General features: G+C 71.3%; 847 protein-coding genes, 9 tRNA genes, 2 pseudogenes and 3 riboswitches (1 of these 861 running past the window's edge). Of the genes and pseudogenes, 325 read left to right on the top strand and 533 right to left on the bottom strand.

The window, feature by feature from the left end:
• Positions 1-212 precede the first annotated feature (212 nt).
• Positions 213-380: a Flp family type IVb pilin gene (locus tag ABD262_RS06250; RefSeq protein ID WP_344132741.1), complete on the bottom strand. Its 168-nt coding sequence runs from the start codon at positions 378-380 to the stop codon at positions 213-215.
• A gap of 400 nt (positions 381-780) precedes the next feature.
• Here ABD262_RS06250 and ABD262_RS06245 point away from each other — a divergent pair, with 400 nt between their 5' ends.
• The gene (locus ABD262_RS06245) at positions 781-1,269 is read left to right on the top strand and encodes a hypothetical protein (RefSeq protein WP_344132738.1); all 489 of its coding nucleotides are present in this window, start codon (positions 781-783) and stop codon (positions 1,267-1,269) included.
• Positions 1,270-1,336: 67 nt separating this feature from the next.
• Here the strand turns inward: ABD262_RS06245 and ABD262_RS06240 are convergent.
• The 4 genes from ABD262_RS06240 to ABD262_RS06225 all read right to left on the bottom strand — a co-directional run bounded on the left by ABD262_RS06240 (position 1,337) and on the right by ABD262_RS06225 (position 3,829).
• Positions 1,337-1,410 (bottom strand) — tRNA-Val (locus tag ABD262_RS06240).
• Positions 1,411-1,509: 99 nt separating this feature from the next.
• Entirely contained in the window at positions 1,510-1,965 is a 456-nt protein-coding gene (locus tag ABD262_RS06235; RefSeq protein ID WP_344132735.1) for a TIGR02611 family protein, read from the bottom strand.
• Positions 1,962-2,807 (bottom strand): aminotransferase class IV, encoded by an 846-nt coding sequence (locus tag ABD262_RS06230; RefSeq protein WP_344132732.1) that lies wholly within the window; start codon positions 2,805-2,807, stop codon positions 1,962-1,964. The genes ABD262_RS06235 and ABD262_RS06230 overlap by 4 nt, the downstream gene beginning before the upstream one ends.
• Entirely contained in the window at positions 2,804-3,829 is a 1,026-nt protein-coding gene (locus ABD262_RS06225; RefSeq protein ID WP_344132729.1) for a chorismate-binding protein, read from the bottom strand. The genes ABD262_RS06230 and ABD262_RS06225 overlap by 4 nt, the downstream gene beginning before the upstream one ends.
• Positions 3,830-3,864: 35 nt before the next feature.
• On the opposite strand from ABD262_RS06225, the gene ABD262_RS06220 reads away from it, so the two are divergent.
• On the top strand, positions 3,865-5,076 hold the full coding sequence (locus ABD262_RS06220; protein WP_344132726.1) for a CapA family protein: 1,212 nt from the start codon (positions 3,865-3,867) through the stop codon (positions 5,074-5,076).
• 16 nt (positions 5,077-5,092) lie between these two features.
• Here the strand turns inward: ABD262_RS06220 and ABD262_RS06215 are convergent, their stop codons facing one another.
• A complete protein-coding gene (locus ABD262_RS06215; RefSeq protein WP_344132723.1) occupies positions 5,093-5,815 on the bottom strand; it encodes an SAM-dependent methyltransferase in 723 nt (240 codons plus the stop codon).
• A gap of 91 nt (positions 5,816-5,906) precedes the next feature.
• Here ABD262_RS06215 and ABD262_RS06210 point away from each other — a divergent pair, with 91 nt between their 5' ends.
• The 3 genes from ABD262_RS06210 (at position 5,907) to ABD262_RS06200 (ending at position 8,493) form a co-directional block, all read left to right on the top strand.
• Positions 5,907-7,013, top strand: a complete 1,107-nt coding sequence (locus tag ABD262_RS06210) for a CE1758 family FMN-dependent luciferase-like monooxygenase (protein ID WP_344132720.1) — start codon at positions 5,907-5,909, stop codon at positions 7,011-7,013.
• A complete protein-coding gene (locus ABD262_RS06205) occupies positions 7,010-7,627 on the top strand; it encodes an FMN reductase (protein WP_344132717.1) in 618 nt (205 codons plus the stop codon). The genes ABD262_RS06210 and ABD262_RS06205 overlap by 4 nt, the downstream gene beginning before the upstream one ends.
• Before the next feature lie 98 nt (positions 7,628-7,725).
• Positions 7,726-8,493: an SDR family NAD(P)-dependent oxidoreductase gene (locus ABD262_RS06200; RefSeq protein WP_344132714.1), complete on the top strand. Its 768-nt coding sequence runs from the start codon at positions 7,726-7,728 to the stop codon at positions 8,491-8,493.
• Positions 8,494-8,557: 64 nt separating this feature from the next.
• Here ABD262_RS06200 and ABD262_RS06195 read toward each other — a convergent pair whose 3' ends face one another.
• Entirely contained in the window at positions 8,558-9,148 is a 591-nt protein-coding gene (locus ABD262_RS06195; RefSeq protein WP_344132711.1) for a hypothetical protein, read from the bottom strand.
• Positions 9,149-9,275: 127 nt separating this feature from the next.
• The gene (locus tag ABD262_RS06190; RefSeq protein ID WP_344132708.1) at positions 9,276-9,737 is read right to left on the bottom strand and encodes a pyridoxamine 5'-phosphate oxidase family protein; all 462 of its coding nucleotides are present in this window, start codon (positions 9,735-9,737) and stop codon (positions 9,276-9,278) included.
• A 139-nt stretch (positions 9,738-9,876) separates the two neighbouring features.
• Between ABD262_RS06190 and ABD262_RS06185 the strand changes: the two genes are divergently transcribed.
• The 4 genes from ABD262_RS06185 to ABD262_RS06170 all read left to right on the top strand — a co-directional run bounded on the left by ABD262_RS06185 (position 9,877) and on the right by ABD262_RS06170 (position 12,756).
• Positions 9,877-10,758 (top strand): universal stress protein, encoded by an 882-nt coding sequence (locus ABD262_RS06185; protein ID WP_344132706.1) that lies wholly within the window; start codon positions 9,877-9,879, stop codon positions 10,756-10,758.
• On the top strand, positions 10,758-11,183 hold the full coding sequence (locus ABD262_RS06180; protein WP_344132703.1) for a pyridoxamine 5'-phosphate oxidase family protein: 426 nt from the start codon (positions 10,758-10,760) through the stop codon (positions 11,181-11,183). Before ABD262_RS06185 ends, ABD262_RS06180 begins: the two co-directional genes overlap by 1 nt.
• 103 nt (positions 11,184-11,286) lie before the next feature.
• Positions 11,287-11,715: an OsmC family protein gene (locus ABD262_RS06175; protein ID WP_344132700.1), complete on the top strand. Its 429-nt coding sequence runs from the start codon at positions 11,287-11,289 to the stop codon at positions 11,713-11,715.
• A gap of 57 nt (positions 11,716-11,772) precedes the next feature.
• Positions 11,773-12,756, top strand: a complete 984-nt coding sequence (locus ABD262_RS06170; protein WP_344132697.1) for a CorA family divalent cation transporter — start codon at positions 11,773-11,775, stop codon at positions 12,754-12,756.
• 50 nt (positions 12,757-12,806) lie between these two features.
• Here ABD262_RS06170 and ABD262_RS06165 read toward each other — a convergent pair whose 3' ends face one another.
• Both ABD262_RS06165 and ABD262_RS06160 read right to left on the bottom strand, forming a co-directional pair.
• Positions 12,807-13,841: a ribonucleotide-diphosphate reductase subunit beta gene (locus tag ABD262_RS06165; protein WP_344132695.1), complete on the bottom strand. Its 1,035-nt coding sequence runs from the start codon at positions 13,839-13,841 to the stop codon at positions 12,807-12,809.
• Complete coding sequence (locus ABD262_RS06160) at positions 13,838-16,255, bottom strand: ribonucleoside-diphosphate reductase subunit alpha (RefSeq protein WP_344132692.1); 2,418 nt, start codon at positions 16,253-16,255, stop codon at positions 13,838-13,840. Before ABD262_RS06160 ends, ABD262_RS06165 begins: the two co-directional genes overlap by 4 nt.
• A gap of 135 nt (positions 16,256-16,390) precedes the next feature.
• Positions 16,391-16,641, bottom strand: a riboswitch (cobalamin riboswitch).
• A 67-nt stretch (positions 16,642-16,708) separates the two neighbouring features.
• Between ABD262_RS06160 and ABD262_RS06155 the strand changes: the two genes are divergently transcribed.
• The 3 genes from ABD262_RS06155 (at position 16,709) to ABD262_RS06145 (ending at position 18,773) form a co-directional block, all read left to right on the top strand.
• Positions 16,709-17,926, top strand: a complete 1,218-nt coding sequence (locus ABD262_RS06155; RefSeq protein WP_344132689.1) for a DUF4185 domain-containing protein — start codon at positions 16,709-16,711, stop codon at positions 17,924-17,926.
• A 78-nt stretch (positions 17,927-18,004) separates the two neighbouring features.
• Positions 18,005-18,439 (top strand): nuclear transport factor 2 family protein, encoded by a 435-nt coding sequence (locus tag ABD262_RS06150; RefSeq protein WP_344132686.1) that lies wholly within the window; start codon positions 18,005-18,007, stop codon positions 18,437-18,439.
• Positions 18,432-18,773, top strand: a complete 342-nt coding sequence (locus tag ABD262_RS06145) for a cupin domain-containing protein (protein ID WP_344132684.1) — start codon at positions 18,432-18,434, stop codon at positions 18,771-18,773. Before ABD262_RS06150 ends, ABD262_RS06145 begins: the two co-directional genes overlap by 8 nt.
• Here the strand turns inward: ABD262_RS06145 and ABD262_RS06140 are convergent.
• The gene (locus ABD262_RS06140) at positions 18,770-19,888 is read right to left on the bottom strand and encodes a DNA glycosylase AlkZ-like family protein (protein ID WP_344132682.1); all 1,119 of its coding nucleotides are present in this window, start codon (positions 19,886-19,888) and stop codon (positions 18,770-18,772) included. The two genes, ABD262_RS06145 and ABD262_RS06140, sit on opposite strands and share 4 nt — an antisense overlap.
• Positions 19,889-20,055: 167 nt before the next feature.
• Between ABD262_RS06140 and ABD262_RS06135 the strand changes: the two genes are divergently transcribed.
• The gene (locus ABD262_RS06135; RefSeq protein WP_344132678.1) at positions 20,056-20,454 is read left to right on the top strand and encodes a TraR/DksA family transcriptional regulator; all 399 of its coding nucleotides are present in this window, start codon (positions 20,056-20,058) and stop codon (positions 20,452-20,454) included.
• A gap of 97 nt (positions 20,455-20,551) precedes the next feature.
• Positions 20,552-21,190 carry a dihydrofolate reductase family protein gene (locus ABD262_RS06130; RefSeq protein WP_344132676.1) on the top strand — a complete coding sequence of 213 codons (639 nt, stop codon included), beginning with the start codon at positions 20,552-20,554 and terminating at the stop codon, positions 21,188-21,190.
• Between the two features lie 45 nt (positions 21,191-21,235).
• Here the strand turns inward: ABD262_RS06130 and ABD262_RS06125 are convergent, their stop codons facing one another.
• The 8 genes from ABD262_RS06125 to ABD262_RS06090 form a co-directional block, all read right to left on the bottom strand.
• Positions 21,236-22,000, bottom strand: coding sequence for a MerR family transcriptional regulator (locus ABD262_RS06125; protein ID WP_344132674.1), 765 nt, complete (start codon positions 21,998-22,000; stop codon positions 21,236-21,238).
• A gap of 18 nt (positions 22,001-22,018) precedes the next feature.
• Positions 22,019-22,780 carry an ABC transporter permease gene (locus tag ABD262_RS06120; protein ID WP_344132671.1) on the bottom strand — a complete coding sequence of 254 codons (762 nt, stop codon included), beginning with the start codon at positions 22,778-22,780 and terminating at the stop codon, positions 22,019-22,021.
• A complete protein-coding gene (locus tag ABD262_RS06115; RefSeq protein ID WP_344132667.1) occupies positions 22,777-23,568 on the bottom strand; it encodes an ABC transporter ATP-binding protein in 792 nt (263 codons plus the stop codon). Before ABD262_RS06115 ends, ABD262_RS06120 begins: the two co-directional genes overlap by 4 nt.
• A gap of 115 nt (positions 23,569-23,683) precedes the next feature.
• The gene (locus tag ABD262_RS06110; protein WP_344132664.1) at positions 23,684-25,948 is read right to left on the bottom strand and encodes a xanthine dehydrogenase family protein molybdopterin-binding subunit; all 2,265 of its coding nucleotides are present in this window, start codon (positions 25,946-25,948) and stop codon (positions 23,684-23,686) included.
• Positions 25,945-26,940, bottom strand: a complete 996-nt coding sequence (locus tag ABD262_RS06105) for an FAD binding domain-containing protein (protein WP_344132661.1) — start codon at positions 26,938-26,940, stop codon at positions 25,945-25,947. The genes ABD262_RS06110 and ABD262_RS06105 overlap by 4 nt, the downstream gene beginning before the upstream one ends.
• Positions 26,937-27,476, bottom strand: a complete 540-nt coding sequence (locus tag ABD262_RS06100; protein ID WP_344132659.1) for a 2Fe-2S iron-sulfur cluster-binding protein — start codon at positions 27,474-27,476, stop codon at positions 26,937-26,939. Before ABD262_RS06100 ends, ABD262_RS06105 begins: the two co-directional genes overlap by 4 nt.
• Positions 27,477-27,544: 68 nt before the next feature.
• A complete protein-coding gene (locus tag ABD262_RS06095; RefSeq protein ID WP_344132657.1) occupies positions 27,545-27,904 on the bottom strand; it encodes a hypothetical protein in 360 nt (119 codons plus the stop codon).
• Positions 27,905-27,915: 11 nt separating this feature from the next.
• On the bottom strand, positions 27,916-28,200 hold the full coding sequence (locus ABD262_RS06090; protein WP_344132654.1) for a SigE family RNA polymerase sigma factor: 285 nt from the start codon (positions 28,198-28,200) through the stop codon (positions 27,916-27,918).
• A gap of 228 nt (positions 28,201-28,428) precedes the next feature.
• Between ABD262_RS06090 and ABD262_RS06085 the strand changes: the two genes are divergently transcribed.
• Together ABD262_RS06085 and ABD262_RS06080 are read left to right on the top strand one after the other, a co-directional pair.
• Positions 28,429-30,522 carry a sensor histidine kinase gene (locus tag ABD262_RS06085; protein ID WP_344132651.1) on the top strand — a complete coding sequence of 698 codons (2,094 nt, stop codon included), beginning with the start codon at positions 28,429-28,431 and terminating at the stop codon, positions 30,520-30,522.
• 55 nt (positions 30,523-30,577) lie between these two features.
• Positions 30,578-30,976: a DUF1801 domain-containing protein gene (locus tag ABD262_RS06080; protein ID WP_344132648.1), complete on the top strand. Its 399-nt coding sequence runs from the start codon at positions 30,578-30,580 to the stop codon at positions 30,974-30,976.
• 61 nt (positions 30,977-31,037) lie between these two features.
• Here the strand turns inward: ABD262_RS06080 and ABD262_RS06075 are convergent, their stop codons facing one another.
• Both ABD262_RS06075 and ABD262_RS06070 read right to left on the bottom strand, forming a co-directional pair.
• On the bottom strand, positions 31,038-31,427 hold the full coding sequence (locus tag ABD262_RS06075; protein ID WP_344132645.1) for a DUF2237 family protein: 390 nt from the start codon (positions 31,425-31,427) through the stop codon (positions 31,038-31,040).
• 46 nt (positions 31,428-31,473) lie between these two features.
• Positions 31,474-32,034: a 1-acyl-sn-glycerol-3-phosphate acyltransferase gene (locus ABD262_RS06070; protein WP_344132642.1), complete on the bottom strand. Its 561-nt coding sequence runs from the start codon at positions 32,032-32,034 to the stop codon at positions 31,474-31,476.
• Between the two features lie 142 nt (positions 32,035-32,176).
• On the opposite strand from ABD262_RS06070, the gene ABD262_RS06065 reads away from it, so the two are divergent.
• Positions 32,177-32,824: a hemerythrin domain-containing protein gene (locus ABD262_RS06065; protein WP_344132639.1), complete on the top strand. Its 648-nt coding sequence runs from the start codon at positions 32,177-32,179 to the stop codon at positions 32,822-32,824.
• Between the two features lie 128 nt (positions 32,825-32,952).
• Positions 32,953-35,235: an RNA polymerase recycling motor ATPase HelR gene (gene helR / locus ABD262_RS06060; RefSeq protein ID WP_344132636.1), complete on the top strand. Its 2,283-nt coding sequence runs from the start codon at positions 32,953-32,955 to the stop codon at positions 35,233-35,235.
• An 81-nt stretch (positions 35,236-35,316) separates the two neighbouring features.
• Here the strand turns inward: helR and ABD262_RS06055 are convergent, their stop codons facing one another.
• On the bottom strand, positions 35,317-35,895 hold the full coding sequence (locus tag ABD262_RS06055) for an NADPH-dependent F420 reductase (protein WP_344132633.1): 579 nt from the start codon (positions 35,893-35,895) through the stop codon (positions 35,317-35,319).
• Between the two features lie 107 nt (positions 35,896-36,002).
• Here ABD262_RS06055 and ABD262_RS06050 point away from each other — a divergent pair, with 107 nt between their 5' ends.
• The 4 genes from ABD262_RS06050 to ABD262_RS06035 all read left to right on the top strand — a co-directional run bounded on the left by ABD262_RS06050 (position 36,003) and on the right by ABD262_RS06035 (position 43,366).
• Positions 36,003-36,491 (top strand): MarR family winged helix-turn-helix transcriptional regulator, encoded by a 489-nt coding sequence (locus ABD262_RS06050; RefSeq protein WP_344132631.1) that lies wholly within the window; start codon positions 36,003-36,005, stop codon positions 36,489-36,491.
• A gap of 160 nt (positions 36,492-36,651) precedes the next feature.
• On the top strand, positions 36,652-39,327 hold the full coding sequence (gene ppdK / locus ABD262_RS06045) for a pyruvate, phosphate dikinase (protein WP_344132628.1): 2,676 nt from the start codon (positions 36,652-36,654) through the stop codon (positions 39,325-39,327).
• Positions 39,328-39,351: 24 nt separating this feature from the next.
• Positions 39,352-40,725 carry an MBL fold metallo-hydrolase RNA specificity domain-containing protein gene (locus tag ABD262_RS06040; protein WP_344132626.1) on the top strand — a complete coding sequence of 458 codons (1,374 nt, stop codon included), beginning with the start codon at positions 39,352-39,354 and terminating at the stop codon, positions 40,723-40,725.
• The gene (locus ABD262_RS06035) at positions 40,709-43,366 is read left to right on the top strand and encodes a cation-translocating P-type ATPase (RefSeq protein WP_344132623.1); all 2,658 of its coding nucleotides are present in this window, start codon (positions 40,709-40,711) and stop codon (positions 43,364-43,366) included. Before ABD262_RS06040 ends, ABD262_RS06035 begins: the two co-directional genes overlap by 17 nt.
• Here the strand turns inward: ABD262_RS06035 and ABD262_RS06030 are convergent.
• Positions 43,284-45,119, bottom strand: coding sequence for a GNAT family N-acetyltransferase (locus tag ABD262_RS06030; protein ID WP_344132620.1), 1,836 nt, complete (start codon positions 45,117-45,119; stop codon positions 43,284-43,286). The two genes, ABD262_RS06035 and ABD262_RS06030, sit on opposite strands and share 83 nt — an antisense overlap.
• Before the next feature lie 107 nt (positions 45,120-45,226).
• Positions 45,227-46,273: a zinc-binding alcohol dehydrogenase family protein gene (locus ABD262_RS06025; protein WP_425564801.1), complete on the bottom strand. Its 1,047-nt coding sequence runs from the start codon at positions 46,271-46,273 to the stop codon at positions 45,227-45,229.
• Positions 46,274-46,486: 213 nt separating this feature from the next.
• Here ABD262_RS06025 and ABD262_RS06020 point away from each other — a divergent pair, with 213 nt between their 5' ends.
• Both ABD262_RS06020 and ABD262_RS06015 read left to right on the top strand, forming a co-directional pair.
• A complete protein-coding gene (locus tag ABD262_RS06020; RefSeq protein WP_344132617.1) occupies positions 46,487-47,467 on the top strand; it encodes a universal stress protein in 981 nt (326 codons plus the stop codon).
• A gap of 16 nt (positions 47,468-47,483) precedes the next feature.
• Positions 47,484-48,380 (top strand): universal stress protein, encoded by an 897-nt coding sequence (locus ABD262_RS06015; protein WP_344132614.1) that lies wholly within the window; start codon positions 47,484-47,486, stop codon positions 48,378-48,380.
• A 17-nt stretch (positions 48,381-48,397) separates the two neighbouring features.
• Here ABD262_RS06015 and ABD262_RS06010 read toward each other — a convergent pair whose 3' ends face one another.
• Positions 48,398-49,963 carry a bifunctional aminoglycoside phosphotransferase/ATP-binding protein gene (locus ABD262_RS06010; RefSeq protein ID WP_344132611.1) on the bottom strand — a complete coding sequence of 522 codons (1,566 nt, stop codon included), beginning with the start codon at positions 49,961-49,963 and terminating at the stop codon, positions 48,398-48,400.
• Positions 49,964-50,074: 111 nt separating this feature from the next.
• Positions 50,075-50,926 (bottom strand): universal stress protein, encoded by an 852-nt coding sequence (locus ABD262_RS06005; protein ID WP_344132608.1) that lies wholly within the window; start codon positions 50,924-50,926, stop codon positions 50,075-50,077.
• 223 nt (positions 50,927-51,149) lie between these two features.
• On the opposite strand from ABD262_RS06005, the gene ABD262_RS06000 reads away from it, so the two are divergent.
• Complete coding sequence (locus tag ABD262_RS06000) at positions 51,150-51,773, top strand: CBS domain-containing protein (protein WP_344132605.1); 624 nt, start codon at positions 51,150-51,152, stop codon at positions 51,771-51,773.
• Positions 51,773-52,684 (top strand): hypothetical protein, encoded by a 912-nt coding sequence (locus ABD262_RS05995; protein WP_344132602.1) that lies wholly within the window; start codon positions 51,773-51,775, stop codon positions 52,682-52,684. Before ABD262_RS06000 ends, ABD262_RS05995 begins: the two co-directional genes overlap by 1 nt.
• 73 nt (positions 52,685-52,757) lie before the next feature.
• On the opposite strand, the gene ABD262_RS05990 is transcribed toward ABD262_RS05995, so the two are convergent.
• The 6 genes from ABD262_RS05990 to ABD262_RS05965 all read right to left on the bottom strand — a co-directional run bounded on the left by ABD262_RS05990 (position 52,758) and on the right by ABD262_RS05965 (position 58,510).
• A complete protein-coding gene (locus tag ABD262_RS05990) occupies positions 52,758-53,690 on the bottom strand; it encodes a universal stress protein (protein ID WP_344132599.1) in 933 nt (310 codons plus the stop codon).
• Between the two features lie 110 nt (positions 53,691-53,800).
• The gene (locus ABD262_RS05985; RefSeq protein ID WP_344132596.1) at positions 53,801-54,463 is read right to left on the bottom strand and encodes a response regulator; all 663 of its coding nucleotides are present in this window, start codon (positions 54,461-54,463) and stop codon (positions 53,801-53,803) included.
• A gap of 45 nt (positions 54,464-54,508) precedes the next feature.
• Positions 54,509-55,462 carry a universal stress protein gene (locus tag ABD262_RS05980; RefSeq protein WP_344132593.1) on the bottom strand — a complete coding sequence of 318 codons (954 nt, stop codon included), beginning with the start codon at positions 55,460-55,462 and terminating at the stop codon, positions 54,509-54,511.
• Between the two features lie 50 nt (positions 55,463-55,512).
• Positions 55,513-57,225: a sensor histidine kinase gene (locus ABD262_RS05975; protein ID WP_344132590.1), complete on the bottom strand. Its 1,713-nt coding sequence runs from the start codon at positions 57,223-57,225 to the stop codon at positions 55,513-55,515.
• Between the two features lie 47 nt (positions 57,226-57,272).
• The gene (locus ABD262_RS05970) at positions 57,273-58,208 is read right to left on the bottom strand and encodes a hypothetical protein (RefSeq protein ID WP_344132587.1); all 936 of its coding nucleotides are present in this window, start codon (positions 58,206-58,208) and stop codon (positions 57,273-57,275) included.
• Positions 58,205-58,510: a 2TM domain-containing protein gene (locus ABD262_RS05965; protein ID WP_344132584.1), complete on the bottom strand. Its 306-nt coding sequence runs from the start codon at positions 58,508-58,510 to the stop codon at positions 58,205-58,207. Before ABD262_RS05965 ends, ABD262_RS05970 begins: the two co-directional genes overlap by 4 nt.
• A 228-nt stretch (positions 58,511-58,738) precedes the next feature.
• On the opposite strand from ABD262_RS05965, the gene ABD262_RS05960 reads away from it, so the two are divergent.
• The 3 genes from ABD262_RS05960 (at position 58,739) to ABD262_RS05950 (ending at position 63,639) form a co-directional block, all read left to right on the top strand.
• The gene (locus ABD262_RS05960) at positions 58,739-61,330 is read left to right on the top strand and encodes a cation-translocating P-type ATPase (RefSeq protein ID WP_344134557.1); all 2,592 of its coding nucleotides are present in this window, start codon (positions 58,739-58,741) and stop codon (positions 61,328-61,330) included.
• Positions 61,331-61,501: 171 nt separating this feature from the next.
• A complete protein-coding gene (locus ABD262_RS05955) occupies positions 61,502-63,091 on the top strand; it encodes a DUF4389 domain-containing protein (protein WP_344132581.1) in 1,590 nt (529 codons plus the stop codon).
• On the top strand, positions 63,088-63,639 hold the full coding sequence (locus tag ABD262_RS05950; protein ID WP_344132578.1) for a GyrI-like domain-containing protein: 552 nt from the start codon (positions 63,088-63,090) through the stop codon (positions 63,637-63,639). Before ABD262_RS05955 ends, ABD262_RS05950 begins: the two co-directional genes overlap by 4 nt.
• Before the next feature lie 42 nt (positions 63,640-63,681).
• Here ABD262_RS05950 and sulP read toward each other — a convergent pair whose 3' ends face one another.
• A complete protein-coding gene (gene sulP / locus ABD262_RS05945; RefSeq protein WP_344132575.1) occupies positions 63,682-65,427 on the bottom strand; it encodes a sulfate permease in 1,746 nt (581 codons plus the stop codon).
• Positions 65,428-65,509: 82 nt separating this feature from the next.
• On the opposite strand from sulP, the gene ABD262_RS05940 reads away from it, so the two are divergent.
• The 5 genes from ABD262_RS05940 (at position 65,510) to ABD262_RS05920 (ending at position 70,197) form a co-directional block, all read left to right on the top strand.
• Positions 65,510-66,208, top strand: coding sequence for a spermidine synthase (locus ABD262_RS05940; protein ID WP_344132572.1), 699 nt, complete (start codon positions 65,510-65,512; stop codon positions 66,206-66,208).
• 87 nt (positions 66,209-66,295) lie between these two features.
• Positions 66,296-67,165 carry a CHAD domain-containing protein gene (locus tag ABD262_RS05935; RefSeq protein ID WP_344132569.1) on the top strand — a complete coding sequence of 290 codons (870 nt, stop codon included), beginning with the start codon at positions 66,296-66,298 and terminating at the stop codon, positions 67,163-67,165.
• Between the two features lie 196 nt (positions 67,166-67,361).
• Positions 67,362-68,273 (top strand): hypothetical protein, encoded by a 912-nt coding sequence (locus ABD262_RS05930; protein ID WP_344132566.1) that lies wholly within the window; start codon positions 67,362-67,364, stop codon positions 68,271-68,273.
• On the top strand, positions 68,270-69,529 hold the full coding sequence (locus ABD262_RS05925) for an NRAMP family divalent metal transporter (protein WP_344132563.1): 1,260 nt from the start codon (positions 68,270-68,272) through the stop codon (positions 69,527-69,529). Before ABD262_RS05930 ends, ABD262_RS05925 begins: the two co-directional genes overlap by 4 nt.
• Positions 69,530-69,642: 113 nt before the next feature.
• Entirely contained in the window at positions 69,643-70,197 is a 555-nt protein-coding gene (locus ABD262_RS05920; RefSeq protein ID WP_344132561.1) for a dsRBD fold-containing protein, read from the top strand.
• 53 nt (positions 70,198-70,250) lie between these two features.
• Here ABD262_RS05920 and ABD262_RS05915 read toward each other — a convergent pair whose 3' ends face one another.
• From ABD262_RS05915 to ABD262_RS05905, 3 genes are all read right to left on the bottom strand, one after another.
• On the bottom strand, positions 70,251-70,637 hold the full coding sequence (locus tag ABD262_RS05915; RefSeq protein ID WP_344132559.1) for a hypothetical protein: 387 nt from the start codon (positions 70,635-70,637) through the stop codon (positions 70,251-70,253).
• Positions 70,638-70,701: 64 nt separating this feature from the next.
• Positions 70,702-70,923: a PLDc N-terminal domain-containing protein gene (locus ABD262_RS05910; RefSeq protein ID WP_344132557.1), complete on the bottom strand. Its 222-nt coding sequence runs from the start codon at positions 70,921-70,923 to the stop codon at positions 70,702-70,704.
• A gap of 34 nt (positions 70,924-70,957) precedes the next feature.
• Positions 70,958-71,896, bottom strand: a complete 939-nt coding sequence (locus tag ABD262_RS05905) for a Gmad2 immunoglobulin-like domain-containing protein (protein ID WP_344132555.1) — start codon at positions 71,894-71,896, stop codon at positions 70,958-70,960.
• Positions 71,897-72,055: 159 nt separating this feature from the next.
• Between ABD262_RS05905 and ABD262_RS05900 the strand changes: the two genes are divergently transcribed.
• Positions 72,056-72,400 carry a hypothetical protein gene (locus ABD262_RS05900; protein ID WP_344132552.1) on the top strand — a complete coding sequence of 115 codons (345 nt, stop codon included), beginning with the start codon at positions 72,056-72,058 and terminating at the stop codon, positions 72,398-72,400.
• Positions 72,401-72,514: 114 nt separating this feature from the next.
• Positions 72,515-73,756 carry a DUF2235 domain-containing protein gene (locus ABD262_RS05895; RefSeq protein WP_344132550.1) on the top strand — a complete coding sequence of 414 codons (1,242 nt, stop codon included), beginning with the start codon at positions 72,515-72,517 and terminating at the stop codon, positions 73,754-73,756.
• A gap of 41 nt (positions 73,757-73,797) precedes the next feature.
• Here the strand turns inward: ABD262_RS05895 and ABD262_RS05890 are convergent, their stop codons facing one another.
• The 3 genes from ABD262_RS05890 to ABD262_RS05880 form a co-directional block, all read right to left on the bottom strand.
• Entirely contained in the window at positions 73,798-74,391 is a 594-nt protein-coding gene (locus ABD262_RS05890) for a GNAT family N-acetyltransferase (protein WP_344132547.1), read from the bottom strand.
• 7 nt (positions 74,392-74,398) lie between these two features.
• Positions 74,399-75,238, bottom strand: a complete 840-nt coding sequence (locus ABD262_RS05885; protein ID WP_344132544.1) for an alpha/beta fold hydrolase — start codon at positions 75,236-75,238, stop codon at positions 74,399-74,401.
• A gap of 101 nt (positions 75,239-75,339) precedes the next feature.
• Complete coding sequence (locus ABD262_RS05880) at positions 75,340-76,032, bottom strand: GAF and ANTAR domain-containing protein (protein ID WP_344132541.1); 693 nt, start codon at positions 76,030-76,032, stop codon at positions 75,340-75,342.
• Between the two features lie 231 nt (positions 76,033-76,263).
• Between ABD262_RS05880 and ABD262_RS05875 the strand changes: the two genes are divergently transcribed.
• Together ABD262_RS05875 and ABD262_RS05870 are read left to right on the top strand one after the other, a co-directional pair.
• Positions 76,264-76,548, top strand: coding sequence for a hypothetical protein (locus ABD262_RS05875; protein WP_344132538.1), 285 nt, complete (start codon positions 76,264-76,266; stop codon positions 76,546-76,548).
• Between the two features lie 42 nt (positions 76,549-76,590).
• Positions 76,591-77,019 (top strand): hypothetical protein, encoded by a 429-nt coding sequence (locus tag ABD262_RS05870; protein ID WP_344132535.1) that lies wholly within the window; start codon positions 76,591-76,593, stop codon positions 77,017-77,019.
• 47 nt (positions 77,020-77,066) lie between these two features.
• Here the strand turns inward: ABD262_RS05870 and ABD262_RS05865 are convergent, their stop codons facing one another.
• The 4 genes from ABD262_RS05865 to ABD262_RS05850 form a co-directional block, all read right to left on the bottom strand.
• Positions 77,067-77,786 (bottom strand): class I SAM-dependent methyltransferase, encoded by a 720-nt coding sequence (locus ABD262_RS05865; RefSeq protein WP_344132532.1) that lies wholly within the window; start codon positions 77,784-77,786, stop codon positions 77,067-77,069.
• Between the two features lie 93 nt (positions 77,787-77,879).
• Positions 77,880-78,578, bottom strand: coding sequence for a DUF4386 domain-containing protein (locus ABD262_RS05860; RefSeq protein ID WP_344132529.1), 699 nt, complete (start codon positions 78,576-78,578; stop codon positions 77,880-77,882).
• 22 nt (positions 78,579-78,600) lie between these two features.
• Entirely contained in the window at positions 78,601-78,765 is a 165-nt protein-coding gene (locus ABD262_RS05855; RefSeq protein WP_344132526.1) for a hypothetical protein, read from the bottom strand.
• The gene (locus ABD262_RS05850) at positions 78,762-79,268 is read right to left on the bottom strand and encodes a nitroreductase/quinone reductase family protein (RefSeq protein ID WP_344132523.1); all 507 of its coding nucleotides are present in this window, start codon (positions 79,266-79,268) and stop codon (positions 78,762-78,764) included. Before ABD262_RS05850 ends, ABD262_RS05855 begins: the two co-directional genes overlap by 4 nt.
• Before the next feature lie 122 nt (positions 79,269-79,390).
• Here ABD262_RS05850 and ABD262_RS05845 point away from each other — a divergent pair, with 122 nt between their 5' ends.
• Positions 79,391-79,861: a hypothetical protein gene (locus ABD262_RS05845; protein ID WP_344132520.1), complete on the top strand. Its 471-nt coding sequence runs from the start codon at positions 79,391-79,393 to the stop codon at positions 79,859-79,861.
• A gap of 86 nt (positions 79,862-79,947) precedes the next feature.
• Here ABD262_RS05845 and ABD262_RS05840 read toward each other — a convergent pair whose 3' ends face one another.
• On the bottom strand, positions 79,948-80,250 hold the full coding sequence (locus ABD262_RS05840) for a DUF3040 domain-containing protein (protein ID WP_344132518.1): 303 nt from the start codon (positions 80,248-80,250) through the stop codon (positions 79,948-79,950).
• Between the two features lie 230 nt (positions 80,251-80,480).
• Here ABD262_RS05840 and ABD262_RS05835 point away from each other — a divergent pair, with 230 nt between their 5' ends.
• The gene (locus ABD262_RS05835) at positions 80,481-81,473 is read left to right on the top strand and encodes a heparan-alpha-glucosaminide N-acetyltransferase domain-containing protein (protein ID WP_344132515.1); all 993 of its coding nucleotides are present in this window, start codon (positions 80,481-80,483) and stop codon (positions 81,471-81,473) included.
• Here the strand turns inward: ABD262_RS05835 and ABD262_RS05830 are convergent.
• Positions 81,470-81,982 carry a universal stress protein gene (locus tag ABD262_RS05830; RefSeq protein WP_344132512.1) on the bottom strand — a complete coding sequence of 171 codons (513 nt, stop codon included), beginning with the start codon at positions 81,980-81,982 and terminating at the stop codon, positions 81,470-81,472. The genes ABD262_RS05835 and ABD262_RS05830 overlap by 4 nt on opposite strands.
• Positions 81,983-82,228: 246 nt before the next feature.
• Here ABD262_RS05830 and ABD262_RS05825 point away from each other — a divergent pair, with 246 nt between their 5' ends.
• Entirely contained in the window at positions 82,229-82,729 is a 501-nt protein-coding gene (locus ABD262_RS05825; protein WP_344132509.1) for an ABC transporter permease subunit, read from the top strand.
• A gap of 69 nt (positions 82,730-82,798) precedes the next feature.
• Here ABD262_RS05825 and ABD262_RS05820 read toward each other — a convergent pair.
• From ABD262_RS05820 to ABD262_RS05805, 4 genes are all read right to left on the bottom strand, one after another.
• A tRNA-Val gene (locus tag ABD262_RS05820) sits at positions 82,799-82,873 on the bottom strand.
• 31 nt (positions 82,874-82,904) lie between these two features.
• A tRNA-Cys gene (locus tag ABD262_RS05815) sits at positions 82,905-82,975 on the bottom strand.
• A 22-nt stretch (positions 82,976-82,997) separates the two neighbouring features.
• Positions 82,998-83,070 (bottom strand) — tRNA-Gly (locus ABD262_RS05810).
• Positions 83,071-83,102: 32 nt separating this feature from the next.
• Positions 83,103-84,272, bottom strand: coding sequence for a YihY/virulence factor BrkB family protein (locus ABD262_RS05805; RefSeq protein ID WP_344132506.1), 1,170 nt, complete (start codon positions 84,270-84,272; stop codon positions 83,103-83,105).
• Positions 84,273-84,304: 32 nt separating this feature from the next.
• Between ABD262_RS05805 and ABD262_RS05800 the strand changes: the two genes are divergently transcribed.
• Positions 84,305-85,951, top strand: a complete 1,647-nt coding sequence (locus ABD262_RS05800; protein ID WP_344132503.1) for an acyl-CoA dehydrogenase family protein — start codon at positions 84,305-84,307, stop codon at positions 85,949-85,951.
• 15 nt (positions 85,952-85,966) lie between these two features.
• On the opposite strand, the gene ABD262_RS05795 is transcribed toward ABD262_RS05800, so the two are convergent.
• The 3 genes from ABD262_RS05795 to zapE form a co-directional block, all read right to left on the bottom strand.
• Positions 85,967-86,350, bottom strand: a complete 384-nt coding sequence (locus tag ABD262_RS05795) for a VOC family protein (protein WP_344132500.1) — start codon at positions 86,348-86,350, stop codon at positions 85,967-85,969.
• 98 nt (positions 86,351-86,448) lie between these two features.
• Positions 86,449-87,390 carry a polyphosphate kinase 2 family protein gene (locus ABD262_RS05790; protein WP_344132497.1) on the bottom strand — a complete coding sequence of 314 codons (942 nt, stop codon included), beginning with the start codon at positions 87,388-87,390 and terminating at the stop codon, positions 86,449-86,451.
• Between the two features lie 67 nt (positions 87,391-87,457).
• Positions 87,458-88,462, bottom strand: coding sequence for a cell division protein ZapE (zapE, locus tag ABD262_RS05785; RefSeq protein ID WP_425564800.1), 1,005 nt, complete (start codon positions 88,460-88,462; stop codon positions 87,458-87,460).
• Between the two features lie 50 nt (positions 88,463-88,512).
• Here zapE and ABD262_RS05780 point away from each other — a divergent pair, with 50 nt between their 5' ends.
• Positions 88,513-89,229 carry a dihydrofolate reductase family protein gene (locus ABD262_RS05780; protein ID WP_344132494.1) on the top strand — a complete coding sequence of 239 codons (717 nt, stop codon included), beginning with the start codon at positions 88,513-88,515 and terminating at the stop codon, positions 89,227-89,229.
• 25 nt (positions 89,230-89,254) lie between these two features.
• Here the strand turns inward: ABD262_RS05780 and ABD262_RS05775 are convergent, their stop codons facing one another.
• Both ABD262_RS05775 and ABD262_RS05770 read right to left on the bottom strand, forming a co-directional pair.
• Positions 89,255-90,424: an alpha/beta hydrolase family protein gene (locus tag ABD262_RS05775; RefSeq protein ID WP_344132491.1), complete on the bottom strand. Its 1,170-nt coding sequence runs from the start codon at positions 90,422-90,424 to the stop codon at positions 89,255-89,257.
• Positions 90,424-92,631, bottom strand: coding sequence for an ATP-dependent DNA ligase (locus ABD262_RS05770; RefSeq protein ID WP_344132488.1), 2,208 nt, complete (start codon positions 92,629-92,631; stop codon positions 90,424-90,426). Before ABD262_RS05770 ends, ABD262_RS05775 begins: the two co-directional genes overlap by 1 nt.
• Before the next feature lie 170 nt (positions 92,632-92,801).
• Between ABD262_RS05770 and msrB the strand changes: the two genes are divergently transcribed.
• On the top strand, positions 92,802-93,224 hold the full coding sequence (msrB, locus tag ABD262_RS05765; protein ID WP_344134551.1) for a peptide-methionine (R)-S-oxide reductase MsrB: 423 nt from the start codon (positions 92,802-92,804) through the stop codon (positions 93,222-93,224).
• 50 nt (positions 93,225-93,274) lie between these two features.
• On the opposite strand, the gene ABD262_RS05760 is transcribed toward msrB, so the two are convergent.
• The 3 genes from ABD262_RS05760 to hemG form a co-directional block, all read right to left on the bottom strand.
• Positions 93,275-94,258, bottom strand: a complete 984-nt coding sequence (locus ABD262_RS05760; RefSeq protein ID WP_344132485.1) for a type IV toxin-antitoxin system AbiEi family antitoxin domain-containing protein — start codon at positions 94,256-94,258, stop codon at positions 93,275-93,277.
• Positions 94,259-94,447: 189 nt separating this feature from the next.
• Positions 94,448-95,161 (bottom strand): hydrogen peroxide-dependent heme synthase, encoded by a 714-nt coding sequence (gene hemQ / locus ABD262_RS05755; protein WP_344132483.1) that lies wholly within the window; start codon positions 95,159-95,161, stop codon positions 94,448-94,450.
• A 22-nt stretch (positions 95,162-95,183) separates the two neighbouring features.
• Positions 95,184-96,713, bottom strand: coding sequence for a protoporphyrinogen oxidase (gene hemG / locus ABD262_RS05750; protein ID WP_344132480.1), 1,530 nt, complete (start codon positions 96,711-96,713; stop codon positions 95,184-95,186).
• Positions 96,714-96,846: 133 nt separating this feature from the next.
• Between hemG and ABD262_RS05745 the strand changes: the two genes are divergently transcribed.
• Positions 96,847-97,827 carry a DUF4349 domain-containing protein gene (locus ABD262_RS05745; protein WP_344132477.1) on the top strand — a complete coding sequence of 327 codons (981 nt, stop codon included), beginning with the start codon at positions 96,847-96,849 and terminating at the stop codon, positions 97,825-97,827.
• A gap of 42 nt (positions 97,828-97,869) precedes the next feature.
• Here the strand turns inward: ABD262_RS05745 and hemE are convergent, their stop codons facing one another.
• On the bottom strand, positions 97,870-98,904 hold the full coding sequence (gene hemE, locus ABD262_RS05740; protein WP_344132474.1) for a uroporphyrinogen decarboxylase: 1,035 nt from the start codon (positions 98,902-98,904) through the stop codon (positions 97,870-97,872).
• A gap of 18 nt (positions 98,905-98,922) precedes the next feature.
• Positions 98,923-99,747, bottom strand: coding sequence for an EamA family transporter (locus tag ABD262_RS05735; RefSeq protein ID WP_344132471.1), 825 nt, complete (start codon positions 99,745-99,747; stop codon positions 98,923-98,925).
• Positions 99,748-99,826: 79 nt separating this feature from the next.
• Here ABD262_RS05735 and ABD262_RS05730 point away from each other — a divergent pair, with 79 nt between their 5' ends.
• Entirely contained in the window at positions 99,827-100,414 is a 588-nt protein-coding gene (locus ABD262_RS05730; protein WP_425564830.1) for a DUF3000 domain-containing protein, read from the top strand.
• 45 nt (positions 100,415-100,459) lie between these two features.
• Entirely contained in the window at positions 100,460-101,704 is a 1,245-nt protein-coding gene (locus ABD262_RS05725; protein ID WP_425564799.1) for an HRDC domain-containing protein, read from the top strand.
• Positions 101,705-101,713: 9 nt separating this feature from the next.
• On the opposite strand, the gene ABD262_RS05720 is transcribed toward ABD262_RS05725, so the two are convergent.
• Positions 101,714-102,118 carry an SRPBCC family protein gene (locus tag ABD262_RS05720; protein ID WP_344134543.1) on the bottom strand — a complete coding sequence of 135 codons (405 nt, stop codon included), beginning with the start codon at positions 102,116-102,118 and terminating at the stop codon, positions 101,714-101,716.
• Positions 102,119-102,280: 162 nt separating this feature from the next.
• On the opposite strand from ABD262_RS05720, the gene ABD262_RS05715 reads away from it, so the two are divergent.
• The 5 genes from ABD262_RS05715 to ABD262_RS05695 all read left to right on the top strand — a co-directional run bounded on the left by ABD262_RS05715 (position 102,281) and on the right by ABD262_RS05695 (position 109,550).
• The gene (locus tag ABD262_RS05715) at positions 102,281-103,498 is read left to right on the top strand and encodes a thiolase family protein (protein ID WP_344132468.1); all 1,218 of its coding nucleotides are present in this window, start codon (positions 102,281-102,283) and stop codon (positions 103,496-103,498) included.
• Positions 103,495-105,615 (top strand): 3-hydroxyacyl-CoA dehydrogenase NAD-binding domain-containing protein, encoded by a 2,121-nt coding sequence (locus ABD262_RS05710; RefSeq protein ID WP_344132466.1) that lies wholly within the window; start codon positions 103,495-103,497, stop codon positions 105,613-105,615. The genes ABD262_RS05715 and ABD262_RS05710 overlap by 4 nt, the downstream gene beginning before the upstream one ends.
• A 181-nt stretch (positions 105,616-105,796) precedes the next feature.
• Entirely contained in the window at positions 105,797-106,726 is a 930-nt protein-coding gene (locus ABD262_RS05705) for a hypothetical protein (RefSeq protein ID WP_344132463.1), read from the top strand.
• A 162-nt stretch (positions 106,727-106,888) separates the two neighbouring features.
• Entirely contained in the window at positions 106,889-107,653 is a 765-nt protein-coding gene (locus tag ABD262_RS05700; protein ID WP_344132460.1) for a 3-hydroxybutyrate dehydrogenase, read from the top strand.
• A gap of 28 nt (positions 107,654-107,681) precedes the next feature.
• Complete coding sequence (locus ABD262_RS05695; protein ID WP_344132458.1) at positions 107,682-109,550, top strand: helix-turn-helix domain-containing protein; 1,869 nt, start codon at positions 107,682-107,684, stop codon at positions 109,548-109,550.
• Here ABD262_RS05695 and dxs read toward each other — a convergent pair.
• Positions 109,522-111,390, bottom strand: a complete 1,869-nt coding sequence (gene dxs, locus ABD262_RS05690) for a 1-deoxy-D-xylulose-5-phosphate synthase (protein ID WP_344132455.1) — start codon at positions 111,388-111,390, stop codon at positions 109,522-109,524. The genes ABD262_RS05695 and dxs overlap by 29 nt on opposite strands.
• Positions 111,391-111,453: 63 nt before the next feature.
• Positions 111,454-113,535 carry an amylo-alpha-1,6-glucosidase gene (locus ABD262_RS05685; protein WP_344132452.1) on the bottom strand — a complete coding sequence of 694 codons (2,082 nt, stop codon included), beginning with the start codon at positions 113,533-113,535 and terminating at the stop codon, positions 111,454-111,456.
• A 197-nt stretch (positions 113,536-113,732) separates the two neighbouring features.
• Between ABD262_RS05685 and ABD262_RS05680 the strand changes: the two genes are divergently transcribed.
• The 4 genes from ABD262_RS05680 (at position 113,733) to ABD262_RS05665 (ending at position 118,183) form a co-directional block, all read left to right on the top strand.
• Positions 113,733-114,770: a LacI family DNA-binding transcriptional regulator gene (locus tag ABD262_RS05680; RefSeq protein WP_344132449.1), complete on the top strand. Its 1,038-nt coding sequence runs from the start codon at positions 113,733-113,735 to the stop codon at positions 114,768-114,770.
• Between the two features lie 62 nt (positions 114,771-114,832).
• Entirely contained in the window at positions 114,833-116,077 is a 1,245-nt protein-coding gene (locus tag ABD262_RS05675; RefSeq protein ID WP_344132446.1) for a sugar ABC transporter substrate-binding protein, read from the top strand.
• Positions 116,078-116,177: 100 nt separating this feature from the next.
• Positions 116,178-117,332 carry a carbohydrate ABC transporter permease gene (locus tag ABD262_RS05670; RefSeq protein WP_344132443.1) on the top strand — a complete coding sequence of 385 codons (1,155 nt, stop codon included), beginning with the start codon at positions 116,178-116,180 and terminating at the stop codon, positions 117,330-117,332.
• Complete coding sequence (locus ABD262_RS05665; protein WP_344132440.1) at positions 117,329-118,183, top strand: carbohydrate ABC transporter permease; 855 nt, start codon at positions 117,329-117,331, stop codon at positions 118,181-118,183. The genes ABD262_RS05670 and ABD262_RS05665 overlap by 4 nt, the downstream gene beginning before the upstream one ends.
• Positions 118,184-118,249: 66 nt before the next feature.
• On the opposite strand, the gene ABD262_RS05660 is transcribed toward ABD262_RS05665, so the two are convergent.
• A complete protein-coding gene (locus ABD262_RS05660) occupies positions 118,250-118,582 on the bottom strand; it encodes a hypothetical protein (protein ID WP_344132437.1) in 333 nt (110 codons plus the stop codon).
• Between the two features lie 250 nt (positions 118,583-118,832).
• Between ABD262_RS05660 and ABD262_RS05655 the strand changes: the two genes are divergently transcribed.
• The 5 genes from ABD262_RS05655 to ABD262_RS05635 all read left to right on the top strand — a co-directional run bounded on the left by ABD262_RS05655 (position 118,833) and on the right by ABD262_RS05635 (position 125,252).
• Positions 118,833-119,420: a DinB family protein gene (locus ABD262_RS05655; RefSeq protein WP_344132434.1), complete on the top strand. Its 588-nt coding sequence runs from the start codon at positions 118,833-118,835 to the stop codon at positions 119,418-119,420.
• 88 nt (positions 119,421-119,508) lie between these two features.
• Complete coding sequence (locus ABD262_RS05650; protein ID WP_344132431.1) at positions 119,509-120,921, top strand: magnesium chelatase ATPase subunit I; 1,413 nt, start codon at positions 119,509-119,511, stop codon at positions 120,919-120,921.
• Positions 120,918-122,939 (top strand): vWA domain-containing protein, encoded by a 2,022-nt coding sequence (locus ABD262_RS05645; protein ID WP_344132428.1) that lies wholly within the window; start codon positions 120,918-120,920, stop codon positions 122,937-122,939. Before ABD262_RS05650 ends, ABD262_RS05645 begins: the two co-directional genes overlap by 4 nt.
• 150 nt (positions 122,940-123,089) lie before the next feature.
• Positions 123,090-124,697 carry an HNH endonuclease signature motif containing protein gene (locus ABD262_RS05640; protein WP_344132426.1) on the top strand — a complete coding sequence of 536 codons (1,608 nt, stop codon included), beginning with the start codon at positions 123,090-123,092 and terminating at the stop codon, positions 124,695-124,697.
• 3 nt (positions 124,698-124,700) lie between these two features.
• Entirely contained in the window at positions 124,701-125,252 is a 552-nt protein-coding gene (locus ABD262_RS05635; RefSeq protein ID WP_344132424.1) for a DinB family protein, read from the top strand.
• Between the two features lie 126 nt (positions 125,253-125,378).
• Here the strand turns inward: ABD262_RS05635 and acnA are convergent, their stop codons facing one another.
• The 3 genes from acnA to ABD262_RS05620 form a co-directional block, all read right to left on the bottom strand.
• Positions 125,379-128,186, bottom strand: coding sequence for an aconitate hydratase AcnA (acnA, locus tag ABD262_RS05630; RefSeq protein ID WP_344132421.1), 2,808 nt, complete (start codon positions 128,184-128,186; stop codon positions 125,379-125,381).
• A gap of 268 nt (positions 128,187-128,454) precedes the next feature.
• The gene (locus tag ABD262_RS05625) at positions 128,455-129,753 is read right to left on the bottom strand and encodes a class I SAM-dependent RNA methyltransferase (RefSeq protein WP_344132418.1); all 1,299 of its coding nucleotides are present in this window, start codon (positions 129,751-129,753) and stop codon (positions 128,455-128,457) included.
• On the bottom strand, positions 129,750-131,711 hold the full coding sequence (locus ABD262_RS05620) for an APC family permease (RefSeq protein ID WP_344132415.1): 1,962 nt from the start codon (positions 131,709-131,711) through the stop codon (positions 129,750-129,752). The genes ABD262_RS05625 and ABD262_RS05620 overlap by 4 nt, the downstream gene beginning before the upstream one ends.
• A 127-nt stretch (positions 131,712-131,838) precedes the next feature.
• On the opposite strand from ABD262_RS05620, the gene ABD262_RS05615 reads away from it, so the two are divergent.
• Both ABD262_RS05615 and ABD262_RS05610 read left to right on the top strand, forming a co-directional pair.
• Complete coding sequence (locus ABD262_RS05615; protein WP_344132412.1) at positions 131,839-132,507, top strand: potassium channel family protein; 669 nt, start codon at positions 131,839-131,841, stop codon at positions 132,505-132,507.
• Between the two features lie 89 nt (positions 132,508-132,596).
• Positions 132,597-133,280 (top strand): potassium channel family protein, encoded by a 684-nt coding sequence (locus ABD262_RS05610; RefSeq protein WP_056920806.1) that lies wholly within the window; start codon positions 132,597-132,599, stop codon positions 133,278-133,280.
• Between the two features lie 61 nt (positions 133,281-133,341).
• Here ABD262_RS05610 and ABD262_RS05605 read toward each other — a convergent pair whose 3' ends face one another.
• From ABD262_RS05605 to ABD262_RS05585, 5 genes are all read right to left on the bottom strand, one after another.
• The gene (locus ABD262_RS05605; protein ID WP_344132409.1) at positions 133,342-134,052 is read right to left on the bottom strand and encodes a DUF3159 domain-containing protein; all 711 of its coding nucleotides are present in this window, start codon (positions 134,050-134,052) and stop codon (positions 133,342-133,344) included.
• Entirely contained in the window at positions 134,042-134,461 is a 420-nt protein-coding gene (locus ABD262_RS05600) for an OB-fold nucleic acid binding domain-containing protein (RefSeq protein ID WP_425564798.1), read from the bottom strand. Before ABD262_RS05600 ends, ABD262_RS05605 begins: the two co-directional genes overlap by 11 nt.
• 6 nt (positions 134,462-134,467) lie before the next feature.
• Positions 134,468-135,361: a DUF3710 domain-containing protein gene (locus ABD262_RS05595; protein WP_344132406.1), complete on the bottom strand. Its 894-nt coding sequence runs from the start codon at positions 135,359-135,361 to the stop codon at positions 134,468-134,470.
• A 7-nt stretch (positions 135,362-135,368) separates the two neighbouring features.
• Positions 135,369-135,863, bottom strand: a complete 495-nt coding sequence (dut, locus tag ABD262_RS05590; RefSeq protein ID WP_344132403.1) for a dUTP diphosphatase — start codon at positions 135,861-135,863, stop codon at positions 135,369-135,371.
• Between the two features lie 84 nt (positions 135,864-135,947).
• The gene (locus ABD262_RS05585; RefSeq protein WP_056920802.1) at positions 135,948-136,247 is read right to left on the bottom strand and encodes a DUF4193 domain-containing protein; all 300 of its coding nucleotides are present in this window, start codon (positions 136,245-136,247) and stop codon (positions 135,948-135,950) included.
• A 424-nt stretch (positions 136,248-136,671) separates the two neighbouring features.
• On the opposite strand from ABD262_RS05585, the gene ABD262_RS05580 reads away from it, so the two are divergent.
• Positions 136,672-136,857 (top strand): hypothetical protein, encoded by a 186-nt coding sequence (locus ABD262_RS05580; protein WP_344132394.1) that lies wholly within the window; start codon positions 136,672-136,674, stop codon positions 136,855-136,857.
• An 89-nt stretch (positions 136,858-136,946) separates the two neighbouring features.
• Here the strand turns inward: ABD262_RS05580 and ABD262_RS05575 are convergent, their stop codons facing one another.
• From ABD262_RS05575 to ABD262_RS05565, 3 genes are read right to left on the bottom strand one after another with little or no spacing between them, the layout of a single operon-like run.
• Positions 136,947-137,903, bottom strand: coding sequence for an inositol monophosphatase family protein (locus tag ABD262_RS05575; protein WP_344132391.1), 957 nt, complete (start codon positions 137,901-137,903; stop codon positions 136,947-136,949).
• 2 nt (positions 137,904-137,905) lie between these two features.
• Positions 137,906-139,024, bottom strand: a complete 1,119-nt coding sequence (locus ABD262_RS05570; RefSeq protein WP_344132388.1) for a ferrochelatase — start codon at positions 139,022-139,024, stop codon at positions 137,906-137,908.
• Positions 139,025-139,037: 13 nt separating this feature from the next.
• Positions 139,038-139,673 (bottom strand): trimeric intracellular cation channel family protein, encoded by a 636-nt coding sequence (locus tag ABD262_RS05565; protein ID WP_344132385.1) that lies wholly within the window; start codon positions 139,671-139,673, stop codon positions 139,038-139,040.
• Between the two features lie 127 nt (positions 139,674-139,800).
• Between ABD262_RS05565 and sepH the strand changes: the two genes are divergently transcribed.
• The gene (sepH, locus tag ABD262_RS05560; RefSeq protein ID WP_344132382.1) at positions 139,801-141,063 is read left to right on the top strand and encodes a septation protein SepH; all 1,263 of its coding nucleotides are present in this window, start codon (positions 139,801-139,803) and stop codon (positions 141,061-141,063) included.
• A 70-nt stretch (positions 141,064-141,133) separates the two neighbouring features.
• On the opposite strand, the gene ABD262_RS05555 is transcribed toward sepH, so the two are convergent.
• The 6 genes from ABD262_RS05555 to ABD262_RS05530 all read right to left on the bottom strand — a co-directional run bounded on the left by ABD262_RS05555 (position 141,134) and on the right by ABD262_RS05530 (position 148,530).
• A complete protein-coding gene (locus tag ABD262_RS05555; protein ID WP_344132379.1) occupies positions 141,134-141,880 on the bottom strand; it encodes a thymidine kinase in 747 nt (248 codons plus the stop codon).
• Between the two features lie 11 nt (positions 141,881-141,891).
• Positions 141,892-143,040: an alkaline phosphatase family protein gene (locus ABD262_RS05550; RefSeq protein WP_344132376.1), complete on the bottom strand. Its 1,149-nt coding sequence runs from the start codon at positions 143,038-143,040 to the stop codon at positions 141,892-141,894.
• A gap of 112 nt (positions 143,041-143,152) precedes the next feature.
• Complete coding sequence (locus ABD262_RS05545) at positions 143,153-143,788, bottom strand: DUF5998 family protein (protein WP_344132373.1); 636 nt, start codon at positions 143,786-143,788, stop codon at positions 143,153-143,155.
• Between the two features lie 59 nt (positions 143,789-143,847).
• A complete protein-coding gene (locus ABD262_RS05540) occupies positions 143,848-146,514 on the bottom strand; it encodes a bifunctional acetate--CoA ligase family protein/GNAT family N-acetyltransferase (protein ID WP_344132370.1) in 2,667 nt (888 codons plus the stop codon).
• Positions 146,515-146,590: 76 nt separating this feature from the next.
• Positions 146,591-148,036 (bottom strand): beta propeller repeat protein, encoded by a 1,446-nt coding sequence (locus ABD262_RS05535; protein ID WP_344132367.1) that lies wholly within the window; start codon positions 148,034-148,036, stop codon positions 146,591-146,593.
• Complete coding sequence (locus ABD262_RS05530; protein WP_344132366.1) at positions 148,033-148,530, bottom strand: RNA polymerase sigma factor; 498 nt, start codon at positions 148,528-148,530, stop codon at positions 148,033-148,035. The genes ABD262_RS05535 and ABD262_RS05530 overlap by 4 nt, the downstream gene beginning before the upstream one ends.
• Positions 148,531-148,704: 174 nt before the next feature.
• Between ABD262_RS05530 and ABD262_RS05525 the strand changes: the two genes are divergently transcribed.
• From ABD262_RS05525 to ABD262_RS05485, 9 genes are all read left to right on the top strand, one after another.
• Positions 148,705-149,673 carry a polysaccharide deacetylase family protein gene (locus ABD262_RS05525; RefSeq protein WP_344132363.1) on the top strand — a complete coding sequence of 323 codons (969 nt, stop codon included), beginning with the start codon at positions 148,705-148,707 and terminating at the stop codon, positions 149,671-149,673.
• 32 nt (positions 149,674-149,705) lie between these two features.
• The gene (locus ABD262_RS05520) at positions 149,706-150,338 is read left to right on the top strand and encodes a nitroreductase family protein (RefSeq protein WP_344132360.1); all 633 of its coding nucleotides are present in this window, start codon (positions 149,706-149,708) and stop codon (positions 150,336-150,338) included.
• A 125-nt stretch (positions 150,339-150,463) separates the two neighbouring features.
• On the top strand, positions 150,464-152,911 hold the full coding sequence (locus tag ABD262_RS05515; RefSeq protein WP_344132357.1) for a DNA gyrase/topoisomerase IV subunit A: 2,448 nt from the start codon (positions 150,464-150,466) through the stop codon (positions 152,909-152,911).
• Positions 152,912-153,002: 91 nt separating this feature from the next.
• The gene (locus ABD262_RS05510) at positions 153,003-153,908 is read left to right on the top strand and encodes a ferredoxin family protein (RefSeq protein WP_344132354.1); all 906 of its coding nucleotides are present in this window, start codon (positions 153,003-153,005) and stop codon (positions 153,906-153,908) included.
• 190 nt (positions 153,909-154,098) lie between these two features.
• Complete coding sequence (locus tag ABD262_RS05505) at positions 154,099-155,367, top strand: ABC transporter substrate-binding protein (protein ID WP_425564829.1); 1,269 nt, start codon at positions 154,099-154,101, stop codon at positions 155,365-155,367.
• A 151-nt stretch (positions 155,368-155,518) separates the two neighbouring features.
• On the top strand, positions 155,519-156,574 hold the full coding sequence (locus ABD262_RS05500; RefSeq protein WP_344132348.1) for a carbohydrate ABC transporter permease: 1,056 nt from the start codon (positions 155,519-155,521) through the stop codon (positions 156,572-156,574).
• Position 156,575: 1 nt separating this feature from the next.
• Positions 156,576-157,478 carry a carbohydrate ABC transporter permease gene (locus ABD262_RS05495; RefSeq protein WP_344132345.1) on the top strand — a complete coding sequence of 301 codons (903 nt, stop codon included), beginning with the start codon at positions 156,576-156,578 and terminating at the stop codon, positions 157,476-157,478.
• 88 nt (positions 157,479-157,566) lie between these two features.
• Positions 157,567-157,728: a hypothetical protein gene (locus ABD262_RS05490; protein WP_344132342.1), complete on the top strand. Its 162-nt coding sequence runs from the start codon at positions 157,567-157,569 to the stop codon at positions 157,726-157,728.
• Between the two features lie 20 nt (positions 157,729-157,748).
• Complete coding sequence (locus ABD262_RS05485; RefSeq protein ID WP_344132340.1) at positions 157,749-158,798, top strand: LacI family DNA-binding transcriptional regulator; 1,050 nt, start codon at positions 157,749-157,751, stop codon at positions 158,796-158,798.
• Between the two features lie 40 nt (positions 158,799-158,838).
• On the opposite strand, the gene ABD262_RS05480 is transcribed toward ABD262_RS05485, so the two are convergent.
• Positions 158,839-160,275 carry an APC family permease gene (locus ABD262_RS05480; RefSeq protein ID WP_344132337.1) on the bottom strand — a complete coding sequence of 479 codons (1,437 nt, stop codon included), beginning with the start codon at positions 160,273-160,275 and terminating at the stop codon, positions 158,839-158,841.
• Between the two features lie 168 nt (positions 160,276-160,443).
• The gene (locus tag ABD262_RS05475) at positions 160,444-162,642 is read right to left on the bottom strand and encodes a DNA gyrase/topoisomerase IV subunit B (protein ID WP_425564797.1); all 2,199 of its coding nucleotides are present in this window, start codon (positions 162,640-162,642) and stop codon (positions 160,444-160,446) included.
• A gap of 339 nt (positions 162,643-162,981) precedes the next feature.
• Between ABD262_RS05475 and ABD262_RS05470 the strand changes: the two genes are divergently transcribed.
• Together ABD262_RS05470 and ABD262_RS05465 are read left to right on the top strand one after the other, a co-directional pair.
• The gene (locus ABD262_RS05470) at positions 162,982-163,203 is read left to right on the top strand and encodes a DUF7455 domain-containing protein (protein ID WP_344132331.1); all 222 of its coding nucleotides are present in this window, start codon (positions 162,982-162,984) and stop codon (positions 163,201-163,203) included.
• Positions 163,204-163,225: 22 nt separating this feature from the next.
• Positions 163,226-163,711 (top strand): DUF456 domain-containing protein, encoded by a 486-nt coding sequence (locus ABD262_RS05465; protein ID WP_344132328.1) that lies wholly within the window; start codon positions 163,226-163,228, stop codon positions 163,709-163,711.
• Between the two features lie 82 nt (positions 163,712-163,793).
• On the opposite strand, the gene ABD262_RS05460 is transcribed toward ABD262_RS05465, so the two are convergent.
• The 6 genes from ABD262_RS05460 to ABD262_RS05435 all read right to left on the bottom strand — a co-directional run bounded on the left by ABD262_RS05460 (position 163,794) and on the right by ABD262_RS05435 (position 171,393).
• A complete protein-coding gene (locus ABD262_RS05460) occupies positions 163,794-164,207 on the bottom strand; it encodes a DUF3040 domain-containing protein (protein WP_344132325.1) in 414 nt (137 codons plus the stop codon).
• Positions 164,208-164,339: 132 nt separating this feature from the next.
• The gene (gene dinB / locus ABD262_RS05455) at positions 164,340-165,635 is read right to left on the bottom strand and encodes a DNA polymerase IV (RefSeq protein ID WP_344132322.1); all 1,296 of its coding nucleotides are present in this window, start codon (positions 165,633-165,635) and stop codon (positions 164,340-164,342) included.
• A 33-nt stretch (positions 165,636-165,668) separates the two neighbouring features.
• On the bottom strand, positions 165,669-166,442 hold the full coding sequence (locus ABD262_RS05450) for a methyltransferase domain-containing protein (RefSeq protein WP_344132320.1): 774 nt from the start codon (positions 166,440-166,442) through the stop codon (positions 165,669-165,671).
• A 42-nt stretch (positions 166,443-166,484) separates the two neighbouring features.
• Positions 166,485-170,519 carry a DNA polymerase III subunit alpha gene (locus ABD262_RS05445; protein ID WP_344132317.1) on the bottom strand — a complete coding sequence of 1,345 codons (4,035 nt, stop codon included), beginning with the start codon at positions 170,517-170,519 and terminating at the stop codon, positions 166,485-166,487.
• Positions 170,516-171,049: an SAV_6107 family HEPN domain-containing protein gene (locus ABD262_RS05440; protein WP_344132314.1), complete on the bottom strand. Its 534-nt coding sequence runs from the start codon at positions 171,047-171,049 to the stop codon at positions 170,516-170,518. The genes ABD262_RS05445 and ABD262_RS05440 overlap by 4 nt, the downstream gene beginning before the upstream one ends.
• Positions 171,049-171,393: a DUF6504 family protein gene (locus ABD262_RS05435; RefSeq protein ID WP_344132311.1), complete on the bottom strand. Its 345-nt coding sequence runs from the start codon at positions 171,391-171,393 to the stop codon at positions 171,049-171,051. The genes ABD262_RS05440 and ABD262_RS05435 overlap by 1 nt, the downstream gene beginning before the upstream one ends.
• Before the next feature lie 364 nt (positions 171,394-171,757).
• On the opposite strand from ABD262_RS05435, the gene ABD262_RS05430 reads away from it, so the two are divergent.
• The gene (locus ABD262_RS05430) at positions 171,758-172,360 is read left to right on the top strand and encodes a YbaK/EbsC family protein (protein WP_344132308.1); all 603 of its coding nucleotides are present in this window, start codon (positions 171,758-171,760) and stop codon (positions 172,358-172,360) included.
• 10 nt (positions 172,361-172,370) lie between these two features.
• Here ABD262_RS05430 and ABD262_RS05425 read toward each other — a convergent pair whose 3' ends face one another.
• The gene (locus tag ABD262_RS05425; protein ID WP_344132305.1) at positions 172,371-172,781 is read right to left on the bottom strand and encodes a VOC family protein; all 411 of its coding nucleotides are present in this window, start codon (positions 172,779-172,781) and stop codon (positions 172,371-172,373) included.
• Between the two features lie 93 nt (positions 172,782-172,874).
• Between ABD262_RS05425 and ABD262_RS05420 the strand changes: the two genes are divergently transcribed.
• Entirely contained in the window at positions 172,875-173,681 is an 807-nt protein-coding gene (locus ABD262_RS05420; RefSeq protein ID WP_344132302.1) for an HAD-IIA family hydrolase, read from the top strand.
• Positions 173,682-173,716: 35 nt separating this feature from the next.
• Here ABD262_RS05420 and ABD262_RS05415 read toward each other — a convergent pair whose 3' ends face one another.
• Positions 173,717-174,034, bottom strand: coding sequence for an ArsR/SmtB family transcription factor (locus ABD262_RS05415; protein ID WP_344132299.1), 318 nt, complete (start codon positions 174,032-174,034; stop codon positions 173,717-173,719).
• Between the two features lie 101 nt (positions 174,035-174,135).
• Here ABD262_RS05415 and ABD262_RS05410 point away from each other — a divergent pair, with 101 nt between their 5' ends.
• Entirely contained in the window at positions 174,136-175,452 is a 1,317-nt protein-coding gene (locus ABD262_RS05410; RefSeq protein WP_344132296.1) for an MFS transporter, read from the top strand.
• Between the two features lie 245 nt (positions 175,453-175,697).
• On the opposite strand, the gene metF is transcribed toward ABD262_RS05410, so the two are convergent.
• Complete coding sequence (metF, locus tag ABD262_RS05405) at positions 175,698-176,633, bottom strand: methylenetetrahydrofolate reductase [NAD(P)H] (RefSeq protein WP_344132293.1); 936 nt, start codon at positions 176,631-176,633, stop codon at positions 175,698-175,700.
• Positions 176,634-176,726: 93 nt separating this feature from the next.
• Between metF and ABD262_RS05400 the strand changes: the two genes are divergently transcribed.
• Positions 176,727-177,812, top strand: coding sequence for a polyprenyl synthetase family protein (locus tag ABD262_RS05400; RefSeq protein ID WP_344132291.1), 1,086 nt, complete (start codon positions 176,727-176,729; stop codon positions 177,810-177,812).
• Between the two features lie 38 nt (positions 177,813-177,850).
• Here ABD262_RS05400 and ABD262_RS05395 read toward each other — a convergent pair whose 3' ends face one another.
• Complete coding sequence (locus ABD262_RS05395) at positions 177,851-178,312, bottom strand: Rv2175c family DNA-binding protein (RefSeq protein WP_344132289.1); 462 nt, start codon at positions 178,310-178,312, stop codon at positions 177,851-177,853.
• Between the two features lie 240 nt (positions 178,313-178,552).
• Here ABD262_RS05395 and ABD262_RS05390 point away from each other — a divergent pair, with 240 nt between their 5' ends.
• From ABD262_RS05390 to ABD262_RS05380, 3 genes are all read left to right on the top strand, one after another.
• Entirely contained in the window at positions 178,553-179,872 is a 1,320-nt protein-coding gene (locus ABD262_RS05390; RefSeq protein ID WP_344132286.1) for a LysM peptidoglycan-binding domain-containing protein, read from the top strand.
• 174 nt (positions 179,873-180,046) lie between these two features.
• On the top strand, positions 180,047-182,011 hold the full coding sequence (pknB, locus tag ABD262_RS05385; protein WP_344132283.1) for a Stk1 family PASTA domain-containing Ser/Thr kinase: 1,965 nt from the start codon (positions 180,047-180,049) through the stop codon (positions 182,009-182,011).
• Between the two features lies 1 nt (position 182,012).
• On the top strand, positions 182,013-182,936 hold the full coding sequence (locus ABD262_RS05380) for a DMT family transporter (protein WP_344132280.1): 924 nt from the start codon (positions 182,013-182,015) through the stop codon (positions 182,934-182,936).
• 5 nt (positions 182,937-182,941) lie between these two features.
• On the opposite strand, the gene ABD262_RS05375 is transcribed toward ABD262_RS05380, so the two are convergent.
• Together ABD262_RS05375 and ABD262_RS05370 are read right to left on the bottom strand one after the other, a co-directional pair.
• A complete protein-coding gene (locus tag ABD262_RS05375; RefSeq protein WP_344132277.1) occupies positions 182,942-184,009 on the bottom strand; it encodes a threonine aldolase family protein in 1,068 nt (355 codons plus the stop codon).
• Positions 184,010-184,013: 4 nt separating this feature from the next.
• On the bottom strand, positions 184,014-185,366 hold the full coding sequence (locus ABD262_RS05370; protein ID WP_344132274.1) for a class II 3-deoxy-7-phosphoheptulonate synthase: 1,353 nt from the start codon (positions 185,364-185,366) through the stop codon (positions 184,014-184,016).
• Positions 185,367-185,496: 130 nt separating this feature from the next.
• Between ABD262_RS05370 and ABD262_RS05365 the strand changes: the two genes are divergently transcribed.
• Both ABD262_RS05365 and ABD262_RS05360 read left to right on the top strand, forming a co-directional pair.
• The gene (locus ABD262_RS05365) at positions 185,497-186,522 is read left to right on the top strand and encodes an aldose epimerase family protein (protein ID WP_344132271.1); all 1,026 of its coding nucleotides are present in this window, start codon (positions 185,497-185,499) and stop codon (positions 186,520-186,522) included.
• A gap of 110 nt (positions 186,523-186,632) precedes the next feature.
• Positions 186,633-187,193 carry a dihydrofolate reductase family protein gene (locus ABD262_RS05360; RefSeq protein ID WP_344132268.1) on the top strand — a complete coding sequence of 187 codons (561 nt, stop codon included), beginning with the start codon at positions 186,633-186,635 and terminating at the stop codon, positions 187,191-187,193.
• A gap of 37 nt (positions 187,194-187,230) precedes the next feature.
• Here ABD262_RS05360 and ABD262_RS05355 read toward each other — a convergent pair whose 3' ends face one another.
• From ABD262_RS05355 to ABD262_RS19605, 3 genes and pseudogenes are all read right to left on the bottom strand, one after another.
• Positions 187,231-187,923: a response regulator gene (locus ABD262_RS05355; protein ID WP_344132265.1), complete on the bottom strand. Its 693-nt coding sequence runs from the start codon at positions 187,921-187,923 to the stop codon at positions 187,231-187,233.
• Positions 187,920-189,107 (bottom strand): MacS family sensor histidine kinase, encoded by a 1,188-nt coding sequence (gene macS / locus ABD262_RS05350; protein WP_344132262.1) that lies wholly within the window; start codon positions 189,105-189,107, stop codon positions 187,920-187,922. The genes ABD262_RS05355 and macS overlap by 4 nt, the downstream gene beginning before the upstream one ends.
• A gap of 574 nt (positions 189,108-189,681) precedes the next feature.
• Positions 189,682-190,062: pseudogene (locus tag ABD262_RS19605) on the bottom strand (lysophospholipid acyltransferase family protein); the annotation flags it as partial.
• Between the two features lie 195 nt (positions 190,063-190,257).
• Here ABD262_RS19605 and ABD262_RS05340 point away from each other — a divergent pair.
• Both ABD262_RS05340 and ABD262_RS05335 read left to right on the top strand, forming a co-directional pair.
• Positions 190,258-190,824, top strand: coding sequence for a hypothetical protein (locus ABD262_RS05340; RefSeq protein WP_344132258.1), 567 nt, complete (start codon positions 190,258-190,260; stop codon positions 190,822-190,824).
• Between the two features lie 92 nt (positions 190,825-190,916).
• Positions 190,917-191,861 (top strand): hypothetical protein, encoded by a 945-nt coding sequence (locus ABD262_RS05335; protein ID WP_344132254.1) that lies wholly within the window; start codon positions 190,917-190,919, stop codon positions 191,859-191,861.
• Between the two features lie 50 nt (positions 191,862-191,911).
• On the opposite strand, the gene ABD262_RS05330 is transcribed toward ABD262_RS05335, so the two are convergent.
• The 6 genes from ABD262_RS05330 to ABD262_RS05305 are packed head-to-tail and all read right to left on the bottom strand — an operon-like array spanning position 191,912 to position 196,258.
• Positions 191,912-192,685 carry an endonuclease/exonuclease/phosphatase family protein gene (locus tag ABD262_RS05330; RefSeq protein ID WP_344132251.1) on the bottom strand — a complete coding sequence of 258 codons (774 nt, stop codon included), beginning with the start codon at positions 192,683-192,685 and terminating at the stop codon, positions 191,912-191,914.
• Positions 192,682-193,674 carry an ROK family glucokinase gene (locus ABD262_RS05325; RefSeq protein WP_344132248.1) on the bottom strand — a complete coding sequence of 331 codons (993 nt, stop codon included), beginning with the start codon at positions 193,672-193,674 and terminating at the stop codon, positions 192,682-192,684. The genes ABD262_RS05330 and ABD262_RS05325 overlap by 4 nt, the downstream gene beginning before the upstream one ends.
• A complete protein-coding gene (locus tag ABD262_RS05320) occupies positions 193,671-194,177 on the bottom strand; it encodes a hypothetical protein (RefSeq protein ID WP_344132245.1) in 507 nt (168 codons plus the stop codon). The genes ABD262_RS05325 and ABD262_RS05320 overlap by 4 nt, the downstream gene beginning before the upstream one ends.
• Entirely contained in the window at positions 194,170-195,381 is a 1,212-nt protein-coding gene (locus ABD262_RS05315) for an ArsA family ATPase (protein ID WP_344132242.1), read from the bottom strand. Before ABD262_RS05315 ends, ABD262_RS05320 begins: the two co-directional genes overlap by 8 nt.
• Before the next feature lie 48 nt (positions 195,382-195,429).
• Positions 195,430-195,876 (bottom strand): SRPBCC family protein, encoded by a 447-nt coding sequence (locus tag ABD262_RS05310; RefSeq protein WP_344132239.1) that lies wholly within the window; start codon positions 195,874-195,876, stop codon positions 195,430-195,432.
• 10 nt (positions 195,877-195,886) lie between these two features.
• Positions 195,887-196,258 carry a hypothetical protein gene (locus ABD262_RS05305; RefSeq protein WP_344132236.1) on the bottom strand — a complete coding sequence of 124 codons (372 nt, stop codon included), beginning with the start codon at positions 196,256-196,258 and terminating at the stop codon, positions 195,887-195,889.
• A 128-nt stretch (positions 196,259-196,386) separates the two neighbouring features.
• Here ABD262_RS05305 and ABD262_RS05300 point away from each other — a divergent pair, with 128 nt between their 5' ends.
• A complete protein-coding gene (locus tag ABD262_RS05300; protein WP_344132233.1) occupies positions 196,387-198,186 on the top strand; it encodes an AMP-dependent synthetase/ligase in 1,800 nt (599 codons plus the stop codon).
• 73 nt (positions 198,187-198,259) lie between these two features.
• Positions 198,260-199,696 (top strand): glycosyltransferase family 87 protein, encoded by a 1,437-nt coding sequence (locus tag ABD262_RS05295; RefSeq protein ID WP_344132229.1) that lies wholly within the window; start codon positions 198,260-198,262, stop codon positions 199,694-199,696.
• Here the strand turns inward: ABD262_RS05295 and ABD262_RS05290 are convergent.
• From ABD262_RS05290 to ABD262_RS05280, 3 genes are read right to left on the bottom strand one after another with little or no spacing between them, the layout of a single operon-like run.
• Positions 199,633-200,109 (bottom strand): NUDIX hydrolase, encoded by a 477-nt coding sequence (locus tag ABD262_RS05290; protein WP_344132226.1) that lies wholly within the window; start codon positions 200,107-200,109, stop codon positions 199,633-199,635. The two genes, ABD262_RS05295 and ABD262_RS05290, sit on opposite strands and share 64 nt — an antisense overlap.
• Positions 200,106-201,455: a hypothetical protein gene (locus tag ABD262_RS05285; protein ID WP_344132223.1), complete on the bottom strand. Its 1,350-nt coding sequence runs from the start codon at positions 201,453-201,455 to the stop codon at positions 200,106-200,108. The genes ABD262_RS05290 and ABD262_RS05285 overlap by 4 nt, the downstream gene beginning before the upstream one ends.
• Before the next feature lie 20 nt (positions 201,456-201,475).
• Positions 201,476-201,697: a hypothetical protein gene (locus tag ABD262_RS05280; protein ID WP_344134537.1), complete on the bottom strand. Its 222-nt coding sequence runs from the start codon at positions 201,695-201,697 to the stop codon at positions 201,476-201,478.
• 272 nt (positions 201,698-201,969) lie between these two features.
• Between ABD262_RS05280 and ABD262_RS05275 the strand changes: the two genes are divergently transcribed.
• Positions 201,970-203,703 carry a DEDD exonuclease domain-containing protein gene (locus ABD262_RS05275; protein WP_344132220.1) on the top strand — a complete coding sequence of 578 codons (1,734 nt, stop codon included), beginning with the start codon at positions 201,970-201,972 and terminating at the stop codon, positions 203,701-203,703.
• 73 nt (positions 203,704-203,776) lie between these two features.
• Here ABD262_RS05275 and ABD262_RS05270 read toward each other — a convergent pair whose 3' ends face one another.
• Positions 203,777-204,313 carry a hypothetical protein gene (locus tag ABD262_RS05270; RefSeq protein WP_344132217.1) on the bottom strand — a complete coding sequence of 179 codons (537 nt, stop codon included), beginning with the start codon at positions 204,311-204,313 and terminating at the stop codon, positions 203,777-203,779.
• Positions 204,314-204,416: 103 nt separating this feature from the next.
• On the opposite strand from ABD262_RS05270, the gene ABD262_RS05265 reads away from it, so the two are divergent.
• From ABD262_RS05265 to ABD262_RS05255, 3 genes are all read left to right on the top strand, one after another.
• Entirely contained in the window at positions 204,417-204,701 is a 285-nt protein-coding gene (locus tag ABD262_RS05265) for an Lrp/AsnC family transcriptional regulator (protein ID WP_056920752.1), read from the top strand.
• A 141-nt stretch (positions 204,702-204,842) separates the two neighbouring features.
• Positions 204,843-207,398, top strand: coding sequence for an SCO7613 C-terminal domain-containing membrane protein (locus ABD262_RS05260; protein WP_344132213.1), 2,556 nt, complete (start codon positions 204,843-204,845; stop codon positions 207,396-207,398).
• A 119-nt stretch (positions 207,399-207,517) separates the two neighbouring features.
• Positions 207,518-208,903: a pyridoxal phosphate-dependent decarboxylase family protein gene (locus ABD262_RS05255; RefSeq protein ID WP_344132210.1), complete on the top strand. Its 1,386-nt coding sequence runs from the start codon at positions 207,518-207,520 to the stop codon at positions 208,901-208,903.
• A 58-nt stretch (positions 208,904-208,961) separates the two neighbouring features.
• Here the strand turns inward: ABD262_RS05255 and trpD are convergent, their stop codons facing one another.
• Positions 208,962-210,059, bottom strand: coding sequence for an anthranilate phosphoribosyltransferase (gene trpD, locus ABD262_RS05250; RefSeq protein ID WP_344132208.1), 1,098 nt, complete (start codon positions 210,057-210,059; stop codon positions 208,962-208,964).
• A gap of 4 nt (positions 210,060-210,063) precedes the next feature.
• A complete protein-coding gene (locus ABD262_RS05245; RefSeq protein ID WP_344132206.1) occupies positions 210,064-210,528 on the bottom strand; it encodes a response regulator in 465 nt (154 codons plus the stop codon).
• A gap of 114 nt (positions 210,529-210,642) precedes the next feature.
• Here ABD262_RS05245 and ctaE point away from each other — a divergent pair, with 114 nt between their 5' ends.
• From ctaE to ABD262_RS05220, 5 genes are all read left to right on the top strand, one after another.
• Complete coding sequence (gene ctaE / locus ABD262_RS05240; RefSeq protein WP_486352069.1) at positions 210,643-211,290, top strand: aa3-type cytochrome oxidase subunit III; 648 nt, start codon at positions 210,643-210,645, stop codon at positions 211,288-211,290.
• Positions 211,291-211,354: 64 nt separating this feature from the next.
• A complete protein-coding gene (gene qcrC, locus ABD262_RS05235; protein ID WP_344132203.1) occupies positions 211,355-212,140 on the top strand; it encodes a cytochrome bc1 complex diheme cytochrome c subunit in 786 nt (261 codons plus the stop codon).
• An 85-nt stretch (positions 212,141-212,225) separates the two neighbouring features.
• Entirely contained in the window at positions 212,226-213,317 is a 1,092-nt protein-coding gene (gene qcrA / locus ABD262_RS05230) for a cytochrome bc1 complex Rieske iron-sulfur subunit (RefSeq protein ID WP_344132201.1), read from the top strand.
• Positions 213,314-215,083, top strand: a complete 1,770-nt coding sequence (gene qcrB, locus ABD262_RS05225) for a cytochrome bc1 complex cytochrome b subunit (protein ID WP_344132198.1) — start codon at positions 213,314-213,316, stop codon at positions 215,081-215,083. Before qcrA ends, qcrB begins: the two co-directional genes overlap by 4 nt.
• 92 nt (positions 215,084-215,175) lie before the next feature.
• Positions 215,176-215,517: a metallopeptidase family protein gene (locus ABD262_RS05220; protein WP_344134531.1), complete on the top strand. Its 342-nt coding sequence runs from the start codon at positions 215,176-215,178 to the stop codon at positions 215,515-215,517.
• 39 nt (positions 215,518-215,556) lie between these two features.
• Here the strand turns inward: ABD262_RS05220 and ABD262_RS05215 are convergent, their stop codons facing one another.
• The 5 genes from ABD262_RS05215 to ctaC all read right to left on the bottom strand — a co-directional run bounded on the left by ABD262_RS05215 (position 215,557) and on the right by ctaC (position 221,459).
• Complete coding sequence (locus ABD262_RS05215) at positions 215,557-216,603, bottom strand: alkaline phosphatase family protein (RefSeq protein WP_344132195.1); 1,047 nt, start codon at positions 216,601-216,603, stop codon at positions 215,557-215,559.
• 83 nt (positions 216,604-216,686) lie between these two features.
• The gene (locus tag ABD262_RS05210) at positions 216,687-217,880 is read right to left on the bottom strand and encodes a L,D-transpeptidase (RefSeq protein WP_344132192.1); all 1,194 of its coding nucleotides are present in this window, start codon (positions 217,878-217,880) and stop codon (positions 216,687-216,689) included.
• A 451-nt stretch (positions 217,881-218,331) separates the two neighbouring features.
• Positions 218,332-218,733 carry a cytochrome c oxidase subunit 4 gene (locus ABD262_RS05205; RefSeq protein WP_344132189.1) on the bottom strand — a complete coding sequence of 134 codons (402 nt, stop codon included), beginning with the start codon at positions 218,731-218,733 and terminating at the stop codon, positions 218,332-218,334.
• Between the two features lie 3 nt (positions 218,734-218,736).
• Positions 218,737-220,530: an aa3-type cytochrome oxidase subunit I gene (ctaD, locus tag ABD262_RS05200; RefSeq protein WP_344132186.1), complete on the bottom strand. Its 1,794-nt coding sequence runs from the start codon at positions 220,528-220,530 to the stop codon at positions 218,737-218,739.
• On the bottom strand, positions 220,530-221,459 hold the full coding sequence (ctaC, locus tag ABD262_RS05195) for an aa3-type cytochrome oxidase subunit II (RefSeq protein ID WP_344132183.1): 930 nt from the start codon (positions 221,457-221,459) through the stop codon (positions 220,530-220,532). The genes ctaD and ctaC overlap by 1 nt, the downstream gene beginning before the upstream one ends.
• Positions 221,460-221,521: 62 nt before the next feature.
• Between ctaC and ABD262_RS05190 the strand changes: the two genes are divergently transcribed.
• Positions 221,522-222,739: a cysteine desulfurase family protein gene (locus tag ABD262_RS05190; protein ID WP_344132180.1), complete on the top strand. Its 1,218-nt coding sequence runs from the start codon at positions 221,522-221,524 to the stop codon at positions 222,737-222,739.
• Positions 222,736-223,017, top strand: coding sequence for a sulfurtransferase TusA family protein (locus ABD262_RS05185; protein WP_344132177.1), 282 nt, complete (start codon positions 222,736-222,738; stop codon positions 223,015-223,017). Before ABD262_RS05190 ends, ABD262_RS05185 begins: the two co-directional genes overlap by 4 nt.
• A gap of 28 nt (positions 223,018-223,045) precedes the next feature.
• Here ABD262_RS05185 and aat read toward each other — a convergent pair whose 3' ends face one another.
• Positions 223,046-223,729, bottom strand: coding sequence for a leucyl/phenylalanyl-tRNA--protein transferase (gene aat / locus ABD262_RS05180; RefSeq protein WP_425564796.1), 684 nt, complete (start codon positions 223,727-223,729; stop codon positions 223,046-223,048).
• 18 nt (positions 223,730-223,747) lie between these two features.
• Positions 223,748-224,734, bottom strand: a complete 987-nt coding sequence (locus ABD262_RS05175; protein WP_344132174.1) for a carbohydrate kinase family protein — start codon at positions 224,732-224,734, stop codon at positions 223,748-223,750.
• Between the two features lie 90 nt (positions 224,735-224,824).
• On the opposite strand from ABD262_RS05175, the gene ABD262_RS05170 reads away from it, so the two are divergent.
• Positions 224,825-225,550, top strand: a complete 726-nt coding sequence (locus tag ABD262_RS05170; RefSeq protein ID WP_344132171.1) for a flavodoxin family protein — start codon at positions 224,825-224,827, stop codon at positions 225,548-225,550.
• A gap of 84 nt (positions 225,551-225,634) precedes the next feature.
• On the opposite strand, the gene ABD262_RS05165 is transcribed toward ABD262_RS05170, so the two are convergent.
• Together ABD262_RS05165 and ABD262_RS05160 are read right to left on the bottom strand one after the other, a co-directional pair.
• The gene (locus ABD262_RS05165; protein ID WP_056920736.1) at positions 225,635-226,027 is read right to left on the bottom strand and encodes a HesB/IscA family protein; all 393 of its coding nucleotides are present in this window, start codon (positions 226,025-226,027) and stop codon (positions 225,635-225,637) included.
• A gap of 95 nt (positions 226,028-226,122) precedes the next feature.
• Complete coding sequence (locus ABD262_RS05160; protein ID WP_344132162.1) at positions 226,123-227,289, bottom strand: glycerate kinase family protein; 1,167 nt, start codon at positions 227,287-227,289, stop codon at positions 226,123-226,125.
• 128 nt (positions 227,290-227,417) lie between these two features.
• On the opposite strand from ABD262_RS05160, the gene ABD262_RS05155 reads away from it, so the two are divergent.
• Positions 227,418-227,639, top strand: a complete 222-nt coding sequence (locus ABD262_RS05155; RefSeq protein WP_344132159.1) for a hypothetical protein — start codon at positions 227,418-227,420, stop codon at positions 227,637-227,639.
• 10 nt (positions 227,640-227,649) lie between these two features.
• Here ABD262_RS05155 and ABD262_RS05150 read toward each other — a convergent pair whose 3' ends face one another.
• On the bottom strand, positions 227,650-228,429 hold the full coding sequence (locus ABD262_RS05150; protein ID WP_344132156.1) for a maleylpyruvate isomerase family mycothiol-dependent enzyme: 780 nt from the start codon (positions 228,427-228,429) through the stop codon (positions 227,650-227,652).
• Between the two features lie 62 nt (positions 228,430-228,491).
• Here ABD262_RS05150 and nadA point away from each other — a divergent pair, with 62 nt between their 5' ends.
• A complete protein-coding gene (gene nadA, locus ABD262_RS05145; protein ID WP_344132153.1) occupies positions 228,492-229,694 on the top strand; it encodes a quinolinate synthase NadA in 1,203 nt (400 codons plus the stop codon).
• A 273-nt stretch (positions 229,695-229,967) separates the two neighbouring features.
• Here nadA and ABD262_RS05140 read toward each other — a convergent pair whose 3' ends face one another.
• From ABD262_RS05140 to ABD262_RS05130, 3 genes are all read right to left on the bottom strand, one after another.
• Complete coding sequence (locus ABD262_RS05140; RefSeq protein WP_344132150.1) at positions 229,968-231,218, bottom strand: saccharopine dehydrogenase family protein; 1,251 nt, start codon at positions 231,216-231,218, stop codon at positions 229,968-229,970.
• A complete protein-coding gene (locus tag ABD262_RS05135) occupies positions 231,215-232,600 on the bottom strand; it encodes a GH1 family beta-glucosidase (protein ID WP_344132147.1) in 1,386 nt (461 codons plus the stop codon). The genes ABD262_RS05140 and ABD262_RS05135 overlap by 4 nt, the downstream gene beginning before the upstream one ends.
• A gap of 127 nt (positions 232,601-232,727) precedes the next feature.
• Positions 232,728-234,092: a dipeptidase gene (locus tag ABD262_RS05130; protein ID WP_344132144.1), complete on the bottom strand. Its 1,365-nt coding sequence runs from the start codon at positions 234,090-234,092 to the stop codon at positions 232,728-232,730.
• Between the two features lie 111 nt (positions 234,093-234,203).
• On the opposite strand from ABD262_RS05130, the gene ABD262_RS05125 reads away from it, so the two are divergent.
• Positions 234,204-234,779: a DUF3043 domain-containing protein gene (locus ABD262_RS05125; protein WP_344132141.1), complete on the top strand. Its 576-nt coding sequence runs from the start codon at positions 234,204-234,206 to the stop codon at positions 234,777-234,779.
• A gap of 19 nt (positions 234,780-234,798) precedes the next feature.
• Here the strand turns inward: ABD262_RS05125 and ABD262_RS05120 are convergent, their stop codons facing one another.
• Positions 234,799-235,014 carry a hypothetical protein gene (locus ABD262_RS05120; RefSeq protein WP_344132138.1) on the bottom strand — a complete coding sequence of 72 codons (216 nt, stop codon included), beginning with the start codon at positions 235,012-235,014 and terminating at the stop codon, positions 234,799-234,801.
• A 23-nt stretch (positions 235,015-235,037) separates the two neighbouring features.
• Between ABD262_RS05120 and ABD262_RS05115 the strand changes: the two genes are divergently transcribed.
• Positions 235,038-236,672 (top strand): ABC transporter ATP-binding protein, encoded by a 1,635-nt coding sequence (locus ABD262_RS05115; protein WP_344132136.1) that lies wholly within the window; start codon positions 235,038-235,040, stop codon positions 236,670-236,672.
• Positions 236,673-236,709: 37 nt separating this feature from the next.
• Here ABD262_RS05115 and ABD262_RS05110 read toward each other — a convergent pair whose 3' ends face one another.
• The 3 genes from ABD262_RS05110 to gcvT form a co-directional block, all read right to left on the bottom strand.
• The gene (locus ABD262_RS05110; protein ID WP_344132133.1) at positions 236,710-237,573 is read right to left on the bottom strand and encodes an LLM class flavin-dependent oxidoreductase; all 864 of its coding nucleotides are present in this window, start codon (positions 237,571-237,573) and stop codon (positions 236,710-236,712) included.
• Between the two features lie 37 nt (positions 237,574-237,610).
• Positions 237,611-238,111: an OsmC family protein gene (locus ABD262_RS05105; protein ID WP_344132130.1), complete on the bottom strand. Its 501-nt coding sequence runs from the start codon at positions 238,109-238,111 to the stop codon at positions 237,611-237,613.
• An 89-nt stretch (positions 238,112-238,200) separates the two neighbouring features.
• A complete protein-coding gene (gene gcvT, locus ABD262_RS05100) occupies positions 238,201-239,307 on the bottom strand; it encodes a glycine cleavage system aminomethyltransferase GcvT (protein WP_344132127.1) in 1,107 nt (368 codons plus the stop codon).
• A gap of 94 nt (positions 239,308-239,401) precedes the next feature.
• On the opposite strand from gcvT, the gene ABD262_RS05095 reads away from it, so the two are divergent.
• On the top strand, positions 239,402-240,904 hold the full coding sequence (locus ABD262_RS05095; RefSeq protein ID WP_344132124.1) for a leucyl aminopeptidase: 1,503 nt from the start codon (positions 239,402-239,404) through the stop codon (positions 240,902-240,904).
• Positions 240,905-241,062: 158 nt separating this feature from the next.
• Here ABD262_RS05095 and ABD262_RS05090 read toward each other — a convergent pair whose 3' ends face one another.
• Entirely contained in the window at positions 241,063-241,269 is a 207-nt protein-coding gene (locus tag ABD262_RS05090; RefSeq protein ID WP_344132121.1) for a DUF5302 domain-containing protein, read from the bottom strand.
• 122 nt (positions 241,270-241,391) lie between these two features.
• A complete protein-coding gene (locus tag ABD262_RS05085; RefSeq protein ID WP_344132118.1) occupies positions 241,392-241,727 on the bottom strand; it encodes a hypothetical protein in 336 nt (111 codons plus the stop codon).
• A gap of 226 nt (positions 241,728-241,953) precedes the next feature.
• Between ABD262_RS05085 and lpdA the strand changes: the two genes are divergently transcribed.
• From lpdA to ABD262_RS05070, 3 genes are all read left to right on the top strand, one after another.
• Positions 241,954-243,345 carry a dihydrolipoyl dehydrogenase gene (gene lpdA, locus ABD262_RS05080; protein WP_344132115.1) on the top strand — a complete coding sequence of 464 codons (1,392 nt, stop codon included), beginning with the start codon at positions 241,954-241,956 and terminating at the stop codon, positions 243,343-243,345.
• A gap of 111 nt (positions 243,346-243,456) precedes the next feature.
• On the top strand, positions 243,457-245,439 hold the full coding sequence (gene sucB, locus ABD262_RS05075; protein WP_344132112.1) for a 2-oxoglutarate dehydrogenase, E2 component, dihydrolipoamide succinyltransferase: 1,983 nt from the start codon (positions 243,457-243,459) through the stop codon (positions 245,437-245,439).
• A 25-nt stretch (positions 245,440-245,464) separates the two neighbouring features.
• Positions 245,465-246,391: a TIGR01777 family oxidoreductase gene (locus ABD262_RS05070; RefSeq protein ID WP_344132109.1), complete on the top strand. Its 927-nt coding sequence runs from the start codon at positions 245,465-245,467 to the stop codon at positions 246,389-246,391.
• Here the strand turns inward: ABD262_RS05070 and ABD262_RS05065 are convergent.
• Positions 246,388-247,890 (bottom strand): serine/threonine-protein kinase, encoded by a 1,503-nt coding sequence (locus ABD262_RS05065; protein WP_344132106.1) that lies wholly within the window; start codon positions 247,888-247,890, stop codon positions 246,388-246,390. The two genes, ABD262_RS05070 and ABD262_RS05065, sit on opposite strands and share 4 nt — an antisense overlap.
• A gap of 70 nt (positions 247,891-247,960) precedes the next feature.
• On the opposite strand from ABD262_RS05065, the gene ABD262_RS05060 reads away from it, so the two are divergent.
• Entirely contained in the window at positions 247,961-248,695 is a 735-nt protein-coding gene (locus ABD262_RS05060) for a Type 1 glutamine amidotransferase-like domain-containing protein (RefSeq protein ID WP_344132104.1), read from the top strand.
• Between the two features lie 27 nt (positions 248,696-248,722).
• Here the strand turns inward: ABD262_RS05060 and ABD262_RS05055 are convergent, their stop codons facing one another.
• On the bottom strand, positions 248,723-250,855 hold the full coding sequence (locus ABD262_RS05055) for an MMPL family transporter (RefSeq protein ID WP_344132102.1): 2,133 nt from the start codon (positions 250,853-250,855) through the stop codon (positions 248,723-248,725).
• 89 nt (positions 250,856-250,944) lie between these two features.
• Between ABD262_RS05055 and lipB the strand changes: the two genes are divergently transcribed.
• From lipB to ABD262_RS05035, 4 genes are all read left to right on the top strand, one after another.
• Positions 250,945-251,583 carry a lipoyl(octanoyl) transferase LipB gene (gene lipB, locus ABD262_RS05050; protein ID WP_344132100.1) on the top strand — a complete coding sequence of 213 codons (639 nt, stop codon included), beginning with the start codon at positions 250,945-250,947 and terminating at the stop codon, positions 251,581-251,583.
• Positions 251,576-252,256, top strand: coding sequence for a DUF6198 family protein (locus ABD262_RS05045; RefSeq protein ID WP_344132098.1), 681 nt, complete (start codon positions 251,576-251,578; stop codon positions 252,254-252,256). The genes lipB and ABD262_RS05045 overlap by 8 nt, the downstream gene beginning before the upstream one ends.
• Before the next feature lie 126 nt (positions 252,257-252,382).
• On the top strand, positions 252,383-253,420 hold the full coding sequence (gene lipA, locus ABD262_RS05040) for a lipoyl synthase (RefSeq protein WP_344132095.1): 1,038 nt from the start codon (positions 252,383-252,385) through the stop codon (positions 253,418-253,420).
• A 19-nt stretch (positions 253,421-253,439) separates the two neighbouring features.
• On the top strand, positions 253,440-254,174 hold the full coding sequence (locus ABD262_RS05035; protein ID WP_344132092.1) for a DUF4191 domain-containing protein: 735 nt from the start codon (positions 253,440-253,442) through the stop codon (positions 254,172-254,174).
• A gap of 21 nt (positions 254,175-254,195) precedes the next feature.
• Here ABD262_RS05035 and ABD262_RS05030 read toward each other — a convergent pair whose 3' ends face one another.
• The 6 genes from ABD262_RS05030 to ABD262_RS05005 form a co-directional block, all read right to left on the bottom strand.
• Positions 254,196-255,221, bottom strand: a complete 1,026-nt coding sequence (locus ABD262_RS05030; protein WP_344132089.1) for a LacI family DNA-binding transcriptional regulator — start codon at positions 255,219-255,221, stop codon at positions 254,196-254,198.
• 18 nt (positions 255,222-255,239) lie between these two features.
• Positions 255,240-256,613 carry a GH1 family beta-glucosidase gene (locus ABD262_RS05025; protein ID WP_344132086.1) on the bottom strand — a complete coding sequence of 458 codons (1,374 nt, stop codon included), beginning with the start codon at positions 256,611-256,613 and terminating at the stop codon, positions 255,240-255,242.
• Complete coding sequence (locus ABD262_RS05020; RefSeq protein ID WP_344132083.1) at positions 256,610-257,545, bottom strand: carbohydrate ABC transporter permease; 936 nt, start codon at positions 257,543-257,545, stop codon at positions 256,610-256,612. The genes ABD262_RS05025 and ABD262_RS05020 overlap by 4 nt, the downstream gene beginning before the upstream one ends.
• Before the next feature lie 7 nt (positions 257,546-257,552).
• Entirely contained in the window at positions 257,553-258,512 is a 960-nt protein-coding gene (locus tag ABD262_RS05015) for a carbohydrate ABC transporter permease (protein WP_344132080.1), read from the bottom strand.
• Positions 258,513-258,663: 151 nt separating this feature from the next.
• Entirely contained in the window at positions 258,664-259,920 is a 1,257-nt protein-coding gene (locus ABD262_RS05010; RefSeq protein ID WP_344132077.1) for an ABC transporter substrate-binding protein, read from the bottom strand.
• 143 nt (positions 259,921-260,063) lie between these two features.
• Entirely contained in the window at positions 260,064-260,942 is an 879-nt protein-coding gene (locus ABD262_RS05005; RefSeq protein WP_344132074.1) for an ATP-grasp domain-containing protein, read from the bottom strand.
• A gap of 129 nt (positions 260,943-261,071) precedes the next feature.
• Here ABD262_RS05005 and ABD262_RS05000 point away from each other — a divergent pair, with 129 nt between their 5' ends.
• Both ABD262_RS05000 and ABD262_RS04995 read left to right on the top strand, forming a co-directional pair.
• Positions 261,072-261,911 carry a DUF4097 family beta strand repeat-containing protein gene (locus ABD262_RS05000; RefSeq protein ID WP_344132071.1) on the top strand — a complete coding sequence of 280 codons (840 nt, stop codon included), beginning with the start codon at positions 261,072-261,074 and terminating at the stop codon, positions 261,909-261,911.
• Positions 261,908-262,513, top strand: coding sequence for a PadR family transcriptional regulator (locus ABD262_RS04995; protein WP_344132068.1), 606 nt, complete (start codon positions 261,908-261,910; stop codon positions 262,511-262,513). Before ABD262_RS05000 ends, ABD262_RS04995 begins: the two co-directional genes overlap by 4 nt.
• A gap of 29 nt (positions 262,514-262,542) precedes the next feature.
• Here the strand turns inward: ABD262_RS04995 and ABD262_RS04990 are convergent, their stop codons facing one another.
• The gene (locus tag ABD262_RS04990) at positions 262,543-263,019 is read right to left on the bottom strand and encodes an RDD family protein (RefSeq protein ID WP_344132065.1); all 477 of its coding nucleotides are present in this window, start codon (positions 263,017-263,019) and stop codon (positions 262,543-262,545) included.
• 132 nt (positions 263,020-263,151) lie between these two features.
• Here ABD262_RS04990 and glnA point away from each other — a divergent pair, with 132 nt between their 5' ends.
• Complete coding sequence (gene glnA / locus ABD262_RS04985) at positions 263,152-264,576, top strand: type I glutamate--ammonia ligase (protein ID WP_344132062.1); 1,425 nt, start codon at positions 263,152-263,154, stop codon at positions 264,574-264,576.
• A gap of 105 nt (positions 264,577-264,681) precedes the next feature.
• Here glnA and ABD262_RS04980 read toward each other — a convergent pair whose 3' ends face one another.
• Positions 264,682-266,139: an MFS transporter gene (locus tag ABD262_RS04980; RefSeq protein WP_344132059.1), complete on the bottom strand. Its 1,458-nt coding sequence runs from the start codon at positions 266,137-266,139 to the stop codon at positions 264,682-264,684.
• Between the two features lie 146 nt (positions 266,140-266,285).
• On the opposite strand from ABD262_RS04980, the gene ABD262_RS04975 reads away from it, so the two are divergent.
• Positions 266,286-266,663, top strand: a complete 378-nt coding sequence (locus tag ABD262_RS04975; protein ID WP_344132056.1) for a hypothetical protein — start codon at positions 266,286-266,288, stop codon at positions 266,661-266,663.
• Positions 266,664-266,754: 91 nt separating this feature from the next.
• Here the strand turns inward: ABD262_RS04975 and ABD262_RS04970 are convergent, their stop codons facing one another.
• The gene (locus ABD262_RS04970) at positions 266,755-268,137 is read right to left on the bottom strand and encodes an alpha/beta fold hydrolase (RefSeq protein WP_344132053.1); all 1,383 of its coding nucleotides are present in this window, start codon (positions 268,135-268,137) and stop codon (positions 266,755-266,757) included.
• A 206-nt stretch (positions 268,138-268,343) separates the two neighbouring features.
• On the opposite strand from ABD262_RS04970, the gene ABD262_RS04965 reads away from it, so the two are divergent.
• Complete coding sequence (locus ABD262_RS04965; protein WP_344132050.1) at positions 268,344-269,108, top strand: HD domain-containing protein; 765 nt, start codon at positions 268,344-268,346, stop codon at positions 269,106-269,108.
• Between the two features lie 46 nt (positions 269,109-269,154).
• Positions 269,155-270,120, top strand: a complete 966-nt coding sequence (locus ABD262_RS04960; protein ID WP_344132047.1) for an NAD(P)-dependent alcohol dehydrogenase — start codon at positions 269,155-269,157, stop codon at positions 270,118-270,120.
• A 40-nt stretch (positions 270,121-270,160) separates the two neighbouring features.
• Here ABD262_RS04960 and ABD262_RS04955 read toward each other — a convergent pair whose 3' ends face one another.
• Positions 270,161-270,448: an SHOCT domain-containing protein gene (locus tag ABD262_RS04955; RefSeq protein WP_344132044.1), complete on the bottom strand. Its 288-nt coding sequence runs from the start codon at positions 270,446-270,448 to the stop codon at positions 270,161-270,163.
• A 200-nt stretch (positions 270,449-270,648) separates the two neighbouring features.
• On the opposite strand from ABD262_RS04955, the gene ABD262_RS04950 reads away from it, so the two are divergent.
• Positions 270,649-273,393, top strand: a complete 2,745-nt coding sequence (locus ABD262_RS04950; protein WP_344132041.1) for a helix-turn-helix transcriptional regulator — start codon at positions 270,649-270,651, stop codon at positions 273,391-273,393.
• Between the two features lie 121 nt (positions 273,394-273,514).
• On the opposite strand, the gene ABD262_RS04945 is transcribed toward ABD262_RS04950, so the two are convergent.
• On the bottom strand, positions 273,515-273,841 hold the full coding sequence (locus ABD262_RS04945; RefSeq protein WP_344132038.1) for a hypothetical protein: 327 nt from the start codon (positions 273,839-273,841) through the stop codon (positions 273,515-273,517).
• A 469-nt stretch (positions 273,842-274,310) separates the two neighbouring features.
• Between ABD262_RS04945 and ABD262_RS04940 the strand changes: the two genes are divergently transcribed.
• Positions 274,311-274,706, top strand: a complete 396-nt coding sequence (locus tag ABD262_RS04940) for an ANTAR domain-containing protein (RefSeq protein WP_344132035.1) — start codon at positions 274,311-274,313, stop codon at positions 274,704-274,706.
• 17 nt (positions 274,707-274,723) lie between these two features.
• Here the strand turns inward: ABD262_RS04940 and ABD262_RS04935 are convergent, their stop codons facing one another.
• From ABD262_RS04935 to ABD262_RS04880, 12 genes are all read right to left on the bottom strand, one after another.
• On the bottom strand, positions 274,724-274,972 hold the full coding sequence (locus ABD262_RS04935; protein WP_344132032.1) for a hypothetical protein: 249 nt from the start codon (positions 274,970-274,972) through the stop codon (positions 274,724-274,726).
• Positions 274,969-275,691 carry a DUF2306 domain-containing protein gene (locus tag ABD262_RS04930; protein ID WP_344132029.1) on the bottom strand — a complete coding sequence of 241 codons (723 nt, stop codon included), beginning with the start codon at positions 275,689-275,691 and terminating at the stop codon, positions 274,969-274,971. The genes ABD262_RS04935 and ABD262_RS04930 overlap by 4 nt, the downstream gene beginning before the upstream one ends.
• Positions 275,688-276,377: a hypothetical protein gene (locus ABD262_RS04925; RefSeq protein WP_344132026.1), complete on the bottom strand. Its 690-nt coding sequence runs from the start codon at positions 276,375-276,377 to the stop codon at positions 275,688-275,690. The genes ABD262_RS04930 and ABD262_RS04925 overlap by 4 nt, the downstream gene beginning before the upstream one ends.
• 138 nt (positions 276,378-276,515) lie before the next feature.
• On the bottom strand, positions 276,516-279,269 hold the full coding sequence (locus tag ABD262_RS04920; RefSeq protein ID WP_344132023.1) for a winged helix-turn-helix domain-containing protein: 2,754 nt from the start codon (positions 279,267-279,269) through the stop codon (positions 276,516-276,518).
• A 65-nt stretch (positions 279,270-279,334) separates the two neighbouring features.
• Positions 279,335-280,147 (bottom strand): hypothetical protein, encoded by an 813-nt coding sequence (locus ABD262_RS04915; RefSeq protein WP_344132020.1) that lies wholly within the window; start codon positions 280,145-280,147, stop codon positions 279,335-279,337.
• A 106-nt stretch (positions 280,148-280,253) separates the two neighbouring features.
• Positions 280,254-280,445 (bottom strand): hypothetical protein, encoded by a 192-nt coding sequence (locus tag ABD262_RS04910; protein ID WP_344132017.1) that lies wholly within the window; start codon positions 280,443-280,445, stop codon positions 280,254-280,256.
• A 287-nt stretch (positions 280,446-280,732) separates the two neighbouring features.
• Positions 280,733-282,901: an ATP-binding SpoIIE family protein phosphatase gene (locus ABD262_RS04905; RefSeq protein ID WP_344132014.1), complete on the bottom strand. Its 2,169-nt coding sequence runs from the start codon at positions 282,899-282,901 to the stop codon at positions 280,733-280,735.
• Between the two features lie 109 nt (positions 282,902-283,010).
• Entirely contained in the window at positions 283,011-285,155 is a 2,145-nt protein-coding gene (locus ABD262_RS04900) for a S9 family peptidase (protein ID WP_344132011.1), read from the bottom strand.
• A gap of 21 nt (positions 285,156-285,176) precedes the next feature.
• Positions 285,177-288,773: a DNA polymerase III subunit alpha gene (gene dnaE / locus ABD262_RS04895; protein WP_344132008.1), complete on the bottom strand. Its 3,597-nt coding sequence runs from the start codon at positions 288,771-288,773 to the stop codon at positions 285,177-285,179.
• A gap of 124 nt (positions 288,774-288,897) precedes the next feature.
• Positions 288,898-289,821 carry an RluA family pseudouridine synthase gene (locus ABD262_RS04890; protein ID WP_344134525.1) on the bottom strand — a complete coding sequence of 308 codons (924 nt, stop codon included), beginning with the start codon at positions 289,819-289,821 and terminating at the stop codon, positions 288,898-288,900.
• A gap of 8 nt (positions 289,822-289,829) precedes the next feature.
• Positions 289,830-290,408: a signal peptidase II gene (locus ABD262_RS04885; RefSeq protein WP_344132005.1), complete on the bottom strand. Its 579-nt coding sequence runs from the start codon at positions 290,406-290,408 to the stop codon at positions 289,830-289,832.
• Positions 290,381-290,881 (bottom strand): TraR/DksA family transcriptional regulator, encoded by a 501-nt coding sequence (locus ABD262_RS04880; RefSeq protein WP_344132002.1) that lies wholly within the window; start codon positions 290,879-290,881, stop codon positions 290,381-290,383. The genes ABD262_RS04885 and ABD262_RS04880 overlap by 28 nt, the downstream gene beginning before the upstream one ends.
• Positions 290,882-290,894: 13 nt before the next feature.
• Between ABD262_RS04880 and ABD262_RS04875 the strand changes: the two genes are divergently transcribed.
• A complete protein-coding gene (locus ABD262_RS04875) occupies positions 290,895-291,275 on the top strand; it encodes a hypothetical protein (protein ID WP_344131999.1) in 381 nt (126 codons plus the stop codon).
• Positions 291,276-291,489: 214 nt separating this feature from the next.
• Here ABD262_RS04875 and ABD262_RS04870 read toward each other — a convergent pair whose 3' ends face one another.
• From ABD262_RS04870 to mraZ, 18 genes are all read right to left on the bottom strand, one after another.
• Positions 291,490-292,776 (bottom strand): DivIVA domain-containing protein, encoded by a 1,287-nt coding sequence (locus ABD262_RS04870; RefSeq protein WP_344131996.1) that lies wholly within the window; start codon positions 292,774-292,776, stop codon positions 291,490-291,492.
• 167 nt (positions 292,777-292,943) lie between these two features.
• On the bottom strand, positions 292,944-293,234 hold the full coding sequence (locus tag ABD262_RS04865) for a YggT family protein (protein WP_344131993.1): 291 nt from the start codon (positions 293,232-293,234) through the stop codon (positions 292,944-292,946).
• 42 nt (positions 293,235-293,276) lie between these two features.
• Positions 293,277-293,756, bottom strand: a complete 480-nt coding sequence (locus ABD262_RS04860) for a cell division protein SepF (protein WP_344131990.1) — start codon at positions 293,754-293,756, stop codon at positions 293,277-293,279.
• 93 nt (positions 293,757-293,849) lie between these two features.
• Positions 293,850-294,557 (bottom strand): YggS family pyridoxal phosphate-dependent enzyme, encoded by a 708-nt coding sequence (locus ABD262_RS04855; RefSeq protein ID WP_344131987.1) that lies wholly within the window; start codon positions 294,555-294,557, stop codon positions 293,850-293,852.
• Complete coding sequence (pgeF, locus tag ABD262_RS04850) at positions 294,554-295,279, bottom strand: peptidoglycan editing factor PgeF (RefSeq protein ID WP_344131984.1); 726 nt, start codon at positions 295,277-295,279, stop codon at positions 294,554-294,556. The genes ABD262_RS04855 and pgeF overlap by 4 nt, the downstream gene beginning before the upstream one ends.
• Before the next feature lie 121 nt (positions 295,280-295,400).
• Positions 295,401-296,654: a cell division protein FtsZ gene (gene ftsZ, locus ABD262_RS04845; RefSeq protein ID WP_344131981.1), complete on the bottom strand. Its 1,254-nt coding sequence runs from the start codon at positions 296,652-296,654 to the stop codon at positions 295,401-295,403.
• Positions 296,655-297,020: 366 nt separating this feature from the next.
• The gene (locus ABD262_RS04840) at positions 297,021-297,695 is read right to left on the bottom strand and encodes a cell division protein FtsQ/DivIB (protein ID WP_344131978.1); all 675 of its coding nucleotides are present in this window, start codon (positions 297,693-297,695) and stop codon (positions 297,021-297,023) included.
• Between the two features lie 125 nt (positions 297,696-297,820).
• Positions 297,821-299,257 carry a UDP-N-acetylmuramate--L-alanine ligase gene (gene murC / locus ABD262_RS04835; RefSeq protein ID WP_344131975.1) on the bottom strand — a complete coding sequence of 479 codons (1,437 nt, stop codon included), beginning with the start codon at positions 299,255-299,257 and terminating at the stop codon, positions 297,821-297,823.
• Entirely contained in the window at positions 299,254-300,369 is a 1,116-nt protein-coding gene (gene murG, locus ABD262_RS04830) for an undecaprenyldiphospho-muramoylpentapeptide beta-N-acetylglucosaminyltransferase (protein WP_344131972.1), read from the bottom strand. The genes murC and murG overlap by 4 nt, the downstream gene beginning before the upstream one ends.
• Positions 300,369-301,649: a putative lipid II flippase FtsW gene (ftsW, locus tag ABD262_RS04825; RefSeq protein WP_344131970.1), complete on the bottom strand. Its 1,281-nt coding sequence runs from the start codon at positions 301,647-301,649 to the stop codon at positions 300,369-300,371. The genes murG and ftsW overlap by 1 nt, the downstream gene beginning before the upstream one ends.
• A gap of 2 nt (positions 301,650-301,651) precedes the next feature.
• Complete coding sequence (gene murD / locus ABD262_RS04820; RefSeq protein ID WP_344131967.1) at positions 301,652-303,136, bottom strand: UDP-N-acetylmuramoyl-L-alanine--D-glutamate ligase; 1,485 nt, start codon at positions 303,134-303,136, stop codon at positions 301,652-301,654.
• Positions 303,133-304,215: a phospho-N-acetylmuramoyl-pentapeptide-transferase gene (gene mraY, locus ABD262_RS04815; protein ID WP_344131964.1), complete on the bottom strand. Its 1,083-nt coding sequence runs from the start codon at positions 304,213-304,215 to the stop codon at positions 303,133-303,135. Before mraY (ABD262_RS04815) ends, murD begins: the two co-directional genes overlap by 4 nt.
• On the bottom strand, positions 304,212-305,723 hold the full coding sequence (locus tag ABD262_RS04810; protein ID WP_344131961.1) for a UDP-N-acetylmuramoyl-tripeptide--D-alanyl-D-alanine ligase: 1,512 nt from the start codon (positions 305,721-305,723) through the stop codon (positions 304,212-304,214). The genes mraY (ABD262_RS04815) and ABD262_RS04810 overlap by 4 nt, the downstream gene beginning before the upstream one ends.
• Positions 305,720-307,264, bottom strand: coding sequence for a UDP-N-acetylmuramoyl-L-alanyl-D-glutamate--2,6-diaminopimelate ligase (locus tag ABD262_RS04805; RefSeq protein WP_344131958.1), 1,545 nt, complete (start codon positions 307,262-307,264; stop codon positions 305,720-305,722). Before ABD262_RS04805 ends, ABD262_RS04810 begins: the two co-directional genes overlap by 4 nt.
• Positions 307,265-307,326: 62 nt before the next feature.
• Complete coding sequence (locus tag ABD262_RS04800) at positions 307,327-309,111, bottom strand: peptidoglycan D,D-transpeptidase FtsI family protein (RefSeq protein ID WP_344131955.1); 1,785 nt, start codon at positions 309,109-309,111, stop codon at positions 307,327-307,329.
• A 348-nt stretch (positions 309,112-309,459) separates the two neighbouring features.
• Entirely contained in the window at positions 309,460-310,104 is a 645-nt protein-coding gene (gene ftsL / locus ABD262_RS04795; RefSeq protein WP_344131952.1) for a cell division protein FtsL, read from the bottom strand.
• Entirely contained in the window at positions 310,101-311,090 is a 990-nt protein-coding gene (gene rsmH, locus ABD262_RS04790) for a 16S rRNA (cytosine(1402)-N(4))-methyltransferase RsmH (protein ID WP_344131949.1), read from the bottom strand. Before rsmH ends, ftsL begins: the two co-directional genes overlap by 4 nt.
• Positions 311,091-311,341: 251 nt before the next feature.
• A complete protein-coding gene (mraZ, locus tag ABD262_RS04785) occupies positions 311,342-311,773 on the bottom strand; it encodes a division/cell wall cluster transcriptional repressor MraZ (protein ID WP_344131946.1) in 432 nt (143 codons plus the stop codon).
• 438 nt (positions 311,774-312,211) lie between these two features.
• Between mraZ and ABD262_RS04780 the strand changes: the two genes are divergently transcribed.
• The 4 genes from ABD262_RS04780 to ABD262_RS04765 all read left to right on the top strand — a co-directional run bounded on the left by ABD262_RS04780 (position 312,212) and on the right by ABD262_RS04765 (position 317,586).
• Positions 312,212-313,237, top strand: a complete 1,026-nt coding sequence (locus tag ABD262_RS04780) for an AAA family ATPase (protein WP_344131943.1) — start codon at positions 312,212-312,214, stop codon at positions 313,235-313,237.
• Between the two features lie 9 nt (positions 313,238-313,246).
• Positions 313,247-314,509 carry a DUF58 domain-containing protein gene (locus ABD262_RS04775; RefSeq protein WP_344131940.1) on the top strand — a complete coding sequence of 421 codons (1,263 nt, stop codon included), beginning with the start codon at positions 313,247-313,249 and terminating at the stop codon, positions 314,507-314,509.
• On the top strand, positions 314,506-316,893 hold the full coding sequence (locus ABD262_RS04770; RefSeq protein ID WP_344131938.1) for a transglutaminase TgpA family protein: 2,388 nt from the start codon (positions 314,506-314,508) through the stop codon (positions 316,891-316,893). Before ABD262_RS04775 ends, ABD262_RS04770 begins: the two co-directional genes overlap by 4 nt.
• A gap of 321 nt (positions 316,894-317,214) precedes the next feature.
• The gene (locus tag ABD262_RS04765; protein WP_344131935.1) at positions 317,215-317,586 is read left to right on the top strand and encodes a hypothetical protein; all 372 of its coding nucleotides are present in this window, start codon (positions 317,215-317,217) and stop codon (positions 317,584-317,586) included.
• A 135-nt stretch (positions 317,587-317,721) separates the two neighbouring features.
• Here the strand turns inward: ABD262_RS04765 and ABD262_RS04760 are convergent, their stop codons facing one another.
• From ABD262_RS04760 to ABD262_RS04735, 6 genes are all read right to left on the bottom strand, one after another.
• Complete coding sequence (locus tag ABD262_RS04760; RefSeq protein WP_425564795.1) at positions 317,722-319,371, bottom strand: RNA polymerase sigma factor; 1,650 nt, start codon at positions 319,369-319,371, stop codon at positions 317,722-317,724.
• Between the two features lie 261 nt (positions 319,372-319,632).
• Entirely contained in the window at positions 319,633-320,034 is a 402-nt protein-coding gene (locus ABD262_RS04755; protein WP_344131932.1) for a universal stress protein, read from the bottom strand.
• Between the two features lie 128 nt (positions 320,035-320,162).
• Positions 320,163-321,299, bottom strand: a complete 1,137-nt coding sequence (metX, locus tag ABD262_RS04750; protein WP_344131929.1) for a homoserine O-acetyltransferase MetX — start codon at positions 321,297-321,299, stop codon at positions 320,163-320,165.
• 17 nt (positions 321,300-321,316) lie between these two features.
• Positions 321,317-321,427: riboswitch (SAM riboswitch) on the bottom strand.
• A gap of 88 nt (positions 321,428-321,515) precedes the next feature.
• Positions 321,516-322,649 carry a DUF4192 domain-containing protein gene (locus ABD262_RS04745; protein ID WP_344131926.1) on the bottom strand — a complete coding sequence of 378 codons (1,134 nt, stop codon included), beginning with the start codon at positions 322,647-322,649 and terminating at the stop codon, positions 321,516-321,518.
• A gap of 167 nt (positions 322,650-322,816) precedes the next feature.
• On the bottom strand, positions 322,817-323,197 hold the full coding sequence (locus ABD262_RS04740) for a YkvA family protein (protein WP_344131923.1): 381 nt from the start codon (positions 323,195-323,197) through the stop codon (positions 322,817-322,819).
• 93 nt (positions 323,198-323,290) lie between these two features.
• A complete protein-coding gene (locus ABD262_RS04735; protein WP_344131920.1) occupies positions 323,291-324,007 on the bottom strand; it encodes an EcsC family protein in 717 nt (238 codons plus the stop codon).
• Between the two features lie 123 nt (positions 324,008-324,130).
• Between ABD262_RS04735 and ABD262_RS04730 the strand changes: the two genes are divergently transcribed.
• Together ABD262_RS04730 and ABD262_RS04725 are read left to right on the top strand one after the other, a co-directional pair.
• On the top strand, positions 324,131-325,063 hold the full coding sequence (locus ABD262_RS04730; protein WP_344131917.1) for a sulfurtransferase: 933 nt from the start codon (positions 324,131-324,133) through the stop codon (positions 325,061-325,063).
• A 7-nt stretch (positions 325,064-325,070) separates the two neighbouring features.
• A complete protein-coding gene (locus tag ABD262_RS04725) occupies positions 325,071-325,544 on the top strand; it encodes a SufE family protein (protein ID WP_344131914.1) in 474 nt (157 codons plus the stop codon).
• 132 nt (positions 325,545-325,676) lie between these two features.
• Here the strand turns inward: ABD262_RS04725 and ABD262_RS04720 are convergent, their stop codons facing one another.
• Entirely contained in the window at positions 325,677-327,260 is a 1,584-nt protein-coding gene (locus tag ABD262_RS04720; protein WP_344131911.1) for a S8 family peptidase, read from the bottom strand.
• A 158-nt stretch (positions 327,261-327,418) separates the two neighbouring features.
• Between ABD262_RS04720 and ABD262_RS04715 the strand changes: the two genes are divergently transcribed.
• Positions 327,419-329,143, top strand: coding sequence for a DNA polymerase (locus ABD262_RS04715; RefSeq protein WP_344131908.1), 1,725 nt, complete (start codon positions 327,419-327,421; stop codon positions 329,141-329,143).
• Between the two features lie 57 nt (positions 329,144-329,200).
• On the top strand, positions 329,201-330,001 hold the full coding sequence (locus ABD262_RS04710) for a DUF1206 domain-containing protein (RefSeq protein ID WP_344131905.1): 801 nt from the start codon (positions 329,201-329,203) through the stop codon (positions 329,999-330,001).
• Positions 330,002-330,101: 100 nt separating this feature from the next.
• On the opposite strand, the gene ABD262_RS04705 is transcribed toward ABD262_RS04710, so the two are convergent.
• Positions 330,102-331,037, bottom strand: a complete 936-nt coding sequence (locus ABD262_RS04705) for a PAC2 family protein (protein ID WP_344131902.1) — start codon at positions 331,035-331,037, stop codon at positions 330,102-330,104.
• A 380-nt stretch (positions 331,038-331,417) separates the two neighbouring features.
• Here ABD262_RS04705 and ABD262_RS04700 point away from each other — a divergent pair, with 380 nt between their 5' ends.
• A complete protein-coding gene (locus ABD262_RS04700; protein WP_344131899.1) occupies positions 331,418-332,062 on the top strand; it encodes a TetR-like C-terminal domain-containing protein in 645 nt (214 codons plus the stop codon).
• Positions 332,063-332,118: 56 nt separating this feature from the next.
• Positions 332,119-333,672 carry an MFS transporter gene (locus tag ABD262_RS04695; protein ID WP_344131896.1) on the top strand — a complete coding sequence of 518 codons (1,554 nt, stop codon included), beginning with the start codon at positions 332,119-332,121 and terminating at the stop codon, positions 333,670-333,672.
• Between the two features lie 108 nt (positions 333,673-333,780).
• Here the strand turns inward: ABD262_RS04695 and hrpA are convergent, their stop codons facing one another.
• A complete protein-coding gene (gene hrpA / locus ABD262_RS04690) occupies positions 333,781-337,815 on the bottom strand; it encodes an ATP-dependent RNA helicase HrpA (RefSeq protein ID WP_344131893.1) in 4,035 nt (1,344 codons plus the stop codon).
• A 129-nt stretch (positions 337,816-337,944) separates the two neighbouring features.
• On the opposite strand from hrpA, the gene ABD262_RS04685 reads away from it, so the two are divergent.
• Both ABD262_RS04685 and ABD262_RS04680 read left to right on the top strand, forming a co-directional pair.
• A complete protein-coding gene (locus ABD262_RS04685) occupies positions 337,945-338,604 on the top strand; it encodes a class I SAM-dependent methyltransferase (RefSeq protein WP_344131890.1) in 660 nt (219 codons plus the stop codon).
• A gap of 4 nt (positions 338,605-338,608) precedes the next feature.
• A complete protein-coding gene (locus ABD262_RS04680; RefSeq protein ID WP_344131887.1) occupies positions 338,609-339,916 on the top strand; it encodes a hypothetical protein in 1,308 nt (435 codons plus the stop codon).
• A gap of 70 nt (positions 339,917-339,986) precedes the next feature.
• Here ABD262_RS04680 and ABD262_RS04675 read toward each other — a convergent pair whose 3' ends face one another.
• The 3 genes from ABD262_RS04675 to ABD262_RS04665 form a co-directional block, all read right to left on the bottom strand.
• On the bottom strand, positions 339,987-341,306 hold the full coding sequence (locus ABD262_RS04675) for a bifunctional o-acetylhomoserine/o-acetylserine sulfhydrylase (RefSeq protein WP_344131884.1): 1,320 nt from the start codon (positions 341,304-341,306) through the stop codon (positions 339,987-339,989).
• Between the two features lie 155 nt (positions 341,307-341,461).
• A riboswitch (SAM riboswitch) is annotated at positions 341,462-341,577 on the bottom strand.
• A 47-nt stretch (positions 341,578-341,624) separates the two neighbouring features.
• On the bottom strand, positions 341,625-342,899 hold the full coding sequence (locus ABD262_RS04670) for a hypothetical protein (protein WP_344131881.1): 1,275 nt from the start codon (positions 342,897-342,899) through the stop codon (positions 341,625-341,627).
• Entirely contained in the window at positions 342,872-343,165 is a 294-nt protein-coding gene (locus ABD262_RS04665) for a hypothetical protein (RefSeq protein ID WP_344131878.1), read from the bottom strand. Before ABD262_RS04665 ends, ABD262_RS04670 begins: the two co-directional genes overlap by 28 nt.
• Before the next feature lie 110 nt (positions 343,166-343,275).
• Between ABD262_RS04665 and ABD262_RS04660 the strand changes: the two genes are divergently transcribed.
• A complete protein-coding gene (locus ABD262_RS04660) occupies positions 343,276-343,713 on the top strand; it encodes a nitroreductase family deazaflavin-dependent oxidoreductase (RefSeq protein WP_344131875.1) in 438 nt (145 codons plus the stop codon).
• Here the strand turns inward: ABD262_RS04660 and ABD262_RS04655 are convergent.
• The 5 genes from ABD262_RS04655 to ABD262_RS04635 all read right to left on the bottom strand — a co-directional run bounded on the left by ABD262_RS04655 (position 343,710) and on the right by ABD262_RS04635 (position 349,238).
• Positions 343,710-344,156 (bottom strand): hypothetical protein, encoded by a 447-nt coding sequence (locus ABD262_RS04655; RefSeq protein ID WP_344131872.1) that lies wholly within the window; start codon positions 344,154-344,156, stop codon positions 343,710-343,712. The genes ABD262_RS04660 and ABD262_RS04655 overlap by 4 nt on opposite strands.
• Complete coding sequence (locus ABD262_RS04650) at positions 344,149-344,514, bottom strand: hypothetical protein (protein ID WP_344131869.1); 366 nt, start codon at positions 344,512-344,514, stop codon at positions 344,149-344,151. Before ABD262_RS04650 ends, ABD262_RS04655 begins: the two co-directional genes overlap by 8 nt.
• A gap of 77 nt (positions 344,515-344,591) precedes the next feature.
• Positions 344,592-344,990 (bottom strand): hypothetical protein, encoded by a 399-nt coding sequence (locus ABD262_RS04645; RefSeq protein WP_344131866.1) that lies wholly within the window; start codon positions 344,988-344,990, stop codon positions 344,592-344,594.
• 229 nt (positions 344,991-345,219) lie between these two features.
• Positions 345,220-346,806, bottom strand: a complete 1,587-nt coding sequence (locus tag ABD262_RS04640) for a hypothetical protein (RefSeq protein WP_344131863.1) — start codon at positions 346,804-346,806, stop codon at positions 345,220-345,222.
• Between the two features lie 176 nt (positions 346,807-346,982).
• Entirely contained in the window at positions 346,983-349,238 is a 2,256-nt protein-coding gene (locus ABD262_RS04635; RefSeq protein ID WP_344131860.1) for an MMPL family transporter, read from the bottom strand.
• A 168-nt stretch (positions 349,239-349,406) separates the two neighbouring features.
• Between ABD262_RS04635 and ABD262_RS04630 the strand changes: the two genes are divergently transcribed.
• On the top strand, positions 349,407-350,282 hold the full coding sequence (locus ABD262_RS04630) for a TetR/AcrR family transcriptional regulator (protein WP_344131857.1): 876 nt from the start codon (positions 349,407-349,409) through the stop codon (positions 350,280-350,282).
• Between the two features lie 107 nt (positions 350,283-350,389).
• Here the strand turns inward: ABD262_RS04630 and ABD262_RS04625 are convergent, their stop codons facing one another.
• From ABD262_RS04625 to ABD262_RS04615, 3 genes are all read right to left on the bottom strand, one after another.
• Positions 350,390-350,593 carry a DUF4177 domain-containing protein gene (locus ABD262_RS04625; protein WP_344131854.1) on the bottom strand — a complete coding sequence of 68 codons (204 nt, stop codon included), beginning with the start codon at positions 350,591-350,593 and terminating at the stop codon, positions 350,390-350,392.
• Positions 350,594-350,664: 71 nt separating this feature from the next.
• Positions 350,665-351,093 (bottom strand): hypothetical protein, encoded by a 429-nt coding sequence (locus ABD262_RS04620; protein ID WP_344131851.1) that lies wholly within the window; start codon positions 351,091-351,093, stop codon positions 350,665-350,667.
• Positions 351,094-351,131: 38 nt separating this feature from the next.
• Complete coding sequence (locus tag ABD262_RS04615) at positions 351,132-352,052, bottom strand: GNAT family N-acetyltransferase (RefSeq protein WP_344131848.1); 921 nt, start codon at positions 352,050-352,052, stop codon at positions 351,132-351,134.
• Positions 352,053-352,183: 131 nt separating this feature from the next.
• On the opposite strand from ABD262_RS04615, the gene ABD262_RS04610 reads away from it, so the two are divergent.
• Together ABD262_RS04610 and ABD262_RS04605 are read left to right on the top strand one after the other, a co-directional pair.
• Complete coding sequence (locus ABD262_RS04610; protein WP_344131845.1) at positions 352,184-352,483, top strand: hypothetical protein; 300 nt, start codon at positions 352,184-352,186, stop codon at positions 352,481-352,483.
• 150 nt (positions 352,484-352,633) lie between these two features.
• Positions 352,634-352,858 (top strand): hypothetical protein, encoded by a 225-nt coding sequence (locus tag ABD262_RS04605; protein WP_344131843.1) that lies wholly within the window; start codon positions 352,634-352,636, stop codon positions 352,856-352,858.
• A gap of 60 nt (positions 352,859-352,918) precedes the next feature.
• Here the strand turns inward: ABD262_RS04605 and ABD262_RS04600 are convergent, their stop codons facing one another.
• Both ABD262_RS04600 and ABD262_RS04595 read right to left on the bottom strand, forming a co-directional pair.
• Positions 352,919-353,380 carry a hypothetical protein gene (locus tag ABD262_RS04600; RefSeq protein WP_344131840.1) on the bottom strand — a complete coding sequence of 154 codons (462 nt, stop codon included), beginning with the start codon at positions 353,378-353,380 and terminating at the stop codon, positions 352,919-352,921.
• A gap of 416 nt (positions 353,381-353,796) precedes the next feature.
• A complete protein-coding gene (locus ABD262_RS04595; RefSeq protein WP_344131837.1) occupies positions 353,797-354,411 on the bottom strand; it encodes a DUF6318 family protein in 615 nt (204 codons plus the stop codon).
• A gap of 120 nt (positions 354,412-354,531) precedes the next feature.
• Here ABD262_RS04595 and ABD262_RS04590 point away from each other — a divergent pair, with 120 nt between their 5' ends.
• Both ABD262_RS04590 and ABD262_RS04585 read left to right on the top strand, forming a co-directional pair.
• Positions 354,532-354,864 carry a TfoX/Sxy family protein gene (locus ABD262_RS04590; RefSeq protein WP_344131834.1) on the top strand — a complete coding sequence of 111 codons (333 nt, stop codon included), beginning with the start codon at positions 354,532-354,534 and terminating at the stop codon, positions 354,862-354,864.
• A gap of 155 nt (positions 354,865-355,019) precedes the next feature.
• On the top strand, positions 355,020-356,054 hold the full coding sequence (locus ABD262_RS04585; RefSeq protein WP_344131831.1) for a hypothetical protein: 1,035 nt from the start codon (positions 355,020-355,022) through the stop codon (positions 356,052-356,054).
• Between the two features lie 21 nt (positions 356,055-356,075).
• Here ABD262_RS04585 and ABD262_RS04580 read toward each other — a convergent pair whose 3' ends face one another.
• The 3 genes from ABD262_RS04580 to ABD262_RS04570 form a co-directional block, all read right to left on the bottom strand.
• A complete protein-coding gene (locus tag ABD262_RS04580; protein ID WP_344131829.1) occupies positions 356,076-356,354 on the bottom strand; it encodes a hypothetical protein in 279 nt (92 codons plus the stop codon).
• Positions 356,355-356,440: 86 nt separating this feature from the next.
• Complete coding sequence (locus ABD262_RS04575) at positions 356,441-356,866, bottom strand: SRPBCC family protein (protein ID WP_344131826.1); 426 nt, start codon at positions 356,864-356,866, stop codon at positions 356,441-356,443.
• Between the two features lie 174 nt (positions 356,867-357,040).
• A complete protein-coding gene (locus ABD262_RS04570) occupies positions 357,041-357,913 on the bottom strand; it encodes a LysR substrate-binding domain-containing protein (RefSeq protein WP_344134519.1) in 873 nt (290 codons plus the stop codon).
• 63 nt (positions 357,914-357,976) lie between these two features.
• Here ABD262_RS04570 and ABD262_RS04565 point away from each other — a divergent pair, with 63 nt between their 5' ends.
• Positions 357,977-359,440, top strand: coding sequence for an MFS transporter (locus ABD262_RS04565; RefSeq protein WP_344131823.1), 1,464 nt, complete (start codon positions 357,977-357,979; stop codon positions 359,438-359,440).
• A 257-nt stretch (positions 359,441-359,697) separates the two neighbouring features.
• On the opposite strand, the gene ABD262_RS04560 is transcribed toward ABD262_RS04565, so the two are convergent.
• On the bottom strand, positions 359,698-360,120 hold the full coding sequence (locus ABD262_RS04560; protein ID WP_344131820.1) for an Hsp20/alpha crystallin family protein: 423 nt from the start codon (positions 360,118-360,120) through the stop codon (positions 359,698-359,700).
• Between the two features lie 126 nt (positions 360,121-360,246).
• Between ABD262_RS04560 and ABD262_RS04555 the strand changes: the two genes are divergently transcribed.
• From ABD262_RS04555 to sigJ, 3 genes are all read left to right on the top strand, one after another.
• On the top strand, positions 360,247-360,594 hold the full coding sequence (locus tag ABD262_RS04555) for a MerR family transcriptional regulator (RefSeq protein WP_344131817.1): 348 nt from the start codon (positions 360,247-360,249) through the stop codon (positions 360,592-360,594).
• A gap of 77 nt (positions 360,595-360,671) precedes the next feature.
• Positions 360,672-361,625 (top strand): NAD-dependent epimerase/dehydratase family protein, encoded by a 954-nt coding sequence (locus ABD262_RS04550; protein ID WP_344131814.1) that lies wholly within the window; start codon positions 360,672-360,674, stop codon positions 361,623-361,625.
• Positions 361,622-362,563 carry an RNA polymerase sigma factor SigJ gene (gene sigJ / locus ABD262_RS04545; protein WP_344131811.1) on the top strand — a complete coding sequence of 314 codons (942 nt, stop codon included), beginning with the start codon at positions 361,622-361,624 and terminating at the stop codon, positions 362,561-362,563. Before ABD262_RS04550 ends, sigJ begins: the two co-directional genes overlap by 4 nt.
• Before the next feature lie 102 nt (positions 362,564-362,665).
• On the opposite strand, the gene ABD262_RS04540 is transcribed toward sigJ, so the two are convergent.
• The 5 genes and pseudogenes from ABD262_RS04540 to ABD262_RS04525 form a co-directional block, all read right to left on the bottom strand.
• Positions 362,666-363,163 carry an excalibur calcium-binding domain-containing protein gene (locus tag ABD262_RS04540; protein WP_344131808.1) on the bottom strand — a complete coding sequence of 166 codons (498 nt, stop codon included), beginning with the start codon at positions 363,161-363,163 and terminating at the stop codon, positions 362,666-362,668.
• A 212-nt stretch (positions 363,164-363,375) separates the two neighbouring features.
• Complete coding sequence (locus tag ABD262_RS04535) at positions 363,376-363,837, bottom strand: hypothetical protein (protein ID WP_344131805.1); 462 nt, start codon at positions 363,835-363,837, stop codon at positions 363,376-363,378.
• Between the two features lie 624 nt (positions 363,838-364,461).
• Positions 364,462-364,698: pseudogene (locus tag ABD262_RS19600) on the bottom strand (nuclease-related domain-containing protein); the annotation flags it as partial.
• 490 nt (positions 364,699-365,188) lie between these two features.
• Positions 365,189-366,568, bottom strand: a complete 1,380-nt coding sequence (locus ABD262_RS04530; protein ID WP_344131802.1) for an HNH endonuclease signature motif containing protein — start codon at positions 366,566-366,568, stop codon at positions 365,189-365,191.
• Between the two features lie 336 nt (positions 366,569-366,904).
• On the bottom strand, positions 366,905-367,543 hold the full coding sequence (locus ABD262_RS04525; RefSeq protein WP_344131799.1) for a hypothetical protein: 639 nt from the start codon (positions 367,541-367,543) through the stop codon (positions 366,905-366,907).
• Positions 367,544-367,720: 177 nt separating this feature from the next.
• Between ABD262_RS04525 and ABD262_RS04520 the strand changes: the two genes are divergently transcribed.
• Together ABD262_RS04520 and ABD262_RS04515 are read left to right on the top strand one after the other, a co-directional pair.
• Positions 367,721-368,869, top strand: coding sequence for a sensor histidine kinase (locus tag ABD262_RS04520; RefSeq protein WP_344131796.1), 1,149 nt, complete (start codon positions 367,721-367,723; stop codon positions 368,867-368,869).
• Complete coding sequence (locus ABD262_RS04515; RefSeq protein WP_344131793.1) at positions 368,866-369,648, top strand: response regulator; 783 nt, start codon at positions 368,866-368,868, stop codon at positions 369,646-369,648. Before ABD262_RS04520 ends, ABD262_RS04515 begins: the two co-directional genes overlap by 4 nt.
• 188 nt (positions 369,649-369,836) lie before the next feature.
• Here ABD262_RS04515 and ABD262_RS04510 read toward each other — a convergent pair whose 3' ends face one another.
• The 6 genes from ABD262_RS04510 to ABD262_RS04485 all read right to left on the bottom strand — a co-directional run bounded on the left by ABD262_RS04510 (position 369,837) and on the right by ABD262_RS04485 (position 376,075).
• A complete protein-coding gene (locus tag ABD262_RS04510; RefSeq protein ID WP_344131790.1) occupies positions 369,837-370,847 on the bottom strand; it encodes an aldo/keto reductase family protein in 1,011 nt (336 codons plus the stop codon).
• Positions 370,848-370,939: 92 nt separating this feature from the next.
• The gene (locus ABD262_RS04505) at positions 370,940-371,839 is read right to left on the bottom strand and encodes a hypothetical protein (protein ID WP_344131787.1); all 900 of its coding nucleotides are present in this window, start codon (positions 371,837-371,839) and stop codon (positions 370,940-370,942) included.
• Positions 371,840-371,984: 145 nt separating this feature from the next.
• The gene (locus ABD262_RS04500) at positions 371,985-372,197 is read right to left on the bottom strand and encodes a hypothetical protein (protein ID WP_344131785.1); all 213 of its coding nucleotides are present in this window, start codon (positions 372,195-372,197) and stop codon (positions 371,985-371,987) included.
• A gap of 142 nt (positions 372,198-372,339) precedes the next feature.
• Complete coding sequence (locus tag ABD262_RS04495) at positions 372,340-374,484, bottom strand: MMPL family transporter (protein ID WP_344131782.1); 2,145 nt, start codon at positions 374,482-374,484, stop codon at positions 372,340-372,342.
• A 155-nt stretch (positions 374,485-374,639) separates the two neighbouring features.
• Positions 374,640-375,476, bottom strand: coding sequence for a hypothetical protein (locus ABD262_RS04490; protein ID WP_344131779.1), 837 nt, complete (start codon positions 375,474-375,476; stop codon positions 374,640-374,642).
• The gene (locus ABD262_RS04485) at positions 375,473-376,075 is read right to left on the bottom strand and encodes a hypothetical protein (protein ID WP_344131776.1); all 603 of its coding nucleotides are present in this window, start codon (positions 376,073-376,075) and stop codon (positions 375,473-375,475) included. Before ABD262_RS04485 ends, ABD262_RS04490 begins: the two co-directional genes overlap by 4 nt.
• 91 nt (positions 376,076-376,166) lie before the next feature.
• Between ABD262_RS04485 and ABD262_RS04480 the strand changes: the two genes are divergently transcribed.
• The 4 genes from ABD262_RS04480 to ABD262_RS04465 all read left to right on the top strand — a co-directional run bounded on the left by ABD262_RS04480 (position 376,167) and on the right by ABD262_RS04465 (position 381,699).
• Positions 376,167-376,913 (top strand): DUF5995 family protein, encoded by a 747-nt coding sequence (locus ABD262_RS04480; RefSeq protein WP_344131773.1) that lies wholly within the window; start codon positions 376,167-376,169, stop codon positions 376,911-376,913.
• 369 nt (positions 376,914-377,282) lie between these two features.
• Positions 377,283-379,595 (top strand): FG-GAP-like repeat-containing protein, encoded by a 2,313-nt coding sequence (locus ABD262_RS04475; protein WP_344131770.1) that lies wholly within the window; start codon positions 377,283-377,285, stop codon positions 379,593-379,595.
• Between the two features lie 645 nt (positions 379,596-380,240).
• Positions 380,241-380,756 (top strand): matrixin family metalloprotease, encoded by a 516-nt coding sequence (locus ABD262_RS04470; RefSeq protein ID WP_344131767.1) that lies wholly within the window; start codon positions 380,241-380,243, stop codon positions 380,754-380,756.
• Between the two features lie 46 nt (positions 380,757-380,802).
• Positions 380,803-381,699, top strand: a complete 897-nt coding sequence (locus tag ABD262_RS04465; protein WP_344131764.1) for an HNH endonuclease — start codon at positions 380,803-380,805, stop codon at positions 381,697-381,699.
• Positions 381,700-381,786: 87 nt separating this feature from the next.
• Here the strand turns inward: ABD262_RS04465 and ABD262_RS04460 are convergent, their stop codons facing one another.
• From ABD262_RS04460 to ABD262_RS04440, 5 genes are all read right to left on the bottom strand, one after another.
• A complete protein-coding gene (locus ABD262_RS04460; RefSeq protein ID WP_344131761.1) occupies positions 381,787-382,776 on the bottom strand; it encodes a glycosyltransferase family 2 protein in 990 nt (329 codons plus the stop codon).
• Positions 382,773-384,278: a hypothetical protein gene (locus ABD262_RS04455; protein WP_344131759.1), complete on the bottom strand. Its 1,506-nt coding sequence runs from the start codon at positions 384,276-384,278 to the stop codon at positions 382,773-382,775. Before ABD262_RS04455 ends, ABD262_RS04460 begins: the two co-directional genes overlap by 4 nt.
• A 516-nt stretch (positions 384,279-384,794) precedes the next feature.
• Positions 384,795-387,749: a vitamin B12-dependent ribonucleotide reductase gene (locus ABD262_RS04450; protein WP_344131756.1), complete on the bottom strand. Its 2,955-nt coding sequence runs from the start codon at positions 387,747-387,749 to the stop codon at positions 384,795-384,797.
• A 175-nt stretch (positions 387,750-387,924) separates the two neighbouring features.
• Positions 387,925-388,437 carry a transcriptional regulator NrdR gene (gene nrdR, locus ABD262_RS04445; protein WP_344131753.1) on the bottom strand — a complete coding sequence of 171 codons (513 nt, stop codon included), beginning with the start codon at positions 388,435-388,437 and terminating at the stop codon, positions 387,925-387,927.
• A 383-nt stretch (positions 388,438-388,820) separates the two neighbouring features.
• Positions 388,821-389,546, bottom strand: a complete 726-nt coding sequence (locus tag ABD262_RS04440; protein ID WP_344131750.1) for a ZIP family metal transporter — start codon at positions 389,544-389,546, stop codon at positions 388,821-388,823.
• A 127-nt stretch (positions 389,547-389,673) separates the two neighbouring features.
• Here ABD262_RS04440 and ABD262_RS04435 point away from each other — a divergent pair, with 127 nt between their 5' ends.
• Both ABD262_RS04435 and ABD262_RS04430 read left to right on the top strand, forming a co-directional pair.
• A complete protein-coding gene (locus ABD262_RS04435) occupies positions 389,674-390,435 on the top strand; it encodes an SDR family NAD(P)-dependent oxidoreductase (RefSeq protein ID WP_344131747.1) in 762 nt (253 codons plus the stop codon).
• Positions 390,436-390,656: 221 nt separating this feature from the next.
• Positions 390,657-391,253: a GNAT family N-acetyltransferase gene (locus tag ABD262_RS04430; protein ID WP_344131744.1), complete on the top strand. Its 597-nt coding sequence runs from the start codon at positions 390,657-390,659 to the stop codon at positions 391,251-391,253.
• Between the two features lie 425 nt (positions 391,254-391,678).
• Here ABD262_RS04430 and ABD262_RS04420 read toward each other — a convergent pair whose 3' ends face one another.
• The 4 genes from ABD262_RS04420 to ABD262_RS04405 all read right to left on the bottom strand — a co-directional run bounded on the left by ABD262_RS04420 (position 391,679) and on the right by ABD262_RS04405 (position 395,828).
• On the bottom strand, positions 391,679-393,304 hold the full coding sequence (locus tag ABD262_RS04420) for a helix-turn-helix transcriptional regulator (protein ID WP_344131741.1): 1,626 nt from the start codon (positions 393,302-393,304) through the stop codon (positions 391,679-391,681).
• A 102-nt stretch (positions 393,305-393,406) separates the two neighbouring features.
• The gene (locus ABD262_RS04415; RefSeq protein ID WP_344131738.1) at positions 393,407-394,540 is read right to left on the bottom strand and encodes a flavin-containing monooxygenase; all 1,134 of its coding nucleotides are present in this window, start codon (positions 394,538-394,540) and stop codon (positions 393,407-393,409) included.
• A gap of 156 nt (positions 394,541-394,696) precedes the next feature.
• Positions 394,697-395,308, bottom strand: a complete 612-nt coding sequence (locus ABD262_RS04410; protein WP_344131735.1) for a dihydrofolate reductase family protein — start codon at positions 395,306-395,308, stop codon at positions 394,697-394,699.
• Between the two features lie 94 nt (positions 395,309-395,402).
• The gene (locus ABD262_RS04405) at positions 395,403-395,828 is read right to left on the bottom strand and encodes an SRPBCC family protein (RefSeq protein ID WP_344131732.1); all 426 of its coding nucleotides are present in this window, start codon (positions 395,826-395,828) and stop codon (positions 395,403-395,405) included.
• Positions 395,829-395,875: 47 nt separating this feature from the next.
• On the opposite strand from ABD262_RS04405, the gene ABD262_RS04400 reads away from it, so the two are divergent.
• Positions 395,876-397,027, top strand: a complete 1,152-nt coding sequence (locus ABD262_RS04400; protein WP_344131729.1) for a winged helix DNA-binding domain-containing protein — start codon at positions 395,876-395,878, stop codon at positions 397,025-397,027.
• A gap of 89 nt (positions 397,028-397,116) precedes the next feature.
• Here the strand turns inward: ABD262_RS04400 and ABD262_RS04395 are convergent, their stop codons facing one another.
• Positions 397,117-397,614: a hypothetical protein gene (locus ABD262_RS04395; protein WP_344131726.1), complete on the bottom strand. Its 498-nt coding sequence runs from the start codon at positions 397,612-397,614 to the stop codon at positions 397,117-397,119.
• 268 nt (positions 397,615-397,882) lie between these two features.
• On the opposite strand from ABD262_RS04395, the gene ABD262_RS04390 reads away from it, so the two are divergent.
• Positions 397,883-399,127, top strand: a complete 1,245-nt coding sequence (locus ABD262_RS04390) for a CHAP domain-containing protein (protein WP_344131723.1) — start codon at positions 397,883-397,885, stop codon at positions 399,125-399,127.
• Between the two features lie 93 nt (positions 399,128-399,220).
• Here ABD262_RS04390 and ABD262_RS04385 read toward each other — a convergent pair whose 3' ends face one another.
• Positions 399,221-399,619, bottom strand: a complete 399-nt coding sequence (locus tag ABD262_RS04385; protein WP_344131720.1) for a LysM peptidoglycan-binding domain-containing protein — start codon at positions 399,617-399,619, stop codon at positions 399,221-399,223.
• Between the two features lie 358 nt (positions 399,620-399,977).
• Between ABD262_RS04385 and lexA the strand changes: the two genes are divergently transcribed.
• Positions 399,978-400,703, top strand: a complete 726-nt coding sequence (lexA, locus tag ABD262_RS04380) for a transcriptional repressor LexA (RefSeq protein WP_057377792.1) — start codon at positions 399,978-399,980, stop codon at positions 400,701-400,703.
• A gap of 94 nt (positions 400,704-400,797) precedes the next feature.
• On the opposite strand, the gene ABD262_RS04375 is transcribed toward lexA, so the two are convergent.
• Positions 400,798-401,211, bottom strand: coding sequence for a DUF4259 domain-containing protein (locus ABD262_RS04375; RefSeq protein ID WP_344131715.1), 414 nt, complete (start codon positions 401,209-401,211; stop codon positions 400,798-400,800).
• A 245-nt stretch (positions 401,212-401,456) separates the two neighbouring features.
• On the opposite strand from ABD262_RS04375, the gene ABD262_RS04370 reads away from it, so the two are divergent.
• Positions 401,457-402,359 (top strand): SGNH/GDSL hydrolase family protein, encoded by a 903-nt coding sequence (locus ABD262_RS04370; protein ID WP_344131712.1) that lies wholly within the window; start codon positions 401,457-401,459, stop codon positions 402,357-402,359.
• Between the two features lie 7 nt (positions 402,360-402,366).
• Here the strand turns inward: ABD262_RS04370 and ABD262_RS04365 are convergent, their stop codons facing one another.
• On the bottom strand, positions 402,367-402,900 hold the full coding sequence (locus ABD262_RS04365; RefSeq protein ID WP_344131709.1) for a GNAT family N-acetyltransferase: 534 nt from the start codon (positions 402,898-402,900) through the stop codon (positions 402,367-402,369).
• Between the two features lie 18 nt (positions 402,901-402,918).
• Here ABD262_RS04365 and ABD262_RS04360 point away from each other — a divergent pair, with 18 nt between their 5' ends.
• The gene (locus ABD262_RS04360) at positions 402,919-403,581 is read left to right on the top strand and encodes a class I SAM-dependent methyltransferase (protein WP_344131706.1); all 663 of its coding nucleotides are present in this window, start codon (positions 402,919-402,921) and stop codon (positions 403,579-403,581) included.
• A gap of 49 nt (positions 403,582-403,630) precedes the next feature.
• Here ABD262_RS04360 and ABD262_RS04355 read toward each other — a convergent pair whose 3' ends face one another.
• Positions 403,631-404,488, bottom strand: coding sequence for an NAD-dependent protein deacetylase (locus tag ABD262_RS04355; protein WP_344131703.1), 858 nt, complete (start codon positions 404,486-404,488; stop codon positions 403,631-403,633).
• Positions 404,489-404,519: 31 nt separating this feature from the next.
• Positions 404,520-405,818 (bottom strand): patatin-like phospholipase family protein, encoded by a 1,299-nt coding sequence (locus ABD262_RS04350; protein ID WP_344131701.1) that lies wholly within the window; start codon positions 405,816-405,818, stop codon positions 404,520-404,522.
• A 137-nt stretch (positions 405,819-405,955) separates the two neighbouring features.
• On the opposite strand from ABD262_RS04350, the gene ABD262_RS04345 reads away from it, so the two are divergent.
• Positions 405,956-406,885 carry a LysR family transcriptional regulator gene (locus ABD262_RS04345; protein WP_344131698.1) on the top strand — a complete coding sequence of 310 codons (930 nt, stop codon included), beginning with the start codon at positions 405,956-405,958 and terminating at the stop codon, positions 406,883-406,885.
• Between the two features lie 48 nt (positions 406,886-406,933).
• Here the strand turns inward: ABD262_RS04345 and ABD262_RS04340 are convergent, their stop codons facing one another.
• From ABD262_RS04340 to ABD262_RS04315, 6 genes are all read right to left on the bottom strand, one after another.
• Positions 406,934-409,339 (bottom strand): ComEC/Rec2 family competence protein, encoded by a 2,406-nt coding sequence (locus ABD262_RS04340; RefSeq protein ID WP_344131696.1) that lies wholly within the window; start codon positions 409,337-409,339, stop codon positions 406,934-406,936.
• The gene (locus ABD262_RS04335) at positions 409,336-410,571 is read right to left on the bottom strand and encodes a ComEA family DNA-binding protein (RefSeq protein ID WP_344131693.1); all 1,236 of its coding nucleotides are present in this window, start codon (positions 410,569-410,571) and stop codon (positions 409,336-409,338) included. Before ABD262_RS04335 ends, ABD262_RS04340 begins: the two co-directional genes overlap by 4 nt.
• Positions 410,572-410,646: 75 nt before the next feature.
• Positions 410,647-411,282, bottom strand: a complete 636-nt coding sequence (gene plsY / locus ABD262_RS04330) for a glycerol-3-phosphate 1-O-acyltransferase PlsY (RefSeq protein ID WP_344131690.1) — start codon at positions 411,280-411,282, stop codon at positions 410,647-410,649.
• Positions 411,279-412,142: a DegV family protein gene (locus ABD262_RS04325; protein WP_344131687.1), complete on the bottom strand. Its 864-nt coding sequence runs from the start codon at positions 412,140-412,142 to the stop codon at positions 411,279-411,281. Before ABD262_RS04325 ends, plsY begins: the two co-directional genes overlap by 4 nt.
• 70 nt (positions 412,143-412,212) lie before the next feature.
• A complete protein-coding gene (gene leuS / locus ABD262_RS04320) occupies positions 412,213-415,110 on the bottom strand; it encodes a leucine--tRNA ligase (RefSeq protein ID WP_344131684.1) in 2,898 nt (965 codons plus the stop codon).
• 216 nt (positions 415,111-415,326) lie between these two features.
• The gene (locus tag ABD262_RS04315; protein ID WP_344131681.1) at positions 415,327-416,166 is read right to left on the bottom strand and encodes a sigma-70 family RNA polymerase sigma factor; all 840 of its coding nucleotides are present in this window, start codon (positions 416,164-416,166) and stop codon (positions 415,327-415,329) included.
• A gap of 249 nt (positions 416,167-416,415) precedes the next feature.
• Between ABD262_RS04315 and ABD262_RS04310 the strand changes: the two genes are divergently transcribed.
• The 8 genes from ABD262_RS04310 (at position 416,416) to ABD262_RS04275 (ending at position 423,295) form a co-directional block, all read left to right on the top strand.
• Complete coding sequence (locus ABD262_RS04310; protein ID WP_344131678.1) at positions 416,416-416,913, top strand: hemerythrin domain-containing protein; 498 nt, start codon at positions 416,416-416,418, stop codon at positions 416,911-416,913.
• A gap of 4 nt (positions 416,914-416,917) precedes the next feature.
• Positions 416,918-417,664 (top strand): guanitoxin biosynthesis heme-dependent pre-guanitoxin N-hydroxylase GntA, encoded by a 747-nt coding sequence (gntA, locus tag ABD262_RS04305; protein ID WP_344131675.1) that lies wholly within the window; start codon positions 416,918-416,920, stop codon positions 417,662-417,664.
• Positions 417,661-418,341 carry a DUF1989 domain-containing protein gene (locus ABD262_RS04300; RefSeq protein ID WP_344131672.1) on the top strand — a complete coding sequence of 227 codons (681 nt, stop codon included), beginning with the start codon at positions 417,661-417,663 and terminating at the stop codon, positions 418,339-418,341. Before gntA ends, ABD262_RS04300 begins: the two co-directional genes overlap by 4 nt.
• Before the next feature lie 80 nt (positions 418,342-418,421).
• On the top strand, positions 418,422-419,129 hold the full coding sequence (locus tag ABD262_RS04295) for a GAF and ANTAR domain-containing protein (RefSeq protein ID WP_344131669.1): 708 nt from the start codon (positions 418,422-418,424) through the stop codon (positions 419,127-419,129).
• Positions 419,130-419,293: 164 nt separating this feature from the next.
• Positions 419,294-420,379 (top strand): glycosyltransferase family protein, encoded by a 1,086-nt coding sequence (locus tag ABD262_RS04290; RefSeq protein ID WP_344131667.1) that lies wholly within the window; start codon positions 419,294-419,296, stop codon positions 420,377-420,379.
• On the top strand, positions 420,367-421,434 hold the full coding sequence (locus ABD262_RS04285; protein WP_344131665.1) for a glycosyltransferase family 4 protein: 1,068 nt from the start codon (positions 420,367-420,369) through the stop codon (positions 421,432-421,434). Before ABD262_RS04290 ends, ABD262_RS04285 begins: the two co-directional genes overlap by 13 nt.
• Complete coding sequence (locus tag ABD262_RS04280) at positions 421,431-422,453, top strand: glycosyltransferase (RefSeq protein ID WP_344131662.1); 1,023 nt, start codon at positions 421,431-421,433, stop codon at positions 422,451-422,453. The genes ABD262_RS04285 and ABD262_RS04280 overlap by 4 nt, the downstream gene beginning before the upstream one ends.
• A complete protein-coding gene (locus ABD262_RS04275) occupies positions 422,450-423,295 on the top strand; it encodes a glycosyltransferase family 2 protein (protein ID WP_344131659.1) in 846 nt (281 codons plus the stop codon). Before ABD262_RS04280 ends, ABD262_RS04275 begins: the two co-directional genes overlap by 4 nt.
• Positions 423,296-423,324: 29 nt before the next feature.
• Here the strand turns inward: ABD262_RS04275 and ABD262_RS04270 are convergent, their stop codons facing one another.
• A complete protein-coding gene (locus ABD262_RS04270) occupies positions 423,325-424,215 on the bottom strand; it encodes an NAD(P)H-hydrate dehydratase (protein WP_344131656.1) in 891 nt (296 codons plus the stop codon).
• On the bottom strand, positions 424,212-424,961 hold the full coding sequence (locus tag ABD262_RS04265) for a histidine phosphatase family protein (protein WP_344134516.1): 750 nt from the start codon (positions 424,959-424,961) through the stop codon (positions 424,212-424,214). The genes ABD262_RS04270 and ABD262_RS04265 overlap by 4 nt, the downstream gene beginning before the upstream one ends.
• A gap of 333 nt (positions 424,962-425,294) precedes the next feature.
• On the opposite strand from ABD262_RS04265, the gene ABD262_RS04260 reads away from it, so the two are divergent.
• The 8 genes from ABD262_RS04260 (at position 425,295) to ABD262_RS04225 (ending at position 431,274) form a co-directional block, all read left to right on the top strand.
• Positions 425,295-425,558, top strand: a complete 264-nt coding sequence (locus ABD262_RS04260) for a DUF2795 domain-containing protein (RefSeq protein ID WP_344131653.1) — start codon at positions 425,295-425,297, stop codon at positions 425,556-425,558.
• 64 nt (positions 425,559-425,622) lie between these two features.
• Positions 425,623-426,444 carry a DUF72 domain-containing protein gene (locus ABD262_RS04255; RefSeq protein WP_425564794.1) on the top strand — a complete coding sequence of 274 codons (822 nt, stop codon included), beginning with the start codon at positions 425,623-425,625 and terminating at the stop codon, positions 426,442-426,444.
• 103 nt (positions 426,445-426,547) lie between these two features.
• A complete protein-coding gene (locus tag ABD262_RS04250) occupies positions 426,548-427,465 on the top strand; it encodes a hypothetical protein (RefSeq protein WP_344131647.1) in 918 nt (305 codons plus the stop codon).
• Positions 427,462-427,881: a phage holin family protein gene (locus ABD262_RS04245; RefSeq protein ID WP_344131645.1), complete on the top strand. Its 420-nt coding sequence runs from the start codon at positions 427,462-427,464 to the stop codon at positions 427,879-427,881. Before ABD262_RS04250 ends, ABD262_RS04245 begins: the two co-directional genes overlap by 4 nt.
• Positions 427,878-428,456 (top strand): DUF3618 domain-containing protein, encoded by a 579-nt coding sequence (locus ABD262_RS04240; RefSeq protein WP_344131642.1) that lies wholly within the window; start codon positions 427,878-427,880, stop codon positions 428,454-428,456. Before ABD262_RS04245 ends, ABD262_RS04240 begins: the two co-directional genes overlap by 4 nt.
• Before the next feature lie 199 nt (positions 428,457-428,655).
• Complete coding sequence (locus ABD262_RS04235; RefSeq protein WP_344131639.1) at positions 428,656-429,840, top strand: zinc-dependent alcohol dehydrogenase; 1,185 nt, start codon at positions 428,656-428,658, stop codon at positions 429,838-429,840.
• Positions 429,837-430,796, top strand: coding sequence for an SDR family NAD(P)-dependent oxidoreductase (locus ABD262_RS04230; RefSeq protein ID WP_344131636.1), 960 nt, complete (start codon positions 429,837-429,839; stop codon positions 430,794-430,796). Before ABD262_RS04235 ends, ABD262_RS04230 begins: the two co-directional genes overlap by 4 nt.
• A gap of 1 nt (position 430,797) precedes the next feature.
• Positions 430,798-431,274, top strand: coding sequence for an SRPBCC family protein (locus tag ABD262_RS04225; RefSeq protein WP_344131633.1), 477 nt, complete (start codon positions 430,798-430,800; stop codon positions 431,272-431,274).
• A 30-nt stretch (positions 431,275-431,304) separates the two neighbouring features.
• On the opposite strand, the gene ABD262_RS04220 is transcribed toward ABD262_RS04225, so the two are convergent.
• From ABD262_RS04220 to ABD262_RS04210, 3 genes are all read right to left on the bottom strand, one after another.
• Positions 431,305-432,897, bottom strand: coding sequence for a phytoene desaturase family protein (locus ABD262_RS04220; protein WP_344131630.1), 1,593 nt, complete (start codon positions 432,895-432,897; stop codon positions 431,305-431,307).
• 87 nt (positions 432,898-432,984) lie between these two features.
• A complete protein-coding gene (locus ABD262_RS04215; protein WP_344131627.1) occupies positions 432,985-433,647 on the bottom strand; it encodes a lysoplasmalogenase in 663 nt (220 codons plus the stop codon).
• Positions 433,648-433,693: 46 nt separating this feature from the next.
• A complete protein-coding gene (locus tag ABD262_RS04210; protein ID WP_344131624.1) occupies positions 433,694-434,164 on the bottom strand; it encodes a DUF4396 domain-containing protein in 471 nt (156 codons plus the stop codon).
• Positions 434,165-434,285: 121 nt separating this feature from the next.
• Between ABD262_RS04210 and ABD262_RS04205 the strand changes: the two genes are divergently transcribed.
• Complete coding sequence (locus tag ABD262_RS04205) at positions 434,286-434,924, top strand: hypothetical protein (protein ID WP_344131621.1); 639 nt, start codon at positions 434,286-434,288, stop codon at positions 434,922-434,924.
• Here the strand turns inward: ABD262_RS04205 and ABD262_RS04200 are convergent.
• Both ABD262_RS04200 and ABD262_RS04195 read right to left on the bottom strand, forming a co-directional pair.
• Positions 434,912-435,799 carry an arylamine N-acetyltransferase family protein gene (locus ABD262_RS04200; RefSeq protein ID WP_344131618.1) on the bottom strand — a complete coding sequence of 296 codons (888 nt, stop codon included), beginning with the start codon at positions 435,797-435,799 and terminating at the stop codon, positions 434,912-434,914. The genes ABD262_RS04205 and ABD262_RS04200 overlap by 13 nt on opposite strands.
• Positions 435,796-436,506 (bottom strand): SGNH/GDSL hydrolase family protein, encoded by a 711-nt coding sequence (locus ABD262_RS04195; protein ID WP_344131615.1) that lies wholly within the window; start codon positions 436,504-436,506, stop codon positions 435,796-435,798. Before ABD262_RS04195 ends, ABD262_RS04200 begins: the two co-directional genes overlap by 4 nt.
• 57 nt (positions 436,507-436,563) lie before the next feature.
• Between ABD262_RS04195 and ABD262_RS04190 the strand changes: the two genes are divergently transcribed.
• From ABD262_RS04190 to ABD262_RS04180, 3 genes are all read left to right on the top strand, one after another.
• Positions 436,564-436,989 (top strand): YkvA family protein, encoded by a 426-nt coding sequence (locus ABD262_RS04190; RefSeq protein WP_344131612.1) that lies wholly within the window; start codon positions 436,564-436,566, stop codon positions 436,987-436,989.
• Positions 436,990-437,160: 171 nt separating this feature from the next.
• Positions 437,161-438,162 (top strand): anti-sigma factor RsbA family regulatory protein, encoded by a 1,002-nt coding sequence (locus ABD262_RS04185; protein WP_344131609.1) that lies wholly within the window; start codon positions 437,161-437,163, stop codon positions 438,160-438,162.
• A gap of 215 nt (positions 438,163-438,377) precedes the next feature.
• Entirely contained in the window at positions 438,378-438,590 is a 213-nt protein-coding gene (locus ABD262_RS04180) for a hypothetical protein (protein WP_344131605.1), read from the top strand.
• Positions 438,591-438,647: 57 nt separating this feature from the next.
• Here the strand turns inward: ABD262_RS04180 and ABD262_RS04175 are convergent, their stop codons facing one another.
• The gene (locus ABD262_RS04175; protein ID WP_344131602.1) at positions 438,648-439,535 is read right to left on the bottom strand and encodes a trypsin-like serine protease; all 888 of its coding nucleotides are present in this window, start codon (positions 439,533-439,535) and stop codon (positions 438,648-438,650) included.
• 193 nt (positions 439,536-439,728) lie between these two features.
• On the opposite strand from ABD262_RS04175, the gene ABD262_RS04170 reads away from it, so the two are divergent.
• Positions 439,729-442,455 carry a winged helix-turn-helix domain-containing protein gene (locus tag ABD262_RS04170; RefSeq protein ID WP_344131599.1) on the top strand — a complete coding sequence of 909 codons (2,727 nt, stop codon included), beginning with the start codon at positions 439,729-439,731 and terminating at the stop codon, positions 442,453-442,455.
• A 124-nt stretch (positions 442,456-442,579) separates the two neighbouring features.
• Here the strand turns inward: ABD262_RS04170 and ABD262_RS04165 are convergent, their stop codons facing one another.
• A complete protein-coding gene (locus ABD262_RS04165) occupies positions 442,580-443,848 on the bottom strand; it encodes an MFS transporter (protein WP_344131596.1) in 1,269 nt (422 codons plus the stop codon).
• 267 nt (positions 443,849-444,115) lie between these two features.
• On the opposite strand from ABD262_RS04165, the gene ABD262_RS04160 reads away from it, so the two are divergent.
• From ABD262_RS04160 to ABD262_RS04145, 4 genes are read left to right on the top strand one after another with little or no spacing between them, the layout of a single operon-like run.
• On the top strand, positions 444,116-444,379 hold the full coding sequence (locus ABD262_RS04160) for a hypothetical protein (protein WP_344131593.1): 264 nt from the start codon (positions 444,116-444,118) through the stop codon (positions 444,377-444,379).
• 53 nt (positions 444,380-444,432) lie between these two features.
• Positions 444,433-445,197, top strand: coding sequence for a DUF4386 domain-containing protein (locus ABD262_RS04155; protein ID WP_344131590.1), 765 nt, complete (start codon positions 444,433-444,435; stop codon positions 445,195-445,197).
• Positions 445,194-446,111 (top strand): ATP-binding cassette domain-containing protein, encoded by a 918-nt coding sequence (locus ABD262_RS04150; protein ID WP_344131587.1) that lies wholly within the window; start codon positions 445,194-445,196, stop codon positions 446,109-446,111. The genes ABD262_RS04155 and ABD262_RS04150 overlap by 4 nt, the downstream gene beginning before the upstream one ends.
• Positions 446,108-446,926: an ABC transporter permease gene (locus tag ABD262_RS04145; protein ID WP_344131584.1), complete on the top strand. Its 819-nt coding sequence runs from the start codon at positions 446,108-446,110 to the stop codon at positions 446,924-446,926. Before ABD262_RS04150 ends, ABD262_RS04145 begins: the two co-directional genes overlap by 4 nt.
• Before the next feature lie 196 nt (positions 446,927-447,122).
• Here ABD262_RS04145 and ABD262_RS04140 read toward each other — a convergent pair.
• From ABD262_RS04140 to ABD262_RS04120, 5 genes are all read right to left on the bottom strand, one after another.
• Positions 447,123-447,195: transfer RNA gene (locus ABD262_RS04140), tRNA-Ala, on the bottom strand.
• A gap of 99 nt (positions 447,196-447,294) precedes the next feature.
• Positions 447,295-447,906, bottom strand: a complete 612-nt coding sequence (locus ABD262_RS04135; RefSeq protein WP_344131581.1) for a histidine phosphatase family protein — start codon at positions 447,904-447,906, stop codon at positions 447,295-447,297.
• Positions 447,903-448,277 carry a ribosome silencing factor gene (rsfS, locus tag ABD262_RS04130; protein ID WP_082592622.1) on the bottom strand — a complete coding sequence of 125 codons (375 nt, stop codon included), beginning with the start codon at positions 448,275-448,277 and terminating at the stop codon, positions 447,903-447,905. Before rsfS ends, ABD262_RS04135 begins: the two co-directional genes overlap by 4 nt.
• 7 nt (positions 448,278-448,284) lie before the next feature.
• Positions 448,285-448,893 (bottom strand): nicotinate-nucleotide adenylyltransferase, encoded by a 609-nt coding sequence (gene nadD / locus ABD262_RS04125; RefSeq protein WP_344131576.1) that lies wholly within the window; start codon positions 448,891-448,893, stop codon positions 448,285-448,287.
• 2 nt (positions 448,894-448,895) lie between these two features.
• Positions 448,896-449,141: a hypothetical protein gene (locus tag ABD262_RS04120; protein WP_344131573.1), complete on the bottom strand. Its 246-nt coding sequence runs from the start codon at positions 449,139-449,141 to the stop codon at positions 448,896-448,898.
• Positions 449,142-450,094: 953 nt separating this feature from the next.
• Here ABD262_RS04120 and ABD262_RS04115 point away from each other — a divergent pair.
• Complete coding sequence (locus ABD262_RS04115; protein WP_344131570.1) at positions 450,095-451,075, top strand: glycosyltransferase family 2 protein; 981 nt, start codon at positions 450,095-450,097, stop codon at positions 451,073-451,075.
• On the opposite strand, the gene ABD262_RS04110 is transcribed toward ABD262_RS04115, so the two are convergent.
• Both ABD262_RS04110 and ABD262_RS04105 read right to left on the bottom strand, forming a co-directional pair.
• Positions 451,029-451,724, bottom strand: a complete 696-nt coding sequence (locus tag ABD262_RS04110; protein ID WP_344131567.1) for a class I SAM-dependent methyltransferase — start codon at positions 451,722-451,724, stop codon at positions 451,029-451,031. The genes ABD262_RS04115 and ABD262_RS04110 overlap by 47 nt on opposite strands.
• 85 nt (positions 451,725-451,809) lie before the next feature.
• The gene (locus ABD262_RS04105; RefSeq protein ID WP_344131563.1) at positions 451,810-453,090 is read right to left on the bottom strand and encodes a glutamate-5-semialdehyde dehydrogenase; all 1,281 of its coding nucleotides are present in this window, start codon (positions 453,088-453,090) and stop codon (positions 451,810-451,812) included.
• 133 nt (positions 453,091-453,223) lie between these two features.
• Between ABD262_RS04105 and pdxY the strand changes: the two genes are divergently transcribed.
• Both pdxY and ABD262_RS04095 read left to right on the top strand, forming a co-directional pair.
• Positions 453,224-454,075, top strand: a complete 852-nt coding sequence (gene pdxY / locus ABD262_RS04100; protein WP_344131560.1) for a pyridoxal kinase PdxY — start codon at positions 453,224-453,226, stop codon at positions 454,073-454,075.
• 52 nt (positions 454,076-454,127) lie between these two features.
• Positions 454,128-455,105, top strand: coding sequence for a hypothetical protein (locus ABD262_RS04095; protein WP_344131558.1), 978 nt, complete (start codon positions 454,128-454,130; stop codon positions 455,103-455,105).
• A gap of 49 nt (positions 455,106-455,154) precedes the next feature.
• On the opposite strand, the gene proB is transcribed toward ABD262_RS04095, so the two are convergent.
• The 6 genes from proB to ABD262_RS04065 all read right to left on the bottom strand — a co-directional run bounded on the left by proB (position 455,155) and on the right by ABD262_RS04065 (position 462,936).
• Entirely contained in the window at positions 455,155-456,279 is a 1,125-nt protein-coding gene (gene proB, locus ABD262_RS04090) for a glutamate 5-kinase (RefSeq protein ID WP_344131555.1), read from the bottom strand.
• 10 nt (positions 456,280-456,289) lie between these two features.
• A complete protein-coding gene (gene obgE / locus ABD262_RS04085) occupies positions 456,290-457,822 on the bottom strand; it encodes a GTPase ObgE (protein ID WP_344131552.1) in 1,533 nt (510 codons plus the stop codon).
• 168 nt (positions 457,823-457,990) lie between these two features.
• Positions 457,991-458,260 (bottom strand): 50S ribosomal protein L27, encoded by a 270-nt coding sequence (gene rpmA / locus ABD262_RS04080; protein WP_179420401.1) that lies wholly within the window; start codon positions 458,258-458,260, stop codon positions 457,991-457,993.
• Between the two features lie 37 nt (positions 458,261-458,297).
• Positions 458,298-458,606, bottom strand: coding sequence for a 50S ribosomal protein L21 (gene rplU / locus ABD262_RS04075; RefSeq protein ID WP_057377831.1), 309 nt, complete (start codon positions 458,604-458,606; stop codon positions 458,298-458,300).
• Positions 458,607-458,817: 211 nt separating this feature from the next.
• On the bottom strand, positions 458,818-462,012 hold the full coding sequence (locus ABD262_RS04070; RefSeq protein ID WP_344131542.1) for an Rne/Rng family ribonuclease: 3,195 nt from the start codon (positions 462,010-462,012) through the stop codon (positions 458,818-458,820).
• 171 nt (positions 462,013-462,183) lie between these two features.
• On the bottom strand, positions 462,184-462,936 hold the full coding sequence (locus tag ABD262_RS04065; protein WP_344131539.1) for a TIGR03936 family radical SAM-associated protein: 753 nt from the start codon (positions 462,934-462,936) through the stop codon (positions 462,184-462,186).
• 79 nt (positions 462,937-463,015) lie between these two features.
• Here ABD262_RS04065 and ABD262_RS04060 point away from each other — a divergent pair, with 79 nt between their 5' ends.
• The 4 genes from ABD262_RS04060 to ABD262_RS04045 all read left to right on the top strand — a co-directional run bounded on the left by ABD262_RS04060 (position 463,016) and on the right by ABD262_RS04045 (position 467,109).
• Positions 463,016-463,993, top strand: a complete 978-nt coding sequence (locus ABD262_RS04060; protein WP_344131536.1) for a phosphotransferase family protein — start codon at positions 463,016-463,018, stop codon at positions 463,991-463,993.
• A complete protein-coding gene (locus ABD262_RS04055) occupies positions 463,993-464,910 on the top strand; it encodes a TIGR03086 family metal-binding protein (protein ID WP_344131533.1) in 918 nt (305 codons plus the stop codon). Before ABD262_RS04060 ends, ABD262_RS04055 begins: the two co-directional genes overlap by 1 nt.
• Positions 464,911-464,976: 66 nt before the next feature.
• Positions 464,977-466,344 (top strand): transaminase, encoded by a 1,368-nt coding sequence (locus ABD262_RS04050; protein WP_344131530.1) that lies wholly within the window; start codon positions 464,977-464,979, stop codon positions 466,342-466,344.
• 156 nt (positions 466,345-466,500) lie between these two features.
• Positions 466,501-467,109: a hypothetical protein gene (locus ABD262_RS04045; protein ID WP_344131527.1), complete on the top strand. Its 609-nt coding sequence runs from the start codon at positions 466,501-466,503 to the stop codon at positions 467,107-467,109.
• Between the two features lie 3 nt (positions 467,110-467,112).
• On the opposite strand, the gene ABD262_RS04040 is transcribed toward ABD262_RS04045, so the two are convergent.
• Positions 467,113-467,583, bottom strand: a complete 471-nt coding sequence (locus ABD262_RS04040) for a GNAT family N-acetyltransferase (RefSeq protein ID WP_344131524.1) — start codon at positions 467,581-467,583, stop codon at positions 467,113-467,115.
• A gap of 308 nt (positions 467,584-467,891) precedes the next feature.
• Positions 467,892-469,844, bottom strand: a complete 1,953-nt coding sequence (locus tag ABD262_RS04035) for a S53 family peptidase (RefSeq protein WP_344131521.1) — start codon at positions 469,842-469,844, stop codon at positions 467,892-467,894.
• A 408-nt stretch (positions 469,845-470,252) separates the two neighbouring features.
• On the opposite strand from ABD262_RS04035, the gene ABD262_RS04030 reads away from it, so the two are divergent.
• Positions 470,253-472,178 carry a hemagglutinin gene (locus ABD262_RS04030; protein ID WP_344131518.1) on the top strand — a complete coding sequence of 642 codons (1,926 nt, stop codon included), beginning with the start codon at positions 470,253-470,255 and terminating at the stop codon, positions 472,176-472,178.
• A gap of 214 nt (positions 472,179-472,392) precedes the next feature.
• Complete coding sequence (locus ABD262_RS04025; RefSeq protein WP_344131515.1) at positions 472,393-473,349, top strand: cupredoxin domain-containing protein; 957 nt, start codon at positions 472,393-472,395, stop codon at positions 473,347-473,349.
• Positions 473,350-473,390: 41 nt separating this feature from the next.
• Here the strand turns inward: ABD262_RS04025 and ABD262_RS04020 are convergent, their stop codons facing one another.
• The gene (locus ABD262_RS04020; RefSeq protein WP_344131512.1) at positions 473,391-475,394 is read right to left on the bottom strand and encodes a TIGR03960 family B12-binding radical SAM protein; all 2,004 of its coding nucleotides are present in this window, start codon (positions 475,392-475,394) and stop codon (positions 473,391-473,393) included.
• A gap of 89 nt (positions 475,395-475,483) precedes the next feature.
• On the opposite strand from ABD262_RS04020, the gene ABD262_RS04015 reads away from it, so the two are divergent.
• Positions 475,484-476,356, top strand: a complete 873-nt coding sequence (locus ABD262_RS04015; protein ID WP_344131509.1) for an SGNH/GDSL hydrolase family protein — start codon at positions 475,484-475,486, stop codon at positions 476,354-476,356.
• A gap of 15 nt (positions 476,357-476,371) precedes the next feature.
• Here the strand turns inward: ABD262_RS04015 and ABD262_RS04010 are convergent, their stop codons facing one another.
• The gene (locus tag ABD262_RS04010) at positions 476,372-477,517 is read right to left on the bottom strand and encodes an alpha/beta hydrolase (RefSeq protein ID WP_344131506.1); all 1,146 of its coding nucleotides are present in this window, start codon (positions 477,515-477,517) and stop codon (positions 476,372-476,374) included.
• Positions 477,518-477,668: 151 nt separating this feature from the next.
• On the opposite strand from ABD262_RS04010, the gene ABD262_RS04005 reads away from it, so the two are divergent.
• Positions 477,669-477,842, top strand: a complete 174-nt coding sequence (locus tag ABD262_RS04005; protein WP_344131503.1) for a hypothetical protein — start codon at positions 477,669-477,671, stop codon at positions 477,840-477,842.
• Positions 477,843-477,867: 25 nt separating this feature from the next.
• Positions 477,868-478,476, top strand: a complete 609-nt coding sequence (locus ABD262_RS04000; protein ID WP_344131500.1) for a protein-L-isoaspartate O-methyltransferase family protein — start codon at positions 477,868-477,870, stop codon at positions 478,474-478,476.
• Between the two features lie 31 nt (positions 478,477-478,507).
• Here ABD262_RS04000 and ABD262_RS03995 read toward each other — a convergent pair whose 3' ends face one another.
• The 9 genes from ABD262_RS03995 to rimP all read right to left on the bottom strand — a co-directional run bounded on the left by ABD262_RS03995 (position 478,508) and on the right by rimP (position 489,360).
• On the bottom strand, positions 478,508-480,358 hold the full coding sequence (locus tag ABD262_RS03995) for an AMP-dependent synthetase/ligase (protein WP_344131497.1): 1,851 nt from the start codon (positions 480,356-480,358) through the stop codon (positions 478,508-478,510).
• A 120-nt stretch (positions 480,359-480,478) separates the two neighbouring features.
• On the bottom strand, positions 480,479-481,657 hold the full coding sequence (gene rodA / locus ABD262_RS03990) for a rod shape-determining protein RodA (protein WP_344131494.1): 1,179 nt from the start codon (positions 481,655-481,657) through the stop codon (positions 480,479-480,481).
• Positions 481,621-482,580, bottom strand: coding sequence for a bifunctional riboflavin kinase/FAD synthetase (locus ABD262_RS03985; RefSeq protein WP_344131491.1), 960 nt, complete (start codon positions 482,578-482,580; stop codon positions 481,621-481,623). Before ABD262_RS03985 ends, rodA begins: the two co-directional genes overlap by 37 nt.
• Before the next feature lie 10 nt (positions 482,581-482,590).
• Entirely contained in the window at positions 482,591-483,505 is a 915-nt protein-coding gene (gene truB, locus ABD262_RS03980; protein WP_344131488.1) for a tRNA pseudouridine(55) synthase TruB, read from the bottom strand.
• Positions 483,492-484,031 carry a 30S ribosome-binding factor RbfA gene (gene rbfA, locus ABD262_RS03975; RefSeq protein ID WP_344131485.1) on the bottom strand — a complete coding sequence of 180 codons (540 nt, stop codon included), beginning with the start codon at positions 484,029-484,031 and terminating at the stop codon, positions 483,492-483,494. The genes truB and rbfA overlap by 14 nt, the downstream gene beginning before the upstream one ends.
• A gap of 106 nt (positions 484,032-484,137) precedes the next feature.
• The gene (gene infB, locus ABD262_RS03970) at positions 484,138-487,062 is read right to left on the bottom strand and encodes a translation initiation factor IF-2 (RefSeq protein WP_344131482.1); all 2,925 of its coding nucleotides are present in this window, start codon (positions 487,060-487,062) and stop codon (positions 484,138-484,140) included.
• A gap of 204 nt (positions 487,063-487,266) precedes the next feature.
• Positions 487,267-487,524 (bottom strand): YlxR family protein, encoded by a 258-nt coding sequence (locus ABD262_RS03965; protein ID WP_344134513.1) that lies wholly within the window; start codon positions 487,522-487,524, stop codon positions 487,267-487,269.
• A 95-nt stretch (positions 487,525-487,619) separates the two neighbouring features.
• A complete protein-coding gene (nusA, locus tag ABD262_RS03960) occupies positions 487,620-488,732 on the bottom strand; it encodes a transcription termination factor NusA (RefSeq protein WP_344131479.1) in 1,113 nt (370 codons plus the stop codon).
• 1 nt (position 488,733) lies between these two features.
• Positions 488,734-489,360 carry a ribosome maturation factor RimP gene (gene rimP, locus ABD262_RS03955; RefSeq protein ID WP_344131476.1) on the bottom strand — a complete coding sequence of 209 codons (627 nt, stop codon included), beginning with the start codon at positions 489,358-489,360 and terminating at the stop codon, positions 488,734-488,736.
• A 101-nt stretch (positions 489,361-489,461) separates the two neighbouring features.
• On the opposite strand from rimP, the gene ABD262_RS03950 reads away from it, so the two are divergent.
• Together ABD262_RS03950 and ABD262_RS03945 are read left to right on the top strand one after the other, a co-directional pair.
• Positions 489,462-490,505 (top strand): DUF4439 domain-containing protein, encoded by a 1,044-nt coding sequence (locus tag ABD262_RS03950; protein ID WP_344131473.1) that lies wholly within the window; start codon positions 489,462-489,464, stop codon positions 490,503-490,505.
• On the top strand, positions 490,502-491,446 hold the full coding sequence (locus tag ABD262_RS03945; protein WP_344131470.1) for an aminoglycoside phosphotransferase family protein: 945 nt from the start codon (positions 490,502-490,504) through the stop codon (positions 491,444-491,446). The genes ABD262_RS03950 and ABD262_RS03945 overlap by 4 nt, the downstream gene beginning before the upstream one ends.
• A gap of 31 nt (positions 491,447-491,477) precedes the next feature.
• Here the strand turns inward: ABD262_RS03945 and ABD262_RS03940 are convergent, their stop codons facing one another.
• Positions 491,478-492,206 carry a response regulator gene (locus ABD262_RS03940; protein ID WP_344131468.1) on the bottom strand — a complete coding sequence of 243 codons (729 nt, stop codon included), beginning with the start codon at positions 492,204-492,206 and terminating at the stop codon, positions 491,478-491,480.
• A complete protein-coding gene (locus ABD262_RS03935; protein WP_344131465.1) occupies positions 492,199-493,815 on the bottom strand; it encodes a sensor histidine kinase in 1,617 nt (538 codons plus the stop codon). The genes ABD262_RS03940 and ABD262_RS03935 overlap by 8 nt, the downstream gene beginning before the upstream one ends.
• A gap of 155 nt (positions 493,816-493,970) precedes the next feature.
• On the opposite strand from ABD262_RS03935, the gene ABD262_RS03930 reads away from it, so the two are divergent.
• Positions 493,971-495,341 (top strand): cation:dicarboxylate symporter family transporter, encoded by a 1,371-nt coding sequence (locus tag ABD262_RS03930; protein WP_344131462.1) that lies wholly within the window; start codon positions 493,971-493,973, stop codon positions 495,339-495,341.
• A 134-nt stretch (positions 495,342-495,475) separates the two neighbouring features.
• Here ABD262_RS03930 and ABD262_RS03925 read toward each other — a convergent pair whose 3' ends face one another.
• Together ABD262_RS03925 and ABD262_RS03920 are read right to left on the bottom strand one after the other, a co-directional pair.
• Positions 495,476-497,668: a molybdopterin-dependent oxidoreductase gene (locus tag ABD262_RS03925; protein ID WP_344131459.1), complete on the bottom strand. Its 2,193-nt coding sequence runs from the start codon at positions 497,666-497,668 to the stop codon at positions 495,476-495,478.
• A complete protein-coding gene (locus ABD262_RS03920; protein WP_344131456.1) occupies positions 497,665-498,630 on the bottom strand; it encodes an alpha/beta fold hydrolase in 966 nt (321 codons plus the stop codon). Before ABD262_RS03920 ends, ABD262_RS03925 begins: the two co-directional genes overlap by 4 nt.
• 160 nt (positions 498,631-498,790) lie before the next feature.
• On the opposite strand from ABD262_RS03920, the gene ABD262_RS03915 reads away from it, so the two are divergent.
• Complete coding sequence (locus ABD262_RS03915; protein WP_344131453.1) at positions 498,791-499,360, top strand: GNAT family N-acetyltransferase; 570 nt, start codon at positions 498,791-498,793, stop codon at positions 499,358-499,360.
• A 25-nt stretch (positions 499,361-499,385) separates the two neighbouring features.
• Here ABD262_RS03915 and ABD262_RS03910 read toward each other — a convergent pair whose 3' ends face one another.
• From ABD262_RS03910 to ABD262_RS03900, 3 genes are all read right to left on the bottom strand, one after another.
• Complete coding sequence (locus tag ABD262_RS03910; RefSeq protein ID WP_344131450.1) at positions 499,386-499,991, bottom strand: D-Ala-D-Ala carboxypeptidase family metallohydrolase; 606 nt, start codon at positions 499,989-499,991, stop codon at positions 499,386-499,388.
• Positions 499,991-500,371 carry a hypothetical protein gene (locus ABD262_RS03905; protein WP_344131447.1) on the bottom strand — a complete coding sequence of 127 codons (381 nt, stop codon included), beginning with the start codon at positions 500,369-500,371 and terminating at the stop codon, positions 499,991-499,993. The genes ABD262_RS03910 and ABD262_RS03905 overlap by 1 nt, the downstream gene beginning before the upstream one ends.
• Positions 500,372-500,497: 126 nt before the next feature.
• A complete protein-coding gene (locus ABD262_RS03900; RefSeq protein ID WP_344131444.1) occupies positions 500,498-501,085 on the bottom strand; it encodes a helix-turn-helix domain-containing protein in 588 nt (195 codons plus the stop codon).
• A 79-nt stretch (positions 501,086-501,164) separates the two neighbouring features.
• Between ABD262_RS03900 and ABD262_RS03895 the strand changes: the two genes are divergently transcribed.
• Both ABD262_RS03895 and ABD262_RS03890 read left to right on the top strand, forming a co-directional pair.
• Positions 501,165-502,100 (top strand): NAD(P)/FAD-dependent oxidoreductase, encoded by a 936-nt coding sequence (locus ABD262_RS03895; RefSeq protein ID WP_344131441.1) that lies wholly within the window; start codon positions 501,165-501,167, stop codon positions 502,098-502,100.
• 65 nt (positions 502,101-502,165) lie between these two features.
• Positions 502,166-502,453: a putative antibiotic biosynthesis monooxygenase gene (locus ABD262_RS03890; protein ID WP_344131438.1), complete on the top strand. Its 288-nt coding sequence runs from the start codon at positions 502,166-502,168 to the stop codon at positions 502,451-502,453.
• A gap of 69 nt (positions 502,454-502,522) precedes the next feature.
• Here the strand turns inward: ABD262_RS03890 and ABD262_RS03885 are convergent, their stop codons facing one another.
• Both ABD262_RS03885 and ABD262_RS03880 read right to left on the bottom strand, forming a co-directional pair.
• Entirely contained in the window at positions 502,523-504,058 is a 1,536-nt protein-coding gene (locus tag ABD262_RS03885; RefSeq protein WP_344131435.1) for an MFS transporter, read from the bottom strand.
• Positions 504,059-504,198: 140 nt separating this feature from the next.
• Complete coding sequence (locus ABD262_RS03880; protein WP_344131432.1) at positions 504,199-505,062, bottom strand: carbohydrate kinase family protein; 864 nt, start codon at positions 505,060-505,062, stop codon at positions 504,199-504,201.
• Positions 505,063-505,220: 158 nt separating this feature from the next.
• Between ABD262_RS03880 and ABD262_RS03875 the strand changes: the two genes are divergently transcribed.
• Entirely contained in the window at positions 505,221-507,197 is a 1,977-nt protein-coding gene (locus tag ABD262_RS03875; protein WP_344131429.1) for a thioredoxin domain-containing protein, read from the top strand.
• Here the strand turns inward: ABD262_RS03875 and ABD262_RS03870 are convergent.
• Genes ABD262_RS03870 through ABD262_RS03855 form a run of 4 tightly spaced genes read right to left on the bottom strand, consistent with a single transcriptional unit; the run spans position 507,175 to position 510,587 of the window.
• Positions 507,175-507,798: a histone deacetylase gene (locus ABD262_RS03870; protein WP_344131426.1), complete on the bottom strand. Its 624-nt coding sequence runs from the start codon at positions 507,796-507,798 to the stop codon at positions 507,175-507,177. The genes ABD262_RS03875 and ABD262_RS03870 overlap by 23 nt on opposite strands.
• A gap of 37 nt (positions 507,799-507,835) precedes the next feature.
• Positions 507,836-508,609 carry an FAD:protein FMN transferase gene (locus ABD262_RS03865; RefSeq protein ID WP_344131423.1) on the bottom strand — a complete coding sequence of 258 codons (774 nt, stop codon included), beginning with the start codon at positions 508,607-508,609 and terminating at the stop codon, positions 507,836-507,838.
• Positions 508,606-509,139, bottom strand: a complete 534-nt coding sequence (locus ABD262_RS03860; protein WP_344131420.1) for an FMN-binding protein — start codon at positions 509,137-509,139, stop codon at positions 508,606-508,608. The genes ABD262_RS03865 and ABD262_RS03860 overlap by 4 nt, the downstream gene beginning before the upstream one ends.
• A gap of 8 nt (positions 509,140-509,147) precedes the next feature.
• Entirely contained in the window at positions 509,148-510,587 is a 1,440-nt protein-coding gene (locus tag ABD262_RS03855) for a ferredoxin reductase family protein (protein WP_344131417.1), read from the bottom strand.
• Positions 510,588-510,796: 209 nt separating this feature from the next.
• Here ABD262_RS03855 and ABD262_RS03850 point away from each other — a divergent pair, with 209 nt between their 5' ends.
• Both ABD262_RS03850 and ABD262_RS03845 read left to right on the top strand, forming a co-directional pair.
• Positions 510,797-511,003, top strand: a complete 207-nt coding sequence (locus ABD262_RS03850) for a hypothetical protein (RefSeq protein ID WP_344131414.1) — start codon at positions 510,797-510,799, stop codon at positions 511,001-511,003.
• Positions 511,004-511,096: 93 nt separating this feature from the next.
• The gene (locus tag ABD262_RS03845; RefSeq protein ID WP_344131411.1) at positions 511,097-513,814 is read left to right on the top strand and encodes an Ig-like domain repeat protein; all 2,718 of its coding nucleotides are present in this window, start codon (positions 511,097-511,099) and stop codon (positions 513,812-513,814) included.
• A 53-nt stretch (positions 513,815-513,867) separates the two neighbouring features.
• Here ABD262_RS03845 and ABD262_RS03840 read toward each other — a convergent pair whose 3' ends face one another.
• From ABD262_RS03840 to ABD262_RS03830, 3 genes are read right to left on the bottom strand one after another with little or no spacing between them, the layout of a single operon-like run.
• Positions 513,868-514,650: a TSUP family transporter gene (locus tag ABD262_RS03840; RefSeq protein WP_344131408.1), complete on the bottom strand. Its 783-nt coding sequence runs from the start codon at positions 514,648-514,650 to the stop codon at positions 513,868-513,870.
• The gene (locus ABD262_RS03835; RefSeq protein ID WP_344131406.1) at positions 514,651-515,421 is read right to left on the bottom strand and encodes an HAD family hydrolase; all 771 of its coding nucleotides are present in this window, start codon (positions 515,419-515,421) and stop codon (positions 514,651-514,653) included.
• The gene (locus ABD262_RS03830) at positions 515,421-517,205 is read right to left on the bottom strand and encodes a proline--tRNA ligase (protein WP_344131403.1); all 1,785 of its coding nucleotides are present in this window, start codon (positions 517,203-517,205) and stop codon (positions 515,421-515,423) included. Before ABD262_RS03830 ends, ABD262_RS03835 begins: the two co-directional genes overlap by 1 nt.
• A 152-nt stretch (positions 517,206-517,357) precedes the next feature.
• On the opposite strand from ABD262_RS03830, the gene ABD262_RS03825 reads away from it, so the two are divergent.
• Positions 517,358-517,969 carry a pyridoxamine 5'-phosphate oxidase family protein gene (locus ABD262_RS03825; protein WP_344131400.1) on the top strand — a complete coding sequence of 204 codons (612 nt, stop codon included), beginning with the start codon at positions 517,358-517,360 and terminating at the stop codon, positions 517,967-517,969.
• Between the two features lie 11 nt (positions 517,970-517,980).
• Here the strand turns inward: ABD262_RS03825 and ABD262_RS03820 are convergent, their stop codons facing one another.
• The 6 genes from ABD262_RS03820 to arfA are packed head-to-tail and all read right to left on the bottom strand — an operon-like array spanning position 517,981 to position 525,428.
• Positions 517,981-518,376, bottom strand: a complete 396-nt coding sequence (locus ABD262_RS03820; protein WP_344131397.1) for a DoxX family protein — start codon at positions 518,374-518,376, stop codon at positions 517,981-517,983.
• A 41-nt stretch (positions 518,377-518,417) separates the two neighbouring features.
• The gene (locus ABD262_RS03815) at positions 518,418-519,248 is read right to left on the bottom strand and encodes a carbohydrate ABC transporter permease (protein ID WP_344131394.1); all 831 of its coding nucleotides are present in this window, start codon (positions 519,246-519,248) and stop codon (positions 518,418-518,420) included.
• Positions 519,248-520,210: a carbohydrate ABC transporter permease gene (locus tag ABD262_RS03810; RefSeq protein ID WP_344131391.1), complete on the bottom strand. Its 963-nt coding sequence runs from the start codon at positions 520,208-520,210 to the stop codon at positions 519,248-519,250. Before ABD262_RS03810 ends, ABD262_RS03815 begins: the two co-directional genes overlap by 1 nt.
• A gap of 1 nt (position 520,211) precedes the next feature.
• Positions 520,212-521,594 (bottom strand): ABC transporter substrate-binding protein, encoded by a 1,383-nt coding sequence (locus ABD262_RS03805; protein ID WP_344131388.1) that lies wholly within the window; start codon positions 521,592-521,594, stop codon positions 520,212-520,214.
• Complete coding sequence (locus ABD262_RS03800; RefSeq protein WP_344131385.1) at positions 521,591-523,852, bottom strand: glycoside hydrolase family 43 protein; 2,262 nt, start codon at positions 523,850-523,852, stop codon at positions 521,591-521,593. Before ABD262_RS03800 ends, ABD262_RS03805 begins: the two co-directional genes overlap by 4 nt.
• A gap of 16 nt (positions 523,853-523,868) precedes the next feature.
• Positions 523,869-525,428 (bottom strand): arabinosylfuranosidase ArfA, encoded by a 1,560-nt coding sequence (gene arfA, locus ABD262_RS03795; RefSeq protein ID WP_344131382.1) that lies wholly within the window; start codon positions 525,426-525,428, stop codon positions 523,869-523,871.
• A 168-nt stretch (positions 525,429-525,596) separates the two neighbouring features.
• Here arfA and ABD262_RS03790 point away from each other — a divergent pair, with 168 nt between their 5' ends.
• Complete coding sequence (locus tag ABD262_RS03790) at positions 525,597-526,634, top strand: LacI family DNA-binding transcriptional regulator (protein ID WP_344131379.1); 1,038 nt, start codon at positions 525,597-525,599, stop codon at positions 526,632-526,634.
• A gap of 186 nt (positions 526,635-526,820) precedes the next feature.
• Here ABD262_RS03790 and ABD262_RS03785 read toward each other — a convergent pair whose 3' ends face one another.
• Both ABD262_RS03785 and ABD262_RS03780 read right to left on the bottom strand, forming a co-directional pair.
• The gene (locus tag ABD262_RS03785) at positions 526,821-527,048 is read right to left on the bottom strand and encodes a hypothetical protein (protein ID WP_344131376.1); all 228 of its coding nucleotides are present in this window, start codon (positions 527,046-527,048) and stop codon (positions 526,821-526,823) included.
• Between the two features lie 24 nt (positions 527,049-527,072).
• Positions 527,073-527,918, bottom strand: a complete 846-nt coding sequence (locus tag ABD262_RS03780) for a GNAT family N-acetyltransferase (protein ID WP_344131373.1) — start codon at positions 527,916-527,918, stop codon at positions 527,073-527,075.
• A gap of 259 nt (positions 527,919-528,177) precedes the next feature.
• Here ABD262_RS03780 and ABD262_RS03775 point away from each other — a divergent pair, with 259 nt between their 5' ends.
• Complete coding sequence (locus ABD262_RS03775; protein WP_344131370.1) at positions 528,178-529,542, top strand: HNH endonuclease signature motif containing protein; 1,365 nt, start codon at positions 528,178-528,180, stop codon at positions 529,540-529,542.
• Positions 529,543-529,624: 82 nt separating this feature from the next.
• Here ABD262_RS03775 and ispG read toward each other — a convergent pair whose 3' ends face one another.
• From ispG to ABD262_RS03700, 15 genes are all read right to left on the bottom strand, one after another.
• A complete protein-coding gene (gene ispG / locus ABD262_RS03770) occupies positions 529,625-530,785 on the bottom strand; it encodes a flavodoxin-dependent (E)-4-hydroxy-3-methylbut-2-enyl-diphosphate synthase (protein WP_344131367.1) in 1,161 nt (386 codons plus the stop codon).
• A gap of 52 nt (positions 530,786-530,837) precedes the next feature.
• Positions 530,838-532,193 (bottom strand): M50 family metallopeptidase, encoded by a 1,356-nt coding sequence (locus ABD262_RS03765; protein ID WP_344131364.1) that lies wholly within the window; start codon positions 532,191-532,193, stop codon positions 530,838-530,840.
• Positions 532,190-533,461 carry a 1-deoxy-D-xylulose-5-phosphate reductoisomerase gene (gene dxr, locus ABD262_RS03760; RefSeq protein ID WP_344131361.1) on the bottom strand — a complete coding sequence of 424 codons (1,272 nt, stop codon included), beginning with the start codon at positions 533,459-533,461 and terminating at the stop codon, positions 532,190-532,192. Before dxr ends, ABD262_RS03765 begins: the two co-directional genes overlap by 4 nt.
• Positions 533,458-534,111, bottom strand: coding sequence for a Pr6Pr family membrane protein (locus tag ABD262_RS03755; protein ID WP_344131358.1), 654 nt, complete (start codon positions 534,109-534,111; stop codon positions 533,458-533,460). The genes dxr and ABD262_RS03755 overlap by 4 nt, the downstream gene beginning before the upstream one ends.
• Before the next feature lie 21 nt (positions 534,112-534,132).
• The gene (locus ABD262_RS03750) at positions 534,133-534,489 is read right to left on the bottom strand and encodes a barstar family protein (RefSeq protein WP_344131355.1); all 357 of its coding nucleotides are present in this window, start codon (positions 534,487-534,489) and stop codon (positions 534,133-534,135) included.
• Positions 534,486-534,971, bottom strand: a complete 486-nt coding sequence (locus ABD262_RS03745; protein WP_344131352.1) for a guanyl-specific ribonuclease — start codon at positions 534,969-534,971, stop codon at positions 534,486-534,488. The genes ABD262_RS03750 and ABD262_RS03745 overlap by 4 nt, the downstream gene beginning before the upstream one ends.
• A gap of 213 nt (positions 534,972-535,184) precedes the next feature.
• Positions 535,185-536,276 carry a DnaB-like helicase C-terminal domain-containing protein gene (locus tag ABD262_RS03740; protein WP_344131349.1) on the bottom strand — a complete coding sequence of 364 codons (1,092 nt, stop codon included), beginning with the start codon at positions 536,274-536,276 and terminating at the stop codon, positions 535,185-535,187.
• Positions 536,277-536,358: 82 nt separating this feature from the next.
• Complete coding sequence (locus ABD262_RS03735; RefSeq protein WP_344131346.1) at positions 536,359-537,819, bottom strand: NAD-dependent succinate-semialdehyde dehydrogenase; 1,461 nt, start codon at positions 537,817-537,819, stop codon at positions 536,359-536,361.
• Positions 537,819-538,922 (bottom strand): agmatinase, encoded by a 1,104-nt coding sequence (speB, locus tag ABD262_RS03730; protein ID WP_344131343.1) that lies wholly within the window; start codon positions 538,920-538,922, stop codon positions 537,819-537,821. Before speB ends, ABD262_RS03735 begins: the two co-directional genes overlap by 1 nt.
• Before the next feature lie 34 nt (positions 538,923-538,956).
• The gene (locus ABD262_RS03725; protein ID WP_344131340.1) at positions 538,957-540,231 is read right to left on the bottom strand and encodes a saccharopine dehydrogenase family protein; all 1,275 of its coding nucleotides are present in this window, start codon (positions 540,229-540,231) and stop codon (positions 538,957-538,959) included.
• Positions 540,232-540,253: 22 nt separating this feature from the next.
• Positions 540,254-541,099 carry an ABC transporter permease gene (locus ABD262_RS03720; protein WP_425564828.1) on the bottom strand — a complete coding sequence of 282 codons (846 nt, stop codon included), beginning with the start codon at positions 541,097-541,099 and terminating at the stop codon, positions 540,254-540,256.
• A 29-nt stretch (positions 541,100-541,128) separates the two neighbouring features.
• Positions 541,129-542,046: an ABC transporter permease gene (locus ABD262_RS03715; protein ID WP_344131333.1), complete on the bottom strand. Its 918-nt coding sequence runs from the start codon at positions 542,044-542,046 to the stop codon at positions 541,129-541,131.
• On the bottom strand, positions 542,043-543,278 hold the full coding sequence (locus tag ABD262_RS03710) for an ABC transporter ATP-binding protein (RefSeq protein ID WP_344131330.1): 1,236 nt from the start codon (positions 543,276-543,278) through the stop codon (positions 542,043-542,045). The genes ABD262_RS03715 and ABD262_RS03710 overlap by 4 nt, the downstream gene beginning before the upstream one ends.
• Positions 543,278-544,528, bottom strand: a complete 1,251-nt coding sequence (locus ABD262_RS03705) for an ABC transporter substrate-binding protein (RefSeq protein WP_344131327.1) — start codon at positions 544,526-544,528, stop codon at positions 543,278-543,280. The genes ABD262_RS03710 and ABD262_RS03705 overlap by 1 nt, the downstream gene beginning before the upstream one ends.
• 87 nt (positions 544,529-544,615) lie before the next feature.
• Positions 544,616-546,073, bottom strand: coding sequence for a gamma-aminobutyraldehyde dehydrogenase (locus ABD262_RS03700; protein ID WP_344131324.1), 1,458 nt, complete (start codon positions 546,071-546,073; stop codon positions 544,616-544,618).
• 173 nt (positions 546,074-546,246) lie between these two features.
• Here ABD262_RS03700 and ABD262_RS03695 point away from each other — a divergent pair, with 173 nt between their 5' ends.
• The 4 genes from ABD262_RS03695 (at position 546,247) to ABD262_RS03680 (ending at position 550,009) form a co-directional block, all read left to right on the top strand.
• Positions 546,247-546,732 (top strand): Lrp/AsnC family transcriptional regulator, encoded by a 486-nt coding sequence (locus ABD262_RS03695; RefSeq protein WP_344131321.1) that lies wholly within the window; start codon positions 546,247-546,249, stop codon positions 546,730-546,732.
• Complete coding sequence (locus ABD262_RS03690; RefSeq protein ID WP_344131318.1) at positions 546,729-548,165, top strand: aspartate aminotransferase family protein; 1,437 nt, start codon at positions 546,729-546,731, stop codon at positions 548,163-548,165. The genes ABD262_RS03695 and ABD262_RS03690 overlap by 4 nt, the downstream gene beginning before the upstream one ends.
• Before the next feature lie 16 nt (positions 548,166-548,181).
• A complete protein-coding gene (locus ABD262_RS03685; protein WP_344131315.1) occupies positions 548,182-549,549 on the top strand; it encodes an NAD(P)/FAD-dependent oxidoreductase in 1,368 nt (455 codons plus the stop codon).
• A 70-nt stretch (positions 549,550-549,619) separates the two neighbouring features.
• Entirely contained in the window at positions 549,620-550,009 is a 390-nt protein-coding gene (locus ABD262_RS03680; RefSeq protein ID WP_344131312.1) for a TIGR03618 family F420-dependent PPOX class oxidoreductase, read from the top strand.
• Positions 550,010-550,075: 66 nt separating this feature from the next.
• Here the strand turns inward: ABD262_RS03680 and ABD262_RS03675 are convergent, their stop codons facing one another.
• The gene (locus ABD262_RS03675; protein ID WP_344131309.1) at positions 550,076-551,074 is read right to left on the bottom strand and encodes a phosphotransferase; all 999 of its coding nucleotides are present in this window, start codon (positions 551,072-551,074) and stop codon (positions 550,076-550,078) included.
• Positions 551,075-551,122: 48 nt separating this feature from the next.
• Between ABD262_RS03675 and ABD262_RS03670 the strand changes: the two genes are divergently transcribed.
• From ABD262_RS03670 to ABD262_RS03660, 3 genes are read left to right on the top strand one after another with little or no spacing between them, the layout of a single operon-like run.
• Positions 551,123-552,283, top strand: coding sequence for an LOG family protein (locus ABD262_RS03670; RefSeq protein WP_344131306.1), 1,161 nt, complete (start codon positions 551,123-551,125; stop codon positions 552,281-552,283).
• Positions 552,280-552,798, top strand: a complete 519-nt coding sequence (locus ABD262_RS03665) for a DUF1990 domain-containing protein (RefSeq protein ID WP_344131303.1) — start codon at positions 552,280-552,282, stop codon at positions 552,796-552,798. The genes ABD262_RS03670 and ABD262_RS03665 overlap by 4 nt, the downstream gene beginning before the upstream one ends.
• On the top strand, positions 552,799-553,188 hold the full coding sequence (locus ABD262_RS03660) for a VOC family protein (RefSeq protein ID WP_344131301.1): 390 nt from the start codon (positions 552,799-552,801) through the stop codon (positions 553,186-553,188).
• Positions 553,189-553,215: 27 nt separating this feature from the next.
• Here the strand turns inward: ABD262_RS03660 and purU are convergent, their stop codons facing one another.
• From purU to pyrH, 6 genes are all read right to left on the bottom strand, one after another.
• The gene (gene purU, locus ABD262_RS03655) at positions 553,216-554,100 is read right to left on the bottom strand and encodes a formyltetrahydrofolate deformylase (protein WP_344131298.1); all 885 of its coding nucleotides are present in this window, start codon (positions 554,098-554,100) and stop codon (positions 553,216-553,218) included.
• Positions 554,101-554,127: 27 nt separating this feature from the next.
• A complete protein-coding gene (locus tag ABD262_RS03650; RefSeq protein ID WP_344131295.1) occupies positions 554,128-555,321 on the bottom strand; it encodes a monooxygenase in 1,194 nt (397 codons plus the stop codon).
• A 19-nt stretch (positions 555,322-555,340) separates the two neighbouring features.
• Positions 555,341-556,609, bottom strand: a complete 1,269-nt coding sequence (gene rlmN / locus ABD262_RS03645) for a 23S rRNA (adenine(2503)-C(2))-methyltransferase RlmN (RefSeq protein WP_344131292.1) — start codon at positions 556,607-556,609, stop codon at positions 555,341-555,343.
• A gap of 60 nt (positions 556,610-556,669) precedes the next feature.
• A complete protein-coding gene (locus ABD262_RS03640; protein ID WP_344131289.1) occupies positions 556,670-557,608 on the bottom strand; it encodes a phosphatidate cytidylyltransferase in 939 nt (312 codons plus the stop codon).
• 23 nt (positions 557,609-557,631) lie between these two features.
• A complete protein-coding gene (gene frr / locus ABD262_RS03635) occupies positions 557,632-558,189 on the bottom strand; it encodes a ribosome recycling factor (protein WP_344131286.1) in 558 nt (185 codons plus the stop codon).
• Positions 558,190-558,275: 86 nt separating this feature from the next.
• The gene (gene pyrH / locus ABD262_RS03630; RefSeq protein WP_344131283.1) at positions 558,276-559,028 is read right to left on the bottom strand and encodes a UMP kinase; all 753 of its coding nucleotides are present in this window, start codon (positions 559,026-559,028) and stop codon (positions 558,276-558,278) included.
• Between the two features lie 143 nt (positions 559,029-559,171).
• Between pyrH and ABD262_RS03625 the strand changes: the two genes are divergently transcribed.
• Positions 559,172-561,133, top strand: a complete 1,962-nt coding sequence (locus ABD262_RS03625; protein ID WP_344131280.1) for a M13 family metallopeptidase — start codon at positions 559,172-559,174, stop codon at positions 561,131-561,133.
• Positions 561,134-561,169: 36 nt separating this feature from the next.
• The gene (locus ABD262_RS03620) at positions 561,170-561,694 is read left to right on the top strand and encodes a mismatch-specific DNA-glycosylase (protein ID WP_344131277.1); all 525 of its coding nucleotides are present in this window, start codon (positions 561,170-561,172) and stop codon (positions 561,692-561,694) included.
• An 80-nt stretch (positions 561,695-561,774) separates the two neighbouring features.
• Here ABD262_RS03620 and ABD262_RS03615 read toward each other — a convergent pair whose 3' ends face one another.
• Positions 561,775-561,963 (bottom strand): hypothetical protein, encoded by a 189-nt coding sequence (locus ABD262_RS03615; RefSeq protein ID WP_344131274.1) that lies wholly within the window; start codon positions 561,961-561,963, stop codon positions 561,775-561,777.
• Between the two features lie 64 nt (positions 561,964-562,027).
• Here ABD262_RS03615 and ABD262_RS03610 point away from each other — a divergent pair, with 64 nt between their 5' ends.
• Entirely contained in the window at positions 562,028-562,543 is a 516-nt protein-coding gene (locus ABD262_RS03610; protein ID WP_425564792.1) for an iron chaperone, read from the top strand.
• Positions 562,544-562,684: 141 nt separating this feature from the next.
• Here ABD262_RS03610 and tsf read toward each other — a convergent pair whose 3' ends face one another.
• Entirely contained in the window at positions 562,685-563,515 is an 831-nt protein-coding gene (gene tsf / locus ABD262_RS03605; RefSeq protein ID WP_344131271.1) for a translation elongation factor Ts, read from the bottom strand.
• Positions 563,516-563,614: 99 nt separating this feature from the next.
• On the bottom strand, positions 563,615-564,622 hold the full coding sequence (gene rpsB, locus ABD262_RS03600; RefSeq protein ID WP_344131268.1) for a 30S ribosomal protein S2: 1,008 nt from the start codon (positions 564,620-564,622) through the stop codon (positions 563,615-563,617).
• Positions 564,623-564,879: 257 nt separating this feature from the next.
• Here rpsB and ABD262_RS03595 point away from each other — a divergent pair, with 257 nt between their 5' ends.
• From ABD262_RS03595 to ABD262_RS03585, 3 genes are all read left to right on the top strand, one after another.
• Positions 564,880-566,127 (top strand): MFS transporter, encoded by a 1,248-nt coding sequence (locus ABD262_RS03595; protein ID WP_344131265.1) that lies wholly within the window; start codon positions 564,880-564,882, stop codon positions 566,125-566,127.
• Positions 566,128-566,167: 40 nt separating this feature from the next.
• Positions 566,168-567,325 (top strand): pyridoxal phosphate-dependent aminotransferase, encoded by a 1,158-nt coding sequence (locus tag ABD262_RS03590; RefSeq protein ID WP_344131262.1) that lies wholly within the window; start codon positions 566,168-566,170, stop codon positions 567,323-567,325.
• A gap of 128 nt (positions 567,326-567,453) precedes the next feature.
• Entirely contained in the window at positions 567,454-568,095 is a 642-nt protein-coding gene (locus tag ABD262_RS03585) for a M23 family metallopeptidase (protein ID WP_344131259.1), read from the top strand.
• On the opposite strand, the gene ABD262_RS03580 is transcribed toward ABD262_RS03585, so the two are convergent.
• The 14 genes from ABD262_RS03580 to ABD262_RS03515 form a co-directional block, all read right to left on the bottom strand.
• Entirely contained in the window at positions 568,077-568,907 is an 831-nt protein-coding gene (locus ABD262_RS03580) for a DUF3152 domain-containing protein (protein WP_344131256.1), read from the bottom strand. The two genes, ABD262_RS03585 and ABD262_RS03580, sit on opposite strands and share 19 nt — an antisense overlap.
• 170 nt (positions 568,908-569,077) lie before the next feature.
• Entirely contained in the window at positions 569,078-569,992 is a 915-nt protein-coding gene (locus ABD262_RS03575; RefSeq protein ID WP_344131253.1) for a tyrosine recombinase XerC, read from the bottom strand.
• Positions 569,993-570,055: 63 nt separating this feature from the next.
• The gene (locus tag ABD262_RS03570; RefSeq protein ID WP_344131250.1) at positions 570,056-570,562 is read right to left on the bottom strand and encodes a hypothetical protein; all 507 of its coding nucleotides are present in this window, start codon (positions 570,560-570,562) and stop codon (positions 570,056-570,058) included.
• Between the two features lie 11 nt (positions 570,563-570,573).
• Positions 570,574-571,254, bottom strand: a complete 681-nt coding sequence (locus ABD262_RS03565; protein ID WP_344131247.1) for a glycosyltransferase family 29 protein — start codon at positions 571,252-571,254, stop codon at positions 570,574-570,576.
• A 73-nt stretch (positions 571,255-571,327) separates the two neighbouring features.
• The gene (gene dprA, locus ABD262_RS03560) at positions 571,328-572,428 is read right to left on the bottom strand and encodes a DNA-processing protein DprA (protein ID WP_344131244.1); all 1,101 of its coding nucleotides are present in this window, start codon (positions 572,426-572,428) and stop codon (positions 571,328-571,330) included.
• Positions 572,425-573,960 carry a YifB family Mg chelatase-like AAA ATPase gene (locus ABD262_RS03555; protein WP_344131241.1) on the bottom strand — a complete coding sequence of 512 codons (1,536 nt, stop codon included), beginning with the start codon at positions 573,958-573,960 and terminating at the stop codon, positions 572,425-572,427. Before ABD262_RS03555 ends, dprA begins: the two co-directional genes overlap by 4 nt.
• Positions 573,957-574,328: a YraN family protein gene (locus tag ABD262_RS03550; protein ID WP_344131238.1), complete on the bottom strand. Its 372-nt coding sequence runs from the start codon at positions 574,326-574,328 to the stop codon at positions 573,957-573,959. Before ABD262_RS03550 ends, ABD262_RS03555 begins: the two co-directional genes overlap by 4 nt.
• Positions 574,329-574,460: 132 nt before the next feature.
• Positions 574,461-574,778, bottom strand: a complete 318-nt coding sequence (locus ABD262_RS03545; RefSeq protein ID WP_056922553.1) for a DUF2469 domain-containing protein — start codon at positions 574,776-574,778, stop codon at positions 574,461-574,463.
• Positions 574,775-575,506, bottom strand: a complete 732-nt coding sequence (locus ABD262_RS03540; RefSeq protein ID WP_344131234.1) for a ribonuclease HII — start codon at positions 575,504-575,506, stop codon at positions 574,775-574,777. The genes ABD262_RS03545 and ABD262_RS03540 overlap by 4 nt, the downstream gene beginning before the upstream one ends.
• Positions 575,507-575,509: 3 nt before the next feature.
• A complete protein-coding gene (gene lepB, locus ABD262_RS03535; protein ID WP_344131232.1) occupies positions 575,510-576,952 on the bottom strand; it encodes a signal peptidase I in 1,443 nt (480 codons plus the stop codon).
• The gene (gene lepB / locus ABD262_RS03530; RefSeq protein WP_344131229.1) at positions 576,949-577,689 is read right to left on the bottom strand and encodes a signal peptidase I; all 741 of its coding nucleotides are present in this window, start codon (positions 577,687-577,689) and stop codon (positions 576,949-576,951) included. Before lepB (ABD262_RS03530) ends, lepB (ABD262_RS03535) begins: the two co-directional genes overlap by 4 nt.
• Before the next feature lie 71 nt (positions 577,690-577,760).
• Entirely contained in the window at positions 577,761-578,120 is a 360-nt protein-coding gene (gene rplS, locus ABD262_RS03525; RefSeq protein WP_344131226.1) for a 50S ribosomal protein L19, read from the bottom strand.
• A gap of 252 nt (positions 578,121-578,372) precedes the next feature.
• On the bottom strand, positions 578,373-578,597 hold the full coding sequence (locus ABD262_RS03520; protein ID WP_344131224.1) for a hypothetical protein: 225 nt from the start codon (positions 578,595-578,597) through the stop codon (positions 578,373-578,375).
• 51 nt (positions 578,598-578,648) lie between these two features.
• Positions 578,649-579,719: a LacI family DNA-binding transcriptional regulator gene (locus tag ABD262_RS03515; RefSeq protein WP_344131221.1), complete on the bottom strand. Its 1,071-nt coding sequence runs from the start codon at positions 579,717-579,719 to the stop codon at positions 578,649-578,651.
• Positions 579,720-579,918: 199 nt separating this feature from the next.
• Between ABD262_RS03515 and ABD262_RS03510 the strand changes: the two genes are divergently transcribed.
• Together ABD262_RS03510 and ABD262_RS03505 are read left to right on the top strand one after the other, a co-directional pair.
• Positions 579,919-580,677 carry an ABC transporter permease gene (locus ABD262_RS03510; protein WP_344131218.1) on the top strand — a complete coding sequence of 253 codons (759 nt, stop codon included), beginning with the start codon at positions 579,919-579,921 and terminating at the stop codon, positions 580,675-580,677.
• Between the two features lie 45 nt (positions 580,678-580,722).
• Positions 580,723-581,547, top strand: coding sequence for a ceramidase domain-containing protein (locus ABD262_RS03505; RefSeq protein WP_344131215.1), 825 nt, complete (start codon positions 580,723-580,725; stop codon positions 581,545-581,547).
• Here the strand turns inward: ABD262_RS03505 and trmD are convergent.
• The 8 genes from trmD to ABD262_RS03465 all read right to left on the bottom strand — a co-directional run bounded on the left by trmD (position 581,531) and on the right by ABD262_RS03465 (position 588,386).
• The gene (trmD, locus tag ABD262_RS03500) at positions 581,531-582,730 is read right to left on the bottom strand and encodes a tRNA (guanosine(37)-N1)-methyltransferase TrmD (RefSeq protein ID WP_344131212.1); all 1,200 of its coding nucleotides are present in this window, start codon (positions 582,728-582,730) and stop codon (positions 581,531-581,533) included. The genes ABD262_RS03505 and trmD overlap by 17 nt on opposite strands.
• 13 nt (positions 582,731-582,743) lie before the next feature.
• Positions 582,744-583,292 (bottom strand): ribosome maturation factor RimM, encoded by a 549-nt coding sequence (rimM, locus tag ABD262_RS03495; RefSeq protein ID WP_344131209.1) that lies wholly within the window; start codon positions 583,290-583,292, stop codon positions 582,744-582,746.
• 12 nt (positions 583,293-583,304) lie between these two features.
• Positions 583,305-584,156 (bottom strand): alpha/beta fold hydrolase, encoded by an 852-nt coding sequence (locus ABD262_RS03490; protein WP_344131206.1) that lies wholly within the window; start codon positions 584,154-584,156, stop codon positions 583,305-583,307.
• Positions 584,157-584,336: 180 nt separating this feature from the next.
• Positions 584,337-584,579 carry an RNA-binding protein gene (locus ABD262_RS03485; protein ID WP_056922545.1) on the bottom strand — a complete coding sequence of 81 codons (243 nt, stop codon included), beginning with the start codon at positions 584,577-584,579 and terminating at the stop codon, positions 584,337-584,339.
• 2 nt (positions 584,580-584,581) lie between these two features.
• On the bottom strand, positions 584,582-585,175 hold the full coding sequence (gene rpsP / locus ABD262_RS03480; protein WP_344131200.1) for a 30S ribosomal protein S16: 594 nt from the start codon (positions 585,173-585,175) through the stop codon (positions 584,582-584,584).
• A gap of 181 nt (positions 585,176-585,356) precedes the next feature.
• A complete protein-coding gene (locus tag ABD262_RS03475) occupies positions 585,357-586,379 on the bottom strand; it encodes an aminoglycoside phosphotransferase family protein (protein WP_344131197.1) in 1,023 nt (340 codons plus the stop codon).
• Between the two features lie 10 nt (positions 586,380-586,389).
• The gene (locus tag ABD262_RS03470; protein ID WP_344131194.1) at positions 586,390-587,925 is read right to left on the bottom strand and encodes an SDR family NAD(P)-dependent oxidoreductase; all 1,536 of its coding nucleotides are present in this window, start codon (positions 587,923-587,925) and stop codon (positions 586,390-586,392) included.
• Entirely contained in the window at positions 587,922-588,386 is a 465-nt protein-coding gene (locus ABD262_RS03465) for an RrF2 family transcriptional regulator (protein WP_344131191.1), read from the bottom strand. Before ABD262_RS03465 ends, ABD262_RS03470 begins: the two co-directional genes overlap by 4 nt.
• Positions 588,387-588,545: 159 nt before the next feature.
• Here ABD262_RS03465 and ABD262_RS03460 point away from each other — a divergent pair, with 159 nt between their 5' ends.
• Positions 588,546-589,475, top strand: a complete 930-nt coding sequence (locus ABD262_RS03460) for a sulfite exporter TauE/SafE family protein (RefSeq protein WP_344131188.1) — start codon at positions 588,546-588,548, stop codon at positions 589,473-589,475.
• Positions 589,476-589,529: 54 nt separating this feature from the next.
• Here the strand turns inward: ABD262_RS03460 and ABD262_RS03455 are convergent, their stop codons facing one another.
• The 12 genes from ABD262_RS03455 to ABD262_RS03400 form a co-directional block, all read right to left on the bottom strand.
• Positions 589,530-590,615, bottom strand: a complete 1,086-nt coding sequence (locus ABD262_RS03455) for an amidohydrolase family protein (RefSeq protein ID WP_344131185.1) — start codon at positions 590,613-590,615, stop codon at positions 589,530-589,532.
• 9 nt (positions 590,616-590,624) lie between these two features.
• Positions 590,625-590,936: a hypothetical protein gene (locus tag ABD262_RS03450; protein WP_344131182.1), complete on the bottom strand. Its 312-nt coding sequence runs from the start codon at positions 590,934-590,936 to the stop codon at positions 590,625-590,627.
• A gap of 183 nt (positions 590,937-591,119) precedes the next feature.
• On the bottom strand, positions 591,120-591,944 hold the full coding sequence (locus tag ABD262_RS03445; protein ID WP_344131179.1) for an alpha/beta fold hydrolase: 825 nt from the start codon (positions 591,942-591,944) through the stop codon (positions 591,120-591,122).
• Positions 591,941-593,548 (bottom strand): signal recognition particle protein, encoded by a 1,608-nt coding sequence (gene ffh / locus ABD262_RS03440; protein ID WP_344131176.1) that lies wholly within the window; start codon positions 593,546-593,548, stop codon positions 591,941-591,943. The genes ABD262_RS03445 and ffh overlap by 4 nt, the downstream gene beginning before the upstream one ends.
• 77 nt (positions 593,549-593,625) lie before the next feature.
• A complete protein-coding gene (locus ABD262_RS03435; RefSeq protein WP_344131173.1) occupies positions 593,626-596,001 on the bottom strand; it encodes a [protein-PII] uridylyltransferase in 2,376 nt (791 codons plus the stop codon).
• Positions 596,002-596,321: 320 nt separating this feature from the next.
• Positions 596,322-596,660 (bottom strand): P-II family nitrogen regulator, encoded by a 339-nt coding sequence (locus ABD262_RS03430; protein ID WP_344131170.1) that lies wholly within the window; start codon positions 596,658-596,660, stop codon positions 596,322-596,324.
• A complete protein-coding gene (locus ABD262_RS03425) occupies positions 596,657-598,075 on the bottom strand; it encodes an ammonium transporter (protein WP_344131167.1) in 1,419 nt (472 codons plus the stop codon). Before ABD262_RS03425 ends, ABD262_RS03430 begins: the two co-directional genes overlap by 4 nt.
• 107 nt (positions 598,076-598,182) lie before the next feature.
• Entirely contained in the window at positions 598,183-599,133 is a 951-nt protein-coding gene (locus ABD262_RS03420) for a hypothetical protein (RefSeq protein WP_344131164.1), read from the bottom strand.
• A 143-nt stretch (positions 599,134-599,276) separates the two neighbouring features.
• Positions 599,277-599,933 carry a maleylpyruvate isomerase N-terminal domain-containing protein gene (locus ABD262_RS03415; RefSeq protein WP_344131162.1) on the bottom strand — a complete coding sequence of 219 codons (657 nt, stop codon included), beginning with the start codon at positions 599,931-599,933 and terminating at the stop codon, positions 599,277-599,279.
• Positions 599,934-599,942: 9 nt separating this feature from the next.
• Positions 599,943-600,899: a hypothetical protein gene (locus ABD262_RS03410; RefSeq protein ID WP_344131159.1), complete on the bottom strand. Its 957-nt coding sequence runs from the start codon at positions 600,897-600,899 to the stop codon at positions 599,943-599,945.
• Between the two features lie 14 nt (positions 600,900-600,913).
• Positions 600,914-601,375 carry a hypothetical protein gene (locus ABD262_RS03405; protein WP_344131156.1) on the bottom strand — a complete coding sequence of 154 codons (462 nt, stop codon included), beginning with the start codon at positions 601,373-601,375 and terminating at the stop codon, positions 600,914-600,916.
• A 57-nt stretch (positions 601,376-601,432) separates the two neighbouring features.
• The gene (locus ABD262_RS03400; protein ID WP_344131153.1) at positions 601,433-601,804 is read right to left on the bottom strand and encodes a VOC family protein; all 372 of its coding nucleotides are present in this window, start codon (positions 601,802-601,804) and stop codon (positions 601,433-601,435) included.
• 68 nt (positions 601,805-601,872) lie between these two features.
• Here ABD262_RS03400 and ABD262_RS03395 point away from each other — a divergent pair, with 68 nt between their 5' ends.
• On the top strand, positions 601,873-602,238 hold the full coding sequence (locus tag ABD262_RS03395; protein WP_344131149.1) for a hypothetical protein: 366 nt from the start codon (positions 601,873-601,875) through the stop codon (positions 602,236-602,238).
• A 1-nt stretch (position 602,239) separates the two neighbouring features.
• Here the strand turns inward: ABD262_RS03395 and ABD262_RS03390 are convergent, their stop codons facing one another.
• The 16 genes from ABD262_RS03390 to ABD262_RS03315 all read right to left on the bottom strand — a co-directional run bounded on the left by ABD262_RS03390 (position 602,240) and on the right by ABD262_RS03315 (position 619,506).
• Positions 602,240-603,079, bottom strand: coding sequence for a phosphotransferase (locus tag ABD262_RS03390; protein WP_344131146.1), 840 nt, complete (start codon positions 603,077-603,079; stop codon positions 602,240-602,242).
• Complete coding sequence (locus ABD262_RS03385; protein ID WP_344131143.1) at positions 603,076-604,152, bottom strand: hypothetical protein; 1,077 nt, start codon at positions 604,150-604,152, stop codon at positions 603,076-603,078. The genes ABD262_RS03390 and ABD262_RS03385 overlap by 4 nt, the downstream gene beginning before the upstream one ends.
• Positions 604,145-605,362, bottom strand: a complete 1,218-nt coding sequence (ftsY, locus tag ABD262_RS03380) for a signal recognition particle-docking protein FtsY (RefSeq protein ID WP_344131140.1) — start codon at positions 605,360-605,362, stop codon at positions 604,145-604,147. The genes ABD262_RS03385 and ftsY overlap by 8 nt, the downstream gene beginning before the upstream one ends.
• An 85-nt stretch (positions 605,363-605,447) precedes the next feature.
• Positions 605,448-608,135, bottom strand: a complete 2,688-nt coding sequence (locus ABD262_RS03375; protein ID WP_344131137.1) for a beta propeller repeat protein — start codon at positions 608,133-608,135, stop codon at positions 605,448-605,450.
• A gap of 309 nt (positions 608,136-608,444) precedes the next feature.
• Positions 608,445-608,705: a hypothetical protein gene (locus ABD262_RS03370; protein ID WP_344131134.1), complete on the bottom strand. Its 261-nt coding sequence runs from the start codon at positions 608,703-608,705 to the stop codon at positions 608,445-608,447.
• A gap of 60 nt (positions 608,706-608,765) precedes the next feature.
• Positions 608,766-612,338: a chromosome segregation protein SMC gene (gene smc, locus ABD262_RS03365; protein ID WP_344131131.1), complete on the bottom strand. Its 3,573-nt coding sequence runs from the start codon at positions 612,336-612,338 to the stop codon at positions 608,766-608,768.
• A 171-nt stretch (positions 612,339-612,509) separates the two neighbouring features.
• On the bottom strand, positions 612,510-612,836 hold the full coding sequence (locus tag ABD262_RS03360; protein ID WP_344131128.1) for a chorismate mutase: 327 nt from the start codon (positions 612,834-612,836) through the stop codon (positions 612,510-612,512).
• Complete coding sequence (locus ABD262_RS03355) at positions 612,833-613,024, bottom strand: hypothetical protein (RefSeq protein ID WP_344131125.1); 192 nt, start codon at positions 613,022-613,024, stop codon at positions 612,833-612,835. The genes ABD262_RS03360 and ABD262_RS03355 overlap by 4 nt, the downstream gene beginning before the upstream one ends.
• A gap of 180 nt (positions 613,025-613,204) precedes the next feature.
• Complete coding sequence (locus ABD262_RS03350) at positions 613,205-613,501, bottom strand: acylphosphatase (protein ID WP_344131122.1); 297 nt, start codon at positions 613,499-613,501, stop codon at positions 613,205-613,207.
• A 47-nt stretch (positions 613,502-613,548) separates the two neighbouring features.
• On the bottom strand, positions 613,549-614,418 hold the full coding sequence (mutM, locus tag ABD262_RS03345) for a bifunctional DNA-formamidopyrimidine glycosylase/DNA-(apurinic or apyrimidinic site) lyase (RefSeq protein ID WP_344131119.1): 870 nt from the start codon (positions 614,416-614,418) through the stop codon (positions 613,549-613,551).
• Positions 614,419-614,507: 89 nt separating this feature from the next.
• Positions 614,508-615,266, bottom strand: a complete 759-nt coding sequence (rnc, locus tag ABD262_RS03340; protein ID WP_344134507.1) for a ribonuclease III — start codon at positions 615,264-615,266, stop codon at positions 614,508-614,510.
• A 53-nt stretch (positions 615,267-615,319) separates the two neighbouring features.
• Positions 615,320-615,514 (bottom strand): 50S ribosomal protein L32, encoded by a 195-nt coding sequence (gene rpmF / locus ABD262_RS03335; protein WP_056922518.1) that lies wholly within the window; start codon positions 615,512-615,514, stop codon positions 615,320-615,322.
• A 1-nt stretch (position 615,515) separates the two neighbouring features.
• The gene (locus tag ABD262_RS03330; RefSeq protein WP_344131114.1) at positions 615,516-616,103 is read right to left on the bottom strand and encodes a YceD family protein; all 588 of its coding nucleotides are present in this window, start codon (positions 616,101-616,103) and stop codon (positions 615,516-615,518) included.
• 136 nt (positions 616,104-616,239) lie between these two features.
• Complete coding sequence (locus tag ABD262_RS03325) at positions 616,240-618,444, bottom strand: acyltransferase family protein (protein WP_344131111.1); 2,205 nt, start codon at positions 618,442-618,444, stop codon at positions 616,240-616,242.
• Positions 618,374-618,901, bottom strand: a complete 528-nt coding sequence (gene coaD / locus ABD262_RS03320; RefSeq protein ID WP_344131108.1) for a pantetheine-phosphate adenylyltransferase — start codon at positions 618,899-618,901, stop codon at positions 618,374-618,376. The genes ABD262_RS03325 and coaD overlap by 71 nt, the downstream gene beginning before the upstream one ends.
• A 47-nt stretch (positions 618,902-618,948) precedes the next feature.
• A complete protein-coding gene (locus tag ABD262_RS03315; protein ID WP_344131104.1) occupies positions 618,949-619,506 on the bottom strand; it encodes a hemerythrin domain-containing protein in 558 nt (185 codons plus the stop codon).
• 179 nt (positions 619,507-619,685) lie between these two features.
• On the opposite strand from ABD262_RS03315, the gene ABD262_RS03310 reads away from it, so the two are divergent.
• Positions 619,686-619,979 carry a hypothetical protein gene (locus ABD262_RS03310; RefSeq protein WP_344131101.1) on the top strand — a complete coding sequence of 98 codons (294 nt, stop codon included), beginning with the start codon at positions 619,686-619,688 and terminating at the stop codon, positions 619,977-619,979.
• 49 nt (positions 619,980-620,028) lie between these two features.
• On the opposite strand, the gene rsmD is transcribed toward ABD262_RS03310, so the two are convergent.
• The 4 genes from rsmD to ABD262_RS03290 form a co-directional block, all read right to left on the bottom strand.
• On the bottom strand, positions 620,029-620,604 hold the full coding sequence (gene rsmD, locus ABD262_RS03305) for a 16S rRNA (guanine(966)-N(2))-methyltransferase RsmD (RefSeq protein ID WP_344131098.1): 576 nt from the start codon (positions 620,602-620,604) through the stop codon (positions 620,029-620,031).
• A 28-nt stretch (positions 620,605-620,632) separates the two neighbouring features.
• Entirely contained in the window at positions 620,633-621,409 is a 777-nt protein-coding gene (locus ABD262_RS03300) for an alpha/beta fold hydrolase (RefSeq protein WP_344131095.1), read from the bottom strand.
• A gap of 63 nt (positions 621,410-621,472) precedes the next feature.
• A complete protein-coding gene (locus tag ABD262_RS03295) occupies positions 621,473-623,722 on the bottom strand; it encodes an ATP-dependent DNA helicase RecG (protein ID WP_344131092.1) in 2,250 nt (749 codons plus the stop codon).
• Between the two features lie 2 nt (positions 623,723-623,724).
• Complete coding sequence (locus ABD262_RS03290) at positions 623,725-625,410, bottom strand: DAK2 domain-containing protein (protein ID WP_344131089.1); 1,686 nt, start codon at positions 625,408-625,410, stop codon at positions 623,725-623,727.
• A gap of 170 nt (positions 625,411-625,580) precedes the next feature.
• On the opposite strand from ABD262_RS03290, the gene rpmB reads away from it, so the two are divergent.
• Positions 625,581-625,775: a 50S ribosomal protein L28 gene (rpmB, locus tag ABD262_RS03285; RefSeq protein ID WP_056922510.1), complete on the top strand. Its 195-nt coding sequence runs from the start codon at positions 625,581-625,583 to the stop codon at positions 625,773-625,775.
• Positions 625,776-625,915: 140 nt separating this feature from the next.
• On the opposite strand, the gene thiL is transcribed toward rpmB, so the two are convergent.
• On the bottom strand, positions 625,916-626,881 hold the full coding sequence (gene thiL, locus ABD262_RS03280; protein ID WP_344131084.1) for a thiamine-phosphate kinase: 966 nt from the start codon (positions 626,879-626,881) through the stop codon (positions 625,916-625,918).
• Between the two features lie 296 nt (positions 626,882-627,177).
• Between thiL and ABD262_RS03275 the strand changes: the two genes are divergently transcribed.
• Both ABD262_RS03275 and ABD262_RS03270 read left to right on the top strand, forming a co-directional pair.
• Positions 627,178-627,411, top strand: a complete 234-nt coding sequence (locus ABD262_RS03275; RefSeq protein ID WP_056884115.1) for an Lrp/AsnC family transcriptional regulator — start codon at positions 627,178-627,180, stop codon at positions 627,409-627,411.
• Positions 627,412-627,445: 34 nt separating this feature from the next.
• Complete coding sequence (locus tag ABD262_RS03270; RefSeq protein WP_344131078.1) at positions 627,446-627,913, top strand: DUF3515 family protein; 468 nt, start codon at positions 627,446-627,448, stop codon at positions 627,911-627,913.
• A 79-nt stretch (positions 627,914-627,992) separates the two neighbouring features.
• Here ABD262_RS03270 and ABD262_RS03265 read toward each other — a convergent pair whose 3' ends face one another.
• The 6 genes from ABD262_RS03265 to ABD262_RS03240 all read right to left on the bottom strand — a co-directional run bounded on the left by ABD262_RS03265 (position 627,993) and on the right by ABD262_RS03240 (position 633,450).
• Positions 627,993-628,670 carry a hypothetical protein gene (locus ABD262_RS03265; RefSeq protein WP_344131075.1) on the bottom strand — a complete coding sequence of 226 codons (678 nt, stop codon included), beginning with the start codon at positions 628,668-628,670 and terminating at the stop codon, positions 627,993-627,995.
• A 268-nt stretch (positions 628,671-628,938) separates the two neighbouring features.
• The gene (locus tag ABD262_RS03260) at positions 628,939-629,694 is read right to left on the bottom strand and encodes a hypothetical protein (RefSeq protein ID WP_344131072.1); all 756 of its coding nucleotides are present in this window, start codon (positions 629,692-629,694) and stop codon (positions 628,939-628,941) included.
• 119 nt (positions 629,695-629,813) lie between these two features.
• Entirely contained in the window at positions 629,814-630,638 is an 825-nt protein-coding gene (locus tag ABD262_RS03255; protein ID WP_344131069.1) for a DUF2182 domain-containing protein, read from the bottom strand.
• Positions 630,639-630,642: 4 nt separating this feature from the next.
• Positions 630,643-631,245: a DUF1326 domain-containing protein gene (locus ABD262_RS03250; RefSeq protein ID WP_344131066.1), complete on the bottom strand. Its 603-nt coding sequence runs from the start codon at positions 631,243-631,245 to the stop codon at positions 630,643-630,645.
• Between the two features lie 177 nt (positions 631,246-631,422).
• Positions 631,423-632,124 (bottom strand): 4a-hydroxytetrahydrobiopterin dehydratase, encoded by a 702-nt coding sequence (locus ABD262_RS03245; protein ID WP_344134504.1) that lies wholly within the window; start codon positions 632,122-632,124, stop codon positions 631,423-631,425.
• 195 nt (positions 632,125-632,319) lie between these two features.
• On the bottom strand, positions 632,320-633,450 hold the full coding sequence (locus tag ABD262_RS03240; RefSeq protein ID WP_344131063.1) for a D-alanine--D-alanine ligase family protein: 1,131 nt from the start codon (positions 633,448-633,450) through the stop codon (positions 632,320-632,322).
• 74 nt (positions 633,451-633,524) lie between these two features.
• Here ABD262_RS03240 and ABD262_RS03235 point away from each other — a divergent pair, with 74 nt between their 5' ends.
• From ABD262_RS03235 to ABD262_RS03225, 3 genes are all read left to right on the top strand, one after another.
• On the top strand, positions 633,525-634,613 hold the full coding sequence (locus ABD262_RS03235) for a trans-sulfuration enzyme family protein (protein ID WP_344131060.1): 1,089 nt from the start codon (positions 633,525-633,527) through the stop codon (positions 634,611-634,613).
• 115 nt (positions 634,614-634,728) lie between these two features.
• Positions 634,729-635,079: a VOC family protein gene (locus ABD262_RS03230; protein WP_344131057.1), complete on the top strand. Its 351-nt coding sequence runs from the start codon at positions 634,729-634,731 to the stop codon at positions 635,077-635,079.
• 108 nt (positions 635,080-635,187) lie between these two features.
• A complete protein-coding gene (locus ABD262_RS03225; protein ID WP_344131054.1) occupies positions 635,188-635,535 on the top strand; it encodes a VOC family protein in 348 nt (115 codons plus the stop codon).
• A gap of 626 nt (positions 635,536-636,161) precedes the next feature.
• Here the strand turns inward: ABD262_RS03225 and ABD262_RS03220 are convergent.
• From ABD262_RS03220 to ABD262_RS03205, 4 genes are all read right to left on the bottom strand, one after another.
• Positions 636,162-637,070 (bottom strand): sensor histidine kinase, encoded by a 909-nt coding sequence (locus ABD262_RS03220; protein ID WP_344131051.1) that lies wholly within the window; start codon positions 637,068-637,070, stop codon positions 636,162-636,164.
• Between the two features lie 108 nt (positions 637,071-637,178).
• Positions 637,179-637,433 carry a Smr/MutS family protein gene (locus tag ABD262_RS03215; protein WP_344131049.1) on the bottom strand — a complete coding sequence of 85 codons (255 nt, stop codon included), beginning with the start codon at positions 637,431-637,433 and terminating at the stop codon, positions 637,179-637,181.
• A 291-nt stretch (positions 637,434-637,724) separates the two neighbouring features.
• Positions 637,725-638,669: a cold-shock protein gene (locus ABD262_RS03210; protein WP_344131046.1), complete on the bottom strand. Its 945-nt coding sequence runs from the start codon at positions 638,667-638,669 to the stop codon at positions 637,725-637,727.
• Between the two features lie 230 nt (positions 638,670-638,899).
• Entirely contained in the window at positions 638,900-639,364 is a 465-nt protein-coding gene (locus ABD262_RS03205; RefSeq protein ID WP_344131043.1) for a potassium channel family protein, read from the bottom strand.
• 232 nt (positions 639,365-639,596) lie between these two features.
• Between ABD262_RS03205 and ABD262_RS03200 the strand changes: the two genes are divergently transcribed.
• Complete coding sequence (locus tag ABD262_RS03200; RefSeq protein WP_344131040.1) at positions 639,597-640,406, top strand: DUF4240 domain-containing protein; 810 nt, start codon at positions 639,597-639,599, stop codon at positions 640,404-640,406.
• Positions 640,407-640,503: 97 nt separating this feature from the next.
• On the opposite strand, the gene ABD262_RS03195 is transcribed toward ABD262_RS03200, so the two are convergent.
• Complete coding sequence (locus tag ABD262_RS03195) at positions 640,504-640,812, bottom strand: hypothetical protein (protein WP_344131037.1); 309 nt, start codon at positions 640,810-640,812, stop codon at positions 640,504-640,506.
• 217 nt (positions 640,813-641,029) lie between these two features.
• Here ABD262_RS03195 and ABD262_RS03190 point away from each other — a divergent pair, with 217 nt between their 5' ends.
• The 3 genes from ABD262_RS03190 (at position 641,030) to ABD262_RS03180 (ending at position 644,588) form a co-directional block, all read left to right on the top strand.
• Positions 641,030-643,669 (top strand): ATP-binding protein, encoded by a 2,640-nt coding sequence (locus ABD262_RS03190; protein WP_344131034.1) that lies wholly within the window; start codon positions 641,030-641,032, stop codon positions 643,667-643,669.
• Positions 643,670-643,771: 102 nt separating this feature from the next.
• A complete protein-coding gene (locus ABD262_RS03185) occupies positions 643,772-644,023 on the top strand; it encodes a DUF4242 domain-containing protein (protein ID WP_344131031.1) in 252 nt (83 codons plus the stop codon).
• Position 644,024: 1 nt separating this feature from the next.
• Positions 644,025-644,588: a hypothetical protein gene (locus ABD262_RS03180; protein ID WP_344131028.1), complete on the top strand. Its 564-nt coding sequence runs from the start codon at positions 644,025-644,027 to the stop codon at positions 644,586-644,588.
• Positions 644,589-644,696: 108 nt separating this feature from the next.
• Here the strand turns inward: ABD262_RS03180 and ABD262_RS03175 are convergent, their stop codons facing one another.
• Together ABD262_RS03175 and ABD262_RS03170 are read right to left on the bottom strand one after the other, a co-directional pair.
• Entirely contained in the window at positions 644,697-645,695 is a 999-nt protein-coding gene (locus ABD262_RS03175; protein ID WP_344131025.1) for an NAD(P)H-dependent glycerol-3-phosphate dehydrogenase, read from the bottom strand.
• Positions 645,692-646,453 carry a lysophospholipid acyltransferase family protein gene (locus tag ABD262_RS03170; RefSeq protein ID WP_344131022.1) on the bottom strand — a complete coding sequence of 254 codons (762 nt, stop codon included), beginning with the start codon at positions 646,451-646,453 and terminating at the stop codon, positions 645,692-645,694. The genes ABD262_RS03175 and ABD262_RS03170 overlap by 4 nt, the downstream gene beginning before the upstream one ends.
• Before the next feature lie 96 nt (positions 646,454-646,549).
• On the opposite strand from ABD262_RS03170, the gene cofC reads away from it, so the two are divergent.
• Positions 646,550-647,407, top strand: a complete 858-nt coding sequence (gene cofC / locus ABD262_RS03165; RefSeq protein WP_344131019.1) for a 2-phospho-L-lactate guanylyltransferase — start codon at positions 646,550-646,552, stop codon at positions 647,405-647,407.
• Positions 647,408-647,434: 27 nt separating this feature from the next.
• Here the strand turns inward: cofC and murA (ABD262_RS03160) are convergent, their stop codons facing one another.
• From murA (ABD262_RS03160) to leuC, 4 genes are all read right to left on the bottom strand, one after another.
• On the bottom strand, positions 647,435-648,751 hold the full coding sequence (murA, locus tag ABD262_RS03160; protein ID WP_344131016.1) for a UDP-N-acetylglucosamine 1-carboxyvinyltransferase: 1,317 nt from the start codon (positions 648,749-648,751) through the stop codon (positions 647,435-647,437).
• 88 nt (positions 648,752-648,839) lie between these two features.
• Positions 648,840-649,592, bottom strand: coding sequence for an HU family DNA-binding protein (locus ABD262_RS03155; RefSeq protein WP_344131013.1), 753 nt, complete (start codon positions 649,590-649,592; stop codon positions 648,840-648,842).
• Between the two features lie 393 nt (positions 649,593-649,985).
• On the bottom strand, positions 649,986-650,579 hold the full coding sequence (leuD, locus tag ABD262_RS03150; RefSeq protein WP_344131010.1) for a 3-isopropylmalate dehydratase small subunit: 594 nt from the start codon (positions 650,577-650,579) through the stop codon (positions 649,986-649,988).
• On the bottom strand, positions 650,579-651,997 hold the full coding sequence (gene leuC, locus ABD262_RS03145) for a 3-isopropylmalate dehydratase large subunit (RefSeq protein ID WP_344131006.1): 1,419 nt from the start codon (positions 651,995-651,997) through the stop codon (positions 650,579-650,581). Before leuC ends, leuD begins: the two co-directional genes overlap by 1 nt.
• 152 nt (positions 651,998-652,149) lie before the next feature.
• Here leuC and ABD262_RS03140 point away from each other — a divergent pair, with 152 nt between their 5' ends.
• Positions 652,150-652,893, top strand: coding sequence for an IclR family transcriptional regulator (locus ABD262_RS03140; protein ID WP_056922488.1), 744 nt, complete (start codon positions 652,150-652,152; stop codon positions 652,891-652,893).
• A gap of 207 nt (positions 652,894-653,100) precedes the next feature.
• On the opposite strand, the gene ABD262_RS03135 is transcribed toward ABD262_RS03140, so the two are convergent.
• The 5 genes from ABD262_RS03135 to ABD262_RS03115 form a co-directional block, all read right to left on the bottom strand.
• Positions 653,101-653,176 (bottom strand) — tRNA-Glu (locus ABD262_RS03135).
• A gap of 107 nt (positions 653,177-653,283) precedes the next feature.
• Positions 653,284-653,355 (bottom strand) — tRNA-Gln (locus tag ABD262_RS03130).
• A gap of 116 nt (positions 653,356-653,471) precedes the next feature.
• Positions 653,472-655,001 (bottom strand): glutamate--tRNA ligase, encoded by a 1,530-nt coding sequence (gene gltX, locus ABD262_RS03125; RefSeq protein WP_344130997.1) that lies wholly within the window; start codon positions 654,999-655,001, stop codon positions 653,472-653,474.
• Positions 655,002-655,073: 72 nt separating this feature from the next.
• Positions 655,074-655,850 carry a fumarylacetoacetate hydrolase family protein gene (locus tag ABD262_RS03120; protein ID WP_344130994.1) on the bottom strand — a complete coding sequence of 259 codons (777 nt, stop codon included), beginning with the start codon at positions 655,848-655,850 and terminating at the stop codon, positions 655,074-655,076.
• A 41-nt stretch (positions 655,851-655,891) separates the two neighbouring features.
• A complete protein-coding gene (locus ABD262_RS03115; RefSeq protein ID WP_344130991.1) occupies positions 655,892-656,845 on the bottom strand; it encodes a GlxA family transcriptional regulator in 954 nt (317 codons plus the stop codon).
• An 82-nt stretch (positions 656,846-656,927) separates the two neighbouring features.
• Here ABD262_RS03115 and ABD262_RS03110 point away from each other — a divergent pair, with 82 nt between their 5' ends.
• The gene (locus ABD262_RS03110; RefSeq protein ID WP_344130988.1) at positions 656,928-657,104 is read left to right on the top strand and encodes a hypothetical protein; all 177 of its coding nucleotides are present in this window, start codon (positions 656,928-656,930) and stop codon (positions 657,102-657,104) included.
• 192 nt (positions 657,105-657,296) lie between these two features.
• On the top strand, positions 657,297-658,226 hold the full coding sequence (locus ABD262_RS03105) for a 3-methyladenine DNA glycosylase (protein WP_344130985.1): 930 nt from the start codon (positions 657,297-657,299) through the stop codon (positions 658,224-658,226).
• On the opposite strand, the gene ABD262_RS03100 is transcribed toward ABD262_RS03105, so the two are convergent.
• On the bottom strand, positions 658,166-658,918 hold the full coding sequence (locus ABD262_RS03100) for a PadR family transcriptional regulator (protein WP_344130982.1): 753 nt from the start codon (positions 658,916-658,918) through the stop codon (positions 658,166-658,168). The two genes, ABD262_RS03105 and ABD262_RS03100, sit on opposite strands and share 61 nt — an antisense overlap.
• A gap of 287 nt (positions 658,919-659,205) precedes the next feature.
• Between ABD262_RS03100 and argG the strand changes: the two genes are divergently transcribed.
• Both argG and ABD262_RS03090 read left to right on the top strand, forming a co-directional pair.
• Complete coding sequence (gene argG / locus ABD262_RS03095; protein ID WP_344130979.1) at positions 659,206-660,633, top strand: argininosuccinate synthase; 1,428 nt, start codon at positions 659,206-659,208, stop codon at positions 660,631-660,633.
• A 53-nt stretch (positions 660,634-660,686) separates the two neighbouring features.
• Positions 660,687-661,361 (top strand): RNA polymerase sigma factor, encoded by a 675-nt coding sequence (locus ABD262_RS03090; RefSeq protein ID WP_344130977.1) that lies wholly within the window; start codon positions 660,687-660,689, stop codon positions 661,359-661,361.
• Positions 661,362-661,429: 68 nt separating this feature from the next.
• Here the strand turns inward: ABD262_RS03090 and ABD262_RS03085 are convergent, their stop codons facing one another.
• From ABD262_RS03085 to ABD262_RS03030, 12 genes are all read right to left on the bottom strand, one after another.
• Positions 661,430-663,676 (bottom strand): putative bifunctional diguanylate cyclase/phosphodiesterase, encoded by a 2,247-nt coding sequence (locus ABD262_RS03085; protein WP_344130974.1) that lies wholly within the window; start codon positions 663,674-663,676, stop codon positions 661,430-661,432.
• 304 nt (positions 663,677-663,980) lie between these two features.
• A complete protein-coding gene (gene cimA, locus ABD262_RS03080; RefSeq protein ID WP_344130971.1) occupies positions 663,981-665,561 on the bottom strand; it encodes a citramalate synthase in 1,581 nt (526 codons plus the stop codon).
• A gap of 286 nt (positions 665,562-665,847) precedes the next feature.
• Positions 665,848-666,576 carry a gamma-glutamyl-gamma-aminobutyrate hydrolase family protein gene (locus ABD262_RS03075; protein ID WP_344130968.1) on the bottom strand — a complete coding sequence of 243 codons (729 nt, stop codon included), beginning with the start codon at positions 666,574-666,576 and terminating at the stop codon, positions 665,848-665,850.
• A gap of 7 nt (positions 666,577-666,583) precedes the next feature.
• On the bottom strand, positions 666,584-667,351 hold the full coding sequence (locus ABD262_RS03070; RefSeq protein WP_344130965.1) for a 3-oxoacyl-ACP reductase: 768 nt from the start codon (positions 667,349-667,351) through the stop codon (positions 666,584-666,586).
• Between the two features lie 11 nt (positions 667,352-667,362).
• Positions 667,363-668,760, bottom strand: coding sequence for an aldehyde dehydrogenase family protein (locus ABD262_RS03065; RefSeq protein ID WP_344130962.1), 1,398 nt, complete (start codon positions 668,758-668,760; stop codon positions 667,363-667,365).
• A complete protein-coding gene (locus ABD262_RS03060; RefSeq protein WP_344130959.1) occupies positions 668,757-670,124 on the bottom strand; it encodes a glutamine synthetase family protein in 1,368 nt (455 codons plus the stop codon). The genes ABD262_RS03065 and ABD262_RS03060 overlap by 4 nt, the downstream gene beginning before the upstream one ends.
• A gap of 25 nt (positions 670,125-670,149) precedes the next feature.
• On the bottom strand, positions 670,150-670,881 hold the full coding sequence (locus ABD262_RS03055; RefSeq protein WP_344130956.1) for a FadR/GntR family transcriptional regulator: 732 nt from the start codon (positions 670,879-670,881) through the stop codon (positions 670,150-670,152).
• Between the two features lie 78 nt (positions 670,882-670,959).
• Positions 670,960-673,434, bottom strand: coding sequence for a GcvT family protein (locus ABD262_RS03050; RefSeq protein WP_344130953.1), 2,475 nt, complete (start codon positions 673,432-673,434; stop codon positions 670,960-670,962).
• A complete protein-coding gene (locus ABD262_RS03045; RefSeq protein ID WP_344130950.1) occupies positions 673,431-674,336 on the bottom strand; it encodes a phosphotransferase in 906 nt (301 codons plus the stop codon). Before ABD262_RS03045 ends, ABD262_RS03050 begins: the two co-directional genes overlap by 4 nt.
• Positions 674,333-675,925, bottom strand: a complete 1,593-nt coding sequence (locus ABD262_RS03040) for an amino acid permease (protein ID WP_344130947.1) — start codon at positions 675,923-675,925, stop codon at positions 674,333-674,335. Before ABD262_RS03040 ends, ABD262_RS03045 begins: the two co-directional genes overlap by 4 nt.
• 197 nt (positions 675,926-676,122) lie before the next feature.
• A complete protein-coding gene (locus ABD262_RS03035; protein WP_344130944.1) occupies positions 676,123-677,232 on the bottom strand; it encodes a branched-chain amino acid aminotransferase in 1,110 nt (369 codons plus the stop codon).
• Positions 677,233-677,338: 106 nt separating this feature from the next.
• Positions 677,339-678,406, bottom strand: a complete 1,068-nt coding sequence (locus ABD262_RS03030; protein ID WP_344130941.1) for a 3-isopropylmalate dehydrogenase — start codon at positions 678,404-678,406, stop codon at positions 677,339-677,341.
• A 544-nt stretch (positions 678,407-678,950) separates the two neighbouring features.
• Between ABD262_RS03030 and ABD262_RS03025 the strand changes: the two genes are divergently transcribed.
• A complete protein-coding gene (locus ABD262_RS03025; RefSeq protein ID WP_344130938.1) occupies positions 678,951-679,490 on the top strand; it encodes a GNAT family N-acetyltransferase in 540 nt (179 codons plus the stop codon).
• Between the two features lie 137 nt (positions 679,491-679,627).
• Here ABD262_RS03025 and serA read toward each other — a convergent pair whose 3' ends face one another.
• From serA to ABD262_RS02985, 8 genes are all read right to left on the bottom strand, one after another.
• On the bottom strand, positions 679,628-681,214 hold the full coding sequence (serA, locus tag ABD262_RS03020; RefSeq protein WP_344130935.1) for a phosphoglycerate dehydrogenase: 1,587 nt from the start codon (positions 681,212-681,214) through the stop codon (positions 679,628-679,630).
• A 210-nt stretch (positions 681,215-681,424) separates the two neighbouring features.
• The gene (gene ilvC / locus ABD262_RS03015) at positions 681,425-682,453 is read right to left on the bottom strand and encodes a ketol-acid reductoisomerase (protein WP_344130932.1); all 1,029 of its coding nucleotides are present in this window, start codon (positions 682,451-682,453) and stop codon (positions 681,425-681,427) included.
• A 49-nt stretch (positions 682,454-682,502) separates the two neighbouring features.
• Positions 682,503-683,015 (bottom strand): acetolactate synthase small subunit, encoded by a 513-nt coding sequence (ilvN, locus tag ABD262_RS03010; RefSeq protein WP_056922718.1) that lies wholly within the window; start codon positions 683,013-683,015, stop codon positions 682,503-682,505.
• Between the two features lie 5 nt (positions 683,016-683,020).
• Positions 683,021-684,907 carry an acetolactate synthase large subunit gene (locus ABD262_RS03005; protein WP_344130925.1) on the bottom strand — a complete coding sequence of 629 codons (1,887 nt, stop codon included), beginning with the start codon at positions 684,905-684,907 and terminating at the stop codon, positions 683,021-683,023.
• Positions 684,908-685,275: 368 nt separating this feature from the next.
• The gene (gene ilvD, locus ABD262_RS03000; RefSeq protein WP_344130923.1) at positions 685,276-687,003 is read right to left on the bottom strand and encodes a dihydroxy-acid dehydratase; all 1,728 of its coding nucleotides are present in this window, start codon (positions 687,001-687,003) and stop codon (positions 685,276-685,278) included.
• A 91-nt stretch (positions 687,004-687,094) separates the two neighbouring features.
• Positions 687,095-687,619 carry a SixA phosphatase family protein gene (locus ABD262_RS02995; protein ID WP_344130920.1) on the bottom strand — a complete coding sequence of 175 codons (525 nt, stop codon included), beginning with the start codon at positions 687,617-687,619 and terminating at the stop codon, positions 687,095-687,097.
• Between the two features lie 57 nt (positions 687,620-687,676).
• Positions 687,677-689,740 carry a YhgE/Pip family protein gene (locus ABD262_RS02990; protein WP_344130917.1) on the bottom strand — a complete coding sequence of 688 codons (2,064 nt, stop codon included), beginning with the start codon at positions 689,738-689,740 and terminating at the stop codon, positions 687,677-687,679.
• Positions 689,737-690,357, bottom strand: a complete 621-nt coding sequence (locus ABD262_RS02985) for a hypothetical protein (protein WP_344130914.1) — start codon at positions 690,355-690,357, stop codon at positions 689,737-689,739. The genes ABD262_RS02990 and ABD262_RS02985 overlap by 4 nt, the downstream gene beginning before the upstream one ends.
• Before the next feature lie 87 nt (positions 690,358-690,444).
• On the opposite strand from ABD262_RS02985, the gene ABD262_RS02980 reads away from it, so the two are divergent.
• Positions 690,445-691,146 carry a TetR/AcrR family transcriptional regulator gene (locus tag ABD262_RS02980; protein WP_344130911.1) on the top strand — a complete coding sequence of 234 codons (702 nt, stop codon included), beginning with the start codon at positions 690,445-690,447 and terminating at the stop codon, positions 691,144-691,146.
• An 80-nt stretch (positions 691,147-691,226) separates the two neighbouring features.
• The gene (locus ABD262_RS02975; RefSeq protein ID WP_344130908.1) at positions 691,227-692,336 is read left to right on the top strand and encodes a PLP-dependent cysteine synthase family protein; all 1,110 of its coding nucleotides are present in this window, start codon (positions 691,227-691,229) and stop codon (positions 692,334-692,336) included.
• Between the two features lie 7 nt (positions 692,337-692,343).
• Here the strand turns inward: ABD262_RS02975 and ABD262_RS02970 are convergent, their stop codons facing one another.
• Positions 692,344-692,628 carry a MoaD/ThiS family protein gene (locus ABD262_RS02970; RefSeq protein WP_344130905.1) on the bottom strand — a complete coding sequence of 95 codons (285 nt, stop codon included), beginning with the start codon at positions 692,626-692,628 and terminating at the stop codon, positions 692,344-692,346.
• On the bottom strand, positions 692,625-693,734 hold the full coding sequence (locus ABD262_RS02965; protein WP_344130902.1) for a WD40/YVTN/BNR-like repeat-containing protein: 1,110 nt from the start codon (positions 693,732-693,734) through the stop codon (positions 692,625-692,627). The genes ABD262_RS02970 and ABD262_RS02965 overlap by 4 nt, the downstream gene beginning before the upstream one ends.
• Before the next feature lie 52 nt (positions 693,735-693,786).
• Here ABD262_RS02965 and ABD262_RS02960 point away from each other — a divergent pair, with 52 nt between their 5' ends.
• A complete protein-coding gene (locus ABD262_RS02960) occupies positions 693,787-694,581 on the top strand; it encodes a glycoside hydrolase family 16 protein (protein WP_344130899.1) in 795 nt (264 codons plus the stop codon).
• Here the strand turns inward: ABD262_RS02960 and ABD262_RS02955 are convergent.
• The gene (locus ABD262_RS02955) at positions 694,578-695,507 is read right to left on the bottom strand and encodes a 2-hydroxyacid dehydrogenase (protein WP_344130896.1); all 930 of its coding nucleotides are present in this window, start codon (positions 695,505-695,507) and stop codon (positions 694,578-694,580) included. The genes ABD262_RS02960 and ABD262_RS02955 overlap by 4 nt on opposite strands.
• 62 nt (positions 695,508-695,569) lie before the next feature.
• Here ABD262_RS02955 and ABD262_RS02950 point away from each other — a divergent pair, with 62 nt between their 5' ends.
• The gene (locus ABD262_RS02950; RefSeq protein WP_344130893.1) at positions 695,570-696,772 is read left to right on the top strand and encodes a PQQ-dependent sugar dehydrogenase; all 1,203 of its coding nucleotides are present in this window, start codon (positions 695,570-695,572) and stop codon (positions 696,770-696,772) included.
• Between the two features lie 79 nt (positions 696,773-696,851).
• Positions 696,852-697,424 carry a DUF937 domain-containing protein gene (locus ABD262_RS02945; RefSeq protein WP_344130890.1) on the top strand — a complete coding sequence of 191 codons (573 nt, stop codon included), beginning with the start codon at positions 696,852-696,854 and terminating at the stop codon, positions 697,422-697,424.
• Positions 697,425-697,436: 12 nt separating this feature from the next.
• On the opposite strand, the gene gatB is transcribed toward ABD262_RS02945, so the two are convergent.
• From gatB to gatC, 3 genes are all read right to left on the bottom strand, one after another.
• Positions 697,437-698,972 (bottom strand): Asp-tRNA(Asn)/Glu-tRNA(Gln) amidotransferase subunit GatB, encoded by a 1,536-nt coding sequence (gene gatB, locus ABD262_RS02940; protein ID WP_344130887.1) that lies wholly within the window; start codon positions 698,970-698,972, stop codon positions 697,437-697,439.
• A gap of 2 nt (positions 698,973-698,974) precedes the next feature.
• Positions 698,975-700,492 carry an Asp-tRNA(Asn)/Glu-tRNA(Gln) amidotransferase subunit GatA gene (gene gatA / locus ABD262_RS02935; RefSeq protein WP_344130885.1) on the bottom strand — a complete coding sequence of 506 codons (1,518 nt, stop codon included), beginning with the start codon at positions 700,490-700,492 and terminating at the stop codon, positions 698,975-698,977.
• A 65-nt stretch (positions 700,493-700,557) separates the two neighbouring features.
• Positions 700,558-700,854: an Asp-tRNA(Asn)/Glu-tRNA(Gln) amidotransferase subunit GatC gene (gene gatC / locus ABD262_RS02930; RefSeq protein ID WP_344130882.1), complete on the bottom strand. Its 297-nt coding sequence runs from the start codon at positions 700,852-700,854 to the stop codon at positions 700,558-700,560.
• Between the two features lie 169 nt (positions 700,855-701,023).
• Between gatC and mce the strand changes: the two genes are divergently transcribed.
• From mce to ABD262_RS02915, 3 genes are all read left to right on the top strand, one after another.
• Complete coding sequence (gene mce, locus ABD262_RS02925; RefSeq protein ID WP_344130879.1) at positions 701,024-701,464, top strand: methylmalonyl-CoA epimerase; 441 nt, start codon at positions 701,024-701,026, stop codon at positions 701,462-701,464.
• 125 nt (positions 701,465-701,589) lie between these two features.
• The gene (gene ccrA / locus ABD262_RS02920) at positions 701,590-702,930 is read left to right on the top strand and encodes a crotonyl-CoA carboxylase/reductase (protein WP_344130876.1); all 1,341 of its coding nucleotides are present in this window, start codon (positions 701,590-701,592) and stop codon (positions 702,928-702,930) included.
• Between the two features lie 48 nt (positions 702,931-702,978).
• Positions 702,979-704,355 (top strand): AI-2E family transporter, encoded by a 1,377-nt coding sequence (locus ABD262_RS02915; protein WP_344130873.1) that lies wholly within the window; start codon positions 702,979-702,981, stop codon positions 704,353-704,355.
• A 109-nt stretch (positions 704,356-704,464) separates the two neighbouring features.
• On the opposite strand, the gene ABD262_RS02910 is transcribed toward ABD262_RS02915, so the two are convergent.
• From ABD262_RS02910 to ABD262_RS02900, 3 genes are all read right to left on the bottom strand, one after another.
• Positions 704,465-704,764 (bottom strand): hypothetical protein, encoded by a 300-nt coding sequence (locus ABD262_RS02910; RefSeq protein WP_344130870.1) that lies wholly within the window; start codon positions 704,762-704,764, stop codon positions 704,465-704,467.
• 54 nt (positions 704,765-704,818) lie between these two features.
• Entirely contained in the window at positions 704,819-706,597 is a 1,779-nt protein-coding gene (locus tag ABD262_RS02905; protein WP_344130867.1) for a 3-hydroxyacyl-CoA dehydrogenase family protein, read from the bottom strand.
• A gap of 116 nt (positions 706,598-706,713) precedes the next feature.
• Entirely contained in the window at positions 706,714-707,118 is a 405-nt protein-coding gene (locus ABD262_RS02900; protein WP_344130864.1) for a hypothetical protein, read from the bottom strand.
• An 80-nt stretch (positions 707,119-707,198) separates the two neighbouring features.
• Between ABD262_RS02900 and nucS the strand changes: the two genes are divergently transcribed.
• Entirely contained in the window at positions 707,199-707,894 is a 696-nt protein-coding gene (nucS, locus tag ABD262_RS02895) for an endonuclease NucS (RefSeq protein ID WP_344130861.1), read from the top strand.
• Between the two features lie 14 nt (positions 707,895-707,908).
• Here the strand turns inward: nucS and ABD262_RS02890 are convergent, their stop codons facing one another.
• Positions 707,909-708,532, bottom strand: coding sequence for a histidine phosphatase family protein (locus tag ABD262_RS02890; RefSeq protein ID WP_344130858.1), 624 nt, complete (start codon positions 708,530-708,532; stop codon positions 707,909-707,911).
• A gap of 69 nt (positions 708,533-708,601) precedes the next feature.
• Between ABD262_RS02890 and ABD262_RS02885 the strand changes: the two genes are divergently transcribed.
• Complete coding sequence (locus ABD262_RS02885) at positions 708,602-709,804, top strand: N-acetylglucosamine-6-phosphate deacetylase (RefSeq protein ID WP_344130855.1); 1,203 nt, start codon at positions 708,602-708,604, stop codon at positions 709,802-709,804.
• Positions 709,805-709,955: 151 nt separating this feature from the next.
• On the opposite strand, the gene ABD262_RS02880 is transcribed toward ABD262_RS02885, so the two are convergent.
• The 4 genes from ABD262_RS02880 to murA (ABD262_RS02865) form a co-directional block, all read right to left on the bottom strand.
• Entirely contained in the window at positions 709,956-713,675 is a 3,720-nt protein-coding gene (locus ABD262_RS02880; protein WP_344134501.1) for a S8 family serine peptidase, read from the bottom strand.
• A 278-nt stretch (positions 713,676-713,953) separates the two neighbouring features.
• Positions 713,954-715,954 (bottom strand): protein meaA, encoded by a 2,001-nt coding sequence (locus ABD262_RS02875; protein WP_344134498.1) that lies wholly within the window; start codon positions 715,952-715,954, stop codon positions 713,954-713,956.
• A gap of 165 nt (positions 715,955-716,119) precedes the next feature.
• Positions 716,120-716,485 carry an STAS domain-containing protein gene (locus ABD262_RS02870; RefSeq protein WP_344130852.1) on the bottom strand — a complete coding sequence of 122 codons (366 nt, stop codon included), beginning with the start codon at positions 716,483-716,485 and terminating at the stop codon, positions 716,120-716,122.
• A 150-nt stretch (positions 716,486-716,635) separates the two neighbouring features.
• A complete protein-coding gene (gene murA / locus ABD262_RS02865) occupies positions 716,636-717,919 on the bottom strand; it encodes a UDP-N-acetylglucosamine 1-carboxyvinyltransferase (protein ID WP_344130849.1) in 1,284 nt (427 codons plus the stop codon).
• A 183-nt stretch (positions 717,920-718,102) separates the two neighbouring features.
• Here murA (ABD262_RS02865) and ABD262_RS02860 point away from each other — a divergent pair, with 183 nt between their 5' ends.
• Positions 718,103-718,753 carry a cob(I)yrinic acid a,c-diamide adenosyltransferase gene (locus ABD262_RS02860; protein WP_344130846.1) on the top strand — a complete coding sequence of 217 codons (651 nt, stop codon included), beginning with the start codon at positions 718,103-718,105 and terminating at the stop codon, positions 718,751-718,753.
• On the opposite strand, the gene ABD262_RS02855 is transcribed toward ABD262_RS02860, so the two are convergent.
• The 11 genes from ABD262_RS02855 to ABD262_RS02805 form a co-directional block, all read right to left on the bottom strand.
• The gene (locus tag ABD262_RS02855; RefSeq protein WP_344130843.1) at positions 718,750-719,178 is read right to left on the bottom strand and encodes a DUF2550 family protein; all 429 of its coding nucleotides are present in this window, start codon (positions 719,176-719,178) and stop codon (positions 718,750-718,752) included. The genes ABD262_RS02860 and ABD262_RS02855 overlap by 4 nt on opposite strands.
• Before the next feature lie 28 nt (positions 719,179-719,206).
• Positions 719,207-719,476, bottom strand: a complete 270-nt coding sequence (locus tag ABD262_RS02850; RefSeq protein ID WP_344130840.1) for a F0F1 ATP synthase subunit epsilon — start codon at positions 719,474-719,476, stop codon at positions 719,207-719,209.
• Between the two features lie 126 nt (positions 719,477-719,602).
• Positions 719,603-721,060, bottom strand: coding sequence for a F0F1 ATP synthase subunit beta (gene atpD / locus ABD262_RS02845; RefSeq protein WP_344130837.1), 1,458 nt, complete (start codon positions 721,058-721,060; stop codon positions 719,603-719,605).
• A gap of 18 nt (positions 721,061-721,078) precedes the next feature.
• Complete coding sequence (locus tag ABD262_RS02840; RefSeq protein WP_344130834.1) at positions 721,079-721,978, bottom strand: F0F1 ATP synthase subunit gamma; 900 nt, start codon at positions 721,976-721,978, stop codon at positions 721,079-721,081.
• Positions 721,979-722,095: 117 nt separating this feature from the next.
• Positions 722,096-723,733, bottom strand: coding sequence for a F0F1 ATP synthase subunit alpha (gene atpA / locus ABD262_RS02835; protein WP_344130831.1), 1,638 nt, complete (start codon positions 723,731-723,733; stop codon positions 722,096-722,098).
• Between the two features lie 150 nt (positions 723,734-723,883).
• Positions 723,884-724,696 (bottom strand): F0F1 ATP synthase subunit delta, encoded by an 813-nt coding sequence (locus ABD262_RS02830; RefSeq protein ID WP_344130828.1) that lies wholly within the window; start codon positions 724,694-724,696, stop codon positions 723,884-723,886.
• On the bottom strand, positions 724,696-725,271 hold the full coding sequence (locus ABD262_RS02825; RefSeq protein WP_425564827.1) for a F0F1 ATP synthase subunit B: 576 nt from the start codon (positions 725,269-725,271) through the stop codon (positions 724,696-724,698). Before ABD262_RS02825 ends, ABD262_RS02830 begins: the two co-directional genes overlap by 1 nt.
• A gap of 69 nt (positions 725,272-725,340) precedes the next feature.
• Positions 725,341-725,547, bottom strand: coding sequence for an ATP synthase F0 subunit C (atpE, locus tag ABD262_RS02820; RefSeq protein WP_056883533.1), 207 nt, complete (start codon positions 725,545-725,547; stop codon positions 725,341-725,343).
• 123 nt (positions 725,548-725,670) lie between these two features.
• Positions 725,671-726,483, bottom strand: coding sequence for a F0F1 ATP synthase subunit A (atpB, locus tag ABD262_RS02815; RefSeq protein WP_344130821.1), 813 nt, complete (start codon positions 726,481-726,483; stop codon positions 725,671-725,673).
• Between the two features lie 103 nt (positions 726,484-726,586).
• Positions 726,587-726,844, bottom strand: coding sequence for an AtpZ/AtpI family protein (locus ABD262_RS02810; protein WP_344130818.1), 258 nt, complete (start codon positions 726,842-726,844; stop codon positions 726,587-726,589).
• A 15-nt stretch (positions 726,845-726,859) separates the two neighbouring features.
• Positions 726,860-727,312 (bottom strand): Cg1360 family ATP-synthase-associated protein, encoded by a 453-nt coding sequence (locus tag ABD262_RS02805; RefSeq protein WP_344130815.1) that lies wholly within the window; start codon positions 727,310-727,312, stop codon positions 726,860-726,862.
• A gap of 219 nt (positions 727,313-727,531) precedes the next feature.
• Between ABD262_RS02805 and ABD262_RS02800 the strand changes: the two genes are divergently transcribed.
• Positions 727,532-728,155, top strand: a complete 624-nt coding sequence (locus tag ABD262_RS02800) for a GNAT family N-acetyltransferase (protein WP_344130812.1) — start codon at positions 727,532-727,534, stop codon at positions 728,153-728,155.
• A 120-nt stretch (positions 728,156-728,275) separates the two neighbouring features.
• Here ABD262_RS02800 and ABD262_RS02795 read toward each other — a convergent pair whose 3' ends face one another.
• From ABD262_RS02795 to ABD262_RS02775, 5 genes are all read right to left on the bottom strand, one after another.
• Positions 728,276-729,391 (bottom strand): MraY family glycosyltransferase, encoded by a 1,116-nt coding sequence (locus ABD262_RS02795; protein WP_344130808.1) that lies wholly within the window; start codon positions 729,389-729,391, stop codon positions 728,276-728,278.
• Positions 729,392-729,419: 28 nt separating this feature from the next.
• On the bottom strand, positions 729,420-730,700 hold the full coding sequence (locus ABD262_RS02790) for a serine hydroxymethyltransferase (protein WP_344130806.1): 1,281 nt from the start codon (positions 730,698-730,700) through the stop codon (positions 729,420-729,422).
• Complete coding sequence (locus ABD262_RS02785) at positions 730,690-731,559, bottom strand: L-threonylcarbamoyladenylate synthase (protein ID WP_344130803.1); 870 nt, start codon at positions 731,557-731,559, stop codon at positions 730,690-730,692. The genes ABD262_RS02790 and ABD262_RS02785 overlap by 11 nt, the downstream gene beginning before the upstream one ends.
• Before the next feature lie 224 nt (positions 731,560-731,783).
• Complete coding sequence (locus tag ABD262_RS02780) at positions 731,784-732,638, bottom strand: SDR family oxidoreductase (protein WP_344130800.1); 855 nt, start codon at positions 732,636-732,638, stop codon at positions 731,784-731,786.
• A gap of 10 nt (positions 732,639-732,648) precedes the next feature.
• Positions 732,649-733,326 carry an NADPH-dependent F420 reductase gene (locus tag ABD262_RS02775; protein WP_344130797.1) on the bottom strand — a complete coding sequence of 226 codons (678 nt, stop codon included), beginning with the start codon at positions 733,324-733,326 and terminating at the stop codon, positions 732,649-732,651.
• Positions 733,327-733,473: 147 nt separating this feature from the next.
• Here ABD262_RS02775 and ABD262_RS02770 point away from each other — a divergent pair, with 147 nt between their 5' ends.
• The 4 genes from ABD262_RS02770 to ABD262_RS02755 are packed head-to-tail and all read left to right on the top strand — an operon-like array spanning position 733,474 to position 736,384.
• Complete coding sequence (locus tag ABD262_RS02770) at positions 733,474-734,151, top strand: NAD(P)H-dependent oxidoreductase (protein ID WP_344130794.1); 678 nt, start codon at positions 733,474-733,476, stop codon at positions 734,149-734,151.
• Between the two features lie 14 nt (positions 734,152-734,165).
• Positions 734,166-734,750 (top strand): TetR/AcrR family transcriptional regulator, encoded by a 585-nt coding sequence (locus ABD262_RS02765; RefSeq protein WP_344130790.1) that lies wholly within the window; start codon positions 734,166-734,168, stop codon positions 734,748-734,750.
• Between the two features lie 51 nt (positions 734,751-734,801).
• Positions 734,802-735,800 (top strand): aldo/keto reductase, encoded by a 999-nt coding sequence (locus ABD262_RS02760; RefSeq protein WP_344130787.1) that lies wholly within the window; start codon positions 734,802-734,804, stop codon positions 735,798-735,800.
• A gap of 2 nt (positions 735,801-735,802) precedes the next feature.
• A complete protein-coding gene (locus tag ABD262_RS02755) occupies positions 735,803-736,384 on the top strand; it encodes a TetR/AcrR family transcriptional regulator (RefSeq protein WP_344130784.1) in 582 nt (193 codons plus the stop codon).
• Positions 736,385-736,468: 84 nt separating this feature from the next.
• Here ABD262_RS02755 and prmC read toward each other — a convergent pair whose 3' ends face one another.
• The 14 genes from prmC to ABD262_RS02685 form a co-directional block, all read right to left on the bottom strand.
• Complete coding sequence (gene prmC / locus ABD262_RS02750; protein ID WP_344130781.1) at positions 736,469-737,305, bottom strand: peptide chain release factor N(5)-glutamine methyltransferase; 837 nt, start codon at positions 737,303-737,305, stop codon at positions 736,469-736,471.
• A gap of 17 nt (positions 737,306-737,322) precedes the next feature.
• Positions 737,323-738,408 carry a peptide chain release factor 1 gene (prfA, locus tag ABD262_RS02745; protein WP_344130778.1) on the bottom strand — a complete coding sequence of 362 codons (1,086 nt, stop codon included), beginning with the start codon at positions 738,406-738,408 and terminating at the stop codon, positions 737,323-737,325.
• A 143-nt stretch (positions 738,409-738,551) separates the two neighbouring features.
• Positions 738,552-738,776, bottom strand: coding sequence for a 50S ribosomal protein L31 (gene rpmE / locus ABD262_RS02740; RefSeq protein ID WP_056922415.1), 225 nt, complete (start codon positions 738,774-738,776; stop codon positions 738,552-738,554).
• Positions 738,777-738,886: 110 nt separating this feature from the next.
• Positions 738,887-740,956 (bottom strand): sensor histidine kinase, encoded by a 2,070-nt coding sequence (locus ABD262_RS02735; protein WP_344130768.1) that lies wholly within the window; start codon positions 740,954-740,956, stop codon positions 738,887-738,889.
• On the bottom strand, positions 740,953-742,401 hold the full coding sequence (locus ABD262_RS02730) for a glycosyltransferase family 2 protein (protein WP_344130765.1): 1,449 nt from the start codon (positions 742,399-742,401) through the stop codon (positions 740,953-740,955). Before ABD262_RS02730 ends, ABD262_RS02735 begins: the two co-directional genes overlap by 4 nt.
• Complete coding sequence (locus tag ABD262_RS02725) at positions 742,398-743,450, bottom strand: HEAT repeat domain-containing protein (RefSeq protein ID WP_344130762.1); 1,053 nt, start codon at positions 743,448-743,450, stop codon at positions 742,398-742,400. The genes ABD262_RS02730 and ABD262_RS02725 overlap by 4 nt, the downstream gene beginning before the upstream one ends.
• Entirely contained in the window at positions 743,447-743,830 is a 384-nt protein-coding gene (locus ABD262_RS02720) for a response regulator transcription factor (RefSeq protein WP_344130759.1), read from the bottom strand. Before ABD262_RS02720 ends, ABD262_RS02725 begins: the two co-directional genes overlap by 4 nt.
• 270 nt (positions 743,831-744,100) lie before the next feature.
• On the bottom strand, positions 744,101-746,317 hold the full coding sequence (gene rho, locus ABD262_RS02715; protein WP_344130756.1) for a transcription termination factor Rho: 2,217 nt from the start codon (positions 746,315-746,317) through the stop codon (positions 744,101-744,103).
• A 248-nt stretch (positions 746,318-746,565) separates the two neighbouring features.
• On the bottom strand, positions 746,566-747,513 hold the full coding sequence (locus ABD262_RS02710; RefSeq protein ID WP_344130753.1) for a homoserine kinase: 948 nt from the start codon (positions 747,511-747,513) through the stop codon (positions 746,566-746,568).
• Entirely contained in the window at positions 747,513-748,598 is a 1,086-nt protein-coding gene (gene thrC / locus ABD262_RS02705; protein WP_344130750.1) for a threonine synthase, read from the bottom strand. Before thrC ends, ABD262_RS02710 begins: the two co-directional genes overlap by 1 nt.
• Positions 748,598-749,965: a homoserine dehydrogenase gene (locus tag ABD262_RS02700; protein WP_344130747.1), complete on the bottom strand. Its 1,368-nt coding sequence runs from the start codon at positions 749,963-749,965 to the stop codon at positions 748,598-748,600. The genes thrC and ABD262_RS02700 overlap by 1 nt, the downstream gene beginning before the upstream one ends.
• Before the next feature lie 194 nt (positions 749,966-750,159).
• Positions 750,160-751,596, bottom strand: a complete 1,437-nt coding sequence (gene lysA, locus ABD262_RS02695) for a diaminopimelate decarboxylase (RefSeq protein ID WP_344130744.1) — start codon at positions 751,594-751,596, stop codon at positions 750,160-750,162.
• Positions 751,597-751,599: 3 nt separating this feature from the next.
• The gene (gene argS, locus ABD262_RS02690; protein ID WP_344130741.1) at positions 751,600-753,246 is read right to left on the bottom strand and encodes an arginine--tRNA ligase; all 1,647 of its coding nucleotides are present in this window, start codon (positions 753,244-753,246) and stop codon (positions 751,600-751,602) included.
• 10 nt (positions 753,247-753,256) lie between these two features.
• Entirely contained in the window at positions 753,257-753,661 is a 405-nt protein-coding gene (locus ABD262_RS02685) for a response regulator (RefSeq protein WP_344130738.1), read from the bottom strand.
• Positions 753,662-753,721: 60 nt separating this feature from the next.
• On the opposite strand from ABD262_RS02685, the gene ABD262_RS02680 reads away from it, so the two are divergent.
• Positions 753,722-753,793: transfer RNA gene (locus tag ABD262_RS02680), tRNA-Arg, on the top strand.
• A gap of 91 nt (positions 753,794-753,884) precedes the next feature.
• Here the strand turns inward: ABD262_RS02680 and ABD262_RS02675 are convergent.
• Positions 753,885-754,919: a hemolysin family protein gene (locus tag ABD262_RS02675; RefSeq protein WP_344130736.1), complete on the bottom strand. Its 1,035-nt coding sequence runs from the start codon at positions 754,917-754,919 to the stop codon at positions 753,885-753,887.
• The gene (locus ABD262_RS02670; protein WP_344130733.1) at positions 754,916-756,355 is read right to left on the bottom strand and encodes a hemolysin family protein; all 1,440 of its coding nucleotides are present in this window, start codon (positions 756,353-756,355) and stop codon (positions 754,916-754,918) included. The genes ABD262_RS02675 and ABD262_RS02670 overlap by 4 nt, the downstream gene beginning before the upstream one ends.
• Before the next feature lie 90 nt (positions 756,356-756,445).
• Between ABD262_RS02670 and ABD262_RS02665 the strand changes: the two genes are divergently transcribed.
• From ABD262_RS02665 to ABD262_RS02640, 6 genes are all read left to right on the top strand, one after another.
• Positions 756,446-757,444 (top strand): ABC transporter ATP-binding protein, encoded by a 999-nt coding sequence (locus ABD262_RS02665; RefSeq protein ID WP_344130730.1) that lies wholly within the window; start codon positions 756,446-756,448, stop codon positions 757,442-757,444.
• Positions 757,441-758,244: an ABC transporter permease gene (locus tag ABD262_RS02660; protein WP_344130727.1), complete on the top strand. Its 804-nt coding sequence runs from the start codon at positions 757,441-757,443 to the stop codon at positions 758,242-758,244. The genes ABD262_RS02665 and ABD262_RS02660 overlap by 4 nt, the downstream gene beginning before the upstream one ends.
• Positions 758,245-758,489: 245 nt before the next feature.
• Positions 758,490-762,398, top strand: coding sequence for a multifunctional oxoglutarate decarboxylase/oxoglutarate dehydrogenase thiamine pyrophosphate-binding subunit/dihydrolipoyllysine-residue succinyltransferase subunit (locus tag ABD262_RS02655; protein WP_344130724.1), 3,909 nt, complete (start codon positions 758,490-758,492; stop codon positions 762,396-762,398).
• A gap of 166 nt (positions 762,399-762,564) precedes the next feature.
• Positions 762,565-762,741 carry a DUF6104 family protein gene (locus ABD262_RS02650; protein WP_157582120.1) on the top strand — a complete coding sequence of 59 codons (177 nt, stop codon included), beginning with the start codon at positions 762,565-762,567 and terminating at the stop codon, positions 762,739-762,741.
• 3 nt (positions 762,742-762,744) lie between these two features.
• Positions 762,745-763,395, top strand: a complete 651-nt coding sequence (locus ABD262_RS02645) for a GDSL-type esterase/lipase family protein (RefSeq protein WP_344130719.1) — start codon at positions 762,745-762,747, stop codon at positions 763,393-763,395.
• Between the two features lie 130 nt (positions 763,396-763,525).
• Positions 763,526-764,056 (top strand): hypothetical protein, encoded by a 531-nt coding sequence (locus ABD262_RS02640; RefSeq protein WP_344130716.1) that lies wholly within the window; start codon positions 763,526-763,528, stop codon positions 764,054-764,056.
• 12 nt (positions 764,057-764,068) lie between these two features.
• Here the strand turns inward: ABD262_RS02640 and ABD262_RS02635 are convergent, their stop codons facing one another.
• The 4 genes from ABD262_RS02635 to rfbB form a co-directional block, all read right to left on the bottom strand.
• Positions 764,069-765,040, bottom strand: a complete 972-nt coding sequence (locus ABD262_RS02635) for a zinc-binding dehydrogenase (RefSeq protein ID WP_344130714.1) — start codon at positions 765,038-765,040, stop codon at positions 764,069-764,071.
• Between the two features lie 34 nt (positions 765,041-765,074).
• On the bottom strand, positions 765,075-765,704 hold the full coding sequence (locus ABD262_RS02630) for a pseudaminic acid biosynthesis-associated methylase (RefSeq protein ID WP_344130711.1): 630 nt from the start codon (positions 765,702-765,704) through the stop codon (positions 765,075-765,077).
• A 136-nt stretch (positions 765,705-765,840) separates the two neighbouring features.
• Positions 765,841-766,722, bottom strand: a complete 882-nt coding sequence (rfbD, locus tag ABD262_RS02625) for a dTDP-4-dehydrorhamnose reductase (protein WP_344130708.1) — start codon at positions 766,720-766,722, stop codon at positions 765,841-765,843.
• Complete coding sequence (gene rfbB / locus ABD262_RS02620; protein ID WP_344130705.1) at positions 766,722-767,717, bottom strand: dTDP-glucose 4,6-dehydratase; 996 nt, start codon at positions 767,715-767,717, stop codon at positions 766,722-766,724. The genes rfbD and rfbB overlap by 1 nt, the downstream gene beginning before the upstream one ends.
• 65 nt (positions 767,718-767,782) lie before the next feature.
• Between rfbB and rfbA the strand changes: the two genes are divergently transcribed.
• The 11 genes from rfbA (at position 767,783) to ABD262_RS02565 (ending at position 780,411) form a co-directional block, all read left to right on the top strand.
• Positions 767,783-768,658: a glucose-1-phosphate thymidylyltransferase RfbA gene (gene rfbA / locus ABD262_RS02615; RefSeq protein WP_344130702.1), complete on the top strand. Its 876-nt coding sequence runs from the start codon at positions 767,783-767,785 to the stop codon at positions 768,656-768,658.
• Positions 768,658-769,254 carry a dTDP-4-dehydrorhamnose 3,5-epimerase family protein gene (locus ABD262_RS02610; protein WP_344130699.1) on the top strand — a complete coding sequence of 199 codons (597 nt, stop codon included), beginning with the start codon at positions 768,658-768,660 and terminating at the stop codon, positions 769,252-769,254. The genes rfbA and ABD262_RS02610 overlap by 1 nt, the downstream gene beginning before the upstream one ends.
• A 143-nt stretch (positions 769,255-769,397) precedes the next feature.
• The gene (locus tag ABD262_RS02605) at positions 769,398-771,227 is read left to right on the top strand and encodes a polysaccharide biosynthesis protein (RefSeq protein WP_344130696.1); all 1,830 of its coding nucleotides are present in this window, start codon (positions 769,398-769,400) and stop codon (positions 771,225-771,227) included.
• 120 nt (positions 771,228-771,347) lie between these two features.
• Positions 771,348-772,184, top strand: coding sequence for an MraY family glycosyltransferase (locus ABD262_RS02600; protein WP_344130693.1), 837 nt, complete (start codon positions 771,348-771,350; stop codon positions 772,182-772,184).
• Positions 772,181-773,104: an NAD-dependent epimerase/dehydratase family protein gene (locus ABD262_RS02595; RefSeq protein WP_344130691.1), complete on the top strand. Its 924-nt coding sequence runs from the start codon at positions 772,181-772,183 to the stop codon at positions 773,102-773,104. Before ABD262_RS02600 ends, ABD262_RS02595 begins: the two co-directional genes overlap by 4 nt.
• Positions 773,101-774,096, top strand: coding sequence for a glycosyltransferase (locus ABD262_RS02590; RefSeq protein WP_344130688.1), 996 nt, complete (start codon positions 773,101-773,103; stop codon positions 774,094-774,096). The genes ABD262_RS02595 and ABD262_RS02590 overlap by 4 nt, the downstream gene beginning before the upstream one ends.
• Complete coding sequence (locus tag ABD262_RS02585) at positions 774,093-775,577, top strand: lipopolysaccharide biosynthesis protein (RefSeq protein ID WP_344130685.1); 1,485 nt, start codon at positions 774,093-774,095, stop codon at positions 775,575-775,577. Before ABD262_RS02590 ends, ABD262_RS02585 begins: the two co-directional genes overlap by 4 nt.
• A complete protein-coding gene (locus ABD262_RS02580; protein WP_344130682.1) occupies positions 775,570-776,532 on the top strand; it encodes a glycosyltransferase in 963 nt (320 codons plus the stop codon). The genes ABD262_RS02585 and ABD262_RS02580 overlap by 8 nt, the downstream gene beginning before the upstream one ends.
• Complete coding sequence (locus ABD262_RS02575; protein ID WP_344130679.1) at positions 776,529-777,947, top strand: hypothetical protein; 1,419 nt, start codon at positions 776,529-776,531, stop codon at positions 777,945-777,947. Before ABD262_RS02580 ends, ABD262_RS02575 begins: the two co-directional genes overlap by 4 nt.
• Positions 777,944-779,191: a glycosyltransferase WbsX family protein gene (locus ABD262_RS02570; RefSeq protein WP_344130676.1), complete on the top strand. Its 1,248-nt coding sequence runs from the start codon at positions 777,944-777,946 to the stop codon at positions 779,189-779,191. Before ABD262_RS02575 ends, ABD262_RS02570 begins: the two co-directional genes overlap by 4 nt.
• A complete protein-coding gene (locus ABD262_RS02565; RefSeq protein WP_344130673.1) occupies positions 779,188-780,411 on the top strand; it encodes a hypothetical protein in 1,224 nt (407 codons plus the stop codon). The genes ABD262_RS02570 and ABD262_RS02565 overlap by 4 nt, the downstream gene beginning before the upstream one ends.
• Positions 780,412-780,429: 18 nt before the next feature.
• Here ABD262_RS02565 and ABD262_RS02560 read toward each other — a convergent pair whose 3' ends face one another.
• A complete protein-coding gene (locus ABD262_RS02560; RefSeq protein WP_344130669.1) occupies positions 780,430-781,587 on the bottom strand; it encodes an NAD(P)-dependent malic enzyme in 1,158 nt (385 codons plus the stop codon).
• A gap of 290 nt (positions 781,588-781,877) precedes the next feature.
• On the opposite strand from ABD262_RS02560, the gene ABD262_RS02555 reads away from it, so the two are divergent.
• The 7 genes from ABD262_RS02555 to mctP all read left to right on the top strand — a co-directional run bounded on the left by ABD262_RS02555 (position 781,878) and on the right by mctP (position 787,845).
• Positions 781,878-782,795 carry an ABC transporter substrate-binding protein gene (locus tag ABD262_RS02555; protein ID WP_344130667.1) on the top strand — a complete coding sequence of 306 codons (918 nt, stop codon included), beginning with the start codon at positions 781,878-781,880 and terminating at the stop codon, positions 782,793-782,795.
• Entirely contained in the window at positions 782,795-783,745 is a 951-nt protein-coding gene (locus ABD262_RS02550) for an amino acid ABC transporter permease (RefSeq protein ID WP_344130664.1), read from the top strand. The genes ABD262_RS02555 and ABD262_RS02550 overlap by 1 nt, the downstream gene beginning before the upstream one ends.
• Entirely contained in the window at positions 783,745-784,683 is a 939-nt protein-coding gene (locus ABD262_RS02545; protein ID WP_344130661.1) for an amino acid ABC transporter ATP-binding protein, read from the top strand. The genes ABD262_RS02550 and ABD262_RS02545 overlap by 1 nt, the downstream gene beginning before the upstream one ends.
• Positions 784,683-785,054, top strand: coding sequence for a S24/S26 family peptidase (locus ABD262_RS02540; RefSeq protein WP_344130658.1), 372 nt, complete (start codon positions 784,683-784,685; stop codon positions 785,052-785,054). Before ABD262_RS02545 ends, ABD262_RS02540 begins: the two co-directional genes overlap by 1 nt.
• 210 nt (positions 785,055-785,264) lie before the next feature.
• Positions 785,265-785,663 carry a superoxide dismutase, Ni gene (gene sodN, locus ABD262_RS02535; RefSeq protein ID WP_344130655.1) on the top strand — a complete coding sequence of 133 codons (399 nt, stop codon included), beginning with the start codon at positions 785,265-785,267 and terminating at the stop codon, positions 785,661-785,663.
• Between the two features lie 203 nt (positions 785,664-785,866).
• The gene (locus ABD262_RS02530) at positions 785,867-786,172 is read left to right on the top strand and encodes a DUF3311 domain-containing protein (RefSeq protein WP_344130652.1); all 306 of its coding nucleotides are present in this window, start codon (positions 785,867-785,869) and stop codon (positions 786,170-786,172) included.
• On the top strand, positions 786,169-787,845 hold the full coding sequence (gene mctP / locus ABD262_RS02525) for a monocarboxylate uptake permease MctP (RefSeq protein WP_344130650.1): 1,677 nt from the start codon (positions 786,169-786,171) through the stop codon (positions 787,843-787,845). Before ABD262_RS02530 ends, mctP begins: the two co-directional genes overlap by 4 nt.
• 150 nt (positions 787,846-787,995) lie before the next feature.
• Here the strand turns inward: mctP and ABD262_RS02520 are convergent, their stop codons facing one another.
• The 3 genes from ABD262_RS02520 to ABD262_RS02510 are packed head-to-tail and all read right to left on the bottom strand — an operon-like array spanning position 787,996 to position 790,944.
• Complete coding sequence (locus ABD262_RS02520; protein WP_344130647.1) at positions 787,996-789,297, bottom strand: HD-GYP domain-containing protein; 1,302 nt, start codon at positions 789,295-789,297, stop codon at positions 787,996-787,998.
• Complete coding sequence (locus tag ABD262_RS02515) at positions 789,297-790,751, bottom strand: HD-GYP domain-containing protein (RefSeq protein WP_344130644.1); 1,455 nt, start codon at positions 790,749-790,751, stop codon at positions 789,297-789,299. Before ABD262_RS02515 ends, ABD262_RS02520 begins: the two co-directional genes overlap by 1 nt.
• A 40-nt stretch (positions 790,752-790,791) precedes the next feature.
• Entirely contained in the window at positions 790,792-790,944 is a 153-nt protein-coding gene (locus ABD262_RS02510) for a hypothetical protein (protein WP_344130642.1), read from the bottom strand.
• A 324-nt stretch (positions 790,945-791,268) separates the two neighbouring features.
• Here ABD262_RS02510 and ABD262_RS19595 point away from each other — a divergent pair, with 324 nt between their 5' ends.
• Positions 791,269-791,343, top strand: coding sequence for a 50S ribosomal protein bL37 (locus tag ABD262_RS19595; RefSeq protein WP_369791897.1), 75 nt, complete (start codon positions 791,269-791,271; stop codon positions 791,341-791,343).
• Between the two features lie 173 nt (positions 791,344-791,516).
• On the opposite strand, the gene rsrA is transcribed toward ABD262_RS19595, so the two are convergent.
• The gene (gene rsrA / locus ABD262_RS02505; protein WP_344130639.1) at positions 791,517-791,798 is read right to left on the bottom strand and encodes a mycothiol system anti-sigma-R factor; all 282 of its coding nucleotides are present in this window, start codon (positions 791,796-791,798) and stop codon (positions 791,517-791,519) included.
• Positions 791,795-792,556, bottom strand: coding sequence for a sigma-70 family RNA polymerase sigma factor (locus tag ABD262_RS02500; protein WP_425564826.1), 762 nt, complete (start codon positions 792,554-792,556; stop codon positions 791,795-791,797). The genes rsrA and ABD262_RS02500 overlap by 4 nt, the downstream gene beginning before the upstream one ends.
• Before the next feature lie 114 nt (positions 792,557-792,670).
• On the opposite strand from ABD262_RS02500, the gene ABD262_RS02495 reads away from it, so the two are divergent.
• Positions 792,671-793,213 carry a ferritin gene (locus ABD262_RS02495; protein ID WP_344130633.1) on the top strand — a complete coding sequence of 181 codons (543 nt, stop codon included), beginning with the start codon at positions 792,671-792,673 and terminating at the stop codon, positions 793,211-793,213.
• A gap of 78 nt (positions 793,214-793,291) precedes the next feature.
• Here ABD262_RS02495 and ABD262_RS02490 read toward each other — a convergent pair whose 3' ends face one another.
• Both ABD262_RS02490 and ABD262_RS02485 read right to left on the bottom strand, forming a co-directional pair.
• Complete coding sequence (locus ABD262_RS02490) at positions 793,292-793,927, bottom strand: alpha/beta hydrolase family protein (protein WP_344130630.1); 636 nt, start codon at positions 793,925-793,927, stop codon at positions 793,292-793,294.
• Positions 793,924-794,865: an SOS response-associated peptidase gene (locus ABD262_RS02485; RefSeq protein ID WP_344130628.1), complete on the bottom strand. Its 942-nt coding sequence runs from the start codon at positions 794,863-794,865 to the stop codon at positions 793,924-793,926. The genes ABD262_RS02490 and ABD262_RS02485 overlap by 4 nt, the downstream gene beginning before the upstream one ends.
• Positions 794,866-794,969: 104 nt before the next feature.
• Between ABD262_RS02485 and ABD262_RS02480 the strand changes: the two genes are divergently transcribed.
• Genes ABD262_RS02480 through rsgA form a run of 3 tightly spaced genes read left to right on the top strand, consistent with a single transcriptional unit; the run spans position 794,970 to position 797,873 of the window.
• Positions 794,970-795,509, top strand: coding sequence for a DoxX family protein (locus ABD262_RS02480; protein ID WP_344130625.1), 540 nt, complete (start codon positions 794,970-794,972; stop codon positions 795,507-795,509).
• Positions 795,496-796,824, top strand: coding sequence for a 3-phosphoshikimate 1-carboxyvinyltransferase (gene aroA / locus ABD262_RS02475; RefSeq protein ID WP_344130622.1), 1,329 nt, complete (start codon positions 795,496-795,498; stop codon positions 796,822-796,824). The genes ABD262_RS02480 and aroA overlap by 14 nt, the downstream gene beginning before the upstream one ends.
• Complete coding sequence (rsgA, locus tag ABD262_RS02470) at positions 796,821-797,873, top strand: ribosome small subunit-dependent GTPase A (RefSeq protein WP_344130619.1); 1,053 nt, start codon at positions 796,821-796,823, stop codon at positions 797,871-797,873. Before aroA ends, rsgA begins: the two co-directional genes overlap by 4 nt.
• Here the strand turns inward: rsgA and ABD262_RS02465 are convergent.
• Both ABD262_RS02465 and ABD262_RS02460 read right to left on the bottom strand, forming a co-directional pair.
• Positions 797,795-798,391, bottom strand: a complete 597-nt coding sequence (locus ABD262_RS02465; protein WP_344130616.1) for a hypothetical protein — start codon at positions 798,389-798,391, stop codon at positions 797,795-797,797. The two genes, rsgA and ABD262_RS02465, sit on opposite strands and share 79 nt — an antisense overlap.
• Complete coding sequence (locus ABD262_RS02460) at positions 798,391-798,927, bottom strand: hypothetical protein (protein WP_344130613.1); 537 nt, start codon at positions 798,925-798,927, stop codon at positions 798,391-798,393. The genes ABD262_RS02465 and ABD262_RS02460 overlap by 1 nt, the downstream gene beginning before the upstream one ends.
• Positions 798,928-799,059: 132 nt before the next feature.
• On the opposite strand from ABD262_RS02460, the gene ABD262_RS02455 reads away from it, so the two are divergent.
• Positions 799,060-799,602: an RNA polymerase sigma factor gene (locus ABD262_RS02455; RefSeq protein WP_344134495.1), complete on the top strand. Its 543-nt coding sequence runs from the start codon at positions 799,060-799,062 to the stop codon at positions 799,600-799,602.
• On the top strand, positions 799,599-800,210 hold the full coding sequence (locus tag ABD262_RS02450; protein ID WP_344130610.1) for a hypothetical protein: 612 nt from the start codon (positions 799,599-799,601) through the stop codon (positions 800,208-800,210). Before ABD262_RS02455 ends, ABD262_RS02450 begins: the two co-directional genes overlap by 4 nt.
• Before the next feature lie 63 nt (positions 800,211-800,273).
• Here the strand turns inward: ABD262_RS02450 and ABD262_RS02445 are convergent, their stop codons facing one another.
• From ABD262_RS02445 to ABD262_RS02425, 5 genes are all read right to left on the bottom strand, one after another.
• On the bottom strand, positions 800,274-801,326 hold the full coding sequence (locus tag ABD262_RS02445) for an ABC transporter ATP-binding protein (protein WP_344130607.1): 1,053 nt from the start codon (positions 801,324-801,326) through the stop codon (positions 800,274-800,276).
• Positions 801,319-802,347, bottom strand: a complete 1,029-nt coding sequence (locus ABD262_RS02440) for an ABC transporter ATP-binding protein (RefSeq protein WP_425564825.1) — start codon at positions 802,345-802,347, stop codon at positions 801,319-801,321. The genes ABD262_RS02445 and ABD262_RS02440 overlap by 8 nt, the downstream gene beginning before the upstream one ends.
• A gap of 38 nt (positions 802,348-802,385) precedes the next feature.
• Complete coding sequence (locus ABD262_RS02435; protein WP_344130601.1) at positions 802,386-803,315, bottom strand: ABC transporter permease; 930 nt, start codon at positions 803,313-803,315, stop codon at positions 802,386-802,388.
• A complete protein-coding gene (locus ABD262_RS02430; protein ID WP_344130599.1) occupies positions 803,308-804,234 on the bottom strand; it encodes an ABC transporter permease in 927 nt (308 codons plus the stop codon). The genes ABD262_RS02435 and ABD262_RS02430 overlap by 8 nt, the downstream gene beginning before the upstream one ends.
• 251 nt (positions 804,235-804,485) lie before the next feature.
• Positions 804,486-806,147, bottom strand: coding sequence for a peptide ABC transporter substrate-binding protein (locus ABD262_RS02425; protein WP_344130597.1), 1,662 nt, complete (start codon positions 806,145-806,147; stop codon positions 804,486-804,488).
• A 338-nt stretch (positions 806,148-806,485) separates the two neighbouring features.
• On the opposite strand from ABD262_RS02425, the gene hisN reads away from it, so the two are divergent.
• Positions 806,486-807,277 carry a histidinol-phosphatase gene (gene hisN / locus ABD262_RS02420; RefSeq protein ID WP_344130595.1) on the top strand — a complete coding sequence of 264 codons (792 nt, stop codon included), beginning with the start codon at positions 806,486-806,488 and terminating at the stop codon, positions 807,275-807,277.
• Between the two features lie 5 nt (positions 807,278-807,282).
• Here the strand turns inward: hisN and ABD262_RS02415 are convergent, their stop codons facing one another.
• The 14 genes from ABD262_RS02415 to ABD262_RS02350 form a co-directional block, all read right to left on the bottom strand.
• Positions 807,283-808,674: a M16 family metallopeptidase gene (locus tag ABD262_RS02415; protein ID WP_344130593.1), complete on the bottom strand. Its 1,392-nt coding sequence runs from the start codon at positions 808,672-808,674 to the stop codon at positions 807,283-807,285.
• Complete coding sequence (locus ABD262_RS02410; protein ID WP_344130590.1) at positions 808,671-809,957, bottom strand: M16 family metallopeptidase; 1,287 nt, start codon at positions 809,955-809,957, stop codon at positions 808,671-808,673. Before ABD262_RS02410 ends, ABD262_RS02415 begins: the two co-directional genes overlap by 4 nt.
• Positions 809,958-810,024: 67 nt before the next feature.
• Positions 810,025-811,449 (bottom strand): NAD(P)/FAD-dependent oxidoreductase, encoded by a 1,425-nt coding sequence (locus tag ABD262_RS02405; protein ID WP_344130587.1) that lies wholly within the window; start codon positions 811,447-811,449, stop codon positions 810,025-810,027.
• Between the two features lie 180 nt (positions 811,450-811,629).
• The gene (locus ABD262_RS02400) at positions 811,630-812,763 is read right to left on the bottom strand and encodes a lytic murein transglycosylase (protein WP_344130585.1); all 1,134 of its coding nucleotides are present in this window, start codon (positions 812,761-812,763) and stop codon (positions 811,630-811,632) included.
• Positions 812,764-812,940: 177 nt separating this feature from the next.
• Positions 812,941-813,453: a methylated-DNA--[protein]-cysteine S-methyltransferase gene (locus ABD262_RS02395; protein ID WP_344130582.1), complete on the bottom strand. Its 513-nt coding sequence runs from the start codon at positions 813,451-813,453 to the stop codon at positions 812,941-812,943.
• A 93-nt stretch (positions 813,454-813,546) separates the two neighbouring features.
• Positions 813,547-813,969 (bottom strand): HIT family protein, encoded by a 423-nt coding sequence (locus tag ABD262_RS02390; RefSeq protein WP_344130579.1) that lies wholly within the window; start codon positions 813,967-813,969, stop codon positions 813,547-813,549.
• Between the two features lie 111 nt (positions 813,970-814,080).
• A complete protein-coding gene (locus ABD262_RS02385; RefSeq protein ID WP_344130576.1) occupies positions 814,081-814,767 on the bottom strand; it encodes a hypothetical protein in 687 nt (228 codons plus the stop codon).
• Positions 814,760-815,329, bottom strand: coding sequence for an RNA polymerase sigma factor (locus ABD262_RS02380; RefSeq protein ID WP_344130573.1), 570 nt, complete (start codon positions 815,327-815,329; stop codon positions 814,760-814,762). Before ABD262_RS02380 ends, ABD262_RS02385 begins: the two co-directional genes overlap by 8 nt.
• Positions 815,330-815,465: 136 nt before the next feature.
• Entirely contained in the window at positions 815,466-816,251 is a 786-nt protein-coding gene (locus tag ABD262_RS02375; RefSeq protein WP_344130570.1) for a DUF1295 domain-containing protein, read from the bottom strand.
• The gene (locus ABD262_RS02370) at positions 816,251-817,567 is read right to left on the bottom strand and encodes a class I SAM-dependent methyltransferase (protein ID WP_344130567.1); all 1,317 of its coding nucleotides are present in this window, start codon (positions 817,565-817,567) and stop codon (positions 816,251-816,253) included. Before ABD262_RS02370 ends, ABD262_RS02375 begins: the two co-directional genes overlap by 1 nt.
• Positions 817,564-818,901, bottom strand: coding sequence for a class I SAM-dependent methyltransferase (locus ABD262_RS02365; protein ID WP_344130564.1), 1,338 nt, complete (start codon positions 818,899-818,901; stop codon positions 817,564-817,566). Before ABD262_RS02365 ends, ABD262_RS02370 begins: the two co-directional genes overlap by 4 nt.
• Positions 818,898-819,629 carry a DUF1365 domain-containing protein gene (locus ABD262_RS02360; protein ID WP_344130561.1) on the bottom strand — a complete coding sequence of 244 codons (732 nt, stop codon included), beginning with the start codon at positions 819,627-819,629 and terminating at the stop codon, positions 818,898-818,900. Before ABD262_RS02360 ends, ABD262_RS02365 begins: the two co-directional genes overlap by 4 nt.
• Positions 819,626-821,035, bottom strand: a complete 1,410-nt coding sequence (locus ABD262_RS02355) for an NAD(P)/FAD-dependent oxidoreductase (RefSeq protein WP_344130558.1) — start codon at positions 821,033-821,035, stop codon at positions 819,626-819,628. Before ABD262_RS02355 ends, ABD262_RS02360 begins: the two co-directional genes overlap by 4 nt.
• Positions 821,036-821,100: 65 nt before the next feature.
• Positions 821,101-822,318 (bottom strand): heparan-alpha-glucosaminide N-acetyltransferase domain-containing protein, encoded by a 1,218-nt coding sequence (locus ABD262_RS02350; protein WP_344130555.1) that lies wholly within the window; start codon positions 822,316-822,318, stop codon positions 821,101-821,103.
• A gap of 90 nt (positions 822,319-822,408) precedes the next feature.
• Here ABD262_RS02350 and ABD262_RS02345 point away from each other — a divergent pair, with 90 nt between their 5' ends.
• Positions 822,409-823,371 carry a MerR family transcriptional regulator gene (locus ABD262_RS02345; protein ID WP_344130552.1) on the top strand — a complete coding sequence of 321 codons (963 nt, stop codon included), beginning with the start codon at positions 822,409-822,411 and terminating at the stop codon, positions 823,369-823,371.
• 148 nt (positions 823,372-823,519) lie between these two features.
• On the opposite strand, the gene ABD262_RS02340 is transcribed toward ABD262_RS02345, so the two are convergent.
• Positions 823,520-825,784, bottom strand: a complete 2,265-nt coding sequence (locus ABD262_RS02340; RefSeq protein ID WP_344130549.1) for a DEAD/DEAH box helicase — start codon at positions 825,782-825,784, stop codon at positions 823,520-823,522.
• Positions 825,785-826,331: 547 nt separating this feature from the next.
• Between ABD262_RS02340 and ABD262_RS02335 the strand changes: the two genes are divergently transcribed.
• From ABD262_RS02335 to ABD262_RS02315, 5 genes are all read left to right on the top strand, one after another.
• The gene (locus ABD262_RS02335) at positions 826,332-827,228 is read left to right on the top strand and encodes a cation diffusion facilitator family transporter (protein WP_344130546.1); all 897 of its coding nucleotides are present in this window, start codon (positions 826,332-826,334) and stop codon (positions 827,226-827,228) included.
• A 233-nt stretch (positions 827,229-827,461) separates the two neighbouring features.
• On the top strand, positions 827,462-828,616 hold the full coding sequence (locus tag ABD262_RS02330; protein ID WP_344130543.1) for a hypothetical protein: 1,155 nt from the start codon (positions 827,462-827,464) through the stop codon (positions 828,614-828,616).
• A gap of 266 nt (positions 828,617-828,882) precedes the next feature.
• Positions 828,883-829,995, top strand: a complete 1,113-nt coding sequence (mraY, locus tag ABD262_RS02325; protein ID WP_344130540.1) for a phospho-N-acetylmuramoyl-pentapeptide-transferase — start codon at positions 828,883-828,885, stop codon at positions 829,993-829,995.
• Between the two features lie 275 nt (positions 829,996-830,270).
• The gene (locus ABD262_RS02320) at positions 830,271-830,624 is read left to right on the top strand and encodes a cupin domain-containing protein (RefSeq protein WP_344130537.1); all 354 of its coding nucleotides are present in this window, start codon (positions 830,271-830,273) and stop codon (positions 830,622-830,624) included.
• Positions 830,625-830,707: 83 nt separating this feature from the next.
• A complete protein-coding gene (locus ABD262_RS02315) occupies positions 830,708-831,730 on the top strand; it encodes a serine hydrolase domain-containing protein (protein ID WP_344130534.1) in 1,023 nt (340 codons plus the stop codon).
• Here ABD262_RS02315 and ABD262_RS02310 read toward each other — a convergent pair.
• The 7 genes from ABD262_RS02310 to ABD262_RS02280 all read right to left on the bottom strand — a co-directional run bounded on the left by ABD262_RS02310 (position 831,715) and on the right by ABD262_RS02280 (position 840,582).
• Positions 831,715-834,102 carry a beta-glucosidase family protein gene (locus ABD262_RS02310; RefSeq protein ID WP_344130531.1) on the bottom strand — a complete coding sequence of 796 codons (2,388 nt, stop codon included), beginning with the start codon at positions 834,100-834,102 and terminating at the stop codon, positions 831,715-831,717. The two genes, ABD262_RS02315 and ABD262_RS02310, sit on opposite strands and share 16 nt — an antisense overlap.
• 102 nt (positions 834,103-834,204) lie before the next feature.
• Entirely contained in the window at positions 834,205-835,242 is a 1,038-nt protein-coding gene (locus tag ABD262_RS02305; RefSeq protein WP_344130528.1) for a BadF/BadG/BcrA/BcrD ATPase family protein, read from the bottom strand.
• Positions 835,239-836,540, bottom strand: coding sequence for a family 4 glycosyl hydrolase (locus ABD262_RS02300; protein WP_344130525.1), 1,302 nt, complete (start codon positions 836,538-836,540; stop codon positions 835,239-835,241). The genes ABD262_RS02305 and ABD262_RS02300 overlap by 4 nt, the downstream gene beginning before the upstream one ends.
• Positions 836,541-836,613: 73 nt before the next feature.
• On the bottom strand, positions 836,614-837,447 hold the full coding sequence (locus ABD262_RS02295) for a 6-phosphogluconolactonase (protein WP_344130522.1): 834 nt from the start codon (positions 837,445-837,447) through the stop codon (positions 836,614-836,616).
• Between the two features lie 2 nt (positions 837,448-837,449).
• Positions 837,450-838,262: a carbohydrate ABC transporter permease gene (locus ABD262_RS02290; RefSeq protein WP_344130519.1), complete on the bottom strand. Its 813-nt coding sequence runs from the start codon at positions 838,260-838,262 to the stop codon at positions 837,450-837,452.
• A 1-nt stretch (position 838,263) separates the two neighbouring features.
• Positions 838,264-839,229 carry a carbohydrate ABC transporter permease gene (locus tag ABD262_RS02285; RefSeq protein WP_344130516.1) on the bottom strand — a complete coding sequence of 322 codons (966 nt, stop codon included), beginning with the start codon at positions 839,227-839,229 and terminating at the stop codon, positions 838,264-838,266.
• A gap of 3 nt (positions 839,230-839,232) precedes the next feature.
• Positions 839,233-840,582, bottom strand: a complete 1,350-nt coding sequence (locus tag ABD262_RS02280) for an ABC transporter substrate-binding protein (RefSeq protein WP_344130513.1) — start codon at positions 840,580-840,582, stop codon at positions 839,233-839,235.
• A gap of 171 nt (positions 840,583-840,753) precedes the next feature.
• Between ABD262_RS02280 and ABD262_RS02275 the strand changes: the two genes are divergently transcribed.
• Positions 840,754-841,473 carry a GntR family transcriptional regulator gene (locus ABD262_RS02275; RefSeq protein ID WP_344130510.1) on the top strand — a complete coding sequence of 240 codons (720 nt, stop codon included), beginning with the start codon at positions 840,754-840,756 and terminating at the stop codon, positions 841,471-841,473.
• 444 nt (positions 841,474-841,917) lie between these two features.
• Here ABD262_RS02275 and ABD262_RS02270 read toward each other — a convergent pair whose 3' ends face one another.
• The 5 genes from ABD262_RS02270 to kduI all read right to left on the bottom strand — a co-directional run bounded on the left by ABD262_RS02270 (position 841,918) and on the right by kduI (position 847,643).
• Positions 841,918-843,630: a glycerol-3-phosphate dehydrogenase/oxidase gene (locus ABD262_RS02270; protein ID WP_344130507.1), complete on the bottom strand. Its 1,713-nt coding sequence runs from the start codon at positions 843,628-843,630 to the stop codon at positions 841,918-841,920.
• Between the two features lie 98 nt (positions 843,631-843,728).
• A complete protein-coding gene (glpK, locus tag ABD262_RS02265) occupies positions 843,729-845,252 on the bottom strand; it encodes a glycerol kinase GlpK (protein ID WP_344130504.1) in 1,524 nt (507 codons plus the stop codon).
• Positions 845,249-846,070 carry an IclR family transcriptional regulator gene (locus ABD262_RS02260; RefSeq protein ID WP_344130501.1) on the bottom strand — a complete coding sequence of 274 codons (822 nt, stop codon included), beginning with the start codon at positions 846,068-846,070 and terminating at the stop codon, positions 845,249-845,251. The genes glpK (ABD262_RS02265) and ABD262_RS02260 overlap by 4 nt, the downstream gene beginning before the upstream one ends.
• Complete coding sequence (locus tag ABD262_RS02255; protein WP_344130498.1) at positions 846,067-846,828, bottom strand: SDR family oxidoreductase; 762 nt, start codon at positions 846,826-846,828, stop codon at positions 846,067-846,069. The genes ABD262_RS02260 and ABD262_RS02255 overlap by 4 nt, the downstream gene beginning before the upstream one ends.
• Positions 846,825-847,643, bottom strand: coding sequence for a 5-dehydro-4-deoxy-D-glucuronate isomerase (gene kduI / locus ABD262_RS02250; RefSeq protein ID WP_344130495.1), 819 nt, complete (start codon positions 847,641-847,643; stop codon positions 846,825-846,827). Before kduI ends, ABD262_RS02255 begins: the two co-directional genes overlap by 4 nt.
• Positions 847,644-847,812: 169 nt before the next feature.
• Here kduI and ABD262_RS02245 point away from each other — a divergent pair, with 169 nt between their 5' ends.
• The 7 genes from ABD262_RS02245 to ABD262_RS02215 are packed head-to-tail and all read left to right on the top strand — an operon-like array spanning position 847,813 to position 856,312.
• Positions 847,813-849,114, top strand: coding sequence for an ABC transporter substrate-binding protein (locus ABD262_RS02245; protein WP_344130492.1), 1,302 nt, complete (start codon positions 847,813-847,815; stop codon positions 849,112-849,114).
• Entirely contained in the window at positions 849,111-850,022 is a 912-nt protein-coding gene (locus ABD262_RS02240; protein WP_344130489.1) for a carbohydrate ABC transporter permease, read from the top strand. Before ABD262_RS02245 ends, ABD262_RS02240 begins: the two co-directional genes overlap by 4 nt.
• Positions 850,019-850,921 (top strand): carbohydrate ABC transporter permease, encoded by a 903-nt coding sequence (locus ABD262_RS02235; RefSeq protein ID WP_344130486.1) that lies wholly within the window; start codon positions 850,019-850,021, stop codon positions 850,919-850,921. Before ABD262_RS02240 ends, ABD262_RS02235 begins: the two co-directional genes overlap by 4 nt.
• Positions 850,918-853,665 (top strand): hypothetical protein, encoded by a 2,748-nt coding sequence (locus ABD262_RS02230; protein ID WP_344130483.1) that lies wholly within the window; start codon positions 850,918-850,920, stop codon positions 853,663-853,665. Before ABD262_RS02235 ends, ABD262_RS02230 begins: the two co-directional genes overlap by 4 nt.
• A complete protein-coding gene (locus tag ABD262_RS02225; RefSeq protein ID WP_344130480.1) occupies positions 853,655-854,782 on the top strand; it encodes a glycoside hydrolase family 88 protein in 1,128 nt (375 codons plus the stop codon). Before ABD262_RS02230 ends, ABD262_RS02225 begins: the two co-directional genes overlap by 11 nt.
• Positions 854,779-855,705, top strand: a complete 927-nt coding sequence (locus ABD262_RS02220; RefSeq protein WP_344130477.1) for a sugar kinase — start codon at positions 854,779-854,781, stop codon at positions 855,703-855,705. The genes ABD262_RS02225 and ABD262_RS02220 overlap by 4 nt, the downstream gene beginning before the upstream one ends.
• A complete protein-coding gene (locus ABD262_RS02215) occupies positions 855,695-856,312 on the top strand; it encodes a bifunctional 4-hydroxy-2-oxoglutarate aldolase/2-dehydro-3-deoxy-phosphogluconate aldolase (RefSeq protein WP_344130474.1) in 618 nt (205 codons plus the stop codon). The genes ABD262_RS02220 and ABD262_RS02215 overlap by 11 nt, the downstream gene beginning before the upstream one ends.
• A gap of 296 nt (positions 856,313-856,608) precedes the next feature.
• Here the strand turns inward: ABD262_RS02215 and ABD262_RS02210 are convergent.
• Positions 856,609-856,685: transfer RNA gene (locus ABD262_RS02210), tRNA-Met, on the bottom strand.
• Positions 856,686-856,772: 87 nt separating this feature from the next.
• Complete coding sequence (locus ABD262_RS02205; protein ID WP_344130471.1) at positions 856,773-859,871, bottom strand: UPF0182 family membrane protein; 3,099 nt, start codon at positions 859,869-859,871, stop codon at positions 856,773-856,775.
• A gap of 137 nt (positions 859,872-860,008) precedes the next feature.
• Here ABD262_RS02205 and ABD262_RS02200 point away from each other — a divergent pair, with 137 nt between their 5' ends.
• Positions 860,009-860,563 carry a PPA1309 family protein gene (locus ABD262_RS02200; RefSeq protein ID WP_344130468.1) on the top strand — a complete coding sequence of 185 codons (555 nt, stop codon included), beginning with the start codon at positions 860,009-860,011 and terminating at the stop codon, positions 860,561-860,563.
• A 53-nt stretch (positions 860,564-860,616) separates the two neighbouring features.
• Here the strand turns inward: ABD262_RS02200 and ABD262_RS02195 are convergent, their stop codons facing one another.
• Genes ABD262_RS02195 through ABD262_RS02185 form a run of 3 tightly spaced genes read right to left on the bottom strand, consistent with a single transcriptional unit; the run spans position 860,617 to position 863,374 of the window.
• Positions 860,617-861,768 (bottom strand): YlbL family protein, encoded by a 1,152-nt coding sequence (locus tag ABD262_RS02195; protein WP_344130465.1) that lies wholly within the window; start codon positions 861,766-861,768, stop codon positions 860,617-860,619.
• Entirely contained in the window at positions 861,765-862,217 is a 453-nt protein-coding gene (locus ABD262_RS02190; RefSeq protein WP_344130462.1) for a molybdenum cofactor biosynthesis protein MoaE, read from the bottom strand. Before ABD262_RS02190 ends, ABD262_RS02195 begins: the two co-directional genes overlap by 4 nt.
• The gene (locus ABD262_RS02185; RefSeq protein ID WP_344130459.1) at positions 862,214-863,374 is read right to left on the bottom strand and encodes an NAD-dependent epimerase/dehydratase family protein; all 1,161 of its coding nucleotides are present in this window, start codon (positions 863,372-863,374) and stop codon (positions 862,214-862,216) included. The genes ABD262_RS02190 and ABD262_RS02185 overlap by 4 nt, the downstream gene beginning before the upstream one ends.
• Before the next feature lie 61 nt (positions 863,375-863,435).
• Between ABD262_RS02185 and ABD262_RS02180 the strand changes: the two genes are divergently transcribed.
• Together ABD262_RS02180 and ABD262_RS02175 are read left to right on the top strand one after the other, a co-directional pair.
• Positions 863,436-864,944 carry a zinc-dependent metalloprotease gene (locus ABD262_RS02180; protein ID WP_344130456.1) on the top strand — a complete coding sequence of 503 codons (1,509 nt, stop codon included), beginning with the start codon at positions 863,436-863,438 and terminating at the stop codon, positions 864,942-864,944.
• Complete coding sequence (locus tag ABD262_RS02175) at positions 864,941-865,525, top strand: NUDIX hydrolase (RefSeq protein ID WP_344130453.1); 585 nt, start codon at positions 864,941-864,943, stop codon at positions 865,523-865,525. Before ABD262_RS02180 ends, ABD262_RS02175 begins: the two co-directional genes overlap by 4 nt.
• A gap of 25 nt (positions 865,526-865,550) precedes the next feature.
• On the opposite strand, the gene ABD262_RS02170 is transcribed toward ABD262_RS02175, so the two are convergent.
• The 5 genes from ABD262_RS02170 to ABD262_RS02150 all read right to left on the bottom strand — a co-directional run bounded on the left by ABD262_RS02170 (position 865,551) and on the right by ABD262_RS02150 (position 870,221).
• Positions 865,551-866,120 carry a M48 metallopeptidase family protein gene (locus ABD262_RS02170; protein ID WP_344130450.1) on the bottom strand — a complete coding sequence of 190 codons (570 nt, stop codon included), beginning with the start codon at positions 866,118-866,120 and terminating at the stop codon, positions 865,551-865,553.
• A gap of 127 nt (positions 866,121-866,247) precedes the next feature.
• On the bottom strand, positions 866,248-867,315 hold the full coding sequence (locus tag ABD262_RS02165; RefSeq protein WP_344130447.1) for a phosphotransferase family protein: 1,068 nt from the start codon (positions 867,313-867,315) through the stop codon (positions 866,248-866,250).
• Complete coding sequence (locus ABD262_RS02160) at positions 867,312-868,073, bottom strand: SDR family NAD(P)-dependent oxidoreductase (RefSeq protein WP_344130444.1); 762 nt, start codon at positions 868,071-868,073, stop codon at positions 867,312-867,314. Before ABD262_RS02160 ends, ABD262_RS02165 begins: the two co-directional genes overlap by 4 nt.
• Positions 868,070-869,320, bottom strand: coding sequence for an acyl-CoA dehydrogenase family protein (locus ABD262_RS02155; RefSeq protein WP_344130441.1), 1,251 nt, complete (start codon positions 869,318-869,320; stop codon positions 868,070-868,072). Before ABD262_RS02155 ends, ABD262_RS02160 begins: the two co-directional genes overlap by 4 nt.
• Before the next feature lie 76 nt (positions 869,321-869,396).
• Positions 869,397-870,221 carry an enoyl-CoA hydratase/isomerase family protein gene (locus tag ABD262_RS02150; RefSeq protein WP_344130438.1) on the bottom strand — a complete coding sequence of 275 codons (825 nt, stop codon included), beginning with the start codon at positions 870,219-870,221 and terminating at the stop codon, positions 869,397-869,399.
• Between the two features lie 131 nt (positions 870,222-870,352).
• Between ABD262_RS02150 and ABD262_RS02145 the strand changes: the two genes are divergently transcribed.
• From ABD262_RS02145 to ABD262_RS02135, 3 genes are all read left to right on the top strand, one after another.
• A complete protein-coding gene (locus ABD262_RS02145; RefSeq protein ID WP_091788997.1) occupies positions 870,353-870,511 on the top strand; it encodes a DUF5679 domain-containing protein in 159 nt (52 codons plus the stop codon).
• 131 nt (positions 870,512-870,642) lie between these two features.
• Positions 870,643-871,641 carry a hypothetical protein gene (locus ABD262_RS02140; RefSeq protein WP_344130430.1) on the top strand — a complete coding sequence of 333 codons (999 nt, stop codon included), beginning with the start codon at positions 870,643-870,645 and terminating at the stop codon, positions 871,639-871,641.
• Positions 871,638-872,975, top strand: coding sequence for an ABC1 kinase family protein (locus ABD262_RS02135; protein ID WP_344130427.1), 1,338 nt, complete (start codon positions 871,638-871,640; stop codon positions 872,973-872,975). The genes ABD262_RS02140 and ABD262_RS02135 overlap by 4 nt, the downstream gene beginning before the upstream one ends.
• Positions 872,976-872,999: 24 nt before the next feature.
• On the opposite strand, the gene ABD262_RS02130 is transcribed toward ABD262_RS02135, so the two are convergent.
• The 8 genes from ABD262_RS02130 to ABD262_RS02095 form a co-directional block, all read right to left on the bottom strand.
• On the bottom strand, positions 873,000-873,329 hold the full coding sequence (locus ABD262_RS02130; RefSeq protein ID WP_344130424.1) for a hypothetical protein: 330 nt from the start codon (positions 873,327-873,329) through the stop codon (positions 873,000-873,002).
• Positions 873,330-873,331: 2 nt separating this feature from the next.
• Complete coding sequence (locus tag ABD262_RS02125; protein WP_344130421.1) at positions 873,332-873,925, bottom strand: HhH-GPD-type base excision DNA repair protein; 594 nt, start codon at positions 873,923-873,925, stop codon at positions 873,332-873,334.
• A gap of 170 nt (positions 873,926-874,095) precedes the next feature.
• Complete coding sequence (locus tag ABD262_RS02120) at positions 874,096-875,577, bottom strand: alkaline phosphatase family protein (protein WP_344130418.1); 1,482 nt, start codon at positions 875,575-875,577, stop codon at positions 874,096-874,098.
• Positions 875,578-875,683: 106 nt separating this feature from the next.
• Positions 875,684-875,815 (bottom strand): hypothetical protein, encoded by a 132-nt coding sequence (locus ABD262_RS02115; RefSeq protein ID WP_344130415.1) that lies wholly within the window; start codon positions 875,813-875,815, stop codon positions 875,684-875,686.
• Positions 875,816-875,982: 167 nt separating this feature from the next.
• Positions 875,983-876,270: a WhiB family transcriptional regulator gene (locus ABD262_RS02110; RefSeq protein ID WP_344130412.1), complete on the bottom strand. Its 288-nt coding sequence runs from the start codon at positions 876,268-876,270 to the stop codon at positions 875,983-875,985.
• 266 nt (positions 876,271-876,536) lie between these two features.
• Positions 876,537-876,773, bottom strand: a complete 237-nt coding sequence (locus ABD262_RS02105) for a hypothetical protein (protein ID WP_344130409.1) — start codon at positions 876,771-876,773, stop codon at positions 876,537-876,539.
• Between the two features lie 147 nt (positions 876,774-876,920).
• On the bottom strand, positions 876,921-879,125 hold the full coding sequence (locus tag ABD262_RS02100) for an ATP-dependent DNA helicase UvrD2 (protein ID WP_344130406.1): 2,205 nt from the start codon (positions 879,123-879,125) through the stop codon (positions 876,921-876,923).
• Positions 879,126-879,182: 57 nt separating this feature from the next.
• Positions 879,183-879,632, bottom strand: coding sequence for a PPOX class F420-dependent oxidoreductase (locus ABD262_RS02095; protein WP_344130403.1), 450 nt, complete (start codon positions 879,630-879,632; stop codon positions 879,183-879,185).
• A gap of 97 nt (positions 879,633-879,729) precedes the next feature.
• Here ABD262_RS02095 and ABD262_RS02090 point away from each other — a divergent pair, with 97 nt between their 5' ends.
• Positions 879,730-879,999: a glutaredoxin domain-containing protein gene (locus tag ABD262_RS02090; protein WP_344130400.1), complete on the top strand. Its 270-nt coding sequence runs from the start codon at positions 879,730-879,732 to the stop codon at positions 879,997-879,999.
• A gap of 154 nt (positions 880,000-880,153) precedes the next feature.
• On the opposite strand, the gene nudC is transcribed toward ABD262_RS02090, so the two are convergent.
• Positions 880,154-881,131, bottom strand: coding sequence for an NAD(+) diphosphatase (gene nudC / locus ABD262_RS02085; protein ID WP_344130397.1), 978 nt, complete (start codon positions 881,129-881,131; stop codon positions 880,154-880,156).
• Positions 881,132-881,172: 41 nt separating this feature from the next.
• Between nudC and ABD262_RS02080 the strand changes: the two genes are divergently transcribed.
• Positions 881,173-882,546 carry a phosphotransferase gene (locus ABD262_RS02080; protein ID WP_344130394.1) on the top strand — a complete coding sequence of 458 codons (1,374 nt, stop codon included), beginning with the start codon at positions 881,173-881,175 and terminating at the stop codon, positions 882,544-882,546.
• 51 nt (positions 882,547-882,597) lie between these two features.
• Here ABD262_RS02080 and ABD262_RS02075 read toward each other — a convergent pair whose 3' ends face one another.
• From ABD262_RS02075 to moeB, 4 genes are all read right to left on the bottom strand, one after another.
• Complete coding sequence (locus ABD262_RS02075; protein WP_344130391.1) at positions 882,598-886,029, bottom strand: ATP-dependent helicase; 3,432 nt, start codon at positions 886,027-886,029, stop codon at positions 882,598-882,600.
• A complete protein-coding gene (locus tag ABD262_RS02070) occupies positions 886,029-889,232 on the bottom strand; it encodes an ATP-dependent helicase (RefSeq protein WP_344130388.1) in 3,204 nt (1,067 codons plus the stop codon). Before ABD262_RS02070 ends, ABD262_RS02075 begins: the two co-directional genes overlap by 1 nt.
• 75 nt (positions 889,233-889,307) lie before the next feature.
• Positions 889,308-889,646, bottom strand: coding sequence for an MGMT family protein (locus ABD262_RS02065; protein WP_344130385.1), 339 nt, complete (start codon positions 889,644-889,646; stop codon positions 889,308-889,310).
• A 58-nt stretch (positions 889,647-889,704) separates the two neighbouring features.
• Positions 889,705-890,913, bottom strand: a complete 1,209-nt coding sequence (gene moeB, locus ABD262_RS02060) for a molybdopterin-synthase adenylyltransferase MoeB (protein WP_344130382.1) — start codon at positions 890,911-890,913, stop codon at positions 889,705-889,707.
• Between the two features lie 90 nt (positions 890,914-891,003).
• Between moeB and ABD262_RS02055 the strand changes: the two genes are divergently transcribed.
• The 3 genes from ABD262_RS02055 (at position 891,004) to ABD262_RS02045 (ending at position 892,469) form a co-directional block, all read left to right on the top strand.
• A complete protein-coding gene (locus ABD262_RS02055; RefSeq protein ID WP_425564824.1) occupies positions 891,004-891,645 on the top strand; it encodes a TetR/AcrR family transcriptional regulator in 642 nt (213 codons plus the stop codon).
• A 154-nt stretch (positions 891,646-891,799) separates the two neighbouring features.
• Entirely contained in the window at positions 891,800-892,021 is a 222-nt protein-coding gene (locus ABD262_RS02050; protein ID WP_344130376.1) for a DUF3107 domain-containing protein, read from the top strand.
• Positions 892,022-892,202: 181 nt separating this feature from the next.
• Positions 892,203-892,469: a GlsB/YeaQ/YmgE family stress response membrane protein gene (locus ABD262_RS02045; RefSeq protein WP_344130373.1), complete on the top strand. Its 267-nt coding sequence runs from the start codon at positions 892,203-892,205 to the stop codon at positions 892,467-892,469.
• 58 nt (positions 892,470-892,527) lie between these two features.
• On the opposite strand, the gene ABD262_RS02040 is transcribed toward ABD262_RS02045, so the two are convergent.
• Positions 892,528-893,220 carry a ferritin-like fold-containing protein gene (locus ABD262_RS02040; protein ID WP_344130370.1) on the bottom strand — a complete coding sequence of 231 codons (693 nt, stop codon included), beginning with the start codon at positions 893,218-893,220 and terminating at the stop codon, positions 892,528-892,530.
• Positions 893,221-893,431: 211 nt separating this feature from the next.
• Between ABD262_RS02040 and ABD262_RS02035 the strand changes: the two genes are divergently transcribed.
• Positions 893,432-894,988 carry a DEAD/DEAH box helicase gene (locus ABD262_RS02035; RefSeq protein ID WP_344130367.1) on the top strand — a complete coding sequence of 519 codons (1,557 nt, stop codon included), beginning with the start codon at positions 893,432-893,434 and terminating at the stop codon, positions 894,986-894,988.
• Positions 894,989-895,084: 96 nt separating this feature from the next.
• Here ABD262_RS02035 and ABD262_RS02030 read toward each other — a convergent pair whose 3' ends face one another.
• On the bottom strand, positions 895,085-896,131 hold the full coding sequence (locus ABD262_RS02030) for an NAD(P)-dependent alcohol dehydrogenase (protein WP_344130364.1): 1,047 nt from the start codon (positions 896,129-896,131) through the stop codon (positions 895,085-895,087).
• A gap of 114 nt (positions 896,132-896,245) precedes the next feature.
• A complete protein-coding gene (locus ABD262_RS02025) occupies positions 896,246-897,025 on the bottom strand; it encodes a ParA family protein (protein ID WP_344130361.1) in 780 nt (259 codons plus the stop codon).
• A 227-nt stretch (positions 897,026-897,252) separates the two neighbouring features.
• Here ABD262_RS02025 and ABD262_RS02020 point away from each other — a divergent pair, with 227 nt between their 5' ends.
• Positions 897,253-898,176, top strand: coding sequence for a hypothetical protein (locus ABD262_RS02020; RefSeq protein ID WP_344130357.1), 924 nt, complete (start codon positions 897,253-897,255; stop codon positions 898,174-898,176).
• Positions 898,177-898,186: 10 nt separating this feature from the next.
• Here ABD262_RS02020 and ABD262_RS02015 read toward each other — a convergent pair whose 3' ends face one another.
• The 4 genes from ABD262_RS02015 to ABD262_RS02000 form a co-directional block, all read right to left on the bottom strand.
• Positions 898,187-899,095 (bottom strand): RecB family exonuclease, encoded by a 909-nt coding sequence (locus tag ABD262_RS02015; RefSeq protein ID WP_344130354.1) that lies wholly within the window; start codon positions 899,093-899,095, stop codon positions 898,187-898,189.
• Positions 899,096-899,105: 10 nt separating this feature from the next.
• Positions 899,106-899,723: a MarC family protein gene (locus ABD262_RS02010; protein ID WP_344130351.1), complete on the bottom strand. Its 618-nt coding sequence runs from the start codon at positions 899,721-899,723 to the stop codon at positions 899,106-899,108.
• Positions 899,720-900,580: a PHP domain-containing protein gene (locus ABD262_RS02005; protein ID WP_344130348.1), complete on the bottom strand. Its 861-nt coding sequence runs from the start codon at positions 900,578-900,580 to the stop codon at positions 899,720-899,722. Before ABD262_RS02005 ends, ABD262_RS02010 begins: the two co-directional genes overlap by 4 nt.
• A 75-nt stretch (positions 900,581-900,655) precedes the next feature.
• Entirely contained in the window at positions 900,656-901,030 is a 375-nt protein-coding gene (locus ABD262_RS02000) for a YciI family protein (RefSeq protein WP_344130345.1), read from the bottom strand.
• A gap of 202 nt (positions 901,031-901,232) precedes the next feature.
• On the opposite strand from ABD262_RS02000, the gene ABD262_RS01995 reads away from it, so the two are divergent.
• From ABD262_RS01995 to ABD262_RS01970, 6 genes are all read left to right on the top strand, one after another.
• Positions 901,233-901,760, top strand: coding sequence for a MaoC family dehydratase (locus tag ABD262_RS01995; protein ID WP_344130342.1), 528 nt, complete (start codon positions 901,233-901,235; stop codon positions 901,758-901,760).
• 86 nt (positions 901,761-901,846) lie between these two features.
• The gene (gene glpK / locus ABD262_RS01990; protein ID WP_344130339.1) at positions 901,847-903,370 is read left to right on the top strand and encodes a glycerol kinase GlpK; all 1,524 of its coding nucleotides are present in this window, start codon (positions 901,847-901,849) and stop codon (positions 903,368-903,370) included.
• 3 nt (positions 903,371-903,373) lie between these two features.
• Positions 903,374-905,092: a glycerol-3-phosphate dehydrogenase/oxidase gene (locus ABD262_RS01985; protein ID WP_344130336.1), complete on the top strand. Its 1,719-nt coding sequence runs from the start codon at positions 903,374-903,376 to the stop codon at positions 905,090-905,092.
• A 131-nt stretch (positions 905,093-905,223) separates the two neighbouring features.
• The gene (locus ABD262_RS01980; RefSeq protein ID WP_344130333.1) at positions 905,224-906,651 is read left to right on the top strand and encodes a cryptochrome/photolyase family protein; all 1,428 of its coding nucleotides are present in this window, start codon (positions 905,224-905,226) and stop codon (positions 906,649-906,651) included.
• Positions 906,648-907,421: a CPBP family intramembrane glutamic endopeptidase gene (locus tag ABD262_RS01975; protein ID WP_344130330.1), complete on the top strand. Its 774-nt coding sequence runs from the start codon at positions 906,648-906,650 to the stop codon at positions 907,419-907,421. The genes ABD262_RS01980 and ABD262_RS01975 overlap by 4 nt, the downstream gene beginning before the upstream one ends.
• A 3-nt stretch (positions 907,422-907,424) precedes the next feature.
• On the top strand, positions 907,425-907,493 hold the 5' end (the start) of the coding sequence (locus ABD262_RS01970; protein ID WP_344130327.1) for a tryptophan-rich sensory protein. 1,365 nt of this gene lie beyond the right edge of the window; only the first 69 of its 1,434 coding nucleotides appear in the window; it begins with the start codon at positions 907,425-907,427; the stop codon falls past the right edge of the window.

Below are 907,493 nucleotides of genomic sequence, written 5' to 3'. Positions count from 1 at the left end.
TCGGGACCCCTGCTCCGGCCCGACGCCACAGATCCGGCACGTGCCGGCATACCGCAGCCGCATGACCTTCTCGTCCACAGCCCGTCCACGCACGCACCGTACGTCGCGCAGGCGGCGCAGGAGCACCGATTGCGCCAGCTCGCCCCCGCAGCAGTGGGAACGGCCGGAGCGGACGCAGGCTCCGGGTCGGGGACCCGGAGAGCAGGGACGTCCTAGACGCTGCTGGCGGTGTTGTTGAAGATGGTCGAGAGGTTCGTGCCCAGCAGGGCGACGGCGACGATGATCACGAGCGCGATCAGGGCGACCATCAGGCCGTACTCGACGGCGGTGGCGCCGCGCTCGGTCATGAGGGTCCGGAGCTTGATGATGTGCTTGGACATGAGGCACTTCCATCCTGAAGTGGTGGTGACTGGTGGATGGAGACTGACAGACCCCGCGTCGGGAACCCTCGTCCCTTGGATGGAGATCGTCAGGTCGCTTGCGCGTGCTCGCGGTCATTTCCCTGTGTTGGGAGCAAGAGACCCGCGATGGCGGCCCCGACGCTGGTCCGGCCACCGCCGGTGGCCCTGAAGGGCCCCGGTGGCTGGCCGGAGAGTCAGGATAGCCAGCGATCCACCCGGCGTCGTCCCTCGTTTGAGCGGCGACAGACGGTCGAGCCCGAGCGCAAATGGCGTAGGTCCGTTGGGCGATGTGGGCCCTCCAGCCAGGCCCTACGTTGACGAGCCTTGGACCACGCGGCTGCACCGGGCAGCCAGGGGTCCTCGACCAAGGAGCGCGGACATGGTCATTCGAGCCGGACGCGGTCGCACCCTTCTGGTGGGGCTCGCGAGCGCCACTGCCCTGCTGGTCCCGATCAGCATGGCCTCCGCCGGCGGCAGCCCCGCCGGCGACAACGGAACCATCAAGATCGACGGCGTGCCCTTCGACGAGGCGCCGGACAACCAACCGCACGTCGGCTGCGTGTTCCAGGTCGACTTCTACGGTTTCGACAAGGGGAACCTCAACGCCACGGTGACCTTCGAGGCCCAGCCTCCCACCGGTCGCGACGTCCTGCTCGAGAAGGACAAGATCTTCATCGGCGAGGACGACGCAGGCGGCGGCACCGACGTCGACGCCCAGGAGACCTACAACCTGTCTCCGTACCTGTTGCCCTACATGGCCCACCCGCAGCAGGGCTACCACGTCAAGCTCACGGTGAAGGCACCCGGCTCGATCGGGTCCGACACCAAGTACAAGACGTTCTGGATCCAGACCTGCCAGATCTCCTGAGCGCAGACCCACGGAGCGAAACAGCCCCTCACCTGCATGGTTCGCAGGTGAGGGGCTGTCGTGCCGGTGGACGTGAAGGGACTCGAACCCCTGGCCTCTCGCGTGTGAAGCGAACGCTCTAACCAACTGAGCTACACGTCCAGCGCCCTGGTCACGCAGGTGACGGCGGGCCTGCCGAAGAATAGCCGGATCGGGCGCGCGAGGTGAAATCGGCCTGCCCCGGCCGACGGCTGACCGGGCTCAGAGCCCGGGCAGGTCCTTGATCCGGTCCTCGACGACGTCCGGGAAGAACCCGGGGACGCCCGACAGCAGGAACAGCCCGTAGAAGATCGCCAGCACCAGCGCGAGCGTGACCAGGCCGACGAGGCCCTTGAACCACAGCGGTTTGGGGGCGACCCACTCGTTCCAGTCGTTGAGCCGTGCCTTGCCCCAGGTCAGCAGCCGTTGCGCCCGCTCGAACTCGGACGCGAGGATCGCGATGCCCACGAAGACGATGACCCAGCCCGGACCGGGCGCGGGCACCAGGATGAGCCCGCCGACGGTGACGGCCGCGCCGACGATGCCCACGACCCACTTGTAGATGCGGTGGGTGTGGGGGTTGGACCGGATCCGCCGACGCCAGGCCCAGTCGTCGTCGGCGTCGTCCTCCTCGACGGTCCGCTCCCCCGGCGCGACCTGCCCGGGGCGGTCGCTCACGGGTCCGTCCGCTCGACGCAGAGCCGGGCGAACACGGCCGCGGCGCGCGCGGTGACCGGGCCCGGCTCAAGGCGGCGGTCGTCGACGCCGTGGATGGCCAGGACGTCCTTGGTGCTGCTGGTGATGAAGACCTCGTCGGCCTCGCGCAGGATCTCCAGGGGCAGCGCCTCCTCGCGCACCTCGAGCCCGTCCTCGCGGCACCACTCGATCGTCACCTCGCGGGTGATCCCGGCCAGGCAGCCCGAGTCCAGCGGCGGGGTGAGGATGACCCCGTCCACCACCACGAAGATGTTCGACCCGGTGCACTCGCACAGCTCGTCGCGCGTGTTGGCGAACACCGCCTCGATGGCCCCGCGCTCCTTGGCGTACGCGAGGGCCACGACGTTCTCGGCATACGAGGTGGTCTTGAGGCCCGCCACGGCGGACCGCTCGTTGCGCGTCCAGGGGACGACGGCGACCGAGGCGCTTCGGGGCGGGCGCGGCTGGGCGCCCGCGGTGACGATGTAGGTGAGGGGGCTGTCGTCGCGGTCGGACCCGAGGGGTCCCGCCCCGCCGGTCACCGAGTAGCGCAGCCGACCGAACTCGATCGGGTCGCCCGCCTCGAGGACGGCCTTGGTGCCCTCGGCGATGTAGGCGTGGTCGGCGACCGGGAGGCCCAGCCCCGCGAGTGTCCGGTCGAGACGTCGGGCGTGGCGGGTCGCGGCGAAGACCTGGCCGTGGTCGATCTTGGCCGTCTCGAAGGCGCCGTCGCCCACTGTCACCCCGTGGTCGAGTGCCGTGATCGATGGTTCGTCGACCGCTGTCAGCCGACCGTTGACCCAGACCCGTGGCTCGTTGCTCATGCCTCCACCTTCCCAGACGCCAGTCCCACGAGACGTCGGGATTTCACCTGAGTCTCCACCCATTCCTGCTCGGGGTCGGACCCCCACGTGATCCCCGCACCGGTGCCGAACCGCAGCCACCGCTGCCCGTCGTCGTCCCGCTGCGCCCAGAACGAGCGGATGCCGACGGCGAGTTCCGCGGTCCCGCGGTCTGCGTCGACCCAGCCGATCGCCCCGCAGTACGGGCCGCGCGTCGTCGGCTCGAGGTCGCCGATGGCCTGCAGCGCAGTGTGCTTGGGCGCCCCGGAGACCGAACCAGGGGGGAACGTCGCCGCCAGCACCTCGCGCCAGCCGAGCCCGGGGCGCAGCTCTCCGGACACGGCGGACACGAGGTGGACCATCCCGGGGTGCTCCTCGGGGCGGCACAGGTGGTCGACCTGCACGGTCCCTTCGCGGCAGACGTGCGACAGGTCGTTGCGCACGAGGTCGACGATCATGACGTTCTCCGCGTAGTCCTTGGGCAGCATCGCGTCGAGGGTGGTGGCCGTCCCCTTGATCGGGCGCGACTCGAGCCGGTCGCCGTCCCGCAGCAGGAACGCCTCAGGGCTGGCGCACACCACGTCGAGCCCGGCCGAAGGCACGACGACCCGTCCCGCATGCGGTGCCGGGTTGCCGCGCTCGAGCAGGCGGGCCAGCCCGTCGAGCTCAGCGTCCTCGGGCAGCGCGTGCGAGAGGACGCGGCAGAGGTTCACCTGGTAGACGGTTCCCGCGGCGATCCGTTCCCGGATCTCCCCCACCCCCGCGAGGTATGCCGCGTGGTCCAGGCTCGTGTGCCACTCGCCGTCCAGCGGCACCCACGGCGTGGGTGGCGGGACTGGCGCAGCACGGTCCACCTCCGCGAAGCGGACGGCGGTGACCGGGCCCTCGAACTCGGCGACGACCGCCCAGAAGCCGTTGTCCAGGGTGTCGAGGTCGTGGCGGACCTCGACGGGTCGGGTGGCCAGGACCGGGCCGAACCGCGCATGCCCTGCTGCCGCCTCCACGATGGCGATCCTAGGCCGACCTAGACTTCCCGATCATGCGCCCTCTCGCCCCTGCCGCGGCTGCCGCCCGCTCGGCGCCGCGCCTGGCCCCGAGGCCGGCCACGGCGCTGCTCCCGGCACTGGTGCTGGCCGTCGCGGTGGCCCTTTCGGGCTGCCAGGCCGCGGCCCCCTCGACGGCCGCCGAGAACAGCGCACCGACCGGCCGGACGACCGCGGCCCCCTCGACGGCGACCCACCCCGCGCCGACCGCTCCGACCGCCGCCACCACCTCGACGCCTGCTGCTGACCCCGGCACCCTGACGATGGCCTTCGCCGGCGACGTGCACTTCGAGGACTACCTGGCACCGCTGGCCCGCCATCCCCACGGGCTCGACGAGCTGCAGTCGTCGCTCGGGGCCGCCGACCTGTCGATGGTCAACCTCGAGACCGCCATCACCGAGCGCGGCACGAAGATCGGCAAGGAGTTCCACTTCCGCGCGCCGGCCTCGGCGCTCGAGACGATCAAGGGCGCCGGCATCGACGCGGTCAGCATGGCCAACAACCACGGCGTCGACTTCGGGCCCGTCGGGCTCCAGGACACCCTCGCGGCCAAGAAGGCCAGCCCGGTGCCGATCGTCGGCATCGGCAAGGACGAGGACGAGGCCTTCGCGCCCGCGATCCTGACGGCCAAGGGCCTGAAGGTCGCGGTGTTCGGCGCCTCAGAGGTCTTCGAGATGACACTGGCCCGCTACTCGGCGGGTCCCGGCAAGGGCGGCATCGCCAGCGCCTCGCCGGTGACGCGGCTCCGCGAGGCGGTCAGCCGGGCCTCGGCGCGGTACGACGTGGTCGTCGTCTTCCTGCACTGGGGACTGGACTACCAGAAGTGTCCCGACCAGCTCTCGGTGCAGACGGCGGAGGCGCTCGAGCAGGCAGGCGCGGACATCATCGTGGGTGGCCACTCGCACCGGGTCAACGGAGCCGGGTGGCTCGGGCGCTCCTACGTCGACTACGGGTTCGGCAACTTCGTCTGGTGGCGCAGTCACGAGCCCGACTCGCGGTCGGGAGTGCTCACCCTGTCCATCGACGTGAAGGCCGCACGCGGCACCAAGCGCACGCGGACCAGCGTGGTGCGCGACGCGGTCTGGACGCCGATGCTGATCGGCGCCGACGGCATACCCAGGCCACCGGCGGCCGCCGACAGCGCACGGCTGCTGACGCTCTGGAAGCAGGCCGGTCAGTGCGCCGGTCTCGGCACCGCTCCCGAGTGACCCACCACCGCCGGGCTCAGCGGCCCAGGACGAGGTAGCAGAACTGGAGCACGCCCCGGTAGGTGCGGACGTAGGCGTCGAGCTGGGCGTCGAGCCGCTCGCGCACCTCGGTGGCCCGGTCGTCCGCGCCGTGGCGGATCAGCCACTCCTGCCTGGCCGCGCGCCACGTCGACTCGAAGTCGTCCCACTCCCGCTGGTCGGCGGTCGACAGGTGGAGCACCCGCCACCCGGCGGCGTGCACGTGGTCGAGCAGGCCGGTGAGCGGCAGGACCTCCGCGAACATCTCGGCCGCAGCCGCCGTGGGAGGGTCGGTCCAGCAGGCGTCGCCAAACAGGAGCCGTCCACCGGGTGGGGTGAGCTCGGCCAGTCGGGCGAGCGCGGGCCCGGTGCCCCCGAGCACGTGGCTCGACCCGATGCACAGCAGCCGGTCGGCAGGCTCGTCCCACGAGGCCGCTTCCGCCTCGACGAACGTGACGCGGTCCTCGAGGCCGCGGGCCGCAGCCAGCCTGCGGCCACGCTCCAGCCCGTCGGCGTCCACGTCGACCCCGACCCCGGACGCGCCGTTGGGCTCGACGGCCCGCAGCAGCAGCTCGCCCCAGCCACAGCCGAGGTCGGTCACGCGGTCGGTCGCGCCGACCGCGAGGCGGTCCAGCAGCAGCGCGGCGTGGTCCTGCGAGAGCGGGGTGTTCCAGCGCATGCGGTCGTAACGGGTGCGGTCCGGGTCCTCGGGGGCTGCCATGCGGCACACTCTGCCGCACCGGGAATGCCCGAGGTGGACCCACTGTTAAGGTAGTTGAAATTGAAACTACCTAGCCAGGAGCGCGAGCGAGATGCAGTTCGGAATCTTCACGGTCGGCGACGTCACCACCGACCCCACCACCGGGACCACGGTCAGCGAGAACGAGCGCATCAAGCACACCGTGGAGCTCGCCCGCCTCGCCGAGCAGGTCGGGCTCGATGTGTTCGCCACCGGTGAGCACCACAACCCGCCGTTCGCCGCCCCAGCCAACCCGACCGTGCTGCTCGCCCACCTCGCCGCCGTCACCGAGCGCCTCGTGCTGTCCACCTCCACGACCCTGATCACCACCAACGACCCGGTGCGACTGGCCGAGGACTACGCCTACCTCCAGCACCTCGCCGACGGCCGCATCGACCTGATGATGGGCCGCGGCAACACCGGCCCGGTGTACCCGTGGTTCGGCAAGGACATCCGCGACGGCATCCCGCTCGCGGTCGAGAACTACGCCCTGCTGCGCCGGCTCTGGACCGAGGAGAACGTCACCTGGGAGGGCAAGTACCGCACCCCGCTGCAGTCCTTCACGTCGACGCCGCGCCCTCTCGACGGCATCGCGCCGTTCGTCTGGCACGGCTCGATCCGCAGCCCCGAGATCGCCGAGCAGGCTGCCTACTACGGTGACGGCTTCTTCCACAACAACATCTTCTGGCCGATGAGCCACACCAAGCAGATGGTGGCGCTCTACCGTCGCCGCTTCGCCCACTACGGCCACGGCAGCGCCGACCAGGCCATCGTCGGCCTCGGCGGACAGGTGTTCATGCGGCCCAACAGCCAGGACGCCGTGCGCGAGTTCCGCCCCTACTTCGACAACGCGCCCGTGTACGGCCACGGCCCGTCCCTCGAGGACTTCAGCCGCGAGACGCCGCTGACCGTCGGCTCACCCCAGCAGGTCGTCGAGCGCTACGCCGGCATGGCCGACGCCGTGGGCGACTACCAGCGCCAGCTGTTCCTCGTCGACCACGCCGGCCTCCCCCACCGGACCGCCATGGAGCAGGTCGAGCTCCTCGGCACCCAGGTCGTGCCGGAGCTGCGCAAGATCGCCGCGGCGCGCAAGCCGGCCCACGTGCCGGACGCCCCCACCCACGCCAGCCGGCTCGCCGCCGGCACCGCGAAGCACGAGGACCTGGAGGTCACCCGATGAGCACCCGTCGAGTCGTGGTGGTGCAGGCCGGTCTCGGACAGCCCAGCAGCAGCCGGCTGCTCGCCGACCGCCTGGCCGACGCCACCCGTGACGCGCTCCTGGAGCGCGGCGACGAGGCCGACGTGCTGACCGTCGACCTGAGGGAGCACGCGCACGCGATGGCCGACGCCCTCCTCACCGGTTTCGCCACCGGCGAGCTGAGGGCCGCGCTCGACGCGGTGCGTGACGCCGACGCGGTCATCGCCGTCACCCCGGTGTTCCAGGCGTCCTACAGCGGGCTGTTCAAGACCTTCGTCGACGTCCTCGACGACGGCGCCCTCCGCGGCACGCCGGTCCTCCTGGCGGCCACCGCCGGGACCGCCCGCCACTCGCTGGTCCTCGAGCACGCCATGCGGCCGATGTTCGCCTACCTCAAGGCGGTCACGGTCCCGACCGCGGTCTTCGCGGCGTCGGAGGACTGGGGCACCGGGGGCACCGTCGATGCCGGCCTCTCGGCGCGCATCGAGGTCGCGGCTGCAGAGCTCGCCGACCTCCTCACCGGCCGCCCTCCCCGGACCGACCGCGTTGACGAGTTCGCCGACCCCGTGCCGTTCGAGCAGCTGCTCGGCCACTGACCCGGGGTGTTCGACCGCCCACCGGCCCCCGCCCGCCACCCGGGTATGCCGCGTCGGCACCGGCGCGGTCCGGTTGCGGGGCGCCCTAGATTGGTCGGATGAACGCACTGGACCGCTTCTCCCTGGCTGGACGTGTCGCCGTCGTGACCGGTGGGACCCGAGGGCTGGGGGCCGGCTTCGCCCGCGCGCTCGGTGATGCGGGGGCGGCGGTCGTCCTCGTGGGACGGGATGCCGAGGCGGCGGAGGTCGTGGTGGGATCGTTGCGCGACCACGACATCCGGGCGGACTTCGTGGCTGCGGACGTCACGGTGGCCGCGGACGTGCAACGAGTGCTCGACACCACCCTGGACCTGCACGGTCGGGCCGACGTGCTGGTGAACAACGCCGGCGCCTGCGTGCACGCGCCGGCACTGGAGGTCACCCCCGAGGACTGGCGTGCGGTGATGGCGGTCAACCTCGACGCCGTGTGGACCTGCTCGCAGACCTTCGGGCGGCACTTCGTCGACCAGGGAGCCGGGTCGATCGTCAACATCGGGTCGATGTCCGGCTTCATCGTGAACCGCCCCCAGTGGCAACCGGCCTACAACGCGTCGAAGGCGGCCGTGCACCACCTGACCCGCAGCCTCGCGGCCGAGTGGGCTCCGCACGGCGTGCGCGTCAATGCGCTCGCCCCCGGCTACATCAAGACGGACATGTCCCCCGTGGACGACCCGGAGTTCCGCCAGCACTGGATCGACGACGCCCCCATGCAGCGCTACGGCACGGTCGACGAGCTGGCACCCGCCGTCATCTTCCTCGCCAGCGACGCGTCCTCCTTCGTCACCGGGTCGGTGATCGTCGCCGACGGCGGTTACACCGCGTTCTGAAGGCGGACACGGCAGAGCCCCCGCCGCAGGGAGGCGAGGGCTCTGGTCCGGATGGCGGTGTCGCCTAGGCGATTGCCGGCTTCACCGCGGCGCGTGGGGCCGGGGCCCCGACCTCCTCGTCGGCCGGCACCCGGCGCAGGTGCCGGAGACCGAGGAGACTGAGGGCCAGCATGGCCGCGGCGCCGATGAAGCTGGCCCATGCGGCATACATCGCGATCTTGCCCATCGTCCCGAACGCGTAGGCGTTGAGGAGCAGGCCACGCAGGGTCTCACCCTTGAAGGCGAGGTCGACGAGGCCCTGTGCCTTCGGGTCGTCGGGGTTGGCACGGGCTGCCGCACTCAGCTCCGAGTAGGTCTTCCCACCGGTGGCCTCGTCGAGGTGGACCTTGATGTAGTGGTCGGCCCACGCCTTCGCCTGTGCACCGGTGGTGAGCTGCTGGCCGGCGTACTGCTCGAGGTAGGGCTTGACCAGCGGGTCGTTCAGCTGCTCGCTGCCCTTGGCGGGGAACACGATGCGCTGGGCCGCGAGCTGCGAGTGGACCTCGTTGTCCACGAAGTTGCTGGCCCAGGTGAGCAGCCCTCCGGCGACGAGGAGGACGGCGGCGACGATCAGGCCACCGGTCGTGAGAAGGGCGTCGAGAGTGCGTCGTCGCATGTGGATGGTTCCTCCTTGGGTGTTGGACACCCGTCTGGGTTTCGTTCTGACACCGCGACTTTGGCGTGTGGACGCCGGGCTGCTCAGGGCCAAAGGTCCTGTCATCGGCCGCGTCGAAGAACCGGGGTCAGGACCCGGCTCCGGTGCCGTGCGCCGACGACCGGTAGCCACCCTTGACGACGAAGCGCCGCCCGGACACCGAGTCGGGGTGGATGCGCATGATGCGCGGCTTGGGTGCGTCGTGCCACGGGTGCACGGGCAGGCGCATGGCCGCGAGTGCGTCGTCGAGCTGGAAGACCTCGTGGGCGACCCCACGGACCACGACGCTCCACGCCTCGGCCCGCTCGACGTCGTAGCCGTCCACCTCGAACGCGACGAAGGTGCCGTCCGCGGACCTGAACAGCGTGCCGGAGCCCGTCCGGAAGACCACCGTGCCGTGGTCCACTGCATAGTTGACGGGAAAGATGTCGGGACGCCGGTCGTGCACGACCGCGAGCCGTCCGACGACCCCCTCCCTGAGACCTTCCCAGCACTGCGCGACCGTGAGCTCCTGCATGGGAGCGCCCTGCGAGTCCTTCTGCGTGTCCATGGCACGACCATCCCTCCGCGGTGGCCCTGTGTTCAGGGTCCAAGGTCCCTGTCCGGTGGGGCGTCGGGGCCCGACGCTGAAGACGGGCCGCAGGCCCCAGCAACGGGACCCACGCGGGCCGGTCAGCGAGGAGGAAGTCATGTCGTCCACCACCACCGGTGCCGTCGTCGTCGGGGTCGACGGGCAGCTCCCGGCCGCTCTGGCACTCGACTGGGCGATCGCCGAGGCGCAACGGACCAAGGCACCGCTGCACCTCGTCAACGCGCGCATGCTGCCGCTTCGTGGCCCGACGGTCGAGACGGGCTTCGCGGTCCACACGGCCGAGTCCGACGAGATCCTCGCGGCCGCGACCGATCGGGCCCACACGCTCGCGCCCGGTCTCCACATCACCAGGGCGGCCGGCTACGGCAACGCCGCGGCCCTGCTCGTCGAGGAGTCGCGCGACGCCTCCTGCCTCGTCGTGGGCGCTCGGGGCAGGAGCCCACTGGGCAGTCTGCTGCTCGGGTCGACGTCGCTCGACGTCGCCGCCCACTCCCGGTGCCCGGTCGTGGTGGTGCGCGATCGCCCCCACCAGCTCCCTGACGGTCCCGGCGTGGTCGTCGGCTCGGACGGGTCGGAGGTCTCCGAGGCGGCCATCGCCGCGGGCTTCGAGGAGGCCGACCGGCTCGGCGTCCCCCTGACCGTCGTCCACGCCTGGTTCCTCGACTCCCAGGGCACGGGGCTCGCGGCGCTCGAGACCGAGGACACTCGCCAGGTCGTCGCCGAGGAAGAGGACGCCGTCGCCTCCGAGGCGGTGGTGGGCTGGTCCGAGAAGTACCCCGACGTGAAGGTGCGGCAGCGGGTCCTGCGCACCCACCCGGTCGAGGCCCTGGTGGACCTCTCGCGCCAAGCCGAGCTGGTCGTCGTCGGGAGCCGCGGGCGGGGCGGCTTCAGCGGCCTGCTCCTCGGGTCGGTCAGCCAGGGAGTGCTCCACCACGCCCACTGCCCGGTGATGGTGGTCCGTTCGGACGGAGGTGCGTGATGGGCGACACTACGCGTCCCACCGACCACACCGGCCTGGTCGTCCTCGACCTCGACGACTGCCTCGCGAAGCTGCTCGAGGTGCCGGTGGGCCGGCTCGCCTTCCAGCTCGACGGCGAGCTGTCGATCCTGCCCGTCGTCCACACGCTCGACGGCGTCGACGTCTGCTTCCGGACCACGGGTGACTCCAAGATCCAGGCGGCCATCGACCGCGACCCGGTCGCCTTCGAGGTCGACCACTTCGACGCGTCCACCCGGTCAGGCTGGAGCGTCCTCGTCCAGGGCACCGCAACGGTCGTCGACGACGAGATGGACATCCGCAAGCTCGACCAGGCGGCCCGCGCACCATGGGTCCCTCCTCACGAGGGCCCGAGCACCTGGGTGCGCATCCGCACCCAGAGCATCACCGGACGTGCCCTGGGCTGACTCCGGGGCGCCGGTCGGCCGAGCTCCCTTCGGGTCGCCCGTTGCGGTTGGGGACGGAACGCCTAGATTGGGGCTGACCGTTCCGCCGCTCGAAGGAGAACCCATGGCCACCACCCGCACTGCCGCCGCCCACTGGGAAGGGTCCCTGATGGAGGGGTCCGGCCAGGTCGAGCTCCAGTCCTCCGGGACGGGAACCTTCGACGTGTCGTGGCCCGCGCGTGCGGAGGCGGCCAACGGGCAGACCAGCCCCGAGGAGCTGATCGCGGCCGCACACTCCACCTGCTTCTCGATGGCGCTGTCCCACGCCCTGGCCCAGGCCGGCACCCCGCCGACATCGATCGACACGACGGCCAACGTCACCTTCCAGCCCGGCACCGGCATCACCGGCATCGCCCTGTCGGTGGTGGGCAGCGTCCCCGGCATCACGGCCGAGCAGTTCGAGGAGGCGGCCCAGGGCGCGAAGACCGGCTGCCCCGTCAGCCAGGCGCTGTCCGCCGTCCCGATCACCCTGGAGACGAGCTTCACCGGCTGAGGCCGGCGGCTCGGTCGAGTCAGGGGCACGACTCGTGGTCACGGACACCCGGCCGTGATGGACGTCTGGTGGGTGTCCGACGCCGGGCTGGAGGAGCACGACGTGACGCAGGTCGACGACCTGCTGCACCGTGACGACGGCTTCACCTGGCTCGACGTACCCGAGTTCGACGACTCCGCCGAGACGCTCCTGCGCGAACACTTCCACGCCCACCCGATGGTCGTGAAAGCCTGTCGTGAAAGGAACTTCGTGCCGTCGGTGCACGGCTACGAACACCACACGTTCGTCATCGTGCACACCCCGCTCCCGGGCGAGGGCGGACACGTCCACATGCTCGAGCTCGACCAGCTGGTGGGTCGCCGCTACCTCGTGACCGTGCACGGACCCCGCAACCCTGCGGTGTCACTCGCCGATGCTACCGAGGAGACCCGCTCGGTCCTGGAGCGCATCCGGGCAGGTCGCTTCCGACCCTCCAGCCCGAGCGAGCTCTCCTACGCGATCGGCTCGGCCGTGGCGCGACGGCAGAGCGCAGCGGTCAAGGACGTGGCAAGCCGCCTGCCGGCCCTCGAGATGCGGGTCATGAGCTCTGACTTCCACCAGCCCGAGGAGCTGCTCGAGGAGCTCTTCCTCCTGCGGCACGAGCTGCTCATCTCACGCACCCAGGCCGGCCAGGCGCACGAGGTCTACGGCCGGCTCGCCTCGTTGGAACGGTTCGCCAGCAAGGAGTCGCAGCGGCACGCACGGGACCTGTCGGAGCAGTTCGACCGGGTGCGCAGCCTCGCTGACGGCGAGAGCCAGTTCCTCTTCGGCGTCATCGAGCTCTACCAGACCAGGGTGACCACGAAGATGACCGTGGCGATGGAGCGGCTCGCCGTCATCGCCGCGATCACGCTGCCGGTCACCGCGATCGCGTCGATCTACGGCATGAACGTCATCGTCAACGCCAGCACCCACTGGGTGCAGCTCATCATCGTGCTCGCCGTCATGGCGTCGATCAGCCTCTGGCTGCTGCGCTGGGCGCGACGCCAGGGCTGGTGGTGAGCCAGCCCTGACACCGCGGCCAGAACGCCTCGTCCTCGGAGCTCTACGCGCTAGAACTCCTCGTTGAAGGCCACCGCGCCGGACACGCCGACCTGGTAGGCCGACACCCGGCGCTCGAAGAAGTTCGAGAGCTCCTGCACGTCCTGCAGCTCCATGAACGCCAGCGGGTTCTTCGAGCCGTACTCCGGCTCGAGCCCCAGCTGCTCGAGCCGCCGGTCCGCCACCGACTCGAGGTAGGTGCGCATGTCGGTCGTCGAGAGCCCCGCCACTCCCCCGCCCAACAGGTCCTGCGCGAACTGCGCCTCGGCGTCCACGGCGTCCCGCATCATGGCCCGCACCTGGTCGCCGAGCTCGGCGTCGAAGAGGTCAGGCTCCTCGCGGCGCACGGTCTCCACGACGTCGAAGGCGAAGGCCATGTGCATCGACTCGTCGCGGAACACCCAGTTCGTGCCGCTCGCCAGGCCGTTGAGCAGGCCGCGCGACCGGAGGAAGTAGACGTAGGCGAACGCGCCGTAGAAGAACAACCCCTCGATGCACGCCGCGAAGCAGATCACGTTGAGCAGGAAGGCCCGTCGGTGCTCCCTGGTCTCCAGCTCGTCGAGGTCGAACACCGAGTCGATCCACCGGAAGCAGAAGTCGGCCTTGTCCTTGATCGACGGGATGTTGTCGACCGCGGCGAAGGCCTCGTGCCGCTCCTTCTCGTCGGGGACGTAGGTGTCGAGGAGGGTCAGGTAGAACTGCACGTGCACGGCCTCCTCGAACAGCTGCCGGCTCAGGTAGAGCCGACCCTCCGGCGAGTTGATGTGCTGGTAGAGGTTGAGCACCAGGTTGTTGGCCACGATGGTGTCGCCGGTGGCGAAGAACGCCACGAGCCGGCTCACCAGGTGCCGCTCGGCGGCGGTCAACCGCTGCAGGTCCTTGAGGTCGGAGTGCAGGTCGACCTCCTCGACGGTCCAGGTGTTCTTGATGGCGTCGCGGTAGCGCTCGTAGAAGTGCGGGTAGCGCATCGGCCGCAGGGTCAGGTTCATCCCGGGGTCGAGCAGCATCCGGGGCTCGGTGTGGGTCGTGGCGCTGGTGGTGGTCATTCGCAGGCCTCGCAGCTCTCGGGGTTCTCGAGGGAGCACGCGATGGCCGCCTCGTCGGTGACGGTGGGGACAGTGGGGATGGGCGCAGCCACCGAGACGGTGGCCTGCTGGATGCGGGTGGCCGGACGCGACCGCAGGTAGTACGTCGTCTTGAGCCCGGCCTTCCACGCGTAGAGGTACATCGAGCTGAGCTTCCCGATCGTCGGCGAGGCGAGGAAGAGGTTGAGCGACTGGCTCTGGTCGATGTAGGGCTGCCGGGCGGCGGCGAGGTCGATGAGTGACTTCTGCGGGAGCTCCCAGGCCGTGCGGAAGAGCAGCCGGACGTCCTCCGGGATCTGCGCGATGCCCTGCACCGAGCCGTCGCTGCGCTTGATCGCCTCGCGCACCTCCGGGGTCCACAGCCCGCGCCCCTTGAGCTCGCGGACCAGCGCCGTGTTGACCTGGAGGAACTCCCCCGACAGCGTCTCGCGCTTGAAGAGGTTGGACACCTGCGGCTCGATGCACTCGTAGGCACCCGCGATCGACGCGATGGTGGCCGTCGGCGCGATGGCGACGAGCAGCGCGTTGCGGAGCCCGTTGTCCCTGATGGCCTTCCGCACCCGCTCCCAGCGCTCGGTCTGGGTCGGCGTGACGTCCCAGAGGTCGGGCTGCAGGTCACCCCGCGCTGCGCGCGTCTGGTCGTATGCCGGGTGGGCGCCGTGGTCGGCGGCGAGCTGGCTCGAGCGCTCCAGCGCCGAGAGGTAGACCTCCTCGGCGATGCGGGTGGACAGCTCCTCGGCCTCGGCCGAGTCGAAGGGCAGGCGCAGGGCGAACAGCACGTCCTGCAGTCCCATGACCCCCAGGCCCACAGGGCGCCAGCGCGGGTTGGACGCCGCGGACTCCTTGCTCGGGTAGTGGTTGATGTCGATGACGCGGTCGAGGTACGTGACCGCCGTCCGGACGGTCGCTCGAAGCTTCTCCCAGTCGACCGCGTCGCGCCCCGGCGTGAGGTGCTGGGCCAGGTTGACCGAGCCGAGGTTGCAGACCGCGGTCTCGTCGTTGCTGGAGACCTCGATGATCTCGGTGCACAGGTTCGACAGGTGCACCACGGGAGCACCGGCCCGCTGGTCGTCGCTGGTCTGGTTGCAGGTGCGGTTGCTGGCGTCCTTGAACGTCATCCAGCCGTTGCCGGTCTGCGCCAGGGTGCGCATCATCTTGCCGTAGAGCTCACGCGCGCTGACCTGGCGCACGAAGCGCCCGTCCCGCTCCGCGGCGGCATACGCCTCCTCGAAGGCAGGCCCCCAGAGGTCGGGCAGCTCGGGCACCTCGTTCGGGTCGATCAGGCTCCACTGCTCGTCGGCCTCGACGCGCCGCATGAACTCGTCGGGCACCCAGTTGGCGAGGTTGAGGTTGTGCGTGCGACGGGCGTCCTCGCCGGTGTTGTCGCGCAGCTCGAGGAACTCCTCGATGTCGGGGTGCCACGGCTCGAGGTAGACACAGGCGGCTCCCTTGCGGCGACCACCCTGGTTGACCGCCGAGACCGACGAGTCGAGGGTGCGCAGCCACGGGACGATGCCGTTGGAATGGCCGTTCGTGCCGCGGATCAGCGCCCCGCGAGAGCGGACCCGAGACCACGAGATGCCAATGCCACCAGCGAACTTCGAGAGCTTCGCGACCTGTGCGTAGCGGTCGTAGATCGACTCCAGCTCGTCCTGCGGCGAGTCGACGAGGTAGCACGACGACATCTGGGTGTGGCGGGTGCCGGAGTTGAACAGCGTCGGTGAGCTCGGCAGGTAGGCCAGGGACGCCATCAGCCGGTAGAACCCGATCGCCTCCTGGGGCGTGTGCGACAGGCCGCAGGCGACGCGCAGCAGGAAGTACTGCGGGGTCTCCAGCACCATCCGGGTGTCGGGGTGGCGGAGCAGGTAGCGGTCGTAGACGGTGCGCAGGCCGAAGTACTCGAACCGTCGGTCGTTGCCCAGGTCCACGGCGTGGTCGAGCTTGCGGGCGTTGGCCTCCACGAAGGCCGCGGTCTCGTCACCGATCAGCCCCTCGAGGTGGCCGAGCCGCACGGCCTGGCTGAACGACGCGATCTGCTGCCCGCGCACCTCCTTGTCGACGTAGTTCGACAGCAGTCGGGCGGCCAGCCGCGAGTACTCGGGCTCGGTCGCCGTCATCTCCGCGGCGGTCTGGATCGACAACCGGTCGAGCTCGGCGGTCGTCGCCCCGTCGTAGAGCCCGCTGATGGTGCGGGTGGCGATGGCCATCGGGTCGACCTCGGTGAGGTCGTCGCACCAGCGCTCCACCGCCCGGACGATCTTCATGACGTCGACGGGTTCGCTGTCGCCGTTGCGCTTGCGCACCGCCATGCTGGTGCGGCGCGCTGCCTGTTCGGGGGTCCGGGGTTGCTCCACCTCGGTGGTCGTGTCGGTCACAGCTCTCTCCTCGCGAGCGATTCGGTGCCGCGGGTCGAGGAGGTGACGACGACTCAGCCACCACCTCCGGGGACCCGGGTGCGGTCGGCTGCGCCTGTCGTGTGACCCGCCCTCGAGGCCACGACTTCCCGCACACGGCGTGTGCGGTCGCTGGCAGGTCTTCGGACTCGCGGACCTTCGCCTCGGCGACCGGTGAGCCCTGACGGGCCCGGTCGTCGACGCGGTTCCTACTGGCCGTCGCTTCCCACCCGCGTGGTGCGGGCAGTGCTTTGGTGACGGCGGTCGTTTCCGCTTACCGCTGCGGGGCAGTCCCGGATTCGCACCGGGTTCCCTCTTGCCCCGGAGACCGATTGCGCGGCCTCCGGACCAGCGAGAGACACCATATGCGGGTGCTGGGGCGAATCCGCGGCACCACATGTTGGGTGCGCGTGTCGCGTCCCTAGGATTGCCACCATGCGTCGCGCGAGCCCGTCCCGACCCCGGGGCGCAGCGCTCGACAGGGGGCACGGCGCGGTGCTCGGCCCGGTGGTGGCGCGGGTGCTCGGACTGGCCCTCGCGGCGGTCCTGGTGGGCTGCTCCACCGGCCCCGGTAGCGAGCGGGCCCCGAGCCAGGGCGACACGGCATACCCGCGGTTGACGCCGGCGTGCGCGCGGGCGACCGCCACGGGGAAGCCGCCGGTGGTGACCGTCGGCCAGCTCAACCGGATCGTGGCCGGCCTCGACCTCCCCCTGTGGCAGGCCGGTGACATCGGGGCCAGCGCGCGCCTGCCCGACGACCGGATCGTGTGGGTGTTCGGCGACACGGTGCGCGGCGACGGCATCACCCCGCGCATCGTGGCCAACTCCATGCTGGTCACGAGCGGCCTGTGCACCTCGCAGGTCGAGGTGACCGGTCGGGGGCCGGTGATCCCCGACCGGGCCGACGGCGTCGTGCACTGGCCGATGTCCGTGGTGTCGCTGTCCCGGCCCCAGGGTGACGTCCTCGTCGTCGTCTCCGCCCGGATCCGACGCGGCACCTCGGGCGGTCTCGACTTCACCTACCTCGGCAGCAGCGCCACCCTGTTCGACGTCGCGCCCGGGGCCGCCCCCACCCTGCGGCAGCAGCTCGACATCACCCCCGACAGCACCGCAGCAGACCAGGTCAACTGGGGTTCGGCCATGACGGTCAGGGGTGGCTGGCTCTACGTCTACGGCACCCGGCTGCCCAGCAAGGAGTCCTTCGGACGGGCCCTGTATGCCGCCCGCGCACCCATTGCCGACGCGCGCGACCGCGCGACGTGGCAGTTCTGGGACGGGGCCGCCTGGGTGGGCGAGCCGACGCGAGCCGCAGTCATCCTGCCGGCCCGCGGCGGCGTCTCGCAGACGCTGTCGGTGGACGCGCTCGACGGCCGGTTCGTCATCGTCTCCAAACGGGACGGCGACCTCGGCAACACCGTCTACGCCTGGTCGTCCGACTCCCCCGTCGGTCCCTGGACCGCCCGTCGTGGGACGAGGGCGGACTTCCAGGACCCGTCCGGTCAGCTGAAGTACGCGCCGCTGGCCCACCCCGGCATCACCCTGGCCGACGGCCGGCTGCTGATCTCGATCTCCCGCAACACCACCGACTTCAGCAGGTTGCTCACCGACCCCTCGCTGGGCCGGCCGGTCTTCGCCGAGATCGACCGACCCTGACCGCGGGAGCGCTGGCCGCGGGCACGGGCCCACGTGCGGCGCTGGTTCCGAGGTCTCTGGAGGGCTAGGTTGCGAACCATGAGGAGCATGGTGGAGCGCCTCGTCGACGCCCAGAACGCCCACGACGCCGGCCGCTTCGCCGCGCACTTCGCCGAGGGCTACGCCAGCGTCCAGCCGGTCCACCCGGGTCGCGCCTTCCGGGGGCGGGCCCAGGTGCTCGCCAACTGGACGTCCGTCTTCCAGGGCGTGCCCGACTTCCGGGCCGAGCTGCTGGCCTCGTGCACCGACGGCGAGACCGAGTGGGCCGAGGTCGACTGGCAGGGGCACCACGTCGACGGCTCCGGTTTCGCGATGCGCGGGGTCATCGTGCTGGTCGTCCGGGACGACCTGATCGCCGAGGGGCGCCTCTACGTCGAGCCGGTGGACGTCGACGGCGACGACATCGACGCCGCCGTCGAGGAGCTCTACCGGCCGCCGCGCGAGCAACCACCAGGAGAGGCACCCGATGAGTGAGCCAGCGGCCCCGCAGACCAAGGGCGTCGAGGTGCAGCTGCTCGGCACCGTCGACCTCGGTCCGGAGCTGCCCGGCATGGAGGGGCGCCAGCTGCGCATGCGGATGGTGACCATCGAGCCCGGCGGCGTCTTCGGCCCCGTGCACGACCACCGGGGCAGGCCCGGCACGGTCTACGTCCTCCAGGGCGCCATCACCGACCACCGGGACGGCGTCGCCACCGACTACGGACCGGGGCTGGGCTGGCCCGAGGACCACACCACCCTGCACTGGCTCGAGAACCGCGGCTCCGTGCCGGCCGTCGAGATCTCCGTCGACATCGTGGCGTCCGACTAGGCGTCGACCCGGAGTCGCGGGTCGCGGCCCAGCAGGGTGGCGATCCGCGCTGCCTCCGCCTCGAGGGCCCGCTGCGGTCGATTGCCACTGTCCAGCCAGCTCACCGCGAGCTCGTCACCTCGCCGCGCCCAGGTCCCCCGGACCACGCCGCCCTGGATGACCGGGTTGGCCTTGCGGGTCATCAGGTCCCGCAGCGCGGGTGGGGTGACGTGGGCGTCCTTGGTCCCGGCGCCGATGACCCACTGGTCGTGGCCGGGCAGGAAGCGCACGGAGTCGCTCGGCTCGGCCGACTGCAGTGCGTCGACGTCCTCGCGCAGGGCGTGTGCCGCGGTGCCCTCGACGTCGACGGGCACGAGCCGGTCATCCAGCCCGTCGAGCCAGCCGTCGAGCCGCTTGCGGCCCGCGCTCAGGCCGTTGCCCAGCCAGTAGTGGAGGTGCTCGGTCGTCGCTGGACCGTAGCTGCGCAGGTAGGCGGTGATGGCGGCCGGTCCCGCGACGTCGAGGTCCGGGATCCCGGCCCACCGTGGGTTGGTGTCGAGGCGCTGGAACGTCGCCCGCCCGTCGCGCGGCGGCCCGAAGCCCATGTCGCCCTGCCAGGTGAGTGGCTTGATGAGCGTGCCCGCACCATCGTCGAAGACCGGCTTGAGGTGCCGGTATGCCGGACGGCTGGTCACCGCGTCGCCCAGCTGGGCGAGGGTCAGCGGACCAGCGTCGAGCGCCTCGCGCACCGCCGCCCGGAAGTCCGGCCAGTCCTCGGGCTCCAGTCGGTAGTGGTCCACCCAGCTGGGCAGCTCCCACTGTCGCCCCGCAGCCCGGAGGGCCAGGTACACGCCGCCGTCCGCGGCCGAGAGGTAGTGCACGGCACCACGGAACGCGAACGCCTTGACGACCGTGCCGGAGGCCAACGCCGCTGCCAGCTCACCCGGGCGCGACGACGTCCGGCGGGTCCGCACCGCGAGCTCGGCGAGCGACTCGTCCATCGACGGCACGGCACCGAGCCGGCGCACCACCTCGGCCACCGACGCCGACCCCACGGGTTCGAGCAGGTGGCGCTCCAGCCGCCAGGCCAGCGCCTGTCGCCACGAGACACCGAACTCAGCCCTGGGCGCGCTCATGTGCGCAGCCTCGCACGCGTTGCGGACAGAAGGCTGCCGGTTCGGCCGCCGCGCGCCTCCGGGGCAGGTGGGCCACGATGAGTTGGGCAGGCGTCGTCGGTCTGTTGCCGTGCCCGTCCCAAGACCCCACCACCTCGACCGGGAGAAGGCCATGACTGCCGAGCCTCATGCGTGACCACGAGAGCCCCGAGCGCGCTGCCGGAGAGGGAGAGCTCGACCTGGCTGCCGTCGCCGACCGCCTGCGCGCCGAGGGCGACGAGGTGCGGGCTCGGCTGACGAGCATGACGGCCGACCTCGAGGCGCTGATGGCCGCCTCACAGGACTCCAACGCCGACGACGAGCACGACCCCGAGGGGCAGACCATCGCCTACGAGCGCTCCCAGCTGTCGTCGCTCGTCGACGCGGCCCACGCGCAGCTCTCCAGGGTCGAGGCCGCCCTGGCCCGCGTGCGCAGTGGTGGGTACGGCCGCTGCGACGTGTGCGGGCAGCCGATCCCACTTGCGCGCCTCGAGGCGCGGCCGACGGCCCGCACCTGCGTGGCTCATGCCGTGGCCGGGGGAGGATGAGCCGGCCACGGGCGCAGGGCGCATGATGAAGCGCGGCCGGGGCCACCGGCGCCGAGCCGCGACGGGATCGGCCAGCCAGCAACAGAGGAGAACTGCCATGTCACTCACGCGGGTCCACAACCTGTCGATCTCGCTCGACGGCTTCGCCACCGGCGAGCCGCAGTCGCTCGAGGCGCCCTTCGGCCACGCGGGCGAGCGGCTGCACCGGTGGATGTTCGCAACCCGCTACTGGGACGAGGACGGCGGGTCGCTCGGCGTCGACAATGCCTTCGCCGAGCGGCACACACCCGGAGTAGGCGCGGAGATCATGGGCGCCAACAAGTTCGGACCGCCCGGCTGGCAGGACGACCCGGAGTGGAAGGGCTGGTGGGGGCCCAACCCGCCGTTCCACACGCCCACCTTCGTGCTGACCCACCACGCGAAGCCCCCGATGGAGATGGAAGGCGGCACGACGTTCCACTTCCTCGACGCGAGCCCGGCCGAGGCGCTGGCGACGGCTCGCGAGGCAGCCGGCGGCCGGGACGTGCGGATCGGCGGTGGGGCCACCGTGGTCCGCGACTTCCTGCTCGCCGGCCTGGTCGACCACCTGCACCTCGTGCAGGTGCCCATCCTGCTCGGCCGCGGGGTGCGCCTCTGGGACGGACTGGAGGGCCTCGAGGAGTCGTTCGACGTCGAGGCGGTCTCCACCCCCAGCGGCGTCACCCACCTGACGTTCACCCGCAAGGGCACCACCTGAGCGGTGGGGTGTGCCGCGTGGTGCACCACGCCGTACACCTCGCCGTCAGCCAGCCCGTGCCACCCGCTGGATGTTGGTCCACCCGGTCCAGCCGAGCTGCTCGAGCCGGTCGAGGATGCGACGGGCCCCGGGGACGGACGAGAGGAAGACGCCGTCCAGGAGGTCCGCGAGGTCCCCGGGCAGCTTCTCCTCGTCCCACGCCTCGTCGGGCACCTGCTCGAACTGCGCGGCCAGCCGTTCGGCCGCTTGGTCGAGCCGTGGGTCGTCGGCCGACCACTTGGTGATCTCGGCCAGGTCGCGGTAGAGGTCACGCACGTTCGGGTCGTCGAGCTGGCGCTCCTTGGTCTCCATGTAGAACGCCATCCGCTCGGGGATCTGCGCGGCCACGAGGATCCACGCGTCCCGCTCGGCTTCGACCATCTCCTCGGGGACGCCCACGCCGCGTAGCCGGGTGAGGTAGGCCACCGCCTCGGGCGGCAGCGCCAGGCTGTCCCCCGCGGCCAGCCTGGCGATCCGCTCCCGGTGCTGCTGGCGCTCGCGGATCTCGGCACGCAGGCGGCGGTCGACCTCGGCGACCGCCGCCGCGAACTCCGCCTCGTCGGCGACGAGCAGCTCGCGCACCCTCGAGAGCGGTACCCCCGCGTCGGCGAGGGTGCGGATCCTGACGAGCTCGACCACGGACGCCGCGTCGTAGCGCCGGTAGCCGGAGTGGTCGCGCTCGGGCTCGGGCAGCAGGCCCTTGGCGTGGTAGTGCCGGACCGCGCGCACCGTCACCCCGGCATACGACGCGAGCTGGCTGATCGTGAGCATGGCACCCATCCTCGCGGGTCAGGCCACCTTGGCGCGGTAGGTGCGCATCGCCAGCGCGTAGGCCACGACGAGCAGCCCGACGCACCAGGCCAGGGCCAGCCAGCCGTCGTCGCCCGGGGGCTGACTGGCGAAGAGCGCGCGGATGGTGTTGACGATCGAGGTCACCGGCTGGTGCTCCGCGAACCAGCGCACCGGACCGGGCATGCCGGCCGTGGGCACGAAGGCCGAGCTGATGAACGGCAGGAAGATCAACGGGTAGGAGAACCCGCTCACGCCATCCACCGACTTCGCGGTGAGACCGGGGATCACGGCCAGCCAGGTCAGGGCCAGCGTGAACAACACCATGATGCCCAGCACCGCGAGCCAGGCGAGCACCCCTGCACCGGAACGGAATCCCATCACCAGGGCGACCAGGACGACGAGCACGAGCGCCGTCAGGTTCGCGACGACCGAGGTCAGCACGTGGCTCCACAGCAGGGCCGAACGAGCGATCGGCATCGACTGGAAGCGCTCGAAGATGCCCTCCGAGACGTCGGTGAACAGCCGGAACGCGGTGTAGGCGATGCCTGACGCCACGGTGATGAGCAGGATGCCCGGGAGCAGGTAGTCGACGTAGTCGGCGCCGCCGACGTCGATGGCGCTGCCGAAGACGTAGACGAACAGCAGCAGCATGGCGATCGGCGTGACCGCGGTGGTGATGATCGTGTCGGGGCTGCGCAGGATGTGCCGCAGGGAGCGCTTCAGCAGCACCGTGGTGTCGTGGAACAGGTCGATGGTCATCGGGCGTCCTTCGTGGTCGGTGCGTGGGCGTCGTCGTGGCCGACGATCGCGAGGAAGATCTCCTCCAGGGAGGGCTGCTTCTCGACGTACTCGACCTCGGTCGGCGGGAACAGCTGCTTGAGCTCGGCCAGGGTGCCGTCGGCGATGATCCGACCCTGGTGCAGGATCGCGATCCGGTCGGCCAGCTGTTCGGCCTCGTCCAGGTACTGCGTGGTGAGGAGCACCGTGGTGCCCTGACCCGCCAGCTCACGGATGGTGGCCCAGACCTCGAGCCGCGACTGCGGGTCGAGCCCGGTCGTCGGCTCGTCGAGGAAGAGCACCGGGGGGTTGCCGATCAGGCTCATCGCGATGTCGAGTCGACGCCGCATTCCTCCTGAGTAGGTCCCGGCCCGGCGTCCACCCGCCTCCGTGAGGTCGAACCGGGCGAGCAGGTCGTCCGCGACGGCGCCGACGTCACGGAGGCGGCGCAGCTGGGCGACGAGCACGAGGTTCTCCCGGCCGGTCAGGACCTCGTCGACCGCGGCGAACTGCCCCGTCAGGCTGATGGACTCCCGCACCTCCCGCGCGGAGGTCACGACGTCGTGGCCGTGGACCGAGGCGGTGCCGCCGTCGGCCTTGAGCAGGGTGGACAGGATCCGCACGACGGTGGTCTTGCCGGCCCCGTTCGAGCCGAGCAAGGCGAGGACGGAGCCCGAAGGCACCGCGAGGTCGACGCCCTTGAGCACCTCGTGGTCGGCGTAGGACTTGGTGAGCCCGACGATCTCGATGCTGGGTGATGGTGTGGTCATGACGCAAGCGTGCAACCCTGACGCTGCGTCAAGGTCAAGCCCGGTTTCCGGCCACGGGTCAGGCACGAGCAGACCGCACCGAGCAGCCCGCCACAAGCAGGTCCCCGCGAGCTGCTCAGCCCACGATGCGGTCGAGCGTGAGCGGCAGGTCGGTGACCCGTCGACCGGTGGCGTGACGCACGGCATTGGCCACCGCCGCACCGACCCCGACGATGCCCACCTCACCGGCCCCGAGGATCCCCAACGGCATCTGCGGATCGGGGTCGTCGAGGGTGTGGACCTCGAGGTGCGGCACGTCGGCGTGCACCGGGACGTGGTACTCGGCCAGGCTCGGGTTCATGATCCGCGCGGTGCGCGGGTCGATCAGCGTCTCCTCCCCCATCGCCAGGCCGAGACCCATCACGATGCCACCGCGCAGCTGGCTGTGCGTCGTCTTGGGGTTCACCACCCGACCCACGTCGAAGACGCTGGTCCAGCGGGTGACCCGGAGCTCGCCGGTGTCGGCGTCCACCCTGACCTCGCAGTAGTGCGCACCGGTCGCGGCCTTCATCCACCGCCTGCTGTCCAGCACCATCTTCGACAGGAACCGCACCTGGCCCCAGGCCGCGCGCGGGCCGGAGTCGGCCCCGACCTCCACCGTGAGCGACCCCTCACCCGCGCGGGTCAGGACCTCGCCCGGGCCGGAACCATCCGGCATACCCAGCCTTTCGGCCAGGGCGTCGAGGCGCTTGCGCATCGCCCTGCAGGCCCGCTCGATCGAGGCGGCCAGGCTCGCGGTCTGCCCCGAGCCGCCCGCGCCGGGGCCCAACGGCAGGTCGGAGTCGCCGTACCTGGCGGTGACCCGCTCGAGGGGCACTCCGAGGCAGTCGGCCACCATCTGCCCGACCACGGTCGCCGTGCCCATGCCCATCTCGTGGAACGCGCAGGCCAGGGTGGCGCCACCGGTCGCGTCGACGGTGAGCTGGACGTTCGCGACGAACTCCCAGGACGGGTGGATGGCAGCGGCCACTCCCCACCCGACGAGGCCCTTGCCGTCACGCGTGCCGGGAGCCGGCCGGTCGGCCCAGCCGAAGAGGTCGCGGCCGCGTTCGAGGGTCTGCGCGAGCCGGCGGTGCGAGTAGCGGGTGCCGTGCACCGGGCTGCGCTCCCCCGGCTGGTTGCGCAGCCGCAGCTCCACCGGGTCGAGGCCCAGCTCGACGGCCAGCTCGTCGACCGCGCACTCCACGGCGAAGCTGCCCTGTGCCTCCCCCGGTGCGCGCATCGCGGTGTTGGGCATCAGGTCCAGCTCGACGATCCGCTGCTCGGCCAGGATCGTGTCAGCGTCGTAGAGGTCGAGACTGCACGCCACCACCTGCTCGGCCTGCCCACCGACCCGGCCCTTGCGCGACGTGACCTCGTGGATCAGCGCTTCCAGGTGGCCCGAGGACGAGGCGCCGATCGCCACCCGTTGCCGGGTCGGCGTGCGACCGCCGACCGTGCGGTAGACGCCCTCGCGGGTGAGCGCCAGCCGCACCGGACGCCGGGCGACCCTGGCCGCCATGCAGGCGATGAGGGTCGCCGCCCACACCTTCGACTTTCCGCCGAAGGCGCCGCCGACGTACTTCGCGACCACGTGCACGTCCCCGGCGGGGATCCCGAACCGCTTCGCCAGGAACTTCTGGGTCCAGTCGATGTTCTGGCAGCCCTCGTAGACGGTCAGGCGGTCGCCGTCCCACTCGGCGGTCGTCGCGTGGGGCTCCAGGGCGTTGTGGTTGTGCTGCGGGGTGCTGAACGCGAGGTCCACCCGCACCGGCGACCGCTGGTATGCCGCCCGCGCGTCACCGCGCTTGCCTCCCGTCGGCGGCATGACCGGCATCGACCGGACCGGCGTGGAGCTGCCGAGCTCGGCGTCGAAGTCACCGGTCGGCGTCACCTCGAGGTACTCCACCCGCACCAGCGACGCGGCGTACTGGGCCGCCTCGAGGGTCTCGGCCACCACCGCCGCCACGGGCTGCCCGTCGACGTGGATCTCATCGGTGTTGAGGAACGGGATCGTGCTGCCCGCAGCCATCGTCGAGAGGTCCATGGGGTTCAGGCGGGTGGGGGGTGGCGTGAGCCTCGGTGCGTTGTGGTGGGTCAGGACGAGCAGCACGCCCGGGTGTGCCTCGGCGACCGCCGTGTCGAGCGAGGTGATGCGGCCGCGGGCGATCGGTGCGTGCACGAGGACGGCATGGGTGAGTCCCGGGAGCGGGTACTCAGCCGAGAACCTGGCCGTACCAGTGACTTTCGCGAGGCCGTCGACGCGGTCGACAGCGCGGCCGATGGCCGGACCGGGCGCCCCGGGCGGCGCGTCGGTCGGTGGTGCGGCCGTCGTGGTGGTGCGTGCCGGGGCGATGGTCACGCCGCACCACCTTCGTCGCGGAGCCGGCGCAGGGTCGCGGTGATGGTGCGGACCGCCAGCCCGATCTTGAACTCGGTGTCGGCTCCTCCCACGGCCTGCGCCAGCTCGGCCCGGGCAGCCCGCTCGAGCTCCTCGTCGGTCGCGGGTCGGCCGGTCAGCTCCCGCTCCAGGGTCGTGGCGCGCCAAGGACGATGGGCGACTCCCCCGAGGGCGACCCGCACCTGGGCCACCGAGTCGCCCCGCACGTCGAGCGCCGCAGCGACCGAGACGAGGGCGAAGGCGTAGGAAGCGCGGTCGCGCACCTTCCGGTAGCGGGACCGGACGGCGAGCGGCTCCGCGGGCAGCGTGACCGCGGTGACGAGCTCGCCCGCGGCCAGCGTCGTCTCGACGTCGGGGGTCTCGCCCGGCAGCCGGTGGAGGTCGCCGATCGGGATGGTCCGGGTGCCCGCGCGGCTCGCCACCTCGACCTGTGCGTCGAGCAGGACCAGGGCCACCGCGAGGTCCGAGGGATGGACCGCCACGCAGTGCTCGCTCGCCCCGAGGATCGCCCCCATCCGGTTGTGGCCCGCGCCCGCGTCACAGCCCGAGCCCCGCTCACGCTTGTTGCAGGCAGCAGCCTGGTCGTAGAAGTAGAGGCAGCGGGTCCGCTGGAGCAGGTTGCCTCCCACGGTCGCCATGTTGCGGATCTGGCCCGAGGCGCCCATCACGACGGCCTGGGCGACGACCGGGTAGCGCTCGCGCACCGACGGGTGGGCCGCGAGGTCGGTGTTGCGGACTCCAGCGCCGATGCGCAGTCCGCCGTCCGCCGTCTCGGTGATCTCCGCCAGCGGCAACCGGGTCACGTCGACCAGGACGTCGGGCGTCTCGATGCCCTCGCGCATCAGGTCGACCAGGTTGGTGCCCCCACCGAGGAACTTCGCGCCGGGCAGGTCGACGATGGCCGCCAGCGCCTCGTCGACGCTGGTCGGCACGGCATACGAGACCGGCCTCATCGGTGACCACCCGCAGTGTCGGCGTAGGCGGCGATGGCGTCGACGATGCCGTTGTAGGCACCACATCGGCACAGGTTGCCGCTCATCCGTTCGCGCACCTCGAGCTCACTCGAGAGAGGTTGTGCCGCAACGTCTTCCGCGACCGCGCTCGGCACCCCTTCGTCGAGCTCGCGCAACATGCCCAGGGCCGAGCAGATCTGGCCGGAGGTGCAGTAGCCGCACTGGAAGCCGTCGGCGCCGATGAACGCGCGCTGGAGGTCGTGGGGCTGCTCGGGGGTGCCGACGCCCTCGATCGTGGTCACCTCACGCCCGTCGAGCTGAGCCACGAGCGTGAGGCACGCGAGCACCCGACGGCCGTCGACCAGGACGGTGCAGACCCCGCACGCGCCCTGGTTGCAGCCCTTCTTGGTGCCGGTGAGGTCGAGGCGTTCGCGCAGCAGGTCGAGGAGGCTCACTCCGGCCTCCACGCCCACCGCCGTCGAGGCGCCGTTGAGGGTGAATTGGACTTCGGGGGTGGTGCTGGACCGCACGGTCACGGCGTCTCCCTTCCTCCATCCGGAGACTAGTCCAGCGCCCGAAGGTGTCGCGAGATCTGGGACGTGGCTCAGCGCCGCCACCAGGCGGGGTCGAACCGCAGCGGGAGCGGTCCGTCGACGATGCCGAGACGACGAGCGACCCAGAGGGCGCCGCGCCAGAGGAGCCACACCCCCAGCAGCGCCAGCGGGATCGGGGCGCCGGCGACCGGCCCGGTGCGGCCGCTGACGGTCAGCAGCGGGGTGTCTCCGCGGAAGGTGATCCCGTCGACGGAGGAGCGCGAGTGCAGGAGCTGGACGCGCGCCTCGACGCGTTGCCCCGACCCCGACAGTGCCCCGAGGTCCCACGTCGCGACGGCCGAGTCGTAGACCTCCCTGGCGTCCGACGCCGCGACGGCGAGGGTCCGCCCGTCCGGCGACACGGCGGTCACGGGGGTCAGGCTCAGCTCGTCGGGGAAGGCACGCCCTCCGGGGTGGACACGACGATGCTGTTCGACGGGTCGTAGGCCCGGGCGTAGTGGGCCGAGTCCGGGGCCCACGTCGCCCAGAGCTGGACGTCGTCGGTCGCGCCGGGGTTGGGCCACCTCGGCGCTGCTCCCGCCCGAGCCAGGGTCTCCTGGACGAGGTCCTCGGCCGCGTGCGCGTCACCGGTCAGCAGGGTCGCGGTGCGCAGCAACGGCAGCCAGCGGGCTCGGGCGAACGCCTCGAAGTCCTCACGCGGCTCCACGCCGGCCCCCCTTCCTGTCACCCACACGCCACCCCACACCCAGGAGGACGGACAGGGTGGGAGATCCGGGTGGAACCTTTGGGCTTTTCTGGCAGGACGTGCCCCGGATGTCCCCCATTTCGACCTCCCTGCTGCGCAACAATGACCCATGCCCACCTGCCCGGAGGACCGAGCTGCCCTGCCGCCGGCGGCGCGGCGGTCACTCGGGCGCAGGCTGGGCGGAGCACGGTGAACCGCGCTCTCGCCGTCGCCCGCCGCTGGGACGTCGCCGCAGCCATGGTGTTGCTCGGCGTCTTCGTCCTCGGCGCCACGGCGGTCACCTTCGCCCCGCCCGGTTCGTCGGTGGCGGTCTGGTGGCCCGCGGCGGGGCTGGCCGTCGCGTTCCTCCTCGCCACCGGACCGAACCGCCGACGCGCCGCCATCGTGCTGGCGGGAATGGTGGTCACCAGCGGCCTGGCGAACTTCTACGGCGGCCGGCCCCCGCTCGCTGCGACCTGTTTCGGGTTCGCCAACACCGCAGAGGCAGCGGTCGTCTGGTGGATCATGACGCGGGGCAGCCACCGCCCGCGGCTGGCGTCCCTGGAGGACCTCGGCCGGCTCCTGCTCGCGACGCTCGCGGGAGCCCTCGTCTTCGGGGTGCTGGCCGGCCTGATCGTGACCTTCACCCTCGACCGCACCTTCTTCCCGACCGCCTACGCGGTGACCGCCTCGCACGCGGCCGCGGTGCTGACCCTCGCGCCACTCGGGGTCGCCGTCTCCACCAAGGCCACGATCCCGTGGCGGCTCGAGGACCTCCTCCAGGGCATCGTGCTGCTCGCGGTCACCCTGTGGGTCTTCGCCTCGACCAGCGGGCTCCCGCTGGCCTTCCTCCCCCTGCCCGTCCTCGTCTGGGGCGCGACCCGGCTCGACCTGCGTGCCCTCGCAACCCAGCTGGCCCTGCTGGGAGTCGTCGTCGTGCTGCTCACGAGCTCGGGGTACGGGCCGTTCGCCATCGCCGGGAGGTCCGGTGGGGTGGCCCCCGAGACGGTGGGTGCCCTCACCCAGGCGTTCCTCGTGACCGCGGCCGTGACGGGTCTGGCGCTCGCCGTGGCCTCGACCCAGCGTCGAGACGCGCTGGCCGACCTCCACACCGAGGCCACCTTCACCCAGACGGTGCTCAACTCGGCTGCGGCCACCGCCATCATCGGCACCGACCGGACCGGCACCATCACGCTCTTCAACCGGGGGGCCACCAACCTGCTGGGGTACCAGCCCGACGACGTCGTCGGCTCGCTCAACTGGGTGCAGCTGCACGAGCCGAAGGAGGTCGCCGAACGCGCCCGGGAGCTCGGTCTGTCCCCGGGCCCAGGTGTCCTGGTGCACGGGCTCGACGAGGCCGGGCTCAGCGACACCCGCGACTGGACCTGGGTGACTCGAGAGGGCGCCCGCCTCGTCGTCGACCTCACCATCAGCCCGATCGTGGAGCAGGACGGACAGGTCACCGGCTACATCGGGGTCGCCGAGGACGTCACCGAGCGGCGGGTCGCAGCAGAGGCGGTCCAGACGGCCCTCCAGCGTGAGCGGCACGCCGTCGAGGAGCTGACCGCCCTCGACCAGACGAAGACCGACTTCCTCTCCTCGGTGAGCCATGAGTTCCGGACCCCGTTGGCGAGTGTCCTCGGCTACACCGAGATGCTCGAGGACGGCGCGGTCGGCGAGCTGACCCCCAGACAGCTCGACCTCGTGTCGCGGATCGACCGCAACGGCCGACGGCTGCTCGGCCTCATCGAGGACCTGCTGCTCAACTCGCGGATCGAGTCGGGGCAGCTCAACCTGGCTCGCCGGCCCTGTGACCTGGCCTCCGTCGTCGACCATGCCTGGGAAGCCACCGGCCCCCTCACCCAGCGGCGCGCGCTCCGACTGCGCCACGAGATCGTCACTCGTCCGGTCACGGTGGACGGCGACGACACCGCCATCGAGCGCGTCGTCCTGAACCTCCTGTCCAACGCGGTGAAGTTCACCCCCGACGGCGGCATCGTGACGCTGACCCTCGACACCCTGCGGGACGCCGACGGGGTCGACCACGCGAGGCTCGTGGTGAGTGACAGCGGCTACGGGATCTCCGAGGAGGACCAGCGACAGGTCTTCCGCCGGTTCTTCCGGTCCGCCGACGCGACGGAGCGAGCCGTGCAGGGCACCGGGCTCGGCCTGTCGATCGTGCAGGCGATCGTCGAAGGTCACGAGGGCACGATCGACGTCTACTCCGAGCTGGGCCAGGGCTCCACCTTCACCGTCCTGTTCCCGCTCGCCACCGCGGTCGCCCCTACCGGACCAGTGCGCTGACCACCCGCTGCCGGGTATGCCGATGAGTCGGCGCCCACGCGCCGGTCTACCTCACATGGAGCAGACCTACCAGCGGGACCCCGGCGTCGACGCCTACCTCGACCAGCTGCCGGACTGGCAGCGCGAGCTGTGCCAGCGCCTGCGCGACCTGGTCCACTCCGCGGACCCCGAGGTGCACGAGGTCGTCAAGCGCCGGGTGCGGCCCTACTTCGTGCTGGACGGCAACATCTGCGCGTTGCTGGCCACGAAGGACCACGTGAACCTCTTCGTCTATGACGGGGCGATCGTGCCCGACCCGCACGGTCTGGTGACCGGGGGCCACGACAACACCACGGCGCGGACCATCGCGTTCTGGGAGGGCGACCCGGTCGACGAGCCGGCCCTGCTGGAGTTCCTGCGCCAGATCGTCGCCAACAACCGCGCCGGTGGCTGGCGCCGCATCAAGGACGGCTGACCACGCGGTCAGGTGGGCCGGCGGGGACGGTCGGGCCGGCTCGAGACACCTCGCGGCGGGCTCAGGTCAGTGTGCTGAGGTCCGGCGGCACGTCGACGGCGTGCTGCTGGAGGGCCTCGAGGGGGACCACCTGCAGGACCGCTTCGTTGGTGGCGGCGAGCACGACGTGGGCGGCGGCTCCGTCGCGATGGGCGCGAGCCCAGTTCAGCGCCGTGACGCACCAGCGGTCCCCCGGCACGAGGCCGGGGAAGCCGTACTCCGGCACGGGGGTCGAGAGGTCGTTGCCGATGCCGCGCTGGTGCTCGAGGAACTCGCTCGTGACCACGGCGCAGATCGTGTGGCTGCCGAGGTCCTCCGGTCCGGTGGCACAGCAGCCGTCGCGGTAGAAGCCGGTCATCGGGCTGGTGCCGCACTCCTCCAGCTCGCCACCCAGGACGTTGCGCTCCGCCACGATGTCTCCTCCGGCCACGTCGAGGGTTGCCTCACGGCAGTCTGCCCTAGCGCAGCTCTTCGCGCAGACGGGGCTCCGTGCGGAGCTCTGGATGGATGCCGCGCTTGTCCCGGTAGAACTCGCGGACCTGGTCCATGTCGGCGACCACGTCAGCGGTCGCCGTGATCGTCGGACCGAATCCGGCTGTGCGAGTAGGCCCGTCGATGAACGCCAGGGCGATCGGAAGCTTGGCGGAGCGGGCGATGCGCCAGAACCCGGACTTCCAGTACTCGCCCTTCTTGCGGGTGCCCTCCGCGGCGAGGATCAGCAGGAAGGGCTCACCACTGCGTGCCTCGCGCACCAGCTCCCGCACCACGGCTCCAGGGTGGTCCCGGTCGAGCGGGATCCCTCCGAGCCTCGGCAGCAGCCACGCGAGCGGACCCTTGAACAGCTCCTTCTTGATCAGCACCCGCGGCGTCACGCCACCTCGCCACATGACGAGCAGCATCATCACGAAGTCCCAGTTGGACGTGTGCGGTGCGCCGACGAGGACGCCGGTCCGGGGCACTTCCCCGACCGCCGTCCAGCGGCTGGCCCGCAGCACGAGGCTGGCGAGTCGACTCCTCATCAGTGCCTCTCTCGGTGGGGCCGTCCCCTCCTGGGGGCGGCGCGCAGGGCCAGCACCGCAGGGAATGCGGGTCGGTGACCGAAGGCTACCCGTCCGCCAGATGACGGATTCCCGATCGGGCCGCCGGTCCTACAGTCCTGGCATGGGAGAGATGAGCATGAACAAGGCCATCCACGGCGCCTTCCGTCGCGACCTCGACCGGTTCATCGCCGCGCTGGGGGCCTTCGAGCCCGGTGACCGCACCCGGGCCGCCCAGCTCGCCACCGCGTGGGCGAACTTCGACGACCAGCTCACCCACCACCACGAGGGGGAGCACCAGATCGCCTGGCCGGCTCTGCACGCCGTGGGGGTCAGCACCGAGCTGCTCGAGGCCATGGACGCCGAGCACGACACCATGGCTGCCGCGCTCGTCCAGACGCGTGCCGCGATGGCCGCCCTGCTGCGCGACCCGGGCGCCCCGCAGGCGGCTGCGGCACGGGTCTGCTTCGAGACGCTGCGGACCGTGACCGTGGCGCACCTCGACCACGAGGAGGCAGAGCTCGAGCCGGTCTACCAGGCCAAGAAGGACACCCCCGAGATCAAGGCCATGGGCCGGGCCTTCGGCAAGACCGGCCTGGCCCGCGGCGGTCGGTTCTTCTCCTGGGTGCTCGACGGCGCGTCCCCCGAGGAGCGTGCTGGTGTCACCGCGAGCGTGCCGGCGCCGGTGCTCTCGATCATCGGCGGGATCTTCGGGCGGGGCTACCGCAGGGAGATCGCACCCCTCTGGGCGCAGACCCCGCCCCGGCGCTAGGCGCAGCAAGGAAGGTCCACCCCTCTTCCCTCTCCAACGTATAGCGCACTGGGGGTCTTGCGGCAAGGCCCCGCTGCTGCCCCAGAATCGTCCCTCGCGACCGGGACGAACAGAGGGGAAGCCGCCGCATGCACGAGGTCGACAGCGAGACAGGGAACCAGGAGCTCGGGGAGCTGGAAGGCTTCGGAGCACGGGCGTTCGACCTGCCGGACCACCTGTCGGCGAAGGCCGACCCTCGTCTCATCGCCCGCGACGAAGCCCACTTCCAGGCCATCCGCGAGAGCCTCGAGGAGACCCTCACCGAGCTGACCGGCCGTCTCGAGGCCGAGCGCACGGCACCCGCCCGCGCCGGCCAGGAGGTGTTGGAGCGCGACCTCGAGGTGCACCGGCTGACCGCTCGGCTGCGCGCCCTGAGCCGGTTCGGCCTCGACCTGTGCCTGGGGCACATGGTGCCCGCGGACCTCGGGGCCCCAGACAGGGAAGCCATGGACACGGGAGACGCAGGCAGTGATGCCGCGGACACGGGAGCCATGGACACGGGAGCCACTGACAGTGGCGACCCGGTTTACGTGGGGCGGCTCGGGCTCACCGACCGCACCGGCCGCCAGCTGCTGGTCGACTGGCGCTCCCCCGCGGCCGAGCCCTTCTTCGCCGCCACCCACGCCAACCCGATGGGCCTGACCTTCCGTCGTCGTTACCGGTGGTCGCACGGCCGCGTGAACGACTACTGGGACGAGGTGTTCACCGCCGACGGGTTCAGCGGGCACGCGGCGGCCCTGGACGACCAGTCCGCCTTCATCGCCAGCCTGGGTGGCAACCGGTCGGCGCGGATGCGCGACGTGCTCGGGACCATCCAGGCCGACCAGGACGCGATCATCCGGGCGAGCTCCCACGGCGCACTCGTCGTGGACGGAGGGCCCGGCACAGGGAAGACGGTCGTGGCGCTGCACCGCGCGGCCTACCTCCTGTACTCCGACCCGAGGCTGGGCCACCGCCGCGGCGGGGTGCTCTTCGTCGGCCCGCACCAGCCCTACCTCGCCTACGTCTCCGACGTGCTGCCCAGCCTGGGCGAGGAGGGAGTGCAGACCTGCACCGTGCGCGACCTCGTCCCCGAGGGAGCCACTGCGCCGGTCGAGGCGGACCCCGAGGTGGCCCGGCTGAAGTCCACGGCCGACCTGGTGCGCGCGATCGACCGGGCCGTGCGGTTCTACGAGGAGCCGCCGACCGGGGCGATGACGGTGACGACGCCCTGGGACGACGTGCGGCTCACCCCGGACGACTGGGCGACCGCGTTCGATGCCGCGGAGCCGGGGACCCCCCACAACGAGGCGCGCGACCAGGTCTGGGAGGAGCTGGTGGCGATCGTCGTCGACCAGCACGACGACGACGTGCCCGCCCAGCTGTTGCGCAGGGCGCTGCAGGAGGACCACGAGCTCCAGGACGCCCTCAACCGGGCCTGGCCCTTCGTCGAGGCGACCGACCTCGTCGGCGACCTGTGGACCGTGCCCGCCTACCTGCGGCTGTGCGCCCCCTGGCTGGGCGCGGACGAGGTGAAGTCGTTGCAGCGCCAGGACGCCCAAGCCTGGACCGTGTCGGACCTGCCCCTGCTCGATGCCGCGAGGCAACGACTGGGCGACCCCGAAGCCTCCCGCCGACGGCGCCGGCACGCGGCGGCCGTCGCGGCCGAGCGTGAGCAGATGGAGCAGGTGGTCGAGCACCTCATCGCGACGGACGACTCCGAGATGAAGGTCATGTCGATGCTCAAGGGACAGGACCTCAAGGACCGCTGGGTCGACGAGGACGCACTGCGGTCCGCCGAGCAGGACCGGCTCGCCGGTCCGTTCGCCCACATCGTCGTCGACGAGGCGCAGGAGCTCACCGATGCCGAGTGGCAGATGCTGCTGGGCCGGTGCCCGTCGCGCAGCTTCACGATCGCGGGCGACCGGGCGCAGGCCAGGCACGGCTTCACCGAGTCGTGGCAGGAGCGGCTCCAGCGGGTGGGCCTGGACCGCAGCACCATCGCCACGCTGAGCGTCAACTACCGCACCCCCGAGGAGGTCATGGCCGAGGCCGAGCCGGTGATCCGTGCCGCGCTCCCCGACGCCAACGTCCCGACCTCCATCCGCAGCAACGGGATTCCCGTCCGGCACGGTTCGAGGGCCGACCTCGCGTCGGTGCTCGACACGTGGCTCGAGACCCATTCGGAAGGGGTGGCCTGCGTCATCGGCGACCCGGCGTTCGAGGCTCGCGGACGCGTGCGTTCGCTCACGCCCGAGCTCGCCAAGGGGCTCGAGTTCGACCTCGTGGTGCTGGTCGACCCCGAGGCGTTCGGCGACGGCATCGAGGGCGCGGTCGATCGCTACGTGGCGATGACCCGAGCCACCCGGCAGCTCGTGCTCCTCAGCAGCTGAGGTCCGCCCGATGCAGGTATGCCGCGCCGCCCCTCTGCGGGGCGGCGCGGCATACCTGGTCGATCGGCTCGGTCGCCCCCGTCAGGCGGCGACGACGCCGAACCCGCCGGTCCAGGCGACCTTCTCGCCCGCGGCGAGGGTGATCTGCAGGAAGCCGAGCGCCTCGAGCTCGCGAGCCCGTGCGAGGGAACCCGCATCGATCGCCTCGAGGCCACCGGAGCTGATGACACCGGCCAGGTCGCGCTTGGCGTCGGCGTCGTCGCCGGCGATCAGGACCGTGGTGCCGAGCGGGCCCACACTGCCTGACGCGAGGGTGCCGGCGAAGTTGGTGTTGAACGCCTTGAGGACGCGCGACTGCGGGAGCGCTGCAGCGATCTCAGCCGTGGCCGAACCGTCGGACGCGACCGTGAGCGCGTCGAACGTCTCGAAGTTGAGGGGGTTGGTGATGTCGACGACGACCTTGCCGGCCAGGCTCTCGCCGCGCTCGGCCAGGACGCTGCTCACGGCCGGGTACGGGACTGCGAGGACGACGATCTCGCCGGTGACCTGGGTCGCCGAGTCGCCCTGGCCGAGCAGCTGGACGGTGTGCCCGCCGCGGCCGGCGACAGCCGCGATGGCCTGTCCCATGTTGCCGGTGCCGATGATGGAGAGGTGTGCCATGTGGTGCTCCTGGGTCTGGGCGACTTGGCGTCGCGGGTTTAGTTGTTCCTTCAACTAAGACCATACACGATTTAGTTGTTGGTTCAAGTGTTGGCTAGACTCGCCCCATGGAACCGAGATGGCTGGATGCGCAGGAGCGTGCGGCGTGGCTGCGCCTGATCGCCGTCGTGGAGCTCCTCCCCAGCGCGCTCGACGCGCAGCTGCGCCGGGACTCCCAGCTCACCCACTTCGACTACTACGTGCTCGCGATGCTCTCCGAGTCGCCCGAGCGCACCCTGCGGATGACGGCCCTCGCAGCGCGGACCAACGCCACGCTCCCCCGGCTCTCCCACGTCGTGCGCAGGCTCGAGGACCGCGGGCTCGTCGAGCGGTTCCCGTGCCCCCAGGACGGACGGGCCACCAACGCCCGCCTCACCCCGGCCGGCCGGGACGCCGTCGTCGCGGCGGCACCCGGGCACGTCGAGGCCGTCCGTCGGCACGTGCTGGACCCCCTGAGCAAGCAACAGGTCACCCAGCTCCGCGAGATCTGCGACGCCCTCCTGCCGACCCTCGACCCCGACCGCACCCTCGCCCCGCTCTACGAGTCGACGACCTGAGCAGAGACGACGAGTCGACGACCTGAGCAGGCGCGTCGTGAAGGTGCCCGCGGAGGCTGCGGCGGGGTGCGTCCGACCGGGGACGGCAGCATCGCACCGCGTACCGACAGCAGGCCATAGGTCCCTTACCCGGCACCCAGCAGGTGTCGAGCATGGACGGGTGACCACCCCACTACTGCTCCCGTTCGCGCTGGGTGATGCCTCGATGGTCGACCTCCTGGGCGGCAAGGGCGCCAACCTGGCCGAGATGACCCGACTCGGGCTGCCGGTGCCCCCGGGCTTCACGATCACCACCGAGGCCTGCCGTCGCTTCCTCGACACCGAGGAGCTCCCCCCGGAGCTCCCTGACCTGGTGTCGGCGGCCGTCATCCAGCTGGAGACCCAGTCGGGACGCACCTTCGGCAGCACCACGAACCCCCTGCTGGTGTCCGTGCGATCGGGGGGACGCTTCTCGATGCCGGGCATGATGGAGACGGTGCTGAACGTGGGGCTCACCGACGCGACGCTGCCGGGCCTGGCCGCCCGTGGCGGCTGGCGGTTCGCGTGGGACTGCTACCGGCGGCTGGTGCAGATGTACGGCCACACCGTCCTCGGGGTCGAGGCGGGACGGTTCGACGAGCTGATCTCGGACGCGCGGACCCGCCTGGGCGCCGTCGACGACGCACACCTGCCCGCGACGGCGCTGGAGGATCTCGTCAGGCAGTTCCGACGGGTGCTCGCGGAGGACACCGGCCAGGACCTCCCGCAAGAGCCCCGGGTGCAGCTCGACGCCGCGATCGGAGCGGTCTTCCGGTCGTGGAACGGTGACCGGGCCAAGACGTACCGCGCGCACGAAGGCATCCCTGACCACCTCGGGACCGCGGTCAACGTGGTCGAGATGGTCTTCGGCAACACCGGACACCGGTCGGGCAGCGGCGTCTGCTTCACCCGCAACCCGTCGACCGGCTCCGCCGCCGCCTACGGCGACTACCTTCCGGACGCGCAGGGCGAGGACGTGGTGAACGGGAGCCGCGAGACCATGCCGCTCGACGAGCTGGGCACCCGGGAGCCCGAGCTGCACCGCCAGCTGCTGGCCCACCTGACCACCCTCGAGCGGCACTACCGGGACCTGTGCGACGTCGAGTTCACCGTCGAGGACGGTCGGCTCTGGCTCCTGCAGACCCGGGTGGGCAAGCGCAGCCCCGCGGCGGCGTTCCGGATCGCCGCCGACCTGGCCGACGAGGGCCTGATCACGGTGGACGAGGCACTCTGGCGGGTGGACGGCCACCAGCTCGAGTCCCTGCTGCACCCCCGGTTCGCCGACCTCGACGGTCAACGGCCGCTGGCCACCGGACTGCCGGCCAGCCCCGGCGCCGCCGTGGGCGTGGTGGCCTTCGACGCCGCAGCGGCGGTGGCGGCCCGCGCGCGCGGTCAGGCACCGGTCCTGGTCCGGATGGAGACCTCTCCCGACGACCTCGCGGGCATGATCGCCTCCGAGGCCGTCGTGACGGCCCGGGGTGGGCTGACCTCCCACGCCGCGGTCGTGGCCCGGGGGCTGGGCCGGACCTGCGTGACCTCGGTGGGTGGGCTCGTCATCGAGTCCGCCGCCTTCCGCGCGACCACCGCGGACGGTCAGGTGATCGTGGCCGGTGAGGTCGTCTCCGTCGACGGGACGACCGGGCGCGTCTACCGCGGCGCCCTCGACGTGCGCCCCAGCCCGGTGGCCCGGGCCCTGGAGGACGGCGCCGACCCGGAGGCCAGTCCCCTGGTCCTGGCCGTGACCGGCCTCCTGCGCCATGCCGACGCCCGGAGGACGCTCCGGGTCCGTGCCAATGCCGAGACCGAGGGCGACGCCCGCCTCGCGCGACGGCTCGGAGCCGAGGGAATCGGCCTGTGCCGCACGGAGCACATGCTCCTCGGCGCGCGCCGCGAGCTGGTCGAACGCGTGGTCCTCGACGACCGCCGTGACGACGCGCTCGCCGAGATCGAGGCGGTCGCACTCGACGAGTTCACGCGCATCCTCCGCGCCATGGACGGGCTGCCCGTGGTGGTGCGGCTGCTCGACCCGCCCCTGCACGAGTTCCTGCCCGACCTGGTCGGGCTCGCCATCGATGCCGCGCATCGAGAGGACCGGCACGAGCACGACGAGACCCAGGACGCCAAGCTGGCCGCCGTCAGGCGCTGGCACGAGACCAACCCGATGCTCGGACTGCGCGGCGTGCGGCTCCTCACCGTCGTGCCAGAGCTCGTCGTGGCGCACGTGCGGGCGCTCGCGCGAGCCCAGGCCGCGCTGCGCGCCGAGGGCCTCGACCCCCGACCCGAGGTCATGGTGCCGCTGGTGGCGACCGAGTCAGAGCTGGAGCTGGCCGCGAGGCACATCGAGGCGGGCTGGCGGGAGGGCGACCCGACCACGACGATCCCGGTGGGGACCATGATCGAGCTCCCCCGTGCCGCACTCATCGCCGACTCCCTCGCCCGCACGGCGGAGTTCTTCTCCTTCGGCACCAACGACCTGACGCAGACCACGTGGGGTGTCTCCCGCGACGACGCCGAGGGCAGCTTCCTCGCGGCATACCGTCGCGAGGGGATCTTGACCACGGACCCGTTCACGACGCTCGACGAACGCGGCGTCGGCCAGCTGGTGCGGACCGCCGTCCAGCTCGGCCGGAGCAGCCGGCCCACGCTGGGGCTCGGCGCCTGCGGTGAGCACGCCGGCGATCCCGCCTCCATCCACTTCTTCGCCGGTCTCGGCCTCGACTACGTCTCCTGCTCGCCACCACGGGTGCCCGTCGCGCGCCTCGAGGCCGGCCGGGCCGCCCTCCACCACGACGACAAGGCCGGTGCCGACACTCGGTGAGTGTCGCCCGCGCAGGAGGCCACCATGACCGCGACCCTGACCTTCCTCGGTGCTGCCGGGACCGTCACCGGGAGCAAGTTCCTCGTCACGGACGGCGAGGCGCGCGTGATGGTCGACTGCGGTCTCTACCAGGGTGAGCGCCGCTGGCGGCGACAGAACTGGGAGGAGCCCCCGGTGGACACCCGCTCCCTCGACGACGTGGTCCTGACGCATGCGCACCTCGACCACTGCGGGTACTTCCCGGCCCTGGTGCGCCGCGGGTACGAGGGGCCCGCCTGGGCCACGGAGGGCACCGCCCAGCTGGCCTCGATCGTCCTGCGGGACAGCGCCCACCTCCAGGAGGAGGACGCGCTGCACGCCGCCACCGGTGGCTGGTCCCGACACGACCCGCCCCTCCCCCTCTACGACGTGGCGGACGCGGAGCGGGCGATCGAGCGGTTCCGGACCCAGCCGTTCGACCAGCGGTTCCCGCTCTCCAGCCAGGGCTTCGTGACGTTCGGGAGAGCGGGCCACATCCTCGGCTCGGCCACCGTGCTGCTCGAGCTGGGCGGCGGCAGCGTGTTGTTCTCCGGCGACCTCGGACGCCCCACCCATCCCCTCCTGCGTCCACGGTCCGCACCGCCCGCGGCCCGGACCGTGGTGATCGAGTCCACCTACGGCAACCGCACGCACCCCGCACCCGACCGGGCCCACAGCGTGCTCGCCGATGCGGTGCGCCGGACCATCGGACGCGGCGGGTCGGTCGTCATCCCGGCCTTCGCCGTCGACCGGACCGAGCTCGTCCTCCTGGCCCTGGCCCGGCTGCGGGCAGCCGGCGCGATCCCCGACGTCCCCGTGTACGTCGACAGCCCGATGGCGCTGCGCGCCCTCGACGTCTACGAGCAGGCAGGGGTGGCCGCGGAGCTCACCGGCACCGGCCTGGGCGAGCTCTCGGCGCTCCATCACCTGCACGCCGCCCGGACACCGGACGAGTCGCAAGCCCTCAACAACCCGGGAACGCCCTGCATCATCGTGTCGGCCTCGGGCATGGCGACCGGGGGACGGGTCGTCCACCACCTGCGCCACCTGCTCCCCCACGCCCGCAACACCGTGGTCCTCACGGGGTACCAGGCGGCCGGGACCAGGGGCCGGGACCTGCTCGAGGGAGCCCACGAGGTCAAGATCATGGGGCGTTACGTGCGGGTGCGCGCCGAGGTCGTCGCGGACGACGGCTTCTCCGTCCACGCCGACTCCGAGGAGCTGCTGCAGTGGCTCGGCCTCCTCCCCACACCGCCGGAGACCGTGTACGTCGTCCACGGTGAGCCCGAGGCCCGGGAGGTCCTCGCCGCGAGCATCCGGGAGGCCATCGACTGCACCGTCGTCGCACCCAGGCTCGGCGAGCGTGTCGTCGTCGACTAGGCAACAGTCGACAGCTCCGTCCGCAGGGCTCACCTCGGCCGAGGCGGCCACCCGACTGAGGCTCGACGGCCCCAACGCCCTCCCGGCCCCGCGCGGCCCCCGCCCGTGGCTGGAGCTGCTCCTCCAGCTCACCCACCTCTTCGCGGCGATGCTCTGGGTCGCCGCCGGGCTGGCCGTGCTCGCGGGGATGCCCCAGCTCGCCGCCGCGATCGTCGTGGTCGTCATCGTCAACGGGGTCTTCGCCTTCCTTCAGGAGTACCGCGCGGACCGTGCGGCCAGCCGGCTGCGCGAGCTGGTCCCTGCCGCGGCGCAGGTCCGGCGGGACGGAATCACCCAGTCCGTCGACGTGTCAGAGGTCGTCGTCGGCGACGTCGTCCTCCTGTCGGCTGGGGAACGCGTCTGCGCCGACCTCGAGCTGGCGGAGGCGCACTCCCTCGCCGTCGACGAGTCGCTGCTCTCGGGAGAAAGCCTCCCCATCCGCCCTCGGGGCGGATCCCGCCTCTGGTGCGGCACCTTCGTGGTGGAAGGTGAGGCGGAAGGTGTCGTGACGGACACCGGTGCCCGGACCCGGCTGGCCGGCATCGCGTCGCTCACGCAGACCGCCCGGCCCGGCCGCAGCCCGCTCAAGGCCGAGCTCGACCGGGTCGTGCGCGCCGTCGCCGTCATCGCCGCCGGAGTCGGTGTGTCCCTTTCCGCCGTCGCGATCCTCCTCGGTCTGTCCGTGGCCGACGCCTTCCTCTTCGGGCTCGGCGTCACCGTCGCGCTCGTGCCTGAGGGCCTGCTCCCGACCGTCACGCTGTCCCTGGCTCGCGGTGCCCAGCGGATGGCCGACCGCCGCGTCCTGGTGCGGCGGCTGGAGGCGGTCGAGACGCTGGGCGCCACCACCTTCATCTGCACGGACAAGACGGGCACCCTGACGCTCAACCAGATGTCGGCCGTCAGCACCTGGACCCCTACCGGTGGCAGGACCGACTTCGACGCGGCCGGGTACGACCCGACGGTCCCCCCGGGCACCTCCCCCGGCGAGGACGCGCGGACGCTCGCGTGGGCCGCGGCATCCTGCGTGCGCGGACGGATCATCCGTCGCGGGGACGGGTGGACGCCGCAGGGAGACCGCATGGAGGTCGCCATCGACGTCCTGGCCCGCCGGCTGCAGGCCCCGCCGGCGGAGGGGCACGCCGTGCTGCGCCGGCTCCCCTACACGGCCGACCGGCGCCGCTCCTCCATCGTGCTGACCCGGCCGGACGGACGTGGTGCGGACGTCCTCGTCCTCGGGCCGCCGGAGGTCCTGTCCGCCAGGACCGGCATCCCCTACCCCGGACTCCACGATGCGGTCGAGGAGCTCACCTCCAGCGGGCTCCGCGTCATCGCCGCCGCGCGCCGGGCTGCGCCACCGGGATGGCAGGAAGCATCGGCGGACCAGCTCGAGCAGGACCTCGAGCTGCTCGGGCTGGTCGCGCTGGAGGACCCGCCACGCTCGGACGTGGCCGAGGCGCTCGAACGGTGCCACCAGGCGGGGATCGGCGTCGCGATGGTGACCGGCGACCACCCTGCGACCGCGCTCGCCGTGGCGCGTCAGGTGGGACTGGCGGGGCCGTCCACCATCGCCGTGACGTCCGGCGAGCTCCCGTCGACGGATGCCGAGCTGGCCAGGCTGATGACCCGGCCCGAGGGCGTGGTGATCGCCCGCGTCAGCCCCGAGGACAAGCTCCGGATCGCCCGTTCGCTGCGAGGAGTGGGCCACATCGTGGCGATGACGGGCGACGGGGTCAACGACGGGCCGGCCCTGCGCGCGGCCGACGTCGGGGTCGCCATGGGCGCCTCGGGCAGCGACGTCGCCCGCGAGGCGGCGGACATCGTGCTCCTGGACGACCACTTCTCCAGCATCGTGGCGGGGATCGAGCTCGGTCGCGCCACCTTCACCAACATCCGGCGGTTCCTGACCTACCACCTGACCGACAACGTGGCGGAGCTCGCTCCGTTCGCCCTGTGGGCCCTGACCGCCGGACACGTCCCGCTGGCGATCGGGGTGCTCCAGGTCCTCGCCCTCGACATCGGCACCGACATGCTCCCCGCCCTGGCCCTCGGGGTCGAGCCACCCGGTCCCCGCGTCATGGTCGGTCCGGTGCGGTCGCGTCGGCTGGTCACCTCCACCGTGCTGGGCCGCGCGTTCGGTCTGCTCGGCCCCACCGAGGCCGTCCTGTCGCTGGGGACCTTCGCCATGGTCCTGTCTGCCGGCGGCTGGCACTGGGGCGCCACCCCTCCGCCGGAACTGCTGGCGCAGGCGTCGGGCTCGGCCTTCGTGGCCATCGCGCTGGGACAGCTCGCGAACGCGCTCGCGTGCCGGAGCTCGACGCGACCAGTGTGGACGACCCGGTTCAGAGGCAACCGCCTGCTCGGCTGGGCCCTGCTCGTGGACCTCGGCCTGTGTCTCGGCTTCGTCGCCGTGCCCGCCCTCGCCGACCTCCTGGGTGGCTCGGTCCCTTCGGCCCTCGGGCTGGCAGGGGCCGGCGCGACGGCCCTGGGTGTGGTCGCAGCGGACGCCGTGGCGAAACGGGTCAGGCGCTCTGGTGGTGGTGGTGGTGGTGGGGACGTGGATGCGTCGTCCTGGCCAGCACGTCGAGCGCTTCGCCGACGGTAGCGAAGGCCGGCACCTCGTGGTGCTGGCGCGACCGGCCGGGGTCGACCGCGACGATGAGGGGGACCGGCCGTCCCCTCGAGCTCTCCGAGGGAAGCCCGTGCAGGACCTTCTCGAGACCGTCGCGCCGCAACGCGCGGTTCGGCACGAGGTCGACCACGACCGAGTCGACGCCCGGGTCGTCGGCCAGGGTCTCCAGGACGTCGTGCACCTGCTCCGCAGTGGCCGCCTCCGGGAGGGCCAGGACCGCTCCCCGGGTGGCGGTGCCGGGCGCCAGGAAGTGGATCCGCATCTCACTGTGCTGGGTCAGGTCCGGCGCCATCAGGGCGCCACGCGCGAACTGCCGTGGCGTGGCGGCGCCGGCCCGGAAGGGCTCGTTGGTCACGACGACGGCACGACGTCCGGGCAGCTCCGACCGCTGGACCAGCACCGACACCAGGTCGACGACATCGGTCGCGGACGCCGCGCGCACCGGACCGGGCCCGGCCTCGTCCCCGGTGGCAACGCCCCCGGCCAGCAGGACCACGGGCTTGTGCGTCTCGTGCACCCGGCCGAGGTGCCGCACCAGCTCCGCCGGCGCGTCGCCGCTGAGGAGGACGACGACCACCTCCGTTCGAGGGTCGCGGGCCAGCCAGGCGAGCACGTCGGCGACGGACAGGTCCGCCGAGGCACCCACATCCGCGACCGCCGACATCCCGAGCCCGTGCGACGTGAGCCGGCGGACGAGGTCCGGAAGGCGCTGCCCATCATCCGTGACGACGCCCACCACTCCCCCCATCACGTGGCTCCGTGGCCCGCCGAGGTGCAGGCCGACCAGGGGATCGGTGTTGACCAGGCACGTGGATCCCGGGCCGAGCACCCTGGCGCCCTCGTCGCGGAGCCGCTCCACCAGGTCGGCGGCCAGAGACAGGGGGCCGTGCCGGAGCACCCGGGACCCACCTACCTCCCGCCCCATCAGCGCGATGGTGGGGACACCGGCGGCCGCGCACGCCAGCGCTGCGGCCCCGACGTCGTCCGCGCGGTCCGGGAGCACCGCGAGGTCGACCCCCGGTGTCACGTCGTACCCACCGTCGACCCGCGTGATGGGCGAGCTGCCGACCACTCCCCCGGCCCGCACCAGGACGGAGTCCCGTCCAGGACGGCGCCCCCTCGACGCGTCCAGGACAGCCACCGCGGCGGGCTCCAGCAGCCGTCGAACGGCCGCGGCCCGGGCCGTCTCCTCCCTGGCCAGGTGGGCAGACGTCAACGCCCCCGCAGGCGAGATGGTGACGGTCACGGCGATCGTGCCGCCCTCCTCGACCACCATCCGGCACGGGAGCCCCAGGTGGGCCAGGACGTCGAGCATCTGCGTGTTGCCCCCGAGCACCGTCCCGGACAGGGTCGGCAGCCCACGCCGCCGCGACCGGGCGACCAGTGCCTCCACCAGGACCGTCCCGATGCCACGCCCCTGGTCGGCGTCCTCGACGGCCACGGCGAACTCGGTGCTCGCATCGGTCCCCGGGTGGGTGGACCCGACACCCATGACGCGCGGACCCATCAGGACGACGATGGCGTCGAGGGTCCGCGCCGGGTCGGCCAGCGTCGCCACGTAGCGCGGTCCGGCCTGCTTCGAGGTGCAGAGGAACCGTTGCCGTGCCGACCGGAACGACAGGTCCTCGAAGAGCTTCGCGACGGCCGCGAGGTCGCCGTCCGTGACGTCACGGACCGCCAGGACCCGTCCCTCGCGGTCCAGCACCCGTTCGACTCCCGTCACCATGCTGACCACGATGCCGAGGTCCCGTGTCGGGTGGCAGGGACCTATGTCCTCGCACGGATGGGGGCCAGGCATCGCCTGACTCGAGAGCGTCGGCAGACCCGGGAGCGTCAGCCGACCCGGAGGACGGCGACGCCGGTGACCTTCCCCAGCGCCAGGTCCTCGAGCGCCTGGTCGGCCGACTCGAACGGGTACTCGCTCACCTGGGCGGTCAGGCCGAGCGACCCGGCCAGCCGGAAGAGCTCGACGCCGTCGTGCCGGGTGTTGGCCGTCACGGAGGTCAGGTGCTTCTCGAAGAACAGGTGCCGTTGGTAGTCGAGGGACGGGATGTCGCTGACGTGGATGCCGGCCAGCACGAGCGTCCCTCCCCGGTCGAGGGCTGTGAGCCCGACCGGCACGAGCTCACCGGCCGGCGCGAAGAGGATGGCGGCGTCGAGGGGCACCGGCGGCGCTGCGTCGGCCGCCCCGGCTGAGGCGGCACCGAGGTCGAGGGCCAGGCGGCGGGCCTCGGCGCCCCGCGTCAGGACGTGGACCTCGGCGCCCTCCCGCAGCGCGATCTGCGCGGTCAGGTGGGCGCTGGCGCCGAACCCGTAGATCCCGAGGCGTCCGCCCGCACGGATCCCGGTGCGGCGCAACGCCCGCAGCCCGATGATCCCCGCGCAGAGCAGGGGCGCGGCCTCGAGGGGATCGAGCCCCTCGGGGAGCCGATAGGCGTATGCCGCGGGGACGGTGGCGTACGCGGCATACCCTCCGTCGGCGTCCCAGCCCGTGAAGGCGGGCCGCACGCACAGGTTCTCCGCGGCGTTGCGGCACCACCGGCACGTGCCGCAGGTGGCTCGGAGCCACGCGATCCCGATGCGGTCGCCCACCCGGACACCCTCGACCTGCGCCCCCACGGCGGCCACCACCCCCACGACCTCGTGCCCGGGGACGACCCGGTCACGGTGCGGCGGCAGGTCGCCGTCGGCGACGTGCAGGTCGGTCCGGCAGACACCACAGGCCTCGACGCGGACGAGGACCTCGCCGTGCCCGGGCGCCGGCACCGGGCGTTCGGTCAGCCGGACGCGTCCGCGCGTCCCGGCCGCGCCGGTGACCTCCCAGGCCGGCATCATGTCGGGGACGGCGCTCCCTGCCGCGCCCCGCGCATCGCCGCTCACGGCTGACCCCTTCCCCTCTCGGTGGCTCGCTCGGAACCACCCCTTGGGTGGCACCCTGCCCACGGCCAGGCGCACGCCCACAGGGGCAAAGGTCCTGTCCTGCACCAGGGCCCGGGACCTACGGCCCTGTCGACGGGGACGCGCCCCTCGAACACTGGGAGGACCAGGGCTCCACCCCCGGGCACCGGTGCCCGCCCAGGAGGAAGGGACGACATGACCACCGACTTCGAGAGCCACCCACCCGTCGTGGTCGGGGTGGACGGATCGCCCCACGCAGCACTGGCCCTCGACTGGGCCGCGGACGAGGCGAGCCGCAGGGGTGCCCCGTTGCTCGTGCTCGAGGCCTTCTCCCCGGACTTCCCGGCGGTCAGGTCGGCCGGGCCCGGTGAGCCACCCACGCCGCAGCCGTCGAGCGCTCTCCGGACGGCGGCAGAGGCTGGGTGCGCGGCCGCGGCAGCACGGGCCCGGGAGGCCCACGCGGACCTCGACGTCACCGCCATGGCTGTGGCGGGCGACCCCGGGACCGTCCTCGTCGAGGCCTCCACGACGGCCCCGCTGGTCGTCCTGGGTGCCCGCGGACTCGGCACCATCCGTGGCCTGTTGATGGGTTCGGTGTCGGCCTACGTCACCCCTCGCTCGCACTGCCCCGTGGTGGTGCTGCGGGAGAAGGCCAGCCATTCGCTGGACGGGCTGCGCGTGGTCGTCGGGTTGGCTGGCGACGTCAGCTCCGCGGCGGCCCTGCGCTTCGGGTTCGAGTTCGCGGCGGCCCACGACCTCGGGCTGACGGTGGTGCACACCTGGGACCTCGACTTCGACGACACGGCCGCTGCCGTGGCGGTGTCGGTCGACTGGCAACAGGCCGATGAGCAGGAACGCACGGTCGTCGCCGAGGTGCTCGCGGGGTATGCCGGCGAGTTCCCCACGGTTGACGTCCGCCGGGACGTGGTCCGTGGCCATCCCGTCGCCGAGCTCGTCCGGCAGAGCGAGAACGCCGCCCTGCTGGTGCTCGGGACCCGGGGCCGCCGAGGCGTGAAGAGCCTCGTCCTCGGCTCCGTCACCCACGGCGTGCTGCACGGCGCGCACTGCCCCGTGGCGGTCGTGCCCACGTCCGAAGACCCGACGGCCCACCGCGAGCTCCACCCGCCGAAGCGCCAGTTCCACCTGCCTGTGCCCCCCGTGCGCGAGCACCTCTGACATCCCGAGGAGCGTCATGATCCACAACGAGAACCAGCCTCGCGGTGCCGTGGTCGTGGGTGTCGAGGGCACCGACGCCGACGAGCGCCCGCTCCGGGCGGCCATCGCCCAGGCGCGCCGGCACCACCGCCCACTCCACGTCCTCCATGCCACGGCGATCGGGATCGTGCCGTGGACCCCTGAGCGCCTCGGTCGGCAACGCGCCCTCACTTCCGGCTGTCTCGACCTCGTGCGGTCCTGGGCACCGGACCTCGAGGCCACGAGCGCCACGGTCGTCGACGACCAGTCCGCGGCCCTGGTCGAGGCCAGCCGCACGGCGTCGACGATGGTCCTCGGCGCGAGTCGCCTCGGGAGGTTCGGCAGCGTCGTCCTCGGCGCGACGACCGGCAAGGTGGCCACCCACGCCCAGTGCCCCGTGATGGTCGTCCCCCACGGGTGGACCGAGCCCGGGAACGAGGGCGACGGCCCCCTGGACGTGGTGGTCGCGGTCGACGACGAGGAGCACTCCCTCCCGGCCCTCGAGTGGGCCTTCGCCGAGGCGTCCGCGCGACGCGCACCACTCCTGGCCGTGCACGCCTGGTGGTGGGAGGAGCCGGGCCCGCTCGCGTCCGGGGTCGTCGACGACGAGGACGAGTGGGAGGACGCCGCCCAGGCGCAGCGCGTGATGATGAGCGAGATGCTCGCCGGGCTCCGGGAGAAGTTCCCCGACGTGGAGGCGAGCACCGAGTTCATCCGCGGCGAGACCATCGACGCCCTCGAGGAGGCGTCGGGCGATGCGCAGCTCCTGGTCCTGGGAACGCGGGGACGGGGCGGGTTCGCCGGCCTGCTCCTCGGGTCGGTCAGCGCGCGCGCCCTGCACCGCTCCCGGTGCCCGGTCGTGGTCGTCCCCTCCACCTCGCGCGACGTGACCTGACCCTCGGTCGCCGCTGGTCAGCCGGACACGGATGCCGCTTGCACGGCCCGCACCGCGGCGTCCACGCTCTCGTCGACCGAGCCGGACGTGTCGATCGGCGTGGCCCCCGCCCAGGCCACCCGCTCGGCAGCCAGCCTCGTGCCGACCGCCAGGTCCGCGTCGCTGTACCGGCTGGGGTGGAGCTCGCGACTGCGTAGCCGAGAGGTCAGCTCTTCCGGCCGGGCGACACACTCCAGCTCGACGACGGGGGTGTGCAGCTCGCGGGCAACGGCCCGGAAGAGCTCGCGCTGGCCGGGCGTCGCGAAGGACGCGTCCACCACCACCGTCTCGCCGTGGCCGACCATGAACCTCGCCTTGGTCGCCAGCGCCCGGTAGACCGCGGTCGTGTGTGCGGCCGAGTAGAGACCCTCCCCGAACGCCTCCGGGTGGTGCTCTCGCGGGTCGAGGCCGGCCAGCTCCTTGCGGAGGCGGTCAGCGGTGAGCCCGGCCGCCTGGAGCCGCTCCACCACCCGGTCGGCCACGGTGGTCTTGCCGGCGGCGGGCGCTCCGCCGACCAGCACCAGGCGGGGCAGGCCGGCCCGCAGGTGGCGCAGGCCCAGACCCACGAGGAGCCCAGCCTCGGTTGCCGCGTCCGCCGCGGCAGCTCCGGCCGCGGCCCGCTCGCGGATGGCCGCGATCTTGGCCCGCATCACGGCGCGGTACGCGACGTAGTGGTGGGACAACGACGCCGGCTCGACCGCCCCGGAGAACTCGTGGTAGTCACGCACGAGCTGCTCCGCCACCTGGGGCGCTCCGAGCCGCTCAAGGTCCATCACCAGGCTGGCCACGTCGTCGACCACGTCCATCCACCTCAGGTGGTCGTCGAAGTCGAGGCAGTCCAGCACCCGTGGCCCGTCAGGGAGCAGGAAGACGTCATCGGCGAGGAGGTCGCCGTGGCCGTCGCGGACCCGTCCGTCGCGGACCCGCTCCTCCAGCAGGCCGACCCGTCCGGCGATGTACGCGCGGGCCAGGGTCTCGACCTCGTCGACCTGCTCGGCCGTGACGCGACTCGGCGCCAGCTCCCTCAGCCCCGCGATGTTGGACTGCCACCGACGCCCAAGTGCTTCCGGGCCGCCCTCGGCCCCGATCTCGCCGTTGGTCCGCGCCGTCGCGTGGAACGTCGCCACCTGCTTGGCCAGACGGCGCATCCCGGATGAGACGTCGACGCCGCGCCTGACCAGGGTGGCGAGGCGGCACTCGTCGGGCATCCGTCGCATCACCAGGACGCTGTCCCGCTGGTGACCGAGCTCGTCGAGCACGTCGAGCACCTCGAGGTAGGCATCGGGAGTCATCCGGCGGTTCAGCAGGAGCTCGCGGTGACAGGCGGCCCGGCGCCGCTCCGGGGTGCTGAAGTCGAGGAAGCCCAGGTCCACCGGCTTCTTCACCTTGTAGGCGAGGTCGCCGCACAGCAGCACGACCGCCGAGTGCGTCTCGCGCACCTCCGCCGCGGCCCCACCGGACGAGGACGCCGCCCCCGGCCCGTCCACGGCGTGGCCACCAGCCACGGCCGCGGGCCGGGGGTGTGGGGTCGTCGGCCGGGTCACCTGGCCAGTCTCGGTGGTCGCGCCGCGACCCGGTAGGGACCTAGGGCTCTCGAGTGGCGAGGGGTCTCGAGTGGGATGGGTCTCGAGTGGGAAGGCCTCGTGCCGGACCGGTCAGTGCGTCGTCTGGGGGACGACCACGACGGGGCAGACGGCATCCTGGAGCACCCGCCGGATGGTGGGAGAGCCGACCAGGTCGGGCTGCGGTCGCGGCTGACGGGATCCCAGGACGATCAGGACGGCATCGCCGGCCGTGGCCAGGATCGCCCCGTGGGACGACCGGCGGATCGAGACGCGGCTGACCTCGACGTCGGGGTACTTCTCCGACCACCCCGCCAGGCACTCGGCCATCGCCGCCTCCTCGTTGCCGATGAGGGTCTGCCACCGGTCCGCGGGCGTCACCGCGCCGCTGAGCCCGAGGCGGTCGGAGGAGTGCCAGGCGTGCACGGCGGTGAGGGGGACGCCGCGCAGGTCGGCCTGCGCGAAGGCGTAGCCGATCGCGTCGTGCGACCCGGCCGCCTCGTCCACACCGACGACGATCCGTCGCGCCCGCTCGCCCCCCATCAGGGGCTCCCTGATGACCGCGACCGGGCACAGTGCCGCCGAGGCCACGCTCAGGGCGGTGGAGCCGAGGAAGCGCGGTCGGAACCCGGTCTCCCCGTGCGCACCGACGCACACGATCGCCGCGGACCGGGAGACCGCGACCAGGGCTGCGGTCCCGGTGCCCTCGACGAACTCGGCGGTCACCCGGATGGCCGGAGCCAGCACCCCCGCCCGCCGCCTGGCGGTGTCGACGATGGCCGCGCCCTGGTGGTTGCCATGACGCGCCAGTGCGTGGACGACGTGCAGGTGACGTCCCTCCAGCATCGCTGTCTCGACGGCCCAGTCGAGGGCGACCAACGACTCCTCCGAGCCGTCGACCCCGACGACGACCGCCCCGTGCGCCGTGCCTGGCTCCTGCGTCATCTCCATGCCTCTCGTGCGCGTGCTGACTCGGTCGTCCGCGTGCTGACTGGGTCGTCCGCGTGCTGACGTGCCCCATCGGATGTGCCCCAAGCCTTCCTCCGCCCGAGGGCTCGGCACAGGGCCCTAGGTCCCGGCCGGCCCCAGGACCCGGCGGGACCTAGGGCCCTGTGCCTGCGCCGAGGGGAGCCGCAGGGTGGTCCCAACGACGAGGAAGGGGACGACGATGCTGGTCGGCGAGGTCATGACGGCACCCGCACTGAGCATCCGAGCCGACGCGTCGATCGATGACGCCATCCGCCTGCTGGGGACGGCCGGCGTCACGGCGCTCCCGGTCGTGGACGAGGACGAGCGAGTGGTCGGGATCCTGTCCGAGGCGGACATCCTGCGGGAGCCGCTCCCTCGCGACCCACGGGCGCACCTTCGCCCCTCCGAGGCGACCGAGCCCCAGGACGGCCTGGTTGGCGACGTCATGACGGTGGACCCCCTGTGCGTCACGGCGCACGCGGACTGCGCCGACGTGGCGCTGACCCTGGCGGACACCGGCTGGAAGAGCCTGCCCGTGGTCGAGGGCGGTGGACAGCTGGTCGGCATGGTGAGCCGCAGCGACATCCTGCGGTCGCTCGCGGTCCCCGACGAGGTGGTCGCCGGGGCGGTCAGGTCGGCGTTCGACGCCGCCGGGCACCCGGAATGGCGAGCCACCGTCCACTCCGGTCACGTGACGATCGATCCCGTTCCCGCACACCTGACGGAGGCGGCGCTGGGCACGGCCGCCACGGTCCCCGGTGTCAGGAGCGCCCGGATGGCTGCGACGGACACCACCGTCGAAGGTCGGGCGGGGCCTGCGTGATGAGGGCGGCACGGGTGCTCGCCTGGATGCCGACGGAGCCGTCGGTCCGGGTGATGGCCCGCGCGACAGCCGAGGCCGCGGCCCGGGGCGCCGGCCTGCGCGTGCTGTCACTCGCGGCGCCGCCACCCCAGTGGCCCTCGTGGCAGCGGGCGGCGAGCAGCCAGGGCATCGAGGCCTCCTGGCGCGTCGTCGCGAGCGCGGCACCAGGGTCGACGGCGCCCGAGGCACTGCACGAGCTGGGCAAGGCCGCCCTGGTGGTCACCGAGGCCTCGGGACTGCGGGACATGGTCGACCCCCCGGTGTCCTCGGCAGCCGTCGTCGCGCGCGCGGACGTCTACGTCGTCGCCCAGGCCCGGGTCAGCTCGAGGCCGCGCATGCACGAACCCGCGGTCGTGGTCGGGGTGTCGGACGACCCCGGCGACGTGCACCTGGTGGGTGCTGCCGCCGTGGAGGCCCAGCTGCGCCGCCGCCACCTGGTGGTCCTGCACGCCCGCCTCCGCGCGGTGCGGGGCGTCGACCACCGCATGGAGCACCGCTGGCTGGACGCGCTGGCGTCGTTCACGCAGGCGTCTCCCGGGTTCCTCCCCGCCCAGGTCGTCGTCACGCACCGCCCGGTGGTGAACGCACTGCGCGACCACGTCGACTCCGAGGACGTGCTCGTCCTCGGAGTGCGCCCGGGGTGCCCGCCACAGGAGGACCCCGTGGTGGGTGCGCTGCTCTCCGCCCCTCCCTGCGACCTGCTGCTCACGCGCAGATCCGCCCGTCCGACCGGCGGCCTCCGTCCGGTGGCCGACGAGGGGTCGCACGCCCGAGGCGCAGCGTGGCACCAGCTCCCGGCCGAGGCCCTGGTCCCTCCGGACCACGACGGCGGGCGGCAGGTGACGGGAGAACCAGCGGTCGCCACCGACTGACGGGTTGGTCGGGTCCGCGCCTGTTGGGTCCGCGCCTGTCGAGTGGGTCCGCGCCTGTCGAGCAGCGTGGGGCCTAGCGAGCTGCGTGGGCGTCGGCCGAGGGGGCGTCCTGGGCGTCCGCCGACGCTGCCGCGCCGAGGATGCCGTCCACAGGGGGTGGGACCGGAAGCGGCACGAGGGCCAGGTCACAGGTGGCGCGCTCCATCACCCGCTGCGTCAGCGACCCCGGGACCGGGCCCTGCACGCGGCCGACACCGCGGTTCCCGAGCACGAGCAGCGCCCCGGGCGCGCAGGCTTCCAGCAGCGCATCGACCACGAGTGCCGCGGTGACCTTGACGGTGATCCTGGTCAGTGGGGCCTCCAGGGACTCGAGAGCCGCCGAGGCGTCCTGCGCCGCGCGGGCGACCGCTGCCACCACGTGGGCCTGCCTCGGCAGGACGGCCGAGACCACCACGAGCTCGGCCCCGCGCGTGGCCGCGAGGTATGCCGCGTGGCTGAGCGCGTGGAGCGACGACGGCTGGGAGTCCAGGCCGACGACGACCGCCGCCAGCCCGGCCGGGTGGAGGGGTCCGTCGGGCGCGGAAAGCAGCAGGGGGCCCCGCACGGAGTGGGCCAGCCACAGGCTCGTCGTCCCGAGGGAGAACGCGCGCTGGCCGCCGCGACCGTGGCCGCCCAGGACGAGCAGCTCCGTTCCGCCCAGGAGGGCGTCCAGCTCCGGTGCGCCTGCCGTCGACACCATCGCGCGAGCCCGCACCGTGGGGTCGGTCTCCAGCGCCCACGACACGCCACGTTCGGCCGTGGCCCGGGCTGAGGCGAGGGCCTCCTCCTCGCTGCGCAGCACCTCGCCGAGGCGGTCCGAGCGCGGCTCGTGCGGGGCGGGGACGACGAGGACCGTGAGGTCGGCGTCGCGTCTGACTGCCTCCCACGTCGCGGTGACGACGGCTCGGTGGCTGTGCCACGACCCGTCGCACCCGACGACGACCGTGCTGGATCTCTGCGTTGCCATCAGCTCACCGTCCTCCGGACCCGGTCACGCGGTCGTGACCGTGCGACCAGAGTGCCGCGTGAGGGCCAGGTCCACCGGGGCCATTGGTCCCGGTGCCGGTTGGGGCGCGGCTACGGCTGGCCGTGGTTGCCGGGTCGACCCGACGGCGGCACCTGGCTCGCGACGTAGACCGCAGCCTGGGTCCGGCTCTCCATGCCCATCTTGGCCAGGACGGAGGTGACGTAGTTCTTCACGGTCTTCTCGGCCAACGACATGGTCGTGCCGATCTGCCGGTTGGTCAGCCCCTCGGCGATGTGTTGCAGGATGCGGCGCTCCTGCGGGGACAGGGTGGCCAGGCGGGGGTCCTGGACGTCGTGCCCCCACTGCTCCCGGAGCCGGGCGACCACTGCACTGTCGAGCAGCGACTCCCCCGCTGCGACCCGGCGGATCGAGGCCACCAGGTCGTTGCCCCGGATGTCCTTCAGCAGGTAGCCGACTGCCCCGGCGAGCACCGCCGAGCGCAACGCGTCGTCGTCGTCGTAGGACGTCAGGATGATCCCTGCGACGGAGGGGTCGATCGACCTGACGTCGCGGCAGACGTCGATCCCCGAGCCGTCGGGCAGCCGCGCGTCGAGCACCATGACGTGGGGGCGCAGGGCGGGGATCCGGCGGGTCGCCTCGCCGGCGCTGGCGGACTCACCCACCACCTCGATGTCGTCCTCGACCTCGAGCAGCTCGCGCAGCCCTCGACGGACCACCTCGTGGTCATCCAGCAGGTAGACGCGGATCGTCATCAGCCGTCCTCCTCTTCGTCCTGGGGGACACGATAGGACCACGTCTCACAGCGCGCCCTCACGCACGACCGCCACGGGCAGCTCGGCGTGTCGGATCACCGCCCGGGTGACCGAGCCCAGGGCCAGCCCCGCGAAGCCACCATGACCCCGCGGACCGACCACCAGCAGGCCGGCGTCCTCGGACTCGGCGAGGAGCGCCTCGGCTGGCGGACCTTCGGGAGTCCGCGTCTCCGTCACGATGTCCGGGTGCTGCTGCTTGACCTGCGCGACTGCGTCCTCGGCGCACGAGGCCGCGGCCTCGTAGGCAGCGGCGAGCCGATCGGCGGTCCGCCCCGGGTCCGACCACAGCTCGTTCATCCACGGCTCCCGGTCGGGCTTCGTCCACGCCGACACGACCACGAGCTCCGCCCCCGCCGCCTTTGCGGCGTCTGCGGCGAAGGAGACCGCACGCAGGGACGACCTGGACGAGTCCACCCCGACGACGACGGGTCGCTCCGGACCGCGCTGTCGGAGGGTCTCCCCCTGCACGACCACGACCGGACACCTGGCGTGGGCGCTCAGCGCGAAGGAGACCGAGCCCAGGCCGCTACCCGGGATCGCCGAGGTCGGCCGGTGCCCCACGACCACGAGGCTCGCCGACCCGGACAGCGCCACCAGCTCGGCGGCTGGGCTGCCCACCACCCCGGTGCTGTGGACCTGCACGCCCTCGTGGCTCCGCCGGACGCGCTCGGCCCCGCGACGCGCGACCCTGGCTGCGGTCTGGCGCAGGTCGGTCTGGCTCGGCAGGAAGGCACCCGAGGTCCACGGCAGCACGGCCGGCGGGTTCGCGGCATACACGACGACGAGCGGGAGGTCGCACAGCTTCGCGTGGTCCGCTGCCCAGCCGAGCGCCAGCTCGCCCTCGGGCGACTCGTCGAAGCCGACGACGATCCCGAGGTGCCCTTGGGCGACGTCCAGGCTGTGCGCCCGCGTCCCAGCCTCTGCCTGGCGGTCGGTCATGAATCACACCCTCACCCGCACAGGTGCGCCGGAGCAGGGCACAAGGTCCCTCAACCGTCGCGGGAGTCCTCGTCGAGCGGGACCCGCCAGGTGAGCTGCGTCCCGTGACCGGGCTCGGAGTGGATCTCGAGCGAGCCACCCTGTTTCTGGGCCCTCCGCAGGAGGTTGTCCAGGCCGGAGCGGTGGATGTCGGTGGGCAGCCCGGTCCCGTCGTCGGCCACGCTGACCATCACGTCACCGTCGACCTGGATGGCGACCTGGACCGAGGAGGCAGCGGCGTGCTTGGCGACGTTGCTCAGGGCCTCGCGCAGCACGGCGAGGAGGTCTGCAGCCAGGGGCTCCGGCACCTTGTCGGTGCGACCGGTGAGGCGCAGGTCAGGAGGGAACCCGAGGGTGACCGCGGCATCCCGGCAGATCGACGAGATCTCCGTGGTCAGTGCCCTGGCTCCCGGCGCGCGGTGCAGGGCGAAGATGGTGTGGCGGATGTCGCGGATGGCCGCATCGAGCTCGTCGACGGCGCCATCGAGCTTGGCCCGGACCGCCTCGTCACTGGTGCGGGCTGCGGACTGGAGCGACATCCCGGTGGCGAAGAGCCGCTGGATCACGTGGTCGTGCATGTCACGGGCGATGCGGTCGCGGTCCTCGTAGAGCTCCGACCGCGCACGCTCGTGCTGGGCGCTGGCGGCTTCCAGCGACACGGCCAGCCCCTGCGCGAACTCGGCGAGGACCGTGAGCCGGTCCTGGGGCTGGTCGAGCGACCAGTCCAGGAGCACGATCCCCACCGCGGCCTCCCCGAGGGTCAGCGGCACCAAGGCCCTCGTCCCACCCTCCGGTCGGTCGACGAAGTGGGCCTCCTGCAACATGGCAGCCCGCACCTCGGGGTCGAGCAGGGTGCTCCCCCTGGTCGGGCGCGACCGGGGCGCCTCGGCCTCGGGCTCGCCGGGGGCCGCCGACCCGGCGACGCGCAGGTCGGACTCGTGCCGCAGGGCGATCAGGCACGAGTCCGCCTCGGTCAGGTCACACACCTGGCGCGCGACCGTGGTGAGCACCTCGTCCTCGGGCTCGCCGGCCAGCAGCGACTGGCTGGCGTCCCTGACCACCTCGGCCCAGTGCCGCTGGGACCTGGTCCGGTCGTAGAGACGGGCGTTCTCGATGGCCACACCGGCCGCTGCCGCCAGGGCCACGAGGATGGCCTCGTCGTCCTCGCTGAACTCCTTGGCCGACCGCTTGTCGGTGAGGTAGAGGTTGCCGAACACCTGGTCGCGGATGCTCACGGGAGTCCCCAGGAAGCTGGTCATCGGCGGGTGGTTCGGCGGGAAGCCGTAGGAGTCGGGGTGCTCACCGATGTCGCTGACGCGCTGGGGGTGCGGGCTGCGGATCAGCATGCCCAGCAGTCCGTGGCCCCGGGGCAGCGGGCCGATCGCGGCGCGCTCCTCCTCGCTCATGCCCTGGGTCACGAACTCGACGAGCTCCTCCCCACTGGGACCGAGCACCCCGAGGGCGCCGTAGCTCGCGTCGACCAGGTCGCAGGCGGCCACCACGATGCGGTGCAGGACCTCGGCCAGGTCGAGGTTCGAGCTCACGGCGACCACCGCGTCGAGCAGCGAGCTGAGCCGCAGCTGTGACTCGCGCGCAGTCCCCGCCCTGGCCCTGAGCTCCTCCACGAGGTCGTCCAGGTCAAGGGTCGACAGGGGCCAGCGGGCACCTGCGGGTGGCGTGCCGGTGCCGCCCTCGTCCTGTCCACCCCAGCGCTTGTCCGCCATGCGCCCAGCGTAGGCGGAAAGGGCGGGCCCGGTCGGGACATCCGTGCCTACCCACCCTGGGCGGCTTCCTCGGTCGCGCGGGTCCCTCGAGTCGGTCCAGCGCGGTGCTCAGCACGGTCCCGGCCGGCCGGCCGGACCAGCGCCACCAGCGGCACCACGCCGACCAGCGCGATGAGGAGGAACGGCAGCACCAGTCCCTTGGACACCACGGTCGAGGCCGGGTCGGCCGTGGCACCCCACCACTGGTCCACCGCGACACTGATCGCTTCGATGACCCACATGGCGAGCAGGGCGCCGACGACCACGACACCGGTGGCCCGGCGTCGGGCCAGCCAGACGGCGGCCACCGCAGCGAGCGGGAGCCAGACCGCCAGGTCCTGCACGTAGATGACATTGGTCGCCACCCCGGTCCCGGCCAGCATCGGGGTCGGGTACGGGTCGTCCAGCGCAGGCACGACGCGGGCGAGCCAGGCCGCGCCGTTGAGGACCACGACCACCCCCAGGTATGCCGCGACGAGCCGCACCCTGGGACCGGTCGCCAGTGACTGCCCCACGAGCCAGAGCTCGCGCAAGGTCAGCAGGTAGCCGGTGGACCACAGGGCGCAGCCCAGCATCGCGACGTACCCGAGGAACGCACTGTTGAACGGCGTCAGGAAGAGCAGCAGGACGGCGTTGTACACGACGTACAGCAGGGCTCCTCCCCAGGTGAGGAGCGCCACCCCGGAGCCCTGCCCGGCCCGCCACACCGAGATGACCAGGACCGGGACCGCCACGAGGACCAGCACGAGTGCGGTGCCGCGCGCGGAGCCCTGCATCGCGGCGGGACCGTGGAGCAACCCCGGGTCGGCCACGGTCCAGGCCCCGACCACGACGGCGACGGCGGCCGTGACGAGCGCCAGGACCCTGGCGGTCCTGACGTGTTGCGTGACGACCCGCCGCTCGCGGAGCTCCGGGTTCGGCTCGAAGGTCGGCTGAAACCTCATGGACGCCGGCGGAGCCGCTCCATCTCGGCCTCGATCTGGCGCGGTCCGGGGGCCGGCGACAGCACGTCCCAGGCGTGGAAGGCAAGGCCGATCCCCCAACCGAACAGGGGGAAGACCGGCCAGAAGAAGCCTCTGCTCGTGGTCCACCAGATGGCGATGAGCAGCAGGTTGACCATGACGTAGGCGAGGGCGTGACCCATCAGGCCGCGCTTCGCCTCCAGCCGGCGCACCGCTCGCTGGCGCAGGTCCTGTTCGTCTCCCGCACCCTCCGCGGCACGTGTCGACAGTGGATCTTCAGTCATCGATCGCACCTCCTTCCATCGTCACCGTCCCCTCCGGTGCCACCCGGGACACGGGTCGAAGGTCCCGGCTTCCCGTCCTGGGCCGGCCGGATCCTGAGAGCGCGGGACCTTGGGCCCACGAGCCGGGCGCCCGCGCGGACGCAGGCTGGAGGTCCACAGCGCCGTTGGGAGTGCCACGATGAGACCTCACCCTCAGGTCCCGGACCCGGTCCTGCGTCTGCGGTCGTGATGGAGGTCGACCTGATGGTGACCGGCCTGACCCGTGCCGAGGCAGCCGACCGACTGACCCGCGTCGGCTCCAACGCCCTGCCCGTGACCCCGGAGCCCGGGCTGGTGCGCCGCATCCTGCGCAGCCTGGGCGACCCCCTGGTCCTCGTGCTGCTGGGCGCCCTGGCACTGACCCTCCTGACCCGCGACGTCGCGGATGCCGCGGTGATCGCCCTGGTCGTCGTCGTCAACTCGGCCATCGGCGTCAGGCAGGAGGTGCAGGCGAGCCGAGCGGTCCGGTCGCTCGCGGCCATGGTCACCACCCAGGCCTGGGTCATCCGGTCGGACAAGGTGACCCAGGTGCCGGCGGTCGACGTCGTGCCCGGTGACCTGGTCCGGCTCCGCCAAGGTGACCTGGTGCCCGCTGATGCCGTGCTCGTGGACGGTGCCGGCCTGCAGGTCGACGAGTCGGTGGTCACCGGGGAGGCGCTACCGGTCGACAAGGACACCGGCCCCGACCCAGGCCCCCACCTTGCCCCAGACCCCGCCCCTGGCCCAGACCTCGGCCCGGACCTCGGCGCGGACCCGGCTCCACGCGCTGTCGGCGACGCCCCTTCGGGACCAGGAGCAGGCCCGTACGCGCCAGCCACCCTCCTGCGCTCGGGGACGGTCGTCGTGCACGGCCGTGGGGTGGCCCGGGTGGTGGCCACGGGGAGCACCAGCTCGGTGGGCCGCATCGCCTCTCTCATGGTGGGTGCGCCCCCCGCGACACCCTTGCAGCGCAGGATGTCGCGGCTGTCGTCCCAGCTCGCCGTCGCGGCCATCGCCCTCAGCGGCGTCGTCCTGGGCCTCGGCGTGCTCCGGGGCGAGCCGATCGAGGAGATGGTGCTGACCGCGATCGCGCTGGTGGTCGCGGCGGTGCCGGAGTCCCTGCCACTGGTCGTGACGGTGAGCCTGGCCCTGGCCGCGCGCCGGATGGCCGCCCGGAATGCCGTGGTGCGCGACCTCGCTGCGGTGGAGACGCTGGGGTCGGTCACCGTGTTGGCGACGGACAAGACCGGGACGCTGACGCTGGGCAGCATGACGGTGCGCGACACGTGGTGCCCGCCCGGCGTGGACGGCGAACTGCTCTTCCGGGGGTTGGCCCTGTGCAGCGACGCCGCGATCGACGAGGGCACCGGCCGCGCCCATGCCGACCCGACCGAGGACGCCCTGCTGCGGGCGGTGACCGCGTCGGGCGCCGACGTGGCGGCCCTCCGGCGGGCCTACCCCCGCTTGGCGGAAGTGCCCTTCGACAGCGTCCGCAAACGGATGAGCACCACCCACTCGGGTGCCGGGGACCGCAGGGACACCCAGGATCCCGGAGCGACCGTGGTGACGTGGCACAAGGGCGCTCCCGAGTCCATGCTCACCGAGGGCTGGCTCGTGGACTCGGCGGCGGCCCTGGCCGAGGCGCGCAGCCAGGCGGACGCCTGGGCCCGACGCGGCATGCGGGTCATCGCGGTCGCCGAGGACCGTCGGACGGGACCGACCCCGGCGGCCGGCCCCCGGCTGGTGGGGCTCGTGGGTCTCGAGGACCCGGTGCGTGAGACCTCGCGGGCCACGGTCGCCGCGTGCCACGCGGCCGGCATCAGGGTCCTCCTGGTCACCGGCGACCACCCGGCGACCGCCGTCGCCGTCGCCGAAGCGGTCGGGATCGGGGACGGGGAGCCGGCGACCAGCCTGTCGGAGGCCGGCACCGCCGTCGACCAGCACCTCGCGGACCACGTCTCCGTCCTCGCCCGCGCGACACCAGCGGACAAGCACACCCTCGTGCGCGCCCTCCAGGCGTCCGGCGAGGTCGTCGCGATGACCGGCGACGGCGTCAACGACGCCCCGGCCCTGCGACAGGCTGACATCGGTGTCGCCATGGGCGTGCGGGGCACCGAGGTCGCCCGCCAGGCTGCCGACCTGGTCCTGGCCGACGACGAGCTGGGCACGGTCGTCCGCGCCATCGCCGAGGGCCGACGCGTCTACGCGAACATCCGGCGGTTCCTCACCTACGGGTTGTCAGGAGGCGGCTCGGAGGTCCTCATCATGCTGGCGGGTCCCCTCGTCGGCACGTCACTGCCACTCCAGCCCGCCCAGATCCTCTGGTTGAACCTGCTCACCCACAGCTTCGCCGGCGCCGGCCTCGCCGCGCAGCCGGCCGACCCTGCTGCCCTCGGCCAGCGCCCGCGCAACCCCCAGGAAGGCCCCATGTCGGGTGGCCTGGGGTGGCGGACCGGGGTGATCGCCGCCTTCCTCGCTGGGTCCGGGCTGGTGGCGGTGGCCCTGAGCCCGCACGCCGCCATCCAGACTGCTGTGCTGCTGACGCTCGGCGCCGGGCAGCTCGGCGTGGCATGGGGACTGCGGACACCCCGACGCGGACAGGATGTGTGGGGCCTGCGGTCCGACCCCCTGCTCCCCCTGCTGCTCCTCGCCGCGGCGATGCTCGCCTCCGCCGTCGTCGTCGGGCCGGTCCGCGAGCTCCTCGGCACCGTGGCAGTGGGCCCGATGACGTGGCTGGGCGCCCTGGTGGCCGGCGCCGCGGCATACACGCTGACCTCCCTCCTGCGGGCCCGCTCGGTCTGACGCACGCACCGGGTGCGCACCGGCCGACGCACCCAGCCCAGGTCACGGGCAGCCTCGAGACCACCCGGAGGGTCGCCTGCGCGCGGCGCGACCGATCCCCAAGGGCGAAAGTCCCTGTCGGCCCTCCCCGGACCGCGGGACGGTGAATGGGTCCGGAGAAGGAGGACTGGCATGTCCACAGCCCTGAAGTCACCACCTGCGCCCCCACGAGGACGCCCCTATCCCGTGCACGTGCACGCAGAGCCGCAGCCCGACGCGTCACGATGGTTGTGGCTCGTGAAGTGGCTGCTGCTCATCCCGCACGCCATCGTGCTCGTGTGCCTCTGGGTCGCCTTCGTGGTGATGAGCATCGTGGCGTTCGTCGCCATCCTCGTCACCGGCCGCTACCCCCGCTCCGTGTTCGACTTCAACGTGGGTGTGCTGCGGTGGAGCTGGCGCGTCTCGTTCTACGGGTACAGCGCCCTCGCCACGGACCGGTACCCGCCGTTCACGCTCGCGGACGACCCCGACTACCCGGCCCACCTGGAGGTGGACTACCCGGCCCACCTGTCGCGAGGGCTCGTCCTGGTGAAGTGGTGGTTGCTGGCGCTGCCGCACTACCTCGTCGTGGGCATCCTCGTGGGCGGTGGCACCTGGTGGGTCGCCGACGACCCGCCCGCCCGCTTCGCCTGGGGCGGTGGCCTGGTCGGCCTGCTGGTGCTGGTCAGTGCGATCGTCCTGGCCGCCACCGGCAGCTACCCACGGCCCCTCTACGACCTGGTCCTGGGACTGAACCGGTGGGTCCTGCGGGTGTGGGCCTACGCCGGGCTGATGACCGACGTCTACCCGCCCTTCCGGCTCGACCAGGGACCGGACGAGGTGGGGCCCGACCCGGCGCCGACCGACGTCGGTGGCCCTCCTGTGACCGGCTCCGGAGCCACCGCCCCGGTCGCCCCGAGCGGCGCGTACGTCGTCCCGGCCGCGGGGAACGCTGTCTCGAACGCCGTGGGCCAGGTCCCGAACGCCGCAAACGCGGTCCCGTCCGGCGGGACCGTCAGCTGGACCGCCGGACCTCGTCCGACCCCGCAACCCGGGTGGACCGCGGGACGGGTCGTCGCGCTCGTGGTGGGGTCGATCATCGGCGTCGCCGGGCTGGGCGTCCTGACGGGAGGTTTCGCGATGGAGGTCGTCGACCACACCGCGCGGGACAGCGCGGGGTACATCACGGTCGCGGAGACCCACGTGGACACGCCCGGGTATGCCGTGGTGGCGCCTCCCGTGCGCATCGAGAGCGCGTCCGCGGCACTCCCCCGGCGGGTCGTCGGCGACCTCCGGATCCGGGTGGTGTCCGATGCCAGCGCCCCCGTGTTCGTCGGGGTCGCCCCGTCGTTCGCCGTCGACCGCTACCTGACCGGTGTCGCTCGCACGACCCCGGGCGTGGGCCGGAACGACGACCGCGACTTCAGCGGCTCGGCACCGGCTTCGCCGCCGGGTGACGTGGCCATCTGGGACGCGTCGAAGGTGGGCAGTGGACCGCTGGAGCTGGTCTGGTCTCCCCGTCCCGGCGACTGGGACCTGGTGCTGATGAATGCCGACGGGAGCGCCACGGTGGGTGCTGACGTGGCGGTCGGGGCGCAGTTGTCCTGGCTCGGCGGACTCGGCGCGGCCGCGCTGCTCGGGGGACTCGTCCTCACCGCCGGCGGGGTCACGCTGGTGGCGTCCGCGACGCGGCGGGCCAGCTTCTCCCGGCCCGCGGCCCCAGTGGCGGGGGCAGACCGATGACCGGCCACGACCACGACGACAACCACGACCACGACCACGACCACGACCGCGACCACGACCACGACCAGGGCGACGACCACGGTGATTACGCGGTCGAGCGCGCCACGCTGACGAAGCAACCCACCTTGGTGCTCCGCGGCACGATCCCCGCGACCCAGGTCCCCGCCTTCATGGGGAGTGCCTTCGCGCGGGTCTCGCAGGTCGCCCGCGCGGACGGGATCCCCATCAGCGGGCCACCCTTCGCGCGGGTCCACCCGGAGGGCGACCGCGAGCTCACGCTGGAAGTGGGGTTCCCCGTGAGCGGTGTGGTGCTCGGCCAGGGTGAGGTCAAGGCCTCGCACCTGCCGAGCGGCCAGGTGCTGCGGACCACCCACCTCGGCGACTACGCGGGGACCGCACGGGCGCACGAAGCGCTCACGGCCTTCGCCACGCAGCACGGTCTGCACGCCTCGGGCGACGCCTGGGAGGTCTACCTCTCCGAACCCGACGTCGCCGTCCCGAGGACGCTCGTGGTGCTGCCGGTCGAGGCGGCCCAGGCCATCTCCTGAGCCCCCGAGCCCACCCTGCTTAGGGGCCTCGAACCCCTTCGGCTAAGGGGCCTCGAACCCCTCGGGGGGCCGGCCGAGGCTCGCGACCGACCACTCGACATACCCCTGCACGGCCGTCGGCAGCGTCATGAAGACCCGGCCTTCGCCGACCTTCGCCAGGAAGCCGGTCCGTTCGAGGTCGTCCCGCAGCTCCTGCTTCACCCGCGCCATGGCGAAGACGACCCCGCGCCGGTCGACCTCCCGCCTCAGCGACTCCAGCGCGTCGGCGGCCGTGAGGTCGACACTCACGTTCGCCTCGGCGTTGAGCAGGAACCACCGGGCGGGCTCCGGGGCCGAGTCGATGGCGGCCAGCGCCCGCCGGGTGAAGTCCTGGGCATTGGCGAAGAACAGCGGTGAGTCGTAGCGGTAGACCACCAGCCCCGGGACGGGGGCGGCCAGCGGGTAGTCGTCGACGTCGTGCATCCCGGCCACCCCGGGCACGTAGCCCAGGACTCCGTCGTGGGGCCGCGTCACCCGGTGGAGGAGGTCCAGGACGGAGAGCACGACCGCGACCAGGACGCCCTGCAACGCGCCGAGCGCGAGCACGCCGACGGTCGTCCCCAGCGCCAGCGCGAACTCGATGCGGCGGAAGGCCAGGATCCGGCGGAACTCGGACACGTCGACCAGCCGCACGGCGGCATACACCACCACGACGCCCAGCGCCGCCCGCGGGAACGCCGCGAGGACCGGACCGAGGAAGGCGACCGCGAGGACCACCGTGGCGAGGGCCACGAGGGAGTGCAGCTGGGTGCGGCTGCCCATGGCGTGTCCGATCGCGGTGCGGCTGCCGCTGCTGCTGACCGGGAAGCCCTGCGCCGCTCCGGCCGCCAGGTTGACCGCGCCCAGCGCCAGGAGCTCCTGGTTGGCGTCGACCGGCGTCCCGCTCCGGGACTCGAACGCGCGGGCGGTGAGGACGTTGTCGGAGAAGGCCACCAGCGCCACGCCACAGGCTGCCGGCAGCAGCGCGAGGAGCTCGCCACCGTCGAGCAGCGGGAGCCGGGGCCGGGGCAGGCTCCGGGGCACGTCGCCCACCACGGCCACGCCGGCGGAGTCGAGGTGCAGGAGGGCGACCGCCGCCGCCGCCAGGAGCATGGCGATGAGCGGGACCGGCGCGCGCGGCACGTAGTGGCCCACCACGAAGAGCACCAGCAGCAGCGCGACGGACAGGATCGCCGTCGAGGCGTCGGTGTCTGCCAGGTGGCTCGCGGTGAAGCCGACCTGCGCCAGGGGGCTCTCCCCGCGCACCGACATGCCGAGGAGCTTGCCCAGCTGGCTCGCCACCATGAGCAGCGCGATCCCGGCCATGTACCCGACGAGGACCGGCCGCGAGAGCAGGTCGGCGAGGAACCCCAGGCGCACGACCCGGGCGACGAGGCAGATGACGCCGACCATGCCCGCCAGGGAGGCGGCGAGCGCCGCATACCGCGTCGGATCTCCTTGCGCCAGACCGGCCAGCGCGGTGGCGGTCATGAGCGCGGTCGTCGACTCGGGACCCACCGAGAGCTGGGGCGAGGACCCCAGCACCGCATAGACGAGGAGCGACGCGACCGCGGCCCACAGCCCCGCGGAGGCGGGGAGGTGGGCCACCTCCGCATAGGCCATGACCTGCGGGACGAGGTATGCCGCGACGGCGACCCCGGCCACCACGTCACCGCCCAGCCAGGTGCGCCGGTAGGCCGACAGCGACCGGAGACCGGGCGTGGGCAGGCGCTGCAACCACGGGCTGGCGGAGGGGCGGCGCGCACTCACGCCTCATCGTGGCGGGGGCCGTCCCACACCGTGCAGGGCCGATGGTCCCGGCGGCGCCGATGAACGGGACTAGTCTCGGGAGGTGAGGATCGAGGAGCTGGACTGGGGTGACACCCCCTGGGGCACGATCAGCCTTCGTCGGCGGTGGGACCGCATCACCGAGCGCGATGTCCACGAGGTCAAGCTGGGCGACGACTTCCTGATGTCCAGCCAGTTCACCACGGGAGAGCGCGAGCTCGCGCGGATCGGTCTCGCGGCGGTGGGCGGTGGGTCGCTGACGGTCCTGGTCGGTGGCCTCGGGCTCGGCTACACCGCACTGGCGGCCCTCGAGGACGACCGGGTGGCGGAGCTCACCGTGGTCGAGGCCCTGGAGCTGGTGATCTCGTGGCACCAGCGCGACCTGTTCCCCGACACCGAGGGGCTGGCAGCCGACCCGCGTGTGCGCCTGGTGCGCGACGACTTCTTCGACCTGGTGCGCACGGGCCGCGCCGACCGCACCTACGACGCGGTGCTGCTCGACATCGACCACGCACCCGACTGGCTGCTTCGCGACGACCACGGCGACCTCTACACGGTCGAGGGCCTGGCCCGTGTCGCGGCCATGGTCACCGACGCAGGCGCGTTCGCGCTCTGGTCGGACGAACCGCCCGAGCCCGAGGTCGTGCGGCGGCTGGGTGAGGTCTTCGACCACGCCGACGCCCACGTGGTCCCCTTCCCCAACCCCCTCACCGGTGGCGAGTCCACCAACACCGTCTACCTGGCGGTCCGGCCGCGTCGCTAGGACCGGCGGCGGGGAGGCCCCCGATGCGACACCGACGGCATGAGAGCCTCTCATCGAGGCCGGCCCTGCGAGAGGAGGCGTCTGTCGATGACTAGGTCCGCGACCACCCAAGGCACCGCCGCGTCGCTCGTCGGGCCCTACTTCACCGCGCAGGTGACCGCCCTGCTCGCCGCTGACCAAGCCGTTGGGGAGGGCGACGAGTCGGTCGTCCACGGTGGCAGGGTGGCGACGCGGCGCATCCGCACGGTCCTGCGCGTCTTCGGCCCTCTCTTCAACGCGGTTGCTGCCGAACACCTGGACCACGAACTCCGTTGGTGGTCTGGAGTTCTGGGCCCGGTGCGTGATCTGCAGGTCCTGCAGGACCGACTCGATGCCCTCGTGGTGGACCTCGACGCGGACCTGGTCGTCGGCCCGGTCCGCACGCGGATCGACGTGGAGCTCGGGCAGTACCGACTGGAGCACTGGGCGGCAGCGATCGACGCACTGACGAGTGATCGGCATCGTGCGCTGGTCGACGACCTCGCGCGATGGTGCACCGAGCCGCCCTGGACCGCCGAGGCCACCCGGACCGCCTCGACTCTCGTTCCCATGGTCCGGAAGGCCGACGACTCCGTCTCCACGCGACTCGCCCATGCGCACCGCTCCGGTCGGGTCGAGGACATGCACCGCGCGCGCAAGGCGGCCAAGCGAGCCCGCTACGCCGCGGAAGTGGTGGCGGCCGTCCAGCCCAAGGGAGCGCGCGCGTCCGCCCAGGGGTTTCGACGGCTCCAGGAGCTGCTCGGCGAGCACCAGGACAGCATCGTGAGCGCCCAGCTCCTGCGGCTTCTGGCCGACAAGGCAGACCGAGCCCCTGGCGAGAGCAGTTTCACCTTCGGACTGCTCCACGAGCGCGAGCAGGAGCGCGCTCGCGCGATCGAGGTCGAGGCCCATCGGCTCGCCCACCGGCTGTTCGGGTGAACGGTCGGGCCGAGTTCCTGCACCGGCACCTGCAACGCCTCGGCCGAGGTGCCGGTGCAGGAGTGCACCGAAGACCGGGCCGAGGCGGACATCGAGGTCGTCCGTGACTGCGTGGGACGCCCGTGACTGCGTCGGAGCTGTGGGATGGGACGTAGGGCTCTGGTCCTGACCAGCGCCGACCGGCTTGTCTTGCGGTGTGAGTGACCTCCCGCCGCAGGGCAAGCCGGTCGTGCTGCTGCTCTCGCAGCTCCTGGGGCGCCCGGTGTTCGCCCCGGACGGCCACCCCGTAGGACGGCTTCGCGACCTGGCCGTCACCGTGCGTGACGACCACCCCAGCGTGAGTGGCGTGGTCGTCGGCACCGGCCGGGCGTCGACGCGACGCGTGGCCTGGTCGGCGGTGAGCGGGGTCTCCGGAGACGGTCCGGTTCGGCTGCGCGAGGAGACCGCGCCGACTGCGCCTCCCTCAGCAGTGCGGGACCTCCCCCTGGAGGTCGACGAGCTCCTGCTGGCCCGAGACGTCCTGGACACGCAGGTCGTCGACCTGCAGGACTACCGGCTCTCCCGGGTCTCCGACCTCTACCTCGCGTACCAACCGGACGGCGCGCTGGAGGTCGCGGCCGCCGAGGTCGGGCTGGCCGCCGTGCTGCGCCGGATGGGCCTGCGCCGGCTGGCTGCGCCGTTGGCACCGGTGGTCGTGGACTGGACCGACCTCCACCTCACCTCGCGCCGAGGACACCAGCTCCAGCTCGGCTCCGGCTCGTCGGCCTTCCACCGGCTGGACAGCCGGGGGCTGGCCGAGCTGCTGACCCGGTTGACCACCGAGCATGCGACGGAGCTGATCCGGGCACTCCCGCCGGGCCACGCCGCCGCCGCGATCCATGGCACCCACCCCGCCACCGGGCGCCGCCTGTTGCTTGCGCTGCCGCCCGACGACGCCAGCCGGCTGGTGGCCGCCGCCCACCCGACCCACGCCGCCCGGCTGGCCGCGTTGCAGGCACCGCCGGCGGCGCCCCCGGTCCGGCGCCTGTTGCGCACGGCAGGCTGGCGGCGGTACCGGCCGGCCCAGGGGCCGTCCGGTCGACCCGACCGGACAGCTGACCGGAGATGACCATCGAGACCCGTCCCGTCCGGTCCCGCCCTCGTGGTCGTCGTCGTGTCGCCCTCGCAGCACTGGCTGCGGTGGTCGGCCCCGGTGTGCTGGCGGGTCTGTCGGACGACGACCCCGCCGGCATCACCACCTACTCGGTCCTGGGCGCCTCCTACGGCTACCAGCTGTCCTGGGTCCTGCTCCTGTCGACGGCGGCGCTGGTGCTCTTCCACAGCCTCGGAGCACGGCTCGGGGTGGCGACGGGGCAGGGGCTGATCGGCCTGGCTCGTCAGCGCTACGGGCCACGCGTGGGAGGCGTGGCCCTCCTGTTGCTCGTCCTGGCGAACCTGGGCACGACCTGCGCGGAGTTCGCCGGGGTCGCGGCGGGCTTCGAGCTGTTCGGCGTCTCGCGCTACGTCTCGGTCCCGGCCACCGCCGTCGTCGTGTCCGGGCTGATGCTCAAGGGCAGCTTCCACCGCGTCGAGCACCTGCTGATGGCCCTCGCGGCAGTGCTGGTCGCCTACGTCGCCGCCGGCTTCGCCGTGCGACCGGACTGGGGTCGCGCCGCAGAGGGCCTGGTCCTGCCGACCATGCCGTTCACCCACGATGCCGTCCTGGTCGTGGTCGCCACCGTGGGCACGACCCTGGCGCCGTGGGGCCTGAGCTTCATCCAGTCGTATGCCGTGGACAAGAAGCTCACCGTCGCCGACCTCCGGTACGAGCGGATCGACGTGGTCACGGGGTCAGTGCTCACCGGCATCGTGGGGCTGTTCGTCGTGGTCACGTGCGCGGCCACCCTGCACGCACGGCACCAGACGATCACCGACGCGTCCGACGCCGCGAGCGCGCTGCAACCCCTGGCTGGTCGCTTCGCCAGCGCCCTGTTCGCCGTCGGCATCATCGGGGCCGCCCTGCTGGCCGCTGCCGTGCTGCCGCTGTCCACGGCATACTCCGTCTGTGACTTCACCGGTCACGAGGGCGCACTGGACGACGGGTTCGCCCGGGCCCCGCTCTTCTACTCGACCTTCGCGTTCTGTGCGGCCGTCTCGGCCGGTGCGGTGCTCTTGCCGGGGGTTTCGCTCGTCCCGGTGCTGGTGCTCACCCAGGTGCTCAACGCCGTGCTGCTGCTACCGCTGCTGGTGGTGATGTACCGGCTCGCGCGAGATGCCGACGTCATGGGGGCTGACACGATCGGCCGCTCGGCCGTTCTCTACGTGCTGACGATCGGCTTCGTCGGTGTGTGCGTCGCCGCCCTGATGGTGCTCAGCCTGCCCTGACCGGCGGGCCGCCGCCCCGCGGGACAAAGGCTCGGGACCTTCGACCCGCGCGCGCGAGGGCCGCCCGACGCAGGCTGGAGCTGTAGGTCCACACCATCATCAGGAGGGACACCATGAAGGCTCGACCTGGAGACCGGATCATCCTCGCGGCCGCGACGGTCGACGGCGCGGTGCGCGACGGCGAGGTCCTCGAGACCCGCGGGGACGATGGCGCACCTCCGTACCTCGTGCGCTGGAGCGACGGTCACGAAGGGCTGCTGTACCCGGGGCCCGGATCGGTCCTGCGGGTCACGCCCCACGGCCCCAGCGGGACCGCGCCGGCTCCCAAGGCGCCGACCTCGCCGACCTCGCCGCTGGCGCCTTCCGCGCCGAAGCCTCCGACCACGGGTGCACATCCGCGGGTGCGCGACTGGCAGGTCAGGATCTCCGTCTTCGGGTCGGATGACGACTCCGAGGCATCAGTGGTGCTCCTGGCCGACTCCCCCACCCACCTCACTGCCCACGGCCACAGCCACCGCAGCGACCACGACCGCGACGTGCCCGAGATCGGTGACGAGGTGGCAGTGGCTCGTGCCCTGCGCCGACTCGCGGACCAGCTGCTCGAGACGGCCACCGAGGACATCGAGGCGGTCACCGGCGAGCACGACGTCAGCCTGCGATCCCGCTGACGGCGCCGTCCCCCGGGGCCGCCGAGGGGCTGGGTGCGCGGGTGCTGGTCGGCTCAGCCGAGGTGGACCAGGCGGTCGAGCAACGCCGGCCCGGCGACCCCCACCATGATGACCGCGTGCAGCAGGACGGCCACCTTGGCCAACGCGTCGTGCCGGTCACGGCGACCGGCGTCGAGACCCAGGCCGAGGCCGACCAGCAGGGGCAGCAGCCAGACGGTGGTCACTGCGACCCAGGGCACCCACTCCTCGAGGTACAGCACCTCGCCCCCGGAGGTGGGCAGCCCGACGAAGGTGGCGACCCAGCCACTGACGGCGATGAACAGCAGCGTCCACACGACGAACACTGCCAGCATCCACAGCGAGACTCGGGCCTCCCGCCGGCCCGACAGACGCGCGGTCGAACCGGCCGCCGGCGCTTCGCCACCCGCCTGGGGACTCATCGCCGGTTCTTCATCGACACCACCTGCTGGCTCCACCGTCATCGGCTGTCATCGTCATCGGCAGTCATCGGCGCCGACGGCGCCCGAAGAGGAAGTAGGCGCACGGACCCACCGTGTTCACGAACGTGGCGCAGACCCACGCCCAGCGCGGTCCGTTCAGCTCCTCGGGGGTCCTGCGACGCAGGTCGCGCAGTGCCGCTGCCTGCAGGAGCACCTGGACGATCGCGCCGAAGACGACCCCGCGGCGCTGTGCCTGGCTCATCTCGGACCACGACCGCTTCGTCATCGTTCGCCTCGCCATCGCTGTCTCCCTTGCCGTTTCATCGGACGGTGAACTGCTTGTCGTCGGTGGCCGGGCCGTTTGCCCCGGCTCCCCCTGACGGGTCGTCGGTCGAGACGACGACGATGTAGGTGCCGGGCTGCAGCCGGGCGCTGTAAGAGAACGGGCCGAAGCCCCCGGTTCCCGTCCCGCCCATGGCCGAGCCATGGGCGACGGTCTTGCCCGCGCTGGTGCGGACGACCCAGCCGAACGTCGCCTCGAAGGACGTGCCGAACCCGGCGAAGCCGACCTTGCCCGCCTTGCGGACGTCGCCCTGCTGCGGCGACGTGACCCACACCTGGGCCTGGACGTCGAGCAGTGGAGCGCGTCGGGTCGCAGTGCCGATGCGAAGGACACCCCACACGTCAGCGGGCTTGCCGTCCTTGGTGATCGTGACCGTGGTCGCCGGCGTGCCGGCCTGCGACGCAGCGGCTGTGGCCGTGTAGACCAGCTGCTGGATGGCCGTCGCCGCCAGCTCACTTCCGACATTGGTGTTCGAGAACGCGTCGGAGGAAAGATCGACGACGAGGCCAGTTCCCTTCCGCGACACCGTGATCCGGCTGGCTGGACGCCACGGCGACAGGTAGTCCGGGTCGAGTGGGGCGACCGAGGTCATGGCGCCCACCGCCGAAGCCACGGCACCTCCGCGATCTGGGACGGTGCGGAACTCGCGGTACAGCTTGAACGAGCGCTGGGACTCCGCGACGTAGTAGACGGGGATGCTCCTGAGGGTCCCCGATGCCGTTCCGGTCGTGGCCGAAGCACTCGACGTCGTCGACGGGGTGCCCGATGAGGCCGAGGGACTGGCCGACGTCGTCGAGGAGCTCGCCGACGGGGTGGCCGAGCCGGATGGTCCGGTGGTGTTGTCGTTGGAGCAGGCGATGGTCGTCCCGAGCACGGCCAGCACACCGATCACCGCCCGGACGGATCGTGCTCGCATGTCCCCCCCTTGACTGATGGTGCTCCTCAGTGAACGGCGGGTCGGCTCTCGGGACTAGGGCCTTTAGCCCCTGCAGTCGTGCCGGCTCGGTGGGACGCTGGACCCGAGTCCGCTGCGGCCTGCCGCGGCGTTCGGCACCCCGGCCACGGAAGGCGAGGCATGGCACCCCAGAGAGGGCCCAGGACCCGGTCGCGACGACGCGAGCTCGCCGCAGTCGTGAGCCTCGGGGTGCTGGCCGTCCTGTTGTCGGCCTGCGCGGCGACGCGCAACACCGCAGCAGGTCACGGGCCGGACGACGCCGGCTTCTGGCTCGGGCTGTGGCACGGCCTGATCGCACCCATCGCCTTCCTCGTATCCCTGTTCAACCGTTCGGTCGGCGTCTACGAGGTGCACAACAGCGGGGCTTGGTACAACTTCGGTTTCCTGCTCGGGCTGTCGATCTTCTTCTCCAGCAGCGGCGCCGGGGCCCGGGGCCGATCGAGATCAGCCAGGCGTTCGCGCTGATGCGGTGCGGGTGGCTCGGTGCCGGGACGCCCAGCACCCCACCTGCAGCCACTGGGGCTGATGGGCCGAAATGACCAGTGCGGCCAAGCGGCCCCTTCTGTCAGCATGAAGGGCATGAAGCGCTTGGTCGTGTGCTGCGACGGCACGTGGAACAAGCCGGACAACCGGTTGGTCACCAACGTCGAGAAGATCGCTCGCACCGTGCAGAGCGACCCCGCCGCCACCGGTGGCGTCTCCCAGCTCGTCTACTACGTCAGCGGAGTCGGAGCCGGCAGCTATGCCGCTGACCGAGTCCTCGGCGGCGCATTCGGGTTCGGCCTGTTCCACAACGTGATCGCCAGCTATCGGTTCCTCGCGCAGAACTACGAGCCGGACGACGAGATCTTCATCTTCGGGTTCAGCCGCGGCGCCTACACGGCACGCTCGGTGGCCGGCATGGTCGCCCGGGTCGGGCTGCTGACCAAGGTCTCCCTCGTCGAGGAACGGCTGCCCGCTGCGGTGGCCATGTACCAGCGCAAGAACCTGTCCGAGGGCGCCTTCGGGTCGAGCGTCGAGGAGTTCAGGCACGACCACTGCCACAGCGCGAAGGTGACCTTCCTCGGCGTCTTCGACACGGTCGGGGCGCTCGGGGTGCCCGGGCTCAACGGGCTCACCCCGCGGTTCCACGACGTGCAGCTGAGCCGCAACGTGCAGCGGGCGCGGCACGCCGTGGCGATCGACGAGACGCGCCTGAAGTTCGCCCCCACGCTGTGGCTGGCCTCGGCTGAGCCCGAGACCAGCGCACCTCTTGAGCCCGAGACCAGCGCACCTCCAGAGCCCGCACCAGGCGAACTCGCGGTCACCGCCGATGACCGGGTCAAGCAGGTGTGGTTCGAAGGCGCGCACTCCGACGTCGGGGGTGGCCTCCGGGAGACGGGGTTGTCAGACACCTCGCTGCTGTGGATGGCGCGCGAAGCCCACGCCGCGGGACTGGTCTTCGACGCCTCCCTGTTGGACCACTACGTCAACAGCGGCTCGGATCCGATCCGACACAACCCGCTCAATGCGATGTACCGGACCGACAACCTCATCCTCAAGGCGAAGATGACACTGGGCTCCAAGGACCCCGCGAGCCCTTTCAGCGGGGGCCTGCGCCGCCTGACCAACGACAAGGCGTTGTCCCTGCGGTTCGCCAGCAGCGCCGTGAACCACTACCAGGGCGGCGACTACGCCCCCGCCAACCTGAGGGCCGTCGCGGACGCGCCGGATGGTTTCCAGGGCGTGGGTATCGAGCCCGTGCAGGCGCTCCCCGAGGCCGGCGTCGACCTGGCTCCCCTCGCCAGGCCAATTCCATTGGGGGCGAACGGCCAACCCTGACGCCCCGGTTCGTGCTGCCCTCCAACGTCGGCTGGGGTAGGTCAGGGGTGCGGGTCGAGTCGTCGACGCACGACGCGCCGACGCAGCGTGGGCGAAGCCACGACCTCGTAGCCCGCCTCGAGGAAGACCTGCACCGGGCCGACCGACGCCTCGTCCCAGATCACCGTCTTGCCCGGTGGCGGCTCGATGGGGTAGCCCTCCAGCACGTGGGCGCCGACCTGTGCGCCGTACTCGACGGTGGCGGCGGCGAGCTCATAGGTCAGCCCGGCCTGGCGCCAGCCCTTGCGCACGACGAAGCAGGTGACGGACCAGACGCCCTCGAGCTCGGGATCCATTCGCATCCACGGCTGCCTTCGGCTCCACAGCCTGGGGTAGTTCTCGCGTGGCTCGACGGCAACCCAACCAGCAGCCTCGCCGTCGACGTACCCGATCAGCCCCGACGTGGGCCCGGCCGTGCCGCAGGCGGTCTGCTCGAGGAGAGCAGTGTCCCGCTGCTCCTGGGTGGTGTCGCGCCAGATCCAGCCGGGCACCTTCAGCGCCTGGCATCGGCACTTGCTCGCGCCCCCCGAGCCGAACACCGCCTCCACGTCCTGGCCGGCCGCCTGGTTGGCCGGCAGCCAGGTGAAGTCGGACATGTGCTCATCATTGCGCAAGGAAGTCGCGCAGCGTCTCGGCGAACCGCTCAGGCTCGTCCAGGTGGGGGAAGTGCCCCGCGCCCGGGAAGAGCTCGACGCGGCAGCCGGGGAAGGCCTGGTGAGCCGTGGTCGCGTGCCAGGCCGGAATCATCCGGTCCCGCGTCCCCCACACGACCAGGACGGGGATCGTGGCGACCATCGGCAGATGAGCCTGTGCACTGACCGTCTGACCGCCCGGGTCGATGACCGCGCGCGTGGTCGCCAGGAAGGCGCGCCGGCTGTCCGTGTCGGCCAACGAGGTGAACCCTCGCCAGGCCTCGGTGACATCCGGGCTGGGCCGCCAGCCCATCCCTGCCAGGGTCCGCCCCACGGCTTCGGCTCGGCTTCGAACCCAGCCGGAGGCGATCAGGGGCAGCACCCACTCGGCACCGGGCAGCGTGGCCGCCCTGAGCAGCGGGCTGACCGAGCGTCCGAGACCGCCACTGGCGATCAGGACCAGACGACTGACCCTCTCCGGGAACAGGTAGCAGAACTGCAACGCGATGCCGCCGCCCAGCGAATGCCCCACGAGTGTGACTCGATCCATGCCGAGTCGGTCGAGCAGGTCCCGCAGGGTGGCAGCGTGCGCGCTCAGCGAGTAGTCGCCCATCGGTTTTGCCGATGCGCCGTGCCCGAACAGGTCGGGGGCGAGGATGCGGTGGTCGGTGTCCAGCGCATCCACCAAGCGGGTCCAGCTCCGGCTCGAGCTGGTCAGCCCGTGGATGAACAGCACCGCCGGGCCCACGCCGCTGTCGAGGTAGGCGAGCTCGTGCTCGCCGAGCATCACTCGGGTGGCCTGTGTCCTCACGGTGCCTCCTCAAGCGTACCGGGTGGTAACCTACGCTACCGTAACCTGCCGTCAGGGGTGGCCGAGCACGGGGACGATCTCCGCGCCCGAGCTCGCGCGCCCTATGCCTTGGGCACCGTCCGGGTCTGCACGATCTGCTCGGCCAACTGGCGGAGCTTGACGTTCTTGTTCTGGGAGAGCCGGCCCAAGAGTCCGAACGCACGGTCAGGTCCGAGGTCGAACCGTTCCATCAGGATGCCGGTGGCCTGGCCGATCACCGTTCGCCCCCCGATGGCCTTCTCCAGGTTCTCCACCTCCTGGGCGGCGGCCAGGGCGACACCCACGTGGGCGGCCAGGGCCATGCCGTCGTGGACGTCGTCGGCGGTGAAGGCCGACCTGGTCCTGCTGTAGAGGTTCAAGGCGCCCAGCGTGCTGTCCGTGGAGAACAAGCGGTAGCTGACGATGCTGAACAGGCCGACCCGACCCGCGACCTTCGGACCCCATTCGGGCCACCGCTCATCCACCGACAGGTCGGCACTCTGCACGACCTCCTGCTCCCGCAGGGCATCGAGGCAGGGGCCCTCCTGCAGCTCGTGCTGAAGGAGGTCGACCTGACGCAGCGAGTCGTCGCTCGAGGCATGCGTGTCCACGCGCGCGCCCCGATAGACGACGCACACCCCCGCGGCGTCACATCCGGGCAGGATCTTGGTCGCAAGCATCACCGCACGCTCCATTGCCTCCCGGGTGCTGCCCTCTTCCTGCATCTCCCGCGCCGCAGCAGCGAGCTCGGTGTTGAACTGCTCGTGATCGGCCACCAGCGCAGCATGACTGACGCCGCTGCGGCAGACAACCGTCGAGACCAGCGAGCCGCTGAGTCCGTGGTCTTCCCAGTGCGGACGAAGGTCCCTGCCTCACTCGTTGCCCCAGCGGCCACGCTGGAAGTGCGAGAAGGAAGGTGTGCCATGACGACCGCCAAACACGTACCACCTGTGAAAGCGCCCAGCAGTGGCGGGCAGGTCACGAACCTCAGGCGAGCTTGGATCGCCGTGGCACTGATCCCGGTGGCATTCGTCCTGGCCTTCGCGGTCGGGGAAGGGCTCTACACACTGCTCGGTTACCAGCCGGAGGATGCGACTGAACCGCTGTGGGTCGCCCTCGTCGCTGGCGTCCCCGCCATCGTCCTGTTCCTGGTCCCCTGCGCCGCAGCGGTCTGGTACGGCAACAAGGCGAGAGTCGAGGGCCATCGTGCTGGGCTGGTACCGCTGGCAGCTGGGGCAGCTCTCGGGCTGTGGATGGTGGTCATGAACACCGTGTCACTGTTCGCCGGGTAGCGCGGACAAGGATCGTGCTGGGCCGGGGCGGAGGTGGTCACGATGACGTTGCGTGAGGTGCCCACCTCGGCAGCACCTCGGCACCTGGTCACGTGGGCCTGGACCTGCGTGGCCCTCGTTCCCGTCGGGCTGGCCTTGTCCGTCGTGACGCTGTTCGGGCTGGCGACCCTGCTCGGGGTGGACCTGCTTCCGGATCGGGGCTCGCCTCGGGTCAGCGTGCCGGAAGGTCTCCTCCTCGGGTGCACGAGCACCTTGGTTGCCCTCGCGGCTCCCACCCTGGCGGTGGTCCTGTCGGTCCGTGCCGCGCGCGCGGGGCAGAGGTCGGCGCGGGCGGCCCGACTCGTCTCCGTCACCCTGCTCGCGCTGGCCGTGCTCGCGTTCGCGATGGGTGTGGGCACCTTCGGTCTGTTCGGCCTCGTCGTGGTCGGGGTGGTCCTGTCGCTCGCTCTGCCCCGGCACGCCCCGGGCTAGCAGCGCTAGCCGAGACCCCGCCCGCGTCGCAGTCGGCGCCGTTCCGTTCAGGGCGCTTGGAGGTCGAAGAACAGGAAGCAGATGAACGAGCGACCATCCGTCGTGGGCAGGAGCTCTGCCGGGGTGTTGGCTGCGGGCGGCGGCTCGGTGACCGCCCCGATGCCGAACCCTGCGGCGATGAAGGTTTTGATGACGTCCTGCAGGGGGCGGTGCCAGTAGGTCATCCACACCGTCCCCTCGCCGAAGTCGTAGTCCTCGGAGTACTGGGTGAGGGCGAAGTAGTCGGCCTCCGGGTACACGATCGCGTAGACCGTCGGGTGGATGATCGAGACGATGAGCCGCCCACCGGGGCGGAGCACCCGTCGCAGCTCGGCCAGTACCGGAGCCCAGTCCTTGACGTAGTGCAGTGACAGCGATGCGGCGACGAGGTCGAACGCCTTGTCGGGGTAGGGCAGGGGTGCACCCAGGTCCGCGACTCTCAGGTCCGCTTCCTCGCCCAGCCTCTGGCGGGCCAGGTCGACCATGGCGGGACTCAGGTCGAAGCCGGAGACGAGTGCGCCCTCGGCGCGCAAGGCGTCCATCAACGGACCCGACCCGCATCCAGCGTCGAGAACCTCCAGGCCCGCGACGTCACCGGCGAGGCGGATCATCTCCGGACGCGCGTAGTAGGCATTGAAGAGGTTGTTGTCGTTGCTGGCCGAGTACGCGGCCGCAAAGCTGTCGTAGTCGGCTACGGGGGCGGCGGGCTCGCTCAACGAATCGGGCATGACTGCGTTTCTACCCGACTCGCATGGCCGCTCCAAAGGTGACGCGCTGCGGACCGGTCCACGCCCTGACGTCGTGCAGCCGGCGGTCACCTGTCACGCGGAGGAGGGCGCCCGGGGGTCCGCGCCTCTGAAGAGGAGCCACACCGCGAGGCCGAGCTCGGCGACGAAGCCCACCGCCCACAGCGGGTAGCTGAGGGCGGGGTGCGACGGCGCTAGCAAGGCCTGCAGGAACCACCCGAGCACGGCGACGCCGTCGATCAGGAGGAGCCAGCCGAGGAACCGAGGCAGGAACCCGCAGCGCAGCACGAGCCAGCCGAGGGGGAACAACCACGCGGAGAAGAAGAGCTGGGCCGTCACGAACCCCACGTGGTACGTCGATACCGACAGCACCGCCATACCGTCGAGCTGCGGACCGGTCAGGCCACTCAGGCGCGCGGCGCTATCCCCTTGGGCCAGCACCGCAAGAAGTGGCAGGTAGCTCGCACACTGCACGGCCGCCCCCACGGCGTTGAGGACCAGGAGGAGCAGCGCCAGGGCTTCGTCGACCCGCCGCAGCAGCGTGGCGAGCGCCCAAGCGGTGAGGACGAAGAGCAGTGCGGAGGCCAGCGCCGCGACGAGGCCCACCCGGAACATCCCCTCGTCGCCGCTGATGGTCGCGCGAAGGGTCCGTTCGTCGCTGAGCCCGATGTGCCCGACCAGGCTGGCAAGCACGGTGGCCAGGATGTAGGCGAGGTAGAGGCCGCCGGCCCATCGGGCGACCACGTCTCGGGTCCACCGACCCGTGGTGGGCATCACGACCGCGCCTCCCGACTCGTCACGTGGCGGCGCCCGCCCCGGCTGGGTGTGTCCCAGCGCGGACGACCAGCCCGACGCTCACCCCGAGCGCGAAGAGGCGGATCACGTTGAAGATCGTGGCCACGAGCGCGGATCGACAGCTGCCCGCGTCCGCTCGTGCGCCGAGCTCGCCCAATGGCGTCATGGGACACGGTCGGGCTCGTCGCGTGGCTCCAGCACGACGACGGCGGTCCCGGTTGGGCGTCGAGCGGCGTAGTCGTCCAGGTTCCTGTCGAGCTCGGCCCAACGAGACCAGAGCCGTTCGCGTTCTTCGGCCTCCGCGCGGCGCGCGTGCACCCGTCGCGTCCCGTCGCGGGTCTGGACCAAGGCGTCCGGGTGGGCCTGCAGGTTCAGCCACCACGCGGGTTCGCCAGGACTCCATCCGTTCATCGCCATCGTGACCAGGTTGGGACCGTCCTCGACGTAGCCGAGGACGACTCTTCGGGGCATCCCGCTGCGTCGGCCCGTGGTGGTGAGCTGCAGCGCACCCCACCTGCCCGGCTTGGGTCGCCACAGGCCGAACCGGCGCCTCGTCGCCCGTAGCAGCGCGCGATGTCCATGCCAGAAGGCCACGACGAACCAGCGCGGCGGAAGCCGTGTTCGCCGCCCGCGCGCGACCGCCGATCGCGTCGCACGTTCCCCGGTCATGTCCTCAGGTTGACCGTCGGCAAACGCGGGTGCCAAGGACCAAGGTCCGGGGTCGCGAGCCAGGACGCGCACTGCGCTGTTTGTATCTGCTGTCGTGCGCATCTCGGTGACACGGTGTCTTCGTGGACAGGTCCTTGGGCGCGGACGCCCCTCGAGCCCGGAATGGGTCGCTGGCCCTTCCGCGTGAGCCGTTGGGACGAGCGCTGCTCCTCGCCATGGTCACGTTGCTCGCGTGCGACGTGGTCGGGGGCTTGATCGCCGTTGTCTCGGGCGTCGACACGTGGGACCACGCGTGGGGCTTCGACACCACGTCAACGGTGCCGCTCCCGGTCGGCGTCGTCCAGCTCGTCCTGGCCTGGCTGGCCGCCCGGGACGTCCGTCCTCCCATCGGTCTCATCTCCGCGGTCCTGCTCAGCCCCTTCTGCCTGGCCAGCCTGTTGTTCGGCTCGCTGGACGGTGACCTCAAGGGCAACATCGCGTCGGCTGGGTGGTTCTCATGGGGAGTGGTCTGGGCCTTCGCGCTGCTTGCCGTCACTGCCGTGGTCGGTGTGCTCGCCGCAGCCCAGGCGAAGCGGCTGCGCCGGCATCGCTGACGCGCGACGGGGCCCGGTCGCTCGCACCGTGCGGCGTGTGGGGTGGTGGTCTTCCTGGTCCGGTTGGAGCGGGCTGACGCGCGCCCCTACCGATGGCCTGACCGGGTACGAGGAAGCAGGTCGATCCGCCGGCCCGGCGCGGCGACTGCGAAAGCCACCGCAGCAACCATCAGGCCGAAGCCGGTCGCCCCGACCCACAGTGACGTGGTGACACCGACCAGGACCAGTCCGAGTCCGACGAGGACGCCGACAGCACCGATGGCGATTCGCCGTCGGGCCGTGATCTTCACGCCCGCGCCCTGCATCTGGGAGACGAAATCGGGGTCCTGCTCGGACAGCGCCTCCTCCATCTGCCGGAGCAGCCGCTGCTCGCGCTCTGTGAGCGGCATAGTGACCTCCTGGCTGTCATTGGATCTCGCCAACGCTACGAGCTTCGTTGCATTGCAACGTATTCCGCGGATGGCATCATCAGCCGAGCCCAGTATCCGACTGGCTGACACGGTCAGCCTAGCTACCGGTCACTGGCCCGCTCAGGGTCCTTGGTCCCCCGTCACGACGGGATGGTGACACCGTCCAAAGGGCGGTGCTCCACCCAGGCCGGCGCGCGTAGCGTGAAGTCATGCGTCCACAACGCAGTGACGCCGTCACCGGCGCTCGGGTGGCGGCTGTCGCACCATCCCGCGACCTGGCGATCGACCGGTTCCGGGGTGGCCTCATCATCCTCATGGTTGCCGGCAACTACCTGGCCGGTGTGGACTTCGTCCCGGCATTCCTCAAGCACACGCCCGACGTGGGGCTCACCGTTGCGGACGTGGTGGCGCCAGGCTTCGTCTTCGCCATCGGCCTGACCTACCGGCGCTCCTTCGTGCACCGGGCTCGTCAGGACGTCGCAGGGGCCTACCGGCACTTCCTCCGGCGCAACCTCTCACTGATCGGGATCGGCGCGATCATCTCCGCCGGGTCGACCTCGGTGGCGCACCAGCCGTCGGACTGGGGTGTCCTCCAGGCGCTGGGGGCAGCCGGCCTCCTGTGCCTGGCAGTGGTACGACTGAGCATGACCGCCCGGTTCGTGACGGGTCTGCTCGTTCTCTGCGGCTACCAGTACCTGCTCGAGATGCGGGCGTCGGAGCCGGTACCGGTCTCTTCCCACGGCGGCTTCGTCGGCTCGCTCTCGTGGGGGGCCTTGCTCATCCTGTCGACGGCCATGGGCGACCTGTACCGCAGCGGGCTCGGTCGATACGTCGGGGGCTGTCTGGGGTTGGCGGTCGTGGCCACGGTGAGCGCGTTCCTGGAGCCGGTCAGCAAGATCCGGGTGTCGCCCAGCTTCGTGTTGGTCTGTCTCACCCTGGCTGCCGTCGCGTGGCTCCTCGTCGATCTGGGTTCCCGGTCCGCGCTGAAGCCCGCCGGATACCTCTGCTGGTGGGGCGAGAACCCACTGGTGCTCTACCTCGTCCACCTCGGACTGCTCGGCGCCCTCACGGTGCCGTCCGAACGGTGGTGGTATGCCGGCGCTTCAGTGCCGCTGGCTGCGGCCCAGCTCCTCGCGCTCCTCGCCCTGTCGTCGACGACCGCGTGGTGGCTGCACCGCCGGGGTGCGCGGATCGGGCTCTAGCCGACGACTCCCCCGGCGTGCCGCGCCCCGCCGCCCGGGGGCGGCCGGTCGCCGTGCACCACGAGCACCGGGCACTTGGCGTGCTCGGCACATGCTGCGCTCACGGAGCCGAGCAACAGGCTGGCGAACCCACCGTGCCCCCTGCTGCCTACCACCAGGACCTGGGCGTCCTTGCTGAGATCCATCAACACCCTCGCGGGGTTGCCTTCCTCGACCCGGGCCTCCACGCCCGCCGGAAGATCCTTGCCGTAGTAGTCCTCCAGGACGTGCCGCAGCTCGGTCTGGACTATCGCCTGCGGATCCCAGTCCGACGGCAACGGGCTCCAACCCTCACCCAGCAGCGCGGAAGCGGTGTTTGCCTGCCAGACAGCGACGACCAGGGTCCGGCCCCCGCAGGCCGTCGCGAGGTAGTCGGCCCACCGCAGCGCAGCGACGCTCTGCTCGGAGCCGTCGACACCGGCGACGACCACAGGCGGCGTAGGAGCTGTACCAGGCTGTGTCGGGCTCATCGTGGACGTCCTTTCGTGGGTGCCGGCGATTCCCAACGTCCCTGCCCTCGGTGGTCGCTCGATAGGGCCCAAGGTCCCCGGCCGCCGACACGGTCCTCCGCCGGCGAGTCGCCACGGGCGATGGACCGCCTGCGAGTGGGGGACGGGGCGGGGACATAAGTTCCTGTGCGACAAGGCATCTGAAAGTCACGCTGTGGTCAGGTGCTATCCCACCGGTAACCAGACTCGACGTGGCGACTCTCTGCAGTGGCGCACCTTTCCAGGACGCCGGACCGGCCGTGCGCTGGTCCCCAGACAGAAAAAAGCAGCCCCAGCTCGTCATCCTCCAGCTCCTCGAGCTCGAGCTCCGCGACCGCACCCATCGGCGGCAACGGCGAGGCAGCCCGCAGGGCCGGCATCCGACTGGCCGGCGTGCGCACGGCCGCCTTCGTCCTCGCCTCGTTCACCGCAGGGATAGCCGGAGTGGTCTACGCCTCCCGCCTCCGGTCGATCTCCACCGCCATCGACGGCGGGACCCTGGTCCTGTATGCCGTGGCGGCGGCTGTCATCGGTGGCACCAGCCTGTTCGGCGCCCGTGGGAAAGCCCTGCACGGAGTCCTTGGCGGGATCGTCATCGCGGCCATCGACAACGGCATGGGCCTGCTGGGGTTCAGCGCCGCCAGCAAGTACATGGTCACGGCAGCGGTCCTGGTGATCGCCGTGACGATCGACGCCGTGGCCCGGCGCAACAGACCGACCGGCACCTGAGAGACCGACGCCCAGAGCACGAGAACGGCCCCTGATCCGCGTTTCCGCAGGTCAGGGGCCGTTTCGTACTGGTGGGCGATACTGGGTTTGAACCAGTGACCTCTTCCGTGTCAAGGAAGCGCGCTACCACTGCGCCAATCGCCCCGGGTGGTGCTTTTCGGGTTCGTACGTGTCGAGGTGGAGACGGGATTTGAACCCGTGTACGCGGCTTTGCAGGCCGCTGCCTCGCCTCTCGGCCACTCCACCGTGAAGGCGGTCAAACCCTCCGAGCGGATGACCGGGCTCGAACCGGCGACCTCAACCTTGGCAAGGTTGCGCTCTACCAACTGAGCTACATCCGCATACACGCGCTATTGGTGTTGAACGGGGTGTTTCACCCGCTGCGCGTGCGTGCAGACATTATCCGATCATCGGCGTCGTCTCCAAATTGGGTGTCGTCCGTGTCGGTTCCAGGCGTGCGCGGCATGGGTGTCAGCGGCTTCCGCGCCTCGTCGCGCAGCGCCTGCACCGACGTCGACAGCTCCTCGTCAGCCTGCGCAGCAGCCACGGCAGCCGTGCCCGCCAAGGCGTCGTGCCCGCTGACCGGTCCGATCGTGTCCTTGCGCCGCTGCACCCAGCCCTTGGCCCACTCCACGCCCTTGGCCCGCAGCGAGAGCCGGTCCTCGACCGGCCACATGGCGCGGATGGCGGCGTTGAGGGCGGCCCCGATGAGGACCGCGATGGCGAGGGCGTAGAGGAAGATCAGCAGGACGATCGGCGTCGAGAGCGGGCCGTAGATCGACGTGCCACCGCTCACGGACGCGGTGAGCGTGCCACGCAGGACGAACGACGCGAGCACCCAGATGACCAGCGTGAGCACCGCCCCGGGCACGTCACGCAGCCACGGCGACCGTCTGGGGGTGGAGATGTGGAACAGCGTCGCGATGCTCGCCACGGCCAGCATGCTCACGACCGGCCAGTACAGGTAGGTGAGGAAGTGCACCTCCTGGGGCAGCAGGTCGCCGAGCCACGACGGGCCGATGACCACCAGCGGGATCACGATGATGCCGACGAGCAGCGAGAGGAAGTACAGCGTCAGGGACAGCGCCCGGGTGCGGACGATGCCCCGCTCGCCGGACTGCCCGTACATGATCGAGATCGTGTCGACGAAGACGTTGAGGGCGCGCGACCCCGACCAGATCGACAGCAGGAAGCCGAGGGAGATGAGGTCGCCACGGCCGTTCTGCAGCACGTCGTTCGCGGTCGGCAGGATGATCTGGTCGACGACGTTCGCGACCAGGAACTGCGACGAGAAGTCCTGGATCCCCTTGATCAGGTCGTTGACGATGTCGTTGCCGAGCCACCCGCCGACGTAACCCACGCCACCGAACAGCCCGAGCACCAGGGGCGGCAGCGACAGCAGCATGAAGAAGCCGGCTTCCGACGCCAGACCGGTCACCCGGTAGCGCAGGCAGACCCGGATCGTCTCCACCGTGAGCCGCGCGGCGGGCATGGCGCCGGGCACGCGGAGGAGTGCGCGCCGTACCCGGGCCTTGGGAGTCACCCCGTCACGGTATCCCGGCATAGTGTGCCCTCGTGCCCACCCACGCCGTGACCAACCAGGTACCCCCGCTCCCCGAGGTCAACACCGTCACGTCCCAACCAGCCCTCGACGAGGGCCTGCGACGCTGGGCCGACCAGGCGGCATACGACGAGGTCTGCGCCCTCGGTGCCCGCGCGGGGAGCGTCGAGGCTCGCGAGTGGGCGGTGCAGGCCAACGAGCACGAGCCGGTCCTGCGCAGCCACTCCCCCACGGGTGATCGCCTCGACGAGGTGGACTTCCACCCCGCGTGGCACGAGCTGATGACCGTCGCGGTGGGTGCCGGGCTCACCGCCGAGCCGTGGACGCAGCCGTCCGGCAGCGGCGCCCACGTGCGCCGCGCCGCAGGCTTCATCGCCTGGTCCGAGAACGAGCAGGGGCACCTCTGCCCGATCTCCATGACGTATGCCGCCGCGCCGGCGCTGTCGGCGAACCCCGCCCTCCAGCAGCGCTGGCTGCCCCAGCTGGCCTCTCGCAGCTACGACTTCGGCCTGCGCCCGCTCGACCGGAAGCGTGGCGCCCTCGTGGGCATGGGGATGACCGAGAAGCAGGGCGGCTCGGACGTGCGCGCCAACACCACCCGCGCGGTCGCCTCCGCAGGAGGTCCGCTCGAGGGCGGCGCCACCTACCGGCTGACCGGCCACAAGTGGTTCTGCTCCGCGCCGATGAGCGACGGGTTCCTCGTGCTCGCCCAGACCGAGGCCGGCGTGGGCTGCTTCCTGGTGCCCCGCGCCCTCGACGACGGCACCCGCAACCCCTTTGCGCTGCAACGCCTCAAGGACAAGCTCGGCAACCGGTCCAACGCCTCGTCGGAGGTCGAGCTCGACGGCACCTGGGGTGTGCGGGTCGGCGACGAGGGTCGCGGCATCCGCACGATCCTCGACATGGTCGCGGCCACCCGTCTCGACTGCATCCTCGGCTCGGCGTCCACGATGCGCGCGGCCCTGGTGCGCGCGGTCCACCACGCCCGGCACCGGTCGGCGTTCGGTGCGCTGCTCGTCGACCAACCGCTGATGCAGAACGTCCTCGCCGACCTCGCGCTCGAGGTCGAGGCCGCGACGACCCTGGCCCTGCGCCTCGCCCACGCCGTCGACGAGGGTGACACCGCCCTCTCCAGGCTGGGGGTGGCGGTGGGCAAGTACTGGGTCTGCAAGCGCACCGCACCGATGGTCGCCGAGGCGCTGGAGTGCCTGGGCGGCAACGGTTACGTCGAGGAGAACGGCCTGGCCCGCCTCTACCGGGAGGCCCCCCTCAACTCGATCTGGGAGGGCTCGGGCAACGTCAACGCGCTCGACGTGCTGCGCGCGATCACGCGCGAGCCCGGGTCGGTGGAGGCGTTCCGCAAAGAGCTCGCCCTGGCCCACGGGCACAGCGACACCCTCGACTCCGCCATCGCGCACGTCGACGACGTGGTCCGGTATGCCGCGGAACCGGGCGCCGCGGCGGGCGCCCGACACGTCGTGGAGCAGCTCGCGGTGACCCTGCAGGCCTCGTTGCTCGCCCGCCACGCCCCGACGGAGGTGGCGGACGCGTTCGTCGCGAGCCGCCTCGGTGGGCAGCACGGCGCGACCTTCGGCACCCTCGACGCGGGCCTGTCGACCGCCCACGCCCGAGGGATCCTGGACCGGGCCTTCAGCACCTAGGCCTAGCGAGCCGGGTCAGGCCTGGTCGTCCTCGATCACGGACAGGACGTTGCCGGCCGGGTCCTTGAACCAGGCGATGAGCGGGCCCCCCTTGCGGAAGATGCCCTTGGCATCGGTCTCCATCTGGGTGCCCTCGTACTTCTCGAAGACGACGCCGCGTGCGGTCAGCTCGTCGACGGTCGCCTCGATGTCGGCCACCGGGAAGTTGAGGATGGTGAAGCCGGCCGGCTCGTGGTTCGGCTTGGGGTAGGCGATGGCGTGGTGCCCGCCGCCCAGCTGGATCTGCAGGATGCCGTGGTCCTCCGTCACCTCCAGCCCGAGCTGGTCGGTGTAGAACGCGCGTGCGGCCTCGGTGTCGGGGACCGAGAACCCGCTGAAAGCCTTCGACTCGCTGAGCATCGCTGCTCCCTTCGGCTGATGGGTCGTGCTTCGACAGAGGTACTGACCGGTGGCGGCCGCGGAAGTCATCGCGGACCCCACCGGTCAGTCAGGACGACTCACGACTTGGCGAGGCGCTGCTTCTCGCTCTCGACGTCGTAGTCGGCCCGGGGCCACTGGGGGTCCATGCGTTCCAGGTGCTCGAGGACGAGGTTCTGGACGGCCAGCCGGGCGTACCACTTGCGGTCGGCCGGGACGACGAACCACGGAGCAGCATCGGTGGACGTCTTCTCGAGCACCGCCTGGTAGGCGGCCTGGTACTCGGGCCAGTGCAGGCGCTCCTCCACGTCGCCCGGGTTGTACTTCCAGTGCTTGTCCTCGCGCTCGAGGCGCTCGGTGAGCCGGGACTTCTGCTCGTCGGAGGAGATGTTCAGCATCACCTTGACGATCGTCGTGCCGTCGGCGACGGCCTTGGCCTCGAAGTCGTTGATCTGCGCGTAGCGCCGCGACCACGTCGCGCGTGGCACCAGCTGGTGGACCCGCACGATGAGGACGTCCTCGTACTGCGACCGGTCGAAGACCCCCACCTGCCCCGGCTCGGGCAGGGCGTTGCGGATCCGCCACAGGAACGGGTGGGCACGCTCCTCCTTCGACGGCGCCTTGAAGGCGGTGTACTTCACGCCCTGCGGGTCCATCTGACCCACGACGTGGCGCATGATCCCGCCCTTGCCCGAGGTGTCCATGCCCTGCACCACGAGCAGCAGGGAGCGCTGCACCTGGCCCTTGGACTCGGCATACAGCCGCTCCTGGAACTGGCTGATCTCGCCGGCCCGGGCGGCGAGGGCCTCCTCGCCGGCTGCCTTGTCTCCGTCGAAGCCCGGAGTCGAGCGCGGGTCGAGATCGGCGAGGATGAAGCCCTCACCGACCTTGAGCGCGTCGGCGAAGCTCGACGGCGTGGGGACGCCCTTGTCGGAGGCCTGGGTGGCGTCCAGCCCGGCGACCTTGGACTTCTTGCCGCCCTTGGCCTTCTTGGACTTCTTGTCGTTCTTGCCCTTGCTCATCCCCGCATCCTGTCAGTGCAGGTCAGGCAGCGCGAGGGATGTCATCGAGGAAGCTCCGTCAGGGAGGTCAGTCCTGGTCGTGCCGCGCGAGGGCGGTCAGCCGCGAGATGGCTCGGTAGTACTTCTTCCGGTAGCCGCCGGCCAGCATCTCCGCGGAGAACAGCTTGTCGAGCGGGAGCCCGCTGGCGTAGAGCGGGATGTCGGCGTCGTAGAGCCGGTCGGCCAGCACCACGAGGCGCAGGGCGACGGACTGGTCGGTGACGGGACGCACGTGGGTCCACCCCACCGCGGTGACCCCGTCGAGCAGGGCCCGGTAGCGGCTCGGGTGGACCTGGGCGAGGTGCCGGGTCACGTCGACGAAGTGGTCGAGCACCCCACCCTCGCGGTCCACCCCAGCACGCACCTCGTCCTCGGAGGACGGTGCCGGGCTGTCCACGGTGTCGCGGTGGCGGTAGTCGGGCCCGTCGACCGTGAGCACCTCGAACCGGGCCGAGAGCGCCTGGATCTCGCGCAGGAAGTCCTCCGCGGCAAACCTCCCCTGGCCCAGGGCGTCAGGCAGCGTGTTGGAGGTGGCGGCCAGCGAGACACCCGCTCCGGCCAGCCGGGACAGCAGCGTGGCCATCAGCACGGTGTCGCCGGGGTCGTCGAGCTCGAACTCGTCGATGCACACGAGCTGGTGCCCGCTCAAAGCCTCGACGGTGGGCTGGAACCCGAGGGCGCCCACGAGGTTGGTGTACTCCACGAACGTGCCGAAGGCCTTGGCGCCCTCGGCCTCGTGCCACAGGGACGCCAGCAGGTGGGTCTTGCCCACCCCGAAGCCCCCGTCGAGGTAGATCCCGCGGCCGTCGTCGTTCGATGCCCTGCGACGCCCGAACCAGCGGCCACCCGCGCGCTGTCCCATGCCGGCGGCATACCCCTCCAGCCTCTTCACCGCGACCGCCTGCGACGGCTCCGCCGGATCGGGTTGGTAGGTCGTGAAGCGCTCGGCGTCGAAGCGCGGCGGGGGCACGAGCTCGCGCACCAGCCGCCCCCGGTCGAGCTGTGGGAATCGGTCGACGAGAGAGCCAGGCACGCACGCAGCCTAACGACGCGGGTGAGGGGATGAATGCAACACTGTGGGACATGCGCCTGCTGCTCGACTCGTCCAGCACCCTTGCACCCGGCCAGAGCGTCGACGCCGCCACGCTCGCGGACCTGTACGTCGCCCCCGCCCGCCGATGGCTCCGCGCCAACTTCGTGGCCAGCCTCGACGGCGCGGCCAACGGCGCCGACCACCGCAGCGGGAGCATCAACACCCCGGCGGACCACGTGGTCTTCGACCTGCTCCGTCGACTGACCGACGTCGTGGTCGTCGGCGCGGGCACGGTGCGGGCCGAGGGCTACCCGTCCCTGCGGGCAGAGGACCCGAGGGCTCCGGTGCTCATGGTGGTCAGCCACCGGGGCGCGGTGCCGCCGAGCGTCGTCGACGGCCCGTTCGGATCGGTCTACCTGATCACCCGCGAAGGCGCCGACCCCGCCACGCTCGACGCCTCGAGGGCGCTCATCGGCGAAGAGTTCGTCCTGACCGTCGGCGACCAGGCCGTGGACTTCGTGAAGATGCGCAACATGCTGGAGGACAAGGGTTTCCGCCAGATCCTCTGTGAAGGCGGACCGAGCCTGGTCAACAGCATGCTGGCGGCTGGGGTCGTCGACGAGCTCGACCTCACCTGGTCGCCGATCATCGTCGGCGGCGAGCACCCCACGATCGCCCGCGGTCCCGACCTGAACCTGCCTGCGTCACCGACCCTGCTCCTCGAGGAGGACGGCACCATCCTCGGCCGGTGGTACGTCAACCGCTGATCGGTCCGCCTGGCCGGGCTCGCTGTCAGGAGCCGATGAACGCGGCCACCGACGCCTCCCAGCGCTCGGGGTCGACGTTCCACTCCTTCGTGTGCCGGGCGCGCTCCCAGCGCTCCATCGTGACGAGGTCGGGTCGGGCTGCCGCCAGGGCGAGCGAAGGCCCGACGGGTACGAACTCGTCGTCGACCGAGTGGATCAGCAGGATGCGGTGCTGCAGCTCCTCGGCCCGGGTCACCCAGTTGGTCTCGGCCACGTCGACCGGGTGGTGCACCCCCACGAGGCGCCGGGCCGAGCGCCGCCCCATCAGTGCGCGGCTCAGCCCACTGATGGGAGCGGGGATGCCGTTGACTTGCGCGTGGTGGGCGATCACGTCTCCCCAGTCGATCACCGGGGCGTCGAGGACCACGTGGGTCACGCGCTCCGCCAGCCAGGACCGGCTGAGCGTCTGCAACACGATCGCGCCGCCCATCGACCAGCCGACCAGCACCAGCGCTCGCGCTCCCCGCCGCACCGCGAGGAGCCCGGCGTCCTCGATGTCACGCCACTCCGACAGACCGAGGTTGTAGCGGCCGTCGGGACCGCTGCGGGCGCCGAGGTCGTTGCGGTAGCTGGGGACGATGACGTTGAGGCCGGCGTCGTGCAGTGGCCGCACGGCCCGCAGCCCCTCCTGCCGCGTGGCGCCGCGGCCATGGACGAGGATCGCCCAGCGGTCCGACTCGGCGGCCGCGGGGACGACCCAGGCCGGCATGGTGCCGAGCTCGGTCTCGACGTCGACGTACTCGGTGCGCAGCCCGAGCGCTCGGTCGGGGGTGCTGGCGAAGTAGTACTGGTTCCAGCGCGCGAACCCCGGCGTGAGGTGGCCGAAGTCGACCCCCAACAGCTCGCGGCGCACCCGGCCGGAGGCCTCGTTGACCTCGAGCACCTCCCCCACCCGGGCATGCCCCCGGTCGCGGTCGAGCCAGAGACCGTAGCGCCCCGGCGAGAGGGTGTCGGGAGTGGCCCCGAGCGTCACCGAGTCGCCGTCGACCACGAGGATCTGCGTGTCGTCCGGGCGCTGCCGGTCGGGCGTCAGCACCCGGCGGGCGTAGTAGGACGCCGCCGCGACGGCGCTGAGGGCGCCCGCGGCGACGAGCGATCCCGCCGTGACCGCTCCGGCGATCGCTGCCTTCCGGGCCGGAGTCGTCGTGGCTGCCACTACTGCTCCCCCTTCGGGTTCGACTTCTGGGTGGTGGTCCCCTGCCCGCCCTGGGTGGAGGTCTCCCCCAGGACGTCGGCGAGGTCGAAGCTCACCGGCTCCTCCAGCTGCTCGTAGGTGCACGACTCCGGGGTCCGGTCGTCACGCCACCGCACGAACTGGGCGGTGTGGCGGAACCGGTTGCCCTCCATGTGGTCGTACTTCACCTCGACCACCCGTTCGGGGCGCAGTGGCGTGAAGGAGAGGTCCTTGCCGGCATTCCACCGCGAGGTCGCGCCGCTGGTCGGGGTCCGGCTGCCCATCTCCTGCGCCGCCCACGCCCACGGGTGGTGGTCGAAGTCGGTGACGAGCGGCTGCAGCTCCTCGAACAGCTCCTTGCGCCGGGCCATCGGGAAAGCCCCGATGACGCCGACGCTCTGCAGCGAGCCGTCCTCGGCATGTAGACCGAGCAGTAGCGAGCCGATCGCGTCGTCACCGCTCTTGTGGGTGCGATAGCCGGCCACGACGCAGTCGGCGGTGCGCTCGTGCTTGATCTTCAGCATGAGCCGCTTGTCCGGGACGTAGGTGATGTCGAGGGGCTTGGCGATGACGCCGTCGAGCCCGGCGCCCTCGAACTGTTCGAACCACTCCTGCGCCACGGCCGGGTCGTGCGTGGCGCGAGTCAGGTGGATGGGCGGCCGGACCTTCGCGAAGGCCTCCTCCAGGCGTGCCCGGCGCTCAGCGAACGGCCGCTCGGTCAGGTCGTCGTCGCCGATGGCCAGCAGGTCGAACGCGACGAAGCTCGCCGGTGTCTCGGCCGCCAGCTTCTTGACCCGGCTCGCGGCCGGGTGGATCCGCTGCTGGAGTGCGTCGAAGTCGAGCCGGTCACCGGTCCCGCCGATGAGGACGATCTCGCCGTCCACCACGCACTTCTCCGGGAAGTTGGCCAGCACCGCCTCCACCACCTCGGGGAAGTAGCGGGTCATCGGCTTCTCGTTGCGGCTGCCGATCTCGACCTGGTCGCCGGACCGGAAGATGATCGACCTGAAGCCGTCCCACTTGGGCTCGAAGAGGTAGTCGCCGGTCGGGATGCCCTTGACAGGCTTGGCGAGCATCGGCGCCACGGGCGGCACGACCGGACCCCACACCGAGCGCAGGTCGGCGTCACGCTCGGCCTTCGGCGGCATGTAGTCCTCGTCGGACTTGTCCTTGCGCCGCTTGCTGGGCTGCACGCGGGGCGGCTCCCCCGGCATCTTCGGGTAGTCCGGGGGAAAGTTCAGCTCGCCGAGCCCCCGCTCGGTGATGTCCTTGTCCCACAACGCGATCGCCGTGGTCACGTCACCGACGGCCTGGTCCATCCCGGCCCAGGCATCCCCGTCGGCGGCGACGATGCCCGGCACGGTGCGCACCGTGAAGTCGCCGGGGCTGACCTTCGCCAGCGCGTCCCAGCTGACCGGCATACTCACCGGGGCCCCGGGCAACGGGCGCGGGCTGTAGGCGGACGCGATGGTGCGGTCACGACACGCCTGGTTGAAGTCGACGAAGACGCGCTCGCCGCGCTCCTCCTTCCACCACGAGGTCGTGACAAGGTCGGGGAGCCGCCGCTCGAGCTCGCGCGCGATCCCGATGACCCCGTGCCGCACGTCGAGGAACTCGTGGGTCGGGGCGACCCGGACGAAGACGTGGACCCCGCGGTTGCCGGAGGTCTTCGCCCACCCGGTGAGTCCGAGCTCGGTCAGCAGCTCGCGCAGGACCAGGGCGGCCTCGACCGAGTCCTTGAAGTCGCGTCCGGGCTGCGGGTCGAGGTCGATGCGCAGCTCGTCGGGGTTGTCGACGTTGCTGGTGCGCACCGGCCAGGGGTGGAAGGTCACGGTGTTCATCTGCATCGCCCACACGACTGCGGCCGGCTCGTCGACCACGACCTGGAGGTGCTTGCGGCCCGACGGGTAGGTGCACATCACCGGGGTGATGAAGTCGGGCATGCCCTTGGGTGGGTTCTTGGTCCAGAACTCCTCGCCGGTGATGCCCTCGGGGAACCGCTGGAGGGTCACCGGACGGTTGCGCAGGGCCCCCATGAAGCCGTCGGAGACCTCGACCGCGTACTGCGCGAGGTCGAGCTTGGTGATCCCGTCGTCGGGCCAGATCAGCCGGTCGGGGCTCGAGACACGGACCAGCCGCGACCCCTCGGGCCCCCCGGGGACTTCCAGCTCGGTTGCTTTGGCCGCCATGGGCGCGAGCCTAGCCGGGGCCTCCGTCACCGCAGGCCCGTCATCCGGCCGTAAGGATGGGCGGGACCAGAATGGACACTGATTGCGTTGAGATGGTCGTGAGGCCCATCTGGAGCAAGCACCGCCGACCAAGCACCGTCACCGTCCCGCGAAGGAGTCGCAGCGTGAGCATGGAACAGACCGACCGTACGTATGCCGTGTCCAAGACCGACGAGGAGTGGCGCGCCGAGCTCAGCCCGGCCGAGTACCAGGTGCTCCGGCAGGCCGGCACCGAGCGTCCCTACGTCGGCGAGTACACCGACACCAAGACCGAGGGCGTCTACGCCTGCCGCGCCTGTGGGGCCGAGCTGTTCACCTCGGACACCAAGTTCGACAGCCACTGCGGCTGGCCGTCGTTCTACTCGCCGCTGGCCGGCGACTCGGTGGAGTACATCGAGGACGTCACGATGGGCATGAAGCGGGTCGAGGTCCGGTGCGCCAGCTGCGGCAGCCACCTCGGGCACGTCTTCGAGGGCGAGGGCTACGGCACTCCGACCGACCAGCGCTACTGCATCAACTCGATCTCGATGACGCTGCAGCCCAAGGCCGGCTGACCCACCCCACCCCGCCCCACCTTTATCGGGTCTAGGGACAAAGGGCGGCTTCACCCCGGAACGGTTTCAGGGTGGAGCCGCCCTTTGTGGGGTGAAGCCAGCTCCCGAACCCCCGCTTCGGGTATGCCGCGGTGACAGACCACGCCCAGGTCACGCAGGCGGGCGACGAGTACCCCCAGCCGGGTCAGGTCTGACCAGATGACCCGCACCACCCGGTAGCCCAACCGGCGCAGCTCGTCCTCGCGGCGCTTCTCGGCGACGAGCGCCGCCGCCCCGCCGTCGCGGTACTTGACCAATCCGTCGAACTCGATGACGACGTTCGTGCCCTTGACGAGGAAGTCGACCCTGGCCACGAATCTCCCCTGCTCGTCACGGATCACCACCTGCGGCTCGACCTGCACGCCGAGCAACGTCAGGCCCACCCGCAACCGCGACTCACCAACCGACTCGGACCGCGCATCCAGCAACGCCATCATCGTCCGCACTCGGCTGGAACGCGGCCATCCCCTGACGACGCCCGCGGCCGCCTCCAGATCAGTCAACGCCGCTGCTCCGCTGTGCAGGGCTGCGTCGGCCGTCACGATGCCCGGCGTGGCGCCATGCTCGAGGCAGTGCTGCACGATCCCCGCCGCCGCGGGCACGACCCCGGCCGGCGCGGAGTCACCGTCGAACGGTGGGCGGATGACGAGGTCGCGAGTGATGACCTCGCGGTGGACCGGCCGCTCGAGGTGCACGCGGTGCAGGCTCGCACCCCAGACGGGGAGCCCCAGCGCGACCATGGCCGAGTGCGCCGCCAGCGCTCCGTCCGGATAGAGCAACTGCGCGCCACGACCGAGCATCCGGTGCCACTCGACGGTCCTGCTCGGGCCCTGGGGCGGCTCCCCCACGGCATACACACCCCTGGTCAACCGGGCGATGGCGCCTTGACGCACCAGAGCGGTGATCGACTCCCGCGTGTGTCCCAGTGTCCTGAGCTGTGCCGTGGTGATGACGCCGCCCTGGGCGCCGGCGAGATCGAGCAGGCTGCTGTCCATGGAGGCACCTTCCCTCCCCGAGGTGGTACCGCCAGAGAGCCGTGCCTCTGCCTTGTGGACGGGCCACCCTCAGAGGCTGAAGCTGTGGAGCAGTGGTGCCTCACCCGGAAAGGTTCGGCTTCACCCGGGAAGGTTTCCGGGGTGAAGCCGCCCTTTGTCCCAAGACCCGATAAAGGTGGGACATGGGGGTCAGCGCAGGGAGGCGAGCAGCTCGCCGACCTCCACCCTTCGGCCGGTGTGGAACGGCACCTCTTCACGGACGTGCATCCGCGCCTTCGACGCCCGCAGCTCTCGCATCAGGTCGACGATCCGGTGCAGCTCGTCGGCCTCGAAGGCCAGGACCCACTCGTAGTCGTTCAGCGCGAACGACGCGATGGTGTTGGCGCGCACGTCAGGGAAGTCACGCGCTTGCTGACCGTGCTCGCGGAGCATGTCGCGGCGCTCGGCGTCGGGGAGCAGGTACCACTCGTAGGACCGCACGAACGGGTAGACGCAGATGAAGTCCTTGGGCGCCTCGTCGGCGAGGAACGCCGGGATGTGGCTCTTGTTGAACTCCGCCGGCCGGTGCAGTGCCGCGGCCGACCAGGTCGGCTCGAGCAGGTGGCCGAAGTCGGTGCGCAGCAGGGCGCGGTAGGCCCGCTGCACGTCCTCGATCCGCTCGGCGTGCCACCACACCATGAAGTCGGCGTCGGCGCGCAGGCCACCGATGTCGTAGACGCCCCTCGTCACGACGCCCTCGGCCTCCAGGGACGTGAAGAGGTCCTCGACCTCCTTGGCCATCACCTCGCGGTTGTCCCCCAAGGGGGCGTTGACCGCGAACACCGACCACATGGCGTAGCGGATCGACTCGTTGATCTCGCGGATCCGGGCGACGTTCGGGTTCGAAGGGTGCTGCTCGCTCATGCCCCCATCCTCCCGCGCCCGGCTACCGGGCCCGCAGGTGGGTTGCCACGGCCTGCGCCGCGGCCCGACCACTGGCGATGCAGGCCGGGACACCGACGCCGCCGTATGCCGCGCCGGCGAGCTCCAGCCCGGACGCCCCCGCGACCTCGGCCCGGATCCTGGCGACCCGGTCGACGTGACCGACCGTGTACTGCGGCAGGGCTCCGCCCCACCGCTGCACGTGCGTGTCGACGATGCGGGGCAGCTGGTGCCCCAAGGCCTCGCTGATCTCCGCCACCGCGATCGCGACCAGCTCGTCGTCGGGTCGCTGGAGGTCGGTCGTCTCGCCGTAGCGACCCACCGAGGCACGCAGGAACGACAGGTCACCGGCAGCCTGGGCGGTCCACGCCCACTTCGTCGAGGAGAACGTGCTGGCCTTGATCGTGCGCCCCTCGACCGCAGGCACGAGGAACCCCGAGCCCGGCAGGGGGAAGGCGTGCGGTCCCTCGGCGCCCACCGCCAGGGTGATGATCGCCATCGAGGCGTAGTCGATCTCCCGGAGCGTCGCGGCCGCCGCGGGCAGGTGGGGGGCGAGCAGCTTGCTCGTCGGCGCGGCCGGGGTCGCGAGGACCACGGCGTCGGCGCGCAACCGTTCGGGGCGGGGTTGAGGTCCGACGACGACGGACCAACCGCCACCGGACGCGCTGGGCGCACCGCCCTCCGCATAGCCGCCGCCCTCCCCTGAGGCCACGAAAGCCCCGGAGGCCCCGGTCCCGCCCGGCTCGCGGCGCAGCTCGCGCACGATGGTCTCGCTGCGGATCGTGACCCCCCGCCCACGCAGCAGCTCGGTGAGGACCTCGGCCAGCCGCCCCACCCCACCGACGAGCCCGGCGAACACCGGCGTGGGCTCGAGCTGCCCGGCTGCCCAGGTGCCGCCGGCCCCCGTCCCGGCCGCGGCCGTCGCAGCAGCACCGGCCGCCGCAGCGGCGGTCAGGGACTCCCCGCGGCGGGCCGCCTCGAACACCTGGGGCAGGCAGGCGCGCAGGGACAGCTGCCTGGCCTGGCCGGCATACACGCCACCGAGCAGTGGCTCGACGAGGCGGTCGACGACCGCGTCGCCCAACCGCGCCGCCACGTAGTCACCCACCGACACGTCGTCGAACGCGCCCGCGCCCCACGGCTGCTCGGCCTCGGCCCTGACGACCTCCTCTGGCGAGAGGATGCCGAGCGCCGAGGAGGGGGGCGACGGGATGCCCATGAGCGTCCCCCGGGGCATCGGGTGCAGGTCGCCGCGCGACCAGATCGATGCCGAGGTCGTCGCGGGGTGCACGACGTCGCGGTCGAGCCCGAGCTCGGTGACCAGCTCGAGCGCCTCCGGCCGGCGGGCGAGCACCGACTCGGCACCGACGTCGAGCGCCACGCCCGCCACGGGTTCACGGCGGAGCTTGCCACCCGGCCGGTCGGCGGCGTCGACGAGCGTGATGGTCGCGTCGGGAAGCGCATGCGACAGCTCCCAAGCGCAGGCAAGCCCGGCGATGCCTCCCCCGACGATGAGGATTCGTGATCCGACCATGCCCACACCCTTTCAAGATCGTGACTCTTTCGACACCACCGGGTGGGAACGTCGAGCGCACGGGACCAGTCGCACCGGTATCCGCACCACCGCACGACCTCTCCACGACCCGCTCCACCACCAGGGAGTCGCCATGTTCCGTGTTCGACCGCAACGCACCGCCGCCGCCATCGGCGCAGTCCTCCTCACCACCCTCGCCCTCGCCGCCTGCGCCGGCGGCAGCTCGGGCGACTCGGCCGCGTCGAGCCCCCAGGCCGGGTTCTCCGACCAGTCGGGCGGACGCGCGGCCGACTCCTCGGGCGGTGACACCCCCTCGTCCGAGGGCAGCGGCGCCAAGGGCGCGAGCGGGTCGACCGCCGACCCGGTGACGGCTGCCAACCTCGCCGCGGGCCAGGAGTCCCTGGCACGACGCGCGTCGATCGCGTTGAAGGTCAAGAACATCGGCCAAGCCGTCGCGCGCGTGCGGGCCATCACCGCCACCGCCCAGGGCATCGTGCTGTCGGAGAACATCGGCACCGCGACGCGTGATGCACCACTGGCGGAGTCGGCCAAGGTCACCGCCACGACGTACGCCGAGATCACCATCTCGGTGCCCTCCACCGAGCTGGACCGGGTCATCTCCGAGCTCGGGTCGGTCGGCACCGTCATCCGCTCGACCAGCTCCAGCGAGAACGTGGGTGGGCAGATCGTCGACACCACCTCGCGTCTGCAGACGATGCGCGTCAGTGTCGAGCGGGTGCGGGCCTTCCTCGAGGACGCCAAGGACCTCAACCAGATCGTCGCCCTGGAGGCCGAGCTGACCCGTCGCCAGTCGGACCTCGAGGCGCTCGAGGCGCAGCTCGCCTCCCTCAAGGGCAGCGTCGCCCGCTCCCCCGTCCAGATCAGCCTGACCACCGAGCCCGGCGCGATCGTCGAGGCGCCGGACCAGGCCGGGTTCCTGGTCGGTCTCAAGGGCGGCTGGGACGCGTTCACCGGATCGCTGAGCGTCATGCTCACCGTCGTCGGCGCCCTGCTCCCCTTCCTCGTCCTGTTCGCCCTGCTGGGCCTTCCGGTGTGGTGGTACCTGCGCCGGCGCCGTCCGGTGAACCCGCCGCCGGCAGTCCTCCCCGAGTAGGCCCAGCGGGGGTCTCGCGAGGTCGGTCAGCGCCTGAGTGCGTCAGCGCTGGCCGACCTCGTGCACGAGCTCGACGACGCGGGTGAGGACATCGGGGTCGGTGTCCGGCAGCACCCCGTGCCCCAGGTTGAAGATGTGGCCGGGTGCGGCGCGACCCTCTTCGACGATGGAGCGGACCTTGGCCTCCAACGCCTCCCAGGGCGCGAACAGCAGCGCGGGGTCGAGGTTGCCCTGCACGGCATACCTGCCGTCGAGCCGGGCCAGCGCGTCGGTGAGCGACACGCGGTAGTCGACGCCCACCACGTCGGCGCCGACGGCGCCCATCGACGCCAGCAGCTCACCGGTGCCGACCCCGAAGTGGATCATCGGTATGCCGCGCCCGGCGACGGCCGCGAGCGCGGCGGTCGAGTGCGGGGCCACGAAGCGCTCGTAGTCGGCGCGGGGAAGCGCTCCGACCCACGAGTCGAACAGCTGCACCGCCGAGGCGCCGGCGGCGGCCTGCACGTCGAGGAAGGCGCCGGAGATCTGGGCCAGCCGGGCGCACAGGTCGTGCCACAGCTGGGGGTCGCCGTACATCAGCGCCTTGGTGTGCTCGTGGTTCTTGCTCGGGCCGCCCTCGACGAGGTAGCTGGCCAGCGTGAAGGGTGCCCCCGCAAACCCGATGAGGGGCGTTGCCCCCAGCTCGGCCGTCAGCAGCCCGACGGCCTCGGTGACGTAGGGGACGTGGTCGGGGGTCAGCTCGGGCAGCCGGTCGAGGTCGGCACGCGTGCGGATCGGCTTGGCCACGACCGGGCCCACGCCGGGCACGATGTCGAGGTCGACCCCGACGGCGGCCAGCGGCACCACGATGTCGGAGAAGAAGATCGCGGCGTCGACCCCGTGGCGGCGCACCGGCTGGAGCGTGATCTCGGTGACGAGGTCGGGACGGCGGCACGAGTCGAGCATGCCGATGCCCTCGCGTACCGCGCGGTACTCCGGCAGGGACCGCCCGGCCTGGCGCATGAACCACACCGGCGTGTGGCTGACGGGTTCGCGGCGGGCAGCACGGACCAGGGCAGAGTCGTGGGGGGAGGTCACCGGGTGATTCTAGGTTGCTCAGAGGGCGATGATCGCCGCGCCCGCGAGCGAGAGCACGGCCCCCGCCTGCTGGATCCTGCGCAGCTTCTCCCTGAGCAGCATGCGCGCCAGCAGGATGGTGACCACGGGGTAGAGCGAACCCAGGACGCTGGCGACGCTCACCTGCCCCCTGGACGACGCGATGCCGAAGAGCAGGTTCGCCCCCATGTCGCCGCACCCGATCAGCAGCAGGGTCGGCACCTCCCGCACGACCACGCCACCGCGGCTGCGCAGCACCAGGGCCAGGGTCACGAAGACGAGGAACGACACCCCACGCATCCCCCACAGCGTCATCAGGGTGGAGGACCGCGCGCCACGGTCGATGCAGAACAGCGCCAGACCGAACCCGACCGCGGCGATGCCGGCCAGCACGACCGGCCGGGGAGACACCCCACCACTCAGCTCGGGCCCTGACGCGAGGGTCACCCCGACCACCGCGACCACGATGCCCACCCAGGTCCACGACGACGGCTCGTCGCCGGTGGCGACCCCGAGGAGCACCGGCACGGCCACGCCGAGGGCCGCGATCGGCGCGACCACCCCGATGGTGCCGGTCGCGAGCGCGGTGTAGAAGGAGAGCAGCCCGGCCACGCCCGACACCGCGGCGCCGACCGACCAGAGCGGCCAGCCACTCCAGGTGACGTGGTCCCAGCGGACCGCCACGGCGACACACAGCACGAGGAAGGCGAGCGACTGGGTCCAGCCCACCACCGCGACAGCCGGCCTGCGGCGGGAGAACAGCCCCGCGAAGAAGTCCGAGGTGCCCCAGCACGCACTGGACGCGAGCGCGAGCAGGGAGAGCATGCGCGCACGGTACCGGTCGGCGCGACACGACGCGGGCGGCAACCTCCCTGTGATCTCCGACCCCGCGGCATACCCTCTGATGGTGGGCAGCCGAACGGTCCCTGGCGACCAATCCCCCGAGTTCACGCAGGCGCTGAGCGACCTGCGCGGGGCGCGGTTGCGCCCCGAGATCCGTCTCACCGAGGTGCCCGCTCCCCAGCGCATCGCGCCGTATGCCGTGGCGCTCACCGCCGAGGTGGTCGGCGCTGCCGCCGACGAGGACGAGCTCGCCTCCGGGCGCTTCGTGCTGCTGCACGACCCCTCGGTGCCGGACCCGTGGGACGGGGCGTGGCGTGCGGTGACCTTCGCCCGCGCCGAGCTCGAGCCCGAGCTGGCCAACGACCCGATGCTGGGTGCGGTCGGGTGGTCGTGGCTGACCGACGCGCTGGAGTCGCACCACCTCGGCTACACGGCAGAGGCGGGCACGGTCACCCGCGTCGTCTCCGAGAGCTTCGCCGGGCTGTCCGACCGACCGGCCAGCGTCGAGATGGAGGTCCGCGCCTCGTGGACCCCGGTGGCCGGCAACGTCGGCGCCCACCTGGTCGCCTGGTCCGACCTGCTGTGCACCATCGCGGGCCTCCCACCGCTGCCCGAGGGCGTCATCGCGCTGCCCGGACCGCGGCGCTGAGCGTCGGGCGAGTGCCGGGACGCGCTGGCCCGATAGGTTGACCCGGTGACCGACACCGACGCCGACCAGGCGGTGGAGCCCGAGCAGGAGCCAGCCCCGCCGCTGTCCCCTCTCGACATGCCCGCCGACGGGGTGCCGCCGGTGGTCGAGTCCGAGCGTGCCCTGATGGACGCGGCCCGGGCGATCGCCGCCGGTGAGGGCCCGGTGGCCCTCGACGCCGAACGCGCCAGCGGTTACCGCTACGGCCAGCGCGCCTACCTCGTGCAGCTGCGCCGTGAGGGGTCCGGCACCTGGCTGATCGACCCCATCGCGTGTCCCGACCTGTCGCCGGTCAACGACGCCATCGGCAGCGCCGAGTGGATCCTGCACGCCGCCACCCAGGACCTCGCGTGTCTCGCCGAGGTCGGCCTGCGACCGCAGCAGCTGTTCGACACCGAGCTCGCGGGACGCCTCCTGGGCCTTCCGCGGGTGGGTCTCGCCGCCGTCGTCGAGCACTACCTGGGCCTGTCGCTGGCCAAGGAGCACTCGGCCGTCGACTGGTCCACCCGTCCCCTTCCCGAGCCCTGGCTGCGTTACGCCGCCCTCGACGTGGAGGTCCTCGTCGACGTCCGCAACCTGATGGGCGTCGACCTCGCCCGCCAGGGCAAGGACAGCTGGGCGCGCGAGGAGTTCGAGGCCCTGCTCGACTTCACCGGACCGGCGCAGCGCGTCGACCCGTGGCGCCGCACCAGCGGCATGCACCGGGTCCGCCACCGCAGGATCGCCGCCGTCGTGCGCGAGCTGTGGGAGACCCGCGACCAGATCGCCCAGGACCGTGACGTGTCCCCCGGTCGGGTGCTGCCCGACGCCGTGCTGGTCGAGGTCGCGATGGAGTCGCCCACCGCGACCGGCGCCCTGCCCAGCGGACACCGTTCGGTCCGCCGCTACCAGCGCCAGTGGCTCGAGGCCATCACGCGGGCCAACGCGATCCCCGAGGGCGACCTGCCGCCCATGACGCTGCGTTCCGACGGGCCGCCGCCGCAACGGTCGTGGGCCGAGCGCAACCCGGTCGCCGCAGCCCGTCTGACGGCCACGCGGGAGGCGCTGACCGCCTTCGCGGCCGAGCACTCCATCCCGGTCGAGAACGTGCTGTCACCCGAGCCCCTGCGGCGCGTGATCTGGTCACCGCCCGAGGAGCACACGGCCGAGGCCTTCGCCGCCGCCCTGTCCGGGCTCGGAGCCAGGCAGTGGCAGACCGCCGTGGTCGCCCCGATGATCGAGGCGGCCTTCGAGGCCAACCCCGACGCCTGACCACTCGCGTCAGCCGCGGCCGCCTTCCGCGAGAGCGGCCAGGCGACGCGTCCCCAGCTCGAGCACGGGCAGGTATGCCGGGGCCCACCAGGGCGCGCCCAGCTCGACGACACAGCCGCGGCCCTCGACACGGGCAGTGGCGCCGACGCGGTGCGTGGTGGCCGGCACCCCTGCCACCGACCAGCTCCACTGCCTGAGCTCCGGCGTCTCGACGAGCTCGGTCACCTCGAAGGGCACCCACAGGCCGGCCGGGGTGCGGACGGCGCCCCGCGCCCCGCGCGTCAGGACCCGGCCACCGTCGTCGAGCCTCGCCGCCGTGACGGTCGGTCCCCATCGGGGCCAGGCGTCGAGGTCGACCAGCAGGCCCCACACCGACTCCGCCGGGGCGCCGACCGGCCTCCGGCTCCACCACATCACGTCGGCCCCATCCCGCCAGTCAACCCCACAGTCGTCCGCACCGCCGGGTGACGGCTCTCACGCGGCGGGTCCGGTGACCCGCTTGTTACCGCGGAGTAGCATCGAGCGCGTAACCACCGGCATACCGGTGGAACCCCAACACAGCCAGGGAGGCCACCCGTGCCCCGCACCCTTCAAGAGGTCGTGTTCGTCGATGGTGTCCGCACACCGTTCGGCAAGGCCGGCGACAAGGGCATGTACGCCCAGACCCGCGCCGACGACCTCGTCATCCGCTGCATCCGCGAGCTGATGCGCCGTCACCCCGAGCTCCCCCCGGAGCGCGTCGAGGAGGTGGCCATCGCCGCCACCACGCAGATCGGCGACCAGGGGCTCACCCTCGGCCGCATGGCCGCGCTCCTCTCGGGTCTGCCCAAGACCACGCCCGGCTACTCGGTCGACCGGATGTGCGCCGGCGCGATGACCGCGGTGACGACCACCGCGAGCTCGATCGCGTTCGGCTCCATCGACATCGCCATCGCCGGCGGCGTCGAGCACATGGGCCGCCACCCCATGGGCGAGGGCGTCGACCCCAACCCGCGGATCGTGGCCGAGAAGCTCGTCGACCCGTCCGCGCTGGTCATGGGCTCGACGGCGGAGAACCTGCACGACCGCTACCCCTCGATCACCAAGGACCGCAGCGACGCCTACGCCGTGGGGTCGCAGGAGAAGCTGGCCAAGGCCTACGCCAACGAGCAGATCCAGCCCGACCTCGTGCCTGTGGCGACCCGCCACCAGGAGCTCGGCTACGGCCTGGCCACCCAGGACGAGCCGCCGCGCCCGGGCACCACGCTGGCGGACCTCGCGACGCTCAAGACGCCGTTCCGCCCCCACGGCAACGTCAGCGCCGGCAACTCGGCCGGGCTCAACGACGGTGCCACCGCGTGCATCCTCGCCTCGGAGACGGCCGCCCGCGAGATCGGCCTGCCGGTCCGGATGCGCCTGGTCGACTTCGCCTTCGTCGGCGTCGAGCCAGAGGTGATGGGCATCGGACCGGTCCCCGCCACCGAGAAGGCCCTCGCCAAGGCCGGCCTGACGATCGAGGACATCGGCCTGTTCGAGCTCAACGAGGCGTTCGCGGTGCAGGTGCTCGCCTTCCTCGAGCACTTCGACATCGCCGACGACGACCCGCGCGTCAACCAGTACGGCGGGGCGATCGCCATCGGCCACCCGCTCGCCTCGTCGGGCGTGCGGCTGATGACCCAGCTGGCCCGCCAGTTCGAGGAGCACCCGGAGGTGCGGTTCGGCCTGACCGCGATGTGCATCGGCATCGGGATGGGTGCCGCCGTGATCTGGGAGAACCCCCACCACGCCGACTACGGCCAGGAGGTCGCGGCATGAGCGAGCAGGCAGAGAAGCAGACGACGTCGTTCGAGGAGGTCGTGACCCACACGCCGGTGCGTGACGTCGTGCTGCCGGGCAAGGCCGGCACGCTGGCCCTCATCACGCTCGACAACGGCTTCGACCACACCAAGCCGAACACCTTCGGCCCGCAGACGATCGCGAGCCTCAAGGCCACCATCGACGCCCTGCGCACCCGTGCCGAGGCAGGCGAGATCCAGGCCGTCGGCATCACCGGCAAGCCGTTCATCTTCGCCGTCGGCGCCGACCTCAAGGCGGTCTCGCAGGCTGCCGACCGTGAGCAGGCCCTGGAGGTCGCCCGTGCCGGGCACGCGGCCTTCGCGGCCATCATGGACCTGCCCGTGCCGACCTTCGCCTTCGTCAACGGCGCGGCGATGGGTGGCGGCGTGGAGATCGCGCTGTCCGCCGACTACCGCACCATCTCCGCCGGGGTGCCTGCGCTCGCCCTCCCCGAGACCTTCCTCGGTCTCGTCCCCGGCTGGGGCGGCTGCTACCTGCTGCCCAACCTGGTCGGACCGGCGAACGCGCTCAAGGTCATCATCGAGAACCCGATGAACATGAACCGCATGCTCAAGGGGCCGCAGGCCTTCGAGCTGGGCCTGGCCGACAAGCTGCTGGAGCCGGCTGACTTCCTCGAGGAGTCGCTGCTCTGGGCGGCCTCGGTGCTGACCGGGCAGGCGAAGGTCGAGCGCCCCGAGGTCTCGAGGGACGAGGCCGAGTGGACCGCCGCCATCAAGGCCGCCAAGGGTCTGGTCGACCTCAAGACCGGCGGCAAGGCCCCCGCCCCCTACCGCGCGCTGCAGCTCGTCGGGCAGGCGCGCACCGCCACCCGGGACGAGGCCTTCGCGGCCGAGGACGACGCCCTCGCGGACCTCGTCATGGGTGACGAGCTGCGGGCCGGTCTCTACTCGTTCGACCTCGTCCAGCGTCGGGCCAAGCGACCCGCCGGTGCGCCCGACAAGGCGCTGGCCCGCAAGGTCACCAAGGTCGGCATCGTGGGTGCGGGGCTGATGGCGAGCCAGCTGGCGCTGCTCTTCGCCCAGCGGCTCGAGGTGCCGGTGGTCATGACCGACCTCGACGAGGAGCGGGTCGCCAAGGGCGTGGGCTACGTCCACGGCGAGGTCGACAAGCTGCTCGGCAAGAAGCGGCTCAGTCCCGACAAGGCCAACCGGCTCAAGGGGCTGGTCACCGGTGCGACGTCCAAGGACGGCTTCGCCGACGCCGACTTCGTCATCGAGGCGGTCTTCGAGGAGATGTCGGTCAAGAAGCAGGTGTGGTCGGAGGTCGAGGCGATCGTCAGCCCCGAGTGCGTCCTCGCGACCAACACCTCGTCGCTGTCGATCACCGAGATGGCCGCCGAGCTCGCGCACCCCGAGCGGGTGGTGGGGTTCCACTTCTTCAACCCGGTCGCCGTCATGCCGCTCCTGGAGATCATCAAGGGCGAGCAGACCGACGACGCCACCCTCGCCACGGCCTTCGCCACGGGCAAGGGCCTGAAGAAGACGACCATCCTCGTCAAGGACAGCCCGTCGTTCATCGTCAACCGCCTGCTGGGCCGGTTCATGGGCGAGGTCGCCAAGGTGGTCGACGAGGGCACGCCGATCGAGGTCGCCGACCGCGCCTTCGCCGGGCTCGCCCCGATGCCGCCGTTCATCCTCCTCGGCCTGGTCGGGCCGGCCATCGCGTTGCACAACAACGAGACCCTGGCCCGGGCTTTCCCCGACCGCTTCTACGTCTCGGAGAACCTGCGCAAGGTCGTGGCGGCCAAGAAGTCGGCCATCTACACCTGGCCCGAGGGCAAGCCGGTCGTGGACCCCGAGGTCGAGGCGCTCTTCGACAAGCCGGCCGACCCGGTGGTGCTGTCCACCGAGGAGGTGCGGGAGCGGGTGCTGGGCGTCCTTGCCGACGAGGCGCGCCGGATGCTCGACGAGGGCGTGGTCGCTGCCCCGATGGACCTCGACCTGGCCATGATCACCGGTGCCGGGTTCCAGTTCTGGAACGGCGGGCTCACGCCCCTGCTCGACCGTGAGGGCGTCTCCGAGAAGGTGACCGGCCGGCGCTTCCTGCCGCCGGGCGTCGCGAGCGTCCCCGCCTGAGCGCACCCGTCGTCGAACCCTTGAGGCGGCGCCCGACCTCGGTCGGGCGCCGCCTCGTCGGGCGGGTGCCCCCGATCGGCCGGCCCTGGCACGCGGGTGGATGACCGGGGCGGCTGGCTGCAAGGAGCCCGTTGTGGCGATTTCGCCAGTCTCCTGGTCCAGCGGCTGCCATAGTCACTCCGTGCACAGCAGGCGGAGCCGGGAAGTGGCGACGGCCCTGGTGGCGGGGGCAGTCGTCTTCTCCGTGGCCGGGTGCCTGCGCGCCGGTGCCCCTGCGCCGGGAGCCACGGACGCATCAGCCTCGTCGTCGAGTCCGCTGACAGCCACGGCCAGCCCCCCGACCGCGGGCCCGGCCGCGACCGGCGCGTGGACCCCGTTCACCGCCTCGCCCGCCGACTGGGAGTCGTGGGCGCCGGTGATGGCCGGTGTCCGGCCCGCGACCGACGCGGACGTGTCGGCATTGCAGGCCCGCGCCGAGACGGTGCTGCGGCGCACCTTCACCGTGACCGCCGTCGGTGGCCTCGGTGAGTTCGAGATGAACTGGTCGCCGACCCACGCCAGGGTGCTGTTCAGCGTCAGGAGCCAGGTGTACCTCGAAACGCATTCGACGCCCGGCTCGACCGCCCCGCCGGAGCGCGAGGCGGTCCTGCGGGGTCCCCTCACGGTGTGCCTCCACCAGGAGGCCCGGTGCACGAGGATCACGGGTGACGAGGACCCCGGGGACCGGCCGCACCTCTTCGACACCATGACGGACAGCCTCGTCTACCTGGCCTCGGCCAGCGCGACGGCCCAGGCCGCGGCACCCCAGCTCCTGGACGAGGTGCGTGGGCCGGGCGCCACGGCCGCCCTGACGACCGTCGAGTCCCCGATCGGGCGGCTCGACTGCGTCCTCCTGGTCGAGGACGCCGCTGCCCTCGACCGGCTGGAGGGCAAGCCGCTCGAGCCCGGCTCGTCCGAGAGCGACCACACCGTGCTGTGCCTCGACGCCCGCGGGTTCGTCGTGGTCTCCCCCGGAGCGTCCTTCCTCCCCCTGACGGCATACACGTCCATGCGCCCCGACGTGCCGGCGGGCTTCGACCGACTCCCCTTCGCCGTGCACGCCTACTCCTGACCCGCACCCCGCAGCACGTGCCGGACCGGAGCGGCGCGCCGTCGAGCCGCGCGTGGCCGTCGCGACTGGTCCGCGGATCCCTCCGCGCGCCACACTGGTTCGCGGCCAACTGTGGGTTGCCGACACATGATCGCGCCCTCACGCCGCACCTAGTCTCACCGCATGCCGACGACGCCGACGCTGCTCGACCTCTCCGGACGGACCGCGTTGGTGACCGGGGCCGCCAGCGGCATCGGCGCCGCGTGCGTCGAGCGACTGGTCGCCGCCAAGGCCAGCGTGTATGCCGTGGACCGCGACGCCGACGGCCTCTCCCGGTTCGACGGGGTCGGCGCGGTCGAGACCCTCGCGGTGGACCTGGCCGACCTCGACGCGGTCGACGCCCTGCCGGGGACCGTCGACATCCTGGTCAACAACGCCGGCATCCAGCACGTCAGCCCGATCCACGAGTTCCCGGTGGAGACCTGGGACCTCATCATCCGGCTGATGCTGTCCTCGCCGTTCCGGCTGACCCGCCGGGTCCTGCCCCACATGTACCAGCAGGGCTGGGGCAGGGTCGTCAACGTCTCGAGCGTCCACGGGCTGCGAGCCAGCGCCTTCAAGGCCGCCTACGTGTCCGCCAAGCACGGGCTGGAGGGCCTGTCGAAGGTGACCGCGCTCGAGGGCGGGGCCCACGGCGTCACGAGCAACTGCGTCAACCCCGCCTACGTCCGCACGCCGCTCGTCGAGGCCCAGATCAGCGACCAGGCCCGCACCCACGGCATCTCGGAGCACGAGGTCGTCGAACGGGTGATGCTCGAGCCGGTCGCCCTCAAGCGGCTGGTCGAGCCGGACGAGGTCGCCGAGCTGGTGTCCTTCCTGTGCAGCCCGGCCGCCGACTCGGTCTCCGGGTCGTCGTTCTCGATGGACGGCGGCTGGACCGCCCACTGAGCGGGTCCGCCGCCTAGGATCCGACTCGATGGACGCCCACGACGACTCCCCCGCGATGACGCTGTTGCGCCTGCTCGCACAGGGGGCTCCGGCGGCCGAGCTCGAGGCGGTGGCTCCCCACCCCTCCGGACCCGGCGATCCCGCAGCCGCCGAGGCCGAGGAGGCCCGCGAGCTGGCCCTGCGGGTGCGGGCCGCCTTCGACTCGCGGCGGCGCAGGGAGGCCGAGCTGACCGGCCTCGTGGAGACGGCTCGCGACCTGGCCGCCATGCGTGACCCCAGCGGCATCCTCGAGGCGATCGTGCGACGCGCCAGGGCCCTGCTCGGGACGGACGTCTCCTACCTCACGCTGTACGACCCCGACGCCGGCGACACCTACATGCGGGCGACCGACGGTTCGGTGAGCGCCGAGTTCCAGGTGGTGCGGCTGTCCCTCGGCGACGGCCTGGGCGGACTCGTCGCGTCGACCCGCAAGCCCTACTGGAGCGCCGACTACCTCCGCGACCACCGCTTCCAGCACACCGGGACGATCGACAGCGCCGTCGGCGACGAGGGGCTGGTCTCGATCTGTGGCACGCCGCTCGTCGTCGAGGACGAGTTCGTGGGCGTGCTGTTCGCGGCGAACCGCTCACCTCGCCCCTTCTCTCCCGACCAGGTGGCGCTGCTCGGGTCACTGGCGGCCCTGGCCGCGGTGTCGATCGTGCAGACCCGCAGCGCCGAGGAGGTGCGGCGCCACACGGCCGGGGTCGAGCGCGCCGCTGCGGCCCATGACCGGTTCGCCGAGCTGGTGCTCGCCGGTGGGGGCGTCGACGACATCACCAAGGCCCTGGGTGACCTGCTCGGCGGCTGGGTCGTCCTGCTGAGCTCGGAGGGTGAGCTGCTCAGCACCCACGGGTCGGCTCCGCTCCCCGACGACGGCAGCGCGGGCGCGCTGGCCAGGTCGCGTGCGGTGCGCGAGACGGACAGCACGGGGCGGCTCGCGCACGACTCCGGCACGGACCAGTGGGCCATCGGCGTCAAGGCACCGCAGACCCCGCTGGGCACCCTCGTCCTCGGCGGCGTGGGGGTGCTCGACGACGCCGACCGACGCACCGTCGAGCGCGCCTCGGTCGTGAGCGCCCTCGTGCTGTTGTTCGAGCGGACCGCGGCCGAAGCCGAGCAACGCGTCCGCACCGACCTCGTGGCCGACCTGGTCAGCGGTCGCGGCGACCCCACCTCGCTCGCCACCCGGGCGAGGGCGCAGGGCATCGACCCGGCTGGCGCGCACGCGGTGCTGGTGGCCCACGCCGACCCCGAGACCCCGCGCCGGACCCTCCTGCTCGCCGCCCACGCCGCGGCCGGCCCGGGCTCGGTCGTGGGCGAGCACGACGGCCACGTGGTGGCGCTGCTGCCTTCGCGCGATCCGCACGAAGCCGCCGCCGAGCTGGCCCGCCGCCTGAGCCGGCTCGCGACGGTGACCGTCGGCGCAGCAGGTCCGACGACCCTGGGTGAGGACGTGCCGGCCGTCTGGCGGGAGGCCGTCCGCACCGTCTCCGCGCTCGTGTCACTGGGGCTGGCGGGCACGGGAGCCAGTGCCAGCCACCTCGGCTTCGCGGGCCTGGTCGTCGGCTCGGCGCCTGACGTCAGCGGCTACGTGCGCCAGCACCTCGGCCCGTTGCTCGACTACGACGCCCGTCGCGGCTCCGAGCTGGTCAAGACGCTCCAGGCCTACTTCGACGCCGGCGGCAGCCCGCGGCACGCCGCCACCGACCTGCACGTCCACGTCAACACCGTGAGCCAGCGACTGGAGCGGATCTCCGCCCTCCTCGGTCCGCACTGGCAGCGCCCCGACGAGTCCCTCGAGCTCCAGCTCGCGCTGCGCCTGATGCGGCTCAGCGCAGGCGGGTCACCACCGAGGTAGCCACCGCGTCCGCGGTGAGGCCGATCTCCTCGAGCACCTGTCCCCGCGACGCGTGGTCGAGGAACCGCTTCGGTATGCCGTAGAGGTGGACCGGCACGTCGACCTCGGCCTCGCGCAGGGCGAGGCTCACGGCCGCGCCGACGCCCCCGCTGACGAGGTTGTCCTCGACCACGGCCACCGCACCGGCACGGCGGGCCAGGTCGACGAGGTCGTCGCTGACCGGTAGCACCCACCGCGGGTCGACGGCCGTGACCAAATGTCCTTGGGCCTCGAGCTTGCCCGCGATGTCCACGGCCATGGCGGCGAACGCGCCGACCCCGACGAGCAGCAGGTCGCAGGTCTCCCGGGAGGTCTCGTGGAGCACGTCGACACCCCCTTCCTGACGGACGGCGGCGACCGCCGGACCCACGTCTCCCTTGGGGAAGCGGATCACGGTCGGTCCGTCGTTGACGTCGATGGCCTCGCGCAGCTGTCGCTTGACCTGGTCACCGTCGCGAGGCGCGGCCAACCGCAGGCCGGGGACGATCGACGCGATCGTCATGTCCCACATGCCGTTGTGCGAGGGCCCGTCACTGCCGGTCACGCCGGCACGGTCGAGGACGAAGGTGACGCCCGCCTTGTGGAGCGCGCAGTCCATGAGCAGCTGGTCGAACGCCCGGTTGAGGAAGGTGGCGTAGACCGCCACGACCGGATGCAGGCCGGCATACGCCAGGCCGCTGGCCATGGTCACGGCGTGCTGCTCGGCGATGCCGACGTCGAAGACGCGGTCGGGGTACGCGGCGGCGAAGCCGTCGAGGCCGACCGGGATGAGCATGGCCGCGGTCAGCGCCACGACGTCCTCACGCTCGCGGCCGATCGCGACCATCTCGTCGTTGAACTCGTCGGTCCAGATCCGACCGCTGACCTCGAACGGCAGCCCGGTCTCGGGGTTGAACTTGCCGATCGCGTGCCACTGGTCGCCCACGTCCCGGCGGGCGGGGTCGTAGCCGCGGCCCTTCTCGGTGATCACGTGGACCAGCACCGGGCCGCCGAACGCCTTGGCCCGGCGCAGCGCCGCCTCGACCGCCTGCTCGTCGTGGCCGTCGACCGGACCGAGGTACTTCAGCCCGAGGTCCTCGAACATCCCCTGCGGGGCGACGATGTCCTTGATCCCCTTCTTCATCCCGTGCAGCGTCTCGTACATCGCGCCGCCGACCACGGGGGTGCGGCTCAGGGTGTTCTTGCCCCAGTCGAGGAACCGTTCGTAGCCGCGGGTGGTGCGCAGGGTCGCGAGGTGGTCGGCCAGACCGCCGATGGTCGGGGCGTAGGACCGCTCGTTGTCGTTGACCACGATGGTCAGGGGCAGGTCCTTGTCAGCCGCGATGTTGTTGATCGCCTCCCACGCCATGCCACCGGTGAGCGCGCCGTCGCCGATGACCGCCACGGTGTGTCGACCCTCCTCGCCGCGCAGACGTCGCGCCTTGGCGATGCCGTCGGCCCACGAGAGGGCGGTCGACGCGTGCGAGTTCTCGACGACGTCGTGCTCGGACTCGGCCCGGCTCGGGTAGCCCGACAGGCCGCCCTTCTTCTTGAGCTGGCTGAAGTCGTGGCGCCCGGTCAGCAGCTTGTGCACGTAGGACTGGTGACCGGTGTCGAAGACGATGGCGTCACGGGGGCTGTCGAAGACCCGGTGCAGGGCGATGGTCAGCTCGACGACCCCGAGGTTGGGGCCGAGGTGGCCGCCGGTCTTGGAGACGGACTCGACGAGGAAGTCCCGGATCTCCTGCGCGAGCCCGGGCAGCTGGGCAGGCGTCAGCGCCTTGAGGTCGGCCGGGCCGGTGATGGTCTCGAGCACTCCCACGCGCGGTCCTTCCGGTTGTCGTCGCCACAGGCGGTCTTGTCTCTGCAGGGGAACCGCCCGAGTCTATGCGCCCCCGCTGATCCGGACCTCCTGCGGCACCCCGGTGGCCTCGACCTCACCGTCTCGACCGACCGTGACCGAGAACGGCACCCCACCCAGCCGCAGGCCCTCGACGTGGAGCGCGCCGAAGGGCAGGGGCCGGAGGGGGTCGACGTGCAGGACGCCGCCAGGCAGGTCGGCCCGCAGACCGAGGGCGACCGTGAGGATCGCGCCGGCCGAGGCCGCCGACCACGCCTGGGGGCGGCACGACGCCGGGTAGGGAGAGGGTCGACCCAGCATCGGCAGACCCGAGTAGAGCTCGGGCCAGCGGTAGTCGAACGCCTCCGCGGACGCGACGAGCGTGTGCGCCACCCGGGCGGCCGGCTCCGTCAGCCCTTCACGGGCGAGCCCCAGCGCCACGATCGCGGTGTCATGGGTCCAGACCGACCCCGTGTGGTAGCCGATCGGGTTGAACCCACCGTTGCCCGTGCCGAGGGTGCGCACGCCGAAGGTGTCGAGCAGCTCGTCACCCGTCACCGTCGCCCCGACCGTGGCGGCCTCGGTGGCGTCGAGCGTGCCGGTGCCGAGCACGTGCCCCATGTTGGAGCCCAGCCCGTCGACCGGCTTGCCGGCGCCGTCGAGCGCCATCGCGAGGTAGCGGCCGTCGTCGCCCTCGACCCAGAACGCCTGGCGCACCCGCTCACGCAGGGCAACCGCCTCTGCCCGTGCCGCATCCGCCCCGTCCTCGCCGAGCGCCTCGAGCAGGCCGGCTGCCCCGAGCAGCGCCTCCACGGCATACGCCTGGGCTTCGACGAGGGCGATCGGCGCCGCGGCGACACTGCCGTCGCGCATGCGCATCGAGTCGCCGGAGTCCTTCCAACCCTGGTTGGCGAGGCCGTGGCCGGTCGTGTCGAGGTACTTGAGGAAGCCGTCGTCGTCGGGCTGGCCGTCCGTGGTGATCCACGCCAGCGCGGCCCGCAGGTTGGGGAGCAGCGCTCGCACCTCGGCCTCCGGCAGACCCCAGCGCCAGGTCTCGACGAGCAACGTCACCCACAGGGCGGTCGCGTCGACGGTGCCGAAGTAGAGCGGCGGGAGGACCAGGTCTCCCTTGCGTGGCGACCCCGTGTATGCCGTGCGGCGCACCTCGTGGGCGATCTTGCCCGGCTGCTCCGCCGAGTCGGCGTCGTGTCGCGTGCCCTGCCGACGGGCGAGTGCGCGCAGGGTGCCGGCGGCGAGCTGGGTGCCGAAGGGCAGCATCATGCGCGCCGCCCAGATCGAGTCACGACCGAAGAGCGTGAGGTACCAGGGTGATCCGGCTGCGGCGAAGACGTCCGACGGGTCGAGCGGGTCGCGGAGCAGGAGGTGCCGCAGGTCGTCGACGGAGTGGGCGACGAGCGGGGCGAGCCGTGGCTCGTCGGACGTGATGCGGATGTCGCCCCACGTGACGGCGTCGCCGCCGGGGTCGGCGTCGAACTCCGAGGCGGCGGTCCGGGCGGCCGTGACGGTGATCCGCACGGTCTGGCTCTCACCGGGCTCGACGACGACGTCGTGGCTGATGACGGCGCGGTCTGCGGTGACCTCGAGACCGGACGGAGCCGGCTCGACGTCGACGCGCGTGCGGTGCCGACCGGTCGTGAACGTCAGCACGCCGTCGGAGAGCTCGGGCGTCACGGCTGGTGCGTCGAAGGCGCCGTACTTGACTCGCGCGATCGAGAGTCCGTCCGACCCCAGCTCGAACCGCAGCCCGGCGCGCACGGTGCGGGCGGCGCGCGACGTCACCGTGACGTCTTCGTGCAGGGTGCCTCCCACCAGGGTGCGCACCCTGCGGATCTCGACGGTCGGGTCGGGTCCCTCGTCGCCGAGCCCGCGGGCCGCGCCGAAGAACTCGGCCGTCGCACCCCCGGCCTCGGAGGCGACCGGGCTGGGGGTCTCGCCGGAGACGGTCAGCTCGAGCCTGGACAGCAGGCGCACGTCGTCGACGAAGAGCCCGTGCCCGGCTCTGGGGCTCACGTCACCCGTGGTCGCCGACAACGCCGTGGCGTTGCCGTCGACGATGATCCGCAGGTCGTGGAGCCACGGTTGACGCGGGCTCTGCTCGGTGGTCACGCGGGCCTCGCTTTCGGGGCAGCTTCGTGGGTCACCCTTCCTGGTCCCACGGGCTCGCCCGAGGTCCCCGAGGGGGTGTGTTGGCCATGATCTCTTGACGGACCGCCCGTCGTGGGCCATATTCAGCCTAGTTGGAACGTTCAAATAGAGCATCTTCACCATGCCCCGTCGGTCGATCACAGCGCAAGGGAGCGGTTGTGGCAAGTGGACCCGAGCAGTTCCGCGGACGAGCGACGATCGTCGACGTCGCCGCCGCGGCCGGGGTGTCCCGCCAGACCGTGAGCAACGCCCTCAACTACCCCGACCGGGTGGCGCCCAGCACGCTCGCCCGCGTCCACCGCGAGATCGAACGGCTCGGGTTCATGCCCAACGCGGCCGCGCAGCAGCTCCGGCGCCGCAAGGCCTCGGCCTACGGGTTCGAGGTCAACCCGTCCGGCGCCGGCAAGATGGGTCACATCCTCGACGGCTTCCTCGTGGAGCTGACCGTGGCGGCCCCCGACCACAGCTGCCACCTGGTCACCTTCGCCCCCGACCTGACCAGCCTGCTCGCCGGCTACGACCAGATCCTGTCCACCGGCCTGGTCGACGGGTTCGTGCTGGGCGACACCCGGCACGACGACCCGCGCCCCGCGTGGCTGCTCCAGAACGACGTGCCGTTCGTGACGTTCGGCCGGATCTGGGACGAGCCGCAGATGGGTCGGTGGGTCGACGTCGACGGACGCGTCGGCATGGAGCTCGCGGTCGGGCACCTGCTCGAGCAGGGCTACACCTCGATCGCCTACCTCGGCTGGCCGGACGGCTCCCCCGTCGGCGACGACCGGCGCCGCGGCTGGCTGGCCGGCCTCGCCGCGGCCGGCCTGGCCGACGACCCGATCGCCGAAGAGGCGGTGCAGGACCTGCCCACCGCGACCGCGGCGGCCGACCGCTTGCTGGCGCGGCTCGGTCCGGGCAGCGCGATCCTCTGCGCCTCCGACCTGCTGGCCCTCGGCGCCCTGCGGGCGGTCCGCAACCGCGGTCTCGAGCCGGGCCACGACATCGGCGTGGTGGGCTTCGACGACAGCGACGTCGCGGAGGCGCTGCAGCTGACCAGCCTCCGCCAGCCCCTCCAGCAGGCGGCAGCCGAGGCCTGGCGGATCGTCCACGAGAAGGGCACCGACCTGTCCCTCACCGCCCTGCTGGCGCCGACGCTCACCGTGCGCGAGAGCACCTCCCGCACCGGCCCGGAGAACACCTGACCCCGACCCAACCAGTTCGTCCGACACCCGGCGGACGGCACCACCACCCGAGGAGCACATCCATGAGGCGCATCCCAACCCTTGCCGTTGCCGTGACGGCCACCACCATGCTGGCGCTGACCGCCTGCGGCGGAGGTGGCGGCTTCGGTAGCAGCTCGGCCACCCAGAACACCAAGAAGGGTCCGGTGAAGCTGACCGTGATGATCGGCAGCTCCGGTGCACCCGAGACCGCCGCGGTCAAGGAGGCGGCGGCGGCCTGGGCATCCAAGTCCGGCAACACCGTCGAGGTCATCGCCGCCTCAGACCTCGGCCAGCAGCTCGGCCAGGCTTTTGCCAGCTCCAGCCCCCCTGACGTCTTCTACACCGATGCCTCCAAGATCGGCACCTACGCCAAGGCCGGAAACCTCTTCCCGTACGGCGACCAGGTCAAGGACGCGGGCTTCGTCGACTCCCTCGTCCAGGCCTTCACGTACGACGGCAAGTTCTACTGCGCTCCCAAGGACTCCTCGACCCTGGCTCTGGAGATCAACACCGACATGTGGAAGGCCGCCGGGCTCACGGAGGCCGACTACCCGAAGGACTGGGCGGGCCTGGAGTCGGTGGCCACGAAGCTCACCAAGGGCAACGTCACCGGCCTGGTCATCGGCAACGACATCAACCGGTCCGGTGCCTTCATGAAGCAGGCAGGGGGGTGGGTCGTGACCGACGGCAAGATGAGCGCCGACGCTCCCGGCAACCTCCAGGGCCTCCAAGAGGTCCAGAAGCTGATGAGGGCAGGCGTCCTCAAGTTCAACACGCAGACCAAGCCCTCTTCCGGCTGGGGCGGTGAGGCCTTCGGCAAGGGGCTGGCCGCCATGACGATGGAGGGCAACTGGATCGCTGGTGGCATGAAGGACTTCCCGAACATCAAGTACACGACGGTCGAGCTCCCGGCCGGCCCTGCCGGCAAGGGGACCCTGATGTTCACCAACTGCTGGGGCATCGCTGCCAAGTCCCCCAACCAGACCACCGCCGTCGACCTGGTCAAGAGCCTGATCACGCCCGAGCAGCAGATGAAGTTCGCGGACGCGTTCGGTGTCATGCCCTCGACGACGCAGGGTCTGCAGCAGTTCGGCGAGAAGTACCCGGACAGCAAGGCGTTCGTGGCAGGCGCGGCCTACGGCCAGGGCCCCGTCAACCTGGCGGGTCTCGACGACGTGGTCTCGAAGTTCAACAGCCAGCTGGGGACCATGACCGGCACCTCCGGTGACCCGAAGGCCTGGCTGAGCGACCTCCAGAAGAACGGCAACGCAGCGCTCGGAGGCTGACCCACCACGGCCAGGGGGTGGCGTGCGACCCGCACGGCGCACGCCACCCCACTGTCCGCCCCTTCCCCGCACCTCCAAGCACCACGGACAAGGAGGACCCATGTCCCCGATCGTCGAACCCAGCCCTGTGGCCAGCGAACAGGGCCTCCTCGTCCCTGAGGTGGCGGCGGCCACGACGAAGCGGCCTCGCCTTGGTGGCGGTGGCGGTGGCCTCCGCGGGCGGGAGGGGATCGCGGGTTGGTTGTTCGTCAGCCCGATGATCGTCATCCTCGGGCTGTTCCTCGTGATCCCCATCGTCATGGCGCTGTGGGTCAGCCTGACCAACTGGAACGGGTCGGTGGACCCGTTCCACCCGGGGCCCGGCGCCGAGTTCGTCGGCTCCAAGAACTACACCGACCTGTTCGCCAAGGACGGCCTCACCCGGTCCAACTTCATGCAGTCGATCGGCAATACCTTCTGGTACGTCCTGTTCGTGGTTCCGCTGCAGACGGTGCTGGCCCTCGGCCTGGCCCTGCTCGTGAACAACCGGCTGCTCAAGGCGAAGAGCTTCTTCCGAACTGCGTTCTACTTCCCCTCGGTCACGAGCTCGATCGCGATCTCCACGGTCTTCCTCTTCCTCTTCTCGAGCACGGGGGCGGTCAACGCGCTACTCAAGGCACTCGGTCTGGGCCAGCCGAACTGGTTCATCGACGACCGAGGCCTGGTCCGCCTGCTCTTCAACGCGGTCGGGGTGGACAACCCCGGTTGGGCGCAGCACCAAGTCCTGGGCCGGTCCCTGTGGGACTGGGTGGCCGGGCCGTCGGTCGCCATGACGGTGATCATCATCCTGGTCGTGTGGACTACGTCCGGCACGTTCATGCTGATGTTCATCGCCGCGCTGCAGGACCTGCCCGTCGAGGTCGACGAGGCAGCGGCGCTCGACGGCGCCACCGGCTGGAAGAAGCTGAGGAACGTCACCATCCCCATGATCAGGCCGGCACTGTTCCTGGTGCTCACCCTGGGTCTGATCGGCACCTGGCAGGTGTTCGACCAGATCTACGTCATGGGCGCGGGCGCACCCAACGGCACCACCCTGACCCCGGCCTTCCTCAGCTACCAGCAGAGCTTCAAGAACTTCAGGTACGGCTCGGGGGCCGCGATGGCGTTCGTGGTCTTCGTGATCATCGTCGTCCTGACCCGGGCCCAGCGCTGGGCGCTGACCGACAAGGATGAACGCCGACCACTGTTCGGTCGTCGGAAGCAGGTCGGACGATGAACAGCCGCACCAGCCCCGCCAAGCAGGCGATCCTGTATGCCGCCCTCGTGCTGTTCGCGGTGTTCTTCATCTACCCCTTCTTCATCCAGATCGCGACCTCGTTCAAGACCGACCCCGACGCCGCCGCCCACCCCCTGTCTCTCATTCCCAACCCGTTCGACCTGCACGCCTGGAAGGACATCTTCGGCCAGGGCGCGGCCCACGTCCCCGCGCCCACCTGGATCAAGAACTCGGTCCTCATCGCCGTCGTGGTGACGGGCGCGCGGGTCTTCCTCGACAGCCTGGCCGGCTATGCGTTGTCTCGGCTGCAGTTCCGCGGTCGCGGCTTCGTCTTCGCCGCTTTGCTGGCCGTGATGGCGGTGCCCGGTGTGGCCCTGCTCATCCCCAAGTTCCTGATGGTGAACTACCTGGGCATCTACGACACGTACACCGCCATGATCCTGCCCCTCATCGTGGATGCCGCGGGCGTCTTCATCATGAAGCAGTTCTTCGACTCGGTGCCCGTCTCGATCGAGGAGGCCGCGCGGATGGATGGTGCGAGCATCTTCCGGACGTTCTGGTCGGTGGTACTCCCGATGGCGCGACCCGCCCTGCTCACACTGACGATCCTGTCCTTCCAGGGGTCGTGGAACGAGTTCTCGCACTTCCTCGTGGTGACCAAGGGAACCCCCGACCACATGACCCTGGTCACCGGCCTGGCCAGCCTCACGAGCGGCCAGCTCGGAGCCGGAACGCAGTACCCGCTGAAGCTGGCGGCCGCCCTCCTCACCACCATCCCGGTGGCCATCCTGTTCTTCTCCCTGCAGCGCTACTTCGTGCGTGGTGCCAACGAGGGTGCCGAGAAGGGCTGACGCCTGGGTATGCCGCCGTGCCCCGGTCGGGCACGGCGGCACACCTCTGCCCGGCCGCCGGACGCCTCAGAGCCGCGGCACGTAGCGCTTGCCCTGGAGTGCCTCGTAGACCAACCCCGCGCTGCGTCGCGCGGCCAGCAGCCGCACCCCCTCGGTCTCGAGGTCGGCCAGCACCTGGGCCAGTCCCTCGCTGGTGAGGTGGTCGCCGAGCTCCACACGCACCTCGCGGTAGGCCTGCCGCATCGCGACCAGCTGCGCGTCGATGTGGCGGGTCGTCATCCAGGCCAGCGCCACCGGCTGTCGTCGCCACCCGGCATACAGCCGGTACTCGGACGGGCAGAAGTCGAGCAGCCACGACACCGCGGGCACCTGCCAGCCGTGCGACTCCGGGGGTGGCACCAGCGGTGGCCACCCCGGCGGCACCGCGGGGCTCGCGGGTCTGGTGGGCGAGGGACCCGCCGTCCGGCCCCCCGCCTCACCGGGTCGGCGCGCCGAGGCGGACATCGACAGCCGTGCCAGAGGACTGACCGAGCTCCTCCAACGATTCGAACATGTGTTCGATCATACGCCACGCCCGACCCACGGTGTACCGCGAAAGGCGTCCGGGCTGCGGTCAGGAACTGACCTGAGGGCTCCCTATCGTGGAGACATGACGACAGCCGACCAGACCCCGACCCCCCACCCCCTCCCGGCCACCGCGCGGCCTGTCGCCAGCGATGAGCGCGCCGACCTCCTGGAGGCACTGCGGCGCCACCGCGACTTCCTGCGGTTCACCGTCAGGGACGTCACCGACGAGCAGGCACGCCAGCGCACCACCGTCTCGGAGCTCACCCTGGGCGGCCTCGTCAAGCACGTCGCCACCACCGAGAAGCAGTGGGCCGACTTCATGGTCAGCGGCCCTGCTCCCGGTCCCGACATCGACTGGGACGACGTCGACTGGCAGAACCCGCCCGAGCACGTGCAGGCCTTCATGGACTCACACCGGATGACGGCTGAGGAAACGCTGGATGGTTTACTCGCACAGTATGATTCGGTCGCCGAGGCCACCGACGCACTCGTCGAGAGCCTCCCCGACCTTGACGCCTCACACCCACTCCCCGAGGCTCCGTGGTTCGAGGCGGGCAAGACCTGGTCGGCACGCAGGACCCTGCTCCACATCCTCGCCGAGACCTCGCAGCACGCCGGCCACGCCGACATCATCCGCGAGGCGCTCGACGGACAGAAGACGATGGGCTGACCGGGCGGGCAGGTCGGCGGACGACCGGCGAGTCCGAAGGGCGGTCCCCGGCATACGGATTGTCCGTGGGCGGGGTTAGCGTGAGGAGGTGACGCACCCCTCTGCCTCAGCTCCCGCTCCCCCGCCCAGTGCCTCGACCGTCGGCCAGCTCCGCGCCTCCGGCCACGAGCACCGCACCCTCCGCGAGGAGGTGCGCGGCAACCTGGTCGCCGCGCTCGCCGAGGGCCGCGACCCGTGGCCCGGCCTGCACGGCTTCGCCACCACCGTCATCCCCCAGCTCGAGCGGGCCCTCCTCGCGGGCCACGACATCGTGCTGCTCGGAGAGCGGGGCCAGGGCAAGACCCGGTTGCTGCGCAGCCTCGTCGGCCTGCTCGACGAGTGGACGCCGGTGATCGCCGGGTCCGAGCTCGGGGAGCACCCTTACGAGCCCGTCGTCCACGCCTCGCGTCGCCGAGCGGCCGAGCTGGGCGACGACCTCCCGATCGAGTGGCGACACCGTGAGGAGAGGTATGCCGAGAAGCTCGCCACCCCTGACACCTCCGTCGCCGACCTCATCGGCGACGTCGACCCGATGAAGGTGGCGGAGGGCCGCTCGCTCGGCGACCCCGAGACCATCCACTTCGGACTGATCCCCCGCAGCCACCGTGGCATCGTCGCGATCAACGAGCTGCCCGACCTCGCCGAACGCATCCAGGTCGCGATGCTCAACGTGATGGAGGAGAGGGACATCCAGATCCGCGGGTACGTCCTGCGACTGCCCCTGGACGTGTTGGTCGTGGCCAGCGCGAACCCGGAGGACTACACGAACCGCGGTCGCATCATCACTCCGCTGCAGGACCGGTTCGGCGCCGAGATCCGCACCCACTACCCACGCGAGCTCGAGGACGAGATGGCCGTCATCCGCCAGGAGGCCGAGCTCGTGGCCGAGCTGCCCGACCACCTCGTCGAGGTGCTCGCGAGGTTCACCCGGGCGCTGCGCGAGTCGAGCTCGGTCGACCAGCGCTCAGGCGTCTCGGCGCGGTTCTCCATCGCCGGCGCCGAGACGGTGGCCGCCGCAGCGCTGCACCGGGCCACCCGACAGGGTGAGCCGGAGGCGGTCGCGCGCGTCGTCGACCTCGACAGCGCCGTGGAGGTGCTGGCCGGCAAGATCGAGTTCGAGACCGGCGAGGAGGGCAGGGAGCAGGAGATCCTCACCCACCTGCTCCGCACGGCCGTCGCCGACACCGCCCGACGCCACCTCGGCGGCATCGACCTGGCCCTGCTCGTCGCCGCCTTGGAGGGCGGTGCGACCGTCACCACGGGCGAGCAGGTGGCGGCCACCGACGTCCTGGCCGGGTTGCCGGTGCTCGGCGAGTCCGATCTCTACGACACCATCGCAGACCGACTCGACGCCCACACCGCCGGTCAGCGTGCCGGGGCGGTCGAGCTGGCGCTCGAGGCCCTCTACCTCGCGCGCCGCGTCGACAAGGACTCCCCCGACGGGGAGACGGTCTACGGATGAGTCCCCACCGGTCGCGGTACGCGCGGTACTCGGGGGGGCCGGATCCGCTGGCTCCCCCGGTCGACCTGGCCGACGCCCTCGACGCGATCGGGCAGGACGTCATGGCCGGCTACTCGGCCGACCACGCCATGCGCGAGTTCCTGCGCCGTGGCAGCCGCGACCAGACCGGGCTGGACGAGCTGGCCCGGCGGGTGGCCGAGAAGCGCCAGGAGCTGCTGCAGCGCCACTCCCTGGACGGGACCCTGCGCGAGGTCCGCGAGCTGCTCGACCGGGCCGTGCTCGAGGAGCGCAAACAGCTCGCGCGCGACCTCGACGACGACGCCCGCCTGGCCGAGATGCGGATCGAGAGCCTGCCGCCGTCGACCGCGGGTGCGGTCAGCGAGCTGTCCGACTACCCATGGCGCAGCCCGTCGGCCCGGGCCGACTACGAGCGCATCAAGGACCTGCTCGGCCGTGAGGCCCTGGACCAGCGCTTCGCTGGCATGAAGCAGGCCCTCGAGAACGCCACCGACGAGGACCGTGAGGACGTCCGGCGGATGCTCAACGACCTCAACGAGCTCTTGGCCGCCCACCGACGGGGCGAGGACACCACGGAGCAGTTCCGTGACTTCATGGACCAGCACGGCGACTTCTTCCCCGACGACCCGCAGGACGTCGACGAGCTCATCGACAGCCTGGCCCAGCGAGCGGCCGCAGCCCAGCGGATGCTGAACTCGATGACCGCGGAGCAACGCGCCGAGCTGATGGAGCTGTCGGCGCAGGCGTTCGGGTCTCCTGCGCTGATGGACGAGCTGGGGCAGCTCGACGCCAACCTCCAGGCCCTGCGTCCCGGCGAGGACTGGGGTGGCTCCGAGCAGTTCGAGGGGTCGCAGGGACTCGGGCTCGGCGACGGCACCGGCGCCTTGCAGCAGCTCGCCTCGCTCGACGAGCTCGCCGAACAGCTCTCGCAGTCCTACCCCGGTGCGCGGATGGACGACATCGACATCGACGCGCTGGCCAGGCTGGTCGGCGACGACGCTGCCGTGGACGCTCGGACGCTGAGCCAGCTGGAGCGCGCGCTGCGTGACTCGGGCTACCTCAACCGCACCTCTGACGGACAGCTGAGGCTGTCACCCAAGGCGATGCGCCAGCTCGGCAAGGCGCTGCTGCGCGACGTCGCCACACGACTGTCCGGTCGTCAGGGGCAGCGCGACGTGCGGCACGCCGGGGCGGCCGGCGAAGCCAGCGGCGCCACCCGGGAGTGGCAGTTCGGCGACACCGAGCCATGGGACGTCACCCGCACGGTCACCAACGCCGTGCTGCGGACGGCTGGTGCCGGCGGCCAGCCCGCGCACGGCATACGGCTCGACATCCGCGACGTGGAGGTCACCGAGACCGAGGCCCGCACCCAGGCGGCGGTGGCCCTGCTCGTCGACACGTCGTTCTCGATGGCGATGGACGGCCGCTGGGTGCCGATGAAGCGCACGGCCCTGGCCCTGCACCACCTCATCTCCAGCCGGTTCCGCGGCGACGCCCTCCAGCTGATCGGGTTCGGACGGCACGCGGAGGTGATGGACATCGAGCAGCTCACCGGTCTCGACGCGCAGTGGGCCAAGGGCACCAACCTGCACCACGCCCTGCTCCTCGCGGCTCGGCACTTCCGCAAGCACCCGAGCGCCCAGCCGGTGCTGCTGGTCGTGACCGACGGCGAGCCCACCGCCCACCTCGAACCCGACGGCGAGGTCTACTTCGACTACCCACCGCACCCGCTCACGATCGCCTACAGCGTGCGCGAGCTCGACAACGTGGCACGGCTCGGTGCGCAGGTGACCTTCTTCCGGCTGGGCGAGGACGCTGGCCTGGCCCGGTTCATCGACCAGATGGCGCGTCGCGTCGACGGCCGCGTCGTGGCGCCGGAGCTCGACGACCTGGGGGCGGCGGTGGTCGGCAGCTACCTCGGGTCGCGGGGGCCGGGCTCCTACCGCGAGCAGTTCGGCGGCTTCTACGGAGGCGGCCGGGGCTTCTGGGTCGACGACTGAGCCGGTATGCCGCGTGGCCTGCCGAACCGGCGCCGTAACGGTTGCGGTTGTCCACAGGTGCGGCGAGCGCGCGAAACTCGTTGTGCACCAGTCTGGTTCGTGACAGCCGGCTCTGGTCGCGCTGTCGGTGGTGGGTCCTAGGGTTTCCTCATGGCAATCGCTTCGGACCCGACCTGGCAGGAGCAGCACCCTGCCCGCCCGGTCCTGGGCGCGGTCGCCTCCGCCCTCGACGGCATAGCGACGTCGACCCCACACCGGCTGTGGGGGCTGGGTGACGCAGAGGTCGCCGAGGCGTTCACCCTGCTCGGGCGGTTGCGAGCCAGCGTCGACGCCCACCTGGTCGCAGTCCTGGCCGAGGCCAGGCAACGCGGCCTGGGCACCGGCGACGGGTGGGGACCGGTCGACTGGGCCCGCGCCCTCGCGCCGCACCTGCCCACCCGCTCCCTGACCGACCTCGACACGCTCGCCACCAGCGTTGTCGCCGCAGCCGACGGCGACCGGCGACTCGACGACGTGCTCGAGGCGGTCACCGTGGCGGCAGCGGTCGGGGCAGCCACCGACCTCGACCACCCCGACCTCGGCCACCCCGATCATGACCCTGCGGGCGACAACGCGGACGACACCGTCGAAGGCAGGGCTCAGGGTGCGGCTGCGGGAGACGTCGGGGAGGGTGTCCTGCCGGTGGGGAAAGCAGCGCAGATCATCCGGTTCCACCGCTCCGTGCGCGGGCTCGCCGACCCCGACCACCTCGCCGAGCTCACCACCATCACCCTGCGAGCCGCCCGCGGGCACCATCCCCTGTCCGAGAAGGGCTTGGCGACTGCCCTGCGCCACGCCGCCAACCAGCTGCACCCAGACCGGCTCGTCGAACACGACGCCGACCTGCGTCGTGCCCACCGCTCGCTCAGCAAAGGTCGCGGGCCGTTGGGCCTGTCCCGCTACACCCTGCTCCTCGACGACGAAGGCGCCGCCATCATCGACACAGCCGTCGATGCGCTCGCCAAACCTGCCAAGGACGCCGAGACCGGGGCGCTCGACCCGCGGACCCCGGCCGCCCGCCGCGCCGACGCCCTGCTCGACCTCGTCACCCGCGCCGTGTCCGCGCCCGACGGCGCACCCCGCCAGGCCAAGACCACCCTCATCGTCAGCACCGACCTGGCCACCTTGACCCGCCAGGCCCGCGGTGCCGGCCACACCGTTGCCGGCGACCTGCTGACCACCGACACGATCCGGCGACTGGCTTGCGACGCCGACCTCATCCCGATGGTCCTGGGCTCCCCCGGTCAGGTCCTCGACCACGGCCAGACGGTGCGCCTGTTCACCCCTGCCCAGACCCGCCACCTGTGGTCGCGCGACCAAGGCTGCACCTTCCCCGGCTGCTCCAGACCGCCGACCTGGACCGACGCCCACCACCTCATCCACTGGGCCGACGGCGGCCCGACCAACCTGACCAACGCAGCCCTGCTCTGCCGGGCCCACCACACTGTCGTCCACCGTCATCGCTACTCCGCCGCGGTCATCCACGGACCCGACGGCCCGCAGGTCCACTGGGATCTCACGCCGGGCGCGTACGACCACCACCTCGAAGCCCTCCGACAAGCCGGCACCATCCCCCGCTGGCCCGATCCAGGGCCCGACGAAGCCCCGACGCCAACGGTCGGGACCAGGGACACCGAGCCGCACACGACCTCTGGTCAGCGAAGACGTGCTGGACGACGATGGCCACATGGCGCCAGCTGCCCTGATGGTCCGAGCTGACGGATGAGCCCGCAGGACGAGGTCACCCATCCGGTCGACCGGGCTGCCATCGTCGACGGTCTGAACGGATGCCGCGACGACCTGCGTGCCCTCCTGGCCGGCGCGACGCCAGCTCAGCTGCGCCGGTCCAGCAACGGGACCAGGTGGACCAACGAGCAGCTGCTCTTCCACATGGTGTTCGGGTTCCTCGTCGTCCGACGGCTGTTGCCCCTCGTCCGAGTCGTGTCCACCCTGCCGGGCTGGGTCGGCCGAAGCTTCGCCCGGCTCCTCGACGCCGGGCGGATCCCGTTCCACTGGGTGAACTACGCCGGGTCGTGCGGTGGGGCCCTGGTGTTCAACCACGCCCGAATGGGCCGCCTCTGTGACCACAGCATCGACCGTCTGGTCACCAGCCTCGAGCAGACCCCCGAGGAGAGGCTCGCTCGCCGGATGCCGTTCCCGACCAGCTGGGATCCCTACTTCGAGCCGACCATGACGCTGGCCGCCGTCTACGCTTACCCGGCCCTGCACTACGCGCACCACCGCAGGCAGCTCACCCTCAGCGACCCGACCTGACACTGCCCCCGCGCCCGGCAAGGCACCCAACCCGCCTCGCCCACCTACGATCGGCGCACGACTGAGGGGTATGCCGCGTGGTGACCACGCGGCATACCCCTCAGTGGTGGAGCAGGGAGCCTGGGCTCAGCTGTTGACGAGCGACCGCAGGACGTACTGCAGGATGCCGCCGTTGCGGTAGTAGTCGGCCTCACCGGGGGTGTCGATGCGCACGACCGCGTCGAACTCGACCGGCTCGGCACCGTCACGGACCGCGGAGACCTTGACCGTCTTGGGCGTGCGTCCCTCGTTGAGCTCGGTGATGCCCGTGATGGAGATCGTCTCGGTGCCGTCGAGACCGAGCGAGTCGGCCGACTCACCCGCGGGGTACTGCAACGGGATGACGCCCATGCCGATCAGGTTGGAGCGGTGGATGCGCTCGTACGACTCGGCGATCACGGCGCGCACCCCCAGCAGGCGCGTGCCCTTGGCCGCCCAGTCGCGCGACGATCCCGAGCCGTACTCCTTGCCGGAGAGGATGACCAGCGGGACACCGGCCTCCTGGTAGGCGGCCGACGCGTCGTAGATCGTCGTCTGCTCGCCACCGGCGATGCCGTCACGCTCCAGGAACAGCCGCGTGAACCCACCCTCGACACCGTCGAGCAGGAGGTTCTTGAGGCGGATGTTCGCGAACGTGCCGCGGATCATCACCTCGTGGTTGCCCCGACGAGAGCCGTAGGAGTTGAAGTCCTTGCGGTCGACTCCGTGCTCGGCGAGGTACTTGCCCGCCGGGCTGTCGGCCTTGATCGAGCCGGCCGGGCTGATGTGGTCGGTGGTGACCGAGTCACCCAGCTTGGCCAGCACCCGCGCGTCGGCGATGTCCGCGACGGGGGTCGTCTCCATCGTCATGCCGTCGAAGTACGGGGGCTTGCGCACGTAGGTCGAGTCCTCGGCCCAGTCGAAGGTCTTTCCCTCGGGCGTCGGGAGCGACTGCCAGCGCTCGTCGCCGGCGAACACGTCGGCGTAGTCGTTGGTGAACATCTCCTTGTTGATGCTCTCGGCGATGGTCCGCTCGACGTCGGCCGGTGCCGGCCACAGGTCCTTGAGGAAGACGTCCTTGCCATCGGTGTCCTGGCCCAGCGGCTCGGAGTCGAAGTCGAAGTCCATCGTGCCGGCGAGGGCGTAGGCGATGACCAGCGGCGGCGACGCGAGGTAGTTCATCTTCACGTCGGGGTTGATGCGCCCCTCGAAGTTCCGGTTGCCCGACAGCACCGAGACGACGGCGAGGTCGTTCTCGTTGATGGCCGCGGAGATCTCGTCCGAGAGCGGGCCGGAGTTGCCGATGCACGTCGTGCAGCCGTAGCCGACCAGGTGGAAGCCGAGCTTCTCGAGGTAGGGCCACATGCCGGCCTTCTCGTAGTAGTCGGAGACGACCTTGGAACCCGGCGCCATCGACGTCTTGACCCACGGAGCGACGGTGAGGCCGCGGTCGACGGCGTTCTTGGCCAGCATGGCGGCGGCCATCATGACCGACGGGTTGGAGGTGTTGGTGCAGCTCGTGATCGAGGCGATCGACACGATGCCGTGGTCGATCTCGAACGACGCACCCTCGGCGGTCGTGACGGTGACCTTCTTCGACGGGCGCTCCGAGCCGTTGCCCTCGGAGGCCGGCTTGTCCCCGCCGTTGGTGCCGTCGGTGCTGCCCTGGGGCGAGGGGTCGCTGGCCGGGAAGCTCGTGGCCGCGCCGGCGTCGCCCTCGTGGTGCGCGACGTAGGTCGGCAGCACCTTGCGGAAGGACTCCTTCGCATCGGTGAGCGCGATCCGGTCCTGCGGACGCTTGGGGCCGGCGATCGACGGGACGACGGTCGACAGATCGAGCTCGAGGCGCTCGGAGTACCGGGCCTCGGGCTGGTCGGGGCCGGCGTGCAGCCACATCCCCTGCTCCTTGGCGTACGCCTCGACCAGCGCGACCGACTCGTCGCTGCGACCGGTGAGGCGCAGGTACTCCAGGGTCACGTCGTCGATCGGGAAGATCGCACAGGTCGAGCCGAACTCGGGGCTCATGTTGCCGATCGTGGCGCGATTGGCCAGCGGCACCGCCGAGACGCCCTCGCCGTAGAACTCGACGAACTTGCCGACCACGCCGTGGGCGCGCAGCTGCTCGGTGATGGTGAGCACGACGTCGGTCGCGGTGGCGCCGGCCGGGATCGAGCCCGACAGCTTGAAGCCGACGACGCGGGGAATGAGCATCGAGACGGGCTGGCCGAGCATGGCCGCCTCGGCCTCGATGCCACCGACGCCCCAGCCCAGCACGCCGAGGCCGTTGACCATCGTGGTGTGCGAGTCGGTGCCGACGCAGGTGTCGGGGTAGGCCACGCCGTCGCGCACCATGACCGTGCGGGCGAGGTGCTCGATGTTGACCTGGTGGACGATGCCGGTGCCCGGGGGCACCACCTTGAAGTCCTCGAAGGCGGTCTGGCCCCAGCGCAGGAACTGGTAGCGCTCGCCGTTGCGCTGGTACTCGATCTCGACGTTCTTCTCGAAGGCGTCGGCGCGGCCGAAGACGTCGATGATCACGGAGTGGTCGATGACCATCTCGGCCGGGCTGAGCGGGTTGATCTTGGCCGGGTCGCCACCGAGGTCGGCGACGGCCTCGCGCATGGTGGCCAGGTCGACGATGCACGGCACGCCGGTGAAGTCCTGCATGAGGACGCGGGCCGGCGTGAACTGGATCTCGGTGTCGGGCTCGGCGTTCTCGTCCCAGGCGCCCAGGGCGCGGATGTGGTCGGCGGTGATGTTGGCGCCGTCCTCGGTGCGCAGGAGGTTCTCCAGCAGCACCTTGAGGCTGTACGGGAGGGTCTGGCTGCCCTCGACCGCGTCGAGCCGGTAGACCTCGTAGGAGTTGTCACCGACCTTCAGCTCGCCGTGGGCGTTGAAGCTGTTCGTGCTGGCCACTGCCTGCTCCTTCGATGCTCGGAATCGATGCTCTGGGGTGCACCGTCGGGTCGCTCGATGCGGTGCTCGTGCTCGTGCGATTTATCTTGACGTCAAGATATCACGTCGGTCAGGCCTCCTGCCTGATCCTGCTCCAAGGCCGCGCGCTGCGAAAGTGGAGAGTCCCCCGCGGACGGCGTGACGTGGCGACGCCAGTCCCGACACCAGTCCCGACACCAGTCCCGACATCAGTCCCGGTATCAGTCCCAGCATCAGTCCCGACCACCTGTCACGGCGCGGTCCGCGTGAACAGGGCGATGCACTCCACGTGGTGGGTCATGGGGAACGCGTCGAAGGCCCGCAGCTCCGCCAGCTCGTAGCCGGCCGCAGCCAGGAACGCCGAGTCCCGGGCCAGCGCCGAGGGGTCGCACGCGACGTAGGCGATGGCTCGCGGTTCGAGCGCGGCGACCTGTGCCGTCACGTCGCGCCCCGCTCCGGTCCGGGGCGGGTCGAGCACCACCAGGTCGGCGCGCAGTGGGACCAGTGGGTGGCGCCGCAGCTTGCGCTGCCGTTGGGCGCGTTGGCGGGTGGGACCGGACCGGCTGGCCCGCGGCACCCCGAACGCGTCGTCGACGCGGGCGCGGACCACCGCCACCGACGGGTATGCCGCGAGGTTGCCGGCGGCCGAGGCCACCGCTCCCGCGTCCGACTCCACCGCGACGACCTTGCCCGACTCGCCGACGCGCTCGGCCAGGGCCGCGGCGAAGAGGCCCACACCGGCATACAGGTCGAGGGCGGTCTCGCCCGCACGGGGCTCGAGCATCCCCGTGACCGTGTCGACGAAGGTCGCCGCCGCGCCGGGGTGGACCTGCCAGAAGCCACGCGCGGACACCTCGAACGTCCCCGAGAAGGTCTGTGCCACGACGTGTTCGGTCACGACCGGAGCGTCCTGCTCCCCGGACGGCACCGAGACCACGACCGCCTCCCCCTCCGAGGGAGCCGCCACGTCGACGGCCGAGTCGCCCGACCAGTCGTGGGTGAGCACCCCCGTCGCGAGGATGCGGGGGTCGGCGATGAGGCACGTCTCGACGGGCACGATGTCGTGCGACCGGCTCCCCCGCAGTCCGGCCCGACCGCTGTCGTCGACCGCGAACTCGACGCGGGTGCGCCACCCCAGGCCCTCGTGGTCGCCGGGCAGCGCCTCGACCGCGACCTGGATGTCCTGCTTGGCCAACCGGGCGAACTGCTCACGGACCACCGACGACTTGAGCTCTCGCTGGTGGGCGAGCGTGGCGTGCTGGAAGTCGCACCCCCCGCAGAGGCCGGGGCCGGCATACGGGCACGGCGGGGTGACGCGGTGCGGACTCGCCCGGAGCACCTCGACACAGTCGGCCCGCACGAAGCGTTGGCCCTCACGCGCCTCGGTGACCTGCGCGTTCACGCGTTCGCCCGGGAGGGTGTGCCGGACGAAGACGACGCGGCCTTCGTGGCGGGCGACGCAGAACCCACCGTGCGCCACCGCGCCGACGTCGAGGGTGACGACGTCACCGACGGCGAGGGACGCTGGCGCTGCCGGGGTGGTGGTCACTGCCCGAGGCGGACCGAGCCCGCGGTGGGGCCGTCGAACCGCTCTTCCTGGCCCTCCGACGAGGCGAGCTGCCAGGGCACGCTGGCCACCATGACGCCGGGGGTGAACAGCAGGCGGCCCTTGAGGCGCAGGGCGCTCTGGTTGTGCAGGACCTGCTCGTACCACTTGCCCAGCACGTACTCGGGGATGTAGACCACCACGACGTCCCGGGGGTGGCCGGAGCGCAGTGACTTGACGTACTCGACCACGGGGCGGGTGATCTCGCGGTAGGGCGAGTCCAGGGCTTTGAGCGGCACCGGGATGTCGCGCCGGTCCCAGTCCTCTTGAAGCGCCTTGGTCTCGTCGGGCTCGACGTTGACCGTGATCGCCTCCAGCTTCGAGGGACGGGTCGCGCGGGCGTAGGCGAGGGCGCGCAGGGTCGGCTTGTGGATCTTGGAGACGAGGACGATCGCATGGACCCGGCTCGGCAGCATCTGGGCGTCCAGGTCGTCGTCGCTGATCCGCAGCTCGGCCCGGACGCGCTCGTAGTGGCGCTGGATACCCGTCATGAGGAAGAAGAGGACGACCATCGCCGCGATCGCGTAGCCCGCACCGTGGATGAACTTGGTTGCCAGGACGACGACGAGGACGATGAAGCAAATCGCCGCGCCGAGGGCGTTGATCACCCTGCTGCGCATCATGCGACGGCGGACACTCGGATCGCGCTCCACCCGCAAGTGGCGGTTCCAGTGCCGGACCATCCCGGTCTGGCTCAGCGAAAAGGAGACGAAGACGCCCACGATGTAGAGCTGGATCAGCTTGGTCACCTCGGCGTTGTACAGCACGATCAGGAATGCCGCGGCACCAGCCAACGTGAGGATTCCGTTGGAGAACGCCAGCCGGTCGCCACGGGTGTGCAGCTGGCGGGGCAGGTAGCCGTCACGCGCCAAGATCGAGCCCAGGACAGGAAAGCCGCTGAAGGCGGTGTTGGCGGCGAGGATGAGGATGAGACCCGTGACGATCGAGACGAGCAGGACACCTGGCGGGAAGTTGTCGAACACCGCATGCGAGACCTGACCCATGATGGTCTCCTGGACGTAGTCCGCGGGGACTGGTTGGCCGTTCTGCTGCACGAGCTGTTGAGCTGGGTCCTCGGCGTACTTCACTCCTGTCCACCTGGCAAGGGTCACCATCGACACCATCATGGTGATCGCCACGATGCCCATCATGAGAAGCGTCGTCGCGGCGTTCTTGCTCTTCGGCTTGCGGAAGGCAGGGACGCCGTTCGAGATGGCCTCGACGCCGGTGAGGGCGGCGCACCCGGACGAGAACGCGCGGAGCATCAGGAACGCCATCGCGAAGGCCCCAAGGGACTCGTAGCCGGGCTCGGGGACGAGCTGCAAGTTCGCGCTCGCGGCGCGCGGAAGGGTCCCGTTGAGGTTGCGGAAGAGGCCAACGGCTGCCATGCCGAGCACGCAGGTCATGAAGAGGTAGGTCGGCACGGCGAATGCCTTCCCCGACTCGCGCACTCCGCGCAGGTTTATTCCGGCCAGGAAGGCGACCAGGCCCACCGCCACCAGAACCTCATGGCCTCGCAGGAACGGCAGCGCCGCAGCGGCATTCTGCACGCCCGACGAGACCGAGACAGCCACCGTGAGCACGTAGTCGACCAACAAGGCGCTGCCGACGGTGAGTCCCGCCTTCGCACCCAGGTTCGTGCTGGCCACCTCGTAGTCTCCACCGCCGGAGGGGTAGGCGTGCACGTTCTGCCGGTACGAGGCAACGACGACCACCATCACGAGCACCACCACCAGGGCGATCTTCCACGACTGGGTCAGGGCGAGGGTGCCCCCGGCAAGGCCGAGCGTCAGGAAGATCTCGTCCGGGGCGTAGGCGACCGACGAGAGTGGGTCGCTGGCAAAGACCGGGAGGGCCAGTCGCTTGGGCAGCAGGGTCTCGGCCAGACGGTCGCTGCGCATGGCGCGTCCGACGAGCACACGTTTGATGACACGTCCGGGAGATGGCACGGCCAACACTCTAGGCCGCGGTATCCGCCGCTGCGCGGCGCCCTGCGGCGCTGGGACGGTCCGGTGTAGCGTCGGCGTCGTGCATTTCGTCATCATGGGCTGCGGCCGGGTGGGATCGTCCCTCGCGCACAGCCTCGAGAACCAGGGCCACGACGTCTCGATCATCGACCAGGAGGAGTCGGCCTTCCGCCGCCTCGGGTCCTCGTTCGAGGGTCGCCGGGTGACCGGGGTGGGGTTCGACCGCGACACCCTGCACGAGGCCGGCATCGCCGACGCCTACGCCTTCGCGGCGGTCTCCAGTGGCGACAACTCCAACATCCTCGCCGCCCGGGTGGCGCGCGAGACCTTCGGCGTCGAGCACGTCGTCGCCCGCATCTACGACCCCGGTCGCGCCGAGGTCTACCAGCGGCTCGGCATCCCCACCGTCGCCACGGTCAAGTGGACGGCCGACCAGATGATGCGGCGGCTGCTCCCCCAGGGCCACGTACCAGAGCTCGTCGACCCCTCAGGCGCCGTTGTCATCGCGGAGGTGACCGTCAACCCTGCGTGGGTCGGCCGGCGCATCACCGAGCTCGAGGAGGCCACCGGCGCCCGCGCGGCATACCTGACCCGGCTCGGTGTGGCCACGCTCCCCGCCGCGGACAGCGTCTTCCAGGAGGGCGACCTGCTCCACCTGGCCGCCCTCGCGGCCGAGCTGCCCTCCGTGGAGCGCACGCTCGACGGACCACCCACCGCGACCGAACACTGAGCACCTGACGAACACTGAGCACCTGACGAACACTGAGCACCTCACCGAACACTGAGCACCTCCCGACCCTGAGCACGAAGGAACCACACATGCGCGTCGTCATCGCCGGTGCAGGCAGCGTGGGCCGCTCGATCGCCCGCGAGCTGCTGCACAACGGACACCAGGTGCTCCTCATGGACCGCGAGCGCAAGGACGTCCAGGCCAGCAAGATCCCCGACGCGAACTGGCTCCTCGCCGACGCCTGTGAGATCACCGCACTGCACGAGGCCGGGCTGGCCGAGTGCGACGTGGTCGTCGCCGCGACCGGCGACGACAAGGTCAACCTCGTCGTGTCACTGCTGGCGAAGACCGAGTTCGGCGTGCCGCGCACCGTGGCCCGGGTCAACAACCCCAAGAACGAGTGGATGTTCGACGAGGCGTGGGGCGTGGACGTCGCGGTGTCGACTCCCCGCCTGATGACCGCCCTCGTCGAGGAGGCCGTGAGCATCGGCGACCTCGTGCGGATCTTCCAGTTCCAGCAGGGCAAGGCGACCATGGTGGAGCTCACCCTCCCGCCCGACAGCCCCTATGCCGGCAAGCGGGTCGGCGACGTCGACTTCCCCGGCGAGACCGTGCTGGTCGGGATCATCCGTGAGGACCATCCCATCGCGCCCAGCCGCGACGACTCGCTCGAGCCGCACGACGAGCTGCTCTTCATCTCGACGCCGGAGTTCGAGGACGAGCTCGAGGCGATGCTCAGCCCCGGTCAGCGGGTGCCGCGCGGCGAGGAGTGACCGAGCCCTCTGGCTCGATCCCCGGTCGGGCGCTGGGCTCGACCCCTTCCCCAGCCGTCCCCTAGGCCTCGGCCGTGGTCGAGCTGGTTGCTGCCTCGTCGGTCTCCGGCTCGTCGGCGGGGGCCAGCTCGGGAGGCGTGTGGCCCTTGACGAGCATGAGGCCCATCACGGCGACCCCGGCCAGCCAGAGCGGCCACCCGAGCACGACCTTCGCGACGCCCAAGAGGGCGACCTGGCTCGCGAGGTACAGCGGCACCATGACCACGAGCCGGACGACGAAGAGCCCGACGAGCACCAGGGTCAGCCGCTGGCAGACGCGCACGAGCCCGCGGTCGCGGTGCCACCCGACCGGGTCGTCGGCCATCCGCGGGTCACCCGCGCCGACCATGAACCCCACCAGCGGCCACCGCAGGGCCACCGAGACCAGGGCCACCACCAGCATCACCGCGTTCCAGATGATGCCGGGCAGGAAGGCGTCCTCGGCCTTCCCGCTGCGCAGCGCGAAGAACGCGGCGATGGCCGTCGGGAACACCGCGGACAACACGTACTGGAGGTTCTGCCGCTGCACCACGCGGACGACCGCCATGACCAGCGTCACCGCCACGGAGGCGACGATCGCCATGGTCAGGTCCTTGCGCCAGACCCACAGGACGACGAACACCAGGGTCGGCACTGCCGTCTCGGCCGAACCGCGCCAGCCGCCGAGGGCGGTCGCCAGCCGGCGCCGGATCAGCGCCTCGACCGTGACGCCGGGCGCGGGGTCAGTGGGCACGCAGCGGGACGATCTCGTACGACGGGTTGAAGATCGTCGGTATGCCGCGCGTGTAGGTCACGCGACCGTGTGCGCGCAGGTAGGTGCCGGGCTCGATCCCACCGATGGTGCGACGGCCCAGCCAGACGAGGTTGATCGTCCGGCTGCCGTCGTAGAGGTCGATGACCAGCGCCGGGACGTTGACCCGCGGCCGCAGGGTGACGGCGCGGACGGTGCCGGAGACGGTGGCCTCCTGGCGGTCCTCCAGGTCGCACATCGGGGTACAGCCCAGCCGGGCGGCGTCCTCCTGGAGCTCGTCGGCCTCCATCTGGGTGACCGTCTTCGTCAGGCGCTCGGAGAGCTTGGCCAGCGGAGACTTGTGGACCTGCGTCGAGCGCGGGTCGACGGGGGTGAGGTGTTTCAGCGCCACGGTGTCCTACCTGACCTCGGTGATCTCGGGACCACGCTGGAACGGCTTGAGGTCGTCGACGTGGCTGGACGAGCCAGCGGAACCGGCAGTGCCGGCCCCGTGGTCGTGGTCGTGGTCGTGACCGTGACCGTCGTGGTCGTGACCGTCGTGGTCGTAACCGTCGTGGTCGTGGTCGTGCGGGGTCTGCATCTCCTCGGGGAGCTTGAGCAGCAGCATCTCGCGCGGGGCCATGGCGCCGTCGCCACGCACCACCACGGTGCCCCGGACGACCTCGAGCAGTGGCTCGGCCGCGGCGTCCTCGATCGCGGCCCGGCCGGAGAAGACCGCGCGCAGGAACCAGCGCGGACCGTCCACGCCGGCAAAGCGGGCCGGGGCGAAGACGGTGCGGCCATCCGGGCCGGCCGAGGGCATCCGGGTGCGCAGCTCGGTGCCGAGCGCGCCCCGCGCCTCGTCGGCGGTGCCGCCCTGGGCGAGGATCGACTCGGCGATCTCGCTGCGGATGTCGTCCCAGATCCCCATCGTCTTGGGGGCGGCGAAGGCCTGGATCTGCACGGCCGAGTCACCGATGACCGCGGTGGCGCCGACCACCTGGTTGGCGGCCTCGTCGATCTCGAGGCGCAGCTCCATCCCGGGCACGCCCTTGATGCGCAGCGCGCCCAGGTCGAGCCGGCCGTCGTCGTCGTCGACCTCGGACGAGTCGAACGGCCCCGCGGGGCCGGCGTCGGCGCCATCCGCACGACCGTCGGCGTGGTCGTGGGCATCGTCGGCGACCCCGCCGGCCTCGTTCACGTCGTCGAGGTCGGGGCCGTCGGCGTCGGTCCCGTCAGCCAGGTCGAGGTCGTCGACGCTGTCGACGGCGTCGGCCGCATCGGAGTTCTTGCCGCGTCGGAAAATGCCCACTGGGAAGTCAGTCCTTCGTTGTCGGGGTGTGGTCGCCGAAGCCACCACTGGCACCATGTCCAGTGTCACCCCGTGAGGTGGTTTCGAGCGAATCAACCTCGCGGAACTCGACCCGGGCGACCTGTTGCACCACCAGCTGGGCGATGCGGTCGCCACGACGCACGGTGAACGCGTCACGGGGATCGAGGTTGACGAGGTTGACGAGGATCTCACCGCGGTAACCGGCGTCCACGGTGCCGGGGGCGTTGACGATGGTGATGCCGTGCCTGGCGGCGAGACCGGACCGAGGGTGCACCAGCCCGACCCAGCCGTCGGGGATCGCGAGCGCCACCCCCGTGGGGACCAGGGACCGCTCACCCGGCGCCAGCGTCACGTCGGCGGCGGCGCAGAGGTCAGCCCCGGCATCGCCCGGGTGGGCGTAGCACGGGAGCGGGAGCCCGGGGTCGAGCCGTCGGACCGCGATGGGCAGCGTCGAGGGCGGAACGAGGGAAGGGCCAGTCACGTGGACTGACCCTATCCCTGCATCCACGGGTGGCGCGTCCGGCCTCGTGGTGTCCACGCGGCCGTGCTCCGTGTCGTTGCTCACCTACGCGGCGCACTCCCGGCACACCATCTGGCCGCCGGACTCGGAAGCCAGCTGGCTGCGGTGGTGCACGAGGAAGCACCGTGAGCAGGTGAACTCGTCGTACTGGCGCGGGATGACCCGCACCGAGAGCTCCTCGCCGGACAGGTCCGCACCGGGCAGCTCGAAGCCTTCGGCCTGTTCGGTCTCGTCGACGTCGACGCTCGAGGCGCTCTTGTCGACTCGGCGGGACTTCAACTCCTCGATCGAGTCCTCGGACAGCTCGTCATCGGTCTTGCGCGGCGCGTCGTAGTCAGTCGCCATGGTCGCTGTCGCTCTCCCTGTTCTGTCGTCATTCTGTGTCGTTCCCGAACCTCGGGAAGACGATTCGCCCGTGTAACGCTGGCGCCCGCGGTTTTGTGCCCGCCGCAGGGCGGGATTGTGCCCTATCCACGGCGTCGCGTCACCATCGCGTCCAGATCCGGTCCGCCGACGCCGCCACAGCACCGCCGAGGCGCCCCTGTAGCAGCCCGAAAGCACTCCCAAAGCACCTCCAAACGACCCCGCCGCCACCCTCGTTCCGTGCGCCAGCGGCATACCAAGCGCTGGTCTGGGTTCACCCAAGATTCACCCGCAGGGGGCAACCCCGAGTCCCCCTTGCGGCGTCTGAGCCCGTAGAGTCGCACCTCCGGCCCGGCCGACCCGACTCGTGAAACGACCATCTGACACACGAAGAGAGGGGTGCACCATGACCGAGTTCCACACCGAGATCACCCAGCGCGCAGCCCGCGCCGTCCAGTCCCTGCGCACGGCCCAGGAATCCGGCGACGACTACCTCGCCTCCGTCCGCGAGGCGGAGCTCGAGAACCTGGCCCGTCTCGCCTCCGAGCACGGCCTGCGCATCCCCGGGCTCAGCAACTACAGCGCCGCCTGAGCACCTCCACGACGAAGCCGGCGTCGGGGCCACCGCCCCGACGTCGGCTTCGCTCATGTGGCGACGTCCCGGTCCGCCCGCGGACCAGCTCAGAGGGTCGGGTCGGCGCCCGCCCGCCCCGTCGCCCGGAGCACCACCTCGTGCAGCGCGGTATGCAGCGGGGGCGCCCCCGCGACCACCATCCGGTCGCTGGGCGGTTCCCCGGCCAGGCCGGAGAAGACACCGCCCGCTTCCACCAGCACCAGCCAGGCGGCAGCCATGTCCCAGGGGTTGAGGCCACGCTCGTAGTAGGCGTCGAGGCTGCCCGCCGCGACCGCGCAGATGTCGAGTGCAGCGCTGCCGATCCGTCGGATGTCGCGGACCTCGGGCAGCACGTCCAGCAGGACCGTCGCCTGCCACTGCCGACGTGCCGTGTCGTAGCCGAAGCCGGTGCCGACCAGGGCGTGGCCCAGGGACGGCGGCTCGGTCAGCTCGAGGCGGCGGGCCGGTGCCCGTCCCCCCTCGAGCCGGGCACCTCCGCCGGCCCGCGCGCGGAAGAGCTCGTCCGTCACCGGGTTGAACACCGCACCGGCCACCGGCCGCCAGGCGCCGGGGGTGGTGGGGTCGCCGACGACCGCTGCGACGGACACCGAGTACGAGGGGATGCCGTAGAGGTAGTTGACGGTCCCGTCGATGGGGTCGACGACCCAGGTGATCGCGGAGCGGCGCCTCGTGCCCCCCTCCTCCTCGCCGAGGAAGCCATCCTGGGGTCGGGCCTCGTGCAGGCGGCCGCGCAGCAGGTCCTGCGCACGCTGGTCCATCACGGTGACCACGTCCGTGGCCGTGCTCTTGGTCTTGGAGACCCCCAGGTTCGGCGGCCGCTCGTCGACGATGAGCCGACCGGCTTCCCTGGCGACCTCGACGGCCAGCGTCTCGAGTGCCTGCAGCGTGGCGTCATCGGGGGCGGTGAGGTCGGGGGTGGTGAGGTCGGGGGTGGTGAGGTCGGGGGCGGTGAGGTCGGGGCTGGTGAGGTCGGGGGTGGCGGCGTCGGAAGGGGCGGGGTCCATGGTCAGTCCCGCCCGCACAGGGCCGGCTTGGCAGCCCGCAGGTTGGGGCAGCACCCCGGGGCGCACACCGACGGCATGGCAGCCCGGCCGGGCCAGACGGGGACGACCGGCTCCTCGCCGCGAGCCTGGGCGGCACGCTCCACCACGAGGTCGACGAGGCCGGAGACGAACTCGGGGTCGATGCCCACGGTGGGCACCCGCACCAGCTGGAGCCCGAGACGGGCTGCCGTGGCCGCTGCCTCGGTGTCGAGGTCGTAGACCACCTCCATGTGGTCCGACACGAAGCCGATCGGGGCGAGGACGACGGTCGTGGCACCCTCGGCGGCAAGCTCCTCGAGCCGGTCGTTCACGTCGGGCTCGAGCCAGGGCTGGGACGGCGGGCCCGAACGCGAGCAGAACACCAGCTCACCGCTGAGGTCGGTGTCGAGGGTCGCGTTGACCTCGTCGGTGATGGCCGCCCCGAGCGCGATGTGCTGGGAGCTGTAGGCGTTGCCGTCCTCGTCGCCGGGCCCGGACGTGTCATCCATCGCCGTGGGGATCGAGTGCGTGACGAACAGCAGGCGGACCTGCTCCGCGTCCACCCCGTCGCGCAGCACCCCGCGCACGGCCTCGGTCACCAGCCGGGTGTTGGTGCGGGCGAACCCCGGGTGGTTGTTGTACGGCCGGACCTTGTCGAGCTCGATCTCGATGCCCGACCCGGCCAGCGACTCCTGCGCGGCCGCGAGGTCCTCGCGGTACTGCCGGCACGAGGAGTAGCAGGAGTAGGCGCTGGTGACGACCGTGACCAACCGCCGCATCCCCTGCCGGTCGGCCTCGGCGAGCGCCTCCGCGGTGAACGGAGTGAAGTTGCGGTTGCCCCAGATCACCGGCGTCGAGATCTCGCGCCGGTCCAGCTCCGCCCGCAGGGCGGCCAACAGGGCGCGGTTCTGGTCGTTGATGGGGCTGCGGCCGCCGAAGCCGTAGTAGTGCTCCCCCACCTCCTCCAGCCGCTCGTCCGGGATGTTCTTGCCGGCCGTGACCGTGCGCAGGAAGGGCAGCACGTCCTCCGGCTTCTCCGGGCCACCGAAGGACAGCAGCAGGATGCCGTCGTAGGGCTCGAGGGGTCGCTCGTCGGTGGTCATGCGGTGGGTCCGTTCATGTGAGGTCTCCCGTGCGCAGTGGTTTGGGGGCGTGGACGTCGAGGACGACTGCCACCATCCGCATGGCGAAGACGAGCGCGACACACCCCCAGATGGTGAAGGAGTTGACGACGTCGTAGTGGTGGGCGGTGACGATGAGGACCGACCCGAGCAGCGCCGGCAGTGCGTACATCTCGCGTCGCAGCACCTCGGGCACCTGACCGGCCAGGACGTCGCGGATCATGCCGCCGCCGACTGCGGTGATGCCGCCGACGAAGACGGAGGTGAGCGGGTCCATCCCGGCCCCGAGGGCCTTGAGCGACCCACCGATCGCGAAGACGGCCAGGCCGGCGGCGTCGAGCACGCGGACGAAGCGCGAGATGCGCTCGACCCCCGGGTGGTAGAGGAACGTCACCAGCCCGGCGACCAGTGAACAGGTCAGCAGACGCCAGTCGGAGATGCCCACGGGTGGCAGTGCGCCGATGAGGACGTCCCGGATCACCCCTCCTCCGAGCGCAGCCGCCCCCGAGAGGACCAGCACCCCGAACAGGTCGAGCCGCTTCTTCACGGCCACCAGCCCGCCGGACAGCGCGAAGGCGAACACCCCGACGAGGTCGAGTGCCAGCTGGAGGTGTGCGTCGAAGGTGAGCATCGCGAGGTCAAAACTACCGGTGCGGCGTGGTCGCTTTCGCCTCGCCCTCGGGGATGGCAGAGTCAGCAGCACGGTGCCCGATCCACGAGCGAGGGCGATACGGGAGACCATGCCGATACTGGAGACGATGGCAATGCGGGATTTGCGGCTGATCGGTGTGCAGGAGGACGGTCAGCACCTGCTGCTGTCCGATTCCGACGGAGAGCGGTTCCGCGTGCAGCTCGACGAACCCCTCCGGGCCGCAGCCCGGCGTGACCGGCCCCGCCTCGGACAGCTGCAGATCGAGATCGACGGTGGGATGCGGCCACGTGAGGTGCAGGCCCTGATCCGTGGTGGGCTCTCGGCCGACGAGGTCGCCGAACGGTCCGGCTGGCCGGTGGAGAAGGTCCGTCGCTACGAGGGGCCGATCCTCGCCGAGCGCGAGTACGTCGCGGGCCTGGCCCGGGCCGTGCGGCTGCGTGGTCGCTCGGCAGGGGGCGCCAGCGCTCCCACGCTGTCCGCCCGCGTGAGCCAGCGACTCTCCGGCCGGGGGGTCGACCCCGCCTCGGCCGACTGGGACTCCGCCCGCAGCACCGAGGGCGACTGGACGGTCATCCTCACCTTCCCGGCCGGCGGTCGTGAGCGCCAGGCCCGGTGGTCCTTCGACGTGCAGGCCCGCACCGTCGCAGCCGCCGACGACGAGGCCCGCTGGCTCAGCGAGGAGGACGTGGCGGGCACGAGCTCGCCCCTGCCTGCACCCCACCTCGTGTCCGCCCCTGTGCGGGCGACCACCGTCTACGACGTCGAGGCAGAAGGTGGTGTGGGGTCGGCGCGCCGCGCGGCTCCCCGCTCGACCTCGACGACGACCCCGACGTCGGCCAGGGGTGGCACGCTCGACGAGCCGCTCGACCTGATGTCGGCCATGCGCGAGCGGGCGTCGCACCGCGGGCGCCCCCGCCGCCGCAAGAGCCCTCCCACCCAGACCCCCGGCGACGACGCGCCGCGCAGTGACGCGCTCCCCCTCGAGGACCTGGCCTACGACCCCGAGTCGATGCCGCCTCCTCCGGCAGCCCGCGGCCCACACCCCCTCGACGAGACGGCCGACGACAGCTCGGTCGGGCACGACGTGCTGCCCGCGGCGCCCGAGGCGCCGGCCGGCCCCGAAGCACCCGAGGAGTCTGAAGCACGCGAGGAGTCCGAAGCACGTGCGGTGTCCGAGCCGGCACCAGCGCCGAGCGAGGCAGCGGACCACGAGGGTCGCGACCAGGAGCCCGAGGACGCAGCAACGCCCGAGCCGGCCGCGGAGGAAGAGCCCGCCCGCCGTCCACCAGCGGTCTCGGGCAAGAAGTCGACCCGCCGCAGCGTGCCCAGTTGGGACGACGTGATGTTCGGGGCCAAGCCCCGCGACTGACCCTGCGAGCAGCTCCCCGCGACTGACCCTGCGACCAGCCCCGGGACTAGCCCTGCGACCAGCCCCGGGACTAGCCCTGCGGCACCGGGCAGACGTCGAGGTCGAACGGCAGCACGTCAGGCGACGTGGCAGCAGCCCGGGCGGCGGCCGAGTTCATCCGGCGCATGAAGTGCCGACGGCACAGCACCTCGTACTCCACCAGCGGCTCGGTGTGCGGCTCGGCGTGCGGCTCCGTGTGCGCCTCGGTGTGCGCCTCGGTGTGCGCCTCGGTGTGCGGCTTGGCGTCGGGCTTGGTGTCGCCCACGACCACCTGCTCACCCTCGACCACCATCACCCCGTCGACCACTCGCGCATTGTGGGTGGCGCGCCGCCCACACCAGCACAGCGCCTCGACCTGGAGCACCTGCACCCGGTCGGCGAGCTCGATCATCCGCCGCGACCCCGGGAAGAGCTGGGTGCGGAAGTCGGCGGTGATCCCGAACGCGAAGACGTCGATCCCCATCTCGTCGACCAGCTTCGCGAGCTGCTCGACCTGCTCCGGCGTGTAGAACTGCACCTCGTCACAGATGAGGTAGTCGACGCGCAGCCCGCTCGTCGCGTGCTCGACCACGGCCTCCCAGAAGTCGAGGTCGTCGCTGACCTCGTGGGCGGCGGTCGACAGCCCGAGCCGGGACGACAGCACGTCGCTCCCGGCCCGGTCCAGCTTGGTGTAGATCAGACCGGACCGCCCGCGCGCCTGGTGGTTGTGGTCCATCTGGAGGGCAAGGGTCGACTTGCCGCAGTCCATGGTCCCGGAGAAGAAGACGAGCTCAGCCACGAGAGGACACCCTAGGCGTTGTCCCGCGCCGGAACGTGGAACCACGGCACGGCGGACTCCTCGGGTGTCAGCGATCCATGCAGACCCAGCAGGGCCAGGAGCTGGGGACGGGCCCTGCGGGAGTCGACGATGGCGAAGTTGTCGCGCATCGCCACGACGAGGTCACCGATGCGCGGCCGGTTCACCTCGCTGACCGGACCGAACCAGCCCTCCCGGGTGGCTTCGTCGCGTGTGCGGATCCAGGCTCGCTCCCCCACCCGGTCGGTCCAGGTCTGGGCGACGTCCGCAGCAGCCCCCTGCTCGCAGTAGAGCTGCAGGGCGCGGGGCTCACCACCCACGTGGCGGATGCCGCCGGCCAGCTCGGCGTCGTGCGCCAGGTCGATCCGCAGCGCGTGCGGGGCGTCGACCATGCCGTGGTCGGCGGTGACGTGCACGGCCGTGTCGCTGGGCACCGAACGCACCAGGCGGCCGAGCTCGGCGTCGATGGCCTCGAGCTCGTCACCCCACTCCCACGACTGGCAGCCGTGCACGTGGCCCACCTTGTCGAGCTCACCCCAGTAGAGGTAGACCAGCGACCGGGCGCTGCCCCGCACCGCCGCAAGGGTGGCGTCGACGCGGTCGGCGAGGGTGTCGGCGGCCCGGAACCGCCCACCCCGCAACGCCGCTCGCGTCAGTCCCGACCCGTCGAAGAAGCCCGGGCCCACCCGGGTGACGGACACCCCGGCACCCTCGGCGACCTCGAAGACGGTCTCCTGCGGCTGCCAGGCGACCGGGTCGGGGCCGTCCTCCCAGGACAGCTCGTTCACGAGCCGGTCCTCCCCCGGCACCAGCACCTCGTAGCCCAGGAGCCCGTGGGAGCCCGGGGGAAGACCAGTCCCGAACGTGCCCATCGAGGTCGCGGTCGTCGCAGGGAAGCCTGCGGTGATCCGGTGTGCGGCGGGCAGGAGCGAGCGCAGGAACGGTGCGTGCCCACCCCGGCGGCGGATCAGCTCGTAGCCCAACCCGTCGACGAGGACCACGACCGCGCGCCGGGCCTGCGGCAACGGCAGGTGGCCCGGACCGGCATACCGTGGCACACCGAGGCTGGCGGCGACGGCCGGCAGCACCCCGGCGAGGCCGGACTGGTCGTAGCGGGGCGGGAGCAGACCGTCGTGGGGCATCGGTTAGGGGATGGCCCGCGTCAGGGTGACGGGGCTGGTGCGACCGGCCGCGACGCTCGGGTCGGTGGGGTCGCTCGGGTCGAGCCGGGACTGACCGCTGTCGCGCCGCACCTCAGCTGCCGATGCTCGCCGAAAGCTCCCGCGCGAACCCCAGGGCGTGCTGCAGGGCGGCCTCACCCTCGGCGTCGGCACTGATCCGCAGGGAGATGTCGTCGGAGGCGACACTGCCCTCGTACCCGTGGTCGGCGTCGCAGTCGGGGTCGGCGCAGGTGGCCGGCATCAGGTCGATCCGGCTGACCGCCCCCCACCCGAGCGTGAGCGTGATCTCGCGACCGAGCGAGCCCGGCTGGTACTCCTGAGGGCGCGCGACGACGTGGGTGATCATGACGCCCCGCACCGCCGACAGGGGCACGCTCTCGGTGGTGGCCGTGGCGACGTCCTCGTGGCCGGCCCGTTCGTCGGTGTGGTCGTCGGCGTGGGCGATGACCAGCCGCGTGCCGGTCAGGGCCAGCACGGTGATGTGCCGGCGGACGACGTCGTGGTCGAACGTCGTCTCCTGGTGCACCAGGTGCGAGACCACTTCCTCGGAGCCGAGCGCGGCCTGGACCACGTCCGCCACGAGGGCGGGGTAGTAGCCGGCCTGCTCGATCGCCCGCGTCAGGTCGACCGGCAGCGGGATGAGGGGCGCAGCGGCACTCTGCGAGGAGGCACTGTGCGATGCGGCACCGTGCGGTGAGGTGGAGCCCATGCCTGCCATCTTGCCCTAGGCGGGCGGGCGGCGCTCTGGCCAGGTCGGCCCGGGCTCGCTCAGGTCAGCGAGCGGCGACCCTGGTCCTTGCGTCGAGGGGTGGGCGACAGCGTGACCTCGGCGCCGAGCACGTCGACTCCCCCGACGTGCGCGTTGACCGGGTTGAGCACGAGGCTGCCCACCTCCGGCAGGTTGTCCGCCAGGACGGACACCCGGGCGATCAGGTCGGCCAGCGCAGCGCGGTGGACCGGTGCGGCTCCACGGTGTCCGTGCAACATGGGCGAGGCCTTCACCGACGAGATGAGGTCGGAGACGTCCACGTCCGTCAGCGGCGGGATCCGGTGCCCGATGTCGCCGAGGAGCTCCGTCGGAGGTCCCGCGATGCTGAACGACACGACCGGGCCGAACAACGGGTCCTCGTCGGATCGCACCACGCACGACACACCCGGGGTGGCCATCCGCTGGATGACGAAGGTGTTGGCCGACATCGGCGCCAGCCGCTCGTTGAGCCCTTCGAACGCCTCGCGCAGCTGTGCCTCCGAACGAAGGTCGACCCGGATCCCGCTCAGCCCCGGGGAGTGCCGCATGAGGGGCGCCACCGACTTGATGACGACGGGGTAGCCGATGGCCTCGGCTGCGGTCACCGCCTCGTCGACCGTGCGAGCCGGCACACTCCCCCACACCTCGATCCCGTAGGCGGCAAGCAGCTCGGTGACCTCCTGCAGGGTGAGCCGCCGCCCTTCGGGCGACTCCTCGAGCACCCGCTCGACCAAGGCCTCGGCGGGCTCGCGGTCGATCCTGACGGGACGCACCGGTATGCCGCGGTCGCGGGCTCGCCACTCGGCATACCTCGTCGCGGCGGCCAGCGCGCGGACGGCGTCCTCCGGCATGGCATAGGCCGGGACGACCGTGGTGCGCCCCTCGTCGGTCGTGCCGGACAGCCGCTCGAGGACCCCGCGCATGCCGAGGAACGTTGCCAGACATGGCTTTTCGTGCTTCATGGCAGCGTCGCGCACGGCGGTGGCCACGTCCTCGTCGAGGGTGACCAGGGGTGGGATGAAGCAGGTCAGGACGCTGTCGACCTCGGGGTCCGCGAAGGCGTCGGCGAGCGCCTGGGCGAACTTCTCGCCGCTCGCGTCGCTCGGGAGGGAGACCGGCCCGTGGGCGACCAGCAGGCCCCAGCTGACGCAGGCCTCGGCGCTCAACGCCCCGAGCGCGTCGGAGTTGCCGACGATGGCCACCCGGTTGCCCTGCGGCAGGGGCTGGTGGACCACCAGCTGGGCGACGTCGAACATCTGGTGGACGTTCTCCACGCGGATCACCCCGGCCTGGCGCAGCATGGCGTCGAAGGCCTCGGGCCGGATGCGGGTCTGCCGGGCCCGGTGACCCGGCGGGACGCCGTAGGACGACACCCCCGACTTCACGACGATGACGGGCTTGGTGGACGCGAGGCGCCTCGCGATCCGGGAGAACTTGCGGGGGTTGCCCATCGACTCGAGGTAGAGCCCGACCGCGTCGGTGCTGTCGTCGTCGATCCAGTACTGCATGAAGTCGTTGCCGGACACGTCGACGCGGTTGCCTGCGGAGGCGAAGACGGAGATGCCGAGGCCCCGGCGTGCGGCGGACGCGAGGACCGCGATGCCCAGGGCCCCGCTCTGGGCGAAGAGCCCCAGCCGTCCCGGGGGCGGCAGCTCGGGGGCCAGGGAGGCGTTGAGCCGCACGGCCGGGTCGTTGTTGATCACCCCGAACGAGTTCGGGCCCAGCACCCTCATGCCGGACTCGCGCGCTGCGGTCAGCAGACGGGACTGCAGCTCCTCGCCGTCGGGTCCCGACTCGGCGAAGCCGGCGCTGACCACGAGCAGTGTCCTGACCCCGGCCTCGGCACAGTCGGCCACGACGTCGAGGACCTCCTCGGCCGGGACCGCGACGACCGCGAGGTCGACGTCGTCGGGGATCTCGGAGACCCGCGCGTGGGCCGGCAGCCCGAGCACCTCCATGGCCTCGCGGTTGACCGCGTGGACGGCGCCGTTGAAGTCGGCCGCGAGGATGTTGGACAGGATGTGGTGGCCGATCGACTCCGGCCGACGGCTGGCCCCGACCACCGCGATCGAGTCGGGGAAGAGCACCGAGTGCATGCTGACCGACTCGGCCCGGTGCTCGCGCGACAGCCGCACCGCCTCGGAACGTTCGGTCGGCTTGATCTGGAAGGTGAGCGAGACGACGCCGTCCTCGAAGCGACGGCTCACCTCGTAGCCGGCGTCCGAGAAGACCGAGATCATCTTGCGGTTCTGCGGCAGCACCTCGGCGGTGAACTCCTCGATCCCGGACTCCCAGGCGATGACGGCCAGGTGCTCGAGCAGCACGGAGCCGATCCCCCGGCCCTGGTAGCTGTCGGAGATGTTGAAGGCCACCTCCGCGCTCTTCGGGGTGATCCGGTCGTAGCGCCCGATGCCGATGATCTCGCCCCGGACGGTCGCCACCAGCGCGACCCGGTCGTGGTAGTCGACGTTGGTGAACCGCGTGACGTCGCGGTCGCTGAGCTGGCGCAGCGGGGCGAAGAAGCGCATGTAGATCGACTCGGCGGACTGGCCCGCGTGGAACCGGTGGACGGCGTCCACGTCGCTCGGCGTGATCGGGCGCAGGTGGGCCACCGACCCGTCACGCAGGACGACGTCGGCCTCCCACAGCACCGGATAGCCGGCGGGAAGCGCCGAGGCCTCACTCATGGCCGAAAGCATGTCACGTCCGGAACGCCCGGAACCGACTGACCCGCCCTGCGGGACGGCCGTCGACCACGCCGGGCTACCTGCGGAGCTGGACCTGCTCGAACGTGGCGCCCGAGTCGTGGCTCACCCAGTAGGAGCGGCCACCTGCCACGGCGTAGACGAGCGTCCCGCCCGCGGCGCCCGCCCAGTCGGTGGCACCTCCAGCGGCGAGCCCGGCAGCCCGCCAGGAGGCGCCGCCGTCGGCACTGGTGAGCACCCCTGTCTGCGCCTCTGGCGTGCCGGTACTGGCGGCCAGCCCGTGCGTGACCGCGACGAGGTGGGTGGTGTCGGTCGCGGTGAGCCAGACCCCGGTCGGAGTCGGCGCGCCCAGGCCGGGCGCCGGCCGGGTCACCCACGTGGTCCCCCGGTCCGTGGACGTGGCAAGGGAGTAGGCAGCTGTCGGCTGGCCCGCCGAGGGACAGACCGCGAGCAGGGCGCCACGGGTGTTGGCCGTGGTCGACACCCACATCCCGCTGGCACCGTCACACCCCCTGGGCCGGGCCAGCACAGCCGGCTTGCCGCTGAGCCGCACCGCAGGCCATGGGGCGACCGGCTCCGTGGAGGTCACGTTGTAGTAGGCGTCGGAACCGTCCATCGCGATCCACGCGTTCTCGCCACCCACGGGCATCCCGTCGAGCCGCACCGGCTGGGTCGTCGCGTCGGTGACCACGCCGGACCGCGGCTGCAGGTCCGAACAGCCGCGGACGCCGCCCACCACGTTGTGCAGGCAAGAGCGCGCCGTCGCCATCCAGACCTGCTTGCCGTCGGTCTCGAGGGAGAGCACGATCCGTCGGTCGACGTCGACCGCGTGCCAGGTCCTGCCACCGTCGACGGTCCGCATCGTGGCGCTGCCGAAGACGTAGCCGACCTGCGCGTTGGCGAAACGGATCCCCACCACCTGGTGGGCCCGGTCGGGGGTGCTGCGCGCGCCGGGACTGGTGAGCGTGGGGAACGACGCCCGGGTGGTCCAGGTGGCACCGTCGTCGTCGGACCCGATGACGGCGGTGCACATCCCCTGGGGGCAGGTCGCCCGCCCGAGGGCGTAGAGGTGCTTGCCCCCCGCGTTGGTCATGGACACGAGGTCGAAGCTGGCGGGGACAGGCAGCGGGCCCTTGGTCGAGGGGGTGGTGAGGCCGCTCGAGGCAGTGCTGCTCGCGGACGGGCCGCCCACCGTCGGGGTCCCGGTGGCCACCCTGGCCGACGAGGCCGACGCCGTGCTGGTGGCCGGGCCGGCCGCCTGCTCCGTGGCCGGCCCTCGGCCGTTCCCCCACAGCACGCCTGCGACCACGGCGACCGCCGCGGCCCCGGCCAGGTAGGGCAGCCAGCGGTGGCGGACCGGACGGCGCGCCTCGACGACGATCGACTCCCAGCGCTCGGCGCCGGCCGGCAGCTCGCGGATGTCGGCTCGCTCGCGAGCGAAGAACTCGGCGACGGGGTCGCGCTGCTCCCCCTCGCCGGGCCGGTCGGACAGATGGCGGTTCATCGGATCTCTCCCAGCATCGTCGCCATCCGCTGGCGCGCGTCGAACAGGTCCCGCTTGATGGTGCCCTCGGACTTCTCGAGCTGGCGGGCCACGGTGGCCACCGACAGGTCGGCGAAGTAGTGCAGCATCACCACCACCCGCAACCGGTCGGGGAGCGCCTCGACGGCGTCCCGCACGGTGAGGGTGGTGGCGTGGTCGGCATCGGTCGTGAAGTCGTCTCGGCCGGCCTCGTGGCGCTGGTAGGCGGCCGCCTCACGGCCGCGCTTGCGCCAGTGGTCCCGGACCAGGTTGGCCGTCACGGTGTAGAGCCACGGCCTCGGCTCGTCCACCCGGCCGAACTCACGGAACAGCTTGAGGAAGGCCTCGGTCGCCAGGTCGTGGGCGAGGTCCGTGTCCCCGACCAGCTTGGCCGTCCACCCCGCGAGGCGGGCGTAGTGCACGTCGTAGACCTCGCGGACGGCAGCCTCGACCTGTGATCGGTCGTGCGTGTCCACCCAGGCCCCTCCTGCACAGGCCACCGGTGGCGCAGGCTTGCGCACGGGCAGGGCCACGGTCGTCATGTCCTCGTAGACGCCGTTGCCGGTGGCACGGTTGGGACCCAGTGTGACACCACGAGGGAGGACCTTTGGCTCTCACCTCGCCCGTGCGTGCAGCGACACCGTGGGGGTATGAGGTCGAACCACCGAGTCGGGAGGCCCGCGGCGAGCGGTCTGCTCACCTCGGTGGTGCTGCTCTCCTCCATCCTGCTGGCGGCCTGCTCCTCGCCGCCGGCCGCCACCCCCACCCGCAGCCCGTCGGGCAGCACGTCCTCCACGACCACCCCGACCACCCCGTCCTCCACGACCACCACGACCACCGCCTCCTCCTCGACGTCGTCCCGGAGCCCGTCGTCGTCCCCGAGCCCGACGCGCTCCTCGACCCCGCCCCCACACACCACCCCACCTCCTCGTCCGACGAGTCCCCCGACTCGCCCGCCCACCCCCACGCCGTCCGCGTCGACCTTGCCGCGGTCCCTGGCCGGCCCGGTGGTGACCAGGATCCCCACGAGCCACCGCGTCGTCGCCCTGACCTTCGACGGTGGGGCGGGCGCCCAGGGCGCGTCGAAGATCCTCGCCGTGCTGGGCAGCAAAGGGGTGCCGGCCTCCTTCTTCGTGACCGGGCAGTTCGCCTCGACCAACCCGGGTCTGACCGCCGCGATGGCCCGGCGGGGCCCGGTCGGGAACCACAGCTGGAGCCACCCGCACTTCCCCGTGCTCTCGGCCGCCGAGACGACCTCCCAGCTGACCCGCACGCGGTCGGCCATCCTGGCCGCGACCGCGCGCGACCCGAAGCCCTTCTTCCGCTTCCCCTACGGCGACTATGACGCGCGCAGCCTCGGTCGGGTGCACGCTGCGGGCTACGGCGCGGTGGGCTGGACCACCGACTCGCTCGGCTGGAAGGGCACGAGCGGCGGTCAGAGCGTCGACTCCGTGGTCGACCGGGTCCTGCGCAACCGGGCACCCGGGCAGATCGTCCTCATGCACGTGGGTGCCAACCCCGACGACCACACCACCCTCGACGCCGACGCCCTGGCCAGGATCATCGCGGGGTACCGTGCCGCTGGGTACGGCTTCGTCACCCTCGAGGCCCTGCGCTGACCTGCGGGGCGACCGGCCGGGAGGAGACCCGCGTGGAGTTCCGTGACGTGCTGCGCCGCCGTCGGATGGTGCGCCGCTTCGACCCCGACCGTCCGGTGCCCCGCGCGGCCGTCGACGCCGTCCTGTATGCCGCGCAGCGGGCCCCCAGCGCCGGGTTCAGCCAGGGCTGGGACTTCGTCGTCCTCCTCCAGGCGGCCGACCGGCGGCGGTTCTGGGACGCCACCCGCGACCCGGACCTGCCGGACGGGGCACCGGCGGACCGCTGGTTGGCCGGGGTGTCCGCAGCGCCGGTGCTGGTGCTCTGCCTGTCCGACCCCGACACCTACCTCGACCGGTACGCCGAGCCCGACAAGGGCTGGGACGACCGTGACCCCGCTCGGTGGCCGGTCCCCTACTGGGACGTCGACACCGGCATGGCCGCGATGCTGATGCTGCTCGCCGCCGTCGACCAGGACCTCGGAGCACTGTTCTTCGGCATCCCTGCGGCGCGGCACGAGGAGGTCAGGCGGGCCCACGGCATACCGGCGAACCGCAGGCTCGTGGGCGTCGTGGCCCTCGGCCACGAGCTGCGGCGCACCGAGGGGTCCAGCCGGACCCGGCCCCGCAAGGCGACGGCCGAGGTGGTGCACTGGGGGCACTTCGGCGGAAGCAGCGGAGCCGGGTAGAGGCTCGGTGGCTGAGCCGAACGAGGTCCTGCGGCGAGTCGGAAGTGAGCCCCGTCTGGCCGTGGGACAAGATTGGGGGGATCCCCGCGCCGTGCGGGGACGACCGCGAGGAGTTGCACGCACGCATGGCCCGCAAGACCCCACCCGCACCGGCCGACGAGACCTACGTCGAGCGGATCGTCGACATCGACGTCGAGGAGGAGATGCAGGGGGCGTTCCTCGAGTACGCCTACTCCGTCATCTACTCGCGCGCCCTGCCCGACGCACGCGACGGTCTCAAGCCCGTGCAGCGCCGCATCCTGTACTCGATGTCCGAGATGGGTCTGCGACCCGACCGCGGCCACGTGAAGTCCTCCCGCGTCGTCGGCGACGTGATGGGCAAGTACCACCCGCACGGTGACACGGCGATCTACGACGCCCTGGTCCGCATGGCCCAGCCGTTCACGATGCGCCTGCCGCTGGTGGACGGCCACGGCAACTTCGGCTCGCTCGACGACGGCCCGGCGGCGTCCCGCTACACAGAGGCCCGCCTGGCGCCGGCGGCGATGCTGATGGTCACGGGTCTCGACGAGGAGACCGTCGACTTCATCCCCAACTACGACGACCAGCTCCTCCAGCCGGCCGTCCTCCCCGCTGCCTTCCCGAACCTCCTCGTCAACGGGGCCAGCGGGATCGCCGTCGGCATGGCCACGAACATGGCACCGCACAACCTCGTCGAGGTGATCGGGGCCGCGCGTCACCTCATCGCCAACCCCACCTGCTCGCTCGACGACCTGATGCGGTTCGTGCCGGGCCCCGACCTGCCCCAGGGCGGCCGGATCATCGGGCTCGACGGGATCCGTGACGCCTACCTGGGTGGTCGCGGCAGCTTCCGCACGCGGGCCACCACCCGGATCGAGAAGACCTCGCCCCGGCGGATGGGCATCGTCGTCACCGAGCTCCCCTACCTCGTGGGTCCTGAGAAGGTGATCGAGAAGATCAAGGACGCGGTCCAGTCCAAGAAGCTCCAGGGCATCTCCGACGTCAAGGACCTGACCGACCGCAAGCACGGGTTGCGGCTGGTCATCGAGGTGAAGAACGGCTTCAACCCCGACGCCGTCCTCGAGCAGCTCTACAAGCTGACCCCGATGGAGGACTCCTTCTCCATCAACAACGTCGCCCTCGTCGACGGCCAGCCGAAGACGTTGGGGCTCAAGGACCTCCTTCGGGTCTACGTCGACTTCCGCACCGACGTGGTGCGTCGCCGCACCGAGTACCGGCTGACCAAGTACAAGGACCGGCTGCACCTCGTCGAGGGGCTGCTCATCGCGATCCTCGACATCGACGAGGTCATCCAGGTGATCCGCACCTCGGACGACGCGGCCGCGGCGCGCAGCCGGCTGATCGACGTCTTCGACCTCTCCGAGGCGCAGGCCAACTACATCCTCGAGCTCCAGCTGCGCCGCCTGACCAAGTTCAGCCGGCTCGAGCTCGACAAGGAGAAGACCGAGCTCGAGCGGCTCATCGAAGAGCTCGAAGCGATCCTCGGTGACGAGAAGCTGCTGATGAAGACGGTCTCCACCGAGCTCGCCGACGTCGCCAAGGCGCACGGGACACCCCGGCGGACGGTCCTGCTGGAGTCGGCCGGCGTGCCGGCGACGACCACCACACCGCTCGAGGTCGCCGACGACCCGTGCTGGGTGCTGCTCTCCTCGACCGGGCTGATGGCCCGCACCGGGTCCGCCGACCCGCTGCCGCCGGACTCGGCTCGCAGCAAGCACGACGCCCTCGTCGGAGCAGTCCGCACCACCGCCCGCGGGGAGGTCGGGCTCGTCACGTCGAGGGGCCGGCTGGTGCGGTTGTCGGCGCTGGAGCTGCCGACGCTGCCTCCGACCAACGGGTCGCCCAGCCTGTCCGGCGGCGCGCCCCTGGCGGCCTACGTCGACCTGCCGTCCGGGGAGGAGCCGCTGACCCTCGTGTCGGTCTCCGCCGAGTCGGCCGGCATCGCCCTGGGCACCGCCCAGGGTGTCGTCAAGCGGGTCGCGCCCGACTACCCGGCCCGCGCCGACTTCGAGATCGTCTCCCTGAGGGACGGCGACGAGGTCGTGGGAGCGGTCGAGCTGGCCACCAGCACGGAGGACCTCGTCTTCATCACCTCCGACGCCCAGCTGTTGCGCTTCGGTGCGGCGGCCGTGCGACCCCAGGGACGGGCCGCCGGCGGCATGGCCGGGATCAAGCTGGGGGCCGGCCAGCGGGTCGCGTTCTTCGGCGCGGTGCCCCAGGGCGCCGAGGGCGTGGTGGTCACCTCCTCGGGGTCCTCGGGGGCCCTTCCGGGGACCGAGCCGGGATCGCTGAAGGTCACGCCCTACTCGGAGTACCCACCCAAGGGACGGGCCACCGGCGGGGTCCGCTGCCACCGGTTCCTCAAGGGTGAGGACACCCTGGTCCTGGCCTGGGCCGGCGCGCTGCCCGCTCGGGCCGCGGCGGCCAACGGCGTGGCCCTCGACCTGCCCGAGGCGACCGGCCGACGAGACGGGTCGGGTGTCCCGGCGGCCACCGCCATCGCCCGCATCGCCGGGCCGCCACTCTCGTGACGACGCGGTCGTGACGTCGACTCCCCGGGGCCCCGCGACTCATGCCACCCCGGCGCCGGATGCCTGCTCGGTGGGCTTCGACCGAGCCGACGTGAGCGCCTACGGCACGGCCGCACTGGCGACGTTCTTCGTCGCGCTCGAACAGGCCGGACCCTGGGGTCGCGATGCGGCCACCGAGTCGCATCTGCCTGCCGCAGTAGGACGTTCGCTCTCCCAGGCGTGTGCGGAGCGAGGTGGTCGACTCTCGCTCATCCGTCGGCCCGGCCGACACGCCGACGACGCCCACGCAGCCGGCCACACGGCATACCTGGCGTGGGCGGGTGACGCGCCCTGGCTGTTGCAGCTGTCGGTCGCGGACCCGGGCACCCTCCTCGACATCGACCTCGACGCGCTCGCCCGCGGCGACCGCGAGGCCGTGCTCGCGACCGCGCCGGGCGCCGCGCCCGCCGAGCCGATCCTCCTGGTGTGCACCAACGGCCGCCGCGACGTCTGCTGCGCCGTCCGCGGGCGTCCCGTGGCACTGGAGTCGTCCGCGGCCCACCCGGGGAGGGTGTGGGAGGCGTCGCACACGGGCGGACACCGCTTCGCCCCGACCGGCGTGCTGCTGCCCTACGGCGCCACGCTGGCTCGACTCGATGCGGCCACCAGCGCCGAGGTGCTGGCGGTGGCCGGCACGGGACACGTGCCGCGCTCGGTGCTCGGCCCGCTGCACGACCGCGGGCGCAGCCCGCTGTCCGGGCCCCACCAGGCCGCCGAGTCGTTCGTCCGGGACCAGGCGGGGATCACCGACCTGACCGCGCTCAGCGTCGCGGACGCAGGCGGGACCGGCGTCGAAGACGGTGACGAGGACGGTGACGGCGGCTCCTTCACGGTGCGGCACAGTGACGGTCGCGTCTGGCACGTCGCCCTCGAGAGCCGCGCACGCACGGAGCTGCCCGAGTCGTGCGGCAAGACCCCGGTCCGGGTCGTGGACCGCGTCGGACGTCTCCTCGACTGACGGATCCGGACAACTCCGACGCGTCACGCCTCGATGGCCGCCGAGTTACGGAATCGTTACCGGAACCACGCCATGTTCGGATTGCGGCGGCGGAGCGTAAACGTTTACATGAACTCGGTTCACCTCAGCGCTGAGGGCAGTCCGCCCCAGCGCCACGCGAGAAGATGGAGGCGGGCGTATGGCCCTTCGAATGCACCAGCGGCGCACCCTTACGGTGATGGCCGGAGCTGTGGCCGTGGCGCTCGTTGCCGCGGCCTGCGGCGGAGATAGTGGCAACTCGGGCGGCACGTCCGACACCGGCAAGGCGGCCCGCGGGCCGATCACCTACGTCCAGGGCAAGGACAACAGCGGCTTGCTCGGCCCGATGGCTGACAAGTGGAACGCGGCTCACCCGAACGAGAAGGTGACGGTCAAGGAGCAGTCCGACCAGGCCGACCAGCAGCACGACGACCTCGTGCAGCACTTCCAGGCCAAGGACCCGAGCTACGACGTCGTGTCGGTCGACGTGGTCTGGACGGCCGAGTTCGCCGCCAAGGGCTGGTTGACGCCACTCAAGGACACCTACGCGCTGCCGACGACCGGGTTCCTCGAGCCGACCGTCAAGGCCGCGACCTACAACAAGACGCTGTTCGCGGCACCAACGTCGTCTGATGGCGCGATGCTCTACTACCGCAGCGACCTGGTGAAGACCCCGCCGAAGACGATCGACGAGATGTGGGGCATGTGCTCCATCGCCAAGCAGAACGGCATGGACTGCTTCGCCGGCCAGTTCGCCAAGTACGAGGGCGGCACCTGCAACGCCACCGAGTGGATGAACGCCTATGGCGCCAAGGTCGTCGACGACGCGGGCAAGCCCACCGTCGACTCCCCGGAGGCGGCCAGGGGTCTGAAGGAGCTCGCCGACCACTACAAGAACGGTGACATCCCCAAGCAGGCGATCACCTACCAGGAGGAGCAGAGCCGTGCGGCGTTCGAGGACGGCAAGCTGCTGTTCCTGCGCAACTGGCCGTACGTCTACAACCTGGCCAGCACCGACGCAGCGTCGAAGGTCAAGGGCAAGTTCAAGGTTGCCCCGCTCCCCGGCGTCAGCGGCCCGGGTACGTCAACCCTGGGTGGTCACATGGCCGCCATCAGCGCGTTCTCGAAGAACAAGGCCACCGCGCTGGACTTCCTGAAGTTCCTCACGAGTGAGGAGCAGCAGAAGACCAACATGGAGAAGGGTTCGCTGGCACCCGTCATCGAGTCCATCTACACCGACGAGGCGCTGGTCAAGAAGTACCCGTACCTCCCGGTGCTCAAGGAGTCCATCGCCAACGCCGTCTCGCGTCCGGTGACTCCGTTCTACCCGCAGGTGACCCAGGCCATCCAGGACAACTTCTACGCGGCCATCCAGGGCCAGAAGACGCCTGAGGCCGCGGTGAAGGACATGCAGGCCGCCATGATGGCAGCCGGCGGCTGACCAACCCACGCAACATCCCAAGGTGTGGGGGTGGCCCCACGGGGCCACCCCCACACCTGCAGGAACCCTACATTTCGCACGTTTGGTCGAAGCTCGACTCGACCGTCATCTCGACCCACCCTGAGACGCATCTCCCGGGCTAGGAGCAGGCATGAGCGCAGCCACAACCGCACCATCGCGGCCAACTGAGACGAAGCCAAAGAAGACCAAGGGCCTCAACGCGGGCCAGGGCCGCCAGGGCCTGCTGCTCGTGGCGCCCACGATGCTGTTCTTGGCCGTCATCATCATCTATCCACTCCTCAGGGCGATCCAGCTGTCCTTCCAGAAGGACGCGGGACTGGACCCGGCCACCGGTCTGTTCGTCGAGGGTGGCAACGCAGGGATCTCCAACTACACCCACTGGCTGCTCCAGAAGTGCGGCGAGGTCGACTGCCCGCCCGGCACCCTGGGCGCCCAGTTCTACGACGCGCTGTGGGTGACCCTGTTCTTCACCGTGGTCAGTGTGGTCGTCGAGCTCATCCTCGGCATGTGGTTCGCGATGATCATGAACCGCGACTTCAAGGGCCGCGGGCTGGTCCGCGCCGCGATCCTCGTGCCGTGGGCGATCCCCACCGCCGTCACCGCCAAGCTGTGGTTGTTCATCTTCGCGTTCGACGGCATCGCGAACCGGCTGCTCGGGTTCGTGGGAATCAACGCACAGCTGTGGACCAGCGACCCGTGGGCGGCCAAGTTCGCGATCATCATCGCGGACGTCTGGAAGACCACGCCGTTCATGGCGCTCCTGATCCTGGCTGGCCTGCAGCTGGTCCCCGGCGACGTGTACGAGGCGGCCCAGATCGACGGCGCCTCGAAGTGGCAGACGTTCATCAAGATCACGCTGCCCCTGGTCAAGGTGCCGCTCATGGTGGCGGTGCTGTTCCGCACGCTCGACGTGCTGCGCATCTACGACCTGCCGGCGATCCTGACCAACGGTGGTGGTGGCACCACTTCCCTGTCGATGCTGGTCATCAAGCAGATCCGCGGCGGCTTCCACAGTGCCTCGGCCCTGTCCACCATCGTCTTCCTCCTCATCGCCTTCACCGCCTTCCTGTTCATCAAGTTCGGTGGCGCGGATGTGGTGCAGCGACCACCGAAGGCCAAGAAGAAGGAACCGGACGCCGCGGTCGGCAATCCGGTCGCCGCCAACGCAACCACCCCGGGAGCTTGAGATGACCGCCACGACCGCCGCACCTCCCACCTCGGGACGGACCGAGGCCCAGGAGATCCACTTCAAGAGCGATCGGAACGCCAAGATCCGGATGTACCTGGGCCTCGCGGCCCTGGTCATCTGGGGTCTCGCGCCCTTCTACTGGATGGTCGTCACGGCCTTTCGTGACGTCGGGTACACCTTCGACACGACTCCGTGGCCGACCCACGTCACGTTGGACAACTTCACGACTGCCTTCTCGACCGATCGAGGCAACCACTTCGGCGCTGCCCTCGTGCACTCGATCATCATCGGGGTCCTGACGACGACCGTCGCCATGCTCGTCGGGGTCTTTGCCTCCTACGCGCTGGCTCGGCTCGACTTCCCGGGCAAGTACGCGGTGCTCGGCGTGATCCTCGGGGCCTCGATGTTCCCCGGCGTCGCCCTGGTGTCGCCGTTGTTCCAGATGTTCTCCAACTTCGGCTGGCTGACCGGCGCCAACTACCAGGCGCTGATCATCCCCAACATCTCGTTCGCCCTGCCGCTGACGATCTACACGTTGACGGCGTTCCTGTCCGAGATGCCCTGGGAGCTCGAGGAGTCGGCCCGGATCGACGGTTGCACCCCGAGCCAGGCGTTCCGCAAGATCATGCTCCCGCTCGCGGCACCCGGGCTCTTCACCACCGCGATCCTGGCCTTCATCTCCAGCTGGAACGAGTTCCTCCTGGCCGCCCAGTTCTCGACGAAACAGACGCAGACAGTCACGGTCGCGATCGCGTACTTCACTGGCGCCCAACCCCACCAGGAGCCGTACACCGCGGTCATGGCGGCAGGAACCATCGTCACCGTGCCCCTCATCATCATGGTGCTCGTCTTCCAACGCGCGATCGTCTCCGGTCTCACGGCGGGAGGTGTGAAGGGCTAGGCGCGAGCCGAAACCCCCAGCACCCATGGGAATCTTCAACCCAGGGGGCGGCACGGGCGGACCACGGGCGAGAGCCCAACGGCTCGACATGCTGCTCGGAATCATCGGGTTCTTCGCGTTCATGGCCGTGGTCCAGACGGTCGTCCTGGAAGTCCGCGGGGAGTCGGCGGCAGCGTCCGCCGTGCTCCTCGCGGTCCTCCTGGCAGTCCTCTGGTTCGTCTGGCGGCTGCGGCGCAACACCGGCGTCTAGACCTCGAACGGGGGTGCGAGATGACCACCATCGGCGATGTGGCCAAGGCCGCCGGCGTGTCCGTGGCCACCGTGTCCCGCGCCTTGCGCGGGGTGGACCGGGTGAGCCCCCGCACACGCGACCGTGTGCTCGCCGCAGCCACCGAGCTGCACTACGTCGCCTCCCCCGCCGCGACCAGCCTCGTCTCCGGTCGCACGCGGGGCGTCGGCGTGGTCACCCCCTACTTCAACCGGTGGTTCTTCGCCACGGTCGTCAGCGGCATCGAGAAGGTCCTGCGCGAGGAGGGTTTCCACGTCCTGCTCTGCGACCTCGAGGGACACACCTTCGACACCCGGCTGCCGATCACCCAGACCATGCTCTGGAAGCGCGCCGATGGCGTGATCATCCTCAACGTGCCGCCCACCCCCGCCGAGCGCTCCCTCCTCGACCGCCTCGGTATGCCGGTGGTGACAGTGGGCAACCGACAGCCCGGCTGGCCCTCGGTCCGGATCGACGACCGGGAGGCGATGGCCGTGGCCACGCGCTACGCGATCGAGCTGGGCCACCGCGACATCGGCTACGCCGGCACGGTGCCGGCCTCGATCACCCACCTCCAGACGCCGTTCGACCGGCGGGACGCGTTCGCCAAGGTGATGTCCGACCACGGGCTGGTCTGCCCGCCGGAGTGGACCCTCGAGTGCGACTGGACCGCCGCCGGAGCGGCTGACCACGCCGACCGCCTCTTCGTGCTCCCCCACCTCCCCACCTGCGTGATCGCGGCGTCCGACGAGATGGCCTTCGGGGTGCTCAGTGCCGCTCGACGGCACGGGCTGCGGGTCCCCGAGGACCTGTCGGTGATCGGGATCGACGACCACGTCCACGCCGAGATCTTCGACCTGACGACGGTGCGCCAGGACGTCGAGGCCCAGGGACGCCGCGCGGGCCAGATCATGCTCGATGCGCTCCGGGGCCGGACCGGTGACACCGTCGTGGACGAGGTCCTCGACGTCGAGCTGGTCGTGCGCGGGTCGACGGCGCCCCCACGCGCGGCGAAGCAGCGACGCACCCCGGCGTCGGCCGTCAGCGTCTGACGGCCGACCGCCAGCGGTCGGCGGTCGGCGGTCGGCCGGGCTAGTTGACGCCGCCCTCGCGCTCGCCCAGCTCGGCCGGGTCGCGCAGGTAGGTCTTCTTGGCCCGCAGCGCACGGTTCGCGAACCAGGTGATCGCCCACAGCACGACTCCCAGCGCCAGCAGCCAGCCGGCCACGACGTACTGCTCCGTGTCGCGGCCCGTGAACGGCGTGACGAGGAAGGCGCAGCAGACGCCCGCGATGATGGGGATCACGGTGGGCGTCAGGAAGTGGTCGCTGTCGACGGGGTCCTTGCGCAGCACGAGCACACAGATGTTGACGATGGTGAAGACCCCGAGCAGCAGCAGGGCGGTGGTGCCACCGAGCACGGCGGTCGCCTTGTCGCTGGCGTTGGACACGAAGTAGATCAGGCCGAAGGCCAGCGCCGTGGTGAACAGGATCGCCACCCACGGGGTGCGCCGCTTCGGGTGCACCTTGCCCAGGAACGGCGGTAGCACCTCCTGCTTGGCCATGCCGTAGAGGAGCCGACTGGCCATCAGCATGTTGATCAGCGCCGAGTTGGCCACCGCGAACATCGAGATGAACGGCAGCAGCTTCTCGATCGGGATCCCGGGCGCGGCCGTCTCGACGACCTTGACCAGGGGGGTCTCGCTCTCGCCGAGGAGTCCGACGGGCACGATCGCGACCGCGAACAGGGAGACCAGGATGTAGATGACCCCGGTGATGCCCAGCCCGGTGAGCATCATCCGCGGGAAGATCCGGACCGGGTCCTTGGTCTCCTCGGCCATGTTGACCGAGTCCTCGAAGCCCACCATCGCGAAGAAGGCCAGCGAGGTCGCCGCCGTGACCGCGAAGAAGGCGCTCTTGTCGCTGGGGCTGTCGAACACCATGGTGCGGCTGAAGTCGGTCTTGCCGGCGAACAGCGCGTAGAAGCCGACCATGATGACGAGCAACAGGCCGGAGAGCTCGACCAGGGTGAGCACGACGTTGGCCTTGACGCTCTCACCGACGCCGCGCAGGTTGACCAGCGCCACGAGGGTCATGAACGCCAGTGCCCCGACGAGGATCAGGGTGGTGTCCTTGCTGTCGCCACCGAAGCCTTTGAGCATGTTGGACGCGAAGGCGCGCGAGGCGGTGGAGGCCGACGTGATGCCCGAGCACATCACCGTGAAGCAGACGATGAAGGTGACGAAGTGGAGGCCGAACGCCTTGTGCGTGTAGAGCGCAGCACCCGCCGCCTGTGGGTACTTGGTCACCAGCTCCAGGTAGGAGAAGGCGGTCATGATCGCCACGACGAACGCGACGACGAAGGGCGCCCACGCGGCACCCCCGACCTCCTTGGCCACCGTCCCTGTCAATGCGTAGACGCCGGTGCCGAGGATGTCCCCCACGATGAAGAGCAACAGGAGCTTGGTCCCCATCACCCGCTTGAGCTCGGTGTGCTCCTCGGACCGCTCGACTTCTGCCGTCGCACTCATGGCGTACCCACTCTCGGTCGCGGGGGCCGCCCTTCACGGCCCCTGCAGACCCCCACAGTGGCGTAGAACCCCCGCACGGGCAACGACAAACGCCGCGTATGCCGCGGCTCGGGCACCGCGCGTCGGTGCCGCCGAGGCCGTGGTCGGCGGCGTCGGTCGCAGCAGCGGTCAGGCGTCGATCCGCTCGCGGTCCAGGCCGGCGGCCGAGTCCACGATGAAGTCCTTGCGGGGTGCGACGTCATTGCCCATCAGCAGCTCGAAGACCCGTTCGGCGGCCTCGGCGTCACGCAGGGTCACCTTGCGCAGGGTGCGGTGACGGGGGTCCATCGTCGTCTCGGCCAGCTGGTCGGCGTCCATCTCCCCGAGGCCCTTGTAGCGCTGCAGGGGCTGCTTGATGTTCTTGCCCCGCTTCCCGAGGGAGGCCATCGTCGTGCGCATCTCCTTCTCGGAGTAGGTGTAGATGAGCTCGTTCTTCTTCGAGCCCGGGTTGATGACCTCGATGCGGTGCAAGGGGGGCACGGCGGCATACACCCTGCCGGCCTCGACGAGGGGACGCATGTAGCGGAAGAAGAGGGTGAGCAGCAGCGTGCGGATGTGGGCACCGTCGACGTCGGCGTCGGTCATGATGATGACCTTGCCGTAGCGGGCCACGTCGAGGTCGAAGGACCGTCCGGAGCCGGCGCCGATCACCTGGATGATCGCGGCGCACTCGGCGTTCTTGAGCATGTCCGAGACCGAGGCCTTCTGGACGTTGAGGATCTTGCCGCGGATCGGCAGGAGCGCCTGGTAGTCGCTCGAGCGCGCCAGCTTCGCGGTGCCGAGGGCGCTGTCCCCCTCGACGATGAACAGCTCGGACCGCTCGACGTCGGTGGACCGGCAGTCGGCCAGCTTGGCCGGGAGGCTGCTCGTCTCCAGCGCGTTCTTGCGTCGCTGGGTCTCCTTGTGCAGCCGCGCGCTGATCCGCGACTTCATCTCCGAGACGACCTTCTCCAGCAGCAGGGCGGCCTGGGCCTTCTCGCCGCGCTTGGTGGAGGTGAGCCGCGCGGTGAGCTCCTGCTCCACGACCTTGGCGACGATCGCCCGCACGGCGTTGGTGCCGAGGACCTCCTTGGTCTGACCCTCGAACTGCGGCTCGGCCAACCGCACCGTGACCACCGCGGTCAGGCCAGCCAGGACGTCGTCCTTCTCGGGCTTGTCACTGCCGACCTTGAGCCGCCGGCTGTTGACCTCGAGCTGCTTGCGGAACACCTTGAGCAGCGCCTGCTCGAAGCCGGCCAGGTGGGTGCCGCCCTTGGGGGTCGAGATGATGTTGACGAAGGAGCTGACCTTGGCGTCGTAGCCGGTGCCCCATCGCACCGCCACGTCGACGGCGCACTCGCGCTCGACCGCGGTCGGCGACATGTGGCCGTTGGCATCGAGGACGGGCACGGTCTCGGTGAAGGTGCCGGTGCCCTGGAGGCGCCAGACGTCGGTCACCGCGGCGTCAGGAGCCAGGAACTCGGCGAACTCGGAGATGCCACCGTCGTGGACGAGGGTCTCGACGTGGGTCCCCGACTCCCCTGCCGTGCCCGGCTTGCGTCGCTCGTCACGGATCACCAGGGTCAGCCCGGGGATGAGGAACGACGTCTGGCGGGCGCGCGCGACCAGCCCGTCGTAGTCGAACTCGGCGTCCTTGAGGAAGATCTGCTCGTCCGCCCAGTAGCGGATCCGGCTGCCGGTGACGCCCCGCTTGGTCTTGCCGACGACGGCGAGCTCGCTCGAGCGCTCGTACGGGGTGAACTCGTGGTCAGGGGCCTTGTCGTTGGTGGCCACGTCGGGGAAGTAGCCGGGCTCACCCCTGCGGAAGCTCATCGCGTAGGTGTTGCCCCCGCGGTCGACCTCGACGTCGAGCCGGGCCGAGACGGCGTTGACCACGGACGCCCCGACGCCGTGCAGGCCTCCAGAGGCGGTGTAGGAGCCGCCACCGAACTTGCCGCCGGCGTGGAGCTTGGTGAAGACCACCTCGACACCGGTCAGCCCGGTGCGCGGCTCGATGTCCACCGGGATGCCGCGGCCGTTGTCCCGCACCTCGACCGACCCGTCGCGGTAGAGGACGACCTCGATGTGGTCGCACACCCCGGCCAGGGCCTCGTCCACCGCGTTGTCGATGATCTCCCAGAGGCAGTGCATGAGGCCCCGACCGTCGGTCGAGCCGATGTACATGCCGGGGCGCTTGCGGACCGCCTCGAGGCCCTCGAGGACCTGCAGGTGGTGCGCGCTGTAGTCCGACGTCGACTTGGTGGTCGCGGCCTTCTTGGCGGTGGTGGCGGTGGCCAACGGTGCTGTGCTCCTGTGGTGGGTTCTGGCGACTCCTGCGTGCTCACGCATGCTCATTCGAACTCGGACGAGCTCACACACAGGGCTGGGCCCCACGTTATCTCGCGCCTCCCCCGTCACCGTGCAGGCACGCGGCACCGCGGAGCCACCCACTGCAGCCCCCGATTTCCCATCCACCGGACGCCCGACCTACGAATCCCCCAATGCGACATGAGATGGCCCACATGACGACCCAATACCGACTGGGAAGAACGTGGCGTGCTTGACTGTTGACCACGGCACCGGACGGGCCACACGGGAAATCAATCCCCGGGTGGATCAACCGAAGTTCGGGGTAGGACGTCTCATCAGAGACAACGCGCCCCCGGGCGCAACGAAAGGAAGGCTGACGTGACCACTGCACTGGCACCCTCTATGACCGCGGCCGACCGCTGCGACCGCTGCGGCGCCCAGGCCTACGTGCGCGCTCGCCTTCACGCTGGTGGCGTGCTGCTGTTCTGCGCCCACCACGGACGCGAGCACCTGCCGAAGCTGCGCGAGCACGCCGACATCGTCGACGAGACCGAGCGTCTCAACGAGACCCCCCCGGTCGCTCCGCTCGAGGAGCGGTAGGAACGCGACTCCGGACCTCCTGATGGAGGCCACGCTCTGGGTCCCCGCCGTCCTGATCCTGATCGGGATGGTGGGGATCGTCATTCCGGTGATCCCCGGGCTGCTGCTCTGCCTCGCTGGCGTCCTGGTGTGGGCGTTCGACACGCAGAGCACGGTCGGCTGGTCGGTCTTCGGCGTGTGCGCCGTGCTCTACCTGGCCGGGTTGGCGCTGCAGTATGCCGTGCCCGGTCGCCGCATGCGCGAAGCCGGCGTCCGCCGCTCGACCCTGGTGCTGGCGGTGCTGCTGGCCGTCGTCGGCTTCTTCGTGATCCCCGTCGTGGGGGCCGCCATCGGGTTCGTCGGCGGGATCTTCCTCGTCGAGCTCGGTCACTCGCACGACCGGGCGGCCGCCTGGATCGCGACCAAGGCCGCGCTGAAGGCGGTCTTCCTGTCGATGGGCATCGAGCTGCTCGCCGCCCTGGCCATCGCCGTGACCTGGGTCGTGGGCGTGCTGCTCAGCCGCACCTGACCGGCGTGGTCAGAAGCCGGCGTGGTCAGAAGCCGGCGCGGTCAGACGCCGGCGTGGTCAGAAGCCGGGCGGGTGGAGCTCGTCAGTAGCCGTCGTCGCGGCGCTTGTCCCAGCGCTCCTCGATGCGGTTCATGAACGACCCGCCGGACTTGGACGACTTGGTCTTGCCGGGCGACCTGCCGGGGGTGGAGCGCCGGACGCTGCCGTCCGGCTGGACCGTGCCGAGGGCGGTCTTGCGTCGCGGCGGCGTGAGCGCGAAGGCGACGGCGCCGACCATGACGGCAAAGCCGATGGCGCCGATCCACATGGTGGTGTTCACCCCGACCAGGACGAGTGCCAGACCGGCCACGACACCCACCACGCCGACGGCCATCCGTCGTCGCGCCGAGGCCCGCGCACCGGCACCCTGCATCTGCGAGGCGAACTTGGGGTCCTCGGCATACAGCGCCTGCTCCATCTGCTCAAGCAGCTGCTGTTCGTGCTCGGAGAGCGGCACGGTGACCTCCTGGACATTCGGCGTGCACCCGACTAACGCGTCAAGCCACCGAATCGTTGCCTGCCGAGGCATCGTTGCCGGTCAGTGGCCTTCCGCTGACCTCTTCAGGATATGTCGCCGCGCGGTGTTGCACTACCCGTTCTCAGGGTGAGGTCTGGCCTTCTCGGACTCGACGGCAGCCTGTCGCCCGCGCCGCCTGTCGCGTTCGCGGTCGCTGATCAGGCTGGCCGGGCGGACGCTGCCCGCCCCGAACCGGGCACTGGCCCGGTCGACGGCACGGTCGGCGTCACGCCAGCCGTGGTCGGGCTCGTCGAGGGTGCCCTGGATCGGGGCGCCCTCGCTCTCCACGAGGCCCTCCATCCGCACCCCCACCAGGCGGATCCTGGCCCGCTGCAGGCCCAACGCGTCATAGAGCCCCTTGGCCGTGTCGAAGATCTCGCGACTGACGTCGGTGGGGTCACGCAGCGTGCGGCTACGGGTGATGGTGGTGAAGTCGGAGAACCGCACCCTGATCGTGACGGTCCGCCCGAGCATCCCGGCCGACCGCACGCGCGCCGCGGTCCGGTCGCTGAGCTTGAGCAGCTGACGGTGGATGTAGGCGGGGTCGTCGACGTCGAACTCGAACGTCTCGTCCGAGCCGATGCTGCGCTCACGGCGCTGGACCTCGACGTGGCGGGGGTCCCGACCCCACGACAGGTCGTGCAGGTGCGGGCCGGCGCTCTCGCCCAACGCCCGGCGCAGGGTGTCGACCGGCGTGTGGGCGATGTCGGCGACGGTGTGCAGGCCGAGTCGAAGGAGCGCCTCCTCGGTCTTGTCACCCACCCCCCACAGCGCGCCCACGGGCAGCTGCTGCACGAAGGTCACCACCTCGTCACGAGGCACGATGACCATCCCGTCGGGCTTGGCCAGGCCGGAGGCGAGCTTGGCCACGAACTTCGTCGGGGCGACCCCGACCGAGCAGGTGATGCCCTGCTCGTCGTGGATGGTGTCGCGGATCAGCTGACCGATCCTGGCCGGGTTGCCGAGCCGCCGGATCGCCCCGGACACGTCGAGGAAGGCTTCGTCGAGGGACAGCGGCTCGACGACCGGGGTGATGGTCTCGAAGGTCGCCATCACCGCTGCGGAGATCGCGCTGTAGAGGGCGTGGTCGGGCGCCACGACGGTCGCGGTGGGACACAGCCGTCGGGCACGAGCCATGGGCATGGCGGAGGCGACGCCGAACTTGCGCGCCTCGTAGGTGGCGGAGAGGACCACCCCGCGGTTGCCCCCGCCACCGATGATGACCGGGGTCCCGACCAGCTCAGGACGGCTCAGCAGCGAGGCCGAGGCGTAGAAGGCATCCATGTCGACGTGCAGCACCGTGCACCCGGTGTCGTCCGGGGGGTGTTCGTCGCCGCGCTGGGGAAGCGCGTACTGGCGTCGGCTCATCTCGGTGGCCTCGTGGTCCGCACCCTGGCGCCGTCAGCGTCGGGCGAGGACGTGTACCGCGGCGCCGAGCTGTCCGAGGAAGGCGAAGTCCGGGTGGCCGGTCACGGCCTCCTCGAGCTCGAGCAGGGCGATCCGGTCGGCGTCCGAGTCGATGAAGGCCGACGGGACCAGGTCGCTGAACACGCGCACGCCGTGCACGTCCTCCACGACCAGCCCGGTCTGCTCGACCAGGGCACGCAGCGCCGCCTCGTCGAACCGTCGTGGCAACGGGTCGGCCCCGCCCCATCGGCCGTCCGGCGAGGTCAACGCCGTGTGCGCCTGCGCGAACTGGCCGGCCAGCGCCCGCGCGAGGACCGCCGCGAGCCGCCCGGCCGCCACCAGGCTGAGGTAGCCACCGGGGGCAAGCACCCCGGCCAGCGCGGCGAGGGTGGCCGCCGGGTCGTCGACGACCTCGAGGGTGCCGTGGCAGCAGACCAGGTCGACCTGCTGGTCGCCGACGAGGGTGGCGAGCGAGTCCGCATCGCCCTGCAGGGCGACGACCCGGTCTGCGACGCCCCGCTCGGCACTGCGCCGCGACAACGAGGCCAGGGCGTCCGGGCTGGGGTCGACGACCGTCACCTGGTGGCCCAGCTCGGCCAGCGGGACCGCGAGCCCGCCGGTGCCGCCACCGAGGTCGAGGACCCGCAGGGGGCGACCGAGCTCGCCCTGCCGGCGCTCGATGAGGCTGCGGACCGAGGCCCACACCGCCGAGGTCCGCAGGGCCGTCTCGACGCCGCCGCGCCGGTGCCGCCACTGCTCTTCGGCCACGACGGCCACCTCCTGTGCTGGTCTGCGGGTGCTCCGGCCAGCCTAATGGCCTGAGCTGCCGGGGCTTGAGTGCCAGAGCTTGCGTGGCGGGCTGAACTGCTCCGCCTCCCTGCCGTCGGGCACGACCACCCCCTGACCCAGCCGGTGCGAACCCCGCACGTCCTCGCCGGGAGGGCGGATGTCGGCGTAGGGGGACTGCCGGAACCCGGAGGCGTGGACCAGCACCCGCCGCCCTGCGCCCACCTGGTCCTGGTGGGCCGCCTCCAACGCCTCCGCCTGCTCGGTGGCGGCGCGCTCCGTCGCCTCCATCGCGGCATACACCGCCTCGAGGCCGCCACTCAGCCACGCCTCCCACAGCGGGGTCAGCTCCCAGGCCCCGGTCGCTCGCAGCGAGACACCTCGAGGGCCGGTGCGTCGCACCACTCCCCTCACGAGCAGCATCCACGAGTGGAACACCGTGGCGGCATAGGGCCCTTGGACGTCCTCGAAGAAGGTCGCGTCGACCGGACCCGTGGAGTCGTCGAGGGTCAGGAAGACCACCCTTCGGCCGGTGCGGATCGGCGGCGTCTGGGTGGCCACCTTGACCCCGCACGCCCACACGGTCGACCGGCTGCGGGCCCGCAACAGGTCACGACTGCGGGTCACCCCCAGGGCGTCGAGCATCGGCGCGTAGAAGGCGACGACGTGGGCGCTGGCGTCGAGGCCGAGGATGTCGAGCTCGGCCCGGATGCGTTCGGGACCGGACAGCTCGGGCAGGCCGGTGCCGCTGGTGAGCTCGGGCCGGTCGCCGAGGTCGAGCGCGAGCTGGGTCGGCTGCTGGTCGGCCGCGCGGACCGGCAGGGCGCCCTGGGACTGCGCGGCCGCCCTGGCCCGCACCTCACCGGTCTCGAGGGCCTGGTCCGACGGGACAGCGTTGGCTGCCCTCCCCCGGCGCGGCGCCGCCCGTCTCGCCGAACGGTCGAGGGCCCGTCCGTAGCGGTCGAGCTCGGCGACGTGGAGCAGCAGGTCGCGACGGGTGGTGCGGCCCCGGCGCCCGAGCCCCCCGGCACCGATCCCGGCGGACTCGACCCGCATGCCGTAGAGGCTGTCGAAGCCGCCGGCCAGGACGAGGCGCTCGGCGACCGGCCGCGAGACGTGGGCGCGGTGCCAGAAGTCGGCCAACCCGGCGTAGGGCTGGCCCGCCACGATGCGGGCCACCTCTGCGTCGTTGATGCCCCGCACGTCGGCGAGGGACAGCCGGATGCCGTAGTTGCTGGCATCGGGCAGGTCGGGATGCGGCGGGACGAACCCGGACGGGTCGACCTCACCGGACGGGTCGACCTCACCGGACGGGTCGACCTCACCGGAAGGGACGAGCTCACCGGACGGGTCGACCTCGCCGGGAGGGCTGTCGTCCAGCCGCTCGATGCGATAGCTGCCGGTGGAGACGTTGACGTCGAGCCCGAGCACGGCGATGCCGAGGCTCCGGGCGTCGTCGAGGATGAGCCGCTTGGGGTACATCCCGGGGTCGTGGGTGAGCACTCCAGCGAGGAACGCGGCGGCATGGTGGGTCTTCAGCCACGCCGAGTGGTAGGTGGGCAGCGCGAAGGCCGCGGCGTGGGCCTTGCAGAAACCGAACGACGCGAACGCCTTGAGCACCTCCCAGATCCGGTCGACGTCGGCCGGGGCGTAGCCTCGCGCCCTCGCCGCGGGCCGCCACCAGGCTTCGATCTCGCGCTGGCCCTTGGGGGTGCCGAGGGCACGGCGGACCTCGTCGGCCTGGGCCAGTGACACGCCGGTGGTCTCGGCGACGATCATCAGCACCTGCTCGTGGAAGACGACGACCCCCTCGGTCTCGCGCAGCGCCTCGATGAGCGTGGGGTGCAGGTAGCTGACCTCCTTCCACCCGTGCCGGGCCTCGAGGAAGGGCGTGATCATGTCGGACTTCACCGGACCGGGCCGGAACAGCGAGATGTCGATGACGAGGTCCTCGAACCGCTCCGGCCCGAACTTGCCGATCAGCTCGCGCTGCCCCGGGCTCTCGATCTGGAAACAGCCGAGGGTGTGGCTGGTGCGGATCAGTCGGAAGGTCGCCTCGTCGTCGAGCGGCACCTGGGCCTGGTCGTCGAGGTCGACCTGCACCCCGTCGACCCGGGCGACCTCGGCCACCGCGTGCGCCATCGCCGACTGCATGCGGATGCCGAGGACGTCGAGCTTGAGCAGCCCGAGCGTCTCGACGTCGTCCTTGTCGAACTGGCTCATCGGGAACCCCAGCCAGCTCGCCTCGACCGGCGTGCGGTCGAGCAGGCTGCCGTCGGACAGGATCACCCCGCACGGGTGCAGCGCGATGTGGCGGGGCAGTCCGTCGAGCCGCTCGACGAGGTCGAACAGGGCTCGCAGTCGTGGGCTGTCCAGCCCCCGGGCCCGCAGCTCGGGCAGCTCGGCGATGGCATTGCGCGCGTCGCGGGCCCTGATGTGCGGGAACGCCTTGGCGATCTCGTCGATCTCCACCGGCGGCAGCCCGAGGGCCGATCCGACGTCGCGGATGGCGTGGCGGACCTTGTAGGTGTCCATCATCGAGACGCAGGTGACCCGTTCACCGCCGAACCGGTCGAGGATCCGCTCGTAGACCTCGGTGCGCCGGGCCGACTCCACGTCGATGTCGATGTCGGGCAGCTCGGCGCGCAGTGGTGAGCAGAACCGCTCCATCAGCAGGCGGTAGCGGATCGGGTCGACCCCGCTGATGCCGAGCAGGTAGTTGACCAGCGACCCGGCCCCCGACCCGCGGGCGGCGACCCGCACCCCCATCTCGCGGATCAGGTCGACGACCTGGGCGACGGTGAGGAAGTAGGTCGGGTAACCGAGCTCGGCGATCACCTTGAGCTCGTCGCTGAGCCGGCTCTCGATCGCCATCAGCTCGTGGTCGCTGGCGCCGGGGTAGCGCCAGGCCACCGCGCCGCGACACCGTTGCTCCAGCATGACCTGGGCGCTCATGCCCGGCTCCACCCCCAACCGCTCGGGCTCGGGCAGGTGGATCGAGCCGATGCCGAGGTCGTGGCGTGCGCTCTGGGCGCACCCGAGACCGAGGGCCAGGGTGCGGTCGACCAAGGCGTCGGCGCGCGCCCGGTCGCCACCGGCGACCTCGCGGGCGATGGCGTGCATCGTGTCGGTGCTCGCGAGGTGGGCGGCGTCGGTGACCCGGTCGAGGTGCCGGGTGTCGAGGGCGACCAGCCGCCGTGCGGCGTCGAGCACGTCGACGACCGCCGACTCCCCCGGCTCGACGTGGCGCACTGCCGCGGTGAGCACTGCCGGGACGCCCTGCTCGTCGGCGAGCCCGAGCAGTCGCCGGGCATGGCTGCGCGAGGCGGGGGTGCCCTCGGGCCCCCCGTGGCAGACCACCTCGACGACGAGGGCATCGGGGGGCAGCCGCCGCCGCCAGCTGCTCAGCAGCTCGCGCGCCAGGTCGGTGCGTCGCGCCAGCAGCGCGCGACCCACGTCGGAGTCGGGACCGAGCAGCACCACGAGCGGGCTGGGCTCTCCTCCGCGGAGCTCTCCTCCCCGGGAAGCTCCTCGTGGGTCTCCTCCTGGCTGTCCACCCCCGCACGCACCGGCCAGCACCGCGACAGAGCTCACCGGCACCCCGCGCTCCCCTCGCAGGTGGGTCTGCGTGACCAGCCGGCACAACGCCGCCCAGCCCACCCCGGCAGGCACCCCGGCTGCGCGCCCCCGCGCGAGGACGGTGACCCGTGGGTGGCGGGCATCGCGCTCGGCACCACCGCGGACCGGCGTCCGGGTCGGGGTGGGAGTGGAGGAGGTGAGAGAGGAGGAGGTGGGAGTGGGAGGCGGGTGCGCCCCCGACGCGGCGGGATGCGCAGCGTCCGGGCCCACTGCGAGGTCGACGCCCAGGACGGGGGCGATCCCGGCGGCGGTGGCTGCCTGGACGAACCGGACCGCGCCGTAGAGACCGTCGCGGTCGGTCAGGGCGAGGACCGGCTGGCGGTGCTGGGCGGCGCGCTCGACGAGGGCCTCGGGGGGCGCCGTGCCGTAGCGCATCGAGAACCCCGACGCGACGTGCAGGTGGGCGAACTCGGCGCTCATGGCGCCGCCCTCGCGCCCGTGGTGGCGAGGTCAGGTGTCGTCGTGGCCAGGGCAGGTGTCGTCGTGGCCAGGGCAGGTGTCGTCGTGGCCAGGGCAGGTGTCGTCGTGGCCAGGGCAGTGGGCACCAGCAGGTGGTCCTGGGACGACACGGTCACCGGTAGACCGAGGGTGTGACAGACGAGGTCGAGGAAGAGCTCGGACTGACGCAGCACGTCATCGGCCTCCCGTGCGCTGTGGCCGTGGTGGCGACGGGCGCCGACCACCTCGAAGAACCCCGCCCACTCGGACAGCTCGGGTGCGACCGTGGGCAGCAGCTCCCACAGGCTGCGCGGACCCGACTGGCCCGTGGGTGGACGACTGGAGGTGCGGGTGGCGACCACGGCGGCGGCAGCCCGCAGCGCCCCGAGCTGGGCCTGGTCGTAGCGCCGGGCGACCTCCTGGCTCTGGCAGGCCTCGAGCAGTGAGTGCCGGGCCCGGTCCAGCAGGTCGAGCGTGGCAGCGGCTCCCGTGGTCGTGCTCGTCGCCCCCATCAGTCGGCGACCCTCAGCAGCCGCCACTGGCTGCCGTGGTCGGCACCCAGGTCGTAGACCCCCACCCCGCAGAGGCGGCCGGCGCTCGCCTCGACCCGCCAGACCTGCCGCTCGCGGGCATCGGTGAGCACGTCGCTGCCACCGTCACGCTCCCGGGCGTCGCGCCACCACGGGCGGCGTTCCTGCCAGCGGTCGAGCACGGCCCGCACGACATAGAGCCGGCCGCGCCAGACAAAGGCCTCGGGCCCGACGGCGCCCACGTCCTCAGCGCCTCCCAGACCGAGGGTCAGGTCGTCACGAGCTCCCTCACGGACCTCGATGGTCTCTTCGTAGCGGCGAACCACGGGATGCTCCTTCACTGGTCGGTGTTGGTCAGGCGGTGGGTGATCAGGCGGGGTGGAAAAGGGCATGGCGCAGCACCGTCGAGGACAGGCGCGACGTCGCATTCAGGTGTTGCGCTCTGGCCCTGTGAAGGGCGGGGTCGAGGCGCCTGATCACAGGGCCAGAGCCGCAGTGCTCCGCGGGCGACTGCATGTCACGATGTGGAGCCGTGAAACGCAGTGTCGTGACCGGTGATGCCGGTCTCGCCGTGAACCACATTCGAACAGGTGTTCGATGAGAAGAACCGTACACCCCGCCACGGACAGCCCGTCAACCCCCGCCGGACGACTGGTGACAGCGCCGCGCGAGCGGCCCTAGTCTTCGGCCATGACCGTGCCCGAGGTGCCGACCCAGGGGGTGACCACCCCCTCCGACGTCACACCCTCCGAAGCCGCGCCGTCCGCCGCCGCGCCGTCCGCCACCCCACTGACCGCCGCCGACCTGACCGGGCACCCCGCCGTGCGGCGAGTGCTCGACACCCTCGCCCTGCACCAGGTCGTCCCCCAGGTCGTCAGCCTTCCCGACGCCGTCCGCACCGCGGCCGCCGCGGCCGCCGCCCTGGGCATCACCCCGGCCGAGATCGCCAACTCCCTCATCTTCCGCGCCCACGCCCCCGACCAGAGCATCAGCCCGGTGCTCATCCTCACCTCGGGCGCGCACAAGGTCGACCTCGTCAAGGTCGCCGAGCTGGTCGACGACATCGACCACCTCGACCGCGCCGACGCCGACTTCGTCCTGGCGACCACCGGGTTCACGATCGGCGGCGTGGCGCCCGTTGGCCACGTCGTCCCGATCCGCACCTTCGTCGACGTCTCCCTCAGCCGGTACCGCCACGTGTGGGCCGCCGCCGGGCACAGCCACACCGTCTTCCGGACCACCTACGAGGAGCTGCTCCGCGTCACCGGCGGACACGCGATCGAGGTCGCCTGAGCGAGCCGCGTCACGGCATACCGGGGGTTGCGACCTGGTCACGCGCCACCTGGTGGACGCACAGGACGTTGCCGTCGGGGTCCTTGAACCATGCGGCCTTCTCGCCACCCATCTCGGCGATGTGGTCGACGGTCTTGAGGTCGGGCAGGTCGTAGTCCTCGAACACGACGCCCCGGGCCTCGAGGTCCGCGACCTCCGCGGCGACGTCGTCGACCTCCCAGGTCAGGGCGGTGCTGGGGTTCTGCGTCCCGGCCTCACGCGGGAGCAGCATCAGCATCGCGCCACCGCTGAGCTGGTACATCAGGCTGCCTTCGTCGTTCGTGCCGAGGTACGGCAGGTCCAGCCGGTCGTAGAAACCCTTGGCGCGATCGATGTCCGCGACAGGAAGCAGCGCCGCAACTGCGCTCGTGGCCAATGACATGACGAGCACCTCCTTCAGGCGTTTCCAGCGTGCCCCCGGTCCGGTTGCTGGTGCTCCACCAAAGCGCGCAGCACAAGTCGGCACAATGGGCGCATGACCACCCCGAAGCCCGTCGAGTGCTGGCTCACCGACATGGACGGCGTCCTCGTCCACGAGGAGAGCGTCATCCCCGGGGCGCCCGAGTTCATCGCCGCACTGCAGGAGTCGGGCACGCGGTTCCTCGTCCTGACGAACAACTCGATCTTCACCCCGCGCGACCTGCGGGCCCGCCTGCTCGCCAGCGGCATCGACGTGCCCGAGGAGTCGATCTGGACCTCGGCCCTCGCGACCGCGCAGTTCCTGGCCGACCAACGGCCCGGGGGCACCGCGTTCGTGGTCGGTGAGGCCGGCCTCACGACGGCGCTGCACGAGGTCGGCTACACGATGACCGAGCGCAACCCGGACTACGTGGTCCTGGGCGAGACCCGCACCTACTCGTTCGAGGCGATCACCAAGGCGATCCGGCTCATCGAGGCCGGTGCCCGCTTCATCGCCACCAACCCCGACGTCAGTGGACCCAGCCCCCACGGCATGCTGCCCGCCACCGGCTCGGTCGCGGCCCTGATCAGCGCAGCCACCGGCCACCAGCCCTACTTCGTCGGCAAGCCGAACCCGCTGATGATGCGCAGCGCGCTCAACCGGATCGACGCGCACTCCGAGTCGACGGTGATGATCGGCGACCGGATGGACACCGACGTCATCAGCGGGCTCGAGGCGGGGCTGCGCACGGTCCTCGTGCTGACCGGCTCCACGCGCCCGGAGCAGGTGGGCCGCTTCCCCTACCAGCCCACGCGCGTCGTCGACTCCATCGCCGACGTCGTGCCCCTCGTCGCCGAGCTGCGACCCTCAGCGCCGGGCTGAGTCCCCGGCCGACGCGCGTATGCCGCGGGGCCGGGTCAGCGGGCGCTGCCGAGAATGCTGTCGAGCAGACCCGGGAAGGTCGCATCCAGCTCTTCGCGACGCAGTGACACCAGCCGCTCGCGCCCCCGCGGCTCGTTGCGGATCACCCCTGCCTCGCGCAGGACCTTCATCAGGTGCGACTTCGTCGACTTGGGCAGGGCCGGGTTCGTGGCACCGCACTGGGCCATCTCGAGCGGGCCGTCCGCGAGGTCGCGGACGATCTGCAGCCGGGCGGGGTCGCTCAGCGCGAACAGCACGTCGGTGAGTGTCACGTCGGCGATGTCGGGGTGCGCAAGCACCTGGTTGGCGGGCATGGTTCGATAATACTCGAACCAATTTGCGGGAATCGGGAATGCCCCGACCGGAACGACAGTTCGACAAATATCGAACCGTTGTTCCGTCCGAGAGGCTCGTCATGAGTGCGACCAGCAGCATCCCGACCGGCACCACCAGCACGACCGCCACGACCACGACCGCCACGACCACGACCACGACCGCCACCAGCCCGACCGCCAGCACGGCTGCCACCACCGCCAGCAGGGACGGGCAGCAGCGCTTGCGGCTTCCCCGCCGCCCCGCGTTCGCCCTCGCCCTGGCCACCGTCGTGGCGATGATGGTCGGGGCGAGCGCTCCGTCGCCGTTCTACCCCGTCCTGCAGGCCGAGATCGGCTTCTCGCCGGGCACGATGACCACGATCTTCGGGGTGTACGCCCTCACTCTCCTCGCGACCCTCCTGGTCACCGGGTCGTTGTCGGACCACGTCGGCCGCCGTCCGGTGCTCGCGACCGGCTTCGCCGTCCTCGCCGTGAGCATGGTCGGGTTCTGGCACGCCGACGGTGTGGCGATGCTGATGGCCTCACGCGCCGTCCAGGGCGTGGCTGCCGGCCTGCTGATGTCGACCATGTCCGCCGCGGTCGTCGACCTCGAGCCCCGCCACCGTCCCGGCCTCGCCGCCACCCTCAACAGCGTCACCCCGCTGTTCGGCCTGGCCGCGGGCGCCCTCGTCGCGGGCCTGGCCCTCGACGCGACCTCGCACGCCCTGCCGATCGTGTTCGCCACCCTCACCGGCCTCTACCTGGCCATCGCCGTGGCGGTGCTGGCCCTGCCCGAGACGTCACCGCGCCATCAGGGGTGGCGCCGCTCGCTGCGGCCGCAGGTCGGCATCCCCGTCGCCGCACGCCCCGCGTTCCGACGCAGCGCTCCCGCGCTGTTCGCGGGCTGGGCGACCGGCGGCCTCTACCTCTCGCTCGGGGCGCCGATCGTCGGACAGCTGCTGGGCGGTGGCAGCCACCTCGAGCAGGGGGCCGTCGTCGCCATCCTCACGGGGGTCGGCGCGCTCAGCTCCGCCCTCGGCCGGCGTCGCTCGCCCCGCGAGATCACGCTCTACGGCACGACCATGCTCGCCCTCGGCACGATCCTGACCCTGGTGGCGCTGCACGCGGAGTCGCTGGTGGGCTTCCTGCTGGCCGCCGTGGTCGCGGGCTCGGGCTTCGGGACGTCGTTCCTCGGGATCATGCGCTCGATCACCCCGACGGTCGGCCCGGACCAGCGCGGCGAGCTGTTCTCCAGCGTCTTCGTGGTGAGCTACCTGGCCTTCGGGCTGCCCGCGGTGGCCGCCGGGTTCGCCGCCCCCCACCTCGGCCTGGAGCGGACCGCGACGATCTACGGGCTGGCCGTGGTCGTGCTGTCGGGGGCTGCGGCCCTCTCCCGGGCCCTCACGACCCGCGACTGAGGGCGAGACGGGGGGCCGCTCGCGGCCGGCCGCAGACGTGGGCGGGACACGAACCGGGCGCAGGCTCCCCTCCTGGCTGCGTCACGGTTCGTGTCCCGCTGCCGCACTCCCCCGACTGCGACGGGGTCCACCCTCCCGCGTCCAGCTCGACACCGGCATCCGTGTACGTACTCAGATGTCACGGCCTCAGGTGTCCCACCGTGGTGTCCCAGCCTCAGACGTAGCCAGAGGCGCTCGGGGGGAGCTCAGCTCCGGCTGGCGGCCTTCGCGCCGAGGTCGAGGTTGCGGTAGACCTCGAGCGTCGCGGTCGACCGGTTCATCGTGATGAAGTGCAGCCCGGGAGCCCCTTCCGAGAGCATCCGGTCGGCGAGCTCGGTGGCGATCTGCACCCCGACCTCGCGCGTGGCGGCCGGGTCGTCGGAGACCGCCTGCAGCCGCCGCACGACAGCCTCCGGCAGCGGGGTGCCCATCAGCTCGGACATCCGCGCCACCTGCTTGAAGTTGGTGACGGGCATCAGCCCCGGGGTGATCGGCAGGTCGCGGCGCGCGGCCACGGCGTCGCGAAGCCGCAGGTAGCTGTCGGCGTCGAAGACCATCTGGGTGATCGCGAAGCTCGCGCCGGCGTCGGCCTTGCGGACCATCACGTCGACGTCGTGCTCGAAGCTCGGGGAGGCGGGGTGGACGTCGGGGAAGGCCGCGACGCCGATCGTGAAGTCACCCAGGCTGCGCACGAGCTCGACCAGGTCGGTCGCGTGGTTGAGGCCCTCGGGGTGTGCGGTCCACTCCCCACCGGGGTCGCCCGGGGGGTCGCCCCGCAGGGCGAGGATGTTGCGGACGCCGCTCGCGGCATACAGTCCGACCACCTGCCGCAGCGCGGCGACCGACGCGCCCACGCAGGTGAGGTGTGCCAGTGGGGTCAGCGTGGTCTCGCGGGCGATCCGCTCGGTGACCCGCACGGTGCGGTCCTGGTTCGAGCCGCCCGCGCCGTAGGTCACGGACACGAAGTCGGGCCGCACGGACTCCAGCCGCCGGATCGCGTCCCAGAGCGCCGACTCCCCTGCGTCGTCCTTGGGCGGGAAGAACTCGAAGCTGATCGACGGGTGGTCTGCGGCCAGCATGCCGGGGATCGACTGCGGCTCCCTCCCCGGCCGCCCGTCCCGCGACGTCTGCACCAAAGCCATGGCGGTGAGACTAGTCGAGGCGCCACGCCGTAGGCTCGGGGCAGCACAGGATGAGACATCCTCGGACCGACAGCCGCCTGGGAGGAACGCGTGGTGACCAGCCCGCTCGACGCCGCCTCCCTGCGTGGGCGGGTGCAGGCCACGGTCGACGACGTCCTCGCCCACCAGGCCACGGTCCTGGCCGAGGTGGGCCCCGACGCGCAGGAGCTGCTGGGCGCCGTCGCACGCCTGCTCACCGGTGGCAAGCGGCTGCGAGCCGCCTTCCTCTACTGGGGCTACCGCGCCGCCGGCCAGCCCGACTCCGACGCCCTCGTCCGCGTGGCGACCGCGATGGAGTTCTTCCAGGCGGCCGCCCTGATCCACGACGACGTGATGGACGACAGCGACACCCGACGGGGCATGCCGGCGGCGCACCGATCGCTCGCGGCGCGCCACGAGCGCGAGTCGTGGTCCGGCGACGCCGACCGGTTCGGGGTGGCCGGCGCGATCCTGGCGGGCAACCTGTGCCTCAACTGGACCGAGGAGATCTACGCGACGTCGGGCCTGGAGCCGACCCACCTCCAGCGCGGACGGGCGGTCTTCGACCGCATGCGCACCCAGCTGATGGGTGGCCAGTTCCTCGACGTCGTCGAGTCGGCCCGGTCCTGGGACGACGTGCCCACGAGCGAGCGGGTCGAGCGCGCCGAGCACGTGATCCGGTTCAAGAGCGCCAAGTACACGGTCGAGCACCCCCTCCTCATCGGCGCGACGGCTGGTGGCGCCTCCGACGACGACCTGGCGGCCCTCTCGCGCTACGGGCTCGACCTCGGCCAGGCCTTCCAGCTGCGCGACGACCTGCTGGGCGTCTTCGGCGACCCGGCGGCCACCGGCAAGCCGGCCGGCGACGACCTGCGCGAGGGCAAGCGGACCGTGCTGGTCGCGCACGCCCTGGCCGGGGCTGACGACGCCGGGCGTGAGCTCATCGAGCGCCGGCTCGGCGACCCGCTGCTGGACGACGAGGTCGTCCAGCAGCTGCGCGACGCCATCACCTCGGCCGGGGCCGTCGACGCCGTGGAGGCGGACATCGCCCGCCTCGCAGGGTCAGCACGGATGGCCCTGAAGTCGACCCGCGACCTCTCGCCCGAGGCGACCGGCGTGCTCGACCAGCTGATCGACAGCGCGACCAGCCGAGCCAACTGACGCCAACCAGCCCCACCTGAGGCGCCAGGGGCAGCGCGCTAGAAGGCCTGCTCCATCGCGCGTCGCCGCACCTCGGTCTTGAACCCGGCGGCGAGGTTGTCGACCGGGGTGCCCGGGACGCGCAGCGTCGGGTCGGGCGTGAACAGCCAGCGCAGGATCTCCTCGTCGTCGAGGCCGCCGTCGGCCAGCACCGTGAAGGTGCCCCGCAGGTGCCGGAACACGTCCTCGTGCAGGAATTGCTCGGGCACGGCGACGACCCTGCGCTCACCGATGCGGGCACTCAGCAGCTCGCGTTCCTCGATGAGGCGCCGGACGGCCGACAGGGCGATCCCCATCCGCTCGGCGACGTCGGGCACGGTCAGCCAGGCCCCGACGAGGGACTCGAGCGAGGGCTCGGAGTCCTGCGGCTGCACGTCCTTCGACTGGTCGTCGGTGGACTGCTCGTCGTGGGTCTGCAGGTCGGAGGACTGCTCGGCCGAGGCCGCGGGCTGTTCGGTCACGGGACAAGAGTGCCAGCAGGAGCAGGCAAAGCAAATCGCCTCGAAAACCAAATTACATTGATGTAAGTCGATATGGAGGTGCCCGAATGGTGTACCTTTCACATTCGTCACAGTCGCCACACTGTCCACTCCAGCACCGACTGCTGCTCCAGCCCCACGGCCCGCACGCCATGGGAAGGACCGACCGCAGCTCGCCAGCAGCTCGTCCCCAGATCGCCCCCGAAAGGCGGCAGCCCTCCGATGTCTCCCGTGATCGCTCCCGCAGCGCTCCCTTCGGCCCCCCTCCACGCGCCTGTCGCGGTCGTCCAGAAGGCCAGGCCCGCCCCGCACGGCTGGACCCACTACACGGTGCGCAGCGGCGACACCCTGGCCGCCATCGCGGCCCGCACCGGCACCACCACGGGCGTGCTCGCGTCGCGCAACCACCTCAAGGGTGGCGGCAACCACCTCTCCATCGGCCAGCGACTCTCGGTGCCCAAGACCGCCGCCCAGGCGCGCGCCGAGGCTGCCCGGGCCAGGGCCGCCGCGGCCGCCCGCGCGGCCGCGATCAAGCGCGCCACCTACGTCGTCCGCTCCGGCGACACCCTCAGCCACATCGCCGCCCGCAAGGGCGTCTCCCTCGCCGCACTGCTCAAGGCCAACCGCCTGTCCACCCGGTCGGTCCTCCAGGTCGGCCAGAAGGTCAGGATCCCCGGCGCCGGTGCGGCCAGCGTGCGCCGGCCCGCCGCCAGGGCGGTGTCCACCACGACCTACCGGGTGCGCATCGGCGACACCCTCAGCGCCATCGCCGCCCGGACCAGGACGCCCCTCGCGTCGGTCTACTCGCTCAACCGCCTGACCGCCCGCAGCGTCATCCACCCGGGCCAGCTCATCAAGGTCCGCGGGACGACGCCGGCCGCGACCCGGCGAGCCGGCTCCGCGGCATACACGGTCCGCTCGGGCGACACCCTGGGCGGCATCGCGGTCAAGCACGGCACCACCCTTGCCGCCCTGCTCAAGACGAACCACCTGTCGGCGACCTCCGTCATCCACCCCGGCCAGCGACTGCGGGTGCCGGCCAAGCCCGCCAAGAGCGCGGCGAGCTCGAACACCTTCGCCGGGCGCACGTACCCCACCTCGACGGTCAAGGCGGCCAACCGCAACCGGGCCGCGCTGGCCCGGACGTCGGTGCCGAGCCGCAGCCAGACCAAGGCCATGATCACCGCGACGGCTCGCCGTCACGGGGTGGACCCGAAGCTGGCCCTGGCCGTCGGGTGGCAGGAGTCGGGCTGGAACCAGCGGCAGGTCTCGGTCGCCAACGCCATCGGCGTCATGCAGGTGATCCCGTCCTCGGGGCAGTGGGCCTCCGACATGGCCGGGCGCCCGCTCAACCTGCTGCGCACCCAGGACAACATCACCGCCGGCGTGGTCATCCTGCGCTCGCTGACCCGCTCGGCGAAGAACCTCGACCAGGCCATCGCCGGGTACTACCAGGGCCTCTACTCGGTGCAGCAGCACGGCATGTACGCGGACACGAAGGTCTACGTGGCCAGCATCAAGGCGCACCGCGCGCGCATGTGAGCCTGCAGGTGAGGCGGCAGGTCAGGCGGCGGGTCAGTCAGCAGGAGCTCCCGCCGGTGCGCCGGGGTGCGGGCCCGCAGGTCTGCCCTCGTCCTGCTGAGCCGATGTGAGCCCGGACACCGCCCACGGACCCGCCTGCGCGAGATGACCAGCAAGACCTCCTACACTTTGCGGGTGTCTTCAGGTGTCGCCGAGTCCTTGCTCGGCCGTGTGTTCGACGGGCGTTACCGCGTCCTGTCGCACATTGCCGACGGTGGAATGGCGTCGGTCTACCTGGCCCTCGACACCCGGCTCGACCGTGACGTGGCGCTCAAGGTGCTCCGCCACGACCTCGCCCAGGACGAGGCGTTCGTCAGCCGCTTCAAGCGCGAGGCGCGCTCCGCGGCCCGGCTCTCGCACCCCAACGTCGTCTCCGTCTTCGACCAGGGCGAGGACGACGGCAGCATGTTCCTGGCCATGGAGTACGTGCCGGGCCAGACGCTGCGCGAGGTGATGAAGGCCGAGGGGCCGCTCACCCCGCGGGCCGCCCTCGACATCATGGGTCCGGTGCTCCAGGCGCTCGGCGCCGCGCACCGCGGCGGCATCATCCACCGCGACGTCAAGCCCGAGAACATCATCCTGCGCGAGGGTGACGGCACGGTGAAGGTCGCTGACTTCGGCCTCGCCCGGGCGGTCTCCAACCAGACCTCCTACTCCCAGACCGGCGTGCTGCTCGGCACGGTCGCCTACCTCTCCCCCGAACAGGTCGAGCGAGGGATCGCCGACGCCCGCAGCGACGTCTACGCCGCCGGCCTGATCCTGTTCGAGATGCTGACCGGCACGAAGGCCTTCACCGGCGACACCCCGATCCACATCGCCTACCAGCACGTGCACGGCTCGATCCCGGCGCCGTCCTCGCGGGTGAGCTCGGTGCCCAGCGAGCTCGACGCCCTCGTGGCGCTGGCCACCTCCCGCGACCCCGACCAGCGGCCGCACGACGCGGAGGACTTCCTCGCCGAGGTCCGCAAGTCGCGCGCGATGCTGACCGCCGCGGAGCTGGACCGACGCCCCGAGGGTCCCGCCGCGCTCGGTGGCGGCGCGAGCACCGTGGCCGTCGAACGCACCAGCACCCTGCCGGTCCAGCACGACCAGGAGGGACGCGCCGCCCGGGGCACCCGTCCGCGGCCCCCCGTGGCCCTCCCGATCGACCGCACCCCGACCACTCCCCCCGTGCTGCCCGGCCGCGAGGTCGACGCCTATGCCGACGAGGACGATCGGCACGGGCCGTGGCGCTGGATCTGGGCGGCCCTCGGGGTCGCCCTGATCGCCGGAGTCGCCGCGTGGTGGTTCCTCGCCGGGCCGGGCTCGCCCACCGTGGTGCCGCCGACCACCAAGCTCACCTTCGCCCAGGCCCAGACCGCGCTCGAGCGCGCCCACCTCGGCGCCGAGGAGGTGCTGAGCTTCGACGAGTCGGTGCCCAAGGGCATCGTCATGTCGACCGACCCCGGCGCCGGCCAGGAGGTCCGCCGCGGCACCGACGTCAAGGTCACCGTGTCCAAGGGCCCGGAGCGGTATGCCGTGCCGAACGTGGTCAAGAAGTCGGCCGCCGAGGCGCGTGACCAGATCACCGCGGCCAAGCTCACCGTCGGCACCACCAAGGAGGCCTTCGACGACACCATCGCCGCCGGCCTCGTGGTGCGCGTCGACCCGAAGGTCGGCACCCAGCTCAAGCGGGGCAGCAAGGTCGACCTCGTGGTCTCCAAGGGCCGGCAGCCGATCGCGGTCACCGACTTCACCAACAAGCCGGCCAGCGAGGCGGTCGACGCGCTCTCCAAGGCCGGGTTCGAGGTCGACGCCACCGAGCAGGCCAACAGCGACACCGTGGCCAAGGGCAACGTGATCTCCCAGTCGCCGGCCGGTGGCACCCTCTTCAAGGGCGACCCGGTCAAGCTCGTGGTCTCGAAGGGCCCCGTGCTGGTGAAGGTGCCCGACGTCCAGGGCAAGCAGGAGGCCGAGGCGAAGGCGATCCTCGAGGGCGCCGGGTTCAAGGTGACGGTGGAGCGCTTCATGGGTGGCATCTTCGGCACCGTCCGGAGCCAGGAGCCCGGGGCGAACACCGAACAGCCCAAGGGCAGCACCATCAAGCTCGTCATCGTCTGAGGTGTCCAGGCGCCTTCCTGACAGCCGCCTCGCGACGCTGCTGCTCGTCTCGGTCACCGCGGTCTGGGGCTCGACCTTCTTCCTCATCCGTGACCTGGTCGCCCACGTGCCGCCGGCCGACTTCCTCACCGTGCGGTTCGCGATCGCCGCGGTCGTCATGGCCGTCCTCTTCCGGCGCCAGACCCTCGCGCTGAGCCGTCGCGAGGTCCTGATCGGGGTAGGGCTCGGCGTGCTCTACGGCCTCGCCCAGCTGCTCCAGACGATCGGCCTCGAGCACACCCCGGCGTCGGTGTCGGGCTTCGTCACCGGCACCTACGTCGTGCTGACCCCCGTCTTCGGCGCCCTGCTGCTGCGCGACCGCGTCAACCGCACGACCTGGCTGGCCGTGCTGCTCGCGACCGCCGGGCTCGCCGTGCTGTCGCTCCGGGGCCTCACCGTCGGCTACGGCGAGGCCGTGACGCTCGCCTCGGCGGCCCTGTACGCCCTGCACATCGTCGGTCTGGGCCGCTACTCGACCGCGCAGTCGGCGACCGGGCTGGCCACCATCCAGGCGTTCGTCATCGCGGCGGTCACCCTGGTGGCGGCACTCCCCGGCGGGATCACCCTCCCCGCGACGGGCGGACAGTGGAGCTCGTTGCTCTACATGGCCCTGATCGCCGGTGCCGTGGCCCTGTGGGCGCAGACGTGGGCGCAGTCGCACCTGCCGGCGACCCGCGCGGCGATCGTCATGACCATGGAGCCGGTCTTCGCGACGTTCTTCGCCGTCCTGCTCGGGGGTGAGTCGCTGACCGCCCGGATGGTGGTGGGCGGCGCGATGGTGCTGACCGCGATGTACGTGGTCGAGCTGCTGGGCCGGCGCTCAGGCCCGCCGGGTGCGACCGCGGCCGAGGACCGGCCCGCCGAGCTGCTCCACCACGACGTCTGAGGGCGTCAGCTGGAGGGACCGTCAACGAGCAGCGGGACCAGCTCGCTGATGGCACGGTCGGTGCCGGCGTCGTCGACGTCGAGGTGCCAGACCAGCCGCACCGCCGTCGCGCTCACCGGGTAGAGGCGTATGCCGCGTCGGCCCGCCTCCTCGACGAACGCCGCCGAGGTCCACCCGGCCCCCGCCACGTCGAGCACGACGATGTTGGTCTGCACCCGCTGCGGGTCGATCGACCCCGGGACTGCCGCTGCCGCCGCGTCGGCGAACCGGCGGGCCCGCGCGTGGTCGTCGGCCAGCCGTTCGACGTGGTGGTCGAGGGCGTGCAGGCCCGCTGCCGCGAGGATGCCGACCTGGCGCATGCCGCCACCGAACCGCTTGCGCCAGATCCGCGCCCGGGCCATCAGGTCGCGCGACCCGACGAGCACGGAGCCGACGGGCGCGCCGAGGCCCTTGGACAGGCAGACGCTGACGGTGTCGAACTGGCGGCCGTAAGTGTCGAGCGGGACACCGGTGGCGACGTGGGCGTTCCAGAGCCGGGCGCCGTCGAGGTGCATCGCGACCCCCCGGTGGCGGGTGCCCGCCCGCAGCGCCTCGATCTGGTCGAGCGGCTGCACCGTCCCACCGCCGAAGTTGTGGGTGTTCTCGACGACGACCAACCTGGTGTTGACCTGGTAGGTCCCGCCGTCAGGGATCATCAGCGCCAGCGGCTGCGCGGCGTCGAGCAGTCCGTGCTGGGCCACCCACGACCGCGACGAGATGCCGGAAAGCACTGCGGCAGCGCCCATCTCGGCCCGCAGGACGTGCGCCAGCGAGTCGGCCACGAGCTCCTCGCCGTGGCCGACGTGCAGCCGCAGGCAGAGCTGGTTGGCCATCGACCCGGTCGGCGCGAAGAGGGCGTCCTCGTGGCCGAGCAGCTCGGCCACCCGCTCCTCCAGCCGGCGGACCGTGGGGTCCTCGCCGAAGACGTCGTCGCCGACCGGGGCGTCGGCCATGGCGCGACGCATCGCGTCGGTGGGCTGGGTGAGGGTGTCGGAGAGCAGGTCGACGTGCACGGGAGGTGCGCTGGGCGGCATCCGGTCAGTCCTTGGCCAGCATCTCGGCGACGAGGAACGCGAGCTCGAGGCTCTGCTGGTGGTTCAACCGCGGGTCGCAGACCGTCTCGTAGCGCTTGTTGAGGTCTGCGTCGAGGATCTTCTCGGCGCCCCCGAGGCACTCGGTGACGTCGTTGCCGGTGAGCTCGACGTGGATGCCCCCGGGCACCGTGCCGAGCGCCTGGTGCACCTCGAAGAACCCGCGCACCTCCTCCACGACGTGGTCGAAGTCGCGCGTCTTGTAGCCGCTGGCCGACTCGAACGTGTTGCCGTGCATCGGGTCGCAGATCCAGGTGACCTGGGCGCCGCTGCCGGTGATCTTGTCCACCAGGGTGGGCAGCGCGTCGCGCACCGTCTTGGCACCCATGCGGGTGATGAAGGTGAGGCGGCCGGGCTCACGGTCGGGGTCGACCTTGTCGATGAGGCGCAGCACGTCGTCGACCTCGGCCTTGGCCGACAGCTTGACGCCGATCGGGTTGAGCACCTTCGACACGAAGTCGATGTGCGCCCCGTCGATGTCGCGGGTGCGCTCCCCGACCCAGATGAAGTGGCCGCTGGTGTCGTAGAGCTCACCGGTGCGGCTGTCGACCCGGGTCAGCGGCCGCTCGTAGTCGAGGAGCAGGGCCTCGTGCGAGGAGAAGAACTCCGTCGTGCGCATGGCATCGAAGTCGGCGCCACAGGCCTGCATGAACTTCATCGCCTTGTCGATGTCCTTGGCCAGCCGCTCGTAACGGCTGTTGGCCGCGTTGGCGACGAAGCCGCGGTTCCAGTCGTGCACGTGGCGCAGGTCGGCGAAACCACCCTGGGTGAACGCGCGGACGAGGTTCAGGGTGGCCGTGCTCGCGTGGTAGGCCTTGACGAGCCGCTGGGGGTCGGGGGTGCGCGACTCGAGCGTGAACTCGAAGTCGTTGACCATGTCACCGCGGTATGCCGGGAGGCTCACCCCCTCGCGCGTCTCGGCTCCGCTGCTGCGCGGCTTGGCGTACTGGCCGGCCATCCGGCCGACCTTGACCACCGGGACGGATGCGCCGTAGGTGAGGACGGCCGCCATCTGGAGGATGGTCTTGACCCGGTCGCGGATGTTGTCGGCCGTCGCCGAGGCGAAGGTCTCGGCGCAGTCGCCGCCCTGGAGCACGAAGGCCTCGCCACGCGCGGCGGCGGCCATCCGCGACTTGAGGACGTCGCACTCCCCCGCGAACACCAGCGGCGGATAGGACGCGAGCTCGGCGACGGCGCTGGAGAGGCGAGCGGCGTCGGGCCACTCCGGCTGCTGGGCGGCCGGGAGGGCTGCGCCGGCCGCGAGGCTGGCGAGGGCGTCATGGTGCTGCGTGGTGCTCACCGGTCAAGGATAGGTGCGCGTCCCAGCGGGTGGGCAGGCGGCTCGGATCGCGGTCACGGCGCTCGCGCTGAGGCGGTTTCCACGCGGCTGCCTCCCGGGCGACGCACCCGAGTGCGGTAGACATTCGGCCATGACCACCACGTCGTCGTTCGGTGAGCTGCCCGACGGCAGCCCCGTCACGGCATACCGGCTGACCAGTGGGGACGGCCTCGTGCTCACCGTCCTGGACCTGGGGGCGACGGTGCAGTCGCTGACGTGGGGCGAGGGGCAGCCGAGCATCGTCATCGGCTACGACGACGTCGCCGGCTACCTGTCGACCGACAACGACTACCAGGGAGCGGTGGTCGGCCGGTACGCCAACCGGGTAGCCGGCGCCCGGTTCACCCTCGACGGCGTGGAGCACCGGCTCGACGCCAACGACGCCACGAGCTGCCTGCACGGCGGGCACCGTGGCTACGACCGCCGCGTCTGGGCGCTCGCGGGTCGGGACGACCGGTCCCTGACCCTCGAGCTCGAGAGCCCCGACGGCGACCAGGGGTTCCCGGGGAACCTCCGGGCCCGGGCCCGCTACGAGCTGACCGAGAGGTCCGTCACGCTCACCCTGACCGCCACGTGCGACCGCAGGACCGTGGTCAACCTGACCAACCACAGCTACTTCAACCTCGCGCCCGGCGGGTCGTCCGTCGACTCCCACACCCTGGAGGTGCAGGCTGACCAGTACCTCCCCGTCGACGGGCGTTCCATCCCCGTGGGCCACCTCGAGGACGTCACCGGCACGCCCTTCGACCTGCGGACGGCCGCCCGGATCGGCGACCGCGTCCGCGCCCCCCACCCCCAGGTCCGCGCGGCGCGCGGCATCGACCACTCGTTCCAGCTGAGGGGCTCAGGCCTGCGACCGGTCGCGGTGCTCGCGGAGCCCGCCAGTGGGCGACGGCTCACCGTCCTCACCGACCAGCCCGCGCTGCAGGTCTACACGGGCAACTTCCTGACCGGCCGCACGGTGGCGGGAGATCGGCTGCTGAGGCAGGGCGACGGGATCGCGCTGGAGACCCAGCGGCACCCCGACGCGCCCAACCAGCCTGCGCTCGGTCCGGCCACGCTGGAGCCCGGCGACGAGTACCGGAACACCACCGTCTGGCAGCTCGACCGGACGTAGGTCGACCCCGGGTCCCCGGAGCCCACCCTCGCGCCGACGGGTCGCACGCACCCTGCCGGGCGGAGGGTTGCGCACTACCGTGGAGCTCCCACCCGCCTGAGGAGGTAGCCATGCTGATGTACTCGATCGGCGTCACGGTCGACGGCTTCATCAAGGACCGGGCGGGCAGGTTCGACTGGGGAGCTCCCGACGACGAGCAGTTCCGGTTCCACCTCTCGGAGGTCGGCTCACTGGGTGCCTACCTCTGTGGCCGACGGCTCTACGAGGACATGCTCGTCTGGGAGACGGACCCGTCCCTGCGTGACACCGAGGACCGGGCGGCGTTCGCGGACACCTGGTGTGCGCTGCCCAAGGTCGTCTTCAGCCGCACCCTCCAGTCGGTGCAGGGCAACGCCCGCATCGCGAGCGGCACGGTGGCCGAGGAGGTGGCCCGGGCCGCCGCAGAGACCGACCGCGACCTCTCCATCGGTGGGGCCGACCTGGCCGGCCAGGCGTTCCAGCGCGGTCTCGTCGACGAGCTGCGGGTGTTCCGCTACCCCGTCGTCGTCGGTGGCGGCACACCGCACCTGCCGCCGGTCGAGGACCGCGTCCGGTTCGAGCTCATCGAGACCCGCACCTTCCGCGGAGGGGTCGCCTACGAGCGCTACCGCCGGGACGGCACCGAAGGCTGAGGGGGCGGCTCGCCCCTCCCCGACGGCTGCCGGTGCCTCAGGCCTCGGGAGTGTCGAGCCCCTTCGCGATCGCGAAGCGCACCAGCTCGATCCGGTTGTGCAGCTGCAGCTTGCCCAGCGTGTTCTGCACGTGGTTCTGCACCGTCCGGTGCGAGATGAAGAGGTCGGCCGCGATCTCCTTGTAGGACATGCCGGTCGCGACCAGCTTGAGCACCTCGGTCTCCCGCTCGGTCAGCTCGGGGATCGGCCGTAACGGGTCGGTCTGCGGCTGGGTCGACAGCTTCCGGAACTCCCCCAGCACCAGCCCGGCCAGGCCCGGGGTGAACACGGCCTCGCCGCGTGCGGTCGCCCGGACGGCCTCGACGATCTGCTCGCGCGAGGCGGACTTCACCAGGTAGCCGGTCGCCCCGGCCTTGACCGCCTCGAGGACGTCCTGCTGCTCCCCCGACGCCGACAGCACCAGCACCCTCGTCTGCAGCGAGCCCAGCGCGGCGCACACCTCGTGTCCGCGCATCCCCGGCAGGTTGAGGTCGAGGACGAGGACGTCGGGCCGGGTTGCCTTGGTGCGGTTGACCGCAGACGGTCCGTCGTCGGCCGTGGCGACCACCGACATACCCGCCTCGGCCAGGTCGCGGGCCACCGCGTCGCGCCACAACGGGTGGTCGTCGGCGACGACCACGCTCGGCTCCCGAGGCGTCCCGTCGTCGTTCGACTGCTCCGTCTCGCTCATCGCGTTCCTCCGTCGTGTCGTCCGCCGTCCTTCGGCGCCCGCATCCGCACGGTCACCCCTGCTCCTTCACGTCCGGCGTACTCCGCCGTCCCGCCCAGGTCGCTGAGCCGGCCCCGAATGCTCGAGGACGCGCCCATCCTCCCGGCTGCAGCCGCCTCGTCGAGGCGACCCGCCGGCATACCCACCCCGTTGTCGCGCACGGTCAGGCCGACCTCGTCGCCGTCGTCCTCCACCAGCACCCAGGCCTGCGCCTCGTCGCCCGCGTGCACGCGGACGTTGTCGAGGGCGGCGCCCACGGCCGCGACCAGCTCGCCCGCCACCCGCGGGGGCACGAGCACCGGGTCGGCGGGAGCCACGAGGTGCACCTGTCCGCCGGCGAAGCGCCCGAGCAGCTGGCGCAGGTCGACGTCCCCTGACACGCTCGCCTCGGTGTCGGCCGGGGAGGTGCCACTCACGAGCGCGCGGAGCAGCCGTTCCTGGTCGGCGGCCATGGCGCCCAGCTGGGCGGGCTCACCGCCGAGCTGGGTGCCGCGCCGGTTGATGAAGGCCAGGGTCTGCAGGACCCCGTCGTGCACGGTGCGGGCGAGCCGCTCCCGCTCCCGCACACGCGCCTCGAGGGCGAGCGCCTCGCGCAGCTTGGCGTGGCCCTCTCGCGCGAGGTCGCAGGCATAGCCGATGAGCGTCCCGATCAGCAGGAGCAGGACGATGTTGTTCACCGTGTTGGGCGTGGCCTTGCCGACCTCGACGACGTCGACGATCCCGATGAACACGGCCGCCGGGAAGCCACCCTTGCGACCGAGCAGCACCGCCGCGGAGACCACGCCGGCGGCCGGCCAGAACGTCGGGAGGGTGCGGCTCCCTGCCTCGATCGCGGCCGCCGTGTCGACCAGCCTGGTCGCGAGGATGGCGCCAGCCGCCAGCACCAGCTCCACGACCACGAGCCAGAGCCGCCGACGGCGGTAGAACACGAGGAAGACCGTCCAGACCCCCAGGACCGCGAGCACCACCCAGGCGAGGGTGGGCCGGACCAGGTCGTGCGGGCGGTCCCAGAGCGAGTACGCGGCATAGGCCAGCGCAAGGGGTCGGAAGACGTCGATGCCCTTCCAGAACGCCGACACCACCTCGGGCTGCGAACCCGGGACGGCGACGTCGCGGCGCGCGGGCAGGCTCAGGTGCCGCGCCACTGCGAAGGAGCCCTCAGCTCGCCGCGCGGGCGCCCGGGGGCACCTCGTCGGAGGCCTCGTCGGAGGCCTCGTCGCCGGCGTCCTCGGCGGGCAGCGGGTCGACCCCGGCCCCGGCCCGCACGTCGTCGCGGGCGGTCAGCTCGTCGATGTCGCCGACCGCGTCGTCGAAGCTGGGGCGCACCCTGCGCGAGGACTCGTCGTCCTGGGCGTCGAGCGCCTCCTCCAGCTCCTTGGCGGCGGTGCCCGGGAGAGCGGCCTCCTGGAGCTCGCGGGCCTTCGTCCGCGCGGCGGCGACGATGCGGTCCTTCATCGACGTGGCGTACATGTCGACGTACTCCTGGTCGGACAGCAACATCAGCTCGTACATGATCTCGTCGGTGATCGAGCGCAGGACGAACCGGTCGTCCTCCATGCCCTCGTAGCGCGAGAAGTCGAGCGGCTTGCCGATCTTGACGCCGATCCGGATCAGCTTGGGGATCTTGGTGCCGGTCGGCTGGGCCTTGTCGGTGCCGATCATCGCGACGGGCAGCACCTTGACCTTGCCCTCGAGGGCCATCCGCGCGACCCCGGTGCGGCCACGGTAGAGGCGTCCGTCGGGGCTGCGAGTGCCCTCGGGGTAGATGCCGAGCAGCTCACCGCGACGCAGCACCTTGAGCCCGGAGCGGAGGGCGGCCTCGCCGGCGCGACCACCGGAGCGGTCGACGGGCAGCTGGCCCACCCCACGGAAGAACGCCGCCGTCGCGCGGCCCTTGAGCCCCCGGCCGGTGAAGTAGTCCGACTTCGCCAGGAAGGTCATCCGGCGAGGGACGACGAGCGGCAGGAAGATCGAGTCGGAGAAGGACAGGTGGTTGCTCGCGAAGATGGCGGGGCCATCGTCGGGAATGTTCTCCTCGCCCTCGACCCACGGGCGAAAGAGCAACTTGAGGATCGGGCCAAGAACGACCGTCTTGAGCACCCAGTAGAACACCAGCACACCTCCGAAGTGACGCCGTGAACTCTACGGTACCGACGCTGTCCCCGCGGCACGCTGCGAGAATGCGCGCTCGCCACGTATCTTTGACATGTCGGTGCAGTTCATCGAGCGACTGACCTCACCCGTGCCGGTCCTGCACCGACGGGCCAGTCGTCCGATCCAGACCAAGGGGCATCCATGAGCGACCGCGACGTCGACGCCGAGTTCGCGGACATCATCGCGCGCTGGGACGAGGTCGCGTCGCTCCCCGACCCCGCGGGCGGCCCCGCCGCCAGCGACCCGGAGGCCGAGCCGGGACCCGGCAGGACGACCACGGCCGATGACGCCCCCCAGGGGCTCGCACCCGGCGTGAACCCTCCCCTGCGGTCGAACACCAACCCGCCGCCGACCCGTCCCTTCGTGGTGTGGCGCGGCGCCGAGGTCCCCGAGCCCGAGCCGGGCGAGGAGGTCCCCGACCCGGTGGAGCTCCGTGACCTCGCCGACCTCGACGACGAGGACGAGCACTTCGAGCCGGGGCCGACGGCTCCCCTGCCGCCCCAGGAGGACCTGCAGTTCTGGGGCATCATCGTCGGCCTGGTCGCCGGCCCCCTGCTGCTGCTGTGGCTGGTCCTGTTCCGACCCGACGTCAGCGACTGGTGGACCCTCGGTGCGCTCGGCCTGACGATCCTGGGCTTCGTCCTGCTGGTGATGCGTCAGCCGCTCTCCCGCGACGAGGACGACCCCGACAACGGTGCCCGCGTCTGACCCCCTGGAGCGGTGAGGTCGGCTGAGCCGTTCGGCCGGACTTGTCCCCATTCGGCCTTGTGCGCCCACCGCCGGGCGCTACCTTCCCGCGCATGCAGAACATCAGGCCGGTCAAGACGCAGGTGTCCTGGATGCGAGCCCGCGACCTCGTGCCACCCGAGTCGGTCACCCGTGGCGGTCCCGTCACCGGGGTCACGGGACCTGTGGTCGACGTCCTGTTCCTCATGGTGGTGTCCCTGGTCGGCGCAGCGGGCGCAGTGTTGGCGCTGGCCCACCTGTCGATTCCCGGCTTCTTCATCATGGGCCTGTTCGCAGTCGTCCCGGGCTACCTCGGGTGGGTGCGCTTCCAGCAGGTCTCGGAGCCGGCCGTGTCGGTGGGTGCCGGCGGTGTCTGGCTGGCCGGGACGGACCGTCGGGCAGGTCAGGCCATCGCGTGGAGCGACGTCGAGGAGCTCGTCTTCTTCACTGCCGTGGAGCGTCGGCTGGTCGACACGCGAGTCAACCGGCACCGCGCTCTCGGGGTGCGGCTCCGGGCTCCGCATCCCCTCCCTGCCGAGGAGCGGGCCGAGCTGGTCCGGATCGCCGGGATGCTGCCCACGCGCGGTGACCTGGTGCTGGCGTCGGTGACGCAATGGGAGGCCATGCCCTACCGGCAGATCGGCGTCGCGGGGCGCCTCGAACGGTCAGCCCTGGCCAAGGCCGCCGCGGAGTTCGCCCCATCGGTGCGCGTCGTCGACGGACCGCGGCTGTCGTTCCTGACCCCGTGGGTGATCGGCGAGGCGGCCAGCCCTCCGCCGGCAGTCCTGCAACCGTTCGTGAGCTCCGGCGGGCTGTTCCCAGGCCTGTTGTCGTTGCTGAACGCCACACCGCGGGCGGCCCCCCAGGCATCGGCCGCCCAGCAGCCACCGACGGGCCCGACCGCTCCTGCGTGGCCGCCGGCCCCGACCCAAGGTCCTGGACCGTTGACCTACGGCCGGGCCGACGCGGAAGCAGGCCAGGACTCCTCGGAGGCGATCCGTCGGGACCCCAGCCTCTGACCCTCGGGTGGTTGGACCGGGCCTCCCCCGGTGAGCCAGCAGGCGCCGGGTCAGCCTGCCGGCGCCACGTCGCCCGGTGCGGACTCGGCCTGCTCGACCGTGGACTCCAGCACGGCGGGACCGGTCTCGGTCTCGGCGGTGGGCACCGCCTGGGGGTCGAGCTCGACGTCGACCCACGTCGGGCGGTGGTCGCTGGCTGCAGCGAGGTCGGCGACCTCGAGCTCGACCTCCTGGTGCGGGAGCACCGCCAGGTCGGGCGAGGCGAAGATGACGTCGAGCACCTTGCGCGGGGCGGTGGCCGGGTAGGTCGGCGCCGTCGGCGAGACGAGGCGTAGTGGCGCGGCGAACAACCGCCACGCCCGGCCCGTCTCGCCCTCGTTGAGGTCACCGGCCAGCAGCACCGGGCCACCGTCGGCGATCGTCCTGAGGATCTGCCCGGCGTGCCGCTCGCGCTCGTCGGCATCGAGGCTGAGGTGCACCGACGACACCACCAGCGGCTGGTGACCGGCGGGGCCGACCCGGATCACGGCATACCCTCGCCTGCGCTGCAGCGCCGCCACCCGCAGCCGGTGGTGGCGGGACTCACTGACCTGCACCCGCAGGGAGGTGAAGATCGTCGTGCCGCCACTGCCGCGGTGCCGTCCGGACCAGTACAGGCCGCACTCGGCCGCGAAGTCGGACACGCGCCACGTGGAGAACAGCCGGCGCGGCACCTCCTGGAGACACAGCACGTCGGGGTCGATCGACCGGATGACGCGCGCCGCCGCGTGCCGGTCGAGGGTGAAGTCCTTGAGGTTGTAGGACGCCACCCGCATCGTGCTCATGCGCCCTCGGCCGCGGCCCGTTCCAGGGCGTCGCGACGGGCCAGGTCGGCCGCGCCGATCAGCCCTGCCTCGTTGCCCAGCGCCGCCGCGACGATCCGTGCCTCGGGCCGGTAGCCACGCCCGGTGAGGTGGCGCCGGAAGGTCGTCCTGGCCGGCTCCAGCAGCAGGTCTCCGGCGGCGCTCACCCCTCCGCCGATGACGAACACCCCGGGGTCGAGGGCCGCGGCCAGGTTGGCGATCCCGATCCCCAGCCACTGACCGATCTCGCCCAACAGCTCGGTGGCGGTCGCGTCACCGTCGCGGGCCGCCTCGGTGATCATCGGACCGGTCAACGAGGAGGGGTCACCACCCACGAGGTCGAGCAGGTCGGTCGCCATCGGGCTGCCCGCCGTCATCATCGCCCGAGCCTCGCGGACCAGGGCGTTGCCCGACGCGTACTGCTCCCAGCACCCCTTGTTGCCGCACTCGCACCGCTGGCCGCCGGGCACGACCTGCATGTGGCCGAACTCCCCGGCGATCCCGTGCCGACCACGCATGATCTGGCCGTCCAGGATCATCGCTCCCCCGATGCCCGTGCCGAGGTTGACCATCACGACGTGCGACTCGCCCTGCGCCGCACCGAACCTCCACTCGGCCCAGGCTGCGGCGTTGGCGTCGTTGTCGACGGAGATCGGCACCGGCACCCGGCGCTGCAGGTTGGCCTCCAGCGGCTCGTCCCGCCACGACAGGTGGGGGGCGAAGACCACGGTCGCACGGTCGGCCGCCACGAACCCGGCCGCCCCGATGCCCACGGCCACGACGTCGTCACCCGCGCCGTCGATGAGCTCGGCGACCACGTCGACGATGGTGTCCTCGACGACGCCGGGGCTCGTCGAGCGGTGCGGAGTGTCGCGGCGAGCGCGAGCCACGACCACGCCGTCGGGGTCGACGACTCCCCCGGCGACCTTGGTGCCCCCGATGTCGATGCCGACCGACAACCCGCCGCTCACGAGCCCACACTCCCCGGGGCGTCCTCGTCGTCGACGGCGATGTCCTGGACCCGCGAGGAAGGCGGCTCGGACCGGCGGGATGCCGTCGCGCCGGCGTCCGCGCGGCGCTGGCCCGCGATGTCCCTCAACGTCGCGGCCAGTGCACCCGCGAGGTCGGCGAGCCGGTCGACGGTCTCAGGGCGGACCGAGCGCAGCAGCCCGATCCCCTGGCAGACCGGGCACAGCTGGCAGGTCACCGCCTGCCCGACGCCGTTCTCCGCACCGCAGGACGAGCAGCGCGGCGTGGTGGAGTCGGCGCCCCCGGAGGCAGCGTCGGACGTGGCGCCGGACCCAGACGCGGTGCCGGACGTGGAGTCGGCTGTGGCGCCGGGTGCAGTCGCGCCGGGGGCCGGCCGGGCGGCATACCCGGCCTGCGCACTGGCGGCCCAGCCACCCAGTGCGTCGAGGAGGCGAGCAGCCTCCTCCGCCACCGTGCCCACAGCAGGGCGTTCGTCGTCAGCCACGCGGCCAGACCTCCTCGTCGGGGACGAAGCGCACCCGCAGCAGTCCGTCGCGCACGGAAGCACCCTCGACCACGCATCGTTGCAGAGCCGACGGCAGGGTGAGCACCCGGCGGTGCTCCCCGACGGTCACGACGAGCTCGTCGTCGCGGCGTTGCAGGCCCAGGTCGGCGGCGTGCGCCAGCGGGAGCGGGAGGACCAGGAGGAAGCCCTCGTCGGTGCGTTCGACCGTCAGCCCCCGGTGGGTGACGGGCGCCAGGACGTCGCTGCCACCGTCCTGCGCCTCGGCGAGGTCGGCGAGCGCGTCGGCCCCGATCGGCTCGGACGGCAGGTACGGGGTCACGACCACCGGCAGCCCGGCAAACGACTCCCGGACCTCGACCAGACCACCCTGCTGGGCGGTGTTCCAGGACGCGCGCCAGGCGTCGGGCCGCTGGCCGGCCTCCGCTGTGGCGTCCGGGAAGACCCGGTTGACGACCACGGCGTCGACGACGAAGCCGTAGAGGGACAGGGACGTCCAGGTGCGGCGGGACTCGGCGATCACGACGCGCTCGGGCGTCAGGACGAGCCGCACCGAGGCCTGGTCGCCGGTCAGGATGCGGTGGACCTCGCGCATCTGCCGGTGCCACCCCGTCACCGCCTCGACGACCGCGGGGTCGGGTAGCGGCACCCCGGCGGCTGCCGCCGCAGCGGGCCGCAGGGTGCGGATCAGCCCGCGCTGCGCGGGGAGCAGTCGCTCGAGGTGCCAGGCGAGCGCCTCGGGCAGCGCCAGCAGCCTCAGCGTCTCGGCGGTCGGGGCGCAGTCGACGACGACGAGGTCCCACGGACCCGACTCGACCTGCGACCGCAGCTCCAGGAGGGCCGCGACCTCCTCCGCACCGGGCAGGCGGGTCAGCTCCTCGGCGACGACCGGGTCGACCCCGATCGTGTCGAGCACGGCGAGCAGGTAGTCCTGGACCACCCGCCACGACTCGCCCAGCCGGTGGGGTGGGCTGATCTGCAGGGCGGAGAGTCCGGGCTCGACGTCGACGGGCGACCCACTGCTCGACCCGCCCAGGGCGACGCCGAGCGCGTCACCGAGCGAGTGCGCGGCATCGGTGGACATGACCAGGGTCTTGACCCCGGCGCGAGCGGCGCTGACGGCCGTGGCGGCCGCCGTCGTGGTCTTGCCGACCCCGCCCTTGCCGGTGAAGAGGATGACGCGCATGGTGCTCGACGTCCCCTGGCTATCGAGGGGCCGCGGCGACGAGCTGCCTCAACCCTCCACCCGCTTCTTCAACGACTTGAGCGCGGTGTCGATGATGACCTTCTCGGCCTTGCGCTTGAGCATCCCGAGCATCGGGATCTTGACGTCGACGGCGAGGCGGTAGGTGACGGTCGTGGCCTCCTTGCCCTTGGCAGCCAAGGTGTAGGAGCCGTTCATCGCCTTGAGCACGGTGGCCTCGACCAGGCTCCAGGAGACCACCCCCGTGCCGTTGCGGGCGACGTCCCACTCGTAGTCGAGGGTGTAGGTGTCCTTGATCGCGCCGGCGTCGAGGGTGAACTGCACCTGGTCGGCCCAGCCGTCGCCCTCCTCGGTGAGGATGCTGACCGCCTTGACCTCGGTGGCCCACTCCGGGTAGCTCTCGAAGTCGGCGATGACGTCGAGGACTTCACCCGGCTTTGCGTCGATGTCGATGCTTGATTCGGTGCGGTCGGCCATGCGCCGAAGGCTACAACGCCGAGGCGCCGGACGACGGACCAGCACCTTCGAGGCGGTCCTTGAGTGCGTGCACGGCCCGCTTCCACCGCAGGGTGTGCCGGGTGGCCACGTCGCGGGGCGCGCGCGGTCCGCGATGGCCCCGGACGTAGTGGTGGACGACCACCCCGTCGCGGAAGGGTTCGAGCCAGACCTCCATCTCGCCGACGACCTGGCCGGTCACGGCCCAGCGCACACCCTTGAGCCCACGGTCGCGCGTCACCGTGGGGGCCAGGTGCGGCCAGACCTGCGCGACCCAGCCCCGGTCGTCCAGGCTCGCGCGCACGACCCCGGGCGACGCCCGGATGAAGGTCTCGTCGACGATGTCGATCCTGCGGTCGCGCACCGGACCAGTGTTCCGCACGTCCGGTCACGGTGTGACGGAGCCTTCAACACCGCGCTCTCCCGCGGCGCGCCTACTCACGGGTAGGCTGGGCCCACCGAGGCAGACCAGCCGTCGTCAAAGGAGACTCCGTGCAGGAACACGTCGCACCCCCACTCGTGCCGCCCACGACCGAGGGGAGCCTGGCCGACCTGCCGGCTCGCAACGCTGCGTCGGACCCCACCCGGGTGGCCTTCTCCCGCAAGGAGGGGAGCCGCTGGGTCGACGTGACCGCGGCCGAGTTCGACGAGGACGTGCGCGCCGTGGCAAAGGGTCTCATCGCCGAGGGGATCGCCCCCGGTGACCGGGTGGCCATCATGTGCAAGACGCGCTACGAGTGGACGCTCACCGACTTCGCGATCTGGACCGCCGGTGCCGTGACGGTCCCGATCTACGAGACCTCCTCCGCCGAGCAGGTCGCGTGGATCCTCACCGACTCGGGGGCCAAGGGCATCATGCTCGAGACCCCCGCCCACGCCGCGACCCTCGCCGAGGTCCGCGACCAGCTCCCGGAGCTCGAGCACGCCTGGCAGGTCGATGCCGGGGCGATCGCCGACCTCAAGGACGCCGGGGCCGGCGTGAGCGATGCCGACCTCGAGGCCGCCAAGAGTGGGCTCGACCGCTCGAGCATCGCCACGATCATCTACACGTCGGGCACCACCGGCCGCCCCAAGGGCGTCCAGCTGACCCACGACAACTTCCTGGCGCTGTCCGAGAACGCCATCACCAAGCTCAAGTCGGTGGTCAAGGCCGACGGCGCCTCGACCCTGCTCTTCCTCCCCCTGGCCCACGTCTTCGCGCGGTTCATCCAGGTCCTCTGTGTCACGGGCGAGGCCAAGATGGGCCACAGCGCCGACATCAAGAACCTGCTCGCGGACTTCGCCGAGTTCAAGCCGACCTTCATCCTCTCGGTGCCCCGCGTCTTCGAGAAGATCTACAACTCGGCCGAGGCCAAGGCGACCGCGGAGGGCAAGGGCAAGATCTTCGCGACGGCCGCCGACACGGCCATCGCCTGGTCGACCGCGCAGGACACCGGCGGCGCCGGCCTGGGCCTCAAGGTCCGGCACGGCATCTTCGACAAGCTGGTCTACGCCAAGCTGCGGGCCGCCATGGGTGGCCAGGTGATGTACGCCGTGTCCGGTGGCGCGCCGCTGGGCACCCGACTGGGCCACTTCTTCCGGGGCATCGGCGTGACCGTGCTCGAGGGTTACGGCCTGACCGAGACCACCGCACCAGCCACCGTGAACGTGCCCGACCGCGTGAAGATCGGCACCGTCGGGGCTCCCCTGCCCGGGGTGGGTATCCGGATCGCCGACGACGGCGAGATCCTGATCCGGGGCAACAACGTCTTCGCCGCCTACAACAACAACGCCGAGGCGACCTCCGGCGCGGTGCTCGACGGGTGGTTCCACACGGGCGACCTCGGCGAGCTCGACGAGGACGGCTACCTCAAGATCACCGGTCGCAAGAAGGAGCTCCTCGTCACCGCCGGTGGCAAGAACGTCGCCCCGGCTGCCCTGGAAGACCGGCTCCGGGCGCATCCCCTGATCTCCCAGTGCATCGTCGTCGGCGACCAGAAGCCGTTCATCGGCGCCCTGCTCACCCTCGACGAGGAGATGTACCCGGGCTGGGCCAAGAACAACGGGCTCTCGGGTGTCAGCTTCGACCAGGCCCGCACCAACGAGACCGTCCTCGCCGAGCTCCAGAAGGCCGTCGACGACGCCAACCGGTCGGTGTCCAAGGCCGAGTCGATCCGCAAGTTCGCGGTGCTGCCGGGTGACTTCACCGAGGAGAACGGCTACCTCACGCCGAGCCTGAAGCTCAAGCGGAACATCGTCATGAAGGACTTCCACGACGAGGTCGAGGCGCTCTACTCCGGCGCCAAGGAGTAACCCACCACTCGACAGGTCACGGTCAGCACTGACCCGTGGGGTCCTGGTCAGCACTGACCCGTAGGGTCTTGCCATGCGCGCTGCCCCCGGACCAACCGCCCGGTCGGTGGCGGGGTCGTTCGCCCTCCCGCTCGCGTGGCTGGTCTTCTTCACCGCGTTGCAGTGGAGCGTGGTGCGCTACCGCATCCCCATCGTGGCCGCCCTCACTGCGGCCACGCTGGCGCTGGCGCTCTGGCAGTGGGCCGGCTGGCGGGTCAGCCTACATCGACCGGCGGTGGTCCTGATGCTGGCCGGCTCGGCCCTGGCGACCCTTGCGGTGCCGCTGTTCAGCTACCTGGCCCCGACCGGCCTGGCGGTCGCGACCACGGTGTTCGTCGTGGTGCCGCTGGTCTGCGCGGTCCTGTTGTGTGCCAACAGCCTTCGCGCCCACTGGGGCGCCGGCGTCGTGGCCCTGACCGGGTATGCCGCGTGCGCGGCCGTGGCGATCACCTCCTCACCACGTCCCCGCATCGACGTCTGGGTGACGCTGCAGCAGGCCGCCGACGGGCTCGGCCGAGGGGAGAACTTCTATGCGATGAACTGGACCGGTTCCCCGGGCATCCAGGACGCGTTCACCTACCTGCCCTGGACCGCCGTCCTCCTCGCGCCCGGTCGCTGGCTGTTCGGTGACGTGCGGTGGGCACTCGCGTTCTGGACGCTGGTCGCGGTCGCCGGGGTCTGGATGCTGGCCAGCGGTGCGGCCACGCGGCATACCCGGGAAGCGTGGGTCTGGACCGCTGCAGCGGTCACCGGTCTGCTCGTCCTCGCCCCCGGCACGCTCACCCAGCTCGACCAGGCCTGGACCGAGCCCCTGCTGCTCGCGGGACTGGTGTGGTGGGCCGTGCTGGTCCAGCGGGACCGGGCCTGGTGGGCCGTCATCCCCCTGGCCCTGGCCTGCGCGAGCAAGCAGCACCTGGCCCTGCTGCTCCCCGTGCTGCTGTTGTGGCGCCCGTTCGGGTGGCGTCGGGCCGTGGCGACGGGGGCGCTGACCGGAGTGCTCATCGCTCCGTGGGTCCTCGCCAGCCCGCCCGACTTCGTCCACGACACGATCAGCCTGCTGGTCGGGTTCCACCCCATCAAGTTCGCCAACACGTTGTACCTGTTGGCGCTGAACACCTTCGGGGTGACCCTGCCCTTCGCCGTGACCGGGGTCGCGGTGCTCGGCACGCTCGCCGCCGTCTGCTGGACCGTCTGGCGCCGCCAGCCCGCCTTGGCCGACGTGCTCCGCTGGCTCGCGCTGGTGCTCCTGGTGGCGAACCTGGTCAACAAGCAGGCCTTCTACAACCAGTTCTGGCTCGTCGGGTCGCTCGTGGTCGTCTCGCTCGCCCTGGCCCCCTGGAGCCCCCGGAGCCCCCGGAGCCCCCGGAGCACCCGGAGCACCCGGAGCCACGGGAGCACCGAGAGCCGTCAGGACCGTGTCGCGGCTGCTGCCAGGACGGCGTCCACGAGCTCTTCGAGCACCACGGGGTAGACCGCCTCGCCGCGAGCCCGGTGCACTGCCGGGTCGATCCACGCCAGCTGGATGGTCGAGCGCAGCTCCAGCTCGGCGAAGCCCGCGGGATCGGCGTCGAACCGCTCGGTGACCCAGCCGTAGAACACCTGCTGCTGGACGATCGTGCGCCCCTCGAAGGAGAACGCGCCCTCGTCGTGGTGCACCGGCCCGACGAGGTCCTCGACGGCGATGGTGCGACCCGTCTCCTCCCAGACCTCACGGACCGCGGCCGCACGGTCGGACTCCCCCGGCTCGACGCCGCCACCGACGGTGTACCAGTAGGGGGCGTCCGGGTGGTGCGGGTCGAAACCCTCGATCATCAGGACGTGGCCGTCGCCGTCGACGACGACCACGCGGGCGGCTCGACGGCGCACCGGCTCCGGATCCGTCATCGGGCCAGGGCCCGCAGGTACGCGAGCCACTCCCGGGTGAACGCGGACTCGCTGGTGCCCAGCACCGACCGGAACGCCGCGGCGGCCGCCGCGTCGGGCTCCGGCGCTGTCGACGACGACGTGGAGGGAGCAGTGGCGACCGCGAGGTAGTAGCGCACCAGGGCCGTGCGGCCGTAGCGGTCGACGATGCGGTTCACGGCCAGCCAGGCCGCGTTGTAGCTCGGGGCGATGGTCGTGCGCGACGGGTCGAAGTCACCCGCGGTCGGCAGCGCCTTGGGACCGGTGCCGGCCCGCACCTTCGTCAGCAGGGCCGCCGCGACCTGTCTACGGGTCGCGCCCACGTCGCGGTAGCCGACGTAGTCGGCCATCCCCTCGGACAGCCACAGCGGGACCGGTCGGTCGGTCGTGGCCCGGATCGCGACGTGGGTCGCCTCGTGGGTCACGACGACCTGCTGACCCCGGCTCTCGAGGGTGGCGAAGGCCCCGGGGTTGACCACGACCCTGTCGGCCCCCGCGCGACCGCTGGCGTCCAACGGGCCGTCGGTGACGGCGGCGACCTGCGACACGGAGTCCCTGTCCTGGCCGACCTGATCGGCCATCTGGGACGCGGTGCGTGGCACGACGAGGACCAGGCGGCTGTTCCACGCGGCGGTCCAGACCGCGTCGACGCGCTTGACGGCGAGATTGCCGAGGGCGAGGTAGGGGCGCAGCCGGCTCGCCGGACCGCTGCCCATGACCAGCGTCGTCGGGCTGCGCACGACCGTGAACGCGGGAAGGTCCCAGGCCTGCACCTGGGTGCCTCCGTCGGTGTCGTCGACGAGCCGCCAGCCGGTCTCGCGACGCACGACGGTGAAGTACGACTCGAACTCACGGGAGGCCGTGTCGTAGCCGGCCAGGCTGTAGCGTCCGGTGACGCGGGAGACCCAGGCCTGCGGCCCGAGCTGGGCGACCCGGTCGGCCCCGAGCTCCGGAGCCGGCTCGGGGGTGCCGTAGGCGAAGGTGCCCAGGGGCAGCTTGGCGAGTGCGTCGTACTGGGCCAGCTGACGCAGCCCGAACCCCGATCCCGGGTCGTCCAGCGTCGCCGCGAAGGCCGCCCGGTCGTGGCCACGCACGGCCGCGGCGCGGGCGGACAGCAGCGCGGAGAGGGCGTCCTCCCGGGCGGTCGAGGGGTCGGGGGCGTCCTGCTGGGTGGCCCGCGAGGACGCTGAGGTCGCCGACGAGGGCCGGGTGGGCTCCTTCGCCCCGTCTGCGGAGCAGCCGGCCAGCAGCCCGACGACGAGGGCCGCCGCCGCGGCCACGGCAGGGGTCCGCAGGCCGCCACGTCGTCGAGGGGTCAGCCGGGTCATCCGGCCATCGTAGGGACGGCTCAGCCGACGGCGCGGATGTGCGCGGCCCAGGGCTCGCGGCGCGCGCTGGCCGAGGAGGCCTCGTGCGCGCTGACCAACCCGGCCTCGGCGAACCGCGTCACGGCGGCACGCTCGACGGCGTCGAGGGGCAGCTCGGCGCCCTGGGGCACGAGCATGGCCGTCACCATGCAGTCGGCGCAGTGCAGGTCGCGCACGGGGCAGCTCTGGCAGTCGATGATCATCGCGATCACCTCGCTCTCTGTCGGAGTACGTCTTGCGGGAGTGCTGTCGGGGTGCTGGTGCTGCCGGGGTTCGGGCCGGCTCCTGGAGACCGCGTCGTCGGACGTGACCTCCACTGACCACGACGCTAGGTGACGGCACTGACAACGCCGGCGACACGGCATACCGAGGGCGGTCCTCAGCGCGCACCAGCCACGGCTCCTGGCGACGGAACCCCCTGCGGCACAGGCGCGCCTGCCACGGGCTGTCACACCCGCGGCCTACCGTCTGGACCATGCAGACGGCCGGCGATCAGATGGTGCAGGGCACCTTCGACGACCTGGGCACGGCGCTGGCCGATGTCACGTTCGTCGTCGTCGACCTCGAGACCACGGGTGGCAGCCCGGCCGACTCGGCCATCACGGAGATCGGCGCCGTCAAGGTGCGTGGCGGCGAGGTCCTGGGCGAGTTCCAGACCCTCGTGAACCCCCACCTGCCGATCCCGCCGTTCATCCAGTCGCTGACCGGCATCACCACGGCGATGGTGGCCGACGCTCCGCGGATCGAGGCCGCCCTCCCCGCGTTCCTCGAGTTCGCGCGGGGAGCGGTGCTGGTCGCCCACAACGCCGGCTTCGACATCGGCTTCCTCAAGATGGCCGCCCGCCAGCAGGGCATCGAGTGGCCGCGCCACGCGGTGCTCGACACCGTCCACCTGGCCCGTCAGCTGGTCAGCCGCGACGAGGCCCGCAACCACAAGCTCTCCACCCTCGCCGCCCTGTTCGGCGCCGCCACGACGCCCGACCACCGCGCCCTGCACGACGCGCAGGCCACCGTCGACGTGCTCCACGCCCTCATCGGGCGGGTCGGCAGCCTGGGCGTCCACACGCTCGAGGAGCTCTCCAGCTACACCTCGCGGGTCAGCCCGGCGCAGCGGCGCAAGCGCTGGCTCGCCGACGGCCTGCCCGACCAGCCGGGGGTCTACCTCTTCAAGGACGGTGACGGCCGGGTCCTCTACGTCGGCACCTCGATCAACATCCGCACCCGGGTCCGCAGCTACTTCACGGCGTCCGAGCAGCGCACCAGGATGGCCGAGATGGTGCGGCTGGCCGAGTCCGTCACCCCCATCGTGTGCGCCACCACCCTGGAGGCCGAGGTGCGCGAGCTGCGCCTCATCGCCGAGCACAAGCCGCGCTACAACCGCCGCTCCAAGACCCCCGAGCGGGCCACCTGGGTCAAGCTGACGGTCGAGGCCTTCCCCCGGTTGTCGATCGTCCGCGAGGTCCGCGGTGACGGCGCGCGCTACATCGGTCCGTTCGGCAGCCGCGGCTCGGCCGAGGCGGCGGTGGCCGCGGTCCACGAGGTCATCCCCCTGCGCCAGTGCGTGCAGCGGCTCTCCCCCTCCCGTCCGGTGGGGTCGTGCGTGCTCGCCGACATGGGCCGGTGCGGGGCACCGTGCACCGGGGCCCAGAGCGTCCAGGAGTATGCCGCGGTCGTGCAGGACGCCGTGCACGCCCTCGCGGGCGACTCCCGTGCCGTGGTGACCGCCCTGCGCACCCGCATGGGGTCGCTGGCCGACCAGGAGCGCTTCGAGGACGCCGGCACCCTGCGTGACCGGATGCTCGCGCTGGTGCGTGGCATGGCCAGAGCCCAACGGATCGCGCCGCTCGCGGCCAGCCGCGAGATCGTCGCGGCCCGTGCCGCCACGGCCGGTGGCTGGGAGGTCATCGTGGTCCGGCACGGTCGCCTCGCCGCCAGCACCGTGTCACCGCGCGGCGCCGACCCGATGCCCTACGTCGATGCCGTCCGCACCAGTGCCGAGGTGGTCCTTCCCGCGCCATGGCCCTCGCCGGCGGCGATCCCCGAGGAGACCGAGAAGATCCTTCGCTGGCTCGAGACGCCCGGCGTGCGGATCGTCGACCTCGACGGCGAGTGGACCTGCCCGGTCGGTGGAGCCGGGGGGGCGCGGGCCGAGCTCGAGCCGCAGGTGGTGGCCCGCCACGCGGTGGCGGGTTTCGTCGCCGCGTCCTAGCCCACCGGAGGCCACCCCGCACCGCCCGCCGGCCGCCACCCCGCACCGAGGGCGGCGCGGGGCGTGGTGCCGGTCAGCGCTCGGCAGGCTGAGCCGGCGGCGTCAGCGCCACGGCCAGGTGGACCGCCATGAGCAACACCACGACCCCGGCCGCGAACCGCTCGCCCCCGAGACCGGCGAGACGGTAGTGGTCGGGACCCACGCACACGACGTGACCCCTGGACACCAAGGGATAGGGGCAGCCCGGCCTCGGATCAGCGGGGGTGCCGCCGGGCGCCAGCCGCAGTCCCGACCACGACGCGAGCAGACCCGCCAGGGCTGTCAGTGCCAGCACCATCCCGGTCGGTGAGGAGAGGGCCCCGGCAAGGAGGGGAGCGAGGGCGCCCCGGCGGACGCCGCGAGCTCGGCGCAGTCGGCTGCCCACCGCCACCTGGGCCGCCAGGAGCAGGAGCAGCGGCGGGACGACGAGCAGCGGGCTGGCGGGCAATGAACGAGGCCGGGTGAAGGTCCAGACCACGACACCCACCGACCCCAGCAGTCCCAGCGCGAGCGCACCAGGGAGCCAGCGCGGACGTCGCCGCTGGTCCGTCCCTGCCCCGACCTGCCCCATCCGCTCATGATGGAGCAGGAGAGCCGGCCACCCGCGCCGTTCGGGCAAGATCCTCCGCCAGATCCCACGGTGCAACCGCCGGGGGCGCCGATAGAGTGGCGTCGTGATCTCCGCCATCGTGCTCATCAACGCCAAGGTCGACCGCATCCCCGAAGTGGCCCAGGCCATCGCCGAGCTCGAGGGCGTCTCCGAGGTCTACTCGGTCGCCGGCGACGCCGACCTCATCGCGATGATCCGGGTCCGGGAGCACGAGCAGCTCAACGACGTCATCGCGGACCGTCTCAACAAGGTGGAGGGCGTCACGGGCACCAACACCCACATCGCCTTCCGCACCTACTCCACCCACGACCTCGAGGCGGCATTCAGCCTCGGCCTCGACGGCGACTGACCGCCGGAGCCACCGGGCTCCCGGAGCCGTCGCCCTCGGCCACTCGGCCGATCTGAGTAGCAACACGCATCCGCGACACCCCTCCTGACCAGCAGACTCGTCCCACCGAGCGCTGGAGCGCCCGCACCCTCCGGAGGACCGATGTCGCCCATCCCCTGCCCTGCCTGCAGCCGCTTCCTGCCCGAGTCGCCCACCTCGTGCCCGGGATGCCACCTCCCCCTCACCGGACCGAACGCCCAGCGGCTCTGGCAGGTCGACCAGACCCTGGCGACGCTGCAGCGCGAGCGGACCGGGCTGATCGCGGCCCTGCGCGCCGGCGAGGTCAGCACCGCCCCCGTCGCCGCCCACACCTTCGCCACGACTCCTGGGTCCGCAGCAGACGCGGCACCCCGCGCCGCCGAGGCGATGACCGGGCAGGGGCTGCAGGAGACCGCACCTCCCGCGGAGCCGCAGCGCGCCGCCACCGTGGCTCGCCGCACCTGGACCACCCAGCAGACGCTGCTGGCGATCGGGGTGCTGCTGGTCCTGGTGGCCGGGTCGATCGCGCTCGCGATCGCGTGGTTCCTCATCGGCATCGTGGGTCAGCTCCTGGTGATGGCCGGGTTCACCGCCGCGGCCACGGCGGCCTCGCTGGTCCTGTCCCGGCGCCGCCTGCCCAGCAGTGCCGAGGCCCTGGCCCTGGTCGCCGGTGGCCTCCTGCTCCTCGACGTGGCTGCAGCGCGCCGGTTCGGCCTGGCCGGCCTCGACTCGGTCGACGGACGCACCTACACCGCGGTCACCGGCCTGCTGGCCGCCGTCCTCCTCGCGGTCCTGCACCGCACCGACCGCAGGATCGCGGGCTTCGCGCTGCTCTCGCTGACCGCCGCCTCGCTCGGCTGGGCAGGCATCGTGGCCTTCGCCTCCAACGCCTCAGCCACCGCAGCCCTCGCGCTGGCCGGCGCAGTGCTGTTCGGTGTCCTGCACCTGGTCGTCCCTGCATCGTTCGGTCTGACCCGGCGCGCCGCCACCGGTCCCGCCGGGGGGTGGACTGCCTTCTCGGCCGTCGCCGCGGCCGTCGGGGCGCTCTCTGCCGGGCTCGACGCCCTGTCGCGCCCCACCGGTCCCCGCGTCGACGGGCCCGTGGTCGACCAGCTTCAGGCCGACGGCCTGGCCAGTGTTGCGCTCCTGGCGACCCTTGCCGTCGCGGGTGCTCTGCTCGTGCGACGCGTGGTCGCGGTCCGGGCCGCCCGGCTCGGCAGCCGGTCCGCCGTCCGCGTCGACTGGACCGGGCGGCCGCTGGCCGGCGACTGGCGCGCGCTCGGGGTGGTCGCCGTCGTGGCGACGGTGTCAGGTCCGACTGCGATCCTGGGGCTGGCACTGCAGCTGGGCGCCTTCTGGTCAGCCGGGCTCAGCCTCGTCGCAGCGGTGGTCGCCACCTGGCTCGCGGTCGCCCGCGCACGCACCACCTCGCTCGGCGTCGCCTGGGTCGAGGCCCAGGCCGGTGCGGTGCTCGGCGTGCTCGTGTTCGTCTGTGCCGTCGAGGGGTCCCGACCGGCGACGACCATCGCCCTGACCGCCACCGCGCTCGTGGCCGCGACGGCGGCGGTGCACCGACAGGCCTGGCGGGCGGCCGCCAGTGCCGTCGGGGCAGTCGCCACGGTGGGCGCAGCAGCGCTCAGCGGCTCGATGTTCACCGACGCCGCCTCGGTGCTCGCAGCCGCGGGCACGGGAGCGGCCGTCGTCGCCATCGCCTTGCTGCGTCGGGCCGAACCGGAGGAGGCGCCCCTGGCCGTCGTCGGCCACCTCACCCTCTTCGGCGCCCTGGCCGCGGCCCTGGCGGCGTCCCTGGCAGACGCAGTGGTGATCACCGTCCTCGTGCTCGTCGCGCTCACCGGGGCTGCCACCGCCGTCCTGCGTGCGCACCTGCGAGCCCTCGCCACCGGCACCACCGCGGTGGCGTCGGCCTGGGCGCTCTGGCTGGCCGGCGGTCTGGTCGGCCCCCGCTCGCAGTGGGTGGTGCTCGCCGCAGCCGCGTTCGGCCTGGCGGCGCTGGCGCAGTGGCGTCGGCAGCGCACCGAGGAGCTGGTCCTCGGCAGCGTGGCGGTCCTCGTCGCGGCCACTGCCGTGATGGTCGCCATGGAGCGGTCCTGGCCGCACGCCGCCTCGGTGGCCGCCGCGGCATACGGGCTCGTCGCAGTCGGGTATGCCGCCCTGCCGCACCGCCGCGGCGTCGTCACCCTCGGCGTCGTCGCGCTGACCGCCGCCGTGTGGCTGGAGCTCTGGGACGCCGACGTGGCCACCCTGGAGGCCTGGACCCTGCCGCTGGCCGGGTTGCTCCTCGCCGCGGGGCTGTGGTCGCACCGCGAGCTCGGCGACCGCTCGTGGCTCACGGCCGGACCCGGTCTGGCCGTCGCCCTCGTGCCGTCCGCCCTCTTCACCATGGTCGACGACGGCCTGGCCCGCCCGCTGGTCACCGTCGTCGCCGCCGTGGTCGTCCTGGTGCTCGGCGCGCTGCGCCGCTGGCAGGCCCTGGTGGTGCTGGGCGCAGGCACCGCCGCGGCGGTCGCGCTGACCCAGCTGCTGCCGTATGCCGTGCTGCTGCCCCGCTACCTCACCCTCGGGACGCTGGGCATCGCGCTCCTCGTCATCGGGGCCCGCTACGAGCAGCGTCGGGCCGACGCCCGGCAGGCCGTGAGCTGGTTGGCCTCCATGTCCTGACCCTCCTCCCCGACCACTGGCAACGGGGGTGGCACCCGCAGGTCGGAACCGCGCCGCCGAGCGCCTCGGATGGCCAGAAGTGGAGGCACGCCCATTGCCAGGCGGCGTACCTTCGCGTCATGGACGACCTCACCACCTTGTTTGCCAGGGCTGCCCGTGTGGCGGCCGACCACCGGGCGGCCGTGGCCGAGGCGCCTGTCGCGGCCCGTTCGTCCGCGCCGGAGCTGCGCCGGTCCGTCGACGTGACCCTGCACGACCGGCCGACCCCGGCCGGTCAGGTCCTCGACGAGCTGGTCGACACGTTCGGGCCGGGGCTGGTCGGCACCCCCGGCCCGCGCTTCTTCGGCTTCGTCATCGGCGGGGCGTTGCCGGCCGCGAGTGCTGCCGACATGGTCGCGGTCGGCTGGGACCAGTGCGCGTTCAACGCGACGCTCTCCCCCGCGGCGGCGGTCGCCGAGGACCTCGCGGGCGGCTGGCTGAAGGACCTGCTCGGGTTGCCGGGCGAGGCCACGGTCGGGTTCGTCACCGGAGCCCAGGGCGCCAACACCGTCAGCCTCGCGACCGCCCGTCACCACGTGCTCGCCGCGGCTGGCTGGGACGTCGAGCGCGATGGGCTGATCGGCGCCCCACGGGTGCGGGTCGTGGCGAGCGTCGAACGCCACGCGACCATCGACCGAGCGCTGCGGCTGATCGGCTTCGGGACGGCGGTCGTCGAGGAGGTGGCGACGGACGCCAACGGTGCCATCGACGTCGCCGACCTCGAGGCGGTGCTGGCCCGCTCGGAGCCGGGGCCGACGATCGTGTGCCTCCAGTCCGGCAACGTCAACACCGGCGCGTGCGACGACCTGCGGGCGGCCTGCGCGGTGGCTCGGCGGCACGGTGCCTGGGTGCACGTCGATGGCGCGTTCGGGCTCTGGGCGGGAGCGAGCCCGGCCCGGGCGCACCTGGTGGACGGCGTCGACCTCGCGGACTCGTGGTCGTGCGACGGGCACAAGTGGCTCAACGTGCCGTACGACTGCGGCTTCGCGATCTGCGCCCACGGCCAGGTGCACGCAGGGTCGCTGTCCTACACCGCGGCATACCTGACCGGACAGGGTGGGGCGACGCCGGCCATGGGCGATCTGGTGCCCGAATCCTCAAGGAGGGCAAGGGGATTCGTTGTGTGGGCGGCTCTGCGCGAGCTCGGACGCGATGGCGTGGCCGACCTCGTCGAACGCTGCTGCACGCTGGCCCGACGCTTCGCCGACGGTCTCGAGGCCGGTGGCGCAGAGGTCGTCAACGACGTGGTCCTCAACCAGGTGCTGGTCGGCTTCGGCAGCGACGAGCGCACCGACCGCATCGTCGACGGCGTCCAGCGCGAGGGCACCTGCTGGCTCGGCGCCACCACGTGGCACGGACGCCGGCTCATGCGTGTCTCCGTGTCGAACTGGTCGACGACCGAGGAGGACGTGGACCGCTCCGTCGCCGCGATCCTGCGGGTGGCCGCCCAGGACGCGGGCAGCTGACTGGCGACTGCTGGCTGCAACGGCCGACCGGCCGGCACCGGGTGGTGGTGCCGAGGTGTCAGGCCGGGGCGGGGCGCTGCGTCGCGACGGCCCACTGCTCGAGCTTCGCGGCGGCCGCACCCGAGTCGAGCGCTTCCTCGGCCAGGTCCATGCCGGCGCGCACGCCCGCAGCGAACGCCTCGTCGGTGGCGTCGTGAGCCGCCGGCTCCGCACCGCCTGGGACGTCGCGACCGGCCACCGCGAGCGCCAGGCCGGCGTTGAGCACCACCGCGTCACGCACCGCGCCGCGTTCGCCGCCGAAGAGGTCACGGGCGACCTGGGCGTTGTGCGCGGCGTCCGCGCCACGCAGCGCCTCGACGGGCTGCCGCTCGAGACCCACGTGCAGCGGGTCGAAGACGCGCTGGGTGACCGCGCCGTCCCGCACCCACCACACGGTCGAGGTCGTGCTCAGGGTCAGCTCGTCGAGCCCGTCGTCGCCACGGAAGACGGCCGCGTCCTTGCCACGACCGGCGAAGACCCCGGCGATGAGTGGCGCCATCCGCGGGTCGGCGACCCCCACGGCGGCGTAGGTGGGACGGGCCGGGTTGGTCAGCGGGCCGAGGACGTTGAAGGCGGTGCCGACGCCGAGGCCGCTGCGGGCCGCCGCGGCGTGCCGCATGGCCGGGTGGAAGGCCTGGGCGAAGCAGAACGTGATGCCCGCGTCGGCGGCCACCTGGGCCACCTGGGCCGGCGTGAGCGTGAGGTTGACGCCGAGCGCCTCCAGGACGTCGGCCGAGCCGGAGGCGGACGACGCCGCGCGGTTGCCGTGCTTGACGACCTTGACCCCGCTGGCGGCGATGACGACCGAGGCCATCGTCGAGATGTTGACCGTGTTGGAGCGGTCTGCGCCGGTGCCGACGATGTCGAGGCTCGGCCCCGGCACCTCGATCTGGTTGGCGTGGGCGAGCATGACGTCGGCCAGCCCGCGCAGCTCCTCGACCGTCTCGCCCTTGGACCGCAGCGCGACGAGGAAGCCGGCGACCTGGACCGGTGAGGCCTCGCCACCCATGATCTCGTTCATCGCCCAGGCGGCCTGGTCGGTGCTCAGGTGCTCACCGGCGATGAGCAGGGTGAGCAGGTCCGGCCAGCTGTGACCGGCCGGCTCGCGCGCGGTCACGGTCTCAGGACGCGCTGGGACGCCCGCCGCGACCCAGCTCGGCCACGGCCGAGGCCAGGGCGATCGGGTCGAGCGGGTGGGGGACGGCCAGGTCGGCGAGCGACCAGGTGGCCAGCCAGCCGTCCTGCGGGCGACCGGTCAGGACCAGGATCGGCGGGCAGGCGAAGATCTCGCTCTTGAGCTGGCGGCACAGGCCGAGCCCACCGGTCGGGGCGGCCTCGCCGTCGAGGATGAGGACGTCGAACGAGGCGTTCTCGACGGCCTCGATCACCGCCGCTGCCGTGGCGCACTCACGCCACGAGGAGACCTCGACGTCGCGCGCCGGACGACGACCCACGGTGACGCGGACGGCGTCCCGGGTGGTCTTGTCGTCGCTGTAGAGAAGCACCGAGATCCTGCGGGGCTCAGACCCTGCCTGGGACCCCGACGAGGTCGGGATGTCGGCGGCGGTCGCGTGCGAAGCGGTCATGGCGCAGATGCTACCGGTGCGGGGTTTCGGCGCGGTCACGCGCCCATCGGGGGGTCGACGGTGTGCCGAACTGGGAATGTGGCTAATCTGGCGCACGTGGCGACCGCATCTCCAGTGACCTCTGAACCCGCTCGCTCGGCCGGGAGCATCCCCGGCCACGGGCCGGTGTCCCGACCCAACATGGTGTCGGTTGGCACCATCGTCTGGCTCTCCAGCGAGCTGATGTTCTTCGCGGGCCTGTTCGCGATGTACTTCACGATCCGCTCGGTCGAGCCGCGCCTGTGGGACACCTCGACGGAGGTGCTCAACGTCCCGTTCGCCACCATCAACACGATCATCCTCGTGATCTCGTCGGTGTGGTGCCAGCTCGGCGTCCACGCGGCAGAGCACGGCAAGCCGCACCGCGGCGACGCCAGCGTCCTCGCGGTGAAGAGCTGGGGCATGCGTGAGTGGTACGTGCTGACCTACATCTTCGGCGCGATCTTCGTGTCGGGCCAGGTCCTCGAGTACTCCGAGCTCGTCCACGAGAACATCACGCTGTCGTCCACCGCCTACGGCTCGGTCTTCTACCTCACGACCGGTTTCCACGCCATGCACGTGACCGGCGGCCTCCTCGCCTTCCTGCTCATCATCGGCCGCACCTTCACCACCAGGCACTACAGCCACGCGCAGGCCGCGGGTGCTGTCGTGACCTCCTACTACTGGCACTTCGTCGACGTGGTGTGGATCGCGCTCTTCGCGACGATCTACCTGCTGAAGTGACCCGCACGATGCTCCACCAGCACCCTCAGCCAGCCCTGCCCACCTCCGTCGACAGGACCGCACCGTGAACGCCTTGGCCGCCCGCCGCCGACACCCGGCCGCGATCGCCCTGCTCCTGCTCCTGGGCCTGATCCTCACCGGGGTCGCCTACTCGGCCTTCGCTCCCAAGCAGGCCGACGCCGCCACCGCCGCTGCCAGCTCGGTCGAGGAGGGCAAGAAGCTCTTCCTGGCCAACTGCGCCACCTGCCACGGCCTGCAGGCCCAGGGCACCAAGGCCGGCCCCGCCCTCCCGGGCGTCGGCGCCGCCGCCGTGGACTTCCAGATGGGCACCGGGCGTATGCCGATGGCTGCCCCGAACGTGCAGGCGCCGCGCGCCGACAAGGTCCGCTTCACGCCGGAGCAGATCGCGGCCGTCGCCGCCTACGTCGCCTCGCTGGCCCCCGGCCCGGCCGTGCCCGACGCGGAGTACACCAGCGGTGAGGGAGGCGACGTCGCCCTCGGCGCCGAGCTGTTCCGCGTCAACTGCGCCATGTGCCACAACTTCGCCGGTTCGGGTGGCGCGCTCACCCGGGGCAAGTACGCCCCGTCCCTGCGCAACGTCGAGGGCAAGCACATCTACGAGGCCATGGTGTCCGGGCCCCAGTCGATGCCCGTCTTCAGCGACGACAACATCTCCCCCGACGCCAAGAACGACATCGTCGCCTACCTCCACGAGGTCGACAAGCAGGAGAACGTCGGCGGCATGGCCCTGGGCAACCTCGGCCCGGTCTCCGAAGGACTGTTCGTCTGGATCTTCGGCCTCGGCATCATGGTCGGCTTCGCCGTCTGGCTCGGCCGCAAGGCCGCGTGATGACTGCGTCACCATCGCTGGCCACAACGGCCCCGTGCGGCGACACTGGATCTGACCACCGCGACTCGACAGGATCGACGACACGATGAGCGAACACGACACGCCGCACGGCGAGGTCGTCGGCACCGGCGACGGCTACGGCTCCACCGCGGTACGCCTCGACCAGGGCCACGTCGAGGGCACCGGCGGGCTGCCGGCGCGCTTCGAGAACCCCGGCCTGCCGCCGCACGTGGCCCGCATGTCCGACCTCGACGAGAAGGGCGCCAAGCGCGCCGAGAAGCAGGTCGCGGCCCTCTTCGGGCTCTCCAGCCTGGGCACCGTCCTGTTCGTCCTGGCCTACTTCGTGATCGACCCCGAGAAGTCCGGCTTCATCCCCGGCATCGGCAACGCCAGCATCTACAACGTGGCCCTCGGGGTCACCATGGGGCTGGCCCTGCTCGGCTGCGGCGTCGGGGCCGTCCACTGGGCCAAGACCCTCATGCCCGACACCGAGTCGGTCGAGGAGCGGCACCCCCAGCGGGCCAGTGACGCCGACCGCCAGCGGGTCGTCACCAACCTCATGGAGGGTGGCGAGAAGGCCCAGCTCGGCCGTCGCCCCCTCATCAAGTTCTCGCTCGCCGGCGCGCTCGCGCTGCCGCCGATCGCGATCCTGCTGCCCCTCGTCGGCGGCCTGGGCCCGCTCCCCAAGGACCAGCTGTCGCGCACCATGTGGAAGAAGGGCGACCGGCTCGTCCGCGACCCCGAGCGCACGCCGATCCGCGCCGACCAGGTCACCATCGGCTCGGTCTTCCACGTGCTGCCCGAGTCGATCAAGGACTCCGAGCACGTCCTCGAGGACAAGGCCAAGGCCGCGGTCCTCCTGATGCGCCTGAACCCCGAGGACATCAAGCCCCAGAAGGAGCGCGACTGGGGCCACGAGGGCATCGTCGCCTACTCCAAGATCTGCACCCACGTGGGTTGCCCCGTCGGTCTGTACGAACAGCAGACCCACCACCTGCTCTGCCCCTGCCACCAGTCGACGTTCGACGTGACGCAGGACTGCAAGGTCATCTTCGGCCCGGCCAAGCGCCCCTTGCCGCAGCTGAAGATCACCGTCGATTCCGAGGGTTACCTGGTGGCCGACGCCCCGTTCCGTGAGGCTGTCGGTCCGAGTTTCTGGGAGCGTGGTTCCGCATGAGCAGCAACGGACACACCGGGTCAGCCGACCCGATCGATCGTCTGCGCAAGGACGACGTCACGCCCGAGGCGCCCACCCCCGGCGGCCTGAAGGCCGTCGGCGGGGTCGCCGGGTGGCTCGACGACCGCACCGGTGCCGCCAAGCCGGTGGGCTACCTCATGAAGAAGGTCTTCCCCGAGCACTGGTCCTTCATGCTTGGCGAAGTCGCCATGTACTCCATGATCATCTGCCTGCTCTCGGGCACGTTCCTCACCTTCTGGTTCGTCCCGAGCGCCGGCCAGGTCGTCTACGACGGCTCCTACCTGCCGCTGCGTGGCATCACGATGTCCGAGGCGTTCCGCTCCACCGTCGACATCTCGTTCGACATCCGCGGCGGCCTCCTGATCCGCCAGATCCACCACTGGGCCGCGCTGATGTTCATCGTGGCGCTGTCGGTCCACATGCTCCGCGTCTTCTTCACCGGCGCCTTCCGCAAGCCGCGCGAGATCAACTGGGTGATCGGCTGCATCCTGTCGATGCTGGCGCTGATCGAGGGCTTCGCGGGCTACTCGCTCCCGGACGACCTGCTGTCCGGCACCGGCCTGCGCGCCGCTGAGGGCTTCATGCGCTCGGTGCCCGTGCTCGGGTCCTACCTGTCGTTCGCGCTCTTCGACGGACCGTTCCCCGGCGAGGCGATCATCCCCCGCCTGTTCTCGGTCCACGTCCTGCTGCTCCCGGCGATCCTGGTCGGCCTGTTCACCGCCCACATCGGGCTGGTCTTCGTGCACAAGCACACCCAGTTCCCCGGGCCGGGTCGCACCAACGACAACGTCGTCGGCTTCCCGGTGATGCCGGTCTACGCCGCGAAGGCCGGTGGCTTCTTCTTCATCGTCTTCGGGGTCATCGCCCTCATCTCGGGCCTGGTCACGATCAACCCGATCTGGGCCTACGGACCCTACGACCCGTCTCCCGTGACAGCCGGCTCCCAGCCCGACTGGTACATGGGCTTCGCCGACGGAGCGCTACGCCTCCTGCCCGGCTGGCTGGAGTTCACGGCGTTCGGGTTCACCTTCTCGTTCAACGTCATGATCGGCGCCATCCTGCTCATCCCCGTGATGTACGGGCTGATGGCCGTCTACCCGTTCCTGGAGAAGTGGGTGACCGGCGACAACCGCGAGCACCACCTGCTCGACCGGCCGCGCAACAACCCCACTCGCACGGGTCTGGGGATGGCTGGGCTGACGGCCTACGGCGTGCTCATGTTCGCCGCGGGCAACGACCTGATGGCGATCAAGCTGCACCTGTCCATCAACGACATCACCCACATCCTGCGGGCGGCGTTCTTCATCGCTCCCCCGATCGTGTTCTGGGTGACCAAGCGGATCTGCCTGTCGCTGCAGCGCAAGGACCGTGACCTGGTGCTGCACGGCCGGGAGACCGGTCGCATCATCCGGACCGCGGACGGGAAGTTCTTCGAGCAGCACGAGCCGCTCGACGAGTTCACCCGCTGGAACCTCGTGCAGCACGACCCCCACGAGGTGCTCACCCTCGAGCGGGCGACCGACGAGCACGGGGTGGCCTCCCCCACCGCACGCAAGGACAAGGCCCGCTCGGCGCTGTCCCGGTTCTACTTCACCGACTCGATCAACCCGGTCACCCCGGCCGAGCTCGCGGCGGCCCACCACGACGGTCACGGGCACGAGTCCCTCGGAGCGATCGAGGCGGGCAGCGACGAGAGCCGCCCCGCCCTCGAGAGCGCCCACAGGGAGCCCCCCAAGCGTCCCTGAGGCACGAGCTGGTCCCGAGACGCCCCGGAGGTCCCTCCGGGGCGTCTCGGGCTCCCAGGGCCGCGCGTGGCAGGCTGGGCCCCGTGGTGGAGATGGACGCGGCGGAGTTCGAGCAGGCGGTGGGCGATGCGTTGGACGCCGTCCCGCCTGAGCTGATGAGGCTGCTCGACAACGTGGTCTTCTTCGTCGAGGCCGAGCCCCCGTCCAGCGACCCGGACCTGCTCGGGGTCTACGACGGCACGCCCCTCACCGAGCGCGGTGACGCGTGGGCGGGGGCGCTCCCCGACCGGATCACCATCTTCCGCGGTCCGCTGACCCGGATGTGCGAGGACCGTGAGGACCTGCTCGACGAGATCGCCGTGACCGTGGTCCACGAGATCGCCCACCACTTCGGCATCGACGACGAGCGCCTGCACGCGCTCGGCTGGGGCTGAGCCGAGCCAGGCGGGGCGGGGCTGCCCAGGGAGTCGGCGTCAGGGCAGCGGCAGGTCGAACGCCACGGCCATCGACCTGGCGGTCTGCGCGCGTCCGAGCGGCGTGGTGCGCGTGACCTCGGCGTAGAGCCGGGTCAGCGAGTAGTGGTCGAGTCTGGCCGTCACCACCCGGTGTTGCTGGCTGGGGTGGGCCACCACGGTGAGCACCCGGTTGCCGGCCGTCTTGTCGTCCTCGTCGGCGGTGAGCACGACGGCGAGCCGTCCTGACCTCCAGTCGGGGCCGGCCTCGATCCTCGTCATCCACCCCTGGAACCACCGGTCCGCCGTCGCCAGGCTGCAGTTGTGGGCGTCGTGGCACAGGTCGGGGACGACCATCGCGGCGTTCGGGAGGGTGCCCGCGTCGACCGCGGGCCCCAGCGCCGACACCGGCAGGTCGTGCTTGCGGCACAGCGCCCGCTCCTGCGAGAAGTAGGCCCAGGGGTTGTGCTTGACCGCATACCGCCCGCTGGACACCAGGCCGCAGTTGACGGGCATCGCGTCGGCGTAGACCGCCGCCGTCCGGCCGGCTGCGATCGCCCGGCCGAACACCGTGGGGCCACCCACGGGGACCTCGGCCGGGGGCTTGTCCGTCGTGACGCCGTGGGTGCTGCCCGACGCGATCGCGAGGTAGTTCGGCAGGGACGGGTGGGTCACCCCGAAGTAGCTGGTCGCGTAGCCGTAGGTCCTCGCGAGCCGGTAGGTGTAGGGCATCTGCGCACGCATCTGCGCCAGCGAGTGGTTCTCCACGACGAACACGATCAGCTTGCTGACCGGCAGACGCCCTCCGCCCGACCCCATCGCCGACGACGCGCTGGAGCTCGTGGCGGTGGTGACCGTGGCGGCCCCGGTCGTCGTGCTCGTCGCCGGACCTGCCGTGGTGGTCGACGTGGTGGTCGACGTGGCGGTGGTCGTACCCGCGCCGCTGGCCGCTGCAGGCGCCGACGAGCCCGAGCACCCGATGAGGGCCAGCACGGCCAGCGCCGAACCGGTCAGGAGCAGGCTGGCGCGGTGCGTCCTCGAGCGACCACGCACCAGGCGACCAGCCATGGGGCGACGGTCCAGCGGGCGACGGACCAGCGGGCTACGACTCGGCGACACCGCGCTCCCTTCGAGGGCTCGGCCGGCTCGGCTCAGACGAGGGCGCTCTGGGCCTTCCACTTCGCGAAGGAATACTGCCAGACACCGATGCCCTCGGTCGGCAGGAACGGACGGTTGGAGCCGATGAAGTTGACGACGTCGCCCACCTTGGAGTTCTCGAACATCCACTTGGCGTTGGCCGGTGACATGTTCACGCAGCCGTGGCTGACGTTGGCGTTGCCCTGGGCGCCCACCGACCACGGGGCGGAGTGGAGGTACTCACCGGTCCAGGTGACCCGGAGGTTCCAGTCCGTCTCCTCCTTGTAGTAGCCGGGCTTGCCCTTGGGGATGCCGATGGTCGTCGAGTCCATCGTGACGTGGCCCTCCTTGCGGATGATCACCTTGGTCCCCGACCGGGTCTCGGTCGTCGCGCCCGGGCGCCCGGTGCTGACCGGGATCACCTTGATGACCTGACCACCACGACGGACCGTCATCTGGTGACCCTTGATGTCGACCGTGGAGATCATCGACGAGCCCACGGTGAAGCTCGCGCTGTCGTCGTTGCCCACCCACTTGTCCTCGCCGGTCTGGACGCCGGTCAGCGAGGCCGTGACGGTGACCGTGGTGCCTGGCTTCCAGTAGTTCGCGGGGCGCCACATGAGCTGCCGGTTGTCGAGCCAGCCCCAGGCACCTGCCTGCTTGGGCGAGGTGGTGACCGTGACCCGCTTCTCGACCTCGGCGCGCATCTTCGCGCTGGTGACCGCCGAGTCGAACTGGATGCTGGCCGGCATACCGACGCCCACGGTCGCGCCGGAGTTGAGGATGCCGTAGGTCGCGATGACCTTGGGCTTGAGGGTGGTGAAGGTCGAGGTGGTCGTGGAGGGCGTGCCGTCCTCACCGGTGGCTTTGGCGCTGACCGTGTATGCCGCGCTGGGAGCAAGCAGTCCGCTGGACTTCCAGGTGCCGTCGTCGCCCAGCTTGCCGGCGACCTTGCGGCCCTTGGCGTCGGTGACGGTGACGTCGCCGAGGGTCCCGGTCGTGGCCGAGACCACCACCGGCTCGGTCGGCAGCACGTCCGTCGCGCCCTTGGCCGGCGTGATGGTCAGCTCGGCCGGCGTCGGGGTCGCCGAGGACGAGGACGAGGAGGACGAGGAGCGGGAGCCGGCGACGTTGTCGGTCGACGGGCTGTCGACGCTGCCCGAGCAGCCGGCCACCAGGGCCAGGCCCGCGACCACAGCCGCAGCCACGGCCAGTCGTGCCCCTTGAGTCCTACCCACCACGTGTACTCCTGTGCTCTGCGCCACCTGGCGCCCTGTGCGTGAACTGTACGTGTCGCGTCCTCGGCCACAGCCGCAGGACCCGCCCGACGATGGCCGTCATCCCGGCAGACGCCGGACAGGCCTGAATGGTTGGCTATGCAACTGTGTCTGGCCGGGCGGTCACGAACTCGCGCCAGGCCCCCTGAGCCCGAGCCCCTGAAGAGCCCGACGGCCCGCCCCTGCGCGGACCGGGGCCCAGTCTACCTGTTCGACGGTGATGCCCCCGACACCACGATGCTGCAACCCAGGACACGCAACCGGGCACCAATGCAGGCAAAGCCGACCTACCTGCGGGTAAGTCTGGCGAATGACCGGACGCAGGACGGCCGGGCGCGACCCGCGGAGGTCACACCCGGCCGAAGGAGCCGTCCCGCCGTGCTCAGACGGCGTGCGGGCCCTTGAAGTACTCGAACGTCCAACCCACGAGGGCGACCACGCCGAACGTGGCGCCGATGATGAACAGCCACCAGCCGACCGCCAGGCCGAGGAAGCAGAGCGCCGCCGCACCGGCCAGCGGCAGGGGCCACCAGGAGTGCGGGCTGAAGAAGCCGTACTCGCCCTCCTGCTCGGCGATCTCCCCACCCGGGTTGTCCTCCGGGCGCTCGGGCAACCGGCGCGCCGTGGCCCACAGGTAGAACGCGATCATCGCGCCCAGCCCTGCGGACAGGAACAGACCGGCCGGGCCGACCGGCTCCTTCCAGTCCGTGAAGATGCCGTAGGCGAGCCCGACGGGGGCGAAGAAGGCCGCCAGGACGATGAAGAGCTTGTACTCGATCTTCACGGGTCAGTCACGCTCCTCGTGGTACCGCGGGTGCTTGTCGTGGTCGAACTCGCCCGTCACGTGCTCTTGGCCCGCACGGGTCTCGGCCATGATCCGGGTCAGCGTGTCGGGGTCGGCGTGCACGCCCGAGAGCGGTGCCGCCTCGGGGTGGTGCAGGTCGAACGCCGGGCGCTCGGAGCGGATCCGCGGGATGGTGTCGAAGTTGTGCCGCGGCGGCGGGCACGAGGTGGCCCACTCGAGCGATGCGCCGTAACCCCACGGGTCGTCGGTCTCGACCAGGGGCGCGGTGCGCCAGGTCTTCCAGACGTTGTAGAGGAACGGGAGCGTCGAGGCCGCCAGCAGGAACGCACCGAACGTGGAGACCTGGTTCATCCACGTGAAGCCGTCCTCGGGCAGGTAGTCGGCGTAGCGACGGGGCATGCCGTCGACGCCCAGCACGTGCTGGATGAGGAAGGTGGTGTGGAAGCCGATGAAGAGCATCCAGAAGTGGATCTTGCCCAGGGTCTCGTCGAGCATCCGGCCGGTGAACTTGGGCCACCAGAAGTAGAAGCCCGCGAACATCGCGAAGACCACGGTGCCGAACACCACGTAGTGGAAGTGCGCCACGACGAAGTAGCTGTCGGACAGGTGGAAGTCGAGCGCCGGGCTGGACAGGATGATGCCGGTCAGGCCACCGAACAGGAAGGTGACCAGGAAGCCGATGGCCCAGAGCATCGGCGTCTCGAAGGAGAGCTTGCCGCCCCACATCGTGCCGATCCAGTTGAAGAACTTCACGCCCGTGGGCACGGCGATGAGCATCGTCATCACCGCGAAGAACGGCAGGAGCACCTGGCCCGTCGCGTACATGTGGTGGGCCCACACGGTGACCGAGAGGGCGGCGATGCCGATGGTGGCGAAGACGAGGGTCTTGTAGCCGAAGATCGGCTTGCGCGAGAACACCGGGAGGATCTCGGAGATGATCCCGAAGAACGGCAGCGCGATGATGTAAACCTCGGGGTGGCCGAAGAACCAGAACAGGTGTTGCCAGAGCATCGGCCCACCGTTGTCGGCCTCGAAGATCTGTGCCCCGAACTTGCGGTCGGCGCCGAGGGCGAGCAGGGCGGAGGCCAGCACCGGGAACGCCATCAGCACGAGCAGGCTGGTGATGAGGATCGTCCAGGTGAAGATCGGCATCCGGAACATGGTCATGCCGGGGGCACGCATGCAGATGATCGTGGTGATGAAGTTGACGGCGCCGAGGATGGTGCCGAAGCCACCGAGGGCGAGGCCGAAGACCCACAGGTCGCCGCCGAGGCCGGGGCTGTTGGAGGCGTCGGAGAGGGGCGAGTAGGCGAACCACCCGAACGACGCCGCACCCGACGGCGTGAGGAAGCCGGCCGAGGCGATCAGGCCACCGAACAGGTAGAGCCAGTAGGCGAACATGTTGAGCCGCGGGAACGCGACGTCGGGGGCACCGATCTGGATCGGCATGAGCGCGTTCGCGAACCCCGCGAACAGCGGGGTCGCGAAGAGCAGCAACATGATCGTGCCGTGCATGGTGAACAGCTGGTTGAACTGCTCGGGGTTGTCCACCACCTGCAGGCCGGGCTTGAAGAGCTCGGCACGGATCAGCAGGGCGAGCACGCCGCCGAACATGAAGAAGATGAACGACGTGATGAAGTAGAGGTTGCCGATGACCTTGTGGTCGGTGGTCGAGGCCCACTTCACGACGGTCTGGCCCTTGGTGAGCCGACGGGTCGAGGTCGCCTCGGTGGACCGGTAGTAGGTCCCGGTGGTCGACTCGGTTGCCGCTGCCATCAGTTGCTCCCTGCACTCGGGATGAGGTTCTGATCCTCGTCCATGACCTTGGACGGGTTCAGGCTGTTGTCGAGCTGGCCGTTGTTGCCCTGGGCCTTGAGCTCGGCGATGTGCTGGTCGTAGGTCGCCTGGTCGACGACCTTGACGTTGAACAGCATCTGCGAGTGGTAGGCGCCGCAGAGCTCTGCGCACTTGCCCTTGAAGTCGCCGGTCTCGGTCGGGAAGACCTGGAACTTGTTGACCCGGCCGGGGATCATGTCGAGCTTCTGGAGGAAGGCCGGGACCCAGAACGAGTGGATGACGTCACGCGCGGTCAGCACGAACTCGGTGCGCTTGTTGACCGGCAGGTAGAGGGTCGGGAGGTTCTTCTCGGCGCCCGGCTCCCCCGTGAGCTCGGCCTGCGTGCCGCTCTCGTAGGTCTGCTCGTTGACGTAGTTGAAGTCCCAGCTCCACTTCTTGCCCACCACGTTGACGACGACGTCGGGGTGCTTGGAGGTGTCGAGCAGGGCGGCCTCGTCACGCGCGGTGTAGTAGAAGAGCACCGCGATCATGAAGACCGGGACGATCGTGTAGAGGATCTCCATCGGCACGTTGTAGCGCAGCTGCACCGGCAGGGTGGTGTCGTCCTTCTTGCGACGGTAGGCCACCACGCACCAGCCGATCAGGCCCCAGACGATGACGCCGACGACGAGCGCGGCGATCCAGGCACCGTTCCAGAGCGAGGTGACACGTTCGCCTCCCTCGGTCACGGCGCGCGGCAGGAAGCCGTCCTGGACGCGCCCGGCGCAGCCGGAGAGGGCGAGGGCGACGAGCGACAGCCCGAGAGCCGTGGTCGTTCTCCTCTGAGCAGTCCGCCGCCGCTGTGGGCGCGGCGCAGAGACGTCGTGCTGACGCAACGGTGCACCTTCTTCGAGACAGTGATGGGCCATCGCGCCAAACCCTACTCCAGCCGGTGCCTCCCGTCCGGCCAGGGTGCGGCTAACGTCGGGGTGTGGCGAACCCCTCTCCGGACGACACCCCGGACGGCCCCTCGGACCGGCTCCCCCAGCGTGCCGTCCTCGACGCGGCACCCGGGCCCATGCACCCTCGGGCCAGGGAGACGATGCTCGCCGCGGTCGACGCGGGGTGGGCCGACCCGCGTCGGCTGCACCGCGAGGGACGGACCGCGAGACACCTGCTCGACCAGGCCCGTGGGGTGCTCGCGGAAGGCCTCGGGGTCAGCCCCGCGGAGGTCGCCTTCGCGCCCGACGGACCGACCGCGGTCCGGTGGATGACCGACGGTCTCCGGTATGCCGGGCGGCGTCGTGGAGGGCGCGTGGTCGCCTCCGCGGTCGAGCACTCGGCGGTCCTCGTCCCCGGTCGCCACGCCGCCGACGCCGCTGGCGACCCGGCGGTCTTCGACGCGGTGGCCGTCGACTCCGTCGGGCGAGTGGACCTCACCGCCTGGGGTGCGGCCGTGGGCGCACCGGGCACGGTGGCCGCCCTCCTCCAGCACGCCAACGGTGAGGTGGGGACGATCCAGCCGCTCGAGGCCGCCGGCGAGGCCTGCCGTGCCGCAGGCGTGCCCCTCGGGGTCGACGCCCAGGCGTCGCTCGGGCGCACGGGCATCCCCGGCACCTTCGACGTCCTGGCGGCCGAGGCCGCGTCCTGGGGCGGGCCGGGCGGCCTCGGGGTCGTCGTGGTCCCCGAGCGCACGCGGTGGCTGCTCCCGGGCCCCGCGGACCCGGACGTCGCCCTGAGCGGACCCACCCGGCACACGCCGTGGGTCCCGCTGGCCCTGGCGGCAGCCGAGGCCTGGCAGCAGACCGTGGCCGAGGCCGGGCGGGAGCAGGCGGAGGCGTTCGCCCTCGTCGACCTCGTCCGGAGGGCGGCCGCGCAGGTCCCCGACGTCGAGGTCGCGGGAGACCCGCTGGACCGCCTGCCCCACGTGGTGACCTTCTCGGCCCTCTACGCCGACGGGGAGGCGCTGGTGCGCGAGTTCGACCGCCGGGGTTTCGCGGTGGGGTCGGGTTCGGCGTGCACGGCGAGCACCCTCGAGCCCAGCCACGTCCTGGCCGCGATGGGTGCCCTGACCCACGGCAACGTGCGGGTGACCCTGCCCCTGTCCGCCGTGGCACCGGACCGCGCCGGGCAGGTCGAGGCCTTCTGCGCCGTCATCGCCGACGTGGTCGAGTCGGTGCGGACCGAGCTCGGGGCACGCCGCCTGTGACCGACACACCGGGACCCGCCGAGGAGCAGGAGCCGGCCTCCGCCGGGGCCGCGCCGGTCGTCGTGGACGCCCGCGGCCTGCGTTGCCCGCTCCCGGTGATCAGGCTCGCGCAGGTCGCCCAGGACTCCCCCGCCGGCACGGTGCTCGAGGTGTGGGCGACCGACCCGGCGGCAGGGGCCGACATCCCGGCGTGGTGCCGGATGCGGGCCCAGGACTACCTCGGTGAGGTCGCCACGGACGGTGGGCACGCGGCATACCGGGTGCGCACGGTGGGATGAGCCCTGCCCGTGTCGGGCGCCGGGGTGGCTAGGCCGAGAACGTCGGGGGGTCGAGCTTGACGGCCTCGCCCAGGCGCTCGAGGTAGTCGCGTCGGGAGACCGTGACCACGCCGAGGCTGCGCAGGTGGTCGGTCGCCCACTGCACGTCGATGAGGCGACGGGGGTCACCATCGGCGAAGACGTAGCCGGCAGTGGCCACGACGGCCGCCTTGGACGCATCGGTGACCCGGTGGAACATCGACTCCCCCGCGAAGAGCCCGCCCACGTTGATGCCGTAGAGGCCGCCGACGAGCTGCCCGTCCTGCCAGGTCTCGATGCTGTGCGCCCAGCCCAGCGCGTGCAGCTCGGTGTAGGCGTCCATGATCTCGTCGGTGATCCAGCGCCCGTCACGACTCGGGTCGGCGCAGGCCTCGACCACCTCGCGGAAGGCGGTGTCGACCCGCATCTCGAAGTGCCGCAACGACTTCTGGAGGGAACGGCTGGCATGCACTCCCCCAGGCAGCAGGACGCCGCGGGGGTCCGGCGACCACCAGCCGAGCGGTCGGGCACCGTGCTCTCCCAACCCCATGGGGAAGACGCCGCTGCGGTAGGCCTCGATCAGCGTGCCCGCCCGCAGGTCTCCCCCGACGGCGACCATGTCCTCGCCGTCCTCCACCTCGCTGAGGTCGAAGACCCAGCTGGTGGGCAGGGGTTCGACCGGCTCGGCGGTCACCACCGTGGCACCTCCCGCCTAGGGTGCGATGCAGGCGATGTGGGGCTCGATGGCGTCGGCCGACTCCTGGCCGTAGGCGTCAGCCAGCCGTTGGAGGAAGCTCGCCTTGCCCAGCGTGTACTCCTGCGTGCCCACGGTCTCGATCACGTAGGTCGCGAGCATCGAGCCGAGCTCGGCGGAGTGCTGGAGACCGAGGTCGGCCGCCAGACCGGTGAGGAAACCGGCCCGGAACGCGTCACCGACACCCGTGGGGTCAGCACGGCGCACCTCGCGGGCGACCGAGACCTCGATGGTCTCCTCGCCCTTGCGCTCGATGGAGACACCGTCCTTGCCCCGCGTGATCACCCGGGTGTGCACGCGGTCGGCGATCTCCTCGACGCCCCAGCCGGTCTTCTGCTCGGTCAGCGCGGCCTCGTACTCGTTGGTGAGCAGGAAGTCGGCGCCGTCGATGAGCTGGCGGATGGTCTCGCCGTCGGCGAAGGCGAGCTGCTGGCTCGGGTCGGCAGCGAAGGGTATGCCGCGCGAGCGGCACTCGCGCGTGTGGCGCAGCATCGCCTCGGGGTCGTTCGCACCGATCAGGACGAGGTCGAGCCCGCCCACGCGGTGCGCGATGGGATCGAGCTCGATGGCCCGCGCCTCGCTCATCGCGCCGGCGTAGAAGGTGGCGATCTGGGCCATGTCCTCGTCGGTCGTGCAGACGAAGCGGGCCGTGTGCTTCGACTCGGACACGTGCACCGAGTGGCAGTCGACGCCGTGGCGCTCGAGCCAGCTGCGGTAGTCGGCGAAGTCCTCACCCACCGCCCCCACGAGGATCGGGCGCTGGCCGAGGTTGGCCATCCCGAAGGCGATGTTCGCGGCCACCCCGCCCCGGCGCACCTCGAGGTCGTCCGCGAGGAACGACAGCGAGACCTTGTCGAGCTGCTCGACGACGAGGCTGTCGCGGAACCTGCCCTTGAAGGTCATCAGGTGGTCAGTGGCGATGGAACCCGTGATGGCTATCTGCACGCGCGAAAACCTACCTGTTGTGGCGGTGCGGTGCGCGCAGCAGCCTGACGAACCGTTGCCGCCAGCGGCGACAAGGAGCACAGTCGGACCATGACCCAACCCGACCTCGGCGCCTTCGACTTCACCGGCCTGCGCGCCACCTTCGTCAACTGCACCCTCAAGCGCTCCCCCGAGCCCAGCAACACCCAGGCCCTGGTCGACATCAGCGCCGGCATCATGCGCAAGCACGGGGTCGAGGTCGACCTGGTCCGGGCCGTCGACCACGACATCGCGACCGGCGTCTACGTCGACATGACCGAGCACGGCTGGGACCGTGACGAGTGGCCGACGTTGTTCGCGGGGATCCTCGACTCCGACATCCTCGTCGTCGCCGGGCCGATCTGGCTGGGCGACAACTCGAGCGTCACCAAGCGGGTGATCGAGCGTCTGTACGCCGGCTCGTCGATGACCAACGCCGCAGGGCAGTACGTCTACTACGGCAAGGTCGGCGGCGCCATCATCACCGGCAACGAGGACGGCATCAAGCACTGCTCGTCCAACATCCTCTACAGCCTCCAGCACATCGGCTACTCGATCCCCCCAGCCGCCGACGCCGGGTGGATCGGCGAGGCGGGGCCGGGTCCCTCGTACCTGGACCCCGGCAGCGGCGGCCCCGAGAACGAGTTCACCCAGCGGAACACCACGTTCATGACGTGGAACCTCATGCACCTCGCGGCGCTGCTGAAGGCTGCGGGTGGCTTCCCGGTCGGCGGCAACCAGCGCACCGAGTGGGACGCGGGCGCCCGGTTCGACTACCCGAACCCCGAGTACCGCTAGCGCGGCGCCTCCGGCGACCGAACGGCGATGCGCCCGTCACCAGTGGTGACGGGCGCATCATGTTCGCTCGGCTGCCGTGCTCGATCAGCTGAAGGAGTCGCCGCAGGCGCAGGAGCTGCCGGCGTTGGGGTTGTCGATGGTGAAGCCCTGCTTCTCGATCGTGTCGGCGAAGTCGATGCTGGCGTTCTCGAGGTAGGGGGCGCTCATCCGGTCGACGACGACCTCGACACCGTCGAAGTCGCGGACGAGGTCACCGTCGAGGGTGCGCTCGTCGAAGTACAGCTGGTAGATGAGGCCGGAGCAGCCACCGGGCTGCACGCCCACGCGCAGGCGCAGGTCGTCACGACCCTCCTGCTCGAGCAGGGACTTCACCTTGGCGGCAGCCACATCAGTGAGGAGCACGCCGTGCGTGGCCTCGGCGGGCGCCTCGGTGGCGTCGACGGTGGTCGCCGCAGCGGTCTGGTCCTGAACACTCATGGTGATGCGTCCTTCATGTCGGTGGAGGTCGGCCACTGGTGCCAACCCACGGTTCGCGCGAAATGTTCCCCGCGCATCTCCACTGTACGACGAGCTCAGGCGCGGGGGGACCAGGTGGCCGCCACCCGGGCGGTTCGCGCCGCGAGGGTGCCGACCGGATCGGCCATGGCGGCCTCGACCTCGGCGGGCGTGTCGGCCACCGCGTAGCTCCCGGACAGCCCCAGGGTCATGGCCTCCCGTCGCCCGACCAGGGCCTGGCCCGCGATCACGACGCTCGGCGTGGCCGTCTCGAGCGCCAGTGCGGCGACCCCCGCCACGACCTTGCCCTGCAGGCTCTGCCAGTCGAAGGAGCCCTCCCCCGTGACCACGAGGTCGGCCGCCCGCAGCAGCTCGCGCAACCCGACTGCCTCGAGGACCTCGCCCACCCCGCTGACCCGCGTGCCGCCGAGCAGCAGCAGCGCGTACCCCAGACCGCCCGCGGCGCCGGCGCCCGGCGACTTGTCGAGCCGTCGGGCCGACCCCGTCAGGAGGTCGGTCTGCTCCGGCACCGTGCGGCGCACGACCTCGACGAACCGTCCCAGGGCGCCCTCCAGTGCCTGGGCGACCTCCGGCGAGGCGCCCTTCTGAGGGCTGAACACCGCACTCGCCCCCTGGAGACCGAGCAGGGGTGACTCGACGTCGGTGGCGAGCACGAGCTCGACGTCGCGGAAGCGTTCGCGGGTCTCGACCAGCCCCGGCAGGGCCGTGTCGGAGACCTCCGCGAGCGCCAGGCCGCCCCGGGCCAGGTCGTGGGCCGACCCGGCACCCAGGGCCGCCAGCAGGCCGGCGCCCGCGTCGTTGGTGGCGCTGCCACCCAGCCCCACGACGATGCGATCGACCCCTTCGGCGAGGGCGGCCTCGAGCAGCTGGCCCACGCCCCAGGTGCTCGTGACGGCCGGGTTGCGCTCGTCGGCCGCGAGCAGGTGGAGACCGGCCGCCTGCGCGGACTCGAGGTATGCCGTGCGGCGTCCACCGTCGTCGACCACCAGCAGCGCCGCGGGCACCTCACGACCGAGGGGGTCGGTGACCGTCACCGCCAGGGTCTGGGCCTCGGGGATGGCCCCTGCAAGGACGTCGAGGAAACCGGGGCCTCCGTCCGACAACGGTCGCAGGGTCAGCAGGTCGTGCGGTGCGCTCGAGGCCCACCCCTGGGCCATCGCCTGGGCAGCCTGCTGGGCAGTGAGGGTGCCGGTGAAACAGTCCGGCGCGATGACGACATGCACGGTCCCATCCTTGCAGTCCGCGTGCGGGTGGCGGTGAAGGGCCAAATTCGCCCCGGTTGAGCACGGATTGGTGGCAAATGCGTGGCGCGGTGGAGGCGGGTGGCGGCAAAGAGGTCCACACTGGACACATGCGCCCCCGTCAGCCCGCCAAGAAGCCCCACCTGCCCAACAGCCCATTCCGCGCCGCCGAGGTCCCGGTCATCCCGGACTTCGCCGTCAACGACCGGGTCACCCACGACCGGCACGGACTCGGTTCGATCGTGCGCGTCACCGGCGACCGGATCCACGTGCGCTTCGGTGAGAACACCGTCAGCGTCGCGATGTCCAGCAGCAAGATCCACCCGCTCTAGGTCGACCCACCTACGGCACGAGGGCAGCACCGAGCAGGGCTCGGGCGGCCGCCTGGTCGCCGTCCACCGAGAGCTCTGCGGGGTCGGCTCGGTGCCACAGAGCGAGGTAGAGCTGGGTCGCGGGTCCACTGACCCGGGCGACCGCTCCCTCCGCGACCCCGGAGGCCAGCACGACCGCTCCCTCGACCAACCGCACGGTCCATGACGCGTCGACGTCGGTGCAGCACAACGCGATCGGCGCTGGCGCCGGGATCACGTCCAGGGGCTGGAGCCCCGCGTGACGGACCAGGCTCCGGGGAGCCATCACCTCGAAGACCTCCGCCACGCCATCGGCGGCGTCCTCCGCAGTGAGGCCGGGGAGATCGCCCACCAACCCCGACACCGGGAGGCGGCCAGCAGCCTGCAGCGCGTCGACGTGGTGGACCGTGGTCTCGTGGAGCTGACGACGCCGCCAGAACCGCGCGGTCCGGTGCGCAGGGTCGGCCGAGAAGCTCCACGAGGGGTGGTCCGGGGACAGCTCGGCCAGCGTCGACACGATCGTGGCGGCGCACGCGGCATACCAGTCGGCCAGTGGCTGGCTTCGGTCCCGCCGCGGGTACGGGTCCGGCGGTGCGCCCTGCCGCGCGCTGTGGGCAGCCCAGAGGTGCACCCGGCCCAGGTGGTCGACGAGGTCGGTCACCGTCCAGCCCGGGCAGGCGGGCACCGTCGCTGCCGGGTCGGTGGTGCGGACGGTGGCGAGCATCGCTGCGGTCGCCGTCCCCAAGGCGGCCAGCGCGTGGTCGTCGTGCATGGGCGCGACCCTAGCCCGGTGGGCCGCGCCAGGCCCGGCACCGCACGGCATACGATCGCTGCGTGAGCACCCCTGTGACGCAGTCGGACTCCCGTCCCTCGCCCCTCCCCCTGCTGGTCCTCGGTCGCGGCACCGACCTGCACACCGAGCGTGGCGTGGAGTGTCCGGGCGACCTGCCGGCACCCTCCGACCCGGGTCTCGTCGAGCGGGCCCGCGCGGCCAAGGCCGCACTGGGTGACCGGGTCTTCGTGCTCGGCCACCACTACCAGCGCGACGAGGTGATCGAGTTCGCCGACGTCACGGGCGACTCCTTCAAGCTGGCCAAGGACGCGGCCGCGCGGCCCGACGCGCCCTACATCGTCTTCTGCGGGGTCCACTTCATGGCCGAGTCGGCCGACATCCTCACCAGCGACGAGCAGACCGTGATCCTGCCCGACCTGGCTGCGGGCTGCTCGATGGCTGACATGGCCGCGATCCGGCAGGTCGAGGACGCCTGGGACGACCTGGTCGAGGCCGGCGTCGCCGACCGCACGGTCCCCGTCACCTACATGAACTCCTCCGCGGCGATCAAGGCGTTCACCGGCCGGCACGGCGGCACGATCTGCACGTCGTCCAACGCGCGCACCGCCCTTGCCTGGGCCCTGGACCAGGCGGGCGAGGGCGGCAAGGTGCTCTTCCTGCCCGACCAGCACCTCGGTCGCAACACCTACGTCCGCGACCTCGGTGGCGAGCTCGACGGGTGCGTCGTCTTCGACCCGCACAAGCCGATGGGCGGCCTGACCCGCCAGGAGCTCGAGGACGCCACGATGATCCTGTGGCGTGGCCACTGCTCGGTGCACGGGCGGTTCAGCCTGGCCGCGGTCGAGCAGGCCCGGCGCGAGATCCCCGGCGTCAAGGTGATCGTCCACCCCGAGTGCCAGCACGAGGTCGTCGAGGCGGCCGACGAGGTGGGCTCGACCGAGAAGATCATCACCACCATCGCGGCGGCGCCGGCCGGCACCAAGTGGGTCGTCGGCACCGAGCTCAACCTGGTGCGGCGCCTGGCGGCACAGTTCCCCGAACAGCAGATCTCGTTCCTGGAGAAGAACGTCTGCTACTGCTCCACGATGAACCGCATCGACCTGCCCCACCTCGTGTGGACGCTCGAGTCACTGGTGCAGGGTCGCGTCGTCAACCCGATCCGGGTCGACCCCGAGGTGGCCCACCACGCGCGCGTCGCGCTCGACCAGATGCTGGCCCTGCCGGGAGAGACCCACCGGGACTAGTCCTCCTGAGGGAGGCCAAACGCAGGCGACCCCTCACATACTGGGTGATCTGCAGGGATCCACGCTCCACGTGGGAGGATCGCCCCTGGTCACGATGACACGCAGGCTCGCACCCACGCTGTCGGCGACGTCGTCGCACCGTATGGTGTGGCGATCCGCGGTCGCGATGCCTGCATCCGACGTGCTCGGCCTGTCCGAGCAGCGGAGAGGTGGGGCTGGTCTCGCTGTGTGCGGGCCGCCGCACTTCCCGTGGGCGGGCTGACCCGACCGAGTTCAGGGGCGGTCGGTCAGCTCGTCCACGGTCATCGTGAAGTCCCGCGCACGGAGCCGGTCGACGAGCGCGTCACCCATCGCCGTCGACGGGGTCAGCACCCCAGCGGCCTCGGGCAGGGCTGCGCCGTCCAGGGCGAGGCACAGCGCGGACTCACCCAGCATCACGGCCGTCGCGGTATACCCCGGGTCGCCCTGGGCCGCCACGGTGGCGAGGTAACGGCGACCGGTCTCGGTGGTGGTGCGGATCTTCATCGCGAACCACCCCGACAGCCGGGCCTGCTCGCTGGGTCCCTCGCCGGGCGAGGGCGCGAGGCGGTCGACGATCGGCCGGGTGCGGGGGTTGGCCATGCCTGCGTAGGCCAGCCCCAGCAGGGCGGAGAAGACGGTGGCGCGGCGACGGCCCCGCAAGCCCTTGCCGTACGCGCTCACTTCGCGGTAGCGGAACCGTCGTCCGTAGGCGTGGCGCCGAAGTGCGTTGCTACGACGCACGATCCGGGTGTTGAAACCGGCCATGATGAACGGGCCCACCCAGTCGCCGGTCTCCGCGTCGACGAACACCGAGCTCGCGTCGCGCTCCTTGCCCAGGTCGGGCTCGGCGGCCCGGTCGGGGCTGAGGGCGTAGGCGTCGAAGACGACCTTGCGCAGCGCCTTGTCCTGCGCCACCGCTTCGAGCTGGGCTCGCGAGGAGTCGATCGTGCCGCCGCTCAGGCCGCCCTTCGACTTGGCGTGCAGGGTCGTGTCGAGCAGCCCGCCGGCCGCGTCCGCGACGGCGCGCTCGTGCAGCAGGTGCACCCCGAGGTCGGACGGGATCGAGTCGTACCCGCAGGCGGTCACGATGCGGGCGCCGGTCTCCCGGGCACGGGCGTCGACGGCGTCGATCGCCCGCCGGACGAACAGCACCTCCCCCGTGAGGTCGGCATAGTGCGTGCCGGCCTCGGCACAGGCCTGGACGAGGGGCAGGCCGTAGCGCAGGTAGGGGCCGACGGTCGAGGCGACCACCGTCGTCGACTCGGCCAGGGCACGCAGGGCGACCGGGTCGGCCGCGTCGGCGACCACCAGGGGCCAGTCGCGTGCCGCGGCCGGCAGCCCCGACCGCACCTCCTCGAGCCGTCGCTCGGAGCGACCGGCGAGGGCGACACGGGTGCCCGCCGGCGCGTGCTCGGCGAGGTAGGCGGCGACGAGCCGGCCGACGAAGCCGGTGGCCCCGAAGACCACGACGTCGTGGGTGCGGGCGGTGGCGCTGGGGGTCATGACGGTGTTCCGTTCGCTCGGGTGTGCGCGATGAGGTCGCGATACCAGTGGTAGGAGTCCTTGGGCGTGCGGACCTGCGTGCGGTAGTCGACGTGGACCAACCCGAACCGCTCGGCGTAGCCCGCCGCCCACTCGAAGTTGTCGGTGGCCGACCAGGCGAAGTAGCCACGCACGTCGGCGCCGTCGCGGACCTCGTCGGCCAGCGCCCGCAGGTGGGCGTCGTGGTAGGCGATCCGTCGCGGGTCGGGCACGCGGCCGTCGACCGGGTCGGCGTCGTGGAAGGAGCAGCCGCTCTCGGTCACGTACAGCGGCGGGAGCTGCTCCGCATACCGGTCACGGAAGGTCCGGACGATCTGGGCCAGACCCTCCGGGACGATCGGCCAGTCGAAGTCGGTGCGTTCGTAGCCCTCGATGCGACGGTTCTCGAACGGTAGCCCGGGCGGCAGCTGCGCCCCGTCGAGCTGGGAGCTGTCGGGCGCCAGCCCGGGCGCACCGATGCGCGCCGGGTTGTAGTAGTTGATGCCGAACCAGTCCAGCGGCTCGGCGATGGTGGCGAGGTCGCCGTCGCGGTAGCTCGGGAAGCCCTGTTCGGTGCCCTCGACGGGGTAACGGCCGAGCAGTACCGGGTCGGCGAACATCCAGTTCCAGAGGTTGTCGTAGAGCTCGGCCGCCTCGACGTCCCGGGGGGCCGGCGAGGCCGGCCACACCGGTGCGTGGTTGCTCGCGATGCCGATCTCGCGACAGCCCGCCGCGCGCAGCGCCTGGGTCGCGAGCCCGTGCCCGAGGAGCAGGTGGTGCACCACGGGGAGCGCGTCGAACCCCAGCGAGCGCCCGGGCGCGTGGTTGCCGATCGCGTAGCCCAGCATGGTGACGACGTTGGGCTCGTTCAGCGGCATCCAGCGGGCCACTCGGTCACCGAGCCGCTCGCCGACGATCGTCGCGTAGGCCGCGAAGTGCTCGGTGATCTCGCGACCGGTCCAGCCGCCGCGGTCCTCCAGGGCCTGCGGGGTGTCCCAGTGGAAGAGCGTCGCCGTGGGCTCGATGCCCGCGTCGAGCAGCTCGTCGACCAGCCGGTCGTAGAAGTCCAGACCGGCCGCATTCACCTCGCCCGTCCCCGTGGGCAGGATGCGCGGCCAGGAGACGGAGAACCGGTAGCTGTCGACGCCGAGCACCTTGAGCAGCTCCACGTCCTCGCGGTAGCGGTGGTAGTGGTCGCAGGCGATGGCCCCGCTGGCCCCACCGACGATGACTCCCGGCTTGTCGCAGAAGGTGTCCCAGACCGAGCGGCCGCGGCCGCCCTCGTTGACGGCGCCCTCGACCTGGTAGGCCGCGGACGCGACGCCGAAGGTGAAGTCCCGCGGCAGGGTGGGGAAATCGGTCACCGGACTCTCCTCGGGACGGGCGGTTGGGGCTGGCTGTCGGATCCGGGTCGGCTCCGGGACATCGGCCGGGCGAGGTCGACGGCGAGGTCAACGGCGAGATCGACGAGGCTTGGTCAGCGGGGCATGGTCAGCGGGGCATGGCCCCCAGGCGGGCCAGGAGGACGGCCTCGGCAACACAGACCTTCTCGAACTCGCCGAGGTGGAGCGACTCGTTCGCACCGTGGGCCCGTGTGTCGGGGTCCTCGACCCCGGTCACGAGGATGGCGGCGTCGGGGAACTTCGTCGCGAACGACGCGACGAACGGGATCGACCCGCCCACGCCGATGTCGACGGGCACGACCCCCCACGCGTCGGTGAAGGCGGCCCGCGCCTGGTCGTAGACCGGGCCGTCCGCGTGGGCGTCGAAACCCGAGCCCTGGTCGTCGAGGTGCACCTCCACCCTGGCACCCCACGGGGTGTTCGCCTCGATGTGGCGCTGCACCGCGGCATACGCATCCAGGGGGTCCTCCTCCGGGGCGAGCCGGATCGAGACCTTGGCGCTCGCGCTCGGCACCAGGGTGTTCGACGACTTCGCCACCGAGGGCGCGTCGATGCCGATGACGGTGGCGGTCGGCTTGGCCCAGATGCGGTCGAGGAGGCTGCCCGTGCCGATGACCTCGACGCCGTCGAGCAGCCCGGACTCCTCACGAAGGCGGGCCTCGTCGAAGTCGAGGTCGCTGGCCTTGCCCGACTTCAGACCGGCGATCGCGACGTCGCCGGCGTCGTCGTGGAGGCTGGCGAGGATCCGGACGAGCGGGGTGAGGGCATCGGGGACGGCACCGCCGAACATGCCCGAGTGCACTCCGTGGTCGAGGGTCCGCACCGTCACGACGACGCGGATCAGGCCGCGCAGGGTGGTCGTCAGGGCGGGCTCGCCGATCGCCCAGTTGGTCGAGTCGGCGAGGACGATCGCGTCGGCCCGCAGCTTCTCGCCGTGCTTCTCCAGCAGGGTCGGCAGGGAGTCGGAGCCGATCTCCTCCTCGCCCTCGACGAAGACCGTGACACCGACCGGGAGGGCGCCGGTGTGGGCGCGCAGGGCGGCGAGGTGGGCCATGATCCCGGCCTTGTCGTCGGCGGCGCCCCGACCGTAGAGCCGGCCGTCACGCTCGGTGGGCTCGAAAGGCGCACTGTCCCAGTCCTTGTCGTCACCGGGAGGCTGCACGTCGTGGTGGGCGTAGAGCAGGACCGTGGGCGCACCCTCGGGTCCGTCGATGTGCCCGATGACGGCCGGGCGGCCCCCCTCGCGGACGATCTCGACCTCGAGCCCCTCGGCGCGCAGGAGCGCGGCGGTCGCCTCGGCGCTGGCCTCGACGTGGGCCTGGTCGAAGGCGTCGAGGCTCACGCTCGGGATGCGCGTGAGGTCCTCGAGGTCCTTGCGCAGGCCCGGCATGAGGCCGGCAACGGTGTCCCTGAGGGCGGAGATCTGGTCAGCAGTCAGCACGTCGTCGGTCACGGTCGGGAGCCTAACGGGTGGGACCGTCGCCCTCCGGGCGTGGGACCGCGAGCGCTGTCCCCGGCTGCAGTGGATGCGGGGGAAGCCGGTCCGACGGCATACAGTGAGCCTGTGTTTGGACGCAACAAGACCCTGAACGAGCAGCAGGCCGAGACGCTCGCGCCCCGAGAGGGCGCCAAGAACCGGCCCACGCCCAAGCGCAAGGACCAGGAAGCCGCGAACCGGCGCCCCCTGGTCGTGGCCGATCGCAAGGCAGCTCGCGGCGTCGACCGTGACAAGCGGCGGGAGGCACAGCTGAAGCAGCGTGCCGCCATGGTCACCGGCGACGACGCCCACCTCCCCGCGCGTGACAAGGGTCCGGTCCGCCGCTACATCCGCGACTACGTGGACGCCCGCTGGAACTTCGGCGAGTTCATGCTGCCCGTGATGCTCGTCGTCCTGGCGCTGTCGTTCGTCCGCATCCCGGCCGTGTTCGCGGCGGTCTCGATCGGCGTCTACGGCCTCCTGCTGGCTGCCGCGGTCGACGGCTTCTTCATGTGGCGACGGCTCAAGGCCAAGCTCATCGCCAAGTTCGGCGCGGACAAGGTCGGTCGTGGGCTCGCGATGTACGCGGCGATGCGCGGGTTCCAGCTCCGCCGGTCGCGGATGCCGCGCCCGCTGGTCAAGCGCGGCGAGTTCCCCGCCTGACGACCTCCCGGCCGTCCGCCTACTCGGCCGCCCGCAGGCTCATCGGTCCGTAGACCAGGCGCCCCTCGTGGAACAGGTTGACGGCGTCCACCCCGAGGTCGGTCAGCTCGTGCCACGACTCACCGAACCAGTTCTCGGCGTCGGACTGCGACGGGAACGCCGTCGTCACCAGCCCGTCGCCACTCAGCTGCGCTCCGTCGGCGTCGAGGTAGGTCCACGTCCAGGCATCGCTCATCCCCCCACTCTAGGGTTCGCACCGTGATCGAGTTCGAGGGCGTGAGCCTGGAGTATGCCGGGCAGCCGGCCCTGCGCGACGTCACCTTCGGCGTGCCCGAGGGTGAGCTGCTCCTCGTCGTCGGCCCGACCGGGTCGGGCAAGACCTCGCTCCTCAGATGCCTCGACGCCGGGCTGACCCGGGACGGCGACCGGTCCTCCCCACACCTGACGGGGCGGGTGCTGGTCGACGGCGCTGACCTGCACACTGCCGACCCCGTCGGCACTCGGCCACTGGTCGGCCTCGTGCGGCAGGACCCGGCGAACGCCCTGGGCGCCGGCACCGTCGAGTCCGTCATCGCCGGCGGGATGCCTGCCCGCGCCGACGACCCCCATGCCGGCCAGCGCCAGGTGGAGGAGACCCTCGACCTGCTGGGGATCGCCGACCTGCGGTCGCGACCGGTCACCGAGCTCTCGGGCGGCCAGCAGCAGCGGGTGGCCATCGGGGTGGCCGTCGTCGGAGGACCGCGGGTCCTGGTGCTCGACGAGCCCACCTCGGCGCTGGACCCCGTCGCGGCAGAGGAGGTGCTGGCGATCCTGCACCGCCTGGTGCACGACGTGGGCACCACCGTGGTCGTGGCGGAGCACCGGCTCGAACGCGTCGTGCACCACGCGGACGCGGTGCTGCTCGTGGAGGCCGGACAGGCCCGTGGGCCGCTCGACCCCCGTGCCGCCATGGCGGTCTCCGCGCTGCACCCGCCGGTGGTCGAGCTGGGGCTCCGGCTGGGCTGGGACCGCCCCGCGCTGTCGGTCCGCGAAGCCCGACGGTCGGCTCGCGCCCTCCGCACGTCGCTGGCGCCGGCGTTGACGGGAGCGACGCTCGATCCGCGGGGGGCCGCGGCGGGGGGATCCGGCTCCCCCACGGCGCCTGCCGTGGCCGACGCGCGCCGGCTGAGCCTGGTGCGTGACACGGTCATCGCCCTGCGCAGCGTGGACCTGCGCGTGGGTGCGGGCGAGGTCGTGGCCCTGATGGGCCGCAACGGCTCCGGCAAGTCGACCCTCCTCGGCGCCCTCGACTCGACCCTCGCGCCGACCTCGGGGCGCCTGTCCGTCACCGGGACCACAGCGTTGGCCGCCCAGGACCCGGGCCTGCTGCTGTCGGACGGGCCGGTCTCGGCCCAGCTGCGCGCCCACGACACCACCTCCGGCCTGGTCGCCGGGACCACCGCAGCGCTGCTCGCCCGACTGGCCCCCGACCTCGACGCCCTCAACGCCCTCGACGTCCGGCTCGACGGCACGGCAGCCGAGCTGTCCGAGGGGCAGCGCATGTGCGTCGCGCTGAGCCTGGTCCTGGCCCGCAAGCCCGCTCTGCTCCTGCTCGACGAGCCCACCCGTGGACTCGACTACGCCGCCAAGGACCGGCTCACCGCGATCCTGGCCGAGCGGGCTGCGCAGGGCTGCGCGGTGGTGGTCGCCACCCACGACGTCGAGCTGGCAGCCGAGGTCGCCACCCGGGTCGTGGTCCTCGCCGAAGGGGAGGTCGTCGCGGACGGGCCGTCGGCGCAGGTCCTGTCCGACTCCCCCGCGTTCGCCCCCCAGGTCGCCAAGGTGATGCACCCGCTGCCCCTGCTCCGCGTGCCCGACGTCCTGGCCGCGGTCGAGGCACACGCCCCTGGCTGACCCACCACACGATCGGCCCGGCCCGGCGCCCCCACCGCTACCCGGGCGGGCCCGCCTCGACCCGGCGCCGGATCTCGGCCAGCCCCTCGGCGCCCGGCTCCACGCTCCACCAGCTCTCGACCCACCAGGTGGCCCCGAGGTCCTCCCACTGCGCCGGGGTGCCCGCCGACTTCACGAACTCGCCGGTGCTGTCGCCCTCGATGACGACGTCGTAGCCCTCCCACGGCAGGCCGGCCCCTTCGCGCAGGCCACGGAGGACGTCCAGCGCCTCGGCGACCGAGTCGAGGGTCAGGTGTGGGCTGCCGGGCTTGGCATCGGGCACCGCGACCGTCGGCAGCACGCCCTGCCACCGGGCGGCGCGCTCCAGCGAGCGCTGCCGCTGCTGCCCCGGCAGGTAGGCGCCGACCACCCACACCGGTGGGTGTGGGCGCTGGGGCGGGGGCGCGGGTGTCGGTGGCGCGTCGTCACGCTCGGGCCCCACCGGGTAGTAGGTGCCGTCGAACGTGAACGGCTCGCCCGAGAGCAGCCCGCGGTAGACCGTGAGGGACTCGTCGAGCTTGCGGGCTCGCGCGGCGCGGCCCTCGTCGGGCTCGAACCGCGTCCAGCCCGAGTGCAGCGCACCGAGCCCGACCGACATGACCACCCGTCCGCCGCTGAGCCGGTCGACCGAGCCCACCATGGAGGCGAGGTCCCACGGACGGTGTCGGGACGCCGGGGTCAGCAACGTGCCGAGCCGGATGCGGGAGGTCTGCACCGCCGCGGCAGCCAGCGTGACCCAGGCGTGCTCGCCGTAGAGGCTCTCCCAGGTGAAGATGGCGTCCCAGCCGTGCTGCTCCCCCAGGACTGCCACCTCCGCGAACTCGCGCGGATCAGCGAACGGGACCACGAAGCCGTACCTCATGGCTCGAAGGTAAGGGCAGGCACCGACAGCCCGCAGGTCAGCCGGGTGCGACCTCGACGCTCGGCTCCAGCACGACCTCGGTGGTGAGCGAGTTCGCGATGTAGCACTGTTCGTGGGCCTCGTGCAGCATCCGTTCGACGGCGGCGAGGTCGACCGCCGAGCTGGGGCTACCCGCGTGCGACGCCACCCGGACGCGCGGCCTCAGCACGATGCGCGAGATCCGTTGCGGCGCCAGGTCGTCCGGCATCTCCCCCGTCGCGTCGTCCTCGTAGGACACGACGTCGACGCCGCCACGGGCAGCCACGGCGAGGAACGACAGCAGCTGGCACGACGAGGCCGCCAGCACGAGCAGCTGCTCGGGGTTGGGCAGGTCGGCGTCGCCGCGGAAGTGCGGGTCCGCGCTCAGGTCGAAACCCTCGGTCGCCGGGGGCGTCCACGCGGTGTGCGCCCGCGGGTAGGCGCGGTAACCCGCGCCCGTCGAACCGCTCCACTCCACCCGCGCGAGGTAGGCGTGGCCGCGGAAGTCGGCACCCGGCATACCCGCTCCTCCTCTGCTCGCCCCGGTCCTGGCGTTGCGCTGTCCTTCGCTCGCGGGGTCGAGAGCGCGTCTCGGACCCCGCCGGACGCTCAGGCCTCGCGGACGTCGACCTCGACGAAGGGCGGCTTGACGACCGTCGCGGGGACGTCGCGGCCACGCACGTCGATGACGACCTCGTCGCCGGCGGCGACCGACGGCGCCAGCAGGGCCAGCGCGATGCCGTTCTTGAGGGTCGGGCTGAACGTGCCTGAGGTGACCTCGCCGACGACCTCGTCGCCGATCTTCACGGCGCAGTGGGCGCGCGGGATGCCGCGACCAGTGGCCAGCAGGCCCCAGGCGACCCGTGCGGGGCCGGCGGCCTTCTCGGCGACCAGCGCGTCCTTGCCCCAGAACGACTCCTTCTTCCAGCCCACGGCCCAGCCGACCCGCGCCTGCACCGGCGTGATGTCGACGGAGAGCTCGTTGCCGTGCAGCGCATAGCCCATCTCGGTGCGCAGGGTGTCGCGCGCGCCGAGACCGCAGGGCAGCCCGCCGAACGGCGCTGCGGCCTCGAGCAGGGCGTCCCACAGCTGGGCCGACACCTCCCAGGCCGGCACCAGCTCGTAGCCGCGCTCACCGGTGTAGCCGGTGCGGCAGACGATGACCGGGTGGCCGTTCCAGTCGGTCTCGACGAAGGACATGTACTCGTGGCCCGTCGGCAGGCCCAGCGCCTCGAGGACCTCGTCGCTCTTGGTGCCCTGGACGGCGATGACGCCGTAGCCCTCGTGCAGGTTCTCCACCGTCAGGCCCTCGGGTGCGGCGGCCGCGAGCAGCTCGACGACCCGGGCCGTGTTGGCGGCGTTGGGGATGAGGAAGACGTCCTCGTCGCTGCGCAGGTAGGCGATCAGGTCGTCGACCACGCCACCGGACTCGTTACAGCACAGGGTGTACTGCGCCTTGCCCTCGTGGATGCGTCCCAGGTCGTTGGCCAGGCACGAGTTCACGAAGTCACGGGCCCCCGGCCCGGAGACCCGGGCCTTGCCGAGGTGCGAGACGTCGAAGATGCCGACAGAGGTGCGCACCGCGGTGTGCTCACGCACGACGCCGCCGCCGGGGTACTCGATCGGCATCTCCCACCCGCCGAAGTCGGCCATCTTGGCGCCGAGGGCCACGTGCCGGTCGTGCAGGGGCGAGGTCTTGAGGGCTGCGTCGCTCATGCGCCGAACGCTACCGCCCCGGGCCGCCACCTCCACCAGCACGGCTATCCTGCGCTGTGCAGGTGCCACCGCCCCGACCCCGAAGGATGACTACGTGACCACCGTCAACGTGTCCGACCGCCCCGCCCACGACCTCAAGACGGACGCCCTCGTCCTCGCGACGGTCGAGACCGACGGCAAGGCCGGACTGGCCGCGGGCCACGGCCTGCCCCGTGCCGCCGCGACCCACGTCGCCGCCCAGCTCGCCGCGCTGCAGGCGACCGGCTCCGCCGAGGAGGTCCTGACCATCGCCGCGGTGCCCGGCGTGGCCGCGGCACGGGTGGTCCTCACGGGCCTCGGCAAGGGCACGGCGCGCACCACCTCCTTCGACCACGAGGTGCTGCGCCGCGCTGCCGGTGCCGCCACCCGGTCGCTCAAGAACGCCGCCCGCGTCGCGGTCGCGCTCCCCACCACCGGCGTCGAGTCCGTGGCCGCCGTGGCGGAGGGCGCCGCCCTGGGCGCCTACCGGTATGCCGGTGTGCGCGGTCCCAGCGCCAAGGCCGTCAAGCTCGTCACCACCATCACGGTGGTCACCGCCGACGCGCGGCTGAAGCCGGTCAAGGCCGCCGCCACCCGCGCCGCCGTGCTGGCCGACGCGAAGGCCTACGCCCGAGACCTGGTCAACACTCCCCCGAACCAGCTCTTCCCGCAGTCGTTCGCCGACTCGGTCAAGGCGCGCAACGCCGCCGCGGGCACCAAGGTCACCATCAAGGTGCTCGACGAGAAGGCCCTCGAGAAGGGCGGCTTCGGCGGCATCGTCGGCGTCGGCCAGGGGTCGGTGAACCCGCCCCGCATGGTCACGCTCACGTGGAACCCGCCGAAGGCCAACGGTTCGGTCGCGCTGGTCGGCAAGGGCATCACCTTCGACTCGGGTGGCCTCAACATCAAGCCGGCCACCGGCATGCTCACGATGAAGTCCGACATGGCCGGCGCCGCCGCCGTGGCCGCCACCGTCTTCGCCGCGGCCGAGCTCGGACTGCCCGTCAAGGTGACCGGGTACCTCTGCCTCGCCGAGAACATGCCGAGCGGCACGGCCCAGCGCCCGAGCGACGTCGTGACGATGCGCAACGGCACGACCGTCGAGATCCTCGACACCGATGCCGAAGGACGCATGGTGCTCGGTGACGGCATCTGCCTCGCGGGTGAGGCCAAGCCCGACGCGATCGTCGACATCGCCACCCTCACGGGCGCGCAGATGGTCGCCCTGGGCGCCCGCGTCGCGGGCATCATGGCCAACGAGGACGCCTTCCGCGACCGCGTGCGGGCGGCGGCCGACGTCGCCGGCGAGGCCGCGTGGCCGATGCCGCTGCCGACCGACCTGCGCGGCCAGCTCGAGTCGGGCGTCGCCGACCTGGCCCACAAGGGCGAGCGCTGGGGCGGGATGCTGACCGCCGGCCTGTTCCTCAAGGAGTTCGTCACGGAGGGCACCCCGTGGGCCCACGTCGACATCGCCGGTCCGTCGTTCAACGACGGCTCGGCCTGGGGCTACACCCCGAAGGGTGCGACCGGCTACGGCGTGGGGACCCTGCTGGCCCTCGTCGAGGACTACGCGGGCTGACGCCTCCCGCCCGGCCCGCACAATGACCGAGGGGCCCGTCCGATCCGGACGGGCCCCTCGGTCATGTCTGTCGTGCACTCTTCAGTCAGGCACTCGTCAGTCAGGCACTCGTCTGCGTGCCTGCACCTGACGCACGCACCTGTCATGCAGCAGGAGGGTCAGCCACCACTCTTGCGACGGAACATCTGCTGCGTGGCGGTCGTGGCTGCTGCCTGCGCGTGGTCGACCTTGCCGTGCTCGGAGTCGTCCGAGACGTCGCGACCCGCGTGCGACTGCTTCTTCTCGAGGGCCTCGCGGAACTTGCGCTTGACGTCCTCGCTGGGGCCCTGTCCCCCTGGCTTCTTGCCGTCACCGGACTTGGCCATGGTGCCTCCTGCTCCTTGCTGTGGAACGAGCCGTTCGGCCCGCAGGTCTGTGGGTCCACCCTCGCACCCCGTGCCGCCGCGCACCACCGCTTTGACCCGTTGGCTCGGCACGCGGCATACCGTCACTGCTTCTTGCGCTGGCGCGAGTTCCACTCGCGCATCCGGTTGGGGTAGCCGGTCTGGAGCACGTCGTAGACGGGCACCTCGAGGCTGCGCGCGAGCGCGAACGCGGAGTCGCGCGTGCCTGCCGCGCGACGGGTCCACTCCCCGTCGTGGGCGATCAGGATGACCGTGGTGGCGGTGACGTTGGTGGGCGGCTCGACGTAGGCCTCGACCCCGCGGCGGCTCCTCGCGAACTCCGTGAGGTGCCTGCGGACCGCCTGCTGGTCGACGGCCATGTTCGGCCCGTCGGAGGGACCCTTGATGGAGCGCTTGCCGCCCCGCTTCCACCACGCCATGGTCCAACGATACGGGGACGCCGGGAACGATCCCGGCACCATCGGGGCCACCGGGGTGGCGGCAACCACTGCGCCGGCTGGTCGCTGCGGACCAACGGTCGACCTGCTTGCGCCCCGCTGTGCAAACAGTGACAAGATGCTCTGTGTCGATCCCGGACCGGCCACGACCTGACCGCGACCCCTGGGTGACGCGCATGTCCGATGCACACGACGCAAGGGAGCGAGCATGTCGGCTGACGCCGAGACCACCGAAGAGACCACCTACGACGTGGTGATCCTCGGAGGAGGAAGTGGCGGCTACGCATGTGCGTTCCGGGCGGCCGAGCTCGGGCTCACCGTGGCGCTCGTGGAGAAGGGCAAGCTCGGCGGCACCTGCCTGCACGTCGGGTGCATCCCGACCAAGGCGCTCCTGCACGCTGCCGAGGTGGCCGACACCGCGCGCGAGGGATCGCAGTTCGGCATCAAGTCGACGTTCGAGTCGGTCGACATGTCAGGCGTCAACGCCTACAAGGACGGTGTGGTCGCCCGTCTCTACAAGGGACTCCAGGGCCTGGCCAAGGCCCACAAGGTCGAGCTGGTCGAGGGCACGGGTCGCCTGGTCGACCGTTCCACCGTCGAGGTCGGCGGCCGGATGCTCCGCGGGCGCAACGTCGTCCTGGCGACCGGCTCCTACCCCAAGTCGCTCCCCGGCCTCGAGATCGGCGGTCGGGTGATGACGTCCGAGCAGGCCCTGGCCCTCGACTTCGTCCCGCCGCGGGTCGTGGTCCTCGGCGGTGGCGTCATCGGCGTCGAGTTCGCCTCGGTGTTCCGCTCGTTCGGCTCGGAGGTGACCATCGTCGAGGCCCTGCCGCGACTGGTCGCAGCCGAGGACGAAGCCATCTCCAAGACCCTCGAGCGTTCCTTCCGCAAGCGCAAGATCGCGTTCCGGACCGGGGTGAAGTTCGCCGGCGCGACCCAGTCGGGCGACACCGTGACGGTGTCCCTCGAGGACGGCAGCACCATCGAGGCCGACCTCCTGCTCGTGGCCGTCGGCCGCGGTCCGGTCACCGACGGGCTCGGCTACGCCGAGGTCGGCGTCGACCTCGACCGTGGCTTCGTCACCACCGACGAGCGGCTGCGCACCGGCGTCGAGGGCGTGTATGCCGTGGGCGACATCGTGCCCGGCCTCCAGCTCGCGCACCGTGGGTTCGCGCAGGGCATCTTCGTGGCCGAGGAGATCGCGGGCCTCGCCCCGGCCGTGATCGACGAGACCGGCATCCCGCGTGTCACCTACTGCGACCCCGAGATCGCCTCGGTGGGTCTGACCGAGACGCAGGCTGCTGAGAAGTACGGCGAGATCGAGACCTACGAGTACAACCTCGGTGGCAACGGCAAGTCCCAGATCCTGCAGACCCAGGGCTTCGTCAAGCTGGTCCGCGAGAAGGACGGCCCGGTCGTCGGGGTCCACATGATCGGCGCCCGGATGGGCGAGCAGATCGGGGAGGCCCAGCTCATCTACAACTGGGAGGCGCTGCCCTCCGACGTGGCGAGCCTGATCCACGCCCACCCGACCCAGAACGAGTCCCTCGGCGAGGCCCACCTGGCCCTGGCCGGCAAGCCGCTCCACGCGCACAACTGACCGACCCACCGCACAGCCGCACCATCCGCACTGACGCACCACCGCACCAGCCGCACCATCCGCACTGCCGCAGCACCGCCAGCGAACACGAGTACAAGGAGAGACAGGCACATGTCTGAACGCGTGACCATGCCAGCCCTGGGTGAGTCCGTCACCGAAGGCACCGTGACGCGCTGGCTGAAGAACGTCGGCGACACCGTGGCGGTTGACGAACCGCTCCTCGAGGTCTCGACCGACAAGGTCGACACCGAGATCCCCTCCCCCGTGGCCGGTGTGCTGCAGGAGATCCTCGCGCAGGAGGACGACACCGTCCCGGTGGGCGCCGACCTCGCGGTCATCGGCGACGGCGCCGAGGGCTCCGGAGGGGGCGAGCAGCCCGCGCAGCAGGACGGCGGCGCGGACCAGCCGCAGCCGCAGCAGGACGGCGGCGACGCCCAGCAGGACCAGCCCCAGGAGGCTCCGCCCGCGGAGGCGCCCTCGACCGACCAGGAACCGCAGCCCGCGACGTCCGAGCCCGAGCAGGCCCAGGCCTCCGGCGACCAGGGACAGTCCGCACCGGCCGGCTCCGACTCGAGCTCCGACTCGAGCTCCGACTCGGGCTCCGACTCCGGCTCCGACTCCGGCGCCCCCGGTGGCGAGACGGTGAAGATGCCGGCCCTGGGCGAGTCCGTCACCGAGGGCACCGTCACCCGCTGGCTCAAGGCCGAGGGCGACCACGTCGAGGTGGACGAGCCGCTCCTCGAGGTCTCGACCGACAAGGTCGACACCGAGATCCCGTCGCCGGTCGCAGGCACGCTGACCAAGATCCTCGTCCAGGAGGACGACACCGTCCCCGTCGGTGGCGACCTGGCCGTCATCGGTGGCTCCGGGGGCGGCTCGGCCCCCGCTCAGGAGGCCCCCGCTCAGGAGGCCCCCGCTCAGGAGGCCCCCGCTCAGGAGGCCCCCGCTCAGGAGGCCCCCGTTCAGGAAGCTCCCGCCGAGCAGCCCTCGGCCGAGCAGGCTCCCGCCGAGCAGCCCTCGGCCGAGCAGGCTCCCGCGCAGGAGGCTCCGGCACGCCAGGCGGCCGCTCCCGCACCACAGGCGGCCCCTGCTTCTGCGGCTCCCGCTGCAGCCGCCTCCTCGTCCTCGGACGAGACCGACGCCTCGGCCTACGTCACGCCGCTCGTGCGCAAGCTCGCAGCCGACAACAAGGTCGACCTCGGGTCGCTCAAGGGCACCGGGGTGGGTGGACGGATCCGCAAGCAGGACGTCCTCGACGCCGCCAAGGCAGCACAGGAGGCCGCCGCCGCCCCGGCACCGGCTGCCGCACCCGCCGCCACCCCGGCCGCCCCCGCTGCTCCGGCCGCCTCGGCCGGCAGCACCGCTGCCGTCTCGCCCAAGCGTGGGACCACCGAGAAGATGTCGCGGCTGCGCCAGACCATCGCCAAGCGGATGGTCGAGTCGCTGCACGTGTCGGCCCAGCTCACGACGGTGGTCGAGGTCGACGTCACCAAGATCGCCCGCCTGCGGGCCAAGGCCAAGTCCGAGTTCGAGCAGCGTGAGGGCACCAAGCTCAGCTTCCTCCCGTTCTTCGCGCTGGCGGCCGTCGAGGCCCTCAAGGCCCACCCCTCGGTCAACTCGAGCGTCGAGGGCACCGAGGTGACCTACCACGGCACCGAGAACCTCGGAGTGGCGGTCGACACCGAGCGCGGTCTCCTCGTCCCGGTGATCAAGGACGCCGGCGACCTCAACATCGCCGGGCTCGCCCGCAAGATCGCCGACCTCGCCGAGCGCACCCGCACCAACAAGATCGGGCCCGACGAGCTCGTCGGTGGCACCTTCACGCTGACCAACACCGGCAGCCGCGGCGCGTTGTTCGACACCCCGATCATCAACCAGCCCAACGTCGCCATCCTCGGCACCGGCGCAGTCGTCAAGCGCCCCGTCGTGGTCCCCGACGGTGAGGGGGGCGAGACGATCGCGGTCCGCTCGATGGTCTACCTGGCCCTGTCGTACGACCACCGGGTCGTCGACGGAGCCGATGCGGCCCGCTTCCTCACCACCATGAAGAGCCGGCTCGAGGACGGCAACTTCGACTCCGACCTCGGTCTCTGAGGACCCGGTCGACCAGGAGCAGCCCGTGCCACAGCGCGTCGCCATCACCGGTGCCTCCGGACTGATCGGCGGCGCGCTGTCGGCGTTCCTGCTCGATCGCGGCGACGAGGTCGTCCGACTGGTCCGCCGCGCGCCCACCGCCCCGGACGAGGTGCAGTGGGACCCGGCCGCCCGCCGGCTCGACCCGGCCGACCTCGCCGGCGTGACCGCGATGGTGCACCTGGCCGGGGCGGGGGTCGGCGACAAGCGCTGGACGCCGTCCTACCAGCACGAGATCCTCGCCTCCCGCGTGGACGGCACCACGACCGTCGCCACCGCCCTGGCGACGCTCGCCACCGAGGGCCAGTCGGTGCGGCTGGTCAGCGGCGCCGCCGTGGGCGTCTACGGCGACCGCGGCGACGAGGTGCTCACCGAGGAGTCGGCTCCGGGGACCGGGTTCCTGAGCGAGGTGGTGCGGGCCTGGGAGGCTGCCGCCGACCCGGCTCGCGAGGCCGGACTGTCCGTGGCCCACCCGCGCACCGGCCTCGTGTTCGCCCCCGACGGCGGCGCCATGGCGCGCATGCTCCCGCTGGCCAGGCTGGGGATCAACGGCCCGCTCGGCAGCGGGCGCCAGTGGTGGCCCTGGATCTCGTTGCGTGACACCGTCGCCGGACTCGTCCACCTCGTCGACCACCCCGAGCTCGTGGGACCGGTCAACCTCGTCGGGCCACACCCCGACCACCAGGTCGACATCGCCCGCGAGCTGGGCCGGCAGATCCACCGCCCGGCACTCCTGCCCGCCCCCGCGTTCGGGATCAAGCTCGTGCTGGGCGGGTTCTCCGACGAGGTGCTCACCAGCAAGCGGGCCCTCCCGAGCCGGCTGCTCGAGTCGGGCTTCGTGCACCAGGACCAGAGCGTCGAGTCGGCCCTGCGGTGGGTGCTCTCGGAGGCGTCGAAGCACGAGCACGACTAGCCCTCGGGCTCGGACACCCGGTCGACCCGCCAACGGCCGCCGGACCAGACCAGCACGAACCGCATCGCCAGCCCCGGGACCGCCGCCCGGGTGCGCACCTCCCCCGTGGCCGACACGACCCGGTATGCCGCCGTGCCCACGACCGCATCGACCGTCACCTCGCCCTCGCGGTGCAGGACCGTCGTGGCGTCCGTCACCTCGAAGCGCACGCCCTGCCAGGACGTGCCGGAGGCCGTGAGGTCGGCGAGGAGGGCGGCGTCCTGCGCCAGCGCCCCGGACCCCGGCGCGTCCAGCTCGCCGACGACGGCGCGTGAGCGCTTGTTCATCGCCTCGGCCCGCAGGGCGGCCAGCGCCACCATCAGGCCGAGCGGGTCACGACCCGGCGCGGTGGGATCGGCCACGGGATCCGTGGGAACCGGGGTCACCGCCTGGGTGGCACCCGACCCGGGACCCTGACGACCGACCCATCCGGGCGGGTCCAGGACGTCCGCGGCCACGAGGCCGCCGACCCCCAGCGCGACCACGAGGGCAGCGAGCGTCGCGACGGCAGCCACTCGCTCACGCAGGAACCGCCGGGCAGCGTCTCGTCGCCCACGCACCACGGGCTCGGCGAGCGGCACCGGCGGGCGCCTCAGCCGCTGGGTCAGCAGGGAGGTCTCGTCGCTCCCGACGACGAGTCGCAACGGCTCGCACGGGGCCGAGTCGTAGTAGGCGAGGGCCAGCTCGGCGGCGGTCGGCCGCAGGGCCGGGTCGCCGAGCAAGGCCCGGGTGGTCACCTCGGACCACGCCGCGGGCAGGCCGGGCGCCACCTCGGCCAGGGGAGCGCGCACCGCCCCGGGCTCGGGGGCACGGCCGGTGACGCACCACCACGCCAGTGCGCCGACGGCATACACGTCGGCGGCGGTGGTGAGGAAACCGTCGGTGAGCACCTCGGGGGCGACGAAACCGGCTGTGCCCCAGAGGTATCCGCGATCGCGTCCGGCGTGCTCCCCGGTCAGTCGCGCCACCCCGAGGTCGGTGAGGAAGGGCCGCCCGGAGAGCGCGAGGACCACGTTGGCAGGGGTCACGTCGCCGTGCACCACCCCGAGGGCATGGAGGCCGGCCAGGGCGCGTGCCACCGGGACCAGCACCGTGACCGACTCCCCCACGCTCAGGTGGCCGCGTGCCCGCACGGCAGCCTCGAGGGTGCCGCCGTCGAGGCGGTCGAGCACGAGCGCGACCGCCGGGGGCTCGGAGTCCAGCCCGACGGCCTCGTGGAACCCCACCAGCCCCTCGACGCCGACGCGTCCGAGGACCGCGAGCTCGCGGGCCACGGAGTGCGCCTGTGCCGGCTGCGCCACCGGCACCACCTTGACGGCGACGCCCAGCCCGTCGGACAGCCGGGTGGCCGCCCACACGCTGCCGCTGCCACCGCGGCCGACCCGCTCCCCCAGCGTGTAGCCGGGCACCCGGGGAGCGGTCGACGCGGTGGCGTCCGGGGCGACGGGGTCCAGGCTCACCGCGCCAGTCTGCCCAGCCCCGCGGGACCACCCCGCGCCTTGTCCACAGGGCCCTCCTAGAGTCGGGGTCATGCCTGCAGACCAGCCCACGATCCTGGCCACCTCCGGCGGCTACCGCTTCGGCACCCGGGTGCGCCTCGAGTTCGACGCCCTCGTCCACCACGCCGTCGAGCTGTCCGGCGTGAGCGGCCGGGCGCCTCGGGTCACCCACCTCGGCACCGCCTCGGGAGACCAGCGCTACTTCGGCGACTGGATGCACGACGCGGCCCGGCTGGCCGGGTTCGACCTGACCAACCTGCACTTGTTCCCCATGCCCAGCCTCGACGACGTCGAGGGCCACCTGCTCGACCAGGACGTGGTGTGGGTGAACGGCGGGTCGGTGGCCAACCTGCTTGCCGTCTGGCGGGTGCACGACCTCGACGCCGTGTTCCGTCGGGTGTGGGAGGCCGGCGTCGTGCTCGCCGGCGTCTCGGCCGGGTCGATCTGCTGGTATGCCGGGGGCACCACCGACTCGTTCGGCCCCGAGCTACGGGCCGTGACCAACGGGCTGGGCTTCCTGCCGTACGGAAGCGGCGTGCACTACGACTCCGAGGCCCGTCGTCGGCCACTGGTCCACCAGCTCGTCGCCGACGGCACGCTGCCCACGACCCACTGCACCGACGACGGGGTCGGTCTCGTCTACCGCGGCACCGAGCTCGTGGAGGCGGTCAGCGAGCAGGATGGCAAGGGTGCGTTCGTCGTCTCGCGCGAGGGCGACCGGGCGGTCGAGGAGCGGATCGAGCCGCGGCGGCTGCCGACCCCCTAGTCGGCGACTCCCGCAGGGGAGGTCGGCTCAGTCCAGCCCACGGGACAGGGCACTCGGCGCCCAGATCCGCCGCCCGATGTCGTGGCTGAGCGCCGGCACGAGCAGCGACCGCACCACCAAGGTGTCGAGCAGCACGCCGAAGGCCACGATGAAGGCGATCTGCACGAGGAAGAGAATCGGCAGCACCGCGAGCGCGGAGAAGGTCGAGGCCAACACCACGCCCGCGCTGGTGATGACGCCGCCGGTGACCGCGAGGCCGACGAGCACCCCCCGACGCGTGCCTTGCTCGGCCGCCTCCTCGCGCACCCGGGTCATCAGGAAGATCGAGTAGTCGATCCCCAACGCGACGAGGAAGACGAAGCCGTAGAGGGGCGTCGACGGGTCGGAGCCCGGGAAGTCGAAGACGTGGTTGAAGACGATCGCCGCGACACCCATCGTCGCGGCGAAGGAGACCACGTTGGCGGCGACCAGGATCAGCGGGGCCACCAGTGACCGCAGCAGGAGCGCGAGCACCACGAAGATGACGACGAGGATCGCCGGGATGATCGTGCGCAGGTCGCGGTTGCTCGCATCGAGGACATCGAGGCTCATCGCGGTCTGCCCGCCCACGAGCACGTCGTCACCGACCGTGTCGAGGTCGGCGCGCAGGCGCTTGACCACGTCGGTGGCCGCTGGGCTGTCGGCCGCCTGGGTCAGGGTGGCCTGCACGAGAACCTGGCCGTCGACGACCTTGGCCGGGGCACCCGGCGCCGCACCGGCATACGGGTCGTTGACGCCGTCCTCGCGGCCGAGGGCGGCGACGACCGCGTCGGCCTTGGCCTCGGGTGTGAGCACCTGGATCGGGCTGCCCGACCCGGCCGGGAAGTGCTTGGCCAGCACCTCCTGCCCCGTGACCGACTCCACCTTGTCGAGGAACAGGTCGGACTGGCTGATGCCCTCGGCCTTGAGGGTGGGGACGAACGCGGCGAGCGCGAGCAGGCCGGCCAGGGTGACCATCCACGTTCGGCGAGGGTGGCTGCCGACCAGCGCCGCGACCCGGCCCCAGAGCCCGCGGGTGCCGATGGAGTCCTGCGCGTGGACGTGGTCCAGCCGCGGGATGGCGGGCCAGAACGCCGCCCGGCCGATGAGCAGCAGGACGGCGGGCAGGAAGGTCAGCGCCGACACCAGCGCGCCGGCGATGCCGAGCGCCCCGACGGGGCCGAGCCCGGAGGTGCTGCCGAGGTCGGACAGGAGGAGGCACAGCAGCCCGAGGATGACCGTGGCCGCGCTGGCGACGATCGGCTCCACGGCACCGCGCCAGGCATTCTTCATCGCCACCCAGGTGCTCTCCTCGTCATGCAGCTCCTCCTTGTAGCGCGAGACCAGGAGCAGGGCGTAGTCGGTCGCCGCACCGACCACGAGGATCGACAGGATGCCCTGGCTCTGCCCGGACAGGCCGATCACGTCGTTCTTCGCCAGCGGGAACACGGCGAGGGCGGCAGCGGCCAGCCCGAACACGGCGGTCAGCAACACGGCGAAGGGCAGGATCGGGCTGCGGTAGACGACCAGCAGGATGAGGAAGACGACCCCGAGGGCTACGCCGAGCAGGATGCCGTCGATCCCGGCGAACGCGGTCACGAAGTCGGCCGTGACCCCACCCGGACCGGTGACGTAGGTCGTGAGCCCGCTCGGGGCGAGGTCGGCCTTCGCGGCCGCACGGAGCGTGTCGGCCGCAGCGGACAGCGGGGAGGTGTCGCCGATCGTCTCGGCCGAGCTCACCGCGTTCATCGGCACGATGAGCAGCAGGGCCGCGCCGTCCCGGCTGGGGATGGCCACCTCGGGTGTCTCGGTGAGGTACTTCGACAACGCCGGCTTGCCCGGCAGGTCAAGGGTCCGGCCGGGCAGGGCGGCGACGAACTTCTGCGCCGCGGCCTGCTGTTCGGTGCTGACCTTGCCCTCGCCCTCCATGACGAGGATGAACGGCAGCGACTCGGTGTCGCTGAACTTCGCGACCTCGTTCATCACCTCGGTCGACTCGGCTCTGGCCGGCAGGAACGACGCGTTGTCGTTCTTCTGCACCTCCGAGAGCCGACCGACCAGGGGTCCCCCGACCCCGGACACCGCGAGCCACACGAGGAGGGCGGCCAGCGCCACCAATCGGACTGCCCAACGTGACCGCATCCCAGAACTCCCCAGCTCGACGGCGTGGTTAGACAGACTATGCACAGGCTCTGCGCTGTCGCCCGCTGGGTCGGGCGTACTGTGGCCACATGCGGTTCGAACACATGGGATTCGCTCCCGACCTGGTCGACTACGAAGCGGCGTGGGCGCACCAGCGCGAGGTCCATGCCGCCGTGGTCGACGGCGCCGAGGACACCGTCCTGCTGCTCGAGCACGCGGCGGTCTACACCGCGGGCAAGCGCACCGAGCGCCACCAGCGCCCCTTCGACGGCACGCCCGTCATCGACGTGGACCGGGGCGGGCTCATCACGTGGCACGGTCCCGGACAGCTCGTCGGCTACCCGATCGTGCGCCTGCACGGGGTCCCGATCGACGTGGTCGCCCACGTGCGCCGCCTCGAGGAGGTGATGATCCGCACCTGTCGCGAGTTCGACGTCGAGGTGACCCGGGTCGACGGGCGCAGCGGGGTGTGGGTGCTCGCTGACGACCGTGGTCCGGACCGCAAGCTCGGGGCCATCGGGGTGCGGGTCAGCCGCCAGGTCACCATGCACGGCTTCGCACTCAACTGCGACGCCGACCTGTCCTGGGCCGACAACATCATCGCGTGCGGGATCGACGACGCCGGGGTCAGCTCGATCACCCGGGAGGCCGGCCGCGTGGTCACCGTCCAGGACGTGCTCCCGTATGCCGAGAAGCACCTGGGCGACGTCCTCGCCTCCGGTGCCTGACCAGCCCGCGGACGCCGAGGCCCTCGAGCGCCGGCTCGCCTCCGCCACCCCCTCCTCCGGCGACCACGCGGACCAGGGCCCGCGCGCGCCGCTCTCGCGTCGCCTCGTCCAGCTCGTGCTGTCGTGCGTCGTCCTCGGAGTCGGGGTCGCCGTCCTCCTCGACGCCGCCCTCGGCTCCGACGGCTACTCGACGCTGATCTCGGGCCTCACCAAGACCTCCGGGCTGCCGTTCGTGGTCGTCAACGGCGGCGTCGGCATCCTGCTCATCGCGCTGGCCTGGGGTAGGGGCACGCGCCCCGGGATCGGCACCGTCGTGCAGACCCTCGTCGTCGGCGGGAGCGTCAGTGCGGTCGCCCCGCTGCTGCCGACTCCCGACGCCCTCGGACCCCGGTTCCTGGAGCTCGCCGTCGCCTTCGTCCTCCTCGCGCTGGGCGTGGCCGGCTACCTCGCGTCGCACACCGGGGCGGGCCCCGCCGAAGGTGCTGCGATCTCGTTCGACCCGCCGCTGCCGTTCAAGTGGAGCTACACCGTCCTGCAGGCGGTGAGCGCGCTGGCCGGCTGGGCCCTCGGAGCCGCCGTCGGTCCGGGCACCCTGCTCGTGTCGCTCTTCGTGGGCCCCACCGTCGACCTGCTCACCCGGGTGCTCTTCCACAGCCGCAGGGTCAGCGCCTGAGGGCGCGGAATACCGTCGCGCCGGCAGGCGTAGTCTTGATGGACGCCCGGTGACCTCCGGGCGCACCCGCGCCCCGCGGCATACCGGCGGCTGGTGGCGCACCGAGCGGAAGGCAAGGGAGTCTTCGTGACCATCGCACCCGAGGGCCGTCGACTGCTGCGCGTCGAGGCGCGCAACGCCGAGACGCCGATCGAGCGCAAGCCGGAGTGGATCCGGACGACCGCGAAGATGGGCCCGGAGTACACCAAGCTCCACTCGATGGTGAAGACCGAAGGTCTGCACACGGTCTGTCAGGAAGCCGGCTGCCCGAACATCTTCGAGTGCTGGGAGGACCGCGAGGCGACCTTCCTCATCGGCGGTGACGTCTGCACCCGCCGCTGCGACTTCTGCGACATCGCCACCGGGCGCCCCGAGGCGCTGGACCGCGACGAGCCCCGCCGGGTCGCCGAGTCGGTCGCCCAGATGGGACTGCGCTACTCCACCGTGACCGGGGTCGCGCGCGACGACCAGCCCGACGGCGCCGCCTGGCTCTACGCCGAGACGATCCGCCAGATCCACGCCAAGAACCCCAACACCGGCGTCGAGATCCTGCCGCCCGACTTCGGGGCCAAGCCCGAGCTCGTGGGCCAGGTCTTCGACGCCCGACCCGAGGTGTTCGCCCACAACCTCGAGACCGTGCCCCGCATCTTCAAGCAGATCCGGCCGGCCTTCACCTACGACAAGTCGCTGAAGGTCCTGTCGATGGCGCGGGAGGCCGAGCTCGTCACCAAGTCCAACCTGATCCTGGGCATGGGCGAGGAGGACCACGAGGTCGAGCAGGCGATCCGCGACCTGCACGACGCCGGCTGCGACATCCTCACCATCACCCAGTACCTGCGGCCCTCCAAGCTCCACCACCCGATCGACCGGTGGGTCAAGCCCGAGGAGTTCGTGCACTGGAGCGACGTCGCCCAGGAGATGGGCTTCAAGGGCGTCATGGCCGGTCCCCTGGTCAGGTCCTCCTACCGCGCCGGCCGACTGTGGGCGACGGCCATGCGCAAGTGGGGTCGCGACATCCCCGAGCACCTCCAGCACCTCGCCGAGGCCGCCGGAGACCCGGCCCGCCAGGAGGCGTCGTCGCTCCTCGCCGGCCGCCAGCCGGGCGTGTTGGGCGCCCCTGCCTGACACCCGTATCCTGACCCTCATGGCCCGCAAGGAAACGCAGCAGTCGGACACGCCCAAGAAGCCGGGCCGGTTCGCCCAGGTCCGCCAGGTCTTCACGGCCTCGCGCAAGGCTGACCCCACGATCCCGTGGTGGATGCTGCTCGCGTTCCTCGCGGTGGTCGCCGTCGGCGTGGGTATCGGCGCCCTGCTGGGCCACTGGAAGTACGCCCTGTTCCTCTCGGTGCCGGTGGGTCTGCTCGCCGCCACCCTCGTGCTGTCCCGGATGGCGGAGCGGGCGGCGTACCGCTCGCTCGAGGGCCAGCCCGGCGCGGCCGGCGCGGCGCTCGGTGCCCTGCGCCGAGGCTGGTTCTACGACCAGCAGCCGGTCGCCGTCGACGGCGCCCGCGGCACCCGACCCGAAGACGTCGCCGGGGCCGCCTTCGTCTACCGGGCGCTCGGACGTCCGGGAGTCGTGCTCATCGGCGAAGGTCCTGACGCCCGCCGCACCAAGCTGCTCACGCAGGAGCGCAAGAAGGTGGAGCGCGTCGCCCCCGGCGTGCCGGTGCACTCGGTCGTCGTCGGCGATGGCGCCGACCAGGTGCCGATCCGCAAGCTCGGCAGCAAGATCACCCGCATGAAGCCGGTCCTCACCAAGGAAGAGGTGTCGGCGGTCAACAAGCGGCTCAAGTCGCTCGGTGGCCTGCGTCCGCCGATCCCGGCCGGCATGGACCCGAACAAGGCCCGGGTCGACCGCAAGGCGATGCGCGGGCGTTAGCCCCTCGCCGGCGCTGAGCCGCTAGCCGGAGGCGCGTTCGACGAGGGTGGTGTCGAGGACCCGCTGTTCGGGGGCCGACACTCCCCCGGCACTGATCTGCGCGAGCAGCATCGTCGCCATCTCGCGACCCAGCTGCTCCATGGGCTGGTGCACGGTGGTCAGGGGCGGGTCCGCGACCGCGGCGAGCGGACCGTCGTCGAACCCCACCAGCGCGACGTCCCCGGGGACCTTGCGGCCGGCCTCCCGCAGGACCCGCAGGGCGCCCAGCGCCATCAGGTCGCTGGCCGCGAACACGGCGTCGATGTCCGGACGCCGCTCCAGCAGCGCCGTCATCGCCGAGGCCCCGCTGGTCTCACTGAAGTCCCCGAACTCGACCAGCGTCTCGTCGAGCTCGCGGCCGGCGGCGGCCAGCGCCTGGCGGTAGCCCTCGAGCCGGTCGCGACCGGCGATCATGTCCTGTGGTCCGGCGATGAGGGCCACCACCCCGCGACCGCTGGACACGAGGTGCGTCACCGCGTCCCGCGCGCCGCCGGTGTTGTCGACGTCGACATAGCTCATCTCCCCCATCTGCCCGGGGCGGCCACAGAACACGATGGGTAGGCCGCGGCCCTGGATCCGACTCGGGAGCGTGTCGGCGTCGTGGGCCGAGAGCATGAGCACCCCGTCGACGTGCTGGGGCGTGAGGTAGGTATCGAGCCGGTCGACCTGCTCGCGGGTCTGCACGAGGGCGAGCACGAGCTGTCGTGAGGCCTCCCCCACCACCGTCGTGATGCCGCGGACGACGCCGGCGAAGAACGGCTCCCCGAAGATCCGCTCCTCGGGCTCGCTGATCACCAGGGCGATGGCCCCGGTCCGGCGGGTCACCAGCGCGCGGGCGGCCATGTTGGGCACGTACCCGAGCTCGTCGACCGCCCGCATCACCCTGACGCGGGTGCGCTCGGACACCTGCGGCGACCCGTTGACCACGCGCGAGACGGTGCCGCGTCCCACGCCGGCGCGGGCCGCCACCTCCTCGAGGGTCGGCTGACCGCCGGTGCCGCTGCTCACGAGCTGTGCCTCATGGGGTCAGTATTGCGTGCGCTCACCGGCGAGGAACGCGGCATACCAGCGTCCGCTGTCCTTGACCGTGCGCTCCTGGGTCTCGAAGTCCACGTGCACGATGCCGAACCGCTTGGCATATCCCTCGGCCCACTCGAAGTTGTCCATCAGCGACCACGCGAAGTAGCCCTTGAGGGGCACGCCGGCCCGCACGGCTCGCAGGGCGGCCTCGAGGTGGGAGGCGAGGAAGTCGATCCGACGCGGGTCGTGCACGGTCCCGTCCGGGCCCACCTCGTCGTCGAAGGCCGCGCCGTTCTCGGTCATCACCAGGGGGAGGTCGCCGTAGTCGCGGGTCACCCTGGTGAGGATGTCGAACAGGCCGTCGGCGTCGACCTCCCAGCCCATCGCTGTCGTGGGCAGCCCGCGGTCGGCGAAGTCGACGACCCCCGACCCGGGAAACGCCCCCGGGGCCACGACGTGGCGGGTGTAGTAGTTCACCCCGAGGAAGTCGAGCGGGGCGCTGACCGCCTCGAGGTCGCCGTCGGCGACGAACGACAGGTCGCTGACGTGGGCGACGTCCTCGACGACGTCCTTGGGGTAGGCGCCGCGCAGGACCGGGTCGAGGAACCACCGGTTCGACAGCCCGTCGATGCGGCGCACCGCGTCGTCCACCCCGTGCCCGTCGTGGGCCCCCGCCACCGGGTAGAGGTTGAGGGTGATCCCGACCTGGGCGTCGGGCACCCGCGCACGCACCGCCTGCACGGCCAGCCCGTGCCCGAGCATGAGGTGGTGGGACGCGACGAGGGCGTCGGCGCCGTCGGCACGACCGGGCGCGTGCCGGCCGCTCCCGTAGCCGAGGAAGGCCGAGCACCACGGCTCGTTGAGGGTGATGAAGTGCTTGACCCGGTCACCGAGGGCGTCGGCGACGTGCGCGGCATACTCCGCGAAGCGGTATGCCGTGTCGCGGGCCGGCCAGCCGCCCGCGTCCTCGAGCGGTTGGGGCAGGTCCCAGTGGTAGAGGGTCGCCCACGGCGTGATGCCCCGCTCGAGCAGGCTGTCGACGAGGCGGCTGTAGAAGTCGACCCCCGCCGGGTTCACCGGGCCGGCGCCGGTCGGCTGCACCCGGGGCCAGGCGACCGAGAAGCGGTAGGCGTCGACGCCCAGGCCCGCCATCAGGTCGGCGTCCTGCGGGTAGCGGTGGTAGTGCTCGACGGCCACGTCACCGTTGTCGCCATCGACCACCCGCCCCGGCGTGGCCGCGAAGGTGTCCCAGATCGACGGTCCCCTGCCGTCCTCGGAGGTGGCGCCCTCGATCTGGTAGCTCGACGTCGCCACCCCCCAGGCGAAGTCGTCGGGGAAGTCGCTGCGCGACAAGGACTGGTGGTGGATCGGCATGGTCATCCCTTGACTCCGCCCTGCATGATGCCGCCGATGATCTGGCGGCCGAACACGATGAACACGATGACGAGCGGCAGGGTCCCGAGGAGGGTCCCGGCCATGACCAGCGCCTGGTCGGTGTAGTAGCCACCCGAGAGCCTCGACAGCGCGACCTGCACCGTCGGGTGCTCGGCGTCGAGCGTCAGGTAGGGCCACAGGAAGTCGTTCCAGCGCTCCATGAACGTGAGCAGCCCCAGCACCGCCGCGGCGGGCCGCAGGATGGGGAAGACGACCGAGAAGAAGATCCGGAACGTCGACGCCCCGTCGACCCTGGCGGCCTCGATGAGCTCGTTGGGGATGGCCTGCGCGGTGTACTGACGCATCATGAAGACCCCGAACCCGCTCACCAGGAACGGCAGGAGCGCGGACGGCAGGGTGCCGGCGAGGCCGAGCTTGCCCATCAGCATGTAGAGCGGCACGAGCCCCAGCTGGACCGGGACCATCATGGTGCCGATCACGATGAGCAGCAACGCGTTTCGTCCCCGGAACTGGAGCTTCGCGAACGCGAAGCCAGCCAGTGCCGACAGGACCACGACGGAGATGGTGGCGACGCCGGCGACCAGCACCGAGTTCACCATCGCCTGCCCGAACATCACGTCCTGGTTGGCGAACACGCGCGAGATGTTCGGCCCCAGCTGGTCGCCCGGGGTGAGCGGCGGCGGCACCGAGGTGATGTCGCTGTTCGGCCGGGAGGCCATCACGACCATGTAGTAGAGCGGTCCCGCGGACAGCAGGACTGAGATCGTCAGGCAGAGGTAGACGAGCTTGCTCGCGGGAGTGGCGCCGGAGCTCTGGGCGGCCAGCCGAGCGAGCGAGCGACGACGGTGGGGGCTGGGCGCCTCGACGACGGGGACGGCGGCCGGGGGCACGGCAGCGGGCAGCTGGATCTGGGTCATCGTCGCATCACTCCGCAGACCGGATGCGCCGCAGCAGCAGCACGTTGATGGCCGAGAAGACGGCGATGAACAGGAAGAGCACCCAGGCGATCGTCGCGGCGTAGCCGAAGCGCTGGCCGGTGAAGGCCTGCTGGATGAGGTACATCGCCGCGGTCTGGAACTGGCCCGTGGTGCCGCCCCCGATGGAGTTGGCCCCGGGGTTGAACAGCAGCGGCTCGGTGAACAGCTGGGTGCCGCCGATGGTGGCGACGACCGAGACGAAGATGAGGGTCGGGCGGAGCAACGGCACCGTGATCGACCAGAACGTCCGCCAGCCGTTGGCGCCGTCGATGCGGGCCGCCTCGTAGATCTCGGTCGGCACCGACTGGAGCGCGGCCAGCAGGATCAGCGCGTTGTAGCCCGTCCAGCGCCAGTCGACCATGGTCGAGATGGCCAGCCACGAGGACCAGCGGTGGTCCTGCCACGCGATCGGGTCGACGCCCACCTGGCCGAGGACCCAGTTGAACAGCCCGAAGTCCCGGCTGAACATCATCGTGAAGATGATCCCGACCGCGGCGACCGACGTGACGTTCGGGAGCAGGATCCCCATCCGCCACCAGGTCGCCCCGCGCAGCCGGGAGTTGAGCATCTGGGCCAGCACCATCGCGAGGACGAGCTGCGGGACGGTGGCGACGACGAACATCCCGAAGGTGTTCAGCATCGCGTTCCAGAAGTCCTTGTCCTGCATCAGCTCGCCGTAGTTGCCGAGACCGACCCAGCCCTGGTCACCCGCGAGCAGGCTCCAGTCGTGGGTGGAGACCCAGGCCGTGTAGGCCAGCGGGAAGAGGCCGAAGATCCCGAACAGGACGAAGAACGGCGCGACCATCGCGTAGGGCGACAGGCGGGTGTCGGCCCGGCGGAGCCGGTGCCGCCAGCCGGTCGTCGGCGGCGCTGCGCCGGCGGCCTTCACGGGCGTGGTGGTCGTCACGGTTCTCCCTCGGTGGGTGGGACGTGCTGCTGTCCTGCTGGTGTCCGGCTCGATGGTGGCCGTGGTATCCGCCGCCTCGATGGTGGCGGTCGGGTGCCGGCCCGCGAGAGTGCCGGCACCCGACCGCAGCTGGTGTGCCGCGTGGTCGCGGCTACTTCGCCGCCTTCTGCGCGGCTGCGATGGCCTCGCTCCAGCCGGCTGCGGCGCTGCGCTGCCCGCCCTCGACGGCGCGCAGGGCGTTCTCCACGGCGTCACGGACCGGCTGGTTCTTGGCGCCGAGGTAGACCGGCTTCAGGTTGGCGGCGCCGGCGACGAACAGCTCACCGACGGGCGCGTTGTTGAAGTAGTCGTTCTTGGCGTCCTTGAGGGCTGCCTCGGTGTAGAGCTTCGGGTTCGACGGCAGGTTGCCGGCCGCCTTGAAGGCCGCGAGCTGGCTCTCACCGGTGGTCAGGAACTTCGCGAGCTCGACCGCCTCCTTCTGGTGCTTGCTCTGCGTGGGCACGCCGAGCCAGGAGCCACCCCAGTTGCCGCCACCGCCGGGGACGGTGGTGATGTCCCACTTCCCCGAGTTCGCGGCACCGGCCTGGTCCTTGATGTAGCCGGTCATCCACGCGGGGCAGGCGAGGGTGGCGAACGAGCCGTTCTTGAACCCGGCGTTCCACTCCGGCGAGAAGGCCTTGAGCTTGGCCGAGAGGCCGGTGTCGACCATCTTCAGGGACTCGTCCCAGGCCGACTTCACCGCGGGGTTGCTGTCGATGACGAGCTTGTCGCTGCGGTCGAAGTAGGTGTGGTCACCGGACTGCATGAGGATCGAGTTGTAGGTGTTCGTGGCACTGTCGACGAAGTGCGACTTCGCGTCCTTGATGCCGGCCTGGTACTTCTGGCCCGTGGCGATGTAGGCGTCCCACGTGGGCCAGAGCTTCCCGACCTCGACGCGGTCGGTCGGCAGGCCGGCCTTCTCGAACAGGTCCTTGCGGTAGCACATGGCCAGTCCGCCGACGTCGGTGCCGAGGCCGATGGTGGTCTTGCCGTCCGCCGTCGTGGCGTTGGCGTACTTCCACGGGAGCCAGTTGTCCTTGAGCTCGTTGCTGCCGTACTTCTGCAGGTTCACGAACTTGTCGGCGCTCTGGAGGAAGTTGACGACCTGACCCTCCTCGATGGCCACGACGTCCCCGGCACCGGAGCCGGCCGCGATCCGCTGGATGAGCTGGGTGTTGTACTTGCCGAGGTCGCCCTCGGCGGTCTCCACGACCGTGATGTTCGGGTGGTCCTTCATGTACTGCTGGTAGAGGTCCGTGTAGCCGAACTTGCCGAACGTGCTCACTCGCAGCGTGACCTTCTCGCCGGGTGAGGTGGAGCCGCCGTTGTCGCCACCGCAGGCGGCGGTGAGGGCGGCCGTAGCGATCATTGCGGCTGCGGGAACCAGCCAGCGAGAGCGTGAGTGCACCGTTGCACCTTTCGTCGGGCTCCCTCGTGGGAGCGCTCCCGAACAGCGTGGGACCGGGCCTGCCGTCGGGTCAAGAGTTCCGTGGGAGCGTTCTCATTTCGTGATCATCCCGTGATCTTCGCGGTCTCGGCGGGCTGCAGCGTCGCCGCCACCGCGGCCGCGAACCGGGCGGCCGAGCCCGGCGCCATCCGCAGGAAGAGGTCGGGCTCGATGAGCTCGAGCTCCATCAGGGTCGGCTCCCCGTCGACCTCGATGAGGTCGACGCGGGCGTAGACCAGGGCGTCCGGAGCGCACTCCATCGCCCGACCGGCCACGTCGAGCTCGGCCGGCGTCGGCTGGTGGACCTGCTCCGAGCCGCCGTGCAGGGCCTGGACCCGGTAGTCGCCGGGCTTGGGGACCTTGCGCACCGCGTGCGAGAGCTCGCCACCGAAGAAGAACAGCGACACCTCCCCCACCTCGACGCCGGGGGCATACGGCTGGACGATCACGTCGCCCGCGGCGACGAGCGCCTCCAGGTGCGCCCACGCCTCGGGCGAGCGGGCCGGCGCCTTGAGGGCGCCCCTGGCGCCGCCGTCGACCGCCGGCTTGATGACCACCTCGTCCCAGCCGGTCGCCACGAGGCGCTCGACGGGGTCCGCTGCCCCCCTCGCCAGGGCGAGGGCGGGCAGCACCGGGAGGCCGACCGCGCCCAGCTCGAGCAGGTAGCCCTTGTGCGAGTTCCAGCGAATCACCCTGGGGCTGTTGATGATCCGCGACACCGAATCCACCTGGTCAGCCCACCGGAGGTACTCGTCGAGGCGGTCGAAGTAGTCCCAGGTGGAGCGGATCACGACGAGGTCGAAGGACGCCCAGTCGACGGCCGGGTCGTGCCACACGACGACCTCGGCCTCGTGACCGAGGGCGCGCAGCTCGGCGGCGATGGCCGGGGGCTCCGGGTCGACGTACGACGGGTCCGACCAGGTGCAGAGGGCGATGCGGCTCACGGTGACCAGTGTGGCAGCGGCCGTCCGAGCGGGGCTTGCGCGACGCGGCATACGCGATATAACGTGACTGTCAACAACGCGATATAGCGTGACTCCCGGTCGCGCTGGGACATGACGAGAGGACACCCCATGAGCGAGGAATGGTCGATCGACACCCCACGGGTGCTCGACATCGGCGGTGACGGCGAGAAGGTCGGCCGGCTCAGCGTCGCCGTGGTCGGCGGCCGCGTCGACGTGGTCACGCACACTGACTCCCCCACCGCCCGCGTCGAGATCGCCCAGGTCGAGGGCATGCCGGTCAAGGTCACCTGGGACGGGTCGAAGCTGAAGATCACCCACGGTGTCGACTCGACCAGCATCCTCGACAAGGTGCGGCAGGCCTTCGAGGGCCTCGAGCGCAACCGCGTGGCGCTGAGCATCTCGATCCCCGAGGACGCCGAGACCTCCGTGAGCACGGTGAGCGCCAGCGGCTTGCTGGCCGGCATGCGGGCCGGCGCGCGGGCGAACACCGTGTCGGGGTCGATCACCATCGATGACGTGGTCGGCGACGTCGACATCAACACGGTCAGCGGTGAGGTCGAGTGCGGCAACGTGCGCGGACGGCTCAAGGTGCACTCCGTCTCGGGTGCGGTCACCGCCCAGCAGAGCGACGTGCCCGAGGTCAGCATCAGCACGGTGAGCGGCGACGTGGCGCTCGACCTGCTCAACGGCACGGCCAACATCAAGTCGACGTCCGTCTCCGGCGACGTGACGGTCCGCGCCCCCCACGGCGGTTACGACGTGAGCGCCAACACCGCCTCAGGACAGGTCGTCATCGACGGCCACACCATCCACAAGCACTCGCGCCCCCCGGGCAACCGCCTGACCGACGGTGACGGCAGCCTGCGGGTGAAGGCCAACGCCGTCTCGGGGAACGTCGTGGTGCTCAAGACCGCCGCGACCGCGCAGCCGGGTGGGACGTCCGCATGAGCCCCGTCTTCGCGCACGGCCAGCTCCGGCTCTACCTGCTGGCGCTGCTCAACGAGGGGCCGCGCCACGGCTACGAGGTGATCCAGGACCTCGAACACCGGTTCAACGGGCTCTACTCCCCCAGCGCCGGCACGGTGTACCCGAGGCTGGCCAAGCTGGAGGAGGAAGGGCTGGTCGAGCGCGCCGAGGAGGGGCGCAAGGCGATCTACCGGATCACCGAGGCCGGGCGGCAGGAGGTGCGCGAGCGCCAGGACGAGCTGTCGAGCCTGGAGTCGGACCTCGACCTCTCGGTGCGCGAGCTGGCGGAGCAGGTGCGTTCCCGCGTCCGCGGGCAGACCAAGGACCTACGGGCCGAGCTGAAGGCGGCCGCCCAGGAGGCCCGCCGCACGGCCACCCCGGTCGGCGGCCAGGAGTCGTGGAACGGCTGGAAGGGCAGCGACCCGAGCGCGATCCGCGACCTCGAGCAGGCAGTGGCCGAGCTGCGCTCGGAAGCCCGCAGCGCGTGGAAGCGGCACGGGCTTACCAGTGAGCAGAGCCGCGAGATCATCGACATCCTCACCGAGGCGAGCGGCCGGATCCGCGACGTCTTCAACCGCCGCTGAGCTGACCCTCCCCTCCCCGACAGGTGGGGTCAGGTGCGCACGATGAGGGTGCCGGCCGCCTTGTCGTGCAGGCTGCGGCCGTCCTTGTCCCAGAACATCGCGGGGAGGAACAGGCACAGCAGGACGGTGCGCACCAGCACCTGGGACGGCCGGGCCCGCTGGCCGTCCAGGGACAGCACCCGCAGGCCGACCACCCGGTGGCCGAGCGTGTAGCCCGCCGTCCCCACGAGCAGCAGCTGCTCGAGGGCGAACAGGCCCAGCAGGATGAGGGTGTCGTTGCCGGACGCGACGCCGGCGAACGGGAGCGGCACGTCGAAGAGCGCGGCCGCGATGAGCTGGCAGGCGGTCCAGTCGATGAGGACGCCGACCAGGCGACGCCCGAACCGGGCGATCGAGCCGCGGCCGGTGCGCGGCATACCCAGTCGCTCTCCGGGGTATGCCGAGGAGGCGCCTGAGCGCGAACCCGGGCCTTCGAGCCAGGACCCGAGGTCCTTGCGGTCCACCACGGCGCCAGCCTCTCACGTCGTAACACCCGCGAAACATTCGGGTCATGGGCGAGAAATCCCCACCCGTTAGGGTCGACGGCGACACCAGTTGAGTCATGGGCGGTTTCGCCCGCCCCACCACAGGAGGTTGGTTTGTTCAGCAATGCTGACGAGGTCCTGAAGTTCATCAAGGACGAGGACGTGATCTTCGTCGACGTGCGGTTCTGTGACCTGCCCGGCGTGATGCAGCACTTCAACGTGCCGGCCAAGAGCCTCGACGCGGAGTTCTTCAAGGAAGGCCAGATGTTCGACGGCTCGTCGATCCGCGGCTTCCAGGCCATCCACGAGTCCGACATGAAGCTGGTCCCGGACCCCACGAGCGCGTACCTCGACCCGTTCCGCAAGGAAAAGACGCTCATCCTCAACTTCTCCATCGTCGACCCGTTCACCGGCGAGGAGTACTCCCGCGACCCGCGCAACATCGCGGCCAAGGCCGAGGCCTACCTCAAGTCGACCGGCATCGCCGACACCGCCTACTTCGGTGCGGAGGCGGAGTTCTACGTCTTCGACGACGTGCGCTTCGAGACCAAGCAGAACGCCAGCTACTACTTCATCGACTCCGTCGAGGCCGCCTGGAACACCGGGCGCGAGGAGGAGGGTGGCAACAAGGGCTACAAGACCCGCTACAAGGGTGGCTACTTCCCCGTGCCCCCGGTGGACCACTTCGCCGACATGCGCGACGAGATGACCCTTGCCCTCGAGGACGCCGGCCTCACCGTCGAGCGCGCCCACCACGAGGTCGGCACCGCCGGTCAGCAGGAGATCAACTACCGCTTCAACACGCTGAAGCAGGCTGCCGACGATGTGCTGAAGTTCAAGTACATCATCAAGAACGTGGCGTGGAAGGGCGACAAGACCGTCACCTTCATGCCGAAGCCGATCTTCGGTGACAACGGCTCGGGCATGCACTCGCACCAGTCGCTCTGGAAGGACGGCGAGCCGCTGTTCTACGACGAGCGCGGCTACGGCGGCCTGTCCGACATCGCCCGCTGGTACATCGGTGGACTGCTCAAGCACGCCCCGGCGCTGCTGGCGTTCACCAACCCGACGGTGAACTCCTACCACCGCCTGGTCCCGGGCTACGAGGCCCCGGTCAACCTAGTCTACTCGGCGCGCAACCGCTCGGCCTGCATCCGCATCCCGATCACCGGTGACAACCCGAAGGCCAAGCGCGTCGAGTTCCGCGTGCCGGACCCGTCGGCCAACCCCTACCTCGCGTTCTCGGCGATGCTGATGGCCGGCCTGGACGGCATCAAGAACCGCATCGAGCCCCCGGAGCCCGTGGACAAGGACCTCTACGAGCTGCCCCCGGAGGAGCACGACGCCATCGCGCAGGTCCCCGGTTCGCTCCCCGAGGTGCTCGACGCCCTCGAGGCCGACCACGAGTTCCTGCTCGAGGGTGACGTGTTCACCAAGGACCTGATCGAGACCTGGATCGAGTGGAAGCGCAAGAACGAGGTCGACCCGATCCGCTTCCGCCCGCACCCGCACGAGTTCGAGATGTACTTCGATATCTGACGGAGCTTGCGGAGTCAGATGTCGAACGAAGGGACAGCGACATCTGAGCGAGCGAGGATCGAGCGAGTCTGGTTCAACAGCAACGCCCTGCGAACGCGGATCCCGTCACGGGGTCCGCGTTCGCGGCGTTCGGGCAGAGGCGGATCCGAGGGCGGCGGTCGCCAGGGCCACCACTGCCGCTGCGGTGAACGCGGCGGTGAAGCCAGCGGGGTTGAGTGTGGTGGCGCCTTCGGCTCCCACGCAGATCCCGACCGCCGTGAAGGTGGCCGTGCCGAGGGCGGCGCCGACCTGGGTCGCGGCGCCGGCGAGCCCGGACGCGAGCCCGGTGTGGGAGTCGGGCGCGGCTGCGGCGATGACCATCGTGGTGGGGGTGAAGCTGAGGGCGACGCCGATCGCGGCGAGCAGCAGCCCCGGGAGGACGGCCACGGCATACCCGGCCTCCATCGGTGCGTTCGCGAGCCAGAGGTGCCCGGCGGCGAGCACGACGAGGCCGAGGACGAGCGTGCGCTGGGGACCGAGGGCGCGCAGGATGCGCGGCAGGAGCGCCAGAGAGACGACGAACCCGGTGAGCGACGTGGGGACCATGCTCAGGCCGGCCTGGCGGGGTGCCATGCCCAGGGCCTGCTGGAGGTAGAGCGCGACGAGGACGAAGGTCGAGGCGCGGGCGGCGCCCCCGAGGACGGCGAGCGTGACACCAGCGCTGAGGGCTCGGGACCGGAAGAGCTCGAGGGGCACGAGTGGGTCCGGGTTCCGGCGTTCGACGGCGATGAAGAAGGCAACCAGGCCTGCGGAGGCGCCGAGGCTTGCCAGCACGGTCGGCGAGGCCAGCCCGCGCTCGGCGATGCCGAGGGCGCCATGGACGAGGGCGAGGACCGCACCGGTGATGGTGGCCGCGCCGAGCCAGTCGAAGCGGCGGCGTGGACCCCGGGCACCCTCCGGGAGGACGAAGCGGGCGAGGGCCACGGCGGCGACGGAGAAGGGGACGGTCACGACGAAGACGGACGACCACCCCAGCGAGCCGACGAGCAGCCCGCCGACCATGACGCCGGTGGCGCCTCCGAGGGCCGAGGCGGCGCCCCAGATGCTCATCGCCCTGGCTCGCGTCGAGCCGGGGTAGGTCAGCAGGAGCAGCGACATCGCCGCCGGACTGAGAGCGGCGGCCCCGACGCCCTGGATGATGCGCCCGCCCAGGAGGAGCCCCTGGTTCGTCGCAGCGGCGGCGAGGAGGGTCCCCAGGGTGAACAGGGCCGAACCGCCGGCGAACATGCGACGGCGTCCGAACAGGTCTGCGACCCGGCCCGACAGCAACAGCAGCCCCCCGAAGGCCAGGACGTACGCGTTGACGACCCAGGTGACGGCGGTGGGGCTGAGCCCGAGGTCGGCCTGGATGGAGGGCAGCGCCACGTTGACGATGGAGGTGTCGAGCATGACCACGTACTGCGCGGACACCAGCAGTCCGAGGGCGACCCAGCGACGTCGGGCAGCGTGCCGACTCGTGGCGTCGGACGCGCCGGAACGGGCAGCGTATGCCGTGCTGGCGGGGGTTTCGAGGGTGGCGGACACGGGGTGCTCCTGGGGTGTGGGACGGGCTGTCTTCCACGACCACGGTGCCGCGACGGGCGAGGTGTTCGCGCCGGTGAAATGGCCGGGTTCGGGACAGGCCACCAAGCGGGACACCGACCTCGGGCGCGGCCCGTACGCTCCCGGGTGTGACCACTCCCGCCGCTGTCGCCGCCTGCGTCCTCCTCGGAGCCCTGGCAGTGTTCCAGGCACTGCTGGCCTGCGGCGTGCCGTGGGGCCGGCTCGCCTGGGGCGGTCAGCACGACGTCCTTCCCGCGCGGCTGCGCGTGGGGAGCCTCGTCGTCATCGTCGTCTACGTCGTCCTCGGCTGGGTGATCCTCGCTCGGGCCGCCCAGGACGGCGGTGGTCACGGCATCCCGGCCGTTGCCACCTGGGCGATCGCCGGCTTCTTCCTCCTCGGGGCTGCGGGCAACCTGGCGTCCAAGAGCCGCTCCGAGCGCGTCGTGATGACTCCCGTCGCGGCGTTGCTGTCCGCTCTCACCGTCGCGGTCGCCCTCCAGGGCTGACCCTGGACCGAGCGCGTCCCGGGCCCGGCGGACCAGAGTCGGTCCGGCCGCCGGGCCGGGTGGTGCTGGAGCGCTGTGGGCTCTGGTGGCCTCAGCGGTTGGGCAGCGAGGTGTGGGTGCGCGCGGCGGTGACCACGTCGTCGATTGCCGCGACCGTCGAGGTGGCACCGGTGGGTTCGGTCAGGAGCCCGACGTGGGACAGGTCCTCGACGGTGTGCCGCGAGTTGGTCGACAGGTCGGCCATCTGGTCCTGCGCCGTGCCCCAACCCGGCTTGGCGTCGACGTTGTCCTTCGCGGTCAGCACGACCAGCGGGGTGCTCCCCAGGGTGGTCAGCGCCTGCGCCTGACGGAAGGCGATCGGCAGGGCGGCCTGTTCGGCCCGTGTGTTGGCCCAACCTCGCGGGCTGTTCGCGAAGGCAGACACCTGCTCACCGGCGTTGCCGGGCAGGGAGACCTTCGTCAGGGCCGACTGGAGGTGACCGACCCCGAACCGGAACAGGGTCGGGGCGATGGCCAGGACGCAGCGCATGACCTGGTACTCACCGGTGAAGGGCCTCACGAGCTCGACCTGGCGCGGGCTGGCACTGTCGAGCAGGACGACACCAGCCACGTCGTCGGGGTACAGCTGGGTGTAGGTCAGGGCGTGGACGCCGCCGCTGGAGTGGCCGGCCAGGACGAACGGGCCGGTCTCCCCCGCCGCGGCCAGCAGACTGTGCAGGTCTGTGGCGGCAGTGGTGGCGTCAGCCGGGTTCGACGAGTCGTCGCTCCAGCCCTGACCGGCCCGGTCGTAGGCACACACGCGGCTGGTGGCCGCAACGGCGGGCTGGACGCGCGCCCACAGGGGTGACGACTCACCGAGACCGTTGAGCAGCACGACGGTGGGGCCACCGGCGGGGCTGGTGCCCGTGCAGTCCAGGTGCAGTCGGTACCCGCCGACGTCGACGAGCCTGCCCGGCATCGGGCCGGCCGCGGTCTGTGGGGACCTGGTGGTGGCCTGGTAGAGGCCGCCGAGCCCGGCCAGCAGCATCGCCAACGTGACCGGGTAGACCAGCAGCCGCGCCCGTCCCGGGACGTCGTGCCGCACCCGTCGCTCGACCCAGACGGCGAGGACCACCAGCGCCGGCGCCCACACCCACGCCAGGGCGGTCATGGCCGGTTCGCCCGGGTCGACGGCGGCCACGACGGCTCCAGCGCTCGCCATGACGGTGGCGGGTGCATACGCCCATCGCTGCGGACGGGTCGTCAGGCGGGTGGTGAGGAACGCGAGCAAGGCCCATCCGGCGGCGAACGCGACCAGGGCTGCGCCGATGACGCGGGCCTCGGATGCACTCGGTACGACGCCGAAGACGAGCGCGGCGGCACCGACCACGCCGGTGGCCATGGACGCGAACGTGATGCGGCCCACCGGGCCGACCCGCGTGGTCGACGCGCTGCTCTCGACCTTGGAGGGGGTGGTGCGTGCGGTGGTGGTCATGACGGTCATTCCCTCTTCCTGGCCGTCCGGGAGTGGTCGGCCACGGGACCACGGTCACGGTGAACGGATCTGCTCGCCCCGGTCACATGGCCGGGATCTGCGCCCGGCCCGCGCCGGCGGTGAAACCCGGTCACTTGACCGGGGCGAACCGGCGGACCGTGCGTCAACCTCGAGGCACACCAACGCTTGTGAAGAGGAAGTGCCACATGAACGCCGACACCCGAGTGGGATCGCACGACTGGACGATGCGCACCGGCGGCCATCTCGCCCCCGCGGAGACGCGCCGGCTCATCGTCGACCTCGCCCGCGCCCATGCCACCAACGCCGTCGGTCGCCTCGGCCTGCTGGTGCACCTCAACCCCGGCCGGAACGCCTACGTCCCTCCTGCCCGGCTCGTCCCCCCGAGCTCGGCCCTGACCCGCGCAGCCACCGGCGCCGCCACCAAGGTCCTGCCCGCGCCCCTGCTCAACCACAGCCACCGCACCTACGTCTTCGGGCGCACGATCGGCGAGCTGGAGGGTGTCGACGTCGACGACGAGCTCCTCTACGCAGCCGCGCTACTGCACGACGTCGGCCTGGTCACGACCACCGGACGCGACGACTTCACGCTCAGCTCGGCTCGCGCCGCCCTCGACGTCGCCGAAGCGGTCGGCCTGTCCACCGCCGCCGCCGACACCCTGCAGACCGCCATCACCATGCACCACAACCCAAGGGTGGCCCGCGACGCCGGACCGGTCGCGTACCTTCTCGCCGCCGGAGCCGGTGTCGACGTCGCGGGCGTGCGCAGCTGGCAGCTGCCCGCAGCCACCCTCACCGCCGCCGTTCGCGACCACCCCCGCGACGGTTTCAAGACGTACTTCACCCACGCGTGGGCCGAGGAAGCAGCCCGTGTCCCCCGAGGCCGCGCCCGCCTCCTCCGTCGCTACGGCGCCTTCACTGCCGCCATCGCCCTCGCTCCCTTCGATGACTGAACCCCGTCCCTCCACCAGCCCGACCCACTCGCAAAGGACCCATGACATGAAGGCCATCGTGCAAGACCACTACGGCGACGCCTCCTCGCTGCGGTACGACGACATCGACCGCCCCGAGGTGGGCGAGGACACCGTGCTCGTCCGTGTCGTCGCCGCCGGCGTGGACCGCGGCGCACTGCACTTCATGACCGGACAGCCGTACCTGATGCGGCTCGGCACCGGGCTACGCACCCCCAGGGTGCGCGTCCCCGGCGTCAGCTTCGCCGGACGCATCGAGGCCCTCGGGTCGAACGTGACCGGCTTCGCCGTCGGCGACGAGGTCTACGGCGCCACCCGCGGCACCTATGCCGAGTATGCCGTTGCCTCCCCCACCAAGATGGCCCACAAGCCCGCGGGGCTCACCTTCGAGGAGGCCGCGGTGCTGCCCTACGCGGCATACGCGGCACTGCAGGCAGTCCGTGACCACGGTCGGGTGCAGCCCGGCGACCACGTCCTCGTGCTGGGCGCCACCGGAGCCGTCGGCAGCATCGTGGTCCAGGCGGCCAAGGCGGCCGGAGCCGAGGTGACCGGGGTCACCGGACCCCGCCACCAGCAGGACGCTCTCTCCCTCGGCGCCGACCACGCGATCGACTACACCCGCGAGGACTTCGCCGACGGGAGCCACTCCTTCGACGTCATCGTGGACGTGTTCGGGCGCACGCCGGTGCGACGAGTGCGCCGGGCGCTGTCACCGCGAGGCCGGCTGGTCATCGTCGGCGGCGAAGGCGACCGGTGGATCGGGGGCACCCAACGACAGCTCGCCGCGATGCTGCTCAGCCCGTTCGTCAGCCAGTCGCTGCGCACGTTCGTCGCCAAGGAGGACACCGAGACCCTCCAGCACCTGAACGACCTCATCGCCGAGGGGACGGTGCAGCCACCCCGTACCCGTAGCCACCCGCTCGTCGACGCGGCGAATGCCGTTGCGGCACTTGAGAAATCGTCCTCACCTGGCCGGCTCGTGCTCACGGTCTGAACTTCGCCGGGTGGCCTGGGCACCGCCACCCGGACCGCGCTCAGCTGCCGGGAGGACGGGTCAGCAGGTCACGACTGCGGCGGTACGTCTCCTCGTCGACCTCACCGCGCGCGAACCGCACGTCAAGCGCCTCCAAGGCGGCCGCCGAGGGCGGCGCGGCCCACCCGGCACTCGTCGGGGGCCCCGGTTGGGTCGGCGTTGCCCCGTGGGTCGGCTGCGGGCGCGCTGCGAGGACGACCGCCACCGTCACCGCAACGACGATGAGGACCACGACCAAGACCATCGCACCCATGAACCACCAGCCCCAGCCGGCGTTGTCGTACATCATCACGAGCCACCTTCCTGCTCCATGCCCCACAGGGCTTGTCACCACCTTCGCCGCCCCCTGCATGGTGCGGCAGGGACGAAGGGCCCGCGTCTCCGAGCCCGGCGGAGTCCCACCCGGGCTGAGCCGGCACCTGCGCGCCGGGGCCGGGGATACGTCAGGATGCCGAGTGGCGCCGGCGGGGGCAGGGGTACGGTCGGCTCGTGCTACACGGCCGCGAGCCCGAACGTGCGCGCCTTGCCGCGCTCGTGGAGCAGGCTCGCGCCGGGACCGGTGCCGTGCTCGTCGTGCTCGGTGAGCCCGGCGTCGGCAAGACCGCCCTCCTGCGCGACCTGGTCACCGGCGAACAGCATCGTGCCGGTGGACAGCTCCGGGTGCTGCGCACGGCGGGTGTGGAGTCCGAGTCGCCGCTGCCGTATGCCGCGTTGTACCGCCTGTTGCGCCCCGTCACCGAGCTCGACCGCCTCCCCCCGCCCCAGGCGCGGGCTCTGCGGATCGCGTTCGGCCTCGAGGAGGGACCCTCCCTCGAACCGTTCCTGGTGGGGGTCGCCACCCTGTCCGTGCTGACCGATGCCGCCGACCCCGACCGGCCCCTGTTGTGCGTCATCGACGACGCACACTGGCTCGACTCGGCCTCTGCTGACGCCTTGTTGTTCGCGGCCCGTCAGCTGGCCGCGGACCCGGTAGCCATGGTGTTCGCCGCCCGGACCGGTGACGCGGCCGGGCAGGCCTTCGCGCCGCCGGGGCTGCCCGTGCTGGAGGTCGGGGGACTCGACGACACTGCGGCGCGTCAGCTCCTCGACGAACGCGGTGGTGACCCCCTACCGGGTGAGGTGGCACAGCGCCTCGTCCGCGACACCGGCGGCAACCCCCTGGCCCTGCTCGAGCTACCCACGGGGTTGAGCCCGGAGCAGCTGCACGGTGACGCGCCGCTGCCCCACCAGCTGGCCCTGACGGCCGGGGTCGAACGCGCCTTCCTGGACCGGTGCCGCCGCCTGCCCGAACAGGTGCAGACGCTCCTGCTCGTCGCAGCCGCCGACTCCACCGGACGGGTTGCCACCGTCCGGCAGGCAGCCGTCGCCCTCGGTGTCGACGGCACCGCGTGGCAGGACGCCGAACGGTCGGACCTGCTGACCGTCACCGGCGACAGCGTCACGGTGCGGCACCCGCTGGTGCGTTCGGCCGTCTACCAGGCGGCCACCAGCTTCGAACAACGGCAGGCGCACCGCGCGCTCGCGGACGCGCTGGCGCCATACGACTCCGACCGGGCCACCTGGCACCGCGCGGCAGCCGCCGACGGACCCGACGACCGGGTCGCCGATGCCCTCAACGACGTGGCGGCCAGGGCCGAGCAGCGCGGCGGCCACCTCGCCGCCGCCGAAGCCTTCGAGCGCTCCGCCGCACTGACGGTGCGGGACGCGGACCGTGCCACGCGACTCTTCGGCGCCGGGCGCACCGCGTGGGCGGCCGGGCAGGCCGTCCGGGCCCGTACCCTGGCAGCCGCTGCGCGTGAGCTCGCGTCAGATCCGTTGCAGCGAGCCGACATCGACCGCCTTCGCGCCCGCATCGAGATCAACGTCGGCTCCGCGGTCGACGCCCACCGCATCTTCACGAACGCCGCCCGCACCGTCGCCGACCACGACACCGGTCGTGCCCTGGAGATGGCGTGCGCAGCCGCGCTGAACCGCACCTACGGCGCCGACAGCGGGGCAACCCTGGGCGCGGAGGTCCTGGACCGCCTGCTGACCGCCACGGGTGCCGACACCCCGCGCACCACCTGTCTGCGCCTGTTGCTGAACACCCTGACCGCGTCGGGTGACCAGGACTGGGCCCGCGCGGCACACGCCCTTGCGCAAGCCCTGGAGGCCGGGCTAGGCGTCGAGGACCTGGACGTGATGGGCAACCTCGGCAACGCCGCGCTGCACCTCGGGCACGACGAGGGCGCCCGGTCCTCCTACTCCGCCATGGTCTCCACAGCGCGTGAGGCGGGGGCCGGCATGGTCGTCATCTACGCGCTGGAACGCCTCATGTTCGCCCAGCTCCCCACCGGCCCCTGGACCCTCGTGCGCAGCTCCGCCGACGAAGCCCTGACGTTGGCCCGCAACGTCGGCCAGCCCACCCTCACCGCCGCCCCACTGGCCGCGCTGACCTTGCTGGCAGCCCTCTCCGGGGGCGACGTCGACCACCGCCTCGCCGTGCTCGAGGACCTGGCGGCCAGGTATCCCATGGGGATCATGACCGGTCCGGTCCACGACGTCACCCGGTGGTCCAAGGGCGCCCAGGCCGCCGCGCAGGGTGACGCGCCCGGGGCACTGCACCACCTCTCCGGGATGCGGGTCCCGGCCCTGCACCGGCTCGCCGCCGTCGACCGGCTCGAAGCGGCTGTCCGCGCCGGCGACCCAACCCAGGCCGTGGCGTGGGTCGAGGAGCTCAGACCGTTCGCCAGCGGGACCGGTCATCCCTGGGCCCTCGGCGCCGTCGAGCTGGGTCGTGCGCTCACGACGCCGGACGCCACCGAGGCCACCGCGGCATTCGAGCGAGCGGTCGGCCACTACCAGCGCGCGGCACGCCCCTACGACCTGGCGCGCGCTCAGCTCGCCTTCGGCGAGTTCCTCCGCCGCACCAACCGCCGGGTGGACGCCCGCACCCACCTGAGGGCGGCCTTGGAGACCTTCGCCGACCTCGGGGCAACGCCACTGCTCGACCGCGCCACCCAGGAGCTGCGCGCGTCGGGCGAGACAGCCCGCAAGCGCGACCCGTCCACCCTGTTGGACCTGACGCCGATGGAGCTCAAGGTCGCCCGGCTGGTCAGCACAGGGCTGTCCAACAAGGACGTCGCTGCCCAGTGCTGGGTGTCTCCCCGGACCGTCGCCTTCCACCTGCGCAACGTGTTCGCCAAGGTCGGGGTCAGCTCGCGCACCGAGCTCGCCCAGCTCGACCTCGGATGACGAGCTCGCGGCACGGGATCCTCGGGTCATCAGCTCGCGAACGCGGGCCCTGCCCCCCCTGGGCCCGCGTTCGCCTCTCCCCCGCACCGCCTGACTCGCTCGACCCCCCGGACGAGCGGAGTCAGCGGTGGGTCGTCGCCGGGTAGTCCGGGCCGCTGGGAAGCGCCGCCACGGGTCGGCTCTCGTACTCCATGGCGCCCACTGGGCCAGGGTCCACCTGACCAGCGCTCTCGATGACCTCATCGAGGTCGTGCAGGAGCTTCTCGCCGAGCGGGGTGTCGCGGACCGGAGCCAGCGCCGAGACCTCACTGCGGATGCGACACAGTCTGGACCGGACCTCAGCGGGGCCCAGCTCGGCCGGCTTTCCGTCCGGGCGGACCTGCTGCCCCGGGTGCGCCGGCGTCTCCATCTGAGGGTCCGGGGCGGAGAGCATCGTCGGCACCGTCACGACCGCATCCCGTCTGCGAGGCGCGGAGCCGTGTCGGAGGCCTCGGAGCAGGCTCCGGGGCCGGTGGGGAAAGGACAAGCATTCTGGGCAGGGAACACATCGGTCTCCACGTCGAGGGAAAGCGGGAGCTCGGCGCCGGGGTCTGGGGCCGTTCCAGGTCGACCGCCGTTCTGCCGGTGACCTGCGTCAAAGGTACCCACCGACCCGCTCGCGTCCGCAGGACCAAGGTCCCACTGCCGCGCCCGGCCCCAGAGGGACGATCCCGGACCCCATCAGGGGTCGGCCACCGGTCGAGGCGAGGGCGCCGCCGACCCGGGGCGTCGGACGACGTCACACGTTTGTCAAACGTTGACCTTCCTTCTACCGTGTCTCCCGGTCAAGAAGTGGCCTTCCCGCCTGGGAGATGCTGGGTTGAAGGGGACGTGACGGTGAGCCGAGCGTCCGCGCGGCGATGGGTGAGGTCCAGGGCATGAACGAGCACGAGTCACGGGGACAGCGCGACGCGTCCGGGGACACCCTGGACCGCGAGGACGCGGACCTCGACCTGCCCGACACCCAGGCCGAGGAGGCCGCGAGCCGGGAGGCCGCCCACGAGGATCGGCACGCCGTGGACGGCCGGCTGATCGCCAGGCTGCGGGCCGAGGGGCTGTGGCACGAGGAGCATGCCGCGCACCTCGGTCAGGCGTTGCGGTCGTCGCGGAAGATCGGTGCGGCCATCGGCATCGTCATGGCGGACCTCAAGGTGGGTGAGGTCGCGGCGTTCGAGATCCTGAGCCGGGTCAGCCAGCACACCAACCGCAAGCTGAACGACGTCGCCCACGAGGTGGTGGACGCGGGGAGTGCCGCGAGCCTGCCCCTCCCCTGACCCGCTTCTCACTGCTGTCAGGTCGCACCGTCGGTCGGTGCTTGCGCGGCCTCCACCCCGACCAACGTCAGGCCGAGGTCGCGGACCCGGTCCAGCAACCCGTGCAGCTCGGCCTGGTCGGCGACCTGCCCGGTCAGGACGGAGGTGCCGTCCGGCTCGTGGGTCACCGTGAAGCCGTTGAACGACGCAGCCCAGTGCGCCCCGAGGTGCCCGTCGACCCGGAGCCGGTAGCCGGTGCGCGGTGGTCGGCGCTCGGGTGAGGTCATGGCGACCCCACCCGAACGACCCCACCGTCCGCGTGCGCGAGCAGACCGCGGCGACTCCTGCCAGCCTGACGCGGCCTCCTGCTACGGCGGATGACCAGCTCCGCGACCAGGAGGTTGATCGCCCACCCGGCCCCGAGACCGAGATCGGTCGACGGGGACCGGTGGCCGAGGACGGCGTGGGCGAGACCGAGGGTGAAGGTCTGGGTGCCTGCCCCGAGCGCGATCGCGTAGGCCCGCGTCATCCAGGCCTGGTGGGTGGCGATGTCGGCGCGCCGGATCGCCGCGAAGCCGAGCGTGATGCTGGCAGCCATGCCCGTCCCGGCAGCCAGTCGCAGGAGGTAGGCGAGGACACCGGTGTCGTCCTGGCGGGGGTAGAACAGCGTCATCCACAGACCCGAGAAGGCCACGGCGAGCCCGAGCCCGACCAGCGCGCGCCCGGCCGCCCGGTGCCAGCGCGGCCGGCGACGACGCAGCCGGGCAGAGAACTGGAAGGCGCCGAGGACGGCATACGGGATGACGCTGACGATGTGCACCACGACCGGCGCAGGTGACCCGGAGATGCGAGCGTTGTGCGGCAGGACCTGGGGACCACCGAACACCTCCACGAGGCGCAGGGTGCCCGCGACGGCCGGTATGCCGCTCAGCGCCACCAGCGCGTAGGGCACCCACCCGGTCGGCGTGGTCGACCGGGTGGTTGCCGCCTGCGGACGCAGGCTCACTTGGCGCCGGCCAGGTCGTGCCGTGCGATGGTGCTGGTCGCTGCGGGGCGAGTCGCCGAGCTACGGCCTTCGCGCCACAACGAGTAGCCGAGCCCGACCATGGCGACGCCGATGGGGAGGGCGAAGAGCCTGAAGTTCACCTGCGGCACGATGGGGATCGCGATCGTCGCGACGGTGCCCGCGGACAGGACGACGGCAGCCCACCTGGCCAGGACGTTGGCGCGGAAGAGGGCCACTCCGAAGAGGAAGCCACCGAGCAGGTAGGTCACGCCGTTGGCCGTGCTGAGCGGCCCCATCAGCCCGATGTCACCGACCGGCTTGCCGTTCGTGGCCGCTGCGACCACGTCGGCGACGTAGCCCGGCGAGGTGTCGGCGATGGAGGGCAGGACGACCAGGCCCACGATCTCGAGGCCGAGCATGAGGAGGTAACCGACGCTGAAGAGGACGTAGCCGAGCAGGCCGAGCACTCGCGTCTGCTTCACCTGGCGCAGGTACATCCCGGTGATGCCGGCCAGCGACAGCACGGCCATCAGCACCTTCGCGCCCTGGCGCAGCTTCCACTCGGTCGTGGAGACGAAGGCGACGTCGATCGGAGGGTGCTTGATCTGGACGGCGATGAACAACAGGCCGGCAACCACGGCGCAGAGGCCGGCGGCTCGGACGAGCTTGGTGGTGGTGATGGTCATGACTGCTCCTGGGTCGAGGCCCTCGGCGGGCTGCCGTGGGGATGACCCGAAGGTAGGAGCCGGCAGGGTGACCGGGCGTCACCCGACGATGTGACCAGAGGGGTGATTCGACCTCGACCAGGGACCCGACCGGAGCCGCTAGAGGAGTCCCTGTTCCCGGGCCCGGCGGACGGCTGCTCGCCGGGTGTTGACGTCGAGCTTGGTGAAGATGTGCTTGGTGTGGGTGCGCAGCGTGTTGTGCGACACGAACAGCTCGCGGGCGATCTGCGGTCCGGTCAGCTCGGTGTCGAGCAGCCGCAGCACCTGGAGCTCCCGCTCGCTCAGCAGCTCGGCCGCCGGGCGCACCTGCCCTCCACCGATGCCCCCTCCACCGACGCGCCCTCTCACGTGCGCTCCCCCGCGCCCGAGGATGAGCCGAGCCTGCGCCGCGGCGGTCCCCCACCATGCGGCTTCCAGAGGTCTGACCGCACCGAGCTGTTCGACGACACCGAGCAGCTCGGTCATCGGAGGGCCTTCGTCGAGGAAGAGCCGCGCGTAGCCCTCTGGTTCGGGGGCGTCGGCCAGCACCTGGGCAAGGTGGCCCACCGCAGCGTCGCGGTCGCCTGCCGCGTCGGCGACCACCGCAGTGAGCAGACCGATCTCGAGGAGGCTGCCGTTTCGCGCGTGGCCCCGGGCCTCGTCGGACAGCCTCTGCAAGAGGCCGAGCGCGGCGTCCAGCGAGCCGGGGTCGGGGTGGGCGCGGTGCCGAGCGACCAGCAGCCGCGACAAGGTCAGGTGGTCGTGCTCGCGCAGGTAGTCGGGCCCGTCCTCGGTCGACACCCCTCGGGCCTCCGCCCAGCGCTCGGCCTGCGAGAGATCCCCAGCCGCGATCAGCACCCGCGCCCTGATCGACGCGATGGGACGGACGTCGGGGAAGAAACCAGGGCGGTAGGCCTCCTCCGCCTCGGTCAGGAGCCCGACGGCCTCCAGCAGGTCGCCGCGTGCGGCTGCCACCCGGCCCCTCGCCACGAACCACCGGTGCAGGCTCTCGGTCATCGGCGCCCGTTCGGCCAGGGCGGTCGCCGCGTCCAGGTGCCGCGTAGCCGCGTCGACATCGCCCGCGTCGCACTCCAGCTCGCCGAGTCCCACGTGCAGGATGGCCGCGGCCCGGGCGACCGGTGCCCCGTGGGCCTCGGCCACGGCCAGGGCTTGCTCGTACCGGCGGCGGGCCGCACCCGGGCGGCCCGCGGCGACCAGCAGGTCGGCGAGCACCACGGTGCTGGTGAGCTCGTCGACCAGGTTGCCGGCCGCGTGCAGGCTGGCCACGGCGTCGGTGAACGTGTCGAAGGCCGCCAGCACGTCACCCTTCGCCCAGGCCGCGAGCCCCAGGAAGCCCGCTGCGCCGCCGCGCGCGAGGTGGTCCTGGGGGCCGGCCAGCTCGAGGGCGCGGGTGGCGTGGGCGACGGTGCCGGCCACGTCTCCGTGTGCCTGGGCGATGGCGGCGCGGTGCACCGAGATCGTCGCGGGCAGGGTGCGCAGGTCATCGGTGTCCGCCCACGGAGTGGACGGGTCGGGGCCGGCGGCGAGGGCCCGCTCGGCGTCGTCGAACCGCTCCTCGACCGCCCCGAGGTCGCCGGAGACCATCAGCAGGTAGCCGTAGAACACGCTGAGCACCGGGCTGCGCCGGACCGTCGCATCGGGCAGCTCCCTGAGCCAGCCGAGCAGCAGGGCCTCGCGGCGGTGTCGCCGGATCGCCGGCACCGCCAGCTCCATGAGGTATGCCGCGCGGTCGAAGTCGCGGGCGTCCAAGGCGTGCCGCACTGCCTCGTCGACCAGGCCCTGCTCCTCGTACCAGTGGCTGGCCCGCCGGTGGAGCAGCGGCACCAGCTCGGCCCGGTCGGCCAGCAGGTGCGCCTTCAGGACGTCGGCGAAGAGGTGGTGGTAGCGCCACCAGCGCCGGTCGTCGTCGAGCGGGACCAGGAACAGGTTGGCTCGCTCCAGGTCCTCGAGGACCCGCTCGCCATCGGTGCGACCCGTGAGCACATCGCACAGTGGTCCGGTGAGGCGGTCCACCACCGCGGTCTGCAGCAGGAACTCGCGGACGTGCTCGGGCTGGTGGGCCAGGACCTCCTCGACGAGGTAGTCGACGACGTAGCGATCCGTGCCGGCGAAGCGAGCGACGAAGCCACTCGGGTCGGTGCGCCCCCGGATCGACACCGCCGCGAGCTGGAGCGCGGCGATCCATCCCTCGGTGCGGTGCTCGAGCGAGGCCACGTCGGAGGCGGCGAGTCCCAGACCCGCAACGGCGTTGAGGTATGCCGTCGTCTCGTCGAGCCTGAATCGAAGGTCGGAGGCGCGTACCTCGACCAGCTCACCCCGGACCCGCCAGCGCGGCAGGGGCAGGTCGGGGTCGGCGCGCGTGCTGACCAGGACGTGGACGTTCGCCGGCAGGTGCTCGAGGAAGAACGTCACTCCCCTGCGGACGTCCGGGTCGACGACCACGTGGTAGTCGTCCAGCACGAGCCACACCTCGTCCGGCGCCGCGCCGAGACCGTTCAGCAACGGGGTCAGCATCCCTTCCGGCGACACCGACCCCGACTCGATGCGCTCCAGCGCGTCGGGGTCGAGACCCGGCACCGTGCGCTGCAGGGCGGCCGCCACATAGCTCCAGAACGACGCGGGCTCGTTGTCCGACGGGTCCAGCGAGACCCAGGCGACCGCTCGCCCGGTGGTGGCCGTGCGCTGTGCCCAGTCGGCCAACAGGGTCGTCTTGCCGAACCCGGCAGGGGCGGACACCAGGGTCAGTCGCGCCTGCTCCCCCGCACGCAGGACGTCCAGCAGCCTGGGCCGAGCCACCAGACCGTGCCGTGGCCGAGGGACGTAGAGCTTGGTCCCGATCAGCGGACGTGCCACGTGCCTCCCCGTTCCGAGGTGCACCACCGACCGATGCGTGGCGTTGCCCGGCCCACGCTAGTGCCTCAGAAGCCGCCCATGTCGCCGCCACCGAAGTCGCCGCCACCGCCGAAGTCGCCGCCACCGAAGCCACCGGAGTCGAAGCCACCGGAGTCGAAGCCACCGGAGTCGAAGCCACCCGCGTCGTAGCCGGCGTCCGCCGCGCCGACGTCGCCGGTCGAGTCAGCAGCTGCCGCACCGCCTGCGTCGGCACCCTCAGCGCCGGACCCGTCCGCCCCCGACCCGTCCGAACCCGACCCGTCCGACCCGGACCCGTCGGCGCCGTCGGACGCAGTCGCCGAGTCCCCTGCCTGGGCCGCCTCGGGCGAGGAGTCGTAGCCGTCGAACAACGAGTCGGCGATGGCGGAGCCGATGACGACTCCGGCGATGGTGCCCATCATCGAGCCCATGATCGTGCCGCCCATCCCCATCCCGCCGCCGACCATGCCGCCGCCGAACCGGCCGCGGCTGAAGGTCTGCTCGAGGTAGCCGGGCTGCCGCAGCTCGGCACGGGTCGCCGCCCTGGCCATCGACTGCGGGTCTGCGGTGGGCGCGGCCTCGCCGGCCGGCAGCCCCGCCGACAGCTCTGCCAGCACCTGCTGGCGCTGCTCGGGGGTCAGGCGGGCGAACGCCTCGGCGTGCACCTGCTCCAGCGACTCCGGTGGCGCGGTGCGCAGGAGGTAGCGGTAGCGCGCGATGGCGCGGTCGTCCTCGGACGCCGGCGCCGAGGCTGCGGGTCCAGACGCCGAGGGTGCGGGGCTGGGCGATGGCGCTGGACCGGCATACCCGCCCTGGGTCTGGAGCGGCTCGCGGCCGAGCAGTCGGTCGAGGAAGCCCATGGCACTCTCCGTCGGACGGTGGGCAGCGGGTTGCCCACGGGTGCCACCACCCTGCAGCGCGGCCGGCTCGAAAGCAATCAGGCTCGACGCGACCCGGCCGGGTCGGTCAGGAGGTCAGCGGGCTGACGGAGCCTTCGAAGGCGGTGCGACCGCGGCTCGTGGTGAGCGGGGTGTCGGCGCTGCGGGTCTGGGCGGCCGAGACCAGTCCGATCGAGGCACCCACCCCGTCGCGCTGGTCGAGTGCGGAGGCGTCACCCTCCATAAGGGGGACGAAGCGATCGAGCAGCTGCTGCCACATACAGATCCGGCCCTTCTGTGCCCAAGCCGATCGTGGGGGCCGATCGGCGACTGTGCCGTCTTCTGACGCGCAGCATGGACGATGCCGGACCCGAGGCGGTGGTGGCGCGCCGCAGCAGTGCGTCTCATTCGTTGGTCAGCGAGGACTGGCCGAACGGCTGACCGGACAGCCCGGGGCGAAACCGGGCGAGTCGGGCACGGCCACCGATTCGCGCAGATCAGCAGAGGTCAGCGCCGGTCAGCGCCGGGTCGGCGCCGACGGGCAGCAGTCTGCGCGGGCCGCGGCGGTCAGGTCGTCCAACCGCCGGTCGCCGCGCCGGCTTCCACCCGGTCCACCGCGACCTCGAACCACACCGTGGTGCCCGCTGAGGTGCGGTGCGCCCCGAAGGCGTCGGCGATGGCCTTCACGAGGGACAGCCCCCGCCCCCGCACCGCCATGGTGTCGGCCCCGGTGAGCAGCGGCTCCCCACGGTTGCCACTGTCGGCGACGGTGACGGCCACGATCCCGGTGTCGAGGTCCATGGTGAGGTGCGACTCGGTGCCGGCATGGAGGACGGCGTTGGTGATGAGCTCGGAGATCCCGGTCACGATGGTGTGCTGGTCGCCGTCTCCGACCTTCCAGTCGGTCAGCTGCTCCCGCGCCCAGTCACGGGCCGCGCGCACGGACTCGGGCATCGGGGGCACCACGATCGCAGACCTGCGGTGCCCTTCCGGGGAGCGGCCGACCGCGATCACCGCGCAGTCGTCCTCCTGGCCGGAGGCCTGCAGCATGGCGTCGATGATGTGGTGCGCCACGCTGCGGGGGCTGCCGGGTGGCAGGTCGGCCAGGACTGCGAGGAGACGGTCCTCGCCCTCGTCGAAGGCCTCCCCGCGCCGTTCGAGCAGGCCGTCGGTGAACCCGACGAGCATGTCGCCGATCCCCAGCGTGAGGTGGTGGGCCGGTCGCACGCCCTCGATCCCGAGCGGCGGACCGACCGGCATCTCGAGCAGCCTGCCGCGCGGGCGACCGTCGTGCCGCGAGGCCCTCCCGAACAGCAGCGCGGGCAGCGGGTGGCCGGCGCTGGCCAGCACCACCTCGCCGGTGGCAGGGTCGACCGCGCCGTAGAGCATGGTCACGAAGAGCTCGCCGCCGAACGCCATGCCCGGCCGGGCCCGAGGGCTGCCCAGCGGCATCGACGCCGGCCACAACGCGTCGAGGTCCCAGACCACCCGGTCGAGCGCGGCCATCACGGACGCCGGGTCGCTGTTGGTCAGGGCCGCCCCGCGGACGGCAGCGCGGACCTGACCCATCACGGTCGCCGCCATGACCCCGCGGCCGACGACGTCGCCGATGACGATGGCCAACCGCCCGTCGGGCAGGAAGAACGAGTCGTAGAAGTCGCCACCGGCCACGGTCCCCTCCGAGACCGGCTCGTAGCGCGCGGCGATGCTGATCGCGTCGGACTGCGGCAGGTTCGGCGGCAACAGGGTCCGCTGGAGCAGCTCGGCGGTGGTGCGCTCGGCGTCGTAGACGACGGCTCGGCCGAGGGCGTCACCCACCAGCTCCCGGAACGGCGCCAGCACCGCCACCACGTCGTGCGGCACCGGTGACGCCTCACGCTGGACGACCAGGGCGGCCTGGCTCCCGCCGGTGCGGAACGGGACGGCCACGATCTCGCCGTTGTCCGAGAGGTACGGCTCGCCCCGGCCGATGGCCTGGGCGATGAGGGCGGCCATGTCCTCGCCGAGCTCGGACCAGATCAGCGGCAAGCGTTCCTCGTCGGGGGACAGCTGCTCGATGCGGTGGCGGCGGGCCATCCGCCATGACGACGGCGAGGGCGACGGCAGGCAGATCGAGACCGAGAGGCCGTCGAAGGCCACCATGGCCTGGCGCAGCACCACCTTGCACACGTCGTCGACCGTGACTGCGACGGCCAGCATGGCGGCCAGCTTGGCGACGGCCCGCGCCCGGCCGATGGCGTTCGTGGTCTCGACGACGACGTGCAGCACCGCCAGGACCTCACCGTCGGACCCCATCACCGGAGAACCGCTCCGCAGGTAGTAGCCGACGTCGCCGGTGTCCATGGCGCCGGCCCCCGCGCGGTGGCCGACGTCACCACCACGACCCCGGTCGAGGCGCAGCTCGACCCCTTCGTCGAGGAACGGCTCGGCCTCGCTGAAGGCCCGCTCGAGCAGGGGCCCGACCTTGGGGTCGTCCCAGACCTCGGCCACGACCTTGCGGGCCGACTGGCCGAAGGCCGACGGGTGCTTGCTGCCGAGCAGCTCCCGGAAGGCGTCGTTGTAGAGCATCGTCAAGTCGGCCCCGCACAGAAGGGCCACCGGCAGCGGGCACTCGAGTGCGATCTCCCACGCGGCCTCGAGCTGGGTCGGCCACTGGGAGCGCGGACCGAGCGGCGTCGCCGACCAGTCGCTGTGCGCAGCGAGGCGTCGTGCCTCTCGCGTCCGGCCCTCACCCACGCAGTCCGCCTCTGTCCGCCGCTCCCTGGCCGCTCCTCGATCCGAAAGCGGTTCGCCCTATCCGAAAGGGTATGGCCCCGACCTAACGTAGAACACGGTCAAACCGCACTCAATCGTGAGAGATCTTCTCGCGGGCCTGCGCCTGGTCGACCAGGAAGGCCCACTCCCAAGCCACCTGGCGCCACGAGTCGTACCGCCCACTCTTGCCGCCGTGGCCCGCGACCATCTCGGTGCGCAGGAGGATGGGTCGCTCCGTCGGGTCGCTCGTGGTGTGCTCGCGCAGCCGGGCGACCCACTTGGCGGGCTCGGTGAAGAACACCCGCGTGTCGTTCAGTGACGTCGTGGCGAGCACCGCCGGGTATGCCGCGTCGCGCACGTTCTCGTACGGCGAGTACGCCTTCATGTAGGCGTAGACCTCCGCGTCGGCCAGCGGGTTGCCCCACTCCTCCCACTCCACGACGGTCAGCGGCAGCGCCGGGTCGAGGATGGTGGTGAGGGCGTCGACGAACGGCACTGCCGCGTGGACCGCGCGGAACCGCTCCGGCGCGAGGTTGATGGCCGCGCCGATGAGCAGACCACCGGCCGAACCTCCTTCTGCCACAAGCCGATCCGATGCCACCCAGCCACTGTCGACCAGGTGTGCGGCGCAGGTGACGAAGTCGGTGAAGGTGTTCACCTTGGCGTTGAGCTTGCCCTGGTCGTACCAGGACCGACCCAGCTCACCGCCACCGCGGACGTGGGCGATGGCGTAGACGAAGCCGCGTTCGAGCAGGGACAGCCGAGCCACCGAGAAGTAGGGGTCTGACGAGATCTCGTAGGAGCCGTAGGCGCCGAGCAGGCCCGGGTGGCTGCCGTCCGGCTCGGAGCCGGCCGGGAAGACCAGCGACATCGGGATCCGGGTGCCGTCCTCAGCGGTCGCCCACTCACGACGCTGCTGGTACTGCGAGGGGTCGTAGCCGCCCAGCACCGGCTGGCGCTTGAGCAGCTCGAACTCGCGGGTCGTCACGTCGTAGTCGAAGACCGTCTTGGGCGTCACCATCGACTCGAACACGACCTGGACCCGGGTCGTGGCGCTCTCGGGGTTGTCGCCGAGGCCGACCGAGTAGACCGGCTCGTCGAACTCGAGGTCGTGGTGGTCGCCGAAACCCGAGGGCTGGGAGGCGTCGCGGTCCAGGACCCGGAGCGCGGTGAGACCGTCACGGCGCAGGGACAGCACGGCGACCTCGTCGAACGCGTCGATCCCCTGGAAGCGCTCACCCGGCTGCGACCGCATCAGCGTCTGCCACTGGTCGGCGGAGGTGGCGTCGATCGGAGCCCAGGCCAGGTCGGAGTCGAGGGAGTCGGCGTTGTGCACGATGAGGAGCCGGTCGCCAGCCGGCTCGACGTCGTACTCGACTCCTTCGCGTCGCGGTGCCACGACCCGGAACTCGCCGGTGGGGTCGGCGGCATCGAGGATCCGGACCTCCGACGTCGTCTTGGACCCGAGCCCGATCATCACCCACCGGTCGTCGCGGGACGATCCGACGCCCATCCAGAACCGCTCGTCGTCCTCCTGGTGGACGAGCACGTCGCCCTCCACGGACGTGCCGACCTGGTGGCGCCAGACCTGATGTGGCCGCCAGGTCTCGTCGACCCGCGTGTAGAAGACGTACTTTCCGTCGAGCGAGAACACGCAGCCGTAACCGACCCGGTCGACTGCCGTGTCGATGATCTCACCGGTGCGAAGGTCCTTGACCCGCAAGGAGAACCGTTCGTCGCCCTCGGTGTCCACGGCATACGCGAGGAGGTGGTGGTCGGGACTGACCGTGAGGGCGCCGAGCGCGAAGAACTCGTGGCCCTTGGCCTCCTCGTTGGCGTCGAGCAGGACCTGCTCGCCCTCCACCACGACGTCGGCCGCCGGCATCGGCCGCGGCTCGCCCTCGACGCGGGGGGTGCGGCACTCGACCGAGTACTGGGCTCCCTCGAAGCTGCGCGAGTAGTACCACCAGGCCCCGCTCGCCACCGGCACCGACAGGTCGGTCTCCTGGGTGCGCGAGCGGATCTCCTCGAAGATCGCCTCGCGCAGCGGCCCGAGATCGGCCGTCACGGCCTCGGCGTAGGCGTTCTCGGCCTCGAGGTGGGCCCGCACCGCCGGGTCGTCCTTGTCGCGCAGCCACTCGAAGGGGTCGACGACCACGTCGCCGTGGTGCTCGCGCACGGTCTCGCGGCGCTCGGCGACGGGTGGGGTCGGCAGGGTTGCCTCAGGCGTGGTCACGCTCGCACCTTACGTGGTGGGTCAGCCCGCAAGGCAGCGCGGCCCGAGGATCACCTTGAGGTCGCCGAACAGCGCCTCGGTCGCGTTGACCCGGTAGGAGTCCTCGAGCTTCATCAGGACCGACCGGCCCGGCTGGCTCAGCCGCACGTGCACCTCGGTGGAGCCGGGGTGGGAGGAGAGCACCGACTTGAGCTCCTCGACCTTGGTCTGGGTGGCCCGGTTGGTGTCGATGGTGACGACGACCGGCCCGCGTGGCCCCTCGGAGATGTCGGGCAGGGTCAGGTCGGACGCGAAGATCGTGGGGGTGTCGTCGCGCCGGTTGACCCGCCCCTTCACCACGACGACCGCGTCGTGGGTCAGCGCGTGCTGGACGGTGAGGTAGGCGCTGGGGAAGAACAGGCACTCGATCGCACCCTCGAGGTCCTCGACGGTGACGATCGCCCAGAGGTCGCCCTTCTTGGTGCGCTTGACCTGGAGGCCGGTGATCAGCCCCGCGATCGTGACGTTGGCCCCCTCGGGCTTGCCGTCCTCGCCCATCAGGCTCGCGATCGAGGTGTCGGCATGGGAGCTGAGCACGTGCTCGATGCCGAACAGGGGGTGGTCGGAGACGTAGAGGCCGAGCATCTCGCGCTCGAACTGCAGCAGCGTCTTCTTGTCCCACTCGACGCCGGGGATGGCCGGCAGCACCGAGAAGTCGACCGACTCGCCGGCCGCGTCGTCGCCGAACGAGCCGAAGAGCGAGTCCTGGCCGATCGCCTCCTGCCGCTTGATGTCGACGAAGTTGTCCACGAAGTCCTCGTGGACGCGGTAGAGGCCCTGACGTGACTCCTGCAGCCCGTCGAAGGCGCCGGCCTTGATCAGCGACTCGATGGTGCGCTTGTTGCAGACCACGGCCGGGCACTTGGACAGGAAGTCCTTGAACGAGGTGAACCGGCCCTTCTCCTCGCGCGCGGCCACGATCGCCTCGACGACGTTGTGGCCGACGTTGCGGATCGCCTGCATGCCGAACCGGATGTCGGTGCCGACCGCCGCGAACCGGGCCACCGAGTCGTTGACGTCAGGGGGCAGGACCTTGATGCCCATCCGACGGCACTCGCCGAGGTAGAGCGCCGACTTGTCCTTGTCGTCGCCGACGCTGGTCAGCAGGGCGGCCATGTACTCGGCCGGGTAGTTGGCCTTGAGGTAGCCGGTCCAGTAGGAGACCAGGCCGTAGGCGGCGGTGTGGGCCTTGTTGAACGCGTAGTCGGAGAACGGGACCAGGACGCCCCACAGCGCCGCGATCGAGGCTTCGTTGAAGCCCTTGGCCTTCATCCCCTCGGAGAAGGGGACGTACTCGGCGTCGAGGACCTCCTTCTTCTTCTTGCCCATCGCCCGGCGCAGCAGGTCGGCGTTGCCGAGGGTGTAGCCCGCCAGCTTCTGGGCGATCTCCATGACCTGCTCCTGGTAGATCACCAGGCCGTAGGTGGTGCCGAGGATCGGCAGGAGCGCGTCGACCATCTCCTGCTGGAGCTTGCCGGCCAGCTGGGGGTCGAGCGGGGTGAGCTCCTGCTTGCCGTTCTTGCGCAGCGCGAAGTTGGTGTGGGCGTTGACGCCCATCGGGCCGGGTCGGTAGAGCGCGAGGGCCGCGGAGATGTCCTCGAAGTTGTCGGGCTGCATCAGCTTGAGCAGGGTGCGCATGCCGCCGCCGTCGAGCTGGAAGACGCCGAGGGTGTCACCGCGCGACAGCAGCTCGAAGGTCGCCTTGTCGGTCATGTCCTTCGACAGCGCGTCGAGGTCGATGTCCTCGCCGCGGTTGGCCTTCACGTTGTCGATGGCGTCGTCGAGGATGGTGAGGTTGCGCAGCCCGAGGAAGTCCATCTTGACCAGGCCGAGCGACTCGCAGCTCGGGTAGTCGAACTGGGTGATGACCTGGCCGTCCTGCAGCCGCCGCATGATCGGGATGACGTCGATGAGGGGCTCGCTCGACATGATGACGCCGGCGGCGTGCACCCCCCACTGCCGCTTCAGCCCCTCGAGCCCGAGCGCGGTGTCGACGATCTCCTTGAAGTGCGGCTCGGTCTCGACGAGGGCGCGGAAGTCGCCGCCCTCGTTGTAGCGCTTGTGCTCCTTGTTGTAGATCTCGGCCAGCGGCACGCCCTTGCCCATGACGTCCGGGGGCATCGCCTTGGTGAGCTGCTCCCCCACCACGAACGGGTGGCCCATCACGCGGGCGGCGTCCTTGACGGCCTGCTTGGCCTTGATGGTGCCGTAGGTGACGATCTGCGCGACCCGGTCGGCGCCGTACTTCTCGGTGACGTACTTGATGACCTCGCCGCGTCGGCGCTCGTCGAAGTCGACGTCGAAGTCGGGCATCGACATGCGCTCGGGGTTGAGGAACCGCTCGAAGATGAGCCCGTGCGGGATCGGGTCGAGGTCGGTGATCTTCATGGCGTAGGCGCACATCGACCCGGCACCGGACCCACGACCGGGGCCGACCCGGATGCCGTTCTCCTTGGCCCAGTTGATGAAGTCGGCGACGACGAGGAAGTAGCCCGGGTACCCCTTGGAGACGATGACGTCGGTCTCGAACTTCGCCTGCTTGGTCGCGTACTCGGGCACGCCACCCGGGAAGCGCTCGACGAGGCCCTTCTGGACCTCCTTGACGAACCACGACTCCTCGCTCTCCCCCGGCGGGCAGGGGAACCGCGGCATGTAGCGGCCCTCCCCCTCCGTGAACGAGATGTCGCACATCTCCGCGATGAGCAGGGTGTTGTCGCACGCCTCGGGCAGCTCGCGCCAGGTGTGGCGCATCTCGGCCGGGCTCTTGAGGTAGAAGTCGTCGGCGTCGAACTTGAACCGGTTGGGGTCCATCAGGGTCGATCCGGACTGCACGCACAGCAGCGCCGAGTGGGCCTTGGCGTCCTCCCTCGTCGTGTAGTGGAGGTCGTTGGTCGCCACGAGCGGCAGCCCCAGCTCGCGGGCCAGGCGCAGCAGGTCCTTCTGGACGCGTCGCTCGATGTCGAGGCCGTGGTCCATCAGCTCGGCGAAGTAGTAGTCCTTGCCGAAGATGTCGCGGAAGTCGGAGGCCGCCTGCAGCGCCTCGCGGTACTGGCCCAGCCGCAGCCGGGTCTGCACCTCCCCGGAGGGGCAGCCGGTGGTCGCGATGAGCCCCTGGCCGTACTGGCCGAGCAGCTCGCGGTCGATCCGCGGCCACTTGGCGTAGACCTGGTCGAGGCTGGCCTGCGAGTCGAGCCGGAAGAGGTTGTGCAGGCCGTTGTTGTTGCGGGCCAGCAGGGTCATGTGGGTGTAGGCGCCGGACCCGGAGACGTCGTCGCCGGACTGGTGGTCCTCACCCCACTTGACCCTCGTCTTGTCGGTGCGGTGGGTGCCGGGCGTGACGTAGGCCTCGACCCCGATGATCGGCTTGACCCCCGTGCCCTGGGCCTTCTTCCAGAACTCGTAGGCGCCGAAGACGTAGCCGTGGTCGGTCGTCGCCAGGGCGGGCATCCCCATCTCGGCCGCCTTGGTGAACAGGTCACCGATCCGCGCCGCGCCGTCGAGCATGGAGTACTCGGTGTGCACGTGGAGGTGGACGAACGAGTCGCTGCTGGAGGTGCCGGAGGCGATCTGGGGGGACATCAGAAGTGATCTTAGGTCGGTGGTCTGACGAGACCTAAGGGACGCGCCTGCCTGTGACGGATGAGGCGCGTGGTATGCCGCGCAGCCGGCCACGCGGCATACCTCACCCGTCCTCGCGGACGGCTCAGAGCCGGTCGAGCGCCTGCGCGAGGTCCGGCGGGTAGGGACTCTCGAAGGTGACGTACTTCCCCGTGCCCGGGTGCTCGAACCCCAGCCCCACGGCGTGCAGCCACTGGCGCTCCAGGCCCAGCCGGGCGGCCAGCTTCGGGTCGGCGCCGTAGGTGAGGTCGCCGGCGCAGGGGTGGTGCAGCGCCGAGAAGTGCACCCGGATCTGGTGGGTGCGGCCGGTCTCGAGGTGGATGTCGAGCAGGGAGACCGCCCGGAAGGCCTCGATCACCTCGTAGTGGGTGACGCTCGGCTTGCCCTTCTCCATCACCGCGAACTTGTAGTCGTGGTTGGGGTGGCGACCGATGGGGGCGTCGATCGTGCCCACCACGGGGTCGGGCAGGCCCTGGACCAGCGCGTGGTACTTCTTGTCGACGGAGCGGCTGCGGAAGGCCTGCTTGAGGACGCTGTAGGCGTACTCGGACTTGGCGACCACCATCAGGCCACTGGTGCCGACATCGAGCCGGGAGACGATCCCCTGCCGCTCGCTGGCCCCACTCGTCGCGATCCGGTAGCCGGCGGCGGCCAGCCCGCCCACGACGGTCGGGCCGGTCCAGCCGACGCTCGGGTGGGCCGCGACCCCCACCGGCTTGTCGACGACGACGAGGTCGTCGTCGTCGTGGATGATGCTCATCCCCGGCACTGGCTCGGCGATCACCTTGAGGGTCGGGCTCTGCTCGCTGGCCGGCAGCGCGACCTCGAGGAGGTCACCGGCACTGACCCGGTCGGACTTGCCGGCCTGCTTGTGGTTGACCTGCACGTCTCCGGCGGAGGCCAGGTCGGCGGCCTTCGTCCGGGAGACCCCGAACAGGCGGGCCAGCGCCGCGTCGACCCGCTCCCCCTCGAGGCCGTCGGGGACGAACAGGGTCCTGGCGTCGGTCAGGGAATCGCTCATTCTGCGGCCTCGTGTCGTCCGTGGTGGGGGCGCCGGCCGTCGACACCGATGCCGCGCAGGGCCAGCAGCCCGATCAGCAGGGCGGCGCCGACGATGGCGATGTCGGCGACGTTGCCGATGAACAAGCCGAAGTAGTCGATGAAGTCCACGACGTGGCCCCGACCGGGGCCCGGCTCTCGGGTCATCCGGTCGGTGAGGTTGCCCAGCGAGCCGCCGAGGAGGAGGCCGAGCGCCCACGCCCAGCCACGGCTGCCGATCCGGCGCGCGGTGCGGATGATGACCACGAGCACGCCGAAGGCGATCAGGGTCAGCACCCAGGTGGCGTTGTCACCGATCGAGAAGGCGGCGCCGGCGTTGCGGATCAGGTTGAGCCGGATGAGCTCGCCGACCACGTTGACGGGCGACCCGACGTCGAGGGCGGACAGCGCCCAGGCCTTCGTGGCCTGGTCGAGGACGTAGGCCACGACGGCCGAGCCCACGAGCAGGGTGAACAGCCCGCGGCGGTCGGTGGGGGGCTGGGGGGTGGAGGGGGATTCGTCGGCCGCGATCAGCGGCGCTCCTGCTTCGTCTTGCATGTCACGCATAGGGTCGCACGAGGAGCGGCCTGAAGGCGAAGTTTGCCGATGGGGTTGCCGCAGGACTCGCAGATCCCGTAGGTGCCGTTGTCGAGGCGCTCGATGGCGTGGAGGTTCTGCTCGAGCATCTCGCGGGCGTTGTTGGCCAGCGAGATCTCCTGCTCCCGCTCGAAGGTCTTGGCGCCCGCGTCCGCCTGGTCGTCACCGGCGCCGTCACCGGCGTCGCGCATCAACCCGACGAGGTCGGCCTCCGCCACGGTGATCTCCTGGCGCAGGTGCGCGACGTCCGCCTCGATCTCGGTGCGGATCTCGCGCAGCTCCTTGGCGGTCCAGGGCGACTCGTCGTCGCGGACCCGCAGCGACCGCGGGGCGGCCTTGGTGGCTGCGCTGGTCCGCTTCGCGGGGGCGGACTTGCTGGCGGGGGCGGCCTTGGCGGCCGGCGCTGCCTTCTTCGCCGGTGCGGTCTTCTTCACGGATGCCGCCTTCGTGGCGGGCGCTGCCTTCTTCGCCGGCGCTGCCTTCTTCGCCGGCGCTGCCTTCTTCGCCGGTGCGGTCTTCTTCGCCGGTGCGGTCTTCTTCGCCGGTGCGGTCTTCTTCACGGATGCCGCCTTCGTGGCGGGCGCTGCCTTCTTCGCCGGTGCAGCCTTCTTCACAGGCGTTGCCTTCGTGGCCGGCGCGGCCTTCGTGGCGGGTGCGGCCTTCTTGGCCGGCGCGGCCTTCGTGGCGGGTGCAGCCTTCTTGGCCGGCGCTGTCTTCTTGGCGGGTGCAGCCTTCTTGGCCGGCGCTGTCTTCTTGGCGGGGGCGGTCCGGGTGATACTGGAAGCCTTGCTCGCAGATGCAGACTTCGATGCGGCTCTCGCCTTTTGAACCATGGTGTGCCCGGCCCCTCGGTCGCATGGCGCTCCTAGACGAGCGCTCACAGGTGCGGTGAGGATAAGCGCTGGACGCCCGGTACTCAACGGCAAAACGCCTTTGGTACCGAATCCGTTGCAGCAGCGGCTGCCGGGGACGACGCAGGGCGCCCACCGCGATGCGGTGAGCGCCCTGGGTCAAACCCTGCTGCCAGACTCCGACCGGCCGACTACTGCTGGTCGGAGTGCTGCTCCTCGTCACCCTGCGACTCGTCGTCGCCGGCCTCCGCGGGCTCCACCCCGGTCTGCTCGAGGTCGGCGAGCTGCTCCTCGATGTAGTTCTTGAGCCGGGCGCGGTAGTCGCGCTCGAAGGTGCGCAGCTCGTCGATCTTCTTCTCGAGCAGGTTGCGCTCGCGGGAGAGCTCCTCGAGGATCTGCGCCTTCTTCTGCTGCGCCTCGTGGACCATCCCCGTCGACCGCTCGCGAGCCTCGGTGATCAGCTGCTCGTGCTTGGTCGTCGCCTCGCTGATCAGCTCGTCGTGGCGGTGCTGGGCGGTGGCGAGCAGCTCGTCGTGACGGTTCTGGCCGACCGACAGGAGCTCGTCGTGCTTGTTCTGTCCCTCGCCGACCAGCTCGTCGTGGCGAGCCTGCGCCTCGGCGATGAGGCGGTCACGGGTGGACTCACCCTGGCCGACGTGCTCGTCGTGCAGTCGCTGGGCCATCTCGAGCAGGGCTGCCGCACTGGCACCCCCACCTGCTGCGGCCGCACCGACGGCCACCGGGCTGGCCTGCTCGGCCGGAACCGACTCCTGTTGGGCCGCGTGCTGCTGGGCGGCCTGGGCCGCCTGCTCCTGGGCCGCCTTGGCGGCCGCGACCTGCTCGGCGGTGACGCGCTGGGCCTCTTCGGCCCGCTGGCGGGCCTCGTCGGCCTGGCGCTTGGCCTCCTCGGCCTGGCGCTGGACCTCCTCTGCCTGCTGCTGGGCCTCGGCGAGGCGCTGCTCCGCTGCCGCGGCACGCTCCTCCGCCTCCTTGGCGCGGGCCTCCACGGACTTGGCGCGCTCCTGCGCGTCCTTCTCCGTGTCGGAGATCCGGCCCTGGGCGGCCTGCTCTGCCTCGTCGGCGCGCGCCTGCGCGATCTTCTCGGCTTCCTCGGCCTTCGCATTGGCCGCGGCGATGCGCGCCTGCGCCGCCTTCTCGGCCTCCTCGGCCTTGGCGGCGATCGCGGCGAGACGGTCCTGCGCCTCGCGGTTCGCCTTTGCCTCGGCCTCCTCCGCCGCCTTCGCGCCTGCTGCCTTGGCGGCCGCGGCGTTGGGATCGGCCTTGGCGACGGCCGGCATGCCCTTGGTCTGGCGGCACTCGTTGAGCTGGTCGCGGAGGTCGTCGCCCTCCTTGACGATGCGGCGCATCTCGGCGACCACCTCGTCGAGGAAGTCGTCGACCTCGCGCTCGTCGTAGCCACGCCGGAACTGCGTCGGCGTGAAGTTCTTGTTGAGGACGTCCTCAGGCGTGAGCGTCATGTAGTCACCTCGGTTGGCTGGCATGAGCAGAGCAGGGTCAAGCAACAGTGCAGTTGGAACAGCAGTTGGAGCGGCAGTGCAAGGGGTACAGCGGTGCACCGGAACAACAGTGCGGGTCAAGCATCCCAGAGTCTGGGCCAGGGCCAGCCTAGAGGATCAGCCGACGGCTAGAGGATGCTCATCAGGAGCGAGGTGGCGACCATCAGCACGAGGAAGGCCAGGTCGAGCCGCAGGGTGCCGAGGGTCAGGGGCGGGATGGCCCGGCGCAGCGCCTTGAGGGGCGGGTCCGTGATCGTGTAGACGAGCTCGGCCACGACCAGGAGGGGGCCACGCGGGCGCCAGTCACGGGCGAACGCCTGCACCCAGTCGAGGACCAGACGCCCCAGCAGGATGACGAAGAAGAGGAACACGGCGAAGCGAACGACGCTCGCGATGATGTTGTCGCCCAGCAGCTGCATGGGCTCACCCTGCCATGGCGGGCTGGGCGCGCGCTGTGCGGGTCAGCTCTGGTTGAACAGGCCGCGCGCGGCGGTCGGGGCCGCCGGACCTTCCTCGGCGGAGACCTCGACGTGGGCCGGCGAGAGGAGGAAGACCTTCGAGGTCACCCGCTCGATCTGCCCGTGCAGGCCGAACACGAGACCCGCGGCGAAGTCGACGAGGCGCTTGGCGTCCGAGTCGTCCATGTCGGAGAGGTTCATGATGACGGGAGTGCCGTCGCGGAAGCTCTCGCCGATGTTCTTGGCCTCGTTGTAGGTGCGCGGGTGGATCGTGGTGATGCGGTTCAGGGCACCCACCTCGACATCGCGGACGACCCGGGCCACGGGCGTGCGCTGCGGCAGCGGCGTCACGGCAGCCGACCGCTCGACCGGCGCCTCCGTGCGGGCCGGCTCGTCGTAGTCGTACTCGTCGTACCCGTCGTAGCGCTCGTCTTCCTCGGCGAGCCCGAGGTACACCATCGTCTTGCGCAGCGCCCCAGCCATGTGCGAGCTCCCTTAGGTTTGCGTGCCTACCGTTGTCAGCGTTTCCCCGTGCGGCGGACACCGTCCGCGAGGTCACCTTCTTCGGGACTGAAGTTACCGGTGTGACTCGCGAGAACCGAGGATTGCGCTTCCGACACGCAGGTGTGTCGCGCCCTGCGCGACGGCGGCCTCGAGGTCACCGCTCATGCCCGCCGAGACCCAGGAGGCCCCGGGATGCGACTCCCGTATGCCGCGGGCCACCTCTGCGAGGCGCGCGAAGGCCGCTCCGGCGTCGCCCCCGAGCGGCGCCACCGCCATGACCCCCCGCAGGTCGAGGTGCTCGCTCGCGGCGACCTGGTCGGCCAGGGCCGCGGCTCCCCCGGGCTCGACCCCCCCGCGTGCGGGCGGCTCGTCGAGGGAGACCTGGACCAGGACGGCGGGCCGGACTCCCCGCGCCGCAGCGGCGCGGTCGAGGGCGGCGACGAGCTTGGGGCGGTCGACCGACTGGATGACGTCGGCATACGACACCACGGAGCTCGCCTTGTTCGTCTGGAGCTGCCCGATGAAGTGCACCTCGAGGTCGGCACGCCTGGCCAGCTCGGCCACCTTGGCCGACGCCTCCTGGTCGCGGTTCTCGCCGATCGCGGTGACGCCGAGCTCGGCGAGGAGGTCCGCGTCACTGGCCGGGAAGAACTTGGTCACCGCGACCAACGACACCTCGGCGGGGTCGCGCCCCGCCAGGGCGCAGGCGGCAGCGATGCGCGCGTGCACGGTCGCGAGGTTGCGCTCGAGCTCGGCCCGCCGACCGGCGGCCCCACTCACGGCGCGCCAGCCACGACGACGCCGGCATACCGCCCGGTCCGACCGTCGCGACGATAGGAGAACAACCTCTCGTCCTCGCGGGCACATCCCGGAACCCATTGCACCGCAACGTGGTTCGCCACCAGCTGCGCGACGACCCCGGCAGCCACGTCGATCGCCGGCGTGCCCGACCACGAGCGGGCCGACGCCTCGGGCACCACGGCCGCAGCCGCCGCCCGCAGCTCCTCGGGCACCTCGTAGCAGCGCGCGCAGATCGACGGCCCGACCACTGCCCTCAGGTCGCGGGCGCCGAGCTCGCGCAGCCGCTCGACCGCGACGTCGACGATCCTCGCGGACATCCCCGGGCGGCCCGCGTGCACCGCACCGACGACTCCGGCCTCGACATCGGCGAGCAGCACGGGCGTGCAGTCGGCGACCAGCACGGCCAGGGCGAGCCCTGGCGTCGCGGTGACGACTCCGTCAGCCGGTGGCGGGTCACCCTGGGCCCACGGTCCGTCGGCCACCACGACCTCCGCCCCGTGGCACTGCTGCATGAAGAGGAGGTGGTCGCGGCGCACACCCGTGGCGGTCGCCACCACCTGCCGGTTGGCCTCGACCGCCGCCTCGTCGTCGCCCACGTGGCCACCGAGGTTGAGCGAGGCGAAGTCGCCTGCGCTGCGGCCGCCTTCACGGTCGGTGAAGGCCCACGAGACACGACCAGTCTGCTGGCGCCAGTAGAACACCGGCCCAACCTACGACAGGGGCGCCGGACCAGCTCGGTCCGGCGCCCCTGTCGGCGTGGATCATGCTCGACGTGGTCGCAGTCGGCCGCGACCGCACGCCGACGTTCACGTCAGGCGGTGCCTACTTCAGGAAGTCGGGCACGTCGAGGTCGTCGCCCTCGTCGAAGGTGACGGTCCTCGGCGGTCGACCGGCGGGCTCGCGCGGTGCGACCGGCTCGACCCCGGTCGGCTGCGACGTCGTCACCGGGCCGTCCTCGACCACGGGCGTGGGCTCTGCAGGCCGGGGAGCGGCCTGGGGGGCCTGGGCAGCAGGAGCCGGCGCGGCAGGTGCCGGCGCGGCAGGTGCGGAGTGCCCGGCGGTCTCCTGGACCGCGCGCTGGGACCCCTGGATCTGGCCGATGGCGCGGTCGTTCTCGCGCTTCAGCGGGGCACCCCCGTCGAAGCCCGCAGCGATCACCGTCACGCGGACCTCGTCGCCGAGGGCGTCGTCGATGACCGCGCCGAAGATGATGTTGGCCTCGGGGTGGGCGGCCTCCTGCACCAGTCGGGCCGCCTCGTTGATCTCGAACAGGCCGAGGTCACTCCCGCCCTGGATGGAGAGCAGGACGCCGTGGGCACCGTCGATGCTCGCCTCGAGCAGCGGGCTGGAGATGGCGAGCTCGGCCGCCTGGACCGCCCGGTCGTCACCGCGGGACGAGCCGATCCCCATCAGGGCCGAACCGGCCCCCTGCATGACGGACTTCACGTCGGCGAAGTCGAGGTTGATCAGGCCGGGCGTGGTGATCAGGTCGGTGATGCCCTGGACACCCGAGAGCAGGACCTGGTCGGCCGAGCGGAAGGCGTCGAGCATGCTCACCGTGCGGTCGCTGATCGAGAGGAGTCGGTCGTTGGGGATGACGATGAGGGTGTCGACCTCCTCGCGCAGGTTCGCGATGCCGGTCTCGGCCTGGTTGGCCCGACGACGACCCTCGAAGGTGAAGGGCCGGGTCACGACACCGATCGTCAGGGCGCCCAGGCCCTTGGCGATCTTGGCGACGACGGGCGCACCACCGGTGCCCGTGCCACCACCCTCACCCGCGGTGACGAAGACCATGTCGGCGCCCTTGAGCACCTCCTCGATCTCCTCCGCGTGGTCCTCGGCGGCCTTCTTGCCGACCTCCGGGTCGGCGCCGGCACCGAGGCCGCGGGTGAGCTCGCGACCCACGTCGAGCTTGACGTCCGCGTCACTCATGAGCAGCGCCTGCGCGTCGGTGTTGATGGCGATGAATTCGACGCCCTTGAGGCCGACCTCGATCATGCGGTTGATGGCGTTGACGCCACCACCGCCGATGCCGACGACCTTGATGACGGCCAGGTAGTTCTGCGGTGCTGCCACGGCGGTGGGCCTCTCCTGAATGCGGTGCTGGTGGTGGTCGTCCCTGCGGACGAAGTCCGTGGTGGGGCTGTGGTTCAGACGATGGGGTGCTGCGTGGTGGGGCTGTCTGGGCGGGTCGGGTTGCCTCGACGTCTAGTTGAGGGTTACCGTGCGATCCGGATCCGACCCACCTCGACGCCGCCGACGCTATGCGCCGCATGGGGTGCAGGCAACAAGGTCGGCCGCGTGTCGCAGCACGGATTCACCCGATTTCACGGTTTCTCCCGACGCGGTCCGGACGAGTCGTCACACCCGTCACACCAGCCCCATTCGCACCATTCTGGCACGCGGGTCGACCCCTGGATGACGCGGTCCTCGACGGCTCGGTCAGCGGGTCACCGGCGTGCTCGGGGCGCTGACGTCGATCAGCTTCGGGTTGCCCTTGAGCAGGGCGGTCATGATGGCGAGCTTTCGCTCGGGCTCGTTCACCCCGCCCCACACGATGGAGGTGCGCCCGATCCTCAGCGTGACCAGGTTCGCGCTGCTGACCGTCACGTTGCTGACCCGCTTCTGCGTCGTCGCGGGCAGCACCTTCACCACGCTCACGGCGGCCGCGAGGGCGTCCGGCGACAGGGCCGCCTGGGTCGCGGCGTTGACGGTCGGGACACCGGCAGGCGCCTTGCTCACGTGGGCGTACGCGACCCCGGTCGCATCCACAACCTGTAGTTGACCTTGAGGGTTCTTGACCACCAGGAAGGGCTGGCGGGGGCTGGCGTGGATGACCAGCGTGCTGGGCCAGGACCGCTCGATGGACACGTCGGCCACGGTGGCCCGCTCCGCCACGCGCGCCGCGACGGCGGCACTGTCGACCCGGGCGAGGGGCAGGCCCAGGGGCACCTTCGCCAGCGTCCGGATGGCCGCGACCTCCGAGTCGGGGACCCCCACGACCTCGACGGTGCGCACCGACAGCACCGGGCTGAAGCCGACCACCCACCCGAGCAGGCCGACCACGACGAGGGCCGCGGCGGCATACCCGAGGAGTCGGAGGGGACGCTGGCGCACCTCGTGGGCGCGACGCTGGAACCTGGCCCTCGACGACGCGAGGCCGGTCCGGGTCGCGGTTCGGGTCGCGGTTCGGGTCGTCGGCCGGGTGGTGGTGCGGGAACCCGAGGACCCCGGGTGCTGGCTCACGACGGACCGAGGGCGCGCAGGATCTCGGGCCCGATCATCGTCACGTCTCCGGCACCCACCGTGAGGACCAGGTCATTGGCGCGGGCCAGGCCGGCCACGTGGCCGGCCACGGCCGACCAGGAGGAGACGACCGAGACGTCGGCGTCGGGACGCAGCTCACGCAGCGCGTCGGCGACGAGCTGGGAGGAGACACCGGGCATGGGGTCCTCGCGCGCGGCGTAGACCTCCATGAGGACGACCACGTCGGCGGGCGCGAGGGCGGCGGCGAACTCCCGGGCGAAGTCACGGGTGCGTGAGTAGAGGTGCGGCTGGAACACCACCACGAGCCGTCCGTCACCCACGAGCTCGGCGCCGGTGCTGACGACCGCGGCGACCTTGCCGGGGTTGTGCGCGTAGTCGTCGACCACCGAGACCCCGGCCGCCGACCCCTTGGGTTCGAACCTGCGGCGGGTGCCGGTGAACCCGAACAGCCCGTCGAGGACCCGGGTCGGGTCCTGGCCGAGGCCATCGACAGCCACGGTGTAGGCAGCGGCGGCATTGAGGAGGTTGTGTCGTCCGGGGATGTTGATGCGCAGGTTGCGGTCCACGCCGTCCGGCCCGGTGACGGTCACCCGTCCCATCAGGCCGCGGAACACCTCTCCCCTGAGCACCACGTCGGCCTCGGTCGACCACCCGTAGGTGAGCACGCGGGTGCCCGACTCGCGGGCGACCCGGGCGAGCTCGCGGGAGCCCTCGTCGTCCTCACACGCCACGAGCAGGCCACCGGGCAGGATCGTCGCGGCGAAGGCCGAGTAGGCCTCCTTGACCCGCTCGAAGCTGCCGTAGAAGTCGAGGTGGTCGGGTTGCACGTTCGTGACGACCGCGACCTCGGGCCGGTAGACCAGGAACGAGCCGTCGCTCTCGTCGGCCTCGGCCACGAAGACCTCGCCGCTCCCCCAGTGGGCGTTCGTGCCGTGCTTGGCGAGCTCGCCGCCCGCTGCGAACGACGGGTCGGCGCCGCAGTGCTGGAGCGCCACCGTGAGCATCGAGGTGGTCGTCGTCTTGCCGTTGGCCCCCGCGACGGCGACCCTGCGCGAGTCGACCATGGTGCTGGCCAGTGCCTGCGAACGGTGCAGCACCCGGAGCCCGGCCGCGCGCGCGGCCACGAGCTCGACGTTGGACTCACGGATCGCCGAGGAGATCACCACCGTGTCCTTGCCCTCCACGTATGCCGCGTCGTGGCCCACGTGCACCTCGGCCCCCTCGGCGGCGAGTGCGGCGAGCACGGGCGACTGCTTCGCGTCGGAGCCGCTCACCGAGCAGCCTCGGGCGAGCATGACGCGGGCCACGCCCGACATCCCGGCGCCGCCGATGGCGATGAAGTGGATCGACCCGAGCTCCTCCAACGGAGGGATCGGCGCGGTGAAGTCGAACCGGTCGTTGGAGCCGTTCATCGTCTCCCCGCAAGGGATTTCGCGTAGGCGGCCAGGACCATGTCGGCGAGGAGCTCGTCGGCGCCCCGCTCCCCCGTCGCGGCCGAGGCGGCCGCCATCGCATCCAGGCGGTCACGGTCGGACACCAGCGGCACGAGGGTGGTGTCGATCCACGCCGGCGTCAGCGCGGAGTCCTCCACCAGCAGGCCACCACCGGCGGCCACGACGTCGGCGGCGTTGAACCGCTGCTCGCCGTTGCCGATCGGCAGGGGCACGTAGACCGCGGGAAGCCCGACGGCGGTCAGCTCACACACCGTGTTGGCGCCGGCCCGGGCCACCACGAGGTCGGCTGCGGCATACGCGAGGTCCATGCGGTCGGCGTAGGGCGCGACGACGTAAGGCGCGCCGGGCCCGCCGGTGGTGACCTCGAACTCCTTGCCGGCACCGGTCAGGTGCAGGACCTGCACCCCCGATGCCCGCAGCTCGTCCACGCGGGCTTCGAAGGCGGTGTTGAGGCGTTGCGCCCCGAGCGACCCGCCGGTGACCAGCACGGTCGGCCAGTGGGGCTCGAGCCCGAAGTGCGCGAGCCCCTCGGGGCGCGAGGCGACCCGGTCGAGCTGGGTGATCTCTCGGCGCAGGGGCATGCCGATGGCGGTGGCGTGGGTTAGCTTCGTGCTCGCGAAGGTGGTCGCGACGAAGTCCGTCATGCGGGCCCCGAGGCGGTTGGCCACCCCCGGACGGGCGTTCTGCTCGTGCACCACCACCGGGACGTGGCGGCGCCGCGCCGCGAGGTAGGCGGGGGTGGAGACGTAGCCGCCGAAGCCGACGACGACCTCGGCCCCGGTCTGCTCGATGGCCTGCTCGGCGGCGGCGACGGCGGCCCGCAGGTTGCCGGGCAGGCGCAGCAGGTCTGCGGAGGGCCTGCGGGGCAGGGGCACCTTGGGCACGGTCAGCAGCGGGTAACCACGCTCGGGGACGAGGCGCGCCTCGAGGCCGGACTCGGTGCCCAGGGCGGTGACGACGATGTCAGGGTCGCGGCGGCGCAGGCAGTCGGCCAGCGCGAGCAGCGGCGAGACGTGACCAGCCGTCCCACCACCGGCCAGCAGGACCGACGACGGTGTGTCAGCAGACATCAGCGACGTCCCCGGCGCCCCGGCAGGACAGCGAGCGAGCGGCGGACCACCGACGGCTTGGCCGACAGCGCCTCACGGCAGCCGGGCTCCTGGCGCGCGAACGACAGCAACATGCCGAGGGCGAACATCGTGGTCATGAGCGAGGACCCGCCGTAGGACACCAGCGGGAGCGGGACGCCGATGACGGGGAGCAACCCGATCACCGCGCCGATGTTGATGGTGGCCTGGCAGACGATCCAGGCCATCACGCCCGCCGTGGCGACCCGGACGAAGGTGTCGTCGGACCGCAGCACGATCCGGTAGCAGACCAGGGCCAGGGCGCAGAACAGCCCGAGCAGCACGAGGGTGCCCGGCAGACCCAGCTCCTCACCGAGGATCGCGAAGATGAAGTCGTTGTGCGCCTCGGGCAGCCACTGCCACTTCTCGCGGCTGGCTCCGAGCCCGACACCCCACCAGCCACCGTCGGCCAGGGCATAGCGACCGTGCAGGGTCTGGCGGTAGCCGCCGTAGGGGTTGGTGTCCTTGCCGAGCCACACGTCGAACCGCTGCAGCCGGTTGGCGCTCGTGATCACCATCGTCACCGCCAGGGCGCCGAACAGGGCCCCGCCGTAGACGAACATGCGGCGCGGGACGCCCGCCGCGAAGAGCAGGGCCGCGACGATGCCGCCCATCACCATGACGGTGCCGAGGTCGTGACCGAGCAGCACCAGGCCGATCGTGACGGCTGACACCGGGAACAGGAACGGGACGACGACGTGCCCCATCCGGCCGAGCAGCTTGCGCTTGGCGGTCAGCACGGTGGCCCCCACCAGCACGAGCCCCACCTTGGCGAACTCGGACGGCTGCAGGGAGATCGGGCCCACCGCGAGCCAGTTGCGGTTGCCGTTCACCGACACCCCGAGCGGGGTGAAGACGAGGAGCTGGAGGAAGAGGGCGCCCACCAGGATCGGCACCGAGAGCGCCTTCCACACCCGCAGTGGCACGCGCGAGGCGACGACGATGGCGATCGCGCCCATGGCCGCGAACTGGAGCTGCTTGCGGAAGTAGACGTAGGGGGTGGCGTTGTCGGTCTGCACCAGGGACTTCACCGACGAGGCGGACAGCACCATGATCAGCCCGATGACCACGAGCACCACGGTCACGCTGAGCAGCACGTAGTAGCTCGTGACCGGCGAGTCGAGCCGCTGGAGCCACCCGCCGACCCGGCCCTGCTCGTCCTGCGTCACCGAGGCGCGCGACGCGCTCCGCGCCCGTGGGGGCGCGGCGGTGGTACTGCTCACGGCTACTCCCCCGCGGACCCGGCGCGGCGGGCGACCGCCGCGGCGAAGGCGTCGCCCCGGGCACCGTAGTTGGGGAACATGTCCATCGAGGCCGCGGCCGGCGCCAGCAGCACGACGTCACCCGGCTGGGCGAGCTCCGCGGCTCGCGCGACGACGGTCTCCATGACCCCAGTGTCCGTGCTCGACACCTCGACGACCGGGACATCCGGCGCGTGTCGGGCCAGCGCCTCCGCGAGCCGGGCGCGATCGGCGCCGATCAGCACCACGCCACGCAGCTGCCCGACGGCGTCGCGCACGAGGTCGTCGACGTCGGCGCCCTTCAGCAGGCCGCCGGCGATCCAGACGACGTGCTCGAACGCGTGCAGCGACGCGGCCGCCGCGTGGGGGTTGGTGGCCTTGGAGTCGTCGACGTAGCGGACCCCGTCGACCTCACCGCAGTCGGCAATGCGGTGGGGGTCGGGGGTGAAGGCCCGCAAGCCGTCGCGGACCGCCAACGGCGCGACGCCGTAGGACCTGGCCAGGGCTGCGGCCGCCAGGGCGTTCGCCAGGTTGTGGGGCGCGAGCGTCGCTGCGGCGCCCCGGACGTCGTCGAGGGTGGCCAGCTCGGCCGCGGAGGTCTTGCGCTGCTCGACGAAGGCGCGGTCGGCGAGGATGTCGTCGACGACCCCCACCATGGACAGGGCCGGCGTGCCCAACGTGAAGCCGATGGCCCGACACCCTTCCTGCACCTCGGCGTCCCTGACGAGCTGTTCGGTCACCGGGTCCTGCACGTTGTAGACGCAGGCCACCTTGGTGCGCGCGTAGACCTTGCCCTTGGCCCGCTGGTACTCCTCGAGCGAGCCGTGCCAGTCGAGGTGGTCGGGCGCGACGTTGAGGCAGGCGGACGAGTAGGGGGCGATCGAGTCCGACCAGTGCAGCTGGAAGCTCGACAGCTCCACCGCGATGACGTCGTAGGGCTGCGGGTGCAGGACGGCCTCGAGGATGGGCGTGCCGACGTTGCCGGCCGCCGTGGCGCGCAGGCCCGCCGCCCGCAGCATCGACGCGAGCATCTCGACCGTCGTCGTCTTGCCGTTGGTGCCGGTGATGGTCAGCCAGGGAGCGGGCCCCACCTCGGCGCGCATCCGCCAGGCCAGCTCGACCTCACCCCAGACCGGGATCTCGGCCTGGGCGGCGGCGAGGAGCAGCGGCTGGTCGGGGCGCCAGCCCGGCGAGGTGACGACGAGGTCGGGCACCCGGCCGGCCGGCATACCCGTCACGTGCTCGGGGCCGACCCGCACGTCCACGCCGAGGATGTCGAGGATCCGGGCGCGCTCGCCCAGGGCGGTGTTGACCTCGGGGTCTCCACCGTCGACCGCGACCACGCGGGCCCCTCGCTCGTGCAACGCGTCGGCAGCGGCGAAGCCGCTCACGCCGAGCCCGGCGACGACCACGTGGATGCCGCTCCAGTCGGCACTGCCGCTGGTGAGGCCGTCGAGTCGTCCGATCACGCCGCGCCCACCACCCACTCGGCATAGAACAGGCCGAGTCCGAGCGCGACGAAGAGTCCCGCGATGATCCAGAACCTGATGACGATGGTGACCTCGTTCCACCCGAGCAGCTCGAAGTGGTGCTGCAGCGGCGCCATCCGGAAGACCCGCTTGCCGGTCATCTTGAACGAGCCGACCTGGATGATCACCGAGAGGGTGATCGTCACGAACAGCCCGCCCAGGATGACGACGAGCAGCTCGGTGCGCGTGGTGATCGCCAGGCCGGCCAGCCCACCGCCGAGGGCCAGGGACCCGGTGTCGCCCATGAAGATCTTGGCCGGTGAGGCGTTCCACCACAGGAAGCCGAAGCAGGCACCCATGGCAGCCGCAGCCACCACCGCGAGGTCTCTGGAGTCGCGCACCTCGTAGCACTTGAGACCCGGCGTGGTCTGGCAGTTCTGGTTGCCCTGCCAGATGCCGATCAGCACGTAGGCGGCGAACACCATCACGGAGGCACCGGTCGCCAGCCCGTCGAGGCCGTCGGTGAGGTTCACGCCGTTGGACGTGCCCGCGATCATGATGTTGGCCCAGATGATGAACAGGAGCAGCCCGAGCAGCGTGCCGGCGAAGGCCAGGTCGATGGGGGTGTCACGCACGAACGAGATGTGCGTCGACCCCGGGGTGCGGTTCTTGGTGTTGGGGAACTGCAGGACCAACACGGCGAACACGACCGCCACGAGGGTCTGCCCGGCGAGCTTCTCGCGGGAGCGCAGCCCCAGGCTGCGCTGCTTGGAGATCTTGATGTAGTCATCGAGGAACCCCACCAGGCCGAGCCCGGACATGAGGAACAGCACGAGCACGCCGCTCCACGTCAGTGGCGTGCCGGTGATCGCGTGCGCGAGCCCGTATGCCGCGAGGCTGGAGCCGATGATGATCGCGCCACCCATGGTGGGCGTGCCGCGCTTGGTGTGGTGGGAGGTCGGTCCGTCGTCGCGGATGAACTGGCCGTAGCCGCGGCGGACGAGGAACTTGATGAACATCGGGGTGCCGAACAGCGCGCCGACGAGGCTGATGACGGCAGCGAGCAGCACCGCCTTCACGTCGTGCCCTCCTCGCTGTTGTCCGCGCCGTTGTCCGGGGCGTTGTCGGTGCTGTCGTCCGCGCTGCTGGTGTCCGGGCCCTCTGCTGCGCCGCTCCCGGCCAGCCTGTCTCCGAGCCACCGTAGTCCGGCATCGCGGCTGGACTTGAACAACACGACGTCACCGGGCCGAAGTTCTTCGGCGAGCAGGGCGTAGGCGGCGTCCGCATCGGGCACCCAGACCGCCTCGTCGCCCCACGAGCCCTCGTGCTGGGCACCCGACGCCATCGGCCGGGCGGTGTCGCCCACGACGACGAGCCGGGAGATGTTGAGCCGCACGGCGAGCCGGCCGATCGCGTCGTGCTCGGCCGTGGAGTCGTCTCCGAGCTCCAGCATCGACCCGAGCACGGCCCAGGTCCGGCGCGAGGGGGCGGTGTCTGCGCCGCCGCGTCCACCACCCATCGCCACGAGCGCCTTGAGTGCCGCGCGCATGGAGTCGGGGTTGGCGTTGTAGGCGTCGTTGACGACGGTGACACCGTCAGGGCGCTCGGTGACCTCCATCCGCCAGCGGGAGGCAGGGGTGGCGGTGGCCAGCGCGGCGACGATGTCGGGCAGCGCCAGGCCACACTCGAGCGCGGTCGCCACGACGGCCAGCGCGTTGCCGACATGGTGCTCACCGTGCAGCGGCAGGGTCACGTCTGCGCTGCCACTGGGGGTGGTCACGCGGAACGTCGGCCGACCGGACTCGTCGAGCGTGGTCTGCGTGGCGCGTACGTCGGCATCGGCCGCCGACCCGACCAGCAGCACCCGGGCGACGGTCTTGGCGGCCATCGCCCGGACGGCGGCGTCGTCGGCGTTGAGCACCGCCAGGCCGGTCGCGGGCAGGGCCTCGACGAGCTCGGCCTTGGCCACCGCGATCGCCTCGCGCGACCCGAACTCCCCCACGTGGGCAGAGCCGACGTTGAGCTCGATCCCTATGCGGGGCGGGGCGATTCGCGTGAGGTAGGCGATGTGGCCGACGCCCCGGGCGCCCATCTCGACCACGAGGAACCGGGTCTGCGGCTCGACCCTGAAGACGGTCAGCGGCACGCCCACCTCGGAGTTGAGCGACCCGACCGGGGCGACGGTGGGCGCGGCACTGGACAGCACGCTGGCGAGCAGGTCCTTGGTGGAGGTCTTGCCCGACGAGCCGGTGATGCCGATGACGGTCAGGTCGGGGTGACGGTCCACGACGGCGCGCGCCAGCGACGCGAGCCCCTCCTGGATGTCGTCGACGACGACGCACGGCAGGTCGTCCACGGGACGGGTGGTCATCGCCGCCACGGCCCCGAGCGCAGCAGCGGACGCGACGAACTGGTGACCGTCCAGCTGCTCCCCGACGCGGGCGACGTAGAGCCCACCGGGCCCGGCCTCCCGGGAGTCGGTGACGACGGGTCCGTCGACGACGAGCGACGCGGCGGCGTGGTCGTCGAGGCCGTGCAGGCGACCACCGGTGACCTCGGCGATCTGCGCCAGCGACATGGGGATCATCGTCGTGCTCCCCCGTCCGCGTCGGGCTGGTCCCCGGCCAGGAGCGACTCGAGGGCGCGCCGGGCCTCGTCGCGGTCGTCGAAGGGGTGGACCGTCCCGGCGATCTCCTGACCCGTCTCGTGGCCCTTGCCGACGACGGCGACGACACTGCCCGGCCCTGCCTCGTGGGCTGCGCGGACGGCCTGCGCGATGGCGCTCGCGCGCCCCTCGACGTCCCGCAGCCGGGCGGGGGTGCCGGCGGCGCGGGCACCGTCGAGGACTGCGGCCCTGATCGCCTCGGGTGGCTCACCCCTCGGGTTGTCGTCGGTGACGACGACGACGTCGGCGCCCTCGGCGGCGGCGCGCCCCATCGCGGCGCGCTTGCCGCGGTCGCGGTCCCCTCCGGCGCCCAGCACGACGACCAGGCAGCCACTGGTCGCGGGTCGCAGCGCCTTGAGTGCCGCGGCGACCGCATCGGGGGTGTGGGCGTAGTCGACCACGACGAGGGGCAGCTCGGCGTCCGAGCCGGACGCCGGTCCGGCGGGCACGGCCGTCCGGTCCACCACGACGCGCTCCATCCGTCCGGGGACGTGGGGGTCGACGAGGAGGGCCCGCTCGGCGTCCGCGGCGGGAATCCCGGCGGACAGCAGGGCCAGCGCGGCCATCGCGGTGTTGACCCGGTTGAAGTCACCGGGCAGGGCCGAGCGCAGGTGCATCGTCGTCGACCCGTCGGACAACGTGAATGTGGCCGGGTCCTCCTCGCCGGCCACGAGCCGCCAGTCGGCGTCGACGTCGGCGAGCGAGGTCAGCGTGGTCACCGGCACGGTGGCGATGGTGGTCAGCTCCTGCCCCCACTCGTCGTCCACGCAGACGATGCCGGTGCGCGACCGGTGCGGGGTGAACAGGTCGGCCTTGGCCAGGAAGTAGTCACGCATCGTCGGGTGGAAGTCGAGGTGGTCCTGCGACAGGTTCGTGAACAGCGCGACGTCGTAGACGACCCCGTCCACCCGGTGCTGGCTCAGGGCGTGGCTCGACACCTCCATCACGCAGGAGTCGATGCCCCGCTCGGTCATCACCGCGAGCAGGGCGTGCAGGACGGTGGCCTCCGGGGTCGTGCGGACGCTCTTGATCCGCTCGTCGCCGATGCGGGTCTCGACCGTGCCGATGAGACCGGTGGTGTGGCCCAGGGCGATGAGCGCCGAGTTGACCAGGTAGGCCGTGGTGGTCTTGCCGTTCGTCCCGGTCACGCCGTACAGGCGCAGCGGGAGGTCGACCGTCCCGTAGACCAGCGAGGCCACCTGGCCCACCTGGCTGCGGGGATCCTCGACCACGACGCGGGGCAGGTCCACGCCCTCGGCGTCGAGCTGGGCGGCACCGGCCGCGTCGGTGAGCACGGCGACGGCACCGGCGTCGCGGGCCCCCGCGGCATACCTCGCTCCGTGGGTGTTGGCCCCGGGGAGCGCCGCGTAGAGGTCACCCGCGACGACGTCCTGCGACGAGAGGGTCACCCCCGTGACCGCACGGTCGGGACCCGCCAGCTCACCGCGGACGAGGGAGGCCACGGCGTGGAGCATGGCGTGCGGGGACGACGGCCGGGGTGATGACACGGACAGCGAGCCTACCCTCAGCGGGAGGCGCCGGATGCGCCCGACCTGCGGTCGCGGATCACGCTGGGGTCACCCGCGGCGGGAGTCTTGTCGGCGTGGATCTTCGCCACCGGCGAGCTGGTGCCCGTCGGCGGGATCTGGAGCTCCTGGAGGGCGTAGGTCATCACGTCGTGGAAGACCGGGCCGGCCACCACACCGCCGAAGTAGCCCTTGATCGGGCGCTGCAGGGTCACCGCGACCACGATCTCGGGGGCGTCGGCCGGTGCGAACCCGATGAAGCTCGCGGTCTTGCCCGAGTAGCCACCGACCCGCGCGTCGTAGCGGTCGGCGGTGCCGGTCTTGCCGGCCACGCGGTAGCCGGGGATCTTGGCCTCGGGCGCGGTGCCCTCCTTGCCGACGACGCCCTCGAGCATGTCGCGCACCTGCTTGGCCGTCTGGGGCGAGACCACCTTCACGGGGGCCGGCTTCTCGGCGGGGATGAAGCCGCCCTTGCCGTCTCCGGTGGCGGCCACGATCCGCGGGGGGATGCGGACTCCGTCGTTGGCGATCGTCTGGAACACCCCGGCGGCCTGGAGCGCGTTGACGGACAGGCCCTGCCCGAACAGCACCGTGTAGCGCTGGGAGCCGTTCCAGTCCTTGACGTTGGTCAGCAGGCCCGGCCCCTCACCGGGGAAGCCCATCCCGGAGGTCTGGCCGAGCCCGAACTTCTTGAAGTAGTCGTACATCGTCGACGCCTTGACCTTCTCGCCGGCCAGGATGGTGCCGATGTTGCTGGACTGCGCCAGGACCCCGGCGAAGGTGAGGTACTCGGTGGGGTGGTCATGGCTGTCCTTGAACTCCGTGGCCGCGCGGTGGATCCGGTTGGGCACCTCGACGACGGTGGACGGCGTCACGACGCCCTGCTCGATCGCCGCGGCCGCGGTCATGACCTTGCCGGTCGACCCGGGCTCGTAGACGTCGTTGAAGGCCTTGTTGGTCCAGTTCGCGCTGGACTGGGCCGGCTGGTTGGGGTCGAAGGTCGGGTAGGACGCGACGGCGAGCAGCTCGCCGGTCCGGACGTTCTCGACGACGACGGTGCCGGACAGCGCCTGGGTCTCGATCACCTTCTGCGCCACGGCGTTCTGGGCGAACCACTGCAGGTCGGAGTCGATGGTCAGCTGCACCTCGCGACCGGGCACCGGGTTGATGGTCTCCGAGCGGGCGTTGGGGATCGGCCGGCCGTCCTGCGACTGCTCGAAGATGGTCTTGCCCGACTTGCCCTTGAGGGTCTTGTCCATGAGCACCTCGAGCCCACCACCGGCCGAGCCGTCCGACTGCACGAAGCCGACGAGGGCCGAGGCCGCGGTGGAGGTCGGGTAGACGCGGTCGGACGTCGCCTCGGAGTAGATGCCGTTGACGCCGAGCTCGGAGATCTTGCGCCAGTTGAGGGGCGTGACGTTCTTCTGGAGGATCCGGTACCTCGCCTCGCCGGTCAGCTCCTTGGTGAGGGTGTCCACCGGGATGCCGAGCAGCGGTGAGAGGTCGACCGCGGCCCCGGCGGCGCCCACCTTCGTGCGGACCCCGTCGACCGTCTTGACGTACTCCTTGACCGCCGTCTGGTCGACGGTCACGGTGCGTCGCTCGATGCTCGAGGCGAGGATCGTGCCGTTGCGGTCGGTGATCGCCCCGCGCAGCGCGGGCAGCGGGATCGTCGCGGTGCGCGACGACTGCGCGTCCTTGGAGACCGCCGAGGCGTCGAAACCCTGCAGGCGCAGCAGCTGGGCTCCGAAGATGCTGAAGATGAACAGGACGGCGACCGTCATGGTGCGCATCCGGCGCCGCGGGCTGGACCCGTCGAGGCTGACCTTCCGCCGTCCGGGGGGCCGCGGTGGCGCCGGCGGGCGCTGGCCCACTCGCGCCGGCTTCGGTGTCGTCGGCATGGTGGGCTTGGTTGGCTTGGTGGGCTTCGGGGATGGCTTGGCGGCCCGGCCCGGGCCCGGCTGCTTGCCCGCGGCAGCGGTGCGGGGGTCACCGACCTTCGGGTGCGGGGTGCCGGGGCGGGCCACGCGAGGACCCGAGGGCGCAGTGCGGCGCGGGGCTCCGGGGCGGCTGCCTCGGGTCTGCGTCACTGGGTACCTCGCGTCCTGTCCAGGGGTCGGGTCGGGTGGGGGCTAGCGGGGAGCCGGCGTGATGCCCGGCTTCTTCGCCTTGGTGGTCGTGGTGCTCGTCGTCGTCTTGGTCTTCGCGTTGACACTCGTCACCGTGGTCTGGACCGAGCCGTCCGGCTTGGTCACCACCATGGTCGTCGTCGTCACATCCCCCTTCTTCGTGACGCGGGTCGACGGCTCGGTGCTCTTGGTCGTCGCGACCTTCGCCGAGGTCGCCGCAGGAGCCGTCACCACGGTAAAGCCGTTGTCCTTCTTCGCCGCCTTCGCCACGCCGAGCACCTTGCCGTCCGAGAGCCGCAGGAAGGCGGCCGAGTCGGCCGGCACCATGCCGAGCCGGGTGGCGCGCGCGGCCAGGTTCGCGGGGCTGCGCTGGGCGTCGATGGCCTGGGTCAGGGCGTCCTGGGTGTCGGCGAGCTCGCCGGAGGTGGCTTGGAGGTTGTGCAGGGTGAACGAGCCCTCGGCCATCGCCGTGTTGAGCATGAGCAGGCCGACCAGGCCCGCGCACAGCAGGGTCATGCACAGCGCGGCGAAGACGCCGTTGCCCGGGTGCCCTACGGCCGCCGGGACCACCCGGAGCGGTTGCGCAGGAGTGACCCTCCGGGCAGGGGCCCGAGATGCGACCCTCGCCGTCGCAGTCTGCTGGCTCATCGGTGTGTTCCCTTCGTGGTGACAGTCGGTCGGGTGCGCTCGGCGGCGCGCAGGCGCACCGAGGCGGATCGGGGGTTGCTGGCCTGCTCCTCGGCACTCGCCTCTTCGGCGCCGCGGGTCAGCAGCCGCAGGTATGCCGCGTGCTCGGGCAGCTCGACCGGAAGGCCGTGCGGGCTGCTGCCCTTGGCGCCGGCGGTGAGGACGCGCTTGGTGATGCGGTCCTCGAGCGAGTGGTAGGACAGGACCGCGATGCGCCCGCCGACGGCCAGGGCGTCGATCGCGCGCGGCAGGGCCGCTGCCCAGCCCGACAGCTCGGCGTTGACCTCGATGCGCAGGGCCTGGAAGGTCCGCTTGCCGGGGTGTCCGCCGCTCTTCTGCGACGCGGCCGGGACCACCTTCTTGAGGAGGTCGACCAGCCGGCCCGAGGTGGTGAACGGCTCGACCTCGCGCTCGCGCACGATCGCCGCGACGATCTTCCGGGCGAACCGCTCCTCACCGAAGTCGCGCAGCACGGTCTCGAGCTCGGCCGCGTCGTAGGTGTTGAGCACCTCGGCGGCGGTGAGCCCGGTCGACTGGTCCATCCGCATGTCCAGGGGTGCGTCCTGGCTGTAGGAGAAGCCACGGTCGGCCTCGTCGAGCTGGAGCGAGGACACGCCCAGGTCGTAGAGGGCGGCGTCGACGTGGTCGACCCCCGCCTCGGCGAGGGCGCCCGGCACGTCGTCGTAGACCGCGTGCACGAAGGTGACGCGACCGGCATACGGCTCGAGCCGCTCGGCCGCGAGCGCCAGCGCCTCCTGGTCGCGGTCGACGCCCACGACCTGCGCGGCGGGGCAGCGCTCGAGGATTGCCTCGGCGTGGCCGCCCATGCCGAGGGTCCCGTCGAGGTAGACGGCGCCCGGCGCCTGGAGGGCCGGGGCCAGCAGCTCGACGATGCGGTCGCGAAGGACGGGAACGTGCCGGTCGGCGGCCATTCCTCGTGCGTTCATCGACATCTCCTGCGGACGGTGCTGGTGCTGCGCGGCTTCGGTGCGGGTGCTGAGGGGTGCTGCGGGGGTGCGGTGCTGGTCTGGTGCTGGTCTGGTGGCGGGGTGGTCCTGCGGTCAGGTCTCCATCCGCTCCAAGGGATGCGCCCGGGACGGGGGAAGTCGTCCCGGGAAGCGAAGCGGCTGGAGACCTGGCTCCAGGGGCACGGCGGTGAGAAGGGTCGGGGGCTCGGTCAGGGCGAGGCACGCCCAGGTCAGAGGAGTCCGGGGATGACCTCCTCGGACTGGTCGGAGAAGCCCTGCTCGGTGGACTCGAGGTAGGCGTTCCAGGCGGTGGTGTCCCAGACCTCGACGCGGGAGCCGGCGCCGATGACCGTGCACTCACGGGTGAGCCCCGCGTAGGCGCGCAGGTTGGCCGGGATGGTGACCCGGCCCTGCTTGTCGGGCACCTCGTCGGAGGCGCCCGAGAGGAAGACGCGGGTGAAGTCGCGGACGGCCTTGCTGGTGGTCGGCGCCGCCTGCATCTGCTGGGTGACCTTGAGGAACTCGTCCATCGGGAAGACGTAGAGGCAGCGCTCCTGGCCCCGGGTCACGACCAGCCCGTCGGACATCCGGTCGCGGAACTTGGCGGGCAGGAAGAGCCGGCCCTTGTCGTCGAGTCGGGGGCTGTGTGTGCCGAGAAACATCGCGCCCACCTCCCCTGCCGACCCGGTCGAGGACCCCACGGTCCTCTCGATTCCCCCACTTTACTCCACCGACACCCGCCAACGCAGCCACTTCGGCCCATTTGGCCCTCTTGTTTCGATGTTTCTGCAGGTCAGACGGGTGGTGGAAAGTGGTGGACGATCACTGTCCCGGAGTCTCGGCGCGGCTGGCTGTGGCGCTGCCGGGGCGCCGCCACCGCGACACACCTCGCCCGGGAGCACCGCACGGGCTCCCATCCGGCGCCCGAGCGGCGCCGAACCACCCCTGCGGCCGGCTTCCCAGGTCACGAGACGGCATACCCCCTGTTTTGGTGGTGCGTTGTGGGGGAAGATCGATCGACCACCCGGAGGGGACGCAACGTGGCGGCCATGGGGACGACGGAAGGACAGCCGGTGCAAGGCAGGCACGAGGACGACGCCATGAAGCAGGCAGAGCCCACCACCGTGGGCACCAGCAAGCCGGAGAGCCTGCTCTCCCTCCCCGCGGGGTCGCCCGCCTCCCTGGGACAGGTGACCGAGGTCGCCGGACGGCTGGCCCGGGCCATCAACACCGTGATCGAGGGCAAGCCCGACGTCGTGCACACGGCCATCACCGTGCTGCTGGCCGAGGGCCACCTCCTGCTCGAGGACGTGCCCGGGGTCGGCAAGACGATGCTGGCCAAGACGCTGGCCCGGTCGATCGACTGCTCGGTGCGACGGGTGCAGTTCACTCCCGACCTGCTGCCCAGCGACATCACCGGCGTGAGCGTGTTCAACCAGGACGTCCGCGACTTCGAGTTCCGGCCGGGTGCGATCTTCGCCAACGTCGTGGTGGGTGACGAGATCAACCGTGCCTCACCGAAGACCCAGTCGGCACTGCTCGAGTCGATGGAGGAGGGCCAGGTCACGGTCGACGGCCAGACCTACGACCTCCCCAAGCCGTTCATCGTGATGGCGACCCAGAACCCCATCGAGATGGAGGGCACCTACCCCCTCCCCGAGGCCCAGCGAGACCGCTTCATGGCCCGCATCTCCCTCGGGTACCCGTCCTCGCGGGCCGAGGTCGCGATGCTCGACAGCCACGGGCAGGTCTCCCCGCTGGAGACCCTGCAGCCGGTGACCGACGCCGCGACGGTGTCGGCCATGGTGCGGGCGGTGCGCTCGGTGTTCACCAGCGACGCGATCAAGCAGTACGTCGTGGACCTGTCGGCCGCCACCCGCTCGAGCTCGGCCCTGCGGCTCGGCGCCTCGCCCCGCGCGACGCTGCACATGCTGCGAGCCTCCCGCGCGCACGCTGCCCTCGAAGGACGCGACCACGTCCTGCCGGACGACGTGCAGTCGATCGTGCTGCCGGTGCTGGCCCACCGCATCATCCCCACCGGTGAGACGCAGCTCGCGCGACGCAGCACCGGAGAGGTCCTGCAGGACCTCATGCGACGGGTGCCCGTCCCGGCCTCCGGCCGCTGAGGCGTCGCCGTGCGTCGACTCCGAGACCTGCTCACGACCCGAGGTCGTGCGTTCGTCGCGGCGGGAATCACGTTGGTGCTGTGCGGGATCGGGCTTGGCTTCACCGACCTCACCCGCATCGGCGTGCTGCTCGTCGCCCTCCCCCTCCTCAGTGGCCTGCTCATGCGTCGGCACGACCTGCGGTTCGCGCTCGAGCGCACCGCGGTGCCCGGCCGCATCCAGGTCGACGAGCAGTCCCTCGTCACGCTGGCCATCGAGAACGCGGGTGGTGGCGCCAGTCCCCTGCTGATGGCCGAGGAACAGCTGGACTACGCCCTCGGTGACCGGCCCCGGTTCGTCGTCCCGCGGCTGCGCCGTGGTGACCGGCAGGAGGTGCACTACTCGGTGCGCTCGCACGTGCGCGGCAGGCACCGGCTGGGACCGCTCGGCGTGCGGTTGCGCGACCCCTTCGGCCTGAGCACGCGGGTGGCCGCCATCTCCGGATCGAGCGACGTCCTCGTGCTGCCCAAGATCGTCCCGCTCGGTGGTGGGCAGCCCCCCGGCAGCGGTGTCGGCGCCGAGGGCGCCATCCCCCACATGGTCGCCCTCCACGGCGAGGACGACGTGTCCATCCGCTCCTACCGCGACGGCGACGACCTGCGTCGCATCCACTGGCCCGCCACGGCCAAGACCGGCGAGCTGATGGTGCGCCAGGAGGACCGCCCGGCGCGCCGTCGTGCCGCGATCGTCCTCGACTCGCGGGCCCGTGGGCACCACGGCTCGGGCAGTTCCGGGTCGTTCGAGTGGAGCGTGACCGCGTGCGCCTCCGTCGCCGCGCACCTGCTCGACCAGGGGTATGCCGTGCACCTGATCAGCGACGAGACCGCTGAGGACAGCCGGGCCGCCAGCGCGATGGAGGTCGACCCGCTGCTCGATGTGCTGGCGATGGCCGAGACCGGCACCGACGACCAGTTCGCCGAAGTGCTCCAGTCCGCCCACCCGGTCACGGCTTCCGGCGGCCTGGTGCTCGCCGTCGTCACCGACCTCGACGAGGAGCTCGCTCGTCGGGTGGCCTCCCTGCGCCAGCCCGGCGGCACCGCGTTGGCGATCGTCCTGGACCCCGACGGCTTCACCGCCACCCGGCGACACCGACCGGGGAGCAGCGACGAGCTCACCTGCGTCCCCGTGCTCCGCGGGGCGGGGTGGACGGTCGCCGTGGTCGGGGCGAGTGACGACCTGCCCTCGGTCTGGGGCGTGCTGTCCGGGTCGACGCGACGAGTGGGTGCGGCATGACCCGCGGCCGCCTCGCCGACTCGCTGATCGCCGGCGCGTGCTCTGCCGTCGTCGCCTGGCCGCTCACCACCCTCTTCACGCCCAGCACCTGGATCCGACCCACCTTGGCGATGGTCTTCGCCGTCGTCGTGGTCGGGGTCGTGGGCCGGATGCTCACCAGCTCGTGGGTGGCCATCGCCGGTGCGCAGCTCGTCGGGATCGTCCTCGCCGCCGGGTGGATCTACGGGCGCGGCCACCTCTGGTACGGCCTGCCCTACAGCGACACCGTCCTGGCCTTCAACAACCTGCTGGTCGAGGCCCGCGAGACGATCCAGAACTACGCCGCCCCCGCACCGACCGGTCGCGGGATCACCCTGGCCATCGGGCTGGCGATCGGGGTGGTCGCGGTCGTCGTGGACCACCTCGCGGTGATGCGTCGCTCCCCCGCGCTGGCCGGGCTGCCCCTGCTGACCGCGTTCCTCATCTCGGCCTCCAACTCGGGGAACTCGCTGCACCCCATGTTCTTCGTGGCCGCAGGAGGCCTGTGGCTGCTCATGCTGGGGCGCCAGGGCATCGCCTCGCTCCGGCGGTGGAGCACCACCGTGCCGATGAGCACCACCGGGCGACGCACCACCGACGACAACGACGGGGCGTACGGCTACGCCGCGGTGGGACGGAGCCTGGCTGTCGCGGGGTTGGTGGCCGCCGTGGTCGTGCCGGTGGTCATCCCCCACTTCCCCACCCGCTACCTCATCGACGGCCTGGGCCGGTCGAACGAGGCCACCGGGTTCACCGACGGGCAGGTCGGGCTCAAGTCCACCCTCGACCTGACCAAGAGCCTCAAGACGCTGTCGAAGGCGCCCGTCCTCAGCTACACCACCAATGCCGCCATCCTGACGCCGCTGCGGGTCGGCGTGCTCGACAACTACGAGGGCGACAACTGGCGACCCGAGCGCGACGAGGTCGACTACGGCCGGCTGACCTCGGTGCCCCTGCCGGGCGAGCTCGGCGACGACGTGCCCCGCGAGACCTACCGGATCTCGGTCGAGGACTCCCGTATCGAGGCGCCGCAGATCGCAGCGCCCACTCCCCTCGTGACCGCCGACCTCGGACGGGTCAGCTGGGGCCTGGACCGCAACACCTCGGTCGCGGTCGTCACCCGCTCGGTCAGCTCCTACAGCTTCACCTACCTGGCTCTCAACCCGACCCAGCAGTCCCTCGCCCAGTCGCGGCAGGCACCCACCGGCGGCTTCCTGCGCCAGGACCTGCGGGTCGACCCCGAGTCACAGGAGATCGTCAGCAAGACGGTCAGCGAGGTCGTGCCCCAGGATGCGACCCGGATCGAGGCGGCTCGCGCGATCCAGAAGTACCTGCGCACCGACGGCGGGTTCCGCTACTCCCTCGACCTCCCCGAGACGGTGAAGAACGACCTCGGACAGGACGAGCGCCCCGACGCGATCACCCTCTTCCTGCGCAGCAAGGTCGGCTACTGCGTGCAGTTCGCCACGGCCATGGTGATGATGGCGCGCGAGGCCGGGATCCCCGCCCGCATGGCGATCGGCTTCCTGCCCGGCACGGCCGACCGCGGGACCTACACGGTGCGGGGCTCCGATGCGCACGCCTGGCCCGAGCTGTACTTCGAGGGGATCGGCTGGCTGCGGTTCGAGCCCACGCCGTCCGGCACGCAGAGCACGGTCGCCCCGCCCTACTCGCTGGCGCCCACGACCCCAGGCAACGACCCCACCTCGACCAGCACCGCGACGGGTGGGGCGACCTCGACCCCGACCCGCCCGGACGGGCGCAACGACCCCGGTGCCACCGACCCGACCAAGACCACCGGGAGCGACTCGGGGTTCGCCGGCTGGTTCGGCCCTCGGACCCGTAGCCTTGTCCTCTGGATCTTGCTCGGGATCGTCGTCGGCCTCTTCGGGTCGCTGGCCGTCCCCCTGGCGGCTCGGAGCCGGTTCCGACGCAGGCTGCGGCACGCCCCGGACGAGTCGACGCGGGTCGAGATCGAGTGGCAGGCGATGACCGAGCGGCTCGGCGACCTCGGCGTCATCCCGCCACGGGGCAGCACGCCGCGGCAGGCCGGCCGGTTCTACCAGCGGGAGGCCTACCTCGAGGGCGACCAGACCGAGGCGCTGCGCCGCGTCGTCTCCGGCGTGGAACGCTCGCGCTACGCCCCTCCCGGCTCGACCGTCACCGACATCCGCGTCGACACGCAGGCCGTCGTCAAGGCCGTCTCCGGGGTACGGCGTCGCAAGGACCGGCTGCGGGCCACGTGGTGGCCGACCGAAGGCCTGCTCGAGTGGCGCGACCGCCGGGCCGCCGTGGCGCGGCTGGTGCGCCGCCCGCTCGACCGGTTCCAGGACTGGCGCGACGCCCGCCGCGACTACCGCGCGTAGCCCTCGGGCGGCATACCCGGTCGCGAGGCGGCCGTGAGGAAGGACGACGGGACGTTGGGCCCTGCCGTCGACTCGCGGTGCGGCGGATCGTGGCGAGCTCCAGAGCCCTCACCTGAGCGGAGATCGACCATGTTCCAGCCCACCGGACCTGACGGTATGCGCCGCACCATCGGCCACCCCACGCTCCCCCGAGGACCTGGTCGAGGACCTGGTCGAGGACCTGGTCGAGGACCTGGTCGAGGACCTGGTCGAGGACCTGGTCGAGGACTCGGTCGACGGTGGCTGGTCCTCCCTGCGCTGGCCGCCCAGCTGGCTCTGCTGATGACGTCCCTGCTCGGCTCCAGCGCCGTTGCGGCACCCGCTTCGGTCCAGCCGGAGGTCAGCATCCGTCCGGTGGCGACCGTGACCGGCGACGGCGCGACCTTGACCGTGTCGATGGTGGTCCGGTGCGCGCCCACCGAGCACATGATGGAGGGTTTCGCCAACGTCGAGCAGGGCGTCATCGCCCTCCTGTCCGGCTTCCGGGTCGAGTGCGACGGACGGCGACACCTCACGCAGGCCACGTTCTCGTCCTCGGACGTCAGTGGTGGACCGTTCCTCGTCGGCCGCGCCGACGTCCACGCCATCATCTTCGACGAGGCCATCGGGACGTCCGTGGCCGAGACCTCGCGCACCGTGCTGGTCAGGCGGTAGGCCGAACGACAGCCGACCGCCTCGAGCGCGTTCCCCACTGGCTCCTCACTGACGGACGACGAAGGCCCCGACCTGGGTCGGGGCCTTCGTCGCGTGCAGTGACCCGAGGCCAGCCTGACCGGCTGGCTCGCGCCGTCAGTCCAGGTAGTCGCGCAGGACCTGGCTACGGCTGGGGTGACGCAGCTTGCTCATCGTCTTGGACTCGATCTGGCGGATCCGCTCGCGGGTCACGCCGTAGACCTTGCCGATCTCGTCGAGGGTCTTCGGCTGGCCGTCGGTGAGGCCGAACCGCATCGAGACCACGCCGGCCTCACGCTCGGAGAGCGTGTCGAGCACCGAGTGGAGCTGCTCCTGCAACAGCGTGAAGCTGACTGCGTCGGCAGGCACGACGGCCTCGGAGTCCTCGATGAGGTCGCCGAACTCGCTGTCGCCGTCCTCGCCCAAGGGCGTGTGCAGGGAGATGGGCTCGCGACCGTACTTCTGGACCTCGACGACCTTCTCGGGGGTCATGTCGAGCTCCTTGGCGAGCTCCTCCGGGGTGGGCTCGCGCCCGAGGTCCTGGAGCATCTGGCGCTGCACGCGGGCCAGCTTGTTGATGACCTCGACCATGTGCACCGGGATGCGGATGGTGCGGGCCTGGTCGGCCATCGCGCGGGTGATCGCCTGGCGGATCCACCACGTCGCGTAGGTCGAGAACTTGTAGCCCTTGGTGTAGTCGAACTTCTCCACCGCACGGATCAGTCCGAGGTTGCCCTCCTGGATCAGGTCGAGGAAGAGCATGCCGCGACCGGTGTAGCGCTTGGCCAGCGAGACCACGAGCCGCAGGTTGGCCTCGAGCAGGTGGTTCTTGGCCTTCTTGCCGTCCTGGGCGATCCACCAGAGCTCGCGCTTGAGCTTCATCTCGATCTTGTCGCCCGAGTTGAGTCGCTCCTCGGCGAACAGGCCGGCCTCGATGCGCTTGGCGAGCTCGACCTCCTGCTCGGCGTTGAGGAGGGCCACCTTGCCGATCTGCTTGAGGTAGTCCTTGACCGGGTCGGCGGTGGCGCCCGCGGTGACGACCTGCTGGACCGGCGCGTCGTCCTCGTCGTCGTCGCGCAGGACGAAGCCCGCACCCTCGGACTCCTCGTCCTTCTTGTCGTCGTCGGCCTCGTCCTCGACCACGACCTCCTCGAGCTCGGACTCGACCACGTCGGTGGGCTCGGCCTCCACGACCTCGTCCGCGTCAGCCTCGGCGGGCTCGTCGGCGCCCTTGGCTGCCGCCTTGGTCGCGGTCTTGGTCGCCGTCTTGGCAGCAGTCTTCTTGGCTGCCGGTGCGGACTCGCCCGCGGCGGCGGCAGCGGCCTTCTTCGTCGTGGTCGCCTTGGCGGGGGCAGCCTTCGCGGCCTTGGCGGCCGACTTGGCGGCAGTCGCCTTGGCGGGGGCCTTCTCCTCGGCTGTGGCGTCGACCGCGACCTTGCTCGCGGTCTTGGTCGCGGCAGCGGTCTTCGTAGCGGCCTTCCTGGCCGGCGCCGTGGCCGTCTTCTTGCGGGTGCTGGTCGCAGCCACCGCACGCGAGGCGGTGGCGGAGTCGAGGGTCACGTGGATCCCCTGCTCGTCCAGCGAACGCAGCACAGCCTTCATCCTCTTCGGCGCGATCTCGGCCCCCTCGAGGGCGTCACGCAGCTGCGCACTGTCGACGGAGCCGTTGGTACGGCCCTGCTTGAGCAGCTTCTGCAGCGCGGGGTGGGAGAACTCCTGGGGGAGAGACGGTGCGGGGCTCGCAGCCTTCTTGGACACAGGCGACACGGACTACCTTTCGTCGCGGACTCGCGGCACGGCGCACGTCATCACAGCCATGCTTTGAGGGGATGTCTGTGACAACAACAGCGGGAGTGGAAGTATTGCGGAGACCGCTCGGGCTGACCCGTCGAGACCTCGTTGATGACATTGTAAAACGAGAAGTCCCCAGATCCCGCATCGGTGGCACAGGAGCACGCCGATCGTTCGCGGCGACAGCGGTGGCCGGCGGGCCAGGCACGTCGATCGGGGGCTTGGTCCGACCCTCGGTCAGGCCTCGGCCTTGACGGCCAGCACCGGGCAGGAGGCGTCGAGCAGGATGCGCTGGGCGTTCGAGCCCAGGATCAGCTTGCCGACCGGGGTGCGCCGACGGAGCCCGATGACGATGAAGTCGGCGTGCTCCTCCTCGGCCACCGCGATGAGGTCCTCGGCGGGCTCGTTGCCGCGCACCAGCTGGCGCACCTCGTGCTCGATGCCCTCGTGGTCGAGCTCGCCCTGGATGCGCCGGAGCTCGCTCTCGAAGCGGCTGGCCTCCTCGCCGTCGAAGTCTCGCCCGCCACGCTGGGAGTTGATGACGATGAGCTTCGACTTGCGAAGCAGGGACTCGTCAGCAGCACGACGCAGGGCCGCGCGCCCTTCCTTCGTCGGGACATATCCAACAACGATGGCCACGGGGACCTCCTACGGTCTGTTCATCGGCCCAGGGACGGCCGGGGCGGTGTCGACCGGAGCCTCGTTGCTCCGGCCATGGTGCCCACGCGGCCGCAGCCGCTGGGCCGACCGTACCGGAAATCCCCCGGTCAGGTTGACGTGGCGAGCACCTTCGCCACGATCGCGCCGACTTGCTCGATCTCGATGAGGAAGCCGTCGTGGCCGTAGTCGGAGCGCACCGTGTGGAGCGCCGCGCCCGGGACGGCGCCGGCGATCTCCTGCGACAGCCTCGGGGGGTACAGGCGGTCGGAGTCGACGGCCACCACCACGAGGTCTGCGGTCACCCGCTCGAGCGCGGCAGCCACTCCCCCGCGCCCGCGACCGACGTCGTGCGAGTTCATCGCCTCGGTGAGGACGACGTAGGAGTTCGCGTCGAACCGCCCGGCCAGCTTGCCGGCGTGGTGGTCGAGGTAGGACTCCACGGCATACCGGCCACGTCCGCCCAAGGGGTCCTCGGACTGCTGCGGCTGGCGCCCGAAGCGCTCGTGCAGCTCGAGCTCGCTGCGGTAGGTGACGTGGGCGATGCGGCGGGCGATCCCGAGCCCCGTGTCGGGTCCGGTGAGGCGCTCGTAGTAGTCACCGCCGTGGAAGTGGGCGTCGGCCCGGATCGCCAGTAGCTGTGCCTGGCACCAGCCGATCTGCTCCGCCGTCGCGTATGCCGTGCTGGCCAGCACGATCGCGGTCCCGACCCGCTCGGGGTGCGTGACGGCCCACTCCAGGGCGCGCATGCCACCCATCGACCCGCCGAGGACGGTGTGCCAGCGGTCGACCCCCAGGGCGTCGGCCAGCAGGGCCTCGGTCTGCACCTGGTCGCGCACCGTGATGAAGGGGAACCGGCTGCCCCAGGGCGTGCCGTCCGGGGCCGGGCTCGACGGCCCGGTGCTGCCCTGGCAGCCACCCAGGACGTTGGCGGCCACGACGAAGTAGCGGTCGGAGTCGAGCGGCTTGCCGGGCCCGACGAGTCCGTCCCACCAGCCGGGTGTCGGGTGACCAGGACCGGTCGGCCCGTCGACGTGGCTGTCACCGGTGAGCGCGTGCTCCACGAGGACGGCGTTGTCGCGGGCGGCGTTCAGCTCACCCCAGGTCTCGTAGGCCACCCGGACTGCGGGCAGCACGCCGCCGCGCTCCAGCTCGATGGCGCCGAGGTCGACGAACTGGCGTCGCCCGACCGGGTCGCCGTCCCGCCAGGCCCCGGAAGTCGCCCGTGGTGGGGAGGTCGTGGTCATCGAAACTGCTCCTGTGGCGCTCGCGCTTGCCGCCCAGGTGAGGGTCGGCCGGGTCTTCACCCGGGGCACCCCACCGCGAGGAGGGTTGCCGCCCAGCAAGCCGGGGCTTGGCGCTGGGACTCATAACCTGCCGCTCATCATACGAGCCGCTCTGCCCGCTGTCCCTCGCGTCCGCTGCGTGGACGAACGCGCGGTCGTGCACCACCTCCGGGCGGTTCACCCCGCCCGGGCGTCGTCAGGGCGGGCGTCGTCAGGGCGGGCGTCGTCAGGGCGGGCGTCGTCAGGGCGGGCAGCAAGGCTGTCCTCCTGCTGGGCGCCTCCGCCGGGGCGAACCCCCAGGTCGAGCATCTGCTCCAGCAGGCGGGCCAGCCGGTAGCCGGGCGAGGCGCCCAGCGCACGCTCCAGGCAGGTCCTCGCGAGCGCGCCATCGCCGAGCCACCACGCGAGGTTGGCCAGCACCGTGAGTGGGGCCGCGGCGTGCTCGTCGGGGACAGCCCTGACCAGGTGCTGCAGCCGGACCAGGTGTCGCCTCCGGGCCGGCGTGTCCTCGTCACTGCGGGGCAGGCAGGTGTGGATCGCGTCGACCACGTCCGGCGACAGGCAGTCCTCGGGCAGGGACCCCGGACACAGCCAGGCCACCAAGGCGTCCCGGAGCTCGAGGTCGCGAAGGCTGTCGACGAGCAGCGCGACCTGGTCGGGACGCAGCGCCTCCACCGCGCCCTCGTCGTCGTCTCCAGCGCCCCTGAGCCCCAACGCGACCGCCCAGGCGGACAGGGCCTCGAACCGATGCGGCACCTTCCCGGGGGCCGCACTGCGGCCCGCGCGCTCAGCCAGCGCCGTCCCTACGGACTCCGACCGCTCGGGGTCTGCGGCGACGAGGGCCGCGAGCGCACCCCGACCGGGCAGCGGCGAGACACCGAGCCCGACGAACTCCGCCACCGCGGGCGTGTCTGCCGGCGCGGGGATCGGCGACCCCGCGGTCGGGCAGCACCCGGCGACGCAGTCGACGGCGAACCACCGGCCGTCACGCACCACGATCCGGTCGAGCACCTCCACCCCGGCCCGGAGCAGGTGGCCGCGGATGGCGTCGAGTCCCGGCCGCGCCGCTCCCCTGCGCCCCTCGTAGGCGACGAGCAGGACCGCGTCGGGCTCCTCGCGCAACAGGGGTGGGACGAGCACCCGCGTCGCCTCGTCGGCCTCCGCTGCGGTCGGCAGGTCGACCCGCTCGACGAGGACCACCGCGCGGTCGCGCAGCGAGACCACGACCAGCGAGTCGTCGGGGTGGTAGCCGAGCTGGTAGGGCAATACGGCGACGACGTCGCCGGGGCTGCGCAGCCTGATGGAGTTCATGGCCGCCACGCTTCCCGGCAGGACGAGCCCACGACACCCGGCGAACCGGGACCTGTGGACTCGGTCGGCCGGCGACCCACCCCTGGTGACAGCGAAGGGCGGTACGGCGCCGTATCCGCGCCGTACCGCCCTTCCACGCTCTCGGGAGCCGAGGAGCTCCGACCCGTCTACCGCAGGACGTCGCCCTGGACGGTCTCGCGGGCAGCCCCGCCGGTGCGCGGGTGCAGCCGCTCCCAGGCGAGGAACGACTCGGTCTCGTTGACCACGGTCGCGGCGATCCACGACACGACCACCGCGTCGTCGGCCAGGCCGAACACCGACAGGGCCAGCTCGGGGATGAGGTCGATCGGGGAGACGACGTAGGCGACCGCCCCGATCACCATGAGCAGCCGCCCGCGGCTGGTCCCGGCATACTCCCCGCGGAAGGTGGCCGCGAACAGCCTGGGCAGGCTCGTCAGGCGCTCCCCGATGCCCGGCGACCCGGGACGGGCGGCGGTGCGCACGGCGGTGGCGATGGTGCGCAGGGCACCGAATCGGTTCATGGGCATGGACAGTCTCCTTGCTCCCGGACGCCAGATGGCCCGGACACGGTGCAAACGACCCAGCGCCCGTCCTGATTCCCCCGCAGCACCGCGACCACGTCAGATCCCGGTCGCCTTGCGCGGGAACTCGTGCCGGGCGTGGTCGGCGATCTTCTTGAGCAGGAACCCGTCGAGCCCGGCCCCGATGACACCACCGATGACCGGCACGCCCTTGCCGAACCTCGTCAGCGTCTTCTTGCCCGCGGTCGACAGGAGCCGGAAGCCGACCGCCTTGTTGACGACCATCATCGCCGGCCCCGGCAGCCGCTGGGCCGCGAGGTTGGCGAGGCGTCCGGTCGAGGTCACCCCGGCCTTCTTGAGCAGGTCGTCGGCGTCGGCCCCGACCAGCGTCAAGAGCACGGCCGAGCGGATCTCCGGCTGCTTGATGTCGTAGCCGCGCAACGACGCGATGGACGCGACCATGCGGGTCGCCACGATGTAGAACTCGACGACGTTGGCCGGCAGCGCCACAGGCAGCGTGATGAAGCCACCCAGGCCCGTGACGAACCCACCCGCTGCGGCGAGCTTGAGGTGGCCCCGCACGACGGCGTCGACCGCCTCCTCCGCCTCCGGCTTCTCGGCGCGCTTGACGTCGGCGACCTTCTGGGCGGAGTCGAACGGGCCCTTGCCGTCGATCCCCACGTCGAGGAGGCTCTCGATGAGTCCGGTGACGGCGCCGGCGAACATCCCGGAGTCCTCCCGCCCGGCCTTGGCCTGCTCGAGCGCCGAGGTCGGCGCGACCTCCGCCTCGTCCTTGCCCAACCCGAGGAACCCCACGCAACTCTCCCTGCCGTCGTCCAGCGACCTGTCGTAGCTCGGACAAGCCTCGTGACCTGCCCGGACAGCTGTGCTCGCCATCCTGCCACGAGGCCCGGTGACCAGCAGGTTTAGCCTTGGGACATGCCTGAGTCAGCTGCCTCGTCCACCGACCGGTCCACCCTCTCCTCCCCCGACCCGTCCGGCTTCTCCGCCTACGCCCACCCCGAACGGCTCGTGAGCACCGAGTGGCTGGCGGAGCAGGTGGCCGCAGGGCGGGTCGGCGGCCCCGACGGGATCGTCGTCCTCGAGTCCGACGAGGACGTGCTGCTCTACGACACCGGCCACATCCCGGGGGCGCTCAAGCTCGACTGGCACCAGGACCTCAACGACCCGGTCATACGCGACTACGTCGACGCCGAGCAGTTCGCCTCCGTCATGTCGGCTCGTGGGGTGGGGCGCGACACGACCGTGGTCATCTACGGCGACAAGAACAACTGGTGGGCCGCCTACGCCCTGTGGGTGATGAGCCTGTTCGGCCACGAGGACGTGCGGCTGCTCGACGGCGGTCGCGCCAAGTGGGTGGCCGAGGGTCGCGAGCTGACCAAGGACGTGCCGCAGGTGGCGCCGCTGGCCGGCGACGCGGCATACCCGGTCGTCGAGCGTGACGACGCACCGATCCGCGCGTTCAAGGACGACGTGCTGGCCCACCTCGGCGGGCCGCTGGTCGACGTCCGCTCCCCCGGCGAGTACTCCGGCGAGCTCCTGCACATGCCGGACTACCCACAGGAGGGCGCCATGCGGGGCGGCCACATCCCCGGCGCGAAGTCGGTGCCGTGGGCCCGCGCCGCCAACGAGGACGGCACGTTCAAGTCCCGTGCCGACCTCGAGGCCATCTACCTCACCGAGCAGGGCCTGTCGCCGGCCGAGCCGACGATCGCGTACTGCCGCATCGGTGAGCGCTCGGCGCACACCTGGTTCGTGCTGACCCACCTGCTGGGCTTCGACACGGTGCGCAACTACGACGGGTCGTGGACCGAGTGGGGCAACGCGGTCCGCGTACCCGTGGAGAAGTGAGACGCCGATGAGCCAGGACACGACCCGCGCGGAGCTGCCGCCCGCGCTCCAGGAGATCGCCGACGACTTCGCCGATCTCCTTGCACCCCAACGGTTGGAGCTGCTGCTGGAGTTCAGTGAGGGTCTGCCCGAGCTGCCGGCGCGGTATGCCGGTCGGCTGGGTGAGATGGAACAGGTGCACGAGTGCCAGTCGCCGATCTTCCTCGCCGTGGAGGTCGGGGACGAGCCGGCCGACGCGCCGGGAGACCGCCCCGTCCACCTGTTCTTCTCCGCCCCGCAGGAGGCGCCGACCACGCGGGGGTTCGCGGGCATCCTGCACGAGGGCCTCGACGGGCTCACCGTCCACGAGGTGCTCGCAGTGCCCGAGGACGCGCCCTACCGCTTCTCACTGGGCGAGGCGGTCTCCCCGCTGCGGCTGCGCGGCATGGTCGGGATGCTCAGCCGGATCAAGCGCCAGGTTGCGCTGAAGACCCAGTCCTAGCACCACGCGCAACCCTTCCGGTGTCCCAGCGTCGTCGTCCCGTCCCACCTTGTCGGGTGACCCGACAGAGGGCGGCTCCACCCCGGAACGGTTCCGGGGTGAAGCCGCCGTTCGTCCGGTGAGGCGTCGTGCCTAGCTGACGGCGTCGAGGGCGTCGACGATGCCCTCGCCGTAGTAGCTGTTGTCCGTCGCCGGCCCGGTGCAGGGGATGCTGGTGCCGCCCTCGGGAGCAGAGCAGGCCCGGTCGTCGGCCTGCGCCCGCAGCTTGGCGATCATCTGCGCCGGGGTCCAGTCGGGATGGACCGACTTCATCAGGGCGAGCACCCCCGCGACGTGCGGCGACGCCATCGAGGTGCCGCTCTTGGTGCCGTAGCCGTTGCTGGCCACGACCGTCGACAGGATGGTGCGACCGGGTGCCGCGACGTCGATGACGCCCAGGCCGCGGTTGCTGAACGACGCGAGCTGCTGGCTGCGGTTGGTCGCGGAGACCGTGACCACCCCGGGGAGCTCGGTCGGGATGTCCAGGCAGTCGTTGTTGATCTTCCGGGTGATCGGCTTGGTGTCGTTCGGGCTGGCGCTGTCGGTCGTCTTGTTGGCCAGGTCCTTCGCGGAGTTGCCGGCTGCGGCGGCGTGCACCACACCCTGCTTGGTCGACCACGCCACGGCGCGCTCGACGGCGGTGCGGACCGCGGCCTGGTCGGGCTGGTCACCGCACCAGTACTCCATCGGGTCGATGTAGTAGCTGTTGTTGGTCACGTCCATCTTGCGCTCGCCGGCCCAGATGAAGCCGCAGATCGCGTACTCCGGGTAGATGAACCCGTCGTCGTTGACGACCTTCACCGCGGCCATCCGCACGTTCGGGGCGACCCCGACGATGCCGGTGCCGTTGCGGGCGGCGCCGATCGTGCCGGCCACGTGGGTGCCGTGGTCGGACGTGGTCGGGTACCACGCGCCCGGGCTCTGGTCGGGACGACCCGCGCCCACACAGCTCACCGAGTCGGCGACGTCGATGTTGTCGGCCAGGTCGGGGTGGTCGGGGTCGATGCCGCTGTCGAGCACGCCGACGACGACCGAGCGGTCACCATCGGTGATCTTGTGGGCCTGGTCGGCCTTGATCTGGACCATGTCCCACTGCTCGGCCTCGCGGGGGTCGGCGGCCGGGGCTGCGGCACCCGTCAGCGCGTCGGAGAGGTCACCGTTGGCCGGCTTGGAGTGTCCCTTCTGGTAGCCCGAGGCGCCCTTGCCCCACGAGGGGGACAGGTCGGCCGGGGTGCCTTCGCTCACGGCCGCGGTCCGCGAGGCGCCCACCGAGCTCACGGCGTTGCCGCCGAGGCGGAGAACGTCGGGACGGAAGGCTGCGCGGTCGGAGTGGGCGACGACGACGCCGATCTGGGGCCACGACTGGACGACGACCCCACCGGCCGCCACGACCGCGCGCTCGACGAGGCGGGTCTGGCCGGGGTTGGCCACCTTGGCGTTGACGACGTAGCTCATGAGGTAGCCGTCGGGCGTCACGACGGGCACCGGCGTCGAGGCGTCCTGCGCCGTGCCGGTCGTCGTGCTGCTCGTCGTGCTGGTGGTCGCGGACGAGCCGCTCGCGTCCGAGTCGTCGGCGGGTGACGCCGTGGCACTGCCTGCGGCGAGCAGCGACGCGGCGAACAGGCCGCCGGCCGCCACGAGGGCGACGCCACGTCCGTGCGGGGAACGGTGGTGCATGGGTTTCCTCCTGGGTGGGAATGGAGTTCCTGGGGCTTCCGATGGGAAATGTCCAGTTCTCAGCACTGTGCCCCATTCTGGGTAAGGAGTGGGTATGGAGCGTGGCCGCGGCACGGGTCTGCTGCAGCGTCGGTGGAGGGTGCGAGGATGAGCGCGCCATGCCTGCCCTCGTCGCGTTCGTCACCTCAGCGGACGGTCGCGCCGCCCTCGTCGGCGAGGAGGTCGACGAGCAGGCGGCGATCGAGGCCGTCGGGCCGCTGGACCAGCTCGTCGCCCGCGCCGCAGAGCTCGAGGGCGACGGCACGACCCGCTGGGTCTGGTGGTCGGCAGCCGCCGACGCCGTGCCCCTGGCGGCCGCCGGCCTCCCGCTGGCGCGGTGCTATGACGTCGCCGAGGCGCACCGCCTCCTCGTCGGCGGCTGGGAGGCGCATCCGCAGGCGGCCTGGGCCGTGGTCCAGGGGCTGGCGCCCGCGGGCCTGCCCGAGGCGACCCGCGGAGACCTCTTCGACTTCAGCGCCGCCCACCCCACCGAGCACGCGCCGGACGCCCCGGGGTCGAGCCGGGTGGTCCGGGCCGACGGCTACCTCGACCCCGACGCGGGCACCGCGAGCTGGCGCCCCGACGACGACACGCTGGTGGCCTGGGGGCGGGCCGCCCTCGACTGCGCCCGCGCGCAGGAGGCGGCCCTGGTCGAGGTCGGACCGCGAGCCGTGGCGGCAGCCCACTCGGAGTCGGCCGCGGCATACCTGTGCCTCGAGCTCGCCCGCGACGGCCTGCCGGTCGACCGCGCCACCGCCGAGCGGATGATCGGCGAGGCCGCCGGAGCCCGACCCCGGGACGAGGCCGACGCCCGCCGCATCCGGGCCGCACGCGACCGCGCGGTCCTCGCTCACACGCCCGGCCGCGAGACCACCGACCTGCGAAACCCGTTGCAGGTCAAGGAGCTCCTCGCCTCGGTCGGTGTCGTCGTCCCCAACACCCGCAAGTGGGTCCTCGAGCCGTTCCGCGACACCCACCCCGTGGTCGACGCCCTCCTGGAGTGGCGCAAGGCCGAGCGCATCGCCACCACCTACGGCTACCCGTGGCTCGACGCCCACGTCGGCGCCGATGACCGGCTCCGCGGCGGCTGGACCGCGTGCGACGGCGCCGCGGGGCGGATGACCGCCCAGAACGGCCTGCACAACCTGCCCACGTCCCTACGACCGGCGGTGGCAGCCCACCCCGGTCACGTCTTCGTGCGAGCCGACCTGGGCCAGATCGAGCCGCGGGTGCTGGCCGCGGTCTCCGGCGACGAGGCGTTCGCCGCCGCCACCCTCGCCGACGACCTCTACGCACCGGTCGCCGCCGCGCTCAAGGTGGACCGTCCGGTGGCCAAGGTCGCCGTCCTGGCGGCCATGTACGGCCAGCGCAGCGGGGCGGCCGGCGAGGCCCTCAAGGACCTCGAACGCACCTACCCCGTCGCCATGGGCTACCTCGACGCCGCGTATGCCGCCGGGCTGCGGCGCGAGCCGCTGCGCACCTTCGGGGGCCGCCTGATCCGGCTCGACTCCGTCCTCGCCGACGTGCCCGTCGAGGCGGTCGGTGCCTACGACGCGGCCCGGGGAAGGTTCGCCCGCAACGCCGTCATCCAGGGCTCGGCGGCCGAGCTGTTCAAGGCCTGGGCCGCGACGGTGCGGGCGACCACGCGTGACCTCGGCGCCCAGATCGTGCTCTGCCTCCACGACGAGCTGCTGGTGCACGTGCCCCAGGAGAACGCCGAGGAGACCCGCCGCAGGCTCGAGCTGGCGCTCACCGACAGCGCGCGGCGGTGGACGGGCTCGACCCGGGTGCGGTTCGTGGCCGACGCCTCGGTGGTCCACCGCTGGTCCGAGGCGAAAGAGTAACCGCGATCCTTCGCCGACAAACCCCTGACCTGCGGTGACGCATGGTTAGGTGGGGGCATGGATCACCAGGACGTCAAGCAGGCCGCCTCCCAGGCGGCCGACCACCCGGCCCTCGAGGCCGTCGCCCGCGTGGGATACGCCGTCAGCGGGCTGTTGCACCTGCTCATCGGGTGGATCACGCTGCAGGTCGCCTTCGGCGGCAGCGGCAAGAACGCCGACCAGAGCGGTGCCCTCGCGTCCCTCGCCGGCAACGGCGCCGGCAAGGCCGCCCTGTGGGTCGGCGTGATCGGCTTCCTCGGCCTGGCGCTCTGGCAGGTCGCCGATGCCATCGTCGGACACCCGGGTGACGACAAGGACGCCTGGGGCGGCCGGGCCAAGGCCGTCGGCAAGGCGATCGTCTACCTCGCCCTCGCGTGGTCGGCCTTCAACTTCGCCCGGGGCAAGTCCAGCAACAGCCGGAGCCAGAGCGTCGACTTCACCGCCAAGCTCCTCGACAAGCCCGGCGGTCGCGCCGTCGTCGTGGTCGTCGGCCTGGTCGTCATCGGGATCGGGCTCTACCACGTCTACAAGGGCGCCAAGAAGAAGTTTCTCCAGGACCTCCAGGACCACCCCGGCACCTGGGCCACCCGCGCCGGCCAGGTCGGCTACATCGCCAAGGGCATCGCCCTGGTCATCGTCGGGTTCCTCTTCGCCGCCGCGGGCGTGCACAAGCAGGCCAAGGAGGCCAGCGGGCTCGACGGCGCACTGAAGTCACTGCGGGACGAGCCCTTCGGCACCACGCTCCTGGTCGTGATGGCGGTCGGCTTCGCCGCCTTCGGCCTCTACAGCTTCGCCCGCGCCAAGCACGCGAAGGTCTGACCACGGCGAAGGCCGCACGAAGGCCCTGATCCGCACTGGTGCGGACCAGGGCCTTCGGTGTGTCTGAGCGCCGGCTGCTGCGGGCCCGGACGCCGGCGACTCAGCTGGGGTTGCCCTCGCCGGCCGCGTCGTCGTCCGCCACGTCGCGCAGGAACTGCTCGAACTCGGCCCCGATCTCGTCGGCTGACGGCAGCTCGCTGACGTCGGTGGCCAGCAGGCTCGGCTTCTGACGGCCCTCGCTGAAGGTGTCGTACTGGCGCTCCAGCGCCGCGATCACCTGGGAGACCTCGTCGGACCCCTCGATCTCGCGGGCGATCTCGGCACGGTTGAGACCCGCCTGCGCGATCAGGTCGTCGATCGGGAGGTTCAGGCCGGTGGCTGCGGTGATGGCGTTCAGGGCGGTGACGGCGCCGTCGGCGAACTCCGCCTGGGCGAGGTAGTGGGGCACGTGCACGGCGAACCCGAGGGCGTCATGACCCGACTCCCCCAGCCGCAGCTCGAGCAGCGAGGAGAGGCTGGCGGGCACCTCGACTCGACCGAACGGGTTGTCCTGCAACGGGATCAGTCGCGGGTCCGTGGCGTGGGAGGTGAGCCCGATCGGCCGGGTGTGCGGGACTGCCATGGGGATGCCGTGGGCACTGACGACGAGGTTGACCCCCAGCAGCACGACCAGCTGACGGACCGCCTCGGTCATCCGCTCCCACTGGAAGTCGGGCTCCGGGCCGGTCAGCAGCAGGAAGGGGGTGCCGTCGCGGTCGACCAGCCGGTGCAGCGCGAGGCACGGGTCGTCGTAGCTGAGCCAGCGGTTGGAGTCGAACACCATGGCGGGGCGGCGGCTGCGGTAGTCGACCATCTGGTCGGTGTCGAAGGACGCGACGACGGTGGACTCGCTGGTGGCCAGCAGGTGGTCGGTGAGGAGTCGCTGCGTGTGGCCGGCGTCCATGAACCCGCCCAGCGCGACGAGCAGGACCGACGCCCGCAGCTCCTGCGGGTCGGTGTCGGTCTCGAAGTGGTAGAGCTCGGACGGGTTCAACACGGCTACTCCAGCGGTCGGTCCCAGCGAGGCTGGGTCACGGTTCGGTCCCCACCCGGGGATCCATCTGTTCGACGATCTGTGGGTGAGCGGGCCACTGGGTGCGACCCGGTCCACAGTGCCAACGCTTCAGCATGGCAGGGGATTCCGTCCTGCACCTCCACCACCATCGGGAGTTTCGCGAACCATGCCAATGTGACGCCGGTCACACTTGCGGCCTTGGCGGAATGGGCGTGGCGGACGTACGGTTCGATGAAACGAAACAGTTTCGTTCCATCCCGGACCAGACCGGACCATCACCGGACCACCACCGGACCGCACCATCGAAGCCGGGCCCGACACCCCCGGGCCATCGTCGGACCACCAAGCAGAGGAAGCAGCCCGTGACCCCCACCAGCACCACCACCGCACCGGAGACGCAGGAGGCGCCCGAGCCGGCGCGCACCCGTCCCCGCGTCGAGGGTGACCGCGAGCGGGAGATCCTCGAGGCAGCCCTCGTCACGCTGGCGGACGTCGGTTACGACCGGCTCAACTTCGACGCGGTGGCCAGTGCCGCCAAGGCGTCGAAGGCCACCCTCTACCGCCGCTGGCCCGGCAAGGTCGACCTTGTCGTCGACGCGCTGCAGCTGATGATCGGGGTGGAGGCGGACCGCTATCCCGATACCGGGTCGCTCCGCGGAGACCTCATCTCCCAGGCCTGCGCCAAGGGTGGCATCGGGGAGGACCTGCCGCTGCAGGTCTTCGCCGCGCTGCTCGGCTCGCTGCACCGCGAGCCCGAGCTGCGCGAAGCCATCATGACCCGCCTGATGGCCCCCAAGCTGGCGGTCACCCTCAAGACCTTCCGTGCCGCTCAGCAGCGCGGGGAGATCGGCAAGGACGCCGATCTGGAGCTGCTGGCACGACTGCTGCCGGCGATCACGATCCACGAGGCGATGCTGACGGGCACCCACCCGTCACAGGACCGTCTCATCGCCCTGGTGGACAGCGTCGTCCTCCCCGCCTGCGCCGCGACGTTGCGGCGCGACTGACCCACCTCGCACCACCTCACCACGTCACGCACCACCCACACACCCTAGGAACACCCATGTCAACGACTGCTGTCGTCGAGCCTGTCTCGACCCCGGAACCGGACGCCGCTCCCAGCGGCAAGGGCCGGCACCTGGGCATCGCCCTCACCGTCATCACGGCGGCCCAGCTCATGGTCGTGCTCGACGGCACGATCGTGAACATCGCGATGCCGCACATCATGGCCGACCTCGGATTCACCCAGGAGAACCTCTCGTGGGTCGTCACGGCATACACCCTCGCCTTCGGTGGGCTGCTGCTCCTCGGCGGTCGGCTTGGTGACCTGTTCGGGCGCCGCAAGGTCTTCATGACCGGTGTGCTCGTCTTCGCCGGCGCCTCCCTCCTCGGCGGGCTCGCCCAGACCGAGGGCCTGCTGCTCGGCGCCCGCGCCCTGCAGGGCATCGGTGCCGCACTGGCCTCCCCCACCGCCCTCGCCCTAATCACCACGACCTTCCCGGCCGGACCCGCGCGCAACCGCGCCATGGGCGTGTATGCCGCGATGTCCGGTGCCGGTGCGGCGGTAGGCCTCATCCTCGGTGGCGCGCTCACCGAGATCGACTGGCGCTGGACGATGTTCATCAACGTGCCGATCGGCCTGGTCGTCGCCTTCCTGGCGCCGCGCTTCCTCTCCGAGTCCGCGGCCGGCAAGGGCCGGATCGACGTCCCCGGGGCGATCCTCGGCACCGGTGGCCTCGTGTCGCTCGTCTACGGCCTCACCAACGCCGCCAGTGACTCCTGGACCTCGGCGACCACCCTCACCACGCTGGTCGCCGGTGTCGCGATGCTCGTCGCCTTCGTGGTCGTGGAGCTGCGCTCCTCCCACGCCCTCATGCCAATCCGCATCCTGGCCGACCGCACTCGTGGCACGTCCTTCGCGGTGATGCTCATCGTCGGCGCTGCGATGTTCGCGATGTTCTACTTCCTCGGCCTCTACATCCAGCAGGTGCTGGGCTACTCGCCGCTGAAGTCCGGCTTCGCGTTCCTGCCGTTCTCCTTCGGCATCGTCGTCGCCGCCCAGGTCGCCTCGACGCTGATGACCCGGGTCGACCCGCGCTGGATCTCCGGCGTCGGCACGCTGCTGGCCGCGACCGGCATGTTCGGGTTCGCCCAGCTCGACGTCGACAGCGCCTACACCACGGGTCTGCTCCCGTGGATCGTCGTCCTCGCGGTCGGCATGGGCCTGACCTTCGTGCCGATGACCCTCACGGCCACCGCCGGGGTCGCGGCGGAGGACTCCGGCGTCGCCTCCGCGGTGCTCAACACCATGCAGCAGGTCGGTGGCGCACTCGGTCTGGCCACCCTGAGCACGGTGTTCGCGAACGGCGCCAAGGACCGTGGTGCCGAGCTCGGTGCAGCCCTGCAGGCCAAGGCGGCGGCCGGCGCGCTCTCCCCCGAGCAGCTCCAGGCGGCGCAGCACCAGATCGCGCTCCAGGCCCAGACCTTCGGGTCCGGTCACGCCTACCTCGTGGCCGGCGCGATGATCCTCGTCGGGTCGCTGGTGACATTCGGCTTCCTCAACGTCAAGCACGAGTCGCTGTCGTCCGAGGGCCACGAGAACGTCCACCTCGCCTGACCAGAGCACCCCGGGGAAGGCCCCGACCACCGCGGTGGTCGGGGCCTTCGTCGTTCCCAGAACTCCCGTGGCCGGCTTCGCGGGCCGACCGCGCTGAGCGGTAAGGGGTCAGCCGAGAGCCGCGATGGCCGCCCGGATCCGCTTCTCCGACACCGGGTATGCCGTGCCCAGCGCGTTGGCGAACAGGCTCACCCTCAGCTCCTCGACCATCCACCCGACGGCACGGACCGGCGCCGAGCGCCGCTCGACGACGGGCAACGAGTCGAGCAGGTCGGCATACGCGATCTCCACGCGGTCGACCACCTCCTGGTTGGCCGCGTCGCGGGCCAGCGCGGCCGGGGACGAGGGTGCCTTCTCGAGGCGCTGGAGCATGCCCTTCAGGTAGCGGCGCAGGTGCGGGAGCTGTGCCAGCCCCGTGTCGGCCACGAACCCCGCGTAGACGAGGCTGTCGAGCTGGGCGCGCACGTCCGCGACCAGCGCTGCGGTGGCCGGCGCGGTCAGGACGTCGAGGCGCACCCGCACCTGGTTGGCGGCCGACAGGACCGGCTCGACCTCGGCGACGACCGTCAGTACCCGCGTGGCGACATGCGTCCGCACGGCCGCGAGCACCTCCTCGAAGGCGGCCTCGTCGCGGACCCCGCCACCCCCACCCGCCGTCGCACCGGGCGCCCGTTCGAGGACGATCGCATCGACCGCGCAGGCCAGGGCGTCCTCGAGCAGCGCCGGCACCGACCCGTGGGGGTTGTTGCCGAGGGCGAGCTTCTGCGCGTTGCCCAGCGACGACAGCACCCGCTTCCACGGTGCGGTGGTGTTGAGCAGGAGCAGCCTGCGCACGCCCAGCACGGTCGCGGCGTCCGCTTCCCGCTCGCCGGTCATCACCACCAGGTCGACCGAGTCTCCGCGGTCAATGAGGGCCGGGTAACCCTGGACCGTCTGCCCCCCGGACGTCGACTCGAAGGTGCGCGGCAGGTCGCCGAAGTCCCACCGCCGCAGGCCCTTTCGCTCGACCGCGGCCCCGGCGCGGGACATCCGGCGCTGCACCTGGCCCGCGAGCTCGTCCTGCAGCGCGGTCAGCTGCTTGCCGCTGGCCAGCACCCGGCCGGTGCCGTCCTCGACCGCGAAGGTGATGCGCAGGTGGTCGGGGACGCGCTCGTCGGAGAACTGCTCGGGGGGCACGGCGACACCGGTGCGGGCGTGCAGGACCCGGGCCAGCTCGTCCGCCAGCCTGCGCCCGCCGCCGGGCTGCGCCTGGGCCAGGGCCGCGACAGCGTGGTCGGGGGCCGGCACGAAGTGCACCCGAGTCGCCTTCGGCAGCGATCGCAGCAGCGCGGTGGCCAGCTCCTCCCGCAGGCCCGGCACCTGCCAGTCGAACCCCTCGTCGGTGACCTGGTTGAGGACCTGCACGGGGATGTGGACCGTCACGCCGTCGGCCGCCGCGCCCGGCTCGAACTGGTAGGTCACGGGCAGCTCGATGCCACCCTGGGTCCAGGTCTTCGGGTAGTCCCGCGCCGAGACCCCTTCAGCACTGTCACGGGTCAGGAGCTCCTCGGTGAACGTCAGCAGCTGCGGCGTCTGCCTGCGCGCGTCCTTCCACCAGCGGTCGAAGTGGCGTTGGGAGACCACCTCCGAAGGCACGCGCGCGTCGTAGAACGCGACGAGGTCCTCCTCGTCGACGACGATGTCGCGTCGCCGAGCACGCTCCTCCAGCTCCGAAAGACGTTGCAGCAGAGCCTGGTTGGCCTTGAAGAAGTCGTGGTGGGTGTCCCAGTCGCCCTCGACCAGCGCGTGCCGGATGAAGAGGTCGCGTGACTCCTCGGGGTTGATCCGCGCGTACTGCACGGTGCGGGCGGCCACCAGCGGCACGCCGTAGAGGGTGACCCGCTCGGTGGCCACCACCGCGCCCTGCTTCCGCGACCATCGCGGCTCGGAGTAGGTGCGCTTCACCAAGTGGGGTGCCAGCCGCTCTGCCCAGACCGGGTCGATCCGCGCGTTGCTGCGGGCCCAGAGCCGGGTGGTCTCGACGAGCTCGGCCGACATCACCCAGGTCGGCTGTCGGCGGAACAGCGTCGAGCCCGGCGAGATCCCGAACCGCGCTCCCCGGGCACCCAGGTAGTCACGCTTCGCCTCGTCGCGCAGCCCGATGTGGCTCAGCAGTCCGGCCAGGAGTGCCTGGTGCACGAGGTCGGCGTTGGGCGGCTCGCCCGGGGCGGAGGTCGCCGACCGCGGGTCGATGTCGAGGTCCTGACAGGCCTTGCGGAGCTGGCTGTGCAGGTCCTGCCACTCACGGACCCGCAGGTAGTGGAGGAACTCGGTGCGACACATCCTGCGGAAAGCGCTGTGCGACAACGCCTTCTGTTGCTCCATCAGGTAGGCCCAGAGGTTGAGCAGCGACACGAAGTCGGAGTGCTCGTCGCGGAACCGCGCGTGCGACTGGTCGGCCTGGGTCTGCTTGTCGGCCGGTCGCTCGCGAGGGTCCTGCATCGACAGGGCGGCCACGATGATGAGTACTTCCTTGGCACAGCCGAGCTTGCCCGCCTCGATCAGCATCCGCCCGAGGCGCGGGTCCACGGGCAGCCGCGCCAGCGCCCGTCCATGCGCTGTGAGCTTCCTCCCCCGGCCCCGGTGCCTGCCGGTCGCAGGCTCGTCGGGGTCGGCGACGTCGAAGGCGCCGAGCTCCTCGAGCAGTCGCACGCCGTCGGCGACCTGGCGGGCGTCGGGCGCGTCCACGAACGGGAACCGGCCGACGTCACCCAGTCCCAGGGACGTCATCTGGAGGATGACCGACGCGAGGCTCGTGCGCTGGATCTCGGGCTCGGTGAACTCGGGGCGCGCGAGGTAGTCGTCCTCGGAGTAGAGCCGGATGCAGATGCCGTTGGCGAGCCGACCACACCGTCCGGCCCGCTGGTTCGCGCTGGCCTGCGAGATCGCCTCGATCGGCAGGCGCTGGACCTTGGTGCGCTGCGAGTAGCGCGAGATGCGCGCGGTGCCGGCGTCCACGACATACCGGATGCCGGGCACCGTCAACGACGTCTCGGCGACGTTGGTGGCCAGCACGATCCGCCGCCCCGTCGCCCGCCCGAAGACCTTGTGCTGCTCCGCGGCGGAGAGCCGCGCGTAGAGCGGGAGGACCTCGGTCTGCGGGAGCTGCATCGACTGCAGCGCGTCGGCGGTGTCGCGGATCTCGCGCTCCCCCGAGAGGAACACCAGGATGTCGTGCCCGGTGCCGTCGGCGGCGCGCTCGGTCCACAGCTCCTCGACCGCCTCACACACGGCGGTGACCTGGTCGCGCTCCTCCCCAGCGCTGAGCGCCGGGGTACCCCGGGCCTCCGGTCGCTCGGGGTCGACGAGCGGCCGGTAGCGGACCTCGACCGGGTAGGTGCGCCCCGACACCTCGATGATCGGCGCCGGCTCTCCCGTCCCTCCATCACTGAAGTGCTTGTCGCTTCCGCTCGCACGCTCGCGGAAGTGCTTGTCGCTTCCGCTCGCACGCTCGCGGAAGTGCTCGGCGAAGCGCTGCGGGTCGATCGTCGCCGAGGTGATGACGACCTTGAGGTCGGGGCGCTGCGGGAGGAGCTGCTTGAGGTAGCCGAGGATGAAGTCGATGTTGAGCGACCGCTCGTGCGCCTCGTCGATGATGATCGTGTCGTACTTGCGCAGCAGCCGGTCGCGCTGGAGCTCGTTGAGCAGGATCCCGTCGGTCATCACCTTGACCAGCGTGTTGTCGCTGCTCTGGTCGGTGAAGCGCACCTGGTAGCCGATCGCCCCACCGAGCTCGACCTCGAGCTCCTCGGCGATCCGCTCGGCCACCGACCGCGCGGCGATGCGGCGGGGCTGGGTGTGCCCGATCAACCCGGCCCGCCCACGCCCGACCTCGAGGCAGATCTTCGGGAGCTGGGTCGTCTTCCCCGAGCCCGTCTCCCCCGCGACGATGACCACCTGGTGGTCGCGGATCGCGGCCGCGATGTCGTCCTTGCGCGTGACGACCGGCAGGTCCGGTGGGTACTTCAGCTCGGGGACCGGGATCTCCTGCCGGCGAGCGACCGCCTGCCGGCTCCCACCCTGTCGGTCCGGCCGCCTGCGCCGAGCCCGGTTCCCGTCCCGGTTCCGGGCAGCACGGGGCTGCGAAGAGTCGGCGGAGGACATGGCCGCAGCATACGTTCGGCGTGCCCGCCGCCGCGGACGAGGCAGGATCGGCGCCTTCTCCTCTAGGGTGACCTGACGATGAACACCCGGTGAACATCGCTCTCCGCACCCTAGACGAGGTTTCCTCCTGTGACTTCCACTGACCTGTCGCCCGAGGCCGCGACCAGCGACCGCAGCGGCTACTGGAACGACTACTACGCTTCCAGCGCCGCCACCCAGCGTCCGCTCCCCTCCCAGTTCGCGGCCTTCGTGGCCGGTGAGCTCAAGGGCCCCACCCGCGTGATCGAGCTCGGCTGCGGCAACGGCCGGGACTCCATCTTCTTCGCCTCCTACGGCCACGACGTCACGGGGGTCGACGGCTCCGAGTCGGCGGTCGCCGCCGCCACCGCCACTGCGGAGGCCCACGGCGTGCAGGCCCGCTTCCTGGTCTCGTCGATCGACGACCCTGCGCTGCCCGAGCGGCTCGGCGACGCCTCCGGGCCCTTGACGATCTACGCGCGGTTCTTCGTGCACGCCATCACCGACCGTGAGGAGCAGGACTTCCTCACCCTGGCCGCCGGACTCACCTCCCCCGGCGACCTGCTCGCGGTCGAGTACCGCACGGTCCGGGACCAGACCGGGGCGAAGGTGACCGGTGCGCACTACCGCCGGTTCGTGGCACCGGCCACCTTCCAGGCCCGCGCGCTGAGCAACGGGTTCGAGGTCACCTATGCCACCGAGGGCTTCGGCTTCGCCAAGTACCGCCAGGACGACGCGTACTGCGCGCGCGAGCTCTTCACCCGGGTCTGACCCGATGGCCGCCGCTGCCCAGCCGCTCGCCGACCTGGAGGACATCATCCGGGCGGGCCGCGCCCTGTTCCCGGACCTCGACGTCATCGGACCCGACGGGTTGCTCGACCTGCAGCTCAGCCACGACGGCGTGCGTCGGTTGCGGGTCGAAGGGGCCCCTGGCGCGTTCCTGCACCTGCAGTCGCTGGGCGTGGACACGACGAAGGGCTCGGTCGGGCGACGGGACGCCAAGGTCACCACGAGCAGCTGGCACAAGAACTTCGGCGACGCCTTCAACTCCGTGCGACTGCTCGACGTCGAGCACCCGTCCGGCACGGCGCTGCACACCGAGGCCGACAGCCCGGGTTGGGTCGAGCTCGCCTTCAAGAAGCCGGTGGACCTGCGCCGGGTCCGCCTGCGCAACGTCTCGGGCGCCACGGCCCGACGACTGCGGGGGGTCCGCGTGCTCGCGGAGGGTCCTGGCGGGTGGGTCGTCGCCTACGACCACCTCACCCGGGTGGACCAGCTGCGACAAGCCCTCGCCGCGCCCGCCCAGAACGGCGCGTCGCCCGAGCTCAGCGCCCTGCTGCCCATCCTGGGCGACACGTTCGGTGGCTTCTACGAAGAGGCTCGCGCGGCGCTCGACGCCCTGACCGACGTGCCCGAGCAGCACCGCTCGAGCTTCCGCACCGTGGTCACCCACGCGCTCCTCGCCGACCGGGCGATGGAGTGGACGGTGCACGGCCCGCAGCGCTGCTTCCGGTTCTGGACCGAGCAGGAGAAGGTCCGCTACATCGGGTCGGCCGTCGAGATCACCGACGCGTTGGCCTCCCTCACCCCGCACGTCTGCTTCGGGTTCGGCGCAGCACTGTCCGTCGTGCGCGACGGGGCCCTGATCCCGCACGACGACGACCTCGACATCATCATCGCGTTCGACCCCCACGAGGCGAGCACGCTGGCCGAGGGCCTTGCCCTGGTCGAGCAGCACCTGCGCCCGCTCGGGTTCACCGTGACGGGCAACTTCTCGGCCCACCGCCACGTGCGCAAGCCGGGGGCGAAGCACGTCGACGTCTTCGTCGGGCTCTTCGAGGGCGACGTGGTGTCCTGGTATCCGGGCGCCCGCGGTGCGCTCACCCGCGACATGATGTTCCCCGCCTCGAGCGCGCCCCTGATGGGGATCGACTGCCCGTTGCCCCGCAACCCCCTGGTCTACCTCGAGCGGCTCTACGGCTCCGGGTGGCGACACCCCGACCCGCACTTCCGGCACACCTGGGACCGGTCGGCCTACGCCGACCTCGCCGGTGGCCGCACGCCGGCCACGACCGGGAGCTGACCTCCGACCCGACCTGGCCCGCCACCGCATCGGTGGCGGGCCAGGTCGACACCGTCCGGCGCGACCCGCCTCAGGCGCCCTTGGCGGCGATGAAGCCCTGCTCGAGGTCGGCGATGATGTCGTCGATGTGCTCGATCCCCACGGCGAGCCGGACCAGCCCCGGGGTGACGCCGGCCTTGAGCCGGTCGCCGTCCGGGCCCTGCGAGTGGGTCGTCGACGCCGGGTGGATCGCGAGCGACCGCACGTCGCCGATGTTGGCCACGTGGCTGTGCAGGACGAGCGACTCGACGAACCGGCGACCCGCCTCGACCCCGCCCGCGATCTCGAAGGCGAGCACCGCACCGGCACCTCGCGGCGTGTACTTCGTCGCCTTGGCGTAGGACTCGTGGTCGGGCAGGGACGCCCAGACGACCTGCTCCACCTGCTCGTGTCCCTGGAGGAACGCCGCCACCTTGTGGGTGTTCTCGAGATGGCGCTCGAGGCGCAGGCTCAGCGTCTCGATGCCCTGGGCGATGAGGAAGGCATTGAACGGCGAGATGGCCGGACCGAGGTCGCGCAGCAGCTGCACCCGCGCCTTGAGGATGAAGGCGAGGTTGGCACCCAGCGGGCTGCCGACGCCGAGGTCACGGGCGAAGACCAGCCCGTGGTAGCTCTCCTCCGGGGTGTTGTAGTTGGGGAACTTCTCCGGGTCGGCACCGAAGTCGAAGGTGCCACCGTCGACGATCACGCCGGCGATCGAGGTGCCGTGACCGCCGAGGTACTTGGTGGCCGAGTGCAGGACGATGTCGGCGCCCCACTCCAGCGGCCGGATGAGGAACGGCGTGGCGATCGTGTTGTCCACGACGAGCGGGACACCGGCCTCGTGGGCCGCGGCCGCGACCGCCTCGATGTCGAGGACCTCCGACTTGGGGTTGGAGATGGTCTCGCCGAAGAACAGCTTGGTGTTGGGCTGGACCGCCGCCTTCCACGAGGCGATGTCGTTGGGGTCCTCGACGAAGGTCACAGCGATCCCGAACTTGGGCAGCGTGTGCTTGAGCAGGTTGAACGTCCCGCCGTAGAGGCTGGGGCTCGCGACGACGTGGTCGCCGGCCTCCGCGATGTTGAGGATCGCGAGGGTCTCGGCCGCCTGCCCGGAGGCGACGAGGAGCGCGCCGACGCCACCCTCGAGGGAGGCGACCCGCTGCTCGACAGCATCCTGCGTCGGGTTCATGATGCGGGTGTAGATGTTGCCGAACTCCTTGAGCGCGAACAGGTTCGCCGCGTGCTCGGTGTCCTTGAAGACGTACGACGTGGTCTGGTAGATCGGCAGGGCACGGGCGCCCGTGGCGGCGTCCGGCTCCTGTCCGACGTGGACCTGGCGGGTCTCGAACGACCAGTTGGTGGAGCTCATCTCGATTTCCTTCACTCTCGTGGGCCGCGGTGCGGCGTCGGGGGCCCGTATGCCGGTGGGTCCCGATCGGGAGTGGCTGATCGAGGTGCTGGTGCCACCTCCACGGAGGGTGCACCGGCGACACCGCCGGAGACGGTGCGGGACACGTGGTGGGTCTCCCGCGCTTGCGGTCGGCAACCGGTGCCGTCCGCCAGGTCTTCACCCGGGGCACCCCACCGCGGAGGAGGGTTGCCGGCCAGCGAGCCGGGGCTTGTCGCTGACACTCATGACCTGCTCCGAGCGTACGCCGCAGCGGTGAGCGCCCGGCATACCCATCTCTCATCGCGGACGGGCTGGACCAGACGCGGCCTGCGCTCCGGAGCGCTCGTCGCGCCGCCGCTCGGCCTCGCCCGCTTCGTGGTCGAGGTGGTGGTCGCGCAGCGCGCCGGCCCCGCCGAGCCCGGACGAGGCCGCTTGCGCGCCGAACCCGCTGAGCAGCATGGTGCGCGAGCGCGCGGGGTCACGGGTCGCGAGCGCGAGGTCATCGAGCCACCTGACCTGCGCCGCGTGCCGGGCCCGCCCCGCCACCTGCTCGGCCACCCAGTGGGCGGTCGCCGCGGGTGAGCTCACCGAGGAGAGCGGACGGGGCGCCCGGAAGGGCCGCGGCGGAGCCTTCGCCCCGACGCGGCCCACCTGGCGGAGCTCCGCGGCGAGCCCCTGACCCAGCCGCTGCTGGACGTCGTGGCGCAGCAGTCGGCGCTCGGTGCGGGTCGCCGCCGAGCGGGCTGCGGGGTTGGTCGCGAGCGCGCCGCGCTTGAGCACCCCGGCCGCCCGGCCGGTGCCCAGCGCGGCCGCGGACAGGCCGATCGACGTCCAGTCACCGTCGCCGTAGGCCACCTTCACGACCGCGTCGGCGGCCACCCGCGTCGCGCCGGCGGCCCCGGCAGCCACCCCGAACGCCTTGGTGGGAGGGCTTGGGAACAGCGCGACCGTCCCGGCCACGCCCTCGACCCCTGCGGCCGCGCGGCTGAGTCCGGTCAGCGCGTCGTAGGCGCGCGAGTCGGCCAGACCGTCGTCGAGCAGCCGGTGCAGGACGGCGGCGCACCGTCGGTCGGCCTCCTGGAAGTCACGCCATGCCCGGCTGTGCCGACGCTCGGCGTCCTGGGCCCGCTCCAGCTCGGCGACCTCCCGGCAGTGCAGCCCCACAGCGCTGGCGCGCCGTGCGGGGTCGGCGGACTGCTCGGCCTCGACCCGGGCGGTGCCGAGGGCCACCGCCCGCGGGTGGGCGACGGAGTGCTCGGCCACCGCGGCACCGACCACCTGCTGGGCGTGCTCGAGGGCGGCGGCGAGCGGGCGCAGGGTCGCGGCGGACACGCCGTGTCGGCGGCCGGCCGAGACGAGCAGCGCGGCTGCGGCGTGCGAGCGCGCCGCGAAGGCTGCTTCGGCCGGGCTCGCCCAGGCGATGTCGGGCCCGGACAGCCCGCGCAGGGCGCTGGCGAGGCTGAGGAGCCGCTCACCCCGGCCCTGCAGCCGATCAGCCAGCGCACGCACTGTGGCCGGGTCGCCGGGCAGGGGGCGCAGGACCGTCACCGTGCAGCGCTCGGGTCGAGCCACCCGCCGACCTCGAGGTCCACCTCCGCGTAGAGCCGTCCGGCGGTGGACACCCGACGCGCCAGGTCGTCGAGCTCGCGACCCAGCACCTGCCGCTGGTGCTCGAACTCGCCGAGCACTGCGGCCAGCGCCCCAGCGCTGTCGCCGGGACCGAGCGCCCACCCTCGCTCGGCGGCGTCCGCCGCCTGCCACTGCAGGTCTGCGGAGACCTCCGTCAGGGCGCCGGCGAGGGCGCTGAGGATCTCGGGATCCACCTCGATGCTGGTCATCCACCGAGGGTAGGCAGGGGCCAAGGATGGCCTCCCGAGTTGTCCACAGCCATCGGCCGATGCGGCGGCCCGGTCGTGCGGGCGCCGGGGAGGCATGTTGTGATGGGCCCATGACCATCACCGGCGAGTACGCAGCCAGCCCCACCCAGTGGGTCCGCAGCCAGGTCGAGAAGATCGAGGAGGCCGGCACCACCCGCGCCGTCGACATCCAGGGCCGTCCCGTGGTGCTGCTGACGATGCTCGGCGTCTCCGGGAAGGTCCGCAAGGTGCCGCTGATGAGGGTCGAGCACGACGGTGTGTATGCCGCGGTGGCCAGCAAGGGTGGCGCGCCCGAGCACCCGAAGTGGTACCGCAACGTCCGCAAGAACCCGGTGCTCGACCTGCAGGACGACGACCGCACCTGGACCGTGCGCGCCCGTGAGCTCGAGGGCGCCGAGCGGGACGAGTGGTGGCCGCGTTGCGTCGAGGCGTTCCCGCCCTACACCGACTACCAGGTCAAGACCGACCGGCTCATCCCGGTGTTCGTGCTGGAGCCCGTCGAGGCCTAGGCTCCCGGGCTGCGCACCCGGTTGCCCGACCCGGCGGTGTGGCGCAGCCAGAGCAGTCCCAGCACCGGCAGCACGAGCGGCACGAAGCCGTAGCCCGAGCCGAAGTGCGACCACACGGTCTTGTCCGGGAAGGCGTCCTTGGCGCGGTAGGACGCCGCGCCGACGACGAGCACCCCGAGCAGCTCGACGCTGATGGCGACCAGCGCCACCCGACGGGACGTGCGGTCGCCCCGGACCAGCGCGACGGTCGCCACGATGTAGATGACCGCGGCGAGCGCCGACAGCAGGTAGGCCAGCGGTGCGTGGGAGAAGTTCTCGCTGATCTGGAGCACCGACCGGCCGGTGGCCGCGAGCGCCAGCAGGCCGTAGAGGGCGACCAGCACGACCCCGGGTCCGGAGCGGGTGGGACGCGGGGCCTGCGGCCCGGGTTGCGGCTCAGCCACCGAGGTTCCAGATCTGCTGCAGCCGGGCGGTCATCACCGCGACGGCGAACGCCCCGACGGCAACGACACCCATGGCCCAGCGGCTCTTCTCCTTGAGTGCGAGGAAGACCGCCGCCGGCGGGACGAACGGCAGCGTGATCGCGTATGCCGCGAAGGTCGCCTGCTCGGCGCTGTCGCCGGGGACGCTCCCGAGGTGCACCAGGGCGACGACGAGCTGGACCAGGAGCCCGAGCTCGACCACGCCGGCCACGAGCAGCAGGCGGTCGTCGACGAGGCGCCGCCGCGCGGCATACCCCGCGGCGAAAGCCAAGAGCACGACGGACGTCACGAGCAGCGCGACGGTCAACGGGTAGAGCACGGCGGGAAGCCTACGCGAGAGTGACGGGCACCCCACGCAGGCACCCGCCCGCTGACACCGTCAGGCGTGCTGGTCGATCAGGCCGAGGTGGTCGCGCTGGTCGTCGGCGCGAGCAGCAGGTAGGCCTGCGCCGTCAGCAGGACGACCACCGCCACCCACTTGCCCGGGGGCAGCTCGACGCCGTAGCGGACCCGGTCGAGGACGACGAGCCCCACCTGCAGCATGACGATCCAGCCCATCGTGACCAGGGCGAGCTCGGCGTACTGCAACGACGAGGCATAGACCCAGAACAGCACCACGAACGCGGCCAGCCCCAGCAGCATCGGCACCGGCGACCGGTGTTCGGCCCATTCCTTGGCGGCGAAGGCCCCGAGGAGGTCAAGGGCAGCGAGGGCCACCATCGCGACGGTGGCCACCACCGCCCCGGGCCAACCCTCGGGCGCTCTCAGCATCGGCACCAGGTCGAAACTGCTCATGGCAGAACTCCACGTATCCCCCTGCACCCCCGGACGACCCGTGCAGCCGTCGTGGTCCCAGTGTGGGCGGTGGGGACGGGCCCGCGCATCAGTGTTTCTGACTAAGTGATCGTGTCTGACCAGGTGATCTCACCGCGGGGACCAGCGACTCCGGCCGACTCGAGTCAGCAGTGCGCCAGCAGGGGGTCAGCAGTGCGCCAGCAGGACGCCAGCTCCAGGTGCCGGGACCCTAGCCGCCGCTCGGGCTGCCCTGGCTGTTCCCGTTCCCCGTGCCGGAGCCCGAGGTGTGGCCCTTGGACGTCGGGGACGCGTGGCCGGGCGCGGTGGCCTGCGATGTCGGCTGGCCCTTCGGCGACGCGGTGGGCTTCGCGGGGGTGGCCGGGTTCCCCTGCGGCGTGTGGGTGCTGGACGAGGCCTTCGTGCTGGTCGTGCCAGCAGGCTTGCCGGTGCCCCTGTCCGTCGGCTTGCCGGTGCCCTTGTCGGTGGGCTTGCCGGTGCCCCGTCCGGGTCCGGGCGTGGCCGGCTTGGTGCCGACCGACGCGGTCGGTGCGCCGTGGGACGGCTGGGAGGCGAGGGCCGTCGCGCAGTAGGCCGAGACCTTGTCCGGGCCACCGGCGGCCGACGACAGGCTCTGGAAGGCGACCGAGCGGTCGCGCGCGGTCCCCTTGGCCTTGTCCGTCGACCACGCGCGACAGAGCCCGGCGGCGGCGCGGTTCGTGGCCGCGGGGCCGATCCCGGCGGTGGGTGACGTCACCGGCTGGCGGCGCGTGGAGGAGGACCCTGCGTCACGGGCACCGGGGGCGGGCGCGCCGACTGCGTCGTGCATGACTTGCTGCACCGGGGCCGGGAGGACGCCGACGTAGGCCGCGGCGCTGAACCCGCCGATGGAGGCCAGGGACAGCGACAGCGCGGTCACGGTCAGCGCGGCGGTGCGGGACCGGCCCGCGACCTTGGCCCCCCGGGCCCCTGCGCGGTTGCGCGTGTCGACGGTGCTGGGCGCCCACCGGTCCGTGGAGACCGACCCCTTGGGGCTGCGGGATGCCCCCCGCGACGTGCTCCGGGAGTCGACCAGCACCAGGCTCGGGTAGGTCTGGCGTGCGGCTGCCTGACGTGAGCTGCTGCGACGACTGCCGGTCCCGATCGCGACGACCTTGACCTTGTCGGCGCGGACCCTGGCCAGCACGGCGCGGAACGCACCGACCGCGACGTTCTCGTCCGCTAGCTCGGCGCGCATCGGCGCAGCGGCCAGTGACCAGGAGACCAGCTCGGCCCCGACGCCCAGGCGCTCGAGCGCCCTGGCCTCGGCGCGCTCGACGCTGTCCTCGTCGATCCCGACCACGGTCGCCACTGCGCCCGTCGGCAGCTCGGCGCCGAGACGTAGCACCACGACTTCTCCTTGTCCTAGGGGAAGGCCGCGCAGGGCCGCGAGGGTCTCGGAGATCCCTCGGTGGGTGGGGTCCTCGGCGTCCTCGGGTTCGAGGACCTCCTCGAGGTCGATCTCGCCGTCACCCTCGACCTGGAAGCCTTCGTAGCCCGTCGCCGCGCCCCAGGTGCGGCGCAGGGTGCTCTCCTCGGCGCGCTGGCGGGCACAGGCCAGCACCCAGACCCGCCAGTCGGTCTCGTCGCCGGTGAAACCGGGGAGCCCTCGGACGACGGTGACCCAGCCTTCACAGGCCTCGTCGTACGGGTCGTCGTGCCCGACCACCCGCAGGTAGCGGACCATCGCCGGGTTGGCATCACGCCACAGCCGGACGAAGGCATCTTCCTCGCCGGCTTGGGCGGCGCGCATGGTTCGCGCGAAGTCGGTACCCAGCACGCTTCCAGTATCGAGGCGAACGGCACCGAACCCCCTCATACTTTCGGCCCGAGTCGGGTCTCCGTCAATCGGTGGATATCGTGCTCAACCCGACCTCACCGGAACAGCCGCGCGACCGTCCGGGTGGTCGGTCGCGCGGCTGGTTCCGGAGGGTCGGGCTGCAGGCCCGCGGCTCGTCAGGGAGCCGGTGCCAGCTCCGGGGCCAGCTCCGGGGCCAGCTCCGGGGCCGGCCGGGCGCCCACGGGTGCGGCCGCAGGGTGCTCGCGGTGTCCGTGCCGGTCCCACCAGCGGGCGAGCGGAGCGGGTGCGTACCAGTTGGCCCGGCCCAGCAGCCGCATCGTGGCGGGCACGAGCAGCGCACGCACCACGGTGGCGTCGAGCAGGACGGCGACGAGCATGCCGACCCCGATCATCTTGACGAAGATGATCCCGCTCGTCGCGAACCCGCCGATCACGACGGCCAGCAGCAGGGCGGCGCTGGTGATGATGCGGCCCGACCGCTGCACTCCCGCGGCGACGGCCCGGGTGTTGTCACCGGTGCGGTCCCACTCCTCCCGGACCCGGCTGAGCAGGAATACCTCGTAGTCCATCGACAGCCCGAACAGGATCGCCAGCATGAGGATCGGCTGGGTCACGTCGAGGTAGCCGGGCGAGGTGAAGCCGAGCAGCCCGGACAGGTGGCCCTCCTGGAAGATCCACGTGACGACTCCGAACGACGCCGTGATCGACACCGCGTTCATCACGATCGCCTTGAGGGGCAGCACGACCGACCCGAAGGCGACGAAGAGCAGGACGAGCATGACCACCGCCACGGCCAGGGCCATCCAGGGCAGGCGGTCGCCGATCGAGCCGATCAGGTCGACGGCGTCGGCCGTGGGTCCGCCCACGAGTGCGGTGCTGCCCGGCGGGGTCTCGACGGCCCGGAGACCGCGCACGACGTCCTGGCTGGCCGAGGTCTGGGAGTTGCCCCGCCAGGTCGCCTGCACCAGCGTGAGCCGGGTGCCGTCGACGGCCTTGCTGACCACGGCCTGTGCCTGGGTGACGCCGTCGACCCCCTGCAAGCGGGCCACGTAGGCAGCCGTGGCCGTCTCGTCCGCCCCACGCAGCATGATCGACGCGGTGGAGGTCTCCCCACCGAACAGCTCGGCCTGGAGGTCGGCCGCCTGGCGGCTGGGCGAGCTGACCGGCAGGACCCGCTCGTCCACGCTTCCCCACGTCGCCCCGAGGAACGGGCTGCCGAGCGCGAGGAGCCCGAGGACGATGACGACGAGGTAGGCCACCGGCCGGCGCATGACGCTGTGCGCCACCCGGGCCCACGCACCGTGCACGACCTCGTGGTCGGACCCGTGCAGCGCGTCCGGGGTGCTGGCATCGGCGACCCGGGCCCGCGAGCCGCGGCGCCACGGCATACGACCGAGCTCGATGCGCGGACCGAGCACGCCGAGCAGCGCCGGGAGCACGGTCAGCGCCGCGACCATCGCCACGAGCACCGCGGCCATGCCGCCGTAGCCCATCGAACGCAGGAAGTTCTGCGGGAACAGCAGCAGCGAGGCCAGCGAGGCGGCCACGATCAGCCCCGAGAAGAGGACGGTCCGCCCGGCGGTGGTCATGGTGCGGACCACTGCGGCGCGCACGCTCTCCCGGGAGGTGTCCGGCGCGACCGCGAGCTCCTCCCGGAACCTGCTGACGACGAAGAGCGCGTAGTCGATCGCCAACCCCATGCCGAGCAGGGTGATGACGTTGATCGAGAAGATCGACACGTCGGTGACCCCGGTGATCAGCCGCACCACGGCGAAGGCGCCCATCACGGCGATCCCCCCGACCAGGGTCGGCATGAGGGCCGAGACGAGGCTGCCGAAGATGAGCAGGCTGAGCAGGAACACGATCGGCAGCGAGATCGACTCGGCGCGGGCGATGTCTGCGGACACCTGCTCGTTGACGTCGCCGAAGACCGCCCAGCGCCCGCCGACGCTGGTGCTGAGGCCGGGCGCGGACAGGTCGTCCTTGACGGCGTCCCAGTTGTCGCTCTTCGCGTCCTGGGTGGTGCCGGCGAGCGTCAGGACCACGCGGGTGGCGTGGCCGTCGGTGCTGACCAGCCCGGGCGACTGGGTGGCGTACCAGGTGACCGCCCCCGCGACGTCGGACGCGGGCAGGGCGGCCAGGGTGTCGGTCACGGCCTTCTGGAAGGCGGCGTCCTGCACCTTCAGGGTCGGGCTGGAGTAGACCACCACCAGGTCGGTCTCACGGCCGGGGAAGGTCGCCTGCTCGAGAGCCAGCTCCTTCGCCGAGTCGGTGGCGGGGTCGTCGAACCCGCCGTTGGAGAGGCTGCCGAACACCCCGATCCCGTATGCCGCGGCGACCAGCACCACGGCCAGGCCACCCAGGAGGACGGCCCAGGACCATCGCGCCACGAACTGACCCCACGTCTTCATGCCAACCACGCCTTCATTCGAACCACGTCCTTGCTACTGCACATCACGGTTGTTTACGGCAGTAACAGTGATGGGTGTAAACTAACTTGTCAAGGGTTCAGCCAAGGGTTCGTGGTTAACTCTGCGTGACACCCATCCGAGCCCCCTTCGACGAGGAGCAGAGAGCCCATGACGGCGGTTCCGACACGGCGTGAGCGCCAGCGCCAGGCGACGTTCGACGAGATCGTCGACGTGTCGCGTCGGTTGCTGCGCGCCGGCGAGGACGTCTCGATCCGCGCCGTGGCGCAGGAGATGGGGCTGACTCCCCCGGCGCTCTACCGCTACGTCGACAGCCACGCCGAGCTGCTCGCCCTCGTCGCGCGCTCGATCTTCGAGGACGTGGTCGCGGCCATGACGGTGGCTCGTGACGACCAGGCGCCCGACGACCCGGCAGCGCAGGTCGTGGCGGCGTCGGCGGCGTTCCGCGCGTGGGCCCTGCGCAACCGGACCGAGTTCCAGATGGTCTTCGCGTCGGGCGAGCCGATGCACTCCGACGAGGCGGCCAAGTCGACCAAGCTCACGACCGCTCCGACCGGGACGACCACGACGACTACCACGACCACGGCCAAGGCGACAACCGGCGGGGCCAGCTCGCTGGCCGACTGCCTGCCCGACGACTCGGGAGTCCACCTGTTCGCGGCGTTCTTCAGCGAGATCTTCGGACGGCTGTGGGTCAAGTACCAGTTCTCGGTCCCCACTGACGACGAGCTCGACCCGGCCCTGCTGGAGATCCTGCGCAGCGAGCTCAAGCCGGACGAGGTCACCCAGGGCCTGGGATCGCCGACCCCGGGCATGGTGTGGATGTTCGAGCGGGCCTGGGCCAGGCTCTACGGCACGGTGACGCTCGAGGTGTTCGGGCACGTGCACCCGGGGATGATCGCGACCGGCGCGCTGTTCACGGCGACCATGCTCGACATCGGCGCCGACCTCAACATCAGCGACGAGTGGCCCCGCCTGCAGGCCGTCGCGCGGGCCGAGGCGGAGCGGGTCCCCGCCTCGGCCTGACTTCCCGACAGAATCCCTGCCGACAGATCCTTGCCGACGAATCCTGCCCGACCCTCTCTTCCCGAGGCGCCGGCTCCCCGGTGAGAGGGAACGGCCGAGAAGTTCGGTCAGGCGGGGCGCTGGCGCTCGAACGTCACGAGCACGCCCTCGGTGCCACCCGGCCCGATCCGGCCCTTCACCTCGACGGCCGTCACGGACTTCACCTGCCAGCCCTTCTCGGCCCACTCGTTGAGGACCTTCTCCAGCTTGTCCGCCGACATCTTGCCGCCGATCAGGCCTTCGCGGACCTGGACCACCTTGTACTCGTACATGGCCGCAGCCTAGAGCCCCGCGCCGTTCCCGGGTCGGGTTCGGGGTCGAGGTTGGGGTCGGCGAGCTTCGCTCAGCTGGCCCTGGTCAGCGGGGTCGGGAGGGCCTCCACACCGTCGGGCGACGCGAGGTAGAAGCCGAGCAGCCGCACCCCGTGGCGTCCGCACGACTCGATGGTCTCCTGGTGCCAGGCCCGGTCGTTGTCGGTGGGCATCAACCCGCGCCGCCGACCCCGCCCGACCAGCACCGCACCACCGTCCTCCCCGACCATCGGCAGCAAGAGGTCGAGGAGGCTGCGCAGCTCGGTCGCCGGCGCGTCCGGTGGCAGGTCGGAGAGCACGATCGGCTGCACGCCGCGGTCGGCCCGGTCGCACAGCATGAGGGCCAGGGCGCCACCACGACGCTGGTCGAGGTCGAGGATCAGGTCGATGACATCGCCTTGGATGACGTTGTCCGTCAACGGAATCGAGCGGGCGTCCGGCGGCAGGTCGTGGTAGCTCATGGTCCGATGCTGCCGCACCCGGCGCCCACGTCCGGAAGTTATCCCCAGCCACCCCGGAGCACTCGCCGCATGCGGTAGACGCCGTGCGTCTTCACGTACCCCAGCTGCTGGTTGACGTGGCGGATGCCGGCGTTGTGCTCTTCGTTCTCGGTCCCCAGCCAGGCGATCCCCAGCTGGGCGGCGCGGGCGTGCAGCTGCTCCTTCACGAGGCGGCCCAGCCCACTGCCCCGGTAGGCCGGGTCGACCCCGGTGTAGGCGACCCCGCCCTCGCCGGTCGACCTGAGCACGATCGCGAAGGCGAGTGCGGCGGGACGACCGTCGACCCGGGCGAGGCAGGCGACCGGGGTCTCCCCCGGGTCTGTCCAGTGCTGCATCTCCTCGCGGGTCAGCACGTGGCTGGTCTCGGCCTCGGGGTTGGTCTGGCTGGCGGTCAGCATCGCGTCGAAGGCGACCGCGTCCGCACCGTCGAACTCGAGCCCGTCACAGTCCTCGAGCGTCACGCCGAGTGGGGGTTGCGGAGGGGTCGCGCCCGCCAGGTCGACGCGTGAGCTGATCGAGCGCTGCATCACCTCATAACCCCAGTGCTGCGCCACGGCCAGCGACTCCGGGTCGTCGTCGTGCACCTTCGTCCAGGCCTCGGTGGTGCTGTCGGGGAGGGCCGCCAGGCACCGGGCGAGGAGGTCGGAGCCGAGGCCCCGGCCGGATGCCGCGCGGTCCACGAAGACCTGCACCGTGCGCTGGTGCTCCGGGGCTCCCGACCGATGGGTCGCCGTGCCGTAGCCCACGAACGTGCCGGCCTCGAAGAGCATCGGAGCCGCGTGGACCTCCACGTTGCCCTCGAAGACGGTGGAGACCCACCACCGCTCGTAGTGCGGGGTCCGTCGTGCGGTCAGGTCGATGAGCGCAGGCACGTCCTCCTTGGTCGCCTCGCGCACGTGCACGTCGCCCCTCCCCGCCACCTTCCCATCGTCGTCCCGACGCAGTGAGCCGGCAAGCGTCGGGTTGGGAGGCTGCGCCTCGAAGGTCCTGCTCGCGGCGCCTGGCTCATTCGCTGCTGCCGCCGTCGGTCGTTCGCGCTAGCGTGCCGACGGTGACGCTCGACGAGATCGACGAGTTCGCGACCTCCCTGGCCGGGTGCAAACGCAAGGGCCACCCGGGGAGGGTCGCGTGGTACGTCGACGACCGGCTCGTGGTCCGGCAGGACGAGCCGGGGACGGTGCTGGTGCGGGTGGGGTTCGAGGACCGCGAACGGCTCCTCGACGAGCACCCGGACACGTTCGGGTTACCGCCGCGGTGGGAGAAGCACATGAAGGTCCAGGCCGACCTCGACGGCGATGCCGACGCGATCCGGACCGCCATCCGGCTGGCATGGGCCATGCAAAAGCGCTGATCAGCCGTTGTTTCGCTCTTCTGGAGGCTGGTCCAGCCGACGAAGATGCCCCCGGGCTCACCCTGTTCGGTCAGCTTCGCCTCGGTCGAACGGAGGGGGTACCCGCGGTTGCGAGGCTGATCGCCGGAAACCGCTCATAGCGTGCTCTCCGTGGACAGCCCCCTCGTCACCCCCGACCGCACCCACGGTGCGCAGCTCCCGATGTGTGCCTGCGGAACCTCCCTGACTCAGGGCGTGCACCGCACCTGCACCGGTGACGCAGCGATCCAGCACAGCGCCCGCGTGGAGGACAACGCGAACCAGCTCCTCGCCCGGCTGCGCGCCATCGTGCTGATGGGCACCCTCGACGGCGAGCTCCGGCCGCTGTCCGTCTGAACCCGACCGCCGGAACCCGGCGGGTCTGGGACTGACCTCGCGATCCTGCGCCTCGCCAACCTAGTCGGCCACCAGGCGGGCACGGGCCGTCTTGACGGTGAGGGTCTCGGCCGTCCCCCGGATGGTGACCTCGCCCGGGATGTCGATCCACTGCCCACCGTTGACCCGGAACTCGGCGGAGTAGGTGACATCGGCCCGCACGCTGAACTCGCCGGCACGCGAGTAGGTCTTGGTGACGTCGCCGGCCGGGAACGGACCGCCGAGGGACGTGGTGGCACCGCTTGTGGAGCCGTCGCCGTAGTCGTAGGTGATGGACTTGACCTGCGGCCGGATCTCGACGCGGAACCCGGCCATCCGCGCCGGGTCGACCTGGTCGACCTCTCCCGGTTGGTAGCCGCGCTCGGGCCAGCCCGTCTGGAAGTAGGTGGGCAGCGTGACCAGGGTGACGTTGCCGCGCGGTTCCACGGCGAGGGTGGGCTTGGCGAAGTCCGTGTCGTGGAAGGCGGCGAGCACCATGGCCATGGTCACCCTCGGCCGGGACGGGCCGGGTGCGTCCTCCGGGAAGCAGGTGATGCCGTACTGGACCCACGGCCCAGTCGGCTTCCCGGCGGCGTCGACAGTGCGTCGAAACAGGCGAACACTCGGTCCCAGCCCTTGTGCGGCAGTGTTCCCAGCACACGCCAAGGCTGCGTCCCTGCACTGGTCGTCAGGGTTGGCCGAATCCGGGTTGTTGTTGCCGCAGTCCGCGACCGATGCGTATTCGAAGCGGACTGAGGCGTCGACTGGCCGCGCCGCTGAGTGCGTTTTGATTGCGTGTAGGCCCTGACGATCCAGCCAATTCAGTCTGGCGCCATCGCTCGTCGTCGAACCCCCAATGTCTCCCGCCGCTTGAGCCGGATCAGCTAGCGAAAGCGGTAACACCGCAAGGGAGACAGCAGCTAGCCAGCGATTCCGTACATTCGCCATGAAGTCCCCTCCCAGATCACTCCGGCGGTGCGGGCCAAAGACTCTCTCGGATCGGTCGAGACCACCTTGCCCGTGGAGTCGACGACCTCGACCTTGTGTTGGATCATCAGCAGGCGCACGTACTGCTGCCCCTTGGGTGCCCTTCCAAAGGCGGCGACTCGTGTGACCGTGACTGGGTCACTGACGTAGTGCTGACCATCGCGGACTAGCGCGGCCGCGGTCTGTTGAATGGACTTGCAGGAGAGACACCCCGAGTCACTCAACGCGGGCAGCAGCGTTGCATTCGGCTCAACCCATGCCCTGTTCGCTTGGTCCATGTAGTACTTCACGAAGGCTTCGGCTCCGGCTTTGGTGTGGGCTCGGGCGGCTTCGGGGATCTGCACCGCGGTGGTGGCGGTCGCGGTGGCGGGGCTCGATGCGGACTTCGCCGGGGTCGGTGGCGAGGTGGTCGTCGCGGCGGCCGTCGACGTCGTCTCCGTGGGCCTCGTGGGCGGGTCGGCTGCCCCGCCGGTACAGGCCGTCAGCGCACCCAACCCGCACCCGACCACCAGGCTGAGCGCGGCGGCATACCCGTGCTTGGAACTCACTCGTGGACTCCCCCTCCGACCACTCAGTCGACTCGAACGCACGTCAGTGTAGGCAAACTGGCGCATCCTCAGCCCCGCTGTCCACAGCCCTGGAGGCCCGAGCGCGGTCACAATGACGGCATGGCGTATGACGAGCGGGTGGCACAACGGATCCGCGACCTGGTGGTCGGGGACCTCGACGTGACCGAGAAGGCGATGTTCGGCGGGCTGGCCTTCCTGGTCAACGGCAACATGTCTGTCGCCGCGAGCAGCAAGGGCGGGTTGATGGTGCGGCTCGACGAGGACGAGGCGGAGCAGCTGCTCGAGCGCGAGTCGGTGCGCCCGTTCGAGATGCGCGGGAAGCCGATGAAGGGATGGCTGCGCGTCGACGAGGCGGGCTTCGAGGACGACGACGAGCTGCGCGAGTGGGTCGAGCGCAGCGTGGAGTACGCCCGCACCCTGCCCCACAAGTAGGACGGCCCGGCCGACGGGCCACGACGGCGGGCTGTCGGCCGTTCGGACGAAGGTGCACGGAAGCGGCATACCGACCGCGGCTGTCGGTCCAGAATCCTCGGGTCCTCGAGTCCGGGGACGAGAGCGGCCTAGGGCCGGGACGAGGAGCTGGCGGGGTGGGTGACAGCGACGGGATCGTGGTGGTCTCGGTGCCGGACGGCTCGGTGTGCCGGTGTGGCGAGCAGATGGGCGTCGGCGAGCGCGCCGGGTTCGATCCTGCGCGGGACGAGGTCATCTGCCTGCACTGCCTCGCGGACCGGCGGGCCGGCCGACCGCAGGTGCTCCAGCGCCGTCCGCTGCGACCCGCTCCGGCCCCCGCCCCCTACCCCGCCGACTTTCCCGCCCACAACCCACCCAACCACCCCGACGCCTGGGCGCCTCCCGCGCTCGCCCCTCGACGCTCCGGCACGCCGCGCACGCTCACCACCCTGCTCATCGCCGCCCTCGTGGTCGCACTGGTGGGTGCCGCGGTCGTGTTCCGTGCCGTCGGTCTGGTCCCTGGCAACGCGACCCGGGCGCTCGACGACCCGACTGCCTACGTCTTCATGAACACGAACTCCCGCGGGGCGCCGGTGACGTGGGACCCGTGCCTGACGATCGAGCTGGTCGTGAACAGCGCTGCCGCCCCCGAAGGTTCCGACACCCTGCTGGCCGAGGCCGTCGAACGGGTCAACTCCGCGAGCGGGCTGCACCTGCACATCGCCGGCCCGACCACGCAGGTCCCGAGACCCGCCAAGAGCGCCCGCGACCTGGCCAACGGCCTGCCGGGCAGTGCTCGGGCACCTGTGCTCGTCGCCTGGACCACGCCCGAAGTCGTGCCCGGCCTGGAGGGTTCCGTCGTGGGACTGGGTGGGCCGGTGCACCGGTTCGCGAACAGCCTCGACCAGGAGCGCTACGTCGGCGGTTCGGTCGACCTCGACGGGCCGCAGCTCGCCCAGATCCTGCGACGTCCCAACGGGCACGCGCAGGCCCGCGCCGTGGTCATGCACGAGCTGGCCCACCTCGTCGGCCTGACCCACGTGGACAACCCGACGCAGGTCATGGTCGCCTCGAACGGCACGGCCACGGAGTTCGGGAAGGGCGACCTCGCGGGCCTGGCCAAGCTCGGCTCGGGTGGCTGCCCCTACGACCTCACGCCGGACTCGCCCTGAGAGTCACCAGGGTGCTCCCGGTCAGTGCGGCTGGTGGCGACGCTGGTGGGTCCCGCCCGAGTTGGCGAGCAGCCGCCGGCCGAACCGGACGACGGTCCAGCACCACCACCGGTCGATGTCCCTGGCCGCCAGGTCGGCGCGCCACTCCCAGTAGCCGCAGAGCTGCACGAGCTCGGCGTCGTTGAGCGACAGGCAGATGTCCACGAACGACCCGTGCCGCCCGATCGTCGGATCGACGAACGGCGGTCCCTCGTAGATCACCCAGGTGTCCCCGGAGTCGATCCTGTCCACGTCACCCATGGCCTGATGGTGCTCCTGCCGGACGAGATGCGCCTCCGTCGATCGATGGAGAACGCCCTCGCGCGGATGATCGGGTCAGACTGAGGTCACGCGCCCGGCAGCCCTCCGACGAACCGGCCGAGGGCCTCGTCCCAGTGCGCCTTGTCGCCCCGCGGGTCGCCGGCGATGCCACGGCCCTCGTGGTAGACCTCCACGCGCGTCGTGTCGCCGTCGGGATGGAGCTGGACGTCGAGCATGCTCAGCGGTCCGTCGTCGTGGGGGTGCCAGGTGACCCGCACCTGCTCGACCGGATGGATGCTGCGCACCACACCGTAGGAACCGTCGGACGCGCGCCACGGCTCGCCCTTGTTGCCGATCCGGGCCCCGTCGCCGAGGAGCGCCTCGGTGCCGGCGGGACTGACCAGGTGCTGCCATACCTGGGCGGGCGTCGCGGTGACCGCGTGGCTGGCGTGGACGCCCGCCTCCAGGTCGTCGACGTCGTCGTCGGGAAGCGTGTCGACCTCACTGCTCATGTGCAGACCTCCGTCCGAGCTGGTCGCGCCCCGGGTGGGCGTGACCCACACCCAGACAGTCGACCGCGTGGGGGCGTCGCTCGGCAACCCCCACGGGCCCTCGACTTGAGCGCGCCGCACGGTCGACCTGGGTATGCCGCGTGGCCACCACGCGGCATACCTCGCGCCGGCGGCTCAGCCGGTGACGGTGGTGAGCGGCGCGCCGCTGGCGAGGATGGCGGAGGTCAGGGCCTTGGCCGGCTCGGCGGGGGCGCTGCGGTTGGTGAGCAGGACGAGGTCGAGGTGCGGCAGCTTCGGCAGGCCGACGGTGGACGGCAGCTCCATCAGGTCGGCGGGCATGAGGGTGCGCGCCATCACGGTGACCCCGAGCCCCGCGCGCACTGCTGCGAGGACGCCGTTGACGCCCCTGACGGTGCACGTGATCCGGCTGCGCCGGCCGACCTTCTCCAGGGCCTGCACGCTGACCGCACGGCTGAGACTCGGCGCTTGGTAGACGACGAGCGGGACAGGCTGTTCGGGCTCGATCCGGGTCGAGCTGATGCCACACCAGACCAGCTGGTCACGCCGCACGAGCTGCCCGCGAGTGGTCCGTGGCGCGTCCGCGCCTCGCTTGACGAAGGCGACGTCGAGGTGGCCGGACTCGATCCGGCGGACCAGGCCGTCGTTCTGGAGCACCGCGAGCTCGAGGTCGATCCGGGGGTAGAGCTGGCGGAAGTCGCGCAGGATCCGCGGCAGGGGCGTGAGCGCGAGGTCGTCGGTGACCCCGAACCGCAGCCGGCCCTGAAGGTGTGAGCCGGTGAAGTAACCGACGGCCCGCTCCTGCGCGGCGAGGATGTCGCGCGCGAACGCCGCCATCGCCTCACCGTCGGACGTCAGGGCGACGCTGCGGGTGTCACGGACGAGCAGCGGCCGCCCCACGGCGTCCTCGAGCCGACGCACGTGCTGGCTGACCGTCGGCTGGCGCAGCCCGAGCGTCTCACCGGCCCGGGTGAAGCTCAGTGACTGGGCGACGGCGACGAACGTCCGCAGCAGCTCGGGGTCGTACACGGCTCGGGTCCCTCCAGAGTTGGTCATTGTGATGCTGCATGACACTTATAGGACTGATTCTGGATGAGAATACTGCGGTTCGCCGTCGACCGGGCGAGACTGGACCCTGTCCACCTTTCACGATTGCACTCTCCGACTCCACCCGACCACGACGCCACCTTCCCAGGACGACCCTTGAGCTCCACCGACGCCGCCTCAGTCCGTATCTCTACTCCCCTACTCCCCCAACACTTTTCACGCACCTTCCCTTCCCTGGCCAACCGGAACTTCCGGTTGCTGCTCTCGGGCCTGTTGGTCTCGGGCACCGGCGGCTGGGTCCAGCGAATCGCCCAGGACTGGCTCGTCCTGACCATGACCGACAGCCCCACGGCCGTCGGGGTGGTGACGGCATTCCAGTTTGCGCCCACCCTCGTGTTCGGGCTGCACGCCGGCCTGTTGGCCGACCGCCTGCCCAAGCGACAGCTGCTCCTCGCGACCCAGGTCTCGATGATGTTGACGGCGACGGCCCTCGCCGTGCTGACGCTGAGCGGCCGGGTCGAGGTCTGGCACGTGTTCCTGCTCGCCGCGGTCCTCGGGACGGTCGCGGCGCTCGACAACCCGGTGCGTCAGTCCTTCGTGTCCGAGGTGGTCGACGGCCCCCAGCTCGCGAACGCCATCAGTCTCGTCTCCTGCACCTTCCAGATCGGGGCGATGGCCGGGCCGGTCCTCGGCGGGCTGCTGATGAGCACGGTCGGTGCTGGCTGGGCGTTCGTCGTCAATGCCGTGTCCTTCGTGGGCCCCGTCGTCGCGATGCTCTGCATGCGCGGCACGCCCACTCGGGCGGAGGTCCGCGCCGCTCGCCTGGCGGCCGCCTCGCGTCGCGGCGACGGTGCTCGCGCGCCCGGGGTCCGGGCCGGGCTCTCGTATGCCGTGCACACGCCGAGCGTCCTGTGGCCCGTCGTCATGGTCGGCGCCTTCGGCTTCTTCACGATCAGCCTGCCCGTGACGCTCGCCGCGTACGCCAAGGACGTCTTCCACTCCGGCGCGTCGGGGCTGGGCCTGCTCAACGGCGTCGTGGCCCTCGGCGCCCTGGCCGGTGCCCTGACCACGGCCCGGCGTCGGCACCAGCCGCGGCTGCGCACGGTCGGGGTGGCCGGGTCCACCCTGGCCGCCGCCCTGCTCGTCGCGGCTGCCGCACCGGGACAGGAGTTCTTCACGGTGCTCCTGGTCGCGGTCGGCGCCGCCAACCTGGGCTTCCTCACCTCGGCCCAGTCGCTGGTCCAGCTTGCTGCCGTCGACCACCTGCGTGGTCGCGTGGTCGGGCTCTACCTGCTCGTCTTCATCGGCAGCGGGGCGGTGGGCGGGCCGGTGGTCGGGTGGTTGGCGGAGACCTACGGCGCCCGCACTGCGCTGCTCGCGTCGGGGGCGGTCCCGGCGGTGGTCACCCTCCTGGTGTGCCGCCACCTGGCCAAGGCGGCATCGCTGAGGCTCGGCCTCACCTCGGTGGCGATCCACCTCCCCCGCCCGTCCTTGCTGCCCCGCCCGTAGCCGTCACAGCTCGCCCAACACCTGACGGGCCCACCCTGACGGCCCAACGCCGACGCCCGACGCCCGACGCCCGACGCCCGACGCAGGCACGCCACCCCGCGCCACGCCACGGTCGGCGCGGGGGTTGGTCGTGCGTCGGGCGACGGGCAGTCCCCGTCGACCCGGCGGGCTCACGACTGAGCCCACCTGCCGACAGCGCCTCCGGGAGCGGTCTCCCGGAGCGGCGGGGTCGACGGGGACAGCTGGGCGGCGCGGTGTCAGGCCGAGATCGCGTGCTGGCGTCGGTCGCCCGAGCTGATCTCGATCTTGCGGGGCTTGGCCTGCTCGGCCACCGGGATCGTCAGCCTGAGCACGCCGTCGACGTACGACGCCTCCACTCGGTCGACGTCGAGGGTGTCTCCCAGGAACAGCTGCCGGCTGAAGACGCCGCGCTGCCGCTCTGTGGCGATGGTGTCGACGTCGTCGTCGAGGCGCGCGCGCTCGGCCTTGACGGTGAGGACATTGCGCTCGACATCGAGGTCGATCGAGCCGGGGTCCACGCCCGGCAGGTCGAACTCGACGACGAAGGTGTCGCCCTGTCGCCAGGCGTCCATGGGCATCACCGTGGGACGAGCCATCGTCCCGAGGACCTGCTGGGCCAGCTGGTCCAGCTCGCGGAACTGGTCAGTCCGCATGAGCATCACAACCACCTCCAAGGATGAGGGCCTATTTCCTTCCCTGGTCTGGATCCGTAGAATCTCAGCCATGGGCTATAGATTTTGTAAGTCTCGTGTCGTCGCTTTGTCAAGTCCGTGGATGGCACCACGATGAGTGAGCCCGCCCGCCCCAGCGACCGTCCGCTCTACCCCATCTCCGTGGCTGCCGAGCTCGCCGGCCTGCCCGCGCCCACCCTCCGGCTGTACGAGGACAAGGGGCTGGTGACCCCGGCGCGGACGGAAGGCGGGACCCGCCGCTACAGCGACGCAGACCTGGCCCGCATCACGCGGATCAGCGAGCTGGTCGAGTCGGGGGTCACCCTCGCCGCCGTGGCCATGGTGCTCGACCTGCAGGACGACAACGCCGACCTGAGCAGCCAGAACCTCGGCCTGCGCCGTCGCAACAGTGCCCTGCGGGAGGACAACACCCGGCTGCGACGCCAGAACGACACTCCCTAGCTGTCACAGCCGCGTCACCTGCCTTGTCTGGGTTGGTACAGGTGAAACATCGAGACGACGGAAGACGAGGCAGAACCATGAAGGTGTTCGTCGCAGGAGCGACCGGAGCAATCGGCCAGCAGCTCGTGCCCCAGCTGGTGCGAGCCGGCCACGAGGTGACCGGCATGACGCGGAGTGCATCGAAGCAGCAGCTCATCCGCGAGCTGGGCGCCGAGCCGGTCGTGGCCGACGCGCTCGATGCCGACCAGGTGGCCGAGGCCGTCGGTCGCGCGCAGCCGGAGGTGATCGTCCACCAGCTGACCTCGATCGGGCCGCTGGACCTGCGCCACTTCGACCGGGCGTTCGCAATGACGAACCGGCTGCGACAGGAAGGCACGGACCACCTGCTCTCAGCCGGTCAGGCCGTCGGCGTGCAGCGCTTCGTCGCGCAGAGCTTCTTCGCGGCATACGAACGCGTCGGCGGGCCCGTGAAGAGCGAGGAGGACTCGTTCGGCGTGGGGGCCGCCAGGGAGATGCGCCAGACGGTCGCAGCCATCAAGCACGTCGAGGACGCGGTCCTCGCGGCCACCTGGACCGAGGGGATCGTGCTGCGGTACGGCGGTTTCTATGGTCCCGGCACCTCGCTCGGCCCGGACGGCGAGCAGACCGCCGCCGTGCGACAGCGCAAGTTCCCGGTCGTCGGCGACGGCGGCGGGGTCTGGTCGTTCATCCACATCGCCGACGCTGCCGAGGCGACCGTCGCGGCGATCGACCACGGACGTCGTGGGGTGTACAACGTGGTCGACGACGAGCCTGCGGAGGTGGCCGAGTGGCTGCCCGTCCTGGCGCGTACGTTGGGGGCGAAGGAGCCGATGCGCGTGCCGCGGTTCGTGGGGCGGTTGCTGACCGGGGAGGTCGGAGTGGCGATGATGACCGGGCTGCGGGGCGCTTCGAACGCCAAGGCCAGGCGTGAGCTCGGCTGGGAGCCGGCCCACCCGAGCTGGCGGCAGGGGTTCGCCGAGCTGACGGCTGCCGAACGGGTGCGGACGTGACCGACGGCCGCCTGACTGACCGTGAGGAGCTGCTCGACGCGCTGCGTCCGACGTCGTTCGCGATCGCGTACCGGATGCTCGGCAGCGTCTCGGAGGCTGAGGACGTCGTGCAGGAGGCGCTCCTGCGCGTGCACCAGTCGCTCGACGCCGGCGACGAGATCGCGTCGCCGCGGGCGTTCGTCGCGACCGTCACGACACGCCTGGCGATCAACGAGCTGAAGTCGGCGCGCGCTCGCCGCGAGCGCTACGTCGGCGAGTGGCTGCCCGAGCCGATCATCACCGACGGTTCGGACTCTCCCGACGACCCGGCGCGGCACGCCGAGACCGCCGACTCACTGTCGCTGGCGATGCTGGTGCTGCTCGAGAGCCTCTCCCCCGAACAACGCGCCGTGCTGCTCCTGCACGACGTCTTCGGCTACGGCTACCCGGAGATCACCGACATCGTGGGCAAGGCGGAGGACAACGTGCGCCAGCTCGCCAGCCGCGCGCGGCAGCAGGTCAAGTCTCGCCGCCCGCGGTTCACCACCACGCGCGAGCAGCAGCGTGAGCTGGCGTCCCGGTTCTTCGCTGCCGCCCGCGACGGCGACCTCGCCGCGCTCGAGTCACTTCTCGCCCATGACGTGGAGCTGACCGGCGACGGAGGCGGCAAGGTGCCCGCGCTCGCCCGTTCGCTGCGCGGACGCAGTCGGGTCGCGCACACCCTCACCAACTGGCTGCGGGCACTGGCGCGATTCCCGCAGGTGTCGATGCGACCCGTCGAGGTCAACGGTGGTCCCGGCGCGATCTACGTCGACGACCAGGACCGCGTGCTCGGCGTGTGGTCGCTCGACATCACCGACGGCGAGATCACCGGCATCCGTTCCATCGTCAACCCCGACAAGCTCTCCCACCTCGGCGAGGTCGGTGACGTGGTGGCGATCATCCAGTCCGCGCGCTGAGCCACCACCACAGGCTCGGTATGCCGCGGGGTCATCGCCCGGCATACCGAGCCAGTCACGGGCGCGAGTCCGTCGCCCCCGACGCAGCGACAGCGAAGACGATCAGGACTCGCAGCCCACACCGTCGCCGTCACGGTCGAGCTTGCGCGAGTAGCCGGGGTCGCCGGTCCGGACGGGCGCGGCACCTGCAGCACGAGCCGCGTCGCAGTTCTCGAAGTACACGTACACAGGCTCGGCAGCAGCCGCCGCAGCCTCCTCGGCCGCAGCCTCCTCGGCGGCAGCCGCTGCCGCTGCCGCCGCCTTCGCCTTCGCGGTTGCGGCAGCCTTGGCCTTCGCCACGGCCACGGCCTTGGCCTTGGCCTTGGCGGCAGCTGCAGCCTTCGCCTTCGCGTCTGCGGCAGCCTTGGCCTTCGCTGCCGCTGCCTTCGCAGCGGCAGCAGCTGCGGCTCTGGCAGCATCCGGAGACGTCGAGGCGGAAGCCGACGACTGCACGTCCACCAGGGCGACCGGGCGGTTGTCGCCGGCCGTGGGGTTGCCACACGCACCCAGCATCGAGATACCGAGTGCACACACGAACGCCGTCGCGAGCCGTCGAGTCATGGTCCCTGTCCCTGTGATTCGTCGGTTGGTCCGCGCGACGCTACCTGCGCCGTGATCAAGCTGAACCAAGTCCGACATCTGGTGACCGAACGGACTACGCGAGCCTGCCAACCCTGCGTGCGGCGGCCCACTTGCATGACGAAGGTCCGGGGCGCTTCCCACACGAACCGTCCGATGGATCCGCGGGTTGCCCGGCTCCGGCCGGGCTGGTGTCATTGGTTGGCGGCGGCGGCGATGGCCACGGCCATCGCGCGGGCTTCTTCGTCGGACACTCCGAGCTTGGTCGTCGCGACCACCACGACCGTGTCTGCCCTCGCCCGGACCGGCTTGGCCCCCCGCACGATCCACTGACCTGACGCCACGGCGGCCTTGGTGGCCGGCCGATAGGTGGTGTCGAACGCGCCGCCGTAGACGACCCGCTTCTGCTTGACCGAAGTGGTGAGCTCGAGGTCGTAGGCAGCGTGGTCCTCTGTCAGGACGATGCTCACGAGCTCGGTAGTCGCGTCATCCAAACGCGTGCCCCAGGCGCAGCCTTGCCTCGTGGCGATCGGCTTGACGGGGCGATGGATGACCGCACCGATCTCCGCTGCGGTGGCGTCCGAGCAGTCGGGTGGACCCAGCGGCGCGGCCGGCGCGGCCCCCACGGCCCGCTTCGTGGCCGTGCCCTTCCTCACCGCGCCCGAAGGCACCGCTGTGGGTGAGCCAGTCCCCAGCGGCGCGGCCGAGGGCGATGCGTTTGCACCTCCGGATGGAACCTCGAGCAGCCTGGTCAAGACGCCTGGCAGGCGTGGCAACAGAGCGAGTACCAAGGCCACGCCGATGCAGAACACCAGCAGCCGCCCCACCAGCGAGGCGAATCCTGGTCCGCGGCGTGGCGCCCGTGGTCGAAGAGCGGGTCGAGGAGTGGAGGATCGTGGAGCTCGGGAGCGGGGTGCTTGGACGCCGGGAAGTCGAGATCGAAAAGTCCTATGACTGCCCCTGGCACCAGCCATGGCATACAGAAGAGCGACGTCGGTTGTCGTCGAGGGGAACTCCGTGATCACCTTGGTCGCGAGCGGCGCGAGACGTTCCGAGGGAATCGTCACGTCACGTGACCGCAACCATCTCGACAGGGCCGTCACAGGGACCACCCAGACGCCGCGGACCAGCTGTGGCTCACCGAAGTCCTGCGCCCGACTGCCCGCGAGGCACAGCACCGGGACCACTGCAGCGTCGCACTCGGCAGCCATGTACGCGGCCATCCCGTGGACCTTCTTCAGCTCCAACGCGAGGCTGACCGTCTCTCGGACTCCATCACGGGTGCGATGTTGGAACAGTCCGCCCTCATGTTCGGTCACGACGCCCGTACGGTTCTTCGCATCGACCAGGTAGACCCCAGCCGGACCGATGGCGATGTGGTCGAGGTTCGCCTCCGACCGCCCCGGTCGCAGAAGCCGGTCATGGACCACGACCCACGTCTCCGGTAGGTCTTCGAGCGCTGCCGCGACCCGGCGCTCCCCCTCGGCGCCCGCTGCCCAGGCGCCAGCCTCGTCCATCAGGCGCTTGGCATGCTCGTCAGCGCTTTCCCCCGCGTTCCCCACCCGCAGATGATGCAACGCCGCACTGGCACACATGGCCGGTTTGGTGCAGATTTACCCTTTCGGACCATCGAGACCCAGACCCACCCTGCCGCCCACTCGTCGGGGCCGTCCCCTCACCGTCGAAATGGTCATGCCCCGTTCCTGGCCCCGTTCCTGGCCCCGTTCCTGGCCCCGTTCCTGGCCCCGTTCCTGGCCACGTTCCTGGCCCCGTTCCTGGCCCCGTTCCTGGCCCCGTTCCTGGCCCCGTTCCTGGCCCCGTTCCTGGCCCCGTTCCTGGCCCCGTTCCTGGCCCCGTTCCTGGCCCCGTTCCTGGCCCCGTTCCTGGCCCCGGCCCTAGGCCTGTCCCTCGCCTGTCCTTGGCCCGTCCCTGCCCCGCGGCACTGGCCCCGGCGCGGGTCCGGACATGCTTCGCGCCCCACTCGCCGGGGTGGGGTGTGGAGCGGGGTCATGGTGGCGGCGGCCCGTCATCGTGGTCACCCAGCCCGGGCAGGCCGGGAGGCTGGCCGCTACGCCACTGCGCGAGCTGGACGTCGTAGGACCCTGGGGCGAGGTCCCACTTCACGAACGGACCGTTGAGTCCTTCGACGACCTCGCCCGCGTAGCGGTTGGCGTGCACCACCGTGTGATGCCGCTGGCACAGGAGCGCACCGTGGCTGGTGTCAGTGGGACCGCCATCGGCCCAGTGGAGGAGGTGGTGCGCGTCGCACCAGGTCGCGGGTTTGATGCAGCCCGGGAACGTGCAGTGTCGATCTCGCAGCCACAGGTGGCGGATCTGCGCCCGGTTGAACAACCGCTCGGCCCGGCCCTGCTCGAGGATCTCGCCGTGGGTGCCGAGCACCGCCGGGACGACCTGGGCGTCGCACGCAAGCCGCCGCACGGTCTCGATGGACAGCGGCTCACCTCCGAGCGTGAGGCCGGCCCCGCGACACATCTGCTGGAGCTCGTCGAGCTTGATCGTGACCACGAGGCTGGTCTTGGCCTGACGCGGCACGCCGTCCGGGGCGCTCACCGCGCGCCGCACCAGCTCGACCAACGCGTCCGCACGCCTGGCCCCCGGCGTGCGCGGGTCGAAGTCGCCGGTCTCGGGATCCTTCTGCGGCCTGGCCAACGCGTCGACGGCGCTGTCCACGATCGCGGCGCCCTCGTCGTCGAGCAGCAGGGTGTAGCGCCACATCCCCAACGGCCCCTTGGCTTTGTCCAACGACCGATGAGCCCGGCGGACCTCCGCCTCGTGCTCCACGAGTCGGTCAGGTCGCAGCAGGTCGCCCGTCCGTCGGAGCGCGACCGCCAGCGTCTTCTCGGGCATGCCGTCATGGCCTCGGGCACCCCGGAGGAGCTCGGCGGTCGCATCCTCGAGATGCTGCGGCTCGGCCAGGGCCCGCACCCCGCGGTGGAACCGCGTGAGCATCGCCGCCTTGGTCACCGGCAGTGCGTCGGTCGCCTCTGGGTCCGCCCCGGCCGCGACCGCCTCCCGCACCTCGTCCAGACGCCGCTCCCCGGCGGCTGCGGCAATGGTGTCCAGGTCGGCCAGCAGGCGGGTGCTCAGGCCGGGCGCGAGCATCCGAGACCAGTCCTGTGGGCCCCACCCCGCCCCCACCCCGAGCCCTCGCGCCCGGCCCTCACTCACGACGGCCACCAGGTGGGCCTCGACGCTCGCGTGCAGCTGACCCAGGGTGGTCAGCGCGTCCTCGACCTCGGCATCGGACAACGCCCACAGTCGCTCGGGCCGCGCACCGGCCAAGGTCTCGCGCGCGCACTGGACGGCACCGAGCACCGGCCGGTCGGGACCGAGTCCCCCGGGTGCCGCGTCGAGTGCGAGTGCCATGGAGACAACAGTAGATGCGACCACCGACAGTCGAAGGCGACACAACAACTCCGAATCCCCTTGCATCGCAACCACATTCGCGCGCTGCGCGACAGCATGTGACCCCAGTGAACCAGTGGTGCGACACGGCACCGATACGGCGCCAGATCGGCATCCCTGTCCACAGGAAGACCCGGTCAGCTGACCGTGCCCGCGACGGCCTCGACCCTTGACCTCGACGGCCGCGACCCTTCCCTCGACACGACCACAGCAGATCGACGAAACCCAGCCGAGCACCTACAGACGCGAGGTATGCCGCGCGGTGACCGCGCGGCATACCCTCCCCCTCCAGGCGGGTCAGGCGGGGGTGGTGCTCAGGACGACGTCCGCGCCCTCGGTGCGACGGGACCCGCGCGCCAGCCGGCCGCCGAAGACGAGCGCCCACACCAGGTAGACCGGGATCGTGAAGTAGAACGGCAACAGGATCCCGCAGAGGCCCGCGACGACCGAGAAGACGGCCAACCACCGCGACAGCCCGGCGCGAGCCGCCAGCACGATCGCCACGACCCCGACGAAGAACGCCGGCCCGCACAGCGCCAGCAGGTTGCCGATCTCGCTGATCGTGTAGATCACGGGGTGCGGCACGCCTTGCCGGACGGCGTCACCTCCCTCGGCCAGGGCCACGACCAGACCCCCTCCGACGAAGGCCCCCACCACGCTGATCGCTGCGCCGGCCACGGACAGCCCCCACGCCGTCTCCCCCACGACGCCGCCCAGCCGGCGCAGGCCGTGTCCGAACGCGAGCAGGCCCAGCGCGGCGAGCGCGCCGAGATACCAGAAGCCGAGTGACGTCGCGTAGTGGCTCGGGTCGACGTAGCCGGCGACGATGTCCGGCTCGTAGTCGCCTCCCGGGCCGCCCGCCCCTGCGAAGCCGACAGTGGTGCCGACCGCGTAGACCAAGAGCCCGATGCCGGCGCTGCGTGGAATGGTGTCCATGGTTCCTCCCCGAGTGGTGGTGTCGACGCCGTGGTGGTGACGACCTCAACGACGGTAGGAACGCGCCGACCTCCACGTCGTCCTGCCCGGGCACGAGATCACGGGGTCCGCCAGCAGGACTCCCGCATCCTCCGCAAGGAGGACGTGCGAGCGTCCGCGCGGGCGTACCTTCGGTTCGTGACGCGCAGGAACGTGGCGTTCGACATCACCGTCGCGATGGTGGTCGGCGTCCTCGGACAGCTCGAGGCGTGGTGGGGGTTCACCTCGACCCACCGCCAGGGACCGTTGTGGGCCCAGGCCCTCCTGTATGCCGTGACCGCAGTCCTCCTCGCGGGTCGCCGCGTGAACCCCCTCGCGTGCCAGGCCGCCATCCTCGTCGCCAGCACCGTCGAGTTCGCGATGGTCGGGGCGCCGGAGGGAAACGGCGTGATGCTGCCGATGTTGATCGCCACGTACACCGTGGGGCGGTGGCTGCCGTCCCGACGCACGTGGTGGGGACTCGTGGTGGCGGCAGCCTTCTGGGCTTCCTGGTCGAGCCTTGACCCGGCCGGCGAGCATGCCACCCTGCGGGAGCGACTGCTCACGCTCGTCTGGCTGTCACCCACCGTGATCGCCTTGCTGGTCGGCGCAGTGGTCCGGCTCACGGCCCTGAACACCGAGCAGCGGAGGGCGAACCGCCGTGCGCTGGCCTCCCAGGCTGTCGCGGAGGAGCGCAACCGCATCGCCCGCGAGCTGCACGACGTCATCGGACACAGCGTCAGTGTCATGACGGTCCAGGCCTCGGCGGTGCGGCGGCGGCTCACCCCCGAGCAGGCGGCCGAGCGACAGGCCCTGGAAACCGTTGAGGCAGTCGGCCGCGAAGCCTTGGCCGAGATGCGTCGGATGGTGGGGGTGCTCCGCCAGGCGGGTGACGAGACCCAGCTGGAGCCGCCGCCCGGCCTCGACCAGCTGGACCGCCTCGCCGACAAGTTCCGCACCGCCGGCCTGCCGGTCGACCTCCAGGTGAACGGCCCGGTGCAGGCCCTCGCTCCGGGGCTGGACCTCACCGCCTACCGCCTGGTGCAGGAAGGCCTGACGAACACCCTCCGCCACGCCCGGAGCCCGCGCAGCGCAGCGGTGGTCATCGACTACGGCGCCGAGCGGATCCAGCTCGCGGTGCGCGATGACGGGCAGCCCACCACGGGCGCCACGCACTCCCCCGAGGCAGGCAGCGGGCTGCTCGGGATGCGCGAACGCGTTGCGGTGTACGGCGGTTCGCTGGTCGCACGGGTGCGCCCGGAGGGTGGCTTCGAACTGGTCGCCACCCTGCCGCTGGAGTCGGCATGAGCTCGACAACGCCCGAGGCGTCGGGGGCGTCGGGGGCGTCGGGGGCGCCGAGGGCGTCCCGGGCGTCGGGGTCATCCGAGGCGTCGGGGCCGTCGACCGACACCATCGGGGTCCTCATCGTCGATGACCAGGCGCTGGTGCGGGCCGGGTTCCGGATGATCCTCGAGATCGAGCCCGACCTGCGCGTGGTCGGCGAAGCCGCCGATGGCGCGCAGGCGGTCGCGCAGGTGGCCGCGCTCCGACCCGACGTGGTGCTCATGGACGTGCGGATGCCGGGACTCGACGGCATCGCGGCGACCAAGCGCCTCTTGGCCGAGGGGTCGACGGGGACGCGCGTGGTCATGCTCACGACGTTCGACATGGACGCCTACGTCTACGAGGCGCTGCGGGTGGGCGCCAGCGGCTTCCTGCTCAAGGACGTGCAGCCGGAGCTGCTCGTGGCCGGGATCAGGGCGGTGCACGCGGGCGACTCCCTGCTGGCGCCCACGGTGACCCGGCGGATGATCGAGTCCTACCTGGCGCGGCCTCGCGGGGTGGACGGCGAGGCTCGGGACCGATTGGCCTCCCTGACCCGCCGCGAGCTCGAGACGCTGACGCTGCTCGCCCGCGGGCTCACCAACGCCGAGCTGGCCGAGCAGCTGTTCGTCTCCGAGACGACGGTGAAGACCCACGTCGGCCGGGTGCTGATGAAGCTCGGCCTGCGCGACCGGGTGCAGGCCGTCATCTACGCCTACGAGACGGGGCTCGTGACCAGCGCCGGCCCACCGGCACCGCAGTAGACCGCCTCATCGCCTACCGCCCCGGCCCACCGGCCAGGGCCTACCGCCACGGCCCACCGGCCTCGGCCCACCGGCCTCGGCCCACCGGCCAGGGCCCACCGCCACGGCCCACCGGCCTCGGCCCACCAACGAGGGGTATGCCGCGTGGGAACCACGCGGCATACCCCTGGGTTGTCGGGCGAGGAGCGTTAGGCGACGCGCTTCTGCGGCGCCGTCTCCTTGGTCTTGCCCGGGTCACGCTCGACGATGTCACCGAGGACGTCGTCGATCTTCGCCATCAGCTCCGGCTCGAGCTTCACGCCGGCAGCCTTGACGTTCTCGTGCACCTGCTCGGGACGCGAGGCGCCGACGAGCGCAGCGGCGACGTTGTCGTTCTGGAGCACCCAGGCGACGGCGAGCTGCGCCATGGTCAGGCCGACCTCGTCGGCGATCGGCTTGAGGCCCTGCACACGGGTGAGTACGTCGTCGTTCATGAAGCGGCTGATCATGTCGGCGCCGCCCTTCTCGTCTGCGGCGCGCGAACCCTCCGGCGGCTTCTGGCCGGGCTGGTACTTGCCGGTCAGCACACCCTGAGCGATGGGGCTCCAGACGATCTGGCTCACCCCGAGCTCGCGAGACGTCGGGACGACCTCGTCCTCGATGACGCGCCACAGCATGGAGTACTGCGGCTGGCTGGAGATGAGCTGGATGTTGAGCTCCTTGGCGAGCTTCACGCCCTCGCGGATCTGGTCAGCAGTCCACTCGCTGACGCCGATGTAGAGCGCCTTGCCCTGACGAACGACGTCGGCGAACGCCGTCATGGTCTCCTCAAGCGGCGTCTCCGTGTCGTAGCGGTGCGCCTGGTAGAGGTCGACGTAGTCGGTCTGGAGGCGCTGCAGCGAGCCGTTGATCGACTCCATGATGTGCTTGCGCGACAGGCCGGTGTCGTTCTTTCCGCCGGGGCCGGTCGGCCAGTAGACCTTGGTGAAGATCTCCAGGCTCTCGCGCCGCTCGCCCTTGAGTGCCTCGCCGAGCACGGTCTCAGCCTTGGTGTTGGCGTAGACGTCGGCGGTGTCGAACGTGCTGATGCCCGCGTCGAGCGCGGCGGCCACGCACTGCGCGGCGACGTCGTTCTCCACCTGCGATCCGTGCGTGAGCCAGTTGCCGTAGGTGATCTCGGAGATCTTGAGTCCGCTGTTGCCCAGGTATCGATAGTCCATGCTTCAACCGTATGTCGAGCGCCTGACACCCGCCGCATGGGGGGCCTGTGGGCGAGATGACGGTGGCCATACCTGGGCACCATCGGGAGGAGTCAGAGTCGAGGCTTCCACTTCTCGACACCTTCGATCTTCTCAGCGAGCCAGGAGATCTCGAATGCGTCATCGGCGTCGCTGGGCTTGGCCTCGTTGCCGTCGAAGCCCCCCACGTACATGGCGACCCAGTCGGTCTTCTCCTTCGGTGCGATGACCGATGTGAAGTAGTCCATGCCCTTCTCGTCCATGAATGACTTGATCGTCGCGTTGGACTCGGCCGCGATGATCTCCTTGTCGGTCACGACGTTGACAATCACCTTGTCACTGCCTTCGCGGTGCGCGACGTCCGTGATGATCGCCTTGACCTGCTTGCGGAAGCCGCTCTTCGAGTAGTCGAAGTCCTTGGTGTAGACCCAGTACTGGTTGAGGTGGGCGTTGGAGACGTCCTCGTCGATGGTGACGACCTGATAGCGAGGTCCCGTGTAGACGTACGGCTTCGAGGTCTTCGACGGGCTGGGGGCAGAGGTCGCCGAGGCCGATTGGCTGGTCACCGCCGCTGTGGGCGTTTGGGTCCCAGTCGGGCGCTCAGTCGCCGTCCGAGTTGCCGTCTGAGCTGCAGAGGCCTCCGCGAGCTCGTCATTGCCACCGAGGACGCTTGCGATCACACCGGCGAGCACGAGCGCGACAACCAGGCCGGCGGCACCCACACCCACGCGGAGCTGCGTCTTCGTGTCGAGCTCCCGGAAGGCCGCCCAGGCCTTGCTGCCGAACATCGTCGGTCGCTCACGACGGAAGTTAAGGGTGGTCTGCACCACGCCGCGGCTCTGGTCGACCAGCTCCCACCCGCGGTTCTGGTGCTCCGCGATCTTGGTGGCCTCGCGCCCACGAATCGCCTTCACGGACATGAACACGTACTTCTTCTCGTCGGGCATGGACTTCCCGACCCCCCATCGACTCATCAAGCACCGAAAACTCCCCGTGAGGCTAGCCGCGAGCGGCCCACAACGGGCATGTTTCGCCGCAGACCGTGACGAAATGGACTACCGCCCGCCCATGAAGCCCTGCTGGGCGGGCCGTCGCGCTCGCCCGCGAGCGATCCTCACCTCAGTCGGGGCTCTGGACCGACTCGCGCTGGGTCTCCTCCGGGTGCTCGGTGCGCGCGTCGGACTCCTCGAGAATCGCCTCGGCCTGGGCCTGCGGGTCGTCGCTCCCCGCGGCGAGCTCCTCCGGCAACAGCTCCGACCGTCCCTCGACGCGTTCCTCGTCGGCGACGTCGTCCGCGGGCGACTGGGCAGGGTCGGAGCTGGGCTCGGTCATGTCCTCGACACTACCCACGCGGGACCTGGGCCACCCGACCGCTCAGAGGACGACCCCGACCACGCACGGGCACTGGGTATGCCGCGTGGCCGGCCACGCGGCATACCCCGCCTTCCTGCTCCGGTCAGTGACCGGGGCCCGGCTAGCGGGCGGGCTCGAGCTCCACGCCTTGCGCCTCTTCGGAGACGGGCGTCGCGCTGTCGAGCTGGGGGTCGCGCTTGGCGAGGGCGCTCGGCCACCACATGCGGCCCCGCACGTCGAGGTTGAGCGCGGTCACGAGCACCGACCGGACGATGAGCGTGTCGAGGAGGACGCCGAGCGCCACCGCGATCCCGATCTCGGCGAAGGTGACGACGGGCAGCGTCCCCAGCACCGCGAAGGTGCCGGCGAGGACCAGGCCGGCCGAGGTGATCACGCCACCCGTCGCTGCCAGGCCCACGAGCGCACCGCGACGCGTGCCGATCTCCTTGGCCTCCTCGTGGACTCGCGTCATGAGGAAGATGTTGTAGTCGATGCCCAACGCCACGAGGAACACGAAGACGAAGAGTGGCAACGAGGAGTCTGCCCCGGCGAAGCCCAGCACGTGCCGGAAGATCAGCGCCGACAACCCCATCGCCGCCCCGTAGGAGAGCACGACCGTCGCCACGAGGATCAGCGGCGCGGTGAGCGCGCGCAGCAACAGGATCAGGATCAGCAGGACCACACCGAGGATCAGCGGGATGATCCGCACGTTGTCGTCGGCCGAGGCGCGCAGGGTGTCGGCTCGCGTGGCGGTGTCACCCCCCGCGATGGCATCGGCACCGGCGACCGTGGCGATGTCGTCACGGATCCGGTCGACGGTGGCCGTCGCCGCGTCGGAGTCGGGTGCGTCGGCCAGGGTGGTCATGATGAGCGACCGACCGCCCTTGGTCACCGGGTCGGCGACCGCAGACACGCCCTTGACCAGCTCGAGCTTGGTCTTCACGGCCGCCGCCTTGTCGGCGTTGGCCAGCACCATCACGGGCGAGCCGGTGCCGGCCGGGAAGTGCCGCGCCACGACCTGCTCCCCCACGATCGAGTCGGGGGTGCCGTAGTAGACGTCCTTGTTCTCCAGGCCCGTGGCGTTGAGCTGCAGGACGCCCAGCGACGCGACGGCCAGCAGCACCGACGTGACCACCCAGGTGCGGCGCGGAGCCTTGGCGATCCGGCGCCCGATGCCAGCCCAGAACCCGTCGCGGGTGTGGCCGACCGAGCCGTAGGAGGGCCGCACCGGCCAGAAGATCCAGCGGCCGCAGACCACCAGCAGGGCGGGTAGCAGGGTCAGCATCACCAGCAGTCCGACGGCGACGCCGATGGCGGCGACCGGGCCGAGCCCCTTGGTGGAGTTCATCGTCGCGAAGAGCAGGCACAGCATGCCGGCGATCACCGTGGCGCCGGAGGCGAGGATGGCCGGTCCGGCGCGGTGGAGGGCAAAGGCCATCGCCTCGTGCCGGTCCTCGTGCCGCCTCAGCTCCTCGCGGTATCTCGCGACGAGCAGCAGGGCGTAGTCGGTCCCTGCGCCGAAGACGATCACTGTGAGGATGCCCGAGCTCTGGGCGTTGACCGTGAGGGTGTCGCCCTTGGCCAGGAAGTAGATGACGGCCTGCGCGACGAAGAGGGCGGTGCCGGCCGAGATCACCGGGATCAGCCACAGCACCGGGCTGCGATAGGTCAGCAGCAGGATCACGATGACGACGGCCATCGCGGAGTAGAGGAGCTTGCCGTCGATGCCCGAGAACGCCTCGGACGAGTCGGCGGCGTAGCCCACCGGGCCGGTGACGTGCATGGAGAGCCCGCTCGGGCGCTGGTCGGCCACCGCGCGAAGGTCCTTGACCGTGTCACCGAGGGTGTCCCAGCCGCCCTCTCCCGCGTCGACAGGCACGATGACCTGCAACGCCTTGCCGTCCTGCGACGGGATCGGGCCGACGGTCTCGCTCTTGACCGGCGCGAGGGCGTTGAACTTCGCGACCTGCGCGGCGACCGCCCGCTGGTCCTGCTGCGTGACGCCTGCGGGGCGCTCGTAGACGATGACCGCCGGGAACTCGTTCTTGCTCTGGAACGCCTCGATCTGCTTGACCACCTGGGTCGACTGGGCGTCCGCGGGGAGCCAGGCGACCGCCTCGTTGTTGAGGACGCCCTGCAGCTTGCCGGCCGGGCCGAACGCCGCGGCGAGGATCGCCAGCCAGAACACCACCACGAACCACTTGGTGACCTTGCTCGACGGGAACCAGGCGAAGCGCCCTACGTCGGCCATGCGTGTCTGTGTCATCGTCCGTCCCTCACGTCGAGTTCGTCGCACCTCCTGCTCGGCGCCGTCGACGTCCACGGTAGGACGGGTTTGCCTTGACGGACAACGGTTTTCGCGTGAGTTCGGCGGGTGTTCAGGGGCCGGTCAGGGGTGACCCTGAGGAGGGTTCGGGCAAATCAGGAGGTATGCCGCGGAGTCACCGCGGTGGGTAGGCCGCCGGGCCGCGACAGCGCGGAAGCGGCCGAGCCGGCGAACGTCAGGACGAACCCGACACCCATTACCCAGGTCAGCGGACGGTCGGTGAAGAGCTCGTGTCGGGCCCGCACGACGGCCACGAGGATGAGCGCGAACATCACGAGCTGCACCCGTCGCATCCCCCGCACCGTCTCCCACCGCGAGTCCCTCAACACGGCGAGGCCGGCGCAGCCGAGGCAGAACGTCGCACCCACGACCCGGCTGGTCAGCGGCGTCAGCGGCCAGGGCCAGACCGTGATGGCGCGTGCCGGCGCCAGGAACAGGAACAGCCCGGTGGCCAGGGCGACCGCGCCCGTGCCCGCCACGACTCCCCGCGCCACCCGCCCGAGGCGAGGTGCGTCCTGAGCCGGCGGTGCGGCATACCGCTGGTTGGCGAGCCAGGCGGCGACGACGAGGAAGGGCGCGGTGAAGTAGAGGCCGGCCCAGAGCCAGAAGGCGACCTTGCCGTGGGAGAACTTGTCCCAGTGGATGACGGTCGCGATGCCCAGCAGGGTGGCGAACACCGCGACGGACACGAAGCCGGCCCGCACCTCGGCCCACCGCCGCTCCACCAGCAGGACGCGGAGGAAGAAGTAGCAGCCGCCGAGGTAGGCGGAGGCCAGCAGCATCGACGTCATGTGCGACTTGATCTGCCACGACCAGAGGCGAGCGGTCTCCCCCGGGAAGCCGTAGAGGATCACGAAGGCCACCAGCAGGAACGGCGCGATGAAGGCGGACAGCGCGCGGGTGGTGGTCAGGACCCGGTCGTCGCGGCTCATGACGGCACCCGGCTGACCGAGTCGAGCAACGCGGCGTAGGAGGCGACGAGGGCGCGTCGCTCGGCGGCCAGCCGCGGGTCGGCGAGGTCGCAGCCGGCCTCCACCCACGCGTCCGACAGGTCCATCGCCTCGGCGCGCCAGCGGGCTGCCTCGTGCATCGACGCGGGCGGTGCGGAGTAGACGTAGGAGTAGAGGTCGACGAGGGCGCGCACGAGCTCTCCCTTGGTCGCTGCGTCGTCGCGCTGGTGCGCCCGGTGGACGCGCCACCACTCGACCTCGAGCTCCGACGCGCGGACCGGGTCGAAGTCGAGGTCCGAGTGCGCGAGGACGAGCTCGTAGAAGCGGCGCATCGAGGCACGCGCGGCGTCAGGGTCGTTGGTGGGCACCGGAGCCCACGCCTGGTTGGCCTTCAGCACGTGCCACGCACCGATCAAGGTGCGGCGTGGCCCGAGCCCGAAGCCCTGGGCGATCATCCCGACGAACGAGCGCAGCGCCGGCCACCACTCGCGCCGGTAGTAGCTCGCCCAAGCCTGCGTCTCGTGGTGCCCGAGCACGACCGGGTCGAAGTCGCGCGGGCTGTGTCGGCTCAGGCTGGTCACGGCGCACCTGACTCTCCGCAATCGGGCCGCTGACAACGTCGGCCGTCAGTCGGATACTAGTCGCGCAGGCCCAGCCGGTCAGGGGGTGCAGATGCCCACGCGCGACATCGCCACGGTCGTTGCCGCCATGGATGCCCGACTCGTCCGGATGCCTCCCGAACGCACCGCTCAGCGGGTCTTCCTCGACACCTACCGACGCACGACACTTGCCGTGGGCAAGGCGATCGACGACGCGCAGTTCGAGGACCCCGAGTGGGTCGAGCGGTGGGACGTGGCGTTCGCCGACCTCTACCTCGCCGCGCTCGAGCTCGACCTCGTCGGCAGCCACGAGGTGCCGCGACCGTGGCGGCTCGCCTTCGACGCACCCGAGTCACTGCCGGCGCTGCGGCACGTGCTGCTCGGCATCAACGCGCACATCAACTACGACCTGCCGCAGGCGCTCCTGGCGGTGATCAGCGACGCCGACTTCGACGACCCGCTCGTGATGGCACGCCGGCAGCGCGACCACGAACGCATCGACGGCGTGCTGTCGGCCCGCGTCGCCGCCGAGGACGACGAGCTCGGCACCCTGTCGGCGCGCTCGATGCTCGACCGGGTGCTCCAACCGCTGAACCGGTTGAGCAGCAAGCGATTCCTGCGCGAAGCCCGACAGAAGGTGTGGCACAACACCATCGAGCTCCAGCAGGCCCGAGTCGCCGGACCGGAGGCGTATGCCGCGCGGCTGGCCGAGCTCGAAGTGCTGAGCGCCGCGCGGATCGCCGATCTGCTCGCGCCCGGTCAGGTGCTGCTGCGCCTGGCCGTCGCCGGCTTCGGCGTGACCCTCCCGCCTGCAGCCTGAGGAGCGAGCCTGTCTTCCCTTCCGCCCACTTGTTGCCACCAGCACGTCACGGACCGGCCGATTGAGCCCTCCACTGACGCACCAGTGGCAACAAGTGCACGTGGCGCACGACTTGTTGCCACCTGCACGTCGTCAACTCCCGCTCCTGGCACCTCGTGACGCACCAGTGGCAACAAGTGGGGAGCATCCGTTTGCGGCGCACTGCGGCTCCTTGCCCTGACTTGCGGCGACACGCCCGCGACACGCCGAAGCGGGGTCGTCCGAACGGACCTGTTTCCGGGATCGATGGGGTACCGGATCGTTGCGGATGTCACTCTTCACTGTCGTCACACCAGCCCCCTGCCTCCCACGATCCCCCCGGACGTAACCGTGCGCCTTCTCCCCGCCTCCCTCGCTGTCCTGGCCATCACCCCCGTCTTCGTGGCCCTCCCCACCGTGTCGTTCGCCGCCACGGACACACCCCATCCCGTCGCCCCCCGCGTCCAGTCGACCGCGATCCACGGCGTGGACGCCGTCGCGAAGGGCCAGCTCTGGAACCACCGCGTCATCCACCCCGGCCGGGCCATCAGCACCCTCACCCCCGTGCAGGAGCGCGCCCGCTTCACGGTGGCGGGAGTCTCGTGGTCCCGCACGACCGGCCTCGCCAACCACGACGTCATCGTGCAGCTCCGCGTGCGTGAGGACTCCGGCTGGAGCGCCTGGGAGACGCCCGGCGTGACCGACGAGGGGCCGCAGAACGGCACCGGCGAGTCAGGCACCGCCCGGCTCGGCACGAACCCGCTCGTCACCGACGGCGCCACCGCGATCCAGGTGCGGGTCGACACCCCGAACGGTCAGCCGTTGCCCGACCTGCAGGTCACGACGATCAACCCCGGCACGTCGTCCGCCGACGACGACCTGACCCCGAAGGCGCCGGCCGCCTCGGCCTCGGCCGCCGCGGCGATGCCGACGATCATCACCCGCAAGCAGTGGGGCGCCGACGAGTCGCTGCGTGGGTCGACTACGTACAACACGACCGTCAAGGCCATCACGATCCACCACACCGCGACCTCGAACGACTACACCGAGGCGACGGCCGCCGCGCAGATCCGCGGCATCTACGCCTACGACACCAAGGGCCTCGGCTGGTCCGACATCGCCTACAACTTCCTGGTCGACAAGTTCGGGCGCATCTACGAGGGCCGCGCCGGCTCCATCACCGCCGCGGTCCGCGGCGCCCACGCGATGGGCTTCAACACCAACACGATGGGCGTATCCGCGCTCGGCAACTACCAGACCGTCCGTCCCCCGGCTGCCTTGGTCGACTCGCTCGCCAAGGTCGCCGGCTGGAAGCTGTCGCAGTACGGCGTCGACCCGTCCGCCACGACCAAGCTCACCTCTGCGGGTGGCACGGGCACCAAGTACGCAGCCGGCGTCGTCGCCACCCTGCCGACCCTCAACGCCCACCAGAACACGTCCTACACGCTGTGCCCGGGCCAGTACCTCTACCCGCTGATGGCGACCATCCGCAGCAAGGCCACTGCCTACGCGAAGACTTCGGTGCCACCGCCCCCGACCCCGGTCACCACCGCGAAGCTGTTCGCCACCTACGGCACGCTCACCCTGGCCACCGGTTCCAGCGGATGGGCGGTCCGTGACCTCCAGCTCGAGCTCAACCGCCGTGGGTATGCCGCGGGCACTGCAGACGGCGTGTTCGGCACCGGCACGGCGGGCGCCGTGCAGCGCTTCCAGAAGGCTGCGGTCCTCTCCGTCACCGGCAAGGTCGTGGCCAACGACTGGCGCGCGCTATCCGGGCTGAGCTACACGAAGACCGGTGCTCCCACACCGCCGCCGCCCACACCGACGCCGACGCCGACGCCGATCCCCACCGTGCCCACGCCCACGCCAGTGGTGCCGCCGCTGCCCATCGTGGGTTTCAACGCCGACGGGCGCGGTGACGTCATCGGTCGCACGGCGAACGGCGACCTCTACTTCTACCCCGCCAAGGTCGGCGGCATCAGCACGCCCGTGCGGATCGGCCGGGGCTGGAACATCTACAGCCAGGTCGTCTCCCCCGGCGACCTCTCCGGTGACCGGATCGCCGACATCGTCGCGGTCACGCCGGAGGGCTGGGCCTACCTTTACAAGGGCAACGGCAAGGGTGGTGTCACGGGCACCCGCACGCTGCTGTCCCAGACGTGGAGGGACTACACCGACCTGATCACGCCCGGCGACTGGACCGGCGACCACCGGGCAGACCTGTTGGCACGCAAGGCCAACGGCGAGCTCTGGATGATCGTCGGCAACGGCAAGAGCGGCTTCACCGGCACCTGGAGGCGCATCGGCGCCAACTGGCAGACGCTGGCCCAGGTGATCACACCGGGCGACGTCACCGGCGACGGCCAGGCCGACCTTCTGGGACGCACCCCCACCGGCAAGCTCTACCTCTACCGCGGCACCGGCATCGGCACGGCCACCGCGACCGGCTACCTGCCCGGCGTGTTCGTGTCGACCGGCTGGCAGGCCTACAACACGGTGTTGTCGACCGCCGACCTCACCGGAGACGGCAAGGCCGACCTCATCGGCCGCACGCCGGCCAACGTCGACTACGTGTACGCCGGCACCGGCAAGGGCACCTTCGCGGCCCCCAAGAAGTTCACCGCCCCCTGGGGCGCAACGACAAGGATCACCGGAGTCCGCTGAGACTTCACGTGCAGCACGTCAACGGGGGCAGGAACACTGGAGATTCACGAGGGCATCACACTCGTTACGCTGCCCGACCACGGGCAGTGCGCGTGCGGCGAACGCCTGGCCGCCGGCGAAAGAGCAGGTCTCGGCCGAGGATCAGAGGTGCTCTGCCTGTGGTGCCTCGCCGATCTGAAAGCAGGTCGCGGCAGGCCCCGACGGCGACAGTCGCAGGCTCCGCCTATGCCCATCGACGCGCAACCTCACGTCGCACCGACGCCACTACATGCGTCCCGTCGCTCGGGCCGAGCCCGCCGCGCGCATCGCAGAGGTCCTTCTGGCGCCGTCTCTGTGGCGATCGCCCTAGTCGTTGTGGTGGCGGGACTCTGGGCGCGCGGACACTTCCTCGAGACGCCTGGACAGGCGTCGGTAGCGGGGATCCCCGTAGACAGCCTGGGTCCCAGCCAAGGCGGCCTGGTTCCGGTAGCCGGGTCAAGTGCTCGCGATCAGTGGCCGCCCGTCCCGGCGGATGCACGGGACCAGCCTCTGGGTCATCCTCTGGCGCGACAGAGCACTTCATCCGCATACCAGTTTGAGGACACGATGAGCGGAGGCGGCGCGACGCCGGTCCGCTGCGACCCATGCCGACCGATCCACGTTGTGGTGAACGCACAGGCCGCTCCTGCCAACGGCGCGGCCCTCGCGCAGTCCGCGATGGATGAAGTGCAGCGAGCCACCGGACTTCGGTTTGTCCTCGATGGTCCCACCGACGAGGTGCCCGTCGAACATCGATCGCCCTTGGACCACTCGCGATACGGCAAGCGGTGGTCTCCCGTCCTGGTCGCCTGGACTGACCCGACGCAAGTTCCGGGACTCGCAGGTCCCATCGTCGGCATCGGCGGACCCGGGGGCGCTCCCTACAGCTCCGAGACTGAGAAGCACTGGGTCAGCGGCATCGTTTACCTGGACGCCCCCGGCATCGCCGAGGTTCTCGCACGCCCGAACGGGATGGTGGCTGCCCGCGCGATTGTCATCCACGAACTTGGGCATCTGGTGGGTCTCGACCACGTCAACGACCCGTCACAGCTCATGTATCCCCACCAGATTGACCAATCGACCTTCGGGCCCGGCGACCTTGAGGGACTAAGACTTCTCGGCGACGGCCCCTGCTTCTCGTAACTGCCGTATCCCTCCCCCGCGTGCTCTTGGCCCCTAAGCTCGGCCCATGGCAGGGGACCCGGTAGCGGAGGAACGATTGCGTCGTGAGGTCATAGCCGCCGCAGTCCAGCGGCGCGCCGATGACCTGGGCGGGTACCTTCCGTGGACCGAGCTGACCGCCTTTCCACTCCCCGACGGCACCCGTGTGCGCCTGGTCGACCCTGGCCGTGGTGGCATCTGGAACCCCAAGGACCTCGTTGCGACGCTGAGCATTCTGACGTCGCCGGACGGCCCGTACGCCGATCGTGAGGCCGCCGGCTTCCTCACGTACAGCTACCAATCCGGTCCCGACGGAGGCAAGAACCTGAAGCTCCGCGCAGCCATGGAGCACGGCCTCCCCGTGCTGCGCTTCGACAAGATCGCGAAGGCGACGTACCAGCTGGTCTATCCGGTCTTCGTCGTGGGCGACAACCCCATCGCACGCGAGTTCACCTTGACTCTGGACGAGGTGCTTCGGGCACTGCCCACCTCGCAACCGCTCTCCCCCATCGAGAAGGCGTATGCCCAGCGACTGGTAAACCAAAGGGTTCACCAACCCGCCTTCCGAGCGCGCGTAATGCTGGCGTACGAAGGCACGTGCGCGGTCTGCACGCTGAAGCACCCAGAGCTGCTGGACGCCGCCCACATCATCGAAGACGGGGCCGAGGGCGGCGATCCGGTGGTGACGAATGGTCTGAGCCTCTGCAAGATCCATCACGCCGCATACGACCGGTTACTGCTCGGCATCACCTCCGACTACGAGGTGCGGATCAACCAGCGCCTCCTCGACGAGATCGACGGCCCGATGCTCCGCCACGGCCTGCAGGAGATGCATGGTCGAGCGCTGACGCTCCCGAGACACCGGGCCGATCACCCAGATTCTGCCCGGCTCGAGAGCCGCTACGCCGCCTTCCTCGCTGGATAAGGCTGCGCCCGCGCTGCCTCCGGCGAACCACTGCCTCGAGCGACTCGATGAGAACCTCGGCCTCGTTGACCTCACAATGCGGCTGGACTAGCTTGCCCCGTCACGCGCTGCGGACGGCCGCGATGGGGCGGGGTACTGCAGGTAGGTCAGCCGTGAGCTGACCTGCCGTTGGTACGCGGTGGCATCCAGTACGTAACCGACCATCAGTACGAGCGCGGCAATGGTCGCGATGGCAGCTGCAAGGATGGCGGTGGGGAAGCGCGGGACAAGTCCTGTGTGGAGGTACTCAATCACGATGGGGGTGCCCAGTGCTATGGCCACGAGCGCCAGCAGCGTGGACAGCAGTGCATGGAACAGGGCGGGCCGCTCGCGGCGTGCGAGCGTGATGATCAGGTGCAGGATCCTCCATCCGTCGCGGTACGTGCGCAGCTTGCTTTCGCTGCCTACGGGGCGGTCCTTGAAGTCGGTTTCCACCTCAACTGAGGGAAGTCGTAGCCGGAGCGCGTGGACCGTCATCTCCGTCTCGATCTCGAACTCGGCCGACAGGGCTGGGAACGACTTCACGAAGCGCCGGGAGAAGATCCGATAGCCGCTGAGCATGTCGCTCACGCGCGACTGGCGGCCAAAGAGCACTGCAACGGCTTCGGTGAGGACGTGGTTCCCGGTCGCGTGGCCGGGTCGGTAGGCGGTGGTCGTCACCTTTAGCCGCGTGGCGAGCACCTGATCGTAGGGACCGTCGAACAGGATCTCGACCAGTTCGGCGGCCCTGCTCGCGTCATAGGTGTCGTCGCCGTCGATCAGGACATACACGTCGGCGTCGAGGTCGGCGAATGCGCGTCGGATGACGTTCCCCTTGCCGACGCGCGTCTCCGTGCGGACCGTAGCTCCCGCCGCACGGGCAACCTCGGCGGTCGCGTCAGTCGAGGCGTTGTCGTAGACGTAGATCGTCGCAGAGGGGAGCGCAGCAGCGAGGTCCCGAACGACCTTCCCGATCGCGGCCTCCTCGTTGTGACACGGCACAATCGCCGCGATGGTCGGCTGTGTCGGGGTCGGGGTCGGGGTCGGGGTCGGGGTCAAGGAGTACCTCCCGTACTCGCCTCGGCGTAGTCGGCCGGGCAGAGGGCCCACGTGCCCACGTTGCTGTCTATCACACGACACGGCTCGTGCAGGGTGAGTCCGTAGTAACGCTGCAGACGTCGAGTTGCGTTCGGGTTGGCTTGCCACGTTGGGGACACGATGACGTACACGGCCGGGGCCTTGGCCAGCTGGGCGCGCACCCGGGCGTCGATCGGCTTGCCGTCGAACCACACATGCAGCACGTGTCGGGTCACACCGGCGGGCACGTGGGTCAGTAGCCAGGCCGACGGCCCGAAATGGTGGTCGGCCAGCACGACGTCGCCCGGCTGCAGGGACTGCAGCGGGTTAGCGTCCCCCACGTTCAACCGGGTCGGCCCGAAGGGAACGTGACGAAAGTGGCCATGGTTGAACGGCGCCATGGCCAAAGCAAGAACCGCCCCGACCGAGGCAACCACGCGCGCCCGGTGCACGATGGCCAGCAGAGCAAGAAGTATGGCGGGCCCAGTCAGAAGCTCTGTGGTCACGGCATACCTGGCGATGGCGAACTGGTTGAGCCACAGCAAACCGCCGACGACGAAGAACGTCCAGAACAGCAGATGCGCCAACGACACGGCTGGACCGCGGCGATGCACGAGCGCCCGGACCACGACGACCAGGACGGCGGCGCTGATGATCACGGCGAGCACCGACCAACGGACGTCCCGGACTGGGACGTCGAGGACCCGGCGTGTGCCCTGAGCCATGTACACGGGGAATTGAAGTGCATCGGCCAAACCACGGACCTTGTAGCGGGCATCGTGCAGGTCGGTGCTCCCCCACAGCGGCGACTTGAACACGGTGTTGTAGTAGGGAAAGACCGGGTTGCCAGTGGCCTTCCAGACGCTCCAGTACCACCACCCCGCAGCGACCGTCAGGCCGGCAATGCCCCCCGCCGCATACTGGATGACGGGCCACGCGGAGCGCCTCGCGATCGTGATGACCAAGACACCCAGGGCAAGCGCCACGGCATACACGACCATGGTCAGTTTGGCGCCCACAGCCACGCCTGCCAGGCCACCCGCCCCCATCAGCAGTGCCGCAGAGCGCCGCCCCGGCGCCTCCGGCTTCGACGCGGACAGCGCCAGCAGCAGGGCCCCCAGCATGGGGATGCTCACGACGACATCAGCCAGGCTCATGCCGAGCTCCATGCTGAACATCGCCCCGGTAGCGGCTAGCAGCATGGCGGCCAGCGACATCAGCGTCCTGCCGCTCACGGTGACTGCCGTACCAAGGCTCAAGGTGATCCGACGCACGAGCGCGAGGTTCACCCCCGCGACGGCCGCGATCGCGGCCGTGCTCGCACGAGGGCTCAGGGCAGCGTCCAGCAGGAACCAAGGAAACTCGGCCAGTGGGTTGAGATAGCGGTTCGAGAACGGCTCAGGATCTGCTTGGCCAACACCGCCATGGAAGAACAGCCAGGAGTAGTAGTAGTGATACGAAAGGAGGTCGAACGAGGCGTCCATCCCCGCTGATTGCCGGCTGGCCCACAGGCCGCATGCGAGGATGGCCAGGAGATCCGCTGCCCAGCCAATCCACGTCGACCCTCGCACCCTGCCAGCTCGTTCCATGAGCATGCCGCCGGAGCCTACAGCGCAGGGCCTGCCAGCGACTCGACGCGCTCTCCCATGCCGAGACCACCCGAGGGCACGCGCTGCCGAAGGACCTGACCTTCAACACCTCGACGGCCAGATCGACCGGAGAGCAGGGACGGGCTGAAGAAGAAGGCCAGCCTTGCGATCGCTTCTGGCTGCTGACTGCACGGTTGGGGCCCGACGTTCGACGACCGTCAGGTACCTCGCCTACTGCTTCTTCTTTTCGGTTGTCGAATGTCCTTCGCCCCGGACCCCCATCAAGGGTGCCCGGGGCGAAGGTCTTGTCGCTGTTATCGCTCCGAGGAGAGATAACGATAAGGACTGTCACTCACGCAACGGCGTGACACTTTGCGCAACTCGTGCGTGACATTTCCGCGCAACTCGTCATCAGCTGCAGCCGCTGGTGCTTCCGCAGCCTTCGCAGACGTAGCAGGAGCCGGCGGGGCGCATCTTGGTGCCGCAGGTCATGCACATCGGGGCGTCGGCGGAGATGCCCTGGAACTTCTCCAGGAGCTCGGCGCTCGAGTGGACCTCGACCGAGACCTCGCGGGCGCTGGCTGCACCAGCACCGGACTTCACCGAGTCGGCGTCGAGCGCCTTGCCCTCGACCGCGGGGGTCGAGGTCGCGGCGGCAGCCGGCTTGGTGACCGGAGCGGACTGGCTGAAGTTCTCCAGCTCGTCCTCGAGCTCCTCGGCCGACTCGGAGTCGGTGTCGGTGGCCTGGTACGAACCGGTCTCCAGCTGGCGAGCGCGCTCGGCAGCGGTGTGGATGCCCATGAACGACCGGGTGTCGAAGTCCATGTGGTCGAGAGCCAGCCGACGGAACACGTAGTCCATGATCGACTGCGCCATCCGCACGTCGGGGTCGTCCGTCAGACCAGCAGGCTCGAACCGCAGGTTGGTGAACTTCTCGACGAAGGTCTCCAGCGGCACGCCGTACTGCAGGCCGATCGAGACGGCGATCGAGAAGGCGTCCATCACGCCGGCCAGGGTCGAACCCTGCTTGCCGAACTTGAGGAAGATCTCGCCCAGGTCGCCCGACTCGTAGGTGCCGGCCGTGAGGTAACCCTCGGCGCCACCGACCGCGAACGACGTGGTCTGCGAGGTCCGGCGCTTCGGCAGGCGCTTGCGCACCGGGCGGTACTCGATGATCTTCTCGACCTTGGCCTCAGCGGCCGCGGTCGCCTTGTCAGCGGCAGCGTCCTTGGCGGTCGAGCCACCATCGGACAGCGGCTGGCCGACCTTGCAGTTGTCGCGGTAGACCGCGATCGCCTTGAGGCCCATCTTCCAGCCCTGCATGTGGACGTCCTCGATCTCCTCGACCGTGGCGTTCTCAGGCAGGTTGACCGTCTTGGAGATCGCGCCGGACAGGAACGGCTGGACCGCCGCCATCATCCGCACGTGACCCATGGCCGAGATCGACCGGGCGCCCATGGCGGTGTCGAAGATCTCGTAGTGCTCGGTCTTGAGGCCGGGCGCGTCAATGACGTGACCCTTGTCGGCGATGTACTCGACGATCGCCTCGATGGTCTCGCCCGTGTAGCCCAGCTTCTTGAGCGCCCGCGGGATGGTGAGGTTGACGATCTGCATCGACCCGCCACCGACGAGCTTCTTGAACTTCACCAGCGAGAAGTCGGGCTCGATGCCGGTGGTGTCGCAGTCCATCATGAAGCCGATGGTGCCGGTCGGCGCGAGGACCGAAGCCTGCGCGTTGCGGTAGCCGTTCTTCTCGCCGACCTTGACCACGTCGTCCCAGGCCTTGGTGGCCGCACGGTGGATCGCGGTGTCCATCGTGTCGAGGGTGCGGATCGCGTCGTTGGCGCTCTGGTGCTTGCGCATCACGCGCTTGTGGGCGTCCGCGTTGCGGGCGTAGCCGGCATACGGGCCGACGACGCCGGCGATCTCCGCGGAGCGCTTGTAGGCGGCACCGGTGAGCAGCGAGGTGATCGCGGCAGCGAGCGAGCGGCCACCCTCGGAGTCGTAGCCGTGACCGGTCGCCATGAGCAGCGCGCCGAGGTTGGCGTAGCCGATGCCCAGCTGGCGGTAGTCGCGGGTGGTGGCGCCGATCGCCTCGGTCGGGAAGTCGGCGAAGCAGATCGAGATGTCCATCGCGGTGATGACCAGCTCGGCGACCTTCTGGAAGGTCTTCGCGTCGAACGTGTCGTCGTCCTTGAGGAACTTCAGCAGGTTGAGCGAGGCCAGGTTGCACGACGAGTTGTCGAGCGACATGTACTCCGAGCACGGGTTGGACGCAGTGATCCGGCCGGTCTCGGGGTTGGTGTGCCAGTCGTTGATGACGTCGTCGTACTGGATGCCCGGGTCGGCGCACTCCCACGCGGCCTGCGCCATCTTGTGGAACAGCTCGCGGGCGTCGATGGTCTCGATGACCTCGCCGGTGTCGCGGGCACGCAGCCCGAACTCGGTGCCGTCCTCGACCGCCTTCATGAACTCGTCGCTCACGCGGACCGAGTTGTTGGCGTTCTGGTACTGGACGCTGACGATGTCCTTGCCGCCGAGGTCCATGTCGAAGCCGGCGTCACGCAGCGCGCGGATCTTGTCCTCCTCGCGCGCCTTGGTCTCGACGAACTCCACGATGTCGGGGTGGTCGACGTCGAGGACGACCATCTTGGCCGCGCGACGGGTCGCGCCACCGGACTTGATCGTCCCGGCGGACGCGTCGGCGCCACGCATGAAGGAGACCGGGCCGGAGGCGGTGCCACCCGAGGACAGCAGCTCCTTGGAGGAGCGGATGCGGGAGAGGTTGAGGCCGGCGCCGGAGCCGCCCTTGAAGATGAAGCCCTCTTCCTTGTACCAGTTGAGGATCGAGTCCATCGAGTCGTCGACGGCCAGGATGAAGCAGGCGCTGACCTGCTGGGGGCTCTGCGTGCCGACGTTGAACCACACGGGCGAGTTGAAGCTGAACACCTGGTGCAGCAGGGCGTAGGTCAGCTCGTGCTCGAAGATCTCGGCGTCCTCGGCGTTCGCGAAGTAGCCGTGGTCCTTGCCCGCCTTGACGTAGGTCAGCACGACGCGGTCGATGAGCTGCTTGAGCCCGGTCTCACGCTTGTCGGTGCCGAGCGCGCCACGGAAGTACTTCGTGGTGACGATCGTGGACGCGTTGACGCTCCAGAAGTCGGGGAACTCGACCCCGCGCTGCTCGAAGATCGTCTCGCCGGTCTTCCAGTTCTGCTGGACGACGTCGCGCTTCTCCCACGTCACCTCGTCGTACGGGTGCACACCAGGGGTGGTGTAGATCCGCTCTACACGGACCCCGCTAACAGAAGCACCCTTGCCGTTGCTTCCTCTGCGGGCACCTGCACGTGCCCCTGCGGTTTCAGTCATTTCTGGTGGCCTCCCTAGCCCCTGGTGTTTCTACAGTTGATTGTCTCGTGCGGCACTGACAGTGCCGCGGCCCTGCTCGTGGTTCTGGTGGTGCTAGTGGTGCGGTGCTGCGATGGTCCTGGCCATCGCGGGCTTGCGGACGCCGGCGATGCGGACGGTGGGTGTGTCGCGGGGCCTAGCCCGGCGGCATACCGGCCTGGGTCTGTGGTGACGCTCGGCGCTCCGGCTCGGTGCCGGTGGCCTCGCGCTCGGCGCGGAGCAATGTGATCGCACCCTCGAAGTCCTCGAGGCTGTCGAACGCCTGGTAGACGCTCGCGAAGCGCAGGTACGCGACCTCGTCGAGCTCACGCAGGGGCCCGAGGATGGCGAGCCCGACCTCGTGGGCGTCGACCTCGGCCTGTCCCTGCTGGCGGATGCACTCCTCGACCCGCTGGGCGAGGAGGGCGAGGTCGTCCTCGGTGACCGGGCGGCCCTGGCAGGCCTTGCGGACACCGACGAGGACCTTGCTGCGGCTGAACGGCTCGCTCGCGCCGGAGCGCTTCGTGACCGTGAGGCTCGCCGTCTCGATGGTGGTGAAGCGGCGCCCGCACTCGGGGCACTGGCGACGCCGGCGGATCGAGCTGCCGTCGTCGGTGGTGCGCGAGTCCATCACGCGGGAGTCGGTGTGCCGGCAGAACGGACAGTGCATGACGGCTCTCCTCCCTGGTTGTGCTCATCCCCCGGGGGCTGAGGCTGTGGACCGTCGTGTGGACTGGCTGGGGACAACGTGTGGGTAACCCGCCTCGCCCTGTGCACTACATGTGGACGAACTACAGCGGTGTAACCACTAGATGTAGGGATAGTCTGCCTCGCTGTGACCTGAGGCGCAAGCGGTTCCCGGAAACTGTTGCCGCAGTCTGCATCGCCGCAGGTCAGAGGCTTGTGAGGCCGTGGCGCGACACGCCGCGAGGGCGTGCAAAGTGGTGCTGGTGTGACTCCTGGGACTTCAGAGGCGCCCAGATGTGGGGTTTGCCCGATCCCCGGGCCCCCACATGTGGTGTGGGCCCGGTCCGGGACCTCGGGCAGGTGCTCCTACGCCATCGAGAGCAGGAAGGCGGCGCTGAAACCGACCACGGTGAGCAGCCCGACGAGGCGTCCCGCGTGCTCGACCGCCTCCGGCACCATGGTGTCGGCGAGCATGGTGAGGATGGCCCCGGCCGCGAACGCCTGGATCGTCGCGACGACCGTCGGGTCCGCCCCGTCGAGCAGCACCCGGCCGAGCGCGGCGGCGACGGTCGCAGCGGCGGTGACCCCCAGCCACATGCCCATGATGAAGCGGGCACTGTGCCCGGCCGACTTCATCCCGGCCGACGACGACAGGCCCTCGGGGATGTTGGACAGGAAGACCGCCGCCACGACCGCGATGCCCACGCCTCCCCCGCCGATCGTGCTGACCCCGATCGCCGCGGACTCCGGTATGCCGTCGAGCAGGGCGCCGAGCGCGAGCGCGGACCCAGCCGCGCCGGCCTGCGGGCCGGAGGGGCTCTTGCGCCGGTGGCCGCCGCGGCTGTCGATGAACCAGTCGCCGAGGAAGAACACCACCGACCCGGCGAGCAGCCCGATGACCGTGGAGACTCCTCCGGCCTTGTCGTAGGCCTCACCGGCCAGCTCGAAGGTCAGGGCGCTGACGAGCACCCCGGAGCCGATCGCCATCACCCAGCCGATCACCCGTTTCGACGTCGGCAGCCAGATGCCGGCCGCAGCCCCGACGAGGAGCGCGACGCCACCGACGAATCCCCAGAACCCTGCCTCGAGCACGCTCGTCTCCTTGTCGACCCGCTGCCCGGGCCGATCCGGCACAGGGCCCTTGGACCCTACTCGCGCGGTCCGTGGGTGCGGACGCTGGAGGAACCACAGACGGGACTCCCCCACGGAAGGAAGCACCATGAACAACTACGGACTCGGCGGCAAGGTCGCTGTCGTCACCGGCGGCGCGTCCGGCATCGGACGGGCCTGCGCCCACGTCCTGGCCCGCTCCGGCTCCGACATCTCCCTCTGGGACCTCGACCAGGCCGCACTCGACGTCGTGGCCAAGGAGCTCGACGCGTTCGAGTGCCGGGTGCACACCGCAGTCGTCGACGTCAGCGACTCGGCCGCGGTCGACGCGGCGATGGACGAGGCGGTGACGGCGCTCGGGCACGTCAACGTCGCCGTGTGCAACGCCGGCATCGGCGGAGAGGCCAGCTCCAGCGGCGACTACACCGATGAGGGCTGGCACCAGGTCATCGGCGTCAACCTCGACGGCGTGTTCTACACCCAACGGGCGGCGATCCGGGCGATGAAGGCAGGCGGCCGCGGCGGCTCGATCATCAACATGGCCTCGATCCTCGGAGCGGTCGGCTTCGCCACCGCCAGCGCCTACACGGCCGCCAAGCACGGCGTCGTGGGCCTGACCCAGGCCGCCGCGTGGGAGCACGCCCCCGACGGCATCCGCGTCAACGCCGTGGGCCCGGGCTTCATCCGCACCCCTCTGGTCGAGCAGCACCTCGACCAGGCGACCCTCGACTTCCTCGGGACCCAGCACGCCTTGCAGCGGATCGGCGAGCCCGAGGAGGTCGCCGAGCTGGTCGCCTGGCTGGCCAGCGACGCGGCGTCGTTCGCGACCGGCACCTACTATCCGATCGACGGCGGCTACCTCGCCCGCTGACGGTCCCGAGTGAGCGTCAACCGACCCATCACGAGCGCCGGAGAGTGGGTTGGCGCTCACTCGACCACGAGCCGGGCGCCGGCCGACCCACAGGGGGCACTGGGGTCGGTCGGCGTCCACCACCCGGTCGGCGCGCTGTGCCCAGCCCTCGTGTACGTCCGGTGCGCTGTTGCTGTGTGGGTCCGGTGCGCTGTGTCACCGCGCCGTGCTTGGGTGGGCGCATGGCCGAGAAGTGGGAGACGCACCCGGTGACGCCCGACCGGTTCGAGGACTTCGCCGACGTCATCAACAAGAACCGCCGCCCCACCCACTGCTGGTGCCTGTCGCACCGCCTCCAGGCCAGGGAGATCACCGAGCTCGGCGGCACCGGCCCGCACGCCCGCGAGCAGGCGATGCGAGCCCTCTGCGAGCGCGAGCACCCACCCGGTGTCGTCACCTACCTCGACGACGAGCCGGTCGGCTGGTGCAACATCGGACCGCGCTCGGAGATCTCCCGGCTCGCGCAGTCCAAGCTCATGCGGCCCGTCGACGACCTGCCGGTGTGGAGCATCGTCTGCGTGGTGGTGCGGTCGGGCTTCCGCAGGCGCGGGGTCACCGCCCACCTCATCGAGGGCGCGGTGGCGTATGCCGCGGCCCACGGCGCGCCCGCCGTCGAGGCCCACCCGGTCGACCCCGGTGACCAGCGGATGGACCTCACCATGGCGTTCGTGGGCACCCGCTCGATGTTCGAGAGGGCCGGGTTCTCGGTCGTCGGCACGACCGACGCGGTGGCCAGCAAGCTGCCCCGCCTGGTGATGCGGCGCGACCTCGCCTCCTGAGTGCTGGGGCTGGCTGCCGGGTGTCGCTGCCGGACCCGCCCGCGGGCTCCCGACCCAGCACAGGTACCAGCAGAGCATCAGGCCGGTGCTCACCAAGTAGAAGGAGTGCAGTGCCCACAAGGGTCCGGGCGGCAGGCTGAAGACGTAGACCGAGTGGACCACGTTGCCGACGTTGGCGAGCGCGAGGTTGCCGAGGCTGTACGACGACAGGTCGCGGCTGCGAGCCGCCTTGACCAGCATGGGCAGCACGCTGCCGGCGAAGATGGTCGTCGAGACCATCCCCGCAACCAGCGGCACCGTGCTGTGCATGGCTCTGACCGTAGGGGCGCGGTGCACCCGGCCTCATCGGTGCGTCGGCCCATCCTGTTCGCCACACCGTGGGTCGTTCGACCCAGCAACTCGTGGCCCGTGGGCCCGCGGTCTCCTCAGGCCAGGTCGTGATCGAACGCATAGGCCGCGGCAGCGGTCCGGGTGGTGACGTCGAGCTTGGTGTAGATGTTGCTCAGGTGCCGGGCCACCGTCTTGTGGCTGAGGACCAGCTCTGCGGCGATCTGGGCATTGCTGCGACCCGAGGCGAGCAGCCGTAGCACCTGCGCCTCGCGCTCGGTGAGCCCACCGGGCAGCTGTGCCGGGGCCAGCAACCGCCGCACCGACTCCGCGTCGGGCACCGCGCCCAGACCGGTGAGGGTCGACAGCGCACCTCGCAGCTCACGGGTCGCGGACTCGGCGTCACCCAGGTCGGCCAGGCAGCGGCCGAGCTGTCCCTGTGACCGCGCCGCGCGGTAGGGACAGCCCAGCTGCGTCCACGCGCCGCGAGCCGCCCGAAGGTGGGGCAGCGCGCCGGCGGCGTCGCCCATGGCAAGGCGGATCAGGCCTTGTGCGTCCTGGGACTCCGCAGTGACGGCGGCGCACCCGAAGTCCCGCGCGATCGCGGTCAGCTCGGTGGCGCACTCGACGGCGCGCTCGACCTCGCCCACTGCCAGCAGGACCTGCACCGCGGCCGGCAACAACCGCGCCCTGGGCACCGGTCCCTCCGTCTCGGCGAGCAGCCGCACCACCGCCGCGTGGGCCACCTCCTGCCGACCCTGGGCCAGCCACAGGAGCGCCAACCCGGGCTGCGGCTCGAAGCCGTAGGTTCCCGCCTCGGTGTAGGCGGCGTCAGCGGCGGCATACTGACCCTGCAGCCGCAGCACGTCACCTCGCTCGGCGAGCGCCAGCCCGCTGGCCTGCATCGCATCGGCGCTCACGTAGCGCTGGAGCGCAAGCCCCAGCTCCTCCAGGGCCTCCGCCCATGCCCCGCGCAGGGCCATGATCTGGCCGCGGTGCACGGCGCACTGCCCGGTCCAGGGCACGAGCCCCGGTTGGTGGTCGCACCACAGGGCGAGCGCGTCGGTCCACTCCGTTGCCCGCCGGAAGTCCGACACCTCCTGGCAGCCCTCGATCATCAGGCAGTAGATGTCACCCGCCCACACCGGCGACACCTCGCCGGAGGCCACCGCGGTCATCGCCTCGTCGAACAGCGCCAGCCCCTGCGGCACCGATCCCGACATGAGCGTGAGCCTTCCCTGCGCCGACAGCCCCAGCGCGGTGAGGTCGGCGTCGCCGAACCGGCGACCGACGGCCGTGGTCTCCTGCGCACAGGCGAGCGCCTGCGGCCACTCGTGCTTCTCGATGTGCCGATGCATCTGCAGGTAGGACAGGTAGCCGCGCTCCACCACGTCACCGGCCGCGGCGAGGAGGCCCTGGGCCCGCGCTGCCCACCCGCCACCCACCGACAGCTCGCCCGCCCTCGTGTGGACCATGGCCAGCCAAAGGGCCGCCCGTGCCGCCGCCGCGGGATCGCCCGCGTCCACGTGTGCCTTGAAGGCCCGCTGCAGGGCCGCCTGGCAGTCCTCACGCCGCCCGAGCAGGTATGCGGTGTAAGCCACCCGTGTCTGGTCGGCAGCGTCGAGCGCCCCGGGTTCGACGTCGGACCAGGCCTGGAAGGCGGCGACCCAGTCACCGCGTTCGTAGGTCTGACGCGCCCGGGCCAGCTCCTCCACGACGCCCATCGCGGTACCTCCATCTTGGAGGATACGCGCGACGGGAAGCCCGCGGACCGGCCTGGACCAGCGGCGCCGGTCGGAAGCAGGAACGCCGAGCCGACGTCGCGCTCAGGCCGCGAGACGGCCTGAGCGGCTGGGGTCCCCGACACCGGTGGCGGTAGCCCGCGTGGCGCGGCGGTCGATCTCCTTGGCGACGTGGGCCGCGTCAGCACCCACCCCTCCGATGAGCATCGACCGGAACGAGCTCTGCATCGACAGCCCGCAGAAGTACAGACCAGGAGCGTCCTCCACCACGCCTCGCAGCTCGCGTGGCCAACCGTCCTCGCCGATGACGCCCGGGACATCGATCCAGCCGAAGTCCTGGACGAAGCCGGTCGCCCACACCACCGTCGACGCGTCGACGACCCGGCCGCTCGCGAGCAGCGGCCGTCCCCCTTCGACTCCGGTCACGCGCTCCTCGATGCGCTCCACGCCGCGCGCTTCGAGGTCGGCCACCTTGACCCGCAGGGCCGGCCCGCCGTGGAACCGGATCTCCTGCATCTCCCTGCGGCCCACCGGGGTTCGGCGGTTGATGACGTGTCCCCAGAGGAACCACAGCACAGGCATGACCATCCTGAACCGACGCGACCCGTGTGGCACGGGGATCTCACCGTGCCCCGCACCAGCGAGGACGGTCGAGTGGTCGGGCGCCACCTCGTAGGCAACGTCGAACCCGGAGTGGGAGGCGCCGACGACGAGCACCGGCCCGTCCGGCAGCTGCGACGGGCGTCGGTACTCGCTCGAGTGCAGCTGGAGGATGCCCGGGTCGAGGTCCGCCGCGAAGTCGGGCACGTGCGGTCGGCGCCCGAAGGTGCCGGTGGCGACGACGACGTGGTCGGCCAGGTAGTCGCCGCCGTCGGTCTCGACGAGGAAACCACCCGTCGTCGCCGCGGACAACCGGCTGACGCGCGTGCTGAGCCGCACCGGGAGGGCGAGCTCGCGCGCATAGGTCTCGAGGTAGTCGGCCACTTCGTCCTTGCCGGGGAAGTGCCACGGGTCAGCCGGGAATGCCATCCCGGGCAGCGAGTCGTGCTTGGCGGGACTGTAGAGCCGCAGCGAGTCCCACTGGTTGCGCCAGCCGTCGCCCACGCGGGTGCCGGCGTCGACGACCAGGCAGTCGCGGCCAGACTGCCGCAGCTGGAATGCCGTGGCGAGGCCCGCCTGACCGGCACCGATGACGATGGTTTCGAGGTGAGTGCTCATGCCTCGACGGTAGGAAGCGGGGCAGGCCGACCGCGTCGGTCGAACCGCCCAACCACACAGCGGCGGGATGGGCAGATCGACCCACCGGTGGTCCGAGCGCCCCTCGACCCGGCTCCCACTCCCGACCGGGTTCGCACTCCTGGAAGGGATGGGTGGTCAGGGCTTGGCGACCTCGTAGTCGATGAAGGTCGCCAGCGGTGACTGCCGCACGCCCTTCGGGGTGAGCTCGATGTCGTGGTCGAAGCCCTCGAAGAGCAGCTTGCCGCGACCCAGGATCACCGGGGCCACGACGATGCTCAGCTCGTCGACCAGCCCGGCAGCGAGCGCCTGGCGGATGACGTCCGCTCCCCCGCTGAGGCTGACGTCCTTGTCCCCGGCGGCGGCCCTGGCCCGTTCGACGGCCTCCGCCAGGCCGTCGACGAACACGAACTCGTCGCCGTCGGGCTGCTCCTCGGGCCGGTGCGTGACGATGAAGGTCGGCACGTGCCAAGGGTTCCGGTCGCCCCAGTGCCCGGCCGCCTCGTACATGTTCCGGCCGACGACGCAGGCCCCGAGCCGGGCGAAGGCGGCGTCCATCCACTCCTTCGCCACCCCGTCGAGACCGGCGCCCGGCTCGCCCTTGGCGTCCGACTCGTAGGTCCACGGCCCACCGAAGACCCAGTAGTGCAGCCGCTCGCCGCCCTCTCCGAGTCCCTTGCCCGGGCCGTCGTCAGGTCCGGTGACGTAGCCGTCCACCGACGTCGTGATGCTCGCGCACACCTTGGTCATGTCTGCCTCCTGTGGTCGTGGAAAGGGGCTGTCAGCCGTGCTCTGCGCTGTCGGTCGCGCTCCCAGCCATACCGACCGACGGAGCCGGGCGAACTCATCGGCCCCCCTCGCACCGAGCTTTCAAACCGGCCGCCTCCGTCGCGAGGTAGCGGTCGGTGAGCCCGCGGAAGACCCGCCCCATCACCGACCCGAGCCAGCCGCCCTGCTCGACGGACAGCCGCACCCGCGAGCCACCACCGGGCAGGCCCTCGATGGTGTGTCGGGCCGTCGTCAGCACACCCGGCCCGGTGGCCACCCAGGTGAAGCCCTCGCCCGGCTCGAGCTCGGTCACGACGTACTCGGTCTCCGGCAGCTTCGGCTGGTTGATCTTGGCCCGCGACCCCGGACGCAGCGGGCCCTCGTCGAGCCGGCGCACCCAGGTGACGGTGTCGGTCCACTCCGACCAGCGCTCGACGTCGGCCATCACCTCCCAGACGCGCTCGGGCGGTGCGGCGATCTCGACGGTGGTGCTCTGCTCCATCACCCCATAGTCGCGCACCTGTCGGCGGTCTTCGAGAGGATGCTGCCATGGACCCAGCTCGCGTCCTCGCCCAGCGCCTCGCGACGCAGCGGCTGTCTTCGGCGCCCGCGCCCAAGGCCGTCGACGTCGTGCGGCTGCTCACCTGCGTGCAGAGCCAGGAGCGCGACCACGCCTTCTTCTCGCTCGCCATGCGCTCACGCAAGGACACGTATGCCGCGGTGCAGCGCGAGCTCGACTCCGGCGCCTTCCTGCGCACCCACATCCTCCGCCCGACCTGGCACTTCGTCGCCGCCGAGGACCTGCGGTGGATCCTCGAGCTCACCTCGCCCAGGGTGCTGTCCGGCATGGCCGGCCGGCACCGACAGCTCGGGCTCGACGAGCCACGCCGGCTCGACCAAGGGCTCGAGCTGTTGGCAGAGCTGTTGCAGGACAGGACTTTTCGCACCCGACCCGAGCTCAATGACGAGTTCACCTGCCGGAGGTCCACCATCCAGCCGGGCCAAGAGCTCGGCCACCTGCTCGCCGTCGCCGAGCTGAGGGGACTGGTCTGCTCGGGCCCGATGAAGGGCGTGCACCACTCCTACGCCCTGGTCGACGAGGTCGTCCCGCCCACTCCCTCCCGCACCCGCGAGGAGGCCCTGGTCGAGCTCGTCCGGCGCTACGTGGCCGGCCACGGACCGACCAGCGTCAAGGACTTCACCCGCTGGTCCAGCCTCACCGTCGCCGACACCAAGCAAGCCCTGGCCGAGATCGGCGGCGAGCTCGAGCAGGTCGAGGTCGAGGACATCCCGCACTGGTTCGACCCCACCCAGGTGCGCCGGCGCAGCCCGGCCGCCCCGGCGGCATACCTGTTCCCGACCTATGACGAGGTGGTGCTCAGCTATCCGCAGGTGAACTTCCCGTCGCTGCCCGACCACCCGTATGCCGACCACACCGACCCGTTCTGGGCCTGGGTCGTGCTGGAGTCGGTGAACGTTGGCCTGTGGAAGCGGACCGTACGCCCGGACGTGGTCGAGGTGGAGGTGCGGCTGGCTCCCGGCGTCACGCAGGACGGACGCACCCAGGTACGCAGGGCTGCCCAGCGGCTCGCGCACTTCCTGGGGCGCGACCTCTCCTACCTCGAGTACGAGGGCACCCCACACCTGTGGGGCGGTGACCTGGGCCACCCCGCCCGCCGACCGCGGCGAGCGGACCGCTGAATAGATCGCTCAGGCGCTCGCTGGCGGCGCCAGCCACGTCACGCTCGACCAGCACGACGGCCGACCAGCACCCGGGCCGGTCGAACGGGTCAGGAGACGGTCCCGCGGAACAGGTCGGTGATGCAGCCGTCCGAGCCCGGGTCGAGGGTGCAGGTGCGACTGTCGCCCATCAACGTGCCACCTCCCGAGCTGACCCCGGCGAGCGTGGAGTCGATCACCCACCAGGTCCCGAAGGTCTTGAAGCCACCACCGGCAGGCAGCACGGCCGGGTTCTGGAGGGCGGGCAGCGTGATGAAGGCCTGGTAGCCGACGGTCACGCTGGCCGTCCCGCAGGACAGCACCTTGACGCCGCTGAAGACGAGCTGGTTGTGGGTGCGCAGGTCACCGGCGCCCTCGACGTCGCTCACCTGGGTGCACGCCGACAGCGGTCCGCTGGCAGCCACGATGTCGCTGGGACCGTCGACGAACTGGGTGTCGACGGTGAACATGGTCTTGGTGCCGACAGCAGCGTCGGCCGGCAGGCAGCCGAGCGCGACCGCGACGCCGGCGGCGGACAGGGCGGCCGCGACTCTCGAAGTAGTCCTCATCCCCCTGACGGTCCTCGCCCACGAGGCGTGCGCGCATCGGGGACAACGCGTAGGACCGATGGCGTAGGTCGAACGCCGATCCTCGACCGTTCGGCCGATGCAGCGTCGTCGCCCTGAGCACGAGCCGCCGAATTACACCGGCGATGTTCTCCGGGCAAATGGGACAAGACGATCCGCGGTAGGGCACCCTGTCGGAGGCCCCCGACCGGGCCCCTCCCGTCGAGCACCATCTGGCACCCCGCCCGGTCCCCCCAACCCCCGGGAAGTCATGCGACGTCACCTCCGCCGCGCTGCCGCACGTCTCGCCGCGCTCGCCCTCACTGCCAGTGCCGCCATGGCGGTCACGGCCACCGTCGCCGCACCGGCCCACGCCGACACGATGGTCCGGGAGTGCAAGGCGACGAACATCTCCTGCATCGCCTTCTCCGGGTACGCCGGGAAGTCGGTCTGGGGCTACCCGGTCAGCGCCTCGGGCAACAACTGCGTGAACTACGTGGCCTACCGACTGTCGCGCAACGGAGTCGCCCAGCAGAGTGCGATGGGCAACGGCGGAAGCTGGGCAGCCAACGCCACGAAACGCGGCTTCAAGGTCGACAAGACGGCCACCGTGGGCTCGGTGGCGCAGTGGGGTTACGGCAGCGCCTACGCCCCCGGCTACGGACACGTCGGCTACGTCGAGGAGGTGACCTCCGCCTACATCGTCATCTCCGACTCGTCCTACGGCGGCGGCTACTCCTCGCGCTGGCGAGTGCCCCGGGGCGACCGCAACTGGCCCACCAACTTCATCCACTTCAAGGACCAGGCCTACAAGCCCCCACCCTCGGGCAGCTTCATCAAGGTGCGGGAGACCTCGCAGGTCTTCCGCCTCGTCGGCAAGGCCCCGGTCTTCGCGTCCACCTGGACGGCCTTCGGCGGCACCCAGCCGACCTACCTGATCTCGAGCACCTCGCTGGCCACGCTCCCGATGCGACCGGCTGAGGGCACCTTCATCAAGGGCGCCCAGCGCAAGGAGGCATACCGCATCGCGGGCGGCGCTCCGGTCATCGTGACGTCGTGGACGGTCTTCGGCGGCACCAAGCCGACCGTGGTGGTCGACCAGACGGCGATCGACCGGGCCGGCACCGGCGGGGTGTGGAACCACCTCAACGCCGTGCCCGCGGACGGGACCTTCATCAAGACCGGTCAGCGGCAGGAGCCGTACCGGATCAGCGGTGGGGCGCCGATCCCCATCAGCTCCTGGGCCAACGTCGGTGGGTACAAGACCCCCGTCTACGTCGACCAGCTCGCGGTGGACAAGGCTGGATCGGGCGTGAAGTTCAACCACCTGCGCTTCCACCCCAAGGACGGCACCGTCATCACCGCGCTGCCGGGTATCGCGAGCTACAAGGTCACCGCGGGGATGCCGGTCCGCACCACCACGACGTCGTCAGCCGTGGGGGTCGATCAAGTCGCCATCGAGAAGGCGGGCGACACCTCCGCGATCCGGTGGACCCACCTGGCCAAGGCCAGCTGACTCGGTCGGCGCCGTCAGAGGCTGTCCAGCCTGACGTTGCCCGTCTCCCTCAGCCGGGCAACGCTGCCCGGTCCATCAGCGCTCGTGACCAGGTCAGCCGACGCGCGGGATGAGCAGCGTCTGACCCGCGTGGATGTCACTGCCGGTCAGGTCGTTCGCGATCTGGAGCTGGGCCACGGCCTCGGCCATCGGCAGCTGCGGCAGCTGCTGGGTGGCGATCTCGGAGAGGGTCTGGCCCGCGCCGACGGTGGTGGAGTGGTCGATCACCGTGGCGGACGCACCGCCGCTGAACAGGGCGACGGCCAGGGCCACAGCGGCCACGACGACCGTCAGGGTGAGGGCCAACCGCCCGGCCCGGGTGATGCGCACCGGCGTGGCCGGCACCTCGGGCACCGCAGCCCCGGTGGGCACCGAGACCAGCTGCGGGCGAGCCGGGCGAACGGGGACCCGCACCGGTGCGGGGGCGACGTCCCAAGCGACTGCTGCACTCATCTGGTCCTCCATCGTGGCATCTGCATGCCAGCTGGTTGTCGAGTTCATCGAACGGGTGTGCGAAGAACTGCCTAGGTGATTTCTAGCACGCATGTTCGAACGGATCAAGACACGCGTCGAACACATGTTTGGCACAGACGTTCGAAAGTCATACGCTGTGTTCATGCCCCAAGCACATCAGAGGCCACTGACAACGCTCCTTTCACGCCCGGCCCAGCCGCCCCACGCGTGACATCGAGCAGCACCTGACAGCCCCCTGAACCAGCCGCGGCACAGGCGCCCGACCGGCACCAGCACCACCTGAACACCCCGTACCTGCCCCACCTGAAACCCGTACCTGCTCCAGTGAGGAAGCGGCATGAGCGACGACAACGTCAAGGAACTGCCCGACCGTGATCGCGGCGACGGGCTGACCGTCCGGCAGCGCCGCGTGCTCGAGGTGATCCGCAACTCGGTCGACCGCCGTGGCTACCCGCCGAGCCTGCGCGAGATCGGCGAGGCCGTCGGGCTCACCTCCCCCAGCTCGGTCGCCCACCAATTGTCGACGCTCGAGCGCAAGGGCTTCCTGCGTCGCGACCCCAACCGACCGCGCGCCATCGAGGTCGTCTCACCCGACTCCCCCGCCGACATGCGCGGCTACCGCGGCGGCGCCAGCGTCGAGGACGAGACCGCGACCTACGACGAGACCGGCGTCAACGACCAGCGCCCCGAGGCGTCCTACGTGCCGGTGCTGGGTCGCATCGCGGCCGGGGTGCCGATCCTGGCCGAGGAGACCGTCGAGGACGTCTTCCCGCTCCCCCGCCAGATCGTCGGCGAGGGTCAGCTCTTCCTCCTCCAGGTCGTCGGTGACTCGATGATCGAGGCCGCGATCTGCGACGGCGACTGGGTGGTCGTCCGGCAGCAGCCCAGCGCCGACAACGGCGACATCGTGGCCGCGATGCTCGACAACGAGGCCACCGTCAAGACCTTCAAGCGCAAGGACGGCAAGGTGTGGTTGATGCCGCACAACGCCGCCTTCGACCCCATCGACGGAGACCATGCCACCATCCTCGGCAAGGTCACGGCGGTGCTGCGCCGCATCTGACCTCGACCCTCAGGTGCCGGCTGCCCCGTGTGCCGCGGTACGCCTCGTGCGTGCCGCGGCATACGTGTGGGTGGCCGCGGTCGTCAGGTGCTCGTCACTCCCCCAGGGCGTCGAGCAGGTGCGTGACCTTGGTGGCGAAGCGTTCGCCACCATCACCCTCGGCCCACAGCTCCCAGAGCTCGTTGTCGTCGGACTTCAGGGCGCGGTGCAGGGCCTGCGTCGCGAGCTCCTCGAGCCGCTCGTCGACCTCGATCGGGTCCTCGTCGAGCCAGCGCGGCACGTTCCGCTCCCCGATCACGGCCTCGAAGTCGTCGCTGGCGGCCACCACAGCTGCCGCCGCGACGGCCTCGGACATGGTGGGCGCCTCGATGTAGCCGGACGCTCGGACCACCCGGACGAGGGCGGTCTCCACCTTGCGTCGACGCGCGTCCTGTTCCGACTCCTCGAGCTCGTCGAGGAAGTCGAGTGCGTCGTCGTTCTCGAACGGCCCAACTCCGATGGCGCCCATCTCCGAACCTCCACAGCCTGCGACAGGGGTGCATTTCCGAGAGTGCCAAGCAAGGGCCCGATGCGCCAGCCCCAATGTGTCGGGCTCGTCCGTTGGTACCACGCGGTCCCGACGGAACGACCGAGCGCGGCCCCCAGGGGCTACGCCGATATCCCGTTGCCACCGGCCTGCTGCACCCCCATGCTGGCAACAGCAGCTGTCGGCGTGACCGCGCACCCGAGGCAGCCTTGCGAGGGGGGCTCACCGTGGCACGACACCCAGCAGTGGCGGCCAGCACGCTGGCCTTGGCCGTGGTTCTCGCTGGCGGGTGCGCCGGCAAGGAGCCCGACGGATCGGTGGGCGCCGCCCAGGGCCGCGACACGACCACCAGCCGCACCACGACCACCAGTCCGGCGGAGGCAGACCACCCTCGGGGCGTGATCGCCTTCGGTCACTCCGCGCTGACCGGGCTGAGCGCCGATCCAGACCGTCCGCAGGAGAACTCACCGAAGAGCTCGTGGGCCACAGGGACGGACCCTAAGGTGGACAGCGTCTACCTCCGGCTCGTCAAGGTGCGGCCCGAGACCCAGGGGTCGGTCGCGAACACCGCCGAGAACGGTGCGAAGGCGGCCACCTTGCCGGCACAGGCCGAGGCCGCTCTCGACCAGGTCCCGTTCCCAGCCCTGGCGATCGTCCAGACCATCGACAACGACATCCGCTGCGACGGCAGCGACGCCGCCCACCTGCCCGAGTTCCGGGCGTCGGTGCGCGCCGCCGTCGAGACGGTGCACTCCGCCTCACCCAAGACGACCATCCTCGTGGTGAGCAACTTCGGCAGCCCCGCGGGATACGCCAAGGCGCTGGCCAAGGACCCGGTCGCCGTGGCCGGCTTCGCCGACACGGACCCGTGCTCCCCGTTCACCGGCAAGGGGACGATCAACGCCAAGGGTGTCGCCACGCTCACGGCGATCATCGACAGGTACGAGGCGGAGCAGGTCCGCGCGTGCGCCGGGATCCCTGTGTGCCACACCGACGACGGCACGCTCAGCGGCTACACCGAGCGCCTGGAGCTGCTCGCCTCCGACCGGCAGCACCTGTTGGCTGCCGGCCATGCCGAGCTCGCCGCCCTCATCTGGCCGACGGTCGAGAAGGTGCTCGAGCTGCCCTAGCCGAGGGCTAGTGCGTCGGGCTCATCCGTTGGTACCACACGGTGTCGACGTACCGACCGAACTTGTGCCCCACCTCGCGCAGGACCCCCACCCGCTCGAAACCCGACGCCACGTGCAGCGCCACGCTCGCGTCGTTGGGGAGGGCGACCACGGCCACCTGGGTGTGCACGCCGGGTGCGGCGTCGAGCCGCGCCAGCAACGCGGCATACAGGGTGCGGCCCAGGCCGCGACCCCGCGCGGGCTCCGCGAGGTAGACCGAGACCTCCTTGGTGCCCGCGTAGGCCGGGCGCGGGCGGAAGGGCCCGGAGAAGGCGTAGCCGAGGAGCTCGTCGGTGGCAGTGCAGGCCACCAAGACGACGTTCCCCTCGTCGACGGCCGCGAGCTTCTCCCCCAGGTATGCCGCGCCGCGCGGCTCGGTGTCGAAGGTCGCCACCGAGGTGCGCACCTGCTCGTCGTAGACAGCCGCCATCGCGGGCAGGTCGGCCGGGGTCGCGTCGCGGACCACGACCGACGGGTCTTCCGCAGGGACGTTGCTGGTCATATCGGCGATGCTAGGGGGATGAGCGACGGGCACCAGCACTCCGACAGGCACGGCTCGACCGGCGGACCGGACCTGCCCGACCCCGACCGCGGCACCCCGACCACCCGTCAGGCGATGTGGGACGAGCGCTATGCCGCCCACGAGCACGTCTGGAGCGCCACCCCGAACGCCGAGGTGGAGCGGATCGTGGGCGGGTGGCCGCCGGGTCGCGCGCTCGACCTAGGCGCCGGCGAAGGTCGTCACGCCGTGTGGCTGGCATCGCGGGGCTGGCGCGTGACGGCAGTCGACTTCTCGTCGGTCGGGCTCGCGAAGGGCGAGAAGGAGGCGACGCGGCTGGGACACCGGATCGACTGGGTCGTCGCGGACGCCCGGTCATGGCACCCCGCACCCCAGGTCCTGTACGACCTGGTGCTGGTCTCCTACCTGCACCTGCCGTCGGACGTCGTGTCACGGACCCGGAGCTGGCTGGCTCCCGGGGGCGCGCTGGTCGTCGTGGGACACGGCCTGCGCAACCTCACCGAGGGGGTCGGCGGGCCGTCCGACCCGGCTCTCCTGCACACCCCCGAGCAGCTGCGCGAGGCCGCGGGCGACCTGGCCATCGAGCGCTGCGAGGAGTACGTGCGCCCCACCGAGCACGGCGACGCGATCGACGTCGTGCTCGTCGCCCGGCGACCGGGCTGACCCGCGAGCACCGGCTCGGCCCGGGGTCGGGCCACGGCAGGTCAGCTGGTCAGGCGGCCAGGCGGTCGAGCAGCGCAGCGAGCGTCGGGCCGAGGGACGCGTCGACCTGCACGGCGGCCACAGCGTCTCCCCGCGTGGGTCCGCGGGTGATGATCGCGACCGGGATGTCGAGCGCGGCCGCTCGGCGCACGAAGCGGTAGCCGCTCATCACCTTGAGGCTCGACCCCAGCACGACGAGCGCACTGGCCTCCTCGGTGAGCCGGAAACACTTCTCCACCAACGGTTTCGGCACCGACTCCCCGAAGAACACGACGTCGGGCTTGAGGGTGTCGTGACCGCACACGAGGCAGAGCGGGGTGCGGAACGCGTCGACGTCGAGCTCGTTGAGGACGATGTCGCCGTCGGGCCTGATCTCGTCGCTCGTCACCGTGTAGGTCGGGTTGGCTTCGCGCATCCGCTCGTCGAGGTCCCACCGGGAAGACCGGTCGCCGCAGGTCAGGCACACCACCCTGGCGAGCGACCCGTGCAGCTCCTCGACGTCGGTGGCCCCGGCCTGCTGGTGGAGCCCGTCGACGTTCTGGGTGATGACGGGGCCGACCAGCCCACACTGCTGGAGGCGGGCGACGGCGTCGTGGCCGGAGTTGGGCCTGGCCAGGTTGAACCGCTGCCAGCCGACGTAGCTACGGGCCCAGTAGCGCTGCCTCGCCTGCGACGACCCCAGGAACTCGGCGTACTGCATGGGAGTCACCCGGCGGGTGCCGTCCGGGCCCCGGTAGTCGGGGATCCCGGAGTCGGTGGAGATGCCGGCACCGGTGAGGACGAGCACGTTGCCCCGCGCGAGCAGCGCCGCGACGGCGTCGAGCTCGGCGCTCGCGTCGGTCGTGGTCACAGGGGCGGTGCTGGTCACGGGGCTAGGGTACGTCGGCGGGTCGAGCCCGTCAGGACCGACCGAGCAGGCGGCGCTTCGAGGAGTCGACGAGGGCGGCGGAGGCGACGGCAGGGTCGGCCACGTCGTCGTGGGGTGGCACCGCCGGGGCGTCGCGGGTGACGAGCTCGGGACAGTGCGCCCTGACCTGCGCGTCGGCGATGAGGTAGCCGTGGCGCTCGAGGACGTGCTGCTCCTCGCGGCTGAAGGCGTCGAGGTCGGTGCGCACCGCGTTGATGAGCTCGGTGGTCGCGCGGGGGTAACAGCCGTCGACGACGGTGTCGAGCGCCCACGACGTGCCGCGCAGGGCACCGCGCGTGAAGCCGGCCTGGAGCCAGCGACTGCGGACCGACTGCCCGCCGTTGGTGGCGATCCCCAGGATGCGCAGGGTGCGGCCGACGACCGTGCGCTCGGTGCGGGCCCGGAACACCCCACCTCCGTCGCTGACCAGCACGGTCGCATGACGCTTCCAGACCGGCTCGAGGCCGAGGTTGTCGTAGACCCCGCCGTCGGTGAGCCGGATCCGGCGCATGATCGCGGCGCGCTCCTCCTCGGACTCGAGGCCCTTCTTCCCGCCGGTGAGGTGAATGGCCACCCCGTCGAGCACCATCGGGGCGAAGAACGGGGGAAAGGCGCAGGAGGCCGCCACGACCTCGGCCAGGCGCAGGTCTGCCGGCGGCGCGGCATACCCGAGGCGGTAGTCGCCGACCCGGCCGTGGGGACGGTGGGCGGTCGGGTCCTCGAAGACCCAGTCGACGCCGTAGCCGATCTCGGTCGCGCAGGTGACGACTGCCGGCCCGGACCTGGAGCTGTCGCGCAGTGGTCTCGACCACCCGGTCACGACGTCGGCGAGCTCGTCGGCGAGCGCCCTGATGGCGGCATCGCGGGTCAGCCACTTCCACGGCTTGGCCCTGGCCAGCAGGGCGGGAGTGCGGATGTTGCGGGAGGTCAGGCGGGCCAGCGGCTCCGCCACGAAGTCCTCGAACCCCTCGACGACCCCGCCGTCACCCGGGAACGTGAGCCTCGGGTCGGCCAGGAGGTTGGCGACGATCGAGCCTCCCGAGACACCGGTCACGGTGGTGAGCTGGCTCAGGACGCCGAGCTCGTTGAGCCGTCGCAGCGCCCCGAGGTGGAACAACGCTGCACGGTAGCCACCACCGGAGAGACAGAGGGCGGTCCCGGTGCGGCCTGCTGCCGAGGCCCGTCGCGCGGCGAGGTGGTCGTCAGCGACTGCGTCGGCGGCAACGAGGTCGTCGGGGCCGAGCGGGTCGCCCTCGGTGGCGTGGGTGGTGGCGGTCTGCTCGGGCTTCATCGTGCTCCCGATGAAAGCAGAGCCGGGTGACACCTGCCCGTCGGCGGTGGTGAGCCCACACCTCGGGCCGACCGGCCCATCCATCACGATGCCCTCAACAACTAACCATCTGGATAACAAGCCGTTATGCTTGGTTCATGATCGACGCCGCAGGTCTCCGGGTCATGAAGGCCATCGCCGACGAGGGCAGCTTCACCGGTGCCGCCCTCTCGTTGGGCTACTCCCAGCCGGCCATCTCGCAGATGGTGCGGAGGCTCGAGCAGCGCACCGGCACCGTGCTCGTCGAGCGCGTGGGGCGCAACGTCCGGCTCACCGAGGCCGGGCAGGTGCTGGCGCGACACGCCGTCGCCGTGCTCGCAGCCCTGGACGCAGCCGAGGAGGAGGTCGCGGCGATCGCAGGGCTGCGCGCCGGCCGAGTGCGGCTGATGGCCTTCCCGTCGAGCTCGGCCACGCTCGTCCCCCGCGCACTGGCGCTGGTGAAGCAGCGCTTCCCCGACGTGCAGGTCACCTTCACCGAGGCGGAGCCTCCCGAGTCGCTCGCCGCGCTCAAGGCCGGCGAGTGCGACCTCGCCGTCGCGTTCGCCTACGAGGGCACCGACGTCGGTCGCGGCGAGGAGGACATGGACCTCTTCGTCACGCACAAGCTGCTCGACGACGAGGTACGGCTCGCCCTTCCCCGCGCCCACCCGCTCGCGACCGCCGACATGGTCGAGCTCTCGGCGCTGGCCCAGGAGAACTGGATCGCCGGCTGTCCGCGCTGTCGCGGCCACCTCCTGCAGATGTGCGCGAACGCCGGTTTCTCCCCGCACGTCGGCTTCGAGACCGAGGACTATGTCGCGGTGCTCGGCCTGGTCGCCGAAGGCCTCGGCGTCGCGCTCATCCCCGACCTCATCCTCCGGACGGCCCACCACCACGACGTCGTCACGCTGCCGATCAACCCGGCGTCGCGACGGTCGGTCAGCGTCGTGACGACCGCCGACCTCCAACGGGTGCCGGCGGTACAGGCCACCATCGACGCGCTCGTCGAGGCGGCCAAGGCCAAGCCGCGGGTCCTCGCCAGCACCTGACGGGACGGGCCGACCGCGCCCTGTCCTCGACGCCGTGTCTTCGGCGCCCTAGCGTCGGCGCCAGGTGACGCCCACGTCGCCATCGACGGCCACCACGGCAACGTCGCCGCGCTGGTCGGTGCGCAGGACGGCATACCCGTTGTGGCGCAACACCTCCAGCGCCTTGGGCGAGGGGTGGCCGTAGTCGTTGTCCTTGCCCACGCTGATCACCGCGACCGGCGCTCGCACCTCCGCCAGCAGGCCCTCGTCGAGGTTGCCCGACCCGTGGTGCGCCACCTTGACCACGTCGAACCCGGCCGCCCGGGCGGTCATCGCCGGGTCACGCCGCAGCTGGAGCAGCAGGGCGTGGGCCGCCTCGCGCTCGACGTCGCCCAGCAGCAACAGGTCGACCGGTCCGGAACGCACCGCCAGCACCACGCTGGCGTTGTTGGGCACCGACCCCGCGGCGATGCGGCGCGCCGGCCACCAGGCGTCAGCCGTCACCCCGGGCCAGCTCAGGTGGTCGCCGGCGACGACGTCGTGGACGGGTATGCCGCGGGCCCGGGCCAAGGTCTGCACCTGCGACCACTGGTAGTCCGGTTCGCGCACCGGGGTGGCCAGGATCTCGCGCACGTGGCGGCCGGCGAGGGCTCCTGACAGCCCGTCGACGTGGTCGGCGTGGAAGTGGCTGAGCACGACCGAGTCGAGCACGTGCACCCCGAGGCGTCGCAGGCACGCGTTCACGGACGTCGGGTCAGGACCGGCGTCGACCAGCACGGCGTGCCCGGGCGTCGTCGCGAGCACCAGCGCGTCGCCCTGGCCCACGTCGCAGGCCACGAACCGCCATCCCGGTGGCGGCCACGTCGCGACCGAGGTCGGAGCAGTGGTGGCGAGCAGGAGGACGACGACCGCGGCGGCGAGCGCCGGGTGGACCCGGGCGCGGTGTGCCCACCACCGGCCGCTGAGCAGCACCAGGAGCGTGACCACGGTGAGCAGGAGCGCGCCGACCGCGCCGTCCGGCCACGGCAGCGTGCCGCCCGGGATGGTCGCGCAGGTGCGAGCCACCTTGGCGATGCCGAGGGTGGGCAGCGCCCCAGCCCAGCAGAGCAGCCGCGCACCGAACGGCCAGAGCGGCGCCAGACCGGCCGCGGACACCCCGGCGACGGTGGCCGGTGCCACGAGGGGCGCGGCGAGCAGGTTGGCCAGGACGCCCACGAGCGACACCGAGCCCTGGAGGAGCACGACCACTGGCGCACACATCGCCTGTGCCGCAACAGGGATCGCGATCGCCGGACCCCAGGACCTGATCCGCCGAGGCAACCGTGACCCGATGGCCTCCCCCCACGTGCGGGTGAAGAGCAGCAGGCCGAGCGTGGCCAGTGTCGAGAGCGCGAAGCCGTAGGACCGGCTCAGCCACGGGTCGACCACGAGGAGCACGACGACCGCCGCGGAGAGGACGGGTGGGCCCGCGGCCCGCCTCGAGCGGCTCAGGCCGATCAGCCCGATGGTGCCCATGGCCGCGGCTCGCACGACGCTCGGCTCGGGTCGGGCGAGGACGACGAAGCCGGCGAGGACCGTGACCGCGACGACCGGCCGCCAGCGACGACGGACACCGAGGAGGGCAGCGCCGCCCAGGGCGAAGGCCAGGATGACCGCGACGTTGCTGCCGGACACTGCCGAGAGGTGGGTCATGCCGGTCGCGAGCATCGCCTCGGTCAGGTCGGGCGGGGTGCGGCTGGTGTCGCCGATCACCAGCGCGGGGAGCAGGCCTCGCGCATCGGGAGGCAGGGGTGCGGCCGCCGCGCGCAGACCCGCCCGCAGGTGCTCCGCGGCCCGGGCGACGACACCGGGCGGCGACAGGGATCGGGGCTCACCACGAGGTCGCAGGACTGCGACGACGTCGTCACCGGGCGCGGACTCGAGCAGGATGCCCTTGACCCTGACCCGCTCGTGCCACTGCACCCGCTGCCAGGCGGCGTCGCCCATGACGAGCACCGGCGTCGACACCCGGGACCGTCTCCCCCGACCGCTGACCTGCTCCACGCGCAGGACCAGGCGCACGGCCGCGCCATCGAGCCGCTGACCGCCGACCACCACCGGGTCCTTGGTCACCACGCCGGTGAGCTCGACCGTGGCGCGCTCCCTGGCGAGGGCCCGGACCGGACCGGCCTCCCGCACCGCGCTGTGCCCCGACGTCGCAGCCAGCACCAGGGCGACGGCTGCCAGCACGAGGGCCGCCAGTGCCTCCACGCCGATGATCCCCCGCCGCCGGGCCCGCCGTGCTCGTGGCGCACCCCAGAGCACGAGCGCCCCCACCACCAGGCAGCAGCCGGCTGCGACGGCGAGCAGCGGCGGGGCGACCCCGAGGGTGGCGGCCCCGACCGCCCACGACACGAGCGCGGGGACCAGGAGTCTCAGGTCGAGGTCGCGCGCGCCATGCGGCGGGGCTGCGGCAGCAGCCCGCCGCGCGGTCACAGCGTCACCTTGGGCTGGAGCGCGGCGAAGATCTTCTCCCCGATGCCGCTGACCTCGCCCAGCTCGTCGACAGAGGCGAACCGCCCGTGCTCGGTGCGCCAGTCGATGATCCGTTGCGCCAGGACCGGTCCGACGCCGGGGAGCTCCTCGAGCTCGGCGGCCGACGCCGCGTTGAGGTTGACCCGGCCGCCGGACCCCACGGCTCCGACGCCCCCTCCGGCGCCGGAGCCGCCCGCGCCCGAGCCACCCACCCCCGTGGAGCCCAGCCCGGCCGACCCTGCTCCCGCAGCCGCGCCTCCCCCTTCGCCCGCGGCGAGGACCTCGCCCGGCTCGGGCACGCGGATCTGCTCCCCGTCGACCAGCGGACGGGCGAGGTTGATGGCGGCCAGGTCGGCACCCTTGCCCGCGACCGCCCTGGCCACGGCGTCGGCGACCCGCGAACCCGCAGGCATGGTGAGGACCCCGGGGTGCCTGACCTGTCCCACGACGTGCACGGTCACGGTCGCGCCCTCGGGAGGCCCACCTCCTCCCGAGGCCGTGCTCGACGACGCGAACACGCTGCCGGTCGGGCCGTGGTCGCCGAGCGCCGAGCCCGAGGCCGAGGGCGCCACGACCTGGGGCGTGCTGGCCGCCCTGGCCCACGCGACCCGCACGCCGAAGGCCACGGCAGCAACCAGCACGACCACGAGCAGTCCCGCCGCGGCGGCACGGGGTCCGCTGAGCCGGGCACCGCGCAGCGACGTCGGAACGGTCAGGAACCGCGGGCCCGGCGGAGTCGGCCGACGGTGTCGGCCCGGCTGTGCCCGGCGGTCCGGGCCCGCGCGACCGTAGGCGGCCACAGAGCGGTCCGGACGGTGCGAAGCATCAGGGCGTTGCGAAGCATCAGGGCGTTGCGAAGCATCAGGGCGTTGCGAAGCATCAGGGCGTTGCGGGTGGTCAGGGCGGCGCGAGGCCGTGTCCGGCTGCTGCTCCGCGGCAGCCGGTGCGATCTCGCCGTAGCGCCAGGCTCCTGCGGAGCGTCGGGTCAGCAGCCTCCGGCGGGCCGGGTGCGGCGACCGGCTCCCGCCCGCCGTCGCCGGGGTCTGGACCCAGCTGCGCTCGGGCAGCCAGGGCACCACCTCGCCGTTCGGCCGGCCGGGCTCACCGAGGGCCACGGCGCGCCGGCCGTCGGTGGACTCCAACAGGGCCCGGACGCGGTCGGAGGGTGCGGAAGGTCGGCGACGGGACGGCATACGGGCACGTTAGGAACGTGACCACGGGCGCGACAGGACGCGGTCAGCGGTCTGTGGACGACCGCGTGTAAGGCCTCACCCTGTGGACGAGGCGTCCCGTCGCGCCGAGATCCAGAGCTCGATGTTGCGCCGGTGGCGGTAGATGACCACGAGCGCGAGGACCACGCACCAGGCCCCGGTCTCGCGCGTGCCGAGCTCCACCCACCGGAACCACGTCAGCACCCCGAGGAGGAGCAGCAGCAGGCAGGCCGACACCGACGCCCCGGCCACCCAGCGCATCCGCCAGACCAGCAGTCCGAACACCACCACCATCCCGAGCCCGAACCACGGCTGCACGGCCAGGATCGCCCCGAGCGAGGTGGCGACGCCCTTGCCGCCCTGCCCACGCAGGAACGGTGACCAGATGTGGCCGAGCACCACTGCCAACCCGACGAACAGGGCCGTGGTGGTGCCGAGGAGCTGCTGGGCCGCCAGCACCGGGACGAGGCCCTTCAGGACGTCGACCACGCCGACGACGACGCCCCACCGGGCGCCGAGCACGCGCCCCGCGTTGGTGGCGCCGGGGTTGCCCGACCCGGAGTGCCGCAGGTCCTTGCCGAGGATCTTCGCCAGGATCGTCGCCGGGTTGACGGCGCCGATGACGAAGGCAACCAGCGACGCGAGCACTGCCTCGACCAGCTCCACCGCCGACACGTCCGCCACCGCGGTCATGGCGTGGGCCGGGGTGACACCGCGACGGCGATGGTGCCCGGCCCCACATGGGCCCCGACCACCGCGCCGAGCTCGACGACCCGCACGTCGGCGTCGTCGGGGATGCCTTCGAGGCGAGCGGTCAAGCGCGCGGCCAGGTCGTCGGCGCGGGACTGGGAGTCGAGGTGGTGGACCGCGATGTCGACCGCGGAGCCGGCCTTCTCCACCGCCGAGACCGCGAGCTCCTCGAGCCGGCCCAGCGCGCGCGACGAGGTGCGCACCTTCTCCAACGGCCGGATGTGCCCGTCGACGAGCCCGAGGATGGGCTTGATGGCGAGGGCGGACCCGAGGAACGCCGACGCGGAACCGATCCGACCACCGCGACGCAGGTGCTCGAGGGTGTCGACGTAGAACACCACGGTGGATGCCTCGGCGCGCGAACGCGCTTGTGCGGCAACATCTTCCAGTGACCCCCCCTGCTCGGCCAGCTGGGCGGCCGACAGGACGGCATACCCCATGGCCATGCCCAGCGAACGGGAGTCGACGACCGTGACCGGCACGGGCGACTGCTGTGCGGCGAGGTGGGCGGACTCGACGGTCGAGGACATGTCGGCGGAGATGTGCACCGACACGATGCCGGTGGCCCCCTCGGCTGCGGCCTTCTCGTAGGCGTCGAGGAAGGCCTGCGGCGCCGGTCGCGACGTCGACACCGGCTTGAAGGCACGCAGCGCGGCCGCGACCTCCGCCGTGGTGATGTCCACGCCCTCGCTGAACTCCTTGCCACTGACGATGACGTGCAGCGGCACGACCTGGATCGAGTGCGCGCCGACGACCGAGTCCGGCAGGTATGCCGTGGAGTCAGTGACGATCGCGACGCTCACCTGCGCAGGCTATCGGTGCAGCGCCGCGCGGCGGGCGCACGCCCTCCCCGACGTCGTCGGGTCGGCTCCGTCAGAGCGGGACGATGTTGACGAGCTTGGGCGCGCGCACGATCACGGTGCGGATGCCTGCCTCCGTCGCTGCGACGACCTTGGGCAGCGCCAACACCTGCTCGCGCAACGCGTCCTCGGTGATGTCGGTCGGCACCTCCAGCCGGTCGCGCACCTTGCCCTTGATCTGCACGACGCAGGTGACGGTGTCCTCCACCAGCAACGCCGGATCGGCCACCGGGAAGCTCTCGAAGGTGATCGACTCCTCGTGACCCAGCCGCTGCCACAGCTCCTCGGCGATGTGCGGGGCCAGGGGCGCGACCATGACGACCAGCTTCTCGGCCGCCTCACGGGGCACGGCGTCGAGCTTGGTCAGGGCGTTGTTCAGCTCGATCAGGCGCGCGATGGCCGTGTTGAAGCCCAGCGTCGGGAAGTCGCGGGAGACGGCATCGATGGTGTGGTGCAGGGCCCGGGTCGTCGCCTCGTCCATCGGCGCGTCGACCACCCGCACCGTACCGGTCTCCTCGTCGATCACGTTGCGCCACAACCGCTGCAGGAACCGCTGGGCACCCACGACGGCCCGGGTCTCCCACGGCTTGCTCAGCTCCAGCGGACCCATCGACATCTCGTACACCCGCAGGGTGTCGGCGCCGAACTGCTCGAACATCTCGTCCGGGCTGACGACGTTCTTGAGCGACTTGCCGATCTTGCCGTACTCGCGGGTGACCGGCTGGCCGTTCCACGTGTACGTCGTCTCGCCGCTCGCCGGGTCCGTCGCCTCGACGACCTCGGACGACTCGACCGGCTGTCCGCGGTCGTCACGGTATGCGGCGGCCTGGATGTAACCCTGCGAGAAGTACTTGCGGAAGGGCTCGTCACTGGTCAGGTGGCCCAGGTCGTGCAGCACCTTGTGCCAGAAGCGGGCGTAGAGCAGGTGCAGGACGGCGTGCTCCACGCCACCGATGTAGAGGTCGACGCCACCGGGGTCGGTGACACCCGGGGGCGCCGTGGCGACAGGGGTGTCCTGTGGGCCCATCCAGTAGGCCTCGTTCTCGGGGTCGACGAACGCCGCGTCGTTCGCGGGGTCCAGGTAGCGCAGGTAGTACCAGCACGACCCCGCCCAGTTGGGCATCGTGTTGGTCTCGCGACGGTACTTGCGGACACCGCGACCGTCGCCGAGGTCGAGCTCGACGTTGACCCACTCCTCGACGCGGCCCAGCGGCGGCTCGGGCTCGCTGCTGGCGTCCTCGGGCTCGAAGGTCTTGGGAGAGTAGTCAGGCACGTCGGGCAGCTCGACCGGGAGCATCGACTCCGGGACCGCGTGGCTGACGCCGTCCTCGTCGAAGACGATCGGGAACGGCTCACCCCAGTAGCGCTGCCGGCTGAACAGCCAGTCGCGCAGCTTGTAGCTCACCGTCGGCTGTCCGAGACCCCGGCCCGCCAGCCAGTCGATGATGGTCGCCTTGGCCTCGGCGACCCCCAGGCCGTCGAGCGAGACCTCGTCGTTGGCCGAGTTGATCGCCGGACCCTCACCGGTGAAGGGCTCGTCGTCGGGGTGGCCCTCGGAGGGCTGCACGGTGCGCACGATCGGGAGGCCGAACTGCTCGGCGAACTCCCAGTCGCGGTGGTCCTGGCCGGGCACCGCCATGATGGCGCCAGTGCCGTAGCCCATCAGCACGTAGTCGGCGATGAAGACCGGGATCTGTTGCCCGTTGACAGGATTCGTCGCGAAGGCGCCGGTGAAGACCCCGGTCTTGTCCTTGCCCTCGGTCTGCCGCTCCACCTCGCTCTTGCGCGACGCAGCCAGCCGGTATGCCGCGACGGCGGCTTCCGGGGTCGCCTCACCACCGGTCCAGGCCGGGTTGGTGCCGGGGGCCCACTCGCCCTGCGGGACGACCACGTCCAGCAGCGGGTGCTCCGGGGCCAGCACCATGAAGGTCGCGCCGAACAGCGTGTCGGGTCGCGTCGTGAATACCTCGATCGAGGCATCCCGGCCCACGACGGGGAACGAGACTCGTGCGCCCTGGCTGCGGCCGATCCAGTTGCGCTGCATGGCCTTGACCTTGTCCGGCCAGTCGACGCGGTCGAGGTCGTCGGCCAACCGGTCGGCATACGAGGTGATGCGCATCATCCACTGGCGCAGGTTGGTCTTGAAGACCGGGAAGTTGCCGCGCTCCGAGCGTCCGTCGTTCGTGACCTCCTCGTTGGACAGCACGGTGCCCAGGCCGGGCGCCCAGTTGACCGGCGCCTGCGAGGTGTAGGCCAGCCGGAAGTCGTCGAGGACCTCGGACCGCTCGGCCGACGACAGGTCGGCCCAGCTCCGACCGTCCGGGGTGGGACGGTCGCCGGACTCGAACTGCGCGACCAGCTCGGCGATGGGACGGGCCCGACCCGTGCCGCCGTCGGGCCGCACGGCCTCCGGGTCGTACCAGGCGTCGTAGATCTGCGTGAAGATCCACTGCGTCCACTTGTAGTAGCCCGGGTCGATCGTGGCGATCGTGCGCCGGTCGTCGTGGCCCAGCCCCAGCCTGCGCAGCTGGCGCTTCATGACGACCATGTTGTCCTCGGTCGTCTTGCGCGGGTGCTGCCCGGTCTGCACGGCATACTGCTCGGCCGGCAGGCCGAAGGCGTCGTAGCCCAGGCAGTGCAGCACGTTCTTGCCGGTCATCCGGTGGTAGCGCGCGAACACGTCGGTCGCGATGTAGCCCAGCGGATGGCCGACGTGCAGCCCGGCGCCGCTCGGGTAGGGGAACATGTCGAGGACGAGCAGCTTCTCGCGGCCGGCAACCTTCTCCGGCTCGGCCCACGGACCGGCGGGGTTGGGCGCGTGGAAGGTGCCCTCCTCCTGCCAGCGGTCCTGCCAGGCCAGCTCGATCTGCTGGGCCAGCTCGGCGGTGTAGCGGTGCGGCGTCTCGCTCATCTCATCCTCACGTCTGTAGGTCGTGCCTTCCCCAGTCGTGTCGGGTGCCCTCCTGGGCCCTGACACAGAACAACCCCTCACGCAGGAGGGGTTGGCCGCGGTGACGTGGACCTGTGGTCCGGAACGTCAACGCGGCTCGGGAAGAAGCAGCGACCGTGCCATGGGGCACAGGCTACCGCAGCCGTCCTGTGACGGGTCATGACGCCCGCCGGGGCGTCAGGCGGCCCAGGCCGGGTCGGTCAGCCCCTCGCGCAGCCTGGCCAGGATCGCGCTCAGGAGCCTGGAGACCTGCATCTGGCTGACCCCGAGGACCCGGCCGATCTCGGTCTGGGTGCGCTCCTCGACGAAGCGCAGTCGGATGATGAGCCGCTCCCGTTCGGTCAGGACCGCGAGCGCCGTCCGCAACGAGCTCAGGCTCAGCATCCGGTCGATGTCGGCGCTCTCCTCGGCGACCGCCTCGACCAGCGCGCCACCGTGCTCGGCCGGCAGGTCGAGGGACACCGCGGAGTAGGCCGAACCACACAGCTTGGCCAGGGTGACCTCGTCCCGGTCGAGCCCGAGCCCGTCCGCGACCTCGTCACGCGTCGGGGCGCGGTGGAGCTGCTGGGTGAGCTGCTCCTCCTCTGCGCCGAGGAGGGCGCGCACCTCCTGGAGCCGGCGCGGAGGGCGCACGGACCAGCCACAGTCACGGAAGTGGCGCTTCACCTCTCCCGAGATCGTCGGCATGGCGTAGGCGGCGAAGCAGCCGCCGACACCCGCCCGGTAGCCGGCGACCGCCTTGACCAGGCCGAGCCGACCCACCTGGACGAGGTCGTCGTGCTCGATCCCCCGGCCGACGTAGCGGCGGGCCACCTGCTCGGGCAGGTCGAGCGTGAGCAGCACTGCCTCGTCACGAAGCGACTCGGCCACGTCGGGGTCGTCGACGCCGAGGGCTTGCACGAGGAGCGCCTCGGCCCGGTCGTGCGGGCTCATGAGCCCGACCGCCGGCGTCGGGGACGCGGGCTGGATCGCGGCGAGAGTCGTGCTGGGGGCGGTCGCCCCGGTGGTCTGCGACATGGTGGTCCCGTCTCTGGAGAGAACGGTGGCACCGCTGTTGGACCACGTGGTTTGTCCCTCAACACAACCACGGACGACCGACCAGCGCCACACGGGGGCGCTGTGGGGACACCCCTCGACCCCGGTTTTGCGAGGGCGGATCGGCCCGCGTCCCGGAGGAGGTTTGCCGCCTCGGCCGGCGGGGTACGGCACAGGCCCGGGACGCGAACCACCCTGCCCCCGGCCCCCATTCACTGCCAGGAGTGCCTCATGTCCACCGACGCCATCGTCATCCTCAAGGACGACCACAAGGATGTCCGCGCGCTCTTCCGCGAGTTCGAGAAGTCCACCACCACCAAGGCCCGCAAGGGGACCATCGTCAAGAAGGTCATCGAGCTGCTGACCGTGCACACCTACATCGAGAACGAGGTGATGTACCCCGAGGTGCGTCGCCTGCTGCCCGACCTAGAGGACGACGTGCTGGAGTCCTACGAGGAGCACCACGTCGCCGATGTCCTCGTGATGGAGCTCGCCAACCTGAAGCCGGGCGACGAACGGTTCGAGGCCAAGACGACCGTCCTCATCGAGAACGTCCGGCACCACATGGACGAGGAGGAGCAGGACTGGTTCCCGAAGGTGCGCCAGGGCCTCGGGCGCAACCAGCTCCAGGACCTCGGCGCGCAGCTGCTGGAGGCGAAGCGCAAGGCGCCGCGCTCCCCCGCCCAGCCCAGCGCCCTCAAGAAGGCCGTCGACGCGGTGGTGTCCTGAGACCGTGGCCCACCCTGCACCCGAGGGTCCGGACCTCCCAGAGCTCCCGGACCTGCTCGACCAGCTCGCCCGCACCCACGACGCCGAGACCTCGCCCGCCGAGATCGCCGAAGCCGTGGAGTCGATGGTGCTCCACCCCGACTACCCCTGTCTGGGTGCCCGCTCGGTGTTCAACCGGGACCGGGCCACCGTCGTCGTCCTCGAGCGGATGGCGACCGAGGAGGGCACCCGGACCCTCTTGCGGGCCTTGACCGACTTCGGGCGCGACACCGACCGCAGCGCGGGCTTCGCCTCCCTCGTCGCCGTGTTCAGGGCGGCCGAGATCTCGGACGAGCACCAGTTCGAGACGCTCCTGTGGCAGCAGCTGGAGCTCCTGCACGAAGCCGACAGCCGGCCGTGGGACCCCCGGGTGTCGGATGACCCGGACAACCCCCACTTCGCCTTCAGCGTGGGCGGGACGGCGTTCTTCGTCGTCGGCCTCCACCCGGAGTCGTCGCGGATCGCCCGGCGCACCCCGCTGCCCACCCTCGTCTTCAACCTGCACGAACAGTTCGAGGAGCTGCGCGCGTCGGACCGGTTCGAGCGGATGCGTGACACGATCAGGCGCCGTGACATCGAGCTCCAGGGGTCGCTGAACCCGATGGTCGCCGACCACGGACGCAGCTCCGAGGCACGGCAGTACTCCGGACGGTCCGTGGCCGAGGACTGGGAGGCGCCGGCCACCTTCGACGACGAGGAGACTTCCGCATGAGCGCCACGACGACCCTGGCCCCCCAGACCGGCACCGGCTTCCTGCTGCGAGCCGGCGAAATGCTGACGGTGGTCGACCCGCAGGGCGGTCAGGTCAGCGACCTCTTCTGCTTCGCGGCCGACGACCACGACGAGAAGCTATCCAGCGGCAGGACGATCGACTACGCCAACACGATCTTCCTGACCACGGGGCACACGTTGTACAGCAACCGGAGCCGCCCGATGCTGACGGTGGTCGAGGACACCTGTGGTCGGCACGACTTCCTCCTGACCCCGTGCAGCCAGGAAACCTTCGACCTGCTCTACCCCGAGTTCGACGGCGCCTACCACCCGAGCTGCCTGGAGAACCTGTCGACCGGGCTGGCTCCCTTCGGCGTGCGCCCGGACGAGATCGGGACCACCCTCAACATCTTCATGAACGTGTGGCCGGAGCCGGGTGGGGAGCTGCACATCGACCCCCCGACCTCCGTCGCGGGCGACCGCTTCGTGGTGCGTGCCGAGATGGACCTCCACGTCGGGCTGACCGCCTGCTCGGCCGAGAAGTCCAACGGTGGCGTGTGCAAGCCCATCGAGTACGTCGTGACCCGGGCTCCCGACCCGAGGGAGACACCCGCCCCGACGGCGACGCCCACACCGACGGCCGCGGTAGCAGCAGCGCCTGCGCAGGCGGACGCGTGACCGCCACAGCGCCGACGCCGGAAGTGCGCCTGGTGCAAGACGCGTTCCCCGGTGCTGGGCCTTCGGGTGATACTGAGCGCATGGAGACACGCATTCCCCAGGAGGCCACGGAAGCCTTCGCCGCCCTTGCCAAGCTCGTGTACACCGGGTCGGGTTCCGACGAGATCCTGGCAGCGATCTGCCAGACGGCGGTGGACGTCATCCCCGGCGCCGACCACGCGTGCATCTCCACCCTCGACGACCACGAGCAGCTGCGGACCCGTGCCGCCTCCGACGACGTCGCCAGCCAGATGGACCGCCTCGAGTCCGAGGCCCACGAAGGACCGTGCGTGGACGCCATCGTGGAGGACTCCGTCCAGCACGACGCCGACATCAGCGACGGGACCAAGTGGCCGCGGCTGGCCCAGCTGACCATCGAGCGCACCCCGGTCCGCGGGATGATCGGTTACCAGCTGATGGACGGACTCGGCAACCGGTCCGCCTTCAACGTCTTCTCCGACACCGCCGGCGCCCTGACCAAGGAGTCGGTCGACGTCGGTGCCGTGCTGGCAGCCTTCACCTCCGTGTCGCTGGCCGCCTCCGAGCGGCAGACGACCGCGGAGAACCTCCGTAAGGGACTCGAGAGCAACCGCGAGATCGGCAAGGCGATCGGTCTGCTGATGGCCGCCCACCAGGTGAGCGACGAGGAGGCCTTCGAGATCCTGCGGAGCGCCTCGAGCCGCACCAACACCAAGCTGGCGGCGCTGGCCGAGAAGATCAACGAGAGCCACCGCGCCACCCTCCCCTGACCCCCAAGGCCCCTGCCTTCCCCGTCGGGGAACGGCATGGGGTCGCCACTGTCGGTGCCACGGGTTACCGTGGGCCAAGAAGTCCAGAGCCGGTCAAACCACGCGCCAGCTGCCCTTAGTCGGGTCGCCACGGCGTGCTCGACGCCCCTCTCCGAAGGTCAGCCTTGAGCATCGTCGTCGCCTCCGTCCCGTCTGGTCACGTCTACGTCCGGCACCTGTCGCCGCCCGCCCCGGCCACCACACCCGTGGTGCGGCTGCCCGATCCGCCGGCCGACAGCTCTCCCGACTCCCCGTGGTGGCCCCCACGCATGCTCACCAGCGCCTGGGTCGACCAGCACGCGACCGACTTCGACGTGATGCACGTCCACTTCGGCTTCGACGCGCTGTCGCCGGACGACCTGCGCGACGTCGTCGCGGCCCTGCACCGGCACGACAAGCCGCTCGTGCTCACCGTGCACGACCTGCGCAACCCGCACCACGAGGAGGCCGAGCTCCACGACGAGCAGCTCGGCGTGCTCGTGGCCGCGGCTGACGCGCTGATCACGCTGACCCCCGGGGCCGCGGCGACGATCCGCACCCGGTGGCGTCGCGAGGCGACGGTCCTGCCCCACCCGCAGGTCGTCCCCGACGAGTGGGTGCAGCGGCCCCGTGGACCGCGCGAGGAGTTCGTCATCGGGCTGCACGCGAAGAGCCTGCGCGCCAACATGGACCCGCTCCCCCTCGTCGACGCGCTGATCCAGGCCCTCCCGCGGATGCCGGGTGCCCGCCTCCGCGTGGACGCCCACACCGATGTCATGACTGCGGGGTTCCCGCGCCACGAGCCGGCGTTCGCGGCTCGGCTCACCTCGCTCGGGGAGCGTGGCGCCGTGGAGCTCCGGGTGCACGACTACTTCAGCGACGACGAGCTGTGGGGCTACCTGCAGGGCCTCGACGTCTCCGTGCTCCCCTACCAGTTCGGCACCCACTCGGGCTGGCTGGAGGCGGGCCACGACCTGGGCACCTGGGTCGCCGCCCCCGACTGCGGCTTCTACGCCGAGCAGCGTCCCTGCCTGACGTATGCCGCGAACGGACCGGAGCGCACGTCCTCGCTCGTCACGGCCGTGCGCACCGCCTACGCCAACTGGCAGGCGGGTGGGACCGCACCGCGCGCGTCCCTGACCACCCGGCACACCGAACGTCGCCGCCTCTCCCTGGCGCACGAACAGGTCTACGCCGCCGCACTCGAGCGGAGGCTCGCATGCACGTCGTGATCCTCGCCGCCGCGCGGCACCCCTTGCGCCAGCCCTTCGCCGGGGGGCTCGAGTCGCTGACCTGGGCCCTGGTGCGGGGGCTTCGCCAGCGAGGTGTCGACGTGACGGTGTTCGCCGGACCGGGGAGCGACCCGTCCCTCGACGCCCGCGAGCTCACGGTGAGCCCGCTGGAGCTCAGCGCGGTCGCCCGAGCCGACGTGTCCATGCCACCCGAGCCGTGGCTGCGTGAGCACCACGCCTACCTCCAGGTCATGCTCGAGCTGCGAGACCGCACCGACGTCGACGTGATCCACAACAACAGCCTCCACTTCCTGCCCCTCGCGCTGGCCCAGTCGTGCGCGGCGCCCATGCTCACGACCCTGCACACGCCGCCCACCCCGTGGCTGGAGCCCACCATCGGCCTGATGGACCAGGACCGCAGCCGGTTCGTCGCCGTCAGCCACCACACCGCCCGACAGTGGTCGCACGTGACGTCCGCTGCCGTCGTGCACAACGGTGTCGACACCAGCGTGTGGACTCCGGGACCCGGCGGCGACGACCTCGTGTGGGTCGGCCGGGTGGTGCCGGAGAAGGCGCCGCACGAGGCGATCCGCATCGCGCTCGCGAGCGGCCGGCGGATCCGACTCGCCGGACCGGTGGGCGATGCCGACTACTTCCGCTCCGCCGTCGAGCCACTGCTCGGACCGACGGTCGGCTACCTGGGGCACCTTGACGTGCCTGCCCTGCGCGACCTCGTCGGCTCCAGCGCGGCCCTCGTCGTGACGCCGGAGTGGGACGAGCCGTACGGGCTGGTCGCCGCCGAGTCCCTCGCGTGCGGGACGCCGGTCGTGGGCTACCGCCGAGGTGGGCTGCCCGAGTTCGTCGCGCCGCACTGCGGGGTGCTCGTCGAGCCGGGTGACGCCCACGCAGCGGCGGCCGAGGTCGACGGGGTCTGCGCCCTGGACCGGCGTCGCTGCCGAGAGCACGCCGAGACCGACTGCTCGCTCGACGCCATGGTCGACGCCTACCTCACCCACTACGAGCGGCTCACCTCGACGATGGGCCGGGCCGCGTGATCGGCTACTACGCCCACCACCAGGGCTCGGGCCACCTCACCCGGTTGCAGAGCATCGCGGGTGCGTTGGACGAGCCGGTCTGGGGCCTCAGCTCCGCGCCGGCTCCTGAGGGGTGGGGGTCGGGCTGGACCCAGCTCGCCCGGGACGACGACCCGGACCCCGAGCACCTGGTCCGCTCCGGCGACCCGACCGCGCACGGAGCCCTCCACTGGGTGCCCCGGGGACACTCCGGCCTGGCCCGACGGGCCGCCGAGATCACCGCCTGGGTCGTCGAGCAGCAGCCACGCCTGGTGGTGGTCGACGTCTCGGTCGAGGTCGCGCTGCTCGTGCGGCTCGCCGGCGTGCCGACCGTCGTCGTGGCCATGCCCGGGGACCGGCGCGACCGCGCCCACCGCCTCGCCTACGACACCGCCGACGCGCTGCTCGCGCCGTGGCCCAGGGGGACGCACGACACCGCCTGGCCGCGCGAGTGGACTGCGAAGGCCTGGTTCGTCGGAGGCATCTCGAGGTTCGACCACCTGACGCCGGGGCAGCCCGCCCCCTCCCCCCGGTCGCAGGGAGGGTCGGTGCTGGTGCTCTGGGGCGCCGGTGGCCGGAACACCTCCGCCGCCGAGCTCGAGGCAGCCAAGGCGGCGACGCCGTCCTGGACCTGGGTCGAACGCTCACCCGGCGTCCCGTCCGACATCCCCCTCTGGGACGAGCTCCAGCGCGCCGACGTCGTCGTCACCCACGCCGGTCAGAACGCCGTGGCCGAGGTCGCGGCCGCCCGGCGCCCTGCCGTCGTCGTCGCCCAGCCACGCCCCTTCGACGAGCAGGTGGCCACGGCCCGGCAGCTCGAGGCCCACGAGGTCGCAGTGGGCTGCGAGAGCTGGCCCGCTGCCGACGCCTGGCCGGGCTTGCTCAGGCACGCGGTCGAGCGCGGCGGAGCGGGCTGGGCACGGTGGTCCACCGGTCAGGGCGCCTCCGTCGCCGCTGCCCACCTGGGCACCGCGGGCCTTCCCGTCGGGGCGTCCGCATGAGCAGCCCGCGCACGGCCGTCGTCACCATCGCGCACGGCCGCCACGAGCACCTGCGCGGCCAGGGCTGGGGTCTGCTGCAGCAGACCCGACGGCCCGACGACTACGTCGTGGTCGCCATGGGCGACGCCGCCATCGCGACGGTGGCGCGCGAGCTCCACCCTGACGCCCGCCTGGTGGAGCTGCCCGCCGACCTCGCCGACCTCCCCCTGGCCGAGGCCCGCAACGCAGGTGCCGAGGCGGCCGTCGCTGCCGGCGCGGAGGCGCTGGTCTTCCTCGACGTGGACTGCATCCCGGCGCCGACGATGGTGGAGCGGTATGCCGCCGTGCTGGCTTCGCGCGCCGGCTCGACCCCCGTGGTGGCGTGTGGCGAGGTGCGCTACCTGCCCCCGGTCGCCCACCCTGCCGAGTACCGCGCTCCGGGTCTGGCAGGACGGGCCGAGCCACACCCCGCACGGCCCGCACCGCAGCCCGACACCGTCCTGGCCGACGCCGACGTCAGGTTGTTCTGGTCGCTGTCCTTCGCCCTAAGGACCCATGACTGGGAGGCCCTGGGCGGGTTCGACGAGGCCTACTCCGGCTACGGGGCCGAGGACACCGACTTCGGACAGCGGCTCGCCGCCGCCGACGGTGAGCTGCTCTGGGTCGGCGGTGCCGCGGCATACCACCAGCACCACACCAGTGCGGTGCCCCCGGTCCAGCACCTGCACTCGATCGTTCGCAACGCCAACGTGTTCCACGACCGGTGGGGCTGGTTCCCGATGGAGGGCTGGCTCGCCGAGTTCGAGGCGCGGCACCTCGCCGAGCTGGACCCGACCACAGGTCGTTGGCGGGTCAGGGCCTGACGCCCTTCCCCATCGGCCCGACCAGCCCGTCACTGCGCCCGCGACGACAGCTGCGCCATCACGCGCGGGATCCAGGGCAGCACGTCCCGGGCCAGGAACCCCAAGGGCGCCTCGTGCTCGCTGACCGTCCGGCCTGCCGTGAGGTGCAGCACCACGGCCCAGGCCGCCGCACCCTCCGGCGGCACGCCACGGGCGAGGAGCCCTGCCACGATGCCGGCCTTCACGTCGCCCGACCCTGCGGCCCCGAGACCGGGCACCCCCGGGTGGCGCCACACGACGTCCGACCTCGGGACGGCGATGTAAGTGGTCTCGCCACCCGCGACGACGGTGGCCCCGGACCGGTTCGCGAGCTCGACACAAGACTGCGCTGGATCGTCGGCGACCTCCGCCTCGTCCCGGCCGAGCGTCTCGGCCAGCTCGGAGTCGTTCGGAGTCAGGACCACGCGCCCGTCGAGGTGGGCCACGCCGTCGGGGCGCTCGGTGAGGTAGGCCATGGCCAACGCGTCCAGGACCACAGGGCAGTCCAGTCGCGGCACCAGCTCGTCGAGGAGTTCACTGGCCGACTCGGGTGACATCAGCCCCGGCCCCAGCAGGAGCGCGTCGCAGCCGTCGGCGAGCTCGAGGACCTGCTCGGCCGCCTTCGCGACGATCTCCCCGTCAGTGGTCTCGTGCAGGTCGGTCACCAGCGCCTCGGGCAGGGCGACGCTCACGGCGACGGCTACGCTCTCCACCGTTGCCACCTGAGGCTTTCCCGCCCCGGCCCGCATCGCCGCCTCCGCAGCCAGGAGGACCGCTCCCGGAGTGCGCCGGCTGCCGCCGACCACCACCACTCGCCCCCGCCCCTCCTTGCCGCCAGCAGGGCCCGGGAGCGGCCAGGCACCGAGCTGTTCGGCGTCCAGGTCGCGGATGGTGAGACTCATGACGCGCGCCCCCGTCCTGCGTGCTCCGGCTCGTGCGTTGCCGCCGCGCCCCGCGACTCCACCACTGCGGACGACGCGTACTCGACGAGCTCGGGGACGCCCGCGGGTCCGCGTCGGTACGTGGTGGTGGAGGCGTTGGGGACGTCGACCGTGCGGTCGAGCTCGAGGACTGCGGCCTCGTCCATCCCCTCCAACACGTAGCGGAAGCACGTGATCACCGCCTGGTGGGTGAAGATCCACAGCCGGTCGGTGGCCGGCCGGGTGCCCACGTCGCGCAGGAACGACCGCACTCGGAGGGCGACGTCGCACCAGCTCTCACCGCCGGGCGGACGGTAGTAGAACTTCCCGAGGTGATCGCGCCGCCGCGCCTCGTCCCCGAACTCCGCGCGGATCCCGGCGCCGGTGAGTCCGTCGAACAGCCCGAGGTCGCGTTCACGCAAGCGTTCGTCACGCCGCACCGGCGCAGCGAACCCCGCTGTGGTGAGCGCGAGCTCCGCCGTGTCCGCGCTGCGGCGGTACGGCGAGCTGACCACCGCAGTCGGTCTGGCGGTCGCGTCCAGGTCGCGCAGGTGCCGGCCCAGGGCCTGCGCCTGTTCGCGTCCGGTGTCCGAGAGTGCGACGTCGGCATCGCGGTCGAGCAGGTCGAGACGGGCGGCCCCGGCTTCCCGCGCAGCACGGTCCGCCAGGTTGCCCATGCTCTCGCCATGACGAACCAGCACGAGGCTGGCCGGTCCGAGTCGCTGCATGTCGAGCACGTGGCTCTCCCTCCTCGCAAGCGCCGTCCCTCGGGCGCCCGCGCTGTCCAGTGGCTGTGCCTGCCTGCTACCCCGTCGCCCCCGGGGCAAACGAGCTCCAGGTTGCGGCACCGACCTCGACGGCCCCACGGATGTCCGTTTCCCTGACCGCCGCGGGGGTAGGGGCACCGTGAGGCGCGCCACCCGGCTCCAACAGCGCGGGTCGGGTGGTGCGTCGCCTCGCGCGCCCCGCCGGTTGCGGACGTTTGGATCGCCCTGGTTGGGGGAACGATGATGTGAGCACCACTGGATCCGCCGGGTGCGACGCGACCTGAGGAGACGGTCATGACCACCCCCACCGCTTCCACGGACCACCAGGACTCCCGCTGGCCGGACGAGCTGGCCACCTACCTGGGCCCCGGATGCTTCCCCGCCTCTCACGACCACCTGGCCGCCACGCTGATCCAGCGACGCGCTCCGAGCCACCTCCTCTGGCACCTGTCGCTGGCCCCCCGGACCCGCGAGTTCCAGTCGCTGGAGGAGCTCGTCGAGCAGCTCGGGCAGCTCCCCCAGAACGCGCCGGCGCGGAGCCTCGAGCCCCCGACCTGAGCTGATGGCTCGACGGGAGAGTGGAACAGCTCCGCCGGGTCGGCAGCCGCGCGGGGATCTCCGCGTGGGCACGTCCGGCTGGCGGTATCCCTCGTGGCGGGGCGACTTCTACCCGGCCGGGCTGCGGCAGCGGGACGAGCTCGCCTACCTGGCCCGCGAGCTCAACGGCGTCGAGCTCAACGGCTCCTTCTACTCACTGCAGCGACCCAGCAGCTACACCTCCTGGGCCGAGCAGGTGCCGGACGACTTCGTCTTCGCCGTCAAGGGTGGGCGGTTCATCACCCACATGCGCCGGCTTGCCGAGGCGCAGCCGGCCCTGGCGAACTTCTTCGCTTCCGGTGTGCTCGCCCTCGGGGCCAAGCTGGGCCCGGTGCTGTGGCAGCTGCCGGCCAGCCTGCCCTTCGACGAGCAGCTGCTCGGCGACTTCTTCGCGCTGCTCCCTCGCACCACAGAGGCCGCCGGCGAGCTGGCCACCCTGCACGATGCCAAGCTGACCGAGGAGCGCAGCCTCACGACCCCCCTCGTCAGCGCACCAATCCGCCACGCCCTGGAGCCTCGGCACGACAGCTTCAACTCTCTTGAGGCGCGAGATCTGTTGCAGCGCAATGACATTGCCATGGTGATCTCGGACAGCGCCGGCACCTGGCCGACCTTCGACGTCGTCACCGCGGACCTGGTCTACGTGCGCCTGCACGGTGACACCGAGCTCTACCGCAGCGGCTACTCCCCCGCCGCCCTTGACCACTGGGCAGCCCGGGCGCGTGGCTGGGCCGACGAAGGGCTGGACGTGCACGTCTACTTCGACAACGACGCCCGCGGGCACGCCCCCCACGACGCCCGGGCCTTGCTCGGCCTCCTGCGCCAGGGTCAGGAGCACCCCCGATAAATCGGGCGTTTCGACGTTTATGCAGGTCAGGAGGGGGCAACTCTGCATCACCGGCGGTCGTCAGACCGCCCGTCCAGCACTCGTTGACAGAACAGGAATGGACATGAGCGACATCTACGGAACGACCAGCACCCCTCAGGACCCCACTCGCGAGCTCGGCACGGTGGATGCTCCGCCGGTCGCCGGCACCGACAGCCACGGCACCGACAGCCACGGCACCGACAGCCCGGTCGGCGACGACTCCACCAGCACCTCGAGCAGCGGTACCTCGAGCACGGCATACCCGAGCTCCAGCGACACCGGCTCCAGCGACACGAGCTCCAGCGACACCAAGCAGGTCGCCAAGGACGAGGCGATGGCCACCGGCCAGCAGGCCAAGGACGGCGCCAAGCACGTCGCCGAGGTCGGCAAGGACGAGGTCAGGAACGTGGCCCACGAGACCACCCAGCAGGCCAAGGAGCTGTGGCAGCAGACCCGCTCGCAGCTGCTCGACCAGAGCGCCCAGCAGCAGACGCGGGTGGCCGAGGGCCTGCGGTCCCTGAGCCAGGAGCTCTCCGGCATGGCTCGCAACAGCGAGCAGCAGGGCGTCGCGAGCGACCTCGCCCAGCAGGCCTCCCAGCGCATGGGTGACGTCGCAGGCTGGCTCGACCAGCGCGACCCCGGCTCCCTGGTCTCGGAGGTCAAGCAGTTCGCCCGCCAGCGTCCCGGCACCTTCCTCGCCGCAGCAGCCGTCATCGGGCTGGTCGGTGGCCGTCTGAGCCGCGGGCTCGTGGCCGACCACCAGGACCAGGCGGACGCGACTGACCAGCACGTCGCGAGCGCAGCGGCCTACAGCGGCACCCACACCGGCACCCACACCGGCACCTCCAACGGCACCCACACCGGCACCAGCACCGGCACCCACACCGGCACCAGCACCGGCACCGCCACCTCCAACGGTGCGCCGTCCGGTGCCTACACCGGTGCCCACAGCGACGCCGCCCCGGCCACCGTCGCCGACCCGGAAGCGTTCCCGGCATGACCCAGGAACCACGGCTCGACGAGTCACCGCCGCGGTCGCTGGGCAATGTGGGCGAGATCTTCGCCGACATCAGCCGCGACCTGTCGACGCTGATCCGCCAGGAGACCGAGCTCGCGAAGGCCGAGCTACGTGACTCGGCCACGAAGGCCGGCAAGGGCGCAGGCATGTTCGGCGGCGCGGCGATGGCCGGCCACTTCGTGCTGCTCTTCCTCTCGGTCACCCTCTGGTGGGGGCTCGGCAACCAGATCGGTCGCGCCTGGTCGGCACTCGTGGTTGCGGTCGTGTGGGCCGTCATCGCAGCCGTCCTGGCGAGCGTCGGCCGACGAGAGATGAAGCAGGTCAAGGGAATTCCACAGACGACAGAGACCGCCCGGGAGATCCCGGACGCGCTCAGAGGGAACGAGGACCAGCGATGACGAACAACCCGGATGAGATCCGCCGCGAGATCGAGGACACGCGAGGCCGACTGAGCAGCGACGTCAACGCGCTCACCGAGACCGTCAGCCCGTCCAACGTGGCCAAGCGACAGGCCGACAAGGTGGCCGGCGTCGCGACGTCGGTCAAGGACCACGTCATGGGCACCGCCGACGACCTGCGCAGCAGCGGGTCCGACGCGGCTTCCTCCGTGGGTCATGCCCCCAGCGCGGCCGCCACCAAGGCGCGCAGCAAGACGCGTGGCAACCCGCTCGCCGCCGGCCTGATCGCCCTCGGTGCGGGCTGGCTCGTCGGCTCGATGCTTCCCGCCAGCGAGAAGGAGAAGCAGGCCGCGAGCACGCTGAAGGACAAGGCGCAGCCCCTGGTCGACGAGGCCAAGAGCGTGGCGCAGGACACGGCCCAGGAGCTCAAGGAGCCCGCCAAGCAGGCGGCCCAGAGCATCAAGGAGACCGCGACCGACGCCAAGGACACCGTCGTGCAGGAGGGCCAGAACACCGCCGAGGACGTGAAGGCCCAGGCACAGGACTCCGCCGACACGGTGCGCTCCACGCAGTAGCTCCGCTCGGAGGAGCAAGGACCGGTGCGGTGAGCGGTGGGTGCAGGTCCCCCGCTCACCGCACCTTCCGCTGCCCGGCGTCATCCGGTCAGCGGACTGCGTGAGGGGACGTTTGGGATGCCGCTCGAGGGGCAGGGCCATAGAGAGAGCGACGTCCCCCGGCGCATCGCCGAGGCACCACGACGAAGGGATCGCCACCATGAAGGCACTGACCTGGCAGGGCAAGCGCGACGTGCGGGTCGAGGAGGTGCCCGACCCCCGGATCGAGCTCCCCACCGACGCCATCATCAAGGTCACCTCGACTGCCATCTGCGGGTCGGACCTCCACCTGTACGAGGTCCTCGGGCCGTACCTGACCCCGGGAGACGTCCTGGGCCACGAGCCGATGGGCATCGTCGAGGAGGTCGGCTCCGAGGTCACCCACATCAAGCCCGGCGACCGCGTCGTCATCCCGTTCAACATCTCCTGCGGCCACTGCTGGATGTGCACGCGCGGCTTCTTCGCCCAGTGCGAGACCACCCAGGTCCGCGAGCAGGGCAAGGGCGCGAGCCTGTTCGGCTACACCAGCCTGTATGGCGCCGTGCCCGGCGGCCAGGCCGAGTACCTCCGGGTGCCCCAGGCCCACTTCGGTCCGATCCCGGTGCCGACCGACCACTCGGACCAGCGGTTCCTCTACCTGTCCGACATCCTGCCCACCGCCTGGCAGGCCGTGCAGTACGCGGACGTCCCGCCGGGTGGGACCCTCGCCGTCCTCGGGCTGGGGCCGGTGGGCCAGCTCGCGGCCCGGATCGGCCGGCAGCTCGGCGTCGAGCGCGTCATCGGGGTCGACCTGGTGCCCGAACGCCTCGCCCTGGCCGCGGCACACGGCATCGAGACGCTCGACCTGCGTGCGGTCGACGACGTGGTCGCGACCCTCATCGACCTGACCGGCGGGCGTGGCCCGGACAGCGTGGTCGAGGCCGTGGGCATGGAGGCGCACGGCTCCCCCGCTGCCAAGACCGCCCAGGCCGCGGTCGGCTTGCTGCCGGACGCCCTGGCCAGGCCGTTGATCGACAGGATGGCGATCGACCGCCTCGACGCCCTGCACACCGCCCTCAAGGCGGTACGCCGCGCCGGCACCGTGTCCGTCAGCGGTGTCTACGGCGGCGAGGTCGACCCGATGCCGATGATGGAGATGTTCGACCGGGGCATCACCATGCGGATGGGCCAGTGCCACGTGAAGCGCTGGATCGACGACATCCTGCCGCTGGTGCTCGACCCCTCCGACCCGCTCGGCACCGAAGACCTGGCCACCCACCTGCTGCCCCTCGCCGAGGCCCCGCACGGCTACGAGATCTTCCAGGCCAAGGACGACGCGTGCGTGAAGGTGATCCTCCAGCCGTGACGTCCTTCACCGGGAAGACCGTGCTCGTCACCGGCGCCTCCAGCGGGATCGGCCGGGCGACGGCCCTGCGCCTGGCAGGCATGGGGGCCGACCTCGTCCTCGTGTCGCGCTCCCGGGAGGTCCTCGACGAGGTGCGGCGGGAGTGCGAGGGCCTCGGCGCCGTTGCGCTGGTCGCCGTGGCCGACGTCGGCGATGCCGAGTCGGTGGAGGCCGCCTTCCGCGCGGCGGCCACCCGCTTCGGTCGGCTGCACGGCGTGGTCCACTCGGCCGCTGCGCTGTCCTACGGCCGGTTCCAGGACGTCCCCCGGGAGGTCTTCGACGCCTCGATCGCGACGACGCTGACCGGCACCGCGAACGTCGCGCGCAGCGCCCTGGCGGCGTTCCGGGAGTCCGGCGGGGGCAGCCTGGTCGTCCTCGGGTCGCTGCTGGGGAAGATCAGCACGCCGTACATGAGCTCGTACGTCACCGCCAAGTGGGGCGTCCACGGACTGGTGCGCACACTCCAGATCGAGGCCCGCTCCACTCCCGGCACCCACGTGAGCCTGGTCTGGCCGGGTGGGGTCGACACACCCGTCTACCTCCAGGCCGGCACCTACCTGCGCCGCCACGGACGGCCCCCGCCGCCGGTCGACTCCCCGGAGAAGGTCGCCCGGGTGGTCGTGCGGGCGCTGGGTCGCCCGCGTCGCGAGAGCCCGGTCGGCGTGGCCAACCACCTCACCGTCACCGGCTTCCGCGTCGTCCCCGGCGTCTTCGACCGCATCGTCACCCCCCTGATGAAGGCCGGAGGCCTGTCGCGCGGCGAGGTGGACAACTCACCGGGCAACGTCCTGGGACCACAGCACGACGGCGAGGCGCTGCACGGACGCTGGGGTCGACACTGGATGCGACCTGCCGCCCTCGTGGGCGTCGCTGCCGCCGCGGTAGCGGCCAACCACTCACTACGGAAGAGGACCTGACATGGACCAGCTCGGCAAAGGCGTCGTCACCGTCACCCGTGAGCTCGACGCGCCCGCCCAGGCGGTGTGGGACGTGCTGTCCGACGGCTGGTTCTACGCCACCTGGGTCGTGGGTGCCTCTCGGGTGCGCGGCGTCGACGAGGGTTGGCCCGCCGAGGGCACCCGGATCCACCACTCGTTCGGGGTCTGGCCGGCCGTGACCAGCGACACCACCCACGTGTTGCGCAGCATCGAGCCGACCGAGCTGACCCTCAAGGCCAAGGGCTGGCCGGCCGGCGAGGCCGAGGTCGTCATCACGATCACCCCCCGGGGCGCCGACTCCTGCACCGTCGCCATGGCGGAGGACGCCGTCACCGGTCCCGGCACCCTCATGCCGCAGCCCTTGCGGCAGCTGGCCATCGGGCCGCGCAACGTCGAGGCGCTGCGTCGGCTCGCCTACCTGGTCGAGGGCCGCCACCGCCAGGGCCGCACCCCCTGAGCCACCACCTCCGGGTAGCGCCCTCGCGAGTCAGGCCTTGAGGAGTCGGTCCCAGGCGGTGCGGGCGAGCGCCCTGCGGACCCCGCCGGTGAGGCGGCCGTTCGCGCCGAGGGCCGCGCGGGCGGCGTTCCAGCCGCAGGCGCCGTGGACGCCACCCCCGGGATGCGCCGAGGCGCCGGCCAGGTAGAGCCCCGGCACCGGGGTCTCGGGGCGCCCCAGACCCGGCGTGGGTCGGAACACCAGCTGCTGGTGGAGGCCGGCCGTGCCGGCGTTGATCGCTCCGCCGACCAGGTTGGGGTCCTCCGACTCGAGGTCGCCCGGCGCCTGGACGTGCCGAGCGACCTGGCTGTCGCGGAAGCCCGGGGCGACGCGTTCCACTGCCGCCTCGATCCGCTCGACGTGCTCAGCGAGCCGCTCGCCCGACCAGTCGGCACCCTGCGGCACGTGGGTGTAGGCCCAGGCGGACTCGGTGCCGGCCGGCGAGCGCGTCGGGTCGGAGGTGGTCATCTGCCCGAACAGCAGGAACGGCCGCTCCGGCGTGCGCCCCACCGACAGGTCGGCCGCGAAGTCCACGAAGCCGTCCTGGTCGACGCCGAGGTGCACCGTGCCTGCCCCGCGCGCGGCGTCGGCGGTCCACGGCACGGGCCGGTCGAGCGCCCAGTTCACCTTGATCGTGCTGTGGTCCCACTGGAACCGGTCGAGGTCGCGCTCGAAGCGGGCCGGCAGTGGGTGGTCGGCCAGCAGGTCGCGATACAGCGTCGTGGCGGGCACGTCCGCCAGGACGCCCCGGGTGGCTCGCAGCAGGGTGCCGTCGGCCAGCCGCACGCCGGTGGCCCGGCTCCCGCCGGTCGTCACGGCCGTGACCGGGCTCCCCGTCAGCACCCGCACGCCCAGGCTCTCGGCCCGACGCCGCAGTGCCAGCGCCAGCTCACCCGCGCCCCCCTCCGGCACCGGGAAGCCGACGTCCTGCCCGAGCATGCACAACAGCCAGCCGAACATCCCGCTGCCCGCCGCATCGGGCGGGACGTCGCTGTGCATGGCGTTGCCGGTGAGCAGCAGCCCGGCGCCGGGGCCCGCGAACCGCTCCTGCGCCAGTCGACGCACCGGCGTCACGGCGAGCCGCGCGAAGTCGAGGGTGTCGGCCGCACCCAGCCGCCGCACCATCCGGGTCGCGGACGCCACCGGCGGGAACGGCGTGAACAACGCGTCGAGCAGCGGGTCGCGGATGCGGTCCCAGCCGCGTACCAGCTCCAGCCAGGCGTCGCCGTCACCCGGCGACCCGGCGTCCAGCCCGGCCGCGGTGTCCTCCGCCCGCGAACAGAGCAGCGCCGCGCTGCCGTCGTCGAGCGCGTGGGCGAGCACCTGCGGAGCGCGACGCCAGACCAGGCCGTGCTCCTCGAGGTGGAGGTCGCGGATGATCGGGCTCGCCGCGGCGAGCGGGTAGAACGCACTGAACAGGTCGGAGACGTAGCCGGGCGCGGTCACCTCGGCGCTGCGGACGGCGCCGCCGACCTCGTCGTTGCCCTCGACCAGCACGACGTCCCACCCTGCGTCGGCCAGCGCGTTGGCCGCGACCAGCCCGTTGGGGCCGGCACCGATGACGACGGCGTCCACTGTGCTCACGGGATTCAGTCCTTCGCTGCAGGTCAGGGCGTGTCCGACCACTCTGTCACTGACCGTCGGCGGGCGCCGTCCGACCCCCTCGCCCGGTCAGGTCAGGTTGCCGATGGCGCTCAGGACGCCGACCACGAGGAGCACCTGGGCGAGGTGGTAGGTCACCATCACCGCGAGCGCCCCGAACCGCCGCCCCCGCACGAACCGGTCCATCGCGAGGATCGCGTCGCTCACCATGAAGACGGACGCGCCCGCGGCCACGAGCAGGTCCCCCGTCGCCCAGGCCGCGACCACCATCACCCCGATGACCCCCATGTATGCCGTGACGGCACCTCCCAGCGCGGGGCCGCCTTCGCGCCAGGCGGCGGGGACGACGCGCCTCCCCACGACACCGGCGAGGCCGGCGACGAGGGCCAGACCGACGAGCCCGAGGTCCGCGCGCGGCATACCGAGGTGGGCGAAGACGACCACGAACGCGACGTGCGCCAGCAGGAAGCTGGCCAGGCCGACCACGAACCTGGCCTGGGCGTCCGACAGGAGGGCGACGTCACCGACCAGGCTGAGGCCCAGCGCTGCGAGCAGCCACCAGCCGGCCGCGGAGTCGGCCGCTCCCCCCAGCCACGCGGTGCCGACCAGCAGGACCAGGACGAGCGGCTTGGAGACCCACTCGCGGCGCCGGCCCCGGACCGCGACGGACCACCAGTTCAACGGGGCGACCAGCGCGACGAGGGCCAGGCTGATGAGGGCGGCGTCGGACACCCGCCCAGCGTGGCAGACGCTCAGTGGTGTCGGCGGTCAGTCGGGGTCAGTGGTGGTAGGCGTGCATCACGGCGTGCCCTCGACCACGGGCGATCAGCCAGCGGTTGACCGGCACCGTCACGACGAAGGCGATGACCAGCGACGCGGCCAGGGTGGCCCAGAACAGGCCGCTGGCGAGACCGGCCTCCATCGCGCCGGGGATGGTCACCACGAAGGCGTTGTCGACGACCTCCATCACCGAGATCGACACGGTGTCGGACGCGAACGCGACGCCGAGGGCGGCGGCCAGGGGCAGCCCGGCCCGCAGGACGGGGCGCATCGTCAGGGAGTAGCCGAAGACGAAGGCGAGCGCCACCGACAGCACCACGGTGGCCAGGTTGCCCCAGCCCAGCGCCGTGCCGACGACCATGCCGAGCACCTCGCCGATGGCACATCCGGTCAGGCAGTGGAGGGTGGCGCTGATGGCTTGGCGCCACAGGGAGTCCGTCATCTCATGGCTGTGCTGATGTTCGCTCATGTCCGAACCAACTATACCCCTAAGGGGTATATTCCCACGATGGCCGGACCGCGGGACCACCGCGTCGGGTCGAACCTCGGCACAGGCGACCCTGTCGGCCCGGCCCCCTAGGCTCGCGGCCATGAGCGCACCTGTCTCCACCCCCGAGGACCTGCGCAGGGTGGTCGACGCGATCATGGTCGGCTTCGCGCAGGTGCCCGACGACGGCTGGGCCCGTCCGGCCCACGGACTCGCGTGGGACTGCCGCGACACCGCGGCCCACCTCGTCGACGACTTCGCCTCCTACGCGATGAACCTGTCGAGCCGTGAGGTCCACCTCGACGGCTACATCCCGTTCGTCGACCCGCCGCAGTGGCAGCCCACCACCCCGCCGAACCTGCTGTGGCCCGACCCCGCCAGGGGCACCGCAGCCATCGTCCGCTGCGTCGACGCGACTGGGGGCCTGCTCGTCGCCGTGACCGCCACCGCTCCCCCGGGCCACCTCGGCTACCACCCGGCGGGCAGCTCCGACGCCGCAGGCTTCGCGGCGATGGGCATCGTCGAGGGCGCGGCCCATGCCTGGGACGTGCTGACCGCCCACGGCCTCGACTTCAGCATCGACGACGACATCTGCGTGCGGGTGCTCAACCGGCTCTTCCCCGGCTCCACCCGCACCGGCGACGGCTGGCACGACTTCCTCACCGCCACGCACCGCACCGAGGCCAACCGCGCCCCGCACTGGAGGTGGGACTCCACCGTCCGCGACACCTACGGCGACTGAGTGCCCGGCCTCGAGTGCAGCCGGCCCACGACGGCCAGGAGTCGCTCGGTCTCGTCGCCGGTCAGCCCGACCCGGAGCTCGCCGAGGAGTGACTCGAGCTCACCGTCAGCCAGCTCGCGGTGCTCGGTGGGCTCGCCGGGTCGCCGCACCGTCACCGTCTCGTGGGTGACCGCCACGTGCCGGTCGGGCAGGTGACGGGTCAGCATCAGGCCGTGGCGGAAGTGCGAGGTCGGGTAGGTGCTCGTGAAGTGGTGGCCGGCCCGCACGTCGACCTGCTGCACGGGCAGCTCGTCGGTGGTGTGCATCAGCTCCCACGCGTCGTCCCGCCGGCGCTGCAGCTCCCACGTGGCACCGCTCGGGCCCCGGTCGACGCGGACCATGCGGTAGGCCCACCCGCCGTGGTCCTCCCGCGCGCCGTCCTCCAGCCGGATCGGGTGCATCAGGCTCAGCCCGAACCCGGGGTCGGACAACCACCGGGTGCCGTCGAGTCGCACCGCCACCACGCAGTGCGTCCGCGCCGATGCCGTCACGTCACCGACCCGGGCGAGCAGGCGCACCACGTCGTAGCCCAGGGCCTCGAGCACGGCCGCGAAGAGGGTGGCGTGCTCGAAGCAGTAGCCGCCACGGCCGCGACCCACGAACTTGGCCTGGACGTCGGCCAGCTCGACACCCGGGTGCTGCTCGAGCAGGACGTCGATGTTGTCGAACGTGAAGGTGCGCACGTGCGCCTCGTGCAGCCGCTGGAGGCCGGCCAGGTCGGGCTGGTCCACCTGCGCGCCCACCCTGTCGAGGTAGGCCCCGACGTCGACCCCGGGGGCCACCGAGCCTCCCGCGGTCACCGAGCCTCCCGCGGTCACCGAGCCTCCCGCGGTCACGGGGTGGCCTCGAGACCGAGGGCTACGTCGAACACGTGCGCCATCGCGGCATACCCGGCGTCGTTGGGGTGGAACCTGTCGGCGGCGAGCTTGCCCCGCCAGCTGCGCGGGCCGTGGGCCCGCATGTCGGCGATGACCAGGCGCCCGTCGCGTGCGCGCCTGCGCAGGACGGCCTCGACCCGGCGCGCCTCGCGGTGCGGGTTGGGCAGGTTCGCCACGACGACGCCGTCGGGCAGGCCGTCGAGCAGCTCGGTGAAGCGCTCGGTGAGCCCCGCGCGCAGCCTGGGCGAGACGACGTCGTTCGACCCGATCACCACCGTGACCAGGTCGGGCACATGACCCAGGGCGACCAGGTCGCCCAGCGCGGGCAGCTGGTGGTCGAGGGCATCCTGCACCCGCGCCCCGGTCACCGAGAGGTTGACCATCCGGTGCGCTCGCCCCGAGGCCGCCAGGTGCGTGCCGAGCTGGCCCACCCAGCCGCACTCCGGCGCCGACGCCCCGATCCCCTGCGTCATCGAGTCGCCGAGCGCCACCCACAGCGGCCCGTCGGCCGTCAGGGCGGCGTCGTTGGCGCGGCGCCATGCGGCGGCATACGGCCCGGTCTGCCCACGCACCGCGCCGACGCCGGGCAGCACCGTCGACAGCGCCGTCATGAACGCCCCCGGTGACCTGGCGCTGGTGTTGTCGTAGTCGAACCCCACGCTCATCGCAGCATCGTCGCACGACGGCCGGTGACGACTGCAGTCGATGGGAGGATGGCGCCCATGGACTGGTCCTGGTGGTCGATCGCGGCGAGCCTCGCCGGCGGGCTGCTCCTCCTGTGGGGCGCCCTGCTGGTCGCTCTGTGGGTGGGCCGGCCCGACGAGCTCGGGCTGCGCGACGCGTTGCGCCTCCTGCCCGACGTGGTCCGCCTGCTGCGCCGGCTGGCCACCGACGCCGCCCTGCCCCGGGGCGTCCGGCTGCGGCTGTGGCTCCTGCTGGGCTACCTGGCGATGCCGTTCGACCTGGTGCCCGACGTCATCCCGGTGATCGGGTACGCCGACGACGTCGTCATCGTGGCGTTCGCGCTGCGTTCGGTGGTCCGCCACTCGGGGATGGGCGCCCTCGAACGGCACTGGCCCGGCACCCCGGACGGCCTGGCGGCGGTCTGCCGCGTCGCGGGTCTGGCCCGGCCCCAGCCGCAGGGCTGACCGGCCACTCCTCGCCCGCGACGGCCGATTTCCGCCGTGACCTGCACCTTTTCGTCATCAGACGGGTTCAACCACGCATTCGAGGCGTAGCCTCGGGTGAGGACGTCTGGCACGCCGGTTGACCGCAGTATCGCGGTGGACCTTCTCCGAAGGGGGGCTGCTACGTCACATGTGAGAGCCGATGACGGCACCGCCCCGACCGGGACGCGTGAGGCTGCCACAGGCTCCGGGGCGGGTCGCTACCGCACCCACGACGGCTACCGCCACGAGGCGTTCTTCTGGGAGGGCGACGACCAGTTCCTCACGGGGACCGTTCCCTTCATCAGGGAGGGCCTGGCAGCCGGGCAACCGGTGATGGTGGCGGTCACACCGACCCGCATCGACCTGTTGCGCGAGGCGTTGGACGGCGAGGCCGGCGAGGTCAGGTTCGTCGACATGGAGCGGCTCGGGGCGAACCCGGCGCGGATCATCCCGGCGTGGCGGCAGTTCACCGACCAGCACCCGGGACGACCCGTCCGCGGCATCGGCGAGCCCATCTGGCACGGCCGCCGGCTGGCCGAGCTCGCCGAGTGCCAGATGCACGAGGCGCTGCTGAACCTGGCCGTCGGCACGGAGACCCCGTTGTGGCTGATGTGTCCCTACGACACCGCGACGCTGCCGGAGGAGGTGGTCGCGGAGGCCCACCGGTCCCACCCGGTCGTGGTCGACGTCGAGACCCACCGGGGCAGCACCACCTACGGCGGGGTGCACCACCTGCGGAAGATGTTCAAGGCCGAGCTGCCGCGCACCCAGGTGCAGGTGGTGGTCTCGCACCGGTCGTTCGGGGCCGACGACTACGCGCAGGTCCGCGCCGACGTCCGGGCGCACGCGTCATCCGCGGGGCTGGACACCGAACGCACCGACGACCTCGTCCTGGGGGTCCACGAGGTGGCGGTGAACAGCGTGCGGCACGGCCGTGGAGCCAGCGAGCTGCGCATCTGGGAGGAGCACCACGCGCTGGTCTGCGAGGTGCGTGGAGTCGGTCGCATCGTCAACCCCATGGAGGGTCGCCTGCCCCCCGGGTCGTCGGACGAGCTCGACCACGGACTGTGGATGGCCCACCAGCTCTGCGACCTCGTGCAGGTCCGCTCCAGCAAGACCGGCACCACGGTGCGGATCCACAGCTGGCTCTAGCGGTCCGCACCCACGACAGACCACCCGGATGGGCTATGGCGTGCCACCACCGGCCGCCGCAGGATCGTTGGTGTGGACGGACGACCGTTCGCGCAAGCCGTGTAGAGACCCGGTACAGCCCACCGGAGGCGTCGGCACGGAACATCGGACGTGGAGCGGGGACGCGTCGCCGGGGGCCTGCGGTCCCCACTGCCCAAGCTGAAGAGCACCGCGAGATGGTTCCTACCGAGCGGACCGAGACGATGGTCCCCCCCGATCCCGAAGAGCCGCTCCTCGACGAGGTCCTCGCTGACGAGATCGCCCTGCTCGGCGACGTGATGGCTGCCGTGGCGGCCGCGGATCGGGCGCTGACCGACGCGGAGGTCGATGCTGCCCTGGGGCTCGCGTCGCCCGAGCCCCGGGAAACTGGCTCACCCCAGCAGGACTGAGCGACGGTATGCCGTGACGCTGCCAGCTCATGCAGGTGGGCCTTCCAGCCCGCCTGCTCAGGGCAGGGCGACGTAGGGGGCGAGGAAGGCGCGCGCCCCGGGGGTGTCGACCCGGTAGGCCACGTTCGTGGCATAGCAGGGGGCGTCACCGGTGATGGTGGTGGCGGCCAGCACCAGCCGACCACCGAGCTGGACGAAGTTCGGGCCGCCGGAGTCGCCGTAGCAGGCTCCGCCCAGGCCACGGGACTGGTTCATCGCCAGGCGGACCCAGGTCTTGTTGAGCGCGTTGAAGTCCTCCACGGCCTTCATCCGCACGCCACCGCCGGGGTGGGTGTGGCCGCCCGGCCCGCGGGCCGCCTCCTCGGTGCCGTACCCGACGGCCCACCAGTCGGCGGCGTCGAGGGCCCGGCCACCCAGCTGGTCGAGCTGGCCCGCAGTGGGCAGGTTCGCGGGCGTGAAGTCCCAGACGTCCTGGGGCGTCACGGCTCGGTCGGCGAAGTCGATGACGCCGATGTCGTGGGAGTCGGCGGAGTTGCCGGGGTAGGCCGGGTCCTGGTGGGTGTCGCCCTCGACGACCCAGCCGTTGGCCAGGAACAGTGCGGCCTGGACAGCAGCCGGCTGTGTGGCGTGTGCGTCGATCAGGCTCTGGAAGTCCTGCTCGAGCGAGACGAAGAACCGCGTGCCAGCGGGCCAGTCGTCGGTGCAGTGCGCCGCCGTCAGGTAGGTGTCGTCGTCGACCATGATGCCGGTGCAGACCCAGTCGAACCGGTCGGGCACGCCGTCGCCGGTGTTGTCCCACAGCGCGACGAAGGCACCCACCTCGGTGCGCTCCGGCGCCGGGGAGGCGTTGTAGCTGTTGATCGCGCCGGCCGGCAGGGCCAGGGCGACCGAGGTGGCCGCTGCTGCGACCAGTGCGGTGACGACGGTGGTGATCGGACGGCGCATGGCTCATTCCCCTCTGAGGCGGTCCCGGACCAGGTGGCGACCCGGTCAAGGTACGCCCTGACCTGCGACGACGGAACCCCCATTGGCGTCTCGCGAGGGCGTCCCGGGTGGTGTCCCGCACGGCCCTGTGCGGCGCAGGGGAATGCTGCCCTACGCTGCAAGCACCGCGCCGAAGGTCACGATGGGAGCTGGCATGCCGGGCCCCCTGCTCAGCACCAAGTTCTACGTTCCCCACGCCCGCGCCGCCACCGTCGACCGCGCCAGGGTCACCGCCCTGCTCGACGCAGGTGCCCAGACGAAGCTCACCCTGGTGTCAGCGCAGGCGGGATTCGGCAAGACCACGGCCATCGCCACCTGGGTGCACGGGGGACCCGGAGCCGACCGCGTCGCCTGGGTGTCCCTGGAGTCCAGCGACGCCCAGCCCGAGGTGTTCTGGACCTACGTCGTCACGGCCCTGGCGCCGCTGGTGCCTGACCTCGCTGACAGTGTGCTGCCCTTGCTGAACGGGTCCGGACCGCCGATGTCAGCCGTGCTGACCGAGGTCGTCAACAGGCTCGCCGACAGCCCCGAACCGGTCGTCCTCATCCTCGACGACTACCACCTGGTCGACGGCGCCCCCATCGCCGAAGGCATGACGTTCCTGCTCACCAACCTGCCGCACCACGTCCACGTCATGCTCAGCACGCGGGCCGACCCCGACCTGCCCCTGAGCCGGCTCCGAGCCCGCGGGGAGGTCGTCGAGGTGCGCGCCGCTGACCTGCGGTTCACCGCACCCGAGACCGCCAGCTACCTGTACCAGGCAGGTCTGGACCTCGATGCCCCCCACCTTCGGGTCCTCGAGGACCGGACCGAGGGATGGGCCGCCGCGCTCCAGCTTGCCGCGCTCTCGATGCGCGGCCTGGACGACGTCGGCCGGTTCGTCGCCGACTTCGCTGGCGACGACCGGTTCATCGTCGACTACCTCGTGGAAGAGGTGCTGAGCCGCCAACCGCCGGCCATCCGCGACTTCCTGCTCCGGACGTCCGTCCTCGACCAGCTCAGCGGACCGCTGTGCGACGCGGTCACCGGACAGTCCGGCGGCACCGACACGCTGGTGGACCTGGAACGGCAGAACCTGTTCGTCATCCCACTCGACGCCCGACGACGCTGGTACCGCTACCACCACCTGTTCGCGGACGTGCTGCGCGCTCACCTGGCCGCAGACACCGCAGGCCCGACGGCGGCCGAGCTGCACGACCGCGCAAGCAACTGGTTCGAGGACGACGGTCAGCTCACCCCCGCCGTCCGCCACGCCGTGGCAGCCGGAGACCACGAGAAGGCGGCCGCCCTCATGGAGCAGGCCATTCCCGACCTCTTGCGCCAGCGGCAGGAAGCAACCGTGGTCGGCTGGGTCGACGTCGTGCCCGACGACGTCGTGCGGGCTCGTCCCGTCCTGGCGATGGGGCTCATCTCAGCGCTCATGTCACGCAACGAGTTCCCCAGTGTCCCCGCACGCCTGGACGCTCTCGAGTCCGTCCTGGCTTCTGCGGGCGGCGCCGTGGCCGACGTCGTGGCACACGACCCGTCGGAGCTGCCGCGCCTGGCTGGCCGTGCGGAGCTCTACCGGGCCGCCCTGGCGCTCCTCGCTGGCGACCTCCCAGGAACCCACCAGCACGTCGAACAGGCGAGAGCGTTGGCAGACGCCGACGACCACCCGACCCTGGCAGGCACCTGGGGCGTGGCCGGTCTGGCGCACTGGACGGTGGGCGACCTCGACGCCGCACACGAGTGCTACACCAGCTGCGTCCAGGAGCTGGGACTGGTCGGCTACGTCCCTGACGTCCTGGGCTGCTCATCCACCCTGGCGGACCTGAGAGTCACGCAAGGTCGCCTGCATGAGGCACAGACAACGCTGGAACGGGCGTTGGACCTGACCGTCGACCAGGCCGAAGTGCAGCGCGGCACGGCCGACCTCCACACGGGGCTGGCCGAGGTCCTGCTCGAGCGCGGCGACCTCGACGGGGCAGAGAGTGAGCTGCGCAGCGCGCAGGACGTCGGTGAACGGGCCGGCCTGCCCCGGCACCCCTACCGGCTGCGCGTGGCGATGGCGCTGTTGCGGCAGGAGCGTGGCGACCTCGCCGAGGCGACTGCCCTGCTCGAGGAGGCGCGAAGGGTCTACGTGGCTGACTTCGCGCCCGACGTGAGGCCGGTGCACGCCACCGCTGCGCGTGTCCTCCTGGCCGCGGGCCAGCTCGAGGCAGCCCGCGTCTGGGCCGGCGAGCACCAGCTCTCGCCCACGGACGAGCTGAGCTACCTGCGTGAGTACGAACACGTCACCCTGGCCATGCTCCTGGTGGCTCAGGCCCGCGCACGCCACCCGCGTGAGGGCAGTGCGGACGCCTCCGAGCTGCTGCGTCGCCTGCACGAATCGGCACGCGGCGGCGGTCGTCTCGGCACGCTCGTCGAGGTCATTGTCCTGCAGGCCCTCGCGGCGGACGCCGCCGGCCGCGCCGCTGCCGCTGCCGCACATATCGAGCAAGCGGTCACGATCGCCGAGCCCGAGGGCCACGTCCGACCCTTTGCCCAGCACGGCGACGCGCTCCTGCCACTCCTGGCCACGCTGCCTGTCGGGCAACGCGACACCGCCTTCGTGCGTGACCTGCAGGAGGCCTGCGCCGGCGACGAACCGCACGGGGCCCAGGGGCCGGTGCCCAGCCTGCGTCAGGACCTGGTCGACCCGCTCAGCCCTCGCGAGCTGGACGTGCTGCGGCTGCTGGCGACTGACCTCACCGGACCCGAGCTCGCGCGACACCTCGTGGTGTCGCTGAACACGCTGCGGACCCACACGCGGAACGTGTACTCGAAGCTCGGCGTGAGCGGACGACGAGCAGCGGTCAGCCGGGCCCGCGAGCTCGGGCTCCTCGGCAACAGCCCGCGCTGACCAGGCCGAAGGGCAGTGCGCGACCGACCCAGGCCTCGCCAAGGGCTCGCTCGGCGCTCGCTCAGGACTCGATCGGCGCTCGCTCAGGACTTGCGCAGGACTCGCTCTGGCCACGCGACAGACTTCACCGCACGGCCCTGACGGGGAGCACGGCGAATGCCCCCGCGGCCGCGCACGCCGCAGCCACGCCGTACAGGAACCCGTAGCTGCCGCCACCGAGGCTCAGGATGCCGGGCGCCACCGCCGGAGCCAACGCGAACGGCAGCGCGCCCGCGTAGTTGAACACGCCGAGGTCCTTTGCCGACTCGTCCGGGTTCGGGAGCACGTCAGCGACCAGCGCGAGGTCGACCGCGAAGTAGAGCCCGAAGCCCAACCCGCTGAGCGATACCGACACCAGGAACGCGGTGAAGGTGGTGGCGACACTCAGCAGGACCATCGCGAGCGCGTACACCAGCGCGGCCGCCAGCACGAACACCTTGCGCCGGCCGGCTCGGTCCGAGAGCCGGCCGCCCACCAAGGACGCGACCACGACCGCAGATGACTGCGCCACCGTCCCCAGGAACACGAGGTCCGGGATCTCCGCCTCGCGGCGGTGCAGCCGCTGGAGCAGGAAGTACACCTGGTAGGTGGTGAGGAACGCGTACGCCATCACCAGCAGGAAACGGCTGAGGAAGGCCCACGCGAAGTCCGGGTGCCGAGAAGGGCTGACCACGAACGTGCTGATGACCTCGCGCAGCGTCCACCGAGGGGTGCCGTCGCCAGACAGGTGCCGGTCCCTCAACGTCGCGGCGAAGGCCACGATCAGGACCCCACCGATGGCGCACGGCAGCAGGAACATCGCCAGCTGGTGCCCGCTGAACACCTTGACGACGAACGTCGCACCCACCGACGCGATCGGTAGGCACACCCCCAGCACGCCGGAGACCCGACCGCGCTGCTCCGAGGGGACCTGGTCAGGGAACACCGCCACGTGCACGGCGAGCACCGCGTTGAAGAACAGCTGGGCGATGCACCAGCCGAGGACGACCACGGGCACGCTCGGTGCCGTTGCCACGACCAGGACCCCGACCGTCCCGCCGAGCAGACCTCCCACCATCCACGGGCGGCGCATCCCCCACCGCGAGGACGTGCGGTCGCTCAGCCGACCGAACAACGGGTTGCCGAACAAGGAGACGACCGACCCCGTACCGACCACCACCGCAAGACGCCCCGGCGCGGCGTCCTGCCCGACCAGGTCGTTGACCTTCAACGCCAACGTGACCGCCAACGGTGCGATGAACAGCAGGCACGTCCCCAGGTAGGACAGCGTGTACAGGGCGACGAAGACCCACCCGACCCGATGAGGACCTGGCTCCGTCGCCGCAGCGACGGACACCGGTTCGTTGTCGGCCATGTTCGGTCTCCCCGAGCGGACGCGAGTGGGAATGGCCCGAGCCCGCCCACACCCCCACCGTAGGCAGTCGGCGCCCCGGCGACCAGAGGTCGACCGGTGCGGGGAAACAGACGCCCGGACAGGTTCGCCGAGGTGACCCAGGAAATCTCACCTCCCAGCTCACCAGATCTGGTGATGGCTGCTCACCACATCGGCTCCTACGTTGCGCTTACCGCCCAGCCCGACCCGGCCCACCAGGCCAACCGCGGGACCGCCTCGAGGAGAGCCATGAACGACCACGCGTCCGACGCCGGCACCACCCCTTGGTACGAGATCCGCCTCCAAGGACGGCTGGGACCCCAGTGGGCGGCCCGCTTCGACGGCATGACCCTCCACGCCCTCGACGACGGCACCACCGCCCTGGTCGGGCCGGTCACCGACCAGGCAGCCCTCCACGGGCTGCTCCGTCGGCTCGGCGACCTCGGCATCCCACTGCTGTCCGTCACCCAGACAGACCCCGACAACAGCAGCGACCCCAGGCCATCGACCTGAACCGCCCCTCACCCAATCCCGGCTCACCCGAGCCCGCCCACCAGGAGACACCCATGGCCACCACCCAGCACACCCGCACCGTCGACCGTCAGCCGGCTGCGGACCCCACGCGCCGCGCCGCTACCATCGTCGGCGGGCTCTTCATCGTCACCTACGTGACCTCGATCTCCGCCAAGATCGGCTTCTACCCGCCGCTGTTCGACGGAAACTACATCACCGGGCCCGGGCAGGACTCCCGCGTCCTGTGGGGCGCATTCGCTGAGGCGATCCTCATCATCGCCAACATCGGCAGCGCCACCGCCCTGTACACGGTGGTCAAGCACCGGTATCCCAACCTTGGCCTGAGCTTCATCGCTGCCCGGATCATGGAGAGCGTCTTCATCGGTGTCGGCATCCTCGCCGTCTTCACGGTCGTCACGCTGCGTCAGGACTTCGCGGCCGCCGGCGAGCAGGCCACCGCCGGCCTGGTCGCAGTCGGGGACGCCTTCTTGGCCATGCAGCACTGGACCTTCAACCTCGGCCCCCAGTTCGTCGTCGGTGTCGGCAACGGCTGCATCCTCGGCTGGATGATGTTCCGCAGCCGCCTGGTGCCCCGCCGGCTCGCCGTCCTCGGCCTCATCGGCGGACCGCTCATCGTCGCCTCTGGCTCGGCGGCCGTCCTCGGCCTCATCGAGCCCGGCGGGGCCGCCCAGACCCTCAGTGCTGCGCCGGAGTTCTTCTGGGAGCTCGGCCTGGGCATCTACCTCGTCGTGAAGGGTTTCAGAACCCCCTCGGCGGACGTCCAGGGCACCAAGGCGCAGCAAGCGGTGACCCGATGATCACCGTGCAACGACTCACCAAACGCTACGGCGCCGCCACCGCCGTCGACGACGTCACCTTCACCGCCCGACCCGGACGCGTCACCGGCTTCCTCGGCCCGAACGGCGCCGGGAAATCCACGACGATGCGGATGATGGTCGGGCTGACCCAGCCGACCGCCGGCGCCGCCGCCGTCGCCGGACGCCGGTTCACCGACCTGCCCAACCCCGGACGAGAGGTCGGAGTCCTCCTCGACGCATCCGCCCAGCACGCCGGCCGCACCGGCCGGGAGATCCTCACCATCGCCCAGCAGACGATGGGCCTTCCGCGCTCCCGGGTCGAGGAGCTGCTCGGCGTCGTCAGCCTCACCGACACCGAGGCCGCCCGGCGGGTGCGGGACTACTCCCTCGGCATGCGACAACGGCTCGGCATCGCCACGGCACTCATCGGCGACCCCCACACCCTCATCCTCGACGAACCGGCCAACGGGCTGGACCCCGCCGGCATCCGCTGGATGCGAGACCTGCTGCGCGGATACGCCGACCGCGGCGGCACCGTCCTGCTGTCCTCTCACCTGCTCCACGAGATCGAGGTCATCGCCGACGACCTCGTGGTCATCGGCCACGGCCACATCGTCGCCCGAGGCACGAAGGCCGAGCTGCTCGCCGGCGCCGGAACACTCGTCAGGACACGCGACCGCGACGGTCTGGTCGCCGCCCTGACCGCAACCGGCACCGCATACGCCGACCACGATGCCCCGAACACCCCCGGCGTCGTCACCCTGCGCGTCGACGCCGACACCGAACACGTCGGCGCCCAAGCCGCCCGCGCAGGCATCGCCCTGCTCGAGCTGCGGCCCGCCGAGGGCGCGGGCCTGGAGGACATGTTCCTCGAGCTCACCGCCACCACCCAACGAGAAGGAGCAGCGGCATGAGCACCACCATCACCCTCGGCGGGACGTCCACGATCACGCCGACCGGTTCAGGCACCACGTCCCCGGCTCGCATCCCCCTGCGGCGCATCGTCGCCGTCGAGCTGCGCAAGTCGGTCGACACCCGCTCCGGTTTCTGGCTCCTCGCCGGCACCGGCATCGCCGCAGTGCTCGCGACCTTCCTCGTCATCGCGTTCGCCCCTGACGACCAGCTCACCTACAGCACGTTCACCCTGGCCACCGGGTACCCGATGAGCGTCCTGCTCCCACTCATCGCGGTCCTGTCCGTGACCGCCGAATGGAGCCAGCGCAGCGGGCTGACCACGTTCACCCTCGTGCCGCACCGCGGCCGGGTCATCCTCGCCAAGGGCATCGCCATGCTGCTGGTGGGGCTGGCTGCGATGCTCCTCGCGTTTCCCCTCGGAGCCGTCGGCAACCTCGTCGGCACGACCGTCCACGGCCTGCCCCGGGTCTGGGACCAATCCGCCTCCGACCTGGCCTACTTCGCCCTCGCGAACACCCTGCTGATGGCCGTCGGGTTCATGCTCGGCGTCCTCGTGCGCACCTCCGCCGGGGCCATCGTCAGCTACTTCGTCTACGCCTTCGTCGCGCCGACCCTGCTGACCTTCCTGGCGATGAGCCAGGACTGGTTCCGGACGGCCCAGCCCTGGGTCGACCCGAACTACAGCCAGGACGCGTTGTTCCACGGCGGCTTCGACGCGCAGCAATGGACGCAGCTCTGCGTCACCTCGGCCGTGTGGCTCGTCGCTCCCCTTGCCCTCGGGGTCGCCACCCTGCTCCGGTCCGAGGTGAAGTAGCCCTTCAGCGACGGCAACAGCGAGATGGCCCCTGACCAGCGTCTCCGCTGGTCAGGGGCCATCTCCACTTCGGTGGAGCTGAGGGAGCCGTCGCCGGGGCGCTTCGCGCTGGGGCTCCTCCCGACTCCCCCCATACACATCCGGAAACACGAAGAAGGACCAGGCGGAAAGCGTGCCTGGTCCTTCTTCGTGTTTGTGGAGCTGAGGGGATTCGAACCCCTGACCCCTTCCATGCCATGGAAGTGCGCTACCAACTGCGCCACAGCCCCGGATCTCCCGAGGGGGATGTCCCCCGGAGGGGACTGCGGAAGTTTACCCAGTGACCCACCTGTTTCACCAAATCGGCGGGTGGGCCGACGACCGCCGGCTCAGGCGTGGGCGTTCCACGTGCTCAGCTGCCACCCGACGCGGCTCTCCGCGAGCTCCGCCCAGTGGCAGTTGCCCATGGTCGCCAGCGCACGCGTGGCCAGGTGCTGGTCGAGCCCCAGCAGGTCGGCAACGGCCGCCCGGCTCGAGACGCCGTGCGCGACGACGACGACGCACTCGTCGTCACCGAGGTCGTCCAGCACCTCGCGCAGCGACTCCCCCGCCCGTCGACCGACCTCAGCCAGCGTCTCGCCGTCGACGCCACGGCGGACGTCGGTGCGGTCCATCTCGACCAGCAGGTCGGCATAGCGGGCCCGCACCTCACTGGTGTGCAGCCCCTGCCACTGCCCCACGTGGATCTCGCGCCAGCGCGGGTCGAGGGTCACCGGCACCCCCGCCGCCTCGGCGACGTGCTGGGCGGTGACCGCCGCACGTGCCAGGTCGGAAGCGATCACCTTGCTGGGCCGGTATGCCGCGATCGCCCGGCCCGCTGCGCGGGCCTGGTCCACCCCGAGCTCGGACAGCGGGGTGTCGAGCTGCCCCTGCCAGACGCCACCGGCGTTGTGGTCGGTCTCGCCGTGCCGGACGAGCAGGACGCGTCGGGCAGCGGTCATGCGTCCCGACGCTTGGGCACGCCGAGGTCGATCTCGGGACAGTCCTTCCAGAGCCGCTCGAGCTCGTAGAACTCGCGCTCCTCGTCGTGCTGCACGTGGACCACGATGTCGCCGAAGTCGAGCAGCACCCAGCGGCCGTCACGCTCGCCCTCGCGGCGGATCGGCTTGGCGCCCTTCTCGCGCAGCTGGTCCTCGACCTCGTCGACGATGGCGCCGACCTGCCGGTCGGTGCTCGCCGAGACGATGACGAAGACATCGGTCAGGGCCAGCTGTTCGCTCACGTCGATGCCGGCCACCGTGGTGGCGAGCTTGTCGTCTGCTGCTTTGGCGGCCGTCATGGCCAGGTCAAGGGATCGTTCGGTGGCGGGCACTGCTCTCCTACGTTCGTGCTCGTGCGCCGGCGGGTGAGCCCGCGGCATACAGGCGGTATTTGTTGACGTACTGGACGACGCCGTCCGGCACGAGGTACCAGACGGGTTCGGCGCGCTCGACGCGCGCCCGGCAGTCGGTGGAGCTGATCGCCATCGCGGGCACCTCCTGCAAGGTGACCCGGTCGGCCGGGAGGCCGGACTCCGACAGGACGTAGCCCGGTCGGGTCACGCCGATGAAGTGGGCGAGGTCGAACAGCTCGTCGGCGTCCTTCCACGACAGGATCTGGGCCAGCGCGTCGGCGCCGGTGATGAAGAACAGCTCGGCATCGGGCCGTTCGGTGCGCAGGTCGCGCAGGGTGTCGATCGTGTAGGTGAGCCCGGGGCGGTCGATGTCGACCCGGCTCACCGTGAAGCGGGGGTTGGAGGCCGTGGCGATGACGGTCATCAGGTAGCGGTGCTCGGCCGGGCTGACCTCGCGCGCGTCCTTCTGCCACGGCTGGCCGGTGGGCACGAAGACGACCTCATCGAGCCCGAAGCGGGTCTGGACTTCGGAGGCGGCCACGAGGTGACCGTGGTGGATCGGGTCGAACGTCCCGCCCATCACTCCGAGGCGCATGGTCAGTGGTGGCTGCCCTGATGGTCGGCCTGTGCGGCCCGGCCGGCCTGTCCCTCGCCGTGGTACTCGCCGCCGTGGGGACCGCCGCCGGCCGCGATCTTCGTCGCGACACCCCGGAAGAACCAGAGTGCGGCCAGGAGGACCAGGAAGCCCGTGAAGGCGATGGCCCCGAACGCGTAGGGGGACATCGGCAGCTCGCGGGTGTGTTCCTCGGCGGCAGCGACCAGGGCGAAGGCAGACGACGACATGCACCACAGCGTACCTGCCGCCGACCCCCTCCCCGCGCCCATCACCGTCCGGCCGCGCAAGCCCCCGCTGTCCACGGATGTTGTGCACAGGGGTGTGCACAACCTGTGGGTTGCGCACGGTCGGGTGTGGACAACGGTGTGGGAAACCCGTGGACGAAAATTGGTACGGGAAACCTATTGCGGCACAACGGATGTGGCCACTAGAAATCTCTCACGCGCTCCGGTCGGAGGGTCGGAACGAGGAGACTCGGGACGGCCACGAGGCAGGAGCACAGGTCAACCGGATAACGGACGACCGCCTCGACCGGGTTCGCTCGGACGAGGTCCTCGAAGCCTTCGGGCAGACAGGTTCGCGGGCGACGCCGCGGAGGAACGCCGGGCCCGTTGACCAGATCGCATCGCCGTGGGGTGCACCGGTTCGCCGGAGCAGCCAGGCGCCACCGTCGCAGTGGCCACGACACCCGGTTCGCCGGGGGGCGTGGGCGATCGACCGGGGCAGCATCATGGGGCGGTTCGCCGGCTCAGGAAGCTGCACCAAACCGTGGGAGCCGCCGTCACCTCGGTGAGGACGACGCCCGCGCGTGGGCCGTCGGGTCGCCTCGGTGACCGGACAGCCCGCACCCCGTGGCTGACAACTGACCCACTTCGGTGGAGAAACCGACACCACACGTGGGAGCCGCGAGCCACTTCGGTGGCGAACGACTTCCGCTGCGGGACCAGGCACCACCCCGGTGGCGCCGAACCCCGCACCCGGCGATCCACCCAGCAGCTGGTTCTGCCAGCGGCCGGGAGGATCTCCACCCGAAGGCCCCTCGAACTCATACTTCGAGGGGCCTTCACCTTTTCCCTCGATGGCACGCCCCTCGATGGCACGCCCCTCGATGGCACGCCCCTCGATGGGCACGCCCCGGGATGCCACGCACCGGGACGACGGATCCCCGTAACCTTGGGACATGGTCCCCGAGCTCAGCATCGTCATCCCGGTGTTCAACGAGGAAGACGTGCTGCCCCTGCTCGCCGCGCGGCTGCGACCGGTGGCGGACGGGCTCGGCGCCACCTACGAGGTGATCACCGTCGACGACGGCAGCGACGACCTGTCGCCCGCGGTCCTCCAGCGCCTGCTGCGGGACTGGCCGCAGCTGCGGATCGTCCGGTTGCGTGCGAACGCCGGTCATCAGGCCGCCATCTCCGCCGGGCTCGCGAGCGCCCGCGGCGACTACGTCGTCACCCTCGACGCCGACCTCCAGGACCCGCCCGAGGTGATCCCCGAGATGCTCGCCCAGGCGCGCGCCCAGCGCGCCGACGTCGTCTACGGCGTGCGGTCCGACCGCTCCACCGACTCGGTCTTCAAACGGCTGAGCGCCAAGGCGTTCTACCGGCTCATCCGCGTCCTGTCCGGCACGCACGCCCAGGTCGACGCCGGCGACTACCGGCTCATGTCGCGCGCGACGGTCGACGCGATCAACTCGCTGCCCGAGCACCACCGGGTGCTGCGCTTCGTGGTCCCGGCCCTGGGGTTCCCGTCGACCTCGGTCACCTACCGGCGCGACGAACGGGCCGCCGGCAGCTCGAAGTACCCGCTGTCCAAGATGATCCGCCTGTCACTCGACAGCGTGACCGGCTTCTCGACCGCTCCCCTGCGTGCCGCCACCTGGTTGGGCCTGCTCGGCGGCCTCGCGGCACTGCTGCTGCTCGCCTACGCCCTCGTCGCCAGCGCGCTGGGGCACACCCTGCCGGGCTGGACGTCCACGGTCGTGGCGGTCGCCGGGGTCGGGGCGGTCCAGCTGCTCTGCGTCGGGATCCTCGGTGAGTACGTCGGCCGGATGTACGCCCAGCTGCAGGCCCGACCGACCTACTTCGTCGCCTACGACTCGCTGACCGGGCCGGTCACCTCCGCGGACGAGCCCGCACCATCAGCGTCACCCCGGGCATAGCCTTCACGGGCAGGTAGCGCTCGACCGTCACGATGGCTCGCAGCCCGAGGTTCACGACGGGATGCACCGTCTCGAGGTCGGACCCGCTCGCCTTGCGCCGCCGCAGGGCGACGACGGGTCGGAGCAGCACGTTCCACGACGTCATCGACGCGATCTCGAAGCCGTTGCGCTCGAGGACCGCACGCAGCGTGTCGCGGGTGTAGCGGCGCACGTGGTCGACCGCGACGTCGTGGTCCGACCACAGCTTGGGGTCGGCCGGCACCGCGATCAGGAACAGCCCGCCGGGACGCAGGGCCCGGCGCACCTCGGACACGGCGGTGTCGTGGTCGACGATGTGCTCGAGCACGTCGAACGCCACGACGAGGTCGAGGCTGTCGTCGGCGACGGGCAACGCGGTGGCGTCACCGCGCACCACCGACAGCCCACGCTCGGCGGCCACCTGCGCCCCGTCGGCGCCGTACTCGAGCGCGCTGACCGACCAGCCGGCCCGCCGCAGCACCCGGGTGTTGCCGCCGCCCGCCGCGCCGATGTCGAGCGCGGTGCCGGGGCGCAGCCCGTCGATCATCCGGCCGAGCAGGTGGCGCCGCTCCCGGTACCACCAGTGGGCATCCTCGAGCGCGGCCAGCTTGCGGACCTCAGTGCCTTCCAAACTACTCAGTGCCTTCCACGGGCGCTCATCCTGCCAGTTCGCGCCGGCTCGCGTGACCCACCCCCGGGTGTGCCGCGCGGCCGGCTCAGGCGCGGACCTGTCCGTCGCCCTCGACGATCCACTTCGTGGTGGTCAGCTCGGGCAGGGCCATCGGGCCCCGGGCGTGCAGCTTCTGGGTGGAGATGCCGATCTCGGCGCCGAACCCGAACTCCCCGCCGTCGGTGAACCGGGTGGAGGCGTTGACCATCACGGCCGCCGAGTCGACCTCGTTGGTGAAGCGCCGGGCTGCGGCCCGGTCCTCGGTCACGATCGCTTCGGTGTGCCCCGAGCTGTAGGTCCGGATGTGCTCCAAGGCTGCGTCGAGGTCGGGCACGACCCGCACGCTCATCTCCAGCGCGAGGTACTCCGTGCCGTAGTCCTGCTCCGTCGCGGGCTGGTGCGGCACACCTGCCGCCTCGGCCGCGGCGCCGGAGGCGTCGTCGGTGTGGAGGGTCACCCCGGCCCCGGACAGCTCGGCGAGCACCTTGGGGAGGAAGTCCGCCGCCACGGCCTCGTGGACGAGCAGCGACTCGGCGGCGTTGCAGACGCTGGGCCGGTGGGTCTTGGCGTTGACCGTGATGGCCAGCGCCTTGTCGAGGTCGGCGGCCGCGTCGACGTACACGTGGACGATGCCGATGCCGGTCTCGATGACCGGCACGGTCGACTCGGTCACGACCGTCTGGATCAGGCCGGCGCCGCCCCGGGGGATGATGAGGTCGACCAGGCCACGGGCCGTGAGCAGGGCGCGGACGGCGTCGCGGCCACCCTCGAGCAGCGTGACGGAGTCGGCGGGCAGCCCCTGCGCAACCAGCCCGCTGCGCATCACCTCGACCAGGGCCCGGTTGGTCGACTCGGCGGCCGAGCCCCCACGCAGGATGACGGCGTTGCCCGACTTCAGGCCCAGGCCGGCGGCGTCGACGGTGACGTTGGGACGGGCCTCGTAGACCATGCCCACCACGCCCATCGGCACCCTGACCTGACGGATCTGGAGGCCGTTGGCCAGCGTCGAGCCACGCACCACCTCCCCCACCGGGTCGGGCAGCGCAGCGACGGCGCGCAGCGCCTTCGCGACGTCGGCGACCCGCTGCGGGTCGAGCGCCAGCCGGTCGAGCAGGCCCTGCGGCATACCGGACCCGCGGCCCCGCTCGAGGTCCTCGGCGTTGGCGGCGACGATGCGGTCGGTGGCGGCGTCGAGGGCGTCGGCGAGCGCGAGCAGCGCGGCGTCCTTGTCAGCTCGGGACAGTAGCGCCAGGCGGCGCGACGCCACCCGTGCGGCACGCGCGGCGGTCGCCACCTGCTCGACGGCGGCGGGGTCGATCTCAGCCATGCCCCAAGGGTATGCCGCGTCGTGACCTGCCGCGGTGGGCCTCCCACCCCGCGGACGACCACCCGGGCCCCCACCCCCGCGGACGACCACCCGGGCCCGGGCGCCTGTGCAACGCCACTGGTTGAATGCATGCGTGAGCATCCTGTCGATCCAGTCCTCGGTCGCGTACGGCCACGTCGGCAACAGCGCCGCCGTCTTCCCGCTCCAGCGCCTCGGGGTCGAGGTGTGGCCGGTGCACACCGTGCACTTCTCGAACCACACCGGCTACGGCGAGTGGCGCGGCCCGCTGCTGGCCGCCGACGACGTGCGCGCCGTGATCCGGGGCGTCGAGGAGCGCGGGGTGTTCGCCGGGGTGGATGCGGTGCTGTCGGGGTACCAGGGCGGCGAGGGCATCGGCGACGTGATCCTCGACGCCGTCGCCCAGGTCAAGGCCGCCAACCCGGCCGCCATCTACGCCTGCGACCCGGTGATGGGCAACGCCAGGAGCGGGTGCTTCGTGCACCCGGCCATCCCGGTGCTGCTGCGCGAGCGGGTCGTGCCGGCGGCCGACCTCATCACGCCCAACCAGTTCGAGCTCGGGTTCCTCACCGGCACCGAGCCGCGGACCGTCGAGGAGACCCTGGCGTCCGTGGAGCTGGCCCGGGCGATGGGTCCTTCGATGGTGCTCGTGACGAGCGTCGAGCGCCCCGACGCGGCGGCGGACACGATCGAGATGATGGCCGTGACCGACGACGGCGCGTGGATCGTGCAGACGCCGCGGCTGCCGATGAAGGCCAACGGCTCCGGTGACGTCACGGCTGCGTTGTTCACCGCCCACCTGCTGTCGACCGGCGATCCCGCCGTGGCGCTGGCCCGCACCGCGAGCAGCGTGTTCGACCTGCTGAGCAACACCCTGGAGTCGGGCGAGCGCGAGCTCCAGCTCGTCCAGTCGCAGTCGACCATCGCCGAGCCGCGGATGCAGTTCGAGGTCAGCCGGCTGCCGTGAGCCGGCGACAGCCGGCACGCAACCTTCCGGACGTCGAGGACGTCCCACCGGTATGAGTCGGCCCTCCCCCGCCGCCACGCGGCCCCCCGGCCTCGTCCGGGTCGCGACAGTGGTCGTGCTCTCCGCGCTCGTCTCGGCCGTGCTCGTGGCCTGCGGCTCGGCCGGCGGCGGCGCGACCCGCGGGGGCTCACCCGCTCCGACCACGGGCGACGACCAGGACCGGGCGCAGCGCGCAGCCCGGTTGCTGGACCGGTATGCCGCCGCGCTGAAGACCAGCGGCTCCCCCTCCGTCGACCTCGGCGACCAGCTCGAGCAGCAGGAGGGCGACTGGGAGCCTGCTGTCGGCGAGAACAACAAGCTGGCCTGGCTCACCGGTCACCTCGTGGCGGTCGCCCCGCTGCCCCCGGCGCCCGGGCCGGGCCGGGTGGTCGACGGGTCGCTGGGCGGCGTCTCCACGACCGTCATCTCGGCCGACGCCGCCCTCGCCGCCATGACGGGGCGACGCAGCAGCTGCGACGGGTGCACCGACCTGCGGGTCACCGGCGCGAGCCTGACCACGATGGACGTGCGCACCTCGGCGGGGACGGTCACGGTGCCGGCCTGGCGCTTCACCCTCGAGGGCACGGCCGTGACCCTGCTCCGGGTCGCGGTCCCCGCTTCGGGTCTGGTGCACGCCCCGGTGGACTGGACCCCCGCCCCCGTCGACGGCCTGCGGCCGGAGTCGTTCGACCTCACCCCGGGCGGCCGGACGCTCACGCTGACCTTCACCGGCGCACCGGACGAGCCGGGGCCGTGCGGAGCCGACTACCGGGGCCAGGCGTTCGAGTCCGACCGGGCAGTCGTCGTCGCCGTCGTGCAGGTCCCCCGCGAGCCCAGTGGTCAGGGCATCGCGTGCTCGGCCATCGGCGCAGTCCGCACCGTCGAGGTGACCCTCCACCGCGAGCTCGGCGACCGAGCCGTCCTGAGCCTCGTCGACGGGCAGCAGGTCGTGCGGGGCTCGGCGCGCACGATCGGGCCACCCGCCCGCTGACGCACGCCCGCGGCATACCTTCGCCGGGAGCGAGCCGCCGAGCCGCTGCTCAGAGGATGACGAGGTCGTCGCGGTGGACGACCTCGCGCTCGTACTCCGGGCCCAGCTCCTTGGCGAGCTCGCGGGTCGAGCGACCCAGCATCCCCGGCAGCTCGGCCGAGGTGTAGTTGACCAGCCCACGGCCGATCACGCGGCCCTCGGGCGCGCAGAGGTCGACGGGGTCGCCGTCCGAGAACGTGCCCTCGACGTCGGTGATCCCGGCGGGCAGCAGGGACGTCCTGCGCTCGGTGACCGCGCGCACGGCTCCGGGGTCGAGCAGCAGCCGCCCCATGGGGGTGGTCGCGTGCGCCAGCCAGAGCTTGCGGGAGGTGCGCCGCGAACCGGTGGGGACGAAGACCGTGCCGACGTCCTCCCCCGCGAGCGCCTGCTCGACCCGGTCGGCGCTGGTCAGCACCGTGGTGATGCCGGCGGCGTTCGCGATCGACGCGGCCTCGACCTTGGTGACCATGCCCCCGCTGCCGACGCTCGAGCCGGTGCCACCGATGACGAGGTCGTCGAGGCCGGCGCCACCGACCACGGTGGGGACGCGCCTGCTGCCCGGCTTGCTCGGCGGCCCGTCGTACAGCGCGTCGACGTCGGTGAGCAGCACCAGGCCGTCGGCGTGCACGAGGTGGGCCACCAGCGACGCCAGCCGGTCGTTGTCGCCGAACCGGATCTCCTGCGTGGCCACCGTGTCGTTCTCGTTGACGATCGGCACGATGCCGAGCTCGAGCAGGCGGTCGAGGGTGCGGCGGGCGTTCGTGTAGTGCGACCGCCGGGTCACGTCGTCGGCCGTGAGCAGCACCTGACCCACCGTGAGGCCGTGGGCGCCGAAAGCGCGCTGGTAGGCCGCGACGAGGGCTCCCTGCCCCACGCTGGCAGCCGCCTGCTGGGTCGCGAGGTCCCACGGCCGCTTGGTCAGCCCCAGCGGTGCGATGCCCGCCGCAATGGCACCCGAGGACACCAGCACGACCTGGTGGCCGGCGTTGCAGCGCTTCGCGAGCACGTCGACGAGGTCGATGAGCCGCTGCTCGTCGAGCGCCCCTCCGCCGACGTCGGTCAGGCTGGAGGAGCCGATCTTGACCACCAGGCGCCGGGCGCGCGCCACGTCGCCCCGGCGGTCGACCGCACTCATGCCGCAGCGCTCATTCCTCGGTGTCCTCGTCCTTCGCGGTGGCCCAGTGGCCGGCTCGTCGTTCGGCGGCCAGCTCGTCGCGCGCGACGGTCCGCGCGACGCGGCGCTCGGCGTAGTCGGCGCGCTTGTCGTCACGGGTGGGCCGGGTGGCCTCGTCGAGGCGCAGGTCGGTGCCGCGGGCGCCGAGCAGCTCGGCCCCGGCGACGAGGGTGGGCTCCCAGTCGAAGACCACGGCGTTGTCCTTCGGCCCGATCAGGACTGTCGCGCCCGCCACGGCGCCGGCCTTGAAGAGCGCCTCCTCGATGCCGGCCCGGCCGAGCCGGTCGGCGAGGTAGCCGACCGCCTCGTCGTTGGAGAAGTCGGTCTGGCGGACCCAACGGGTGGGCCGGTCGCCCTCGATGCGGAACACCTCGCCGTCGGCGGTGTTCTCGCGGATGATCTTGAAGCCGGAGTCGTCGACGGCCTTGGGCCGGATGACGATGCGCTGCGGCGTGGCTGCGGCGACGGCTTCGATCTCGGCGCGGGCCTCGGCGACGTGCCGGGCCATCGCGAAGGTCAGCTCACGCAGCCCGGTGTGGGCCACGGCGGACACGACGAACACCTCGATGCCGCGCGCCTCGAGGTCGGGCTTGACCATCTCAGCCAGCTCGAGCGCGTCGGGGACGTCGGCCTTGTTGAGCACGACGATGCGGGTGCGCTCGGCCAGCGGCCGGCCACCCAGCGTCTCGTCGGGCACGTACTGGGCGAGCTCGCGCTCGATGACCTCGAGGTCGGTCATGGGGTCACGACCCGGCTCGAGCGTCGCGCAGTCGATGACGTGCACGAGGACCGAGCACCGCTCGACGTGGCGCAGGAACTCCAGGCCCAGGCCCTTGCCCTCGCTGGCGCCCGGGATGAGGCCGGGCACGTCGGCGATGGTGAACCGGCTCTCGCCGGCCTGCACGACCCCGAGGTTCGGGACGAGAGTGGTGAACGGGTAGTCGGCGATCTTCGGACGGGCGGCGGACAGCACCGACACGAGCGAGGACTTGCCCGCGGACGGGAAGCCGATCAGCGCGACGTCGGCCAGCGACTTGAGCTCGAGGACGATGTCGAGCGCGTCGCCGGGCTCGCCGAGCAGCGCGAAACCGGGCGCCTTGCGACGGGCCGACGAGAGCGCCTTGTTGCCAAGGCCCCCGCGGCCACCCTTGGCGACGATGAACTCACCGTCCAGCCCGACCAGGTCCTTCAGCACCTCGCCGGAGCCGTCCTTGACGACGGTGCCCTCGGGCACGGTCAGCACCAGGTCGCCGCCGTCTGCGCCGTTGCGCTCGTCACCGGCGCCGGGCTTGCCGTTGGTCGCCTTGCGATGGGGGTGGTGGTGGTAGTCCAGGAGCGTGGTGACGTTCGGGTCGACCCGGAGGATGACGTTGCCACCCCGGCCGCCGTTGCCGCCGTCGGGGCCGCCGAGCGGCTTGAACTTCTCGCGCTTGACCGAGGCCACTCCGTGTCCGCCGTCGCCGGCAGCGACGTGCAGCACGACGCGGTCGACGAACGTGGTCATGGGGGCTCCTCTGGTCTGTCTGGGGGAAATTCTAGGTAACGACGTGCACTGTGCCTGACAACAGAAGAGGGCGGGCCCGTGTCGGGCCCGCCCCCTCCGGTGCGGTGCGTCACGTGGCGTGGCCACGCGGCATACCGAAAGTGTCGATGTCCTGCTTCGCCCGGAAGCTCAGCTGGCGTCCGAGGTCTCCAGCGGGACGATGTTGACGACCTTGCGCCGACGCTTCGTGCCGAACTGGACGTTGCCCGCGACCAGCGCGAACAGCGTGTCGTCGCCGCCACGGCCGACGCCGTCGCCGGGGTGGAAGTGCGTGCCGCGCTGGCGGACGAGGATCTCGCCCGCGTTGACGAGCTGGCCGCCGAAGCGCTTCACGCCGAGGAACTGTGCGTTGGAGTCGCGACCGTTGCGGGTCGAGGACGCACCCTTCTTGTGTGCCATGTCAGTACCTGCCTTCTCTGGGTCTCTGGTCCGAAACTCAGGCGTCGATCGAGGTGATCTTGACCTGGGTCAGGTGCTGACGGTGGCCCTGACGCTTGCGGTAGCCGGTCTTGTTCTTGTACTTCATGATCGTGATCTTGGGGCCCTTGGCGGCCTTGACGACCTCAGCCTTGACGGTGACCTTGGCGAGCTTGTCGGCATCGCTGGTCACGGTCGAGCCGTCGACGACGAGGAGGGGGGTCAGGTCGATGCTGTCGCCAGCCTTGCCGCTGACCTTGTCGATGATGAGGACATCGCCGACGGAAACCTTCTCCTGGCGACCACCAGCGCGAACAATCGCGTACACGTGGAACTCTCTTTCCTACTTCGGGCGGCACGCGCTCTCTGTCTGGACCGGCCGGCAGCTACCCGCGAGCTCACCCCGCGAGGGATGCTCTGTGCGGACGCCGGACGGTGGGCGCACCAAGGCGCAAGATTACCGGGTGGAGGGCTCGCCGACCAAACCGGCAGTCGTGCGGCACACCAGCGGTCGACCCGCCGGTATGCCGCACGGCTCGCTAACGGTCCGAGCCCGCCTCAGCGACGGCTGAGGCGTCGTCGTCACCGGGGACCGCACGCGGCGGTCCGGCGGGGGCCACGACGCGGCCACGCTTGCGCCGCTTGGGGGCGGCCGCGACCGGCTCGGCGGTGGGCGGCTCGGGCTCGGGGGTGGGCTCGGGGGTGGGCTCGGGCTCAGGGGTGGGCTCGGGCTGGGTGGTGGGCTCAGGCGCCTGCTCGACCACGTCCTCGTGCACCTCGACGACCGGCGCCTCCTGGGTGCCGTCACCGAAGTCGTGGTCTCCGTGGTCGTGGTCACCGTGGTCGTGGTCACCGAAGTCGTGGTCACCGTGCTCGTCGAGGTCGTCGTGGTGGTGGTCGGCCGACTTCAGCGCCGCGGCATGCGCCGCTGCGGCGATCTGGGCCGGCGTCGGCCCGGAGTGCACCTGCTGCGGGGCCGGCTCGGGCGTGCTGGCGGCTGCACCGGAGCGGCCACGACGGCCACGCCCGTTGCGCGCGGCCTGGCCACCCGCACCGGAGCCGCTGTTGTTGCCACCACTGTCGCGACCGCTGTCACGCCCACCGTCGCCGCCGGACGGCTTCTCGACCGGGTCGGCGTGCACGATGATCCCGCGGCCACCGCAGTGCTCGCAGTTCTCGGAGAAGACCTCGATGAGGCCGGACCCGACCCGCTTGCGGGTCATCTGGACCAGGCCGAGCGAGGTCACCTCGGCGACCTGGTGCTTGGTGCGGTCGCGGCCCAGGCACTCCAGGAGGCGTCGGACCACGAGGTCACGGTTGCTCTCGAGGACCATGTCGATGAAGTCGATGACGATGATCCCGCCGATGTCGCGCAGCCGGAGCTGGCGGACGATCTCCTCGGCGGCCTCGATGTTGTTCTTGGTGACGGTCTCCTCGAGGTTGCCGCCCGACCCGACGAACTTGCCGGTGTTGACGTCGACGACCGTCATGGCCTCGGTGCGGTCGATGACCAGGGAGCCGCCGGAGGGCAGCCAGACCTTGCGGTCCATGGCCTTGGCGATCTGCTCGTCCACGCGGTAGTGGGTGAACAGGTCCTCCTCGGAGGTCCACTTCTTCAGGCGCTCGGCGAGGTCGGGGGCGACGTCGCCGAGGTACTCGCTGACCTCTCCCCACGCCTGGTCGCCGGCCACCACGAGCGAGGTGAAGTCCTCGTTGAACACGTCGCGGATGACCCGCACGGTCAGGTCGGGCTCACCGTGGACCAGGCACGGCGCGCCGCCCTTGCCCTTGCTCTTGGAGTCGGCCTTGGCCTTGATCTTGTCCCAGGTCTTCGTGAGCCGCTCGACGTCGGCGCGCAGCTCCTCCTCGCTGGCCCCCTCGGCGGCGGTGCGCACGATGACGCCGGCGCTGTCGGGGACAACCTCCTTGAGGATGCCCTTGAGGCGGCTGCGCTCGGTGTCGGGGAGCTTGCGGGAGATGCCGGTCATCGAGCCCTCGGGCACGTAGACCAGGTAGCGGCCCGGGAGCGAGATCTGGCTGGTCAGGCGGGCGCCCTTGTGGCCGATCGGGTCCTTGGTGACCTGCACGAGGACGGTGTCGCCCGACTTGAGGGCGTTCTCGATCCGCTTGGGCTGGTTGTTCTCCAGGCCCGCGGCGTCCCAGTTGACCTCACCGGCGTAGAGGACGGCGTTGCGCCCCTTGCCGATGTCGACGAAGGCAGCCTCCATCGACGGGAGCACGTTCTGGACCCGACCGAGGTAGACGTTGCCGGCCATCGACGCGTTGGTCTCGCGGGACACGTAGTGCTCCACCAGGACGTTGTCCTCGAGGACGCCGATCTGGGTGCGGCCCTCGCGCTCGCGGACGACCATCACCCGCTCGACGCTCTCGCGCCGGGCCAGGAACTCGGCCTCGGTGATGATCGTGCGGCGACGACCGGCCTCGCGGCCCTCGCGGCGGCGCTGCTTCTTGGCCTCCAGGCGGGTCGAGCCCTTGACGCTCTGCGGCTCGTCGCGGCGTGACTCGCGCACCCGAGTCACGGTGCCGGGCGGGTCGTCCCCCTCGGCGGAGGATCCGCTGCGGCGGCGGCGACGACGGCGACGGGTCGACGAGCCGTCCCCGTCGACGCCCTGCTCGTCGGACGCCTCGGCGTCCTGGCTGTCGGAGCCGGAGTCCTCGTCCTCGTCGGACGTCGCGGCGGAGTCGGAGTCACCCTGGCCGCGACCGCGACCGCGACCCTTGCCACCGCGGCGACGACGACGGCGACCGCCCTCGCTGCCACCGTCGGCCTCGTCGTCGCGGTGCTGGCTGGTCTCGTCCTGGTCGTTCTGGTCGTCCTGGTCGTCCCGGCCGCCCGGCTCGATCGCTGCGGCGTCACCCGCGGCATCGGGGTGCGCGGCGTCGGACTGGGCTCCCCGTCCTCCGCGACCCCGCCGGCGCCGAGGGGCCGGCGCCTTGTCGTCGGGGGTCTGGGCGGGCGTGTCAGTGGCGGCGGCCGACCCGACGGCCTCGTCGGCATCGGCGGAGTCCGTGGTCTCGGTGGTGGGCACGGCAGCGACCTGCGGCGGTCCGGCGGCCTTGGTCGCGGCGCGGCGGCGGGTCGGGCGGGCGGCGGCCGGGTCGGGCGCCTGGAACAGCACACCGAAGCTGGGCACGGTGGCTGCGGTCGGCTGGCCGTCGGCGTCCAGCTCGACCTCGTCCTCCTCGCTGACAGCGGCCTCGACCGCGGTGTCGGCGTCGGTGTCAGCGTCGGTGAACGCGTCGGTGTCGGCGTCGGCCGGGGCCGCGAGCAGCGTCAGGGCCGCTTCCTCGGCGGTCGGCTCGGCCCCGAGCTGCCCACTGACCGGCTCCTGCGCCGGGGCGGCCTTGGCCGCCTTCTTGGTAGTCGCCTTCTTCGCGGTGGTCTTCTTCGCAGTCGCCTTCTTGGCGGTGGTCTTCTTCGCCGCGGCCTTCTTGGCCGTCTTCGCTGCCGGCACGGCGTCCTCGGCCGGTGCGGTGCCCTCGGCGGAGGTGGGCTGCGCGGTCTCGCTTCCCGCCGGTGCGGTCTCGACCGGCTCGCCACCGTCGGCCGGGAGCACCGGGGCGGAGGCCTTCTTCGTGGCACGGCGGGCCCGCTTGCGAGCCGGGGCCGGCACACTCTCGGTGCCGGCCGTGCCAGCAGCGCCGTCGGCGCGCTCCGAGGGAACGTCCTGCGAGGAGGAGTCGGGGTTGAACAGGTCTTCCGTGGAGGCCATCCGTGGCGTCCTTCCGTCACCCACGGGCGAAGGCCACACCGAGAGTCCGGATCGGACTCTCCCCTCGGCCACGTGGTGCGCGGTGTTGCTCGTGTCGGCGGCGGGTGCCGTCGGCACGGAAGTCGGTTGGGCTACGCCTGTCGAGGCTCGCGCAGGTCGCGCGGCACCAAGTCAGGCGCCGTCGTCGTCCTCGTCGGCAGCCAGTGGATCAGCCACCCCAGCGGTTGCGGGTCGCAGCGGGCCTTGCGCCAGTCGGGTCACCAGGGGTGGTGCCGGTGGCGCCAGCTCCGTGGCTGCTCGCAGCGCGGTCAGGACGTCGTCGGGGCGTACGGCCGGTGTGGTGTGCCGTACAACCACCCGAAGTATCGCACAGTCGGGGCGCTGGGACGGCTCGGTGGTCATCGACACGACGGCGGACCTCACGTCGAACGTTTTCGGACCGGTCTTGAAGGTCCTGGTCACCTCGACCCGCTCGAGCGCGAGGAGCTGGTCGGCGGCGGCCTGCAGCTGCTCGGCGGTGACGCCCGGGAAGTCCATCACCCAGTCGCTGCCCTGGAGGCGGTCGGCCAGGGCGCCCGGAGCGGCCTCGACGACCTCGAGCACGTCGAGGCCCTCCGGGAGCGCCTCGTCGAGGGCGCGTCGCACTGACTCTGGGTCCACCCGCTCGGTCACCGAGATCTCGAAGTACTCCGCCTCGCTGGCGGTGCCGGTCGGCGCGGCGTTCGCGTAGCTGATCTTGGGGTGCGGGTGGAACCCCGCCGAGAAGGCCATCGGCACGCCGGCTCGGCGCAGCGCGCGCTCGAGCGCCCGCTGGAAGTCCCTCGTCGAGGAGAACCGCAGCCGACCGCGCTTGGCGTACCGGATCCGCAGCTTCTGCACCGCCAGGGCGGGTGGGGGTCCTTCGGGTACACGTTGCCTGGCCATGGTGGAAGCCTAGGCACTCCTGCGCGGGTGGCTCCAACGGGCCATGGCGGGCCGGTGCGGGACGTGCCACGGTGAACTCGTGGCAGCGGGCGACGTCCTGCGCGACGTCGTGGAACGCACGGTGGTCTCGGACCACGTGGGCAAGTCCGGAGCGGGACTGGAGCGAGTCCGGCTCCGGGACGGGCGCGTGCTCGTGGTCAAGCGGGTCGACCCGGCGCACGACGTGACCCTGGCCATGACCGGTGGTGGCCCCTCGAGGGAGTACGTCCTCTGGCGCGACGGCGCGTTCGACCGGCTGCCACCCGGTGTCGGTCACGCCGTGCTGGACGGCTGGGTCGAGGGAGACGGCACCGTCCTGGTGCTGCGCGACCTCGGCGACCGGGTCCTGGGCTGGGACGACCGGCTCACGACCGACCGTGCGGCGCGGACGATGACCGCGGTCGCCGCCCTGCACCGCGCCTTCCTCGGCCAGGCGCCGCCCGGTCTGGCGCCCCTCGAGCTCGTCGTCACCCTCTTCACCCCGCGGCGCATCCGGGAGGCGCACGTCGACGAGCTCGAGCTGATGCGGCTGGCGCTGCGGGGGTGGGACCTGTTCGCCGACGCCGCCCCCGCCGAGGTCGCAGAGCCCGTGCTGGGTCTGCTCGACGACCCGGCGCCGCTGGTCACCGCCCTGCACCGCGCGCCCTCGACACTGGTCCACGGCGACCTCGCCACGGTCAACATGGCCTTCGAGGGCGACGACCTCGTCCTGCTCGACTGGGCGATGGCGACCGAGGGACCGGGCGCCCTCGACGTCGCCCGATTCGTGGCGGGGTGTTCCTCGGTCGTCGACGCGACGAGGGATGACCTCATCGGGTGGTACCGCGCGGCGGCCGGACCAGCCTGCGACGACCGGACGATGCACCTCGGCCTGCTGTCGGCCATGGTCTGGCTGGGGTGGAACAAGGCGCTCGACGCGGTCGAGCACCCGGATCCGGCGATCCGGGACCGGGAGAGGACGGACCTCGACTGGTGGGTGGACGCCACCCGAACGGCACTGCAGAGCGGAGCGATCTGATGGACCTAAACACGCTGTACCACCGGACGGTCGAGCGCTGGGCCGACGTCGTCGTCGCCGTCCGCGCCGACCAGTGGGGATCTCCGACGCCGTGCAGTGAGTGGAGCGTGCGCGACCTGGTGAACCACGTGACGTCGGAGGACCTGTGGACCGTCGCCCTGATGGAGGGCCGCACGATCGAGGAGGTCGGCTCCAGCCTGGACGGCGACCTGCTCGGTGACGAGCCGGTCGCCCGGTCGATCGACGCGGCCAAGGCCGCCGCGACGTCGGTCGCCGAGCGGCTGCCCCGGGGCGGGACCGTCCCGCTGTCGTTCGGCGACACCGACGTGTCCGAGTACGTGTGGCAGCTCGCCGCCGACCACCTCATCCACTCCTGGGACCTGTCGGCGGCGACCGGCACCGACCGGCGCCTCGACCCCACGCTGGTGGCGGGGGTGGCCGGCTGGTTCGCCGACCGCGAGTCGCTCTACCGCGACGCAGGGGCGGTGGCGCCGCGCGCCATCTCCCACGGCGGCGCGCAGGGAGACCTGCTCGCGACGTTCGGACGAGACTCCGAGTGGGGCCCCAACCACGCCTGCGCCGCGCGCTTCCTGCGCGCGTTCGGCGCCGGCGACATGGACGCCGCCAGACTCGAGATGACACCCGACTGCGTGTTCGAGGCCACCGGTCCCGCGCCGGACGGGGTGCGCCACGAGGGAGCCGACGCCGCGCACGCCGTGTGGACCCAGATGTTCGCCGAGACCACGGACCCCCTGTTCTCGACCGAGGAGCAGTTCGTCGCCGGCGACCGGGCGGTGGTCCGGTGGTCCTACAGCTGGACCGATCCCGAGGGGGCACCGGGACACATCCGCGGGGTGGACGTCCTCCGGTTCCGGGACGGGCTGGTCTGCGAGAAGCTCTCCTACGTCAAGGGCTGACCCACCCACACCTTCGGAATCCGCAGTCGCGTGCGGCCGGACGCCTGCCGGTCCTAGCGTGTCCCCATGGCAGACCTCGACCGCACCCGGCTGGCCACCCTCCTCGACGGCGAGCAGGCGGCATACACCGACGGCCACCCCCGCAGCCGCGCCCTCTTCGAGGAGGCGGGCAACCTCTTCGGACGGGTGCCCATGACGTGGATGAACATGTGGTCGGGCGGGTTCCCCCTCTACCTCGACCGCGCTTCGGGCAACCGCGTGACCGACGTCGACGGCCACACCTACGTCGACTTCGCGCTCGGCGACACCGGCGCCATGGCGGGGCACTCCCCCGCCGCGACCGTGGCCGCGGTGCAGCGGCGGGCCGGCGAGCTCGGCGGGATCACCACGATGCTCCCCACCGCCGACGCCCAGTGGGTGGGTGCCGAGCTGGAGCGACGGTTCGGTATGCCGCTGTGGAGCTTCACGCTGTCGGCCACCGACGCCAACCGCTGGGCGATCCGGCTGGCGAGGCTCGCCACCGGGCGGCCGAAGGTGCTCGTCTTCGCCTACTGCTACCACGGATCCGTCGACGAGGCCTTCGCCCTGCCCGGTCCGGACGGCAAGGCGCAGAGCCGGCCGGGGAACGTCGCTCCCCCGGTCGACCTCGACCTCACCACCCGCGTCGCCACGTGGAACGACCTCGCGTCGGTCGAGGCGGCCCTGGCCCACGGCGACGTGGCTGCGGTGCTGACCGAGCCGGCCCTGACCAACATCGGGATCGTCCTGCCCGACCCGGGGTTCCTCGAGGGGGTCCGGGAGCTGGCCACGAAGTACGGCTCGCTGCTCATGGTCGACGAGACCCACACGTTCTCGGCGGGCTGGGGCGGCGCGACGACCGAGTGGGGCCTGGAGCCGGACGTGCTGGTCATCGGCAAGTCGATCGGCGGCGGGATCCCCTGCGGCGCCTACGGGTTGTCGCGAGAGGTCGCGCAGGCGGTCACGCGGCACACCGAGGCGGGCGAGGCCGACATCGTCGACGTCGGGGGGGTCGGCGGGACCCTGGCCGGCAACGCCCTCTCGACCGCTGCCATGCGGGCCACGCTCGGCGAGGTGCTGACACCCGAGGCGTTCGCCCACATGACCGAGCTCGCCACCGCCTTCACCGCCGGGGTCCAGCAGACGCTCGACGAGCTCGACGTGCCGTGGTCGATCAGCCGGCTCGGCGCCCGGGCGGAGTACCGCTTCGCCCGTCCGGCACCACGATCCGGGGAGGAGTCCGCCGCAGCAGCGGACGACGCCCTCGACGCCTACCTGCACCTCGCCATGGCCAACCGGGGCATCCTCATGACGCCCTTCCACAACATGGCGCTGATGTGCCCGGAGACCTCGCGGGACGACGTGGACCTGCACACGCGGACCTTCCGCGAGGTCGTCGGCGCCCTCTTCGGCTGACTCGTCGACCGACGTCTCGCCCGACCCGACCGCGACCGCGACCGCTCGGCGCAGGGCCCGGTTTGTCCGGTGACGGTCTGCGGCGGCCGGCGTAACTTCGGGAGGTGGACCACTTCGCTGGGAAGCGGCCCCTGCGAGAGATGCGGAGGGTATGCGGTGTTCATCCAGATCATCCAGGGAAAGTGCCGGGACGCCGAGCGAATGCACCGGTTGACCGACGAGTGGCGTGAGCAGCTGGGACCGACAGCCGAGGGCTGGCTGGGTGGGACCTACGGCCTCACCGACGACAACGAGTTCGTGGGCGTGGTGCGCTTCGAGAGCCGGGAGGCGGCGGCCCGCAACTCCACCAGGCCCGAGCAGGGTGAGTGGTTCACCAAGATGAAGGAGTGCTTCGACGGCGACGTCATCTTCCACGACTGCGACAACGCGCAGATGTTCCTGGGCGGCGGATCCGACGACGCGGGCTTCGTGCAGGTCATGCAGGGCCGGCTGAGCGACCCCGAGCGCTTCCGGCGCTTCATGGACCAGCCGATGGACATGCTCCAGGAGCAGCGTCCCGAGATCATCGGCGGCACCATCGCGATCGACGAGGACGGCTTCTTCACCGAGACCATCTCGTTCCGCAGCGAGGAGGAGGCCCGCGTCGGCGAGAAGAAGGAGATGCCGGAGGACCGGCGCCGCGAGTTCGAGTCCGAGATGGCCCAGGTCAGCGACATGCGTTACCTCGACCTGCACCAACCGTGGTTCGCGAGCCGGATGGGCTAGCGGTCAGAGGTCGAGCCGCATCAGGTCGTCGGCGGGACGGAAGCCGAGCCGGCGGTAGAGCGGGAGTGACATCTCGCTCGGGTTGAGCACGACCCGCAGCATCCCGCTGGCGCGGCACCACCGCACCACCTCGTCCATCAACGCCGCGCCCACCCCGCGGCGGCGATGCTCGACGTCCACCCACACGTTGCCGACGTAGGTCCACCGCGCCTCCGGGGTCCCGGGACGGGGCATCCGCTCGAAGACGGTGGCGTTCGCCATCGCCACCGCCGGCCCGCCCTCCGCCGGGCTCGACAACCAGGCCACCCGACGACCTGACTCCCGGGCCCACCAGTCCCGGAACCGCGCGTCGAAGTCCGGGGTCGCGTCGAGGCCCTGGGACCGCGACCAGTCCAGCCGCAGCCGCACCAGGTCGCCCAGGTCGGCCTCGTCATCGCTCACCTGCCGACAAACGTATGCCGCCCGCTCAGCCATGGCGCGAAGCCTAGGCGAGCGGGCGGCATACCCAGCCCTCTCCGCACGAGCGGCTGGGGGTGGCACCAGCAGCCGGGTGAAGGGAACCCGATCACTGGTGCGCGGCGGTCTGGAGGAGGCGACCGCGGCCACTCACATTGGACAACGCGGCGGGCTCGAGCTCCGATGACAAATGTCACCGGTTTCATGTGAGTTCCCTGGGAGTCGCCGCGCTCCGTCCCATCCACGCGGGCCCAACCACGTCGACCCCGGGTGGCGATGGAGCACCGGCGGGCGGGTGTAGGGACCCGCCCGCCGGAGCACGGCGGTCAGGAGGAGGCGACCGCGTCCAACCACGCCTGTCCGTTGGGGACCCCGACGCCGGTGACGTCGTCGTACCCGGGGCGGACGTGGATGGTCAGGGCGGCATCGCTGTCGAAGGTCCGCTCGCTGTAGACGTAGCCGGCAGCGGCGTCCACGCCGTTCACGTAGTCGGACCGGACGTCACCGGGGTAGGTGGCGAGGTCGGCCTTGGTGATGTCGATGCTGGAGGTGCGAGCGCCGTAGAGCACCGGGTTGGCCAGCCCGAAGGCGTGTCCGGCCTTCTGCTCGGCGAGGGCGAACATGCCCGCGTAGAGCGGTGAGGAGAGCGAAGTGCCGCCGATCCGGTACTCGGAGTAGTGCTGCGAGCCGTCCGGGAAGGTCTGCGTCTCACCGATGAGCATGCCCGTGTTCGGGTCACCGAGTGCCGCGACGTCGGGCACCGCCCGCATCGCGCTGCCACCGTAGGTCTGCGAGATGGCGCTGGGCACGACACCCGCCTGGTAGGACGGCTGGGCGAACAGCCGTGAGGTGCCACCACCACTGCCGTACAGGAAGGCGGGGGTGTTCCAGGTCGTCGTGGCCTTGTTGAGCGTGCCCTTGTCCGTCTCCCATCCGAGCTCGAAGACCCGGCCGTTCGACTGGGACACACCAGCACTCGTGCCACCGACCGCCGTGACGTAGGGGCTCGAGGCCGGCCAGTCGGGGGTGGGGCTCGCCCCTGCGACGGCGCCGGTCTCGTCCGCGTTGTCTCCGGAGGAGTAGAACAACGTCATGCCCTCGGCAGCCGCCTGGATCTGGGTGTCCAGCGACGGCTTGATCGTGCCGGCCGGGAGAGCCTCGCCGCCGTAGCCGTAGGAGTTGGTGACGATGTCGGCCAGGTGCTGGTCGACCACCCGGTTCATGATCGCGTCGAGGTCGCGGTAGTTGTTCGGCGCCCCGATGTAGGTGATGTCCGCGCCGGGGGCCATCGTGTGGACCGCCTCGACGTCGAGGGTCTCCTCACCCGCCCAGCCCTGCGGGTCCTGCTTCGGGTTCTCCGGGCGGTTGTAGGTGCCCGGCGCCACGACCTGGGTGAAGTGGCCGTTCAGCGAGGGCAGCCCGTGCGCGGCGGAGTAGGTGTTCACGTCCTGCAGGATCGTGGGCGAGGCGTACGCGTCGATGACCCCGACCCGCACCCCACGTCCGTCGTTGCCCGAGCCGATCGCCCCGGTCATGCCGTAGAGACCCTGGAGCTGCGCCCCGGCATACCCCTTGGGCGCGAACGCACTCGGCGAGGACGGCAGCGGGGTGCCGTCCGGAGTGGGGGTGTTCTGCACCGTCTTCTGGCCCCAGTAGTCACTGGTCGGCTGGGCGTTGCGGAACAGCGCCGGTCCGGGGGTCACCTTGGCCTGGCGAGCCAGGGTCTGCGACTCGTCGAGCCCGACCACACCCTCCACCGCGGTGAGGGACGCCGGCACCTTGAGCGCAGTGGTGTTGCCGCGCACCGTCTTGCCCTCGGTGCGGAACTCCGCGAACGAGGTGTCGAACGCCGTGGCCGCCTGGGCAAGGGTGCCGGTGGCCTCGACGTACTTGCGGTTGGCAGGGACCGAACCGACGCTGAAGCCCTGGCTCTTCAGCCACGACGAGACCCCGGCGACGTCGGCCTGGGCCGGCGAGAACCTGGCGCGGAACTGCGCAGGAGTCAGGAACTTCCGGTAGCTGGCGCTCCCGGGGGTCGACACGGCGTTGGCGTAGGCCGCGGCCGCGTCACCGCCCCGGTAGCTGAGGTAGACGCGGAAGGTGACCTGCTGGCCGGCGTCGGCGGAGGCGGCGCGGTTCTTCGCGACGGCCCACGACGGGACGCTGCCGGGCAGGGCGTGCCGCCCGGACGGGGCGGCCAGCGCGGAGCCGGCCGATGCTGCGGTGACCAGGGCTGCTGCGCCGAGGGCGGCGCAGGCGGTTCTCGACAGACGGGACATGGAACCTCCGGGAAGGGGTGACGACGCAGCCGGGTCTCGACCGAGCCGGGTGGAGCCGTTTCATTCGACACCCGGTTCCGTCCCGACCCGATGACAAATGTCACCGGATCGAGGGGACATCCCAGAGAGCAGGCCCGCACGATCTTGCGGCGGACCGTGGCACTGTCGCGCAATCTTGTTCTGAAAGAGGCACTTTGGGCTCTTCCTCCTGCGCCTTATGGCGGGTACGACCACCGCTCGTCAGTCCTAGCGTGGAACACGGCACACGACGACCGTGCCCGACGACCCCACCGTCCTCGGACCCCGATCCACCGGGCTCCCCCGACGACGGAGCCGCGGTCCACCACGCCGGCGCGCTGCTGTGCCCGGTTCCGTCCGGGGCCGGGACAAGCGGGAATGGAGGAAGTCATGACACGACGCATGACCGCCGCGGGGGGCGGGATCTCGATGACTCGAAGGTCGCGGCTCAAGGCCGCGTTGGCGATCGCCGGGCTGGTCGTCGCCGGTGTGGTGGTCCTGCCGCAGGTGGCGTATGCCGCCGACGGCCCCTACACGATCGACGGCACCATCCCCGACGGCAACACCACCGAGCTCCCCGACCCGTTCGGGAACGTCAAGGAGCTCGGGCCGAAGAACGCGAACACCACGAAGATCGGGGTCATCCACAACGCTGCGGTCCCGATGCTCGACACGACCAACCCCAACGGGCAGGTCGACCTGCGCCGCGCCTGGCTCGACACCGAGCGCGACACCGCCGCCCCCAACCACGACTGGCTCTACTTCGCGTGGGAGCGCGACGCCAACAGCGGCAGCGGCTTCATCGCCTACGAGTTCATGCAGAACGCGGCTCCGGCGGCATGCGCCTACGACACCGCCACCGACGCCCAGCTCATCGCGAGCTGCAACCCGTGGGCCAACCGCAAGGCCGGCGACTTCATGATCCTGTGGGACCAGCAGGGTGGCAGCAAGGACCTGTACCTGCGCACCTGGTCGGGCACCGCGCCGAACCTGACGTTGGGCGCACCGGGCCTGCTCGACTCCACGGTCTCCCAAGCCGCCTACAGCGCGGACGGGTTCCGTGGTGAGGCCGCGGTGGACCTGACGGCGACCATCTTCGGCGGGAGCACCGCGTGCAAGACCTTCGCCAACACCATCCCCAGCACAGTGACGGGCAACTCCGACACGGCTGACTACAAGGACACCATCCTCAAGAACGCCCCGCCGATCACCAACTGCACGTCGACCACCGTGACCACCCCGAAGCAGGGTGACGGCACGACCATCCCAGCTGGTGGGCTGTCCATCGGGACCGGTGTGGTGTCGGTCAAGGACTCGGCCGTGGTGGACCTCGTGGGCGGCACCGCCACCCCGACCGGTTCGGTCTCGTTCTCGCTCTGCAAGGTGGACTCGCCCGGGCTGTGCACCACGGGCGGAACCGCGGTGGGGTCGACCACGCTGAGCGGCACGGCCTACCCCGTGACCGTCCAGTCCCCGACTGCCTACGTGACGTCGGCAGGGCGGTACTGCTGGCGGGCAGCGTGGGGCGGTGACTCCGCCAACGGCATCCCCGGCTCGAGCGACTCCAGCGCGAGTGAGTGCTTCACCGTCAACCCGGTGACACCCACCCTGGCCACCACGGCCAGCGCGAGCGTCGTCCTCGGCGGTACGGTCAGCGACTCCGCCACCCTGAGCGGCCTGGCCACCCAGCCCGCCAACCCGGTCATCAACCTGACCGGCACCGGCGGAGCTGCAGCGGGCGGCACCATCACGTTCACCCTCTACGGGCCGGGCAACTGCACCACGGTCGCCTACACGTCCGCGGCCGTGACGGTGTCGGGCAACAACACCTACAACACGCCCAACCCGCAGTTCACCCCGCTCGCGGCAGGGACCTACCACTGGGTCGCCTCCTACAGCGGGAACCTGCCGAACAACAACGCCACGACGCACAACACGGCCTGCGACGACACCAACGAGGACGTCATCATCACCACGGTGCCGTCGTCGCTGACCAGTGCGCAGACCTGGGTGCCGAGTGACTCGGTGACCGTGTCCGCCACCGCTGGCGGGGCGATGGCCGGGACGGTGTCGTTCGAGTTCTTCACCAACGGCACCTGCACCGGATCGAGTGCCTTCTCGACGACGAAGACCGTCTCCGGCACCTCGCCGCAGACCGTCCTGTCCGGCAACGCGCCGGCGCAGACGGCCTCCGGGTCGTTCTCGTGGCGGGTCAGCTACGACAGCACCAACCCCGGGCAGCGGGACATCCCCGCGAGCTGCCACGAGACGTCGAGCCTGACCGTCGCCAACGGCGGGACGATCTCGAGCCCGTGACGCGCGGACCCAGTCCGACCACCTAGGCGGTGCCGCCGAGCCTGAGGGCCCGGCGGCACCGTCGCACTGCCAGCGAAGAAATCACCCAATGGCATGACGCGAGGTCGGGGCAGGACGAGCACCCTTGACCTGGAACGCACGCGCTGAAGGGCTCCACGCGCAATCCGACACGGCCGCGCCCGCGACCGTGGGTCGCGATCCCGAAGGAGCACCCATGCCTGGGAAGTCAGTCCTGCGACGTCTCGTCCTGCTCGTCGTCGCCACCACCGCCCTCGCCCTCCCCCTCGCCGTCGGCACGAACGCCTCGGCTGCACCCACCGGCCCAATGACGTGGCACGTGCGCGTCGGCGCCGAGACCCCCGACATGGCAGTCACCGCGATGGCCTTCCTGCCCAAGGAGATCTGGGTCGACGCCGGTGACACCGTCCACTGGACCTCGAACAGCGCGGAGCCGCACACCGTGACCTTCCTCGCGCCCGGGACGACGCTGCCCGAGTTCAACCCGTTCGACCCGACCCAGACCACCGCGCAGGGGTCCTCGACCTTCGACGGCACGACCTACCGCAACTCCGGGATCCTGGCCACGCAGCCGATCTTCGTCTTCACGGACCCGGCCACCAGCTACCACCTGACCTTCTCGACCACGGGCGACTTCACGTACTACTGCCTCCTGCACGGCCTGATGATGACCGGCACCGTGCACGTCCGTCCGGCCGGCACCGCCTACCCCTACAGCCAGCGCGACTACGACCGAGCGGGGACGCGGCAGGCGAACGCAGCGTTGAACCGCGGACGCGACGCCTGGCGCGAGGCGAAGCAGACGCACGCCACCACCGGCTCGCGTGTGCTGGTCGGCATCGACGGTGAGGGCTTCGGGGTGTCGCGGTTCGTGCGCGACCGGGTCGTGGTGCACGTCGGCCACACGGTGTCGTTCTCCGTGGCCGGGCCCGGCGCACCGCACACGGTCACCTTCGGCCAGGAGCCTCCCGGGCTGGCGATCCTGGCACCCTCCGGTGACCCGACCCACTTCGCCGGTGGCGACCTCAACAGCGGGGTGCTCGCTCCCGGCGCGCCGTTCGACGTCACCTTCATGAAGGTGGGCACGTTCCACTACATCTGCGCCATCCACGACGACATGGGCATGGTGGGAGACGTCGTCGTCGTTCCCTGACCCGTCGGGCTGCTGGCCCACCCGGCTCCGGCCGGGTGGGCTCAGTGTGAGTGGACCTCGGCCATCGCCTCGCGCCCGGCACCGAGCACGGTGAGCGGCAGCAACGTCTTGCCGGTCGGCCCGATCTCGATGTCGGTGCCCATCTGGGGGCAGACGCCGCAGTCGAAGCAGGGCGTCCAGCGGCAGTCGTCGACCTCGGTCTCGTCGAGGGCGTCCTGCCAGTCGGCCCACAGCCACTCCTTGTCGAGGCCGGAGTCGATGTGGTCCCACGGGAGCACCTCGGTCTCGCCTCGCTCGCGGGTGGTGTACCAGGCGACGTCGACGGGCAGGTCGGCCAGCGCGGTCTCGGCAGCGGTCATCCACCGCTCGTAGGAGAAGTGCTCGCTCCAGCCGTCGAAGCGCCCGCCGTCCCGCCAGACCTGCTCGATGACGCGGCCGACGCGGCGGTCACCCCGCGACAGGAGGCCTTCGACGATGCCCGGCTTGCCGTCGTGGTAGCGGAACCCGATCGAGCTGCCGTAGCGGCGGTCGGACCGGATCGCGTCGCGGAGCTTGGCGAGTCGCGCGTCGGTCTCCTCGTCACCGAGCTGCGCGCACCACTGGAAGGGGGTGTGCGGCTTGGGGACGAACCCACCGATCGAGACGGTGCACCGGATGTCGCGGCGACCCGAGACCTGGCGCCCCGTCTCGATCACCTTCTTGGCGAGCTCGGCGATCTGGAGCACGTCCTCGTCGGTCTCGGTGGGCAGGCCGCACATGAAGTACAGCTTGACCTGCCGCCAGCCGGCTCCGTAGGCCGCCGAGACGGTCTTGATGAGGTCTTCCTCGGTCACCATCTTGTTGATGACCTTGCGGATCCGCTCGCTGCCGCCCTCGGGCGCGAAGGTCAGGCCGGAGCGCCGGCCGTTGCGGGTCAGCTCGTTGGCGAGGTCGATGTTGAAGGCGTCGACGCGGGTGGACGGGAGCGACAGCCCCGTCTGGGTGCCGTCGTAGCGGTCGGCCAGCCCCTTGGCGATCTCGGCGATCTCGGAGTGGTCGGCGGACGACAGCGACAGCAGGCCGACCTCCTCGAAACCCGTTGCGGCCAGGCCTCGCTCGACCATCTCGCCGATCCCGGTGATGGAGCGTTCACGCACGGGACGGGTGATCATGCCGGCCTGGCAGAACCGGCAGCCTCGGGTGCAGCCGCGGAAGATCTCCACCGACATCCGCTCGTGCACCGACTCGGCCAGCGGCACCAGCGGCTGCTTCGGGTAGGGCCACGCGTCGAGGTCCATGACGGTGTGCTTCGACACCCGCCACGGCACGCCCTGGGCATCCGGCTTCGGGGCGACGCGCTGGATCCGCCCGTCAGGCAGGTAGGACACGTCGTAGAGCGAGGGCACGTAGACCCCGCCGGTGCGCGCGAGCCGCAGGAGCAGCTCGCGCCGGCCACCCGGCATACCCTCGGCCTTCCAGGCGCCGATGAGGTCGGTCACGGCCAGCACGGCCTCCTCGCCGTCGCCCACGATGGCGGCGTCGACGAAGTCGGCGACCGGCTCGGGGTTGAATGCGGCGTGGCCGCCGGCGACCACGATCGGGTCGTCGTCGGCACGGTCGACCGCGTGCAGCGGGATGCCGGCGAGGTCGAGGGCGGTCAGCATGTTCGTGTAGCCGAGCTCGGTCGAGAACGACAGGCCCAGCACGTCGAAGTCGCGGATCGAGCGGTGGGCGTCGACGGTGAACTGCGGCACGCCCGACTCGCGCATCAGCGCCTCGAGGTCGGGCCAGACCGCGTAGGTGCGCTCGGCGAGGGCGTCGGGCCGCTCGTTGAGGACTTCGTAGAGGATCATGACGCCCTGGTTGGGCACGCCCACCTCGTAGGCGTCGGGGTACATCAGCGCCCAACGGGTGGTGAGCTCCTGGCCCTGCGGGCCGTGGCCGCCGCAGTTCCAGTCCTTCACCGTGGAGTTCAGCTCGCCCCCGACGTACTGGATGGGCTTGCTGACCTGTTCGAGCAACGGCTCGAGCAGCGGGAAGACGGAGGTGCCGGGGGTGGAGGTCATGGTGGGACAAGGGTAACGGCGGCACCGCCGCCCACCGAAACGAGCCGCTTCCCACATTGCTCACAGGAACGGTTCGTACCATCGCGCGGGTGTCTCGTCGCCTGTTGCCCCTGCGTGTCGTCGCCGGCGGCCTCGGGCTCGCCGCCGGCGTCGTCGCCCTCGTGGCCGTGCTCGGCATGACCGGCGGGTGGACGCCCACCGGTGCGGGGCCCGGACCGGCCCAGGCCTCCCCCGCCCAGAGCCCCCCCGGGCCGAGCACCCCCTGGCCGAGCCGCCGAGCGACGACGTCCGCACCCCGCCCGCTCTCCGTCGTGGGGGTCGGCGACTCCGTGGCAGCCGGGACCAGCTGCGACTGCGCCCCCTTCGTGGAGCGGTTCGCCGAGCTGGTCGGCACCCGCGACGGTCGGCCCACGGCGGCAGCCAACCTCGGGCTCCCCGGCCTGACGACCGGCTCGCTCGCCGCCCAGCTCGGCCAGCCCGGGCCGTCCCGGTCCGTGGCGCGCGCCGACCTGGTCGTCGTGACCATCGGGGCCAACGACCTGGTCCCGCTCGAGGACCAGTGGGAGCGGGCCGGTTGCGACCCGGCCTGCATGGCGCCCGCCGTGGCCGCCATGGGCCGTGGGCTCGCCGCCGACCTCGCCAGGATCAGGGCGCTCGGGGGGTCGGGCCAGCGGGTCGAGGTGACGACGTACTGGAACGTGTTCGAGGACGGCGACGTGGCCGACCGGCAGCGGGGAGCAGGCTTCGCCGACTGGAGTGACCGCGTGACCGTGGCCGCCAACCGGGTGATCTGCGCGACGACGCGGACCTACGGCGGCACCTGTGTCGACCTCTATGCGCCGTTCCTCAGCGCCGACGGCAGCCGCAACCCGACCTCGCTGCTGGCCTCGGACGGCGACCATCCCAACGCCGCCGGGCACGCCCTCATCGCCCGGGCCCTGCTCGCCGCCACCCCCCGCTGACGCGCCAGCGGCGCCTCACGCCCCGAGGTGTGCGGACAGGAAGTCCAGCGCCCGCGGCATCATCGTCGCCCACGCCCTGAAGTTGTGCCCACCCCCGGGGATGACGACGGTCGTCACGGACATGGGGGCGTGGACCAGGGCCACGAACCTGCGGGTGTCACGCAGCCCGGTGCCGCTGACCTCCCCCGACCCGATGGTCGCGAACAACGAGACCGGCGGGGCCGGCTGGTGCCGCAGCAGCCACTCCGGGTCGTTCAGGTTGCGCAGCACGGACGAGCCACCCCAGAGGTCGCCGGTCGTGCCGTCCTTGAGCGTGTGGTAGTAGCCGGAGAGCGACGCGCCGGCGGTGAAGACGGAGGAGTGCGTGAGGATGAGCTTGGTGGCGCAGTAGCCGCCGGTGGAGTCGCCCATGGCGCCCCAACCCACGGGCGTCACGCGCAGGACCCGGGAGATCGCTCGCGGGACGTCCTCGCCCAGGAAGGTGAGGACCTGGGGCCCACCCGGGACGTCCGTGCATTCCGTGTCACGCGGTGGCGCCGCGGTCGGCCGAAGCATCACCAGCACCATCGGTCTCGCCAGGTGCGCCTCGATCTGCGACAGCAGGACGTCGGGGTACTGCATCCGCGAGACCAGCGCCCGCGTCGCACCGGGGTAGCCGGTCATCACCTCGACCGCGGGGAACCGCTTCGCCGAGTATGCCTTCTGGAAGTACTGCGGGGGCAGGTAGACGACGGCGGCTTCGGACAGGCCGCTGTGCGCCCCCACCACCGTCATGGCCTCCACCCGGCCGCGGGTGGCCCACTGGCTGGGTGTCGACCAGGAGTCGATGCCGGCGAGCGAGGGGTCGAAGCTGGCGGCCAGCGGCGTACCACCGTGGCGCCCCCCAACCCGCGCGGCCGCGGCATGGACGACGGCGGTGCCGGAGACCGCTGTCGTCCCGAAGAGCTCGGACCAGGAGCCGTAGAAGTAGCCGTAGTCGTTGAGGGCCGCCGCGACGAACAGCACCGCGGCGAGCTGGCCGGCCACGACCAGCCCGACCCGCTGCCCGACCCGGGCCGGCTGGGGCCCCCGCACGCGTGACCACAGGAGCAGGGTCAGGAGCGTGCAGGCCACCGTCGCCAGCCCCAGCGTGACCAGTAGTGGCCATCCCAGCAGGGGCATGTCACCCAACCTCCGACCTGCCCCGACCCAGGAGCACCCTGCCAGCGTGCGCGGCGGTGATGGGAGGTGCCTGCGACTCGGCTGGGGGTTGGCTGGGAGCCGACCGGGGCGACTCAGGAGGTTCCCAGACTCGCTGCCTACCCTCGCCGCCATGCGCGCGTCATCGGTCCGGATCATCGCCCTCTTCGGTCTCCTGCTGGCCCTCGCGGTCTCCGCCCACTGGATCGGCGCGGGTCCCGACCCTGCCCCGACGGCCCACCACGCCACGGGTCGGGCGGCCACCCCGGTCGCCACCCCGGTCGGCGCGACCGGCCCTGCCCGCTGACCGACGCCGGCCGCATACTGGAGCCGTGCCGAGCACGGCTGAACGCGTTGCCGCGGCCCTGGAGGCGGTGCCTCGCACCGGCTACCTGCCGCCCGACCAGCGCGCCCACGCCGACCGTGACACTCCCCTGTCGATCGGTCACGGTCAGACCAACAGCCAGCCGACCACGGTCCGCCGGATGTTGGAGCTGCTCGACGTCCAGCCCGGTGACCGCGTCCTCGACGTGGGGTCGGGATCGGCCTGGACCACCGCGCTCCTCGGGCACCTGACCGGCCCCGCCGGCAGCGTCACCGGGGTCGAGCGGGTGCCCGAGCTGGTCGCCTTCGGAGCGGCGAACCTCGCCGGCGCAGGTATGCCGTGGGCGCACGTCGAGCGCGCCGTGCCGGGCACCTTCGGATGGCCCGCCGGGAAACCCTACGAGCGCATCCTCGTGTCGGCGCAGGCATCCGTGCTGCCGGCCGAGCTGGTCGCCCAGCTCGCTCCCGACGGCGTGCTCGTCGTCCCGGTCGCAGGACGGATGCTCCGCGTGCGGGCCGCCGGAGGGGCCCAGGCGCACGACGACGGGCCGGCGGTCGAGGAGCACGGGTGGTACCGCTTCGTGCCCCTCGTCGCCGACCCGCCCGATGGGGCGTGACGCCCCGGGTCCTGACCAGCCGGTGTCGTGCTCAGCCCTTGTAGTGGGCGTCGAGCGTCTCCTGGTACTTCTCGCTGACCGCCTTGCGCCGCAGCTTGAGGCTGGGGGTCAGGTGGCCGTCCTCGATGGTGAGGTCGTGGTCGAGGATGGTGAACTTCTTGATCTGCTCCCACCGGTTGAGGTTCACGTTGAGGTTGTCGATGTAGACCTGGACCATGTCGCGCGCCTCCTTCGAGGTCACGATGGCCCGGTAGTCACCGGGGACCCCGTGCAGCTCGGCCCACTCCTTGATCGCCTCCGGGTCGAGCGTGACCAGGGCGGTGACGAAGTTGTGGTCGGCGCCGTAGACCATGAACTGGCTGACGTAGGGGCACAGGCCCTTGAAGGTCGACTCGATCAGCGACGGCGCGACGTACTTGCCACCGGAGGTCTTGAAGAAGTCCTTCTTGCGGTCGGTGATCCTGAGGTAGCCCCGGTCGTCGAGGGTGCCGATGTCACCCGTGTGCAGCCAGCCGTCGGCATCCAGCGTCTCGGCGGTCTCCTGGGGCTTGTCGTGGTAGCCCTCCATGACGCCCGGCCCGCGCAGCAGCACCTCGCCGTCCTCGGCGATCTTCGCCTCGGTGCCGGGCAGCGCCCAGCCCACGGTGCCGATCTGGTTGCTGGACGGCCGGTTCACGAACGACGCCGCGCTGGTCTCGGTGAGGCCGTAACCCTCGAGGATGGTCAGGCCGATCGAGTCGAACCAGTTGGCGATGTCCTTGTTCAGGGCCGCCGAACCCGAGATGAAGAACCGGATCCGGCCACCGAAGCGCTGGCGCACCTTGTGCAGCACGAGCTTGTCGGCCAGGGCGAGCTTCTTGGCCAGCAGACCCGTGGGCTCCTCGCCCCGGGCGCGCATGGCGGCAACCTCGCGACCGACGGACACCGACCACAGGAAGAGCTTCTCCTTGAGGCCACCCTCGGCGGCCATCATCATCGTGATCCGCCCGTAGGCCTTCTCGAAGATCCGGGGCGCTGCACCCATGAAGGTCGGCTGCACCACGGCCAGGTTGTCGACGATCTTGTCGACGCGACCGTCGATGGCGGTCGGGAAGCCGATCTGCAGGGGCAGCGTGAGCAGCACCTTGCCGAACACGTGCGCCAGCGGCAGCCAGAGGTACTGCAGGTCGTTGGAGTCGAGGATCCCGATGGAGTCGACCGCGGCCGCCTCGTAGGTCCAGGCGTCGTGGGTGAGCCGGACCCCCTTGGGGCGGCCGGTGGTGCCCGAGGTGTAGATGATCGTCGCGAGCTGGTCCTTGGTGAGTGCGTCGATCCGGTCGTCGACCACGGACGAGTTCGTGGCGAGCAGCTCGACGCCCATCTGCTCCAGCTCGTCGAGGCTGATCACCCACTCGCCGTCGGACGTGCCGTCGAAGGTCACGACCCGGGTGATCTCGGGCAGGTCGACGCGACGTTCCCAGAGCTTGGCGATCTGGTCGTCGTCCTCGGCGAAGACGACGACGCTCCCGGAGTTCGCGAGGATGTAGGCGACGTCGGGGGCGATGGTCGTGGGGTAGATCGTCGTGGTGGCACCCCCGGCGCACATCACGGCGAGGTCGGTCAGGGCCCACTCGTACCGCGTCGAGGACGCGATCGCCACGCGGTCCTCCGGGCGCACCCCGAGGGCGACCAGGCCGGCGGCGAGGCGGTAGGCGCGCTCCCGGACCTGGGTCCACGTGACCGACGACCACGAGTCGTCCTCGGCGAAACGGAACGCCTCGGCGTGCGGCGACTTCGCCACGCGGTCGCGGAACAGGTGCGCGACCGTCTCAGCGCGTTGCTCCAGGACCGCGTCGTTGACGCGCTCGTTCTGGGCGGTGTGTAGGGGTGTGTGAGACGACATTGACCGTCCTCGGCTCGGTGCAGGGGTTGCCGGGGATAGTGCCATGCACCGGGGCGCAGTGGGGCTGAACGAGCACGATTGTGGCCAAAAGGTTGGACGTCCCACAAGAGCCCGGCGGGATCACCGACGCCGCGACGCCAGGTGGACGTTGTTGACCAGCCCGATGGCCAGCCAGCAGGCGAACATCGAGGATCCGCCGTAGGACAGGAACGGGAGCGGCAGACCGGTGACCGGCATGATCCCCAGGTTCATCCCGACGTTCTCGAAGACCTGGAACAGGAACCAGACGGCCACGCCGGAGGCCATCAGCCGACCGAAGGCATCCTGCGCGCGCGCCGCCACGAGGACCGCTCGCAGCACCACGAAGCCGAGCAGGAGCAGGAGGCCCGCGGCGCCCAGGAACCCCAGCTCCTCCCCCGCCACCGAGAAGACGAAATCGGTCTGCTGGAAGGGGATGTACCCGCCCTGGGTCTGCCGGCCCTCGAAGAGGCCCTGCCCCTGCCACCCGCCGGACCCGATCGCGATCCGCACCTGCCGGGTCTGGTAGCCGATCCCCTGCGGGTCGGCCTGCGGGTCGGCGAAGGCGGTGAGGCGGTCGCGCTGGTAGTCGCTGAGCAGCGGGGTGGTGAGGGCAGCGACCACGCCGGCGGCCAGGAGCGCCACGGCCGCGGCCAGCCAGCGCTTGGGGGTGCCGGCCACGGCCACCACGCCGAAGGCCAGCGCCCCCAGCACGAGCGCCGAGCCCAGGTCGGGCTGGAGCATGACCAACCCGATCGGCACGGCGGCCACCACGACGGCGAACAGCAGGTCACGCGCGTCGGGCTGCGCCTGCCGGTCGATCCGCTCGCCCAGGATGATCGCCAGCCCGAGGCACAGCGCCACCTTCGCGAACTCCGAGGGCTGCACGGAGAAGCCCCCCGGCAGCAGGATCCACGAGTGCGAGCCGTTGACCGTCGAGCCGACCGGGGTGAGCACGAGCACCAGGCCCGCGACGGCGACCAGGTAGAGCAACGGTGCCGCGGCTCGCAGCCACTGGTAGCCGGTCCGGGTGACCGCCGCGGCGAGCGCCACTCCGACGGCCGTGTTGAACAGGTGCCTGGCGAGGTAGGCGGTGCCGCTCTGGTGACGGGTGGCGGAGTAGACGAGGAGGGCACCGACCAGCGAAAGGCCGAGGGCGGCCACGACCAGTCCCCAGTCGCTACGCGCCCACAGCGCGGCGCCACCGCTCGCCCTGGCCCACAGCCCGCCGTGGCGGGACCGGGTCAGGACGGGACGATCGAGGCCAGGACCTGTCGGCACGTGTCGATGTCCCCGGCCATCGCCTCGAGCAGCTCCTCGATCGAGTCGAACCGCAGGGTCGGCCGGATCCGGTGGACGAACTCGACGGTGACCTCCTCGTCGTAGAGGTCGAGGTCGGTGCGGTCGAGGACGTAGGCCTCGACGGTCCGCAGGGTGCCGTCGAAGGTCGGGTTCGTGCCGACCGAGATGGCTGCCGGCAGGGTCCGCTCGGGGTCGTTCTCGGGCTTCGAGACGCGGGTGAGCCACCCGGCATACACGCCGTCGGCGGGCACCAGGCCCAGCGAGTCGGGCGAGAGGTTGGCGGTCGGGTAGCCGAGCTCGCGCCCGCGGTGGGCGCCGTGGACGACGGTGCCGGTCATCCGGTGCGGCCGGCCGAGGATGGCCGAGGCCTGCGCGATCTCGCCGGCAGCGAGGTGGCGGCGGACGGCGGAGGACGACCACCGCTCGCCGTTGCCGAGGTCCTCCAGCACGATCACGTCGAACCCGTGCACCTCGCCGAGGGCGGCCAGGGTGCCGACGTCGCCGGTGTAGCCCCGGCCGAACCCCCGGGCGTCCTCGCCCACGACGATCGCCCGCACCCCGAGGGTCTCGACGAAGGTGTGGACGATGAACTCCTCAGCGGTCTGCTGGGCGAACTCCTCGGTGAAGTCGAGCACGAGCAGGCCGTCGATCCCGGTGGTGGCGAGCAGCTCGTCACGCAGCCGCCCGGGCGAGATCAGCTCGAGGGTGTCGGGGTGGAAGATCGTGGCCGGGTGGGGGTCGAAGGTGACGGCGACGCTCGGCAGGTGGCGCTCGGCCGCCTCGGCGACGAGTCGCGCCAGCACGGCGCGGTGGCCGAGGTGGACGCCGTCGAAGTTGCCGAAGGTGGCCACGCAGGGGCGCAGGCCGTCAGGGGTCGCGGTGGGGTCGGTCCAGCGGTGCACGGAGGACACTCTACGAACCAGCCGGGGCGAACACGACGTGCGCCTTGGCTCGGGGGCCCGACTCATCGAGCATCGCGACCAGCCGCCCGTCCGGGGCGAAGGCCGCGACCGGCTCGGTGCGACCCTGCTGGGCCGACTCCACCCGCTGGCCGTAGCCCACGGCCGTGGTCTCCTCGGCGGTGAGCTCGCGCACTGCGAACTGCGCCCGGGCCGCGTCGGCCAGGCGCGTGACCGGGATCTGCTCCGGGTCGCCCACCTCGCCCAGCGCGGTCAGGTCGTGGGCCCGGTCGAGCGTGAACGCGCCGACGCGGGTGCGGCGCAGCGCGGTGAGGTGGCCCCCCACCCCGAGCGCGGAGCCGAGGTCGCGCGCCAGCGCCCGGACGTAGGTGCCGGAGCTCACCGTCACCTCGACGTCCACGTCGAGCACGGGTATGCCGTCCACCTCACCCGCGCGGGTCGACAGCACCTCGAACCGGCTGACCGTCACGGGTCGGGGCGGGAGGTCGACGTCCTCGCCCGCACGGACGCGGTGGTAGGACCGCTCACCCTTGACCTTGATGGCCGAGACCGAGCTCGGGACCTGCTGGATGTCGCCGGTCAGCTCTCGCACGGCCGCGGCGAGACGGTCCGTGGTGACGCCGTCGGCGGCCACCGTCGCGGTGACCTCGCCCTCGGCGTCGTCGGTGATCGTGGTCTGACCCAGCCGGATGGTGGCCGTGTAGTCCTTGTCGCACCCCACCAGGAAGGTCAGCAGCCGGGTGGCCCGGCCGATGCCCAGCACGAGGACCCCGGTGGCCATCGGGTCGAGCGTGCCGGCGTGGCCGACCTTGCGGGTCGCGCACAGCCGCCGGGCCCGACCGACCACGTCGTGGCTGGTCCAGCCGGACGGCTTGTCGACGACGAGCAGGCCGTCAGGCGCGGGCATCCGCGCCGAGGTCCTGCGTGCCGTCGGTGTCCGTGCTGTCGTCCGTACTGCCGGTGCTGTCGGGGTCGGTGCCGTCCGTGGCCCCGTCGAGGTCGTCCTCGTCGCCCGGCTCGGGCTTCTTGTAGGGGTCTGCCTCGCCCGCGTAGGTCGCACCGGCGGCCGCGGCCGCGACGGCCTCGTCGCGCTCCTTGGCCTCGCGCAGGAGGTCCTCGAGGTGGGCGGCGGTCTCGGGGATGGCGTCGGCGAAGAAGTCGAGGCTCGGCGTCAGCCGGATCTGGATCTGACCGCCCACGAAGGAGCGGAGCCGGCCCTTGTTCTTCTCCAGCAGGGCGGCGGTCTTGGCGCGCTGGGTCTCGTCACCGAACACGGTGTAGAAGACCGAGGCGTGCTGCAGGTCACCGGTCACCCGCACGTCGGTGATGGTGATGAAGCCCAGGTCGGGGTCCTTGACGATCGACTCGACGTTCGCCGCGATCAGGGTCTTGATGCGGTCGGCGATCTTGCGGGCACGTCCGGCGTCAGCCATGCGAGGACTCCTTGCTGCTGCAGAGGTGGTTGGTTTCCCGGCGACGCCGGGAGGGACGAGCGCGCGGTGCGGCCGAGGCTCTCGCCCCGGCCGCACCGCATACGCATCAGTCGCGCGGCTTTTCGCGCATCTCGGACGTCGCGATGAGGTCACCGATCTGGAGGTCGTTGAACGACCCCAGGTTGATGCCGCACTCGAAGCCCTCGCGGACCTCGGTGACGTCGTCCTTGAACCGGCGCAGACCGGCGATCTCGATGTTCTCCGCCACGACCACACCGTTGCGGGTGATCCGCGCCCGGGTGCCGCGCTTGATCTCGCCACTGCGGACGATCGACCCGGCGATGTTGCCGAACTTGCTGGAGCGGAAGATCTCGCGGATCTCGGCGGTGCCGAGCTCCACCTCCTCGAACTCCGGCTTGAGCATGCCCTTCAGGGCCGCCTCGATCTCCTCGATGGCCTGGTAGATCACCGAGTAGTAGCGGATCTCGACGCCCTCGCGCTCGGCGTAGTCGGCGTTCTGACCCTCGGCACGGACGTTGAACCCGATGATCACCGCACTGGACGCCATGGCCAGGTTGATGTTGTTCATCGTGATCGCGCCGACGCCACGGTCGATGATCCGCAGGTCGACCTCGTCGCCCACGTCGATCTGGAGCAGCGCGTCCTCGAGGGCCTCGACGGAACCGGAGACGTCACCCTTGAGGATGAGGTTGAGGGTCTCGACCTTGCCTGCTGCGAGGGCCTCGGTGAGGTCCTCGAGCGAGATGCGCTTGCGGGCCTTGGCCAGCGAGGCCTGACGGTCCGCGGACTCACGACGCTCGGCGATCTGACGGGCCGTGCGGTCGTCCGGGGCCACCACGAAGGTGTCACCGGCGCGCGGGACCGAGGACAGACCCAGCACCTGCACCGGACGGGACGGACCCGCCTCGGTGAGGTTGTTGCCGTGCTCGTCGAGCATTGCCCGGACGCGGCCGTAGGCCGAACCCGTGACGATCGCGTCACCGACGTGCAGCGTGCCGGCCTGGACCAGCACTGTGGCCGTGGCGCCACGGCCACGGTCGAGGTTGGCCTCGATCGCGACACCGCGGGCGTCGCGGTCGGCGTTGGCACGCAGGTCGAGCGCGGCGTCGGCGGTGAGCAGGACGGCCTCGAGCAGCGCGTCGATGTTCTGGCCGGCCTTGGCCGACACGTCGACGAACATCGTCTCGCCGCCGTACTCCTCGGCGACCAGGTTGTACTCGGTCAGCTGCTGGCGCACCTTGGCCGGGTTCGCACCCTCGACGTCGATCTTGTTGACCGCCACCACGATCGGCACGTCCGCGGCCTGGGCGTGGTTGAGCGCCTCGATGGTCTGCGGCATGACGCCGTCGTCGGCCGCGACCACGAGGATCGCGATGTCGGTCACCTTGGCACCACGGGCACGCATGGCGGTGAACGCCTCGTGACCCGGGGTGTCGATGAAGGTGATCGGACGGTCGACGCCCTCGTGCAGCTTGTGCACCTGGTAGGCACCGATGTGCTGGGTGATGCCACCGGACTCGCCACCGGCGACGTCCTCGTTGCGGATCGCGTCGAGCAGTCGCGTCTTACCGTGGTCGACGTGACCCATCACGGTCACGACCGGCGGACGCGCCTCCAGATCCTCGTCGTCCTCGCCCTCGATGCCCGTCTCCAGGTCGATGTTGAAGGCGTCGAACAGCTCCTTCTCCTCCTCCTCGGGGGAGACGACCTGGATGTCGTAGCCGAGCTCGGCGCCGAGCAGCTTGAAGGTGTCCTCGTCCAGCGACTGGGTGGCCGTGGCCATCTCGCCGAGGTGGAAGAGCACCGTCACCAGTGCACCGGGGTTGGCGTTGATCTTGTCGGCGAAGTCGCTCAGCGACGAGCCACGACGGACCCGGATGAGGGTCGTGCCGTTGCCACGGGGCACGGTGACGCCACCCAGCGACGGGGCCTGCATCTGCTCGAACTCCTGGCGCTTCGCACGCTTGGACTTGCGTCCGCGCACGGGACGGCCACCACCGCGGCCGAAGGCTCCTGCGGTCGAGCCGCGACCGGCGCCACCACGGAAGCCACCGCCGCCGGGGCGACCGGCGAAGCCACCGCCACCGGCGGGACCACCGGGACCACCCGGGCCACGTCCACCACCGGCACCGCCGGGGCCACCGGGCCCACGGGCGCCACCACGGGCGGGACGCTCACCGGGACGACCGACCGCACTGCGGTCGGGCATCATGCCGGGACTGGGACGGGCACCGGCTGGACGCGGTCCACCGGGTCCGGCCGTGCCACCGGGGCGCGGACCGGCTGCGCCGGGACGGCTCTGGGGACGCGGCATGCCCTGGCTGGGCGCGAACGGGTTGTTGCCCGGACGGGCCGCACCCTCGCGGCCGCCACCCTCACGGGGCGCGCCTTCGCGGGGTGCACCCTCACGGGCGGACGGGCCGCCGTCACGACCGGTCCGCATGCCCTGGCTGGGCGCGAACGGGTTGTTGCCCGGACGCGGGGCGCCCGGACGAGGTGCCGAGCCACCGGGGCGGGGTGCGTTGCCGGGCCGCGGGGACGCCGGCACGCCGGGACCCTGCTGACCACCGTCACGCGCGGACTGGACATCCGCCCGGGCCGCAGGAGCCTCGGGCGCGGCCGGAGCCGCAGGAGCCGGTGCGGAGGGCGCGGCTGCGGCGGGCGCAGCCGGAGCGGCGGCTGCGGGAGCCGGCGCAGGGGTGGGCTCTGCTGCGGGAGCAGCAGGAGCCGCGGGGGCGGCAGGAGCCGGCGCGGGTGCGGCCGGCTCAGCAGTCTTGGCTGCGGTCGGGGCCGCCGGGGCGGCCGGACCGGCAGGCTTGGCAGCTGCCTTCTTGGCGGGGGCCTTCTTCAGGTCCTCCGGGAAGGTCTCCGTCGCCTTCCTGACGACGGGTGCCTCAATGGTCGAGCTGGCGGTCTTGACGTACTCGCCGATGCTGTTGAGGTGGGCGATCAGCGTCTTGCTGTCGGTTCCGAGCTCTTTGGCGAGCGCGCTTACACGGACCTTGGCCACGTTTCTCCTGTTCCTGGTCCGCAGTCAGGTGACAGGCGCGGACCGTCGTTAAAGCTGGTTGGAGCTCATTGCTGAGTTCTCATCGGATGCTCATCAGCGTCAAACCCAATCTCGGTTCGATTGACATAGCCGGCTCCGTGGACGGTGTCCTCGGAGGCGTACGGTCCCCTCGGGACGAGGGGGATTGCGGGGCGCACCAACTCCCTAGCTCGTGGTCTGGTCCAGGCCTGCCACGTATGCGGTGACCGCTGCCGGATCCGGGGCGGCGCCGACACGCAGCGCACGACCGAACGCCCGGCGGCGCAAGGCCTGCTCGAGACAGTCGCCCGTGGGGTGCAGCCAAGCGCCGCGCCCCGGCAGGCGACGCCGCGGGTCGGGGCTCAGCCGGATCACTCCGGCCTCATCCGTCTCCGCGACCACTCGCAGGAGTGCCGACCGGCTATCCGTCCTGCGGCACCCCACACACGTCCGGGTCGGTTGCCCGTGCGAGGTGTGGATGGTCGTGCTCGATGCCGCTGGCCGGAGTCCAGTCCGGTCGGTCTCCACCAGTCTAGCCCCTACTGCCGCTCGGCTGCGTCACCAGCACCAGCGGCGGGGGCCTCCACGGGCCGGTCGCGGGGGCTGTCGACGGGCGCGGTGTCGGGCCGGATGTCGATCCGCCAGCCGGTCAGCTTGGCCGCCAGGCGGGCGTTCTGGCCCTCCTTGCCGATGGCGAGGGAGAGCTGGTAGTCGGGCACGACCACCCGCGCCGAGCGCAGCGTCTGGTCGACGATCGTGACCGACTGCACCCGCGAGGGCGACAGCGCTGCGGCCACGAAGGTGCGCGGGTCGTCGGAGTAGTCGACGATGTCGATCTTCTCGCCGTGCAGCTCGGTCATGACGGCGCGCACGCGGGCACCCATCGGCCCGATGCAGGCGCCCTTGGCGTTGAGACCGGCGACCTTGGAGTGGACCGCGATCTTGGTGCGGTGGCCGGCCTCGCGGGCCAGCGCGGCGATCTCCACCGAACCGTCGGCGATCTCGGGCACCTCGAGGGCGAAGAGCTTGCGCACGAGGTTGGGGTGGGTGCGGGACAGTCCGATCTGCGGGCCCTTGGGTCCGCGACGCACGGAGACGACGAAGCAGCGCAGCCGCTCACCGTGGACGTAGCGCTCTCCCGGCACCTGCTCGGCGAGGGGCAGGATGCCCTCGACGGTGCCGAAGTCGACCGTGACCACCCGGGGGTCCGGGCTCTGCTGGATGACGCCGGCGACGACGTCGCCCTCGCGACCCTTGAAGTCGCCCATGATCGCGTCGTCCTCGAGGTCACGCAGCCGCTGCACGATGACCTGGCGCGCGGTGGAGGCGGCGATGCGGCCGAAGCCGGTCGGGGTGTCGTCGAACTCCGGGCCGTACTCGCGCGGCGCACGCTCGGCGGGGGCCGGCGGCGGGTCGGACTCGGTGCCGTCCTCGGAGTCGGTCGGCTGCGGCTCGGGCTGCTCGATCTCCTCCCTGGCCCAGACCACGACGTGACCGGACTTGCGGTCGAGCTCGACGCGGGCGTTGCGGTAGGCGCCGTCGGTGCGGTGGTAGGCGACGAGGAGGGCCTGCTCGATGGCGGGGATGAGGATGTCGAGGGAGATGTCGCGCTCCCTCTCGAGGGCCCTCAGTGCGGCCAGGTCGATGTCCATGTCAGTGCTCCTCAGCGGGGTCGACGCCGTGGTCGGCGTCGTCGTGGTCGGCGTCGTGCTGGTCGTCGTCGTGCTCGTCGTACTGGTCGTCGTCGTGCTCGTCCGCCGGTCCGTCGGCGCGGGCGGAGGGCCGGGAGAACTCGACCTGCACGGCGGCCCGCACCACGTCGGCATACTCGACGTGCACGGAACGGGACGGGTCCTTCTTCGTGGCGGGCACCTCGAGGGTGACGCCGGAGTCCCCGGCGGCGGTGATGCGCGCCGTCACCGGCTCACCCTCGACGAGGGTGAGCGTGACCAGGCGTGAGACGTTCCGCCGGAAGTGCCGGGGCTCGGTCAACGGTCGGTCGATGCCGGGCGACCCGACCTCGAGCGTGTAGGGCTGCTCACCCATCGCTCCGGTCTCGTCGAGCGCGTCGCTCACGGCGCGGGTGGCGTCGGCCACCTCGTCGAGGGTGAGCGGGGGCGTGACGGAGGTCGTGTCACCGGTGTCGTCGAGGACGCGGTCGATCCAGATGCGGACGAGGCGGCGCTTGCCGGCAGGGGTCACGGCGACGTCCTCGACCAGCAGTCCGAGGTCGCGCAGGGGCGCCTCGACGGCGGGACGAATCTGTTCCTTGACGCTCACTGACTCGTCCTCTCTGAAGTTCTGGTGGTGGTGCAGCGCCACTCTATCGGCGCCCCGAGTGGGCCGCATGCCCGCACCGGTCGGCATGCCATGATCGGCGCATGCCACAGGTCGACCCCGGTATGCCGCCGTGCCCCTCCCGGCGTGGCGTCCTCACCGCGGGGGTCGGCCTCGCCCTCGGGTCGGTGGCCGCGATGTCCCTGGCGGCCTGCGGGATCCGGCTCGAGGACGACGCACCGAGGGTGCCCCTGATCCCGACCCGCGCACCGATCGCCGGCGAGGCCTTCCTCATCGCCCTCTGGCGGCACTCCGACGCCCTGGCCGAACGCGCCGCAGGCGTCGGCGGACCGGCCACGGGGGTGCCGGCCCGGCTGGCCGGGCTGCACCGACGCCAGGTGGCGGTCCTCCGGGCCGAGCTGCTGCGCCTCGGGGTGCCGCAGAAGGTGCTCGACGATGCGTCCGCCCCTGCGGCGACGGCCACGACCGGGTCGACCAGCGCACCCACGACGCGAGCGACGACCACGGCGACCTCCACGGGAACGACCACCGCCGGCACGTCTCCCGTCGCGGGGCCGAAGGCCCTGGCCGCCGAGGAGGCCAGCGACCTGGGTCCGACGGCCATCGCCTCGCTGGCCAGGGTGCCCGGCAGCGCCGTCCCGCTCGTCGGGAGCCTGCTGGCCCAGCGCGCCGCCGCCGCGAGCCTGCTCGGAGCCCCCGCCACGTGGCCGGAGCCGACCTGGTCGGCACCGTCGCTCGCGGCGTCCTACCTCGAGAGCACCCGTGCGGCCGTCTACGCGTTCGAGGTGGTGGCGGCGCAGTCCCCCACCGGTCCGCAGCGGACCCTCGCCCGCGCCACCCTGGCGGCGTTGCAGTCGCGGGCGAGCGAGCAGGAGTCCCTGGCCGGCGCCTCGGCGGGTCCTGCGGCCCTGGGCTACCCCCTGCCGTTCGCCGTGACCACGCCGACGGCGGCGCGCCGACTCGCTGCCCGGGTCCTGACGGACCTGCGCGCCTCGGTCGCCCGCGACCTCGGCTCCACCAACGGCGACCTCGGACCACTCGGCGCCCTCGTGCAGTGGCTGGCCGACACCGAGGTGCTGGCGTCGCGCTGGGGTGTGCGGCTCTCGGCCTTCCCCGGCCTGTCGTGACGCGTTCGGAGGACGTGGTCGAGCTCGTCCCGGCACGCTTCCGCACGTTCGTCCACCGCTTCTCGGCGCAGGACGGCGCGGTCGGTGGCCCGTCCGGCGCCGACTGGTCGGCCCGGCTCCCCCGGCTGCTGGCCGACCTGCTCGACGACTGGGGCCTGGAGCCCCTCGGCGCCGGTCGCACCGGCTGGACCGCGGTCGTCGTGCCGGTGCGACGGGACGGCGAGCGGCTGGCCCTCAAGCTGGTCTGGCCCCACGTGGAGGCGCGTGACGAGCCGCTCGTGCTGCGGCACTGGGACGGCCGCGGGGCGGTCCGCCTGGTCGCTGCCGACCCGGGCCGCAGCGCCCTGCTGCTCGAGGCGCTCGACCCGACCCGCGACCTGCGCTCGGTCGACGTCGACACCGCCTGCACGACCACCGGCGAGCTGCTCCGCCAGCTCCACGTGCCGGCCCCGCCGGGCCTGCGGCGGCTGTCGACCTTCGCCCGCGAACAGCTGGCGAAGCTGGAGTCCGCGGAGGGCGCACTCCCTCGACGGATGCTGGAGCGCACGGCCACCCTGGTGCGCGACCTCACCGCCGACGAGCGGTGCGACGCGACCCTCGTGCACACCGACCTGCACTACGAGAACGTGCTCGCCAGCCTGCCGGGCTCGGGCCGGCCCGACTGGCTGGCCATCGACCCGCATGCCATGGCCGGGCACCCCGGCTTCGAGATCCAGCCCTTGTTGCGCAACCGCACCGACGAGCTGGGCACCGGTTCGACCTTCCGCTACCTCGTGCGCCGTCGGCTCGAGATCTGTTGCGAGGCAGCAGGGATCGACGAGGACGAGGCCCTGGCCTGGACCTACGTGCACACGGCCATGGAGGCCGGCTGGGCAGCGGCGGACGGCGACCGGGACGCCGTGTCGTTCAACGTCGCACTCCTCAAGGCGCTCGACGGCTGAGTGCCGCTCGCCGCCACCCACGACGGCCCGGTCAGGTCACCCAGCGGTACTCGACCTCGGGGCGGCCGGCCCCGGCATACCGCCGCGAGCGCACGGCGAGCCGGTTGTCCGAGAGGTACTCGGCATACCGTCGCGCCGTCACGCGGCTCACGCCGAGCGCCTCGCCCAGCTCGGTCGCGGACAGGCCGACGCCGGCGTCACGCAGCGTCCGGGTGACCTTCGCGAGCAGGTCCTCCCCCATCCCCTTGGGCAGGGCGGCGGGGGTGCTCGTCCGCACCCCTGCCACGAGGCGGTCGACCTCGGCCTGGGTGGACAGCTCCTGGGTGGCGCCGAGCTGGGCCCGGTAGGCGCGGTAGGCCTCCAGACGGTCGCGCAGGGTGGCGAAGACGAACGGCTTGAGCAGGTACTGCACGACGCCGAGCGACACGGCCGCGCGCACGACGTCGAGGTCTCGGGCGGAGGTGACGGCAATGACGTCGGCGCGGTGCCCACCGGCCCGCATGGCGCGGATGACGTCGAGCCCGTGCCGGTCGGGCAAGTTCATGTCGAGCAGCACGACGTCGACCTCGGTGGACTGCAGCGCCCGCAGGGCCTCGTGGCTCGTGGCGGCGGTCGCCGCGACGGCGAAGCCGGGCACCCGCTCGACGTATGCCGCGTGGGCCTCCAGCGCCACCGGCTCGTCCTCGACGACCAGGACCCGGTACGTGGTCGGGTGCGCGGCCGGAGCCCCGGGGTCGTTGTCAGGGCCGGTGTCAGGCATGCGTCCTCGACTCGACCGGCAACCGCACGGTGAACCGGGCGCCCGGCGGCCCGGAGACCTCCATCTGCCCACCGAGCCGGGCGACCGACTGTGCGACCAGCGCCAGACCGATGCCCCGACGGCCGGCACTGCCCTGCTCCTTGGTGGAGAACCCCCGGCGGAAGGCCTGGTCGACCGCGTCCGGAGGCAGGCCCGGGCCGGAGTCACCCACGCTGAGGACCAGGTGGTCGCCCTCGAGACGGGAGGAGACCTCGACCCACCGTTCCCCTGAGACCGGGGTCACCGCGTCGAAGGCGTTGTCGATCAGGTTGCCGACGATCGTCACGACGTCGCGCACCGGCGTGGTGTCCCGTGGCCAGGTGGCGTCCTCGGCGATCCGGAGGTCGATGCCGCGCTCGGCCGCCTGCGCGGCCTTGCCCAGCAGCAGGGCGGTCAGGGCAGGCTCGCCGACCGAGCCGACCACGCTGTCGGTGAGCCGCTGCGAGACCTCGAGCTCGTCGGTGGCGAAGGCCAGCGCCCGCTCGGGGTGGCCCAGCTCGATGAGGGACACGATGGCGTGCAGGCGGTTCGACGACTCGTGGGCCTGCGACCGCAGCGCCTCGGTCAGACCGCGGGCCGAGTCGAGCTCACCCGTGAGGTGCTCGAGATCGGTGCGGTCGCGCACCGTCGCGACGAACCCCAGGGGTCGCCCGTCCCACTGCGCCCTGGCCTTGTTGAGCACCAGCACCCGGGCCGAGGTCACGTGCAGCTCGTCCTCCCTGGGTGACCCGTCCGTGAGGGCCGCCACCAGCGGTGCCGACAGCCCGAGCTCGGCCACGGGGCGGCCCCTCGCGTCGTCGGGCAGGCCGAGCAGGCGGACCGCCTCGTCGTTCGCGAGCCGCAGTCGACCGTCGAGGTCGGTCAGCAGCAGCCCCTCGGTCACCGCGTGCAGCACCGCGTCGTAGTACTCGACCATCTCGCGCAGCTGGCGTTCGCCCAGCCCATGGGTCTGGCGGCGGATCCGGCGGCTGACCAGGGCCGTCCCGAGCCCCGACAACAGGGCGGCTGCGAGCCCGGCGAGCAGTAGCGCCGGCAGCTGGCTCCTGAGGCGCTCGCTCACCGCGGACTTCCGGATCCCGACGGCGACCAGCCCCACGACCGAGTGCGACTCGTCGGTGACCGGGACGACGACCCGTCGCGAGGCACCGAGGGTGCCGGTGTAGTCCTCGACCACCGTGCCGCCGGCCTGCGCTGCGGCGATGTGCCCGAGGAACTGCCCACCGATCTGGGCCGGGTCGGGGTGGGTGTACCGGATGCCCGTGGGGCTCATGACGACCACGAAGTCGGTGCGGGTCTCGCGGCGGACGTCCTCCGCGAACTCCTGGAGGGCGGGTCCGGGAGCGCCACTACGCACACCGGCCACCACCGAAGGCGTGCTCGCGACCGTCTCGGCGACCGCCGTGGCCCGGGCCGTCGCCTCCTGCGTGCCGGCTCGCTGCGCCTGCGCGTACGCGGCCGCGGTCCCCACCCCGACCACGAGAAGGGCGACCAGCACCTGCAGCGCGAAGGTCTGCGCTGCCACGCTCCACCGCGCCGGTGCGGTGAGCCACCGAGGTGCGCTCACCGGCATACCGGGGCAAACTGCACGCCGGCCCCCCGCGCGAGGTCCGACCGCGCGCAGAACTCAATGAACACAAGCGTGACCCTAGTCACTCCCGGGCCCACCCTCGTCCTTGTTCACCCGTCCAGGGCCTTCGCCCCGGACCCGATCCCCTGGAGAGCACCGTGAGCACCAGCGCCGACAGCGTCGTCGACCGTCCCGCACCGAAGCGGGACCGCACCCACTACCTCTACATCGCGGTGATCGTGGCGATGGTCCTCGGCATCATCGTCGGGTTCGCCTTCCCCGACTTCGGCATCAAGCTGAAGTGGCTGGGCACCGGCTTCGTCAACCTCATCAAGATGATGATCACGCCGATCATCTTCTGCACGATCGTGCTGGGCATCGGGTCGGTCCGGAAGGCCACCCAGGTCGGCAAGGTCGGTGGCCTCGCGCTCGGCTACTTCCTCACCATGTCGACCTTCGCCCTCGCGATCGGCCTCCTGGTGGGCAACCTCGTCAAGCCCGGCGCGGGCCTGCACCTCACCAAGGAGCTCGCGGCCACCGGCCAGAAGCAGGTCGGCGAGGGTCACACCAGCACCGTCGACTTCATCCTCGGGCTGATCCCGGACACCCTCGTCTCGGCGCTCACCTCCGGCTCGGTCCTCCAGGCGCTCCTCGTAGCCCTCCTGGTCGGCTTCGCCCTCCAGAAGCTGGGCCGCGCCGGCGAGCCGATCCTGGTGGGGATCAAGCACTTCGAGCGGCTCGTGTTCCGCCTGATGGCGATGATCATGTACGTCGCGCCGATCGGGGCCTTCGGAGCCATGGCCGCCGTCGTCGGCGCCACCGGGCTGGACGCCCTGAAGAGCCTGGCCCAGGTGATGATCGCGTTCTACATCACGTGCGCGCTCTTCGTGTTCGTCGTCCTCGGCACCATCCTCAAGCTGTTCACCGGGGTCAACGTCTTCTCGTTGCTCAGGTACCTCGGGCGGGAGTTCCTGCTCATCCTGTCGACCTCGTCGTCGGAGTCCGCGCTGCCCCGCCTCATCGCCAAGATGGAGCACGCCGGGGTGTCGCGACCGGTGGTCGGCATCACGGTCCCGACCGGCTACTCGTTCAACCTCGACGGCACGGCCATCTACCTGACCATGGCGTCGCTGTTCATCGCCGACGCCATGGACAAGCCGTTCTCGATCGGGCAGCAGATCTCCTTGCTGGTGTTCATGATCATCGCCTCGAAGGGTGCGGCCGGCGTGACCGGCGCCGGGCTCGCGACCCTGGCGGGTGGGCTCCAGTCGCACCGTCCCGACCTGGTCGACGGCGTCGGGTTCATCGTCGGCATCGACCGGATGATGAGCGAGGCCCGCGCGCTGACGAACTTCGCCGGCAACTCGGTCGCCACCGTCCTGATCGGGCACTGGGTGGGCGAGCTCGACCGGCCACGGCTCGACGCGGTGCTCGCGGGAGACCTGCCGTTCGACGAGGCGACCATGATCGACGAGGATCGCCAACCCGACCACGTCGGCGACCCCGAGCCGGTCACGCAAGGACACTGAGAACGCTCGGTCGGTGCCGTCCCCCCACGAGGACAGCACGACCGAGAGATCCTGACGGCCCCGTCCACGGCGGGGCCGTCAGGCCGTCAGGCCGTCAGGCCATCAGGCCGTCAGGCCGTCAGGCCGTCAGGTCGTCAGGTCGGCTGACCGACGGGTTCGACGGGTTCGACCGTGACCGGGATGCCGTTGAGGACCGCTGTGCCCGTGAGGGCGTCGAGGAACAGGTCGTCGGCCAGGACGTTGGTGTTGACGCCTGCGTGCGCCGCCGCGACCTGGGTGCGCGCGCCCGGTGTGGAGTGGCCCCAGCCGTGCGGGATGCTCACGACGCCGCGGCGCACCGTGTCGGTCACCTCGACCGGGACGGTCACCGAGCCGGCGCGGGACCGCACCACCGCCGCTCCCCCGTCGCGCAGCCCGAGTCGGTTGGCGTCGTCGGGGTGGACGTGCACGGTGCAGGTGTTCGACCCGCGGACCAGCGGCGCGAGGTTGTGCATCCAGGAGTTGTTCGAGCCCAGCTGACGGCGCCCGACGAGGACCAGCTCGTCCGGCCCGGCAAGTGGTCGACCGAGGGCCGCCACGAGTCGGGGCACGTCGCGGGTGATGGGCTCCGGCGTCAGCTCGATGCGGCCGCTGGCGGTGCGCAGCAGCTCGGGCAGGCGCGGGGTGAGGGGTCCGAGGTCCAGCCCGTGCGGAGCGGCCTCGAGGTCGGCCAGGGTGAGGTCGTGGGGGCCACCGCGAAGCATGAGGTCGAGCAGCCGCGCGGGTCCGCGCCGCTCCCCTGCGACCGTCACGTCCAGGCCGTACCTCGCGGCGGTCTGGCTGGCCATCAGGTCGTCGAGGGCACCCACGTCAGCCGCCGGTCCCTGACCCGCTGCGATGGCGGCGAGCCGGAGCAGGGTCTGCCACTCCTGCGGCTGGTCGGTCTCCAGGGCGGCCGGGCTCCAGTTCGCCATGTTGCGCACGGACAGCTGGGTGAAGGTGACGTCGTAGTGGTCTCGCTCCAGTGGCGTCGGCCCCGGCAGGATGACGTCGGCGTGCTGGCTGGTCTCGTTGAGGTAGACGTCGAGCGACACCATGAGGTCGAGGGTCTGGACCGCCTCCCGGAGCCGGTCGGCGTTGGGGGTGCTCAGGCACGGGTTGCCACCGACGACCACCAGCGCACGCACCTGGCCGGGTCCCGGGGTCAGGATCTCGTCGGCCAGGGTGGCGACCGGCAGCTCGCCCATGACCTCCGGGAGCCCGCGCACCCGGCTGTGCCAACGCCCGTGCCGCCACACCTTGCTCGGCGAGCTTCCTTGCTTCGCAATGCTGTTCGCCTGTCCGGCGGCGGCGAGCGGGAACATCGCCCCACCAGGACGGTCCAGGTTGCCGGTGATGACGTTGAGGACGTCGACCAACCAGCTGGCGAGGGTGCCGAAGTCCTGGGTGGTCGTGCCGATCCGCCCGTAGACGGCAGCGCTCTCGGCAGCAGCGAGCTCGCGCGCCATCCGCTCGATCTCGCTCGCCGCGATCCCGGTCTGCGGTGACACCGCCTCGGGGGTGAACGGCGCGGCCAGCTCGGCCAGGCCGTCGAAACCGTCGACGTGGTCGGCGAGGCGGCCGAGGCCGGCGAGGCCGTCGCGGAGGAGCACGTGCACGATCGCGAAGAGCAGCAGCGCGTCGGTGCCGGGCCGGATGGCGTGGTGGTCGTCGGCCACGTCTGCCGTGCGGGTCCGGCGCGGGTCGACCACGACGACCTTGCCACCTCTCTGGCGGATCGCCTTCAGACGACCCCGCGCGTCAGGCACCGTCATCAGGGATCCGTTGGACACCAACGGGTTGGCGCCCAAGAGCAGCAGGTGGTGGGTGCGGTCGAGGTCCGGCACGGGGATGCTCAGCGGGTCGCCGAACAGGTAGCCGGACGAGTAGTGCTTGGGCAGCTGGTCGACACTCCCGGCGGTGTAGATGTTCGGCGTCCCCACCGCCTTGTAGAACGCCCGGCCGTAGAGGGTGACGCCGAGGTTGTGGGACGACGGGTTGCCGAGGTAGAACGCGACGGCCTGCGGGCCGTGCTCGGCGACCAGGGGCACCAGCCGGCGGTCGACCTCCGCGAAGGCCTCGTCCCAGGTGGCCTCGTGCCACTGGCCGTCGCGCTTCACCAAGGGCGTTCGCAGCCGGTCTGGGTCCTCGTGGAGTGCCTTGAGGGAGGCACCCTTTGGGCAGATGAACCCGTGCGAGAACGCGTCGTCCTCGTCGCCGCGCACCGAGGTGACCGTCTCCCCGTCCAGGCTCACGGCCAGGCCGCAGGTGGCCTCGCACAGCGGACAGGTCAGGTATGCCGTGGTCATGGCGAGTGCGTGCTCGCCCTGGGGGCGAGGTCGTGGGCCTCGAGCCAGGGAACGACCGTGGCACGCACCTGGTCCGGGACCTCGAGCTGCGGGGTGTGGCCGACCTCGGGCAGGAAGTGCGTCTCCCAGCGGGGGTTCCGAGCCGAGACCGCACGGGCCGCGGCGACCGGGACCAGCCGGTCCAGCTCACCGTGCACCAGGAGCACCGGACGGTCGATGCCGGACATCAGCGAGTGGTAGCGGCGCGGGTTGGCGAGCACCTTCATCAAGGACCGCGCGGCGCCGAGGAAGGCGGCCTCCTGTCCCGGGACGCCTCTTCGGTGCGCGGCCAGCACGACCCCCGCGTCGACCACGTCGGGGTCGGCACGACCGGGGTCGGCGAAGCAGAGGTTCACCACGCCCTGCACCCGTTGCCGGTCCGTCATCCGCTTGGTCATCTGGGCGAGGTAGCGCTCCCCCACGAACGGTGTCGCGTAGACGAGGAACGTCGCGCTGACCGCGAGGTCGGGCCGCTGTCGTGGGATCGGGATGGACGGGTCGATGAGCACGAGCCCGGCCACCAGCTCGGGGTGCGCTGCTGCCAGGAGCATCGAGACCATCCCGCCCATCGAGTTGCCGACCAGCACCACGGGCGACCCCACGACCTCCCTGACGAACCGGGCGAGGAGCTGGGCGTTGGCCTGCACGGTCGCGGTCCCCGCGGTGCCGGGGGTCAGCCCGAAACCGGCTTGGTCCACGGCATACACGTGGTGTCGGCGCGAGAGCTCCGGTGCGAGGCCGACCCAGTTGAGGTGCGAGCCGCCGAGGCCGTGCACCATCACCACCGGCACGCCCGCAGCGCCGTCGTCCGGGTCCGGTCCGCCGTAGTCGACCCAGTGCACCGGCCCGTCGAGGTCGCTGACCCAGCCGGTGCCGCCCCAGGGCGCGGCGAGCTGGAGTGGTGCTGGTCGAGCGTCGTGCACTGCGGTCACTGTCCACCGATCTTCCGGGTCGTCGACGTCCGTCTCGCGCCCTTCCCGGAGACGTGGAAACACGGCAAGGTGTGCCACGGCCGACAGTAGGACGCGCCCGCAACCCGGACAAGACCGGGCCACCGTGGGTGCGCGACGGAAGGTGGGACGAGTGACCGAGGTGACCCGGCTGCATACCGAGCGGTTGGTCCTGCGCGAGTGGCGCGAGGAGGACCGTGAGCCCTTCGCGGCGCTCAACGACGACCCGGCCGTGATGGAGCACTTCCCGTTGCACCTGACGCGCGAGGCCAGCGACGCGATGGTCGACCGCATCACGACCTTCCTCGCCGAGCGCGGCTGGGGGCTCTGGGCGGTCGAGGTCGCCGAGACCGGCTCGTTCATCGGGTTCACCGGCCTCTCGATCCCGCGGTTCGACGCACCCTTCATGCCGTGTGTCGAGGTGGGCTGGCGACTGGCGCGCTCCGCCTGGGGCCACGGCTACGCGACCGAGGCGGCCCGGGCCAGCGTGGCCCACGGCTTCGGGCCGCTCGCACTCCACGAGGTCGTCGCGATGGTGGTGCCTGCGAACGAGCGGTCGCAGGGCGTCATGCGCAAGCTCGGGATGACGCGGGACGAGAGCGCCGACTTCGACCACCCCCTGGTCCCGGAGGGGAGCCCGGTCAGGCGGCACCGGCTCTACCGGCTGCAGCGCGAGCAGTGGGAGCCACCGGCATCCCGATGACTCCCTGCCCCGCCAACGGGCCCGGTCAGGTCGCGTACTCCCACGTGGTGGGAGCCGCGGGCTTGCCGCTCGTCAGGTTGTGTCCACCCTTGTCCCGCGAGTCGACGTGCACCACGCGCTTGTTGCTCGACCGGAAACCGAGGCCCGCAAAGAGGGCGAAGCCCTGTTTCTCACGCAACGACGCGAGACCCTCGATGTCCGACGCGGTGCCGTACATGTGCTGGCTCGACTTCGCCCCGCCCACTTCGGCGTTGTGCCGCGGGCACCGGCAGCCCGAGACGATCCGGACCGGTGCGTCGATCTTGGATCGGTAGGCCTCGAGTCGGCGGACATGGTCGCGCAGCACCCAGATCCGCTTGCACTCCGGAAAGCGTGCTCCGTCGTTGCAGCGGAACTCGATGAACGAGAAGTGCGGGCTCATCGTCGACTGCCCCTTGCGCTTGCGGGCGAAGGAGAGCCGCAACGCATCCGAGGTCTTCTGACCGACCACGCCATCCACCTTGAGAGCCTGGCCAAGGTTCCACCCGGTCTGGAAGCCCCGGACTGCGGTGATGTAGTCGCGCTTGGCGTTGTCGAAGCCGATCGCGAGCAGCATGGGCGTCGCCTGGGCCCTGGTGAGCACGGCAGCCATCACGAACCTCCGCCCTGGTCGGGTCGCGGGTCGACGAACTCGTCGAGACCGACGAAACCCAGCTCCTCCGGGCCGAACCCGGACATGTCGAGGTTGTCGGTGTCGACGTCGGCGGCGAGCGCGTCGAGCTCGGCCTCGGCCGCGTCGGGCACGTCGTCCGCTCCGGCGGCCGCCTCTGCGGCGGCCTGCTCCTCGGGCGTGGCGACCAGGACCTCGTCGAGGACGTTGTCCGGTGGGTCCTCGCCGTTGTCCGGGTGGTCGTCGGCCAGGTCGGCGCCGGTGACGAAACCGTCCTCGTCGTCTGTCGTGATCACCGGCAGCTGCCGGGAGTCGGTGACGGGGTCCGGTGGACCGACCGTGAACTTCTCGAGTTGTGTCACTGAGTCCTCCCCTGAGTGAGAAGGGTCTCCCTGCGCGGCCCGAGCTGACCTGTCCACGCTACTCGTGCACGGCGAGCGCAAACTCCCGCAAACGCATGAGATGACTTGAATCGGTGGCGCGACGGATCAGTCCTTCGCGGTCCGTGCCCTGGCGTGCACGCGCTCACCCTGCGGACCGAACAGGCTCAGCACCTCTGCTGCGCCACTGCCGTCGCTGCCGAACCAGTGCGGCACCCGCGTGTCGAACTCCGCGGCCTCGCCCGCTCCCAGGACCAGGTCGTGGTCGCCGAGGACGAGCCGCATCCGACCGGACAGCACGAACAGCCACTCGTACCCCTCGTGCGCCTTCGGCTTGGGGATGCTGTTGCTCGCAGGAACGATGATCTTCCACGCCTGGACCCCACCCGGCTGCCGGGTCAACGGCAGCACCGTGCGGCCGTTCCGGGTGCTCGCCTTGAGCCGCACCCTGGGGTCACCGACCTCCGGGGCGCCCACGAGGTCGTCCAGGGGCACCCGGTAGGCCTGGGCCAGCGGGAGCAGCAGCTCCAGGCTCGCGCGACGCTGTCCGGTCTCCAGTCGCGACAGCGTGCTCTTGGAGATGCCCGTGGTCTCGGCCAGCGCACTGAGGGTCACGCCACGTCGAGCGCGCAGCTGCTTGAGCCTCGGGCCCACCTGGTCGAGAGCCTTCGCGATGGTGGTGGCGGTGTCGTCCATCCCGACATTCTGACCCATTCCTTCCCAGAAACAGCAACGCATGTTGCCAGCGCCACCGACCCAGGATCATCCTCGGCTCATGAACACCTCTGACGTCCTCATCGTCGGCGGCGGGGCCGCCGGCCTCTCGGCCGCCCTCGTCCTGAGCCGCGCCCGCCGCACGGTCGTCGTCGTCGACTCCGGCGAGCCCCGCAACGCGCCCGCCGCGCACATGCAGGGGTTCCTCTCCCGCGACGGGATGCCACCCTCGGACCTGCTGGACGCCGGTCGGGCGGAGGTCACGGGCTACGGCGGCACGATGGTCTCCGGGACCGTGACGGAGCTCGTGCACTGCGGCCCGACGGGCTTCCAGGCCCTGCTCGACGACGGGCAGCGGGTCAAGGCCCGCAAGGTCCTGGTCACGACAGGCCTGCACGACGAGCTGCCTGCTGTCCCAGGGCTGGCCGAGCGGTGGGCCAAGGATGTCCTGCACTGCCCCTACTGCCACGGCTGGGAGGTGCGCGACCAGCAGCTCGGCGTGCTGTGGCACGGCCCCGAAAGCGTCCGCTACGCCCAGGTCGTCAGGCAGTGGACCCACGACCTCGTCCTCTTCGCCCCGAGCGACTCGCTCACGCCGGCCGAACGCACGCAGCTCGTCGCCCGCGCGATCGGCATCGTCGAGGGCGACCTGGCGCGGGTCGTCGTGCAGGACGACCGGGTGACCGCGATCGAGATGGCGGACGGCCGCATCATCCCGAGGCAAGCCGTCTTCGTCCCGCCGCGGTTCGTCCCCAACCACACCCTGCTCACCGGTGTCGGCTGCGAGCTGGACGAGCAGGGCTGGGTGGTGACCGGAGCCAACGGCACCACCAGCGTCCCGGGCCTCTGGGTCGCGGGCAACGTCGCCAACCCCCGTGCGCAGGTCATCACGGCGGCGGGCGAAGGGTCAGCGGCCGCCATCGCCATCAACGCCGCACTCGTCGCCGACGACGTGCGCGCGGCAGTCAGCTACTTCAACCAAGGCTTCCCCGCCTGAGGCTCGCCGCCGCGAGCACCGCGCCCACACGGCATACCCATCCGCACGACACGAGGAGCTCCACCATGTCCGCACCCGGAACCGTCCCCCACCCCGCCGCCTCACCGAACCCCACCGCCCCGCCTCGGCTCGGGCCGCCGAGCAAGCACCTGCTGGCACTGATGATCTGGCTCTGCGTCTTCCCCACCCTGACCGTCATCAACCTGGCGCTGGGCGACTGGCTGCGCCCGATGGACCCGGTGCTGCGCACCTTCGTCCTGGCCACCATCGCCGTGCCGATCGTCATCTACGGGTTGATGCCCCAGCTGCACAGGCTGCGCGCCCGCGTGGCGACTCGTTCAGCCACCGACTAGGAACGGCCACAGCCGGCAGGTTCGGCCGAGTTCGGCCGAACCTCCCGTCGTCGGTCCCGGCGGCCAGGCTCAGTGGTGCATGTGCATTCCGGCGCCGCCCTCGACCCGTCCGGCAGGCATGCGCAGGAAGGCGAACACGGCGAGCACCACGGCGATGCCGGCGGCAGCAAGGAACCCACGGGGGAAACCGTTCACGACCCCGGTCGCGCTGGCCAGGCTGCCGGCACTGTTGGCAACCGCGGACAGGACGGCGACGCCGAGGGCGGCACCCACCTCGTGTCCGGTCATGAGGAACCCCGATGCCATGCCGGCGTGCTGGTGAGGGACCCCGGCCATCGCGGTGATGGACACGGGGGCGAAGACCATGCCGACCCCGAGGCCGATGGTGACCAGTCCGGGCAGGATGCCGGTGGCGAACGTCGAGCCGGCCGAAGCCTGGGCGAGCAGGACCGCTCCCGCGGCCACGACGACCAGCCCGATCGCGGCGACGACCCGCGGCGCCCCGTGAGCCAGGGCGTGCCTGGCCACGCCGGTGCCGAGGGTGATCGCCAGCGCGAACGGGACGAAGGCGACGCCCGCGCGGATGGCGGAGTACCCCATGACGGTCTGGACGAAGATGGACGTCAGGAACACCGCGCCGACGAGCAGGCCGGTGACGCCGAGCATGACCGTCGTGCCGGACACGAGGGACTTGACCTTCCACGTGTGCGGCGGGACCAGTGGGTTCGCAGCCTTGCCCTCGCGCACACCGAACGCCACCGCGAGCGCCGCTGACGTGGCGAAGGCGACGAGCACGCGAGCCGAGAGCCACCCGTGCTGCTCGGTGGCACCGAGGCCGTAGACGAGGGCGGCGAGGCTGGTGATCACGGTGGCGGCGCCGGCGACGTCGAACTGGGCCAGCGTGGTCCGCGTCGTGGCAGCGGCCGGGATGACCTTGAGGCCGGCCAGCAGCGCGACCGCGCCGACGGGGGCGTTGATCCAGAAGATGGTCTGCCAGCCGGCCCACGTGGTGAGCGCGCCGCCCAGCAGGACTCCGGCGGCGACCCCGAGCGACCCGACCGCACCCCAGAGCGTGAGCCCGAGGCGGCGCTGCCGGCCGGAGTAGGTGGTCATGATGATGGACAGTGCCGCCGGGGTCATCAGGGCTGCCGAGAGCCCCTGGCCCGCGCGGGCCACGATGAGCTCGCCCGCGCTGCCGGCGAACCCGCTGACGACGGACGCGAGGGTGAACACGGCCAGGCCGGTCAGGAACACCCACTTGCGCGACAGCAGGTCGGCGATCCGGCCACCGAACAGCAGGCCACCGCCAGACATCATCAGGTAGGCGGTGACGACCCACTGCATGGCGGACCCGTCCAGCTGCAGGTCGCGTCCGATGGAGGGAAGCGCGGTGTTGACGACCGAGATGTCGAGGACGACGAGCACCTGGGCCGCGAGCGCCAGGGCCAGGACGACCCACGACTTCGGGGGCCCGTCTGCGGTGTCGCCGTGGTGGACGGACTCGGCCGGATGGCCGTGGTGGTCGGCGGCAGCCGCATGGCCGTGGTGGACGGACTCGGCCGGATGGCCGTGGTGGACGGACTCGGCGGCGGGCTTGGTGTGCATGGTGACTCCTGGGTGGTCTCGGTCCTGCGCGACTGGGGCTTCGCACCACCTGGACGGGCCGGGTGGTGGTGGTGAACCCACCGTCGTCGGATCCCCGAGCGCTCGCGCCGGTCAAATGGCCGGGTCGCAGCAGGAGGCGCTCAGCCGCCTGCCGGGTCGAGCAGTGGGCTCAGCTGGACGGTGACCAGCGCGCGGGCCGCCTGGGTGGCCCCCGCCCTCAGCGCCTCGTCCGTGTCCGCCCCGTCGAGGTGGGCGACCATGAAGCCGGCCATGAACCCGTCGCCGGCGCCGTTGAAGTCGACGATGGTCTCGACCGGTGCGGCGGGCACCCGGTGCGTGCGCCGCTCGGCGTCCACGGCGATGGCCCCCTGGGCACCCAAGGTGCACACGGCGACCTGCGCCCCGCGGTCGACGCAGTCGCGGAGGAAGTCCTCGGGGGCAGGGAGCCGGTCGGCGTTCATGAACACGAACGACGCCGCGTCGAGGAACGGTCGGTGGAACGCGCTGTGACCGTCGTAGTCGTGCAGGTCGGTCCAGATGGGGACGGCCACTGGGCCGATCGCGCCGAGGACCGCCCTCGAGGTCTCGGACAGGTCCAGCACCAGGGCGCGTGCCCCAGCACACGCGTGGTCCAGACGGTCCGTGACGCCGGGTGCGTGGACGTCGGGCGCGCGCGGCACCTCCAGGTAGATGGACACCCGGCCGCCAGCCGGGTCCATGAGGTGCCGTTCGCTGGGTCCTTCGACCCGCGTGGCGACGTACGTGATGTCCGCTCGGCGCAGCGCCGCCTCGATCGACGCGGCCGCAGCATCGGTTCCGAGGACGGTGTGCAGCTCGACGTCAGCCCCGCGGTCGCGAAGGTGCGCCGCCTTGCCGGCCGAGGTGCCGCCCACGACTTCGTGGTGGGCGGAGGCGAACTGCATGTGCGGACTCGGGTCAGGGAGCTCGTCGAGGAGGACGAGCTGGTTCCACGACGCGGGGCCGTGTACGACGACGTCTGCCATCTGCTGTCTCCTCGACCGTGTGCGTTGCCCTGTGCCAGTGATGGTCTCCTGCGGCCCCAGCCGGCGCCAACGCAGGGGGCCTTCGTAGGCGGACGCGCCTCGGCGTCTCGCTCCGGCAGATTCGCGGTCGCGCGGGGCGGTGAGGGAGAGTGGGGCGTATGCCGAACCGTCTGGCCGAGTCGGCCTCCCCCTATCTGTTGCAGCACAAGGACAACCCCGTCGACTGGCAGGAGTGGGGGCCGGAGGCGTTCGCCGAGGCGCGGGAGCGTGACGTGCCCGTCCTGCTGAGCGTCGGGTATGCCGCGTGCCACTGGTGCCACGTGATGGCGCACGAGTCGTTCGAGGACGAGGACGTGGCACGGGCGCTCAACGCGGACTTCGTGGCGGTCAAGGTGGACCGCGAGGAACGGCCCGACATCGACGCGGTCTACATGGCCGCGACGACCGCGTTGACCGGCCACGGCGGCTGGCCGATGACCTGCCTCCTGACGCCGGACGGCGACCCGTTCTTCGCTGGCACCTACTTCCCCAAGGGGCAGTTCCTCCAGCTGCTCGAGGGGGCGAAGGACGCCTGGACCACCCAGCGCAGCCGCGTCCTCGACAGCGGCGCCCACATCGCCGCTCGGCTGCGCGAGCTGTCGGCACCTGTCACCGGCCACCCTCTCGACGCGGCCGCCCTCGAGGCCGCCGTGGCCCAGCTGCGCACCCAGTTCGACCACGGCGCGGCGGGGTTCGGCGGGGCGCCGAAGTTCCCGCCGTCGATGGTGCTCGAGTTCCTGCTCCGGCACCACGCCCGCACCGGGTCGGCCGACGCACTCGCGATGGCCGCCAGCACCTGCGCGGCGATGGCGCGGGGTGGCATCTACGACCAGCTCGCCGGTGGCTTCGCCCGCTACTCCGTGGACGCCCGCTGGGTCGTCCCCCACTTCGAGAAGATGCTCTACGACAACGCCCAGCTGCTGCGGGTGTACACCCACCTGCACCGCACTACCGGCGACGCTCTGGCCAGACGGGTCGCTCTCGAGACCGCGGAGTTCCTGCTGCGCGACCTCCGCACCCCGGAGGGTGGCTTCGCCTCGGCCCTCGACGCGGACACGGACGGGGTCGAGGGACTGACCTACGCGTGGACCCCGGCCCAGCTCGTCGAGGTGCTCGGCGAGGACGAGGGCCGCAGGGCCGCGACACTCCTCTCGGTGACCGACCAGGGCACCTTCGAGCACGGGTCGTCCACCCTCCAGCTGCTCACCGACCCCGACGACGAGGGCTGGTGGGCGGCCACGCGCGAGAGGCTTCTCCGCGCACGGCTGCTGCGCCCCCAGCCCGGCTGCGACGACAAGGTCGTCACCTCCTGGAACGGTCTGGCCATCGCGGCGCTGGCCGACGCCGGCACCCTCCTCGAGCGCCCCGACCTGGTCGAGGCCGCGACCCGGTGTGCCGGTTTCGTCGTCGACACCCACGTGGTCGACGGCCGGCTGCGGCGCACCTCGCGCGCCGGCTCGGTCGGGACCGCGAGCGCGGTGGCCGACGACTACGGCAACCTGGCGGAGGGGCTCCTCGCGCTCCACCAGGCCACCGGCGACGCCCGCTGGCTCGCCACCGCCGGGGACCTGCTCGCCACCGCGGTCGACCGCTTCGGCGCGGACGATGGCGGCTTCCACGACACCAGCGACGACGCCGAGGCACTCTTCACCCGACCTCGGAGCGCCGCCGACAACGCCGAGCCGTCGGGTCAGTCGGCGCTGGCCGGCGCGCTGCTCACCTGCTCCGCCCTCACCGGTGACCCCGCGATGCGCGAGCGGGCCGAGAGGGCGCTCGCCGCGTCGGGTCAGCTCGCCGCGCGCGACCCGCGGTTCGGCGGCTGGGCACTGGCGGTGGCCGAAGCCGCCGAGGCTGGCCCGCTCCAGGTCGCGCTGGTCGGGACCGGCCCCGAGGCGGACGCGCTGGTGACGGCTGCCCGGCGCTCGACCTCCCCCGGTCTGGTCCTGGTCCACGGCGAACCCGACACCACAGGCATCCCCCTGCTGGCCCAGCGGCCCCTGGTCGACGGCCGCGCGGCGGCATACGTGTGTCGAGGGTTCGTCTGCGACGCACCGGTGACGGACGTGCCCTCGCTCACCGCCGCGCTGAGCCGCTGACGAGCCCGGCGATGCGGGCGCGGTCCCACTCAGGACCGATGCCGGGTCGGTCCAGGAGGTAGTCGGCGAGGTCGTCGTCGGACAGGTCGTGCGTCTCCCGAAGGCCCGCCACCAGCTTCGCAAGATAGGCCGACGTCGGTGAGTTGCGTTGCAGGACAGCCGGATCCGGTGCGGTGAAGGTCAGGACCGGCAGCCCCTCGAGCTCTCCCACGAGGTGGAGAGCCTCGTAGTGGCCGGGCCCGAGGTCGTGTCGCGAGTGGGCCAGGACGTGGCTGAGGTCGAGGTCCTCCCCCGGCACCTCGCGCCGCTCCTGGGCCGCCACGTCGGCGAACTGCTGCTCGCTGACGAGGTAGGCGCGGGCCAGCGTCGGACCCGTGGTGTCGGCGTCGTAGAACGCGATCCCCCCACCCCAGGTCGGCGACTCCCACGCGAAGAACATCTCGCCGGGCAGCGTGAGCGCGCGGTCGTCCTCGGGCTGCGTGCTGTCGCGCGCGCCGGGATACGTACGGCTCGCGCCCTGGGGTCGGCCACCGTCGAGGTAGTGCCGGAAGCGCTCCCGTGACAGGTTGCTGCCGTAGCTCGCGTACCAGACCTGGGCCACGGCTCCACTCTCGCAGACCCCCGCACCGGCCCGGGAGTCAGAGCACGAGCGAGCGGTATGCCGGGTCGGCAGCCACCAGCGTCGCCGGGCCCGTCGCGGGGTCCACGAAGAGGGCGGTCGCCCACACGTCGGCCCACAGCAGGGTGGGACCCCAGACCGTGGCCGACCCCGCGCGGGCCACCGGCGCGCCGGTGCGGGGGTCGACCACGTGGGCACCGCGGGCCGCGGCACCCGACGTGGCCAGACCGCCGGCCCGCAGGGCGACGGTGGCGGCCACGGACCCGGGGTTGCGCGGGTCCTCGATCCCGACGTTCCAGGTGCTCGGGCCGGTCTCCCGGCCCGACCCGGCCAGCAGGTCGCCACCGGCGTTCACGCACCAGGAGATGCCCGGTACGTGGCGAAGGTGCAGAGCCGCGCGCTCGACCGCCCATCCCTTCACCAGTCCGGTGGGGTCGTGGTGGGCGCCGTCGAAGGAGGCGCTGAACAGGCCACCGGTGCGCTGTTCGGCCTCGACGCAGAGCTGCTCGACCTCGGCCAGCCAGGGGTGCACCTGGGCTGCGGACAGGTCACCGCGACGCAGCCGCATGAGGTCGCTGTCCGGTCGCCAGGTGCTGAACACGGCATCGGCCCGGTGCAGGACGCCCCACACCTGTCCGACCGCGGTCGCGACCTCGGGGCGGTCCACCGCTCCCCGCACGTGGACCGACACGGGCAGGCCCATCACCTGCTCGACGAAGGCCCGGCGCGGGACCGGCGGGGTAGTCGGTTCGGCGGTCGTGCCGGGAGCCGGGCGAGTGGTCACGGTGCTCACAGGTGGGCCTGGTCGATCGCGGACTGCAGCGAGGTGAGGTAGCCCTCGGAGGTCACCGTCGCCCCGGACACCATGTCGATGTTGGCACTCTGCGCGGAGACGACCTCCTGGTTGAGCACCGGGAGCGCGAAGGAGTTGATCTGCTCGTCCTCGCGGTTGCCGTTCGGGTAGACGACGGCCTCGGAGGCGGTGATCTTGCCGCCGGCGACCGTGATCCGCACCTGCACCGGGCCCCACCGGGTCTGCACCGTGTCGCCGTCGTAGGTCTTGCTGGCGGTGCTCCCGCTCGACGTGCCCGAGTCGGCCGTGCCCGAGCTGCTGGAGCCAGAGCTGCTGGAGCCCGAGTCGGTCGTGCCCGAGTCGGTCGTGCCCGAGCTGCTCGTGGCCGAGCCGGTGCCTGCCGCCGCCGGGGCCTGCACCGAGCTGCCGGCGGCCAGCGCCGTGGAGGACCCTCCGGTCGAGGTGTGGTAGCTGAACAGGAGCACGAGGGTGGTCAGGGTGGACAGGGCCCACAGGGTGATGCGTCGCATTGAGGCTCCTAGTACTCGAACCGCTCGAGGTGGATGTGGGTCTCGGGGACGCCGCAGGCGAGGGCCGCCTGTCGGGCGGCCTCCATCCAGCCGGGCGCGCCACAGAGGTAGACGTCCCGCTCGGCGACGTCCGGCACCAGCTGCGCCAGCGCCTCGGCGTCGCCGAGGTGGGCAGCGGTGGCGGGCAGCCAGGTGTCACGACCGGGGACGCGGTGACCCTCGACGGTGACGTACCGCGCGCCCCGGCTGTTGGCGAGGTCGAACAGCTCCTGCCCGAGGACGAGCTGGTCACGGGTGCTGGCGCGCTGGACGACCACCACGTCGCCGGGGTCCTGGTCGAGGTCCTCGAGGAGGGCGCGGATCGGCGTGATCCCGATCCCAGCGCCCATCAGCAGCACCTTCCGCCGGGTGCGGACCCCCGCGTGGAGGCGACCGTAGGGGCCCTCGACGAGCACACGGGTGCCGGGTCGCAGGTCGGCGAGCCGCCGGGTCCCGTCGCCCACGTGGGCCGCGGTCACGCGGAGGTGCTTCCCGTCAGGGGCTGCGGACAGCGAGTAGGGGTTGGCCCGCGTCCAGCCCGGCCCGTCGAGGAACCGCCACTGGAAGAACTGGCCGGCGGCCGGGCGGAGCGCGGCCACCCCGGGTCCGCCGACGACGACCGACGTGAGGCCGGGAGCCTCCTCGTGGACGGCCACGACCCGCAGCGGCGAGCGCAGCGAGCGCACCAGCGGCACCCCGAGGCGGAAGACGAGGACGGAAGCTGCGCACGCGGCATACAGGCTCCACCAGAAGACGGTCGAGGCGGTGGAGGCGAGGAACTCCTTGCCGGTCCACAGCTGGTGCGGCAGGGCGAGCCCTGCACCGAGGTAGCCGTAGAGGTGGATGAGGTGCCACGACTCGTAGCGCAGCCGGCGGCGCGCCCTGCGCACCGAGGTCACCACGACGAGGCACAGGGCCACGGTGCCCGCCACCGCCAGCAGCATGCCCGGGTAGTTGACGACGAAGTCGACGATCGTGCCCCACAGTCCCAGTGGGGACGCCGCGGCATAGCCCAGGGTGATCAGCACGATGTGCGCCCACAGCAGGTTGAACGACGTGAACCCCACCAGGCGGTGGGTGCCGGCGAGCTCGTCCTGGCCCCACGCCTGCTCGAACCACGGGATGCGCGCCATCAGGAACACCTGCACGAGCAGCAGCGCCGAGGCGACCAGGCCGGTGAGCCGGCCGACGGAGGTGAGGGCGCCCGACAGCGAGCCGAGGTCCTGGACCCCGCCGTGGGCGACCCACAGGGCGGTGACCCACAGGAGCACCAGCCAGAACGCCGAGACCGACGCGTCGCGCCACCAGAGCGGGACCCGGCGCGCGCGACGGGTCCGGCGCGGACGCTGCGCGGAGTCGGGCTGGGAGGCGGCGGTCCCCGCAGCCGGGGGCAGGTCGATCGTGGTCACAGGATGACTGTGCGGCCGGAGTCTGGGTGTTTGCTGTGGACCAGCCATGACTGGTCGCTGAACCTCTCGCGATCCCGGGTCAACCGGAAGTAGCGGGCGCCTAGTCCCTTCGGGTCGGGCACCGCACGAGGTACCTGACCTGTGCACTCACCAACGTTACGTTCGGCGCCGGCCGTCCACTTGGACACCTTCGCGCTGAAAGGTACTCGATGTCCCGTTCGCCCCTCCGTTCCCTACCCGGACCGCGACCCGGCGGCTTCGTCCGACGCGCGACGGCCGTCCTGGCCGTCACCGCGACCGCCCTCACAACGACCGTGGCGCTCACGGCGACGGCGGCTTCGGCCTCGGTCGACCCGCTGACCACGACGCTCTTCGAGGAGTCCTTCACGGGCCCGACGACCGGCACCTCTAGCTAGGTCACCCCGGCCGGGCCCACCGGCAACGCCGCCTGCCTTACCGCAGGGACGGACGGGTCGCAGCAGCCCATCCCCGGCTGCGCCGGTTGGTGGATGAACGAGCCGGACCAGGCGGGACAAGGCGTCCTGCGGCTGACGACCCCTGACTACTCGCAGGTCGGTGCGGCCTTCTACGACGCCGCCCTGCCGTCTGCCAAGGGCATCGACGTGACCTTCGACAGCTACCAGTGGTACTACGGCGGCGTCATCCCCGCTGACGGCATCGCGTTCGTCCTCGCGGCCACCGACCCGACCAACCCGTCGGCTCCCTCGGCTGCCGGTGCGCCCGGCGCCGGTCTCGGCTACGCCCCCACGAGCGGCATGCCGGGCGTCCCGAACGGCTACCTGGGCTTCGGTCTCGACGTCGTTGGCAACTTCGCCGCCACGAACTACGGCTATGGCGGCACTTGCCCCTCCACGCCCGCGCAGGGCCAGAGCCTCGTCGTCCGAGGCCCGGGCAACGGCACCAACGGCTACTGCCTCCTGAACGCGACGCCCAGCAACGGTCCCCTCGACCAACCCCAGCAGTTCCAGCGTCCCGCTGCCGTGCCGGTCGAGATCGTCCTCAACCCCGAGGACCACGAGGTCGTCTCCGGCCGCGGGGTGACCGTCCCCGCACGCAGCTGGGCGGCTGCCTGGACGCCGTACGGCGCAGACAAGCAGACCGCTTCCGGGGCCCTGCCCACGGCGGAGGACCTGGTGGCTGCAGGCATCCCTGCCGAGTGGTTCGACCCCACCACGAACCTGCCCTACCAGCTGTCGTTCGGCTGGGCTGGGAGCACCGGCGCCGGGTTCTCCTTCCACGCCGTCAACAACGTGCGCGCCACGACCCTCATCGGGCAGCTGCCCGTCTACCAGCTCGCCGTCGCTGACAGCGTTGCCGGGTCGTTCACCGCCGGTCAGTCGGGCGCCGTCAGTGTGACGCCGGCTCTCGCCGGGACCGGTGGCGACGAGTCGCGGCCCGCGACGGTCACCACCACGCTGCCGGAGGGGCTGGTGCCGACCAACCCGGTCACCGGCGACTACGACTGCACGACGGTCGGACAGGTCGTGTCCTGCACGACCACGAGCCCCACCTCGTATGCCGCGGGCTCGGCACTGCCGACCATCAGCATCCCGGTCGCGGTCGGAGCTGCTCCGCTCGGCGCACGCTCCGTCACCGCCAAGGTGAGCTCGACCGACGGCAACCCGGCAACCGCCAAGCACGATCTTGTCGTCAAGGCAGACCAGGCGATCACCTTCGCCCCGCTGGGCGCTCCCGGGTGGGTCTCGGGTCACCAGCAGCTCCTGGCCACCGGCGGCGGCTCGTCCGCCCCGGTCAGCTTCGCCATCGGCAGCGCGACGACCAACGCGGCGTGCAGCCTCGAGGGCGACGTGCTGGCCTTCGACCACGCCGGCACGTGCGTCGTGACCGCCGACCAGGCGGGCGACGCGGAGCACAACGCCGCACCGCAGGTGACGCAGACCGTGACCGTGCAGCTGAACGCCACCACCACCGCGCTCGCGCTGAGCTCGTCGACCCCGGTCTTCGGTCAACCCGTCTCGGCCACGGCCACGGTCGGTGGGACCGCGTCGGGCACCGTGCAGTTCAGCGTGGACGGTCAGCCGGTCGGGGACGCCGTGGACCTCGCGGCCGACGGCACCGCCACCTCCGGCGCGCTCACCGCCGCCAGTGGGGATGCCATCGCACCCGGCGCGCACTCCGTGACCGCGGTCTTCACACCGACCTCAACTGCCACCCACGCCGCATCGACGAGCCCGCCGCAGGTGGTCACCGTCTCCCAGGCCGCGACGAGGACCACCATCTCGGTCGGCCCGGGCACCCTGACCGCACGGGTGGCGGTGACGGCTCCGGGTGCGGGATCGCCCACCGGCGCCGTCGGCTTCACGGTCGACGGCATCCGTGTCGGCTCGGCCGCCCTGACCGACGGGGTGGCCACGCTGGCCTACTCCACGCCGGCCGACAAGACGAGACAGGTGGCTGCGACGTACGCCGGGTCGACGACCTTCCTGGCCTCGTCCGGATCGACGGCGCGGAGCAACCCGGCCATCACGGCGCGGCTGAGCTCGGCCTCGAGGAAGTCGAAGTACGGCTGGTACCGCTCCCCCGTCACCGTCTCGTTCACCTGCACGCCAGGGAGCGCACCGTTGGTGGGCACCTGCCCGGCAGCAGTGACCCTCTCGGGCAGCGGAGCCGGCCAGGGCATGACCCGGACCGTCACTACCATCGACGGAGGTGTCGCCACCGTCGCCCTCGGTGGCATCAACATCGACAGGGTCGCCCCGCGCGTGCGGATCACCGGCGCGACCCGGGGTGCCCGCTACTTCGCGAGCTCACCGTCCGTGCGGTGCGTCGGTGCGGACAAGCTCTCCGGCGTGGCCTCGTGCTCGGTGCGCAAGCAGCGCTCGGGTGAGGTCGAGACCATCACGGCCACGGCGGTCGACAGGGCCGGCAATGCGGCCACGACGAAGGTCCAGGTGCGGGTCGTCTCGATGATGGTGCAGGGAGCTCCGTACGCCCACGGCGTCTACACGCTCCGCAAGGGTCGGACCTCCACGATCCTGGTGGTCTCGAGGACGCGTCCGCGGTACGTCGACGCGGCGACCTACCCCAAGGCCCCCAAGGGTCTCGACCACTACTTCACCAAGGTCGGCACCAACCGTTGGGCGATCGGCGTGACGATGGATCGCGGCATGCGCACCGGCTACTGGAACCTCGGGGTCAAGATCGGCTCCAGGACCCACTCCATCAAGGCGTACGTCAAGCCCTGACCCGTCGACGCGAGCGGGCCGTCATCCATCAGGGTGGCGGCCCGTCCGCGCGCTCAGCTCCAGAGACCGAGCACCGAGCCGCCGATCCGCACGATGAAGGCCACCAGCACGAACACGAACACCACACGCACGAAGCGGCTCCCCCGCGCCACCGCGGTGCGGGCGCCGACGTAGCCCCCGGCGATGTTGGCGACCGCCATGACGAGCCCGATCCTCCACATCACGTGTCCACCCGGGACGAACACCGTGAGGGCCCCCAGGTTGGTGGCGAAGTTGGCGATCTTGGCCTTGGCACTGGCCTCGAGGAACGCATAGCCCATCAGGCCGACCAGGGCGAAGACGAGGAACGAGCCGGTGCCGGGACCGAGCGCCCCGTCGTAGACGCCGATGACGAAGCCCGTCAGCATCGCCACCACCGTGTGCCGGTGGCCGTCGAAGCGCAGCGCGGTCTCGTGCCCGAGTGACGGCTTGGCCACGGTGTACGCGCCGACCACGACCAGCATGACGAGGATGACGGGGTTGAAGGCGCTCTTCGGGATGTGCAGGCCCAGCAGCGCCCCGCCCACCGCACCGAGGTAGGCGACCGCCGCCATCGGCAGGGCGGTCCGCAGGTCCGGACGGACCCTGCGCCAGTAGGTGATCGAGCTGGTCGTGGTGCCGAAGATGCTGGAGATCTTGTTGGTGGCGAGCAGCTGGGCCGGCGACGCGCCCGGGAAGCCGAGCAGCAGCGCCGGGAGCTGGACCAGCCCGCCGCCGCCGACGACCGCGTCGACCCACCCCGCCCCGAACCCCGCGAGGGCCATGAGGAGGAGCGTGGTCAGGTCGAGGTCGGGCACCTACCTGCCCAGCCAGCCGTCGACGATCCCGAGGATGTCGAGCAGCTCGTGGGCCTGGGCGTCGGGGGTGACGTCGACCGGCACCACCTGCGACGGGGGCAGGTCGCTGTGCGGCACCCAGATCGACCGCATGCCGACCTGCTGGGGGCCGTGGACGTCCTCGAACAGCCGGTCGCCGACATAGACCGCCTCAGTGGGCCCCACGCCCACCGCCGCGCACGCGGCGAGGAACGCCTCCGGGTGGGGCTTCACGACGTGCAGCTCCGAGGAGTACACGTCGCCGTCGAGGAGGTCGAGGACGCCGTCGCGCTGGAACACCTCGCGGTGGTACTCGCGGCTCCAGATCGTGTTGGACAGCACCCCGATCTTGAGGCCGCGGTCGTGCAGGCCCTCCCACAGCGGGCGGACCTGCGGGTCGGTGTGGGTGTGCGGCTCCCAGAACCTCCGGTATGCCGCGAGCGCCAGCAGGTGCCGGTCGTGCTCCGCGTCGACCCCGGCGTCCGCGAGGATCGCCTCGATGGAGGCGCTCTCGTGGGTCTCGCGGCCGCGGGACCAGGCCCGCTCCTCCGCGGCGTGGATCCGCAGGGCCAGCGAGTCGGCCTCGGCCAGGTCCTCCGGCGACATGGCGGGGTCCTCGACCGGCAGGCCGTGCACCTCCCGGGCGAAGACCCGCCACTGCTGCGGCAGGTCGACGTCGTGCCACGGGGTCAGCGTGCCGCCCCAGTCGAAGATGACCGCCCGCAGGGGGGACGGCACAGTCACGGCCGCCATCAGGAGGCGCTGCCCCGGACCTCGCGGACGACCTCGCGGATGACGTCATCGGCGGAGACCTCGCGGCGGACGCCCGTCGCGCGGTCCTTGATCTCGACGATCCCGTGCTCGAGCGACTTGCCCACCACGACGATGGTCGGCACCCCGATCAGCTCGGAGTCCTTGAACTTCACGCCGGGGCTGACCTTCTGGCGGTCGTCGTAGAGCACCGAGAGCCCGGCCGCCTCGAGGGCGCGGGTGATCTCCTCGGACTTCGCGAAGACCTCCGGGTCACGGGTGACGTCCTTGCCGGTGGCGACCACGTGCACGTCGACCGGGCTGATCTCGCGGGGCCAGCGCAGGCCGAGCTCGTCGTGGTTGCCCTCGGCGACACAGGCGACGGCCCGGGAGACCCCGACGCCGTAGGAGCCCATGATCACGGTCTGGAGCTTGCCGTTCTGGTCGAGCACCTTCAGGTCGAGCGCCTCCGCGTACTTGGTGCCGAGCTGGAAGATGTGTCCCATCTCGATCCCGCGGGCCGACTCCAGCGCGTGCCCGCAGCTGGGGCAGGCGTCACCGGGGCGCACGTCGGCGGCCTCGATGGTGCCGTCGGCGGTGAAGTCGCGGCCTGCGACCAGGTCGACCACGTGCTTGCCCGCCTCGTTGGCGCCGGTGACCCAGCGGGTGCCCTCGACGACCCGCGGGTCGAGGAGGTAGCGGATCTTCGACGCAGACTCCGTGCCGAGGACCTCCGGGCCGATGTAGCCCTTGACCAGCGCCGGGTTCGCCGCGAAGTCCTTCTCCTCGAAGGCCTCCACCGCGGCGGGGTCGACCTGCGCCCCGAGGCGCTTCTCGTCGATCTCGCGGTCGCCGGGCACACCGATCGCCAGCGGCTCCCGCGTGCCGTCGGGGTGCACGAGCACGACGAGGACGTTCTTGAGGGTGTCTCCCGCCGCCCACGGCCGGTCCTCGCGCGGGAAGTGCGCGTTGAGGTGGGCCACCAGGGTGTCGATGGTGGGGGTGTCCGGCGTGGCCTCTGCGTGGGCAGCCGGCACGTCGGCATACGGGAGGGCGTCGGGGACGGGGACGCGCACGGCCTCGACGTTCGCCGCGTAGCCGCAGTTGGCGCAGTGGACGTAGGTGTCCTCGCCGTTTTCGGCGGTGGCGAGGAACTCCTCTGACTTGCTGCCACCCATCGCGCCGGCCATCGCCTGCACGATGACGTAGTGGAAGCCGAGCCGGTCGAAGATCCGGATGTAGGCGTCGCGGTGCAGCTGGTAGGCCTTGTCGAGACCGGCCTCGTCGACGTCGAACGAGTAGGAGTCCTTCATGACGAACTCACGACCGCGCAGCACCCCGGCCCGCGGACGCGCCTCGTCGCGGTACTTCGTCTGGATCTGGTAGATCGCGAGGGGCAGGTCCTTGTAGGACGAGAACATGTCCTTCACTGCGAGGGTGAACATCTCCTCGTGGGTCGGCCCGAGCAGGTAGTCGGCCCCCTTGCGGTCCTGAAGACGGAAGATGTTGTTGCCGTACTCGGTCCAGCGACCGCTCGCCTCGAACGGCTCCTTGGGCAGCAGCGCCGGGAACAGCAGCTCCTGGGCGCCGATCTCGTCCATCTCCTCGCGCACGATCTTCTCGACCTTGCGCAGCACCCGCAGACCCAGCGGCAGCCACGTGTAGATGCCGGGGCTGACCCTCCGGATGTAGCCGGCGCGGACGAGCAACCGGTGGCTCGGCACCTCGGCATCGGCCGGGTCCTCGCGAAGGGTTCGCAGGAACAGGGTCGACATGCGCAGGGCCACGTGGCACTCCTCGGTTGGCGGACAACCCCCAGAGGATATCCGTCGGTATGCCGCGTGCTCACCACGGTTTCCACCGTGCTGCCCGCGAGCCTCGCGGTCGGGCGCTCCTGGCGCGCGGGTGCACTGGGGCGCCCGGCTGCGAGAATTGCGGCATGACCCGCATCGAGACCGTTGGCCAGCTGGTCGAGCTGCTCGGGGAGCCGCTCCCCCGCGTGCGCGACAAAGCCCGTGCCACGCTGCACGAGCTGGACCGCGACTGGCTGGCGGCCTCGCCGTTCTGCCTCGTCGCGACCTCCGACGCGACGGGCCGTTGCGACGTGTCCCCGAAGGGCGACCCGGCCGGCTTCGTGAGGGTGCTCGACGACACCACCATCGCGATCCCGGAGCGGCTGGGCAACAAGAGGGCCGACGGCTACAAGAACATCCTGGCCAACCCCCACGTCGGCCTGCTGTTCGTCATCCCGGGTCGGGGCGACACCCTGCGGATCAACGGCCGCGCCCACCTGGTGTCCGACGCGCCGTGGTTCGACGACATGGTGGTGAAGGGACATCGCCCGGTGCTGGCCCTGGTGGTCGAGATCGACGAAGTGTTCGGGCACTGCGCCAAGGCCTTCATGCGCAGCAAGCTCTGGCACCCGGAGACCTGGGACCCGCTGGCGGTGGGCTCCCGGCCCGAGATCGCCAAGGCGCTCGAGCGTCCCGAGGACTCCATCGAGGAGCTCGAGCGCTACTACGGCGAGCAGTACTCGACCGGGCTCTACTGACTGACTCCCGGCTAGCGGCGTCCCGCCGCCCTGAGGGCGGTACGGATCAGGGGCAGCTGGAGCGGGAGCCTGGCCACGGTGCCGGCGAAGGCGGCCTGCGCGGAGGTGGTCCCCTTGCGCTGGGCGCGCTTGCCGTAGTTGGCGCTCATCTGGACGTTCCCCGGCAGGATGGCGACCAGCAGGGCGGCACTGGCCCACCCGGCATACCTGCGGGTGCGGGGGTGCAGCAGGCCCGCCGCGCACGCGAGCTCGGCCACGCCGGAGGCGTAGACGAGCTCACGGCGACGGGGCAGCGCACTGGGCACCAGCCGCTCGAACACCTCGGGCTTGACCAGGTGCGTGGTGCCGGACGTGATGAACAGCCCGGCGAGACCGATGATGTCCTTGGTCAGTGGGGGGGTTGACATGGGGGCGATCCTGTCACGCATCCCCCCGTGCCCCCCTCCGCTCACCCCTTCAGGCCGGTGCGCGACACCCCCTCGATGATGAACCTCTGGGCGAAGACGTAGAGGGCCAGGGCAGGGGCGCTCGCGATCACGGCTCCGGCCATGATCAGGTCGTAGCGCACGTTGTTCGCCGACTGCAGGGTCGAGAGGCCGGCCGGCAGGGTCTGGTTCTCGGGGCTGAACAGGACGTAGACGGGCCACAGGAAGTCGTTCCAGTTGGTGAGGAACGCCAGCACGGCGAGAGTCGCCAGGGCGGGACGCGACAACGGCAGGACGACCTTGGTGAAGACCTGGAAGACGTTGGCGCCGTCGAGCATGGCCGCCTCTTCAAGCTCGCGGGGCAACGAGAGGAAGAACTGCCTCAGGAAGAACACCCCGAAGGCACTGGCAGCGGTCGGGACGATCACCGCGGCCAGGGTGTCGAGCCACTTCAGCTCGCCCACGATGAGGTAGTTGGGGATGACGAGGATGACCGGGGGAATGAAGAGTGTCCCGATGATCAGCCCGAAGACGATGTTCTTGCCGCGGAACGACATCCGCGCCAAGGGGTAGGCCGCGAGGGCGGCGGTCGCGACGACGAGCGCCGCGTTGGCCGTCGCGGCCACCATGCTGTTCCCGAACCAGCGCAGCACTGGAGTGCCGTCGCTGCCGAGGATCGACGAGTACGCGTCGAACGTCGGCCCGGTCGGGATCCACGTGGGCGGGACACCCGCGGCCTCGATCCTGCTCTTGAACGAGGTGGAGACCATGAAGACGATGGGGCTGATGAAGATGAGCCCCAGGACCACGAGCAGGACGTAGCGGCCGACCTGTCGACCGGTGTTGGTGCGCATCAGTCCCTCCTCTCCCTGAACAGCCAGAAGACCCCGACGCTGAGGACCACCAGCACGAGGGTCAGCAGGTAGCTCATCGCCGCCGCGTCACCCATCTGGAAGTTCTTCAGCCCCTTGTCCGCGATGAAGTAGATCGCCGTGCGCGTCTCCACGCCCGGCGCTCCCTTGGTCATCAGGTAGGACTGCCCGAACATGTTCGCCGACGCGATGATCGTCGTCATCGTCACGAACGACACCACGGGTTTGAGGCCGGGCAGGGTGACGTGCCAGAAGCTCTGCCAGGAGCTGGCGCCGTCGACCTTCGCCGCCTCGTACAGCTCCGGCGAGATGTCCTGCAGCCCGGCGAGGTAGATGACCGCGTTGAAGCCCATCGTCCACCAGACGGTCACACCCACCAGGGCGACCCAGGCGGCCGGCGTGGTCGTCAACCAGGCCGTGTCGTCCTTCAGCCCGATCGCCCCGAGGTACTGGTTGACGAGCCCGATGTTGTTGTCGAGCAGGAAGCGCCACAGGACGGCGACGACCGCGACGCCCAGGACGTAGGGCGCGAAGTAGATGGCCCGGAAGAAGTTGCGACCCCTGAACCTGCGGTTCATGAGGAGGGCCACTCCGAGCGGCGCGGTCAGGAGGAGCGGGACGCTGAAGAGGGTGAAGATCCCGGTGGCCTTCATGCTGTTCCAGAAGTCCGAGAACACCACGGAGTCGGAGGAGAACAGCTTCGCGTAGTTGTCGAGGCCGACCCAGGGCTTGCCCGGGAGCGTGTAGTCGTAGTCGTGCAGGCTGATCCACAGCCCGTAGACGGCAGGGGCGATGACGAAGCCGACGAACAGCACGAGGTAGGGCGCCAGGAACGCCCAGGGCGCCCACCCCGGACCGCGACCCGGCGGGCCGGCCGCGGAGGGTTCCGCGGACCGGCCCTGCGCACGGGCGACGTCGACGCCCGTGACGGTGGGCGCACTCATCTCAGGCCCCGTACTTCTTGCGGTTGGCCTCCATCAGCTTGGTCGCCTTGGCGGCCTCCTCCTTCAGTGCCTGGTCAGGCTTGCGCTTGCCGAGGACCGCGTCGGCGACGGCGATCTCCAGGGTCTGCGCCTGCGCGTCGCCGAGGCCCGGGATGGGCGGCAGGAAGCGCAGGTTGTCGATCTGCTTGGCGATCGGTCCCTGCGTGCTGTCGGTGACGTCTGCCGTCTCCCGCACGGACTTGCGGGCGGGGATCATGCCGGCGCCGGCCCACTCGGCGGACTTCTTGCTCATCCAGTCGATGAAGGTCTGGGCCGCCTGGTACTTGTTGTCGTCCTGGGTGGCCTGCTTGGTGATGTAGAAGTTGTGCGAGTTGGCCCAGGCGGCGGGCTGCGAGCCGATCGTCGGCAGGGGGGCGAGCTCGAACGGCAGCTTCGCGGCCTTGAGGTCGTTGATCTGCCAGATGCCGTCCCAGGTCACCGACAGCTTCTTGTTCTTGAAGGCGACGTACTGGCTGTCCTGGGCGACGTTCTTGGGGCTGTAGCCCTTCGAGATGACCTCGACCATCCACGCGAGGGCCTGCACGCCCGCGTCCGAGTCGAAGGTGGCCTTGCTGCCGTCGTCGGCGTAGGGGGTCCCGCCGTTCTGCCACAGCAGGGAGAGGAACATCAGGTGCGCCGGCCACTTGCTCGGCATCCAGAACGGGTCCTGCACCCCGGACTGCTTGAGCTTGGCCAGGAACTCGTCGTAGGAGGCCTTGTCGGTCGGGGCCGCGTCGATGCCGGCCTTCTTGGTCTGGTCGGTGTTCATGTACATGCCCAGGGAGTGCACGTCGAGCGGGATGCCGTACCGGGCGTCCTTGTAGATCCCGGCCTGCCAGACGTCCTTGGTGAAGTCGGCCTCCGCGAGCCCCAGCGACTTGGCCAGCTCGTCGACCGGGACGATGATCTTGCGCGCCGCGTTGGTCGCGAGCTGGTCGAGGTGCATCGCCCCGACGTCCGGTCCCTTTCCTGCGGTGACGGCTGCGGGCATGCGCTGGTAGTACTGCGCCCACTCGACGGTGTTCTCGGTGATCTTGATCTTGGGGTTGGCCGCCATGAACTCGGAGACCATCTTCTTCATGAACGGACCGTCACCACCGGTGAAGCCGTTCCAGTAGGACAGGGTGATGGCCGGTCCGGTGTAGGCGCCGCCGAAGGTGGCCTTCGACTGCGCGCCGCCAGCGGCGTCCTGCGCGGACTTGCCGCCGCCGCATCCCGAGAGCGACAACCCGGCGAGGGCAGCACCTCCGAGGAGCAGTCCGCGGCGGGTGACCGGGGTGGTGAGTGGGGTGTCGTTCATCATGTGCCTTCCTTGGTTGGTGCCGGTGCCGGTGCCGGTGCTCATCGGTAGAGCCGGACGAAGTCGAAGCGTGCGGTCGCTCCCGCGCCGCCGTGGGAGGTCAGGCCGACCCGGAGGTCCGACGCGGCGGGGAGGGTCCACACGCCTCCCCTTACCCAGTCCCTGCCGTCCCTACTACTCCACGCCCGGAGCTCGTGCTCGCCGTTCGTGGGGTCGACGTGGTGGCTGACCCGCAGCCAGGTCGTCGCGGCAGGGGGGCCGACGATCGTGCCGCCGTAGGCGAGTCGTCCCGCGAAGGGCATCTCGCGACCGAACTCCACCTGGCGGGTGTTCCAGATGGCCACGTGGGTGAGCCGGGTGAAGTCGTCGTCACCAGCCCAGACCACGAGCCCGGCCTGCTGGAAGTTGCGCACCGTGTCGGTCCCCAGGTCGATGCTGACCTTGGTCTCGACGGCCCAGTCGCCCTCACCCGGGTCCCGCAGCAGGACCGAGGCGTCGTTGGTCGTCCCGACCAGGTCGCCCGCCTGGGTGGGCCACTGCAGTGCGCCGTCGACGACCCGGGCGGCAGCATCCGGTCGACGCCACGTCCACCCGGCCAGCGACGACGAGGCGAACTCGTCGGATGCGCTGCGGTCCAGCCGGCTCGGGACCCGGTCGAGGACGACCGGTGCCGTCCGCGCGGGTTCCGCCACGCTCAGGTTGGCGACCCCCACGCCCGCTCCGGTGGCGAAGGCCCCTGCTGTCGACGGGGCAGCTGCGCCAGGCAGGTCCAGCGTCAGGGTGACGTAGGGGTCTCCGAGCCGCGCCGGCGAGAGGGCCGCGACGGTCTGGTGCCGGCCGACCTCCAGCGCCACGGACTGCCACCTCGACAGGTCGACGGCGGACGGGATGGCCGCGGTGCGGGACGCGCCGACCCGACTGCGGCGCACCTGCTCCAGGCGCGCGGTACGCGTCGCCGGGTCGATCGTCAGCCGAGTGGTGGCGCCATCGCGGGCCGTGGACACCAGGCCGTAGCGCGTGCCCGTGGACCGGAGGTCTGCTTCCACGCGCCCCCCGGTCTGCGCGCCCGCTCGGGCGAGCAGCGTCCCGGCGGACGTCGACGTGCGCGCCGTGGGCGCCTGCGCGTCAGGGGTGTCCGCCCAGTCGCCGTGCGAGGGCGAGGGTGACGCGAGGGTCGTGGTCGGACCGGTCTGGGTGGTCTCGCTGGGCCCCCGTCCGGAACGCACCTGCGGCCAGCCGCCCACCCAGTCGAGCCGGTCCATCAGCATGGGCCGCTGGTTGATGCCGTCGGTCCCGTCGAGGTAGGGGTCGGACCGGTCGATGGCGTGGTAGACGACCCAGTCCTGGCCGCGCACGTCGGTGGCGATGGCGTTGTGCCCCGCACCGACCCATCGGTTGCCGTTCTGCACGAGGGTGGGCGTCCCACCAGCGCGCGAGGTGTTGAGCGGCACGCCCTGCTTGTCGACGTACGGCCCGGTGATGGCGCGCGACCGGCCCACCTGCACGCTGTACCCGGTGGTGGGGCCGGCGCAGCAGTTCGCCGTCGAGGCAAAGAGGTACCACCAGCCGGCGCGGTGCACGGCATACGCGCCCTCGAACTTGTTGTCCACCGCGACCATCGTCGGCTCGCCCACGGCGGTGCGGCCGTCGTCGCTGAGCCTGGTGACCCAGATGCCGCCGTAGTAGGAGCCGTAGTAGAGCCACTGGCTGCCGTCGGAGTCGGTCACCGCGGTCGGGTCGAAGGTCCACAGGAAGTTGCCCGGCTCGCCGGCGCCACCGCGCCGCGGACCCACGACCGGGGCGCCGGAGTCCGTCCACGGTCCGGCCGGCGTCGGCGCCGTCGCCATGCCGATGGCGTTGTCGTTGGGCTCGTCCGTCACGGTCGTCTCGGTCACCACGTAGTAGAGGCGGTACTCCCCGTTGACGTAGCGGATGTCGGGCGCCCACAGCGAGGCGTTGCGGGCCGGGTCGGCCCAGGCCGGCTTGGTCGGCATCGCGTCGCCCACGAGCTGCCAGTCGACCAGGTCGCGGGACCGTGCGGTGGGGAGCACGTGGGCGGTGCCCTCCCCCTCGCGCAAGGGGTCGCTCGTCCCGTAGGCGTACCACCAGCCGTCCTTGCCACGGATCACCGACGGATCGGCGAAGGTGTCGGCGAAGCCGGCCGAGACGGGGTTGCGGTATGCCGCGCCGGCACCCCCACGGGCAACCGTCACCGACGCGGATGCGGCCTGGGCAACCGGCATCCCCAGCGTTGCTGCTGTGGCGACGGCGGTGAGGATCGCAGCGGCGTTGATGCGTCTCATGAGCTCTCCTGGTGGGTCAGGTCTGGGCAGGGGGTGCGGTCTGGGCAGGGTGTGCGGGCGGGGGCACGAGGGTGATGGCCGTCCACGACACGGGGGGCAGGACGAACCGGAGCCGGCCGTCGACGACCGACGCGTCGGTCAACGGCTGGGGCCGGACCCGGTCGGGGTCCGCGGCGGTGTTGCGGGCATGGATGTCGTCGTCGGCGAGGAGGTGGGTCTCGCCCAGCACCAGGTGGGGGAAGCGCCGGACGTCCACCTCGACCGGCAGGGAGCGGTCCTGGAGGCGGTTGACCGCGAAGACCGCCAGCGTCTGACGCTCCTCGTCCCACGTGGCAGTGGCGGTGACTGCGTCGACCAGCCCGAACTTCGGCGTGTCGTAGCCGGGGGTCCGCGCCGAGACCTCGAGTGCCACACCCTGCGCCAGGCGTGCGGTGAGGGCGAACGGGTGGAAGATCGTCTGCCGCCAGGCGGGCCCTCCCGGGCGGGTGAGGATCGGGGCGATCACGTTGACGAGCTGGGCCTGGCACGCGATGGCGACCCGGTCCGCGTGGCGCAGCAGGGTGATGAGCAGGCTTCCGACGACCACGGCGTCCACGACCGAGTACTCGTCCTCGATGAGCTCCCTGGCGAACTTCCAGTCCAGGTTCCGCTGCCCGACGAACTTGGCCTGGTACCAGACGTTCCACTCGTCGAAGGAGATGCGCAGCTTCTTGCGGCTGCGCAGCCGGGCCCCGACATGGTCGGCGGTCGCGACGACGGCCCCGATGAAGCCGTCCATGTCGACCGACGACGCGAGGAAGCTGTCGAGGTCGTCACCGACGGGCTCGTAGTAGTCGTGCATCGAGATGTAGTCGACGAGGTCGTAGGTGTGCTCCAGGACCTCCGCCTCCCAGGCCCCGAAGGTCGGCATACCGCTGTTGGAGCTCCCGACCGCCACCAGCTCGATGGTGTCGTCGACCATCCGCATGGCCTTCGCGGTCTCGGCCGCGAGCCGTCCGTACTCGGCGGCCGTCTTCTGGCCCATCTGCCACGGTCCGTCGAGCTCGTTGCCGAGGCACCACAGCTTGATGCCGTGGGGTTCGGGCACCCCGTGGGACTTGCGCAGGTCCGACAGGAACGTGCCGGACGGGTGGTTGCAGTACTCGATGAGGTCGGTCGCCGCCTCGACACCGCGGGTCCCGAGGTTGACCGCCATCATCGGCTCGGCCCCGACCTCACGGGCCCAGCCCATGAACTCGTTGAGGCCGACGGTGTTGGGCTCCAGCGCCCGCCAGGCCAGGTCGAGCCGCGCCGGCCGGGACTCGACCGGGCCCACGCCGTCCTCCCAGCGGTAGCTGGAGACGAAGTTGCCCCCGGGGTAGCGGATGGTGGTGACCCCGAGCTCACGGGTCAGGTCGAGGACGTCACGACGGAAGCCGTCGGCGCCGGCACTCGGGTGGCCCGGCTCGAAGATCCCGGTGTACACGCAGCGGCCCATGTGCTCGACGAACGAGCCGAAGAGCCGCCGGTCCAGCTGGCCGACCTGGTTCTCGGGATCCAGCACGACGCGGACCCGGTCCGCGGAGTCGTCGCCCACGGGCGCTCCTTTGCGAGTAGGTCGAACCGGTCCGGTCCGGGGCCGCCTTCGAGGGCATCGTTGCTGCTCGAAGGGTTTACAACGTTGAACACGGCTCTTTGTAGTCTGATTTTCCATCGTTGTAAAGAGCTGGCCCCGCACCGTGCGCCCGACGGGTACCCTCAGCCCATGGCGACTCCCCACGGCCGTTCGATCGGCCTGCGCGACGTCGCGGCTCGCGCGGGGGTCTCCGTGAAGACCGTCTCGAACGTCGTCAACGGCTACGCCCACGTCTCCCCCGGGATGCGCCTACGGGTCCAGGCGGCACTCGACGAGCTCGAGTACCGACCCAACGTCTCCGCGCGCCACCTGCGCCAGGGCCGCACGGGGTTGATCGCCCTCGCCGTGCCAGAGCTCGACTTCCCCTACTTCGCCGCCCTCGCCAACGTCGTGGTGCACGCTGCCGAGCGCCGCGGGTGGACGGTGCTCATCGAGCAGACCAGTGGCGACCCCGACCGAGAGCGTGCTGTGCTCGCCGGCATCCGTTCGCTCCGGGTCGACGGGATCATCTTCAGCCCCATCTCCCAGCTCGACGACGAGCTGGGCAGGCGCACCGACCCCACCCCCATGGTGCTCCTGGGAGAGCGGGCCGTCGCGGCACCCGTGCACCACGTCTCGGTGGACAACATCCGCGCGGCGCAGGAGGCGACGGAGCACCTCCTCGGGCTCGGCGCGAAGCGGATCGCCACCATCGGCCACGAACCGCACCGTCGCGGCACGGGCACCCTACGACTCCAGGGCTACCTCGAGGCGTTGCGCCAGGCGGGGATCACGCCCAACGCTGCCCTGATCGCGGAGACTGACGGCTACCACCGCGAAGAGGGCGCCCGGGCGATGCGGGACCTCCTGTCGCAGGGCGAGCCGCCGGACGCGGTCTTCGCGTTCAACGACCTCCTGGCGCTCGGCGCCCTGCGCGAGGCGGTCGACCAGGGCATCCGGGTGCCCGAGGAGCTGCGCATCATCGGCTTCGACGACATCGAGGAATGCCGGTTCAGCTGCCCGCGGCTGTCCTCGGTGCGTCCCGACCTCGCCTCGCTGGCCGAGACGGCACTGGACCGCATCACGGCCAGCCTGCGGGACGGGCTCCCCGAACCCGATGCGCTGGAGAGCCAGGTGCGCCACGAGGTCGTGGCCCGGGAGAGCACCATCGGTCGCGAACCCGCCTAGGAGTCGACGCGGCTGGGGGTCGACGCGCCTGGGGGTCGACGCGGCTGGGGGTCGACGCGCCTGGGGGTCGACGCGGCTGGGGGTCGACGCGCCTGGGGGTCGACGCGGCCGGGGTAGACGCGGCTACGGGTCGGCGCGTCCGGCCAGCGCCGTCGCGAACGGCCCGAGGGGTCGCACCGGGCGAGGTCAGCCGCGCAGGTGGCGGATCCTCGCCCGCACGGCGAACGCGGACGAGATGCCACCCACGACGAGCAGCACGATCCCGATCCACAGCCAGGCGCGACCGGCCGGGTCGTGGCCGGGGATGGTGACGAGGAAGACCCCGAACGCGAACAGCGACAAGGTCATCCAGACCAGGGCGTTGCCTGCCGCGGGCGTGTCCGGTCTCGGCTCGGACTCCAGGGCCGGGTCCATCAGCTGGCTCTCCTCATGACGCGGTCAGAGCAGCACGGTCGAGAACGTGCCGACGTCCTCGAACCCGACCCGGGCATACGTCGCGCGAGCGCTCTCGTTGAAGTCGTTGACGTACAACGTGACCCATCGGGCGCGGGTCTCCATGACCTGCTCCACCACCGACGCCATCAGCGGCACCGCGAAACCGTGGCCGCGCAGGTGCGGAGCCAGCCACACTCCCTGCAGCTGGGCGCAGCCCAGCGCAACCGATCCCACGTCGGCCTTGAAGATCACGGCGCCGTCCTCGATCGCGACGAACGTGTGGCCGCGGTCGATGAGGGACAGCAGCGCGGAGCGGTAGGCCGCACCCGACCCGGTGTAGGGCGGGTAGCCGATCTCGCCCTCGAACATGTGGGCGGCGGCGGGCATGACGAGGTCCACCTCGGCCTCGGTGGCGGGGCGGACCCGTTGGTCGAGCTCGAGGCCGAGAGCGGATGGCCGGTCCATGGTGCTCATGAGCGGCTGCCGCGCGCGGACGGCTCTGGCCGGTCCCCACGCAGGCTCGAGCAGACGCCACAACTCGGTCACCTGCTCGGAAGGCCCGAGCACCGAGGCGCAGTGGCGGCGCCACCGGCGGACCCGGTCGGCGAAGAAGCCGATGGCTTCGTCGTCGGCTTCCACCGGGACGAGGTTCGCACTCGACCAGCACAGTGACTCCAGCGTGCCGCCGACCTTGTGACCGAGCACCGTGCCGGGCTGGGTGCTGAGGACTCCCTCGAGGAGCCGGGCGGCCACGAAGACGTTCGCCGGGAGGTTCTGCGCGCACACCTCCAACGCGGCGTCGCGGTCCGAGGGCGACAGCGCGTGGACCGGGTTTCGGGTGCGCAGCACCCCGTCAGCCTAGGTCGTGCAGCCGCCATCTGCGCACCATTGTCCCCAGATCCGGTCGCGGCGCGGCCGGGTCCCGGATCTGCGCCGTTCCTGCGACGTCATTCACAGGCCCCACCGGACGGGCGCCACCCTCCACAGGAGCAGTCGTGGGACTCGACTCCTGACCTGCTTATGCCGCGTGGTTCCGTTGCGCTGCAACGGGTTTCGGACATCCGGGCACGCTGAGGCGCTGTCGGTGGCCGACTCTAGCGTGGTGGTCATGAAGGAAGACCTCACCCTCGCCGAGCACCGGGAGCGGTTCGCAGCTGCCCTCGAGTCGCTGCGGGTCCTGGACGAGGTGCTCTGGCAGGCGCACTCCCCCGGCGCACCGGCTGGCCCGTGGCGCGGCCTCAGGGCGGAAGCCCTCGGAGAGACCCGGGCGCCCTTGGCCACCGGGCTGGCGGCGCTGCTGCGGCAGGTCGACGACCTCGGTGGCGCGTGTGACGCCGCGCGGGTGGCGGTCACCGCCGAGGCCATCGCCAGGGGTGAGCCCAGCAGCGGGGTCACGGCGATGACCGCGACCCAGTGGGTGCGGCACCATGCGCCGACCACCCGGGGCGGCGGTGCCGGCCAGGTGGTCGCCCTGGCGGCGTCCTTCACCAAGCCTGCAAACGCCGCAGTCAGGACGGCGGTGGACTCGGGGCGGCTGCCGGTCCGGTCGGCCGCCGTGGTGGTGCTCGAGGCCGACCGGCTGCGGCCGGTGCTCGCGCCCGGCGCGGAGCCGCACGTCATGGAGGGCCTGATCGCGATGGCGGCCGACCACGGTCCACGTGGGTGCCGGCTGATCCGCCCCGCTCTCCTGGCGAAGTACGGCCGCGACGGGCAGCTGCAGCTCGAGCAGGACCACGCCAAGCGCTTCGTCGCCCTGTCGCAGCCGATCGAGGACGGCACCGGCGTCGTCGAGTACCGCCTGAGCCTCGACCCCGAGGGGCGGGCCGTGCTCGAGGGGGCGCTGGGACCGTTGTCCGCGCCCCGGCCCATCGCCGGCGAGCGCGACCTGCGGACCTCCGACCAACGCCGCGGCGAAGCGCTCGTCACGCTGGTGCGCCGGGCGGTGGCGGCCGGCGAGGGTCTGGGAGCGAGCTCGAAGGCGCAGCTGGTCGTCGCGATGGACTGGGAGTCGCTGTCCAGCGGGATCCGAGGCGCCGGGCGCACCCTCGGCGGCTCGGATGCCGGGATCCAGCTCGGTCCGGACACCGTGCGCCGACTCGCCTGCGACGCCACGATCGTCCCCATGGTGCTCGGCTCGGGTGGCGAGATCCTGGACCAGGGTCGGGCAGTGCGGTTCTTCACCGCCGCCCAGACGAGACGCCTGTGGTTGCGTGACGGCGGCTGCACCTACCCCGATTGCGCCATGCCGCCGCACTGGGCGGACGCCCACCACCTGGTCCACTGGGCCGACTTCGGAGCTTCCGACCTCGACAACGCCGCCCTGCTGTGCTCACGGCACCACACCGTCGTGCACAGCCGACGGCTCGCCGGCCAGCTGGTCTGCGACCCCTCGGGCGAGCACGTCACGTGGGACCTCACCCTCGGTTCCTACGACCAGCTCCTCGCCCGACGAGCAGCCCAGGAGCCAGCCTGAGTCGGGCGCCACCGGCCCGGTCGCGCAGCGCCGCTCGGGAAGGTGCGGCGAAGGGCTCCGACCGGAGGCCCCCGCTGCAGGGTCAGCCGACGGTGACCGACGGCGCGCCCGCGCTCTCCTCGTCGATGGGTTCGCCCATCTCCTCGGCGATGCGCATGGCCTCCTCGATCAACGTCTCGACGATCTGGCTCTCGGGGACGGTCTTGATGACCTCGCCCTTGACGAAGATCTGGCCCTTGCCGTTGCCCGACGCGACCCCGAGATCGGCCTCGCGGGCCTCCCCCGGTCCGTTCACGACACAGCCCATCACGGCTACTCGCAGCGGCACGGTCATGCCCTCGAGTCCGGCGGTGACCTCGTCGGCCAGTTTGTAGACGTCGACCTGGGCACGCCCGCACGAGGGACACGAGACGATCTCGAGCTTGCGCGGCTTGAGGTTCAGCGACTGGAGGATCTGGTTGCCGACCTTGACCTCTTCGACCGGCGGCGCGGACAGGGACACCCGGATCGTGTCGCCGATGCCCTTGGACAGCAGCGCCCCGAAGGCCGTGGCCGACTTGATCGTGCCCTGGAAGGCCGGCCCCGCCTCGGTGACACCCAGGTGCAGGGGCCAGTCACCGCGTTCGGAGAGCATCTCGTAGGCCTTGACCATGACGACGGGGTCGTTGTGCTTGACCGAGATCTTGAAGTCGTGGAAGTCGTGCTCCTCGAAGAGCGAGGCCTCCCAGACCGCGGACTCGACGAGCGCCTCCGCCGTCGCCTTGCCGTACTTCTCCATGAGGCGGGGGTCGAGCGAGCCGGCGTTGACGCCGATCCGGATCGAGACGCCGGCGTCCTTTGCAGCGGCGGCGATCTGCTTGACCTGGTCGTCGAACTTGCGGATGTTGCCCGGGTTGACCCGGACCGCGGCGCAGCCGGCGTCGATCGCGGCGAAGACGTACTTCGGCTGGAAATGGATGTCGGCGATCACCGGGATCTGCGACTTGCGGGCGATCGCCGGCAGCGCATCAGCGTCGTCCTGGCTCGGGCACGCCACCCGCACGATGTCGCAGCCGGACGCCGTCAGCTCGGCGATCTGCTGCAGCGTGGAGTTGATGTCCGTGGTCGGGGTCGTGCACATCGACTGCACGGAGATGGGCGCGTCACCGCCGACCTCGACCTTGCCGACCTTGATCTTGCGGGTCTTGCGCCGGGGCGCGAGGACGGGCGGGGGCAGGGCCGGCATACCGAGTCCAACAGTCATGGTTGCAGTATCTCCCAAGGGGATGGTGGCGCGGACGCCGGCTGTGGCCGGGTCAGCCGAGCTTGACGGGCTTGACGACGTCGGCGTACATCAGCAGGAGGGACATCACGATGAGCACCGACGACACGGCATACGCCACCGGCAGGGCCTTGGCGACGTCGACGTGGCCGGGGTCCGGGCGCTTGAGCAGGCGGGCCGCCGTGCGCTTGACGCCCTCCCACAGCGCGCCGGCCACGTGACCACCGTCCAGGGGCAGCAGTGGGATCAGGTTGAAGACGAACAGCGCGATGTTGAGCCCGGCGATCAGGTTGACCAGGATCGCGATCTTCGCTGCGGTGTCGAGGCCATCGATCGACCCCGACGAGATCTCGCCGGCCATCCGTCCGACCCCGACGACGGAGACCGGTCCGTTGGGATCCCGAGCCTCCGAGCCGAAGGCCGCCTGGGCGACGTCGGTCATTCGTTGCGGGATGTGCAGCAGGACTCCAGCGATGTGCTGCACCTGCTCGCCCAGGATGCCCGGCACGACCGCGACGGACTGCCGTTCCAGCGCAGTCACCGGGGCCGACGAGACACCGACGAAGCCGGCGTCCATCACGACGGGCTCGCCGTCGGCGTTGACCAGGGGCGTGCCGTCAGGGCCGACCTGCTGGACGGTGTTCCGGATGGGCGTGACCTGCAGCGTCTGCTCCGCGCCGTCACGCAGCACGACGATCGGCACCGTCTGCCCCACGCGAGGGCGGATCAGCTTGCCCACGTCGACAGTGCGCTTGATCGGCTGACCAGCGACCGACACGATCTTGTCGCCGGGCTTGATCCCGGCGAGGAAGGCGGGCGTCTTCTGGTCCGACGGAGCGCAGGTGGTCTTGGTGGCGGCCTGGCTGGCCGGCACGACGCACTCGCTGACCGAGGCGACGACGGCGCCGTCCTTGACCTCCTGCTGGCCGTAGAGCGTCACGAGGCCGGTCAGCAGGACGACCGCGACGACCAGGTTCATGACGGGGCCACCCATCATGACGATGACCTTCTTGGGCACGGACAGCTTGTAGAAGACGCGGTCCTCGTCACCCGGCTTGATCTCCTCGAGGCTCAGCTGGCGGGCCTCGTCGGCGAGCTGGCTGAACCGTCCGGTGCTGGAGACGCGGATGGTCCCATCGGGGTCGCCCGGCCGTGGCGGGAACATGCCGATCATCCGGATGTAGCCGCCGAGCGGGATGGCCTTGAGGCCGTACTCGGTCTCACCACGGCGGGTGGACCACACCGTCGGGCCGAAGCCGACCATGTACTGCGTCACCTTGACGCCGAACTTCTTGGCCGGGACCAGGTGTCCGATCTCGTGCAGGCCGATCGACAAGCCGACCCCGAGGGCCACGAACAGCACGCCGAGCACGTAGAGGAGCACGGTCATCGGCGGGTCGCCCCCTCGGTGGCCGCCAGCGGTGTCGCGGTCATCCGTCCAGTCTGCAAAGCGAGCACCTTCCGTGCCTCGTCGCGCGCCCAGCGATCGGCGCGCATCACGTCCTCAACGGACAGTGTCCCTGATTCGATCCCCGCAGCGCTGCCTGCCGCGTGTTCCTCGACCACTCGGGCGACCGTGTCGACGATCCCGACGAAGCCGAGGTCGCCGTCGTGGAACGCGTCGACCGCGACCTCGTTGGCCGCGTTGTAGACCGCGGGATACGTGCCGCCGGCCTCCCCCACCTGGCGGGCGAGCCGCACCGCCGGGAACGCCTCGTCGTCGAGCGGCTCGAAGTCCCACGACTGGGGCCGTGTCCAGTCGACCGGCACATCGACGTCGGCCAGCCGGTCAGGCCACGACAGCCCGAGCGCGATCGGCACGAGCATCCGCGGTGGGCCGGCCTGCGCGATGGTCGAGCCGTCGACGAACTCGACCATCGAGTGGATCATCTGCTGCGGGTGCACGACGACATCGATCCGGTCGAACGGGATGTCGAACAGCAGGTGTGCCTCGATCACCTCGAGCCCCTTGTTGACCAGGGTCGCCGAGTTGGTCGTGATGACCCTTCCCATCGAGAAGTTCGGGTGCGCCAAGGCGTCGGCCGGCGCGACGTCGCGCAGCGACTCGCGGCTCCGTCCGCGAAACGGTCCGCCGCTCGCGGTGACCACCAGCCGCCGCACCTCCGACGCCCGACCGCCACGCAACGACTGCGCGATGGCCGAGTGCTCGGAGTCGACGGGCACGATCTGGTCGGGGCGAGCCGCTGCCTTGACCAGCGGTCCACCGACGATGAGGGACTCCTTGTTGGCCAGCGCGAGCGTGGAGCCCTGGGCGAGCGCGGCCAGCGTCGGCTGGAGTCCGATGGCGCCGGTGATCCCGTTGAGCACGACGTCCGCGCCGCATCGAGCCGCCACGACAGCGGCGTCGTCGCCGACCACGACCTGGGGCCGGTATGCCGTGCGGCCGGCCCGCGCGGCATACGCCCCGATGGCCTCGGCGACCTGCTCGTGGGTGCCCCGCGCGACGGCGACGAGCTCGACGTCGAAGGTGACCGCCTGTGCGGCGACCAGCTCCAGGTTGGAGCCGGCCGACAGGGCGACGACCCGGAAGCGGTCGGGGTGGCGCGCGATGACGTCCAGGGCCTGGGTGCCGATGGAGCCGGTGGAGCCGAGGACGGCAACGGTGCGCGGGGAGGTCACTGCCCCATTGTCGCTCATGCGGAGCGTGGTGACCGCCGTGCCAGGGTCCGGTCGGCCGCCACGAAGGCGAACCCGCACGCCCCGAAGAGGACGGCGACGCCGAGGAGGTTCAGCAGGACGCGCCCCCAGCCGAGCTCGTCGACATCGATGAAGGGGTAGGGCCACCACCCCGTGACCGAACCTCGGACCAGGGTGAGGGCTCCCCAGAGCAGGGGCCACGCCAGTGCGCCGAGCACCTGGGGTCGAGCCGCCTGCCCCCGTGGCCCAGCCACCACCCAGGCGACCAGGGCCAGCACCGGGACGACGACGTGCAGGAGCTTGTCGACGACGTAGCTGCCGCCGGAGAGGTCGAGCAGCGGCCGCAGGAGGAACCAGTGCACGACTCCCGTCACGGTGATGCCGACCATGGTGGCCATCCTCACCAGGCGCCACCGCGGGCCGTCGTGCAGCGGGTCGACCGCCAGCACCACGGAGCACCCGAGCACGAGCAGGTTGGACAGGATGGTGAAGTAGGACACGAAGCGCGCGAGCCGCACCGCGAGGTCGGGGCGCGCGGTCTCGTTGAGGACGGCTTCCCCGTTCACGATCAGGGCGAGCTGCCACAGGACGGCGACGGCCGTGACGACCGCGACGACGCCATGGACGGCTCGGGCGGTGGTGGGCCTCACCGGCTCACCGTAGCGGGAGGGTCAGCGATCGAGCACGGTCACGACGAACGTGTCGTGGTCGGCGCTGACCTCGTCCAGGACGCTCCTGATGTCCGCATAGCTCTCGGGGTGGTCGCGGCGCAGCTGCGCCACTCCGTCCCAGACGAGGTGGCGGGTCAGGCCGTCCTCGCTGGGCTCCTCGGCGTAGTCGTGCAGGCAGTCCGCGAGCGCGTCGAGGTTGCGGCCGAACCAGTCGGGGAAGTCCAGCACCTCGGCGAACAGGTCGATGCTCTCCGCCTTGGTGGACCCTGCGGGGACGACCGACACCTCTCCCCCGTGCCGCTGCGCCTCACGCACCACCTCGGCGATGGACACCTCCGGCCCCAGGACACGGATCACGAGCCACCTCCCGCGAGGGCGTCGAGCACGATGACACTGAACGTCGTGTAGTGGTCGGGGGTCCAGAAGCGCTCGCCGCCCTGGCCGGTGATGATCCGTCTGGCTCCCCGGTCGGCCTCCCCGGGCGTGGGCACGGTGTACTCGTGGTAGTAGCCACCCGGCCTGCGCGGCAGCTGGCGCTCGCGGTTCTGGAAGACGACCCCGTCCCGCGAGTACGGGTAGGGCCCGCCGGCCGCGATCAGGTCGAGGGTCCGCCGCGCCTCGGCCGGGAGGTCGGCCAGCTGCACCCTCGCCAGGCGGCTGTCGTCCGTGGGGGCGGTGGCTGCCGTGGACGGCGCCGACCTGGCTGACGAGCCTCCCCCGGCACGGTCCTGGGGCTGCGCCTGGGAGTCCTGGTCGGCCCACCACCACACCACCAGCACCACCGCAACGGCGAGCAGAACCATCGCGAGCCTGGTGGTCCTGCGCTGGTCAGCGGGCATGGGTTCGACCCTAGGGGGGTGTCTGCGACCCTGCACCCGGCAGCGGTCCTACAGCCGTCGGGCTAGCTGGGACGCGTCGGGAGGCTTGGCCGGGGGCGTCGGAAGGGTTGGTCGGGAGGGGTCGGGAGGGTTGGCCCGGGGGCGCGTCGGAAGGGTGGCCTGGGCGGGTCGAACGGCTGGCAACCGCCCCGAAGGAGGGCTGCGCAGCGTCGGTCACTGCTGGTAGACGCGTTCCTCGATGAGCTGCTCCTCGACGACTCGGCCCTCGGGTTCGAACCGGCCCTGCTCGAACCGCTTCTGGAACTCCAGCTCGAGGTGGTCCGCGCCGTTGCGGTTCTTCTCGATCGACATCACGACCCAGTGACGGAACCGCTCGGCGTTGCCGAGGTGGTAGACGAGGTGGTGCTTGGCGACGATGTCGTACTTGTCGTTGAGGATCAGCACGACATCCGCCTCGTAGGCCAGCGCCGAGGACCCCCGCAGGTCGTTGACCCGCATCCGACGACCGGCCACGAGGCTGGACTTGTCGGCGGCGACGATCGCGACCACCGGCACGCCGAGCTCCAGCGACATGTCCTTGAGGCGCTCGACGACGACCGAGATGCGGTCCTCCTCGTTGGTCACGCCCGGCACGGGGACCTTCTGGAGGTAGTCCACGAGCACCAGCGGTGGCCGGCCGTCGGACGCGGCCACCTCGGCCACGGCCGCCCGGATGGCGTCGATGGTGGTGTGCATGCCGCTCGAGGTGTGCACGTGCAGTCGGTCGGCGTAGCCCTCGAGTGCCTCGACGGCCTCGGCGCCGCCCACGGTGTCGGCGAAGCGTTCACGCATCGAACGGGCGCGGCTGTGCCTGGCCTCGAAACCGGCCCGGATCTTGGTCAGCCCGACGCCCTCGATGCCCTTGATGGCGCCGGCCTCGATGGCGATGAGCCGCTCGAGGATGCTGTGGGCGTCGTGCTCGTAGGTGAAAAGCACCGCGCTGCGGTTGGCCGCGACCGCGTTGCGCAGCATCTGGAGCGCCATGGCGGTCTTGCCGAGCCCCTGCGGCCCGCCGATGAGCACGAGCTCACCCGAGCGGAACCCACCGGTCAGCGCCAGGTCGAGGGCCTCGAAGCCGGTCGGCCAGACCCGGGCCCCGGCCGTCTCGCCGAGGCGGAGCTTCTCGTCCGTCTCGAGGAGCACATCGCTCAAGGAGCGCAGCCGCCCCACGTTGCGTGAGTGCGAGGCGAACTCCTCGGGTTCGGGCGCGGGCTGGGGCGACATGCTGTCCGCGACCGACAGGACGGGGGCCGGGTCCGTGGTCATGTGACCGATTCAACAACGCCACGCCCTCCAGTGGGGCGTTTGACGCGGTTCGCATCCGAACGGATGACCAATCGGCCCGTCGTTACGGGGCAATTCCGACATACGTCGTCTCGAGGTACTCGTCGATCCCCTCGAAGCCGCCCTCCCGGCCGAAGCCGGAGGCCTTCACCCCGCCGAACGGGGCAGCCGGGTTGGAGATGATCCCCTGGTTGATCCCGATCATCCCGTACTCGAGTGCCTCGCTGACGCGGATCACCCGGCTGAGGTCGTTGGTGAAGACATACGAGGCCAGGCCGAACTCGGTGCTGTTCGCCTTGGTCACCGCCTCGCCCTCGGTGCGGAAGGTCGTGATCGGTGCCACCGGCCCGAAGATCTCCTCGCTCATGACGCGGGCGCTCATCGGGACCCCGGTGATGACGGTGGGCTCGAAGAAGTAGCCGCGGCCCTTGACCTGTCCGCCGCCGGTGACCACCGTCGCACCCTTGGCCTTGGCGTCCTCGACGAGCTCGCTCACCCCGTCACGCGCCTTGGCGTCGATCAGCGGGCCGACGTCGACACCCTTCTTGGTGCCCTTGCCGAGGGTCAGTGCGCTCATGCGGGCGGCGAACTTCGTCGCGAACTGGTCGGCGACGCTCTCGTGCACGAAGAACCGGTTGGCCGCAGTGCAGGCCTCCCCGATGTTGCGCATCTTGGCGAGCATGGCGCCGTCGACGGCGCGGTCGAGGTCGGCGTCCTCGAAGACGATGAACGGCGCGTTGCCGCCGAGCTCCATCGAGACCCGCAGGAGCTGCTCGGCCGACTGCTCCACCAGCTTGCGACCGATCGCCGTCGAACCGGTGAAGGTGAGCTTGCGCAGCCGCGGGTCGCGGATCAGGGGCTCCATCACGTCACCGGTGTGGGACGTCGTCACGACGTTCAGCACGCCGGCGGGCAGCCCGCACTCCTGCAGCAGCTCGGCCAGCGCCAGCATCGTCAGCGGGGTCTGGCTGGCCGGCTTGACGACCATCGTGCAGCCGGCGGCGATGGCCGGGCCGATCTTGCGGGTGCCCATGGCCAGCGGGAAGTTCCACGGGGTGATCATCAGCGTGGGACCGACCGGCTTCTTCATGGTCAGCAGTCGCGTCGCGCCGTTCGGTGCGGTGGACCACCGGCCGTGGATGCGCACTGCCTCCTCGGAGAACCACCGGAAGAACTCCGCGCCGTAGGTCACCTCGCCCCGTGACTCGGCCAGCGTCTTGCCCATCTCGAGGGTCATCAAGGTGGCGAAGTCCTCGGCCCGCTCGGTGATCAGCTCGAAGGCCGACCGCAGGATCTCGCCGCGGTCACGCGGCGGCGTCGCGGCCCACTCCGCCTGCGCCGCGACGGCCGCGTCCAGGGCGGCCTTGCCGTCGGCGACGCTGGCGTCGGCCACGTGCGTCAGCGTGCTGCCGCTCGAGGGGTCCTCGACGGCCAGGGTGGTACCCCCGGTGGCGTCACGCCACGTGCCGCCGATGAGCAGTCCCTTGGGGACCGAGTCGATGAGGGACTTCTGCGTGGTGGCCATCAGCCCTGTTCCTCCGGTGGGTTGTCGAGCGGCTGGTCGTGTGTCTGGTGGGTGTGCTGGTGCGGGATGTGGCCCTGCGGGATGGCGCCGTTGCGCCCCGAGAGCAGCGGCTGCGAGGGATCCCATCGCGTGCCGTCCCGCTCGTCCTGACGCTTGCGGGCGATCGCCGAGAGCGCCTCGAGGACGACGCGGTTCGCCAGGGCGGCCGTGATGTCTGCGTGGTCGTAGGGCGGGCTGACCTCGACGACGTCCACCCCCACCACCGGGAGCTCCAGGCAGATCCGCCGGACCGCGTCGAGCAGCTGTCGGGCCGACAGGCCGCCCGGTTCCGGGGTGCCGGTGCCGGGCGCGTGCCCGGGGTCGCACACGTCGATGTCCACCGAGAGGAAGACGCCCTCGCACTCGTCGGTGGCGATCGTGAAGGCCTCGGTGAGCACCTCGTCGAGGCCGCGGTGCACGATCTCGGTCATCTCGAACGACCGCATCTGCTGCCCGGCCATCCAGTCGAGGGTCTCGGGCGGTGGCCAGTACCCGCGCAGCCCGATCTGCAGGAACCGGTCGCCGCGCAGGGCCCCCGACTCGATGAGCCGGCGCATCGGCTGCCCGTGTCCCCAGAGCGAGCCGAACTCGATGTCGCCGGTGTCGGCGTGGGCGTCGAAGTGGATCATCGACACCCGCCCGTGGCCGAGGACGTTGGCGACCCCCTTGGCGTCCGGGAACGCGATCGAGTGGTCACCTCCGAGGACCACCGGTATGGCGCCCGCCCGGGTCACGCGCTCGACGGCGGCCTCGAGCTTCGGCAGCGACCGCTCGATGTCGCCGGAGTACATCTCGACGTCGCCCGCGTCGACCACCCTGAGGTCGACCAGTCCGTCGGTGCGCAGGGCGAGCGAAGGGCGCGAGCCGTCGTGCGGCAGGTAGTCGGTCATCCGGATCGCCTGCGGACCGAACCGCGTGCCAGGCCGGTGGGAGGTCCCCCCGTCGAACGGCGCACCGAGGATGACCACGTCGGCCCCGGCATACGTCGCCTCGTCGTCGAGGTCGCAGCGGTCCACGCCGAGGAAGGTGAAGTCGGGGCCGTACTGCTGGCCGTATCTCGTCATGGAACCAACCTAGTCCCGTTGTGGGCCATAGGAATCAGCGGTCTTCCAGGCCCCAGGGCGAGCCATAGCCCTGCGGCTTGGGGGCCGCGAGCAGGTCGAGGAAGGGCTGCGCGTCGAACGCCTCCGGTCCCAGCACGCCGCGACCACTCCAGGCTCCGGTCGCCAGGAGCTCGAGGGCGACGACCGGGTTGACGGCGGTCTGCCACACGACGCACTGCGCGCCGTACTCCGCCATGGTCTCCTCGTTGTCGGACACGTGGAACAGGTAGGTCTGGCGGGGCTGGCCGTCCTTGCCGGTGCCCGTGACGAAGACGCCAGCGCAGGTCTTGCCCTTCATCCGCGGCCCGATGGTGGCCGGGTCCGGCAGGACCGCCGCGACGACATCGCGGGGCGACACCTCCACGCCCTTCACGCGCACCGGGTCGGTCGCGTCGAGGCCGAGCGTGTGCAGGGTGCGCAGGATGGTGATCAGCTCGTCGCCGAGGCCGTACTTGAAGGTGACCCGCTCTGCGTCCAGCCAGCGCGGCATCAGCAGCACTTCCTCGTGCTCGACGTGCACGCACTCCACCGGGCCGATGCCCTCCGGGAACTCGAACACCTCCGGCTCGCTGAACGCGGGCAGCGTGAAGAAGCCCGCTTCGACCCCGCCCCCGGCGGTGGCCTTGGCCTTCTCCCACACGACCGGCGGGTTGAGGCACTCCTCGATGATCGTCCACATCGAGAACCCCGGGGCGAAGGTCTCGTTGCCGTCCTCGTCGTAGACCGCGAGGTTGGCGCCGTCCCGCGTGCCGAGCTCGTCGATGCTCGAGAACAGGTGGTCCGAGGCGTACCGGGCGAACACGTCGGACAGCCCGGGCTCGACGCCCATGCCGAGCAGCGCCAGCTGACCCGACTCCTCCCACCGCGAGGCCATCGCGAACTGCTCGTCACCGAGCTTGACGCCCACCTTGGCGTACGGCTCGTCGGGGTGCCGCCGCGAGAGGCTCATCGCCATGTCGAGGTACCCGGCGCCCGCCGCCAGGGCGCCCCGGAAGATCGGCATCACGAACCGTGGGTCCACGGCGTTGAAGACGTGGGTCGACCCGTGCTCGCGAGCCAGCGCCGCCACCGCCGCCTCGTCGGAGGCGTCGACCTGCGCCGCGACGAACCGGCCCTCTCCGGCCCGACGGGCCTTCGCTGCGTCGACCGTCGCGCGAGCCCGGCCAAGGTCGTAGTCGGCGACCACCCACTGCTCGAAGAAGTCACGCTCCACGGCGATGCGCGCGGCAGCGTCGCCGACACCACCCGCGCCGATCATGAGGATGCGCATGGGGTCCTGTCTGTTCAAGGTGTCACCGTTTCCGGGCGTTCCCGATGAGCTGGCCAACCACCACGAGCAGGACGGCGATGACGAACATCGAGAAGCCGATGACGTTGGCCTGGGCGGGGATTCCACGCAGGTAGGACACGTACACGAACTTCGGGAACGTCGTGGTGTCGCCCGAGACGAAGTTCGTGATGATGAAGTCGTCGAAGGACAACGAGAAGGACAGCAGGGCGGCCGACACGATGCCCGGCAGCACGAGCGGGAAGGTGACCCGCCAGAACGTGCCGCCCGGCCCGGCATACAGGTCCTGGGCTGCCTCCTCGAGGCGCGGGTCCAGGCTCTGCAGTCGTGCCTTCACGGTGACGACGACGAAGCTGATGCAGAACATGATGTGGGCGATCACGATCGTCCAGAACCCCAGCTTCAGGCCGAACCGCGAGAAGCCCTGCACGAAGATCGTCAGCAGGCTCGCGCCGAGGACGATCTCGGGAGTGGCCATCGGGATGAAGATCAGCACGTTGCTGGTCGCGCGACCCCGGAAGCGGTGTCGCACCAGGGCGAACGCCAGCATCGTGCCGAGGACCGTCGCCACCAGGGTGGCCAGCCCGCCGACCTTGATCGAGGTCACCAGCGCCTCGCACACTCCGGGCGCCCCGCAGGGGTCCTTCCAGTGCTTCAGCGTCGGACCGGCCGCCGAGTTCCAGACGATGTTCGACTTGCGGTAGTCGTTGAAGGAGAAGGCGAAGGTGTAGGCCACCGGCACGAACAGGTAGAGCAGCACCACGATCGCGGAGATGATCGAGAACCGGTTCGCGAGCCAGGTCTTCACGCGGTGCCAGGCCGGCGGCTCGTATGCCGTGTCCTCACCCATGCGGCTGGCCTCGGCTGCGGAGGTGGTGCTCACAGGAGGTCCTCCGTCCCGAACTTGCGTATGTAGATGAAGACCATCGCGAGGATCATCGCCATGAGGGTGAACGACAGGGCAGCCGCGACCGGGAAGCCTCCGAGCACCTTGAAGAACTGGCTCTCGATGACGTTGCCGACCATCTTGGTGCTCCGGTCGGAGCCCAGGAGCTCGGCGTTGACGTAGTCGCCGGCGGCCGGGATGAACGTGAGCAGGGTGCCCGCGATGACGCCCGGCATGGACATCGGCAGGGTCACCGTGCGGAAGGTGGTGAACCCGTTGGCGTAGAGGTCTCCCCCTGCCTCGATGACCCGTGCGTCAGCCCGCTCGAGGGACGCGTAGATCGGCAGCACCATGAACGGCAGGAAGTTGTAGGTGAGACCCGCGACCACGGCCATCCACGTCTCGGTGATCCGACCGCCCGGCAGCAGGTGCAGGAACTTGAGGGTGTCGGCGACCGGGCCGTTGTCGGCCAGGATCTGGCGCCACGCGATGGTGCGCAGGATGAACGAGGTGAAGAACGGCGCGATGACACAGATCATCATCACGTTGCGCCAGCGTCCGGCCTTGAACGCCATGGCATAGGCGAGCGGGTAGGCGAGGATGAACGCGAAGAGGGTGGCCAGACCGGCATACAGCAGGGAGCGCCCGAAGTGCGCCGCGAAGTCGGTGAGGGCGGTGCCGTAGTTGCCGACGTTGACGTCGCGGTAGTAGTAGCCGGGGAACCCGGGGAAGCCGGACTGGAGCGACACCGTGAACAGCTGGACCAGCGGCAGGACGAAGAAGATCAGCAACCACAGGCCACCCGGGATGAGCAGCAGGTAGGCGGTCCGCGAGCCCTTGCGAGCGGGGTCCTGCGCGGGGTCGAGGTGGCCGCCCCCGGCGCCCGCCACGTGCGCGACGCCGGCGGTCACGACGCGGCCACCGGCTGGACGGCGGCGTCGTCCACGGCCGCGGCGGCGGCCGCGGCCCCGGCCTCGTCGACCGGGACACCGAACGCGTGGCCGGAGTCCCACTCGAGCCAGACGTCGTCGCCCGGGCGCAGGGTGTTGCGGTCGACGTCGAGGTTCTGCTCGTAGACACCCCACGTGGCACCCGAGGGCACCGTCACGAGGAACTGCGTGGCGACGCCCGTGAAGCTGACGTCGACGACCTTCGCCTTGACGTCGTTGCCGGCGCCCTCGGGGCGGTGGTCGGTGATGCGGACCTTCTCGGGCCGCACGCCGAAGGTGATCGGCCCGTCACTGACGGTGGAGCGGGCCTTGGGGATGCGCACCGTCGTGCCGGCGACCTCCACGACGAGGTTGTCGCCGTCCGTGCCGGTGACCTGCCCCGTGCCGAGGTTGGACTGGCCGAGGAAGTTCGCCACGAAGGTGGTCTTCGGGAGGTCGTAGAGCACCTCGGGGTGGCCGAGCTGCTCGATCCGGCCGAGGTTCATCACGGCCACGGTGTCGGCCATGGTCATGGCCTCCTCCTGGTCGTGGGTGACGTGGATGAAGGTCAGCCCGACCTCGGTCTGGATCCGCTTGAGCTCCACCTGCATCTGGCGGCGCAGCTTGAGGTCGAGGGCACCGAGCGGCTCGTCGAGCAGGAGCACCTCCGGACGGTTGACCAGGGCCCGGGCGACAGCCACGCGCTGCTGCTGCCCACCCGAGAGCTGGCTGGGCTTGCGGTTCGCGAGGTGTGTCATCTGGACCAGCTCGAGCGCGTCGGCGGCGAGCTTGGAGGCGTCGCTCGCGCCCCGGCGCTTCGGCCCGAACGCGACGTTGTCGATGATGCTGAGGTGCGGGAAGAGCGCGTAGCTCTGGAACACGGTGTTGACCGGCCGCTCGTAGGGACGCGACCCGGTCAGGTCGGTGTCGCCGATCCGGATCCGCCCCCGGGTGGGCTGCTCGAGGCCGGCCACCATGCGCAGGGTGGTCGTCTTGCCACAGCCCGACGGACCCAGCAGGGCGAAGAACGATCCGCGCGCGACCTCGAGGGTGAGGTCGTCGACGGCCTTGAAGTCGCCGAACTCCTTGGTCACGGAGTGAAGGGACAGGTTGCCCTTGGCCTCGCGGAAACCCTTGGCACCGTTGGCTCCATCGCCTCCGTTGGAGCTGCCATCACTCTTGGAGCCGTTGCCTTTGTTGGAGAACATGCTCATCAGTTGCCCACCACCTTTGCCCACGCGGCGCTGTAGTCCTGGTCCTCCTGCGGGTTGAGCGCTCGGAATCCCTTGATGTTGTGTTCCTTGATGTAGGACTCGCTGGGGAAGATGAACGGACTCTCGGCGAGGTCGGGGTCGATCTTCTCCATCTCGGCCTGGGCGCCCTGCACCGGACACACGTAGTTGACCCATGCCGCGACCTGGGCCGCGACGTCCGGTTGGTAGTAGTAGTCCATGATCTTCATCGCGTTCTTGCGGTGGGTGGACGTGATCGGCACCATCATGTTGTCGCTCCAGAGGGTGCCCCCGGACTCGGGGATGACGAACTGCCAGTTGTCGTTCTCGGTCTCGGCCCGGAGGATGAACAGGTCACCGCTCCAGACGATCCCGGCGATGGCGTTGCCGGACTTGAGGTCCTCGATGTACGAGTTGCCCTTGACCCGGCGGATGTAGCCGTCGCTGATCCGCTTGTCGATCTCGGCCACTGCCGCCTCGAACTGCGTCTTGCCGAAGCCGGCGGAGATGTCGACGCCCTGGTGCAGCATGATCAGGCCGAGTGTGTCGCGGAACTCGCTGAGCACCACGATCTTGCCCTTGAGGTCGTCGGCCCACAGGTCGTCGAGGGTCTTGAGGTCGCGGCCCACCTTCGAGCGGTCGTAGCCGATGCCGGCGAAGCCGCTCTGCCAGGTGAGGGAGTACTGCCGACCCGGGTCGAACGACACGTCCTTGAGCGAGTCGAGGAGGTTCGCGGCGTGGGGCATCCGGATCAGCTCCAGCGGCTGGCACAGCTGGTCACGGATGATCCGGTTGGCCATCCAGTCGGTGAAGGTGAAGATGTCCCGACCGATGTCCTGCTTGGCCCGCAGCTGCGGGGCGATCTTGTTGAAGTAGGTGTCGTTGTCGTCGATGTCCTCGGAGTACGTCGCCTGGATGCCCGTCTTCTTGATGAAGGCCTCGAGCGTCGGGTACTTCTTGGTGTCCTCGTCGTAGTCGAGGTAGGCCGTCCAGTTCGCCCACCGGACGACCTTGTCGGTGTCGGAGACGTCGGTGGGCAGCTTCAGCTTCGCCGTGCCGCCCCCGGCCGGCGGGGCCGGTGGGGCGCAGCCGGCCAGTGCGGAGGCCGCACCCCCGAGGAGTGTGGCGCCCAGCAGTGACCGCCTGGTCACGGAACGACCGCTGGCCGAGGCCCGCGCGGCACGGATGAGGCCCCGGGCGACCGGGTCGGTGGGGGGACGGAGGGGCTGCATGGGCGCTCGCTTTGCAGGGTCGGGCCGGACGGCGGGGAGCCGCCGGGTCGGGGCTGTCCGGGCTCAGGGGGGCGCCCGGGGCGGCGGTCAGCTGTCGATGTTGGCCATGACGTGCTTGATGCGGGTGTAGTCCTCGAAGCCGTACATCGAGAGGTCCTTGCCGTAGCCGGACTTCTTGAAGCCGCCGTGGGGCATCTCGGCGACGATCGGGATGTGCGTGTTGATCCAGACGCAGCCGAAGTCAAGGGCCTTCGAGACCCTCATCGCGCGGCCGAAGTCCTTGGTCCAGACACTGGAGGCCAGCCCGTAGTCGACGCCGTTGGCCCAGGCGATCGCCTCGGCCTCGTCGGTGAACCGCTGCACGGTGATGACCGGACCGAAGATCTCGTCCTGGATCGCCTCGTCGTCCTGCTCCAGGCCGGACAGCACGGTGGGCTCGAGGAAGAACCCGTCGCCCAGCGCGTCGAGGCGGTGGCCGCCTGCGGCGATGGAGGCGTGGTCGGGCAGCCGTGAGAGGAAGCCCAGCACGCGCTCCAGCTGGTTGCGGTTGTTGACCGGCCCGAGCAGTGCGTCCTCGTCGTCCGGCAGACCGACCTTCGCCGAGTTCTTGGCGTACTCGCCGAGGGCGGCCACGAAGTCGTCGTGGATGTGGGGGGCGGCCAGCACCCGCGTCGCCGCGGTGCAGTCCTGGCCGGCGTTGAAGTAGCCGGCGACCGCGATGCCCTCGACGGCGGCCTCGATGTCGGCGTCGTCGAACACGATGACGGGCGCCTTGCCGCCGAGCTCGAGGTGGACCCGCTTGAGGTCGCGGCTGGCACTCTCGGCGACCTGCATGCCGGCCCGCACGGAGCCGGTGATGGCGACCAGGGCGGGCGTCTTGTGCTCGACGACCGCACGGCCGGTCTCGCGATCACCGGTGACGACGTTGAACGTGCCCGGGGGCATGAACTCGGAGGCGATCTCGGCCATCAGCAGGGTCGTCTCGGGCGTCGTGTCCGACGGCTTGAGCACGATCGTGTTGCCGGCGGCGAGGGCCGGACCGATCTTCCAGACCGCCATCATCATCGGGTAGTTCCACGGAGTCACCTGCCCCACGACGCCGATCGGCTCACGCCGGACCCAGCTCGTGTGCCCCTTCATGTACTCCCCCGCCGCACGCCCCTCGAGCACGCGGGCCGCGCCGGCGAAGAACCGAAGCTGGTCCACCATCGGCGGGACCTCCTCGGAGGCCGTGAGGGCCCACGGCTTGCCGGTGTTCTCGGCCTCGAGCTTGACGAACTCGTCGGCCCGCTTCTCGATCGCGTCCGCGAACTTGAGGAGGGCCTGCTGGCGCTCGCTCGGGGTCGTCTGCCCCCACTCGGCGAACGCCTTGCTGGCCGAGGAGTAGGCGGCGTCGACGTCGGCTGCGGTGGAGACCGGGGCCTTCGCGACGACCTGGGCGGTGACGGGGCTGACGAGGTCGGTGGTCGCATCGGTCTGCGCCTCCACGTACTCGCCGTTGATGAAGTTGCGCAGGACGCGGGGGCCCGCGGACGTGGCAGTCACTGATGTGCTCCAATGCGGATCGGGTACTGATTCCGGTGTCTGGCACTGTAGCCGCCCGACGATGGATTTCAATAGGTTCTGGCCGCGAAGATACGGAAAACGCTGTCGAATACGACCGGGTGCGACTGATTCCGTCGTGGTGGGACTTGCTTTATCGGCAGTCGGGGACCACGATGACCACCGTGACCCGACCTGCCAGCACCAGCACCGATGTGCGCCTCGACGACGTGTCGAAGGCCATCATCGAGCAGCTGCAGGAGGACGGTCGGCAGTCCTACGCCACCATCGCCAAGCGGGTGGGGCTGTCCGAGGCGGCGGTGCGCCAGCGGGTGCAGCGGCTCCTCGACCAGGAGGTCATGCAGATCGTCGCGGTCACCGACCCGTTGCAGGTGGGGTTCCGCCGGCAGGCCATGATCGGCATCCGCGTCGACGGCGACCTCCTGCCGGTGGGCGACGCCCTCACGGCGATGTCGGAGGTCTCCTACGTCGTCACGACGGCGGGGTCCTTCGACCTGCTGGCCGAGGTCGTCTGCGAGGACGACGCCGAGCTGCTCGACCTGCTCACACGTCGCATCCGCACCCTTCCCGGGGTGCAGACCACCGAGACGTTCGTCTACCTGAAACTCAACAAGCAGCACTACAACTGGGGTACTCGATGACCACTGACCTGTCCATCTTCGAACCGTCCAGCGACACGCACACGCCACTCGGCACGCTGCACAGCGAGGCGGCACGTGACCACCTCTGGATGCACTTCACCCGTCACTCGGTCTTCGAGGACCGCTCCGACGGTGGGCTCGGACACAGCGTGCCGATCATCACCCGCGGCGAGGGCCACAAGATCTGGGACGACCGCGGCAACGAGTACATCGACGGCCTCGCCGGGTTGTTCGTCGTGCAGGTCGGCCACGGGCGGGCCGAGCTCGCCGAGGCAGCGGCGAAGCAGGCCAAGGAGCTGGCCTTCTTCCCGCTGTGGTCCTACGCGCACCCCCGCGCGATCGAGCTCGCCGAGCGGCTCGCGAACGGAGCCCCCGGCGACCTGAACCGCGTCTTCTTCACCACGGGCGGCGGTGAGGCCGTCGAGACCGCCTGGAAGCTCGCCAAGCAGTACTTCAAGCTCACCGGCAAGCCCACCAAGCACAAGGTGATCAGCCGCGCGGTGGCCTACCACGGCACCCCTCAGGGGGCCCTGTCGATCACCGGCATCCCTGCGGCCAAGGAGATGTTCGAGCCGCTCGTGCCCGGAGCCTTCAAGGTCCCCAACACCAACCAGTACCGCGCTCCCGAGCACCTGCGCGACGACGAGAAGGCGTTCGGCCGCTGGGCCGCCGACCGGATCGCCGAGGCGATCGAGTTCGAGGGTCCCGACACCGTGGCCGCCGTCTTCCTCGAGCCCGTCCAGAACTCCGGCGGCTGCTTCCCGCCCCCGCCCGGGTACTTCGAACGGGTCCGCGAGATCTGCGACGAGTACGACGTGCTCCTGGTCTCGGACGAGGTGATCTGCTCGTTCGGCCGGATCGGCTCGATGTTCGCCTGTGACGACTTCGGCTACGTCCCCGACATCATCACGTGCGCCAAGGGCATGACCTCCGGCTACTCCCCCATCGGCGCGATGATCGCGAGCGACCGGCTGTTCGAGCCGTTCAAGAAGGGGACGACCTACTTCCCGCACGGCTACACCTTCGGTGGACACCCGGTCAGCGCGGCCGTCGCGATGGCCAACCTCGACATCTTCGAGCGGGAGGGACTCAACCAGCACGTCAAGGACAACGCACCGAAGTTCCGGGCCACCCTCGAGAAGCTGCTCGACCTGCCGATCGTCGGCGACGTGCGCGGGGCCGGCTACTTCTACGGCATCGAGCTGGTCAAGGACAAGAACACCCGCGAGACCTTCGACGACGCGGAGTCCGAGCGACTGCTGCGTGGCTACCTCTCCAAGGCGCTCTTCGACGCCGGCCTCTACTGCCGCGCCGACGACCGTGGCGACCCGGTGATCCAGCTCGCCCCACCGCTGATCATCGGCCAGCCCGAGTTCGACGACATCGAGTCGCGGCTGCGCTCGGTCCTCACCGGGGCCGAGAAGCACCTCTGAGCCAGACCCCCACCTCGTGAGCCACCCGCTCTGGTGGGAGAGCCCGTATGCCGTGCCGCCGGCATACGGGCTCTCCGCACCTGCCGTGCCCCCGACCACCGCCGACGTCGTCATCGTGGGTGGTGGTTACACCGGGCTGTGGACCGCCCACTACCTCCTGCTGGCCGACCCGACCCTCGACGTCGTGGTGCTCGAGGCCGAGCACGTCGGGTTCGGCGCGAGTGGACGCAACGGGGGCTGGGTGTCGGCCCTGTGGCCGGTCGGTCCGCGGACCCTGGCCCGCCGCAGCGGCGCCGGGGCGGCCCGGGCGATGGTCGCAGAGCTGCAGGACACCGTCGACGAGGTCGGCAGGGCAACGGAATCCGCGGGGATCGACTGCGGATTCCGCAAGGGCGGAGCGATCGCCCTCGCGCGCTCCCCCGCGCAGGCAGCCCGGGCCCGGGCCGAGGTCGACGAGGCGCGGGAGTGGGGTGTCGGCGCGCGCTGGCTCGACGGGGCAGAGGCCTCCGAACGGCTGGCTGCGAGCCGCGTCGAAGGAGCGACGTTCACGCCGCACTGCGCGAGAGTCCACCCGCGTCGGCTGGTCGACGGCCTGGCAGCGGCCGTCCGGTCGCAGGGCGCCCAGCTCCTCGAGGGTGTGCGGGTCATGGCGATCGAGCCCGGCCGCGTCGTGCTCGGGGACGGCGGCCAGGTCGCCGCACCACACGTTATCAGGGCGACCGAGGCGTGGACCCCCGCGCTGCCCGGCCAGCGCCGTACCGTGGCCCCGGTCTACTCGCTGATGGTGGCCACGGAGCCCCTCACGGCTGAGCAGTGGTCGACGATCGGGCTCGCGGGGAGTGAGGTCTTCAGCGACCACCGGCACGTCGTCATCTACGGCCAGCGGACCGTCGATGACCGGCTCGCCTTCGGCGGACGCGGCGCGCCCTACCACTTCGGCTCGCGGATCAAGCCCGAGTTCGACCACGAGGCAACGGTTTTCGCCGATCTTCGCGCGACCCTCACCGACCTCCTCCCCCAGCTCGGCGACGTGGAGTTCACCCACGCGTGGGGCGGTCCCCTGGGCATCGCCCGCGACTGGCACCCCTCGGTCGGCCACGACCCCAGCACCGGCCTCGGGTGGGCCGGCGGCTACGTCGGCGACGGCGTCGCGGCCACCAACCTCGCGGGGCGCACGCTGACCGACCTGGTCCTGGGTCGCTCGACGGCACTCACCCAGCTCCCCTGGGTGGGCCACCGCAGCCGCCGGTGGGAGCCCGAACCCGCCCGGTGGGCCGGGATCAACGCCGGCCTGCGGCTCGCGCACGCCGCCGACCGCGAGGAGGCCCGCACCGGCCGCCCGGCGCGGATCGCCGCACTGCTCGGCGCACTCACGGGGCACTGACCGGCACTGACCGGCACTGAGCGGCACTGACCGGGCACTGCGACACGACACCATGCGGGAGACTCGGTCCGTGTCGATCACCCCCGCAGACCTGTCGCCCGCCGCCCTCGACTTCGTGACGGCCCGGCACCTGGCCACGCTCACCACGCTGCGTCCCGACGGGTCGCCGCACGTGGTGCCGGTCGGGTTCACCTGGGACCCCGAGGCGCTGGTGGTCCGCGTCATCACCAGCGGCCCGAGCCGCAAGGCGCGCAACGCCGCAGCCGGGGGTCGCGCCGTCGTGTGCCAGGTCGACGGCCGCCACTGGCTCTCGTTGGAGGGCACGGCCAGGGTGCTCACCGACCCGGAGTCCGTGGCCGACGCCGAGCGCAGGTATGCCGCGCGGTACCGGGTCCCCCGCGAGAACCCGGAGCGCGTGGTCATCGAGATCGCCGTCGACCGGGTGCTCGGCAACGTCTGACAGCGCGACCGGCTCTCCCCGTCGCAGCCGGAGGCCGACCTCTCCTCCGGTGGACGGCAGGCTCGCTCAGGGACCGCTCTCCGGCTCCTCGGGTGGGAACGGCTCGTGGGTGAGCCGCAGGTAGTAGAGCGCCGAGTCGCCCCACTCGGCGAGCTCCTCCGGTCGTGCCCCCTCCAGGGCGCCGAGCCAGGTGAACGAGCGGTTCACAGCGTGCGTCACCATCGCCGGCACCAGCAGCGACTCGAGCGCCTCGCGGTCGAGCAGGTCCGCCCAGACCTGCGCGTAGGCGTCCAGCAGGGCTGCCCACGGGTGGTGGGTCACGCGGGTGGAGAAGCCGTAGGGAACAGCAAGGACCTCCAGCACGTGCGCCCACTGGGCGTCGCCGAAGTCGAAGAAGCGCATGCCGTCGTCGACGACGAAGACGTTGCCCGGGTGCAGGTCACCGTGCTGCAGGCTCACCGGGAGCGGTGCCGCGAGCAGGGCCGCCACGGCCTCCTCGACGGCCCCGGTCCGCGCCCTCAGCGAGTCGGCCTCCTCGGCCGGCAGGTGTGACGGGTGGTCGGCGGGCAGCGCCGCGAGCTGGTCGACGAGCCAGCGGTACCGCGCCGGCACGGTGGCCGGGGAGCAGTCCGGCAGGCCGGCAGCGACCAGCACCTCGCCGTGCTCGGCGACCTGGCGCTGCACCCGCGCTGCCAGCTCCACCACGGACTGCCACTCCTCGAGGGTTGCCGCATGGCTGTCGCCCAAGGTGGTGCCGCGGTCGGTGGTCATCATCCAGCCGCGGTCGACATCGATGGCCAGCGGCGCCTCCACCTCCCCCGGCTCGAGCCGTGCGAGCGCGAGGTGGACGGCGGGCTCGTAGGCCGACGAGCGGCAGTTGGCCTTGAACCACACGGTCCCCCGGTCGCTCGGCACCACCAGCTGGGTGGACCACGGCCTGATCCGCCGCTGCACGACCTCGCCGGTCACGCGACGGCCGACGCGGGACAGCTCGGAGCCGATCCAGCGTGTCGCCTCCGCGCGCCAGGCGTCCGTCGCCACCGTCTGCGAGAACAGCTCCGTCATGGCCCGACTCTAGACAGGTCGTCGTTCTCGACTGTCTAGAGTCGGGACATGCACGGCGTCCGCGGCAGCAAACCCGACCCCGAGGTCGAGGACCTCGCCGACCTCGACGCGGTGCTCGCGTCCGGTCGACCCCTGATCGGGCTGCGCTTCCAGGACCTCGACCTCACGGCATACGAGGAGAGGTTGCTGGGCCGCACCGACGTGGCCGGTCTCGTGGTCCTCGGCGGGCGCCTGTCGCCGAGGCTCAGCGCGCACTTCGGCGCGCACCGCGCCCTGGTCTTCCCCACCGACCCGCACGCACCGGTGGACCCCTACCGCGCGACGCTCTACACCGCCGCCGAGCTGTATGCCGGCATCGACGACCGTGGCTACGAGGCCACTCCCGACTTCCTTGCCTACCAGTGGACGCGAGACGGCGCACTGCGCCACGACGCGTTCGTCACGCTCCTGCGCGCCATCCACGACGACTCGATCAGCGACGCCCTGGACGAGTTCACGGCCGGGCGGTCGGTCGCCGGCGTGATGGGCGGGCACGCGCTCGCCCGGGGCACGCGGGCGTATGCCGCGGCGGCCCGGCTCGGTCGCTCCCTCGCCGCGGCCGGACTGGTCGTCGCCACCGGTGGGGGCCCGGGCGCGATGGAGGCGGCGAACCTCGGTGCGCTGGCCGCCGACGAGCAGTCGCTCGGCGCTGCCCTCGACCGGCTGACGGCGGTGTCGACGTTCTTCCCGTCGGTCGCCGAGTGGGTCTCCCTGGCCTTCGAGGTCCGCGCCGACCTCCCGGTCTCCGACGAGCTGCGCAGCCTCGGCATCCCGACCTGGTTCTACGGTCACGAGCCGCCCAACGTCTTCTGCGACGGCATCGGCAAGTACTTCTCCAACGCTGTCCGTGAGGACGGCCTGCTGGCCCGCGCGGCCGCCGGTCTCGTGGTGCTGGAGGGCGCGGCGGGGACGGTGCAGGAGATCTTCCAGGCCGTCACGCCGCTGTTCTACGCCCCTGCCGGGTCGACGCTCGCGCCGCTCGTCCTCGTCGGTCAGGAGTACTGGTCCGAGACCGTGCCGGTGTGGGCCGCCATCCGAGCGCTCGGTCACGAGAGGGGCATGGACGCCGTGGTGCACCTGGTCGACACGCCCGAGGAGGCCGCCGCGATCGTCCTCGACCAGGGCCGCGAGCGCGCTGCCGACCGTGACGCCAAGGGTGGGTCGTCATGAGGCTCGCGGACCTGGCCCGCCTCGAGCTCACCTACGAGCCGCGCGGGCAGACCCTCGACGGACCCCTTCCCCCCGGCTACCACCACCTCGAGGTCGAGCGACGGCTGGGAGCCGGTGACGCGGCCTACCGCTGCGTGAGCGAGGCGCTGCTGACCTACGCACCGCAACGCGGGCTCGGGCTCCGACCGGCGGCCACGGCACCTCGTGCCGCGGTCGGCGTCGACATCCTGAGTCGGCTCGGCGCGCTCGGGGTTCCCTGCCGGGTGGTCTGGACGGTGGAGGGGCAGGACCGCACCGGTTTCGGCTACGGCACCCTCGAGGGTCACGTCGAGAGCGGCGAGGAGGGCTTCCTCGTCGAGCGCCGGGGCGACGACGTGTATGCCGTGGTGCGCGCCTACGCGCGCGCCGCGCGATGGCCCACCCGACTCGGGGGCCCGCTGACCTGGTGGCTCCAGCGGGTCGCCGCCCTCGGGTACCTGCGCGCCCTCCAGCGAGCAGTGCGCGAGGATGGCTGAATGCCCCAACGCCTGAGCCTGGTGACCCTGCTCGTCCGGAGCTACGACGAGGCGCTCGAGTGGTTCTGCGAGCGAGCCGGCTTCGAGCTCGTCGAGGACACCGATCGCGGTGACGGCACCCGCTGGGTCGTGCTCCGCCCGGCCGGGTCCGACGGCACCCAGGTGCTGCTGGCCCGGGCGAGCACGCCGGAGCAGGAGGCGCGGGTCGGCGACCCCGGTGGGGGCCGGGTGATGCACTTCCTCGCGACCGATGACTTCGCCGCCGACCACGCCCGGATGCTCGCCGCCGGTGTGCACTTCCGGGAGGAGCCGCGACACGAGACCTATGGCAGCGTGGCGGTCTTCGAGGACCTCTATGGCAACCCCTGGGACCTCATCCAGCCCCGCTGAGCGAAGGCGTGGTGCGGCTCGTCCGGGTCAGTCGAAGACGATCGTGCGGCGACCGCGGAGCACCACCCGGTGCTCGGCGTGCCAGCGCAGCGCCCTCGCGAAGGCCATCGCCTCCAGCTCCTGCCCCACGGCGGCGAGCTCGGTCGGGCTCATCCGGTGGTCGACCCGGCGGAAGTCCTGCTCGATGATCGGCCCCTCGTCGAGGTCGGCCGTGACGTAGTGGGCGGTCGCGCCGATCACCTTGACCCCGCGGTCGTGGGCCTGGGTGTAGGGCTTGGCGCCCTTGAAGCTGGGCAGGAGCGAGTGGTGGATGTTGATGATCCGGCCCGGAAAGTCGGCGCAGAGCTCACTCGACAGGATCTGCATGTAGCGAGCCAGCGCGATGGTGTCGGCTGCGTAGAGCTCGACCAGACGGCGCAGCTCGGCCTCGGCGGCCGGCTTGGTGTCGGGCGTGACCGGCACGTGGTGGAACGGGATCCCGTGCCACTCGGCGAGGCTGCGGAAGTCCTCGTGGTTCGACACGATCGCGGGCACGTCGACCGGCAGCGACCCGCTCTCGACCCGGAACAGCAGGTCGTTGAGGCAGTGCCCCTGCTGGCTCACCAGCACGAGGACCTGCCGGCGCCGGGACAGGTCGTGCACGGCATACGTCATCGCGAAGGCGGTCGCGACGCCGCGCATCGCGGCGTCCAGCTCCTCGACCGCGAGCGCCGAGCCCTCGCGCGCCAGGTGCATCCGCAGGTGGAACTCCCCCGCCGTGGTGTCGGCGAACTGCTGGCTGTCGAGGATCGACATCGACTGCTCGAGCATCACCCCCGACACGGCGTGCACGATGCCCCGGCGGTCGGCACACGAGACGGTCAGGACGAACTCGCGTCCCGGCTCGACCGCTCGGACGGGGTGGGCGCTCACGCGGGTCAGCCTAGGGTGCGCGGTGCGCTAGGGCCGCGTGACCATGACGATGCCGAGGCACATCTCGTCGGTGGTGCCCTCACCCCAGACGACGTAGCGCTCCGGGATCCCCTCGAACGACGGGAGCATGTCGCGCAGCCGTTGGTCGTGGGTGCACGACACGGTGAAGGTGTCGCCCGGGCCCACCGTGACCGCCGGCTGCACCGGTCGGCTGCCCTGGTCGTCGAAGTCCCAGACCGGGATGTCGAGGATGGTGCGTTCGTCGGCCTTGCCCTTGTTCACCGTGACCGAGATCGTGGTGCCCAGCAGGTGCATGTGGCCGGCCACTGCCCAGATCGTCGAGGCCTGGGTCACGGGACGGGTGCAGGTCTGGGTCGGCCCGGCCTTGTTGCCGGGGCAGAGCAGGTGCAGCGCGTCGCCGATGCGGCCGGCGGCGAGCCCGAAGCGCTGCTGCACGTCGGCCATCGCAGCCTTGCGGTCGCACAGGGGACCGGTGTGCCCGGGCCGACAGGGCACCTCGACCGGCGCCGGCAGCAGCACGGTCTGGAGCGTCTTTCGCTTCCCGTCGTCGGCGGCCACCCGCAGCTTGGCGGCGCTCTGGTCGGCGGTCTGCCCGGCGAGGAGGTTGTAGTGGACCTGCATGATGATCCGCGAGCCGGCCTCGACCGGCATACCGAGGTCGGGGGCCAGCACCCGCTCGCCACCGCCGGGAGCCCACGCCCCCAGCCACGGGGCGCCGTTCAGCCCGGCGCCCTGGCTCTCCACGCCGGTGCCCCCGAAGCAGGTCCAGCCCTGGCCCACCTGGAGGCGGTCCATCTCCTCGGCCCGGGCCACCTTGTCGGGCGGCACCCGGAACAGGATGACGTGGTGCACCACGTCGGGGTTGCCCGGCAGGACGTTGATGCCCGTCACGACCGACTTGGCGGTGAGACCGGGGTCGAGGAGGAAGCACCGGTAGTCGTCGGTGCCCGGCGCCGCCGGCGCCTTCGGGGTGTATGCCGTGGGCATCCGGAGCGTGACGAAGCGCTCCCCCGCGCGCAACGGCGCCTCGGGCGGGGTCTTCACGGCGACGCTGTGGCCGTGCGGTGACGTGACGAGTGGAGCCGGAGCCGCTTGGCCCTCCCGGCCGGCGAACGCGCCGCTCAACACCACGGCGAAGGTCGCGGCGACGGCCGTGGCAGCCGTGGCGGAGACCACCATCGCAAGGCGGCGTGAGCTCATCTGTCGAGTCTAGGCAGGTTCAGGCGGTGGACGCCGCGAGTTGGCCGCACGCGCCGTCGATGTCCTGACCGCGGGTGTCGCGGATCGTCGTGGGGATGCCGTGCGCCCGCAGCCGCTCGACGAACTGCTGCTCGACGCCGGGGCGGGACGCGGTCCACTTCGACCCGGGGGTCGGGTTGAGCGGGATGGGGTTGACGTGCACCCAGCCGCGGCCGCGGGCGTTCAGCTTCTTCCCGAGCAGGTCGGCCCGCCAGGCGTGGTCGTTGATGTCCCTGATGAGGGCGTACTCGATGCTGACCCGACGGCCGGTGACCTCGTAGTAGCGGTGGGCGGCGTCGAGCGCCTCGTCGACGCTCCAGCGGGTGTTGATCGGCACCAGCTCGTTGCGCAGCTCGTCGTCGGGGGCGTGCAGCGACAGCGCCAGCGTGACAGGGATGCCCTCGGCGGCCAGCTTGTCGATCGCCGGCACCAGGCCCACGGTCGACATGGTGATGCCGCGGGCGGACATGCCCAGGCCGTCGGGCGCGGGATCGGTCATCCGGCGGATCGCCCCGATCGCCGCCTTGTAGTTGGCCAGGGCCTCGCCCATGCCCATGAAGACGACGTTGGAGATGCGCGTGGGACCCGACGGCCCTGCGTCCGCGCCCTGGGTGTCGTCGCTGTCGAAGGTGTCGTCCTCCTCGCCCAGCTCGGCCACGTGCTCGTCGAATGCGGAGTCCCGGCCCTCCGCACCACGGGCCGGACCGACGGCGTCGAGCTCACCGCTGCGCAGCAGCCTGGCCCCGCTGACGACCTGCTCGACGATCTCGGCCGCACTCATGTTGCGGGTCAGCCCCGCCTGCCCAGTGGCGCAGAACGGGCAGTTCATGCCACAGCCCGCCTGGCTGGAGATGCAGATCGTGACGCGCTTGGGGTAGCGCATCAGCACCGACTCGACGATGGCTCCGTCGTGCAGCTTCCACGCGGACTTGATGGTCATGCCATCGTCCGCCGTGCGCTGGACGAGCGGGGTGAGCAAGGTCGGGAGCAGGTCCGCGACGAGGTCGTCGCGGATCGCCTTGGGCAGGTCGGTCATCTCCTCCGGCGACTCCACGAGCCGCTCGAAGTAGTGGGTCGACAGCTGCTTGGCGCGAAACCCCTTGTGGCCCAACGCCTCGACGGCCTCCTTGCGCTCCGCCGGGGTGAGGTCGGCGAGGTGGCGCGGCGGCTTGCCCCGACGCGGGGCGGAGAAGGTCAGCTGTCCCGGCTGGGGGCGCTCGCTGGTGGGCGCGGGGAGGTCGGTCGTCATGGTGCACCCAGTCTCTCAGGTGTGCGCCGTGGCCTCACACCCGCACGACGTCCCGCGGCCTCAGCCCGGGGGGACGACCCAGGCCAGCAGGGCCCAGGCCACGGGAGCGACGACCACCAGGGAGTCGAGCCGGTCCATGACCCCGCCGTGCCCGGGAAGGATCGTGCTCATGTCCTTGATGCCGAGGTCGCGCTTGATCGTCGACTCGGTCAGGTCTCCCACCGTGGCCGCGATGGCCGTGCAGGCACCGAGCAGGGCACCTCCCCACCAGGGCCCGTCGAGCAGGAGCGCCACGGCGATCGCGCCACCCACGACGCACGTGAACACCGAACCGGCGAAACCCTCCCAGGACTTCTTGGGACTGACCGACGGGGCCATCGGGTGGCGGCCGAGCAGCACCCCGAACGCGTAGCCGCCCACGTCGCTGAGCACCGTCACGAGGATGAACACGACGATCCGGCGGGCCCCGTCGTCGGCGGCGAGCATCAGGGCGGCGAACCCGGCCAGGAACGAGGGGTAGACCGCCACGAAGAAGCCGCCGGCGATGTCGCGGACCGCATCGAGCACGCCGTCGGCGATCCGCCACAGCAGGATGCCGACGCAGGTGAGCCCGACCGTGATGATCAGGGCATCTCCCCCGCCGACGTAGGCCGAGACCAGCATGCTCACGCTGCCGACCAGGCTCGGCACCAGCGGCACGTGGATCGAGACCTGCGCGAGCGCACGCCGCAGCTCCCAGACACCGACGACGATCGCCGCGATGACGATGCCCAGCATCAGCTCCTTGCGCAGGATCAGCGAGCCGATGATGAGGATCCCCAGGCCCACGCCCACCCCGATGGCCGCAGGCAGGTTGCGGCCCGCCTTGGAGGGTCGCTGGGCCGGACCGCTCGTGGCTGCCCGCCGCGAGGGTCGCTCGGCGGGCGCGCCGGCACCCCCGGCACCGGGCGCCGGGTGCGCGGCCTCGCGCCGAGAGCTACGGGAGTATGGCGTGTTCATTCCTTCGTGGCGGGGCGAGCGGCTCAGACCTCGAGCAGCTCGGCCTCCTTGCCCTTCAACAGCTCGTCGACGCTGTCGACGTACTTCTTCGTCGTCGCGTCCAGCTCCTTCTCGCCACGGGTTCCGTCGTCCTCGCCGACCTCGCCGTCCTTGACGAGCTTGTCCAGCTCGTCCTTGGCCTTGCGGCGGATGTTGCGGATGGACACCTTGGCGTCCTCACCCTTGTGCCGGGCGAGCTTGATGTAGTCCTTGCGCCGCTCCTCGGTGAGCTGGGGCAGGACGCAGCGGATCATGTTGCCGTCGTTGCTGGGGTTCACGCCCAGGTCGGACTCGCGCAGGGTCTTCTCGATCTCCGACATCGCCGACTTGTCGAAGGGCGTGATCAGGATGGTGCGGGCCTCCGGGGTCTGGAACGACGCCAGCTGCTGCAGCGGGGTGGGAGCGCCGTAGTAGTCGACCATGAGCTTGTTGAACATGCCCGGCGTCGCCCGGCCCGTGCGGATGCCCGCGAAGTCCTCCTTGGCGACCTCGACGGCCTTCTCCATCTTCTCTTCGGCCTCGAGGAGAGTCTCTTCAATCATGTCCTGCTCCTTCTCGGGCGCTCCCCGTCGGGGCTGCGCCGGTCGTGGTGTGGTCAGTCTGGTGGGTGGGTCGGCCTGGGACCGGCTCAGCCCGGGGTGACCAGCGTCCCGATCCTCTCACCGCGCAGGGCCCGGACGACGTTGCCTTCACCCTCCATGCCGAAGACGACCATGGGGAGCTTGTTCTCCATGCACAGGCTGAAGGCCGCGGCGTCGACCACGCGCAGACCCTGCTGGAGGGCCTCGGCGTAGCTGATCTCGTCGAGCTTGCGGGCGTCGGGGTTGGTGCGCGGGTCGGCGTCGTAGACCCCGTCGACGCCGTTCTTGCTCATGAGCACGGCGTCGCACTTGATCTCCAGCGCTCGCTGGGCCGAGACCGTGTCGGTCGAGAAGAACGGCATCCCGGCCCCGGCGCCGAAGATGACCACGCGGCCCTTCTCGAGGTGGCGGATCGCGCGGCGCGGGATGTAGGGCTCGGCGACCTGCCCCATCGTGATGGCGGTCTGGACGCGCGTCTCGATGCCCTCCTTCTCGAGGAAGTCCTGCAGCGCGAGGCAGTTCATGACGGTGCCCAGCATGCCCATGTAGTCGGCGCGGGTCCGGTCCATGCCCTGCTGCTGGAGCTCGGACCCGCGGAAGAAGTTGCCACCGCCGATGACGACGGCAACCTGGATGCCCTCGTTGACCGACTGCGCGATCTGTCGGGCGATCCCGCGCACGACGTCGGGGGCGAGCCCGACGCGCCCACCGCCGAAGACCTCGCCGGAGAGCTTGAGCAGCACCCGCCGGCGGGGGGTGGTGGATCCGGCTGGGGCGGTCTGCTCGGGGGCAGAAGTCACGACAGATCCTCCTGGAGGTGTGGGGCGGTGACCGAATCCTTCCACACTCCCGCTGGACACACGTTGCCGGTTGCACGTCTGTCTGCGCTGCGTGGCAGGGTGTCATCGCAAGGTCCATCGACGCACTGAAGGAAGACACGCGCATGAGGTCAGGCATCCTCCCCGGTCACCGTGATGACTCCGTCCGTCCCCAGGACGACCTGTTCGGGCACGCCAACGGCACCTGGGTCCGCGACACCGAGATCCCCGCCGACCGGGGTCGATACGGCACGTTCGACATGCTCCGGGAGCAGTCCGACGAGCGGGTGCGCACCATCATCGAGCGCGCTGCGGCCGACACGGACGCCCCTGAGGGCTCGCCGACCCGCAAGGTCGGCGACCTCTACCGCTCGTTCATGGACGAGGCCAGGGCCGACGAGCTGGGCCTGGCACCGATCGCGGACGACCTCGCCGCCGTCGAGCAGATCGCCACCATCGACGACCTCTCCCGGGTCCTCGGGCGCCTCCAGCGCGAAGGCGGTCCGGGGCTCTTCGACTTCGGGGTGGCCCCGGATGCCAAGGACCCCGAGGAGTACGTCCTCTACCTCGGCCAGGGTGGGCTGGGCCTGCCGGACGAGTCCTACTACCGCGAGGAGCGGCACGCGGCGATCCTCGCGGCATACCTCCCGCACGTCGCCCGGATGCTCGAGTTCGCGGGCATCGGCGGCGGGACCACCGACGAGGGGTCACCGGCAGCGCGCGTGGTCGCCCTCGAGACGCGGCTGGCCGGGCACCACTGGGACAACGTGGCGACCCGCGACGCCGTGAAGAGCTACAACCCCTTCGCGTATGACGCGTTGGTGGGCCTGGCTCCCACGCTCGGCTGGGACACGTTCGTCGACTCCCTGGACGCCCGCGCCGCCTTCGCGCACGTGGTGGTGGGCCAGCCGTCCTACCTCGAGGGGCTGTCTGCGCTGCTCGAGGAAGCCGACGTCGACGACCTCAGGCACTGGCTCGCCTTCCACGTCGTCCGCTCCGCCGCCCCGCTGCTGTCCAAGGAGCTGGTGGACGCCGAGTTCGACTTCACCGGTCGGGTCATCTCGGGTCTCCCCGAGAACCGTGAGCGCTGGAAGCGCGGGGTCACCCTCGTCGAGGCGTCGATCGGCGAGGCCGTCGGCCAGCTCTACGCCGCCGAGTACTTCCCGCCGGAGGCCAAGCAGCGGATGCTCGACCTGGTCGCCAACCTCGTCGAGGCGTTCCGGCGCTCCTTCGAGGGCCTGGACTGGATGGGTCCGCAGACGCGGGAGCAGGCCCTGGCCAAGCTCGCCTCCTTCACCCCGAAGGTCGGTTACCCGGACCGCTGGCGGGACTACTCCGCGCTGACCATCGACGACGACCTCGTGGGCAACGTCCGCCGTGCCAACGAGTTCGAGCTACGGCGCCAGCTCGCCAAGCTGGGCGGCCCGATCGACCGCGACGAGTGGCTGATGCTGCCGCAGACGGTCAACGCCTACTACCACCCGCTGATGAACGAGATCGTCTTCCCCGCCGGGATCCTCCAGCCGCCGTTCTTCGACATGGACGCCGACGACGCGGTGAACTACGGCGGCATCGGCGCGGTCATCGGCCACGAGATCGGCCACGGGTTCGACGACCAGGGCTCGCGCTACGACGCCACCGGGGCGCTGCGCGACTGGTGGACCGAGGAGGACCGCGCTCGCTTCGACGAGCGCACCCAGGCCCTGATCGCCCAGTTCAGCACGCTGTCCCCGATCGCAGCCCCGGACGAGAAGGTCAACGGCGCGCTCACCGTCGGAGAGAACATCGGTGACCTCGGCGGCCTGGCCATCGGCTACTCCGCCTACCGCATCGCCACCGAAGGCCAGGACGTGCCGGAGCTCGACGGCTACACCGGCCCCCAGCGGTTCTTCCTCGGGTGGGCGCAGGTCTGGTCGGGCAAGGCCAGGACCGAGGAGGCCAAGCGGCTGCTCGCGATCGACCCGCACTCCCCCACCGAGGTCCGGGCCAACGCGGTGCGCAACTGCGACGAGTTCCACGAGGCCTTCGGGGTCACCGAGGGCGACGGTATGTGGCTGGCCCCCGAGGAGCGCGTCCACATCTTCTGAGGTCCGCGGCTCGACGCTGCCACGACGGGAGGCCTGATGCAGCTGTTGGACGAGATCGTCGGCTCAGACCCGGTGATCGTGTTCTGTGGCCTGGCCGGCGCCGCGAGCACCAAGCACCGTGACCACTACTACACATCCCCGGGCAACAACTTCTGGGACTGCCTGCACCGCAGCGGCCTCACGGCACGGCAGCTCAGGCCGGACGAGGACCACCGGGTCGTCGACCACGGGCTCGGTCTGACCGACCTCGTGGGTCACTGGGACCACGAGACCGGACGGGGCTGGGTCGAGATCGAGCGGCTCGTGGCCGACGTCGAGCGGTGGCAACCTGCGTTCGTCGCCTTCACGGCGAAGGGCACGGCGGCGTATGCCGCGCGGGCCCTGGGCCACCGCCCACCCGGCCTCGGGCTCGCCCCGTGGGGCATCGGGCGGGCCGAGGTCTTCGTCCTCCCGGGCACGAGCGGCGCCAACCGTCGCCGGGACTACGACGGGCGTCCGGATCGGCTGGCGTGGTGGCAGGACCTGGCCGCCGTGGCCGCCCCCGAGCTCACCGCGCGCTGACCCGCTCGCGGACCCCGAGGATGGACCGCCGCCGAAGGGGCGCGGACCTCGCCGAGCTCGGGACCGGCGCCTGGGTCGGGTCAGAACCCGGCGTTGCGGAGCATGAACTCCGTCTCGGTGTCGCGGCCACCCTGTGGGTCCTCGGGCGGCTCGACGACCTGGGTGGTGACCATGTCCTCGGGGGCGATCCGCTCGGGCAGGCGAGTGAAGTCCGGCTGCACCCGGGCCTGCCGGCGGGCGGGTGCTGTCTGCTTCGCGCGTCTCCCCATGGGGTGAGTATGCGGCAGAAGTGATCAGTTTTCGAGAAGCGTCCGAGGTGCTGGGTCTTCGAGAATGGTCCCGACCGACCACGACGACCCGGGAGGGACCACGATGCCGACCACGGCGAAGAAGACCACCACAAAGGCCACCACGAAGGCCACCACGAAGACCGCCCCCAGGACGGCTGGCAGCAAGAGCGGGTTCAGCGCCGAGGAGCGCGCCGCCATGAAGGAGCGGGCCAAGGAGGCCAAGGGCGCCGTCGGCGAGCAGGACCTGCTCGACAAGATCGCCGAGATGCCGCCGGAGGACCGTGAGCTGGCCGAGCGCCTGCACCAGATCGTCACCGCGGCGGCTCCGCACCTGGAGCCCTCGACCTGGTACGGCATGCCCGCGTACAAGCGCGACGGGAAGGCGGTGGCCTTCTTCAAGCCCGCCAGCAAGTTCAAGGCGCGCTACGCCACCTTCGAGTTCAACGACAGCGCCCAGCTGGACGACGGCGACATGTGGCCGATCGGCTACGCGCTGACGAGGCTGACCCCCGCGCTCGAGAAGGAGATCGCCGCCCTCGTCAAGCGCGCCGCCGGGTAGCCGGCTCAGCCACGCGGCATACCCACGCCCACACAGCTCAGACACGCGACGAGGCCCCTCACCGTGCGGTGAGGGGCCTCGTCGGGTGGCGCTGGGTCGTGCTGGGTGGTGCTGGGTGGTGCTGGGTCGTGACTGAGCGGGTCAGCCGCCGACGCGGAAGCGGACGAAGGAGCTGACCTTCGTGCCGGCCTCGGCGAGGACCTTCTCGACCGTCTTCTTGGCGTCCTTGGCGAACGCCTGCTCGAGCAGGACGTTCTCCTTGAAGAAGCCGTTCACGCGACCCTCGACGATCTTGGGGAGGGCGGCCTCGGGCTTGCCCTCCTCCTTCGCGGTGGCCTCGGCGACGCGACGCTCGTTCTCGACCGTCTCGGCGTCGACCTCGTCACGGGTCAGCACGGTGGGGCTGAACGCGGCGATGTGCATGGCCACGTCACGCGCGACCTGCTCGTCGTCGCCCTCGGCGCCGACGAGCACACCGATCTGCGCAGGCAGGTCGGGGCTGGTCTTGTGCAGGTAGGACACGACGACCGGGGCCTCGACGCGGGCAACACGCTTGACCTCGATCTTCTCGCCGATGGTCGCGTTGGCGCCGTCGAGCAGCTCCTGGACGGTGGAGCCGTCCTCGAGCGAGCTCTTCAGCAGCGCGTCGGCGTCAGCGGCACCCGAGGCGACGGCCTGGGCGAGGACCTGGGCGGCCAGCGCGATGAACTTCTCGCCCTTGGCCACGAAGTCGGTCTCGCACAGGACCTCGACGAGGGTGCCCACGCCGTCACCGGCCTGGGCGGTGACCAGTCCGTTGGACGTGGTGCGGCCCTCGCGCTTGGTGACGCCCTTGAGCCCCTTCACGCGCAGGATCTCGGTGGCCTTGGCGCGGTCGCCGTCGGCCTCGTCGAGCGCCTTCTTGACGTCGAGCATGCCGGCGCCCGTGGACTCGCGCAGGGCCTTGATGTCAGCGGCGGTGTAGTTCGCCATGGATGATTCTCAGCTCTTCTCTAACGGTTGGGCCTGACGTGCTCCTGCCAGACGTGGTCGCGTCTGGCAGGAGCAGTCCGACTGAAGGACAGGTGCGGCTCAGGCCTTGGCGTCGGCGTCGGCCGGCGTCTCGGCAGCAGCCTCGGGAGCAGCGGTCTCCTCGGCGACGGGGGCCGGGGCGGCCTCCGCGGCGGGGGCCTCTGCAGCCTCGACGGGAGCAGCCTCGGCAGGAACCTCGACCGCTGCGGCCTCGGCCGGTGCGGCGTCGGTCGCGTCGGCAGCGGCGGTCTCGCCGGCCTCCGGTGCTGCGGACTCCGCGGCCTTGGCGGCGTCGCCACCGAGCAGCTCGCGCTCCCACTCGGCCAGCGGCTCGTCGCCGGCGACGACACCCTCGGCCTGCTCGCCGGACTTGCCGGAGCTGCGGGCGATCAGGCCCTCGGCGACGGCGTCGGCGATCACGCGGGTCAGCAGGGTGACGGAGCGGATGGCGTCGTCGTTGCCCGGGATCTTGTAGTCGACCTCGTCGGGGTCGCAGTTGGTGTCGAGGATCGCGATGACCGGCAGGCCGAGCTTGCGAGCCTCGTCAACGGCGAGGTGCTCCTTCTTGGTGTCGACGATCCACACGGCCGAGGGGACCTTGGCCATGTTGCGGATGCCGCCGAGGGTCTTCTCGAGCTTGTCCTTCTCCCGCTTGAAGATCAGGAGTTCCTTCTTGGTGTAGCCCGAGCCCGCGACGTTGTCGTAGTCGAGCTCCTCGAGCTCCTTGAGGCGGGTGAGCCGCTTGGAGATCGTGTTGAAGTTGGTGAGCATGCCACCGAGCCAGCGGTGGTTGACGTAGGGCATCCCGACGCGCGTCGCCTGCTCGGCGATGGGCTCCTGGGCCTGCTTCTTCGTGCCGACGAAGAGGATCGACCCACCGTGGGCGACCGTCTCCTTGACGAACTCGAAGGCGTTGTTGATGTAGGTCAGCGACTGCTGCAGGTCGATGATGTAGATGCCATTGCGCTCGGTCATGATGAAGCGCTTCATCTTGGGGTTCCAGCGACGGGTCTGGTGCCCGAAGTGGACGCCGCTCTCGAGGAGCTGGCGCATGGTAACGACGGCCATGCCGTGTCTCCTTGTGTCGTTGTCAGTTGCGTCGGTGTGCCGCATGGGTGCGACCACCTGCCTGGCGCCTGCGACGCACCCCACCGGTGAGGTCACCGGACTGCTGTGGTGCGCCCCCGTTTCGTCGGCGAGCCGAGTCAGCGGGCGGAAGACGCGCGAATTGGGTCTGCGTGTACGAGCACACGTGGACCGCCGACCATCGTACGTGCTCACGACGGTGATCGGGAAATCGCGGAGGAAGGTAGGCTCGCGCGTTTGTGAGCAGGGTTCTGGACGTCGTCGCACCGCCGCGGCTGGGGCGCAGCTTCCGCTGGCTGCTCGCGTCCTCGTGGGTGAGCAACATCGGCGACGGGATCGCCCTGGCGGCCGGCCCGCTGCTCGTGGCGTCGCAGACCCGCAACGCGGTGCTCGTGGCCCTCGCCGCCGTGCTCCAGCGCCTCCCCTGGCTGCTCTTCGGGCTCTGGGCCGGAGCGGTGGCCGACCGGCTCGACCGGCGTCGGGTCGTCATCGTGGCCGACCTCCTGCGGGCGGTCGTCGTGGCGGTCCTGTGCGTGACGATCGTGACGGGGCGGGTGTCGATCGGCCTCGTGCTGGCGACCATGTTCGTCTACGGCGTGGCCGAGGTGTTCGCCGACACGACCACCGGGACCCTGCTGCCGATGCTGGTGGACAAGGCCGACCTCGGCATCGGGAACGCCCGGCTCCAGGCCGGCTTCCTCACCGCCAACCAGCTCGTCGGCCCCCCGCTCGGAGCCTTCCTGTTCGCGGCGGGCATGGTCTGGCCGTTCGTCGTGCAGGTCGCGTGCGTCGGTCTGGGCGTCGTCCTCGTGGCCCGGATCGCCACCCCCCGCGGCGGGGTCCGTGGCGTGCCGGACACCCACGTGCGGCGCGACATCGCCGACGGGGTCCGCTGGATCCGCGGCCACGCCCCGGTCCGCACGCTGGCCCTGGTGATCTTCGCGTTCAACATCACCTGGGGCGCGGCCTGGTCGGTGCTCGTCCTCTACTCCCTCGACCGGCTGCACATGGGCGAGGTCGGCTTCGGCCTGCTCACCACGGCGGCGGCAGCGGGTGGGCTGGTCAGCACCAGCTGCTACGGCTGGCTGGAGCGCAGGATCCCCCTCGCGACCCTGATGCGGGGGTGCCTGCTCCTCGAGGTGCTCACCCACCTCGCGCTCGCGGTGACGACGGTGGGCTGGCTCGCGATCGCCATCATGGTGGTCTTCGGCGGCTACGCGTTCGTGTGGGGCACGGTCTCCCAGGCGGTCCGGCAGCGCGCCGTGCCCCAGGAGTTCCAGGGCCGGGTCGGCAGCGTCTACGTCGTCGGCCTGTTCCTCGGGCTCGTCGTCGGCCAGGGCCTCGGCGGGGTCATCGCGGAGCAGTGGGGGCTCGCCGCCCCGTTCTGGTTCGCGTTCGTCGGCTCCGGCATCACCCTGGTGCTCGTCTGGCGGCAGCTGGGGCACATTGCCCACGCCGATGAGGCGCAGGCGGAGGCGCGCGGGTAGCTCCGCCACGGACCCCGGCCCGCGGCATACGCTCGGGCGCATGGCCCGACCACCCGGCAAACGCGCACTGGCACCGTTCGGCACCACGATCTTCGCCGAGATGACCGCGCTGGCCACCGAGCACGGCGCCGTGAACCTCGGCCAGGGGTTCCCCGACACCGACGGCCCGCGCGAGATGCTCGAGGCCGCCAAGTCCGCGATCGACGGTGGCCGCAACCAGTACCCGCCCGGTCCCGGGGTGCCGGAGCTGTTGGCCGCGGTGGCCGCCCACCAGTCGCGGCTCTACGGCCTGGACGTCGACCCGCGCTCGCAGGTGCTGGTCACGGTCGGCGCCACCGAGGCCATCGCGGCCACCATCCTCGCGTTGTGCGAGCCCGGTGACGAGGTGGTCACCTTCGAGCCCTACTACGACTCGTATGCCGCGTCGATCGCCCTCGCGGGGGCGGTGCGGCGCACGTCGGTGCTGCGCTTCCCCGACTTCGCCGTCGACGAGGAGTCGCTGCGCGCGGCGTTCTCGACGAAGACGCGGATGGTCCTGCTCAACACCCCGCACAACCCCACGGGCAAGGTGTTCAGCCGGTCGGAGATCGAGCTGATCTGTTCGCTCGCAAGGGAGTACGACGCCTGGGTGGTCACCGACGAGGTCTACGAGCACCTCGTGTTCGGGGGCGCCGTGCACGTGCCGGTCGCCACCCTGCCCGGGATGTGGGAGCGGACGCTGACCATCTCCTCGGCAGGCAAGACCTTCTCCGCCACCGGCTGGAAGGTCGGCTGGGTGAGCGGCCCGGCCGCCGCAGTCGCCGCGGTGCGGGCGGTGAAGCAGTTCCTCACCTTCGTCGGCTCCGGCCCCTTCCAGCCAGCCGTCGCCGTCGCCCTGGCTCTCGACGACCACGTGTATGCCGGTCTGGCCAGCTCGCTGGAGGCCAAGCGTGACCTGCTCGTCGCTGGCCTTCAGTCAGCCGGGCTGCAGGTGTCCGTCCCTGATGGCACCTACTTCGTCATCGCGGACGCCGCGCCGCTCGGGGCCGTCGACGCCCTCGCCTTCTGTCGCGAGCTGCCCGCACGAGCCGGCGTCGTCGGGGTGCCGGTGTCGGTCTTCCACGACGACAAGGGCGCTGCCCCGACGCTGGTGCGGTTCGCGTTCTGCAAGCGCGACGAGGTGCTGCACGAGGCAGTGAGCCGGCTCAGCCGACTCTGACGCTCGCGGGAGGCCGGTCCGCTCCGTGACGCGGTAGCGCGTCCACAGGCGGTCGCCGACTCGCGTCACGTCCACAGCACGACCGGGTGTCCGTCGCGGAGATCCGCAGGCACCAGCAAGGTGGCGGGATGCGCACCGCCCTCCTCCTCCCTGTCTCGACCGCCGTGGTCGTCTCGGCAGGGCTGGCCCTTCCCTCACCGCAGCTGCGGTCGGAGCCGGCACGTGCGGACAGCAGCCCCGCGGTCACGGTGGTTGACGCCGTGGGTGCCGCAGGGTCCGACGGGCCGCGGGTCGCGCCCGGGTCGGCCACCGTGGGCACGCCTCGGCCGCCCCCGACGCTGCCGGGGCGCTGGTCGTGGCCGCTGGCGCCCAGACCGGAGGTCGTGCGGCCGTTCCTCCGTCCCAGGACCAGGTACGGCGCCGGGCACCGGGGCATCGACCTCGCCGGGTCGACGGGGCACGCTGTGCTGGCAGTCGATGCCGGCACCGTGACCCACGTGGGCCGGATCGCCGACCGCGGCACGGTGACGGTCCTGCATCCGTCGGGGGTGCGGTCGACCTACGAGCCGGTCGAGCCGGCTGTCACCGTCGGCGAGGTCGTCGCACAGGGGTCACGGCTGGGTGAGCTGGCGGGGACCGGCTCCCACTGCCGACCGACCTGTCTGCACCTCGGCGCCGTCCGCGACCACACCTACCTCGATCCCCTCGTGTTCCTGACCGGTGGTCGTCGGGTGCGACTGCTCCCGCTGGCTCAGGCGCCGGACGGGTAGGGCCAGGGCTTGCAGCCGCCGAGGTCGAGGGTCTGCTGCACCATCACGGGAGCACGCTTGCCCTTGCCGGGGCACATCCGGTGCTGGTGGCCGAGGCCGTGCCCGACCTCGTGGTTGACCTGGTAGATGCGGTAGCGCGCGACGTCGGAGCCGTAGCTGTCGTCGCCCAGCGCCCAGCGGCGGAAGTTGAGCACCGAGCGTTCGCCGTTCCAGCAGGAGACCTGGGAGAGCGTCCGCATCGGCGCGCAGAGCTTGTCGGTCAAGCCGGGGCTCGCGAGCGTGACCCGCACGTCGACGTGGGCTCCCTTGGCGGCCTGCTCCGGGGTGACGTTGACGAAGCGGACGCCGTCGACCTTCTGCCAGCCCCGGGGGTCCAGCAGGATCGACTGGACGGTGGCGCCGACCTCGGCCGGGTCGACCCCGAGCCCGCCCTCGACCTCGACGGTGTACTTGACCGTGCGGCCGGTGGCGGCGACAGCGGCGTGGGGCACCGACACCACGGTGATCGTGCCGTTGCCGCGCTGCGGGACGGTGGTGGCGCCGGCCGTCGAGGTCTCGGTCGTGGACGACCCGTCTTCGTCGTTGGGTGTCTGGGTCGTGCTCGGGGAGCTCGAGACGGAGGTCGTCGCCTGGGCGGCCGATCCCGCGGCGTCGAGCCGCGTCGTGTCGTCGCCGGTCGTGAGCCGCACCGTCACGACAGCGACGAGCAGGAGGACGACGGCACCGGTGATGGTGCGACGCAGGCGCACCTGACGGCTGGGCCGACGTCGGTGTCGGCGGGTCTTGCGGGTGGCCGGCAGGTCCTCACGCACGCGCTGCACAGCTCCTCTCCGGTGACCGACCCCCACGGATCGGACGAACGTCTTCGGCGTTCATCTTCCTCCTTCGGGCGGCGTGTGCGGGAGCGGCACGCCCGATGACCCCCAACACGGCGTCGCCCCGGTGCTGACGTCGCGGCAACGTCCAGGCATCGCCGCCGGGTTCAGGCACGGGGATGGGCCTGTCGATAGGAGGCCTTGAGCCGCTCCACGGACACATGGGTGTAGATCTGCGTCGTGGCGAGGGAGGCGTGTCCCAGGAGCTCCTGGACGAGGCGCAGGTCCGCGCCACCCTCGAGGAGGTGGGTGGCTGCGCTGTGGCGCAGGCCGTGCGGCCCGAGGTCGGGCGCGTCGGGCAGGTGCGAGAGGAGCTCGTGGACCGCTGCCCGGATCTGCCGCGGGTCGGCCCGTCGGCCGCGGCGGCCCAGGAGCAGGGCGGGGCCGCTGCCCGCCACGGCGACCTGGGGGCGGCCGAACGTCAGCCAGGCGTCGACGGCCTCGCGGGCCGGGGCGCCGAAGGGCACGGTGCGCTCCTTGCCTCCCTTGCCCATCACGCGCAGGACCCCGCCCGCGAGGTCGAGGTCGTCGACGTCGAGGGCGGTCAGCTCGCCCACGCGGATCCCGCTGGCGTACAGGAGCTCCACAGCGGCCCGGTCGCGCAGGTGCATCGGGTCCTGGTCGTCGCTGGCCACGGCAGCGAGGTCCATCAGTGCGGTGGCGTCTCCTTGGCGCAGCACCTCGGGGAGGTGGCCGGCGCGCTTGGGCGCGGCGAGGCGCAGCGAGGGGTCCTGGGCGATCCGCCCGGTCCTGGCGGCCCAGCCGAGGAAGGTGCGGGCGGCGGCAGATCGCCGCGCGATCGTCGACCGGGCTGCTCCCGACTCCGCCTGGGCTGCGAGCCAGGCTCGCAGCTCCCGCAGGCCCACTGCGGCGAGATCGGTGGTGCCGCACTCGTCCTGCAGGAACTTCAGGAGTCCCCTCAGGTCGCCGAGGTAGGCCCGGGTCGTGTGCTCCGAGCGGCCACGTTCGCTGCGCAGGTGGCGCTCGAAGGCCGCCAGCGTCTGCGGCAGGGACTCACTCACGCCGTCACCGTCGCAAACGAGGGAGCGGCACACAAGCCGCCACCCCGCAGCCCACCCGCCGCATCAGAAGGGGTGGCGCACGTCTCCGTCGTAGAGCTTGACCACAGCGTCCTCCAGTCGTCGCAGCCGCTCCTCGTACTGGGCGATGACCTGCATGCGGACACGGACCTGCTCGTGCTCGCGACGCACCGCCTCGACCAGGCTTCGCGCCTCGGCTCGCTCGGCGTCGTCGGCCACGAGCTCGGCACCCCGCAGGCCCTCCTCGATCTTGCCGAGCCGCTCCTCGACGATGCCGATCTGGATGGCCATCCCGCCGTGCTCGACCTCACGGTGCTTCGACGCGTACTCGACAGGATGGAGTCGCTTTCCGAGCGCTGCGACCGAGGACTTGAGCTCCGCGATCTGGGTCGACTGACGGTCGAGCTGGGCGCGCTGCTGGTCCAGCTTCACGGCGAGGTTGTTGGGGTCCGCGAGACTGCGTCGCCACCGCCCGAAGGCACGGCGAGCTCGTCGGTAGGCGCCGGGCGACGGGTTCCCGACACCCTGCGGCCGCGCATCAGTTCCGGACATCTTCTCCTCTTTCAGGGCAGCATCCGCATGGTGCCATCGTCGATCCACGAACGGAGCAGTCGTGCCTCCAGGCCGAGCTGGTGCGCCGGGATGACCGGGCTTCCTCCGCCACTCTGGTAGCGCCACGAGTCCTGCTGCACGCCGTCGAGGAACGAGAAGCCGGTCGCGTACATCTCGGCCTCGGGGAACATCTCGTGGGCCAGGAAGCAGGAGATGGTCCCGGAGGTGGGGATCAGCTGGTTGGGCTCGTGGTCCGGATCGAGCTGGTCGAGCAGCCGGGTGATGACCGGGGCGTTGGGGACGGGCATGGTGCCGAGGTCCGAGGGCCAGAAGTACGGCTGCGGGAGGAGGATGTAGCGCAGCCCGTAGCCGGCCTGCGGGATCAGGTAGGCGCGCTGCCGGTAGTCCTGGAACATCCACGGGGTGACCGGCGCGTATCGCGACACGACCAGCACGTGGCACTTGGTCCCCACGCACGGAGGGGCGCCCGGGTCGTCCAGCGCCATCGAGTTCATCCGGAAGACCAGGTCGCTGCTGTCGATCCGCGCGACGCGGTCGGGGTTGGGACCCAGCGGCGCATTGCCCACGACCGTCACCTTCCGGACCGGGCGGTTCTCGGCGTAGGAGGCGAGGTAGTCGCGCACCAGGTCCCACTGGGCCTGTTGGGAGGAGGCGACCTCGGCGGCGAGCACGGCGTCATTGTGCCAGCCGCCGGACCTGGCGGAGAGGTCCTGGACGGTAGGGCGCGCCGTGCCGCAGCAGGTTTCACCGACCTGGTGGCCGGCGCCACCCCTCCCCGTGGCGTCGGGCGAGGCCCGCGAGGTCCAGCGCCCCGAGCGCGCCCCTGACCTCCGTGCTGCTGAGACCGCTGAGGCGGGCCAGCTCCTCGGTGGTGACGGGCTTGCGCGTCGGCAGGGCCGCGAGCACGATCCGGTGGTTCGGCTCGAGGTCGTCGCCGGGCTGGCCCGCACCTTCCTTGCGCGGGGCCAGCTCGCCGATGGGGCCCACCGCCTCCGCGACCTCGGCGGCATCGGTGACGAGGATCGCCCCGCCCCGGACGAGCTCGTGGCATCCCGCTGACACCGCCGACGACACCGGGCCCGGCACCGCACACACGACCCTGAGGTGGTCATCCGCCAGTCGGGCGGTGTTGCGCGACCCGCTGCGCAGCCCCGCCTCGACGACCACGGTGCCCTGCGTCAGCGTCGCGATCATCCGGTTGCGGCTGAGGAACCGCCACTTCGTCGGGGCTGACCCCGGCGGGACCTCGCTGATCACCAGGCCGTCCACCTGGACGCGCCGGAGCAGTCCTGCATGGCCCGACGGGTAAGGCCGGTCGACACCACAGGCGAGCACGGCGACCGTGACTCCCTCGACCGCCAGGGCACCCTCGTGGGCCGCCCCGTCGATGCCGTAGGCGGCGCCCGAGACGACCCCGAACCCGCGCTCGGCCAGTCCGGCGCCCAGCTCCTTCGCCACGTGGACGCCGTAGCCGGTGGCGGCCCGGGCCCCCACGACGGCAACGCTCCTGGTAGTCACGTCGCTCAGGCGTGCGCCCCCGAGCACCCAGAGGCACACCGGCGGGGCCTCGAGGTCGTCGAGACCCACCGGCCACTCCGCGTCGCCCGGCACGACCAGTCGAGCGCCCAGGCGTCGGGCGATGGCGAGGTCACGGTCGACGTCGAGCTCGGCGAGGCGCTCGGCCATCCGCTGGCCCAAGGTGGTCTCGGCGCCCACCGCATGAAGGGCTTCCTCCGCCCCTACGGCCGAGATCTGCGCCGCCACCCCCGAGTCGCCGGGCTCGGTCAACCGGGCCCACGCCACCCGCGCGGCGCGTTCACCGCGGACCGTCGCGATCCCGGTCATGCCGCCACCGGACCCTGGTTGCGCAACATGAGGGCCTGCCCGAGGTCGTCACGGGTCGGGCTCCCCCGTCCCGCCAGGTCGGCCACCGTCCAGCCCACCCTCATCACCCGGTCGTACCCACGGAGGGTGAGCTGGGCCCGCTCCAGGGCGCGGTCGATGTCTGTGGTTACCTCCGGCGGAAGCCGCCACCTGCGCCGGCGCAGGGTGGGTCCCGGCACCTGGCTGTTGAGGGACCACGGCGTCTGGTCCCAGCGCTCCGCCTGGGCCCTTCTCGCCTCAGCCACCCGCGCGGCGACGGTCGAGCTGCTCTCGCCCGCGGGTCCGGCCAGCGAGGATCTCGTCACGGCCGGCACCTGCACCTGGAGGTCGACGCGGTCGAGCAGCGGACCCGACAGACGACCGAGGTAGCCGCGCTTGGCCAGCGGGGTGCACGAGCAGCCCACCCCCTTGCCGAACCCCAGGCCGCACGGACAGGGGTTCGCCGCCATGACCAGCTGGAAGCGGGCCGGGAAGCTCACGCTGGCGCGGGCCCTCGACACGACCACCTGACCCGACTCCAGGGGCTGGCGCAGGGACTGCAGGGCCGCGGCCTTGAACTCCGGCGCCTCGTCGAGGAAGAGGACCCCGTGGTGGGCCTGGGTGATCGCGCCGGGACGCACCGTCGTGCTCCCCCCGCCGATGATCGCCGCCTGGGTCGCGCTGTGGTGCGGCGAGACGAACGGCGGCAGGCCCTCGACGGAGAGCTCGGCCGCCGTCACGCCGAGGAGGGACCTCACGGCGAGGACGTCGATCGACTGCTCCCGGCTCAGGCGCGGCAGGATCGACACCAGCCGTTCGGCGAGCATCGTCTTGCCCGAGCCCGGCGGTCCGAGCAGGAACAGGTGGTGTCCGCCCGCGGCGGCCAGCTCCAGCGCCGAGCGGGCCTCCTCCTGGCCCACGACGTCGGCCAGGTCGGGCGGAGGCTTGGCGGCCGGCGGTCGCGACGCCGTGCCGGTGGTGGTCACGCCGAAGGACTCCGCCCCCGCTGCGTGGGCTGCGATGAGATCGGCCAGGTGGGCGACGGGGTGCACCCGGATGTCGGGGACGAGGGCCGCCTCGGCCGCGTTGTCGACCGGGACGGCGACGTCGCGACACCCTGCCCGGGCGGCACAGAGGACGGCAGGCAGGACACCGCGCACCGGCCTGATGGACCCGTCGAGCCCCAGCTCACCGAGGTGCACCACGTCGTCCACGCGGTCCGACCGGATCAGGCCGAGGGCCGTCGCCACGGCGATGGCGATCGGCAGGTCGAAACCACTGCCGTTCTTCGGGATCGAGGCCGGCGACAGGTTGACCGTGATCCGGCTCTGCGCCAGCGAGTGCCCGATGCTGGCCGCCGCCGCCTTGACCCGGTTGGGCGACTGGGCGCAGGCCGTGTCGGGCAGCCCGCCCAGCATGAAGGCGGGCAGGCCACCGGACAGGTGGGCCTCGACCTCCACCACTGCGCCGGCCAGCCCCTCCAGGGTCACCGAGCGGGTGCGGCCGAAGGTCATGCCTCCACGCCCTGCAGGTGCCGGACCACGGCGCGTCCCTCGGCCGGTCGCAGGATGCCGATCACGTCGATCCTGATGCGTGCGGGGTGCACCTGGTGCTCCTGGAGCCAGGCCGAGGCGAGCCGGCGCAGTCGCGCCGCCTTGCGCGGGTGGACGGCCTCCACCGCGGAGCCGAACCGCTCGGTGCGACGGGTCTTCACTTCGCAGAAGACCAGGCAGTCACCGTCTCGGACGACGAGGTCCAGCTCACCTCGGGCGCACCGCCAGTTGCGGTCGACGACGGTCAGCCCGAGGTCGGTCAGGTAGCGCTCGGCCAGCCGCTCGCCATACTCCCCCAAAGCCCTGCGCGGATCCGCCGTGTCTGCCATGCGTCCCACCCAAGCCTGCGGGGAGGCCGGGCGACACGGGGCGGGCAAGCGCCTGTGGACGGGACGGCGGGCGAGGCCGGCCTGGGGACGACCGAGGGGCGCACGGGTGCCGACACGGCCACCGTCAGAGGGTCAGAAGCCCTGACCCTTGGGCAGCTCGAGGTCGGCCTTGGCGAGCTCCTCGACGTTGACGTCCTTGAACGTCACGACCCGGACCTGCTTGGCGAACCGCGCGGGTCGGTAGATGTCCCACACCCAGGCGTCCTGCATGGTGACGTCGAAGTAGACCTCACCCCCGTCGGAGCGCACCTTCACGTCGACCGAGTTGCACAGGTAGAACCGCCGCTCGGTCTCGACCACGTGCGAGAACAGGCCCACCACGTCGCGGTACTCGCGGTAGAGCTGGAGCTCCATCTCCGACTCGTACTTCTCGAGGTCCTCAGAACTCATCGCGTGCTCATCTCCGGTTGCTCACCCTGCCGAACACTCTCATCATCCATCGTCAGTCCCGGCAGCCGCCACGACCGTCGGTGCAGGTCCGTCGCCCCGCACGCCTCGAGCGCCGCGAGGTGCTCGGGCGCGGCATACCCCTTGTTCTCGTGCCAGCCGTAGGCCGGGTGCTGCGGCGCGAGCTCGACCATCATCGCGTCGCGCTCGACCTTGGCCAGCACCGACGCCGCGGCGACCGACGAGCACTTGAGGTCTGCCTTGATCATGGTCGTGACCGGTGGCGTGACCGGGGCGTCGCCCGACGTGAACGCGAACAGCCCTACCTCGTCGGGGGCGGTGAGCCAGTCGTGGTTGCCGTCGAGGATGACCAGGTCGGGCACCACGTCGACCGCCGCCAGGGCCCGGCAGCCGGCCAGTCGCAGCGCGGCGATGATGCCGATCTCGTCGATCTCCTGCGGGGAGGCGTGACCGACGGCGTGGGCCAGCGCCCACCGCCGGATCCGCGGGACCATGGCCACCCTCGCGGCGGGGGTCAGCAGCTTGGAGTCCTTGACCCCGGTGGGGGCGCTGCGGCACGACTCGTCGATGAGCACCACCCCGACCGTCACCGGTCCGGCGAGGGCGCCGCGACCCACCTCGTCCATGCCGGCGAGGACCCGGTGGCCGTCACGCTGGAGCTGGCGCTCGACCCGGAGGTTGGGCTTGCGGCTGCGCACTGGCTGGGCCATCGCTCAGCCCGACCCGGTCGGGGTATCGGTGCCGCCCACCTCGCCACCGCTGGGGCCGGCGCTGGGGTCGTCGCCGGGACCGTCGCCCTCGCCCACGGGCACACCGGGGACACCCGCACCCTGTGGCTTGGCCCCGGTGGCGGCCGAGGGTGCCGGGACGTGCGCGAAGGTGGCGGTCGGGTTGGACAGCCAGGTCAGGTGGTCGAGCGGCCAGACGAGTGCGACGGCACGACCCACGATGAGGCGCTCGTCGACGGACCCCTGGCTCCCGTCGTTCTCCGGGCCGTCGTGGACCCGCGAGTCGGCCGAGTTGGAGCGGTGGTCACCCATGACCCACACCCGCCCCTTCGGCACGGTGATGTCGAAGTCCTGCTCGCTCGCGGCATCGCCCGGCTTGAGGTACGGCTCCTTGATCGCGGTGCCGTTGATGGTGATCCGACCGCCCTCGTCGCAGCAGACGACGTGGTCGCCCGGCAGCCCGATGACCCGCTTGATGAGGTGGTTCTCGGCGTTGTCGGGCAGCAGCCCCACGAAGGTGAGCGTCTCGGTGACCACGGTGGCGACGGGGCCCTGCTTGGCCTTCGGCGTCTCGTCGAGCCACTGGCCGGGGTCGGCGAACACGATGATGTCGCCCCGCTTGAGGTCGACCGGGCCCGGGGTCAGCTTGCTGACGATGACCCGGTCGTTGAGGACCAGGGTGTCCTCCATGGACCCCGACGGGATGTAGAAGGCCTGGAGCAGCCAGGTCTTGACGATGAAGGACAGCACGAGGGCCATCCCGACCACGATGGCGAACTCCTTGATGGCCGCACCGAGCACGGCGAGGCCACCCACGGACTCGTCGTCGCCGCCGCGGCGCTCCGCGCCCACCTCGTCGGCCTCCACGACCCGCGGGTCGCCCAGCGCGTCCGAGCCGTCAGCGCCGTGCGGACCCCCCGCGGGTGAGTCATCAGCATCCGGGCTCGCAGCATCCGGGCTCGCAGCATCCGGGCTCGCAGCATCCGGGCTCGCAGCATCCGGGCTCGCAGCATCCGAGTCCCAGGCGCCGACCGAGACCGAGGCAGCAGCGGCGGCGAGCGTCTGGTCGGGCAGCGGACGAGTGGCCGACGACGGGTGCATCGGCGTGGACTCCTCGGTCTCCACCACGATCGTCGGGCGGACACCGGTGTCGTGGGCCTGCCCGGGGGTCGGTGTGGTCCGGGCCACCTCCACGTCGGAGGGCAGCCACGGCGACTCGGGCGAGCGCGAGGTGGCATCGGTCGCCGCACCCGGCTCCGGGGCGCCGGTGGCGTCGGCACGGTCGGCCGCTTCGGTCGCGCTGGGGTCCGGCAGGTCGTGGCGCAGCCAGGCGGAGTCACCGCTGTCGGTCTCGACCGGGGCCGGGTCGGGCTGCTCCGCCTCGTACCTCAGCCAGCCGCTCTCGCCGTCGCGAGGGGTGCCGCTCACGGCGCACTCGCCCGGGGCAGGTCGGCCAGCGCGTCAGGGCGCTCGAACCGGCCGAGGCGCGACAGGGGCCAGTAGGTCGCGGTCGCGCGACCGATGACGTCGGACAGCCGCACGGTCCCGCCGCCCGGGTCGCCCAGGTGCGAGCGCGAGTCGGCGCTGTCGCTGCGGTGGTCGCCCATCACCCAGAGCCGACCGGCCGGGACGGTGATGTCGAACTCCAGCTCGCTGGGCTTGTCGCCGGGCATGACGTAGGTCTCGTCGATGGCCTTGCCGTTGACCGTGAGCCGTCCCCGGTCACAGCAGACCACGTGGTCGCCCGGCAGCCCGATCACCCGCTTGACGAAGTCCTGCTCCCCGAGCTCGACCCCCACGAGCGAGGCAGCTTCACCCAGCACCTTGCCGATGGCGCCGTCGTCCTGGTGTGGGGTGAGGTCGGCCGCGGCGAAGGTCGTGGTGCCGTCGAAGACGACGACGTCGCCCCGTCGGACCGAGTCGCCGTCGGCCAGCTTGTTGACCAGGATCCGGTCGCCGGGCTCGATCGTCGGCTCCATCGAGCCGGACGGCACGTAGAAGGACTGCACGAGCAAACCCCGGACCAGCAGCATCACCAGCAGGGCGATGCCACCGAGCAGCAGCCACGACGGGCCGCCTCGGGGGCGTTCGGGCTCGGCCGCCACGCCAGTGTCGACTGGTGCGGCGGCCGGGTCCTGCTGGGGTGCTTCCGGTCCGGGGTTCATCGCTCCGGAGCCTAACCCTCAGGGCTGTGGCGGCGAGCGCCGGGACGCGCTGAGGGGGAGATGATTCCGCCTTACTTGGCGGGGGTCGTCTCGCGCTTCTCCTTGATCTTGGCGGCCTTGCCGCGCAGGTCGCGCAGGTAGTACAGCTTCGCGCGACGGACGTCACCGCGGGTGACGACCTCGATGTGGTCGATGATCGGGGTGTGCAGCGGGAAGGTGCGCTCCACGCCGACGCCGAAGGAGACCTTGCGGACCGTGAAGGTCTCGCCGATGCCCCCACCGTGGCGACGGATCACGACGCCCTTGAAGACCTGGACGCGCGAGCGCGTGCCCTCGACCACCTTGACGTGGACGTTGATGGTGTCACCCGCGCGGAAGGCCGGGATGTCCTCGCGGAGGGAGGCCTTGTCGAGCTCGTCGAAACGCTGCATGGCGGATTCGCTTTCTTCTCGGCGCCACAGGTCGCCCAGGGTGTTGGGTCGTGCTGCTGATGATGGTTCGCGCCGTGTGCGTGGACCGACCACGTGGCCGGGACACTGCCCGGACACTCCCCCTGTGGCAGGGGCCGCTGGTCACGCAGGCGCGAGGAGCCATTCTGCCACGCACAGGGGCCGCGGCGGAAATCGTCGCGGCCCCCTGACGACCCGGTATGCCGCGTGGCCGGGTCGTCAGGGGTCACGGGCTCAGGCGCCGGCGTGCGCCGGACGGCAGGCCGGGTCGATCCGGTCGGCCAGGCGACGCTGGCCGGCGGCGGCGCTGCGCAGCGTGGTCGCCAGCGAACGACGCACCGGCCGGCGAGCCGGACGGGTGCTGCGGCCGTCATCGACGACGGGGGCGTCCGGGCGGGCCGACCGGGCCAGGGCGGCGCCTGCGTTGCTGTTGATGGTGAGGGCGATGTAGTCGCTCATGTCCTTCTCCCTTCAGGGTGCGGGGTCTTGCGGTGGACGCTGGCGGGTTCGTCAGCGCGTCTGTGGCGTCGCGGCCGGTCCGGTGCTGGACCGCACGACGAGCTCGGTGGGGAGCACGACTCGGCGCTCGGTGTAGTCGGGGTCGAGGAGCATCCGGCCTGCGATGCGCCCGCGCTCGGCGATCGGCTGTCGCACGGTGGTGAGGCCGGCGTCCGCCGCCGCGGGCACGTCGTCGAAGCCGGACAGCGACACGTCGCGCCCGGGGGTGAGGCCGCGCTGGCGCATGGCGTCGAGGACCCCGAGGGCCAGGACGTCGCTGACGGTGATGATCGCGGTGGGGCGGTCCTGCCGGTCGAGCAGGTGCGCACCGGCAGCCCGGCCCGCTTCGACCGAGTTGTGGCCGGGAGGTGCGACGGTCCGCACGGTGACGTCGGGGCCCAGGCCCTCACGGAAGCCGTCGTAGCGGTCCCACGAGAACGACATCGAGCGGTGCTCCACGTCGTTGACCTCGACCACGGCGGGTGAGTCGACCTTGCTGTCGACGACGATCCCGACGTTGCGGTGCCCCAGGCGCCGGATGTGCTCCCCCACCTGCCGCGCGGCTCCGCGCTCGTCGATGAGGACCAGCCCGTCCATCCGCGGGTCCTTGTCGTCGGTGGCGACCATCCGCAGCCCCCGGTCGACGGCGATCTCCCGCGCCGGGTGGTCGATGTCGAGGCAGTAGGCCAGGACGCCGTCGACGACCGCGGCACGCATGGCCTCGGCGCTGGCCTCGACCTCCTCGGGGCGCTCTGGGTCGAACGGCATCAGCGGGATGAGGAGCAGCCCGGTCTGGAACTGCTCGGCCACCTCGGCCAGCCCGGCCAGCATGCCGACCGAGTAGGGGTCGGAGAAGGCGTAGCTGAGCCGCTCGGTGAAGACCAGGCCGATGGCACGGGCGCGCTGGGACCGCAGGCTCCGCGCAGCCGGGTTGGGGCCGGCATACCCGAGCGCCTTGGCGGTCTCGAGCACGCGCTGGCGCACCTCGGCCGACAGCTGGTCGGGCTTGTTGTAGGCGTTCGACACGGTCGAGATGGAGACCCCGGCCGCCTCGGCGACGGACTTGAGGGTGACGTTTCCCATGGCCGCGAACCTCCTTCTCTCGTGCTCGCGCTGCCGGACCGGTGGTAGGTCGATGCTGGACCGACCATCTGGATCGTTGTACTAAATCGTTCAAGTAGAACGATACAGAAAACATTCCCGCAGCGCCACACCAATTTCCCGGGAGGGTCTGCGCGGGGGTCCTCCCACCTCGGGGGCCTCGCCCCATACGGTGACGGCTGTGAGCATCGACCCGGGTTGGCCCGTCGGCATCGCGCTGGTGCTGCTGCTGGCGGTGGCCCTCGCCGCGCACCGCGTCGCCGGCTACGGGCTCGAGCGCCCCGTCCTGGTGGCCGCGGTGCGGGCCATCGTCCAGCTCGGGCTCGCCGCGGTGCTCATCGCCGCCGTCGTCGACAGCCTGCTGTGGTCGGTGGCGCTGGTCTGCGTGATGTTCGGGATGGGGGTGCTGACGACGTCACGCCGGGTCGAGGCGCCGGGGGCGTGGGCCTGGGCCGCGCTCGCGATGGCCGCCGGCGTGCTCCCGGTGCTGGCCATCGTGCTCGCCACCCGCACGATCCCGCTGGCCGGGATCGCCGTCATCCCCGTGGCCGGCATCATCGTCGGCAACGCGATGACCGCGCACACCCTCGTCGGGCGTCGCGCCTTCGCGGCCCTGCGCGAGGAGCACAGCCAGTACGAAGCCAGCCTCTCGGTGGGGCTGCTCCCCCGCCAGGCCATCCGCGAGATCGTGCACCGACGCGCACCCGAGGCGCTGCTCCCCGGGCTCGACCAGGTGAAGACCACGGGGGTGGTGACCCTGCCCGGCGCCTTCATCGGGGTCATGCTGGGCGGCGGCACACCGGCGCAGGCCGCGACGGCCCAGGTCCTGGTGCTCTTCGGGATCATGGCTGCCCAGACCGTGACCGTGCTCGTGGCCGAGCACCTGCTGGCCAGGCGCCTGCTGCTCCCGGATGACCTGGCCACCAGCCTCGTCGACTAGGCCGGCCCTCACGCCTTCGACCCGCGCGGCGGCATACTCGCCACCATGCCGACCGCCACGCAGCGCGACCTGCGACCGTTCGCCCTGGCCGGTGGCGTCGCGGTCGTGTCGGTGGGCCTGTGGTGGCTCGCGGTGGCGCACGGCTGGCTGGGGCCAGACGTCGGCCGCGGCGACCGGTTCTGCGAAGCGGCCCGCGGCGCCGTCGTCCTCCAGCCCGCCAACACGTTCAGCAACGCCGGGTTCGTCCTCGCCGGCCTGGCCATCGCCTGGAGGGCGGGCGCGCCCGGCACGACCATCGCGGCCAACCCCCGGCTCGCGGCGGCGCTCGGCGTGGTGGTGGTGCTGCTCGGTCCCGCGAGCGCGGCGATGCACGCGACCCAGAGTGCGCTGGGCGGCCACCTCGACCTGCTGAGCATGTACCTCATCGCAGCCTTCGCGTCGTCGTACGCCGTGACCCGGGTGCTGGGCCGCGGCACCGGCTTCTTCGCGGCGTCGTTCGTCGGCGTCGTGGCGGTCTGCGAGCTGGTCGAGCGCCTCCCGGGGCACGTCCCCGTGGTCGACAGCCCCGCCAACCTCGCGTTCGGCCTGTTCCTGTTGGTCGCTCTCGGCGGTGAGGCGGTGCTGTGGCGGCGCGGCACCGCGCGACGTCAGGCGCGATGGGGGCTGGCGTCGGCGGGAGCGCTCGCCCTGGCGTTCGCGATCTGGAACCTGGCCAAGGACGGGTCGCCCCTCTGCCATCCCGACTCACTCCTGCAGGGTCACGCCGCCTGGCACCTGCTGTGTGCCGTGGCTGCCTACGCGCTCTACCGGCTCTACGCCAGCGAACGGGTCGTCGAACGAGTCAGCGAACGGGTCAGCGACGCCGCTTGAGCAGGTCGACGGTGCCCGCGAAGGTGCCCTCGCCGGGCTGCACGCGGTAGCCGGCCTTGCGGTAGGTGCGCAGGTTGCGTTCGCTGCGGGTGCCCGTGTTGAGCCAGTATGCCGCCGTGCCCGACGGCGCCTGCGCCTCCGCGTGCGCGAGCAGGGCGCGTCCGAGGCCCCGGCCCTGGAGGTCGGGGGCGACCATGAGCCGCCCGATCTGCCAGACGGCAGGGTGGTCGGGGTGCGACCGCGCGCGCACCGACCCGACCAGCCGGCCGCCCGCGCGCACCACCCAGGTCTGCCACTCCTGCAGCCCCCGCGCGACCTCGTCGACGGACTCGAGCAGCGGCGGGATGTCGTGGGTGTCGTTGGCCCGGGCCTCGCCCACCCAGCACGCCCGCTGGAGGGTGGTCAGCTCGGCGGCGTCGGCCGGCCGGGCGCTCGTGATCGCCAGGTCGTCGACCGTGAGGGCCGCCGAGGAGTGCAGCAGGTCGGGCCTGCGCGCCGCGGTGCGCTCGAGCCGCTGCTGGTGGCGCCAGGCCGCGATCGCCCCGTGGTCCCCCGACAGCAGCACCGGCGGCACCGCCCGGGTCACGCCCGCACTCGACTCCCAGGAGGCGGGCTTGGTGTAGACGGGGTACTCGAGCAGGCCGTCCTCGTGGGACTCCTCGACGAGGGACTCGGCGTTGCCGATCACCCCGGGCAGCAGGCGCGCCACGGCCTCGACCATCGCGAGCACCGCCACCTCTCCCCCGTTGAGGACGTAGTCGCCGAGCGAGACCACCGAGACCTGGAGCCCCAGGTCCTGGGCGGCGTACTCATAGACGCGCTCGTCGATCCCCTCGTAGCGCCCGCAGGCGAATGCCAGCCACGGCTCCTCGGCGAGCTCACGCGCCAGGGCCTGCGTGAACGGCACACCCCCGGGGCCCGGGACGATGAGTCGCGGCCGGGCACCGCCGGCACCCGAGGCGACCACGTGCGCGAGCGCCTCGGCCCACGGCTGCGGCTTCATCACCATGCCGGCGCCACCGCCGTAGGGGGTGTCGTCGACCGAGTGGTGGCGGTCGTGGGTGAAGTCGCGCAGGTCGTGCACCCGCAGGTCGATCAGCCCGTCACGGCGGGCCTTGCCGATCAGTGACAGGTCCAGCGGGGCAAGGTAGTCGGGGAAGATCGAGACGACGTCGAGGATCACGGGCGGTCCGCCGTCAGTCGGCGTTGAGCTCGAGGAGCCCGGGCGGCGCGTCGACGACGACGCGGCCGCCCTCGACGTCGACCTCGGGGACGATGGCCTCGACGAACGGCACCAGTGCCTCGGCGCCGCCGGTCAGCCGCAGCACGAGCTGGTCCTGGACCGCACCGGTGCGCAGGCCGGTGACCTCACCCAGGGCGGTCCCGGAGGGGTCGACGGCGGCGAGGCCGACGAGCTCGTCCTCGTACCACGCGTCGTCCTCGTCGGTCGCAGCCTCAGCGGCGGCTTCGGCATCGATGAACAGCCGGGTGCCACGCAGCGACTCCGCGCCGGTGCGGTCGGGGATCTCCTCGAAGCCGAGCAGCCAGACCTTCTGGTGGAGCCGAGCGGTGCGCAGGGTGAGCGAGCGGGGGACCCCTGAGCCGGGCGCCGCTTCGGTCGCGTAGGAGACACCGGGAGCGAAGCGCGCCTCCGGGTCGTCGGTGTGGGTCTGCACCGTCACCTCACCGCGCAGGCCGTGTGGCTTGCCGATGCGGGCGACGAGCAGTCTGGAGTCGGCAGGCATGGGCCGATCCTCTCAGGTCCCGGCAGTCCCGTGCGCCAGGCGGTCGAGGGCCGCGACCGCGCACCCGGGCCGCTCGAGCCAGAGGAAGTGCCCGGCACCCGGCTCGACGTGGACCCATGCCCCGGGAATCCTCTCGACCGTGGCCCGCGCTGCCTCCTCGGGCGGCATCGGGCTGTCGGCACCCGACAACACCCCGACAGGGACGAGGATGGACGGCAGTGCCGCCTCCAGCGTGGCGAGCTGCTCCACGAGGTCGTCCCACAGACCGAGGTGGGCGGCGGTCGAGACGGCCAGGGGCGGGCGGGGCGTGGCGGCGGCAGGCGCGGCGAAGTAGGACGGCCAGACGATGTCGAGCATCTCCCGCACCTCGGCCTCGGTGGCGGTGCCGTCGGTGTCCATGTCGTCGAGCTCCTGGGCTCGCGCCCGCAGCCCCTGCGGCACCCGGCGGATCATCTCTGCCCCGAACGCCGCGGCCCCGCCGTCGCCGACTGCCCCCAGCGGGTCGATGCTCAGGACACCCAGGAGGCGCTCGGGCATCGACACCGCGGCGTGGAAGGCCAGGTGGCCGCCCCAGCTGTGACCCACGAGCCAGGCCCGGTCCCACCCGAGGCCGTCGAGGACCGCACGGACGTCGGCGAGGGCCTGCTCGACGGTGAACGGTCCCTGCTCCGTCGAGGGCTCGAGGCCACGCTGCTGGAAGGACGCCACGTCATACGCCGTCGCGAGCTCCTCCGCCAGGGCGTCGAGGTGGCCGTAGGACAGGCCCGGTCCACCGTGGAGCAGCAGGACGGGGGGCCCGGTTCCCGCACGCCAGCCGTCCAGGTGCCCTGGTGCTGCCGGCGCGGAGAACGAAATCCGATCCATCCGCGGAACGTACTCCCGGGTCATGGTCCACCGCAGCCGAACGGCGGCGTGGTCCGACTGCGGCGACAGGGCGCGACGGGCGGCGACGGACCTGCAGGCCGCGACACGACGAAGGGCCACCGGGAGTCCCGGTGGCCCTTCGTCGTCGAGCTCGGTCGTGCGGGTCGGCGCGGTGAGCGCTCAGCGGACCTTGTCGGTGTCGACGATGTCGACCCGGACGTTCTGGCCGCCGGCCAGCGCACCCATGACGGTGCGCAGGGCGCTCGCGGTGCGACCGGAGCGACCGATCACGCGACCGAGGTCCTCCGGGTGCACCCGGACCTCGAGCACCTCACCACGGCGGAGCTCCTTGCGTCGCACGGCGACCTCGTCCTTGTGGTCGACGATGCCCTTGACGAGGTGCTCGAGCGCCTCTTCCAGCACGTTCAGGCCTTGTCCGCGGCGTCGGCCTCGGCGGCCGCGGGGGCCTCCTCGGTCTCGGCCTTGGCCTCGACGGCGCTGTCAGCGTCGGCGTCGGCGCTCGTGGCGGACGCGCCACTCGAGTCGGTGTCGGCGGCGGGCGCCTCGTCGACCTTGGCCTCGTCGACCTTGGCCTCGTCAGCCTTGGGGGCCTCGTCGGCCTTCTTGGCAGCGCGCTTCTTCGGGGTGGTCGCCCCGTCGGTGCCGGCCTCGGACTTGCCCGCCGCGGCGATGGCCGCGTCGTACAGCTCCTTCTTGGACGGCTTGGCAGCCTTGACCTTGAGCGTGCCCTCGGCGCCGGGCTCGCCCTTGTACTTCTGCCAGTCGCCGGTCACCTTGAGCAGTGCCGCGACGGCCTCGGTCGGCTGCGCACCCTGACCCAGCCAGTACTGCGCACGGTCCGAGTTGATGTCGATGACCGAGGGCTCCTCGGTGGGGTGGTACTTGCCGATCTCCTCGATGGCCCGGCCATCGCGCTTGGCGCGCGAGTCCATGACGACGACGCGGTAGAACGGTGCACGGATCTTGCCCATGCGCTTCAGACGAATCTTGACGGCCACGGTGGTGGTGTCTCCTGTTTCTGTTGATGAGCACGGCAAGACCGCGCAGGATTCACGCGGGGTACCGGAACTCGGTGTAGGCGTTCCAGCCAGGAGGCCTCGGTGCGTGACCGGGCCCGTGCCTGGACGGGTACAGCCGACCATTCTGCCAGATCGGCGGGAATGCCCCGACCACGACGGGTCAGCCGGCGGCCATCAGGTCGAGCACGATGTCGAGCACGTGCCTGAGCGCGGTCGGCGACGGCAACCACAGGAGGCGCTCCTGCACCTCGGCCACCGCGTGCCGGCGGTGCGCGTCCGCCGTGGCCGGGTCGAGGGCGGCCGCGCCCTGCCGGGCCAGGAAGTTGAGCTCACCGCTGAGCAGCATGGTGAAGGAGCCCGTCCCACGGAGGGCACCGGTGCCGCCCGCCGCGCGGTAGGCGGTGACGGTCCGGCGCACGGCCGACGCGTCCACCTCCTCACCGTCGACGTGCCACTGCACCAGCACCTTGGCCAGCTCCTGGTCAGGGAGCACCGGCCCCACGTCCTCCCAGTCCACGGGGACGAGCCGCCCGTCCGGGGTCTCGAGCACGTTGTCGGGATGCAGGTCGCGGTGCCCGACCACGAACGGCCCCGTCGGCTCGGGGGCCTCGCGGACCAGGTCGCCGAGCCGGTCGAGGTCGGCCTGCCGCGCGGCCAGGGCGCCGTGCCACGGCTGCCCGGTCGATCGCCGCACCAGGTCGGCCCAGACCGTCGCACCGGGAGCGGTCCGGAACCACGGACCGATGGGGTCGGCGGTCGGGGGCGCGGCCGCATGGAGCTGCCCGAGGAGCGACCCCAGCGCGGTTGCGTGCAGACCGGGGACGAAGTCGGCCCGCGAGGCCGTCCCGTCCACCCAGGTGCTGAGCCGCACCAGCCCACCGCCCAGGCCGACCGGCAGGCCCACCAGGTACCGCCCCTCCCGGTCGGCGACCGGGACGGGCACCGGTATGCCGGCCCTGGCGAAGTGCGCGAGGTGGCCGGCCTCGCGACGGACCACGTCCTCCCCCGCCGACAGGTCGGGGAAGCCGGCGTCGGTCACGAAGGGCTGCTTCACGGCATACCGGTGGCCGTCGCACTCCAGGAGGCTCACCTGCCCCTCCGCGCCACGGGCCACGAACGTCAGTCGCGCCGGCCCTTCCCCGAGGTCGAAGACGTTGAGGAGGTACGCGGTCAGCTCGTCCATGGCTCCGGGCTCACCAGGGGCTGGGTTCGAAGTCCTTGACGAAGCAGCCGTAGACGTCCTCGCCCGCCTCGCCGCGCACGATGGGGTCGTAGACGCGGGCCGCGCCGTCGACGAGGTCGAGGGGCGCGTGCCAGCCCTCGGCGGCGATCCGCAGCTTCTCGTGGTGCGGTCGCTCGTCGGTGATCCAGCCGGTGTCGACCGCGGTCATGAGGATCTTGTCGGTCTCGAACATCTCGCCGGCGCTGGTGCGCGTCAGCATGTTGAGGGCTGCCTTGGCCATGTTGGTGTGCGGGTGCCCGGATCCCTTGTAGCGCCTGGAGAACTGGCCCTCCATCGCCGAGACGTTGACGACGTAGGCGCGACGCGCGCCGGCCGCGACCGCCGCGCGCATGGACGGCCGGAGCCTGGAGACGAGGATGAACGGGGCGGTCGAGTTGCACAGCTGCACCTCGAGCAGCTCGAGCGGGTCGACCTCCTCGACCTTCTGCGTCCAGGAGTTGTTGACCTGGGTGTCGGGCAGCAGACCACCCGCGTCGACTGCCGTGCCGGCGAGGTGCGCCTCGAGGCTCGCGTGCCCGGCCGTGAGCGCCAAGGACGTCATGGACGCGGCCGAGCGCTGCGCCAGGGCACGGGCCGCCTCCTGCTCGGACTCGCCCTCGTGGTGGGCCACCTTCTGCTCCTGCAACGTGCCGAGGAGGTTGGCCGGGTGGGCCTCGCTGATCCGGTCGAAGGTCACGAGCTCCGGGTAGACGACATCGCCCTCCAGGGGGACCGACTCACCCTCGACGAGGTGGGAGTAGGCGCCCGGCGTGCGACGCACGGTCTGCGCGGCGTTGTTGACGAGGATGTCGAGCGGCCCCGCGGCGGCGACCTCGTCGGCCAGGGCCACGACCTGGGTCGGGTCGCGCAGGTCGATGCCGACGACCTTGAGGCGGTGGATCCAGCGATGCGAATCCTCTTGTGCCGCAAAGCGTCTCGCTGCGTCGTGCGGGAAGCGGGTCGTGATGGTGAGGTGGGCACCGTCTCGCAGGAGCAGCAGCGCGATGTACATGCCGATCTTCGCCCGGCCACCGGTGAGCAGCGCGCGCTTGCCCGTGAGGTCGGTGCGCTGCTCGCGCTTGACGTGGCTCAGGGCCGCACAGTCGGGGCAGAGCCAGTGGTAGAACGCGTCGACGAGGGTGTACTCCCGCTTGCAGATGTAGCAGTTGCGCGGGTTGACCAGCTCGCCGGCGTGCGCCCCTCGCACCGTCGACACGAGCGGGATGCCCTTGGTCTCGTCGTCGATCCGCATCGGCGACCCCGTGGCGGTCTTGGCGATGATCGCGTCGTCGTGGTCGATCTCGGGTTGCTTCGCCTCGCGACGACGGGCCTTGCGCACCCGCTTGTACATCCGGCCCGTGGCCCGCTTGACGGTCTGGATGTCGGGGTGGTCGCCGTCGATCTCGGCGAGCTGCTCGAGGACGCGCAACGCCGTCGCGAGGTCGTCGGGGTCGATGCCCGGCCCGTGCCCGGGCACGGCCTCGTCGGTGGGGGCGTGTTCGCTCATCGGCTGCGCCACGCGTCGGGGTCCGCCGCCAGCAGCGCGACCCTCTCGGGGAGCTCTCCCGAGAGCACGTCCGCGAGGCTGGTCTCGTCGAGCACCGACCGCAGGCTGGCGCGCAGCGCCACCCACACGGTGGGCAGGTGCGTGGCGACCCCCTCGTATGCCGTCTCGTGCGGCCGCAGGCCCCGCACCTCCGCGAGTGGACCGTCGACCGCCCGGAACACCTCGCCCAGGGAGATGTCGCGGGGTTCGCGGGCCAGCGAGTAACCGCCACGGGCGCCGCGGGTGCTCTTGACCAGCCCGGCGGTGCGCAGGTCGGCCACGATCGCCTCGAGGAACTTGCGCGGCAGGGTCTGCCGGTAGGAGAGCATCTCGACACTCACCGGCCCCGCGGAGGTCGTCGCCGCCTCCGCGAGGATGAGCATGGCCCGGACCGCGTACTCCGTGCGTGCCGAGATGTCCACGAGCGCATTGTGTCGCACCGGCCTCGGTCGGCCTCGGTCGGCCTCGGGCAGCACGGCATCCAGCATCCGAGACATAACCAGGCGTTACTTGACCCATAAGGAACCGTGCAGCAAAACTCCCACTGGTCAGATCGGAATTGAACGTCCTGGGAGTCACTCATGCGCAAGCTCGTCCTGCTCGCCCTCGTCGGTCTCGGCGCACAGCTGGTCGACGGCAGCCTGGGCATGGCCTACGGGGTGACCTCCACGACGCTGTTGCTGGCCATCGGGGCCAACCCGGCCGCGGCCTCTGCCACGGTCCACCTGGCCGAGATCGGCACGACGTTGGCGTCGGGCGCGTCCCACTGGAAGTTCGGCAACGTCGACTGGGGGGTGGTCGCGAAGATCGGCATTCCAGGAGCTGTCGGCGCGTTCGCCGGGGCGACCTTCCTCGCAGGCCTGGACACCTCGGTCGCCGCTCCGGTCATGTCGCTCATCCTCCTGTCGCTGGGCATCTACGTCCTCGTCCGCTTCACCGTCCGCGGGCTCCGGAAGGACCGGCTCGGCCAGCCGCTGCGCAAGCGGTTCCTTGCGCCACTCGGCCTGTTCGCCGGGTTCGTCGACGCCACCGGCGGTGGCGGGTGGGGCCCCGTCGGCACCCCGGCAATCCTTGCCAGCGGCCGACTCGAGCCCCGTAAGGTGATCGGCTCGATCGACACCAGCGAGTTCCTTGTCTCAGTGGCCGCGAGCCTTGGCTTCCTGATTGCGCTCGGCTCTCAGGGCGTGAACTTCGCATGGGTCGGGGCGCTGCTGATCGGAGGGCTGGTCGCGGCCCCCATCGCCGCCTGGCTCGTGAGGCACATCCCGCCTCGTGTCCTCGGCTCCGCGGTTGGCGGCATCATCGTCATCACGAACTCCCGCACCCTGCTGAAGTCCGACTGGGTCGGTGCCTCCGCAGGCACGAGGTGGGTCGTCTACGCCGTCATCTACGCCGTGTGGGCGGCTGCCGTCACCTACTCCGTCCGCGCGCACCGCACCGAAAGCACCTTGGCCCCGGAGCCGGTGCACAGCGCGCCCGGCGGTCGCGAGCTCGCGCCCGACCCTGCCTGACGCGGTGTCCTTGACGACCGCCTGACGAGGACGCCGCGGTAGGGGCAGGTCGGGTCAGACGGTGACGCCGCGCAGCACGATGTGCTCGGGCGCGGCGAGGACACGGATCTCACGACGGGGGTCCGCGCCGTAGACCACGAGGTCGGCGTCCGCGCCCTCCTCCAGCCCGGGGCGACCAAGCCACGCGCGGGCGCCCCACGTCGCCGCGTGCAGCGCCTCGTCGGCGGACAGACCCGCCTTGGTGAGCTCCAGCGCTTCGTCGGCCACCAGTCCGTGGCGCAGCGAACCGCCCGCGTCGGTGCCGAGGTAGATCGGGATGCCGGCGTCGCGCGCCGCGCCGATGGTGGCGTAGCGGCGCTCGTGCAGCGCGACCATGCGCCGGTGGTAGTCGGGGAACTTCTCCTTGGCCGGCTCGGCGAGGGCGGGGAAGGTGGCGATGTTGACCAGCGTCGGCACGATCGCGATCTGCTGCTCGGCGAACTGGGCGATCGTCTCCGCCTCGAGCCCGGTCGCGTGCTCGATGCAGTCGGTGCCGGCGGCGGCGAAGTCGTAGAGCGACGCCTCGCCGAAGCAGTGCGCGGTGACCCGGGCGCCCTCCACGTGGGCCGCCTCGATGGCGTCGGTCAGGACGTCGACCGGCCAGCACGGGGTGAGGTCGCCGGCGTCGCGGTCGATCCAGTCCCCCACCAGCTTGACCCACCCGTCGCCGGCGCGGGCCTCGAGCCGCACCCGCTCGACCAGCTGGTCGGGCTCGATCTCGTGGGCGAAGTTGCGGATGTAGCGCCGGGTGCGGGCGATGTGCCGACCCGCCCGGATCACCTTCGGCAGGTCGTCGCGGCCGTCGATCCACCGGGTGTCCGCCGGCGAGCCGGCGTCGCGGATCAGCAGCGTGCCCGCCTCACGGTCGGCGAGCGCCTGCGCCTCGGCGGTCGCGTCGTCGACCGCACCGTGCGCGTCCAGCCCCACGTGGCAGTGGGCGTCGACCAGACCGGGCAGCACGAAGCCGCGCAGGGTCTCGACGTCGCCGTCCGGCGAGGTCGGGCGCTCGAAGGTCAGCCGGCCGCCGACCACCCACGCCTCGGGTCGCACGTCCTCGGGCCCGACCAGGACCTCACCCTGCAGGTGCAGCACCGATGCCATGCGCCGACCCTAGAGGGGGCGACGCCGGGGAGCGACCCCGAGGGTGTAGCGGATGTCCTGCCACACCACGACACTCCCGTCCTCGTCACGCGCGCCCTCGAGGTGCTCGCCGGCACGCTCCACGAGCCCCGCGACGTCGGCCGCCGGCACGCGGGACCAGACCGCCCGCTGCCCGGTGGCCCGCGAGAAGCGCTCCCACCCGGCGACGTCGCCGGGTGGGACCTGCAGCCGGAAACCCGCGGTCCGCACGTCGACGGCACCCGCGTCCCGCAGCATCCGCTCCATGCCCGCGTCGGAGGAGAACGGGCTGTCGGGGCCCACCACCCGAGGGTCTCGCATCATCGGCGGCACCCACGGTCCGAACTCCTTGTCCACCGCGTCCCAGACGGGGTCGGTGTCACCGAACGTGGCGAGCCCGATCCGGCCCGCTTGGCGAGGCCGGGGGTGACCGCGCCGCGCCCGCAGCCGAGTCGGGGCACCGCCCCGGACGAGCCCGCCGCGTCGCTAGCCGGGACCGGCGTGGGCGAAGCGGCGCAGCGCCTCGACGATGATCTCCGGCGCGTCGGTGTGCACCCAGTGCGTGGCGCCCTTGACGGTCAGCTGTCGCACCTTCGGGAACAGCGCGCGCATAGCCGGCAGGTCCTCGTCGGTGATGTAGGACGAGTCCGACCCGGCCACCCAGAGGACCGGGCCCGGGAAGGGCTGGAGCCCCCCAGCGACGTCGGGCCACGCGGCGATCACCGAACCGGTGCCCTTGGCCGCGTCGGCAGCGAACAGGTCGAGGTTCGCCTGCCACCGCCACGAGTCGCCGTCGCGCCGCAGGTTCTGGAGCAGGAAGGCCTTCACCCCAGGGTTGGGCTCCTCGAAGCGCGCCTCGGCATCGCCGCGGCTGGTGAGCTCGCCGAGCGGGAGGTGCTGCATCTCCTCGATGTAGCCGCTGAACCGCTCGAGGGTGCCGTAGCTCTTCGGAGCGATGTCGACCACCACCAGCCTCGACACGAGCTCGGGGTGCTGGAGCGCGAGGAGCATCGCGGTCTTGCCGCCGAGAGAGTGCCCCACCACGACCCAGGGGGTCTCGGCGTCGATGGCGCGCAGGGTGTCGGCGACGGCGGCGGCATACCCCTCGAAGGAGAACTCCCGCGACCACGGGGACCGGCCGTGGTCCGGGAGGTCGACCAGCGTGCTGCGCGCCCCGGTGCCGTCGGGTCCCGCGAGCGTCTTCGCGATCTGCGCCCAGTTGCGGCCCTGGCCGAACAGGCCGTGGAGGAAGGCGATCCGCGGTCCGGCGGCGCCGATCGTCAGCGTGTGCAGCGGCGCTGCGGCGCTCACCTGCCGAGGAACTTCTCGAAGCCCGCGGGCAGCTGGGTGGGGTCGAGGTCCGCCGGCAGGCCGTCCCCGGCCGGTGCGCCGAACGCCGAGCCACCGCCTCCGGTCTTGGCCGCCGACGCCTTCTCGGCCGCCGCGCGCTCCTCGGCAGCGCGCTTGGCCGGGTTGCCGGACTTGGACTTCTTGCGCTGCGGCTGCTGCTGCCGGCCCTTCTTGCCGCCACCCATGCCGGGCAGGCCGGGCATGCCCGGGAGGCCGCCGCCACGGGCCAGCTGCTTCATCATCTTCTGGGCCTCGGTGAAGCGCTCGAGCAGGGCGTTGACCTCGGACACCTCGACGCCCGAGCCCTTGGCGATGCGCAGTCGACGCGAGCCGTTGATCTGCTTGGAGTGGGTCCGCTCGAACGGCGTCATGGACCGCACCATGGCCTCGATGCGGTCGAACTCGCGCGGGTCGAGGTTGTCGAGCTGGGCCTTCATCTGGCCCATGCCCGGCATCATGCCGAGCATCGCCTTCATGCCGCCCATCTTCTTCAGCGCCGACATCTGCTGCAGGAAGTCGTCGAAGGTGAAGTCCTCTTCGGCGAGGAACTTGCGCTGCATCTCCTGCGCCTGGCTGGCGTCGAAGGCCTTCTCGGCCTGCTCGATGAGGGTGAGCACGTCGCCCATGTCGAGGATGCGGGAGGCCATCCGGTCGGGGTGGAAGACCTCGAAGTCCTTCACGCCCTCGCCGGTGCTGGCGAACATGATCGGCCGGCCGGTGACCGAGGCGACCGACAGCGCCGCACCACCCCGGGCGTCGCCGTCGAGCTTGGACAGGACGACGCCGGTGAAGTCGACACCCTCCTGGAACGCCAGGGCCGTGTCGACCGCGGCCTGGCCGATCATCGCGTCGATGACGAACAGCACCTCGTCGGGCGAGATGGCGGTGCGGATGTCAGCCGCCTGCTGCATGAGGTTGGCGTCGACGGCGAGGCGGCCGGCGGTGTCGACGATCACCACGTCGTGCTGGGCGCGGCGGGCCTGCTCGATGCCGGCTCGCGAGACGGACACCGGGTCGCCGAAGGAGCGCGTCCCCTCCCCCGTCGGACCGACTGCGTCGTGACCTCCGACGTTGCCGCGCTCGGGGGCGAACACCGGCACGCCGGCACGCTCACCGACGACCTCGAGCTGGGTCACCGCGTTGGGGCGCTGGAGGTCGGCGGCCACGAGGATGGGGGTGTGGCCCTGCTCCTTGAGCCACCGGGCGAGCTTGCCCGCGAGGGTGGTCTTACCCGAACCCTGCAGACCCGCCAGCATGATCACGGTGGGCGGGTTCTTGGCGAACTGGATCGTCCGGGTCGCCCCACCGAGGATGTCGACGAGCTCCTCGTTGACGATCTTCACGACCTGCTGCGCCGGGTTCAGCGCACCCGACACCTCGGCCCCGAGGGCTCGCTCGCGCACCGCGGACGTGAACTTCTTCACCACCGGCAGGGCGACGTCGGCGTCGAGCAGCGCCAGCCGGATGTCGCGGACCGTCGCGTTGACGTCGGACTCGGACAGCCGTCCCTTGCCCCGGAGGTTCTTGAAGGTGGCGGTCAGGCGATCGGAGAGTGAGGTGAACACGCGCCCAAGGTTAATCGACCAGAGGTGGTGTGCCTGACGCGGCGCCATGGCACCGCCTCAGGCACGCGACCGGCGGATCAGGAGGTCGCGGCACCGTCGCAGGTGTCGATCACCATGGCCACCGTCTGGGCGACCTTGGCCGGGGACAGCAGGCGACCACCGAACTCGGTGACGTAGAACGTGTCCAGCGTCTGCCCGGCATACGTGGCGATGTGCGCGGAGCGCACCGACAGACCCGCCTTGGCGAACCCCATGCCGAGCTCGTGCAACAGACCGGGTCGGTCCTGGGCCCGCACCTCGATGACGGTGGCCTCCTCCGACGCGTGGGGCACCACGAGCGCGCGGGCCTGGCCGGGCGACCCGGTGCCCGACTCGGCGCTGGTGCGTCCCGCGAAAGCGCGGCGCCGCTCCAACAGCCCCAAGGGCGCCCGGTCGCCCTGGGCGAGGCGCTCGAGGCCGCGGACGATGCGCTCCTCGTGCGGTGCCTCACCGCTCGGGCTCTCGACGTGCCACTCGTTGGCGGCCACGCCGTCGACCGTGCGCAGGATCGCGGTGCGGACCACCAGCCCGTATGCCGCGAGCAGCCCTGCGGTGTCGGCGAACAGCCCCAGCCGGTCACGGTCGAAGACGTCGATGCGGTAGGACCCACCCTGCGGCCGGATGATGACCCGTGGGTCGCCGGCGGCCACGGAGCGCAGGTCGTCCTCGTCGACGGTCGCGGTCTCTGCCGGCGGCGGCACGGCGCCTTCCTCCCAGCCCTTGCGGGCCGCTTCGGCGAGCTGACCCAGCAGGGTCGCCCGCCAGTCGGTCCAGGCCGCCGGTCCGGCGGCGCTGGCGTCGGCCTCGGTGAGCGCGACGAGCAGGTCGAAGACCTCGCGCGAGCCACCCACGGCGGTGCGCGCCGCGGTGACGGTGCCGGCGTCCTGGTGGTCGCGGCGGGTGGCGAGGTCGATGATGGTGAGGTGCTCGCGCACCAGGGTCGTGACGACCTCGACGTCGGCGGCGGGGTACCCGAGGCGCGTGGCGATCGCCCTGGCCAGCGGCGCCCCGGTCGCCGAGTGGTCGTGCGCTCCACGGATCTTGCCGATGTCGTGGAGCAGCGCGGCGAGCAGCAGCAGGTCGGCCCGGGTGACGCCGCGTACCAGTCCACCCGCCAGCACGACGGTCTCGATGAGGTGCCGGTCGACCGTGTGGCGGTGGACCGCGCTGCGCTGTGGGCGGGAACGCACCGCCGCCCACTCCGGCAGCCAGCGGTCGATGATGCCGGCCTGGTCGAGCCCCTCCCAGACCCCCACGAGCCCCGGGCCGGTCGCGAGCAGGTCGGCGAAGAGGTCACGCGCGATCTCCGGCCACGGCTCGGTGAGAGTCGGTGCCTGGCCGGCGAGGTTGGCCAGGGTGGTCGGGGCGATCGGGAGGTTGGCCCTGGCCGCGACCACCGCTGCGCGCAGCGGCAGCAGGGGGTCGGTGGACAGGGTGCTCCTGGGGCCGAGGACGACCTCGCCGTCGTGCTCGAACATGCCGAACCCCAAGGGGTTCAGCTGCGGCCGGCGCGGACCGACCCGCAGGGTGCGCGCCCGCTGCGACTGGCCGGCGCGCCGGACCGTGCCGTCGAGCGCGTAGGCGATGGTGCGACCGGCGTCGGCCACCATCGTCATCAGCTCGTCGGAGTCGGTGTGCCCGAGGAGCGCGGCGACGGCGTCGTGGTCCTCGCGGGTGAGCCGGTCGCGGCCCCGGCCGGTGACGACGTGCACGGCGTCGCGCACGTCGAGCAGCGTCTGGTGGGCCTCGTCCACGCCGACGTGCGGACGGTCGGTCAGCCAAGCGGCCACGAGGGCGTTCAGCACGGTGATGTCGCGCAGGCCGCCGTGCGCCTCCTTGAGGTCCGGCTCGAGGCTCTGCGCGAGCTCACCGTGGCGGGCGTGCCTCGCCTTGAGGCTGTCGACCAGCTGCGGCAGCCGGCGGCGGGCGTTCGCGCGCCAGTCGTGCGACACCGTCGAGCGGGCGGCGGCCACCACCTCGGCGTCACCGGCCACACACTGCAGGTCGAGCAGCCCGACAGCCGCCGCCAGGTCACCGGAGGCGACCGTCCGGCACTGGTTCACGGTGCGCACGGCGTGGTCGAGCTTCACCCCGGCGTCCCACACGGGGTACCAGACCCGGTCGGCCAGGCCGCGCAGGTCGTCGCCGCTGAGGGACCGCCCGTAGTGGAGCAGCACGAGGTCCACGTCGCTGAGGGGGCCTGCGTCGCCGCGGGCCAGGCTCCCCACCGAAGCCAGCGCGATGCCCTCCGTCGGCTTCCCGTCGAGGGCCTGGGTCCACACCTGGGAGAGCCAGTCGCGGGTCAGGCCGGCGATGGCGTCACGGCGGGCCGGGCCGGCCCCGGGGGCGTCGAAGCCCCTCGCCCCCGCCAGGTCCAGGCGGCGGGCCGCCAGGTCGCTCTGCTCGATCGTCACTCCACCACCGTGCCCTCTCGACGTTTCCGAATGTGAGCCCCCGTGTTACGCCCGTGTTAGACGTCTGCGGGTGGTTGCGCCGGTTCGCGCCACTTCACGTGCGCTCGGCCGTGAGCAGGAGTCGCTCAGGAGTCGGCCAGGGCCGGCCAGGGGTCGGCCGGGGCGCTCGGGAGTCGGCCAGGGCCGGTCAGGGGTCGGCCGGGCCGCTCAGGGGTCGCCCACGAGTGGGTCACGAGTCGGTCGGGGGGGTATGCCGCGGGCGGATGCGACGGTGCCCGGGACCACGAAGGGTCCCGGGCACCGTCGGTGCAGCCGGTCGGTCAGAGGGCGTCCACGCCGCGCTCCCCGGTGCGGACCCGGACCACGTCCTCGACGGGGATCGTCCAGATCTTGCCGTCGCCGATCCGGCCGGTCTGCGCGGCCTTGAGGATCACGTCGGCCACGGACGTGGCGTCGATGTCGTCGACGAGCACCTCGACCCGCACCTTCGGCACGAAGTCGACGGTGTACTCGGCGCCACGGTAGACCTCGCTGTGGCCCCGCTGGCGGCCGTAGCCGGACGCCTCGCTGACGGTCATGCCGGAGATTCCGTAGGCCTCCAGGGCCTCCTTCACCTCGTCGAGCTGGTGGGGCTTGATGATGGCGGTGACGAGCTTCATGCCGATGCTCCCTCGTGGGTCTTGGCAGGCTTGGCGGACGAGGTCGTGACGGACGACGCGGTGCTGAACCGGCCTGAGGTGAGTCCCGTGAGCTCGTACGCGGACTCGCCGTGCTCGCTCTGGTCGATGCCGTCGGACTCGACGTCCTCGGTGACCCTCCAGCCCATCGTGTACTTCAGGGCCAGTGCGATCACCGCGGTCAGGATGCCACTGATGAGCAGTGAGGCGAAGGCGATGAGGATCTGCACGACGAGCTGCTTGGCTCCACCGCCGTAGAACAGGCCAGACCCAGTGGCCAGCAGGCCCGCACCGATCGTGCCCCAGAGACCGGCGACCAGGTGGACGCCGACCACGTCGAGGCTGTCGTCGTATCCGAAGCGGTACTTCAGGCCTACCGCCAGGGCAGACAGGCCACCCGCGACCACACCCAGGATCAGGGAGCCGACCGGCGACAGGGCGCCACACGCGGGGGTGATGGCGACCAGCCCGGCGACGACGCCCGAGGCGCCACCAACCGATGTGGCGTGGCCATCGCGGATCTTCTCCACGAGCAGCCAGCCGAGCATCGCGGCACACGTGGCGGCGGTGGTGTTGAGCCACACCGTCGAGGCCAGTCCGTCCGCGGCGAGCTCGGAGCCCGCGTTGAACCCGAACCACCCGAACCACAGCAGGCCCGCGCCGAGCATGACGACCGGCACGTTGTGCGGTCGCATCGCCTGGCTGCCGAAACCGAACCGCTTGCCGACGATCAGGGCCAGCACCAGACCGGCGATACCGGCGTTGATGTGGACCACCGTGCCACCGGCGAAGTCGATCGGGAGGATGTTGGCGACACCGTCGGTCGCGCCGAAGATCTTCGCCGACAGACCGCCTTCGGCACCGGACAGGACGCCACCGCCCCACACCATGTGGGAGATCGGGAAGTAGACGATGGTCGCCCAGATGCCGGAGAACACGAGCCAGGTGGAGAACTTCACGCGATCGGCGACGGCGCCGCTGATCAGCGCCACGGTGATGACCGCGAAGGTGAGCTGGAAACCGACGAACACGGTCTCCGGGATGAAGACGTCGACGCCGAACACGTCGATCAGGCGCGAGCCGTCCGCACCGATGACGTTCTTGAGGCCGAACAGGTGGAAGGGGTTGGTGAACAGGCCACCGACGTCGCCGGTGCCGTCCTGCAGGTTGCCGAAGGACATGGAGTAGCCCCACAACACGTAGATGACGCCGACGACGCCAAGGGCCCCGAACGACATCATGATCATGTTGAGGACGGACTTGGCTCGCGTCATTCCGCCGTAGAAGAGCGCGAGACCGGGGGTCATCAGAAGGACCATCGAGGCGGCGACGAGCATGAAGGCGGTCGCGGCCTCGTTGATCGTGGGGTCTGCCGCTGGCAGAAGTGCTGGAGTCATGGCCAGAACTCTGACCGGCAGGCGTTTCAGGGCATGCCGGAGTTTGTTACAGGCGTGTTAGCGGTTCCTCACGTCGGTAAGCATCAGGTAACCGGATGGTCAACGTCTCACATCGTGGGAGCGGTGGCCCGAGCGAGGTACCGCCGGCCCAGCGAGGTGAGCTCGTCGTCCTCCACCAGCTCCCCCAAGCGCACGAGCGCACTGGCCGGGGTCCGCAACGCCTCCCACTGGCCGCTCTCGACCAGGATGTCGCAGAGCAGGATCTGCAGGTCCGGCGCGACGGGGCGCCCGGTCCGCTCGGACGCGTCGATGGCCTCGCCCAGGAGGGTCGCATCAGCCGGGGCGTCGCCGTCCTGCCACAGCACGATCGCCTCCACCTCGGCCAGCGCGACCCGCAGCTCCACCGTGGCGTGCCCGTCGACGAGCCGCCTCGCCCGGTCGAGGACGTCGTCCGCCCGGGGGTCCCCCGCTGCCGCCAGGGCGCGGGCAGCCAGCACGGCCGCCTCGGCAGCCCAGCCGCCGTCACCCGCCTGCTCGTAGAGGTGCGAGGCCCGCAGCACCAGGACCGGTCCCTCCTCCGGGGGCGCGACCTGTGCGAGCCCCATCAGCCCTCCGGCGGCGTGGCCGGGCTCCCCCATCGCCTGCAGCTGCTCGACGTAGCCGCGCCCGGCCGCGAGCGCGTCGGGGTCGCCGAGCAGCGTCTCCACCGGCACGAGGGCGACGTGGCAGCGCAACACCTCGACCTCGGCCTCCGCCAGCACCGCCGCGCCCAGGGCGTCGCTCAGCACCTGCGCCGCGGCGGGGTGGCCGGCGCCGAACAGGACTTGGCCGAGGCGGCGGTCGAGCACGGCCTGCATGGTCAGCTCGGCCGGGTCGGTGAGCGGCAGCAGCTCGGCGCGCGCCTGCGCCCAGCCGTGCACGAGGTGGTCCATCCGGATCGGGTCGTGGGCGTCGGCGGCGGCCAGGAGGGCGTCGTGGTAGCCCGCGACGTCCTCGGGTAGGGGCGCCGCGGCCTCCGCCACCACGGCCGCGGGCAGGTGCTCTTGGTCGGGCTGCACGGGCCGACGATAGCGCGCGCGAGCCGGGCCGGGACGCCCGAGTGGTGCGGTCCCAGCGCGCGCCGAGGGCCGTCCCAGCGGTAGCTCTTCGGAGGATCCACCGGGTCAGGACCCGGCAGATCCTCCGAAGACGCGCGGGAGGGTCAGAAGGCGGAGATCGAGCCCGGTGCCCGCTGCGGGCGGCTCAGGCCCCGGACCACCGCGGTCTGCCCGTGTCGACGCACGGCGACCCCGGTCAGCAGGCCCAGCACCGGCCGGAGCACGTCGTCGGGGTAGGTGGGGGTCTCGACGCCGACGCTCGCGGCGAGGTCGTCACCGTGCACCACCATCTCCATCATCCGCGTCGTCAGGAAGTCCTCGGTCGACAGCGACCAGCCCTGCCAGGGGATGAAGACGGTGTCGGGCTGGCGCGGGGCACCGAGCAGGCTCGGGAGCTCGGCTGCCCACTCGCGGCCGAGCTCGAGCACCACGTCGGGACCGACTTCCGCCGCTTCGTTGTCGCCTTCGCGGATCGACACGTTGACGTCGTCGTCGGGGGCGGCCTCCACCCAGGCGGCTCGGGCGTAGTGCTCCTGCACCGTGATCACCGGGGCGTCGGCGGGAGCCTTGTCCGGCGCTGCGCGCAGCCCGGTCACGGTGTTGCCGGCCTGCTTGAGCAGGTGGTGGGTCAGCCCTCCCACGGTCATGCCCGCGCAGGCGCTCTCGCGCCCCCAGGCGTCGCGCACCTGGGGGCGGGCAGCCAGGTCGAGGCTCAGGTCGACGGCGGAGAGGAAGGCGGCGGCGTGCTCTGCTCGGCTCACGCGACGACCCTAACCGGCGGCGCCGACGGGGTCACGGCTCGAGCGCTGCGGGTCGCCCGGCGCAGGGGGCGGCCCCTCGGCCGGCCCGGGGGGTGGGCCGCCGCGGAGGCGGGCGAACCGGTGGCGGAGCCAGGCGGCATACGCCTCGAGGGGGAGGAAGGCGAGCATCATCACGAGGTGGGGCCAGAACGCGATGGTGATGGCGCCGTAGGTCATGGCGTGGAAGACGAACCAGCCACCCACGGCCCGCCGCCGCCACTTCTCGGACAGCAGGAAGATCACCGGTGAGGTGAGCTCGGCCCCCATCAGCACCCACTGGAACCAGTGCAGGGTCCACGGCACGTCGAGCAGCCACTGCGCCATCGGTGTCCCCCGCCGGACGACGGCCCGGACCATGGTGGCCGAGTTCACCCAGTCCCAGCCGCCGAAGCGCACCTTGGCCCAGGAGGACAGGAAGTACGTCGCCACCGCGGCCAGCTGGACCGCGCGCAGGGCGAAGCCGGCCGCCTCGCTGCGCCGCTGGTCGGACAGGTGGGCGACTCCGACCGTCGGCAGCAGGGCGAGGGCCACGACGAAGTCGGCCCGGTCGTGGTCGACCTTGCCGTACGCGAACGCGACGTACTGGTACCAGACCCACCCCACCGCCACGGCCCACCCGAGCAGCCGCGGCGCGCGACCGGTCATCGCGGCCAGCGCGGCGACGACGCAGCCCCACTTGAGGACCTGCACGAGCAGGACGGACGCCGCGGGCAGGTGCAGCACCTTGCCCATCACCAGCGGTTCGTACCAGACCGGGTCGGCATAGCCGTGGTACCAGCCCGAGGTGTGCAGCAGGACGACGTCGACGATGACGAACGCGAAGACGAGCACCCGCAGGGCGGCCACCCGCGACAGCGGCATCGGGGCGAACAACCAGCCCCAGAACCGTCGACCCGTCCCGCGCACCATGGTGCTCACAGCGCTCACAGTGCTCACCGTGCTCACGGCGCCCTCCACTGGGCGAGCACCTCGGTGCGCACCTCACCGGTGGGCTTGCGGTCGACGACGACGATGAGCCGGCGCACGACCCTCAGGGCGGTCCACTCCGCGGCGGTGGGTCGCAGGCGGGCGTGACTGCGCGCCAACGTGCCCAGGCGCGACGGGTCGGCCTCGATCTGCGGGATGCGACCCTCGACCTCGGCGCGGTTGAGCCCCACGTTCTCGGGGGTCAGGGGGGCGCGCACCCACTCCCCGGGGGCATCGGCGGTCTGCACCTCGATGCCGGTCGACCAGACCGACCCGGTGGCTGCCTGCGAGGTCGAGAACATCCGCCAGGGGCTGAACGGCCACCAGTGGTCGTCGCCCACGAGCGACCCTGCACAGAACAGGATCGTGAGCGCGAGGACGACCGCCGCGCGCCACGTCTTCGCCGCCCGCCCGAGTCGCTCCACCCCCGTTTCCACGCGCTCAGGCTAGGCCATGGCACCCCTTCGGGGACCCGGCCGTCACCCGACGTGGGCTCAGGCGGTCGTCCACACCCCGAGCTCGTTGCCGGCCGGGTCGCGGAAGAAGAACCTGCGTCCACCGGGGAACTCGTAGGGCTCGCGCGCGATGGTGCCGCCGGCCTCGCGGACCCTCTCGACGGTCGCGTCGAGGTCGTCGGAGTACAGCAGCACCAAGGCGCCACCGGGCCCGGGCTGTCCCTCGGGGTTGAGCCCGCCGACCTCCCCCTCTCCGCCCGGAGCACGGATCCCCGCGTACTCGCCGCCGTAGTCGTTGAACTCCCAGCCGAACGCTGCGGAGTAGAAGTCGCGAGCGACGCCGAGGTCGGGCGCCGCCAGCTCGATGTAGTCGATGGTGTGGTGGGTCTGCGTCTTCCGGGTACCGGCCATCCCGTCACGCTAGCCACGACCCCCGACAGCCCCCAAGGTCCTCCGACTGACCGTGGCACGATGGCGGCATGTCCGGCGACTCGCTGTGGTCCCTCCGCTCCCGCGGCTCGATCCTGTCGATCGCCTCGGAGGGTTCGATCCTCTCGGTCGGCAGCGTCGGTTCGGTCGCATCCGTCGCCAGCATCGGCTCGTTCGCCTCGCTGGGCTCGGTCGGCTCGACGATGTCGATGGGGTCGGCGCTGTCGTTCCAGAGCCAGGGTTCGGTCCTGTCGGGCCAGTCGAACGGCTCGCTCCTGTCGTGGCAGTCGAGCCGGAGCGTCCGCTCGTCACGGTCCCGCGGCGACCTCCCACCCATGCGCATGCCCTTGGTGGCCGCGGGTGCGACGGCGCTGGTGGGGTTTGCCTACCTCGCGGTCCGCGCGGCCCGCGCCTGACCTACGAGATCGCGGCCGCGAACAGGTCGCGTCGCTGGGCGAACCACCGGGCGTCGTGGCGGGGCCGCTCGGCGTGGCCCTCGGCGACCATCCGCACGAAGGCAGGGTCCCCTTGCGCCGCAAGGTCTTCCAGCGTGCGCGACTGTCGCGTCATGCGGCGCAGCACCGCGTCCGGCACCTGCGCACGCAGGGGGGCGTCGGCGGCATACCCGTCGAGGACGGCAGCGAACTTGTGCAGCCGCTCCGACAGGGTGACCCCTCCCATCTCGCGGTCCACCGCAGCCTCGTCGTGCCACAGCGGCGTCCAGGACCAGAGCACGTAGGCGAGGTCGTCCACGGGCCACCCGGGCGAGGCGAAGTCGAAGTCGAACACCGCGAACGAGCCGTCGGGTCGCAGGACGGTGTTGTAGGTGCCCACGTCGTGGTGCAGGACCACCTCGCCCGGGGCCAGCGGGCGGCCCGGCGCGACGCGCCACGGGAGCGCCGGGTCGGGCTCGAACCCGGTCTGGGCGTCGTGGAAGGCGCGCATCCACGCCCCGATGGCCCGGCAGGCCTGCACGGTCCGGAACGGCGGCGGGAGGACGTCAGGTCCCAGCGTCCCGACCAGCCCCGGGAGGTATGCCGCGACCTCGCGTCCCTGGGGGTCCGTGCCGAGGGCGCGGGGCGCGGCGTCGAAGCCGACCGACTCGAGGTGGTCGAGCAGGGCGTGCACCGCCGGCGTCCAGTGGCCGGCCTGGCGACGGACCGTGTCACCGACCCGGACGACCACGCCGGTGTTGCCCCCGCTCAGCGGCTCCTCCGGCAGTGCCTCCCCGGACCGTGGCGCCCGGCGATCCGTCATCGTCGGTGCCGTCTGGAGAGGCCGACGACGAGGAGGGCCAGCAGCACCAGCCCGGCACTGGCCCCCAGCCCGGCGACCAGCTCCCCGCGGTTGACGACGAGCGGCAGGGCGGAGTCACCGCTCGCGCTGGTGCCCGCGCTCGGTCCGGGCGTGCCGGGTGGCGGCGTGGAGGTCGCCGAAGGACGGGACGACGCGGTCGTCTGGGTCGTCGGGGTCGTCGGGGCGCTGCTCGGCAGCTGCGGGAGGGCGATCTGCTGGACGCGGGAGCCCGTGCCCTCGCTGCCCACCAGCAGGGCTGCCCTCCCCGGCGCGATGGCCAGCGTCTCCCCCTGCGGCTGGAGCGGGAGCAGGGTCGTGAGCTGGTCGGTCCAGGTGCCGCGCTCGAGCAGGTGCAGCGAGGTGTAGGTCCGGACGGCGAGCGCAGAGCCGTCCGGCAGGAAGACGGCATCGGTCGCCGTGTCGGGCGCCCACCCCACGCGGGTCAGCCGGTTGACGCCCTGACGGGTCGGCGTGGCCGGGAGGGCGTAGACGCTGCCGGGCCGCCCCTTGGTGACGACCAGCACGTGACCGGTCTGGGGGTCGACGGCGAGGGCCTCGGCGTCGTGCGGTCCGTCGGGGTAGCGCAGCTCCCACGAGGCCGGGTCGCCGCGCGCGCCGGTGGTCGCGCCCAGCGCCGGCTCCTCGAACCAGAAGACCCGCACGACGTCGCGGGAGGCGCCGTTGTCACCGATGTCGGCGACCAGCATCCGTCCCTGTGGGGTGATCGCCAGGGCCTCGACGTCGCGCACCGTCGCCGCGAAGGTGTGCACCCCGACCGTCGCGCCGGTGCGCGTGTCGACGGCGAAGACCCGCGCCCGGTCACCGGAGTCGTTCACGGTCCAGACCGTGTGCGGGTGGCGGACGCTGAGGGCCAGACCGGACGACTCGCTGATCCGGCTGTCCTCGAACCGAAAGTCCACCCGGTCAGCCGCAGTCGCCGCCGGACGGGCGGCAGCCGCAGGCACGGAGGCACCCGGCATACCCACCGCAGCCGCGGCGAGCACCGCGGTGGCGAACCCGCGCAGCTCAGGCAAGGAGGGCGTCGACGAAGGCCTCAGGGTCGAACGGCGCGAGGTCGTCCGGCCCTTCGCCCAGGCCGACGAGCTTGACCGGCACGCCGAGCTTGCGTTGCACGGAGACCACGATGCCGCCCTTGGCCGTCCCGTCGAGCTTGGTGAGGACGATGCCCGTGACGTCGACGACCTCCGCGAACACCTCCGCCTGCCGCAGGCCGTTCTGCCCGGTGGTCGCGTCAAGCACCAGCAGCACCTCGTCGATCGGGCTCTGCTTCTCGATCACCCGCTTGACCTTGCGCAGCTCGTCCATCAGGCCGACCTTGTTGTGCAGCCGCCCCGCGGTGTCGATGAGCACGACGTCGGCCTCGAGCTGGGCGCCCGCCTTGACGGCGTCGAAGGCGACCGCGGCCGGGTCGGCCGCGTCGCGGTCGGAGCGCACGGTCGGCACCCCGACGCGGGCGCCCCAGGTCTCGAGCTGGTCGGCAGCGGCGGCCCGGAAGGTGTCAGCGGCCCCGAGCACGACGTCCTTCTCCTCGGCGACGAGCACGCGAGCCAGCTTGCCCACGGTGGTGGTCTTGCCGGTGCCGTTGACGCCGACGACCATGACCACGGCCGGGCGCCCGTCGACGCGAGAGCTGACGATGGTGCGGTCCAAGGTGGGGTCGACGAGCCGCAGGAGGTCCTCGCGGAGCCAGCCGCGCACCGTCGCCTCGTCCGTCGTCCCCTCGATCTTGACCCGCGCACGCAGCGACTCGACCAGCTCGGTGCTGGCCTCCACGCCGAGGTCGGACGCGATGAGGGTGTCCTCGACCTCCTCCCAGGCCTCCTCGTCGAGGTGGCCGCGCGAGAGCAGGGCGAGCAGGCCCTGACCGAGGGCGCTGTTGGACCGCGCCAGCCGCGCACGCAACCGCTGGAGCCGGCCGGCGGGCGCCTCGGGGCGTTCGAGGGTGGGAGTCGGGACCGGTGACGGCAGCTCCTCGTCCGTGGGGACCGGGAGGGTGTCGACCGATCCGGCGTCCTCGATGGACCGCTTCGGTGCGTCGCGGGGCGGTTCCGCGTCGTCGCCGACACCCGGCAGCACCTCACGACCACGGGTCGGGGTCGTCGGCGCGGACTTCGTGCGGCCTCCGCGGCCACGCACCAGTCCGAGCACCACCCCACCGAGGATGACGAGGAGCCCGACGACGACGGCAATCCATTCCCACAGCTGATCGATCACGCGCGCCATCCTCCCCCATCACCCCTCCGCGACACGATTCGAGGTGGGCGTGCCCGGCGATCCGGGCACGCCCACCTCGTCTCGTGCGGAGCGGTCAGCGCGGCGTCGGGATGCTCCAGATGCCCCGTCCGTGGGTGGCTGCGTACAGGTTGCCGTCCGGCGCGGACTCGAGGTCCATGACCACCGTGAGCGGCAGACCCGTGCCGAGCACCTGCCACGTCGTCGCGCCCTTGGCCCGGTAGAAGGTGGTCAGATCGGTGCCGAGGACCACCCCTCCGTTGGCCAGCTGCTTGACGGCGCTGGCCGGCACGTCCGGCAGGTTGCCGCTCGTGTCGGTCCAGCTGGCTCCGCCGTCGGTCGTCTCGTAGAGGTGGCCGACCCCGGCGCCCGGGCCCTCGGTGAACCTGCGCGAGAAGCCGTTGATGGCGGCATACGCGTGCTGGGTGTTCGTCGGGTCGATGGTCAGGCCCTGGACGAACCGGTTCGGGAAGGTCGAGGCCAGGGTGAGCTGGTGCCACTGCCCGCCCGCGTTGGTGGCGATGCCCCGGGTGAAGCCGTTGTTGTTGCACGGACCACACCAGGACACGTAGGCGGTGCCGTCCTGCATCGAGACCGCGGTGGCCTGGTGCCCTGCGCCGAGGTCGAAGACCTTCTTGACGGCGGAGGCGTCACGGGCAGCCCACACCTTCGGGACCGTGTAGACGTACTGGCCGCCGAGGATCGCGGTGTCGGGGTTGGCCCCGTCGAGGCCGACCGGGGCGATGAACCGCGGGTTGGGGTCGCCTGGGTCGAGCGACCAGCTGGTCGCCGTGGCCTCGCTCAGTGCGCCGGGGTTGGTGGCGCAGTTGTTGGTCACCTTCACCGCGAGATAGACGTACTCCTGCAGCTGGTTGCAGCCCTGGCGGGGATCGGCTGCACCGTCGCCGCCGTCACCACCGAAGCCAGAACCCATCTCGGTGTCGCCGTTGGTGCCGTCCGCGGCGACCTTGCGCAGGTTCGAGGTCCCGTTGTCCTGGAGCCCTCCGGAGACGACCACCCCGCTGCCAGCGGTCTCCTTGCCGACGGAGACCGAGTAGTACTGCAGCGCGTCGAGGGTGCCGTCGGTCGAGGTGGACTCGAGGTCGGTGGCGTTGCCGTTGGCGTTGACCTTGCCGTTCACCGGACGGCGGTAGACGCCGCCGTCGTTGCCGAAGAAGACCACGGGGCTGCCGTCACGGGTGCCCACGGCCACCGAGTGCTGGTCGGGGTGACCGGCCAGCGGGCAGGTGTTCTTGGCGTCGTCGATGTTCCAGCAGGGGAAGTAGAAGTTCCAGTACGGCGACACCGCGCTCCAGTGGCTCCCGGCGTCCTTGGTCTCGAACACCTCCTCGAGCCCGGCCCACACGTGGTCCTGGTTCGCCGGGTCGACGGTGAGGAACTGGTTGTACCAGGCCTGCACGCCGACGCCGTAGCCCTTGCGGTCGAGCGCCGAGCCGCTGTTGTGCAGCTGCGCAGCGTCGGCGATCTTGTTCCAGGGGCCCTTCGGGGAGCCGGTCTTGGACACGAAGATCCCGGCCAGCGAGGACGAGCCGGCGATCTTGCTGGGCTGCTGCACCATCGCGTACAACCGGTCACCGGTCTTGCTGAACGCGAAGGTGGTGTAGCCCACGTCGGAGGTGTTGGTGATGCCACCGAGGGTCACCGACAGCTTGTGCCAGCCCGACGGTCCCGTGGTGAAGTCGTTGGTCTCGTAGAACCCGTTGTACGTGTCGCCAGAGCGCCAGCCGATCGCCGCCACGACGTGCTTGGGGTTCTTCGGGTCGACCGCGATGTCGTTGACGATGTTCTTGTATGCCGCGTCGGTGGGTCCGGAGGCGGTGTTGCCTCCCCAGTTCGACCCGGCCGGGACGAGTACGTTGCCGGCGTCGTCCTTGATCTCCGGCATCCACGTGGGGTTGGGCGCGAAGCCGAACGTCCAGGCCCCGGCCTTGCTCCCGGCCGCGTGGTACCAGATGCCGCGGTTGGTGGCGGCGAAGACGGTCGAGCCGCCCCCGAACCGGATCCGGCCGATGGTGGTCGACTCGAGCTCCTTGCCGCCGACCCGGTCGGTCGGGGCGAACGAGCCGGACGAGGGGGTGCCGAGCCGGTAGACGCCGGCCCCCACGAACGAGGTGGCCCCGGTGTTGGACTCGCCGGTCGCGAACCACAACGAGCCGTCACCGGCCAGCTGGAGGTCGCCGCCGCTCAGGGAGGGGAGGGTGTCTGCGATCGACGTCCAGGCGCCGCCACCCTGGGAGGACCGCCACACGCCGCCGTCGGCGCCCGCGGCATACACGTGGTTGGCGCTGTCGGCCGCCAGGCCGGTGATCCGGCCGGTCACGTGTCCGGCACCGCCGGAGGAGTTCGAGTAGTAGTCGCGGTAGCGCGGGTCGTCGGCGTTGTAGGGGACGCCGGTGACCTCCTTCCAGGTGCCGGCCGAGTGGCTCAGCCCCTGGATCTGGGTGAAGGCGTTGCCGTACGCGCCGGGGGCGACGATGCCGGGGGCCGTGCGCGCCTGGGCGAACTGCTCCGCGATCGTCACGGCTTCCTTGGACTCGTTCTGGGCCTCTGCGGGGTTGCCCCCCGCGATCATCAGGGCCTTCTCCATGACAGCGGCGTTGTAGTGGCGGTCGCGCCACTGGTACTTCAGCCAGGCTTCGTTGAGCTCGTGCCGACCGCCGAAGCCGGCGGCTGCGCCGACGACCAGGGCCAGCCCGCAGCCGCCGGCGATGATTCGCCGCGTGCGGGACGTGAGAGTTGCCATGCGTACTCCCTCAGAGAGAGGCCCCCGGGTCAGGGCCGCGTCACAGCATCGCGGTCAGGGCCTCCGTTGAGGCATGACAAATGTCATGGTTCGACCCGACCGGACCCCGGTGACCTGCGCAGACGCCGACGGCGAGAGCCGCCCCAGGGGTCTGGAGCGGCTCAGGAGGCGGGCCTTGCGGCGCCGTGGTGCGGTGGCGGCCCAGCTGGGGACGCGGCGCATCTGGGACGCGGCGCATCTGGGACGCGGTGCCTCAGCTGGGACGCGGTGCCTCAGCTGGTCGGCGCCTGGGTCGGTGACGACCCGGCGTCAGCCGGCGCGGTGGCGGCCGATGTCCTCGGCCGAGTCACCCGGGGTGATCGTGTCGGCGACCTTGTCCTTGGCCGTCACGATGGCCTCGCCGGTCGTCTCGAGGGTCGACGCGGTCTTCTCCTTGACCACGGCGATGATCTCCTCGCCCTGCGGCGTGAGCAGCTCGCGACCCTCGCGGCGCGCCGGGATGGCGACCACGGCGACGACGGCAACTGCCAGTGCGACGCAGATGAGCATGCCGATGATGAGGGGGACCATGCCTCCAAGGGTGCCCTGCCCGGACGCGAATGCTCAAATCGGCGCGCTGCCGCAGCGGCGCTAGGCGCTCTGGGCTGCGACGTCGCGGATGCGCTGCGAGACCACCGTGGTCACACCGTCACCACGCATCGACACGCCGTAGAGCGCGTCGGCGACCTCCATGGTGCGCTTCTGGTGGGTGATCACGATGAGCTGGCTGGAGTCGCGCAGCTCCTCGAACAGGGTGATCAGGCGGCCCAGGTTGGCGTCGTCGAGCGCCGCCTCGACCTCGTCCATGATGTAGAACGGGCTGGGCCTGGCCTTGAAGATCGAGACGAGGAGGGCCACCGCCACCAGCGACCGCTCACCACCGGAGAGCAGCGACAGGCGCTTGATCTTCTTGCCCGGCGGGCGCGCCTCGACCTCGATGCCCGTCGTGAGCATGTTGGCGGGGTCGGTCAGGGTGAGCTTGCCCTCGCCGCCGGGAAACAGTCGGCTGAAGACGCCCTCGAACTGGGCAGCCGTGTCGTGGAACGCCTCGGTGAACACCCGCTCGACCCGCTCGTCGACCTCGCGGACGATGTCGAGCAGGTCGCGCTTGGACTTCTTGAGGTCCTCGAGCTGCTCGGTGAGGAACTTGTGGCGCTCCTCGAGGGCGGCGAACTCCTCCAGGGCGAGGGGGTTCACGCGGCCGAGGGCGCCGAGGGCTCGCTCGGCCTTGCGCAGCCGCTTCTCCTGCACCTCGCGCACGAAGGGCGCGGGCTCCGGCAGGGCGTCGGGGTCGGCGTCGGGTCCGGCCACGAAGGGGACGAGCTGGTGGGGGCCGAACTCCTCCATCAGGGCCTCGGGGTCGATGCCCAGCTCCTCGACCGCCTTGGCCTGCATGGCCTCGATGCGCAGCCGCTGCTGGGTGCGGGCGACCTCGTCACGGTGGACCGTGTCGGTGAGCTCGCGCAGGTCGTCCTGCAGGACGGAGACCTCGCGCCGCACCTGGGTCAGGGCCTGGTCGCGCTCGGTGCGCTCCTGCTCGGCGGTGGCGCGCTGGCGGGACGCCGTGTCGAGCGCGCCCGCGATCAGCGTCGACGCGTAGGCGGCCCCACGGCGCACCGCCTCGGCCACCGTCGCCTCCCGCTTGCGCCGTTCCTGGCGGGCGGCGAGCCGCTGCCGCGCGGCCAGCTCGTTGCGGGCCGCGCCCTCGAGCGAGTCGGCCCGTCCCTTGAGGGCGCGCCCCCGCTCCTCCTTGGTGCGCAGCGTCAGGCGCAGCTCGGTCTCGGCCGTGCGACCGCGGCTCGCCTCGAGCTCCAGCCGGTCACGCTCGTCGGTGCTCGGGTCCTGCGACTCGGTCGGCTCCGCGCTGGCCTCCTCGAGGCGCTCGGTGAGCTCGGCCAGCTCGACCCGGTCGCTCTCGAGCGCGGCGGTGGCGTCGGCGATGGTGCGCTCGGTGCGCTCGGCCTCGGCCTTCGCGGACCGCACGGTGGCACCGAGGTGACCGAGGCGCTCGGCCACCGCTGCCATCTTGGCGTCGGAGTCATGGAGCCGTTCGAGGGCGGCCTCGACGCCCTCGGTCGCCGCACGGTGGCGCTCCTCGGCGGCGGTGAGAGCGAAGCGGGCCTGCTCACCCCGACGGGTCGCGTCGGCGACGCGGTCGCGGGTCTCGTCGACGGCCGACTGGATCTCGATGAGGCTGGGCGCGCTGCTGCTGCCACCCCGCACGAAGCCGGGGGCGAACACGTCGCCGTCGGTGGTGACGGCAGTGATCCCCTCGCCGCGCGAGACGAGCGCCGCCGCGAGGGCCGGGTCGGCGACCAGGGCCACCCGGTCGAGCAGCTGCTCCACCGCCGGCCGCACGGTCGCGGGCGCCTCGACGACCTCGCGCGCCCAGACCGCGGAACCCTCGAGGGCCGGCCAGGTGGACGGGTCGCTGGAGCGGGCGGTCTGCCCGACGAGGAACGCGGCGCGGCCGGCGTCGTCGGCGCGCAGCGTGGTGAGCGCGCGGGCCGCGTGGTCGACGGACTCGACCGCGAGCGCGTCGCCGGCCCAGCCGAGGGCTGCGGCGATGGCGGCCTCGTGGCCGCCCTTGACCTGGAGCAGTGAGGCGACCGAACCGACGATCCCGTGCCGGGAGTCGGCGGCGGCCAGGAGGGTGGCGGCGCCGTCCTTGCGGGACAGGCTCAGCTCGAGGGCCTCGAGCCTCGCGGTGCCGCTGCTGCGGTCGCGCTCGGCGAGACGCTCTGCCTCGCGGTGCTGCTCGACCTCGGCCTCGACCTGCTCGAGGACGGCGGCGGCCTTCTCGTAGGCGGAGTCGAGTCCTTCCTCGCCCTCCTCGTCGACGGCGACCGAGGCCTCGAGGGTCCGGAACTCCTGCTCAGCGGCGGCGGCGCGCTGGAGCGACTGCTCGATGACGCCGCGCAGGCGGCCGATCTCGGCCTCGCCGGCCTCGAGCCGGCTCCTGCGCGCACCCACCTGGCCGGCGAGCTTGGCCAGCCCCTCACGACGGTCAGCGGCCGCCCGGGCCAAGCGCTGGAGACGCTGCTGCTCCGCGGCATACGCCTGCTCTGCGGCCTCGCGGGCCGCGACCGCCACCTCGAGCTCGGCCTTGGCCTCGCGCACCTCGGCGAGCAGGGCCTCCTCCTGCTTGCGGGCCTCGGCGGCCTGGGCACGCAGCTCCTCGGGGTCGCGGCCGGAGGTCTGCTCGTCGTGGGTGTCCTGGCTGAGGAGTCGGACGCGCTCGGCGGCGAGGGACTCGGTGGAGGTGAGCTTGTCGCGCAGCTGCTGGAGGCTGAACCAGCGCTCCTGTGCCCTGGCGAGCTCGGGCGCGGCGTCCTGGGCCTGCTGCTCGAGCGTGGCGAGCCGGCTGCGCAGGGTGGCCAGGCCCTCCTCGACCTCCGCGCGCTTGGCGACCAGGGCGGTCTCGTCGGCGACCTCCTGCTCGAGGGTCGACGTCAGCTGGACCAGGTCGTCGGCGAGCAGGCGCAGTCGGGCGTCGCGGGCGTCGGCCTGGATGACGGCGGCCTTGCGGGCGGCTTCGGCCTGGCGGCCCAGCGGGCCGAGCTGCCGCCGGATCTCACCGGTGAGGTCGTTGACCCGGGTGAGGTTGGCCTCCATCGACTCGAGCTTGCGGAGCGCCTTCTCCTTGCGCTTGCGGTGCTTGAGGACGCCGGCCGCCTCCTCGATGAAGCCGCGACGCTCCTCGGGGGTGGCCCGGAGCACGGCGTCGAGCTGGCCCTGGCCGACGATGACGTGCATCTCGCGCCCGATGCCGGAGTCGGACAGCAGCTCCTGGACGTCGAGCAGCCGGCAGGACGTGCCGTTGATGGCGTACTCGGAGCCGCCGTTGCGGAACATCGTCCGCGCGATGGTGACCTCGGTGTAGTCGATCGGCAGCGCACCGTCGGAGTTGTCGATGGTCAGCGCGACCTCGGCGCGGCCCAGCGGTGCGCGGCCGGACGTGCCGGCGAAGATGACGTCTTCCATCTTGCCGCCGCGCAGGCTCTTGGCCCCCTGCTCCCCCATCACCCAGGCGAGCGCGTCGACGACGTTGGACTTGCCCGAGCCGTTCGGGCCGACGATGCAGGTGATGCCCGGCTCGAGACGCATCGTGGTCGCCGAGGCGAAGGACTTGAAGCCCTTCAGGGTGAGGCTCTTGACGTACACGAGCGGGTCGGCTCCTGGTGAGATGCGGGGCGGTCGGCCTGGGCTGTCTGCGTGGGCTGTCTGTGCGTGGGCCACCCTACCCGCGGTGCGCGCGTGCCCCCGGCACCTTCCGCCGCCCTGCGTTGCCTGTGCTTCGTGTGACAGGTGTGACGCCAGAGGTATGCCGCGCGGTCAGGAGCCGGCGATGGCCTCGTGGTGGTGGATGACCTCGGCGATCACGAAGTTGAGGAACTTCTCGGCGAACGTCGGGTCGAGCCCGGCCTGGTCGGCGAGGTCGCGCAGCCGGGCGATCTGGGCCTCTTCGCGCGCGGGGTCAGCGGGCGGCATACCTTCGCGCGCCTTGAGCTGACCCACCTGCTGGGTGCACTTGAAGCGCTCGGCGAGCAGATGGATCAGGGCCGCGTCGATGTTGTCGATGCTGGCGCGCAGGCGCAGCAGATCGTCAGGGGTCGAACCGGTCGAACGAGGCGAACCGGGCGTTGGTGCGGTCGAGCTCACCCGGCAATCGTAGGCACGCCCGCCGCGACGGCGTCGGGCTGTCTCACTTCTTCACGCAGCTTGTCGTTGTCGCGCTGCAGTCTGTCGACGAGGAACTCTAGGTCCCGCACCCGGCGACGCAGTTCGATGGTCTCGAGCATCAGTCGCGGGTCAGACGCCACGCGATAGCCCACCAGGGCCTTGGCCATGTCGACTCCTTCTCCGCAGACGTCGGGGGTCGCGTCGTGCGGGGTGCCCGTTCCGGGATCTCATCCGGCTTCAGGTCCGGGCATCTCTCAGAGTGACATCCGGACCACAGCCGGTCAATGCCACCAGTCGCAAACCGCCCCGACCCGGGTCACTTCTCCACGCGTCACTGCTCGACGCCGTCACTTCTCCACGAAGCCGACCAGCCCGTCCCTGGGAGCACCCCACGTGGTCACGCACTGCTGCACGTCGCCGGGCCGCAGGTGCTGCGACGGTCGCTCCTCGATCAGCGCGACCAGCTCGCGGATCCGCTCCTCGTCACCCTGGGCGACCACCTCCACCCGGCCGTCGCCGGCGTTGCGGGCATGGCCCACGAGCCCCAGCTCGAGCGCCCTTGCCCGGGTCCACCAGCGGAACCCGACGCCCTGCACCCGACCGTGCACCCAGACGACCGCCCGGACGGGACCGTTGTGATCCATCTGCACCACCCTCTCGGTTCAGTTGTACAACCGTGGGACCCCTGCTGTCAGCCGCGCCGGGGCCGGGGGCGCGGCTGGCAGCGCGGGCACGAGAACGACGAGCGGTTCATGAACGCCTCGCGCCGGATCGGCGTGCCGCAGCGGTCGCACGGGCGACCCTCCTGCCCGTAGGCGTGCAGCGACCGGTCGAAGTAGCCCGACGCGCCGTTGACGTTGACGTACAACGCGTCGAAGCTCGTCCCACCCTCGCCCAAGGCCGCCAGCATGACGTCGTGGGCGTGGTCGAGCACCCGCGACAGGGTCGGCTTGGTGAGTGCGGAGCAGAGTCGCTCGCCGTGCACCTGCGCCCGCCAGAGCGCCTCGTCGGCGTAGATGTTGCCGATCCCCGCGACGAGCGTCTGGTCGAGCAGCGCCCGCTTCACGGCGGAGTCGCGGGACTTCATCCGCCGCACGACGGAGGCCTGGTCGTAGGCCGCCTCGAACGGGTCGGGTGCGATGTGGGCGATCGTCTCCGGGACGAGGTCGTCGGTCAGCTCGGCCAGCGCCATCCCGCCGAACGTCCGCTGGTCGACGAACCGCAGCTCCGGCCCTCGGTCGGCGAAGGCGAACCGTGCGTGCAGGTGCTTCTCCTCCGGGGCATCGGACGCCTCGACGAGCAGCTGACCGCTCATGCCGAGGTGGGCGATCAGCCCCTGGCGGTGGCCGTCGGGGGCGCGCAGCACCAGCCAGAGGTACTTCCCGCGTCGACGCGCCTGCTCGATCTGGTTGCCCGCGAGCCGGGCGGCCAGGTCGAGCGGGCCGGGCACGTGCCGGCGAGCCACCCGCTCGCCGCGGAACTCGGCGACGTCGATCGTGCGGCCGACCACGTGGTCGGCCAGGCCGCGACGGACCACCTCGACCTCGGGCAGCTCAGGCATCGGGCCACTCACGCATGGGCCAACTCAAGCATGCCTGGCCGACATCCCTGCCACGCGGTCCGTCGGGGCCGGGTATGCCGGGCGCTCGCCTAGGAGGGCGAGCCCGCCACGGCGTCCTCGTCGGCCGAGGCCGGGGCGCCGGCGAGGTCGGTCGCCCGGGCCGTCAGGGCCCGCCAGGCCAGCTCGGCGGCGCGCTGCTCGGCTTCCTTCTTGGACCGGCCGGTGCCCGACCCCAGCACCTCGTCGCCGACGACGGCGCGGGCGTGGAAGGTCTTCTCGTGGTCGGGGCCCTCTTCGTCCACGCGGTACTCGGGCACACCCTTGGCCGTGGCGGCGGAGAGCTCCTGGAGGCTGGTCTTCCAGTCGAGCCCGGCGCCGAGGGTGGCACTCGCGGCCATCAGCGGGTCGAGCAGGTGGTGGACCAGCCGCGCCGCCGCAGGCATGCCGCACGAGAGGTAGACCGTGCCGATGACTGCTTCCATCGTGTCGGCGAGGATCGAGGCCTTGTCACGGCCCCCGGTGCTCTCCTCACCACGACCCAGCAGCACGTGGTCACCGAGGCCCAGGGTGCGGGCGACGTCGGCGAGCGCCCGCATGTTGACCACCGCTGCGCGCAGCTTGGCCAGCTGCCCCTCGGGCAGGTCGGGGTGGGTGGCGTAGAGGGTGTCGGTGACGACCAGCCCCAGCACCGAGTCGCCGAGGAACTCGAGGCGCTCGTTGTTGGGCAGTCCACCGTTCTCGTACGCGTACGAGCGGTGCGTGAGGGCACGCAGAAGCAGCGACTCGTCGATCGTCCCGTCCACCACCTCGGTGAGGTGCTGGACGAAGTCGTCGACGGGCCGCTGCATCGCGCTGTCCCCGCTGGGGGACGGAGGGGTACTCACGCGAGGGTCAGACCGACTCAGCCCTGGTGCTCGGTGCGCTCGGCCGGCGTGTAGTGACGGCCCTTGTAGGTGCCGCAGGACGGGCAGGCGATGTGCGGCTGCATGGCAGCCTTGCACTGCGGGCACGTGGTGAGCGTGGTCGCCGTCGCCTTCCAGTTCGCACGACGCGAACGGGTGTTGGAGCGCGACGTCTTCCGCTTCGGGACAGCCACGTCAGTTCCTCTTCTCTTCGGTGTTGCTCTGGTTGGTGTCGGGGGACAGCGCGCTGAGCGCGGCCCACCGGGGGTCAAGCACTTCGTGGTGGTGGTCGGGGTCGTCCGCCAGGTGGGCTCCACACTCGGAGCACAGGCCCGGACAGTCTTCCCGGCACACGGGTTGGAACGGCAGTGCAGGCACCACCGTGTCCACGAGCACGGGCTCGAGGTCGAACAGGTCGCCCTCCAGCACGTGCTCGTCGGTCTCGTCGTCGTCCGCGCCCACCTCACGGTGGTGGGCCGCGCGATCGGCGTAGGCGAACAGCTCCTGGAAGTGTCCGTCAACCTCGTGGCTGACGGGATCCAGGCACCGCACGCAGGCGCCGGTTGCCGTGGCTCGGGCCGAGCCGGTGACCAGCACGCCCTCGACGACGGACTCGAGCCGGAGCTCCAGCTCGATCGGGGACCCTTCCGGGACCGCGATGACGTCCGTGCCGAAGTCGGCAGGTGCCTCGACGGTGCGCTGGAGGCGTTCCATGGAACCGGGTCGCCGACCGAGGTCCGTGGTGTCGAAGACCAGCGGCGATCGGGGGTTCAGGTGTTCCATGGCTCCAGCAGACGTCGAGTGACTCGGACTTCACCTCGGGCGAGGACAAGACCGACGCACGAGATTACCGGAGCACGGGCCACTCCCCCAAATGCGCGGGTGTGCCCCCCACCGGGTCTGACCCCCGTCGGCGCCCTCAGGGTGTCACACGTGGAGAGCCCGCGCGGTCCAGCGCCTCGTCCAGTGCCTCGTCCAGCGCCCGGCCCAGCACCGGGGCCAGCGTCCGGACGTAGGTGGCGGTCAGGTGGTCACCGGCGCGGTGGATCGACACGTTCCCGATGGCGACCGGGCACTGCTCCACCGGGCAGATCCATGGCGTGAGGTCGACCAGTGGGGTGCTCGACGAGGCCGCCGCCGCACGTTGCGCGGGCAGGCCGCTCCCAGCCACGGCGGGACCGCGGTCGAAGGCGCAGCGGCTCAGCTCGTGCGGGTGTCGGGCGGTGCACACGTCGAGGTCGTCGGGCGAGAGCGGGCTGTCGCCCAGCACCACGACCGGCACTCCTGCGTCGCGCAGCTGTGACCACCGGGCCGCGAGGCCCGAGACCAGTGCCGCCCGGGTGGCGCGGTCGCCGTCCCAGGCCGAGTCGGCATACCCGGAGGTCAGGAGGAGGTCGGGCGGGTCCGCGCGCAACCGGTCCATGACCCGCCGGTTCCACTCGTCGCAGGCGGGGTAGGCCCGGCCCTCGTTCTGGGCGTGCCCTGCGGCCCAGGCGCAGGAGGACTTGCCGTAGGTCACGATCCGCCAGCCGCGGTCAGGTGCCAGCCGCTCCAGTGCGGGCAGCCACTGCATGGCCTTGGAGTCCCCGACCAGGGCCACGGTGGTCGTGCCGTCGGCGACACCGAACTCGCAGGCCACCGGCTCCTCGACGAGCCGGTCCACCTGGCACCGGTCGACGTCGGCGGCAGGACGGTCCTTGCCGGCGAGCTGCGGGTCGGGGGTCAGCCAGGCCCAGTCGTCGACCGCGTAGGTCGCGGGGTCGGTGCTCGGCGGTGAGGAGAGCGTCGCGGCGCCCAGGGTGTCGACCGACGGCCGGGCGCCGGCGACGGGCGTCGTGCGGAACGGCGATGCCGCGGCGACGAGCGGCAGGGCGGCGAGCGCGCCCACCGCAGACAGCGCGACCCCGAGGGCGAGCACGGGACGGGTGCGCGCGGCGAGGGCGCGACTGTGGTGGATCGGGCTCTCCAGGAACCGGTGGCTCGCCCACGCCGGCAGCAACGACACCGCGAGGACCAGCACGCGCTGGGTGGTGGTGATCCCGTCGAAGGCCCACTCGGTCAGCACCAGCGACGGCCAGTGCCAGAGGTAGATCGAGTAGGACAGGCCGCCGAGCCAGACCATCGGCGCGCTGCCGAGCACCCGGATGGGTCCGCCGGGAGCGCCCGACCAGCCGACGAGGAGCACCGCCGCGGTCCCCAGCGTCGGCACGAGGGTCCAGGGCCCGGGCGTCGTCGCGCCCTCGGGCAGCCAGGCCGCCGAGCCGAGCACGGCGGCGAGACCCACCCACCCGAGGACCGCCCATGCCACGGCGCGCGACCCGGCGCCCGCACCCCCGGGCACGTCGGTATGCCGGGTGCGCGCCTCCCTGCCTGCGCACCAGACTGCGAGCGCCGCGCCGACGCCGAGCTCCCACGCCCTCGTGGTGGTGACGAAGTAGGCGCGGTCGGGGTCGACGTGGCCGAGCCACACGGCATACCCGAAGGAGGGAACGGCGATCGCGGCGAGCAGGCCACCCACGACGCCCACCCCGGGGCGGCGACCCAGGCGCCGCAGCAACAGGGCCAGGGCGATGAGCGCGAGCGGCCAGACGACGTAGAACTGCTCCTCGACGGCGAGGGACCAGAAGTGCTGCACCGGCGAGGGAAGGCTGTCGGAGGAGAGGTAGTCGACGGCGCGGTGCGCGAACACCCAGTTCACGACGTAGAGGGCGGCACCGGCGACGTCGGTGCCGATGTCACGGCGGCGCAGGCCGGGCACGACGAACCACGCGACCAGCGCCGTCACGACGAGGACGAGGATCGCCGCCGGGAGCAGGCGACGGATGCGACGGCCGACGAACCGGGTCCAGCTGATCGTGCCGGTGTTGACCAGCTCGCGCACGAGGATGCCGGTGATGAGGAACCCGGAGATGACGAAGAAGACGTCGACGCCGAGGAAGCCGTTCGGGAGCGGCAGGTCTGCGTGGTAGAGCACCACCAGCAGGACGGCGACAGCGCGCAGCCCTTCGATGTCGGGCCGGAAGCGGGGCGTCCGGGGGTCCGTCGAGGTCAGGTCACCGCTCCTGGAGGCGCGCCAGCAGCGCGTCCCGCACGCGATCGCTGACCAGCCCCGAGATGTCGCCACCGTGGGCCGCGACCTCCTTGACCAGCGAGCTCGAGATGTGTTCGAGGCTCGGGTCGCCGGGCAGGAAGACGGTCTCGATCCCGGTGAGGTGACGGTTCATCAGGGCCATCGGGAGCTCGTAGGCGAAGTCCGTGCCGCCACGCAGCCCCTTGACGATCGCGCTCGCCCCGACCTCGCGCGCGACGTCGACCAGCAGCCGACCGGCGAACAGCTGGACGCGGACGTTCGGGAGGTCACCACACGAGTCGACGATGAGCTCGCGCCGCTCGTCGGGGGTGAAGGTGCCCCGCTTGGCCGGGTTGTGCAGCACCGCCACGACAACCTCGTCATAGAGGGCCGCGGCCCTCCGGATGACGTCGGCGTGTCCGAGGGTCACCGGGTCGTACGAACCAGGACACACACAGCCGCGGACCCCCGACTGCACGGGCCCGGACGGCGTGGTCTCAGCGCTGGTCACACGGGCACGCTAGCAGCGCCGGCGGCCTCGTCGGACTGCGTCGCCGCCTACTCGTCCTCCTCCTCGTCGGCGGGCAGGAGGCCTTCCTTGTGGGCCCGGGCCACGATCTTGCGGACGTTCGCGATCGACCCGGCACCCTCGTCCAGCAGCTCGTTGCGGCGGGCCGCCCACGCGACGCCGAGGTCCTGGCGGACCTTCTCCGACACGTCCTCACGAGCCGGGTTGAGGATCGTCTGCTCCTCCTCACCGATGTGGTGGTTGAGGGCCTTGGCGAGCTCCTCGACGGCGTCGTCGAACTTCTGGGTGTCGGTGCCCTTGCACTCGAGGAGCGCGAGCAGCGCCTCGTTGCCCTCGGCGTGCTCCTCCTCGCCGTGCTCGGCCTCGTGGGCGGTGATGGCGCGCTTGCTCTTCAGCTGCGTGTAGACCTTCTCCTCCTCGGCCTCGCCGTGGGCGATGAGCACGTTGGACAGCGTCTCGCGGGCGGTCTCCCGGTCGGCCGTGGCGTCGCGGAGGTCTCGCAGGAGGGCCTCGAACAGGCGGTGGTCGTCGAGGATCAGCTCGACGACGTCGCCGTCGATGGGTCGGGGGATCTCATAGTGCGTCATGCCCATACCCTCTCCCACCTGTGTCGACGCCACACCCCGGGGCTGGGCGGGGCGGCCGGTCCCACCCATCGGACACCCGTTTTGGCCTCCGTGCGGTGCGTGCGACACGGTGGAGGGGTCCTGACCTCCAGAGCCTGACTCAATCGGCCTGACTCAATCGGAACGCGAAGGAGAGCCACATGCTCACCATGACCGAGAACGCCAGCACGATCGTCAAGACCCTCGTCGACCAGAACCTCAGCACCGAGGACGCTGGTCTGCGGTTCAGCCAGGAGGGCGTCGACTCCGGCGGCCTGACCGTCACCACCGCCGAGCAGGCGCTGCCCGGCGACGCCGTCGTCGAGCAGGACGGCGCGAAGGTCTACCTCGACGAGACCGCCGCCGTGGCCCTGGGTGACCAGGTGCTCGACGCCGCGGTCGACGAGACGGGCGGGGTGCAGTTCAGCCTCCTGCCCTCCTCCCCCGCGGTCTGACCGACCCCGGAGCACTGACAGAGCCCGACCGCCGTGCGGTCGGGCTCTGTCATGCCACGACGTCGGGCAGGCGCGGCCCCGCGAACCAGATCTTGGTCTCCCCGTAGCGGCGTTCGCCCTCACGCTGCAGGTTCTCGGGCCACGCCGGCTCCGGTGAGCGGGCCGATCGCTCGACGACCACCAGCGCGTCGGGCGCGAGCCAGCCACCGGTCGTGAGGGCCGTGAGGTCTTCGGTGAGCGCCTCCTCGCTGAGGTCGTAGGGCGGATCGAGGAAGACGAGCGTCTGCGGCTGGGGTGGCGGCGTCGCCAGGACGCGCTGCACGGTGGCGTGCCGAACCGTCGCCGCCGGTAGGCCGAGGGTGTCGGCATTCTGCCGGGCCACCTTGGCGGCCGCCTTGTCCGACTCCACCAGCAACACCGACACCGCACCGCGGCTGGCCGCTTCGAGGCCGAGGGCGCCCGAACCGGCATACAGGTCAACGACTCTCGCCCCCATGAGCACCTCGAGGTGCTCGAGCCGCGAGAACAGCGCCTCGCGCACCCGGTCACTCGTGGGTCGGGTGCCTGCCCCGCTCGGGGTGGCGAGCCGCATGCCTCCGGCCCGGCCGCTGATGATGCGCGTCACGGCGGCAAGGTAGCAGCGTGGCCGCGACTCAGGGCGCGTGCACCGTCGGGTCGTCGCGGAGCACGTCGAGCAGCAGCGCGATGACCGCGTCCGGGCGCTCGAGGGCCGGCAGGTGGCCGGCCCAGCCGAGCTCGACGGTCTCGGCTCCCGGGATCTGCTCGCCCAACAGCTCGGCCACCGTCCTGAAGTGGTCGAGGTCGTGGGCGCCCGAGACCACGACGGTGGGTACGGCGATCGTCGTGGGATCCACCTCGACCCGGCGCGGCTGCGGCCCCGGGTCTGCCTCGTCGGCCGCGATCTGGACGTCGAACGCAGGCCGCTGCATCAGGGTCAGCAGGCCGCGTGCCGCGCCATCGCCCTCAGGGCCCAGGAAGGTGTCGACGTTCAGCGCCACCGCGCCGTCGACGTCACCGGCCTCGAGCAGGCGGTCCTCCTCGGCCCCGAACGCCTTCAGTCGCTCGGTCGGCTCCAGCCCCCGGTAGGCGGGGCACAGCAGCACCAGGGAGGACACCCTGGCCGGGTGCAGTGCGGTCAGCTCCATCGCCACGCGCCCGCCGAACGACGACCCCACGACGGCAGCGTCCGTCACGCCGAGGGAGTCGAGCAGGGCGTCCACGTCGTCCGCGTCCGCGTACGGCCCGGGCGGCTGCGGGGTCTGGCCGAAGCCCCTGAGGTCGGGGCGGATGACCCGGAACGAGTGGGCCAGTGCCGGAGTGACGGCGTCCCACATCCTGCGGTCGGCAACCCCTGCGTGGAGCAGCACCACGGCGGGGCCGGCACCTTCGTCGTCATGGGAGAGCAGCATCCTCCGAGCGTAGGGCGCTGGACGGTGGGTGCGCCCCTCCTTATCGCTCGGTCGTCGGCCGGCTCAGCCTCGGTCGAGGAACGCCGCCTGCTCGGCGTCGACCCGCTCGGCCACGGCCCGCGCCAGCTCGGGGTGCTCCGCGAGCTCGGGATCGGCAGCGACCAGCTCGGCAGCGTCCTCCCTGGCCTGCAGGATCACCTCCTCGTCACGCACGAGCGACAGGAACCGGAAGCTCCCCCGACCCATCGCGCGGCCGGACCGGCCGCCCCCGCTCTGCCGCCCGCTGAGGACGTCACCGGTGCCACGCAGCTCGAGGTCGAGACGAGCGAGCTCGAACCCGTCGTTGGTGGCCGCGACCGCCTCGAGGCGCTCGACGGATGCCTCCGTCTCCGACGACGTCATCAGCAGGCAGAGCCCCGGGTGGACACCACGACCGACGCGTCCCCGCAGCTGGTGGAGCTGCGAGACGCCGAACCGGTCGGCGTCCATGACGACCATGACCGTGGCGTTGGGGACGTCGACCCCCACCTCGATGACGGTCGTCGAGACCAGGACGTCGATGCGCCCGGCGGTGAACGCGCTCATCACCGCGTCCTTGTCCTCCGGGGGCATGCGACCGTGCAGGACCGCGATCGAGAGTCCCTCGAGGGCTGGGTTCGCGCGCAGGGACGCCTCCACGGCATACACGCTCGCCATCTCTCGGGGCGGCGCCGGCCGCTCGCGGTCGCCGTCCTCGTCGCCGTCCTCGTCGGCCGGGGCGAAGACGTCGCTGATCTCCTCCTCGTCGGGCGAGGTGGCGCCGCTGGCAGCCACCGAGTCGGCACCGTCGCCGATCCGGGGACACACGACGTAGGCCTGCCGACCCGAGCGCACCTCCTCCGCGACCCGCTCCCAGGTGCGCTGCACCCACGCGTCGCGGTCGGCGGGCACGACGTGCGTCGCGATGGGCGACCGGCCCCGCGGGAGCTCGGCGAGGGTGGAGGTCTCCATGTCGCCGAAGACCGTCATGGTGACGGTGCGCGGGATCGGTGTGGCTGTCATGACCAGCACGTGAGGCGGCTGGGATCCCTTCTCCCGTAAAGCATCTCGCTGCTCCACCCCGAACCTGTGCTGCTCGTCGACCACCACGAGGGCGAGGTCCTGGAACTGCACCTTCTCCTGGATCAGGGCGTGCGTCCCGATGACGATGCCGGCATCGCCACTGGCTGCCTGCAGGAGGTTCTCGCGCCGCGCTGCCGTGGCCTGGCTGCCGGTGAGCAGAGCGACCCGGGTGCCGATGTCGCTGCCGCCGAGGAGGCCACCCTCAGCCAGGTCGCCCAGCATCGTGGTGATCGAGCGGTGGTGTTGCGCCGCAAGGACTTCCGTGGGGGCGAGCAGCGCCGCCTGGCCGCCGGCATCCACCGCCGCGAGCATGGCCCGCAGGGCGATGATGGTCTTGCCGGAGCCGACCTCGCCCTGCAGCAGCCGGTTCATGGGCACATCCCGGGCGAGCTCCTCGGCGAGCGTGGCACCGACCGCCTTCTGCCCGTCGGTCAGCTCGAACGGCAGCCGCTCGTCGAACGCCGCGAGCAGGCCGCCCGCCCGCGGGGTGCGCGCCACGGTGCGGTCAGCGGCCTGCCGGGCGCGTCGCTGGGCGAGGAGGGTCTGGAAGACCAGCGCCTCCTCGTAGCGCAACCGCTGCCGCGCGCGCTGCACCTCGGGGTAGGCCTTGGGGACGTGGATGCCGCGCAGCGCCTCGAGCCGCCCGGGAAGCCCGTGCCGCCCGCGCAGGTTCGCGGGAAGGGGCTCGGGCACCTCCTCGAGGTGGTCGAAGACGATCCGCACGCACTCGGCCACGGTCCAGTTCTGCAGGCCCTTGACCTGGAGGTAGACAGGGATGGGCCCACGGTCGGTCGCGGCGCCGCCCAGGTCACCTTCCACCGGCTGGTAGGCGGGGTGGGTCAGCTGCCACCGACCCCGGTACATGCCGACCTCGCCCGCGAACACCGCACGAACCCCCGGGAGGAGGACGTCCTTGTGTCCCCAAGCCTTGAAGAACGCCAGGTCGACCTCGTTGCGGCCGTCGGTGATGGTCACGTTGAGCATCTCGCCGCGGCGCTTCTGCATGCGTCGCGTGACCGCGGTCTTGACCTCGGCAACTGCCACGACGTACTTCCCGACGTGCAGGTCGGACAGGTCGGAGGTGTGCTCGAGGTAGCGACGCGGCCAGAACTCCAGCAGGTCGCCGACCGTCACGAGGTCGCGGTGCTTCGCGAGGTTGCCCGCGGTCCGCACCCCGAGCAGCTTGTCCAGCTTGGTGCGCTCGTCGACCACGCCTACTCGACCCCGAGCAGCAGTGGGTAGTGCGGCTGTCCGCCGTCGATGACGCTGACCTCGACGTCGCGGTGGCCCCGCTCGATCCGCGCCCCGAGCCCCTCGGCCAGGCCCTCCGGCGCGTCCGCACCACCGATCACGGTGACGAGCTCGCCACCGCTGCTCAGGAGCCGCGCCACCACCTCGACGGCGACCTCCTCGAGGTCGGACCCCACGATCACGACGTCACCGGCGACGGCGCCCAGCACGTCGCCCGGCTCGCAGGGACCAGCGCTGGTGAGGGCCTGCTTGCTGGCCACGGCGACCGCGCCGTGGCGGGTGGCCGCGGCGGCATGCGACATCTGCGCGGCGTTGCGGGAGGCGGAGGCCGTGGCGTCAAAGACGGCGAGCGCCGCCAGGCCCTGCACCGCCGTCCGTGAGCGCACCACGTGCAGGGTGATGCCCTCCTGCTCGGCGGCGCTCGCCGCCGCCTCGGCCGCCATCACCGTGTCGCCGTCGTTGGGGAGGACGACCACCTCGAGGGCGTGCGCGGCCCGGGCCGCATCGAGGAGCTGGCCCGCCGACGCGCGTCGACCGGGACCGCTGGACACGACGACCGCGCCCGCCTCCTCGAACAGCTCGGCCAGCCCCGGCCCTGCCGCGCAGGCGACGACCGCCACGTTCGCCGCGGGTGCCACGCGACCGACCTGGTCGTCGAAGTGGGTGACCCGCACCCGGTAGGGACGGCCGGCCTCGATCCCCGCCTCGACGGCCGCACCCACGTCGTCGACGTGGACGTGGACGTTCCAGAGGTCCGGTCCGCCCACCACGAGCAACGAGTCGCCGAGCCCGTCGAGGGTCGCGGTGAGGGTGGCCACCCGCTCCTCGTCGCTGTCCCGCAACAGGTACATCACCTCGTAGGCGGGCCCGTCGAGGACGAGGTCGCCCTCGCCGGTGGCCGCTCCCCCGGCAGCGCCGGTCGGCTCGACCACACCGCCGACCCGGCTCCAGTCCTCACGACGGCGCATCGAGTCGTCGGCGAACACCTCCATGCGCTCACCCACGTGGGTGCCGTCCTGGTGCACCACCCTCGCGAGCGCCTCGAGGAGCAGGAGGTAGCCGGCCGCGCCGGCGTCGACGACACCGGCGCGCTGGAGCGCCGGGAGCTGGGCGGTGGTGGCGCGCAGCGCCTCCGTCGCGGCGTCGAGGGCGTCCTCGGCCACCGCCACCAGGCCGCGGTCGACGGCCGCCGCCCCCGCGGACGCCGCCGCCCGGGCCACCGTCAGGATCGTGCCCTCGGCGGGGCGGGTGACGCTCGCATAGGCCCGCTTGCTGGCCCGTTCGAGGCCGTCGGCGATCGTGACGGCCCCTGCGTGCTCCTGGCCCGACTCGGCGATCGCCTCCGCGAACCCGCGCACGAGCTGGCTGAGGATGACCCCGGAGTTGCCCCGGGCGGTCAGCAGCAGTGACCGGGCCAGCGCGGAGCACTCCTGCTCGAGGGTGGCCGCCCCGAGGATGCCGGCCTTCTCGTGCTCGGTGCGGACCGAGTCGAGGGCGGCGTCGAGACTGAGGTAGAGGTTGGTGCCGGTGTCACCGTCTGGCACGGGGAAGACGTTGAGCGCGTCGATCTCGGCCCGGCGTGCGGCGAACGCCGCGCGGGTGAGCACAGCCCATCGCCTCGCGTCCACGGCTGTGAGGGCTTCGAGCACGGTGGCAGGCTAGCCGCAGACGCCGCCACCGGCCCCGTTTTGGCCGTTGCGCCACACCTCGGCTACGCTTGACCGGTTCCCGTGGACCTCTGCATCGCTGGCCTGTGCCCGCGCGAGGAGACACCAGGGACCACCCCATTCTTGTACCAATCGATTTCAGGAGAACACCCGTGGCTGCCAACTGCGACGTCTGCGGCAAGGGACCGGGCTTCGGTCACAACATTTCGCACTCGCACCGCCGCACCAAGCGTCGCTGGAACCCCAACATCCAGCGCGTCAAGGCGCTGGTGGGCGACGCGGGAGTGACCCCGAAGCGTCTCAACGTCTGCACCTCGTGCCTCAAGGCCGGCAAGGTCAAGCGCTGACCCTGCCCCCGCGGCATACCGAAACGAGCCGATCTCCCCAGCGGGAGGTCGGCTTCTTTCATCCCTGCGCCCGGAAGCACCGATTTCCTGCTACGCCCGGCAATGACATTTCCTGCTACGCCCGCCAATGACATTTCCTGCTACGCCCGGAAGTGATCCCACCCGCGCGGCTGCTGCACGGCCCCGTCGAGGGTGACGCCCTCGCCGGCCTCCACGAGGCCGATGGTGCGCCAGCCGTCGGGCACGTCGTCGGGGAACGTCGCCAGCAGGCTGTGCTCCTCACCGCCGGCGAGCACGCAGTCCCAGGCGGCGTCGCCGACGACGGGCACCAGCGCCGCGTGGTCGTCGAGGAGACCGGTCGGTGACAGGGAGAGACGCACCCCGCTCGCCTCGGCGATGCGGTGGCCGTCGCGCAGCAGCCCGTCGGACAGGTCGATCATCGAGCTGGCGCCGGCCCGGGCTGCTTCGGGTCCGGCCGTGAGCGGCGCCCCGGGACGCAGGTGGTGGGCCAGGCACGAGCGATGTATGCCGTCTGCGGCAGCCTGAGGGTCGGCGCCACCCTGGAGCAACGCCAGCCCGGCCGCCGAGCGGCCGAGGGTGCCGTTGACCGCCACCGCGTGGCCGGGGCGAGCGCCACTGCGCAGGACCGGCTGACGGCCGCCGAGGTCGCCCAGCGCAGTCACCGACACCATCAGCACGCCCGGGGGTGCGGACGACAGGTCGCCGCCGGCGACGACGACTGCTGCTGCGGAGGCCCGCTCCCCCAGGACGCGCGCGAACTCCACCGCCCACGCCAGCGAGGTGGTGGGCTCGGCCAACAGTGACACCAGGATCGCGGTCGAGGTCGCGCCCATGGCGGCGATGTCGGCGAGGTTCTGCGTGAGCAGCTTGGTCGCCACGTCGCCCGCGGTCGACCACTCGTCGAGCCAGTCACGGCCTCGCACCATCGAGTCGGTCGTGGCCACCGTGACCGGGCCGGTGCGCAGGACCGCGGCGTCGTCACCCGGTCCGACCGACAACACCGCCGAGGAAGCGAAGAAGGGGAAGATCTCGCGCAGGAGCTCGGACTCGGAGACGTCGGCCAGGGTGCGGTCGGCTGTGACCATGACTTGACCTCCTCGTGACGGGTCGGGGGAGACGGGCGGGACACGGGCACGGTAGCGTCTGGCGTGGCCGAGGTGCGCCCCGGCCGTGCGGTTCTCCGGGATCGAGGTCCCTGCAGTGCAGCAACCGTTCGTCAGGCAACATCCGTTCTGCTCAACAGACTGAACCCCTCGAACAGGCTCAACCCCTGAACAGGCTCAACCCCTGAACGGGCTCAACCCTTGAACAGACTGAATCCCAGAACAGACTGATCCCAGAACAGACTGATCCCAGAACAGAAAGTGTGAGGTGCCACGTGGTGGTCCAGGCCTACATCCTGATCCAGACCGAAGTCGGCAAGGCGGCGTCCGTTGCCGAGGCCATTGCCGGGATTGCCGGTGTGGTCCTGGCTGAGGACGTCACTGGTCCCTACGACGTGATCGCCCGCGTCGAGGCCAACACCGTCGACGAGCTGGGCAAGCTCGTCATCGCCAAGATCCAGGACGTGCCGGGCATCACCCGCACCCTGACCTGCACCGTCGTCCACGTCTGAGCGTTCGACCGACGTGTGCCACGGCGCCCGCCTGATGGCAGCGCGCCCACTGCGCACCACGACCACCGGCCTCCTCGTCCTCGGGGTGGCCGGTGGTCTGCTTTCGGCGTGCTCCAGCCTGGTGGAGATCCAGCCGCCGCAACACGCCGCGGCGTGCGAGCCCGCCACCGCACAGTGGCCGGACAAGGTCGGCAGGCAGGAGCAGCGGGGTGTCGACCCGAACGGCGGCGTCAAGGACGACGCCGCTGCCTGGGGTGACCCGGCGATCATCGCCACCTGTGGCTGGCCCGCGCTCGGCCCCACTGACCAGGAGTGCCTCGACGTCGACGGCATCTACTGGGTCGTGGAGTCGCTGAGCGACGGGGTGCGGTTCACGACCTACGGACGCGAGCCCGCGATCGAGGTCCTGGTCCCCCATGCCTATGCGCCGGAGCCGCTGGTGCTCCCCGCCTTCGGCCCCGCCGCGAAGGCGTTGCCCACCAACGGCCGCAAGTGCGACTGAGCCCAGCCGAAGCTGCCCGCCCGGGAGGCCACTGGGGTCGGCCCAGCGGCGTCTCGGGCGGACAGCCTGTTGACCTGGCTCAGACCAGGGCGGCGCACTGACCGAGGGCCTTGTGGCCGACGACGTTGACGCTGCCGGGGACGAACCCTCCGGACACCCCTGGCGTCAGCCCCATGCAGGTGAGGTTCCGGCCCACGTTGTTGCGCACGATGTAGACGCCCGGTGCCCCCGGGTGCTCGTCGAGCACCGCGATGTCGGTGAGCGTCGCGTTGCCGCCGATCCTGTTGAACAGCACTCCGAGCCACTCGGTGGTCTGCCCGCTCACCGTCAGGTTGCGGCCGATCGTGTTGTTCTTGATCGACCAGGGAATGTCCGAGCCGCCGCCCGAGAGCGTGACGTTGCCCATGACCGTGATGCCGTTGAGGAGGGCTGCGGCCGCATCGGTGACGGTGACGTTGCCGTTCACCGTGATGGTGGAGTGGCCCTCGGGTTGGATGGCGCACTCGTGTGCCGAGTTGCCGGTGAGCGAGGGCGGTTGACAGCCCAGCCCCACGATCGAGCCGGCTGCGCCGGTGACGTTGTGTCCCACCGTGATCGTCGACGGCGCACTCTGAGCATCGAGCATCGCACCGGCAGCGACGTCCACGTTGCCGACGACCCTGATCACAGCGCCAGCCGGCACGGAGCACATGCCCGTGACCGTCACGCTCGCGTACGTCCCCGACGGGATGTCGCCACCGGCACACGTGTACGCCATCGACCCTGGTGCTGACCCGGCTGCCATCGCCGGGCCCGTCGAGAGCGCGAGCGCCGCCGCAACGGCGAGAGACCCCAGGATCCTGAGACGAGCAACTTTCCCCATGAGCACTGCCCTTCTGTCGTGGTCCGAGTGCGGACCGGCCCGCTCCGGTCTATACCGCGTGCGCCGGAGGGTCATCGGCCCAAAGGACGACATCGGCACCGGTTGACGCGCCAGCGGAGACAACCCGGACGAGTTGCGACGGGTCGAGGCAGGCGAGGGTCAGTCAGCCTTCGGGACCGGCAGCAAGTCCCGAAGCCCAGGCTCCCGGCGGGCGTCCTTCGTCAAGGCGGAACCGATCGCGCTGCCACGAGGCGTCGTTCCTGACCAGCACGACCGCCAGGACGACGGCGGTGGCCGCCGCGACGACGAGGAGAAGGGTCCGCGTGAGCGCGCCCGGAACCCTCGCTGCCCCGCCCCGCCGCACCGTCAGCTGCACCGCCGGGAGGATACGACCCAACAGGTGCAGACCGGTGACGACGCACCAGACCGCGAACACGCCTTGGTGCACCGTGACCCAGCTGATGCCGAAGCCGAGGGCGAAGACGCGCTGACGGCCGCTCTCCTCGCCCAGCAGGATGAGCAGGACGCCGGAGGCCAGCAGCCCGAGGGTCGACGCCACGACCAAGGGGCCGAGCCAGCGCATCACGGTCGGCGGCGGCCCAGCGACCCGGTACGGCTCGCGACCCGTGTAGTAGCCGAGGACGCGCCACCCCGTGGCGGCCGTCTTCAGCAGGGCGGGTGGCACCAGCAGGGCGCCGATGGCCACGTGCCAGGAGATGAGTCCTCGCACGTCGAACAGGGTCAGCAGCTCCCCCACGAACAGCACGAGGAGGACCAGCCCGGTCCAGGCGGTCAGGACGGCGTTGCCGGCAGGCCCGCCGGTCGGCGCGAGCACCGGGTCGACGCGGTCGCCCTTGCCCGTGGCCTCGACCACGAACCCGTCGAGCAGGTCACGCCCGATGTCCCTCGCGGTCCGCACCTGCCCAACATAGCCGTGCCGAGCGCGCCGCAGCTGCGAACCGGCAGCACAGCGTCACGGGTGACCAGCGCGGTGGCCGTCACCTGGTCGTCGGCACCCCCGTACCGGTTCGACGGCGTTCAGCTCATCGATGACATCGAGGGGATCGGGTCGTGCATGGGAACGGTGAGCCCGGGGAGCGCATCCGGGGCGACGAGCACCAGCACCCCCAACACGAGGAGGACGATGGCCGTTCCGTAGGTGGCTGTACGGCGCCACGGCAGGATCTTCTCGACCGCGATGAAGCCCGCTACGACTGCCATCCAGACCAGGCTCATGACTCCCAGCGCGAAGAGTGACGCCATCAGGGCCCAGCAGCACCCGACGCACCAGGCGCCGTTCTTGGCACCCATCCGCAGCGCGCCCGACCATCCGTCGCGCCAGGACCCGAGAAGCGTGCCGAGTGGACTCCGGCACTTGCCGAGGCAGACGTTCTTGAGCGGGGTCAGCTCGTAACCGGCCGCCAGGACCAGCACAGCCCCGGCGATGGGCCGCCCGGCGTGGTCCCACGCCAGCTTCCCACCAGCCACGTGGCTTGCCGCTGATCCGACCAGGAAGGCGATGGCGCCGGCACCAGCCCACGTCAGCAGGTATCCGGCGGTGAAGACCAGCGGCATCAGCCGTGACGTGCGGTTCATCCGCGCGTAGAGAGCGATCGTCGGAGCGACCGACGGGAACATCATCGCGGCCATCATGACGACCCAGACGCCGAGGAACCAGCCGAACGAGCCGAGGGTGGTCCAGGGGCCGTCGTCCATGCCGCGCATGAGCTCGACGGTCCACCACCAGGCGGCTGCGGCGAGGGCGAAGAGCAGCACGACCAGGCCCCATTGCGCGCGGCTGGCCACGAGCGCGGGACGGATGCCCCCGCGGGCCGACGGAGCCGCGGCCCTGATGTCGGTCATGGCCTCAGGCGGTCCAGGCGAAGTCGGACTTCGACAGGCCCGTCTTCCCTTCGTACTCGATGCCGAAGGCGCTGATCTTCGACCGCTTCGCCTCGGCCATGGTCAGGTCGGAACCCACTGGGTGGAACATCCCTGAGAACCGCACCGGCTCACCGGACTCCACGCCGAACGGGACGATGTCCGCGATCTCGAAGTCGATGGCATCGCCGATGCGGACGCTGTGCCGCAGACCGTCGTCCTCGACATCGATCGTCGCGCGCTCCACCCCCAGCATCTCGCCGATCAGCGGCGCGAGTCCTGCCATCGGGCCACCCAGCTGCCCACTGAAGACCTGCGCCAGCTGGTCGAACTGCGCGTCGGTCGCGCCGTCGTCGACGAACACCCCGACCCGCCAGTTGCCCTCGGTCATGACCTTGGGTGTGTCCGCGATCAACGCGATCTTGCACCCCGCGACGTCGGTGCCGTCGACGGCACCTTGGCGGATGTTGAACACGAGCGTCACACGACAGAAGTCGTAGGTGGCTCCGTGATCCAGAGACAGGTTGCACGGGCACATGAGCTCGCACGAACAGGTCTCGACATATGTTCCAGCCAAGTTCCAGGACATCGGACCTCCCTTTGCCCCTCACGAAGAGTCTCCCGCCGCATCGCGTGAGCGTCAACGGCCACGGACTTCGTTGAAGGCATTGAGTATCCAGCGTGTTGCGACCTTCCGGACAAATGGTTCCGGACAGTCGGGCCTTGCTGTCTGAGGGTCATCGACACGCGATTGAACGCGGACGGTTCAGTCCTTCGCGGCAGCGGCCGCGTCGATGCACACGACTCCCCTGTTGCCGTCCTGGTCCGCGATCACGGTGAGCGCCGGCGCCTCGCTGTCGTCGACCACGGTCCCGCCCGCGGCGACGGCGGCGGCGATCCGTTGCTCGGCCACCTCGGGCGCGACGTAGACCTCGACGTGGAACCGCTGCCGTGGCGCCTCGACCTCGTCGGTGTCCCCGAACCACAGGTTCGGAACCCGTCCCGTGGCGTCCCGGATCTCGTCACTGGGAGATCCGTGACCCTGGGCTTCGGCGTGCCCGGTCAGCAGGGCGGCCCATACCGGGGCGATGGTCGCGGACCGCGCCGTGTCGAGGCCCAGCTCGATGACACTCACCGACGCCGGGTCGGCCTCGACCTGGTGGTCTGCGGCGATCTCGCTGATCTGCCGCGCGAGGTCGACGTCCAGCTGGGTCACCCACTCCACGACGTACTCGGTGCCCTCGTCGTCACGGTAGATCGCGTCGGCGCTCACGAGCTTGAGGTCGACGTACCCCCGGCCCATCGACACGCTCGGGTGGTGTCCGAGGGCGTCCCCGGCCTCGCCGACCGCGACGAGCAACCGCGCACCGGCGGCGAAGTCGTCGACCAGGTAGCGGGCATGCAGTCCCTGGGCCAGCTTGCGCCAGTCGGTGAGGTTGGTCCCCGCGATCTCCGCACTCCGCATCATGTCCACGATCGTGGACCCTATCCGCGATGCCGCGGCAGCGCTCGTGTTCGCCACCCTGTCAACACCGGCGTCGCAGGGGATGGACGGCCCTCTACCCCCTGGTCATGCTCGCGCCGCGAAACCTGGTGTTGTCGCCCGATGTCGTCACGCAGTGTGGCGGGCTGCCTCGACGCCCGGAACGGCTACCGCCACGCGTCAGCGGAGGCCGACAGGGCGGCTGAGGGCGAGCTGGATGAGCTCGTCGATCAGCTGCGGATAGGTCAGCCCGGTCGCCTCCCACATCTGGGGATACATCGAGTGGGGCGTGAAGCCGGGCATCGTGTTGATCTCGTTGATGATCACGTCGCCGGTGTGGGTGTAGAAGCAGTCGACCCGCGCCAGCCCCTCGCACCCGAGCGCTTCGAACGCCGCCGCGGCGAGTCGCTGCACCTCGGCCGAGACCGATTCAGGCACGTTAGCCGGGCACGACAGGACCGCACCGTCGTCGAGGTACTTGGCCTCGAAGTCGTAGAACTCGTGGCCGCCCTCGGCCGTCACCTCGATCTCGCCGACGTGCGAGACCCGTGGCGCGTCGGTGCCGCGCCCCTGGAGCACGGCGCACTCGATCTCGCGACCGACGATGCCCTGCTCCACGATGACCTTGCGGTCGTGCTCGCGGGCGAGCTCGATGGCCGCTTCCAGCGCTTCCGGCGTGGAGACGCGCGAGATGCCCATGCTCGACCCGGCCCGCGAGGGCTTGACGAACACCGGGTAGTCGAGCGCTCCGACCGCGTCCATGGCAGCCGCCTTGTCGCGCTGCCACTGGGAGTCGGTGATCACGACATACGGACCGACGGGGAGCCCGGCCCCCGCGAACAGGACCTTCATGTAGTGCTTGTCCATCCCCGCCGCGGAGGCGAAGACGCCCGACCCCACGTAGCGGATGTCGGCCATCTCGAACATGCCTTGGATCGTGCCGTCCTCACCGAAAGGCCCGTGCAGCAAGGGAAAGACGACGTCGACCTCGCCCAGCGACTCAGGGATCTGCTTCGGCTCGAGCGTCGTGAGCGTGCGGTCGGTGGTGGCGAGCGGCACCACGACCGAGGCCCCACCCGGAGCGACCTCAGGGGTGCTGTCCGACGTCAGCTCGAGCGCCCGCGGGTCGCCGTCGACGAGCACCCAGTGGCCGTCTCGCGAGATGCCGATCGGGATGACGTCGTAGGCGTCGCGGTCGATGGCCCGCATCACCCCGGCCGCGGTGGCGCACGACACGGCGTGCTCCGAGGAGCGGCCGCCGAAGACGATGGCGACGCGGGTCTTTGAGGGGGCAGGCTGTTCAGTGCTCATCGCCGCCGAGCGTATCCCGACCATCCGTCGAGCACCCCGCACGGCTCGCGTGGCCGGCCGCCTACGCTGGCGGAGTGAGCCACGAGCACCTGTCCCCAGCCTCCCGCGTCGTCGCGCTCGGGCGCCAGCCCCGTATGCCGGGTGCCGGCGTCAACGCGCCCCTCGAGTTCTCCTCGACCTACGTCGCCGACGGCCCGGTCAACTACGCGCGCGGCGGCAACCCCACGTGGTCGGCTTTCGAGGAAGCCCTCGGGGGGCTCGAGGGTGGCGACGCGCTGGTCTTCGCATCGGGGATGGCAGCGGTCTCGGCAGCCCTCACCCTGGTGCCGCACGGTGGCGCTGTCGTGGTCCCGTCGCACGCCTACAACGGCACCACAGCGCTGCTCGACCAGCTGGCGTCGACCGGCGCGGTGGCGGTCCGTCGGGTCGACCCGACGGACCAGCAGGAGGTGCGCGAAGCGTTGCAGGGCGCGGCGATGCTGTGGGTCGAGTCGCCCACCAACCCCATGCTCGAGGTCTCCGACGTCCGCGCCCTCAGCGCCATGGCACGCGACGCCGGAGCGCTGACGGTGTGTGACAACACCTTCGCCACGCCCCTGGTCCAGCAACCCCTCACCGACGGCGTCGACGTCGTGCTCCACTCGGTGACGAAGTACCTCTCCGGCCACTCCGACGTCATCCTCGGCGCACTGGTCACCCCGTCGACGGACGCCGGTCGCGAGCTTGCCGGGCGGCTGTCCACCGCACGGCTGCTCAACGGCGCCATCGCCGGCCCGATGGAGACCTGGCTGGCGCTGCGCGGGCTGCGCACCCTGCACGTGCGCCTCGAACGCGCCACGGCCAACGCCCGCGAGCTCGCTGAGCGCCTGGCGACCCACCCCGCCGTCGAGACGACCCGCTACCCCGGCTTCGGCGCCATCATCGCGATCGAGGTGCCGGGAGGCGCGGACGGCGCCGAACGCGTTGCTGCGGCCACCGAGCTCTGGACCCACTCGACGAGCCTCGGCGGCGTCGAGTCCCAGATCGAACGTCGCCGCAGGCATCCCGCCGAGCCGGCCACGGTTCCTGTTGCGCTGCTGCGCCTCTCGGTCGGCATCGAGGACGTCGAGGACCTCTGGCACGACCTGGACCACGCTCTGCGCAGTGGCGCAGCCGTCGCCTGACCCCTCTGCTGCCTGCGGTCAGCGCGGGGAGTTGGCCGCGGCCCGCTGTCGATTGGGGCTCGAACGTCATCTGGTTGGAGGCCACATCCGGTGGCCCGCAGACCCGGAGGTCATCATGAGCCATCCCATCGTGCACGCCGAGATCCGGTCGAGCGACCCCGACGCAACTCGGTCCTTCTTCGGGGCGCTGTTCGGCTGGACCTACCCGACCGAAGGCGCCTTCCCCGGCTACACCTTCGTGGAGACGGGGGTGCCCGGCGCGCTGTACACCGCGATCAGCCCGCTCCAGGGCGGCGACGACCTGGTGACGTTCTTCGTCGACGTCGAGGACATGGCCGGCGCCATCGCCGACGCGACCCGCCTCGGCGGACGCATCGTGCAGGAGCCAGTCAGCGTGCCTGGCGTTTCATTCGCGCTCATCGCTGACCCGCAGGGTCACGTCGTCGGGCTGGCTCAGCAAGTCTGACCACCAGTGCGGACGAGCCGTCGGGCAGCCCGGTCGCTCGCCAGCGTCGAAGACACCACGATCCCGTCGACGCTTCTCACCGATACTGCCTCTGCCTAGGGTCGGGCCATGACAGTCAAACGCATCAAGCCGAACATCTTGTCGAGCGACCTTGAGTCCAGCCGCGCCTTCTACACAGACGTCATCGGGCTGCACGGCGGACAGGGGCTGGATTGGATCCTGTTCTTCGGCGGGGAGACCCGTGAGGTGCAGCTCAGCGTCATGACCATGGACATCAAGGCGCACCAGCATCCGGACGTCTCGATCGAGGTGGACGATGTCGACGACGTCTACGCGCGGGCGGTCGCCGCCAGCGCCGAGATCACCTATCCCCTGACCGACGAGGACTGGGGGCTGAGGCGGTTCTTCGTCCGGGACCCGAACGGAGCGATCATCAACATCACCCAGCACGCGTGAGCTCCCCTCGGCGGTTGTGCGGGGACTGTCGGTGGATGAAGGGGACGGTGCGCTGGCTGACTGACCAGTGGACGGCTCAGGAGGGCGGCGGCCAGTAGTCGGGTGCGTACGTCCCCCCGCAAAGCACCAGACCAAGTGCGATGAGCTCTGACGTGTCCTTGGGCTGATCCAGGACCTCGTTCTGCGCCCAGATATCCCTGGCCGGCCGATAGCGATGCGTGTCGCCTGCCGTGCCGTTCAAGGCGTAGTGGTTTCCATCAGCATCGGTCACGACCACGCTGTGCACAGGCTTCCCGCCCTCGCCCGGGACAGCTTTGCACGACAAGGTGATCTCGTCGATCGTCAGTGGCCACCCGCGGCTGTGTGTCCAGTCGTTGTACTGCGCACGGGTGATCGCCCGCGAAGCACCCAACGACTCTTGCCGCGCCTCTCCCGAACCGGTGCACGCTGCCAACAGGACTGCCCCCGCAGTCAGCCCGCATGCCCCACGAAGCCCCCTCACCCGGGCGAGTGTAAACGCACGCCGTGCACGCGTCCCTTGGTGCAGAGCACCGTCGAGGACTCCGCGCGTCGGACGTCGATCGTCGGGATACCGATCGAAGCGGAACGACAGCTCAGGCCCGCAACTATGGCTTGACGACTTCGCGGAGGGTTCCCATGGCTCGCCCCACGGCGTCGCGAGCAGCATGAATCCGAACTGCGCTCGTCGGTGCCGCGTGCGCCAGCGCGCGGTCGAGCTCGAGCGCGGCTGCGAAGAGGTCCTGCAGCACCTCGGAGTGGACCGCCTCCAGGATGCGCTCGCGCTCCTCGAGGCGGGCGAGGCGCTCGCTGCGCCGGATGTTGCAAACCTGGGCCTGCGGCCCCCGCTGGGCCCAAACGTCGCTCACCGCCACCTCCACCCAGGACCAGGCGCCGTCAGTGCGGACCCGGAGCTCACCGACTCGCTCCGCTCCGGGCCCGTCGGCGGCGGCCAGCAGCTCCTTAAAGGCTTGGTGGTCCTCTGGGTGGATGCGGTCCGTGAGCGGTCTGCCGATCACCTCGTCGACTGTCCAGCCGAACAGGTTCGCGACCGCTGGGCTGGCGTAGCTGACCACCTGCTGCTCGTCGACCAGGACTGCGGCGTCGCTGGAGCGTTCCATCAGGTGCCGGACGGCGTCGCCGAGGTTGAGCGAGGCGCCGACGATGCCGATCAGCTCTCCGTCGCGGTACACGCCGCTGTCGGTCACCAGCGCGTGCAGCACCTCGCCACTGCGGTTTCGGACCAGAAATCCGCCGGACCATGAACGGCCTTCTCGCAGGGCAGTCATGATCTCCGCAGCCGCCTGCCGGGAAAGCTCAGGCACCGTCACATCCGTGATGTCACGTCCCACCGCGTCCGCGGCGGGCCAGCCGTACATCTGCTCGGCAGCGCTGTTCCAGGACAGCACCGTCCCCCGCGTGTCCGTCGCGATCACCGCATGCCCGAGGGCGTGCAGCAGCTCGTCGGCAGACGGAAGCGGGAAGAGTGCCTCGGTATCCATGGATCCAGCCTGCACCCGATGCTTCGCGTGGTCACGGGGCGAAAGGCCCCCGGATGAACGGCGCTCTGTGCCCGCGGTCCGCTCCATCGGCACAGCCGGCCGCCGCGCGGCTTGCGATTGCGTCTACTTCCACCGGAAATGGACGAACACCCTGCCGAAGTTGTCGGAGTCCTTCTCGACGCGGTGGTAGAGCGGTTTGATGTCCTTGCGGTCGAGGAAGCGAAGCACCCGCTTCTTCAGCTGGCCTGACCCCTTGCCGGGGATGATCTCGACCAGAGGTGCCTTCTTGGCTTTGGCTTCAGCCATGACCGCGTGCAGGGCGCGCTCGATCTCATCGCCGTGGTTGTAGATGTCGTGCAGGTCGAGCTTCAGCTTCACCCGCCCATACTCCGCCATGCCCACGACGGACCCCACACCCGCCCGTGTCCGGACCTCGGTGATGGATTGGATCGGCGGACTCGAGGCAGTTCGCGGCCACCGACCCCGAGCCCTGCTCACGTCCGAGGATCGCCCCGTGCCCTGCTCACGTCCGAGGACCGCCCCAGACCCCGGCGGGTCCTGCACCGATCCCGCCCGTGGAAGGTCCCCCGATGACCGCATCTGCGCGGCGTGAGCGTGCGACGGGATCGGGACGCCTGAGCACCAGCTCCGCCTGGACCGCCGTCCAGCTCACAGCCGTTCGACGCGGTCGGCCTGTGGTCCTCGATCGCTCTGTCGCACCTGGTACCGGACCCGATCGCCCTGGTGAAGCGCCTCGGCGCCTCTGAGGACCGACACGTGCACGAACAGGTCCGCGCCTCCTGCGTCCGGGGTGATGAAGCCGAACCCCCGCTCCGCGTCGTAGCGCGCTACCACTCCCTGGCCGCCGCGCGCCGGGACGTCGGATGTCTCCCGGTGTCCCGACCTCGCGCGGGTCGTCGACGTCGCCGGCGCGCCTCGCGGGGTCGAGCCGCGCGCGAGGCGCACGTCGCGAGCCTGCGGACCCTTCTCGCTCACCACGATGTCGTACGTCACCCGGTCCCCCTCGTCCAGCTCTGGCAGCCCGTCGGCCAGCTCCCGGACGTGGACGAAGACATCGGGGCCGCCCGACTCGGGGGTGATGAACCCGAAGCCCTTGTCCCCGTCGTACCAGGACACGGTGCCGTCCGCGCCATCCGATGCCACGGCGTGCTGGGCCGCCTGGGCTCCCAGGGGAAGCAGATGGTCGGCCTGTGGTCCCTTCTCCCCGTCGATGACGAGGAATGCCACCCGCTGCCCCTCCGAGACCACGCCGCCGCCGACGATGGCCGAACTGTGCACGAAGATCTCGGCACCACCGCCGTCGGGCGTGATGAAGCCGTACCCCTTGGCAGGCTCGTACCAGGAGACGGTGCCGAGCACCCCCAGCGGTGTATCGGCGGCCCGGTTGGCCATGACCCGGACGCGGCGTGCCTGAGGGCCGCGGTCCCCCTCGCCGATCTCGAACTCGACCACCTGCCCCTCCCGGAGCAGCTTCACCGCGTCGTCGCTGACGATCTCGGACGCGTGCACGTACAGGTCATCTGCCTCCTGCCCGAGGGCGATGAAGCCGAACCCCCGATCGGCATCGAACCATCGGACGGTTCCCTCGGTCACGGCTGACTCCTTGTCGAAGCTTCGGTCGGTGTTCCCCCAGTCTCCCCTAACGGACTGCGACAAGCGCCGGCGCCAGACAGTGGTCGCACCGTTGAGGCAAGTGTCCGACTTCGACATCCACGGCACGCGGCGCTCCGCCGACAGCGGCATGAGAGTGCATTCGTCCACGGCTGCCGCCGGCGTCCGGGCGAGATATGGCGGGCCGGACCCTACTCTGGCGCAGCCTCGCATCATCGCCCGCGAGTGTCGTCATCAGGGATGCGCCGTTGTAGGCGCTCCTCGATACGTGCCAAGCGTGCGTCGAGCGCGCCCAACCGCGCTTCGAGGCGCGCTTCCAAAGTCCTCCCCTCAGCCTCCAGGATGCCTTCCTCGCGGCGTGCGACGGCCGCGGCGAAGATCAGCGCCACGACCGCCGCCACCGCGCCAAGGACTGCCACGCCCATGACCATGATCATCGCAGCGATGACCCGTCCGGACGTGGTTTCGGGCACGTGATCGCCGTAGCCCACCGTCGTCATCGTGGTCAGAGCCCACCAGACGCCGTCGCCCCAGGTGCGGAACGTGGTGCCAGGCCGGTCGCGCTCCATCTTCCAGACCGCCCCGCCGCCCACGAGGACCACGGAAGCGGACACCACCGCGGTCGCCAGCGCAAGCCGGAGAACGGAGGTGACGGTGACAGACAGGCCGCGATGCATTGTCCCATCCTGCCCCGCCCGGCTGATTCCCCCGCCGTCGACATGGGGGCGTACGAGCGTGGCGCGCCGCAGGTGCACGCTGAATCCTCCGGGGCTGCGCGCGACTACGACCGATGCGTCCGTGACTGGCACATTTCGCCCTATGGCTTGGCGATTCACGCGCATCGCCATGAGCGGGCGCGCCCTCTGTGGCACATGAGGACGTTTGTCGGTTGGCCGATAGGTTCGCTTGGTGATCTGCGATGTGCAACTCAACAAGGCCGTTGACTCGGTTCAGCGTTTGGTGTTGCCCCGGCCCATTGAGCAGAGCGTGCAGCAGCGGGCAGCCGTGGTTGACTCCCTGGCTCGCAAGGACGAGGCGTGGCAGCAGTGGAGCCAGCCCGTAGGTCGATGGCTGTCGATCGCAGCGACGGTGTTGGACAAGCTGCAACCTGCGGTCCTTCAACCCGAACAGCGCATTTGGACGCTCCACATCAGCCTGAGCGCCCAGGACTACGAGGACTTGAGTCCGGGCCCCGAGGTCGGATTGCGGTTCATCGCAACCATCGAGCAGGTCTTGGCGGACTTGGCATCGAAGTTGGAGACGCCGCCGCCGACCCGACTCACGCGAACCAAGCGCGAACTGGAGTGGCTCGGACAAGGCGGCATTGACCCTGGACCGGGCGCACGAACCTCGGTGCGCGTGCGGAGACCCCCGAGGCCCATGCCTGAGCCGCGATTCTGGACGCTTATCGCCGGCACCGTCGACGACCGATCGGGAGCATTCCGCCTCAGTTGGCACCAGGCCGACCGGTTCGCGGCCAGGATGCGGCTACTTTGCGCAACCTTGGACACGCCCGCACACCGCGAGGCGGCGCAAGCGGTCCTCGGCTTTGTCAGCGACGATGTCTGGGAGGACGTGCGGGCGTGGGCCGTTGCCCAAGGGGAGACCGCCTACCGACAAGTGGCGGCTGATCCCGGAAGCATTCGCGCACGTTTGGCATCACTGACGAGCCAAGATGAGTTGAGCATCGGCGAGGCGCTGCTCGAGGGCACCGACTGAACCGCGCTGTAGGCGAGCGCCACCCGAACGAGTGTGTGTCCGCACATCGCCATGAGCGGGCGTGCACCCCACCGCCGACATCGGTGGGAGGGCGCGGTCAGCCGTGGAGAAGCGAGACGAGCTGAGCGGCCAGGACCACCGCGCCGAGCACCCGCCGGAACGGGCTCGCGCCGCGAACGACCTCGTCGAGCGCCCACACCAGGAGCGCCCCGTGGCGTATGCCGGTCACTGCCGTCGTGTGCGAGGGCGACAGGTCGCACCGCCCCAGCACCACGGTGACCAGCCAGACGCACAGGGCAGCATTCGGCGGCTGCCACAGGGTCAGACGCCCGTCCGAGGAGCGGAACCACCAGGAGCCTGAGGTCAGGCGAGCGGATGTGGTGTCGAGCGTCGGGGAGGAGGTCACCCGGCCAACGTACCCAGCCAGGAGAACGGCGCGGTCGTCGTGACGAGGCGTGGACCCACGACGGTCGCGGTGTGGCGCAGGTCGATGTGACCCCTCAGGCAACGCGGCGTGGGCCAGTCGGCCGGCGTTCGCGCACGCCTCTTCGAGCCATCTGCGGAGGTCAGGCTGGACCTGCTCGTTTCCCCTCGGTGTTCGGTCCACGGACTTACGATGAGTCGTGCCGATCATCGAGCGCGAGCCCCAGCTGGCGGCCCTCACGTCCTATCTCGAGGACGCCGCTGCGGGGCACGGCCGGTTCGTGTGGGTCGGTGGGGAGGCCGGCATCGGCAAGTCGTCGCTCGTGACCGCGTTCACCGAGCTGGTGCGCGACCGAGCGCGTCTGGCGCTGGCCTACTGCGACGGCTACTCGACCCCCTCGCCGCTCGCCCCCGTGCGGGAGCTCGTTCCGGCGTTGCCGCCAGGCGTCTGGCCCGAGGAGGCCTCGCGAGCAGAGGTCTTCGCCAATGTCATGACCGCCCTCCGGAACCCGGACCACGAGCACCCCTACCTCGTCGTCGTCGAGGACGTCCACTGGGCCGACCAGGCCACCCTCGACCTGCTCCTCCACTGCGCTCGACGGGTGAACAACTGCCGTGCGCTCGTCATCGCGACCTACCGCTCCGAGGACGTCGACGGCAGCGCCGGGCTGCGCCAGATCCTCGGGACGACCGCCTCGGCGTCGGGCACCCGCCGTCTCGACGTCCCCGCCCTGACGCTCGCCGGCGTCTCGGCACTCGTGGCGGCCTCGACGACGGCAACGGCCTCGGGAGTGGATCCGCGCAGCCTCCACGAGCTCACCCTCGGCAACGCGTTCTACGTCACGGAGGTGCTGGCCAGCGGCCTCGACAGCATCCCGGACCAGTGCCGCGACGCGGTCCTCGCCAGAGTCGACACCCTCAGCTCGCCGGGCCAGACCGCTCTCGAGATCGTCGCCCTGGCAGGCCCCCGCGCGGAGATCGACCTCGTCGACTCACTCCTCGACGGTGGGCTCGCCGATCTCGACGAGGCCCTCCACCAGGGCCTGGTCGCCGAGGCTGACGGCGCTGTCACCTTCCGGCACGAACTTGCTCGTCAGGTCGTCGAAGGCCAGGTGCCCATGGGTCGCCGTGTCCTCCGGCACCGGCGGATCCATGCCGCGCTCGTGGCCAGGGGCGCCGACGCCGCCCGCCTGGCGCACCATGCGACCCTCGGCAACCTCACTGCGGAAACGGTCGAGCACGCCCGGAGGGCCGGTCGGGAGGCAGCCGAGCTCGGGGCGCACCGCGAGGCCGCCAGACAGTACGAGCAGGCGCTGCTCCATGCCCGGCGGCTCCCCCGCGACGCGGCGCTGGACGACGACACCCTCGCCGACCTGCACTGGAAGCTGGGCTACGAGCTCTACGTCACCGGTCGGACGGGCGATGCGGTGACCGCGGTCGTCGCGGCCCGTGAGCTGTGGGAGCGCAACGGGGCGCAGACCCAGGTCGGCGATGCCTGGCGCTGCCTCTCGCGACTCTTGTGGTTCGAGGGTCACGTGACCGAGGCGGAGGAGGCTGCCGACCGCGCCCTGGAGGTCCTCGACGCTCCCGGATCAGCACCGACGCCCGAGCTCGCCTACGCCCTGAGCAACAAGGCCCAGCTGAGGATGCTCTCGAGCGACGGGCCCGGCACCCGGGCGTGGGGGACGCGCACCCTCGAGCTCCTCGATGCACTCCCGGAGAGCCGGCTGCGCACCGAGCTCCGGGCCCACGCGCTGAACAACCTCGGGACGATCGAGGTCGTGGAGGGAGATGCTCGCTCCGGTGTCGCCATGCTCACGGAGAGCCTGGACCTGGCCCGGACGGCCCAGCTCCACGAGCACGCGGCGCGCGCCTATGTGAACCTCTCGTCCACGGCGGTGGCGCAGCGCCGCCACAGCGACGCGCGGCACACGCTCGACGAGGGCCTCGAGTACTGCACCGACCGGGACCTCGACTCGTGGACCAGCTACCTGATGGCGATCGAGGCGGAGCTGCACCTCCAGGCAGGCGACCACGAGCTCGCGCAGGAGCGAGCACAAGAGGTCCTGGCACATCCGAGCCTGCCCGGCTACGCGCGGCTGGGCCCTTGGACGACTCTTGCCCACGTCTTGGGACGTCGCGGCGCTCCGGGGTGGGAAGAGCACATGGACCGGGCCATCGTCCTGTCCGACGAGATCGGCGAGGTCCAGGCCATCGCGCCGGTCGCGGCCGCTCGCGCCGAGCTGGCGTGGATCGCAGGGCGTGATGCCGAGGCCGCCGAGCTCGCCAGCACCAGCGTCGAGCTCGTCGAGACGTTCGACTGCCGATGGAACCGCGGCGCCGTGCTCCGGTGGCTGGGGCGCGACGCGCTGCCGGCAGTGCACCGGGAGGTGGCGCCGCCGTTCGCGGCCGAGCTGCGTGGTGAGTGGCAGGACGCGGCAGCCCTCTGGGCGGAGCTGGGCTGCCCCTTCGACGAGGCCCTCGCGCTCGCCCGCAGCGGCGAGCCGGAGGCACTCCTCACCGCAATCCGCACCTTCGAGCGGATCGGCGCCCACGCCGCGGCGGCCCGCTGCCGCAGGGACCTGCGGTCGCTGGGCAGACCCGCACCTGCGGCCCCCGGCGCGGCCCGGCGCACGCATCCTCTCGGTCTGACTCCGCGGGAGGCCGAGGTCGCCGAGCTGCTCACGCAGGGGCTCCCCGACTCCGCGATCGCCGAGCGCCTCGTCATCTCGCGGCGCACTGTCGAGCACCATGTGTCCGCCGTCCTCGCGAAGGTCGGCGTCGACTCGCGTCGTGAGCTGGCCGCGGCGCTGTCGGGGTCCGTGACCGCATCTGGGTGACGCGCTCCTCCCGCGAAACATGGGTGGTGGTCACCCATGCGCGGGCCTGCCGCCCGACCGGACAGTGGAGCCATCGACAACCACCACGGAAGGAACGGCACGATGCCACTGTTCATGGATGTCCACTCGCTGGGTGACCGCGTCACGATGGACGACGTCGCCAAGGCCCACGCAGCGGACCTGGCCACCGAGGGCACACACGACGTCAGCTACCTGCGCTACTGGGTCGACGAGGCCAGCGGCCACATCTTCTGCCTCGTGGAGGCACCGGACGCCGAGGCGGCGAACACGGTCCACCGAGAGGCCCACGGTCTCGTCGCCGACGAGATCTACGCGGTGCAGGAGGGGAGCTGAGATGCGCGCCCCGATACTCACCGCCCTCACCGCAGTGCTGACGGTCGCTGCCCTGGCCACCGGCTCGGCGACGGCGTCAGCCCACGACGGGGCCGAGGAGACCCAGCCGGTGCTGCACGGACACACCGCCAAGCTCGACGACCTGCGAGCGGCCACCGCGTCGGCCCGCTCCGGCCCGATCGCTCCCTGGAGCGTCAAGGTCGTCGACCTCGCCGGCATCTCGTGCATCGAGGACCCGCACGGCACCGGGGCGATGGGCATCCACTACCTCGACCCCGCGAACCTCTTCGACGGCAAGATCGACCGGCTGGCCCCCGAGGCGCTGATCTACGAGCCGGGTGATGGCGGCTCCCTGACCCTCATCGCAGCCGAGTACCTGGTCCTCGCGCAGGCCTGGGATGCGACGCACGCCGCGCCGCCCATCCTCTACGGCCAGCGGTTCACGCGGGTCGCCGCGGGCAACCGCTACGGCTTGCCGGACTTCTACGAGCTGCACGTGTGGCACCAGAAGGCGAACCCGAGCGGCATCTTCAACGACTGGAACCCCACGGTCTCCTGCAGCTGAGCCGGGCCGGCCACGGCGTACGGGACGCGTCGAGCACTCGCCGCGTCCCCTAGGCGTGCCAAGGGTGCCCCGCAGCCGGTCCTGGACCAAGCCGCGGACGAGCCGCAGCTAGAGCGCTTCGTTCTTCAGCGCCCGTCCCATGAGCGCGCCGACGACGTCCTCGGCCCGTCGCCCGTCGTGCACGACCGCCGCGACCTGCTCGATGATCGGCACGTCGACTCCGTGGTCGTGCGCGAGCTGGAGGATCGACTCGCAGGACTTCACGCCTTCGGCCGTCTGCTTGGTCACCGCGATGACCTCGTCCACGCTCATGCCGCGTCCGAGGTTCAGCCCGAAGGTGCGGTTGCGCGACAGCGGTGACATGCAGGTGGCGATCAGGTCGCCGACGCCGGCCAGCCCCGAGAACGTCACCGGGTCGGCTCCGAGCGCCATGCCCAACCGGGTCGTCTCGGCGAGCCCGCGGGTGATGATCGAGGCCTTGGAGTTGTCACCCATGCCCAGGCCCTCGGCCATGCCGACCGCGAGGGCGATGACGTTCTTGACCGCCCCGCTGAGCTCGGCACCGACGACATCGGTGGTGGTGTACGGGCGGAAGTAGGGCGGGTTCGAGGCCTCGGCGACCATGCCGGCCACCGCCTCGTCGACACACGCGACCACGCTGGCGGCCGGTTGCTTGAGGGCGATCTCCTTGGCCAGGTTGGGTCCGGAGACGACGACGATCCGTCCCGGCTCCACTCCCCCTGCCTCGGCGATCACCTCACTCATCCGCTTCGTGGTGCCGAGCTCGACCCCCTTCATCAACGACACGATCGCGGCGCCAGCGGGAAGCACCCCACCCCAGTCACCGAGGTTGGCCCGCAGCGTCTGCGAAGGCACGGCGAGGACGACGATGTCGGCCCCGTCGGCAGCCTCGGCCGGATCGGCCGAGGCCGTGATGCCCGCCGGCAGGGGTATGCCGGGAAGGTAGTCCTCGTTGCTCCCCGCGTTGATCTGGTCGACCACCGCCTGGCGGCGGCCCCACATGCGGACGGTGGTGCCGCTGTCAGCCAGCACCGCGGCATACGCGGTGCCCCAGCTGCCCGTCCCGAACACCGCAGCCTTCGTCATGCGCCTTCTCCTTGCCTGCGGTGGAAGTTCCCGGTCTCGGGGAGCCCGTACTTGCGTGAGTCGAAGCGTTCCACGGGTGCCTTCTCGCCGCGGATGGTCTCGAGCTCGGCCGTGATGGCGGCCATGATGCGGTCGGTCGCCTCGCGCAGCAGGGCGCCAGTGACAGGCTGGTCGTAGAGGTCGCTCAGGTCGACGGGCGGTCCGGCGGTGACCCGCATCGTCTTGCGGGGGAAGAGCCGCAGCCGCTTGCCGTACGGCGCGAGCAGCTCCTGCGGCCCCCACTGCGCCACCGGGATCACCGGACACCGCGTCGCCAGCGCGATCCGCGCCGCCCCGGTCTTGCCCACCATCGGCCAGATGCCGGGGTCACGGGTGAGCGTGCCCTCGGGGTAGACCGCGACGCACTTGCCGCTCTCGACCGCAGCGACGGCCGCGCGGAACGCGTCGGCCGCCTGACCGGTGTTGCGGTAGACGGGGATCTGTTCGGCTCCTCGAAGGATCGCGCCCACGATCGGGACGCGGAAGACGCCTTCCTTGCCGAGGAAGAAGGGAGGGCGGTCGTTGTCGACGAGGAAGTGCGCGAAGGCCAGCGGGTCGACGTACGACAGGTGGTTGGGAGCCACGACGAAACCACCGGAGGCCGGCAGGTTCTCGACGCCCCTCCAGTCGCGCTTGGTGAGGACCATCAGCACGGGACGCAGGATCGCCACCACGAACCGGTAGGCGAAGGGCAGAGCTCGTGCGCCGCGGGCGGTCACGTGTCCTCCATATCGACGGGAGCGTGTGAGTGTGCATCCTCGCGGCTCCCGGGGTCGGTGTCGAGCAAGCGCGCCAGCACTGCGACGATCGTCTCGATGACCTCTCCCGTCGACTGGCACCTCGTCGTCCCCGTCAAGGGCGGGGCGGCCGCGAAGTCGCGCCTGCACCCTCCCCCCGGGGTCGGACGTGAGGACCTCGCGCTCGCGCTGGCGACCGACTGCCTCACCGCCTGCTGCGCCGGTATGCCGTCCGGCCGGGTCCTCGTCGTGACCTCCGACGACCGGGTGCGAGCGGTCGCCCGCGCCCTGGGCGCCGTGGTCGTCGCCGACCCCGGCGCGGGCCTCGACGCGGCGGTGCTGGCTGGCCGTGACGCCGCCCTGGCACGGTCTGCGCAGGCTCCGGTCGCGGTGCTGCTGGGCGACCTGCCGTCCCTGCGCCCCGCCGACCTGCTGGCGGCGCTGGCCAGTGCGGCTGAGCACCCACTCGCGGTGGTCCCCGACGCGTCGGACACTGGCACGGTCCTGCTGACCGCGCTCGTCGGATCCCGACTCGTCCCGTCGTTCGGGGCCGGCTCGGCCGCCAGGCACGAGTCCGCAGGGCACCATCGGCTCTCCCTCGACCTCGCCCGGCTGCGCACCGACGTCGACGACGACCGGGCCCTGCGGTCAGCCCTCGCGCTGGGAGTCGGCGCCGCGACTGCGGGCGTGCTCGGCACCTCGCCGGATACGCTGCGGCACATGCAGGCGAGCGTGCACACCTTCGACGAGTCGACCGGCGCGGGCTCGGCCCTGCTCGACGACGGGCGTGAGGTCAGCTTCAGCCCGGCGGTGTTCGCGGCCAGCGCCCTGCGCCACCTGCGGCTCGGCCAGCGCCTGAGCCTCGACCTGGGTGAGGGCAGGACGGTCGAGCGGCTGTGGATCGTCGGCATCGGCGACGACCAGACGATCGGCTGACCGCCCGGGACGTGCTGGTGGGCGGGCTCAGCCGACCTCGTAGTCGGCCCCCAGGCCGTCGAGCTTCTCGGAGAACCGCTCGTAGCCCCGGTAGATCAGCTCGATGCCGTGCACCTTGGACTGGCCCTCGGCGGCCAGCGCGGCGATGAGGTAGCTGAAGCCTCCGCGCAGGTCGGGGACGGTGATCTCGGCACCCTTGAGCGGGGTCGGGCCGGAGATGACCGCGCTGTGCTGGAAGTTGGCCCGACCGAACCGGCACGGCGACCCACCCAGGCACTCGCGGTAGATCTGGATGTGGGCCCCCATCTCCCCCAGCGCCTCGGTGAAGCCCAGCCGGTTCTCGTAGACGGTCTCGTGGACGATGGACAGGCCGGTGGTCTGGGTCAGGGCCACCACCAGCGGCTGCTGCCAGTCGGTCATGAAACCGGGGTGCACGTCGGTCTCGAGCACCAGGGAGTTCAGCGCCTTGCCGGCGTGCCAGAAGCGGATGCCCTCGTCATCGATGTCGAAGTCGCCACCGATCTTCCGGAAGACGTTGAGGAAGGGCATCATCGCCAGCTGCTGGGCGCCCCGGACATAGATGTCGCCCTTGGTGGCCAACGCGGCACAGGCCCACGACCCTGCCTCGATCCGGTCGGGGATCGCCCGGTGGTCGTAGCCACCGAGGCGGTCGACGCCTTCGATCTTGATGACCCGGTCGGTCTCGACGCTGATGATCGCGCCCATCTTCTGGAGGACCGCGATCAGGTCGAGGATCTCCGGCTCCACCGCGGCGTTGCGCAGCTCGGTGACGCCCTGGGCGCGCACAGCGGTCAGCAGCACCTGCTCGGTGGCGCCGACGCTCGGGTAGGGCAGCTTGATCCGGGTGCCACGCAGCCCGTCGGGCGCGGTGAGGCGCAGCCCCTCGGGACGCTTCTGGACGTCGGCGCCGAACTGGCGCAGGACGTCGAGGTGGTAGTTGATCGGTCGCTCACCGATGCGACACCCACCGAGGTCGGGGATGAACGCCTCCCCCAGTCGGTGCAGCAGCGGACCGCACAGCAGCACCGGCACCCGCGAGGAACCGGCGTGGGCGTCGATGTCGGCGACGTGCGCCTGCTCGACGTTGGTGGGGTCGAGCAGCAGCTCGCCGTCACGCTCGGTGGCGTCGATCTTGACACCGTGGAGCTCGAGCAGCCCCGACACGATCCTCACGTCGGAGATCTCGGGCACCCCGCGGAGCCGGCACGGCCCCTCCGCGAGCAGGGCCGCGACCATCGCCTTGGAGACCAGGTTCTTCGCACCCCTGACCTCGAGGTCTCCGACCAGCGGTACGCCGCCATTCACGGTGAGGATGTCTGCCATGGGCCAAGCATCCCACCCCGCGATCCCGCAATGCGACGGAGGCCGACACCCATGTGGGTGCCGGCCTCCGTGATGGGGCTGGTGAGGCTCAGGCCTTCTTTGCCGCGCGCTTGGTCGCGGCCTTCTTGGCCGGTGCCGCCTTCTTCGCGGGTGCGGCCTTCTTGGCCGGTGCCGCCTTCTTCACGACCGCCTTTTTGGCCGGTGCCGCCTTCTTCGCGGGGGCGCTCTTGGTCGCCAGCGTGCGAGCGGCCGTGGTCTTCTTCGCAGTCGACGCCTTCTTGGTGGCGAGCGTCCTGGCGGCCGTCGTCTTCTTGGCGGGTGCGGTCTTCTTGGCGGGTGCGGTCTTCTTGGCCGGTGCCGCCTTCTTCACGACCGCCTTCTTGGCCGGTGCCGCCTTCTTCGCCGGTGCCGCCTTCTTCGCGGGTGCTGCCTTCTTGGCCGGTGCCGCCTTCTTCGCGGGTGCTGCCTTCTTGGCGGGCGCAGCCTTCTTGGCGCCTGCCGCGGTGGCCTTCGTGGCCGTCCCTGCAGCGGCGCGGGCGCCGGCTACGGCGGCCTTGGGCAGCGAGCGCGGGTTCTTGACGACGTCCTTGAAGGCCGAGCCGGCGCGGAACTTCGGCACCACGGTCTTCTTGATCTTGACGCTTGCACCAGTGCGCGGGTTGCGCCCGGTGCGTGCTGCACGGGCGGCCTGCTCGAACGTTCCGAAGCCGGTGATGGCGACGCTGCCGCCCTTGGCCACCTCGCGGATGACCACGTCCACGACGGCCGTCAATGCGTCGCTGGCTGCCTTCCGGCTGCCGAGGCGGCTCTCCAGCTCCTTGATCAGTTCTGCCTTGTTCACGTCTTCCCCTTCATAGGGTTGGTGACGCCGGACCCCTTAGCCCGACGAGGATGAGCGGCCGAGCCAATGCCCGACTTGGGTCCGACGTTAGGGCGGTTACGGTCGCGAGTCCACCATCCCGGCCCCCGATCTGTTGTGTCGCAACGGATTGCGGCACGCCGCGAGTGGCTGGAGCCAGTCGGTCGCGACCGCCTCCGCTCTGTCGATGGCGCGCTATCGCGAAATGGGCCCACCTCGAAAGCCATTGCTGCACAACGGTTTCCGGCCGTTTCTGGCCCAGCCTCGTTGGCCGGGGACGCCAGCAGACCCCCGACGCGATGCGTCGAGGGTCCGTCTGGCGAGCACCCGGAGGTGAATTTCAGGGATTTCTCGTCCGTCGGCGCGCCGGGCGCGTCAGGCCACCGTCGTGGAGGGCTTGTATGCCGGTCGGTGGGTCTCGAACTCGGTCACGTCCTGCTCGTGGCGCAGGGTCAGGCTGATGTCGTCCAGCCCTTCGAGGAGCCGCCAGCGCGTGTAGTCGTCGACCTCGAACGGCGCGACGATGTCACCGGCGGTGACGGTGCGCGACACCAGGTCGACCGTCACGGACGCCCCGGGCTCGTTCTCGAGGTACTTCCAGATCAGCTCGATGTCGTCCTGGGCCAGCTGCGCGGTCAACAGCCCCTGCTTGCCGCTGTTGCCCCGGAAGATGTCCGCGAAGCGCGACGACAGCACGACCCGGAAGCCGTAGTTGAGCAACGCCCAGACGGCATGCTCCCGCGAGGAGCCCGTCCCGAAGTCGGCACCTGCGACGAGCACCGACCCGGCGGCATACGAGGGGTTGTTGAGGATGAACGTCTCGTCCTTGCGCCAAGCCGCGAAGAGGCCGTCCTCGAAACCGGTGCGGGTCACCCGCTTGAGGTAGACGGCGGGGATGATCTGGTCGGTGTCGACGTTGCTGCGACGCAGCGGCACCCCGATGCCGGTGTGGGTCGTGAAGGCATCCATCACTTGCTCCCCTCGGAGGCGGCGTCGACGAGGTCGGCGGGGCTGGACAGCGTGCCGCGCAGCGCGGTCGCCGCGGCCACGAGCGGGCTCACCAGGTGGGTGCGGCCACCCTTGCCCTGCCGGCCCTCGAAGTTGCGGTTCGACGTGGAGGCGCTGCGCTCCCCCGGCGCGAGCTGGTCAGGGTTCATGCCCAGGCACATCGAACACCCCGGGAGCCGCCACTCGGCACCGGCTTCGGTGAACACCCGGTCGAGCCCCTCCTCCTCGGCCTGCAGCCGCACCCGTGCGGAGCCGGGCACCACGAGCATGCGCACGCCCTCGGCGACCTTGCGACCCTTGACGACCTCGGCGGCCGCCCGCAGGTCCTCGATGCGGCCGTTGGTGCACGACCCGACGAACACGGTGTCGACCCGGATCTCGCGCAGCGGGGTGCCGGCGGTCAGGCCCATGTAGTCGAGGGCGTGCTGGGCGGCTGCCTTCTCGTTGTCGTCGCCCATCGTCTCGGGGTCGGGGACGGACTCGCCGAGCGGCAGCCCCTGGCCGGGGTTGGTGCCCCACGTGACGAACGGCGTGAGCGTGTTGGCGTCGAGGTCCACCTCGGCGTCAAAGACCGCGTCGTCGTCGCTGCGCAGCGTGCTCCAGTCGGCGACGGCAGCCTCCCAGTCGGCCCCCGTGGGCGCGTGCTCGCGTCCCTCGAGGTAGTCGAACGTGGTCTGGTCGGGGGCGATCATGCCGGCCCGGGCGCCGGCCTCGATCGACATGTTGCACACCGTCATGCGGGCTTCCATCGACAAGGCCCGGATGGCACTCCCGCGATACTCCAGGACGTAGCCCTGGCCTCCGCCGGTGCCGATCTTGGCGATGACCGCCAGGGTGATGTCCTTGGCGGTCACGCCGGGCTGGAGCTCACCCTCGACGTTGACCGCCATCGTCTTGAACGGCTTGAGCGGCAGCGTCTGGGTCGCCAGCACGTGCTCGACCTCGGAGGTGCCGATGCCGAAGGCCAACGCCCCGAACGCGCCGTGCGTGGAGGTGTGCGAGTCGCCGCAGACGATCGTCATGCCGGGCTGGGTCAGGCCGCGCTGGGGGCCGACCACGTGGACGATGCCCTGCTCGGCGTGACCCATGGGGAACAGCCGGACCCCGAACTCCTCGCAGTTGCGGCGCAACGTGTCGACCTGGGTCTTGCTCACGAGGTCGGTGATCGGGCCGGGCGTGGTGGGGACGTTGTGGTCCTCGGTCGCGAGCGTCAGGTCGGGACGCCGGACGGTGCGGCCCGCCAGCCGGAGCCCGTCGAAGGCCTGCGGCGAGGTGACCTCGTGGATCAGGTGCAGGTCGATGTAGAGCAGGTCCGGCTCGCCCTCGGCGCGCCGCACCACATGCGCTTCCCAGACCTTCTCGGCCAGCGTTCCTGACACTTCTTCCACCCTCTTGTCCTGGTTGCGGCCCGTCCTGGGCACGGCCTCGGTCGCGCCTGTCGTGAGCACGACACTGTGCTGCAATCCGAGGTTCGCACGCGAGACACGCCCACGGATTTGCGTCTCAGCGAATGAGACGTCAATATCAAGCCATGGACACAACCAGTGGAGTCGGCGTTCTCGACAAGGCAGCCATCGTCCTCGGCGCCCTCGAGGCCGGTCCGTCGACCCTCGCCCAGCTGGTCACCGCGACCGGTCTGGCCCGCCCCACGGCTCACCGGCTGGCCGTCGCCCTCGAACACCACCGTCTCGTCACGCGCGACCTGCAGGGCCGTTTCGTGCTCGGCCCGCGCCTGGCCGAGCTCGCCGCAGCTGCGGGCGAGGACCGCCTGCTGGCCGCGGCCGGCCCGGTCCTCGGCGCGCTGCGCGACCACACCAACGAGAGCGCGCAGCTCTTCCGGCGCCAGGGCGACCACCGCATCTGCGTGTCCGCGGCCGAGCGCCCCGTCGGCCTGCGCGACTCCATCCCGATCGGCGCCACGCTGTCGATGCTCGCCGGCTCCGCGGCCCAGGTGCTGCTCGCCTGGGAGGAGCCCGACCGGCTCCACCGTGGGCTGCACGGTGCCAAGTTCACCGCGACCACCCTCTCCGGGGTGCGCCGCCGTGGGTGGGCGCAGAGCGTCGGCGAGCGGGAGGCCGGCGTCGCCTCCGTCTCCGCGCCGGTCCGTGGCCCCTCCGGCCGCGTCGTGGCCGCCGTGTCCATCTCGGGCCCGATCGAGCGGCTCTCCCGCCAGCCCGGCCGCCTCCACGCGGCCACGGTCATCGCGGGGGCCAACAAGCTCACCGAGGTCCTCGCCCGGCACCACGCCCAGCAACAGCAGCAGAACCACGCCTGAGCGGCGCGTTCGCGCCGTCCCACGACGCCCGGGTATGCCGCGCGGCCCAGCCGGCCGCGCGGCATACCTCTGTGCCTGCCCACTTGCTGCCGCGTGGTGGTCACGGACGGCCCTGACGGCGGGTCGGTGACCACCTGCGCGCAACAGGTGACCCAGGGAGGGTGCCGGACACGAGAGAAGCCCCCGTCCGTGGACGGAGGCTTCTACTGGTAGCCCCGACGGGATTCGAACCCGCGCTACCGCCTTGAGAGGGCGGCGTGCTAGGCCGCTACACAACGGGGCCCTAGCTGGTTGCCCGTGCACTCTGCAGTGCGCGGGCAGCGGAGAGAACCATACCGGCAGGAAGTGGATTTCTCCGAATCGGCGTGTGCCACAAGGGCTGCGCCTGAGCTGGGGTACCAGGACTCGAACCTAGAATGACGGTACCAGAAACCGTAGTGTTGCCAATTACACCATACCCCAAGGGGGTATCACTTCCAGCGCGCCCGAAGGCCTTCATGGGAGTGAACCGAGACGCGATACTACCGGCCCGTCGGTCACGTTCCCAAATCGGGTCTCCCGCCCCGCGGACTCGGCGGTCAGGAACCGTCGAGGTCGTCGTGCAGCCGGTGCAGCCGGGCGAGCGTCGAGGTCTTGCCGAGGATCTCCATCGACTCGAACAACGGTGGGCTGATCCGTTGTCCGGAGACCGCGGTTCGCAGGGGCCCGAACGCGAACTTCGGCTTGATCCCCATCTCCTCGACGATGGCCGAGCGCAACGCCGCCTCGATCACGGGTGCAGCCCAGCCACTCTCGGAGCCCAGCACCCCGGAACGGGTGTCGTCCACCTCGTCGAGGGCCTTGATCGCGGCGGCGATGACCGCCCCCGAGTCCTCCTTCAGCTGGGCGCGGGCGTCCTCCGCGATCTCGATCTCGTCGTCGCCCACGAAGAAGGGTCGCACCAGCGCGGTCGCCTCGGTCAGCAGGACCATGCGGGTCTGGATCAGCTCGGTGACCTTGCCGAGCCTGGCGAGCTGGCCGAGGCTCGGGTTGTCACCGAGCACGCCGTCGGCCTCGAGGAACGGCAGCAGCCGCGAGGCGAGCTGGCCGACCTCGAGCCCGCGGATGTAGACGCCGTTGAGCCAGTCGAGCTTCTTCAGGTCGAAGATCGGACCGACCGGGTTGACCTTCTTCCAGTCGAAGTCCTGGCTGAAGTCCTCGAAGGTGAACACCTCCACGTCCTCGCCGTCCGCGCCCTCCTTCGGCGGATAGGCAAGCAGGGCAAGGAAGTTCACCAGCGCCTCCGGCAGGTAGCCCTGTTCCTTGAACCACGTCAGGCGGGCAGCCGGGTTCTTGCGCTTGGAGATCTTGGACTTGTCGGTGTTGCGCAGCAAGGGCATGTGCGCGAACTTCGGCGGCTCCAGCCCGAGGTCCTTGTAGAGCTGGATGTGCTTGGGGGTGCTGGAGATCCACTCCTCACCGCGCACGACGTGGGTGATGCCCATCTCGTGGTCGTCGACGACGACCGCGAGGTGGTAGGTCGGGAAGCCGTCACCCTTGAGGATCACCTGGTCGTCGGGACGCGGCGCGGACACCCGCCCACGGATCAGGTCCTCGAACGTGAGCTCGACGTCGTCGGGGATGAACATCCGTACGACCGGCGTCTCGTTGAAGCCCGGCAGCTCGGCGCGCTCCTCGCGGGTCTTGCCGTGGCAGAGCCGGTCGTACCCGGTGGGCTGCTTGAGCTTCTGCTGCATGTCACGCATCTGCGCGAGGCGCTCGGTGGAGCACCAGCAGTGGTAGGCGCGGCCGTCGGCCAGCAGCCGCTCGACGTAGGGGCGGTAGGTGTCGAGCCGCTCGGACTGGCGGTAGGGCGCGAAGGGACCGCCCACGTCGGGGCCCTCGTCCCACTGCAGCCCGAGCCAGTGCAGCGTCTCGAAGACCTGCTTCTCGCTGTCCTCGCGGAAGCGTGCCCGGTCGGTGTCCTCGATGCGCAGCACGAACGAGCCGCCCTGCTGCCGCGCGAAGGCCAGGTTGAACAGCGACATGTAGGCGGTGCCGACGTGCGGGTCACCGGTGGGTGACGGCGCGACACGGAGGCGGGGTGCGGAGGAGGGCGTCTCAGTCATGGTGCCCCGATTCTAGGGACCATGCAGAGAGGCGAGGTATGCCGCGTGGTCGGCCACGCGGCATACCTCGCCTCAGCGGCGCACGAAGGTGTTGCTGAGCGTGCCGATGCCCTCGATCTCGACGTCCACGCGCTGCCCCGGTTCGACCAGGCCGACACCGGCCGGGGTGCCGGTGAGGATCACGTCACCGGGCAGGAGGGTGAAGGCGGCGCTGACGTAGGACACCAGCGTCTCCACGTCGAAGATCATGTCGGCGGTCCGGCCGTCCTGACGGGTCTCGCCGTCGATCCGGCTCTGGATGCGCAGGTCCGACACGTCGAGGTCGGTGGTGATCCACGGGCCCAGCGGCTTCGAGGTGTCGAAGCCCTTGGCCCTGGCCCACTGTCCGTCGCCCCGCTGCCAGTCGCGAGCGGTGACGTCGTTGGCGCAGGTGTATCCGTAGACGACCTCGGACACCCGCTCCCGGGGCACGTCCTTGGCGATCCGGCCGATGACGACGGCGAGCTCCCCCTCGTAGGAGATCTCCTCCGCCCCGGCCGGCATGACGATGGGGTCACCGGGGCCGACGACCGCGGTGTTGGGGACGAGGAACATCATCGGCTGCGCCGGGGCCTCACCACCCATCTCCTTGGCATGGTCGGCGTAGTTGCGACCGATGCCGATCACCTTGCTGCGCGGGATGACCGGCGCGAGGAGGCGGGCGTCCTCGAGGGGCACCGTCTCCCCCGTCAGCACGACCGGCTGGTAGAGCGGGTCGCCCTGGACCTGGGCGATGAACTCGCGGCCGGGCTCCCCCTCGACGATGCCGTAGGAGGGGTCTTCACCAGTGGTGTATCTCGCGATGCGCACCAAGGGAGCCTATCGGGACGGCGGCGCCGGGCCGGCGCGGCTCAGCGCCGCGAGAACTCGCGACGGTAGCGCTGGGGCGAGGTGCCCACGACGGTCTGGAAGTGGGTGCGCAGCAGCGCCGCCGAGCCGAACCCGCTGTGCGACGCCACCGACTCCACCGGGAGGTCGGTCGACTCGAGCAGCTCTCGAGCGCGCAGCACCCGTTGCTGGACGAGCCACTTGTGCGGGGTCGTCCCGGTCTCGGCGACGAAACGCCGCGCGAAGGTGCGCTCGGACATCATCGCCAGGCGGGCGAGCTCCGGGACGGTGTGGGGGGCGTCGAGGTTCTCGGTGATGTGGTTGAGCACCGGCTGCATGCTCTCGCAGTCGGTCTCGGGCACCGGGGCCTCGACGTACTGGCGCTGGCCGCCGTCTCGCTGCGGGGGGACCACCATCCGCCGGGCAATCCGCGTCGCCACCGTCGACCCCAGCTCGCGACGCACGAGGTGGAGCACGGCATCGATCCCCGCGGCCGTGCCTGCGCCGGTGACGATCTGGCCGTGGTCGAGGTAGAGGACGTCCATGGACACCGTGGTCTTGGGAAACCGCCGGGCGAACGACTCGGCATAGCGCCAGTGCGTCACCGCGGTCAGCCCGTCGAGGAGGCCGGTCTCGCCGAGGATGAACGCCCCCGTGCAGATCGACAGGATGGTGGCGCCCCGGGCGTGCGCCCCGCGGATGACGTCGAGCAGCTCCTCGGGATACGTGTCCCGCACGCCACCGGCGGGCATGACCACCAGGTCGGCGTCGAGGGCGTCCTGCCACTGGTGGGTGGGTGTCAGGGCACCACCGCTCGTGGTCGGGACGGGGACGCCCGCGGTCTCCCCGCACATCATGAAGGTGAACGGGGGCACGCCGTCGTCGGTGCGGTCGAGCCCGAAGACCTCACAGGCGATGGCGGTCTCGAACATGGCGACGGGGTCGGTGATGAGCGCTGCGATCGTGGACAGGGCCATGGCAGGAGTATGGCAGAAACTCTGCCCTCAGCGACAGTTCTGCCACTCGTGGCTGTATTCTGTTGAGCGCATGATTACGGACATGACCATTTTCCTGCTCCTCGCCTTTGTCACTGCGTTGGTCTTCGCCGTCGAGCGTCACCACCGCCGCACCTGGTCGCTCCCCCACGCACCGCACGGAGCCGACTCAACGATCGCCTTCAGCGACCTCGACCACGACTGGGACCGCGTCATCCACGACGCGACTGCCCGTTCGTGACCCGGCCTCGCCTCGCAACACGGCGGTTGCTCGACGAAACGGTGCCCATAGGGCCCGTTTCGTCGAGCAACTGCCGTTTTGCCGGGGGGGCTGACAGGTTCGTGGGGCACGGAGCCGGGGGCTGAGGGTTTCGCTCCGCGGGGCCTAGCGCCGGAGACGGAGTGGTATGCCGCGCGGCTAGCCTTGGTGCCCATGGTGTCCCGCGTGCTCGAGCTGTCGGCGTGGCAGGCCCTCGAGGCCGCCCACGCCGACCGCGTCGATGCCCTCACTGCCGGTCACCGGGCCCGTCGGCAGACCGGCGGCACCCACCCGGTCGAGGACTTCCTCTTCACCTACTACCCGTTCAAGCCGTCGCAGCTGCGGCGCTGGCACCCCGGACCCGACGTGGTCCTCGAGGGTGCCGCCGAGCTGGACCGTGGGTCGTGGCGGTTCTACCGCGACCTCGACGGAGGCAGCCTGCTGGACACCGCGGCATACCTCGAGGCGCGGGCGGCCACCGTCGGCTTCGTGCGGCGCCTCGTGTCGGCGACCCGCTCACGGCCGGCGCAGCTCGGCTGCTTCGGGCTGCATGAGTGGGCCATGGTCTACCGCCAGTCGCCGGACGAGGTGCGCCACGCCTCCTGGCCCCTGCGGCTCGGAGCGGCCGGCACCGACGACGTGGTCGACGGGCTGCAGATCCGGTGCACGCACTTCGACGCCTTCCGCTTCTACACACCTGCGGCCCGGTCGCTGAACCTCCTCCAGCCGACCCGCGACGACCAGGTCGCGCTGGAGCAGCCCGGCTGCCTGCACGCCGGGATGGACCTCTACAAGTGGTGCATGAAGCTCGCGCCCGCCGTGCCGAGCGCAGTGGTCCTCGACAGCTTCGAGCTCGCCCGCGAGATCCGCGAGCTCGACATGCGCGCCTCCCCCTACGACCTCAGCGCCCTGGGCTACGCCACCGTCGCCATCGAGACGCCCCAGGGGCGGGCCGAGTATGCCGCCGCGCAGCGCGACTTCGCGACACGCGGACAGGGCCTGCGGGAGCGACTCCTGCAGGCCCTGGACGCGATCGACGGTGGCTACTCGGCCGACTCGACGCCGGCCTCGGGGCCGGTCTCGTCCTCCGCCAGGATGCGGTAGAGCGAGCGGCGGGCGTCGGCGAGCACCTGCTGGGCTGCCTCGATCTGGCTCGGCTGGCCGGCCACGACGACCTGCTCCACGGCGACGACGAGCTGGCCGATCTCCCGGCGCATCTCGCGGAAGCCTCGTTGGGGCGTCGTCGCGTCGGCGAAGGCCTGGACGAGCTCGTCGCCGTGGGTCTCGGCGTAGGCCCGACCGTCGCCGGTCAGGGCGAACACCTTGCGGCGCGGGTCCTCGTCGGACTCGTCCGGGGCGATCAGGCCTTCCTCGTCGAGCGAGCGCAGCGCCGGGTACACCGATCCGGGACCGGGCTGCCAGGAGCCGTCGGAGCGCTCGGCGATGGCGGTGATGATGCCGTAGCCGTTCATCGGCTCCTCGGCGAGCAGCGCGAGGATCGCGCGGCGGACGTCACCGCGACGGCCACGCCGCGGTCCGCGGCCGCCACCGCGAGGGCCATGGCCTTCGCCACGACGACCGTCGCCGAAGCCGGCGCCCGGGCCGAAACCCGCACCGGGGCCGAAGCCGGCGAACTCGCTGCGGCCCCCGCGTCGGGGTCCGCCGTGCAGGCCGTGACCGGGCTGGCCGTCCTGCCCGCGGTTGCGACCGGGCTGGCCGTCGATGGACCGGCCTCGGCCGGCCTGGCCCCCTCGGCGGGGGTGGGACATCTGGGTGTTCAGGTTCATGCGGTTCATGGGTTCACTCCTACGAAGCGTGGTGGTGCGGGGGCCGTCGCTCTGGTCGGGCGGCTCTCTCTCGCACGGTCGACATTGTGTTGTCGATATATCGAATGATGAACTATCGATATATCGATGTCAAGTCCTCCTCACGCCTCCGGCGACCCCTGGCGCACCGCTCCGCCGCGACCGGGCTCCCGGCCGCACGGATGGCCAGCCGTGGGGGGACGGCTATGGGAGCGGTCGGTCGGTCACGGAGCGGACCCGTGCACGCGCCGCTCCGGAGGCCCGTAGGCTGACCTACCGTGTCGAAGGTTCTGACTTCCCTGCCTGTTGGTGAGCGTGTCGGGATCGCCTTCTCGGGCGGTCTCGACACCTCTGTCGCTGTTGCCTGGATGCGGGAGAAGGGGGCGATCCCCTGCACCTACACCGCGAACCTGGGCCAGTACGACGAGCCCGAGATCGACACGGTCCCCGATCGGGCGGGTGCCTACGGTGCCGAGCTCGCCCGGCTCGTCGACTGCCGCTCGGCCCTGGTCGAGGAGGGCCTGTCCGCGATCGCCTGCGGCGCCTTCCACATCCGCAGTGGCGGCAAGACCTACTTCAACACCACTCCCCTGGGCCGCGCCGTCACCGGCACGCTCCTGGTGCGTGCCATGAAGGACGACGGCGTCGACATCTGGGGCGACGGTTCCACCTTCAAGGGCAACGACATCGAGCGGTTCTACCGCTACGGCCTCCTCGCCAACCCGGCGCTGCGCATCTACAAGCCGTGGCTCGACGCCGACTTCGTCCACGAGCTGGGCGGCCGCAAGGAGATGTCCGAGTGGCTCCAGGCCCGGGACCTGCCGTACCGCTCGAGCACCGAGAAGGCCTACTCCACCGACGCCAACATCTGGGGCGCCACCCACGAGGCCAAGACGCTCGAGTTCCTCAACGAGAGCATGGAGATCGTCGACCCGATCATGGGTGTGCCCTTCTGGGACGACTCCCTGGTGATCCCCACCGAGGACGTGACGGTCCGGTTCGAGCAGGGCCGGCCGGTGGCCATCAACGGCCAGGCGTTCCCCGACGCGGTCGCGCTCGTCGACGAGGCCAACACGATCGGCGGCCGCCACGGCCTCGGCATGTCCGACCAGATCGAGAACCGCATCATCGAGGCCAAGAGCCGTGGCATCTACGAGGCACCGGGCCTGGCCCTGCTCTGGATCACCTACGAGCGCCTGCTCAACGCGATCCACAACGAGGACACCATCGCCAACTACCACGCGGAGGGTCGCCGGCTCGGCCGCCTGCTCTACGAAGGCCGCTGGCTCGACCCCCAGTCGCTGATGCTGCGTGAGTCGCTGCAGCGCTGGGTCGCCTCGGTCGTCACGGGCGAGGTCACCGTGCGCCTGCGTCGCGGCGACGACTACTCGATCATCGACACGACGGGGCCGGCCTTCAGCTACCACCCCGAGAAGCTCTCGATGGAGCGCACCGAGGGCGCCGCCTTCGGGCCCGTCGACCGCATCGGACAGCTGACCATGCGCAACCTCGACATCGCCGACTCCCGCGCCAAGCTCGAGCAGTATGCCGCGCAGGGCCAGCTCGTCGCGCGTCACCACGACCTCGTGGGAGACCTCGAGCCCGGCGGCGCCAAGGCGATCTCCTCGAACCCGTGGGCCGGGGGCGCGGAGGGCGCGGAGGAAGAGGCTCTCGACCGGGCTGCCATGGAGTCCGGCACCGACTGATCCCGGCCCGGCGATGACGGTTCCGCGCGACCCGCGTCACAGGACCGCCTTTCATGCGTCTCGCACGCATGGAGGGAATGCAGGTCCCGCCGGACGCGACCCCGCACGGGGTGGGGACGGACGGCTCGACGCCCGAGACCGACGCCACGGCCGACGACGACCGCGAGCTCTTGGCCGCGGTCCGGTCCGGCGACAGATCGGCGATGTCGGCGCTCTACGAGCGCCACTACACAGCAGCCCTCCGCACAGCGCGGGGGGTCGGCGGTTCCGGTCTGGCCGACGACCTGGTCAGTGACGCGTTCACCCGGGTCTTCACGTCGGTCCTGCACGGCTCCGGACCTGACCGGCGTCTCAAGCCGTACCTCGCCACGACGATCCGCCACCTCTATGTCGACCAGATCCGCAGGAGCGCACGCGAGTTCCTCGTCGGGGACCGGGAGGCCTTGGACCGACTCCAGCCCGACGGCAGCGACAGCGTCCTCCAGGAGAGCCTGGTGGTCGACCTGCTCGCCACGCTGCCACCCCGGTGGCGGGAGATCCTGTGGCGCACGATCATCGTCGGCGAGCCGCCTGCCGTGGCGGGAGCCAAGATGGGTCTGAACGCCAACGCCGCAGCGGCCCTGAGCTTTCGCGCGCGAGGTGGCCTGCGCGCTGCATACCTCGCCCTCAGGTCCGGCGAGGGCGGCGATGAACGGGCCGACCGACGCTCGGCCGGGCAATCGGGCTGACGACAGGATGGGCGGACCAGCTGGACCTGCGGGCCGCCGATGCACCGCAGCACGGAGCTGCCGGACAGCTAGTCGGTCCCCACCGGTGGTTCCACCAGCCTCAGCCGGCGGGTGACGTCGGGTGCCGGCGTCGCCACGAAGAAGCCCTGCGCGAGGTCGAACCCCAGACGCCGCACTTGCGCCAGCTGGGCCGAGTCCTCGATTCCTTCAGCCAGGGCCTCGATGCCCAGGGCCGAGGCGATGTCCACGGCGGACTTCATGATCGCGAGGGCGACGTCCCGCGCGCGCGGGGCAGCGGAGCCGAGCGCTGCCGCGAAGACTCGGTCGACCTTGAGCAGGTCGACCGGCAGGCGCTGGAGGCGAGCCAGCGACGAGTAGCCGACCCCGAAGTCGTCGAGGGCGACGCGGACCCCCAGCTCCCGGACTTCGCGGAGGATGGCCTCGGAATGAGGTGTGGCGGCGGCCGTCTCCGTGACCTCCAGCTCGAGACGACCCGGGTCGACGCCGAACTCGTGCATCGCCGCCTCGAGCTGGTCGAGGAAGCCGTGCCCGTGCAGCTCTACCTGCGACACGTTGAACGCCAGCCTCACGCATCCGTCCAGCCCCGCCAGCCTGCGACATCCCTGGCGCAGCATGATCGCGCCGATGGGCACGAGGAGTCCTGACTCCTCGGCGACGTCGAGGAACTCGACGGGCGGCAGGAGGCCGCGGGTGGGGTGCTGCCAGCGCAGCAGCGCCTCCGTGGCGACCACCCTGCCGGTCACCAGCTCGTGCTGGGGCTGGTAGTGGAACAGGAACTCCTCCCTCTCGATCGCCAGCTCGAGGTCGGCGACCAGGGTGGCCCGGTGGTGGGCCCGAAGGCTCATCGAGGGGCTGAAGGAACTCATCCTCCCGGCGCCGGCGGCCTTGGCGGCATAGAGGGCGAGGTCGGCCCTGCCCACGAGCTCCTCGGCTCCCGCGCTGCCCGGCCGGGCGCGGGCGCACCCGACGGACGCCGTCACGGTGAGCCGGTTGCCACGCACGCTGAACGGCTCGTCGAAGACCTCCTGGTAGGGCGCGAAGACCAACTCGGGGAAGTCAGGCGAGGGGACCGGCTGCGCCACGACGGCGAACTCGTCACCACCCAGCCGCGCGATGAAGGCGCCCTCGGCTCGGGCGCCCAGCCGGGCCGCGACCTGCGCCAGCAGCTCATCGCCGACGGAGTGCCCCAAGGTGTCGTTGACGGACTTGAAGTTGTCGAGGTCGAAGATCGCGAGGTGGACCTCGCCGGCCCCCGGGTCGGCGGCGAGGACCGCCTCGAACCGCTCCTGGAACCGCCGCCGGTTGGCAAGTCCGGTGAGCGGGTCCGTCTGCGCCAGCCGCAGCATGTCCATCGCGTGGTTGTGGGCCTGCGTGATGTCGGCGCCGACCCCCCGCCAGCCGACCACCGCTCCGCCTGGGTCCGTCCTCGGCGTGCCGGAGATCGACCACCACCGCGGCCCACCCCGCACCCTGACGTGCAGCACGTGCTCGCGGATGCCCTGCCCCCGGGCCAGCGCGTCGGTGAGCGCGTCGACCGACCGCCGGCCGTCGACCGACGGGTCGGCGATGGTGCGGAGCAGGTCGACGAGGGTGAGACGACGCAGCTGGTGCACGGAGAGCCCGGACACCTCGGCGAGACGCTCGGAGACGTGGGTGAGCAGCCCCTCGGAGTCGGTCTCCCAGAGCCAGTCGCGCGAGCCGTCCTCGAAGTCGTCGAGCAGGAGCTCCACGACCTCGAGCGACTGGCGTGCCCTGATCTCGGCCAGCGAGCGTCGCCGGAAGGAGTCCGCGAGGTAGACCACCCCGACGACCAGCACCGCGCCATAGAGGACGAGCTGGGCACTGAGGACGTCGTAGGAGCGCTGGTCCATGAGCAGGAACGTGGGGACGACACCGACGACCGGGACGACCACCCACAGGGCGCCGATCGACCGGACCATGGAGAGCGCGACTGCCCCGGCGCCCAGGATGCCCGCGAACGTCGCTGCCAGGACGACTTGTCGCCCCGGGTCGACCCGAGGGAGAAGGTAGCCCACCAGGATGGCGTTGAGCACCCCCTGGATAGACACCTCGAGGACCGCCAGGCGGTAGTACCAGCGGCTCAGCTGGATCTCGCCGCGACGAGCCACCGAGCGCTTGCCCACCCACGAGATCAGGGTGCCCACCCCGGCGGCGGGGACGGCGAACGCCAGCCACACGACGGCGAACACGACCTGCGTGGGCACGGCGACGTAGAGGTTGAGCACGACGAGGCTGGCGGCGTTGACCAGGTTCGCCCGGGGGGCGAACCGCATGGCCGCGAGCATCTGCCGGCTGAAGAGCTCCTCGTCGACCCCCCCGCAAGACTCCACGCCGGGGCTCGACCCCCCTTCCGGTGGAAGGGACAGGTCAGGAGGGCTCACCAGCGTCCACCTCGCCGTCGTCCAGTCCCAGAAGTCTCCACGCGGTGAGACGTGTCAGCCGCCATGGGTATGACGAGGACGTCCACGATCTGGTCAACACGGGCGCGCCCGCGTCGGGACGGCGCGCGTGCGCAGCCGAGCCGGTATGCCGCGCGGCCGGGCTGCACGGCCTAGCGGGTGCCCGTGCCCGACGGCGCTATCGGACGGGGACCCCCGCGCGGACCAGGCCGTAGGTGACGCCGTCGACGAGCGCCTGCCACGACGCCTCGATGATGTTGCCGGCCACGCCGATGGTCTCCCAGGACGTCGAGCCGTCGGAGGTCTCGATGAGCACGCGGGTCACCGCGTCGGTGCCGTGCGCGGCATCGAGGATGCGCACGCGGAAGTCGATGAGCTCGAGCTTGTCGAGCTCGGGGTAGGCCGGCGCCAGCGCCCGCCGCAGGGCGTGGTCGAGGGCGTTGACCGGACCGTTTCCCTCACCGGTCGCCACGACCCGCTCGCCCCCCGCGACGACCTTCACGGTCGCCTCCGACAGCGCGTCCTCGGCGCCACGCGCGTCGGTGATGACCCGCCACGACTCGACCTCGAAGAAGTCGTAGCCGCCCCCTTCCACCTCACGGCGCAGCAGCAGCTCGAAGGAGGCATCGGCCGCGTCGAAGGTGTAGCCGCGCAGCTCGAGCTCCTTGACCTTGGCCAGGACGCGGGTGAGCAGGTCGTTGTCGCCCGACAGGTCGTAGCCGAGCTCGCGACCCTTGAGCTCGATGCTGGCCCGACCAGCCATGTCGGACACCAGCATCCGCATGTCGTTGCCGACGAGCTGCGGGTCGGTGTGCTGGTAGAGGTCGGGGTCGACCTTGATGGCGCTCGCGTGCAGGCCGGCCTTGTGGGCGAAGGCGCTGGCTCCGACGTAGGGCTGGCGGGAGTAGGGCGGGACGTTGGTGATCTCGCTGATCGCGTGGGCGATCCGGGTGGCCTCGCGCAGCCGTTCGGCCTCGAGCAGCGGCAGCCCGCGCTTGATCTGCAGGTTGCTGACGACGGTGATGAGGTCGGCGTTGCCGGTGCGCTCGCCGTAGCCGTTGATGGTGCCCTGCACGTGGGTGGCCCCGGCGTCGACCGCCGCCATGGAGTTGGCCACCGCGCAGCCAGTGTCGTTGTGGCAGTGGATGCCCACCCTGGCCGAGGTCGTGCCGACCGCGTCGGCCACCACCTCCGCGATCTGGTCGGGCAGCATGCCGCCGTTGGTGTCGCAGAGGGCGACCACCTCGGCGCCGGACTCCATCGCCGCCCGCACGACCTCCAGCGCGTAGCTGCGGTTCGCGGCATACCCGTCGAAGAAGTGCTCGGCGTCGAGGAACACCCGGCGTCCCTCCCCCGCGAGGAACGACACCGTGTCGCGCACCATGGCGAGGTTCTCCTCGAGGGTGGTGCGCAGCGCCGACGCCACGTGGCGCTCATGGGACTTCGCCACGAGGGTCACCACCGGGGCCTGGCTGTCGAGCAGGGCCCGCACCAGCGGGTCGGAGGCCGCCTGGCCCCCGACCCTCCTGGTCGCGCCGAAGGCCGCGAGGGTCGCGTTGCGCAGCCGCAGCTCGGTGCGGGCACGGGCGAAGAACTCGGTGTCCTTCGGGTTCGCCCCCGGCCAGCCACCCTCGATGAAGCCCACTCCGAGCTCGTCGAGGTGCATGGCGATGGCGAGCTTGTCCGACACGGAGAGGTTGAGCCCCTCCTGCTGCGCGCCATCGCGCAGGGTGGTGTCGTAGACGTGCAGGTCGCTCATCGTCGTAGTCCTCGCCGAGTCGTCTTCGGTGTCCTGGTGGTCATTCTCTCCGCTGTCGCGCCCCTCTGCCCGGCTGGGGTGGTGCCGGCAGTGGCCCTGACGCCGTGTCGGCTGCACGAGCAGCTCCACACAAAGCAAAAGACCCCCCGGGTGTGGGAGGTCTGCGCGACGAGGGAGTCTCGTCGCGCTAGTCGATAATCACCATGGTGGTAGCCATGTGCCAGGAGGTCACGGGACCACTGTCGCAGGTGAGGTCCACCGACTGAACCCCTGGTCCGCATCGTGGTCAGGAGCTGGCTGACGCCCGCTCGCGCGCTGCCGCCACCAGCGCCTCGAACAGCCTCGGGTCGTCGCCCACCTCCGGGTGCCACTGGACGCCCAGCCGGAACCGGGCGACCGGGGCCTCCATCGCCTCGAGGGTGCCGTCCTGCGCCCACGCGGACGGCTCGTAGCCGGGATGGGTCAGCACCGACTGGTGGTGGTAGCTGGGCACGTCGGTGACCTCACCGAGCAGGGTCGCGAGCCGCGAGCCGGGGACGGTGTGCACCACGTGGTGGCCGTAGACCGCGACGGCTGGGGAGTGGTCGACGTGGCCGACCCGGTCGGGCACGTGCTGCTCCAGGACGCCCCCGGCCGCCACGGCCATCACCTGCATGCCGCGGCAGATGCCCAGGAGCGGCAGGTCGGCCGCAGCCGAGGCGCGCGCCAACGCCGTCTCCGTGGCGTCGCGGTCGGGGCGCGACTCCTGCACGTGCGGGTGACGCTCGGACGCGGCATACAGGCTGGGGTCGACGTCGGCACCGCCGGCGATCACCAGTCCGTCGATCCGCGCCACCATCTCGACTGCCGCGTCGTCGTCGACGTCGGTCCAGGGCGGGATGACGATCGGCGTGCCGCCGGCGTCCTTGACCTGCCTGACGTAGTCGTGCGGCAGGACGACGCTCGGCACGTCCTTCCAGTCACCGCGGCTCGCTGGCTCGACGTAGCAGGTGATCCCGATCAGCGGCCGGCTCACGTGGACCTCACAGGGGGGTCACGTAGGCGCCGGAGATCCCCCCGTCGACCAGGAAGGTCGAGGCGGTCATGAAGCTCGACTCGTCGGAGGCCAGGAAGAGCACGGCGTTGGCCATCTCCTCGGGCTCGCCGAACCGCCCCATCGGCACGTGCACGAGGCGCCGGGCGGCCCGCTCCTCGTCCTTGGCGAACAGCTCCTTGAGCAGTGGGGTGTTGACCGGACCGGGGCACAGGGCGTTGACCCTGATCCCCTCGCGGGCGAACTGCACCCCGAGCTCACGCGTCATCGACAGCACGCCACCCTTGCTGGCGCTGTAGGAGATCTGCGACGTGGCGGCCCCCATCACCGCCACGAACGACGCCGTGTTGATGATCGACCCCGACTTCTGCTCGAGCATGTAGGGCAGGGCGGCCTTGCAGCAGAGGTAGACGCTGGTGAGGTTGACCTCCTGCACGCGGCGCCAGGCGTCGAGGTCGGTGTCGAGGATCGAGTCGTCCTCGGGAGGGCTGATGCCGGCGTTGTTGAACGCGATGTCGAGCCGGCCGAACTTCTCCTTGGCCGTCGCGAACAGGCGGTCGACGTCGTCCTTGGTGGCGACGTCGCAGTGCACGTAGGCGCCCCCGATCTCCTCGGCCAGCGACTCTCCAGCCGCGTCGTCGAGGTCGCCGACGACGACCTTGGCGCCTTCCTCCGCGAACCGGCGCACGGTCGCCAGGCCGATGCCGGAGCACCCGCCCGTGACGACGGCCACCTTGCCGTCGAGCCTGCCTGCCATGTGAAGTCCTCTCAGGGGGTGGTGGTGCTGGTGGTGGTGTCTCGGGTCGAGATGAAGACGTTCTTGACGTCGGTGAAGGCGTCGAGGGCATCCGGGCCCAGCTCGCGCCCGATGCCCGACTGCTTGAAGCCCCCGAACGGGGTGGAGTAGCGCACGCTGCTGTGCGAGTTGACCGACAGGTTGCCCGCCTCGACCCCGCGGGCGACGCGCAGCGCGCGACCCACGTCACGGGTCCAGATCGACCCCGACAGCCCGTATGCCGTGTCGTTCGCCTTGGCGACCGCGTCGGCCTCGTCGTCGAACGGCATGACGGCCACCACCGGCCCGAAGACCTCCTCCTGCCAGACCCGGTCGGTCGTCGCCCTCGGTAGGACCACCGTGGCCGGGTACCAGAACCCGTCGCCGGTCGGCGCCTCGCCACGGAACGCGATGTCGACGTCCTCGGTCGCCTCCTCGACGTAGGAGCGCACGGTCTCGCGCTGTCCGGCGCTGATCAGGGGCCCCATCTCGGTGGCCTCGTCGCCGGGGTCGGCCACGACGACACCCTTGACCGCGGGCTCCAGCAGCTCCATGAACCGGTCGAAGACGCTGCGCTGCACCAGGATCCGGCTCCGGGCGCAACAGTCCTGTCCGGCGTTGTCGAAGACCCCGTAGGGCGCGGTGGCGGCCGCGGTCTCGAGGTCGCTGTCGTCGAACACGATGTTGGCGCTCTTGCCGCCGAGCTCGAGGGTGATCCGCTTGACCTGGTCGGCGGCCCCACGCATGATCCTCTGCCCGACGGCGGTCGAGCCCGTGAAGCACACCTTGCGCACCGACGGATGGGTCACGAAGCGCTCGCCGACGACCGACCCCTTACCCGGGATGACGGTGAGGACGCCCTCCGGGATCCCCGCCTCCAGGGCCAGCTCCCCCAGCCGGATCGCCGTGAGCGGCGTCAGCTCGGCCGGCTTGAGCACCACGGTGTTGCCCGCAGCGAGCGCCGGGGCGAATCCCCAGCCGGCGATCGGCATCGGGAAGTTCCAGGGGACGATGATCCCCACCGTGCCCAACGGCTCCTTGAACGTGACGTCCAGCCCGTCGGCGACCGGGATCTGCCGGCCGAACAACCGCTCCGGCGCCGCTGAGTAGTAGGCCAGCACGTCCCTGACGTTGCCGGCCTCCCACCGCGCGTTGCCGATGGTGTGACCTGAGTTGGCCACCTCGAGCTGGGCCAGCTCCTCGCCGTGGGCGTCGACCTGCTCGGAGAACCGCCGCAGCAGGCGTCCGCGGTCGGCGGGCGCCACTGCGCGCCACGCAGCGCCCGCGGCCTCGGCCGCAGCGATGGCGGCGTCGGTCTGCTCGACGTCGGCCAGTGGGACTTCGGCGACCACCGCTTCGGTGGCGGGGTTGACGACCTGGTGCAGGCTCACAGTCGCTCGAACCCCCTGACCCGCTCCCAGTCGGTCACCGCGGCGTTGAAGGCGGCCAGCTCGACGTCCGCGGCGTGGGTGTAGTGGTCGACCACGTCGTCGCCGAACGCGGCCCGGGCGAAGTCCGAGGCCGAGAACAGGTCTCGCGCCTCCGCGAGGGTGGACGGCACGCGGTCCTTGTCCGACGCATAGGCGTTGCCCTCGAAGGCGGGCTCGAGGGAGATCTCCTCGCGGATGCCGTGCAGCCCGGCGGCGAGCATGCCAGCCACGGCGAGATAGGGGTTCACGTCGCCGCCGGGCACGCGGTTCTCGACCCGCAGCCCCGCGCCGTGGCCGACCACCCGCAGGGCACAGGTGCGGTTGTCGGTGCCCCACGCGATCGCCGTGGGCGCGAACGACCCCGGCTGGAACCGCTTGTAGGAGTTGACGTTCGGGGCATAGAGGAGCGTGAGCTCGCGCATCCTGGTCTGGATGCCCGCCACGAAGTGCTCGAAGACGGCGCTGCGCCCACCCTCCTTGTCGTCGTCCGCGAAGACGATCCCTCCGTCGGTGCCGCGCAGCGACAGGTGGATGTGGCACGAGTTGCCCTCGCGCTCGTCGAACTTGGCCATGAAGGTCAGCGACTTGCCGTGGTTGGCCGCGATCTCCTTGGCCGCGGTCTTGTAGACCACGTGGTTGTCACACGTGCGGACCACGCCGTCGTAGAGGAAGGCGATCTCGTGCTGGCCGAGGTTGCACTCGCCCTTGGCGCTCTCGACGGTGACGCCCCCGGCATACATCTCGTTGCGGATGTCTCGGAGCAGCGGCTCCACGCGCGTGCCGCCCAGGATGGAGTAGTCGACGTTGTAGCGGTTGGCGCCGGTGAGGCCCTGGTAGCGCTGGTCCCAGGCCTGGTCGAAGGAGTCCTCGAACACGATGAACTCGAGCTCGGTGCCGGTGAGGGCCACGAAGCCCAGCTCGGCGGCCGCGTCGACCTGGGCCTTGAGCACCGACCGCGGCGACTCGCGCACCAGCCCGCTGCCGTCGAGCCAGGAGAGGTCGCACTGCACGGTCGCCGAGTAGGGCTGGCCCGGCGTGCGGCGCAGGGTCTCGAGGTCGAGGTCGAACATCATGTCGCCGTAGCCGCGCTCCCACGAGCTGATGGCATAACCGTCCACGGTGTTCATGTCGACGTCGACCGCGAGCAGGTAGTTGCACCCTTCGGTGCCGTGGCCCAGCACCGAGTCGAGGAAGAACTGCGCGTGGATCCGCTTGCCCTGCAGCCGTCCCTGCATGTCGGTGAACGCCACGATCACCGTGTCGACCACGCCGGCGGCGATGTCGGCACGGAGCTGCTCGACGGTGAGCTGTGGTGGAGCGGTCATGCGGGTCTCCTGGTGTCTCGGGCGGTCATCCGATGAGTCCCCTCAGCAGGGCGGCCGTGGCGTCGCAGTGCTCCTCCATCGCCTCGCGTGCTCGTGCGTCGTCGCCGTCGAGGATGGCCCGCACGACGGCGTCGTGCTGGTCGTTGGAGTGCGCGATGTTGGTCGGGAGCACGGGGATCGCGGACAGCAGCTCGTTGAGCGCCGCCTGGGCGCGGGTGACCGCCTCGATGAGCATCGGCGAGCCCGACAGCGTGGCCACGGCGAGGTGGAAGCGGCTGTCGGCCAGCCGGTGGGCGGCGTTGTCCGGCGCCTCCCGGGCGGCCTTGGCGCTCTCCACGAGCCAGGCGCGCTGGTCGGCGGCCAGGGCCCGGGTCGCGGTGAGCGCCGCCGCCCCCGGCTCGACCACGCGGCGGAAGTCGATGGCGTCGGCGAGGGCCGCCCCCGTGCGCACCGGCACGGTGGCGGAACGGCTGCCGGGCTCCTGCCCCGAGTAGGTCACCACGCTGCCGCCACCTCGTCCGCGCCGGGTGGTGACCAGACCGGAGTCGCGCAGGGCGGCGATCGCCTCGCGCAGGGTGCTGCGGCTGACGCCGAGCCGGTCGGCGAGCTCGCGTTCGGGCGGCAGCTGCTCCCCGTCGGTGAAGACGCCCAGCCGGATGGCCGTCGCCAGCTGCTCGACGGTCGACTCGAAGGCGTTGCCGGACGCCGGTCGGAGGACGACGTGGGGCAGCGACATCCTCTCCTGGGCGGGGCTCACCGTCCGATCCAATACCTCCGGCGGGACCGCGTCAATGGTCTGGGATAGGACCATTAGGTCTCCATCGGTCGGTGTGGCTCACGTGCTGAGGTCACGTCCCTCGCGGCCGAGCTTGCGCCCCTCCGGGTCGAACGGCGCACGCAGCGAGACCGAGACCGGGAGCCGCTCGCCCGCGAGGTCGACGGTCCAGCTCCCACCCTCGAGCCAGTCCTTCGTCGCGGTGCCGGAGGGACGGTCGCCGACCAGCGCCAGGCCGACGGAGGCGCCCACCGTCGCTCCCCAGGCCGCGCTGGTGACCTGGCCCGCGGGCGCACCGTCGCGCAGCAACAGCTCCCCACCCCAGAGGTATGCCGCCGGGTCGCCCACCACGAGGGACACCACCCGGCGGGTCGGCGGGACGAGCCGGGACGCCTCCACGGCCGCCCGGCCGAGGAAGTCGACGTCCGAGCGCAGCTTGCAGGCGAAGGTCAGGCCGGCCGCGACCGGACCGGTGTCGGTCGTGAGCTCCCGGGCGAAGGCACGGTAGCCCTTCTCCAACCGCATGGACTCGATCGCGTAGTAGCCGGCCGGCACGGCTCCCAGGTCTGCTCCGGCGCGGAACAGGTCCTGGTAGACCGAGCGCGCCAGCTCGGTGGGCACGTAGAGCTCCCACCCGAGCTCGCCCACGTAGGTGATCCGGGTAGCCCGCACGAGCGTCGTGCCGATGACGACCTCGCGACTGGTGCCGAACGGGAAGGATGCGTCGTCGAACCGGTCGGCGCTCAGGGCCTCGAGGAGCTCCCGTGAGCGCGGCCCCATGACGCCGAACACGGCATACGAGCCGGTCACGTCGGCGACGCCGACGCGGGCGTCGGCGGGCACGTGTCGTCGGATCCAGTCGAGGTCACGCACCGTCGTCGCCGCGCTGCTGACGAGGAAGAAGTCGGTCGCCGAGGTCCTGGTCACGGTCAGGTCGGCCTCGTAGGTGCCGCGCCGGTTGAGCATCGCCGTGTAGACCGCCCGGCCGACCGGGACGTCGACGTCGGCCGTGCAGAGCCACTGCAGCGCCCGCGCCGCGTCGGGTCCGGTGACGACGTACTTGGAGAAGGACGTCTGGTCGAAGACCGCCACCGCCACGCGGGTCGCCCGCTGCTCGGCCACCGACCAGTCGACCCACCGCGGGCGCTCCCACGCGTAGTCGAGGACGGGAGCCTCCCCCGGCGGCGCGAAGACGTTGGCCCGCTCCCAGGCGTTGCGGCTCCCGAGACAGGCCCCCTGCGCGACCAGGAGGTCGTGCACCGGGGAGACCCGCTGCGGTCGCGCCGACTCCAGCTCGCGGTTCGGCCACGGCACCGCATAGTGCAGGCCCAGCACCTCGCCGACCCGCGCACGCAGCCAGGCGTTGCTCCCCGAGAGCGGCGAGAAGCGCCTGAGGTCCACCCCGATCAGGTCGGACGTGGGCTCGCCCTCGACGACCCACTCGGCCAGCGCCCGGCCCGCACCGCCGGCCGACGCGATCCCGACCGAGTTGAAGCCGGCCCCCACGAAGAAGCCCGGCAGCTCGGGCGCCTCGCCCAGGAGGAACTGGTTGTCCGGCGTGAAGCTCTCCGGTCCGTTGTAGAACTTGCGGATCCCGGTGTCCGCGAGGACCGGGATCCGGTGCACCGCGCTGTCCATGAGCACCTCGAAGTGCTCCCAGTCCTCGTCGAGCAGCGCGAACTCGAAGGGGTAGGGGATCTCGTCGGGCGACACCCACGGTTTGGCCACCGGCTCGAAGCCACCGACCAGCAGACCCCCGACCTCCTCCTTCACGTAGGTGTAGCCGTCCGGGTCGCGCAGGATCGGCAGGTCGCGGTGGACGCCGGCGATCTGGTCGGTCACGACGTAGAAGTGCTCCGCGGAGTGCAGTGGCACCGTCACCCCGGCGAGCGCGCCGACTGCCTTGGCCCACTGGCCGGCGCAGTTGACGATGACCTCGGCCTCGATGTCGCCCTGGTCGGTGGACACTCCCGCCACCCGCCCGTCCCGGGTGGTGACCCCCGTGACGCGGACCCTCTCGACGATCGTGGCGCCGCCCATGCGGGCGCCCTTGGCCAGCGACTGGGTGAGGTCGGTCGGGTTCGCGCGCCCGTCGCCCGGGAGCCAGATGGCCCCGAGCACGTCGTCGACCTGGATGAGCGGGAAGTGTTCGAGCGCCTGGTCGGGGGTGAGCAGCTCGCAGTCGAGGTCGTATGCCGCGGCGCTGGCGACCGTGCGCCGGAGCTGCACCATCCGCTCGGGCGTCCGCGCGACCGTGAGCCCACCGCACACGCGGTAGCCGGTCGTCAGCCCGGTCTCCTCCTCGAGCCTCGCGTAGAGGTCGGTCGAGTACTGCACGAGCCGGGTGCCGGCTTCGCTGGCCCTCAGCTGGCCGACGAGTCCCGCTGCGTGCCAGGTGGTCCCGCACGACAGCGTGCCCTGCTCCAGGACCACGACATCGGTCCACCCGAGCTTGGTGAGGTGGTAGGCCACGCTGCAGCCGATCACCCCACCACCGACCACGACGACGTGCGCGCGCTCGGGGATCCCGCTCATGCGGCGGCACCCGCGGCGTCGAGCAGGTCGTCCAGCCGAGCGCTCGTCAGCAGGGCCCGGGCCAGCTCGTGGCGCTCCATGGCGAAGTCCCAGAAGTCGTGGTCGACCTCCGACACCCCGTGCTGGATCGCCCCCCACAGCGTCCAGGCCCAGCGCCCGGCCAGGCCCCACAGCTCGGCGCGGGCGAGCAGGCGTGCGGTCACCAGCCCGTGGTAGGCCTCCACCAGGGCGACGAGGCGGTCACGGTCGAGGTGGGACTCGTCGGCCAGGTTGCCGAGCTCGAAGGACGCCTCGTTCATCCCCGAGTACTCGTAGTCGATGAACCGCAGGTCTCCCCCGTCGTCGAGGATGTTGGCCGCCAGCAGGTCGTTGTGGCAGGGCACGAGCGGCTCCGGGTGCGTCCTGAGGGCGGCCTCGACCCGCGCGGCCGCCGGCTCCAGCGCGTCGTAGCCCTGCGGCACGGCATACCCGCGCTCGCGGACGATCCGCAGGTAGCCGCGCTGCACCGCGAACATGTCGAAACGCGACGCGAAGGCCGGGCCGCCGTGGAGCCGGCGAGCCGCTGCGGCGACCCGCGAGACGTTGGCGGCCACGTCGGCAGCCGCATACGTGCGCCCCGGGAGGAACTCGACGACCAGCACGCCCTGCCCCGGCAGGTAGTCGACGACCGGGGCACCGACACCGACCGAGGCAGCCACCGCGCTGTTGTGCCACTCGTGCGCACGGTCGATCGCGAGCAGCTCGGTGCCCGGTGGTGAGATCCGGACGACGACGTCGTGCGTCGCCGTCCGGACCCGGTAGTTGTGGTTGGTCAGCCCGCCGGGCAGCTCGGTGACCTCCAGCGGCTGGCCCAGCAGGGGCAGCCGCTGGAGGGCCTCGTCGAGCGTCAGGCCCGAGGTCACTCCCCGAAGGCCTCCACGACCGCCTGGTCGATGGTGTGCTTGGGACCGGTGAACCACTTGCGCGCCGACACCTGCCACCAGATCCACAGGATGGCCAGCGAGCCGATGGTGAGGATCGGGGCGTAGTTGACGAACTTCCAGTCGAAACCGTCGCTGAACGGCACGCCGGCCGGGACGAAGGGCAGGATGAAGTAGACCGAGATGATGGCGATCTCCAGCACGGCGATGATGTTCATCCACTTGTACTTCGCCCCGTTGTTCCAGGTGCCGGGCTCGAAGCTGTCGCCCATCCGCCAGCGCAGCCAGATGGGGATGAGGAACGCGAGGTAGAGCCCGATCACGGCCACCGAGACCACTGCGTAGAAGGCGACCGGCACGATGAGCGGCGACTCCGCGGTGCCGACGTTGACCTCCTTCAGGGCGGGGAGCGTGATCAGCGCGGCCACGACCGCCACCAGCATCACGGCGTTGGCCGGCACCTTGGCCCCCGACAGCGCCGACCAGAGCCGTGAGCCGGGGATCGCCCCGTCACGACTGAACGCGAAGGTCATCCGGGAGGCACTGGTCATGCACGAGGTGGTGCAGAAGAACTGGCCCACGGCGGAGATGAGCAATATCGTGCCTGCCCACTTGCTGTCCATGGCGTGCGTGAAGATGTAGGCGACCCCGCCGCCACCGACCCCGGCGTTGTCGGGGAGGCCCTTGTCGTTGTCGGGGACCGCGAACAGGAAGCACAGCAACAGGATCCAGCCGCCGATGGCCGAGTAGAAGATCGACTGCCAGATGCCCCTCGCCGCGGCCTTCGAGGCCGAGGCCGTCTCCTCGGAGAGGTGGGCCGAGGCGTCGAAGCCGGTGATCGTGTACTGCGTGAGCAGCAGGCCGAACGGCAGGACGAGGAACCAGTACTTGAGCGAGCTGTTGCTGCCCCCGCTGTAGCCGGAGTTGTTGAACCGCTCGGTGAACACGTAGGAGAAGCTCTGGTGGTGGTCGGGGATGAAGATGAGCATCAGGACCACGACGGTCGCGCCGACCACGTGCCACCAGACCGAGACGTTGTTCATGATCGCCATCAGGTGGCCGCTGAAGATGTTGAGCACCGAAGCGAGCACGAGCAGGACCACGAACAACCAGAACACGCGGGTGAGCGAGTAGCCGTCGGCGTAGCCCTTCGAGAACGTGCTCAGCGTGAGGTCGAGGAAGGTGGCGCAGCCGTAGGCGACCGAGGCCGTCACTGCGATGAGGCCGATCAGGTTGAGCCAGCCGGTGAAGAAGCCGGCGCGGGCCCCGCCCATCTTGCTCGCCCACCAGTAGATGCCACCCGAGGTGGGGTAGGCCGAGACGAGCTCGGACATGGTGAAGCCGATGAGGAGGATGAAGGCCGCCACGATCGGCCAGCCCCACGAGATCGCGACCGGACCACCGTTGTTGAAGCCCTGGCCGAAGGTGGTGAAGCACCCGGCCAGGATGGAGATGATCGAGAAGGAGATCGCGAAGTTCGAGAAGCCGGACCAGGAGCGGTTGAGCTCCTGCTTGTAGCCGAGCTCGGCGAGACGACGCTCGTCGTCGGAGAGTGATCGCAGATCGGACACAGCAGACTCCTAGTCCACGCAACGAAGGTGAGCGAATGCTTCACCCAGCGGGCTGGGCCTGTCAATGGTCCGAACACAAACCAAAAGACCGCGCCGCCCACCCCCGGGGAGCAGGCGGCGCGGCAGGGACTCGAGCCACGCACGCCGGGTTCGGGTCAGCGGGGCCGGGTCGGACCAGGCGGGTCGGACCAGGCGGGTCAGACCAGGCGGGTCAGCCAGCCGTGGGTGTCTTCCGTGCGGCCGTACTGGATGTCGAGCAGCCGCTCACGGATCGAGCGGGTCACCTCGCCGTAGTCGACCCCGTTGCGGTGGTCGCACGAGCCACCGGCCCAGCGCAGCTCACCCACCGGGGTGATGACCGCAGCCGTGCCACAGGCGAAGATCTCGACGATGTCCCCGCTGGCCGCGCCGTCCTTCCACTCCTGGATCGGCACCCGTCGCTCCTCCGGCTCCAGGCCCATCTCCTTGGCGAGCGCCAGCACCGACGAGCGGGTGACGCCCTCGAGGATCGACCCGGTGAGCTCGGGCGTGACCAAGCGGTTGTCCTTCGTGACGAAGAACAGGTTCATGCCGCCGAGCTCCTCGACGTAGGTGTGCGTCGAGGCGTCGAGGAAGACCGCCTGGTCGCAGCCGTTCTCGATGCCCTCGAGCTGGCCGGCGAGGCTGGAGGCGTAGTTGCCACCACACTTCGCCGCACCGGTGCCTCCCTCGCCGGCGCGCGCGTAGTCGGTGGAGAGCCACAGGGTCACCGGCTTGATCCCGCCGCTGAAGTAGGCACCCGCGGGCGAGGCGATCACCGAGTAGGTGACCTCCGAGGCCGGGCGCACCCCGAGGAAGGCCTCGGAGGCGTACATGAACGGGCGCAGGTAGAGGCTCGACTCACCGCTGGCCCCCGACGGCACCCAGGCCTGGTCGACCTCCACCAGCGCGCGCAGCGAGGCGAGGAAGTCCTCCTCGGGCAGCTCGGGCAGCGTCATCCGGCGGGCGCTGCGGATCATCCGCTGCGCGTTGGCCTCGGGGCGGAACGTCCAGATCGACCCGTCCTCGTGGCGGTAGGCCTTCATGCCCTCGAAGATCTCCTGGGCGTAGTGCAGCACCGCCGCCGAGGGCATCAGCGTGATCGGGCCGTAGGGGACGACCTTGCCGTCGCTCCAGCCCTCCCCCTTGCGCCACAGGGCTGTGACCATGTGGTCGGTGAAGGTGGTGCCGAACCCCGGGTTGGCCAGTACGGCCTCACGCTCCGCGTCCGGCCGCGGGTCGCTGCGGCGGATGACCTCGAAGGTCAGCGGGGCGGTGGTCTGGCTCATGGAGTCCTCCTGGTGGGTCACCCCGAGGTCGGGGCGGGGTTCCTCCTGCCGAGATTACCTGCCCGGCACACCACCCGGGCAGGAGACGTCGGATGCAGCCAGTCGTCTAGAGGAGGGACGCGATCGCGTCGCCGACCTCGCCGGTGCTGCGTACCGCGCTGCCCCTCGCGGCCAGGTCCGCCTCCACCGCGCGCTCGACCCGGGCGGCCTCGTCGGACCGGCCCAGGTGCTCGAGGAGCATGCCGACCGAGAGGATCGTCGCGGTCGGGTCGGCCTTGGCCTGGCCGGCGATGTCGGGGGCGGAGCCGTGCACGGGCTCGAACATGCTCGGGGCCGTGCGCTCGGGGTTGATGTTGGCGCTCGCGGCCAGCCCGATGCCGCCGACGATGGCCGCGGCGATGTCGGTGATGATGTCGCCGAACAGGTTGTCGGTGACGATGACGTCGAAGCGCCCCGGGTCGGTGGCCAGGAAGATGGTGGCCGCGTCGACGTGCTGGTATGCCGTCGTGACCTCGGGGAACTCGGCGCCCACCTCGTCGACGGTGCGGCGCCACAGGTGCCCGGCGTGGGTCAGCACGTTGTGCTTGTGGACGAGGGTCAGGTGCCGACGCGGACGGGCCTGCGCGCGGGCGAAGGCGTCGCGGACGACGCGTTCGACGCCGAACCGGGTGTTGACGCTGACCTCGGTGGCGATCTCGTTCGGGGTGCCCGTGCGCAGCGCGCCGCCGTTGCCGACGTACGGCCCCTCCGTGCCCTCGCGGACGACGACGAAGTCGATGCCGTCCGGGGCGACCCGCTCGACCGCGAGCGGGCTCTGCACCCCGGGGTAGAGCTTGGCTGGACGCAGGTTGACGTACTGCTCGAGGGCGAACCGCAGCGGCAGCAGCACCCCACGCTCGAGGACGCCGCTCGGCACCGTCGGGTCACCGATCGCGCCCAGCAGGATGGCGTCGTGACCGCGCAGCTCCTCCAGGACGGAGTCGGGGAGGGTCTCGCCGGTGGCGTGCCATCGCCTGGCGCCGAGGTCGTACTCGGTGGCGTGGAACTTGGTGCCGGTGCCGGCCGTGACCGCCTCGAGGACCTTCAGGCCCTCGGCGACGACCTCCGGCCCGATCCCGTCGCCGCCGATGACGGCGAGGTTGACGGTGTCGTTGCCGGTGCTCTCGGAAGCCATGTGACCAGCCTAAGGACGGTCTTGCGATCTGATACTGGCGTCTCACATGACGAACGGCCCCGGGCGGGAGCTCGGAGCCGTTCGTCGTCGCACCATGACGGTGCGCAGGTGTGGGTGCGCTGGTCAGTCGTCGGAATGACCCTGCTCGCGCAGGTCCATCGACTCCTGAAGTGCCTGACGTGCCTTCTCGGCCTCTTCACTCATGATGATCAGTTCCTCTTCGGATCTCCCTGTGTCACAACAGGGTTCGGTATCGGGTGGTTCTCGGTGATCGCACTGGGCACTCGCCCGGTTGACGGGGTGCCACTGCCAGCCACGCACGCGGGATCTCCGCGGCGAGTGGGCTGGCTACCGGAACTCGCCGCGGCAAATAAGAATTACGACCTGCCGCGTCATGTCTTCGAGGTTACGTGGACGTCCAACTAATTGACACCCGTTTCCCACGCAGTGAGACATGGCTGGACGTGACCCGGGTCTCATGGTCGTAGGGTCGCCGACCCCCTGCGCGCCACCTGCCGGAGCGTCCGCTGTCTAGGGTGGCCACGTGCTTCCCGACGGCTACGCCCTGCGCCCCCTGTCGGCCGACGACGCCGGCCCGCTGGCTGCTGCGGCCGAGCGCAACCGCGAGCACCTGCGCCCGTGGGAGCCGCTGCGGCCCGGGTCCTTCTTCACCGAGGAGGGGCAGCGTGAGGTGGTCGAGGGCCGGCTCCGCCAGGTCGAGCTGGGGCTCTTCGACTGCTGGGTCCTGTGGCACGGCGCCGACGTGGTCGGCGCCGCCAACCTCCAGAACATCGTGCGTGGCGCGATGCTCGGGGCCGACCTGGGCTACTGGGTCGACCACGCCCACCTGCGGCGCGGCCTGGCCGTGGCCTCGGTCGAGCACCTCGTGCGACGCGGACACGACCTGGGCCTGCACCGGCTGGGCGCCAGCACGATGGTGGCCAACCTCCCGTCGCAGGCGGTGCTGCGCCGCTGCGGGTTCCAGGAGGTCGGGCGGATCCCCTCGTTCCTCTACCTCGACGGGGGCTGGCGCGACAGCATCCTGTTCAACCTGGTCCTGCACGACGGTCCGCCGCGCGGCTGAGCGGGCCGCCTGCCCCCGGCCCGGCACGGGCGCTTCCCTCCCCACATGGGTGTGCCGGTGGGCCCCCGCCGCGTCGATCGACAGCAGCGGGGACCCACCGGCACACCTCGTGGTGGGGCCTCGGGAGCGGGGACGTCTCAGTCGACGAGGTCGACGACGCTCACGTCGGCGCCCACCTCGGTCACGATCGCCGCGAGGACGTCGGCCGGGATGCGGCTGTCGACGGTCAGGGCCACCAGCGCCTGGCCACCCTTCTCGTTCCTCGCCACCTGCATGCCGGCGATGTTGATGTCGGCGTCGCCGAGCAGCCGCCCGACGGTGCCGATCACGCCGGGCCGGTCGACGTAGGTGAAGAAGGCGAGGTGCTCGGTGAGCGGGACCTCGATGTCGAAGCCGTTGACGCCGACGATCTTCTCGATCAGGCGCGGCCCGGTCAGCGTCCCGGCGACGCTGATGGTCGCCCCGTCGGCGAGCGTGCCGCGCAGGGTGGTGACGTTGCGGAAGTCCTGCATGGTGGGGTCGGTCAGCAGGCGCACCTCGCAGCCCCGCTGCTCCGCGAGCAGCGGCGCGTTGACGTAGGTCACCGGGTCCTCGGTCACGTCGGTGAACAGGCCCTTGAGCGCGGCGAGCTTCCAGATCGACACGTCGTGCGCGGTGATCTCGCCCTGCACGTCGACGTCGAGCTGCACCGGCACCGAGCCGGCGAGCGCGGTGAAGATGCGACCGAGCTTCTCGACCAGGGCGATGCCCGGGCGGACCTCCTCGGGCACGACGCCACCGGACACGTTGACCGCGTCGGGGACGAGGTCGCCACCGAGGGCGAGGCGCACGGACTTGGCGACCGAGACACCGGCCTTCTCCTGGGCCTCGTCCGTGGAGGCGCCGAGGTGCGGCGTCACGACGACCGACTCGTGCTCGAACAGCGGGCTCTCGGTCGTGGGCTCGGTGGCGAAGACGTCGATGCCGGCACCAGCCACCCGGCCCTCGCGCAGCGCCTCGGCCAGCGCCTCCTCGTCGACGATGCCACCGCGTGCGGCGTTGATGATGCGCACGCTCGGCTTGACCTTGGTCAGCGCCTCCTTGCCGATGAGCCCGAGCGTCTCGGGGTTCTTCGGCAGGTGCACGGTGATGAAGTCACTCTGCTCGAGCAGCTCGTCGAGAGTGACGAGCTGCGCCCCGAGCTGACCGGCCCGCTGCGCCGAGACGTAGGGGTCGTAGGCGAGGATCTCCATGCCGAAGCCCTTGAGCCGCTCGGCGACCAGCTGGCCGATCCGGCCGAAGCCGACGACGCCGACCTTCTTGTCGAGCAGCTCGACACCGCCGTACTTGCTCCGCTTCCACGCGCCGGCCTTGAGGGCCTGGTTGGCGGGGGCGATGTTGCGGGCGGTGGCCAGCAGGAGGCCGACGGCGAGCTCGGCCGCCGAGGTGATGTTGGAGGTCGGGGCGTTGACGACCATGACACCCGCGCGGGTGGCCGCGGGGACGTCGACGTTGTCGAGGCCGACACCGGCGCGGGCGATGACCTTGAGGTTCTTCGCGGCGGCGATGGCCTCGGGGTCCATCTTGGTCGCCGAGCGGATGAGGACGGCGTCGACGTCGGCGAGCGCCGGCAGCAGCGCCTCGCGGGACGCGCCGTCGACGTGACGCACCTCGAAGTCCGGCCCGAGGGCGTCGATGGTGGCGGGCGAGAGTTCCTCGGCGATCAGCACGATCGGCTTGCTCACGTGTCAGTCCTTCGGTGGGTCACTGATGGTCAATGGGGGTCCGGCACCACGCTGTGCCCGCCGCACAGCATACGGCCCGGCTCAGCATGTGGATGCCGTGGCTCGACATGTGACACAGAGATCACACCGCGCACGACGGAGCCGGCCGGTCCCCGGGTGGGGACCGGCCGGCTCTCGGCCATCGGCGCGCGGGCGCCGCAGGTGCTCGCGTCAGCGCGCGGCAGAGCCCTCGATGTAGTCGGAGTCCGTCTCCTTGATCCAGCTCATCAGCTTGCGCAGCTCCTTGCCGGTGCTCTCGATCGGGTGCTGGGCACCCTTCTCGCGCAGCGCCTTGAACTCCGGCGCGCCGGCGTCCTGGTCGTCGATGAACCGCTTCGCGAAGGCGCCGTTCTTGATGTCGGCGAGGACGGCCTGCATGTTCTCCTTGACCCGCGGGTCGATGACCCGGGGCCCGGAGACGTAGTCGCCGTACTCGGCCGTGTCGGAGACCGACCAGCGCTGCTTGGCGATGCCGCCCTCGACCATGAGGTCGACGATCAGCTTGAGCTCGTGCAGGCACTCGAAGTAGGCGACCTCGGGCTGGTAGCCGGCTTCCACGAGGGTCTCGAAGCCGTACTGCACCAGCTGGGAGGCACCACCGCAGAGCACGGCCTGCTCACCGAACAGGTCGGTCTCGCACTCCTCCGTGAAGGTCGTCTTGATCCCGCCCGCGCGCAGTCCGCCGATCGCCTTGGCGTAGGACTTGGCCAGCGCCCAGGCGTTGCCGGAGGCGTCCTGCTCGACCGCCAGCAGCACGGGCACGCCCCGGCCGTCGACGTACTCGCGGCGGACCAGGTGACCGGGACCCTTGGGGGCCACCATGATCACGTCGGACCCGGCCTCGGGCTTGATGTAGTCGAAGCGGATGTTGAAGCCGTGGCCGAAGAGCAGGCCGGCACCCTCCTTGAGGTTGGGCGCGATGTCGTTGGCGTAGACCGTCCGCTGCACCTGGTCGGGTGTCAGGATGACGACGAGGTCGGCCTCCTTGACCGCGTCAGCGACGGACTTCACGGTGAGCCCCTCGGCCTCGGCCTTGGCCCGGCTCTTGCTCCCCTCGGCGAGCCCGACGCGGACGTCGACCCCCGAGTCGCGCAGGTTGAGCGCGTGGGCGTGGCCCTGGCTGCCGTAGCCGATCACGGCCACCTTCTTGCCCTGGATAACGCTCAGGTCAGCATCGTCGTCGTAGAACATCTCGGCCACGGTGGCCACTCCTTTAGGTTGTCTGTCTTCTGCGGGGGTTCGGTGGAAATCAGGCGGACCGCATGGCGCGGTCGGTGATGGAGCGGGTGCCGCGTCCGATGGCGACCATGCCGGACTGGACCAGCTCCTTGACCCCGAACGGCTCGATCACCTCGAGGAAGGCGGCGAGCTTGTCGCGGTTGCCGGTGACCTCGATGGTCAGGGTGTCGCTGGCGACGTCGACCACCTTGGCACGGAAGAGCTGCACCGTCTCCAGGACGTGGCTGCGGCTGTGGATGTCGGTGCGCACCTTGACCAGCAGGATCTCGCGCTGGACGGACGCGGTGGGCTCGAGCTCGACGACCTTCAGCACCTCGATGAGCTTGTTGAGCTGCTTGGTCACCTGCTCCAGCGGGAGCGCGTCGACGTCGACGACGACCGTCATCCGCGAGATCTCGGGGTGCTCGGTGGGACCCACCGCAAGCGAGTCGATGTTGAAGCCGCGACGGGAGAACAGGGCCGCGATGCGGGCGAGGACGCCGGGCTTGTTCTCGACCAGGACCGACAGGGTGTGCTTGCTCATCGCCATCACTTCCCGTCCTTGTCCGCGTCCTCGGGCTGCTCGGTGGCCTCGTCCTCTTCGCGGTCCCACTGCGGGGCGGTGTCCTTGGCGACCTGGATCGCGTCGTTGCTCACGCCCGCCGGCACCATCGGCCAGACCATCGCGTCGCGGTGGACCACGAAGTCGACGATGACCGGGACGTCGTTGATCTCCATCGCCTTCTTGATCGTCGCGTCGATGTCCTCAGGCCGCTCGCAGCGCAGGCCCACGCAGCCATAGGCGTCCGCGAGCTTGACGAAGTCAGGGATGCGGTTGCCGACGGAGGTGTGCAGGTCGGTGTTGGAGTAACGCTTGTCGTAGAAGAGCGACTGCCACTGGCGGACCATGCCGAGGCTGCTGTTGTTGATGATCGCGACCTTGATCGGGATGTTGTTGATGACGCAGGTCGCCAGCTCCTGGTTGGTCATCTGGAAGCACCCGTCGCCGTCGATCGCCCAGACGACGCGGTCGGGCTCGGCGACCTTCGCACCCATGGCGGCCGGCACGGCATACCCCATCGTGCCGAGGCCACCGGAGTTGAGCCAGGCGTTCGGGCGCTCGTACTGGACGAACTGCGCGGCCCACATCTGGTGCTGACCCACGCCGGCGACGTAGATCGACTCGGGTCCGCTGATCGCGCCGATCCGCTCGATGACCTGCTGCGGCGACACGGCGCCCTCCTCGCCCTCGGGCGTGGTGTAGCCCAAGGGGAAGGTCGCCTTCCAGCCGGCGGTCTGCTCGCGCCACGCGGCGTAGTCGCCCCTCACCCCGGCCTCGTGGTCGGCGGAGACGGCCTTGACCAGCTCGCCGATCACCTCGAGCACGTCACCGACGATCGGGACGTCGGCCGTGCGGTTCTTGGAGATCTCGGCCGGGTCGATGTCTGCGTGGATGACCTTCGCCTCGGGGGCGAACGTCGACAGCTGACCGGTGACCCGGTCGTCGAACCGGGCGCCGAGGGTGATGAGCAGGTCGGACTTCTGCAGGGCGGTGACGGCCGCGACCGACCCGTGCATGCCGGGCATGCCCAGGTGGAGGGGGTGGCTGTCGGGGACGGCCCCGCGGGCCATCAGGGTGGTCACGACGGGGATCTGGGTCAGCTCGACGAACTCGCGCAGGGCATCCGAGGCGCGACCGCGCACGACGCCACCACCGACGTAGAAGACCGGGCGCTTGGCCGCTGCGATCAGGCGGGCGGCCTCGCGGATCTGCTTGTTGTGCGGACGCGCCACGGGCCGGTAGCCGGGCAGGTCGTACTTGGGCGGCCACGCGAAGGTGGTCTTGGCCTGCAGGGCGTCCTTGGAGATGTCGACGAGCACCGGTCCCGGACGACCGGTCGAGGCGATGTGGAACGCCTCGGCGATGACGCGCGGGATCTGGGCGGCGTCGGTCACGAGGTAGTTGTGCTTGGTGATCGGCATCGTGATGCCACGGATGTCGGCCTCCTGGAAGGCATCCGTGCCGATCGCGGCGGAGGCGACCTGACCGGTGATGGCCACGATCGGGACCGAGTCCATGTAGGCGTCGGCGATCGCCGTGACCAGGTTGGTCGCGCCCGGGCCGGAGGTCGCCATGCAGACCCCGACCTTGCCCGTGGCGCTGGCGTAGCCCTCGGCCGCGTGCCCTGCGCCCTGCTCGTGGCGGACCAGGATGTGGCGGACCTTGACCGAGTCGAGCAGCGGGTCGTAGGCCGGCAGGATCGCGCCGCCCGGGATGCCGAAGACGGTGTCGACCTCCATGGCCTCGAGGGAGAGCACCAGGCTCTGGGCGCCCGTCACCTGGGCAGGCACCTTCGCCTTCGCCTGCTCGGCCAGCCTGGACGGGCTGGGGGCGGGACTGCCGGCCGGACTCGGTGCCGGTTTCGCGTCGCTCACGTCACTACCGCTTTCGGTTCTCGCTGGATGCTGCTGGGTCTGCTCACGTTGGATCTGCTCACGCTGAATCTGCTCACAAAAAAACCCTCCAGTCCTCAGGTGAGGACCACGGAGGGCAGCGCGCTGGCTCTGGGAGCCGGCGCGCTAGTGAAGTACGAGAATTCGTGCCACACGAGAACTCTCCCGCCGTCCACAGGTGGTGTCAACGTACGAGACAGCCGGTCCCACGATCCGGACCTGTCGTCTCAGTCACAGGACCGGCCCCCTCCCGACCTGTTGCCTTCTGGTGGTCACCGGGTGCCTGGTTAGGGCGGTCCGTGACCACCGGGGAGCAACAGGTCGGGGGGGCAGGGCGGGTCCGCCCGGCGTCAGCCGCAGACCGCTCCTCCGCTCGCGCTGCCGACCAGCTTGCGGTACTTGGCCAGGACGCCGCGCGGGTACTTCGACTCCGGTGGCACGAACCCCTCGGCCCGACTGGCCAGCTCGGCCTCGTCGACGTGCACGTCGAGCACACCGTTCGCGACGTCGAGGGTGATCCGGTCGCCGTCCTGCACGAACGCGATCGGCCCACCGTCGACCGCCTCGGGGGCGACGTGCCCCACGCAGAGACCGGTCGTGCCTCCGGAGAACCGGCCGTCCGTCAGGAGCAGCACGTCCTTGCCGAGGCCCGCCCCCTTGATGGCACCGGTCACGGCGAGCATCTCGCGCATGCCCGGGCCGCCCTTGGGCCCTTCGTAGCGGATGACGACGACGTCGCCGGCCTTGAGCGTGCCTTCCTCGACGGCATCCATCGCAGCCCGCTCGCCGTCGAAGACCCGCGCCGTGCCCTCGAAGACGTCGGAGTCGAAGCCGGCCGACTTCACGACGGCTCCTTCGGGGGCCAGCGACCCCTTGAGGATGGTGATGCCGCCCGTCTTGTGGATCGGCCGGGTCATCGCACGGACGACCTTGCCGTCGACGTCCGGCGGGGCGATGTCGGCGAGGTTCTCGGCCATGGTGCGCCCGGTCACGGTCAGGCAGTCGCCGTGGAGCAGCCCGGCGTCGAGCAGTGCGCGCATGACGACCGGCACTCCCCCCACCCGGTCGATGTCGGTCATGACGTACTGGCCGAACGGCTTCACGTCGGCGAGGTGCGGCACCTTGGCACCGACACGGACGAAGTCGTCGAGGGTGAGGTCGACCTCGGCCTCGTTGGCGATCGCGAGCAGGTGCAGGACCGCGTTCGTGGAGCCACCGAACGCCATCACGACGGCGATGGCGTTCTCGAACGCCTCCTTGGTCATGATGTCGCGGGCGGTGATGCCACGTCGCAGCAGCTCGACCACGGCCTCCCCCGACTTCCGGGCGAACCCGTCGCGTCGGCGGTCGGTCGCGGGCGGGGCCGCCGAGCCCGGCAGGGACATCCCCATCGCCTCGGCCACCGAGGCCATCGTGTTGGCGGTGTACATCCCGCCGCAGGCGCCCTCACCGGGGCAGATCGCGCGCTCGATCGCATCGACGTCGGCGCGCGACATCAGGCCCGCGGCACAGGCCCCCACGGCCTCGAACGCGTCGATGATGGTGACCGTCTTCTCGGACCCGTCGGACAGCTTGGCGATCCCCGGCAGGATCGACCCGGCATACAGGAAGACGCTGGACAGGTCGAGGCGGGCGGCGGCCATCAACATGCCCGGCAGCGACTTGTCGCAGCCGGCCAGCAGCACCGAACCGTCGAGCCGCTCGGCGTTCATCACGGTCTCGACGGAGTCGGCGATGATCTCGCGGCTGACGAGCGAGAAGTGCATCCCCTCGTGGCCCATCGAGATGCCGTCGCTGACCGAGATCGTGCCGAACTCGAGCGGGTAGCCACCCGCCGCGTGCACGCCGTCCTTGACCGCCTTCGCGAGCCGGTCGAGCGACAGGTTGCACGGGGTGATCTCGTTCCACGAGCTGGCCACCCCGACCTGCGGCTTGACCCAGTCGTCGTCGCCCATGCCCACCGCGCGGAGCATGCCGCGGGCCGCGGTCTTCTCGATGCCGTCGGTGACGTCGCGGCTGCGCGGCTTGATGTCGACGCCGGACGTGGTCGCCCCCGCAGTGGGCTCGGTGGTCGTCATGTCCGCAGTCTAGAACTCGGGTCCACAGGGTGGGACGCGGGTCTCACGACCCGACCAGCGCCGGGCCGGAGCTGCCGCGTATGCCGCGCGGTCACCCTCGCGACACGTGGCAGCGTTCGAGCGCTGCGGTGCCGAACCCGAGACCCGACCAGGGTCCGGCGTAGCGCAGGACCGCGATCGCCGACGTCGGGAAACCCGCGGCGAGGCACTCGTGCGCGGCGCTCGAGCCGTCGCCCTCGGACAACCCGCTGGCCAGCATCGCCATCGTCGGGTTGTGGCCGACGACCAGCAGGACCTGCACCTCGGTGGGCGCCTCACGCAGCGAGCGCAACACGGTCTCGGCGCCACCCGAGTAGATGCTGTCGGAGAACTCGACGGTCTCACCGCACGCCCCGCCCGCCTCGGCGGCGGCCCAGGTCTGCCGTGTCCTGGTCGCCGACGAGCACAGCACGAGCTCCGGGCCGAGCTCGTGCTCGTGCAGCCACGCGCCCGCGGCGCGGGCGTCACGCACGCCCCGACCGGTCAGCTCGCGCTCGTGGTCGGGCTTGCCGAGGACCTGCTCCGCCTTGGCGTGGCGGAAGAGGATGAGCACCTTGTCATCACTGGCGAGGGTCATACCCTGAGCATGGCCCTGATGTCCCCGGACAGCCAGTCCAGCGAAGGGCTGCGGCGGCTACAGGGTGAGCTCGGGCTTGATGCGCAGCGCCGACCACGTGGCCGCCGCCCGAGCGGCGCGGGTGGACAGCAGGTACGCCCCCACGAAGTAGGCGCCCAGCACCGCGAGGTCGATCGTCAGGTGACCCAGCGAGCCGCCGTACATCAGCCTCCGGATGCCGTCCACGGCGTAGGTCATCGGCAGCGCGTGGTGCACCGGGTGCAGTGGCTCGGGCAGGGTCTGCCACGGGAAGGTGCCTCCCGCGCTCACGAGCTGGAGCACCATGAAGACCAGCCCGAGGAACTTGCCGGGAGACCCGAGCCTGGCCGCGAGCGCGTGCAGGATCATCACGAAGGTCATCGAGACGGCGAGCATGAACCCGAGGAGCAGGACCGGGTGCGCGGCGGCGATGCCCACGCCACGCAGCACCACGGCATACACGAGGACGGCCTGGACCACGCCGAGGACTGCCGGCGCGAGCCAGCCCCCCAGGGCGGTGCGCCAGCTGGGCTGGCCCGCCGCCAGCGAACGCGACGACAGCGGCTTGACCAGGAGGAAGAGGACGTAGGCGCCGATCCACAGGGCGAGGCTGAGGAAGAACGGAGCCAGGCCGGCGCCGTAGCTGGCTGCCGAGGCCAGGGACGAACCCTGCACGCCGACCGGGTTGCCCAACGTCTGCGCGACGGCCTTGCGGGCGTCGTCACTGGGGTCGGGGATCGACCGCAGACCCTCGCGCAGGCCGTCACGGAGCCGGCCCGCGCCCGACTCGAGGGTGTCGAGGCCGGTGGCGAGCTCCGTCGCGCCCGACTGCAACGCGATCGCCCCGTCGAGCGCCGAGTGCTGGCCGGACGCCAGCTCAGCCGCACCCGACGCCAGGCGGTGGTTGCCAGCGGCGAGCTCCGTCGCGCCCGACGACAACGAAGCGCTGCCGGCCGACGCGTCGTGGATGCCGGCACGCAGCGGGCCGGCAGCGTCGGCCAGCTGGTCGGCCCCGGCTGCCACCTGCGCTGCTCCGGCCGACAGCTGCTCGAGCTGCTTCGAGGCGGTCTGGACCTGGGAGCTGGCGTCGGTCACCGGCCCGCTCAACCGCTCGGCGGCGTCGAGCACCTGCTGCACCTGCGCCTCGGTGAAACCTGCGGCACGCAACCGGTCCGCCAACGCGCCCCGGTTCGCCGTCATGGTCGTCACGAGCTCGTCGGTGGCGGTGGCCACCCGGTCACCAGCCGCGGCCACCCTGGCATTCCCATCGGCGACCTGCTGCGCCCCCTGCGCGAGCCGTCGGGTGTCCGCCGGCAGGGACGCCGTGCGCTGGTCGAGGGTCGACAGCCCCGACCGGAGGGTGGAGGCACCAGCGGCCAGGCGGTCGGCGCCGTCGGCCGCCTGCGACGCACCGGAGGACAGTGCGTCGGCGCCGCTCACGAGCTTGCGCTCGCCGGCCACCAGCTGGCCGGCGCCGGTGGCGAGCCGACCCGCTCCGGCCGACGCCCGAGCGGCTCCGTCGGCCAGCTTGCCTGCGCCGTCGGCGGCCTCGGTGACCTTGTCGTGGATCGTGCTGAAACCCACGAGCAGCTGGTTGGCGGCGGTCGACGTCACCTGTGCCGCAACGGACTTCGTCACCTGGGCGACGAGCTGGTTGGCGATGGTGCGCGACAGGTAGTTGTTGGCGTCGTTGGTCTCGATCTCGAGCTCGGCCCGACGCGGCGTGAACTCGGCGCTCGAGGCCAGGGCGCTGGAGAAGTCGCGGGGGACGACGAGCGCGAAGTTGTAGGTGCCGTCGTCGACGCCCTGGTCGGCGACCGCCCGAGACACCCGGTGCCACTCGAAGCTGCGGGAGCGGACGAGCTCCTTGGCCACCGTGTCCCCGACGGCGAGCTCCTCACCGTTGGCGAGAGTCGTGCCGGCGTCCTCGACGACCACGGCGGCAGGCACCCGCTCGAGACCGCCGTAGGGGTCCTTGTTGGCGTAGAGGTAGAGACCGCCGTAGAGCGTGGGCACCAGCACGAGGGCGATGAGGGCAGCGCGCGGGAGCCGTCCTGCCGTGACGCGGCGCAGCTCGGTGAGGGCCAGCCGGATCGCGGTCATGCCGCCACCCCGAGCTCGTGGTGGATCGGCTGGCCGAGGTCGCGCGCAGTCGCGTGGGTGCACTGCACGACGACCGTCAGGCCCTGGGTCGCGAGGTCCACGGCTGCCCGCCACCACCGGACAGGCTCACCGCCCCAGCGGTCAGGTGCCGCGATGACGAGCACCGTCGTCCCGGCGCGGCTGGCCGCGACCTGCATGAGCAGGGTGGTGCGCTCGTGGGGCGGCAGCGCCTCGAACCGCTCCGTGGCGAGGCCCTCGGCCCCGCGGCCGCGCAGGAAGGCCCGCGTCGCCGCCCGGCTGGACGGGCGTCCGGCGAGGGCGAGCTGCTCGGCCACGACCGCTCGCACCGATAGGGCGTCCTCGGGGGCGGTCACGTCGGGCACGTCGACGAGCGCAACGTGCCGACGCAGGTCGGCCGCGGCGCTCGATCCGTCGAGGGCCACCGAACCCCCGCTCAGCGCCACGCGGCCCCCGAGCGCGAGTGCCAGCGCGACGTGCCCGTAGCCCGGGTCTCCGGCGACCACGGTCACGTGGCGCGGGGTCGCACGCAGGCTGGTGGGCAGCAGCAGTGGCCCATGCAGGCCCGCGACAGCCACCTGGTCGGCGATGAGCTCCATGTCCACACCCTGTTTCCGGGTCACCACCGGCGACCCAAGTCTTTCGATACACATCTGTATTCAATACGAGAGTGTATTCTTTGAGGCATGCCGCCTGCCACCGCGCACACCGTGACGCCCGCCACCCCCGGGGGCGCCGCCCCCCCGCGGAGGACCGCGAGGCGTGAGGCAACCCGCCAGCGCCTGCTCACCGCAGCTGCCGACGTCTTCGCCGAGCGCGGCTTCCACGGCGCGAGCGTCGAGGACATCTGCGAGCGCGCCGATTTCACCCGTGGTGCGTTCTACTCCAACTTCGCCAGCCGGGACGAGCTCGTCCTCCAGCTCTACGCCCAGCACGCCACCAGGCTGCAGGAGGCGATCGCGGAGCTGGCCACCCAGCCCGGACTCGACCTCGACGAGCTGCTCGACGGCGTGATCCGGATCTGGACGGGCCAGCCCGAGGAACGGCGCCGCTGGCACCTCCTGATCAGCGAGTTCGCCCTGCACGCACTGCGCGACCCGGGGGCGCGGACGGCCTACGCCGCGCTCCAGCGCAGTCTGCGCGGCGGCCTCGTCGCCCTTGTGGACCAGATCGCCGACACCCACGGCCTGGCCCCGACGGTGCCGACCCGCGACATCGTCCGGATGGTGACGATCGTGCTGCAGGGTGGGCTCGGCCATCACCTCCTGGAACCCCGCGCCGTCCCGGCCGGGTCGCTGGAGCGGGAGTTCCTCCCCCTCCTCGTGGCGGCCACCACGCGACCCAAGGACTCCTCGACACCCGCCGAGGGCGACCCGGGCGACCGCTAGCCTCGTGCCACACGACGAGGTGACCCGAGGCAGCGCACCGCCGCCGCGGCATACCTCTCTCGCGCAGTGAGGAACGACCGATGGAACAGGCGCCCGCCCTGATCGACGCCACGACGTCCGCCCCGACCGACCGAGCGTGGCTCGACGAGGCCGTCCGGCGGATCCAGGCCGACGCCAACCGCAGCGCGGACACCCACCTGGTGCACGTGCCGATCCCCGGCCTGCCCGAGGTCGACCTCTACCTCAAGGACGAGTCGACCCACCCCACCGGCAGCCTCAAGCACCGGCTCGCCCGGTCGCTGTTCCTCTACGCGCTCTGCAACGGCGAGCTGCACGAGGGCACCACCGTCATCGAGGCGTCCAGCGGGTCGACCGCCGTGTCCGAGGCCTACTTCGCCCGCATGCTGGGGCTGCCCTTCATCGCCGTCATGGTGAGCACCACGAGCCCGGAGAAGATCGCCCTCATCGAGCGCGAGGGTGGCCAGTGCCACCTCGTCGAGGACGCCTCCGAGGTCTACGACGAGGCGCGCCGGCTGGCCGACGAGCGTGGTGGTCACTACCTCGACCAGTTCACGTATGCCGAGCGGGCGACCGACTGGCGGGGCAACAACAACATCGCGGAGTCGATCTTCGAGCAGATGGCCAGGGAGCGGCACCCCGTGCCGCAGTGGGTCGTCGTCGGCGCCGGGACCGGAGGCACGAGCGCCACGATCGGGCGGTTCGTGCGCTACCGGGGCCTGGCCAGCCAGGTGTGCGTCGTGGACCCGGAGCGCTCGGCGTTCTTCCCCGGCTTCTGCGGCGACGACGCGGGGGTCAGCGCGGCGTGCGGGTCGCGGATCGAGGGCATCGGCCGACCGCGCGTGGAGCCCAGCTTCATCCCGTCCGTGGTCGACCGCATGCTGCTCGTCCCCGACGCCGCCTCGGTCGCGGCGATGCGGTTCCTCACCGAACGCACCGGCCTGCGGGCCGGCGCCTCCACCGGCACCAACCTCTTCGGGGCCCTGCGACTGGCCTGCGAGATGGCCGAGCGTGGACAGGCCGGAAGCATCGTCTCGCTGCTGTGCGACGGCTCAGAGCGGTATGCCGGCACCTACCGCAACGACGAGTGGCTCACCGAGCGTGGCTGGGACCTCACCCCTTACCTGGGCGTCCTGACCCGCGCCTGGGACGACGGGACCTGGACCGCCTGACCGGCGCTCAGCCGCCGGAGACGGCATTGATCACGTGGACCGTCGAGGTCGGGGACACCGGCGTCTGCACGCCGTCGGCCCGCTTGGCGTCCTCACCGTCGACGAACACGTTGACGTGCCGCCGGATCTGCCCGCGCTCGTCGCGCACCCGGGAGGCCAGGATCGGCCAGGGCGCGAAGGCGCGGTCGAGCACCTCGGCGAGGGGCACGTCGGACGACAGCTCGACCGGGAGCTCGGCAGCGCCCTCGGCCAGGTCGCGCAGGAGGCCGGGCAGGACGACGCGGGCGGTCATCGGAGCGTGACCGCCCGGACGCAGAGGACGTCGGGAAGCTGCTCGACGATCCGCGCGAAGGACTCGCCGCCGTCCACGGACGCGTAGACCTCGCCGTTGCGGGTGCCGACGTAGAGCCCGGGCTCCTCGTGGGTGTCGAGCCCCGCGGCGTCGCGCAGGACGTTCGTGTAGGACGGCGACGGCAGCCCCTCGCGCTGGGTGCGCCAGGTCGCCCCGGCATCGTCGCTGCGCTGCAGCTGCAGCTCGGCCGCCGGCGGGATGCGCTCGCCGTCCGACGCGATGGGCACCAACCACACCGTGTCACCCTGCGTCGGGTGGGCCAGCGCGGTCATGCCGAAGTTGGTGGGCAGGCCCGCCTCGATCGAGGTCCAGGTGACCCCGTCGTCGTCCGAGCGGTAGACGCCCCGGTGGTTCTGGGCGTAGAGGCGGGTGGGGGTCGCGCTGTCACGGACCACCTTGTGCACGCACTGACCGAACTCCGGCCACTCGTCGTGGGGCTGGAAGTAGGCGTGGATACCGGTGTTGCCAGGGGCCCACGACCGTCCGCCGTCGCGGGTGTTGTAGACGCCACCCGTGCTCATCGCGACCAGCATGTTGTCCGGGCTGGCCGGGCTGGGCAGCACGGTGTGGATGGCACCGCCACCGAACCCCTCCCCCCACTCAGGCCGGTGCGGGTGCTCCCACAGCCCCCGGTTGAGCTCGAACGTCTCGCCGCCGTCGGCGCTGCGCCACAGCCCTTGGGGCTCGGTGCCGGCCCAGACCACCCGGGGGTCGTGGGGATCGGCGACGAGCTGCCAGGTCGCCTTGAGGGCGGTGTCGGTGTCCTCGGGGAAGCGGATCGAGCCCTCGGGGTGCTCCACCCAGGTCGTGCCGAGGTCGTCGGAGTGCTGGAGCGACGGGCCCCAGTGGGACGACCGGAAGCCCACCAGCAGCCTGGGGGTGTCCCGTCTCGTGTCGAACAGCAGCGAGAGCACCTCGCTCATCAGGAAGTGTGGTCCTTCCACCGTCCAGCTCCGCCGGTCGTCACTGCGGGCCAGCCACAACCCCTTGCGCGTCCCGATCCCGACGATCGTCTGCCCAGCTCTGGTCCCCGTCGTGTCTCCCATGGCTCCCAATATGGCACTGACGACTGACGGTGGCACCCGTCACGATGGGGTCATGACAGCCGGTCGCACCCAGGACGACCCTGCACACCAGGGCTTCGTCGACGACTTCGCGGGCTCGGACCTCGACCTCTCGGTGTGGGTCCCGGCCTACCTCCCCCAGTGGAGCTCCCGGGCGGCCAGCGCGGCCACGTATGCCGTCCACGACTCCTGCCTGCACCTCATCATCCCGGCCGAGCAGGGTCTCTGGTGCCCCGACGACCACGACCCGCTCCGCGTGTCCGCAGTGCAGTCCGGCGTCTTCTCCGGGCCGGTCGGCAGCAGGGTCGGGCAACAGCCGCTGCGCGAGGGAGCAGTGGTGCGCGAGGCCCAGCCGGCGCTGTGGGGCTGGACGCCGCGGTTCGGCCGCCTCGAGATGCGGGCCCGGATGGAGCTCACGTCGCGGTCGATGGCCGCGTGGTGGCTGGTCGGCCTCGAGGACCGCCCGGACCGGTGCGGCGAGCTCTGCGTCGCGGAGGTCTTCGGCGAGTCGGTCACCGACGCAGGCGCCGCGGTCGGCATGGGGGTGCACCCCTTCCGCGACCCCCGGCTCGTGGACGACTTCGCCGCCCCGCGGGTGCCCGTCGACGTCAGCGAGTTCCACACCTACAGCGTCGACTGGACGCCCGACGGCGCGAGCTTCGCGGTCGACGGCACGGTCTTCCGGACCGTCGACGTCGTGCCCGACTACCCGATGCAGTCGATGGTCGCGGTCTTCGACTTCCCCGACCGCGCCGTCCCGGGCGACCGTGAGCAGGCTGCCCACGTGCCCGCCCTGGTCGTCGACCGCATCGGGGTCGTACGCGGCTAGGTATGCCGGGCGACGAGGTTGCGCAGGGGTCGGCCCGCGGCATACGCACCGAGCTGCTCCTGGAGCAGCCGGGCGGCCCGTGGCATGAACGCCGTCGACGCACCACCCACGTGGGGGGTGATGAAGATCCCGGGCAGGCCCCACAGCGGGTGGTCGGCGGGCAGCGGCTCGGGGTCGGTGACGTCGAGGGCTGCCCTGATCCGCCCGGCACCGGCATGGCGCACGAGGGCATCGGTGTCGACCACCCCACCACGGGCGACGTTGACCAGCAGCGCGCCGTCAGGCATCGCGGCGAGGAACCCGTCATCGACCAGACCCGCCGTCTGCTCACTCAGGGGCACGACCACGACCACGACGTCGTGGTGCGGCAACAGGGCCGGCAGCTCGTCGACCCCGTGCACCGACCGCACCAGCTCGTCGCCGGCCCGCGCCCTGCTGGCCACGGCGGTCACCTGTACCTCGAACGGTGTGAGCCGTGCCGCGATGGCTCGCCCGATCGAGCCGTAGCCCAGCACGAGCACCCGCTTGTCGGCCAGCGACTCGTGGAACACCGATGGAAGCCACGTCCGATCGCGTTGCGCCGCAACGAAGTCCGGGAAGTCGCGCAGGCTGGCCAAGGCCAGGGCGACGGCGAGCTCGGCGGTCGAGGCATCATGGACCCCGCTGGCATTGGCGAGCCGCACGCCGTCGGGCAGCACCGCGAGGACGTTGTCGTAGCCTGCGGTGAGCAGCTGCACCAGCTCGAGCCGGGGCAGTCGTGACAGGACCGGCAGCCGCTCGCCTCCGCCGAGGTAGGGCGGGACGACGACCCTGACCTCGTCGGCACGGTCGGGCAGGCCGTCGAGGTCCCAGACCGCCAGCTCGATGCCGGAGACCGGACCCACGGCATCGACCCACTCCTGTCCGGGCAGGGTCACGAGAGTCATGTCCAGCACGGTAGCGCCGTCGCGCACGACGTTCGCAGGGTGCCCATCCCGCACAATGGGGTATGCCGCGTGCACCGTTCCGACCAGGGCGCACCCTCGCAGGGGCTGCCGCCTCCTCGGCGGCCGTCGCCGTGCTGCTCGTCGGGGGGTGCTCTGGCGAGGGCGACCCGACGGGCACCATCTCCGCGCCCGTCCTCAGCGCCTCTTCGAGCTCGAGCACCTCGGCGGCCACGAGCCCGACGACCACCCTGAAACCGACGACGACCCCGAGCCCTGCCCCGACCACCAGCCCGACGAGCTCCGCTGCCACCGCGACCATCGCGACGAACCTCGACGTCCCGTGGGGACTCGCGTTCCTGCCCGACGGGTCGGCCCTGGTCACGTTGCGCGACCGGGGCCGCCTCATCCAGGTCCGCGCCGGGGCAGCGGCCACGGTGCTCGGCGAGGTGCCGGGGGTCCGTCCGGACGGCGAAGGTGGCCTCCTCGGCGTCGCGGTGTCGCCCGACTTCGCCAGCGACCAGAGCATCTTCGTGTACTTCACCGCGGCGGACGACAACCGCGTCGTGCGGCTGACCTTCGCCGACGGCGCGGCGACCAGGCCCACCGTGGTGCTGCGCGGCATACCCAAGGCGGGCCACCACAACGGCGGACGTCTCGCCTTCGGACCCGACGGCTACCTCTACGTCACCACCGGTGACGCAGGGAAGTCCGACCAGTCGCAGGACAAGCGGGCCCTCGGGGGCAAGATCCTCCGGATCACCCGCGACGGGAAGCCCGCCCCCGGCAACCCGTTCGGCAGCTCCCCCGTGTGGAGCTACGGGCACCGTAACGTGCAGGGCATCGCGTGGGCACCGGACGGGCGGATGTTCGCCAGCGAGTTCGGCCAGAACAGGTGGGACGAGCTCAACCTCATCCAGCCGGGGCGCAACTACGGCTGGCCGGTGGTCGAGGGCAGGGCGGGCCGCTCGGGCTACACCGACCCCCTGGTCCAGTGGCCGACCTCCGACGCCTCGCCGAGCGGTATCGCGGTCGCCGACGGTAGCGTCTGGATGACCGCACTGAGAGGCGAGTCGCTGTGGCGGATCCCGTTGACCAGCAACGGCGTCGGCACACCGGAGAGACTGCTCAAGGGCAGGTACGGGCGCCTGCGTGACGCGGTCCTCGGGCCGGACGGCCGCCTGTGGGTGCTGACAAGCAACACCTTCCGCGGCAGCCCCGCCGCGGACGACGACCGGGTGGTCGCGCTGGCGCTCGACGACCTCTAGTCCTGCCGTGCGGACCGACGCGCGGTACCTTGACGCCAGGCGCGGCCAGGGCGGCCGACCACCTCAGAAGGGGGCACCCGTGTCAGCAGTGGACGAGATCCTGTCGCAGGTCGACCTCGACCAGCTCGCGCAGCAGGTGGGGGCCGACCCCGCAGACGTCGAGCAGGCTGCGCGCACCGCGCTGCCGGCTCTCCTCGGAGGCCTTGACGCCAACGCCGCCGACCCGGCCGGTGCGGCTTCCCTCACCGAGGCGCTGGGCCAGCACGACCCGGCCCTGGTCGAGGGCGGGGTCGACCTCACGCAGGTCGACCAGGCCGAGGGCGACAAGATCGCCCAGCACATCTTCGGTGACCACCGCGAGCAGGTGGTGGACCAGCTCGCGGGTGTCAGCGGGTCGGCAGGCAAGGGCCTGGTCGCCAAGCTGATCCCGATCCTCGCGCCGATCGTGCTGTCCTGGCTGGCGAAGAAGGTCCTCGGTGGCGCGGCCGACGCCTCCCGGTCACCCTCGGCGAACGCCGGCGGTGGCGGGCTGGGCGACATCCTCGGCCAGGTGCTGGGCGGGGCGACCAAGGGCACCCAGTCGGGCGGCGTCGACACCGGGTCGATCGTCACCGACGTGCTCGGCGGCCTCCTGGGCGGCGGCCGCCGCTGACCCAGGCGGCCCTCAGGCGAGCTTGGCGAGGATCAGCTCCCGGGCCTTGCCGGCATCGGCCTGGCCCTTCATCTCCTTCATCACCTGGCCGATCAGCGCGCCAGCCGCCTGGACCTTGCCGTCCCGGACCTTCTGGGCGACGTCGGCGTTGGCCTCGATGACCTTGTCGACGGCGGCCTCGAGCGCGCCGTCGTCCTGGACCAGCTCCAGCCCGCGAGCGTCCGCGACCTCGGTCGGGGATCCCTCGCCGGCGATGACGCCCTCGAGCACCTGGCGGGCCATCGAGTCGTTGAGCCGGCCGTCGCGGACCAGCCCGTCGAGCTCGGCGATGTGGGCCGGCGTGACGCCGAACTCCTCGACGCCCCTGCCCTCGACGTTCGCGCGACGGGCCAGCTCGCCGGTCCACCACTTGCGGGCAGCGGCCGGGGTCGCCCCGGCAGCGACGGTCTCCTCGATGAGGGCGACGGCACCGGCGTTCATCACGTCGCGCATCTCGAGATCGCTGTAGCCCCAGTCGTTCTGGAGGCGACGGCGACGCTCTTGAGGAGGCTCGGGCAGGGTGCCCCGCAGCGTCTCCACGGTCTCGCGGGTGGGCGCCACGGGCACCAGGTCGGGCTCGGGGAAGTAGCGGTAGTCCTCGGCGTCGGACTTCTCGCGACCACTCGTCGTCACGCCGGTGTCCTCGTGCCAGTGGCGCGTCTCCTGCGTGATCTTCTGCCCCTTGTCGAGGATCGCCGCGTGGCGGGTGATCTCGTAGCGGACCGCTCGCTCGACGCTGCGCAACGAGTTGACGTTCTTGGTCTCGGTGCGGGTGCCCAGCGGCACGTCGTCCTGGGACTCGTCGCCGGTCGCGCGGGGGCGCAGGGAGACGTTGGCGTCGCAGCGCAGCGAGCCCTGCTCCATCTTCACGTCCGAGACGCCGAGGGCACGGAGCAGCTCACGCAGGGCGCCCACGTAGGCCTTCGCGACCTCGGGGGCCCGCTTCCCCGCTCCGGTCAGCGGCTTCGTCACGATCTCGATCAGGGGGATGCCGGCGCGGTTGTAGTCGACCAGCGAGTGGTCGGCGCCGTGGATGCGCCCTGTTGCGCCACCGATGTGCAGTGACTTGCCGGTGTCCTCCTCCATGTGGGCGCGCTCGATCGCGACCCGGTAGGTCGTGCCGTCCTCGAGGTCGACGTCGAGGTGGCCCTCGAAGGCGATCGGCTCGTCGTACTGGCTGGTCTGGAAGTTCTTCGGCATGTCCGGGTAGAAGTAGTTCTTCCGGGCGAACCGGCACCACGAGGCGATCTCGCAGTTGAGCGCGAGGCCGATGCGGATGGCCGACTCGACGGCCTTCTCGTTGACGACCGGAAGCGCCCCTGGCAGACCGAGGCACACGGGGCAGACCTGGCTGTTGGGGTCGGCCCCGAACTCGGTCGCGCACCCGCAGAACATCTTCGTCGCGGTGTTGAGCTCGACGTGCACCTCGAGGCCCATCACGGGGTCGTAGCGCTCGAGAGCCTCGTCGTAGTCGACGATCTCCTCGGCGACGGACGTGGTGCTGCTCATGGTCACGCTCCCTTCGCGGTCAGCTGGGGGGCCTTGGCCAGCAGTGGGCCGCCCCATCGGTCGACGAGCATCTTCTCCAGCGCGGCACCCACGCCGTAGAGGCGCTCGTCCTTGGTCGCGGGGGCGAGGATCTGGATGCCGGTGGGCAGGCCGTCCTCGTCGGCGAGGCCGCTGGGCAGCGACATGCCGGGCACCCCTGCGAGGTTGGCCGGGATGGTGGCGACGTCCTGCAGGTACATCGACATCGGGTCGTCCAGCTTGTCGCCCAGCTTGAACGCGGTGGTCGGCGCCGTCGGGCTCACCAGCACGTCGACCTTTTCGAAGGCCGCCGAGAAGTCGTTGGCGATGAGCCGTCGCACCTTCTGGGCCTGGCCGTAGTAGGCGTCGTAGTAGCCGCTCGACAGCGCGTAGGTGCCGAGGATGATGCGGCGCTTCACCTCGTCGCCGAAGCCGGCGTCCCGAGTGGCCGCCATCACCTGCTCGGCGCTCGGGTCGTCCACGCCCTCCGGCAGCACCCGCAGGCCGTACCGCATGGCGTCGAACTTGGCGAGGTTGGAGGACGCCTCGCTGGGCAGGATCAGGTAGTAGGCAGCCAGCGCGTAGTCGAAGCTCGGACAGGACACCTCGACGACCTCGGCGCCGGCCTCCTGGAGCAGGGCCACCGACTCGTCGAACCGGGCGCGCACACCCCCCTGGTAGCCCTCACCACCGAGCTCCTTGATGACGCCGACCTTGAGCCCCTTGACGTCGGCCCGTCGCGCGGCCTCGACGACGGAGGGCACCGGGGCGTTGATCGAGGTGGAGTCCATCGGGTCGTGGCCGCCGATGACCGAGTGGAGCAGCGCGGCGTCGAGCACGGTGCGGGTGCAGGGCCCGGCCTGGTCGAGGCTCGAGGCGAGGGCCACGAGGCCGTAGCGCGAGACGCCACCGTAGGTCGGCTTCACGCCGACGGTGCCCGTCACCGAGGCCGGCTGGCGGATCGAGCCGCCGGTGTCGGTGCCGATGGCCAGCGGGGCCTCGTATGCCGCGACGACCGCCGAGGAGCCACCTCCCGACCCACCGGGGATCCGGGTGAGGTCCCACGGGTTGTGGGTGGGCCCGTAGGCGGAGTGCTCGGTGGAGGAGCCCATGGCGAACTCGTCCATGTTCGTCTTGCCGAGGATGGGCATCCCCGCGGCCTTGAGCCGCGCGACGACGGTGGCGTCGTAGGGCGGGATCCAGCCCTCGAGGATCCTGGAGCCGCAGGTCGTCGGAAGCCCCTTGGTCGCCATGACGTCCTTGACCGCGATCGGGACGCCGGCCAGGACGTGGAGCTCCTCGCCGGAGGCCCGGCGCTCGTCGACGGATCGCGCCGCCTCGAGCGCGCCGTCACCATCGACGTGCAGGAACGCGTGCACGTCGGCGTCGACCGCCGCGATGCGGTCGAGGTGGGACTGCACGACCTCGACGGAGCTGAGCTCCTTCGAGGCGATGGCATGGGCCAGCTCAGCGGCGCTGAGGCGGGTGAGGTCGGGGTTCACGAGGGGTCGTCCTTCGTCTGTCGCAGGGTCTGTCGCGGGGTGGGACGCGCGGTCGGCGCGGTCGCTCAGTCTTCGTCGAGGATGCGGGGCACCGAGAAGCGCTGCTGCTCCTGCTCGGGCGCGGCGGCCAGCGCGGCCTCGGCACCGAGCGAAGGACGCACCTCGTCGGGACGCGTGACGTTGGTCAGGGGCAGCGGGTGCGACATCGGCTCGATGTCGCCGGCGGCCACCTCCTGCACCTTCGCGACCGACTCGAGGATGACGCCCAGCTCGCCGACCATGCGGTCGAGCTCGGCATCGGACAGGTCGATGCGGGCGAGGCCGGCGAGGTGCGCGACGTCGTCCCGGGACAGTGCGGACATGGGCGCCAGTCTAGGGGCCGCCGCACGAGGCCCCCTCCCCGGGCGCGGTCGCCGGGCGACCACGTGAGGCCACCCTGACGTGGCAGTGGGGCGGCCCGCGCCGGCCGTGGCGACCACCACACGGCTGACCCCTGTCCTGCGCAGCGGCTGGGTGCCTACGGTGGTGGCCATGAGCCGCCTGCCGACCGACCTGTTCACCGCCATCGACCACGTGGGGGTCGCGGTGCCCGACCTCGACGAGGCGATCGCCTTCTACCGCGACACCTTCGGCATGACCCTGGCGCACGAGGAGGTGAACGAGGAGCAGGGCGTCCGCGAGGCGATGATGGCCGTCGGCGGGAGCGGGTCGCACATCCAGCTGCTGGCCCCCCTCTCCCCCGAGTCGACGATCGCCAAGTTCCTCGACCGCTCGGGGCCGGGCGTCCAGCAGGTCGCCTACCGGGTCGAGGACCTCGAGGCGGTCAGCCAGGTGCTCCGCGACCGCGGCCTGCGGTTGCTCTACGAGGAGCCCCGACGTGGGACGTCGAACTCTCGCGTCAACTTCATCCACCCCAAGGACGCGGGCGGCATCCTCGTCGAGCTCGTGCAGCCCGCGCACGAGACGCACTGAGCCGACGACCAAACGGGTGCCCGTGAGGTAGGTCACCGCGTGACCGGAGTCTCACCAGCGCCCGGATCGCGTTACCCAGCAGTAGTTTCGGCTGCACGTGCCGACGACGCCGAGGAGCCACACCGATGAAGGAAATCCGCGACGCCATCCTCTCCGGGGACCGCACCCGCGAGACGTATGCCGGGCTGTCCATCCCCCAGTCCTACCGCGCCGTGACGGTGCACAAGGACGAGGTCGGGATGTTCGAGGGCCTGGCCAGCAAGGACAAGGACCCGCGCAAGTCGCTGCACGTCGACGACGTGCCGGTGCCGGAGCTGGCGCCGGGAGAGGCCCTCGTCGCCGTCATGGCCAGCGCGATCAACTACAACACCGTGTGGACCTCGATCTTCGAGCCGGTGTCGACCTTCGGGTTCCTCGAGCGCTACGGCCGCACCTCGGAGTTCGCCAAGCGGCACGACCTGCCCTACCACGTGGTCGGCTCCGACCTGGCCGGCGTCGTGCTGCGCACCGGCCCCGGGGTGACCAAGTGGACGCCCGGCCAGGAGGTCGTGGCGCACTGCCTGTCGGTCGAGCTCGAGGACGCCGACGGCCACAACGACACCATGCTCGACCCCCAGCAGCGGATCTGGGGCTTCGAGACCAACTTCGGTGGCCTCGCCGAGCTCGCCATCGTGAAGTCCAACCAGCTGATGCCCAAGCCCGCCCACCTGTCCTGGGAGGAGGCGGCGTCGCCCGGGCTGGTGAACTCCACGGCCTACCGCCAGCTGATCTCCAAGAACGGCGCGGCCATGAAGCTCGGCGACCGCGTGCTGATCTGGGGCGCCTCCGGTGGCCTCGGGTCCTACGCCACGCAGATGGCGCTGTCCGGTGGCGCGACCCCGATCTGCGTCGTGTCGTCGCCCGAGAAGGCCCAGATCTGTCGGGAGATGGGCGCCGAGCTCATCATCGACCGCAGCGCCGAGGGCTACCGGTTCTGGAACGAGGACAACACCAAGCAGGACCCGCGCGAGTGGCAGCGGCTCGGCAAGAAGATCCGCGAGCTGACCGGCGGCCACGACGTCGACATCGTCTTCGAGCACCCGGGCCGCGAGACCTTCGGGGCGAGCGTCTACGTCGCGCGCAAGGGCGGCACGATCGTCACCTGCGCATCGACGTCGGGCTACATGCACGAGTACGACAACCGTTACCTGTGGATGAACCTCAAGCGGATCATCTCGAGCCACTTCGCCAACTACCGCGAGGCGTGGGAGGCCAACGAGCTGATCAACCGCGGGCTGATCCAGCCGACCCTGTCGAAGACCTACGCGATGGACGACGTGGGCCAGGCGGCCCTCGACGTCCACCGCAACGCCCACCAGGGCAAGGTCGGCGTGCTCACCCTGTCGCCCGAGGCCGGACTCGGGGTCACGGACCACGAGAAGCGCGCGGCGCTGCTGCCGGAGATCAACCGCTTCCGCAACGCCTGACCTGCACCGTTACGTCCTGTGCGACCGTCGGTGCCATAGGGTCGTCGCATGTCAGTGCTCGACCGGTGGAAAGAGTTCCGGCGCACCCAGCGGGACGCGCTGCGGGCCAGCAACCACCCCCACGAGGGCTCGGAGTCGTCCAGCGAGCTCGGGGGCCTCCTCGCCGACCTGCTGCCCTCGCGCCGTTCGTCCGAGGGCCCGGAAGCCGACCTCCGGGAGGCCCGAGAACCCGGTGAGCCCGGCCAGCAGGCCGACGGGGCAGCGACAGACGGCTTGACCGCCGCGGCGGCACACCCCGACCTCGGGGCGGGTCTGCGCGACCGCGAGGAGAACGGGCAGCGATCGCCCGATGACGACGGCCGCCGCTACGGCCGCGCCGGCCGTCCCCTCAACCGGCAGTCACCGTTCTACATGGGCTTCGTCGGCGCGATCGGCGTGCTCACCGCCCTGCTCATCTGGCACACGCTCGGGCGGCTGACGACCGTCCTCACCCTCGTGGTCATCGCGTTCTTCCTGGCCCTCACGCTCAACCCGCTCGTCGAGTTCCTGACCCGACGCGGGCTGGGCCGTGGCGGGGCGGTCGCCCTGGTCTTCGCCGGCGTGGTGGCCGTGTTCACGCTGCTCGGGCTGGTCGTGGTGCCGCCGGTGATCTCCCAGGGCACCGACCTCGCCCAGAAGGCGCCCGACTACCTCGACCAGATCCTCCGGAGCCGCTTCGTCCGCGACCTCGACCAGCACTACGGCGTGGTCGACAAGATCCAGGCCGAGTTCAACAAGCGGATCACCGACGGCAACTTCCTGAGCCAGGTCTTCGGCGGCGTGCTCGGCGTGGGCGCCGCCGTGATCGGCGGGATCTTCCAGACCTTCACGGTGCTGATCCTGACGTTGTTCCTGCTCGCGTCCCTGCCCCGGGTCAAGCAGGGCGCCTACGCCATCGTCCCCGCCTCGCGTCGCCCGCGCGTGATCTCGCTGTCCGAGGAGATCATGCGTCGCACCGGCTCCTACGCGATCGGCCAGGTCGCCGTCGCGACGATCAACGCGCTCTGCTCGTGGGTCATGATGCTGATCGTCGGGATCCCGTATGCCGCGGTGCTGGCCGTCGCGGTCGGCTTCCTCGGGCTGATCCCCATGGTGGGCGCCACCGCCGGCGCGGCCGTCGTGTGCCTCGTGGCCGTCTTCGACGAGCCGAAGAAGGCGATCATCGCCCTCATCTACTACGTGGTCTACCAGCAGGTCGAGAACTACGTCGTGGCCCCCAGGATCATGCAGCGCACGGTCTCCGTGCCCGGCGCAGTGACGGTCGTGGCCGCCCTCGCCGGCGGCACCCTGCTCGGGGTGCTCGGCGCGCTGCTGGCGATCCCCGTCGCGGCCGGCCTGCTGCTCCTCTACGAAGAGGTGCTGCTCCCCCGACAGCGCCGCCACTGACGACGCCCTCGCGGCTCGTCGGGTCGTGGGCCCGGCGCTGCTCCACAGCGCTCCTGGGCGCACTCCGCAGCGCTCACGGTCGCACTCCCGGGCACCCCGGGCAGGCGGATCAGCGGATGGCGCCGCGGGTGTGGCGGCGGTCGCGCGCCTCCCAGCAGGGGGTGTGCCAGTGCCGTCGGTCGTCGAGACCGCCCATGCCCTCGGCCGGCCAGGCGACCACGTGGGGTGTCCCCGTCGGGATGTTCTGCTGGCAGCCGGGGCACAGGTACGCCCGGGTCGACCCGCTGCCGGTGACCCGGCGCACGAACCACTCGCCACCGGCATACATCTCCCGGCGTGCCGTCCCGCCGACCGCACGGTCGAGGTTCAGCGGTGCGTCGTCACGGCGACGCCGGTTCGCGCGGGGCATGGGTCCAGTCTCCCAGAGGCCTCGGGGTCCGGAGACCGGCCCCGCCCGGCCGGTTCAGGCGTAGGTGCGGAAGCCGCGCCCGGTCTTGCGACCGAGGTAGCCGGCGGTGACCATGTGCTCGAGCAGCGGCGCCGGGGCGAACCCGGGCTCGCGGAACTCGAGGTAGAGCTCGCGCTGGATCGCCAGCGACACGTCGTTGCCGACCACGTCGAGCAGCTCGAACGGGCCCATCGGCAGGCCACAGCCGGTCTTCATCGCGGTGTCGATGTCGTCGGCCGTCGCGTAGTTGGCGCTGAGCATCTTCACGGCGTCGTTGAGGTAGGGGAACAGCAGCGCGTTGACGATGAAGCCCGCCCGGTCACCACAGGTCACGGCGTGCTTGCCGACCTTGGCGCAGACGTCCTGCACCGTGGCGACGACATCGGCCGCGGTCGAGACCGTGTGGACGACCTCGACCAGCTTCATCACCTGGGCCGGGTTGAAGAAGTGCATCCCGATGACGTCCTCGGGCCGCGTGGTGGCCGCGGCGCAGTCGACGACGGGCAGCGACGAGGTGGTGGTGGCCAGGATCGCGCCGGGCTTGCAGATCTCGTCGAGGTTCTCGAAGAGCGCCTTCTTGACGGCGAGGTCCTCCACGACCGCCTCGACGACGAGGTCGACGGTGGCCAGGGCGTCCAGAGAGGTGGTGCCGGTGAGGTGCGAGAGCGCCTCGGCGCGGGCCGACTCCTCGAGCTTGCCGCGCTGGACCGCCTTCTCCAGCGACTTGGTGATCGCGGCGGTGACGGCGTCGACCTTGGCCTGGCTGCGGGTCACGTAGGTGACGTCGTAGCCGGCCTTGGCGAAGACCTCGATGATGCCGGTGGCCATGGTGCCGGAGCCGACGACGCCGACCGTGCGGACCTCGCGCAGGGCGGTGGTCGACTCGGCGGCGGGGCGCGGGGTCAGGGAGTCGTCGACGACCTGGCTGCTGCCCGGCTCGGCGTAGGTGTAGAACCCGCGCCCGCTCTTGCGGCCCTTGAGACCGGCGCTGACCATCTGCTTGATGACCGGGCTGGGGGCGTGCAGGCGGTCGCGGCCCTGCTTGTACATCGTGTCGAGGATCTCGTAGGCCGTGTCGAGCCCGATGAGGTCCATCAGGGCCAGCGGTCCCATCGGGTAGCCGCAGCCGAGCTTCATGGCGGCGTCGATGTCCTCGCGGCTGGCATAGCGCGACTCGAACATCGACACGGCGTGGTTGAGGTAGCCGAACAGCAGGGCGTTCGCGATGAACCCGGCCTTGTCACCGACGATGACCGGCTGCTTGCCGAGCCGCTGGGCGAGCGCCTTGACGTCCTCGAAGACCTCGTCCTCGGTGACGACGGTACGGATCACCTCGACGAACTGCAGCACGGGCGCCGGGTTGAAGAAGTGCATCCCGACGACGCGCTTGGGGTTGCCGGTGGCCACGGCGATCTCGGTGACCGACAGCGACGACGTGTTGGTGGCGAGGATGGCGTCGGGGCCGACGATGGCGTCGAGCTTGCCGAAGACGTCCTTCTTGAGGTCGAGGTGCTCGGGCACGGCCTCGACCACCAGCTGGCAGTCGGCGAGCTCGTCGAGGCTGGAGGTGAAGTGCACGCGCGAGAACAGCGCTGCCTGGTCCTCCGCGCTGAGCTTGCCGCGGCTGACCGCGCGACCGGTGGAGTGCTCCAGCACCCCGCGACCCTTCTCGACCGCCGCGTCGTCGACCTCGACGGCGACGACGTCGATGCCGTTGCGGGCGAACACCTCGACGATGCCGGCACCCATGGTGCCGAGACCGATCACTCCGACCTTGCTGAACTCACGAGCCATGCGGCGAGTCTGGCAGAGCGGGTATGCCGCGTGGACCCCCGGGCAGCGTGACGGTCACCACCCCATGGCACCGCCAACCTGCACCACCCCTGCGAACAGGGACGGGGTCCGGCGGCTCACCAGTCGTGGCCGGCGCCGATCAGGGCCGACTCCATGTGGAACCGCTGCTCCCGGGACAGGCCACGGATCGCCTGCGGCACGGGGATGTCGACGGCGCGGCAGTAGTCACGCAGCGCGTGGTCGTAGGCCAGCCTGGCCGCCATCAGCCGCTCGGCCTTGCGGGGCTGGTCGCCCGCCTCGACGCGGCGGATGTGGGCCGCCAACCGGCTCAGCTCCATGGCGAGCAGGATGGGCGGGATGGGTTCCGGCACCGGGCGCCGCAGATCGCGCCGTGCCTCCAGCCTCGTGACGGCTGGCTGCACGAAACGGGGTGGCCGGCCCGTGGTGAGCCAACGCACCCCGCTCACGAGGGTGCCCATCACGAGGACGAGACCGGCGACGTTGCCCAGGACGTTCGGCATACCAGCTCACCTCTGTGCTCCGAGTGTGCGCCAACGACCCCGCACGACGCAACGGGTGGCTGCCCGTAGAGTGACCCCTCGTGCGGCTGGTCATAGCGAAGTGTTCGGTGGACTACGAGGGTCGGCTGACGGCCCACCTGCCCCTGGCGACGAGGTTGCTCCTCGTCAAGGCGGACGGCTCGGTGCTCGTGCACAGCGACGGCGGGTCGTACAAACCACTCAACTGGATGTCCCCTCCGTGCGCGATGGCCGAGGTGTCACCCGAGGAGCACGAGACCACGGACGGCGTCACGGCGGTGTGGCTGGTGCAGCACGCCAAGTCGGAGGACCGGCTCCGGGTGCTGATCCACGAGGTGCTGCACGACTCGTCGCACGAGCTCGGGGTCGACCCCGGGCTGGTGAAGGACGGCGTCGAGGCCCACCTCCAGAAGCTCCTCGCCGAGCACATCCACACCCTCGGTGACGGCTGGAGCCTGGTGCGTCGCGAGTACATGACGGCCATCGGCCCCGTCGACATCCTCTGTCGCGACGCCTCCGGCGCCTCGGTGGCCGTGGAGATCAAGCGGCGGGGCGACATCGACGGCGTCGAGCAGCTCACCCGCTACCTCGAGCTGATGAACCGCGACCCCCACCTGTCCCCCGTGACCGGGGTCTTCGCGGCGCAGGAGATCAAGCCGCAGGCGCGCACGCTGGCCACCGACCGGGGCATCCGCTGCGTGACGCTGGACTACGACGCCCTCAAGGGGATCGACAACAGCGAGCACCGGCTCTTCTAGCCCGTTCCGGCGGGTCAGACCACCGTGCGGTCGGTCGAGCCCGGCCAGGTGCGGACCTCGAACCCGTCACCGTCGACGGCGACCTCGGCCACCCCGCAGTTCGGCAGGAACTTGGCCGCCGCGAGGTCGACCCGTGGGCTGCCCGACAGGCGGGGCAAGGCGAACGACATCACGCCGCCGTGCGAGAAGACCAGGACGGTCTCGCCGCGGAACTGGTCGGCGATCGACACCAACGCCTCCCGGTAGCGGGTGAGGACCTCCTCCCCCGTCACGCCCCGCGGGATCCTCCTGCGCAGGTCTCCGTGCACCCAGGACCGGAAGATCGACTGGAGCTCGGGGTCGTCGTGCGGCCGCCCGGCGAGGGCCCCCACCGAGAACTCCTCGAGCCCTTCGACCGCGCGTGAGTCGACGCCCAGGACCTCGGCCGCGACCGCCCCCGACTGCACGGCCCGGGCCAGGATGCTCGTGCGGACCGCCGCCACCCTGCGGCCGACCAGCGACGCGGCCAGCACGGTGGTCTGCTCGACCCCCTTGTCCGACAGCCAGCCGCCCTCGTCGGACAGCACCGAGGGGTGGCCGTACTCCGCGTCCCCGTGGCGGGCCACGAGGAGCGTGGCGGCACACTGCAGGTCACTCATGCGTCGAGAGTATGCCGCCGCGGCCGTGCCCGGATCGACCCACCCAGCGCCGCGGTCCATGATCCAGGGGTGACCTCTGCGAGCGCCCGCCCCACACGGACCCTCCTCACCGGCGCGGTCGTGCTCCCCGACCGCATCGTGGCCGACGGCGCCGTGGCGGTCAGCGACGGCACCATCGCGTATGCCGGTGAGCGCACCTCGCTGCCCGGGGCCTGGGTCGACGTGGCCGAGCCGGACGGCTGGCAGGCCGGCCTGACCCTGCTGCCCGGGCTCGTGGACATCCACTGCCATGGAGGCAACGGGGGTGAGTTCGGCCCCGACGCCGCGAGCGCGCACCGGGCGGCGCGGCACCACCACCAGCAGGGCTCGACGACCGTGGTGGGGTCGCTGGTCTCCGCGCCGGCAGCCACCCTGCTTGAGGGTGCCCGGACGCTCGGTGACCTGGTGCGCAGTGGCGAGCTGGCCGGCATACACGTCGAAGGGCCGTTCCTGTCGACCGTGCGGTGCGGGGCTCAGGACCCGGCGGCGCTGGTCGACGCCGACGTCGCGCTCGTCGCGGCCCTCGCCGAGGCCGCGGGCGACGGGGCCCTGGCGCAGCTGACCTGGGCCCCGGAGCGCACCGGCGGTGACGCGGTGCCGGCGGCCCTCGCCGCGGTGGGCGCCGTGGGGGCGCTGGGACACAGCGACGCAGACTTCGAGACCGCGTCCCGCGCGCTCGACGTGGTGGCCGCCTTCGGCGCGCGCGGTGGCCTCCCCCTCGCGACACACCTCTTCAACGGTATGCCGCCGCTGCTGTCCCGAGCCCCAGGCGCCGCCGGTGCCGCGATCGCGGCGGCAGCTCGGGGCAGTGCGATCGTCGAGCTGATCGCCGACGGGGTGCACCTCGACGGGGGAACGGTGCGGATGGTGTTCGACGCCGCCGGACCCGAGCACGTCGCGCTGGTCAGCGATTCGATGTCGGCGAGCGGCCTGTCCGACGGCGCGTACACCCTCGGCGGGCTCGACGTCGCGGTCAGTGGCCGGGTCGCCCGGCTCACCGGCAACGGCAGCCTCGCCGGCGGGGTGAGCACGCTGCTCGACCAGGTGCGCTGGCTGGTCCGCGACCTCGGCATTCCCCTCTCTGACGCGGTGGCTGCTGCCTCCACCACGCCGGCCCGGGCACTGGCCCTGACGGGGTCGGGAAGCCTGGCGCCCGGCCAGCACGCCGACCTGCTGGTGGTCGACTCCCAGTTGGTCCTGCACAGGGTCCTGCGCCGCGGCAGCTGGCTCTGACCCGCCCCCGTCCCGACCTCTGGCCACCGGTGCCGCACGGAAGCCCCTGAAGTCCGTGCCGGTGAAGCACGGCTGGCCAGACGTCGGGGAAGACGGCTCTGGGCCCCTGCCGGTCGGCAGGGGCCCAGAGGTCACGCAGGGTGGATCAGGCTCAGCGCACGACCACCGTGATGGCCGCCGACGTCGACGGTGCGTACGCCGTCGAAGCGGTGTACCTCGCCGTCAGCTTGTGCGTGCCCTTGGACAGGACGGGGGCCTTCAGGACCGCCTTGCCCGCGGAGACCTTGGCCGTGCCCAGCACCCGGCTGCCGTCCAGGAACGTCACCGATCCGGTCGCGGCGGACGGGCTGACCGTCGCAGTCAAGGTCGGGCGGTAGCCGTACTTGAAGTCGCGGTCGTTGGCAGTGAGCGTCGTCTTGGTCGGGAGCCGGACCGGCACGACCTGCGCCCGAGCACCATTGGCGTTCAGGTGGTGGATGAGCAGCAGGCCCTGCGGCTTGTCCGACGTGATCGACGCGTCGGCCCGACGGACCGTGAGCTTCGCACCGGGCAGGTCGGTGTTGAGCAGCGTCCCGTAGTCGCCGTAGGCGGCCAGCGCGGGCGAAGCCACGCTGAGCGTCAACGGGGCGGCCTGCGAGCCCACCGTGTCGACCAGACCGGCCTCGGCCGTGGACGACTCGACCCAGTACTTGATCTTCGGTGCGGCACCCGTGATGAGACCTGCCGTCTTCAGCGCGCCGACCGAGACCGGCAGGGCCAGGGAGTCGCTGTTGAAGGCGTTGGTGTCGAAGGAGCCGTCGATGCCGTTGAGCAGCTGGTCGTCGATCACCGAGTACTTGTCGTCGCCGGGGCGAAGGTCGACCAGCTCCGAGAGGAAGTAGTCGTAGTCGTCGGTGGTGACGAACCGGGTGTTGTAGACGACCGCATCGGGTCCGGGGTTCGTGGCGTCGGTCTCGAGCCACACGTCGAACTCGGTGTAGGACGCCGGAGTGCGCCACGGTCCGAAGCTGCTGACCCCGAAGCTGATGAACGCCTTGCCCAGGTCAGCCGCCGCATACATCGGTGCGTCCGAACCGGCGCCGACGAAACGCAGGTCGGCGGAACGGTCGTCGGCGAACGCGACGCACTTGACCACCAGGGTGGACGAGCAGCTCGGGATCTTCGGGCTGGTGCCCTGCAGCTGGAACGTGGACACCGACGACTCGTAGCGGGTGTTGCCACTGCCCTGCGAGACGCCCGTGCCGGACAGCGCGAGCGAGCCGGTCTTGACCGCCCCACCCGTGACAGTGACCGTGGCGGCCGCCTTCATCGCCGAGGCCGGACGCGGAGCGGACCACACCGGCACCCGGAGCTTGGAGCCCGGGGTGGTGCCGGCCGGCGTCAGGACCATGCGGCCGCTGGCGTCAGCGCGGTGGTTCGTCTGGATGCCGAGTCCGAGCGGGTCGGTCGGCGTGGTCGGGTCGGTGACCGCCCGCAGCGCCGAACGCGTGATCGTCGCCGTGACCTTGACGTCCGCCGAGCCACCGGCCGGGAGGCTGATCTGGCTCGGGCTGAAGGAGTACGTCACACCCGGCGTCGGGTGGGCCGCCGCGTAGCCGATCGTGTAGCTCGACGTGCCGGTCGGGCGCTTGTTGACCACCTTGACCGTCTTGGTCAGGGTCGTGGTCGGTGCCGTGACGGCCACCGGACCGAACGAGACGCTGACCGCCCCCGGGGTGTCCTTGACGTAGGCCAGCGTGGTCGTGTCGACGGCCGCGTCGGCCTTGACGCGACCCGAGCCGACCCGCTCCGGGCCGTACACGTCACCGGTGTGGTTCGCACCCACGAAGACGTCCTGGGTCGCCGTGTTCATGATGGCGGCCTTGACCTCCTCGGAGGTCCAGTTGGGGTGGGCGCCACGTACGAGGGCGGCTTCGCCGGCCACGTGCGGTGAGGCCATCGAGGTGCCGCTCTCGGCGATGCCCTCGCTGCCCGTGCCGACGGCGACCGAGAAGGTGGTCACACCGGGGGCCGCGACGTCAGGCTTGACGTTGTTGGCGATACCGACGCCCCGCGAGGAGAAGCCGGCGACCTGGTCGACCGCACCGGGGTCGACGACGGTCACGCTGTTGCGCAGGGCGTTCGTCATGGTGACCTTCACCGGGACGTTGTTGTCGAGCTGCGCCTTGATGGCGACGGTCGCCTGGTTGACGGTCAGCATCGCGGGGATGATCGCGTCGCCGGTCACGCCGGCCGAGAACGAGTTCACGTCGCTGCCGTAGATCACGCCGACGGCACCGGCAAGCCGCGCCTTCTCGGCGCGAGCGGCCGAGCCACAGCGACGTCCCGTGCCGTCGAACCACTTGGTCATGACGATCTTGCCCGCCACCTTGGCCGCGTCGCCCACCGAGAGCGTGGAGCACGCGTCGGTGTTGTTGGTCGGGCTGGCGGCCTGGCTCCAGTCGCCGATGGTGACGACGGCAGTGTCGGTCAGTCCGGGCTTGGTCGCCCAGTCGTAGGCCACCGACTTCAGCGCGGCGAAGATGTTGTCCTGCTGCTTGTCGACGGTGTTGGCCGGCTCGATGCCGGTGGGGCTGTCGACCTTGAGGCCGTCGACGACCGAGTCACGGTCGTCGGAGGCGGCCACGGCCAGCACACGGGTGGCGTTGCCGGGAGCGCCACCGACCTCGTAGACGTCGCCGCTGTTGCCCATGGAGGCGACCACGACGGTGCCGAGGGCGGCGAGGTTGTTGGAGGCCACGGAGTCCGGGTCGTCCGGCGAGCCGTAGCTGGAGCCGAGGGACATGTTGACCACGTCGAGGCGGTCCGACAGGTTGCCGTCACCGTTGGGGTCGGCGGCCCAGTCGAGGGCCTGGCCGACGACGCTGGTGTCACCGTCGCAGCCGAACACCTTGAGGGCGTACAGCTCGGCGCCCGGCGCGACACCGGGACCGATGGCGAGGGTGGCAGGGTCGATGTCGACGTCGTAGCCGCCGGTGTAGGTGGCGCCTGCCTTGGTGACACCGAGACCCGCGGTGGTGCCGGCGACGTGGGAGCCGTGGCCCTCGCAGTCGAGCGGGTTCGGGTCCGGCACGGGCGTCGTGACGCCCTCGCCGGGGTTGTACGCGTCACCCGCGAAGTCGTAGCCACCGACCACCTTGGCGGTGGGCGTGAAGGTGTTGGAGGCCTTGGCGGTGTCGTAGGCCGCGGTCGTGCCCGGACCGCCGAAGTCGGCGTGGGTGTAGTCGATGCCCGTGTCGATCACGCCGACCCGGACGCCCTGGCCGGTCTCGGCCTTGGCCTTCCAGACCGCGGGAGCACCGATGAGCGGCACCGACGAGGAGTTGGACGGCAACTTGGGCGTGATGCGGTGGACCGCCTTGACGCCGGGCAGGGCCGCCAGCGCCTGGAGCTTGCTCGCGTCCGTGCGGACCGCGACACCCGAGTAGAGGGCGTGCGCGCGGTAGAGGGTGTGGGCCCTGGTGGCCGTGGCGCCGAAGCTGGCCTCGACCCTCGTCTGGGCGCGCTTGATCGTGGCGGTCTGGTTGCGGGAGGCCAGCGTGGCTGCCGAGCCACCGCGGGCCCGGGCCCGCGTGTAGGCAGTCGACGCGGGGACGGCGTCGAGCTCGATCATCACGTCGACGGCGCCCTTGGCGCCCTCGAGCGACCGGTCCACCTTCTCCGCCTGCGTGCGCTGGGTGCCCAGTCGGAAGGACCCACCACCCGTCAGTCCCTCCGGGCGGTTGAAGGCCTGGCCGCGGTGCTTGACCGGGCTCGGCGTGGTGCTCGCGACGGCGGGTGCCGCACTCATTGCAGCTGCCGCCACGATCGACAGGGCGCTGACACCGACGACGGCTGTGTAGCCGTGACGACGCCTTCCCCGAGGTTCCATCGACACGAGGTCTCCTTCGCACGTGGCCGAACAACCACTCGCCTGGGGGATCGCCCCAGGCCCGCGGAGGAAACGCTCCCCCACCGGTTCACCACGCCGTGGCCGAAAGTAAGCCATCTCGGGCGGTCGCGAACAGGAAATCAGCAAGACCCGAACCAGAATTTTGCCTAGTTTTCGGGGTTTGCCACCGAAATGGCTCAGACGCCCTTGACCAGCGGGTTTGCGCGCCGAGCCGGCGGGTCCCGCCGAACCTGCCACGGCTCGGGTGCCGACCGCCGTCAGGCTCGGTCCAGCCCCCTCGAGGACCGGATGATCTCGACGAAGCGGGCCATGATGTCGGTGAGCCCGAAGTCCTTCGGGGTGAAGACCGCGGCCACGCCCCGGTCCCGCAACGCCCGGGCGTCCGTGTCGGGGATGATGCCCCCGACGATGACCGGGACGTCACCCGCACCGGCGTCCCGGAGCCCGGCGATGATCTCGGGCACGAGCTCCATGTGGGAGCCGGACAGGATCGAGATCCCGACGAGGTGGACGTCCTCGGCCACCGCCGCCGCCACGATCTGTTCCGGGGTGAGCCGGATCCCCTGGTAGACGACCTCGAAACCGGCGTCGCGGGCCCGGACGGCGACCTGCTCGGCCCCGTTGCTGTGCCCGTCGAGCCCCGGCTTGGCGACCAGCACGCGAAGCCGCTCACCCAGCTCCTCCTCCGTGCGACGGACCTCGGCGCGCACCGCCGCCAGCCCGGCACTGCCTCCGCTGGAGACCCCGACCGAGCCGGAGACGCCGGTCGGCGCGCGGAACTCACCGAACTCCTCGCGCAGCGCCTGGGCCCACTCACCCGTCGTCACGCCGGCGCGGGCGGCCTCGAGCGAGGCTCGCATGAGGTTCGCGCCGCTGCGGGCGTCCGCGGCCAGGTCGGCGAGCGCCGCGGCTGCCCGCTGTCGCCCCTGCGGGTCGGCGTCACGACGCTCGCGCCACTCGCGCACGGCAGCGACGGCCTTGGCCTCGACGTCGTGGTCCACGGTCTGGATGGCGGCGTCGAGGTCGGCGGTGAGCGGGTTGGGCTCGGTGGTCTCGAACCGGTTCACGCCCACGACGACGTCCTCCCCGGACTCGATCCGCTGGCGGCGCAAGGAGTGCGACGCGACCAGCGCGGACTTCATGTAGCCACTCTCCACCGCGGGCACGGCACCGCCCATCTCCTGCACGCGGGCGATCTCCGCCTCAGCGCCGGCGACGAGCTCGGCCACCTTGGCCTCCACGACCTTGGACCCGGCGAACAGGTCGTCGTACTCGAGCAGGTCGGACTCGAAGGCGAGCACCTGCTGCATCCGCAGCGACCACTGCTGGTCCCACGGTCGCGGGAGCCCGAGTGCCTCGTTCCAGGCGGGCAGCTGGACGGCGCGGGCGCGGGCATCCTTCGACAGCGTCACGGCGAGCATCTCGAGGACGATGCGCTGCACGTTGTTCTCCGGCTGGGCCTCGGTCAGCCCGAGCGAGTTGACCTGCACGCCGTAGCGGAAGCGGCGCTGCTTGGGATCCGTGACGCCGTAGCGCTCCCGGGTGAGGTCGTCCCACAGCTGGACGAAGGCGCGCATCTTGCACATCTCCTCGACGAACCGCACCCCCGCGTTGACGAAGAACGAGATCCTGGCCACCACCTCACCGAACCGCTCGGGTGGCACCTGCCCCGAGTCGCGGACGGCATCCAGGACGGCGATCGCCGTGCACATCGCGTAGGCGATCTCCTGGACGGGCGTCGCCCCGGCCTCCTGCAGGTGGTAGCTGCAGATGTTGGTCGGGTTCCACTTCGGGATGTCGGAGACGGTGTAGGCGACCATGTCGGTGATCAGCCGCAGCGACGGCCCTGGGGCGAAGACGTAGGTCCCCCGCGACAGGTACTCCTTGATGATGTCGTTCTGGGTCGTCCCGGCCAGCGCCCGGACGGCCTCGGCAGGATCGGCGCCCGTCGCGACCGCCTGCTCCTCGGCGACAACCTGGTACATCGCCAGCAGCCACATCGCCGTGGCGTTGATGGTCATGGAGGTGTTCATCTGGGCGAGCGGGATCTGGTCGAAGAGCGCTCGCACGTCACCGATGTGCGAGATCGGGACCCCCACCTTGCCGACCTCGCCGCGGGCCAGCGGGTGGTCGGGGTCGTAGCCGGTCTGGGTGGGCAGGTCGAAGGCGACCGAGAGCCCGGTCTGGCCCTTGGCGAGGTTGCGGCGGTAGAGCTCGTTGCTCGCCGCGGCGCTGGAGTGGCCGGCATACGTCCGCATCACCCACGGTCGGTCGCGCTCACGGCGGGCGGGCACCGCCGCCTGCGGGACGCCTGCGCTGCCGGCATCCGTGACGGAGGGCGTCGCGACGTCGGTCGCCTGGACGTCGGGGAGCTCGGCCATAGCGCCGAAGGTACCTGCGCGGGAGCCGGGTCAGGCAGGCGTTCAGGCGGTGACAGCCGCCACAGTCGACGGGTCGACGGCCTCGCGGAGCACCAGCGCGCGGTCGAGGCGTGACGCACGCAACAGCCGCCCGGTGCGCTCGGTCATGTCGATGACGGCCAGCCGGCGCCCGGCCCGACGGGCCCGGTTGTAGGCCTCGACGAGGACGCCGAGTCCGGTGGCGTCGCCGATCTCGGCCCCGGCGAGTCGCATGTGCACGTCACCACACCCGGTGTCGATGATCTCGTGGAGGAGCAGGCGCACGTCGGGCACGGTGTGCACATCGATCCGGCCGATGATCGCGACCTCTTGCCCGGTGTGCGTGGCAAGCACGTTCACGGGCAGAGCCCCGATGGTGCTGATCGACATGCGAACCCCCTCGTCCGTGACAGACATTCACTCACAAGGACGCGCGCTGCGGGGGTTTCGGTTGTCGGCGTCCAGATCAAGATCTGATAAAGGTCCGGGCAGGTGTTGGTGGCCGGCCGCGCCGTGCGGTCGGCGGAGCAGTGCAGCCGGTCAGAGGAACGGGGCGTCGTCGGGCTCGCGGGTCACGTCCGCACCCAGTCCCTGCAGGCTCTCGGCGAACCCCGCGTAGCCGCGGTCGATGTGCTGGGCCCCGCTGACCGTGGTGATCCCGTCGGCCACCAGCCCCGCGATCACCAGGGCCGCACCGGCCCGGATGTCACTCGCCTCCACCGGGGCGCCGGAGAGCTTCTCGACGCCGTGGACCATCACGTGGTGACCGTCGATCCGCGTCTCCGCACCGAGCCGGTTCAGCTCCTGGACCGTCCGGAAGCGCGCCTCGAAGAGGTTCTCGGTGATCATCGCCGAACCGTCGGCCACGGCGTTGCAGGCGAGCGTGAACGGCTGCAGGTCGGTGGGGAAACCCGGGTAGGGCAGCGTCGCCACGTCGAAGGCCAGAGGACGCCGACCACCCGAGTCGACCCGGAAGCCACGATCGGTCGTCGTCACAGTGGCACCGCTGGCCCGCACCAGCTCGAGCACGCTGGTCAGGTGCTCCGGGCGGGCTCCCACCACCTCGACGTCACCCCGGGTGGCGGCTGCGGCGAAGGCCCAGGTGCCGGCGGCGATGCGGTCGGGGACCACGGCGTGCTGGGTGGGGTGCAGGCGGTCGACGCCCTCGATCTCCACCCCGGACGAGCCCGCGCCGCTGATCCGCGCCCCCATCGAGACGAGCATCTCCGCCAGGTCGACGATCTCGGGCTCGCGGGCGGCGTTCTCCAGCCGCGTGCTGCCCCGGGCCAGCACCGCGGCGGTCAGGACGTTCTCGGTCGCCCCGACGCTCGGGAAGTCGAGTCGGATCTCGGCGCCGTCCAGCCCGTTCGGTGCCTCGGCGACGAGGAACCCGTGGGTGACGTGCACGCGTGCACCCAGGGCCTCCAGCCCCGCGGCGTGCAGGTCGAGGCCCCGGGAGCCGATGGCGTCGCCGCCGGGCACGGCCACGTCGGCGGCGCCGCAGCGCGCGACGAGCGGACCGAGCACCGCAGTGGAGGCGCGCAACGCCCGCACCAGGTCGTAGTCGGCCCGATGACCGATCTGCTCCGGCACGTCGATCTCCACGACCCCGCTCGGGGCGTCGTAGTCGACGGTGCAGCCGAGCCGACGCAGCAGCTCGGCCATGATCGTCACGTCGAGGATGGCCGGCACGTTGGTCAGCCGGGTGCGTCCGACCGCGAGCAGGGCCGCCGCCATCAGCTTCAGGGCACTGTTCTTGGCGCCCCACACGGCGACCTCACCGTGCAGCGCGGTCCCACCGACGACCCGGAAACGTTCAGCCACCGCACCACCCTATCGAGGGCCCGGAGCCTCTGACCGAACCCCTGACCGAACCCCTGGCCACCCCCTGACCCATCCCCTGACCCATCCCCTGACCCATCCCCTGACCCATCCCCTGACCCACCTTGGCCGTACCCCTGCCCCACCGGCGCCCCGCCCCGACACCCCGCGGCATACCCTCGTGGCATGGTCAACCTCACGCGCATCTACACCCGCACGGGTGACGACGGCCGGACCCACCTCGGGGACATGAGCCGCACCAGCAAGACCGACGTCCGGCTGCTCGCCTACGCCGACGTGAACGAGGCCAACGCCGCCATCGGGGTGGCGCTGGCGGCGGGTGACCTGCCGCAGGACCTGCGGACCACCCTGCTGCGCGTGCAGAACGACCTGTTCGACGTCGGCGCAGACCTGTGCACCCCACTGCAGGAGAGCTACGAGTACCCCCCGCTGCGGGTCGAGGCGGCCTGGATCGACGAGCTCGAGGCCGACTGCGACCGCTACCTCGAGCGGGTGGAGAAGCTGCGGTCGTTCATCCTGCCCGGCGGGACCGTCGGGTCGGCCCATCTCCACGTGGCCACGACTGTGGTCCGCCGCGCCGAGCGGCAGGCCTGGTCGGCCATCGAGACCTACGGCGACCAGCCCGGCTCCGCCAAGGGCGAGGGTGGCGTCAACCCGCTCACGGCGAAGTACCTCAACCGGCTCTCGGACCTGCTGTTCGTGCTGGCCCGCGTGGCGAACCTGCCGATCGGTGGCGACGTCCTCTGGCAGCCCGGGGGCGGTCGCGCCGAGGGACCGCCGGCGCGTGATGGCCGGCCGGGCGGAGCAGCGGGCTAGGCGACGTTGACGTTGAAGCCGGGGGGCGAGCTCTCCAGCCAGCTGCGCATCGCCGTGTAGGCGGACGGCGCCAGGGCGAGCGAGAAGGAGTCGCTGCCGTAGTGGCAGTCGACCGTGACCGCCTCGGGCAGACCGGCGATCGCCGCCGGCGGCAGCCCGGGCGGGCCCAGCTCGAGGCGGGGTCGCTCCCACGTGCGGGCCGGGCGGGGCGAGGGCCCGATCAGGGTGAACCACTCCAGCGCGCTGCCCGAGAACCGCAGCAGCCCCAGGCGGTACTGGGACCGGCCGTGGGGCTGGAGGGCGCACAGCATGAGCGGGGCCCCGGAGGCGAGCAGGCGCCGGCGCACGAAGATGTACGTCAGCGCCAGGACCGCAAGCAGGATGAGCGCGCCGGCGACGATCTCCGCGGAGACGACGGGCGTCATGCTCACCCCTTTCGAGTGGACCGGCGGGTCAGGCCGTGAACTGTGAGGCGTCCACGGCCTCGGCGACGATGATCACCTTGTCGCGGTCGACGGACAGGAAGCCGCTGTCGATGGTGGCGCTCTGTGAGCCCTCCCCCGACTTGATCCTGACCTCACCCTCGACGAGGACCCCGAGCAGCGGCGTGTGCCCGGGCAGGATGCCCAGCTCGCCGTCGACGGTGCGCGCGACGACCATGTCGGCCTCGCCCTCCCAGACCTTGCGGTCGGCTGCGACGAGTTCAACCTGCAGGGTGCTCACGGTGTCCTCCAGTGGTGCGGTGCTTGCAGTCTATCGGCCTGCGGGGTGGTGCCCTGCGGGCCGGTGGTATGCCGTGGGGCCAGCCGTGTCCGGCCGGCCCCACGGGTCACGCGGTGGTGCGCCGGCTCAGAGGTTCTTCTCGATCTCGGCGGCCTGGCGCTCGACGTCGTCGAGGCCACCGCACATGAAGAACGCCTGCTCGGGCACGTGGTCGTACTCGCCGTCGGCGATCTTGGTGAACGCCTCGATGCTGTCGACCAGCGGGACCGTCGAACCCTCGATGCCGGTGAACTGCTTGGCGACGTAGGTGTTCTGCGACAGGAAGCGCTGGATGCGACGGGCCCGGTTGACGAGGATCTTGTCCTCTTCGGAGAGCTCGTCGATGCCGAGGATGGCGATGATGTCCTGCAGCTCCTTGTTGCGCTGGAGGATCTGCTTGACGCGCACCGCGGTGTTGTAGTGGTCCTCGGCGATGTAGCGACGGTCGAGGATGCGCGAGGTCGACGTGAGCGGGTCCACGGCCGGGTAGATACCCAGCGAGGCGATCTCACGCGAGAGCTCGGTGGTCGCGTCGAGGTGCGCGAACGTGGTGGCCGGGGCCGGGTCGGTGTAGTCGTCAGCCGGCACGTAGATCGCCTGCATGGAGGTGATCGAGTGACCACGCGTGGAGGTGATGCGCTCCTGGAGCACACCCATCTCGTCGGCGAGGGTGGGCTGGTAACCCACGGCGGACGGCATGCGACCGAGGAGGGTGGAGACCTCGGAACCGGCCTGGGTGAAGCGGAAGATGTTGTCGATGAAGAGCAGCACGTCCTGCTTCTGCACGTCACGGAAGTACTCCGCCATCGTCAGCGCGGAGAGCGCGACGCGAAGACGCGTGCCCGGCGGCTCGTCCATCTGGCCGAAGACCAGGGCGGTCTGGCCGAGGACCCCGGCCTCCTCCATCTCGACCATGAGGTCGTTGCCCTCACGGGTGCGCTCACCGACACCGGCGAACACCGACACACCACCGTGGTCGCGGGCGACACGGGCGATCATCTCCTGGATGAGCACCGTCTTGCCCACACCGGCGCCCCCGAACAGGCCGATCTTGCCACCCTGGACGTAGGGGGTCAGCAGGTCGATGACCTTGATGCCGGTCTCGAACATCTGGGTCTTGGACTCGAGCTGGTCGAAGGCCGGAGCCTTGCGGTGGATGCCCCAGCGCTCGTTGACCTCGAACTTCTCACCCTCGGCGAGGTTCATGACGTCACCGGTGGTGTTGAAGACCTTGCCGAGCGTGACGTCGCCGACGGGCACGGTGATCGGGCCACCGGTGTCCTGCACCTTGGTGCCGCGGACGAGGCCGTCGGTGGGCTGCAGCGAGATGGCCCGGACCATGTTGTCGCCGATGTGCTGGGCGACCTCGAGGTTGAGGTTCTTCTTCTCGCCCGCGAGCTCGACCTGGGTGGTCAGCAGGTTGTACTGCTCCGGCATCGCGTCCGCGGGGAACTCGACGTCGACGACCGGGCCGATGATGCGGGAGATGCGGCCGATGCCACCGGGGGTGGCGGCCTTGGTCTCTTCAGTGACAGTGGCAGTCATTGGTTTCTCTCTACCTTCTCAACTGGCGTCGGCGAGGGCGTCGGAGCCGCCCACGATCTCGCTGATCTCTTGGGTGATCTCGGCCTGGCGTGCCTGGTTGGCCAGCCGGGTGTACTTCTTGATGAGCTCTTCGGCGTTGTCCGTCGCCGACTTCATGGCCCGCTGGCGTGACGCCAGCTCGGACGCGGCGGCCTGCAGGAGGCAGTTGTAGATGCGCGCCGTCACGTACTTGGGCAGCAGCGCGTCGAGCACGAACTCGGCGCTCGGCTCGAACTCGTAGAGCGGCAGGACGTCGTCCTCGGCCGGAGCCTCCTCGCCCTCGACGACCTCGAGCGGCAGCATGCGGATGACGTCGGGCTCCTGGTTCACCATGTTCACGAACCGCGTGAAGACGATGTGGACCTCGTCGACCCCACCCTCGGAGTAGTCGCGGTTGAAGGCCGCGACCAGCGCCTCGCCGATCTCGCGGGCGACGTCGAAGGTCGGCTGGTCGGTGAACCCGGTCCACTCGTCCGCGTACTCGCGCTTGCGGAACTTGTAGAACCCCACCGCCTTGCGACCGACGAGGAAGGGGACGACCTCCTTGCCGTCGGCGCGCAGGTCGCCGATCAGGCGCTCGCTCTCCTTGAGCACGGAGGAGCTGTAGGCCCCTGCGAGCCCACGGTCGGAGGTCACCACGAGGACCGCGGCGCGACGGACGTCGTCGTGCTCGGTCGTCAGCGGGTGGTCGACGTTGGAGAAGGTCGCGACCGCCGAGACGGCGCGGGTCAGGGCACGTGCGTAGGGCGAGGACTCCCGCACCCGCTGCTGTGCCTTGACCACGCGGGAGGCTGCGATGAGCTCCATGGCGCGCGTGATCTTCTTGGTCGCCTGGACGGACCGGATGCGCTGGCGGTAGACCCGCATCTGCGCTCCCATATGTTGCCGCCTCTCTCGTTCGTGTCGTGGGGTACTGCGTTCTCGGGGGTGCCGGGTGGTCCCGGCACGTTCGCTGGGGTGCCGGGCGCCCACCGTGGTGGGCACCCGGCATACCGGTCAGCGCTTCTGCTTGACGATCTTCTCCTGCTCGACGTCGTGCTCGAGGGCACCCGGGTCGGCTTCGTGGCCCACGGGGGTGGTCTCGGCGCCGGACGCCTGGAACTGCTCCTTGAACTTGCCCACGGCCTCCTCGAGGCCCGAGCGCGTCTCGTCCTCGAACTTCTTGGACTCGCGGATCGCGTCGAGCAGGCCCTTCTTCTCGCGGCGCAGGTAGTCGAGGAACTCGGTCTCGAAGCGGGAGACGTCCTCGACGGCGACGGAGTCGAGCTGGCCCGTGGTGCCGGTCCAGATCGAGACGACCTGCTCCTCGACCGGGAACGGCGCGGCCTGCTTCTGCTTGAGCAGCTCGACGAGGCGAGCACCCTTGGCGAGCTGGGCCCGCGAGGCCGGGTCGAGGTCGGAGGCGAACATCGCGAAGGCCTCCATCGCGCGGAACTGCGCGAGGTCGAGCTTCAGACGACCGGAGACCTCCTTCATGGCCTTGATCTGCGCGGCGCCACCGACTCGGGAGACGGAGACACCCACGTCGATCGCGGGACGCACGTTGGCGTTGAACAGGTCGGCCTGGAGGTAGATCTGACCGTCGGTGATGGAGATGACGTTGGTCGGGATGTACGCCGAGACGTCACCGGCCTTGGTCTCGATGATCGGCAGACCGGTCATCGAGCCGGCGCCGAGGTCGTCGGAGAGCTTGGCGCAACGCTCCAGCAGGCGGGAGTGCAGGTAGAACACGTCACCGGGGTAGGCCTCGCGGCCCGGCGGGCGACGCAGCAGCAGCGACACGGCGCGGTAGGCCTCGGCCTGCTTCGACAGGTCGTCGAACACGATGAGGACGTGCTTGCCCTGGTACATCCAGTGCTGGCCGATGGCCGAACCGGTGTAGGGCGCGAGGTACTTGAAGCCGGCCGAGTCGGACGCGGGAGCCGCGACGATGGTCGTGTACTCGAGCGCGCCGGCCTCCTCCAGGGTGCCGCGGACGGCAGCGATGGTGGAGCCCTTCTGACCCATGGCGACGTAGATGCAGCGAACCTGCTTCTCCGGGTCACCCGACTCCCAGTTCTGCTTCTGGTTGATGATCGTGTCGACCGCGACCGTGGTCTTGCCGGTCTGGCGGTCACCGATGATGAGCTGGCGCTGGCCGCGACCGATGGGGGTCATGGCGTCGACGGCCTTGAGGCCGGTCTGCAGCGGCTCGTGCACCGACTTGCGCTGGACCACCGTGGGGGCCTGCAGCTCGAGGGCGCGGCGCTCGGTCGTGTCGATCTCCCCGAGGCCGTCGATCGGCTGGCCGAGCGGGTTGACCACGCGGCCGAGGAACGCGTCGCCGACGGGGACCGAGAGGACCTCTCCGGTGCGCTTGACCTCCTGCCCCTCCTCGATCTTGGAGAAGTCACCGAGGATGACGACGCCGATCTCGTGGACGTCGAGGTTGAGCGCGAGGCCCAACGTGCCGTCCTCGAACTCGAGCAGCTCGTTGGTCATGCACGAGGGCAGGCCCTCGACGTGGGCGATGCCGTCTCCGGCGTCGCTGACGCGGCCGACCTCTTCGCGGGAGGCCGTGCCGGGCTCGTAGGACTGAACGAAGTTGTCCAGCGCGTCCCGGATCTCCTCCGGACGGATCGAAAGCTCCGTCATCTGATCTCTTCTCCTCGATAACCGGCCCGATGAGTCGAACCGAAGTCTGTGGTGTGGTCCTGCGTCTTCAGTTGTGGTGGGGCTCGTGCGGTGAGGCTCGTGTGGTGAGGCTCGGGTGGTGCGTATGCCGCGTGGTGCGGTGGGGGGTGGTCAGCCGGCGAGGTGCCGGCGGGCCTCGTCGAGGCGCCGCAGCACCGTGCCGTCGACGACCTCGTCGCCCACCTGGACCCGGATGCCGCCGAGGACCTGCTCCTCGATGACGACCTGGAGCAGGACGGGCTTGCCGTAGATACCCTGCAGGGCCGTGGCGAGCCGTTCACGCTGCTGCGGGGTGAGGTCGGTGGCGGCCGTGACGACCGCCGTGACCTGCTCGCGGCGCTGCGCCGCGAGCCCGAGGTAGCGCTCGAGGGTGCGGTCGAGCTTGCGACCGCGGGGGGCCAGCACGGCCTGGCGGGCCAGTCGCACCGTCTCCTCGGCCGCCTTGCCCTCCAGCAGCTCGCTCACGACACCGGCCTTCGCGTCGACGTCGCCCTGGCGGTTGGTCAGCCGGTCGCGCAGGTCGGGGTTGCCGGCGACGATCCGGTCGAACCGGAACAGCTCGTCCTCGACCCGGTCGATCCGGTTGGCCTGCTCGGCACCCGCGAGGATGGCGGTGACCGCCAGGTCCTCCAGGGTGTCGGAGAGGTCGCGCTCGGTGGCCCAGCGCTGACCGACGAGGTTCTTGACCACGACGATCGCCTCGGCCGAGACCTTGCCGTCGAGCAGTCGCTCGGCGAGGGCCTGCTTCTCCGTGCCCTCGCGGGACGGGTCGGCCAGGGCCCGGCGCAGGGTGGCCGAGCCGTCGATGACGCCGACGACGGCCAGCAGCTCGTCACCGAGCACCCGACGGTCGACCCCACCGGCGAGCGCGGCGTCGAGCGCCTTGGCTCCGGCGATGGCGGCCGCGCGCGAGGACCCACGCATCAGGCGTCCTCCCCGACCTTCTCGGGCTGGATCTCCCCAGCCTCGAGCTCGGCGAGGAAGCGGTCGACGATGCCCTTCTGACGAGTCTCCTCGTGCAGCGACTCACCCACGATGCGGCTGGCCAGGTCGGTCGACAGACGACCCACCTCCGAGCGGAGCGAGACGACTGCCTGCTGGCGCTCGGCCTCGATCTGCTTGTGCGCCGCCTCGGTGATCCGCGCCGCCTCGGCCTGCGCGTGGCCGCGCATCTCCACGACGATGGCCGCACCCTGCTCGCGAGCCTCCTCGCGGATCCGGGCTGCCTCGGCACGGGCCTCGGTCAGCTGGGCCTGGTACTGCTCCAGGGCCGCCTGGGCCTGCTGCTGGGCCTCCTCGGCCTGCTGCATTCCGCCCTCGATCGCGGCGGTCCGCTCGGCGTACGCCTTCTCGAGGTTGGGCACGACCTTCGTGGCCACGACCCAGTAGAGGATCGCGAAGGCGATGACGCCGAAGATCAGCTCACCCCAGAGGGGCAGGATCGGCAGGCGCTCGCCGGTCTTGTCCTCGGCGGCGGCCGCGACAACCACCTGCGTGATGCCGGTGAAGTGCTGCACGGGTTCTCCTAGTGCTGTGGTGCCAGGGGGCGTTGGGCTGGGTGGTTCGGCTTACTTGAAGACGAACGCGAGCACCAGACCGAAGATGGCCAGCGCCTCGGCGAGGGCGAAGCCCAGGATGGCGATGCCCTGGAGGACGCCGCGCGCCTCGGGCTGGCGGGCGACACCGTTGATGTAGGCGGCGAAGATCAGGCCGATGCCCACACCGGGGCCGATCGCAGACAGGCCGTAGCCGAGGATGGCGATGTTGCCAGTCATGTCAGAGGTCCTCTTTCGGTTATCAGGTCCGTCGGCACCTCGCCGAGCGGGAGTTCGTGTGGCGTATTCAGTTGTGGGTCGGGCGGTCCTGCACCGGGCCGACGTGCGGTCGGCCCGGACGTCTCAGTGCTCGTCGGCGAGCGAGCCGGCGATGTAGGTCGCTGCGAGCAGCGTGAAGATGTAGGCCTGCAGGAACTCGATCAGCCCCTCGAAGGCGGTCAGCACGAAGGCCATGCCGAAGGAGCCGACACCGGCGACCTTCAGGCCCAGCCCGCCGTGGATCAGCATGTACTCGCCACCGGTGATGAACAGCAGCAGGAGCATGTGTCCGGCGAACATGTTGCCGAAGAGTCGCAGCGCGAGCGTGAGCGGCCGGGTGACGAAGTAGGTCAGCAGCTCGAGCGGGATGATCAGCACGTAGATGCCCTTGGGCAGGCCCGGCGGGATCATGTGCTTGATGTGTCCCCAGGCGCCGTTCTTCCGGATGCCGACTGCGTGGTAGATCACGAACACCAAGAGGGTCAACGCGATCGGGAAGCCGATGCGGCTCATCGTCGGGTACTGGATCGGCGGGATGATGCCGAACAGGTTGTTGACCAGGATCAGCATGAACATGCTGAAGAGCAGGGGCACGAACTTGAGGAAGTCGTGGCTGCCGATGATGTCGCGGGCCACGCCGTTGCGCACGAAGTTGTAGGCGTTCTCGGTGACCCACTGACCCTTGCCGGGGACGACCGCGGCACGTTTGGTGGTGGCGACGAGGAACCAGGAGATCAGGGCCACGGAGATGGCCAGGACGACCATCGGGCGCGTGATCGCGAAGTCACCGTGACCGATCAGCGGCTGGTAGAACTCGGCCGGCGTGGGGGCGTGGAAGCCCTCACCTTCGCCGCCCTCGGCAGCCAGGCTGATGGCACCCAGCACGTTCAGACTCACAGGTTCTCCTCGAGCTTTGCGTTCGGAACAGTCCACGGGCCAACGGGGGCAGCGCCGAGAGGCGGGGGCCCGGCATACAGAGGGGGGAGCTGACCTGCGGAAGTCATTGCGTACCGTACCGGAACCACACGAGGTACAGCGACAGCACCATCCCGCCCACGATCCCCACGGCGACGAGCCAGGTCGTGCCCAGCCAGTGGTCGAGTCCCCAGCCCAGCGCGCCGAACATCGACGGCCCGGTGATGAGGTAGGACACGACGTTCCACATCCTGGCCTCGTCGAGCCGCTGATGACCCGAGTCGGCCTTCTCCAACGGCGTCTGCCGAGGGTCCGGCGACGGTCGCGAGGGCGGTGTGGTCACGGTGAGCTCCTGTGGTCATGTGGCCGAGCCCCCATCCTGCCCCGAATCGTCCGGCGCGTCGAAAACGAGCCGGCGGGAGCGGACGAAGGCGATCACCTGGAACACCTGCCACACGAGGGCGACGGCCAGGACGGCGATGCCGAACGCGGTGCCGTCGAGCCAGGTCGCGTCCTGCAGCGCGATGATCACGACGAGCAGGAAGATCATCTGGCCCATGAAGACGGCCAGGGCGCTGGCGAGGAAGCGCAGCGGGTCGGCGGCGCTCCCCAGCTTGCGCATGACGACCAGGCCGAGGGCGAAGAAGGTCAGCGCGATCACGAAGCCGAGCGCGGCACCCAGGGCGGCCTTTCCGCCTCCCACGACGGCGGCGACGACCACGGCGACCGGACCCACCGCAACGGTGGGGAGGAAGGCTCCACGCAGCATCACCGCGAACGGGTCGCGGTCGGTGTGCGGAGTTGTGCTCACGGTCTGGCCTGCCTGATTCGTCGGGGCTGCGGTGCCTGGCGAAAGGGGTGGTCTGCACCCACCTTGGGGTGCTTGTGAAAGGTATCACAAGCGCTCCGGACGCTGCCACCAGGGGGTCCGGAGGCTGCCACCCGGGGGTCCGGAGGCTGCCACCCGGGTCCCGACAGAGCCTCACCCGAGCCGAGCTCGGGCGGCTCCGGGCCCCGGTAGCCTTCGGCCATGCCAGCCACTCCCCCGACCGGCGCCCCCCTCAGGGGCCGGTTCGTCCGGCTCGACGTCATGACGATGGAGGACGCCCCGGGGCTGCACGCGGTCTACACCGACCCGGGCGTCTACACCCAGGGCTTCGTCATGCGTCCGCCCCCGGCGGACCTCGCGGCCACGCGGGCCGACACCGAGGACAACATCGCGGCCGGCGCGAGGGGTCGGACGGCATACACGGTCCGCCTCACCGGCGAGGGCGGCCTCGGCGAGGCAGGCACCGTCGTGGGCACCTCGTCGCTCGGCGACGTCGACCTCGGGAACGAGCGGATCCACCTCGGCTGGACGATGTACGGCTCGCGTTGGTGGGGCACCCAGGTCAACCCCGAGTGCAAGCTGCTGCTGCTGGGTCACGCCTTCGAGTGCGGCTTCGGGCGGGTCAAGATCCAGACCGACGCGGTCAACGAGCGCTCACAGGCCGCGATCGCCAAGCTCGGCGCGACCCGCGAGGGCGTCCTGCGCCGGCACACCCGCCGGGCCGACGGCAGCTTCCGCGACACCGTGGTGTTCAGCGTGCTGCGCGACGAGTGGCCGGCCGTGCGCGCCGGTCTCCGGGCGCGGCTGGACCTCCCCGACGCCTGAGCCGGCCGGCGGTGCGACCGGCGCCGGGCGACCGGTTCAGTGCGACCGGTTCAGTGCGACCGGTTCAGTGCGACCGGTTCAGTGCGACCGGTTCAGTGCGACCGGTTCAGTGCGACCGGTTCAGTGCGAGCGCGGCCGGTGGCCCGGGATCGACCAGCGCGGCAACCACAGGGTGAGCACGCCGATCACCACGACGGCGGCCAGCACACCGGCCCCGGCGACCCGTGCGTCGTCGACGAAGATGAAGCTCACCGAGCCGAGGGCGGCGACCGCCGCCCACAGCCACAGGAGCAGCACGGCCCGCCGGTGGCCGTGGCCGAGCTGGAGCATCCGGTGGTGCAGGTGCTGCTTGTCGGGGTGCCAGGGGCGCTCCCCGCGGGCCGTGCGCCGGACGACCGCCAGCAGGATGTCGACCAGCGGGAGCAGGATGATCGCGGCCGGCACGACGAGTGGGAGCAGGGTCGCGGCGACGGGGTTGGTGCTGACCTGCGCGGGAGTCACGTTGCCGGTCGTCGAGATCGTCGCGGCGGCGAGCAGGAGGCCCAGCAGCAGGGCCCCGGAGTCACCCATGAAGAGCCTGGCCGGGTGGTAGTTGTGCGGCAGGAACCCCACGCAGCAGCCGATCAGCGCGGCCGAGATGAGGGTCGCCGACGAGAAGACGTTCGGTGGGTCGAAGGTGCGCGAGATGCCGTAGCTGTAGATGAAGAACGCCGTGCCCGCGATCACCACGACTCCCGCCGCGAGACCGTCGAGGCCGTCGATGAAGTTGACCGCGTTGGTGAACAGCACCACGGCGAAGACGGTGAGCCCCACCATGATCGGCTGCGGCAGCACGGTCACGCCGCCGATCGGCAGCTGGTAGAGCAGCACGCCGCTGAACGCCATGATCCCGGCCGCGATCATCTGGCCGCCCATCTTGGTCAGCCAGTCCATCTCCCGGATGTCGTCGATCGCGCCGATCAGGCAGACGATGCCGCCCCCGACGAGCACCCCCTGCAGCTCCGGTCCCAGCCGGAACACCTGGCCCAGGAAGGGCAGGTGGCTCGCCGCGATCATGGACGCCGCGAAGCCGAGGTAGATCGCCACTCCCCCGAGCCGCGGGATCGGTGTCGAGTGCACGTCGCGGTCGCGGACGGGGGTGAACGCGCCGGTGCGCACGGCGACGGCACGCATCAGCGGCGTCGCGGCATACGTGATCACCGCGGCGACCATCAGGACGAGGAGGTACTCGCGCACTCAGGGCGCCTCTCGGGTGGGTGGGGACTCAGCCCCGAGGGTATGCCGGGAAGCGGGTCACGAGGTCCGTGACCCCCGCGCGGACCTCCTTGGAGACGGCGTGGTCGGGGTCGGCGTCACCGCGGATGACCGCCGTGGCGATGAGCTCGGCGACCTCGCGCATCTCGTCGGTGCCCATGCCCTGGGTGGTGACGCAGGGGGTGCCCACCCGGATGCCGCTGGCGATGTTCGGCTTCTGCGGGTCGAAGGGGATGGCGTTCTTGTTGAGGACGATGCCGGCCGCGTCGGACCGCGCCTCGGCGTCGGCGCCGGTGACGCCGACGCCCTGGAGGTCGTGGAGCGAGAGGTGGGTGTCGGTGCCGCCGGTGGTGGGGCGAATGCCCTTCTCGCCCAACGCGGTTGCCAGCACCGCGGCGTTCTCGACGACGCGCTTTGCGTAGGCCTGGTAGTCAGCGGTGGCGCACTCCTTGAAGTTCACCGCCTTGGCCGCGATGGTGTGCATCTGCGGGCCGCCCTGCATCATCGGGAAGACCGCCTTGTCGAGCTTGGCGGCGTGCTCTTCCTTGCAGACCAGCGCCCCGGAGCGGGGACCACGCAGCACCTTGTGCGTCGTGAAGGTGACGACGTCGGCGTAGGGCACCGGGCTGGGGATCGCCTTGCCGGCGACGAGGCCGATGAAGTGCGCGGCGTCGACCCAGAAGATCGCCCCGACCTCGTCGGCCAGCTTGCGGAAGAACTCGAAGTCGATGAGCCGCGGGATGGCCGACCCTCCGGCGAGGATCACCTTCGGGCGGTGCTCCTTGGCGAGCCGCTCGACCTCGGCGTAGTCGATGTTCTCGGTCTGCTTGTCGACGCCGTAGTGCACGGCGTTGAACCACTTGCCGGAGAACGAGACCTTGGTGCCGTGCGTGAGGTGGCCACCCATCGGCAGGGCCATCGCCAGGATCGTCTCGCCCGGCTGCATGAACGCGCCGTAGACGGCCTGGTTGGCGCTGGCGCCCGAGTGCGGCTGGACGTTGGCGTGGTCGGCGTCGAAGAGCGCCTTGCACCGCTCGATCGCCAGCGTCTCGGCCTTGTCGACCTCCGAGCAGCCGCCGTAGTAGCGACGGCCCGGGTAGCCCTCGGCGTACTTGTTGGACAACGTCGAGCCCAGGGCGGTCAGCACCTCGGGGCTGGACATGTTCTCCGAGGCGATGAGCTGGAGTCCGCTCCGGATGCGGTCGAGCTCGGAGACGAGCACCCCCGCGATCTCGGGGTCGAACGACTCGAGGGCGCCGAAGTCGGAGCCGTAGAAGGTGTCAGCGCTCATGCGGGTCTCCTGGGAGGGTGCTGTCGGTGTCGTCGGTGCTGCTGGTGGCGGGATCCGCGGGCAACTCTATTGCCTGGGTCGGTTCGGTCTCGGGGGTGTCCGACGCCTCGTCGGGCACTGCGGTGGGCTCGTCGGCGGTCTCCGCCACGGGCTGTTCGGGCTCCGGATCGGTCTCGGGCTCGGTGGGCTCGGACTCGGTGGGCTCGGACTCGGTGGGCTCGGGCTCCTTCGGCTCGAGGGCGGCCCGGAGCTGCTCCTCGGTGACCGCCCCGGCCCGCAGCACGACGAACTCCTCCCCCGTGCAGTCGATGATCGTCGACACCTCGGTGCTGGTGGTCGGGCCGCCATCGAGGTAGACCGACACCGCCGCCCCCAGCTGCGAGGCCGCATCCGTCGCCGTCGTGGCGGCCGGCTGCCCGGTGAGGTTGGCGCTGGTCACCGCCATCGGCCCGACCTCGCTCAGCACCGCGAGGGCGATGTCGTCCTGCGGCATGCGCAGGGCGACGGTGCCGTTGGTCTCCCCCAGGTCCCACATCAGCGACGACTGCGCCTTGAAGACCAGGGTCAGCGGTCCCGGCCAGAACTCGCGGATCAGGTCGCGCGCCCAGGGCGGCACGTCGGTGGCGAGGCCGTCGACCGTGCGCACACTGGGCACCAGGACGGGCGGGGGCATCTCGCGTCCGCGGCCCTTGGCGGCCAGCAGGGACGCGACCGCTTCCGCGGAGAACGCGTCGGCGCCCACGCCGTAGACGGTGTCGGTCGGCAGGACGACGATCTCGCCCGCGCGGACGGCCTCGACCGCCTTCGCCACGCCGTCACGGCGGCCCTCTTCGGTGCTGCAGTCGTAGACCGGGCTCATGGCCCCCACCCTATTGCGGGGTCGTCGCCCGGGAGGGGCCGACCTCGAGCTCGCTCAGCCGAGCTCGGCCCGACGCGGCACGACCTGCTGGCCGAGGCCCGCGGCGCCGACCGGGTCGCCGCTCCGCGGCATCAGGTGGACCTCGGTGACCCCACGCTCGCGTACGCCGCCAGGTGCCCGGCGAGCTCTCGACACCCTCTCGGTCAGGTCGCGGCAGGTCCCGGTCAGCTCGCCTGTTCGGCCGGCGCAAGTCCCACCAGGCCCGCGGACACGTCCCAGAGCCGCTGGGCAGCGGCGGTGTCGTAGGAGGCGCGGGACGAGGTCTTGGCCCTGCTGTTGGCGAAGTACCGCCCCGACACGCCCTCCACCTCGGGCGAGGACGCCAGGTAGATCGAGGTCTCCGCACCGTGCTCGGGAGTCTTCATGAACGGGCGGACGACGGGCAGCATGAGCCGCATCCAGCCGCGTGAGTCCTCCTGGCCGAAGGCGGTGCGCACCACTCCGGGGTGCAGCACGTTCGCCGTGACGCCCGACCCCTCGAGCCGGCGCGCCAGCTCGTAGGTGAACAGCACGTTGGCCAGCTTGGACTGGTTGTAGGCCCGCTGACCGCTGTAGCTGCGCTGGCCCTGGAGGTCGTCGAAGTCGATGCGACCCATGGCCTGGGCGCCCGAGGAGACGGTCACCACCCTGGCCGGCGCCGACGAGCGGAGCCGGTCCAGCAGGAGGTGGGTCAGCAGGAACGGCGCGAGGTGGTTGACCGCGAAGGTGCGCTCCAGCCCGTCCTCCGTCGCGTGCCGGGTGGCCCAGTAACCGCCGACGTTGTTCACGAGCACATCCAGGCGTGGGTAGGCGGCGAGGACCTGCTCCGCGAGGCGCTGCACCTCGCGCTGCGACGAGACATCGGCGGTGAAGACGTCGACGTCACCTCCGGCCGTGCGGATCCGCTCGGCCGCGGCACGGGCCCTGCCCTCGTCGCGCCCCACGATCCCGACCCGGGCGCCGAGACCGGCGAGACCGGCGGCCGTGGCCAGGCCGATCCCACCGGTCCCGCCGGTGACCAGCACGGTCTTGCCGGTCATGGCGCCCACGTCAGCGGACGATCTTGAAGTTGAACATCCCCGTGCCCAGCGTGCCCATGAGCCGCAGCCACACCGGAAGCAGCATCTCGGTGCCACGGGCGGTGCTGATGTCGCCGAGGTCGATGACGTCGCTGTGCCCGAAGCTCTGGAGCAGCTCGGTGACCGTGGCCTTGGCCGCGGCGTCGTCGCCCGACACGAAGACGGAGGACTCCTCGCCGAGCTCCTTGGGGTTGACCATGAGGCTGGCGGTGAGGGTGTTGAGGGTCTTCACGACGCGGGTCTGCGGGAAGGCGCGCTGGATCTGCTCCCCCAGCGAGTCGGTGTCCTTGACGAACAGGGTGGGAGGGAAGCCGTTCGAGAAGTCGAGCGGGTTCGAGATGTCGATGAGCACCTTGCCGGCGAGGTTGTCAGCGCCCGCCTGCTCGAGGGCCGGGAAGGCCGCGAAGCCGCCGGTCGCGTTGACGACGAGCTCCGCAGGTGCCGCGGCTGCGGCGAACGTGGCGAGGTGCACGTCCGCGTGGTCTGCGGCCCAGGCCGAGAACGGGGGGTTGCCCATGCCGTCGGGCTCGGTGCGGGCCAACGTCGCCTGCGGGTCGCGGGTGCCGATGGTGACGTCGTGGCCGAGGCCGGACAGGCGGGCTGCGAGGGCCTGGCCGACCATGCCGGTGCCGAGGACTGCGATCTTCATGCTGTTGCTCTCCTGCGTTGGAAGTACGAACGGGGACCGTCCGGCAGACAGACTTGTCTATCAGCGGGTGGGGGAACCGTAACAGACAGACCTGTCTACCTGCAAGCGACTGGCGGATAGACAGACCAGTCTGTTTCAATGGAGCCCATGACCATCCCCTCCCCCCGCACCGCCCTCCTCGTCTACGCCCACCCGGAGCCGACGTCGTTCGCCGCCGCGCTGCGCGAGCGGGCCGAGCACGAGCTCACTCGGGCGGGCTGGACGGTGGAGGTCAGCGACCTCTACGCGGACGGGTTCAACCCCGTGGCCGGGCCGGGCGACTTCACGGCGCCCTCGGACCCGCGCCGGCTGCACGTCCAGCGCGAGCAATCCCACGCAGCGTCCAGGGGCACCCTCGCTCCGGACCTGCTGCGCGAGGTGGAGCGGCTCGAGCGGGCCGACCTCCTGGTCTTCCTCACCCCGCTGTGGTGGTTCGGCCTGCCGGCGATCCTCAAGGGCTGGGTGGACCGGGTGTTCGTGTTCGGCAGGGTGTACGGCAACGGGCTGACGTTCGAGACCGGCCCGTTGCGCGGCAAGCAGGCCATGCTCGCCCTGACCACCGGCGGCCCCGAGTCCTCGTACTCCGAGGGCGGAGCCCACGGCGAGCTCGACGTGCTGCTGCACTCGGTGCACCACGGGATGTTCCGCTTCACGGGCATGGACGCTCTTGACCCCTTCGTCGCCTGGGGCGCCGGCTGGGCCGACGACGCCACCCGCACGGCCTACCTCGACGCCTTCGGGAAGCGGCTGGCTGCACTCGCGTCCACCGACTCCGAGGCTGCGTGAGCGAGGATGACGACATGACCACAGCAGCCGCCGAGCGGACGAGCGCCGCCCGCCAGCGCATCCTGGACACCGCCTTCCGCCTCTTCTACGCCAAGGGGATCCGGGCAGTCGGGGTCGACCTGATCATCGCCGAGTCCCGGGTGGCCAAGGCGACCTTCTACAAGCACTTCCCCGCCAAGGACGACCTGGTCGTGGCCTACCTCGACACGGTCGACGTCATCTGGACGGGGCAGCTCACCTCCGCAGCCGAGGCCGCCGGACCCGCGCCGGCCGAGCGGCTCGTCGGCATGTTCGACGCGTTGGCCAGCGCGTGCCGCCGCCCGGGCTACCGCGGCTGCGCCTTCATCAACGCCGCCGCCGAGTCCCAGCCCGGCACTGCGGTGCACGACCGCACGGTGGCACACAAGGCCGCCGTGCGGGCCTGGGTGCGCGGCCTCGCCGAGGCCGCGGGCGCCTCGGACCCCGAGTCACTGGCCCGCTCGCTGACCCTGCTCCTGGACGGCGGCCTCGCCAGCGGCTCGCTCGACGCCAGCCCGGACGCACCGCAGGCGGCGAAGAGCTCAGCCCGCGCCCTGGTGGCCGCGGCCCTCACAGCATGAGAGCAACTGACAGATTTTGATATCTGTCAGTTGTCATCTATTGTGGTCGGTATGACCCACCTCCCCCAGCGCACCCTCGGGTCGACCGGACCCACCGTGTCGGCTCTCGGGCTCGGCCTCATGGGCATGTCCGACCTCTACGGCCCTGCCGACGAGCAGGAGAGCATGGCCACCATCCACGCCGCGCTCGACGCCGGCGTCACCCTGCTCGACACCGGCGACTTCTACGGCATGGGGCACAACGAGCTCCTGCTGCGCGACGCCCTCCGCGGCCGCAACCGCGAGAATGCCGTGATCAGCGTCAAGTTCGGCGCCCTGCGCGGCCCCGACGGCAGCTGGAACGGCGTCGACACCCGTCCCGCAGCGATCAAGAACTTCCTCGCCTACAGCCTGCGCCGCCTCGGCACCGACCACATCGACATCTACCGGCCGGCCCGGACCGACGTCAGCATCCCGATCGAGGAGACCGTGGGCGCGCTCGCCGAGCTGGTGCAGGCGGGCCACATCCGGCACATCGGCCTCTCCGAGGTGGGCGCCGACACCCTGCGCCGGGCCCACGCCGTGCACCCCATCACCGACCTGCAGATCGAGTACTCCCTGATCTCCCGGGGCATCGAGGACGACATCCTCCCGACAGCGCGCGACCTCGGCATCGGCGTCACCGCATACGGCGTGCTCTCCCGCGGGCTCATCTCCGGCCACTGGAGCGCGGACCGCGCGGCCCGGGACTTCCGCGGGCACCTCCCCCGGTTCAGCGCCGAGAACCTGGAGCGCAACCTCGCCCTGGTCGAGGCCCTGCGCTCGGTCGCGCAGGAGCGCGGCGCCAGCGTGGCCCAGGTGGCGATCGCCTGGGTGCTCTCCCGAGGCCAGGACATCGTCCCGCTGGTCGGCGCCCGCCGTCGTGACCGGCTGAGCGAGTCGCTCGGCGCGCTGGACCTGCAGCTGGGTCACAATGACCTCGCCGCGATCGAGGCCGCCGTCCCTGCGGACGCGGCCGCCGGCACCCGGTACGACGCGATGCAGATGTCGTACCTCGACAGCGAGAGGTGAGCGTGGCGGAACCGCTGACGGCCGAGACGATCCTCGACACGGCCGAGGACGTGCTGCGCCGGTTCGGCCCCGCGAAGGCCTCCGTGGTCGACGTGGCCCGTGCGCTCGACGTCAGCCACGGCAGCGTCTACCGGCACTTCCCGAGCAAGGCGGCGCTGCGCGACGCGGTCACGGAGCGCTGGCTGGCCCGGGTGTCGGAGCCGCTCGAGGTCATCGTCACGCGCCGGGGCAAGGCGTCTCGCCGGTTGCACGACTGGCTGGTGCTGCTGGCGGGCACCAAGCAGGGGATGGCCACCGGCGACCCCGAGCTGTTCGAGACCTTCCACGAGCTGACCCTTCAGTCGAGGGAGGTCGTGGCCGCGCACGTCGAGCACCTCGCGGACCAGCTGGGCCGGATCGTGGCCGATGGGATGGCGGACGGGGAGTTCGCCCGGGGCGACGCGGCGGCCGTCGGCCTGGCGGTCCTGCACGCCACGGCGCGCTTCCACCACCCGGCTCACGCCGGCGAGTGGGGCGAGCCCGGGCTCGACGAGCAGCTCGAGGCCGTGTACCACCTCCTGCTGAGCGGCCTGGCTGCCCGCTGAGCCGCTGCCGGAAGGTCCTCCGTTGCGGTGCGGACCGCCCAGGCGCCGACCCGCTCAGGCGCGGACCGCCAGGGCGCTCACTGCTCAGGCGCGGACGGCCACTGTGGCGCGTGGCCGACCGGTGAGGTCGTCGTGGTCGACGACGTCGGTCCACTCGCCCGTGCGTCCCAGCGCGTGCGGCAGGCTCACCCCCTGGCTGTCGGCGTGCTCCATGACCAGCAGACCTCCCGGGCGCAGCAGCGCGGCCGCCCGCCCCGCCACCGCGAGCGGGATGGCCAGCCCGTCGGCACTTCCGCCGAAGAGCGCGAGCTCCGGGTCGTGGTCGCGCACCTCGGGGTCGAGCGGCACCATCCCGACCGGGATGTAGGGCGGGTTCGCCACCACGACGTCGACCGTGCCGTCCAGCTCGGGGAAGGCCTCGGTCGCGTCGCCGAGCCGCAGGTCGACCGCGAGGCCGGAGTCGCTGACGTTGCGCTCCGCCCAGGCGTGCGCCTCGCGACCCAGCTCCACGGCATACACCGTCGCCGACGGCACCTCGTCGGCGACGGCGAGAGCGATCGCTCCCGAACCCGTGCACAGGTCGACCACGACGGGTGCCTCGAGGGCCAGGGCTGCCTCGATCGCCAGTCCGGCCACGAACTCGGTCTCGGGCCGGGGCACGAAGACGCCCGGCCCGACGCTCAGCTCCAGCCGGCGGAACCCGGCTCGTCCGGTCAGGTGCTGCAAGGGAATGCGGGCTCCGCGCTCCGCCACGAGCCCGGCGTAGGTGTCGAGGAACCCCGCGTCGGCCTCGTCGAGCATCACCATGCGGCGCCGCACGTCGGCGACGTCGCTGCCGAGGGCCCACGCGGCCAAGGCGATGGCGTCGGCCTCGGGTGATGGCACACCGTCGTCAGCGAGCGCGGCGGTGGCCCGCAGCACCTCAGACCGGAGGGTCGTCACTGACCCGCGCCGTCGGCGACGGCGGCCATCTGCGCGGCCTCGTCGGCGTCGACGGCGGACTGGACCACGGCCTCGAGGTCACCGTCGAGCACCGTGTCGAGGTTGTAGGACTTGTAGCCGGTGCGGTGGTCGGAGATGCGGTTCTCCGGGAAGTTGTAGGTGCGGATGCGTTCGCTGCGGTCGACCGTGCGGACCTGCGAGCGGCGAGCGGCGCTGGCCTCGGCGTCGGCCGCCTCCTTGGCGAGCGCGTGCAGTCGGGCGCGCAGCACCCGCATGGCCGACTCCTTGTTCTGGAGCTGGCTCTTCTCGTTCTGGCACGACACCACGACGCCGGTCGGGAGGTGGGTGATGCGGACCGCCGAGTCCGTCGTGTTGACCGACTGGCCGCCCGGGCCCGACGACCGGTAGACGTCGATCTTGAGGTCGTTCGGGTCGATGGTGACCTCGACGTCCTCGGCCTCGGGCATCACCAGGACGCCGGCCGCGGAGGTGTGGATCCGTCCCTGGCTCTCGGTCACGGGCACGCGCTGCACCCGGTGCACGCCGCCCTCGTACTTCAGCCGCGCCCACGGGGCCTCGCCCGGCTGGGGCGTGCCCTTGGCCTTCACGGCCACCTGCACGTCCTTGTAGCCACCGAGGTCGGACTCGGTCGCGTCGATGACCTCGGTCCTCCACCCCCGCCGCTCGGCGTAGCGCAGGTACATCCGCAGCAGGTCGCCGGCGAACAGCGCCGACTCCTCACCGCCCTCCCCGGCCTTCACCTCGAGGATCACGTCGCGGTCGTCGTCGGGGTCACGCGGGATGAGCAGGCGCCGCAGCACCTCCTCGGTCTCGGCCAGCCGCGCCTCGAGGCTGGGCACCTCCGCGGCGAAGCCGGCGTCCTCGGTGGCGAGCTCGCGCGCGGCGGCCAGGTCATCGGTCGCCGCGTGCCACGCGTGGTATGCCGCGACGGTGGGTGCCAGCGCGGCGTACCGCTTGTTCAGCTTGCGGACCAGGCCCTGGTCGGCGAACACCTCGGGGTCGGCCAGCTGCTTCTCGAGGTCGGCGTGCTCGTGGACCAGTGCGGCGGCGGACTCCAACATGGGGGCTCCTGAGGTGGTGCGGGGTGGTCGTGCGGTGCTGCGGGTGGGGTGCGGTGCTGCGGTTGGTGCGGTGCCGCGGGTGCGCGGGGAAAGCAGTGCGCCGGCCCCGACCCCAGAGGGTCAGGACCGGCGCATCGGGAAAGCTACTTGCTCTCGGCAGCGGCCTTCTTGCCGTAGCGGGCCTCGAACCGGGCCACGCGGCCACCGGTGTCGAGGATCTTCTGCTTGCCGGTGTAGAACGGGTGGCACTGCGAGCACACCTCGGCGCGGATGACGCCGGACGTCGCGGTGCTGCGAGTCGTGAACGTGGACCCACAGGTGCAGCTCACCGTGGTCTCGACGTACTCGGGGTGGATGTCCTTCTGCAAAGCGTGCTCCTTGAGTCAATGTGGCCGGGTCGGCTGGGCGGGTTGCCCTGGAGGTGTCCATGCCGTGAACCGGTCAGCAGTCAAGTGTGCCAGAGAGCGGCGCACATCTCCTAAACGGCAGGAACGGGTCTGCCATTCCCGGCCGGGAGCAGCACCGTCATCACGGTCCCCCGGTCCTCGACCGAGTCGACCTGGAGCTCGCCGCCGTGCCCTTCGACGATCGCTCGCACGATCGCCAGGCCCAGCCCGGTGCCGGGGATCGCCGCGGCCGTGGCGTTCGAGGCCCGGAAGAACCGGCCGAAGAGGTCGGGGAGGTCCTTCTCCGGGATTCCGATGCCGGTGTCGGTCACGGTGATCACCACCTGGTCCTCGACCCGGTTCGCGGCGATCGTCGCCTGCCCACCCGCGGGGGTGAACTTCACGGCGTTGGACCCGAGGTTGATCAGGCTGCGTTCGAGCTGCCCGCGGTCGACCCGGATGCTCAGCGCCGGGTCGACGGCGTCGACGACGAGGGACACCCCTGCGGCGTCGGCCACCGGACGGAGCAGGTCGGCCACGCCGGCCACCAGGGCGTCGACCTCGACGTCCTCGGTCGATGACTCCAGACCCGTGACCTCGATCTTGTTGAGGACCAGCAGGTCCTCGATCAGCCCACGCAGCCGGTGGGCGTTGCGGCCGATGATGTCGAGCGCGCCGAGCTGGGCACTCGTGAGGTCGCCGTAGTCGCCGTCCTGGAGGAGCTCGAGGTATCCGCTGATGGAGGTCAGCGGGGTGCGCAGCTCGTGCGACACGGTCGCCATGAAGTCGGTCTTCTGCCGGTCGAGCGCGGTCAGCTGCTCGACCTGGGTCTCGCGCATCTCGCGCAGCCGCAGGTCGACGATCGACTGGGCGACGTAGCCGGCGCACTGCTGCACCGCCTGGATCTCGTAGCGACGCCAGCGACGCGGTGTGTCGACCGTCATCAGCGACAACACCCCCAGCCCCTGCTCACCGATCCCCACGGGCACCATCAGGAGGGACTTGGCACCCGTCGCCCGGTAGAAGCGCTCGGCCCGCTCCTGCGCCTGCACCTCGGGGTCGAGGAAGTCCGAGAGCACGAAGACGGTGGCCTGCCGGCGCAGCTCGTCGCCCACGGCCTTGACCTCACCGGCCAGGGAGGGCGGGAGGGTCGGCAGCTCGGGCAGGTCGTAGCGGTGCCACTGCGTGCGCTGGGTGATCGCCCCCGAGTCGTCGTGCGTGTAGAGCAGGATGCGGTCGACCGCCAGCCCCTCGCCGAGCATCGCCACCACGACCTCGAGGGTGGTGTCCAGGTCTGGCGCCCCGTGCACGACGCGGGCGACGTCGAGCGCCAGCTGGTGCGCGAGCAGCACGGCCGCCTGCTGCTCCTGGAGCACCCGGTTGGAGCGGGTCAGGCCGTTGAAGTCGGCAGCCAGCCCGCGGACCTCCGCTGCCCCGGTGTCGGTTTCGGCCAGGGCCTCGCGGTCGCCGGCGCGCTGCCGTTCGACGACCGATCGCAACCGCTCCAGCGGGCCGCTGACCGATCGCTGCAGCAGCCGCCAACCACCGAGCACGACGGCCATCGCCAGCACCATCGTGCCGGCCGCGATGGCCACGATGCGCCGCACGGAGTCGCGCGCTCCCTCCTTGGCCGCGTCCCGCTCGAGTCGGATGGCCTCGGTCAGACCCCGGTTGCTGTCGCGGAAGAACCGGAACTGCTCTATCGCCTCGGCCTCGAGGATGCTGCGCGACGATAGCGGGACCTGGTCGCCGACCTCGGCGGCCTCCGCGGCCCTGAACCACGCGTCGACCTCGGCGCGCTGGGTGTCCAGCAACGCGGCATACCTGGTGCGCTTCTCGACCGGCAGCGAGGCCGACCCCAGGGTGCGCTCGACGGTGGCGAGGTCAGCGGAGACCTGGTCGCGCTTGAGGCGGTAGCGCGTCAGCGGGGCGGAGCCGCCCACCAGCTGGCTCCACCCGGCGTTGGCTTCGGTCATCTCGATGAGGACGGCGTTGTTGGCGTCGAAGGCCGGGCCGTAGGACAGCGTCAGCGACTGGAGGTCACGGCTCTGGGCGGCGATGTTCGATGCTGACGCCGCGGCGACGACGGGGAACAACAGGACGAGGGAGAGGCCGAGGACCTTGAGCTGGCCGGAGACCGACCGGCGCGCGAGCTGGGTCACTGCGGATCCTCGTCGAAGCCCGTGCGGGTCATGACCCCCCACACCTGCTTCTTGCGCCGCAGGCTGGCCCACCAGCCCTCCAGCCGCCACCAGACGGTGAGCTGCCGGAAGCCGAGGTTCTCGAGCACCGAGGCCAGGAGCGTCAGGCCGAGGTCACGCCACCGCTCGTGCCGGTGGAAGGCCCACTCCTCGGCAGCCATCGCCGACAGCGTCACCAGGACGGCCAGGCCGTAGGCGAGCACCAGGAAGAGGATGGCGTAGGGGAGGTTCACGACGTGGAGGGCCAAGGCCAGGGGGACGATGATGATGCCGAACAGCTCCAGCACCGGCGCGAAGAGCTCGAAGATCCAGAAGTACGGCAGCGCCACGAACCCGACCCGGCCGTAGCGCGGTCGCAGGAGCATGCCGCGGTAGGCCCACAACGTCTCCCACAGGCCGCGGTGCCAGCGTCGGCGCTGGCTGCGCAGGACCGAGACGGTGGACGGGACCTCGGTCCACAGCACGGGCTCGGGGACGAACGCCACGCGGTAGTCACGGCCCTCGTCGCGCAGCTTGCGGTGGATCCGCAGGACCAGCTCGAAGTCCTCGCCGATGCTCTCGGGGTCGAGCCCGCCGACCTCGACGATGACGTCGCGCCGGAAGATGCCGAAGGCGCCGCTGATCAGGATCAGGGCCCCGATCCGCGCCCACCCGGTGCGCCCGAGGAGGAAGGCACGCAGGTACTCCACGACCTGGACCCTGGCCAGCCACGACGTGGGCATCTGGACCTTGACGATGCGCCCGGACACCACCCGGCTCCCGTTGACCGGACGGATCGCCCCGCCTGCGGCGACCATCCGGTTCGGGTCGTCCGAGAACGGCTGGGTGACCCGGAGCAGCGCATCCGGCTCGAGGATGGAGTCGGCGTCCACCATGGTGACCAGCGGCTCGGTCGCGGCGTTGACCCCCACGTTGATGGCCTCGGAGCGCCCCGAGTTCTCCTTGCGCACGACGACGAGGCGCGTCCGGCCGTCGCGGGGCAGGTGCACGTCGATGACCCGCGCGCGGGTGGGCACGTCCTGCGGGATCTCGCGCGGGATGGGGACGAGGTCGAACGCGGCCTGCAGCCGTGCGAACGTCGCGTCGGTGCTGCCGTCGTCGACCACGACGACCTCGTGGCGCGGATAGCGCAGCGACAGCAGCGCCTGCACCGCCGTGACGATCACGGCCTCCTCGTTGTACGCCGGGACGACGAGTGAGACGCCCGGCGTCAGCGCTCCCCCGAAGGTCTCGACGACCGCCTCCCGACGCCGGTGCTGGGCCCGGAAGTCGACGAAGGCAAGCACGATGAGCGCCAGGTAGGAGAGGTTGATGAGCGCGAAGTAGACGAGGATCGGCAGCGACGTGACGTGCATCAGCCACACCACGACCTCGCGCAGGCCGTCGACGAAGCCGTCCCAGCTCATGACGGGCTCCCCTGCAGCCGGGCCACGGCCCGCGCGCTCTCGACGGAGGCGTTGGTCGGCGCACCGTCCAGCGCGGCGCGGCCGGCCGGGCCCAGCCTCAGCAGCGAGGTGGCGGCGATCTCGGCGAGCCGCGGGTCGGGGTCGGCCAGCAGCTCGCGCAGCCCGTCGACGGCCGAGGGGTCGCCGAGGTCGCCCAGCGCCGCCGCACAGGCCCGGCGCAGCCCGCTCGGCTGCTGCTCACCCGTGCCCTCGAGCAGCACGGCCACATCACCCGCTCGCCCCATCCGCCCCAGCGCCACGGCCGAGGTGGCGCGGACGAGCGGGTCCTCGTCCGTCGTGAGCGAGAGTCGCAGCAGGTCGATGGACCGCGTGAAGCTCCCTTCCCCACTGAGGTATGCCGAGACGGTGCGCGTCGTGGGGCTGGTCGCCAGCAGGCCGTCGCGCAGCGCGTCGGCGATGCCGACCCCCATCTGCTCCAGGGCATCGGCAGCCGGGCCGGCGGGGACCGCCCGCTCCGCCCCGGCCGCGGCGAGGAGGGGCGGCGCGGCGCTGGGCTCCCCCAGGCGGCCGAGCGCGCGAGTGGCGGCCACGCGCACCTCGGGCGCGGGGTCGCGCAGGGCGTCCACGATCAGGGGCAGGGCCGCCCCCACGTGGCAGAGCCCGAGGATGTGCGCAGCGCGGGCCCGACGGATGGTGTTGTGGTGCTTGAGGTCGTGGGGGGCCCGATCCACCGCGCCGTGCGCGAGCAGGACCGAGGCGAGCTCCTCCGCCGGGACACCGCGGACCTTGGCCAGCAGGTCGACCACCGCGTCGTCCAGCGCGTCCCGCGCCGGCCCGTCCACGGCGATCAGCGCGTCGCGGTGCACCCCGTCCTGGTCCTCGCCCGAGGCCACGGCGAGCAGGTCCGTCCGGTGCGGGGCGACCAGGGCCGAGGTCCGCCGGTCACGCCGGGTGCGCGTCAGCTTCGTGGTGACGATCAGGACCAGGAGGGCGAGGCACGCCAGCACGACCAGGGCGCAGGAACCCCAAAGGACGCCGCGGGCGCTCACCTGACGCGGGCCAGGATCCCGTTGACGCGGTGCAGCAGCTCTCGGGGGCTGAACGGTTTGATCACGTAGTCGTCGGCACCCACCGCGAAGCCGGTGTCCACGTCGCTGTCACGCGACTTGGCGCTGAGCATCAGGACCGGCACCGCGGCCGCGCCGCTCTCCCGGATCTTGCGCAGGACGTCGATACCCGAGAGGCCCGGCATCATCACGTCGAGGATGACCAGCGCCGGCGGCTCCGCCTGGAACGCCTCCCAGGCGCTCAGGCCGTCGGCCACCGCCTGCACGGCATACCCGGCCTGGGTGAGCTTGAACTCCACCAGGTCGCGAATGTCCGGGTCGTCGTCGGCGACGAGCACTCGGATTCCCTCAGCCGCGGTCACTGCCAGTCCTCTCGTCGTCATGCAAATGGATGAGCCCACACCAAATGTACGGGCTCAGGGACGGTTCTTCGCGCACATCGGGGTCTCCGACGGCACTGCACAGCAAACCCACAGAGGTCCCGCCACCGGACGTCCCCCGCCACGGACGTCGCAACCGACGCCACCTCGGGCGACACCACGGACGCCACGACGGACGACACGCTGACGACACGACGAAGGCCCGGCGCCTCTTCGGCACCGGGCCCTCGTCAGGTCGAGCGGCTTCGGACGTCAGTCCTTGGCCTCGTCGTCGATGCGGATCGAGGAGTTCTGCTGGACCTGCATGAGGAACTCCATGTTGCTCTTCGTCTTCTTGATCCGGTCGATGAGCAGCTCGATGCCCTGCTGCTGGTCGAGCGCGGCCAGGACCCGGCGGAGCTTCCACATGATCTTGAGCTCGTCGCCCGACAGGAGGATCTCCTCCTTGCGCGTGCCCGAGTTGTTGATGTCGACCGCCGGGAAGATCCGGCGGTTGGCCAGGCCACGGTCGAGCTTGAGCTCCATGTTGCCGGTGCCCTTGAACTCCTCGAAGATCACCTCGTCCATCCGCGAGCCGGTCTCCACGAGGGCGGTCGCCAGGATGGTGAGCGAGCCGCCGTTCTCGATGTTGCGGGCCGCGCCGAAGAACTTCTTGGGCGGGTAGAGCGCCGCGGAGTCGACACCGCCGGACAGGATCCGGCCGCTCGCCGGGGCGGCCAGGTTGTAGGCGCGTCCGAGCTTGGTGATCGAGTCGAGGAGCACGACGACGTCGTGACCCATCTCGACGAGGCGCTTGGCCCGCTCGATGGCCAGCTCGGCGACCGTCGTGTGGTCCTCGGCAGGACGGTCGAAGGTCGAGGAGATGACCTCACCCTTGACCGCGCGCTGCATGTCGGTGACCTCTTCGGGCCGTTCGTCGACGAGGACGACCATGAGGTGGCACTCGGGGTTGTTCGTCGTGATCGCGTTGGCGATGGCCTGCATGACCATGGTCTTGCCGGCCTTGGCCGGGGCGACGATGAGGCCGCGCTGGCCCTTGCCGATGGGTGCGACCAGGTCGATGACCCGCGTGGTCAGGATGCTGGGGTCGGTCTCGAGGCGCAGCCGCTGCTGCGGGTAGAGCGGCGTGAGCTTGCCGAACTCGACGCGCTTGCGGGCGTCGTCGGGCGACATCCCGTTGACGGTGTCGAGGCGGACCAGCGCGTTGAACTTCTGGCGCTGGCTCTGCTGGGCGTCCTCACGCTGGGCCTTGACGGCACCGGTGACGGCGTCACCCTTGCGCATGCCGTTCTTCTTCACCATCCCCAGGGGGACGTAGACGTCGCCCGGGCCCGGCAGGTAGCCGGACGTGCGCACGAACGCGTAGTTGTCGAGGACGTCGAGGATGCCGGCCACCGGCACGAGGACGTCGTCCTCCTCGACCATCGGCTCGTGGTCGTAGTCGCTGCCGAAGTCGCCACGCTGGCCCCGCTTGTCGCGGTTGCGGTTGCGGTTGCGGTTGCGACGGCGACCGCCGCGACCCTCGCCGTCGTCGTCGTAACCCTGGCCCTGGCCCTGGCCGCCGTGCTGGGTCTGGTTGCCCTGGCTGCGACTGCCGCGGTCATCGCGGTCGTCGCGGTCACCCTGCTGACGGTCGTCGCGGTTCTGGCGGTCCTGCTGACGGTCCTGCTGGCGGTCGTCGCGGGTCTGGCGCTCGCGGCGGTCACCCTGCTGGCGGTCCTGCTGGCGGTCGTCGAGGTCCGATGCGGCCTGGTCCTGCTGCTGGTCGCGGAGGGAGCGCTCGCCGCGCTGCCGGTCGCTCGACTGCCTGTCGGCCTGCTGCCGGTCGCTCGACTGCCGGTCGGCCTGCTCGCGGTCGCCCTGCTGGCGGTCGCCCTGCTGGCGGTCAGCCTGTTCGCGCTCGGCCTGTTGACGGTCGTCGCGGTGCTGGCGGTCAGCCTGCTGGCGGTCAGCCTGCTGGCGGTCGGCCTGCTGGCGGCCAGCCCGGGTGCGGTTCTGCCGATCGCCCCGCTGACGGTCGCCGCGGTCCTGCCGCGGTTCGTCCGTGCCGGTCTCACCGCCCTGCGGTGCCCGGCCCTCGGCCAGGTCGACCTGCTCGCGGACGGCACGGTCAGCGCGCTCGGCACGCTGGGCGCGGTCCTGGCGGTCCCCGCGGGCCTGCTGCGGCTCGGCTGCCGCGGGCGCCTCGGCCTGCGCCGGGCGCTCCTGGGTCCGCTGCTCCTGGGGCCGCTGCTCCTGGGTCCGCTGCTCCTGGGGCGGGGCGCTGCGACGGGCGGGCGCGCCTGCTCCCGACTGGCGGTCCTTGATGGCGGTGACGAGGTCACCCTTGCGCATCTTGGCCGTGCCGGTGATGCCCATGCTCGCGGCCAGGCCCTGGAGCTCGGCCACCTTCATGGTGGCGAGCGCGCCGGAGCGGCGCGGCTTCTCGTCCTGCGTACCCGCAGTGTCGAGAGTGGTGGTGTCTGTCACGAAGGATCCTTCCCCCTCGTTCGCGGCCGGTGTTCAGATCCCGGACCGGTGCTTGGGCCAGGCGTGCTGACCGATGGAGCCACATGCAGCACAGCGAGGCGTGGCAGCGCCGAGGCCGCCGACATGTGGTGGGTGCAGCCCGCTACTGGATGCGCAAGAGGAGGCATCGGCTGCGAGTGCGCTCACAATGTAACACCGTTGGCTGCCGCGGCAGGCCACTGTCCCCGGATCCTCGGCACGTGTCCTCGTCAGCCGTCCTCGCCGCGTGTCAGGTCGCTGACCTGCGCCCCTGTCTCGGGGATGCCCGGGTCCAGCATCGTCCAGTCGTCGCTGGTCAGGGCCCTGACGGCGGCTGACGCGTCGCCGCGGGTGAGGACCAGGACGGAGGGTCCCGCGCCGGAGATCACGGCCGCGTGGCCCGCGCCGCGCAGGGCGTCGACGAGGTCCATGGACGCCGCGAACGAGTCGCGTCGAGCCTCCTGGTGGAGCCACTCGCGGGTGGCGTCGAGCAGGTGCTCAGGATGGCTGGTCAGCGCCTGCACGAGGAGCGCGGCTCGCGCGGAGTTCAGCGCGGCGTCACCGTGGCGGATCTGGGTCGGCAGGACCGACCGGGCCTTCGCCGTCGACAGCTGGGTCGCCGGCACCAGCACCAACGCGCGCACCTCGGGGTGTGGGTGCAGACGCAGGGTGCGCGTCCCGTCGTCGGGCGAGTCGGACCACGACAGGGTCAGCCCCCCGTAGACCGAAGCCGAGGAGTTGTCGGGGTGACCCTCGAGGCGCGCTGCGAGGTTGTTCGCAAAGGTGAGGTCGGGACCGTCCGTGACGCCGCGGCATACGTCGAGAAGTCCTTGTGCTGCAACGATCCCCGTCACGATCGCGGTCGCCGACGAACCGAGCCCACGACCGTGCGGCACCTCGTTGACACAGCTCAGGTGCAGGCCGGGCGGTGGCGTGGCCCCGAGCTCGTCCCAGGCCCGAAGCATGGAGCGCACCACGAGGTGGGTGGCGTCGCGCGGGACGTCCGCCGCCCCCTCACCCTCGACGTCGACCGTGATGCCGGGCTCACCGGTGACCGTGGCGACACAGGTGTCCCAGAGACCGAGGGCGAGCCCGATCGAGTCGAAGCCCGGCCCGAGGTTGGCACTGCTGGCCGGCACCCGCGCCCGGACCGAGCTGCCGACGGCGAGCTCGGCCATCAGTCCTGCAGACCCAGCGCCTGCGCCGCCGTGAACGCGTCGACCTGGACCCGGGTGGGGGTGACCTCGGAGCCGTCTGCGTTGCGCAGGGCCCACTGCGGGTCCTTCAGGCCGTGACCGGTGACCGTGCAGACGATCGTGGCGCCGGCGGGGACCTGGCCCGCCTCGGCCGCCTGCAGGAGACCCGCGACCGATGCCGCCGACCCGGGCTCGACGAAGATGCCCTCCCGGGCACTGAGGATGCGGTGGGCGGCGAGGATCTGCTCGTCGGTGACGGACTCGATGCGGCCACCGGACTCGTCGCGGGCCGCCTCGGCCTGCTTCCAGGATGCGGGGTTGCCGATGCGGATGGCCGTGGCGATCGTGTCGGGGTCGTCGACCGGGTGACCGAGGACGATCGGCGCGGCGCCGGCTGCCTGGAAACCCCACATCTGCGGGAGCTTCGTCGCCGGGCCGGGCTGCTCGCTGCCACGGTGGTACTCGCGGTAGCCCCGCCAGTAGGCCGTGATGTTGCCGGCGTTGCCGACCGGCAGGCAGTGGATGTCGGGGGCGTCGCCGAGCGCGTCGACGACCTCGAACGACGCGGTCTTCTGGCCCTCGATCCGGGCCGGGTTCACCGAGTTCACCAGCTCGACGGGGTAGGACTCGGCGAGCTTGCGCGCCAGCGTGAGGCAGTCGTCGAAGTTGCCGTCCACCTGCAGCAGGGTCGCGCCGTGGGCGATGGCCTGGCTGAGCTTGCCCATGGCGATCTTGCCGTCGGGCACGAGCACGGCACACGTCATGCCGGCCTTGGTGGCGTATGCCGCGGCGCTGGCGCTGGTGTTGCCGGTCGACGCGCAGATCACCGCCTTGGCGCCGTTCTTGGCGGCCATCGAGATCGCCGCGGTCATGCCGCGGTCCTTGAACGACGCCGTGGGGTTGAGCCCCTCGTACTTCACGAAGACGTCCGCCCCGGTCAGCTGCGACAGGTGCTCTGCCGGGATCAGCGGGGTGCCGCCCTCCTGGAGCGTCACCACCGGTGCACCCGCGAGCATCGGCAGGCGGTCGGCGTACTCACGGATCACGCCGCGCCACAGGGTGGCCATCAGGCGCCCTCCACCCGCATCACGGACACGACCTCGCGGACGGTGTCGAGCCCCATCAGGGCCTGGACGGTGGCGGACAGCGCAGCGTCGGGGGCGGTGTGGGTCACGACGATGAGGTTCGCACGGGTCTCACCCACGTCGCCGTCCGGGCCCTGGGGCTCCGCCGCGATGATGTGCTGGCGCACCGTCTCGATGGACACCCCGTGCTCCGCGAACGAGGTCGCGACCTGGGCGAGGACGCCCGGACGGTCGGCCACGTCGAGGCTGATGTGGTACCTGGTCATCGCCTGCCCCATCTCGAGGACGGGCAGGTCGGCGTAGGCGGACTCGCCGTGGCCGCGCCCACCACCCACGCGGTGACGGGCCACGGCGACGACGTCACCGAGGACGGCACTGGCCGTGGGGTCACCGCCGGCTCCCTTGCCGTAGAACATGAGCTGACCGGCGGCGTCGGCCTCGACGAAGACGGCGTTGAAGGCGTCACGGACGCCACCGAGCGGGTGCGACCGCGGGATCATCGCCGGGTGCACGCGGACGCTCACCCCGGCTGTCGTCGTGCCGTCGGCGCCGACGGTCTCGGTGCGCTCGCAGATGGCGAGTAGCTTGACGACACAGTCCATCTCGCGCGCAGCCTGGACATCGGCGGCGCTGACCTCGGTGATGCCCTCGCGGTAGACCTGGTCGCTCGACACCCGGGTGTGGAAGGCCAGGGAGGCGAGGATCGCGGCCTTGGCTGCGGCGTCGAAGCCCTCGACGTCGGCGGTCGGGTCGGCCTCGGCGTACCCCAGGGCCTGGGCCTGCTCGACCGCCTCGGCGAAGCCCTGACCCGTCGTGTCCATCTTGTCGAGGACGTAGTTGGTGGTGCCGTTGACGATCCCGATGACCTTGCGCACCTCGTCACCGGCGAGCGACTCGCGGATCGGGCGCAGGATGGGGATCGCCCCGGCGACGGCCGCCTCGTAGTAGAGGTCGACCCCGTGCTCGGCGGCCTCGGCGTAGAGCGCCGGGCCCGCCTCGGCGAGCAGTGCCTTGTTGGCCGACACGACCGAGGCACCGCTCTTCATGGCGAGCTCGATGAGGCTGCGGGCCGGTTCGATGCCACCGATCACCTCGATGACGATGTCGGCCCGCGTGATGATCGACTCGGCGTCGGTGGTGAACAGCGCCGGGTCGACCGGCAGCTCCGAGCGGTCCTTCCCGGCCCGGCGCACGGCGATGCCGATCAGCTCCAGGGGACGTCCGACCCGCGCAGCCAGGTCGTCCGCGTGCTCGGTGAGCATGCGTGCGACCGAGGACCCGACGACACCACACCCGAGGAGCGCCACCTTGAGGGGCTCCTCCGCCGTCACCTGCTGGCTCTCACTCACACCTGCTCCTCGCGCCCTCGTGGGGCTGTCTCACGGTCTGGCCCATCGTGACGGGTGACCACTACGTGGACGGTCGTCGTTCCGCCATCCGGACTCTAGCCGGGCCGCTCGAGCCAAACGGGCCGCATGGGCCAGCCGGGTCGGCCGGGCCGCTCGGGGCGGCCGAGCCGCCCGGCCGGCCGCGGGCCACCCGGTCAGCAGACGTCCAGCGCGAGCAGGTCGTCCACCGTCTCGCGGCGGACCAGCACCCTCGCCCGCCCGTCCCTGACCGCGATCACCGGCGGCCGCGGGGTGTGGTTGTACTGGCTGGCCATGCTCCGGCAGTAGGCGCCGGTGCCGGGCACGGCGACGAGGTCGCCGGCCGAGATGTCGTCGGGCAGGTACTCGTCCATCACGACGATGTCGCCGCTCTCGCAGTGCTTGCCGACCACGCGGGCCAGCCGCGGCGCCGCGTCCGAGTGCCGGCTCGCCAGGGTGCAGGAGTAGTCGGCGTCGTAGAGCGCGGTGCGGATGTTGTCGCTCATGCCACCGTCCACGGAGACGTAGGTGCGCTTGGCGCCGCCGCCGAGGTCGACGTCCTTGACCGTGCCGACCTCGTAGAGCGTGAACGTGCTCGGGCCGACGATCGCCCGGCCGGGCTCGATCGAGATGCGGGGGGTCGGGGTGTCGGGCCCGCCGTCGCCCACGGCCTTCAGCTCGCGCTGGACCAGGTCGGCCATCTGCTCGCCGAGCTCGCCAGGGTGCAGCGGCGTGTGCTCCGAGGTGTAGGCGATGCCGTAGCCGCCACCGAGGTCCAGCTCGGGCAGGTGGACCCCGTGCACGCGCGCGACCTCGGCGTGCAGCCCGATCAGCCGTCGCGCCGAGACCTCGAACCCCGACGTGTCGAAGATCTGGCTCCCGATGTGGGAGTGCAGTCCGAGGAGGTCGAGCTGGGCACTTCGGGCGAGGATGCGCGAGACCGCCTCGGCGGCCTGGCCGCCCGCGAGGGAGAACCCGAACTTCTGGTCCTCGTGGGCTGTCGCGATGAACTCGTGGGTGTGGGCCTCCACCCCCACCGTGACGCGGACCATCACCGGGGCACGCACCCCGAGCTCGGCAGCGACGGCGGTCACCCGGTCGATCTCCTCGAAGGAGTCGACGACGATCCGCCCCACGCCGTAGGCCAGTGCCTGACGGATCTCGGCGAGCGACTTGTTGTTGCCGTGCAGGCCGATCCGCGCCCCGGGGAACCCCGCGCGCTGCGCCACCGCGAGCTCCCCACCGGAGCAGACGTCGAGGCAGAGCCCCTCCTCCGCCACCCAGCGGGCCACCTCGGTGCAGAGGAAGGCCTTCCCGGCATAGAACACGTCGACCCCGCCGAGGGCCGCGAACGGTGCACCGAACTCGTCACGGAACGCCCGCGCCCGGGCGCGGAAGTCGGCTTCGTCCACCACGTATGCCGCGGTGCCGAACTCGCGGGCGATGCTCACCACGTCGAGTCCGCCCACCGTCAGGCGGCCTTCCTCGTCACGGTCCACGGTCTGCGGCCACAGCTGTGGCATCAGCTCCATGACGTCTGTGGGCCAGGGCAGCCAGTGGGGTGGTCCGCCGTAGCCCTCGGCGTGGAGGGCTCCCGCCTCGTGCGCGCGCATGGGCTACATCCTGTCGGGTGCGGAGACCCCCAGGAGGTCCAGTCCGTTGGCCAAGACCTGGCGGGTGGCGTCGTTGAGCCACAGCCGGGTCCGGTGGAGGTCGGTGATCTCCTCGTCGGCGGTCATCGGGCGCACGCGGCAGGTGTCGTACCACTTGTGGAAGTGCCCCGAGAGGTCCTCCAGGTAGCGGGCCACTCGGTGCGGCTCGCGCAGGTGGGCGGCCTGGGCGACGATCCTCGGGAAGTCACCGAGGATGGCCAGCAGGGACGCCTCGGTCGGGTCGGTCAGCAGGGACGGGTCGAAGCCGTCGCCACGGACGACGCCGTCCTCCCCCGCCAGCCGGGCCACGTTGGAGGTGCGGGCGTGGGCGTACTGCACGTAGAAGACCGGGTTGTCGTTGGTCTGCTTGCGCAGCTCCTCGCCGTCGAGGGACAGCGTGCTGTCCGCGGGGTAGCGCGACAGGGAGTAGCGGATCGCGTCGGTGCCGATCCAGCTGATGAGGTCGCGCAGCTCGATGATGTTGCCGGCCCGCTTGGAGAGCTTGGCCCCGCCGAGGTTGACCAGCTGGCCGATCTGGACCTCGATGTTGTGCTCGGGGTCGTCGCCGGCGCAGGCCGCGATCGCCTTGAGCCGGTTGATGTAGCCGTGGTGGTCGGCCCCGAGGAGGTAGATCTTCTCGTCGAAGCCGCGGTCCTTCTTCGACAGGTAGTAGGCGGCATCGGCCGCGAAGTAGGTCGGTTCGCCGTTGGCCCTGATCAGGACGCGGTCCTTGTCGTCGCCGAAGTCGGTCGTGCGCAGCCAGATCGCGCCGCCCTCGTCGAAGACGTGGCCCTGCTCGCGCAGCCGGTCGACCGCCTGCTCGACTGCGCCGGACTCGTGCAGGCCGGCCTCGGAGAACCACACGTCGAAGTGCACGCCGAAGTCGGCGAGCGTGTCCTTGATGTCCTGCAGCTGCGCGTCGTAGGCCACCGAGCGGGCCGCCGCCAGGGCTTCGTCGGCCGGGAGCTCCAGCAGGTCGGGACGGACGGTGAGCGCCTGGGCCGCCAGGTCGTCGACGTACGCGCCGGGGTACCCGCCCTCGGGCGTGGGCTCCCCCTTCGCGCTCGCGAGCACCGAGGCGGCGAACTTGTCCATCTGCGCGCCGGCGTCGTTGATGTAGTACTCGGTGGTGACCGTCGCACCCGACGTCTTGAGCAGCCGGCTCATGGCGTCGCCGAGCGCCGCCCACCGGGTGTGCCCGAGGTGGAGCGGCCCGGTCGGGTTGGCCGAGATGAACTCGACGTTGATCACGTGTCCGGCCTCGGAGTCGTTGCTGCCGTAGGCCGCGCCGGCCTCGACGATCGAGCGGGCCAGCTCACCGGCCGACGCCGCGTCCACGGTGATGTTGAGGAAGCCCGGCCCGGCGATGTCGACTGCCTTCACGCCGGCCACCCGCCCGAGGCGCTCGGCGAGCCGCGCCGCGACGTCGCGCGGCGGCATACCGGCTCCCTTGGCCAGCTGGAGCGCGATGTTGGTGGACCAGTCACCGTGGTCGCGGTTCCGCGGTCGCTCCACGCGGATCTCCGCGGGCACGTCCACGGCGAAGTCGCCGGCGGCGACGGCTTCGGTGAGGGCGGTGCGGATGGCTGCGGAGAGCTCTTCGGGAGTCACCCGGGCAAGTCTAGGGCGAGGGAGAGTGCGCTCGTCCCTCGGCCATGAAGCCCGAGACGAGCTCGATGAGGTGCTCCGGGTCGAACGGCTTCGACACGAACGCGTCGAGCCCGGACCCCTCGGCCTGGACCCGGTCGTGCTGCTGCACCGAGGCGGTCACCATGATCACCGGGATGTGGGCCAGCCGCGGGTCGGCGCGGATCTGCGCGATCGTCCACCAGCCGTCCCGCGGGCTCATCTGTGCGTCGAGGGTGACCACTCCCGGGAGCGGGTCGAGCTCGTGGAGGGCGGCGACCAGCTCCTCGCCGTCGCCGGCTTCGCGCACCTCGTAACCCTCGAGCTCGAGGTTGACCCGGATGAGGCGCCTGATCTGCTCCGTGTCGTCGCAGACGTAGACGAGTCCCCCGCGTTCCATGGAGGCCACCCTAGGCTGCTAACCTCTGCGGGCGCCTCCTTCACGGGAGCGCACGTGTCGGCCCCCGTAGCTCAGGGGATAGAGCACCGCCCTCCGGAGGCGGGGGCGCAGGTTCGAATCCTGCCGGGGGCACGCACACGAAATGGCCCGGCGCACAGCGCTGGGCCATTTCCGTGCCCGCTCGGCCCCGGCCGCTGCGGGGTGGTGTCGCGGTATGCCGCGGTCAGCGCTGCGAGGCGTCGGTGACCTCGCCGACGAGCTCCTCGATGACGTCCTCGAGGAAGACGACACCGATGTCGGCGCCGTCGGGGTCGACCACGCGGGCGAGGTGGGAACCGGTGCGCTGCATGGTGCGCAGCACCTCCTCGACCTCGTCGGCGGCCTGCACCGTCGCCAGCTTGCGGACCCGCTTGACCGGCACGGCGATGTCGCGCTCCGTCTCGTCGGCGTAGAGGACGTCCTTGAGGTGCAGGTAACCGGTGAGCTCGCCGGCCCGGTCGAGCATGGGGTAGCGGGAGAACCCGCGCTTGGCCACCAGTCGTTCCACGTCGTCGGGAGTGGCGGTCAGGGGCAGGGTCACGAGGTCGGAGAGTGCGACGGCGACGTCGACGGCGTCCTTGTCGCTGAACTCGAGGGCCGCGCCGACCAGCCCGTGCTGACCTTCCTCGATCAGCCCTTCGTGGTGGCTCTCGGCGAGGATGTGCTCGACCTCCTCGACCGTGAAGGCCGACGTGATCTCGTCCTTGGGCTCCACCCGGAAGAGCCGCACCAGCGACTTCGCCAGCGACTCCATGACCGAGATGATCGGGCGCAGGGCCCGAGTGATGAACAGCAGCACCGGCACGAGGATCAGCGCGGACCGCTCGGGTCCGGCGAGGGCGAGGTTCTTGGGGATCATCTCGCCGATGACCACGTGCAGGTAGACCACGATGAGCAGGGCGAGGGCGAGCGCCAACCCGTCGGTCACGCCCGTCGGGAGCCCGAGGTGGTGGACGACGGGTTCGAGCGCGTGGTGCAGGGCGGCCTCGGAGATGGCACCCAGGAGCACCGAGCAGACGGTGATGCCGAGCTGTGCACAGGCGAGCAGCGAGCCCATCTGCTCCAGGGCGTCGAGGCAGACCTGCGCGCGACGGGACCCGTTGGCTGCCAACGGTTCCAGGGTGGAACGCCGCGCCGCCATCGCGGCGAACTCGGCCCCGACGAAGAAGGCGTTGAGCAGCAGGAGCAGGACGGTGACCCACACCGCACCGGCGCTCACTTCGCGCCCTCAGCGTCGTGGCGCGCGGGCCGTCCCGCGTCGCGTCCGCCTGCGGTCACGGGGCGACCGCCCGCACGGCCCTGGCCGTCCTGAGCCAGCGGCGAGCCCTCCCCGTGGTCGCCGTGACCGGCGTCCTCGGCCTGGTCGACGGGGACGAACCGGAGCCGGTCGGCCCGCATGCCGTCCATGGCCAGCACGGTGATCTCCCAGCCGGGGATGTGCACGGTGTCGCCCACCGTCGGGATCCGGCCGAGCTCGGCCATGACGAAGCCGCCGGTGGTCTCGTAGGCCGGGCCGTCGGGCACGACGGCCCCCAGCCGCTCCCGCACCTCGTCCGGGCGCCAGAGACCCGGCACCGTCCAGGACCCGTCGGTGAACTCGCGCCCGGTCGTGCGGAAGACGTCGTGCTCGTCGGACACCTCGCCGACGATCTCCTCCACGACGTCCTCGAGGGTGACGATGCCGGCCGTGCCGCCGTACTCGTCGACGACGATGGCGAGCTGGAGGCCGTGCTCGCGCAGCATCAGCAGCAGCGGGTCGAGCCGGATCGTCTCGGGCACGAGCAGCGGCGGCACCATGAGCGCCGACACCGGCACGTCTTCACGGCGCTCGTGCGGGACGGCGATGGCCCGCTTCACGTGCACCACGCCATCGATGTCGTCCCAGTCCTCGCCGGTCACCGGGAAGCGTGAGTGTCCGGTGCGTCGTGCGAGCCGCACGACGTCCTCGGCGGTGGCAGTGCGCTCGATCGACGACGCCCGCGCGCGCGGGCTCATGACGTCGGCCGCGGTCTGCTCGCCGAAACCCAGCGACTTGGTGACCAGCCGGGCGGTGCCCTCGTCAAGGGTGCCTGCCTCGGCGGAGCGGCGGACCAGCGAGGCCAGCTCCTGTGGCGTCCGGGCGCCGGAGAGCTCCTCGCGCGGGGTGATGCCGAGCGCCCGCAGGAAGAGGTTGGCCGAGCCGTTGAGGACGAAGATCAGCGGCCGGGCGACCAGGGCGAAACCACGCACCGGCATCGCGACGACCTTGGCCGTGGCGAGCGGGGCCGAGATACCGAGGAACTGGGGCAGCAGCTCGCCGAACACCATCGAGAACAGCGTGGCGACGAGCAGGGCCACCGCCGCCGCCACCGAGTCCAGCGTGGAGCCCCTGAGGCCGACCGCGTGGAGAGGCGTCTCGAGCAGCACGCCCAGCGAGGGAGTCGCCAGGAAGCCGAGGATGAGGGTGGTCAGCGTGATGCCGACCTGCGCGGCCGACAGCTGCGTCGAGAGACCGCGCAGCGACCCCAGCACGACCTCGGCGCGGGCGTCACCCGCGTCGACGGCCTTCTGCACGGTCGGCCGGTCGAGCGCCACCAGCGAGAACTCCGTGGCCACGAAGACGGCCGTGCCGATCGTCAGCCCCACGCCGGTCAGGACCAGCAACCATTCGGTCATAGTGCGGTCATCCTAGGGCCGTAACCCGGTTGACCCTCACCCCGCGTCAGTTGGGAGGATGGCCGCCATGAGACCGACTCCGGGGGAACGATGACCACGACCACGACACCACCACGACCCACTGAGGGCGCCCGAATCGAGGTGCGCGACCTGACCAAGCGGTTCGGCAGCTTCACCGCCGTCGACAACCTCTCCTTCAGCGTCGAGCCCGGCCGGATCACCGGCTTCCTCGGCCCGAACGGCGCCGGCAAGACGACCACCCTCCGCATGCTGCTCGGACTGGTCAACCCGTCCAGCGGCGTCGCGACCATCGGCGGTCGCAGCTACCGCGAGATCTCCCAGCCGATGTCGGTGGTGGGGTCCGCACTCGAGGCCACCAACTTCCACCCCGGCCGCACCGGCCGCGACCACCTCCGGGTCCTGGCCGACACCGCGGGTGTCGGGGTCGACCGCGTCGACGAGATGCTCGAGCTGGTCGGGATCCCCGCTGCGGCGAAGAAGCGCGCCGGCGGGTACTCGATGGGCATGCGCCAGCGACTCGGCCTCGCCGCCGCGATGCTGGGCGACCCGCAGGTGCTGATCCTCGACGAGCCAGCCAACGGCCTCGACCCCGAGGGCATCCGGTGGCTGCGCGGCTTCCTGCGCCACCTGTCCGCCCAGGGCAAGACGGTCCTCATCTCGAGCCACATGCTCCAGGAGGTGGAGCAGACGGTCGACGACGTCGTCATCATCAACAACGGCCGACTGATCAAGCAGGGCGCGATGAACGACCTGCACGGCGAGGCCCACACCATCGTCCGGACCACCGACCTCGACGCGCTCGCGGGCGCTCTTCGGGTCGCCGACGTGACGAGCACCGTCGAGGACGGCAGCCTGCTGGCCGCGACCCATGACCTGCGCCTGATCGGCGACGTGGCCCTGCGGGCCGGCCTGCCGATCTACGAGCTGCGCCAGGCCACGACCGACCTCGAGGCACTGTTCTTCGAGCTGACCGAGGGCACCAACCGCAACCTGGGCGACAGCACCTCGGGACCGGCGGGCGTGACCGAACGAGATGCCATCGCCGGACAGGAAGGGGGCAACGAATGACCAACGCGATCAAGGCCGAGTTCCGCAAGTTCTTCACCACGCGGATGTGGTGGGGCATGGCCATCGCCATGTTCGTGGCCGGCGCCGGGCTGGCCGTGGCGTTCGGCTTCATCTACACGATCAAGCCCGACCCCAGCGACCCCAACCCCGCACCCACCGGCACGCCGCTGCAGATCGCGAACAGCGTCTACACGGCGGGCCTGGGCGTCGGCTACCTGCTCACCCTCACCATCGGCGTGATGCAGATCGGGTCCGAGTACCGCCACAAGACGATCTCCAGCACGTTCCTGGGCACGCCCAAGCGGGTCCGGGTGATGGCCGCGAAGGTCGTCGCCCTGCTCGGCCTCGGGGCCATCTACGGCATCATCTCGCTGGCCGGGTCGATCATCGCAGGCGCGATCGTGCTCAACGCGCGTGGCTTCGCGCCGTTCCCCGAGTCGGGCGTCTACCGGACGCTGGCCCTGAGCCTGCTCGTGCTCGGTCTCTGGGCCCTGATCGGCCTCGGCGCGGGGATCCTCATCCCCAACCAGGTCGCGGCCCTGCTGATCTCGATCGGCGTGGCCTGGATCGTGGAGCCACTGGCCGGTTTCGGCCTCACCTTCTGGACCTGGGGGCGGGAGCACATCGTCCCCTACCTCCCCAGCCAGGCGACCAGCGCGATGGTCAGCGGGGTGACCCAGGGCGGCGACCGCCCCGTGCACCAGCTCGCCTGGTGGGGTGGCGCCCTGGTGCTTGCCGCGTACGCCGCGGTGATGGCCGGGTTCGGCTCGTGGCGCACGGTCCGGAGCGACATCAGCTAGGTCGACGACGCAGTCCAGGTATGCCGTGGGGCCGGGTTCCAGCAGGGGACCCGGCCCCGCGGCATACCCGCCCCGTCACGGGACCGTGGGCGGGCGCTGGCGCGCCTGCCGGAGAGCTCGTCGACGACGTGGCGAAGGTCGCCCGGGAAACCTCTTCCCCGCCGCAGCGCGGCGGGACGCACGGGGATAGGCTGGGAGCACCTATTGCCCGTCATTGTCGACGCTACGAAAGAGGCGTATCCGCCGTGCCCGACCAGTCCCCGACCAACGACCCCATGGCGGCCTTCGGGCCGAACGAGTGGCTCGTGGACGAGCTGTACGAGAAGTACCAGAAGGACAAGAACTCCGTGGACAAGGCGTGGTGGTCCCTCTTCGAGGACTACCAGCCCACCGACGGCGGCGCCACGACCAACGGGTCGGGCTCCAACGGGAGCACCGCCACCGCGCCTGCTGCGCCGGCCGCATCGGCCCCGGCAGCGCCGGCCGCGTCGGCTCCTGCCGCCCCCGCGCCTGCTGCGCCCGCGCCTGCCGCGTCCGCTCCTGCCGCGTCCGCTCCTGCCGCGCCCGCCCGCCCCACCTCGACCTCCGGGCAGTCCACCGACAAGCCTGACGCCAGCACCGACAAGGCCGTGGCCGACAAGCCCGAGGACAAGGAGGCCGGCACCGGCGGCGAGACCGCCGGAGTCAAGGAGGTGCCCAAGCCCCGCGAGCCCCAGGCGCCCAGGCAGACCGAGGCCACGAACGAGAACCAGATCAGGCCGCTGCGCGGCGCCAGCGCCCGCACGGTCACCAACATGGAGTCCTCGCTGACCGTCCCCACCGCGACCAGCGTGCGCGCCGTGCCGGCCAAGCTGCTGATCGACAACCGGGTCGTCATCAACAACCACCTGCAGCGCTCCCGTGGCGGCAAGGTCTCCTTCACCCACCTCATCGGCTACGCCCTCGTCAAGGCGCTGGGCCACATGCCCGAGATGAACAACGGGTTCACCGAGGAGAACGGCAAGCCGGCCCTGGTCATCCCCGGTCACGTCAACCTCGGGCTCGCGATCGACATGGCCAAGCCCGACGGCACGCGCCAGCTCCTGGTGCCCTCGATCAAGTCGGCCGAGTCGATGGACTTCGCCCACTTCTGGACGGCCTACGAGGACGTGGTCCGCAAGGCCCGCGGCGGCAAGCTGACCGTCGAGGACTTCCAGGGCACCACCCTCACGCTGACCAACCCCGGCACCATCGGCACCGTCCACTCGGTGCCGCGGCTGATGGCCGGCCAGGGCGCCATCATCGGGGTCGGCGCGCTGGAGTACCCCGCCGAGTGGCAGGGCGCCAGCCAGGAGACGCTCAACCGCAACGCCGTCTCCAAGATCCTCACGCTGACCAGCACCTACGACCACCGGATCATCCAGGGTGCGCAGTCCGGGGACTTCCTGCGGATCGTCCACCAGCTGCTGCTCGGTGACAACGGCTTCTACGACGAGATCTTCGAGAGCCTGCGCCTGCCCTACGAGCCGGTCCGCTGGGTCCAGGACATCTCGGCCCACCACGACGACGACGTCAACAAGACCGCCCGCGTCCAGGAGCTGATCCACGCCTACCGCGTGCGCGGCCACCTGATGGCCGACACCGACCCGCTGGAGTACCGCCAGCGCCGCCACCCCGACCTCGACGTCACCTCCCACGGGCTCACCCTGTGGGACCTCGAGCGCGACTTCGCGACCGGTGGCTTCGGCGGCGCCCCCATGCTGCGGCTGCGCAAGATCCTCGGCATCCTGCGTGACTCCTACTGCCGCACCATCGGCACCGAGTACATGCACATCCAGGACCCCGAGCAGCGCCGCTGGCTGCAGGCCAAGATCGAGGTCGGCTACGCCAAGCCCGGCCCCGACGAGCAGCTGCGGATCCTGCGCCGGCTCAACGCCGCCGAGGCGTTCGAGACCTTCCTCCAGACCAAGTTCGTCGGGCAGAAGCGGTTCAGCCTCGAGGGCGGCGAGTCGGTCATCGCGCTGCTCGACCGGATCCTGTGCCGCGCCGCCGCCGACTCCATGGACGAGGTCTGCATCGGCATGCCACACCGCGGGCGCCTCAACGTGCTCGCCAACATCGCCGGCAAGTCCTACGGCCAGATCTTCCGCGAGTTCGAGGGCAAGCAGGACCCCAAGTCGGTACAGGGCTCGGGCGACGTGAAGTACCACCTCGGCACCGAGGGCGAGTTCGTCGCCGAGGACGGCAGCAAGACCAAGGTCTACCTCGCGGCCAACCCGTCCCACCTCGAGGCCGTCAACCCGGTCCTCGAGGGCATCACCCGGGCCAAGCAGGACCGGCTCGACCTCGCGGGTGAGGACTTCACCGTGCTGCCCCTGCTCATGCACGGCGACGCGGCGTTCGCCGGCCAAGGAGTCGTCGCCGAGACGCTCAACCTGTCGCAGCTGCGCGGCTACCGCACCGGCGGCACCATCCACGTGGTCATCAACAACCAGGTCGGCTTCACCACGTCACCGAGCGCGAGCCGCTCCTCGACGTACTCGACCGACGTCGCCCGCATGATCCAGGCGCCGATCTTCCACGTGAACGGCGACGACCCCGAGGCCTGCGTCCGGGTGGCCGAGCTCGCCTACGAGTTCCGCCAGACGTTCAACAAGGACGTCGTCATCGACATGGTCTGCTACCGCCGTCGCGGTCACAACGAGGGCGACGACCCCTCGATGACCCAGCCGTTGATGTACACCCTCATCGAGGCCAAGCGCTCGGTGCGCAAGCTCTACACCGAGTCGCTGATCGGTCGCGGCGACATCAGCCAGGAGGACGCCGAGGCGGCGCTGCGCGACTACCAGCAGCAGCTCGAGCGCGTCTTCGTCGAGACGAAGGCGGCGCTCAAGGAGGCCAGCGAGGAGACCAGTGACCCCACGCTGGTCGGCACCGACGCCGAGGGCCATTCAGGCCTCGAGCCGCCGACCGCGCAGGCCACCGACCAGGCGAGCCGCTCCGCGGACCAGACGGCCATCCCCGCCGACCAGCTCCAGCACATCGGTGACGCCTTCGTGAACCCGCCCAAGGGCTTCACGGTGCACCCGAAGCTGTTGCAGGCCATGGAGAAGCGTGCCCAGTCCACCCGCGACGGCGGGATCGACTGGGCGACCGGTGAGCTGCTCGCCTTCGGCTCGCTGCTCATGGAGGGCACGCCGGTGCGGCTGGCCGGTCAGGACAGCCGTCGTGGCACCTTCGTCCAGCGCCACGCCGTGCTGATCGACAAGCACACCGCCGAGGAGTGGACCCCGCTCCTCTACCTCGGTGAGGGACAGGCCCGGTTCTGGGTCTACGACTCCCTGCTGTCCGAGTTCGCGGCGATGGGCTTCGAGTACGGCTACTCCGTCGAGCGCCCCGACGCCCTGGTCCTGTGGGAGGCGCAGTTCGGCGACTTCTTCAACGGCGCCCAGACCATCGTCGACGAGTTCATCAGCTCCTCCGAGCAGAAGTGGGGCCAGCGCTCGTCCGTCGTGCTGCTGCTCCCCCACGGCTACGAGGGCCAGGGCCCCGACCACTCCTCGGCCCGCATCGAGCGCTTCCTGCAGATGTGCGCCGAGGACAACATGACGGTCGCCTACCCCTCGACCCCGGCGAGCTACTTCCACCTGCTGCGTCGTCAGGCGTACGCCCGCCCGCGCCGACCGCTGATCGTCTTCACACCGAAGTCGATGCTGCGGCTCAAGGCGGCGAGCAGCATGCCGCAGGACTTCACCGAGGGCACCTTCCGGCCGGTGCTGGCCGACCGCGCGTCGTTCGACAACGGCGGCGTGACCCGGGTGCTGCTCGCGAGCGGCAAGGTCGTCTACGACCTCGAGGCCGCCCGCGAGAAGGCCGAGGACACCACGACCGCGATCGTCCGGGTCGAGCAGCTCGCGCCCCTGCCCGCCCGGGAGATCGCCGCCGAGCTGGCCAAGTACCCCGGCGCGGACGTCGTCTGGGTGCAGGACGAGCCGGCCAACCAGGGCGCCTGGCCGTTCGTGGCGATGAACCTGCCGCAGGCCCTCGCCGAGCTCGGCGAGACCCGGGCGCTGCGGGTCGTGTCGCGCAAGGCCTCGGCCTCGCCGGCCACGGGCTCGAGCAAGCGGCACGCCGAGCAGCAGGCCGAGCTGGTGGCGGCCGCCTTCGCCCGCTAGGAGCCAGCAACCCAACCCCGAGAAACGGTGGTTGCTCGACGAAACGGCCTCCATGGGGCCCGTATCGTCGAGCAACCGCCGTTTTGCGGTGGTCGAGGCACGAGACGGGCCGGTATGCCGCGTGGCTGGTCCAGCCGCGCGGCATACCCCCGTTAACCTTGCAGACGTGTACTTCACGGATCGTGGCATCGAGGAGCTGGCTGCTCGCCGAGGGGAAGAGGAAGTCTCTTTCGAGTGGCTGGCCGACCAGCTGCGCACGTTCGTGGACCTGAACCCCGACTTCGAGACCCCCGTCGAGCGACTGGCCACCTGGCTGGCCCGGCTCGACGACGACGAGGACTGACGCGTGAGCGAGCCCACCTTCACCCCGAGCGCCGAGTTCCAGGTCGCTGCCGACGGTCCCAGGGACGTCGGCATCGTCTTCGTCGGTGCCTCGCTCGTGGCCGGGGTCGGCGACCCCAAGGGTCAGGGGTGGGTGTCGCGGGTCGTGGGTCGCACCCATCACTCCGACCTCGAGCTGACCGCCTACAACCTCGGCGTGCGTGGCGACACCACCGCCGACGTGCTCGCCCGCTGGAAGGCCGAGTGCGCCCCACGCTGGCGCGGCCGGTCCGAGAAGCGGCTGGTGATCTCGGTCGGCGGCAACGACGCGGCGACCGGCGTGACCCTGGCCCGGCACCGGCTCAACCTGGCCAACATCCTCGACGACGCCGCCAGCGCGGGCATCGGCACCTTCGTGGTCAGCCCTCCGCCGGGCGACGACGAGGAGCTGAACGCCAAGCTGGACGTGCTCGTGGAGGCCCAGGCCGACGTGTGCTCCCGGCGGGGAGTGCCGTTCGTCGACTGCTTCCGGCCGCTGCTCGGACACGAACAGTGGCAGAGCGACCTGGCCGCCAGCCGGGTGCCCCACCACCCGGGCCAGGCGGGTTACGGCCTGATCGCGTGGCTGGTCCTGCACAACGGCTGGTACGACTGGCTGCAGATCTCCCCGAGCTGACCCACCCTGACCGAACCGCACCCACGATCACCACCACCGTCACGACCACCACCGTCACGACCACCACCGTCACCACCACCGTCACCACCACCACCGTCACCACCACCACCGAGCACCGAGGGGGCCCTCGATGGGCACGTCCGCCGAGCTGATCACCACCCTGCGCGCTGCGGCTGCCGGCACGCCGTATGCCGTGCGCGAGACCCCGCAGGGGTTCGACCTCACGATCGACGTCGCCGATGCCCGGTGGCTGGCCGTCTTCAGGGCCCACGGGCTCAACAAGGTCTTCACCCACCAGGTCCGGCTCAACGAGGCCGACCAGTCGATGACGATCACCGACGTCAGCAACACCTTCTCGTGGAGTGGGGGCGGCTCGTCACCACGCCTCCAGGCCGCTGCGTCCACGCAGCGTGGCCGGGTCTACGAGAAGTCGTTCCGCAAGGAGTTCGGGGTCGACCTCAAGACCGGCAGGGTCGGCAAGGTCGTCGACTACTCGTTCGACGCGACCGCCGGTCGCGACCTGATCCGCGACGTCGCCAAGGAGCAGGGCTGGGACGAGAAGATGGGCGGCACCCAGAAGGGCGCCGTCATCTTCGCCGGCGCCACGGTCGCGATCCTCGCGGTGGCCGGGATCGTCTGGCTCGTCACCGCCCTGCTCTGACCCGGCGAGGCGTCAGGAGACGGTGAAGACGACCTTGCCGAACAGCTCGCCGGCCGCCATGCGGGCGAACCCGTCCCGGGCCCGGGCCAGCGGCAGGGTCGTGTCGATGACCGGCTCGATGCGCTGCTGCACGACGAACTGAGCCAGTCGCTCGAGCTCGCCGCGGCTGCCCATCGTCGACCCGACCACACGCAGCTGCTTGAAGAAGATCTTGGTCAGCTCGGCCTTGCTGGGTGCGTCGCCGGACGTCGCGCCGGAGATGACGATCGTGCCACCGGGCTTGAGCGAGTTGACCGAGTGCGACCAGGTCGCCGCCCCGACCGTCTCCATGACGGCGTCCACGCGGTCGGGGAGTCGCTCGCCGCTGCCGAACGCCTGGTCCGCGCCGATCCCCACCGCGCGCTCGCCCTTCTCCTCGTCGCGGCTGGTGACCCACATCCGGTAGCCCGCCGCGGCCCCGAGCTGCACGAGGGCGGTGGCCACGCCACCGCCGGCGCCCTGGACCAGGACGGTGGCGCCCGGCGTCAGCCCGGCGTTCGTGAACAGCATCCGGTAGGCGGTGAGCCACGCGGTCGAGAGGCAGGCCGCGTGCTCCCACGGGAGCTCGGCCGGCTTGGCCACGAGGTTGGTGGTGGGGACGGCGACCTTCTCGGCGAGGGTGCCGTCGTGCAGCTCCGAGAGCAGCGTCCGGCGCGGGTCGAGGGTCTCGTCACCGCGCCAGCCGTCGCTCGGGATGACCGCGTGCACGATGACCTCGTTGCCGTCCTCGTCGACCCCGGCGCCGTCGCAGCCCAGGATCATCGGGAGCCGGTCGGCCGGCAGCCCCACCCCGCGCAGGGACCAGACGTCGTGGTGGTTGAGCCCAGCGGTCCGCAGCGTGACCGTCGTCCAGCCCTCGCGGGGGGTGGGGTCAGGGCGCTCGCCGACCTCCAACCCCGAGAGCGGGTCGTCGGCGGACTGGCGTGCGGCGTAGACGGCGAGCATGTCCCGACCCTAGCCGCACGCCGGTCCGAGGGGTTCAGCCGGACTTCTCCATGAGGAACCACGTCGAGTCGTCGAGGGGGAACTGCGGGTCACGGTGGTAGGTGAAGCCGTAGCCCACCAGTCGCAGCTCCGGGAAGGCATCGAGCATCTCGCCGGCGAAGTCCCGCTTGAAGAGGGCGCCCTCGTGGCCGCGGTAGGGGACCTCGACCGGCACCGGGTTGAAGTACTCGCAGACCATGACGTAGCGGTTCGACGAACGCACCAGGGCGGCATACACGTCCTGCACCCGGTCGGGGTTGATGTGGATCAGCACGCCCTTGGTGAAGGTCAGGTCCCAGGTGCGGGACGGCTCGAAGTCGAGGATCGACCCGACCTCGACCGTGGCACCACCCCAGGCCTCGACCTCGGCGGCCGCCTGCGCGTTGATCTCCACGGCGTGCAGCTCCGCCTCCGGGAGCAGCCCGCGCAGCGCGTGCAGGTTGTTGCCGATGTTGCAGCCGAGCTCGAGCACGCTCCCCACCGCCTGCGTCTCCGAGAGCACCTTGCGGAACAGCTCGGTGTTGCTCGCGACGAGGTCCACGCCGCGGTTGCGGTCGATGTAGGCCTCGCCGAACTGTCCGGCCCAGAGCTGTTCCTGGGTGGTGGGCTCACGCGATGTGGTCATGAGAGAGCTCTTCCTGTCGGGGATCCGGGATCGGGGCCGTCGCGGGGTGGCTCACGTCCGGCGGCCGGGTGCGAGCCATACTCGCACGGGCCCCCCGCACGGAGACAGCGCTGCACTGCCCCGCCGGGCGTGCCGGTCAGGCCGGCTCGGCCGGACCGTCCTGGGCGACGACGTCGGGCAGCGCCTCGGCGAGGCTCGCCTCCCAGTGCGGGAGCGGATCGAGCCTGGCCATCCGCCACGCGTCGTGCCCCAGCACGCTGTAGGCCGGACGGGGAGCAGGGAGCGGGAACGCGTCGCTCGTGGTCGGCCGCACCCGCTCCGGGTCGAGTCCGAGCAGCCGGAAGATCTCCCGGGTCAGGCCGAACTTCGTGGTGTCGCCCTGGCTCGTCGCGTGCCACACCCCGAACGGCGCCGACTCGTGGACGAGCCGCAGGATGCCCCGTGCGACGTCCATGGTCCACGTGGGCTGACCCCGCTGGTCGTCGACGACGTCGAGGGTGTCGTGCCGGTCGGCAAGGCGGGCCATCGTCTTGACGAAGTTCGGTCCCCCGGCGCCGTAGAGCCACGCCGTGCGCACGATCCACGCCTGCGGACACCGCGCCTGCACCGCCCACTCCCCCGCAGCCTTCGTCCGGCCGTACGCGGACAGCGGGGACAGCGGGGCGTCCTCGGCATAGGGCTCGTCCGCCTCGCCCGAGAACACGTAGTCGGTGGAGATGTGCACCAGTCGCGCGCCCACCGAACGGCAGGCGTCCGCGACGTTGGCCGCACCGATGGCGTTCACCGCGAACGCCTCACCCTCATGGGTCTGCGCGTCGTCGACAGCCGTGTATGCCGCGCAGTTCACCACGACGTCGTGCCCCCGGACCGCGTCGCGGACCGCGTCGGGATCGGTGACGTCGAGGTCCTTGCGGGTGAGCGCGGTGACGTCGTCCTCGTCGACCCCGGCGAGCGCCAGGGTCACCTGCAGGTCGAGCCCGAGCATCCCGCCCGAGCCGGTGACCAGCCAGCGCGTCATCAGCGTCCGATCCGGTCGTAGCGGGCCTCGGCGACGACCTTGGCGGTGCGCCACCAGTCCTGGTTGTCCCGGTACCACGCGATGGTGTCGACCAGCCCGGAGCGGACGTCCGGGTGGGCCGGTCGCCAGTCGGTCTCGGCCCGGAGCTTGGACGCGTCGATGGCGTAGCGCAGGTCGTGCCCGGGCCGGTCGGGCACGTGGTCGAACCAGTCGGCCGGCTTGCCCATCAGCTCGAGGATGAGGGCGACGACGTCGCGGTTGTTCATCTCGCCGTCGGCACCGATCAGGTAGGTCTCCCCCGCGCGGCCCTGCTCGATGATCGCGATGACCGCGTCGTTGTGGTCGTCGACGTGGATCCAGTCGCGGACGTTGAGACCGCCTCCGTAGAGCTTCGGCCGCACCCCGTCGATGATGCCGGTGACCTGGCGCGGGATGAACTTCTCGGGGTGCTGGCGCGGCCCGTAGTTGTTGGAGCAGTTGGACAGCGTCGCCCGGAGCCCGAACGACCTGATCCACGCCCGCACGAGGAGGTCCGCACTCGCCTTGGACGCCGAGTAGGGGCTCGACGGGTTGAGGGGCGTGTCCTCGGTGAACCTGGCCGGGTCGTCGAGCTCGAGGTCGCCGTACACCTCGTCGGTCGAGACGTGGTGCAGCCGCTTGTCGTGGCGGCGCACCGCCTGGATCAGCTGGTAGGTGCCGATGATGTTGGTGTCGATGAACGGCCAGGGGTCCTCGAGCGAGTTGTCGTTGTGCGAGTCAGCCGCGAAGTGCACGACGAGGTCGTGCGCGGCGACGAGCTCGTCCACCAGGTCGGCGTCGGTGACCGACCCCTTCACCACGTCGACCTCGCCGGCGACCGGATCGAGGGAGGCGAGGTTCGCGGCATACGTCATCGAGTCGAGCACGGTGAGGCGCCAGTCCGGCCGCACGGCACGGGCCCTGATCACGAAGTTCGAGCCGATGAACCCTGCTGCGCCGGTGACGAGGACCTTCATGGCGCCGAGGCTATCGCGAGGGGAGGCGCCTCACGGCGAGCCACCTCGCACTAAGGTCGTGCAGCATGAAGGGGATCATCCTTGCCGGGGGGTCAGGCACGCGCCTGCACCCCATCACCCTCGGCATCAGCAAGCAGCTGATGCCGGTCTACGACAAGCCGATGATCTACTACCCGCTCTCGACGCTGATGATGGCCGGGATCCGCGAGGTGCTGGTGATCACGACCCCGGAGGACCAGGCTCAGTTCCAGCGGCTGCTCGGAGACGGCTCCCAATGGGGCATCGAGCTGACCTTCGCCGTGCAGGCCAGCCCCGACGGCCTCGCCCAGGCCTTCATCATCGGGGCGGACTTCATCGGCGACGACGCGGTGGCTCTGGTCCTCGGCGACAACATCTTCTACGGCACCGGCCTGGGCACTTCGCTCGCGGCGAACACCACGGTCACGGGCGGCCAGATCTTCGCCTACCACGTCACCGAGCCGTCGGCCTACGGCGTCGTGGAGTTCTCCGAGGACGGCCGCGTCATCTCCATCGAGGAGAAGCCCGAGCACCCCAAGTCCTCGTATGCCGTGCCCGGTCTCTACTTCTACGACAACGACGTCGTCCAGATCGCCCGCGACCTCAAGCCCAGTGAGCGCGGCGAGCTGGAGATCACCGGCATCAACGAGGCCTACCTGCAGCGAGGTGACCTCAGCGTCACACTCCTCCCGCGGGGGACCGCCTGGTTCGACACCGGCACCTTCCTCGGCCTGATGGACGCAGCCCAGTTCGTCCACGTCGTCGAGGCACGGCAGGGGCAGAAGATCGGCTGCGTCGAGGAGATCGCCTGGCGCAACGGGTGGCTCGGCGACGACGAGTTCGCCGCGCTCGCCGACTCGCTGCGCAAGAGCGGCTACGGCGTCTACCTGTCCGGGCTCCTCGACGAGGCCCGAGGCCACTGATGCAGATCCGCCCGCTCGCGATCGCCGACGCCTTCGAGGTCACCCCTCGGCAGTTCCCCGACGCCCGGGGCGTGTTCCTCGAGTCCTTCCGCGGCGACCTCCTCGCGGAGGCCGTCGGCCACCGTCCCCAGGTGGTCCAGACCAACATCTCGGTCTCCTCGCGCGGCACCGTGCGGGGCATCCACTTCGCGGACGTCCCGCCGTCGCAGGCCAAGTACGTCACAGCCCTCTCCGGCGCGCTCGTCGACTTCGTCATCGACCTGCGGGTGGGGTCGCCCACCTTCGGCCAGTGGGACTCCGTCCTGCTCGACACGGTCGACCGCCGTGCGGTCTACCTCGCCGAAGGCCTCGGCCACGCCTTCGTGGCGCTCGAGGACGACACGACGGCGATGTACCTGTGCACCGCGGCCTACAACCCCGCCCGCGAGCACGGCATCCACCCGCTCGACGCCGAGGTGGGACTGGTCTTCCCGGACGGCATCGAGCCCCTGCTGTCGCCCAAGGACGAGTCCGCGCCGTCGCTGGCCGAGGCGCTGGACCAGGGCCTGCTCCCCTCTTACGCCGCCTGCCAGGAGTGGTACGGCACGCTCGGCTGACCGTGTCCTGAGGCCGCGGGACAACCCTCCGACAGGGCCGCCCACCCGACTTGCCGACTTGTGAGCAGGGCGGATGCACGAGATCGTTGCCATCCGCATGTAAACTCTGGCCGTTTGCGGGAACCACTGGGAGGGGAGCTGACGTGCCCACTGCGCGCGAGGAACGGCGTCACCGCGTGACGCGCTGGCTCTGGGCACTGGTGGATGCTGCCATCCTCGTCGGCGCGCTCGTGGCCGCCATGTGGCTGCGTTACGACCTCCATCTGGCGCGCGTCTTCGTTCCCGACATGGCCTGGCTGAGTGCTGCTGGGGTGGTGACCCTCTGGCTGGCGGGCGCGATCATCGGCCCCTACGCGATCGGACACGATCGTGGCTCCTTCGAGGAGACGGCAGACATCCTCAAGTCGGTCCTGGTCACCGGCATCGTGCTCGCGCTCGTGGTCCTGGCCACCGACTGGCTGACCCTGCCCCGCAGTGTCCCGATCACGGGCTCGGTGTTCGCACTGGTGGGGATGTTCGCGAGCCGCTTCCTGATCCGGAGCTGGCGGGTGCGCAAGCGCCCGACCGACCTCGACCACGAGCGCGTCATCATCTTCGGGGCGGGTGAGGCCGGCAGCCGACTGACGAGGAGCATGCGTCGTGATGCCGGCAGCGGCTACCTTCCCGTCGCACTGCTCGACGACGACCGCGCCAAGGCCCGTTTCCGCACTGAGGGGATCAGGGTGCGCGGCACCCGCGCCGACCTGGCCAGGGTGGCCGACAAGTACACCGCGAACACCTTGGTCATCGCCCTCCCCCAGGCGCACGCCGCGACGATCCGCGAGCTGACCGAGCTGGCCACGACGGCCGGCCTGAATGTGCTGACCCTCCCACCGGTGAGCGAGATCATCGGTGGTCGACCCACCGCGAGCGACCTGCGCAACGTCGACGTCGCCGACCTGTTGGGCCGCCGGCCGATCAGCCTCGACACCGCCGTCATCGCGGAGCAGATCGCCGGGCGCTCGGTGCTGGTGACCGGCGCCGGCGGCTCCATCGGGTCGGAGCTGTGCCGACAGATCGCACGCTTCGGGCCCGCGAAGCTCTACCTCCTCGACCGCGACGAGTCAGGTCTGCAGACCACGCAGCTGTCGTTGGTCGGCAACGGCCTCCTCGACACCGACGAGGTCGTGCTGGCTGACATTCGCGACTCCCCACGCATGCAGCAGGTCTTCAAGCAGACCCGGCCCGACATCGTCTTCCACGCGGCTGCCCTCAAGCACCTCCCCCTGCTGGAGGCCAACCCTCTCGAGGCGTGGAAGAGCAACGTCCTCGGCACCCTCAACGTCCTCGCGGCCGCCTCTGCGGTCGGAGTCGGCACCTTCGTCAACATCTCGACCGACAAGGCGGCGCAGCCCTCGTGCGTCCTCGGCTACAGCAAGCGCGTCGCTGAGCGGCTCACCGCCCACTTCGCCGACCGTGAGCCCGGGCGCTACGTGTCCGTGCGCTTCGGAAACGTGCTCGGGTCCCGCGGGTCGGTCGTGCACGCCTTCACCTCCCAGATCGAGCGCGGTGGCCCGATCACGGTGACCCACCCGGACGTCGAGCGCTACTTCATGCTGATCCCCGAGGCCTGCCAGCTCGTCCTGGAAGCAGCATCCATCGGCACCGACGGCGAGGTGATGGTCCTGGAGATGGGTGACCAGGTGAAGATCGTCGACGTGGCCCACACGCTGATCCGCATGTCCGGCCACAAGGACATCGACATCGTCTACACGGGGCTGCGCCAGGGCGAGAAGATCTCCGAGGAGCTCTTCTCGCCCGACGAGGTCTCGAGGTCCACGCAGCACCCACTCGTCTCGCGCGTCGACGTGCCGGCCATCGAGGTGTCCGAGGTGGTCGGCGCCGAGCACCTCAGCGACGCCCAGGCGTCCGAGTGGCTCCGGCGCCACAGCGCGTCGTCCGTGATCGCGAGCGCCGGGCTCCGGGGCGACTAGACGGTGGTCCCGCTCATACTGTCCCTGCTCGTCACGGTGGGGCTGGCCCCCGTCGTGCGCTGGGTTATGCTCAGGAACGGCGTGCTGGATGTGCCGAACCACCGTTCGTCCCACCGTCTGGTGACGGCCCGTGGCGGTGGCCTCGCGTGCTCGGTCGGGGTGGCTGCGGCCGCCCTCGCCCAGCAGAGACACGGTGACGTGCCGTGGCTGGCCATGGCGTGCGTGGCAGCACTCGCCCTCGTGGGCTTCGCCGATGACCTCTTCTCCCTCACCCCCTCCTTGCGCCTTGGCCTCCAGCTGCTCTGCGGCGCGGTCATCGGCCTCTCGTTCGGCGCTGGTTGGGGACTGGTGGTGGCGGCGGTGGTCGTGGTCCCCACGGCCGTCAACGTCGTCAACTTCGTGGACGGCATCAACGGGATCACCGGCTTCACGATGGCTCTCTGGGGGGTGACCTCGTTCGTGCTGGGCCGTCAGCACGACCATGCCGGGCTGGCCCTCGTCGGCGCGGCGACGGCCGGGGCGGCCATCGGGTTCCTGCCCTGGAACATCCCGACGGCTCGAATCTTCCTCGGCGACGTGGGCAGCTACCTCTTCGGCGGCCTCGTCGGCGTCGGACTCCTCATGGCCTGGCAGGCCGGCGCACCGATCGCCGTGGCCGTCGCACCGCTCATCGTGCACCTCTTCGACACGGCGCTGACGATTGCGCGCCGGGCCCGGGCAGGCGCACCCTTGATGACGGCACACCGGGAGCACATCTACCAGCGCCTGGCCGGCCACTGGTCCCACCTGAGGGTCTCCCTCCTCGCGTCGTCCCTCGCCCTGGCCGTGACGGCCGCATGGGCGCTCGGCGGCCCCGTCCTGGGCGGCTTCGTCACCATCGCCGGACTCGCGACGTATGCCGCGCTCGGGCACCTCGTCACGCGTCGGCACACTGCCGCGAAGCCGGGAGTGGGATGACTTCCGCTCTGCGCGTCGGTGTCGTCGGGACGACCGGATTCATCGGGCGGTCCATTTGCCACCAGCTCGAGCAGTCGGGTCACACCGTGATTCCGCTTCGCGCCCCTCGGCTGCGCAGCGCCACCCCTTCCGTCGCGGGGCTGGTCAGGGACGTGCGACCCGAGGTCGTCACACGTGTCGCCGACCAGCTGGTCGGCTGTGCGGTCCTCGTGAACGCCGCCGGTGCGGCCAGTGCACTGTCGACGGATCTCCCCGGCCTCCTGGGCGCCAACTCACTTCTCCCCGGAGTGCTCCAGGAGGCAGCGCGACGCGCTGGCCTCGCCCGTTTCGTCCACGTCAGCTCGGCCGGTGTCCAAGGACGGCGCAACCCCCTGGACGAGAGCTCGACCCACGACGGATCCTCGCCCTACACGATCTCGAAGGCGCTCGGCGAGGACCTGCTCGACGAGCTGTGGTGGGACGCCACCGTGGTCCTGAGGCCAACGTCAGTGCACGGTCCGGGACGCGCGGTCACGATGTCCGTGGCCCGAGTCGCCCGATCACCGCTGGCCGTGGTGGCTGCACCCGGCGAGGACCCCACGCCACAGGTCCACGTGCGGCAGGTGGCGCGCTCGGCGGAGATCCTGACGGACCTGACCCTCGCCCCTCCACGCATCGTCCTCCAGCCCTGGGAGGGCTTCACCACCTCCTCGTTCCTAACCCTGCTCGGCGGGCGCCGGCCACTCAGGCTTCCCAGGAGGCTGGTCAGGAGCGCGGTCCGCGGAGCCTTCCTGACCTCCCACCTCGGGGGGGGACGCATCTGGGCCCAGGCCCGCCGACTCGAGATGCTCACCCTCGGCCAGTCCCAGGTCCCTGGTTGGCTCGACACCGTAGACCCGTCACTCACCCGGCGCCACCCCGCCTGGCAGCACCTCGCATGAACACCGAGCCCCTGGGCGTCCATCGGTACGAGACGTCGGTAGACCCGCCAGCGAAGGTCCTCGTCCTCCTGGCCGCCCACGATGGCACGCTGTTCCTGCGCGAGCAGGTCGCCAGTGTGCTGGCGCAGGAGGGAGTCTCGGTCCGGGTGCTGATCAGCGTCGACGTCAGCTCCGACGGCACCGAGTCCCTGGCCGACACCCTCGCGCGCGAGGATTCGCGGGTGCGCTGCCTCCCCCACGGGAGCGCCTTCGGCGGGGCCGCGCCGAACTTCTACCGGCTGATCCGCGAAGGCGACCTCCAGGGGGTTTCGCACGTGGCGTTGTGCGACCAGGACGACGTGTGGCACACCGACAAGCTCAGCCGTGCGATCGCCGCGATCGCCAGGGAGGGCGTGGACGCCTATTCGAGCAACGTCGTGGTCTGGGCCCCGGACGGCACGCAGGCGCTACTGCGCAAGGCCCAGCCCCAGCGCAGGTTCGACCACCTCTTCTCCTCGGCGGGTCCGGGGTGCACCTACGTCCTCACCCGGGATGCCATGGCGAGGTTCGCCGAATGGCTGCGTCGGCACCCCGACGCCGAGCAACGCGTCGAGTACCACGACTGGCTGGTCTACGCCTGGGTGCGCACCGGAGGCGGACGCTGGTTCATCGACCCCGAGCCCTCGATGAAGTACCGCCAGCATGGAGCCAACCAGCTGGGCGCGAATGTGGGGGCGCGAGGAGCCGTGGCGCGGCTGCGGGCGTTGAATGACGGGTGGTTCAGGAGGCAGGTGCTTGCCGTCGCCGACGCCCTCCTCGACCACGACGAGCGACCGATCGCCCTCCTGCGGGAGAATCGGCTCCGCTCGGTGTCGAAGCTCTGGCTGGTGGCACCCGAGCTCCGACGCTCACGCAAGGAAGCCTTGCTCATGTGTGCTGCCCTGACCGTCTCCGCCGTGACGCGCCCGCACGCCAGTCCGTCCCCTGACGAGCGAGGTGACCTGCAGCAGTGACCTCCTCACTCGGCGACGACGAGAGCCCCGACGTCCCCACCGTGCCCATGCCGCATGCTTCGACCGCGATGCGGACGGCGCGGCACGGCGCCATCTATGCGGTGGCGAGCGTGGCGCCCGTGCTGACGGCCGTCATCATCACACCGGGCATCACCCGTGCCCTTGGCCCCGCTGAGTACGGCGTCGTGGCCACCCACCTGGTCATCATCCAGACGCTCAGCCTGCTGGCCACCCTGGGCCTGCCCGGCGCCATCACCCGGCACGCGCTCATCGAGCAGTCCGGACTGCGTGGTGCCGCGAGACTGGTGTGGCAGTCAGCCGGCGTCGCGGGTGCCGTGGCGGTCCTCGGCGCCCTGACCTCTCCCCTGTGGGTGTCCGCGGCCACGGCCCGCCCGTGGTCCGTCGCGGCCGGCTTCGCGGTCCTCGGTGGCGCCGCGCTCTCCGTCACCGCCTCCTACCAGGCCTTCGTGCGGGCCCGGTACCAGCCGTGGCGATTCGTCGCGGGCTCGGCCGCGCTGTCCATCGTCGCCCAGGCCTCCGGCCTCCTCCTGGCGCGCCAGCAACACGAGGCCGCGGCCTACCTGCTCGGACTGTCGGCCGCCTACCTGGCCGTGCTGGCCGTGATGCTGGTCGACCTCGCCCGCCAGGGCCGCACCCTCGCGGGACGGGCAAACCGGGCCAGCTCCGACCTCAAGGACGCCTTGCTCGTGGGCTTGCCCACAGTCCCCCACAGCCTCGCCCTGCTGCTCGTCCCCGGCGCGGTCGTGCTGCTGGCGAACCGCACCAGCGGTAGCCACGCCGCGGGTCAGCTGCAGCTGATCCTCCTCGTGGGGTCCGCACCCGCGCTCGCGCTCGGAGCCCTGAACAACGCCTGGGCGCCGACGGTGTATGGCGCGCGCGAGGGGACCCGCGGTGACGTGGTCGCCACCACCTCGCGGCTCATGCTCGTCGGGGTCTGCGTGCTGTCACTCGTCACCGCCCTGCTGTCTCCCATTGCCCTTCGCATCCTCGCGCCAGAGTCCTTCCTCACCGGTGCCCCGATCTGGTCGGTCTCACTCGTGGTCGCAACGTCGGTGCCGACCTTGGTGTACCTGTGCAACGTCCACCTCGTCTTCAGCTCCGGCCGCACGAGCGCGCTCGCCTGGCTGACCCCGATCAACCTGGCCGTCGCCACCCTGGCGGGGCTGCTGCTGCGCCACGTCGTCGGGCTCGCTGGACTGACGCTCATCCCGCTGGTGTTCTACAGCCTGCAGGCGGCCGCCCTGGCGATCGTCCGCCGCCGGGTTTCGAGAGAACGGTGGAGCGAGCGCTCACTCCTGGTCATCGCCGGTGCCGCGATCGCGATGCTATCCCTGACCGGGCTCCTGCCGACGAGCCCTTCCGGCTACCCGGCACGGATCCTCCTCACCGCCGCGCTCGTCCTCGTTTGCCTGATGGCACGACGTCGGGCGCTCGCCCACCTGCGGGGCATGAATGCCTGACTTCGACCCGCTGGCCGGCCCCGGGTGCATCGTCCTGGCGGCCTACCAGCCCGACTCGGAGCGGTTCGGCCGACAGCTCAGGTCGATCGCCGACCAGGAGATTGAGGACTGGACCTGCGTGATTACGGCCGATGGCGAGCCGGACCACGTCGAGGCCATGGTCAAGCGCCTCGTCGGTCCCGACAGTCGGTTCACCGTGGTCGGGTCCCTGGAACGGGTCGGCTTCTACCGAAACTTCGAGCGCGGCCTCGCCGCCGCTCCCCGCGAGGCGACCTGGGTGGCCCTGGCGGACCAGGACGACTACTGGTACCCCGCGAAGCTGTCCACCCTCCTGCCGCACCTCCGGGGAGCAGCGCTGGTCAGCGGGCAGGCGATGGTGCGCCGACCTAACCTGCTCCCCGAGCGCACCCACCGTCGCGACGTGCCGGTGTCCGCACTCCTGGTCGACAACCAGGTTACGGGGAGCTTCAGCGCCTTCCGGGCAGAGCTGCTCGAGGTGTGCCTCCCCTTCCCCGAACCAGCCGACGGCGCCTACCACGACCACTGGCTCGGGCTCTGCGCGAAGGTCATGGGTGGCGCGACCTTCGTCGACGAGGTCGTGCAGGACTACGTGCAGCACGGCGCCAACGTGATCGGAGAGTCCGAGCACGAGCCCGTCATCTCGCGCGTGCGCCGGATCCGGTTGGCTGCGCAGGGCGGCGCAGCCTTGGCTGTCCTCGGCGAACGGCTCGAGTGGCGACGTCGTATGGCAGGTACCCTGCTTTCCCGGACCGTGCCTGACCGGGATCAGGCGGTAGCCCTGCGTCTCTGGGCCGGCACACATAGGTTCAGACTGGCCGCGTCGATCATCACCACCGCCGCGCGCCGTCAGTCCCCGCCACTGAGGGCGGCGTCGCTGGCACTGGCCGCCGCCACCACTGCAAGCTCCGCAACCGTACGAGAGGACGAACTGTGAAGCCTGCCGCTGCGCTCGCGTGGCTGCGCTGCGCGGGCGCCCGGGCGTGGATCGCGGCCTTCAGCCTTCTCGTGGTGGTCATCACCGCTTGGGACCCTGCTGCCGTATTGCTCCGGTCAGCCCAGCCCACCTCCCTCAAGCTCCCGGTGCTGGGGCTGCTGCTCGCCTCAGGCGGAGTGCTCGTGGCCTCCGTCTGGGTCCAGCGCTTCTCCTACGCACAGAGCTTCATGGCCGCCTGGACCTTCGTCTTCCTCGGCATGACCGGGGCGTTGCAGGGCGCGCAAGGTCGCTATCCCTGGCACGGGAGCTTCAGCACCGGCCACGTGACCAAGGTCGCGTGGATCGCCCTGCTCGGGTTCGCGGTGATGGCGACCCTCTCGTTCGTCCCCCGACTGCCCTGGCAGCGGGTGACCCTCGCAAGGACCGACCACGCGGTGCGCAGCCGCCTCGCCGGGACCCCCTCGATCGCCTGGGCGCTGGTCGGACTGCAGCTCGTCTCCACTCTCCTGCTCGTCGGCTACCTGGGTCCGCACGCCATGGTGAACGGCCGCGAGGAGTTCAAGGCAGCACTCGCCCAGGCTGTCGGGCGCCCGGGCCTCGGGAGCGCGTTCTTCCTGGCCACTGCGCTGGGGATGGTGCTGCCCGCCGCCCTGCTCTGGCTGCGTCGCCACAGGCACTGCTCGTGGCTTGCCGTCGTCCTGAGCGTCATCGCCGGCGCAGTCGCCAACAACCCGCTCATCGGTTCGCGCTTCCTCACCGCGTGTTTCGGCGTGGCCCTCGTCTGCGCCCTGCTCAACCGCAACCTGGTGGCCCGCCTCCTCCCGGCAGGAATGGTCCTGGGCTTGTTGTTCGTGTTCCCCTCCCTGGACCTCTGGAGGGGTGACGGGACGGGCTCCCACACCTTCACCGTCGCCTCCCCCAGGAGCACCCTGGCGACCGGCGACTTCGACGCGTTCGAGATGACGGCGCGCGCTGTCGAGGCCAAGGACGCGGGCAACAGCGGGCTCCAGTCCCCCGGCGAGCAAGCAGGCTCAGCCTTGTTCTACTGGGTGCCCGGCCTCGCCCGCCACTTCCCCAAGGTGGGCAGCGGGAGCGTGGTGGGCACAGCAACCGGAATGACGTTCACCAACGTCTCGATGCCTCTGCAAGGAGAGGGCTACCTCCTCGGCGGGATCGGCGGCGCCCTCGGGGTGTGTGCGCTGATGGGGCTGTGGCTCCAGTGGCTGAGAAGGGGCTCGCTCGGGAGGTCCGGGTGGACCCCCGGGCCCACCGATGCCGCCACGGGCGCGCTCCTGTTCATCGTCCTGCGCGGCTCGATCATGAGCGTCCTGGACTACCTGCTCGCAGCGGTTTTCGTCGGAGTGCTCCTGCAGATCATGTCAGGACGCCGAGCCGGCCGGAGGCGACGACCGTGAGAAACCCGACGAGCCCGCGCACCATCGCGTTCTTCCTCCCCCAGTTCCACGCCATTCCGGAGAACGACGAGTGGTGGGGTGAGGGATTCACCGAGTGGACCAACACCCGCAAGGCGACCCCAGCCTTCGAGGCACATGACCACCCGAGAGTCCCCCACGACGAGCACTACTTCGATCTCACCGACCCCGCCGAGTTGCGCTCACAGGCTGAGCTCGCCCATCGCTACGGCGTCGACGCCTTCTGCATCTACTTTTACTGGTTCGAGGGTGGACAGCGGTTGCTCGAGCGGCCGTTGGACCTGTACCGGGAGATGGAGGACTCCCCCACGCCGTTCTGCATCTCGTGGGCGAACGAGAACTGGACGAGGCGTTGGGACGGCCGTGACTCCCAGGTCCTCGTCGGGCAGGACTACGGTCCCGACACGGCCCGCGAGGTCTACGACGCGTTCAGGCCCTACCTCAAGGCCAAGCACTACCTGACGCAGGACGGCCGGCCGGTCCTCCTCGTCCACCGCACCGACCTGCTCCCGGATCCCGCCGCCTACGCAGCCGAGTGGCGGCGATTGGCCCACGAGGACGGGCTCCCCGGGCTGCACCTTGTGGCGTCCGAGACGCGGGCGGGCATCGACCCCCGGGAGTGGGGTTTCGACGCGCTGGCCGAGTTCCCGCCGGTGTCCCAGAGTGGCTTGGCCAGCGCCCAGCTGCTGCCACCCAAGGGCCTGGACAAGGCTTTCCGCGGCCGCCTCCTGAGCTATCGCAAGGTGGCTCGCAACGCCCTGAGGCGGTCTCCCGCACCGTTCGTCCGCTACCGAGGGGTCATGCCTGCCTGGGACAACTCGGCACGCCGAGGACATTCGGCCACGGTCTTCATCGGCCACACGCCCGAGATCTTCCGCGCCTGGCTGACCCAGGCCCTGCGGCGCGAGCGGCAAGACCGGCAGGGCCGTGGAATGGTCTTCATCAATGCCTGGAACGAGTGGGCCGAGGGTGCCTATCTGCAGCCGGACCAGACCCACGGGTTCGGCTACCTCGAAGCCACTGCCGCTGCCGTCCGTGACGCGGCGGACCCGGACTCCACAGCCATGGCCGGCCCGCTCCCGGCATCCGGTGAGTCGATCGGCTCGGTCAGGTGGCACGTCGGGCACGCCCGCGCGGTCGCGAACGCCGCCGCCGCGTCGGCACTCGGTAGGGGACGGTGGCTGCGGGCCCAACTGCGCCGCGTGGCCCCGAGACGGCGACGATGAGCACCTCCGGCCAGCTCCAGCTCGTGCTCGACTGCCTCGGCGTGGACGACCTGACCGCCCTTCGCCGCAGGCAGTTCGGGGCCGCGACCGCCCTCGTGGTCCTCATCGCCGGCTCGCTGTTGCGCACCGCCGGACCTCCCGCCCGAGGCCAGGCCGTGGTCCTGGGCATCGGGTCGCCGGTCCAGCACGGGGCGGAGCAGGCGAACCTGGCCGCGGCAGCTCTCCGAGGGGTGGGTTGTGACACCTGGTGCGACGCCCGGCTCGCTCGGGGGTTGCACGGGGACGCGCGGGACTTCCCGTCCCTGAGCCCCTTCTCGCTGGCCCGGCACGTCGGCCCCCGCGACCTGTGGGCCGCCTGGTCAGCCAGCCGACGCGGGTCGCGCCGCCCAGAAGGTGCGGCGCGGGACTGCGGACCAGTCGAATGGCTATACCTGCGGCTTGCCCAGGCTGCCCGGCTCGCCCTGGCCGAGCGAAGGCTGGAGGCGTCGGGAGCCCGGCTCGTCGTGGTCGACTTCGACCGGGGCCCGGCCATGGCGCCGCTCGTCGTCGCCGCGGGGAACGCAGGTATCCCCACCGCCACGCTTGTGCACGGATCACCCTCCAAGAGCTACCTGCCGGTGCTGGCCGACAGCGTCCTCGCGTGGTCGACCGTCCAGGCCGACTGGTTCCGCGCGCACGGCGCCGGCCACGCGGAGGTGGTCGGACGCCTCGCCGCTCCCCGCCCCGCTCCCGCCGCCGGGGCCACTACCTGGCTGGTGCTGAGCTCGAAGGAAGCGCTCTCAGACGCGGAGGTCGGACGACTCCTCTCGACCATCGAGGACGGCCGGCGACTGGGCCACCGCACCGTGTTGCGCCTGCACCCACTACAGACCGCACCCCTGGACGCGGGGTGGTCCCGGGTGGCGTCTGCCGTCGACAGCTGTGTCCAGCTGAATGCCGACGACTGGACGACCGACTGCGCCCGGGCGATCGGCGTCTCGTCCACGGCGATCATCGACGCGCTGGCCGCGGGATGTGACGTGCACGTGGTGGCCGATGCGGACCGCCCGCTACCCGTCGAGATCGAGTGGCTTCGAGGTCAGGCTGACGACCTGCGCCCGGTGCCCGAGAAGTCACTGGCGACGCGCGGCTCGTTGCTGCCCCTCGACCAGCACGAGGCCCAGAAACGGCTGGCGATGTTCGGCCGGCGCATGGTCGAGGAAGCTCAGTCGGGCGGTTGACGCCACCAGCCGGTGGGCTCAGGCACCCTTCGCCACCGCGGCCGCGACCGCGTCGGCCACGCCCGGGGCGAAGACGCTCGGCACGATCTCCTGGGCGGTCGGGTGCTCGACCAACCCGGCGATCGCGTGCGCCGCCGCCAGCTTCATCGACTCGGTCACCTGCGGGGCGCCCGAGTCGAGGGCGCCGCGGAAGATCCCCGGGAAGGCCAGCACGTTGTTGATCTGGTTGGGGAAGTCCGAGCGCCCGGTGGCGACCACCGCGGCATACCGGGCAGCGACGTCGGGGTGGACCTCGGGAGTGGGGTTCGCCAGCGCGAAGATGATCGCGTCGGGGGCCATCCGGGCGACGTCCTCCTCGGGCACCCGCCCACCGGAGACCCCGACGAACACGTCGGCGTCCACGAGGGCGTCGGACAGGCCACCGGACAGGCCGCGGGGGTTGGTGGTGGCGGCGAGGCGGCGCTTGTGGTCGGCCAGGTCGTCACGGCCCGGCGCGATGATGCCGCGCGAGTCGCACACCACGATGTCCTCGACGCCGGCGCGGGCCAGCAGCTTGGTCACGGCGACTCCGGCGGCGCCGGCCCCCGAGACGACCACGCGCAGCGACTCCAGCGAGCGGCCGACGACGGTGGCCGCGTTGAGCAGGCCGGCCAGGACGACGATGGCCGTGCCGTGCTGGTCGTCGTGGAACACCGGGATGTCCAGGCGCTCCTGCAGCAGCCGCTCGATCTCGAAGCAGCGCGGGGCCGAGATGTCCTCGAGGTTGATGCCGCCGTAGGTGGGCGCGATCCGGGCGATGGCCTCGACCAGCTCCTCCACCGTGCCGGAGTCCATGCACACCGGCACGGCGTCGACGCCCCCGAAGTGCTTGAACAGCACCGCCTTGCCCTCCATCACGGGGAGGGCAGCGAGCGGTCCGATGTCGCCCAGCCCGAGGACGGCCGTCCCGTCGGTGACGACCGCCACCGTGTTGGCACGGGCGGTGTAGCGGGCGGCCAGCGCCGGGTCGACGGCGATCGCGCGCGAGACGTCGGCCACCCCCGGCGTGTAGAGCAGGGCCAGGTCGGCGCGGTCCCGCAGTGGTTGCGTGGCGTGTACCCCGAGCTTGCCGCCCTCGTGCGCCCGGAAGACCGGGTCGGACGGGTCGAACAGCGGGTACGACGGGATGGCGGACATGGACGAGTCACCTCAAAGGGGAGAAAGAGTCTGCAAGCAGAACAACTGCGTGGGGCACACCGCGCACGGATCGATCCGCGCGGTCGAACGACAGCCGGGTGTGGCCTCTCAAACGCAAGGTGCGGGGGTTACCCGCGAGTTCATGGTGGCACAGCAGCGACCGCGAAACCACCGTCGTAACGCGAGTGTGACCCGCATCGCCCGCCGGGAGTGGCAGTATGCCGATCAATCCCCCACGTGGTGTCGCGCACCTGCCCGCCACTCTGCATACGAGGAAGGAACCTCACCGCATGACCCACCGCCTTCGCCCCACCACGCTCCTGATCGCGGGGCTGGCCACTGCTGGACTGGCACTCTCGGCTTGTGGTTCCGACTCGCTGTCCACCAAGACGAGCAGCAGCTCGAGCAGCTCGACGACCAAGGCCACGGTCGACCAGGCCCTGGTGGCCAAGCTGCCTGCCAAGATCAAGACCGCCGGGAAGATCGTCATCGGCACCGACGCGACCTACCAGCCGAACGAGTACCTCGACACCGACGGCAAGACGGTCATCGGCATGGACGTGGAGCTGTTCGACGCCGTGATGGCCAAGTTCGGCATCAAGACGGAGTGGGTGCCCACCGGCTTCGACCAGATCATCCTCGGTGTCACGAGCGGCAAGTACGACGTGGGTGTGTCCTCCTTCACGATCAACGCGGACCGTGAGAAGCAGGCCACCATGGTCAGCTACTTCACCGCCGGCACCCAGTGGGTCACCCAGAAGGGCAACCCCAAGAAGGTCGACCCCAACAGCGCCTGTGGCCTGAACATCTCGGTGCAGAAGGCCACCGTCCAGGCCGACGTCGACCTGCCCAAGCGCAGCAAGGCCTGCACCGACGCGGGCAAGCCCGCCATCAAGCCGATCGTCGACGCCGACCAGGCCAAGGTGACGTCGGCCGTGCTGACCGGCAAGGCGGACGCCATGCTGGTCGACCTGCCGCCGGCGATCAGCGCCGTGGCGACGACCCAGGGCAAGCTCGAGCTCCTCGGTGAGCAGTACGACTCGGCCCCCTACGGCTACGTGCTGCCCAAGGACCAGACCGAGTTCGGCCAGGCCATCGCCGACGCGCTCAAGGAGCTGGACTCCGACGGCACCTACAAGTCGATCCTGACCAAGTGGAAGACCGAGGGCGGCGCCATCACCGACTTCGCCGTGAACCCGCAGCCCTGATGTCCACCACTCCCGCTGCAACGGACCGGCCGGGCAAGATCCACGCCCGGCCGGTCCGGCACCCGTGGCGCTGGGTCGCCGTCGCGGTGATCCTCGTGCTCGTCGCCATGATGGTGAGCTCGGTGGTCACCAACCCGAACTGGAACTGGTCCTTCGCCTTCGAGATCATGCAGCAGCGGCCGGTCATCGACGGGCTGTGGAAGGGCACCATCTTCGGCACCATCGGAGCGATGGTGCTCGGCATCCTCCTCGGGATCGCGCTGGCCGTGATGCGGCTGTCGACCAACCCGGTGCTGCGGGGGGTGGCGTTCGTCTACACCTGGTTCTTCCGGGCGATGCCCCGCTACGTCCTGCTGGCCATCCTCGGCGGCGCCATCGCCGTCCTCTACAACCCCATCGACATCGGCATCCCGTTCGGGAAGCAGCTGTCCAACCTGCTCGGCCTCCACAGCGACCTGACCTTCTTCAGCTTCAGCTGGAACGACATCTCCTCCTCGATCTGGATCGGCATCCTCGGCCTCGGGCTCTCCGAGGCCGCCTACATGGCCGAGATCGCCCGCGCCGGCATCCTGTCGGTGGACAAGGGCCAGACCGAGGCGGCCCACGCCCTCGGCATGCCCCCCGGCAAGACCATGCGGCGGATCGTGCTGCCCCAGGCGATGCGGGTCATCGTGCCCCCGACCGGCAACGAGACGATCGCCATGGTCAAGGACACCTCCCTGTTCATCGCAGCGTCGATCATCACCGAGCTCTACTTCCAGGCCTACGGCTTCGGCTCACGCAGCTTCCAGATCGTGCCGGGGTTCATGGCCGCCACGTTGTGGTACCTCATCGTCTGCTCCATCCTGATGGTCGGGCAGCACTACCTCGAGCGCTACTACGGACGCGGCTTCGGAGCTCCGTCCAAGGCCACCCGGCGCAAGCTCGACACGATCACGGCAGGCCACTGATGAGCACCGACACGACGACCGGCGCCGCCGGGCGCGCCGCGAAACCGGCGGGCGCGCCCCTGGTCCATGCCGTCAACGTCACCAAGGCGTTCCACGGCACGGAGGTCCTCAAGGGCATCGACATGGACGTGCGTCCCGGCGAGGTGGTCTGCCTGCTCGGACCCTCGGGTTCGGGCAAGACCACCTTCCTGCGCTGCATCAACCAGCTCGAGACGATCGACGGTGGCCGGATCTGGGTCGACGGCGACCTCATGGGCTACGAGGACCGCGGCGGCACGCTGCACCGCCTGACCGAGAAACGGATCGCCTCCCAGCGCCGTGACATCGGCATGGTCTTCCAGCGCTTCAACCTCTTCCCCCACCTCACGGCGATCGAGAACATCATGGAGGCGCCGATCCAGGTCAAGGGCGAGCGGAAGAAGGACGTGCGCGACCGGGCCCTGGCGCTGCTCGAGCAGGTGGGGCTGAAGGACAAGCCCGACGCCTACCCCGGCCAGCTCTCGGGTGGCCAGCAGCAGCGCGTCGCGATCGCCCGGGCCCTCGCGATGAAGCCCAAGCTGATGCTCTTCGACGAGCCCACCTCGGCCCTCGACCCCGAGCTCGTCGGCGAGGTGCTGCGGGTGATGCGGCAGCTGGCGCACGACGGCATGACGATGATCGTCGTGACCCACGAGATGGGCTTCGCCCGTGAGGTCGCCGACCGGGTCGTCTTCATGGACGGCGGCGTGGTCGTCGAGGAGGGACCGCCGAACGAGGTGATCTCCAACCCCCAGCACGAACGCACCCGCAGCTTCCTCCAGCGGATGCGGCAGGAGGACGAGGCGCAGGACGCTCAGGACCAGGCCCCGGAAGCCCAGGAAGCCCAGGGGCCGGGCAAGGCGCAGGACCAGGCGAGTGGGGACACCGGGGAACCCGCGACCACCGAGGGCGCCCGCTGATGCCGGTGGGGCTCGGTGTCGTGGTCGTCCGGGGACGGTCCATGGAGCCCACCCTGCACACCGGCGACCGCATGGTGGTGCTGCGCGGGGCCCCACCGCGCCTGGGCCGGCTGGCCATCGTCAGGTTGCCCGACGACGACTCGGGCAACCCCCGCCCGCTCGCGGTCAAGCGGGTGACGATGCGCGACCCCTCCGACCGGCGGCGCTACTGGGTCGAGAGCGACAACCAGAGCGCCCTCGGGGTCGCCGACTCGTGGACCCACGGCATCGGCTCGCTCGCCCGTGAGCAGATCCGCGCGATCGTCCTCTTCCGCATCCCCCACCGCGTCCGCCTGCCCGGCCCGCGCCGCGGCCGGCCCCACCTCGGCTGAGCCGGCCGGCTCCCCCACGTCGCACGGCCCGGTGGGGGCCGCTGCCGCGGCATACCCACGCGTATGCCGCGGCGGCAAGGGGGCGCCGTGCGGCTCGCTGACCTGCGGGGTAGGGTCGAAGACGCACGTGAGAATCACTGATCTCCTGCTACGCCAGGAAGTTCACATCTCCTGCTACGCCCGGAAGTCCACCTCGCAGAAGGGATTCGCATGCTCTCCCGCATTTTCCGCCCCACTGAGGTCAGCGCCCACTGCGACCTGCCCTGTGGTGTCTACGACCCCGCCCAGGCACGCATCGAGGCCGAGTCGATCAAGGCGATCATCGCCAAGGTCGCTGACAACGACGACCCCGACTTCCGCACCCGCGCGGTGGTCATCAAGGAACAGCGGTCCGAGCTGGTCAAGCACCACCTGTGGGTGCTCTGGACCGACTACTTCAAGCCGCCGCACTTCGAGAAGTACCCCGAGCTGCACACCCTGTTCAACCAGGCCACCAAGCTGGCCGGCGCCTCGGGCACCAAGGGTGAGTTCGACGCCGCGAAGGCCGACGAGCTGCTCGCCAAGATCGACGAGATCGACAAGATCTTCAAGGAGACCAAGGCCGCCTGAGGCCTCGCTCAGCCGAACGCCCGTCCCGCACCGCGGGGCGGGCGTTCGTCGTCCGCCGCACCGGCCCGATGGTCTCCGCACCCCGTCACCTGCGGGTTGGTACTGAAGTGACCCCTGTTTGCTCCCACAGTTACCCACGAGTCGGGCATATCGTACGCACTGGCTGCCCTCCGGCAGCCGCCCATACTCCTTTGGAGGTCACGGTGAGCATCGACACCGACGTCGATCACGACACAGTCCCCCCTGCCAACAAGGGCCTGCTGGCCGTTGCCGGCGTCCTGCTCGCCCTGCCGATGGTGGCGCTGGCGTGGGTGGGCAGCTACGCCCGCAAGGACCCCGAGCTCTGGGGTTTCCCGTTCTTCATCTGGTACCAGTTCCTCTGGGTCTTCCTATGCTCGGCGATGACGTACACGGCCTACCGGCTCGTGCTCCGCGCCCGCCCCCACCGGCCGATGCCGGGGCACCGTGACGCCGAGACCCGCCGACGGGACGAGGAGGCCGGCCGATGACCGCCCTTGCACCCGCCGCGGCAGGCACCGGCGTGAACGGCGTCGCCCTCACCGTGCTCATCCTGCTCTTCGCCCTCGTCACCGGCATGGGCTTCTGGGCCACCCGGTGGCGCAAGGCCGACAGCATGGAGTCCCTCGACGAATGGGGCCTGGGCGGCCGGCGCTTCGGCACCTGGGTCACCTGGTTCCTCCTCGGCGGCGACCTCTACACGGCCTACACCTTCGTCGCCGTCCCGGCCGCGATGTTCGCCCTCGGCTCGGTCAGCGGGTTCTTCGCCGTGCCGTACACGATCGTGCTCTACCCGATCATCTTCATCTTCATGTCCCGGCTCTGGTCGGTCAGCCACCGGCACGGCTACGTGACCCCGGCCGACTTCGTCAAGGGCCGCTACGGCTCGCGCGGGCTGTCCCTCGCGGTCGCGATCACCGGCATCCTGGCGACGATGCCCTACATCGCCCTCCAGCTCGTCGGCATCCAGGCGGTGCTCGAGGTGGCCGGCGTCGGCGGCAGCAACGCCCTGGCCAAGGACCTGCCGCTGTTCATCGCCTTCGCCCTGCTCGCGGCCTACACCTACTCCAGCGGGCTGCGGGCGCCCGCGGTCATCGCGTTCGTCAAGGACGCGCTGATCTACCTCGTCATCATCGTCGCGGTCATCTACCTGCCCACCAAGGTCGGCGGCTGGGACCACGTCTTCAGCGCAGCCGAGGCCAAGATGGCCAAGCCGAGTGCGGCCAACCCGGCCAAGCCGACGGGTGCGTTCATCCCGAACAGCCAGCAGTACTGGGCCTACGCGACACTCGCCTTCGGCTCCGCCCTCGCGCTGTTCATGTACCCCCACTCGATCACCGCGACCCTGTCGAGCTCGAGCCGCAACACGATCCGGCGCAACGCCTCGATCCTGCCGGCCTACTCCTTCGTGCTCGGCCTGCTGGCCCTGCTCGGCTGGGTGGCCATCGCGGCCGGCACCAAGCCGATCGGCCTCGACGGCAAGCCGAACGCCCAGCTCGTCATCCCGCAGCTGTTCGAGGACATGTTCCCGAGCTGGTTCGCGGGCGTGGCCTTCGCGGCGGTGGCCATCGGGGCGCTCGTCCCGGCCGCCATCATGTCGATCGCGGCAGCCAACACCTTCACCCGCAACATCTACCGCGACTGGATCAAGCCGGACGCCACGCACGCCCAGGAGGCCAAGGTCGGCAAGCTGGTCTCGCTGCTGGTCAAGGCCTTCGCGCTCGTCTTCGTCCTCACCCTGGACAAGCAGAACGCGATCAACTTCCAGCTCCTGGGCGGCATCTGGATCCTGCAGACCCTCCCGGCCATCGTGTTCGGTCTCTACACGCGGTGGTTCCACCGCTGGGCCCTGCTCGGCGGCTGGGCGGTCGGCATGGTCTACGGCACCGTGGCCGCCTACAACGTCATCAACCCGACCACCAAGGGCCACTTCGGTGGCTCCCTGGCGATGATCCCGATGCTCGGCAAGATGGGCTACATCGCCATGACGGCCTTCGTCATCAACCTCGTCATCGCGGTCGTCGCCACGCTCGTCCTTCGGGCGATGAAGGTCGACGGCGGTCGCGACGAGACCATCCGGGGCGACTACTTCGCCGATGCCGGCGACCCCCGGGTCGAGAAGCACCTCCCGACCGACGTCCACCTCACCACCGGGACGCCGTAGCGGCGGGCTCACCGCAGTCGGGCGGTGCCGGGACGAGGTCCCGGCACCGCCCGTCGCGTTGCCCGGCTCGCACCAGCGTGAGCAGGCCTGCGCCAAGCAGGTATGCGGGGTGGGGGCCGGGCATTCGCCGAGTGGTCCCTCGGCTCCGCGTCAGCTGGTCGTCAGGGGGGTGCGACCCCGACGGCGCTCGAGCACCCGGGTGAGCGAGTCGACCACGCGGGGGTCGTACTCGTAACCCAGCCCGAGGTGGATCCGCTCCATCGCCCGGTCGTCGTTGCCGTTGGGCGCACACAAGTCGTCGTAGGCGTTCGCGACCTTGATGATGCGGCTGGCCATGGGCAGGTCCTGACCGAACTCCCGGACCTGCCGGTAGGGGGTCGTCTGGGCCTCGAGGATCGCCGCGACGTTGTCGAGCACGCCGGTGGTGCGGACGATCTCGGCGCCGTCGTGGGCGATGCGCTGCTGGTCGGCCGGAGCCGCCATCACGGTGGCGCCCTCCGGGATGGGCGCTCGCAGGGCCACCTGGCCGAGGTCGTGCAACAGCGCGGCATACTCCAGGTCGGTGAGCTCGCGCTGGCCCATGCCCATGTCGCGCCCGACGGCCACGGCGATGTCAGCGACCCGCTGGGCGTGGGACGTGCGGGTGTAGCCCGCCCGGTCGGTCAGCGAGGAGAGCGCCCCGATGGTCTGGCGGTACGTCGTGCGGATCGAGGCGTACCGCTGGACCGCGAAGTAGGTCAGCACGAGGGGGAAGAGGAACAGCGGCAGCGCGGACACCCCGACGGCGAACTCGGCCAGGGCGATCAACGCCCCCGATGCCACCAACGCGGTGGCCAGCCCACCACTGGAGCGCAGCTCGTCGATGACCGACCGCACCACGGGGGCGTGGTCGCGGCCGGCGCGCACCGCCGCCTCGAGGGCGAGGTCGACGATCATCGCCACCGTGCCGACCACCAGCATGACGATCGCGACGAGCCACCGGTGGTCGTGCCAGACGTCCTGCCACTCGATCAGGGTCTGCCCGCCGAAGTCGACCGAGCGGTACAGCACCGCCGCGGTTCCCGCGGCGAGCAGGCGGGCCGCTGTGCCGCCCCACTGTCCCGACCCGCTGACCAGCCGCAGGATCAGCAAGCCGGCCACCATGCCCAGGGAGATGGTCGCCACGACGGTAGCCGCACCGACCTGCGGCTCCCCCGCGTCGGTCAGGGGCGTGAGCGCGAGTCCCAGCGCAGCCGCCGTCGACATGGGCGCCGTCTCGCGCCCGGTCAGGATGGTGAGCCGGGCGGTCTCGCCCAGGGCGATCGCGACGAGGAAGAGCAGCATCTCCACCGCGACGTCGCCGTCCAGGGGGCCGACCGAGCCCAGCGACAGCCACAGCGAGACCAGGACGCAGGCGACACTGAGCAGCCCGATGGGTCCCCTCAGGTCGATGCGACGCAGCCGCTCGCGCATCAGCGGACCTCCCCGGTCGCGTGGTGCAGCCCGGCCGCGCGACCGGTGATCCGCGTGCGCAACCGGTCGGAGAAGGCGATGTGGTCGGACACCTGCGGCTCGTCGTGGTCGAGCGCGACGCCGGCCGAGGCCAGCTCGTCGGGGGTGCGGTCCGTGCCGGTCCACTCGTGCCGCGACAGCGCCTTGACCAGCAGCTCGACGACCTGCGGGTCGAACTGGCTGGCGGCCTGGTGGCGGACGACGTCCAGCGCCTCCTCGGCCGACATCGCCGCCCGGTAGGAGCGGGCCGAGGTCAGGCACTCGAACGCGTCCGCCACGGCGATGATGCGGGCGGCCAGCGGGATCGAGTCGCCGCTGAGACCGTCGGGGTAGCCACGCCCGTCGAAGCGCTCGTGGTGGTGGGCGATGCCGTCCACGGAGCCGGAGAGGAAGTCGACGTCCTTGACGAGCTCGACGCCGGCGAGCGCGTGACCGGCCATCGTCACGTGGTCGTCGTCGGTGTGGGCCTGCCGCGACCCCAGCAGCCGTGTCGGCATGACGACCTTGCCGACGTCGTGGAGCATCCCTGCCGTGCGGATGTCCTCGATCTCCTTGTGGCCGAGCATCATCGCCTCGGCCATCCACTCGCTCAGCTGGGCCACCCGCTCGCTGTGGCCGGCGTTGTGCGGCTCCTTCGTCTCGACCGCGGTGACCAGGGCGCGCAGCGTCCGCTCGTGGGCCTGCAGCTCGTCGCCGTACTGCGCGAAGGCCCACCTGGCCACGAACAGCGGGGCGAGGACCAGGATCGCGCTGAACCAGCCCACCTGCGCGGGGATCCACAGCACGACGAACAGGAAACCGATGACGCCGTAGCCGATGTAGGCGGGACCGGTGGTGGCCAGCAGTCCCCAGACCCGCGTGCGCAGGGGGATGGCGTTGACGATGTACTGGATACCGGCCAGCAGGAGCGCGTTGACGAGGCACTGGGCCACGTCGGCCGCCACCAGTGGCAGACCGACCTCCAGCAGCAGGGAGGAGGCGGAGTGCAGGGAGGTGACGTCGGCCCGGCCTCCCACGCCCAGGTAGACCAGTCCCCCGACTGCGCCGATGAAGGCGAACATGCCGGTGTTGAACACCCTGGCACGGCGGGGCATCTTGCGGATACCGACCAGGTTGGCACCGCCACCCACCAGCGCGGCCCCCACCGGGCCGGTGATGACGATGGAGGCGAGGACGACGATGCTGACGAAGGAGATGCGGATGCGTGTCCCGACCGGGTTGTCGCGACCGACCCAGCCGGCCACCGCGACGAGCAGCAGGAGCGCCACGGCGGGGACGTTGGTGGGCGGGCCCGCCACCTGCCAGGCCAGCGCGCCGGCCGCCAGGGCCAGCGCACACACGAAACCGATGAAGAGGGGTACTCGGAGCGCACTCGTGCCGGAACCCTCGGAAGGGCTCGACGGCGAAGGGCTCATGCCGTCAACTTACCGGCCCGAGGGGCCGGTGGAGCGAGGGTCAGCCGTCCCAGTGCCAGCCACGACGCGCCTCGACACCATCCCAGTGCCAGCCCGCGTCCGGCATCGCCTTGGTGGGGCCGTCGGCCGGGGTCCAGACGAGCGAGTCGTCCTTGGTGAGGATGGACTCGAAGATCGTGGTGATCGCCTTCATGGCAGATGCTCCTTCTGTCTGATACCCGACTCGTCCGTTCGGGTGGTTCAGACCATCAGTTGTCCCGAGCCGCCAGGGGTGCGGTGCGTGGACAGGACTATGATGCCGGTCAACCTGTAGGCTTGGGACTTTCCTTGCCTGTTCTTTGCCAAACCTTGAAGAAGGTGTCGCACCTTTTCGACGCGTGCTTGGGCCCTTTGGTTGTGATATGCCCGCAGAGATCCCGATTTCGGCTCAGGCGGACGAGGGCACCGCGCGGTTGTGAGACAATCGCGGTGCACCCGGTGCACATCGCGCCACCCCACCACTGACGGAGTGACTCCCATGAGCAAGCGCGCCCGCAAGCGCCGCTCGCGCAAGGGCAACGCGGCCAACCACGGCCGCAAGCCCAACGCCTGAGCCCGCGCCACGACGCACGAGACGGGGCGGTCGAATCCACTGGATTCGACCGCCCCGTCTGGCGTTTGGGCGATCCTTCGGCCCCGGCACGCAGCTCCAGGGGTCGTGAAGGGTCGTGAGGGGGTCTGAGGGGTACCGCAGGAGGGCCGCAGGAGAGCCGCAGGTCCGGCCGGCTACTCCGAGATCTCGTAGCTGATGGTGGTGATCCGGGCCATGATCGTGGTCCGCAGCTCGACCGGGGCCTCCTCGCAGGCGCACGACCGCTTGACCAGCGCCTTAAGCGCCTGGTCGAGGTCGTACTCCTTCAGGCAGGGACCGCACTCCTCGAGGTGGTGCTGGATCTTGACGGTGTCGGCAGGCGTCATCTCACCGTCGAGGTACTCGTAGACCCGGTGCAGGACCTCTGAGCAGTCCGACCCCGCAGCCTCTCCCTGTCCCTGTTCTGCACAGCTCATGAGTCCGCTCCCTGGGTCACGAAGCCGCGCTCGGCGGCATACTCCGTCAGCAGCTCCCTCAGCTGGCGCCGGCCGCGGTGCAACCGCGACATGACGGTGCCGATGGGGGTGTCCATGATCTCGGCGATCTCCTTGTAGGCGAAGCCCTCGACGTCGGCGAGGTAGACCGCCATCCGGAAGTCCTCCGGAAGCTCCTGGAGTGCCCGCTTCACCTCGGTGTCGGGCAGGTGGTCCAACGCCTCCGTCTCGGCCGACCGCAGACCGCTCGAGCTGTGCGACTCCGCACGGGCGAGCTGGTAGTCCTCGATCTCCGAGGCGTCGGACTGCAGCGGCTCGCGCTGCTTCTTGCGGTAGGTGTTGATGTAGGTGTTGGTGAGGATGCGGTACATCCACGCCTTGAAGTTCGTGCCGGGACGGTACTGGTGGAACGCCGCGAAGGCCTTGGTGTAGGTCTCCTGCAGCAGGTCCTCGGCGTCCGCGGGGTTGCGCGTGGTGCGCAGGGCCGCGGAGTACAGCTGGTCGAGCAGCGGCATCGCCTCGCGCTCGAAGCGCGCCTGGCGCTCCGCGGGCGTCTCGCTGGCCACGTCGACGGTGGCGTCAGGGGTGGCCTCGTCGATGATGGTGTCGGTGGCAGGTGTCTCAGTCATTGCCCTCCAGCCTAGCCCCGCGCGGGCGGTGGCCGGCTGATCGGTCGTGGCGGACAGGCCCAGGGAGACGGAGGCGGCGAGCGCGGCGCCGCGCTGGGGCGGTGCGGTCATGAGGGGCACGAACTGGCTCCTGGTGGGCGTCGGTGGGATTCGACCGCGTCGAAGGTGGTCCCTCGGTCCAACGGAGCGCCTGGCATCGTCATTCCCAGGCGCTACGGTTCCGGTATGTCGCGCGCTCCGGAACCCTCCTTCGTCCAGCTGCTCACGGAGCAGGTCCGCCACGAGTTCACCGCGAGCCAGCAGTACATCGCCATCGCCGTCTGGTTCGACGGGCACGACCTCCCCCGCCTGGCGACGCACTTCTACCTCCAGAGCGTCGAGGAGCGCAACCACGCCATGATGATGGTCCAGTACATGCTGGACCGGGACTGGGCGCTGACCGTCCCCGGTGTCGACGAGGTGCGCAACGAGTTCGGCAAGCCCCACGAGCCGATCGCCCTCGCCCTGGAGCAGGAGAAGTCGGTGACCGCCCAGATCGAGGCGCTGTTCCGCGCCGCCCGCAGCGAGGGCGACGTCCTCGGTGAGCAGTTCATGCTGTGGTTCCTCAAGGAGCAGGTCGAGGAGGTGGCCGCGATGAACACCCTCCTGACCATCGCGCAGCGGGCCGGCGAGGACTGGTTCCAGATCGAGGACCACCTCGCCCGCGAGGCGGTGGGCGACGGCGGCAACGACGCCTCCGCGCCGGCCACCGCAGGCGGCGCGCTCTAGCCCGAGACGCCGGGATCGCAGGGCCAGAACGAGTCCCGCCGGGCTTGGAAGGGCTCAGGGGTTCAGGGGCTCAGGGGCTCAGGCGAGCGCGCACACGAACGCGAGCGCCGCAGCCACCAGGTCGTCCGGCCTACGGGTGAACCCGTGGCCACCCTTGACCCCGGTGACCCACGACGGGTCCGGCAGCTCGGCGCGCACCTCCGCAGGGGTGCCGAACGCGTCGGTCTCCCCCTGCACCACGTGCAGCGGTATGCCGTGGGGCACCGGAGCGCGCAGCTCCTCGGCTCGCGAGAGCGCAGGTTTCCCGGGCGGGTGCAGCGGGAAGGCCAGCGCGAGGGCCGCGTCCGCGCCCACCGCGTGGGCGGTGCGGAACGCGACCCGGGCCCCGTTGCTCTTGCCGCCCACGACCAGCGGCCGCGGGAGGGCGCCGCGCCCGGTCGCCAGGTGCGCGACCACGGGCAGCCACGCGGGGTCCTGCGTCGCCGCGGGTGGCGGCAGCTTCCGCCCGGCGACGACCCAGGCCTGCTCGACCAGGGCCACCGCCCACCCGGCCTCGACCAGCCCGGCGGCGACCGCGGTCACGTCTGCCGCGCCGATGCTGCCCCCGGCACCGTGGGTGAGGACCACGGAGCCGTGGGCGCGCGGTGGTCGCGCCAGGTGCACGCGCGCCGCCCCCAGGGGCGTCCCGACCTCGAGGACTCGGGTGGCGCTCATGCGGGGTTGGGTCCTCCGGCCGACCCGGCGCCATCGGCCGGCTCGCGGCCGCCGATGATCTCGCCGGTCATGGGGTCGACGACACCGTCCAGCTCGTCGAGGCCGGCCGGCTCGATGAGCTGGGGCCCGTTGCTGCGGTTCGACGAGACCGCCGTGCCGACCGGGTACGCCTCGAAGCGCCCCGGTGCGGAGAAGGCGAGCAGCCGGCCCACCTCGGCCGGGTCGCTGACCGCGGGGTCGAGCCAGGTGGCCCAGTCGTCGCGCTCGAGGACCAGGGGCTGTCGGTCGTGGATCCGGTCCAGCCCCGGATCGGCATCGGTGGTCACGATCGTGAACGTCGTCAGCCAGGCCTCGGGGTCGTCCTGGTCCGCGATCTCGCGGTCGCGCCAGAACTCGTAGAGGCCGGCGAACGCCACGACGTCGCCGTCGGCCCGGTGGATGAAGAACGGCTGCTTGCGCGGGTTGCCCTTGGCATCCTTGCTGACCGGGGACTTCTGCCACTCGTACCACCCCCGGGCGGGGACCAGGCAGCGGCGCGACGCCGCCGCCTTGGCGAACGACCCCTTCTCCAGGACGGACTCGGCCCGGGCGTTGATCATCCGCATCCCGATCTTGACGTCCTTGGCCCAGCTGGGGACCAGGCCCCACGTCAGCATCCGGAGCTGGCGCACCGGCGCCGGCTCACCGGCCCGACCCTGCGCACCGTCGCGGGGCGAGCCGTCACCGGGCGAGCCGTCACGGGGCGGGTCGCGGGGCACCCTGGCCAGGACGACGGGCGCCTGCTTGCTCGGGGCGAGGTTGTAGTCGGGGGTGCCGGCCGGTGGCGACTGCGGGCTCTTGAGGATGCTGCGGGCCGGCTCGGACGTGCGGTCCTGCTCCACCTCGAACTCCTCGACCAGCTCGTCGGGGTTGGCTGTCGCTGCGTATCGGCCGCACATGGTGGACAGGGTACGCAGCGACGCTGACCCGCCAATACGGTAGACAGGGAGGCGACGTGCGAACCCGACCGACCGCACCCCCCAAGGCATCTCCAGGAGTGAACATGACCCTCGTCCGCCGCGTGGCCCGGCCGCTGCTCGCAGCGATCTTCGTCGTCCAGGGCTTCGAGCAGCTGCGTCACCCCTCGGCCCTCAAGCCGAAGGTGGCTCCGTTCGCGGAGCAGCTCGCTCCCCTGGGCCTGCCCGACGACCCCGAGCTGCTCGTCCGCGCCAACGGCGCCACGATGGTCGCGGCGGGCACCCTGCTCGCCACCGGCCGCGTGCCGCGCCTCGCGTCCCTGGCGCTGGCAGGCGCCCTGGTGCCCACCACCTACGTGGGGCACCCGTTCTGGGCCGAGACCGACCCGGCCGTGAAGCGCACCCAGCGGATCGGCTTCCTCAAGAACCTCGGCCTCCTCGGCGGCCTCCTGCTGGCCAGTGTCGACACCGAGGGCAGGCCCGGGATCGCCTACCGCGCCGGGCTCGCCAGCGACTCCGCGAAGCGCAGCGCCAAGCGGGCCAAGCGGGAGGCCAAGCACGCGGCCCACGCGGCCCGCCGCGAGGCCAGGCTGGCGGCATCCCAGGCGCACGATGCCCTCACCTGACCCATCGCACGCCGGGGCGGTCGACTGGTCCACGCCCCCCGCGACCCGACCCGTCGACGCCGAGGTCGCCCTGCCGGGAAGCAAGTCCCTGACCAACCGCTTCCTCGTCCTGGCTGCGCTCGCCAACAGCCCCTCGCGGCTGCGGCGTCCACTGCGGTCCCGCGACACGCTCCTCATGGCGCAGGCCCTGCGCGACCTCGGGGCGGGCGTGGACGACGCCACCGGGCACGGGGCCCTCGCCCCCGACTGGGTGGTCACGCCGGCGACGCTCAACCGCGGGGTCGACGTCGACTGCGGGCTGGCCGGCACGGTGATGCGCTTCCTGCCGCCCGTCGCCGCGCTGGCCGACGGACTCGTCACCTTCGACGGTGACGTCCAGGCGCGGGTGCGGCCGATGGGCCCGGTGCTCGCCGCCCTCAGGGTGCTCGGGGCGACCGTCGAGGACGAGGGGCGCGGCACCCTCCCCTTCACCGTCCACGGCACCGGGAGCGTGCCGGGAGGCGACGTCACGCTCGACGCGTCCTCGTCCTCGCAGTTCATCTCCGCCCTGCTGCTCGCCGCGCCGCGCTATGACAGGGGTGTGACGATCCACCACGTGGGCAAGCCCGTCCCGTCGGAGCCCCACATCGAGATGACGGTGGAGACGCTTCGCGACGCGGGCGCCATCGTCGACGACGGCGATGCCAACACCTGGCGGGTCGAGCCGTCGGAGATCAACGGCCTCGACGTGCAGGTCGAGCCGGACCTGTCCAACGCCGCGCCGTTCCTGGCGGCAGCGCTCCTGACCGGTGGACGTGTCACGGTGCCCGGATGGCCCCAGCACACCACGCAGGCGGGCGACGCGATCCGCGACATCCTCGACGCCATGGGAGCCGACGTCTCCCTGTCCCGCGAGGGGCTGACCGTGTCCGGGAACGGCGAGGTCGGTGGCATCGACGTCGACCTGCACGACGCCAGCGAGCTCACGCCCGTGGTGGCGGCGCTGGCCGCGCTCGCCGACTCCCCCAGCGTGATCAGGGGGGTCGCCCACATCCGGGGGCACGAGACCGACCGGCTCGCGGCTCTCTCGCGCGAGCTCGGCGACCGCGGGGTGACCGTCACCGAGACCGACGACGGTCTGCGCATCGTGCCCGGAGCCCTCACAGGAGGCCTGTTCCACACGTATGCCGACCACCGGATGGTGATGGCCGGCGCGGTCCTGGGGCTGCGCACCCCCGGACTGGTCGTGGAGGACCCCGGCACGGTGGCCAAGACCCTCCCCGAGTTCGTCGACCTGTGGCACGGCCTCGTCGACCCCGGTGGAGACCGCTCGTGAGCCGACGCGCGTCGGACTACGACGAGAGCGACGTCCGTATCCGGCCCAGCCGCCGGGGGTCCCGACCGAGGTCCAAGGACCGCCCAGCCCATGAGGACGCGGTTCCCGGGTTCGTCATCGGGGTCGACCGTGGTCGCTACACCGTGCTGGTCGCCCAGGGGGCGGGCGGCAAGCGCCCCGACGGGCGGGCGTGGCCCGAGCGCATCGTCACCGCGATGAAGGCCCGCGAGCTGGGCCGCAAGGGCATCGTCGTCGGCGACGACGTCGAGCTGGTCGGCGACACCTCGGGCAACCCCGACGGCCTGGCCAGGGTCGTCCGCCTCACGCCACGGCGCTCGGTGCTGCGCCGCACGGCCGATGACACCGACCCGGTCGAGCGCGTCATCGTCGCGAACGCCGACCAGCTCGTGATCGTCACGGCACTGGCCAACCCCGAGCCGCGTCCCCGCATGATCGACCGCTGCCTCGTGGCCGCCTACGACGCGGGGCTCGACCCCCTGCTGGTGCTCACCAAGGCCGACCTGGCCGACGCCGACACGTTCCTGGCCAACTACGCGCCCCTCAACGTCCGCCACGTCGTGACCGCCACCGGCGAGTCCGGGTTCGAGGGTCTGGAGGCCCTGCACGAGCAGCTGGTCGACCGGGTCAGCGTGTTCATCGGCCACTCCGGCGTGGGCAAGTCCACCCTCGTCAACGGGCTGGTCCCCGACGCCCGCAGGGCCACCGGTGTGGTCAACGACTTCACGGGTCGCGGTCGACACACGTCGAGCTCGGCGGTCGCCCTGCGGCTCCCCGACGGCACCGGCTGGGTGATCGACACCCCAGGGGTCCGCTCCTTCGGGCTGGCGCACGTGGACCTCGCCCGGGTCATCCAGCACTTCCCCGACCTCGAGCCCGGCACCGCCGAGTGTCCGCGCGGATGCACCCACGACGAGGAGGAGTGCGCCCTCGACGCCTGGGTGGCATCCGGTCAGGCGGGACCGGCCGGCACCTCACGCCTGGAGTCGCTGCGCCGCCTGCTGCGCGCTCGATCGGGCGACGCGGACTGAGCCCGCTCCGCCAGCGGACCCATCACGAGATGGCCGGCGAACGCCAGTGCCGTTGCGAGCAAAGGCATTCCGAACAGCAGCCCAAGCTGCACGCGGGTTGGCGCCGACAGCATCGTGGTCTCGTCGAGGCGATCGACCCGCCACAGCAGGAAGGCCGGACCGGCGACCGCCAGGACGGTCACCGCACGGGACAGGAGGCCACGCCGACGCACCAGCGGACCGGCGACGAGCAGTCCAGGAGCCAACGGCAGGCCCTGCCCGGCGAAGAGGATCAGGCCCGGCAGGAACAGCAGGCGGAACCACCGCCGGCGCCCGGTGGCTCGGCGGGCCACCCAGGACAGACCGATCAGCAGGCCGAGCACACCGCTGAGCCCCAGGATCATCGACGTGCCGACCCAGCTGAACTCCGGCTCGGTCGAGACCAGGCGCATCCAGGCCCTCGCGGCCGCACCCCACGCCACCCCCAGGCCGAGGCCGATGAGGGCGGCGCGGAGCACCGCGTGCCGGGAGCTCGTCATCACCACTCCACGGGCAGGCACGCGAGCCTCGCCCCTGCGGTCCCGTCGGCCGCGGTCGGGTTCGCATGGATCACCACCGAGCGGGGGCCGGCCGCAGGCGCCCAGTCGACCCTGGCCATGCTCTGCCCGTTCCCGCCGTCGTTGATGGTCACGTCGAGCCAGATCTCGGTCTGGTCGTTCACCGTGGGCGGTGCCGTCGTCGAGTGGTTGTAGTGACCCAGGGCCGCCGCGCCGTTGCCCGCCACGCAGGGCCCGGCGTGCAGGTGGGCCCCGAACGTCCGGCCCGCCACCGCGGGGTCCACGCCGTGGACCACGAAGACGGCCTGCGTCGCGTCCGTGCCGACCAGGGTCAGCTTGGCCGACGCCCCGTCGAACGGCCCGGCTGCCGTGGGCGTGAAGTCCCTCAACCCGCTCTTGAAGCTCAGTGCCGCCCCGGCGACCGCCGGGGCGACTGCGGCGCCCACGCCGAGGACTGCGGCGCAGGCCGCCGCTGTGGCGGTCCTCCGCCAAAGAGGTGATGACTGGGTGTGTTCCATGGTGCTCTCCTTGCCCTGTGGTGCTGTGGTGCTGACACCTCACTGACGCGACACCACGCCGCCACGGGTGACACGAGAAATCCATGAAATTCCTTGTCACCCAACGGCTCTGCTCATTCGTCTGTCGAGGTGATGGAGTCTGTGGACGTACTGGACGGGGAGACACGGGAGGCGTCGGCGGTCCCGGCCGCCGACGCGCTCGTCGCCGCGCTCTTCGCCGCCGAGGCCGATCGGCTCGTCTCGCTCGCGCGGTTCTTCGTGGAGGACCGCACCGCAGCGGAGGACCTCGTGCAGGAGGCGTTCATCCGGCTGTCGCGCACGGCCCACCGGATCCGCGACTCCGAGCGGGCCGCCGCCTACCTGCGCTCGATCGTCATCAACCTGGCCCGCGACCACAACCGCCGGGGCCTGGTCTCGTTGCGCCACCGACCGCCGGCCGTCCTCGACGAGCCCTCCGCAGAGGAGACCGCGGCGGCCCGCGAGTCACGCTCGGAGGTCGTCGCGGCCCTGCGCACCTTGCCGCACCGACAGCGTGACTGCCTCGTCCTGCGCTACTACCTCGACCTGCCGGTCGAGGCGATCGCCACGACCCTCGGCATCTCCGCCAACTCGGTGAAGACCCACCTGCAGCGGGGCATGCGCACCCTCGCGACCACCTTGGAGGAGAGGCAATGAGCACCCTCGAGGAACGCCTGCACGAAGCCCTCGCGCGCGAAGGGAGCCGCACCGAGCCGTCACCGGACCTCTTCGCCCGCGTGGTCGCCTCGATCGACGACGACCGCGCCCGACGCCGCCGGCTGGCGCGGGTCGGGGCCCTGTGGCTGACCGGGACCGCCGCCATCACCATGGCGGTGCTGGCGCTCACACCGAGAGATGGGAAAGGACTGCACATGCCCTGGTGGATCCTGGAGGTGGGCACCAACCTCGCCCTGCTGGCCATCGCCCTGTGGCTCGGCCCGTTCATCAAGCGCTTCGGCCGGGCGTATGCCGCCGATGTCTTCCACGACAACCCGCTGACCGGCAAGAGCTACATCGTGCTCACCGACATCGTGTACTACCTGATCTTCGCCGCCTTCATCCTGTTCAGCGTGCACGTCGCGCCCCAGGCGGAGTGGAACAACACGATCTCGGAGGACGTCACCGCCGAGCAGGTGACCTTCGAGCTCAGCCGGCTCGGCGGCATACTCCTGATCATCGGGATCCTGCACGGCCTCAACATCGTCCTCATGCCGCTGCTGGGGCGGGTCTTCTCCCTGAACCGGCGCCTGCCGGGTCGGCAGTAGGACCCGGGAACGGCACGGTGCCGCCCTCCCCGAGGGGAGGACGGCACCGTGGTGGTCGTGCGGTCAGGCGCCGGTGGTCTGCGCCTTCGGGTCGACGACGGTGAGGTCGATCGTCTCGATGATCTCGCGCGGAGCCGCGAAGTGGCACGCCGACAGGTGCTCGGCGACGCCGTCAGGACGCAGCTCGAGCAGCGGGATGTCGGTCTTGCACTTGTCCTGCACCTTCCAGCACCGCGTGTGGAAGCGGCAACCCGAGGGCGGGTTGGCCGGCGAGGGCACGTCGCCCTTGAGGACGATCTGCTCCCGCTTGTCCCGCAGCGTCGGGTCCGGCACCGGGACAGCGGACAGCAGGGCCTGGGTGTAGGGGTGGGTGGGACGAGCGTAGATCTCGTCCTCCTCCCCCAGCTCTGCCATCTTGCCGAGGTACATGACCCCCACGCGGTCCGAGATGTGCCGGACGACGGACAGGTCGTGTGCGATGAAGATGTAGGACAGGCCGAGCTCGTCCTGCAGCTTCTCCATCAGGTTGACGACCTGCGCCTGCACCGACACGTCGAGCGCGGACACCGGCTCGTCGCAGATCAGCACCTTGGGGTTGAGCGCGATGCCACGGGCGATGCCGATGCGCTGCCGCTGGCCACCGGAGAACTGGTGGGGGTAGCGGTTGATGTGCTCGGGGTTCAGGCCCACGAGGTCGAGCAGGTCCTGGACGGCCTTGCGACGACCCTTCTTTGGCACCACGTCGGGGTGGATGTCGAAGGGCTCCCCCACGATGTCGCCGACCGTCTTGCGAGGGTTGAGCGAGGTGTAGGGGTCCTGGAACACGATCTGGATGTCACGACGCAGCCGACGCATCGCGCGGCCCTTCTGGGCGTACATGTCGACGCCGTCGAAGACGACGCTGCCCGAGGTGGGCTCCTCCAGACGCATCAGGAGGCGGCCGAGGGTGGACTTGCCACACCCGGACTCACCGACGATGCCCAGCGTCTCACCCTTGCGGAGCTCGAAGCTGACCCCGTCGACGGCCTTGACGTTGCCCACCGTCCGGCGCAGCACACCGCCCTTGATGGGGTAGTACTTGACCAGGTCGGTCGCGGTCAGAATGGCCTCAGCCATGGAGGACCTCCTCGGCGAAGTGGCAGGCGCTCTCTCGGCCGGGAGCGACCTCGAGCAGGGCAGGGCGTTCCTCACGGCACACGTCCTGGGCGTACTTGCACCGCGGGTTGAACGCGCAGCCCGGAGGGATCCGCATCAGGTTAGGCGGCAGGCCACCGATGGCGGCGAGCTGCTGGCCCTTCTGGTCCAGGCGCGGGATCGACTCGAGCAGACCCTTGGTGTACGGGTGCCCGGGCTGCCGGTACAGGTCGAAGACGTCGGCCCGCTCGACGATCCGGCCGGCGTACATGACCGCGATCTTGTCGGCGACGTCGGCGACGACACCCAGGTCGTGCGTGATGAGGATGAGCCCCATCTGGCGCTCCTCCTGCAGCTCCTGCAGCAGCGCCATGATCTGCGCCTGGACGGTCACGTCCAGCGCGGTGGTCGGCTCGTCGGCGATGAGGACCGCCGGGTCGAGCGCGATCGCCATCGCGATCATGATGCGCTGGCGCATACCGCCGGAGAACTGGTGCGGATAGGCCCGCACCCGCTCCTTGGCGGCCGGGATCTGCACGCGCTGCATGAGCTTGATCGCACGCTCGAGGGCGTCCGACTTGTTCATGCCGCGGTGGACGCGGAACATCTCGGCGATCTGCCAGCCGACCGGGAACACCGGGTTGAGCGAGGACAGGGCGTCCTGGAAGACCATCGAGATCTCCGGGCCGCGCGTCCGGCGCCGCTGCTCTGCGGGCATCGTCAGCAGGTCCTGGCCGCAGTAGCGGATCTGGCCCTGCGGGATGACCGCCGGCGGCATGTCGAGGATGCCCATGATCGCCTGCGCGGTCACGGACTTGCCCGACCCCGACTCACCGAGGATGGCCAGGGTCTGGCCCTCGAAGAGGTCGAAGTTCACGCCGTTGATCGCCTTGGCGACGCCGTCCGCGGTGTGGAACTCGACGTGGAGGTTCTCCACCTCGAGGAGGAGGCCGTCCTTGGGCGTGTAGGTCTGGCCGGATGACTTCGCCGACTGGCGAGCCATGGTTTCAGAGGTAGTCATCTGTTGTCTTTTCTCCCGCCTCAGCGCGACTTCGGATCGAAGGCATCGCGCACCGCGTCGCCGAGCATGATGAAGGCCAGCACCGCCAGGCTCAGGAAGAGACTGGGGAACAGCAAGATGTGCGGCGTCGTCCGCAGCGCCACGATGGCGTCGGAGATGGCCACACCCCACGACACGGCGGGCGGCGTCAGCCCGATGCCCAGGAAGCTCAGGGTGGCCTCCACGGAGATGAACACACCGAGGTTGATGGTGGCCACGACGATCATCGGCGCGAGGGCGTTCGGGAGCACGTGGGCCCGGATGATGCGCCAGGGCGTCGCGCCGAGGGCACGAGCCGCCTGGACGTAGTCGTTCGGTTTCACCTGCAGGACGCTCGAGCGCATGAGCCGGGCGAGGCCGGGCCAGCCGAAGATCGAGAGCACCAGCACCACCTTGCCCACCACCAGCAGGTAGGGCGAGTTGACCGTGTTGGGGAACGTCGCCATGAAGAGGATGCCGCCGAGGAGCAGCGGGATGGCGAAGAAGATGTCCGTGACGCGCGAGATCAGCGAGTCGAGCCAGCCGCCGTAGTAGCCCGCGGCGACGCCCATGGCCCCACCGATGAGCACGGTCGCGATGGAGGCGAACACACCCACCAGGATCGACGCACGGGCACCGTAGATGGTGCGCGAGTAGATGTCGTAGCCCTGGATGTCGCGCCCGAACCAGGCGCTCGCGCTGGGCTTCTGGCGGGCTTCCTTCAGGATCGCGGCGTTGGGGTCGACGTTGGTGAACAACGACGGCCACGCGGCCATCAGCACGAAGAGCACGATGAGCACGATGGAGACCCAGAAGATCGGGTTCTTCTTGAGTGAGCGCCAGGCGTCCGACGTGAGCGAGCGGGCTTCGTCATGACCCGGGACGGGGGCGCCTGTCTCGGCGCCAACGGCAATGGTCGACGACTCAGTCATGGCTGATCCTCGGGTCGAGCACGCCGTACGCGAGGTCGACGAGCAGGTTGACGAGCAGGAACACCAGCACCAGCACGGTCACGGTGCCGACGACCGACACCCCGTCACGGTTGCGGATACCGGTGAAGAGGTAGCCACCCACACCCTGGATGTTGAAGATCCGTTCGGTGACGATCGCGCCGCCGAGGAGCCCACCGAAGTCGGCACCGATGAAGGTGACGACGGGGATCAGCGAGTTGCGCAGGGCGTGCAGGCCGATGGCGCGCTGCCGGGTCAGGCCCTTGGCGATGGCCGTGCGCAGGTAGTCCGCCCGCAGGTTCTCCACGAGGTTGGTGCGGGTCAGTCGTGCGACGTAGGCGATCGAGGCGCTGCCCAGCACGAAGGCCGGGAGCAGGAGCTCGTAGAACGTCGCTTCGGGGGACACCGTGACCGGGAAGAGCTTGGCCCTCACCCCGAGGTAGTACTGGAGCGTCGCACCGATCACGAAGATGGGTATGGCGATGACCATCAGGGTGCTCACCAGGACGAGGTTGTCCATGAACTTGCCCTTGCGGATACCCGCCAGGACACCGGCGATGACACCGATGATCGTCTCGAAGAGCACGGCCATGCCGGCGAGCTTCGCGGTAGTCGGGTAGCGCTGTTCGAGCTCCTGCGACACCTTGACGTCACGGAAGGTGGTGCCGAGGTCGCCCTGGGCCAGGTTGCCCATGTACTTGGCGTACCGCGTCGGCAGCGGGTCGTTCAGGTTGTGCTCGGCGCGGAACTTGGCGACGAACGCCGGCGCACAGGGCCGCTCGCCGCACATGCCTGCCGTGGGGTCTCCGGGCAGTGCGAAAACCATGGCAAAGATAATGAACGTGGACCCAAGCAGCACCGGGATCATCTGGAGCAGTCTCCGAAGGATGTACTTGTACACGTCACCTCCCTTGATCTGACGCCGCCGGGTGGGGGTGTCCCGTGGCGTGGCTGGACGAGCCGTGAGCGGGGGCGAGACCTGCACGCCCGTGTGCATTCACAACATAGTCGTATGGATGGTGTGGGTGTCAGGAGGCGGGGGTAACCCCTCGACTGACCCCGGACAGGCCATCGGGCTGCCGGCACTGGGCCGGCAGGCCGACGACGCTGCCTCGGCTCCCCCACCCTCAGGTGGGGGGACCGGGGACTGGCTTACTTGAGCTGCAGGCTGGCGAAGTCGATCGTGCCGAACGCAGTGACCTTCACGTTCGTGACCTTGTTCGACCACCCGAACTGAGCGGTGGAGTACCACATCGGGATGGAAGCCATGTCGCTCGCGAGAACGCCCTCAGCCTCCTGGTACTTCGCGTTGGCGTCGGGGCCACTCTTGGCCGCCGCAGCCTCCTTGAGGAGCTGGTCGAACTGGGCGCTGCTGTAGTCGCTGTCGTTCGAGCCGGCACCGGTGCCGTAGAGCGGGGCGAGGAAGTTCTCGATGGACGGGTAGTCCATCTGCCATCCGGCGCGGAACATGCCCTTCATCTTGCGGTCCGTGATCTGGCTACGGAACGTGGCGAAGTCGACGACCGGGGTGGCGACACAGTCGACACCGAGAGCGGTCTTGATCGAGTTGCAGGTCGCCTCGACCCACGCCTTGTGAGAAGCGTCGGCGTTGTAGGAGATCGTCATCTTGCCGCCCTTGAAGCCACCGGCCTCGTCGAGCTTGGCCTTGGCCTTGGCAGCGTCGAAGACACAGGACTCGCCACAGGCGTTCGCCTTGTAGCCGTCGACGACCGGGGAGACCCAACCGGTGGCAGGCTCACGCGTGCCGTTGAAGATCTGCTTGGTGATCGTCGGCCGGTCGATGGCCATGGAGATGGCCTGGCGCAGCTTGACGTTCGAGTAGTTCGGGTCCGTCTTCGCCGGCGGGAAGTTGATCGCCTGGATGACGCCGACAGCCTTGGACAGGTTGCGGTCCGGCAGGTCGGTCTTGTACTTGTCGTCGATCAGGGCCGAGGACGGGATGGTGTCGATCACGTCGAGCTGGTTGGCGATGACGTCGTTGTAGGCCGCGTCGTCGTCCTGGTAGATCTTGAACGTGATGTTGTCCAGCTTGCCGCCGAACTTGCCCGAGTAGTCAGCGAACTTGCTGAGCTTGATCTCGGTGTTCTTGGTCCAGCTGTCGAACTTGTACGGGCCCGCACCGATCGGCTTCTCGCCGAAGGCCTTCGGGTCGTTGAAGAACGAGTCCGGAACCGGCGCGAAGGCGGTGTAGCCGAGGCGCACAGGGAGGTTGGAGACCTTCTCCTTGGTCTTGATGGTGAAGGTGTAGTCATCCTTCACCGCGAGACCGGTGAGCTTGTTGGTCTTGGCCTTGCCAGCACCCGCACAGGGGTCGTCACCGGAGCCGGTGCACTGCGTTTCCGCGTAGCCCTCGATCGGGTCGAAGAAGTAGCTACCCAGCGCGGCGTTCTCGCCAGCTGCCACCCAGTTCCAGGCATCGACGAAGTTCTTCGCCTTGACCTCGGTGCCGTCCTGGAACTTGTAGCCCTTCTTCAGGGTCACGGTGAAGTTCTGGTTGTCAGAGGTCTCGATCTTGTCCGCGATGTCGTTCTCGGGGGCGGCGGTCTCGGGGTTGTAGTGCACGAGCTTGGCCGAGATGGCGTCGAGCACGTTGCCGCCACAGGTCTCGTTCGTGTTGCCCGGGACGAGGGGGTTCTGGGGGTTGCACCCGCGGACCGTGACAGCCCCGCCGGTCTTGCCAGCGGCGCTGGAGCTGGTGTCATCGCTGCTGTTGCCGCCGCCGCAGGCTGCAGCAAGCAGCGCAACGGAAGAGATTCCAGCAAGCATGGCCACCGTGCGAGTAGTTCCTCGCATTGACGTCCTCCTACTTAGGGTCTGCCGCCCAGATTGATGGGCGGTCGGTCCGGGCTGTGCCCCGAGTGGAGCGCAGCCCTGTAACGCACAGGTCGTTCGTGTGTTGTGGCACCCATGAAAGGGCACGCAGGGAGCAAAGGCGACGCTCTGAGCCAACCCGAGACAAAAACGTGATCGTCCCGCTGCCGAGTTGAGAGCAGATCTTCGGCACGGATCCCTTTTGTACCCATTTGATGGTGTTTGATTTGGAATGCTCCACGCCTACCCAGGCCGTCGCCAACGAGGCCGAGGGGCCCAGCGTCCACCGCCCCGGCGGGCTGACGGGCTAGCGTGGCCGGGTGCCCTACGACGACGACCTGCGCCTCGCCCATGTCCTGGCCGACGCGGTCGAGCGGATCACGATGTCCCGGTTCCGGGCGCACGACCTGGTCGTGGAGTCCAAGCCCGACCTGTCGCTGGTCAGTGACGCCGACAAGGACGCCGAGGAGCTGGTCCGGTCGCAGCTCAAGCGGACGCGGCCGCGCGACGCCGTCGAGGGCGAGGAGTTCGAGACCACCGGTCACGGTCCGCGGCGGTGGGTCATCGACCCCATCGACGGCACCCACAACTTCGTGCGCGGCGTCCCGGTCTGGGCGACCCTGATCTCGCTGGTCGACAACGACATGCCCGTGCTCGGCCTGGTGGCGGCGCCGGCCCTGGGCCGTCGGTGGTGGGCCGCGAACGGCTCGGGCGCCTGGTCCGGGCGCAGCCTCGCGGCGGCCAAGCGGATCCACGTGTCCGCCGTCTCGGACATCGCCGACGCGTCCGTCTCCTACTCCAGCCTCAAGGGCTGGCGCGAGGTCGACCGGCACGAGGAGCTCCTGCAGCTCACCGACGACTGCTGGCGCAGCCGCGCGTTCGGCGACTTCTGGTCGTACATGCTGGTCGCCGAGGGCGCCGTGGACATCGCCGCCGAGCCCGACCTCGCCGTCTACGACATGGCCGCCCTCGTCCCCATCGTCACCGAGGCCGGCGGTCGGTTCACCTCGTTGGCGGGCAAGGACGGGCCGTGGGGCGGCAACGCACTCGCCACCAACGGCCTGCTGCACGACCAGGTGCTCGAGCGGCTGGGGACGAGCGCCCGCGCCTGACCCGCTCAGGCGGGGACGCCGCTCACGTCGCCGACGCCCAGGCCACGCACGCCCTCGGCATACGTGCTCGCGTCGCCGACCACCACGATGGTCCACTCCCCCTGCACCCACTCGCGGTATGCCGCGGTGAGCTGGTCGGCGTCCAGCCGGCGCATCGCCTCGAGGGTCTGCGTGGTGAAGTCCGTCGTGAGGCCGTCGAGGGCCATGTGGACGGCCTCGTCGGCGACCGCGTCGGCGGTGGCGAAGCGCCCCGGAGCCGTCTTGCTGATGAAGTCGACGCCGGCGCGCACCTCCTCGGCGCTGAACCCCTCCCGACCCGACTCGAGCAGCTCGAGCAGGAGGCGCACCGACTCCACGGTCGCGTCGGCGCGGACCGAGCCGGAGGTCAGGAAGAGACCCCCGACGCGGCGCGGGCGGAAGCCCGAGCGGATCCCGTAGGTGTAGCCCTTCTCCTCGCGCAGGACCGCGTCGATGCGCGCGTTCGGGGAGCCCCCGACCATGAAGCCCAGGACCGGGTATGCCGCCCAGCCGGTCTTCGTGTGCCGGTCCGGGCCGGCCCACCCGACCAGGAGCTCGCTCTGCACCGAGCCGGGTCGGTCGACGAGCACGACGCGGGCCGCGTCCGTGGCGCGCTGCGGCGCCGTCGCGGTCGGGGCGGGCAGGTGGCCGGGGTTCAGCCAGGTGCCCAGGGTCTCCTCGGCGAGGCGCACCACGTCGAGGCCCGCCAGGTCGCCGGCCACCACTGCGGTCATGCCGGTCGGGCCGACCCGTTCGGCGTGGAAGTCGACGATGTGCTGGCGGGTCAGGGCCGAGATGCTGGCGGTCGTGCCGGCCGTCGGCCGGGACGCCCGGTCGGCGGCGTCGAAGAAGGTGGCGATGAACTCCTGCGCCGCCCGCTGCGGCGCGAGGGCCCGCTCCTGCTCGATCTGGGCGAGCCGCGTCTTGCGGTGGCGCTCGACCTCCGTCTCGGGGAAGACCGGTTCGGCCAGGGCCTGGCGGAGCAGGTCGAGGGCCTCGCCGAGCCGGCGCTTGGGCACGTCGAGGTCGACCCCGAGCCCACCGTCAGTGACCGAGGCGCCGAGGGCGATTCCCTTGCGTTCCAACAGTTCTGCGAACTCCTCGGGTGAGTGCTCGGCCGTGCCCTCATCGAGGAGCCTGGACATGATGCTCGCCACGCCCTCCACCTCGCGCGGCTCGACGGACAAGGGGAACGGCAGCACGGTGCGTACCGAGATGACGTACTGCCCGGGGATGTCGTAGCAGAGCAGCTCGATGCCGTTGGACAGCCGGTGCCGGGCGGGGGTCGCGAACTGCCATGCTCCGGGCGCCTGCACCGGGGGCTCGGGCGGGGTGCCGTCGTCGACACCGCGGTCGACCACCTCGGTCACGTCGCTCATGCCACCTCCTCCTCTTCGCGCACGGACAGGTGCCGGACGACGGCCCTGCTCTCGGGTCGCAGCCACCGCGCCGCGGCGGCGCGGACGTCGTCGGGCCCGACCTCGCCGATCCGGTCGAGGAACGTGTTGACGAACTGGCCGTCTCCGTGGAGCAGCACGTGCTGGCTGATCAGGTCGGCCCGCTCCTCCTGCCCCGCGAGCGCCGACAGCCACGAGCGCTCGGACTGGGCCATCGCGGACTCCATCTCGACCCCAGTGGGTCCCTCCACCACGAACCGTTCCAGCTCCTGGACCACGGCCGCCTCGACGGCGTCGGGGTCCTGGCCGTCCGCGACGTCGACGACGAGGAATCCCAGCGAGACGCCGTCGACGAAGCCCATGGCGTGGGCCTGGACGGAGTTGGCGACCTGCTCGCGCCGGACCAGCCGCTGCACCAGGCGCGAGGTCGAGAGGCCGCCGAGGGCGTCGATGGCCAGGCCAGCGGCGAAGAACTCAGGCGTGTTGTCGACCGGGAGCCGGAAGGCGATGTGCAGGCGGTCGTTGGGGACGTTGCCCGGCCGGTCCACCCGCACCGGTTCCGCGAGCGGCTCCAGCGGGGGCACGGGCGGCCGGGCCGGTTCGGCCGACGCGGGCAGGTGGCCGAAGTAGCGTTCCGCCGCGGCGAAGCCCTCCTCGGGTGTGACGTCGCCGACGAGCGTGAGCACGCTGTTGTTGGGGCCGTAGTAGCGGCGGAAGAAGTCGTGCACGTCCGCGAGGCTGGCTGCGTCGAGGTCCTCCATCGACCCGATCGTGGGGTGGTGGTACGGGTGCCCCGCGGGGAACACCGCGGCATACACCTCGATGAGGGCCGTGCCGTAGGGGACGTTGTCGTAGCGCTGGCGCTTCTCTTCCTTGACCACGTCGCGCTGGTTGTCGAGGTTCTCCTGCGTGACCGCGTCGAGCAGGTGCCCGTGCCGGTCGGCCTCCATCCAGAGTGCGAGCTCGTAGGCGCCCTTGGGGATGGTCTCGAAGTAGTTGGTGCGGTCGAACCACGTCGTCGCGTTGAGGCGCCCGCCCTCGGCCATCAACCGGGTGAAGTGCTCGCCACTGGCGATGTGCCGGGAACCCTGGAACATCAGGTGCTCGAACAGGTGGGCGAAACCGGTGCGACCGACGACCTCGTGACGGGACCCGACGTTCACCCAGATGTTGACGGTGACGGTGGGCACGGAGGCGTCGGGCGAGACGACGACGCGCAGGCCGTTGGCCAGCGTCGTCTCGTGGATCGGGTAGTCCAGCGGCATGGCGCCACCCTAGGCGAGTCGCCCGCCGCGCACGTGGCATCTCACGCAGCGGGCACCACGCCGGTCCTCAGAGGATGCGGCTGCCTTCTTCGCGGGCCTGCGCCACCGACTGTGCCGGAGACTTCTTGTCGGCCGGCACCCTCGGGAGCGACGGAGCGTAGCCCGAGCCCAGCTGCTCGATCGCCGTCCGGGCGAAGACCTGCTGCTCGGTCACGGTGCGCTCCGAGCGACCGCGGCCGAGGAAGCTGACGGTCCAGTGCAGCAGCGTGGTCAGCCGGTGCTTGAAGCCGATGATGTAGACGAGGTGGACAGCCAGCCAGAGCAGCCAGGCGACGAACCCCGTGAACCTCAGGTTGCCGATCGAGGCGACCGCGCTGAACCTCGAGATCGTCGCCATCGAGCCCTTGTCGTGGTATTCGAACGGCCCCTTCGGCTCCTTGCCGGCCAGTCGGCGCTTGATCTGGTCGGCGGCGTAGCGCGACCCCTGGATCGCGACCTGCGCGACGCCCGGATAGCCCTTGAGGGAGGCCATGTCACCGACCACGAAGACCTCGGGGTGGCCGGGCAGGGTCAGGTCGTCGTTGACGGCGATGCGGCCGGCGCGGTCGAGCTGGGCACCGGACTGCTCGGCCAGCTGGGCGCCGAGCTCGGACGCCTGCACACCGGCTGCCCAGACCTTGCAGACCGACTCGATGCGGCGCTGGGTGCCGTCGGCGTCCTCGACCTCGATGCCGGTGGCGTCGACCCCGATGACCTTGGCCCCGAGCTGCACCTCGACCCCGATCTCGGCGAGCCGCTTCGCGGCCTTGGCACCGAGCTGGTCACCGAAGGCGGCCAGCACGGTGGGGGCGGCGTCCAGCAGCACGATGCGCGCCCGGCTGGTGTCGATGTTGCGGAAGTCCCTGCGCAGCGTGCGACGAGAGAGCTCGGCGATCTGGCCGGCCATCTCCACCCCGGTAGGGCCGGCGCCGACGACCACGAACGTCATCAGCCGGTCGATCTCCTTCGGCGTGCTGGCGAGCTCGGCCCACTCGAACGACCCGAAGATCCGGCCACGAAGCTCGAGGGCGTCGTCGATGGACTTCATGCCGGGGGCGAACTGCGCGAAGTGGTCGTTGCCGAAGTAGGACTGCCCGGCACCCGCCGCCACCAGCAGGGTGTCGTAGGGGGTCACCGTGTCGCGGTCGAGGACGCGGGACGTCACCGTCTTGGCGGCCAGGTCGATGTGCGTGACGTTGCCGAGCAGCACGCGCGCATTGCGTTGCCGGGCAAGGACTTCGCGGGTGGCCGGGGCGATCTCCCCCTCGGAGAGGATGCCGGTCGCGACCTGGTAGAGCAGTGGCTGGAAGAGGTGGTGCGTGGTCTTGGCGATCAGCGTGACGTCGACGTCGGCACGCTTGAGGGCCTGCGTGCCGAAGAGGCCACCGAAGCCGGAACCGATCACGACGACCCGATGACGCGACGTTGTTGTGGGCACCTGCTGCGAGGTCATTCCACCACTCTCCTGTGAAAGGCGAAGGACGGCCACCCCAGCTGGGGCGCCGTCCTCTCTGACGTCTGCTGTGCGGACCAGCAGTCACTTTGCACAACGACGCTAGACCCCCGGGTATGCCGTGCCGTCGCCTCCCTGCGCGAAGTGCGACGCGCGTCACGTCACCGTCCCACCCGCTGGTCAGCCGGCGGGTGTCGGGTCAGGCTCCGGCGGCGCGGTCGTGGACGACGTGGGCGGCGGCGTGGTCGTGGTCGGCGCCGGAGCGGTCGGCTCCGGAGTGGGGTCGGTCGGTGGCGTCGTGGGTGACGTCGTGGGTGCGGTCGTGGGGGGCTGGGTGGATTGCGTCGGCACCGGGCTGGACGTGGCAGGTGCGGTGGGTGCGGACGACGGGCCGGTCTCGGTGGACCGAGGCTTCGCGACCGGGTCCTTCGGGGTGCTGGCGGGCTCCGACGGCTGGTCGGCGGCGGCGTCGGGCCCGACCAGCGCGCTGGCTCGGCCGCCCGACCCGACCCGGAAGGCCACGCTCGTCATCGCGGCCAGGCCGTGCCGGCGGAAGTAGGACACCCACTCCACCACCGCTGAGTGGTAGTCGCCGGACTGGTTGTAGGACAGCACCGCCGACCTCAGGTCGCCGGCCCGGGACAGGTCGCGTCCGCCGAGGCACAGGTAGCCGGCCGTCGCGAGCGCCGCGTCGAAGACGTTCTGGGGGTCGCGCCGACCGTCGCCGTCGCCGTCGCGTCCGGCCCAGCGCCAGGTGCCGGGGAGGAACTGGAGCGGACCCATGGCCCGGTCGTACTGCCCGTCGCCGTCGTAGCGCCCGCCGTCACTGTCGTGGACGACCGCGAACGGGCCGCCGTCGAGCAGTGGGCCGTAGATCGCGGGGGTGACCCGGTGTCCCGAGGTGACCGAGCGGCCACCGATCGAGCCGGACTCCACCTGACCGATGGCGGCGAGGTGCTCCGGGCGCAGGTGGCAGCCCTGCGGAGACCTCGACACGGCCTTGCGGTAGGCGGCAGCCAACACGGCTTGGGGCGTGCCCGGGGCTGGCGAGCTGCCGTTGGCCCCACCGCTCGGCGGTCGGGGTGGCTTGCGCGGTCCCGCCACCGACGGCGCGGGCGACGCGGTGCGCTCCAGAGCCGCAGCCTCGGTCGGGGCGAGGTCGTCGAACGAGTACTGCGCAGGCACGGCGACCAGCGCAACGGCGGTCCGGTCGGCCGCAGGTCGGAGGCGAGCCTCGCTCGATCCGACGGCAGGGGGTGAGGTGGAGGCACTGAGGAGCGAGGCGCTGAGGAGTGCGGCCGCAGCCGAGAGCATGGCTTCGCCCCTCTGGCGCCTCCGGATCCACATGGCGCCCCCTTTCCACGGGGATCCTCTCCGTCGGGACGACGCCGTTGGCCGCACTTCGGCGCAATGCCGGACGAACGGACGATCACCAAACGGACAGTGGTCACACCCGTCACAGGCGGAGCTGTCAGGTCACAGGCGGAGCGGTCAGAACAGGCGGTGCGCCTCGTCGGCCGACGGCTCCTCGAGGGAGAGCAGGAAGCGCTTGCGGTCGAGGCCGCCCGCGTAGCCGACCAACGAGCCGTCGGCGCCGATGACCCGGTGGCACGGCACGATGATGCTGATGGGGTTGCGACCGTTGGCCCACCCGACCGCCTGGCTGAGGTTGACGTCACCCAGGACCCGCGCGAGCTGTCCGTAGCTGCGGGTCTGCCCGTAGGGGATCTCGCGCAGCAGGGCCCAGACCTTGCGCTGGAACGCGTCGCCCCGAGGCGCCACCGGGAGGTCGAACTCCGTGCGCTCCCCGGCGAAGTACTCGCCGAGCTGGGTGGCGGTGGCGCCCAGCACGGGATCGGCCGACCCCGGCTCGGCGGCCTCGCCCAGACCCCCGTCGGCCGGGTCACGGTCGGGCAGGGCCATGAGGCACCCGACGAGGGCGCCGTCCTCGGCGACCAGGGTCAGCTCGCCGAGGGGCGAGGGCGTGACGAGGTGGCTGCGCACGGAGCCGATCCTGCCAGCCTCCGGCGACACCCCGGCCGCTTTGTTCGGAGGATGCACCCGGCCAGGACGCGGGACACCTTCCGAACAAGTGGGTCAGGCGGGTGGGGGCGGGAGAGCGGCAGCCAGCCGCGCGGCATACTCCTGCGCCTCGTCGTCCGAGGCGTACTTGGTGCGGGGCCAGAAGAAGCCACGCAGGCCGTCACCTTTGGTGCGCGGCACGACGTGCACGTGGAGGTGGGGCACGGACTGTGACACGACGTTGTTGACCGCGACGAAGGACCCCTGCGCGCCGAGGCCCGCGACCACGGCCCCGGCCATCCGCTGGGCGGCGCCCATCAGCACCGGGAGCAGCTCGGCGGGCAGGTCGACGAGCGTGTCGACGTGAATCCTGGGCACCAGGAGGACGTGGCCCTTGAACAGCGGCCGGGTGTCGAGGAAGCCCAGCGTGAACGGCTCGTCGAGCACCACGGTCGCCGGCAGCGCGCCGTCGACGATCCGGCAGAACAGGCATTCCACGAGGCGGACTCTAGCCCGGGCGCACCCGACCATGGCTGGCCGGCGACTGACCGGGTGGCTGCCCCGCACGGCTCGGGACAGCCACCCGGTCAGGGTGGTCAGGGGTGGGGGTCAGTGGCCGTGCGACCCGCCGCCACGGTGTTTGGCGGGCGCGTCGGTGTGGGCGCCGCCGCCCGGCTTGGCCGTCGGGGAGTGCTCGGCGCGGTGGTCCACGGTGCCACCGCCGTGGACGTCGGCGTGCTCGTCGTCGCTGCCCTTGCCGTCGTGGTGGTTGGCCGCGGCGGTGGGGTTCGCCGTGTGCGTCGCTGCCTGCGTCTCGCCGGTGTCGCCGTCCTGGGCGTCCTCACCCTGGTCGTCGCCGTCCTGGTCGGCACTCTCGGAGTCGTCGGGCGCCGTCGTGGCCGTCTCGGTCTCGGTCTCGGTGGGCTCCGTCGTCGTGGTGGTCGTGTCGCTCGAGTCGTCCTGCTGCACCTGGGCGGGCGCACGGTCGGGCGAGCCACCGGTCGCGGCCACGGCCACGCCACCGATGGCGGCCAGGGCCAGGGCTGCGCCGACGGCGACGGCCACACGGCCGGCACGGCGGATGGGAAGTCGGACAACGGTCACGAGGTCTCTCCTTGAGCTGGGGGTGGCGCCCGAACCCGCGACGGCAGGGTCGTCGAGGAACGCCGCCAGCTCGGGGCTGGCCTCCACTGGCCCGTGCGATGCCATGGCACGCAGCGCCTCGACGGCTGGCGCCGCCGGGTCATCGGCCGGCAGGCGCAGTCCGCTGGGGGTGGAGTCCTCGGGTTCAGGCATGTCGGGGGTTCAATCGCGCGAGGGCGTCCCCGGGATACGGCTCTGGCGAGAGTTTTCTGCGCAGGCGTGACAGGGCCCGGTGCTGCAGGGACTTGACGGCGCCGAGATCCTTGCCGAGCACGGCTGCGGTCTCCTCGAGGCTGAGGTCGGCCACCACCCGCAGGGCGAGCACCCACCGCTGGTCGGGCGTGAGGGTAGCCAGCACCGCGAGGACGTGCTCGTCCGCGAGCAGTCCCAGGGCCGCGCTCTCGGCCGAGGGCCCCACCGGGTCGACGCCCGCCTCGTCGAGGCCCAGCCACGTGCCCCTGCGCGTGCGCTGCCGGTGCCAGTCGACCTGCCTGCGGTGGGCGACCGTGAACACCAGTGCCCGGAAGGCGGCGCCTGCGCCGGAGAACCGCTCCATCTGCCGGAACACCGCGAGGAACACGTCGCTCGTGACGTCCTCGGCATCGGCGACGCCGTGCGAGCGGAGGTAGGCGGCCACCCTCGGGGAGAGCTCTCGCCACAACAGCCCGAAGGCGGCAGGATCACCCGCACTCGCCGCGGCGACGGCGTCGTCCATGGCGACACCGTCCACGTCGACACCTCCGCCCGACCCAGCTCCGTGGCGCCCTGGCCCGCATCGAGCACAGTCTCGCCAATCGAGGACAGTAGCGGGTCAGGGGGGGTTTGCGGCCGTTTGACCGCGAACTCCCGCGTCAGCGTCGGGGTTGCCGCGGGAGGAAGTAGCTGGTGCGCTGCTGGTACTCCGCGTACCCGGGGCGCTCCGCCATGTGCTTCTCGAGCAGCCTGGCCCCCGTGGCGAACACGAGGAAGTAGGTCATGGCCACGGGCGACAGCACGGTCAGCACGCCCGGCCAGGCACTCGCAGCCACCAGCCAGATCCCCCACCAGACGCAGGAGTCCCCGAAGTAGTTGGGGTGCCGGGTCCAGGACCACAGGCCGCGGTCCATCACCTTGCCCTTGTTCGCCGGGTCGGCCTTGAAGTCCTTGAGCTGCTTGTCGCCCAGCGACTCGAACGAGACCCCGAGCAGCCAGAGCGCCAGGCCGACCACCGCGACGGCCACCACTCCCCCGCCGGCCGCGGCGCTGACCTGGATCGGCAGCGACACGAACCACACCGACAGCCCCTGGATGCCGTACACCTTCCGGATGGCGACCAGGGTCGGGTTGCCCTTCTCCTTCTCGAGCATCGCGGCGTAGCGCGGGTCCTCCCCCTTGCCGCTGTTGCGCTGGTGCATGTGCCACGCGAGGCGCAGCCCCCAGACGGCGACCACGACGAGGAGCGCCACGCGACGCCACCCGGCACCGTCACCCACCACGGCGGCGACCGCCGCGACGACGACGAAGCCCAGCCCCCACGTGGTGTCGACGACGCTGACCCGGCCCTGGCGGTGTCCCTCGAACGCCGTCGCGATCATCAGGAGCAGGATCGCGAGGAGCGAGAACCCAGTAACTGCAAGGAAGTTCGAGCCGTCGAACACTATGACCAGCCCTCCGGTCGCACCGTCTCGATCTCGGACCGACCGTGGTCGGGGCGCACTGCGAGGATCTGGTCGACCCCCATCCGACCGTCGCGGAAGGCCATCGCCCCGCCGACGAGGTAGAGCCGCCAGACGCGCGCGACCTCCTCCCCGACGAGGGCCACGACCCGGTCGAAGTTGTCCTCGAAGGTGCGGTGCCAGGCCGCGACGGTGCGGACGTAGTGCTCACGCAGGGCGTGCACGTCGCGGACCTCGAGCCCCGACCCCTCGATCAGGTCGACGGTCTCGCCGACCGGCCGCATGTGCATGTCGGGGGCGATGAAGGACTCGATGAAGGGACCACCGCCGGGGTGGCGCCCGCGGCGGGACATCTGCTGCACCAGTACCCGGCCGCCCGGGCGCACCCGGTCGTGCAGCACCTTCGCATAGGTGGAGTAGTTGCGCTGGCCCACATGCTCGCCCATCTCGAGCGACACGACCGCGTCGAAGCCGTCCTCCGGCACGGCGCGGTAGTCCTGGAGCCGGATCTCCACCCGGTCCTGCAGGCCACGCTCGGCGATGCGGGCGTCGATGAACCGCTTCTGCTCTGCGGCGATCGTGACGCCGACGACCTGCGCGCCGAAGTGCTCTGCGGCATACAGGCTCATCGACCCCCAGCCACAGCCCACGTCGAGCAGGCGCGACCCGGCGCCCAGCCCGAGCTTTCGGCCGACGAGCTCGAACTTGTCGCGCTGCGCGTCCTCGACCGTGTAGTCGTCGGCGTCGGACCGCCAGTAGCCACACGAGTAGGCCATGTGCGGGTCGAGGATGAGGCTGTAGAAGTCGTTGGAGAGGTCGTAGTGGTGGTGGATCGCCTGGCGGTCGCGGCCCAGGCTGTGCAGCCGTCCGCTGAGCGCCGCCTGGCTGGCAGGGGCGGGCAGTGGCAGGCCGATGGCGCCCGCACCGCGGGCGACCTTGAGCAGGGCCGCGATGGCGGCCGGAGTGGGGCGTATGCCGGTGAGCTGGCGTTCGTGGGCCACCGACCAGACGTGGGTCAGCGCCACGTCGAGGTCGCCCTCGACGTCGAGCTCGCCGGTCACGTAGGCCTGCGAGGCCCCGAGCTCACCCGGGTGGCGCAGCAGTCGGCGCAGGGCGCGGGGCGACCGGAGGACGACGTGGGGGGCGTCGGCCGGTCCGGCCTCGCTGCCGTCCCACGCGGTGAGGCGCACCGGCAGCTCGCCGCCGACGAACGGGGCCAGGGCTTTCGCGACCTCGCCGGCGATGCCGCTGGATCCCCCTGTCACAGTGCGTGACTCGACTCTCTCGATGGTGGTCATCGGGCTGCCTCCCTCTCGAGCACGAGCTGCTGGACATCGAGGTAGCCCGAGCAAAAACCGGCTCGCGAGTACTCGAGGTAGAAGTGCCACATCCGGTCGAACACCTCGTCGAACCCGAGCGCGTGCACCTTGTCGAGGGAGGCGAGGAAGCGCTCGTCCCACAGCCGCAGGGTCTCCGCGTAGTGCTGCCCGAACGAGAGCCGTTCACTGACGCGGAGCGTGGTCTGCTTCCGGTTGACGTCGACGATCGCCTCCGTCGAGGGCAGGAACCCGCCGGGGAAGATGTACTTGTTGATCCACGTGTAGGTGTACTTCGTGGCCTGCATGCGGTCGTGCGGCATGGTGATCGCCTGGATGGCCACCTTGCCGCCCGGCGCGAGGACGCTGTCGATCTTGCGGAAGTACTCACCCCAGTACTCGTGACCGACGGCCTCGATCATCTCGACCGAGACGATCGCGTCGAACTCCCCTTCGACCAGCCGGTAGTCGAGCAGCTCGACATCGACCGAGTCGGAGTAACCGGCCGCCGCGATCCGTTCCCGGGCGAGCGCCTGCTGCTCGCTCGACAGCGTCACGGACAGCACCCGTGCACCCCTGGACGCGGCACGGAGCGCGAGCTCTCCCCAGCCCGTGCCGATCTCGAGCACGCGACTGCCCTCGCGGACACTGGCGGAGTCGAGCATCCGGTCGATCTTGCGTCGTTGGGCGTCCGGCAGCTGGTCCCAGCCGGCAGACGCGGCCGGGATGCTGGTGGTGACGACCTCACCGGCGATGGCCGGCCCCGCTCCCTCGGAACCCTCGAAGAGGGCGGACGAGTAGCTGAGGGTGCTGTCGAGGAAGGTCGCGAACATGTCGTTGGACAGGTCGTAGTGGCGAGCGATGTTGGTGCGGGTGTTGGTCGTCGTGTTCTTGTCGGTGTGCGGGGCACGGGCCACGTAGAAGGCACGGAGCTTCTGCAGGGGCTCGGGGATCAGCGTCCCCATCTGGGCGGCGAAGACCTCGAGCAGGCCGCCGAGGTCGTCGGCGTTCCAGTCGCCGGTCATGTAGGACTCGCCGAACCCGATCAGCCCGCCGGCGCCGAGCGCGGCGAAGAAGCTCTCGGGCCGCTCGATGACCATCAGGGGTGCGCTCGGGTCGGTGGCCGCGCCACCCACGATCGCCTCACGCCCCAGCTGGATGCGCACGGGCAGCCGTCGCGCGACGGAGAGGAAGATCTTGCGGGCGACGGCACCCTCGACGGCGCGACGCGCCTTCGCGCGACGTGCGGTGAGGTCGGGCCAGCGGCTGGCGTCGATGGCTGGCCGCGTGGAGAGGCCTGCGGTGGCGGTGGTCACTGGACTGCCTCCTGGTGGTGGGAAGGGCGTGGCTGGACCGGCAGGCGGCGCAACCACAGACGGATGCCGTGCCAGCGGATACGCGCGGCAACGGCCAGGGGTTCGAGGGGCTGGGTGACGGCGAGGCGCACCACCGTGGCCGATCGGACGGGGAGGGCGTGGCCGCGCAGGCCGGCGACGAACGGGGCCTGGTCCGGGCGTTCGAGGACCACCTGCACCTGCACGGTCTCGCCCGGCGTCGGGATGGTCAGGCGGTAGCGCCCCGAGACGTCGTTGAACGGGCTCACATACAGGGCCTTGTCGACCTCGGCACGGCCCTTGTGGTCCGCGTGGACGAGGTAGGCGTGCCGGTCGCCGTAGGTGTTGTGCACCTCGACCACGTTGCAGGCCAGCCGCCCGTCGGGCGTGTGGCACCAGTAGACGCTGATGGGGTTGAAGACGGTGCCGAGGACGCGCGGCATGGCCAGCATCAGGATCCGGCCGCCCTCGAGGTCGACCCCCTCGGTGGCGAGGAAGGCATCGAGGTTCTCGCGCAGCGAGCGGTCCGGCGAACCGAGGTGGTCGCGCGCCTCGAAGCGCGCGAGCCGGCCCAGCAGGCCCAGTCGGGGCAGCTCGTCGAGGTCGACCAGCCAGGTGTGGCTGCGGTGCCTGAAGCGGTGGCGCAGCGGGGTCGTGCGCGCATGGACGATGGAGGTCGCGTAGATGCGCGTCGCGGCGGGGGCCTTCATCGGGCCCCCACGCCCTCGAGGTCGTTCTCGGCGTCGTCGGCGGGGCCGGTGCCCAGCTCAGCACCGGCTGCGTCCCCGTGGGTGCTCAGGGCCACTGCGGACCGGTCTTCCTGGTCCGGGTCGACCTCGGAGTCGGTCCAGGTCACCCCGAGAGCCTGCGCGGCGACCACACCGGACCGCGCACCGTCCTCGTGGAACCCCCAGCCGTGGTAGGCCCCCGCGAATGCGATCCGAGCAGTGTTGATCTCGGGCAGTCGTCGTTGCGCCGCAACGGACTCCGGGGTGTAGAGGGGGTGCTCGTAGTGCATCGTGTCGATGACGAGGCTCTGGTCCACGCAGTCCACGCCGTTCAGTGTGACGAGGAAGCGACGGTCGCTGACGTCGAGCCGCTGGAGCCGGGTCAGGTCGTAGGTGACCAGCACTCCGTCACCACCGCCCTCCGCCCTGCGCCAGTAGTTCCACGAGGCGCGCGCTCCTGACGAGGTGGGCAGGACCGACTCGTCGGTGTGCAGCTGGGCGACGTTCGTGGAGTACGGAATCGAGCCGAGCACCCGACGCTGGAGCCGGGTGGGCGCCGACAGCATCGCCAGGGCCTGGTGCGGGTGCGCGGCGATCACGACGGAGTCGAACACGTCCTCGACGCCGTGGGCATCGGTCACCACGACGCCGTCGGGCGTCTCGACCACAGAGCGCACCGGGGTCGACAGCCTGATGTCTGCGACACCTGCGGCGAGCGCCTCGACGTAGCGCTTGGAGCCGCCGGTCACCGTCCGCCAGGTGGGCGAGCCGAAGACCGTGAGCATGCCGTGGTGGTCGAGGAACTCGAAGAGGTAGCGGGCCGGGTAGTGCAGGGACACCGAAGGGTCACAGGACCAGACTGCGGCGACGACCGGTTCGAGGAAGTGACGGGTGAAGTAGGGGCTGAAGCCACAGCGTGCGGCGAACGACCCGAGGGTCTCGTCACGGTCGGCGTCAGTGGCCTCCCGCGCGAGGACCGCCTTGGCCTCACGGTGGAACTTCTTCACCTCGGTGAGCATCCGCAGGTAGGCGCCGTTGGTCAGGTTGGCGGCCCGGGGGAAGAGGCCACGAGCGGCCCGCGCACCGGCATACTCCAGGCCTGTCTCGTCGTCACGGACGGACATGCTCATGTCCGACTCCTGCGTGTCCACGCCGAGCTCGCGGAACAGGCGGAGCAGGGTGGGGTACGTGCGGTCGTTGTGCACGATGAAGCCGGTGTCGACGCCGATCGTCCGGCCGCCGTCCACCGTCACCTCGTGGGTGTCGGCGTGGCCGCCGAGGCGGCTGTCGGCCTCGTAGAGGGTCACGGCACCACGCGTGCTGAGCACGTGGGCGGCGGTGAGCCCGGCGACTCCGCTGCCGATGACGGCGCGGCGTGGTGCAGACATGGGGGTCCATCCGTTCGGGGTGACGGGTCGGCAGTGATTCGGCACGCCGGACCTGCTGGATTGGGTCATCGGGGCTGCCCCGTGGCGGGCACGGTCGTGAGGCTGGGGCGGGGGTCCGTCCACGGCGCGGCAGCGGCTCTGGACAGCGCCGAAACGACCGTCTCGAGGGGCCCCCTGAGCGGCACCAGGGCGAAGACGGCGCCGAGGCCCAGCACGATGAGCACCTGGTCGGGGTAGTCACCCGGCGCCTCGAGGTGGGGCCACCAGCCCACCCCCATGATCAGGACGTGCAGCGTGTAGAGGCTCAGCGTCATGGCGCCGGCGCCGAAGACGGCCGCCCAGACCCGGGGGCCGACCCGCGTGAGGAGGAGGCACAGCCCCACCACCGCCACGGCGCTGCCGATCGTCTGGGCCAGGTCGAGCGGCGAGCCGGAGTGCGGGGCGACCGTGGCGAGCCACCACCATGAGCCGGTCGGCGTCGTGCCGTGGAGTCCGTGGGTCAGGGTGGCCGCCAGGAGCGCAGGGTCGCCACCCACCCTTTCGTCGGGGTAGGTGGCAGCCAGCGCGGCCCAGGCGTCGTCGCGGGAGAGGAGCAACCGCGAGACCGCCGTAGCGACGACGGCGAGGCAGACCCCGCCGGCGAGGAGCACCAGGTCGGCGCCCTTGCGGAGCAGGTCGGTGCGCCCGATCGCCATCCCGGCCAGCAGGTAGGCGAGCCAGACCGCGGCCGGGTAGTAGCCGACGAACAGGAGCTCGTTGAGGAGCCGGAGCGGTGACGTGAGCGAGCCCGGTGTGGGGCTGCCGGCCTCGTGTGCGGGCAGGTGCGGTCGCAGCACCAGCGACAGGGCGGGCCCCGCCACCGCCCAGAGGCCCGCAAGCACCGCCAGGGAGCGCGCCCGGAGCCCGAGGAAGGGCAGGCCCAGGAGGAAGAGGACGGCGTAGTACGCCAGGATCACCGCGATCCCGGTGGGCACCAGCCCCAAGGTCAGGCCCAGGGCCGCGATGAGCACGCTGCGGACCGCCAACCTGACCGACACGGCATACCGTGCGCGTCCGCGCGCCGGACGCTCGCGACCACTCACGAGCGCCACGCTGACCCCCGCCAGCACCGCGAAGAGCGCAGAGGCCCGGCCACCTGCCACCTGCTGGGCCCACGGCACGTGGGTGCCGACCAGCCCGGGAAGCAGGTGGGTCGCCATCATGCCCAGCAGTGCGAGGGCCCGGGCCACGTCGACCCCCACGACCCGCCCGGGCACCACCTCGGGCAGGAGGGGTCGGCTCATGGCGTCATCCTGTCAGCCACCCCCCCGTGGTTGGGCCCTTCGCCAGCGAACTTGTCCATGCTTTGCGCAACGATGTGGGACGCTGCAGGGGTGTACACGATTGGGCACGCCGCTCGCCTGACCGGCGTCCCCTCCGCCACCATCCGCGCCTGGGAGCGCCGGTACGGGCTGGTGCGACCCGTGCGGACCGAGGGCGGGTACCGGCTCTACGACGAACAGGGCCTGCAGCTGCTGAGGGCGATGGGCGCCCTCGTGGCCGCTGGCTGGTCTCCGAGCCAGGCCGCGGAGCACCTCCGCGCCGACCTCTTCCCCGAGGCCGGCTCGCAGCCGCCGACGGGGGACGGCTCCCGCGTCACCGAGGGCGGTGACGACGGCGAAGGCAGGTCCGCGGCTGCCTCCACCGTCGACCCCGCGACCGATGGGGACGGGTCGGGCGCCTGGGACGTCACCGCGCTGGCCCGGGGCGCCGCCGAGCTGGACCCGGCAGCGATCGACCAGGCCATCACGGCGGCCTTCGCGGGCGGCCCCCTGGAGGAGGTCGTCGAGGCCTGGCTGATGCCTGCGCTCGAGATGCTCGGCGCTCAGTGGCGGGCCGGGCGGGTGGACGTCGCCGGCGAGCACGTGGTGAGCGCGACCCTGCACCGCCGGCTCGGGATCGAGCTCGAGGCGGCCACGCCCAACGGCGGACCGCGGGTGGCCGTCGGACTGCCGCGAGGGGCCCAGCACGAGCTGGGGATCCTCGCGTTCAGCGTGCTGTTGCGGCGAGCGGGTGTCGACGTCCTCTACCTGGGAGCCGACCTGCCCGCCCAGCACTGGGTCCGCGTCGTGCAGCAACAGCGCCCGGCTGCGGTCGTGATCGGGACGCCCACCCCCACCGACGTCCTGGCCACCCGGGAGACGGTCGCTGCCCTGCGGGCCGCGGACCCGGCGCTGCGGGTCCTCGTCGGCGGGGGCGCGCAGTTCGAGGTCGGACAGGGTGCCGTGACCCTCGGCCACTCCGTGGCGGCCGCCGCCCAGAACCTCGCGCTGACCGTCGGCCGCGCCGCCAGCTGAGACCACCCGGCCTCCTGACCAGGGAGCAGGGTGGGTCGCGGGGCGGAGACGGTCGCGGGGCGGAGTCGGTCGCGGGTGGGGCCTGGAGGGCGAGGTCGCAGATGGAGGCCCGGAGGGCGAGGTCGCCGTTGGAGGCCCGGAGGACGGGCTACTGCGTGGCGGACATCTCCGTGGTCGAGAACAGGTCCAGCACCGGGGCCGGGGCGGCCGGCGCCGCTGACCGCGCCGGCTGGTCGGCCGTGCCTGCGCGGGCGACGGTGTCGAGCTGGTCGGCGGCAGCCCCGAGCTCCTCGGTGAGGGCATCGGTGAGCAACGCGACGAGCGCCTCGAGCTGGACGTCGGCGGAGGACCCGACTTCCTCGTCGGACCCGTCGAGCGCCCGTGCCGCCAGGCCGGCCTTGGTGTCGATGAGCTGGGCGATCTTGGCGTCGATGGTCTGCGCGGCGATGATCCGCCAGGCGGTGACCGGCTCCGCCTGACCGATCCGGTGGACGCGGTCGATGGCCTGGGTCTGCTCGGCGGCGGTCCAGGACAGCTCGGCCAGCACGACGTTGGAGGCGACCTGGAGGTTGAGACCCACTCCTGCCGCCGTCAACGAGCAGACGACGATGGCCACCTCGGGGTCGTTGATGAAGGCGTCGATGTTGGCCTTGCGGACCTTCGGGGTCTGGTCGCCACGGATCGAGGCGTACTTGACCCCCCGCTTGGCGAAGGTCTCCTCGGCGACGTCCATGACGTCGATGTGCTTGGCGAAGAAGACCACCTTCCCGACGCTGCGCGCGAGCTGGCCGGCGTAGTCGGCGGCGAGGCCGGCCTTGGCCTGGCCGATGCGTCGCATCACGGTGAAGACGTTGTCGCCCGACTTCGCCTTGCTGCCCTCCTCGCGTTCCCAGGTGGCGACGCGGCGCACGAGGTCGTGGTCGATCCCCTCGACCTCCGGTGCGGAGGTGCGTGCCGCGACCGCTGCGTGGTAGCGCTTGACGAGCCGGCGCGCGAGCTCCTGCTCGGCCGCCCGGATGGACCGACCCGCGTCGTCGTCGAGCTCGACCGGCAGGTCGGCCACCCGACGGGCGGGGATGTCGGCTGCCACGTCGACCTTGCGACGCCGGACGATGCCCTGCTCGATCACGCTGGTGCGGGCCGCGGCGTAGAAGCCCGAGTCGGCCGGGGTCAGGCCGGTCTCCTCGAGGGCTGCCATGAGGGTGTGCCGCGGCTTCTTCTCGTCGATCCACCCGAGGAACTGCCAGATGGCCCGGAAGTCCTCGATGTCGTTGATGAGCGGCGTGCCGGTCAGCGCCATGAGGAGCGGGTTCGGGGTGCGCTGGCGGATGCGGTCGGCCAGCTGCAGGACGTGCTGCGAGCGCTGCGACGTCTTGTTCTTGATGAAGTGCGCCTCGTCGACGACCATGCCGCGGAAGCCGAGGTCGCCCAGCCACCCCACGTGCCGGTCGAGCACCTCGTAGTTGACCACCACGATGTCGGCGAAGCCGTCGATGGTGTCGCCGTTGCCGTGGATGACGGTGGCCGGGTGGCCGGGCGTCCACAGCTCGGCCTCGTGGGCCCAGTTGGCCTTGACGACGTTGGGGACCACGACGAGCAGCGGGTAGGCGTCAGCAGCGCGGGCGGCCAGCAGGGCCTGGGCGGTCTTGCCCAGTCCCGGCTCGTCGGCCAGCAGGAAGCTGCGGTGGCCGGCTGCGGCCGCCGCGACGACCTGTCCCTGGTGGCGCATGAGCTGCAGCTCGCCGGCCCCGCGCAGCACGCTGGTGGGCTCGGGCAGGGGCATGCAGGACGAGTCCCCGCCGTACTCGAAGGCCCGGAAGAGCGGGCCGAGCAGCTCCCAGCTGGCCAGCCGTCCGGTGGTCGGCTTGCGCGGGGCGACGGCGCTGAAGTCGGGGGCGAGGAAGGGGTTCGCCAGCTGGCGGGCGACGACCGACTGGGGCACGGCCCGGCGTTCGGGGGTCGGGCCAACGCCCTCGGGAGCCTGCTCCTCGACCTCTTCGGGTTCGGCTTCGAGACCGGCCGCGCGCAGCATGTCGCGGCGCAGGGTCGCCGCGGCATCGCTCACGACTGCGTCCTCGGCCAACAGGGCCAGCAGGGAGGTGTCGCGGGCGGCGGTCTTGGCGAGGATGGTCGCCACGCCGTCGAGCCGCTTGAGCTGCCCGTCGCGCTCGGCCACGGTCACGGTGGTGTCGCTCTTGAGCCGCGCCCGCTCCTCGCGCACGAGGAGGGCGACGACCTGGAACTTGGCCCGTCCGGAGGGCTTGACCCGACCGCGCTGCGCATCGGTCTCCACCTCGCGCACGGCGCGGGCCAGCACAGGGATGATGCCCTCGTTGTCGAGCGGCCGCCCACGGCGCTGGGCGCGCTGGGCAGGGCGTTGACCGCCGGACTGGCGCTGGCCTCGCTGAGCCAAGTACTCCTCCTGAAGGATGCCCGCGACGTGCGGGCCGAGCGAACGACGGGCCGCACCGTCGGACGGTGTGGACACCGGGCGGGACGACCAGGTCGTCCCCTGCTCGTCCCATGGTGCTGGGACGGTCGACGTGCCGTCCCCGACGGCGCGCCCACGACGCGTGACCGACGACCTGCGGTCGCGGAGCCCGCCAGGCGCTGAACCGAGTCGGCGCCAGAGGTGCGGTACGGCCGGGAGCCGGTACGCGTCGATCGTACCGCGCCGCACGCCTGGGCCGCGAACGCCGCGCGCGGCTTCCCGTGCGGCCCGACGGGTCGCGGGACGACCCGCCCCGAGCCCGGGGGTATGCCGGGTGGTGGCCACCCGGCATACCCTCACCCCCGCGCGGCCCGGGTCGGTCGGACCCGGTCGGCACCGCCCGGGTCAGGTCATCTCGCTGGCCATCGTGCGCGGCCGACTGGCCCTCCGGAGGGCTGGCATAGGATCGACGCATGCGCTGCGGACGTGGACCCGACGCAGCCGACCCCCGGTCCCCGGCCGCGTCCTCGTGAGCGGCCACTCGCACGGGCACCCTGGCGCCACCCATCGGTGGCGGCTGCGGACGGCGTTCGTGCTCGTCGCCGGCTTCTTCGTCGTGGAGCTGGTCACCGCTCTGGTGTCCGGGTCGCTCGCCCTGCTGAGCGACGCCGGACACATGGCGGCCGACGTGGTCGCACTGGGCGCAGCCCTGGTCGCCACCCGGATCGCCGCGCGCCCCGACAGCAGCGGGCGCCGCACGTTCGGCTCCTACCGCGCCGAGGTGTTCGCCTCCGGGCTGGCGGTCCTGCTGATGCTGGGCGTGGCGGTCTACATCGTCGTGGAAGCACTCGGCCGGGTCGGCGACTCCCCCGATGTCGCCACCGGGCCGATGCTGGTCGTGGGTGCGCTCGGCCTGGTGGTCAACGTCGTCTGCCTCACCCTGCTTCGTGGTGGCGCAGCCGAGTCGCTCAACGTCAAGGGCGCCTACCTCGAGGTCGTCGCCGACACGCTGGGGTCGGTCGGCGTCATCGCCGCCGGGCTGCTGGTGGCGACCACGGACAACGCCTGGTGGGACACCGGCATCGCCTTGGCCATCGCGGCCTTCGTCGCCGTGCGGGCGGTGCTGCTGGGTCGGGAGGTCCTCGGCGTCCTCGGCCAGCACGCTCCGGCCGGTATGGAGGCCGACACGGTCGCGCACGCCCTCGCCGCGGTCGACGGGGTCATCGAGGTGCACGACCTCCACGTGTGGACGTTGACGTCGGGCATGAACGTCGCCACGGCCCACCTCGTCACGTCGGAGAGCGTCGACGCCCATGGGGTGCTCGACCGCGCCATGCAGGTGATGCGGTCGCAGTTCGGGGTCGAGCACGCGACCCTGCAGGTCGAGCCCGACACCCACACCGGCTGCAAGGAAGTCACCTGGTAGCAGGACCACGACGCCGCGTTCGAGGCCTTTCGGGAGGATTCGTCCGGCGGTCGTCGCGCGATTTTACGCTGCCCGGCCGAGTCGCGCAGGCGAACTGACGGAGTCCTGACCGGTCTCCACCGAACGTATACCGCCGACTCGGCACATCTGCCCCCTTCGCGCCTTCCCGCTCGGTTCGGGGCCGTGCGGGGTGCCACAGTGGCCATCTCGAACCCAAGCAAGGGGTGAGTGGCATGGTGCCCGAGGTCGTCCGGCTGAAGGAGGCAGGGGTGTGCGGTTGCGGACAGGTCGTCGCGGCCGGCGAACGCGCGGGCTGGGCGCGCCGGGCCCGGCGCGTCGTGTGCCTGAGCTGCCTGGCCGGGTTCTCGACGCCTCCTGAGGAGGACGGCTCGACCATGTACTACGAGGCGCCGGTCGACGGCGACGACGAGGCCCAGCTCCTCGGGCTGCCCGAGCCCGTTGCCGTCGTGATCCCCGCGGACTGGGGTCCGTCGGCGCCGAGCTCGCTCCCTTCCTGGCAACGGTCTGCCGGTATCACCGTCGACCTGCCCGCCGCCGCCCCCGTGTCGCCGGCTGCTGCCGACCCGGCCGGGCCGTCCGTCGTCGTGCAGTTCACCCCGCCGGCCCCGGTGGACGAGGACGCCGGACCGACGTCCTGCCCGACTCCTGCCGTGGACGTGACCACCGCGCGACCCCCCGCACCTGCCGAGGACGTGACCACCGAGCCTCCCACCGCACCTGCCGTGGAGGTCGTCGCCGACGCGTCCGTGGTCGCCGTGTCGCACGAGGCCGTCGCCATCGTCGGTCCGTCGCACCGCCGCCGCACGTTCCTGCCCGCCGGACTGCTCGCCCTGCGCGCCTCGCGCGGGCGCGAGCCCGGGGTGACCGGCCTCCCCGACGGTGCCACGCGCACCATCTTGGACGCCGCGGCCGACGCCGGCGTCCTGTCACTGCACGACCGTCGTATGCCGGGCCGTCGCGCCCGGATCGCGCACCTCGCGGTGGGCGCCAGTGGCGTCTACGTCATCGACGTCGTGCGCGCCAAGAACGCCTCCGTGGAGGTGCGTCCCGTCGACGACCCAGCTCCGTTGGCCCGTGAGCTGGTCGTCGGCGGTCGTCCCATGACGCCCACCGTGACCGCGACGAAGGGGCGGGTCGACATCGTGCGAGGGCTGCTCGACGAGGTCGGGCTGTCGGCGGTGCCGGTGGTCGGGGTGCTGTGCTTCGTCGACGCGGCAGTGCCGTCCGAGGGAGGGCTCGAGGTCGAAGGGGTCCGGGTGACCGGCAAGGACGGCCTCTCGGCGCTGGTCCGCAGCGAGGGCGCCCTGGACGCCGACCACCTGGAGACGCTGGTGGAGTACCTGTCCGAGCGCCTGCCCGTCGACTGACCCCCCCACCCCCCCACCTCTGCGACCCCCTGGCGGCTGGCCTTCACCAGAGCGGGTGCTCGAGTCGCGCGTGCGGTGGCGGTGGCCCGACGTCGGCCGCCCGGCGGCGTCGGCGCGTCGAGCCCTTCGAGGCCCGCCCACGCCCTTAGGTTGGATGACCACCAGGGCAGGCGGCGCGCGTCGGGGGCGCGCCACGGGATGCCCCCACCGGCAGGGCCGCTCGGACGGCGACCCCTGGATGACCGGCGGCACACGAAGGGAAGCTGATGGTCAACGTCCTGCTCGCCGGCGGGATCTCCATGGCGGTCGCCCTGCTCGGCACGCCGTTCTTCACGCGGTTCCTCGTCCGGCGTGAGTACGGCCAGTTCATCCGTGACGACCTCACCCAGCACCACTACAAGCGGGGCAAGCCGACGATGGGTGGCGCGGTCATCATCGGCGCGACCGTGGTCGGCTACTTCGTCTCCCACCTGCTGCTGGTCGCGGCGAGCTCGGGTGGCGCCCTCGCTGTCGCTCCGGGCCGCCTCTCGCTCAGCGCCCTGCTCGTGCTCTTCCTCCTGATCGGGATGGGGCTGGTCGGCTTCCTCGACGACTACACGAAGATCTCCAAGGCGCGCAGCCTGGGGCTCACCTCGAGACAGAAGCTCTTCGGCCAGACGCTCGTGACGGTGGTCTTCGCGGTGCTCGCGCTGCTGGTCACCGACGGCACCGGGCACTCGTCAGCATCCACTGCGATCTCGTTCATCCGCGACACCCCTGTCGACCTGGCGGCAGCCGGCCCGGCCGTGGGCCTGGTCCTGTTCGTCCTGTGGGCCAACGTGCTGATCACCGGCGCCTCGAACGGCGTCAACATCACCGACGGGCTCGACGGGCTGGCCACCGGCGCGTCGGTCATGGTCTTCGGCGCCTACAGCGGCATCGCGTTGTGGCAGTACAACCAGAACTGCGCGACCACCCCCGGCCCCAGCTGCTACGAGGTGCGGGACGGCCTGGACCTCGCCGTGGTCGCCTGCGCGATCGCCGGCGCCTGCTTCGGGTTCCTGTGGTGGAACGCCTCCCCCGCCAGCATCATCATGGGCGACACCGGATCGCTGTCCCTCGGCGCCGCGCTCGCCGGCCTGGCGATCCTGACCCGCACCGAGCTGCTGCTGGTGGTGTTGGGCGGGTTGTTCGTGATGATCACCATGTCGGTCGTCATCCAGGTCGCCAGCTTCAAGCTGACCGGCCGACGGGTCTTCCGGATGGCACCACTGCACCACCACTTCGAGCTCCTCGGGTGGGCTGAGATCACGATCGTCCTGCGCTTCTGGATCATCGCCGGCATCTGCGTGGTGTCCGGCCTCGGTCTCTTCTACGCCGAGTGGGTCACTGCCCAGTAGGCGCGGCCCGGCGGGGGCAGCCGGCGACGTGGCCTTCGACGACGGCGCCTGGACGCCAGGGACTCCTCACTCTTTTGCCGGTGGTTTCGGCGGGTGGCCGGGACGACGCTGGGATCGACGTCAGCTGTGGCAGGGGCTGCGACGCCGGCACGGGGCGTCGACCCGGCGCCATCGGATCCCGCCCGAAGTGGAGGTTGCGGATCACGGGTGATGCACGTCGTCCGCGCGCCCAGCCTCCTCTCACCACCACCCAGCACGACGACCTGGAGGTCAGGATGACCGACAAGCAGAACATCGACACCCCCCACGAGCGGCGGCCCTTCAAGGACCACGGCCACGTGGACGTGGTCACCCTCGGCGGTTTCACCCTGGGCCGCGGCGTGTTCGAACCGGGCTGGCGCTGGTCAGACGACGTCAAGCCGATCGCCGGCACCGACTCGTGCCAGACGCACCACACCGGCCTGTGCCTCTCGGGCCGGATGACGGTGCGGTTCGACGACGGCAGCGAGCTCGAGGTCGGCCCGGGTGACGTCGTTGACATCGAGCCCGGGCACGATGCCTGGACGGTCGGCGACGAAGCCTGCGTCCTGGTCGACACCGGTGTCGCGGCCTACGCCAAGCCGAGCTAGCAGGACCGACCCTGGGCACGAGTGCCCACCGGGGCCGCCGGCGCACCCCCCAGCGCCGGCGCACCCTCCAGTACCGTCAGGTCATGGAGCCGCTCGCGGAGGCGCTGGTGCGACGGGCCGAGGAGCTGGGCTTCTCGGGTGTCGTCCGGGCCGACCGCGCCGGTCAGACCGTGATCGCCGAGGCGTTCGGTTTCGCCGAGCGGGCCTTCCGATCGCCCAACACGCTGGCCACCCGCTTCGGCACCGCGAGTGGGTGCAAGGCCTTCACGGCGCTGATGGTGGTCGCCCTCGTCGAGGAAGGCAGGCTGTCGCTGGACACGACGGCGCGGTCGGTCCTCGGGACCAGCCTGCCGGAGATCGACGACCGGGTGACCGTCGAACACCTGCTCGCGCACCGATCCGGCATCGGGGACTACATCGACGAGGACGCCGGCTACGACCCCAACGACTACGTCATGAGGGTGCCCGTCCACCAGCTTGCGACCACCGAGTCGTACCTCGCGGCACTCGAGGGGACGCCGCAGAAGGACGTTCCGGGAGAGCGGTTCTCCTACAACAACAGTGGCTACGTCGTCCTGGCGCTCATGGCGGAGCGAGTCACCGGCACGCCCTTCCACGCCCTGGTGGCGCGCACGGTGTGTGAACCCGCGGCCATGCACAGCACGGCATACCTGCGCGGTGACGAGCTCCCCGCGGACGTCGCCCGCGGTTACCTTGGCCCGGACGGGCTGCGCACCAACGTGCTGCACCTGCCGGTGCTCGGCAGCGGCGACGGAGGCATCTACTCCACCGTCGAGGACCTCCACCGGTTCTGGACCGCGCTCTTCGACGGCCGGGTCGTCCCGCTGCGCTGGGTCCGGGAGATGGTCCGGCCACGGAGCGACGTGCCGACAGAGGGGCGTCGTTACGGCCTCGGCTTCTGGGTCCACCGCGAACGGGACGTGGTCTTCCTCGACGGCTGCGACGCGGGGGTCGGCTTCCGCAGCGTCCACGACCCGTCCACGGCAGCCACCTGCACCGTCATGTCGAACACGACCAACGGGGCGTGGGCCCTCGCCGCGCTGTTCGACGACCAGCGGTGGGTCGGGGGCTACGACGGGGCCTGATGGCCCTGCGTGAACCGGGAGCCGTCGCCCGCCGGCAGCTCGGAGTCGGGGACGAAGGTCGGGAGGTGCGGATCGTCGGGAAGGTGCAGCGTGGCACTTAGCCGGATGTCCCTCGACGACGCACCCACCTCGACGTGGAACTCGCCGCCCTCGCGCCGCCACGCACCCGACTTCCCGTCGCGGCGGGTCACGACGCTGTCCCAGTAGGCGAAATCACGACTGGTCAGCTCGAAGATGACCTCCGTGCTCGAACCCGGGGCGACCTCCACCTTCTCGAAGCCGCGCAGCTCACGTGGGGGTCTGCGTACCGCAGCGTCCGGATCGCCGACGTAGAGCTGCACCACCTCACTGCCGCTGCGGTCGCCGGAGTTCGTCACGGTGCAGCGGACCTGCACGCGACCGGACTCGCGGTCGAGCACCTCGACCCGCAGGTCCGAGAAGTCGAACGCCGTGTAGGAGAGCCCGTGCCCGAACGGGTAACGGACCTCGCGGCTCAGTGCGTCGTACCAGCGGTAGCCCACGAACACACCCTCGCCGTAGAGCACGGTGCCGCGCTCCCCCGTCCAGGTCAGGTGACTCGGTGTGTCCTCCAGGCGGAGAGGGAACGTCTCGGCGACCTTGCCGGCCGGGTTGACCCGGCCGACAAGGACGTCGACGACGGCCGCCCCGCCACCCTGTCCGGGCAGCCACGCCTCCACGATCGCGTCCACCCGGTCGTGCCAAGGGTCCATCGTCACCGCGGCGCCGTTGCCGAGCACGACCACCAGGGCGGCGCCGGTGCGTTCGCGCGTGTCGGCGAGTCGCCCGAGCAGGGCCACCTGGTCGGAGGGGAGGGCCAGGCTCGTGCGGTCGTCGGCCTCCTGTTCGAAAGCCAGCGGGAGGCCGACAAAGGCGACGATGACGTCGGCGCCCTCGGCCACGGACACGGCTTCGTCGGCCAGCCGGACAGCCCGCGGCGAGACGGGCCCGGACGCCACCCGCTCGGCCGCCGCGGCGAGCCTGAGCGCCTCGGCGAGGGCCGCGGACCGACGGGCCGGTCCCTTGCCGTCGTCCACGAACTGCGCACCGTGCGCGTCGAGGTAGGCCCGGACGTCGTCCCGGTAGGCGTTCAGGGGGGTGTGGACGTATCCCTCGGCGTACACCAGCCGGTCTCCGAAGGCCTCTCGCAGGTGGTCGAGCGGGAGGTCGACCCGGGTGGGGTCCACGCCCGAGGACCCGCCTCCCTGAATGCGGGGACTGGCGGCATGAACCCCGATGACCGCGACGCGGCCGGCCCCGGAGAGATCCAGCGGCAGGACCGCTGCAGACGTCTGGGGTTGGCCGGCCCCACCGGCCCGAGCCTCGTTGCGCAGCAACGTGATACAGGCAGCAGCAGCCTCGCGCGCCAGTGCGTGGTGGTCGTCGGCGCCAAGCAGGGCGAGCTGCTCCGCGGACAGGCGCGCCCCGGGTTCGACGCCCAGCGCCATCACCGGTCCCTCCACGACGTCCGGTCCGGGGTAGGCGCGCGCGACGAGCTCGAGCACCCTCCGCGCCGCGCTGTCGACGAGCGCCTCCTCGAGCTCGCCGGAGCGGACCGCCGCGACGACCTCGGCGTCGGTGCTCCCCCCGGTGCCCGGCATCTCGAGGTCCAGCCCGGCACGCAGGGCGGCCACCCGGTGGTGGACGGCATTCCAGTCCGACACGACGAGCCCCTGGTAACCCCAGTCGCCACGAAGCACGTCCGTGAGCAGCCAGCGGTTCTCGGAGGCGTGCACACCACCGATGCGGTTGTAGGAACACATCACCGTCCACGGGTCTGCCTTCTCGACGACCCGCTCGAACGCCGCGAGGTAGGTCTCGCGCAGGGTGCGCTCCTCAGCCACCACCGAGATGCGGGTGCGCTCGATCTCCTGGTTGTTGGCGGCGAAGTGCTTCAGCGACGTGCCGACGCCGACCGACTGGACGCCCGTCACGTAGGCGGCACCCAGCTCGCCGGACAGCACGGGGTCCTCGGAGAAGTACTCGAAGTTCCGACCGCACAGCGGTGACCGCTTCATGTTGACGCCGGGGCCCAGGAGGACCTGCACGCCCTCAGCTCGCGCCTCCTCACCCAGGGCGCGACCGACGCGTCGCACGAGCTCGCGGTCCCACGAAGCGCCCATCGCCGACGCCGTGGGAAAGCACGTGGCCGGCACCCACACCATGTCGACCCCGGTCTCCTTGCGCAGGCCGTGGGGGCCGTCGCCGACCTCGATGGCCGGCACGTGCACCCCTTCGGTCGGCCGGTCGATCGACTCGGTGAACCAGTCGTCGTGCCCGGAGAGCAACGACGCCTTCTCCTCCAGGGTCAGCGCACGCAGCACGGTGTCGACGTCGAACGGGGCGGGGCTCATCGGTGTCCTTCAGGTCGGGGGCGGAGTGCTGCGGTGGGCCGAGCGCCGTCAACGTCGGTCGGCCGCAGTTCCTCGCTCGGTTCGGGCCAGCAGGAAGCTCGGTCAGGTGAGCAGGAAGTCCTCGGGATGGTCGTCACGCACGTGCGTGAGCACGTCCGGCCCCACCTCGATGCCGCCCTCGGCGAGGGCATCGAGGACGACGCCGCTCAGCGGTGAGGCCTGCGAGACGACGACCCGCGCCGCGGGTGCGACCTGGTGCAGGCGGGCCGCCAGCGCCGTGCGCATCGCTGGGTGCTCCGAGGTGGCCACCGAACCGTTGAGCAGGACCGGAAGCGCACCGGACGCCAGGTCGACACCGACGCGCCGAGCGCACCACTCGGCATACCGGACGAACGCCACGGCCTGGGCGGCCACGATGTCCTGGGCGACCGCGTCACCCGCGTGGGCAGCGGCGAGGACGACCCGAGCGGCCCGCCAGAGGTCCGAGAAGGGTCGGGCTCCGAACCTGCGGGTGAAGGCGTGTCTCAGCTCCCAGCCGTCACCGACCTCGTAGAACGCGGAGTAGGCGTCCGTGAGCGAGGTCTGCGGTCCGATGCCCATCCAGGCCCGGCACACGGCATGCATCCCGGCCTCGCCCAGCCCCGACCCACCGAGGTGGTCGAACACGAACATGCCGGAGCACTCCTCGCGACCATCGGCGGACCGGGCGGCGACTGCAGGTCCGGTGCCGACGGCGATCGAGACGCCCACCCCCGACCCGTCGATGAGCCGCAGCGAGGCGAAGGCGTCGTTCTTGATGCTTCGCCGCCGCAGGCCGGGGAGGCGGTCACGCAGGCGGGCGTCCCAGAACGCCGCGTCCTCCGGGTAGTCCACACCGGCCAGCCGGAAGGCCGCTGCCGCAACGTCCTCGGAGTCGGCACCGGCTCCGCGCAAGGCAGCGACGGCGGTGTCGATGACGGCGTCCACGGCCGCGTCCACGGACTCGGCGCCGTAGATGTCTCCGCAGCTCCCGCGGCCGCGGCCGAGGACCACCCCGTCACGGTCGACGGCCAGCGCGACCGTCTTGGAGTTGCCGGCATCCACCGCGAGGAAGACCTCCGGGGGACGCGCGGCGTCCGTGTGCCTGATGGAGCCGGTCACCGCAGCAGGCGCTCGGGGAGGTAGTCCCGGTGCGCGTGGGCCATCTCGTCGTAGAGCTCCTCCGCCACGGCGAGCGTCGGCACCATCGGGTTGGCGGCGAGCGCCCGGATGCCGTCCGCGCGGGTCCCGCGCCAGGCCGCTTCGGCTGCGAGGTACTGGAACTCCGCGAGCTGCTGCACCAGGCCTCGGACCGCGTGGGGCAGCGGCTTCTGCGGAAGCGGGTGGACGCCGCGGCGGTCCACCGTGCACCACATCTCCACGACGACGTCCTCGTCGAATCCCGGCAGCGCGCCACCGACGTTGGGGAGGTTCACTGGCAGGTGGGCACCGGCGTCGTTGTAGTAGGAGCTCATGACGTCGATGGCCAGCTCCAGCTCGTGGATCCCGCCGCGGGAGCGAGCCGGGTCGAGCTCGGGAACCTCCACCCGCGACTGCTCCTCGTAGTGCTGCCAGTAGCCGGGGACCGCCGCGAGGATGTCCTCTGCACGGGTGGTGCGGGCTCCCTGGAGCTCTCGGAGGACCTCCTCACGGAAGTAGTAGTACTGGAAGTAGTCGCTGGGGACCGAGCGCATGGTGGTCGCGAGCCGCAGCATGCGCTTGGAGTGCACGTCGAGGGTCGGGTCGTCGCGACGCGCCTCCCAGGCGGCGTCGAGCAGGGGCATGAGGTCCTTGCCGTCATAGGTGTGCTCGACCGACCAGCAGTTGTGGTTGACACCGGCCATGACGATGTGGGCCTTGTCGAAGTCGAGCCCGGCAGCTCGGAGAACGGTGTGAGGAAAGGTGATCGGGCCTTCGCACATCGACCACATGGTGCGGTCGGTGAACCGGGTGACGGCCTGCGACACGATGTTGACCGGGTTCGTGTAGTTGAAGATGACGGCGTTCGGGGCCACCGCGTCGAGGTCACGGATGATGTCCTCGTAGACGTGCACGGAGCGCAGCGCCATGAAGAAGCCGCCGGGCCCCTGGGTCTCCTGACCGATCACGCCGTGCTTGAGCGGGATCCGCTCGTCGAGGGCACGAGCCGCGAAGTCGCCCGGACGAAAGCTCGAGAGCACGGCGTCCGCGTCGGTGAGGGCCGCGCGGCGGTCCGTGGTCGAGCTGATGGTGATGTCGAGGCCCTGGGCGCTGGCGATCTTCGAGGCGATCGTCTCGACCGCCTCGAGCCGGTCAGGGTTGACGTCCTGGATGACGACCTCGGATCCGTCGAACTCCTTGCCGTGTGCGAGGAACGAGGCCATGGTCCCGGCGCCGCGGGAGGACCCGCCGCCGATGTAGACGAGCTTGATGGCTGCCATGCGTGTGGATTCCTTCGGTGGTGCGTCGGGGTTGGGGGTTGTCGATGCGTCTCGGGTATGCCGCGCGGCTGACTCAGTGTCCTGCCGCGGCCCGGTCTGCGACCAGGAGGGGGCTCTTGCACTCCACGGCGATCGTGGCCGGCCAGTCGGGCTCGTACGCCTGCGCTGCCGTGATGCGGCGGAAGGCCTCGCGCTTGTGCTCGCCGCTCAGGATCATCACGACCTCCCGCGAGGACGCAGCGATCGTGTCGATGCCGACGGTCACCCCGTGGGTGGGGACCATCTCGAGCCGGGTGAGCTCGGGGAAGGTGCTCATGTTGTCGCGTCGGGTGGCCTCCCCGAGCTCGGTCACGTGCGAGCGCGACTCCCGGGGCGTGCCGGGCTGGTTGAAGGCGATGTGCCCGTCCGAGTCCCCGGAGGCGAGGAGGAACAGGTCGATCCCACCCGCAGCCGCGATGGCGGCGTCGTAGCGTTCTGGCGCTGAGGGGTCCGGGACCCAGACCTCGGTCGGGGCCCGGGTGCCGGCCCGACCGCAGGCGTCGGCGATCGGCTGAAGGATCTCGCGACGGGCGAACCCCCTGCAGGAGTAGGACAGCCCGGGGTCGACCGTCCGCGGGATCCCGGCGTCGTCGTGCACGACGTACTCGTCCATCATGACGACCACCAGGCGCGAGAGGTCGGCCCCCTCGTCGGCGCGGCGGGCCAGGGCCCGGTAGGTGGGCGCGACCGTCCGCCCACCCGGGCACCCGAGGAGGAATGCCCCGTCGGACGTGGCGAGCCGGTCGAGCACGAGGTCGGTCACCGTCTCGGCGACGGCATCGCGATCCGGCAGGACGATCGGGCGCAGTGACACTTCTCCCCCAGGGGGTGGCTGGTTCTGGGCGGTCGAGCGGGACACGGGCGGCACGGTCACTCCTTGATCGCGCCGGCGAGCATGCCCGAGATGAACTTGCGCTGGAACACGACGTAGAGCGCGAGCACCGGTGCAGCGACGACGATCCCGCCGGCAGCCATCAGGTTGATCTGGGTGACGTACTTCCCTTGGAACACCCCCAGGGCGACCGTGGCGGTCTGGTTCTGTCCGTGGAGGAAGACCAGGGAGAGGAAGTAGTCGTTCCACGTCCACATGAAGCTCAGCAGGATCAGCGTGTGGATGGCGGGGCGGACCATGGGCGTCGCGAGGAAGCGCAGCATCTGCACCGCGTTGGCACCGTCGAGCTCAGCCGACTCGAAGGTCGACTTCGGCAGCGCCCGGAAGGCAGCCCGCATCCAGAAGATCCCGAAGGGCACGCCCATTCCCAGGTTGATCAGGATGATGCCCGGGAGCGAGTTCGTCAGGCCCATCGTGCGGAACTGGTAGTAGAGCGGGACGATGATCGCCTCGGTGGAGATCATCATGCCGAGCAGCACGATGGGGAAGAGCACGCGTTCGCCAGCCACCCCCAGCACTCCGAAGGCGAACCCGCCGAGCAGGGCCAGGACCACCTGTCCCACGACCACGCACACCGCGATGACGACCGAGACGGTCATGGCCCTGGCGAAGCCGGCGTCGCGCCACGCCGTGGCGAAGTTGCCCCAGGCGAACTGCGAGAACGGCACCGGGCTGCCCGAGCGCTCGGGGCTGAGTGCCGCGAGCAGGAACGACCCGATGGGCACGAGCACGAGCACGGCCATGACGGTGAGGACGACGTAGTTGAGGGCGCGTTCAGCTCTGCTGGTCATGTCAGTCCCTCTCCGAGATGCGGGTGATGCCGATGGCGATGAGCAGGCAGAGCACCCCCATCACGACACCGATGGCAGCGGCCAGACCGACCTGGGGGTTCTGGAAGGCGGCCTTGTACAACGCGACCGCGGGGGTGAGGGTCGAGGTCCCAGGTCCGCCATGGGTGGTGATCCAGACCAGGTCGAAGGCGCGCAGGGACGCCGTGATCGTCAGGGTGAGCGCCACCGCCAGCTGGCCGCGCAACCCCGGCAGGGTCACGGCGAAGAACTCGCGGACCGGGCCTGCCCCGTCGACCCTTGCCGCCTCATACAGCTCTGGCGGTATGGCCGAGGTGCCGGCGATGAAGAGCACCATGCAGAAGCCGAAGGTCACCCAGGTGCCGATCATCCCGAGGGAGGGCAGCGCCCACGTGAAGTCGCCGAGCCAGGTGCGCGTCAGGGAGTCGAGCCCGATCGCGCGCAGGGCCTCGTTGAGGGGTCCGTCGGGGGCGTAGATCCGCTTGAACACCAAGGCGATCACGACGGTCGTCATGACCTGGGGCAGGAAGAAGATCCACCGGAACACCGCCATGCCCGGCTGCTTGGAGCGGGTCAGCAACGCCGCCGACAGCAAGCCCAGCGCGATCGGCAGGAGGGAAAAGAAGCCGATCAGGACCAGGACGTGGCTGAACGTAGAGCGCAGCACCGGGTCGGTGAGGAAGGTGACGTAGTTGTCGAACCCGACCCAGGTCGAGGGGCCGATCCCGTCCCACTTGTAGAACGAGTACTGGATCGACTGCGCCAACGGCACGATGACGACGAGGCCGTAGACCGCCAGCGGCAACGCGGCGAAGCCGAGGCCGACCCACCGGGTGCGCCGCCGTGGTGAACGGTTCCGCAGCCCGGCGCGGACCGGGGCCGACGTGGACGCGGCTTCCCCGTCGTCGGCCCCGAGAGCCGGTGTCGCAGGTAAGGCGGGCGCGGCCACGGGTCAGCCCTTGCTCGCGAGGAAGGCGTCGCGGTCGGCGTCGACGGCCTTGGTGAAGTCGGCCGGTGTCATCTTGCCGGCGTAGACGCGCTGGAGGTTGCCACTGATGGTGTCGAGCATCGTCGGGCTGGACCAGTCGAAGTAGGGGACGTAGCCGTCATCGCCGTCGAGGGCCGCGGCACCCGCGGACTCACCCGCGAGGCTCAGCGAGCCGGCCGGGACCTTGACGTCCTTGGCCAGGGCCGGGACGAGCCCGAGGTCGGCAGCGGACTGCGCAGTCTCCTGCGACATGAGGTAGTCGAGGAACGCGGCGGCGACATCCGGGTGCTTGCACTTGGCCGAGATGACGAGCGCGCCGGGGGCGGCGCCGACGCCAACCTTGGCACCACTCGGCTGGGCCAGCTGCACGTAGCCGAAGTGGGCCTGCTGCGCCTTGCTCAGCCCGAGCGACCCGGTGTACTCCCACCGGAAGACGCCCTCACCCTTCACGAACTTGGCGACTGCCGTCTGGTAGTCGATGCCCGCGAAGTTCTTGGGGAAGTAACCGGAGTCGGCCCACTTCTTCACCGTCTGCACGGCCTCGGTCATCGCGACGTCCTGCGCCTTCACCGAGGGGTTGTCGTAGATGTAGTCGTTGAGCTTGGTCTTGTCGGCCAGCAGGGCCTGGACGCCGAGCAGCGCCGACGTCGAGCCGTCGAGGCTGCCGTACTCGAAGGGCACCTCGCCGGCTGACTTCGCCTTCGCTGCCGCCGCCTCGAGGTCGGCCAGGTTCTTCGGGGGCGTGAGCCCCAGGGCCTTCAGCTTGTCCGCGTTGTAGTAGACGCCGATGAGTGAGGAACGCGCCATCGGCGTCGCGAACCAGGACCCGTCGCCCATCGTGCTGAAGTCGGTGGTGAACTTGTTCTGCCGCGCGATGGTCGTGGGCACCTTGGTGTTCCAGCCGTACGCCTTGGCGTACGGGTCGAGGTTGCGGACCAACCGACCCTTCGAGAGGGTCCCGAGCGACTGCCAGCCGTTGTTGGCACTGGCGATGTCGGGGCCGCTCCCGTCCTGGAGCTGGAGGTTGAGGGTCGAGTTCAGCTGGCCCCAGTCCTCCGAGGTGCGCTTGATGGTGACGTTGGGGTACTTCTTCTGGAACCCCGCGACGGCCGCTTCGATCCACTTGCCCTCGGCCGAGCCCCAGAAGTCCGTCATCTTCAGGGTGACCGGGCCGGCGGCGGCGACGTCGGTCGACACTGCGCCCTGCGGGGTGGCAGCCGTGTCGGCGCCACCGCCGGGGGCACAGGAGGCCATGGCGAACGCCATGGCCGCAGCGATGCCGGCGATCCCGGCCAGTCGTGCTCGATGAACCATCATTGTCACTCCGGTTGGTGTCGAAAGCCGGCCTGCGCTCGTGGGCGGACGAAGGTGCGCCCACCGCGCGGCCCGATTTCAGCGACCATAGACCCACCTGATCCAGTTAGTCCAGTAGTGGTCCATAGGTCTATCTGGTCGACCAGTAAGCCTAACTGGTACAGTTCCCGCGTGACGACCACCAGCGCGCCCCAGCAGGCCTACGAGCGGCTCGCCCACGACCTCGAGGTCGGGCAGTACGCCCCGGGGGGCCGACTTCCCGGCGAACGTCAGCTGGCCGCCTCGCTCGGGGTGAGCCGGGCGACGTTGCGCCTGGCCCTGTCGCGACTCGAGCAGGAGGGTGTGCTCAGCCGCTCGGCACAGCGGGGCTGGTTCGTGCCTCGACAGGTGCTCGGCGAGCCACCCAGCACGCTGCAGTCGTTCACGGAGATGGCCCGGGCGCGAGGGTTGCGACCGACGACCCAGGTCCTTCGGCAGGAGCTGCGACCGGCAACGATGGACGAAGCCGCCAAGCTGCGGATCGCACCCGCCGCGCCGGTCATCGAGATCGACCGGCTCCGTGGCATGGACGGGACCCCGGTCTGCTTCGACGTCGTCGTCCTGGCTCAGCACCGGGCGGGCGCGCTCGCCGACGCGGACCTCAATGACGCGTCGCTCTACGAGCAGCTGCGCGAACGATGCGGACTCGAGGTGCACCGCAGCGCCTACACCCTGATGGCCGACCTGGCCGACGCGGAGGTCGCGGCGCTGCTCGGCACCCGCGTCGGTGCCGCTGTCCTCATCGGTGACGAGGTCGGCTATGCCGCGGACGGGACGCCCGTGCTCGTCGGCCGGAACACCTATCGCGGAGATGCCTATCGATTCGAAGCCGACCTGTACCGCAGGGCCTGACCCCCGCACGATCGGCTTGCCGTGAGACCGCAGAAGGCCCGGACCAGTGGTCCGGCCCTTCTGTCGCTGACGCGTTGGTAGCGGGGGCAGGATTTGAACCTGCGACCTCCGGGTTATGAGCCAGCCCAGCGCACGTCTCACACGTCCCGCACCCTCTCCCCCCCGCACAGAATCTCGGCGTCGTGTCCCCGACGTCGCGCCGCGTCTCAAGCCGTCCCGCTACCTCCCGGTTACACATTTGGCTACACCTCCGTGGCTCGAGGACAAGTCTGGTCCTCCGGCCCCTGGGGTTCTAGGGTCGCGTCGGAGACCCACGTCTGGCCGTTTGTCGACCTATCCGCCTGCTGCAGCGACGTTCTGGTTCCCGTGAAGGCGACCGTTCGTTGACCCCGAACCGATGCATCCCCCAACATTCCGCCGCCGCGCCCGCCCCGACTCCCGCAGTCAGGCCCGTTTGGCTCCCATGCGTACGTCCGGGGCGCCCACTCGTGCCGCATCGGCGGTCTGGTCGTCAGGCTGCGCCTGAGATTCCCGCTCGGCCGCCACGCGCGCGGTGTAGTGCTCAACCTCTCGGTCGATGTCCTGATCGGTCCAGCCGAGGACGGGAGCCACGATGCGGGCGACTTCGGGCGCGGCGGCCAGGCCCCGGTCGAAGGTCTCGATGCTGACCCGGGTCCGGCGGGCGAGCAGGTCGTCCAAGTGCAGGGCACCCTCATGGCTCGCGCCGTACCGCATCTCGACGCGCAGGTACTCCGGAGCACCGGCCAGCGGCTCTCCCAGCCCGGGCTCCTCCGCCACGAGCTGAAGCAGCTCGTGGACGAGCGTGCCGTAGCGGTGCAGCAGGTGTTCGATCCGAGCGATATGGAGGCCGGACTCGTCGGCGAGTCGTTGTCGGGCGTTCCACAGGGCGGGGAACCCTTCGGCGCCAACGACGGGGATGCGGTCTGTGACGGAGGAGGGGGCTGCCACGCCGAGCGAGTGCAGCGCCGCGTCGACAGCGTCCTTGGCCATGACGCGGTAGGTCGTGTACTTCCCGCCTCCGATCATCGTGAGGCCGGCGACGGGAGTCACGACAGCGTGCTCCCGGGACAGCTGGCTGGTGGCATCGGACTCCCCTTGGAGCAGCGGCCGCAGACCCGCGTACACGCCCTGGATGTCCTCATGGGTCAGCGGAGTGCTGAGGAGTCGGTTGGCCTGTTCCAGCAGGTAGTCGATGTCGGAGCGGCTTGCTGCGGGATGTGCCAGGTCGAGGTTCCAGTCCGAGTCGGTGGTGCCGACGATCCAGTGGTCCTCCCACGGGATGACGAACAGCACGCTGGTCGCGGTGCGGCTGATGAGCCCGACCGTGGCGTTGATCCGGTCCCGCGGCACCACGAGGTGGATGCCCTTCGACGCGCGGACGCTCAGCTGTCCGCGCCCACCGACCAGCTGCTGGATGTCGTCAGTCCAGACACCCGTCGCGTTGATGGTCTGCTTGGCCTTCACCTCGACCTGGCCACCGCCCTCGAGGTCGGAGACGACGACCCCGGTGACGCGGTCTCCCTCGCGACGAAACCCGGTGACGCGGGCGCTCGGCACGCACACCGCGCCATACTGCTGTGCCGTGCGGGCGAGCATCATCGTGTGGCGCGCGTCGTCGAGCTGGCCGTCGTAGTAGCGGACGGCTCCGACGAGGGCGTCCTTGCGCAGGGCAGGGAAGAGCCGACGAGCCGCCCCGCGGCTGAGGTGCTTGTGCGTCGGGACGCCGTGCCTGCCGCCCAGGACGTCGTAGAGGGCCACACCGGCGCCCACGTAGAGTCGCTCCCACCCACGGTGCCGCAGGGGGTAGAGGAACGGGACGGGTCGCGCCAGGTGCGGCGCGAGCGTGTTGAGGATGAGGGACCGCTCTCGCAGCGCCTCCCTCACGAGCCCGAACTCCAGCTGCTCGAGGTAGCGCAACCCGCCGTGGACGAGCTTGCTGGATCGACTCGACGTCCCGGATGCGTAGTCGCGCTGTTCGACCAGGGCAACGGAGAGTCCGCGGGTCGCGGCGTCGAGCGCGGCGCCTGCTCCCACCACCCCGGCGCCCAGCACGACGACGTCGAACTCGCGGGACGCCAGCTGGGCCAGGGCCTCCGCTCGTTGTCGCGGACCAAGCTCACCGTGCGTGCTGTGCATCGGTTCCTCCTGGGCGGCGCGAGCCGCGGGTTGGGATGGGCTCGGTTCGAACGCGGCGCCGGGGTGGACGCGGCCGCGGTCGGTTGCCGAGGTGGGGCTCATGACACGTCGACCCAGTCGAGTGTCCGCTCGACGGCCTTGAGCCATTGGCGGTGACCGTGCTCGCGTTGCTGGGCATCCCACGTGGGCGCCCACTGCTTCGACTCCTGCCAGTTCGCCGACAGCTCGTCGACGCCGGACCAGAAGCCGGTTGCCAGGCCGGCCGCGTAGGCGGCACCCAAGGCTGTGGTCTCGGCGACCACAGGGCGGCTGACCGGAATACCGAGGATGTCTGCCTGGACCTGCATCGCGAAGTCGTTGGCGGTCACCCCGCCATCGACTCGCAGGACGTCAAGGCGGACGCCGCTGTCCTGCTCCATCGCGGCCATGACGTCCTTGGACTGGTAGCAGATCGACTCCAGCGCCGCCCGCGCGAGATGCGCCCTCGTGTGGAACCTGGACAGGCCGACGATGGCTCCGCGCGCGTCGGGCCGCCAGTACGGGGCGAACAACCCGGAGAATGCGGGGACGAAGTACAGGCCACCGGTGTCGGCGACGCTGCGCGCGAGCGCCTCGCTCTCGGCCGCGTCGCCGATGATGCCGAGTTGGTCCCGCAACCACTGGATGGCCGAACCGGTCACGGCGATCGACCCCTCCAGGGCGTAGGCGGGCGGCGCTTCGCCGAACTGGTAGGCGACCGTCGTGATCAGCCCGTGCGTGGAGTGGACGATGTCCGGACCGGTGTTGAGCAGCAGGAAGTTGCCTGTGCCGTAGGTGTTCTTGGCGTGGCCGGCCTCGAAGCAGAGCTGTCCCACACTGGCCGCCTGCTGGTCGCCCAGGTCACCGGACAGGGGGACTTCCCCCCGGAACGGCCCGGCACCCAGCGTGACGCCGTAGTGGTCCGGGTCCGCGGACGGCCGGATCCGGGGAAGCATGCGCCGTGGCACACCGAAGAAGCCCAGCAGCTCGTCATCCCAGTCCAGGGTGGCCAAGTCCATCAGCATCGTCCGGCTGGCATTCGTGGGATCCGTGACGTGCACGCCACCGGAACGCCCTCCGGTGAGGTTCCACAACAGCCACGTGTCGGTGGTCCCGAACAGCGCACGGCCGGACTCGGCCGCCTCTCGCAGACCTTCGACGTTCTCGAGCAGCCACTGCAGCTTGCCGCCGGAGAAGTATGCCGCCGGCGGAAGACCGGCACGTGCCCGGATGACCTCCCCGCGCCCGTCGCGCTCGAGAGCTGCGGCGATCCGGTCGGTGCGGGTGTCCTGCCACACGATGGCGTTGTGGAAGGGCCGGCCGGTCACGGGATCCCAGACGACGGTGGTCTCCCGTTGGTTGGTGATGCCCACTGCGGCGAGGTCGGGTGCGGTCAGCTTCGCCTTGTCGAGCGCCACCTCGATGACGTTCTCCGTCCGCCGCCAGATCTCCAGGGGATCGTGCTCGATCCACCCGGTCCGCGGCAGGATCTGCTCGTGCTCGAGCTGGTGGGCGCCGACCACGGCCCCGGCGTGGTCGAAGATCATGAATCGCGTGCTGGTCGTTCCCTGGTCGATGGCGCCGACGAAGTCAGAGGCGGTCATTGCCGGGTCCGCAGTGGGGGGGCGAGATCTGCGGCCGTCGGTCGGTAGCCCAGTGCCTGCGACACCTCGCGTGCGGCGGCCACCACGAGGGGAGCGACCTCCCGAACGCGCTTCTGGTCGATCTCGAACGCCATCGCGGACATGCTGATGCCCCCAGTGGGAACTCCGCGGTGGTCACGCACCACCGCGGCGACGCATCGGGTGTGCAGCTCGTTCTCCTCGTCGTCGATCGCGTACCCACGACGTGCGACGGCCCTCAGGTGCTCGATCATGGTGTCGGCGTCCGTGATGGTTCGCGGCGTCGCCGCCGGCATTCCCGCACGGCTGAGGATCGCCCGAGCTTCATCCTCCGTCAGCGCTGCCAGGAGAGCCTTGCCGATGCCGGTGCAGTGCACGGGGATTGCCAGCCCGACCCTGGAGCGCATCTCGTAGGCGCGCCGGCCCTCGACCTTGGCCACGTACACGGCCTGGTCGCCTTGGCGCATCGCGAAGTGGACCGTGTGCGTCGTCTCGTCCCGCAGCCTTTCCAAGATGGGGACGACGATGCCCATGCCGGCGTCTGAGGCCGCTTGGGCCGACAGGGTGAGGAGACCGGCTCCCGGGAGATACCCGTGGTCGCCATCTCCGCGCACCCAGCCCAGGCTCACCAGCTCCTGGATGATCCGATGCACGGTGGACGTGGGCAGTCCCGTCTTACGGCTGATCTCGCTCACCCCCGAGTGCTCGGTCAGGGCCTCCACGACCCGGACCACCTTGGCCACCGCGGTGGCCCGGTCCCCCGGTGGATCGTCGCTCGACATCCTCGGGCTCGCGGTCATCGGGCCATCCACCCGCCGTCGACCACGAGGGTGTGGCCCGTGATGTATCGAGCGGATGGACCCGCGAGGAAGACGACCGCGCCAACGAGGTCCTCCGGCGTCCCCCAGCGTCCGGCGGGGATTCTCGCGCGGATGGCCTCCTCCCGGTCAGGATCCGCACGCAGAGCGCTGGTGTTGTCGGTCGCGATGTAGCCCGGGGCGATGGCGTTCACCGTCACGCCGTACTGCGCCCATTCGTTGGCCAGCGCCTTCGTCAGGCCGGCAAGGGCGTGCTTGCTCGCCGTGTAGGAGGCGACGTTGATCCCGCCCTGGAACGAGAGCAGTGACGCGGTGTTGATGATCGAGCCCCTGCGCCGCTCCACCATCCCAGCGCCCACGGCCTGCGAGAGCACGAACGCGGAGTCGAGGTTCGTGGCGACGACACGCTGCCAGTCGGAGTAGGCGACCTCGAGCGCCGGCGCGCGGGAGATCATGCCCGCGTTGTTGACCAGGATGTCGACGGGGCGCTGGTCCCCGAGCTCCCGGGCCGTGCGAGCGGCCTCTTCCGGGTCGGACAGGTCACCGATGACGGTGGACACCTCCCGACCGAGACTCGAACAGGTCTCCTGGGTCTCGCGCAGGCTCGACTCGCTGCGTCCCCACAGGACGATGTCGGCCCCGGCCGCGGCCAGCGCCTCGGCCATGGCTGCTCCGATCCCCCTGCCGGCTCCTGTCACCAGCGCCGTCTGCCCGGTCAGCCCGAAGCTCGCCTCCATCATGAGAGGTCTGCCGTGTCGACTGGATCCATGTCGTTGTAGGCCAGGTTCTCCCCACCCGTTGCCCACACGAACTTGTAGGAAGCCGTGCCGGCGCCGAAGTGGACGGACCACGGTGGGCTGATGACGGCCTGGCGGTCGGCCACGATGATGCTCCTCGTGCTGGACGGCTCCCCGCACAGGTGGACGACCCGCTCGTTCTCCGGTAGGTCGAAGTACAGGTAGGTCTCGGTCCGACGGTCGTGCGTGTGGCACGGCATGGTGTTCCAGACGCTCCCACTGGCAAGCGTCGTGATCCCGATGGCGAGCTCACACGAGGCGACGCTTGCGCCGTGGACGTACTTGCGGATGGTCCGCTTACTGGCGGCAGAGTCCTCGCCGACTTCGACGACGTCCGCGTCGTCGCGAGCGACGAGCGTCGTGGGCAGCCCGCGGTGCGCCGGCACGGACACGAGGTAGAAGGTGGCTTCGCCGGACACCTTGATGGACTTCGTCCCAGCGCCGACGTACAGGATGTCCTCCCCCTCCATCGCGTACTCGGCGCCGTCCGCACTGACGAGCCCCGGGCCGGCGAGACAGACGATTCCCAGCTCGCGTCGATCGCAGAGCGCCTCCGCGCGCACCTCGTCCGGCGCCACGATGTCGAGCGACTGCCCGGCCGGCATTGCTCCGCCGATCAGCACGCGGTCGCCCTGGCTCAGACAGAAGCGCACCTCGCCGGGAGCGAAGAGCCCTTCCACGAGGAAGCGCTCGCGCAGTGCTGACGAGGGCAGTGCATCGAACTCGGACGGGTGTGTGGCCAGCCTGACGTCAGTCATGGGACTCCCTTATCGGTGGTGCAGTGCGGTGTCACGCTTCCCGTCTGATGGGAAAGTCTTCCCTTCTGGCGGAATAGGCTCCAGTATGCACGTGAACAACGGATTACGCCAGAGCAGCCATCCCGGCCGATACGGCATCCGATGACATCCACAGAGAGGTGGAATCCCCATGCGACTTCGTGTGAAGATCGGTACTGCTGGCCTGGCGCTCGCGGCGATGGCCCTGACGGCGTGCGCGCCCGGCTCGTCGAGCTCGTCCTCCGACTCGGCCAGCGGCCCCAAGACCGTGGACTTCAAGAGCTTCAAGGGCAAGACCCTGACGTACGTCTACTTCACCGACGGCCCGGACGAGCAGGCCACCAGGGACGCGATCGCCAAGTTCGAGACCGAGACCGGCGCGAAGGTCAACCTGCAGATCCTTCCCTTCGCCGACCTCAACACCTCCCTGCAGGCCCGGCTCTCCGCAGGCAACGCTCCCGAGGCGGCGCGCGTCGCCGACTGGCAGGTGTACAAGGACGAGGCCGTCGATTTCAAGCAGTACTTCGGGAACGACTACCCGAAGGAGTTTTCGCCCGGCGTCGCCAGCACGGTCCAGGACGCCGCGGGCCACATGTATGCCGTCCCGAGCGACCTCACCATCAACGGACCGATGATCAACGTCGACGCGTTCAAGAAGGCTGGCGTTGCGGTTCCGACCAAGTGGACCTGGGAGCAGCTGGTCGCGGACGCGAAGAAGGTCGCGGCAGCGAACAAGATGCCGTACGCCGTCGCCATCGACAAGTCCGGCAACCGCCTGAGCACGGTGCTGAGCCAGTACGGCACCGTGATGATCGGCAAGGACGGCAAGAACGCCTTGGACAAGGACAAGGCCGCCAAGGCCCTGACGTTCTTCACGGACCTCGTCAAGAACAACACCGTGCCGAAGGACTTCTGGCTCGGGTCGGGGAGCAAGTACTCGGGCGCGAACGAGATCTTCCTCGCCAAGCAGGTGCCGGTGTACCTGTCCGGTCCCTGGCAGGTCGGCGCCTTCGCCAAGAGCGCCAGCTTCGAGTGGGCCGCCGTGCCGAACCCGTGTGCGGAACGCTGTGGTGGATTCCCCGGCGGCAAGTTCATGGTTGCGTTCAAGAACAGCAAGGAGCCCACGCTGGGCGCCGCGTTCGTGCAGTGGATGAACCGCACCGAGAACCAGAGCGAAGTGGACAAGACCGCCTTCTGGCTGCCCACGCGTCAGGACCTGACCACCTCGGGGGTCAAGTACCCCAGCCGTGACAGCGACATGGCCACCTTCATCTCCCAGATCGGCGAGACCCCGGAAGAGACCTGGGCCACCAACAGCAGCCCCGCGTTCACGAAGTCCGCCACGGCGCTGATCGCCGAGACTGACAAGGTGGTGGCCGGCCAGCAGGACGTGGCGACGGCTGTGACCAACCTGTCGGCCGCCATTGACAAGGCGATCAAGGAGTCGTCGTGACCGCCGCCGCCTCCGTCAAGGCGCGCTCGCGCAGACGGGGGGTGAACAGCCGGCACATCGCGCCCTACCTGTTCGTCTTGCCGAACATGCTGATATTCGGGCTGTTCACCATCTGGCCAGCGCTGAATGGTCTCAACCTGAGCTTCTACGACAGCAGCAACGGGCGGACCTTCAAGCCCGTGGGCACCGAGAACTACCGGGCCATCCTCAGTGATGCCGAGTTCTGGAGCGTCGTTCGGCACACGGCAGTGTTCACGGTCGGCTTCGTGCTCATCTCCACGGCCTTGGCCACGGTGCTGGCGCTCCTGCTGCACGCCCAGCGTCGCGGCCGCGGAGCCCTCAGCGCCGCGTACTTCCTCCCCGTGCTCATCTCACCGGTCGTCGTCGGGATCATCTGGAGAGCAGCCTTCGAACGCAAAACTGGGCTGGTGAACCAGTCGATCTCGGCGGTCGGCCTGGGCCAACCCGGATGGCTGGTCGAACCCCACCTCGCGCTGATTGCCATCATCTTGGTGGGAACCTGGATCCACCTCGGCTTCTACGCGATGATCCTGCTCTCCGGCCTGCAGTCGATCGACACCACCTTGTACGAGGCAGCGAAGATCGACGGATCCACGGCGTTGCAGTCGGCACGGCTGATCACCCTGCCGCTGCTCCGGCCCACGATGATGGTCGTGATCATCCTGGCGACGATCGCTGGCTTCCAGTCCTTCGACTTCATCTTCACCCTCACTGGAGGCGGGCCCGTGCGCGCCACCACGCTGATGGTGCAGTACATCTACGAGAACGGGTTCAGCTTCCCGATCGAGTACGGCCTGGCCAGTGCGGCCGCGGTCATCCTCTTCGTCGTCGTCTTCACGGTGACGTTCGTCAACTACGTCATCGGACGCAGGAGCGACGCGATATGAGCACCCAGTCCGCCCTCGAGCAGACCCAGTCCCGCCCCGAGACACCAGGCCCACGGCGTACGTGGACGTCGAGCACCGGTCGTCCCCCGAGCGTCAGCACCGTGGTGCGCACCACCTTGCTCACTGCCGGCGCCCTCGCAACGATCGCGCCGGTGGTCTGGGCGGCGTTGTCCTCCTTCAAGACCCAGGAGGAGCTCGCGCAGACACCACCCACGCTCGTGCCGCACCACCCCACCGTCGACAACTACACGACGGGCCTTCAGGCGTTCGACTTCGGCCACTACCTGACGAACAGCCTGATCGTCACGGTATCGGCCACCCTCCTCACCCTGGTGATCAACTCGATGGCGGCGTACGCCTTGGCCAAGTACAACTTCCGCGGCCGGACGTTGCTGTTCATGATCACTCTGGCGACGATCATGATCCCCCTTCAGGTGATCCTCCTGCCCGTCTACCAGATGGTGGCGTCCCTGGGGATGACCAACTCCCTGCTGGGGCTGATCATCCCGCCAGCGGCGACCCCGACCGGAGTCTTCCTGCTGCGGCAATACATGCTCACGCTGCCCGACGAGATGATCGAAGCGGCCCGCATCGACGGGGCTGGTGAGTGGCAGATCTTCTGGCGGATCATCCTGCCTCTGAGCCGTCCAGCGCTTGCCGTGGTCGCCATCTTCTCGGTGATCTGGCGATGGAACGACTTCCTCTGGCCGCTCATCGTCGCCCAGGACGAGTCCAAGCAGACCCTGCCGGTGGCCATCGCCCGGTTCGCCAGCCAGCAGGCCATCCCGTTCAACCAGATCCTGGCGGTGTCCGTCGTGACCATCGTCCCGATCGTGATCATCTTCCTCATCCTCCAGCGGCAGATCATCGCCGGACTCGCCCAAGGGGCCATCAAGTGATCCCAGCAGAACCTCGTCCCACCACCAACGGCAGGACCGTGCACACCCTCGACGCGCAGGGGTACATCAGGGACTGGCTCGTCAGCCCCGCGTGGAGCTCCCCGTGTGACGACCTCGACCAGGTGCTCGCCGCAGACGGAAGCCCCTGGGGAGCCGAGGGCCGGTGGGTCCTGACCAACGGCCCGGACGTCGCGCCGCTGAAACGCCTGTTGTACCAGCGGCATCCGCTCCTCACCCGGCAGGCCGCTCCGGAGGTCGTCGAGGGAGGGGAGATCGGCTGGACCCGCTCCGAGGGTGATGAGCCCTCCACAGGCACCTGGCAACGCACCCACGTCGGTGGTGACGGGCTCGTCGACTGGAGCCGGTTCTGTTACACGCCCGAGTACCGCCATGCCATCGCCGCCACCACTCTCGAGGTGGACCAGGCCGAGTACCGCGACCTCGAGGTGTCGAGCACCGGCCCAGTGGCCGTGTTCGTCGACGGCGAGCTGCTCCTCGCGACGGAGGACTTCGGCTACATGGAACCGATCCGCCACACCATCAGGGTCCGGCTGGAGTCCGGGACCACCTCCCTCGTCGTGGCCACGTGGCAGGTTGCCTTCCGTGAGTGTCGTCACGTGGCGGCGGTTCGGGTCCAGGGTCTCCCGGTCAGGGTGGTGGTCCCCTCCCCCGGAGCGGACGAGCACCAGTCCAGGGTGGCCGAGCAGCTGCTCGACTCGATCGGCGTCGGCCCTTGGGTCAGCACGAATGGCACGACGAAGGTCACCGGTCCACGCGGCAGCCGGATCCTGGTCTCCGTGGCCGGCGGGCCCAGTCAGTGCCTGGTGCTCGAGAGCGGCTCCGCCACCCTCGACCTTGCCCAGGCACAGCCGGGCGACGACCCGGACTCCGAGGGCGCTGCCTCGATGCTGAGCACTGGCGAGAGCGAGCTGACCCTCCGGGTGGACCAGCCCGAGGTGCCGGTCTTCCGGGTGGCCAGGGTTGCGACCTTGCCCGAGAAGCGACGGGACCGCCCCACCGGCACCGAGCCCCGAGTATGGCGGCAGGAGTTCCTCGAGCACAGCGCCGCCGCCGGCCCGGGCACGGCCCGAGCGCTGGCCCGCCAGGCACTCGAGCCGGGCCAGCCGCTGGACCCCGCGGACCTCGAAACGGCGCTGAGGATGATCGGCTCGCGCTACGACTGCGCGGACTTCGAAGCCGTCGGGCTCGTCCACCTCTGGCGCCGCATCCCAGTGGACTGCTGGGCGGATGAAGACCGGGCCCGCATCCGGGACGCCCTCACGACCTTCAAGTACTGGATCGACCAGCCAGGCCTTGACGCCATGTGCTACTTCACCGAGAACCACCAGTTCGTCTGGCACACCGCCGAGCTGCTGGTGGGCGAGATGTTCGCCGACGAGAAGTTCAGCGGTACCGGCTGGACCGGACGTCAGCACGCCGAACACGCCTACCCCCTTGCGGAGGAATGGATCCATCGCAAGCTCGCAGGCGGCTTCAGCGAGTTCGACTCCAATGCCTACCTCGCCATCGACTGCTTCGCCCTGGTCTCACTGGTCGAGTTCGCCGAGTCGCCAGAGCTCCGACACCTGGCCGAGGCCCTCCTCGACAAGTGTCTGCTCACGCTCGCCACGAACTCGTGGAAGGGAGTGCACGGAGCCGCCCACGGCAGGTCCTACACGCACACCCTTCGGTCGGCCCGGTTCGAGGAGACCGCTCCGATCATGTGGCTCCTGTGGGGGGTCGGCGCGCTGAACGACGCCACCCTGCCCGCAACCTCGCTGGCCACGACCGAGCACTACACACTGCCACCGGTGATCCGCGCGCTGGCTCAGCACAGCCCCGAGGAGTGGGACGGCAGGCAGGTCTACCGCGGCGAGTACCGCCTGCACCATGACCTGCTCGCCCGTCCCTACGGCTCGGACCTGCGCGTCTGGCGCACCCCTGACGCGATGCTGTCCAGCGTCCAGGACTACCGTTCGGGGCTGCCAGGACTCCAGGAGCACATCTGGGGCGCGACGCTGGGTTCCGAGATCCAGGTGTTCGCCACCCATCCTGCGGCCGACACGATCAGCTCGGCGGCTCGCCCGAACAGCTGGGCCGGTCAGCTGGTCCTGCCGCGGGCACACCAGGACCGCGACACCGTGCTGGTACTGCACCGCCTACCCGAGCAGGACTGGATCGGCACGACGCATGTGTGGTTCCCGGTTGCACTGTTCGACGAGTGGCAGCAGGTCGGGTCATGGCTCGCCGGGCGGGTGGACGACGGCTACGTGGCCCTCGCGACCGACGGCGGTCTGCGACCACAGCTGACGGGCGACGAGTCGTGGCAGTGCTGGTGGCCCAACGGTGACGGCCGGAGCTACGTGACCACCGTCGGTCGCCGCGCCGTGGACGGTTCGTTCGACGACTTCGTCGGCGCGCTCACGGAACCCGCGTTCGGTGGCAGCAAGGCCGATCCCTCAGTCGGCTGGACGGCGCGCGACGGGCGGGCCCTGCACGTCGCCTGGTCGCAGGCATTCACGGTGGACGGTCGGCCGGCAGGACTCGGCCTCGACGGTCGCCCGGAGAACCCCCCACACCTCGCCAACCCGGCCTGTCGTCAGGAGTTCGGCGCAGCTGGCCTCGAGGTCGAATGGGAGGGCGAGAAGCTCGTCATCGACTACGCGGCGGGACGTCGAGTCGAGCCCCGGAGCGGCGTCCCCGCGTCCCTGTCCTCGGACGGGGGTCAGCGCCATGGCCGGTAGCGACCTCACCTCGAGCCGCTTTGCCGCACCCCCGCTGCCGCCACTCAGCGGTGAGTCGTTGACGCGTGATGCCCTGGTGTCGCTCGGGAGGCAGATCGAAGACAAGACCTGGCACGACGGCCTGCCCGACTTCTTCTGGGGGGAGGGCGTCTGCCTGCTCGGGATGATCCGCTTCGCCGAGGCGGTCGGCGAGTCCTTCCCATCCCGGGTCAGCGAGTGGCTGGATGAGCACGGTCGCGGCGACCTGGTCCTCGATCACGTGAACCACCTGGCTCCCGGCACCGCTGCCGTTCTGGACGGCAGACCGGAGTCCGAGGCCCTCGCCGCCCGGTTGCTCGGCTGGCTTCAGAGCTCTCCCGACGTGACCCACGCATCGAATGGCGCCATCGAGCACTGGCCCGGTGGCGTCTGGGCCGACACCGTCTTCATGGGAGGACTGTTCCTCGGTCACCTCGGGGAGACACGGGGTGATGCGGCACTGGTCTCGGAGCTGGGCCGCCAGTGGCTCACGCACGCCGAGATCCTCCAGGACGAGGCGACCGGTCTGTTCGTGCACGGTTCCCATGCCGGGATCGCCATCCGGTGCTTCTGGGGCCGTGCCAACGCCTGGATGGCGCTGGGCGCGGTGGAGTACCTCGAGCTCGCGCAACGGCGTCCGGACCTCGTCGACCCAGAGGCAGTCGAGGCGGTACGCACCCGAGTGGCTCGCCAGCTCACAGCGCTTGCAGCCTGTCAGCCGGCCCACGGCGTGTGGAGCGTGCTGGTCGACGACCAAGCGGAGAACGCAGGGGTCCTGGAAACCTCAGCCGCGGCGGGCCTCGGTGCGGCCATGCTCCGAGCCAGCCAGGTCGTGCCGGGTCTCGACGACTCCGTGGTCGAAGCCGGGTGGCGAGCTGTTGCGGGAGCGCTCGCCTACGTCGAGAACGGAGCCCTGACCCGGGTCAGCGCTGGGACCGTCCTGCAGCTTGTTCCCTTCGGCTACAGCGTGATCCGCGACGACCGACCGCAGCTCTGGGGTCAGGGCCTTGCCCTGCACGCCGTGGCCGCCGCGCTCGCGGCCCAGGGGGGCGGGGCGGCCGTGTCGGCGACCGACGCGGGCGCCGGGGCCCGACGGTGAGCACCATCCTGTGCGTCGGTGAGGCCCTCATCTCGCTGACACCCCCCGCCGGGACTCCGCTGGTGGACGCGACGGACCTGCACCTGAGTACCGGTGGCGCCGAGGTCAACGTGGCCGCTCATCTCGCTCGCCTCGGCGTGCCCACACGCTTCGCGGGACGGGTCGGCCAGGACGCCTTCGGGGCGCGACTGCGGCAGACGCTCGATGATCTGGGAGTCGACAGCAGGTTTCTCGAGGTCGATCCCGAACGCCCGACGGGGCTCTACGTCAAGGACGCCACCGGTTCTGCTACGACCATGCGGTACTACCGCAGCACCTCCGCGGCCACGAGCTATCGCCACGTCCCGGCTCCAGCCCTCGCCGACGTGGCACACATCCACCTCACGGGGATCACGCCCGCACTGTCAGACGACTGCCGCCAGCTCGTCGAGGAGCTTCTCGCGCTCGACGACGTGAAGACGTCGTTCGACGTCAACTACCGCAGCGCCCTGTGGGGCAAGGGTGAGGCTGCCGGCATACTGCGGTCTCTGGCCGAACGGGCGGACATCGTCTTCGTCGGCCTCGATGAGGCGGGCGACGTCTGGGGCTGCCGCACCGTTGACGAGGTCCGTCGACTACTCCCCCAGCCGTTCGAACTCATCGTGAAAGACGGCTCACGTGAAGCAGTCGCATTCGTGGGCTCACGGGTGGTGAGAGTGCCAGCACCAGTCATCGATGTCGTGGAGCCGGTCGGCGCCGGCGATGCATTCGCGGCGGCATACCTGGCTGCACGCCACTACGGACACGACCCCGAAGACGCTCTGCATTGGGGACATACCCTTGCTGGGGCGGTTCTGCAGGTGCTCGGGGACCACGGGGTGACCATGGACCGAACCACCCTGGAGGAACAGATACGGGCCGAGGCGGTGAACCATGGCGCCTGACACCACCGCCGAGGGCGTGACCGCGTTCGTCGACCAGGTATCCCGGGCGCGGATCATCCCGGTGCTGCGAACCCAGAGCGCGGATGAAGCCGTGAAGGCGGCTGGCCGTTGCTTCGACGCCGGACTGACCATGGTCGAACTCACAGCTACCACGACCGACTGGCCACTGGCCCTCCAGCAGGTGCGCAAGGACCACCCTGATCGTCTGGTTGGCGTCGGTACCGTGCTGGACGAGGCGGCTGCCCGCAGGGCCAACGACGCAGGAGCTGACTTCGTGGTCTCCCCGTGCCCGGTCCCCAGCGTGAGGGGCGCTCTCAAGGGACAGATCCCCCTGATAGAGGGAGGGCTGACAGTCGGCGAGATCCTGGCCGCCGCACAGCACGGCGTGGCGAAGCTGTTCCCGGCTCACGTCGGCGGGGTCAGGTATCTGCGCTCCATCCTCGCGATCGCGCCCAACAGCCGGATAGTCCCCACCGGGGGAATCCCGCTCGCGGACGTGTCCCAGTGGTTGGCTGCCGGTGCGAGCGCCGTCGGTGTAGGTCGCGACCTCCTGGAGGTTGGCGACATGGTCGCAGCGATCCGCCAAGCACTCGAGACGCCCCCGTAGTCACATCGCGACTCCTCCCTGTCAAGCAAGGGAGACGGGCTGGCAAGCAGATCCCGCTCCGACTCTGCGCTGTGCGCTGACCTGCGATCGTCCGGACAGCGACCCGGCGACACCCCGAAAGGGCATCCAAGCCCGGTCATCGCGACGTCTCATGTGTTTCTGCCTTGTCCCAGGCGGCCCGTCCCGTCCGTCCCGTTCAAGACCGTCTCAGCGCCGGTTGGTTACACATTTGGCTACACGTGCCAACGCCAGAGGCCCTCTCCTCGAAAGGAAAGGGCCTCTGACCTGCTACTTCGTGGTAGCGGGGGCAGGATTTGAACCTGCGACCTCCGGGTTATGAGCCCGGCGAGCTACCGAGCTGCTCCACCCCGCGTCGGTAGACACCACCTTACGGGAGGCTCTGCGCCGGAACCAAATCGGTGCCGGGCAGGGCCTCCCGCAGCAGGTCAGACGGTGTGCGTCACGGCGTGGCCGTGGTGGTGGGCGTGGCCGTGGGGGTGGGCGTCGCCGTGGGGGTGGCGGTCGTCGTCGGCGTCGGCTTGACCGTCACCGAGCCACCCTTGGGCGCTGCTGCCACCGCGCGCTGGATGGCCTCGCTCAGCTGCTTCTGTGCGGTGCCGTATGCCGCGAAGTCGCCTGCCTTGAGCGCCTTCTGGCCGGCGTCGTAGGCGGCCTGGATGTCGGCCAGCGCCTTCGCGAGCGCAGCCGAGTCCGCAGGTGGTGGTGTGGTCGGGGTGCCACCCGGGGTCGTGGGCGTTGTCGGGGTCGAGCCGGAGTCCCCGGCGGTGGCGCCGGAGTTGCCCCCGAAGAGCCCGTCCAGCGCGCCGTCGAGCGTGTAGGCCCAGGCGAGCTTGTCACCGAACGCGACCACCGTGGCTCGCTGCAGCGGGAACGCCGAGTCGCCCTGGGCGCGCACGTAGATCGGCTGCACGTAGAGCAGGCCACCTCCTACCGGGAGAGTGAGCAGGTTGCCCAGCGTGACGCTCGACCCGCTCTGGCGGGCGTTGTTGAGGAACTGGCTCAGGTTGAGGGCCGAGTCCGGCGAGGTGGCGTTGGACGAGCCGATCTCGTTCTGCACCTGGCCCGGGCCACTGACCTGGCTGTCCTTGGGCAGGGTCAGCAGCCGCATCGTGCCGTAGTCGCTGCTGCGCTGCCCCTTCGTCGACCCGGCGTCCGCGTCCACCGCCAGGAAGCCGGTCAGGATCTGCCGGTCACCCACTGGCTTGAACGTCGTCGTGATCGAGAAGCGGGCGTCGTTCTGGTCGGGCATCTTGAGGGTCAGGTAGTAGGGCGGCTGCACGACGCTGGCCTCCTGGGCCGGGTCCTCCGGGATCTGCCAGTAGTCCTGGCCGCCGTAGAACGACGCCGCGTCGGTCACGTGGTACTTCGCCAGCATCTGGCGCTGCACCTTGAAGAGGTCCTCGGGGTAACGGATGTGCGACATCAGGTCGGCGCTCATGTCGCTCATGGGGAGCACCGTGTTGTCGAACGCCTTGCTCCACGCCTTGAGCAGCGGGTCCTTGTCATCCCAGGCGTACAGCTTCACCGAACCGTCGTAGGCGTCCACGGTGGCCTTCACCGAGTTGCGCATGTAGTTGACCTGGCCGCTGCCGATGGTGGTCACGGCACTGGACCGCGCGGTCACGGAGTCGGACGTCGCGGTGTCGATGTCGGTGAGCCGCGAGTAGGGGTAGCTGGCCGAGGTCGTGTAGCCGTCGATGATCCACTGGACCCGGCCGTCGACGACCGCCGGGTAGGGGTTGCCGTCAGGGGTCAGCCACGGCGCGACCCGCTCCACCCGCTCGAGCGGCTGGCGGTGGTCGAGGATCCGGCTCTTGTCGTTGACGGCGTCGGAGAGCAGGAGGTTGAGCTCGCGGTACTTCAGCGCGTAGGCGAGCTTGCGCGGCAGCGAGCCCAGCGCGACACCACCCTTGCCGGTGTAGGTGCTGTTCTTCTGCCCGGCCGTGCTGTTGTCCGGGTAGTCGAACTCCCGCGGGCTGCTGCCCGAGGCCGCACCGACGATGGAGTACGACGGCGACTGCTCGCCGAAGTAGATGCGCGGCTCGAAGTCGGGCAGCTCGCCGGCCTGCGGGATGTTGCGCTCGTAGAAGACCGGCTGGCCGTCGGCGGTGCGCTGGTTGCCGAACGCGGCGACCAGACCGAAGCCGTGGGTGTAGACCGTGTGGTCGTTGAGCCAGTTGCGCTGGTTGGCCGGGATGCCGTTCAGGTCGAGCTCGCGCACAGCGAGCACGGTGTCGCGGACCTTGCCGTCGACGGCGTAGCGGTCCACGTCGAGCGCGTCCGGGAACGCGTAGTAGGACTTCACCGACTGCAGCTGCTTGAACGTCGGCGAGACGACGATCGGGTCGACCAGCCGGATGCCCGGGATGGTCTCGGCGTCGTCGCGCAGCTGTCCCTGGGTCGCCTCGGTGGTCGCGGTGTAGCTCTGGGTCTTCACGTCGGCGATCCCGTAGGCGGCCCGGGTGGCCTTGATGTTGCGGTCGATGTAGAGCTGCTCGAGCGACTTCTCCGACGGCTTGACCTTGAACCGCTGGTAGAGCGCGGGGTAGATGCTGCCGGCCACGATCGAGGTGATGAGCAACAGGGCGACGCCGATGATCGGCAGTCGCCACGACCGGGTCCAGATCGAGGCGACGAAGAGCGCGACGGTCATCAGGGCAGCGATGGCCAGGATCGCCTTGGTCGGCAGCACCGCGTGGGCGTCGGTGTAGCCGATGCCCGTCAGCAGCCGGGAGTCCTTGGTGGACAAGGCGTAGCGGTCGAACCAGTAGGTCGCAGCGCGCACCAGGACGAGCGCGGCCACGAGGATCGCCAGGTGGGTCCGGGCGGCCCGCGAGGTGCGCTCGGCGCGGGACTGGATCTGCAGGCCGCCGTAGACGTAGTGCGTGAACGCCGCCGCCAGGGTCGCCATCACCAACGCCATCGTCAGGAAGCCCAGCACGAACTGGATCCAGGGCAACGTGAACATGAAGAACGACAGGTCCATCCCGAACTGCGGGTCCTTGGTGCCGAACGACACCTGGTTGCGCCAGAGCAGGTAGGTCTTCCACTGCCCTGCCGCGCCCGTGCCCGCGAGCAGGCCCAGGATCGCGGGGATCGCGAAGATGGCGACCCTGCGCAGCGGCTCGATGGCCTCGCGGTACTGGTCGAGGTTCTGCTGCTGGGGCGTCACCGGGGCGTAGATGGGGCGGGTGCGGTAGGCGACGATGAGGCTCGACGCCACCACGGCCGCGGTGAGCACGAACCCGACGACGAAGAGCAGGATCTTGGTGGTCAGCTCGGTGACGAAGACCTGCCGGAACCCGACCGAGTCGAACCACAGCACCTCCGTCCAGAGGGAGGCCATGAGCGAGACGGCGAAGCCCAGCACGACGAGGACGATGAGGGTCGGCGCCAGTGGGCCGCGACGCCTCCCGAAGCTCAACGTCGGGGGACGACGGCCACCGGGTCCGGAGCCGGCCCCTCGCGGCGTGCCCTCCGGTCGGGCGCCTTCGCCACCCGGCTCACCCTGGCCGAACCATTCAGAGGAAGAACTCACACCACGCCCGATCATCCGTGCGACCGCCCGCGGTGGTCGCCTGCTGTAGTGGGTCCAACTTACCGAGCGCTCCTCGGGTTCCCACGACACCCTTGGACACGGTTCGGCGCCACCTGTGCACCGACTGGGTATGCCGCATGCGGCACCATGGGCGGGTGAGCCAGACCTCCCGCCCCGTCGCCGACCCGCTGTCCATCGCCGCCCTGGACACCGAACGCCACGTCGCCGCCTCCGGGTGGGACCAGAACCCGCGGCTGTTCGCCCTGGTGCCGACCGCCGAGCTGCTCGAGCGCGAGCCGCACCTGCGCGCCCAGATGCGCGGCTCCGACCTGGCCGAGGGCGCGCTGAGTGCCATCGAGCAGGAGGACCTCCCCCCCACCTCGAACCTCGAGAGCCTGCTGGGCGGCATCGCCTGGCCCGACAGCGTGGTCGGCGCAGCCCTCGCGGTCGAGCGGATCGTCGTCCCGCCCGAGGCCGAGCGCGACCTGCCGGCCCACACCGAGTCGGCGGTCGACGCCCTGGCCGCCCACCCCGGCCGTCAGGACGTGCGGCTGCTCGTCGCCGTGACGCGCGACGGGCAGAGCCGCTGCCTCCTGCGGCAGCGAGCCAACGACAGCGACGACAAGGTCGCCCTCGGCGACGAGATCGCCCCGGGCCTGGTCCACGCGCTCAAGGCGACCCTGCAGGGCTGAGCCGGCCGCGCGGCATACCCACTGCGCCCCATACCCAACTGTGGGCCACGCCCTCAGCGCGTGCAGGTGGGGAGCGAGTCGGTCCGCTGGTCTGCGATCGCCTCGACCGCGGTCCTCGCCTCGTCGAAGGTGGCGATCCTGACCACCCGCAGGCCGTCGGGCACGTGGCCGACGACCTCGTCGCAGTTGTCGGCGGGGGCGAGGAACCACTTGGCGCCGCCGTCGTGCGCGCCGACGAGCTTCTGGCGGATGCCGCCGATCGGTCCGACCTGGCCCTTGGCGTTGATCGTCCCGGTGCCGGCGATCTGCTGGCCGCCGGTCAGCGGACCGGGGGTCAGCGTGTCGTAGACGGCCAGCGAGAACATCGTGCCGGCCGAGGGTCCACCGACGTCACCGGCGTTGATCTTCACGTCGATCGGGAACTCGAAGCGGACGCCGAGGAAGACGCCGACCGTCGCCCGGCCGTCGGCCGCGCGGGTCTTGGCCTCGACCGTGACCGGCTTGCCGTCGCGGACCAGGCCGAGGGCCACGGTCTCCCCCGCCCGGTGGGCCCCGACGCCGTCGCGGACGCCGCTCGAGTCCGACACCGCCTTGCCGTCGACCGAGACGATCTCGTCGCCGGCCCTGAGCAGGCTGGCCGACGGCGCGTCCTTCGCGACCTGGGCGATGACGACGTGCTCGGTCACCTTCTGCCCGACCGCCTTGAGCGCCACCGCGACCGCCTCCTGCTGGGAGTCGATCATCTCGGCGGCGCTCTCCTCCTCGACCTGCTTGCCGGTCACGCCCTTCGGGAAGTACAGCTCCTCGTCGACGATGTCCTCGCTCGGACGGATCGCCGCAGCCAGCAGGTCCCAGACGGTGACCTTGTAGCCGGGCCCCCCGGCGATCCGCACGGTCGTGAAGTCGAGGGCGCCCTGCGTGGGGTAGGTCGGGGCGCCGGAGACCGTGATCAGCTGCTGGCCCGAGAGCTTGCCGAGGGTGTTCGTGATCGGGCCGGGCTTCATGATGACGTAAGGCAGGCCGACCATCACCGACAGCGCTCCGAGCGCGATCGCCAGGAAGAACCCGACCAGGCTGGCGATGGACCTGCGGCTGAGCCGGTGCGGGTCGGCGACGGCCGGACCCGCTCCTGTGGCCGAGTCAGCAGGGTCAGCGGGCTCAGGAGGGTCCGGCCGGACGGTCGGCTCGTGCGGAGGCGTGGTCACGGCAGCCCCACCCACTCGTCGCTGCCATCGGTGAAGAGCTGGTGCTTCCAGATCGGGACCGTCCCCTTGAGGGTGTCGATGAGGTCGCGACAGGCGTCGAAGGCCTCACCGCGGTGGGGCGCCGAGACAGCCGCCACGACGGCGAGGTCGCCGATCTCCAGGTGCCCCACCCGGTGCACGGCGGCGAGCCGGGCCACCTCGTGCCGACCCGCGACCTCGGCGCAGACCCGGCCCAGTGACTCCACGACGCTGGGGTGGGCGGAGTAGTCCAGGGCGGAGACGTCGGCGCCGTGGTCGTGCTCGCGCACCACGCCGACGAACAGCGCGATGCCCCCGCACCGGGGGTGCTGCACCGCCTTGAGCACCTCGTCGACGCTGAGCGGCTCGTCGCGGACGTCGCTGAGCACCACCATGGGCTCGCTGTCGAGCTCCCTGACCGGATCGGTCATGCCGTTGAACCTTTCCTGCGGCGTCGCCGCATGATTGCCGCCGTGCCCACGAGCGCCACGGCGGCGCTGGCCGCTCCCAGAGCGGCATCCTTGCGGTCCAGTCTGCGTGCTGCCACCGCGTGCGAGCCCCGGATCGTCTCCAGGAGCACGCCGAGACACGTCTCGTTGTCATGGACCGGCACCCAACCGCGCCCCACCATCGTGCGGGCGGAGACCGCCCAGGGAAAGGCCACGAACGCGAGGTCGCTGGCAGGTGCCGGCAACACCCCAACGCGGTGCAGGCGGTCGGCGGTTCCCATCGCGGCCCCGAGGCTGAGCTCGACCTGGCGCATGCCGGTCAGCCGTTCGAGGTCACGCTGGGTCAGGTGGCCCTCGGCCCCGACCGTCACGGCGCCCTCCACGCCCTGGGCGAGGACCAGCGCCACCGCGGACCCCAGGTCGTCGACGTGGCAGAACTGCCACGCGGGCTCCGCGCCGCGCAGGGTCAGCAGACGAGGCGCCTCGAAGTGCCGGGTCACGACCGTGTCGACGCCGTCACCCACCAGCGCGGCAGGGCGCACGGCGGTGATGGTCAGCCCGGGGTGGACGTCGCGGGCCACCGCGATGAGCTGCTCGACGTCCATCAGGTCGCCGACCTGGCCTTCGTCGGAGGCGGCCCGCAGGGGGGCGTCGTCGTCCAGCGGGACAGGGTTGTCGGGATGGGCGCCGTAGGTCTGCGCAGAGGTCACGACCACGAGGTGCCGGAGCCCGGCAGCCGCCGCCGAGGTGATGACGGTCTGCGCGACCCGCAGGTTGCGCTCGCGGCGGGCTCGGGCGCCGAGGGCCAGGTCGCGGGTGAGGTTGGTGCTCACGGCCACGTATGCCGCGGCGTGCAGCCCGGCGAGCGCCGCGGCCAGGCTCGGGTTGCCGGGGTCGGCCCGGCGGAACTCGACCCCGCCGACCGCCGGGGCGTCGGTGCCCACTGCCACGACGGTGCCGACCCGCGCCTCTCCCTCGGCGCCCCCGGGTCGTGCCGTGGTCGTGCCCCGGGCCGCGCCAGAGACCAGGGCGCGCAGCACCGCGCGACTCGCCGGGTCGGCCGTGCCGATCACCGCGACGTCGATCGCGCTACGCCGCGAGCGAACGGCGCCCCGTCCAGCCCGCCCGGGGGAACTCACTGTGGCCTCCGCGTGGTTGTCTAGTGAGAGACCATCCTCTCAGGACCGCTGAGGAGCAGTTGTGCCCGACCTTCCCCGTGACCGTGACGACCAGCCTGACGACCAGCCTGACGACCAGCCTGACGGCCAGCACGACGACCAGCACGACGAGTTCGACGACTCCTCCCCCGACCCGTCCGACGCCCCCTCCGGCGACCCGTTCGGCGACGCGCTGTCGCCGGAGATCCAGGAGGTGCTCGCCCGACTGACCGGCGGCCAGGTCGACCCCGACATGGCCAAGGCCCTCAAGGACATGGGCATCGAGCAGGTCGACCCGGCGATGCTGCAGATGATGGTCGGCCAGATGCAGTCGATGTTCGCCGGCAACGACACCGACGCCTTCAACCTCACGCTGGCCACCGACACCGCGCGCAAGACGGTGTCCGAGGCCGGCGACTCGGTGGTCGGCGACGCTGCCCAGCGCCAGCTGGACCAAGCCGTCCAGGTGGCCGAGCTGTGGCTCGACGAGGTGACCGCCTTCGAGGCCCCGGGCATCTCCACGCACGCGTGGAGCCGCGCCGAGTGGGTCGAGGCGACGATGGCCACGTGGGGCACGCTCGTCGAACCGGTCGCCGAGGGCGTGGGTCGGGCCGTCGGCGACGCCATGCGCACCCAGCTCCGACAGCTCGGTGAGACTGGCCTGCCCGAGGGCCTCCTGCCGGCCGGGATGGACCCCGCGGCGATGCTCGGCCAGATGGAGCCGATGCTGGCCAAGATGAGCGGTGCGATGTTCGGGCTGCAGGTCGGCCAGGCCGTCGGCACCCTCGCCACCGAGACCGTCAGCGGCACCGAGGTCGGGCTTCCCCTGGTGGCCGACCGGTCGGTCGCACTGCTGCCGGCCAACGTCGAGGCCTTCGCCGAGGGCCTCGGGGTGGACCTCGACCAGGTGCGCATCTACCTCGCGGTCCGGGAGGCCGCGCGGGTGCGCCTGTTCTCGGAGGTCCCGTGGATCGGGCCGCAGCTGGTCGCCGCCGTCCGCGACTACGCCCGCGACATCAGCATCGACACCGACCGCATCGAGACGGCACTGCAGTCCGTCGACGCCAGTGACGCCTCCGCCCTCCAGTCCGCCCTCCAGGACCAGCTGTTCCGCCCCGACCCCAGCCCGGCACAGCGCGCCGCGCTGGCCAGGCTCGAGACCTACCTCGCACTGGTCGAGGGCTGGGTCGACGTCGTGGCCGACCGTGCCACTCGCGACCACCTCCCGCAGTCCGCGGCGCTCGGGGAGGCCGTCCGCCGCCGTCGGGCCACCGGGGGCCCGGCCGAGAAGGCCTTCGCCGGGCTCGTGGGCCTGGAGCTGCGGCCCCGCCGGCTGCGCGACGCCGCGAACCTCTGGGCAGCCCTCGAGGCCAGGCACGGAGCCAACGGTCGCGACGCCGGCTGGGGTCACCCCGATGTCGCCCCCACCGGCGCCGACCTCGACGACCCGCTCGGCTACGTCGAGCGCTTCGGCACCTCTGAGAGCGCCGACCTCGACGCGGCGCTCGACGAGCTGCTCCGCGAGGGCGAGGGCGACGAGGGCGGGCGGTGACGGCGCCGTCGACCGGCGTGCCCACGGCATACCTCGCGTTGCGGGCGGACGCCCAGCGCGTCCTCGAGGGCTGGACCGCCCCGGACGCCGGCCAGGAACGGCTGCGGGTCGAGCTGCTCGCGCACTGCGCGGAGCACCCGGACGCGATGGCGAAGCAGGGGCCACCCGCGCACCTCACCGCGAGCGCGCTGGTGCTGAACCGCTCCCTCGACAGGGTGCTGCTCACCCTGCACGCCAAGGCCGGGCTGTGGCTGCAGTTCGGAGGTCACTTCGAGCCGGGCGACGCGTCGGTGCTGGCCGCGGCGACGCGTGAGGCCCGCGAGGAGTCCGGCATCGCCGACCTCGAGCTGCACCCGCAGCTGGCCCACCTCGACCGGCACGCGTTGCTCGCCTCGGGGTTCGGACGGTGCCGGGAGCACCTCGACCTGCGTTACGTCGGCGTCACCGACGACGAGGACGGGTATGCCGTGAGCGACGAGTCGCTCGACGTCGCCTGGTGGCCGGTGGACGCGCTTCCCGAGGCCAGCGGCGAGGAGATCCGCCCCCTGGCTGAGGCGGCCCGGCGGGTGCTCGCCACCTAGCCCGCGCCGCACCCGTCGCCGGACGTCAGTCGCTGGGCCCGAAGTCGAGGGCGGCCTGACCGAGCTCGTCGAGCTCGGTCTCACCGTCGGACAGGTCGAGCCCGGCGGTCGCGGCGACGCCCTCGAGGTAGCCACGCGCCCGCTCGAGGCGCGGGTAGCCCTCCAGCAACCGCCAGAAGTCGGGCCCGTGACCGGGCGAGAGCAGGTGGGCCAGCTCGTGGAGGATCACGTAGTCGAGCACGAACCCCGGCATGCCCCTGACCCGCGTGGAGATCCGGATCGTGCCGTCGGCGGGGGTGCACGAGCCCCAGCGGGAGTTCTGGTTGGTCACCCAGCGGATGCTGGCCGGCTTCGCCTGGCCACCGAGGTAGCGCTGCGACAGCTCGGCCGACCGGGTGCGCAGCTGGGCGTCGCTGGGCCGCCGCTTCTTGTCACCCGTGGCCAGCCGCTCGAGCATCGTGTCGACCCACTGCTGCTCCTCGGCCTTGGTGAACCGGGCCGGGATCAGCACGATGGTGCGACCGCCCTCGCGGTAGGCGCTGACGGTGCGGCGGCGCTTGCGGCTTCGCCGGACCTCGATGTCTGGAATCCCCATGCCACCACGATAGGCGAGCACACCGACATGGACCGTGACCCGCGCCACGACGGCCGCGCCGCACGGACCGCGGCGAGGCCCACGAATGGCGCACGCAGGACCCATGCGGGGTTGCGGGTGACCCTGGTCAGGCCAGCAGGTGGGCCAGCCTGCGGTCGAGCACCCGCACGGCCGGTCCGAAGCCGGCGTACGCCTCGTTGGTGGTCTGACCGTTGGCGTAGCGGTAGAAGATCTGTTGGGCGATGACCGCGAGCCGGAAGACGCCGTAGGCCTCGTAGAAGACGGCGTCCTCCGCGCTGACCTCGCGGCCCGCTCGCGCGCAGTAGCCCGCGACGAGCTCGGCGCGGGTGAGCATGCCCGGCAGGTGGGTGGGCACGCGCCGGAAGCTCTGGAAGTCGGCGTCGTCGTCGGCCTGCACCCAGTAGGCCAACGCGGCGCCGAGGTCCATCAGCGGATCGCCGACGGTGGCCATCTCCCAGTCGAAGATGCCCACGATGCGAGTGGGGTCGTCGTCCGCGAGGACGAGGTTGTCGAGCTTGTAGTCGTTGTGGATCACGCAGCTGGCGACATCGGTGGGCTGGTGCCGGTCGAGCCACGCCATCGCCCGCTCGAGGTCGGGCTGGCCGGGCGTGTGGGCCCGGCGGTAGCGGGCCGACCAGCCCTCGACCTGGCGGCGCACGTAGCCGTCGCCCTTGCCGAGGGTGTCGAGCCCGGCGCCGGCGGGGTCGACCGAGTGCAGCTCCACCAGGACGTCCAGCATCGACTCGCACAGGGCCCGCGCCTGGGCCGGCGTGAGCTCGACCGGCATCTCCCTGCGCGGCACGGTGCCGACGAGGCGCTCCATCACGTAGAAGTCGCTGCCGAGCACCGAGGGCTCGTCACACATCGCGACCATCGTTGCGACGTAAGGGAAGACAGGGCCGAGCGTTGCCTGGATGCGGTGCTCGCGACCCATGTCGTGGGCGCCCTTCGCCTTGGTGCCACTCGGCCCACGACGAAGCACGAGGTCGAGTCCCGGGAAGCGCAGGAGGTACGTCAGGTTGGAGGCGCCGCCCGAGAACTGGAGCACCTCCGGCTCCCCCGCCAGCCCCGCGGCATACTCCTCGGCGGCGTGGGCGCGCAGCCACGTCACCGCCGCGTCGACGTCGAAGGCGTCCTCGGAGCGCACCGGCCTGGCGCCGGTGACGTCGCTCACTGCTCCTCCGCGAGCCGCGACGCCTGGTGTCGCATCAAGGTGTCGTAGGCCGCCCGGTCGCCCCACTTGAGCGCGAAGGCCTGACGGGCCGGTTCGTCCGGGACGATGACATCGTCGCCGTTCGCGATCCCCTCCAGCACCGCCGCGGCCACCTCGTCGGCCGTCACGGTCGAACGCTCGATCATCCCCGCCACGACGCGCCCGACCCGTTGGTCGGAGCCGCGCATCGAGCTGAGCAGGTTGGTCTTGAAGTAGGAGGGGCAGACCGCAGATGCCTTGACACCGAAGGGATGCAGCTCGTGCCCGGTCGTCTCCGTGAAGGCCACGACGGCAGCCTTGACCGCGTTGTAGGAGCCCATGCCGGCGGCGTGGACCAGTCCCGCGAGCGAGGCGACGTTGACCACGTGGCCGGACCCCTGCTGCTTGAACATCGGCGTGAAGGTGCGCGTGCCCCGGACCACACCGAGCAGGTTGACGTCGATGATCCGGTGCCACTCCTCGATGGTCGACAGCTCGATGCGCCCGCCTCCGGCGATGCCGGCGTTGTTGACGAGGACGTCGAGGCCGCCCCAGGCCTGCTGGACGTGGACCAGGGCCGCCGCCCAGTCGTCGTCGGACGTGGTGTCGAGGACGAGGCCCACCCCTTCTGCGTCATTGACGTCGGTCACCAGGACCGCGTCACCGACGGCGCGGAAGGCGCTGGCGAGGGCGGCCCCCAGACCGGAGGCTCCCCCGGTCACGAGCACCCGCCGGCTCACTGGTGCTTCCCGAGCTCGATGCGGCCCACGACGCTGCGGTGGACCTCGTCGGGTCCGTCAGCCAGCCGCAGGGAGCGCGCGCCCACCCAGGCGGCGGCGAGGGGGAAGTCGGCCGTCATGCCACCGCCGCCGTGCAGCTGGACCGCGAGGTCGATGACGTCGAGCGCCATCGCGGGCACCTCGACCTTGATCTCGCTGACGGCGGACAGCGCCTCGCGGGAGGCGCCCTGGTCGAGCAGCCAGGCCGCGTGCATGACGAGCAGGCGCGAACGGTTGATGGCTATCCGGGCGTCGGCGATGCGCTCGAGGTTGCCGCCCAGCTTCGCGATCGGCTTGCCGAAGGCGGTGCGCTCGAGGGCCCGTTGACAGGCCAGCTCGAGCGCGCGCTCCGCCAGGCCGATCGCCCGCATGCAGTGGTGGACGCGACCTGGCCCCAGACGGCCCTGGGCGATCTCGTAGGCACGGCCGGGACCGAGCAGGATGTTCGCGGCCGGCACCCGGACGTCGGTGAAGGACACCTCGCCGTGGCCCAGGGGCTCGTCGTAGTAGCCCATCGTCGAGAGCATCCGCTCGACCTTCACGCCGGGGGCGTCGCGCGGGACCAGCACCATCGTGTGGCGGGAGTGCCGGTCGGCGCCGGGGTCGGACAACCCCATGAACACGAGGATCCTGCACTCGGGGTTGCCGATGCCGGTCGAGAACCACTTGCGGCCGTTGACGACCACCTCGGCACCGTCGACGACCGCGGTGGCCGCCATGTTGGTGGCGTCGGAGGAGGCCACCTCGGGCTCGGTCATGCAGAAGGCGCTGCGGATCCGGGCGTCGAGCAGTGGCTCGAGCCACGTCTGCTGCTGCTCCGGCGAGCCGTACTTGAGGAGCACCTCCATGTTGCCGGTGTCGGGCGCGTTGCTGTTGAACACCAGCGGTGCGATCGCCGAGCGGCCCATCACCTCGGCCACCGGCGCGTAGTCGACGTTCGAGAGGCCCTGTCCGCCGTCGGTACCGAACTGCGCCGCATACCCTCCGGCGTGCTCCTTGGGCAGGAAGAGGTTCCACAGGCCCTGCGTCCGCGCCTTGGCCTGCAGCTCCTTGATGACCGGCGAGGGCGTCCACGGGTCACCACCACTCTCGCGCCTGCTCTGGATCTCGGCGTGCAGCCCGGCCTCGACCGGCTCGATCTCGGTGTCGAGGAAGGCACGGACGCGGTCGCGCAGGTCGGTGGCGCGCGGTGACAGGGAGAAATCCATGCTCCCGACCCTAGTGAAGACCCTCGTGAAGGCCCTCGTGAAGGCCCCAGCGTCGGGTCAAGGCCCCAGCGTCGGGTCAGCGGCCGTGGAAGGTCGGCCGGCGTTTGGCCGCGGCAGCCGCGATGCCCTCGTGCAGGTCCTCGGTCGCGAGGGTGACGGCCTGCGCGAGCGCCTCCCACTGGAGCGCGTCCTCGAACGTCGCGGGGCCACCGCCGCGCAGGGCCTGCAGCGTCAGCCGGGTGGCGACGGGCGCGGCAGCCGCGATGCGCTCGGCGGCGGCGATCGCCTCGGGCAGCACCTCGGCCACCGGCAGGGCGCGCGACACCAGTCCGAGCCCGGCCGCCTCCGCCCCGCTGACGACGCGACCGGTGAGCAGGAGGTCCCGGGCCACCGCGTGACCCGCGACGTCGGGCAGGGACCAGGTCGTCGCCATCCCCGGGTGCAACCCGAGGGAGGTGAACGGCACGCCGACCTGCGCGTCAGTGGCGGCATACCGCAGGTCGCAGGCCAGGGCCACGGCGAACCCGGCGCCGATCGCCGCGCCGTTGACGGCCGCGATCGTGGGCACCTCGAGGTCGCGGATCGAGAGCCACGAGCGGTAGAAGGTGAGCATCCGGTCGCGGAGCACGCTGACCGGGGCGTCGGGGTCCTGGACGATCCACGAGAGGTCGCCACCGGCGCTGAACGCCGGCGCCGCGCCGGTCACCACGACCGCCGCGAGCGACGCGTCCGTGCGCAGCAGCCCCATCAGCCTCGTCCAGGAGGCCGTCATGGCCGTGCTCATCGAGTTGCGTCGATCTGGGAGGTCGAGGGTCACCACCGCGATCCGGCGCCCCGAGGCCTCCCGGGAATCCACCCGCAGGTCCTCGAACTGGCTCTCCCACCACGGCTGCGTGCTCATGGGGCGAAGACTAGGGGTGGGCGCTGAGCACGACGCACAGGCCCCCCTTGCGCGATTTTGTGCTCAGCATGGTCTAAGTTGGCCGAAGTCCGACGGCGCACCGTGTGCCGTGAACAAGAGGAGACATGGCGATGGCTGAAGAGACCTACAAGGGCGAGTTCTACTGCGTGAAGTGCAAGGAGAAGCGCGAGGCCGAGGGCCGTGTCGTGGAGACCAACGGTCGCCGCATGGCCAAGGGTGTGTGCCCCGTGTGTGGCACCAACCTCAACCGCATTCTCGGCAAGGCCTGACACCAGGCTTTCCCAACGCGAGGGGCGGCACCGACCAGCTGGTCGGTGCCGCCCCTCGCGGCGTCCCGGACCGCGCCCGTGCCTGTGGATGGCGGGCCGGGCCACCAGCGCCCTGTGCGAGATTGGGCCGCGTGACCGGACCCGCACTCCTGAAGACGCTGTGGCCGGTGCTGCGCCGCAGCGCGGACAGCGTCCAGTTCGGCACCGATCCCGCCCACGCGAAGGTGCTGGAGGGTCTCCACCCCGATGAGGTCGACGCGCTGCAGGCCCTCGACGGCACGCGCGAGCTGCCGGCGGTGCTGCGGACCCCGACCGGCCGTGACCTGCTCGACCTGCTGCTGGCCCACCGCCTGGTCGGGCCGGCCACGGCGCCGCTACCGCACCCTCCGACGGTCCGCACCCTGCTCGCCCACGACACGCAGGCGGCGCTGCGCACCGCCACCAGACCGAGCCATGGGTATGCCGCGCTGGCGCACCGACACGCCGCGCACCTCCTCGTCGTCGGCCGCGGCGACCTGCCCCGCGTCGTGGCCACCCGGCTGCGGCACGCGGGCATGGGCTCCGTGGCGCAGGGTGCCGAGGTCGCCGACGACTGGGAGCAGGCCGGCGCCCTTCCTCGGCGGGGCCGGGCCCAGGGACCCACGGCTCCAGCCCTGGTCGTCCTGGTCGGCAGCGGCGCGGTCGACTCGGCGACCGGCGCGCCGTGGCGAGCCCGCGGCACCCCCGTGCTGCCGGTGGTGCTGCACGGGCTGGAGGCGGTCGTCGGTCCGGTCGTCGAGCCGGGCGGGCCGTGCCTGCGCTGCCTCGACCTGGCCCGGGCAGACCTCGACCCGGCCTGGCCGGCCGTGCTCGGACAGCTCCTGCCGGTCGCGGTGGGGGCCGGGCCCGAGGTCAGCGGCGAGACCACCCTGGTCGCGATGGCGGGCGCGGTGGCCGCCATGGTGGCCCTGGCGGTCATCGACGGCCAGCCGGTCCCGCCGGGCCGTTCGCTGGAGTTCTCGCTGCCCTGGCCGGTGGTCCGTCAGCGCCGCTGGGAGCCGCACCCGAGGTGTGGATGTGGTGCTCGATCCGACCCGTCTTGGCGACCCGCTGACAGGGCGGGCCCCGCACAGGCGATGATGGCGGGGTGAACGAACTTCCTCGGCGCGCCGTCAGCCGCACGGCCCGTCTGGCCAGCCTGCCCCTCGGGTTCGCCGGACGCACCGCTGTGGGTTTCGGCAAGCGGGTCGGCGGCAAGCCCGCGGAGGCCGTGGCGGCCGAGCTCCAGGCGCGCACCGCCGAGCAGCTCTTCAAGGTCCTGGGCGAGCTCAAGGGCGGCGCGCTGAAGTTCGGGCAGGCCATGTCGGTCATGGAGGCCGCGCTCCCCGAGGAGATGGCCGGCCCCTACCGCGCGACCCTGACCAAGCTCCAGGAGGCGGCCCCACCCCTGCCCGCGACGACGGTGCACAAGGTGCTGGCCGAGGAGCTCGGGCCGCGGTGGCGGACCTCGAAGTTCCAGTCCTTCGACGACACGCCCGCGGCAGCCGCCTCGATCGGGCAGGTGCACAAGGCGGTCTGGCGCGACGGCCGTGAGGTCGCCGTCAAGATCCAGTACCCGGGAGCCGGCAAGGCCCTGCTCTCCGACCTCAACCAGCTCGCCAGGGTGGCTCGGCTGGCGGGCGGGTGGATCCCCGGCATGGACATCAAGCCGATCACCGACGAGCTCAAGTCACGGATGAGCGAGGAGCTCGACTACAACCTCGAGGCCGCCAACCAGCGCACCTTCGCCAAGGCGTTCCGCGACGACCCGCACTACGCGGTCCCCGATGTCCTGGTCCACAGCGAGCACGTCATCGTCTCGGAGTGGATGGACGGCATCCCGCTGTCCCAGATCGTCGCGTCAGGCACCCCCGAGCAGCGCAACGCCGCCTCAGCCCTCTACATGGCGTTCCTGCTGGTCGGCCCGGCCCGGGCGGGCCTGCTGCACGCCGACCCCCACCCCGGCAACTTCCGGCTGCTGCCCGACGGGCGCCTCGGGGTCATCGACTTCGGCGCGGTCAACCGCCTGCCGTCGGGCCTCCCCCCGGCGATGGGGTCGCTGGTCAGCGCGGCGCTGCGGTCCGAGGCGGGTCAGCTCGAGCAGGGCCTGCGGTCCGAGGGGTTCATCAAGCCCTCGATGTCACTCGACGCCGAGGCGTTGCTGGACTACCTGCAGCCGTTCATCGAGCCCCTGACCCACTCGGAGTTCACCTTCAGCCGACCGTGGCTGCGGGGCGTGGCGGCCCACGTCAACGACATCCGCCGGCCCGAGTTCCTGGTCGGCATGAAGCTCAACCTGCCACCCTCGTACCTGCTGATCCACCGGGTCTGGCTGGGCGGGATCGGCGTGCTGTGCCAGCTGGGCGGGACCGTCGCGGCTCGGCAGATCGTGGTCGACCACATGCCCGGCATGCAGCTGCAGCACCTCCCACCGCCCATCGAGTGAGGGGCCGCCGACTCCGCCTGGTGGTCACCACCAGGCGGAGTCGAGCTTGCCCTCGATGCTGCGCAGGTGCTCCCGGCTGCACCGGTCACAGGTCCAGACCTCCCGACCGTGCTCGGTGCCGCGGGTCCACGTGATCGCCGCGAGGGCCGGGTCACCCGCCACGGACCCACAGGTCGAGCACACCGGCGGCGGCCCGGCGGCCTCGGTGGCCCCGTCAGCCGTGGTGGCCCCGTCAGCCTCGGTCTCCCTGTCGGCACCGGAGACGTCGTCAGCACGGTTGGCGTCGTCGGCACGGTTGGCGTCGTCGGCACCGTCGGCGATGTCCGCACCGGCGGCTCCACCGGGTCCGGCCACGACTACTTCTTCGTCAGGGCAGCGTCCTTGGCCTTCGCCGCGGCCTTGGCTGCCTGCTTGAACTCGCGCACCTTCGCCAGCGACGCGGCGTCGACCACGTCGGCCACCGACCGGTACGACCCGTCCTCGGCGTACGGCCCGATGGCCTCCTGCCAGCCGGGCGGTCGCATCTCGAGCTGCTTGCCGACCAGCGCCGCGAAGATGCGGGCCTTCTGGTCACCGAAGCCGGGCAGCGCCTTGAGCCGCTCGACCAGGTCGCGGGCGTCCTTCGCCTCGGTCCAGATCGTCTCGGCACGACCGTCGTACTGGTCGCGGACGACGGCGGCGAGCTGCTGCACGCGCCCGGCCATCGACCGGCCATAGCGGTGGATCGCCGGCGGGGTGGCGCACAGGTCGGCAAAGGCCTCCGCCTCGGCCGAGGCGATCGCATCGGGTGACAGGGTGCCGAACCGGCTGAGGATCTTCCAGGGTCCCCGGAAGGCGTGCTCCATCGGGTACTGCTGGTCGAGCAGCATCCCGACGAGCAGCGCGAACGGGTCGTTGCTCAGCACCTCGTCGGCGGCCTCGTCCTGGGCGATGCGGATCTGGGTAGCCATGCGGCCAGCCTAACGAGGGGGTCCGGGGGCGGGTAGGTGCCAGGTCCCACGACGACGCGTGCCGGGAGCCGCCCTGACCGATGGCGGCCCTGACCGGTGGCGGGCCTGACCGGTGGCGGGCCTGACCGGTGGCGGGCCCGGACGGTCGGCGGGCCCGCCCGTCGACGGGTTCAGAGGACGTAGACGAACCCCGGGCCCTCGTCGCGGTAGGCGATCCCGAGCGCGTCCAGTGCCGGCGTCCACGAACCGGTCACACTCGGGTCGGCTCCCTCGAACCCGTGGTCGGCCGTGAGCAGGAAGGTCACCTCGTCCAGAACCCCCAGCGCCTCGAGGTGGTCGAGGAAGACCACGAGCCGGGCGTCGCTCTGCCGCAGCGAGTCCCGCGCGATCACCGACCTGGGGCCGCCGCCGTGGTGCCCGGCGTCGGTCACGACGTGCGCCCACCAGGTCAGCGTCGGAGCGTCCTCGGCGGTCTCCCACAGCTGGAGCACCTGCTGCAGGCCCAAGTCGTCCACCTGCACGCTCCAGCGGAAGTACGCGTCCTCGAGGTGCTCGGGCGACACGACGAACGGGGAGCTGGCCGGGTCGGGGAGCAGGTCACCCAGGTCGGTGGCGGCCGACTCGAACCCGCCCGCCGCCCTCAGCAGCGCCATCGTCCCGTAGTCCGCGCCCCGGTCGATGGCCTCGTCGACGCTGGCGGTCCGGGTCGAACCACGGTGCGGCACATGGTCGTTCACCATCTCGAACACGGTGCGCACGCCGGGTCGGAGCCACTCCGCGCTGCGGTGCCAGCTCTCGGCGTCGTTGGGGACGACCCGCTCCTGCAGGGCACGGTCGAAGTACACGTTGCCCAGCACCCCGTGCCGCCCGGGGCCGACGCCGGTCAGGATCGAGGTGTGGTTGGTCAGCGTCACGCTCGGGAACTCCGCCACCGCGCCCCCGCGCAGCGCCAGCCCGCGCTCGATGAGGCGGGCCACCCCGGGGAGCTCGCCGGTCTGGGCGAGGTGGAGCAGGTCACCGCAGTGCGCCCCGTCCCAGAGGATGCCCACCACCCGCCGCGGCTGCCCGTCGGGCTGCGGCTCCAGGTATGCCGTGAGGGCCCGGCCGTCGAGCTCGGCACCCTCCGCGTCGCGCAGGTCGTGGGCCGGGACGCCCGACAGGACCGCGAGGGTCGGGGCGACGTCGACGAGGCGCGCGTGGTCGTCGACGAACCCGAGCTTCGCCACCCCCGACCCGGACATCACCAGGGGCGCGCGCGACTGGATGACGTCGAGCGAACCGTGCTCGCCCGGGTGACCGCCCTCGTCGACGAACCAGTGCCGCGGGGTGTGGATGACGGCGACGTCGGGGCTCCGGTCGACGTCGCCGAACAACGAGAGGATGCGCTGCGCGGCATACGGGTAGGCGTTGTCGGTGGACAGCCGCGGACCGGCAGCCGTGAGTTCCGCCTCGTAGGGCAGGAAGGCCATCGGGTCCTCGCTCGCCACGGGGTCGACCCCTGCCGTGACCTCGTGGCTCCCGTCCGAGTGCAGTCGGACCGTCCCCAGGTGGTTGGCAGCGTGTGCCACGCCGCCCTCGACCCACACCACCAGGTCGACGACAGCCGAGAGGTCGGGGGCGGTCAGGGCCTTGACCACGGCATCGCGGGACATGTGCGGACCATAACCAGTCGGGGGTCCCGGAGATCACCGAAGGCATGAAAGAACCCGCCGGGACGACTTCCAGAGCGGAAGGTCCCGGCGGGTTCGGGCACGGGGGTCACCGGGCCAGCATGCGAGACATGGCGAGCAGCAGCTCCTGCTGCGCCTGCGCCTCGAGCCGGCGCTGGTACTCCCGGTGACGGCGCCGTCGATGGGCGCGCGCCAGGTCGGCGTACAAGGCCTGGAACATGGTGAAGCTCCTGGTGTGTGGAAGGTGTTGTTCGGTGGTGTGAGCGGGGTCACGGGTCGGTCCCGCGGGGCCAGCTCCTGCGGCTGACCCCGCGATCACCTCTGCGGTGCCCCCGCCGATGGTCACGGTCGGCATGGTCACGGTCGGCATGGTCACGGTCGGCGTCATCAGGCGGCGACCGGGTTCTTGCGCGGCCGGCCCCTGGGCCGCTTGCGTGCGACGACGACCCCCTGGACGAAGAGCTCGCCGCCCCACACGCCCCACGGCTCGGACCGCTCGAGCGCGCCTGCGAGGCAGGCGGCCAGGGCCGGGCACGTGTGGCACAGCGACTTCGCGAACTCGACGTCGGCCGGGCTCTCGGCGAACCACATCTCGGCGTCGTTCTCTCGACACGGGATGCCGGCGCCCGCCGTCGCGGCCTGCTCGTTCAGGTCGTGGAGTGCGCTCAGATGCATCGGGTGTCACCTCCCTCTCGTCGTCCCGCCACGGTGGTGGCGGTCTTCACTGGTTCCGTCTGGCCGGTGGCTCCCCGGTCGGGGGCCGGCCCGTTCTCTTCGGTGTGGGACTTCATCTCTGTGGTGCTTCTTCCTGCTCGGTGGTGCGGAAGAAATCTGTTCGGACGACGCCTGCTCTGCACAGCCGCCGGCCCTGGACAAACAGAAAGGCCGCGGATCCCGGATATCGGGTTCCGCGGCCTCGGAGAGGGCCTGCTGGCTGTGGCCTAGACAGGTGGTTCTCCGAAGGGACGGAACGCGAGATCCTTGGTGGCACCGAAGCCGCCGACGTAGGACGTCGGAACCGGGGCATCGGTGATCACACGGATGGCGGTGGGCGCGGGCACAGTGGTCCCCTGGACCCATCCACGGCTGCCTGCGAGGAGGACACGGCCGACCTCGGGGCACACGGAACGGACGCGGGACATGTGAGTCGCGTCGATCGTCATCGTGATGTTCTCCATGGGGCCTACCCTCCTTCGTCTGCTCGTGGCTGCCAGCGCATTGCGCGAGACACCCTGGGCTGGTGTGTTGGTCCAGAGTAAGGGACGCCCCAGCGGGGCAGCAACGCATTTATCGAGATTTCCTGCAAAGAATTGGTGAACGAACGCCTATTCGTCGGAATCTGTTGCGGCAGAACGACTTTCGAGGACGGATTCGACATCCTCGCCGCTGATGAGGGCCAGCACCTGCGCGCCGTAGAGCCCGAGCTTGCGCGCCCCGACCCCGGAGATCTGGGCCAGCTCGCCCTCCGAGCCGGGCTCCCGCTCGGCGATCACGGTGAGGGTGGCGTCGGTGAACACGACGTAGGCCGGCACGCTCGCCTCTCGCGCGACGGCCAGCCGCCAGGCCCGCAACCGCTCGAAGGTGGCCTCGGAGTAGGTCGGCGGGCAGGTGTCGCAGCGGCCGGTCTTGCGCTGGGCCGCGGTGGTCAGCTCGGTGCCGCACGAGCGGCAGTGCGCGGGGAGCGCCGGCTTGAGGGCCTTGCCCCGCCCGCCCTTGCCCGCGCCCACCTTGCCGGCGCTGTCTGTTGGTCGACGCCGCGGTTGGGACCGCGCTCCGTCGCCGAGGATGCTCGCTGCGCCGTCGAGGAAGCGCGACGGCCGACGGCTGGCCCGTGCCCCGGGGGTGCGGGCGCCCGCCCACGACAGCCGCAGCTCACGCCGGGCACGGGTGACCCCGACGTACATCAGCCGTCGTTCCTCCTCGATGGCCTCGGGGGTCTCGGCCATCATGATCGGCAGGTAGCCGTCGGAGACCCCCGCCAGGAACACGACGTCCCACTCCAGTCCCTTGGCGGCGTGCAGCGACGCGAGGGTGACGCCCTGCACGGCAGGGGCGTGCTGGGCCGAGGCGCGCTCGTCCAGCTCGCGGATGAAGTCGGGGAGGCGGGCCTCGGGGCTGGTCACGACGAGCTCGTCGGACAGCGCGGCCAGGGCGCTGAGCGACTCCCAGCGCTCCCGCCCCGCGCCACCCGAGCCCGGCGCCTCCCGGGTCCAGCCGGCGCCGAGCAGGACGTCGCGCACCAGCTCGGGCAGGGGCTTCGACGCGTCGTCGGACCGGGCCGCCCCGCGCAGCAGGAGGATCGCGTCGCGCACCTCGCGGCGGGAGAAGAACCGCTCGCCGCCCCGCACGAGGTAGGGCACCCCCTGGTCGGCGAGGGCCGACTCAAAGGCCTCGGACTGGCCGTTGGTGCGGAACAGGATGGCCATCTCGGCCGGCGACACCCCTTCGGCCACCCGCTTGGCGACCTCGGCGGCGATGGCCGCGGCCTCGCTCGGGTCGTCGGGGTGGGCGGTCAGGACCGGCGTCGGTCCGTCCTCGCCCTGGGCCTGGAGCACCACCGCGTTGCTGCGCATCGCCCCCGACGGCCCCCGCACGACGAGGTTCGCGAGGCCCACCACCTGCGGCGTCGAGCGGTAGTTGCGCACCAGCCTGACCACCTCGGCCTTGGGGTGGCGGGACTGGAACTCCAGGAGGTGACGAGGGCTGGCGCCGGTGAACGAGTAGATCGTCTGGGCCGGGTCACCCACCACGCAGAGGTCGTCGCGCTCCCCCACCCACAGGTCGAGCAGCCGCTGCTGGAGCGCGTTGACGTCCTGGTACTCGTCGACGACGAAGTGGCGGTACTGCGAGCGGACCGCCCGCGCGATGTCGTCACGCTCGGCGAGGATCCCGACCGTCAGGAGGAGCACGTCCTCGAAGTCGATCACCCCTCGCTGGGTCTTGACCTGCTCGTAGGCCTCGAGGACCCGTGCCATCGCCGTGGCGTCCAGGCCGGGCGGCTCGCGGCGCGCGGCCCTGGCCCCCGCGGCATACGTCTCGGGGGTGAGCATCGACACCTTGGCCCACTCCACCTCGGCGGCGAGGTCACGGATGGCGGTGCGGTCGCGCGCCAGGTCGAGCCGCAGCGAGGCCGCGGCCTGGGCGACCGCGGCCGCCTTCTGGCTCATCACCTCGGGAGCCGCGCCACCGATGGCCTGCGGCCAGAAGTAGTGCAGCTGTCGCAGCGCCGCGGCGTGGAAGGTGCGCGCCTGCACGCCGGCGACCCCGAGGGTGCGCAACCGGGTGCGCATCTCGCCGGCCGCGCGTGCGGTGAACGTGACCGCGAGGACGCGCTGGCCCTGGTAGGCGCCGGAGTGGACGCCGTAGGCGATCCGGTGTGTGATCGCCCGGGTCTTGCCGGTGCCGGCGCCGGCGAGCACGACCATGGGCCCCAGGGGGCGCGCCGCGACCTCGCGCTGCTCGGGGTCGAGGGCGTCGAGGATCGCGTCGGCGGAGGAGTGCACGGGTATGCCGTGGGGCTGGGAAGGCATCGCCGCGATCCTGTCATGGGCGACCGACGACGATGGCCACGGGACCGGACACCGGCGTCACTGCACCAAGCCGTAGACCCGGGTCACCCGCAGCCGCAGGATCCGGCGACCGTCCCGCACCATGGCCCGCCGGTAGTCGTCCCAGTCGGGGTGGTCCTCGCCGCGGATGGTCCGGTACAGCTCGACCAGCTCCTCGACCACCGCGTCGTCCTCGGCCCGGGCCACCGGTGAGAAGTCCGCATCGCCCTCCAGCACGGCGTACGACCAGCCGTCCCGCGAGGTGACCATCAGCGAGCCCCTCGGGTCGCGCAGGAGGTTGGCCACCTTGGCCCGTCCGTCCACGACCGACACCCGCACGGTCGGGGCCGCGGGGGCGCTGCGGTCGAGGGCGAAGTTGACCATCGACAGCTGGGGTCGTCCGTCCCGCTTGATCGCGGCGAGCGCTCCGAGGTTGCGGCCGCCGGCCAGGGAGAGCAGGGCAGTGTCGAACGTCGGGGTCTGGGCCATGGGACATCATGGTCACAGAGGTCACACCACGGCGAGGAAGAACGCGCTGCGGCTCGTGGTTGTATGGCGTGACAGTCTCCGACCCCTGAAAGAGATCATGAGCGCCAGCGCCCTGAAGCACCCCTCGCCCGGTTCCGTCACCATGTTCAGCACCTCCTGGTGCGGCTACTGCAACCGCCTCAAGGCCCAGATGGGACGTGAGGGCATCGCCTTCACCGAGGTGAACATCGAGGATGTGCCGGAAGCCGTGCAGTTCGTCATGGACGCCAACGACGGCAACCAGACCGTCCCCACGCTGCTCTTCCCGGATGGCTCGTCGGCCACCAACCCCTCGATCCATGAGGTCAAGAAGCGCCTCGCCTCCTGATCGGGCGGACCACACAGGCACCAGACCCCGGCCGGGTGGCCGGGGTCTCGCCATGTCCGCCTGGTCCCCGACGAGGTAGGTACGGCGCGGTGACCGGGTGCGTCTTTCGGGTGCGTCCGTCGGGCGCGTCCGTCGGGTGCGTCGCCGCGCCGCGTCAGTCGGGGGCGACCTGGGCCAGGTCGTGCCCGAGCCAGCGCTCGATCAGCCGGCGCGCGATCGACAGGCGGGTGGAGGGGCTGACCTCGCCGGCAGCGAGGATCTCGCGGTACTCCTCGCGCGTGAACCACCGCGCCTCGGCGATCTCCGACTCCTGGAGCCGGAGCTCCCCGCCGGTGGCCCTGGCGGTGAAGCCGACCATGAGGGAGTTCGGGAACGGCCACGGCTGGTCGCCGAGGTACTCGACGCCGTGGACCTGCAGGCCCACCTCCTCGTGCACCTCTCGGGCGACCGCCGCCGCAAGGCTCTCCCCCGGTTCGAGGAAGCCGGCGAGCACCGAGAAGCGACCGGCTCCCCAGCCTGCGCCCCTCGCGAGGAGCAACCGGTCGCGGTCGTCGACGACCGACATGATCACCGCGACGTCGGTGCGCGGGTAGTGCTCGCTGCCGTCGCGGCCGCACCGGCGCAGCCAACCCGCCTGGATCGGCTCGGTGGGATGCCCGCAGCGTGGGCAGTGGCCGTGGGTCGCGTGCCAGTTGGCGAGCGCGAGGGCCGTCGCGAAGATCGTGGCATCACGGTCGGACAGGTCGGCCCCGACCTGGCGCAGCCCACGCAGCCGCTCCCAGACACCTCCGTCGGGCTCCTCCACCTCGGGTGCCGGCCGGGCCACGGCGAGGTATGCCGTGCCGTCGCCGTCCTGACCGAGGAACAGGACCAGCGCGTCGGCATCCGCGGCAACCGGGGCGCGCAGGTCCAGGACCGGTGCTGCCGCCGAGCCGTCGCCGTCGCTCCGGACCGGACGGTCTCCCCCAGCCATGAGCACCGGGACCCGGTCGCCGTGGACCTCCAGGACCCGGGTCGAGGGGTCGGCGAGGAGCCGGACGAGCAGGTCGGGCTCGGCACGCAGCTCCGCATGACGGTCGAGACCGGGTCGGGCGAGCGCGAGATTCGGGAGAGTTTCGGTCAGGAGGCCCACGCCTCCACCCTAGGCGCGCCCGCACGGCATACGGTGACCGTGTGGACCGCAGCCCCCTCTTCCTCGCAGCGCTCGCGAGCGCTGCCGTGCCGGGGCTCGACCCGGCCAGCGTCGAGGCGCTCCCCGGCACGCCCGACCACGCCGACCAGGCCAACGGCTACGACGTCGCGTTCGTCCAGGACACCCAGCACCGACGGTGGGTGGTGCGGGTGCCCCGCAGCCAGGCCGCTGCCGCCCAGATGGAGTCGACGTTCGGCCTGCTCGCGCTGCTGGCCCGGCGGTTGCCGTTCAGTGTGCCGACCCCGAAGGGGTTTGCCGCCCTGAAGGAGGGCGGCCGAGCCGCGATCTACCCCTACCTGCCCGGACAGAACGTCGACTTCGCGCAGCTGCCCGCCGGGCCGGGCCTCGCCGCCGAGCTCGGCCGGTCGATCGCCGCCCTGCACAACGCCGACCACGGCCTGTTCGACGAGGCCGGGCTGCCCGCCTACGACGCGGACACCTACCGCACCCGCCGGTTGAGCGAGCTCGACCGTGCCGCCGCCACCGGGCACGTGCCGACCGGACTCCTCGCGCGCTGGGAGAAGCTGCTGGAGGACGTCACCCTGTGGCGGTTCGCGCCGACACCGACGCACGGTGACCTGACCGGCGACCAGGTGCTGGTGGTCTTCGACGACGACAGTGACGCCGCCAGTGGCCGGGTGAAGGCGTTCACCGGCTGGGAGGACGCCAAGGTCGCCGACCCCGCGGACGACTTCTTCGCCCTGGTCACGCAGACCTCGGGACCCGCCCTGGAGACCCTGATGGAGGCCTACGCGCACGCCCGCGCCGAACGCCCCGACGCCCACCTGCTCACCCGGGCCCGGCTCTCGGCGGAGATGCGGACGCTCTCGCAGCTGAGGTCCGCCGTGTCGGGCGGCGACCGGCTGCAGGTCGAGCGACTGGCCTCGGCCCTGCGCCGCCTCGACGAACGGGTGCACGCCGAGGAGGAGGCCGCGAACGACTACCGGCGTGCCGGCGCTGGTCCCGCCCAGAGCAGCCCGGTGCTGGTGCCCCCGGTCATCGACGACGCGGAGGACGACGAGGAGGACGACGTCGAGGTGATGTTCGGCCGGACGGCCGACCCCGAGGACGACGACAGCGCGGCCGACCCCGACGAGGGGGACGACGACGCGGCCGACGCCGGTGAGGGGGACGACGACGCGGCCGACGCCGACGACAGGGACGACGACGAGGGGGACGACGACGAGGAGACCCTCCCGGCCGAGGTCGACACGGGGTCCGAGGACCCGGTCGGGTCCGGATCAGCCGACGACGTCACGGCCGAGATCGACGTGAGCTCGCTGCGCCGCCCCCAGGCGATCGAGGGCGACGACCCGGGCCCGGAGTACGAGCCCGGCTACGACCCTCGTCCCTGACGGGCAGTCCCAGCGCAGCCCCGCACCGCGCCGAGAACCAGCGCGGTCGACCTAGGCGTCGGGGACGGACTCCAGCAGAGCGGTGAGGGCCGAGTCGTCGGGCAGCTCGGGCCAGACCGTCTCGCCGGTGCCCGCGTAGTAGAACGCCGCGTCGACCTCGTCGAGACCGAGCCCGCGCAGGCGGGCGAAACCCACCCGGTAGGCGGCCAGCTGGAGCGCCCGCGAACGGGCGGACTCGCCGCTGGGCTTGGCGCCCGTCTTCCAGTCGACGATGGTGAAACCGCCCCCCGGCCGCGGGAACACCGCGTCGATCCGGCCGCGGACCGCGATCCCGTCGATGACGGTCTCGACCGCGATCTCGATCTCCGCGGGGGTGCGCAGCACCCACTCGCTGGCGAGGAAGCGCTCCTTCATGAGGGGCAGGTCCGCGTCGTCGCCGGGGTCGTCGTCGGCGCTGCCGGGCAGGTCGAGGATGTCGACCATCGCGGCCTGCGCGTAGTGCTGCTCGACCCACGCGTGGAAGGCCGTGCCGCGGCGTGCGGCGAGCGCCGGTGGCTCGGGCATCGGCCGACGCAGGGCGGACGCGAACCTCGCCGGGTCCTGCGCCAGGCTGACGACGGCCGAGGCCGACAGGTGGCGCGGCATCAGGACCGTGACGTCACCGCGGTGCGCCAGCCTGCGCCGCTCCTCCAGCAGCAGGTCGAGCTCTTCCAGCACGGTCATGGCGTCGCCCGGCAGGGGGAACATCGCCTGCTCCGCGAGCGTCGGCACGGCACCCTCGCCGGCGCGCTGGCCCGCGACCGCCGCGCGCACCGCCTCGGCTCCTGCGGCCAGCGCAGCCCGTCGGTGGGCCAGCGGGTCTGCGGGCCACTGGACGCTGACGGCAGCGGCGGCCGTCGGGTTGACCGCCTCGGCGGGCAGCGCCGGGTCGGGCAGGTCGACCCACGCGAGGCGGGTGACCGGCAGCGCCGGCTCGGCCTCGACCACCTCGAGCAGGAAGCGGGACGTCACCTTGGGCGTCTTGCCGTCGGTCCAGACCGGGGCGGTGAGCAGCATGTCGGTCCGGGCCCGGGTGAACGCGACGTAGGCGAGGCGTCGTTCCTCGTCGACCCCGTGGTCGCCGCCGGCCCGCAGGAACCGCTCCACCCGAGTCTCCATGTCCTTCCAGTCGCCGGCGCCCTCCCAGTCGAGCAGCGGCAGCCCGTCACGGTCTCCCCGCAGGGCGTAGGGGATGCCCCCGTCGGACAGGCCTCCGATCCAGCCGCGCTGCTTCGGGTCGGACATCGTCCACGCCGTGCCGTTCGAGCGGCTCGCGGCCGAGGCCAGCGCCGGGAACGAGCCCTCGACCAGCCCGGGGACCGCCACGGCATCCCACTCCAGACCCTTCGCGGCGTGGATCGTCAGGATCTGCACGGCGTCGGACGACGCCTCGATGTAGCCCTTGTCGAGCCCACGCTCCTCCTTCAGCGCAGCCGCCAGCCAGGCCAGGAAGCCACCGAGGTTGGGTCGGTCGGCACTGACCGTGAACGTCGCGGCCACGTCGGCGAACGCGTCGAGGTGGGCTCGGGCCGCGGCCGGGGTGTACCCCTCGCGGGCCAGCACCTCGATGTCGAGCCCGAGGGCGCGCTCGGCCTCCCCCACGAGGTCGGCCAGTGGCAGCGCCGACAACGAGCGCAGCCTGCGGATGGCCTGCTGCAGTGCCCGCAGCCGGGCGAGCCCCACGTCACTGACCCGCTTGCCGTCCCAGCTGGTCCACCCCGGCCGCGGTGGGTCGTCCACGGCCTCGACGATGCTCACCCGGTCGGAGCTGTCCGGGGACTGGTCACGCACCGATCGCGAGACCGGGCCCGCGTCGGTGCTGCCGCGGGCGGCCCCGGCCGTCCCGATGACCGCTCCCTCGGCGTCATCGTCGTCGTCGGGGGCCGACCGGTCGTCGATGCCGAGGCGCAGGTCCTGCTGGTGACGGGCCCACGCCATCAGCCCGTCGAGGTCGGCCGCCCCCAGGCGGCAGAGCGGACCGGTGAGCAGGCGCATCAGCTGGTCGCCGCGGCTGGGGTCGTGGACGACGTGGAGCAGGGCGGTGACGTCCTCGACCTCGGGCGTGAGCAGCAGCCCGCCGAGACCGACCACCTCGTAGGGCACGCCCCTGGTCTCGAGCGCGTCGATGAGGGGCGCGAACTGCGATCGCTTGCGGCACAGCACGGCTGCCGACTTCGCGCCTGCCGCCCGCCGCTGCGCCAGCCACTCGGCGACCAGCGCCGCCTCTTCACCGGCTGTCTCCACCCGCGCTGCCACGACCCGGCCCGGGCCCGCGCCCTCGCGGGCGACGAGCTGGTCGACCGGCACGGTCGAGCGCTCGCGCAGGGGTTCGGCCACGGCGTTGGCCACGTCGAGCACCGCCCGGTCGTTGCGCCAGCTGGTGGCCAGCGGGAGCACCGGAGCCAGCCCTCCGGGGCCACCGAAGGCCCGCCGGAACTCGCTGAGGGTCGTGGCACTGGCGCCGCGCCAGCCGTAGATCGACTGGTGCGGGTCGCCGACCGCGGTGACCGGAGACGGCTCGCCCGGCGCGACGAACAGCGACTGGAGGAGCTGGAGCTGGGCCGCGGAGGTGTCCTGGAACTCGTCGAGCAGGACGGCCCCGAACCGTTCGCGCTCGATCTTCCCGATGTCCTCGAACCCGATCGCCAGCTTTGCGGCCAGCGCCATCTGGTCGGCGAAGTCCATGGCGTCCCGGGTGCGCTTCAGCGTGAGGTAGCGCTCGACCATCGGCAGCACCCCGGCGCGGGCCAGGAGCTGCTCGCGCATCTTCTTGACCTCACCGGGCAGGTCCTTCCCGCGCGCTCCGGTGTGCGGGGGCAGGGACGCGAGCGCGGCGAGCACCCGCTCGAGGTAGGCCGCCACGTCACCCACGTCGACGAGGTGCTCGGCCATCTCACCGGCGAGGTCGACGACGGCAGCGGTGACCGTCGACTCCGCGAAGCGGACCTCGTCCATCGGGCCGTCGTAGGCGGCCACGACCTCCGACGCGTACTGCCAGGCGGCCGCCTCGGAGAGCAGCCGCGACTCGGACTCGTAGCCCAGCCGCAAGGCGTGCTCGCGGACCAGCCGACCGGCATACGAGTGGTAGGTGGACACGGTGGGGGTGCCGCCCAGCACCTCCGCACCGGTCTCCGCGTCGTCGGTGCGGGGGTGCCAGACGTCGCGCTGCTGGAGCAGCCGCAGCCTCGCGCCGATGCGTTCGGACAGCTCGGTGGCGGCCTTGCGGGTGAAGGTCAGGCCGAGCACCTGGTCGGGCTCGACGAAGCCGTTGGCGACCAGCCAGACCACCCGGCCGGTCATCGTCTCGGTCTTGCCCGAGCCGGCACCGGCGACGACGAGCAGCGGGGACATCGGCGCCTCGATCACCCGCACCTGCTGGTCGGTCGGCTCGGGCTGACCGAGCGCGGCGGCGATCTCCTTGGCGGACAGCTGCGGACGCGGCATCAGAGCACCCGTCCCTCGGGCTGGGCAGGGCAGGAGGACCGCACCTGGCAGAGCTTGCACCAGTCGCCCACGGTGGCCTGGAAGGTGGCGCCCGCCATCCCCTCGGCCGTGCTCGTGACGAGCTCGGCGGCCCACTGCGGCTCCGGGTCGGCGCTCAGCGGACCCTGGGTCTGCAAGGTGGTCTTGACCAGGGCGGCCTTGCCGACCTGGAGCAGCGCCGCCCCGGCCGACCGGTCGCCCAGCTCACCGAAGGCGCCGCGCTCGACGCCCAGCTGGTAGGCCCCCAGCTGCGGGTGGCGGTCCAGCTCCTCGGTGCGGGGCTTGCTGCTGCCGGTCTTGTAGTCGACCACCCGCAGGGCCGTGCCGTCGGGCGTGCCCTCGATCCGGTCGACCTTGCCGCTGAGCACCGCCCGTCCGAGGACGACCTTCATGTCGACCTCGGCCCCGAGCCGGACCCAGCCCCCGGCGCGGGCCTCGTCGAAGTAGGTGGCCAGCCGCCGGACCATGCCGTGGGCCTCGTGACGCTTGCGGTCGGACACCCAGCCGGCCGGCATGCCGAGGCGTCCCCACCGGGCGTCCACCTCGGCCACGAGGGTGTCGGCGTCGACGTCGCCGAGCTCGGCCGCGATGTCGTGCACCAGCGTGCCGATGTCGGCAGCGCCGACCGACGGGCCGTCGCCCCCGACGGAGCCCAGCATCCAGCGCAGGCCGCAGTTGCCGAAGGACTCCACCTTGCTCGGCGAGACCCGCACCTCCTGGTCGGGCTCGCGCAGCGGTCGGTCGTCGGACAGCTCGCGCAGCACCCACCACTGCGCCGGGTCGGCCCCGGGCACGCCTTCGTGGGTCAGCCGGGCCAGCGCCGCCACCGCGGTGCGACGCACTGTGGCGTCGTCCGAGACCAGCTGCCGGCGCAGCTCACCCACCAAGCTCGGCAGGGTCATCGTGCGAGCGACCTCAGCGAAGGGCCGATCTCCCTGTGTCGCAATGGTTTCCGGGTCGACGACGTCGAGGTAGACCGAGGGCTGCTCGTCGTCGGAGCGCACTGCGGTCACCACCACGCGGTCGCTGGCCCGGGTGAGCGCGACGAGGAACGACCTGGTCTCGTCGTAGCGCACGGCGGCCTGCGCGGCCCGGAAGGTGCCCGCCCGCCCCGTCACGACGTCGACCAGGTGCTCCGAGCCCAGCAGTGAGCCGCGCAGGCGCAGGTCGGGCCAGACGCCCTCCTGCACACCCGCCACGACGACGAGCTGCCACTGCCGACCTGCGGCCGCCTGCGGAGTCGTGACCGTCACGGACTCCCCGACCGGCGAGCGCGCCACCAGGGTGTCGCCGGGGATGTCCTGGCTGCCGATGTGGGTGAGGAACTCCTCGGGCCCGGCCTGCGGGAGTCGGTCGACGAACTTGGCCGCGGCGTCGAACAGCCCGACCACGGCGTCGAGGTCGCGGTCGGCACGGGCAGCTCCGGCGCCCCCGGCGAGGGCGGTGGCCTGCCACTCGGCACCCAGCCCGGTCGCGGCCCACATCGCCCACAGCACCGACTCGGCGCTGACCCCGGCCTCCCACCGCCAGACCGGTCCGGTGGGGGTGTCGTCGACCTGCCCGCGGGCCGCCTTGACGCCGGCCGCGATCGTCGCAGCGACCCGTCTGGCCGGCTGGCCCTCGGGCCCCACCTCGACGAGGGCGCCCGGCGCGAGGAGCGCCTCGGCGAGCAGCTCGTCACTGGTGCGGCCACCCCCGCTCTCGAGCTCGAGCCGCCGCAGCGCGCGCCGCAGCCGGCGCAGCCCCACCGCGTCGGCGCCGCCGATCGGCGACAGCAGGGTGTCGACGGCGACCTGGGGAGACAACGGCTCCTCGACCCCGCGGGCCCGGTCGAGCACGACCTCGAGCAGGCCCAGCAGCGGCCGCACCGCCACCTCGTCGCGGACCGGCAGGTCGGTGGACGTGCCGGCCACCGGGACCCCCGCGGCCATCAGCACCCGCCGCAGCGTGGAGGTGCGTCCCTGGCCGCGCACGATGACGGCCATCTCCGACCACGGGATGCCGAAGCGCAGGTGTGACTCGCGCAGCTCGGCCGCCACGTGGCTCGCCTCCTGGCTCACCGCCCGCAGCAGCCGCACGTCGACGCGACCCCCCGCACGCCCTGCCGCCGCCCCCCGCTGGATACCACCGGCGAGCGCACCGATCTTGGGGGCCACCCTGGCGGCCGCGTCGACGACCGCCTGCGGCAACCGGTATGCCGTGGGCAGCACGAGGGTGCGCGGCGCACCGCCCGCCGGGTCGTCGCCCCGCCGACCGTCCGAGGCGGTGGCGCCCAGGTGCACCCACCCGTCGCTCAGGTGGCGGGGGTCGGCGCCGCGGAACGTCTGCACCGCACTGTCGGGGTCGCCCAGCAGGACGAGGTCGAGCCCGGGGGAGACGACGGTGCGCAGCAGCCGCGCCGCCGCCGAGGTGAGCTCCTGCGCGTCGTCCACGACGACCAGCCGCAGCCCGTCGACCAGCCGGGCGCGGGCGGCCGGGTCCTCGTCCAGGAGGTCGGCCGCGGCGCCCAGGATCCAGGCCGGGTCGTAGGCGCCGGGTGCGGACAGCGCCGTGACCTCGTCGTACTCGGCGAGCACCTCGGCCGCCGCCACCCACTCGGGTCGGTCGTGCTCGCGGCCGAGCCGCGCCAGGTCGTGCGGCTCCAGGTCGTGCTCCACCGCGCGCATCAGCAGGTCGCGCAGCTCGCCGCGGAAGCCTCGCGTGCCCATGGCGAGGTGGACGCGCTCGGGCCACGCAGGCCCGGTGCCCTCGGCGGCGTGACCGGCCAGCAGCTCACGCAGGATGACGTCCTGCTCCGGCCCGCTCAGCAGCCGCGGGGTCGGGTCGCCGCGCAGTGCCGCGGCCTGGCGCAGGATGCCGAACCCGAGCGCTTGGTGGGTGCGGGCGAGGGGCTCGGTCGAGGTGCCGCCCAGCCGGGCGGTGACCCGCTCGCGCAGGCTGCCGGCCGCGACGCGCGAGGAGGTGAGGATCAGGCACTGGTCGGGCGTGGCCTCGCCCGCCTCGACCCGGGAGACCACGGCCTCGATGGCCGTGGTGGTCTTCCCGGTGCCGGGGCCGCCGAGGACGCGCAGCACCCCACCGCGGTGGGCGAGGGCGGCCAGCTGGACGTCGTCGAGCGGCGGGGCCTCGACCACCACGCTCGGGGCGCGGCGGAGGGTCAGCACGGCTTCATCCCACCATCCGTGACCGACAGCGCCGCGGACGCCGTGCCGGGTCGCGACGACCTTCTCGCCCGTCGTTCACCCGGTCGGCGGCACAGGTGCCTGCGCCTCCAGCCAGCGGGCCCGGGTGAGGTCCACCCGGCGCCCGTCGACCTGACCGCGCACCAGTGGCGTGCCCTCCTCGCGGTAGTGCGCGAGTGCCTCGTCCTCGAGCCCCTGCGGGAAGTAGCCGCCGGAGCGGATGACCCGCCACCAGGGCACGTCCGAGCCGTAGCGAGCCATGACGGTGCCGACGCCGCGGGCCCCGCCGCGCCCGAGCAGCTCGGCGATGTCGCCGTACGTCATCACCATGCCCTCGGGGATGGTGTCGACGACCTCGAGCACGTCGTCCGCGAACTCGCTCGGGGCGCCGCTCACCCGCCCCGCCTGCGTCACCATCGCCGTACCACCTCGCCGGCCGCACCCACCCGAGGCATCAGTAGACCGGGAGGCTCGGGTCGACGTCGTGCACCCAGGCCAGCACGCCGCCCGCGAGGTTCGCGACGTCGGTGCGGCCGGCCGCGGCCAGGAGCCCCGCGGCCTCCGCAGACCGGACCCCGGACTTGCACAGCAGCACCACCGGGGTGTCCGCGGGCAGCTCGCCGACGGCGGTCCCGTCACGGAACCGGTCGAGGTGCAGCGCCCGCGACCCGGGGATGGACACGACGGCGCGCTCCCCCGGCTCACGCACGTCGACCAGCTCGAACGTCCGGTCACCGCGCTGCCGCTCGGCCAGCATCTGCGCGAGCTCGGTCGCCGAGACGTCGGCGAAGCCTGGCCCCGCGCCCTCCTGCTCCGCGCGCACGTCGGAGGCGCCCGGCATACCGCAGAACTGCTCGTAGTCCACGAGCGAGGTGACGGTCGGGGACTCCCCGCACACGGGGCAGTCGGGGTCGGCGCGCACGGTGAGCGTGTCCCAGGTCTGGCGCAGGGCATCGTGCACGAGGAGGCGGCCGACCAGCGGATCGCCTTTCCCCACCACGAGCTTCAGGGCTTCGGCCACCTGGACGGAGCCGATCGCGGCGCACAGGACACCGAGCACCCCGCCGGTCGCGCAGGACGGCACGGCGTCGGGCGGCGGCGGGTCGGGGAAGACGCAGCGGTAGCAGGGACCGTGGCCGGCGAACCACACCGACACCTGGCCGTCGAACCGGTAGATCGAACCCCAGACGTGCGGCAGCCCCAGGAAGACGCAGGCGTCGTTGACGAGGTAGCGGGTCGGGAAGTTGTCGGCGCCGTCGAGGACGACGTCGTAGTCCGCGAGGATCCCCAGGGCGTTGTCGGCGGTGAGCCGCAGGTCGTGCCGCACGACGGTGACCAGCGGGTTGATCGCCGCGACGGTCTCGGCGGCCGACTCCGTCTTGGGACGCCCGACGTCCGCCACGCCGTGGACGACCTGGCGCTGGAGGTTCGAGGCGTCGACCACGTCGTCGTCGACCACCCCGATCGTGCCGACGCCGGCCGCCGCGAGGTACATCAGCGCCGGGGACCCGAGGCCCCCTGCACCGACCACGAGGACCCGCGCGTTGGCCAGGCGGCGCTGGCCCTCGACGCCGATCTCGGGCAGCAGGATGTGGCGGGCGTACCGGGCCTTCTGCTCGGTGCTGAGCTCCGGTCCGGGCGCGACCAGCGGTGGGATCGCCATGTGATGCAGGTTACCCACCCGTACGATGTCCTCGACAGCGCCGTCAGGCTGCACCACGCCGAACGCCGCACCATCGAACAGAAGGCCACCATGTCGATCCGAGCAGTTCCAGGCACCGACAACGCCCGCGGCCAGCGCCTCCCGCGTTCGGCCCGCCGCGCGCAGCTCCTCGAGGCCGCCCAGGCCGCCTTCGTGGAGTCCGGCTACCACGCCGCCGCGATGGACGACATCGCCGACCGGGCCGGCGTCTCCAAGCCGGTGCTCTACCAGCACTTCCCCGGCAAGCTCGAGCTCTACCTGGCGCTGCTCGACAAGCACAGCGAGGCGCTCGAGCAGCTGGTCCGCGAGGCGCTCGCGTCCACCCACGACAACAAGGAGCGCGTCTACGCGACCATCGCCGCGTACTTCGACTTCGTGTCGCGCGACGGTGCGGCGTTCCGACTCATCTTCGAGTCCGACCTCACCAACGAGTCCGCCGTGCGCAACCGCCTCGACGCGGTCGGCCTGGTGTGCGCCGAAGCCGTGGCCGAGGTCATCGCCGAGGACACCGGGCTGACCGACGAGGACGCCTCCCTGCTGGGCATGGCACTCACCGGGCTGGCCCAGGTCAGCGCGCGGCACTGGCTCGCCCAGGGGTCCGACGTCCCCAAGGACGAGGCCGCCCTCCTGATGGGCGCGCTGGCCTGGCGGGGGCTGGGCTCGTTCCCCAAGGTGGGCGGGGAAGGTTCCTGACGCAGCGCTGGTTAGCCTTGTCGACAGATCCGCACGCGCAGGTATGCCGCGTGACCGCCGTGGACCGTGACCGCCCCGCCCAGGGTCGCCGCGCGTCCACACCAAGAGCACCCGGGTCATCCCACCCGGGCTACTGCAGAAGAGAGGAACCACCGTGGAGGTCCGCATCGGTGTCCAGAACGTCGCCCGCGAGGTCGTCTTCGAGTCGAACCAGGGCGCGGCAGAGGTCGCCGCAGCCGTGAGCGCATCGCTCGAGAACGGCACCGTCCTCACGCTGACCGACGACAAGGGTCGCCAGCTGCTGGTTCCCGCGGCGGTCCTGGGCTACGTCCAGATCGGCGAGTCGGAGAAGCGCGGCGTCGGTTTCGGCGTCTGACTGCCGGGCCACCGGCCACGATCTCTAGACAACGCGCTGACCTGCGCAAACGCGGCGAGGATCGTATCCGCACTGTGACGCGACACGCCGGGGCCATAGGTGCGGTTTGACGTGGTCCGTGGTGGGGTAGGGACGCAACGCGAACGGTCAGCCGCTCGCTCACACGAAAGTGAGGCAGCACATGGAGATCATTGGCGTCATCATCGCGGGAGCCATCATCGGCGCCCTCGCCAAGCTCGTCATGCCCGGTAAGCAGGCCGGCGGGATCATCATCACGATCCTCCTCGGCATCGTCGGCGTCATCATCGGTTACTACCTCGCGGCGGCGCTCGGCGTCGAAGCGACCAAGGGCATCGACTGGATCCGATGGATCATCAGCATCATCGTCGCGGTCGTGCTCATTGCGATCTATGGCGCGGTCACCGGCCGAAGGAACACCACGGTCTGACCACCACCGCCTCACACGGAAGGGCCCCGTCCACGAGGACGGGGCCCTTCCGCGGTGCTCAGGCGGCGAGGCCGAGACGACCCATCCGCCGGGTGTGCTCGTCGGTCAGCCGTGCGAACATCCGCCCGAGCTCGGCCAGGTCGGCGCTCGGCCGGTCCGGTCCGCCGACACCACCCACGAGCAGGGAGGCCAGGGCGTCGCGTTCGACGGCCACCTGCTGCGCCTGCGAGAGCGCCTCGCCCACGAGCCGGCGGCCCCAGAGGGCCAGCCGCCCCGCGATCTTCGGGTCGGCCTTGATGGCCTCCCGCACGACCTTGACGACGAACTCGGCCTGGCCGACGTCCTCCATCGCGGAGTGCACCAGCGCCTGGGTCGAGGGGTCGACGTAGGCCGCGATCTCGCGGTAGAAGTCGGTCGCGATCCCGTCGCCGACGTAGGCCTTGACCAGCCCCTCGAGCCAGCTGCTCGGCTTGGTCCGCTCGTGGAAGGCGTCGATCGGCGCGATGAACGGGGCCATCGCCTGCTCGGGGTCGATGCCCATCTCGTTGAGCCGCGCCACGAGGATCTCGTAGTGCCGGAACTCCGCGACGGCCAGGGCCGCCACGGCAGCCTTGAGCGGCTGGGTGGGTGAGAGCTCGCTGTCCCCCGCCAACCGGGTGAACGCGGTGAGCTCGCCGTAGGCCAGCACCCCGAGCAGGTCTGCGACCGCGTCGCGGTACTGCGGGTCGGCCAGCCAGTCGTCCGTGGTCATGCCCGTCACCCTAACGGCGCCCGGCGCCCCGGTCGTCGATGCGGGGATGGCGGGCCGCTCGGGCTAGACTGCGCAGGTCAAAGGTGCCCGGTCGGCACGAATCAGCCGCGGACCCGCTCCGCGACCCCGCTCACGAGCTTGACGAAGACCTCCGATCGGCCCGCTGTGCGAGCGCGCCCCCTCTGGGTGTGCCCCCGATCGAGAGAACTTCATGACAGAGACCACCACGGACGCGGCTGTGCCCGCGGACGTCACGTTCGCGGACTTCGACGTCCACCCCGACATCGTCGCGTCCCTGGCTGACGCGGGGATCCTCAACCCCTTCCCCATCCAGGCGATGACCCTGCCGGTCGCCCTCGGCGGCCACGACATCATCGGCCAGGCCAAGACGGGCACCGGCAAGACGCTCGGCTTCGGCGTCCCCATGCTCAACCGCACGATCGCGCGTGGTGACGAGGGCTGGGACACCTTCCCCCACGCCGGCAAGCCCCAGGCGCTCGCAGTCGCCCCGACGCGTGAGCTCGCGGTGCAGGTCGCCAGCGACCTCGAGCGGGCCGGCAAGCGCCGCGGCATCCGCGTGCTCACCGTCTACGGTGGCCGCGCCTACGAGCCGCAGATCGAGGCGCTGCGCAACGGCGTCGAGATCGTCGTCGGTACGCCCGGGCGGCTCATCGACCTGGCCAAGCAGGGTCACCTCGACCTCTCGCACTGCAAGTCCGTCGTGCTCGACGAGGCCGACGAGATGCTCGACCTCGGCTTCCTCCCCGACGTCGAGAAGCTGCTCGCGCTGACCTCTCCGGCGCGTCAGACGATGCTCTTCTCGGCCACCATGCCGGGCGCCGTCGTGGCCCTGGCCCGCCGCTACATGAGCCAGCCGACGCACATCCGCGCGATGGGTGACGACCAGGAGAACGCCCACACCGTCAAGGCCGTCGAGCAGTTCGTCTACCGCGCCCACGCGATGGACAAGGTCGAGATGCTGGCCCGCATGCTCCAGGCCGAGGGCCGTGGCCTGACCATCATCTTCAGCCGCACCAAGCGCACTGCCGCCAAGGTCGCCGACGACCTGATCGACCGTGGCTTCGCCGCGGCCCCGATCCACGGAGACCTCGGGCAGGGCGCCCGCGAGCAGGCCCTCCGCGCCTTCCGCAACGGCAAGGTCGACATCCTCGTCGCCACCGACGTCGCAGCCCGCGGCATCGACGTGGACAACGTCACCCACGTCATCAACTACCAGTGTCCCGAGGACGAGAAGACCTACCTGCACCGCATCGGCCGCACCGCTCGCGCGGGGAACACCGGCATCGCGGTCACGTTCGTCGACTGGGACGACCTGCCGCGCTGGGGCATGATCAACAAGACCCTCGACCTCGGCATCCCCGAGCCCGAGGAGACCTACTCCTCCTCCGAGCACTTCTACGAGCAGCTCGACATCCCGCGCACCGCCAAGGGCCGCCTGCCGAAGGCCGCGCAGAAGCTCGCCGGCCTTGGCGCCGAGGTGCTCGAGGACCTCGGCGAGACCGGCAAGTCCAGCGGTCGTCGCCCGGCTGCCGGTGGTCGCGGTGGACGCGACGGCGCCGGACGCGACAGCGCCCCCCGTGGTGGTCGCGACGGTGGTCGTGAGGGTCGCGGTGGCGAACGTCGCGGCGACGCCGCCCCCGCAGGCCCGAGCGAGACAGACGCCGCCAAGCCGCGTCGCAACCGCAACCGTCGCCGCACCCGTGGCGGCGCGACCGGCGCGACCGGGGAGACCAGCACCCAGGCCTGACCCGGCCCACCCACCACGAACAGGTATGCCGCGTGGCTGGGCCACGCGGCATACCTGCGTCTGGGGTGGGGTGCGGCCGGTGGTCGGCCGGGTGCCTCAGGCCCCGATGGTGGCGGTGTCGATGACGAAGCGGTAGCGCACGTCGGAGGCCACGACCCGGTCGTAGGCCTCGTTGACCTGGTCGGCGCTGATCGTCTCGATCTCGGCCGCGATGCCGTGCTCCGCCGCGAAGTCGAGCATCTCCTGCGTCTGCGGGATGCCACCGATGTTCGAGCCGGCGAGCACCTTGCTCCCGCCGATCAGCGAGAAGGCCTGGAACGAGCTGGGCTCGCTCGGCGCACCCACGTTGACCATCGCGCCGTTGGGCTTGAGCAGCGCGAGGTAGTCGTCGAACGGCAGGTTCGCGCTGACCGTGTTGAGGATCAGGTCGAACTGGCCGCGCAGGTCCTCGAACGTCGCCTCGTCCTTGGTGGCGCGGTGGTCGACGGCGCCGAACCGCGTGCTGTCGGCCTGCTTGGCGGTCGACTGGCTGAGCACCGTGACCTCGGCCCCGAGGGCGGCGGCGAACTTCACCCCGAGGTGCCCGAGGCCACCCAGGCCCACGACGGCGACCTTGGTGCCGGGACCGGCGCCCCAGCGCTTGAGCGGGTTGAAGGTGGTGATGCCGGCGCAGAGCAGCGGAGCCGCGACGTCGAGCTCGAGGGCGTCGGGGATGCGGACGGCGAACCGCTCGCTGACGACGACCTGCTGGCTGTAGCCACCCATGGTCTCCTCGCCGTCGTAGCCCTTGCCGTTGTAGGTCATCACGGCACCCCTGACGCAGAACTGCTCCTGGCCGTCCTTGCAGAACTCGCACTCACCGCAGGAGTCGACCATGCAGCCGACGCCGACGCGGTCGCCGACCTGGTAGCGGGTCACGCCGTCGCCGACGGACGAGACGATCCCGGCGATCTCGTGGCCGGGGACCATGGGGAAGATCGCACTCCCCCACTCCTCACGGACCTGGTGGATGTCGCTGTGGCAGATGCCGGCGTAGGCGATGTCGATGGTGATGTCGTCGTCACGCAGGTCGCGGCGCTCGATGGTGGTCGCTGTGAGCGGGGCGCCTGCGGAGGCGGTGGACAGTGCAGCTGTGCGGGACATGAGTCTCCTCAGGGGTTGGGTTCAGTCACCGTCTGGGGACAAGTCCCTGCCCGGTCCTGCTATTCCGCACCGCTGCCGATCGTCAGCCCGGGTGGCCGGCTCTCGTCCGCATGCTCACAGCTTCTTCGCGAGCCCCGCCGCCACGTCCCGGTAGGCCTTCGCGCCCTTGGACGTGCGCGACGTCGCCAGGATCGAGCGCCCGACCGCGGGCGCCTCCGCGAAGCGGACCGTCTTGGGGATCGGCGGGTCCAGCACGGGGAGGTCGTAGCGCTCGCCCACGTCGGCGAGGACCTCCCGAGCGTGGTTGCTGCGGCCGTCGAAGAGGGTGGGCAGGATCCCCCACACCACGAGGTCCTTGTTGAGGATCCGCTGGACATCCACCACCGTGTCGAGCAGCTGGCCGACACCGCGGTGGCTGAGCATCTCGCACGGCATGGGGATGATGAGTGCCTGGCTCGCGGTGAGGGCGTTGAGGGTCAGCACGCCCAGGCTCGGTGAGCAGTCGAGCAGGATCACGTCGTACTCGTCCCGCACCTCCTCCAGCGCCGTGCGCAGGACGTACTCCCGGCCGGGGCGCGGCAGCAGCTGCGCCTCGGCGCCGGCGAGGTCGATCACGCTCGGGACCAGGTCGACCCCGTCGTCGCACGCGACCCGCACCTCGGTGATGGATGCGCGGCCGAGCAGCACCTCGTTGATCGAGCTGCCCACCGCGTCGGGGTCCACGCCGAGGCTGAAGGTCAGGCAGGCCTGGGCGTCGAGGTCCACCAGGAGCACGCGCTTGCCTTGCTCGGCGAACGCCGCGCCCAGCGAGGCGACGGACGTCGTCTTGGCGACGCCACCCTTCTGGTTGGCCACCGAGACGATCGTGGCCGGCTTCGTGCGTGTCCTGGCCACCAGTGGCCGCCCTTCTTCTGTGCTTGCCCGAGAGATGCGTATGCCGGTGGGCCAAGTCTGTCAGGTGGGTTCGCCGTCCCCGGTCGACCCCACCCGGAGCGAAACCTACCGTTCTCCGGGAATCCCGCTCCTGCGTCTGTATCGTTGAGGCTTCAAGAGCTTCGGTGCCCGGGTGGTCGCACGGGCCGACACATCGGCAGGCAGCGCCCGGCGCAGGGGGTGGCAGCATGACAGCAGGGGACGCCGCCAGCGGCGCCACCCGCGACAGGTCGCGCCCCGGCAACCCGGATGGCTTCTCCGACACCCTGCGCACGGCCATCGCCGCCAGTGGTCGGAGCCTGGAGTCCCTGCGCCGCAGGCTGGCCGAGCGCGGGACCCCCGTCAGCATCGCCACCCTCAGCTACTGGCAGTCCGGTCGCAGCCAGCCGCAACGTGGGTCGTCACTGCGCGCCGTGCTGCACCTCGAGGAGCTCCTCCAGCTGCCCCACGGGCACCTGCTGGACCGGATCGGACCCCGTCGTCGGCCGTTCGTGCCGCAGCCGGCGGTCGTCGCGGTGGGCCTGCCCATCGACCACCCCGACGCCGAGCTGGCCCTGGCCGACCTGGCCTTCGGCGCCACGCCGGACCTGGTCGACGTGACCATCCACGACACCCTCGACGTGGACGAGCAGGGCGTCGAACGCGTCCGGACGATCCGCAACGTGGTGCGGGCGGTGCGACCGGGCGCCCGGCGCCTGCCCGCCCTGCTCACCATCGACGTGCCGAGCGGGGAGCGCGCCGAGTTCGCCCCGGTGAGCGGGTGCACCATCGGTCGGCAGGTGTCGCGCCCCGAGGTGGGGGTCTTCGCAGCCGAGCTCGTGCTCGACCGCGCGCTCCGGCTCGGCGAGACCGCCGCGGCCGAGCACCGGGTCCTCCTCCCCCGTGACCTCGGCTCCAGGCACAGCATCGAGTACCTCCTGGTGCGCGAGGTCGTCGAGCTGATGATCTGGGTGCGCTTCTCCCCCGCTCGGCTGCCCTCCCGGGTCGTCACCTACAGCACGCTCGGCGGCCGGACCCTGTCCACCCCCGTCAACCTCCACGGGTCGACGAGCGTGCAGCACGTGCTGCACCACGTCGGGCCGGGAGTGGTCGGGGTCCGCTGGGAATGGTGAGCGCGGACGCTCAGCCAGTGCTCGTCAGGCCCGCGGCCCCCGCGGGAGCCGGTTGCTCGAGGGCGGCCCAGTCGGACTTCTCCGGCCCGAACGACTGTCCCGCCGGGCAGTGGGCGCGGAAGTCGCACCACTGGCAGATCGGGCCGACCTTGGCCGGGAAGCGGCTCGAGTCGACGCCGACCTCCGCGTAGTCCTCCTCCGCCCTGCGGGCCTCGCGAGCGATCGACTCGGCCTCGTCGATCTTGCGCTTGAGCGACTCACCGGTGTGCTCGTGGCCGGCGACCGACCCGCTCGGGAGGTGGTGGAGCTCGACCCGGACGCACTTGCGCCGGAACATCTTCCACACGGCCGCGGCGTAGAGGGCCAGGGGGAGCGACGTCCGCGCATCGTCGTCGGTCGGCCGCCACCGGCTCATCTTGTAGTCGACCACGGCCAGCTCGCCGGCTCGGTCGTCGAGCCGGTCGATCCGGCCCTGCAGCGTGAAGACCTCCGTCTTCAGCGAGACGGTGCGCTCGATGCCCAGCGGCTGGTGCGCGGGGTCGACGTCGTCGAGGTAGGCGACGACCTGGCCCTGGGCGCGCTCGCGCCACTGGTGCGACTGGTCCGCGTCGCGGAAGCCCACGTCGATCCACGACGTGCGCACCAGCTCGGCACCGGCTGCCGGTGAACGCTGCTCCACCGGCAGGTCCCACCAGTCGCGCAGGGCGTTGTGCACGGCCACCCCGACCGAGGTGTGGGCCCGCTGCGGGCGGGACGCCGGCGCCGGCCGGTCGAGGTACTGCATGCGGTAGCGGCGCGGGCAGTCGACCCACGCCAGCAGCTTGCTCGGGCTGGCGCGGAACAGGCGACGCGGCATACCCGAGAACTCCTGCTGGACGCCGGGGCCGGCCGCACCCTCGCCCGTCGCACCGGTGGCCATGGCGCCCACGCTAGGCGGTGCCGGTGACAAAGGCCCGGATGCTGTCGGCGACCATCTGCACGGCGATCGCCGAGAGCAGGAGACCGGCGATCCGCGTGACGAGCACCGTGCCGCTGTCCTTGAGGACGCGGTGCACCTGGCTGGCGAAGCGGAAGAACAGCCAGACGACGAACATCGTGGCGACCAGACCGGCGGCGACGGCGAGGTAGTCGCCGACCGCGTCGGCGCGCTTGACCTGGAGCATGGTCGCGACGATGGCACCCGGACCGGCCAGCAGCGGGGTGCCCAGCGGCACGAGAGCGACGTTGACCCCGGCGTCGGCGTGCTGCTCCTGTTCCGACCCCGTCAGCAGCTGGAGCGCCACGAGGAGCAGCAGCAGCCCACCCGCACCCTGGAGGGCCGGCAGGGAGATGTGCAGGTAGGTGAGGATCTGCTGCCCGAAGACGGCGAAGAGCACGATGACGCCCAGCGCCACGAGGGACGCCCGACGGGCCGCCGCGACCTTCTGCTTCTGGGTCAGCGACGACGTCAGCGCGAGGAAGATCGGCAGGGCGCCGGGCGGGTCCATGATCACCAGGAGGGTCACGAAGACCGAGCCGAACGTCTGCAGGTTGATGATGTCGTTCACGCGCGTGCCGCCCTGACCACGTCGATTCCGCTGGTTGCCTGTTCCTCGATCTGCGCGAGCACCCGCGGGGTGGTGGTGTTCTCGCCGAGCCGGTTCTCCTTGCCCGCGCCGTGGTAGTCGCTCGACCCGGTCACGAACAGCCCCAGCCGCGCCGCGAGCTCGACCGCGTGGGTGCGCTCCTGAGGAGTGTGGTCGCGGTGGTGGGCCTCGAGCCCGGCCAGGCCGGCGTCGGCCATCCGCTCGATGACCGAGTCGTCGACGGTCCAGCCGCGACCGTTCGCGAACGGGTGCGCCATGACCGGCACCCCGCCCGCCGCGCGCACCAGCTCGACGGCGCGCACCGGGTCGGGGGCGTAGTGGGAGACGTAGTAGCGGCTGCCGTTGCGCAGGACGTCGGTGAAGGCCTCGTCGCGGGTCCGCACGAAGCCGCTCGCGACGAGGGCGTCGGCGATGTGGGGGCGGCCCATGGTGGTGCCCGGACCCGCCTGCGCCCGCACCTCCTCGACCGTCACGGGTATGCCGTCGGCGGCCATCAGCTCCACCATCCGGTCGATCCGGGTCACCCTCGAGTCGCGGGCCCGGTCCAGCTCGTGCAGCAGCCCGCTGGCCTCGGGGTCGACCAGGTAGGCGAGCAGGTGGACGCTGATCCCCCGCTCCGAGCACGACACCTCCACCCCCCGCACCAGGTCCACCCCGAGCTCCGTCGCGGCGGCTGTGGCGGCCGGCCACCCGGCATACGTGTCGTGGTCGGTGAGGGCCACGACGTCCAGACCGGCCCGTGCCGCCTGGGCCACGACGACGTCGGAGGGCTCGGTGCCGTCGCTCGCGGTGGAGTGGGTGTGGAGGTCGATCGGCACGAGCCAAGGGTAGGGCCCGCGCGGGCCACGACCGGACGACCCCCGGGCTCGGTGCACGGGGGTCCGGTCAGGCCGTCAGGAGGCGACCGGACGCAGCTCGACGGTCTCGCCCGGGCCGGAGAACTTCTCCGCCACCTCCTCGGCCCGCTCCTGGCTCGCGACGTCGATGAGGAAGAACCCGGCGAAGTGCTCGGTCGTCTCGGCGTACGGCCCGTCGGTGATCTTCCGTCGTCCAGCCGACCAGCGGAACAGCCGCGCCTCCTGTGGGCTGCCGAGGGCCTGACCACCCAGGAGCTCGCCCCGGTCGGAGAGGTCCGCCAGGACCGAGTCGAAGTCGGACGCGAGCTTCGCGCGCTCCTCGACGGACAAGGCCTGGTGCTCGGGGAGGAAGTCGCTCGTCGGGTGCCCCCACGGCTGGGGGTTGGAGTGCATGAGGATGACGTACTTCATGGGATGTCCCTTTCGGGGAGGGTTGGCCGTGCGGCCCTGTCACTACCCTGACGGCTCGCTGACCGCGCTCTCGATCTTTCGGCCGAGAAACTTCGGGGAGTCTCGTGGTCGCATCGCCCGGGAGCAGGCCACGGTCTGTCGGGTCCGCTGTGAGGGAACGCACGCGGCATACCGGTGTCCACCGGGTGCCACGCTCGGCAGGATGGGGACCATGCAATTCGGACGCAGCTACGAGGAGTTCGAGGTCGGCGCGGTCTACAAGCACTGGCCCGGCAAGACGGTGACCGAGTACGACGACCACCTGTTCTGCCTGCTCACGATGAACCACCACCCGCTCCACCTCGACGCGAACTACGCGGAGAACACCACGCAGTTCGGGAAGAACGTCGTGGTCGGCAACTACATCTACTCCCTGCTGCTCGGGATGAGCGTGCCCGACGTCTCCGGCAAGGCGATCGCCAACCTGGAGGTCGAGTCGCTGCGCCACGTCGCACCGACCTTCCACGGCGACACGATCTACGGCCAGACCGAGGTGCTCGCCAAGTGGGAGTCGACCTCGAAGGACGACCGCGGCGTGGTCCAGGTCGAGACCAAGGGCTACAACCAGGACGGCACCCTGGTGTGCATCTTCCGCCGCAAGGTGATGGTGCCCAAGGAGAGCTACCTCGCGGCCCGCGGCGGGGAGCAGCCCGGTCGCCCCGAGCTGGTCGAGCCTGCCCCCAGGGACTGACCCCGAGGACTGACCTCGAGGACTGACCCCGCGACCGCGATCCTGGACCATGGGCTTCCGGGCTCCTGGCTGAGTAGGGTCGCGACATGGCCGATTTCGTTGGTGCCGTTGACCAGGGAACGACGAGCACCCGCTTCATGGTGTTCGACCACGACGGCGCCGAGGTGGGGCGGCACCAGCTCGAGCACGAGCAGCTCATGCCCCGGGCCGGCTGGGTCGAGCACAACCCGCTCGAGATCTGGGAACGCACCCAGACCGTGATCGGCTCGGCCCTGTCGAAGCTCGACCTGCAGCCCTCGGACCTGTCCGCGCTCGGGATCACCAACCAGCGCGAGACCACGGTCGTCTGGAACAAGCGCACCGGCCGGCCGCTGCACAACGCGATCGTCTGGCAGGACACCCGCACCGACCGCATCGCCCGCGCGCTCGACCAGTCCGGCCAGGGCGACGTCGTCCGCGAGCGCGCCGGCATCCCACCCGCGGCGTACTTCTCGGCGGGCAAGGTCCAGTGGATCCTCGAGCACGTCGACGGCGCCCGGACCGCCGCCGAGCGGGGCGACGCGCTCTTCGGCACGATCGACACCTGGCTGCTCTGGAACCTCACCGGCGGCATCGACGGCGGGGTGCACGTCACCGACGTCACGAACGCCAGCCGCACCATGCTCATGGACCTGCGCACCCTCGACTGGGACGAGGAGCTGCTCGGGTTCTTCGACATCCCGCGCCAGATGCTGCCGACGATCCGGCCGAGCTCCGACCCCGAGCTCTACGGCCTGACCCGTGCCGGTGGCCCCCTCGGCGGCGAGGTCCCGCTCGCCGGCGACCTCGGCGACCAGCAGGCCGCGACGGTCGGCCAGGTGTGCTTCGCGCCGGGCGAGGGCAAGAACACCTACGGCACGGGCAACTTCATGATCCTCAACACCGGCACGGAGATCGTGCGCAGCAAGTCAGGGCTGTTGACCACCCTCTGCTACCAGTTCGGCGACGCCGAGCCCGTCTACGCCCTGGAGGGCTCGATCGCCGTCACCGGGTCGGCGGTGCAGTGGCTGCGTGACCAGCTCGGGATCATCTCGGGGGCCGCGGACATCGAGCGCCTTGCCAAGCAGGTCGACGACACCGGTGGCCTGTACTTCGTCCCGGCCTTCTCCGGGCTGTTCGCCCCCTACTGGCGACCCGACGCGCGGGGCGCCATCGTCGGCATGAGCCGGTTCAACACCAACGCCCACCTGGCGCGGGCCACCCTCGAGGCGATCTGCTACCAGACCCGCGACGTCTCGGACGCGATGACCAAGGACAGCGGGGTCGAGCTCGAGGTGCTGAAGGTCGACGGTGGCGTCACCGCGAACGACCTCTGCATGCAGCTGCAGTCCGACATCCTCGGGGTGCCGGTGTCCCGTCCCGTGGTCGCCGAGACGACTGCGCTCGGCGCGGCCTACGCTGCTGGTCTGGCCACCGGTTTCTGGTCAGGCACCGACGAGCTCCGCGCCAACTGGCAGGAGTCGAAGCGGTGGACACCGACCTGGTCGGACCGGCAGCGGGCCGACGGGTATGCCGGGTGGCGCAAGGCCGTGCAACGCACCCTTGACTGGGTGGACGTCGACGAGGGGTAGGACATGGGTCTGGCAGGCACCGACACGGCACTCTCACCGCAGGGCCGCGCGCGCGCGATCGAGACGCTCGGCAGCGGCGAGGAGCTCGACCTGCTGGTGATCGGCGGCGGAGTCGTGGGCAGCGGCACCGCCCTCGACGCCGTCACGCGGGGTCTGTCGACCGGGCTGATCGAGCAGCGCGACTTCGCCAGCGGCACCTCCTCCCGCAGCAGCAAGCTGATCCACGGCGGACTGCGCTACCTCGAGATGCTCGACTTCGCCCTGGTCCGGGAGGCCCTGCACGAGCGCGGGCTGCTCCTCACCCGCCTCGCCCCCCACCTGGTCCGGCCGGTGCCGTTCCTCTACCCGCTGACCCACCACGGCTGGGAGCGCGCCTACGTCGGGTCGGGCATCGCCCTCTACGACGCGATGGCCATCAGCTCGGGCCTCGGCGCCGGCCTCCCCCGGCACCGACACCTCACCCGCCGCCAGGCCCTGCGGCTCATGCCGAGCCTGAAGAGCAGTGCGCTCACCGGTGCCGTCCAGTACTACGACGCGCAGGTCGACGACGCCCGCCACACCATGGAGCTCGCCCGCACGGCCGCCAGCTACGGCGCGCACGTCGCGAACCGCGTTGCCGCCGTTGGCTTCCTGCGCCAGGGCGAGCGCGTCACCGGCGTGCGCGCCGTCGACAAGCTGACCGACCGCGAGTTCGTCATCAACGCCCGGCAGATCGTCAACGCCACCGGCGTGTGGACCGACGACACCCAGGCGATGGTCGGCGAGCGCGGCCAGTTCCACGTGCGGGCGTCCAAGGGCATCCACCTGGTCGTCCCGCGCGACCGGATCCACTCCTCGACCGGGCTCATCCTGCGCACCGAGAAGTCCGTCCTGTTCGTCATCCCGTGGGGACGCCACTGGATCCTCGGCACCACCGACACCGACTGGTCGCTCGACAAGGCGCACCCTGCCGCGACGCGGGCCGACATCGACTACCTCCTCGACCACGTCAACCGGGTGCTCGCCACCCCCCTGACCCACGAGGACGTGGAAGGCGTGTACGCCGGGCTGCGCCCGCTGCTCGCGGGCGAGTCCGAGTCGACCAGCAAGCTGTCGCGCGAGCACGTGGTCGCCCACAGCGCCCCGGGGCTGGTGGTCGTGGCGGGCGGCAAGTACACGACCTACCGGGTGATGGCCAGGGACGCCGTGGACGAGGCGGCCCAGGCCATCCCCGGCCGGATCGCCGACTCGACCACCGACACCATCCCGCTGCTCGGCGGCGTCGGCTACCAGGCCGCGTGGAACCAGCGCCAGACGCTCGCCCGTGCCTCCGGGCTGCACGTCGCCCGCATCGAGCACCTGCTGCGCCGCTACGGCTCACTCACCCAGGAGGTGCTCGACCTCGTCGCCGCACGACCCGAGCTCGGGCAGCCGCTCGACGGCGCCGAGGACCACCTGCGGGCCGAGGTCGTGTACGCGGCGTCGCACGAGGGGGCCCTGCACCTCACCGACGTGCTCACCCGTCGCACCCGCATCTCGATCGAGGCCTGGGACCGGGGGGTCTCGGCCGCCCCCGCCGCGGCGGCGCTCGTCGCCCCGGTGCTCGGCTGGGACGACGCCCGCACTGCGCAGGAGATCGCGATCTACCTCGGCCGCGTCGAGGCCGAGCGGATCAGCCAGACGATGCCCGACGACGCGAGCGCCGACGAGGCCCGCCGCAGCGGTCCCGACGGCACCCTGTGAGCCCTGACGGATACCGCGGACACATTGGACATACTTTGAACATTGCAGGTCAGACGGTTAGCGTGACAGTCCCCGACAGCTGAGCCCATCCCGGCCCCCGTCCTGGCCGCCCCACCCGAGAGGAGTGACGCATGCCCCCGCCGAGCATCCTCTGGCTGCGTCGCGACCTGCGTCGGGGTGACCTACCTGCCCTCGGCGCCGCCCACCGGGCCGCCCAGGACCCCACCCAGGACCCCACCCGGGGCGGCGGACCCGGTCAGGAGCCCGGGGAGGTGGCCGTCCTCTTCGTGCTGGACCCCACGTTGTGGAAGGGCGCGGGCGACGCTCGGCGAGCCTGGTTGGCCGAGAGCCTCAAGGCCGCTGACGCGGCCTACGAGGGGCGGCTCTGCGTGCGGGAGGGCGACCCGGTGGACGTCGTCCCGGCGCTGGCCGCCGAGCTCGGGGCCCGCTCCGTGCACGTCTCCCGCGAGACCACGCCCGCAGGACGGCGCCGCGACCGGGCCGTGGCCGCCGCGCTCGGCGAGGCCGGCGTCGACTGGGTCGAGACGGGCACCCCGTATGCCGTGGGGCCGGGTTCGGTGCTCAACGGGTCGGGCACCGAGTACAAGGTCTTCACGCCCTTCTCCAAGGCCTGGCGCGAGCACGGCTGGCCGGCCCCGGCCGAGGAGCCGAGTGGGTTGCGGCTCGCGCAGGTGCGCTCCGACCAGTCGGCGCTCAGCGCCTTGAAGCAGGCCCGTGAGGTCACCGGCCTGCCCGCTCTTCCGGACGCGGGCGAGGAGGCCGCCCTGCAGCGCTGGGCCGACTTCCGCGACGGAGCGCTGGCCGACTACGGCAAGGACCGCGACCGGGCCGACCTCGACGGGGTGTCGCGGCTGTCGCCGTACCTGAAGATCGGGTCGGTGCACCCCCGCACGCTCCTCGCTGACCTGGCCGACGGCCGGCGGAACCTCGGGCCGGGCGCCGACCGGTTCGAGACCGAGCTGGCCTGGCGCGAGTTCTACGCCGACGTCCTCTGGCACCACCCGCGGTCGGCCTGGCACGACCTGCGACCCGCGCTGTCGGGCATGGACTACGACGACGCCGGGGAGGCCGTCCAGGCCTGGCGCCAGGGGCGCACCGGATACCCCGTCGTGGACGCGGCGATGCGGCAGCTGCTGCGCGAGGGCTGGATGCACAACCGGATGCGCATGGTCACCGCCAGCTTCCTCACCAAGGACCTGCACGTGTGGTGGCCGATCGGCGCCAGGCACTTCCTCGACCACCTCATCGACGGCGACATCGCCTCCAACAACCACGGCTGGCAGTGGGTGGCCGGCACCGGCACCGACGCCTCGCCGTACTTCCGTGTCTTCAACCCGATCACGCAGGGGCTGCGCTTCGACCCGCACGGCGACTACGTGCGTCGCTACGTTCCCGAGCTCGCCCACCTCGACGGCCCGGCGGTCCACGAGCCGTGGAAGCACGACGACGGCTACGCCCACGACTACCCCGAGCGGATCGTCGACCACGCCGACGAGCGCCGCGAGGCGTTGCGGCGCTACGAGTCGGTCCGCGGATGAGCGAACGCACGCCTGGCGCCCACCGGACCCCGGCCGCCAGACCCGGCCTGCACCCGGTGCACGAGGTGCGCGACTTCATCCGCGCCGCCCTCGTCACGCCAGTGGCCCGTGACCACACCGAGAGCGACGCGGCCTTCCGCCGTCGCCGTGTCGTCGCGCTCGTCACCCTCGTCATCGGGGCCGTGGTGCTGGCCTTCGCGCTGCGCATCCAGCCCGGCGACCCGATGTTCTACGTCGCGACGCTCGGCCTCGCCGCCGTCTGGACGATCGGGGCGTTCGCGTCGGGTCCGCTGCACCTCGGCCGAGCCCACACCCGCGCCGGCGGCGAGGACGTCCGGCCGATCGTCCAGTCCCTGGCGCTCGGCGGCCTCCTCCTCGCCCTGTTCCTCGCGGGCGCCGTGGTGGTGGCTCACGTCCCGGTCCTGCGCGACCCGGTGCAGCACCTCCTGGACCACGCCCGCCTCGGGTCGCTCGCCCTCGTGGCGGTGCTCACCGCCGTCAACGGCATCGCCGAGGAGCTCTACTTCCGGGGCGCCCTGTACGCCGCGGTGGGACGCCGGCACGCGGTGGCGACCACCGCGGTCGTCTACGCGCTGACCACCGTCGGGGCCGGCATACCGCTGCTGGTCCTGGCCGCCGGACTGCTCGGGGTGCTGACCGCCCTGCAGCGCCGCGTCACCGGCGGCATCCTCGGCCCGGTCGTCACGCACCTGACGTGGTCGCTCGGGATGCTCTTCCTCCTGCCCGCCGTCCTTTCCACTGGGAGCTGACGCATGACCGTCACCGGACCTCGCACGACCCCTCGCACGGCGCTCGTGACCGGCGCCACGGGCTACATCGGC

Origin of the sequence: Pedococcus bigeumensis, assembly GCF_039531795.1 — a bacterium.
GTDB classification, from domain to species: Bacteria; Actinomycetota; Actinomycetes; order Actinomycetales; family Dermatophilaceae; genus Pedococcus; species Pedococcus bigeumensis.
This window is presented reverse-complemented; position numbering and strand designations above follow the sequence as displayed.

Bases quoted from the DNA above. Each gene is read 5' to 3' on its own strand.
- ABD262_RS06250 (WP_344132741.1), bottom strand. From the start codon at position 380: ATGTCCAAGCACATCATCAAGCTCCGGACCCTCATGACCGAGCGCGGC.
- ABD262_RS06245 (WP_344132738.1), top strand. From the start codon at position 781: ATGGTCATTCGAGCCGGACGCGGTCGCACCCTTCTGGTGGGGCTCGCG.
- ABD262_RS06230 (WP_344132732.1), bottom strand. From the start codon at position 2,807: ATGAGCAACGAGCCACGGGTCTGGGTCAACGGTCGGCTGACAGCGGTC.
- ABD262_RS06220 (WP_344132726.1), top strand. From the start codon at position 3,865: ATGCGCCCTCTCGCCCCTGCCGCGGCTGCCGCCCGCTCGGCGCCGCGC.
- ABD262_RS06215 (WP_344132723.1), bottom strand. From the start codon at position 5,815: ATGGCAGCCCCCGAGGACCCGGACCGCACCCGTTACGACCGCATGCGC.
- ABD262_RS06210 (WP_344132720.1), top strand. From the start codon at position 5,907: ATGCAGTTCGGAATCTTCACGGTCGGCGACGTCACCACCGACCCCACC.
- ABD262_RS06205 (WP_344132717.1), top strand. From the start codon at position 7,010: ATGAGCACCCGTCGAGTCGTGGTGGTGCAGGCCGGTCTCGGACAGCCC.
- ABD262_RS06200 (WP_344132714.1), top strand. From the start codon at position 7,726: ATGAACGCACTGGACCGCTTCTCCCTGGCTGGACGTGTCGCCGTCGTG.
- ABD262_RS06195 (WP_344132711.1), bottom strand. From the start codon at position 9,148: ATGCGACGACGCACTCTCGACGCCCTTCTCACGACCGGTGGCCTGATC.
- ABD262_RS06190 (WP_344132708.1), bottom strand. From the start codon at position 9,737: ATGGACACGCAGAAGGACTCGCAGGGCGCTCCCATGCAGGAGCTCACG.
- ABD262_RS06185 (WP_344132706.1), top strand. From the start codon at position 9,877: ATGTCGTCCACCACCACCGGTGCCGTCGTCGTCGGGGTCGACGGGCAG.
- ABD262_RS06180 (WP_344132703.1), top strand. From the start codon at position 10,758: ATGGGCGACACTACGCGTCCCACCGACCACACCGGCCTGGTCGTCCTC.
- ABD262_RS06175 (WP_344132700.1), top strand. From the start codon at position 11,287: ATGGCCACCACCCGCACTGCCGCCGCCCACTGGGAAGGGTCCCTGATG.
- ABD262_RS06170 (WP_344132697.1), top strand. From the start codon at position 11,773: ATGGACGTCTGGTGGGTGTCCGACGCCGGGCTGGAGGAGCACGACGTG.
- ABD262_RS06165 (WP_344132695.1), bottom strand. From the start codon at position 13,841: ATGACCACCACCAGCGCCACGACCCACACCGAGCCCCGGATGCTGCTC.
- ABD262_RS06155 (WP_344132689.1), top strand. From the start codon at position 16,709: ATGCGTCGCGCGAGCCCGTCCCGACCCCGGGGCGCAGCGCTCGACAGG.
- ABD262_RS06150 (WP_344132686.1), top strand. From the start codon at position 18,005: ATGAGGAGCATGGTGGAGCGCCTCGTCGACGCCCAGAACGCCCACGAC.
- ABD262_RS06145 (WP_344132684.1), top strand. From the start codon at position 18,432: ATGAGTGAGCCAGCGGCCCCGCAGACCAAGGGCGTCGAGGTGCAGCTG.
- ABD262_RS06140 (WP_344132682.1), bottom strand. From the start codon at position 19,888: ATGAGCGCGCCCAGGGCTGAGTTCGGTGTCTCGTGGCGACAGGCGCTG.
- ABD262_RS06135 (WP_344132678.1), top strand. From the start codon at position 20,056: ATGCGTGACCACGAGAGCCCCGAGCGCGCTGCCGGAGAGGGAGAGCTC.
- ABD262_RS06130 (WP_344132676.1), top strand. From the start codon at position 20,552: ATGTCACTCACGCGGGTCCACAACCTGTCGATCTCGCTCGACGGCTTC.
- ABD262_RS06125 (WP_344132674.1), bottom strand. From the start codon at position 22,000: ATGCTCACGATCAGCCAGCTCGCGTCGTATGCCGGGGTGACGGTGCGC.
- ABD262_RS06120 (WP_344132671.1), bottom strand. From the start codon at position 22,780: ATGACCATCGACCTGTTCCACGACACCACGGTGCTGCTGAAGCGCTCC.
- ABD262_RS06115 (WP_344132667.1), bottom strand. From the start codon at position 23,568: ATGACCACACCATCACCCAGCATCGAGATCGTCGGGCTCACCAAGTCC.
- ABD262_RS06105 (WP_344132661.1), bottom strand. From the start codon at position 26,940: ATGAGGCCGGTCTCGTATGCCGTGCCGACCAGCGTCGACGAGGCGCTG.
- ABD262_RS06080 (WP_344132648.1), top strand. From the start codon at position 30,578: ATGGAGCAGACCTACCAGCGGGACCCCGGCGTCGACGCCTACCTCGAC.
- ABD262_RS06070 (WP_344132642.1), bottom strand. From the start codon at position 32,034: ATGAGGAGTCGACTCGCCAGCCTCGTGCTGCGGGCCAGCCGCTGGACG.
- ABD262_RS06065 (WP_344132639.1), top strand. From the start codon at position 32,177: ATGGGAGAGATGAGCATGAACAAGGCCATCCACGGCGCCTTCCGTCGC.
- helR (WP_344132636.1), top strand. From the start codon at position 32,953: ATGCACGAGGTCGACAGCGAGACAGGGAACCAGGAGCTCGGGGAGCTG.
- ABD262_RS06055 (WP_344132633.1), bottom strand. From the start codon at position 35,895: ATGGCACACCTCTCCATCATCGGCACCGGCAACATGGGACAGGCCATC.
- ABD262_RS06050 (WP_344132631.1), top strand. From the start codon at position 36,003: ATGGAACCGAGATGGCTGGATGCGCAGGAGCGTGCGGCGTGGCTGCGC.
- ABD262_RS06040 (WP_344132626.1), top strand. From the start codon at position 39,352: ATGACCGCGACCCTGACCTTCCTCGGTGCTGCCGGGACCGTCACCGGG.
- ABD262_RS06030 (WP_344132620.1), bottom strand. From the start codon at position 45,119: ATGGTGACGGGAGTCGAACGGGTGCTGGACCGCGAGGGACGGGTCCTG.
- ABD262_RS06020 (WP_344132617.1), top strand. From the start codon at position 46,487: ATGACCACCGACTTCGAGAGCCACCCACCCGTCGTGGTCGGGGTGGAC.
- ABD262_RS06015 (WP_344132614.1), top strand. From the start codon at position 47,484: ATGATCCACAACGAGAACCAGCCTCGCGGTGCCGTGGTCGTGGGTGTC.
- ABD262_RS06005 (WP_344132608.1), bottom strand. From the start codon at position 50,926: ATGACGCAGGAGCCAGGCACGGCGCACGGGGCGGTCGTCGTCGGGGTC.
- ABD262_RS06000 (WP_344132605.1), top strand. From the start codon at position 51,150: ATGCTGGTCGGCGAGGTCATGACGGCACCCGCACTGAGCATCCGAGCC.
- ABD262_RS05995 (WP_344132602.1), top strand. From the start codon at position 51,773: ATGAGGGCGGCACGGGTGCTCGCCTGGATGCCGACGGAGCCGTCGGTC.
- ABD262_RS05990 (WP_344132599.1), bottom strand. From the start codon at position 53,690: ATGGCAACGCAGAGATCCAGCACGGTCGTCGTCGGGTGCGACGGGTCG.
- ABD262_RS05985 (WP_344132596.1), bottom strand. From the start codon at position 54,463: ATGACGATCCGCGTCTACCTGCTGGATGACCACGAGGTGGTCCGTCGA.
- ABD262_RS05980 (WP_344132593.1), bottom strand. From the start codon at position 55,462: ATGACCGACCGCCAGGCAGAGGCTGGGACGCGGGCGCACAGCCTGGAC.
- ABD262_RS05975 (WP_344132590.1), bottom strand. From the start codon at position 57,225: ATGGCGGACAAGCGCTGGGGTGGACAGGACGAGGGCGGCACCGGCACG.
- ABD262_RS05970 (WP_344132587.1), bottom strand. From the start codon at position 58,208: ATGAGGTTTCAGCCGACCTTCGAGCCGAACCCGGAGCTCCGCGAGCGG.
- ABD262_RS05965 (WP_344132584.1), bottom strand. From the start codon at position 58,510: ATGACTGAAGATCCACTGTCGACACGTGCCGCGGAGGGTGCGGGAGAC.
- ABD262_RS05960 (WP_344134557.1), top strand. From the start codon at position 58,739: ATGGAGGTCGACCTGATGGTGACCGGCCTGACCCGTGCCGAGGCAGCC.
- ABD262_RS05955 (WP_344132581.1), top strand. From the start codon at position 61,502: ATGTCCACAGCCCTGAAGTCACCACCTGCGCCCCCACGAGGACGCCCC.
- ABD262_RS05950 (WP_344132578.1), top strand. From the start codon at position 63,088: ATGACCGGCCACGACCACGACGACAACCACGACCACGACCACGACCAC.
- ABD262_RS05935 (WP_344132569.1), top strand. From the start codon at position 66,296: ATGACTAGGTCCGCGACCACCCAAGGCACCGCCGCGTCGCTCGTCGGG.
- ABD262_RS05925 (WP_344132563.1), top strand. From the start codon at position 68,270: ATGACCATCGAGACCCGTCCCGTCCGGTCCCGCCCTCGTGGTCGTCGT.
- ABD262_RS05920 (WP_344132561.1), top strand. From the start codon at position 69,643: ATGAAGGCTCGACCTGGAGACCGGATCATCCTCGCGGCCGCGACGGTC.
- ABD262_RS05915 (WP_344132559.1), bottom strand. From the start codon at position 70,637: ATGAGTCCCCAGGCGGGTGGCGAAGCGCCGGCGGCCGGTTCGACCGCG.
- ABD262_RS05910 (WP_344132557.1), bottom strand. From the start codon at position 70,923: ATGACGAAGCGGTCGTGGTCCGAGATGAGCCAGGCACAGCGCCGCGGG.
- ABD262_RS05905 (WP_344132555.1), bottom strand. From the start codon at position 71,896: ATGCGAGCACGATCCGTCCGGGCGGTGATCGGTGTGCTGGCCGTGCTC.
- ABD262_RS05900 (WP_344132552.1), top strand. From the start codon at position 72,056: ATGGCACCCCAGAGAGGGCCCAGGACCCGGTCGCGACGACGCGAGCTC.
- ABD262_RS05895 (WP_344132550.1), top strand. From the start codon at position 72,515: ATGAAGCGCTTGGTCGTGTGCTGCGACGGCACGTGGAACAAGCCGGAC.
- ABD262_RS05890 (WP_344132547.1), bottom strand. From the start codon at position 74,391: ATGTCCGACTTCACCTGGCTGCCGGCCAACCAGGCGGCCGGCCAGGAC.
- ABD262_RS05870 (WP_344132535.1), top strand. From the start codon at position 76,591: ATGACGTTGCGTGAGGTGCCCACCTCGGCAGCACCTCGGCACCTGGTC.
- ABD262_RS05865 (WP_344132532.1), bottom strand. From the start codon at position 77,786: ATGCCCGATTCGTTGAGCGAGCCCGCCGCCCCCGTAGCCGACTACGAC.
- ABD262_RS05860 (WP_344132529.1), bottom strand. From the start codon at position 78,578: ATGCCCACCACGGGTCGGTGGACCCGAGACGTGGTCGCCCGATGGGCC.
- ABD262_RS05855 (WP_344132526.1), bottom strand. From the start codon at position 78,765: ATGACGCCATTGGGCGAGCTCGGCGCACGAGCGGACGCGGGCAGCTGT.
- ABD262_RS05850 (WP_344132523.1), bottom strand. From the start codon at position 79,268: ATGACCGGGGAACGTGCGACGCGATCGGCGGTCGCGCGCGGGCGGCGA.
- ABD262_RS05840 (WP_344132518.1), bottom strand. From the start codon at position 80,250: ATGCCGCTCACAGAGCGCGAGCAGCGGCTGCTCCGGCAGATGGAGGAG.
- ABD262_RS05835 (WP_344132515.1), top strand. From the start codon at position 80,481: ATGCGTCCACAACGCAGTGACGCCGTCACCGGCGCTCGGGTGGCGGCT.
- ABD262_RS05830 (WP_344132512.1), bottom strand. From the start codon at position 81,982: ATGAGCCCGACACAGCCTGGTACAGCTCCTACGCCGCCTGTGGTCGTC.
- ABD262_RS05795 (WP_344132500.1), bottom strand. From the start codon at position 86,350: ATGCTCAGCGAGTCGAAGGCTTTCAGCGGGTTCTCGGTCCCCGACACC.
- ABD262_RS05790 (WP_344132497.1), bottom strand. From the start codon at position 87,390: ATGAGCAAGGGCAAGAACGACAAGAAGTCCAAGAAGGCCAAGGGCGGC.
- ABD262_RS05780 (WP_344132494.1), top strand. From the start codon at position 88,513: ATGCGCCTGCTGCTCGACTCGTCCAGCACCCTTGCACCCGGCCAGAGC.
- ABD262_RS05770 (WP_344132488.1), bottom strand. From the start codon at position 92,631: ATGGCGGCCAAAGCAACCGAGCTGGAAGTCCCCGGGGGGCCCGAGGGG.
- msrB (WP_344134551.1), top strand. From the start codon at position 92,802: ATGGAACAGACCGACCGTACGTATGCCGTGTCCAAGACCGACGAGGAG.
- ABD262_RS05760 (WP_344132485.1), bottom strand. From the start codon at position 94,258: ATGGACAGCAGCCTGCTCGATCTCGCCGGCGCCCAGGGCGGCGTCATC.
- hemQ (WP_344132483.1), bottom strand. From the start codon at position 95,161: ATGAGCGAGCAGCACCCTTCGAACCCGAACGTCGCCCGGATCCGCGAG.
- hemG (WP_344132480.1), bottom strand. From the start codon at position 96,713: ATGGTCGGATCACGAATCCTCATCGTCGGGGGAGGCATCGCCGGGCTT.
- ABD262_RS05745 (WP_344132477.1), top strand. From the start codon at position 96,847: ATGTTCCGTGTTCGACCGCAACGCACCGCCGCCGCCATCGGCGCAGTC.
- ABD262_RS05735 (WP_344132471.1), bottom strand. From the start codon at position 99,747: ATGCTCTCCCTGCTCGCGCTCGCGTCCAGTGCGTGCTGGGGCACCTCG.
- ABD262_RS05730 (WP_425564830.1), top strand. From the start codon at position 99,827: ATGGTGGGCAGCCGAACGGTCCCTGGCGACCAATCCCCCGAGTTCACG.
- ABD262_RS05720 (WP_344134543.1), bottom strand. From the start codon at position 102,118: ATGTGGTGGAGCCGGAGGCCGGTCGGCGCCCCGGCGGAGTCGGTGTGG.
- ABD262_RS05710 (WP_344132466.1), top strand. From the start codon at position 103,495: ATGAGCGAGCAGGCAGAGAAGCAGACGACGTCGTTCGAGGAGGTCGTG.
- ABD262_RS05700 (WP_344132460.1), top strand. From the start codon at position 106,889: ATGCCGACGACGCCGACGCTGCTCGACCTCTCCGGACGGACCGCGTTG.
- ABD262_RS05695 (WP_344132458.1), top strand. From the start codon at position 107,682: ATGGACGCCCACGACGACTCCCCCGCGATGACGCTGTTGCGCCTGCTC.
- ABD262_RS05675 (WP_344132446.1), top strand. From the start codon at position 114,833: ATGAGGCGCATCCCAACCCTTGCCGTTGCCGTGACGGCCACCACCATG.
- ABD262_RS05670 (WP_344132443.1), top strand. From the start codon at position 116,178: ATGTCCCCGATCGTCGAACCCAGCCCTGTGGCCAGCGAACAGGGCCTC.
- ABD262_RS05665 (WP_344132440.1), top strand. From the start codon at position 117,329: ATGAACAGCCGCACCAGCCCCGCCAAGCAGGCGATCCTGTATGCCGCC.
- ABD262_RS05655 (WP_344132434.1), top strand. From the start codon at position 118,833: ATGACGACAGCCGACCAGACCCCGACCCCCCACCCCCTCCCGGCCACC.
- ABD262_RS05645 (WP_344132428.1), top strand. From the start codon at position 120,918: ATGAGTCCCCACCGGTCGCGGTACGCGCGGTACTCGGGGGGGCCGGAT.
- ABD262_RS05640 (WP_344132426.1), top strand. From the start codon at position 123,090: ATGGCAATCGCTTCGGACCCGACCTGGCAGGAGCAGCACCCTGCCCGC.
- ABD262_RS05635 (WP_344132424.1), top strand. From the start codon at position 124,701: ATGAGCCCGCAGGACGAGGTCACCCATCCGGTCGACCGGGCTGCCATC.
- ABD262_RS05620 (WP_344132415.1), bottom strand. From the start codon at position 131,711: ATGCGCAGCGACCGTCTGGCCGAGACCCTGCTGCCCAAGCGACTGGCC.
- ABD262_RS05610 (WP_056920806.1), top strand. From the start codon at position 132,597: ATGCGCGTCGTCATCGCCGGTGCAGGCAGCGTGGGCCGCTCGATCGCC.
- ABD262_RS05585 (WP_056920802.1), bottom strand. From the start codon at position 136,247: ATGGCGACTGACTACGACGCGCCGCGCAAGACCGATGACGAGCTGTCC.
- ABD262_RS05580 (WP_344132394.1), top strand. From the start codon at position 136,672: ATGACCGAGTTCCACACCGAGATCACCCAGCGCGCAGCCCGCGCCGTC.
- ABD262_RS05575 (WP_344132391.1), bottom strand. From the start codon at position 137,903: ATGGACCCCGCCCCTTCCGACGCCGCCACCCCCGACCTCACCAGCCCC.
- ABD262_RS05570 (WP_344132388.1), bottom strand. From the start codon at position 139,024: ATGACCACCGACGAGCGACCCCTCGAGCCCTACGACGGCATCCTGCTG.
- ABD262_RS05565 (WP_344132385.1), bottom strand. From the start codon at position 139,673: ATGCTCACCTTCGACGCACACCTCCAGCTGGCACTCGACCTCGTCGGG.
- sepH (WP_344132382.1), top strand. From the start codon at position 139,801: ATGGCAATGCGGGATTTGCGGCTGATCGGTGTGCAGGAGGACGGTCAG.
- ABD262_RS05550 (WP_344132376.1), bottom strand. From the start codon at position 143,040: ATGCCCCACGACGGTCTGCTCCCGCCCCGCTACGACCAGTCCGGCCTC.
- ABD262_RS05545 (WP_344132373.1), bottom strand. From the start codon at position 143,788: ATGGGCTCCACCTCACCGCACGGTGCCGCATCGCACAGTGCCTCCTCG.
- ABD262_RS05540 (WP_344132370.1), bottom strand. From the start codon at position 146,514: ATGAGTGAGGCCTCGGCGCTTCCCGCCGGCTATCCGGTGCTGTGGGAG.
- ABD262_RS05535 (WP_344132367.1), bottom strand. From the start codon at position 148,036: ATGAACCGCCATCTGTCCGACCGGCCCGGCGAGGGGGAGCAGCGCGAC.
- ABD262_RS05525 (WP_344132363.1), top strand. From the start codon at position 148,705: ATGAGGTCGAACCACCGAGTCGGGAGGCCCGCGGCGAGCGGTCTGCTC.
- ABD262_RS05515 (WP_344132357.1), top strand. From the start codon at position 150,464: ATGGCCCGCAAGACCCCACCCGCACCGGCCGACGAGACCTACGTCGAG.
- ABD262_RS05505 (WP_425564829.1), top strand. From the start codon at position 154,099: ATGCACCAGCGGCGCACCCTTACGGTGATGGCCGGAGCTGTGGCCGTG.
- ABD262_RS05500 (WP_344132348.1), top strand. From the start codon at position 155,519: ATGAGCGCAGCCACAACCGCACCATCGCGGCCAACTGAGACGAAGCCA.
- ABD262_RS05495 (WP_344132345.1), top strand. From the start codon at position 156,576: ATGACCGCCACGACCGCCGCACCTCCCACCTCGGGACGGACCGAGGCC.
- ABD262_RS05490 (WP_344132342.1), top strand. From the start codon at position 157,567: ATGCTGCTCGGAATCATCGGGTTCTTCGCGTTCATGGCCGTGGTCCAG.
- ABD262_RS05485 (WP_344132340.1), top strand. From the start codon at position 157,749: ATGACCACCATCGGCGATGTGGCCAAGGCCGCCGGCGTGTCCGTGGCC.
- ABD262_RS05480 (WP_344132337.1), bottom strand. From the start codon at position 160,275: ATGAGTGCGACGGCAGAAGTCGAGCGGTCCGAGGAGCACACCGAGCTC.
- ABD262_RS05475 (WP_425564797.1), bottom strand. From the start codon at position 162,642: ATGCGTGAGCACGCAGGAGTCGCCAGAACCCACCACAGGAGCACAGCA.
- ABD262_RS05465 (WP_344132328.1), top strand. From the start codon at position 163,226: ATGGAGGCCACGCTCTGGGTCCCCGCCGTCCTGATCCTGATCGGGATG.
- dinB (WP_344132322.1), bottom strand. From the start codon at position 165,635: ATGAGCCGACGCCAGTACGCGCTTCCCCAGCGCGGCGACGAACACCCC.
- ABD262_RS05445 (WP_344132317.1), bottom strand. From the start codon at position 170,519: ATGAGCGCCGAGTTCGCCCACCTGCACGTCGCGTCGGGGTTCTCGATG.
- ABD262_RS05440 (WP_344132314.1), bottom strand. From the start codon at position 171,049: ATGGGGGCGACGAGCACGACCACGGGAGCCGCTGCCACGCTCGACCTG.
- ABD262_RS05430 (WP_344132308.1), top strand. From the start codon at position 171,758: ATGACCGTGCCCGAGGTGCCGACCCAGGGGGTGACCACCCCCTCCGAC.
- ABD262_RS05425 (WP_344132305.1), bottom strand. From the start codon at position 172,781: ATGTCATTGGCCACGAGCGCAGTTGCGGCGCTGCTTCCTGTCGCGGAC.
- ABD262_RS05420 (WP_344132302.1), top strand. From the start codon at position 172,875: ATGACCACCCCGAAGCCCGTCGAGTGCTGGCTCACCGACATGGACGGC.
- ABD262_RS05415 (WP_344132299.1), bottom strand. From the start codon at position 174,034: ATGCCCGCCAACCAGGTGCTTGCGCACCCCGACATCGCCGACGTGACA.
- ABD262_RS05410 (WP_344132296.1), top strand. From the start codon at position 174,136: ATGAGTGCGACCAGCAGCATCCCGACCGGCACCACCAGCACGACCGCC.
- metF (WP_344132293.1), bottom strand. From the start codon at position 176,633: ATGGCTTTGGTGCAGACGTCGCGGGACGGGCGGCCGGGGAGGGAGCCG.
- ABD262_RS05390 (WP_344132286.1), top strand. From the start codon at position 178,553: ATGTCTCCCGTGATCGCTCCCGCAGCGCTCCCTTCGGCCCCCCTCCAC.
- ABD262_RS05375 (WP_344132277.1), bottom strand. From the start codon at position 184,009: ATGCCGCCCAGCGCACCTCCCGTGCACGTCGACCTGCTCTCCGACACC.
- ABD262_RS05365 (WP_344132271.1), top strand. From the start codon at position 185,497: ATGACCACCACGTCGTCGTTCGGTGAGCTGCCCGACGGCAGCCCCGTC.
- ABD262_RS05360 (WP_344132268.1), top strand. From the start codon at position 186,633: ATGCTGATGTACTCGATCGGCGTCACGGTCGACGGCTTCATCAAGGAC.
- ABD262_RS05355 (WP_344132265.1), bottom strand. From the start codon at position 187,923: ATGAGCGAGACGGAGCAGTCGAACGACGACGGGACGCCTCGGGAGCCG.
- ABD262_RS05340 (WP_344132258.1), top strand. From the start codon at position 190,258: ATGAGCGACCGCGACGTCGACGCCGAGTTCGCGGACATCATCGCGCGC.
- ABD262_RS05335 (WP_344132254.1), top strand. From the start codon at position 190,917: ATGCAGAACATCAGGCCGGTCAAGACGCAGGTGTCCTGGATGCGAGCC.
- ABD262_RS05330 (WP_344132251.1), bottom strand. From the start codon at position 192,685: ATGAGCACGATGCGGGTGGCGTCCTACAACCTCAAGGACTTCACCCTC.
- ABD262_RS05315 (WP_344132242.1), bottom strand. From the start codon at position 195,381: ATGCGCGTCATCCTCTTCACCGGCAAGGGCGGGGTCGGCAAGACCACG.
- ABD262_RS05310 (WP_344132239.1), bottom strand. From the start codon at position 195,876: ATGGCCGACCGCACCGAATCAAGCATCGACATCGACGCAAAGCCGGGT.
- ABD262_RS05295 (WP_344132229.1), top strand. From the start codon at position 198,260: ATGCGCGCTGCCCCCGGACCAACCGCCCGGTCGGTGGCGGGGTCGTTC.
- ABD262_RS05290 (WP_344132226.1), bottom strand. From the start codon at position 200,109: ATGACGGATCCGGAGCCGGTGCGCCGTCGAGCCGCCCGCGTGGTCGTC.
- ABD262_RS05285 (WP_344132223.1), bottom strand. From the start codon at position 201,455: ATGACCCGGCTGACCCCTCGACGACGTGGCGGCCTGCGGACCCCTGCC.
- ABD262_RS05280 (WP_344134537.1), bottom strand. From the start codon at position 201,697: ATGATCATCGACTGCCAGAGCTGCCCCGTGCGCGACCTGCACTGCGCC.
- ABD262_RS05275 (WP_344132220.1), top strand. From the start codon at position 201,970: ATGCAGACGGCCGGCGATCAGATGGTGCAGGGCACCTTCGACGACCTG.
- ABD262_RS05270 (WP_344132217.1), bottom strand. From the start codon at position 204,313: ATGGGGCAGGTCGGGGCAGGGACGGACCAGCGGCGACGTCCGCGCTGG.
- ABD262_RS05260 (WP_344132213.1), top strand. From the start codon at position 204,843: ATGTCGCCCATCCCCTGCCCTGCCTGCAGCCGCTTCCTGCCCGAGTCG.
- ABD262_RS05255 (WP_344132210.1), top strand. From the start codon at position 207,518: ATGGACGACCTCACCACCTTGTTTGCCAGGGCTGCCCGTGTGGCGGCC.
- ABD262_RS05245 (WP_344132206.1), bottom strand. From the start codon at position 210,528: ATGACCGCTTCGCACGCGACCGCCGCCGACATCCCGACCTCGTCGGGG.
- qcrA (WP_344132201.1), top strand. From the start codon at position 212,226: ATGAGCGAACACGACACGCCGCACGGCGAGGTCGTCGGCACCGGCGAC.
- qcrB (WP_344132198.1), top strand. From the start codon at position 213,314: ATGAGCAGCAACGGACACACCGGGTCAGCCGACCCGATCGATCGTCTG.
- ABD262_RS05220 (WP_344134531.1), top strand. From the start codon at position 215,176: ATGGACGCGGCGGAGTTCGAGCAGGCGGTGGGCGATGCGTTGGACGCC.
- ABD262_RS05215 (WP_344132195.1), bottom strand. From the start codon at position 216,603: ATGGCTGGTCGCCTGGTGCGTGGTCGCTCGAGGACGCACCGCGCCAGC.
- ctaD (WP_344132186.1), bottom strand. From the start codon at position 220,530: ATGGCAGCGGCAACCGAGTCGACCACCGGGACCTACTACCGGTCCACC.
- ctaC (WP_344132183.1), bottom strand. From the start codon at position 221,459: ATGGCCCATCACTGTCTCGAAGAAGGTGCACCGTTGCGTCAGCACGAC.
- ABD262_RS05170 (WP_344132171.1), top strand. From the start codon at position 224,825: ATGACCCAACCCGACCTCGGCGCCTTCGACTTCACCGGCCTGCGCGCC.
- ABD262_RS05165 (WP_056920736.1), bottom strand. From the start codon at position 226,027: ATGAGTGTTCAGGACCAGACCGCTGCGGCGACCACCGTCGACGCCACC.
- ABD262_RS05155 (WP_344132159.1), top strand. From the start codon at position 227,418: ATGCGCCCCCGTCAGCCCGCCAAGAAGCCCCACCTGCCCAACAGCCCA.
- ABD262_RS05150 (WP_344132156.1), bottom strand. From the start codon at position 228,429: ATGCACGACGACCACGCGCTGGCCGCCTTGGGGACGGCGACCGCAGCG.
- ABD262_RS05140 (WP_344132150.1), bottom strand. From the start codon at position 231,218: ATGACCCCCAGCGCCACCGCCCGCACCCACGACGTCGTGGTCTTCGGG.
- ABD262_RS05120 (WP_344132138.1), bottom strand. From the start codon at position 235,014: ATGAGCGATGCCTGGACGTGGACCTACCTCGACGCCGACGGAGCGCAG.
- ABD262_RS05110 (WP_344132133.1), bottom strand. From the start codon at position 237,573: ATGAGGTACGGCTTCGTGGTCCCGTTCGCTGATCCGCGCGAGTTCGCG.
- ABD262_RS05105 (WP_344132130.1), bottom strand. From the start codon at position 238,111: ATGCCGGGTGCCGACTTCCGCGGCCACGCCTACCTCGCGCGGGTGGAG.
- gcvT (WP_344132127.1), bottom strand. From the start codon at position 239,307: ATGAGCGACGCAGCCCTCAAGACCTCGCCCCTGCACGACCGGCACGTG.
- ABD262_RS05090 (WP_344132121.1), bottom strand. From the start codon at position 241,269: ATGGCCAAGTCCGGTGACGGCAAGAAGCCAGGGGGACAGGGCCCCAGC.
- ABD262_RS05085 (WP_344132118.1), bottom strand. From the start codon at position 241,727: ATGGCGTGGTGGAAGCGGGGCGGCAAGCGCTCCATCAAGGGTCCCTCC.
- lpdA (WP_344132115.1), top strand. From the start codon at position 241,954: ATGTCGGCTGACGCCGAGACCACCGAAGAGACCACCTACGACGTGGTG.
- sucB (WP_344132112.1), top strand. From the start codon at position 243,457: ATGTCTGAACGCGTGACCATGCCAGCCCTGGGTGAGTCCGTCACCGAA.
- ABD262_RS05060 (WP_344132104.1), top strand. From the start codon at position 247,961: ATGCCTGCAGACCAGCCCACGATCCTGGCCACCTCCGGCGGCTACCGC.
- ABD262_RS05055 (WP_344132102.1), bottom strand. From the start codon at position 250,855: ATGCGGTCACGTTGGGCAGTCCGATTGGTGGCGCTGGCCGCCCTCCTC.
- lipB (WP_344132100.1), top strand. From the start codon at position 250,945: ATGCGGTTCGAACACATGGGATTCGCTCCCGACCTGGTCGACTACGAA.
- ABD262_RS05035 (WP_344132092.1), top strand. From the start codon at position 253,440: ATGGCCCGCAAGGAAACGCAGCAGTCGGACACGCCCAAGAAGCCGGGC.
- ABD262_RS05025 (WP_344132086.1), bottom strand. From the start codon at position 256,613: ATGACCATGCCGATCCACCACCAGTCCTTGTCGCGCAGCGACTTCCCC.
- ABD262_RS05020 (WP_344132083.1), bottom strand. From the start codon at position 257,545: ATGACCCAGATCCAGCTGCCCGCTGCCGTGCCCCCGGCCGCCGTCCCC.
- ABD262_RS05010 (WP_344132077.1), bottom strand. From the start codon at position 259,920: ATGATCGCTACGGCCGCCCTCACCGCCGCCTGCGGTGGCGACAACGGC.
- ABD262_RS05000 (WP_344132071.1), top strand. From the start codon at position 261,072: ATGAGCGAGGAATGGTCGATCGACACCCCACGGGTGCTCGACATCGGC.
- ABD262_RS04995 (WP_344132068.1), top strand. From the start codon at position 261,908: ATGAGCCCCGTCTTCGCGCACGGCCAGCTCCGGCTCTACCTGCTGGCG.
- ABD262_RS04970 (WP_344132053.1), bottom strand. From the start codon at position 268,137: ATGACCACCACCGCACGCACCACCCCCTCCAAGGTCGAGAGCAGCGCG.
- ABD262_RS04965 (WP_344132050.1), top strand. From the start codon at position 268,344: ATGAACGCCGACACCCGAGTGGGATCGCACGACTGGACGATGCGCACC.
- ABD262_RS04960 (WP_344132047.1), top strand. From the start codon at position 269,155: ATGAAGGCCATCGTGCAAGACCACTACGGCGACGCCTCCTCGCTGCGG.
- ABD262_RS04955 (WP_344132044.1), bottom strand. From the start codon at position 270,448: ATGATGTACGACAACGCCGGCTGGGGCTGGTGGTTCATGGGTGCGATG.
- ABD262_RS04940 (WP_344132035.1), top strand. From the start codon at position 274,311: ATGAACGAGCACGAGTCACGGGGACAGCGCGACGCGTCCGGGGACACC.
- ABD262_RS04935 (WP_344132032.1), bottom strand. From the start codon at position 274,972: ATGACCTCACCCGAGCGCCGACCACCGCGCACCGGCTACCGGCTCCGG.
- ABD262_RS04925 (WP_344132026.1), bottom strand. From the start codon at position 276,377: ATGACCATCACCACCACCAAGCTCGTCCGAGCCGCCGGCCTCTGCGCC.
- ABD262_RS04915 (WP_344132020.1), bottom strand. From the start codon at position 280,147: ATGGGCTTCCTCGACCGACTGCTCGGCCGCGAGCCGCTCCAGACCCAG.
- ABD262_RS04910 (WP_344132017.1), bottom strand. From the start codon at position 280,445: ATGTGGCAGCAGCTGCTCGATCGCTTCGTCCCCCTTATGGAGGGTGAC.
- dnaE (WP_344132008.1), bottom strand. From the start codon at position 288,773: ATGTCCCCCCAGATCGCCTCCGGCACCTCCAGCAGCGACTCGTTCGTC.
- ABD262_RS04885 (WP_344132005.1), bottom strand. From the start codon at position 290,408: ATGCAAGACGAAGCAGGAGCGCCGCTGATCGCGGCCGACGAATCCCCC.
- ABD262_RS04870 (WP_344131996.1), bottom strand. From the start codon at position 292,776: ATGACGCTCACGCCTGAGGACGTCCTCAACAAGAACTTCACGCCGACG.
- ABD262_RS04865 (WP_344131993.1), bottom strand. From the start codon at position 293,234: ATGCAGCTGCTGGGCGACAACATCATCGCGAGCGTCGTTCGCTTCGCC.
- ABD262_RS04860 (WP_344131990.1), bottom strand. From the start codon at position 293,756: ATGGCTGGGGCGCTGCGCAAGACGATGGTGTACCTCGGGCTCGCCGAG.
- murC (WP_344131975.1), bottom strand. From the start codon at position 299,257: ATGAACGGCTCCAACGACCGGTTCGACTTCACCGCGCCGATCCCTCCG.
- murG (WP_344131972.1), bottom strand. From the start codon at position 300,369: ATGTCTGCTGACACACCGTCGTCGGTCCTGCTGGCCGGTGGTGGGACG.
- ABD262_RS04810 (WP_344131961.1), bottom strand. From the start codon at position 305,723: ATGATCCCCATGTCGCTGGCGCAGATCGCCGAGGTCACCGGTGGTCGC.
- ABD262_RS04800 (WP_344131955.1), bottom strand. From the start codon at position 309,111: ATGACGGTCGCCGTCCTGTTCATCTTCAGCATCTTCGGAGCCCAGCTG.
- ftsL (WP_344131952.1), bottom strand. From the start codon at position 310,104: ATGAGCCAGCAGACTGCGACGGCGAGGGTCGCATCTCGGGCCCCTGCC.
- rsmH (WP_344131949.1), bottom strand. From the start codon at position 311,090: ATGAACGCACGAGGAATGGCCGCCGACCGGCACGTTCCCGTCCTTCGC.
- mraZ (WP_344131946.1), bottom strand. From the start codon at position 311,773: ATGTTTCTCGGCACACACAGCCCCCGACTCGACGACAAGGGCCGGCTC.
- ABD262_RS04780 (WP_344131943.1), top strand. From the start codon at position 312,212: ATGAAGCAGGCAGAGCCCACCACCGTGGGCACCAGCAAGCCGGAGAGC.
- ABD262_RS04770 (WP_344131938.1), top strand. From the start codon at position 314,506: ATGACCCGCGGCCGCCTCGCCGACTCGCTGATCGCCGGCGCGTGCTCT.
- ABD262_RS04765 (WP_344131935.1), top strand. From the start codon at position 317,215: ATGACGTCCCTGCTCGGCTCCAGCGCCGTTGCGGCACCCGCTTCGGTC.
- metX (WP_344131929.1), bottom strand. From the start codon at position 321,299: ATGACCACGACCTCCCCACCACGGGCGACTTCCGGGGCCTGGCGGGAC.
- ABD262_RS04745 (WP_344131926.1), bottom strand. From the start codon at position 322,649: ATGAACTCCATCAGGCTGCGCAGCCCCGGCGACGTCGTCGCCGTATTG.
- ABD262_RS04740 (WP_344131923.1), bottom strand. From the start codon at position 323,197: ATGCCCATGAACCGATTCGGTGCCCTGCGCACCATCGCCACCGCCGTG.
- ABD262_RS04730 (WP_344131917.1), top strand. From the start codon at position 324,131: ATGCCTGAGTCAGCTGCCTCGTCCACCGACCGGTCCACCCTCTCCTCC.
- ABD262_RS04725 (WP_344131914.1), top strand. From the start codon at position 325,071: ATGAGCCAGGACACGACCCGCGCGGAGCTGCCGCCCGCGCTCCAGGAG.
- ABD262_RS04720 (WP_344131911.1), bottom strand. From the start codon at position 327,260: ATGCACCACCGTTCCCCGCACGGACGTGGCGTCGCCCTCGTGGCGGCC.
- ABD262_RS04715 (WP_344131908.1), top strand. From the start codon at position 327,419: ATGCCTGCCCTCGTCGCGTTCGTCACCTCAGCGGACGGTCGCGCCGCC.
- ABD262_RS04710 (WP_344131905.1), top strand. From the start codon at position 329,201: ATGGATCACCAGGACGTCAAGCAGGCCGCCTCCCAGGCGGCCGACCAC.
- ABD262_RS04695 (WP_344131896.1), top strand. From the start codon at position 332,119: ATGTCAACGACTGCTGTCGTCGAGCCTGTCTCGACCCCGGAACCGGAC.
- hrpA (WP_344131893.1), bottom strand. From the start codon at position 337,815: ATGTCCTCCGCCGACTCTTCGCAGCCCCGTGCTGCCCGGAACCGGGAC.
- ABD262_RS04680 (WP_344131887.1), top strand. From the start codon at position 338,609: ATGGCCGCCGCTGCCCAGCCGCTCGCCGACCTGGAGGACATCATCCGG.
- ABD262_RS04675 (WP_344131884.1), bottom strand. From the start codon at position 341,306: ATGAGCTCCACCAACTGGTCGTTCGAGACCCGCCAGGTCCACGTCGGA.
- ABD262_RS04665 (WP_344131878.1), bottom strand. From the start codon at position 343,165: ATGACCAGCATCGAGGTGGATCCCGAGATCCTCAGCGCCCTCGCCGGC.
- ABD262_RS04660 (WP_344131875.1), top strand. From the start codon at position 343,276: ATGACCATCACCGGCGAGTACGCAGCCAGCCCCACCCAGTGGGTCCGC.
- ABD262_RS04645 (WP_344131866.1), bottom strand. From the start codon at position 344,990: ATGAGCAGTTTCGACCTGGTGCCGATGCTGAGAGCGCCCGAGGGTTGG.
- ABD262_RS04635 (WP_344131860.1), bottom strand. From the start codon at position 349,238: ATGAAGACGTGGGGTCAGTTCGTGGCGCGATGGTCCTGGGCCGTCCTC.
- ABD262_RS04630 (WP_344131857.1), top strand. From the start codon at position 349,407: ATGACGGCGGTTCCGACACGGCGTGAGCGCCAGCGCCAGGCGACGTTC.
- ABD262_RS04625 (WP_344131854.1), bottom strand. From the start codon at position 350,593: ATGTACGAGTACAAGGTGGTCCAGGTCCGCGAAGGCCTGATCGGCGGC.
- ABD262_RS04620 (WP_344131851.1), bottom strand. From the start codon at position 351,093: ATGAGCTACCACGACCTGCCGCCGGACGCCCGCTCGATTCCGTTGACG.
- ABD262_RS04600 (WP_344131840.1), bottom strand. From the start codon at position 353,380: ATGGCCATGGTGCTCGCCGCCTTCCACGACACGGACTTCGCCAAGCCC.
- ABD262_RS04590 (WP_344131834.1), top strand. From the start codon at position 354,532: ATGGCGTATGACGAGCGGGTGGCACAACGGATCCGCGACCTGGTGGTC.
- ABD262_RS04580 (WP_344131829.1), bottom strand. From the start codon at position 356,354: ATGGGTGACGTGGACAGGATCGACTCCGGGGACACCTGGGTGATCTAC.
- ABD262_RS04575 (WP_344131826.1), bottom strand. From the start codon at position 356,866: ATGAGCAGTGAGGTCGACACGCTTCCCGACGACGACGTCGACGACCTG.
- ABD262_RS04565 (WP_344131823.1), top strand. From the start codon at position 357,977: ATGAGAATACTGCGGTTCGCCGTCGACCGGGCGAGACTGGACCCTGTC.
- ABD262_RS04560 (WP_344131820.1), bottom strand. From the start codon at position 360,120: ATGCTCATGCGGACTGACCAGTTCCGCGAGCTGGACCAGCTGGCCCAG.
- ABD262_RS04555 (WP_344131817.1), top strand. From the start codon at position 360,247: ATGAGTGAGCCCGCCCGCCCCAGCGACCGTCCGCTCTACCCCATCTCC.
- ABD262_RS04550 (WP_344131814.1), top strand. From the start codon at position 360,672: ATGAAGGTGTTCGTCGCAGGAGCGACCGGAGCAATCGGCCAGCAGCTC.
- ABD262_RS04540 (WP_344131808.1), bottom strand. From the start codon at position 363,163: ATGACTCGACGGCTCGCGACGGCGTTCGTGTGTGCACTCGGTATCTCG.
- ABD262_RS04530 (WP_344131802.1), bottom strand. From the start codon at position 366,568: ATGGCACTCGCACTCGACGCGGCACCCGGGGGACTCGGTCCCGACCGG.
- ABD262_RS04525 (WP_344131799.1), bottom strand. From the start codon at position 367,543: ATGGACACCATTCCACGCAGCGCCGGCATCGGGCTCTTGGTCTACGCG.
- ABD262_RS04515 (WP_344131793.1), top strand. From the start codon at position 368,866: ATGAGCTCGACAACGCCCGAGGCGTCGGGGGCGTCGGGGGCGTCGGGG.
- ABD262_RS04510 (WP_344131790.1), bottom strand. From the start codon at position 370,847: ATGGACTATCGATACCTGGGCAACAGCGGACTCAAGATCTCCGAGATC.
- ABD262_RS04505 (WP_344131787.1), bottom strand. From the start codon at position 371,839: ATGAGTCGATGGGGGGTCGGGAAGTCCATGCCCGACGAGAAGAAGTAC.
- ABD262_RS04500 (WP_344131785.1), bottom strand. From the start codon at position 372,197: ATGACCGAGCCCAGCTCCGACCCTGCCCAGTCGCCCGCGGACGACGTC.
- ABD262_RS04495 (WP_344131782.1), bottom strand. From the start codon at position 374,484: ATGACACAGACACGCATGGCCGACGTAGGGCGCTTCGCCTGGTTCCCG.
- ABD262_RS04490 (WP_344131779.1), bottom strand. From the start codon at position 375,476: ATGAGCCGCGACGACCGGGTCCTGACCACCACCCGCGCGCTGTCCGCC.
- ABD262_RS04480 (WP_344131773.1), top strand. From the start codon at position 376,167: ATGCCCACGCGCGACATCGCCACGGTCGTTGCCGCCATGGATGCCCGA.
- ABD262_RS04465 (WP_344131764.1), top strand. From the start codon at position 380,803: ATGGCAGGGGACCCGGTAGCGGAGGAACGATTGCGTCGTGAGGTCATA.
- ABD262_RS04455 (WP_344131759.1), bottom strand. From the start codon at position 384,278: ATGGACGCCTCGTTCGACCTCCTTTCGTATCACTACTACTACTCCTGG.
- ABD262_RS04450 (WP_344131756.1), bottom strand. From the start codon at position 387,749: ATGACTGAAACCGCAGGGGCACGTGCAGGTGCCCGCAGAGGAAGCAAC.
- nrdR (WP_344131753.1), bottom strand. From the start codon at position 388,437: ATGCACTGTCCGTTCTGCCGGCACACCGACTCCCGCGTGATGGACTCG.
- ABD262_RS04435 (WP_344131747.1), top strand. From the start codon at position 389,674: ATGAACAACTACGGACTCGGCGGCAAGGTCGCTGTCGTCACCGGCGGC.
- ABD262_RS04430 (WP_344131744.1), top strand. From the start codon at position 390,657: ATGGCCGAGAAGTGGGAGACGCACCCGGTGACGCCCGACCGGTTCGAG.
- ABD262_RS04420 (WP_344131741.1), bottom strand. From the start codon at position 393,304: ATGGGCGTCGTGGAGGAGCTGGCCCGGGCGCGTCAGACCTACGAACGC.
- ABD262_RS04415 (WP_344131738.1), bottom strand. From the start codon at position 394,540: ATGAGCACTCACCTCGAAACCATCGTCATCGGTGCCGGTCAGGCGGGC.
- ABD262_RS04410 (WP_344131735.1), bottom strand. From the start codon at position 395,308: ATGACCAAGGTGTGCGCGAGCATCACGACGTCGGTGGACGGCTACGTC.
- ABD262_RS04405 (WP_344131732.1), bottom strand. From the start codon at position 395,828: ATGGAGCAGAGCACCACCGTCGAGATCGCCGCACCGCCCGAGCGCGTC.
- ABD262_RS04400 (WP_344131729.1), top strand. From the start codon at position 395,876: ATGGACCCAGCTCGCGTCCTCGCCCAGCGCCTCGCGACGCAGCGGCTG.
- ABD262_RS04395 (WP_344131726.1), bottom strand. From the start codon at position 397,614: ATGAGGACTACTTCGAGAGTCGCGGCCGCCCTGTCCGCCGCCGGCGTC.
- ABD262_RS04390 (WP_344131723.1), top strand. From the start codon at position 397,883: ATGCGACGTCACCTCCGCCGCGCTGCCGCACGTCTCGCCGCGCTCGCC.
- ABD262_RS04385 (WP_344131720.1), bottom strand. From the start codon at position 399,619: ATGAGTGCAGCAGTCGCTTGGGACGTCGCCCCCGCACCGGTGCGGGTC.
- lexA (WP_057377792.1), top strand. From the start codon at position 399,978: ATGAGCGACGACAACGTCAAGGAACTGCCCGACCGTGATCGCGGCGAC.
- ABD262_RS04375 (WP_344131715.1), bottom strand. From the start codon at position 401,211: ATGGGCGCCATCGGAGTTGGGCCGTTCGAGAACGACGACGCACTCGAC.
- ABD262_RS04365 (WP_344131709.1), bottom strand. From the start codon at position 402,900: ATGACCAGCAACGTCCCTGCGGAAGACCCGTCGGTCGTGGTCCGCGAC.
- ABD262_RS04360 (WP_344131706.1), top strand. From the start codon at position 402,919: ATGAGCGACGGGCACCAGCACTCCGACAGGCACGGCTCGACCGGCGGA.
- ABD262_RS04350 (WP_344131701.1), bottom strand. From the start codon at position 405,818: ATGAAGCCCGAGCAGACCGCCACCACCCACGCCACCGAGGGCGACCCG.
- ABD262_RS04345 (WP_344131698.1), top strand. From the start codon at position 405,956: ATGATCGACGCCGCAGGTCTCCGGGTCATGAAGGCCATCGCCGACGAG.
- ABD262_RS04335 (WP_344131693.1), bottom strand. From the start codon at position 410,571: ATGCCGTCCCGTCGCCGACCTTCCGCACCCTCCGACCGCGTCCGGGCC.
- plsY (WP_344131690.1), bottom strand. From the start codon at position 411,282: ATGACCGCGGTGGCGGACGTGTCGGCGGTGGAGCTGGTCGAGGCAGTG.
- leuS (WP_344131684.1), bottom strand. From the start codon at position 415,110: ATGAGCGAGACGCCGCACCGCTACACCGCCGAGCTGGCCCAGCAGATC.
- ABD262_RS04315 (WP_344131681.1), bottom strand. From the start codon at position 416,166: ATGTCGCAGACCACCGGGGCGACCGCCCCCAGCACGACTCTCGCCGCG.
- ABD262_RS04310 (WP_344131678.1), top strand. From the start codon at position 416,416: ATGTCCACCGACGCCATCGTCATCCTCAAGGACGACCACAAGGATGTC.
- ABD262_RS04300 (WP_344131672.1), top strand. From the start codon at position 417,661: ATGAGCGCCACGACGACCCTGGCCCCCCAGACCGGCACCGGCTTCCTG.
- ABD262_RS04295 (WP_344131669.1), top strand. From the start codon at position 418,422: ATGGAGACACGCATTCCCCAGGAGGCCACGGAAGCCTTCGCCGCCCTT.
- ABD262_RS04285 (WP_344131665.1), top strand. From the start codon at position 420,367: ATGCACGTCGTGATCCTCGCCGCCGCGCGGCACCCCTTGCGCCAGCCC.
- ABD262_RS04275 (WP_344131659.1), top strand. From the start codon at position 422,450: ATGAGCAGCCCGCGCACGGCCGTCGTCACCATCGCGCACGGCCGCCAC.
- ABD262_RS04270 (WP_344131656.1), bottom strand. From the start codon at position 424,215: ATGAGTCTCACCATCCGCGACCTGGACGCCGAACAGCTCGGTGCCTGG.
- ABD262_RS04265 (WP_344134516.1), bottom strand. From the start codon at position 424,961: ATGCAGCGACTCGGACCGGCCAGCCTCGTGCTGGTTCGTCATGGCGAG.
- ABD262_RS04260 (WP_344131653.1), top strand. From the start codon at position 425,295: ATGACCACCCCCACCGCTTCCACGGACCACCAGGACTCCCGCTGGCCG.
- ABD262_RS04250 (WP_344131647.1), top strand. From the start codon at position 426,548: ATGAGCGACATCTACGGAACGACCAGCACCCCTCAGGACCCCACTCGC.
- ABD262_RS04245 (WP_344131645.1), top strand. From the start codon at position 427,462: ATGACCCAGGAACCACGGCTCGACGAGTCACCGCCGCGGTCGCTGGGC.
- ABD262_RS04240 (WP_344131642.1), top strand. From the start codon at position 427,878: ATGACGAACAACCCGGATGAGATCCGCCGCGAGATCGAGGACACGCGA.
- ABD262_RS04235 (WP_344131639.1), top strand. From the start codon at position 428,656: ATGAAGGCACTGACCTGGCAGGGCAAGCGCGACGTGCGGGTCGAGGAG.
- ABD262_RS04225 (WP_344131633.1), top strand. From the start codon at position 430,798: ATGGACCAGCTCGGCAAAGGCGTCGTCACCGTCACCCGTGAGCTCGAC.
- ABD262_RS04210 (WP_344131624.1), bottom strand. From the start codon at position 434,164: ATGAGCGAACATCAGCACAGCCATGAGATGACGGACTCCCTGTGGCGC.
- ABD262_RS04205 (WP_344131621.1), top strand. From the start codon at position 434,286: ATGAGCGCACCTGTCTCCACCCCCGAGGACCTGCGCAGGGTGGTCGAC.
- ABD262_RS04195 (WP_344131615.1), bottom strand. From the start codon at position 436,506: ATGAGCGTGGGGTTCGACTACGACAACACCAGCGCCAGGTCACCGGGG.
- ABD262_RS04190 (WP_344131612.1), top strand. From the start codon at position 436,564: ATGGACTGGTCCTGGTGGTCGATCGCGGCGAGCCTCGCCGGCGGGCTG.
- ABD262_RS04180 (WP_344131605.1), top strand. From the start codon at position 438,378: ATGGTTCCTACCGAGCGGACCGAGACGATGGTCCCCCCCGATCCCGAA.
- ABD262_RS04175 (WP_344131602.1), bottom strand. From the start codon at position 439,535: ATGCGCCGTCCGATCACCACCGTCGTCACCGCACTGGTCGCAGCAGCG.
- ABD262_RS04170 (WP_344131599.1), top strand. From the start codon at position 439,729: ATGCCGGGCCCCCTGCTCAGCACCAAGTTCTACGTTCCCCACGCCCGC.
- ABD262_RS04165 (WP_344131596.1), bottom strand. From the start codon at position 443,848: ATGGCCGACAACGAACCGGTGTCCGTCGCTGCGGCGACGGAGCCAGGT.
- ABD262_RS04160 (WP_344131593.1), top strand. From the start codon at position 444,116: ATGAACGACCACGCGTCCGACGCCGGCACCACCCCTTGGTACGAGATC.
- ABD262_RS04155 (WP_344131590.1), top strand. From the start codon at position 444,433: ATGGCCACCACCCAGCACACCCGCACCGTCGACCGTCAGCCGGCTGCG.
- ABD262_RS04150 (WP_344131587.1), top strand. From the start codon at position 445,194: ATGATCACCGTGCAACGACTCACCAAACGCTACGGCGCCGCCACCGCC.
- ABD262_RS04145 (WP_344131584.1), top strand. From the start codon at position 446,108: ATGAGCACCACCATCACCCTCGGCGGGACGTCCACGATCACGCCGACC.
- ABD262_RS04135 (WP_344131581.1), bottom strand. From the start codon at position 447,906: ATGACCGCTGCCCGACGCGTCCTGCTCGTCCGGCACGGCGAGACCGAC.
- nadD (WP_344131576.1), bottom strand. From the start codon at position 448,893: ATGCGCCTCGGAGTGATGGGCGGGACGTTCGACCCGATCCACCACGGT.
- ABD262_RS04120 (WP_344131573.1), bottom strand. From the start codon at position 449,141: ATGTCGTCGTCTGCCTTCGCCCTGGTCGCTGCCGCCGAGGAACACACC.
- ABD262_RS04115 (WP_344131570.1), top strand. From the start codon at position 450,095: ATGGTCCCCGAGCTCAGCATCGTCATCCCGGTGTTCAACGAGGAAGAC.
- ABD262_RS04105 (WP_344131563.1), bottom strand. From the start codon at position 453,090: ATGGCTGAGATCGACCCCGCCGCCGTCGAGCAGGTGGCGACCGCCGCG.
- ABD262_RS04095 (WP_344131558.1), top strand. From the start codon at position 454,128: ATGAGTCGGCCCTCCCCCGCCGCCACGCGGCCCCCCGGCCTCGTCCGG.
- proB (WP_344131555.1), bottom strand. From the start codon at position 456,279: ATGAGTGCGGTCGACCGCCGGGGCGACGTGGCGCGCGCCCGGCGCCTG.
- obgE (WP_344131552.1), bottom strand. From the start codon at position 457,822: ATGACCACGTTCGTCGACCGCGTCGTGCTGCACGTCGCTGCCGGCGAC.
- rpmA (WP_179420401.1), bottom strand. From the start codon at position 458,260: ATGGCACACAAGAAGGGTGCGTCCTCGACCCGCAACGGTCGCGACTCC.
- ABD262_RS04070 (WP_344131542.1), bottom strand. From the start codon at position 462,012: ATGGCCTCCACGGAAGACCTGTTCAACCCCGACTCCTCCTCGCAGGAC.
- ABD262_RS04065 (WP_344131539.1), bottom strand. From the start codon at position 462,936: ATGGCCAGGCAACGTGTACCCGAAGGACCCCCACCCGCCCTGGCGGTG.
- ABD262_RS04055 (WP_344131533.1), top strand. From the start codon at position 463,993: ATGGACCTAAACACGCTGTACCACCGGACGGTCGAGCGCTGGGCCGAC.
- ABD262_RS04050 (WP_344131530.1), top strand. From the start codon at position 464,977: ATGGCAGACCTCGACCGCACCCGGCTGGCCACCCTCCTCGACGGCGAG.
- ABD262_RS04040 (WP_344131524.1), bottom strand. From the start codon at position 467,583: ATGGCTGAGCGGGCGGCATACGTTTGTCGGCAGGTGAGCGATGACGAG.
- ABD262_RS04035 (WP_344131521.1), bottom strand. From the start codon at position 469,844: ATGTCCCGTCTGTCGAGAACCGCCTGCGCCGCCCTCGGCGCAGCAGCC.
- ABD262_RS04030 (WP_344131518.1), top strand. From the start codon at position 470,253: ATGACACGACGCATGACCGCCGCGGGGGGCGGGATCTCGATGACTCGA.
- ABD262_RS04025 (WP_344131515.1), top strand. From the start codon at position 472,393: ATGCCTGGGAAGTCAGTCCTGCGACGTCTCGTCCTGCTCGTCGTCGCC.
- ABD262_RS04020 (WP_344131512.1), bottom strand. From the start codon at position 475,394: ATGACCTCCACCCCCGGCACCTCCGTCTTCCCGCTGCTCGAGCCGTTG.
- ABD262_RS04010 (WP_344131506.1), bottom strand. From the start codon at position 477,517: ATGCCCCTGCTGGGATGGCCACTACTGGTCACGCTGGGGCTGGCGACG.
- ABD262_RS04005 (WP_344131503.1), top strand. From the start codon at position 477,669: ATGCGCGCGTCATCGGTCCGGATCATCGCCCTCTTCGGTCTCCTGCTG.
- ABD262_RS03995 (WP_344131497.1), bottom strand. From the start codon at position 480,358: ATGTCGTCTCACACACCCCTACACACCGCCCAGAACGAGCGCGTCAAC.
- truB (WP_344131488.1), bottom strand. From the start codon at position 483,505: ATGCCCGCGCCTGACGGCCTGCTCGTCGTCGACAAGCCGTCCGGCTGG.
- rbfA (WP_344131485.1), bottom strand. From the start codon at position 484,031: ATGGCTGACGCCGGACGTGCCCGCAAGATCGCCGACCGCATCAAGACC.
- nusA (WP_344131479.1), bottom strand. From the start codon at position 488,732: ATGGACATCGACCTGGCCGCACTGAGGGCCCTCGAGAGGGAGCGCGAC.
- ABD262_RS03950 (WP_344131473.1), top strand. From the start codon at position 489,462: ATGCCACAGGTCGACCCCGGTATGCCGCCGTGCCCCTCCCGGCGTGGC.
- ABD262_RS03940 (WP_344131468.1), bottom strand. From the start codon at position 492,206: ATGCCTGACACCGGCCCTGACAACGACCCCGGGGCTCCGGCCGCGCAC.
- ABD262_RS03935 (WP_344131465.1), bottom strand. From the start codon at position 493,815: ATGCCGGTGAGCGCACCTCGGTGGCTCACCGCACCGGCGCGGTGGAGC.
- ABD262_RS03925 (WP_344131459.1), bottom strand. From the start codon at position 497,668: ATGACCACGGCATACCTGACCTGTCCGCTGTGCGAGGCCACCTGCGGC.
- ABD262_RS03910 (WP_344131450.1), bottom strand. From the start codon at position 499,991: ATGGCTGCCGTGCTCACCAGGGCCCAGGCGACGCCCATGCTGCTCGCG.
- ABD262_RS03900 (WP_344131444.1), bottom strand. From the start codon at position 501,085: ATGGACGACACCGCCACCACCATCGCGAAGGCTCTCGACCAGGTGGGC.
- ABD262_RS03895 (WP_344131441.1), top strand. From the start codon at position 501,165: ATGAACACCTCTGACGTCCTCATCGTCGGCGGCGGGGCCGCCGGCCTC.
- ABD262_RS03890 (WP_344131438.1), top strand. From the start codon at position 502,166: ATGTCCGCACCCGGAACCGTCCCCCACCCCGCCGCCTCACCGAACCCC.
- ABD262_RS03885 (WP_344131435.1), bottom strand. From the start codon at position 504,058: ATGCACACCAAGCCCGCCGCCGAGTCCGTCCACCACGGCCATCCGGCC.
- ABD262_RS03880 (WP_344131432.1), bottom strand. From the start codon at position 505,062: ATGGCAGACGTCGTCGTACACGGCCCCGCGTCGTGGAACCAGCTCGTC.
- ABD262_RS03875 (WP_344131429.1), top strand. From the start codon at position 505,221: ATGCCGAACCGTCTGGCCGAGTCGGCCTCCCCCTATCTGTTGCAGCAC.
- ABD262_RS03860 (WP_344131420.1), bottom strand. From the start codon at position 509,139: ATGCGACGCATCACCCTGTGGGCCCTGTCCACCCTGACCACCCTCGTG.
- ABD262_RS03850 (WP_344131414.1), top strand. From the start codon at position 510,797: ATGTCCCGTTCGCCCCTCCGTTCCCTACCCGGACCGCGACCCGGCGGC.
- ABD262_RS03845 (WP_344131411.1), top strand. From the start codon at position 511,097: ATGAACGAGCCGGACCAGGCGGGACAAGGCGTCCTGCGGCTGACGACC.
- ABD262_RS03835 (WP_344131406.1), bottom strand. From the start codon at position 515,421: ATGGCGGCCGTGACTGTGCCGTCCCCCCTGCGGGCGGTCATCTTCGAC.
- ABD262_RS03825 (WP_344131400.1), top strand. From the start codon at position 517,358: ATGACCCGCATCGAGACCGTTGGCCAGCTGGTCGAGCTGCTCGGGGAG.
- ABD262_RS03820 (WP_344131397.1), bottom strand. From the start codon at position 518,376: ATGTCAACCCCCCCACTGACCAAGGACATCATCGGTCTCGCCGGGCTG.
- ABD262_RS03815 (WP_344131394.1), bottom strand. From the start codon at position 519,248: ATGCGCACCAACACCGGTCGACAGGTCGGCCGCTACGTCCTGCTCGTG.
- ABD262_RS03810 (WP_344131391.1), bottom strand. From the start codon at position 520,210: ATGAGTGCGCCCACCGTCACGGGCGTCGACGTCGCCCGTGCGCAGGGC.
- ABD262_RS03805 (WP_344131388.1), bottom strand. From the start codon at position 521,594: ATGAGCACCGGCACCGGCACCGGCACCAACCAAGGAAGGCACATGATG.
- ABD262_RS03800 (WP_344131385.1), bottom strand. From the start codon at position 523,852: ATGAGACGCATCAACGCCGCTGCGATCCTCACCGCCGTCGCCACAGCA.
- ABD262_RS03790 (WP_344131379.1), top strand. From the start codon at position 525,597: ATGGCGACTCCCCACGGCCGTTCGATCGGCCTGCGCGACGTCGCGGCT.
- ABD262_RS03785 (WP_344131376.1), bottom strand. From the start codon at position 527,048: ATGGACCCGGCCCTGGAGTCCGAGCCGAGACCGGACACGCCCGCGGCA.
- ABD262_RS03775 (WP_344131370.1), top strand. From the start codon at position 528,178: ATGAAGGAAGACCTCACCCTCGCCGAGCACCGGGAGCGGTTCGCAGCT.
- ispG (WP_344131367.1), bottom strand. From the start codon at position 530,785: ATGACTGTTGGACTCGGTATGCCGGCCCTGCCCCCGCCCGTCCTCGCG.
- ABD262_RS03765 (WP_344131364.1), bottom strand. From the start codon at position 532,193: ATGACCGTGCTCCTCTACGTGCTCGGCGTGCTGTTCGTGGCCCTCGGG.
- dxr (WP_344131361.1), bottom strand. From the start codon at position 533,461: ATGAGCGACAATGGGGCAGTGACCTCCCCGCGCACCGTTGCCGTCCTC.
- ABD262_RS03745 (WP_344131352.1), bottom strand. From the start codon at position 534,971: ATGCCCGCTGACCAGCGCAGGACCACCAGGCTCGCGATGGTTCTGCTC.
- ABD262_RS03740 (WP_344131349.1), bottom strand. From the start codon at position 536,276: ATGACCACGGACCCGGCCCCCGTCCTGTCGGTCGCGGACAGCATGTCG.
- ABD262_RS03735 (WP_344131346.1), bottom strand. From the start codon at position 537,819: ATGGCCACCACGCAGAAGTCCCTCATCGACTCGGTCCCCAAGGGACTG.
- speB (WP_344131343.1), bottom strand. From the start codon at position 538,922: ATGACGAGATACGGCCAGCAGTACGGCCCCGACTTCACCTTCCTCGGC.
- ABD262_RS03725 (WP_344131340.1), bottom strand. From the start codon at position 540,231: ATGCGCATCCTCATGATCGGCGCGGGTGGTGTCGGCGACGCTGCCGCG.
- ABD262_RS03720 (WP_425564828.1), bottom strand. From the start codon at position 541,099: ATGGGTGAGGACACGGCATACGAGCCGCCGGCCTGGCACCGCGTGAAG.
- ABD262_RS03710 (WP_344131330.1), bottom strand. From the start codon at position 543,278: ATGAGCATGTTCTCCAACAAAGGCAACGGCTCCAAGAGTGATGGCAGC.
- ABD262_RS03705 (WP_344131327.1), bottom strand. From the start codon at position 544,528: ATGCAGCCCCTCCGTCCCCCCACCGACCCGGTCGCCCGGGGCCTCATC.
- ABD262_RS03695 (WP_344131321.1), top strand. From the start codon at position 546,247: ATGACCACCGTGACCCGACCTGCCAGCACCAGCACCGATGTGCGCCTC.
- ABD262_RS03690 (WP_344131318.1), top strand. From the start codon at position 546,729: ATGACCACTGACCTGTCCATCTTCGAACCGTCCAGCGACACGCACACG.
- ABD262_RS03675 (WP_344131309.1), bottom strand. From the start codon at position 551,074: ATGACGGAGCTGTTCTCGCAGACGGTGGCGACGGACGCCTGGCGCGCG.
- ABD262_RS03670 (WP_344131306.1), top strand. From the start codon at position 551,123: ATGCACGGCGTCCGCGGCAGCAAACCCGACCCCGAGGTCGAGGACCTC.
- ABD262_RS03665 (WP_344131303.1), top strand. From the start codon at position 552,280: ATGAGGCTCGCGGACCTGGCCCGCCTCGAGCTCACCTACGAGCCGCGC.
- ABD262_RS03660 (WP_344131301.1), top strand. From the start codon at position 552,799: ATGCCCCAACGCCTGAGCCTGGTGACCCTGCTCGTCCGGAGCTACGAC.
- ABD262_RS03650 (WP_344131295.1), bottom strand. From the start codon at position 555,321: ATGAGCTCACGCCGCCTTGCGATGGTGGTCTCCGCCACGGCTGCCACG.
- rlmN (WP_344131292.1), bottom strand. From the start codon at position 556,609: ATGACGACCGACCTCCCCGCGCCCACCAGCGAGCGCCCCCAGCCGGGA.
- ABD262_RS03640 (WP_344131289.1), bottom strand. From the start codon at position 557,608: ATGAACACGCCATACTCCCGTAGCTCTCGGCGCGAGGCCGCGCACCCG.
- frr (WP_344131286.1), bottom strand. From the start codon at position 558,189: ATGATTGAAGAGACTCTCCTCGAGGCCGAAGAGAAGATGGAGAAGGCC.
- ABD262_RS03625 (WP_344131280.1), top strand. From the start codon at position 559,172: ATGAGGTCAGGCATCCTCCCCGGTCACCGTGATGACTCCGTCCGTCCC.
- ABD262_RS03620 (WP_344131277.1), top strand. From the start codon at position 561,170: ATGCAGCTGTTGGACGAGATCGTCGGCTCAGACCCGGTGATCGTGTTC.
- ABD262_RS03615 (WP_344131274.1), bottom strand. From the start codon at position 561,963: ATGGGGAGACGCGCGAAGCAGACAGCACCCGCCCGCCGGCAGGCCCGG.
- ABD262_RS03610 (WP_425564792.1), top strand. From the start codon at position 562,028: ATGGTCCCGACCGACCACGACGACCCGGGAGGGACCACGATGCCGACC.
- tsf (WP_344131271.1), bottom strand. From the start codon at position 563,515: ATGGCGAACTACACCGCCGCTGACATCAAGGCCCTGCGCGAGTCCACG.
- rpsB (WP_344131268.1), bottom strand. From the start codon at position 564,622: ATGGCCGTCGTTACCATGCGCCAGCTCCTCGAGAGCGGCGTCCACTTC.
- ABD262_RS03590 (WP_344131262.1), top strand. From the start codon at position 566,168: ATGGCCCGACCACCCGGCAAACGCGCACTGGCACCGTTCGGCACCACG.
- ABD262_RS03585 (WP_344131259.1), top strand. From the start codon at position 567,454: ATGCGCACCGCCCTCCTCCTCCCTGTCTCGACCGCCGTGGTCGTCTCG.
- ABD262_RS03570 (WP_344131250.1), bottom strand. From the start codon at position 570,562: ATGTCCGGAACTGATGCGCGGCCGCAGGGTGTCGGGAACCCGTCGCCC.
- dprA (WP_344131244.1), bottom strand. From the start codon at position 572,428: ATGACCGGGATCGCGACGGTCCGCGGTGAACGCGCCGCGCGGGTGGCG.
- ABD262_RS03555 (WP_344131241.1), bottom strand. From the start codon at position 573,960: ATGACCTTCGGCCGCACCCGCTCGGTGACCCTGGAGGGGCTGGCCGGC.
- ABD262_RS03550 (WP_344131238.1), bottom strand. From the start codon at position 574,328: ATGGCAGACACGGCGGATCCGCGCAGGGCTTTGGGGGAGTATGGCGAG.
- ABD262_RS03545 (WP_056922553.1), bottom strand. From the start codon at position 574,778: ATGAGTTCTGAGGACCTCGAGAAGTACGAGTCGGAGATGGAGCTCCAG.
- ABD262_RS03540 (WP_344131234.1), bottom strand. From the start codon at position 575,506: ATGGCCCAGCCAGTGCGCAGCCGCAAGCCCAACCTCCGGGTCGAGCGC.
- lepB (WP_344131229.1), bottom strand. From the start codon at position 577,689: ATGAACCCCGGACCGGAAGCACCCCAGCAGGACCCGGCCGCCGCACCA.
- rplS (WP_344131226.1), bottom strand. From the start codon at position 578,120: ATGCAGCGTTTCGACGAGCTCGACAAGGCCTCCCTCCGCGAGGACATC.
- ABD262_RS03520 (WP_344131224.1), bottom strand. From the start codon at position 578,597: ATGAGCGACTACATCGCCCTCACCATCAACAGCAACGCAGGCGCCGCC.
- ABD262_RS03515 (WP_344131221.1), bottom strand. From the start codon at position 579,719: ATGGGAAACGTCACCCTCAAGTCCGTCGCCGAGGCGGCCGGGGTCTCC.
- ABD262_RS03505 (WP_344131215.1), top strand. From the start codon at position 580,723: ATGCCGACCGCCACGCAGCGCGACCTGCGACCGTTCGCCCTGGCCGGT.
- rimM (WP_344131209.1), bottom strand. From the start codon at position 583,292: ATGCCTGCCGACTCCAGACTGCTCGTCGCCCGCATCGGCAAGCCACAC.
- ABD262_RS03490 (WP_344131206.1), bottom strand. From the start codon at position 584,156: ATGGATCGGATTTCGTTCTCCGCGCCGGCAGCACCAGGGCACCTGGAC.
- ABD262_RS03475 (WP_344131197.1), bottom strand. From the start codon at position 586,379: ATGGACGAGCTGACCGCGTACCTCCTCAACGTCTTCGACCTCGGGGAA.
- ABD262_RS03470 (WP_344131194.1), bottom strand. From the start codon at position 587,925: ATGAGCGAACACGCCCCCACCGACGAGGCCGTGCCCGGGCACGGGCCG.
- ABD262_RS03460 (WP_344131188.1), top strand. From the start codon at position 588,546: ATGCGCAAGCTCGTCCTGCTCGCCCTCGTCGGTCTCGGCGCACAGCTG.
- ABD262_RS03455 (WP_344131185.1), bottom strand. From the start codon at position 590,615: ATGGCATCGGTGCTGCACCTGCAGGGTGAGGTCCTGGTCGGGCCCGAG.
- ABD262_RS03430 (WP_344131170.1), bottom strand. From the start codon at position 596,660: ATGAAGCTCGTCACCGCCATCATCAAGCCCCACCAGCTCGACGAGGTG.
- ABD262_RS03425 (WP_344131167.1), bottom strand. From the start codon at position 598,075: ATGACTCCAGCACTTCTGCCAGCGGCAGACCCCACGATCAACGAGGCC.
- ABD262_RS03400 (WP_344131153.1), bottom strand. From the start codon at position 601,804: ATGGCCGGTACCCGGAAGACGCAGACCCACCACACCATCGACTACATC.
- ABD262_RS03395 (WP_344131149.1), top strand. From the start codon at position 601,873: ATGTCCGGCGACTCGCTGTGGTCCCTCCGCTCCCGCGGCTCGATCCTG.
- ABD262_RS03390 (WP_344131146.1), bottom strand. From the start codon at position 603,079: ATGACGGATCGCCGGGCGCCACGGTCCGGGGAGGCACTGCCGGAGGAG.
- ftsY (WP_344131140.1), bottom strand. From the start codon at position 605,362: ATGGCGCGCGTGATCGATCAGCTGTGGGAATGGATTGCCGTCGTCGTC.
- ABD262_RS03375 (WP_344131137.1), bottom strand. From the start codon at position 608,135: ATGGCAACTCTCACGTCCCGCACGCGGCGAATCATCGCCGGCGGCTGC.
- ABD262_RS03370 (WP_344131134.1), bottom strand. From the start codon at position 608,705: ATGGTCCCCCTCATCATCGGCATGCTCATCTGCGTCGCACTGGCAGTT.
- ABD262_RS03355 (WP_344131125.1), bottom strand. From the start codon at position 613,024: ATGGCCAAGGCCCTGGTGGGCTATCGCGTGGCGTCTGACCCGCGACTG.
- ABD262_RS03350 (WP_344131122.1), bottom strand. From the start codon at position 613,501: ATGGATCACAACGGTCCCGTCCGGGCGGTCGTCTGGGTGCACGGTCGG.
- mutM (WP_344131119.1), bottom strand. From the start codon at position 614,418: ATGCCTGAGCTGCCCGAGGTCGAGGTGGTCCGTCGCGGCCTGGCCGAC.
- rnc (WP_344134507.1), bottom strand. From the start codon at position 615,266: ATGCAGCGGCCCGTCGACGACTTCGTCCAGCACCTCACCGAGGTGGTG.
- ABD262_RS03330 (WP_344131114.1), bottom strand. From the start codon at position 616,103: ATGGAACACCTGAACCCCCGATCGCCGCTGGTCTTCGACACCACGGAC.
- ABD262_RS03315 (WP_344131104.1), bottom strand. From the start codon at position 619,506: ATGACGCACTATGAGATCCCCCGACCCATCGACGGCGACGTCGTCGAG.
- ABD262_RS03310 (WP_344131101.1), top strand. From the start codon at position 619,686: ATGCTCACCATGACCGAGAACGCCAGCACGATCGTCAAGACCCTCGTC.
- ABD262_RS03300 (WP_344131095.1), bottom strand. From the start codon at position 621,409: ATGCTGCTCTCCCATGACGACGAAGGTGCCGGCCCCGCCGTGGTGCTG.
- thiL (WP_344131084.1), bottom strand. From the start codon at position 626,881: ATGGTCACAGCCGACCGCACCCTGGCCGACGTCTCCGAGTCCGAGCTC.
- ABD262_RS03270 (WP_344131078.1), top strand. From the start codon at position 627,446: ATGGCAGCGCGCCCACTGCGCACCACGACCACCGGCCTCCTCGTCCTC.
- ABD262_RS03265 (WP_344131075.1), bottom strand. From the start codon at position 628,670: ATGGCGTACACGTGTGCCGGTGGCGACATCCCGTCGGGGACGTACGCG.
- ABD262_RS03255 (WP_344131069.1), bottom strand. From the start codon at position 630,638: ATGACCGACATCAGGGCCGCGGCTCCGTCGGCCCGCGGGGGCATCCGT.
- ABD262_RS03250 (WP_344131066.1), bottom strand. From the start codon at position 631,245: ATGTCCTGGAACTTGGCTGGAACATATGTCGAGACCTGTTCGTGCGAG.
- ABD262_RS03245 (WP_344134504.1), bottom strand. From the start codon at position 632,124: ATGATGCGGAGTGCGGAGATCGCGGGGACCAACCTCACCGACTGGCGC.
- ABD262_RS03240 (WP_344131063.1), bottom strand. From the start codon at position 633,450: ATGAGCACTGAACAGCCTGCCCCCTCAAAGACCCGCGTCGCCATCGTC.
- ABD262_RS03230 (WP_344131057.1), top strand. From the start codon at position 634,729: ATGAGCCATCCCATCGTGCACGCCGAGATCCGGTCGAGCGACCCCGAC.
- ABD262_RS03225 (WP_344131054.1), top strand. From the start codon at position 635,188: ATGACAGTCAAACGCATCAAGCCGAACATCTTGTCGAGCGACCTTGAG.
- ABD262_RS03205 (WP_344131043.1), bottom strand. From the start codon at position 639,364: ATGCATCGCGGCCTGTCTGTCACCGTCACCTCCGTTCTCCGGCTTGCG.
- ABD262_RS03185 (WP_344131031.1), top strand. From the start codon at position 643,772: ATGCCACTGTTCATGGATGTCCACTCGCTGGGTGACCGCGTCACGATG.
- ABD262_RS03180 (WP_344131028.1), top strand. From the start codon at position 644,025: ATGCGCGCCCCGATACTCACCGCCCTCACCGCAGTGCTGACGGTCGCT.
- ABD262_RS03175 (WP_344131025.1), bottom strand. From the start codon at position 645,695: ATGACGAAGGCTGCGGTGTTCGGGACGGGCAGCTGGGGCACCGCGTAT.
- cofC (WP_344131019.1), top strand. From the start codon at position 646,550: ATGACCTCTCCCGTCGACTGGCACCTCGTCGTCCCCGTCAAGGGCGGG.
- murA (WP_344131016.1), bottom strand. From the start codon at position 648,751: ATGGCAGACATCCTCACCGTGAATGGCGGCGTACCGCTGGTCGGAGAC.
- leuD (WP_344131010.1), bottom strand. From the start codon at position 650,579: ATGGATGCCTTCACGACCCACACCGGCATCGGGGTGCCGCTGCGTCGC.
- ABD262_RS03140 (WP_056922488.1), top strand. From the start codon at position 652,150: ATGGACACAACCAGTGGAGTCGGCGTTCTCGACAAGGCAGCCATCGTC.
- gltX (WP_344130997.1), bottom strand. From the start codon at position 655,001: ATGACTGAGACGCCCTCCTCCGCACCCCGCCTCCGTGTCGCGCCGTCA.
- ABD262_RS03115 (WP_344130991.1), bottom strand. From the start codon at position 656,845: ATGGCCCTGTCCACGATCGCAGCGCTCATCACCGACCCCGTCGCCATG.
- ABD262_RS03110 (WP_344130988.1), top strand. From the start codon at position 656,928: ATGACCATTTTCCTGCTCCTCGCCTTTGTCACTGCGTTGGTCTTCGCC.
- ABD262_RS03105 (WP_344130985.1), top strand. From the start codon at position 657,297: ATGGTGTCCCGCGTGCTCGAGCTGTCGGCGTGGCAGGCCCTCGAGGCC.
- ABD262_RS03100 (WP_344130982.1), bottom strand. From the start codon at position 658,918: ATGAACCGCATGAACCTGAACACCCAGATGTCCCACCCCCGCCGAGGG.
- ABD262_RS03090 (WP_344130977.1), top strand. From the start codon at position 660,687: ATGCGTCTCGCACGCATGGAGGGAATGCAGGTCCCGCCGGACGCGACC.
- ABD262_RS03085 (WP_344130974.1), bottom strand. From the start codon at position 663,676: ATGCGGTTCGCCCCCCGGGCGAACCTGGTCAACGCCGCCAGCCTCGTC.
- cimA (WP_344130971.1), bottom strand. From the start codon at position 665,561: ATGAGCGACCTGCACGTCTACGACACCACCCTGCGCGATGGCGCGCAG.
- ABD262_RS03070 (WP_344130965.1), bottom strand. From the start codon at position 667,351: ATGGCAGGCAGGCTCGACGGCAAGGTGGCCGTCGTCACGGGCGGGTGC.
- ABD262_RS03060 (WP_344130959.1), bottom strand. From the start codon at position 670,124: ATGACCGCTCCACCACAGCTCACCGTCGAGCAGCTCCGTGCCGACATC.
- ABD262_RS03050 (WP_344130953.1), bottom strand. From the start codon at position 673,434: ATGAGCGGGATCCCCGAGCGCGCGCACGTCGTCGTGGTCGGTGGTGGG.
- ABD262_RS03035 (WP_344130944.1), bottom strand. From the start codon at position 677,232: ATGAGCCAGACCACCGCCCCGCTGACCTTCGAGGTCATCCGCCGCAGC.
- ABD262_RS03030 (WP_344130941.1), bottom strand. From the start codon at position 678,406: ATGGCTTCCGAGAGCACCGGCAACGACACCGTCAACCTCGCCGTCATC.
- ilvN (WP_056922718.1), bottom strand. From the start codon at position 683,015: ATGAGCAAGCACACCCTGTCGGTCCTGGTCGAGAACAAGCCCGGCGTC.
- ilvD (WP_344130923.1), bottom strand. From the start codon at position 687,003: ATGACGACCACCGAGCCCACTGCGGGGGCGACCACGTCCGGCGTCGAC.
- ABD262_RS02995 (WP_344130920.1), bottom strand. From the start codon at position 687,619: ATGACCCTCGCCAGTGATGACAAGGTGCTCATCCTCTTCCGCCACGCC.
- ABD262_RS02990 (WP_344130917.1), bottom strand. From the start codon at position 689,740: ATGACCGCGATCCGGCTGGCCCTCACCGAGCTGCGCCGCGTCACGGCA.
- ABD262_RS02985 (WP_344130914.1), bottom strand. From the start codon at position 690,357: ATGGAGCTCATCGCCGACCAGGTGGCTGTCGCGGGCCTGCATGGGCCA.
- ABD262_RS02980 (WP_344130911.1), top strand. From the start codon at position 690,445: ATGCCGCCTGCCACCGCGCACACCGTGACGCCCGCCACCCCCGGGGGC.
- ABD262_RS02975 (WP_344130908.1), top strand. From the start codon at position 691,227: ATGGAACAGGCGCCCGCCCTGATCGACGCCACGACGTCCGCCCCGACC.
- ABD262_RS02970 (WP_344130905.1), bottom strand. From the start codon at position 692,628: ATGACCGCCCGCGTCGTCCTGCCCGGCCTCCTGCGCGACCTGGCCGAG.
- ABD262_RS02965 (WP_344130902.1), bottom strand. From the start codon at position 693,734: ATGGGAGACACGACGGGGACCAGAGCTGGGCAGACGATCGTCGGGATC.
- ABD262_RS02960 (WP_344130899.1), top strand. From the start codon at position 693,787: ATGACAGCCGGTCGCACCCAGGACGACCCTGCACACCAGGGCTTCGTC.
- ABD262_RS02955 (WP_344130896.1), bottom strand. From the start codon at position 695,507: ATGACTCTCGTGACCCTGCCCGGACAGGAGTGGGTCGATGCCGTGGGT.
- ABD262_RS02950 (WP_344130893.1), top strand. From the start codon at position 695,570: ATGCCGCGTGCACCGTTCCGACCAGGGCGCACCCTCGCAGGGGCTGCC.
- gatB (WP_344130887.1), bottom strand. From the start codon at position 698,972: ATGAGCAGCACCACGTCCGTCGCCGAGGAGATCGTCGACTACGACGAG.
- gatC (WP_344130882.1), bottom strand. From the start codon at position 700,854: ATGTCCGCACTGTCCCGGGACGACGTCGCGCACCTCGCCGGCCTCGCC.
- mce (WP_344130879.1), top strand. From the start codon at position 701,024: ATGAGCCGCCTGCCGACCGACCTGTTCACCGCCATCGACCACGTGGGG.
- ccrA (WP_344130876.1), top strand. From the start codon at position 701,590: ATGAAGGAAATCCGCGACGCCATCCTCTCCGGGGACCGCACCCGCGAG.
- ABD262_RS02915 (WP_344130873.1), top strand. From the start codon at position 702,979: ATGTCAGTGCTCGACCGGTGGAAAGAGTTCCGGCGCACCCAGCGGGAC.
- ABD262_RS02910 (WP_344130870.1), bottom strand. From the start codon at position 704,764: ATGCCCCGCGCGAACCGGCGTCGCCGTGACGACGCACCGCTGAACCTC.
- ABD262_RS02905 (WP_344130867.1), bottom strand. From the start codon at position 706,597: ATGGCTCGTGAGTTCAGCAAGGTCGGAGTGATCGGTCTCGGCACCATG.
- ABD262_RS02900 (WP_344130864.1), bottom strand. From the start codon at position 707,118: ATGCCGAACGTCCTGGGCAACGTCGCCGGTCTCGTCCTCGTGATGGGC.
- ABD262_RS02890 (WP_344130858.1), bottom strand. From the start codon at position 708,532: ATGAGTGACCTGCAGTGTGCCGCCACGCTCCTCGTGGCCCGCCACGGG.
- ABD262_RS02880 (WP_344134501.1), bottom strand. From the start codon at position 713,675: ATGGAACCTCGGGGAAGGCGTCGTCACGGCTACACAGCCGTCGTCGGT.
- ABD262_RS02875 (WP_344134498.1), bottom strand. From the start codon at position 715,954: ATGCGGACGTATGCCGGCCACTCCAGCGCCGCGGCGAGCAACGAGCTC.
- ABD262_RS02870 (WP_344130852.1), bottom strand. From the start codon at position 716,485: ATGTCGATCAGCACCATCGGGGCTCTGCCCGTGAACGTGCTTGCCACG.
- ABD262_RS02860 (WP_344130846.1), top strand. From the start codon at position 718,103: ATGGTCAACCTCACGCGCATCTACACCCGCACGGGTGACGACGGCCGG.
- ABD262_RS02855 (WP_344130843.1), bottom strand. From the start codon at position 719,178: ATGACGCCCGTCGTCTCCGCGGAGATCGTCGCCGGCGCGCTCATCCTG.
- atpD (WP_344130837.1), bottom strand. From the start codon at position 721,060: ATGACTGCCACTGTCACTGAAGAGACCAAGGCCGCCACCCCCGGTGGC.
- ABD262_RS02840 (WP_344130834.1), bottom strand. From the start codon at position 721,978: ATGGGAGCGCAGATGCGGGTCTACCGCCAGCGCATCCGGTCCGTCCAG.
- atpA (WP_344130831.1), bottom strand. From the start codon at position 723,733: ATGACGGAGCTTTCGATCCGTCCGGAGGAGATCCGGGACGCGCTGGAC.
- ABD262_RS02830 (WP_344130828.1), bottom strand. From the start codon at position 724,696: ATGCGTGGGTCCTCGCGCGCGGCCGCCATCGCCGGAGCCAAGGCGCTC.
- atpE (WP_056883533.1), bottom strand. From the start codon at position 725,547: ATGACTGGCAACATCGCCATCCTCGGCTACGGCCTGTCTGCGATCGGC.
- ABD262_RS02800 (WP_344130812.1), top strand. From the start codon at position 727,532: ATGCCAGCCACTCCCCCGACCGGCGCCCCCCTCAGGGGCCGGTTCGTC.
- ABD262_RS02790 (WP_344130806.1), bottom strand. From the start codon at position 730,700: ATGAGCGCTGACACCTTCTACGGCTCCGACTTCGGCGCCCTCGAGTCG.
- ABD262_RS02785 (WP_344130803.1), bottom strand. From the start codon at position 731,559: ATGAGCCCGGTCTACGACTGCAGCACCGAAGAGGGCCGCCGTGACGGC.
- ABD262_RS02780 (WP_344130800.1), bottom strand. From the start codon at position 732,638: ATGACCGGCAAGACCGTGCTGGTCACCGGCGGGACCGGTGGGATCGGC.
- ABD262_RS02775 (WP_344130797.1), bottom strand. From the start codon at position 733,326: ATGAAGATCGCAGTCCTCGGCACCGGCATGGTCGGCCAGGCCCTCGCA.
- ABD262_RS02770 (WP_344130794.1), top strand. From the start codon at position 733,474: ATGACCATCCCCTCCCCCCGCACCGCCCTCCTCGTCTACGCCCACCCG.
- ABD262_RS02765 (WP_344130790.1), top strand. From the start codon at position 734,166: ATGACCACAGCAGCCGCCGAGCGGACGAGCGCCGCCCGCCAGCGCATC.
- ABD262_RS02760 (WP_344130787.1), top strand. From the start codon at position 734,802: ATGACCCACCTCCCCCAGCGCACCCTCGGGTCGACCGGACCCACCGTG.
- prfA (WP_344130778.1), bottom strand. From the start codon at position 738,408: ATGTTGGAGTCCGCCGCCGCACTGGTCCACGAGCACGCCGACCTCGAG.
- ABD262_RS02730 (WP_344130765.1), bottom strand. From the start codon at position 742,401: ATGAGCTGGGACGGCTTCGTCGACGGCCTGCGCGAGGTCGTGGTGTGG.
- ABD262_RS02710 (WP_344130753.1), bottom strand. From the start codon at position 747,513: ATGGCCGAGCTCGCCGTCGGCAGCTCGGTCCGGGCGCGGGTGCCGGCC.
- thrC (WP_344130750.1), bottom strand. From the start codon at position 748,598: ATGGCCACCCTGTGGCGCGGCGTGATCCGTGAGTACGCCGACCGCCTG.
- lysA (WP_344130744.1), bottom strand. From the start codon at position 751,596: ATGCGCGCGCACGAGGCGGGAGCCCTCCACGCCGAGGGCTACGGCGGA.
- ABD262_RS02685 (WP_344130738.1), bottom strand. From the start codon at position 753,661: ATGGAACGCGGGGGACTCGTCTACGTCTGCGACGACACGGAGCAGATC.
- ABD262_RS02670 (WP_344130733.1), bottom strand. From the start codon at position 756,355: ATGACCGAATGGTTGCTGGTCCTGACCGGCGTGGGGCTGACGATCGGC.
- ABD262_RS02665 (WP_344130730.1), top strand. From the start codon at position 756,446: ATGACCACGACCACGACACCACCACGACCCACTGAGGGCGCCCGAATC.
- ABD262_RS02660 (WP_344130727.1), top strand. From the start codon at position 757,441: ATGACCAACGCGATCAAGGCCGAGTTCCGCAAGTTCTTCACCACGCGG.
- ABD262_RS02640 (WP_344130716.1), top strand. From the start codon at position 763,526: ATGGGCACGTCCGCCGAGCTGATCACCACCCTGCGCGCTGCGGCTGCC.
- ABD262_RS02635 (WP_344130714.1), bottom strand. From the start codon at position 765,040: ATGCTCGCCGTCTACGCCGCACGCCAGTCCGCCGACGACCCGCTCTCG.
- ABD262_RS02630 (WP_344130711.1), bottom strand. From the start codon at position 765,704: ATGACCACATCGCGTGAGCCCACCACCCAGGAACAGCTCTGGGCCGGA.
- rfbD (WP_344130708.1), bottom strand. From the start codon at position 766,722: ATGACGCGCTGGCTGGTCACCGGCTCGGGCGGGATGCTCGGGCTCGAC.
- rfbB (WP_344130705.1), bottom strand. From the start codon at position 767,717: ATGAAGGTCCTCGTCACCGGCGCAGCAGGGTTCATCGGCTCGAACTTC.
- rfbA (WP_344130702.1), top strand. From the start codon at position 767,783: ATGAAGGGGATCATCCTTGCCGGGGGGTCAGGCACGCGCCTGCACCCC.
- ABD262_RS02610 (WP_344130699.1), top strand. From the start codon at position 768,658: ATGCAGATCCGCCCGCTCGCGATCGCCGACGCCTTCGAGGTCACCCCT.
- ABD262_RS02595 (WP_344130691.1), top strand. From the start codon at position 772,181: ATGACTTCCGCTCTGCGCGTCGGTGTCGTCGGGACGACCGGATTCATC.
- ABD262_RS02590 (WP_344130688.1), top strand. From the start codon at position 773,101: ATGAACACCGAGCCCCTGGGCGTCCATCGGTACGAGACGTCGGTAGAC.
- ABD262_RS02580 (WP_344130682.1), top strand. From the start codon at position 775,570: ATGCCTGACTTCGACCCGCTGGCCGGCCCCGGGTGCATCGTCCTGGCG.
- ABD262_RS02565 (WP_344130673.1), top strand. From the start codon at position 779,188: ATGAGCACCTCCGGCCAGCTCCAGCTCGTGCTCGACTGCCTCGGCGTG.
- ABD262_RS02560 (WP_344130669.1), bottom strand. From the start codon at position 781,587: ATGTCCGCCATCCCGTCGTACCCGCTGTTCGACCCGTCCGACCCGGTC.
- ABD262_RS02555 (WP_344130667.1), top strand. From the start codon at position 781,878: ATGACCCACCGCCTTCGCCCCACCACGCTCCTGATCGCGGGGCTGGCC.
- ABD262_RS02550 (WP_344130664.1), top strand. From the start codon at position 782,795: ATGTCCACCACTCCCGCTGCAACGGACCGGCCGGGCAAGATCCACGCC.
- ABD262_RS02545 (WP_344130661.1), top strand. From the start codon at position 783,745: ATGAGCACCGACACGACGACCGGCGCCGCCGGGCGCGCCGCGAAACCG.
- ABD262_RS02540 (WP_344130658.1), top strand. From the start codon at position 784,683: ATGCCGGTGGGGCTCGGTGTCGTGGTCGTCCGGGGACGGTCCATGGAG.
- sodN (WP_344130655.1), top strand. From the start codon at position 785,265: ATGCTCTCCCGCATTTTCCGCCCCACTGAGGTCAGCGCCCACTGCGAC.
- mctP (WP_344130650.1), top strand. From the start codon at position 786,169: ATGACCGCCCTTGCACCCGCCGCGGCAGGCACCGGCGTGAACGGCGTC.
- ABD262_RS02520 (WP_344130647.1), bottom strand. From the start codon at position 789,297: ATGCGCGAGCGGCTGCGTCGCATCGACCTGAGGGGACCCATCGGGCTG.
- ABD262_RS02515 (WP_344130644.1), bottom strand. From the start codon at position 790,751: ATGAGCCCTTCGCCGTCGAGCCCTTCCGAGGGTTCCGGCACGAGTGCG.
- ABD262_RS02510 (WP_344130642.1), bottom strand. From the start codon at position 790,944: ATGAAGGCGATCACCACGATCTTCGAGTCCATCCTCACCAAGGACGAC.
- rsrA (WP_344130639.1), bottom strand. From the start codon at position 791,798: ATGAGCTGTGCAGAACAGGGACAGGGAGAGGCTGCGGGGTCGGACTGC.
- ABD262_RS02500 (WP_425564826.1), bottom strand. From the start codon at position 792,556: ATGACCGCACCGCCCCAGCGCGGCGCCGCGCTCGCCGCCTCCGTCTCC.
- ABD262_RS02495 (WP_344130633.1), top strand. From the start codon at position 792,671: ATGTCGCGCGCTCCGGAACCCTCCTTCGTCCAGCTGCTCACGGAGCAG.
- ABD262_RS02490 (WP_344130630.1), bottom strand. From the start codon at position 793,927: ATGAGCGCCACCCGAGTCCTCGAGGTCGGGACGCCCCTGGGGGCGGCG.
- ABD262_RS02485 (WP_344130628.1), bottom strand. From the start codon at position 794,865: ATGTGCGGCCGATACGCAGCGACAGCCAACCCCGACGAGCTGGTCGAG.
- ABD262_RS02480 (WP_344130625.1), top strand. From the start codon at position 794,970: ATGACCCTCGTCCGCCGCGTGGCCCGGCCGCTGCTCGCAGCGATCTTC.
- aroA (WP_344130622.1), top strand. From the start codon at position 795,496: ATGCCCTCACCTGACCCATCGCACGCCGGGGCGGTCGACTGGTCCACG.
- ABD262_RS02465 (WP_344130616.1), bottom strand. From the start codon at position 798,391: ATGACGAGCTCCCGGCACGCGGTGCTCCGCGCCGCCCTCATCGGCCTC.
- ABD262_RS02460 (WP_344130613.1), bottom strand. From the start codon at position 798,927: ATGGAACACACCCAGTCATCACCTCTTTGGCGGAGGACCGCCACAGCG.
- ABD262_RS02455 (WP_344134495.1), top strand. From the start codon at position 799,060: ATGGAGTCTGTGGACGTACTGGACGGGGAGACACGGGAGGCGTCGGCG.
- ABD262_RS02450 (WP_344130610.1), top strand. From the start codon at position 799,599: ATGAGCACCCTCGAGGAACGCCTGCACGAAGCCCTCGCGCGCGAAGGG.
- ABD262_RS02445 (WP_344130607.1), bottom strand. From the start codon at position 801,326: ATGGCTGAGGCCATTCTGACCGCGACCGACCTGGTCAAGTACTACCCC.
- ABD262_RS02440 (WP_425564825.1), bottom strand. From the start codon at position 802,347: ATGGCTCGCCAGTCGGCGAAGTCATCCGGCCAGACCTACACGCCCAAG.
- ABD262_RS02435 (WP_344130601.1), bottom strand. From the start codon at position 803,315: ATGACTGAGTCGTCGACCATTGCCGTTGGCGCCGAGACAGGCGCCCCC.
- ABD262_RS02425 (WP_344130597.1), bottom strand. From the start codon at position 806,147: ATGCGAGGAACTACTCGCACGGTGGCCATGCTTGCTGGAATCTCTTCC.
- ABD262_RS02415 (WP_344130593.1), bottom strand. From the start codon at position 808,674: ATGAGCGACGTGACCGAGGTGGTCGACCGCGGTGTCGACGACGGCACC.
- ABD262_RS02410 (WP_344130590.1), bottom strand. From the start codon at position 809,957: ATGCCGCTGGACTACCCGATCCACGAGACGACGCTGGCCAACGGCCTG.
- ABD262_RS02405 (WP_344130587.1), bottom strand. From the start codon at position 811,449: ATGACCTCGCAGCAGGTGCCCACAACAACGTCGCGTCATCGGGTCGTC.
- ABD262_RS02400 (WP_344130585.1), bottom strand. From the start codon at position 812,763: ATGCTCTCGGCTGCGGCCGCACTCCTCAGCGCCTCGCTCCTCAGTGCC.
- ABD262_RS02385 (WP_344130576.1), bottom strand. From the start codon at position 814,767: ATGCCTGAACCCGAGGACTCCACCCCCAGCGGACTGCGCCTGCCGGCC.
- ABD262_RS02380 (WP_344130573.1), bottom strand. From the start codon at position 815,329: ATGGACGACGCCGTCGCCGCGGCGAGTGCGGGTGATCCTGCCGCCTTC.
- ABD262_RS02370 (WP_344130567.1), bottom strand. From the start codon at position 817,567: ATGACCACCATCGAGAGAGTCGAGTCACGCACTGTGACAGGGGGATCC.
- ABD262_RS02360 (WP_344130561.1), bottom strand. From the start codon at position 819,629: ATGAAGGCCCCCGCCGCGACGCGCATCTACGCGACCTCCATCGTCCAT.
- ABD262_RS02355 (WP_344130558.1), bottom strand. From the start codon at position 821,035: ATGTCTGCACCACGCCGCGCCGTCATCGGCAGCGGAGTCGCCGGGCTC.
- ABD262_RS02350 (WP_344130555.1), bottom strand. From the start codon at position 822,318: ATGAGCCGACCCCTCCTGCCCGAGGTGGTGCCCGGGCGGGTCGTGGGG.
- ABD262_RS02330 (WP_344130543.1), top strand. From the start codon at position 827,462: ATGGTGCCCGAGGTCGTCCGGCTGAAGGAGGCAGGGGTGTGCGGTTGC.
- mraY (WP_344130540.1), top strand. From the start codon at position 828,883: ATGGTCAACGTCCTGCTCGCCGGCGGGATCTCCATGGCGGTCGCCCTG.
- ABD262_RS02320 (WP_344130537.1), top strand. From the start codon at position 830,271: ATGACCGACAAGCAGAACATCGACACCCCCCACGAGCGGCGGCCCTTC.
- ABD262_RS02315 (WP_344130534.1), top strand. From the start codon at position 830,708: ATGGAGCCGCTCGCGGAGGCGCTGGTGCGACGGGCCGAGGAGCTGGGC.
- ABD262_RS02310 (WP_344130531.1), bottom strand. From the start codon at position 834,102: ATGAGCCCCGCCCCGTTCGACGTCGACACCGTGCTGCGTGCGCTGACC.
- ABD262_RS02300 (WP_344130525.1), bottom strand. From the start codon at position 836,540: ATGGCAGCCATCAAGCTCGTCTACATCGGCGGCGGGTCCTCCCGCGGC.
- ABD262_RS02290 (WP_344130519.1), bottom strand. From the start codon at position 838,262: ATGACCAGCAGAGCTGAACGCGCCCTCAACTACGTCGTCCTCACCGTC.
- ABD262_RS02280 (WP_344130513.1), bottom strand. From the start codon at position 840,582: ATGGTTCATCGAGCACGACTGGCCGGGATCGCCGGCATCGCTGCGGCC.
- ABD262_RS02270 (WP_344130507.1), bottom strand. From the start codon at position 843,630: ATGCACAGCACGCACGGTGAGCTTGGTCCGCGACAACGAGCGGAGGCC.
- glpK (WP_344130504.1), bottom strand. From the start codon at position 845,252: ATGACCGCCTCTGACTTCGTCGGCGCCATCGACCAGGGAACGACCAGC.
- ABD262_RS02260 (WP_344130501.1), bottom strand. From the start codon at position 846,070: ATGACCGCGAGCCCGAGGATGTCGAGCGACGATCCACCGGGGGACCGG.
- ABD262_RS02255 (WP_344130498.1), bottom strand. From the start codon at position 846,828: ATGATGGAGGCGAGCTTCGGGCTGACCGGGCAGACGGCGCTGGTGACA.
- kduI (WP_344130495.1), bottom strand. From the start codon at position 847,643: ATGACTGACGTCAGGCTGGCCACACACCCGTCCGAGTTCGATGCACTG.
- ABD262_RS02245 (WP_344130492.1), top strand. From the start codon at position 847,813: ATGCGACTTCGTGTGAAGATCGGTACTGCTGGCCTGGCGCTCGCGGCG.
- ABD262_RS02235 (WP_344130486.1), top strand. From the start codon at position 850,019: ATGAGCACCCAGTCCGCCCTCGAGCAGACCCAGTCCCGCCCCGAGACA.
- ABD262_RS02225 (WP_344130480.1), top strand. From the start codon at position 853,655: ATGGCCGGTAGCGACCTCACCTCGAGCCGCTTTGCCGCACCCCCGCTG.
- ABD262_RS02215 (WP_344130474.1), top strand. From the start codon at position 855,695: ATGGCGCCTGACACCACCGCCGAGGGCGTGACCGCGTTCGTCGACCAG.
- ABD262_RS02200 (WP_344130468.1), top strand. From the start codon at position 860,009: ATGCGGCACCATGGGCGGGTGAGCCAGACCTCCCGCCCCGTCGCCGAC.
- ABD262_RS02190 (WP_344130462.1), bottom strand. From the start codon at position 862,217: ATGACCGATCCGGTCAGGGAGCTCGACAGCGAGCCCATGGTGGTGCTC.
- ABD262_RS02170 (WP_344130450.1), bottom strand. From the start codon at position 866,120: ATGGGGATTCCAGACATCGAGGTCCGGCGAAGCCGCAAGCGCCGCCGC.
- ABD262_RS02155 (WP_344130441.1), bottom strand. From the start codon at position 869,320: ATGGATTTCTCCCTGTCACCGCGCGCCACCGACCTGCGCGACCGCGTC.
- ABD262_RS02150 (WP_344130438.1), bottom strand. From the start codon at position 870,221: ATGAGCACGCAGCCGTGGTGGGAGAGCCAGTTCGAGGACCTGCGGGTG.
- ABD262_RS02145 (WP_091788997.1), top strand. From the start codon at position 870,353: ATGGCTGAAGAGACCTACAAGGGCGAGTTCTACTGCGTGAAGTGCAAG.
- ABD262_RS02125 (WP_344130421.1), bottom strand. From the start codon at position 873,925: ATGGCTACCCAGATCCGCATCGCCCAGGACGAGGCCGCCGACGAGGTG.
- ABD262_RS02120 (WP_344130418.1), bottom strand. From the start codon at position 875,577: ATGTCCCGCGATGCCGTGGTCAAGGCCCTGACCGCCCCCGACCTCTCG.
- ABD262_RS02115 (WP_344130415.1), bottom strand. From the start codon at position 875,815: ATGTTCCAGGCCTTGTACGCCGACCTGGCGCGCGCCCATCGACGGCGC.
- ABD262_RS02110 (WP_344130412.1), bottom strand. From the start codon at position 876,270: ATGCATCTGAGCGCACTCCACGACCTGAACGAGCAGGCCGCGACGGCG.
- ABD262_RS02105 (WP_344130409.1), bottom strand. From the start codon at position 876,773: ATGGAGAACATCACGATGACGATCGACGCGACTCACATGTCCCGCGTC.
- ABD262_RS02100 (WP_344130406.1), bottom strand. From the start codon at position 879,125: ATGCCTTCCCAGCCCCACGGCATACCCGTGCACTCCTCCGCCGACGCG.
- ABD262_RS02095 (WP_344130403.1), bottom strand. From the start codon at position 879,632: ATGGCCCAGACCCCGACGTTCGACACTGCCCTGCTCTCCCTGGCCGGC.
- ABD262_RS02090 (WP_344130400.1), top strand. From the start codon at position 879,730: ATGAGCGCCAGCGCCCTGAAGCACCCCTCGCCCGGTTCCGTCACCATG.
- ABD262_RS02075 (WP_344130391.1), bottom strand. From the start codon at position 886,029: ATGCCGCGTCCGCAGCTGTCCGCCAAGGAGATCGCCGCCGCGCTCGGT.
- moeB (WP_344130382.1), bottom strand. From the start codon at position 890,913: ATGGCGATCCCACCGCTGGTCGCGCCCGGACCGGAGCTCAGCACCGAG.
- ABD262_RS02055 (WP_425564824.1), top strand. From the start codon at position 891,004: ATGTCGATCCGAGCAGTTCCAGGCACCGACAACGCCCGCGGCCAGCGC.
- ABD262_RS02045 (WP_344130373.1), top strand. From the start codon at position 892,203: ATGGAGATCATTGGCGTCATCATCGCGGGAGCCATCATCGGCGCCCTC.
- ABD262_RS02040 (WP_344130370.1), bottom strand. From the start codon at position 893,220: ATGACCACGGACGACTGGCTGGCCGACCCGCAGTACCGCGACGCGGTC.
- ABD262_RS02035 (WP_344130367.1), top strand. From the start codon at position 893,432: ATGACAGAGACCACCACGGACGCGGCTGTGCCCGCGGACGTCACGTTC.
- ABD262_RS02030 (WP_344130364.1), bottom strand. From the start codon at position 896,131: ATGTCCCGCACAGCTGCACTGTCCACCGCCTCCGCAGGCGCCCCGCTC.
- ABD262_RS02020 (WP_344130357.1), top strand. From the start codon at position 897,253: ATGACAGCAGGGGACGCCGCCAGCGGCGCCACCCGCGACAGGTCGCGC.
- ABD262_RS02015 (WP_344130354.1), bottom strand. From the start codon at position 899,095: ATGGCCACCGGTGCGACGGGCGAGGGTGCGGCCGGCCCCGGCGTCCAG.
- ABD262_RS02000 (WP_344130345.1), bottom strand. From the start codon at position 901,030: ATGAAGTACGTCATCCTCATGCACTCCAACCCCCAGCCGTGGGGGCAC.
- ABD262_RS01995 (WP_344130342.1), top strand. From the start codon at position 901,233: ATGGGGACCATGCAATTCGGACGCAGCTACGAGGAGTTCGAGGTCGGC.
- glpK (WP_344130339.1), top strand. From the start codon at position 901,847: ATGGCCGATTTCGTTGGTGCCGTTGACCAGGGAACGACGAGCACCCGC.
- ABD262_RS01985 (WP_344130336.1), top strand. From the start codon at position 903,374: ATGGGTCTGGCAGGCACCGACACGGCACTCTCACCGCAGGGCCGCGCG.
- ABD262_RS01980 (WP_344130333.1), top strand. From the start codon at position 905,224: ATGCCCCCGCCGAGCATCCTCTGGCTGCGTCGCGACCTGCGTCGGGGT.
- ABD262_RS01975 (WP_344130330.1), top strand. From the start codon at position 906,648: ATGAGCGAACGCACGCCTGGCGCCCACCGGACCCCGGCCGCCAGACCC.